The sequence below is a fragment of the Pseudomonas sp. XWY-1 genome, assembly GCF_002953115.1.
Lineage (GTDB): Bacteria > Pseudomonadota > Gammaproteobacteria > Pseudomonadales > Pseudomonadaceae > Aquipseudomonas > Aquipseudomonas alloputida.
The window spans coordinates 1,700,458-2,623,203 of sequence record NZ_CP026332.1 but is presented as its reverse complement, the minus strand read 5'-3'; the positions used below and the strand labels follow the sequence as shown (position 1 = coordinate 2,623,203).

Sequence of the window (922,746 nt, the reverse complement as noted above, 5' to 3'; positions counted from 1 at the left end):
CCCCGCGTCGCAAGCCCAGCAGATGAAACGCCAACTGGGCGATTTCGACTTCACACTCGGCACCACCCCCTCACGCAGTATGGCGCAAGGGCTTATCTCACCCAGTGCCGTTGGCGCATTCCATGGCGGGCTCGACCTCAGCCACCCCAGTGGCTGGTACCTGGGCCAGTACGCCCCAAGCATGGGCGTCACCCCCGACTCGACCCTGCGCCTGGACAGCTACCTGGGCTACAAGCACCATTTCGACAGCAGCCTGGGCTATGAGGTAGGGTTGATCCATTACAGTCAGCCCAATATCGCAGGCCCCGACAGCTACGCCCTGTATGGGGGTATTTCGGTGCTGGGCAGCCGCTTCGGCGGGGCGCTGCGCGACAACCCCGACAACCGCACGGGCACGCTGTTCGCCGACTTCGGCCATCTGCCGATGTTCGACGTCGACTTCACCGTCAAGCTCGCCCACCACCGCTTGGGCACGCCGTTCACCATTGGCGATGGCAGCCAGGTGAATACCTTTTCCGATTGGTCACTGGAGCTGTCGCGGCCCTGGCTGGGCATCGACCTGAACCTGATCTACAGCAACTCCAGCCTGAGTGGCGCGAGCTGCGATGCCTATTCGGGCATCAATACCTATTGCGACAGCGTGGTCACACTCAAGGCCCAGCGCAGCTTTTTTTAACGGCGCGGCGCCAGCGCCAGGGCAATCCCGCCCAACACCACCACACAGGCGATCAACAAGCGCAACGACACCGGTTCGCCAATCAGCGCAACCCCGCCCAGTGCGGCAATCACCGGCACACTCAGTTGCAGGGTCGCCGCCTGTTGCGCACTGATCTGCCTGACCACGCCATACCAAACGGCATAGCCTGCGCCAGAAGCCAGCACGCCGGAACCCAGGGCATACAACAAGCCAAGCGGTGTGAGGTGCGGGCCGGCACCCAGCAACAGCATCGGTAGCAGCAGCACCAGGCACGGCAAACTGCGGGCAAAATTGCCGACAGTGTCGGCCAGCGGCCTGGGCGAGCCTTTGCCCAGTAGCGTATATACCCCCCAGGCCACACCGGACAGGGCCATCAGCAAGGTACTGGCCAACGGCGGCGCGGAAACGCCGGGCAACAGCAGCACCAGCAGGCCGGCAAAGGCAATCAGCATGCCCAGCAGCATGCGTACAGTGATGTGTTCGCCCCTGTACCACGCAAAGCTGAACATGGTGATCTGCACGGCACCGAACAGCAACAACGCCCCTGCACCTGCGCCCAGTTGCAGGTACGCCGCAGAAAACAGGAACGCGTACAGGAACAGGGCCAGGCCGCCCCACCAACTGCCGCCCATGGCCTGCACCGGCTTGCGCAGGCGAATCAGCAACAGCAGAAACAGCGCACCACTGGCCAGACGTACCACGGTAAAGGATACCGGGTCGATCGCCCCGTCCTTCAGCGCCAGCCGGCAGAACACCGAGTTGGCGGCAAACGCCACCAGGCTGAAAAGAGCAGGCCAAAGCCAGGCGCTGGTCTTGCGGTCAGTAAGCGTGGTCGTGCCTGTACTCATGGTGTGGTCACCTCTGAGTGGGATTGTTGTTATAGCGGCATTTAGTCAGGACCGGCACCGATATACAAGGAAGAACCACCGTGAGGATGGCACCGGCTACGCCGGTGTTCGCGGGTAAACCCGCTCCTACGGGCGACCGCGTCGGCTTTTCAGGTTTTGAGCAAGACGGCGGCTACTGCTTCGATCTCCACCAGCATGCCGTCCAGTGCCAGCCGGGGCACCGGTATCAGCGTGCAGGTCGGTTTCATGTGCGCTCCCCAGGCCCTGTCGGCCTCAGCCACCCATTGGTGCAGGCGCGCTTCGGAGTGCTCGACAATCAGCAGGGTCAGCTTGAACACCTGGGCCAGGCTGGCACCTTTCGACGCCAGGGCCCGCTCCAGGTTGGCCAGCGCCTGCCGGGCCTGTTCGGCGAACACGGGTGACAACTGGCCCTGGCTATCCTCCCCACCCTGACCGGCGATGAACAGCAGACGGCTGTCAGCGCGCACTTCGGCGACATGGGAGTAGGCGTTGCCACTGGGGTCGTAGAGGCCTTCGGGGTTGCTCAGCTGGAATGCGCTTGATGGGGTCACGACAAGCCCTCGCTCGGTTGAAAGAGCGCCGGAGTATCGGACCTTAAGCTAACTCGAGGTCAAGCATAAAGTAGGAAATTTCGTACAAGGCATCGTCATGTCAAAACCACGCGTGTGTTTGCGCAGTGGCTGTAAGGCCGTAGGCTCTGTACGAAAAGTCTTGAGACGCAGGTCAGGCAAGGCGAAAACAGCCGAGGAACGGCCGGGGTCGCGCCCGACTGTACTGGAGTACATGAGCATTCCGAGGCTGTTTTCAACGCAGCATGAACAAGTATCAGGGCTTTTCGTACAGAGCCAAGATTGCAAAGCCCGGCATGGAGGCCTTTAACCAACAAGGAAAAACCGATGAGCAAATTTGATTTTCAGCTGGCCTATACCATCAAGCCGCACAACGCTCCACGCGATGAAACCGATGCGGCACAGGCACGTCTGCACCTGCGGGAAAAGCTCGGCCTGGACACCGTCGAGCACATTGAAACCACGCTGCTTGGCATGATCACGCTCAATGGCACCACCCTCGCTGACCGCAAGCGGGAAGCTGAAAAGCTGGTCCGCGACTACATCCATGACGCGCTCAAGGAACTGCGCGTACTGTCCACCGTGAAGTTCTACGGCTGCCTGATGGTGGACGGGCTGGGGCCGGCCATACGCTTCGACATCCTGCCCAAATGAACCTCGACGGCCTCAGGCGCCCCCGCGCCCGAGGCCGCAAACCGTCATTTTTCCTGCAGCACCGCCCTGCCCTTCACCGCCCGCGGCCCGCGCCAGGCCCAGAACAGCAAACCGGGGAATGGGGCGTAGACCACGAAAACGATCCACAGCATCTTGCGCTCGGCGCGCCGTTCACTGCCGATGATGTGCCAGATGGCCCAGATCTCCAGCAGGATGACCAAGGCCGCGATGATGATCCAGATCGTACCGATTTCCATGAGCGCTCTCCCAATGGCATGTATTGGGTTGGGTTGCTGCAAGCGCTGAGGGTTCAGATTGATTTGACTCACCGCGCCTCTTTGCAGGCGCGGCGATAGGGCCTCATTGCCGTGGTGCATTCTCCAGTGCAGCCTTCAACGCCGCTGCATCGGTAAACGCCCGTTGGCTGACCAGCACGCCCTGCTGCAGTTGCAACCACTGCACCTGGCCCTCCTGCCCGGGGTAACGGCTGGCCACTCGCCCATCACGGTCGAGCAGCACCCGGTAGCTGTAATCGCGCATGGCCGGGACCGCGAACAGTTTGCTGATCAGCGCAGGCATGCGCTGAATGTCGGCCACGAATACAGCGGCCCGTGCTTCCAGGTAGCCCTTGGGCTGCTCGGCCAGTGCCGCCTTGACCAGCTTGGCACCGTCCATATCGCGCGCCACCAGCAGAATCTGCGTGTCGGCAGCAAGGCTATAGGCCTGGTCGTACTGGTCGAGCAGCGTGAACGGGGCGAGCTTGTCGCCCTGCTCCAGGGCGTTGGCCAGCAACGGCAACAGGCTGAGCAACACTACAGCGGCATATCTCATCAGCGGCATCCTCAATGACGGGAGGTCAGCATAGCGGTAAAGCACCAGGACAGGCTGGTTTGCCTGAACACGACCTGTAATACGACACAGCCACCGGGGAGATTGTCTTTCCTCCGGGCACCGTCCACACTCTGCGGGCCAGCCAGGAAGCGGAGTCCAGAGTGCCCACGCCACGCCAGTTCAGCCAAAAGACCAGCACCAGCAACATGCTACGGCTCAAAACAAGCAGCGCCAATGCCCAGGCGCCCTATCGGGTCGACTTCATCCTGCTCGAACACTTCTCGATGGCCAGTTTCACGGTGGCCATGGACGTACTGGTCACGGCCAACCTGCTACGTGCCGACAGCTTCCAGTTCACCCCGCTGTCGCTGGACGGCGACCGGGTGCTCAGCGACCTGGGGCTGGAACTGGTGGCCACCGAGCTGTCCGCTGCGGCGCTGAAGGAGCTGGACCTGTTGGTGGTCTGTGGCGGCTTGCGCACCCCCCTGAAGTACCCGGAACTCGATCGCCTGCTGGACGATTGCGCGGCCCACGGCATGGCCTTGGGCGGCTTGTGGAACGGCGCCTGGTTCCTTGGCCGTGCCGGGGTGCTGGACGACTACGGTTGCAGCATCCACCCCGAGCAACGGGCCAGCCTGTCGGAGCGCAGCCCGCAAACCCGCATCACCCCGGCCAGTTTCACCCTCGACCGTGACCGCCTCAGCGCCGCCAGCCCCAATGGCGCCATGGAGCTGATGCTGGGCCTGGTGCGCCGGCTGTATGGTGATGGCCTGGCCGAAGGCGTCGAGGAAATCCTGTCATTCTCCGGTGCGCGCTACCGCCAGGTGGGTCCTGGAGCGAAGAAGTCCATGAGCCTGCACCTGCGCACCATTGTCGAGCTGATGGAGAACAACCTGGAGGAAACCCTCAGCCTCGATCAGCTGGCCGCCTATAGCGGGCGCTCGCGGCGGCAGATAGACCGCCTGTTCCAGGCCCAGCTGGGCACGTCGCCCCGGCGCTACTACATGGAGCTGCGCATCACCAAGAGCCGCCGGCTGCTGCAGTATTCCGACCTGTCGGTGATGGAGGTGGCAGTGGCCTGCGGGTTTGTCTCGGTGTCGCACTTCAGCAAGTGCTATGCAGCGTATTTCGGCTACCCGCCGTCGCGCGAGCAACGGCTGGGCGAGTGACCCAGGCTTCGAGTCAGCCCAGGCGCTCGAGCAATCTCAGGTACGAGGCTCGAGCTGGATATACCGCAACACCGCATCACAGATCATGGCTTTGTGGCGCAGCTTTATTTGCTCATCAGACAGGTCGATCTGGAAGATCTCGCCAAACGTATGGCGGTTCGACACCCGGTAGAAGCAGAACGAGCTCATCAGCATGTGCAGGTCGATGACCTCGATGCCAGCGCGGAACACGCCTTCCTGAACGCCACGGCGCAGGGTGTTGCCCAAGGCCTCCAGCACCAGGCTGCTCATTTCGCGAATGGCCGGCGACTGCTTGACGTACTCGCCATAGTGGATGTTTTCGGTGCAGATGATGCGCACGAAATCGACGTTGCGGTCATGGTGATCGAAGGTGAACTCCACCAGCCGGCGGATCGCCTGCTCAGCCGGTAACGACTCCAGGTCCAGGCTCTGCTCGGTCTTGCGGATATCCCCGTACAACTTCACCAGGCACTCGCAATACAGCTGCTCCTTGCTGCCGAAGTAGTAGTAGATCATGCGCTTGGAAGTGGCGGTGCGTTCGGCAATGGCGTCGACGCGGGCGCCGGCCAGCCCTTGCTGAACGAACTCGCTGATGGCGGCCTGGAGGATGTCCTCGCGTGTTTTCTCAGGGTTGTTCTTGCGCGTTTTGCGCACCCCTTCGGTTTCAGGCTGGCCGAGGCCGACTACGGAATCACTCATACCCACTCACAGGCTGTTTATTGGAATGCGGGGGATTATCCGTTAGCGCGGCCATGCAGGGAAGCACGCTGTTGGTCGGGTAGCCATCATGCCTTGGCCATCGGCAAGCCTTTCTCGGTTCATGGCCGCTCCCGCAAGGATAGACGCCAAGCCCATACAAACAAAAGGATATAAAAATAACAAAACAATCTAACAAACTGGAATATATAAATTGAAAGCCAAACGCCACCTCCTTAGTCTGGGCAGATCGCCTCTCACCCGATTCAAGGAGCAATGCCCATGCCCAAACATGCTTTCTCCCCGCTACGCCGCCTGCTGATCGGCGGCTTGCTGGCCAGCGTCGCCAGCGCCCTGCTGCCCTGGTCCGAAGCCATTGCCGACGACGCCAGGACACTGCGCATCGGCTACCAGAAATTCAACAGCATCAACATCCTCAAAGGCAGCGGCGCCCTGGAGAAGGCCCTGGCACCGCAAGGTGTGAAGGTCAGCTGGCATGAGTTCGCCGCAGGCCCCCAGCTACTGGAGGCACTGAGCACCGGCGCCATCGACCTCGGCCACGCAGCCGATGCCCCCTCGGTGTTCGCCCAGGCCGCCGGCAAGCCTGTGGTCTACCTGGCCGCCGAACAACCCTACCCACGCGGCATTGGACTGGTCGTGCGCGAGCAGGACCACCTGGCCAGTGTGCAGGACCTGAAAGGTAAGCGCGTGGCCACCGGCCGCGGCTGGAATGCCCAATACCTGCTGGCCGTAGCCCTGCAGCAGGCTGGCCTCAGTTACAAGGACATTACCCCCGCCTACGTCAACAATGCCGCCGATGCCGTGGCCGCCCTGCAATCGGGCAGTGTGCAGGCCGTGACCCTTTGGGACCCGTTCCTCGCCGCCGCAGAAAGCCAGCCAGGGTTGAAAAACCTGCGCGACGGCAGCGGCCTGTCCAACAACCGCACCTTCTACCTGTCCACAGCCCGCTATGCCGACGAGCACCGTGCACTGCTGAAAACCTTCTTTGCCGAGCTGGGCAAGGTCAGCCAGTGGGCCAACGCCAAGCCCGCCGAAGTGGCCGCGCTGCTGGCACCGCAGCTGGGGATCAGCACCCAGGTGCTGGAAGTGGCCAGCGAACGGCGCAACTACAACGCCGTCGCTATCACCCCGCAGATCGTTGCCGAACAACAGAAGCTGGCGGACACCTTCCAGGGCCTGGGCCTGATTCCACGCAAGCTACAGGTGGCCGAAGCGGTCTACCCGGCTTCCGTGTTGCCTTGAACGGAGCGCGCTGACCATGCCTCGCCCGATCCGCTTCAACGCCTTCAGCATGAACGCTGCCAGCCACCAGTCCCCTGGGCTGTGGCGCCATCCGCGCAACACCAGTGTGGCGTTCAACCGCCTGAGTTACTGGACCGACCTGGCCCGCCTGCTCGAACGCGGCCTGTTCGACGCCCTGTTCATCGCCGATGTGCTGGGTATCTACGACGTCTATCAAGGCAGCCCGCAAGCCGCCCTGCGCGGTGGCGTGCAGGTGCCGGTCAATGATCCGCTGCTGCTGGTGCCGGCGATGGCCGGGGTGACCGAGCACTTGGGTTTCGGTGTCACCTTTTCGCTGACCTACGAACACCCCTACCCCTTCGCCCGGCGCATGTCCACGCTCGACCACCTGAGCAATGGCCGGGTCGGCTGGAACATCGTCACCGGGTATCTGGACAGCGCTGCGCGCAACCTCGGCCTGGCGCGTCAACTGGGCCACGACCAACGCTATGACCTGGCCGAGGAATACCTGCAGGTGCTGTACAAGCTGTGGGAGAAAAGCTGGGACGACGACGCTGTGCTGCTGGAGCGTGAAAGCGGGCGCTATATCGAACCCTCGCGGGTACACCCGATCAACCATGTGGGCGAGCACTTCCAGGTGCCCGGCATGCACCTGTGCCAGCCGTCGCCGCAACGCACCCCGGTGTTGTTCCAGGCCGGTGCGTCGGCACGCGGTCAGCAGTTTGCCGCACGGCATGCCGAATGCGTGTTCATCAGCGGGCCAACGCCAACGGTGTTGCGCCGCTACGCCGACGGCATCCGCCAGGCCTGCGAAGCGGCCGGGCGGGGCCGTGACGAAGTGCTGATCTACGCCCAGGCGCTGTTGATCGTCGCCCCCACGCGGGAAGAGGCCGAGGCCCGCTTTAACGACTATCGCCGCTATGTCGACCTGGACGCTGCCCTGGCGCTGCTGTCAGGCTGGACCGGTATCGACTTCGCCGGCCTCGACCCCGATGCACCGATCGAGTACGTCGAGAACGATGCTGGCCGTGCTGCCCTGGCAGCCTTTACCGCCGCCGACCCCACTCGCCGCTGGACCGTACGCGAAGCCGCCGAGTTCGTTGGCCTGGGCGGTCGCGGCCCCGTGCTGATCGGCGCTGCCAGCGAGGTGGCCGACCAGCTGGAAACCTGGCTGGACCATACCGGTATCGACGGTTTCAACCTGACCTACGCCGTGCAACCGGACGACCTGGCCAATGTAGTCGACCTGCTGGTGCCCGAGCTGCAACGGCGCGGCCGCTACCCGCTGAGCTACACCGAGGGCCCCCTGCGCCACAAGCTGTTCGGCCGCGGCGGCCAGCTGCCCGAACAGCACGTTGGACGTCAGGTCAGCATTCAGTGATCAAATACCGGGTATTCCAACATTTAATTTGTGGATGCCACGCACTCGACCCTATTCTGTGGCCACATCCCCTGCGCCGCACCGGCCGGTGCGGTTCAAGGCATGGGGAGAGAACAACAAGTCGAGATCGTCCATGTCGAACCATTCGTACTTCGCCCCCCACGGTGGGCACCCGGCTCAAACCGAGCTGCTGACTGACCGTGCCATGTTCACCGAAGCCTATGCCGTCATCCCCAAAGGCGTGATGCGTGACATCGTCACCAGCCACCTGCCCTTTTGGGACAAGATGCGCATGTGGGTCATCGCCCGCCCGCTGACCGGTTTTGCCGAAACGTTCTCCCAGTACATCGTCGAACTGGCCCCGGAAGGCGGCAGCGAGCGCCCTGAGCTGGACGCCGATGCGGAAGCCGTGGTGTTCATCGTCGAAGGCGAACTGGACATCACCGTCGAAGGCAAACACCACACCCTGGTACCTGGTGGCTACGCCTTCCTGGCCCCGGGCGCCGAGTGGAGCCTGCGCAACAACAGCAAGTCCAACGTCACCTTCCACTGGCTGCGCAAGCACTACCAGAAGGTTGAAGGCCTGGACGTACCGGAATCCTTCGTCACCCACCGCGACAACGCCACCGTCATCGAGATGCCGGGCACCGAAGGCCGCTGGAAAACCACCCGCTTTGTCGACATGGCCGACATGCGCCACGACATGCACGTGAACATCGTCACCTTCCAGCCGGGCGGTGTGATTCCGTTCGCAGAAACCCACGTGATGGAACACGGCCTGTACGTGCTGGAAGGCAAGGCAGTGTACCGTCTGAACCAGGACTGGGTCGAAGTGGAAGCCGGCGACTTCATGTGGCTGCGCGCCTTCTGCCCGCAAGCCTGCTACGCCGGCGGCCCAGGCAACTTCAGCTACCTGCTGTACAAGGACGTGAACCGTCACGTACACCTGACACTGAACCCCAAGCGCTAAGCCCAGGCTGATGCCCGCAAGCCCGCCAACCTGGCGGGCTTTCTGTTTGCCGCGCATACTGAAATACCCACCCCTGCAGGGTACCGGCCATGAACCGCTGCCTGCTGCTCGCGGCCTTGCTGCTGTGCGCCTCTGCCCTGGCCGCCGATGACTGGCACCTGGCCTACGACCGCGAAGGCATTCGCGTGTACCTGAAAGATGCAGGCGACTCGCCCTACCAGCAGTTTCGTGGTGTCAGCACCATGAAAGCCAGCGTGCGCACGCTCACTGACCTGCAGGATAACCTGCGGGTGGCCTGCAAGTGGCTGTACGCCTGTGACCAGATGCGGCTGCTGGATGTGGAGGGTGACAACACCTGGGTGTACCTGACCACCCAGCTGCCTTGGCCGGCGAGGCCACGGGACATCGTGCTGAAAGTGACCAGCGAACGCCTGGTCGACGGTACCCTGGTGCGCCACCTGAGCGCCGATCCCGACAGGATCCCCAAGGTTGACGGCCTGATCCGGGTAGAGCACCTGAGTGGTGTGTGGCAGATGAAACCGCTGGGTGACCGGGTGACCGAGGTGACCTACCAGTTGCAAGCCGCCCCTGCCGGGGATGTGCCAGGGTGGCTGGCCAACCGGTTTGTGGTGGATACGCCGGTGGTGACGTTGCGTACGTTGCGAGCGGTGGCTGAGCGCCAACCTTGAAGTGCCGGCAGGCCATAGGCCGACAGCAGCAGGGCCAGCAGCTTTTTATGCAATACACCTGGCAAAAGGCCTGGCTCAGCGGTCACATCTTGTAGGTCGACAGCAGGATGCTGGTCTCGGTGTTCTCGATATGCGGGATCGAGCGGATGGCGTTCAGCGCTCGGTCGAACGCTTCGAGGGTGTCGGCGCGCAGCTCTGCCATCAAGTCCCAGCGGCCATTGGTGGTGTGGATGGCCACCACATTGGGATGCCCGCGCAGCGCGTGCTTGACCTCTGCGGCATGGTGGCCGCTGATGCCGATGCTGGTGATTGCCCGCACCCCCTGGTCCAGCGCATCGGAGCGCAGACGCACCGTATAACCGATGATCACACCCTGCTCTTCAAGCCGGGTGATGCGGTTATGCACCGTTGCCCTGGCCACCTTCAGCTTCTTCGCCAGGGTCAGCACAGGGGTACGTGCGTTGTCCCGCAACAGTGCAATCAGTTCCCGATCGATCGTGTCCATAAGCCTGCCAAATAATCAGATTGCTACGTTGGGTTGGCAGATTGTCCAGAAGCCTGACGAAACTGACAACCTGTATGCTTCCGATTGGCGCAACCTGTCATCAAAATGTTCATGCGGCTTCACTTCGATAATCTCAAGCGCTTACCCCGCACTGCTGGGCAAGCGCACAATAACAAGGTGCAAGAGCATGACGTATTTCATTGATGTTCCAACCATGTCGGACTTGGTGCATGACATTGGCGTAGCGCCGTTTATTGGCGAGCTTGCCGCTGCCCTGCGGGACGATTTCAAACGCTGGCAGGCGTTTGACAAGTCCGCGCGCGTTGCCAGCCACTCGGAAGTGGGCGTGATCGAACTGATGCCGGTCGCCGACAAAAGCCGCTATGCCTTCAAATACGTCAACGGCCACCCGGCCAATACTGCACGCAACCTGCATACGGTGATGGCCTTCGGTGTACTGGCCGATGTCGACTCCGGTTACCCGGTGCTGCTGTCCGAACTGACCATCGCCACCGCCCTGCGCACCGCAGCGACTTCGCTGATGGCAGCCCAGGCACTGGCCCGCCCGAACGCGCGCAAGATGGCGCTGATCGGCAACGGCGCGCAAAGCGAATTCCAGGCCCTGGCCTTCCACAAGCACCTGGGCATCGAAGAAATCGTCGCCTACGACACCGACCCGCTGGCCACCGCCAAGCTTATCGCCAACCTCAAGGAATACAGCGGCTTGACCATCCGCCGGGCCAGCTCGGTAGCCGAGGCAGTGAAAGGCGTGGACATCATCACCACGGTAACGGCCGACAAGGCCTGCGCCACCATCATTACCCCCGACATGCTGGAGCCCGGTATGCACCTGAACGCCGTGGGTGGTGACTGCCCTGGCAAAACCGAGCTGCACGCCGATGTGCTGCGCAACGCGCGGGTGTTCGTCGAGTACGAGCCACAAACCCGTATCGAAGGTGAGATCCAGCAGCTGCCGGCGGACTTTCCGGTGGTCGACCTGTGGCGCGTGCTGCGCGGAGAAACCGAGGGCCGCCAAAGCGACAGCCAGGTCACTGTATTCGATTCGGTGGGCTTCGCCCTCGAAGACTACACCGTACTACGGTACGTACTACAGCAAGCCGAAAAGCGCGGGATGGGCACCAAGATCGACCTGGTGCCGTGGGTGGAGGACGACCCGAAAGACCTGTTCAGCCACACCCGAGGCCGCGCTGGCAAAAGGCGTATCCGACGGGTTGCCTGACATTGAATCGGGTTGGTCGAAAGTGTGTGTGGGCTTTGGGTCATGTACAAGCGCATCGACCACAGATCGTCAGATCCCACCGCCCGCCAGCAACTGCGTCATCACCTCAGCCAGCGCCTTGACCATCACATCCGCCGTCGGCCGGTGCACGATGACGATCTCATAGCTGTCGACCTCCGGCAGCCCTTGCCCGGCCCCCAACACCCTGTGCTCGCCGGTGGCCGCCCTGGGTGGCAGCAGGCTGATACCCATGCCATCGGCGACCGCAGCCTGGATGCCACTGAGGCTGGAGCTGGTAAAGCTGATGCGCCAGCGCCGGCCCATGCCTTCGATGGCGTTGATCATGTCCTCGCGGTACAGGCCGCGTGGCGGAAAGGTGACCAACGGGATCGGGTCCAGCTCGAAGGCGGGCGTGCGCGCACTGTCGATCCACTGCAGACGCTCTGGCCAACAGGCCACGCCCTCACGGCTGTTGCGCCGCTGCTTGAGCAGCACCAGGTCAAGTTCGCCATTGTCATAGGCCTGGCTCAGGTCACGGCACAAGCCACTGGTCACTTCGAGCTTCACCTGTGGGTGCAGCCGGCTGAATGCCGATAGCGCATTGGTGGTACGCCCGCCCACGAAGTCCTCGGGCACGCCAAGCCGTACCGTGGTGCCCACCATCGCCCCGGCCAGGGCTTCAAGCATCTGATCGTTCAGGGCCAGCATGTGCCGGGCATAGCCGAGCAAGGTCTGCCCGGCGTCGGTCGGCAGAACGTCACGGTTGCCCCGCACCAACAGGCGGTGGCCGACCATGTCTTCCAGGCGGCGCACCTTCTGGCTGATCGTCGACTGGGTCGAATGCAGCCGCGCGGCAGCGGTGGTGAAGCTGCCGCAGTCTGCCACCACGACAATGGCGCGCAGCAGGTCGAGGTCGAACAGAGCCCTATTCGATTTCACGCTGATAGACATCTAGATATTCAACTACTGAATGGCAAGTCTGCGTTCTATCACGGCTAGTCACCGAGGGCCACTCCTTCCCGCCGGGGATCGGCACCGCCTGACCAACCCTCGCCGCTGCGCTGGATGATCTGCATGCCGCTGGTCATGGTCATCGGTGTCACCTCATGCCCCCACGCTGCCAACTGGCGGATCAGCGCCGGGCTGCTCAGCCCTGCTTCCACTTCGGTGCCGGCATTGCGGCTGCCGAAGTTGGGCAGGTCGGCGGCCTGCTGCGGGTCGAGCCGCCAATCCAGCAGGCCGACCAGCGCCTTGTTCACGTAACCGATGATCTGCGAACCACCCGGCGAACCGAGGCTCGCGACAAACTCGCCCGTGGCACGCGAGAACACCAACGTCGGCGCCATGGCCGACAGCGGCCGTTTGCCCGGCTGCACCCGATTGGCCACCGGCTTGCCGTGCTCGTGGGGGATGAACGAGAAGTCGGTCAGCTGATTGTTGAGCAGGAAGCCCTTGACCATCAGGTGCGAGCCAAATGCGGCCTCCACCGAGGTGGTCATGGCCAGGGCCTGGCCGCTGTCATCCACCGCACTGAGGTGAGAGGTGGAGATGCGCAGTGGCGAGCGGTCGGGCGCAAGCGCCAGGTCCGCTCCTTGCGGCTGGCCCGGGCGGGCGCGTTTCATGCTGTGCTCGCCGATCAGCGCCGCGCGGCTGGCCAGGTAAGCAGAATCGGTCAGGGCCTTGACCGGGACGGGCACGTAGTCGTTGTCGGCCAGGTACTGAGCGCGGTCGGCGTAGGCCAGGCGCTCGGCCTCGGCGATCAGGTGCACGGCCAACGGCGGGGCTTCCAGGCGGGCCGGGGACGAGGTGGCCAGCGGTCGCAGCGCTGCCAGGTCGCGTTGCGGCGCGGTGCGCTGCACGGCTTCGAGCAGGCCCAAGGTCTGCAGCACGGTCACCCCACCCGATGAGGGTGGCGGCATGCCGCATATTTGCCAGGCCTTGTAGGGGCCACACAACGGCTCGCGCTCCTTGGCCTGGTACTGCTGCAAGTCCTGCAACGACAGATACCCGGCATTGGCATGGCCACGCACCTTGGCGACGATGGCTTCGGCAATTTCACCGCTGTAGAACACCTCGGGCCCCTGTGCGGCGATCTGCTCCAAGGTATGGGCCAACTCAGGGTTGCGCAGGATCGTACCCACGGCCAACGGCCTACCCTGTTCATCCAGGAAGTAACGGGCCATTGCGGGTGAACGGGCAATGTAGGGGTCCCCGGCCAGTAGCGTGTGCAGGCGCTCGGAAACCGCGAAGCCGTTGCGTGCCAAGGCGATGGCCGGGGCGAACAGGTCGTGCCAGGGCAACTTGCCGTGCTGCTCGTGGGCCTGTTTCAGGGCACGCAGCACCCCGGGCACGCCCACCGAACGCCCACCGATCTGCGCCACCCGGAACGGCATGGGTGTGCCATCGGCTTGCAGGAACAGTTTTTCCGTCACCGCCGCAGGTGCTGCCTCACGCCCGTCGAATGCCTGCACGCGCTTGCCATCCCAGTACAGGATGAACGCCCCGCCGCCGATCCCACTGGACTGCGGCTCGACCAGTGTCAGCACCATCTGCATGGCGATGGCGGCGTCAATCGCACTGCCGCCGGCACGCAACATCGCCCGCCCCGCTTCACTGGCCAGCGGGTTGGCTGCGGCGACCATGTGCCGGCTGGCGTGCACCGGCTGCAAACCGCTGCGGTAGCCGGAGGCCAGTTCCGGTGGCGCGGGCAATACCTGGTCGGCACCGGCCCAGTTACTGGTAACCAGCAGGCACAGAGCGCCGATCAGCGGGGTGGGATATTTCATCGTCATGCATCCTGCCATCACCTATTCAGCGAAGCACTGTCGGTCATACGCAGTCTCGACTTCAAGCCTTCGTGTAATTACCGGCAAGCCATTCGCTGACCAATGCAGCCTTTGCTCTTTGCGTGAGTGCCAGGTTTGCGCAATGACAGATCAGGTCACTTCTTCGAACGGCAGCCCCACATAGTTCTCGGCAATGTTCACCAGGCCCGCCGGCGAGGTCAGGAAGTACTCGCGGTCAGCTTCCTGCATCTTCTGGTCCCAGGCGTCCTTGTGGCTACCGAAGTCATGCAGCAGTTGGGTCATGAACCAGCTGAAGCGCTCGCCCTTCCACACGCGGCGCAGTGCCAGCGGCGAGTATTGTGCAAGCAGGTCGACGCGCCCTTCGTGGTACACCTTGACCAGAATGCGGTACAGGTAGTTGACGTCCGAGGCCGCCAGGTTAAGGCCTTTGGCACCCGTAGGGGGGACGATGTGCGCCGCGTCCCCCACCAGGAACAGGTGACCATATTGCATGGGTTCGACCACCAGGCTACGCAGCGGCGCGATGCTTTTTTCCAACGCGGGGCCTGTGACCAGGTCCGCCGCCACCTCGGCGGGCAAACGGGCTTTCAGTTCGTCCCAGAAACGCTCGTCAGACCACTCCTCGACCCGATCCTGCAAAGGTACCTGCAGGTAATAGCGGCTGCGTGTTTGCGAGCGTTGGCTACACAACGCGAAACCGCGCTCATGGTGGGCGTAGATCAGCTCGTGATTGACCGGCGGGGTGTCCGACAGCAGGCCCAGCCAGCCAAACGGGTAAACCCGCTCATACTGTTTCAGCACGCCCTCCGGGATGCTCTGCCGCGAGATGCCGTGGAAGCCGTCGCAGCCGGCGATATAGTCGCAGTCAACCCGCTGCACCCGGCCATCCTTTTCGAACGTCAGGTAGGGCTTCTCGCCTTTCAATTCATGCGGCTGAACGTTGGCGGCTGAATAAATGATCGGCGCACCACTGGCTTCGCGGGCCTGCATCAGGTCACGGGTGACTTCGGTCTGGCCGTAGACCATCACCGTCTTGCCGCCGGTCAGGGCTTTGAGATCCAGACGCTGGCGGCGCCCGCCAACCAGCAGTTCGACCCCCTCGTGCACCAGGCCTTCACGGTCCATGCGCTCGGCCACACCGGCCTCGCGCAGCAGGTCGACCGTGCCTTGCTCCAACACCCCGGCGCGGATGCGGCCTAGTACGTACTCGGCGGTCTGGCGTTCGACGATGATGTTATCGATACCGGCCTTGTGCAGCAGCTGGCCCAGCAGCAGGCCAGACGGACCTGCACCAATAATTGCAACCTGAGTTTTCATTGTTGTTGTCTCTGTTCGGACGATACCGGCCCGGGACTGGCAGCGGGGCGGCATCTGCTGTTAGGGTTTGCCATTGCATTTTTACTGGCAGAAAACGCCGTTTAAGTGTGCTATTCCATAAAAAACCTGCACTTTTACGAAAAGCGTTCGATTAACGGACAGGTCAGCCCAGATGAAATCCACCCTCCCCGGCGTCCCGTTGTTCAAGCTGTATGGCGAAAATCAGGCCTGGCCCGGCACCGACCTGCTGCACTGCGAATCGATCCCGGCACGCAGCCGGCTGCATCACTGGGAGATCAAGCCGCACCAGCATGCCGAGCTGTTCCAGCTGCTGTATGTACAGCGTGGCCAGGCCCAGGTGGAGATCGAGGGCGTGCGCAGTGCCATCGGCGAAGCGGCGATCCAGGTCGTGCCACCGATGACCGTGCATGGCTTTCGCTTCAGCGCCGATATCCAGGGCTATGTCCTGACCTTTGGTACTGCCCTTGTAGCGAACCTGGAACAGCGCCTGGGCGCGCCACTGACGGTGCTGGCACAGCCTGCGTGTTATCCGTTGGGCCATGACCGCGTGCACCTGCGCAGCCTGGTCGACACCTTGCAGCGGGAGTACCAAGGCAATGCCCCGGCACGCGCCGCGATGCTGGAAGCGTTGGTGACCGCGCTGATGGTGTGGATCAGCCGCCGTCAGCAGCAAGGGCAGGCACCGCGTAACCGTGATGAACGTGACCGCCTGTTGCTGGGGCAATACTTGCGCTTGGTCGAAGCGCATTACCGCGAGCATCTGTCGGTTGAAGCGTTTGCCGCGCGGCTGAATGTTCCGAGCTTGCAACTGAACCAGCTGTGCCGGGCACTGAGCGGTCAGACTGCATTGCAGGTGGTGCACCAGCGGTTGTTGCTGGAGGCGCGACGCAACCTTATTTACACGCGGATGAGCATCGGGCAGTTGTCGGATAGCCTGGGGTTTACCGACCCGACCTACTTCGCCCGGTGGTTCAAGCGCTTGAGTGGGCAAACGCCCAATGCGTATCGCAGATCAGGGTTGTCGGGATAATCCTTGGCGGCCTCTTCTTGACGTATACGTCAACCTGCCCTCAGGATATCCGCATACCCCACGCCGAGCCCGAGCATGAGCACTCAGACCTACAGCATCTCCGACCTGTCCCGCGAGCTGGACATCACCACCCGCGCTATCCGCTTCTACGAAGAACAGGGCCTGCTCAGCCCTGAGCGACGTGGTCTGGAACGCATCTACTCACCGCGCGACAAGGTCAGCCTGAAGCTCATCCTGCGCGGCAAGCGCATCGGCTTTTCCCTGGCCGAGTGCCGCGAGCTGATCGAACTGTACGACCCCACCAGCGGCAACCTCAAACAGCTCAACAGCATGCTGGCGAAGATCGCCGAGCGCCGCGCGCAACTGGAGCAGCAGATGCTGGACATTCACCAGATGCAACTGGAACTGGACACCGCCCAGGAACGCTGCGAACAAGCCCTGGCCGCCACCCTGAACAACAAAGACAACCGCTGAACGCCACAGGAAACCCGCCATGTCCTTGCCCAAACACGTCCGCCTGGTCGAAGTCGGCCCCCGCGACGGCCTGCAGAACGAAGCCCAGCCCATCAGCGTCGCCGACAAGGTACGCCTGGTCAACGACCTTACCGAAGCGGGCCTGGCCTATATAGAAGTGGGCAGTTTCGTGTCCCCCAAGTGGGTGCCACAGATGGCCGGCTCTGCCGAGGTATTCGCCGGCATCCAGCAGCGCCCCGGTGTGACGTATGCCGCGCTGGCGCCGAACCTGCGCGGTTTCGAGGACGCCCTGGCTGCCGGGGTCAAGGAAGTAGCGGTGTTCGCTGCCGCCTCCGAAGCGTTCTCGCAACGCAACATCAATTGCTCGATCAGCGAAAGCCTCAAGCGCTTCGAACCCATCATGGACGCTGCGCGCAGCCACGGCGTGCGCGTGCGCGGGTATGTGTCGTGTGTGCTTGGCTGCCCTTACGAGGGCAAGGTCAGCGCCGAGCAGGTGGCCCCGGTGGCCCGCGCCCTGCACGACATGGGCTGCTACGAGGTCTCGCTGGGTGACACCATCGGCACCGGTACCGCAGGCGACACCCGGCGCCTGTTCGAGGTGGTGTCGGCCCAGGTACCGCGCGAGCAGTTGGCCGGACACTTCCATGACACTTACGGCCAGGCCTTGGCCAACGTCTATGCCAGCCTGCTCGAAGGCATCAGCGTATTCGACAGCTCGGTAGCCGGGCTGGGCGGCTGCCCTTACGCCAAGGGTGCTACCGGCAATATCGCCAGTGAAGACGTTGTGTACCTGCTGCAGGGGCTTGGCATTGAAACCGGCATCGACCTGGGCCGGCTGATAGCCGCCGGCCAGCGCATCAGCGACGTGCTGGGCCGCGACAACGGGTCGCGGGTAGCACGGGCGTGCAGCGCACGATAGGTCACACGGGTGTCACATTGGTGTGGGTGAAGTGTTACCTCCCGCACATTTCACAGCAAAAAATCGGGTAACAGGGAAACAAATCGGCAGAATTTCAGGCTGGGTGGTGTCGACCAAAATTCTTAACTCATTGATTTTAAAGGGTTTTCAAAAGTTGGCACGCACCCTGCTATATCTCTGGTACAACAACAAAAAAAACGCGATACCCAATAAAAACAACAGGTAACGGCTCTGACATAACAAGAACAACACGGCAGAGGCGTAGCAAGCAGATTTTTTTGGAGTCGACACGCTTTTCAGGGGTTCGCCCCGCGGTCTGGCACAGAACAATAAAAACTACCTCAAGGTAGCGGCAGCCAGGTTCGGATCAGCAATGATGAAAGCAGGTCAGCGCTCAAAAAAATACGTTTGCTCTTGACCCCGCATGGGGGTCGCCCGCAACACCAGGACAAGCCGACAAAAACAACAATAGGCCGGTCCCAATAATAAAAAAAGAGCAGGCAACAACGCTTTGGGGGGAGCTTCGGCTCCCCTCAGTGCTTCCTGCCCTCTTCCTCCTTCTGCTTCTCCTCATCCTGCCCTTCGACCTTCTCCACCAGCAACGGCATCGTGCCCAGTACCAGCAGGGCCAGTACCGTGCTGATCAGCGCCGTGGCTTCGCGTCCCACGCCAGCCGCCGTGCCGATGGCAGCTGTCATCCATAGCCCGGCAGCGGTCGTCAGGCCCTTCACATGGCTGGTGTCCTGGCCGTTACCCTTCAGAATGGTACCCGCACCGAGAAAACCGATACCGGCAACGATGCCCTGGATCACCCGACTGAGTGCCTGTTCGTCGGACCCCGCCATACTGGGCGACAGAACGAACAGGGCGGCCCCCAGCGACACCAGCATATGGGTACGCACCCCGGCAGACTTGCCCTTGTGTTCGCGCTCGAAGCCCAGTACTGCGCCGAGTACAGCAGCCATCAGCAAGCGCACAAGGATTTGCGTCACCTCGCGCTCATCGGTGACATCGGCGAATTCCGCCTGGATTGCTTGCCAGATGACGTCCATCGCAGTTGTTTCCCCTGCTTGAGCTTTATGAATCCGCCTGCCACGTCAGCAGGCCTGCCCTCTGCAAGGTTGACCGTCACACGTACTGCAAAGTGCCGCTCAGCTTGCTGATGCAGCAACTGGCCCCTGACCGCGGTCCACCCTGTAATCACCCCGGGAGGACCCCACCATGCCCATTGAAATCGACGAAACCACCCGCCGCTGCACACTGATCGGCGAAGGCCTGCGCATCGAGGGCGAAGGCCCGGATATCGAGATCATCACCGACGAGCAGTTGCGTATGTCGGTGGCCATACTGGCCGGCCAACGCGTGCCCATTACCGAAACCGAGGCCGATGCACTGACCGTGGCGGGTGCGGTGGATAGCCGCAGGCATCTGAAGGCCAGCGCGCCAGGCTCGGTGATATGAGGCTTGGCGGGGCCATGCGGCAAATCTGATATGGTTTTTATCGTAAAATCTGAACCTGTGCTGATAACAGCTTCAGCGCCATAGTGCTCATGCCTGATCGAGGCCTGATGAGCACCGAACCATGAACGATAGAATCCCTTTTACAGAGATCGCCACCGCCCCAGCCAGCATCCAAGCGCGACGCACCGACAGCGGCATCCAGACCCGCAGCTTTACCGGGCTTTACCGTAACCTGCGCATCGGCTTTGCCGGCGCCCTGTTCGTGCTGTTCTTCGGCACGGCCTGGCTGAACTGGAACGGCCGCCAGGCCGTACTGTGGGACCTGGGAAACAGCAAGTTCCACATCTTCGGCGCCACCTTCTGGCCCCAGGACTTCATCCTGCTGTCGGCGCTGCTGATCATCTGTGCCTTTGGCCTGTTCGCCATCACCGTCTACGCCGGTCGCGTCTGGTGCGGTTACAGTTGCCCACAAAGCACCTGGACCTGGCTATTCATGTGGTGCGAAAAGGTTACCGAGGGGGACCGGAACCAGCGCATCAAGCTGGCCGCGGCGCCCTGGAGCCTGAACAAACTGGCCCGTCGCACGCTCAAACACAGCCTGTGGTTGGCCATTGGCGTGCTCACGGGGCTGACCTTCGTCGGCTACTTCACCCCGATCCGGCCACTGGCCGCAGAATTGCTCACCTTGCAACTGGGCGGTGTGGCACTGTTCTGGGTGCTGTTCTTCACGGCCGCTACCTACATCAATGCCGGCCTGCTGCGTGAAGCGGTGTGCCTGCACATGTGCCCGTATGCGCGCTTCCAGAGCGTGATGTTCGACAAGGACACCCTGGCGGTCGCTTACGACTCGCGTCGTGGCGAAGCCCGTGGTCCGCGCAAGAAAGGCAGTGATGTCGGTGCCCAGGGACTGGGTGACTGCATCGATTGCACCCTGTGCGTGCAGGTGTGCCCCACCGGCATCGACATCCGTGATGGCTTGCAGATGGCTTGCATCGGCTGTGCCGCGTGCATCGACGCCTGTGATGGGGTAATGGACAAGATGGGTTACGCCCGCGGCCTGATTGGCTACAAGTCCGAGCACAGCCTGCAAGGCGGTACCACGCACTGGCTGCGCCCGCGCCTGTTGGGCTACGCTGCCGCACTGCTGGTCATGATCGGGGCACTGGTGGTGGCCCTGCAGATGCGCCCGATGGTATCGCTGGATGTGATCAAGGACCGCGGCCTGTTCCGTGAAAACGCCCAAGGCCAGATCGAGAACATTTACCTGCTCAAGGTCATCAACAAGACCGAACGTACCCAGCACTATCAATTGCGCCTGCTGGACGCTGACGGTTTCACCCTGCAGGGCAGTAGCGCACTGGTCATCCCTGCTGGCGAAATGAGCGAACTGCCGGTGTCGGTGGCGATGCTCGCCGAGCGCCCGACCAGCAGCTCGCAGACGCTGAGCTTTGAAATCAGCGAGCGTGACGACCCCGCTATCCGCAGCGTGGCGCACAGTCGCTTCGTCGCCCCCATGAACCGCTGATCCCTTACACTCACGCCACCTTGCCTGCCAGGCTGGACAGAAGGCCAGAATGAAACGCTACGAACGCTTCGCCGATGACATTGCCGAACTGATCCGCTCCGGGGTGCTGGGCCCCGGCCAGCGCGTGCCGTCCGTGCGCTACGCCAGCCAGACCCACGGGGTCAGCCCGTCTACCGTGTTCCAGGCCTATTACCTGCTGGAACGCCGCGGGCTGATCCGCGCCCGGCCGCGCTCCGGGTATTTCGTCAACGCCCACGTGCCGCGTCAGTTCAGCGAGCCGCAGGCGCTGCAGCCGGTGAGCGAGTCTACCGATGTCGACGTCAGCGCCTTGGTATTTTCGATCCTCGACTCGATCAAGGACCCCAACACCATTGCCTTCGGCTCAGCCTTTCCCAGCCCTGAACTGTTCCCGCTGCAACGCCTGTCCCGCTCACTGGCCAGTGCCAGCCGCAGCATGGACCCGCGCATGGTGGTGACCGATCTGTCCCCCGGTAACCCGCAGCTGCGCCGGCAGATAGCCCTGCGCTACATGGTCGGTGGGCTGATGCTGCCGATGGAAGAGCTGCTGATCACCAACGGCGCACTGGAGGCCCTGAACCTGTGCCTGCAGGCCGTGACCCAGCCGGGCGACCTGGTCGCCATCGAGGCCCCGGCCTTCTATGCCTGCCTGCAGGTGCTGGAGCGGCTCAAGCTCAAGGCTGTGGAAATCCCCGTGCACCCGCGCGAGGGCATGGACCTGGGGGTGCTGGCGCAGACCCTGGAAAAGCACCCGGTTAAGGCCGTGTGGTGCATGACCAACTTCCAGAACCCGGTGGGTGCAAGCATGCCGGAGGCCAAGAAACAGGCCCTGGTGGAGTTGCTGGCGCGCCATCAGGTGCCGTTGATCGAAGACGACGTGTACGCCGAGCTGTACTACTCGCAACAGGCGCCCAAACCCGCCAAGGCCTTCGACACCCAGGGCCTGGTCATGCACTGCGGCTCGTTCGCCAAAAGCCTGGCACCGGGCTATCGCATTGGCTGGGTGGCCGCCGGGCGCTTTGCGCAGAAGATCGAGCGGTTGAAACTGATGACCTCCCTTTGTGCCTCCATGCCGGCCCAGGCGGCCATCGCCGACTACCTGCAACACGGCGGCTACGACCGCCACCTGCGCAAGCTGCGCTACGCGCTGGAGGGCCAGCAGGCCAACATGCTGGCAGCCATCGCCCGCCACTTCCCGGCGCAGACACGGGTCAGCCAGCCCTCCGGCGGCTACTTCCTGTGGCTGGAACTGCCCGAGCAGATGGACGCCCTCAAGCTGTTCCACATGGCCCTGGCCCAAGGCATCAGCATCGCGCCCGGGCCGATCTTTTCGCCCACCCGACGCTTCGGCAATTGCATCCGCCTGAACTACGGCAGCCCCTGGCATGACGGCGCCGAACAGGCCATGGAAACCCTCGGGCGGATCATTCGCTCGTTCTGATAGCGAGGGGCCCGAGGGGCAACTATAGTTGCTCGATCCGATCATCAGGCCCTCGTCATGCAGCCAGATACGCTTGCGTCCTTTGCACAATTGCAAGCGCGTGTCGCAGAACTGGAAGCACGCCAGGCAGAGCGCGAAGACAGCGTCCAGGCGCATGACAGGCTGCTTGGAGAACTGCTCGACAACAGCCCGGCCAACGTGTTTGCTGCCGACCGCAGGATGCGCCTATTGGCCATCAACCGCACGGCGCGCGAAACCTTCGAGCGTTACCGAGGCTTCGTGCCGCAGATTGGCGACTACGTACCCCAGTTCCTGACCGGTCAACCCGACATCATGGGCCGCCTAGCCCCGATATGGCCGCGCATACTGGCAGGGGAAGCGTTCATCGACACCGTCACCTTCGGGCTGGACGACGCACCACGCCACTACGAAATTCGCTACCACCCGTGGCTCGATGCTCAGCAGCGAATTCAGGGCGGCTACCTGTTCGCCTATGACATCACGCAGCGCGTGACCGAACAGGAACGCCTGCAGCAGGCCGAAGAAGCACTGCGCCAGGCGCAGAAGATGGAGGCAGTCGGCCAGTTGACCGGCGGGATTGCCCATGATTTCAACAACCTGCTGGCCAGCATCCTTGGCGCCCTGGAACTGGCCGGGCAACGTCTGGTGCAGCAACGCCTGGCGGACACCGCGCAGCTGCTTGAACTCAGCCGGCACAACGCCCAACGCGCCGCAGCCTTGGTGCAGCGCTTGCTGGCATTCTCACGGCAGCAGACGCTGGTCCCGCAACGGGTCGATGTGCAGCAACTGGTGGCCGGTATGCACGACCTGATCAGCAGCTCCACCGGCCCCTATGTCGACTACCACGACCAGACACATGCCGGACTATGGCCTATCCGAATAGACGCCCAGCAACTGGAAAACGCGCTGCTCAACCTGTGCATCAACGCCCGTGACGCCATGCCGCTTGGCGGCACCTTGAGCATCGGTTGCGCCAATGTCGAAATGCAAGGCGCCGAAGCCAGACAGCGGGGCCTGGCCGCTGGCCAGTTTCTGCGTATCCGCGTTGAAGACAACGGCATGGGCATGTCCAAAGCAGTGATGCAGCGCGCCCTTGAGCCCTTCTTCACCACCAAGCCGCTCGGCCAGGGCACTGGCCTTGGGCTGTCGATGGTCTACGGCTTTGTGCGGCAATCCGGTGGCCAACTGGTCATCGATAGCACGCCTGGCCAGGGTACGGCCATCAACCTGTATCTCCCCCGCGATGAAAGCGTCGCCGCCGCTTCACCCTGCCCCCACGTCGAGGGGCCTGCGCCTGCGGCCTCGCTTCAGCAGCGCGGGTGCAAGGTGATGCTGGTGGAAGACGAGCCGGCCCTGCGCCTGGTCATGCTGGAGGTATTGCTGGACCAGGGCTATGAAGTTCAGGCATTCGAAGATGGCCGCCAGGCATACAAGGCCTTGCAGGAAGCCCCTGCGCCGGACTTGCTGATCACCGATGTCGGCCTGCCAGGGGGTATCGATGGCTACCAACTCGCGGACGCCTGTCGAGGTATTGCACCCCATGCCGCGGTGCTGCTGATCACAGGCTATGACCTTGCGCACAGTACGGCAAATGCGCGGCCCGACCGGCGCACCGAACTGCTGGCCAAGCCCTTCGATCTGCAAGCACTTGCCCAGGCGCTTGAACGGCTGCTGGGGAGCACCGCCCAGTCGCCCTGAGTGGCTATTCGCCTGCAGGTGAACACGTTAAAGTCAGGACTTTTCATTGGCCGGACGCAGGCATGCCTTCTCGTGATCTGAACTTACTGCGCCAACAAGTCGAAGACCTCCAGCGACAGAACACACTGCTGGAGCAACGGCTTGCAAGCCACCAGGCGCACGACCAGGACTTCTATCGCTCACTGTTCGACACCATGGACGAAGGCTTCTGCATCATCGAGTTCTTCGATGGCCCCCATGGTCCCCTGAGTGACTACGTGCACGTGCTGGCCAACGCAGCCTATGCCAAACACGCCGGCATCCCCAACGTGGTCGGGCAAAAACTGCGCGAGATGGTGCCCGATGAGGCGGATGACTGGGTGGCCCGCTATGGCGCGGTGCTTCGCACCGGCGAACCGCTGCACTTCGAGCAGGAACTGATTGCCACGGGCCACGTGCTGTCGGTGACCACGTTTCGCATAGAACCTGCCGAGAAACGCCAGGTAGCGGTACTGTTCAAGGATGTCACCGAACGCAGGCGTGCAGAGCAGGCCCTGCAGCGCCTGAACGAAGAGCTCGAGCAACGGGTGAATGCCGCACTGGCGGAGCGCCGCTTGTTTGCCGAGCTAGTCGATCACAGTGTGGTCAATGTGCATGTGGTCGACAAGGACCTGCGCTGGCTGGCGGTCAATCGCCAGGCCAGGCATGACTTCCACCTGCTGTACGGGAGGACACCCGAAATCGGCGACTACCTGCCCGGATTGTTCGAGGATGGCACCGCCGGCCAGACGCCTATTCTGCCGATGTGGCAGCGCGCCCTGGCAGGCGAGCAGTTCATCGAGATCGGCACCTTCGGCAAGCCCCCCGCGGTGCGTCATTATGAGTTGCGCTTCAACGCCTTGCGCGACCCCAAGGGCGAGGTACAGGGCGCGTTTCTGTTCGCCTATGACATCAGTGAGCGAGTGCAGGAGCAGGAACGCTTGGCCAAGGCCGAAGCGGCGCTGCGCCAGGCACAGAAGATGGAGGCCGTAGGCCAGCTCAGTGGCGGCATTGCCCACGACTTCAATAATTTGCTGGGCGGCATCCTGGGCGCCCAGGAGCTGATGCGTCAACGCCTGGACCAGTCACGCTTCGACGCCCTGGCGCCCTTGCTGGAGCTGTCCAGCAGCGCGGCGCAGCGGGCCTCTTCGCTGGTGCACCGGCTGCTGGCGTTCTCCCGCCAGCAGACCCTGCAACCCTGCTCCACGCAGGTGACCACCTTGGTGGCTGGCATGGAAGACCTGCTGCGCCGCACCATCGGCCCGGCGATTACCCTGAGCAGCCGCTTCGCCAGCCAGCTGTGGCCGACCTTCATCGACCCTCCCCAACTGGAAAGCGCCTTGCTCAACTTATGCATCAACGCGCGCGATGCCATGCCTGCCGGTGGTGTGATCGAGATCATCGGCGACAACCTGCTGCTTGACGACGAGCAGGCCGTGGCACTGGAACTGCCGGCCAGCGAGTTCGTGCGGCTGAGCATCGTCGACAACGGTAGCGGCATGTCGTCTGAAGTCGTCGAGCGCGCAGTCGAGCCGTTCTTCACCACCAAGCCGATGGGCCAGGGCACCGGCCTGGGTCTGTCCATGACCTATGGCTTCGTGCGCCAGTCGGGTGGGCAATTACGGGTGCTGTCGGCGCCTGGCGAGGGTACCCGCATCGAGCTGCTGTTACCCCGCCACCACGAGCAAGCCCAGGCGCCAGTCAGTAAACCTCCGCGCGCGCCTTTGCGAAGAAGTAGCGAGGCTGCCAAACGCATTCTGTTGGTTGAAGACCAGACTGCCTTGCGCCTGGTGATCGGCGAAGTGTTGGAAGAGCTGGGCTATCGGGTGGACGCTTTCGAGAACGGTCCGTCTGCCCTCACGCACCTGCAAAGCGGCGAACGGCCAGACTTGCTGCTGAGCGATGTCGGCCTGCCTGGCGGCCTGAATGGCCGCCAGGTAGCCGAACGCTGCCGTGAGCGCTACCCGGACCTCAAGGTGCTGTTGATCACCGGCTACGATGAGAGTGCGGCGTTCAGCGACGGCCAACCGCTGCAAGGTACGTTGGTGTTGACCAAGCCGTTCGAACTGGAAGCACTGGCAGAGCGGGTTCGCGAGCTGCTGGAACCTTGACGGGCGCTCAGCGCCCGCCGCCCAGGTCGATGAAGCTGCCGGTGGCATAGGAGGCTTTGTCCGAAAGCAACCAGAGGATGGCCTCGGCCACTTCCTCGGGATACCCTCCTCGGCCCATGGGCAAGCCAGGTTCAAGCTTGCTGACGCGATCCGGGTCGCCAGAAAGCGCATGGAAACCGGTATGGATATAGCCTGGTCGTACGCCATTGACGCGCACGCCCTCGCCTGCCACTTCTTTGGCCAGGCCGATGGTGAAGGTGTCGAGCGCGCCCTTGGAGGCGGCATAGTCGACATATTCGTTGGGCGAACCCAGGCGTGCGGCTACCGATGATACGTTGACGATGGCCCCGCCTTGCCCGCCATGCCGGCGCGCCATGCGCAGCAGGGCGTGCTTGGCGCAGAGCATGGGGCCGACGACGTTGGTCTTCATGACGTTCAGCAGACGGAACTCGGACATGTCCTCGACCCTGCTCTGCTGGCCGATGGTGCCGGCGTTGTTGACCAGTGCGGTGACCGGGCCGAGCTCGTCGTCGACGCGCAGGAACAGCTGGATGATTTCATCTTCGACGCTGACGTCGGCGCGCACCGCGATGGCTTCGGCGCCCAGGGCGCGGACCTGGCTGAGGATGGCTTCGGCGGCCTGGTCATCGGCGTGATAATTGATGCAGATGCGGTAGCCCTGGCGGGCGGCCAGCAGCGCAGTGGCGGCGCCGATACCGCGGCTGCCGCCGGTGATGACAATGACGTTCTCCATGGGTTTGCCAATGGTTTGGGGAAGGGAGCATCGACAATAGGCGAAATGGCGCTGCGTTGGAATGACGAAGATCAGCACAGCCAACCCTCTGCTGTTGATGTGGCTGTTGATCTTGGCTGTTGATCTGGCTGTTGATCTGGCTTTTGATCTTGATCTTGATCTTCGCGACTTCAGGAGGCCGAACGCAGGCCTTGCGGAGGCAGGTGACGGGCATGGATGCCCGTCAAGCGCTGAGGCCCCAGGATGGGGCCTTCGGCGCGGTCCTGCCGGGAGCAAGGCCGGAGTGAGGGGACCCCGGAGCGCAGCGCAGGGGCCGGATGATGGGAGCGCAGCGTTTTTTGGTTACTTTTTGTCGCGTTTGACAAAAAGTGACTCGCCGTAAGGGCGAAAAGGTGAGTCGGTGTCGCCATCGCGAATGGACTGTTCGCTGAGTCAAAACAGACGAGTTTTGCTTCTTGCTTCTTGCTTCTTGCTTCTTGCTTCTTGCTTCTTGCTTCTTGGATGTGGGCATTCACATCGAGTAGGTATTCATTCGCGCAGGTGGCGCACAGTCACCTTTCCGCCCTTACGGCGGGTCACTTTTTGTCAAACGCGACAAAAAGTAACCAAAAAACGCTGGCTCCTATCATCCGGCCCCTGCGCTACGCTCCGGGGTTCCCTCGCTCCGGGCTTGCTCCCGGGAGGACCGCGCTGCAGGCCCCATCCTGGGGCCCAGCGCTTGACGGGCATCCATGCCCGTCACCTCCCTTCGCAAGCCCTACGCTCGGCCTCCTGAAGTCGCAATCCGCGGCGCCTGGGCTATCGCGCGCTTAGAAGCAAAATCAAAAGTCGAAGCGAGAGCGAGAGCGAGAGCGAGAGCGAGAGCGAGAGCATCGGGATCTTGCCTTGATTGTAGCTCAATGCCCCGCCGATGCCGGGCCCGCCTTGGCGGTAAAGGGCGGCTTGGCGAACCACACCAGCAGAATCAACCCGGCAAACACCCAGCTCATCAAGGTGAAATAATCCACCGTCGACATCATGTAAGCCTGCCCGTTGAGTATCTGCTCCAACTGCGCATAACTCTGCGGGCTGGCCCCGCCCAACTGCTCAAGGGTATGCCGCGTCGTCGGGTCGAACTGGCTGATGTGCTCACTCAGGTAAGCATGGTGCTGGTCCGCCCGACGGATCCAGATCCAGGTGGTCAACGAAGCCGCAAAACTCCCGCCCAAGGTTCGCAGGAATGTTGCCAGCCCCGAACCGTCGGCAATCTGGTGCGGCGGCAGGTCAGACAGCAGGATGCTCAACGTCGGCATGAAGAACAACGCCACGCCAATCCCCATGAACAACTGCACCAAGGCCACGTGCTGGAAGTCCACCTCGCTGGTGAAACCGGCACGCATGTAGCAACTGGTGCCGATCGCCAGGAACGCCAACCCAGCCAGCACCCGCAAGTCGAACCGGTGCGCATATTTGCCCACGAACGGCGACATGATCACCGGCAGCAAACCGATCGGCGCCACCGCCAGGCCTGCCCAGGTCGCGGTATAGCCCATCTGCGTCTGCAACCACTGCGGCAGGATCAGGTTGATACCGAAGAACCCGGCATACCCCCCGACCAGCACAATGGTGCCAATGCGGAAGTTGCGGTGCACGAACAGGCGCAAGTTGACCACCGGGTGCCGGTCGGTCAGTTCCCAGATCACGAATACCGCCAGGAACACCACCGAAACCAGGCTGCCGACAATGATGAACGACGACTCGAACCAGTCCAGATCGTTGCCCTTGTCCAGCACTACCTGCAAGGCCCCAACGCCGATAATCAGGGTCAGCAGGCCAATGTAATCCATCGGCTGGCGGCTGGTGACCACCGGGCGCGTGCGCATCTGCTGGCGCACCACGGCAGCAGCGAACAGCCCGATGGGCACATTGATGAAGAAGATCCATGGCCAGCTGTAGCTATCGGTAATCCAGCCCCCAAGAATCGGCCCGGCAATCGGCGCCACCACCGTGACCATCGCCAGCAGCGCCAGTGCCATCCCCCGTTTTGCCGGGGGATAGACAGCAATCAGCAGGGTCTGGGTCATCGGGTAAAGCGGCCCGGCGACCACGCCCTGCAAGACACGAAAGCCGACCAGCTCGGGCATCGATTGGGCGATACCGCACAGGAACGAAGCCAGCACGAACAGCAGCGTGGCCCAGATGAACAGTTTCACTTCACCAAAGCGCCGGCTCAGCCAGCCGGTCAGCGGCAAGGCAATAGCGTTGCTCACCGCGAACGAGGTGATGACCCAGGTGCCTTGCTCGTAGCTCACCCCCAGGTTGCCGGAAATGGTCGGCAGGGCCACGTTGGCGATGGTGGTGTCCAGCACCTGCATGAACGTCGCGAGCGACAGGCCGATGGTGGTCAGCAGCAGACTCGGCGGCGTGAACTGGGCAGCGGCGTTGTTGCTCATCGTTGCGCCGTCTTGCCGGTTGCGCTGTTCTCGTGAATCAGCCGGGCGATCAGGTTGTCGGCTTCGATCAGCTGGTGATCATACACCTGGGTGGTGTAGCTGGCCTTCTGCGGTGGCTGCTGGGCCAGGGTCGGGCCGCTCTGGTCATGCAGGTCGACTTCAACCACGGTGGACAGGCCAATACGTAGCGGGTGGTCCTTGAGCTGGTCGGGGCTGAGGTGGATGCGCACGGGTACTCGCTGGACAATCTTGATCCAGTTACCGGTGGCGTTCTGCGCCGGCAGCAAGGCAAAGGCGCTGCCGGTGCCCGCCCCGAGGCTGTCGACCGTGCCGCTGTACTTGACCTCGCTGCCGTACACATCAGCGGTGATTTCCACCGGCTGGCCGATGCGCATCTCTCGCAGCTGGGTTTCCTTGAAGTTGGCATCGATCCACACCTGATCCAGCGGGATAACCGCCATGGTCGCGGTGCCCGGCTGCAGGCGCTGGCCCAACTGGACGGTACGCTTGGCGACGTAGCCGGTGACCGGCGCGACCAATGTGGTGCGGGCGTGGTCGAGGTAGGCCTGGCGCAGGTCGGCAGCTGCAGCCATGACATCGGGGTGCGAGGACACCACGGTGTCGTCGACCAGCGCGCTGCTGGTGCTGAGCTGTTGCCGCGCGCTGTTGACGGCGGCCTGGGCAACGCTCAGGTCGTCGCGGGCGTGGGACAGTTCTTCTGCGGCAATCGCACCGCTGTCAGCCAGCACCTTGCGCCGGTTGAAGTCCTGCTGCGCCTTGCGCAGTTCGGCTTGGCGCGTTTCCAGTTGTGCCTTCAGCGAGTCGACGTTGCTGTACAGCCCGCGCACCTGCCGCACGCTGCGTGCCAGCTTGGCTTCGGCGGACTGCAAGGCCACTTCGCTGTCGGCCGGGTCGAATTGCAGCAGTACCTGGCCGGCATGGACCAGGTCGCCGTCATCGGCCCCGATGCTGGTAACGGTGCCAGCGACCAGCGGGGTGATTTCCACCACGTTGCCGTTGACGTAGGCATCGTCGGTGCTTTCGTGCCAACGCCCGACAATGCTGTACCAAGCCCAGGTGCCGACCCCGGCAAGGATCAGCAGCAACAGCAGGCCAAGCAGCCAAGCCTTGCGCTTGCGCGACGGCTCAGGCGCGACGGAGGGAGTCGGGGTGTCTGTGGGAGTGGCCATGACAATACCTTGGATAATTCGTTACGGGGTTCAACGGTCGCCGAAGCGGCGGATCGTCAACGGGTCGCCAGCACCGAGCAGCACCTTGGCCAGCAGGCCTTCCAGGGTCTTGAGCTCTTCAGGTGCCAGCACGCCGCACAACTCGTTCATGGCGGCGGCGCCGATTTCCGGCAGGCGGTTGGCCAGGCGCTGGCCGTCGGCGGTGAGTGCCAGGCGCACCTGGCGACGGTCGTCGGCGCAGCGGTTGCGCACGATCAGCTCCTTCTGCTCGAGGCGGTCGAGCATGCGGGTCATCGATCCGCTGTCCAGGCCCAGGTAACGGCACAGTTCGGCCGGGGTATCCACCTGGTACTGGGTGACGATGATCAGCACTTTGAACTGCGCGGCGGTGACGCCCTCTGACTCCAGGTGCCAGTCAAGAATGCGGTCTTTGAGGATCGCTGCGCGGCCCAGCAACATGCCGATGGCGCAGGTCTGAAAGTTTTCGGGGGAGAAATGGGCCATCGTTGACTGCTCAGTTAAGTGTGTAGAAATATTACTGCTTAGGCAGTTAATGTCAAAACCTTCATTAGGCAGCTATGAAATATTCGTGTTTTCTGCCGGTCACACCGCCCCCGCAGGCGCGCGCTGCGGCCCATCGCGACACACAAGGCCGCCCCTGCCAGGGCCTGCGTAAGGGCGGCTAACGTGCTCGCAGGCCCAACGCCTCCACCGCCCCGCAAGCAATCGCCATCCCCACCAGCTCTGCGAGGCTGCCTGCCTGCAACCGCTTCATCACCCGGCCTCGGTACAGGTCCACGGTCTTGACGCTGATGCCCAACTGCTCGGCAATCTCGCGGTTGTTCAACCCTTGGGCCAACGGTACGAAGACGTCTCGCTCACGCGGCGTCAGGCCGTCGATGCGCGCCTGCACCAACGCCAGCGCCTGATCGCCCTGTCGCGCCAGCCCGGCGTGCTCCAGCGCAGCCTGAACGCTATCGAGCAGCAGCTGGTCGTTGTAGGGTTTTTCGATGAAGTCGCAGGCGCCGGCCTTGAACGCCCGCACCACGATCGGCACATCGGCATGACCGCTGACGAAGATCACCGGCACCATCAGGCCACGCTCGCGCATCGCCTGCTGCACAGCCAGCCCGCCCAGCCCCGGCATGCGCACATCCAACAGCACACACGCGGGCCCATCATCGACGCAGGCGTCGAGAAACGCCTGCCCGCTGGCAAACGGCAAGGCTTGCAGGCCCACCGACTGCAGCAGCCAGACCGTAGAGTCGCGCATACCCTGGTCGTCATCGACCACATACACTTTTGCTTGCAACACTGCCTCCCCTTATTCCCTGCTGACCGCCAGCCGGCAGCACAGTACCAGACCGCCGTTGTCACCCGCCCGCGCCCACAGGCTGCCACCGAAGCCTTCGATCAGGCTGCGGCTCATGCTCAAGCCCAAGCCCAGGCCGTCGGCCTTGCTGGTGGTAAAGGGCGTGAAGATTTCATCCAGCCGCTCGGGTGCCACGCCCGGGCCCTGGTCGGCTACCTCGACCAGGACCCCATCGCCATCGCGCGCCGCGCAGAGCAGGATACGTGACGGCCGCTCCCCCTGCTGCTCGCGATTGGCATCGATGGCATTGCGCAGCAGGTTGAGCAGCACCTGCTCCAGCAGCACCCGGTCGGCATACACCAAGGGCAGCTGAGCACTCATGCGAAGTTCCACCTGCACCTGGTCCCGCGCGGCTTCCCAGGCGCACAGGCGCATGGCTTCGCCGGCCAGCTCGGCTACGTCCAGTGCCTGCAGGCGGCGCGGCCCCTTGCGCAGGAAGGCACGCAGACGGCGGATCACTTCGGCGGCATGGGTGGCCTGCTCGCTGATACGCTGCAGGCCCTGGCCTACCCGCTCGCGCGCCTGGGGATCACGTTCCAGGCCCTGCAGGTAACGCTGACTGGCGTTGGCATAGTTGACCACCGCGGCCAGTGGCTGATTGATCTCGTGGGCGATGCCCGAGGCCAGCTCGCCCAGGGTCGCGAGGCGGGCACTGTGCGCCAGGCTTTCCTGCGCTTCGATGCGCAAGGTGATGTCGCGGGACACGCTGACCACCTCCACCACCGCGCCGGTGTAGGTCTCGCGGATCGCCCGGCTGGCAATTTCGAACCAACGGTAGCCTCCTGTCGCCTGGCGTACCCGGCAGGTCATCGTGTGGTAGCCGTCCTGGTCCAGCGCGGCCGCGGCCTGGCGCAGTACCTGACGCCGCTCGCGCGGATGCAGCAGGGTATGTACAGGCATGCCACGCAGCTGCTCGGGCCACAGGCCGAGCAGGCGGTAGGCTGCCGGTGAGGCATCGAGAAAGCGGCCATCGGGGCTGTGCCGGGAAATCAGGTCGGTGGTGTTTTCGATGATCAGCCGATACAGGCGTCGGGCGCGGTTGGCTTCGCGTGCGCCATGGCGCTCCTCACTGGCATCGCGGCAGCGCCCCAGCACCTGCTGGCCCTGGTTGTCCGGCATGAACGTCCACAGCACGATGCGTTCGCCGACCTGCACTTCGACATCGCTGATCGCCCGATGCTGGCGCAGACAGGCACGCACCAGGGCGGCGCAATTGGCCGGCAGCCAGCGAGCCAGCTCGGGCCCTTCGGCGACCCAGGCCTGCAATGCCGGGTTGAGTGCCAGCGGGCTTGCATCACTGGCCAGCAACAGGCTGGGTTGTGGGTCTTTGGCAAGCAAGGGGTAAGCAGTGTCATCCACAGTAGGCGGCCTGTTTTTATAGTAGTTTTACTATATTGCTATAGTCGATATTCCTAATACCATAGCGACTCGCGTAAAACTGCGACAGAGGGGGCGGCCCACCGTCCGCCCCCTGCACCCTGAACAGAGCTAACAATCAGCCATCGGGGGCCAGGTGCACAGGCTGCGTCTGCCTCCCTTACAGGATTACCGCATGTCGATCTATGCCCAGGGCCTGATGCCCGCTGCCGTCAACCATGTCGCCCTCACCCCGCTGAGCTTCATCGAACGCACCGCCGCCGTGTACGGCAACTACCCGGCCGTCATCCACGGCGCCATCCGCCGCAACTGGCAAGAAACCTACCAACGCTGTCGGCGCCTGGCCAGCGCCCTGGCCGGTCGTGGCATTGGCCGTGGCGACACCGTGGCAGTGATGCTGCCCAACACCCCGACCATGCTCGAGGCGCACTTCGGCGTACCCATGACCGGTGCCGTGCTCAATACCCTGAACGTGCGCCTGGATGCCGAGGCCATCGCCTTCATGCTGCAGCATGGCGAGGCCAAGGTGCTGATCACCGACCGCGAGTTCCATGCGGTCATTGAAGGCGCTCTGGCACTGCTTGAACACCCGCCGCTGGTGGTTGATGTGGATGACCCAGAGTACGGCGAGGGCCGCGCGGTCAGCGAGCTGGACTATGAGGCCCTGCTCAACGAAGGCGACCCGGAATTTGCCTGGGAATGGCCCGATGACGAGTGGCAGGCCATTTCGCTGAACTACACCTCCGGCACCACCGGCAACCCCAAGGGCGTTGTCTACCACCACCGCGGCGCCTACCTGAACGCACTGGGCAACCAGATGACCTGGGCCATGGGCCACCGCCCGGTGTACCTGTGGACGTTGCCAATGTTCCACTGCAACGGCTGGTGCTACCCCTGGACCATCACCGCCCTGGCCGGCACCCATGTGTTCCTGCGCCGGGTCGACCCGCAGAAGATCCTGACCCTGATCCGCGAGCACAAAGTCAGCCACCTGTGCGGTGCGCCGATCGTGCTCAACGCGCTGGTCAACATGCCCGAGGCGGCCAAGGCAGCCATCGAGCACCCGGTGCAGGCCATGGTCGCCGGCGCCGCACCACCGGCCAAGGTCATCGGTGCCGTGGAAGAAATGGGCATCAAGGTCACCCACACCTACGGCCTGACCGAGGTCTACGGCCCGGTGACCGTGTGTGCCTGGCATGACGAATGGGACGCGCTTTCGCTGGAAGAGCGTGCACGCATCAAGTCTCGCCAAGGCGTGCGCTACCCGACCCTCGATGGCCTGATGGTCGCCGACCCGCAAACCCTTCAGCCAGTACCCCGCGACGGCAATACCCTGGGTGAAATCTTCATGCGCGGCAACACGGTGATGAAGGGTTACCTGAAAAACCCTGAAGCCACCGCCGAAGCCTTCCGTGGCGGCTGGTTCCACACCGGCGACCTGGCCGTGTGGCATGCCGACGGCTATATCGAGATCAAGGACCGGCTCAAGGACATCATCATTTCCGGTGGCGAGAACATCTCCACCATCGAGGTCGAAGACGCCCTGTACAAGCACCCGGCAGTGCTGGAAGCCGCCGTGGTGGCACGCCCGGATGAAAAATGGGGCGAAACCCCGTGCGCCTTCGTTGCCTTAAAGCCAGGCCGGGAGGACACCCGTGAAGCCGACATCACCAGTTGGTGCCGCGAGCACCTGGCCGGGTTCAAGGTGCCGAAGACCGTGGTGTTCGGCGAGCTGCCCAAGACCTCGACCGGCAAGATCCAGAAGTACGTGCTGCGCGACCGGGCCAAAGCCCTCTGATGCCATAGCCGCTCCCCTTCAGGCGCAGCACACGGCTGCGCCTGAAGGTTCAGCGCACGCCCAACCCTCCCTCACTATTGCAAGAGCTGCCGATGACCACCTATTCCGCCCCCCTGCGCGACATGCGCTTCGTCCTGCATGACGTGTTCAACGCTTCAGGCCTGTGGGCCCGACTGCCCGCCCTGGCCGAACGCATCGATGCCGACACTGCCGACGCCATTCTCGAGGAAGCATCCAAAGTCACCGGCCAGCTGATCGCCCCGCTCAGCCGCAACGGTGACGAGCAAGGTGTGTGCTTCGACGCAGGCCAAGTCACCACCCCCGAGGGCTTTCGCGAGGCCTGGAACACCTACCGCGAAGGCGGCTGGGTCGGCTTGGGCGGCAACCCGGAATACGGCGGCATGGGCATGCCAAAGATGCTCGGCGTGCTGTTCGAAGAGATGCTCTACGCGGCTGACTGCAGCTTCAGCCTGTATTCGGCATTGAGCGCAGGCAGCTGCCTGGCGATCGATGCCCACGCCAGCGAAGCGCTCAAGGCCACTTACCTGCCACCGCTGTACGAAGGCCGCTGGGCCGGCACCATGTGCCTGACCGAACCCCATGCCGGCACTGACCTGGGGCTGATCCGCACCCGCGCCGAGCCTCAGGCCGATGGCAGCGTGCGCATCAGTGGCAGCAAGATCTTCATTACCGGCGGCGAGCAGGACCTGACCGAGAACATCGTCCACCTGGTGCTGGCCAAGCTGCCGGATGCGCCCGCCGGTGCCAAAGGCATATCGCTGTTTCTGGTCCCCAAATTCCTGGTCGAGGCCGATGGCCGCCTGGGCGCGCGCAATGCTGTGCATTGTGGCTCGATCGAGCACAAGATGGGCATCAAGGCCTCGGCGACCTGCGTCATGAACTTTGACGGTGCCATCGGTTACCTGGTGGGCGAGCCGAACAAGGGCCTGGCAGCGATGTTCACCATGATGAACTACGAGCGCCTGTCCATCGGCATACAGGGCATCGGTTGTGCCGAAGCCTCCTACCAGAGCGCCGCCCGCTATGCCAACGAGCGCCTGCAGAGCCGCGCAGCGACTGGCCCACAGGCACACGACAAGGTGGCCGACCCGATCATCCACCATGGTGATGTCCGGCGCATGCTGCTGACCATGCGTACCCTCACCGAAGCAGGTCGGGCGTTCGCCGTCTACGTTGGCCAGCAACTGGACGTGGCACGCTATGCCGAGGACGCTGGCGAGCGCGAGCATGCCCAGCGCCTGGTGGCACTGCTGACACCGGTGGCCAAGGCATTCTTCACTGATAACGGCCTGGAAAGCTGCGTGCTTGGCCAGCAGGTGTATGGCGGTCATGGCTACATCCGCGAATGGGGCCAGGAGCAACGGGTGCGAGACGTGCGCATTGCACAGATCTATGAGGGCACCAACGGCATCCAGGCCCTTGATCTGCTGGGGCGCAAGGTGCTGGCCGACGGTGGCCAGGCGTTGGCCAGCTTTGCCAGCGAAGTGCGCGCCTTCAGTGTGGATGCGCCCTTGCACCGCGAGGCCCTGCAGGCGAGCCTGGCGCGGCTGGAGGCCACCAGCAGCTGGCTGCGGGCGCAGGCCGGCGAGGATGCCAACCTGGTCAGCGCGGTAGCCGTTGAGTACCTGCAGCTGTTCGGGCTCACGGCCTATGCGTACATGTGGGCGCGGATGGCGGCGGTGGCGCTGGCCAAACGTGATGAGGACGACGCGTTTCATGGCGCGAAGCTTGCCTGTGCGGCGTTCTATTTCCAGCGGGTCTTGCCGCGGGGGTTGGGGCTGGAGGCGAGCATTCGGGCCGGTAGTGGCAGCCTTTATGGGCTAGAGGCCGCACAGTTCTGACCGGTGGGTCGCCGACGCGCTTGTTGCAAGGGGCAGCCGTGTGCTGCGAAGAGGCCGGTACCTGCAAACACTGACCTCTTCGCAGCACCAGGCTGCCCCGGAAGCCATTGCAGGCATCGTCTTTTGCCCGCGAAGGGTTCTCAAACACTGAAAAACCGTGGCTAATCCGACGAAAAACCGGCACAACTGATAGTCATTCGCCATTACATTGGTTCTCGGGAGCCCTCCCGCAAGGGTAGAATGCGCAAAACCCGGAGCCGCAATGAACCACGACCGCCTCAATCCCAACCCAGACGATGCCATCACCGACGCCGCAGCGCATTGGTGCATGCGCCTTCACGCCGAAGATTGCACGCAGGCCGAGCGTGAAGCATTCGCTGACTGGTTGGCGGCCGACCCGCGGCATGCCGAAGAATATCAGGCGATGCTGGAAATCTGGCAAACAGCCGACCTGCTGCCGCGCAGCGCCACCGTCATCGACTTCAACCCACCCACCAGACACGCCGCCCGCCCTCGCAACTGGCGGCCGCTGGCGTCTGCTGCGGCCATCGCCCTGGCAGTGCTGCCGCTGGCCGGCTGGATGGGGTGGGAACAGGGCTGGTTGCCCAACCACTACCAGCACTTCGAAGCCGGTGACCGCATGCAGACCGTGGAGCTCAGCGACGGCAGCACGGTACAGCTCAACCTCCACACCGAGCTCACCTTCCTCAACTACAAGGACCAACGCCAGGTCACGCTCAAGCGCGGCGAGGCGTTCTTCAAGGTGCGACACGACAGCAGCCACCCGTTCATCGTGCGTGCCGGCAGTGGCCAGACCCGGGTCACCGGCACCCAGTTCAACGTGTGGAAGTACCAGGACCAGGTGAAGGTCACCCTGGTGGAAGGTTCAGTGCTGGTGTCCAGTGAGGGCAGTGCCGGTGGCTACCGCCTTGGCCCTGGCATGCAGGCCAGCTACCACAAGGGCGACTTCGAGCCGCAGCTGGAGCAAAACGACGACTATGGCAACAGCCTGGCATGGCGCAGCGGCAAGCTGGTGCTCGATAACCTGAGCCTGGAACAGGCGCTGCCGGTGATCAACCGCTACCTCGACGCCCCGCTGCTACTGGCCGATGCCAGCACCGGCCGCATTCGCATCAGCGGCATCTACAACACCCGGGAAGTGGGGCGCCTGGTCAACAACCTGCCCAAAGTCCTGCCGGTCTACCTGACCCGCAGCAAGGACGGCAGCACCGTGCTCAATCGCATCTCGCCGCCGCCCGACAAGGGCTGACGCCCTCCCCGCCTTACAAGGTCATCGCTGCCAACCAGCCGAACGCCATCAACGGCAGGTTGTAATGGATGAAAGTGGGCACCACGGTGTCCCAGATGTGGTGGTGCTGGCCATCCACGTTCAGGCCCGAGGTTGGGCCCAGGGTCGAGTCCGAGGCCGGCGAACCTGCATCGCCCAACGCACCGGCAGTACCGATGATGCACACCGTAGCCAACGGGTCGAAGCCCAGTTGCACGCACAGTGGCACGAAGATCGCGGCCAGGATCGGCACGGTGGAGAACGACGAGCCGATCCCCATGGTCACCAAAAGGCCTACCAGCAGCATCAGCAAGGCACCGACGCCCTTGCTGTGGTCGATCCACTGCGCCGAGGTTTCCACCAGGCTCTTCACCTCACCGGTGGCCTTCATCACCTCGGCAAAGCCGGACGCGGTAATCATGATGAAGCCGATCATGGCCATCATCTTCATGCCTTCGGTGAACAGGTCGTCGGTCTCTTTCCACTTGACTATGCCCGACAGCGAGAAGATCAGGAAACCGACCATGGCACCGATGATCATCGAGTCCAGCAACAGCTGGACGATGAAGGCTGCAGCGATGGCCAGCCCGGCCACCAGCAAGGTCAACGGGTTGTACTGCACGCTCACCTGCTCCACCTGCTGGATGCGCGCCAGGTCATAGTCACGTTTCTTGCGGTAGCTGATGAACACCGCCACCAGAAGGCCGACGAGCATGCCGGCAGCCGGGATGGCCATGGCATGGGTGACGTTGACGCCGCTCACATCGACACCCGCGCGGGCAACATTGGCCAGCAGGATCTCGTTGAGGAAGATGTTGCCGAAGCCCACCGGCAGGAACATGTACGGGGTGATCAGGCCAAAGGTGATCACACAGGCGATCAGCCGGCGGTCGATACGCAGGCGCGTCAGCACGTACAACAGAGGGGGTACCAGCAGCGGAATGAAGGCAATGTGGATGGGCAGGATGTTCTGGGACGACACGGCCACCGCCAGCATCAGGCCGATCATCAGCCATTTGACCTTGCCGCCCTTGGCGTCGCCCCGCCGGTCGATCATGCCCAGGGCGCGGTCGGCCAGCGCATGGGCCAGGCCAGACTTGGCAATCGCCACGGCAAAAGCACCCAGCAGTGCATAGGACAAAGCCACCGTGGCACCACCACCGAGGCCACCGTTGAAGGCCTTGAGCGTGCCTTCGATGCCCAGGCCGCCCACCAGCCCACCGGCCAGGGCGCCGATGATCAGGGCGATGACCACGTGCACGCGGGACAGGCTGAGTATCAGCATGATGCCGACCGCGGCGATCACTGCATTCATGGTTGGCTTACCTCATTACGACAGAAAAAAGCGCGAACTCTGAAGCAGTGGGCGGCAGATGTCAAAAGCGCCTTGATGCGGGGCGTTAGTGGCGGTCAAATTTAAATTGAATGTTTGAATAAAGAAAAAACGGCAGGGGCCGATATTGAGGGAGGCAGCGAGGTGCCTGGCCGCAGCGCTTTGGCACCTCCCGGCCCCACCGCAGATAAAGCCATAACCCTTAATGCCAAAAAAGGGATCCGCCCCCATGCCTTTGCGACAACTTTCCATCCAGTGGAAGATCACCCTGCTCGCCGGTCTCTGTCTGGCCGCTATCGTCACCTTGCTCGTCGGCCTGTCGCTGTACCGCATGGATCACAGTTCGGACCTGGTCAAGGCCAGCAGCATGCAGATGCTGACCGAGGCGGCGCAGTCGCGCATCGAGTCACAAGGTGAAGTGCAAGCGTTGAACATTCGCCGCCAGTTCATGGATGCCTACCAGTACGGCGCCGGCTTCGCCCGCCAAGTGCTGTTCCTGCGCGAGCAGGCCGAAAAGCGCTTTCTCGATGCCTTCGACCTGCGCGAGGACATGACCCGCCAGGTGCGCGCCGCACTGCAAGCCAACCCCGACCTGCTCGGCCTGTCACTGGTGTTCGAGCCCAATGCCCTGGACAACAAGGACAGCCTGTTTGCCGGCAAGGCAGAATTGGGCAGCAACGAAACCGGGCGCTTTGCCCTGTACTGGTCGCAGCCACGCGCTGGCCAGCTGACCTCGATGGCCCTGCCCGAACATGACATGGCCAACACCGAGATCGGCCCCAGCGGCCAGCCGGCCAACACCTGGTGGGTATGCCCACGCACCTCCGGCAAGGTGTGTGTGGTGGAGCCCTACTTCTACGACATCGACGGCCAGCAGGTACTGATGACCAGCATCGTGTTCCCGCTGGCGGTCAACGGCAAGATCATTGCCACCCTGTCCATCGACATCAACCTCAATAGCCTGCAGGCGCTGAGCCAGGAGGCCAGCCGCAGCCTCTACGAAGGCCGCACCACGGTCGGCATTCTTACCCCGGTCGGTCTGTTGGCCGGCTACAGCGCCGATGCCAGCAAGCTGGCCCAGCGCTTCGACCAGGTAGACCCGACCAAAGGCGCCGAGCTGGTGCGCAAGCTGGCCGATGGCAAGCTGACCACCCTCCACGACCGGCAGCGCTTGAAGGTGCTGGCGGCATTCCGGCCAATCCCGGACGCCCAGCCCTGGGGCGTGCTGCTGGATGTGCCGGAAAACGCCCTGACCGGGCCGGCCGAAACCCTGAAGCAGGAACTTGACGCGCTCAATACCAGCGGCACCTTGCTGGAACTGAGCCTGGGCCTGGCCGCCGCCATTGCCGGGCTGCTGCTGGTATGGCTGATGGCCCGCGGCGTTACCCGGCCGATCCTCGGCGTGGCCGCCATGCTCAAGGACATTGCCAGCGGCGAAGGCGACCTGACCCGTCGCCTGACCTACCAGAAGCAGGACGAACTGGGCGAACTGGCCGGCTGGTTCAACCGCTTCCTCGACAAGTTGCAGCCAACCATCGCCGAGGTCAAACGCTCGGTGCAGGCCGCCCGAGGCACGGCCGACCAGTCCTCGGCGATTGCCACTGAAACCAGCGCCGGCATGGAGCAGCAGTACCGCCAGGTCGACCAGGTGGCCACCGCCTCGCATGAAATGAGCGCCACCGCCCAGGACGTTGCCCGCAGCGCCGCCCAGGCTGCGCAGGCGGCGCGCGATGCCGACCAGGCCACCCGCGAAGGCTTGGCGGTAATCGACCGCACCACCAGCAGCATCGGTGCCCTGGCCGCCAACATGAGCGACACCATGGCCGAAATAGAAGGCCTGGCGCAGAACAGCGAGAAGATCGGCTCGGTACTGGAAGTGATCCGCTCGATCGCCGAACAGACCAACCTGCTGGCGCTCAACGCTGCCATCGAAGCTGCCCGCGCCGGTGAGGCCGGCCGTGGCTTTGCCGTGGTCGCCGATGAGGTGCGCAACCTGGCCCAGCGCACTCAGGAGTCGGTGGAAGAAACCCGTCAGGTCATCGAAGCCCTGCAGAACGGCACCCGCGAAGTGGTCGGCGCCATGGACCACAGCCACCGCCAGGCCCAAGGTGGCGTGGAGCAGGTCGGCCAAGCCGTCACGGCATTGCAGCGCATTGGCCAGGCGGTGACGGTGATCACCGACATGAACCTGCAGATCGCCTCTGCCGCCGAGGAGCAAAGCGCGGTAGCCGAGGAAATCAACAGCAACGTGGCGACCATTCGTGATGTCACTGAATCCCTGTCTGGCCAGGCCAACGAGTCGGCGCGGGTCAGCCAGTCGCTGAACAGCCTGGCCAACCAGCAGCAAGCGCTGATGGACCAGTTCCGCGTCTGAAGCGAACGGGGCCACTCCAGTGGCCCTGAAACTGACAAAACCTCGTCGTCTACACTTGCCCCACTGCCAAGGCGTGGCGAACGACGAGGTTTACATGAAGAGCATTTCAACGCTGCTGGCCGGGCTGCTGTTGACGGTGGGTTTGGCCAGCACCGACAGCGCCGCATCGGCAGAGCAACCTGCGCCTATCCATTTTGGTGCCATCGGCTGGGAAAGCGGCGCCCTCACCACCGAGATTCTGCGCCTGATCGTGGAGCGCGGCTACGGCTATCGCACCGACACCCTGCCTGGCAGCACGGTCAGCATGGAGGTGGCCCTGGCGCGCAATGACCTGCAAGTGATCGCCGAGGAATGGGCCGGGCGCAGCCCTGCCTGGGTCAAGGCCGAACAGGCCGGCCAGGTGTTCGCACTGGGCGATACGGTCAAAAATGCAGAAGAAGGTTGGTGGGTACCGGCCTATGTGATCGAAGGCGATGCCGCACGCAACCTGAAGCCCGTGGCGCCTGAGCTGCACAGTGTCGAGGACCTCAAGCGTTACCCGCAGGTATTTTCCGACCCCGAATCGCCCGGTAAAGGGCGTTTTCTCAACAGCCCAAGCGGCTGGACGTCTGAAACCGTCAACAGCCAAAAGCTCAAGGCCTATGGCCTGGATGGCCTCTACAACAACTTCCGCAGTGGCTCCGGCGCCGCGATGGACGCCGAGATCGGTTCGGCAATCCGGCGCGGCAAACCCGTGCTGTTCTACTACTGGAACCCGACCCCGCTGATGGGGCGCTACAAGCTCATCCGGCTGGAAGAACCCCCGTTCGATGCCCAGGCCTGGGCCACCCTCACCGACCCCGCCAACCCCAACCCGAAAGGCAGCCGCTCGCTGCCGGCAAAGTTGTCGATTGGCGTGTCCAAAGCCTTTCGCGAAAACTACCCAGACCTGGTCAGCGTGTTCGAACAGGTAGACCTGCCCATCGATCGCCTGAACAAGGCCCTGGCCGTCATGAGCGAAAAACGCACGCCCCCGCGCGAAGCCGCCCTCACCTTCCTGCGCGATAACCGCGAGGTGTGGAAAGCCTGGCTGCCGGCGGACATCGCCACCAAGGTCGAGGCCAGCCTGTGAGCAGCGGTTTCCCGCAGACCCTGCAGTTTTCCTTTGCCGACAGCATCAACCGCCTGGTCGACTGGTTGGTATTGAACTACGGCGACCACCTGCGCAGTTTGTCTGACCAGTTGCTGCAACTGCTGGTCGGCCTGGAGAACCTGTTGCGCCTCTTGCCTTGGTGGCTGTTGTTGTTGCTGGTGGGTCTGCTGGCCTGGCACGCCAGCCGCAGCCTGCTGCGCAGCGCCGTGCTGGTCGCGCTGCTGGCCCTGATCGGTATGCTCGGGCTCTGGGACAAGCTGCTGCAGACCCTGGCCCTGGTGCTGGTCAGTACCGGCCTGTGCGTACTGGTGGGTGTACCACTGGGCATTCTGCTGGCCGCCCGGCCACTGGCCAGACGGCTGCTGTTGCCGGTCCTCGATGTGATGCAGACGCTACCTGCGTTCGTTTACCTGATCCCGGTGCTGATGCTGTTTGGCCTGGGCAAGGTGCCTGCCGTGTTCGCCACGCTGATCTACGCCCTGCCGCCGCTGGTGCGGTTGACCGAACTGGGCCTGAGCCAGATCGACCCCTCGTTGCTGCAGGCCGCACACGGCCTTGGCGCAAGCCGCTGGCAGCGGTTGCGGCGCATCGCCCTGCCCCTGGCGCTGCCGAGTATCATGGCCGGGCTTAACCAGTCGGTCATGATGGCCTTGTCGATGGTGGTCGTGGCGTCGATGATCGGCGCCCGTGGGTTGGGTGAGGATGTGCTGGCGGGGATCCAGACCTTGAATGTTGGCCAAGGGATGGAGGCCGGGCTGGCAATTGTCGCCCTGGCCATGGTGATCGACCGGATCAGCCAGGCCTATGGGCGTAGCAGTCGCTGAGCCGTATCGGCAAGGCCTGGAAGCAGCCTTGTGCTGCGAGAGGGCCGGGCCTGACAATACGCCTCTGTCAGCTGAGAACCGGACCTCAACCGCATGTCCCTGAAAGCCCTGCGCACCTTGGTGACCATCGCCCGCCACGGCACCTTTGCCCGCGCCGCCGACCTGCTCAGCCTCACCCCCTCGGCGGTCAGCCTGCACATCAAAACCCTCGAAGACGAACTGAAGGTGACCTTGTTCGACCGTAGCCGCAGGCAGGTGGTGCTGACCGAAGCCGGGCAGTTGGCGGTGGCCCGCGCCGAAAGCCTTCTGGCTGCCTATGACGAACTGGCCGATGCCCTGGCCAGCGGCCCAAGCCTGCGCGGCCGCTTGCGCCTGGGGGCGATCCACACGGTGCTGGCGCGGCGTTTGCCCAAGGCGCTGGTGTGGATAAAGGCCCATCACCCGCAGCTACACATCAGCGTGGCCTCGGGCATGTCGGCGGAGCTGGCGCGGCGCGTGGAAGACGGCGAGCTCGATGCAGCGATCACCACCGAACCGGTCAGCCCTTACCCGCAGAACCTGGACTTTACACCGCTGTTCGAGGACCGTTTCTGGGCCATCGCCAGCCCTGAGCTGGCCGGGTATAGCGTGCCGCAGTTGCTGGCCAGCCAGCCATTCCTGCGCTTCGACAAGCGTGCCTGGGCCGGCCGGCAGATCGAGCAGGAACTACGCCGCCAGCAGGTGCAGGTGAGCGAACTGATGGAACTGGACAGCCAGGAAGCCCTGGCGCGCATGGCGGTGATGGGCCTGGGCGTGGCGGTCATCCCCATGGCGGATGACGACCTGCAACGCTTGCCACCCGCCACCTGCCTGCCGTTTGGCGAGCCGCAACTGACCCGGCGGGTGGTGTTGCTGGAGCATGAAAAAAGCCAGCGGCGGCATTTGAGTGCGGTGTTGAAGACCGCCCTGGAAGCCTGAAGCCAGGCTGGTCCAAGGCGCGATATGCCCCCACCAACATGCATTTTTCCTCAACGGTCACTGAAGAAAACAACGTTTTTACAGATCGATCCGCCCCCGTAGTCTGTGCACGTACCCGCCCACGGAATGCTGACCATGCTGCACTTGCTGCTGACCACCCTGCTCCCCATCATCCTGCTGATTGCCCTGGGTACCTTCCTGCGCCTTCGCGGTTTTCTTGCCGAAAGCTTCTGGCCTGGTGCCGAGCGCCTGAGCTACTACGTCCTGCTGCCGTCGCTGTTCCTCCATGGCCTGGCCACCGCCAACCTCGATGGCATACCGGTGCTGGGCATGGCCGGCGCACTGATGCTCTCGACCCTGGCCGGTGCCGTGTTGCTGGTGCTGTATCAGGGCGCGGCGAACCATGATGGAGCCGATTTCACTTCGGTGTTTCAGGGCGGTATCCGCTTCAACAACTACATCGGTGCCACCCTGGCTGCGGGGATTTACGGCAGCGCCGGGATTGCCCTGTCGGCGGTGGCCAACGCAGCCATCGTGCCCTTGGTCAACCTGCTCTGCGTGCTGGTGTTTGCCCGCTTCAGCGCCCGTCACAGTTCGCCAGCCACAGTGCTTCGGGCGATCTTCGCCAACCCGTTGATCATCGGCTGCGCAGGGGGGCTGATGCTACGGGCCACGGGGCTGGGCTTGCCGGCCGGTATCGACGCCACGGTCAAGGCCTTGGGCCAGGCCGCGCTGCCGCTGGGCCTGCTGTGTGTCGGCGCTGCCCTGGGGGGCGCCAGCCTCGGCCAGCAGGTACGGCCGCTGATGGCAGCATCGGCGTTCAAGTTCCTGGTCATGCCACTGACCACCTGGGGCGTTTGCCGGCTGTTCGGCCTGAGTGGCCAGGCAGCGGTGGTGGCGGTGTTGTTCCAGGCGCTGCCAACCGCTTCGTCGTCTTATGTCATGGCCCGGCAAATGGGCGGCAATGCGCCACTGATGGCTACCCTCATCGCCCTGCAGACCGTGGCTGCGGCCGCCACCCTGCCTTTGGTATTAATGCTTACGCTTGGCTAGACTGAAATTCTGCCCACCGCCTGGTAATGTGCCCATGCGCCGTCACTTGATGCTGATCGGCTTGACCTCGGCCCTGCTCGCAGGCCCCCTGTATGCCGCTGACCCGGCCAAAGCCGCCGTTGCCGAGGACAAGGCCGAAGTACTTGAAGAAAAGGTCGTTGAAGATGCGCCGCCCCCCAGGAAGGCAGAGAAACTGACCCCAGGCGAAACGCAGGCAGTGGACCCGGCTGGCCAGGCGCCGCTGGATGACAGCATCACCTGCCTGGCACGTACCATCTACTGGGAAGCCAAGGGCGCCGACGCCAAAGACATGACCGCGGTGGCCAGTGTGGTGCTCAACCGCCTGGGCCACGATGGCTTTCCCGACACTATCTGCGCGGTAGTCAAACAGGGGGTGGAGACCAAGTCCTGTCAGTTCTCATGGTGGTGTGACGGGCGCCCGGACCAGGTCGAGGAACCGCAACGCTACGACGTTGCCAAAGAGATCGCACGCAAGGCACTGAACCAGCAGTTGAAAGACCCCACCGGCGGCGCATTGTACTTTCACGACCGCACGGTGCGCCCCGACTGGGCGAAGGCTTATCGCAAGACCGCGCAGACCACCCATTTCCTGTTCTACAAGCCGAACCAGGCGTTGGCCCATTGACGCGCAAACGGCTGACAACGCTGGTCCGATGCGAATGATTGGCAACTGACCGCACTTTTCCACCGGCCAGGGGTCTACTCCCTCTTTTGCCGCCAGTAACGATTGCCGGCGTTTTCATTGCCTTGCACGACCTCGGGCCAAAAGCCCCGGGCTTGTGTAGGATGAGCAGCGCACACCACGACGCTGCCAGTCATAGGGAGATCCACATGCGCGTCCTGACATCCGTTGTCGCCTTGTCACTGGGCCTGGTCGTTTCGACCGGGGCGCTGGCAGCCACCGGCGAAGAGGCGCAGTTGATCGATTCGATCAATGTCTACCGCAGCAAGGCCCAGCCCTGCGGTGGCGAGGCGTCGTTGGAACTGCCGCCGCTCAACAGCGACACACGCCTTGCGCTGTCGCCAGAGGGCACCCGCGACCTGCAACAGGCCATGACCCGCGCCGCCTACCCCATGGTCAGCGTCCAGGCCATCAGCCTGTCGGGGCCACGCGACGCACGCGCCGCCATGCATGCCATCGAGGAAAGCTTCTGCCAGGTGGTGCTCGACCCGCAATTCGTCGATATCGGCGTCAGCCAGGAGGGCCGCGACTGGCGCATCGTGCTGGCACGGCCGCTGCTCAGCGGCCGCCTGGGCGACTGGCAGGCCGAGGGACAGAAGGTGCTGCAGGAGGTCAACGCCGCGCGCAAGGTGCCACGACAATGCGGCGGCCAGCCGTTTGCCGCCGCCCCGCCACTGAGCTGGAGCACAGTGCTGGCCGGGGTCGCCGCCAACCACACTCGGGCCATGGCCAACCAGAACTTCTTCGATCACATCGACAAAGATGGCCGCACACCGGGTGACCGGGCGGAACTGGCCGGGTACCTGTACCAGCAGATCGGCGAAAATATCACCGCCGGGCGTGACACCGCGCAAAAGGTCGTCAACGGCTGGCTGGACAGCCCAGGGCACTGCGCCACGCTGATGAATCCGGACTTCCGTGAACTGGGCGCTGCCTATGCGATAGACCCCAAGAGCGATGCAGGGATCTACTGGACAGGGTTGTTCGGGACGCCCCAGTAGATCACGTGAGCGGGTAATGACCTGCACGCAACTGCAGGGCCGTACACCCAAACCGACGCCGCACGCACTTGCCAAGGTAGCTGGCATCACCCAGGCCCACCTCATCGGCAATCTGCGCCAGGCTGTGGCTGGAGTTGAGCAAACGCCAGCGCGCCTGCTGCAAGCGCATCTCCAGCCACCAGGCCTTGGTGCTCATCCCGTGGCTGGCCTGGAACTGCCGGTCCAGTTGACGCCGGCTGATGCCCAGTTCTGCGGCCAGCTGCTCCACGGCCAACGGCGTGCCCAGGTGATGGCGCATCAGTGCTTGCGCCCGCTGCACCTGGCGCCCCTGACCAGCACCCAGCTCCAGCGAGCGCAAGGCGTGACGGCTGTCGCGGGTCTCGTCCACCAGCATGTCAGCCAGCCCTTTGAGCGCCCGGGTTCGCCCGCAAGCGCGTGACAGTAGTGCAACGGCCAGGTCTATGGCGGCAGTACCACCGGCGCACGTGATGCGGTTGCCATCGATGCAGTACAACTGCTCGCGCAACAGCTGCAACTGCGGAAACGCAGCACGAAACTCGGCTTCGTGACGCCAGTGCACCACCACCTTGTGCCCCTGCAGCAGGCCGCAGGCAGCCAGCAGGAAGGCGCCATTGTCGACCCCCACCAGCTTGACACCCGCCTTGGCGGCCTGCCTGAGCAACGCCTGGTAACGTGGCGCCAGCGCCGCGGTGGCCATGGCACTGCGACCGCCGAACACCACCAGGTAGTCGAATAGGTCAAGGTCGAGCTGATCGGCAATGGCCTCGACCTGCAGCACCGCGCCACTGCTCGACGGTACCGGCTCGAGGCTGAGCCCCGCCACCGTCCAGCTGCAATAGCGTTGTTGGCTGTAGTCCTCGTCGTCGGCGCTGAAGCGCAATTTGTCGAGAAAGGCGCCAAACGGCAGCAAGGCAAAATCCGGTAACGGCAGGATCAGCAAGCGGATGTCGGGCGGCATGAAACCACGTCCAGAAAAGACCCTTTTATGACCAGATAATACTCTTTCAGCGTGAGGGTTGCGCCATAGACTGTCGCCCTCTCTCGAACAAGGCAGTTTTCAACATGGCACTGGACACCTGGCTCATCTACCTGCTGGCCAGCATCGGCCTGTCACTGACCCCGGGGCCCAACAGCTTGTTGGCGTTGACCCATGGCGCGCTCTATGGCGCGCGGCGAACGCTGTTCACCATCGTGGGCGGGGTCTTGGGTTTCAGCGCCCTCATAGCCTTGACCATGTTCGGCCTCAGCGCACTGCTGCAGACCTCGGCGGCAGTGCTGAGCGTCCTGAAGTGGGTGGGTGGGGCTTATTTGATCTGGCTGGGCATTCAACTGTGGCGCAGTCCAGGCCTGCAGCTGGAACTGACCGCGCACAGCGCGCGGCTGGGCAATGCCGGGCTGTTTCGCCAGGGCCTGCTTTCGGCCATGGCGAACCCCAAGGTGCTGCTGTTCTATGGTGCCTTCCTGCCGCAGTTCATCGACCCACAGCGAGGGCTGGTGCTGCAATTTGCGGTGATGGCCGCGACCTTTGCCAGCGTCGAGTTTCTGGTCGAATACCTGCTGGCGCGCCTGGCGTTTCGCATTCGGCCATGGCTGGCCAAGGGTGGCAAAGGTTTCAATCGTTGCTGCGGGAGCCTGTTTGCCTTGATTGGCCTGGCGCTGCCGCTTGGCCGATAGCGGGCCCGCGAACACGGGCGAAGCCCGTGCCCTGCAACGCGTAACGGTTCAACCCCGGCGTGCTTTGAGTAGAAACACAACCAGCGCCACACCCGGCAACCCCGCCCCCACCAGTGCCACGCCATGCCAGCCAAACTGGCTGAACAGCGCACTGGCCACCGCCGACCCCAGCGCCCCGCCGAGGAAGATGCTGGTCATGTACACCGCATTCAGCCGCCCGCGGCTGGCCGGGTCCAGTGCGTACACTTCACGCTGGCCGATGACCATGTTCATCTGCACCGCAAAGTCCAGCAACACGCCGGTAAGGCCCAGGCCGATCACGCTGTAACCCGGCACTGTCAGCCCCAGCAACAAGGCCGCCGGCGCCAGCAACAGCGCCAGCAGCGAGCCGGCCCGGGCATGCCCGGCATCGGCCAGGCGGCCGGCCATGGGCGCAGCAACGGCACCCACCGCGCCGACAAGGGCGAACACGGCGATCTGGCTTTGTGACAGGCCATGCTCCCCGGCAAGCGCCATCGGCACCGCCGTCCAGTAAAGGCTGAACGCTGCAAACATCAATGCCTGGTACAACGAACGCTGGCGCAACAGCGGATAACGACGCAGCAGTGTGAGCAGCGACAGCATCAGCCCGGCATAGCTGGCTTTGTGCTCGGGCCGCCGCTGCGGCAAGGTCAATGACAGCAACAGGATGATCGCCAGCATTACCCCGGCGGCGCCAATGAACACCGCACGCCAGCCGAAGTGGTCGGCCACCAGGCTCGACAGCGGTCGCGCCAGCAGGATGCCCAGCAGCAAGCCGCCCATGATGTTACCGACCACACGTCCACGCTGCTGCTCCGGCGCCAGGTGCGCCGCCAGCGGGATGAGCATCTGCACCGACACCGAACTGAAGCCGATCAGCAGTGCGTAACCCAGGAACAGCTGACCCTGGCCACTGCTGCTGGTGCCCGCCAGCAGCAGGCTGACGCAGGCCAGGACCGCGGTGGCCACCATCAGGCGGCGGTTTTCCAGCAGGTCGGCCAGCGGTACCAGCAATAACAGGCCCAGGGCATAGCCCAACTGAGTGAGGGAAACGATCAGGCTGGCATGCTCGGTGGACAGCCCCAGGTCCGGGGCGATCAGCCCGACGATGGGCTGGGCGTAGTAGATGTTGGCGACGATCGCGCCGCAGCAGAACGCCAGCAGCACTACCAGAGCCCGGCTCAGGCTGGCGGCTGCCGGTTGCGCTGCCGCAAGGGAGGGGTTCATGCGAAGTTCCTCGACAAGGGTTGGGTATATGCCGGCCACCTTACCCATGGACGTCAGCGCCGAGAATCCGGCGGTGGCGCAATGCGGCTTTGCGCACTGCGCAACACTAGTGCCCGTGTATGAGCAAATCTTCGCAAAAGTCGATGAATGCGTTTACCCGCCGTGAGCCCCGGTGGTTGGGCATATACAGGGCGTTGATGCTGCTATTGGCTGCGCCAGGACTGGCCTGCCAGTCGGGGAATACCCGCTGCAGGCGCCCTGCCAACACATCCTCGCGTACCAGCCAATCGGCCAGCAGTGCGATACCACTGCCTGCCAGTGCCGTTTCACGCAACATGTCGGCATTGGCGCTGCGCAATGGCCCGCTTACGTCCAGTTCCAGGCTGTCCTGGCCACAGGTCAGGCGCCAGGGGCGCGCTTTCTGCCCATAGCGAAAGCGCAGGCAGGCATGGTCAAGCAACTCCCGGGGATGCTGCAATGGCTCACGCCCGGCCAGGTAAGCCGGGCTGGCCACCAGCCAACGCTGAAAACGGCCGAGCCGGCGGCACACCAATTCGTCATTGGGCGAAGGGTCACCCAGGCGAATCGACAGGTCATAGCGCCCGTCAAGCAAGTCGTCCAGGCGGTCGCTGAGGTCGATGTCCAGTTCCAGCGCCGGGTGCTGCGCCAGGAATGGCCCCAGGTGCGGGGCGATGACCCGCCGGCCGAACTCCACTGGCAGGCTCAGGCGCAGTACACCCACAGGCTCCTCGCCGCGATCGGCGATGCTGGCATCCGCTTCGTCCAGTGCTTCAAAAATGCCCCGTGCCCGCTGGTAGTAACGGGCGCCGGCCTCGGTCAGGCTGACCTGGCGCGTCGAGCGGTTGAGCAAGGTGGCGCCCAGCGACGCTTCCAGGGCATCGACCAGACGTGTCACCGACGATGTCGCCAGCCCTAGCCTGCGCGCGGCAGCAGAAAAGCCTTGGGCATCGACAGTGGCCACGAACATTTTCATCGCCAGCAGCTTGTCCATGTTCAGCCCGTCTTCCAAAACTCGGAAAGTTCTTACAAACAGCCGGGCGGGTCAAGCCGCGCGCGCCAAGGCGATTGCGTCCATAGTGGAATCCACCCATTTCCAAGGAGGCTTACCATGACCCTGAACAACCTGCTGACCGCCCTGCCGCCCTGCGACCCCGCCAGCGCCGAACGTGTCGACGAATTGCTCAGCCGCCCGGGCATCCGCGTGGAGCGTATCGTCTCCAGTGGGCAGGCCAGCCCACCCGGCTTCTGGTACGACCAGGCCGAAGGCGAGTGGATCATGTTGCTCAGTGGTGCTGCCGCCCTGCGTTTCGAGCACGAGCACCACACCCGCCTGCTGGCGCCGGGCGATTGTCTGGACATCCCCCCGCACGACCGCCACCGCGTGGAATGGACCGCGCCCGGCACGGCCACCATCTGGCTCGCGGTGTTCTATAGCAGCAGCACCCCATGGCCGGCATGAAAGGGCCATGCCGGCCCGTGCTCAAGGCGCAATTGTCCCGACGCCGTGCAAGGTTGGGCCGCGACCAAAGCATGAACACAAATCGAAGAGGCGTCATAAACGCCTCGTTCAATGCGTTTTTCAGCACCTTATCTATACTTTTGGCCACATCTTCGTAAGTTCAGCCCTGCGACAATCAGCCTCGCTCAATTATGTACCAACTTGTTAATTAGCAAGCTAAGGGCTTAAACTGCGCGCATTCCACCTGCTGAGATCCCTGGCATGAAAGAAACACCGCGCGCCTCTGGCGCCACAAACTTCATCCTGGTCGGCCTGGGCGTGATCATCGCCCTGCTCGGCCTCCTCCTCGCTGCTGGCGGCGTCAAGCTCGCCGGTCTGGGCGGTTCCTGGTACTTCCTGATCGGCGGCTTGGCCATGGCCATCGCCGGTGTCCTCATTGCTCGCCGCAAGAAGGCGGGTGCCTGGCTGTATGCCGTGTTCCTGGTCGGTACTGCCATCTGGGCACTGATCGATGCGGGCCTGGTGTTCTGGCCGCTGTTCTCGCGCCTGTTCATGTTTGGCGCAATCGGCATGGTCGTGGCGCTGGTCTACCCGCTGCTGGCGCGTGCCAACGGCGCCAGCGCCGGGCGCGGTGCGTACGGCGTAGCCGGGGTGATGGCCGTGGTATTGGTGATCGCGGTCGGCAACATGTTCGTTGCCCACCCAAGCGTCGCGCCCACCGGCAAAGGCCCGGGCATGACCCCGGTCGAAACCGGCAAGGAACAGAAAGACTGGGCCCACTACGGTAACACCGAAGGTGGCAGCCGCTTCGCCGCGCTTGACCAGATCAACCGGGACAACGTCAACAAGCTGAAAGTGGCCTGGACCTACCAAACCGGCGACGTTGCAATCAGTGACGGCAACGGTGCCGAAGACCAGCTCACCCCGCTGCAGATCGGCAGCAAGGTGTTCATCTGCACCCCGCACAACAACCTGATCGCACTCGATGCCGACACCGGCAAAGAGCTGTGGAAGAACGAAATCAACGCCCAGTCCAAGGTCTGGCAGCGTTGCCGTGGCATGGCCTACTTCGACGCCACTGCAGCCATCGCCCAGCCAACCCAGCCGAACAGCTCGCCGATCACCGGCGTTAGCGTAGCGGCCGGTGCCAACTGCCAGCGTCGCCTGCTGACCAACACCATCGACGGCCGCCTGATTGCCGTCGACGCTGACAACGGCGAGTTCTGCCAGGGCTTCGGCAACAATGGCCAGGTCGACCTCAAGGCAGGCCTGGGTGATGTACCGGACTCCTACTACCAGCTGTCCTCGGCACCGCTGATGGCCGGCACTACCGTAGTGGTCGGCGGCCGTGTTGCCGACAACGTCCAGACCGACATGCCAGGCGGCGTGATCCGTGGTTTTGACGTGATCACCGGTGAAATGCGCTGGGCCTTCGACCCGGGCAACCCGGAAGACCGCCAGGCTCCGCAGGGCGACAAGACCTACGTGCGCAGCACCCCGAACAGCTGGGCACCGATGTCCTACGACCCGGCGATGAACACCGTGTTCCTGCCGATGGGCTCGTCCTCCACCGACATCTACGGCGTTGAGCGCAGCAAACTGGACCACACTTATGGCGCTTCGGTGCTGGCTTTGGACGCCACCACCGGCAACCAGAAATGGGTGTTCCAGACCGTGCACAACGACCTCTGGGACTTCGACCTGCCCATGCAGCCAAGCCTGATCGACTTCACCAAGGACGACGGCAAGTCGGTACCTGCGGTGGTGATCGGCACCAAGGCCGGGCAGATCTACGTGCTCGACCGCGCCACTGGCAAGCCGCTGACCCAGGTCGACGAAGTACCGGTCAAGCCAAGCAACATCCCGAACGAGCCGTACTCCCCAACCCAGCCCAAGTCGGTGGGCATGCCGCAGATCGGCGCGCAGACCCTGACCGAATCGGACATGTGGGGCGCCACCCCGTATGACCAGTTGCTGTGCCGCATCGACTTCAAGAAGATGCGCTACGACGGCCTGTACACCGCGCCGGGTACCGACCTGTCGCTGAGCTTCCCGGGTTCGCTGGGTGGCATGAACTGGGGCAGCATTTCTACCGACCCGGTACATGGCTTCATCTTCGTCAACGACATGCGTCTGGGCCTGTGGATCCAGATGATCCCGTCGCAGAACAAAGGTGGCGCGGCTTCCGGTGGCGAAGCACTGAACACTGGCATGGGCGCGGTACCGCTCAAGGGCACCCCGTATGCCGTGAACAAGAACCGCTTCCTGTCGGTCGCCGGCATTCCATGCCAGGCACCGCCGTTCGGCACCCTGACCGCCATCGACATGAAGACCCGCCAGGTGGCCTGGCAGGTGCCGGTAGGCACCGTTGAAGACACCGGCCCGCTCGGCATCCGCATGCACCTGCCGATCAAGATCGGCCTGCCAACCCTTGGCGGCACCCTGTCGACCCAAGGCGGCCTGGTGTTCATCGCAGGTACCCAAGACTTCTACCTGCGCGCCTACGACAGCAGCAACGGTAACGAAATCTGGAAGGCTCGCCTGCCAGTGGGCAGCCAGGGCGGCCCGATGACCTACGTCTCGCCGAAGACCGGCAAGCAGTACGTGGTGATCACCGCTGGCGGCGCCCGCCAGTCGACTGACCGCGGCGACTATGTGATTTCTTACGCTCTGCCGTAAGACCGCGTCGCCTGCTTCGCGGGCAAGCCCGCTCCTACAAGGCCCCTGTAGGAGCGGGCTTGCCCGCGAATGCCCCTCAAAGACAATCCGAGATTCTGTAATGCCATCCGCAATTCGCATCACCCCCACCCTGCTGCTGGCCCTGGCCAGCACCACCGCCCTTGCCAACGACGACCTCATGACCCGCAGCACCCTGACCGGTGACTGGGGCGGCCTGCGCCATCAACTCGAAGAAGACGGCGTCAAGATCACCGGCGACTACAGCGGTGAAACCGCCTACAACGCCCACGGTGGCCTGCACCGTTCGGCGCGCTATTCGCAGAACGTCAAGCTGGGCGTGCAGTTCGACCTGTCGAAACTGTACGGCCTGGACAACGGCGGCAAGGTCCAGCTGACCATCAACGACCGCCGCGGCAACAGCGCCTCGGAAGACCTGGTAGGCAACCGCCTGCCAATCCAGGAAAACTTCGGCGGCCTGTACACCCGCCTGACCGAGCTGAGCTACGAGCGCACGCTGTTCACCCCGGCGCTCAACGTCAAGCTGGGCTACATGGCCATGGGCAACGACCTCGGCGGCCTGGACAGCGGCATCCTGTGCAACTTCATGAACGCCGGCTTCTGCGGCCACCCGCTGAACATGTCGGGCGGCAGTGGCTGGACCAATTACCCCAACGCCCACCTCGGCGTGCGCGTGAAGTACGACCTGTCACCTGCCTGGCAGTTGCGCGTGGCAGCGTTCAACGTCGATCCTGAAAGCAACGGCAACTCCAGCCGCGCCTGGCACCTGGGGCCCAAGCACACCACCGGCACCGTGGTTCCGGTAGAACTGGTATACAAGCTGCAGGGTGAACTGCCAGGCGAGTACAAGCTTGGCTACTACTACGACAGCTCTGATGTGAAACGCATCGGCAGCGATGATGAAGTGTCCGGCCGGGGTGGCCATTACCTGCTGGTCGACCAAGCGGTGTGGAACGACCAGGCCTCCCCAGGCCGAAGCCTGCACGCCTTCGGCCAGTACTCGGCGTCGAGCAAAGCCGCTTCGCCGTTCACCAAGTGGTATGGCGCCGGCGTGGTGCTGTACAAGCCATTCGAAGGCCGCCCGAAGGATACCGTGGCACTGGGTTACGGCCGCGCCGTACCCAACCCGCGTAGCCGCGATGTGCTGGAAGATGCCGCGTTCAACGCGGGCCAGCAGTTCCCGGATATCGACAGCGCCGAGCAGTTGATCGAACTGAGCTACGGCTACCAGGCCACGCCGTGGCTGAACCTGCGCCCGGATGTGCAATACATCATCGAGCCAGGGGCGTTTTCGGGCAAAGACATCGACAACGCACTCGTGGTCGGCCTGCAGGTCAAGGCGACCTTCTGAACCGCCGGGGCCGCACTGCGGCCCCATCCGCCGGCGCAACCCTCAAGCCTGTTTGAGGTAGTCCACTAGTCTCAGCAGCATGGCATCACAGCCGCGCAACTGCTCGACACTGACAAACTCATCCGGCTTGTGGCCCTGGTCCATGCTGCCAGGGCCGCACACCACGGTGGGGATGCCCGCCTGGTCGAACAAGCCACCTTCGGTACCAAACGCTACCGTGCCGAACGTATCCGAACCGCTGAGTAGCGCCACCAACCGCGCAGCCTCGCTGTCTTCCGGTGTCGCCAGCCCCGGATAGGCACTCAGCGGCGCCAGGCGAATGGCGCTGGCGGTATTGACCTTGCGCATACGCGGCAGCAACTCGGCTTCAGCATAGGTTTGCAACTGGTCGGCGACCGCCTGCGCCTCGAACCCTGGGAGCGCACGCACTTCGAAATCGAACTCGCACTCGTCCGGCACGATGTTCAGCGCCCTGCCCCCTTTGATCACGCCGGCCTGCACCGTGGAGAACGGCGGATCGAAGCGCTCGTCATGATGGGCCGGCTGTGCCAGGGCATCGCCGATGTCGCCCAACTTGCCAATCAGTTTCGCCGCATACTCGATGGCGTTCACCCCATACGGCGCGTACGCCGAATGGCACGCTGCGCCCTGTACCTGGCAACGCATTGCCAGCTTGCCCTTGTGCCCCAGTACCGGTTTGAGTTCGGTGGGTTCACCGATCAGGCACAGCCGTGGTTTACACGGGCGCTTTTCGAGGGCAGCCAGCATCGAGCGCACGCCCAGGCAACCGACTTCTTCGTCGTAGGAAAACGCCAGGTGTACCGGCATGCGCAACGGCTGCGCGAGAAACGCGGGCACAGCAGCCAGCACCGAGGCGATAAAGCCTTTCATGTCGGCCGTGCCGCGGCCATACAGGCGGCCGTCACGCTCACTCAGGGCAAACGGCTCGACCGTCCAGGCCTGGCCATCCACCGGCACCACATCGGTATGCCCAGACAGCACCACACCGCCAACATCCCTGGGGCCGACAGTGGCGAACAGGTTGGCCTTGGTGCCCTCCGGGTTATGGAACAGCTCGCATTCCACCCCCAGCTCGGCCAGGTAATCACGGATAAAACCGATCAGCGCCAGGTTGGAGTCGCGGCTCACCGTGGCAAAGCCGATCAGCCGGGCCAGCAGCGCGCGACTGGCAAATTCACTCATCGCCCGGCACCCCATAGCTTGGCGCGGCGGTCGGGTTGAGGGCGCGGGTGACGTAATCCTGCATCTGCGGGCGATAGGCTTGCCACAGGCCATCGAGCACACCGATCGGGTCGCTGTCGGCCCAATCGACGCGCAGGTCCACCAGCGGCCAGGTCAGCTCGCCAGCAATCTTCAGCGCCGCCGAGTGCACGGGCCCGGCTTCGCCACCCGCGGCCATCGCCGCGTGCATGGCTGCCAGCAGGCGGTCGGCCAGGTGGCCGCCGGCCTGCTCGAAGGCCAGCACCATGGCTTCGATCACCTGGGTCGAGGACAGCAGGTTGCCAGCCGCCGCGCATTGTTCACCGGCCATTGCATGGTGTGTGCCCAGTGCTTCCCGCCCGGTGAACAGGGCCACCTGGCCGTGGCTGTCGATCACCGTGACCTGGCGGTACTCACTCCAGCCATTGGCACTGAGCACCCTGTCCAGCGCAGCGGCGGGCGGCAACTGGCCATGCTCCAGGGCATCGAGAATCTGCGGGCCCAGCGCCGGCAGGGTGATGTTCTGGGTCGAGACTGCGCCCACACCGGCACGCACCCAGGGGCAACGGGCACCCACGGCGATGCTCGACGAGCTGATGGCAATACCGACCTGGCCGGTTTCCTGGCAACGACCAATGATGGAGAACGTCATGTCATGGTTCCTGTTGTGCTGTGCGATACACGGCATTCTGAGTGGAACCTTCGGGCGGGCGAAACGACCTTTTTCCGAGGGGGTAGGCAGGAAAAAACTATGCTCAGGGGCCCGCCCTTCGCACCCGCTCGAAAAACCACGTCACCCACCCGGCCAACCTGCCCCACAGGCCAGAGAAATCAAGGCCTTCGCCGTTTTATCGGCAAGCACCAGCTAAATACTATTTTCGCCATTTCCACGGCATCCCTAGTCTGGCTCCAGGCAACGGCGGTCCTCCAAACCGACCTGACAATAACCGCCTGAACAAGGGCTCGGACATGACACTGAACAACCTCGAAATCGACACCCTCGTCGTCGGCGCCGGCCAGGCCGGCGTGGCCATGAGCGAACACCTGAGCAAGCTTGGTGTGCCGCACCTGGTACTGGAGCGCAACCGCATCGCACAGGCCTGGCGTACCGGCCGCTGGGACTCGCTGGTCGCCAACGGCCCAGCCTGGCACGACCGCTTCCCGGGGCTGGAATTCAACCTCGACGCCGATGCATTCGCCGGCAAGGACCAGGTGGCCGACTACTTCGAGCAGTACGTACGCAAGTACAACCTGCCCGTGCGCACCGGCATTGAAGTGAAGCGCGTGGTGCGTAACAGCGACCGCCCTGGCTTCACCATCGACACCAGTGAAGGCGTGATTCGCGCCAATCACGTAGTCGCTGCCACCGGCCCGTTCCAGAAACCGGTGATCCCGGCCATCGCGCCGAAAGACAGCAACCTGCACCAGATTCATTCCGCCGCTTACTTCAACCCAGAGCAGTTGCCTGAAGGCGCGGTACTGGTGGTCGGTGCCGGCTCTTCCGGCGTGCAGATTGCCGAAGAGCTGATGCGCGCCGGACGCCAGGTGTACCTGTCGGTCGGCGCCCACGACCGCCCGCCGCGTGCCTACCGCAACCGCGACTTCTGCTGGTGGCTGGGCGTGCTGGGCGAGTGGGACGCGGAAATTGCCAAGCCCGGTCGCGAGCATGTGACCATCGCGGTCAGCGGCGCCCGTGGTGGCCACACCGTGGACTTCCGTGCCCTCGCCCACCAGGGCATGACCCTGGTCGGCCTGACCCAGTCGTTCGAAAATGGCGTCGCGCGCTTCCAGGACAACCTGGTCGAGAACATCAACCGCGGCGACGAAAACTACCTGGCCCTGCTGGATGCGGCCGATGCCTACATCGAACGCAACGGCCTGGACCTGCCGGAAGAGCCCGAAGCCCGCCAGCGCCTGGCCGACCCGGAGTGCATGCGCAACCCGCTGCAGCAGCTGGACCTGGCCAAGGCCGGCGTCAGCAGCATCATCTGGGCCACCGGTTACGGCGTGGATTTCAGCTGGCTGCAGGTAGACACCTTCGATGCCAACGGCAAGCCCCAGCACCAGCGTGGTGTGGCCCGTGAACCGGGCGTGTACTTCCTCGGCCTGCCGTGGTTGTCGCGCCGTGGTTCATCGTTCATCTGGGGGGTGTGGCACGACGCCAAGCACGTCGCCGGCCACATCGCCACGCAACGTACCTACACCGCCTACCGCGACCGCGAGCAACGCGCAGCGGATGAGCAGCAAACCGCCAAGATCAGCAATGTCAGCACCCTCGGAGCCCACTGATGCCTACCCATACTCGCATCCGCATGTTCAACACCAAGGAAACCTACCCCAACCAGACCCTGGACAACGACTTGTGCCAGGCCGTGCGGGCGGGCAATACCATCTACGTGCGCGGCCAGGTCGGTACCGACTTCGAAGGCAAGCTGGTGGGCCTGGGTGACCCGCGCGCACAAACCGAACAGGCGATGAAGAACGTCAAGCAACTGCTTGAAGAAGCCGGCTCGGACCTGTCGCACATCGTCAAGACCACCACCTACATCACCGACCCGCGCTTCCGCGAGCCGGTGTACAAGGAGGTGGGCAAGTGGCTCAAGGGCGTGTTCCCGATTTCCACCGGGTTGGTGGTGGCCGGGTTGGCCCAGGCCGAGTGGCTGATGGAGATCGACGTGATCGCCGTGGTTCCCGATCAGCAATGATCGCAGGCCTGAATGGCGGGTGGTGACTGCCACCTGCCGTCCAGCCACGCCTGGGTTGCCCGTGCCGCAGCTTGCAAGCGTTGAGGTGCGGGCACGCCAACGGACGAAACTTCCACGCTGACACGTCGCCCGCATTTCGCGCGCGGCTGGCTACCCGCCGCCAGCTCCAACGCCGTCAGGTGTGCCAAGTCCTGTCCATTCAATAGGCCGCCCTCCCTCCGCCGAGGCCGAACACAAAACCCGTGGTAAAGGCTGTCGCCAGGCCGATGCCACGCAGGCCACCGGCTAGGCAAACCCGAACAATCGCCGAGGGGTGTCCCACATCACTGTGCGGCGCAGCCGGGCATCCGGCATCAGGCGCTCGGCCAACTTCAGCAGCGGGCCGTAGTCCACCCGCGCGGGCTGGCGAATGAACGGCCAGTCCGAACCCCACACACAGGCTTGGGCGCCAAAGGCTTCGAGCAGGGCCTGCACGTATGCACTGCTTTGTTCGAACAAGGCATCCGCTGCGGCAAACTTCTGCATACCTGACAGCTTCACGCAGGCGCGGCCACTGTCGGCCAGCCGCAGCAACGCCTGGAAGCCGGCCTGCTGCACGCCGGCAGCGACATCCGGGCGGCCGCAATGGTCAATCAACAGACGAGCCTGCGAGCCTTGCAGCACGCCTTGCAGGTCCAGCAGCTGGTCGCCACACACCTGCAGCTGGGCGAACAGGCCAAGCTCGGCGAGCTTGCCGAGCAGCCCGTCAACGCCCTTGAGGCTGGCTACCCCGTACAGCGCGGGGTTGAAGGCAATACCCACCACGCCTTGCGCCTGCAAGGCCGCCAGCGCATCGAGGTTGATGTCCGCCTTGACCACCGCCACCCCCTTGAACCGCCCCTGCCCGCTGGCCAAGGCATGCAGCAGGTAGCGGTTGTCGGTGTGGTAGCCGCTGTTGGGGCCCACCAGCAAGGCATGTTGCACGCCGTAAGCGTCCATCACCCGGGTGAACTGCGCCTGGGTGGCGACCTCCTGACCGGAGGGCGCATAGGGTGCGTCGGGGTGATAGGGGAAACGGGCAGGGTCAAACAAATGGTTATGGCAATCGATCTTCGCTTCGTCAAATATGTTCACGCAGCACTCCCGTCAAGCGCCACTGCGCTTGTCTGCAGATCTTGTTATTGTGCGCCGCAAGGGCGATTAGGCTGGGGTTCACGATACTGTGTGGCCGGCTTTGACGCTCATACCCAGATGGCGAAAACCATAACCGAAGGTAATACACATGCTGCTTGGCAACGAAGGCGCGGACGCAAGCCCCATGGTGTTCAAACTTCGGCACATGGAAGTGTTCAGGGCGGTGATGCTGACGGGCTCGATCAGCGCGGCGGCCAAATTGCTGTATGTGTCGCAGCCGGCGGTGAGCAAGCTGATCCAGTACATCGAAGCGCGCCTGGCCTACCCGCTGTTCGAGCGCGTCAACAACCGCCTGGTGACGACGGCCGAAGCGCAGGTGCTGTTTCGCGAGGTTGAGCGGGTGTACCAGGCAGCGTTGCAGGTCAACGAATGCGCCCTCGCGCTGGGCGCTGGCGGCCAGCGCAAGCTGCGTATCTCGTGCAGTGCATCGTTGTCCACGGTGGTGATCCCGATGGCCCTGGCCCAGCTCAAGCGTGAATCACCGTCACTGAATATCGAGTGGCAAACCTCGTTGATGGGCGAAATGCCCAATCAGATCCTGTCGAAGAAGGTCGACCTGTCGATCGCCGCCCTGCCGGTGGTGCACGACCACCTGCATTCGCAAGCGTTCATGCGTGGACGCATGGTGGTGGTGATGCCGCCGGGTCACCCTTTGGCCGGTCAGCCCGCGCTGACCTTGCAGCAGCTGGAGGGCCATGCGTTGCTGCTGTTCCGGCCCGACATGCCGTTTGGCAAGCTGTTGGCCGAACACATCGGGCGCCGCGGGCTACAGCTGAAATCACTGTTGTCGTTCACCAATGCCAACGAGGCTGTGGCGTTGGTCAAGCAAGGCATGGGCATCAGCGTGATCGACGAGTTCGTTGCACAGGACAGCGGGCTGGCGGTGGTGCCGTTGGCCGATGACATTCACTTCGATATCAGCTTCGTCTATTCGCGCTTCGAGCCGCCCTCGCATGCGGCGCTGCAGTTGATGCGGGTGTTGCAGGGGCAGGCGCAGAAGCTGGGGCGGGCGCTTGCGCCGGGCTGATCATCTACGCAACCGCCCCACCGAGTCGCCTGATTCCCGATCGCACCCGCTCCCGCTGGGTAGGTATACAAGGGTTCGGTTTAAAAGCCGACCGTGGCCGAGAGCAGATAGGTCCGCGGCGTAGACAGGGTCAACCCCGGCTCACTGTCATCCGACGCCCCCGCCGAGCTCCAGTAGCGATCATCGAGCACATTCTCGACACTGGCCCGCAAGGTAACCTCGGTGGCGTCCACCTTGAAGGCATAACGTGCACCCAGGTCATAACGCTCCCAGCCATCGATGCGCTTGCTGTTGTTCTGGTCCAGGTACTGGGAACTTGAGTGAATGCCGCGCGCTGTGAAGGTCAGGCCGTTCACCCCTGGCACGTCCCATTCAGCCCCCAGATTGACGTTGTATTCGGGCGTGGCCGGCGCGCGGTTGCCATCGTAGGCACCGCCGACGGTGTCGGTCAGCTCGCTGTCGATATACATCACCCCACCCAACACCCGCACGCCCTGCACCGGTTCACCGAACACACTCAGCTCGATGCCGCGGTTGTCACGCTTGCCATTGGGGCCGAACACCCGCGAGGTGGGGTTGGTCTCGTAGGCCGGCTGGCGAATGCGGAAGGCGCTGGCAGTAAAGGCCACCTGGCCGAGGTCGTACTTGGCCCCCACCTCGACCTGGCGGCTGGTGAACGGCGGGAAGATCTGGTCTTCGTTGATCGACGTCGATGGGGCGATCTTGCCTTGGCTCAGGCCCTCCATGTAGTTGGCGTACAACGAGAGCTGGTCGGTGACCTTGAGCAATACGCCCCCAGAGGGCGAGACCTTTTCTTCGTCATAGCCCGTTTCGCCTTTGACGCCGTCGCTCCAGTCATCCACCTGCACCCGTTGCCAGCGCGCACCCAGGGTCAACAGCAGGCGGTCGTCAAAAAAGCCAAGGGTGTCGGCCAGGGCCACGCCGGAGAAGCGGTTTTCCGTGTAGACCTCGGGGTCGAGGCGAGTTGGCGTACCGGGTGTCGGTGCGGCCACCGGGTTGTAGAGGTTGCTCGGCGCCGAGGCATAGCGCGCCCCGCCGTTGGTGAAGTCCATGTAGTAATAGCTGGCGGCCAGGTTCAGCTCGTGGCTCACCGGCCCGGTATGGAACCAGTGACGTAAACCGGCCATGGCGGTGCGCACCGACTCGTCCCGGGTAAAGTCACGCGGCTGCACGGTGAAGTCGCCGGCATCGTTGGTGATCGACACGTTATGGCGCAGGAAGTCATGGTTGCTCTTGCGCGCACCGACCGCACCATAGGCCAGCAGCGATTCGCTGATATCGTACTCGGCGTTCAGCGCACCGAATGTGTCGTTGGTACGCGCCTTGCTCCAGGCCTGGGCGTAGTTGTGGCGTACGTCATTGGCATTGGGCACCTTGGCATTGGCACCGACCAGCACACGCTCCTGCGGGGCATCGGTGTCGCGTTCGGTGTGGCCCAGGTCTGCCGAGAGACGCAGGCGCTCGCCTCGAAAATCCAGGCCCAGCACCGCCATTTCGCGGTCGACGCGCTGGTGGTCCCATTCAGTATCACCGGCCTGCTTCACGCCATTGAAGCGCACGCCGAACTGCTGGCCTTCACCAAAGCGACGGCCGATGTCCACTGCACCGCCAGCCTGGCCGGCCGAGGCGTAGCTGCCGGTGAATTCGGTGATCGGCTTGTCAGCGGCTCGCTTGGGCTGCACGTTGATACCGCCGCCCACGCTGCCACGCGGCGAAATGCCGTTGATCAACTGGCTGGGGCCTTTGATGATGTCGACCCGGTCGGCCATTTCCATGTCGATCGAATAGGTCGGCAAGATGCCATAGAGACCGTTGTAGGCCACATCACTGTTGAACAGGCTGAAGCCGCGAATGGTGAACTGCTCGAAACGCCCGCCCGCCGGGTTGGTAGCACGCACCGAAGGGTCACTGGCAATCAGCTCGCCCAAGGTGCGCGCCTGCTGGTTCTTGACCAGTTCGCTGGTGTAGCTGGTGATGCTGAACGGGGTTTCCATGAAGTCGCGCGAACCGAGCAAACCTTGCGCGCCCTGGCGTGCCACTTGGCCACCGGCATACGGCTGCGCTTCGTTGCCTGCGGCCAGGCCGCCGACGATGCGAGTGGGGGCGATTTCCAGCGCGCCACTGGCCTGGGGGGCCGGCATCAGGGTGAAGGCCCCCTCACCCACCGGTAGCGCCTGCAGGCCGCTACTGCGCAGCAACTGGTTGAAGCCTTCATCGACACTGTAACGACCGGACAAGCCGTTACTTTGCCGGCCCTCTACCAATGCCGGGTCCAGTGAAAGGCTGACACCGGCCTGGTCGGCGAAATGGGTCAAGGCGGCACCCAGGCTGGCTGGCGCCACCTGGAACGTACGCCGGGCCGGCTCATCGGCCCATGCGGGTGCACACAACAGCAGGCTCATCGCGAACAATGGATGTGCTGCGCGCGCCAGTGGGCGCAGGCGGCAGGATTTTACTGCAGGCATTGAACAAGGCTCCCCTTTTATTTTCTCCTACCGGTAATGACCGGCGAGTGAAAAAAAGGGGACAGCCTCATGCTCGATTTTCTCGTGCGGTCAGGCTCACCCAATAACGCGTGCGGGTCTGCACTTGCAACGGCAGGCTGGCGGCGAGCAGGGCCAACACCCGGTCGGTGTCGTCAAGGCGGAACGTGCCGGTAACACGCAAGCGCTCCAGTTCTGGTGCCCAGCGCAGTACGCCGGGGCGATACCTGCGCAGTTCGTGCAGCAACTCGCCCAGTGGGCGGTCGTCCAGCCGTAGCGCACCTTCGCGCCAGCCCAGTTGCCATGCGTCGAGGGCTTTGACAGGGCCAACGCCAGCCGCCTGCAAACTGGCCTGTTGGCCGGCCTGTAGCATCACGGCTGGACCACGCAACGGCTGCAGGCTGACCGCCCCCTTGATCGCCGACACCCGGCAGGCCTCATCAAGCAGGCGCAGGCACGCCTCGCCCTCACTGAGCACCACCCGACCGTAAGGCACCTGCAAGGTAAGGCTCAGGTTAGCGGGCACGCTGACGGCCACTTCACCGCGCAGCAGTGCCACGCGGCCTGCACCCAGCTGGATATCGACCGCACTGTCGGTGTTCAACTGCAACAAGGTGCCGTCGCTCAGCAGTGCCTGCCTGCGCTCCCCGACTGCGGTGCGCATGTCGGCGGTCCAGGCATCCAGCGGCAGCTCACGGCTCACCAGCCAGGCCACCGGCAACAACGCCGACACACCCAGGGCTTGTTTGAGCAGTGCCCGACGACCGGCATCCGGACGATCCAGGGCGGCCATCGCCAATGCGCCGGGCAACCCGGCAAACCGCGCTCGCAGCAGCGATGCCTTTTGCCAGGCGTCTTCGTGCAGGTGACTGCTGGCGCGCCATTGCGCCAGACGCAGCAGGTCAGATTCGCTTGCGTCGCCAGAATCCAGCAATGCCAGCCAACGGGCTGCAGCACGCAGCGCCTCGCGGGTTTCTGGGGTGTGGGGGCTCATTGCAACTCGGCCAACAGGCAATGTTCGTAAGCCTGCGCCATGTAGCGTTTCACCGAGCGCTGGCAAACGCCCAGGCGCTGGCCAATCTCGGCGTAGCCCAAGCCTTCCAGCTGGCTCCAGAGAAAGGCCTTGCGTATCGCCGGCTTGAGGCCGTCGAGCAATTCATCCAGCGCTTGCAGGGTTTCGAGCAGTACCCAGCGCTGTTCTGGCGACGGCACGTGTTGCTCGGGCAACTGCGCCAAGGCATCAAGGTAGGCCTGCTCCAGGCTACGTCGCTGGTGGAAGTTGCTGAGCAAACGCTTGCCCACGGTCAGCAGGTAGGCACGCGGTTCGCGTATGTCTGCCAGCGGCTGGGCGCTGGCCAGAATGCGCAGAAAAGTATCCTGACTGAGGTCGGCGGCATCCCAGGCATTGCCCATACGCCGGCGCAGCCAGGCTTCAAGCCAGCCGCGATGCTCCCGGTACAGGGCAGGCAGGCCAGGCTCCGGTGGCGGCGCGGCGTCGATCATGAGGAGGGTCCTGCGGCGGAGCAAATAAGATTAATTCTAATTTACATCACACCACAGAACCAAGCGGTTTGTTACCGGTCAGGCAATGGCTTCATCGACCAGCACTTGTGCTTCCTGCACCAGACGCTGCAAATGCGCCTCGTCGATGAAGCTTTCGGCGTAGATCTTGTAGATGTCTTCAGTACCCGACGGGCGCGCGGCGAACCAGCCATTGGCAGTCATCACCTTAAGCCCGCCAATCGCCTGGCCATTGCCTGGGGCGTGGCTGAGGATCTGCACGATCGGCTCACCGGCCAGCTCTGTCGACTTCACCTGCTCCGGCGCCAGCTTGCTCAGCAACGCCTTCTGCCGCGCATCGGCCTTGGCCTCGACACGGGTGGCGAACGGCTTGCCCAGCGCCTCGGTCAGGTCGGCATAAGCCTGGCTCGGGTTACGCCCGGTACGGGCGGTCATTTCGGCGGCCAGCAAGGCCGGGATCAAGCCGTCCTTGTCGGTGGCCCACACCGAGCCATCGCGGCGCAGGAACGAAGCCCCTGCACTTTCTTCGCCACCAAAGCCGAGCGAACCGTCGAACAGGCCCTGGGCGAAGAACTTGAAGCCCACCGGCACCTCATACAGATCGCGGCCCAGCCGTTGGGTAACGCGGTCGATCAGGCCGCTGGAGACCACGGTCTTGCCCACGGCGGCGTCACTGCGCCACTGCGGGCGGTGGCGGAACAGGTAGTCGATGGCCACGGCGAGGTAGTTGTTGGGTTGCAGCAGGCCGTCAGGGGTGACGATGCCGTGGCGGTCGTGGTCCGGGTCGCAGGCGAAGGCCACGTCAAAGCGCTCGCGCAGGCCTATCAGGCCTTGCATGGCATACGGCGAGGAAGGGTCCATGCGGATCTGGCCGTCCCAGTCGACGGTCATGAAGCGGAAGGTCGGGTCGACCTCGGTGTTCACCACTTCCAGGTCCAGCTGGTAGTGCTTGGCAATTGCCGACCAGTAGCGTACCCCTGCCCCGCCCAGCGGGTCGACGCCCAGGCGCAACCCGGCGCCACGGATGACATCGAAATCGATGACGTTTTCCAGGTCGGCCACATAGTTGCTGACGTAATCGTGGCGGTGGGTGGTCGGCGCCTGCAGCGCCTGGGCATGGTCCATGCGCTTGACGCCCGCCAGGTTAGCCGCCAGCAGCTCGTTGGCCTTGCCCTCGATCCACTTGGTCACGTCGCTGTCGGCCGGGCCGCCGTTGGGCGGGTTGTACTTGAAGCCACCGCTTTGCGGCGGGTTGTGCGACGGGGTGATGACAATACCGTCAGCCAGGCCCTGCGTGCGGCCGCGGTTGTGACAGAGGATGGCGTGGGAAACCGCCGGCGTAGGCGTGTATTCGTCATCCTTGGACAGCATCACCTGCACGCCGTTGGCGGCCAGCACTTCCAGTGCGCTGGCGGTCGCCGGCGCTGACAGGGCGTGGGTATCGGCGCCGATGAACAGCGGGCCATCGATGCCTTTTTCCTGGCGGTACAGGCAGATCGCCTGGCTAATGGCCAGGACGTGATACTCGTTGAAACTCAATTCAAGCGAACTGCCCCGGTGCCCCGAGGTGCCGAAGGCCACGCGCTGGGCCGCCACGGCAGCGTCTGGGCGGCCCGTGTAATAAGCGGTAAGCAGCCGGGGAATATCGACCAGCACGCTGGCCGGAGCCGGCTTGCCTGCCAAAGGACTGAGCGTCATGCAAAAACCTCGAGTTCAACGGATGTTGGTGTTGGAACGTGCAGTGTACTGAGAGTTGCAATGCCGTGCGATGGGGGCATCAAAGAAACCCCAGGCCCTGCAGGGTATTGCGCATCCCGCCCAACCCTATGACGGTCTAGAGTACAAACCATACCCCTTGTGAACGAGGCTCCATGGCTTTCCATCGCCTGACCCGCACCCACCCTCGCCTGAGCATCGCCGCTGCAGTCGGCCTCGCTGGCGCCTGGCTGATCCCCGCCGGTGATACCGTGCAGCACATCCTCGCTGGCTGGAACCTGGGGGTGTGGCTGTACCTGCTGCTGGTGCTCTACCTGAGCTGGACAGCCAGCCCGGAAAAGGTCCGCAAGGTCGCCGGCGTCGAAGACGAGAACGCAGGCCTGGTCCTGCTGACCGTGTGCATCGCCGCCATCGCCAGCCTTGCCGCGGTCACCCTGCAACTGGTCTCCAGCCGCGGCCTGCAAGGCACGGCCCTGGCCGTGCACTATCTTTACACCGGCCTGACCGTCGCCGGTTCCTGGCTGCTGATCGGCTGCATATTCACCCTGCATTACGCCCGCCTGTTCTATACCGGGCAAAACCACGAACCCCCACTGCGCTTCGCTGATGGCGAGCGCAACCCGGATTACTGGGACTTCCACTACTTCTCGTTCACCATCAGCGTGGCGGTGCAAACCTCAGACGTGGGCGTCGCAGGGCGTGGGTTGCGGCGGGTGGTGCTGGCGCATTCGCTGGTGGGCTTCGTGTTCAATACGGCGATTCTGGGGTTCACTATCAACATCGCCGCCGGGTTGCTGGGTTAACCCGGCCGCTCGTCTGAAAAACCTGCGCGTCGAACGTCCGCGAAAGTCACGAAACCCGATGGTTACCTCGCACCTTGCGGCCGGGAAAACGTTTGCCATGCCGCCAGCCGTCACACTGCGCCCATGACAAGGGTGTGACCAGTGTCAAGCATTCGCACATTTGTCGTACTTGCAACCGAAAATTGCGCCTAGCAGGTGCTATCTTTAGTTTCCCGGCGGCCGCATCGATGTGGCCACCCGCTCATCACGTCCAGGTACGGACAAGGAGGCTGGCATGAACAAGATGACGTTCCCCAACGCCTGCCAGGTGATGCGCTGGCATTTCCATCCGTTAGGTTTCGAGGCCAGCATGGATGCGCCACGCAGCATGGTCGCGCGGCTGTTCGACCGCGCCAGCGGTGAAACCCTGCTGGCGATTGCGGGTATCCCCTGTGCAGCGATCATGGCCGCCGCCGATGTAGAGCGCATCATCGAGGCCGTCGAGGCGGAAATGGATGCGTTCATACCCGCCTTTACCTTGCGCGATGCAGTCTAGCCCGCAGCAGTGAGTTCCGGGCCCATGGCCTGCAACTTGCTCATGAACTGCTCGGCCGGCACGGGCTGGCCCAGCAGGTAGCCCTGCAACGAATCACATCCCAGACGGGTCAGGAAGTCCTGCTGCTTGTCGGTTTCAACCCCCTCGGCAACGATACGCAGGCCCAACGCCTGGCCCAGTGCGACAATTGCCGAAACAATCGCTGCATCGTCACTGTCCTGCTCCAGATCACGTACGAAACCGCGGTCGATTTTCAGCTCGTTGGCTGGCAGGCGCTTGAGGTACATCAGGCTGGAATAGCCCGTACCAAAGTCATCAATGGACAAGTCCACGCCCATGTCGGACAGGCGCTGCAGCACGGTCAGGCTGGCGTCGGCATCGTGCATGGCGGTGGTTTCGGTAATTTCCAGTGTCAGGCAGTTGGCTGGCAAGCCGTTCTGCTGCAGGGCGCGGGCCACGCTGTCGACCAGACCGGCATGGCAGAACTGGATGGCCGACAGGTTCACCGCCATGCGCCAGCCATGGTGCCCCTGGTCCAGCCACTGACGCATCTGACGGCAGGCCTCAGTGAGTACCCACTCACCGATGGGGATGATCAGCCCGGTCTTTTCCGCCAGGCCGATGAAGCGGTCAGGCAGCAGCAGGCCCTGCTGCGGGTGCTCCCAGCGCAGCAACGCTTCGGCACCGATCGGTTGGCAGGCCTGGGCGTCGAACTTGGGCTGGTAATGCAAGCGGAACTGGCGCTGCTCCAGCGCCAGGCGCAAGTCCTGCAACAGCTGCAACTGCTGGCGCGCATTGCTGTTCATCGACACATCGAAGAAGCTGTAACCGTTCTTGCCGGCGCTCTTGGCATGGTACATGGCAGCGTCGGCGTTACGCAGCAGCTCATGCTGGTCCTGGCCGTTGCCCGGATACAGAACGATGCCCAGGCTCGCCGACAGTTGCAGGTCGTGCTCGGCGACGCGGAAAGGCCGGGAAACCAGGTTGACCTGCTTGACCGCCACGTCCATGGCATCGTTCGGCTCCTGCAGTTCCACCAGCAGCACGAATTCGTCGCCGCCAATCCGTGCCAGCGTGTCCTGGCTGTGCAGGTGGCCGCGCAGGCGGGCCGCTACCGCTTTGAGCAGAAGGTCACCGATATGATGGCCAAAGGCATCGTTGACGGGTTTGAAGCCGTCCAGATCAATGAACATCAGGGCAAAACAGCCGCCCTGCTCCGCCACTTTGGCGATGGCCTGTTCGATGCGATCGGCCAGCAGGGTACGGTTGGGCAGATCGGTGAGGGTGTCGTGCAGGGCCAGTTGGGTCAGTTCCTGGTTGGCCAAGGTCAGCGAACGGGCCAACTCGGCAGTACGTGCCTCGAGACGCGCGTCCAGCACCGAAGTCAGCAAAGCCACTGCCAGTACTGCCAGCGTGGTGATCAGCACCAGGTAAACCAGGCTGTCACCCTGCAATCCGCCCCCCAGCGCGCCGCAAAAGCTGCCCTCGGGGAAGTTCGCCGCGGCCATGCCGGTGTAATGCATGCCAACGATGGCAACGCCCATGACCACCGCCGCCAGGCCGCGGATCTGCCGTACATAGGGGGTGTGTTTGCGCAGGCGGAAGGCAATCCACAATGCCGCCGCCGAGGCGCCTACGGCAATCAGCAGCGAAGCGCCGAACAACGTCGGGTCGTAATCGATGCCAGGCAGCATGCGCAGCGCGGCCATGCCGGTGTAGTGCATGCAAGCGATACCGGCGCCCATGATCAGCGCGCCGAACCCCAACTGCAGCGCTGGCAGGCTCGGCTGGCTGACCAGCCACAAGGCAAAGCCCGAGGACAGCACAGCGATCAGCAGCGAGAACGCGGTCAGGGCCAGGTCGTACCCCAAGTCGATGGGCAAGCTGAAGGCAAGCATGCCAATGAAGTGCATCGACCACACGCCGATGCCCATGGCCAACGCACCACCGCCCATCCACAGGCAGGCAGCGCGGCCCTTGGCCGTGGCGATGCGGCCGGTCAGGTCAAGGGCGGTATAGGATGCCAGGATCGCCACGCACAGCGAAATCAACACCAGCGAAGAGGAGTAGCTACCGGTCAGCATTGAGAGTTCCAGCGCCGGGAAAGGGGGCCCGGCAAAAGCTGACGATTGTACTCAAGCTTAAGCGAAACGCACGGGGTTTTTGCGAATGGGAATGGATCCAATAACCCCAGCGCCCCGCCCTTGCGCGTGGTCAATTCTGCTCGGCAAACGCCTGCTCTGCATCCCAGCCGCCGCCCAACGCAGCCACCAGTTGCACACTGGCCACCAGGCGCCCTTGCAGCAGGTTCAGCACGCTGCGCTCGTTGCTCAGCGCCGTGGTTTGCACGTTGACCACATCCAGATAGCCGATCAGACCGGCACGGTACTGGTTCTCGGTCAGGCGCAACGACTCACGGGCGGCATCAAGCGCCTCTTGGCGCACCACGGCTTCATCGCCATACACCTTCAGCTGAACCAGCAGGTTTTCCACTTCCCTGAAGCCGTCCAGCACGGTCTGGCGGTACTGCGCCACCGTCTGGTCATACACGGCCACCGTGCGGTCGACCTCGGCGCTGCGTTTGCCGGCGTCGAACAGGGTCAGCGCCAGCTGCGGGCCCACCGACCAGTAGCGGTTGGGCAGCTCGATCCAGTTGCTGAAGCTGCTGCTGGAATAACCGCCACTCATGCTCAGGCTGAGGTCCGGGAAGTAGGCTGCCCGCGACACCCCGATGTTGGCGTTGGCCGCCATCACGTTGCGTTCGGCTGCAGCGATGTCCGGGCGCCGCTCCAGCAGCTGCGAAGGCAGCGAAACCGGTATTTGCGGCAACGCGGGAATCGCCTTGCTGTCGGCCAGGGCGAAGTCGGCCGGAGCCTTGCCCAGCAGCACGGCGATGGCGTTTTCGAACTGCGCACGCTGCCAGATCAGATCAATCAGGTCAGCCTGGGTGCTTTTGAGCTGCGTACGGGCCTGGGCCACGGCATCCGGGCCGGCGACCCCGGCGCGGTACTGGTTTTCGTTCATTCGCAGCGAGCGCTCATAAGCCGCCACGGTGGCTTCCAGCAAACGCTTCTGCTCATCGATCACCCGCAATTGCAGGTAGTTCTGCACCAGCTCCGACTGTTGGCTCAAGCGGATCGACGCAAGGTCAGCGAAACTGGCTTCGGCACTGGCCTCGTTGGCATTCAGGGTTTCGCGCAGCTTGCCCCACAGGTCGATCTCCCAGCTCACGCCCAACTGCGCGTTGTAGGTGTTGCGAATGCCGCTGCTGTTATTGGACAAGCTGGAACTGGAGCTGCCGGTGCCCTGCGCCGAACGGTTCTTGCTGGCGCTCAAGTCCAGGCTGGGGAACAGCGCCGCACGGCTGCTGCGCACCAGCGCCTGGGCCTGGCGATACTGGGCTTCTGATTGCGCCACGGTCTGGTTGCTGCGGTTAAGCTCTTCGACCAGCGCATTGAGCCCGGCATCGCCGTAGATTTCCCACCAGGCGCCACGGGCGATGGCGTCGGACGGCGAGGCCTGGGTCCAGCCTTCGGCGTGCTTGAACTGCGCCGCCGTGCTGTTCAGCTCGGGGCGGTGGTAGTCCGGGCTCAGGGTACAGGCACTGAGCAAGGCCACGCACAACCCGGCACCAAGCAGGCGCGAGCCACGGCCACGGGTCAGTGCCTGCAGGGCACGGTGAAGTGGGGTCTGGGCAAAAGTCATAGCGGGGTTTCCAGAGCGGCGTCGGTACGCACGCCGCGCCAACGGTTGAAACGGTGGCGCAGGCGGTCCAGGTACAGGTAAACCACCGGCGTCGTATAAAGGGTGAGGATCTGGCTGAACACCAGGCCACCGATGATGGTCAGGCCCAGCGGCTGACGCATTTCTGCGCCTTCAGCCTGGCTCAGCAGCAACGGCAATGCGCCAAGGATCGCCGCCAGGGTGGTCATCAGGATCGGCCGCAGGCGCAGCAGGCAGGCTCGGCGGATCGACTCTTCCGGCGAAAAGCCCTGATGGCGCTCCAGCTGCAAGGCCAGGTCGATCATCAGGATGGCATTCTTTTTCACCACCCCGATCAACAGGAACAGCCCCAGCAACGAGATCAGGCTGAACTCGCCACCGGTGACGTACAGCGCCAGCAAGGCACCGACGCCCGCCGAAGGCAGTGTCGAGAGAATGGTCAGCGGGTGTATGTAGCTTTCATACAGAATGCCCAGCACCAGGTACACCAGCAGCAGTGCGCCAAGAATCATGAAGGGCTGGCCCTGCTGGGTCTGGGCAAAGGCATCGGCAGTGCCGCCGAGCTTGGCAATCACCTCCTCGGGCAGGCCCAGTTTGGCCACCGCGCGCTCCAGTGCCGCCATGGCCTGGTCGGGGCTGTAGCCCTCGGCGACGTCGAAGGCGATGTCTTCCGAAGCGAACTGCCCTTCGTGGCTGACCCGGTCGTTGGCCAGGCTGTTCTCGTAGTGGGCGATGGTCGACAGTGGCACCCGGGCGCCGTCGGCGGTGATCACCTGCACTTGCTCCAGCGTGCTCGGGTCCCAGGCGTATTTCGGGTTGATCTCCAGCACCACCTGGTACTGGTTGAGGCTGTCGTAGATGGTGGAGATCTGCCGCTGGCTGTAGGCGTTGTTCAGTACTGCGGTGACCATGTCCATGTCGATGCCCAGGCGCTTGGCCTGATCACGGTCGACCACCAGCGTCACCTGTTGGGTACCGGCACCATCGCGGGCGTCGATGGCGGTCAGCTCAGGCAGTGCACGCAGCGCCGCGACCACCTTGGGGAACCATTCGCGCAACGCCGCCAGGTCGCCGCTTTGCAGGGTATACAGGTACTGAGAAGAGGTCTGGTCACGCCCACCGCCCCCCAGTTGCAGGTCCTGGTCAGCCATCAGGAACAGGCGCCCGCCGGGCACTTTGGGCAGTTCCTTGCGCAGGCGCTCGATCACCTTCTGCGCGTCGATCTTGCGCTCGCTGATCGGTTTCAGGCGCACCAGCACAAAGGCGTTGTTGGTACCGCTGTTGCCACCGATGAAACCGGCGACGCTCTGTACTGCCGGGTCGGCCAGCAAGGCGCGGCGGTAGATTTCCATTTTCGGCTGCATCACCGTGAACGACAGGCCGTCGTCACCCCGGATGAAGCCCATCAACTGGCCGGTATCCTGCTGGGGCATCAGCGTCTTGGGCACCACCACGTACAGGGCGATGTTGATGCCGATGGTGGCCAGCAGGCTGAGCAGGGTCAGCCGCTTGTGGCGCAGGGCCCAGCCCAGGCTGTGGTCATAGGCAGCAACCATGCGCTGATGCAGCGTGTCGCTCCAGCGCTGCAGGCGTGTCTGCTCGGCCTGTTGCGGCTTGAGCCAGCGGGCGCAGAGCATCGGTGTAAGGGTGAGCGACACCACCAGCGAGACGATGATCGCCGCCGCCAGGGTGATGGAAAACTCCTGGAACAGGTTGCGCACGATGCCGCCCATGAACAGGATGGAGACGAACACCGCCACCAGCGACACGTTCATCGACAGCAAGGTGAAGCCCACTTCCTTGGCGCCCAGGTAGGCCGCCTTCATCGGCGGCTGGCCGTTCTCGATGTGCCTGGAGATGTTTTCCAGCACCACGATGGCATCGTCCACCACCAGCCCGGTGGCAAGGATCAGCGCCATCAGCGACAGGTTGTTGAGCGAGAAACCGCACACGTACATGACTGCGAACGTACCCACCAGCGATACCGGCACCGCCAGGCTGGGGATCAGCGAGGCGCGCAGGCTGCCGAGGAACAGGTAGACCACCAGGATCACCAGCACCACGGCGATCAGCAGGGTGTGCTCGGCCTCTTTGAGGGTGGCCTTGATCACGGGCGAGCGGTCCATGGCCACGTTCAGTTGCACGCTGGCTGGCAGCAACGACTGCAGTGCCGGAAGCTGCGCCTTGATCTGGTCGACCGTTTCGATGATGTTGGCGCCGGTCTGGCGGTTGACCACCAGCAGCACCGCTGCCTGGTCGTTGAAGAAGCCGCTGTTGTAACGGTTTTCAACGCCGTCGGTGACGGTCGCCACGTCAGACAGGCGCAGAATGGTGCCGTTCTGTTGGCGGATCACCACCGGCTCGTAATCCTTGGCGCTTTCCAGCTGGTCGTTGGCCCGCACCTGCCAGTTGCGCTCGGCGTCTTCGACAAAGCCCATGGGCCGGCGCTGGTTGGCGTTGGATACTGCGGTGCGCACTTCGTCCAGCGACAGGTTGTACTGGTTGAGCAATTGCGGCTCGACGGCAATACGCACGGCCGGCAGCGAACTGCCACCGATCTGCACCTCCCCTACCCCCGACACCTGAGCCAGGCTCTGTGAAAGGATGGTGTCGGCCAGGTCATACAGCTGGCCTTTCTGCAACACATCCGAAGTCAGCGACAGCACCATGATCGGCGCCTGCGACGGGTTGATCTTCTTGTAGGTGGGCATGCTGCGCATGCCACTGGGCAGCAGGTTGCGGGTAGCGTTGATCGCCGCTTGCACCTCACGGGCTGCGCCATCGATGTCACGGCCCAACTCGAAGCCGATGACTACCCGTGTCGAACCCTGGTTGGAGCTGCTGGTGAGCGTGGTGACGCCGGCGATGCTGCCCAGCTTGCGCTCCAGCGGTGTGGCCACGGTGGACGCCATGACCTCGGGGCTGGCACCGGACAGGTTCGCCGACACCACGATCACCGGGAAGTCCATTTGCGGCAGAGGTGCCACCGGCAGCAAGCCAAAGCTGACCCCGCCCAGCAGCATGATCGCCAGGCTCAACAGCATGGTCGCCACCGGGCGACGAATGAAAGGCCCGGACAGGTTCATGCCTGGGCCTGCTTCACGTCAGTGGCCGGGCGCAGGCGGCGGGCCAGGCGATCGAAGTACAGGTAGATGACCGGAGTGGTGAACAGCGTCAGCACCTGGCTGACCAGCAACCCGCCGACCATCACCAGGCCCAGTGGCTGGCGCAGCTCGGCGCCCGAACCGGTGGCAAGCATCAGCGGCACCGCACCAAACAGCGCGGCCAGGGTGGTCATCAGGATCGGCCGGAAGCGCAGCAGCGCCGCCTGGTAGATGGCATCGCGCGGGCTCATGCCCTGATTGCGCTCGGCCTCCAGGGCGAAGTCGATCATCATGATCGCGTTCTTCTTGACGATACCGATCAGCAGGATGATGCCGATGATGGCGATCATGCCCAGGTCGTTACCGCTGATGAGCAAGGCCAGCAAGGCACCGACCGCCGCCGACGGCAGGGTCGAGAGGATGGTGATCGGGTGGATGTAGCTTTCGTACAGCACCCCCAGCACGATGTACATGGTCACCACCGCCGCCAGAATCAGCAGCAAGGTACTCGACAGCGACGCCTGGAAGGCCTCCGCCGCACCCTGGAAGCGGGTTTGCACGCCCAGCGGCATGCCGATGTCCTTCTGCACCTGCTCGATCACCTGCACGGCTTCGCCCAGCGATGCGCCGTGGGCCAGGTTGAACGACAAGGTCACCGCCGGGAACTGGCCAATGTGGGAAATAGCCAGCTGCGCTTGACGCTGCTCGATCCGCGCCAGCGCCGAAAGGCGCACCTGGCCGCCATCGGTGGCCTTGACGTGGATCGACTCCAGCGCCTGCGGGCCGATCGTGGCGGCGTCCCTGGACTGCAACACCACGCGGTACTGGCTGGCCTGGGTGTAGATGGTCGAGATCTGCCGCTGGCCGAAGGCGTCGTACAGGGCATTGGTGATCTGCGAGACGCTGATCCCCAGGCGGCTGGCCATGTCACGGTCGATTACCAGGTACACCTGCAAGCCCTTGTCCTGCAGGTCGCTGGCCACATCGGCCAGTTCCGGGCGATGCTGCAGCGCCTGCACCAGCTTGCCGCTCCACTGCGCCAGCAGGTCGGCGTCCGGCGACGACAGGCTGAACTGGTACTGGGTGCGGCTGACCCGGTCCTCGATGCTGAGGTCTTGCACCGGCTGCATGAACAGGCGGATGCCCACCAGCCGGTCGACCTGCGGCTGCAGGCGGCTGATCACTTCGCTGGCGCTGACATCGCGCTCGCCGTGGGGCTTGAGGTTGATCAGCAGGCGACCACTGTTGAGCGTGGCGTTGTCGCCGTCTACGCCAATGTAGGACGACAGGCTCTGCACGGCCGGGTCTTGCAGGATGACCTTGCTCAGGGCCTGCTGACGTTCGCTCATGGCGGCGAACGAGGTGGACTGCGGCGCTTCGGAAATACCCTGGATCACCCCGGTGTCCTGCACCGGGAAGAAGCCCTTGGGCACGACCATGTACAGGAACACCGTGAGCACCAGGCTGGCCACCGCCACCAGCAAGGTCAGCGGCTGATGCTTGAGCACCCACTGCAGGGCACTGCCGTAGTGCTGGATCAGCCAGTCGATCCAGGCGCCACTGGCGCGGTAGAAGCGGCCTTGTTCTTCTTCCTTGGGCTCGCGTTTGAGCAGACGCGCGCACATCATCGGCGTCAAGGTCAGGGACACCACCAGGGAAATCAGAATGGCCACTGCCAGCGTGATGGCGAACTCGCGGAACAGGCGACCGACCACGTCCGCCATGAACAGCAACGGGATCAGGACCGCAATCAGCGAGAAGGTCAGCGAAATCAGGGTGAAGCCAATCTGTCGGGCGCCCTTGAGTGCCGCCTGCATGGGCGTCTCGCCCTCTTCGATATGCCGGGAGATGTTCTCCAGCATGACGATGGCATCATCGACCACAAAGCCGGTGGCGATGGTCAGGGCCATGAGTGTCAGGTTGTTGACCGAGAACCCGGCCAGGTACATGACCCCGAACGTCCCGATCAGCGACAGTGGCACGGCAATCGACGGAATGAGGGTGGCGCTGAAACGGCGCAAGAAAACGAAGGTGACCATCACCACCAGAACGATGGCGATCAGCAGTTCGTGCTGCACGTCCTTGACCGCGGCGCGGATGGTCTGGGTGCGGTCGGTCAGCACCGATACATCGAGGCCCGCCGGCAGGTTGTCGGTGATCGACGGCAGCAGGCCCTTGATGCGGTCGACCACTTCGATCACGTTGGCGCCCGGCTGACGCTGGATGTTCAGCAGCACTGCGTGGTTCTGGTTCGCCCAGGCGGCCAGCCGCTCGTTCTCGGCGCTGTCGACGATTTCGGCCACATCTTTCAGGCGCAGCGGCGCACCGTTGTTGTAGGCCAGGATCAGGTTGGCGTATTCCTCGGGAGAGCGCAGCTGGTCGTTGGCATCGAGCATCGACACCCGGGTCGGGCCGTCGAAGTTGCCTTTGGGCTGGTTGACGTTGGAGGCACCGATCAGCGTGCGCACGTCATCCAGATTCAAGCCATTGGCCGCCAGGGCGTCGACGTTGACCTTGATGCGTACCGCCTGGCGCTGGCCACCGGCAATGCTGACCATGCCCACGCCGCTGATTTGCGCAAGCTTTTGCGCCACGCGGGTATCGACCAGGTCGTTGAGCTTGGGCAGCGGCATGGTCTTGCTGGAGATGGCCAGGGTCAGCACCGGGGTATCGGCCGGGTTGACCTTGTTGTACACCGGCGGTGCCGGCAGGTCACTGGGCAGCAGGTTGCTAGCGGCGTTGATCGCGGCCTGCACCTGTTGCTCGGCAACGTCCATGTTCATGTCGAGGTTGAAACGCAGGGTCAGCACCGACGCGCCGCCAGAACTGGTCGAGGCCATCTGTTCCAGGCCCGGCATCTGGCCGAACTGGCGTTCCAGCGGCGCGGTGACGGCGCTGGTCATCACCTGCGGGCTGGCGCCGGGGTAGAGGGTCATGACACGAATGGTCGGGTAGTCCACCTGCGGCAAGGCGGAAACCGGCAGCAACTTGTAGGCGATCAGCCCGGCCAGCACGATGGCCAGCATGCTCAGCGTGGTGGCGACCGGGCGCAGGATGAACAGGCGCGACAGGTTCATGCGCCCGCCTTGCCTGCTGCGTTGCCGGGTTGTGCTTCACCTGTTTGCGCCGCGCCCTTGGCTTCCTGCCCTTGCAGGTGCTGGCCCGGGCTAGTCGGCACTTGCGAGCTGTCTTCGACCACTTCCACCTTGGTGCCTTCGCGCAGGCGGTCGGTGCCTTCCAGCACCAGACGGTCGCCGGCCTTCAAGCCGTCGAGAATGACGCTGTTCTCGCCATCGCTGGCACCCACCTTCAGCTTGCGGACATTGACGGTGCTCTGCTCATTGACCACATAGGCGAAGGTGCCATCGTTGCCAAACTGGATGGCCGCGGCCGGGGCCATGACCACCTGCTTGAGGGTGTCGGCCAGCAAGCGCACGTTGACGAACTGGTTGGGGAACAGGGCCAGGTCCTTGTTCTCGAAACGGCCTTTGAACTTGAGTGTGCCAGTGGTGGTGTCGATCTGGTTGTCGATGCTGCCCAGCACACCGGTGGACTGCAGCTTGCTGTCACCGCGGTCCCAGGCCTCGACCGGCAGGCTGGCGCCACTGCGGTAGCGCTCCAGCACCGTGCTCAGTTCGGTTTCCGGCAGGGTGAAGGCGACGTTGATCGGCTCGGTCTGGGTGATCACCACCAGCGCGGTGGTGTCGTTGGCGGCCACCAGGTTGCCCAGATCGAGCTGGCGCAGGCCCACACGGCCACTGATGGGCGCACGGATCTGGGTGAAATCGAGGTTCAGGCGGGCGTCGTTGACCTGTGCCTGATTGGTCTTGACCAGCCCCTGGAACTGCGCAACCTGGGCTTCGGCGGTGTCCAGGGTTTGCTTGGCGATGCTGTCTTCGGCGTACAGGCCTTTATAGCGGGCCAGGTCGACCTGAGCATTCTTCAACTGCGCCTGGTTCTGCGCCAAGGTGCCTTCGGCCTGCTGCAGGGCGATGCGATAAGGGCGCGGGTCGATTTCGGCCAGCAGGTCGCCAGCCTTGACGCGCTGGCCTTCCTTGAAGTGGATTTTCACCAGTTCGCCAGCCACGCGGCTGCGCACATTGACCGTGTTGGTCGCGGTAACCGTGCCCAAGGCTTTGTAGTAGAGGGGGAAGTCGCCTGTCCGCACCGGCACGACGCGTACGGGTACCGGGTCGCTGGAGCCGCCAAAACCTGGGCGGCCGCCGATCATGCCCATGCCCTTGCCACCGCGCACGCCACCGGCTTCTTTATGCGCAGGCGTCGTTGCGGGCCACAGCCACCAGGCCAGTGCAGCCACCAGCAGCAGGATCAGCAGGCCGACGAGCCAGCGACGAAGGGAACGGGAATTGGACGCTTGCATGGGTTGAACGAACCTTGTTCGGAATGACGACTTGAGGAGGATGAACGATAAGCACTGCCATCGTTTTAGCAAAGGGCCTTTACCAGAGGTTTACCTTTGCCTGACGTTGCCAAGAGGCGGAATTTTAAATGAAAACGGCCCGGAACGTGTTCCGGGCCGTTACAGGGTGTTGCTTGGAGCGGTGGCGGGCCTGAAGGTTCGGTTGCCTGGTCTGGCCCTTTCGCGGGTGAACCCGCTCCTACGGGGATGTCACAGCCTTTGAAAACTGTGCCGCACGTTGTAGGAGCGGGTTTACCCGCGAAGAGGCCATCACAGGCTACAGACGCCCGCCCTGCCCCACGCAATCCTTACTTCAGTACAGCCAGCGCCGCGTCGTAGTTCGGCTCGTCAGCAATTTCGCCAACCAGTTCGCTGTGCAGCACCTTGTCGTTCTCGTCCAGCACCACCACGGCGCGGGCGGCCAGGCCGGCCAGCGGGCCGTCGGCGATGGCTACGCCGTAGTTTTCGAGGAACTCGCGGCCACGCAGGGTCGACAGGTTCTTCACGTTGTCCAGCCCTTCAGTGCCGCAGAAGCGTGCCTGGGCGAACGGCAGGTCAGCCGAGATGCACAGCACCACGGTGTTGGCGACGTCGTTGGCCTGGGCGTTGAACTTGCGCACCGAGGTGGCGCAGGTCGGGGTATCGACGCTTGGGAAGATATTCAGCACCTTGCGCTTGCCGGCGTAGTCTTTCAGCGACTTTTCAGCCAGGCCTTCACCTACCAGGGAGAAAGCCGGAGCCTGGGCGCCGGCCTGTGGCAGGTTGCCGTTGACCTGGACCGGGTTGCCTTTGAGAGTCACTTGAGCCATGACGAAATCCTTATGCGGGGTTTGAAAAGGACACTGAGTTAAGCATGAAGGCAGCCGGGTGCCTATGGGGGCAGGTGAAATTGTTCCATTGCCGGACGATTTTTGTGGACAAAAAATGCCAATAGCCGCGGTTATGGCCAGTTGCCTCACCGTTGCCGAACGCCCATCCCGGCCTCTCCATACAATTCCTACACCTCTATCGGAAGTTTCGCTACCAAGCTCACCTTGTACATCTTTAGCGTACTGATTTACTGGAGGACGAAAGCTATTTCTTGCAGTTCCAATCGAGGAGTTAATGGCATGAACCGCCTCACTGGTTCGCTTCGGCGCCACCTGTGCTCGACGTTGCTGATTTTGTTATGTCTGCTGGGTGTGTTTCCTCTGGACGTGATCCTCCCATCATTCCCTGCGCTCTCAGATGAGTTTCGGGTCGACACAAAACAGATTGCGTACTCAGTGAGCTTTTTTGCTGTTGGTGTGGCCATGGCGCAAATCGTGATCGGCCCACTGTCGGATGGCATCGGGCGCAAGCGTTTGTTGCTCGCTGGGTTGAGCGTATCCATTGTGGGGGCGCTCGGTTGCGTATTTTCAACTCATTATGAAACGTTCATGGCCTTTCGCTTGGTGCAGGCCCTGGGTTGCGGCAGCCTCGTGCTAGGCCAGGCGCTTGTGCAGGACCTCTACAGCGGTACACAACGCAATGCCATGCGCATCCTGTTAACAAGCGCGAGCGGGTTGTTCATCTCCCTGTCACCGCTGGCAGGTGCCTTTCTTCAACAGTCCTTTGGCTGGGAGGCCAGCTTTACGGTATTCGTGATCATCGCTGCAATCGTTTCACTTTTATCGTGTGTGCTGCTCCATGACACACCTGCGTCGCATGACCGGGCGCCAAGCATGTCCAGTTATCGGGTGATGCTGCGAGACACGGACTATCTCGCGCATTCCATGCTCTCCAGCCTCGCCTTTGCCTGCCATTTTTCCTTTATCGTCATAGCGCCCTTGCTGCTGATGGGCAGGCTGGAGCTGACGGCCTATCAATTCTCTCTGGTCTTTATCGGCTATGGGTTGGCATACATCGTCGGCGGCATGGCTGCGACCTACTTGAACAGTCGCGTAAGCCCGCAAGCTCAAATAAAAGCAGGCTTGCTGCTTATAAGTACCGCGGGCATCACCCTTTTGATGTGGGAATGGGTGGCAGGTTTATCTGTGCTGGGGGTTCTACTGCCGATGATTGTCTGTACCACCGGAACAACCCTGGTACGCCCCGCCGCAACGACCCAGGCTTTGGCGCGCTATCCGCGTCAGGCAGGTGCGGCAGCGTCGCTCAATACGACGTTGCTGTTCGCCGGTGCCGGTTTGACGAGCAGTGTGGTCGCAGGTTTGGAAAGCGAGCTACCGGCAGGCTTGGGCGTGCTGTTCGTGGTGGCCAGCCTGTGCGGAGGGTGGCTGCTTGCCTGCACCAAGGACGATGGAATGCAACGCTGCTGAAACCTTGATCAGGAAAAAAAAATGCCCGGGTGGCGACAAGCGACCCGGGCATTCTTGAATGAAACGGGTGAATCAGCTTACAAGGCCGTACACCACCGAAGTCAGCGCAACCAGGCCGACCACAACGACGAACACGTTGGAGGCCGCACCACTGTACTTGCGCATCGATGGCACACGGCGAATGGCGTACATCGGCATCAGGAACAACAGCACCGCGAGAATCGGGCCGCCGAGCGACTCGATCATGCCGAGAATGCTCGGGTTGAGCGTGGCGACGATCCAGCACACCACCAGCATCAGTGCGGCAACCACGCGGTCCAGGGCCTTGGCGCCTGGGCGCGCACCGGTCTTGGCGATGATGCCCTTCAGGCCTTCGCTGGCGCCGATGTAGTGGCCGAGGAACGACTTGGCGATGGCCACGAAGGCGATCAACGGCGCAGCGAACGCGATGGTCGGGTTGCTGAAGTGGTTGGCCAGGTACGACAGGATCGACAGGTTCTGCGCCTTGGCTTCGGCCAGCTGGGCGCTGCTCAGGGTGAGCACGCAGCTGAACACGAAGAACAGCACCATCACCACCATCAGCAGGTGGGCACGACGCAGGATCTGGCCGCTGCGCTCGTCGGCGTGCGCGCCGTAACGGCGCTTCTGATCGACGGCAAAGGCCGAAATGATCGGCGAATGGTTGAACGAGAACACCATCACCGGAATGGCCAGCCACAGGGTATGCAGGAAGGCCGAGGCCGGCGGCACCTCTGTGGCGCTGTCGAGAATGCCACCGGTCCAGTGCGGCACCAGGTACAGGCCCAGCAACGCCAGCGCAACGATGAACGGGTAGACCAGCAGGCTCATGACCTTGACCGTGGCCTGCTCCCCGCAGCGCACGATGGCCAGCAGACCGAGGATCAGCACGAATGACAGGATTGCCCGAGGCGGCGGCTGCATGTGCAGCTGGTGTTCCATGAAGCTGGACACGGTGTTGGTCAGCGCCACGCTGTAGATAAGCAGGATCGGGAAGATGGCGAAGAAGTACAGCACGGTGATCGAGGCACCGGCGGTGATGCCGAAATGCTCCTTGACCACTTCGGTGATGTCGCTGCCATCGCGCCCGGAAAGGACGAAACGGGTCAGCCCGCGATGGGCGAAATAGGTCATCGGGAAGGCCAGCACGGCCAGGATCAGCAGCGGCCAGAAGCCGCCAAGGCCGGCGTTGATCGGCAGGAACAGTGTCCCGGCGCCGATGGCTGTGCCGAACAGGCCCAGCATCCAGGTGGTGTCGTGACGCGCCCAGGTGCCGAGGGCGGCGGGGGTCGATTCTGCAAAGCGTTGTTCAACGCTTGGGGCCTGCTCATTCATTCCGGGTGAAGCTCCACTCGCAAGACTGCAACAGGCTGAGAATGGCGAAATAGACGTTTCGCCCAACTCAACCGGAAAAGAGGGGCGCGATTGTGCACGGAAAGGTTGCACTTGCGAAGCCCTTTTCCGAGGAGCGGTTGCACTTGTCTTTACAAGCGGAAGGCATTGCTGGTGTCGATCGATGGAATGTAGCGGCCTGTGGGGCCGCCTCTGGGGGCCGCCTGTGGGAGCGGCCTGTGGGAGCGGGCTTGCCCGCGAAGCCAACACCGTGGTGAATGGCACGGGCTTCGCCCGTGTTCGCGGGCAAGCCCGCTCCCACAGGGATGGACTGCCCCCAAGAAGTTGGACACCAATCCAACCCTTGGGGGATCTATGGGTAAGTACACCGAGCAATTCAAGCTCACAGCGATCACAGCCTACCTGGATGGCAGCAACGGTTTCCGAAAGGTGGCTCAACACTTAGGTATCGATTTCAGCCTGCTTCGACGCTGGGTGGCCAGTTATCAGGCCAATAATGGCATTGGTCCAGGCTCGCATGGGCGGCGCTATACCAGTGATTTCAAACAGCAGGTGCTTAGCTATATGCACGAGCATCGGCTTTCGCTGCGCCAGACCGCTGCCCACTTTGGTCTTGGGCAGTCCTCTCAGATAGGCATTTGGCAGCGGCAGTACTACAGTGGCAGTCCTGCACCCTCTACTGCCATCAAGCCAAGAAAGCCAATCGACGTGTCGAAGAAGATCAAGCCTGCCAAACCCACCGATACCAATGATGATCAGAAGTCTCGAGATCAGCTGATGGCTGAACTTGAGTACCTGCGCATGGAGAATGCTGTCCTAAAGGAGCTCAAGGCTCTGCGCGAGGAAAAGGAACGAACACGCGGGAAAAAGCCCTGATCGTTTCCAAACTCAAGCGCAGGTTTCCTTTGCCTGACCTCCTTCAGTTGGTCGAGCTGGCGCGCAGCACCTTCTACTACCAGCTCAAAGCTCAGCAGAAGCCAGACCGGCATGCTGAGCTCAAGGCATTGGTGCATCGCGTCTATCACGAGCAGAAACGGCTTTATGGTTATCGCCGTATCGCACTCGTAATCAGGAAGGAAAAGCGGGTGAACAAGAAGGTCATTGAACGGCTGATGGCTGAGCAGGGATTGAAATCAGTAGTGCGCCCCAAGAAATATCGCTCCTATCGAGGTACCGTCGGCAAAGTGGCAGCGAATGTACTGGAGCGAAATTTTGTCGCTCAACGCCCAAACCAGAAGTGGGTGACTGACGTAACCGAGTTCAAAGTAGCTCAACAGAAGCTCTATCTGTCGCCCGTGATGGATTTGTACAACGGCGAAATCGTGGCCTACGAAATGGCCAGTCGCCCGTGCTATAGCCTGGTTGGGAACATGCTTGGCAAAGCGCTCGATTGCCTGGGAGAGAAACCGAAGCTCGTGTTGCATTCGGATCAGGGATGGCATTACCAGCAGGCGCAATACCGCCGTAAGCTAAGCGAATGCGGGATAAAGCAGAGCATGTCTCGAAAAGGCAATTGCCTGGACAACGCGGCCATGGAAAGCTTCTTCGGCACGCTCAAATCTGAGTTTTTCTACCTGAAGCGTTTCGAGAGCATTGATGAGCTGAGAGCGGGTCTGGATGAGTACATTCACTACTACAACCATGATCGCATCAAGCTGAGGCTCAATGGCCTGAGCCCTGTGGAGTACAGGGCTCAGGCTGCAGCTTAAAACTGTCCAACTTTTGGGGGGCAGTCCAAAGTCCAACCGCGCCCCACAGGAGGGGCCGCAGTTGGCCCGTTGGCGAGTTACTTCTGAACGGCAGCGAACGCTTCGGCAACCCGTTGCAGGTTGGCCGGGCGCAGGCCGGACATGCACACACGGCCGCTGTCGATCAGGTACACGCCGAACTCGTCACGCAGGCGACGTACCTGCTCGACGCTGAAGCCGGTGTAGCTGAACATGCCGCGCTGGCGCAGGAAGAACTGGAAGTCCTGGCCCGGCAGCAGCACGGCCAGGGCATCGACCAGCGCCTGGCGCATGTCGAGGATACGCTTGCGCATGACTTCGACCTCTTCGGCCCACTGGGCATTCAGGCCAGCATCGCTCAGTACGCCGGCAACCAGCTGGGCGCCGAAGTTGGGCGGGCTGGAGTAGTTGCGGCGCACGGTGGCCTTCAGCTGGCCAAGCACGCTCTGGGCAGTGGCCTCGTCATCGCACACCACCGACAGGCCGCCCACCCGCTCGCCATATAGCGAGAAGATTTTCGAGAAGGAGTTGCTCACCAGGCACGGAACGCCGGCACGGGCCATTTCGCGGATGGCGTAGGCGTCTTCTACCAAGCCTTCGGCGAAGCCTTGATAAGCGATGTCGAGGAACGGGATCAGCTGGCGCGCCTTGACCACTTCGACTACTTGTTGCCACTGGTGCTGCTCTAGATCGGCACCAGTAGGGTTGTGGCAGCACGGGTGCAGCAGCACCACGCTGTTGGCCGGCAGGCTCTGCAAGGTGGCCAGCATGCCGTCGAAGTCCACGCCACGGGTGGCCTGGTCGAAGTACGGGTAGGTGTGCACCTTGAAGCCTGCACCCTCGAAGATGGCGCGATGGTTGTCCCAGGTCGGGTTGCTGACCCAGACTTCGGACTGCGGGAAGTAGCGCTTGAGGAAGTCGGCACCGACCTTCAGGGCGCCGGAGCCACCCACGGTCTGTACGGTGGCCACACGGCCGCCGGTCACGGCCGGGTGATCAGCACCGAACAGCAGCGCCTGGATGGCTTGGCGGTAGCTGGCCAGGCCTTCCATCGGCAGGTACAGGGAGGCTTCGTGGTCCTGACCGGCAATGCGTTTTTCCACCGCATCCACCGCCGCCAGTTGCGGCACCACGCCGGCCTCATCGTAGTACAGGCCAATACTCAGGTTGACCTTGTCGGCGCGCGGGTCGGCCTTGAAGGTTTCCATCAACGAGAGGATCGGGTCGCCGGCATAGGCATCGACATGTTTGAACACAGCGTGCAGCTCCTTGGATCAGGACGGTACGGAAAGTCAGTGTTGAGCATACCCGGAGTGCGGGTTCAGGAACATCCACTATTGTGCAAGGTTGTCTATGCAACATTGCATGGCTGGAAATTCGTGCTGGATTCTTCGCGGGTAAACCCGCTCCTACGGGTTCAGCGCACAGCCTGGGAACAGCTCAGGCACCTGTGGGTTTACCCGCGAAGAGACCAGGTCATCCAAGCAGCTCTTTCAGGCCTTGCAGCTCCTGCTCGGTCACCGCCACCCCCTCCTCCTCGGCCACCTCGCGCTCACGATAGCGCCGCTCGCCCGGCATGCGCGTCAGCCCCACCGCTTGCATGTGCTCCACCAGCTCGCGGCTGCGCTGGGCAAACCGCTGGCCTTCGGCCTTGCCCGGGTCGATGACGATGATCAACTGCCCGGTCCATGGCGTTTTCGCCCCCGGATGCCCGGACCAATCGAACTCCCAGGAGAAATGACCGCCGGTCAGCGCCGCCGCCAGCAGCTCGACCATCATCGACAACGCCGAGCCCTTGTGCCCGCCAAATGGCAGCAAGGCCCCGCCTTCCAGGATCGCCTTCGGGTCGGTAGTCGGCTGGCCATCGGCATCTACCCCCATGCCCTCCGGCAATTGCTGGCCAGCACGTGCGGCAATCTGCACATCGCCATGGGCCATGGCACTGGTGGCCATGTCGAAAACGATCGGGTCATGCTCGGCGCAAGGCGCAGCGAAAGCGATGGGGTTGGTACCGAACAGCGGCTTGCGTGCACCATGCGGCACCACGCAGGTCATGCTGTTGACCACGCTGAGGGCTACCAGGCCCTCTTCGGCGAACGGCTCGACATCCGGCCACAACGCAGCGAAATGGTGCGAGTTGTGGATCGCCAGCACGGCAATGCCTGCGCTGCGCGCCTTCGCCACCAACAGCTCACGGGCGGCCGCCAGTGCCGGCTGGGCAAAACCGCCCGCAGCATCGACACGCACATAGCCGGCGGCCACGTCGCTGACCTGTGGCGTGGCCTGGCCATCGACCCAGCCGCTGGCCAAGGTCGAAACATAACCGGGCATGCGGAACACCCCATGGCTATGGGCGCCATCCCGCTGGGCGCTGGCGCAGTTGTGGGCCAGCACCCGGGCCACGGCCTCGCTGCACCCATGGCGCTGGAAAATGGCCTGCAACAGGCTTTGCAGCTCGGTAAAAGGCACGCGCACAACGGTGCTGGTGGAAGGTGCGGACATCTGAAGCTCCTTGTTGATTTTGGAATGGCTACAGCGTTGCAACGACAAAAACTTTCCTTCATGTGACAGCAATCTGTCAAATGTTGACTTGATGACAGAAAACATTCATTTTCTTCCCAAGCCTCACCCCTGGAGCCGCAGCATGAGCCAACTGATCAAGCAACGCCTGGAAAACAGCCTCGAAGGGGCCGCTGCCTCGGGTCGCAAGATCGCCACCTACATGCTTGCCAACCTGCACGAACTGCCGTTCCAGACCTCGGCCAGCATTGCCGCCAAGCTGGGCGTCAGCGAATCCAGCGTCGGGCGCTACTGTCGCTCACTGGGTTATGCCCACCTCAAGGCGCTTAAGCAAGACCTGCAGAACGATCTGGGCGATGGCCCGTGGCTGGTGGGTGATCGCCTGCAAGATTACCGCCAGAACCAGGACGCCAGCGACAACGCCGGCAGCCTGGAGCTGGAAATCGCCGCCCTGGTGCGCGTACACGAATACCGTCAAAGCCCCGCCTGGCACAACGTGGCGCAACGCCTGGCGAGCAAACCGCGGGTGTTCATCGCCGGCTTCCAGACCGAGCGCGGCATCGCCATGTGCATGAGTCACCTGCTGCAATACCTGCGCGATGGTGTGCAACTGGTCGACATCAGCGCCGGGCACTTCGGTGAAGTGCTGCTGGGCCGCGCCGAAGACAGCGCCCTGGTGGTGTTCGAGGCGCGCCGTTATTCCCGCCATGCCCTGATGCTGTGCCAGAAGGCTCGCGAGGCTGGCATTGCGGTCACCCTGGTGACCGACACCTTCTGTGACTGGGCGGATGCCAATGCCGACGAGGTGTTCCGCATCCCCACCGAGTTCAACCTGTTCTGGGAATCCACCTCGACGATGCTGTCGTGGGTGCATCTGATGGTCAACGAGGTCTGCAAGAAGCTCGGACCGGATGTTGAAAAACGCTTGGAAGCAACTGCCGCTCTACATAACGAATTCGTCGGCTACACCTCGTGGTCGACGGGCAAACAACAATAGCAAGAGTGCAATGAGGTGCGAGATGAACAAGTCCATGGCCTTGCTGGGTGCGTGCGCCCTGCTGCTGGCGGGTGCCGCCAGCGCTGAAACCCTGCGGTTCGCCACCGAGGGTGCCTACCCGCCGTTCAACTATGTAGACGCCGATAACAAGCTGCACGGCTTCGATGTCGACATCACCCATGCCCTGTGCGAACAGATGAAAGTCGAATGCACGCTGGTGGCCCAGGACTGGGAAGGCATCATCCCCGCCCTGATGGCGCGCAAGTATGACGCGGTAGTGGCGTCGATGATCGACACCGAAGAGCGGCGCAAGAAGATCGCCTTCACCGACCGCTACTACCGCACGCCCCTGACCGTGGCAGTTGCCAAGGACAGCAAGATCGACAGCGCCCAGACCGACTTTGTCGGCTACACCGTCGGTGCGCAGTCTTCCTCTACCCAGGCCATCTACGCCGAAGACGTGTACGGCAAGGCCGGTGCCGACGTGAAACTGTACCCGACCATGGACGAAGCCAACGCAGACCTGGCGGCCGGCCGCCTGGACGGCGTGATTGCTGACAAATTCCCGCTGCACGAGTGGATGAACAAGAACGGCGGGGATTGCTGCAAGATCCTTGGCGACGTGGCGGACACCAAGGCCGATGCCGCCATCGCTGTGCGCAAGGACGACGAAGCCCTGCGCCAGCGCCTGAATACCGCGCTGCAACAGATTGTGGCCAACGGCACCTACCAGAAGATCGCCAGCAAATATTTCGCTTTCGATATCTACAACTGATCTTCAGGAAGTTGTGCGAATGCCCAGTGGGGGCGGCCTTGCGTCGCGACAGGGCCGCAAGGCCGCTCCCCCAAGGCCGCATAACCTGCCCAAGAGGTTCGTCATGCTCGATCAATTGTCCTTGCTGTCTTTCGCCAGCGGAGGCTGGGGCCAGGCGTTGCTGGCCGGCGCGCTGGTTACCGTTTCCCTGGCCTTGGCCTGCCTGCCCATCGGCCTGCCACTGGGCCTGGTGGTCGCGCTGGCGGCGCGCTCGCGCAAACGCCTGCCACGGGCCTGGGCCACCACTTTTTCCACCGTCTTCCGCGGCCTGCCCGAACTGCTGACGTTGCTGATCATCTATTACGGCTGCCAGATCGCCGCGCAGAAGATCCTCGCCGCCATGGGCTACCAGGGTGAGTTCCTCATCAACACCTTCCTCGCCGCGATGATCGCCTTCAGCCTGGTGTTCGCCGCGTTTTCCAGCGAGATCTGGCTGGCCGCCTTCAAGACCCTGCCCAAGGGCCAGCTGGAAGCCTGCTCGGCGCTTGGGCTTAGCAAGCGCACCGGCTTCTTCAAGGTGCTGCTGCCGCAACTGACCCGCATCGCCCTGCCCGGCTTGTCCAACAACTGGCTGTCGCTGCTCAAGGACACCTCGCTGGTGTCGACCATCTCGCTGGTCGACCTGATGCGCCAGACCAACCTGGCAGTCAGCGTAACCAAGGAACCGATGTTCTTCTACGGCGTCGCCTGCCTGGGCTACCTGCTGTTCGCGGCACTGTCCGGGCGCGTGTTCGCCTACATCGAACGGCGCAGCAACCGCCACCTGCAAGGAGCACGCGCATGAGCTTCGATCAACTGCTGGCAATGGTGCTCGACCCCGACCTGCTGGAGCGCTATGGCCCGCGCTTCATCGACGGCCTGCTGGTAACCGCCAAGCTGGTGGCGATTTCCTTCAGCCTGGGTGCTGTGCTCGGTCTTCTGCTGGCCCTTGCACGCCTGTCTCGCAGCCTGGTGCTGCAGCGCATGGCTGCCGGCTACGTGTACTTCTTCCGCGGCTCGCCGCTGCTGGCGCAATTGTTCCTGCTGTATTACGGCCTGGGTTCGCTCAAGGGTTTCTGGCAGGACGTCGGCCTGTGGTGGTTCTTCCGGGATGCGTGGTTTTGCACCTTGCTGGCGTTCACCCTGAACACCGCCGCCTATCAGGCCGAGATCTTCCGCGGCAGCCTGATGGCGGTTGCGCCTGGCCAGCATGAAGCGGCGCGGGCGCTGAACCTGAAGCGCTCGACCACCTTCTTCAAGGTGATATTGCCGCAGTCGCTGCTGGTGGCCATTGGCCCGCTGGGCAACGAACTGATCCTGATGATCAAGGCCAGCGCGATCGCCTCGCTGGTGACGATCTACGACCTGATGGGCGTGACCAAACTGGCCTTCTCGCGCAGTTTCGACTTCCAGATCTACCTGTGGGCCGCTGTGCTCTACCTGGTGATCGTCGAACTGGTGCGGCGCCTGCTGAAACACCTGGAGGCCCGCCTGGGCCGCCACCTGAACTGACCGAAGGATACGTTTCATGCATTGCCAGACCCTTGTCCTCGGCGCCGGCATCGTCGGCGTCAGCACCGCGCTGCACCTGCAGGCACGCGGGCGCCAGGTAATTCTGATCGACCGCGACGAACCGGGCAGTGGCACCAGCCACGGTAACGCCGGGCTGATCGAGCGTTCCAGTGTCATCCCCTATGCCTTCCCGCGGCAACTGAGCGCACTGCTGCGCTACGGCCTGAACCGCCAGCCCGATGTGCGCTACAGCCTGGCGCACTTGCCCAAGGCCGCACCGTGGCTGTGGCGTTACTGGCGCCAGTCGGCACCCGGGCGCCTGGCCGGCGCCGCCGCCGATATGTTGCCGCTGGTGCAGCGCTGTGTCGACGAGCATGACGCGCTGATCGCTGCCGCTGGCCTGGAAGGCCTGGTGCAAGCCAAAGGCTGGATCGAAGTGTTCCGCGACCCCGCGCTGTTCGAGCAGGCAAAAACCGATGCCAAGGGCCTGAGCCGCTACGGCTTGCGCTTCGAAATCCTTGAATGCGGGCAGCTGCAGGCACGTGAACATCAGCTGGACGCCACCGTGGTCGGCGGCATCCACTGGCTCGATCCGAAAACCGTGAACAACCCCGGCGCGCTCACCCGTGGCTATGCGGCGTTGTTCCTGCAACGCGGCGGGCAGTTCGTGCATGGCGATGCGCGCAGCCTGCGCCAGGCCAATGGCCAATGGCGGGTAGAGAGCCGTCGCGGCCCGATCACTGCCGACGAGGTGGTGGCCTGCCTTGGGCCTCAGTCAGCCGACCTGTTCAGCGGCCTGGGCTACCAGATCCCGCTGGCCATCAAGCGGGGCTACCACATGCACTACAGCACCCGTGACGGCGCTCAGCTGGAGCACTCGATCTGCGACACCCAAGGCGGCTATGTACTGGCGCCGATGGCGCGCGGCGTGCGCCTGACCACCGGCATCGAGTTCGACGCAGCCAGTGCACCTGGCAATCAGATTCAGCTGGGCCGCTGCGAGGCCTTGGCGCGCAAGCTGTTCCCGGCCCTCGGCGATCGTCTGGACGACACGCCATGGCTGGGCCGCCGCCCCTGCCTGCCCGACATGCGCCCAGTGATCGGGCCGGCGCCGCGCCACCCAGGGCTGTGGTTCAACTTCGGCCATGCCCATCACGGCCTCACGCTGGGCCCGGTCTGCGGCCGGCTGCTGGCCGAGCTGCTCACTGGCGAGCCCCCCTTCACCGACCCCGCGCCTTACAGCGCGACCCGTTTCGACTGAACCCACGCGGGAGAACAACAAGATGACCGCACCACTGAGCCTTGCCACCCTTGCCCCCGAACCCGACCCGCGTCCGGTGCTGATTCGCATCGAAGGCCTGAACAAGCACTATGGCGCGTTCCACGTGCTGCGCGACATCGACCTGCAGGTGCGCGAAGGCGAACGCATCGTACTGTGCGGGCCGTCCGGCTCGGGCAAGTCGACCCTGATCCGCTGCATCAACCGCCTGGAAGTCGCCCAGCAGGGCAGCATCCAGGTAGACGGCATCGACCTGGCGGCCACCACACGCGAGGCGGCACAGGTGCGCAGCGACATCGGCATGGTGTTCCAGCACTTCAACCTGTTCCCGCACATGAGCGTGCTCGACAACTGCCTGCTGGCCCCCACCAGCGTGCGCGGGCTGTCACGCAAGGACGCCGAGGAGCGGGCACGCATGTACCTGAGCAAAGTCGGCATCGAAAGCCAGGCGCACAAGTACCCCAGCCAGCTGTCCGGCGGCCAGCAGCAGCGCGTGGCAATCGCCCGGGCGCTGTGCATGAAACCGCGGATCATGCTGTTCGACGAGCCCACTTCGGCGCTGGACCCGGAAATGGTCGCCGAGGTGCTGGATGTGCTGGTGCAGTTGGCTGGCACGGGCATGACCATGCTGTGCGTCACCCATGAAATGGGCTTTGCCCGGCAGGTAGCCGAGCGGGTGCTGTTCCTTGAGGGTGGGCAGATCATCGAGGACAGCCCGCCGCAGGTGTTCTTCAACCAGCCGTGCACCGAGCGGGCCAAGGCGTTCCTGGCGCAGATCCTGCACTGATTGAAAGCCTGTCACTGTGGGAGCGGGTTTACCCGCGAAGAAGACACCGCCGTGGATGGCACGGGCTTCGCCCGTGTTCGCGGGCAAGCCCGCTCCCACAGTGACCGAGGTTACTTCAAGTTACCTAATCATTGCGCCGCTGCAATGACCCAACTGCATCGTTAAATATTATTGACCGCAGACCCTGCCAAACCCACGCCACCACAGGCCCGCATCGGTTTCAGCCCCCAGAAAACGGCGTATCCCCCGCGTTAAAGCCCGCTTCCGTCGTTTGACATATCGAACGGCTCTGGCAAGCTATCTACAAGCCCCGACCGGAATCGTCGCCTCTGACGAGCCGGCAGTGCTCGGGGCTACAGGCAGCACCCAAGGCCCCGCGCCGTGCGCCTGCACAACAACGACAGGTCGAACCTGTCCCAAGGTGACATATGTCCAACAGCAACATTGGCAACAAGCAACCTTCCCTGCGCAAACCCGTCGTCCTGATGACCATGGGCAGCCAAGAGCGCAAAGGCCACGACTACCAGGTCATGACCCACAAATACATTACCCCGCTGGTCGAGTTCTCCGATTGCGTCCCGGTGTTGGTGCCTACCTGCTGCGGCACTGACGACCTCGAGACCTACCTGGACATGGCCGACGGCGTTTACCTGACTGGCGCTGGCAGCAACATCGACCCGGCCCTGTATGGCCAGGAAAACCAGACCCCAGGCAAAGGCCAGGACCAGAACCGCGACCTGTTCGACATTCCGCTGGTCAAGGCGGCAATCAAGCGTGGCCTGCCCATCTTCGGCATCTGCCGTGGCATGCAGGAAATCAACGTGGCCCTGGGTGGCGACATTTACCAGAAGGTGTATGCCGAACCTGGGTTCAATGACCACCGGGAAAACCCGGAAGACCCGGTCGAAGTGCAGTACGCCCAGGTGCATGGGGTGAAGATCCAGCCGGGCAGCTGGCTGCACGACACCCTGGGTACCGATGAGATTCGCGTCAACTCGCTGCATGGCCAAGGCCTGCACAAGCTCGGCGCCGGTATTGAAGCGATCGCCCGTGCCGAAGATGGCCTGGTCGAAGCGATTCACGCGCCAAGCATTTCGCCGTTCCTGTTCGCGGTGCAGTGGCACCCTGAATGGCAAGCGGCGAAGAACCCTGATTCGATAAAGATCTTCCAGGCTTTCGGCGATGCTTGCCGGGCCCAGGTACGCAAGGCGCAAATCAAGCGCCAGCACGCGGCCTGACCTTCAGTTTCCTCTGCTTTGATCGCGGGGCGGCGCAAGGCCGCCCCCGTTTCCCCGGCCACCCTCTGCTGGTCCCAGAACTCTTCCCGTGGAATCGGGCGGCGGGCTTGTGCCTGTCTCCGCGATCGTTTTTTCCTTTCCCCTCAAGAGATACGATGACTGCTATGTGTTTGTCGTCGTACCTGCTGCGCCTGTGAAATCGAGCGCCGCCCGCGCGGCGCTTCGCGGGTAAACCCGCTCCGTTTGTTTCGGGCCAGTATCGTCTGTGTCAGACGCGCGCGACTGCCTTGTTTGTACGACACGATATCGAGGCATGCGCCAAGGCGTCCGCGCGCAAATGCCACAGGCATAACTGGCCCGAAACAGACGTAGGAGCGGGTTTACCCGCGAAGCGCCGCGCGGGCGGCGCTCGATCTGCGCCACAACACACATATCCAGACAACCACCCTGGCGAGAACACAAAATTCTGAAAAAGGACTAGTCATCACGCAGGTTGTACGATAACTTACCTCCAACGAAAAGCCACACCCCTCACCCAAGCGCCACAGGATGCCAACAACAATGAATCCACAAGAACTCAAATCCATCCTCTCCCACGGCCTGCTGTCTTTCCCGGTCACCGACTTCAATGCCCAGGGCGACTTCAACCCGGCTGGCTACATCAAGCGCCTTGAGTGGCTGGCCCCCTACGGCGCCAGCGCGCTGTTCGCCGCTGGCGGTACCGGTGAATTCTTCTCCCTGGCCGCCAGCGAATACAGCCAGGTGATCAAGACCGCGGTCGACACCTGCGCCACTTCGGTACCGATCCTCGCCGGTGTCGGTGGTTCCACCCGTCAGGCCATCGAATACGCGCAAGAAGCCGAGCGCCTGGGTGCCAAAGGCCTGCTGTTGCTGCCGCACTACCTGACCGAAGCCAGCCAGGACGGCGTCGCCGCCCACGTCGAAGCGGTGTGCAAATCGGTAAACATCGGTGTGGTGGTGTACAACCGCAACGTCTGCCGCCTGAACGCCGACCTGCTGGAAAAACTGGCCGAGCGCTGCCCGAACCTGATTGGCTACAAGGACGGCCTGGGTGATATCGAGCTGATGGTGTCGATCCGTCGTCGCCTGGGCGAGCGCTTCAGCTACCTGGGTGGCCTGCCGACCGCCGAAGTGTATGCCGCCGCCTACAAGGCCCTGGGCGTACCGGTGTACTCCTCCGCGGTGTTCAACTTCGTGCCGAAAACCGCCATGGACTTCTACAACGCCATCGCCCGTGACGACCACGCCACCGTGGCCAAGCTGATCGACGATTTCTTCCTGCCGTACCTGGACATCCGCAACCGCAAGGCCGGCTACGCCGTGAGCATCGTCAAGGCTGGCGCCAGAATTGCCGGTTACGACGCCGGCCCGGTGCGTACTCCGCTGACCGACCTCACCGCCGACGAGTACGAAATGCTCGCCGCGCTGATGGACAAGATGGGCCCGCAGTAAGCGCTGCCCGCGGCCTGCCAGATGCCGCGCCCGGAGTGGGCCTGCCCCACTCCGGTTACAATTCGTGAGCCCGCACAAAAATAACTAGTGGGAGTATTGCCAGCATGCAAGCGACTAAGAAAACGCATGTGCGCTACCTGATCCTGTTCATGCTGTTTCTGGTGACCACGATCAACTATGCCGACCGCGCGACCATTGCTATCGCAGGCTCCAGCCTGCAGAAAGACCTCGGCATTGACGCCGTAACCCTCGGTTATATCTTTTCCGCCTTCGGATGGGCTTACGTGGCTGGCCAGATTCCTGGTGGCTGGCTGCTCGATCGCTTCGGTTCCAAGAACGTCTACGCCTTCAGCATCTTCACCTGGTCGCTGTTCACCCTGCTGCAAGGTTTTGTCGGTGGCCTGCCGGTTGCCTGGGCCGTGGTCACCCTCTTCACCCTGCGCTTCCTGGTCGGTTTCGCCGAAGCCCCGTCATTCCCGGGTAACGCGCGCATCGTCGCCGCATGGTTCCCGACCCAGGAACGCGGCACGGCGTCGGCCATCTTCAACTCGGCGCAGTATTTCGCCACTGCACTGTTCGCCCCGATCATGGGCTGGATCGTGTTCAGCTTCGGCTGGGAGCACGTGTTCGTGGTCATGGGTGTGCTGGGCATCATCTTCTCGATGGTGTGGCTGAAGACCATCTACAACCCGCGCCAACACCCGCGCATCAGCCCAAGCGAACTTGAGCACATCGAGCAGAACGGCGGCCTGGTCGACATGGACCAGAAGCGCGGCAGCGACGGCCCGAAATGGGGTTACATCAAGCAGTTGCTGACCAGCCGCATGCTGCTGGGCGTATACCTGGGCCAGTACTGCATCAACGCCATCACCTACTTCTTCCTCACCTGGTTCCCGGTGTACCTGGTGCAGGAACGTGGCATGACCATTCTCAAGGCCGGCTTCATCGCCTCGCTGCCGGCGGTGTGTGGTTTTATCGGCGGCGTCCTGGGTGGCGTGATCTCCGACTGGCTGCTGCGCCGCGGCAACTCGCTGACCTTCTCGCGCAAACTGCCGATCGTCTGTGGCCTGCTGCTGTCCACCACCATGGTGTTCTGCAACTACGTCGATGCCGAGTGGATGGTGGTTGGCTTCATGACGCTGGCGTTTTTCGGCAAGGGCATCGGCGCACTGGGCTGGGCGGTGGTGGCGGACACTTCACCCAAGCAGATCGCCGGGCTGTCCGGTGGCCTGTTCAACACCTTCGGCAACATCGCGTCGATCACCACCCCTATCGTGATCGGCTACATCATCAGCGCGACCGGCTCGTTCAAGTGGGCGCTTGTGTACGTGGGTGCCAACGCGCTGGTAGCGGTATTCAGCTATCTGGTTATCGTCGGCCCCATCAAGCGTATCGAATTGCGTGATGCTGCCCCAAAGCCACACGCTGAGCCTGCCACCGACGGCGAACTGGCCAGCTCCCGTCACTGAAAAAACACGCCCGCGCCGGGTCACCCGGCATGGGCGGATGTACAAAAGCCTGAGAACCTGACAAGTAGGGCCCAAACATGCAGTTGATCGAACATTCCGACTCGCCCCGCTACGTCCGCCTGCACGACGACGACAACGTCGTGGTCGTTGTCAACGACGGCGGCTTGGGCGAAGGCGCCCGCTTCGCCGACGGCCTGACCCTGATCGAAGGCGTGCCGCAAAGCCACAAGGTGGCCACCGTATCCATCGCCAAGGGCGAGCCCGTGCGCCGCTACGGGCAAATCATCGGCTACGCGCTGGAAGACCTGCGCCAAGGCAGCTGGGTGCAGGAAAGCCAGCTGGCCATGCCGGCCGCCCCGGAACTGGACAGCCTGCCGCGCTGCGATGCAGTGCCACAACCGCTGCCGCCGCTTGAGGGCTTCACCTTCGAGGGCTATCGCAACGCCGACGGCACTGTCGGCACCCGCAATATCCTCGGCATCACCACCACCGTGCAGTGTGTGACCGGCGTGCTGGAACATGCAGTCAAGCGCATTCGCAACGAACTGCTGCCCAAATACCCCAACGTCGATGACGTGGTGGCCATTACCCACAGCTACGGCTGCGGTGTGGCAATCAACGCCCGCGACGCTTACATCCCGATCCGCACCGTGCGCAACCTGGCGCGCAACCCAAACCTCGGCGGCGAGGCACTAGTGATCAGCCTGGGCTGTGAAAAACTGCAAGCCAGCCAGGTGATGCACGACAATGACCCCTCGGTGGACCTCAGCGACCCATGGCTGTACCGCCTGCAAGATGCCAGCCTTGGCTTTGTCGAAATGATCGAGCAGATCATGGACCTGGCCGAAACCCGCCTGAAGAAGCTCGACCAGCGTCGCCGCGAAACGGTCCCGGCCAGCGAGCTGATCCTCGGCATGCAATGCGGTGGCAGCGACGCCTTCTCGGGCATCACCGCCAACCCGGCACTGGGTTATGCCGCCGACCTGCTGGTCCGCGCTGGCGCCACCGTACTGTTCTCTGAAGTGACCGAGGTGCGCGACGCGATCTACATGCTGACCTCGCGCGCGGAAAACCAGGACGTTGCCGACGCGCTGGTGCGCGAAATGGACTGGTACGACCGCTACCTGCAGCAAGGCGCCGCCGACCGCAGCGCCAACACCACGCCGGGCAACAAGAAAGGCGGGCTGTCGAACATCGTCGAGAAATCGCTGGGTTCGATCGTCAAGTCGGGCAGCGGCGCTATCCAGGGTGTGCTCGGCCCAGGCGAGCGGGTCAACCGCAAAGGCCTGATTTTCTGCGCCACCCCGGCCAGCGACTTTGTCTGTGGCACCTTGCAACTGGCGGCCGGCATGAACCTGCACGTCTTCACTACCGGCCGCGGCACCCCGTATGGCCTGGCCATGGCGCCGGTGGTCAAGGTGTGCACCCGCAGCGAACTGGCCCAACGTTGGCCCGACCTGATCGACATCGACGCCGGTCGCATCGCCAGTGGTCGCTCGACCATCGAGGAGCTGGGCTGGGAGCTGTTCCATTACTACCTGGACGTGGCCAGCGGCCGCAAGCAGACCTGGGCCGAACAACACCGGCTGCACAACGACATCACCCTGTTCAACCCGGCGCCCATTACCTGATGCCGCAGCCCTGACCACGCATTCACACACGCCACTCTCAATCCCACAGGAGCACCCCATGCCTGAAATCCTCGGCCATAACTTCATCGCCGGTCAGCGCAGTGCCGCTGGCCCTCAGCGTCTGCAGAGCCTGGACGCCAGCACTGGCGAAGCCCTGCCCTACAGCTTTGCCCAGGCCACCGAAGCCGAAGTGGACCAGGCCGCCAAGGCCGCTGCCGCAGCCTTCGCCGAGTTCCGCCAACTGGCCCCGGCACGTCGGGCCGAGTTCCTCGACGCCATCGCCGCTGAACTCGACGAACTGGATGACGCCTTCGTCGCCATCGTCTGCCGCGAAACTGCACTGCCCGCCGCCCGTATCCAGGGCGAGCGCGGCCGCACCAGCGGGCAGATGCGCCTGTTCGCCCAAGTGCTGCGCCGCGGCGACTTTCTCGGCGCACGCATCGACCTGGCACTGCCCGAGCGCCAGCCGCTGCCACGCGTAGACCTGCGCCAGATGCGCATCGGCGTAGGCCCGGTCGCCGTGTTCGGGGCCAGCAACTTCCCGCTGGCCTTCTCCACCGCCGGGGGTGATACCGCCGCCGCCCTGGCCGCAGGCTGCCCGGTGGTATTCAAGGCGCACAGCGGCCACATGGCCACGGCCGACCTGGTCGGCTGCGCCATCGTGCGCGCCGCTGAGCGTACCGGCATGCCCAAGGGCGTGTTCAACATGGTATTTGGTGGCGGCGTGGGCGAGTGGCTGGTCAAGCACCCGGCCATCCAGGCGGTTGGCTTCACCGGCTCGTTGAAAGGCGGTGATGCCCTTTGCCGCATGGCCGCTGAGCGCCCGCAGCCAATCCCGGTGTTCGCCGAGATGTCCAGCATCAACCCGGTCATCATCCTGCCAGGCGCCCTGGCCAAACGTGGCGAGGCCATTGCCCGCGAGTTGGCGGGGTCCGTGTGCATGGGTGCCGGGCAGTTCTGCACCAACCCTGGGCTGGTGATTGGCTTGCAGTCGCCACAGTACAGCCAGTTGCTCGCCGACCTTGGCCAGTACCTGGACCAGCAAGCCGGGCAAACCATGCTCAACGCTGGCGGCCTGCGCAGCTACGTCGGCGGCCTTGAACACTTGCATGCCCATGCCGGTATCGAGCATGTGGCCGGCCAGGTGCAGGAAGGCAACCAGGCGCGCGCTCAGCTGTTCAAGGCCGATGCACGCCTGCTGGTCGAGTCTGACCCGCTGTTGCAGGAAGAAGTGTTTGGGCCCACCACCGTGGCCGTAGAGGTGCAGGACAACGACCAACTGCGCGACGCGCTGCTCGGCCTGCGCGGCCAACTGACCGCGACGCTGATCGGCGAGGCGGACGACTTCGATGCCTTCGCCTGGCTGGTGCCGCTGCTGGAGGAGAAAGTCGGGCGAATCCTGGTCAATGGCTACCCGACCGGTGTCGAAGTCTGTGATGCCATGGTGCACGGCGGCCCGTACCCGGCGACCTCCGATGCGCGTGGCACCTCGGTCGGCACTTTGGCCATCGACCGCTTCCTGCGCCCGGTGTGCTACCAGAACTACCCGCAGACGCTGCTGCCTGAGGCACTGCGCGACGGCAACCCGCTGGGGCTGCGGCGGTTGGTGAACGGTCAGTGGAGTGACGGGGCGATCTGACTGGTTGCCAGAAACAGGAAAGCCCTGCGCACGGCGGGGCTTTCCTTTTTGACTGTACTGGCCTCTTCGCGGGCAAGCCCGCTCCTACAGGGCTATGTTGCCCTCGAAGAGGCCAGTACAGGCAGCAAAGGCTTCAGGTTCCTTGCGCTTCAGCCGCCTCATGCGCCTGGCGCAAGCGCTCGCGGCTGTTGCTCAGGTGCATGCGCATGGCCATCTTCGCCCCTTCGCTGTCACGCCGGGCAATCGCCTCATAGATCGCCTCGTGCTCATGCATCAGGCGGCTCATGTAATGCGCCTGGTCATCATGGGCCAGGCGCGCCGAATTCAGCCGGGTGCGCGGGATGATGCTGGTACCCAGGTGGTTGATGATGTCGGCGAAGTAGTGGTTGCCGCTGGCCTGGGCAATGCGCAGGTGGAACTGGAAGTCCGCCGACACCGCATCAGTGGCGTGGGCCGCCCCCTCGTTGAGTTCGTCCAGCGCCGCCCGCATACCGGCCAGGGCTTCGTCGCTTCGCCGCTGAGCCGCCAGCCCAGCCGACTCGATCTCCAGGGCAATGCGCAGCTCCAGCACCGCCAGCACTTCGCGCAGGGTGACCACGGTGGCCGGGTCGATACGGAAACCGCCCGTAGCCGGCGCATCCAGCACGAATGTACCGATGCCGTGGCGAGTCTCTACCTGCCCGGCGGCCTGCAACCGCGAGATCGCCTCACGCACCACCGTGCGACTGACGCCCTCTTCGGCCATGATCTGCGATTCGGTCGGCAGCTTGTCGCCGCGCTTGAGCTGGCCGCTGCGAATGCGTTCGGTCAGCACCGTGACCAGTTCCTGGGCCAGACTGCGCGGCTTGCGCCGGGTCCTTGCCTGTACCTGCTGCTCTGTCATTGCCCTGTATTTCACCTTGGAAGACAGCGCTCATCATAGCGCAAGCGGTTGTACGATCACATACACCCCGTGCGGTATTTATTGCCCATCTTTGCAGTCCCTGGCCCATGAAGAAACGCGCAGAATCACTGGCCCATGGCCTGCGTGAGCCTGTACTGTACGCTTCCACGCTCACTGTTCCATGGAAGGAATCTGCAGTATGAAAACCCTCGACCGCCTTTTGCTCGGCAGTGGCCTGCTGATCCCCCTCTGGCTGCTGGCGGGGGTATGGCTCACGGCCCAGGCCTACCCTGGCTATGATCACCTGCAACAGGCCATGAGCCAGCTGGGCGCGGCAGGCTCGCCAACCCACAGCTGGTCACCACGGGTCAACAACTACCCTCTAGCCCTGCTGTTTGCCCTGTTTGCCTGGGGCCTGGTGCGGCGCTGGCGTAGCTCGAAGCTGGCGCTGCTGAGTGCGGGCCTGGTGTTGCTGCATGGCATGGGCAGTTTGGGCACCGGCTGGTTCCCTTGCGACCAGGGCTGTGCACCGGCACAGCCATCTACCTCGCAGCAACTGCATAACCTGTTTGGTCTGCTGATGTTCCTCTCGCTGACCTTGGCCAGCGCCCTATGGGCGTGGCTAGGCAACCGCCTTGCCGGCTCCCCCGCCCTGGCGCTGTTTTCCCTGGCTTGCGTGGTGTTGGCGATCATCACCGTCGCGTTGATGGGCCAAGCGGCGCAGAGTGGCCAGCTGTTCGGCCTGTATCAACGCCTTAACTATGGTGTTTCGGTGCTCTGGGTTGCCAGCCTGGCCTGGACAAGCCTGCAGAAGCCGAAGGCCAGTCCCCTGCGCATGGCTGTGCCCTGACGGCAAATTGCTGGCCCACGGCTGCGGAAAGCGAAGGCAAACTCCGTTTTCTTTCAGATGCTTAGGACAGCAACATGCGAGTACTTCTAGCAACGATGGCCGGCTGCCTGCTGGCCACCCTCGCTTTCGGCGCCCAGGCCAGGGCATTGAGCCAGAACGATCGCCACACCTGCGGCTGGGGCGCGCAGATAGCCGCCGAGGCCCAACAGGCCAAGCTTTCCGGGGTAACCTTGTACGCCACGCGCAAGAAGCTGCAGGTACGCAAATTCCCCAAGCCATGGATGCGCATGACTGCCTTCGGCATTACCGAGCAGACGTACAACAGCCGCTCGCGGCTCAAGCCTGAAGCGATCAAGCGGACTTACTTTGAACAGTGTGTTCAGCATGCGACTGCAAGAAGATAATTCTTTTTTATCAGTAAATTACAGATCAAACATAAAGCCATCTAGTAGAATCCATGTGCTGCGAAAAGGCCTCTATCGCCAGCACCTGTAAGCGCGTGCAAGACTCAAGCATTTGTTAAGCTGATCCGAGTCGCCAGAATTGACCAAGGCCATTCACCCGATGGATGAACTGCGCAAGATCGACCTCAACCTGTTGCTCACCCTGCACGCCCTGCTCAGCGAAAGGCACGTGACCCGTGCAGCCCTGCGCCTGCACCGCAGTCAACCGGCGGTCAGTCACGCCTTGGCGCAATTGCGCAAACACTTCGACGACCCCTTGCTGGTACGCCAAGGCGGCAGCATGGCCCTCACCGCCCGCGCCCAATCGCTGGCACAACCGCTACAGGATGCACTGAGCAATCTCGACAGCCTGCTGGCCACCCCACTGTTCGAACCAGCCAGGGCCCAGCGCCGGTTCCGGCTGTCGTTGTCCGACTACGCTTCGCGCATCATCCTGCCGCACCTGCTGCGCCACCTGCGCCAAGTCGCGCCCGGGGTGGACCTGGCCATCAGCCAGGCCAGCCGTGAAACCATGTTGGCGCAGTTGCTCGATGGCGAGCTGGATCTGGCCCTGGGCCTGTTCCCCGAACTGCCCCAGGACATCACCGCCCAGCCCCTGTTTGCCGATCGCTTCATCAGCGTTGCCGATCGCCAGGTCCTGCCTGCCAGCGGCGGCATGGCCCTGGAAGACTGGCTGGCACGCCCACATGTATTGATGGCCATGCGCCCGGATGCTTTCGATGAAATCGAGCGTGCACTGGCCGCCCGGGGCCTGCAACGCCGTATTGCCCTGGCCTTGCCACACTGGAGTGCGGCAGTCGAAGTGCTGGCCGGCACCGACCTGATCCTGACAGTGGCCAGCCGCGCTGTGGGGTCGTTGCGCAAGCACAAGACACTGCGCCAGTTCACACCGCCACTGGCCATCCCCTCGTTCGACTATCAGCAAGCCTGGCACAACCGCAAGGACAGTGACCCCGGGCACCGCTGGCTGCGCGAAACTGTATGGGCCTGCAGCCAACCAGGGCGCTGATCAGTTTTCTTGCGCCTTCACAGCTGCCGGGGGGTGGGCCGGTGACGCCGTTGCCCAAGTGCCCTGTACCAGCAGCACTCCGCACAGGATCAGCACCACGCCGGCCACCCTGGCCAGACTGAGCGGCTTGCCACCCAGCCCCATCACCCCGTAGTGGTCGGCAAGCACTGCCGTGATGATCTGCCCCGCCACCACCAGTACCAGGAACCCTGCTGCGCCAAGTTTAGGGGTGAGTGCGGCGGCGCCGGCTACATACATTGCCCCGAGCACGCCACCAATCCACAACCACCAGGGCCCCTGCAGGGCCTTGCCCATGTCTGGCGCCGGTACCCGGATAATCAGCAGGGCAGCGATCACCACCAGCATGCTGACCGTCAACGATGTGAAAGCCCCCCACAGCCAGTGCCCAAGTGCCCGACCTGCCGCAGCATTACCTGCGGCCTGAAACGGCAACACCGCACCGGCAAGCAACGCCATGGCCACAGGAAGCGCCAGCAGAAGCATTGATTTACTGAACATGGCAGTCCTCATCCAAGGTATCGATGGCCACCATGATGCTGCATGCCCCAGTACTGATAGAAATCAAAATCCTGCACTTGAACTATTCGTACCCTGCATGGTGAAACATCCCTTCCGTCTGGCGTGCGCATGCTGTCTTCACCCTGAAACATCGGTGCTGTTGACTTACTAAGGCACCAAGATAAACTGCGCCTTATGAATACTCTTGAGAACAAGCATCACATCATGCTCGATGCACTGGCCGAGGCCCCCGCTGACGCCAGGCAAAACGTGCGCCTGTGTTTCGAACTCTTGTCCGCTGCAGCGGCCATCAACCGGGTATGCGCCGCACGGCTGGCCCGCCATAACCTGTCAGAAGGGCGATTCGCAATCCTCCTGACCTTGCAAGGCGCAGGCGGCCGCCTGGCACCGCTGGAGCTGGCGACGCGCCTGGCAATCACCTCAGGCACCGTGACCGGCCTGCTCGACGGCCTGCAGGGTGATGGCTTTATCAAGCGCCGCAAGGACGCCCATGACCGGCGCAAGCTGAGCATCAGCCTTACCTCGGCAGGCATAGCGGTACTCGACGCCGTATTCGCCGAACACACCGACTGGATCGGCACGATCATGCAGTCACTGGACAACGCGCAACGTGACGCCCTGTCCGCCACGCTACAGGCACTCTCGGCCAGTCCTGCCCTGGCACTGCCACCGGACAATCACTGAACCCAAGGCACACCCGCAAGACCACATGGAGGTGGATGATGTTGCAGAATCAGAGCGTATTGGCCCGGCTTGGCAGGAAGCCCCGGGTACAAAGCGAACACGACCAGTTAAGTCGTCGCCAACCTTGGCTCGAGGCCTGCCTGCCAGCGGCGCTTTACCGGCGCCCGTTCATCCGCCGCCTTGCCAGACAGCCAGTGGCCATCGAGGGTTTCAGCTTTCGCCCATCGAAGACTCGGCACTGGGCCGTCCTCTGGAGGATGTGCACATCAACGGGGCTGTGCACGTGCCTGGCCGGCAATCGACTGTACCGTGCCACTGCCATGGAGCCTAAGCCATGAGCGACGACCGAAAGTCCCTGATCGACCTTGGCCAACTGCCAACCCGCAACCTGGCCGAATGCCTGGCGGTGGATCAAGCCGCCCTGGTCAACGCCTTGACAGGGCAACTGCCAGCAGCATTGGTAGAGCAACTCGCTGCCAGTGCGGACCAGGCCCAGGCACTGGGCCTGTCAAAAAAAGTGGCGGCCATTGGCCTGGCGCTGGGCAAGTGGCTGGAGCAGGCCGCCGAGTCCTTGCGCCAGCAGGTGTTCGAGCAATGCTGCACGCACCCGTCCGATACCGTGCGCAGCTGGGCAGCGTTCGCCCAGGCGTACCTGTCACGCTCGCAGCCTGCGGAAGATGCCCTGCTGGCGCAGTTTCGCTTCGCCCGCGATGAGCACTTCGGCGTGCGTGAATGGGCCTGGATCGCCCTGCGCCCGCGCCTGGCCCAGCACCTTGAAGCCGCCCTGGCGCTACTCGGCCGCCATACCGGTGATGCCGACCCGCTGGTACGTCGGTTCTGCATCGAGATCCTGCGCCCGCGTGGCGTTTGGTGCGAGCACATTGCCACGCTCAAACAACGACCAGAAGTGGCCGAGCCGTTGCTGGTACCGCTGCTGGCCGAAGCCGAAAAATACGCCCAGGACTCGGTCGCCAATTGGCTCAACGATGCCAGCAAGACCCGCCCCGACTGGGTACTTCAGCTGTTTGAGCGCCATCCCCCGGCCTGCAAGGCCTCACAGCGCATCCAGACCCGGGCCACCCGAAGCCTGCCCCAGTGAACCACCACAAGGAAACACGCATGTCACTCAAGGCAAAACTCGACGCCGTCAAACAGCAGATGGCCCAACTGCCCACCGAGGTACTGGAAAAATTTGGCGCCTCGCTGCAAGCCCTTATCGCAAGGCATCCTGAGGACCACGCGCTCAAAGCCGGCGACACCGCCCCGCTGGCCGTGCTGGAGGATGCCGATGGCAAGGCCGTGGACCTGCGTGCCCTGTTGGCACGCGGTCCGCTGGTACTGGTGTTTTACCGCGGCCTGTGGTGCCCGTTCTGCAATGTAGCGCTCAGCGAATACCAGCAGATGGCAAGCGATCTGGCCGCCAGCGGTGCAACGCTGGTCGCCGTCTCTGCCCAAGGCCGCGCTGCCACCCTGAAAACCCGCGAATCCCTGGGAGTGCGCTACCAACTGCTAAGCGACCCGGGCAACCAGCTGGCGCGCCAGTACGGCATCGTCTTCGAGCTGGAGCCAGCGCTGGAGGCGGTGTACCAAGCACTCGGCGCCGACCTCAAGGCACTGAACGAATGCGACGACCTCAGCCTGCCGATGGCCAGCGCTTTCGTCATCGGCCAGGATGGCCGCATTCGCCATGCCTTCGTCAATGTCGACTACTCCGAACGTGCCGAACCCCAGGCCTTGATCGAAGCCGCCAGCGGCTAAGACCCACTTCCCGGTACCGGGCTGCCCGGACCGCAAACGGCCGGTTGTAGGCGAGTAACCTAGGTCGGCAACGGCCAAGGTCAACGCGAGGTTTCGACGCGCAGCACTTCGGTGTAGATCGCGTCAACCGTCTGGCCAACCTTGAGGTTCTTCATGCGTTTCTGCAGGTCTGGATTCTCGACCTTGACCACCTGCAGCTTGCCCTCCGGTGGCAACAAGCTCACCTCATGCGTCTTGAGGTCGATCTTCTTGATCTGAGAGGTAACCTTGACCTGGCGGAACGCCTCGCCGCCCGGGTTGGGGTTTTGCTCGGTTGCGCGGATGGTACCGGACTCTTCAGTCGCTTTCGGCGCCCCACCCACTTCCGGATTGAGCACATAGGCCACGGCGCGTGTCACGTAGATGTCGACTTGGTCACCGACTTTCAGGTTGGGCAGCGCCTTGGCCTTTTCGGTCAGCTGGAACGTCACATCCTTCTTCTCGTCAGGGCCTTTCACCGTGACCTGGCGGGTGGCCAGGTCGATAGCCGTTACCTGTGTGGTGACATGGCTTTCCAGCGCCTCGCTCCCGATGGGGATACCGGCAGCCTGTACCGTGAAGCTGGCAGCAGAGGCCAGCGTGGCAAGGGCTACAGCACGAGCGAGAGTACGAATGGGGTTCATAGGCGTGCTTCCATGTGATCAAGTCCGAATGGGCGCGTGAAAGGTTCACGCGGTATCAAGCATAGCCATTACCTGCCGCCTTGCCGGCCCTTCCGGCGCGCGACGCATTTCGGCGCAGAAACCACTGTTATAGCTAATACGAATTCTTTACACTTGCTTTACATTTGCAAATCATTACTATTCGTGACTCCCGATAACAACAAAGAGTCGCCTGTAATGGCAAAAAAGTCTGTTGCCCCAGCATCCATTTCCATGCTGGGCCTGCTCGTTGTGCCTGCTGTACACGCTGCCGCGCAAACCGATACGCAAAGTAGCCTCGCCCTGCCTGCCACCGCCGTCACCAGCGTCTATGAGCAGCAAAGCTACAAGGCCAGTGAAAGCCGCAGCGCCATGAAGATCGACGCGCCGCTGCGCGATATCCCGCAAACTGTCAACGTCGTTCCCGAAAGCGTGATCAAGGACCAAGGCGCACAGTCCATGGAAGACGTGCTGAAGAACGTGCCCGGCATCGGCCTGTCCAACGGCGACGGCCAACGCGATCAGGTGACCATCCGTGGCTTCAGCGCCATTGGCGACATGTATATAGACGGCGTGCGTGACGACGCCCTGTACTTTCGCGATCTGTCCAACATCGAGCGTGTCGAGGTGATCAAGGGGCCGGCCGCGGTGCTGTATGGCCGTGGCTCCTCGGGCGGGCTGATCAACAGCATCAGCAAGAAACCAAGCTTCACGCCCAAGCGCGAAGTCGGCATGAACGTCGACAGCGAAGGCAAACGCCGAACCCAATTCGACACCGGCTGGGCCGACCCACAAAGCAACCAGGCCTACCGCGTAACGGGTGCCTTCGAAGACAGCGACACCTTCCGCGATGATGGCTACATCGACCGCAAGGCCATCGCACCGTCGGCCTACTTCCGTCTCTCGGACGACCTGGAACTGAACCTGGGCGCCACCTACCTGTACGACAAGCGCCTGATCGACTTCGGCATACCGGCCCTGGGCAGCCGCCCGGTGGACGTGGACCGCGACAAGCGCTTCGGCTCTGGCGATGCTGACCAGGATTACGCCCGCAGCGAGGTGTTCTCGCTTACAGCCAGCCTGGACTACCGCATCAACGACAACTTCACCCTGACCAACACCAGCCGTTACTACCGCTACGACCTGGACCGCAACAACACCTTGGCCGACAGCAGCCCGACGCGCTTCGTCACCGCGCCCGATGGTGAACTGCTGATCAAGCTCAACCGCGGCAACGTCGCCCGCGATGAGTACGGTGTGTTCAACCAGACGGAGCTCAAGCAACAGGCGCAACTGGCGGGCATGCAGCACAACCTGTTGTATGGCGTGGAAGCAGGCTTTCAGGACAAATACCAGCGCGTGCTGAGCCAGACCAACGTGGCCCAGGTACCGGTTTACCGCGATGCCTTGGTGGCGGTACCGGAACATGCCGCCAACCTGTCTTCCAAGGGCACCAACTTCCAGCAGACCACCGGTCTGTACGTGCAGGACATGATCGAGCTGAACGCGCACTGGAAGGCGTTGGTCGGTGTGCGTTATGACATCTTTGGCCAGGAGTACGACGACGACCGCGTGCAGAACATCGACCTCGATCGTACCGACAAGACCTGGAGCCCGCGTGCGGGTCTGGTCTACCAGCCAGACGCCATCCAGTCCTACTATGTGTCGGTCAGCCGCAGCTATCAGCCTTCTGGCGAAGTATTCGCGGTGAGCCCGAGCAACCAGCACCTGGAGCCGGAAGAAACCACCAACTATGAAATCGGCGCCAAATGGGACCTGCTCGACAGCCGCCTGTCACTGACCGCCGCAGTGTTCCGCCTTGAGCGCACCAACATGAAGACTGCCGACCCGGCCAACCCCAACCTGACCGTATTGGCTGGCGAACAGCGTACCGATGGCTTTGAAGCCACCGTCAGCGGGCATCTCACCGACAAGTGGCAGATCTATGCCGGTTACGCTTACCTGGACGCCGAAATCACCAAGTCCAACAGCAAGACCAATGGCGTGGCGAACGAAGGCCAGACACCTACCCTGACGCCGCGCAACAGCGCCAACGTCTGGCTGGTACGTACCCTGACACCAGAGTGGCGTGTGGCCGCCGGAGCCAACTACGTCGACGAACGCTACACAGCACTCGACAATGTGGTGGTGATGCCAGGCTATACCACCTTCGACGCCGCGCTGCTGTACAGCGTGCCGCAGTGGGATGCCGCGCTGCGCCTGAAGAACGTGTTCGACCGTGACTACTATGCCTCGGCACATGGCTCGGTCGACCTGATCACCCCAGGGGCACCGCGCACGCTGGAAGCCAGCTTCAACTACCGCTTCTGACCACGCGCAATGCCTGTCATTCAGCAATTGGGCCGCTCTGCGGCCCATCGCCAGCAAGCTTTGACGATTTGATCAGATAGCATTCAGCGATTACGCGTCACCCGCCACACCGTATTCGCCAGGTCATCGGCAATGATCAACGCTCCCCGCGGGTCCACCGTCACCCCAACCGGTCGCCCCCGGGTCTTGCCATCCTCACCGCGAAAGCCCGTGGCGAAGTCGATCGGCTCCCCTGCAGGCTTGCCATTGCTGAACGGCACGAAGATCACCTTGTACCCCACCGGGTTAGGCCGGTTCCAGCTACCGTGCTCGCCCACGAATACACCGTCGGCAAAGCGCTCGCCCATTGCCGGGGTCGAGAAGTCCACACCCAGTGCAGCCACATGCGAACCCAGGCTGTAATCCGGCTTGATCGCCGCCGCCACCTTGTCCGGGTTCTGCGGCCGCACCCGCTCATCCACATGCTGCCCCCAGTAGCTGTAAGGCCAACCATAGAAGCCCCCTTCACGTACCGAAGTGAGGTAGTCCGGCACCAGGTCAGGGCCCAACTCATCCCGCTCATTGACCACCGTCCACAACTGCCCGGTCTGCGGCTGAATGGTCAATGCCGTCGGGTTACGCAAGCCGGTGGCATAGGGCCGGTGCGCGCCGGTCTCGGCATCGACCTGCCAGACCATGGCCCGATCGATCTCCACCTCCAGGCCGCGCTCAGTGATGTTGCTGTTCGAGCCGATACCCACATACAAGAAGCGGCCATCCGGGCTGATGGTCAGCGCTTTGGTCCAATGGTGGTTGATCTCGGCCGGCAGGTCGGTGACCTTGGTTGGCGGGCCGTCGGCCTGGGTCTGGCCTTCCTTGTAGTCAAAGCGCACCAGCGCATCCTGATTGGCTACATACAGCTTGCCGTTGGCATAGGCTAGGCCGTACGGTGCGTTGAGGTTATCCGCAAACACGGCCTGTACCTCGTAGTTGCCATCGCCATCAGCATCGCGCAGCAAGGTCAGGCGGTTGCCACCCTTGACCTGGGTATTGCCCTTGGCCTTGATCTGGCTGGCGATCACATCCTTGGGCTTGAGCTTGGCCGCGCTGCCTCCCCGGCCCTCAGCCACCAGAATGTCGCCATTGGGCAGCACCAGGCTCTGGCGCGGGATTTTCAGGCCGGTGGCAATGGCGGTGACACTGAAGCCCTCCGGCACGGTCGGTTTCAGCTCGCCCCAGGCAGCCGGTTGCGCAATCTTCATGCTCGGCAGCAAGCCGCGCTGAGGCTCCGGCAGCTTCGGGTCCGGGCCATGGGCCTGGGTCGGCTCGCCGTCGCCACCACAGGCACTCAGCAATAGCGCCACGCCCAACAGGCTAAATGCATGCAAAGGCTTCATGCCACACCTCCTGAACGCAGGTTGCTCAAACCGGTCCAGGCGGCCACCACTGCGAGCACTGTCACGATTACCGACAACACCAGCCCAGAAGGCATCACCGCCCAGGCGTCCTTGGCATGCTCAAAGGCATTGATCAGCCCAAGCACCCAAGTCACCAGCAGCAGCACGAAGTACAGCGTAGCGCGCCCACCCTTGCGCTCTGCGCGGATCAGGTTGGCCAACGCGAACAACAGTGCCAGCCCACAGAACACCAGGGCCCCGGCGATCAGCCAGGCGGCGAAGTTGCTCCACTGAATCTGATAGCTGTTGTAGTAGGCGATATCGCTCAGCAGCGCGCCAAGGAACAACGGCACACTGCCCGCCAGCAGCAGGGCATGCAGCGGGCTGGGCGTACAGCGGTAAAGGGTTTGATCAGGTGCGGTCACGGTGCCTCCTTTTCATTCAGTGACCCAGGGCTGATGGTCTTGCGCCATCAGATAAGCGCAGGGTGCGCTTAGCAAAGGAGCCTCTTGACGCCGAGATAGTTCACCGCTTCGCTGTAATGAAATATCCTGCAAGGCATTTGCTGCCAAGCGCAGAAGGGGAAAACATGAGCAGACCATATGCGTCCTGGGCACTGGCCACCCTGCTCGGCCTCAGCCTGGCTCTCGCTGGCTGCTCCAGCAACGCCAGCAAGGCACGCTACGCCACGCCTGCAGTGGGCTCCAACTGCTTTGCCAAGGCCGTCCCCACTACCGGTGAAGGCGGCCTGGCCTGGGGCAATACCTTGAGCATTGCGCGACAGAAATCCCTGAATAACTGCGTGCGTTATGCCAGCCGCTCGGGAGGCACGCCCAGGACTTGCCAGGTAGTGATGGCCAAGTGCAAAAACTGAACATACAACAATCTTAAAGTACGAAACTTCCTACAAAAATACTGCAACTTTTCACACGATATTGCGCAAACACAATACATATACATTCAAATAAAATCTTACACTTTCATCCTCGACCGAAAAGCAGCGATCGAGGCATTGTCTTTCACTTGAATTCCAGATACTTGATCGCCCGATCATCTCAGCAAGTAAGTAGGAAACTTCTTACAGCATAGAGTCGGGCCTGAAATCCAGCACAGTATGAATAACGGCATTTCAGTCTTGTCAGTACTGAAAGTTGCCGCAGTGCGTCTCTGGTTGGAAAAGACTGTCTCTCTGAGCAAGGAGCTCGCATGACCAATGCCTCCGTCAGTAGCGCCACCTCCGGCCCTGCCTGCAGCGCACGCGTGCCCATCCTGCCAGTGCGCTACGCCATCGTGCCCCGCACCGGCGACGCCCCCGCCTGCCGCTATGCCGATGCAGGCTTCAACCTGGAACAAGGCTTCCCCACGCTGCAGCACTCGGCCTACACCCTCCGCGCTTTGCGCCCGGGCTATGTCTACGTGTTCATGAAAGGCCTTCAGGGCGAAAAGCTGGTCATTCATGAGCACGTCGGCGCGGGCCTCTACAAGGAGCTGCGCTACCAAGGGCTGGAGGACTACCACCGCCGTGAGCGCTACCTGTCCGGCCAGAGCACCGGCTGGGTGTGGGCCGATACCTGCCAGGACACCGCCAAGGAAGTGTGGATCGGCTACAGCCCGCACCTGTGGACCAACGCCATCACCGCCCGTATCACCGGTTCGGCAGCCCTGCGCAAACGGCACATGCGCCAGCTGGACATGGCCGAGCTGGTGAGCGGCAACCCGGCGCCGTCCACCCAGCCCCATGTGTTGCCAGTGAGTGCCCTGCAAACCTGGGTCGAAGACTTCAAGCCAACAGAGCGGCGCATGCCGCTGACCTGGAGCAGCGACCCGATCACCGAAACCTTGCCCATCGGCAACCTCACTGCCATCGCCCGGCACTACCCCTGGACCCAACCGAAAGTGCCGGTGGTGGTGGCGCTCGCCGATGCCGAAGGCATGGCCCTGGACCTGAGCCTGTCGGTCTCGGCCTACCAGCATCAACTGCGTGACCTGATGCCGGCCGAACAACTGGAGCACACAAAACCCGCCCAACCTCCCGAGCAGGAGCGCGTGCCGGCATGCTACCGGCTGGATGCCGAACAGCTCAGCCCGCAGAGCCGCGACTTTCACCATCGCAACCTGGTCGCCATGCTGCTGAACAAGACGCTGGAAAGCCTGTACCCGGCGGATGCCCCTTCACCGGAACTGGCCGCGTTCAGGCTGGGCACGTCACGCCGGGGGCCTGCCCTGTCGCCGGCCGAGTCCCATTTCCAGGCCCTCACCCATGAAGATTACTCCCCCAATGGCGCACGCCTGGCACAGCGCCTCGATGTCGACAAATACCGGCGCTTCCTCGCCGAACGCGACGCGCTGGAACGGCGGATTGCCGCCCTGCGCAACCTGGCCTTGCAAGCCAGCAACGATCATGACGCCTGGCTGGCGACGGCCGAATCCCAACACATCGATAACCCCTACAGCCTGGCTGCGGCACTGGCCTGTTACGACCGCGACGAACGCACCTCCGCCCGCGGTCTGGAAATCTCACTGGCGTTGCTGATTCACCCGATGGGCCAGCCGACACCCGGCACCGAAGATCATGACCGACGCTTCAAACGCCTGGAGCAATGGCTGGACCAGCACGACAGCCCGCTTTACACCGCCTTGGCGCCGTTCAACCCATTCAAGGATAAAGCCGATTCGATCGGCACCTTGTTCGGCGCCAGCGACAACGTGATCGAAGGGCTGGCCGGTCGCTTCCCGGCCATGGCGGACATCACCGACCTCACCGCCCAGTCGGTCAATACCGTGGTGCTCAAGCGCCTGCGTGGCCAGACCCGTTGGGATGCCAGCCATGGCCTGCGCCAGCAAGTGTTGCTGGCAGCGCGTGAGGCCAATGCCGAGAAAGCATTGGGGTTGTTGGCGGCACGCTATCGAATCACCGAACAGGCCATAAAGGAAAATCCATTTAGCCAAGAGGTGCAGCGGTATTTGAAGAGCGGCATGGCGCAGGTTGAAGAGATGAAAGCGTTGCGCATCTCGGGTAGCCGCACGGTGTCTATCGAGCTGACCACCACTGCACGGGTGAAACCTAACTTTCTCGGGCTGCTCACCTCCGGCGGTGGTGGTGGTTTAAACGCGGGGATGCTGTGGTTCAACATCTTATCGCTCAAGACGGCTTACAACAGCCTGCAAAAGAGCGACGCACCGGAATACACCCTGGGGTTCGCTTCATCTGTTTTCGGGGTGATTGGTGCAGCGGCGGCAACGTTGGTCAGCGTACGGGCAACGCAAAAGGCCGTCATGCTGAGATTAAGTGCCACAGCGCCGGGCATGGCCTTTGGCAATGGGGTTATCAAGTTTTTGAGTAGCAATCTGTTTGCGCGTTTAGCCGGTTACCCGGCAATTGCATTTAGCTTGCTTTCTGATATCTCCAAAGCAAGGCGCCAGAAAGCGAACGGCAATCAAGCGGCTGCCGATTACACGTTGACTGGTGGTTTCACCATGGCTGTCGGTTCCGCTGTCGTCCTTGAAGCAGGACTTGCAATCGCGGGCGTGACGTCGGTTGTGCCCTTTGCCGGATGGGCCGCAGCGGCCCTTGTCCTCGTAGGAGTAGCCATCATTGCAGGAGGCCTCTACCTGCACGCCAAGGCACATGAGCACCTTCACAGCCCAATAGAACTGTGGGCAGCACGTAGCATATTCGGTAATCGCATCAATGATGGAGAGTCGCACGCTGACATCAACTTGGACTTTGACAAAAAACTTCCTGCTTTCACCTCACTGCAAACAGAAATTAAGGCTTGGCACAATGAACATTACGGACCCAAGCTACTATCCGCCGAGCAGGCCCTATCCCTCGGCATAACTAAAGTCGACACCCGATGGCATCAGAACAACCACTGGTCGCCGCCAAATTGGACAGCTATCACACATAACGAAGTAGCCACATCCCAACCAACCGTAGAATTCACAGTGCTGCTGCCTGCGTTCAGGCTAGGCGTAAGTGAATGGTCAGGAAGTTTGAGTTCCCTCCGTGACGACCAAGGAATTGACGTTTTTCCAATCAGCCCGACCGGCCACATCGTAGATGCTGGCTTAGTTCTACATTTCGAAAACACCCTAGCCAACCAAAATCATGTCTCACTTCATCTAACCTACAACGCCAATCAAGGCCTGGACGAAGATAATGAGACCCTGTCAATTTTTCGTCTGGAGCGCTGATCATGGCAACCATCTGGATATTCAATTCAGGCTCAAGTTCAGGGCATAAGCCCGCTATTGGCGGGCAACTATCAAGCTTGTCAAAAACCACCTTATGCCTGAAAAACCCCTGGGTAACAGACTCAGTCTTTATGGGAAAGCTGTACTGTGCAATGACCATTGCGCTCATTGTCTTCACCTATCCTTACTTACTAACCAGTGAAGCCTGGAACCCATACACCTTTAGTCATACCTTTATCCTCCTTACACTAATTACACCTTTCATCTTCCTCCCATTCTTAGCCTATCGAATATATTTCATAAAACGCCTATCAAGTTTCTGCTTCAATCGGTCAACCCAAAAAATCTATTACCAACGTCTGAGTAAGGTACTAATATTCGAATGGGCCAACACCGGAGGTGGCATCTTCAAGCGCACCGAATACGGCGGCTCATCGTTCAGCACCAGCTATGCCCTCGCCTTCGCCCCCCGCCGGGAAGACGGCAGCCTGCATCAAAAAGACTGCCTCTGGGTCGACAGCAACGAACCCACCGAACCCGGCGTCAAGCATGTCGCCGAAGTGTGGGAATACCTGCGCCACTTCATGGACCACGGCCCGGACAAACTCCCCCCGCCCGGTGAACCCAACTGGTGGCACAAGCCACTGCACGCCATCTGCCTGACCCCGGCAGAAGCCTGGCGCCACTATGCCCCCTGGCGAACCGGCGAGCCCGGTGAAATGCAGGGCAAAAAGAACTGGCAATTGCCGTTCTGGGCCGTTCTGTTCCCCTACAACCTCTCCGTCGCCATCTGCTGGTATGGCATCTGCCGCCTGTTCAACGTCCGAGCAGCGCCACCGCCTCCCGAAGCATTTGAGGAGGCACCAGCGCATTCAACCCAAAAAAGGAAGCGTACATGAGCGACGCCTCCGTCAGTAGCGCCACCTCCGGCCCTGCCTGCAGCGCACGCGTGCCTATCCTGCCGGTGCGCTACGCCATCGTGCCCCGCACCGGCGACGCCCCCGCCTGCCGCTATGCCGATGCAGGGTTCAACCTGGAACAAGGCTTCCCCACGCTGCAGCACTCGGCCTACACCCTCCGCGCTTTGCGCCCGGGCTATGTCTACGTGTTCATGAAAGGCCTTCAGGGCGAAAAGCTGGTCATTCATGAGCACGTCGGCGCGGGCCTCTACAAGGAGCTGCGCTACCAAGGGCTGGAGGACTACCACCGCCGTGAGCGCTACCTGTCCGGCCAGAGCACCGGCTGGGTGTGGGCCGACACCTGCCAGGACACCGCCGAGGAAGTGTGGATCGGCTACAGCCCGCACCTGTGGACCAACGCCATCACCGCCCGTATCACCGGTTCGGCAGCCCTGCGCAAACGGCACATGCGCCAGCTGGACATGGCCGAGCTGGTCAGCGGCAACCAGGCGCCGTCCACCCAGCCCCATGTGTTGCCAGTGAGCGCCCTGCAAACCTGGGTCGAAGACTTCAAGCCAACCGAGCGGCGCATGCCGCTGACCTGGAGCAGCGACCCGATCACCGAAACCTTGCCCATCGGCAACCTCACTGCCATCGCCCGGCACTACCCCTGGACCCAACCGAAAGTGCCGGTGGTGGTGGCGCTCGCCGATGCCGAAGGCATGGCCCTGGACCTGAGCCTGTCGGTCTCGGCCTACCAGCATCAAATGCGTGACCTGATGCCGGCCGAGCAACTGGAGCACACAAAACCCGCCCAACCTCCCGAGCAGGAGCGCGTGCCGGCATGCTACCGGCTGGATGCCGAACAGCTCAGCCCGCAGAGCCGCGACTTTCACCATCGCAACCTGGTCGCCATGCTGTTGAACAAGACGCTGGAAAGCCTGTACCCGGCGGATGCCCCTTCACCGGAACTGGCCGCGTTCAGGCTGGGCACGTCACGCCGGGGGCCCGCCCTGTCGCCGGCCGAGGCACACTTCCAGGCCCTCACCCATGAAGATTATTCCCCCAATGGCGCGCGCCTGGCACAGCGTCTCGATGTCGACAAATACCGGCGCTTCCTCGCCGAACGCGACGCGCTGGAACGGCGCATTGCCGCCCTGCGCAACCTGGCCTTGCAAGCCAGCAACGATCATGACGCGTGGCTGGCGACGGCCGAATCCCAACACATCGATAACCCCTACAGCCTGGCAGCCGCCTTGGCCTGTTACGACCGCAACGAACGCACCTCCGCCCGCGGTCTGGAAATCTCACTGGCGTTGCTGATTCACCCAATGGGCCAACCGACACCCGGCACCGAAGATCATGACCGGCGTTTCAAACGCCTGGAGCAATGGCTGGACCAGCACGACAGCCCGCTTTACACCGCCTTGGCGCCGTTCAACCCATTCAAGGACAAAGCCGATTCGATCGGCACCTTGTTCGGCGCCAGCGACAACGTGATCGAGGGATTGGCGGGGCGCTTCCCGGCCATGGCGGACATCACCGACCTCACCGCCCAGTCGGTCAATGCCGTGGTGCTCAAGCGCCTGCGTGGCCAGACCCGTTGGGATGCCAGCCATGGCCTGCGCCAGCAAGTGTTGCTGGCAGCGCGTGAGGCCAATGCCGAGAAAGCATTGGGGTTGTTGGCGGCACGCTATCGAATCACCGAACAGGCCATAAAGGAAAATCCATTTAGCCAAGAGGTGCAGCGGTATTTGAAGAGCGGCATGGCGCAGGTTGAAGAGATGAAAGCGTTGCGCATTTCGGGTAGCCGCACGGTGTCCATCGAGCTGACCACCACTGCGCGTGTGAAACCCAACTTCGTTGGGTTACTCACCTCGGGCGGTGGTGGTGGTTTAAACGCGGGGATGCTGTGGTTCAACATCTTATCGCTCAAGACGGCTTACAACAGCCTGCAAAAGAGCGACGCACCGGAATACACCCTGGGGTTCGCTTCATCTGTGTTCGGGGTGATTGGTGCAGCGGCGGCAACGTTGGTCAGCGTGCGGGCGACGCAAAAGGCCATGATGTTGAAGTGGATCTCAACGGCGCCAGGCATGGCCTTTGGTAACGGCATCATCAACTTTCTGACGAGTAATCTTTTCGCGCGGGCATCAGGCTACCCGGCGATAATAATGGGGTTTTCCTCAGATATTTTTAAGGCAATACGTCAATGGCAGAACGGCAATCTTATTTCAGGCTTATATACAGCGGCTGCCAGCGCGACTACTGCTTTAGGTTCGATTCTTGTTCTAGAAGGAAGCCTTGCCATCGCAGGCACGACAGTCCTCATTCCCTTTGCAGGCTGGACAGCAGCTGGAATCGCCTTGATCGGAGCAACTTTGATCGGTGGAGGTCTATTCCTCTACTCAAAAGCTCACTCCCGCCTTCACAGTCCTTTAGAATTATGGGCCAGCAGAAGCATCTTCGGAACAAGGGAAAACGATGGAGAAATACGGGAGAATATAAAGTTAGACTTTGATAAAAAATTGCCACCCTTTCGCCACATCCACGAAGAAATCAAGTCATGGCAGATTGAATTTTTCTCACCGAAAGCATTGTTGGCACCGTACTCTGAGCAGCTCGGCTTAGGCGCCCTAACGACACATTTGGATATAAATAACAAATGGCCAACACCTGACTGGGCAACAATTATCCATACTCAGGTCACTAAACAAAACGCAACACTCGAGCTAACTATACTTTTACCAGAATTCGTAGTAGGTCAAAGCGAATGGTCAGGGAGTTTAGTGAGCCAGAATCTCGACAGGCAGACAACCCCACTCCAAATAACCCCTGACTGCCATATCACCCAAGCAGGTTTATTACTTCATTACAAAACTGATGCTAGACAAATCAGGTCTGCCACGCTAACGATTAATTACTACGCCAACCAAGGACTGGATGACGACACTCCTTCTACTACCACTATTCATCTGGAACGCTAAACCTATGGCGACTATCTGGCTTTTTAATCAAGCCCACAATTCAGGATTCAAGCCAAAAATTTCCGGACAACTTATTCAAACAACCAGTTCACACTTATGCCTGCGCAACCCTTGGGTGTCCGACTCTGTATTCATGGGAAAAATCTACACTGCCATGTTTCTATTCACCTGGATATTATCATGTTACAATCTCATTAATGAAAATATAGACTACTCAATCAACGGCGGCGACATTTTCGTTGCCATCCTGATCTCACTTCCCTTTATTTTTACCCCATTCTTAGCCTACAGAATACTTTTCATAAAAAACTTATCGAACATATATTTAAATCGACACACAAAGAAAATCTACTATAAGCGATTCAAAAAACTCATAATATTTGACTGGAGCCAAGTCGCAGGCGGTCTTTTCAGTCGCACAGAATTCGGCGGTTCCTCCTTCACTACCAGCTATGCCCTCGCCTTCGCCCCCCGCCGCGAAGACGGCAGCCTGCATCAAAAAGACTGCCTCTGGGTCGACAGCAACGAACCCACCGAACCCGGCGTCAAGCATGTCGCCGAAGTGTGGGAATACCTCCGCCACTTCATGGACCACGGCCCGGACAAACTCCCCCCGCCCGGTGAACCCAACTGGTGGCACAAGCCACTGCACGCCATCTGCCTGACCCCGGCAGAAGCCTGGCGCCACTACGCCCCTTGGCGAACCGGTGAGCCCGGTGAAATGCAGGGCAAAAAGAACTGGCAATTGCCGTTCTGGGCGGTGCTGTTCCCCTACAATCTGACCGTCGCCTTCTGTTGGTACTGTGTCTGCAAGCTTTTCAATGTCCGTGCAGCGCCACCACCGGCGGAGGCTTTCGAAGGGGGGCCTGCTAAGCCCGAATAGTCACCACCTGAAGTGGATAGGAAGAGAACGCTATGCGCCTGGATGGCAACGCGGCAAGACAGAATGGGGATGGCGCCCAGATCAAAGGGCTGTAGGACGGCTCCTGACTTATCGCAGGCAAGCCAGCGTCCACAGGTTCGGCACAAATCTCAAGAGCGGTGCAATACCTGTGGCGCTGGCTTGCCGGCGATGATTGGGCGCAGCGCCTGTCAGGCGAACTTGGCCCGGGCCGCGTGCAGTTTCTTGTAGCTGTCGATCAGGCGCAGGTGGCGATCAAGGCCTTCGAGCTTCATGCTGGTCGGGGTCAGGCCATGGAAGCGCACACTGCCGTCCAACGAGCCCAATACCGCGTCCATGCGCGCATTGCCGAACATACGGCGGAAGTTGGCTTCGTAGTCATCCATCTCCAGTTCGTCATCCAGTTGCACTTCCAGCACCACGTTCAGCGCCTGGTAGAACAGGCCGCGGTCTACGGTGTTGTCGTTGAACTGCAAGAATGCCTCGACCAGTTCCTTGGCATCCTCGAAACGCTGCACCGCGAGGCAGATCAGCAGCTTCAGTTCGAGAATGGTCAGTTGGCCCCACACTGTGTTCTCGTCGAACTCCACACCAATCAGCGTGGTGATGGTGGTGTAGTCATCCACATCGCAGTTGTCCAGGCGCTTGAGCAGCAGCTTCAGCGAGCGGCTGTCGAGGCTGTGCAGGTTGAGGATGTCGGCACGGAACGACAAGGCGCGGTTGGTGTTGTCCCAGATCAGGTCCTCGACCGGGTAGATTTCCGAGTAGCCTGGCACCAGGATACGGCACGCGGTGGCACCAAGGTTGTCGTACACCGCCATGTACACTTCCTTGCCCAGGTCTTCGAGGATGCCGAACAGGGTTGCGGCCTCTTGCTGGTTGGAGTCCTCGCCGTGCCCGGAGAAGTCCCACTCGACGAATTCGAAGTCGGCCTTGGCGCTGAAGAAGCGCCACGACACCACGCCGCTAGAGTCGATGAAATGCTCGACGAAGTTGTTCGGCTCGGTCAGCGCGTGGCTTTCGAAGGTGGGTTGCGGCAGGTCGTTCAGGCCTTCGAAGCTGCGGCCCTGCAGCAGTTCGGTGAGGCTGCGCTCCAGCGCCACTTCCAGGCTCGGGTGGGCACCGAACGAGGCAAACACGCCACCCGTGCGCGGGTTCATCAAGGTCACGCACATGACCGGGAACTCGCCCCCCAGCGACGCATCCTTGACCAGTACCGGGAAGCCTTGCTCTTCCAGGCCCTGGATGCCAGCGAGGATCGCCGGGTATTTGGCCAGCACCTCTGGCGGCACGTCCGGCAGGCACAACTCACCCTCGAGGATTTCGCGCTTCACCGCGCGCTCGAAGATTTCCGACAGGCACTGCACCTGCGCCTCAGCCAAGGTGTTGCCCGCGCTCATGCCATTGCTGAGGAACAGGTTTTCGATCAGGTTGGACGGGAAGTACACCACCTGCTGGTCGGACTGGCGCACGAACGGCAGCGAACAGATGCCCCGCGCCGTGTTACCCGAGTTGGTGTCATACAGGTGCGAACCACGCAGCTCCCCGTCAGGGTTGTAGATCGCCAGGCAGTGCTCATCGAGGATCTCGGCCGGCAGCGCGTCGCGCGGGCCCGGCTTGAACCACTGTTCGTTCGGGTAGTGCACGAACGGGGCGTTGGCCAGGTCTTCGCCCCAGAACTGGTCGTTGTAGAAGAAGTTGCAGTTGAGGCGCTCGATGAACTCGCCCAGCGCCGAGGCCAGCGCAGCCTCCTTGGTGGCGCCTTTACCGTTGGTAAAGCACATCGGTGACTGCGCATCGCGTACGTGCAGCGACCAGACGTTGGGCACAATGTTGCGCCACGAGGCGATCTCGATCTTCATCCCCAGCCCGGCGAGGATGCCCGACATGTTGGCAATGGTCTGCTCCAGCGGCAGGTCCTTGCCGGGGATATAGGTGCTGGTGTCCGACACCGGCATCAGCAGCCCCTGGGCATCAGCATCGAGGTTGTCGACCACTTCGATCACGAACTCAGGGCCGGTCTGCACCACCTTTTTTACCGTGCAGCGGTCGATGGAGCGCAGGATGCCTTGACGGTCCTTGTCGGAGATGTCCTCGGGCAGTTCGACCTGGATCTTGAAGATCTGGTTGTAGCGGTTTTCCGGATCGACGATGTTGTTCTGCGACAGGCGGATGTTTTCGGTGGGAATATCGCGGGTCTGGCAGTACAGCTTGACGAAGTAAGCCGCGCACAAGGCCGAAGACGCCAGGAAATAGTCGAACGGGCCTGGGGCCGAACCATCGCCTTTGTAGCGGATAGGTTGGTCGGCGATCACCGTGAAGTCATCGAATTTGGCTTCGAGACGGAGATTGTCGAGAAAATTGACCTTGATTTCCATGCGGGATTACCGTGATTTAAGCGTGCAAAACGAAATTGGCCGGCATTATCCGGGTTTTCGTTGCGCAAGTCCTGTTCAACGCCGACTGCAGGCTTGATTTTTCGAAGCTGGCTTGCGTATTCCGCCGGATTACTTGCCTGATCCTCTGAAGCCACCCCCGCCACCAGACCAGCGGTCATCCTGCTGTGCTAGCGTTTCTGCACCGGGGGACAACGTATTCCCCATGCAGATAAAACACAGCGACAACAACCGTGACGGGCAGGTGAAACCATGGAACTACGCATCAACCAGAAGACCTATCAGGTCGAGGCGGACGCCGACACGCCCCTGCTGTGGGTAATCCGCGATGACTTGGGGCTGACCGGCACCAAGTATGGCTGCGGCTTGGCCCAGTGCGGCGCCTGTTCGGTGCTGGTGGACGGTAATGTGGTGCGCGCCTGCGTTACCCCGGTGGCCGGTGTGGTGGGGCGTGAGGTCACCACCATCGAGGCGATCGAAGCCGACCCCGTCGGCAAACGGGTGGTCGCCGCCTGGGTTGAGCACCAGGTGGCTCAATGCGGCTATTGTCAGTCCGGCCAGGTAATGGCAGCCACGGCGCTGCTCAAGCACACGCCCAAACCCAGCGATGCGCAGATCGATGCAGCCATGGTCAACCTGTGCCGATGCGGCACCTACAACGCCATCCATGCCGCCGTGCATGACCTGGCCCAGGGGGAGCAGGCCTGATGAACACGCCAGTCGATACACCCGCCGAACTGCTCAGGCTGCAGCGGGGCGAAACGGTCAACCTGTCACGTCGGCGCTTTCTTGCCGGCACCGCAGTCGGTGCCCTGGTGCTAGGTTTCGGCCTGCCCATGGGCTCGGCCCGCGTGCAGGCAGCAGCCGCCGCTGCGGCAACGGCTGAACGCGGCACCCAGGTGCCTGCATTTCTGGAGATTCGCCCGGACGGCACGGTGCGCCTGCTGAGCCCATTCATGGAAGGCGGACAAGGCCCTTTCACCGCCATGGCGCAGATTGTGGGTGAAGAGCTGGATGTCGACCCGGCCCATTTCGTGGTCGATAGCGCGCCACCGGGCGAAGCCTACGTGGTGATGGAGAACGGCATGCGCATCACCGGTGGCAGCATGTCGGTACGCATGAGCTACCCGACCATGCGCCGCCTGGGCGCGCTCGCCCGGGGCATGCTGCTGCAGGCGGGCGCCGAACACCTGGGTGTACCGGTCGATGAGCTTTCTACCACGCCGGGTAACGTAGTACATACCACGACCGGACGTTCCGTACCCTACGGTGAGCTGGCCGGTCGCGCCATGGACCTGCCAGTGCCCGACCCGGCCAGCGTCAAGCTGCGCGACCCCAGCCAGTTTCGCTGGATTGGAAAGCCCGTACGCCGCCTGGATGCCTACGACAAGTCCACCGGCAAGGCCCAGTACTGCATCGACATCAAGGTCGACGGCATGCTCCACGCTGCCGTGCAGCATGCACCGCGCCTGGGCATGACGGTTGGCAGCCTGCGCAACGAAGACCAGGTCAAGGCCATGAAAGGCGTACATTCTGTGCATCAGCTGCCAGGCGCCGTGGCTGTGGTCGCCGAGCGCTGGTGGCACGCCAAGCGTGCAGTGGAGGCGATTCAGGTGGACTGGAAAGAACCGGCCGTCGACAGCAAAGTGCGACCGATGCCGGCCGATTTTTCCAGCGACGCCTGGCGCGAACACCTCGCGACGGTGCAAGGGCCATCCCGTGATGAAGAGAACGAAGGGGATATTGCCGGCGCCTTGGCCAACGCCAAGACCAAGGTCGAGGCCAGCTACCACAACCAGTACCTGAACCATGCCCAGCTGGAGCCACCGTCCGCCCTCGCCCGCTTCAACCCGGACGGCAGCCTCGACGTCTGGCTGCCCAACCAGGCCCCGGACATGTTCCGTGACGACATTGCCAGACGCACCGGCCTGGAGCCTGCACAAATCAACCTGCACTCGCCGCTGCTGGGCGGCTTCTTTGGCCGCCACTTCCTGTACGACTCTGCCAACCCCTACCCGCAGGCCATTGCCCTGGCCAAAGCAGTTGGCCGGCCGGTGAAGCTTATCTGGAGTCGCGAAGAGGAGTTCTTGCGCGATGTACTGCGCCCCGTCGCAGTGGTGAAGTTCCGCGCCGGGCTGGACGCAGACGGTATGCCAGTGGCGCTCGAGGCGGTCAGCGCCACCGAGGGCCCAACCGAGGCCCTTGCTGGAAAACAAGGGGAGAAGATCGACCCGACCGCACTTGAGGGGCTGTCGGGCAAGTCCTACGCCATCGCCAACAAGCGCATTGCCCAGATCTATGTCAAAGGTCCGGCCATGCTTGGTTACTGGCGCTCGGTAGGTAACTCGCTGAACGACTTCTTCTACGAATCATTCCTGGACGAACTGGCGGACAAAGGTGGCAAGGACCCGTTTGAACTGCGCCTGCACCTGCTGCGCGACAACCCAAGACTGACCAACCTGCTGAACGCAGTGGCCGACTTGTCCGGCGGCTGGAAGCGCGGACCGTTCACCGCCGAGGACGGCAGCAAGCGCGCACGCGGCGTGGCCATGGCCTCACCGTTTGGCTCGGAGGCTGCGGTCATTGCCGAGGTTTCGATCGACAACGGCAAGGTCAGGGTGCACGACATCTGGCAAGCCATCGACCCGGGCAGCATCGTCAACCCGGCGATCATCGAGCACCAGGTCAACGGCGCCGTAGCCCTGGGCCTGTCGCAGACGCTGGTGGAAGAAGCGGTGTACGTGGATGGCAAGCCGCGCGCACGCAATTACGACCTGTACCCGATCCTGCCGCCTTCGCGCATGGCGCGGGTGCATGTGCGCATCATCGAAAGCGGGGCGAAGATGGGCGGCATCGGCGAACCACCGCTGCCCGCCGTGGCCCCGGCGGTGGCCAACGCGGTCGCGCAGCTCACCGGCCAGCGCGTGCGCAGTTTGCCATTGAGCCGCCACACCTTCAGCTGATCGCACAAGGGACGCCTCATGACCCATCGTTTCGCAAGAACCGCTGGCTGGCTGGCGCTGCCGTGCCTGATCGCGGCGGGCCTGCTGGCCTGGTATGTCACCCGTGAGCCCGCATCACCGTTTGCCGACGCACAGGCCACTGCTGCCGACCCGGCGCTGGTCAGCCGCGGTGAATACGTAGCCCGGCTCAGTGACTGCGTGGCCTGCCATAGCCTGCCGGATGGCAAACCGTTCGCCGGCGGACTGGAAATGGCCACCCCGCTGGGGGCAATCCACGCCACCAACATTACCCCCGACCGCGACAGCGGCATCGGTAACTACACCCTGGCCGACTTCGACCGCGCCGTGCGCCAGGGTGTCGCGCCGGGTGGCCGACGGCTGTACCCGGCGATGCCTTACCCGTCCTACGCCAAGCTCAGCGATGATGATGTCAAGGCGCTGTATGCGTTCTTCATGCACGGCGTGCAACCGGCGCGGCAGGCCAACCTGGGCAGCGACATCCCCTGGCCGCTGAACCTGCGCTGGCCCATCGCCTTGTGGAACGGCCTGTTCGCCACCACCACGCCTTACACCGACAAGGCCGGGCAGGATGCACAGTGGAACCGTGGCGCCTATATCGTCCAGGGCCCCGGGCACTGCGGCAGTTGCCATACGCCACGTGGCCTGGCCTTCAATGAAAAGGCGCTGGATGACAGCGGCAAGCCGTTCCTGTCCGGCGCACTGCTCGACGGCTGGTATGCACCCAGCCTGCGCGCCGACCACAACACCGGGCTGGGGCGCTGGAGCGAGGCAGAGATCGCGCAGTTCCTGAAGACCGGGCGCAACCGGCATGCAGTGGTATATGGTTCGATGACCGAGGCGTTCAACAACTCCACGCAATTCATGCATGATGACGACCTGGCTGCCATCGCTCACTACCTGAAGTCGCTGCCCGGCGACCCCCAACGGGACGGCGCGCCATGGCAATACCAGGCCGAATCGCTAGCGACACGGCTGGACAGCCCGGGAGCGCGCACCTACGTGACACGCTGTGCGTCGTGCCATGGCCTGGACGGCAAGGGCCAGGCCGAATGGATGCCGCCCTTGGCCGGGGCGACCTCGGCACTGGCCAAGGAGAGCGACTCGGCAATCAATATCACGCTCAATGGTTCGCAGCGGGTGGTGGCTGCAGGGGTGCCGGACGCCTATCGCATGCCGGCTTTGCGCGAGCAGTTGAGTGATCAGGAGATTGCCGACGTGCTCAGCTTTGTACGTACGGCCTGGGGCAACCAGGGGGGTGCGGTGGATGCGCAGGCGGTAGGCAAGTTGCGTGGGCATACCGACCCGGCCAGCAGCAGCCCAATCATCTTGCATATGCGTTGAATTGGAGTGGCACATGTACCGACGCGAGGCTGCCCCCACGAAAACCGCGCAGCGCATGAGCCACTCTGTCACTGCCACCGCTCCAGATTCTGTTTCAACCACTGCTCGGGCAAGGCCCCGCCAACGATCTTCGCCATCTCCCGCGCCAGCGCCTCACGCAGCAGTGGCCGGTTGCAAGGCGACTCATGTGAGATTGCCAGGTACAACCCTTCGCTGGACACGGGTGGCTGCAAAACCTGCACAGTGGCTGCGATGCCCAATGTGCGCGCCAGCGCCATGCCAGGATACTGCTCGTACACCACGTAATCGCTGCGCTTGAGCATCAGCTTCTCGAACGCCTGCCTGGCAGTGGGCACCGCTTCGAGGGTGAGATTGGCCTGGGCGTATTCATCGAACTGTTGGCCGTGGCTGTTGTTGACCAGAGTGCCACCCTTGCGGCCTTTGAGGTCGGCCCATTGCTGGTAGGCAAAGGCATTTTCCTGGCGCACCCAGATGACGCTGGGCGTGCGCAAAAACGGCGGGGCGATGAAGTCCACATGCTGCCGGCGCGCTTCGGTCAGGAAATACCCGGCCATCAAGTCGATCCGCCCGGTGCGCACTTCTTCCTGGGCTCGCGACCACGGCCCGGCGTAAACCACCTCTATGTCCAGCCCCAGCTGCTTGCCCAGGTATTTGAGCAGGTCGGCATTGGCACCGATCAGTCGTTGAGGGTTCAGCGGGTCGCGCCACAGGTACGGGGGGTATTCCGGGTTTCCTGTGGCGGTCAGCCGTAGACATGCATCATCCGCTGTTGCAGCCAGGGGCAGCAGTGACAGGCACATCAGGAGCAAGACGTGGCGGAAGCAACGCTCGATCATCTACGACCCTCGGCACATGAAACACCCGGCGATCCGGCGTAGTGGCCAAAGGCTGCCACCTGCCGTGGTCGCCTGCAGCTATCATCTGCGCGCTGTAGACAGTCTGGACCATCAGCAACCCGCAGACGAGCCTTTCATCGTCCCGTTGATAAATCTGCCGAAGGACACACAGTGAGCGCCTGCACGGCCGGCGACAAACTGGGCGTTTCAGGCACCCTGCCGTCGCATCGCCAGGATCGCCGCGCCAAAACCGATAAAGGTGGTGCCCACCACCCGGTTCACCCAGCGCGACAGCGACGGCCGGGTCAGCACCCCCTTGGCCCGCGCAGCCAGGGCGGCATACGCGCTTAGCGAAGTGAGCGACAAGGCCACGAAAATCCCGGTCAAGGTCAGGAACTGCGGCAACAGCGCAGCCCCTTGGTCGATGAACTGCGGGAACAGTGCAGTAAAGAACATGGTCGCCTTCGGGTTGGTCACTGCAGTGAGAAAGGCCGATTTGAACAGTTTCAGCGGCGTGGGCCGCACCTTGGCTGAACGCTCTGCGGCACCCTGCTCCAGCATCGGGCTCTTCTTCAGCAGTTGGCGCGCCCCCAGGTAGAACAGATAGCCCGCCCCCAGGATCTTCACGGCATTGAACAGTACTTCAGAACTGGCCAGCAGTGCGCCTAGCCCCAGCATGGCCGCTGCCGACAGACAGAACAGACCCGTGCCATTGCCCAGCGACGACCAGATCGCGCTGCGCTGGCCATGGGCAAGGCTGTTGTTGATAGCCATCAAGGTGGCAGGGCCGGGGCTGGCGATCGCGATGGCGGCGACCAGGGTAAACGCGAACAGCGAGTGAGAATCCATTTTCAGGCTCGCCAGACAAACAGGAAAGGCTGCGTCTATTGCACGCAGGTTCAGCCGGCATTCTGCCGCTTGGCCGCCTTTTTGGCGATAGCCTTCATTCGCGTCGCCGCACGCTGCACAGTGGCCATTTTCTCGGGCCGCTTCATGCCCCGCCACTTGCGGATTTCGTCACGGGTACGGCCGCAGCTCACGCACAGTTCGCTGTTGAGCTGGCATAACGAGACGCAGGGGTTGTCGATGTCTTTGGCCATGCCACTGCTCAGCCAGGCAGTTCTGCCCGCGCACGTTCACCTGCGCTGTGGAACACCTGGCGCACTTCCTCGGCCTTGACCTTGGTTACCGACCTGGCTGCCAGCAACTCTTCGACCACGCGCAAGCCCTGCTCCAGGGCTGTTGCCAGTTGCTCGGCGTCGGAGGCGTCAGCGATATCACCCAGATAAGGAGCGATGAGATACACGTAACGGTCCTGCAGCTTGAGCGCTTCCAGCGCGTCGAGGGCTTTCTGGAACCGATCGGCAGCGGCAGGGCTCATGCTCAATTTATCGAAATGAATCAGGCTCACACGGTCAGTGGCCATTATGACGAATCTCCGTTTCCTGGTGCGGCCAGGCCCGCAAGCAGCAGCGCTTCTACGATGCTCGTATGTGCGGTCCCGGGTTATGCCCATCAGGGTACCAGAAGCCGAGGCAGAAAGGGCCATTGCCCCCAGAACTAAAAGTATTTGCCAAGTCGCGCAATGGACGCCCCATGGCGTTATGGGGACATGAGCCGCTATCTGCTGCGCAGGATAATCCCGCCAGCAATCCACCCCGCCGAGGCCGTCATCGTGCTCGGCAGCCCACACAACAAGCCTGCGCGTCCAGGCAATACACAAATGGGGCCTCATCATACATGGCAAAGGAACACATCCCCGAAACACTCGATCTTGGCGTCACAGACCCCTCGAAAACCGCAGAAGCCCGCCAGGATCGACATTTCGAGGGCAAGCTTGACTGGATCGTCTTTGGTTTCACCAGCCTCCTGGCCATCGCTTTCGTGCTCTGGGGCTTCCTCAACCAGGCCAGCCTGGCCAGCAGCGCCTCCAGCGCGCAATCCTGGGTCATTCTCAATTTCGGCTGGTTCTTCGTGCTCACCTCCTCCCTCTTCGTGGTGTTCGTGCTGTGGCTGGCCGCCAGCCGTTACGGGCGGGTGCCGCTGGGCCGCGATGGCGAACAGCCAGAGTTCCGCACGGTGTCCTGGGTCGCGATGATGTTCAGCGCCGGCATGGGCATCGGCCTGATGTTCTTCGGCGTGGCCGAGCCGCTGTCGCACTACATATCGCCGCCGCCCGGCTCGGCCAGCGGGCAGACCAGCGAAGCGATGCAGGTGGCAATGGCCACTACCTTGTTCCACTGGACCCTGCACCCTTGGGCCATGTACGCCATCGTCGGCCTGGTAATCGCCTACGGCACCTTCCGCCGTGGCCGCTCGCAGCTGATTTCCGCCGCCTTCCGGCCGCTGATCGGCAAGCACGCAAACGGCCCTCTCGGCCGCCTGATCGACATGATGGCGATCTTCGCCACGCTGTTCGGCTCGGCCGCCTCGCTGGGCCTAGGGGCGCTGCAGATTGCCGGCGGCCTGGAATACAACGGCTGGATCGAAAGCCCCGGTAAACTGTTCTACATCTCGATCATCACCCTGCTGACCATTGCCTTCGTGACCTCGGCGGTGTCGGGCATCGGCAAGGGTATCCAGTGGCTGTCCAACACCAACATGGTGCTGGCCCTGGTGCTGGCGGTGTTCGTGTTCATGGTCGGGCCGACGCTGCTGATGCTCAATCTGTTGCCGACCTCGCTCGGCATCTACATCAAGATGCTGCCGGAAATGATGGCCCGCACCAACGCCAGCGGCGGCGAGCAGATGAACAGCTGGCTGGCCGGCTGGACCGTGTTTTACTGGGCCTGGTGGATCTCCTGGACGCCTTTCGTGGGCATGTTCATCGCCCGCATCAGCCGCGGTCGCACCATTCGACAGTTCGTTACCGGGGTGCTGCTGGTGCCAAGCCTGGTCAGCCTGGTGTGGTTCACCATCTTCGGTGGCGCCGCCATCGAGGCCGTGCGCGAGGGCGCCTTCCAGCTGGCCAACGGTGCGGTCAACAGTAATCACGCGCTGTACCAGTTGCTGGACAGCTACCCGCTGGCCTCGGCAACCTCGGTGCTGGTGATGATCCTGGTGGGCATCTTTTTCGTTTCGGGTGCCGACGCCGCCTCGCTGGTGATGGGCACGCTGTCGGAACACGGCACCACCGCGCCATCGCGACGCACAGTGATTTTCTGGGGGACGCTGACCGGTACGGTGGCGGCGATCATGCTGGCGATCGGCGACCCAGGCAACCCTGGCGAGGCGCTGACCGGGCTGCAGAACCTGACCATCGTCGTGGCCTTGCCATTCGTGGTGGTGATGGTGCTGCTATGCCTGGCGCTGTACCGCGACCTGCGCAAGGACCCGATGATGCTGCGCCACCTGCGCGGCAACGAGCTGATCGAGAAGGCCGTACTGTATGGGGCGGTGAAGCATGGGGAGGAGTTCTACATTGTGGTGCAGGAGAAGAAGGCATCGGCCAAGACAGCGGCAGAGGCCGAAGTAACCAGCAACTGACGGCGCCAACCCGAAAACCACGGGCTGCCACGCAGCCCGTTCGCGATGCGAGACCGCGCCTGCTGAAACATGGATCTGCTTCAACCTTTCAACGCCGCCGCTATCTTGGCCACATCGATCTTGCCCATCTGCATCATGGCCTCGAACGCACGCTTGGCCGCCGCACGGTCGGGGTGGCCGATGGCTTCGATGAGGATGCGTGGAGTGATCTGCCACGAAATCCCCCATTTGTCCTTGCACCAGCCGCAAACGCTGGCCTCGCCGTCGTTGCCGACAATGGCATCCCACAAGCGGTCGGTCTCTGCCTGGTCCGCGGTACTGACCTGGAACGAAAACGCCTCACAGTGCTTGAAGGCCGAGCCGCCATTGAGCCCCACGCAAGGGATACCCATTACCGTGAATTCCACGGTGATCACATCGCCCTGCTTGCCTGAAGGGTAATCGGCGGGTGCCTGGTGCACAGCGACAACCCGGCTATCGGGGAAAGTTCGGGCGTAGAAGTTCGCCGCCTCTTCGGCATCGTGGTCGTACCACAGGCAGATGGTGTTCTTGGCAGTCATGGTCTTGCTCCAAGATCGAAGGTGAGCCTTGAGTCTAGCCTCATAGCCCCGACGTACCGGTTCTGCAGACATTTCCGACATCAGGTAATGAACCTGCTGACAAAAAAACGGTCTTTCGCTGACGGTCAACTCACCGACCGGTTCATCGGCCCAGTCACCGGGCCTACTTTTTGTCCTGTTTCAGCGAAGACTTAACATGCCCGATTCCCGCCCAAATGCTTCCGCCCTCCCTGCCCTGCGCATCGGCCTGATTGCCGCCTTGGTGAGTCTTGTCGCACCCGTGCACGCCGAAGAGCCTGCCAGCGACGCACGCTGGGTCAGTGACAGCCTGAGCACCTACGTGCGCAGCGGCCCGACCGACGGGCACCGCATTGTCGGCACGCTCAAGTCCGGGCAGAAGCTGACCCTGCTCGGCAGCCAGGGCAATTACAGCCAGGTGCGCGGGCAGAACGGCGATGTGGTGTGGATCCTCAGCAACGACCTGCAGACAGTGCCCGGGCAGAACGAGCGCCTGCCATTGCTCGATGCCCAGGTCGCCGAACTGACCGGGCAGTTGAAGACCATCGACGACAGCTGGAAGAACCGCGTACAGGGCATGCAGGAAACGCTTGATTCGCGCAAGCAGCTGATTGACGAGTTGGAGGCACGCAACAAGGCACTGAACGAGCAGCTCGATCAGAGCCAGTCGGACCTGCGCGATACCCAGGCCCGCCTGGGGGATGAGAACAAGCAGGTGATGATGCGCTACATGGTGTATGGCGGCAGCATTGCCGGTGCAGGCTTGCTGGCGGGGCTGATCCTGCCGGCACTGACCCGTGGGCGCAAGAAGAACGATCGCTGGTTCTGAGTTTGGCAAGGCGTCGGGGCTGGAACGTGCGTACCTGCCGCAGGTCTTGCCGCAGCGCAATCGCCCCTACAGCAACCGCTCCAGCGCCTCCAGCACATACCCCGTGGCCCGCTCCACCTGCCCTTCCCGACACGCAATACCCAGCTGCCGCCACAACCCCGGCCGCAGCGGTCGGCGGGCAATGCGCCGGTCCAGTTCGGTCGCCTCCCCCTCCTGCGGCAACAAGGTCGCCCCGTACCCGGCGCCGACCAGGCTTTTGATCGCATCGTTGTAGTTCAGCTCGATCCGCGGTTCGGGGTACAACCCAGCCGCTGCAAACCACTCGCCGGTAACCCGCGACAGCTGGGTGGTGCTGTCGTTGAGAATCAACGCCCGTTGCGCCAGCCAGGCCGGGGTGATCCTGGCCGGTGGCTGCCAGTCGGCCGGCACATACGCCAGGATCGGGTCGCGCCGCCAGGGGGTAACCGTCAGCCCTTTGCCGGCCACCTGCGGCAAGGCCACAAGGCCGATATCCAGCGTGCCCTCACGCAAGCGCGCGAGCGACGCCTGGGAGGTCAGCACCTGAACCTGCACATCGATCCCCGGGTGCTCCACACGCAGGCGCGCCAGCGCCTGCGGCAGCAAATGGGCGATGGCACCGGTGGAGGCGCCCAGCCGCACACGCCCGGTCAACCCTTCGACCTGCCGGCGTACTTCGTCCAGCGCCAAGTCAGCGTCCGCCAGCAGGCGTCGGGCACGCCCCAGCAGTGTTTCACCGATGACGGTAGGCCGCACCTGGCCGCGGGTGCGGGTGAGCAACGGGGCGCCGATACGCGCCTCCAACTCGGCCACGTGCAAGCTGATGGTGGGCGGCGCCAGGTTAAGCTGGCGGGCGGCCTCGGCAAAGGAGCCCAGGTCGGTGATGACCACCAATGTGCGGAGGCGGTCGAGGCTGATTTCGCGCATTGTTCAGAGCCGGCCCTTTTGCGGGTAAACCCACAGGTTCACCACGCGTTTCAAAACTCATTCAGAAAACCTGAATGTATCGATCATCATATTCAAATTTTCATTACCAACGCTACGGGCGAGCATAGGCTATCTTTCCCCAACCGGACCCCGAGCATGCACACCCCTGTTGTTTTCATCGACGGCGACCAAGGCACCACAGGCCTGCAGATCCATGCCCGCCTGCAGGGCCGTAGCGATCTTCGCCTGTTGACCCTCCCCGAGGCCGAGCGCAAGGACCCGCAACGCCGCCGCGAAGCGATCAACAGCGCCGACATCGCCCTGCTGTGCCTGCCCGACGACGCCGCCCGCGAGGCCGTGGCCGCAATCCACAACCCACAGGTGCGGGTGATCGACGCCAGCTCGGCGCACCGCACCGCACCAGGCTGGGTATATGGCCTGCCGGAGCTTGACGAACAGCAAGCCGAGCGCATCGCGCAAAGCACGCGTGTCAGCAATCCCGGCTGCTATCCCACCGGCGCCATCGCGCTGCTGCACCCACTGGTCAAGGCTGGCTTGCTGCCTGCGGACTACCCCCTGAACATCCACGCCGTGTCTGGCTACTCCGGCGGTGGTCGCGCGGCGGTCGAGCGGCACGAACAGCCCGGCGCCGCCAAAGCGCCGGCGCTACAGCTGTATGGCCTGGAGCTGGCGCACAAGCACGTACCGGAGATCCAGCAGCACGCGGGGTTGTCGGCGCGGCCGATGTTCATGCCCGGCTATGGCGCCTACCGCCAAGGCATCGTGCTGAGCATTCCGCTGCAGCTTCGCCTGCTGCCTGGACAGGTCAGCGCCGAGCATTTGCAAGCCTGCCTGGAACAGCATTACCAGGGTGCCCGCCATGTTCAGGTGATGCCTCTGCATCAGAGCGGCGCTGCGGCAAACCTCGACCCCGAGGCATTGAACGACAGCAATGACCTGCGCCTGGCGCTGTACGCCAACCCCGAGCATGGCCAGGTACTGCTCACGGCGGTGTTCGACAACCTGGGCAAAGGTGCCTCTGGTGCTGCCGTGCAGAACCTCGACCTGATGCTCGGTGCCTTACAGGCACACGGCTGATACGGCAAAAACGGTTAGACTGTACAACCCGCGCCAACACAGCGCGGGTCGTATTCTCATCCGCCGGAGCCCCCAGATGTTCATCCTGAGCCGCCTCGACAGCGTGCCGCCCGAATCTTTCCAGAACCAGATCCGCGAGCTGGTCATTCACAATGTCGGCGATTTGAGCAGTGTCGCCATCGCCGTCGACAACCCGCTGTACCCGCTGTACCAGTACGGCGTCGGCATGGAAGTCCACCAGTACCTGCAAGCGCTGGACGGCACCCGCGGTCTGGCCGTGGCGCTTACCCTGGCGCTGGATGCCGAAGCACCGGACCAGTTGCTGGGCTTTGCGCTGTCGCTGCCAGCCCAGGACGATGGGCAGGCCTGTGCATTGGCCTTTCTGGCCGTGTGCGCCAGCCATCGCCGCCAGGGCATCGCCCGTGCTCTGCTGGGCGACCTGCGCTCACGCCATGCCTGCGTAGAGCTGAACGCCTTTGCCAACCAGGTGCCGTGGTTCGAGGCGATGGGCATGCAAGTGGTGGCCGCCAACGGCCCGCAGGTGCTGATGAGCAGTACCGGCCACCCCAGTGGTGCGCTGATCGGGCGCCTGGACATTGCGCCGATTTATCAGACGGCTGAAGTGCTGCAGATTCACACCTATCTGCTTAACCAGCAGGGTGAGGATGCGATGATCGAAGCGGAGCAGATGCGCGATGAGCGGCTGGATGAGCTGACCGCTCAAGCCCAGGAATGTGTGCGCCAGCGCAAGAACGTGCATTGATCCAAAGGCCTGTTCGCGGGCTTGCCCGCTCCCACAGGAATACCGTAAGGCCCAAGGCCGGTGATGTACCTGTGGGAGCGGGCGAGCCCGCGAAGAAGCCCCATTGGCCTTTCAGCCATGCACCCAGCGCCGATGCAGCCCACGCGCCAGGGCATCCAGCACAAACCCCAGCACGCCAATCAGCAGCACCATGGCCATCAGTTCGGAATACGCCAGCCGGTCACGGGTATCAAGAATGAAATACCCAAGCCCCGCACTCACCCCAAGCATTTCGCACGGCACCAGCACAATCCACAGAATACCGATGGCCAGGCGCACCCCCGTCAGCACGTGACCGATCACCCCCGGCACAATCACCTTGCACAAGGTTTCCCAGCGCGTGGCACTCAAGCTGCGGCTCAGTTGCAGCCAGCGCGGGTCCAGTTGGCGCACCCCAGCCGCCGTGTTCAGCAAGATCGGCCACAACGCGGCAAACGCCAGCAGGAAGTAGATCGGCTGGTCACCCACGCCCATCAGCATCACCACCACAGGCATCCACGACAATGGCGATATCATGCGCAGAAACTGAAATGCCGGCGTGGTCGCTGCCTCCAGGTGCCGGTAGCTGCCTACCAGCAAGCCCAGCGGCACGCCCATCAGCAGCGCCAGCAGCAGCCCAATCAGGATGCGCTTGAGGCTGACCCAGATATGCCCATAGACCTCGCCCTGCCCCAGCAGCTCGACCAGGCTGGCCAAGGTTGCCGCCGGCGAAAAGCGCGCCGACAGGCCGTCGGCCTGGCCGAACATTGCCACACCGACCCACCATAACAGCAACAAGGCCAGCAACCCGACCAGCCCAAGGCCGGCATGTACGACATGCGTGCGCATCAGACCGCAAACTCCTCGCTACGCTCGAAGTTGTCGGCAATGCCGAACACCGACGGGCCACCCACTGTCGCGATGGCATTACGCACGAAGCGATCGTCGACCAGGTCGCGGGCGGCATACGCCGGATCCAGCCCGGCAAGAAACGCATTGTCGCCTTCGATCAGGGTGGTTTTCAGGCGCCTGACCAGCTCTTCGGTGTAACTCGGGAACGGGTATGGCTGGAAGTCGATGCGTTTTTCGTCCCACTGCTGATGGCGAATGGCGCCACTGGCAATGTAGCCAGCACGGTCTTCGGCGACGGGCGCCAGGACCTTGGTCAGCACCGCAGGCTCGTGCGGGGTGTACTTGTTGGGGCCCGCCCTGGACAGCAGTGCGGCGGCTTCGGTGCGATGGTCACGGGTCCATTGCTGGGCCTTGACGATGGCGTTGACCACTTTCTGCGACCACTCCGGGCGGTTATTCAGGTCATGCTCGTGCATGAACACCACGCAGCACGCATGGTTGCGCCATACATCGCCGGTAAAGCGCTGCACGCGGCCCACCTTGAGGTTCTCGGCCAGTGCGTTGAACGGCTCGGCAACGATGTAGCCGGCAATGCGCTTGCTGGCCAGAGCGGGTGGCATGTCGGACGGTGGCAGCACCAGCAGGTTGACCTCGTTGGCGGCCAGTTGCGCATTGGCCGGCTTCGACACGGGCGTCAGGCCGTTGTCGTTGAGCAACTGTTGCAGTACCACATTGTGGATCGAGTACCAGAACGGAATGGCCACTGTCTTGCCACCAAGCTGTTTCACGTCGGATATATCCGGCGCAACAGTCAGGCCCGAACCGCCCACGTGGTTCCAGGCCACCACCTTGGCTGGCACCTTGCTGCCATAGCGCGCCCATACCGTCATCGGCGAAAGCAGGTGAATGACATTGACCTGGCCGGAGATGAATGCCTCGATCACCTGCGCCCAGCTGCGCAGCAGCACCGGGCGCTCGGCCTTGATGCCTTCGGCCTCGAACAGGCCGTTGTTATGTGCCACCAGCAGCGGCGTGGCATCGGTGATCGGCAGGTAGCCGATGCGCACCGGCGCGTCCGGCTCGGCAGCGGCACGCGCCTGCAAGCTCGACAGCAACGGCAATGCACCGGCAGCAGTGAGCATGGCGCCGAGCTTGAGAAAGTCACGACGCGAAGAAGAGGAACAGCAGTCATCCATGCACATGGACAGCCTCCGAGGGCAACGAGGTTGGGGTAGGTTCGACTGTGCGGCTTGCCCGCCGAAGGGTTTTGAGGATTTCGATACGCAAGGCGCCAAGTTCTTCGACCCGCTGCGTCCGTGGTTGCGGCAGGTCAATGTGCCACTGGCCGAGGATGTGCGCTGGGTGGTTGCCCAGTAGCAGAACCCGGTCTGACAGCAGCAGGGCTTCGTCGATATCGTGAGTAATCAGCACGGCCGCGGTCTTGTGCGTGGCGATCAGTTGCAGCAGCAGCTGCTGCATGTCGGCGCGGGTCACCTCATCCAACGCACCGAAGGGTTCATCCAGCAGCAAGACTTCGGGCTGGCGTGCCAGGCAGCGGGCCAGCGCGGTGCGCTGGGCCATGCCGCCAGACAACTGCGCCGGGTACTGGCCACGCGCGTGGGCCAGGCCCACCGCCGCAATCGCATGGTCGATGCGTGCACGGCGTTCGGCATCCGCCAGCTTGGGCTGACGGGCGAAGTCCAGGCCGAAGGCGACGTTTTTCTCCAGGCTCAGCCATGGCAGCAGGCTGGGGTCCTGAAAGGCCACCGCCAGACGCGGGTGCGGCCCCTGCAGTGGCTGGCCGTGCAAGCTCACGCTGCCGCCGCCAGGCTGCTGCAAGCCTGCCAGCACCCGCAGCAAGCTGGACTTGCCCACACCACTGGGGCCAAGGATGCTCACGACTTCACCTGGCGCCAGCTGCAGGTCGAACTGCGCCAGCACCTGCTGCCAACCACTCTCACGCGGGTAGCCCAAGCGAATGTCACGGGCCTCCAGCAATACCGCGCTCATGCAACGCCTGCTTGGCGTTGCAGTTCGGCGCGCAATTGCACCAGGCTGGGCGTGACGATCGGCACGAAGGCCGACTCCCGCCAACGGCGGGCAAACCCTTCGCCGTATTCGCAGAGGTAAGCCTTGCCGCCACTGGCCTGCAATTCCAGTTGTACCGCGTCGGCAGCACTTTCAGCCAGGATGATGCGCAGCTTGAACAAGGCCGCCGGCTGCTGCTGGAAGCGACCTTCGAGCAAGCCCTGCTTGAGTTCGCAGACGGTGTTTTCCAGGCGTTCGCTAAGCACCTGACGGGCTTCGTCGAGGAACGAGGCTCGGCCATGCAGGTGCGCCTGAACCTCTTCCAGCGCTCGTCGCGCCAGGCCAATGGCCATGCCACATTGCAGCGCCAGGAATGCCGGGCGTACCCGTGGCAGGAATTCGCGTGCATTTTCATGCAGCAGCCAGTCGCGCGCCAGCGGCACCTGGTGAAAAGCCAATGCTGCCGTGTTGCTGGACTGCAGGCCCATCAGTTGTAGATCATCAGAGCGCTCAAGGCCTTGAGCGTCGGAAGGAATGGCCAGCACAAACGGCGCGCCGCCGCCTTCATCCTCGATGGCCGCCGCCACCACGAAGCCGCTTTTACGCAAGTTGGTCACCCAGTGCAGTCGCCCTTCCAGGTGCCAGCCATCGGCTGCCGGGCGGCCACGCACCTGCAGCGCTTCGATACCGGACAGGAACTTCATGGCGTTGGACAGCCCGGTGGCACCGGCCAATTCACCGGTCAACAGCCGCGGCAGCAGGCGCTCACGCAGGGGCTGGTTGGGGCTGTGCAGCAGGTATTCGATGAAGGCACGCTGGCCCCAGCAGACGAAAGCCGCGGCCAATGAGCGGCTGGCAATGGCGGCGATGGCCTCGACCGCGTCGGTCACCTGCCCGCCCGTACCGCCCAGCGCTGGGTCGACCCCCGTGCGCAGCAGCTGCGATTCTGCGATCTGCGCCAGCACCTGCTGCGGTTCGCACAGGCCCCGGTCGATGGCCTCGGCATTGGCATCCAGCCAGTGTCGAAATGCACAATCTTGCATGGTCTTGCTCCTTTGATAACGCCGGGGCCGCTCTGCGGCCCGTTCGCGGCACAAGGCCGCTCCTACAACGGCCTGGTAATGGCCATTATCACAGGTGGGCTACACAGAAGGCTGCCAGCGGTATTTGCCAAGCTCTTCGTTGAGTGGCGTCTGGGCGAAAACATTAGCAAAGTTGCACAGGGTTGCGAGGCTTACACCCAGAATCACCTCCAAGGCGTTGCCTTCACTGAAGCCGGCCTCACGGAAAGCCTGGTAGGTGGCTTCGCTGACATTGCCACGGGTGGCGATCACTTCGCGGGCAAAGGCGGCCAGGGTTTCGTAGCGGGCGTTCGGGAGTTCGCCACGGGCACGCAGAGCATCGACCACCTCCTGCGGCAGCTTGGCCTTGTTCAGCGCAACGGCCGTATGGCCGGCCACGCAAAAGTCGCAGCCATGCTGGGTGGCCGCGATCAGTTGCACCACTTCACGCTCGGCCAGGCCAAGCTCAGACTTGCCATTGAGTGCCGAAACGGTCACGTAGGTTTCAAGCGCCGCCGGGGCGTTGGCCAGCACACCAAGCAGGTTGGGGATGAAGCCGGAATTCTTCTGCGCGTTCTCAAGGAACGGCCGTGCCGCTTCCGGGGCGCTCTGCAGCGTGTGTAAAGTAATGCGCGCGGACATGCAGTGATCTCCTTTGATGAGTGTCACTACAGTCTGTTGGTTATAAGAACTACCCTCCATATTCGTCAGTCGCCTTTCCTTGCTCCTGAGTCTTTGCATTAGATGATTTCGTCCAGCCCGCTTGTCGATTGGTTATTAGAAAGCCTGGAGCTCGATGCCAGCCTGTTTCATGTAGGCCGCTATTGCGGCGGCTGGCATGCCAGTACCCAAGGCATGGGCCGGGCCAGCTTTCATCTGGTGGTGCAAGGCCATTGCTGGCTGCACATTGACGGCCAGCCGCAGGCCATTCGCCTGGAGAAAGGTGATGCCGTGTTCCTGCTGCGCGACCTGGCCTATCGCTTGTCCAGCGATCAGGACCCGGTCGACGCCTGTTCCCAGCCGCGCCAGGCCATGCAGGCGCTGGATAGCCAGGCCGCCGACGGCGTTGGCTTGGTCTGCGGCTTCTTCCATTTTCAGTCGGGCCTCTGCTCGCTGATTGTCGAGGGTCTCGCTGACTGGATCTTGTTACGCGCTGAAGATCCCAGCGGCAGCGCAGCGCGGGCGCTGTTCGGGCTGATCCTGGAAGAATGCCGGCGAGATGCTGGGCCATCACAGATGCTACTGGAACGGCTGACGCACTTGTTGTTCCTGTACGTGCTGCGCCAGCAGGTGCACGCAGGGCAATCGCTGGGCGGGCTGGTCGCCCTCGCCCGCCAGCCGGCATTTGCCGGATTGCTTGAGCAATTGATCGAGCAACCGGGGCAAACCTGGACCCTGGAGAACATGGCCGCTTGCACCGGGTTGTCACGGTCGGCTTTTTTCAAGCGTTTCAGCGAGCTGGCCGGGCAGTCACCGGGACAAGTGCTGCTGGCGCTGCGCATGCGCCATGCCAGCCAGTTGCTGCAGGCGGGGCATACCGTTGAGCAGGTGGGCGCGCAGGTGGGGTATCAGTCGGTGGCCGCATTCACCCGGGCATTCGCCAAGGCAGTGGGGGTGCAGCCGGGGGCGTATCGCAGGCAGCATGACGGGCGCGGGCATGCCTGACCCAGCAAAGCGCGGAAATCGACCAAGCGGCCATAGTCGGGGCTGCTTTGCAGCCCCCGTTGCAGTTGTCAGTCGTTGACGCTGATAACCCGCGCACTGTTAACCGCCTTCCCGCGTGTGGCCAGGCAGTAATACAGCGGCACGGTCACCAGCAAGCCGAACAGCCACGACAGGTCAGCCCCTTCGACAATGTTCGAGTACGGCCCCACATACAGCGAAGTATTGGCAAACGGCAGCTGCACCAGGATGCCGCAGGCATAGGCAATGATCGCGTGGTGGTTGAAGCGGCCATAGATACCGCCGTCTGCACTGAAGATCGAGGCGATGTCGTACTGGCCCTTCTTGATCAGGTAGAAATCGATCAGGTTGATCGAAGCCCACGGCACCAGCACCAGCAGCAGCGCCAGGATCAGGCCGATGAACTGGCCGATGAAGTCCGCCGAGGCATTCAGTGCCACCATCCCGCAGCCCACCAGAATGACCGAGGCCAGGATCACCCGTACCTTGACGCTCGGCGTCCACTCGGCCATGAAGGTCTGGATTGCGGTCACGATCGACAGCACCGCGCCATACAGGTTGAGGGCGTTGTGGCTGATGATGTTGAGCAGGAACAGCACCATCAGGATCGGGCCCAGCCAGCCGGTAGCCTGCTTCACCGCGTCCATTGCGTCGGTGCCTTGCGGGACGCACAACACGGCCACTGCACCAAAGCTGAAGCACAGGATGGTGCCCAGGGTGGCGCCCAGGTAGGTAGCCCAGAACGGTTTGGCAATGCCCACTTCACGCGGCAGATAGCGCGAATAGTCTGACGTGTACGGCGAGAAGCTGATCTGCCAGATGGTGCCCAGCGACACGGTGGCGATAAAGCCCGACAGGTTGAATGCGCCGCGGCTGAAGAAGTCTGCCGGCAGGTCCTGGATGAACATCATGATGAAACCGGCCAGCAAAGCCGAACCCATCACCCAGGTACCGATGCGGTTGAGAATGTGGATGAAACGATAGCCGATCACGCCGATGGCAGTAGCGCTCAGGGCGCCTATCACGATCGCGCCAGGCATCGGCACGCTCGGGGCGATGCCGTGGATGGTCTTGCCTGCCAGGACAATGTTGGAAATAAAGAAGCCGACATAGATCAGCGCGGTGAAGAACACGATCAGCAAGGCACCGTAACGGCCGAACTGGCCACGGCTTTGCACCATTTGTGGAATGCCCAGCTGCGGCCCCTGCGCAGAGGCCAGGGCGATGACCACGCCCCCGACCAGATGGCCCAGGACGATGGCTATCAACCCCCACAACAGGTTCAGGTGGAACACCTGGACCACCATGGCACCGGTGACGATGGGCAGTGGCGCAATGTTGGTACTGAACCAGAGGGTGAACAGGTCGCGCGCCTTCCCGTGGCGCTCGGCAGGTGGAACGTAATCGACCGTGTGATTCTCGACAAACTGGTGTTGCGACGACGGTTGGGACATGGTTTTCAGCTCGAAAGGTCGTTTTTATCTTTGTAAGGAAACCGCATCTAGGCGGCCTCTCAGCTGCGGACCATATTATGGTATTCCAAACTTTTGACAACACTGATCCGCATGAAAAAACGGCCACTGATCCGCTTGCGAAACCCCTGCGACAAACCGCCTCACCGCTCAAGGCCACGGTTTTCGTGGCTTTGGGCCGTTCATCGCGAAAACCTAGGGTTGAAAATTCCGCTTGCAAAATAGGTATTACGGTATACCATCAGACACATCAACGATAAAAACCGCGGACCACCGCAGCCCTTCAGAGGTACTCCCGATGATCGACGCAACTGTCTACAAGAACGTTCTGGGCTCCTTCCCGTCCGGCGTTACCGTCATCACCACCCAGGACGACGACGGCTCGGTCGTCGGCCTGACCGCCAGCGCCTTCTCCTCCCTGTCGATGGACCCGCCACTGGTGCTGTTCTGCCCCAACTACACCTCCGACTCCTACCCGGTACTGATCAAGCAGAAGCGCTTTGCCATTCATCTGCTCTCGGGTGAACAGCAGGCAGAAGCCTACGCGTTCGCCAAGAAGGGCAAGGACAAGGCCAGCGGTATCGAGTGGAGCCTGAGTGAACTGGGCAATCCGATCCTGGCCGGTGCCACCGCCGTCATCGAATGCGAACTGTGGCGTGAATACGAAGGTGGCGACCACGCCATCATGGTCGGCAAGGTGCACAACCTGATCGTCCCGGCAGAAGCACCACGGCCCATGGTGTACTGCCGCGGCAAGATGGCCAGCCTGCCGGCCTTTGCCTGAAGCCTGCAGTTGGACGCAGCCCGCTCCCAAATTGAAGCCCGATTGACTGACGGGCAATAACAAGCGTTGAGGAAAAACCCATGAAATTTTCGTTGTTCGTACACATGGAACGTTGGGATGAACAGGTCAGCCACCGCCAGCTGTTCGAAGACCTGACCGAACTGACCCTGATGGCCGAAGACGGCGGTTTCAGCACCGTGTGGATCGGTGAACACCACGCCATGGAATACACCATTTCGCCAAGCCCGATGCCGCTGCTGGCCTACCTGGCCGCGCGCACCGAGAAGATCCGCCTGGGCGCCGGCACCATCATTGCGCCATTCTGGAACCCGATCCGCGTCGCTGGCGAATGCGCCCTGCTCGACGTGATCAGCAACGGCCGCATGGAAGTGGGCCTGGCCCGCGGCGCCTACCAGTTCGAGTTCGACCGCATGGCAGGTGGCATGCCGGCCACCGACGGCGGCAAGGCGCTGCGCGAGATGGTGCCGGTGGTGCGCAAGCTGTGGGAAGGCGACTACGCCCACGACGGTGAAGTCTACAAGTTCCCGACCTCCACCAGCGTACCGAAGCCGTTCAACGCCACGCCGCCCATGTGGATCGCCGCCCGCGACCCGGACTCGCACAACTTCGCCGTTGCCAATGGTTGCAATGTCATGGTCACCCCGCTGATGAAGGGTGACGAAGAAGTGCTGGACCTGAAGAACAAGTTCCAGGCCGCCCTGGACAACAACCCGGACGTGCCGCGCCCGCAACTGATGGTGCTGCGCCACACCCACGTGCACAGCCCGTCCGACCCGGAAGGCTGGAAGGTCGGTGCCCAGGCGATCTCGCGCTTCTACCGCACCTTCGATGCCTGGTTCGGCAACAAGACGACCCCGGTGAATGGCTTCCTGGAGCCGAGCCCGGAGTCGAAGTTCGCCGAAGTGCCGGCGTTCCAGTTGGAGAACATCCGCAAGAACACCATGATCGGCACGCCGGAAGAGATCATCGCACGCATCAAGTACTACCAGGAACTGGGCGTCGACGAGTTCAGCTTCTGGTGCGACAACAGCTTGCCCCACGCCGAGAAGAAAAAGTCGCTCGAGCTGTTCATCAAGGAAGTGGTGCCGGCGTTCGCCTGAATTCCCATTGCCTGAATCATTGCGGGACGCGCCCGCTCCCGTGGGCCCCTTCGGCCTGCGTGAGCGGGCTTTTTTTTGAAACCTGTGCAGTCCCTGTGGGAGCGGGCAAGCCCGCGAAGAGGCCAGTACAGACAACAGAGAAATCAAGGCATCAGGCCACCTTTCGTCCCCCGGCAAGAGAAATTTCCTGACACCTCTTGCACAACAAATATTATGGTATACCATCAGACAACAAGAGCTGATAACCCTCACCAGGAGCCACCCATGAGTTTCGAAATCCGCAAGATCGTCACCTACTCCGAAGAGACCCGCATCGAAGGCGGCAAGGCCACTGACAAGCCGGTGACCATGGTCGGCCTGGCCGTCGTGATCAAGAACCCATGGGCCGGTCGCGGTTTCGTTGAAGATCTGAAGCCGGAAATTCGCGCCAACTGCTCGGAGCTGGGTGCCCTGATGGTCGAGCGCCTGACTGCTGCCATTGGCGGCGCCGACAAGATCGAGGCCTACGGTAAAGCCGCCGTCGTCGGCGCTGATGGCGAAATCGAGCACGCCTCGGCCGTGATCCATACCCTGCGCTTCGGCAACCACTACCGCGAGGCAGTTCAGGCCAAGAGCTACCTGAGCTTCACCAACAAGCGCGGCGGCCCAGGCACTTCGATCCAGATCCCGATGATGCAGAAGGACGACGAAGGCCTGCGTTCGCACTACATCACCCTGGAAATGCAGATCGAAGACGCCCCGCGTGCCGATGAAATCGTCGTGGTCCTGGGCGCAGCCGATGGCGGCCGCCTGCACCCGCGCATCGGCAACCGTTACATCGACCTGGAAGAACTGGCTGCCGAAAAAGCCAACGCTCAATAACAACAACCAAGACGGGCCGGGGCGTGGCGTGCTTACCCGCCGCGCCCGACCTTCAAGGAGCGCCCTCCATGATTCAGCCTGTCGCTGAACGCACACCTGCCGGCACCAGCTATCTGGATGTCGGCCAGGGCCAACCCGTGGTACTGATCCACGGCGTGGGCCTGAACAAGGAAATGTGGGGCGGTCAGTTCGTTGGCCTGGCCAACGACTACCGCGTCATCGCCTACGACATGCTCGGCCACGGTCAAAGCCGCGTACCGGCTGCCGACACACCGCTGGAAGGCTATGCCGACCAGCTCGCCGAACTGCTTGACCACCTGCAAATTGCACAAGCCACCGTGATCGGCTTCTCCATGGGCGGCCTGGTTGCCCGTGCATTCGCCCTCAATTACCCGCAGCGCCTGGCTGCACTGGTTGTGCTCAACAGCGTGTTCAACCGCACCCCCGAGCAGAGTGCCGGGGTGATCGCCCGCGCTGCCCAAGCGGCGGAGCTGGGCCCAGACGCCAACGTCGATGCTGCCCTGGACCGCTGGTTCAGCCGTGAATACAAGGCTGCCAACCCGGCGCAGGTCGCCGCCATTCGCCAGGTGCTGGCGAGCAACGACCCGCAGGGCTACCACACCACTTATTCGCTGTTCGCCACTCAGGACATGTACCGCGCCGACGACCTGGGCAGTATCCAGGTGCCGACGCTGATCGCCACCGGCGAACTCGACTCGGGCTCCACCCCGGCCATGACCCGCCAGCTCGCCGCCTGCATTCCTGGCGCACGCAGTGTGGTCCTCGCCGAGCAACGGCATATGATGCCGGTGGAAGCACCGCGTGAAGTCAACAAGATGCTGCTGGACTTCCTCACCCAAGCCCGCACCCTCACCGAATCCGCCAAGGGGATTGTTGCATGACCCTCGTTCGTTTCCAGATGTGCATCGACGGCCAATGGCGCGATGCCCAGAGCGGCAAGACCTTCGACAGCCTTAACCCGGCCACCGCCCAGGCCTGGGCGCAACTGCCCGACGCCGATGAAGCCGATGTGGAGCTGGCCGTTCAGGCCGCCCAGCGTGCCTTCGACAGCAAGGCGTGGCGCAGCATCACCGCCACCGCCCGCGGCAAGCTGCTGCGTCGCCTGGGTGACCTGATTGCCGAGAACAAGGAGCACCTGGCCCAGCTGGAAAGCCGTGACAACGGCAAGCTGATCCGCGAAACCCGTGGCCAGGTCGGCTATCTGCCGGAGTTCTTTCACTACACTGCGGGCCTGGCCGACAAGCTCGAAGGCGGTACCCTGCCGCTGGACAAACCCGACCTGTTCGCCTACACCGTGCACGAGCCGATCGGCGTGGTAGCCGGGATCATCCCGTGGAACAGCCCGCTGTACCTCACCGCGATCAAGCTGGCCCCTGCCCTGGCTGCCGGCAACACCATCGTGCTCAAACCGTCCGAGCACGCCTCGGCGACCATCCTCGAGCTGGCCCGACTGGCCCTCGAGGCCGGCTTCCCGGCCGGCGTGGTCAACGTGGTCACCGGCTACGGCCCCAGCACCGGCGCGGCGCTGACCCGCCACCCGCTGGTGCGCAAGATCGCCTTCACCGGCGGTGCCGCCACCGCCCGCCACGTGGTGCGCAGCAGCGCCGAAAACTTCGCCAAGCTGTCGCTGGAACTGGGCGGCAAGTCGCCGAACATCATCTTCGCCGACGCCGACCTGGACAGCGCCATCAATGGCGCCGTGGCCGGCATCTATGCCGCGTCCGGGCAAAGCTGCGTGGCCGGTTCGCGCCTGCTGGTGCAGGATGAAATCTTCGACGAGTTCGTCGAGCGCCTGATTGCCCGCGCCAAGCGCATCCGCATCGGCAACCCGCAGGACGACGCCAGCGAAATGGGCCCGATGGCCACCGCACAGCAGCTGGCAGTCGTCGAAGGCCTGGTGGCTGCGGCCAAGGCCGAAGGCGCCAAACTGCATATGGGCGGAAAGCGTGCCGACGTTGAAGGTGACGGCTGGTTCTACGAGCCGACCCTGTTCGAGTGCGACAGCAACGCGATGACCATCATGCAGGAAGAAGTGTTCGGCCCGGTCGCCGCAGTGATCCGCTTCAAGACCGAAGAAGAAGCCCTGGCCATGGCCAACGACTCGCAGTTCGGCCTGGCTGCCGGCATCTGGACGCGCGACCTGGGCCGTGCCCACCGCCTGGCCCGCGACGTGCGTTCGGGGATCATCTGGGTCAACACCTACCGCGCCGTGTCGGCCATGGCACCGATAGGTGGTTTCAAGAACAGCGGCTACGGCCGTGAGAGCGGCATCGATTCGGTGCTGGCCTATACCGAGCTGAAGACCGTGTGGATCAACTTGTCCACCGCGCCGATGCCCGACCCGTTCGTGATGCGCTAGGAGGAACACGAGATGATCGAACCCGGCATCTACAAAGACGTGATGGGCTCCTTCCCGTCAGGCGTCACGGTAGTGACCACCCTGGACGCCGACGGCGGCATCGTCGGCATCACCGCCAGTGCGTTCAGCGCGCTGTCGATCGACCCGGCGCTGGTGCTGTTCTGCCCCAACTACGCCTCCGACACCTACCCGATCCTGCGCGACAGCAAGCAGTTCGCCATCCACCTGCTGTCCGCCGACCAGACTGCCGAGGCGTATGCCTTCGCAGGCAAGGGCAAGGACAAGGCCAAGGGCGTCGAATGGCACCTGAGCGAGCTGGGCAACCCTCTGCTGGCCAAGGCCACGGCGATCATCGAGTGCGAATTGTGGCGCGAGTACGACGGCGGTGACCACGCGATCATTGTCGGCGCGGTGAAGAACCTGGTGTTGCCTGAGCAGCCGATGACCCCGATGGTGTACCACAAGGGCAAGCTCGGCGCCCTGCCGCCACTTGGCTGATACATCTTGAGTCGGTGTTGGCCTCTTCGCGGGCTTGCCCGCTCCCACAGGTATCGCACAGATTCCGGAAGCTGTGGGAGCGGGCAAGCCCGCGAAGAAGCCAACACCGATGCCCCTGTTTTCAGGGGTCGCGCTAATCGTCTCACCCTCGGTTGCGGCCCCTTTTTTATGCCGGAGTACTGCACATGAGCAATGAAAAGTACGAAAAGGGCCTGAAAATCCGCACCCAGGTACTGGGCGAGGACTACGTCAACCGCTCGATCCAGAACGCAGATGAATTCACCAAACCGTTGCAGGAGCTGGTCACCGAGTATTGCTGGGGTCACGTCTGGGGCCGCGAAGGCTTGTCGCTGAAAGAGCGCAGCATGATAAACTTGGCCATGATTTCCGCGCTCAACAGGCCCCACGAGCTCAAGTTGCACATTCGCGGTGCCCTGCGCAATGGGCTGAGCCGTGAACAGATTCGCGAAATCCTGCTCCAGGTCGGCATTTATTGCGGCGTACCCGCGGCGGTGGACAGTTTCCGCCTGGCCCGTGAAGCCTTTGCCGAAGCCGATGCGGAGCCAACCCGTTAACAACGGGCTGTTCGAACCACTGCATGGAAAGCCTCGGTTCGGGGCATTCCGCGATGTTGGCGCAACAGCCTCATAAAGAGCGCACCTGATGAAACGCCAGCCACTCGACGACAGCTTCAAGGTCAACCGCAACCCCGTTACTCTGCGCGAAATCGTGCTCGACAAGCTGCGCACCGCAATCATGAACTTTCACCTGTTGCCCGGCGACCGCCTGGTCGAGCGCGACCTGTGCGACCGCCTCGGCGTCAGCCGCACTTCGGTACGTGAAGCGCTGCGTCACCTGGAGTCCGAAGGCCTGGTCGAGTTTGCCGACGCCAAAGGCCCGCGCGTGGCCATCATCACCCTGGAAGACGCACGTGACATCTATGAGCTGCGCTGTGTGCTCGAAGGCCTGATCGTGCAACTGTTCACCCTCAACGCCAAGGCCAAGGACATCCGTGCGCTGGAACGCGCGCTGGAAGTGAACCGCGAAGCACTGGAAGAAGGCGAGTTGCAACAGGTGCTGGATTCGGTACAAGGTTTCTACGATGTGCTGCTGGAAGGCTCTGGCAATCAGGTGGCGGCCCAGCAGCTGCGCCAGTTGCAAGCACGCATCAGCTACCTGCGCGCCACCTCGGTATCGCAGGAAAACCGCCGCGGCGCCAGCAACCGCGAAATGGAAAAGATCGTCGAGGCCATCAAGGGCGGCGACCCGCTGGTGGCCCACCAGGCCTCGGTCGACCACGTCCGCGCCGCCGCCAAGGTGGCCCTGGACTACCTGCGCCAGAAGCAGGATGACAACGCCAAGGTGCGCGACATTGTCGAACCCTTGGCCCTGAAGGAACCCCGCATAGGTCGCTGATCATGCCCAATGCCCCGCGCTACTGCCCGCACTGCACCAAGGAACTGGCCCGGGGCGTTCCCACAGGCGATACCCACGAACGCCTGCATTGCACCGGCTGCGGCTACATCCATTACATCAACCCCAAGATCATCGCCGGCTGCATCATCGAGCGCGATGGAAAGTACCTGCTGTGCCAGCGCGCCATCCCCCCTCGCCCCGGCACCTGGACCTTGCCTGCCGGGTTCATGGAGGCTGGCGAAACCACCGAACAGGCGGCGCTGCGCGAGGTATGGGAAGAAAGCGGCGTACGTGCGGACATCGTCTCGCCGTATTCGATCTTCAGCGTGCCAAAGATCAGCGAGGTGTACATCATCTTCCGTGCCATCGTCACCGAAGAGACCGGGCAGTATGGGCCGGAGACGCTGGCGTACAAGTTCTTCGAACCGGATGAAATCCCTTGGGATGAAATCTACTACCCGGCTATCCGGCAAATTCTCGAGCGCTACATCCTCGAGCGGCAGGCCGGGGTGTATGGCATTTACATGGGCAATGATGACACCGGCAAAGTGCACTTCATGCGCTAGCCTGTCCGGCCTCTTCGCAGGTGAATCTGCACTCCCCCGGATCGCGCAGTGGCAGAGGCTCGTGCAGTGGCACAGCCCCTCACAAAACCCTCGCCAACGGTCTATTCTCGGTGCACCCTAAGGGCCTTGAGAAAGAGGACCGGCAAAGCACATGGCTAGATGGCTAGACGGCGGCGGGCTAATGGCCGAACGCATCCGCAACCACGACTGGGCCAGCACTCCCCTGGGCCCGCTGGAACATTGGCCCGACGCCCTGAAAACCACGATGTCTCTGTGCCTGGCCTCGCGCTTTCCGCAGGCCGTGCTGTGGGGCCCGGACTTGATCACCCTGTACAACGACGCCTTCACCCCGATACTCGGTCGCAAGCCCCTGGCCTTGGGCATCCCCTTCCGCGACGTGTGGCACGAAGCCTGGGATGAAATCAGCAGCATGGCGGACCGTGCGTTGGCCGGTGAAGCGGTGTACATCGAAGACTTCCCGCTGATGATCGACCGCAACGGAGGTTTGGAGCGGGCCTATTTCACCTTCTGCTACAGCCCGATTCGCGGCCATGATGGCGAGATTCTGGGCATGCTCGACACGGTCACCGAAACCACCGCCAGCGTGGTCACCAACCAACGCCTGAACTTTCTCGATACCCTCGGGCGAGCCGTGACCGAGGCGACCGACCCGGACCAGATCATGGCCATAACCACCCGCATGCTGGTCGAGCACCTTGGCCTGTCCAGCTGCGCCTATGCGGTGATGGACCCCGACGAGGACGGTTTCACCATTTGCGGCGATGCGGTGACCCCCGGTTCACCACGCCTGGTGGGCCACTATCACCTGCATGACTTCGGCCGCCTGGCTGTCAGCCGCCTGCGCAGCGGCCTGGCCCTGGTGATCAATGACAACCTGCGCGAACTGGCCACTGACGAGGCGGCGACTTTTCAGGCCATCGGCATTACGGCCACCATCTGCATGCCACTGATCAAGGGTGGCAGGCTGACCGCGCTGATGGCGATTCACGACCGCGTACCCCGGGCATGGACCGACTACGAGCAAACACTGATCAGCGAAGTGACCGAGCGATGCTGGGCACACATACAACGGGCCCAGGCCCATGCCGAAGTGCGGGAAGCGATGGCGGCCCTTGAAGCGCTCAACACCACCTTGGAACATCGCGTCGAAGAACGCACCACTCAGTTGCTGCACACCGAGGCCGTGCTGCGCCAAGCCCAGAAGCTGGAAGCCATTGGCCAGCTGACCGGCGGCGTAGCCCACGACTTCAATAACCTGCTGACCATCATCCGCTCGTCGCTGCACTTCCTGCAGCGCCCCAACCTGGCCGAGGAGCGCCGCGAGCGCTACCTCAAGACCATGTCCGACACGGTCGACCGTGGTGCCAAACTGACCGGCCAGCTACTGGCCTTCGCCCGTCGCCAGGCCCTCAGCCCACAGGTGTTCGAGGCCGGGCCTCGGCTGGAGGCCATGGCCGACATGCTCGACACCGTCACTGGCGCGCGCATCCGGGTCGAGCTGCAGTTACCGCAAGCGCCCTGCCACATCCGCGCCGACCTCAGCCAGTTGGAAACCGCGGTGATCAACCTGATGCTCAATGGCCGCGATGCCATGGCTGGCGAAGGTGCCTTGCAGCTGCGTCTGCAGGCCGACCAGTGCCTGCCTGCCTTGCGCGGTCAGCCTTCGCTGCCTGGCCCGTTCGCGGCGATATCGGTGAGCGACAGCGGCGTCGGTATTGCCAGCGAGTTGCTGGAGCGCATCTTCGACCCGTTCTTCACCACCAAGGCCCCAGGTGAAGGTACCGGGCTCGGGTTGTCGCAGGTGTTCGGTTTCGCCAAGCAATCCGGGGGCGATGTACAGGTGAACAGCATCCCCGGCCAGGGCACCACCTTTACCCTGTACCTGCCGCAGGAGGACTCACCTGCGGCCTTGCCCGAAGACGCCTCGGCCGGCAGCCAGCCGCAGGTACAGGGCGAGCGGCGACGAATACTGGTGGTAGAAGACAACCCCGACCTGGGCAGCTTCACGGCTCAGTTCCTCGAGGACCACGGCTACCAAATCAGCTATGCGCGTTCGGCAGAAGAAGCGCTGGCGCAGTTGACTGGCCCGGCAGGTGATTTTGATGCGGTGTTTTCCGATGTGGTCATGCCCGGCATGGGTGGCTTGGCACTGGCCCGCGAACTTCGCCGCCAGCGCCCGCAGTTGCCGGTGATCCTTACTTCGGGCTTTAGCGATGCGATTGCCGAAGGCGGGCACCAAGGGTTCACCTTCCTGGCCAAACCCTACTCGGCAGAACAGGTGTGCCAGATGCTCGGGCAAGTACTCGGCCACTGATACTTGTCGCAATGGGCGATCAACGGCGCCCTTCTGCCAGCATGCGCACCGCCAGCCCCGCCAGCACCGTTCCCATCAACCAACGCTGAACCTGTTGCCACAGTGGCCTGCCAGCCAGGAACACGGCGATGGAGCCGGCCATGATCGCAATCAGCGCGTTGACCGTAACGCTGATGGCGATCTGCGTCGAACCCAGCACCAGCGACTGCAACAGCACGCTGCCGTGGCCCGGTTCGATGAATTGCGGCATAAGCGACAGGTACATGACGGCAATCTTGGGGTTGAGCAGGCTGGTGGCAAACCCCATGGTGAATAGCCGCCGCGGGCTGTCGGCGGGCAGTTCACGGAGCTGGAACGGCGATTGGCCACCCGGCCGCAGCGCCTGCCAGGCCAGGTACAAAAGGTACAGCGCGCCACCGATGCGCAGCGCGTCGTAGGCAAAGGGTACTGCCATCACCAGCGCCGTGATGCCCATTGCCGCGCAGAACATGTAGATGACGAAGCCCAGAGCCACACCGCCAAGCGAAATCAACCCGGCTTGGCGGCCCTGGCAGATCGAGCGGGAAATCAGGTAGATCATGTTCGGCCCTGGGGTCAGGACCATGCCGAGGCAAATCAGGGCGAACGTGAGCAGTTGCGTGGTTTCGGGCATGGGGGCACTTCCTGGTTGTGCATGAGGGTGCAGCGAGTGTATCTGAAGTCATTCTGAACCGGTAAATTCAGGTCATTTGCCCGGCTATCAAGCCCAGGGCCACGGTAATCATCGCCATCCCCGACACCCGCCCGACCAGCTTTGCCGCCCCCGGCCGGGTGCTCAGCACCGCTTTGGCGCCATAGCCGACCAGCGTGTAGATCACCAGCGAACTGCACAGATGGACCAGCCCCAGCAACAAGATCTGCAACGGTACGGGCCAGCTCGACTGCGGGTCGGTGAACTGCGGCAGCAGGGCCAGGAACAGCAGGAATACCTTGGGGTTCAGGCCGCTGACGCAAAAACCCTTCAACGCCCAGCGCGAGCCCGACTCCCCCGCGCCGCCCTGCCCGGCCGCCGGCAAGGACGGGCTGAGCAACAGGTTACCGCCCAGCCACAGCAAATAGGTGCACCCCGCCAGGGTCAGCAAGGTCAGCGCCAACGGGTGACCAGCCAGCAGGCTGCCAACCCCGGCCGCCACCACCAGCGTGGCCAGGAAATGCCCCGACAACATCCCCGCCACCGCTGGCATCACCCAGCGACCGCGCATGCCTGCAGAGATGGCATAGGCCCAATCTGCACCCGGGGTAATCACGAACAGCATCGACACAGCCCAGAACGCCGTCAGCACACTGATAGCCACTTGAATCTTCCTTATCTACTGCATTGGGATGTCGAAAGATTACGGATTTCGCTCGGGGATATTCTTTCGTATATTTCCCCTTGGCATTCATGAATTGGAAGATTCTTCCCAATGGATAGAACTGATCGAAAAATCCTTGCCGAGCTGCAAAAAGACGGGCGCCTGTCGGTAACCGAACTGGCCGACCGCGTGGGGCTTAGCCTGTCACCCTGTCATCGGCGCTTGAAGGCACTGGAAGAGTCCGGAGCCATTCTGGGCTATCACGCACGGCTGGCACCGAGCGCCCTTGGGCTGAACTTTGCCGCGCTGGTATTCGTGACGCTACGCGAGGTAACCCGCCAGCCGGTGGCGGACTTTGAAACGGCACTGGCGCAGATCCCGCAGATTGTCGAAGCGCAGCGGCTGTTCGGCGACCCCGATTACCTGCTGCATGTGGTAGCCAAGGACCTGCCGGCGTTTCAGAAGCTGTATGACGAGCACCTGACCAGTATTCCCAATGTGAAACGCTTGAGCTCGACCTTGGTGATGAAGGAAGTGATTCAGGATCGGTTGCTACCCATGTAGCTGTTTCCTCTTGTGCCGGCCCCTTCGCGGGTAAACCCGCGCCTGCTGTAGGAGCGGGTTTACCCGCGAAAAGGCCGGCCCAGGCAACCTTTCATCTGCCCTGAAAACGCGCACATCGCACCAACCCAGCCCACCGTGATCCGGTTGCCACCCCCGCCGTCCCTCTACCCCAAGGCCTTCAGCCAGCTGGCACTCTCCTTGCTACCGTCACCCGCTTAAGCTTTTGTCAGCCTTAGTTTTTTTAACGCTTATGGGTACATATTTACTAATTTCTCGTTATCCCCGCGCCCCTCATCATCGCTCCAACAAGAACGCGTCGCCCACCGCCGGCACGCCCCCGGGCAGTTCCCAATGCCCTACCTTGCCTTGGAGTCAGTCATGACCAGTGCAGCCAATTCGGCACCCCTGATAGAAAAACACACGATCGGCTACGTGCCCCCGCAAGACCGCCATGGAAAGGTAAGGGATCTGTTCACACTCTGGTTCGGCGGCAACATCGCGCCGTTGCCCATCGTCACCGGCGCGCTGGGTGTGCAACTGTTCCACCTGAACCTGGTATGGGGCATCGTCGCCATCCTTGTCGGCCACCTGGTCGGCGGGGTGCTGATGGCCCTGCACTCGGCCCAGGGCCCGCAAATGGGCATTCCGCAGATGATCCAGAGCCGCGCCCAGTTCGGCACCCTCGGCGCGCTGCTGGTGGTGGTGATCGCCGGTGTCATGTACATCGGCTTCTTCGCATCCAACATCGTCCTTGCCGGCAAGTCCCTGCATGGCGTGGTCGACGCCGTTCCGGTACCGGTGGGCATCGTCATCGGGGCGCTGGGTTCAGGCATCATCGGCATTATCGGCTACCGCTTCATCCACGTGCTCAATCGCATTGGCACCTGGGTACTGGGTATCGGTATCGTGGTCGGCTTCGGCTACATCTTCACCCATGTACAAAGCGACGATTTCCTCACCCGTGGCAGCTTCAACCTGGCCGGCTGGCTGGCCACCGTGTCGCTGGCGGCGTTGTGGCAAATCGCCTTTGCGCCCTATGTGTCGGACTACTCGCGCTACCTGCCGGCAGATGTCAAAGTCAGCTCGACCTTCTGGACCACTTACCTGGGTTCGGCCCTGGGCTCAAGCCTGTCGTTCATCTTCGGCGCCGTGGCCGTGCTGGCGATCCCAGCCGGCATGGACACCATGGACGCGGTCAAGCTGGCCACCGGTACGCTCGGCCCGATCATGCTGGTGCTGTTCCTGCTCAGCGTGATCAGCCATAACGCTCTCAACCTGTATGGCGCGGTGCTGTCGATCATCACCCTGGTGCAAACGTTCGCCTACCGCTGGATCCCCACCGCCAAAAGCCGGGCAGTGCTGTCGCTGATCGTGCTGTCGGCCTGCTGCGTGGTAGCGGTGTTCGCTTCGGCAGACTTCATCGGCCACTTCGTTGACATGGTGCTGGTACTGCTGGTGGTGCTGGTGCCGTGGACGGCGATCAACCTGATCGACTTCTACGCCATTCACAAAGGTGACTACGACATCCAGTCGATCTTCCAGGTCGATGGTGGGATCTATGGGCGCTACAACCCGCAGGCACTGATCGCCTACGCTGTGGGTATCGTGGTGCAGATACCGTTCATGAACACCCCGCTGTACGTCGGGCCGATTTCCGAGCACATCAACGGGGCTGACCTGTCCTGGCTGGTAGGGTTGGCGATCACCTCGCCGCTGTACTGGTGGCTGGCGAGCCGTGACAGTGCCTACCGTCGTCGGCAGACCAGCGCCAAGCTGGCAGCAGTGGCTTAATCGGTACTGGCCTTTCGCAGCAAAAGATGAAACGGCTGGGTGCAGGCGTCCGAACGCCTGGTGCAATTCAGGCGGAAAACAGCGAACCCTTCGATTGGGAATGAATGGCACAAAAGGGGCCGGCGCCAGAAGGCCGGCCCGTTTCGCTATTTAGAAGTTGAAGGTGTAGCGCATGATCAGGCGATTTTCATTAGCGCTGTCAGCGTAGGTCGAGCGGTTCGTGGAGTTACGCCACTGGAACGAAACACCCTTCGCCGGACCACTCTGAATGACATAAGAGATATCAGTGACCCGCTCCCATTCTTTGCCATCCTCCCCGTTGAGGCGGAGTGAAGCAGCTTGGCGGCTGGTCAGCAGATCAGGATTGACATCATCACCTTTCATGTACCGAGTGGTGAACAGCAAGCCCGGTACACCCAACGCGGCGAAATCAAAGTCGTACCTTGCGAACCACACTCGCTCCTCAGGGGCAGTGAATGTACTGACCAGCGATTCGCCGAACAGATAGGTATCCGTGCCGTTCACGAACGCAAACGAGGTGTCGCCCCAGGCCTTCTGGTAACCGCCACCGATGGTGTGTCCCTTGATGCTGTAGGCGAAGTAGCTACTCAGCGTTCTGTTGTCCACCTCACCCAGTTTTTTGGAGCCCGTCTCGCTGGCATCGAACACACGAACATCCGCGATCACATTGCCTTCCCACAGCGGCTTGATGACTTTAATGCCGGCGAAGTAGGATTTATAGAGATCTTCAAGTTCGGCGGCGTGCAAACTGAAGGTCATGTCCTTCGCAGGCTTGAAGTCAAATGCCAGGTAGTTGTAGTGGTCCGCCTCAACCGGGGCATAGCCAGTGGCTGTGAGTGATTCGAAATCGGTGGAATTACGCTGCTTCACTGCGTTGACTCTTGTAGCCGTTACCGTCAATTTATCGATATCGTTGACGGTCAGCGAACCACCGCGAAAGACCTGAGGCAGCAAGCGGCTGTTATTACTCCAGAGTAGAGGCATCAGAGGGTTTACCCCCCCTATCCTCAACTCCGTCTTACCCATCCTCGCTTTGGCGGTGGCCACGAACTTACCGTATTCATCCTCAACCTGCCTGTCGGAATCGTAGGCCAGCAGCCCTGATCCCGTTCTGTCCGGGCTGGAATCAAGCTTCACCCCCAGCAAGCCCATCGCATCAATACCGAAGCCCACTGGCCCTTCTGTAAAACCGGATTGCAGGTTCAAAATAAAACCTTGCGCCCACTCATCGCGCTTGGACTGAGTGGCGCCATCATTGCGAAAATCCCGATTATAGTAAAAGTTCCGGAGCTCAAGACTGCCTTTGAAGTCTTCCACGAACGCGGCAGAAGCATAAGGCGCGACTAGCAGTGTTGCTGAACAAGCCAACATTTTTTTAAAAGCAATAGACATCACAGGCACCTTGTTCTTGTTGTGTGCTTGAGCATGGTCCGCCGCTAAGCGCCCCATGCAATGCCAGTCCTACAAATGGGTTAAGGCCCGCTTTAGCGGAATGATCGAAACAGTATCACCCTGCCCGACGCCAAACTTGCACAGAGCGCACGCCAGGTTTTTTATTCTGAGTGAAAGGTAGTGAATGCACGCACGGGCTCACGGCCAGTAACCAACGTGTTCTCAATGCTGCCATCATCGGCATAACCCAAGCTCATCCCACAGACGAGCATTTGGCTCTTCGGTATTTCCAGCATTTCAGTGATGATGCTGTGATATTTAAGGAATGCTGCCTGTGGGCAGGTGTGCAAGCCTCTTCCCCGTGCGGCAATCATGAGGCTTTGCAGGAACATGCCATAATCCAGCAGGCTCCCTTCCTGAAGCACGCGGTCAATCGTGAAGAACAGGCCAACAGGCGCCCCGAAGAAGCGATAATTCCGGCCGTGTTGATCGTGCATCCTTTGTTTATCGCTTCGACTGATGCCCAACAAGCTATAGAGCCCCCACCCTACCTCCCTGCGCCGCTCGATGTAGGGAGACGTCCACTCCCTGGGGTAATACGCGTAGGGATCAGAAAAGCGTTGGTCATCAGCCGGATGGTCATCAACCTCAGCAAGTGCTGCGGACAACCGTGCCTTCATATCACCGGTAACAACATGCACATTCCAGGGCTGCAGGTTGACGCCTGTTGCGCTAAAGCGAGCAACGTTCAGCATCGCTTCGATTTCCTCTAGCGGAACTGGGGTTGGGAGGAACGACCTGATGCTCCGACGTGAGACAATTGCCCAGTCGATCAAACGGGCTGCTTCGTCCGAACCTACCGGTGATTCGCGCAAGCGATCAATAAGCATACTTGGCACCTGTCTCTCAGAATTACGGTCAGGTCAACTCGTGGGCAACCGTGGCCTTCTTCCTCACTACAGCCGAGTCCGAGCGAGATTGGTTGATCATGGTCACTGCAACAGCCCCTACCAGGCCGGCGAGCGCGATTGCCATGAAGTTCTGCTCCAGCGGCAACGCCATCGATACCAAGGCACCAATCAAAACAGGTGCGACAATCGCCCCGACGCGACCGACCCCCGATGCAAAACCGACGCCAGTCGAGCGGATGGTGGAGGGATAGAAATCGCCGGCGTATGCATAGGCCAGAAGCTGTGTGCCAAGGGTCGAGGCCCCCACGATGAACACGACGACAAAGAGCAGTTCGGTGGAGCGGGTATATCCCAGCAACGTGAGTGCGACCGCGCCCACTACATAGAACACCACCAAGACGTGCTTGATGCTGAATTTATCGCTAAGCCATCCACCCAGAATTGCACCGAAGATCGAACCGAGGTTGAACACGATGACGAAATTCAGGGCTGAACCGAGGCTGAAACCCGCCATGGCCATCAACTTGGTGAGCCACGAATTGAGCGCATACACCATGAACAGCCCGGTCATGAATGCCATCCAGATCATGACCGTGCTGTATCCACGGCCTTCCAGGAAAAGGCTTCGTACCGGCTTGTCTTGAGCAGAGATAATCTGCGGATTGCCGACGAGCTGCGTGTCATCCTTGATCACAAGGTCAGGACGAAGGCGACGCGCGATGACTTTCAACTCGTCTTGTCGCCCCTGCTTCAACATAAAGCCAATAGAGTCAGGCATTGTCTTGAGAATGAAAGGAATCAATACCACTGGCAGGACTGCCACGTAAAACACGTATTGCCAACCGTAGCTTTCGATCAGTTGTTTACCCGTCAGCGCTACCAGAATTCCGCCCACCGAATAGCCTGCGAAAACGATGGTCACCAGCCGGGTGCGAACTTTCAAGGGCGAGAACTCACCCATCTGCGCCGTACAGATGGGCAATACACCGCCAATTCCCAAGCCGGCGATAAAGCGCATGATACTGAAGGTCAGCGGGCTGTCAGTGAACCCTGCCGCAGCGGTGAAAATGCTGAACAGCGCGACACACATCGCGATCATTTTCGGCCGGCCAATTCGATCTGCCAATGTGCCTAAAAAAATGGCGCCCAGCATTGTCCCGAACAATGCTGAGCCAGCCATTACCCCGGCGCTGGTTGCGTCAATTTGCATATCGGCCATGATGGCTGGCAGGGCAGCCCCCACCACTGCCAAGTCGTAACCATCAATAATCAGAATCAACACGCACCAGAATAGAATAAGTCCATGAAAGCGGTTGAACTTCGACTCTTCGGTCAACGTGTACATATTCAAAGAACTCATACCGTGTCTCCTTCAATCTTATTGTTGTGTTTTTGAAGTCCACATACGTATAGCGATCTGGCACAACTCGACCACACGCACAGGTACGCATGGTTCCGCGTGTGAGTCGGGAGAGTTGAGAGGCACCAACTAGACGGCGCCCGAGAAAAATCGTAGGCCTTATGGCAAGCGCCAACCATGCCCAATGGCATCATTCTGCTTGACCGGAACGGGCAGTTTTTGGAAAACCGGATGGCTCCGAACAGAGGGTGATCAGCCCAAGCGCAGCGGACTAGTCTCCTCGAGGGCTACGCAACGAGCGTCTGTAAGCACCAGGAGTGATACCCGTCCATTTCTTGAATGCCCTGTGGAACGCACTGGTCTCAATGAAGCCAACCTCTGACGCAACGCCATCCACCGTCATACCTGCCCGGCACAGCAGACTGATGGAAATATCCCGCCGTAGATTATCTTTGAGCCGTTGGTAGGTGAAACCCTCAGCATAGAGCCTTCGCTGTAGGGTGGAACTGGACATGCTCAAGTCGCGGGCGAGCTCATCGAGTTCAGGCCACGTGTGTGGAGAGAGCAGTTTTAATCGCCGCCGGATCATAATGCTCGTACTGTCGTCGTTACGGTATTTCACAAGGAAGTTACTTGGCGTGCCTTTTAGAAAGGCAGGAAGAGAAGCGGGCGTTTGGCAAACCTTGTACGCCAGAAAGCTCTTCTCGAACACAGCGGAGGTTCTATCGGCCCTCCACTCGATTTCCTCACAAAAGCGCATTCGATAGTCGCTGTCGTCCACCGGCTGAGGAGGACGCATCGATAACTTCACAATAGGAATGCGCCTGTCGCACAGCCAGCAAAGCAGGCCGTGCACGAGCACCAGCCAGGCACCGTAACAAAACACCCTTCGCAACTCACCATGATCATGAATGATAATTGCAGCATGCTCTCCCTCGCATTCCACCGACCCGTAGATGTCATCAAGGGCAGTCCTGAGAAACGCCAGAATCCGCTTGAGCGCCTGCCCAATGGTGTCGCAGCCGAGGGCCAATTGCGCCATCAGCTTGAAGCTACCTCTGCGAAGGGGATGACTGTCTGCCGCAAAAAACTCATCGTCGAGCAAATCCGCTAACGCAATCCACAATCTGGAGAACGTACCAGCAGGTACCCTGGCATAGCGCTGGTCCAGCAGGTGTGGATCAATATGCGCGTGGCTGAGCACAGTAGCGACATCCAGGCCACGCAGTTCTGCTCCTTGAAGTGCGTCCCGCACGAGGCTGATCGACGTAGTGCCTTTGTGGGCAGAAAACTCCATCTGGGGCTCCGTTGCTAACTCGATACCGAAGGCTGCCTTGCAAAGCATACACGCCGATCCATATAGCCAATACCCTATGTTCAGAAGCCACCAAGGGTTGAATTGGCGTCCAACTTCCTGGGGGCAGTCCAGATACAGCACCGTCTTCAAAAATCTGTGCTGTACCTGTGGCGGGCACGCCGCGAAGAGACCAGTACAGTCAACCCGCCTCTTGCATGGCTACACACAATTCAAGAAACCGCGAGGCAGCCCGCGAAGGCGTAGCCGCATGCGGCAACAGAATGGAAAAACGCCGCACCAGCGCCTGCGGCGCTACCTGCAGCCGGTGCAGCGCCCCATCCTCATGGCGAATGGACATCGCCGACACAAAGCCAACCCCCATCCCGGCCCGGACCGCCTCTTTTACCCCTTCAACGCCCGCGATCTCCAACGCCACACGCATCGCCACGCCATCACGGGCAAACGCCCGCTCGACGATCTGCCGCACACCCGAGCCGCTTTCACGCAGTACCAACGGGTAGGCGCCGAGCGCCGCCAGCGTTTGCTGGTCACTGCCTGCCAGCGGATGCCCACGGGGCACAATCGCCACGATTTCGTCCTCGCGCCACGGCGTCACTTGCGTACCCAACGGCAATTCCTGCCCGGGCGGCCCCTCGATCAGAGCGATATCAACACTGTCCAGGGCGGCGACGATCTCCGCGGTGTTGCCATGCGAGGTGCTGACCAGCACATCTGGATAACGCCCGTGAAAATCGGCGATCAGGTAAGGCAGCAGGTAACTGGCAGGCGTGGTACTGGCGCCGATGCGCACGGTGCCGCGCTCCAGCCCGCGCATGGCCTCGCGCAGCGCTTGCGCCTGGCGGAAGGTTTCGCGCAGGCGCTCGGCATGCGCCAGCAACTGCTCACCGGCCGCTGTCAGCCGCACGCCGCGGCCGGCACGTTGGTAAAGGGGTTCGCCAAACGCCTCTTGCAAGAGCTTGAGCTGGCCGGACACCGCCGGCTGCGACAGGTGCAGGGCTTGGGCCGCATGGCTGATGTTGCCGTGTTCGGCAACCGTGGCGAACGTTATCAGCTGTTCTGGGGTCATGATTCAAAAATATCAGCTATACGGATATTTGCCATTCTAAATTACGATTTTTTATAAGCTTATAACCAGATTAACGTAGGCCGTGTCGAAACAACTTTTCCGGAGGACTCACATGGCCACGGTTCCGTCCAACCCCGCCTTTGCCCCTACCCTCTCCACCCGAGGGCGGCTCAATGGCATTCTGTTCGTCGCGCTGTTCGCGGTCGCAGTCACGCAACTGGCGGCCATACCCGCTATCGCCAACCTGGGCATCAGCCCGCTGATCGTGGGTATCGTCGCAGGTGCCCTGTATGGCAACGCGCTGCGTGACGGCGTACCGGCAAGCTGGGCGGCAGGCATCAATTTTTCCGCTCGCGGCCTGTTACGCATTGCCGTGGCATTTTTTGGCCTGCGGGTAAGCCTGCAGGAAATTGCCGAAGTCGGCTGGTCGGGGCTTATCGTCTCGGTACTGGTAGTCACCAGTACCCTGCTGATCGGCCTGTGGTGTGGCATGAAAGTGTTCAAGCTCGACCGCGATACCGCGTTGCTGACCGCCGCCGGCAGCGCCATCTGCGGCGCCGCCGCCGTGCTGGCATTCGAATCGGCGCTGCGCAGCGCCCCCCATAAAAGCGCCATGGCAGTCGGAAGCGTGGTGCTGTTCGGTACCTTGTCGATGTTCCTTTACCCACTGGCGATCAATGCCGGCTGGCTGCATCTGGATACCATGGGCGCCGGGCTGCTGCTGGGAGGCACTGTCCACGAAGTGGCGCAGGTGGTAGGCGCGGCCAGCAATGTCAGCCCCGAAGCCACGCATGTCGCCACCATCGTCAAGATGACCCGGGTCATGCTGCTGGTGCCGGTACTGCTGGTGGTGGGCCTGTGGATCAGCCGTTCGCGCAAGGCTGGCCAGGCGCAGGGCAACGGGCGCATTGCCATGCCCTGGTTCGCTTTCGGCTTCCTGGCACTGGTCCTGGTGAATTCACTGCAAGTGCTGCCTGGCAGCGTGACCCAGGCCGTGAACAGCCTGGACACCTTTGCCTTGACCATGGCCATGACGGCGTTGGGCATGGAAACCCGCTTCAGCCAGATTCGCCAGGCCGGGCCACGGGCGCTGGCGACCGGGGCGATCCTCAACCTGTGGCTGGTTGGCGGGGGGCTGGCGATTACCCTGGGGGTGCAGAAGCTGTTGGGCTGACTGGAGAGCGAGTCGGCTGCTTCGCGGGTAAACCCGCTCCTACAGGTGGGTGCTGCCCTGAAGACGGCAAGGCCCCTGTAGGAGCGGGTTCACCCGCGAAGCAGGCAGCTCGGTCTCAAGGTTTTTCACAGCCCCCCTCGTTGCCGTCCACATTTCTCGGTATGGTGGTGTCAAAGAAGGATGTTTTACCCGCACAGGAAAGACTTAGATGCCTCAACGCCATGTCATCAATGCATCCGTCAGCCCCAAAGGCAGCCTGGAGACGCTGTCACAACGTGAAGTGCAGCAACTGAGTGAAGTCGGTACCGGTAGCCTTTACACACTGTTCCGCCAGTGCGCCCTGGCAATCCTCAACACTGGCGCCCATGTCGACAATGCCAAGACTATCCTTGAGGCCTACAAAGACTTCGAGGTGCGTATCCACCAACAGGACCGCGGCGTGCGCCTGGAGCTGCTGAACGCCCCGGCAGACGCCTTCGTCGATGGCGAAATGATCGCCAGCACCCGTGAAATGCTGTTCAGCGCCTTGCGCGACATCGTCTACACCGAAAGCGAGCTGGCCAGCCAGCGCATCGACCTGGAGAGCTCCCAGGGCATCACCGACTACGTTTTCCACCTGCTGCGCAACGCGCGCACCCTGCGCCCAGGCGTGGAGCCGAAGATGGTGGTGTGTTGGGGCGGCCACTCGATTAGCACCGAGGAATACCAGTACACCAAGAAGGTCGGCCATGAACTGGGCCTGCGCAAGCTGGATGTCTGCACCGGCTGCGGCCCGGGCGTGATGAAAGGCCCGATGAAGGGCGCCACCATCGCCCACGCCAAGCAACGCATGCATGGCAGCCGCTACCTGGGCCTGACCGAGCCCGGCATCATCGCCGCCGAGGCGCCCAACCCGATCGTCAACGAACTGGTGATCCTGCCAGACATCGAGAAGCGCCTGGAGGCCTTCGTGCGTGTCGGCCACGGCATCATCATCTTCCCGGGCGGTGCCGGCACGGCGGAGGAGTTCCTTTACCTGCTGGGCATCCTCATGCACCCGGACAACCACGACCTGCCGTTCCCGGTGGTGCTCACCGGCCCGCGCAGCGCCGAACCTTATCTGCAACAGTTGCACGCTTTCGTCGGCGCCACGCTGGGTGAAGCGGCCCATCGCCTGTACGAAATCATCATTGATGACCCGGCGGAAGTCGCCCGGCACATGGTCGAAGGCCTCAAGGCGGTCAAGCAGTTCCGCCGCGAGCGCAACGATGCCTTCCACTTCAACTGGCTGCTGAAGATCGAGGAGAGCTTCCAGCGACCGTTCGACCCGACCCACCAGGCCATGGCCGACCTGGACTTGCGCCGCGAGCTGCCGCCCCATGAACTGGCGGCCAACCTGCGCCGGGCGTTTTCCGGGATTGTCGCAGGCAACGTCAAGGACAAAGGCATCCGCCTGATCGAGGAACACGGGCCGTATCAGATCCACGGTGACAGCGCCGTACTGGACCCGCTGGGCCGGCTGCTGCAGGCATTCGTCGACCAGCACCGGATGAAGCTGCCCGGCGGCGCGGAGTATGTACCGTGCTATCAGGTAGCGACCTGACCACGCTGTTTTGCTGATGACGGGCACGGATGCCCGTCAAACGCGGGGGCCGGGTGACGGGAGCGCCTGTATGGATCACCCACAGGGGTTACATGAAAGCTCACCCACCTAGGTGATTCGCTCATTGCCGGAGTTCAACCATCGCCCGCTCGAAAAACCGAATGCTGTCGCGCCCCCCACGTTTGGACTGGTACAACGCCACATCCCCCTGCTCGATCAACGCCGCCAGGCTCGCCGGCGGCTGATCGAACACGTTGGCACCAATGCTCAAGGTAACCGCCTGGGGCGTAGGCACGGTCTTGTCGGCGTACTGCTGGAACTGCTCACGCAGCCCACTCCCCAGTTCCATGACCCGTTCACTGCTCGCGCCACTGAGCAAGATGACGAACTCATCCCCGCCTAACCGCGCCGCCAGCGAGCGCTCGGGCAGCGCCGTACGGATCATCTCGCTCAAGGCAATCAGCAAACGGTCGCCGGCGATATGCCCGTGCAGGTCGTTGACCAGTTTGAAGTTGTCGATGTCGATCAACAGCAATGCCCCGGGTTGCGCCGGGCTCACGTCCTTGAAGAAATGCCCCGCCCGCACCTCCAGTGCACGCCGGTTGTACAGCGCAGTCAGCGGGTCACGGGCTGCCAGCCGGGCAATACGCTCTTCCCGCCGGTAACGTACGGTGCCGGTCATCGACAAGGCAATCAGCATGATCGCCATCGCGCCTTCCACCAGCGAAACCTGAATGATCAGCCCGCCAAAGGTCGCCAGGTCAATCAGCGTGCCTGGCGTGATCGCGATGGCCGCCTTGGCCACATAGAACAGCCCATGGATCAGCAACACATAGCGCAGTTGCACGGCCCCGACACTCAGCGATTTGCCATGTGGCCGCAGCAGGAAACTGGCCTTGAGCGTCAGCGAGGCCACCAACAACGAGTTGACCATCAGCATCACCTTCGACCACTGCGGGCCCACGGGCAGCAGCAGCAAGGCAAACCAGACCACCACAACCATCATCCAGGCGCGTGACAAGCGCTCCTGGGTGAAGCGCAGCACGCCGATCAGGAAAAAAACGTGGGCCACCACCAGCAAGCCATTGGCGAACCAGATGCCGATGAACAGAAAGCCGACCCCGCGCAACAATGCCAGGGTGCTACCAACCGTAATCGTGGCGAAACCCGCACTCCAGTACAGCAACGAGGTTTCGCGCACACTGCGCCATTCAATCGCCAGGTACAAGGCGGCCGCAGCGGCCAAAGCGACTGAAATAGTCAGCATCGTGGGTGGATCTAACGCCATATACGCATTGGCCTGTCTGGTTAACGGGAAAAGGCCCGACTGTATGCGATCGTGATCACGTTCAGAGGGGCCTTGCAAGGTTGCCTGCACATTGTAAACCAGCCCCTGACAAAGGGCCGTGGGCAGCAATATCATAATGACATCAATGCGCGGTGCGTACCACTCTGGCCCTTCGCTGGCTTGCTGGCGACAGGGCCATTGCAGGCGACGTCAGAGCACCCGTTTGATCAACGGTTCCAGCCGGCTATAGCGCAGCCGACGCAGAAACTTGCGCACTTGCTTGGGATGTTCGGCCTTCGCCCCCAGCGCCTCTGCCGAGCCGATTCTCGGCGCAAAGCGCCGCAGCTCGCTCAACTCCGCTTCCCGTGGCGCCAGCCATTGACCCTGCGGGTCGTCGATCAGCAGGCCGTTCTCCAGGTCCAGGTTGAACCCGCGCGGGTTGAGGTTGTTGCCGGTCAGCAGCGAATAACGCTGGTCGATCCAAACGCCCTTGGCATGGAAGGTATGCCCGGGATCGTTCCAGATGCGTACTTGCAACTGGCCGCTGGCAATCGCGGCGTGGCGGCGGTGGGCGAAGGCGCGCAGGTTGTCCTCGTACAGATAGGGCAATGCACCACTGGCACTGAACGGTTCGCCAGGGGCGATGTAGAAGTCGTTGGCGGTGCGGTCACCGACAATCAGCTCCACCCCAACCCCCCGCGCCAGGGCATGGTCAAGTTCGCGCATCACGACCTGCGGCGGGTTGAAATACGGCGTACTGATGATGATCTGCGTGCGCGCCACTGCCAGCAAGGCGCACAGTGCCCGGTTCAGCGGATTGCCACGGCCCACACCCAGCAGCGGGATCACCTGCAGGCCCTGCCCCGTTACGCTGGCCGGTACCTCGTAGGCCATGCGCCGCAGCCGTGCGCGCAAACGCCGAATGTCGCCGCGCAAACTGCGGGTAGAAGGTGGCGCCGGCAGGTCGAGGCGCGGTGTGGCGGTATGGTGCAGCAAACGCTGAACCAGGCCGACCATGGCATCAGCCAGTGCCGGTGACTGGAACAGGTGGTAGCGATCCAGGCGATAGCGGTCGAAACGATGCAGGTAGACGTTGTTCAGACTGGCGCCGGTGTAGATCACGCAATCGTCGATGATGCTGCCTTTGAGGTGCAACACCCCGAACAGTTCGCGGGTCTGCACTGGCACGCCATGGATCGCGATGTCCAGCCCGTGCAACTGGCGCTGGGCCTGGTACCAGGCGGCATTGCCCGGCTGACGCCCGGCCCCCAGCAGCCCGCGCCTGGCGCGGAACCAGTCGACCACGATGGTGATCTCCAGGCCTGGCCGCGCGGCCTTGGCCTGGTACAAGGCATCCAGCACTTCCTGGCCGGCCTCGTCCTCCTGCAGGTACAGCGCAACGATAACAATGCGCCGAGTCGCCGTACGGATGCGCTCGAACAAGCAGGCGCGGTAAGCCCTGGCATCGGGCAGCACCTGGATCGCTTCGGGGGCCATGGCATAGCCTGGCAAGCCCGCCAGCATGGTTTCGGGGTTCACTGACGCTCACCTTCTCTGTGCAATCACTGTCGGCCCCGCCAGCCGGCGGGGCCATTCCTGGCCGCTGCATCCGAGGTGTATGATCGACCCGGCAACGACCCATAACAACAAGAACCACGCGAGGCTCTGCTTTCTCACTGCCCCTGACCAACCAGGCCTCAGCTTGCACAGGAACAGCGCAATGGTCCACCCCGCTTCTGCAAACCTATCGCCGTCTAGTGTAAAGAATTGTTCGGCAAAGACCTTTGGCTTCCTGATTTTGCCCAATTTCACCACTATCGGCCTTGCGTCGGCGGTGGAGACCCTGCGCATGGCCAACCTGGCCGCGCGCAAGCCACTGTATCGCAGTGTGCTGATCGCCGCAGACGACGCGCCGGTGGTGGCCAGCAACGGCATGCGCGTACTGCCCGACTACAACATCACCAACGCCCCCGCGCTGGATGCCTTGCTGGTGGTCGGCGCCAACCCGATCGACCGAAGCCGTAGCAACCGCCCATTGATCGACTGGTTGCGCCAACTGGCCCGCCAGCGCTTGCCACTGGGCGGTATCTGCACCGGTAGCTACCTGCTGGCCAAGGCCGAATTGCTCAAGGGTTACCGCTGCACCATCCACTGGGAAGACCTGCCGACGTTGCAGGCGCACTTCCCCGGTATCGTGATCTCCAGCCAGCTGTTCGAACTGGACCGCGACCGTTACACCTGCTCAGGCGGCGTGGCGGCCATGGACATGATGCTGCAACTGGTGGCCCGGGACACGGGCGGCCAGGACATCGCGGCCAAGGCCGCCGAGCTGTTGCTGTGCGACCGCGTGCGCGGTGAGCGTGAGCGCCAGCGTGTACCGCTGCGCACCCTGCTCGGCAGCGCTCAGCCCAAACTGAGCCAGGTGGTGGCGATCATGGAGGCCAATCTGGAGGAACCGCTGGGGCTGGAGGAACTGGCCAGCCTCAACGACGTGACCGTGCGCCAATTGGAGCGGCTGTTCCACAAGTACCTGCAGCGCACGCCCAGCCAGTATTACCTGGAGCTGCGGCTGTCGCGGGCGCGGGAGTTACTGCTGCGCAGCGACGTGCAAGTGCGTGAGGTGGCGCTGGCCTGCGGCTTCAGTTCGCCTGCGCATTTCTCCAAGAGTTATAGCCGGTTCTTCGGGCTGTCGCCTTTAGGGGAGCGGCGGCAGGCCTCTCTCCATTGAATGGGGTCATGTATTGGCTTGGCTGGCCTCTTCGCGGGCAAGCCCGCTCCTACACGCACGTGGTCCGCCACAGGCTTTTGTAGGAGCGGGTTCACCCGCGAAAGGGCCGGGCCTGCTGGCCAATCTCCACCCGCCGCTCACCGTTGCCGCCGCCACCGTATTCGCGGGTAAAACCGCTCCTACACGCACATCGGTGGTCCGCCACAGGCCGTTGTAGGGGCGGGCTTGCCCGCGAAGAGGCCAGTGCAGGTCAACTAATCTTCAAGGGCCGCGTGCGCCGTCTCCCGACACATCAGCATGGCCACAAGCGCCACCAGTGCTGCCGCCAGCAAGTATCCTGCCGGGGCCAGCTTGCTGCCCGTCACCTGAATCAGCCAGGTGGCAATGAACGGCGCAGTCCCGCCAAACAGCGCATTGGCCACATTGAAGCTCAAGGCAAACCCGCTGAAGCGCACCCGGGTCGGAAAGATTTCGGCTAGCAGGCACGGCAAGGTCCCGTCGTTCATCGCCAGCATCGCACCGAAAAGGATCTGGATGGCCAGAATCACCAGCAGAGGCTGGCCGTCCAGCAGGCGAAACAACGGCACGGTCAACCCCAGGAACAACAGCGAGGCCACCACCAGCATGGTCTTGCGACCAAACTGGTCGGACAGCCGCCCCATCAGGAAGATCAAGCCGATATAGGTGGCCAGCGACACCGTCGAGGCGATGAACGAATCCCGCTCGCTCATGCCCATTTCACTAGACAGGTAGGTCGGCATGTAACTGAGCAACAGGTAGAACGCAACCGCATTAAGGCAGGTGACACCCATGCCGATCGCCAGGCTGCGCCGGTGCTGGCCCAGCAGTTCGCGCAGCGGCGTCGTGGCCATGCCGGCCTTGGTTTCCAGGCGCTGCTCCATCTCCAGGAACTTGGGCGTGTCCTGCAAGCTCATGCGGATATAGCGCCCTACCAGGCCGAACGGCGCCGCCAGCAGGAACGGCAGGCGCCAGCCCCACTCATGCAGGGCTTCACTGCTGAGCAGCTCATGCAACACCGCGACGAACGCCGCACCGAACAACAACCCCGCCGCCGTGCTGGCCGGCACGATGCTGGTGTACAAGCCACGCCGCCCAGGCGGCGCGTACTCGGCCAGGAACGCAGCGGCCCCGGCGTACTCACCCGAGGCGGAAAACCCCTGTACCAGGCGGATCAGCAACAGCAAGGCCGGTGCCCACAGCCCGATCTGCGCATAGCCCGGCAACAAGCCGATGCAGAAGGTGGATACCGACATGATCAGGATCGACCACGAGAGCGCGTTTCGCCGACCGTGTCGATCGCCGAAATGGCCCCAGACGATGCCACCCAGCGGGCGCACCAGGAACGACAGGGCGAATACCGCAAAGGTGGCCAGCAAACCGGTGGTCTTGTCAGTTTGCGGGAAGAAGGTGGCGGCGATGATGGTGGCCAGATAGCCGTAGGCGGCGTAGTCGAACCACTCGACGAAGTTGCCCATGAAGCTGGCCCGGGCGGCCTTGCGCAGCGCCTGGCGTTCGGCGTTGTGTGCGGGGCCGGTGATGGCGGATGGGTCTAGGGTGGTGCTGGACATGACGGGTACCCTCTGGTTCTTTTAATTGGAGGCAGGGTCTGGTGGTCATACGGGGATCTTGTTGTTGTCTGGGCCAGCCTTTTCGCAGGAAACCCCGCGCCTACGACAACGGTGAAATCCCCGTAGGAGCGGGCTTGCCCGCGAAGCAGCCGACGCCGATGCTTATTTGCGAATGATGTTGTGCTCCGGCCCATACGGGAACTTGGTGATGTTCTCGGCGCCGCTGTCGTTGACGATCAGGATGTCATGCTCGCGATAACCGCCCGCCCCCGGCCGCCCTTCAGGCAGCATGATCATCGGCTCGATCGACACCACCATGCCCGGTTCCAGCACGGTATCGATGTCCTCGCGCAGCTCCAGCCCCGCCTCGCGGCCGTAGTAATGGCTGAGCGTGCCGAACGAATGGCCATAGCCGAAGGTGCGGTACTGCAGCAGGTCGTGGCGCAGGAAGATCTCGTTCAGTTCGCGGGCGATATCGCTGCAGCGCATGCCTGGGCGCACCAGTTGCAGCCCGGCTTCGTGCACTTCGACGTTGGCCTGCCACAGGCGCAGGTACTCGTCCGGGCAGTGGTCAAGGAACAGGGTGCGCTCCAGCGCGGTGTAATAACCGGCGATCATGGGGAAACAGTTGAGGCTGAGGATCTCGCCCTTGCCCACACGGCGGCTGGTGACCGGGTTGTGTGCGCCATCGGTGTTGAGCCCGGACTGGAACCAGGTCCAGGTGTCCATCAGCTCGGCGTCCGGGAAGCGTTTGGCAATTTCGCGCACCATCGCCTGGGTGGCATGCAGTGCCACCTCGTACTCGGGCACCTGCTCACGCAGGGCCTCGACCACTGCCGCTCCGCCGATGTCGGCCACCTGTGCACCGTGACGGATAAGCGCCTGCTCCTCGGCCGACTTGATCATGCGCATACGCATGCACGGCGCAGCGATGTCCACCAGCTCGGCCTTGGGGTAGCAGGCGGCGAATTTGCCGTGGTTCTGCAGGTTCAGGTGGTCGTACTCCACGCCGATGCGCGAGGCCAGCGGCAACGCCTGCTGGATGGCGACGAAATAGTTGTCGCGCTGCCAGTCGGTGTAGACGATGTTGTCAGTGCCCACCGTGCGCCGCCAGGGTTGCCCGCCGTCGATGTTGGCGCTGATCGAGACCACCTTGTCCTGGGTGATCACCAGCGCATAAGGGCGGCCGAACGAGCAGTAGAGGAAATCGCTGTAATAGTTGACGTTGTGATACGAGGTGAAGATTGCCGCCTCGATGTCCTGCTCGGCCATATAGGCCCGCAGCCGGGCGTGGCGAGCAGCGTATTCCTGAGCGGAAAAGGTTGGCTGCACCTTGTCGCCATTGCGGATTTTCAGGGTCTTGGGCATTTGCATGGTCGGGGTTCCTTGTCGTTGTGAGCACGCTGTTCAGGCCGGCCGCCTGAGAAGCATTGCAACAGAACCGACGAGGACACTTTTGTATCTATCCGACCTGGAATTGGCGGGATGACCACTGGCCAAGGGGGCGCTGAGCGCCCCCCGCCAGGCAACGCTATTTCAGATCAAAGCGGTCCAGCTCCATGACCTTCTGCCAGGCGGTCACAAAGTCCCGGACAAACTTGTCACCGCCATCACTGCTGGCATACACCTCGCTCAACGCCCGCAACTGGGCATGCGAACCGAACACCAGATCGACCCGGCTACCGCTCCACTTCACCTGCCCGGTCTTGCGGTCACGGCCTTCAAAGGTTTCGTTGTCCGCCGAGGTCGGTTTCCACTCCACGCTCATATCCAGCAAGTTGCGGAAGAAGTCGTTGCTCAGCGTCCCCGGCTTGTCGGTGAACACGCCGAGTTTGCTACCACCATGGTTGGCACCGAGCACCCGCAGGCCACCGATCAGCACGGTCAGCTCTGGCGCGGTCAGGGTCAGCAACTGCGCCTTGTCCAGCAACAGTTTCTCGGCCTTGACGCTGTAGCGTGCCTTGGTGAAGTTGCGGAAGCCATCGGCCAGCGGTTCCAGCACGGCGAACGACTCGACGTCAGTCTGCTCCTGCGACGCATCGACTCGGCCCGGGCGGAACCCTACGCTGCCGCTGTAGCCCGCATCCTTGGCAGCTTTTTCGACTGCCGCGGTACCGGCCAGCACGATCAGGTCAGCCAGGGAAACCTTCTTGCCGCTGCTGTTGAACTCGCCCTGGATCTTCTCCAATGCCGCCAGCACCTTGTCCACGCCCTGGTTTGCAGCCCAGTCCTTCTGTGGCGCCAAGCGCAAACGCGCGCCGTTGGCACCACCGCGCTTGTCGGAGCCGCGGAAGGTCGACGCGGATGCCCAGGCGGTGGAGACCAGTTCACCCACGCTCAAACCCGAGGCCAGGATCCTGGCCTTGAGGGTCGCGATGTCTTGCTCGCTGATCGTGGCTGGGTCAGCTTTGGGCAACGGGTCTTGCCACAGCAACTCTTCATTGGGCATTTCCGGGCCCAGATAGCGCGCCAGCGGGCCCATGTCGCGGTGGATCAGCTTGTACCACGCACGGGCAAAAGCATCCGCCAGCTGGTCAGGGTTTTCTTTGAAGCGGCGAGCGATTGGCTCGTAAATGGGGTCGAAGCGCAATGCCAGGTCGGAGGTCAACATCGACGGTGCATGCCTTTTACCGGGATCGTGTGCATCGGGCACCATGCCTGCGCCTTTGCCATCTTTCGGCCGCCACTGGTGCGCGCCGGCCGGGCTTTTGGTCAGCTCCCATTCAAAGTCGAACAGGTTATTCAGGTACTCGTTGCTCCACCGGGTCGGGGTGGAGGTCCAGGTCACTTCCAGGCCACTGGTGATGGTATCCCCGCCTTTGCCGGAGCCAAACGTGTTGTGCCAGCCCAGGCCCTGCATCTCCAGGCCTGCCGCTTCCGGCTCGGGGCCGACGTTGTCGGCGGGGCCGGCACCGTGGGTCTTGCCGAACGCGTGGCCACCGGCGATCAAGGCCACGGTTTCTTCATCGTTCATGGCCATGCGGCCAAAGGTTTCACGGATGTCCTTGCCCGAGGCCACGGGGTCGGGGTTACCTTCCGGGCCTTCCGGGTTCACGTAGATCAGGCCCATCTGCACGGCGGCCAGCGGGTTTTCCAGGTTACGCTCGGCCGACAGGTCGCGATTCTGCTCTTCACCATGCTTGGCCGGCTCGGCCACCAGGTCACCCTGCCCCGGCGGCTGCGCCTTGACCTGATCCTTGCCGTAACGGGTATCACCCCCTAGCCAGACCTTTTCCGACCCCCAGTACACGTCTTCGTCCGGCTCCCACACATCGGCACGCCCGCCGGAGAAGCCGAAGGTCTTGAAGCCCATGGATTCGAGGGCAACATTACCGGTGAGCACGATCAGGTCGGCCCAGGAAATCTTGTTGCCGTACTTCTGCTTGATCGGCCACAGCAGGCGCCGGGCCTTGTCCAGGCTGACGTTGTCCGGCCAGCTGTTGAGCGGGGCGAAGCGTTGCTGGCCAGAGCCCGCACCACCGCGGCCATCACCAATGCGGTAGGTGCCGGCGCTATGCCAGGCCATGCGGATGAACAGCGGGCCGTAGTGGCCGAAGTCGGCCGGCCACCAATCCTGCGAGTCGGTCATCAAGGCGGTGAGGTCTTTCTTCAGGGCCTGGAAGTCGAGGCTCTTGAACGCCTTGGCATAGTCGAAGTCCGGGTCGGGGCTGGACTTGGAGGAATGCTGGTGAAGAATTCTCAGGTTGAGCTGGTCAGGCCACCAGTCACGGTTGGTGGTGCCGCCACCTGCGGTTTGATGGAACGGGCATTTCGATTCGTTCGACATCTGCGGGTACCTTTGGGTCGGTTATCCAGATTTCCGGTCTATGCCAGTGTTCTTTCAGCCGAGCGGGTGGGCTCGTACTACCCCTCATCAGGTGTACACGGGGCTTGCGAAGCTGTCACGGCGGGGGGGGCACGGTCTTGCACGCAGGTGCTGACGCGCTGCCCTGTCGCGGAATTCGCGGGGCCACGAGAAAGACTAGCCGAGCTTGGGCAGAGTTCTAATAGAGTGGCTGTTGGAGCCTGATAGGCTGGCTCTGTCAGGCGCAGGCCTGTATCGGCCTCATCGCGGTCAAGCCCGCGATGAGGCCGGCACATCCATACAAGGCACAAGGCCCCACGCCATGCTTCAATACACAGCCATACCCTTTGCCCAGGACGCCGAGCCCTCATGAACCGCAACGACCTGCGCCGCGTCGACATGAACCTGCTGGTGCTGTTCGAAGCCCTGATGATCGAACGCAACCTGACCCGCGTGGGTGAAAAGCTGTTTATCACCCAATCCACCGTCAGCGCCGCCCTCGCCCGCCTGCGCGAGCTGTTCGACGACCCGCTGCTGATCCGCAGCGGCCGGGCCATGGAACCCACCCCGCGGGCCATGCAGATCTTTGCTGAACTGGGCCCGGCCATGGACGTGATTTCCGCTGCCATCAGCCGCGCCCGCGAGTTCGACCCGGCCAACAGCTGCAACGTGTTCCGCCTGGGCCTTTCTGACGATGCCGAGTTCGGCCTGTTTCCGGCCCTGCTGCAGGCCCTGCGTGAAGAAGCCCCCGCCATTAGCGTGGTAGTGCGGCGGGCCAATTTCCTGCTGATGCCGGGCCTTCTGGCCAGCGGCGAGATCTCGGTAGGTGTGAGCTATACCACCGACCTGCCGGCCACCGCCAAACGCCGCAAGCTGCGCGACATCGGTGTACGGGTGCTGCGCGCCGACGACCGCCCAGGGCCGCTGACCCTCGACGAATACTGCGCCCGCCCGCATGTGATGGTGTCGTTCTCCGGTGACATGAGCGGCAACATCGACCTCGACCTGGCACGCATCGGGCGTTGCCGCAAGGTGGTGCTGGCGGTGCCGCAGTTCGGTAGCCTACGCGCCCTGCTGCGCAACACCGAGCTGATCGCCACGGTGCCGGACTATGCCGCGTGTGCCCTCGCCGACGACGGCAGCTTGCGCGCCGACCCGGCGCCGTTCGACATCACCGAGGCCGAGCTGTCGATGGTCTGGAGCGGCGCCCAGGACAACGACCCCGCCGAGCGCTGGCTGCGCGACCGCATCCTGCAGTTCATGGCCACGCAGTGATGTCCTCTTCGCAGCGCAACGCTGCGCCTACCGGTCGTACAGCCTGAAGCACGCGGCTGCTATTTGCCGCGCTGCATCCAGGCTGCACCAAGCCCACTGAGGCAGATCACCAAAATCCCCACCAGGCTCAGGGTATCCGGCACCTGGCTGTACACCACGAAGCCAAGCAACCCGGCAAACACGATCTGGCAATAGCTGAACGGCGCCAGCAACGCCGGCGCCGCATGGCGGAAGGCCTGGGTCAACAGCAGGTGCGCAGTCATGCCAAAGCCGCCCAGTGCCAGCATCAACAGGGCATGATCCCAGCGCGGCACCTCCCAGAAGAACGGCACCAGGGCACTCATTGCCAAGGTGTTGCACAAACCCGCATAGAAGTTGCTGGTGGTCGGGCTGTCATGCGCCGCCAGAATCCGCGTCAGCAACTGATAGAAGCAGAAGCCCAACGCCGAACCGAACGGATACAGAATGGCCGGGGTAAACATCGCCCCGCCAGGGTGCACCACCACCAGCACGCCGATAAAGCCCATCACCACCGCCACCCACTGCCCCACTGTCACTTGCTCTTTGAGCAGCGGCGCCGACAACGCGGTGACCAGCACCGGGGCAAGGAAGTTGACGGCCGTGGCCTCGGCCAGTGGCAGGTATTGCAAGCCGGTCGTGAACAGCAGGCTGGTGCTCAGCAGGCTCAGGGCCCGCAAGGTCTGCAATACCGGCCGGCGGGTGCGCAATACGTTGAGCCCAGACTTGGGCAGGAAGATGCCGGCCATCAGCAACGTGTGCACCACATAACGCGCCCACACCACCATGACTATCGGGTACAGGCCACCCAGGAATTTGGACAAGGCATCGTGGCTGGCGAACAGGAACGTCGCCACCACCACCAACGCGATGCCGCGCAGGGGTTGGTTGACGCCGGACAGCGGTGTGCTGGAACTCATGGCTCTCTCGATGACGGCGGGGCAACATGCCTCGCCCAAGGAAGGCCGCGCAGGCATTGCCTGGCGGATGTAACAGCTGGGATTCTAGAAGAGATGGCGCAGAATAAGGAAGTTCATTTGCCGCTTGCCCCGGCCAAGTGCAATTTCTGTTCGCTGATCGACCACTTTCCACCTTGTCTGCATGGCCCGTACACGGTTGATCGCCGACCATCGACCGACCCTGCACACCCTACAAGGAATTTACATGCAAAGGCTCAGCACCCGCACCGGCCTGGACCTGCCCGCCATCGGCCTGGGCACCTGGCCAATGACCGGCAGTGAATGCACCCAGGCCGTGCGCCAGGCACTGGACGTGGGTTACCGGCACATCGACACCGCCACCGCCTACGAAAACGAAGCGGCCGTTGGCCAGGCGCTGCGCGACAGCGACGTGCCACGCGAGCAGATCCACCTGACCACCAAGGTCTGGTGGGACCGCCTGGAGCCCAAAGCCATGCGTCAGTCGCTGGAAGACAGCCTGCGCGCGCTGGGTACCGAACAGGTCGACCTGTTCCACATCCACTGGCCAGGCACGGACTGGGACCTGGCCCGCAGCATCGACACCCTGGTAGCCCTGCGTGACGAAGGCAAGGCGCGCCACATTGGCGTGGCCAACTTCCCGTTGGGGTTACTGCGCCAGGTGGTGGAAACCCTGGGCGCGCCGTTGTCGGCGATTCAGGTGGAATACCATGTTCTGCTCAGCCAGCAACCGCTACTCGACTTCGCCCGCAGCCATGATTTGTTGCTCACCGCCTATACCCCGCTGGCACGCGGCCAGGCAGCGGCGCAGCCGGTGATCCAGGCGATTGCCCGCAAGCATGGCGTGCTGCCCAGCCAGGTCGCGCTGAAATGGCTGCTGGACCAGGACGGCGTGGCGGCGATCCCCAAAGCCAGCAGCCGCGAAAACCAGCTGGCCAACCTGGCCGCGTTGACCGTGCAGCTGGATGACGAAGACCGCGCAGCCATTGCCGGGCTGCCGAAAGACCAGCGCGTGGTTAGCCCGCCGTTTGCCCCGGACTGGAACAGCTGAGGTCGCCGCGCAAGTCATTGTTCTTGGGTGATGACCTGCCTCAACCGCTCGCTCGCCGGTGCCGGCCGCCCGTAAAAGTAGCCCTGGAAGTGCGAACAGCCTTCCGCCGCGAGCCGGCGCATCTGCTCCTCCGACTCCACGCCTTCGGCCGTGGTCTTGATCATCAGGCTGTTGGACAGCTCGGTAATGGCGCGAATGATCGACATGGCCTCGCGGCTGTCGCACATGTCATGCACGAACGACTTGTCGATCTTGATCCGGTCGAACGGGAACGAACGCAGGTAGCCCAACGATGAGTAGCCGGTACCAAAGTCATCCAGTGAAATGGACACGCCCAGGTCTTTCAGCGCGCGCAAGGTGCGCACGTTTTCCTCGCTGTTGCCCAGCAGTACCGACTCGGTAATTTCCAGCTCCAGCCGCTGCGCCGGCAGGCCCGAGTCGGCCAGCGCGAGGGCGACGGTATGCACCAGATCGCCGTTCTTGAACTGCACCGCCGACAGGTTGACCGACACCGTCTGCTCACTGTCCCAACTGGCGGCCTCCTGGCAGGCCAGGTTCAGCGCACGGTTGCCCAGCTCGTGGATCAACCCGGTTTCTTCGGCAATGGGGATGAAGTCCATCGGCATGACCATGCCACGGGTCGGGTGTTCCCAGCGCAGCAGCGCCTCATAACCGGTAACGCTGCTCGTCTGATGATCGACTACCGGCTGGTAGTGCAACTGCAACTGCCCCAGGTGCAGCGCTGTGCGCAGGTCGGTTTCCACCAGGCGGCGCTGGCGGGCGGCAACGTCCAGTTCGACATCGAAGCATTCATAACGATTACGGCCGTTACGCTTGGCCTGGTACAGCGCCATGTCGGCGTAGCCCAGCAGTTGCTCTGCCTGGTCATGGTCATCAGGCGCGATGGCGATGCCGATGCTCACCCCCACCGCGAACTGATGCCCTTCGATCCGGAACGGCGGGCTGATGGCCTTGATCAGGCGCTGCGCGGTATTGCACGCGGCATCCCGCCCCTCCAGGCCCGTCAGCACCACGGCGAACTCGTCGCCACCCAGGCGGGCCAAGGTGTCGTGCTCACGCAGTTCGCGGCGCAGACGCTTGCCCAACTCGCGTAGCAGCTTGTCACCAAAGGCATGGCCAAGGGAGTCGTTGATGTTCTTGAAGTTGTCCAGGTCCAGGCACAGGGCAGCGGTCAGCTTGGTGTTTTCGCTGCCGCGCAACAGGGCCTGGCGCAGCCGTTCGTGGAACAGCGTACGGTTGGGCAACCCGGTGAGCGCGTCATGGTGCGCCATGTGGTGGATCTGCGCATGGGCGGCCAGCTCTTCGGTGGCGTCTTCGGCCACGAACAACACGTAATCGGCCTGCCCTTCGCGGTTTTGACTGAGCAGGGTACGGCTACGCAGTGTGCGTGGGCCGCGGGCGGTGTCGACGCGGGTTTCGGCGGCGTGCCCCTTGGTACTGCGGGCACCCCGCACGAATTGCTGCTCCAGATAGTCACCGGCAGCCGCTGCCAGGCATTCCCTGGGCAACTGGCCGATCATGCTGTGCTGAGGCCCGCCGAACAGGCGTTCGGCCTGCTGATTGGCCAACAGGATGCGCTGGCTTTCCAGGTCCTGGACGATGACGCTCGCGGGAATGTTGGCAATGACCGAATCGAGAAACTGCGACAGCTTGGCCATTTCCTGGCTGTACTGCTCGGCCAGCTCTTTGGCCTGCAGCAATTCGAGCTCCTGGCGGTGGCGTTCGGAAATGTCGCGGGTGACCTTGGCGAAACCCACCAGTTGCCCGGCATCGTCGTAAACCGCTTCGATGACCACATGGGCGTGGAAGGCCGTGCCGTCCTTGCGCAGCCGTGCACCCGTTTCCTCAAAGCGTCCGGTGCTGCGCGCCTGCTCCAGGTTGAATGCCGGCAACCCGGCTGCGCGCTCGGCATCGGTGTAGAACAGCGAGTAGTGCTGGCCGACGATTTCCTCGGCACGGTACCCCTTGGCGCGCTGGGCGCCGGGGTTCCAGTTGGCGACGATACCTTCAGGGGTGAGCAGGTAGATGGCATAATCCACCACGCTCTGGATCAACAGCCGGTACATGATGTCGGGGTTTGCTGCGAGCGACATGAACTTTACCTGAACCTTCGAAGCGCATGAAAAGGGACCCCGGCAAGCGGCGGCCGGGTCTTGGAAAGCGATGATGGCATTATGCCGCTCGTGAGCATTTTGTGAAGCACATCACAAAAATGGCGCTATCCCTTATCTGGACGAACGAAAGCGCCCCGCCCTCAATGGCGGGTGCCGGTCACCAGGAAGTTGAGCAAGTCCGGCTCATCCCCCAGGGCGATAGCCTGCGCCGGCCGCGGCAGGCTCGCCAGCACGGCATTGCAGAAAGCCACGGCGGGCAGATCCTGTGCGTAGCAACGCAGCAGCCAGTCACCCTCGCCCCCCAGCAACTGCAACGCCACCGCTCGGCCGATGCCCTGGCGACGGTACTTCTTCAAGATGAACAGGTCGGCAAGCTCCTGCGCAACGATGCCAGGCAGCTCGCTGCGCTCGACCAGCACGAAGCCGGCGATGAAGCCGTCCACCAGCACCAGATACGCGCCCCAGCCGTCGTCCTGCCAGTAGCGTTGCAGGTGCTCCTCGTGGATGTAGAAACGGCCGTCCGCCTCGACGTCTTCCTGCTCCCAGTCGGAGGACTCGTAGCAATAGAACTGGTAGAGATTGCGGATCAGCGACGCCTGGTCGATGGTGGTTGGCAGCAGCGCGATGGGGAGCATGGTGTGGGGGCCTGAACAAAAAGACGATTCTAGATCACCCGCCCCTGGCGACAAAAAGCCCGAGGCCTCCCCGCACGGAAAGCCCCAGGCAAAATCACAGTGACAAAACCTCGAACTCAGCCCTCCTGCAACGCCCGCGGCCGATGGCTTCGCGTCTCGGCGTCAGGCGACTTGGCACCCTGCAAGCGGAAGTCGAATGACAGCTCGGCAAAGCGCTCGCCTTGCACGCCGCGGTCGCGCGCCGCCGCCGCATCCTCGACAAAACGCAGTTCGCCGATCAGCCCGTCGCGGGTGGCATAGGCAAAGTCGTCCCACAGGTACTTGTCGCCAGCAAAGTTGATCTGCGTGGTCAGGTGGCGGTGCCCCGGTGCCGAGATGAAGAAGTGCACGTGCGCCGGGCGCTGGCCGTGGCGGCCGAGCAGGTCCAGGCATTCCTGGGTTGGGCCCTGCGGGTCGCAGCCATACCCGGACGGCACGATCGAGCGCGCGCGGTAACGGCCCTCGGCATCGGTGATGATACGCCGACGCAGGTTGAACTCGGACTGGGTCGAATCGAAGTACGAATAGGTGCCCTGGGTATTGGCGTGCCACAGGTCGACGGTGGCACCGGCCAACGGCTTGCCGTCGGCATCGAACACCTGGCCCTGAAGGAACATCACCACGCCTGGGTCAGTGCCGTCGTCCATGCGCGCTTCGCCCTGGGCCAGCGGCGCCCCGGCAACGTACAACGGGCCTTCGATGGTGCGCGGGGTGCCGCCGCCAAGGCCGGCTTCGGCATCCTTGGCATCCTGCAGCAGGTCGAGGAAGTGCTCGATACCCAGGCCAGCAGCCAGCAGGCCTGCCTCATTACGGCCGCCCAGGCGGTTGAGGTAGTCGACTGCGTGCCAGAACTCGTCCTCGGTGATTTCCAGGTCTTCGACCAAGCGAGCGGTGTCTTGCAGCACACGCAGAATGATCTGCTTGAAGCGCGGGTTTCCTTCGGCATGGTCCAGGCCAGCTACCCGGTTGAAGAAGGCTTGAATGTCGGCAGTGTGGGAAATTTTCACGGTCATCGTGCTTACCTCGTATTGTTCTTGTCAGGCATACAGGTGCGAATCAGCGATCGTCGCTGTGAATAGACGAGGGATGCCGACACAGGCCGTCGACCTCGATATCCATGTAAGGGAACAGCGGCAGCTGCATCAGCGTGTCATGCAATGCCTCGACGCTGGGCACATCGAACACGCTGTAGTTGGCGTAATGCCCGGCAATGCGCCACAGGTGACGCCAGGTGCCTTCGCGCTGCAGGCGCTGGGCCAGTTCCTTTTCGTCGGCCTTGAGCTGGGCGGCCTTGGCCGGGTCCATGTCGACCGGCAGCTTCACGGTCATCTTCACGTGGAACAACATGATTATCTCCTTGCTTGCTGATCAGCGACGGGCGAAGCGCGCCAGGCGCTGTTCGTCCAACGTCAGGCCCAGGCCGGGGGTGTGGGGGATGTGCAGCTGGAAGTCGCGGTATTGCGGCGGTTCGTTGACGATCTCCTCGGTCAGCAGCAGCGGCCCGAACAGCTCTGTACCCCAGGTGAGCTGGCGCAGGGTGAGGAATGCATGGGCCGAAGCCAGGGTGCCGATCGAACCTTCGAGCATGGTGCCGCCGTACAAGGCGATGCCAGCGGCCTCGGCGATCTGTGCAGTGCGCAGCACCGCGCGCGGGCCACCATTCTTGGCGATTTTCAGGGCGAAGATGCTGGCGGCGCCGTCGGCGGCCAGGCTGAAGGCGTCCTCGACGCTTTCGATCGACTCATCGGCCATGATCGGTGCCGGGCTGCGCTGGTTCAGGCGCACCTGGCCAGCGCGGTTGATGCGCGAAATCGGCTGCTCGATCAGGTCGATGCCGTTGTCGCCCAATACCTGGCAGGCGCGGAGGGCCTGGGACTCGTCCCAGTACTGGTTGACGTCGACCCGCACGCTGGCGCTGTCACCCAGCTCGCGCTTGATCGCGACCACGTGCTTGAGGTCCTGGGCCACCGGGTTGGCGCCGATTTTCAGCTTGAACACGCGGTGCCGGCGAATGTCCAGCATGTGCTGGGCTTCGGCGATGTCGCGGGCGGTGTCGCCGCTGGCCAGGGTCCAGGCCACCTCCAGGCTGTCACGTACGCGGCCACCCAGCAGTTCGCTGACCGGCAGGCCCAGGCGTTTGCCCTGGGCGTCGAGCAAGGCGCTTTCGATGCCGGACTTGGCGAAGGTGTTGCCCTTGGCCAGCTTGTCCAGCTTGAGCATGGCGGCATTGATGTTATCTGCCGGCAGGCCGATCAGCGCCGGGGCGAGGTACGCGTCGATGTTGGCCTTGATGCCTTCGGGGCTTTCGTAGCCATACGCCAGGCCACCGATGGTGGTGGCTTCACCGATGCCTTCCACGCCATCGCTGCAGCGCAGTCGCAATACCACCAGGGTCTGCTGCTGCATGGTGTGCATCGCCAGCTTGTGCGGGCGAATGGTCGGGAGATCGACGATAATTGCATCTATGTGTTCAATCAGCGCGCTTGTCATTGTTGCCAGGTCCCGTCAGGTCGGGCTTACAGTCGTAGGCCCGAGTGATGCGTTTACTTGATTGTTGAAGGATTGCGCGAGACCCTGACGACCGTCCAATATCAAATGAATCTCCCACCATACCCTGGAGGTCTGATGGAGCTGCGCCACCTGCGTTACTTCAAAGTCTTGGCCGAGACCCTGAACTTCACCCGCGCCGCCGAGCTGCTGCACATCGCCCAGCCACCCCTGAGCCGGCAGATCAGCCAGCTGGAGGACCAGCTCGGCACCCTGCTGGTGGTTCGCGAACGTCCGCTGCGGCTGACCGAGGCCGGCCGTTTCTTCTACGAACAGACCTGCACCGTGCTGCAGCAGTTGCAGAACATCAGCGACAACACCCGCCGCATCGGCCAGGGCCAGCGCCAGTGGCTGGGCATCGGTTTTGCGCCCTCTACCCTGTACACCGTGCTGCCGGAGCTGATCCGCGAACTGCGCCAGGACAGCGAGCTGGAACTGGGCCTGAACGAAATGACCACCTTGCAACAGGTGGAGGCGCTGAAAAGCGGGCGTATCGACATTGGCTTCGGCCGCATTCGCATCGACGACCCGGTGATTCACCAGCAGGTGCTGTGCGAGGACCCGCTGGTGGCCGTGCTGCCCAAGGGCCACCCCCTGGCGGGCAGCCCGCTCAGTCTTGCCCAGCTGGCTGGCGAAGCGTTCATCCTCTACCCGGCCAATCCCCGGCCCAGCTATGCCGACCACGTGCTGGCGCTGTTCGCCCACCACGGCATGAGCATTCGTGTCAGCCAGTGGGCCAACGAACTGCAGACCGCCATCGGCCTGGTAGCGGTTGGCGTCGGGGTGACCCTGGTGCCAGCATCGGTACAGCAGCAGCACCGTCCCGATATCGAGTATGTCGGCCTGCTTGATAGCGGCGCCGTCAGCCCCATCATCCTCAGCCGGCGCAAGGGTGATGTAAGCCCGATCGTGAAGCGGTGCCTGGCGTTGATCGAGCAACAGGCCATATGAACACACCATGCCCACAGGGGCTGTATAGCCCTGCCCTATTGCCTATGCCTGCCCCGTATACCCATCGGTATAGGGATGCTCCCATTGAGCTGTTTCATGCTGCGACACGTGAATCGCCAGGGCTCAAGACAGTCAATCAGAAATCATCGGCAAATGATCACCGCGTAACCAGTCGATGAACCGTGCAAACAACTCCGATTGCGAGTTGATCTCAAGCTTCATGTACAGGTTCTTGCGGTGCATGCGCACGGTCTCCGGCGAGATACCCAACTCCAGCGCAGTAGATTTCACCGAGTGCCCGCGCAAGATCATGTGGGCCACTTCGCGCTCGCGGTCGGTCAGCACCTGGCAGCCAAAGCTGTCGAACGCTGCCTGCAGGCTGCTGCGCTCGGTTGATGCAGCGCCCGGTTCCAGGTTGTACCGGGCATAGCGCCCCAGCAGTTCGCGCACCATCGGCTCCAGCGCACGCAACAGGTCGACCTGCCCGGCATTCAGGCGCGTGCCGCTGCAGCCCTGGAACAGGCTCAGCGACAGCTTGCGGCCTGCGCTGAGGTCGACGATGTAGTAGCTGTCTTCACTGCAACCTGTTCCCAGGTAATAAGCCTTGTAGTAGTCGCTGTCGAAGAAGTTGTCGGGGGCGATTTCCTGCAGGTGGTAGAAGCCTTCGGCCAGGCCGCTTTGCACGGCAAGGCAGAAGGGGTCCAGCAGGTAGCCGGCGCTGAAATAGCGCTCCAGCACGGCGGCCCGATGCCGTTCGGGGATGCCTTGCTGGTACAGCAACTGCGGCGCCCGCCCCTGGCACTCAAGGCTGATCATCATCGACTCCACCTGCACCAACTGGCCGATGGCAGCGGCCACATACTCCAGCGCCTCGGGGGTTTCGCCATGGGCCAGGGCGCGCTGCAACGCCGCGTGCCACTGCTGCAGCGCGCCCATTGTGAGGGTAAGCGGGGTATCGGGGGAGGCCTGGGTCATGCCCGGCAGTCTAGCCTGCCAGGCACGCCCGCGCACAGCCCTTTGCGCCAGGTTCATCGGCCTTGGTACAGGCCAAGCGCCGTGAGTTCACGCGCGGTTTCGAGGATGCACTGGCGCAGGGTCTCGACGATCTCGTCCACCTGCGCATGGGTGATGATCAACGGTGGCGACATCACGTTCAGGTGCATGATCGGGCGCACCAGCAACCCTTTTTCCTGCGCCTTGCTGTGGATGCGCTCGCCGATGTTCACCTCATCGGCGAACAGCGCCTTGCTGGCCTTGTTGGCGACGAACTCGACACAGGCCATCAGCTTCATGCAGCGCACATCCCCCACCAGCGGCAGGTCGCGCAGGCTCTGCAAGCGTTGCTCAAGGTAACCCCCCACGTCCTTGACATGATCGAGCAGTTGCTCGCGCTCGATGATCTCGATGTTCTTCAGCGCCGCCGTGCAGCACACCGGGTGGCCGCTGTAGGTAAAACCGTGGGTGAAGCAACGGCCCTTGCCCGGCTCGGCAATCACTTGCCAGATGCGCTCGGAAAAAATACACGCACCCAGCGGCAGGTACGCCGAGGTCAGGCCTTTGGCGGTGGTGATGATGTCAGGGATGACGCCAAACAGTTCCTCGCTGGCGAAGAAGGTGCCCAGGCGCCCGAACGAGGTCACCACTTCGTCGGCGACGAACAGGATGTCGTAGGTCTGGCACAGCTGCCACATGCGCTGGAAGTACCCCTCGGGCGGAATGATCACCCCGCCCGAGCCCATGATCGGCTCGGCGAAGAATGCAGCCACGTTGTCGGCACCCAGCGAGAGGATCTTGTCCTCGAACTCGGCCACCAGGAAGTCGAGGAACTCCGCCTCGTCCATGTCGTCTGGCGCGCGGTACGGGTTGGGGTTGGAGACGTGGTGGATCAGGTCGTGGTGGTAATCGAACTCCGGCACCCGGTCGGCGGCCTTGTTGCCAATCGACATGGTCAGGGTGGTGGAGCCATGGTAAGCGTTGTAACGGGCGATGATGTGCTTCTTGTGCGGCTTGCCTCGGCAGTTCTGGTAGTACTGGATCAGCCGGTAGGCGGTGTCGACAGCGGTCGAGCCGCCGGTGGTGAGGAACACATGGTTCAAGTCGCCCGGCGCCAGCTGCGCAAGCTTCTGGCACAGTTCGATGGCCACGTCGTTGGCCATGTCGGAGAACGGGTTGGAATACGCCAGCTGGCGCACCTGGTCTGCGATGGCCAGGGCCATTTCCTCGCGGCCCAGGCCGATGTTGGTGCACCACATGCCGCCGACGGCATCAAGGAAACGGTTGCCGTGGGTGTCGCGAATGTAGGCGCCTTCACCGGCGACGATGTTCAACGCACCTTGCTCGCGGTGCTCGTCGAACACATGGTAGCCGTGCATGTAGTGGGCCTTGTCGGCTTCCACCAGTGGGTCGTGGGCAATGGCGAATGCTTTGCTTGGGGTGGCCATGGGCAGCTCCTTGGCGAGAATTTTTGGGCAGTGTTCAGAAACCGGTCTTGACCGTGCTCCAGACCCGGGTGATGGCGCGCATGTCCTTCGGGCTCTGGGTTTTCTGCGCGAACAGGCGTTCGCGGGTGGGTGCGTCGGGGTAGATGGCCGGGTCCTGGCGAATGTCATCACGCACCAGCGCGGTAGCGGCAGCGTTGCTGTTGGCGTAATGGATGTAGTCGGTGACCTTGGCCATGGTCTGCGGCTGCAGCAGAAACTCGATGAAGCGGTGGGCGTTGGCCGCGTGCGGCGCATCCTTGGGGATGTACAGGTTGTCGAACCAGATCAGCGAACCTTCCCTGGGGATGAAGAACGACAGTTTGATGTCCTTCTTCGCTTCCACTGCGCGGGCCTGGGCGGTGGCATAGTCACCGGACCAGGTCAGCGCCAGGCAGACATCGCCGTTGGGCAGGCTGGTGAGGTAATTCACCGAATCGAACTTGCGTATGTAAGGGCGGATGCCCAGCAACAATTGTTCGGCCGCCTTGAGGTCGGCCGGCGACGCGCTGCGCGGGTCCTTGCCCAGGTACTGCAAGGCCAGCGGGATGACCTCGGTGGGCGCGTCCATCAGGGTGACACCGCAGTCGGCGAAGCGCGAGACGATCTTGGGGTCGAACAGCATGGCCAGCGAACCGATCGGCGCGTCGGGCATGCGTGCGGTGATCTTGTCGACGTTGTAGGTGACCCCCGAGCTGCCCCAGGTGTAGGGCGCCGAATACTTCAGGCCAGGGTCGTAGCCCTGCAGGTCGTTCACCACCTGCTGGTCGAGGTTGTGCCAACTGGGCAGTTGCTGCTTGTCCAGTGCCTGGAACACACCGGCGCTGATCAGCGGGGGGACCAGCGAGGCGTTGAGCATGACCAGGTCGTAGCCGGAACGGCCGGTGAGCAGCTTGGTCTGCACGGTTTCGTAGCCATCGAAGGTGTCGTAGATGACCTTGATGCCGGTGGCCTTCTCGAAGTCGGCCAGGGTGGTTTCACCGATGTAGTCGGTCCAGTTGTACAACCGTAACGTGTTACCGCTGTCCACCTCTACCGCCTGGGCCAGGCTGGCGCCAGACGCCAGCAGCAGACCGCCAATCACCTTCAGTACCTTGCGCATGGCAACTCCATCGTGTGAGTGCTCCGGATCGAGCCGATGGGTTCACTATCGGTGGATTCGCCCAGGGGTGACATACCCCGAATGTGTGGGTGGTCGTTTTTTGGCAGGTGGCGCTGGAAGGTTTGCAGAACATCGTATGCCGACAAAATGTTGGGGCTGCTTTGCAGCCCTTTCGCGACACAAGGCCGCTCCCACAAGGACGGCGCAGCCTTCGAAGCTGGTGGTAATCCTGTGGGAGGACGGCGCAGCCTTCGAAGCTGGCGGCAATCCTGTGGGAGCGGCCTTGTGTCGCGAAAGGGCCGCAACGCGGCCCCAGTGTTTAGTACAGGAGAAAGGTCACGTCAGCGGGTACAACGCTTCATCGAACTGCGCCAGGCGCGGGAACACCAGTGGCTGGTCGTCCGAGAGCTGCTCCAGACGCTGCCGGTATTGCTGCAGAAAGTCCTGCCGCGCATCAGCACTGATGTACGGCACATGCCACGCCACGAACGGCGGCAGCACCTCGAACCCGACATAGGCCAGCGTGCCCCGCAGGATCGGCCGCAGCATGTCCTCCAGCGGCCCGTGAATCGCGCCGTCGCCAAACATGTGCTCGCGCCCGCCCAGGGTCACGGTCACCAGCGCCCTCTTGCCGGCCAACCCGCCCTGGTCGTAGAAGCGCTTGCCGCCATAGCACACCCCCGACACCAGCACCCGGTCGATCCAGCCCTTGAGCATGGCCGGGGCCGAGAACCAGAAAATCGGGAAGTTCAACACCAGCAAATCGGCCCACAACAACTTGTCCAGCTCCTGCTGGATGTCTGCGGCAATGGCACCGCGCTTGACGCCCTGACGCTGCTCCAGCGCATACACGAGGTACTCGGGGTTCTCGCGCTGGGTAAAGTCATCGGCACTGGCCACCGGGTTCCAGCCCATGGCGTACAAGTCGCTGACCTGCACCTGATGGCCTTGGGCGCGAAAGGTATCCACAGCCTGGTCACGCAGGGCAGCCGTGAACGATTGCGGCTCGGGGTGAGCGTGGACGATCAGTACATTCACAAGCATTCTCCTCACACAAAACAGGTTATCTTGCCGCAGTGGTTCAGCAGCGCGCGCCTTCCTCCTGGCCCGGGCGGCGCGTACGCTGGACGGTGTGCTCACGCATCCGTCTGCCCGCGCATCAGTTCGCCGGCGCAGCGGGCGATGCGCTGGCAGGCATCGGCCAGCGCCTCATTGCCCAGCACCAGGCCCAGGCGGATATGCCCGGCAGCGCTCGGGCCGAATGCCTCGCCGGCGAGCACCGACACGCCTTGGCTGTCCAACAGGTAGTCGGCGAAAGCCTGTGCGCTAAGGCCGGTTTCACGGATGTCGACCATCACGAACATGCCACCATCGGGCTTCAATGCCTTGAGGCCCGGGCAGCCGGCCAGCTGCTCGCACACCAGATCGCGCCGCTCGCGGTAGGCTTCGCGCATGGCGTCCAGCTCGGGCAACGGCTGCTCCAGCGCCACCACGGCGGCATCCTGGACGAAGTCCGGCAAGCCGTAGAGCATGCACAGGGCGAGGTTTTCCAGATGCGTGGCCAGTGCTGTCGAGCCGACCACCCACCCAATGCGCCAGCCGGTCATGGCATGCGACTTGGACAGGCTGTTCAACGTTGCAGTGCGCTCGGCCATGCCCGGCAGGCTGCCGGGGCTGACATGCTCGCCTTCATACAGCAGCTCGCTGTAGACCTCGTCAGAGATCAGCCACAGATCATGGGCAACGCACAGTTCGGCCAGCGCCTCCCAGGTGGCGCGCGGCAGGCTCGCCCCTGAAGGGTTGTGCGGGCTGTTCAGCGCCAGCGCGCGGGTGCGCGGGGTAATGCGCTCGGCGACGTCACGCGGGCAAACGCGAAAGCCATTCTCGGGCTTGACCGGCACCGGCACCACCTTGGCGCCGCAGGCGCCAAACACGGCCTCGTAGGTGACATACATCGGTTCGGCAACGATCACCTCATCGCCTGGGTCGAGTATGCACTGGGCCACGCAGTACAACGCGCACTGGGCCCCCGCCAGCACCGTCACCTGGTCAGCGCTCACCGCCTGGCCGCTGCGTTGCCGGTGACGGTTGGCGATGGCCTGGCGCAGCGCCAGCTTGCCGCGTACATCGGCGTAATGGGTATGGCCAGCGCGCAGGCTGTCGATGGCCGCCTCGACAATAGGCGCGGGAGTGTCGAAGTCCGGGTCACCCACCGACAGCAGCAGGATGTCCTTGCCCTCGGCCTGCAGCGCCAGGGCGCGGTAGTGGATGTCCCAGGCCGCAGCGCCGTCGCCGGCGATGCGTTGGGTGAGCTTGGCGTAGCGCATGGCAATCTCCTTTCAATGGCAATTTCAGTCGACGAGGATCTTCGGGTTGGAATTGCCCCATACGGTGTACAGATCGGCGAGCAACGCGCCGTTGATTTCTTCCATCTCGGCCTGGGTGATTTCGCCCCCGGCCTGCTTGCCGAACAGCACCACTTCGTTCCCCCCCTTCACATCAGGGAAGTCGGTGACATCGACCATCAGCGTGTTCATCGACACCTTGCCCACGACCGGCACACGGTGGCCGTTGATCAGCACATGGCCCTTGTTGGTGAATACCCGGCGGTAGCCATCGGAGTACCCGACCGTAATGTTGGCCAGCCGCGAATCACGGGCCAGGGTGAAGGTGCGGTCATAGCCCACGGTGTTGCCGGCCGGGTAGCTGTGCACCGCCGCCACGTGCGATTTGAACTGCATCGCACGTTTGTACTCGGTGCGCGCCGGCACGGTGTCACCGAACAGCGCGCCCCCTGTTCGTACCATGTCCAGGCGCGCTTCCGGCACCTCCAGCGTAGCGAACGAGTTGGCGGCGTGCAGGGTGAGCTTGCTGCGGTCGAGCTTCGCGTGCTTGATCAACCAGTCGGTCTGCTCGTTGAAGGCCGCCAGGCCCTTGCGTACATCGTCCTTGTCTTCCACGGCGAAGTGGGTCATCAGCGCGACCAGCTTGAGGTGCTTCTGGTCGGTGATCTGCAGCGCTTCGCCACGGCCGGACCAGGTGGCCATCTCCACCCCGTTGCGGCTCATGCCGCTGGAGTTGAGCGCCAGATGGATGCGCAGGGTCTTGCCATGGCGCGCGGCGATGGCATCGGCCTGGCGGGCAAATTCCGCGCTGCCCACCAGCTCTTCCATGTCGTACTGCAAGCCATCTTCCAGCTCGCTGAGGCTGGCCAGGCGTACCCGCACCAATTGCCCGGTGAAGCCACTGGCGCGGACCACCCGGGCCTCCTCGTTGCTGGCCACCGCCACGCAGGGCACGCCTTGGGCGATGATCGACGGCATCACCAGACCGATACCATGGCCATAGGCATCGGCCTTGAGCACGGCGCACAGCCTGGACTTGCCGGCCAGCTCGGCCTGCAGGGTGCGGATATTGTGTTGCAGGGCGCTGGCACTGACCTCGACCCAGGCGTTGCTGTTCTGCACGGTCAGGGTGTTGGTGCCGTTGTCCATCGACAACGGGGGTGCCGCATACAGGGGGGCCTGTCCGGTGATCAGAAGTGCCAGGGATGCAGCCAGAAGGGTACGGCGAAAGGGCATGGTGATTACTCGTGTTCTTGTCGTAGTGCGCGCCTTAACAGACGCAGGTGTGTTTGAGTTCGATGAACGTCACGCCGGCGGTGGCGAAGCCGCTGGCCAGGTCGGCCTGCAGCGCGTCCAGGTCGCGTGGCTGGTGCGTTGTGCAACCGAAGGCGCGGGCCAGGCCGATGAAATCCGGGTTGCGCGGTAACACGCCGACCGGCTCGATATCCAGGCCGAGCATATCGTCGCGGATCTGGCCGAGGGCGTCATTGTTCCAAAGCAACACCACCAGCGGCCGGTGCAGCTCCTCAACGGCAGTGGCCAGTTCCTGCGCGGTGTACAGGAAGCCGCCATCACCCACCAGTACCAGGCCGGGGCGGTGGTCGCTGGCGAACATGCCACCGATGCCAGCCGGCAGGCCGTAGCCGAGGGTGCCGTAACCGGTGGGGTGCAGCCAGCTACGTGGCGCCCGGCTGGCGAAGGCGTAGTTGCCGGTATAGGCCAGCTGGGTCATGTCGCTGCTGATGAAGGCATCGTCAGGCAGTACGGCGGCGATACGGTCCAGAATGGCCTGGTGCGTGGCCTGCAACGGGGCATGCCCATTGCGGATGGCCTGGCGCAGGGTGGCCACCGCCGCGCTGGCCTGGGCCGGGTCACGCTGAAGTGCGGGCAGGTGTTCGAGCAAACCGTCCAAGGTTTGCCGGGCATCGCCCTGCAGGGCAATGGCACAGGGGTAGAAATCGTTGAACTTGCGCGGGTCGATGTCGACGCGCAGCAGCTCGCCGCGGATCGGCAGGCGCTCACGCCAGAAGTCGGTGTCGGCCATTTCGGTGCCTACGGCAAGCACCACATCAGCCTGGCTGATCAGTTGCCAGCCGGGTTCGACGCACAGGCTGGCGCCGGCATTGAGTGGCGCGTCTGGTGGCAGCAAGCCCTTGCCGGCCACGCTGGTGAACAGAGGCGCTGCCAGCCGTGTACTGAGTTGCTGCAACTGCTCAGCCGCGTGCAACGCGCCACCCCCGGCAATGAGCATCGGCCGCTGGGCGGCGGCAAGCTTCAGGGCAGCCTGCTCGAGGGTTTCGCGGCACGGCTGGCCACGCCCGGGACGGCGTACCACCTCACCGCTCCAGTCCCGACTGACCGATGCCGCCAGCACGTCCAGGGGCACCGAAATATGCACCGGGCGCGGTCGTTCGCTGTCGAACACTGCCCAGGCGCGCGCGATCAGCTCGGGCAAGTCGTCGCCCTGCAGGGCCACCGCAGAAAACGCCGTGATGGGCGCAGTCATGGCGCGCTGGTCCTGGGTTTCGTGCAGGCAGCCCCAGCCCTTGCCCAGGCTGGCGGTGTGGTTGACGCTGGAAATCACCAGCATCGGCACCGAGTCGGCATAGGCTTGGCCGATGGGGGTGGCGACGTTGGTCACGCCTGGGCCGGTAATGATGAAGCACACCCCCGGCTTGCCACTGACCCGCGCATAGCCGTCGGCCATGAAGCCGGCGCCCTGCTCGTGGCGGGTCAATACATGGCGAATGCCGCTGCCCGGCAGGCCACGGTACAGCTCCAGGGTGTGCACGCCGGGGATGCCGAACACGGTCTCCACGCCGTAGTTGGCTAACAACCGCACCAGCGCCTGGCCGGCCGTCAGGGTAAGGTCATTCATGTCGTTCTCCTTGCGGCTGGCCGAGGCGGATCAGCGCGTCGACTGCGGTGGTACCGTTGGCACCGACCATCAATGGGTTCACATCCAGCTCCAGCAACTGCCCGGCGTTTTCGCAGGCGTAATCGGCGACTGCGCGGATGGCAGAGACCAAGGCGTCGAGGTCGGCAGCCGGGCGGCCACGGAAGCCTTGCAGCAGGCTGGCACTGCGCAGGTTCAGCAGTGCGGCGCGGATGGCGCTGTCGGTGGTGGGCAACAACAGGCTGACACTGTCCTTGAGCAGTTCGACCAGCACGCCGCCGGCACCGATCACCAAGGCCAGGGCAAAGTCGTTTTCACGCTTGATGCCCACTATGAGCTCGGCCAAGGGCGGCTCGGCCATGGGCTCGAGCAGCACCTGATCAAACGCAACCTGCGGGGCGTAGTCAGCGATGCACTGGCGCATCTGCACCAGTGCAGCTTCCAGGGCGCGGGCATCACGCAGGTTCAACGCCACAGCGCCAGCTTCGGTCTTGTGTGGCAGCTGCGCGCTGACCGCCTTCAGTACCAAGGGGTAACCCACGCGGGCGGCGTCTGCCACGGCGCGTTCGGGCGTACTCAGCACGCCCGCAGGCACGGGCAGGCCGAAGGCGCGCAGGGCCTGCTTGGATTGCCATTCATCCAACAGTCGGCTTTCGCCCGTGAGGGCCTGCGGGCACAGCGGTACCCGCGCAGCCTCGCCCTGGTCCAGCAACCGCTGGCGGTTCCTTTGGTAAGCGACGATGCGCCCCCAGGCCGCCAGGCCATCTTCCACGCCCTGCAGGGCTGCGATGCCCCGCGCATGCAGGCGCTCACGCGCACTGGCAGGCAACAGTTCCGGGAAAGCCGAGGTGACGAAGCCGATCTTGCCGTGGCGTTCAACGGCATCGCAGTACAGCCCCAGCAGCAGGTCACATTCCTTGCGCTCGCCGGTGAACGCCGCCGGGTAGTCCAGCACCAGCATCGCCGCGCCTGCGGCGCCGCTCAGGGTGTTGTCGAGCATGCGTTGCAGGGCGGCTTCATCGCCCCAGATGGCAGTGGTGAAGTCCAGTGGGTTGACCAGGTTGGCATAGCCCGGCAACACCTCGGCCAGTGCCGCCACCTGCCCTTGCGCGAGCTTCGGCAGTTGCAACTGGTTGCGTTCGGCATAGTCGGCAATCAGCCCGGCATCGCCGCCTGAGCAGGCCAGCGCAATCAGCTCGCCATCTGCCGGCAAGCGTCCGCAGGCTGCGGCCTTGAGCGTTTCGACAAAGCTCACCGGGCCGCTGACGCGGATCACGCCCAGGCGCTGGAACAGGCTGTCGTACAACGCATCGGAGCCGGACAACGAGCTGGTGTGGCTGAGTGCCAGTTCAGCGCCGATCTGCGAAACGCCCGTCTTCAATGCAATGATCGGCGTGCCCTGCTGCAGCGCCTTGCAAGCGGCGCGGGCGAAGCCCGGCACGTTCTTCAGGCCTTCCAGGTGCAGGCCGATGGCGGTTACCCGTGGGTCGTCGAGCAGCACATCCATCAGCTCGGCCACACCCAGTTGCGCCTGGTTGCCGACCGAGGCCATGTAGGCCACCGGCAGGGAGCGGTCGCTCATGGACAGGTTATAGGCGAAGTTGCCACTTTGCGTGAGGATCGCCACCCCCTTCTCCACCTGCTGGCCACCATGCGCCACCGGCCACAGGGCGGCACCGTGCAGGTAGTCGAGCAAGCCATAGCAGTTGGGGCCGAGCAAGGCCATGTTGCCGGCGACGTCGAGCAGGCGTTGCTGCAACTGGTAGCCCTCCTCCCCGCTTTCGGCAAAGCCCGAGGCGTAGCAGATGGCGCCACCGGCCCCGCGTGCAGCCAGCTCGGCAACGCACTGCAGGGTCAGCTCGCGGTTGGTGGCGATGAACACTGCGTCCGGGGCGTAGGGCAAGTCGGCCACCCGTGCCACGCAAGGGATGCCTTCGAGGCTTTCATGCTGCGGGTTGACCAGCCACAGCTCACCGGCAAAGCCACCTTCGGCGCATCGCTTGAGCGCCCGCGCCATGCTGCGCCCGCCGATAAAAGCCAGGTGCCGGGGCGCCAGCAGGCGCTTGAGGTTGTCACGAATCGATTGCGACATGGATGTTCTCCTGGCGCTCAGCGCAGCAGCGGGCGCAGCAGTTCGCGGGCGATGATATGCCGCTGGATTTCCGAAGTGCCCTCCCAGATGCGCTCGATACGCGCGTTGCGCCAGATGCGCTCAACCGGCCCTTCATCCATCAGGCCCATGCCACCGAAGATCTGCACCGCTTCGTCGGCGACCTTGCCCAGCACCTCGCTGGCAAACAGCTTGGCCATGCCGGCCTCACCGTCGGTCATGTTGCCCTGGTCCATCTTCCAGGCGGTGTGCAGGGTGAGCATCTCGGCCGCGCGGATCTGCGTGGCCATGTCGGCCAGCTTGAACGACACCCCCTGATAGCTGCCGATGGCCTGGCCGAACTGCTTGCGGTCGGCGGCCCATTGCAGCGACAGGTCGAGGGCGCGCTGGGCCTGGCCCACGCAGTTGGCGGCGACCATCACCCGGCCGGCGGTAAGCCAGGCGTTGGCCACTTCCCAGCCCTTGCCCACTTCGCCCAGCACCTTGCTGGCCGGCACCCGGCAGTCGTCGAAGAACAGCTCGTAGGTGTGATAACCACGGTTGCTCACGCACTTGGGACCACGGCGGATGGTCATGCCCGGCGTACCCCGGTCGACCAGCAAGGCGGTGACCGCATTGCGCTTGCGCCCGTTGTGCTCATAGGTGTCGGTGACAGCGAAGACAATGGCGAAATCGGCGTGGCCCGCGTGGCTGATGAAGTGCTTGCTGCCGTTGATGACAAAGTCATCGCCCTGGCGCACGGCGCGGGTCTTGATGGCGTTGGCATCAGAGCCGGCGCCCGGTTCGGTGAGGGCGAAGCAGTCGACCTTCTCGCCCTGCACGCACGGCAGCAGGTAGTCGTTGATCTGTTCGTCCTTGCAGGCCATGAGGATTTTCGACGGCCGTGCAACGAAGACATGCAGCGCCCAGGACACCTTGGACAGCTCACGTTCGATCAGCGCCTGGGACAGGTAGTCCAGGCCGCCCCCTCCCACTTCCTCGGGCATGTTGAAGGCATAGAACCCGGCAGCGATGGCCTTGCCACGGATCTGTGCGGCCAGTTCGGGTGACACGGCGTCGGCGCGGTCCACCGCTTCCTCATGGGGCAGCAGCTCCTTGGCAACAAAGCTGCGTACCGCTTCCACCAACATTTCTTGTTCTTGGGTCAGTTGGAAATTCATCTGCGAAGGTCCTGATGAGGGTCGGGTATCGGATTACTGGCCGGTAAAACGGGGGGCGCGACGTTCCACCGAGGCTTGCAGGGCCTCGGCGCCATCCTGGCTGCGGCCACACAGCAGGCCGGCGTGGCGCTCGGCTTCCAGCTGTTCAGCCAGCGTGCGCCGGGCACCGTCGCGTATCAGCCGCTTGGTCTGCGCATAGGCGAAGGTCGGGCCATTGGCCAGGCGCCCGGCCAGTTCGGCGGTAACGGCAGGCAACTGCTCGTCGGCGCAGACTTCGCTGACCAACCCGGCGGCCAGGGCTCGATCGGCGCCCCACAGCTCGTCGAGGAACAGCAGGCGCTTGGCCTGCTCGCTGCCGATCAGCCGGGGCAGGTGCCAGCTGGCGCCGGCATCGGGGCTGTAGCCCATGCTGGTGTAGCCGGCCTTGAAGCGCGCCGAGGCGGCGGCGATGCGCAGGTCGCAGCACAGGCTGAGGTCCATGCCACCGCCCACGGCGGTGCCGTTGATGGCGGCGATGGTGGGTTTGTCGAGGCTGTGCAGGCGCAGCATCAGGGCATGGGCAGTTTCGGTCCAGCCGTAGCTTTCCAGGGTGCCCGCCGCTTCGGCGGCTGCCCATTCGGCCAGGTCGGCGCCAGCGCAGAAGCTGCGGCCGCTGCCGGTCAGCACCACCACGCGTACGGCGGGGTCGTCGGCATGGCTGTCGAGCAAGGCGTGCAGTTGCTTGAGGGTGGGAATGTCCAGCGCGTTGCGCTGCTCGGGGCGGTTGAGGGTGATCCAGGCAACGCCGGCTTCGACCTTGCTCAACAGTGACGACGACGGGGTAGTCATGGGGGGCCTCGGTGTTGTTGTGATGGTGTTGGAGGACTTGATGAGGGAGATACTAAACGAGTGTTCAGCAAGGCGGGATGGGCTGTTACAACTTCGCACAACTCGGTATCTGGCGTTACACAAGGGCGTTCGTCATGACGGCTTTATGGCCTGTGAGATCGCGCACCGCACGGGCGGCGCTCGACCTCACAGGCGCTGAAAATGCAGCGACCAACACCAGCCGACGACAAGCTGCGGCGTCAAACCCCTGGTGCGCTGGGTGCGAAGGCCCCCTGCCGACGGCGGTTGACGAAGAAGTACGCCGCATAGCACAGGGCAATGAAGCCAAAGCCCCAGTACAGTGACGGCCGTTGGGTTTCATCCAGCGCCAGGAATACGAACAGCGAGCTGCACAGGGTGATGCACAGCAGCGGCACCAGTGGGTACAGCGGCGCCTTGTACTTCAGGTCCTGCAGTTGCCCGCCGTCACGCAGCCATGCCTTGCGGAAACGGTACTGCGCCAGGGCGATGACGATCCAGGTCACGGTGCCGGACATACCGCTCACCGCCATCAGCACCATGAACAGCGTGTCAGCCGCGACGAAGCTGGTCATCAGCGAAATCAGCGCAAAGCACAGGGTGATGCTCAGCGCCCGCAGCGGCACGCCACGCTTGCTCAGCGGCGACAGGCTTTTCGGTGCCATGCCAGTCTTGGACATGGCCCAGAGGATGCGCGTGGAGGCATACAACCCGGAGTTGCCCACCGAGAGGATGGCCGTGAGGATGACGAAGTTCATCAAGTCGGCGGCGTAAGGGATGCCGACCATGTCGAACACCTGCACGAACGGGCTTTCCATCAGCCCGGCCTGCTCGTGCGGCACAATGGCAGACAGCACGGCAATCGCCAGCACATAGAAGATCAGCACGCGGAACACCACATTGCGCACCGCCCGCGGGATGCTCTTTTCCGGGTGCTCGGTCTCGCCAGCCGCCACCCCCATGATTTCGCAGCCCTGGAAGGCGTAGACCACAGTCATCATCACCGCGAACACTGCCGACAGGCCGTGAGGGAACAGCGACTCGCCCACCAGGTTGTTCAGCATCGGTGCGGGTGCCCCGCTGCTCAGGGGGATGGCACCGAAGATCACCAGCAGGCCAATGACGATGAAGCCGAGGATGGTTGCCACCTTGATGCCCGAGAACCAGTACTCGGCCTCGCCAAAGGCACGCGTGGCCAGGGCGTTGAGCCCGAACAGCACCACCACGAACAGCGCCGACCAGTACCAGATCGGCACCTCCGGGAACCAGCGGGTCATCAACATGCCGGCAGCGGTGAACTCCAGGCCTACGGTGGTGGCCCAGCTCATCCAGTACACCCAGCCGATCATGAACCCGGTGGCCGGGCCAATGTATTTGGTGGCGTGGGCCTGGAACGAACCGGACACCGGCATCTGCACCGACAGCTCGCCCAGGCAGACCATCACCAGGTACATCAGCAAGCCCGCGACCAGGTAAGCCAGGATCGCGCCCACCGGCCCGCCCTGATTGATGGTTACGCCCGAGCCCATGAACAGGCCGGTTCCAATGACCCCACCCAGCGACAGCATGAAGATGTGCCGGCTTTTCAGGGCGCGGGTGAGCTGGATTTTTTCAACGTTGTCAGTCATGGCACACCTCGCCATTGCGGCCGGTGCGTGGAAGGGTTCGAATGAGGGGCTGAGCGCTACGGCATGTCATTATTCTTGTCTCCAATAAGCCTCATGGACCGTGTGCAACACGGTTGCCATGGATTATTGGAAACGGATGTAAGGCGCCGTTATACGAACGGATCGAAGATGTAAAAAGTCGTAAGTTTTTTGTACGTCAGCTCTGGATCAACTGTTCCAGCGTGGCACTGGCCTGACCTAGCTGGGTAGCCAACGGCTCGCCGAGGGCTTGCATGGCCTGTACGTCATGCTGCCGGGCCGCCTCCTCCAGACCACGCAACACCGTCGCCAGCCCGGTAAACCCCAGGGAATCGCAACTGCCAGCCAGGCGGTGGGCCAGGTGCAGCACTTCGGTGAAGTCCTGGGCTGGTAGCGCCTCGGCCAGCGCCGTGGCGTGCTGCTGCAGTGACTGGCGCAGGACCTTCAGCAGGCCTTGCAACTTCTGCTCCCCCAGCAGTGAACGGTGGGTGTCGAGCAATGACCAGTCCATGTCTGCGCCAGCGCTGGCCACTTCACCGGGCGCTACGTCAGCCAACGCCTTGCGCAGGTTGTCCAGCCGCAACGGTTTGGCCAGTACGCCCTGCATGCCAGCGTCCAGATAACCCGCGACCTGGCCCGGTTGCACGCCGGCCGTCAGCGCCAGGATCCGGCTGTCGCGGTTCGGCCCAGGCGAGGTACGCAGCTGTCGGCACAACGCCACCCCGCTCATGCCCGGCAAGTGCACGTCCAGCAGAACCAGGTCGAAGCGCCGCTGCGCGCATGCCTGCAGGGCTTGGCCGGCGTCTTCGGCAAAGCTTACCCGATGACCGTCGCGCATCAGCAGGCCACCAGCAACCTCACGGTTCAGGGCAACGTCTTCGACCACCAGGATATCCAGGCTGGGCAAGGGCGAAGGAGCTGGTGCCCCCGCTGAGACAGGCTGCCCGCGAGCCATGTCGAGCTCGAACCAAAAGCAGCTGCCCTGCCCTTGAACGCTCTCAAGGCCGATGCTACCGCCCAGTTTTTCCACCAGGTGCTTGCAGATCGCCAGGCCCAGGCCAGTGCCGCCATAGCGCTGGGTCACAGCTTCGCTGGCCTGGACGAAACGGTCGAAGATCTTCGCCTGAACGGCGGGTTCGATGCCGATACCGTTGTCACGGACCGACAGCCGCAAGCGCTGCGAGCATTCGTTACTGGCAAGCACCTGCACCGTAAGCTGTACCTGGCCGTGCTCAGTGAACTTGATGGCATTGGCCAGCAGATTGCTCAGCACCTGTCGCAGGTACTGCTCTGCGCCGTACTGGTACGCGGCCAGTTGCTCATCAACCTGCAGTTGCAGGGTGTCGGCATTCTCCATGGCCATGGGTTCGAGCAACGCCAGCACTTCCTGGCACAACTGACGCAAGGAAAACACCACCCGTTCGGCGCGGCTCTCGCCTTCTTCGAGCCGGGCGAAATACAGCACTTCGTTGAGAATCGCCAACAGCCCTTCGCCAGCCTTGTACAAGGCCTCGACACGCTGGCGGTCGGCGACCTCCAGGCGCCCGCCGCGCAGCAGTTCGGCCATGCCCAGAATACCGTTGAGCGGCGTGCGCAATTCATGGCTCATGGTCGCCAAAAAGCGCGACTTGGCCAGGTTGGCAGCCTCGGCCTCGTCCTTGGCCCGAGCCAGGCTGGCCGTACGCCGCTCGACCATGGCCTGCAATTCGTCGCGTTTGTCCTGCAGTTCCAGGCGGTCACGCTCACGGCGCTCGATATCGCTGAGGATGGCGCGACGCATATCGTCCAGGGCATTGGCCACAGTGTCGATTTCGTCGGGGCGCGATGATCGGCGGCGGCCAAGGCGCAACGGCTCCTGCCACTGGCCGGCGCCAATGCGGCGGGCGAACTCGGCCATCACTTGCAGGTGGCGGGTGACCAGGCGGTAGAACAGCCCTGACAGCGCCACTGCCAGGCCGCACAGAAACACGCCCATCCACAACAGGCTGGCAAGGCCCGTGGCGTAAAGCCGCCGGTGTACCGCGCCAAGGTCGATGCTGACTTCCAGTTCGCCCAGGTGCCTGACCGGCCCTGAGGGCGGCTGATAGTCGAGGGGGAAGCGCTCTATGCGCAGCGGCCCTTGGGGGTCGGCATCACCGCGTAACAATGTGAAATCATCACTGACCAGACGCACCCGCGCCACATCGGAAAAGTCCACCAGGCCGCGCAACTGAACATCCAGCTGCGCCTCGTCGAGGTCCCACAGGCTGCGCTCCAGGCTGGCCAGGTAGCCGGCGCGGATCAACGCCATGCGTGCCTCAATATCCCGCATTTCGCGACGGTACTCGAAGTACAGCTGCACGCCGCTGGCCAGCACCGTGAAGCACAAGCTGAACAGCAGGATGAACAGCAGCAGGCGGCGCAGCAGGCCATCGGTGCGCAGGCGGATCATCGTGCATCCGCCGGCAGGTTGATCATGTCGCGGTAAGTGACCTCACTTTGCTCAAGCCAACGCGCGATCTCGCCCGCCTGGTTCATCCGCTGCAACTGCGCGTCGATTTCAGCCATGTGCTGGCTCAAGGGTGACTGTCGCGATACCGCCACCCGCAGGTAGTCCACGCTCAGTGCCGTGGGCAATGCGCGAATATCCTGCGCCCCGGGCAGGTGTTCGATGAACAGCAGCCCGGTGCGCCGCTCCTGAATCACATAGTCGATGCGCCCGCGGATCAGCTTGCCGAAATTCTGCTGGCTGGACGATACCCGCTCGATGTTCTGGTGGCGGGCGACGAAGCGGTCGAACTCGGCGCCATAGCTTTCACCGTACAGCAGGCCGCCGCGGTAACCCGCCAGGTCCTCCAGCTGCTGGAACTGCACCGGTCGCTTGCGGTTGTAGAACACGGCCACTTCCTCGCGCACCACCGGCTCCGTGGAAAAACGCATGCGCTGGTCACGTTGGTCGCTGTTGTAGGCCAGGACCACGTCCACCCGCCCGGCGGCGGCGTCCATCAGGCAGCGCTTCCAGTTGCCCAGCACCACGGTTTGCACCTCGTAGCCCATGCGCGCGAACAGTTCGCGCACCACGGTGGGGGCCAGGCCGCGCACCTGATGGCCGTCGCTCCAGGAAATGGGCGGGTACACCGGGTAGTCGCAGTAGCGCACCGGCTCACTGGCACTGGCGTGCAGGGTGGGCAACGTCAAGGCCAGCGCCAACTGCCAGGCGCGAGGAATCATGCTGCCACGCTGGCGGTGAACAGGTAGCCGGTGCCGTGAATGGTGATGATCAACTGCGGTTCGGCCGGGTCGTCATGCAGCTTGCGCCGCAGGCGGCCGACCAGCACGTCGATGGAGCGGTCGTTGGGCACCCACTCGCGGTTGCGAATCTGGTCCATCAACTGGTCGCGGCTGAGGGTGTGGCCGCTGTTGCGCAGGAACACGCTGAGCAACTGGAACTCGCCATGAGTCAGCAGGGTTTGCCCGCCACAGGCGTCGATCAGGCGCCGGCGGTCGGTATCCAGTGCCCAGTCGGCGAACTGCTTCAGCGATTGCGCGCAGGCCGGGGCGGGGTGCGCCTCGCGGGCATGGCGCACGCGGCGGATCAGGTTTTTCGCCCGGGACACCAGCTCGCGGGGGTTGAGCGGTTTGATCACGTAGTCATCTGCGCCGCATTCCAGGCCAACGATGCGGTCGATATCGTCATTGCGCCCGGTGATGAGGATGATGCCAACCTCCGAGCGCACCCGCAGTTCGCGGGTCAGGGTGAGGCCGTCCTTGCCGGGCAGGCGGATGTCCAGCAGCACGAGGTCGACGTCCTGGCTGCCAAGCAGGGCTTCGGCCCTTTCGGCGGTGTCGGCGCAGTGTACGTCGTAGCCTTCCCGGGACAGGTAGGCCTGCAGCAAGTCACGAACAAGCGGATCGTCATCGACGATCAATACCCGAGGCGTCATTGCGTGTTGTCTCTTTTTATTGGTGTTGTTCTACACACTCGCGACAGCAGCGTACTCGTTACTGAACAGGCGATCAACAGCCCTCGGACAGGCTGAAGCGCCTGCGGCCACCGGCCTGCAGGCCGTCGACCCAGGCCTCGCAGATGATCACGCCCTGCTCGGGGGTGAAGGTGCCGGGGTTCAGGCCCGACTCCAGCCACAGGCCATCAAGCAAGGCGCTCAGGCTGATGGCCGCCAGGTCGGCATCGAAGCCCTGCCAGCCCTCCTCCTCGGCCAGCCTGGCCAGTAGCTGGCCAAGTTCGTTGCGGTACTCGCCGTAGGAGTGGTCGTGCACCTGGTTGATCGCGTCGGCGGTCTTCACCGCCCCCCAGAAGGCCAGCCAGGCATCGAGCAATTGCGGGTCGAGCAGCTCGGCGCAGAACGAGGCACGGAAAAACGCCGACAACCGCTCGCGGGCATTGGGCGCGGCCTGGGCCATGGCCTCGCGCAACAGGCCCATTACCCGACCGGTGACGGCCATGTAAGCCTCTGCCACCAGTTCGTCCTTGCCCGCGTAATGGTGGCTGATCAGCCCGACCGAGACCCCGGCCTCGGCCGAAATCTTGCGGATCGAAGCCCCCTGGAAACCATGGCGTTTGAGGCACACCAGGGTCGCCTCGACCAGGTTGGCTTTGCGCAATTCCGGCAGCATGCGGTGGTAGCGGGCTTCCTGAGTCATCGGTGGGTCTCTGGTTAGGGGTTGGACTGAACGACTGTACAACAAGCCGGACTGCGTGATAAACCCTAAGCGCCACTGCCCGGCAGGGCCCTCTCACAACAACAAAAGCGGCTGCCATGAACGACCTGATCACACGCGAGCTGGACCAAGGCCTGTTGACCCTGGCCTTCAACCGCCCCGACAAGCTCAATGCCCTGAACACTGCCATGTACCAGCTGCTGGGTGACCTGTTGCTGGCGGCAGGTGAAGACCCCGCTGTCGATGCCATCATCATCACCGGTGGGCCGCACTGCTTCAGCGCTGGCAACGACCTTCGCGACTTCCTCGACAACCCGCCCAGCGACCTGGACAGCCCGGTGTTCCGCCTGATGCGGGTGATCATGGGCCTGGACAAGCCGCTGATCGCAGCGGTCAGTGGTGCGGCGATCGGCATCGGGGCCACCCTGTTGCTGCATTGCGACCAGGTGCTGGTCAGCCGCTCGACCAAGCTGCGCATGCCTTTCGCGCCGCTGGGTGTGTGCCCGGAGTTTGGTTCCAGCCTGCTGCTGCCGCGTGTGCTTGGCCAGGCCCGGGCGGCACGCTTGCTGCTGACCAATGCGTTGCTGGATGGCGAACAGATGCTGGCCTGGGGGCTGGCCAATGAGCTGCATGAAAACGGCGAACAATGCCTGGACGCTGCCCGCACGCTGGCGCGGCAGCTGCAAGGCTACCCGCAGGCGGCACTGCGGATCAGCAAGCGGCTGCTCAAGGACAGCCAGCGGGCAGAGCTGGAGGCCACGGTGGCGCGGGAAAGCCAGTTGTTCATCGAATGCTTGCGTACTAAAGAAGCGCGGGCAGTGCTGCGAGGGATGATCAAGGATTGAAGGGTCTGGCGCGACCTTTATGGGAACAACTGTCTTGCTCAAACGTTGTTGCACTAGTACCCGGTCATCTCCAGATACCCGCGCCCGCCCGCACTCCCGTTCAAGCGTACCGGCCCTTCCCAATACGGGAACCGTGTCTGCATCCACGCCTGCGGCTCAACGGCATCGACCTGCACATCCACCCCATGCTCCGGCACTTGCACCCGCCAGCGCGTCGGCACCTGCTTGCCGTTTTTCTGCGCAGACCAGGCCAGCGCCTGCAGCTTGATCTGTGCGGCGTCCAGTGCCACCACGTCCCCTTGTGGCCCTACCCAGGTTCCGGCGCGATACGGTTCCCCGTGGGCCTCCCGCACCTGGAACAGCATCAGCTTGGCGCCACTGTCCAGGTGCAGGGAAAACCAGTCCCAGCCGGTCTGCCCGGGGGCCAACGGCTGGCTGCTCCATTCCCGGTCCAGCCAGGCCTGCCCGGTAACCGCGATGCACAAGCTGCCACGCTGGACCTGCCCCTGGACCTGATAGAACGGCTGGCTGTAATAGTACGAAGCCTGGCCCTTGCCTGATTTTTCGCTGTAGCCCTGTTCACCATGCAGCACCAAGGGAAGATCGCTGTGCAATTGCAGGTCATAGCGAAAACCATCGCCACTTGCGACCATCTGTAGCTGTTCAATACCGCCCTGGCCCTGCAACACCCAGTCATTGATCCATGCGCGAAACGGCTGGGCCTGCACGCCGGCCTGGCCGATCCCCCCCCGCGCCAGGGTTTCAGCAGCCTGATGGCCACCCGGCCCGGTCAGTGCTGCATGCCCCATCCACAGGTTCGGGCTGTTCCAGCCGCTGGTCTCCGGGCCGGTGCGCAAGGCCGAGCGGAACAGTGTCCACTGGGCGCCCCAGTCACGGCCCTGGGCGTCCTTGAGGTTGGCGGTGACATACCACCACTCGATACGAAAGCCGTCGTGGGGGCCGTGGTCATGCGGGAAGACCAGACGATGATCGCGGGTTACCTGGCTGAACTCGCCAGCCTGCTGCCCGAGCCCGGCATAGCTTTGTGGTGCAGGCTGATCACAGCCGCACAACAACAACCCGGTCAGCAACAGCCACGCATTAAGCTTCATCGGCCAATGGCCTCAACAGTTCGCGCGGCTGGCGGCGCGCCAGCTGCCACAGCGGCCAGGCGCAGGCCAACAGGCTGGTGAGCATGCCCAGCACGGTCAACTGCAACAGTTGCATGGGGAACACATAGAGCGGTAACCGCCAGCCGAAGGCCTGCACGTTCACCACCGCGACCAGGCACCAGGCCAGCAACAGCCCAAGCGGAATTGCCAGCAGCACGGTGAAGCTGCTGAGCATGAGTGTCTGCCCCAGGCTCAGCCAGACCAGTTGCATGCGCCGCACCCCCAGCGCCCACAGCGGTGCCAACTGGCCCAGCCGCGCCTGGCCCAGGGTCAGCAGGTTGATGAACAACGCCACACCGGCCACGCCAAGGGTAAGGCTGTTGAGAGCTGCGGTGGCGGCAAAGGTGCGGTTGAAGACGTCGGTCGACCAGCGTTTCAGGCGCGCCTGCTCGACCACCCGGCTGTCATCCAGGGCAAAGTGCCGTTGCAGCGCGTCCTTGAGCGATGCCCCCCCTTCAGCGCTCAGGTCGACACTCAAGCCGGCCAGGGTTGCCTGTGGCCAGTGGGCGCGCAACCAGTCGGCATTGACCAGCACATGCCCCTTGGGGTTGCCGTAATCGGCATAGATCCCCACCACGGGCATGGCTGGCGTGTCTGCGGGCAGCTTCAGGCTGTCTCCCAGTTGCAGGTTCAATCGCCTGGCCAACTGCTCACTGAGCATCAAGCCTTGTCCGCTGGCCAGTTGCTGCCAAGCACGCGAATGCTGTTCCAGCAATGGCCAGCGCGTACGATAGGCAGGGTGATCGACAATGCCCTGCACTTGCACCGGCCAACCTTGCAGCTGCATGTCTGCGCGCCAGCCGGGCAGGACCATGCTGGCCCCGGGCTGCTGCGTGAGCCACTCGACAATCTGCAAGCCTTGGGCCGTGTCCCGCGGGGTGACATACAGGTCGGCGGAGAGGCGCAGGTCAAGCCAACCGACAAACGTCTTGCGAAAACCCTCGGTCATGCTGCCCACGCCAACACTGGCAGCCAGGGCCAGCAAAAGGGCGACCAACGCCAGGCTCAGCGCTGGCAACTGCTGGCGGCTGTCAGCCACGAACCATTGCGCCAATGGCCGGTGGCAACGACGCGCCAGCCAGGCCAGTACCCGATCGAGCAACGCCGGCAACAGCAGTGCCGCCGCCAGCAGCAACCCTGCCAGCATGCCGAACGCGCTAAGCAAGCCAGCCCCGAAGACACCACAGCCCAAGGCCAGCAACAGCAGCAGGCCCGCTAGCAAAGCCTGCCGTTGCAACCATGGCCCCTGCGCCAGTCGCCAGGCCTGGGGTTGCGCCAGCGCCAGCAAAGGCAACCGGGCAGCGCGCATTACACTCTGCAGGCCGGCCAGCAATGCCCCGAGGACACTCACCAGCACACCCAGCAGCCACCAGCCCGCCGGCAGGCTCAACGTGCCGGCGACCTGGGCGCCATACAGGCCACGCAGGCTGGCGGCCACGTCGGGCAGCAGCCACGCGGCCAATGCGTAACCACTGGCCACCCCGGCCAGCCCACCCAGTGCCGCGAACAGGCCCAGCTCCAGCACCAGGGCACCCAGCAGGGTCTTCAGGCTGACGCCGCACGCGCGCAGGTTGCGGATCAGCCCACGGCGCTGCTCCAGCGCCAGACCGATTGCGGCGTGGGCAATGAACAAGCCGACGACGAACGCCAGCAGGCCGAGCGCGGTCAGGTTGAGGTGGAAACTGTCGGTCAGGCGCTGCAAGCCACCATCGTCCTGCCGCGGCTGCAGTTCAAGGTAGCGGGCGATATCTGCAGGCAACGGCCCGGGCGTATCGGCCAGCAGCAGACGAGACAACTGCCCCGGTGCGTTCAGCAACGTCTGCGCGTGGCCGATGTCCACCACGATGACCCCGGGTGCCAACGCAGGCTGCAAAACCATAGGCGGCAGCAACTGCCCTTCACTGTCGCGGGTCGGCGACCCGGGGCTTGTGTTCAGTTGACGCAAGGTGTCTGGCCCAACCCAGGCTTGCCCGGGCGAGCCGACGAACGCTTGCAGGTCGAATGCCTGCACCTGCACCCCGGCAACGCTGCTGGCAGGCGGCAGGCTCAACGGCTCGATGCCGATCAGTCGCACACTGCGTGCGGGCTCGCCCGGCAAGCGCAAGCGCCCTTCCAGCACCGGCGAAACAGCCCAGCCCAACCTGCGCAGTTGCACGTACAACGCCTGATCGAAGCGCTCGCCATTGCGCGCGATCAGTTGCGCCTGCAATGGCCCGGTCAATACCGCGCTGGCCCGGGCATAGTCGCTGCGTGCCTGGCTGTTCAACGCCTGCACGCCGGTCCACAACGCCGTGGCCAGCCACAGGCCAGTGAAGATGCTGAAGCACTGCACACGATGGCGCCGCCAGTGGCTGAGCAGCGCCAACAGGGCCAGCGACAAAAGCTTCATCAGCCCTGCTCGGGCCGCACACGGCCGGCCTGCAGGTAGCAACGGTGCTGCAAACGCGCCGCCAGCCGCGGGCTGTGGGTCACCATCAGTACCCCGCTGCCGGCTTCGGCGACCAACTGCAGCAACAAACTCAGCACCTCGTCACTGCTGGCTTCATCGAGGCTGCCGGTCGGTTCGTCAGCCAACAGCCAGGCCGGGCGCCCGGCAAGCGCACGGCCGATCGCGACGCGCTGCTGCTGGCCGCCAGACAGTTGTTCCGGGTAACGCCCGAGCAGGTCCGCCAGGCCCAGGCGCTGCGCCAGGTAAGCCGCCCAATGCGGGTCATGCCGCCCGGCGAGACGGGCCTGGAAGGTAAGGTTCAGGCCCACGTCCAGGCTGCTGATCAGGTTGTACTGCTGAAACACCAGGCCGATCCCCTCCCGTCGCCACTGCGCCAGCGACGCTTCCGAACGGCCATCGAGCGGAACGTCGTCGATCAGAATACGGCCACTGTCCGCTCGGTCCAGGCCAGCCACCAGGTGCAGCAAAGTACTCTTGCCGCTGCCCGACTCGCCCATCAGCGCCAGGCTGCTGCCCCGCGCCAGGCGCATGTCCACCCCCTGCAAAATGGGGAGCGGGCCTTGGGGGGTGGGGAATGATTTGTAGAGTTGTTCGATGGCTAGCATCGAGTGGCCTTGATGGGTTGGGTGTCCCTTTAGGCATAGCAGGTTCGGCCAGGCCTGCTCCCGCACCGGCCACATTGATCGATCTCGCCGGTGCCTTCCTGTTCAGACGACGTGCCGCTGCAGCCGCCCCCTCGAATCGCAGAGAGCTCAATGGATCCACTAAAAACCGATAATCGCACAGAATCCGCATTTCCTAAGCAAAATTCATTGACCTAGCACGCCGGCCGCAGCCTTAATGGATCCATTAAATAAAAACAAAACCCGGAGAGCCTCCCATGTACCCCAAAAACACCTGGTACGTCGCCTGCACCCCCGATGAGATCGCCACCAAACCCCTTGGCCGGCAGATCTGCGGGGAAAAAATCGTGTTCTACCGCGCCCGCGAGAACCAAGTAGCCGCCGTCGAGGACTTCTGCCCGCACCGCGGCGCACCGTTGTCGTTGGGCTATGTCGAGGACGGCAACCTGGTGTGCGGCTACCACGGCCTGGTGATGGGTTGCGACGGCAAGACCGTGTCGATGCCGGGCCAACGGGTGCGTGGCTTCCCCTGCAACAAGACCTTTGCGGCCGTCGAGCGCTATGGCTTCATCTGGGTCTGGCCCGGTGACCAGGCGCAGGCCGACCCGGCGCTGATTCCGCATCTGGAATGGGCGGTGAATGATGAGTGGGCCTACGGCGGCGGGCTGTTCCACATCGGTTGCGACTACCGCCTGATGATCGACAACCTCATGGACCTCACCCATGAAACCTATGTGCACGCGTCCAGCATCGGCCAGAAGGAGATCGACGAAGCACCGCCGGTCACCACCGTCACCGGCGACGAAGTGGTCACCGCCCGGCACATGGAAAACATCATGGCACCGCCCTTCTGGCGCATGGCCTTGCGTGGCAACGGCCTGGCCGATGATGTACCGGTGGACCGCTGGCAGATCTGCCGTTTCACCCCACCCAGCCATGTACTGATCGAAGTGGGCGTGGCGCATGCCGGCAAGGGTGGCTACCACGCCGATGCACAGCACAAGGCGTCGAGCATCGTGGTCGACTTCATCACCCCGGAAAGCGATACCTCTATCTGGTACTTCTGGGGCATGGCGCGCAACTTCGCTGCGCACGACCAGACCCTGACCGACAACATCCGGGAGGGCCAGGGCAAGATTTTCAGCGAAGACCTGGAAATGCTCGAACGCCAGCAGCAGAACCTGCTGGCCCACCCCGAGCGCAACTTGCTGAAGCTGAACATCGATGCCGGCGGCGTGCAGTCACGCAAGGTGCTGGAGCGGATCATCGCCAAAGAGCGTGCGCCGCAGCCGCAACTGATCGCCACCAGCGCCACCCCTGCCTGAGGAACAGCCGACATGATCGATGCCGTAGTGGTATCCCGTAACGATGAAGCCCAGGGTATCTGCAGCTTCGAGCTGGCAGCGGCAGATGGCAGCTTGCTGCCGGCGTTCAGCGCCGGCGCGCATATCGACGTGCACCTGCCCGACGGGCTGGTGCGCCAGTACTCGCTGTGCAACCACCCCGAAGAACGCCATCGCTATCTGATTGGCGTACTCAACGACCCGGCTTCGCGGGGCGGCTCTCGTAGCCTGCACGAACAGGTGCAGGCCGGTGCCCGGCTGCGTATCAGCGCGCCGCGCAACCTGTTCCCGCTGGCCGAGGGTGCGCAGCGCAGTTTGCTGTTTGCTGGCGGCATCGGCATTACCCCAATCCTGTGCATGGCCGAGCAGCTGTCCCACAGCGGCCAGGCCTTCGAGCTGCACTACTGTGCCCGCTCCAGCGAACGTGCGGCGTTTGTCGAGCGGATTCGCAGCGCGCCGTTCGCTGATCGGCTGTTCGTGCATTTTGACGAGCAGCCGGAAACGGCGCTGGACATCGCCCAGGTGCTGGGCAACCCGCAAGATGATGTGCACCTGTATGTATGCGGGCCGGGCGGGTTCATGCAGCATGTGCTGGACAGCGCGAAGGGCTTGGGCTGGCAGGAGGCCAACCTGCACCGCGAGTACTTCGCCGCAGCACCGGTGGATGCCAGCAACGATGGCAGCTTCTCGGTGCAGGTGGGCAGCACGGGACAGGTGTTCGAGGTGCCAGCCGACCGGACCGTGGTGCAGGTGCTGGAAGAGAACGGTATCGAGATCGCCATGTCGTGCGAGCAGGGTATTTGCGGCACCTGCCTGACACGCGTGCTGCAGGGCACACCGGACCATCGCGATCTGTTTCTCACCGAAGAGGAACAGGCCCTGAACGATCAGTTCACGCCTTGCTGCTCGCGCTCGAAGACGCCGCTGCTGGTGCTGGATATCTGATCCGGCTTACGACGAGGGCAGGATGACTTTCATGCCCGCGTCCGCCGCTGCCCCACCAAAGGTTTCGGCATAGCGCAAGGTGGCATTGGCGTGCTCGCGCATGATCGCTTCAGCGCGGGCACCCTGGCGGTTGACCAGGGCGTCGAACACGGCGTGGTGCTGCATATGGGCGAAGTTGAAGCGCCGGTACTCGCGAGCCAGATCATGGCGGTCCACCGCCAGTGCGGTGACCGAGGCGAATGGCAGGTGGTCGTTGCGCGCCAGGGCAACGGCAATGGCCGGGTTGTGGCTGGCGTCGATGATCACCTGATGAAAGCGCATGTTCAGGTCGTGATAGACCTGCAAGTCGTCTTCGCTCACAAAGCCCTTGTCGAACAGCTGATCGCCGTCCACCAGGCATTGTTGCAACGCAGCGCGTGCTTGCACCGACAAGCCACGTTCTGCAGCCTGACGCGCCGCCAACCCCTCCAGCACACCGCGCACCTCGACCGCACCCGCGATGTCATCGGCGCTGACCGAGCGCACCTGAAACCCCCGGCCACCAAAGCGCACCAGCAGGCCTTCCTGCTCGAGGGTGCGAAATGCCATGCGCACCGGCATGCGTGAAACCCCGAACAGTTCAGCGGTTGGGACTTCCATCAAGCGCTCGCCGGCCGCCAGCTCGCCCGAAGCGATCATCTTGCGCAACGCAACCAGCACCATCTGACCGGGTTTGCTCATCCAGGCGACTTCCAAAGACATGAACGGGCATCTTAGCGCAAGCCGAGCGGTTGCTGCAGGCCTGTTGTAGGAGCGGGTTTACCCGCGAAGCAGGCAACGCGGGGCATGGCACCGGCTTTGCCGGTGTTCGCGGGTGAACCCGCTCCTACGGGGGGAGGCGCGCGCCAAGAAACCAACCTGTCTCAAGACATGCGCCGTAAATGTAGGAGCGGGTTTACCCGCGAAGCAGGCGACGCGGGGCATGGCACCGGCTTTGCCGGTGTTCGCGGGTGAACCCGCTCCTACGGGGGCGCGCGCGCGCCAAGAAACCCACCTGGCCCAAGACATGCGCCGTAAATGTAGGAGCGGGTTTACCCGCGAAGCAGGCAACGCGGAACATGGCACCGGCTGCGCCGGTGTTCGCGGGTGAACCCGCCCCTACAAGGTCAGCGGATAGCTGACGATCAGGCGCGTCTGGTCGAGATCACTGTTGAAGCTGCGCCGGTTGGTCGCGTTGTTCAGCCGGATGTTGAGGTTCTTCAAAGCCCCGCTCTGGAAGGTGTAGTTCACCTCGGCATCGCGCTCCCACTCCTTGCCATTGCTGCCCGCCGCCGTGGTGGCGTTCTCGCCATGCCCGTACCGCACCATGGCCAGCAGCCCTGGCACACCGAGCGCGGCGAAGTTGTAGTCATAACGCACTTGCCACGAACGCTCGTCAGCATTGCTGAAGTTACCGTTGAACATGTCGTTGCCCAGGGTTCGCCCACTGCTGCCGTAAACCGACATCCACTGACTGTCGCCACTGACCTTCTGCAACCCCAGGTACAGCGTGTGGCCACTGTGCGAAGCTGACAGCAAGGCGTAACCGGTGCGGCTCTGGATGTCGCCGATGCGCGCCTGTCCGTCATCCCGGTCGATGAAGTAGCCAAGGTTGGCCCCCAACGTCCACTCCCCTACCCGCTGACTGTGCAGCAGGTTGAAGTAGCTTTGCTGGTAGATGTCCTCCAACTGCGAGTGCCAGGCGCCGATCAGTGTTCGCTGCTGGTTGAAGCGGTACTCGGCGCCGGCGTAGTTGAAGCCGTCCGAGGTGACCCCGGGCGCGGCCCAGGCAGATAGGTCCTGCATGTCCGAAGAGTGGCGCAGGCTCACCTCGCGGTACTGGCCGGCCTGCAGGCTCAGGCCTTCGATTTCCCGCGAGTCGAGCATGGCACCACGGAAGGTCTGCGGCAGCAGACGGCCATCGTCGTAACGCAGCAGTGGAATATCCGGCAACAACTCCCCCACCTTCAGCTCGGTCGCGGACATACGCAGCTTCGCCGCCAGCCCGGCCCGACCGTAGTCGTCGGCCGCTCGCCCGTCATCGTGCACCGGCAACAGTTCTGAGCCGCTGGTACCGCCGCCGCTGTCCAGCTTCACGCCGAACAGGGCGATACCGTCCAGGCCAAAACCGATCAGCCCCGGGGTGTAGCCAGAGCTGAACTTGAAGATGAAACCCTGGGCCCATTCTTCAACCTTGCCCTTGGCGGCCCCCGGGTCGCGGAAATCGCGGTTGAAGTAGTAGTTGCGCAATGTCAGCCCACCCTTGGCATCTTCAAAGAAGCCCCCCTCTTGCGCCCAGGCCGGCAAACCAAGGCCAAACGCCAGCGAAACAGCCAGGACCGAACGGGCCACCGTGCAAGTTGTGTCCATCATTATTATTGTTCTCCACGTTCAATAGGCGCAGCAGACCGCCCCAGGCCAGCATGACCCGGAGCAGTAAGTTGCATTCAGATACCCGGCCAGGCCGGGTTGCACTCAGTGGCTCAGTGCATCAGCAGGCAAGGCAGACGCAGGCTTGGCCGTTGGGCGCAACAGCAGCAGGCAACCTGCGGCAAGCACGAACACGCTGGCGAACACGCCATACAGATGCAGGGGTTGCCAGCCACCATCGAGCAGCACGCCAGCCACGGTCGGCGACAGGATCGCGCCCATGCGGCCGATGCCGATCCCCCAACCCACACCGGTGGCGCGTACCGATGCGTCATAGACCACCGGCGACAAGGCATACAGCCCAGCCACGCAGCCGTTGGAAAACAGCCCGATCAGCAGGCCCAACGCCAGCGCCGCAGTGACCGAGGCACCATTGGCCACGAACAGCACCAGCAGCGCGGCGGTGATGAGCATGAACAACGCCAGCACGCGAGTCAGTGGCCAGCGCGAAGCCAGGCCGCCGATCAGCGCCGCGCCAACGATGCCGCCCACGCTCAACAGCACGCCGCCGGTGATGCCTTGCTGGGCCGACAAGCCGGCGGCCACCAACAGTTTCGGCGTCCAGCTCATCACGAAGTAGAAGCCGAACATGACCAGGAAGAACAGCAACCAGATCACCAGCGTGGTGCGGCGCATGGCCGGCGCCAGCAGCTGCCTGAACCCGGTTTTGGCACCCTCTGCCCTTGCGGCAACAGCCGGCAGTTGCGCCAATACCGGCTGGCCGAGGCGCACGGCCAGACGGTTGACCCGGGCCAGAGCATTGGCCGGCCGGCGTGCCAGCAGAAAGTCCAGCGACTCTGGCAACCACAGCAGTACCAGCGGGATCACCAGTACGGTGACGATGCCGCCAAACAGAAATACCGAGCGCCAGCCCCAATGCCCCAGCAGCCATACCGCCAGCAAACCGCCCAGGGTCGCACCCAGCGCATAGCCAGTGGACTGCAGGCTCACCGCCAAGCCGCGCCAGCGTTTGCTGGCATATTCACTGGCAATCACATTGCTGCTGGCCAGGATGCCACCAATGCCCAGCCCAGTCAGACCACGCAGCAGCGCCAGTTGCAGCGGGCTCTGGCTAAGTGCCGAGAGCAGCATGCCGATACCGGACAGCGCCAGGCACAGCAGGATCAGCGGGCGTCGGCCAAAGCGGTCAGCCCACGGCGCGATAAACAGTGACCCGGCCGCCATGCCGAACAAGCCGGCACTGAGCAGAAGCCCTACCTGCGCCCCGTTCAGGTTCCACTCGGCAGACACCGAGGCAGCGGTGAAGGCCATGACCAGCACGTCGAAGCCATCGATCATGTTGAGGATGATGCAAATACCAATGGCCAGGCACTGAAAGCGACCCATCGGGTCGTTGTCCAGACGTTGCTTGAGATCGGTATTCATGGGGTCACCTGCCGGCCAGGCTTGGCCACAGGCGAGAAGAACGATGCGCACACGCAGGCGCAACGGGAGGAACCCTGACGGTTCAGTGCCGCTGGATAGCCATTCATGACTGGACCCTTTTTGTAATTGTTATCGCATACGGCAGGAGGGCTCCGGCCGTTGTCAGGCGCTAATCAACCAGATAATGGATCCACAGACAACGTGACGAAAGCCCTGCCTAACAATCAGGCGCAACCAATTTCAGTTCATTGCTAGGAAAAATCATATTTTTTATAAATAAATTCAATAATTTAGAAATTTACAACCAACGAAACTTGATGTTCGGTTACCGAACAGAATCGATCTGTGGATCCACAAATCATCAAAAACCACCCCTGACTCGCCATCATGACTCCGCAATGAACAAATCTTCATATTCCCTCTCAGCGCCCTGATCATGGGGCACACAGCCGATGCCAGCCAGCGGGCAGCCGGGGCTCGTCTTGAGGGGGCAGTACGGGTTGCGTAGCATCCGCGGCCCGATCGCGCGCGTACTGCTACCCCTCAGGATCGATTCACTGATGCCGCAACCTATCCCTCTAAAGGACCACGAAAAGGAAAAGCACCTGGTCAACCGTCGGCTTCTGGCCTGCGCTGCCATGGTGTTCAGCCTGTGTGCCGTCCTGGTGGGCCGGCTCTATGTACTGCAAGTGCTGCAGCACGACCAACAAACGGCCGTGTCGGAAAACAACCGCGTGCACGTGCTGCCCATCGCCCCCGAACGCGGGCTGATCTACGACCGCAACGGCGTGGTACTGGCCGACAACAAGCCCAGCTTCGACCTGACCATGACCCGGGAGCGGGCCGGCGGCGACTCGGCCAAGGTGCTCGACACCCTGACGCAGGTGCTGGGCCTGACCGAAGACGACCGTAAGCAGTTCGACAAGGACCTGCGCCGTGGCCGCAAACCGTTCGAGCCCGTGACCCTTATGGTGGGCCTGAGCGAGGAGCAGATCGCCCTGGTAGCGGTGAACCAGTTCCGCCTGCCGGGCCTGGAGGTGGAGCCGCAGTTCATCCGCGAGTACCCACTGGCCGGGCATTTCGCGCATTCAGTGGGCTATGTGGGGCGCATCAACGAGAAAGAAGCCAAGACGCTCGACAGCACTGAGTACCGCGGCACCCAATCGATTGGCAAGACCGGCATCGAGCGCTTCTACGAAAGCCAACTGCATGGCCACGTGGGCTACGAAGAGGTCGAGACAAACGCTCAGGGGCGGGTGATGCGAGTGCTCAACCACAAGGACCCGACCCCTGGGCAGGATATAGTCCTCACCCTGGACGCCCATTTGCAGATAGCCGCAGAAAAAGCGCTGGGTGACCGCCGTGGCTCGGTGGTGGTATTGGACCCGGCCAATGGTGACGTACTGGCGATGGTCAGCAACCCCAGCTTCGACCCCAACCTGTTCGTCAAGGGCATCAGCTTCAAGCAGTATGCCGCGCTGCGCGACTCCATCGACCGCCCACTGTTCAACCGCGTCCTGCGCGGCCTGTATGCGCCCGGCTCGACCGTGAAGCCTGAAGTGGCCATCGCTGGCCTCGACAGCGGGGTGATCACCCCTGGCAGCCGGGTGTTCGACCCGGGCTACTACGAACTGCCCAACTATGACCACAAGTACCGCAACTGGAACCGCAGCGGCGACGGCTGGGTGGACATGTACACCGCCATCATGCGCTCCAACGACACCTACTTCTACGACCTGGCGCACAAGTTGGGCATCGACCGGCTGCACGACTACATGGCCGAGTTCGGTCTGGGCCAGAAGGTGTCGCTGGACATGTTCGAGGAAGCCTCCGGGCTGATGCCCTCGGCCGAGTGGAAGCGCGCCACGCGACGCCAGGCCTGGTTCCCGGGCGAGACGCTGATCCTTGGCATTGGCCAGGGTTACATGCAGGTCACCCCCCTGCAGCTGGCCCAGGCCACCAGCCTGCTGGCAAGCAAGGGCGTGTGGCACCGCCCGCACCTGGCCATGACCGTGGGCGGCGATACGCCGATCGACCCAAACCCCATGCCCGACATCGTGCTGCACGACAAGCATGCCTGGGACCAGGTCAGCCAGGGCATGCAGATGGTCATGCACGACCCGCGCGGCATTGCCCGCGCCGCGGCCGCCGGTGCCCAGTACCGAATTGCCGGCAAAAGCGGTACCGCGCAGGTGGTGGCGATCAAGCAGGGTGAGCGTTACAACCGCAACAAGACCCTTGAGCGCCATCGCGACAACGCCCTGTTTGTCGGCTTTGCTCCGGCTGAGCACCCCAGTGTGGTGGTGGCAGTAATGATCGAGAACGGTGAGGCTGGAGGCCGGGTCGCAGGGCCGGTGGTGCGGGAGGTGATGGATGCTTATCTGCTGGACGAGCAAGGGCACCTGAAGCCGGAGTATGCGGGCGGCGCACCCACTCGGGGTGTGCCACACACATGATTTCGCCGGGCCGCCGTGGTGGCGGTTTTAGCCGCGAATGGGTCAGGATGCCGTGCGCGGCATCAGCTCATACGGGTGTTTCCACCCCGGCAGCGCCTGGATACGGGCTTTCCACGCCTCGATGTGCGTGAACGCTGCCAACGGGATACCGGTGTCTTCCGGCATGAACACATACCCCGCCAACGACAGGTCGGCGATGGTCAACCGGCCACCGACCATGAATGGCGTCTTCGCCAGGTGCGCGTCGACAATACGGTAAGCCGCCGTGGCACGCTCGCGCAGGAACCGCGTCACATCGGTTTCGCCGGTGTTCTTCAGGCAGAACAGAAAGCGCAGCGCAGCGTAATAGCTGGTGAACTTATGATTGTCGAACAGCATCCAGCGCCAGATTTCACGCTTTTCATCTTCATCGCGAGGCCCGAACTGGCCGGTCTGTTGGGCAAGGTATTCGAGGATCAGCGCAGACTGGGTGATGCGCTTGCCAGCGTGTTCCATCACCGGCACCTCGCCCTGCTCGTTCACCTCATCGCGCCAGGTTTGCTCACGCGTCTGGCCATGGAAGAAGTCGACGAACACCGGCTGCCAGTTCTGGCCGGTGAGTTCAAGCATGAGCGCAGCCTTGTAGGCGTTACCGGATTCGGCGAAGCAGTGCAGCTTGTAGTCGGACATGGGCGAACCTTCAGTTTCCTTTGAATGATCGGCAGGGCCCTCTGCGGATTTGCCCGCGAAGCACCATCCCCCCAAGCAAATCACGCGCGTCCCGACGCGGTCAATCCAAGACGCGCTCCGTCGCCACCTTGCAAAACGCGAGTTCAGCCACCTCGTCAGCGACAGGTGCACCTTGTCCCCGACTCCCTCCAGCCAGGATAAGGGAACTACCCCAACGCCTCCGCCGTCTTAGACACTGAGTGGTTTATTTCCCTGTGCTTCACGTTACTGGAGAACACGACATGCGCCACCTACTCCTCGCCCCTGCGCTGCTGCTCCTGATGCCTGCCGGTGCTGCCCTGGCCCGCGTCGATGCGGGCGACGTCGCCACCTCGGCCGGTATTTCCGCTTCGCTGTATTCGACCTTCAAGGACGACAAACGGATCATCCCGGCCCGTGACGAACTTTCAGCGTTCGTCGCCAGCGGCGGTGCCATCCGCGGCGCCTATGTGGAGTCGGCGCTTGAACAGGCCCGCAAGGACCATCCAGGGCTGCAGGCCAGTGATGAAGAGCTGGCCCGGGCCATCCTGTCGCAAGATGACCCTGTGGCTGACCGTTGAGTAGACCTTTACCGGCCCTCTCGCGGCGCTCAGACGCGAGAGGGCCGCTACAGGGCCGTTTCACCCCCAGCCATCCATGCGCATGGTCGCCCTGACCAGGCGCTGCTCTTCCTGCTCGATCTCCCGCAAACTGTCGCGTATGCCATTGATATGCTCACGCGCGGCCCGCTGCGCCTGCTCGGGGAGTTGCTCCATGACCGCGCGATACAAGCGCGCATGCTGCCGATCAATCTGGCGTTTCTGCGTTGGCCGGCAATACAGGTTGTTGACCGAAGCGAACACCGTGCTCAAGGTCAGGTCACTGAGCGATTGCAGGGTATGCACCAGCACCGGGTTATGCGACGCCTCACTGATCGCCCGGTGAAAGGCATGGTCACGGCGGGCATGCTCACGGGCATCGAGCGCCTGCGCAGCCTCGTGCGCAGCCAGCATTTCTTCGTAGCGCCGGCGGATCAGCAGGCGGTCGACGTCGGTAGCCCGCAACGCCGCCAGCCGCGCCGACTCAGCCTCCAGCAACGCCCGGACCTCCAGCAGGTCGAACAGCGTGCGCGGTTGCGAACTGAACAGGTGCATCAAAGGCGTAGCACCCGCCTGCCCGGTGAGATCGGCGACGAACGAACCCCGCCCCTGTTCGGTGTCGATGATGCCGCGCCCACGCAGAACGCGCAGGCCCTCGCGCAAGGCCGAACGTGAACAGCCAAGCTTTTCCACCAGCCGCCGCTCCGACGGCAGTGCCTGGCCCACCTTGAGCACGCCTTCGACGATAAGCCGCTCGACCCGTTCGGCCACCTGGTCGGCGACCTTGGCCTTGCCTTCAGTACCCACTGCGCACACTCCTGCTGGTAGGACCACTTTGACTTATAGCGCCAATCTAGCCAGACAGAACCGTGAATAGACAGTACTGCCCGAAGAAACTGGTAGGACCAGTCAACATCTCACTCGACCCCGAACGCTAGCACGCGCACGCTGCATCGGTGACCGCTTCGCCAACAACAACAAAAACCGTTGCGAGTGAGCCAATGAATATCCTGTACGACGAACGCGTCGATGGCGCGCTGCCCGACGTGGACCTGGCCGCCCTGTTGCAGGCGCTGCGCGATGCACTGCCGGACCTTGAAATCCTGCACCGCGACGAAGACCTCAAACCGTACGAATGCGACGGCCTGTCGGCCTACCGCACCGTGCCACTGCTGGTAGTACTGCCCGAGCGCCTGGAACAGGTGCAGACGCTGTTGAAGCTTTGCCACCAGCGCGGCGTACCGGTGGTTGCGCGTGGCGCCGGTACCGGCCTGTCCGGTGGTGCCCTGCCGCTGGCCAAGGGCATCCTGCTGGTGATGGCGCGCTTCAACCGTATCATCGAGGTCAACCCGCAGGGGCGCTACGCCCGCGTGCAGCCGGGCGTACGCAACCTGGCCATTTCCCAGGCCGCCGCACCCCATGGCATGTACTACGCACCAGACCCTTCCTCGCAAATTGCCTGCTCAATCGGGGGCAACGTCGCCGAAAACGCCGGTGGCGTGCACTGCCTCAAGTACGGCCTGACCGTACACAATGTGCTCAAGGTGGACATCCTTACGGTCGAGGGCGAACGCCTGAGCCTGGGCAGCGATGCGTTGGACAGCCCCGGCTTCGACCTGCTGGCATTGTTCACCGGCTCCGAAGGCATGCTCGGTATCGTCACCGAAGTCACCGTCAAGCTGCTGCCCAAGCCCCAGGTGGCGCGGGTGATACTGGCCAGTTTCGACAGCGTCGAGGACGCCGGCCGGGCAGTCGCCGACATCATCGCTGCCGGCATCATTCCCGGCGGCCTGGAGATGATGGACAACCTGGCGATCCGCGCCGCTGAAGACTTCATCCATGCCGGCTACCCAGTGGACGCGGCGGCGATCCTGCTGTGCGAACTGGATGGCGTGGAAGCCGATGTTCACGACGACTGCGAGCGCGTCGCCGCCGTGCTGACGCAAGCCGGGGCCCGCGAGGTGCGCCTGGCCTGCGACGAAGCCGAGCGCGTTCGCTTCTGGGCCGGGCGCAAGAACGCCTTCCCGGCCGTGGGGCGCATCTCCCCGGACTACTACTGCATGGACGGCACCATCCCGCGCCGCGAGTTACCACGGGTGCTCAAGGGCATCAGCGACCTGTCCGCGGAGTACGGCCTGCGGGTGGCCAACGTGTTCCATGCCGGCGACGGCAACATGCACCCGTTGATCCTGTTCGATGCCAACCTGCCCGGCGAGCTGGAGCGTGCCGAAGCGATCGGCGGCAAGATTCTGGAGCTGTGTGTGAAAGTGGGCGGCAGCATCACCGGTGAACACGGCGTGGGGCGCGAGAAGATCAACCAGATGTGCGCGCAGTTCAACAGCGACGAAATTACCCTGTTCCACGCGGTGAAGGCCGCCTTCGACCCCCAGGGCCTGCTCAACCCCGGCAAGAACATTCCCACCCTGCACCGCTGCGCCGAATTCGGCGCCCTGCACGTGCACCAGGGGCAACTGCCCTTCCCCGAGCTGGAGCGCTTCTGATGAGCATGGACCGCGACATGAGCCAGACGCTGTTGGAGCAGGTCAACCAGGCGCTGAACGAAGGTACGCCGCTGCGCATCCAGGGCAGCAACAGCAAAGCGATGCTCGGCAACCCGGTGGCGGGCGAAGTACTCGACACCCGCAACCACCGCGGCATCGTCAGCTACGACCCCACCGAGCTGGTACTCACGGCCCGCGCCGGTACCCCCCTGCGCGAGATCGAGGCAGCCCTGCACGAGGCCGGCCAGATGCTGCCCTGCGAACCTCCCCACCTGGGCCCCGAGGCCACCTTGGGCGGCATGGTCGCGGCCGGGTTGTCTGGCCCGCGACGGCCGTGGGCCGGGTCGGTGCGCGACTTTGTACTGGGTACACGGGTGATCACCGGCCACGGCAAGCTGCTGCGCTTTGGTGGCGAGGTGATGAAGAACGTCGCCGGCTACGATGTGTCACGCCTGATGGCGGGCAGCTTCGGATGCCTGGGGCTGCTGACCGAGGTTTCGCTGAAAGTGCTGCCACGGCCTCGCCTATGCCTGAGCCTGCGCCTGGCGATGGGCCGCAATGAAGCGCTGGCCGAGTTGGCCGAATGGGGCCAGCAACCACTGCCCATCAGCGCCGCCTGCCATGAAGGCGAAACGCTGTACCTGCGCCTGGAAGGCGGCGAAGGGTCGGTGCAATCGGCACGCCAGCGGCTGGGGGGCGACACGCTCGATAACCGCTTCTGGACCGACCTGCGCGAACAGCGCCTGGCGTTCTTTGCCGACGCCGCCCCCCTGTGGCGCCTGTCCGTACCCACCGTCACCGGCGAGCTGGACCTGCCCGGCCAGCAACTGATCGACTGGGGGGGGGCCCAGCGCTGGCTCAAGACCTGCGCACCGGCGCAGGCCATTCGCGATCAGGTGGCCAGGGTGGGCGGCCACGCCACCTGCTACGCCCCCGGTGCAGCCAGCAGCCCGCCGCTGCCGGTTGCACTGATGCGCTACCACCGCGCCCTCAAGCAGCAGCTCGATCCCCAGGGGGTGTTCAACCCTGGTCGCCTGTACCCGGACCTGTGAGGCCAGACCATGCAAACCAACCTTAGCGAAACATCGCGCCGCCTGGCCCGCGCCGACGAAGCCGAGCGCATCCTGCGCACCTGCGTACATTGCGGTTTCTGCACCGCCACCTGCCCCACTTACCAGTTGCTGGGCGACGAACTGGACGGCCCGCGCGGGCGCATCTACCTGATCAAGCAGATGCTCGAAGGCGAGCCGGTCACCGCCAGCACCCAATTGCACCTGGACCGCTGCCTGACCTGCCGCAACTGCGAAACCACCTGCCCATCGGGGGTGAAGTACCACGATCTGCTGGACATCGGCCGCGCAGTGGTCGAGCAGCAGGTGCCACGCCCACTCGGCCAGCGCCTGTTGCGCCTGGGCCTGCGTGCGGTGGTGCCGCGCCCGGCACTGTTCAAGGCCCTGACCCGCAGCGGCCAGGCGCTGCGCCCGCTGCTACCAGCCTCACTCAAACGCAAGTTGCCGGCGCAGGTAACCACACCCGGCCAGCGTCCGGCAGTGCGCCATGCGCGCCGGGTACTGATGCTGGAAGGTTGCGTGCAGCCGGCCCTGTCACCCAATACCAATGCCGCGGCTGCGCGGCTGCTCGACCGCCTGGGCATCAGTGTGCAACCAATCCTGCAGGCCGGATGCTGTGGCGCAGTGGACTATCACCTGAATGCCCAGGAGCAAGGCCTGCAGCGGGCGCGGCGCAATATCGACGCCTGGTGGCCCGCCATCGAAGCGGGTGCCGAGGCTATCGTGCAGACCGCCAGCGGCTGCGGTGCGTTTGTCCGCGACTATGGCCACCTGCTGGAAAAAGACCCCCATTACGCTGCCAAGGCCGCCCGGGTCAGCGCCCTGTCCCGCGATCTGGTGGAAATCCTGCGCGATGAGCCGATCGAACAATTGGCCTTGTGCGCCGAACAGCGCCTGGCCTTCCACTGCCCATGCACCCTGCAGCACGCCCTGAAACTGGGCGGCGCGGTGGAAGCGTTGCTGACGCGGCTTGGCTTTACCCTGACCTCGGTGCCCGATGGCCACCTGTGCTGCGGCTCGGCGGGGACCTATTCGCTGACCCAGCCAGAACTGTCACTGCAACTTCGCGACAATCGTCTGAATGCGCTGGAAAGCGGTAAACCGCACCTCATTGCCACAGCCAACATAGGCTGCCAGGCCCACCTCGACGGAGCTGGACGCACGCCCGTGCGCCACTGGGTCGAAATCGTCGAAGCAGCCTTGAACCCGGAGCCCGCCCATGCTTAGCAAGTTCGTTATCGGCCAGACCGAAATCGCCCGCGTACTGACCGCCGCCCGCCAGGAAGCCCAGGCCCGACAATGGAGCGTGACCATCGTCGTGGTCGACGACGGCGGCCACCCACTGGCCCTGGAACGCCTGGACGGTTGCGCACCGGCCAGTGCCTACATCGCGATGGAAAAGGCCCGCACCGCCGCACTGGGGCGCAAAGAGACGCGGGATTATGAAGACATGGTCAATGGTGGCCGTACTGCATTCGTGACCGCCCCCCTGCTGACCAGCCTTGAAGGTGGCGTGCCGCTGCGGGTGGAAGGCCAGGTGGTGGGCGCCATTGGTGTATCCGGCGTCAAATCCGAACAGGATGCCCAGGTGGCCAAGGCGGGGGCTGCTGCCTTGTAGACCCTGAGGTTCGACCACCGCCCAGCATCTTAAGACGTTTCCTACGCCGCCCTCAGAAGCGCCCTACTTGCTGCCTCTGCCCACAGAAAACATGATCGGCACTGGAGGACGCAAGGTCGCGATCCAGAGGAGGCTCCGAATGCACCCGTACGCCCGCCCCATCGCCGAACTGCGCAGCAGCCTGCGCGAAATGCTGGCCCATGACATGACCAACCCCGACAACGACCCGCACTTGTCGGGGGTCATGTTCTTCTGCGCCACCGATGAACATTCCCGGCAATTGATCGAACGCATCGAGTTGCTGGCCAGCGAGGTGTTCTTCGACGCGAACGGGCGGGCCATTTCAGAGCATATGAAAGCTTCGACGGTTGAAGGCGTGCGCATCAAGCGCAACCGCAACGCGCCGGAAGACGAAACCGTGATACGCATTGCCCTGGCAGAAAAAGGCTATATCACCGTCAGCACCGCTCGGCTCTGAGCGGTTGGCTCGGCTTCTTCGTCGCCTGTGACAAGCACCTGAGTCGCAGCCAATCCGCTATCCTGAGCAATCCTCCGCTCCGGACCCGCCCATGGAACTGCACATTCGCCTGGAGGGCCGCAAAGGCCTGGCCGATCAGCTTTACCAGCAATTGCGCGATGGTATCGACAGCGGCCACCTGGCCGCCGGCTCCCAACTGCCGCCTACCCGTCTGCTGGCTGAACAACTGGGCGTATCGCGCAAGACCGTGGCCGAGGCCTATTCGCGGCTGACCTACGATAACCTGCTAAGCGGCGTGGTCGGCCGTGGCACATTCGTCACCCCGCGCCATCCGCTGCGCAGTAGCGAATCAGCCACCCTCCCCCTGGCCGGCGCCGCCTCCCTCGAGCGCTGGCAGCAGCGCGCCACCGTGCTCAGCCAACGCCAGTTGCAGGCGCCATCGCGCTATGACTTCGTCGGGGGTGCTTCGAGCAAGGCACAGTTCCCGTTCGACCAGTGGCGCAGTTGCCTGAACTACGCCCTGCGCCGTAGCCAGCGCCACCCCGAGCGCCAATTCCCGGCCCAGGGCTTGCCGGAACTGCGCGAAGCCATTGCCCACCACATCGCCTACTCGCGCGGGGTGCACTGCAGCGCAGCCGACCTGCTGGTGTGCAACGGCGCCCAGCAGGCGCTGGACCTGATTGCCCGGGTACTGGTCGAGCCGGGCTGCCAGGTGGCCATGGAAGATCCTGGCTACCCACCGGCACGGCAATTGTTCCTGGCCCTGGGTGCACGCCTGCAATCGGTGCCGGTGGATGATGAGGGCCTGTGCGTGGAACAGATCGCCGACGGCACCCGGCTGATCTACGTAACACCCTCGCACCAGTTCCCGCTGGGCATGCCGATGAGCGAGCCACGCCGGCATGCCCTGCTTGCGCGGGCCGCCGAGCTGGGTGCACTGATCATCGAAGACGACTACGACTGTGAGTTCCGCTACCACGGGCCAGCCTCGGACGCGCTGCAGCGTCTGGACCGGCATGGGCTGGTCGCCTACGTCGGGACCTTCTCCAAGACCTTGCTGCCCGAGCTGCGCCTGGGCTATGCCGTATTACCGCCTGCCGTACTGCAGGCCGCTTGCGTGGCCAAGCACCTCAGCGACTGGCACAGCCCTACCCTGCTGCAGTGGGCGCTGGCGCGCTTCCTTGGCGAAGGCCACCTGAACAAGCACATCCGCCGCTGCCACGAGGTCTACAGCGCACGCCGCGAGCGCATCCTGGCGCGCCTGGGCGGCGATCTGTCACCGTGGTTCAGCGCCATCCCCGCCAGCGCAGGCTTCCACCTCAGTGCCTTGGCCAAACCCGGGGTGGATGTGGAGTTGTTGGCCAACCTCGCGCGCAAGGTAGAGGTCGGCCTGTATTCACTGGCACCCTTCTTCAGCGAGGCGCCGGTACGCCCGGGGCTATTGTTGGGCTTCGGCGCCATCGAACTGCTGGATATCGACCCGGCGCTGGACCGGGTACGCGATACCTTGCAACGCCTCAGTTGACCGGTGCGGCCTTGCCGGTTGCGGCCGGCCGGGCGATAGCCGCCGCATAGCCGCGCGGGTTGAAGCACGCGGTCACCAGCAGCATTGCCATCACGGTCACGGTCAACAGCGTCCACGAAGCCTGGAAGTCGCCACTGACATCCCGCAGCCAACCCGTGATATACGGCACGATGCCGGTGATGATGAAGCCGATACCCTGTACGAACGCCGCCAGGCTGCCGGCTTCGGCAGGCGTTTTCAGGTGTTCCAGGGTCAACGTCAGGCACTGGCTGAAGCAGGCACCCAAGCCAAAGCCGATCATGGCGACCCAAAGCCCGGAAGCCGCCGCAGGTGCCAGCAAAAGCCCCAGGAAGCCCGCCAGCTGGATCGCCAGCGCCAGCCACAAACCCGGGCGCCTGTCTGCCCAACGTCGCAGCAGCAGCGGCAGGCCGAGCGCACCGAGCACCTGGAAGACGGTCATCAGGCCCACCAGGTCGGCACCGCCCTGAGCGCTGCCGCCATGCTCGATGTGGTAAGCCGGCAACCAGGCCACCATGCTGGTATAGCCGCCGTTGATCAGGCCGAAGTACAGGGCCAGCAACCACGCCCGGCGGCTGCCGAACCAGTGCCCGCCCGTGACCGTTCCCAGCTTCGGCGCCTCCTGCCTTGGCCGCAGCACGGCCCAGGCCAGCACCGCCAGCACGGCCGGGACCGCCCATACGCCCAGGCCCGCCTGCCAGTAGCCGAAATGGCCGCTGATGTGTGGCCCGAGTACTGCAGCCAGGCCGCCGCCGCTCATCAGCGCTGCCGAGTACAGCCCCATCGCCCCGGCCAGACGCCCGGGGAACCAGCGGTTGACCAGCCCCGGCATCATGCCCTGCACCACCGCCACGCCCAGGCCGGCGACCAGCGCACTGGCGATCAGCGCCCAGGCACTGTCCAGCTGCAGGCGCCACAGGCAGGCCAGGGCAATCGCGGCCAGGCCCCCCAGCATGCCGCCATGCTCGCTGACCCAGCGTCGCAGCCACGGTTGCAACAGGGGCACCAGGCCCATGCACAGCACCGGTAGCGCCGTCAGCAAGGCCGCCTGCTGGTAACCCAGGCCGGTGCTGGCGCGCATGGGTTCGAGTAACGGGCCGATACTGGTCAGGATCGGCCGCAGGTTCAACGCCAGCAGGATCACCAGCAACAGGTTCAGTACAGCGCTCATTGTGAGTCGGTTCTCTTGTAACAGGAACTGGCCATTATCCCGGCTCGGCTGGCCTGGCAGAAATGAAGAGATTGGATGCAGGTCAGTGGCCACCTGAATGGACGATTGGCCTCCCGCTTATGCGCAAAATTGGCTATCGGGGTGGCCAATGAGCGGCGCTACAGTAGCGCCATGTCCACCCCACACTTCTGGAGACTGCCATGCACAACCGTATCGAATGGGCCAAACACGCGCCGCAAGCCTACAAAGCCATGGTCGGCCTGGAGCAGGCGCTGGCCAACAGCGGCCTTGAACACTCGCTGCTGGAGCTGATACGCCTGCGCGCTTCGCAGATCAACGGCTGCGCCTACTGCGTCAACCTTCACGCCAACGATGCGCGCAAGGCCGGTGAGACCGAGGCACGCCTGCAGACCTTGTGCGTGTGGCAGGACACCAGCTACTTCACGCCGCGTGAACGTGCTGCCCTGGCCTGGGTCGAGAGCCTGACCCGCTTGCCAGAACAGGGTGCGCCGCAGGGGCAATATGAAGCCCTGCAGGAACACTTCGAGCCGGCCGAGGTGGCCAACCTGACCTTGGCGATTGCCACCATCAATGCCTGGAACCGGTTCGGCGTCGGCTTTGCCATGGTGCCGGCCTGATCCTTTCGGGTGGCCTGTGCTGGCCTATTCGCGGGCAAGCCCGCTCCCACAATTCTGTGCCCTGTAGGAGCGGGTTTACCCGCGAACACCGGCAGAGCCGGTGCCATCCACCGCATTGGTTTCTTCGCGGGCATGCCCGCTCCCACAATTCTGTGCGTGCCCTGTAGGAGCGGGTTTACCCGCGAACACCGGCAGAGCCGGTGCCATCCACCGCATTGGTTTCTTCGCGGGCATGCCCGCTCCCACAATTCTGTGCGCGCCCTGTAGGAGCGGGTTTACCCGCGAACACCGGCAGAGCCGGAGTCATCCACCGCATTGGTTTCTTCGCGGGCATGCCCGCTCCTACAATTCTGGGCGTGCACTGTAGGAGCGGGTTTACCCGCGAACACCGGCAGAGCCGGTGCCATCCACCGCATTGGTTTCTTCGCGGGCAAGCCCGCTTCCACAGGTAGAACGCAGGCCGGCCAGCCGCGCCCGGTAGCCCCCTGGGCTCTGCCCGGTCCACTTCTTGAACGCCCGGTGGAACGCACTCGGTTCCTGAAACCCCGCCTGCTCGGCAATTTCGGCAATGCTCAACGCGCCTTCGCGCAGCCGCTCGAAGGCCATGGCCCGGCGCACTTCATCCTTGATCTGCTGGTACGAACGCCCCTCCCGCTCCAACTGCCGGCGAAAGGTACTGGCACTGATCCCTTGTTGCTGCGCCAGTGCGGCCAATGTCGGCCACTGTCCATAGCGCAATGCCCGCAGGTGCCGATACACCTCAGCCACCAGCCCGTTCTGATTGCGAAAGCGGATCACCAGCCCCTGAGGTGCACTGCGCAGAAAGGTCTTCAGGGCTGCCCGATCCTGCACCACCGGCAGGCGCAGGTAGGCGCTGTCGAACTCCACCTCGGTGCGTCCGCTGCCCAGCCGCAGGTCCGGCCCCCACAGCAGCAAGTCGTCCTCCTGGGCGGGGCGCGACACCGCGAGCTCCGTGCGGTCGATGGCAATCCGCCGCCCGGCCAGCCAGCACAGCATGCCGATCATCAGCACCAGGTAGGTTTCCTCGGCATAGACCCGGGTCAAGGGGTCGGCAATGTTCGACTGCACGCTGATCAGCGCCCGCCCGCCACGTACCGTCAGGCTGCCACGCAGGTCACGCAGGAACAGGCCGAAGCCCCCCATGCACTGGCGCAAGGCCTTTTCCAGGTTCGGCTCGAGGATCAACCCCCGGCAGATCAGGGCAAAACTGCCCAGCGGCATGCCATGGCTGTCGAGGCCAAAGAACTCATCGTCCAGGCGCTGGATCAACGCCAGCCACAGCTGGGCGAACGCCTTGGCCGGCACCCGCGCCAGAGGCTGATCGAGCAGCTGCGGGGCGATGCCCACCGCACGCAGCTGGGCATCACGCTCGGCGGGTGTGTCGCGCAGGGCGTGGAGCATGGCGTTGAGGAAGTACACGGCGACTGAATCGCTTTCGCGCATGGCGGTTTTCGCTGTCTATGCTGAGTGGCAAAAAGTGCCAGGTTGTTTGAACAGATTCGGCATAGGCTGCAACAGAGCCTTTGCCTAGACTCGATCCCACTTCGGGGCCGCCAACCATTCTCGCAGAGCCTGGCCCGGTCCCGCCACGCCTTCGCAATCGGAGCCCTTATGAGCAGCGCAGAAATCTACGTCGTCAGTGCCGTCCGTTCAGCCATTGGTGGCTTTGGCGGTTCCCTCAAGGACCTGCCGCTGGCCGACCTGGCCAGCGCCGTGACCCGCGCCGCCATCGAGCGTTCGGGCCTGGCCGCCGAGCAAGTCGGCCACATGGTGATGGGCACGGTAATCCCCACCGAACCGCGTGACGCCTACCTGGCACGGGTAGCGGCAATGAACGCTGGCATCCCCAAGGAAACGCCGGCATTCAACGTCAACCGCCTGTGCGGATCTGGCCTGCAGGCTATTGTCTCTGCGGCCCAAGGCCTGTTGCTGGGCGACACCGATGTGGCCGTCGCGGCCGGCGCCGAGTCCATGAGCCGTGGCCCTTACCTGCTGCCACAGGCGCGCTGGGGTGCACGCATGGGTGACCTGCAAGGCATCGACTATACCGTCGGCGTGCTGCAGGACCCGTTCCAGAACTTCCACATGGGCATCACTGCCGAGAACGTTTCGGCCAAGTACGGCATTACCCGCGAAATGCAGGACGAACTGGCACTGACCAGCCAGCGCCGCGCCGCTCGTGCGATTGCCGAGGGCCGCTTCGCCAGCCAGATCGTTGCGCTGGAGCTGAAAACCCGCAAGGGCAGCGTGCAGTTCAGTGTCGACGAGCATGTGCGTGCTGATGTAACCGCCGAGCAACTGGCCGGCATGAAGCCGGTATTCAAGAAAGACGGTACCGTCACCGCCGGCAACGCCAGCGGTATCAACGATGGCGCCGCCGGCCTGGTGTTGGCCACCGGTGACGCGGTGCGCCGCCTGGGCCTGAAGCCACTGGCACGCCTGGTGGGCTATGCCCATGCCGGGGTGGAACCTGAGCTGATGGGCCTTGGGCCGATCCCGGCCACCCGCAAAGTGCTGGAAAAAACCGGCCTGAACCTGCAAGACCTGGATGTGATCGAGTCCAACGAAGCCTTCGCTGCCCAGGCCTGCGCCGTGGCCCGCGAGCTGGGCTTCGACCCGGAAAAGGTCAACCCCAACGGTTCGGGCATTTCCCTGGGCCACCCGGTGGGTGCCACCGGCGCGATCATCGCCACCAAGGCCATTCATGAACTGCAGCGCATCCAGGGCCGCTACGCGCTGGCTACGATGTGTATCGGCGGTGGCCAAGGCATCGCCGTCGTGTTCGAGCGCGTCTGAGGGAGGCTGACACATGAGCATTGAACAGATCGCCGTGATCGGCGCGGGCACCATGGGCAACGGCATTGCCCAGGTGTGCGCCATTGCCGGCTACCAGGTGCTGCTGGTGGATGTTTCCGACGCAGCGCTTGAGCGCGGTGTGGCCACCTTGAGCAAGAACCTCGAGCGCCAGGTCAGCAAGGGCACCCTCGACGCTGACAAAGCCGCAGCCGCCAAAGCCCGCATCCGCACCAGCACCGACTACGCCCAGCTCAGCGCTGCACAGCTGGTGATCGAAGCGGCTACCGAGAACCTGCAGCTCAAGCAGCGCATCCTGCAGCAGGTGGCAGCCAACGTCGCCGCCGACTGCCTGATCGCCACCAACACTTCGTCGCTGTCGGTGACCCAACTGGCCGCCAGCATCGAGCACCCCGAGCGCTTCATTGGTGTGCACTTCTTCAACCCGGTACCGATGATGGCGCTGGTGGAGATCATTCGTGGCCTGCAGACCAGCGACCACACCTACGCCCAGGCGCTGGTGGTGACCGAAAAAGTCGGCAAGACCCCGATCACCGCCGGCAACCGCCCGGGCTTCGTGGTCAACCGCATCCTGGTGCCAATGATCAACGAGGCGATCTTCGTGCGCCAGGAAGGCCTGGCCAGTGCCGAGGATATCGACACCGGCATGCGCCTGGGCTGCAACCAGCCGATCGGCCCGCTGGCCTTGGCTGACCTGATCGGTCTGGACACCCTGCTGGCGATCATGGAGGCCTTCCATGAAGGCTTCAACGACAGCAAGTACCGCCCTGCTCCACTGCTCAAGGAAATGGTCGCGGCCGGCTGGCTGGGGCGCAAGAGCGGTCGCGGTTTCTTCACCTACTGAGGACCAAGCGCCATGCCCCCGGTCAATGCCGCAATGCGCTGTGCCAACTTTGAGGAGCGACGTGACCGGGCCATGGCATTGTTTGCCGAAAAGGGCTTTGGCCAGGTCAGCATGCGCGAGCTGGCGGCCCATGTGGGGCTGACCGCCGGCTCGCTGTACCATCACTTTCCCAGCAAGCAGGACCTGCTGTACGACTTGATCGAAGAGTTGTACGAAGAGCTGCAGGCCACCTTGGACCAGGCCCGCCGGGCCATGGCCCGTGGGGCATCGGCGTTGAGCTGCCTGATTGCTGCGCACTGGCAGCTGCATGCCGAGCGGCCGCTGCAGTTCCGGCTGGCCGAACGGGATTTGTGTTGTTTGAGTGAGGCGCAACAGGCGCACCTGGCCTCGTTGCGCAAGCGCTATGAGGCAGGTTTGCTGCGCCTGATCGCACCGCAAGCGAAACTGCCGGGGCAAGCGTTGGACGCCACAGCGCATGTACTGGCAACGCTTCTCAACCAACTGCCGGGGTTGCTCAAAGCAATGCCTGAAGAGCAGGGCTTGGAGCTGATGGAAAACTTGCTGGTCGGGGGCATTGAGCGGACGCTGCGCTAGCCTGCCAGGGCCTCTGCGCGGGCTTGCCCCGCGAAGAGGCCGGATGCCTCAGCGCAACAGCGACTGGATCTGCTCGTGCAAGGTATCCAGGTCAAACGGCTTGGCCAGGATAGGGGCCTTGCGGGTGATCGGGCTGCCAGATTCGAGAATCTCCGCCGGGTAACCGCTGATGAAAATCACCTTCAGGTCGGGCCGCAGCTTCACCGCGGGCTCGGCAATATCCACCCCCGAGATCCCCCCCGGCAAACGGAAGTCCGTCACCATCAGGTCCAGGTGCGGTTTGCTGGCCAGGATGGCAAACGCCTGCTCGCCATCCTCAGCCACCAGGACGTGGTACCCCTCACCCGCCAGGTAATCGCGCAAAATCATGCGAATCGCCGGTTCATCCTCGACGACCAGAACCACATCTTGTGCATCTTCACTCATGTTAACGCCTTGAAATACTTACAGTTGGCCATCAGACCCCAGGCTTACACAGAGGTTGCCCGCGCCTGGTCGTTTTGTTCTTTGAATGTTGCCAGCGGCAATTGCAGGGTGAATGTGGCACCCTTGCCCTCCTCGCTTTCAACCTGTATCCGGCCACCGTGCGCCTGGACGATCTGCTCGGAGATGTACAGCCCCAAGCCCAGACCTCCGCTGGCCTGCTGGGCAGCGACCCGCTCGAACTGCTGGAAGATCCGCTGCTGGTTGGCGGCGCTGATACCGATACCGTGATCCTGCACCTGCACCCAGGCCATGCCGCCCTGCTCGAACACCCGCACCTGCACCGGATTGCGCTCGCCGTAACGCATTGCATTGGACAACAGGTTGGCCACTACTTGTTCAATCCGGAATTCGTCCCACTCCCCCTCCAGCGCTTCGCAACGCTGCAATTCGATGTGTGTTTCCAGGGCCATGGCCTGCGCCGTGAAGTTTTCCACCAGCCCACGCACCAGTTGGCCCAGGTCAAACAGTTTGGGCCGCAGCGACAGTTTACCGGTCCGGATGCGCGAAACATCGAGCATGTCCTCGACCAACCGGATCAGACTGTTGATCTGCCGTTCGTCGCGCTCGACCATGGCCTGCAGCTTGTCGACACTGAACGCGTCCAGGTTGCCCCGAGCCAGGTGCATCTTGCGCAACTGGGTTTCCAGGATCAGGCCATTGAGCGGCGTACGCACCTCGTGGGAGACGATCGACATGAAGTCGTCACGCATGCGCACGGCGTGCTCCAGCTCACACCGTGCCACCTGCAGCTGGCTGAGCAGCAGCTCCTGTTCCTGGCGGCTCTGCTCCAGGGCTTCCAGCTGTCGGCCAAGCACCTTGCGCTGGCGGAACAGGTCGACGAACACCGAGACCTTGCTTTTTACCGCCAGGGTGTCGAGCGGCTTGTGCAGAAAGTCCACGGCCCCGCTCTCGTAGCCCTTGAAGGCATAATTCATCTCGCGGCCCGCCGCGCTGACGAAGACGATCGGGATGTGCTTGGTCTTGTCGGTACCGCGCATCAGCTCGGCCAGTTCGAAACCGTTCATGCCCGGCATCTGCACATCGAGAATGGCCAGTGCGAACTCGTGCTCGAGCAGCAACGACAAGGCAGCCTCGGCAGACTGTGCCTGGTGCACCTCGCGGTCCTCACCCTGGATCAGGGCATCGAGCGCCAGCAGGTTTTCCGGCAAGTCGTCGACAATCAGCAGTTTGGCGGTAGTGTGGCTTAGCATGCGCTGTATTCCAGGGTCGCGAGCAACTGCCCGATACCGCTCAGAGTAAGGATATGGTCGGGCTGGTGCAGGGCCAGGGCGGCCTCCGGCATCAGGGCAACCTGTGCGTCACGAGGGTCCTGGACGATCGTGCGCCCCCCATTGTTCTTGATGTAGGCAAGGCCCCTGGCGCCGTCTTCGTTGGCCCCGGTGAGCAGCACACCCAGCAGGCCATCGCCATAGGCATCGGCCGCCGAGATGAACAGGAAATCGATCGCCGGGCGCGAGAAGTGCACGGGTTCTTCCTGGCTCAGCGACAGCGTCAGGTCGCGCTCCACCGACAAGTGGTAACCCGGCCCCGCCACATAGATCTGCCCGCTGCTGATGCTCTCCTTGTCACGTGCCTCGCACACCGGCCGATGCAGCCGCCGCTGCAGCACGCCAGCCAGTTGGCTGTGGCGGTCGTCCGGCAGGTGCAGCACGCAGAGCACCGGTATGGCGAACGCCGATGGCAACGTGCCGAGCACCTGGAACAATGCCGCCACGCCACCGGCCGAGGCGCCGATCACCACTGCGCGTACGCCGCTCATGATTTACGGAAGATCCGTTGGGGCTTGACCAGCGGCTCGAAACGGTCGCTGTAGGCCGAAAAGTCCACCGACTCCTTGCTACCCAACACCAGGAAACCGCGGTGGCAGAGCGACTCATGGAACAGGCCCAGCGCCCGATCCTGCAGGTCCTTGTTGAAGTAGATCAGCACATTGCGGCACGACACCAACTGGGTCTCGGAGAACACGCTGTCGGTGGCCAGGCTGTGGTCGGCGAAGGTCACGTTGTCGCGCAGGCTGCTGTCCATGATGGCGTTGCCATAGGCGGCGGTGTAGTACTCGGCGAAGTCACGGCGGCCACCGGCCAGGCGGTAGTTTTCCTCGTACTCGCGCATGCTCTGCATCGAGTAGATGCCCTGCTTGGCCCTGTCCAGCGAATGCGGGTTGATGTCGGTGGCGTAGATGATGGTGCGTTCAAGCAGCCCTTCCTCACGCAACAGGATGGCCATGGAATACACCTCCTCCCCCGTGCTGCAGCCCGCGATCCAGACTTTGATCGACGGCCAGGTGCGCAGCAGCGGCACCACTTCGTTGCGCACGGCAAGGAAGTGGTCAGGGTCACGGAACATCTCGCTGACCGGGATCGTCAGGTACTGCAGCAACTGCATGAACATGCCCGGGTCGTGCAGGACGCGCTCCTGCAACGCAGACACCGTCAGGCAATCGAACTGACGCAGCGCGTGGAGAATCCGGCGCTTGATCGAAGCGCCGGAATAATTGCGGAAATCGTAGCTGTACTTGAGGTAGATCGCCTCGATCAGCAGTCGGATCTCGATGTCGGTGTTGCGTTCGCTAGTCAAATTCGCTCCAGTTGCGGCAGCCAGACACGGATCAACGAGAACAGGCGGTCCAGGTCGATCGGCTTGGCCAGGTAATCATTGGCACCGGCTTGCAGGCAACGCTGCTGGTCATCCTTCATGGCCTTGGCGGTCACGGCGATGATCGGCAGTTTGCGCCAGCGCGGTTGCTGGCGGATCAGGCGGGTGGCCTCGAAGCCGTCCATCTCCGGCATCATCACGTCCATCAGCACCAGGTCGATGTCGTCGTGCTGCTCCAGGCGCTCGATGGCTTCGCGCCCGTTGCGGCCGATTTCGACAATGGCGCCCTTGTGCTCCAGGGCGCTGGTCAGGGCGAAGATATTACGCACATCGTCGTCCACCAGCAGCACCTTGCGGCCCTCGAACACCTTGTCGCGGCTGCGCGCGGTCTTGAGCATGCGCTGACGCTCGTTGGACAGCTGCGATTCGACCTTGTGCAGGAACAGCGTCACTTCGTCCAGCAGGCGCTCCGGCGAACGTGCGCCCTTGATGATGATCGAGCGTGAATACTTGAGCAGGTCGGCTTCTTCCTCGCGGGTGAGGTTGCGGCCGGTATACACGATCACCGGTGGGAAGGCGCGGATATCCTCGGCGGTCATGCGCTTGAGCAGCTCGTTGCCGAGCATGTCTGGCAGCTTGAGGTCGATGATCATGCAGTCGTAGATGTTCTGGCGCAACAGCGCCAGTGCATCCTGGGCCATGGCGACGGCCGTGATCTCGACATCGTCGTCGCCGATCAGCCGGGCGATGCTCTCGCGCTGCAGGTCGTCGTCTTCCACCAGCAGGATGTGCTTGAGCTTTTGCGTGAGCTTGGCTTCCAGGCGAGCGAACACCTCCTTGAGCTCCTCGCGGCTGGTGGGTTTGACCGCATACCCCACCGCCCCCATGTGCATGGCCGCCTCGACGCGGTCTTCCACCGAAATGATGTGCACCGGGATATGGCGGGTGCTGGCCTGCTCCTTGAGGCGCTGCAGGACGGTCAGGCCCGAGTGGTCGGGCAGGCGCATGTCCAGCAGGATCGCATCCGGAATGTACTGGGCTGCCAGCTCGAAGCCTTCGTCGGCGCCATGGGCCACCAGGCAGCTATAGCCCAGCTCATGGGCCAGGTCGAAGAGGATGCGGGCAAAGTTGGGCTCGTCTTCGATCACCAGAATGCAGCGGGTATCGAAAGGGGCCCGCTCGCGGTCGTCGGCAAAGGCCGGCGCCGGGCGCGTGACAGCGGCGGCCAGCGGCGCTTGCGGTGCAGGCGGCAACGCATCGACGGCCGGGCGCAGGCTTTGCGGTTCGACGTCTTCGGCCTCGGCGGCATAGCGCTCCGGCAGAATCAGGCTGAACACGCTGCCTTGCCCGGGGCTGCTGTCGACATTGATCTGGCCTCCGAGCAAATGCGCCAGGTCACGGGAGATCGACAGACCCAGGCCAGTGCCACCATAACGGCGATTGCTGGTGCCATCGACCTGGTGGAAGGCGCCGAAGATCGCCTGCTGCTGATCGGCCGCAATGCCGATGCCGGTGTCACGGACTGCGAACACGATACCGCTGTCAGCCTGGAAGCTGACGTTAATGCTGACCTGGCCACGCTCGGTGAACTTGATGGCGTTGGACAACAGGTTCTTGAGGATCTGCTCCAGGCGCTGACGGTCGGTGAACAGCGTGACCGGTACCTGCGGCTCGACCTTGACCTCGAAGGCCAGCCCCTTGTGACCGGCAAGCGGCTGGAACATGCCGCGCAAGCCTTCGACCAGGCGCTCGACCTGGGTGGTTTCGGGCCGTACTTCAAGCTTGCCGGCCTCGACCTTGGCGATATCGAGAATGTCGTTGATCAGGTTGAGCAGATCGTTGCCGGCCGAGTAGATGGATTCGGCGAACTTGACCTGCTCCTCGCTGAGGTTGCCTTCAGCGTTTTCCGCCAACAGCTTGGCCAGAATCAGCGAGCTGTTGAGCGGCGTGCGCAGCTCATGGGACATGTTGGCGAGGAATTCGGACTTGTACTTGCTCGATCGCTGCAGGTCGTCGGCACGGGCCTGCAGCTCCAGCTGCGCCTGGCTCAGTTCATCGTTCTTGCGGTCCAGCGCTTCGGTGCGTTCCGACAACTGCTCGTTGGTCTGCTCGAGTTCGGCCTGCTGGGTTTCCAGATGGGCCTGAGACTCCTTGAGCACCCGTGACTGCTCTTCGAGCTCTTCGTTGGCAGTCTTGAGCTCTTCCTGCTGCACCTGCAGCTCTTCATTGAGTTGCTGGGTTTCGGCCAGCACTTCCTGCAGGCGCTGACGATAACGTGCACTCTCGATGGACATACCCAGGTTGCCGCCGACCCGCTCCAGCAGCTCTTCATCCCGTTCTTGCAAGGGGCGCAGGAAACCCAGCTCGATCACCCCGTTGATCTGCCCGTCTTCAGTCGCCGGCATCAGCAGTGCGCTGCGCGGCAAGCCGCTGCCCAGGCCGGAACTGAGGCGATAGAAATCTTCGGGCAGTTCCTCCAGGCGCAGCAAGCGGCCTTCGCGGACCGCCTGGGCCAACAGGCCATGGTGGTCCGACTCGATCTGCTCGCGGGCCTGCTCTTCGGTACTCAGGCCATAACAGGCCACGCGCACCAGCCGGCCATGCTCGTCGCGCACGTACACGGCGCCCACCACGCTGCCCAGATAAGAGGCAAAGAAGCGCAGGATGTTCTCGCCAAGCATGGGCAAGGTCAGCTGCCCGAGCACCTGCTGCGCCAGCTGGGTCTGGCCGTTGCGTAGCCAGGCCTGGTGCTCCAGGCGCTGTGCCGAGCGTTGCTGGGCTTGCAGGTTTTCAGCGTAGTTGGCCGAAAGTGCCAGCAGGTCACGACGGCCCAGGTAGGCCAGCAATGCACTGAGGCCGACAATGAACAGCACGAACGCCGAAATCGCCGTCACGGTGACGGTACTGACTTTTTCGTTACGGGCCATGCGCAATTGTTGTTCGGTAATGATCAGGTCATCGAACTCCTTGCGGATTTCATCGGTGATGCGCTTGCCCCGGCCATTGCCGATCGAGGCCTGGTAATCGCCCTGGCTGCGGCGCAGGCTGATCATCTCGTTACCGAAGTCGTTCCAGGCCTGCTGCAAGGCCATCAGCCGGTCAATACGGTCAACCTGCTGCGGATTGTCCTCGACCATGCTGCGCAGGCTTTGCAGGCTGCCGAGAATACGTGGCTTGGCCACCTCGTAGGGGTCAAGGAAGCGCTCGTCGCCCGTGATCAGGAAGCCGCGCATGCCCGTTTCCATGTCGATCGACAGCTTGACCGCTTCGTTGGCATTGCCGATCACCCGGTCGGTGTGCTCGACCCACTGCATGGCCGAAAGCAGGTAATTGATCACCGCAACGAAGGCCACGGCCCCCAGCAGGCCAACCCCCAGGGGGAGGCCGATGTTGCGGCTCAACAGCTTGCGAAAGCTTCGCTGGTCCATCGAGGCTGCTTGAATCATGAGAAAACGCCCGAGCTAGAAAAGTCCATTGAAAAGAGTGGCCGATCCGTCGTTGTTGTTATCTGCCACTGCCTGTCCTGATATGCGAGTCTAACCAGCTTTGACGGGTCTGGCAGGGCATTGAGCCAGTATTTGAAGGTAGCGTTCGGCAATCGTTCCATCTATTTGCATGGAGCGGTATCCTCGGGAACTTCTGATGCCGCGCGGTACACAGATTAAAGACACTCATTTGTACAGGATTTGAACCATGCACCTTCTGGTAGTCGAAGACGACGACATCGTACGCATGCTGATGGTCGAAGTGCTCGACGACTTGGGCTACAAGGTCATCGAGGCAGAAGACGCCACAGCCGCCCTGCGTGTACTTGAAGACCCCAGCCAGGCACTGGCACTGATGATGACCGACGTGGGTCTACCGGACATACGAGGTGAGGAGCTGGCGGGAAAAGCGCGCGAACTGCGGCCACTGTTACCGGTGCTGTTCGCCAGCGGCTACGCCGACAGTTTCAATGTGCCGGAGGGCATGCACCTGATCGGCAAGCCGTTCAGCATCGACCAGTTGCGGGACACGGTGGTGGGTATTCTGGGTACCCCTTGAGCACGGCGGCGCCTGTTTCGCTCGTAGGCGCGGGCTTGCCCGCGAAGAGGCCGACACAGGCAACCCGCCTCACAGCTCTCTGCGCAGCAGATAGGTATCCATGATCCACCCCTTGCGCGCCCGCTCCCGCTCGCGCACTTCCAGTATCTGCGCCTTCACCGCCTGCAACGGCCCGGCAATCAGCACTTCATCCTCGGTCCCCAGGTACGCGCCCCAGTAGATGGTCAACGCCGGGTCATCGAGCCCGGCAAAGGCGCACTGCCCGTCGAGCATCACCACCACATTGTCGACAGCCCCCTGCTCGGCCAGGCGTCGCCCCGGCAGCACGGTCAGGGGCTCGCCGATGCGGTTGAGCGGCACCTGGTGCCGCGCCGCCAGCGCCTGCACACTGCTGATGCCAGGGATGACCTGCAAGCGCAGCGTCACGCCCTGGTCGCGAACCAGGTCAAGTATGCGCAGGGTGCTGTCGTAGAGGGTGGGCTCGCCCCACAGCAGGAAGGCACCTGTTTCACCGTCGCCAATTTCCTCCTCGATCAGGCGCGCATACAGCGCAGCACGCTGCCGGTGCCAGTTCTGCACCGCGCCCAGGTAGTCTTGCGCCTGCGCATCGCGCAACGGGTCGACCACCGGCACCAGGCGATAACCACCTTCGGGGCGATAGCGCTGCAGAATGGACTTGCGCAGGCGCACCAGTTCATCTTTGTCGTCGCCCTTGTCGAGCACGAAGAACACGCTGGCACTGCGCAGCGCATCGACCGCTTCATAGGTGACCTGGCGCGGGTCACCCGCGCCGATACCGATCAACAACAGGTCTTTCATTGCCCTGCCCTTTGCGGGAACCCGCCACCATTGTCAGGCGGTTACCGGTATTTGGCAAAGCAGCTGCTTAGAAGATCGAGAAGTTGTAGCTGACAATGACCCGCGTCTCATCCATGTCACGCGCCCACCGTTCATAGTTGCTGCGGTAAGTGGAATTACGCAGGCGTACGCTGACATCCTTGAAGGTGCCACTTTGCACCTGGTATTTGAACTCGGTGTCGCGTTCCCACTCCTTGCCTTCGACACTGCTGCCCGGCACCTTGATATTGTCGCCGTTGATATAACGGGTGAAGAAGGTCAGGCCGGGTACACCCAGCGCCTTGAAGTCGTAGTCATAGCGCACTTGCCAGGAGCGCTCCTGTGCAGCGGCGAAATCATTGACCTGGGCGTAGTTGACCAAGTACGGGTTGCTGCCATCCAGGTACGGCATGGCACTGTTGCCATACATGCGCTGCCAGCCGGCGCTGAGCTTGTGGCCACCGAGGCTGTAGCCAAGCATGCCACTGAAGGCGCGATGGTCGATTTCGCCCGCACGGGCATTGCCGATGTCATCACTCTTGATCAGGCGCATGTCAGCCGACAGGCTGCCCACCGACAGCGGCTGACTGGCCACCAGGCCGAGGAAGTGCTGGCGGTAGATATTCTCCAGCTTGGCCACTTGGTACTGCGCGCTGAAACGCTCGTTGAAACGGTAGTCGACACCGGCCAGGTCGAAGTGGTCGGCTTCTGTATCGCAGGCATAACGCTTGTTCTTGCAGTGCACGCGGATGTCCTGGCGGTCGGTGGAATCCCGAGCGGTGTATTTGTCCAGGCGAGCCAGGGTGAACTTCAGGTCGTGCAGTTCTTCAGAGGTGAGCATGGCCCCATGGAACAGGGTCGGCAGCAGACGGCCATCGTTGTACTTGAGCAACGGCACATCCGGCATCATCGAACCATACTTGAGCACGGTATTGGACACCTTGACCTTGGCCGCCAGGCCCATCTTCGCATACTGGTCGGCCGAGTGCCGGGGGTCGTGGCCAGACGAGGGCAGCAATCCACTGTTGCTGTCGGCCGGGCTGGAATCCAGTTTGAAGCCGAACATGCCCAGTGCATCCACACCAACACCTACCGGGCCTTGCGTATAACCCGATTGCACATTGAGGATAAAGCCTTGTGCCCACTCTTCGCGCTTGGATGCGCCCTGGCTGAAACTGCTGTAACCGTCCCGGAAATCGCGGTTGAAATAGACATTGCGTGCTTCGATCTTGGCACTGGCGTCTTCAAGAAACCCGGCAGCCTGGGCGTTGACACCGGCACACAATAGAAACAGGCCGGTAACACGGCGCCCAGGGGCGAGGGGGAAAGGGGAAAACATGCGAGGAAACATCCAGAATGAAGACGAGTTAACAACCTGTGGCACGTGTTGGCCACGGTACTGCGGCAGGTCCGAACATAAGTCGGCCATCATCTGAAATGATCGCGCAAAGGCTCTGGCGCGGGCCATTGGACCATGGTCTAGGCCCTCTGTCGTGCAACCGCAGAAAAATCGGAAAATACCGCGCGCAAAACTAGGAAAGTTCCCGCCTTACTTGCAAAAAGTTAGCAGTTTACCCAGTAGCCATGAATGACTACACTCGATATCAGCGAACAGTGAAACCCAACTGCGTGGCCGGCGTTTTTACGCGTCTTCAATGTTCGTCACGCCCTGCCACGACCGACGTACAGGAGTGATTACAGTGTCCAGACTTGCAGAGTTTCGTGCTGCCGAAAAAGCGCTCCAGGAACAGATGGCGCAACTGGAAGCGTTGAAAAAGGATGCCGGCCTCAAACGCGAAATCGAATTCGAGCAGAAACTAGTCGGCCTGATGAGAAGCTATGACAAGAGCCTGCGCGATATCATCGCCATCCTCGACCCGAAGGCTGTGGCCCGCGCTTCCAGCACACCCCCCAAGCAACAACGCCGCCCGCGGGTGGTCAAGGTCTATCAGAACCCGCACACCGGCGAACGCATCGAGACCAAAGGCGGCAACCACCGTGGCCTCAAGGCCTGGAAAGAACAGTATGGGGCCGCCACGGTAGAAAGCTGGGTACGCTGATGAAATGCCCACATAGGCTTCACACTTTTTTCACAAGGACTGGCTCAGTATCGAAACAGCTAAAGGACTAGCGACCCCATCACGCGCCCGCACATGCGGGCCTCTAATTTCAGCGCCCTGCCTTTGCAGGGCGCTTTCATTTGCGCAATCGGCGCACTGCCGTATCATGGCCAGCCTGTCTGTTTTGCCGGCGCCCTGCGCCCGGCCCCGTCTCAGGAGTTCCCATGAGCCTGCACGATCTGCAAACCCTGCCTGGCGTCACCGCGCAACCTGACGCCGCCACCGCCCAGTTCGTCTTCAACCACACCATGCTGCGGGTCAAGGACATCGAGAGGTCGCTGGACTTCTACACCCGCGTGCTGGGCTTCCGCCTGGTGGACAAGCGTGACTTCCCTGAAGCCGCTTTCAGCCTGTACTTCCTGGCCCTGGTCGACCCTGCCCAGATCCCCGCTGATGACAACGCCCGCCACCAGTGGATGAAGTCGATCCCTGGCGTGCTGGAGCTGACCCACAACCATGGCACCGAAAACGATGCCGATTTCGCCTACCACAATGGCAACACCGACCCACGCGGCTTTGGCCACATCTGCATTTCGGTACCCGACGTCCGCGCCGCTTGCGCGCGCTTCGAGGAACTGGAAGTGCCGTTCCAGAAACGCCTGCAGGACGGCCGCATGAACCATCTGGCCTTCGTCAAGGACCCGGACGGTTATTGGATCGAAGTGATCCAGCCAACCGAGCTCGAAGGCTAAGCGTTCGTCGCGGCGCGCTCGTCAGGCCGGGAACTCCCGGCCTCTTGCTGTGGTATATGAAGGTAACTGCTTCACATACCACAGCGAGGTAAGGACGATGCAATCTCTTCACTGTGAATACCGCGAGCACACCATCACTGCCAGCGTGATGCCCCATCCCGACTCACCCCTGCCCTATGCCGCCGGCTGCCTGATCACGGCACCTGACGGGCACACCAGCAAGCGTATGTCGATGCCCATGCAATTCTTCTCCGACCTTGAAAATGCGCAGCGTGTGTCGCTGGCCCATGGCCGCGCACTGGTCGACAAACAGCTGGATAACGGGCACGAGGTGTTCTGATCCGGTTTCGCCTGTACCCCCCTTCGCCGCCGGAGCTGCGAAGGGGGGTAGTATTAACTAGGTAGCCCGCGCGTATGCCACCGCCGCATCCACCTGCTCCTGCGTCGGCCTTACCCCGGTGTACAACACGAACTGTTCCAGCGCCTGCAGCGCAATGACCTCCAGCCCAGTGATCACCGGCTTGCCCAACGCCTGAGCCCGGCGAATCAACGGCGTCTGCGCCGGCATCGCCACCACATCGAACACCCGTTCCGCCGCCGCGATGGCGTGCTCGGGAAACGCCAGCTCTTCTGCCTCCAGCCCGCCTGCCATACCGATCGGCGTCACGTTCACCAGCATGGGCGGGCAAATGTCGCCTGGCTCAGGCACCCAGCGATAACCACAGACATCCGCCAACTGACGCCCGGCCTGCTCGTTGCGTGCAACGATGATGCCTTCGGCAAACCCGGCATCGCGCAAGGCGCTGGCCACGGCCTTGGCCATGCCCCCGCTGCCTCGCATGGCAAAGGCCGTGCCCGGATCGACCTGATGCTGAGCCAGCAATTGGCGCACGGCCAGGTAATCGGTGTTGTAAGCCTTGAGGTGGCCATTGCAATTGACAAGGGTATTGACCGACTCGATGGCCGCCGCCGAGGGATCGATTTCGTCGACCAAGGCCATGCAGGCTTCCTTGTACGGCATCGACACCCCGCAGCCGCGAATACCCAGGGCGCGGATCCCTGCCACCGCCGCCGGCAGGTCATCGGTACGCATGGCCTTGTAGTAGAAGTCCAGGCCCAACTGCTGGTACAGGTGGTTGTGAAAGCGCACGCCGAAGGTGCCGGGGCGACCGGCCAGAGAGATGCAAAGCACGGTGTCCCGGCTGGGAGTTGTCGGCATAACAGGTTCCTTGGTCATGACTGAAACGTTTATTCAGCGTAACAGAGTCAGCCACTGGTCGTCCCTTACACAACCTTTACCGTTCCCCTGTGCTCAGCTGACAGAGACCGGAGTCATAGTAACAGGGCCCCGGACGTGGGGTTTTCCTGCGAGGTTGTTTTATGAACCGTCTCATTCCCGGAATCGTCCTGCTGGTCGGTGCCCTGGCCATCAGCGGGCCTGCAGCAGCGCACGGCGGCTATGGCGGCCATGGGCACGGTGGTTGGTATGGGCCGGGGCCACTTCTAGGTGCGGCAGTGGTCGGCGCCGTGGTGGGGGCGACGGTTTATGGCGGCCATGACCGTACGGTGTATGTCGAGCGCCAGCCGGTCTATTACGCGCCGCCGCCGGTGTACGTACAACCGCCTCCACAGCCGATGTACTACCAGCCCTACTACGCGCCTCCCCCGCCGCCACCGGGCTACCGCACCTATTATGGGCCGCCACCGGTGTATTACGGGCCACCGCGCTGGTAAAGGTTGACAGGACCAATGATCACTATCGAGGAAGTTGATTTCAAACAGATCCGGCTGCTGCGTATGGTAGAGCCATGTTTTAAAGGAGGTCCCCATGGCCACTATCCAGATCATGTCCGTTGTCGGTAGCGCCGTTCCCGCCTCACTGCGTGAGCAGGGCCTGCTGGCGTGCTGGTACCTGGTTCGCAACGGCGAAGCCGTGAGCGGCCCGATGCCGACCCGCGCCTCAGCCCAGGCACTGGCCGAACAGTTGCAACCAGGCACTTTGGTTGCCTGAACCGAATTTGTTGTGCGTTGCTCCCTACGCCCTTGTTGCCCGCCAATTTGGCGGGCTTTTTTTTCTTCACGGATTGCCCGGGCTGCCACCTCATGTTTGCCCGCTACTGCCCAGCTTACTGGTCAGCACCATGACCTTGCCTTGCAGCCGGCCTACGGTCATCACCAGCTCGTTTCGCTCCTTGGTGAGCAGATCAGCTTTTGCCTGCGCCTCCCTTCGAGCATCCCGTTCGATGTCCAGCAGCTCTGTCAGGTGGCGGATGACGGCAATTTCTGCGGTGTCCATCGCACGGTCGACTGCATCCCTCGACAACCATTTACGCAGCCACAGAAACGCACCCAGCAATACAGTCCCCGTACCGCCCAGCCAAGTGACGGTACCCGGGCCGAGGTCGGTCGGATCCATGTGAACCTCATTACAGATGATGATGTGATCAGCCCTGAAGAAAAATGTCTCGTCGGCTTTCCTTGTTTGCGCGCTTAATTTAGCCTACAGCTAACAACACGACAAGAGCAGATTTAGCCATGCGCACATTTAGCAGCAAGCTAAACACTGGCATGCTTCACCCCATGGACATCTACCAAATTCGCAAGCACAACCTGGTGAAACTGATCGGCAGCCAGAGAAAGGGGACCTGCGCAGAGCGCTGGGGGATGGCGCCTGCCCACCTGAGCCAGATCCTTTCCGACAAGACCGTGAAAAACCTGGGCGATGACGTGGCCCGTCGCATCGAGGGCATCGAAGGCTTGCCACGGGGCTGGTTCGACGCGCTGTCGCCAGGCGAAAACATGCAAGCGGCTGTCGAGCCAGGTGACAACAAGCTCTCTGCAGCCGACCTGGTCAAACAGATGCTTGCCCGAAGCGGCAAAGGTATCTCCGAAGAAACCCGGCAAAGGCTGCTGGCAGCGGCGCAAGAGCCTGCAGATGCCACGCTGCTGGAAGCCGAGCCGCTGCGCCCCGGCCTGGTCGGTGACGAAGTGTGGATCGCCCACTATGACGTGCGGGCAGCCATGGGCGGCGGCCAGATCCCCCACGACTACCCCGAGATGTTCAAGGACGTTCGCGTCAGCCCCAGCCACCTGCGCGAACTGGGCGTAACGTTCAGCGAGCACCATCACCTGAAGATGGTGACCGGCTGGGGCCAGTCGATGGAGCCGACCATCAGGCACCGCGACCCGCTGATCGTTGACGTCAGCATCCGCGAATTCGTCGGCGATGGTATCTACTTCTTTTCCTGGGGCGACCACATCTACATCAAGCGGCTACAGATCGCGGACGAGGACCACTTCGAAATGATCTCCGACAACTCGCGGCACAAAGACCGTATGATTCGTCGGGAAGAGACCTACATACAGGCCAGGGTCCTGCTGGTGTGGAATGCCCACCTTGTATAAACCGAAGCCCACCCTGACCAGCGGGCTTTTGCTGAAGCTCAGAACGGTGCAGCCTCCTCGACCTGAGCCTCGCAGTCGCGCTCGACGATAAAATCATCACGCTCTTCCACGCTACTGCGCGCCCATCGCACCGTCACGCTAGCGTCATCATTGAACGTCAGCTGCAACTCGGGCATTTCCAGCAGCTGGCCCATCACCTCCTCCCATTCCGCTTCACCGTCTGTATCCAGACGGTGCACCACTACCCAGCGCTGCGTCTGTGCGAGCGGGTGGTTGATCATTGACGATACCCGCAGGCTAAGCCGCTCTATTCCGGTCATTTCCTGGCGCTGTTGGGTTTCCGACTTCATGTGGCTAGCCATATTCTCATCCTGATAGCTGTATATTCGTACAGTACTCGACGAAAGCTTATCTCACCGCCAAATCCTGCGTAAAGCCCCCACTGCGGAAAAATTTCGCCAGCAGGTAATTTCCCGTGAAGCGAAATTAATTTAGCCATAAGCTATTGACCATGATTTAGCTTGAGGCTAACTTTGTATTCAGCCGTCGCTTGTACGGCGGCTATGCCACTCAAACTTTTTCGCCAGGAGTTCCCCATGGCCGTAGATATCAGCCACCTCACCATCGCCACGCCGGTAGCCGTCTCCTCAACCAACCCCGTTGCTCTGGAGCTGAACGGTGCTGAAGCGATTGCCCGCTTTCCCAGCATCGTGACGGTGCTCAGCGATGGCTCGATCCAGTTCTCAGCCCCAACCAAAGGGGCTTCGAGCAAAAGCACCCACAGGACACGCTGCGAATGGACGGAAACGCAAGACTGGACGCTGGCCAGCGCCCAGGATCACTGGAATCGCCAGACAATGACGCTGACCAAGGTCAACTCGGCGCAGAAGGTGGTCATCGCCCAGATGCACGTACGCGGGGACGACGGCCCGCCGGTAAAGGTGTTCTGGAACAAGGGCAACATCACCCTGGGGTTTCGGCGCACCTTCAACCAGACCGACCCGGTGAATTCCACAGTCCTGAAGGGGGTGCCACTGGGTGCGACGTTCAACATCAGCATTCACACCACGTCTGAAGGCGTGGTAACCGTGACGGCCGAATGCAACGGGGTATCCGCTTCGTCGGGCGATTTGCAGCTCGACAGTACCTGGGCTTCACGCCTGTTCGAGTTCCACGGCGGGGTTTACAACCAGGTCGACTACACCGACGCAACGCCCGCCGAGGACGGCTCGATCTGCATCATCAGCGAGCTCTCGCTCATCCACCGCTGAACGCGAAGGCCGGCAGGGCATCCTGATGCCCTGCCCTGATATCGAAAGCCCTGATGCTGTTGCAGGCATGCAAACACCCAACGCCGGAAAGCCCGTGTTTACGGGCCTTCCAGCCCTCCCCGCTACACTGCATCCCGCTCGAAAACACGACGAAACGGCACGGCTACAGGGGTGCACGGCATTGCCGGAGAGTATCTCACTCTGGACCCAGTCCCACACACCGGTAGTTGGGCGCAGCGTGAGCCAGAGCGATTCGAGCAGGTCAGCCGGCGGCATTGGTCTGCTTATGGATCACCTGCACCTTGAAATGGTAGCGCGTTGAAGGTATTGGTTGAGATCAGCTCTCCCGAAAGGCCAATCATGCAGCTTCGTTTCAGGCATCTCAGCGACGTTTCCACCGAAGACATCATCGCGCTCAACAACAACCCCGATGTCTTAAGCCAAATGCCCTTGGGGCGTCCCGACTTTGACGAAAGCAAGTGCAAGGCATGGGTCGCTCAAAAAGAGGCCCAATGGGCTGTTAATGGATATGGTCCCTGGGCGTTTTTCGTGGAAGATGAATTCGCCGGCTGGGGTGGCCTGCAGCATGAAGACGGTGACGCTGATCTTGCTTTAGTGCTTCACCCAGATTACTGGGGGCTTGGCAGAATGATATTCGATGAGATAGTGCGGCGCGCTTTCCAAGAGTTGGGCTTGGAGTCAATTACCATATTGCTCCCACCAACCAGAACTCGAATCAAAGGTGTGCTTCGCTTAGGGTTTCGTCCCGACGGAGAAGTTGAAATCGACGGCACCTACTTCACTCGCTATCGACTCCAGGCAAGTGCTAGCGCAAAAATCTCGTAATCTTCACCTGGCGACCATTCTGTGTGTCTCGGCGTGCGCGTGGCCATGAAGGATCGCGACAATCAAACCTTGGGGCAGGCCGGCGGCCTTGGCTTCACCAGGACGAACGAGCCGAACGCTCCAATGGCCACCAGGTAGCCCCCTTGGCTCCGAACTGACTCACCACCGACTTCAGGACAGTCGAGCGGACCAAGACGAAATACACCCGCACAGTAATGTTGAACAGCCGGGCTCTTGGCGCACCGGTCAGGGCCAAAGAAATCGCGCAATACCGCTCGAAGCAGAAGCGCCGCGTCTCGACGGAGTCGCCATTCATCTTCCAGCCCTCAGGCTCGTCACCACACATCACCGTGCCAGAAACCGCCGACAAGCTCTTCAACCAAGCGTTAGAAGCGAAGGGGCTCAGGCACCGGCCTCAGTACAATTGCCGGCCACACTTATGCCACGATGTGCCTCATGGCAGGAATGAATCCAGCGTTCATTGCTGGGCAGCTTGGGCACTCGGTGCAAGTGCTTCTCTCGACCTATGCCAAGTGGCTGAATTCTGCCAACGATTGGGCGGAACTGGCGAAACTGGAAAGGAACGTAATGGGTACAGAATTGGTACAGGATTAAATATCGTTCACTTTGCGCCCTTTAGGCATAAGGCATTCGACAGCAATTCAGCCATACTCCAAAATGCAACGGTTTTAGGGGGAAAACCCTTGCACAGCCAACGACATACCAACTTTTAGTGAGCCTCAACGTGAAAACTTCCCTGTCTATCCTCAGCCTGCTGCTGTTGCTCACAGGTACCGCGACCCTTCCGTCGACTGCTGCTGCACAACCCCCGGCCCAGGTTCAACGTGACCCATCCAAACTGCATCTGGCTTCAGGCAGCGCTCTGCTGATCGACCTGAACAGCAACAAGGAGCTGTATTCAAGCCATGCCGACCGCGTGGTGCCGATTGCTTCGGTGACCAAACTGATGACGGCGATGGTGGTGCTGGATGCCAAGCTGCCCATGGATGAAATGCTCACCATGACCATTGCCAACAACCCGGAAATGAAAGGCGTGTACTCGCGCGTGCGCCTGGGCAGCCAACTAGACCGCCGCGAAACCCTGCTGATTACCCTGATGTCGTCGGAAAACCGTGCGGCCAACAGCCTGGCCAACGCCTACCCCGGCGGCTATCCGGCGTTCATCAAGGCAATGAATGCCAAAGCCCGCAGCCTGGGAATGGCCCATACCCGCTATGTTGAGCCGACCGGCCTGTCGACGCAGAACGTATCCACTGCCCGCGACCTGGCCAAGCTGCTGATGGCCTCGCGCAAGTACCCCATGCTGAGCGAGCTGTCGACCACCCGCGAAAAGACCGTCGCCTTCCGCAAGCCCAACTACACCCTGGGCTTCCGTAACACCGACCACCTGGTGAACAAAAGCAACTGGGATATCAAGCTGACCAAGACCGGCTTTACCAACGAGGCCGGGCACTGCCTGGTACTGCTGACCCGCATGGACAACCGCCCGGTGGCCATGGTCATTCTCGATGCCTTTGGCAAGTACACCCACTTCGCCGATGCCAGCCGCATGCGTCAATGGCTGGAAACCGGTAGCGCCAAGCCGGCACCGGCGGTGGCCATGCAATACAAGGCCGACCGGCAGAACAAGGGGCGGTTGGCGGCCGAATGACCGCCATATCCTGAAACGTGCGGGCTTGTTGGCGAAACAGACAACGCGGTGGATAGCACGGGCTTCGCCCGTGTTCGCGAGGAAACCCGCGCCTACGACGGCCTGCGCCCAATCACCAATGTGTATCCACCCCCAATCAGGTGTAGGAGCGGGTTTACCCGCGAATACGGTCGCGGCGGCAACGGTGAACGGCGGGGGGGAAATTGGCCAGCAGGGCCGGCCCATTCGCGGGTAAACCCGCTCCTACAGCGGCCTGTGCATGTGTAGGAGCGGGTTTACCCGCGAATACGATCGCGGCGGCAACGATGAACGGCGGGTGGAAATTGGCCAGCAGGGCCGGCCCATTCGCGGGTAAACCCGCTCCTACAGCGGCCTGTGCATGTGTAGGAGCGGGTTTACCCGCGAATACGGTCGCGGCGGCAACCGTGAACGGCGGGTGGAAATTGGCCAGCAGAGCCGGCCCATTCGCGGGCAAACCCGCTCCTACAGCGGTCTGTGCATGTGTAGGAGCGGGTTTACCCGCGAATACGGTAGCGGCAGCAACAGTGAACCGCGGGTGGAAATTGGCCAGCAGGCCTGGCCCATTCGCGGGTAAACCCGCTCCTACAGCGGTCTGTGCATGTGTAGGAGCGGGTTTACCCGCGAATACGGTCGCGGCGGCAACGGTGAGCGGCGGGTGGAAATTGGCCAGCAGGGCCGGCCCATTCGCGGGTAAACCCGCTCCTACAGCGGTCGGTGCATGTCCAGTCAGGCCGTAGCGCTGACCATACCGCCCGCACTGCTGCCGCCCTCTTGCTGCAACAGCTCCAGCAACTGCGCCGTGGCCGCCATGATCTGCCCGTTGAGGGTGGCAATGCTCGCCTGCTTGGCACCTATCGCTGCCGCCTTGGCAGCCTCGTCCATCTTGCTGTTCTGCAATGCCGCCAGCTGTTTCTGCTCTTCTGCCAGTTGCTTCTGCAGATCCTTGATCAACTGACGCAGTTCGCTCACAGCCCCCGATTCGCCACTGCCTTCAGCGTCGGTGGATTGCGCCTGGCTACCCACCGACACCTTCATGCTGTCACTGCTGATGCTCAACGGCCCCACCGCCTCACCGGCCTGTTTCGCCTGTTCACGCTCGGTTGCTGCGTTCGCGCTCAGCGTCTGCGCTGAAACACCATTGATCATCAGGTTGCTTGCCGTGATGCCGCTCATGTCGATTCCCTGCCTGAAAGATTGGTCCTTGCCGTAACCAACACATCGGCCGCCTCACGCTGTTCTTTAGCCCGCTTAAATTCCCCCTCGGCTGGCTCGTTCCAACTCATGTACTTGCGCAGGAGCCGGAGCCCCGGCGGGCGTCCATATTCGACCATTCAGGGAATCGCAGCCATGAGCCAGTCCTCACAGCAGGAAACCATCAAAGACATGATCGGCGTGGGCTTCGGCCCCTCCAACCTGGCCTTGGCCATCGCCCTGGAAGAACTCGCCGAATCCCGGGGCCATGCGCTCGACGCACTGTTCATCGACAAGCAGCAAGACTACCACTGGCACGGCGAGACCTTGGCTACCCAGAGCGAGTTGCAGATCTCGTTCCTCAAGGACCTGGTGTCGCTGCGCACCCCGACCAGCCCGTACAGTTTCGTCAACTACCTGCACCAGAAGCAGCGCCTGGCCGACTTCATCAACCTCGGCACCTTCTACCCCTGCCGCCTGGAGTACAACGACTACCTGCGCTGGGCCGCCGAGCATTTCACCTCCCAGGCGGTGTATGGGCAGGAAGTGTTGCGCATCGAACCGCACGTGCATGCAGGCCGGGTCCAACACCTGTGCGTGATCACGCGTGACAGACAAGGCCGCGAATACAGCCGCCCCACCCGCTCGGTGGTGGTGGGCAGCGGTGGCACACCGAAAATTCCGGAAAACTTCGGCGCCTTCAAGGACGACCCGCGAGTGTTCCACCACTCGCAGTACCTGAGCAGCCTGACCAAACTGCCGTGCACGGCTGGCAAGCCCATGCGCATTGCCGTGATCGGCTCAGGCCAAAGCGCCGCCGAGGCGTTCATCGACCTCAACGACAGCTATCCGTCAGTCAAGGTCGACATGATTCTGCGCGGCTCAGCCCTCAAGCCCGCCGACGACAGCCCCTTCGTCAATGAGATCTTCTCGCCCGACTATACCGATCTGGTCTACAACGAACCGGCCGACCAGCGCAGCAAACTGCTGGGCGAATACCACAACACCAACTACTCGGTGGTCGACCTCAACCTGATCGAGCGCATCTACGGCATCCTCTACCGGCAGAAGGTTGCCCATCAGCACCGCCACAATGTGCTGTGCCGGCGCCAGGTGGAAGCAGTGGTGGCCACCCGCGAAGGCCTGGAATTGACCCTGCGCGACCTCGCCACCGGCCAGCAGCAAACCCACCGCTACGATGCCGTTATCCTCGCCACCGGCTACGAGCGCCGCTCGCACCGTGAATTGCTGGCGCCGCTGGCCGATTACCTGGAGGACTTCAGCGTCGACCGCAACTACCGCGTACTGGCCAGCCCTGACTTGCAAGCCTCGGTGTACCTGCAGGGCTTCTGCGAAAGCAGCCACGGCCTGAGTGACACCCTGCTTTCGGTCCTGCCAACCCGCGCTGCGGAAATTGGCCGAGCGCTGTACCAGGATCTGGAGCAGCTGCACGAAAAACCCCAAGCAGCAGTGGCGCTGACCCGCGCCTGACCCCTCTGCAACCCGCCATCAAGGCCGGACTGATGCCTCGTGCGCAGTCCGGTTTTTGTGCTTTGAAACATTTAGTTTCATTTTAACCTGCAGGTTTTCAATTCTCATTCGTCCTTATCAGTACAGCACTCTTTGGTTGGCACACGCTCGACCACCAATAGCAGAAGACCGTCTGATGGCCAAATCACCGAAAAAATCCAAATCCAGGCTGTGGTTCCTGGTCCACAGCTGGCTCGCCTTGCCGATCTGGTTCTTTGTCCTGATCGTCTGTTTCACCGGCATGCTCGCCGTGGTCAGTCAGGAAATCGTCTGGCTCGCCGATCCGGCCGCACGCGCCAACAAGCCAGACGCGGACACCGAGCGCATGAGCTTTCAGCAGGTACTGGAGGCCTTGAACAAGGCCGAGCCGGACATGGTGGTGGAGCGCCTGAGCCAGCCGGATGGTTCGCACTTCGCGGTAAAAGCCAATGTCACCCTGCCTGACGGCACCAGCCCGACGCTGTATGTAAACCCCTACACCGGAACCATTCAGGGCAGGACCCCAGACTTCAACTTCGAAGCCTTCACCCGCGCCCTGCACGGCTGGTGGCTGGTGCCGTTCACCAACGGTTTCAGCTGGGGCTGGTACCTGGTATCGCTGCTCGGCCTGCCGATGCTGGCCTCGCTGGTCACCGGCCTGGTGGTTTACAAGAAGTTCTGGAAAGGCTTTTTCAAACCCGTGCGTACCGGCCATGGTTCGCGAATTTTCTGGGGTGACCTGCACCGTCTGTCCGGGGTGTGGTCAATCTGGTTCATTGCGGTCATTTCCATCACCGGCACCTGGTTCCTGATCCAGGCGATCCTGTTCGACAACCACATCACCATTTCCAGCCAACCCATCGTGCCGGTGATCGCCCGTGAGGAGGTGCCGCAAACACCAGATGGCAGCCCCGCCTCGCGCATCGACCTGGATGAGGCGGCACGCCTTGCCGGTCTGGCGATCCCAGGGCTGGAAGTGACCTCCATCTCGCTCCCCGCCACTGCCTACAGCCACGTCACGCTGTCTGGCCCGGGCTGGTACCCGTTGATGTTCCAGAGTGCTTCGGTGAATCCGTACACACGCAATGTCGACAGCCAGTTCGTGATCAGCGACCGTTCGGCGCTGGAGTTCGTCACCGAGTCCATGCGCCCGCTGCACACCGGCGACTTTGGCGGTTTGCCGATCAAGCTGGTGTGGTTCTTCTTCGGCCTGATCCTGACCCTGATGGTGCTCAGCGGCCTGCTGATCTGGACCAAACGCACCGCCCAGGCCACCGCCGCGGCCCTCAAGCGCAGCGAGCGCGCTCCACGTGCGGCACACAGTGAAACCACCGTGGAGATCCACTCATGAGCCAGGCCCTGCCCGCCAGCCCGCTGAAGCAGCTTTGGCTGAAGTGGCGTTTTCACCTGAACATCCTGCTGATCCTGATCCCGCTGGGCTTCATGCCCAAGTACTTCGCCGACGCCAGGCTGTTCCGCGGCGAGGCGGGCCTTGGCGCCAACGTGATCAGTGACATCCAGGTCGGCCCCTACAGCCTCGACCTTGCCGAACTGCGTGACGAGGCGCCACGCGCCGACGGCCCGGCCGGCTACTTCAAATCGTTCAATGCAGCGTTGTGCAAGGCCTGCATAAAGGACGTCAAGGCCGCCTACCTGCGCATCGGCAAGCCACGCAGCCTGCGCGCCGCCGGCACCATTTTCTTCGGTGCACCGTACAACATGGGCACCTCGTTGCCGATCCCGCCGCGCACCAAACCCGATGCGCACATCTGGATCACCCTGGAAGGCTGGGACGGCAGCATGCACCAGGCGTCGATCCCCCTGGCCAAGGCATCGCCAGCCACCGTTGCATGGCTCGAGAAACAAGGAGGCAACAAATGAAACACCTGATGCGCACCCTGACGCTGCCCTTCCTGATACTGGCTGCCAGCCCGGCGCTGGCGCACAACCCGATGTGCGAATGCGAGGAGCAGGCCAACGGCCAGGTCAAGTGCACCGGCGGTTTCTCGGACGGCAGCGGTGCCCCCGGGGTGACCCTGGACGTGATCGGTTATGACGAACAGGTGCTGGTCGGCGGCAAGCTTGGCGACGACTCGACGCTGACCTTCAAGCGCCCGGACGGCGAATTCTATGTGCTGTTCGATGCCGGCCCCGGGCACGTGGTTGAAGTGGACTACGCCGATATCGCCCAACCATGAGCCGCGCCCAAGTCATTCGCCCGGCCGGTACCGGGCACGAAACCCTGTACGTGCTGCTGGCAAGCCTGCTGATCGTGGTACTCGCCGCCAGCGTGGTGCTGCTGCGCGGTGAGCGCGAGGACGAACAGGCCATCGCCAGCTACCAGATCGACGCCCGCCGCGACCTCACCGCCGCCGAACAAGGCCTGTACACCGACCTGCGGGTAGCCTTCGACGAGATCCAGCTACTGCGCGAAGAAAACGCCGTCACGCCCAGCGTAAAGGCCCTGGCCGAAGAAGGCCTGCCGCCGTTCGTGGTCGATGCCGGCAGCCAGAGCCGTGGCGGCCACCAATGGTCATGGCTGGAACCCGGCGCCTACCTGGGTCGCAGCCAGGCCCCGGAAGTTGCCGGCAGCCTGCTGCTGATCCTGCCACCCGACAGCACAGGCCAAGCCGATGTCTGGCTGCGCCGCGACAGCGCCGCCGTGATCCCGGACGACCTCGGCAAGGCCGCCCTGATCGCCGCTGGCTGGCAGCAGGTGGTCAGCCACTACGACGCCGGTGTTACCCGCGAACACCGTCACTGAACCCAAGGACCCGCCCATGTTTCGCTCCGCCCTCGCCCTGCTCCTGACCCTTGCCCTGCCGGCACTGGCCCTGGCCGATAACAGCAAGCCGCTGCGAATCGGCATCACCCTGCACCCCTACTACAGCTACGTGAGCAATATTGTCGGCGACAAGGCCGAGGTGGTTCCCCTGATTCCGGCGGGCTTCAACCCGCATGCCTACGAGCCGCGGGCCGAGGACATCAAGCGCATCGGCACGCTGGACGTGGTGGTGCTCAACGGTGTTGGCCATGACGATTTCGCAGACCGCATGATCGCCACCAGCGAAAAACCCGACATCGCCACTATCGAAGCCAATCAGAACGTACCGCTGCTGGCGGCCACCGGTATTGCCGCGCGCGGTGCCGGCAAGGTGGTCAACCCGCACACCTTTCTGTCGATCAGCACCACCATCGCCCAGGTGAACAACATCGCCCGTGAACTGGGCAAGCTCGACCCGGACAACGCCAAGCTGTACACGCAAAACGCCCGTGCCTACGCCAAGCGCCTGCGCGCCCTGCGTGCCGAGGCCCTGGCCAAGGTCACCGAAGCCCCTGGCGCAACGTTCCGGGTCGCTACCATCCATGCAGCCTATGACTACCTGGTGCGCGACTTCGGCCTGGAGGTGACCGCTGTCGTCGAGCCGGCCCATGGCATCGAGCCCAGCCCGGCGCAGCTGAAAAAGACCATCGACCAGCTCAAGGCGCTGGACGTGCGGGTGATTTTCTCGGAAATGGACTTCCCGTCGGCCTATGTCGAAACCATTCAGCGTGAGTCCGGTGTGCGCCTGTACCCGTTGACGCATATCTCCTACGGCGAGTACACCAAGGACAAGTACGAGGTGGAAATGAAGCGCAACCTCGACACGGTGGTCCGCGCCATTCAGGAGAACCGCGCATGACCGCTGCCGCCAACCTGGTGACAGCCTGCGGGCCGCGCATCGAGTTCACTGGCATCGACCTGACTTTGGGGCGTACGCGCATCCTCGAACATGTCAGTTTCAGCGTGGCAGCAGGCAGCGTGCACGCCATCGTCGGCCCCAACGGCGGCGGCAAGAGCTCGTTGATCAAAACCCTGCTCGGGCAGATGCCACACCAAGGCCAGCTGACCTTGCATTGGCCTGGTGAGCGCGAAGTGATTGGCTACGTGCCGCAGGCACTGGAGTTCGACCGCGGCCTGCCCATGACCGTGGACGACTTCATGGCCGCCATGTGCCAGCGCCGCCCGGCCTTCCTCGGCCTGTCGCGGCGCGTGAAGCCGGACATTGATGCAGCCCTGGTAAAGGTTGGCATGCTCGACAAGCGCACGCGGCGCATGGGGGCACTGTCCGGCGGGGAGCGCCAGCGCGTGCTGCTGGCCCAGGGCCTGATCCCCGAGCCGCAGTTGCTGGTGCTGGACGAACCGATGTCGGCCCTCGATGAAGCCGGAATCCAGGTGTTCGAACAGTTATTGCAGGGCTGGCGCCAGGCCGGCACTACCGTTCTGTGGATCGAGCATGACCTGGAAGCCGTGTTGCGTCTGGCGGACCGGGTAACAGGCCTGAACCGCCAGGTTCTGTTCGATGCGCCGCCTGCCCAGGCCCTGACCCCGGAGCGCCTGCTCGGCCTGTTCTCCGTTCACCCGCGTAGCGAGAGCCTTGCCTGATGAGTTTTGAAATCTTTCGCCAAACGGTCCAGGACTGGGCCACTGCCGGCTATCTGCCCGAGGCGCTGGCCTACGGCTTCGTGGTCAACGCCCTGTTGGCCGGCCTGATGATCGGCCCGGTGTTGGGTGGCCTGGGCACCTTGGTGGTGGTCAAGCGCTTTGCGTTCTTCTCCGAAGCGGTCGGCCATGCGGCGCTGACCGGCGTGGCCATCGGTATCCTGCTGGGTGAGCCCTATACCGGCCCTTACGGCAGCCTGTTCGGCTACTGCCTGCTGTTCGGCATCCTGCTCAACTTCCTGCGCAACCGTACCGGGCTGTCGCCGGACACACTGATTGGCGTGTTCCTGTCGGTGTCGCTGGCGCTGGGCGCCAGCCTGCTGCTGATGCTGGCGGGCAAGATCAACGTACACATCCTCGAGAACGTGCTGTTCGGCTCGGTGCTGACCGTTAGCGCCCAGGACTTGCTCGTGCTGGGCATCGTCGCAGTGCTGGTGCTGGCCTTGGCGCTGCCGCTGTACAACCGCATCATGCTGGCCAGTTTCAATCCGCAGCTGGCGGCTGTGCGCGGGGTGGCGGTGAAGACCCTGGACTATCTGTTCGTGGTGCTGGTGACATTGGTGACCGTGGCTGCGGTGAAGGTGATTGGCGCCATCCTGGTCGGTGCACTGCTGGTCATCCCGGCCGCCGCCGCTCGCCTGGTCAGCCAGTCGCTCAAGGGCTTTTTCTTCCTGTCGGTGCTGATTGCCACCATCAGTACCCTGTTCGGCATCCTGCTACCGATCGTTTTCGACCTGCCAGTGCCGTCAGGGGCCGCGATCATCCTGGTCGCCGGCATCTGCTTTGCCCTTGCCGCCCTGGCCCGCGCGCTCGTTCCTCGCCTGCAAGGAAACCCGGCATGAACTTCAAACACCTGACCCTGGCGCTGGCACTGGCCGGCCTGCCGTCCCTGTCTTTCGCCACGCAAGTGCTGACGACCCTGCCCGTCACCCATAGCCTAGCCAGCGCCTTGCTCGAAGGCACTGCGGTGCAGCTCCAGCGGGCGGCACCGGCCAACCTGCCTGCCAGCCGCCAGCCGTCGTATTTCAGTGGGCGTGGCGGCGCAGGCCTGCACAAGGCCGCCCAGCAGGCAGATGCGGTGATCGCCGTGCGTTCGATCTGGCGCGACGACCCGCTGTACCCGATGGCCCGGCGCAGCAATATCCGCATTGTCGAGATCGATGCCGCACGACCTGTGGATGGCGCCCTGCCGGGCATTGCGGTGAGCGGTGACGATGCCTATGACGCTTACCCCTGGCTCAACCCGACCAACCTCGGGCGCATGGCCGACGTGGTGGCCAATGACCTGGAGCGCCTGGCGCCGGACGACAAGGCAAAGATCCAGGGCAACCTGGCAGGGCTCAAGCGCCAATTGCTGGAGCTTTCGGCCAGCAGCCAGACGCGGCTGGCCAAAGTCGACAACCTGACGGTGGTGAGCCTGTCGGAGCGGCTGGGGTATCTGGTCAACGGGTTGAACCTGGATGCGGCCGAGCAGCCACTGCCGGCCGAATGGGACGCGGCCGCACTCAAGGCGCTGGGGGAGAACCTGAAGGCGCAGGACGTGGCGCTGGTGCTGGACCATCGTCAGCCGGACGCGGCAGTGGCCGAGGTGATCAAGGCGGCCGGGGCCAGGCTGGTGGTGGTGGAGAGTGACCCTGAGGATGCGATTGCGGGGCTCGAGGCCAGCGTTGACCAGGTGGTTGGGGCACTGGGCGAGCGCTGATCGGACAGGCTCGCGCGGCTGCAGTGGACACGCACCGGTGGTTCGTAGGAGCGGGTTCACCCGCGAATGGGCCGGACCTGCTGGCCAATCTCCACCCGCCGTTCACCGTTGCCGCCACCACCGTATTCGCGGGTAAACCCGCTCCTACACACGCATCGGGGGCTCGCAGGAGCGGGTTCACCCGCGAAAGGGCCGGGCCTGCTGGCCAATCTCCACCCGCCGATCACCGTTGCCGCCACCACCGTATTCGCGGGTACACACGCATCGGGGGCTAGTAGGAGCGGGTTCACCCGCGAAAGGGCCGGGCCTGCTGGCCAATTTCCACCCGCCGATCACCGGTTGCCGCCACCACCGTATTCGCGGGTAAACCCGCTCCTACACACGCATCGGGGGCTCGTAGGAGCGGGTTTACCCGCGAAGAGGCCGGCCCTGCTGGCCAATTTCCACCCGCCGTTCACCGTTGCCGCCGCCACCGTATTCGCGGGTAAACCCGTTCAAGGGTTGCTGCCAGGCTAACGCTTCATGCACCGCTGATAACGCTCATCCACCCGCCCGGCAAACCAGGCCGTGGTCAGCTTGCGGGTAATCTTCGGGCTCTTCAGCTCGATGCCCGGTAGCACTGCGCGGGGCACCGGTTTGCCGGCTTTGGCATCTGCCAGGGCAAACACCCCGCTGTACAGCTTGCTGTCCTCGAACGCCAGGCTGTCGGCCTCCTCCAGCTGGCTTCGGATCTGCGGGTTACGCAGCCCCAGCTTCACCCCCAGCTTGCGCGCGGCCAGTTCGGTGGTCCCCGGCATGATCGCCCCCGGCGCCACCAGGTCGCCGTCCAGTGCCAACTTCACCCCCGTGACCTTGCTCAATGCCGCCTGGAATGCCGCATTGCGACTGGCGTACCAGCCCGCGTTGAAATCGGCGAAACGGTAAAGCTGGCGCTCGTAGTTGGCCGGGTAGCCCAACAGGTGGGCAATACCGAAGTACATGCCGCCGCGCCGGCTGAACACTTCCTGGCGAATTGTGCCTTCATGGCTGTAGGGGTAATCCCTTGCATGCTTTTCGGCGAAGTCGATGCTGACCTGCATCGGCCCGCCGGTGTGCACCGGATTCAGCCCGTCCAGCAAGGTCTTGCCCAGCGGCAGGCGTGCAACGACTTCGTCGTACAGTTCACTCAACTGCTTTTCGCTGCGCACCGTCTGCAACCGCTGCTGGTAGCTCTTGCCGTTGCCTGACGGCGTCTTCAGCGCACCGTCGACCAGCAGTTTGGGAATATGCAGGCGCGCAGCGCGGCGGTCGATCTCCTGGCGGGCGATACGCCCAAGGTTGGGCACCTGTGGGTCCGCAGTGAAGGTCGACTCCTGTTCGGTCACCGCCAGCACTGCGCACAGGTTGCTTTTACTGGGCGCTATGCGCTGGGCTTCGAAGGCTGCCTGGATATCCTTGGCCCAGCCCTCGCGGTCCTTGACTTGGGCGGGTAACAGCCGCAACAGCTGCGCACGGACTTTCGCCGGGTCCGCTTCGGGCGCTTCCTCGCGGCGCCCGGCACAGCCTTGCAACAGCACCAGGGCCATCACCGAAATGGCCAGTAACCGGCCGTTCAGGGCTGTTCACCGACCAGATAGGTTTTGCTGATGTGGCGGAACTGCGGGTGCCCGGCACTGCCCATCAATTCGAACAACACCATCTCGCGGGTCACCACCTGCGCGCCGGCGGCACGCATGCGCGCCAGGCCTGCGGCCTTGCTGGCCGGGCTGCGGCTGTCGCAGGCATCCTCGACCACGAACACTTGCTTGCCCAGCGCCAACAGGCCGAGCACGGTCTGCAGCACGCAAACATGGGTTTCCATGCCGCAGACGATCACCTGCTCACGCGCCATCAAACTGGCTGGCAGGCACTCGGCAGCCACGCAGGAAAAGTGACTTTTTTCCACCACTTCGGCTGCCGGCGCTGCGGCCAGCAGTTCGGCCAAGGTATGACCCAGGCCTTTGGGGTACTGCTCGGAAATTACCGTCGGCAGCGCCAGCTCGGCAGTCGCCGCCAGCAACCAACGGGCCCGTGCCCGAGTGCCTTCGGGGTCGCTCATGGCACCGATCAGTTTTTCCTGGATGTCGACGACCAGTAGCGTGGCCTTGAGTGGGTCGATCAGCATTGTCTACCTCTTGCCTGGGAAAACCCTAGCCTCCCCCAGGCAAGCGGTGACGTCAATCAGGCAGACAGCCGAAGCGGCTGCAGCGACGCGGTCAGCGCAGCGAGCACACGGTCTTCCTGCTCATGGATGAAAAAATGACCACCCGGGAACATCTGCAGCGAGAATGCGCCGTGGGTTTCACAGCGCCATGCCTGCAGTTGCTCATCGCTGGCCCGGTCATCCACGCCACCCAGCACATGCAGTGGGCACTGCAACGCCGCTCGCTGCCGGTATGTGTAAGTGCCGCACAACAGAAAATCCGCGCGCAAGGTCGGCAGGGTCAGGCTCATCAGCTCAGCGTTGGCCAGCACTTCCTCAGGCGTGCCTTGCAGCGCGCGCAACTCGCTGATCAGCTCGGCGTCGCTCTTGGGCTCGCGCCAGTTGTTGCCGTCGTAGTCCTCACGCCGGGTAGGTGCCGCGGTGCCGCAGGCGAACAAGGCCAGCGGCGCCGGGCAGCCCAATGCCTGCAGCTCATGGGCCAGCTCGAAGGCCAGCAGTGCACCCAGGCTGTGGCCGAGCAGCGCATAAGGAGCGCTTGCCGTCAGGCGCTGCTCGCTGGCCAGTTGCCGAGCCAGCACTTGCATGTCGGTGTGCAGCGACTCTGCCATGCGCGCCCCCCGCCCAGGCAACTCTACCGGGCGTACCTGCAACCATGCCGGCAGCTTGCGCCGCCAGCGGCTGTAGACCATGGCGCTGGCCCCGGAGTACGGCAGGCACAGCAGGTTCAGCACGGTCACTGGGCGGCAGCTTCGGCCATTTTCTGGCGCAGGCTCAGCGGGCGCATGTCGGTCCAGACTTCATCGATGTAGGCCAGGCATTCCTTCTTCAGGCCGCTTTTGCCCACGGCACGCCAGCCATTGGGGATGGCTTTGTAGTCGGGCCAGATCGAGTATTGCTCTTCGTGGTTGACCACTACCTGGAACTGGATATCGTCGCGGTCGAAAACGGAAGTCATTGCCTGTCTCCTTAAATGATGATGCCGCTGCGCGCCTGGCGCAGGGTAGCTTTCAAGTAGACGTAGCAAGCGCTGTAAAAATTAACGGAATTGACGCGCCCCATGTGGCCACGGCCGATGCCGGTATTAACCCTCAGGTATCACGCAACAGGTCGTGCGTATCGAGCAACCGGAACGCAACCTGCGGATTACGCTCCAGCCCGCGCCGGATCGCCGCCGGGATAGACTGCCGGGTCTTGCGGCACAGCCCGGGTTGATCGTCCAGTTCGATGACGATGCCGCGCATGGTCCGTACCTCGTTGTAACCGGGGGCGATGTGCACGCGGATGCCGAGGTTTTCGTACAGGCGCTGCTGCAGACGTTGAAGGTCTTCCAGGTCCTTCAGGTTTTCCAGCCGTTCGAGCAGGCGTTTTTCTTCCTGCCGGGTCAGCAAGAGGATGCGCTGGGCGGCCTGCGGATGGTCGGCCAGTTGCTCGCGGCCGCAGACGCAGGCGCCAGGGGGGCAAGGTTGGCGTAAAGGAACGGGTGTACTCATAGGGCAAGCATAGCCTGTACCGACGGTCAGAGCTGCGCCAGCCGCGCGCGCAGGAAGCTGACAAAACCCTGCACCGGCCGCGCCACCTGCCGGTGCTGCGGATACACCGCCGACAGCTGCAGCGCGGGCGGGCGCCACTCATCCAGAACCGTCACCAGTTGCCCCTCCGCCAACGCCTGCCCAACGATAAAGGTCGGCAGGTAAGTGACCCCCATCCCGGCAATCGCAGCCCCCCGCAGCAACTCGCCATTGTTCGCCCGCATGCGCCCGGTCACCTGAATTGCCTGGGTTTTGCCACCTTTGTGGAATTGCCACTGCACCTGCCGCGAATGCCCATAAGGCAGGCAATCATGCGCGGCGAGCTCATCCGGTATTCCCGGCACTCCCCGTGCTTGCAAATACGCCGGGCTCGCACAGTAGACCCGCTCGACACTGGCGATACGACGGGCGATCAGGCTGGAGTCCTCCAGTGCACCAATCCGCAGCGCCAGGTCATAGCCTTCACCAATCAGGTCCACAGCGCGGTCGCTCAGATCTACCTCCACATCAACCTGGGGGTGCAGCTGCAGAAACTCGGTCAGCAGGCAGCCCAGGTGCGCCATGGCAAACGACAGCGGCGCGCTCAGGCGCAAGGTGCCGCGCAAGACCTGGGCCTGGCCGCTGATGTCGTGTTCGACCTGCTGCACTTCACCCAACAGGCGCAGGGCCGACTGGTAGTAGTGCTGCCCCAGTGGCGTGGCGTCGAGGCGCCGGGTGGAGCGGTTGAGCAGGCGCACGCCCAGGCGCTCCTCAAGCTGCATCAGGCGCCGACTGACCGATTGCTTGGACATGCCCAGACGGTCGGCGGCAGCGGTGAAACTACCGGCCTCCATCACCTGGGCAAAGATCCGCATGTCTTCGTAAGGGTTCATTGTCTCGCTCTTGCTGACAGTCAAACACTTTATAGCGGCTTTTTCCCACAAGTGCATCTGCCTAATCTACGCACAAGTCGCAGCGATGGCCCCAAAGGCCAGGCAAGACGCCCACTACCAACACTTGCACAGAAAAGGATTCGCCCATGAACATTGTCCACAAAGCCCTCACCACCTCCCTCTTGGCCCTGTCCGTTTCCAGTGCCTTCGCCGCAGGCAGCCCTGGTGTCGAACAACACACCCAGGTCTTCCTCGAAGCCCTGGAGAAAGGGGGTGGCAAGCCGCTGGAACAGCTCACACCAAACGACGCCCGCGCGGTACTGACCGGCGCCCAGGCTTCGGTGAAGGTCGACCTCTCGGGGGTCGAGGTGAAGGAACGCACGATTCAGGCCAATGGCCAATCGATCAAGCTGCAAGTGGTGCGCCCGACTAATGTCAAAGGTGATCTGCCGGTGTTCATGTTCTTCCACGGCGGCGGTTGGGTGCTGGGCGACTTCCCGACCCACCAGCGACTGATCCGCGACCTGGTAGTCGGCTCGGGTGCGGTGGCGGTCTATGTGGACTACACCCCGTCACCGGAAGCGCACTACCCGACGGCGATCAACCAGGCCTACGCCGCGACTCGCTGGGTGGCCGAGCATGGCAAGGAGATCGGCGTGGATGGCAAGCGCCTGGCGGTAGCCGGCAACAGCGTTGGCGGCAACATGGCGGCGGTGGTTGCACTCAAGGCCAAAGAGGCCGGTACCCCTGCCCTGCGCTTCCAGTTGCTGCTGTGGCCGGTGACCGACGCCAGCTTCGAGACAGCGTCGTACAAGCAGTTTGCCGAAGGACACTTCCTGACCACCGGGATGATGAAGTGGTTCTGGAACAACTACACCGTTGATGCAAAGGCGCGGGCGCAAATCTACGCCTCGCCGCTGCGGGCGTCCGCCGAACAGCTGAAGGGCTTGCCACCGGCCCTGGTGCAAACGGCTGAGTTCGATGTGCTTCGGGATGAAGGTGAGGCGTATGCCCGCAAGTTGAATGCGGCTGGCGTGACAGTAACCTCGGTGCGCTACAACGGAATGATTCATGACTATGGGCTGCTCAACCCGTTGAGCCAAGTGCCGGCAGTAAAGGCGGCGCTGCGGCAGGCGGGCAACGAACTTAAAGTGCATCTGCAGTGAGGCGATGAGCAATAGACCCGCCTGGGCGGGTCTTTTGCTTCTATTTGCGGAAACGGCCCGCAGGCTTCAATGAATCTGCCAGCGGTGCGGCAGGTCCGGCCCTTTCGCGGGTAAACCCGCTCCTACACAGGCCACCACAACCGTCAAATTCTGTGGTGGCCTGTGTAGGAGCGGGTTTACCCGCGAAAGGGCCGGCAAATCCTGCTCAGGGCTCAAACCCTTCCACAATGATCACCTCAGCCTTCGCCACCCCTTGGCGATGGCTGCATGCCTCTTGGTACAGCGCGGAGCGGTAACAGGCGACGGCCTGCGCGTACGAATCGAACTCGATCACCACACTACGCTGAGGCGTAGCCCTTCCTTCCATCGCCTCGCTACGCCCGCCACGGGCCAGGAAGCGACCGCCGAATGCCTTGAAGGCTGCCGGGGCGCGCTGGGTGTACTGCTGGTATTGCTCGGGGTCGGTCACGTCCACATGGGCGATCCAGTAGGCCTTCATGTGCAGCTCTCCTGTTACGGTGATATTTGTGTATGATGGTATACCATAAAATTCACCCCACCACAGTGAGCGTGCATCATGGCTTTCAACACCATCGAGGAACTTCTCGAGGACTACCGGCAAGGCAAGATGGTCCTGCTGGTGGATGACGAGGACCGGGAAAACGAAGGCGACCTGTTGATCGCCGCCGAGCGCTGCGACGCCCAAGCCATCAACTTCATGGCCCGCGAGGCGCGCGGGCTGATCTGCCTGACCTTGACCGACGATCACTGCCAACGCCTGGGCCTGGAGCAGATGGTTCCGGCCAACGGTAGCGTCTTCAGCACCGCGTTCACCGTGTCGATCGAGGCGGCCACCGGGGTCACCACCGGCATTTCCGCCGCAGACCGGGCACGCACCGTGGCAGCGGCCATGGCCCCCAACGCCCGCCCCGAAGACCTGGTGCAACCTGGCCACATCTTCCCCCTGCGCGCCCGCGAAGGCGGCGTGCTGACCCGTGCCGGCCACACCGAAGCAGGCTGCGACCTGGCACGCCTGGCCGGCTTCAGCCCGGCCTCGGTCATCGTTGAAGTGCTGAACGACGACGGCACCATGGCTCGCCGCCCCGACCTGGAAGTGTTCGCCGCCCGGCATGGCATCAAGATTGGCACCATCGCCGACCTGATCCACTACCGCCTGAGCACCGAGCAGACCATCAAGCGCATCGGCGAGCGCGAGCTGCCGACGGTGCATGGCACCTTCCGCCTGGTCACCTATGAAGACCGCATCGAAGGTGGTGTGCACATGGCCATGGTCATGGGCGACATTCGTCGCGAACAGCCGACCCTGGTGCGGGTGCATGTGATCGACCCGCTGCGCGACCTCGTGGGTGCCGAATACGCCGGCCCCGCCAACTGGACGCTGTGGGCGGCGCTGCAGAAGGTGGCCGATGAAGGTACTGGCGTGGTGGTGATCCTGGCCAACCACGAATCCTCCCAGGCCCTGCTTGAGCGTGTGCCACAACTGACCCACCCTGTGCGGCCCTATCAACGTGGCCAGTCCAAGGTGTATTCCGAAGTGGGCACCGGGGCGCAGATCCTCCAGGACCTTGGCGTGGGCAAGCTGCGTCACCTGGGGCCACCGTTGAAGTACGCGGGGCTGGCGGGCTATGAGCTGGAGGTGGTGCAGAGCATCCCCTTCGAACCCGGGATTGCAAGCTAAAAGCAACATCAGCAACTGATTGTAGGAGCGGGTTCACCCGCGAATGCGTCGGTGACGTCACCATCGCATTCGCGGGTGAACCCGCTCCTACGGGGCCCTTGGTGCTTTTGACAGGGCGGAGTGATGGCCGGTCGCCCCATACCTCTTGCCAAAATCTTGGAATACCATAATATGATATCCCGTAGACCTTGAATCTACAGGCCGGCACCTACAATTAAAAACGGCCACCAGAACACTTTGTTTTAGCTGCTCCCCGAACACTGTTGGCGGGCGCACCAAAAGCCCCGCCTCGAATAACAAAAGCAACGAGGGCGTAACCATGCTGTTAAGCAAACGTGTAACCGCAGTGCTGTCTGCCAGCCTGCTGACCCTGGCATGTCAGGCCGCCCAGGCCGCCGACAGCCTCAACTTCGTCAGCTGGGGCGGTACGACCCAGGACGCCCAGAAAGAAGCGTGGGCCGTACCGTTCACCAAAGCCACGAACATCAAGGTCGTGCAGGACGGTCCTACCGACTACGGCAAGCTCAAGGCCATGGTCGAGAGTGGCAACGTGCAGTGGGACGTGGTCGACGTCGAAGCCGACTTTGCCCTGCGTGCCGCCAGCGAAGGCCTGCTCGAACCCCTCGACTTCAACCAGATCAAGCGCGACAAGATCGACCCACGCTTCGTCTCCGACCATGGCGTCGGTTCATTCTTCTTCTCCTTCGTGCTCGGCTACAACGAAGGCAAGCTCGGGGCCAACAAGCCGGTGGACTGGACCGCGCTGTTCGACACCAAGGCCTACCCCGGCAAGCGAGCCCTGTACAAATGGCCCAGCCCCGGCGTGCTGGAACTGGCCCTGCTGGCCGACGGCGTAGCCCCCGACAAGCTGTACCCGCTGGACCTGGACCGCGCCTTCAAGAAGCTCGACACCATCAAGCAAGACATCGTCTGGTGGGGCGGTGGCGCCCAGTCGCAGCAGTTGCTGGCCTCGGGTGAAGCCTCGCTCGGCCAGTTCTGGAATGGCCGTGTCTACGCCCTGCAGCAAGACGGTGCACCGGTGGGCGTGAGCTGGAAGCAGAACCTGGTCATGGCCGACTTCCTGGTCATCCCCAAAGGCGCCAAGAACAAGGAAGCGGCCATGAAATTCCTGGCCAACGCCAGCAGCGCCGAGGGCCAGGCCGAATTCGCCAACAAGACCGCCTACGCGCCGGTCAACGTCGACAGCGTGGCCAAACTGGACAAAGACCTCGCGCCAAACCTGCCAACTGCCTACGCTCAGGACCAGGTCACCCTCGACTTCGCCTACTGGGCCAAGAACGGTCAAGCCATCGCGGCCCGCTGGAATGAGTGGTTGGTCAAATGAAAGTCGCCATCAACGCCCTGCACAATGCGCAAGGCACCCCCACGGGTGCCGGCGCCCCGGGCACCGCCCCGCGCCGCGCAAGCCTGAGCCAGCGCTGGAAAGGCAGCCGCAACCTGCTGCCCGCCTTGCTGTTCCTTGGCGTGTTCTTCTTCGCCCCGCTGGTCGGCCTGCTGCTGCGTGGGGTGCTGGAACCCACCCCGGGGCTGGGTAACTACGAGCAGCTGTTTGCCAACTCGGCCTACGCGCGTGTGCTGTTCAACACCTTTTCCGTGGCCGGCGTGGTGACCCTGATCAGCGTGCTGCTGGGCTTCCCGCTGGCCTGGGCGATCACCCTGGTGCCCAAGGGCTGGGGCCGTTGGCTGTTGAACATCGTGCTGCTGTCGATGTGGACCAGCCTGCTGGCGCGCACCTACTCGTGGCTGGTGCTGCTGCAGAGCTCGGGCGTGATCAACAAGGCGTTGATGGCCATGGGCATCATCGATGCCCCGCTGGAAATGGTGCACAACCTCACCGGCGTGGTAATCGGCATGAGCTACATCATGATCCCGTTCATCGTGCTGCCACTGCAGGCGACCATGCACGCCATCGACCCGATGGTGCTGCAGGCAGGTTCGATCTGTGGCGCCAGCCCGTGGACCAACTTCTGGAAGGTGTTCCTGCCGCTGTGCCGCTCGGGGCTGTTCTCCGGGGCACTGATGGTGTTCGTGATGTCGCTCGGTTACTACGTCACCCCGGCGCTGCTGGGGGGCGCGCAGAACATGATGCTGCCTGAATTCATCATCCAGCAGGTGCAGTCGTTCCTCAACTGGGGGCTGGCCAGCGCCGCTGCCGCACTGCTGGTGGCGATCACCCTGGTGCTCTTCTACCTGTACCTGAAGCTGCAGCCGGAATCCCCGGTTGGCAACGCGAGGTAAACCGCCATGCTCCTGTCTCCCAATGCCATGGGCCGCCCGCTGCGTACGGGCCTGTACCTGACCACCGGGGTCATCGCGGCCTTCCTGCTGCTGCCGGTGGTGTTCATCGTGTTGCTGTCATTCGGCTCGTCACAGTGGCTGGTGTTCCCGCCACCGGGCTGGACCTTCAAGTGGTACGGCCAGTTCTTCTCCAACCCGGAGTGGATGGACGCCGCACTGGCCAGCCTGAAGGTGGCCGTGCTGACCACCGTCGCCGCCGTGCTGCTGGGCCTGCCCAGCGCATTCGCCCTGGTACGTGGCCGCTTCCCGGGCCGCGAGCTGCTGTACGGGCTGTTTACCATGCCGATGATCGTGCCGCTGGTGATCATTGCCGTGGCGGTATACGCACTGTTCCTCAAGCTAGGCTACACCGGCACGCTGTTCGCCTTCGTGGTCAGCCACGTGATCGTCGCCCTGCCGTTCACCATCATCTCGATCATCAACTCGCTGAAACTGTTCGACCAGTCGATCGAAGATGCCGCGGTGATCTGCGGCGCCTCGCGCCTGCAGGCGATTTTCAAGGTCACGTTCCCGGCCATCCGCCCCGGCATGATCGCCGGTGGCCTGTTCGCTTTCCTGGTGTCGTGGGATGAAGTGGTGCTGAGCGTAATGATGGCCAGCCCCGACCTGCAGACCCTGCCAGTGAAGATGTGGACCACCTTGCGCCAGGACCTGAGCCCGGTCATCGCCGTGGCTTCGACCTTGCTGATCGGCCTGTCGCTGCTGGTCATGTTCATTGCCGCCGCCTTGCGCCGGCGCACCGAAACCAACGCCTGAGCGCGCGGAGATAATAACAATGAGTGCAGTGATCAAAGACAACGCGCACGGCAAGGCCCTGGTCAGCCTGCGCGGCCTGAACAAGCACTACGGCGACTTCACCGCCGTGGACAACCTCGACCTGGAGATCCAGGACGGCGAGTTCCTTACCTTCCTCGGTTCCAGCGGGTCGGGCAAGTCCACCACCCTGTCGATGCTGGCCGGCTTCGAAACACCGAGCAGCGGCGAGATACTGGTCGACGGCCAGTCGCTGGTCAACGTGCCGCCGCACAAGCGTGACATCGGCATGGTGTTCCAGCGGTACTCGCTGTTCCCGCACCTGAATGTGCGTGACAACATCGCCTTCCCACTGGCCATTCGCAAACTCGGCGCTGCCGAAACCGCCAAGCGCGTCGACGCCATGCTCAAGCTGGTGCAACTGGAACAGTTCGCGCACCGCAAACCCTCGCAAATGTCGGGCGGCCAGCAGCAGCGCGTGGCGATCGCCCGGGCGCTGGTGTACGAGCCGCGTATCCTGCTGATGGACGAGCCGCTCGGCGCGCTGGACAAGAAGCTGCGTGAAGACCTGCAGGACGAACTGCGCCAGTTGCATCGCCGCCTGGGCATCACCATCGTCTATGTCACCCACGACCAGGAAGAAGCCATGCGCCTGTCCCAGCGCATCGCCATTTTCAGCCACGGCAAGATCGTCGGCCTGGGCACCGGTTACGACCTGTACCAGAACCCACCGAATGCCTTTGTCGCATCGTTCCTGGGCAACTCCAACTTCCTGCGGATCAAGGCCAGCAGCAACGGCGCGGGCAGCTTCGAGGGCCAGCCAGTGGCCATTCGCTTGACCCCGGGGCTGGCCGCCTCGCAGGATGCACTGATCATGGTGCGCCCGGAAAAGGCCGTGGCCCTGAGCGCCGAACAGGCCATGCGTGAACCGCTGCCGGCGGGTTGGAACGAGGTCACTGCCAAGGTTGGCGAAGTGCTGTTCCTGGGTGAAAGCCAGACCTGCCATGTGGTGACTGCAGGGGGTACCGAGCTGACCGTGAAGGCACTGTCGGCGGCGGGCATGCCGATGCAGCCGGGCGACAGCGTGAAGGTGCGTTGGGCAGTGGCAGACGCTTGCATTTATACCGAATGGGCCGAGAGCGACCTGAGCAAGTCGGCCGGGGCGCATTAACGCTCTTGTGCGTTGCAGCGCCTGCCAGATCGAGCACCGCCCGCGCGGCACACGATCTGGCAGGCGCTGCACTATTGGAGGCGTACGCCCCGTCACATTATCATCACGCCACTGTCGTAATCTGCCGGCCAACTCTATGCCACAGGTCACCCGGCATGCTCCGCCTGCTTGTCTTGCTGCTCACCCTGCTACCACTCGCGACCCTGGCTGAGCCCCTGCACCTGCGCGTGCAAGGCTCCAACACCATCGGCGCGGCCTTGCTGCCGGCGCTGGTACAGGGGCAATTGCGCGCACAGCAGGCCACCGCCATCGAACAACAGCCGGGCAAGGTCGCCAATGAATGGGTGATTACCGCCCGCGACGGGCACGGCCAGCCCTTGCGCATCGACATTGCCGCCCACGGCTCGAGCACCGGCTTTGTCGCGCTGGGCCGTGGCGAAGCGGACCTGGCCGCTGCTTCGCGGCCGATCAACGACAGTGAAGTCCGCCAGTTGCAGGCGCTGGGCGACCTACGCGCAGCTGGCGCCGAACACGTGATCGGCCTCGACGGCGTCGCAGTCTTCGTCCACCCCGACAACCCAATACCCCAACTGAACACCCGGCAACTGGCGCAAATTTTCTCCGGGCAGATCCAGCGCTGGGAACAACTGGGCGTACCTGGCGGGGCCATTCACCTGTATGCCCGAGACGACCGTTCCGGCACTTTCGAGACCTTCAAGGCACTGGTGCTGGAACCTCAGCACGCCGAAATTTCGGCCAAGGCCAGGCGCTTCGAGTCCAGCGACAAACTGGCGGAACGCGTGGGTACCGACCGCCAGGCCATCGGTTTCAGTAGCCTGGCCGCCGTACACGGGGCCAAGGTGCTGGCGGTGGCCGAGGGCGACGCGCCGGCCATGCTGCCGGAGCGCGCACGGGTGGCCAGCGAGGACTACCCGCTCTCACGGCGCCTGTACTTTTACCTGCCGGCCAACCCCAAGCCCCAGGCCAAGGCCCTGGTCGATTTTGCCCAGAGCCCGGCCGGCCAGGCGATCATCGCCCAGCAGGGTTTCGTTTCGCAGCAGATCAAGGCCCTGTCTGTCGCCCCCCAAAGCGACATGCCACCGCCCTATCGTACCCTGGCCCGGCAGGCGCAGCGGCTGAGTGTGAACTTCCGCTTTCAGGAAGGAAGCGCCAGCCTGGATAACAAGGCCCTGCGCGACGTACAGCGGGTGACAGAGTACCTGCGCCAGGCCGGGAAGCTGCAGGGCAAGGCAGTGCTGGTGGGGTTCGGCGACCCCAAGGAAACCCCAGGGCGCGCAGCCCTGCTCTCCCGCCTACGTGCGCAAGCGGTGCGCCGCGAACTGGCGCGCGGTGGCGTGGAGGTGTTGCAGGTGACAGGGATGGGCGATGAACTGCCAGTGGCCGGGAATGAACTGGAGCAAGGCCGACTGCGCAACCGGCGGGTCGAGGTGTGGGTGTATTGACCCGGCCTTGCCCCCCTGAAGCAGCCTTGTGCTGCAACGAGGCCCGAATGACAGAAACATTCCGGTGTCAGCAAGGACCTCGTAGCAGCGCAAGGCTGCGTCTACAGGCTGTACAGCAGGCTCCGCGTCATCAGCGGGTGACGGTGCGCATGGTCACGAACTCTTCAGCCGCCGTCGGGTGCACGCCGATGGTTTCGTCGAACTGCTGCTTGGTGGCACCGGCTTTAAGCGCAATGCCCAGGCCCTGAATGATTTCGCCAGCGTCAGGCCCGACCATGTGGCAGCCCAGCACCTTGTCGGTCTCGGCATCGACCACCAACTTCATCAGGGTCTTTTCCTGAATGTCGGTCAGGGTCAGCTTCATGGCCCGGAAGCGGCTTTCGAATACCTGCACCTTGTGCCCGGCCTCCAGCGCCTGCTCTTCGGTCAAGCCTACGGTACCGATGGGTGGCTGGCTGAACACCGCAGTGGGGATGTTCTGGTAATCCACCGGGCGGTACTGCTCGGGTTTGAACAGGCGCCGCGCCACGGCCATGCCTTCAGCCAAGGCCACTGGGGTCAACTGCACACGGCCGATCACATCGCCAATGGCGAGAATCGAGGGCGCGGTGGTCTGGTACTGCTCATCGACCCGGATGTAACCGCGCTCATCCAGCTCGACGCCGGTGTTCTCCAGGCCCAGATTGTCCAGCATCGGGCGCCGGCCGGTGGCATAGAACACACAGTCGGCTACCAGCTCGCGGCCGTCCTTGAGCGTGGCTTTCAGGCGACCATCTTCAAGCTTGTCGATGCGCTGGATGTCGGCGTTGAACTGCAGGTCGAGGCCGCGTTTTTCCAGTTCTTCCTTCAGGTGGGTGCGCACCGAGCCATCGAAGCCGCGCAGGAACAGGTCGCCACGGTACAGCAGTGTGGTGTCGGCCCCCAGGCCCTGGAAGATGCCGGCGAATTCGACGGCAATATAACCCCCACCCACCACCAGCACGCGGCGCGGCAAGTCCTTGAGGTAGAAAGCTTCGTTGGATGTGATGGCCAGTTCCTTGCCAGGGATGTCCGGAACCTGCGGCCAGCCACCGGTAGCGATGAGGATATGCTCGGCGGTGTAGCGCTGACCGTCCACTTCCACTTCGTTGGCACCCGTCAGACGCGCGTGGCCCTGCAACAGGGTCACCCCGCTGTTGACCAGCAGGTTACGGTAGATGCCGTTAAGGCGCTCGATTTCCCGATTCTTGTTGGCAATCAGGGTACCCCAGTCGAAATGCCCCTCTTCCAACGTCCAGCCGAAACCTGCGGCCTGCTCCAGCTCATCGGCAACGTGCGCGCCGTATACCAGCAGTTTTTTCGGTACACAACCGACGTTGACGCAGGTCCCCCCCAGGTAGCGGCTTTCAGCCACTGCCACTTTTGCGCCAAAACCGGCAGCAAAACGCGCTGCGCGCACACCACCGGACCCGGCGCCAATCACGAACAGATCAAAATCGAAGGCCATGTATTCACTCTCCCAGGCAGGCGTCCAGCATACCGCCGTTGGCCGCCGCAATCGAGTAGGAGGCGGGCTCACACCCGCCGTCCTCTCACACCACCGTGCGTACGGTTCCGTACACGGCGGTTCAAGCTATGCGGCTAAGCCGGTTGATCGTATCCAGTATCGAGACCAGTCCGAGTCGATCCCATAGCTTCTTCGGCAGCGCCTGATTCATATGTGGCGCCCCCGAGTTCCACCACGGGCCTCGGCCGTTACAGACCGATTTACAGGCACGCTCTTCGCTTAAGCCCAGACGCATCAGGTTGCGCGCCCTCGTAGAGGGCTGCTTCCATTGGCGCCAGATGGCACAGCGGAGTTTGTGCCTGATCCAGCCATCCAGTTCCTCAAGTGGCCGTTTGCTCTGGCTAAGCTTGAAGTAACCCGCCCAGCCTTGCAGGACAGGGTTTATCCGCTCGATGGTATTTGCCATCTTGCGACCCCGTGCACCGCGTAGCAGCTCTGCGAGCCGGTCGCGCAGGCGACCCAGGCTCGTCGTTGCCACCCGCAGCCTTGGCTGCTGATGCCAGCTCATCCCATAGCCCAAGTAGTCACACTTCCAGGCTCTCGCGACTCGACTCTTCTTCTGATTCACCGTCAGTTTCAAACGTTGATTCAGGAAGCGTTCGACACTGGCCAGTACCCGTTCGCCAGCCCGAGGGCTGCGTACATAAATGTTCGCGTCATCGGCATAGCGCACAAAGCGATGACCCCGCCGTTCCAATTCGCGGTCGAGCTCATCCAGAAGGATATTCGACAGCAACGGCGAAAGCGGGCCGCCTTGCGGCGTCCCCTCCTGCCGTGGGCTGACGACACCGCCCGACATGATCCCGGCTTCAAGGTAGCGGCGGATAAGCCTGAGTACGCACTTGTCTTTGATCCGACGTTCGATGCAGGCCATGAGGATGTCGTGATTGACCCGATCGAAAAACTTCTCCAGATCGAGTTCCACGCACCAGCGGTGTCCCGCTGTCACATGAGCACGAGCCATCTCGATGGCTTGATGCGTACTTCTGCCCGGACGAAAACCATAGCTGTAGTCCGAGAACAGTGGGTCGAAGATAGGTGTGAGCTGCTGCTGCAGTGCTTGCTGGATCAGGCGATCCACGACGGTGGGGATTCCCAGTTGCCGTGTGCCGCCCTGCGGCTTGGGAATTTCAACCGCTCGCACTGCTTGGGGATGGTATTCACCGGCCAGCAACCTGGCCTTGAGGGTTGGCCAATACTGTTTCACGTAGCCCGCCAAGTCAGCGACCGTCATGCCATCGGCACCCGGAGCCCCCTTGTTGCTAACCACGCGTTGATACGCACGCCTGAGGTTGGCCGGTGCAAGCACCCGCTCCATCAGCGTGTCCGGCTCCGCGTTCGTCCACGTCGCTGACGCCGCCGGCACCTTTGCACTGTCAGGCATCACCCTCGGCTTCTGGCCGGGGTTCGGAGTGACAGATTCCGTTGTAGGAAATTTCTGCATTACGGCTACCAATGAGACAGTGACGCCTACTAGCGGCATAACCTGTTCGGCCCTTGGTGGCGCGGTTATCCGCCACTTACTACGGCTTCGGCTGACTTCTGCACGTTCATCCCGTCGCCTCTCGACGCTCGGTAGCACATCGGCAAACGTGCAGATCTCCCAGGGTAATTCGCGCGACCTTCCTGCTTATGCCTGTCGGATTTACGTCACAGCGCCCCGTGCAAGTATTGGGCTTTGACGATTTGGGCCACCTCACCCCGCTGTGCCGCCTCTATCCGCTTCCTGTTCGTCAGGCCAGCATTTTGCCTCGGGCTTCCTTCAGATTCGCGGTCACCCGCGACACCCTTGCCTCCGGCTAACACTTCCCCTTGCCGGGTGTGTAGAGGACTTTCACCTCCAAGTCACCCGCTTGGCCACCACAACCAAGCGGGTTGCGCTTACGCGCAACGCGCCATGCCTGGCGCACACAAAAAAGCCATCCCGAAGGATGGCTTTGAGGCCAGCAGGGCTTATCAGTAAGCCTTGCCAGTCTTGTAGTAGTTCTCGAAGCAGAAGTTGGTCGCGTCGATGTAGCCTTCGGCGCCACCGCAGTCGAAACGCTTGCCCTTGAACTTATAGGCAATCACGCAGCCATCCTTCGCCTGCTGCAGGAGGGCATCGGTGATCTGGATTTCACCGCCTTTGCCTGGCTTGGTGTTGGCGATGATGTCGAAGATATCCGGGGTCAGGATGTAACGGCCGATGATCGCCAGGTTCGAAGGCGCGTCTTCCGGGGCCGGTTTTTCGACCATGTTGGTCACACGGAAGATGTCGTCGCGGATCATCTCACCGGCGATCACACCATACTTGTTGGTTTCCTGCGGGTCGACTTCCTGGATGGCGACGATCGAGCAGCGGTACTGTTTGTACAGCTTGACCATCTGAGTCAGTACGCCGTCACCTTCCGGGTTGACGCACAGGTCGTCCGCCAGCACCACCGCGAACGGCTCGTCGCCGATCAGTGGGCGGCCAGTGAGAATGGCGTGGCCGAGGCCCTTCATTTCGGTCTGGCGCGTGTACGAGAACGAGCACTCGTCGAGCAGACGACGAATACCGACCAGGTATTTTTCCTTGTCGGTGCCTTTGATCTGGTTTTCCAGCTCGTAGCTGATGTCGAAGTGGTCTTCCAGGGCGCGCTTGCCGCGCCCGGTAACGATGGAGATCTCGTTCAGACCCGCATCCAATGCTTCTTCAACGCCATACTGGATCAGTGGCTTGTTGACCACCGGCAGCATTTCCTTGGGCATGGCTTTGGTAGCAGGCAAGAAGCGCGTGCCGTAGCCGGCTGCCGGGAACAAGCATTTTTTGATCATATACGTCCTTACAAAAGGCTAGGCCTGTGGAATTCGGCGCAGTCTAATCAGGCGGCAGTCACCTTACAATGCCCCCGATAACGACCGTTGCCATCATAGAGATATCCCAGTGTAGATAGTTCCGGGGGATCGTAAATATTGCTGTCATACATGACCGTTGGATGACAGGGAAATCAGCGTGCCGGTGGCGGCCTCTCCGACGGGCTCACGCGCCAAGAGGCCGCCACCGGCTTACCTCAGCTACCCGTCCCTTGTCCGATCAGCACCCCATCAACCTGCTGACCATACAGGTTAACCCCATCATTGGCATGAAACTTCACCCGCGTCTTCTCGATGGATCCCTCTACCAACCGCGGGTCCTGTGGCCGCTCGTGGCGGTTGATCCACGCCGCCACATCCCAGGCCTGCTGATCGCTGAGGCAGCCCGGCTTGCCCAGCGGCATGTTGTACTTGATGAACGACGCCGCGGTATTGATGCGGTGCATGCCGGCCCCCCAGTTGTAGGAGTCCTTGCCCCAAAGCGGCGGCATTACGTACTCGCCTGCGACCTTTTGCCCTTCACCGTTATCGCCATGGCAAATCGCGCATTGTTCACGGTAAACCTGCTGGCCGCGCTTGAAGTCATAACCGCCTTTGGGTTGTGCCACCTCCGGATAACCACGTCCGGCAATCTCCATACCGGTCGGCGCCTTGGTCGACAGCCAGTATGAATACACCGCCAATGCCGTCATCTGCGGGCTGTCAGCGGCCGGCGGCTTGCCGTTCATGCTGAACTGAAAACACCCTTGGATACGCTCGGCGAAGGTGTTGACCTTGTCATTCTTCTTGCGATAGGCCGGGTACATCGGGTAGGCCCCCCACAGCGGCGCCGAGTGCGCCAACCGCCCCTGATCGAGGTGGCAGTTACTGCAGTTCATGCCGTTGCCCACCGCCTCGGGCATCAGTCGGCGGGTGTCGACGAACAAGGCGTGGCCTTCACGCACCATTTTGCCAAAGGCATTATCGGGCAACTCACGCTCAGCAGGCGGCACGAACTGCGGTGCTGCCTGCACACCGGGAACCTTCAACTGCGACTGGTCTTCCATGGCGATCGGCGTGGCCTGGGCGCTGCCCACGGCCAGCAGCAACAAGGCGGGAATCAGGGTTTTCATGGCGTGACCTCCTGGCTGGCGGGGCGGGCGAAGAACTCGGCAACGGCCTTGATCTCCTCATCGGTCATGGCCTTGGCCACGCCGACCATCAGCTGGTTGGGGTCATTGCTGCGGCTACCGTCGCGCCAGGCATTGAGCTGTGCCACCAGGTAACTGGCGGGCTGGCCGGCCAAGGGCGGGAAGTGTTCGCCCACCCCGCCGCCACCCGGCCCGTGGCATTGCACGCAACCAGGAATCTGCCGGCTCCAGTCGCCGTACAGGGCCATGCGGGTAGTCGGGTCATCGGCAATCTGCTGGCGGTGCAGGTCGCCAGCGGGCGCTGCCGGCAGGCTGGCCAGGTAGGTACTGACGGCCTTGATTTCGTCGTCGCTCAGGGCCTTGGCCAAAGGTTCCATCACTGGCTGCTTGCGGCTGCCGTTGCGCCAGTCCTGCAACTGCTTGGCAAGATAACCGGCCGGTAGCCCAGCCAAACGTGGAAAGCCGGCAGCCGCAATGCCATTGCCGTCCGGGCCATGGCAACCCAGGCAGGCCATGGCGGCGGGGTTGGCCCCACCCTGGGTGAAGACCTTCTGTCCCTCAGCGGCATGTGCCGTGGGCCAGATCAGGATCAGCAAGCTGCCGATCATCACGCGTCTCAACGGTGTCATCACGAATCTCCTTTTCTTTTGTTATATGTTTAGGCTTAAAACATATAAGCAGAGAAAGGAGGACCCGTTGCTTCAGATCAACTTCCGGAGATGCACTGTGTTGCGGCAGTGCGCACATCGCCAAGGCGCAGCGGGAAGTTATTCAGCCGCTCGTGCAGTTTGATGCTGCTGCCGCTGCCGCGCTTGTCGATATCCACCAGCGCCGCCGGGCCGGCACCTGAGGTGATTTTCTGCGGTACGATCAGCCGTAGGCCGTCGCCACGCTGCTCTTCGGTCAGCGGGTCACGCGTATCGGCAAGCTTCTCCTTTACGCAGTCGGCATAGGCGCGTGGGCTCTTGCCAGAGATCACATCCATCGTTTCACGCGATTGCTCCAGCTCCGCGACGCTCACGCAGCCACCGAGCGTCACCGACAACGCCGCCACCATCCACTTCATTTGCTGCACCTCTGCCTTCAAGAATTCGCTTCGACCACATCCAGGCGGTTTTGCTCCCTGCTTTGGCAGAATTATCTACGCCCGGCGATCAACGCGGCAGTGTAACGGCACATCGTGGTATCTTTTGCTTTTGCAGATCCAAACCTTGCGGAGCATCACATGAAATTCGTACACCAGCGCGAGCACCTCAACGAGGACGATATTGTCGTCATCGAGTGCTCCCAGCGCTGCAATATCCGCCTGATGAACGACGCCAACTTCCGCAGCTTCAAGAACGGCGGCCGTCATACCTACCACGGCGGCCATTTCGAGAAGTTTCCGGCGAAGATCACCGTACCCAGCACCGGCTTCTGGAACATCACCATCGATACCGTCACCACTCGCCCGATCTCGGTCACCCGCAAGCCAACGCTGACCCACAAGATCAAGATCATCCGTCGCTCGTCGTCGAAACTCAGATAAGGCCACCATGACCCAGACCATCAAGTACGTCATCAAATACAAGCTCGACGGCCAGCGTCGCTGGGATTTCGCGCTGATGCCCGATGCCTCGCAAGAGCAAGCCCTCGAGGCCCTGCGCAAGATCCACGGCGAAGACGCCGAGAAAATCAGCGACATCCAGGTCAGCAAGGCCCTGTAAGACTCGCCGCAAGCCCCCGCCGCAGCGCTCGCCCCACGCAAGGAGAATCGCATGAGCCATTGGCCCGACCGCCGTATCCTCGACCTGCTGGGCATCGAGCTGCCCATTCTGCAGGCACCCATGGCGGGGGCGACCGGCTCGGCCATGGCCATTGCCGTGGGCCAGGCAGGTGGCTTGGGCGCCCTGCCCTGCGCCATGCTCAGCGGCGAACAAGTGCGCGCCGAGATCGCTGCATTCCGCGCCGGCTGCCCGGGGCGCCCGCTGAACCTGAACTTCTTCTGCCACCAGCCGCCAGCGCCCGATGCCGAGCGCGATGCGCGCTGGAAGCAGGCACTTGAGCCTTATTACAGCGAAGTGGGCGCCGATTTCACGGCGCCCACGCCGGTGTCAAACCGTGCGCCTTTCGACGAGCAGAGCTGCCTGCTGGTCGAAGCGTTGCGCCCGGAGGTGGTGAGCTTCCACTTCGGCCTGCCGCAGGCCGAACTGTTGCAGCGGGTAAAGGCCAGCGGTGCCAAGGTATTGTCCAGCGCCACGACTGTGGAAGAAGCGGTCTGGCTGGAGCGACATGGCTGCGATGCGATCATCGCCATGGGTTACGAAGCCGGTGGCCATCGCGGCATGTTCCTCAGCGAGGACATCACCAGCCAGATAGGCACCTTCGCGCTCGTACCGCAGGTGGCCGATGCCGTCGGCGTGCCGGTGATTGCTGCCGGTGGTATCGGCGACCACCGCGGGCTGGTGGCGGCACTGGCCCTGGGTGCCTCGGCAGTGCAGATCGGCACGGCTTACCTGTTCTGCCCCGAGGCCAAGGTGTCGCCAGCGCATCGCCGGGCGCTGGACAGCGCGCCTGCCAGCGACACCGCCCTGACCAACCTGTTCACCGGCCGCCCGGCGCGCGGCATCAACAATCGCCTCATGCGCGAGCTGGGGCCGATGAGCGAGCTTGCACCGCGCTTCCCGCTGGCGGGCGGGGCATTGATGCCTTTACGGGCAATCACCGATCCGCAGGGTAATAGTGATTTCAGCAATCTGTGGTCGGGGCAGGCGTTACGGCTGGGCCGGCACATGCCGGCGGGTGAACTGACCCGGGAGATTGCCGGTAAGGCATTGGCAGTGATCGGTCACCAGGCATTCTGACAGGCAGGCATGGCCTCTTCACGGCCAATGGTTTATCGCTATATAGTTAAGGCTATAACGATAACCTCAAGGAGCTGTCTTCATGCGTATCCGCTCGCCCCAGTTGGCCGTCACTGCCCTGGCCAGCCTGTTCGCCTTCAACACTGCCTGGGCCGACGAAGTCCAGGTCGCGGTCGCAGCCAACTTCACAGCCCCTATCCAGGCCATCGCCAAGGACTTCGAAAAAGACACCGGCCACAAACTGATCGCGGCCTACGGCGCCACCGGGCAGTTCTACGCGCAGATCAAGAACGGTGCACCGTTCGAAGTGTTCCTCGCCGCTGACGACACCACCCCCAAGAAGCTGGAAGCAGAAAAGGAAACCGTACCTGGCTCACGCTTTACCTACGCCATCGGCACCCTGGCCCTGTGGTCTGCGAAGGAAGGCTACGTAGATGCCAAGGGTGAAGTGCTGAAAAAGAACGAATACAAACACCTGTCCATCGCCAACCCGAAAGCGGCACCTTACGGCCTGGCCGCCACCCAGGTACTGGACAGGCTGAAGCTAACCGAAGCCACCAAAGGCAAGATCGTCGAAGGCCAGAGCATCACCCAGGCCTTCCAGTTCGTCTCCACCGGCAACGCCGAGCTGGGCTTTGTCGCCCTGTCGCAGATCTACAAGGACGGCAAGGTAACCCATGGCTCGGCATGGATCGTGCCGTCCAACCTGCACGAGCCGATCCGCCAGGACGCCGTCATCCTCAACAAAGGCAAGGACAATGCGGCCGCCAAGGCACTGGTCGAATACCTCAAAGGCCCGAAAGCCGCAGCGGTGATCAAATCTTATGGTTATGAACGCTGATGCCACTCGATGCCAGTGACCTGGGCGCCATCTGGCTGACCGTAAAACTGGCCAGCCTGACCACCCTGATCCTGCTGATCATCGGCACACCGGTCGCCTGGTGGCTCGCGCGCACGCGCTCTTGGCTGCGCGGGCCGGTGGGTGCGGTGGTGGCACTGCCGCTGGTACTGCCACCGACGGTGATCGGCTTTTACCTGTTGATCGCCCTTGGCCCGCACGGCTGGCTTGGTCAGGCCACCCAGGCGCTAGGCCTGGGCAGTGTGGTGTTCAGCTTCACAGGCCTGGTGATTGGCTCGACGGTGTACTCCATGCCGTTCGTGGTGCAACCCCTGCAGAATGCCTTTGGCGCGATCGGCCAGCGCCCCCTGGAAGTCGCCGCTACCCTGCGCGCCAGCCCATGGGACACTTTCGTTCATGTGGTGCTGCCGCTGGCACGCCCTGGCTTCGTCACTGCCAGCATCCTCGGCTTTGCCCACACGGTGGGCGAGTTTGGCGTCGTACTGATGATCGGCGGCAACATCCCCGACAAGACTCGCGTGGTTTCGGTGCAGATTTTCGATCACGTCGAAGCCATGGAGTATTCGCAAGCCCACTGGCTGGCCGGGGCCATGCTGGTGTTCTCTTTCCTGGTGCTGCTCCTGCTGTACGCTGGACGCCGCGGCAAAGCTGGCTGGAGCTGAAATGACCGCATCGATTGTGGCGCACCTGAAACTGGCACGCGACGACTTTACCCTGGACGTCAACCTGCACCTGCCCGGGCGCGGCATCAGCGCGCTGTTCGGCCACTCTGGCTCCGGCAAGACCAGCTGCCTGCGCTGCCTGGCCGGGCTGGAACGGGCCGCCAGCGCCTATATCGAAGTCAACGGCGAAGTCTGGGAAGACAGCACCCGTGGCTACTTCCAGGCACCGCACCTGCGCCCGGTGGGCTACGTGTTCCAGGAAGCCAGCCTGTTCCCGCACCTGTCGGTGCGCGGCAACCTGACGTTCGGCTGGCGCCGGGTAGCGCCCGCTGAACGCAAGGTCAGCCTCGACCAGGCGTGCCAACTGCTGGGTATCGGCCACTTGCTGGACCGCCGCCCGGCAACCCTGTCGGGTGGCGAGGCGCAGCGGGTGGGTATTGCCCGCGCCCTGCTCAGCAGCCCGCGGCTGTTGTTGATGGACGAGCCGCTGGCAGCCCTCGACGGCCCGCGCAAGCGCGAGATACTGCCCTTCCTGGAGCGCCTGCACGACGAACTGGACATCCCTCTGATATATGTCAGCCACGCCCAGGATGAAGTCGCGCGGCTGGCCGACCACCTGGTGTTGCTGGAACAAGGCCGGGCGATCGCCAGCGGCCCGATCGGCGAAACCCTGGCTCGCCTTGACCTGTCGCTGGCCCAGGGCGACGACGCCGGCGTCGTGTTCGAAGGTAGGGTGGTTGGGCACGACCCGCATTACGGCCTGCTGGACCTGCGCCTGCCCGGCAGCAGCGGGCCGCTGCTGCGCATCACCCACGCGGCGCAGGTGATGGGCAGCACCCTGCGCGTCAAGGTGCAGGCCCGGGATGTCAGCCTGGCACTGGCGGCGGACAGCGCATCGAGCATCCTCAACCGCCTGCCGGTGCGTGTGCGCGAGAGCTGCCCGGCAGCCAACCCGGCGCATGTGCTGGTCAGCCTGGATGCTGGCGGCAATGCCCTGCTTGCACGCATCACCCGCTTCTCGGCAGACCAGCTCGGTTTGCACACGGGGCAGATACTGTTCGCCCAGATCAAGTCGGTGGCCCTTTTGGGTTGAGCATCCTTAGCGCGCGTATTGTCCATTGATCAGTGACCTGATCGAGGCCCGCCGCCCATGCTTGACTGCCCCCTGCCGCGCACCCTGCACTACGTTGACGACAGTCAGCCGGGCCTGACCCGTCGGCGCTGGCGCGACCGTTTCATCTACCTGGATGCCGATGGCCAACGGGTACGCGACAGCGAAACCCTTGCGCGCATCGCCGCATTGGTGATCCCCCCGGCCTACACGGATGTGTGGATCTGCGCCGATCCGCAAGGCCACCTGCAAGCCACCGGCCGCGATGCCCGTGGCCGCAAGCAGTACCGCTACCACGCACAGTGGCGCGAACTGCGCGACCAGCACAAATACGGGCGCATGCTTGCGTTCGCCCAAGCCCTGCCAAAGCTGCGCACACAGCTGGAAGCCCACTTGGCGCGGCCAGGGCTGGACCGGGAAAAAGTCATGGCGCTGGTGGTGAGCCTGCTGGACCACACCCTGATCCGCATCGGCAACCAGCGCTACCTGCGCGATAACCGGTCGTACGGATTGACCACCCTGCGCAATCGCCATGTGCAGGTCAAAGGCAGCACTATCCGCTTCCAGTTCCGCGGCAAGCGCGGCGTCGAACACAACGTCACCCTCAACGACCGGCGCTTGGCCAACCTGCTCAAACGCTGCATGGAACTGCCTGGGCAGGCACTGTTTCAGTACCTGGATGAAGATGGCCAGCGCCATAGTGTCGGCTCCAGCGAGGTCAATCAGTTTCTGCAGCAGTTGACCGGTGCCGACTTTACTGCCAAGGACTATCGCACCTGGGCCGGCAGCAGCCTGGCATTGAACCTGCTAAAGCCCTTGGCCTGGGAGCCGGAGAGTGAAGCCAAACGTCAGGTCGCCGCAATAGTCCGCCAGGTAGCCACGCGCCTGGGCAATACGCCGGCAGTGTGCCGGCGCTGCTACATCCACCCGGCAGTTCTGGAGCACTATGCCTTGGGGCGCCTGGCCAATTTGCCGAAAAACCGTGTGCGCAAAGGCCTGGACCCGGAGGAAGTGGCCTTGCTGTTGTTTCTTCAGGCACTCGAGGAACAGGAGGACCATTGAGCTTGTCTATTCAGCCCATGATGCGAAGAAATTTCCCATTAGCCGCCAACCCCCCTATTCTTGCCAGCGAGCACCTTGGCCGACAAACCGTTGACGGTTTGATTTGGCACCTGCAACTGAAGACACGCAACAGAATTTGTCTGTCGGGGAATTACTATCCGCCGAAAGCGTCTTTAATGAGAAGGAAGAGGGACAAGCTCCCGCCGCCGCGGCAACTAGCCCAGCGGACTTATACATCACCAAGGAGAACTACATGCTGATACTCACCCGTAAGGTTGGCGAAAGCATCGTCATCAACGATGACATCAAAGTCACCATTCTGGGCGTCAAAGGGATGCAGGTGAGGATCGGTATCGATGCACCGAAAGATGTTCAGGTCCATCGAGAAGAGATCTTCAAACGCATCCAGGCCGGCAGCCCGGCTCCGGAGAAACACGAAGACTCACACTGAGCGTCACCCGAGGGGCATGGATGCGCTCGACCGCCAGCCTCAGGTGCCTATTAACTGATGCACCGTGGCGATCATCTCATCCATGTCGAACGGTTTGTCGAATATTGCGGCAAACAGGGCCGGGCATCCTTGGCTGGCCTGTGCGCCGCTCATGAGGATGACCGGCAACTCGCTTAACGCCGGGTCCTCGCGGATGGCACGCGCCAACTCCTCACCGTTGAGTAGCGGCATCATGTAGTCGGTAATCACCAGCTGCACGCGTTTTTCCTTCAACGCCTCCAGTGCCTTGCAGCCATTGCTCGCCTTTTCCACCAGGAAACCTTCGTCTTCCAGGGCAAAACCGAGGATATCGGCGATCAGGTACTCGTCATCGACAATCAGGATGGTGTTCATCGGCTCGTCCGTCACCCGCTCTCCTGCGGCGTCGGCGTTCCCGAAAGCACACCGCAGGCACCTTCGAACGCCTTGCGCAAGGTAATGCCTTGCGGCCCGATCAGCAGCTCGTGCAAGGCCGGGTCATGGTGACTGTCACGCACCTTGAGGACCGACAGCATGCGCCGTAGTTGCGAGTCCAGTTCGACAAAGCGCATCAGCATAAGGTTGTCGACGATACTCGACAGGTCCGGCGCGGGGGCGCTGATTTCCGCGCCGAAGATGTCGCGCATCTCCCAGGTCAGCATCACGCTGACATCGCGCGCGCGCAACTCACCCGCCAGCGCGCGGAAAAACGCATTTAGCCGCGTCGGGTCAATAGCCAGGCGGCTGAATGCGCCAAGGCTGTCGATCACCACGCGCTTGCTGCCCTGCGCCGCTACACGCTCCAGTAATCGCGCGCCAACCTGGTCCAGCAAGCCCTCGGTGGTCGGCTGCCAGCACAGCTGCAAGCTACCGCCCTGCTCCATCGCGGCAAAATCGTAACCGAGCGAAGCGGCCTTGCTGCGCAGGCGTTCGGGTGTTTCGTAAAAGCCGAAATGCAACCCCGGCGCCTGCGGGGTGCTGGCACCCAGAAAGGCCAGGCCCAATGATGTCTTGCCAATCCCCGAAGGCCCCATCAACAGGCTGACTGACCCGGTGGCCAAGCCACCGCCAAGCATTTCATCGAAAGTTGGTACGCCGCTGCTGATACGCGCCAAGGTGCCACTGCCCAATTGGCTGGGGTGGCTGAACAACGCTTCCAGGCGAGGATAGACCTGCATGCCGGACTCATCGATAAGGCATTCGTGACGCCCCGACAACGCACCACTGCCGCGGGTCTTGCGCAATTGGACATGGCGCACGGCGCGGCTGCCGACCAGTTGCTCACCCAGTTCGATCACACCATCGACCATGGTGTGTTCCGGGCTGCCCTCGTCGAGCCGGGCACTGGTCAGCAACAGTACGGTGCACCCGGCGAAGGCCGCATGCCCCTGCAGCTCAGAGACGAACTTCTTGGTGTCCAGTGCGGTTTCCGCACGTACCCGGGCATTGAGCACACCGTCGACGATCAGCAGGCTGGCCTGTTGCCGGGCAATTTCCTGGCGCAGCAACCGCACCACCGCATCCAGCCCGTCCTGCTCAAGGGTATCAAAGGCGCTGACGAACTGGATTTTGTCACCGACCAGCGCCGGGTCGAAGAAGTCCAGCGTGGACAGGTACTGGAACAAGCGTTCGTGCGACTCGCTCAGCAAAGTGGCCACCAGCACGCGACCACCGCCACGCACGTGGCCGCAGGCCAGCTGATTGGCGAGGATGGTCTTACCGGCCCCCGGCGGCCCCTGGATAATGTAGGAGGCGCCAGCTATCAGGCCACCCTTGAGCAACGCGTCGAGCCCGTCGATCCCCGTTACCAGCCGCTTCAGTGCCTGTGCCATGTTGTCTACCTGTCGAGTGGGCTATCCGTCTGGTCCTGATACATTGGCAAGTACAGTCGCATGCAAGTTCCCCGGCCAGGCTTGCTGTCGACACAAATGGCACCGCCACTTTGCCGGGCGAAACCATAGACCTGGCTGAGCCCCAGGCCTGTACCCTTGCCGAAAGGCTTGGTGGTGAAAAACGGCTCGAAGATACGCGGCAGTATCTCTGTGGGTATGCCTTCGCCGCTGTCTTCCACCTCGAAGCGCACGAAGCTGCCCTTCAGCCCTTCAACTTCGCCGAACAGCTCGACCACATCGACAGTCAGACTGATGCGGCCATGCCCGTCGATGGCATCACGGGCATTGAACAACAGGTTGAGCAACACCATCTGCAGTTGCCCGGCATCCACCTCGATCAACGGCAGGTCCGGTTGCAGCAACACCTTCAAGTCAATCGAGCCTGGCAATGCATGTTCAAGCAGGCCACGCGTAGCGTTAACCAGGTCTGCCGGGGCAACGCTGGCCACATCGAGCTTGCGGTGACGGGCAAAGCTGAGCAGTTGCTGGGTCAGTTCGGTGCCACGCTGACTGGCATCGAGGATGTGTTGCAACATGCGCTGGGTGCGTGCCGGGTCCTGGGTGGCCAGCGCCAGGCGCGCCGAGCTGATGATGATGGTCAACATGTTGTTGAAGTCGTGCGCCAGACCACCGGTCAACTGGCCGAGGGCTTCAAGCTTCTGCGCCTGGAACAGCTGGGCGCGCACTGCGTCGAGCTGCAGCGCCGACTCGCGACGGTCAGTGATATCGCGAGTCACCTTGGCCAGGCCAATGATCTGGCCATTTTCATCACGGATCACATCCAGTGCCGCCAAGGCCCAGAACTGCGTGCCGTCCTTGCGCACCCGCCAGCCTTCGTCCTGCGCCACACCCTGCTCCAGCGCCTGGCACAGCAGGCGCTCAGGGCGGCCATCCGCACAGTCCTGCGGCGTGAAAAACAACGAAAAGTGCTTACCGATCACTTCATCTCTACGGTAACCCTTGATCCGTTGCGCGCCTGCGTTCCACGACACCACATGGCCAGAAGGGTCGAGCATGTAGATGGCATAATCCACCACCGACTGAACCAGCTGTTCGTAACGATGGGCGGGCATGACGGAAGCGTCGAGGCAGTCAGCTGAAACCATGCAAACTCCACTGGCACAGCAGGAGGGAGGAAATGAGCGTAGCCCGGAGTGTCTGCCAGTAGACAGCTGAACGACTACAGGCAGTCAGCGTTCCGGCTCGGCCAGTGTCGGGCTGATGCATCGCGGCATGGCCACTTTCAGCAACCACAGGCTGAGCAGCATGATCATACCACCGCCGGCCAGGGCCAACATACGCTGCTGCTGTGAGTGCTCCGCATCGAAGCCCAGCAACAACAGATAACCGCCCAGGCTGATCAGGCTGATGTAAAGAAATGCAGCCAGCACGAGCACCTGCGCGAACAACAGCCGCCAGAATAACCGTGGACGCACCACACCTTCGCCAACTCGGCCCTGAGTCATCACGCTACACTCTTGGATCCAATGATGGGCAACAGTGGCGTAACGACAGCACGGTGTCAATTGCCGGTTCGATCACCCTTCTATCTGTTGATCATAGGCGCTGCAGTTGACTCAACTATAACAATGGGTTATAAAGCGCGCTTGATTGCGAAGCCCTTCTGCTTAGAAGCGAGCTGGTCGTTGCGACCCCTTCAAGCGTGCGAGTGTGGTGGAATTGGTATACACAGCAGACTTAAAATCTGCTGAGTGTCAACACCATTTTTCGCCAGATCCAGCCCCTCCAAAATCCCCTGCAAGCCCCGCCGTTCAAGGCCTCCAGCTTTTCAGTTCCCATCCTATCGCCTCATCATTTTTGCCCGTTTTTTAGCGCTTGGTAGCGATTTGGTAGCTGCACCCTAAAAATCCCCCAGCTTTCCTAAGCTTTCGTCAGCTCCCAGCAGCTCATCGCCCCTCTTGGCAGAAAAATCTCATCTTTTTGAAAAATATTTTTTGACCGCTTGTCGGCTACCAAGCGCCTCCCAAACCCCACCTGCCAGGCACAAAAAAACCCAGATCAGTGCTGGGCTTCTTGGTGGACTGGGCGTCATGCCGGAGGCCTGGGGCGAGCGTCGTGCTCTAGCGTTTGCCTGGCGACTTAGGCTGGGCAGTACATCGTTTGCGAAAACTTCATGACGTCAGCGGTACGGTAAAAAATTCGGCGAGAAACATGCTTAAACGGAGGGATTTCCTCAACGTGCTTATTTGTATAACGCCAAAAACGCAGAGTGTCCGCTGACACGCCAAGCACCGCAGCGGCTTCGTCCGCGCTCAGGAATTCCTGTCTAGCAATCTTTTTGACTTCCATCTCGACTCCATTTCGTGAAATTGACAAACCACCGGGCGCTCTCATGCCCCTCCCGATGTCAATTTACGCTAAATTATCTCGACAGCCGCTGTCAACTACACAAATCGAAGAGTATGTCAATAGCATACCCTTAAATCGACCGTAACCCCAGCAAATACGGGCTTTTCCGCCCCGTCCACCCCCGGAAAAAAGGCAAAAAAAAGCCCGCCGGAGGATGCGAGAGAGCCGGCGGGCCTGGGGTGCGGCGCGGGGAAAAGGAGGTAAACCCGCGTCACTGATAAAATTATACCATGTAACTATAACTAAGTGTGTAATTTAATTCCTTTTTTGCTATCAAATCAGAGCTGATTTAAGTGTATGTCTCCGATCTCATTTTGAGGTTTGTATCCACCGATTCCTGGCTTTAGCTTAATCCTGGCTTTAATGATTTTGCCATCGGCTTTAATGATGTCTTTGAGTGACTCCATCTGGATGTTTGTCGCCTTCGAAATTTTCTGGATTGTCGTGTTGCTAATTTTAATAGCTACTTCGTGATTGCCGCTCCCGTAGAGGCGATGCCAGAAATGACGGCCTGCATGTTCGCCCGACATTACTTGCAACTCAAGCAGTACCGTCTCTCCACCGCTTTTCGTCGGCTTGCCGTTAAAAGACTTGAATTTGATCATTGCGTCATGTGTCGGCATTGGCTCCGTCGAAGAAGCTTTTTTGACGACAATAGTGGTATCGACTTGCTTGCGGAACTTACGCTTCAGCGAGTTGATATGCGATTTAGCGAAAATTTGGCAAGAGCGCCAGGCTGCGGCATCACCTGACTCACCTGGTTTTGGTCGGTTGCGCGGGTACTGCATGTCTCTAAAGTATTCATTTCCTGCGTGAGCGGTGTTGTCGTACTCAAACAACCTTGCTGCGATCTCAGCTTCGGTCGACGAGGTAATCATCCCGCCAACAATCCTATTGAGATCGTACGAGCGCCCTCTAGTGCCAGTATTACCAGTTGCTGGTCGAGCTGCGCCTGGTTTGTACTCGGACACAAGGCCGTACTGGGATTGATGGAGTTTAAGTTCGTCGACGTCTGCTGGTTTACCAGGATTATAAAAGCTGATTGCGTGGCTGTGGCGATCAGGGTGAGTAGTGTAGACGTAGTAGCACTGGGACGGTACTCGCCAGCATGGGTCAATTGCTCGCAGCAACCTACCGTCGAGGAACTCATCCAGGGATTCCAGCATCGCTGCGCAGATAGTGTTGTGCTCGCTCGGAAAATACGGCCTGGACACAGCAATGACGATCCTAAAGCGCGGGGCCTGGAGGGTGTGGCTGTGGCTTGTGTATATAAAATGCTCCAGGCGCATGTCCAGCAAAGCGTCCTCAGCTTCTTCCAAGGCGATCATATCGTCGTCATAGCCCTCCCCGAGCTTTTGGTCGATGTCAAAAATGATCAAGCCGGATGATGCGACATTATTATCGTTGCGGGTTGGGAGCCTAAAAGTGGCCGGCACGAACGTCTTGGCATTCGTTTTCTCAACCAGAACTGTTGGCATCTCAAAATGCCTTTTATAAAGCGCGAGCAGTGAGTCTGTCTCCTGATTTGCTACATATCCGGTTGCAGCGGTCGTTTGCGTTGCGTATTTAATGACCATGGCATTTACCTTTATTTGTGGGCTCTCTCCAGGCCCTATGTAGCTAGTATTAAAAATGAGCAAGGGTGTGTGCAACAGTTAGTTGAGCTTATTTGCGCTGAGGTGAGCTGAGGTGAGCTTAACTCCGCCAATTTCAGCTTAGTTGAGCTTCAAGGGGGTTTACAAAAAGTTTTTCTTAGCCAAGCTGTTTGCTATCCCACAACCCATCTACGACCCCATCTACCCTCCCCATATTTTTTATTTATATAAAGAGGCAGTAGGGGTAGATGGGGTAAACGAGGATGGGCAGGCACATGGGGTTCACCCATAAAACTCTTGGTTAAGAAAAACCTGGAATCACACCACGCCAAATATACCAAACTTAACTATTTCAACTAACTTTGCAATTTAGCTTGCAACACCTTTTGCTCATTTTTAATACTAAGTACATCGGGGTGCGAGACCCCAAAAAAGAAAAAGGAAAGCACAATGCCTAAAAACAACGCAACCACCATCGAGTCAACTCAAGAAGTGACAGTTATCACTAACGACTCTAACGCCCTCGAAATCGCGTCTCAGTCTAAAGTAGACTTCCCAAAACACACCCGCCTGATTTCGATCAAGGGAAATGTTCTTGGCGCGGTGTCAATTGCTTACAGGACTGCATCGGGGCTGCATTCCGAAGCTCAAGGTCAAATTACAAAGTGCATTTACAACATGCGCAAGATTGACCTGGCCCTGCTTATCGCTAAAAACGACGGCAGCGACGAAGCGCTCGACCGCGCAGCTTTCGAAATCGCACGGGACGCCTTTGTATCTGGCGCTCTTGACACTAAAGCCGCTGCGCTCGCGGAAGCATCCGGACGCAATGTAGAGGTCTGCAAGAAACTGATCTCCCGCAAGCTGCTTAAAATGACGGATGAAATGAATGCCAGGTCAAACCCGCTGGACGCAACCGTCGAAGTCCCGGAAAGCGCTGAATCGATTAGAGCCGCGATCCTGGCGCAGGGCGGCAAATATCTGCTCAATCTGCCTACCGCATATGGCAAGACCTCAAAAATACTTGAGCCGGTAATCCAGTCATACCTTGACGCTGGCAAAAAGGTGCTGCTTATCACCCATCGCCGTTCAATCAACAAAAACATCGCAAAAATCCCTGGAATGGTGAGCTATGACGAGTGCGTCAGGCCATCGATTATTGAGCATGCTCAAGGCTTGAAGATCGTTGTTAACTCACTCGCGAACAGTCAGTTCAAGGCATTTGCAGAATCTGCAGACCTTGTAGTGATCGACGAGGCCACGCAGGTGATCTCTCACGTCCTGGGCGGAGAAGTCAGGGAGCGTCAGGCGGTCTGGGAGACACTCAATTTTGTCGTCAAAAAAGCTCAAAACGTGATTATGAGCGATGCCGACATCGACAGCCGCTGCTCCAAAATGATTGGCGATGCCAGGGTGTTTTCCGTCAAGCAAAACCACTCCAGCATCAAAATCGCGACTGCCGGGATCGACCAGGTACGTGCAATGGCTATCGCTGCAGCAACAAGCACGCAAAAGCCAAGAAACGTGCTGATCGCCTGTGACGCGGTTAAAGAAGCCAACGCCATTGCGAAGGTGATCGAAAAAAAGAACGGCACTGCCCCCTTGGTCATTACCGCTGATACCGCTAAGTGGCCAGACCAAGCCGCATTTATTGCAGACCCAAACACGACAGCTCATAGGGTGGTGATTTACAGCCCGGTTATCACCTCTGCCCTCTCAATTGGGGATTCCATGCGCACTTGGACACCCAGTCCACGCTGACTTGGACACTCATTCCACGGCCACTTGGACACTCATTCCACGGCCACTTGGACACTGATTCCACAAGCACTTGGACAGTGATGTTCCACTGATCCGATCCATGCTCAGGCAGGCAGCAACGCAGGATTATTCACTACCATCGACCTCTTTTCTCGAAGCGAAGAGGTCATCGTGGAGCGTATATCCATGCGTAAAATCCGAGAGGTACTACGTCTAAAGTTCGACGCTGGCCTGTCCGTGCGCAAGATCGCCGCCAGCCTGCGCATCAGTAGCGGCAGTGCGGGCAATTACTTGCACCGTTTCAACGCTTGCGGGCTGAGTTGGCCGACATTGTTATCGGATGCCGAACTGGAGCGATGCCTGTTCCCTCCAGCACCAACAGTTCCCAGCGATCAACGTCCGATGCCTGACTGGTCTTGGGCGCATGCCGAGTTACGCCGCCCCGGCGTCACTTTGGCCCTACTCTGGCAGGAATATCGACTCGCTCACCCGCAAGGCTTCCAATACAGCTGGTTCTGCGAGCACTACCGCCTCTGGGCCGCCAAGGTCGACGTTGTCATGCGCCAGGAGCACCGTGCCGGCGAAAAGCTGTTCGTCGATTACGCCGGACAGACCGCGCCCATCATCGACCGACAGACCGGTGAAATCCGTCAGGCCCAGATCTTCGTCGCCGTCCTCGGCGCGTCCAGCTACACCTTTGCCGAGGCCACCTGGTCGCAGAAACTGCCCGACTGGCTGGGCTCGCACGCCCGCTGTTTTGCTTTTTTCGGCGGCACATCGCAGATCCTGGTGCCCGATAATCTGCGCAGTGGCGTCACCAAGGCGCATCGCTACGAGCCGGACATCAACCCCAGTTACCGCGATCTCGCCGAGCATTACGGCGTAGCCGTACTGCCCGCGCGTTCGCGTAAACCCAAGGACAAAGCCAAGGTTGAAGTGGGTGTGCAAGTGGTCGAGCGCTGGATCCTGGCAGTGCTGCGCAACCGCCAGTTCTTCTCGCTCGGAGAACTCAACACGGCAATCAGCCTGCTGCTCGAACGCCTCAATCAAAAGCCCTTCAAGAAGCTGCCCGGCTCACGCCGCTCGGCCTTCGAGACCATCGACCAACCCGCACTGCAACCGCTACCAGAACATCCGTATGTCTACGCCGAATGGAAAAAGGCGCGGGTGCACATCGACTATCACGTCGAGGTCGAGGGCCATTACTACTCGGTGCCGTACCAGCTGGTGAAGCACCAACTCGAAGTGCGGCTAACCGCTAAGACCGTCGAGTGCTTCCACGCCAACCAGCGGGTGGCCAGTCACCTGCGCTCGCTGCACAAAGGCCGCCACACCACCCAAACCGAGCACATGCCCAAGAGCCACCGGGAGCACGCCGAATGGACACCGCAACGGCTGATCCGCTGGGCCGAGCAGACCGGGCCTAACACCGCTGGCGTTATCGCCTACATCCTTGAGCGCCGAATCCATCCTCAGCACGGCTTCCGCGCCTGCCTGGGCATCCTGCGCCTGAGCAAGCAGCACGGCGAAGAGCGGCTGGAAGCCGCTTGCCAGCGAGCGCTGGCACTGGGCGCGTGCAGCTACAAAAGCCTTGAATCGATCCTGCGCCAAGGGCTGGAAAAGCTACCGCTGTCCCAGCAAAACCTGCCGCTACTGCCCGACGAACACATCAACCTGCGCGGCCCTGGCTACTACCACTGACCTGAAAAAGGAGCACCAAAATGCTGCCCAACCCGACACTCGACAAGCTGCAAACCCTGCGCCTGCACGGCATGATCAAGGCGCTGAGCGAGCAACACGCCACGCCCGATATCAATGATCTGAGCTTCGACGAACGCCTCGGCCTGATGGTCGACCGCGAGCTGACCGAACGTGAAAACACGCGTCTGAGCAGCCGCCTGAAACTGGCACGACTGCGCCATAACGCCTGCCTGGAAGACATCGATTACCGCAGCCCACGCGGCCTGGACAAGTCCCTGATCCTGCAACTGGGCAGCGGCCAATGGCTGCGCGACGGCCTGAACCTGATCATCGGCGGCCCAACGGGCGTAGGCAAAACCTGGCTCGCCTGCGCGCTGGCTCACAAGGCCTGCCGCGACGGTTACAGCGTGCGCTACCTGCGCTTGCCGCGCTTGATGGAGGAGCTGGGCCTGGCTCACGGCGACGGCCGTTTCGCCAAACTCATGGCCGGCTATGCCAAGACCGACCTGCTGATCCTGGACGACTGGGGCTTGGCGCCGTTTACCGCTGCGCAGCGGCGCGACATGCTTGAACTGCTGGACGACCGCTACGGCAACCGCTCGACGCTGGTCACCAGCCAGATGCCGGTGGACAAATGGCATGCGCTGATCGGCGACCCGACCTTGGGCGATGCGATCCTCGACCGGCTGGTGCACAACGCTTATCGGATCGAACTGAAGGGCGAATCGATGCGCAGACGCGCAACGAAATTGACGGCGACAGAGACTTCAGACTAACAATGCAAACCTGCGTCGCTGCGCTCCGACTGCCTGTCCAAGTGGACGTGGATCAGGTGTCCAAGTGAGCATGGAACGAGTGTCCAAATGATCGTGGGCTGAGTGTCCAAGTGTCGTGGAATCCGCACTCTCAATCACCTCTGGTCACTTTTCCGCGCATTTTGGGCTCTTTCAGGGGCACGTTGTACCAAAAGACGCAATCCAGATGCTTCGCCGCAACCGCACGGCTGGGTTGTTCGTAGTGGGCATCAAAGCGTCTGCCTACAGCAAGGCCGAGGTCGTTGAAGTCGCTTTTAAAAAGGAGCGTGCAATGGTCGATCAAGCCCTCACCAGCCTCAACATCGATGACGAGACTAAGGCCAAGGTGCGGGCCGCTGTATACGCTGAGACAGCCCTCACCGGCTTCAAAGCTATTCCGGTACTGATCGATGGCAACGTCGTGCCGATGAACACTGCACTGATGATCAAGGCTGGTTCGGTACTCAGCATCGGCACGATCGTTGGTGCTGGCGCCAGGGCCTACCTGTGTGTACGTGGAGGCATCCAGGTGCCGGAGTATCTGGGCAGCAAGAGCACTTTCACCCTGGGGCAGTTTGGCGGTCACGCAGGTCGAGCCTTGCGCGCGGGGGATGTGCTGCACATCAGCCGCTTGACTGACTCAAGTGCAGGCAGGCAACTGCCAGAGCAGGAGCCGCTGGGGGCGAGCCGAGAGATCCGTGTGATTTACGGCCCCCATGGGGCGCCCGAGTATTTCACACCGGCCTATATCGAGACATTCTTCGCCACAGAGTGGGAAGTGCATTTCAATTCGAGCCGCACCGGTGTTCGGTTGATCGGGCCAAAACCCGAGTGGGTGCGCGCCGACGGAGGGGAGGCTGGGCTGCATCCCTCCAACATCCATGACAATCCTTATGCGATCGGGGCCGTGGATTTTACGGGCGACATGCCGGTGATTCTGGGCCCGGACGGCCCAAGCCTGGGTGGTTTCGTCTGTCCGGTCACAGTGATCGAGGCCGACCTGAGCCCTCGCCAACTGATTCTGGCATTGCGTAACAAGGCCCAGGCCATCAACCCCCAGTTCAACGCGTTCATACATCTTCTGAGCGCTGAGGAGCTTGAGCCGTACCTTGCGGTGCTGGAGTCGACGCCTATTGAGCGTTTGCCCTTGTATGGGGTGCCTTTCGCCATCAAGGACAACATCGATTTGGCAGGCGTGCCGACCACGGCGGCTTGCCCTGCGTATGCTTACATCCCGGTGCGCTCGGCCAGCGTCGTCCAGCGGCTGATCGACCTCGGGGCCGTTCCATTAGGCAAGACCAACCTTGATCAATTTGCGACAGGGCTGAATGGCACGAGATCACCATACGGTGCATGCGTGAACAGTGTGAATCGTGATTACCCCTCAGGTGGATCAAGCGCCGGATCACCTTTGGCCGTGGCGCTGGGTATCACCAGTTTCGCCCTGGGTACCGATACTGCAGGTTCAGGTCGCGTACCTGCAGCCCTCAATGGGCTTGTAGGGTTGAAGGCAACAAGGGGGCTGATTTCGACTGCTGGAGTCGTACCTGCATGCCGAACGCTGGATTGCGTCACTACATTTACGGCTACAGCACGGGAGGCCAGCCAATTGTTGGCCTTGCTTGCTGTGCAAGATCCTGCGGACGAATACAGCAGAGCCAACCCTGCTTGGAATGATGGCAGTGCGTTCGGGCGCATCACTTCCTTCCGGTTTGGTATCCCACGCGATTGCGACCTGGAGTTTTTTGGATGCAGCGAGGGGCCTGGCCTGTTTGAAGCGTCCATCCAGCGACTGAAGTCGCTGGGGGGAGAGCCGGTCACCATCGACCTTTCGCCATTCCTTGAAGCTGCCCGCTTGTTGTACGAAGGCCCGTGGGTTGCCGAGCGTTACAGTGTGGTGGGAGAGCTCGCGCAGGTACACCCAGAAGCCGTGCTGCCAGTCATTCATGCGGTGCTTGAGAAAGGCCCGAAGGTAAGCGGCGTCGATACGTTCCGTGCTCAGTATCGGTTGCAGATGCTCAAGGCCAAATGTGATGAAGTCCTGAAAGACCTGCATTGTGTGCTTACGCCCACAATTGGTCGCCCCGTGACCTTGGCCGAGCTCGCTGATGAACCCGTGAAGCGCAACTCTGAGCTGGGCTATTACACCAACTTCATGAACCTGCTCGATTACGCAGCCGTTGCTGTGCCCAGCGGTGTCATGAAGAACGACCTGCCTTGGGGGATCACGCTATTCGGTCGGGCATTCACTGACCACTACCTGCTGAGCCTCGCAAACGCCTACCAAGGATTCGAAGCACCGGCGATCGATGCTCGCAATGACATGGCCCGCCTGGTCGTTTGTGGTGCCCATCTGGATGGGCTCGCGCTCAATTGGCAGCTCCAGCATCGTGGGGCTCGGTTGCTGGAGTCCACAAGCAGCTCCCCCCATTACAAGCTCTACGCGCTTGCCGGCGGGCCTGTGAAACGACCCGGGATGGTGCGGGTGCAGGAAGGGGGCGTCGCCATCGCAGTGGAGGTTTGGGAGATGCCGAGCACGGAGCTGGGCTCATTCCTGACCGGTATGGGGCGGGTGCTCGCTGCAATCACTCGTGATACCTGTGGTTGGAGTGACAGCATCGGTGGCGTGCTTTGCGCTCAGGAGGTCGTAGAGAAATACGGTAACGGCCGTTACCAGGAGTTGCGCAATGGTTTCTTCCGCAACGGCGCGGACAACCTGCTCGTCGAAATGGGCAAGTGGGGGCTGGGCTTGAGCGATCTGACGATGGTGCTCAATCTGTTCAGTCGCGTCGACGTCGATGCCCACGGGGGCGGAGATTGAGTACAAGCATTGCGCAGATGAAGCCTGGCTAAAAGACCACATCCAAAACACCCTCCCTGCAACGCTGCTGGCCCAGGGGTTTAGAGTCCGCGTCCTGTGCTTTGATGAGAGCCTTATGGCATCACAAGCAATCCAGAAGAACTCACAGCCCTGGCCAGTGCACGCACGATGGGTGACCTGTCGAGGGAGGACTACCTGCAGGAAATGAAACGCCGGGGCATCCTACGCAACGAGTTTAGCCTTGCTGACAACGAGGATAGATTGTCAATCGAGGTCGTTTAGCTTGGGTATGGAGACAGCGATATTAAGGTCGCAAGTTACGACCTTAATACTTAAAATAGCTCGATGCCGAGAATTAATATCTCAAGACATCGAGCTATTTCGCGCCCTTAGAACCAGGCCTTCTTGCCGATAACGTAAGTGCGCTCAAAGTCTTCTTCGGACTTTGTCAGGTAGATAATGAATTCAATAAAGGCTATCACGCCAATTACCAGCGAAGGGATGCCGACCAAAATAAAGCCGAACAAGAACACCAGCAGCATTATCAGGCCCTGGCCGGTATAGCCTAAGTAAAACTTGTGAGCACCAAAGCAGCCCAGGAAGAATGCCAAGAGCGCAGCTGGGAGTTTTTTTGAACTACCATTTAGTGTATTGCTCGAAACTTGATAGATTGCAGTAGCAGTAGCACCGCTAACCGTAAAATCGACTTGGCTGCCAGATGCAGGCGCGACGGCGCTTTTCCATTCCTGAGCGTCGAACGAGTAACGATTACCATCTTCGCCGGAAATCATACCTTCGCGGCTTGCTGGATTGAAGTTAAGAATAGTGCCTTTCAAAATTTGTTTCCTTACATTAAGAGTAATGTGGGGGGTTACCACTTGAAGGTTGTTTTCTCTTTAACGCCTGCTTTGATGAAGGCAATTGCTTCGTCAGCGGTTTTCCCGTCAAGTGCTTGAGCGAAGCTTTGACCCTTTTCGTGTATGCCGAGAGCCTGGCCTTGGGCGAGCGCCATGCCGAAGCTTGCTTTCTTTTCGTCCGGGAGACTATCGTAAATTGCCTTCGCAGATTTCTGGAAGTTCGCGTCAGAACTGCCATCAATTTTCTTGTCGCCGCAGCCAGCCAGCAGGGCCATTGAGATTGCGAGGCCTGCGGCAGCTATGAGTTTTGCTTTGTTCACAAAGTCTTCCTTGAGTATCTGAGGGTTGTAGTTGGGCTGCATACCTGCGGTGCCATTCGTGCCTGAAACCCTGGCGATGGCGAAATGACATCTCCGCGAGCGGCATCCTATCGTTATTTTTTGTTACAGTCACCATGGAGTACTGATGTAGAGCCTCTGCCCGAGCTTTCATGCTGTCCAGAAGCGTGATCCCAGTCACCACCTGGTGACTCGGTTCCGCGCTGGCTCACCACAACACCGTTAGGTTTTAGGAGCTGCCGTGGGCAAGGTGCTCCCAAGGTCTTGCCGGAGCTAAGCCAATGAGCAAAATTTAGCCAGTGCTGACCCTGTAAACACCCACAAGCTTGTAGCCAAAAAGCTCCTGGCAGATCCTGTATTGCTGGATGGTCACGATTGCCACCGATAGCTCGGCGGCAGTTATTGAGTGGGGTATAGTCTTTAAGTGCAGTGTGCAGAGCATTTGTGAGCTCAGGCATTCGTCTCCGATCTCTGGGATCATAAGTCAGCCTGAGCGTGATGAAACAAGCAGGGTTATCTAAAGCAGATTTACTTGACTTGGCTATTACTATCTGTGTAAAACCCTCTTTAAATATACCCAAATCATCAAAGGATACTTATGTCCCGCCTTGCCGAATTCCGTGCCCTAGAGCAACAACTGGCCGCTCAGCTCGCAGAGCTCGAAGCCCTAAAAAATGACGACTCGCTGAAAAAAGAAATTGAGTTTGAGCAAAAGCTCCGCGACCTCCTGGGCGAATATGGCTACAGCCTGCGCAACGTAATCGCTATCCTGGATCCCCAGGCAGCCAGCCGTCGCGCCCCAGTAGTCGAGAGCAAAGCCCCTCGCAAGCCCCGCCAAGTCAAGCAGTACAAAAACCCACACAATGGGGAAGTGATTGAGACCAAAGGCGGCAACCACAAGATCCTGAAAGAGTGGAAAGCCAAGTGGGGTAGCGACGAAGTCGAGAGCTGGTTGGCTAAGTAATACTGTTGAGTACAAAATCAGGGCCCTGCGGGGCCCTTTTTCGTGAGGAAAGGGAATGCTTGAGTTTCTGAAGGACAAATTTGAACGCAGGCTCTTCATCGGCGCCTGGATTGCCTTTGCTTGCCTGTTGATGGTGAAGATCAAGCTTGCTGTGCCGGAGGTGATGAAGGACTGGCCTGGGTTAATCACGATGCTTCAGTCGAAGCCGTTCGAAGACATCGTTGGTGACTTGCTGACAGGGTTAATTGCGGCGTACTTCTTCTATGTCCTGATCGATCTTGTTCCGAAGGTAAAGCGCGAAAAGTCGGCCATTCACACCTTGAATCTCATCATAGCGTCAGTGGTCGATGCCTATGAAAATGAGAGAACATTCGGCCACTTTGATCTTATAAGCCTGAATGACGTAGGTATCCTCGATAGGTCAAACCTGAGCAAACACTGGAAATACCTGAACGGATTAATCAAGAAGGGCTTTACGGTCAGTGACTATTACAAACTACGGTGTGGATTGGCCTGCATGGATTCGAGAATTCATGAGTTCCGGGCTGTTCTTCCTCTCGCCACTACGATATCCCCGGAGCATGTTCTGCAGTGGCTTCAGCTTACTGACAGGGCCAGACTCTTCCATGAAGAATTCAATAACCAGCCAGTTGGTCTCGATGGATGCTTCGAGGTGCAGCACGCCTTCGGCCATCCAACTACCGGCATGGATGAGAGTAACGACAGGTACGTTGAATACTGCCAGGCAATGAGGGCTTATGCGATGACACTGGCCAACCGTATGGCGCTGTTCCTGCTTGAGGTGGACGCATGGATGGCCTTACCAGGAAAGTCATCATCACTTGATGCAAATCCTTAAAACTGGTGGCCGCAGAGCCCCAGGGCCTTGATTTGCCATTTTTATATCCAGGGGGATTCATGACTAATGAATCGTTAGTTGAGATCGTTGAGCGCTTCCGAGATGCAGCTGACGAAGTCTTTGAAGCTGGTGGAGCACCGGAGCACATGCGTGGCTTTCCGAGAGGGTGCTGCGGGGTAATGTCCGACATGCTTGGCGAATATCTAAATTCGTTGGGAATCGGTGTCTTTCTTTACGTACGCGCAAATCGTGCTATGGCCACACACGCATGGGTTGAGCTTGACGGCATTGTCATCGACATAACATCAGACCAGTTTCAAGGTAGGCCAAGGGTTTACGTTGGAGAGGCTGATGCTTGGTATAAGAAGTGGAAAGTGGATGCCAAGCATCTTGCAGAACACTGTCCTGCGGCCATGGTTAGCTCCTCAGAGCACGAATTTTATGAAAAAATCATGACTCTCATGACCGGGACGAATTGAAATATAATCGGTACACCAGAAATGAAGAACGGGCCTCTGTCGGGCCCTATTTGTTGTCAAACTGCTCAATGGCCATCCTGGCGCACCAACTCCCTTGGTTTATCTGATCGCAAAGCTCTTCGGGCTGGCCTTGGCGGCATTCCAAACCGCCCGCAGCAACAAAGGATAACTTGACCTTGGGAGCTTTAGGCGCCCGACAGTCTCACCGTGCTGGCAAACAACAAATAACATCTGGTCATCTTTATTCAGCATTAATTTCAAAATCACAGATTTCACAGGGTTGATTTCCTGCAAAATCTTTAACTTCCCTGGCAAGCTCAGCAATTCGCCAGCGGCAAAAGTAAAACTCTCGTATCCGTGATATTTTTCAACAAGTTGATTATTGGTAAGATGCATAAGATAATTCCTCTTATTTTTTATTTAACTATGTATTTATAACTATCCGCCATAAGTTCAGCCGCCATTCCGCCTCACCAGCCCCTTGCATTGTTCCCGGCTTGCAATTATCACCTCCCGGAGCTCTTCCAGGTCGATGCTGATGCAACCTCCAGGGGGCGCCTGGAGGGTTTTTAGAGCATTGACGGCTGAGATAAACTTCTCTTCTTCGATCTCAGCCTGGGTCTTTGGCCTGGGTTTTTTACCCTTAGTAATCAAATCGAGGATCATCATCGTCAGAATTTGCAAGCCTGGCAATCGGCGCAGGATCATTCCAATAATACGGGTCGTTCAGGCCATACTTATCAGCATAAGCATCCCATCGCTCCTTGCTAATCCTTTTTACAATTTTAAAGCTGTTTGATCTTGGCGTCATGACTTTAATATGCACAACCTCCCCATCAGTTGTTGCTTCGTATGAATAACCGCCATAAGCGCATTGCGGGTCGTACAGGTATCTAAATCTGGCCATCTTTTTCCCTTGTGGTTTACCGTGGATCAAGTTAAGTATTGCAATGGAGCACGCAACCGATCAACAACTATTTTTTTGCACCCCACCCCTTGAAAACAAAAAAAACAGGAAAACCATGCTGCCACCCTTGAATTTACAGGCGGGTATATCAGACGCATACTCTTAAAATAATTCTCCCCTGCCCTTTTTGCTGACAAACCTCGTCCTTGTGCCAAAGTTACAAGTATTGATATATTTAGTCGCTCATTGACACCAGGAACGTGCAAAGATGTTGAAGATAGGGAAAGTTCTGTGTTCCGCTGTGTTATCAATTGTTTTAACTGGGGCGTCCGCAGCAAATCTCTACGTCGCGGGGACAAATCCGTCCCAGATGTACCAGGTGGTCAAGCCGGTGGTCGGTGACACCGTTACCCCGGTCTTCCTTTTTGGAAACAACCCGCAGGAGCTTTTGGCCCACCTGGATCCCGAAGCTGTCCGCAAGGCTGGCGTAGAGCAAGCGACGTTCGATTATTACGCGAGCAAAGTGCGCCCGGAGTCTCTCGCTTACGGAATTGTCGGGTATGCGATGGGTGGCAATGCGGTGCCTGGCAATGAGGCCTCGAACAGGACTTGCGCGATTGTGATGGCAACTCATGAGCAGATGCGCACCACAAGCACGATGTTCCACGAGGCTGTCCACTGCAAAAACTTCAGTGAGCTCAGGTCTGATCGCGATGCGTGGCAGCTTGCGGTGTCGATGAACAGACCAGCGCTTGGCATGACAAATCAGCAGTTCCTGTCCCTGTTCCACGAAGTGCTGGCTGCCTATGTACAGGTCGCGTATTCAGCAAATCAGGGTGTCGTGGATGGGCTGGGGATGGTGATGCGAGCAGCGCAGCCCGACAAAAACACTGCTACTTCGATAGGCTACCGCACGGCCAGGCATGCATTGAAAATGTGCAGCAAAAAGGATGCGTGCTCGACTTACGCGCCTGACGTTGTGAGGATGCTGAGCTCAAACAGCTATGCGCGAGGCCAGGTGATGCTTGACCTCAAAGAGCTGTTTGCTGCTGCCAGGGCGTCCGGATACGTCGTTGAACACAAGTGACTAAACAGTGATTTCGAGCAGGCGCATGATCCTGTAGTGGCGCTCAACCGTGTCTCGCAGGGCTTGCGCATCAGCCAGGGCTCGATGACCACGCTTGATCGGCATTTGGTAGTAAATCGCTGCCGCGTGTTCGGGCCCGACCATTTGCTCTACTGTCGCGACGGTAAATGTTGGATCGAGCTCAGCAGCATCGTACAGAGCTTCGAACCAGTGCGAGTCCTCTCGTGCGTCGGATACGAGGTACTGGCCTGCAAAAAGCTCGTTGAGCTCCTGGGCAATCGTGGCTGCAGGCTTGCCATCGGATAGTAGCTGCTCGCGAGTGATCCCATGCATATCCTGAGCATCGTATGACCAGTGCTGCCAGTACCTGACGGGCTTGATGAGCGACTGATACTCACCTGCCGGGTGCACAACCGCGATTTCGATTGGGTAGCTATCGGGAGCAATGCCGGACGCTTCAAAATCCACGTAGTGTGTGATCGGTGACGTTCCGGCCATGTCGCGGAGCTCGGCACCGTAACGTCGAGTCAGGTAGTTGTTGAATATCGACAGGGCACGGTGGATGCTGCGGATGTCATATACCTGGTCTCGGTAGTGGAGGGAAACGCGATCCTTTTTTGCCATGGCATTGACTGAGTTTGCGTACGTATTACTCGCAGACACTCGGACGGAGTCACCGAGCAGTGCGGTCATCAGGTCAAATTCGACCAGGTCTGCAAATCGCAAAACCATCCGCTCAACTACCTTCAAGGTTTGTACTCCCCTGGCTTAGTAATGCGCGGACTCTCTTGGACGACCTCGGCATCAATTTCGCCCGCACCCGAGTAGATGCGGATTAGGGTTTGCTGCGCAGGAATTGCAAGCCCGAGATCTTCGAGGCGCTCGATGAGAATCCAAGACTCCAGGTCGGTATCGTGCTCATCCATGCCATCAACTATCTGATTAGCAACAGTGACGAGATCAAAATCCTGCAGAGCAACCATCGGCTTGTTTCGCTCGTCACGCAGCCCATGCATGAGTGTAAAGACCTCGTCTTTTTTGATCAGCATCGCATCACTCCTTGTCGTCCCTCATGCTGCCGTGCTGATCACTTGGAGTCAAACAGGTGGGTTTCGCGGCACTGAGCGCACGAGCTGCTTCGTGTCGTCAGGAATAAAGTACACACGGCGTTCTGACCACACCTGGTTGCTAAATACAAAAGCATCGTCGTCGAAGCGGAACAGCGTCATGCCGGCCTGGGCATTTACGATCTGATTGAGCTCATTAGCAGTAAAGCTGTGCGTGCAGTCGCTCAACGTAACCCCTGGCTCCTGCTTTGCGATTGCGGCGCCGAGGTAATCGCGCAGCGACATATCAGTGCCGTCGTAAATCCATTCGTCCCTCATGTACCCTCCAGGGCGTCAGTTCCTGCTTTTACGCTAGCACCATTAGCAAGACCTTGGTAGCACCCTCCGCTTGTTAAAGCTTAGCCGCACATTGTTTTCCAAGTGCACATATATATAGCCTGTCGGTGAACCAGGATCGAATATCCAACAGCCACCAAAAAATAATTTGATTTAAGTATCGCTCCATCAGTACCATATAAATATAAAGAGAAGAGCAAAAGCTCCAAGGCACCCAACATGCAAACAGTCACCATCCGAAAGCTCAATCAAACAACCCAGGAAATCTGCGCAATCCGGCTCGTCGGTGGCTTCGATTCCGAGCGCAAGCACTACCCTGCCCTGCCGCAACTGAGGTTTGACAACAAAGTTCACCTGCAGGGTGTTGCCGAGCGTGCGGAGTCCGGCTGCGTCGATTCGTTGAGTCTTTTGCGGAGATGGGTGATTTGCAGCCTGGTTTTTGCGCGGGATCTCGTGTTTGACGGTGTTAAATACGAGTTCGACGTTCGAAGTTTTTCTGAGCCATCCAGCTTGGACTACCTGGCTCGCGAAGTGATAGCACAAGTCTCAGACCAATAACAATAAGGGGAATCGCTATGAGTAGATTTGTTCGACAGTTTGATATCCACACAAAAGCGCACCAAGATTTTGCGCGAGGAAATAAATTCGAAGGCCTCAAGGCAGTGATGTACCTCCTTGCGAACGGCATCGTTAAGCTTAACGCTCGTGACCTCTATGAGTTTTGGGAGTCCTCGGTTTACGGTCGCAACGAGTCGGCGGAGCTGTTTGACACTATGCTCGACAAGGGACATATTCCCGAGATTTTGCGAAAAGCAAAGTCTGGCGAGATGGTTATCATCCAGGACTTTATTGACGCAATTGACAGGCTGGACGAGGACACCAAGCTTGCCATACTTAGGGCGGTATAAATAGTCAAGGAAATTTTCGGACAAAATCCCCCACGCTAATTTTTATGATATTATGGCGTTACAACATAAAACAATAATAAGAATCCTCGGGGGATCCGATAAATGTTGCAGCAACACAATGCCCTTGTTGTTTTCCACGCTTTCGGCGAAGGCGACAACGGCAATCCAGAGCCAGGGGCTCAACCAGTACCTATCACCGAAACTCCAGAGTTCCAAGAAACCCTCCGCGCCGAACTTGCCAAGGCTCTTGCAGCCGAAACAAGCGGTTTGAAGTCAAAAAACGCTGAGATTCTGGCCGAGAAGAAAAAGGCTCAGGATCAGCTGAATGCCATTCTGGCTCAGGCCGAAGATGAGGCTGACCAGGCTGCGCTGAAGTCTGGGAAGATGGATTTCCAGGCGCTGTTGGATAAGCGCGTTAATGCTGCAAATGCCACCTGGCAAGAGCGTCTCCAAGCCGAGCAGGCTGAGAAAGACGAACTCCGCAAGGCTGTTGATGCAGAAAAAGGCAGGTTGAAACAATTCCAGATCAAGCAGTTGATTGGAAATGAAGCGTTGAAGAACGAATTCTTTCAGCCCACTGCCATCGACGACCTGATTAACCTGGCTGGTGGCTCCTGGGAACTGACCGACTCGGGCGAACTGGTTAGCCGTGACCAACATGGCAACGTGTTGATGGGTAAATCTGGCCGAGCGCTGACTCCAAAAGAGTGGATTGAGAGCCTTAATCAATCGCGTCCTCACTACTTTAAGCAAATGCCCGGTAGCGGTGGCAAGCAAGGTGGTGCGAATGGTGTGAATTCCATGCCACTTGCTGAGTTCCAACTCAAGCTGCTCAAAGCATCCTCGAAGGAAAAAGCAGAGCTTCTTGCTAAATACAGCCGTGGGGAAGTAACGACTTCCTGACTTTAACCCGCAGTAGGTAAGACGCTTACTGCGGGATCAAAAAAAATACCAAAATAACAACAATAATAATAGGTATGCAAATGACACAAAGCCTTGTGGTCTTTAGGGCGTTCGGTAACGATCTGTCCAAAATTCAAACTGAGACTTTCCTTCCTCAGATTTTGGCGCGTATGGATGAGCGAACTCCGCTTGTTCGCTTGATTACGATCAACACCGCCGACGAGTCGAAAAGGAAAGGTGAAGTCTTAACAGTCAAAAAGCCTCAGTACATTGAGGGTGTTAGGCATCAAACTGCTGAGCCATCCATTGCTGACGACATCAACGCTGATACTGTCAAGCTAGAGCTGACCGAGCACATCTACCTGGAAACCCAAGTCTCGGACAGGGAGTTGGCAGGCACCATTCCTGGCTTCCTTCCTGATTCGATTCTCGCTATGGCTGACGCGATGGGGAGGGACGTCAACCAAAAAGTCATGAACCTGCAGAAGCAAGTAGCGCGTGCTTCGGGCATCGTGGACTCGGTAAACGAGAGGTCGAAGTACGACATGATTGTGGGTCGCCAGACCTGTAATAAGATGAAAATCTGGGACAACAAAAATCTTGTGCTGTCGAACGATACCTCCGGTGAGCTGATCAAGGTCTTCACTGCCGGCAGTGACGCAAAGTCGGAAACTGAGGGTAACCTCGGGCGCAAATACGGCTTCGATACTTATGAGGACAATGTCGTCGGCATCCACGAAGCAGGTACTGCGAGCCAGGATCTTTCACTTAAAGTATCCGTGGACAGCGCAGTCGGTTCCACCCTCCTGATTGTCAACGGAGCTACACCCGGAGCGACGTTTAACGAGGGCGACTTCCTCACTATTGCAGGTGTTAGTCAGACGTTTGCCGTCAAGGCATCTGTTGACGCTGACGGAGCTGGTAACGCCTCGATTTATGTAACCGAGCCAGTGACCCGACTGATTCAAGCAGGCTCGTCGGTCAAGGTTGCCGGCGATCATCGCCAAGACATCGCTTTCCATCCAAGTGCGTTCATGATCGGATTCCGCCTGCTTGAGCCGGTTGCAAACCCAGGCAATGCAACGATCTCAACCATGATCCATCCAGAGACCGGTATGCCGGTACGTATGACAACCTGGTGGAACCCGTCATGGGCCTGAAGCCTAACGAGATTCCGATCATCGCTGAGGAAGGTGAAGAAATGCTCACCAAGAGCGATCCGCGCCATCGCAATAATATCGGCAAAGGAAATAAAGGGTCTTCTGAACAGTCGCCACGATTTACGATCAACAATATGATTGATTCCATGTCTATTGCTGGGGTTATGGAGGGAAGTCACGGTGAGGCGGCGATCATGAATGTTATTCGTGCAAACAGAAATGAGATTAAAAACATGTGATAATATATAGCTATTGATCGAGAAGAATAATAACAATGACAGTAGCTATCCAAACCTACGCCACTGGTGCTGAGTGGCTAACATATCTTTGCACTGATCTTTTGTCGTCAAACTCATGGTCGGTAGTTCGAGATACTTCTTCGGAGAAGGTGTTTGGGCTGCCGGGTGGCCAGGGGTTTGTGGCGTTCCTGGTTGGTAGCGGTGTTGTTGAGGTTCAGGCGTTCAAGGACTTCGATCCTGGTCAACCTGTTTCCGCCCAGGCCGGTGGGTTTAGCTATGCGTATTCACCTTTCCTGCCGCGATTCGTCTTGCCTGCGGGTGAGGTGAAGGTTTGGACGGTGGTAAATTCTCGTCGGCTGTGCGGGGTCATCAAGGCTGGATTGGCTTACTACTCGTTTTACGCTGGGTTGATATTGCCGTTTGGCTCTAATCGGGTCTATCCGTTTCCGTGCTTTATTGGCGGGTCAGGTGAGATCGGCGGCTCCAAGGAATCGGCGTTTCCGTTTATGTCAGGGGGTAATCAGTATTGCCCCAAGGTCTGTTTGCCTAATAGATCCTGGCAGATTGTTGGTGGGAATTCGGGGGGCAACACCTCATTTACTAACGAATTTCCCTACTCATATTCGTATGCTTTCGTACACCCATTTGATGGGAAATTTCACAGGCTGCGCTCGAAGATCGATGGCGGTGCGGTGGTGTATCCAGCCCTGGTGGTGAGCTCCGGTCGGACGTCTGATACGGATGTGCTGAACGCCGATGATGGGATGTGGCTCGGCTACCTGGACGGTGTGTTTGCTATCCCTCAGGGGCGTGCTGCTGAGTCGATCATCGCTGTCGATGGGGTGGACTACCTGGTTGTGCCGAACATCAGCAAGTCGACTGAAACCTATGGGCTGAGGTTGGCATGAAGCACTACTCGTCGAGGTACACATCCGCTGATGACTTGGTTGCCGTGATTAAACAGCGCCTGGAGGTCGAAGGTTGGGCTGTGAATCGCTACGGCGGTTTTGCAGACCCGCGAATTGGCATTCAACTGATGATCTCTCGTGGGGATGCGTTCTTCTGCTTGCGCAGCTTTGGGGAGTCGAGCCCATACGTCGACTACTACGCTGCAAGTTCGATTGGCCAGCATGGAGTGATTGTCTCTGCTGCTAGCGGATATAGCGACACTGCTGGCTTCGTCGGCCAACCTGGATTCCAGTCATCGCCCAAGTGCTACGTCGAAAGCGGCGATGGTGCTGGCACCTGCCATTTTTTCATCAGCGATGACCTGGTGATGTTCGTCACTGAGCGTGCGGGCGGTCTCTATTCGTGCCTGTCGTTTGGCGTGTTGCCCGTGCTGTCAGCGGCGACAGGTGGTCAGTTCGTTACTTCTACTGAGAGCTACTTGAGCACACAGAAACAGCCACTTTTCGCTAATTCTGCTGCGACGTTTGGCGTTCGACTTAGTCATTCGGAATGGTCGGGGTGGGATGTCGGGGGCAGGACTTGGGGCCCGCTGCGCCCCAGCAGCCAAGGCACTCTAATCGGTGTGCCTCACTATCATCAGAACGGAGCGAGCTACGGAAGTGTCGGGGCTGTCTCGCGTGCGAAGGGGCTGGTCGGTGGGATGGATGGCCTGATCTCCATCACGTTGTTCACGGAATTCAGCGGCGGGTTTGCCCCGTATGCGGAACTGCCAGAGGTATTTCTAGTGCCGATGGATTCGTTTGAGCCCGGCGCCGTTTACGAGCTTGGGGCTCGTCGGTTCATGGTTTTTCCCCAATACACCAAATCCTTCCCTGTTGACCGGGACTACCCACACTTTAACCTCGGCATTGCCGTATTGCTGGACGCTGCGACATGAACCAAATCGGCAAGAGCTTTGGCACTTACTTCTTCGACAATGTTTTCCTAACTCCAGCCAGGATCGATGCTGGCGTCGTTGTGCCTAGTGATGAATTCGGCTTTGAACTCTGGCATTCGTTCACTGACGCAAAAACATTAGCAGGGGTTAGTCAGACCGGAGCATTCGGAATTCAGCTTCAAGGTGCTACTTCCGGGGCTTTGTACGCGTTTACATCATTTGCCTACGGCGTTTCGCTTAGCCATGCAAATGGGGTGATCGACTACAAGGCTAGCTTCGATTTCGGCGCTGGATCTGCGTGTACATTCAGCCTGACCGCCTCCATGGCCTTGGTAATGCAAGAGCGCATTGACTGGTCGACCCAACCCGAGATGAGTATTCAGTACCTGACAGAGGTCATCGAGTCCTTTGACGGCACAGAGCAACGCATAGCCCTGCGTGACACCCCTAGATGCTCTCTCAGCTATATGTACAGCATGACTGACGAGCAGCAGTACCAGTTTGATAACAAGCTAGCTACGTCGACCGGCAGCATGATTGTCCCGCTGTGGCCTCTGCAGTGTCAGCTGTCACGCGCAGTGCAGCCTGGAGACGCGTCTGTTGTGCTGGAGGCAATCAACGCGCACGTGAGGGCTTCCGATACGCTCCTGATTTCCGAAGATGACGAGTCCGAGGTGGTCAGCATCGAGTCCGTGGACGGCAGGACTGTGACCCTAAAACACTTGGCTAAGAAAACCTTCTCCACCAATGCGGTAGTTCTCCCAGCCCGAATCGCATACTCAACCGATGAATCGAATTCCACATCGCTTCTGCGCGGCTTCGATCAGCACTCGATCACCTTCGACCTCGACGAGACACAAATCCAAAAGCCGGCCCCAGTCGATGACTTCGAGCGTTTGAATTCCCGGCCAGTATTTCCATTCCGCCCAGACCGCTCGAAGGATGTCACGACGCAATACAACCGCCTGCGCGAGACCCTCGATCCTCTCATTGGTGCTCGAAGCATCTACGACCGCGCAAGGGGCACAGTAAAGATCCTGGGCCAAACATTCACATTTTTCAGCGAATCCGAGCGCCAAAGATTCGAGGACTTCGCAGAACTCATGACCGGCGCACAGGGTGAGTTTTACATTGAGGGCCCAGGTCAAGCTTTCGAGCTCAGCGAAGACATCGTCGTTCCAACCTACAAGTTCAAAATCAAAAGTAGTGGTTACAGAAACTTTGCTAACAGCCGATCCCTCGCAACAAACATTGCAATTAAGCTGTACAATGGAGCTACTATTTACAAAACAATCCTGAGTGCCACGAAAAACCCAGACGGCACAGAAACAATCACAACAAAAGAATCCACGAACAACCTAAAAATCAGCGACATTGAAACTATCGTACCGCTTTACCTTGCAAGATTTGATTCCGACGAATTCCGCTACATCTTCGACACCGGCGAAGTGTCGACTATAACTAAAAATATAAGACAACTACTCTATGCTGACTCTGCAATCGATACATAAAGCGTTATCTCTGTCCCGTCCAATTGAGCTGTTTCTTTTTGAGCACGGAACGGAGAAGTATGCTTACACCAGTGGCAGCAAACAGCACCTACATACGGATGGCCTGATCTACACACCACTAAGCCTCAAGCGCGGAAAAGTACAGCGCACAGCAGAAGACTACAAAAACAGGCTCACCCTAGACATGCCAGGCGACTCACCAGTCCCGCTGTTGTTCCGCAGCCATTTGCCGTCAAACCACGTTTCACTCAAGGTTTTTCAGACTCAACGTGACCTACCCACCCAGTCAATCAAAATTTTCGCTGGGGAAGTTACATCGGTCACATGGAACAACAGCATCGCCAGCTTAGACTGCAATCCAGTCTCCAGGGCACTCGGTCGCCAGGTACTGCGCTGCGGCTATCAAAGCCAATGCAATCATCACTTGTATGACAGCAGGTGTGGATTGAAAATCCAAGACTGGCAAGAAGACACAACCGTCACAGCCATTAAAGACAATGGATTCACCGTCGAAGTAGCCAGCAAGTCTGAGGTGGACGACTACTACATCACGGGTTTGTTATCAAAAAACGGTAGTGATTTCCGTATGATCACATCCTGCTCCGCAAATGCTTTTAAGCTGATGTCGCCAATTGATGGATTGAAAGTTGGAGATGCCATCCAGGTTGCAAAGGGGTGTGACCACTCTGCTGCTGCCTGCCACTCTTTTGGCAACTTTGATAATTTCTTGGGCTTCTTGACCATCCCAAGCGATAACCCGTTCCAAGTTTACTAATCAATAATAATAAAAAGGAAGTACCTAATGGTTTGGTTCATGGCAGCGACGCTTGTCTTATATATGATCGCCATGGCTCGCATGCAGCCGAAAACGGAAAAGCCCACTGCTGCTGGCCTTGAGGACTTTAGTTTTCCGTCTGCTGCCGAGCGTCCGATTCAAGTTCTTGCTGGCACCAGACGGATTTCGGGGCCTAACGTCCTCTGGTACGGCGACCTCCGCAACTCGGCTATCAAGCAAGTCCAAAAAGGGCTTTTTGGCTCTAAAAAGACGACGGTCGGATACCGCTACCACATGGGAATTCAGCTTGGCATTTGCCACGGCCCTGATGTCCTGCTTCGCGAAATCAGGTTTGGCGATGACGTAGCCTGGTCAGGCTTGAGCTCAGGCGGGCCGATTGCAATCTCCAAGCCATCGCTGTTCGGGGGCGACACCAATGGTTCTGGAGGGGTCTCAGGAACTCTGCGATTTTACCCAGGAACCTGGACGCAGACCCCAAACGACTACCTGGCTGGTAAGGTTGGGATTGACTTGGTCTCTGCGATTCGCGGCGTTTCGTACTGCGTCCTCGAAGGGATGTACATTGGCAACTCGGCCAGTCCACAGGCTGTGAGCTTTGTCGCTAGCCGTTTTCCAAAATCTCCTGACGAGCGCTTTAGCCAGTACGAGCAAATTGGCCTGGATGCAAACCCGGCTTTTTTTATCTACGAGCTCATTACTAACGGTTTATACGGCGCAGACCTTGGCTACTCCAGCATCGATCTCGACACCTTCCTGGCCGCTTCAAAAACCTTGTTTGAAGAAGGCATGGGCATCTCAGCAGTAATTGATTCGTCGACCACGGCAGGCGACATGATTGACGACATCAAGCGGGTTATCCAGTGCTCCCTTCAAACCGATCCAGCGACCGGCGCCCTAAAGCTCAAGCTGATACGAAACGACTACAACATCAACGAGCTGCCCTTGCTCGATCAGTCGAACATCAAGACCCTGAGCGGATTCACGAGGGGCTCTCTCGACACCGCGTTTACCGAAGTGAAACTGAAGTACACGAGCATTGATGACGACTTCACAGAGCGAACGGTGATCGCTCAGAACAATGCCCTCAGAATCCACAAGGGCGACAGCGACGGCCAGACAGTGCAGATGCCCATGGTCAGCACCAGGGCGCTGGCAGCCAAAATCGCCATGCGCGAAATGACTAGCATCTCGGTGCCCCTGGCCACCTGTACCGCTGAATGCAATAGAGGGCCAGCGCACACCGAAGTCGGCGACGTCGTACGCCTGTCTTGGCCCGCTGAAGGCGTCGACAACCTCGTTATGCGCGTGACCGGTGTCGACCTTGGTGCTCCCCAAGACGGCTCGGTACGCCTCACGCTCGTGCAGGACGTTTTTGGAGTGTTTATGAGCCTGTACGCCGACGGCTCCGAGCGCCAGTGGACTAAGCCGACATTCGAGCCGACCGACATTACTAGGTTTGACATCGTCGACGCGCCCACAATTTTGACGACAAACCAGACAGTGGGCAGCGTGCTGGTCGTTGCGGAAAATCCAGGTGTTGCCCTGGACTACCAGCTGCAGGTTAGAGGTGGTGTCGACAGCGGCTACGTGGATGCTGGCGTTATGCCGTTTACGCCGCTGTTTGCTAGTACTGCCCCGATGGGGAGCGGGTGGACTGCTACCGGCTTGGTGCTCTCAGGGCCATCTGCAGAGCTGTCGTCGCATACGCCGGAGGAGGTGCGTCAGGGGCTGGGACTAATGCTAATTGTCAGTGCTGCTGGCAAGGAGTGGATTTCCTACCAGACTGCTGCAGCCGGCAACTCGACCACGGTTACTTTGGGCCTGGTCAACCGTGGCTTGTTTAATACAAAACCGTTGGCGCACCCTGCAGGGGCTAGGGTTTGGGCAGTTTCGGAGGGTCATGGGGTCACTGACTGGCAGTACGTAAAAGGTGAGTCGGTTTCGCTGCGGATGTTGCCGAGGACGCAAACTGGAGTCCTGGATGTAGATGATGCTCTAGTGCGGTCGTATAGCGTTGCCAGCTCTAACCTAGCGCCCTGGGCGCCTGGGCGCGTCCGAGTAAATGGCGTCGAGGGCGGTCAGATCTCGGGAGTTGCAACGGTGACCTGGCGGAAGCGCGATGGAGCCGTGCCAGCTGTTGTGTTTAACGGCGACGACGAGAGCCAGGCGACTGATGTGAGCTATCAGGTGGTTGTGAAATCGGGGAGCACTGTCATCAAGACCGTCAGCGGAATCACAGGAGAGTCTTGGTCGTTCTCTGACGAGACTACGCAAAATGGAGGGACTTACTACAGCAGCCTGACTTTTGAGATCAGCGCTCAAAAGCCAGGGTTTGAAGACTCTAAGCCCGCAACGATTTCTTCGAGCAGGTGATTTAACGATAACCCAGCGGCGTGCCGAGAGCTCTTGAATCTAGCGCTTTCCCAGGGTTCTTGTAGAAATTACTCTCGGCCCTGAATCGCTCAATCCAGCCCCATCTGCTATCGCGCTTTAGTTTTGCGTAGATCCAATATTTTCCGCCGAGGTTGTTTATCGCAAATTCAGCATTGTCGAAATCTACAACCCCGAGATGCATCGAAGCGGGGCAATCTCCAGCGCTCCCACCATCGGCGTCTTCTGTGGCGAATGAGTACCGCCTCACATTGTGGGCAGCGATGCTGAGGAACCCCTGAGCGTCAGATACAACGGATGCCTTTTTTATAGCACATGCCTTTTGACCCAGGACGGTGGTCGACAGCTTGCTTTCAAAAAGACTATCGCTAACACCGCTTGCTCTAAGTTTCTCAACATCGTTTCCTGAGAATTTTAAGAGCAGTGTTTCCTGGTACATTCCTGGCCTGTAGTCCACGACCTTGCCAGGATCAACGAAGTCCAGAGAAAGCTGGACATCCATTGGATACAACTTTCCATTAGCATCAACTAAGGAAACTTCCCCACTCCACTTATCCGCAACAGTCAAACGGATGTTGGGCAGAACAAAAAAGGAGCCGATTAGACCAGTGATTACAAAGAAAACTATCAGAGTAGAAAACGGGCCTGATTTAATAGCGGCTTGAACAACCACGTGTTCATTAGCTTTTTGCTCCCAATATGGGTCAATTTTTGATTTTACATTTTTGTAATATGGAAAACGTCTGGTGACGAAAAATATAGCGAACACGATCATTGGGATAGCAACAAAGCCACCACCAATTACCCCAACGCCAAGGAATGGCCACGTGGTTGATGATGGGATAAATTTAGCAACTATCGCCACTGGCCAGCTAAGGCAGAAGTTGACGATATCCGGCATGAACGGAAAATTTCCTCGAAGCGCGGCATTCACCAATCCGACCGAAGCCCGGAAGCCAGAACCCTCCACGACGCCAGCAAAAAGCCAGGCTGGAAACACGATGAGTAACATAAACACGGCCCAGAGTGCTCGCCAGCTATCGACTGTGCTTAGTTTTTGTTGCCGTACTGACTCAAGCTGCCGTTCTTGTGCATCAACTTTGAGTTTTTCTATGTCTCTAAGCATTCCCTCCACTTGATTGATCGAGCCTTGCATATCTGCAATAAGGCTTTCTTTATCTTTTCCAGCCGCCCCCATGTATCTCTCCTTGATTGTTCTGCGATAAATAGATCGTGGATTCGCGACCCATTATGTGGAAACGTATCCGATAGTGGTTTTTTTGATTACTCCCAAACTCTCGGCTTCCCTAAAAATAGTGCCGGCCCGCAGATTCCCGATCCTAGAGTTTTTTGCAAATTCCTTGAGCTTTACGGGCGATCCGGGTGCCAGGTTTTTGGCCTGAGTAACCAAGGTTTTTAGGATTTCTGAGTTCGAATCTGGCAGGATTTCTACGGTTTTTGGCGTTTCCAGCATTCCTGACTCCCTGTCCGGCAGCGCTTCGGCATCGAGTGATGGCGTTTCAATGGCCACCGAAGCTACATCATGTCCGTCAGGGCGTCCAGAGCTTCGCACGCCGGCCAAAATCAGGGCCGGAACAACCTCAAGGGACATTGCAAAACCCAAGCACAAAAGCTGGGCGAGCAGCGGCGGCAGGCTCGAAGCTTTTGCTACGGTCGACTTGATTTGCGCGATCTCAAGAGACCCTGCGTTGATCCGCGCAATAGCCTGAGCACGTTGAATGGCTGCACGCGAACCAACTGACTCCTCAAGCTCTAGGGCCTTGGAAACCATCCCACGCGCACGCAGATCGCTGGCTTGAGCTGCTGCATCGTAGATCTCTTTATCTAACCTTGAGATTAGTGCCGAGTCTTTCTGAGCCATACTGGTTAGAGCAGCAACACGCTCAGTTGTCATCGCCTCATGCGTTGCTTTACTGACACTAATGGATGTCATTAGGCGATCATATGTTGCCCAACCACTTACAACCGACAGCATCAAAGCACAACCAATTGTGAGCACTGCGCTAGTGCCCCGCAGCACCCTGATAGCCACAGGCCAAGCAAGGTACTTAAAAATATCCAACAACACCGCAGCACCAGCAAAAAGCAGCGCTAACTTCTTATCATCGATCAGCGCATACATCGCCAAGGCGACCGAAATTGCAGTTACGCTGGACAAAAGGAAGGCGATTGCGACAAGTAATGTCGACAGCTTTTTGCTCATGATAAACCCCGAAAATCCCTCTATACGCCCATTATATAAGTGGTTCCGGGCAGTGCAATACCGCAACCTGGCTATTTGACATCAAATTACCTTTATATATATTGCATTTATTTATTGCGTCAGCCTGTCCAATTCAATAATATGTTTTCATACCCACCTAAAAAAGGAAAAGAACAATGGGCAGCATGAGTTTGATTGATCGCCAAAACCTGGCAGCGAAAATTATTGCGAGTGGCGACTTGTATCGTGATGATTGTGCCTGCGGCCTGGAATATAATCACGATTCAAAGTCTGATCTTATTGAACTTATCGAAACTGCATTGGAGGTGATCGCTCCTTTTGGCGCAGCCGGCTTGCGCGACCTTGCAATTTACGCAAATGAACTTGCGGAAGAAAAAGAGTTTATAGCTGCGTATGGGCAAGACGAAGAGGAGCTTAGCGAATTCGACAAAATGGCACTTAAGATCGCCGTAAATCGCATAGGCGGCGACCAGCAAGTTTACAATAAGGCAACAGATCTTATTTATGCCGGCCTATATACTGTAAATAGCATTTGTCGCCTCAGCACAGATAACTTGAGGACGTTGCTGCTCTGAACATCACCGTAGCCAGCTTTCGAGCGGTAGCTGGCTACAGGGGCGGGGCAAATCCTTAGTCCAGAAGGAAAGCCTCTGCGAACAATGGAGCCAGCGGCGCGTGCTTTTGACCCGGCTCAAACGATTTAACAAGGAACGTCTTTCCATCACCGTCGCGTAGCATCAACCCCTGCCTTACAAGGCGTGACTCGACAAAAAGCTCCGCGAACAAGCCGAGCGCGGAAGTATCATCATCGACTTGCCCATAAATCCACCCCCACTCGTCTGCGACGGCATCGGTAAGAAAATGGTCAGCTGGACTAAGCGCTCGCCTGACAATCCGCCTAATTCTCTTAACACCCTTCGCCATAAGCACGAAATACCAGATTATGGGTATCAGCGGGATCGAAATTAAAATCCCACCCCATACGTTAATCTGATGCACGATCCAGCGCACAAGCCCCCAAAGTCTGCGCACCGGCACCAACCAGTTAATCCTCACAGCTGTTTCCCTCCCGCAATAGCCAAAACATCATCGTAAGCGTCCGTTGCATCAGAAAAATCCGCCACAACCCTGGACAGCACCCTGTAGGCTCGTCCATCAGCACCCTGGAAATACAGGAAATCCCCGTCAAGCCAGGCCTCCATAACCCTTGTATGGTGCCCAGTGCCAGACCCGACACCATCTGCAGCTTTGTAAGCAAAACCGAAGACTGTTATGCCGCCCTGCCAATGCGCAAAGACTGCATTTTGGAAAACCCATGGCTCAGTCACTGGTTGGTTTTTCATGCAAAAAACTCAGTGCGAAAAATCGGTGAAGGTTGCCAAAAAAATCTAATCGTTGGTCGTCAAGACTTAGGATCATATACTGGTGACGCTGCGAATCAATTACGCCAATGCCCATTTCTTCAATCCAGGCTTTACGCAGTGGGAAAGTCTGGTGTACTTCGCCGTCAAATTCTTCACCGTCGACAACACCGTATGCAAGACCAACTACATCCACGATCCTGTCGGTGCACAGTATGTAAGCGTCATAAATCAGAGCATTAGTAGCCATAATCCCTCCTCTTTACACCTAGATTGTAGCGCCTGCCAGTACTGCTAGCAAATAATATGACGGCATAAACACATCATAATAATGCTATTAAATAGAAAGCCGATAGCGTGACAAAGGAGGACTAATTAATCCTCCCTATTGCCAATCACTGGGTAGGTCAGTGCAACTCTATAGCTTGCTCCTCCTCGAACTCTAAGGGCTGCCCAGGGACATACTCTATGTATCTAACTTTAAGCCTGCACTCCCTTGGCTTAAAAATCGCATCAAATATTGCATCAATCAGCTCCAGGAGCTCCTTAATCAACTTTTGGAGCTGGTAGTCTCGCCCTGTGAATTTAATGTAAATGGGCTTTCTTCTTCGCCCGGAGACCGGGATGAATTCATAGTAATAGATTCTAAGTCTTTCTTGTTCTTCTGAATCTCTTCTTGCAATTTCTGCCTGAAGCTCACGAATGGTTTCGGGGTCATACTTTATTCCCTCTTGGGTGGTTAGTTTGTGCCAAGTTAATCTTGAGCGTTTGAGCTGTCTACCGCTTATATGTTTGCCATCAAATTCAAAGCTAATTCCTTTTGGTTGACCCTCCTCGTTCAGAGTTAGGTGGATGTAGACCTTTTGCTTTCTAAGGGATTTGACGAAGTCGAACATATCGCCATTGGTTGCCTGGGTGCGTTCAATGGCGCCTGCGATCTTCGCAATCATCTTGTGTTTCATGGGCAAGTCGTTGTCGCGGATCGATGCCTGGAGTTCTGCGTGAGAGATCGAGACGCCCCAGGTGTCCTTTGGCTTTGGCGCTTTGGTTAGGCTAAAGCGATCCTCGATGCGGGATACGGAGTCAAGGCTTGTTGAGCGCTCGTTACTGTCCCTTACCATGCTGAACTCGTCGGTGAGCCTGATCCTGTTGGCTACGATGTGGACGTGCTGATGGTCTTTGTCCTGGTGCATCACGGCGACGTACTGATTGGTTTCGTCAAAGCCGAGGTCTGCCATGTAGGCTTGGACTGCTGTGCGCCACTGGGCGGTTGTTAGGGATTCGCCGGGGCGGAGCGACAGCATTGCGTGGAAGACGGGCTTAATGGCCTTGTCGGAATCGATAGACATGCGGCGCATGGTCTCGACGCTGTCGAACTCCTTGATCATCTCCAGGACGTCTTCCTCGTTTCCCTGGAGGATCGCCGGGAGTGGATCTCGGCTCATGGTGTTGTGACTTATCGTCCGGATGCCGGAAATTTCATGGTCGTGCTTGGTGCAGCCGAAAATATATCGAATTCGGCCTTTGAACGACCCGGCACTCTTGGGAAATATTTTGCCGATCATTTAACACCTCCCAAGTTCACTTGGGCGATGTACTTAACCTTTTCCAGGAGCTCGCTGCCAGGCCTGTCGGCGTTGATCATGGATGCCAGGTTCATGAGTTCACGAGCGATTTGAACGACGTCTTGGCTGACTTTTGGCTTAACATGACCACTAGCGACAAAATCCCTGATAAACGCGCTTGCGGACTTGTAGCCTGCCTCGGCCATCTTGGCATTCAGTGTATCCAGCTCAGACTTATTAAGCCTAAACGTGATCCTAGTCTCCTTGTTCTGCCTCTCAATATTCTTCATCTCGACCCACCTTTATTATTTTAGTTATCGAGCCTTTAACGCAACACCCGAAGGGATGTGAGTAGCCTTAATTGTCTGCCATAGACACAACTGGCTAAAAAGAAGCTCTAGGATTATTATGCAATTTGAGCTTCCAGTGCTTCTAGTGCTTTTTGTTAATTATTTGATTTATTTGCTTGTATACCTAAACTTTCGCAAAGTGTGAATGCGAAATCGCAGTGTATGAGTGCGAATACCGCAAACAACGAGTGCGAAATCACAATGGTCGAGTGCGAAATCACAAGGCAATACTGTGACGTCGCAAGCAACTAATGCGATTTCGCTATCGGTGAGTGTAGGAGGTGATTAAAGAGATACTGACTTTGTGTCGAGGATTTTAGTATCGAGTGGCCTCAAGGTATGCAGGAAGCCTCGACAAACATATTCCTTGTCAATCTTAGCGTTGATGTAAATCTCTTCCTCGACCTTTGTTGTCGCACGACGAATCTCGGAAAGGTAAGCCGTTTTATATCCATCAGTGACATCCACGGACTGGCCCTCCCCGTCATGGTTGCAGAGGACTTTAATATAAAAAGCACCTACCTCAGCCCGCTCTGCAATGGAAATAAAACTGGCGCGCAGAATCTTCCGTGGCAGGTGCTTATTATCTACAAGACTTTTGGACACCTTGGTCAAAAAGTCACGCACGTTGGACTCACTGATTTTCTCTTGCTCAACCCCAGCAAAAACGTAATCACCACTATTTTGTTTCATTGCATACAACAGCTGGCAATATGCACTGTCATTGAGAACAAGGTGAAATTCTTCCGAGTTTTTCAGCGCATCGGCCTCATTCAATTTATCCCTTGGAGGAAACACAATTGATCGGGTCTTGTGACAAACATAATCTTTTTTGATCTTTTCAATTTCACCTGGGCGCACCCCAGAAAAAAGCATAAACAAAACTGCTGCAGATGCCGTCCTGAACGAAGTTGGAACTTCGCGTTTTGGCTGAGCATCTCCGATTTCAATGGCATTCGAGATGATAGCACCCAATTCATTAGGATTGACCCTGATCTTATCTCGCTTATTTACATGCCAGTTGCCAAGGGCGCTCATAATATCTACCGGGTTATATGTATAAATACGACCGCCGGCTTCATCTTTATAGAAAACAATTGCGTATGAAAAGATTGAACCGAGGAGCGACACCGCCTTGTTAGCTGATCGATTCCTCGGCTGACTCATCTTTCCGTTAGCTCGAAGCACTGGGGCGGTTGCTTTAGCGTGCAAATCGAGCACAACGTCGTTAGTCACAGAGATCAGTGGCATATCTCCATATCCCGGCTTAATGTAATTATTGTAGGTAGTCCGGTAGTCCCCGATGGTGCTTTTCGCCAGCTTAGTTTTATTCGCAATCATCGACTCAAAGGCTTCGCTTACAGTAAAGCTTTCCCTCAGGGTCTTCTTGTGTTCTTCGACCAGAATTACATCAAGGTTGGCGTAAGTCTTTTCTGCGGCTTCGCGAACAACTGGAAGCTTGGTCGACTTGTAGTCAAAGACATCAATCTTGCGCCGCTGATCTTTGCCATTAACTTTGCGGATCACATAAAAAGTTTTTCCGCCTGCTTTAGTCACACGCACAGCCAGGCCCTTGGTATGAGTGTCATACACGTAGATCTCTGACTTGCCATCCGGGCAAACCAGGTCACGCAGAGAGTCCTTGGTAAAGTTGATTTTCACAGCCACGGGCACACTCCTTCCCAGCGTACAAACTGTTGATTTCTGCAAGATTTTCGTGTCTAATGCGCGACTTGCTATCGCGCCCCGATGGTGAAATCGGCATACACATCGCACTTAAAATGCGCCGCCGCAAGGCATCCCGGTTCAAGTCCGGGTCGGGGCACCACCCTCCTCCGCCACCCTGGCGATCAGCTTCAAACCCCTATTACCTGTCTGTCGCGGCTAGCCAACCTGGGCCTTTGCACGCCCGGAATTTGACTAAAAAATGATCAGTCTGACCTTCCAGGTGCTTGGTAGCTCTCGGTAGCCGCTTGGTAGCTTCTTGGTAGCGCTTGGTAGCCGGTTTGGTAGCCGCGCCGTCAGCTTTCCCCATCCCTCCACGGCTAACCTAAGCTCTCGGCATCCCTCGGCAGCGGTGCGATAGTCACCCTAAATGCCTGATTTACAAAGTTTTTAAGCTCAGAAACACGGAGCTCAGCTCTCGTAAGCTTTCGTAAGCTCTTGCCAGCGGATTGAGGGGAAGAATGACTTAAAATCTGTCGGCGTGAGCCTTGCGGGTTCGAGTCCCGCCACTCGCACCAAACTTCGTTGAAAAGGCGCCCTCGCGGCGCCTTTTTGCTGCCTGAGAGCAATGTCTGGCGCAGCTGCTAAAGTGGAGCTTGTCCCCGTCCACTGGAACGCCGCCATGCGCTACTCCCTGTTCGATGGTCAACGCGACATCATTATCCTGATCGCCCGCGTACTGCTGATGGTCCTCTTCATTCTGTCTGGGTGGGCCAAGCTGACCGGCTTCGATGGCACGGTAGGCTACATGACCTCGCTCGGCGCCCCTGCCCCGATGCTGGCAGCTGGGATTGCCGTCATCATGGAGTTCCTCGTCGCAATCCTGTTGATCCTCGGTTTCTACACACGGCCGTTGGCCTTTCTGTTCGCGCTGTTCGTGCTGGGCACGGCGCTGCTGGGCCACCCATTCTGGAACATGGTCGACCCCGAGCGCAGCGCCAACATGACTCAGTTTCTGAAAAACCTCAGCATCATGGGCGGCCTGCTGTTGCTCGCGGTAAGCGGGCCCGGGCGGTTCTCGGTGGATGGTCGCTGAGTCAGTCGTCGCAGTCGTCGAACCAGGCTGGGTGATCGCGCTCTTCGTCATCGAGGTCATCCAGCGTTTCCTCGTCTTCCTCCACTTCATCCTCGGCGCCTTGGGCATCTGCCTCGGGCTCCATGTCGTCATAGAGAAATTCGTGGTCAAGCAGGTGATCGTGCTCGGGTTCGTGCAGGTCGTCTTCGTCGCGCATGCTGGCTCCTGGGATAATGGCAGGCCTGTATAGGCTGATCAGGGTGCCGGGTCAATGCGTGGTCGCTTAATCCTGGGTTAACCGGACCGGCGCAACCTGCAGGCTCTCCCTTCAAACGTCTTTTGCCCGCCTTCCATGGCGGGCTTTTTTATGACCCTGCGCACTTCGTTGCAGATGATGACAGCCTCATGACCTGACCTTCACGAAATGTCGACATCCGGATGGGCACACTGGCCCTGCTCCGTATGTTCTTGCAGCCCGCCGCATCCTTGCCGCGGGCTTTTCTTTTTTCCGCAAAGGCCAGCCAGGCATACGCAGGTATTTTGTGGAAGCGCCCACCTTGACCATGACCTGAAGCAGTTTTGCCTGGCCCGGCAAGGTCTATGCTGTCCCGACGATAACCCAAGCTCACATCGGATAGACACGGAGGCTCTCATGAAAGCTGCTGTCGTTGCACCAGGCCGTCGCGTGGACGTGATAGAGAAAACCCTGCGCCCTCTCGAACACGGCGAAGCGCTGCTGAAGATGCAGTGCTGCGGTGTGTGCCACACCGACCTGCACGTCAAAAATGGCGACTTTGGTGACAAGACCGGGGTAGTACTGGGCCACGAAGGTATTGGCGTGGTCCAGGAAGTTGGCCCGGGCGTCACCTCGCTCAAGCCAGGCGACCGAGCCAGCGTTGCCTGGTTCTACCAGGGTTGCGGACATTGCGAATACTGCAACAGCGGCAACGAGACCCTGTGCCGCGACGTGAAGAATTCCGGTTACACCGTGGACGGCGGCATGGCGGAGGCCTGCATCGTCAAGGCCGACTACTCGGTTAAAGTGCCCGACGGCCTCGACTCCGCTGCCGCCAGCAGCATTACCTGCGCCGGCGTCACGACCTACAAGGCAGTGAAAATCTCCAACGTTCGCCCCGGCCAATGGATCGCCATCTACGGGCTCGGCGGCCTGGGCAACCTGGCCCTGCAATATGCCAAGAATGTGTTCAACGCCAAAGTCATCGCCATCGACGTCAACGAAGAGCAACTGCGCTTCGCCAGCGAGATGGGCGCGGATCTGGTCGTCAACCCGCTCAACGAAGACGCCGCGAAGGTCATCCAGGCCAAGACCGGTGGCGCACATGCTGCCGTCGTTACTGCCGTGGCCAAAGGCGCGTTCAACTCAGCCGTCGATGCCTTGCGCGCTGGCGGGCGACTGGTGGCCGTCGGGCTTCCGTCGGAGTCCATGGACCTGAATATTCCCCGCCTGGTGCTTGATGGGATCGAAGTGGTGGGCTCGCTGGTAGGTACACGCCAGGACCTGCAGGAAGCCTTCCAGTTTGCCGCTGAAGGCAAAGTGGTGCCCAAGGTGACGCTGCGACCGATCGAGGATATCAACCAGATCTTTGACGAGATGCTGGAGGGCAAGATCAAAGGCCGGATGGTGATACAGTTCGAAGGCTGACAGGCCGAGCCAGGCCATGTGGAACCACAGCAGAGCCCGTAGATGAACATCTTCGGGCTTTCTGCTTTCTCAATTGTCAAAGGAACAGACCGTGACCGTAGACTGGCACGCCGGGCCGATCACCCGTACAACTCCACTGGACAAGCATTACCGCAACACGCAGAAGGTTCGTCAGTTTCTACTCAGCGAGTGCGGGGCAGCATTCAAGTTCGACCGAGGATTCATGCTTTGGATCAAGAGTGGCACCCCATCAACCATGGGTGACGTCGCGGACGAATGGCTACGGAGGTATGGTTGACACTCTGTCTCTGACGGCTGCAGGCAGGCCTTGGCTGCAGCCGTTGCCTTCAGCATCTTGTCCAACGATTCAACCATGCTGGAATAATCCATTTCCTGACTCCCTCGATGGTGGAATTGGCTTGAGTTCAATCCTAGACTGCGAACATTTCAATATTTGATGAGGAAACCTGGAAATATCACTCATCCTTCATGCTGAAGACCGACGCCCGCTAGGTGTGGTTCAAGAAAAGTGCTCAACCTGCAAGGGCGAGCCTGTGCATATGAGGAAATCGGTATGTCCATTCGAAGCTTGGCGAAGCACCTGCCGCCGGACCCTTCGCGGGAAGGCTGGGTCATCGGATGGGGGGTCCTGAGAGACCGACACACATGGCATTTTGTCGACGTTTATGCTGACCAGAAAACGGCCATGGCAGAGGCGCAGCGCAGAGGAGACGGCTACGTGGTGGAATTCGGCTCGCACCGCTTGGGGACGCATGAATTTATCTGCGGTGTAACCTTACCTGAAGGCTGACGCTCGATCGAAAAGGGTCATGGACAGGACTTCAGGGAATTATCTGCCCATTGGCAATAGCACTGGCTTCGAGCTTGGCGCGCTCCGCGTCCAGAAAAACATAAGCGGCCTGTAGCGTGGTGATCTTCGTTTGAATCTCGGCCATCTTGGCGGCGACCAAGACGGCGCCTTGCGCGCAATCGATCGTGTTCCCCCGCCTGGCCACTAGAATGTCCCCAATCTCAGCAAGTGAAAAGCCTCCGCCCTGGGCACTCTGTATGAAAGCCAAGTCAGCAACGGTCTGTTCACTGTAACTGCGATAGTTGTTGGCTTGTCGGTGTGGCTCGATAAGCCCGAGCTGTTCGTAATAGCGCAATGCATGGCGGCTGAGCCCACTCCGGCGCTCCAACTCTCCAATATTCACGTTAAAAATCCTTGACTGTAGAGCAGGCTCTACACCTTAGCCTGCGCCCATCATTCAAACAAGGGTTCAAACATGAGTGTGGAGTGCTTTGTCACCGGCGGCAGCGGCTTTGTGGGGCAACATTTGCTGGCCGGTCTTACTGCGCAAGGGCACAAGACCTGGGTGCTGATGCGCAGCCCCGGTAACATCGAACGCCTCAAGGAGCAGGTAGGCCAACTGGGGGGTAACCCTGAGTATATCCATGCCGTTGAAGGCGATATCAGCCAGGAGGGGCTTGGCCTCAGCGAAGCAGACAAAGAACGCGTCACTTCGGCCGCTGTATTTTTCCATCTCGCGGCGGAATTTTCCTGGGGGCTGACACCGGAGCGCGCCCGCACAGTCAATGTCCAAGGTGCTCTGAGAGTGGCCAGGCTTGCGGCCAGCCAGCGCATCCGATTGCTCATGGTAGGCGGCTTCATGCTGCAAAACCTCAACCACCTTGCCAGTATCGGGGTTGATGTTCAGTGCCCTGAAAACACAAACTGGCCCGCGGTCTACGCCCGTGTAGGAGGCTACGAAGGCAGCAAACTCGAGTCCCATTTTGCAGTCATCCGCTATATGCAAGACGCGGATGCGGATTACACGATTGTTCACCCTGCTACGGTGTGCGGCCACAGCGAGAACGGGCATATCCTGGACGGACAACCGCTTGCCGAACTCATTCGCAATCTGGCACAAGGCCGGTTCAAAGCTATTCCCGGTTCCGCCAGTCACTGGTTGCCATTGGTCAGCGTCGATTATCTGGTGAACATGATAACTTGCGTGGCGTTCGACCCCTACATGGCCAACCGGCAAGTTCTGGCGCTATATGAGCGAACACCGAACTTGCAGGGAATGCTTGGGCAGATCGCAGACACGCTAAAGGTCAAGGCACCCCGCCGCCATATACCCATAGGGTTGCTCAGGTCGATATTGACGATTCCGGGACTGGCGACCCGCTTGGCGATCAGCGCCGAGTCATTGAACTTTATTCAGACGCAGCGCTTCGACATGGGAAACAGCAGGCAATTGGAGCGCAAGTACCAGTTTACGCATCCCGACATGACACAAGCCCTGGAAAACACGGTGCGCTATGTCAACGGCTCCTTGATGAAAAAATCCAAAAGTGAGGGCGCTGGCCAGCGAGGATGACGGGCCAGGCTGATGATGCCACTCTGTCGGATAGCTGGAAGTGTGGCGACGCAGGCATTTCACGCACTGCGTCTTCGCTGATGACAGTAAGTCGCCGCTCGACCTCCGGCGCTGCGCGCCTCTGCTATTTCGAGGCAGCCAGAAAGCCTGCCGCAGGCGCACCTTCAGCGGCGACACGTCGGGCTCGGCCAACGCCCCACGCCAGTGCCCTGGTCATCGACTCGCCAGGGCGAGAATCGAAGGCCTCCTCGAGGATAGCCATGCCACCAGGGGCGTACACCCCGATGAACATCTGCGTTTTGCCTGTCCGCGACAGCCGCGTCTGAACGTCAATGTATGTCCCATCGTCGAGTGTCTCGTCGTGAGTTCGGTGATGAAGCGTCGGGTCAGCCCAGGCCCAGAAAACATCACCGCGTATTCTCATGAGACGCTCCTACGACTTTAGTTGTAGTTAGGTGGTTTATTGCCACCATAGCGAACGTGCAGTTTTACGCAAATTCGTCTGACTCATCTGTGAGCTGAATCGGACAATCGGCTATTCAGCAGCCCCGCCAGAGACTCAGCGCTTGTCGTGAAGCTCCGGCGGCCATGCGAAGAGATCAGTTAACCATTCGCCGCTCCCGGCCAGCCGGCTTGATGCAAGGCTTTGAGCAGCGTCTCACAATCCAGTCCCGGTACTGCATGGCCGTTGCCTTCGGCGGTGTCAGCGGCTAGTAAGGCGTTGATGATGGCTTCTTCCACCGCTTCGGTGGCGGCAAGAAACAACTCGCTGATATGGTCGTTGTTGACCATGCTAAGGTTGTCGGTGGTCGGCGCACGCTTACTTTCGTAAGCTGCCGGCGGCACATGATTACCGGTGGAGAAGGCGATGAAAATGTCACCGCTGTGGTCTTCGTTACCACCACCGGTGCGGGCGAGACCGATGCTGGCGCGTTGTGCCAGGCGCGTACATTGGTGTGGCAGCAACGGCGCATCGGTGGCCAGGCAAACGACTATCGAACCCATGCCCGGGTGCGGCAGCGAAGCCTTAAGGAACGGGGAGTCAGCCTGTTCCATGTAGCGTCCCACCGGATAGCCGTCGACGCGCAGTTCGTTACGGATGCCGTGGTTCGCCTGGACAATGGCGCCAACAGTCCAACTGCCCTGAGTGCTACTCAGGCGCCGCGATGCAGTGCCGATACCGCCCTTGAATTCGTGGCAGATCATGCCGCTGCCACCACCGACCGCGCCCTCGATAACGGGCCCAATTACAGCATTACTCAGGGCTTCGGCCACATGCTCGTGCTTCACATGAAAACCGTTGATGTCGTTGAGCAGCCCGTCATAGGTCTCCAGCACCACCGGCATGTTCCAGTAGATACGGCCGTCATCCGGTTGTTGTTCACGGTCCAGCACAATCAGTGCATCGCGCACCACACCCAGGCTGTGGGTGTTGGTGAAGGCGATGGGACTGGTCAAAAGACCCGCTTCGCGAATCCACTCCAGACCGGTTGCGTCGCCGTTGCCGTTCAACACATGGACGCCGGCAAAGCACGGTTGCTGGCTGGTGGAACCGACACGCGGCTCGATGATTGTTACCCCAGTCAGGATGTCGCGGCCGTTGGCGGTGCGTCCTCGCACATTGCTGTGACCGACCCGAACGCCCGGCACATCGGTGATGGCGTTGAGGGGACCGGGTTGCAGTTGGCCGAACTGAATATTCAGGTCACGGGCACGTGGCTTCATCGTGTCTTTCATGATCTCTCGCTCTTGTTTTGGTTTGTTTCATGACTGGGGTTTGGTCAATCATCAGCAGAACCGGGTCTGCCAATTAATTGCCGGTCTTGACTGTGTTCCACGCACGGGTCCGAATGCGCTCCAGCTTCAGCGGCAGTGGCTCCAGGGGGAAAAGCGTGGACAGCACATCCTTGGACGGATATACCCCAGGATTGTCGCGGATCTTCTTCTCTACAAGCGCAGTGGCATCCTTGTTCGCGTTCGGATAGCTCAGGTAGTTGGATGACTCAGCAATGACATCGGGGCGCAACATGTAGTTGATGAAGGCCAACCCTTGCTCCGGGTTCGGCGCATCGTTGAGCTGCACCATACTTTCCACCCACACCGGGGCACCTTCGCGTGGAATGCTGTAGACAAGGTTTCGATGGTTGCCAGCCAACTCGGAGGCTTTCTGCGCGTCGGAGACACCGCCCGCCCAGCCCAGCACGACGCAGACGTTGCCATTGGCGAGATCAGAGATGAACTTGGAAGAATCGAAGTAGGCAATATGGGGGCGCAGCTTCAGCAGCAGTTCCTGAGCTTTTTTGTAATCGTCCGGGTTATGGCTGTTGTATGGCAGTCCAAGGTAGTGCAGTGCGATGGGAATAACCTCGCCAGGCGCGTCCAGCATGGCCACACCGCATTGACGGAGTTTGGCTAGATTTTCTTCCTTGAAAATCAAGTCCCAGGAATTGACTGGCGCATCGGGGCCGAGTAGTGACTTAACCTTGTCCGCGTCATAGCCGATGCCAGTGGTCCCCCACAAATAAGGGGCCGCGTAGCTGTTTCCGGGATCATTGCTCTGCAACTTGGCGAGGACGTCGGGATCGAGATGGGACCAGTTGGGTAACTTGGAGCGATCCAGTCTTTTCAGCACGCCGGCTTTGATCAGGTTCGGTAGCAGGTCGGCACTGGCAACCACAACGTCATAACCACTGCGGCCAGCCATCAGTTTGCTTTGCATGACCTCACTGTTGTCGAACACGTCGTACACCGCGCTGACGCCTGCTTCTTTCTGGAAGTCTTTCACCGTGTTCGGGGCAATGTAGTCATACCAGTTGTAGATATGGACACTTGGCTTTTGAGCGTCACCGGCCTCGGCGCAAACCACGCCAAAACTGAACAGAGAGACCAGCGCGAATTGCATGTAACGAATCCGTTTCATGGGGATGCTCCGGAGCGTTAGCGCTGAGTCCAGAGACACGAGCACTGCTCCTGCTAGTTTGTGAATTACTGTTGTGGCAGGGTCGAAACAGGCGTTAAGACGGAACAATCGTTGTGTTGCAGTTGCGCCCCACAACTGATTCAGGGGATCAGGAGTTCACGTCGACTATCATCATGCTCACTCTGCTCGCCGGTCAGGAACAAGCGGCGGTCACTGAGGTAGTCATATTCGTGGCGGGCGGTGCGCAGCAGGCCGAGATCTAATTCCACCACCTGCCGACACTCTGCGCGGCCCGCTTCGAACAGCGTGCGCCCGAAGGGATCGATAGCGGCGCTGCCGCCGGCAAAAACGAGCCCTTCGTCGCCGTCGCCCACCCGATTGACCATCACCGCGAATGCCTGGTTTTCCTGAGCGCGAGCCATGATTGCAGTGCGGTGGACAGGGCCGTAAGGATCCATGTTACCGTTAGTGACCAATATGAGCTCGGCGCCGAGTTGGCCGAGCGCCCGAGCACTTTCCGGAAACTCAATGTCGTAGCAAATCAGGATACCGACACGGATGCCCTTCCACAGTGCGGTGACATAGCGGTCTCCTTGTTGGAACAATCCGCGCTCCGACGGCCAAAGGTGAGTTTTGCGATAACTCAATGCGATCCCTTGCGGGGTGACCAGCAAGGAGGTGTTGTAAACGGTGCCGGAGTCGTTCTCAGCCAGACCAATCACCGCTGAGACGTTTCGTTCGTGTACGGCGCGTTGCACGGCCTGCACACTCGGCCCGTTAACGGGCTCGGCGATTTCGGCGAGCTGTTGGGCGCTGGCAAATCCCATCAGCTGGGTCTCTGGGAAAATCAGCAGATCGGTATCCACGGCGCAGGTAGCGATGGCCTGCAATGTACGTTCCAGGTTATAAGCGGTATCGCCATCGCGACCGGAGAGTTGTACAAGTTCAATCTTCATCGGTGATCCTTTCACGTGTATGTTGGCTCAATCGCCAAACTGAACAGCACCCGCCAGGGCTGAAACGAAGTATGGAGAGCCATAAAACGGAAAGTAATTACTTCGATGGGGTAACCCCGTATGGGTAGAAACGGGAGCATTACACTGCAGGACATGGCCTGGCACCAGGCCATCGGCAGACTAATCGAGGCACTTGACCGCCCTAATTTCTGGCTGGCTCTGGTGCGTCAACTGGATAGATACATTCCGGTAGACAGTTGGGTCGTACTGATATTCAGCAATGGTCGCCCGCAGGTGCTCGCAGAATGCCCAGGCAAGGATGGCGGGCCAGATCCGCTTTTTCAGGACTACCTCAAAGGCCTGTATCTGCTCGACCCCTTTTATCTCGCCAACCGGGAAGCACCGCAGAGCGGTTTGTTTTGGCTAGCCGACGTGGCGCCGGAGTGCTTCGAGCAAACCGACTATTACCAACGCTACTTCCGCCTCAATGTCGTTGCCGACGAAGCACATATCAACGTCCAGCTCGACACGGAGCGCACCCTCAGCCTCTCGCTGGGAAGTGAGTGTCTCTTCAGTGCAGAGCAGACCGCCCTACTCACTCTCATCCAGTCCTGGGTTGCCGCCCTGATGCGTCAGCGCATGGCATTCGAGCGGGAAGCGCTGGAGCAGAACACGTCGTCGGCACCCAGCTGGCAGAGCTGGCTGGACTCTACTGACCAGCAGTTGGATACGCCGCTTTCCGCCCGTGAACTGGAAGTTGGCCGGCTTATGCTTAGCGGCTGCTCGAACAAGGAGATCGCGCGCAAGCTGGCGATTTCCGCAGAGACTGTGAAGGTCCATCGCAAGCACATGTACAGCAAACTCGGCATTAAATCTCAGTCCGAGCTGTTCTCATTATTTTTGAACGCACAGAACTGAACTCGTTTTCTCATGATGGCTTCAAGTTCTAAGACAATCGGCCTCGTTGCGCTCCACAGGCCCGGCGGCGCAACTCAATGTTGGCCAGGCGCCGGGCCTGGTAAGGGCCGCTGACGTAGGAGAACGACAGGGTTTCTGCCGCCTCACCACGCTCAGCAATCACCCAATCACTGATCGAAACCTCGGGGTAAGACCGGTAAGCGACTGAGGATCGTCCTGGAAATGAAAGGAGTGAGGAACAACCTAAGCCTGCTGCTCGATAAGGTCACGCGACACACCAGCCAGCACCTTTCGCCGTTCTTCATCCAGTTCCGCGATATCCGACCGAAGGCCGCATCAGAGATCAACGACCTTAGCGAGGCAAGCGTACTGCCGGGCCACTCGAAAGAGGGAATTACTGAGCATGATTACCGGCGCGTCGGACCTATCGCAAAGCCCTCGAAAGGCTGAAGTTTCAGAACTCCACCCCGAAAGTTTCGGAACTCGTGGCTTTTTTCGACCCTCAAAGAAAAACCCCGCAGACGTTAATCTGCGGGGCTTTCGAATGGTGGAGGCCGAGGTCGGAATCGAACCGGCGTAGACGGATTTGCAATCCGGAGCATAACCACTTTGCTACTCGGCCTCAAAGGTCGGATCTAGCTGCTTGCGCTTTGCTATCTCCTTGAAACGCTGAACCTTTTTCAAAGTTTGCTGCGTTTCGATGGGCGCCATTATGTCTTCATTCTTTTAACCTTGCAACCCCCTGAACAAAAAAAAATTTCAACGGGTTCAAGGTGTTAGCGCAGGCGGCTGAGTTTACTCCACAAGCCGACGACCGTTCTCTCCACGGTACCGCTGGCGGCCATGCCAATACGCTCCTGCAGGCTCTTGCGTTCGGCATAGTGCAGGTGGAACAGGTTGGCGTTGCGCGCGCGGTCGCTCAGGTACTCGTCACTGGTCTGCAACTCGTCCACCAGCTTGCGATTCAAGGCGGCCACGCCCAGCCAGACTTCGCCAGTGGCCACTTCATCGATGTGCAACTGCGGACGATAGCGGGAGACGAAATCCTTGAACAACTGGTGAGTGATGTCCAGGTCTTCCTGGAACTTCTCCCGGCCCTTCTCGGTGTTTTCGCCAAAGATGGTCAGGGTGCGCTTGTACTCGCCAGCAGTCAGCACTTCGAAGTCGATGTCGTGCTTTTTCAGCAGGCGGTTGACGTTGGGTAACTGCGCCACCACGCCAATAGACCCCAGTACGGCGAATGGGGCGCTGACGATCTTCTCGCCGATGCAGGCCATCATGTACCCACCGCTGGCAGCCACCTTGTCGATGCACACGGTCAACGGGATGCCTGCCTGACGAATACGCGCCAGTTGCGACGCAGCCAAGCCGTAACTGTGCACCAGGCCACCGCCGCTTTCCAGGCGCAGTACCACTTCGTCACGCGCGGTGGCGAGCGTCAGCAGCGCGGTGATTTCGTTGCGCAGGCTTTCGGTGGCCGAGGCTTTGATGTCGCCATCGAAGTCCAGTACGAATACCCGGCTCTTGTCTTCGGCCTTGCCCTTCTTCTGCTGTTTTTCCGCCTTGGCCTGCTGCTTGCGCAGGGCCTTGAGCTGGGCCTTGTCGAGCAGGCCGGACTCCAGGCGCTCACGCAGGTCCTTGTAAAAATCGTTCAGTCGGGTGACCTGTAATTGCCCGCCCGATTTGCGCCGACCTTTGCCACGCAGCCCGGCGATGGCCGACAGTACCACCAGGATGGCGATGACCAGGGTGGCGGTTTTGGCGAGAAAGCTTGCGTATTCGGCAAGAAACTCCACGTTGACTCCTTAAATGCCTGCGCCACTACGGCGCGTCACTGTTGCAAGCATACCGTTGCGTCTATGGTGCTGCCAGCCGGTGTAAACGCTGGCAACATCTTTCAAACAACCTTTTCAAACGCTTGTATGTTTTTTCGTTGACAGCCCGTGAGCCGCATCCTAACCTCGCAGCAACCTCCAACAGGCCGGAACCTTTCGTGGGCAATCTCTACCTGATTCGACATGGCCAAGCCTCCTTCGGTGCCGATGACTACGACGTCCTCTCGCCCGTGGGCGTGCGCCAGAGCCAGGCCCTGGGTGAACACCTGGCCCAGTTGGGCGTGCGGCTGGACCGCTGCGTGGCTGGCGACCTGCGCCGCCAGCAGGATACCGCACGGCTGGCGCTGCAGGCGCTGCACGCCAACGGCTGCCCGGTGCCGGCGATTGAGACCGACGCCGCATTCAATGAGTTCGATGCCGACGGGGTGATACGCGCCCTGTTGCCCGACCTGCTGCCGGAAGAGCCCGATGCCCTGCATGTGCTGCGCAATGCTGCGCAGCATCGCAGCGAGTTTCAGCGTCTGTTCGCGTTGATGGTGCAGCGCTGGCACGATGGCGAGCATGCCGATAATGGCCTGGAAACCTGGCATTCGTTTACGTCACGCGTACAAGGGGGCCTGCAACGCGTGCTGGACAGCTCCGGCAGCGGCGATCATGTTGCTATCTTCACCTCGGGTGGCACCATTGCCGCCCTGCTCCACCTGGTTACCGGTATTACCCCCAGCCAGGCGTTCGCGCTGAACTGGCAGATCATCAACACGTCGCTCAGCCAGCTGAAGTTTCGCGGCCGCGACGTGGCACTGGCCTCCTTCAACAGCCAGGCCCATGTGCAGCTGTTGAGGGCGCCGGAGCTTGTCACCTACCGATAAGCCCGGCTTGTTGTGTCCCTGCGGGGACGTGTAAATCACTCTATAAGGAATGCGCCATGACCTCCGTAGCTGATGCCGTCAAAAAGATGCAAGAGAAATTCAACCCATCCGCTGCCGCCGGCCTGGACCTGGTGTTCGGCTTCAACATCACCGACGAAGACAAGCACTACGCGCTGATCGTCAAGGACGGCACCTGCGACCTGCAGGAAGGCGAAAACCCGGATGCCAACTGCACCCTGGTGATGGACGCCGAAACCCTGAAGGGTATCGTCAGCGGCGAAACCGACGGCATGCAGGCCTTCATGGGCGGCAAGCTGCGGGTTGAGGGCGACATGATGCTGTCGATGAAACTCAGCGAGCTGTTCCCGTCCTGAGGGCTGGGAATACCGGATGATCGAAAAACCGAAGCCTGACGGCTTCGGTTTTTTTTGCCCTGCATTCGGTGCAGTGATCCACCAGCAACACCCTCACCTATTTGGCACATGGGACGATTGTTCCAACCCTGGCGGACCATTAGATTACCCAATAGTACTTGCTATCGAGAATAAGGAAGACGCATGACGCTCACCGACCAGTCCACCCAGGTACGCCCCGGCGAAGAACTCGACGCGGCCGTCATCGACCCTTACTTCAAAGCCAATATCCCCGGCCTGCACGGCCTGCCGAGCATCAGCCAGTTTCCTGGCGGCGCCTCCAACCTCACCTACCTGGTCAGCTACCCGGGCCGCGACTTCGTGCTGCGTCGACCACCCTTCGGTCAAAAGGCCAAGTCGGCCCACGACATGGGTCGCGAGTACCGCATCCTCAACCAGCTGAACAGCGGCTTCCCCTACTGCCCCAAGGCCTATGCACACTGCACCGACACCGGCCTGATCGGCGGCGAGTTCTATGTGATGGAACGGGTCAAGGGCATCATCCTGCGCTCGGACATCCCGGCCGAACTGAACCTGGACGCCAGCCGGACCGAAGCCCTGTGCAAAAGCTTCATCGACCGCCTGGTCGAGCTGCACCAGGTGGACTACACCGCCTGCGGCCTGGCCGACCTGGGCAAGCCGGAGGGCTACGTACAGCGCCAGATCGAGGGCTGGACCAGCCGTTATGAAAAAGCCCTGACACCGGATGCGCCACGCTGGGAAACGGTAACCGCCTGGCTGCACGAAAAAATGCCCGCCGACCACCCGCGCCCAGGCATCGTGCACAACGACTACCGGTTCGACAACGTCATCCTGGACGCGGACAACCCCATGCGCATCATCGGTGTGCTGGACTGGGAAATGGCCACCCTGGGCGACCCACTCATGGACCTGGGCAACTGCCTGGCCTACTGGGTCGAAGCCGGCGACCCGGCGCCAGTGCAGTTGATGCGCCGCCAGCCGAGCAACGCGCCAGGCATGCTCAGCCGTCGCCAGTTCGTCGATTACTACGCCGAGCGCGCCGGCATCCGCCTGGACAACTTCGATTACTACTATTGCTATGGCCTGTTCCGCCTGGCAGGCATCGTTCAGCAGATCTACTACCGCTACTACCATGGCCAGACCCAGGACAAGCGTTTCGCCCAGTTCATTCACATGAACCGCTTGCTGGAACAAATGACCTTGCAGGTCATTTCCAAGTCCAGCCTCTGAGCACAGCCCACGACGACGGATAACAAGGAAAACAGCATGTCCAAGACCCACCTGTTCGACCTCGACGGCAAGATTGCCTTTGTTTCCGGCGCCAGCCGTGGCATCGGCGAGGCCATCGCCCACTTGCTCGCGCAGCAAGGGGCCCATGTGATCGTTTCCAGCCGCAAGCTTGACGGGTGCCAGCAGGTGGCCGACGCCATCATTGCCGCCGGCGGCAAGGCCACGGCTGTGGCCTGCCACATTGGTGAGCTGGAACAGATTCAGCAGGTGTTCGCCGGCATTCGCGAACAGTTCGGGCGACTGGACGTGCTGGTCAACAATGCAGCCACCAACCCGCAATTCTGCAATGTGCTGGACACCGACCCAGGGGCGTTCCAGAAGACCGTGGACGTGAACATCCGTGGTTACTTCTTCATGTCGGTGGAGGCTGGCAAGCTGATGCGCGAGAACGGCGGCGGCAGCATCATCAACGTGGCGTCGATCAACGGTGTTTCACCCGGGCTGTTCCAAGGCATCTACTCGGTGACCAAGGCAGCGGTCATCAACATGACCAAGGTGTTCGCCAAAGAGTGTGCACCCTTCGGTATTCGCTGCAACGCGCTACTGCCGGGGTTGACCGACACCAAGTTCGCTTCGGCACTGGTGAAGAACGAAGCCATCCTCAATGCCGCCTTGCAGCAGATCCCCCTCAAGCGCGTGGCCGACCCCAAGGAAATGGCGGGCGCGGTGCTGTACCTGGCCAGCGATGCCTCCAGCTACACCACCGGCACCACCCTCAATGTCGACGGTGGCTTCCTGTCCTGATCAGGCTTTGACGGCGACCAAGGTGTAACTCAGGGGCAGGCGTGCAGGCTGCTCGCGCAGGCGATATTCGCCGTCTTCGCCCTTGACCATCTGCCCCGGCAGCGCCTCCCAGGGGATGCTCTGGTGCTCGACCAGCGCTGTCAGCTGCAGGCCGTGGGCCAGCAAGGCGGTGATCACTTCACCCAGGCCGTGGTTCCATTCGTGAGTTTCGGTGTGGGCCAGGCGTTGATCGGTTTCGACATAGGTCTGGTCGTTGTGCCACACCGTCGGCGCTTCGTGTTCGAAATACGGATATTCGAGCTGCAGGCGGTCCTGATGATCTTCGTTGACAGTCATCAGCATCGGGTGCCCTTCGCGCAGGAACAGCCGCCCGCCCGGTTTCAGCAGTGCCGCGACGGTGCGCGCCCAAGGCTCGATGCGGGGCAACCAGCAGAGCGCGCCAATACCGGTGTAGACCAGGTCGAACGTACCCGTCGGCAGTACCTTGTCGGCGGCATAGACGTCAGACTCGACATACTGGATGGGCAGCGCGCATCGCTCGGCCAATGCCCGTGCCTCGGCCAGCGAAGCCTTGGAATAATCCAGGCCACAAACCTTGGCGCCAAGGCGCGCCAGCGACAGGGTGTCGGTGCCGATGTGGCACTGCAAGTGGACCGTATCAAGCCCGTCAATGTCACCGAGCAATGGCAGGTCGAAGCGTACGGTTTCGGACAAGTGCCCGTGTTGCTGGACCAGGCGTTCGACCTCGTAGTCCTTCGAAGCGGCGTGCAACGGGGCACGCTCATCCCAACTGATGCGGTTGAGTTGCAGTGAACGGTCCATGGTGTCGTCCTTGCGTGGAAGCACCTTATGCTAGCCGTCACCCCGCGCCCTGAGACACAACTGACTTGATAAAAATTGTAAAGCCCGCGCGCCTCTGCTGTGGCAACAACTGCCTTGCTCAGCACCCTGAATGCACGGGCCCTTACAGGAGCGGCGATAGCGCCAGCCGTTACAGGCAGGTTGCAGCAGCCGCTCGGCGCTGCAGGGCCACGCCGTCGTTCTGCTTCGCGTAGTAATCCACACGCGTGCCGCCCGGCTGCGGGTAAACGTCCACGAACGCTTCGGCCTCACGGGTAAACACGGTGAACCCGCCCTGCTTGCGAGGCTCCAGGTAGCCGCTGGCGTCATCACCGAACACCTTCTCTTCCTGCCAGCTGAACTGGATGCACTGGGCCACCAGCTCTGGCGCCTTGTGCGAGTCGAGCTGCGCAGTCGGCTTGCCGCCACGCGCCGTTTCCATGGTCGCAGAAGCACAACCGGCCAGCATCAGCACCGCAGCCAACGGCAGAATCGCACGCATGTTCCATCCTCGGGGTCGCAAAAAAGAAGGCGACTCTAGCACTGGCAGGCATCCCGAGTGAATTGCCACGCACTTGCCGCTGTCGCAGATAAAACATGCCATCACGAGGAACGCATCATGAAACTGCACTATCTGCTACTCGCCGCCCTGCCTTGCCTGCCTCTGAGCGTCAGCGCCGCCCCCTCGAGCGAAGAAAGCATCACCGCCCCCGAAACCCACAACCGTGAACTGAACGTCGGCGACAAGGCCCCGGACCAGTACAAACGCGATGACCAGGCCATCCAGGACTGGAAAGCCAAAGGCCTGCCCGAACCGGAAAAGGAAAGCCACTGGGTGCGCATGGGCAAGCATTATGTGCTGGTGCAGATCACCAATGGCGTGGTGCTGGCGATTCAACCGGCATCCTGATTCGACACGCCCCGGCCAAGGCGACCCATTGCACAGCACTTCGCCGCCGGCCAAGCATGGCCAGAACGTGTTGATACGCTTGGAACGATCAATGCCGGTCAGCGCCACAGCCCGTTCTTTCAGGCGAACGCCTTGGCGCTGATCACTTGAAGCACAATTTTTTTGCCCGCCCGGGAAACCAAATCGATCGGTCCCAGTCTTAAAAGGTGCCCCGTAAACCTATGCGGATCAAGGACCTATATCGTGCTCACGCGTCTTGCAAGCCTTTCTCTGGTTGCTGTTGTCCTGCTGACCGCAGGTTGCCATAGCCATCGCTACCATGATGACGACGGCTGGCGTGACCGCGACCGTGACCATCGCCACCACCATCGCCATGACCGCGACGACGATGACGATCGGCAATACCGCGGTGACCGCTACTACCGCTGAAGCGTCCTTTCAGCCCTGACCTGCCGCCCGTTGCGCGGCGACTTATCCTGATGATTCCTTTGAGGTTCGTATCATGCGTCTGACTCTGCCTTCCCTTGCCCTTGGCCTGCTGCTATGCCAGGGCGCTTTCGCCGGTGACGGTACTGCCGCCATTGGCGGTGGCCTGGGGGGTGTCCTGGGCAACGTTGTTGGTCAACAGCTCGGCGGCAAGACCGGCGCAGCCATCGGTGCCGGCGTTGGCGGCGCAGCCGGCAGCGCTGTCGGTGCGCGCAAAGGCAACCGTACCGAAGCCGCCATCGGCGGTGGCCTGGGCTCGGCCGGCGGCTCGCTGCTGGGCGGCGCAGTAGGCGGCAAGACCGGTTCGACCGTGGGTGCCGGCCTGGGCGGCGCGGCCGGTGGTGCCCTCGGCAACCATCTGGGCGACAACAACCGCGGCAGCAAGAAGCACCACCGCCACCGTCACTGACCCCGTGACCGGAGGGCCGCATAGCGGCCCTTTTTGTTGCAGCACATCAACACCCCCTTCACTACAAGCTGGCACACTGACTGCTACTGTCTATCGTGCCCCCGTGTGAAGGAACACCCCCTCCCCATGAACCATGAGTTGCTCTGGGTCCTCGGCCTGCTGGCCATCGTGATTACCCTGTTCGTCATCAACCGCCCACGCATGGACGTGGTCGCGCTGCTGGTGATTCTCGCCCTGCCACTACTCGGCATCCTTACCGTGGAACAGGCCCTGGCCGGGTTCAGCGACCCCAACGTGGTGCTGATCGCCGCCCTGTTCGTGATTGGCGAAGGCCTGGTGCGCACCGGCATTGCCTATCGCATCGGCGAATGGATGAGCGAGCGGGCCGGCAATAGCGAAGCACGCCTGCTGGTACTGCTGATGGTGGCGGTGGCCGGGCTGGGATCAATCATGAGCTCCACCGGCGTGGTGGCCATTTTCATCCCGGTGGTGCTGAGCATCGCTGCGCGCCTGCAGCTGTCACCCAGCCGCCTGATGATGCCACTGGCTTTTGCCGGCCTCATCAGTGGCATGCTCAGCCTGGTCGCCACACCGCCCAACGTGGTGGTGCACAGCGAGCTGGTCCGCCATGGCGAAGCGGGGTTCAGCTTCTTCAGCTTTACCCCGTTCGGCCTGGTGGTACTGGTGCTGGGCATTGGCTACATGCTGCTGACTCGGCACTGGCTCAACGGTGAAGTGCGCAAGGACGGCCGGGTGGAAAGCCGCCGCACCTTGCTGGACCTGGTACTGGACTACAAGCTCAACGGCCGTGAACGACGCCTGCGCATCCGCCCTCAATCGCCGCTGATCGGCCACAACCTTGGCGAGCTGCAACTGCGCACCAGACACGGCGCCAACGTGATCGGTATCGAGCGCCAGCACAAGTTCACCACGCGCGTGATCGCGGCCGACTCGGGCACCGTGCTGCATCAGGGCGACGTGCTGCTGCTCGACCTGTTCGCCAAGCATGACGACCTGCGCAGCCTGTGCCAAACCATGCACCTGGAGCCGCTGCACTTCAAGGCCGCCTACTTCATCGACCAGTCCCAGGATTTGGGAATGGCTGAGGTCTCGCTGCCACCCGGCTCGCAGTTGATCGGCAAGAGTATTCTCGAACTGGCGTTTCGCACCCGCTATGGCCTCAACGTGGTCGGCCTGCGCCGCGATCAGGCCGCTATCGAAGAGCAACTGGTGGAAGAAAAGCTGCGCCTTGGCGACACGCTGCTGGTAGTCGGCCCGTGGAAGGCAGTACGCCAATTGCAAAGCAAGCCCAAAGATTTCCTGGTCCTGAGCTTGCCCGCCGAGATCGACCTGGTCGCACCAGCCCGCACTCGCGCGCCGCAAGCGTTGCTTAGCCTGGCGGTAATGGTCGGGCTAATGGTCAGCGGCGCCGTACCCAATGTCATGGCAGCGTTGATCGGCTGCTTGCTGATGGGCGCAGGCCGTTGCATCGACATGAACAGTGCCTACCGCGCCATCCACTGGCAAAGCCTGGTGCTGATCGTGGGCATGCTGCCCTTCGCCCAGGCGCTGCAGAAAACCGGTGGCATCGACCTGGCGGTGGGTGGGCTGGTGAACGTGCTGGGTGGTGCCGGCCCTAGCGCCATTCTTGCCTGCCTGTTCGCCGTCACCGCAGTGATCGGGCTGTTCATTTCCAACACCGCCACCGCGGTTCTGATGGCGCCGGTGGCTGTCAGCACTGCGGCGCAGCTGGGCATGTCGCCCTACCCGTTCGCCATGACCGTCGCACTGGCCGCGTCGGCGGCTTTCATGACGCCGGTGTCATCACCGGTCAACACGCTGGTGCTTGGGCCCGGGCAATACCGCTTCGCTGACTTCGTCAAGATTGGCGTGCCGTTCACCGTGCTGGTGATGCTGGTTACCGTCGTGATGGTGCCGTGGTTCTTCGGGCTGTGAGGAAAGTGGCCAGAAATAAAGGCAATTTGACATTATCGCAACCAATCGCGGCAGATTGACATCAACCACCCTGAGCCAACACACTGCGGGTAATTGCCCCAGGTGCTCTATCGCGTTGTCCTGGATTTCGTTTCCGCTTGCCGGTCGAGTTCATGGTTTTTCCAGCCCAATCGCGCGTGTTGCCTTATGTCGTTGTAGTTGGCGTAACCTTCGCCCTTACCCTGGGCGGTATCCTGGCACGCCCGATCGAATCGCTGTCGCTGTTCTGGCCAGTCAATGCCGTACTGGCCGGCGTACTGCTGCGCTACCCCCGTCAAGCCACGTTTACGGGCTTTAGCCTGGTGTGGCTGGCCATGGTCGGGGCCGACCTGCTGTGTGGCAGTGCCTGGGTACCGGCTCTGTGGTTAAACCTGTGCAATCTTGGCGTGGTGGTCACCCTCTGGCAGCTGCTGTCGCGCCTGCCACGCATGCACCGGCGCATGCGCAGCCCGCACGGCGTACTCAGCGTGTTCGCCGCCTGCGCCGCCGCTGCCATGGTGGCGGCCAGCATGGCAGCGGTAATGGCCGCACCCTGGTTCGAACAGTCGTTGCGCGCCACCTGGCTAGCCTGGTTCAGCGAACAGTTCTCGACCGGCGTGCTGGTGCTGCCGGTGCTGCTTACAGCACCCTCGGTGCGGGCCTTGGTGCGCGGCGGCGCGCAGCCCATTCGCCTGGCGCCGTTGCTGGTACTGCTGGCCTCGCTGGCATTCAGCATCGCATTCGGTGGCCCTGGGGCCATTGCCTTCCCGATTGCCGCATTACTGTGGTGTGCCTGGACCTATTCACCGTTCCTGGTTTCATTGCTGACGCTCACGGCCGGCAGTACGCTCATCGTGGCCGTGGCGCAAAACCTCATGCATTTCAGCGTGCCGCAAAGCGAACCTGGGGTTACCACGCTGATGTCGGCGCGCCTGGGCATCGCCATGCTGGTGCTCGGGCCGCTGGTGGTGGCCTGCGTCAGCCAGGCCAACCGTAGCCTCATGGCCCGCCTGGCGCACCAGGCCACCGTCGATCACCTCACCGGCGTGCTCACCCGCAGCGCCTTCACACGCCGTGCCAACGCGCTGCTGGAGAGCCGCCAGCAGCACGCCCAGGCGCTGCCGCTGACCCTGATGATGCTGGACATCGACCACTTCAAGTCGATCAACGATGCCCACGGCCATGCCGTCGGTGACCAGGTGCTGCGCCAATTCGCCAGCACCCTGCAGGACCAACTGCACAACGATGAACTGATCGCACGGCTGGGTGGCGAAGAATTCGTTGTCATCCTGCCCGGACTTGCGCCAGAGCGGGCCAACTTCACCGCCGAACGCCTGCGCCGCGCCATACAGGACCTGCACGTGACACAGGCCGACCAGCGCCTGCAGATTACCGTGAGTATCGGTGTGGCAGGCTGCGACGCAGACATGCCGGCCCCCAGCCTCGACGAACTGCTGGCCAGTGCCGACCAGGCGCTGTACCGGGCCAAGGCCCGGGGCCGCAACCGCGTCGAACAGGCCGAAGCACAGCGCCTGGTGATCTGAACTAGCCGGTCAGCAGGTCCCACGACAGTTTGGCGATCAGCACACACAACAGCACCAAGAACAGCCCGCGAACAAACCCGGCACCCTTGCGTACCGCCAGCCAGGTACCGGTCAGCGCGCCGAGAATGTTGCACACCGCCATGGGCAAGGCTATGGCGTACAGCACGTTGCCCGTCGGCACGAAGAACACCAGCGCCGCCAGGTTGGTGGCAATGTTCACCACCTTGGCCGAAGCCGAGGCGTGCAGGAAGTCCAGAGCGAAGAAACGGATGAACAGGAAGATCAGGAAGCTACCGGTGCCCGGGCCGAACAGGCCATCGTAGAAGCCGATAGCACCGCCGATCAGTACTGCCAGGCACTGCTCCTTGCGGCCGACCTGCGCAGGTGTGTGCAAGGTGCCGAAGTCCTTCTTGCAGAAGGTGTAGACAGCCATCAGCACGATCAGCACCAGCACCGCCGGGCGCATCACGCTGGGGGGTACCAGCGACACCGTGGCGGCCCCCGCGAACGACATGACAAAGGCACTGAGTGCCGCCGGTACGATCAACCCCCAATCCAGCGTCACTTTACGGATGAACGAGCGGGCCGCGAAGGCCGTGCCGCACACGGACGCCAGTTTGTTGCTGCCGAGCAAGGCGGCCGGTTGCGCAGAGGGCAACACGTTGAACAAGGCCGGGATCTGGATCAGCCCGCCACCACCCACCGCGGCGTCGATCAACCCAGCGGCGAAGGCGAACACAGAAAGCACAGCAATATCCATCATGACGCGGTTCCAGGCAGTGAAGACGCCTGCAAGGCTAATCAAAGTGGCACACTTGTGTTGAAATGCCATATTGCGATAACTGCAACGAGGAGCAGGCCATGGCACTGGACATGCTGCGGGAAATTCAGGCGTTCGTCAGCGTGGCGCACAAGCGCAGCTTCGTTGCTGCCGCCCGCGCCCTGGGGCGTTCGCCCAGCGCAGTTACACGCGCGGTACAAACCCTGGAAGACAATGCGGGAAGCAAACTGCTCAACCGAAACGCCAACGCCGTCACCCTGACCGAGGCCGGCGAGCGCTTGCTGCCGCATGCCGAACGCTTGCTGGATGTGCAACGCGATGCTGCCGACGAACTGGCCGCGCTCAGCGGCAGCGCCCAAGGCTGGATCCGCTTTGCCGCGCCGCAACTGCTGGGAGAGCATGTGCTACCGCAAGTGCTTGCCGAGTTTTCCCGCCGCCACCCTCAGGTGACCCTGGACGTGCAGTACAGCGACGAAGCCCTTGACCCGCTGCAAGGTAAATTCGATTTCGTGGTGCGCGGTGCCTTCCCGCAATCGAGCGAGCTGATCGGCTACCCGCTTTGGCCCTACCAGCGCCACCTGTATGCCAGCCCGGCATATCTGGCCCTGGCTGGCACACCGCAACATCCGGAAGACCTGGATGGACACACCTTGATCCTGCATACCGCGCCACGCATCCTCAAGGCCTGGCACTTTTGCCACGATGACCAGATCACCAGCCTTCGCCCCAGGCCCAGGCTTCGCTTGGGCTCGGGAGGCGCGGTGTACCACAGCACCCTGGCCGGCGCCGGCATCGCCCGCCTTGCCGCCTGGGTCGGCGAAGCACAGGTCAAGGCCGGGCGCCTGGTGCGGGTGTGCCCGCAGTACCGCTTGACGTCCAGTAGCGGCCAGGACCCACAGATGCATGCTGTATACCCTGCCGGCGAGTTGCCGACGCGGGTGCGTGACTTGCTGGCCGCCCTGCGCCGAGCCGGCCCGCTGTACTGAAACAAGCCATGAAACGACTGTTCAAATTCTGCTCAATTTAACAGAGCCCGCCGCGGGTCTGGCTTGCAGCACTTTATCCACAGACCTACCCACGTTTTTTGTGGACAGATTTCCCAGCGTAAAGAACGACTTATCGCACAAGCAGAAAGGCGAACTGGCCAACCTGACCCGCTCGATCCACGCCTGCCCTGAGAATGACTTGCACCTGATGCTGACCCAGCAGTGCGATGAAAAAGATGACCGGCCATTGGCCAATAGATTGGGCCCGTCGCTTGGAGTGGACGGGCCGCGCAGGGGGAAACGCAGTTGAACTCAGCTTGGCGGAATGGTGCCAAGAATACCAATCAGAATGGTCAGCAGCAGAAAACCACCCAGGAACAGCGCCAGCTTGCCCATTGGAACCTCTACAGTTGTGATGCGGGAATGGGCATATTGTCGAGCTTGGGCTGATACGGTTACAGATTCAGGTTTATGGAAAAAAAGCGGATCAGATGTGACGCGCAGATGCCGCCGAGCTGGATTCAGCCGCAGTGGTTGACGCTGAGCACGTGTCGCTCGCGGGCCGGCAATTGATACATGAAGTTTCTAAACACGCCTCCAGGTTTACCCAGCACCTGCGTTGGGTGCGCTGCCCCTCGAAAGCGCCCGAACCCAGCCAATACGGTAGATTGAGTTTGCTTGGGAGGACACGATCTGAAACACGACTTGTAGGATTATTTACCGCACTCCGTAGGAAAGGTCGCGGCAATGAGTATTGCCTGTATGAAACATCAGTTTCCCCGGCAAATTCGAGCTGCTACGGTCCATTTTTCCTACAACGGTACGGAAGCCTACAGCGTGAGAAAAGCATGGACTCGTTCAAAACCTCTGCACTGAAGTTGCAGAAAAATCTGCTTAACCTGCGCGTTGCGCGTGAGCGCCTGAGAGGTGAAGGCAAGGACAAGGAAGCGGATCAACTCACTGGGCCGATCGCGCGGCTTGAGGAGGCCCTTCGGCAACTGCCGGATAGCCTGAAGCCCGACACCTTGCAGTGACCTGCAAGAGCCATTGTCATGCTTCACAGCTCAGGCCTACCCATCCCCTTGCACGAGCAGCCTTGCGCTGCGAAGAGAGCGGTAAGGCAAACGACTGCCTTAGGCAGCTATTGCTTCTTCGCAGCATAAGGTTGCTTCGGAAGCCGAGCTGGCGCCGGGTCACCTACCCCCTCAGAACACCTTGATCGTGTAACTCAGAATCAAGCGGTTCTCATCTATATCTGTCCGGTAGTTGGAGCGCGCCATCACATTGCGCACCCGTATCCCAAGCCCGGCCAACGGCCCGCTTTGCACCACGTAGGCCAGGTCCAGGTCACGCTCGCGGTCACGCCCTTCAAAGCCCAGCCCTGTCTCCACGTCCCGGCCCTTCACATAACGCAGGGTCGACGTCAGCCCTGGAAGCCCCAAGGCGACAAAATTGTAATCATGTCGCACCTGCCACGAGCGTTCACCCGGCGCCGAGAACTCATAGGTCGGCAGCGTATTACCCATCGGGTTGGTGTTGGCGCCTACCTGGATAAAGCCGTCATCGCCGCCGATCTGCTGATAGCCCACATAAAAGGTATGCCCGCCGGTCTTGGCCGAGAACAGGCTGAACAGCGCATGGTTATCGTAGTCGCCAGCCACCTTGCTCCCGTCCTCGCGGGCATCGAAGTAGCCGGCATTGACCCCCAGCGTCCAGCTCCCCAGCGGCTCGGCATGCTTGAAGCTATAGAAGCGCTGCTGGTAGATATCCTCCAGCTGCGCCTGCCAGACACCGACGCTGGTTCGGTTGTCGTTGAAGGCATAGTCGGCACCCACGTAGTTGAACCGGTCGCTGGTAAAACGCGCCAGCCGCGCCGGGTTGATCGGGTCGTTGACCAGCGCGTACATCTTCTGGCTGTTGGACGAGTCGCGCAGGCTGGTGGAGCGGAACTGGCCGGCGCTCAGGGTCAACCCGGCGAACTCGCGCGACTCCAGCATCGCGCCCTGGTATGTCGGCGGCAGCAGGCGCAAATCGCTGAACAGCAGCACCGGCAGGTTGGGCATCAACTCGCCCACCTTCAGCTCGGTTTGCGACACCTTGAACTTGATCGCCGCACCCACGCGGCTGTATTCGTCCGCCGACTTGCCGCTGTCCAGGCTGGGCAGCAACCCGGACCGGGCATGTTCCGGGCTGCTGTCGAGCTTGAAACCCAGCAGGCCAGTAACATCCACACCCACGCCAAGGGTGCCCTGGGTATAACCGGAGCTGGCATTGAGGATAAACCCTTGCGCCCATTCCTGGGTGCGCGACTGGGTGCTGGCGCCCTTGATATCGGCATAGTCGCGGCTGAAGAAGTAATTGCGCGCCTGCAGCGTGGCGCGGGCACCTTCGATGAAACCAGCCTCTTCTGCCGTGGCCTCTGCACACAAAGCGGCGGCAATACAACCGCCGGCCAGGCGTGCAGACGAAGAAAAACGCGGCGCAGTGAAACCTTGCATAGGGCTACTCCTGGATTTGGGCAACAGCAACCCGGCGCGGCGGCACTGCATGGCCACCGACGTGCGGGTTGCATCGAGAGAGGTCGGCAGGCGGGCCCACGGCCCGCCTGCCCTGCCGTTGCGTGAAGCGCTGGGCCGCTAGCGGTTGACCAACTTGGCGGGCAAGGCGATGACCAGGAAGCAGCTGAGGATCAGGCAGCCGGCAAACACCCACAGCGCAGCGTGCGAGGTGCCGGTGAGGTCGGTGACCACGCCCATCAGTGAGTTGCTCACCAGGCCGGCGATGTTGGCTACCGAACAGGCCAGGGCAAAGCCGGTGGCGGCTGCGGTGCCTTTGAGGAAGGTCGCCGGCAGGCTGAAGAACACCGGCACCGCGCCGATGATCGCCGCCGAGGCAATGGCGAACAGCACCACGGTCATCACCAGGTTCTGGCTGAACAAGGTGCTGCTGGCCATGGCGACTGCACCAATGATGAACGGCACGATGATGTGCCAGCGGCGCTCGCGGTGGCGGTCGGAGCTGGCCCCGATCATGAGCATGCCGGCCAGCGCGGCCAGGCTTGGAATGGCCGTGAGCAGGCCGATATGGAAGGTATCGCTGACGCCCGCATCGCGGATGAAGGTCGGCATCCAGAAGCCCATCGCATAGGCGCTGAGCAGGATCGAAAAGTCGATACCACCGAGCATCCACACCTTAAGGTTGAAGAAGCCATCGCGGAAGCTGTGTTTGCTGTCCTTGCCCTCGGCATCGTCGGCGGCCAGGTCTGCCGCCAGTTGTGCCTTGTCGTCAGCCGACAGCCACTTGGCCTGCTGGAAATGGTTAGGCAGTGCCCAGAACGTGAGGATGCCGAGTAAAACGCTGGGGATCGCCTCCAGCAGGAACAGCCACTGCCACCCATGCAAACCTTGAACCTGGTCGAAATGCCCCATGATCCAGCCAGAAATCGGCCCGCCAATCACGCTCGACAACGGCAGCCCGATCATGAACAAGGCAATGATGCGCCCGCGGCGATAGGTGGGGTACCACATGGTCAGGTAGTACAGCACGCCTGGCAGGAAGCCGGCTTCGGCCGCCCCCAGCAGGAAACGCAGTATATAGAACTGGGTGGTGCTGGTGACGAACATGGTGCAGGCCGACAGCAGGCCCCAGGTGATCATGATGCGGGCGATCCACAGCTTGGCGCCAACGCGCTGCAGGATCAGGTTGCTCGGCACTTCGAAGATGATGTAGCCGACGAAGAACAGCCCTGCACCCAGGCCATAGGCCGCTGTGCTGAACTGCAGGTCTTCGAGCATCTGCAGCTTGGCGAAGCCGACATTGATGCGGTCCAGATAAGCTGCGAGGTAGCAGAAACACAAGAAGGGGATGAGCCTCCAGGTGATCTTGCTGTACAGCGCTTTCGTGCCATGGTCGATGTCACTGTGGACCGTGGTTGCATTCGCAATTGGCATTTCCTGTCTCCTGGCGGGCGACTTTGTGGTTGTTTTAAGGCCAGCAGTTTTCGACGCGCCGGGCACGCCGCGCATTCTACGCGGCGGGCCTGGATAGCGCCTGAAGACCCCGAGTGCTCCTGCGGGGCGACCACCCGGACAGCAGGCGGTCATGGACGGGCTTCCCGCACCGGTCCTTGATTGTTATTGGGTAGGCGCTGCCCGGCGTTCAGCCGGCCAGGCGCCTGAGTTGCTGCATGGCATCCTGCCGGGTGACGACATCGCCGTACTTGCTGTCGATGTCGAACAGGTTGGCTTCGTGCGGGTCGCTGTGGCGGTCACCGACACACTCGCGCACCACGATGGTTCGAAACCCGTGCTGCATGGCATCCACCGCACTGGCGCGGATGCAGCCGCTGGTCGAGCAGCCAGCCAGCACCACGGTATCCACCCCCTGTGCATGCAGCAGCGGGGCCAGGCTGGTGGCGAAGAAAGCGCTGGCGTACTGCTTGCTCAGCACCACCTCCCCTGCCTGTGGCGCAACGGCCTCGCAAAAGGCTGCCAGCGGGTTGCCTTCGACCATGTCCTTCATCACCGGCGCCTTGCGCACCCACACGCCGCCGTCAGCAAAATGCGGCGGCTGGTAGCGGATGTTGGTATGCACCACCAAGGTACCGCAGTCGCGGGCCAGCGCCAGCAGGCCGGCGGCCTGCTCGACCGCTGCAACCACGCCCGGGGCGTACAGCGGTGCGCCCGGGGTGGTGTAGCCCTGCATGAAGTCGATCATCAGCAGGGCCGGCTTGCGGCCAAAGCCGATGCGCTGGCCCCACACACCCTGGTAGTTGTCACGGGCGCTTTGTGCGTCGCTCATGTCCGTCTCCCGATTTCAGTAGGCGCCCGACAGCAAGGCACCGGCGCCCGGCACGATCGGCTCCAGGTCCAGCGCCTTGAGCATGGCGTAGGTGGTAGCGATTGCAGCGGTGACCACCGGCTTGCCGGTTTGCGCCTCGACCTTGGCCACTGCCGGCAGCGATTGCATCTGCACGCACGCCGACAGCACCACCACATCGACGCCTTCAAGGTCCATGCCTGCGACGATGCCCGGCAGGTTGGCCGGGTCGTGACGGGCCACGGCGAGGTTGTCGGGGATTTCCAGCGCGCGCCAGTCCTGCACCTCGAAGCCTTCCTCGCGGATGTAGTTCACCACCAGCTCGGTCAGCGGCTTCATGTACGGCGCAACGATGGCAATGCGCTTGGCCTTCATCACATGCAAGGCCTCGACCAGCGCCCCGGCGCTGGTGATCACCGGTGCCAGTGCATCATTGTCGGCGGTGGCCTGCTGCAGGCGCTTTTCAGATTGGCGGTGATAGCCCAGCCCCATGGCCATGATCGCCACAAGGCAGGCGTAGCCCAGCACATCGACCTTGGCGTCGGACAGCTCGACTGCGCAGCGGTCGGACTCGGCGTCCATCGCGGCCAGTTCTTCCTTCTTCACCTGCTTCATGCGCATGCGGCTGGAATGGAAGGTGAACCGCTCGGGGCGGATCGCCTGGCGTGCGTTGAGCATCGCCGGAATTTCGGTTTCCATGGTGGTGTTCGAACTCGGCACGATCTGGCCGATGCGGTATAGCTGGGTCATGTCTCGTGCTCCGTCAGACGAGGGGGTGGTCGAGGAAGTCGCCAAAGGCGGCGAAGAAACCGTCCAGGTCATCCCAGGGGATCATGTGGCCGGCGTTGTCAACGTACGCAACCTGGATATCCGGCTTTAGCTCGCGCATTTCAGCAATGTCACGGGGCTCGATCACCCCACCCCGCCCGGCCACCATCAGCAATGCCGGCTGACGCACCGCGGGCAGGTACTGGTGGATATCGACCCCGTGGAAATCATCGAAGGCCCGCACGATCGCCGGCTCGTAGCAGGTGTGCAGCCACTCGGCACGCAGGGCCAGCTGCTCGTCGCTCCAGGTGGCACAGAAGGCGCGCATGTCATCGCCGCTCATGCCAACCGTGGCTTGGCGGATCGAATCGACGTACCACGGCAACTTGCTCGGGTAGGCACGGCGGCCGGGCCCGGACACCGGTGGGTCGACCAGCACCAGCCGCTGCAGCCCCGGTGCCCCTTGGGCGGCTGCGCGGATGGCAAAACGCGCCCCCATCGAGTGACCGAGCAGATGGTAGCCATCCAGGCCCAGCGCGGCGGCAAAGGCGGGAATATCCGCAGCACAAGCGTCGGTGCCGTAGTCCAGGTCGGGGCCGCTTGAAGACAAGCCACGCCCGCGCACATCCAGCACATAGGTGTCGAAGTACTGCCCAAGGCGCTCGGCGACAAAGCCCCAGGTGATCGCTGGGCTGGTGATGCCCGGCACCAGGATCAGCGCATGGCCCTTGCCGCCATAGCGCAGGTAATGCTGGCGGATGCCATTGGCGCTGACGTTACCACCAGCGACGAAGGTGCTCATGCCGCCTCCCCGCTTTCAAGCTGCTGCCCATAGAGGTCGTAGCCGTAAACCCAGGCTGGATCTTCCTGGCTGTAAAGCCAGGTGTTGGCGTTGGATACCGCCTGCACCTGCGATGCCCGCTCTTTGCGGTTGGCTTCATACAACGCGAACGCGGTGCGGTGGTCGGACAGCCCGGTTTCTTGCAGGCAGCGGGTCAGCATGGCCGCGTCCTCGATGGCCATGCACGCGCCCTGGGCCATGTGTGGCTTCATCGGGTGGCAGGCGTCGCCCAGCAGCACCAGGCGGCCACGGCTCCACAACGGCAACGGGTTGCGGTTGCGCAACGGCCACTTGGTGATCGATTCGGTAGCGTCGATCAGCTTCTGCACCGTGGGGTGGTAGCCTTCGAAGGCTGCGCGCATTTCTTCCTGGCTGCTGTCGACGAACGCACCCTGGAAGTCCCAGGCTTCATGTGGCACGCCGGTGACGAAGTAATACTCGTCGCGCTTGCCGGTGGTGTAGTAGACCATCATGTGGCGGTCTTCGGACCACCATTTGACGCAGGGCTCGAACACATCGGCATGCTGTGCCAGGTTCACCCCGCGAATCAGTGCACGGTGCGCGACCCAGCCGCTGTAGATCGGCGCTTCAGCCCCCAGCAACTCTTCACGGATCTTCGAGTGGATGCCGTCGGCCCCGATGACGATGTCGGCCACGGTATGGGTGCCGTCGGCGAAGTCCAGGCGCACCTGGTCACCTTCGTCGACGATCTTTTCCAGGCGCTTGCCGAAGTGCACGGTGCCCGGCTGGATGGCCTCGATCTGCAGGGCGTGCAGGTCGCCACGGTGGATGGTGATGTAGGCGGCGCCGTATTCGCGGCGGGCAAACTCGCCCAGCGGAATGCGCGACAGGTAATCACCGGTATTGCCGTCGCGGCTGAACCAGAAGTCCGGGTGCGAGCCCATCAGCTCCAGCTTCTGCTCCAGCCCCATGCGGCGGAAGATTTTCATCACGTTAGGGCCGATATGAATGCCCGCGCCCAGGCGGGTAAACGCCGGAGCCTGTTCGAATACCTCGACATCGAACCCGGCCTGTTGCAGCAACGTGGCGGCGGCCGCCCCACCCAGACCTGCACCGACGATTGCGATTTTCTGCCTACCCCGCATGGGTATGTCTCCTCTTGTTCTGATAGGTGGCCAGCGGTTCAACCGCCTGACGATTTAGAGCGTATACGCTACAAATGACCTTTGAAAAGAGCCAGCTGAAAATATTTTTCAAACAGCTGATCGAAACGACACCCGGCTGATTGTTACCGTAAATACTGGTCAATGTGTGGATATGTAACGTTTGGACAGATCACTTGCGCTCGCTGGCAGGATGCGCTTTCATCTGCACATATATGGTGTACACACTATTATTTTGCACCGAGATGAAGCACCAGGCACTGCCATGGTGCGCCCCTGTCAACGCCACCCAGGAGAACCCCGATGCCGGTGAGCAATGCACAACTGACCCAGATGTTCGAGCACGTACTGAAGCTGTCTCGCGTGGACGAAACGCAGAGCGTGGCCGTGCTCAAGAGCCACTACTCCGACCCGCGCACGGTCAACGCCGCCATGGAGGCCGCCCAACGTTTGAAGGCCAAGGTGTATGCGGTAGAGCTGCCGGCGTTCAACCACCCGACCGCCATGGGCAACGACATGACGGCCTACTGCGGCGACACTGCACTGACCGGCAACCTGGCGGCGCAACGGGCGCTGGAAGCCGCCGACCTGGTCGTCGACACCATGATGCTGCTGCACTCGCCCGAGCAGGAGCAGATTCTCAAGACCGGCACGCGCATCCTGCTGGCCGTGGAGCCACCCGAGGTGCTGGCGCGCATGCTACCGACCGAAGACGACAAACGCCGGGTGCTGGCTGCCGAAACCCTGTTGAAACAGGCGCGCAGCCTGCATGTGCGGTCCAAGGCCGGTAGCGACTTCCATGCCCCGCTCGGCCAGTACCCGGCCGTGACTGAGTACGGCTATGCCGACGAACCGGGGCGCTGGGACCACTGGCCCAGCGGCTTTCTGTTCACCTGGCCGAACGAGGACAGCGCCGAAGGCACGCTGGTGCTGGACGTGGGCGACATCATCCTGCCGTTCAAGAACTATTGCCGCGAGCGCATCACCCTGGAAATCGAAAAAGGCTTCATCACCGGCATACATGGCGGCTTCGAGGCCGAGTACCTGCGTGACTACATGAAATACTTCAACGACCCCGAGGTATACGGCATCTCGCACATAGGCTGGGGCCTGCAGCCGCGCGCGCAATGGACGGCCATGGGCCTGCACGACCGCAACGACGGCATGTGCATGGATGCCCGTGCGTTCTACGGCAACTTCCTGTTCTCCACTGGCCCCAACACCGAGGTCGGCGGCAAGCGCAAGACCCCGTGCCACCTGGACATCCCGCTGCGCAACTGCGATATCTACCTGGATGACAAGGCGGTAGTGCTGGCCGGCGACGTGGTTGCACCAGAGGAGTCGCGAGCGCGATAGGGGTTATACTGGCCGGGCGCTCCGCTATTGGCGGCCGGCCAGCCTCTTTCCACCCAGCCCAAGCCATCCTATGTCGAAAAAAACCACCCCCAGCAGCGCCCCGCTCGACAACACCCCCTACGACGTTACCGAACAGGTCGGGCACTTGCTGCGCAAGGCCTACCAACGGCACACGGCGATCTTCCAGCAGCAGGCCTGCGACCCGCAGCTTACCTCGATCCAGTTCGTCACCCTGTGCGCCCTGCGCGATCACGGCCCCAGCTCCCAGGCCGAACTGATCAAGGCCACCGCGGTGGACCAGGCAACCATCCGCGGCATCGTCGAGCGCCTGAAGGCGCGCGAGCTGGTGCAGCTTTCACCAGACCCGGGCGACCGGCGCAAGGTCATCGTCGAACTCACCGAAAGCGGCGCGGCCTTGCTCGATGCAATGATCCCCTGCGCCCGGCAGATCAGCGAATTGAGCATGGGCAGCCTGAATGCCGGGGAGCGCGTAGCCATTTTGTACCTGCTGCGCAAGATGATCGACAGCGACGAGAACGCGGGCTGAAAATTGTTGTGACTGCCGCGGTGGCCGTCACAGATACGCGGCCTGAGAGATCAAGCGCATCGCGAGCAAGCTCGCTCACATTGGACACGCATCGGTGATTGGACACAGGCCGTCGTAGGAGCGGGTTCACCCGCGAATGGGCCGGCCCTGCTGGCCAATCTCCACCTGCCGATCACTGTTGCCGCCACCACCGTATTCGCGGGTAAACCCGCTCCTACACACACAACATCGGGGGTCGGCACAACATCGCGGGTTCGGCACAGGCCGTCGTAGGAGCGGGTTCACCCGCGAATGGGCCGGTCCTGCTGGCCAATCTCCACCTGCCGATCACCGGTGCCGCCACCACCGTATTCGCGGGTAAACCTGCTCCTACACACACACAACATCGGGGGTTCGGCACAGCGAGATGCGCCGCGCGGGCGGCGCTCGGTTCCCCGGCGCCGACAATCTTCATCCCTGCCCCACCATCACAGTTCTCTGCAGATTCATCTCTGGCCTGCTTCTTGCTCACTCATTTCATGTAGTGAGTACTTACCGAAACGCTCGCGTCATTTGAGTCCTTTGGTAGCGCAAGCAACCTCCAGAGATGAGCCAATAATGCAAACAACCATCTCCCTGCAGGTCAACGGCCAGCCCGTCGAAGTCAGCGCCATGCCTGACACCCCGCTGCTGCTGATCCTGCGCAACGACCTGTGCCTGAACGGCCCCAAGTACGGCTGCGGCCTGGGCGAATGCGGGGCGTGTACGGTGATCATCGACGGCGTGGCCGCCCGCTCCTGCGTCATCCCCTTGGCCGGCGCCGCCGGCCGCAATATCACCACCCTCGAAGGGCTGGGCAGCAAGGCCGCGCCGCACCCCGTGCAACAGGCGTTCATCGACGAGCAGGCGGCCCAGTGTGGTTACTGCATGAACGGCATGATCATGACCGCCAAGGCCCTGCTCGATCGCATTCCCGAGCCCAGCGACGAACAGATTCGCAATGAGCTGTCCGGCAATCTGTGCCGCTGCGGCACCCACGTCGAAATCCTGCGCGCCGTGCGCCGCGCTGCCGAGACCCGGAGAAAGCCATGAACCACTCACAACAGGTGCCCAGCCGCGACCAACTGCTGGCCAAGACCGGCGTATTGCTGATCGTCGACCAGATCACCCCGCCCTCAGGCCCTGTGGCCAAGGGCGTGACACCTGCAGTCAAGGAACGTGAGCTGGCGTTGTTCATCGCGGTCAGCGACGACGGCATGGTCTACGCCTTCAATGGCCATGTCGACCTGGGCACTGGCATCCGTACCTCGCTGGCGCAAATCGTCGCCGAAGAGCTGGACCTGCGCATGGACCAGGTGCACATGGTGCTGGGCGACACCGAGCGGGCCCCCAACCAGGGCGCGACCATAGCCAGCGCCACCCTGCAGATTTCCGCGGTACCGCTGCGCAAGGCTGCAGCCACAGCGCGACGCTATCTGTTGCAACAGGCCGCCCTACGCCTTGGCTGCCCGCCCGAAATGCTGCGCATTGAAGACGGCACGGTTATCGCCAGTAACGGCAGCACGCTGAGCTTTGCCGAACTGGTGCAAGGCGAGAACCACCAACTGCACATTGCCGACAACGCCCCGCTCAAGGCCATCGAGGACTACCGCCTGGTCGGGCGCAGCGCCCCTCGAGTAGACATCCCTGGCAAGGCCACCGGCGAGCTGACCTATGTGCACGACATGCGCCTGCCCAACATGCTTCACGGTCGGGTCATCCGCCCGCCCTATGCCGGCCATGACAGCGGCGACTTTGTCGGCAACAGCCTGCTGGCGGTGGATGAATCCTCCATCGCCCATCTACCCGGCGTGGTCGCCGTGGTGGTCATCCGCGACTTCGTCGGCGTGGTGGCAGAGCGCGAAGAGCAAGCCATCCGTGCAGCCCATGAGCTGAAAATCAGCTGGAAGCCATTCACAGGCAAGCTGCCCGACCTTAGCGATGTCGCCCAGGCCATCCGCGACAACCCGCGCGTGCAGCGCACCGTGCTGGACCAGGGCGATGTCGACGGCAGCATCGCCAACGCCAGCCAGCGCCTGAGCCGCAGCTACCTATGGCCTTACCAGCTGCACGCATCGATCGGCCCATCATGTGCGCTGGCCGACTTCACCGCAGGGCAGATCCGCGTGTGGTCAGGTACGCAGAACCCGCACCTGCTGCGCGCAGACCTGGCCTGGCTGCTGGCGTGCGATGAAGCACGCATCGAGATCATTCGCATGGAAGCAGCCGGTTGTTATGGCCGTAACTGCGCCGATGACGTGTGCGCCGACGCGGTGCTGCTGTCGCGTGCGGTGCAGCGCCCGGTGCGGGTGCAGCTGACCCGCGAACAGGAACACGTGTGGGAGCCCAAGGGCACCGCGCAGTTGATGGAAATCGACGGCGGCCTGAACGCCGATGGCAGCGTGGCCGCCTATGACTTCCAGACCAGCTACCCGTCCAATGGCGCGCCCACCCTGGCCCTGCTACTGACCGGTGCCGTGGAGCCGGTGCCGGCGCTGTTCGAGATGGGCGATCGCACGTCGATCCCGCCTTACGATTACGAACACATGCGCGTCACCATCAATGACATGACGCCACTCGTGCGGGCCTCATGGATGCGGGGCGTGTCGGCCATGCCCAACAGTTTCGCCCATGAGTCGTACATCGATGAACTGGCCTTCGCCGCTGGCGTCGACCCGGTCGAATATCGCCTCAAGCACCTGTCCGACCCGCGCGCCATCGACCTGGTCAAAGCCACCGCTGAACGCGCGCAATGGCAGCCGCATACCCGGCCCATGCAGACACAGGCCGAAGGTGATGTGCTGCGCGGCAGGGGCTTTGCCTATGCGCGCTATATCCACAGTAAATTCCCCGGCTTCGGCGCGGCCTGGGCAGCCTGGGTGGCCGATGTCGCAGTGGACCGGCGCACGGGCGAAGTGGCCGTCACCCGCGTGGTGATCGGCCACGATGCCGGGATGATGGTCAACCCCGAGGGTGTGCGTCACCAGATCCACGGTAACGTCATCCAGTCCACCAGCCGGGTGCTCAAGGAGCAGGTCAGTTTCGAAGAATCGACAGTGGCGAGCAAGGAATGGGGCGGCTACCCGATCCTGACCTTCCCCGAGCTGCCGGCTATCGACGTAATGATGCTGCCGCGCCAGCACGAGCCGCCAATGGGGAGCGGCGAATCAGCCTCGGTACCCAGCGCAGCGGCCATCGCCAATGCCATTTTCGACGCCACCGGCATTCGTTTTCGCGAGCTCCCGATCACTGCCGAACGCGTGCGCGCTGCGCTCGGTGGCGAAGGCCAAGGGCCAGATGCACCCGCGCCAGCGCAGCCGTCAACCAAGCGTTCGAAGTGGTGGTTCGGCTCGCTGGCCGGGGTGTTCGGCGCTGCATTGGGCATGCTTGCCACCGCCTTGCCCTGGCGCGCCGAAATCGCCCCGGTAACGCCACCTGGTGTCGGCAGTTGGAGCGCCGCCATGCTCGAGCGCGGGCGCCAGGTGGCGGCGGCCGGCGACTGCGCCGTGTGCCATACGGTCAGCGGCGGCAAGGTCAATGCCGGGGGGCTGGCAATGGATACGCCTTTCGGCACGTTGTACAGCACCAATATTACCCCCGACCCGGAAACCGGCATCGGCCGCTGGTCCTTCGCCGCCTTCGAGCGGGCCATGCGCGAAGGTATCAGCCGCGATGGCCGGCACCTGTACCCGGCGTTTCCCTACACCTCGTTTCGCAACATCAACGACGCCGACATGCAAGCGCTGTATGCCTACCTGATGTCGCAAACCCCGGTACGCCAGGAAGCGCCCGCCAACCAGATGCGCTTCCCGTTCAACCAGCGGCCGCTGATGGCCGGCTGGAATGCGCTGTTTCTGCAACGCGGCGAATACCAGCCCGACCCGCAGCGCAGCGCGCAGTGGAACCGCGGTGCCTACCTGGTCGACGGCCTGGGCCACTGCACGGCCTGCCATTCGCCGCGCAACCTGATGGGTGCAGAAAAAGGCGGTAGCAGCTACCTTGCCGGCGGCATGGTCGATGGCTGGGAGGCCCCGGCCTTGAATGCCCTGGCCAAGTCATCGACGCCGTGGAGCGAAGACGAGTTGTTCAACTACCTGAGCACTGGCTTCTCCGAAAAACATGGCGTGGCGGCCGGCCCCATGGGCCCGGTGGTCAGTGAGCTTGCCACCCTGCCAAAAAGCGACGTGCGCGCCATCGCCCACTACCTCAGTTCCCTGGAGGGCGAGCCGCAGGCACTGGCCGCCAATGCCGCGCCCCAGGTGGACACGCACGTGTCGCTGAGCAACGGCGAGCGGGTATTCAAAGGTGCGTGCCTGGCCTGCCACAGTGATGGGCTGGGGCCGAAGCTGTTTGGCGTCAGCCCGTCGATGGCGGTCAACAGCAACGTCCACAGCGACCTGCCGGACAACCTGCTGCGCGTGGTGCTGCACGGCATTCCGACCCCGGCAACCCGCGACCTGGGCTACATGCCCGGTTTCAAGGACAGCCTGTCGGACCGCCAGGTAGCCGACCTCGCGGCCTACCTGCGCCATCGTTTTGCCGCCGACAAACCGGCCTGGCAAGGGCTGGCGTCCAAGGCTGCGCAGGTACGCGCCAACCCTGGCAGCCACTGAGGCTCAGCGGCGCAAGCCGCGCAGCGCAAGGTCACTGATGAAGGCCAGCCAATCGGCCTTGGCCTGCTTGTCGGCCAGGTCCACGGCCAGGAACGAGCTGAGCGTATGGCGGTTGGAGTTATAGAAGTAGCAGAGCGAGGCAATCATCAGGTAGGCGTGGGTAATGCAGATATCGTCGCGGAACAGGCCCTTTGCCTGTCCTGCCTCGATGATCGGCCGCAGCACGCCGACCGCTTCGCCGGACAGCGCCCTGAGGTTTTGCGACTTGCGCGCGTGCAAGCCCTGGTGAAGGTTTTCGGTGGCGAGGATGGTGACGAATTCGGGGTGGCGCACATAATAGTCCCAGATAAACGCCACCAGCTCGCGCAGGGCTTGCTCTGGGTCAGCGAGGTCGAGGCGCAGCTTCGCTTCGGCCTGGTTGAAGCTGGCATAGATGTGTTCCAGCACACTGATGAACAGCTTTTCCTTGCTACCGAAGTAGTAATAGATCATCCGGTCGTTGGACTTGGCCAGCGTGGAGATCTGCTCGATGCGCCCGCCAGTGAAGCCTTCCTTGCTGAAAACCTTCACTGCGGCCTTGAGAATATTGTCCCGGGTGCGGTCGGCCTGCTGGGCGCGAACACCGGTTTTGCGAGTTTGCATGTCGGTCCCTGTGGGGCTGGCCAGATACCCAACACTGCCACAGACATTGAGCCATTGCGCGGCTTTTTCGGCTGGGCTGATGGCGGAGATGGCGGACCGGCTAACACCGGCAGAGCCGCTGCCGTTGATCGTTTTGCTTTCTGCGCGAGCATACCCACTCTTCGCCCGCTACCTGCCTGGAAGTCAGCAGTCATCGGGGCTGGCTTGCACCTGATGAGTGGCACGTACAGCCAGCCGGATCATGACGGACTCCCGGGTTACCGGACAGGTGCGTTACTCAAGCAGCGACGCCTCGTTCGCCATCATCGCTGACTTCGAACTGCCCCACCAGCTTCTGCAACTTGCCAGCATCCACCTTCACCTTCTGCGCACTGCTTTGCAGCACCAGGGCGGTCTGGCGCATCTCGCTGGAGGACTGGTTGACCTGCTCGATCGTCTTGCCGTATTCCACGCTGCGACGGTTGAGCTGCTGGATAATGGCGAACATGCTCTCCACCGCCTGGTGCAGCTGTACATTTTCGGAAGAGGCGTCCTCCGCCAGGCGCAGGCTGTTGTCGACGTCCTGCACGCCCTGCTCCATGAAGCTTACCGCCTGCCGGGTTTCGCCCTGCAGGCTCTCGACCATGTGGCGGATGTCGTCGGCGGCACGCGAGGTGCGTGCGGCCAGGCTGCGCACCTCGTCGGCCACCACCGCGAAGCCACGGCCATGCTCCCCGGCACGCGCCGCCTCGATAGCGGCATTGAGCGCCAGCAGGTTGGTCTGGTTGGTGATTTCGCTGATCAACCCGGTGATGTTGTCGATCTCGACCATGCGGCTGTCGAGCCGCTGCACGCTGGATGATGAGCGCGCCACCACATCGCGGATCGACTGCGTGCCCGCCTGCACCGCCTGGTACTGCGCGCGTGCGCGGCTGACCACTTCGTCCATGGCCTGCTTCATCTGCTCGGCACTGACCGAGGCCTGCTGCAGTTCGCCGAGTTGCTCTTCCATGATGATCATCATCTGGTGCACGGCGTCGGCCACGTCGGCGGAGCTTACGCTGGCCTCCTGGCTGCGCCCGAGCATCATCTGGTTGGTGCTGCCGACCGTGCGGCTGGCCTTTACCACCTGCCCGACCACCGCGTCCAGGCGGTCGATGAAGCTGTTGATCCAGCGTGCCATGTCGCCGCTCTCATCATTGGCCAAGGTGCTGGTATCCAGGCGCTGGCGCAGGTTGCCTTCACCCTCGGCGATGGTGCATAGCACACTGCTCATGCCATTCAACCTGGCGGCCAGGCGCTTGGGCCCGAACACGCCAAACAACAAGGTGGCGCCCAGCATGCTCACGGCCTCGATCACGTCAGTCAGTCCTTGCGGCAGGCCTGCATAGTGCTGTACCAGAAAATTGCAGCCGAACAGCCCCGCCATGATCGCCACATAGGGTTTCATCAACCCGTAGCTCAGCGAACGCCGGCGGTAGACCTCTTCCAGGTCCGCCTCGCACATCATGCCCCAGCGGTCGGGCGAGCCCGGCAACTGGAAGGTAACGCCCTTGCCCACCACTGGCACATGACGGTAGTCCGAATAGCCGGGGTAGGTCACGAACAGGTTGGCACCGCGCCTGATCGTTTCCCTCACTCCAGGGTGCAGTTCCCGCGTGGAAGGGTCGGTGAAACGAAGCTCCAGCTCGGTATGGCGCTGGACCTGTACAGTGGCCCAGGGCGTGTGCACACCGTTCTTGAGGTTTTCGCCATGGGTGAAAGTGGCGTCCTCGAAGCGCGAGCGGGACAACGCGGTACCGGGTTGTATGGTGGGGTCGAAGCGCGATTGCGCCATGAACAGGTAGTTGTCGCCCGACTCGGGGTAAATGTGCCCTGCCTCGCGCTGGATCAGGTCACCCAGCACATCGTTGGGCACCCGCCCACACAGACAACCCAGCACTTTGCCCTCGTGCATGAGGGGCTGGTAGAACATCAACGTGACTTCATCGTGGAAGCGCGAGGAAGACGGGCCGATCTGCAAGGTCAGCGAGTCGCTGTAGGGCCCGTGCAGAAACGGTGCTTTCAGCCCCTGCGCCAGGGCTGCCAAGTACTCGATACGTGGCGTGCCACGCTGGGGCCAGGTCGAAGCGATGACGCTGCCGTGCACATCGACGACAAACAGTTCGGAAAAGTCCTCCGCCTGGGCCAGCGTATTGCGCAACATCGCGCTATCGACTTGAGCGAGCCCGGGCGCCACCTGCTCGGCCAGGTCGGCCAGGTGCTCCCACTGTTCGCGCACCCACTCATGCAGCAACTGCACGCGGGTCTGAGCGATGGCTTCGAAGGTTTGCTCGACCTGCGGGTAACTGGCCCGGTTAAGGCGGCACGCCCAGCCCATGCTGAATTTGCCGGTTTTGCCAAACCACGGCAGCCAGCCCTTTTCACTCGACGATAACTGCATCGAACCACTGGAAAGCGACATTATCTTCACCATACGCGACATCGACTGGCAATCTGATAGCAAGTCGCACGCCAACGGCGGGAGGCATGATTAATCGGCGATCCCGCGGAGTGGATGCACTTCATCAGTGCAAGATGCCGGCAGGCAACCCCAGAACGCACCAGCCACGGGCAAAAATGAGCGGTTTAAGCATTCAACTGAAATGAGGCAAATAGCCTCCAGAACTGCTCGCAGATCGCACAACAGTTCGATAATCGCACAAATTCAGCCAAAGCCTCTCTACTGTTGCCCTATCTTGCGGCACGCTATAGCGAAAGTCAGCAAGCTATTTCAAGTGCTGACAGGCCCCATCGCTTCACGCGCTCCGGCCAGCCCGACAACCACAACTCCAGGAACAACCAGGAGCTCGCCTTGATCAATAAAACGTACGAGTCCATCGCCAGCGCGGTGGAAGGGATTACCGACGGTTCGACCATCATGGTCGGTGGCTTCGGCACGGCTGGCATGCCGTCCGAGCTGATCGATGGCCTCATTGCCACCGGTGCCCGCGACCTGACCATCATCAGCAACAACGCCGGCAACGGCGAGATCGGCCTGGCCGCCCTGCTCATGGCAGGCAGCGTGCGCAAGGTGGTCTGCTCGTTCCCGCGCCAGTCCGACTCCTACGTGTTCGACGAACTGTACCGCGCCGGCAAGATCGAGCTGGAAGTGGTCCCGCAGGGCAACCTGGCCGAGCGTATCCGCGCCGCAGGCTCCGGCATTGGTGCGTTCTTCTCGCCAACCGGCTACGGCACCCTGCTGGCCGAGGGCAAGGAAACCCGTGAGATCGACGGCCGCATGTACGTGCTGGAAATGCCGCTGCACGCCGACTTCGCACTGATCAAGGCGCACAAGGGTGACCGTTGGGGCAACCTGACCTACCGCAAGGCCGCCCGCAACTTCGGCCCGATCATGGCCATGGCTGCCAAGACCGCCATCGCCCAGGTCGACCAGGTCGTCGAACTCGGTGATCTGGACCCGGAACACATCATCACCCCGGGTATCTTCGTCCAGCGCGTGGTCGCCGTCACCGGTGCTACCGCTTCTTCGATTGCCAAAGCTGTCTGAGGCCTGCCATGACCATCACCAAAAAGCTCTCCCGCACCGAGATGGCCCAACGCGTGGCCGCAGACATCCAGGAAGGCGCGTATGTAAACCTGGGCATTGGCGCGCCAACCCTGGTGGCCAACTACCTGGGCGACAAGGAAGTGTTCCTGCACAGCGAAAACGGCCTGCTGGGCATGGGCCCAAGCCCTGCGCCGGGCGAGGAAGACGATGACCTGATCAACGCCGGCAAGCAGCACGTCACCCTGCTGACCGGTGGTGCCTTCTTCCACCATGCCGATTCGTTCTCGATGATGCGTGGCGGCCACCTGGACATCGCCGTACTGGGGGCCTTCCAAGTGTCGGTCAAGGGCGACCTGGCCAATTGGCACACGGGTGCCGAAGGCTCGATCCCGGCCGTCGGCGGTGCAATGGACCTGGCCACCGGCGCCCGCCAGGTGTTCGTGATGATGGACCACCTGACCAAGACCGGCGAAAGCAAGCTGGTGCCCGAGTGCACCTACCCGCTGACCGGTATCGCTTGCGTCAGCCGCATCTATACCGACCTGGCCGTACTGGAAGTGACACCTGAAGGGCTGAAAGTGGTCGAAATCTGCGCGGACATCGAGTTTGACGAACTGCAGAAACTCAGTGGCGTGCCGCTGATCAAGTGATCCAGGAAGCCTTAGGGCTTTCCATGCCCTCTGCGGCACTATCGATAGTGCCGCACAAGCGCCGCGAGCAGGGAGCACGCGGTGCTTGAGGCCGCCTTTCCAACCGCTTCGGAGCCGATAGACGAGAACTCTCGGAGAGGTCAACCCAATGAGCTATCGAGCGGGAGCCAGATAGCGGCGTAAAAAATTGCCGGCCACGACTTTACGCCTTTTTTACTCGACATTACCGTAAAGCAGGCAATACTGCCGGCACTGTCCCAACGAGCTCCCTCAATGCCGCTTCCTGCATTGCGTTTCATCGCCTTCATTATTGGTGTATTCCTGATCACGTTGGCCGTCAGCATGGTGATTCCAATGCTGACGCTGCTGGTGTACGACCGCAGCGACGACCTCGGTGCATTCGTCTGGTCGAGCCTGATCGTTCTGTGTGTCGGCCTGCTCATGGTGGCCCGCGGCGTCCCCGACACACCGCAACTGCGGACCAGGGACATGTATCTGCTCACGACGGCAAGCTGGGTCATCGTGTGCGCATTCGCGGCGCTGCCAATGGTGTTCATTCGACACATCAGTTACACGGACGCGTTCTTCGAAACCATGTCAGGAATCACCACCACCGGCTCGACCGTGCTGACCGGCCTGGACAGTGCATCGCCGGGGCTGCTGATATGGCGTTCGCTGCTGCACTGGCTGGGAGGCATTGGTTTTATCGGCATGGCCGTGGCGATCCTGCCACTGCTGCGCGTGGGCGGCATGCGCCTGTTCCAGACCGAGTCTTCGGATTGGTCTGACAAAGTGACGCCGCGTTCGCATGTGGCAGCCAAGATAATCCTGCTGGTCTACCTGGGCCTGACTGCATTGGGGACAGGGGCATTGTGGGCTGCCGGCATGACCCCGTTCGAAGCCATCAATCATTCGATGTCGCTGGTTTCAACCGGTGGTTTCTCTACCTCGGATGCCTCGCTGGGCCATTGGGAGCAGCCAGCGGTGCACTGGGTGGCTGTGGTCATCATGATACTCGGCAGCCTGCCCTTCACGCTGTATGTCGCCACGCTGCGTGGCCATCGAGGCATCCTGCTCAAGGACCATCAAGTTCGCGGTTTCATTGGTTTTCTCGTCTTCGTCTGGCTCACCGTCGGAACCTGGCTCTGCCTGCACAGCGATCTGGCCTGGTGGGATGCGTTTCGTATTGTTGCGGTGAATGTGACCTCGGTAGTAACCACAACAGGCGTTGCCGTGGGTGATTACACGCTCTGGGGCAGCTTCGCCATCATGCTGTTCTTTTACCTGACGTTTGTCGGCGGGTGCTCGGGCTCCACCGCTGGCGGTTTGAAAATATTCCGGTTCCAGGTGGCCGCTGCCTTGCTTGTCAGCAGCCTGAAGCAGTTGATCCATCCACGGGCAACGATCTCGAAGAAATACAATGGGCATCCCATCGATGAAGAGATCGTACGGTCACTGCTGACGTTCTCGTTCTTCTTCACCGTCACCATTGCGGTCATCGCCCTGGGCCTGTCTTTGATAGGACTCGACTGGATGACGGCGTTGAGCGGGGCGGCCACCGCCGTGTGCAACGTCGGTCCAGGCCTGGGCACGCTTATCGGTCCAGCAGGTAATTTCGCCTCCTTGCCGGACGCAGCGAAATGGTTGCTGACGGTTGGCATGCTACTTGGACGGCTCGAGATCCTCACCGTACTGGTACTGGTCTCGCCAGTCTTCTGGCGATTCTAGAGCAGAGGCCATCCAGCCAATCAGCCATAAAATTGGGCAGGGACAGCATATTCGTTCTAGGTTTACTGGCGCAGGAATAACAACAACAAGCGGAGAACGACGCCATGAACCCAGCCCTTCGCCTGGCATTGGCCAGCACCTTGTTTGCTGTCAGCGCGGCTGCCCAGGCCGCACCGACCTTCATCAACATCCTCACAGGCGGTACCAGTGGTGTCTATTACCCGGTAGGCGTAGGCATTTCACAGATCTACAGCCACGGCATAGAGGGCAGCAAGACCACGGTGCAAGCCACCAAGGCCTCGGTAGAGAACCTCAACCTGTTGCAAGCCGGTCGAGGGGAGTTGGCATTCGCACTGGGGGATTCGGTGGCAGATGCCTGGAAGGGCGATGCAGAGGCTGGATTCAAAACGCCCTTGAAGAAACTCCGTGCCATCGCAGGTACCTACCCGAACTACATCCAGATCGTCGCCAGCAAGGAGTCTGGGATCACATCCCTGTCAGACCTCAAAGGCAAGCGTATCTCGGTTGGAGCCCCCAAATCCGGGACAGAACTGAACGCCCGAGCCATCTTCAAAGCCGCGGGGCTTACCTACCAGGACATGGGAAAAGTTGAATACCTGCCCTATGCGGAGTCCGTCGAACTGATCAAGAACCGTCAGCTTGACGCCACGCTGCAATCCTCAGGGCTCGGTCAAGCGGCTATCCGAGACCTGGCCGCGACCTTGCCGGTAGTGTTCGTGCCTATCCCTGCCGAGGTCGTCACCCGCATTGGCAACAATGCCTACCAACCCGCCACCATTCCTGCCAACACCTATGATGGCCAGAAGGCGGACGTATCAACGGCGGCCATCAACAACATCCTCGTCACCCGCGCCGACATCGGCGATGACCTGGCCTATCAGATGACCAAGCTGATATTCGAGAACCTTCCACGCCTGGTCACGGCCCACGCTGCAGCGAAAGATATCCAGGCAGAAAATGCCGCCAAGAACCTGCCCATTCCGCTGCATCCAGGAGCAGAGAGGTACTTCAAGGAGAAAAACCTGCTCCCCTGATGACATTCCTGAGCCATGGAGCAGCGTATGAGTGATACCGCGCAAGGTCTTCACGCCAGCACCGATCGCTGGCCTGCCGCGCTTTTTGCCGTGGCACTGGTCTTTTCGGTTTTCCAGATCGCCACGGCGGCCTTCCCCCTGATTTCCACCCAAGTACTGCGTGCAATACACGTGGGGTTCCTGTTGCTGGTGGTGTACCTGAGCTATTCATTCGTTGGCCACCGTCGGCCGTGGCAACCCCTTGCCTGGCTGCTGGGCCTTGCGGGAATGGCGACGGCTGCATACCAGTGGTACTTCGAAGGGGATCTGATTCAACGCTCCGGTGAGCTGACCACCAGTGACCTGATCGTGGGGCTGTTGCTTATTGGTTTGGTCTTTGAAGCCGCGCGACGCGTCATGGGCATAGCGTTGCCCATCATTTGCGCCCTGTTTCTGGCCTATGGGTTGCTTGGCCAACACTTGCCAGGCGAACTCGCGCATCGAGGCTACGGCCTCGATCAGATCGTCAATCAGTTGGCCTTCGGCACCGAGGGGCTGTATGGCACACCGACCTATGTCTCAGCCACCTACATTTACCTGTTTATCCTGTTCGGCGCATTTCTTGAGCAGGCGGGCATGATTCGTCTGTTCACCGATTTCGCCATGGGGCTGTTCGGCCATCGCAGCGGAGGGCCGGCCAAAGTGTCGGTGTTCTCCTCGGCACTGATGGGTACCATTACCGGCTCGGGGGTGGCCAATGTCGTCACCACCGGACAGTTCACCATTCCGCTGATGAAGCGTTTTGGCTACAAACCTGCATTTGCCGGTGGCGTCGAGGCGACCTCCAGCATGGGCAGCCAGCTGATGCCGCCGGTGATGGGCGCCGTGGCGTTCATCATGGCCGAGACGATCAACGTGCCCTACGCCGAGGTGGCGAAAGCCGCGCTCATCCCAGCATTGCTGTACTTCGGCTCGGTCTACTGGATGGTCCACCTGGAGGCTCGGCGCAGCCATCTGCACGGCTTGCCTCGCGAACAGTGCCCGAGTGCCTGGGATGCGTTGCGACAACGTTGGTTCCTGCTGGTACCGCTGATGGTCCTGGTCGCCCTGTTGTTTTCCGGGCGAACGCCTTTGTACTCGGGAATGGTCGGCCTGGCCCTGACCGCCATCGTCATCCTAGGTTCGGCGATCATCCTGCGCGCTCAAAAAACCTGGCTGCGCGCGGCTTTCTGGGTTGCACTCGGGATACTGTGTTCAGGTTTTTTCCGCATGGGGATCGGGGTGATCCTGATGGTCATTGCCGGCCTGGCCATTGCGTGCTGCTTTGTCCAGGGCGGCCGTGCCACCCTGCACGCATGCGTCATGGCCCTCGCGGAGGGTGCCCGTCATGCGGTGCCGGTGGGCATTGCCTGTGCGCTGGTCGGCGTCATTATCGGCGTCATCTCGCTGACCGGCCTGGCCACCACCTTTGCCGGATACATCCTTGACCTGGGACGGGACAACCTGTTCCTCTCGCTGGTGTTGACCATGCTCACTTGCCTGGTACTGGGTATGGGCATCCCGACCATCCCCAACTACATCATCACCAGCTCCATTGCCGCCCCCGCCCTGTTGGAGCTCGGGGTCCCGCTGATCGTCTCGCACATGTTCGTGTTCTATTTCGGCATCCTGGCCGACCTGACGCCGCCAGTGGCATTGGCATGCTTTGCAGCGGCCCCGATTGCCAAGGAAAAAGGCCTGTTGATCAGCTTCTGGGCGGTGCGCATTGCCTTGGCCGGTTTCGTTGTGCCCTTCATGGCGGTCTATGACCCGGCGTTGATGATGCAAGGTGACAGCATGGGCTCCACGTTGTACATGGTGATCAAGGCGGCGTTCGCGGTAGCCCTCTGGGGATGTGCGTCGATCGGGCATTTGCGTGCCCCCATGCCCTGGTGGGAGCGCCTGTTGGCGTTCGCGGCTGGTGTGTCATTGATACTTGCCCTGCCCATCAGCGATGAGGTCGGTTTTGCTTTGGGTGCGGCAGTGCTGGGTTGGCACTACTGGCGAAGCCGACCGGCCTCTGGCCACCTCGCATGATCAGCCTTTGCGTTGGGTTGGCCGGTGTGGTCTGGGTCAGCCTGCCACTGAACGGTTTTACCCTTGCGTGGCAGCACAGTATCGAAAAGGTCCGCTGGGAAGAGGATTACCAAGTGACCCCGGCGGGCCTGGTACTGGTAGAGGCACGGGTCAAAGGCAGCGGGGCCGGCATGGAGATTCCGGACGACGCTCAACTGCGTGACGGCACTTGGCACTATCGTCGTCATCTACCACCGCTGCAGCCCTTGCACGCCGGGCGAACGCCCGAGGCTGGTGACTACCAGGTCTGCACGACAGACGGGTGCCAGCCACTGTCCTATTGGTTAGGACCGCCGAGCGAACGCATTGCTGCAGTAGACTTCTGGGCCTGTGAGAATCCGCCTTTGGACAGCAGGCGCACCGCCCTGCCCTGACGGCGACAGGGCAGGACCGAATCCACTTCAGCCCACCACGTGCAAGTAATGCAGGTGGCGTTCGTACTGATCCAGGATGTCGCCAATCACATCGTCACGGCTCCACCCCATGATGTCGTAGTCCTGGCCCCCTTCTCGCAGATGCACTTCCGCGCGGAAATACTTGCGGGAATCGGCACCGTCTTCGGTGTCCCGCATGACGAAGCTTGGCGTATTGAAGGCCCGTGGCCGCACCTCGTAGAGGAAACGTCCTTCACCGGCATGGGAGAGCTCCAGAGATACCCGCCCATCATCACGCTCATTCACGCTCACCTCGTAGCCTTGCTTGCGCAGCTCCTGGGCGACCTCTTCACAGGCCGGCCTCACCACCTCGGCGATAAAGCGCGTGACATGAACCCGGCGAGGCATCAATGCAATATTGCGCAGCCTCCGCTGCCAGCCGCCGTGTGGGTGGCGGGTATGGCGTGGGCCCGGCAAGGCTTGATTGCGCAACCCGCGGCGAGTCGCATCAAGACTCAGCGCCTTGAACAAGCCCCAAATCGCAACCAGCAGGATGACCGCGAACGGCAAAGCGCTCGCAATGGTCGCGGTCTGCAGCGCCTTCAGACCGTTCGCCAGCAGCAACGCGATCGCGACTGCGCCTATGCAGACTGACCAGAAGATACGTTGCCACAGGGGTGAATGACCTTGTCCGGAAGAGGCGAGCATATCCACGACCAGCGCACCAGAGTCCGCCGAGGTCACAAAGAACACGACCACCATCAGCACCGCGACCAGCGAAATGATGCTGGAGAACGGAAAATGCTCCAGGAAAGCAAATAACGCGAGGGAACTGTCCTCACTGACCACAGCAGCCAGATCCTTCACGCCATCGTTGAGGATCATATGGATTGCCGAGTCGCCGAACACGGTCATCCACAGCAAGGTGAAACCCGCAGGCACGAACAGTACGCCGCAGACGAATTCGCGGATGGTCCGCCCTCGCGAAATACGTGCGATGAACAAACCCACGAAGGGCGACCAGGACAACCACCAGCCCCAGTACAGCAAGGTCCAGCCGCCGATCCAGTCGGTGGGCTCGTAAGCGTAGAGATTGAAGGTTTTATTGACGATGTCCGAAAGGTAGGCGCCGGTATTCTGTACATAGGTCTGCAGCAGGAACACCGTAGGCCCAAGCAGCAGCACGAACAGCATCAGGATCACCGCCAGGCTCAGGTTGAGTTCGGACAGGATGCGAATACCTTTATCCAGGCCGCTAGCCACCGAAAGCGTCGCCAATGCGCAGGTGGCGGTGATGAGGATGACTTGCACGGTGGTGTTTACCGGCAAACCGAACACATGATGAAACCCGCTGTTGATCTGCAATACCCCATAACCCAGCGAGGTGGCCACACCAAACACCGTGCCGAGGATGGCGAAGACATCCACGGCATGCCCTATAGGGCCATAGATTCGCTCACCGATCAGCGGATAGAGTGCCGAACGCAAGGTTAACGGAAGGCCATTGCGGAAGCTGAAGTAGGCCAAGATCAGCGCGACGATGGCATAGATCGCCCAGGCATGCAGGCCCCAGTGGAAAAAGGTGATTTTCATGGCTTCGCGCGCCGCGGCAACGGTGCCGGGATCGCCCACGGGCGGCGTGGAGAAATGCATGACCGGTTCGGCCACGCCGAAGAACATGAGGCCAATCCCCATTCCTGCCGAGAACAGCATGGCGAACCAACTGCTCTTTCGGTAATCCGGCTCACTGTGGTCAGGGCCTAGCTTGATGTCGCCATAGCGGCTGACGGCCAGAAACACCACGCTGATCAACACCAACGCTACAACAAGAATGTAGAACCAGCTGGCATTGGTGATGATCCATCGCTGGACTTGCTCGAACAGCGTTTGGGCGTGCTCCTGAAATGCCGTGGCGTACAAGACCAGCAGAAAAACAAGTATCGCACTGGTGTAGAAGACAGGTGGATTGAGGGTGCTCCTGGGTTTGGGGGCTGCAGTCATAGCGGCAGTTCTCCTTGCAAGGCGATGAGCACAGCGTGCCTGGGCACGACGACATTTACCAAGGCTAGCAGCTGGATAAACTCTCGTTTGCCAAGCTCGGTGTGCTCGAAAACAACCACAAACCCTAACGTCTGCAGGAAAAAATCTCAAACCGACGCCTCATTGGAGTGAATGGTTTGGCGCTTTTTGTTCATCTGCGAGTGGTTATTCGGTAGACTACCGCACGGGTGCCAGCTGCACGGTGCAGTGAGGCAGGTTAAAGAACAGCGCAGGTCGGGCCGCCATGCGGGAGCACCTGTGCCTATGCATAAACAAGAATTACCTCGCGCCCAGAAACTGGCCGAGCGCGCCTTCGCCAACCTTGAACGCTTTTTGCACATTGAAGCGGTCAGCGGCATCGTTCTGTTGATTGCCGCAGTCGCTGCCCTGATCTGGGCGAATTCCCCGGCTGCCGACAGTTATGAAGCCCTTTGGCATACCCCGTTGACGTTCGGCGTGGGCTCGCATGTCTATTCGCAGTCCCTGCATTTCTGGATCAATGATGGCCTGATGACCATCTTTTTCCTGGTCGTGGGCATGGAGATCCGCCGCGAGATCCACGAAGGTGCACTGTCCAGCCTGCGTCAAGCCACGCTTCCCATGGCAGCCGCTGTCGGCGGCGTAGCGGTACCCGCACTCCTCTACCTAAGTTTTGGTCACGCGCCAGCAGACCAACAAGGTTGGGCCGTGCCAACGGCGACGGATATCGCCTTTGCGGTGGGCGTATTGGCCCTGCTCGGCAAGTCGATCCCGTCCAACGTACGTGTGTTCCTCCTCGCCCTGGCAATCATCGATGACATCATCGCAGTCCTGATCATCGCGTTCTTCTACTCAGGCGGCCTTGATTACACCGGCTTCGGCGTTGCAGTGATCGGCCTGCTAATGGTGATCGGGCTTCAGAAGATCGGAGTGGGTTCAGCCTACGCCTATGTCATTCCCGGTGCGATCGTCTGGCTGGGCATCTTGTTGACCGGCGCCCACCCGACCCTCGCAGGCGTCGTGCTGGGCCTGATGACACCTGTCACCGCAATGCCGATGCGTGAGCGCCCACTGGACGCCATTACCCGCTTCACCGGCGAATTGCTGGGGCGCGCCAAGGCGCCTGAGCAAGATGCCAGCGACCTCATGGACCCGTTGAAACGACTGCGCCTGGCCCAGCGCGAACTGCTGCCGCCGGTAGTGCGCATGCAAGGCACCCTGCACCCCTGGGTAGCCTTCGGCATCATGCCGGTGTTTGCCTTGGCCAACGCCGGGGTCAGCCTTTCGGGTGTCGACCTGTCCGCAGAAGGCCCCCAGTGGGTCATGATCGCCGTCGCTGTCGCCCTGGTCGCAGGAAAGCCCTTGGGCATCGTCAGCGTCAGTTGGCTGATGGTCCGCCTGGGCTGGTGCGTGCTTCCCGCCGAGGTCAACTGGCGTAGCATCATGCTGGTCGGGCTGCTGGCCGGCATCGGTTTCACCATGTCGATCTTCATCGCCAACCTCGCGTTCGTCGACCCTGGCTCACTCGGGGCAGCGAAACTCGGTGTGCTATCCGCGTCGTTGATCGCGGCCGTGCTGGGGTTGACCTGGGGGGTGTGGAGCATGCGCAGCGCAGCGTCTGCTACCAAAGCCGGTTCGCCCACCTAGCCACATTCCGGGACTGGCGATCCCTTGCAGTTGGGCAAGCGGATCGCCACTCCTGGTGCGGCTACAACCTGTGTCGGGTAGGCCTGTGCGGGAAAACACGCCATACTCACGGCTTTCCAAGTCAGCCATGTGTGGACAATGTCCGACCCTACCCGACCTGCACCTTCACTCCCCCGCCGTTCACGCTGGCGAGAATGGCGCCAGCGACTGGCGTTCTGGATCGGGGCATTGCTGGTGGGGCTCGTTGCGCTGGCATTCGCCTGGCTAGCCGACGCGGCGTTCGCTTCTTTCAAGCGCTTGCTGGAATGGGCACCCTGGTCACCTCTTCTCATCACTCCGCTGGGTTTCGCGCTCCTGGCTTATCTGACGCAACGATGGTTTGAGAATGCCAAGGGTAGCGGCATCCCCCAAGTCATCGCCGCCCTGGAAATGCCCTCTCGGCGGCTGCGCGCCCGATTACTCTCGCTCCATGTGGCTGCAGCACGCATGAGCCTGACGCTGGGCGCCCTGCTGGTCGGCGGTTCGGTTGGCCGGGAAGGCCCGACCGTCCACATCGGCGCCGCAGTGCTCTATTCCTTTGGCCGACGCTTAGGCCTGCACGGCCGGCGCACCATCGCTGGCCTGGTGCTCGCCGGAGGCGCCGCGGGTATTGCCGCAGCCTTCAATACACCGTTAGCGGGGGTAGTCTTTGCCATTGAGGAGTTGAGCCGCACGTTCGAGCAACGTTTCAGTGGCTTGGTGCTCACTGCGGTGCTGATCGGCGGGGTCGTGACGCTGGGGCTGATGGGGCATTACGCCTACTTTGGCGAGATCAGCGGTCGGATGCCGGTGGGCTGGGGCTGGAGCGTCGTTCCTGCCTGTGCAGTGCTGGGCGGGCTGCTGGGTGGTTTTTACGCCAAGCTTGTGCTGCCCACCGACAAGGGCATACTCGGCCAGGTCTGTACGTTACGCGGACGCTATCCAGTGCGCTTTGCTGCCACCTGTGGGTTGCTGCTGGCCACCTTGGGGCTCGTCTCTGGCAATCATGTATTCGGCACCGGGTATGAAGAAACGCGTGCGTTGCTGGAGGGGCAGCCGATCACGGACACAAGCTTTCTCCTGTGGAAGTTTCTGGCCAACGTCGCGTCCTATCTTTCCGGGATTCCAGGCGGGCTCTTTTCGCCTTCGCTGAGCATCGGCGCCGCCTTTGCGCCGCTGTTGAGCTTGCTGCCCGATGTTGACCCTCAGGCAGGCGCACTACTCGGCATGGGCGCATACCTGGCCGGTGTGACACGCTCGCCACTGACCGCCTCGGTCATCGTGCTTGAACTGACACATAGCCCGGACCTGGCCATTCCCATGTTGGCCGCGACACTGATGGCGGCGGCCATCTCTGGATGGGTGTCTCCGGTCTCGCTTTACCATGCCTTGGCCAAGCAGATTACCGACAAGCTTCATGCTGCCGCGTCTTCTTCCACAGAACCCGCCGCTCGCCAAACGAGCGCTACCGAAAAACCTTGAGCAGCACCAAGCCTGCCCTGCCAGACGTTAACGGGTAGTCAGGTAGCGGAACTGCCCTGAGGGGGACGGGGCTCCCAACAGGGTGGAACTGTCGCGCGCATTCACGCGTCCGTAGAGTCTGTTGGCCGCTTTAGCACCCCGAGCAACAGCAGGTCGAACGCCTTGCCAGCCTGCGCCAAGCGTGCATTGCCGTCTTCGGCCTCCGCGATCCACACAGCAGCTTCAGCCAAGCTGCCGTAGATCAACGCAGCCAGCGCTTGAGCGTGCGCGTTGACGAAAACGCCCTCTAGTACCAGGTTGTCGATCAACTGGCGCAGCGACTCTATGCAATACCGCTGGGCCTCAGGCGAGCCGCCTCCCAACACCGCTCTGGCGTCGCGCAGCACGATACGCTGGATCTCGGGCTCCAGCGCCATCTCCAGGTAGGCGTGGCAGCGTTGGCGGAAGCCGTCCAAAGCGTTATCGGCGGTCTCGGTAATAGCACGCAGGCGCTCGTCCATTTCAGCGTCGAGTTGCTCAACGACGGCTGCCAGCAAGCCCTTCTTGTCGCCAAAGTGGTGGTACAACGCCCCCCTCGTCAAGCCCGCCCGGGCGGTCAGATCATCCATCGAGGCGTGCGCAAACCCCTGCTCGCTGAACATCTGGCGGGCGGTGGCCAGTAACAGGGCTCGGGTTTCTTGCATTGCGGCGCGGGTGCGGCGAACCATCCAGCTATTCCTTGTGTTCTGGCGGCATGGGGTAGGCGTATACGAGTATTCATACCGCTTGCACGCATTGTCTTGGGCGCGAGGCGCACTGACAAGCCTGTCGTATCGTCGCGCGGTGACCGAACCCCCAAGCCTGGCGGCCAGCCCTGAAGCCGATCAAAGCGAATACGACGCCTGTCGGGCTCGGTCGCGCATGCGCTGGTAGCCCCAAAGCGCGACCAACAACACTGCGGCCCCGGCGGCCAAGGCCACGTTGAATCCGGCCTGGGCACCCCACACATCGACCACCTGCCCAGATGCTGCGGCACCGCCGGCAACTCCAACGTTGAGACCGGCGAGCAACCAGGTCATCCCTTCGGTCAGCTTGCTTTCGGGCACGATGCGCTCTACCAGCGACATCGCCACGATCATGGTCGGGGCGAAGAACAGGCCCGCAACCAGCACGGCGATGGCCAGCCCGATGATGTTTCCCACCACCAGCAGCGGCAAGGTTGTCGCCGCCGTCGCCAACCCACCCAGCAGTAGCAGCTTGTGTAGCGGGGTATCGAGTTTCAGGACACCGAACACCAGCCCCGCGACACAGGAGCCTATGGCATAACAGGACAGCACTACGCTGGCCGCAGCCGGCATGTCCATCTGCTCGGCGAATGCCACGCTGACGATGTCGACCGTACCGACGATCAAGCCCATAGCGACCATCAGCAAGGTCAGCAGGCGTACGTCGGCCAGCCTGAACACCGACATGCTGTCTTGCCCGGTGGCGGCATCGGCCTCTACTGGCGGCTCGGTGCCGACCTGCACCGCCAAGGCGAACACGCCGATGGCCAGGAACACGGCAGCAGCCAATGTACCGGCCTGCGGAAGTACCGCCACGCTCAGCCCCACCGAAATCGGCGGGCCAGCAATGAAGGTGACTTCGTCAAGAACGGTTTCCAGCGAGTAGGCTGTCTTCAGTTGCACCTTGCCGCGGTAAATCGCGGTCCAGCGCGCGCGCACCATAGCCGACATGCTGGGCATGAAGCCGGCGAGCGCGGCCCCGACGAATAGGGTCCAGTCCGCCAGCCGCCAATAGCTGCAAGCCAACAGCAGAAGGATGCCCAGCACGCTGAGCCCGGCGGCGGCCGGCAATAAGCGGCCCTGGCCATGGCGGTCGACCAGGCGCGAGATCTGCGGCGACATCAGTGCATAGGTCAGCACGAAGGTGGCCGCCACCGCACCGGCCAGGCCGTAACTGCCGGTGATCTGAGACAACATGGTGATGATCCCGATACCGGTCATCGGCAACGGCAGCCGGGCCAGCAGGCCGGCCAAGGCGAAGCCCTTGGCGCCTCTGGCCTGGAACAACTCGCGGTAGGTACTGAACACGCTCGACTCTCCTTATCGAAAGGCCCTTGGGCAGTCACGCTCAAGGCAAAATACATGCAGCTCGTATGATTAAAACCTTATTATCATACGAACTGAATGTAAACCCTCATGATCCGCCGGGAACCTCCTTATTCAGCCACCCTGCCCCCCGTGACGCCTTGCGTGTCGCGAGCAGTCGTTCGCCATTGAGCGCGAGTTGAACAGTGTGGGCGATGCCCTCCGCGCTTAGGAGGCGCGGGTCAAAAGGGTGGGCAATCTGCGCAACAATCCCACCGGGACTTGGCTTGCGTCATCCACTAGAGGAAGGAGTGCGGAACGATGGTACCGTCCCAATTTCAAGCGATTGAGTAGAGATGAGAAAGGCCCATCATTCGATGAGCCCTGTCAGACACCTAAGTGCGAAGGCATCAGGCGTCACGCCCGGCGGCGGCAAAGCCTTACAACTTCCAGTCCAAGCTGACCATCATTGTCCGTGGCTCACCTTGGTAAACGCCGTTGTAGAATCCAACGTTGTTGTAGTAATGCTCATCGAACAGATTCTTCACGTTAACCGACGCTGACAGGTGTTCATCGATTTGATAGCGTGCCATCAGCCCAACCACCGAGAACGCCTTCTGGCCGATCTTGTCTTTGGCAGTGATGATCCTGTCACCATCGCGCCCCACTGGGCGGTTGGCTATTTTGAAGTTGTCGCTCTGCCAATCCAGGCTCGCCCCAACGGTCAATGCCGGGGTCATCTTGTAGGTGCTGGAGAAGCGCACAAGGTTCAATGGCTGCTCGGTATTCTTTCGCTTTTTCTCGGCTGTGGCGGCATGGGTGTAGCTGTAGCCCAGGCTCATCTGCCAATCGGTCATCACCTCGCCCGCGACTTCAGCTTCGAAACCTTCAACGACTACACCTTTACCGCCGCTTTTGTAGAAAATTTCATTGCCATTGGGCGGCACCGAGTCATCCTGTTCCGCCACATTATCCTGTTTACTGCGGAACACGGCAGTACTCAGGTTCAGCCTTTCTTCGAACATACTGCCCTTGAGACCTACCTCATAGACTTTGCCAACGATAGGTTCAATGTACTGCTTGTTGACGTCTCTCACGGTCTGCGGGTTAAAAATGTCGGTATAACTGACGTAGGCGGTGAACTGGTCATTCAGGTCAAAAAGCACACCAGCGTAGGGTGTCCACTGATCGTTTTGCGTCTGCTTGGTAGTGGACTGACCGGCGACATTCAGCGCGTCGTCATAGTCCCATTCCCGACGCTCCGTCTCCCAACTGCCGTAGCGGCTGCCAACCACGAAGTGAAGGCGGTCTGTCGGGTTCAGCCGTGTTGCGATATACCCGGCTTTCTGACGGGTGTAGGAGCGCGAACTGTCCAGTCCGGTATCGATGTCATAGAACTTGGGGATAGACCCCATGTACTTCCAATCAGGAATCTTGTCGTAGTCTTGGGGCACAGGGAGACCAAGGCGATATGGCTCACTATTGCGCCGTTCTGACTCGCCGTAGCCGATCATGAAGTCATGACTGCGACCCATAAATTGGAAGGGGCCAGCGAGGTTGAAGTCGATCGCATCCATCTTCTCCTCCCCACCAAAATGCGCGTACCAGGCCCGCATGCCACTGCGGTCAGCTTCCGGGAAACCATTACCTCCGTAGTACACCTTGCCGTCACTGTCGGTTTGCCGATGGGTGTAGGCCACCTTCATCAGCCAGTCGTTACCCAGGCGCTGATCAAGGGTTGCGAATACCGTCTGGTCTTTCAATGGCCAGGAAGACCATGGGGCGCTGAGGTTGGTCGAGCGTGGCAGATTGGCTTTACTGCCATCGGCATTCCAGAAAGGCACCGTACCCCATGAGGAACCTTGGACGTGCTTGTTCTGATAGTCATATCCCACCGCCAGGACCGTGCTGTCGGTCAGGTCGGCTTCGAGTACGCCATACGCCACCTCACGCTGGGTGGCATATTTATTCATGAACGACTTGTTGTCGCGATACGCCAACACTGTGCGACCGCGCAGCCGCCCCTCCCAGCCTAATGGGCCGCCGACATCCAGGTAGGTGTAGTAGTTGTCGTAGCTGCCCCCACTGACACCGCTCTTGACCGCCAGTTCATGCGTTGGCCGCTTGCGCACCATCGCGATAGTGCCCGAGGGATCACCAGCGCCTGTCGTCAGCCCAGTGGCTCCGCGCACGACCTCAATTCGATCGTAGATGATGGTATCCGAGTCGGACTTAAGCCCGGAGAACGTGTTGAGCATTCCATCGATCTGGAAATTATTGATCGCGTAACCACGTGAGTAGTAGCTAGGTCGCTCCGAGTCATTTCGCTGAACCGTTACCCCCGTCACATGGGCCATGGCCTCGGACAGCGTGTTGAGCTGGAAATCGTCCAACTGCTGCCGGGATATCACCGAGACCGATTGGGGTGTTTCCTTGATCGAGAGGTTCAAGCGCGTGGCTGCACTCATGCTCCCGGTAGTGTAGGAGCCACTGTTCTCAGTGGTACTACCCAAGCTGGTAGCGACCACATCAGTGGAACCAAGCTCCAGCACACTGTCCTCGGATTTGGTTTCTGCCTCGGCCAGCGACAACGGGCAGAAGACGGAAGCACACAGGCCGAGAGTGAGTGTCATGGAAGGGTTGATCGACGGGGGCATCGCGGGCTGACTCCTTGTTCATGAAAAATCCTTGGCGCAGGAATCTACATGAAAATCATCCGCGCGTGATAATTAATATCATCTCGGTGATGGCAGCCCTTCCCCATCGCCCCTCTTGGGAGCAGGGTTCTTTGAGGGTTGAGGGATTCCATCGTCCGCGGCGTCAGTTGCCAAAGCGCGTGAGATCTACTGCTCCACTCGGGTTCAAGCGCTCAGGCGAGAAGGTCGAGCACACCAGTGTCACCGCGTATCGCTGCTCGGGAAGGTCGCCGAGATCGTCGGCGTGTCTCTGCGCAAAGGCGCCCAATGCCACATCGAGGGCAATGGGGCATACCTCAACGGCAGTGATTTTCAAGCACTGCGCGAAGTCAGTCAGCCAGGACGGCCAGTATTTGAGGGGGGGATGAACCACGCGCTCAGGTGGACCTGAGCCCAATAAAAAAGGTTCTTCACGGATTGCCGGGAAAGTCATTCTTGATCTTCATGAAAAAGAATTCGCTGTCCCGGTAACCGTAAGCCATCCGCTTGATCACCTTGATCCGGTTGTTGATGCCTTCCAGCTGGCCCGTATGCATCGGCCATCGCACCCTGCTCAAGATGCCGCGCCAGTATCCCTTCAGGCGTTTAGCAAACTGCTTCAGTGCCGGTATCGCGCTTTCATCAGCCAGACGCAGCCACTGCTTCCAGGCTGATCGCCAACCCCAGGCGGTGGTGGGCGACCACAGCGCTTTTAACTCTGCTTTCATCAGATAAACCGTCATCAGCGATTGGTTAGCCGACAGCAGATCCCTCAGGTGCACCTGTTGATCTTTTCGCTTGAGATTTTCCGGATTACGCAGCAGTAGCCAGCGTGCTTGCTTGATCACCCTGCGCGCGGGTTTGTCATGGCGCAGACGGTTGGCTTCGTCGACCCGTACCCGGTCAATCACCTCGCGCCCATACTTGGCGACTACATGAAACAGGTCGTAGACCACGCGTGCCTGAGGGCAGTGTTGGCGTACCTCCAGGTCAAATGCGGTGTTCATGTCCATCGCCACTGCTTCGATCCGCGCACAGCCTTCTGGCCCCAACTCCTCAAAGAAGGGCCTGACAGCCGCTCTGCTACGTCCTTCGCCAATCCACAGAACCCGGCGGGTATCGGCGTCCAGCACCACGCTGGCGTAGCGATGGCCTTTGAACAGGGCGAACTCGTCCATCACCAGGCGCCTGGGCTGGGCCTTTGGTAGCTTCTCTAGAGCGGCTTGTAGAGCTCGTCGCTCCAGCAAGCGCACACTGTCCCAATGCAAGTCAAACAGCTCAGCGACGTGCAGGGTAGGCAGCCGCTGGCAAGCCTGGATCACGGCCTCGGCCAAGCGCTGGGTCATACGCGAATAGCGATCAAGCCAGCTGACTGACTCCATCCGCTTGCCGCATGCGCGACACCCAACGCGCCGCAGTTCCACATTCAACCGTACCGCATGGCCAAGAATGGGGAGATCACGGATCGAACGCTGGCAGTATTCGTGGATGGCGGTGCTGGGCTGATGGCAGCCGCTGCAGGTGGGGAACCTAGTGGGCTGCGGAATCAGGTCGATCAGCAGATCGTCGCCGTCAGGCCTGATGGCAATGACAGAAAAGCCCTCCCAAAAGGGCAGAAACGTATTAATATCGTGCACAAGAACGCCGGTTTGTTGATGTGTTTGCTCGCACGAACATCATCCATCAAACCGGCGTTCTTGTTTCTGTCTTTCCCGGGATTCCGTGAAGAACCATAAAAAAGGGGCCGCAAGGGCCCCTTTCTTCTGCATGTCATTCCAAGTGTGTTCCCAAAACGCTCCCATTTGCGGGTTCAGCGGTGCGAACATCAATGAAATCAAGCACTTGTATGGCGGAAGCGTAGAGATTCGAACTCTAGGATAGTTGCCCATCGACGGTTTTCAAGACCGTTGCCTTAAACCACTCGGCCACGCTTCCAGCTCGTTTTGCGGCCGCCATAATACCTTAATGAAACACGCTGTCAAACTCTCTGTGTCGCGGGTTGCAGGAGCTCTGATAGACTCCTAGCATCTGAACGTCCGAAACCACAGGTTTACCAAGGAGTGTCGCCATGCGCGAACAGGATTACGCCGTCCACCACGGCCAGCAGGTCGAGCAGCAGGAGATCAGCAAGGTCCTGCGCAACACGTACAGCCTGCTGGCGCTTACCCTCGCCTTCAGCGGTGTCATGGCTTTCGTTGCCCAGCAGATGCGCGTCGGCTACCCGAACGTGTTCGTGGTGCTGATCGGCTTCTACGGGCTGTTCTTCCTTACCAACAAACTGCGTGATTCGGCCTGGGGCCTGGTGTCCACCTTCGCGCTCACCGGTTTCATGGGCTTCATCCTCGGCCCGATCCTCAACCGTTACCTGGGCATGGCCGGTGGCGCCGAGGTAGTGAGCTCCGCGTTTGCCATGACTGCGCTGGTGTTTGGTGGTCTGTCGGCCTACGTGCTGATCACCCGCAAGGACATGAGCTTCCTGAGTGGCTTCATCACTGCGGGCTTCTTCGTTCTGCTGGGTGCTGTCGTTGCCAGCTTCTTCTTCCAGATCAGCGGCCTGCAACTGGCAATCAGCGCTGGCTTCGTGCTGTTCTCGTCGGTCTGCATCCTGTTCCAGACCAGCGCGATCATTCATGGTGGCGAACGTAACTACATCATGGCAACCATCAGCCTGTATGTGTCGATCTACAACCTGTTTGTCAGCCTGCTGCAATTGTTTGGCATCATGGGTCGTGACGACTGATTGATTGCTGTACCGCAAGAAGCCCGCTTCGGCGGGCTTTTTTGTGGGCGCTGGAAATGGGTTGAGCTGCAGGATGCTGGTGCCGTCATCCCGTTTTCTCTACCGCTATCCGCCATCACCCCGTAGAATGCGCTCCTTTTTTCTTCCGGGGCGGCTTTCAGCAATGAGCTCACACGAACACAGCCCAGGCGCAGCGGCGCCTGCCAATGAACTGGTGCTTGGTCTGGAGGACAAGCCACGGCTGTTGATCGGCCTGTTGGCAGCCCTGCAGCACCTGCTGGCGATCATCGTGCCGATCGTCACCCCTGGCCTGCTGATCTGCCAGGCGCTGGGCGTATCTGCACGTGATACCAATTTGATCGTTTCGATGTCGCTGGTGATCTCGGGTATCGCCACCTTCGTCCAGTGCAAACGCTTCGGCCCATTTGGCGCGGGGCTGCTGATCGTTCAGGGCACCAGCTTCAACTTCGTCGGCCCGCTGATTGCCGGCGGTGCGCTGATGGTCAAGCAAGGCACGCCGGTTGAAGGCGTAATGGCAGCCATTTTTGGCGTAGTAATCGCAGGCTCGTTCGTCGAGATGGGCGTGTCGCGCATCCTGCCCTTCGTCAAACGCCTGATCACCCCGCTGGTGACTGGCATCGTGGTGTTGATGATCGGCCTGACGCTGATCAAGGTCGGCCTGATCAGCATGGGCGGTGGTTTTGGGGCCATGGCCAATGGCACCTTTGCCAATGGCGAAAACCTGCTGATGTCGGGCGTGGTACTGGCGATCATCGTCGTTCTCAACCGTATCCCGGTGGTGTGGATGCGCAGCTGCGCCATCGTCATCGCCCTGGCGGTCGGCTATGCGCTGGCCGGATACCTGGGCCGCCTGGACTTTACCGGCATGCACGAGGCCGCGCTGTTCCAGGTGCCGACACCACTGCACTTTGGCTTGGGCTTCTCGTGGGCGCTGTTCATTCCGATGCTGGTGATTTACCTGGTCACTTCGCTGGAAGCCATCGGTGACGTTACCGCCACCAGCAAGGTGTCGCGCCAGCCGGTCGAAGGGCCGGTGTGGATGCAGCGGATCAAGGGGGGCGTGCTGGTCAACGGCGCCAACTCGCTGCTGGCCGGTCTGTTCAACACCTTCCCTAGCTCGATTTTTGCCCAGAACAACGGGGTGATTCAGCTGACCGGTATCGCCAGCCGTCATATCGGTATGTGGATTGCCGTGATGCTGGTGTTGCTGGGGCTGTTCCCGAGTGTTGCCGGGGTGATTCAGGCCGTGCCGGAGCCGGTGCTGGGCGGCGCGGCGATGGTCATGTTTGGCGCGGTTGCGGCGTCGGGGATCAATATTCTGGCCAGCACCCGGCTGGACCGTCGGGCGCTGCTGATTATTGCCGTGTCGTTGGCACTGGGCCTGGGTGTGGCGCAGGTGCCAGAGTTCCTGGCGCACATGCCGGCGGCGATTCGCAATGTGCTGGAGTCGGGTGTGGCTACCGGAGGGATTTGTGCGCTGGTGCTGAACTGGTTCTTGCCGGAGGGCAAGGAGCAGGCTTGAACCTGGAGATTGAATGAAAAGCCCGCGCCCGCTTGCACAAGCGGGCGCGGGCTTTTTTGCTTTATCATGGCACCATTCCTTTGCATGAGTTAGCCATGAAATTCGCTATCGCGGTGTTCTCCCCGGCCCATGCGCCCTCTTCGCGACGCGCCCTGCGCTTCGCCGAGGCGGTGCTGGCCGGCGGGCATGAGATTGCCCGGCTGTTCTTCTATCAGGACGGGGTGCACAGTGCCTCGGCCAACGTCGTCGCGCCCCAGGACGAACTGGACGTGGCTGGCCAGTGGCGCACCTTCATACAGACCCATCAGCTGGACGCCGTGGTGTGTATCGCCGCCGCCCTGCGCCGTGGCGTGCTCGACGAAGCCGAGGCCAACCGCTACCAGCGCCCGGCCGTGAACCTGCCCAAGCCCTGGGAACTGTCGGGGCTGGGCCAACTGCACGAGGCCGCGCAAGTGGCTGACCGCCTTGTCTGCTTCGGAGGCGACTGATATGGCCAAGTCCTTGTTGATCATCAGCCGTCAGGCACCGTGGAATGGCCCCTCTGCCCGCGAGGCGCTGGACATCGCCCTGGCCGGCGGCGCGTTCGACCTGCCGTTGGGCATGCTGTTCCTCGACGATGGTGTGTTCCAGCTCGCGCCGGACCAGCAACCCGCCGCCGTGCAACAGAAGAACCTGGCCGCCAACCTGCAGGCGTTGCCGATGTTCGGTGTCGAAGAACTGTTCGCCTGCAACCACAGCCTGACCCGTCGTGGCCTGGCAGCCCATACCCTGGCGCTGCCGGTGCAAGTGCTCGATGACGCAGCGCTGGCCGCGCTGATAGCCCGTTTCGACCAGGTGATAACGCTCTGATGAAGACCCTGCATGTGATTGCCCATTCCCCGTTTGGCGACGAGCGCCTGGCCAGTTGCCTGCGCCTGCTCGGTGCCGAAGATGCCCTGCTGCTGTGCGGCGATGCCGTGTATGCCCTGCGCAGCGGCAGCGAGCCGCATGGCCATCTGCAAGCCGCCGGCCTGGCCCAGCGCCTGTTCGCCCTGGACGAGGATGTACAGTCCCGGGCGGTCGGCAACGACCTGGCAACGGCCGTGGACTACGCCGGGTTCGTCGAACTGTCGCTGCAATACGACAAGGTCAACAGCTGGCTATGAATACGCTCACCGTTGGCGATCAGGTGATCGCCCTGGACAAGGATGGCTTCCTGGTCGACCTGCAAGACTGGTCCCACGACGCCGCCGAGGCTTTGGCCAAGCGCGAGGGTATCCCGTTGACGGCGGACCACTGGGAAATCCTCGAACTGCTCCGTCAGTTCTACCAGGAATACCAGCTGTCTCCGGCCACCCGCCCGCTGATCAAGTACACGGCCCTCAAGCTGGGCCCTGAAAAGGGCAACAGCCCGCACCTTAACCGCCTGTTCAACGGCACCCCCGCCAAACTTGCCGCCAAGCTGGCGGGCCTGCCCAAGCCGACCAACTGCATATGACCGAACCTCGTCCGCTCACTCTGGAAACCCCCGCCGAACACCCGTTCGCCGAATTCGTGCGTATTCTCGGCAAAGGCAAGCGCGGCGCGCGTGGCCTGACCCGCGAGGAGGCCCGTGCAGCCATGACCCTGCTGCTGGAAGGCAAGGTCGAAGACACCCAGCTCGGTGCCTTCCTCATGCTGCTGCGGCACAAGGAAGAAAGCGCCGAAGAGCTGGCCGGCTTCACCGAGGCCCTGCGCGCCCACCTGCAGGCGCCGCGCATCGCCGTTGACCTGGACTGGCCCACGTACGCCGGCAAGAAGCGTCACCTGCCCTGGTACCTGCTGGCCGCCAAGTGCCTGGCCAACAATGGCGTGCGCATTCTGATGCACGGCGGCGGCGCACACACTGCCGGGCGTATGTATACAGAGCAACTCCTCGACCTGCTGCAGATTCCGCTGTGCCGCGACTGGGCCGCCGTCGGCAACGCGCTGGACCAGCACCAGCTGGCATTCTTCCCGCTGCACGACTGGGCGCCGCAGCTGCAACGCATGATCGACCTGCGCAACACCCTGGGCCTGCGCTCGCCCATCCACTCGCTGGCTCGAGTGCTCAACCCGCTGGGCGCTCGCTGTGGATTGCAGAGCATCTTTCACCCCGGTTACCAGGCCGTGCACCGCGAGGCCAGCCGCTTGCTGGGCGACCATGCCGTGGTGATCAAGGGTGATGGCGGCGAAATCGAGGTCAATCCCGATGTCATCAGCCATCTCTACGGCACCACGGCGGGTGAGGCGTGGGATGAAGAGTGGCCAGCGCTGAGCGAACGCCGCCATGTCAAGCCGCCCAGCCTGCAGGCAGAGCACTTGCTGGCGTTCTGGCGTGGCGAAGTGGAAGACAGTTATGGCGAGAAGGCCCTGATCGCGACCATGGCCCTGGCTCTGCGTGGCTTGGGACAGCACCGTGAGCAGGCGTTCGTAACAGCGCAAGGCTACTGGGACACTCGAGATAGATCGATCTAGCCGATAATAGAACCCCGATCTTTGCGCTATTTCTTCGAACGATTTGCCCTAGACTGGGCTCCAACGACAAACAACTTTGTTTCAGGAGCTCACCATGGGCCTATTGATCGACGGTCGCTGGCACGACCAGTGGTATGAAAACGGCAAGGACGGCACGTTCAAGCGTGAGAATGCCCAGCGCCGCAATCAGCTGCCCGCCCCCGAGGCCGGCCGCTACCACCTGTATGTGTCGCTGGCCTGCCCATGGGCCCACCGCACCCTGATCTTTCGCGCGCTGAAAGGCCTGGAGCCGTTGATCGACGTGTCGGTGGTCAGCTGGCTGATGCAGGACCATGGCTGGACCTTCGATCAGCAGCAAGGCTCCAGCGGGGACCACCTCGACGCCCTGCAGTACCTGCACCAGCGCTACACCCAGGATGACCCGCACTACACAGGGCGCGTGACGGTGCCTGTACTGTGGGACAAGAAAGAGAAGCGCATCGTCAACAATGAGTCGGCAGAAATCATCCGCATATTCAACAGCGCGTTCAACGAGCTGACTGGCAATACCCTGGACCTTTACCCCACATCGCTGCGCACGACCATCGAAGCACTGAACGAGCGCATCTACCCGGCGGTGAACAACGGCGTGTACCGCGCAGGCTTTGCCACCACGCAAGACGCTTACGAGGCTGCCTTTGACGATGTGTTCAACGAGCTGGATTACCTGGAAGCCTTGCTAGGCCGCAATCGCTACCTGGCGGGTGAGTACCTGACCGAGGCTGATGTACGCCTGTTCACTACACTGGTGCGCTTCGATGCCGTGTACCACGGGCACTTCAAGTGCAACCTGCGCCGCCTGAGCGACTACCACAACCTGTCGAACTGGCTGCGTGAGCTGTACCAGTGGCCCGGGGTGGCGGGTACGGTGAACATGGAGCATATCCAGAAGCACTATTACATGAGCCACAAGACCATCAACCCGAACGGGATCGTGCCTAAAGGGCCTTTGCAGGACTTTGGCTTGCCGCATGATCGAGAGCGGTTGGCGGGCAAAGGGATTTGGCAGGCTTGAGAAAGCCGGGGCTGCTTTGCAGCCCATCGCGACACAAGGCCGCTCTTACAAGGACCTTGCAATGCCTGGGGCATGTGCGATGGGCCGCAAAGCGGCCCCAACGATTTCAGCTGTTCTGCGAACCTTCGAACCAGGCCAGCTTGTCACGCAACTGCACCACTTCCCCCACAATCACCAGGGTCGGCGCATGCACCTCATGCTGGGCCACCAGGTCTGGCAAGTCCGCCAAGGTTCCGGTGAACACGCGCTGATTACGCGTGGTCCCCTGCTGCACCAACGCCGCCGGAGTACTCGCGGCACGCCCGTGGCGAATCAGCTCGGCACAGATGGTCGGCAAGCCCACCAAGCCCATGTAGAACACCAAGGTCTGCGCCGGCGCCACCAGGTCATTCCATGGCAGGTTGCTGGTGCCATCCTTGAGGTGCCCGGTGACGAAGCGCACCGACTGGGCATAGTCGCGGTGAGTGAGCGGAATGCCGCCATACGCCGAGCAGCCGCTGGCCGCCGTAATGCCCGGCACCACCTGGAACGGAATGCCGTGCTCGGCCAGCTCTTCGATCTCTTCGCCGCCCCGGCCGAAGATGAACGGGTCGCCACCCTTCAGGCGCAGCACCCGCTTGCCCTGCCGAGCCAGATCGACCAACAGGCGGTTGATCTGGTCCTGCGGCACTGAATGATCAGCGCGGCGCTTGCCTACGTAGATACGCTCGGCATCACGGCGACACATATCGATGATGGCGGGTGCAACCAGGCGGTCGTACAGCACCACGTCGGCCTGCTGCATCAGGCGCAAGGCACGGAAGGTCAGCAAGTCCGGATCACCCGGGCCTGCACCAACCAAGTACACCTCACCACCCTGCTGCACCGGTGCGCCGTCCACCATCGCCTGCAACAGACGTTCGGCTTCAGCACCCTGCCCGGCCAGCTGACGCTCGGCGATCGGCCCCTGGAACACGGTTTCCCAGAAGCCGCGACGCTGGTTGACGTCCGGGTACAAGGATTTGACCTTGTGCCGGAAGCGTGCAGCCAGCCCGGCCAGCTCACCATAGGCCGAAGGTATCCACGCCTCGAGCTTGGCTCGAATCAGGCGTGCCAGTACCGGGGCGTCACCGCCGCTGGAAACAGCAATTACCAGCGGCGAACGGTCCACGATCGCCGGGAAGATCACCGTACACAGGGCCGGCGCATCCACCACATTGACCGGCAGGCTAAGGGCCTGCGCATCGGCCGACACCTGGGCATTCAGCCCAGGGTCGTCAGTCGCCGCGATCACCAGCCGGCAACCGACCAGGTCGGCTGCCTGATAGCCACGCACCAGCACCTCACCGCCACCTTCCCGGGCCAACGCGGCCAACTGGCCGTCGACGTCCGGCGCCACCACGCGCAGCACGCCGCCGGCATCGGCCAGCAGGCGCGCCTTGCGCAAGGCGATCTCACCGCCACCGACGACCAGCACGCGGCCGCCCTGCAGCTTGTGGAACAGCGGCAGGTAATCCATTTAGCGGATGACCTCGACGCCGCCCATGTAAGGCTTCAGCACTTCCGGCACCAGGATCGAACCGTCGGCCTGCTGGTAGTTTTCCAGCACAGCAACCAGGGTACGGCCTACGGCCAGACCGGAGCCGTTGAGCGTGTGCACCAGCTCTGGCTTGCCGGTTTCCGGGTTGCGCCAGCGAGCCTGCATGCGGCGCGCCTGGAAGTCACCACAGTTGGAGCACGAGCTGATTTCGCGGTACTTGTCCTGGCTCGGCACCCACACTTCCAGATCGTAGGTTTTCACCGCACCAAAGCCCATGTCGCCAGTGCACAGGGCCAGCACGCGGTATGGCAGTTCCAGCAGCTGCAGCACGCGCTCGGCATTGGCGGTCAGGCCTTCCAGGGCTTCCATCGACTTGGACGGCTCTACCACCTGCACCATCTCGACTTTGTCGAACTGGTGCTGGCGGATCATGCCGCGGGTGTCACGGCCGGAAGCGCCGGCTTCGCTGCGGAAGCAAGGGGTATGGGCAACCAGTTTCAGCGGCAGCTGCTTGGCGTCGAGGATTTCACCTGCCACCAGGTTGGTCAGCGACACTTCGGCGGTCGGGATCAGGTAGAAGTCAGCCTCGCCATCGCGGGTGATCTTGAACAGGTCTTCCTCGAACTTCGGCAACTGGCCAGTGCCCTGCAGCGCCGGCGCCTGCACCATGTACGGGGTGTAGTGTTCCTCGTAGCCATGCTCGCCGGTGTGCAGGTTGATCATGAACTGCGCCAGGGCGCGGTGCAGGCGGGCAACCGGACCACGCAGCACAGCAAAACGGGCGCCGGACAGCTTGGCAGCCGCTTCGAAGTCCAGGCCACCGCTGATTTCACCGAGGGCCACATGGTCCTTGATTTCGAAGTCGAACGCCTTCGGCGTGCCCCAACGGCGCACTTCGACGTTGTCGTCCTCGCTGGCACCGACCGGTACGCTGGCGTCCGGCAGGTTGGGAATGGTCAGCAGGATGCCATCCAGCTCGGCCTGAATGGCGTCCAGCTCAGCCTTGCCGGCAGCCAGTTCGTTGGCCATGCGCTCGACGTCCGCCATCAGCGGGGCGATGTCTTCGCCCTTGGCCTTGGCCTGGCCGATGGACTTGGAACGGGCGTTACGCTCAGCCTGCAGTTGTTCGGTGCGGGTTTGCACCGCCTTGCGGCGCTCTTCCAGTGATTCGATGCGCGCGACATCCAGGCTGAAGCCACGGGAGGCCAGGCGGTCCGCCACTTCCTGAAGTTGGCCGCGTAACAGTTTGGAATCGAGCATATCGTTCTCTCGTTATATGTAGGTGTTGGTTCAGAATCGGGTCAGGGACAGGCCAGCCCAGGTTGCGAGCAGCCCGCCCACCACGCTGATACTGGTATAGCCCAAGGCAAGGGGCACTTGCCCGCTTTCCATCAGGCGCACGGTATCGAGCGAGAAGGAGGAAAAGGTCGTCAGGCCACCGAGAAAGCCGACAATCAGGCCGGCGCGCAATTCGACCGGCGCCAGCGGCTTGTGCAAGAACAAGCCATAGAGCAAGCCGATCAGCAGGCAGCCAACCAGGTTGACCGCCAGCGTACCGGCATAGAAGTGCCGTGGCCAGTGGGCCGCCACCCAGTTGGTGGTAGCAAAGCGCAACAAGGTACCAGCAATACCACCGGCGCTGACCGCGGCGATGAGTGCAATCATGGTTTTCTCCGCTGGCGGGGGCTGTTGCGGTCGAGGTCAGCCAGGTGGCGCAGCTTCTCGCCAATTTTCAGTTCCAGGCCACGGGGCACCGGCTGATAGTACTGGCGCGGCTCCAGTTCATCGGGGAAGTAATCCTCTCCGGCGGCGTAGGCGTCGGGTTCATCATGGGCATAGCGGTACTCGTCGCCATAGCCCAACTGCTTCATCAGCTTGGTCGGGGCATTGCGCAAGTGCAACGGCACCTCCAGCGAACCGTGCTCGGCCGCTTCACGCAGGGCGGTCTTGAAGCCCACGTACACCGCGTTGCTCTTGGGTGCACAGGCAAGGTAGGTGATGGCCTGGGCCACCGCCAACTCGCCCTCGGGGCTGCCAAGGCGCTCCTGCACATCCCAGGCAGCCAGGCACAGGCTAAGCGCACGCGGGTCGGCATTACCGATGTCCTCGCTGGCCATGCGTACCACGCGGCGGGCGATGTACAGCGGATCGCAGCCGCCGTCGAGCATGCGTGCAAACCAGTACAGGGCGCCATCGGGGTTGGAGCCGCGCACCGACTTGTGCAGCGCGGATATCTGGTCGTAGAACGCCTCGCCGCCTTTGTCGAAGCGGCGGCGACTGTCACCCAGCAGGCTCTGTAGCATCTCGACGTCGATCTCGCTGCCGTCTTCAGCCAGGTCCGAGGCGTTCTCGAGGAAGTTGAGCATGCGCCGGCCATCGCCGTCGGCAGCGGCCATCAGCATCTTGAAGGCGTCGTCGCCCACCCGCAGGTTGCGCTTGCCCAGGCCACGCTCTTCCGTCAGCGCACGGTTGACCAGCTTGCGCAGGGCGGCTTCGTCCAGGCTCTTGAGCACATACACCCGCGCCCGTGACAGCAGCGCGTTGTTCAGCTCGAACGACGGGTTTTCGGTGGTGGCACCGATGAACAGCAGGGTGCCGTCCTCGACATAGGGCAGAAAGGCGTCCTGCTGCGACTTGTTGAAGCGGTGCACCTCGTCAACGAACAGGATGGTACGACGGCCATACTGGCCAGCCTGCTGTTTGGCCACCTCCACCGCCTGGCGGATCTCTTTCACCCCGGCCAGCACCGCCGACACCGTTTCGAAGTGCGCATCGCAGAACTGCGCCAGCAACCGCGCCAGCGTGGTCTTGCCGACCCCAGGCGGCCCCCAGAAGATCATCGAGTGCAGCGCACCTTGCTCCAGCGCTTCGCGCAGCGGTTTACCGCGCGCCAGCAGGTGCTCCTGGCCGACGTACTCATCCAGGCTGGACGGGCGCAGACGGGCAGCCAGGGGCTGGGCGACGGGTTCGCTTCGAAACAGGTCCATGGCGAGCTCTGGTTACTCCTTGATCACGTCCGCGCCCTTGGGGATGTCGAACTTGAACTTGCTGTCCGGCACCGCCTGGTTGGCCTTGACGCCATTGAACAGGATGTTGGTGCGCTGGCCGACGCTGTCGATCAGCTGCATGTCATTGATCAGGCCTTTGCGGAACGACACGCGGAGCGAGTCGAACAGGGTGTCCTTGGTCTTTGGCTTGAGGGTGAAGTCCATTACTTCGCCCTGCTCCTTGGACGCAATATCAAAGCTCTGACTGATCTTCGACACGTCACCGGACAGCAACAAGGCCGGGGTCTGGTTCAGGCGCACGTCGAGCTTCTTGATGGTGGCCTGTTCCAGGTCCGGGTCCCACAGGGTGACGTTCTTGCCGTCCGACACCACCACTTGCTCCTGCGGTGCATCGGTGTGCCAGTAGAACAGGCCCGGGCGCTTGACCGTCATCTTGCCCGAGGTTTCCTGCAGGCTGGTGCCATCGGCGCCCAGGGTCAGCTGGGAGAAGTTGGCCTCGATGGTCTGCGACTTTTCCAGCAACTGGGTCAGGCGTTGTACGTCTTGCTCACCGGCATAAGCAGTAACCGAGCCCAGGGTCAGGGCAGAAACCAACAGCATGCGAATCGCGCGCATGGGAATCCTCATTGAGCGTTGAAAAGGCCGGGCGCCACCGTTGGCGCCCGGCAGGGTGTTCATCAGTCGCGCGGGCCGCCCGGGGCTATCACTTCCCGCGAGCCGTTGCTGTTCATCGGGGTGACAACGCCAGCCATCTCCATCGACTCGATCATGCGCGCGGCACGGTTGTAGCCGATCTTCAGCTTGCGTTGCACGGCAGAAATGGAGGCGCGACGGCTCTCGAGCACGAATTGCACCGCCTCATCATACAGGGCGTCGGTTTCAGCATCGTCACCCTCGCCACCGCCGCCGCCGCCGTCAAAGCCGCTACCGGCTTCTTCGACGCCGTTGAGGATGTCGTCGTTGTAGTCCGGGGCGCCACGCAGCTTCCACGCCTCGACCGTGCGGTGCACTTCGTCGTCGGACACGAATGCGCCGTGCACCCGGATCGGCAGGCTGGTGCCCGGCGGCATGTACAGCATGTCGCCATGGCCCAGCAGCTGTTCGGCACCGCCCTGGTCGATGATGGTACGCGAGTCGATCTTGCTCGACACCTGGAACGCCATACGGGTCGGGATGTTGGCCTTGATCAGGCCGGTGATCACGTCCACCGACGGGCGCTGGGTGGCGAGGATCAGGTGAATACCGGCCGCCCGTGCCTTCTGCGCGATACGGGCGATCAGCTCTTCGACCTTCTTGCCGACGATCATCATCATGTCGGCGAATTCGTCCACCACCACCACGATGGTCGGCAAGGTTTTCAGCGCAGGCGGCTCATCGTCCATGCTCTCACGGCGATACAGCGGGTCGTGGATGATTTCGCCAGCTTCCTGGGCGTCCTTGATCTTGCGGTTGAAACCGGCCAGGTTACGCACGCCCATGGCCGCCATCAGTTTGTAGCGCCGCTCCATTTCGGCCACGCTCCAGCGCAGGGCATTGGCGGCGTCCTTCATGTCGGTGACCACCGGGCACAGCAGGTGCGGGATGCCTTCGTAGATCGACAGTTCAAGCATTTTCGGGTCGATCATGATCAGCCGCGCGTCTTCCGGGCTGGACTTGAACAGGATCGACAAAATCATCGCGTTCACACCCACCGACTTACCGGAGCCGGTAGTACCGGCCACCAACAGGTGCGGCATCTTGGCCAGGTCGGTGATCACCGGCTTGCCACCAATGTCGTGGCCCAGCGCCAGCGTGACGGGCGATTTCTGCTCGTCGTACTGCGGCGTGGCCAGCACTTCGGAGAAGCGCACCATCTGGCGGTTTTCGTTGGGTATCTCGATACCTACCGTGGTCTTGCCAGGGATGACCTCGACCACTCGCACACTGGTCACGGCCAGCGAACGCGCCAGGTCCTTGGCCAGGTTGGCGATGCGGCTGACCTTCACACCAGCGGCCGGCTGGATTTCGTAACGGGTAATCACCGGGCCGGGGTGGATCGAATCCACCGCCACTTCCACACCGAATTCCTTGAGCTTGATTTCCAGCAACTGGCCGACGCCGGCCAGGGATTCTGGCGAATACTCAATCTTTTTCTGTTCGGCCGGGTCGAGGATGGAAATCGAGGGCAAGGTGCCTTCCACGGCGCTGTCGACGAACAGCGGCGCCTGCTTTTCCTTCATCGCCCGCTTGCTCGGCTCCGGCGCTCTGCTGGCGGCGGACGGCGGCACAATGGTGGGTGCTGCGTGCTGCTGGCGGGGCACCACGGTTTCGCGCGGCGCCAATGCCTCAGGCGCCGTTTCACGTGGCGGCACAATCGGTTCGCGTGCAAGGGTTGGCTCACGCGGCTCGACAGGCTGAGCGGGTGGCTCTTCACGCTTGAGGATGCGCTCGCGCAGTGACGGTTTGGCCGGCTCGCGCTTCTCGGCAGCCATCGGCGCGGCCTTGAACACCGGTTCGTCCTCGCGCAGCTGTGCCTCGAGGCGCTTGCGCTCGTTGCGCGCTTCCCACCAGCGGGTGGCAGCCCCTTGCACCAGTTCGAACAGGTCGAGGGTGATCTTGCCGGTCAGGTCCATCACCTTGAACCACGACAGGTCGGTGAAGACGGTCAGGCCGAACAGGAACAGGGCAATGAACATCAGCGTGCTGCCCTGCACGTTGAGCAGGTTGCGCGCCAGGTCGCCCAGGCTTTCGCCCAGTGCACCACCGGCAGAGAACGGCAGGCTGGCGGGCGGATGGAAGTGGATATGCGCCAGCGCCGCCCCCGACAACACCAGGAACACCAGGCCAATCAGCCGCCAGGAGAACAGCCAGCCGCTCCAGTCCCATGGCTGGTGGCGTTCGCGGAAAATCTGCCAGGTCTTGACCGCCAGCAGCAGCGGGAAAATATAGGCAAAGTAACCCAGCACCATGAACAGGATGTCGGCGAAGTAGGCACCGGCACGCCCGGCCGCATTCTGAACCTGGTCGACGTTGCTGGTGTGGCTGAAGCCCGGGTCCGACGTATCGTAGGTCAGCAGCGCCATCCACAGGTATAGGCACAGCGCGCCGACAGCGATCAACGCACCTTCCTTGAGGCGATAATGCAGCTGCTGCCGCCACAGTGGCACAGGCAATGGAGCTGGAGTTGCGGTGGATTTCTTCAAAACGCGTCTATTCCTGCGCGTGGTGCGCGTCCAATAGTGATCGGCCGCTGCGCGACCAACGAACCACTACTTTTAACATTACTGCCCGCCAGCCGCCATGGCGGCACGCCGTATGGGGGTTTGGCCGGGGGCGAATTCATATAGCTGCAATTTGAGCATGCATTTTCTTTCGTGACAAAGGCTTATGCTGTGTTTTTGCACAGGTGTGACAGCAAATGTAGCGGATGGTGCCTGCGGTTTGATGAATGTGTAGGAAATTGCCCTGAATTGCCGCAAAACTGCCTCACTTCCCTGTAGGGGTAGCCTTGTGCAGGTTACCGCGCTGGCTTTGAGCCCCCAAAGAGATTGACCCCGCTTTTCACCCAAGCCATGCTGCCCTCTCCCCTCCCCCACCGCACGATAGACCATGCTCACCTGGCTGACCCGCGACTCGCTTACCTTCCCGCCCCTGGAAAAGGCGCTGCACGACCCCAACGGCCTACTGGCCGCCGGCGGCGACCTGAGCCCCGAGCGCCTGGTGCAGGCGTATCGCCATGGCTGCTTCCCGTGGTACCAGGACGGCCAACCGATCCTGTGGTGGTCACCCGACCCGCGCACGGTGTTGTTGCCTGACCAGTTGCATGTGTCACGCTCGCTGGCCAAGCTGATGCGCCAAGGCCGCTACCAGGTCAGCTTCGACACCGACTTCCCGGCCGTGATCGCCGCCTGCGCCGCGCCTCGCGACTACGCTGACGGCACCTGGATCACCGACACCATGCGCAACGCCTACTGCGAGCTGCACCGCCGTGGCATCGCCCATTCGGTCGAAGTTCGCCAGGACGGCGAACTGGTCGGGGGCCTGTACGGCCTCGCCATGGGCCAGCTGTTCTTTGGCGAATCGATGTTCAGCCGCGCCGACAACGCCTCCAAGGTCGGTTTCGTGACCTTGGTCAACCACCTGCGAGACGCCGGCTTCGTGCTTATCGACTGCCAGATGCCGACCAACCACCTGCACAGCCTGGGCGCCCACGCCATCAGCCGTGCCGAGTTCGCCAGCTACCTGGCACGCCACCTTGACCAGCCCAACAGTGCTTCATGGGTTGCCTAGGCGAGTTCCCGTAGCTGGCTTACACTTAAAACAAAGTCTCACCGAAGGGGTTGATCATGACAGAGTTGGCGCGGTTGAAGTTCTATGCCACTCAGCCCCACTCCTGCAGCTACCTGCCGGAGGAGCAGGCGACCACGCTGTTCCTCGACCCCAGCCAGCCGATGGACGTGCACGTGTACGCCGATTTGTCGGAAATGGGCTTTCGCCGCAGTGGCGACCACCTGTACCGCCCACACTGCCAGAACTGCAACGCCTGCGTGCCGGCGCGCATCCCGGCGGCGCGCTTCATCCCCAACCGCCAGCAGCGTCGCATACTCAAACGTAACGCCGACCTGACCGTAACCGCAGCGCGCCCGGCGTTCAAGGAAGAGTATTTCGAGCTGTACCGGCGCTATATCGAAACGCGCCACGCCGATGGCGACATGTACCCGCCCAGCCGCGATCAGTTTTCCACCTTCCTGGTACGCGACCTGCCGTTCTGCTGGTTCTACGAGTTTCGCCTGGAAGGCCGGTTGATGGCGGTGGCAGTGTGCGACCTGCTGCCCAATGGCCTGTCGGCGGTGTACACCTTCTACGAGCCGGACGAGGAGCGCCGCAGCCTTGGCCGTTTCGCCATTCTCTGGCAGATCACCGAAGCGCTGCGCCAGAACCTGGAGGCGGTTTACCTGGGCTACTGGATCAAGAACTGCAAGAAGATGAACTACAAGACGCAGTACCGACCTATCGAGCTGCTGATAAACCAGCGCTGGGTCACCCTCAACTGAAAGCATTGGCTTGACACGCAGTTTTCCGGCATAATCCACGCCACTTTTTTGCCCGGTGCGGATATGCGTCGGGCTAACATTGGATCCGAGGGCTCAACTGCATGTCGAAAGAAGACAGCTTCGAAATGGAAGGTACTGTCGTCGACACCCTGCCCAACACCATGTTCCGCGTGGAGTTGGAAAACGGGCACGTCGTAACCGCGCACATCTCCGGAAAGATGCGCAAGAACTACATCCGCATTCTCACTGGCGACAAGGTCCGCGTCGAGCTGACGCCGTACGACCTGAGCAAGGGCCGCATCACCTACCGTGCGCGCTAAGCTCAAGCCATGAAAAAGCCCGGCCAGGTGCCGGGCTTTTTTGTGCCTCAAGAAATTGCAGGGGCTGCAAGGCAGCCCCTGCACATCACGCGACCTCAGCCGTGGTTTCGAAGTCGAACACCAGTTCGCCATCGCGCAGGTCGACATGCACCACGCCACCATGCTCGGCCAGCTCGCCAAACAGGATCTCCTCGGCCAGCGGCCGCTTGATCTTGTCCTGGATCAGCCGCGCCATTGGCCGCGCGCCCATCTGCACGTCATAGCCCGAAACCGCCAGCCAACCGCGTGCTTCATCGCTGACTTCCAGCAGCACACGCTTGTCTTCCAGCTGCGCCTGCAATTCGATAAGGAACTTGTCGACGATGCTTTTGATCGTCTCCGTGCTCAGGCGGCCAAACTGGATGATGGTATCCAGACGGTTGCGGAACTCTGGCGTGAAGCTCTTGCGGATCACTTCCATGGCATCGGACGCGTGGTCCTGATGAGTGAAGCCGATCGACGCCCGCGCCGCAGTTTCTGCACCGGCGTTAGTGGTCATGATCAGGATCACGTTACGGAAGTCGGCCTTGCGCCCGTTGTTGTCGGTCAGGGTACCGTGGTCCATCACCTGCAGCAGCAGATTGAAGACTTCCGGGTGGGCCTTCTCGATTTCATCGAGCAACAATACGCAGTGCGGCTGTTTGGTGATCGCCTCGGTCAACAAGCCACCCTGGTCAAAACCGACATAACCCGGCGGCGCACCAATCAAACGCGACACGGTGTGGCGCTCCATGTACTCAGACATGTCGAAACGCACCAACTCCACCCCCAGCGCCTTGGCCAATTGCCGCGCCGCTTCCGTCTTGCCGACGCCGGTAGGGCCGGCGAACAGGAACGAACCCACCGGCTTGTCTGGCGACTTGAGGCCGGCACGGGACAACTTGATCGCGGTGGCCAGCGAGTCGATTGCCTGGTCCTGGCCAAACACGGTCAGTTTCAGGTCGCGCTCAAGGTTGCGCAGCAGCTCCTTGTCGGAACTGGTGACGTGCTTCGGCGGAATTCGCGCAATCTTGGCGACGATGTCCTCCACTTGCGGCACATCAATGCGCTTGACGCGACTGGCCTCTGGCTGCAAGCGCTGGTAGGCCCCAGCCTCATCGATCACATCAATGGCCTTGTCAGGCATGTGCCGGTCGTTGATGTAGCGCGATGCCAGTTCGGCGGCGGCGCGCAGGGCTTCGTCGCTGTACTCAATGTTGTGGTGGCTTTCGAAACGCCCTTTCAGGCCGCGCAGAATGCCCACGGTGTCTTCGACCGATGGCTCGCTGACATCCACCTTCTGGAAGCGACGCGCCAGGGCACGATCCTTCTCGAAGATGCCGCGAAACTCCTGGAACGTGGTCGAACCGATGCAGCGGATTTCCCCCGACGACAGCAGCGGCTTGAGCAGGTTGGAGGCATCCATCACCCCGCCCGACGCCGCACCGGCGCCGATGATGGTGTGAATTTCGTCGATGAACAGGATGGCCTGCGGACGCTTGCGCAGCTCACCGAGCAGCGCCTTGAAGCGCTTCTCGAAGTCACCACGGTATTTGGTACCGGCCAGCAAGGCGCCCAGATCGAGGGAGTACACCACGCTCTGTGCCAGCAGGTCAGGCACCTGACCATCGACGATGCGCTTGGCCAGGCCTTCGGCGATGGCCGTCTTGCCCACGCCTGCCTCACCCACCAACAGCGGGTTGTTCTTGCGCCGACGAGCGAGGATTTGCGCCACACGCTCCACTTCCTGCTCGCGACCTACCAGCGGATCGATACGGCCGGCACGGGCCAGCTCGTTCAGGTTGCTGGCGTAGGCGTCCAGCGGGTTGCTCGAAGAGGAGGTTTCGCCCCCCTCATCGTCCTGCATGTCCTGCTCGCTTTCAGACTGTGCACCATGCCCTGGCACCTTGGAGATGCCATGGGCGATGTAGTTGACCACGTCGATACGGGCCACGCTCTGCTGCTTGAGCAGGAACACGGCCTGGCTTTCCTGTTCGCTGAAGATCGCCACCAGCACGTTGGCGCCGGTCACTTCGCGCTTGCCAGAGCTTTGCACGTGGAACACGGCACGCTGCAGCACGCGCTGGAAGCCCAGGGTCGGCTGGGTTTCACGGTCTTCGTCGTTGACAGGGATCAACGGCGTGGTGGAGTCGATGAACTCTTGCAGGTCATGCTTGAGCTTGTCGAGATTGGCGCCACAGGCGCGCAGAACGGTCGCGGCAGCCTCATTGTCAAGGAGTGCCAGCAGCAGATGCTCGACGGTCATGAACTCATGACGCTTCGAACGGGCCTCCTTGAAGGCAAGATTGAGGGTGACTTCGAGCTCGCGGTTTAACATAGCTTCACCTCATACCCAAGTGGTCGGCGATTAACCGTCCTTCTCGATTTCACAGAGTAGCGGATGCTGGCTTTCCCTGGCGTATTGGTTGACCTGCATAGCCTTTGTTTCGGCGATGTCACGGGTAAACAATCCGCACACTGCCCGCCCCTCGGTATGGACGGTCAGCATGATCTTGGTCGCCAGCTCGCGGTTCAGACTGAAGAACGTCTCGAGCACTTCGACGACGAAATCCATTGGCGTGTAGTCATCGTTGAACAAAACCACCTTGTACATCGGTGGCGCCTGCAGGATCGGCTTGGCTTCCTGAACTGCAAGACCTGAGCCGTCGTCCTCATTCGATTGCGGGCGATCCTGATTGAATGTTAGTCGAATCTCACTAGGTGCATGCATGGAAAGAATTTCATCATGAGCGTCAGGTTAAGGTTGCGGGTTGACTGCACAGGCCACCGCCAGCGCAGGCGCCGCGTGACCTTGACTATCGGCAAAACGGTGTTACAACCAATAAGAACCCACCGTGGTCGATAAAGATCCGCGCAGTCAACCAGATTTTTCGCAAGGTTCGTATGCGGATGAAGTGGATGATACTCCAGTGATGGAGTCCTTTGCAGAGGGACATAGGGATGGCAAGCGGTAAAGTCAAGTGGTTCAACAATGCCAAGGGCTATGGATTCATCAATGAGGAAGGTAAATCCGATGACCTGTTCGCCCATTATTCCGCCATCCGAATGGACGGATACAAGACCCTGAAGGCTGGCCAGGCCGTGGTATTCGACATCGTCCAGGGCCCCAAAGGCTTGCACGCCGTTGAAATCAAAGATGCCGCGGCCGCTGCAGCAGAGGCTGCCAGAACCCTGGGCGAGCCGCAAAGCGAAACTGCAAAAGCCTGACTGCCTGCGCTGTGCCGATAGACGAAAAAACCGGCCGCCTCTTTACAGGAGGCGACCGGTTTTCTGTTGCCTTACATGTGTTTGATCATTTCATCGCCAAAGCCTGAGCTGCTTACCAGCTTGGCCCCCTCCATCAACCGCTCGAAATCGTAGGTCACGGTCTTGGCCGCAATGGCGCCATTGGTGCCCTTGATGATCAGGTCGGCGGCCTCGGTCCACCCCATGTGGCGCAGCATCATCTCTGCCGAGAGGATCACCGAGCCCGGGTTGACCTTGTCCTGCCCGGCATACTTGGGTGCCGTGCCGTGAGTGGCCTCGAACATGGCCACGGTGTCGGACAGGTTGGCGCCCGGGGCAATGCCGATACCACCCACTTCCGCCGCCAGGGCATCGGACAGGTAGTCACCGTTGAGGTTGAGGGTGGCGATCACGTCGTACTCGGCCGGGCGTAGCAGGATCTGCTGCAGCATGGCGTCGGCGATGGCGTCCTTGACGATGACCTCGCGACCGGTCTTGGGGTTCTTGAATTTCATCCACGGGCCACCATCGAGCAGTTCAGCACCGAACTCGTCACGCGCCACCTCGTACCCCCAGTCCTTGAAGGCACCCTCGGTGAACTTCATGATGTTGCCCTTGTGCACCAGGGTCAGTGATTCGCGGTCGTTATCCACCACATACTGCAGGGCCTTGCGCACCAGACGCTTGGTACCCTCCTTCGACACCGGCTTGACGCCGATACCACAGTCCTGGTCGAAGCGGATCTTGGTGACCCCCATTTCCTCCTTGAGAAACTTGATCACCTTGTTCGCCTCAGGCGACCCGGCCTTCCACTCGATGCCGGCATAGATGTCTTCGGAGTTCTCGCGGAAGATCACCATGTCGACGTCGCCCGGCTTTTTCACCGGGCTCGGTACACCCTGGAACCACAGCACCGGCCGCAGGCACACATACAGGTCCAGTTGCTGGCGCAGGGCCACGTTGAGCGAGCGGATGCCGCCACCGACCGGGGTGGTCAGCGGGCCCTTGATCGATACCACGTAATCACGCACGGCATCGAGGGTTTCCTGCGGCAGCCAGGTATCCTGGTCATACACCTGGGTGGCTTTCTCGCCAGCGTACACCTCCATCCAGGCAATCTTGCGCTTGCCGCCGTAGGCCTTCTCCACGGCGGCATCGACCACCTTGATCATGACCGGCGAAACATCGACGCCGATCCCGTCGCCTTCGATGTAAGGAATGATCGGATGATCAGGCACGTTGAGCGAATGATCTGCATTGACGGTGATCTTGCTGCCGTCGGTCGGAACCTTGATTTTCTGGTATCCCATGCTTGCACTACTCCGCTATCGGGTGTGGTTTGGACATCGTGCGATCCACTGAGCCTAAACCACATCTGCCGACCTGCAAGGCATGCGACAACCCGCCGCATTGCCGCTTAGTCTTTGGTCTTATAAATGGGCCGATATCACTTGGCCTTGCTGATTAGCCCAAATGGTTTGGTATACTCCGCCGCGACCGAAGGGTCATCGGGGCGAATCCCAGGAAAATGCGGACCGCCCTAGGCCATGAATGGCCATAAAGCCTGGGTTGTTACCGCAGCTCAGCACTTGACGCTCGACTGATGCATCCACCATCACCGCTCGCAGCCTCTCGACTTTCCGCTCATGGTGCTACCAGGGCGATGCGCCTACCCTGCGCACCACGAGACTCGAGCACGCTCAGCACACAGAGAGTTAACCCGCATGCCCACCCGTTCCAAGATCATCTATACCTTCACCGACGAAGCCCCCGCCCTCGCCACTTACTCGCTGCTGCCGATCATCGAAGCGTTCACCGCTTCGGCTGACATCGCTGTCGAAACTCGCGACATTTCCCTGGCTGGCCGTATCCTTGCCGCCTTCCCGGAGCAACTGGGCGCAGAGAAGCAAGTAGGCGATCACCTGGCGGAACTGGGCCAGCTGGCTACCACCCCTGAAGCCAACATCATCAAGCTGCCGAACATCAGCGCCTCGGTACCGCAGCTCAAAGCCGCGATCAAGGAACTGCAAGGCAAGGGCTTCAACATCCCTGACTACGCCGACGAGCCGGCCACCGCGGAAGAAAAAGAATCCCGCGCCCGCTACGACCGCATCAAGGGCTCCGCCGTGAACCCGGTGCTGCGCGAAGGCAACTCCGACCGCCGCGCGCCGCTGTCGGTCAAGAACTACGCCCGCAAGCACCCACACAAGATGGGCGCCTGGGCCGCTGACTCCAAGTCGCACGTTGCCCACATGACCCAGGGTGACTTCTACGGCAGCGAAAAAGCCGCACTGATCGAAGCTGACGACAGCCTGCGCATCGAGCTGGTCGGCAAAGACGGCAGCACCACCGTGCTGAAAGAAAAGACCGCCGTCAAAGCCGCCGAAGTCATCGACTGCGCCACCATGAGCCGCAAGGCCCTGAAAGCCTTCATCGCCGAACAGATCGCCGATGCCAAGGCCGCCGGCGTGCTGCTGTCGGTGCACCTGAAAGCCACCATGATGAAGGTCTCCGACCCGATCATGTTCGGCGTCATCGTCGAAGAATTCTACAACGACGTGCTGACCAAGCACGCCGCTGCCCTGGCCGAAGTAGGCTTCAACGCCAACAACGGTATCGGCGACCTGTACGCCCGCATCAAGGACCTGCCAGCCGACAAGCAGGCCGAGATCGAAGCCGACATCCAGGCCCTGTACGCAGAGCGCCCAGCCCTGGCCATGGTCAACTCCGACAAAGGCATCACCAACCTGCACGTGCCGAGCGACGTGATCGTCGACGCCTCGATGCCGGCCATGATCCGTGACTCGGGCAAGATGTGGAACGCCGCAGGCGAACTGCAAGACGCCAAGGCCGTGATCCCGGACCGCTGCTACGCCGGCATCTACCAGGCCACCATCGAAGACTGCAAGGTCAACGGTGCCTTCGACCCGACCACCATGGGCAGCGTGCCGAACGTTGGCCTGATGGCGCAGAAAGCCGAAGAGTATGGCTCCCACGACAAGACCTTCCAGATCAAGGCTGACGGCGTGGTTCGCGTAGTCGATGGCAAGGGCAACGTCGTGCTGGAGCAGAACGTCGAAGCCGGTGACATCTTCCGCATGTGCCAGACCAAGGACGCGCCGATCCAGGACTGGGTCAAGCTGGCCGTCAACCGTGCCCGCCTGAGCAACACCCCGGCGGTGTTCTGGCTGGACCCGGCTCGCGCCCACGACGGCGTCATGATCGAGAAGGTGCAGAAGTACCTGAAAGATCACGACACCACCGGCCTGGACATCCGCATCCTGGCACCGGTCGACGCCATCAAGTTCTCCCTGGCCCGCATCCGCGAAGGCAAGGACACCATCTCGGTGACCGGCAACGTGCTGCGCGACTACCTGACCGACCTGTTCCCGATCATGGAACTGGGCACAAGCGCCAAGATGCTGTCGATCGTGCCGCTGATGAACGGCGGTGGCCTGTTCGAAACCGGCGCCGGCGGTTCGGCTCCGAAGCACGTGCAGCAGCTGGTTGAAGAGAACTTCCTGCGTTGGGACTCGCTGGGTGAATTCCTGGCCCTGGCCGCTTCCCTGGAGCACCTGGGCAACACCTACGACAACCCGCGCGCCAAGGTTCTGGCCAACACCCTGGACCAGGCTACCGGCAAGTTCCTCGACACCAACAAGTCGCCGTCGCGCAAAGTCGGCGGTATCGACAACCGCGGTAGCCACTTCTACCTGACCCTGTACTGGGCCGAGGCCTTGGCCGCTCAGACGGACGACGCTGCCCTGCAGGCACGCTTCGCACCACTGGCAAAAACCCTGGCCGAGAACGAAGCGACCATCGTCGCCGAGCTCAACGCCGTTCAGGGCAAGCCAGCCGACATCGGCGGCTACTACGCCCCGGATGCCGAGCTGACCGCCAAGGTGATGCGCCCAAGCCAGACCCTGAACAGCGCCATCGCCGCGCTGTAAGGTTCGCTTGAAGTAACAGCACAAACCCCGGCCACGCACCGGGGTTTGTGCTTTCTGGGAAATGGGGCCGCTCTGCGGCCCTTCGCGGGCAAGCCCGCTCCCACAGGAGAGGTGCAGTTTGTGAGACCTGCGCTGCACCTTGTGGGAGCGGGCTTGCCCGCGAAGGGCTGCAAAGCAGCCCCAGCCATCCAAAAGGACAGCGCAAATGACTTGGCAACCCCACATCACCGTCGCCACCCTCGTCGAACACGAAGGCAGGTTCCTCTTCGTCGAAGAATTCAAAGCCGGCCAGCACGTTTTCAACCAGCCCGCCGGGCACCTCGAGCCAAATGAAACCCTGCCCCAGGCCGCCCTGCGCGAAACCCTGGAAGAAACCGCCTGGGAAGTCGAGCTGACCGGCGTGGTCGGCATCTACCTGTACACCGCCCCCAGCAACGGCGTGACCTACCAGCGCGTCTGCTTCGCCGCCCGCCCCGTGCGCCATCACGCCGACCTGGCACTGGACAGCGATATCGTCCGCGCCGTGTGGCTGACCCGCGACGAACTGCTGGCCGACCCCACTCGCTGGCGCAGCGAGCTGGTGCCGCGCTGCCTGGATGACTACCTCAAAGGCCCGCTGCACAGCCTCGACCTGCTACGCGACTGACGCGGCGCCGCGGGTTTGATAGAATCGGCGTTTTTCCCCCTTGATACACACCGGTACCCATGACCAGCCCAGCACTTAAAGACCCCGCCAAGACCCGCGTCATCGTCGGCATGTCCGGCGGCGTGGACTCTTCCGTCTCAGCCCTTCTGCTCATCGAGCAGGGCTACCAGGTGGAAGGGCTGTTCATGAAGAACTGGGAAGAGGACGACGGCACCGAATACTGCACCGCCCGTGAAGACCTGGCCGACGCCCAGGCCGTGTGCGACCGTATCGGCATCAAGCTGCACACCGCCAACTTCGCCGCCGAATACTGGGACAACGTGTTCGAGCACTTCCTTGAGGAATACAAGGCCGGCCGCACACCCAACCCCGACATCCTCTGCAACCGCGAAATCAAGTTCAAGGCGTTTCTCGACTACGCCCTGTCGCTGGGTGCCGACCTGATCGCCACCGGCCACTATGTGCGCCGCCGCGATACTGGCGCGCTCACCGAACTGCTCAAGGGCCTGGACCCGAACAAGGACCAGAGCTACTTCCTGCACGCCGTCGGCGGCCAGGAAATCGCCCGCACACTGTTCCCGGTCGGCGAACTGGAAAAGCCCGAAGTACGCGCCATCGCCGAAAAGCACGGCCTGGCCACCGCCAAGAAGAAAGATTCCACCGGCATCTGCTTCATTGGCGAGCGCCGCTTCAGCGACTTCCTCAAGCAGTACCTGCCGGCCCAGCCAGGCGACATTGAAACCACCGAAGGTGAAGTGATCGGCCGCCACCATGGCCTGATGTACCACACCATCGGCCAGCGCCAGGGCCTGGGCATTGGCGGCCTGAAGGATGCCAGTGACGAGCCGTGGTACGTGCTGCACAAGGACCTGGCCCGCAACGTGCTGGTGGTCGGCCAGGGCAACGAGCACCCATGGCTGTTCTCCCGCGCCCTGCTGGCCTCGGAAATTTTCTGGGTCAACCCGGTCGACCTCGGCAGCCCACGGCAGCTGACTGCCAAGGTGCGCTACCGCCAGAGCGACCAGCGATGCACCCTGGAACGCACCGCCAGCGGCTACCGCGCCGTGTTCGACGAGCCTCAGCGCGCCGTGACGCCGGGCCAGTCGGTGGTGTTCTATGACGGCGAAGTGTGCCTGGGCGGCGGCGTGATCGAGGCTGCCGAGCCGTGGAGCCCGCGCGCATGAGCAACCTGCAGGAGCAGCTGATCGCGTTGGGTGGTGTGTTCCAGGCCGCCGTGCTCGTCGACCGCATCGCCCGCACCGGCCAGGCCAGTGAAGCCAATATCGGCTGCATGCTGGGCAGCCTGCTGGTGCGCGACCCCAAGGATACCCTGGAGGTGTTCGGCGGTGACGACCTGAACCTGCGCGACGGCTACCGAGCGCTGATCGGCGCCCTCGAGCGCGACCCCAACAGCCTGCAACGCGAGCCGCTGCGCTACGCCCTGTCGATGCTGGGCCTAGAGCGCCAGCTGAACAAGCGTGGCGACCTGCTGGACACCATCGGCAACCGCCTGCCGCAAATCCAGTCGCAGGCCGAGCATTTCGGCCTGGTTCACGAAAACGTCATCGCTTCCAGTGGAGCCTTGTACCAAGACACCCTGAGCACCTTGCGCCAGCGCATCCAGGTGCACGGCGACATGCGCTTCCTGCAGCAGCCCAACAATGCCTCGAAGATCCGCGCCCTGCTGCTGGCCGGCATCCGCGCCGCGCGACTGTGGCGGCAGCTGGGCGGGCACCGTTGGCAGCTGGTGTTCAGCCGGCGCAAGTTGCTGAACGAACTGTACGACATGATGCGCAGCCCCAACTGACGGGCTGGGCAGCCCTTTGTGGGAGCGGGCGTGCCCGCGAAGCAGGCGACGCGGTGTATGGCACCGGCTACGCCGGTGTTCGCGGGCATGCCCGCTCCCACAGGGTCTGCCACCAGATCCAAATTGGGCCGACCTTTGGTCAGCCACCCGACCCAGGCGCATTTTTCATGTATGATATGCGCCCTTCCAAAAGCCTGACTGTCCGAGAACACCCCATGCAGCTTTCTTCGCTCACTGCGGTTTCCCCTGTAGACGGCCGTTATGCCGGCAAAACCCAGGCCTTGCGCCCCATTTTCAGCGAATTCGGCCTGATCCGTTTCCGCGCCCTGGTCGAAGTGCGCTGGCTGCAGCGCCTGGCCGCCCACCCGCAAATCGGCGAAGTGCCGGCGTTCTCCGCCGAAGCCAACGCCCTGCTGGACAGCCTGGCCACCGATTTCAAGCTGGAGCACGCCGAGCGCGTCAAGGAAATCGAGCGCACCACCAACCACGACGTCAAGGCCATTGAATACCTCCTCAAGGAGCAGGCCGCCAAGCTGCCTGAGCTGGCCAAGGTCAGCGAGTTCATCCACTTCGCCTGCACCAGCGAGGACATCAACAACCTGTCCCACGCCCTGATGCTGCGCGCCGGCCGTGACGAAGTGCTGCTGCCGCTGATGCGCCAGGTCGCCGACGCCATCCGCGCCCTGGCCCACGCCCACGCCGAAGTGCCAATGCTGTCGCGCACCCACGGCCAGCCGGCTTCGCCGACCACCCTGGGTAAAGAGCTGGCCAACGTCGTGTATCGCCTGGAGCGCCAGATCGCCCAGGTTGCCGCCGTGCCGCTGCTGGGCAAGATCAACGGCGCCGTGGGCAACTACAACGCCCACCTGTCGGCCTACTCGCAGATCGACTGGGAAGAGAACGCCCGCGCCTTCATCGAAGACGAGCTGGGCCTGCAGTTCAACCCGTACACCACCCAGATCGAGCCGCACGACTACATCGCCGAGCTGTTCGACGCCATCGCCCGCTTCAACACCATCCTGATCGACTTCGACCGTGATGTGTGGGGCTACATTTCGCTGGGTTACTTCAAGCAGAAGACCGTCGCCGGCGAAATCGGCTCGTCGACCATGCCGCACAAGGTCAACCCGATCGACTTCGAAAACTCCGAAGGCAACCTGGGTATCGCCAACGCGCTGTTCCAGCATCTGGCCAGCAAGCTGCCGATCTCGCGCTGGCAGCGTGACCTGACCGACTCCACCGTGCTGCGCAACCTGGGCGTGGGCTTTGCCCACAGCGTCATCGCCTTCGAGGCCAGCCTGAAAGGCATCGGCAAGCTGGAAGTCAACGAAGCTCGCATCGCCGCCGACCTGGACGCCTGCTGGGAAGTGCTGGCCGAGCCGATCCAGACCGTGATGCGCCGCTTCAACATCGAAAACCCCTACGAGAAGCTCAAAGAGCTGACCCGTGGCAAGGGCATCACCCCAGAAGCGCTGCTGACCTTCATCGACGGCCTGGACATGCCAGCCGAAGCCAAGGCCGAGCTCAAGCAGCTGACCCCCGCTACCTACATCGGTAACGCGGCAGCCCAGGCCAAACGCATCTAAGCTGAGCGTCGCGTACAACGCCCGGCCTGGCCGGGCGTTTTTATTCCCGTACGAAAATTACGTTTTTTCAATAGGTTGAACATGAATCCTGATACTCCACTGCAGCTGCTCGGCGGCATCTCGGCCCGCGAATTCATGCGCGACTACTGGCAGAAGAAGCCGCTGCTGGTACGCCAGGCCTTCCCGGACTTCATCAGCCCGATCGACCCCGACGAGCTCGCCGGCCTGGCCCTGGAAGACGAAGTCGAGTCGCGTATCGTGCTGGAGCACGGCGCACACCCGTGGGAGCTGCGCCGCGGCCCGTTCAACGAAGACACCTTCGCCGAACTGCCGGAAAAAGACTGGACCCTGCTAGTACAGGCCGTTGACCAGTTCGTTCCGGAAGTGGCCGAACTGCTGGAAAACTTCCGCTTCCTGCCCAGCTGGCGTATCGATGACGTGATGATCAGCTTCGCCGCCCCGGGTGGCAGCGTCGGCCCGCACTTCGACAACTACGATGTGTTCCTGCTGCAAGGCCACGGCCAGCGCAACTGGAAGATCGGCCAGATGTGCAGCAGTGACAGCCCGCTGCTGGAGCACGCCGACCTGCGTATCCTGGCCGAGTTCGAGCAGAGTGGCGAGTGGACCCTGGAGCCCGGCGACATGCTCTACCTGCCACCGCGCCTGGCCCACTACGGCGTGGCCGTGGATGACTGCCTGACCTACTCGGTCGGCTTCCGCGCACCGAGCGCTGCCGAAGTGCTGACCCACTTCACCGACTTCCTCGGCCAGTTCCTGCCCGACGAAGAGCGCTACAGCGACGCCGACGCCCAGCCGGTCAGCGACCCGCACCAGATCCAGCACGATGCCCTCGACCGCCTCAAGGCGCTGCTCGACAAGCACATGGGCGACAAGGACCTGCTGCTGACCTGGTTCGGCCAGTTCATGACCGAGCCGCGCTACCCCGAGCAGATCGTTGGCGAAGAGCTGAGCGAGGAAGAGCTGATCAATGCCCTTGAGCAAGGCGCCATCCTGATCCGCAACCCCAGCGCACGCCTGGCTTGGTCCGAGTTCGAAGACGACCTGCTGCTGTTCGCCAGCGGCCGTAGTTGCCCACTGCCTGGCAAACTGCGAGAGCTGCTGAAGCTGGTATGTGCGGCCGACGCCCTGCACATCGATAACCTGGCCGAGTGGCTGCAGGATGAGGATGGCCTGATGCTGGTACAGCAGCTGGTCAAGCAAGGGAGCCTGGGATTCGCCAATGAATAAGATCAGCGTTCGCCTCGCCGATTGGCACAAAGACAACGCCGACATCCGCCGTATCCGTGAAGCCGTGTTCGTCGCCGAGCAGCACATTCCACCAGAGCTGGAGTTCGATTCGGAAGACCAGGACGCCCTGCACTTCCTGGCCCTGGAAGGCGACTATCCGATCGGTACTGCGCGCCTGCTGGCCGACGGCACCATCGGGCGCATCTCGGTGCTCAAGGACTGGCGTGGCCTGAAGGTGGGCGATGCGTTGGTCAATGCGGTCATCGTCGAAGCGCAGAACCGCGATTTGAAACAGCAGATGCTCAGCGCCCAGGTGCACGCCACGCCGTTCTATGAGCGGCTGGGCTTTCGCGTAGTCAGCGAGGAATTCCTCGAAGCTGGCATCCCGCATGTCGACATGGTGCGCGACTCGCGCGCCTGATCCATCACCTGCACTGGCCGCTTCGCGGGTAAACCCGCTCCTACAAGCACCGCGCTTCCCTGTAGGAGCGGGTTTACCCGCGAAGAGGCCGGCTCAGGCGATATACATCCCCGCTGACAAAAAACCTGTACATCCATCCAGATAAAACTTGCCTCTGCGCCCCCGCTTGCGCATCCTATGGCCCACCACCCCGATGAAGCGTCCCCGGCCATGCGCCTGTTTCTCTGCGAAAAACCCTCCCAGGCAAAAGACATCGCCAAAGTGCTCGGCGCCAACCGCAAAGGCGACGGCTGCTGGCAAGGCACCGACATCTGCGTCACCTGGTGCATCGGCCACCTGCTGGAAACCGCCCCGCCCGACAGCTACGACGAACGTTACAAGCGCTGGAACCTGGCCGACCTGCCGATCATTCCAGACAAGTGGAAGATGCTGGTAAAGCCCAAGACTGCCAGCCAGTTCAAGGCGGTCAAGCGCCTGCTCGGTGAAGCGCGGGAGCTGGTGATTGCCACCGACGCCGACCGCGAAGGCGAAATGATTGCCCGCGAGCTGGTCGAGCATTGCCGCTACCGAGGCCCGGTGCAGCGCCTGTGGCTGTCGGCACTGGACGACGCCTCCATCCGCAAGGCCCTGGCACGCCTGCTGCCAGGCCACGAGACGTTCAACCTGTACCACTCGGCGTTGGGCCGCTCGCGCGCCGACTGGCTGATCGGCATGAACATGAGCCGGCTGTTCACCCTGCTGGGCCGCCAATCCGGCTACCAGGGTGTGCTGCCGGTAGGCCGCGTGCAAACGCCGACCTTGCGCCTGGTGGTCGACCGCGACCGCAGCATCGCCGACTTCGTGCCGGTGCCGTTCTGGGCCATCGACGTACAGCTGGAACACGCCGGCCAACGCTTCAATGCCCAATGGCGCGCCCCCGAAGACGCCTGCGATGACCAAGGCCGCTGCCTGAAGCAAAGCCTGGCACAGCAGGCCGCCACCGACATCGGCCATGCCGGCACTGCCCGAGCGGTAAAGGTGGCGACCGAGCGTGTGCGCGAAGCAGCACCGCTGCCCTTCGACCTTGGCACCCTGCAGGAGCTGTGCTCGAAAAAGTTCGGCCTCGGCGCCCAGGAAACCCTCGACATTGCCCAGGCACTGTACGAAACACACAAGCTGATCACCTACCCGCGCAGCGATTGCGGCTATTTGCCACAAAGCCAGCACGCCGAGGCACCCGCCATCCTTGCCGCCCTGCAACGGGCCGATGCCAGCCTTGCGCCGCTGCAGCCCTACCTGGAGCCGCAACGCCGCTCGCGGGCGTGGAACGACGCCAAGGTCAGCGCTCACCATGGCATCATCCCCACCGCCGCCGCCAGCGACTCCTCGCGCCTGCCGGCCAAGCACAAGGCCGTTTACACCCTGATCCGCGCCCGCTATCTGGCGCAGTTCCTGCCCAACCATGAGTACGACCGCACCCAGGCCGACTTCGACTGCGCCGGTCATGCGCTGCGTGCTGTGGGCAAACAGATCGTCGAGCCGGGCTGGCGCCGCGCCTTGCCCGAGGCGCTGACCCCGGCCAAAGGCCGCGAGGCAGCACCAGCCCAGGTGCTGCCGGCGCTGCGCGAAGGCCAGGACTGCAACGTACACGGCCTGCAACTGAAAGACCTGTGGACCCAGCCGCCCAAGCCGTTTACCGAAGGCGACCTGATCAAGGCGATGAAAAACGTGGCCAAGCTGGTGGATGACCCTCGGCTGAAGCAAAAGCTCAAGGAAACCACCGGCATCGGCACCGAAGCCACCCGCGCCAGCATTATCCAGGGCCTGCTCGACCGCGGTTACCTGGTGAAGAACGGCAAGGCGTTGTCGGCCACACCTGCGGCCTTCAGCCTGATCGACGCGGTTCCCCGCGCGATTGCCGACCCCGGCACCACGGCGATCTGGGAGCAGGCGCTGGACATGGTGCAAAGCGGCGAGATGACCCTGGAAGAGTTCGTTGCCCGACAGTCGGCGTGGATGGGCAAGCTGGTCGAGCGTTGCAGCGGCATGCGCATGACCATCAGCGGGCCAGCGGCCGGGGCGGCCCCGCCCTGGAAAAAGAAACGTCGCGGTGGCGGGAAGAGCAAAGCGACTGGAAGCAAGGCGACCCCAGGCAAGCCACGGCAGGCGCGAAAAAAGCGAGCCCCCCTGTAGGAGCGGGTTCACCCGCGAAGAGGCCAGCCCAGGCAACACATTAACCACAGGCAAACCACAAACCCCGACCAACACATTGGCAACGTGAAATTTAACTGCTAACTTTTCATGAAAATAAACATAATAATTTTCACGGAAAATCCGGCATGTTCAAACAATCCGCCCAGCACGTCGCCAGTTACTACGCCCAGACCTACCCCGCCAACATCCCATTACGCCCTACCCTGCAAGGCGCTCAGGACACCGACGTGCTGATCATCGGCGCCGGTTTCAGCGGCCTGCACACTGCCCTGCGCCTGACCCAGGCCGGCAAACGCGTAACGCTGCTGGAAGCCAGCCGGGTTGCCTGGGCGGCCTCCGGACGCAACGGTGGCCAGGCGCTGTTGGGCTGGTCGTGCGACATGCCGCCGCTGGAGCAGGCCCTTGGCATCGAACGCACCCAACGGCTATGGGCCAGCATGTGCTGGGCCGCCGACGAGATGCGCGAACTGCCCCAGCGCCACGGCTTCGACATCGACTACCGGCAGGGCAGCCTGTGGACTGCGGTATTGCCACGCCGGGTGAAAATGCTCGAAGAGGCCCTGCATGATGCCGAGCATAAATGGGGTTACGACGCCCTGCGCCTGATTGGCCGTGACGAGTTGCCGCAATGGATCGACAGCCCGCGCTACCAGGCCGCGCTGTACGACGCCAAAGGCGCCCACCTCAACCCGCTGAAACTGGCGCAGGGCCTGGCCAATACCATCGAGGCTGGCGGCGGGCGAATCTACGAACAGAGCCAGGTGCTCAGCTACCAGCAGGCTCGCGACGGCTATGTCGCCCGTACCGACCGTGGCGAAGTTCGTTGCCAGGTATTGGTGCTGGCCTGCAACGCTTACATCGACCGCCTTGACCGCAGCCTGTCGCGTCGCCTGTTGCCAGTCGGTTCCTACCAGGTAGCCACTGCGCCTCTGGATGCCGACTTCGCCCATTCGTTACTACCTCGCAACAGTTGCGTGATCGACAACCAGTTCGTGCCCGACTACTTCCGCCTCACCCCAGACCACCGCCTGCTGTTCGGCGGTGGCTGCACTTACCTGGGCGGCATTCCCAAGGACGTCGCCAGCGCCACCCGCCCGTACCTGGAGCGGGTATTCCCGCAACTGGCCGGGGTGGCCATCGACTATGCCTGGGGCGGCCACATCGATTGCAGCATCAAGCGCACCCCGGACGTCGGCCGCGAGGGCCAGCGCTACTGGCTGCAGGGTTTCTCCGGCCATGGCGTACTGCCGACCCTGGCGGCGGCGCGTGCGGTCAGCGATGCCATTCTCGGCGATGAAGACCTGTTGGCGCTGTACCAAGGCATCGACAACGGCCGCTTCCCCGGTGGCGACCTGCTGGCTGCGCCATTGGAAGCGGCGGCAAAGGCCTGGTACCGCATGCGCGATCGCGTCTGAAGGGCATGAGTGCGGGCCTCTTCGTGGGTGAACCCGCTCCTGCGCATTCAAAATCCATGAGCCCCCTGTAGGAGCGGGTTCACCCGCGAAGAGGCCCGCACAGGCAACACAACTTCCTGATACCCGCCAAAATCCCTCCTATTCTCAATAGCTCCCTTCGCTTCCTGCACTCAGGAGACACGACCATGAGCTATGTAACCACGAAGGACGGCGTACAGATCTTCTACAAGGACTGGGGCCCGCGCGATGCGCCGGTGATTCACTTCCACCACGGCTGGCCGCTCAGTGCCGATGACTGGGACGCGCAGATGCTGTTCTTCCTCGCTGAAGGCTACCGCGTGGTCGCCCACGACCGGCGAGGCCATGGCCGCTCCAGCCAGGTATGGGACGGCCACGACATGGACCACTATGCCGACGACGTAGCCGCCGTGGTCGCCCACCTGGGCACCCAGGGTGCCGTGCATGTCGGCCACTCGACCGGCGGCGGCGAGGTGGTGCGCTACATGGCCCGGTACCCTGAAGACAAGGTGGCCAAAGCCGTGCTGATCGCGGCCGTACCACCCTTGATGGTACAAACCCCCGGCAACCCCGGTGGCCTGCCCAAGTCGGTATTCGACGGTTTCCAGGCCCAGGTTGCCAGCAACCGGGCGCAGTTCTACCGGGATGTGCCAACAGGGCCGTTCTACGGCTACAACCGCCCAGGGGTCGAAGCCAGCGAAGGCATCATTGGCAACTGGTGGCGCCAAGGCATGATCGGCAGTGCAAAGGCCCATTACGATGGCATCGTGGCGTTTTCCCAGACCGATTTCACCGACGACCTGAAGGGCATCCAGCAGCCGGTACTGGTGATGCACGGCGACGATGACCAGATCGTGCCCTATGAAAACTCCGGGGTACTTTCGGCCAAGCTGCTTCCCAATGGCACGCTGAAAACCTACAAAGGCTACCCGCATGGCATGCCCACCACCCATGCCGATGTGATCAATGCGGATTTGCTGGCGTTTATTCGTAGTTGATGTTTTCGCCAGTACCGGCCCTTTCGCGGGTAAACCCGCTCCTACGGGATTACGCCATCTTCGTAGGAGCGGGCTTGCCCGCGAAAGGGCCGGCACTGGCAACACACCTTCCCCAGGATTACCATGCTCCCCTTCTAGTGCAGCACTTTGCCGCCTCCTTGCCTCCCTGCCTGTCAAAAACCCATGCCCTTCGAACTCACCGTAGAACCCCTCACCCTGCTGATCCTGGCGCTGGTTGCCTTCGTCGCCGGATTCATCGATGCCATCGCCGGTGGCGGGGGCCTGCTCACCACTCCGGCCCTGCTCACTGCCGGCATGCCACCGCACCTGGTCCTGGGCACCAACAAGCTCAGTTCCACCTTCGGCTCGGCCACTGCAGGTTTCACTTACTACAAACGCAAACTATTCCACCCGGCGCAGTGGCGCCCGGCATTGTTCGCCACCCTGACCGGGGCGTCGCTCGGCGCCGTCATTGCCCACTACATGCCAGCCGAATGGCTGAACAAGATGTTGCCGGTGATCGTCTTCGCCTGTGGCATCTACCTGTTGTTCGGCGGCACGCCCAAGGCACCGCTGGATGCCGATGCACCGATCAAGAAAAAGTGGCAAGTGCCGCAAGGCTTCACCCTGGGCTTCTACGACGGCGTAGCCGGCCCAGGTACCGGGGCGTTCTGGACGGTCAGTACCCTGCTGCTATACCCCATCGACCTGGTACGCGCCAGCGGCGTGGCGCGCAGCATGAACTTCGTCAGCAACATCGCGGCGCTGACGGTGTTCATCATTTCCGGGCAGGTGGACTACATCGTCGGCCTGTGCATGGGCCTGTCGGTGATGGTCGGCGCCTTTTTCGGCGCACGCACGGCGATCAGCGGCGGCAGCAAGTTCATCCGCCCGGTGTTCATCACCGTGGTGCTGGCGTTGACCGTGCGCCTAGCGTGGCAACACTGGTTCGGGCAGGCCTGATGGGCTGTGATCCCCCTGCTTCCCCGCCCTGGCTGCGCGAGAAATGTCCTCCGCCCTCGTTGCAGGACTTAGCAATGGAGTGACCATTGCCTGCGCCCTGCGCCTAATCGGAGAACATGTCTCACTGCAGCTAGGATGGGAAAGCAGGGATATCAAGGCCCAGGCGCCGCGCAACGTACAGATCGATCAAGTACCGGGCAATCGACCGCCCAGCCGGCAGCGGCGGCAGGTCGTGGACGCTGAACCACTTGGCGTCCTCTATCTCGTCCGGTTGCATGACAATCTCGCCACCGGCGTACTCGGCATGGAAACCGAGCATCATCGAATGCGGAAACGGCCAGCACTGGCTGCCGACGTACTGAATGTTCTTCACCTCCACCGCCACTTCTTCGCGCACTTCGCGCACCAGGCAGTCTTCGGCCGATTCACCCGGTTCGGCAAAACCTGCCAAGGTGCTGTACACCCCGGTGACGAAGCGCGGCGAACGCGCCAGCAGGATTTCATCGCCGCGGGTCACCAGCACGATCATGCTGGGTGAAATGCGCGGATAGCTGCGCAGGTCGCAGGGTTGGCAATACATCGCCCGCTCCCAGCGAATTTGCGTCATCGCCTGGCCGCAACTGCCGCAGAAGCGATGCTCGCGGGCCCAGGTGCCGATCTGTGCGGCATAGCCCAGCACCTTGTAGGTGTCGAAGTCGCCTTCGAGCATGAACGCACGCAGGCCGCGCCAGCTGCAGCCAGGCACATCAGTGGCGCTGCGCAGTTCCAGCAGGAACACCGGCTGGCCGTCAAAGTGGCCGATGCCATGCTCGCACAGCACGTCGAGGTCCTGGCGCTTTAGCCAGTCGCGGGGGAACAGCGCGCCGTTGGCGTCCACCAGAAACCCTTCAGGGCTGCGGGCCACGGCCAGCCCCCCGGTCATCTGTGGGTCGAGTACTGCAGTAGTCCAGCGTGCTGACATGTCGGGGATTCCTTTACTGCGCGTCCCCCGGCCCGATCAGTCGGCGAACGTCGGTTTCTGTTTGCTCATGTGCGCCGCCACAGCCACACGCAGGTCTTCGGACTGCAGCATTGCGGCGTTCCAGGTGGCAATGTAGTCCAGGCCATCGTCGATGCGATGGTCACGCATGTAGCTGAGCATTTCCTTGGTGCCGGCCACGGCGATCGGCGATTTTGCGGCAATCTCGCGGGCGATGGCAAAGACGCCGTCCATCAGTGCAGCCTGATCATCATAGACTCGGTTGACCAGGCCGATACGCAGCGCCTCGTCGGCCTCGACATTGCGCCCGGTAAACGCCAGCTCACGCATGATGCCGTCGCCAATGATGCGTGGCAAACGTTGCAATGTGCCGACATCGGCAGCCATGCCCATGTCGATTTCCTTGATCGAGAACTGCGCGTCACTGCTGCAGTAGCGCATGTCGCACGCCGAGATGAGGTCGATGGCGCCGCCGATGCAGTAGCCCTGCACGGCCGCCAGTACGGGTTTGCGGCACGCGTCTACAGCGCTGAACGAAGCCTGCAGCCGCTGGATGGTCTTGCGCAGGAAGCGTGCATTGCGGCCCACGTCCTTGCCCATCTGCCCAGCCAGCGAGGCCAGCATCATCAGGTCGATACCGGCGGAAAAATGCTTGCCAGCGCCACTGATCACCACCACGCGCACGGCATCGGTGTCATCGATCCACTGGAAGATGTCGACGATTTCCTCCCAGAAGGCCGCATTCATCGCGTTGACCTTCTCTGGGCGATTGATCTGAACATGGGCGACGCTGTCGGTCAGTTCGACCTTGAATGCACTGTACTCGGTCACGGGCGGCACTCCTGAGGATGAAAGGTTCATGACACCGATGGTAACCCAGCCCAATGGCCGTACATGTGCCAAAAACGGGACTGTGCGCCTTGCCTAAGACGCGTATATCCGGCACCGTGCGCCATCGCTGAATTATAAGGATACATATTTATGTCACGCCCCCTGACCGGCGCCCTCGCCCACGGTTTTCTGGGCAAGTCGCCGATTTGGTACAAGGTGGTCATCTGCCTGTTTTTGGTGCTCAACCCGCTGTTGTTGGTAACCATTGGCCCGGTTGCGACCGGCTGGGCACTGGTGCTCGAATTCATCTTCACCCTGGCCATGGCCCTGAAATGCTACCCGTTGATGCCCGGTGGCTTGTTGCTGATCGAAGCCCTGCTGTTGCAGATGACCACGCCACAGGCGCTGTACGAGGAACTGCAGCACAACTTCCCGGTAATCCTGCTACTGATGTTCATGGTCGCCGGCATCCACTTCATGAAGGAACTGTTGCTGTTCCTGTTCTCACGCATTTTGCTCGGGGTGCGTTCCAAGGCCATTCTGGCGCTGCTGTTTTGCGTACTGTCGGCGTTTCTATCCGCGTTTCTCGATGCCCTGACCGTCACGGCGGTGATCATCAGCGCTGCGGTCGGCTTCTACGCGGTGTACCACCGCGTCGCGTCCGGGGCCAATCCGCGCGAGGACAGCGCACTGGAGAGCGACCAGCAAGTCGCTCACCTGCACCGGGAAGACCTCGACCAGTTCCGCGCCTTCCTGCGTAGCCTGCTGATGCATGGCGCTGTGGGTACCGCCCTGGGCGGCGTTTGCACGTTGGTGGGCGAGCCGCAGAACCTGTTGATCGGCCACGAGATGGGGTGGCACTTCGTCGACTTCTTCTTGAAGGTGGCGCCCGTATCGCTGCCAGTGCTGGGTGCTGGCCTGGTGACCTGCGTGCTGCTGGAAAAAGCGCGCCTGTTCGGCTACGGCACGCTGATGCCCGAACCGGTGCGCAGGGTGCTGACCGCCTATGCGGCCGAAGACGATGCGGCGCGCACCCAGGCCCAGCGCATCGCGCTGTGGGTACAAGGGCTCGCTGCACTGATCCTGATCATCTGCCTGGGGCTGCATGTGGCCGAGGTCGGCCTGATCGGCCTGATGGTGATCGTACTGATCACGGCCTTCACCGGCATCACCGACGAGCACCGCCTGGGCCGTGCCTTCCAGGACGCCATGCCGTTCACTTCGCTGTTGGTGGTGTTCTTCGCCGTGGTCGCGGTGATTCATCAGCAGCAGCTTTTCAGCCCATTGATCAACTGGGTGCTGACGCTGCCGGCCGAACAGCAACCGGGCATGCTGTATCTGGCCAACGGCTTGCTGTCGGCGATCAGCGACAATGTGTTCGTTGCCACCATCTACATCACCGAAGTGAAGCAGGCATTTCTCGATGGCAGCATGAGCCGCGAGCATTTCGAAACCCTGGCGGTGGCGATCAACACCGGCACCAACCTGCCAAGCGTGGCGACGCCGAACGGGCAGGCGGCGTTCCTGTTCCTGCTGACCTCGGCCATTGCACCGCTGATCCGGCTGTCGTATGGGCGGATGGTGTGGATGGCGCTGCCCTATACCGTGGTGATGGGCGGGTTGGGATGGTGGGCGGTGACGTACTGGCTGTGAGGCAGGCCTGTGCGGACCTGTGCGGGGCCTTTCGCGGGCAAACCCGCTCCTGCATGGGTTTCGCCGCAGGCAAGATCGTCTACAACTTTTTCCCCGCACAGGCGTCGAAACACAGGTACGCCCCATCCGCTCCAAGGAGGTCACCCATGGCGCTGCGCACAACACTGCTGCTTTCCTGCATGACCCTGGCCCTGCTCGGCTGCGCCGGCAACGATCACCCGGCACCGCCGCGTACCCAGCAGGTGGACCTGCAACGCTATCAGGGTACCTGGTACGAACTGGCACGCCTGCCGATGTTCTTCCAGCGTAACTGCGTGAAGTCCGAGGCGCGCTACGGCTTGCGCGAGGACGGCCGTATCGATGTAACCAATCGCTGCCAGGAAAAGGACGGCCAGTGGAATGAAGCCCAGGGCATCGCCGAGGCTCAGCAACCGGGCAGCACCGACAAGCTGTGGGTGCGCTTCGACAACTGGTTCAGCCGCCTGGCACCGGGCCTGACCAAGGGTGAGTACTGGGTGCTTTACCACGACAAGGACTACCGCGTGGCACTGGTCGGCCACCCCAACCGCGAGTACCTGTGGCTGCTTTCGCGCACGCCAGCGGTCACCGACCAGCAGCGCGAGCAACTGCTGACAATCGCCCGAGAGCAAGGTTATGACACCAGCGAGCTCATCTGGCGGCAGGATAACTAGCGGGCCGTCGACGGCGGGTGGCAATCCGGCTAAGGTGTGCGCCCCGTATCACCTTGGCCGCTTCTGGCCTGAAACAGGAGCCTGAGCATGGACCTGCTGTTCCTCGGCACCTCCGCCGGGGTGCCCACCAAGGCACGCAATGTCAGCGCCACAGCCGTGATCGAAGCCAGTGGCAGCCACTGGTATCTGGTCGATTGCGGCGAAGGCACCCAGCACCGCCTGCTGCACACCCCGCTTTCGATCCGCGACCTGCGCGCGATCTTCATCACCCACGTGCATGGTGACCATTGCTTCGGCCTGCCCGGCCTGCTGGCCAGCGCGGGCATGAGCGGGCGCACCCAGCCGCTGGAAGTGATCCTGCCCGCCGTACTGCACGATTGGGTACGCCAGGGCCTGATTGCCAGCGACACCTTCCTGCCGTTCGAGCTACGCCTGTTGCCCGTGGAAGCGCTGATCGCATGGCGCAGCGAGACCCTGCAGGTGACCACCGTGCAACTGTCGCACCGGGTGCCCAGCGTGGGTTTCGTATTCACCGAAATCAACCCTGAGCCACGCCTGGACATCCAGCGCCTGGACGCCGAGGGCATACCGCGTGGTCCGCTGTGGGGCGAGCTGGCCAAGGGGTTGACCGTGACGTACAACGGGCAACTGCTGAACGGCAACGACTACCTGCGCCCTTCGCGTCCGCCCCGGCGGGTGATCGTGTGCGGGGACAACGACAAGCCAGAACTGCTGGCAGCCGTCGCCAGGGGTGCGGATGTACTGGTGCACGAAGCCACCTTCACCCAGGCGGTGGTCGAACGTACCGGGGGCACGTTCGGCCACAGCACCGCCGCTGAGGTGGCACGCTTTGCCGAGGCCGCTGGCGTGCGCAACCTGGTACTGACGCATTTCAGCGCCCGCTACCAGAACGACCCACGGCGCAGCCCGCACATCGACAACGTGCGCGACGAGGCCCTCGCCCATTACAGCGGGCAGTTGACCCTGGCGCAGGACCTGCAGCGCTATCACCTTGGCCGTAACGGCCTTCTTGAGGCCAGTGCCTAGGCCGCCAGGCGCCCGCTGGCAATTGCCTCCGACGCCGCCAGCATCGCCCGCAACAACACTGCGCAGCCCGCCGCCAGGTCATCGGGCGTGGCGTTCTCGATCTCGTTATGGCTGATGCCGTTTTCGCACGGCACGAAAATCATCCCCGCCGGCCCCAGCTCGGCCAGGAAGATCGCGTCATGCCCCGCGCCACTGACGATGTCCATGTGCGGCAGGCCCAGCGCCTTGGCCGACTCGCGCACGGCGTCGACACAGCCTTTGTCGAAGTAAAGTGCCGGGAAGTCTGCCGTGGGCACCAGCTCATGGCTCAGGCCATGCTTGGCACAGGTCGCCTCGATCACCCCGCGCACATCGGCAATCATCGCATTCAACTGCTCGCCCTCCAGGTGGCGGAAGTCGAGGGTCATGCGCACTTCGCCCGGGATCACGTTACGCGAGCCCGGGTACGCCTGAAGGCAACCCACCGTGCCACAGGCGTGGGGCTGGTGGGCAAGCGCCGTGCGGTTGACCGCCTCTACCACAGCGGCTGCACCCACCAGGGCGTCCTTGCGCAGGTGCATCGGCGTAGGGCCGGCATGGGCTTCAACACCGCGCAGGGTCAGGTCGAACCACTTCTGGCCCAGGGCGCCGAGGACCACGCCGATGGTCTTGGCCTGGTCCTCAAGGATCGGACCCTGCTCGATATGCGCTTCGAAATACGCCCCCACCGGGTGCCCCGACACGGCACGCGGACCGGCGTAGCCAATGGTGTTCAATGCTTCGCCAACGCTGACACACTGGGCATCGCGCTTGGCCAGGGTGTCTTCCAGGGTGAACTTGCCGGCGAACACCCCAGACCCCATCATGCATGGCGCAAAACGCGAACCTTCTTCGTTGGTCCACACCACCACTTCGAGCGGCGCTTCGGTTTCCACGCCAAGGTCGTTGAGGGTGCGGATCACCTCCAGCCCGGCCATCACCCCGAAGCAGCCATCGAACTTGCCGCCTGTGGGCTGGGTGTCGATATGGCTACCGGTCATCACCGGCGGCAGCTTGGGGTTACGGCCCGGGCGGCGGGCGAATATGTTGCCGACGGCGTCGATGCTGACCGAGCAACCAGCCGCCTCGCACCACTGCACGAACAGATCACGGGCCTGGCGGTCGAGGTCGGTCAAGGCCAGGCGGCAGACACCGCCCTTGGCAGTGGCACCGAGCCGGGCCAGGTCCATCAGCGACTGCCACAGGCGGGTGCTGTCGACGTGACGGGCGTTGGTCTTCAGGATCTCTTTGACGGGGGTCACGGGCTTCTCCTTCAGGCTTCTTATTGTTTGTATGGGCCTCTTCGAGGCCTCAAGGCGAGGGTTTGGCCAGCCGCACCGGGTTGCGTGCCGCCAAACCGCCAAGCATGGCGTACAGTGCACCGCCCAGCAGCGAGCCGGTGAACCAGCCGTAGTCGTAGAACCAGCTGAAACTGCTGTTGCCAATCGCCATTACCGTCAGCCCAACTGGCAAGGCGAAGGCGGCAAAACCGGCCCAGTTCCACGCGGGATACACGTCGTCGCGGTATAGCCCGGCCAGGTCCAGCTTCTGCCGCCGGATCAGGAAGTAGTCCACCACCATGATGCCGGCAATAGGCCCCAACAAGCTGGAATAGCCCAGCAGCCAGTTGGAGTACACGCTCTCCAGGCTAAGGTCGGAGACAATCAGGCCCAGCTTCTTCAGCAGTTCATGCCCCATCAACGCCAGGCCGATCAAGCCGGTCAGCCATACCGCGCGGCTTCGGCCGATCAGGCGTGGGGCAATGTTCTGGAAGTCATTGGTGGGCGAGACGATGTTCGCCGCGGTGTTGGTCGACAGCGTGGCGATCACGATCAGCGCCATGGCCAGGGCCACCCAGAACGGGCTTTGAATCTTGCCGATCAGGCTGACCGGGTCGGACACCGTCTCGCCCACCAGCGACGCCGAAGCGGCGGTCAGCACCACACCCAGCGCAGCGAACAGGAACATGGTCAGCGGCAGGCCGAAGATCTGCCCGAGAATCTGATCCTTCTGGCTGCGGGCGTAGCGGCTGAAGTCGGGAATGTTCAGCGACAGTGTCGCCCAGAAACCGACCATGGCCGTCAGCCCGGCGCAGAAGTAACTGACCACGCTCGCCCCTTCCGGGCGCTTGGGCGGCTGTGCCAACAGCTCGGTCATCGACATGTGCGGCAAGGCCCAGAACAGCAGACCGACGCCCACCGCCACCAGCAGCGGTGCCGACAGCGTTTCCAGCCACTTGATCGACTCGGCGCCGCGCAGCACCACCCACAGGTTCAGGCACCAGAAGATCATGAAGCCAATCACCTCGCCTGTCCCGCCCAGCGCCTTCCAGCCGTCGAACACCGAACCCAGGAACAGGTGAATGGCCAGCCCGCCGAACATGGTCTGGATACCGAACCAACCACAGGCCACCACCGCGCGGATCAGGCACGGTACGTTGGAGCCGAGAATGCCGAACGACGAACGCAGCAGCACCGGAAACGGGATGCCGTACTTGGTACCGGGAAAGGCATTGAGGGTAAGCGGTATCAGCACGATTACGTTGGCCAGCAAAATCGCCAGCAGCGCTTCGCCAACGCTAAGGCCGAAGTAGGCGGTGAGCACACCGCCGAGGGTGTAGGTGGGTACGCAGATGGACATGCCCACCCACAGGGCGGTGATGTGCCATTTGTTCCAGGTGCGCTGGTGCACCTTGGTCGGTGCTATGTCGGGGTTGTAGCGCGGGCTGTCGAGGACATCGCTGCCCTCGGACAGCTCGAACAGGCCATCTTGCTCGACCACTTCCGATCTGCTCTGTTGCATAGGCCCTTCTCCAGTTTTTCTTCTATTTTTTCGCTCATCAGGCTGATTCGATGACCGGAGTTCGCACGCGGAATGTGCTTAGAAATCTCGACCAGATTTTCATCTTGTCAAGTTAGTCAAATACCCTGAAAACCCCGACGCCCATTCGCGCGTTAATTTTTTCCTATTGATATCAACAACTTAAAAACCACAAATTTAATGGGAAAATTTTCTTGCTGAATCCAGAATCAGCATCTAGCCTCGAATCTTGTCAGGCCTGACAGGATTGACCGCCCTGCCCGCCCTGCATCCATGACAATGCAAAGAACCGGCCAAGACCGGTCAGCCTGCGAGGAAAACGGCATGTCCCTGTTGATCCGTGGCGCCACCGTGGTTACCCACGAAGAGAGTTACCCCGCCGATGTCCTGTGTGCCGATGGCCTGATCCGTGCCATCGGGCAAAACCTCGAACCGCCCACCGACTGCGAGATCCTCGACGGCAGCGGCCAGTACCTGATGCCCGGGGGCATCGACCCGCACACCCACATGCAGTTGCCGTTCATGGGCACGGTGGCCAGCGAGGACTTCTTCAGCGGCACCGCTGCGGGCCTGGCTGGCGGCACCACCTCGATCATCGACTTCGTCATTCCCAACCCGCAGCAGTCGTTGCTGGAGGCCTTCCACACGTGGCGTGGCTGGGCGCAGAAAAGCGCCAGCGACTATGGCTTCCACGTCGCCATCACCTGGTGGAGCGAGCAGGTGGCCGAAGAGATGGGCGAGCTGGTGGCCAAGCACGGGGTGAACAGCTTCAAGCATTTCATGGCCTACAAGAATGCGATCATGGCCGCCGACGATACCCTGGTGGCCAGCTTCGAGCGTTGCCTGCAACTGGGCGCGGTGCCCACCGTGCATGCCGAAAACGGCGAGCTGGTGTACCACCTGCAGAAAAAACTGCTCGCCCAGGGCATGACCGGGCCGGAAGCCCACCCGCTGTCGCGCCCCTCGCAGGTTGAAGGCGAAGCGGCCAGCCGCGCCATCCGCATTGCCGAAACCCTCGGCACGCCGTTGTACCTGGTGCACATTTCCAGCCGCGAGGCACTGGATGAAATCGCCTATGCCCGAGGCAAGGGCCAGCCGGTGTATGGCGAGGTGCTGCCCGGCCACCTGCTGCTGGACGACAGTGTCTACCGTGACCCGGACTGGGCCACCGCCGCCGGTTATGTGATGAGCCCGCCGTTCCGCCCACGCGAACACCAGGAGGCGCTGTGGCGCGGCTTGCAGTCGGGCAACCTGCACACCACCGCCACCGACCACTGCTGCTTCTGCGCCGAGCAGAAAGCCATGGGCCGCGACGACTTCAGCCGCATCCCCAACGGCACCGCCGGCATCGAAGACCGCATGGCGGTACTGTGGGATGCCGGGGTCAACAGCGGGCGTTTGTCGATGCACGAATTCGTCGCGCTGACCTCTACCAACACGGCGAAAATCTTCAACCTGTTCCCGCGCAAGGGCGCTATCCGCGTGGGTGCCGATGCCGACCTGGTGCTGTGGGACCCGCAGGGCACCCGCACCATCTCCGCCAAAACCCACCACCAGCAGGTGGACTTCAACATTTTCGAAGGCCGCACCGTGCGCGGCATCCCAAGCCACACCATCAGCCAGGGCAAGGTGCTCTGGGCCGATGGCGACCTGCGCGCCGAGCCGGGCGCGGGGCGCTATGTGGAACGGCCGGCGTACCCGGCGGTGTATGAGGTGCTGGGGCGCCGGGCCGAGCATCAGCGGCCGATGCCTGTTCAGCGCTGAAGCCATTGGGGCTGCTGTGCAGCCCATCGCGACGCAAGGCCGCTCCCACAAGGACCGCCATCGCCTGTGGGAGCGGCCCCAGAATCGACCGCAATACCTGTCGCCTGCACCAAAAAAAATAGAGAGGCTACAACCGTGACCAACGCCCTGAACCATTTGCCGCGCCCCCGGGCCGGCACCGACCAGTTGGCCGAGCGCTTCAGCGACCTGGCCCCACCCCTCACCGCGCGCCAGGCCGCCCTGGAAAGTGCACGCTGCCTGTACTGCTACGACGCCCCCTGCGTCAACGCTTGCCCCAGCGAAATAGACATCCCCTCGTTCATACACCGCATCAGTGACGAAAACCTGCAAGGCGCCGCCGAGCGCATTCTTTCGGCCAACATCCTTGGCGGTAGTTGCGCCCGCGTGTGCCCCACCGAAATCCTCTGTCAGCAAGCCTGCGTGCGCAACAACGCCCAGGAATGCGCGCCGGTGCTGATCGGCCAACTGCAGCGTTACGCCCTGGACAACGCCCAGTTCAGCGCACACCCGTTCAAGCGCTCGGCAGCCACCGGCAAGCGTATCGCCGTGGTCGGCGCCGGCCCGGCAGGGCTGTCCTGCGCCCACCGCCTGGCCATGCACGGGCATGACGTGGTGGTGTTCGAGGCCTGCGACAAAGCCGGTGGCCTCAACGAGTACGGCATCGCCCGCTACAAGCTGGTAGACGACTATGCCCAGCGTGAAGTGGATTTCTTGTTGGGCATTGGCGGTATCGAAGTCCGCCATGGCCAGCGCCTGGGTGGCAACCTCAGCCTGGGCGAACTGCGCGATCAGTACGACGCGGTGTTCCTGGGCCTCGGCCTGAATGCCGTGCGCCAGCTAGGGCTGCCCGACGAGGAAGCCCCCGGTGTGGTCGCCGCCACCGAATACATCCGCGAGCTACGCCAGGCCGATGACCTGAGCCAGCTACCGTTGGCCGACCGCTGCCTGGTGATCGGTGCTGGCAACACGGCCATCGACATGGCCGTGCAGATGAGCCGTCTGGGTGCCCGCGACGTCAACCTGGTTTATCGCCGTGGCCACGCCGACATGGGCGCGACCGGCCACGAGCAGGACATTGCCAAGGCCAACCAGGTACGCCTGCACACCTGGGCCCGCCCTGATGCCGTGCTGCTGGATGACGCCGGCAAGGTCCGCGGCATGCGCTTTGCCCGCACCGAGCTGGCGGAAGGCCGCCTGCGCGATACCGGCGAAACCTTCGAGCTGGCTGCGGACGCCATTTTCAAGGCCATTGGCCAACGCTTTGACGATGCCAGCCTCGCCGACCCGGTGGCTGCGCAACTGGCCCGCGAGGGTGAGCGCATCCGCGTTGACGAAAACCTGCAGACCAGCCTGCCGGGCGTGTACGCAGGCGGCGACTGCACCGCGCTGGGGCAGGACCTTACCGTGCAGGCCGTGCAACACGGCAAGCTGGCCGCCGAAGCCATCCATGCCCAACTCATGCTCAACGTGGAGGCAGCGTAAATGGCCGACTTGTCTATCGTATTTGCCGGCATCAAGGCACCCAACCCCTTCTGGCTGGCCTCCGCACCGCCAACCGACAAGGCCTACAACGTGGTCCGCGCCTTCGAGGCCGGCTGGGGCGGCGTGGTCTGGAAAACCCTGGGCGAAGACCCTGCGGCGGTCAACGTGTCGTCGCGCTACTCGGCGCACTATGGCCCCAACCGTCAGGTACAGGGGATCAACAATATCGAGTTGATCACCGACCGCTCCCTGGAAATCAACCTGCGTGAAATCACCCAGGTGAAGAAGGACTGGCCCGACCGCGCACTGATCGTGTCGCTGATGGTGCCGTGTATAGAGGAATCGTGGAAGTTCATCCTGCCGCTGGTGGAAGCCACGGGGGCCGATGGCATCGAGCTGAACTTCGGTTGCCCGCACGGTATGCCGGAGCGCGGCATGGGGGCGGCCGTCGGCCAGGTGCCGGAATATGTGGAAATGGTCACCCGCTGGTGCAAGACGTACTGCGCGCTGCCGGTGATCGTGAAGCTTACGCCGAACATCACCGATATCCGCCAGTCGGCCCGCGCCGCGCATCGAGGCGGGGCCGATGCCGTGTCGTTGATCAACACCATCAACTCCATCACCAGCGTCGACCTGGACCGCATGGTGGCCCACCCGATTGTCGGAGAGCAGAGCACCCATGGCGGTTACTGCGGTTCGGCAGTGAAGCCGATTGCCTTGAACATGGTGGCGGAAATCGCCCGCGACCCGGAAACGCGGGGCTTGCCGATTTGTGGCATTGGCGGCATCGGCAACTGGCGTGACGCCGCCGAGTTCATGGCCCTGGGCAGTGGCGCCGTGCAGGTGTGCACAGCGGCGATGCTGCATGGCTTCCGTATCGTCGAGGACATGCAGGACGGCCTGGCACGCTGGATGGACCAGCATGGGCATGCCACTATCGAAGCGTTCCGCGGGCAGGCGGTGGGGCATACCACCGACTGGAAATACCTGGACATCAACTATAAATCGGTAGCGCACATTGACCAGGAGGCGTGCATTGGCTGCGGGCGCTGCCACATTGCGTGCGAGGACACCTCGCACCAGGCGATTGCCAGCACGCTGAAGGCTGACGGCACGCATGCCTACAGTGTGATCGAAGAGGAATGCGTAGGCTGCAACCTGTGCCAGATCACCTGCCCGGTGGAAAACTGCATCGAAATGGAGGCACAGGATACCGGCAAGCCGTACCTGAACTGGACGCAGGATCCGCGTAACCCGTACCGCGAGGCCAGTTGAAGCAATGGGGGCTGCCATGCAGCCCTTCGCGGGCTTGCCCGCTCCCACAGGACTGCGCCATTTCTGAGGACAGCGCAGAACCTGTGGGAGCGGGCAAGCCCGCGAATGCCGCGCAGCGGCCTCCATCGCCGGTTCACGGCTCCAGCCCGATCCCCCGCAAGATCACGCTGGTCACCGTCTGCACCGCACTCTCGAACGCCATGTCCGACAGCATCTCGCCGCCGTTTAGCAACTGCACCTGGTAGCCGAAGTCGGCGTAGTGCTGGGTCGAGGCCCAGATCATGTACAGCAGCGCCGACGGCTCCACCGGCAGGATGCGCCCCTCTTCCACCCAACAGCGGATCTTGGCTTCTTTCATCTTCGCCCAGGGCACCAGGCTTTCGTCGAGGTTAACCCCCAGCACCGGCGCCCCGTGCAGCATCTCTTCGGCCCAGATTTTCGAGCCCAGCGGCCGCGAGCGCGAATGGCCCATCTTCGCCCGGATGTAGCTGGTCAGCACCACACGCGGATCGTCGAAGTTTTCGAAGCACAGGGCGTCCTGCTTCCACACATCCAGCAGGTCCTGCAGCACCGCGCGAAACAGCTCGTCCTTGGTGCTGAAATAATAATGCAGGTTGGAGCGTGGCAGCTCAGCCTGCTCGGCGATATCCCCCATGGAGGTGGCGCCATAGCCCTTCTCGGCAAACACCTTTTCCGCCGCTTGCAGGATTTTTTCGATATTGCGTCGGCGGATTTCGATCTTGTGATTGGCCATCAGGCTTGCGCCGTCCACACCGCCAGCTCATAACCGTCCGGGTCGATGAAATGAAAGCGCCGCCCGCCGGGGAAGGCAAAGGTCGCCCGGCTGATTTTCGCCCCGGCAGCTTCGATCCGTTGCTGCGTGGCCTCCAGGTCGTCAGCGTACAGGATGACCAGCGGCCCGCCCGGGCGCACCGGCTCACCCGTGGTGAAGCCACCCGTCAACCGGCCATCGCTGAACTCGGTGTAGGTCGGCCCGTAGTCGGTGAACGCCCAGCCAAACACACTGCCATAGAAGGCCTTGCTCCGTGAGATGTCGCTGACATTGAACTCGATGTTGTCGATCTGCCGGTCAGTACCGCGAATGCCCATGTATGCTCCGTGCCGAAAGGGTTTGGCCTAGTCTACTCCGGTCAAGGCAGTCGCCCTACTCATTCGCTACCCACAACGCGCCCGGTCGCGCGCCGGGCACTGTGCGCGGTGCAGATTCAGCGCGGTGTTGATGATGCCTATCTGGCTGAAGGCCTGGGGGAAGTTGCCGAGCATGCGCTGGCCGGCCGGGTCGTACTGTTCGGCCAGCAGGCCGAGGTCGTTGCACAGGCTGGTCAGGTGTTGGTACAGCGCTTCGGCTTTGGCCTGGCGCCCCAGTAATACATAAACGTCAGCCAGCCAGAACGAACACACCAGGAAGGTGCCCTCTCCCGGCGTCAGGCCGTCGCTGCAGCTGTCACTGTCATAGCGCAGCAGCAGGCCGTTCTTCATCAGACGCTGTTCGATCTGTTCGAGGGTGCGCATGAAGCGTGGGTCATCCGCCGGCAGGAAGCCGGTCAGGGCGATCTGCAACAGGCTGGCGTCCATTTCGGTCGAACCATAGGCCTGGACGAAGAACCGGCCGCTGGGGTCCAGGCCGTGCTCGCACACGTCGCGGCGAATCTCGTCAGCCACCCGGCGATAATGCTGCCCGCGCTCGCGGCCTTCTTCCGTGGTGTCGGCCAGCCCTGCGGCGCGGTCGAAGGCGACCCAGGCCATCACCTTGGAGTGCACGAACTGCTGCCGGCCGCCACGCACTTCCCAGATGCCTTCGTCCGGCTCGCGCCAGATGCGTTCGACATAAGGCAATATCAAGCGCGAAATGGCGGCGCTGCGCGGGTGGCGGGGCAACCCGCCCTTGATCGCCTGGGTCATCGCATCGGCCAGTTCGCCATAGATGTCCAGTTGCCTCTGCGCCGAAGCGGCGTTGCCCACCCGCACCGGCTGCGAATGCTCATAACCGGCCAACCACGGCAAGGTGTACTCCTGCAGGTCGCGCTCGCCAGCCAGGCCATACATGATCTGCATCTGCTCGGGGTTGCCGGCCACCGAGCGCAGCAGCCACTCGCGCCAGGCCTGGGCCTCGTCGAAGTAGCCAAGGTTCATGAAGGCCAGCAGGGTCATGGTCGCGTCGCGCAGCCAGCAGAAGCGGTAGTCCCAGTTGCGCTCCCCGCCCACACGCTCGGGCAGCGACGTGGTGACGGCAGCGACAATACCGCCGGTGGGAGCGTAGGTCATGGCCTTGAGGGTGAGCAGCGAGCGGCGCACCAGGGCGGTATACGGCCCTACCTGCGGGCAGCGGTCGGCGAAGGCCTGCCATTGCTCGCAAGTGTTTGCCAGGGCTTGGTCGATGTTGCAGTCAGGCTGCACCGGCAAGTGCGAGGGCTGGTGACGCAGGCTGAAGACCTGGCGCTGGCCCGTGCTGACGCGAAAGCGGCAGCCGGTATGGTGGTCGCGGGCTTGCGGGGGCACGGTGCTGCACAGGATCAACCGGTCAGGGCCGGCGACGGCGCTGAGGGTCAGTGGGTCCAGTCGTTCCACCCAGGGCACGCTGCGGCCGTAGTCGAAGCGCATGACCAGGTCCATTTCGAAATGGGTTTCGCCAGACAAGCCTTCGACGATGCGCACCACTGAATTGACTTCGCCCAGGGGCATGAAGTCGAGCACCCGGGCACGACCGCTGGCGGTGACCCAAGTGGTTTCCAGCACCAGGGTGTCGCCCAGGTATTGGCGGCTGCTGTGCGTTACCGGGTCGCAAGGGGCCAGGCGCCAGCGGCCATTTTCTTCGTTGCCCAACAGGGCCGCGAACACGGCGGGGGCGTCGAAGCGTGGCAGGCACAGCCAGTCCAGCGCGCCATCGCGACTGACTAGCGCCGCACTGCGGCAGTTGCCCAGCAGGGCGTAGTCTTCGATTTGGGCAGGCATCGAGTCTCCTTTGTGTGGTTGCCTGTGCTTGCCCGCGAAAGGGCCAGCACAGGCTTGCAAACCTCTCACCCCAACCGATGCCACTCCCGCTTGTCGCGGGTCAGCAATTCATTGCCGGCCTCAGGCCCATCTTCGCCAGCCGAGTACTCATGCACTTCGCCGCCCTGGGCCCAGGCATCGAGAAACGGCTGCACCGCTCGCCAACCGTTTTCGATGTTGTCAGCCCGCTGGAACAGGGTCTGGTCACCGGTCAGGCAGTCATAGATCAGTGTCTCGTAGCCAGTGGCCGGGGTCATCTTGAAGAAGTCCTTGTAGGCAAAACCCAACTCGACATTCTCCATCACCAGCTCTGGCCCGGGCCGTTTGGCTTGCAGGTCGAACCACATGCCTTCATTGGGCTGGATCTGGATTTTGAGGTAGTTGGGTTTGGGCCGTTCCAGCTCCGACTCGCGAAACTGCGCATACGGTGCGGGCTTGAAGCAGATGGCAATCTCGGTGTCACGCACGCTCATGCGCTTGCCGGTGCGCAGGTAGAACGGCACGCCGGCCCAGCGCCAGTTGTCGATCATCACCTTCAGCGCCACGTAGGTCTCGGTCTGGCTATCCGGCGCGACGTTGGCCTCCTGACGGTAGCCTGGCAACGGCTTGCGCCCCTGCTTGCCGGCGCTGTACTGGCCTCGTACGGAATTCTTCAGGGCCATTTTTGCCGACCATGGGCGGATGGCGCCGATTACCTTGGCCTTTTCACCGCGCACCGCATCAGCGCCGAACGCGGCCGGCGGCTCCATGGCCACCATCGCCAGCAACTGGAACAGGTGGTTGGGCACCATGTCGCGCAGGGCGCCGGTGCTGTCATAGAAGGCACCACGGGTCTCGACACCGACGGTTTCCGCTGCGGTGATCTGCACGTGGTCGATGTAGTGATTGTTCCAGAACGATTCGAACAGGCCGTTGGAAAAGCGGCTGACCAGAATATTCTGCACCGTCTCTTTGCCCAGGTAATGGTCGATGCGGTAGATCTGCCGCTCGCCCATCACCTTCAGCAGGCAGGCGTTGAGCGCCTCGGCGCTGGCCAGGTCGGTGCCGAACGGTTTTTCAACCACCACCCGGCGAAAGCCGCCGGCAGACTCGTCCAGCAGGCCGGCCTGCCCCAGGCGCTGCGCCACCTCAGGGAAGAAGCGCGGCGACGTGGCCAGATAGAAAATGGCATTGCCATGGCGGGTCTTGTCGATGCGCCTGGCCAGGGCCTGGTAGGTGGCCGGATCGAGAAAGTCGCCCGTCTGGTAATCCAGGCGCTTGGCCAGGCGGGCCCATAGTTTCTCGTCCAGGCACTTGGCGCTGCCCTCGCTTCCTTTGTCACGCTCGACCATGAACGCGTGCAGGCGCGCGGCGAAATCCTCGGCGCTGGCCGGGTTATGGTCAACGCCGACGATGCGCAGGTTACGGTCCAGCAAACCGTCACGGCTGAGGTTGTACAGCGCGGGCATCAGCAGGCGCTTGACCAGGTCGCCATTGGCGCCGAACAGGAACAGGGTACAAGGGGGGGCGGCCGCAAGGGTCTGTTTAGTCATTCGCCTTTCTTCTCGACGTGGCCACCGAAGCCCAGGCGCATGGCCGAGAGAATCTTGTCACCGTAGGTGCCCTGTTGCTGGCGCGAACGGAAGCGCGCGAACAGTGCGCTGGACAACACCGGCACCGGCACCGCCTGCTCGACGGCGGCGTCGATGGTCCAGCGGCCTTCGCCACTGTCGGACACCGAGCCACTGAATTGCGACAGCTGAGGGTCGGCCACCAACGCATCGGCGGTGAGGTCGAGCAGCCACGAGGTCACCACGCTGCCGCGTCGCCACACTTCGGCAATTTCGGCCACGTTCAGGTCGAAGCGCTGGTCTTCGGGCAGCTCGTTGCCGCCCTTGCTGCGCAGCAGGTCGAAGCCTTCGGCATAGGCCTGCATCAGGCCGTACTCGATGCCGTTATGCACCATTTTCACGTAGTGCCCGGCGCCGGGTGGGCCGGCATGGATGTAGCCGTGCTCGGCACGCTGGTGCTCGCCGCTGCGGCCATGGGTACGCGGGATGTCGCCCACGCCCGGCGCCAGCGCCTTGAACAGCGGTTCGAGGCGCTCGAACACGTCCTTTTCGCCGCCGATCATCATGCAGTAGCCGCGATCCAGGCCCCACACGCCGCCGGACGTCCCGACGTCCAGATAATGCAGGCCGCGCTTGGCCAGTTCGGCGGCGCGGCGCATGTCGTCCTTGTAGAAGGTATTGCCGCCGTCGATGATCGCATCGCCCGGCTCCAGCATTTCGGCCAGCTGGGCGATGGTCTGCTCGGTGGCGTCACCAGCCGGCAGCATCACCCATACCGCGCGCGGCGCTTTCAGCTTTTGTACCAGTGCACCGAGGTCATGCGCGCCCTGGGCGCCTTCGCCCTCCAGGCCGGTGATGGCTTCACGGTTGCGGTCGTGCACCACGGTGCGGTGACCGGCGCGCATCAGGCGCCTTGCGATATTGCCGCCCATACGGCCCAGCCCGATGATTCCCAGTTGCATGAGCCAATGCTCCCTTTTCGAAATGGATGACGACAGTCCAGCTTTTCAGATTAGTCCAGCATGCCGCCCGAGGGTTCAGCGACGAACGGCAAGACCACAATAAACAAAAAAGTTCCCAAGCCCGGTGAAAGAATTCAGAATGCGCCCCGCGTGAAGCGTCTACGCTTTGACTTGTCACCAGCCAAAACCGCGAGGTGTGCTCATGGGTACATTGATGCCAGCAACCCCACCCCAGACCCTCTATGTCTCCGTGCGCCGTGATGAGCTGCGTAAACTTAAAGACGAACGTGACCAGCTGCGTCAGCAGGTCGCCCAGTTGAACCTGCTGTTGGCGCAAGCGCGCACCGATGGCAAGGCCGTCAGCCTCTGATCTTGCCCATTCCCTGTGGGGGCTGAACCGCTCCCACTTCGCTTAATCGAGCAACCAACTTTTATCGCCATTTTCCAGGACGCCGCCATGACTGGTAGCATCGCCTACCCTAGCAAGCGGCTGTCCTTCATCCATCATCAGCGCCGAGCCGCTGGTGATCGCCGCCCCACAGCCGAGCCTGTCGCCAACCCTGGCGGCCGCTCTGCCGTTGACGAAGAACAGGCTGGAGCCGCTGCTGACGCTGGTGGGGCCGCACAATGGGCAATGGTGAGGGTGACCAAGCAGAACGATGGCAGGCATTGTCGCCACTCCTGAATCATGTAAAGCGCCAGGCACTCATGCCGGCAGCGCCAATCAGAATGTCCTCGACAGCCGCCAGTGCACCACCTGGCCATCGATCTTGGGGAAGGGTGTCTGGTGCATGAACACCTGTTCACCCACACTGCGCTCGACGCAGGTGTAATGACCGGGCCATGGGCAAGGGGTGCCAGAAGGCCAGCCAGGAGCGTCCTCGCGCCTGACGGTTTCCGGGTCGCGGAACTGTTTGCCCAGTCGTCGGTAATGCGCCCTTGCGATGAGCGCCTTTGGAAAAAAATGTGGGGCGCTCTCCAGAGCATCCCCTGGCACAGACCATAAAAACGCTACCAGCGCCGCTTCGAATGCCCAGTAGCCCAGGTGGTCACCCCGTGCCCGGGCATGGCGCTCGTGCCAATAGCAGACGTGCGCCTTGGCATACCAGCGTTCGAGATAGCGCAAGAGCGCATCATGCTGCGCGGGGCCACGCAGGTCGAAGCTCTCCAGCAAGGCGGCGTAGGTCTCGGGGTGAAGCAGCGAGGTCCCCGGGTATGCCTTGCCCAGCCGCAGGAACAGGCGATGCAGCAGCAGGTCGGGGCTGCGCTCGTCGTCCTGGTTCAGCCAGCCCAGCACCTGGCCGACACGATCGGGGTAACCGCACAGCACGGCCAACGACAGCAGCCACAAAGCAACCCGGTATTCGTCCGCCACCCAGGGGCGCAGTTGCTCGCAGGTTGTCGGGTACGCCGTAAAATGCCGGGTGAACTGGGCGAACGCGTAATCAACATAGGCCTCCACCAGTTCCATCGGCTCGCCACCCGAGTAGCGCTGGATGGCCAGCTCCAGTGCCATGTGCGCCCAGTCGCGACTAAGGCCACGGTAATGATGCTTGCGCTCGGCGGACTCGGCCAGCAATGCCTGGGTATCAGGGTCGGCAAACTCCTGCTCTTTTTCACGGGTCGAGGCGTGGTAATGCTGCTCGACCATCCACGGGTCGCGCTTGATGCTGTCGAACGGGTCCATAGGCCCTCCCGCACGCTATAAGCCTTTCACCAAGCGCCAAACCACGGAGCGCCCATTTTCGCTCGGCATCTCTACGCCTTGCATGAATGTCTGAGGCCCTACAGCCCATTCATCACACACCCACACTCCCGTGCGCGGGCAAATTTCACCCGACTTGGCAAGTGCATCCGAATACGGCGCACTTTGCAGGTGTTCAGGGAAGCTTTTTATCACTTGACGCTTGCGAGCATCGTCTACCAAATCCTTCGGGTAAAAAGGAAGGTCTCTGTAGGGTGCATCGTCGACGCCCCACAGCACAGTGACCAATCCTGCCTCAAATGCCCAGTAGCCAAAGAAACCCGCATCGCTTCGTGCTTTGTGCCGATCATGCCAATAACAGTTGCGCATGCCTCGATACCACTGCTTCAGGTAACTACGCATTGACTGTTGCTGCTCATCCTTCTCAGTATTTAAAGCATTGAGCAATTCATGATAAGGGCGCTCATGAATCAATGTGCTCCCAGGGATAGTCACCCCAACACGAGAAAACAGTTGTCGCAACAAGATGTCTTCACCGTCATCAGGATCTTTACTTAAATAGCCTACAATTTGCGTGATGCGCCCGGGCATATTCAACAGCACTGCCAAAGACAAAAGCCAAAGAGCAAACTGGTATGCGTCGGGCTCCCATAGTTTCAGCGAGAAGCTCGGATAGGCCTGTTTATGACGCTGAAACTGAGAAAACACGTGCTCAGCATAGGGCCGGAGGGTCTCTAATGGCTCGCCTCCTGAATACAACTCAATCAATAGCTCAAGTGATTGATAGCACCACCCCCAACTTAATCCCTCCACATTAAAATAATCTGGCCAAGACTTAGCCAAAAACTCTTCAGCGCTCCGCTCAAAATATTTCTCCTTCAGATAAGACACATCATCCACATAAAACTTCTCTTGCAGGAGCGGCTCTCTTTTAACCCGATCAAAATGCACCTGACACCTCCTATCGAACAGTATCAACAATGGCTCTAGCATTACCGTCGAGCTTAGTCACACTCGATACGACCCCGTTTTCGTTTACAACTATTAGCCACCGCTCGTACCCCGCCTCTCGAATCGCATCTCCCTCCTTACGTCCCAACGCGCTTTGTAATCTGGGGCCAATCCACGCATCACTCATCTGCCGGGCACTCGGATACCCCTCACTCCCCTTCGTAACCGGCAAACTACCCGGCGAAAACACGCCCCCCGTTCGATACTTGGTCTCGGTAATAATGAACGGCGGTGGCGGATGGGCATTACGATAGACGCCATCCAGCCCACGCCCGGTGGGTTTCATTTCCAGGCTGCGAGGCCCACGCGCGGCGGACAACAGGTTTTCATGGCCCTTGCCGAGCATGTACTGATCACTAACCACCTCCCCATAAATGCCCTTCTGCGCCCGGGTCGCCGTCGCGTGATCGAACACATGCACATTGGCACTCTGCGCAGCGACTGTCGGCGACGTGGGCACGGGCGGGCCGAGCACACCTTCGGGGCGCTCAAGGTAACGCGGGCGCATACCGATGCCAGAGGTCACCCGCCCACCACTCATGGCCATGGGCACCGGCTTTTGCGCATGTACCCCGGCTTGCGCAACCTGCGCGGGCAGGTCGCTGGCCTGCTCCAGCACCTTGGCCAGCCTGGCATCGAGCTGCATCAGCGCATGCGGGATTTCCCGCAAGGCATGCACCTGCACGGCGTAGAACTGCGCTTCCATGGCCTGCAACCGCACCAACAGGTGCGAGGCCGCCTGGTTGAACGGCCAGTTGCCCAGGTAGCTGCGAAGCTTTGCCGTTGCCGCGAGAACCTTGGTCAAAAACAGGTTCAGGTAGGCCAGCAAGTCCTTTTCATAGCTCGCGAACCTGACCTGGCGCAGCCAGAACTCCACGCTGCCGCGGGTGAACTTGCCGAGAAACGCAACCACTGTCCGCAGGATGACCTGACTTTCACGGATCAGCAGCAAGCACAAACCACGCAAGAACGCTGCTGCTTCCTGCCCAACCAGTGCTCCTGCCACCGAGCCCACGGGCGTGCCCACAGCCCCCGCCACAGCACCGATGATCGGCGCGATCAAGGTCATCAGGCAGGCCACCAGCAACACCCACTCTTGCCATTCTGGCGGCTGCGGCGTTGCCTGGCTGCCGTCCGCCGCGTAGCGCTTGCCCAGGCGCAGGCACACCGCAGCCAGGTCGCGGGCACTGAGCACGATCACCACCCCCGGCACCAACGACAGCAGCATGTCAGCGATGACCACGCTCAGTGGCCGCTCCTCGGCAAACTCGCCAAGCACCAGGTCACGCAGCCAGCCAAAGCCGTCGGCCACTTTTTCCACTGCTTCATCCAGCCAGTCAGCTGTCGAACTCATGGCTTGCCACCTGCCGAGGGGCAGCCGGCAAGCAATGCCTGCAAGGCAGTATCCAGCTCGGTAGCGGTCGTCAGCTGCAGCGGGCCTGGGCCAACTTAGTAGCGCACCTGGGCGCTGCAACCGGGGGTAACGCCAGCCAGGCGGGCATAGCCGTTCTGGTCGACCACGCCCTGGCGCTGGGTGCCATCGGACAACGTTGCCACGTAGGCCGTGCCCGCAATCGGCGTACCGTCGGCATGCACCAGGCGAAACTCGATTTCGTCCTGCTCAGGTGCAGGCGGTACTCCGTAACGTGCAGGCGCCTTGACCTGGGCGATGGCGTGTAACAGCAGTGGTTCGGGGCAACCGATTTCGATGCGGCCATCGCTCAGCTTGATAAAGGCCCCGCCGCAGCTCAGGGTCAGCGACGTTCGGCTGTCGATATGCACGTGGCCGTGATGGCTGGTGATCGCCACATCCTCATCGGCGTCGACCCGCAGTTGCCCGCCGACCTGCACGCGCTTGTCCAGCGCGACCTGCTCGGTGGCCTCAAGGCCGACCATTACACTTAGCGCCCCGCCAACGGCCAGCGACTTGCCCAGGCCAATGCTTTCGACTTTGCCAAGGGCGACCGTTTCGCGCTTGCTGGCGCCAACCGTGACGCTGCGGTTGCCACCTATGTCCACCACTTCGTCATGCTCGACGCGTTCGCTACGGTCATTGCCAATGAGCGTGGTTTCGTTGTGTTTCACAACATTGTTCTGGTCGCGCTCGGCATGAATGAACACTTCCTGCCGCCCCAGTTCGTCTTCGAAGCGCAATTCGTTGAAGCCATCGCCTTTATGGGTCTGGCTCTTGATGGTCATGCGGGTCTTGTGATCCGGAAGGTCGTACGGCGGCAGCTGGTCACCGCAATAGGTGCGCCCGGTGATCATCGGCTGGTCGGGGTCGCCATTGACGTACTGGACAATCACATCCTGGCCGATACGCGGGATGGCCATCGAACCCCAGCTGCCACCGGCCCAGCCTTGCGACACCCGTACCCAGCAGGAACTGAACTCGTTGCTCTTGCTCTCCCGGTCCCACGGGAAGCTGACCTTGACCCGCCCCCATTCGTCGCAATAGATCTCCTCACCAGGCGGGCCGACCACGGTAGCCATGTGTGGGCCATCAATGCGCGGCTTGGCCATGGGGGCCGGGCGCCACTCGGCCATGCCCTGCACCAGCAGCGCATCGTTCACGTAGCGGGTGCTTTGTTCAGCGCCAGCAGCTTCTTCCTGCAGGCTGGTGAGCTGGGTACCTTCGTGACTCAGGCTGATCACGCGCCAGTGAACATTGAGGTCTTCCCGCGGGTGGCCGATGAGGGTGAAGCTCAGACCTGTCTGCAGGCGCACGTCGTCGCCCTGCACTTCGGCCAGGCATGCGTCGTGGCGCAGCGCCGTCAGCCGTGTTTCAGTGAAGGGCTTGCCCACCGCATCGCGCTTGTAGCGCCCCGGGTAATCAAAGCGCTCGTAGTCCAGTGACTGGTGCGTGACGCCACTGGTCTGGGCCTTGTGCTCCTGCCGGTAGGCCGGGTTGGTGAAGGTGTAGTCGCGCTGCACTTGCCGCGCAGTCGGTACCTGCTCGCAATAGCGCAAGCGCCGCAGGCAGGCGCGGGCCTGGTCGCCACCACTGCTGGCGTGGTACAGCACCTTGTCGGGGCCGACATCATCCTCATCCAGCCAAAGCGCCTCGTCGTCCTCTGCCTTGAGCGCGCCCCGGCTGAGCAGCCCAAACGACAGCAAACGGTCGGTAACGATCAGCGTGTGCTGCCGGGCGCAGTGTTCGAAGCGGTAGACGAACCCCTCTTCAGCGGCAAGGCGATGGATGAAGTCGAGGTCGGTTTCACCCGCCTGGACACAAAACTCCCGCACCTGGTGCTGCGCGCTGCTTTTCAGCTCAAAGCGGGTGATGCCCTGACGCTTGAACATGAGTTCAAGAATCTGCGGCACGGTTTTGTGCTGAAAGATCCGCCAGTTCGAACGCAACCGCGCGCGGGCCAGCTGCGGCTCGACCACGGCGTGGTAGCGCGTGCGACAAAAGCCGGTTTCGCCCTGGCTGAAGGCACTGACCAAGCCATGCACATGACGCAGTGGCCGGTCTGCGCAATAAAGGGTGAATAGCGCAGGCTTGTCGAGGACGTGACCGAAGTCGATATCACTTTCGTAGCTGACAAGTTCCAGGTTCAGCACAAATGGCTGGTTGAGGGCTTCATTTAGCTTGAATGAAACCACTTCGAATTCCGTGCGCCCGGCGAGTGCCTGAAAACTGAAGCGAAAGTCAGACTGTTTCATGAGTTGCTCTACCCGCCATCATGTTTATCGGCGAAAAAACAACCACACCCTGGCTTTCTTCAAGATGAGAATGTCGAACGAAATTGGCCTGCCACCAAGGTGCAAGCCCGCTAAATGCTTGGCATTGCGGGCTTCACCCCATGATGGCGATCAGGATGAGGCAGTGGATTGAGGAGCAACCTAAACCGTATCACCACGATAAGACAGGAACGGTGGGTTTAATATAAATGGAGACTCCGCAGGCAATTTCCTACAGCATGAACTTACAACTTTTTATCATGCGATCCGTTTGCCTGACTGCCGACCCTGTAACTCAGATAATTATTCGAGCCAAACTTTTGGAACTGCTTGGATACTCGCCCCTGTGCAGGGCGTCGCACCGATATAGGACTGGGCACATCCGGACATGCACCCGCAGCCCCATTTGGCGGTACAAGCACGCACCAAAATAGTGCGCAACCGTCATGAATGGGGCATGCCGTTCGCCCCTCACTCTCTTCGCCAGCCATGCGTTCACATCCGCTTCCCATACGCCAACGTTTGCGTCTATTCCGCGGCATCTCAATGGTGACCAGTGGGTCACCTTTTTATCTATTTCTCTCCTACACTCAGGTTTCGGCCCGCCATTTGCTCAATGGAAGAGTGACGAAAAAAGTCGAACTTTACGGAAAGCGGGCAGGTCAGGAACTAAGTAGGCCAAACGCAAAGGGACTTCCCAGCCACGGCCACCAACCCAACAGCCCAATCGCTTTCGGCCGGAACGCCGATCGCGCCGTGCGTGCGCGCACGACACTGGGGCATGGAACGCACTACGCAGCATTCAGCAAGCAGAGAGAACCAGCACGAAACATCGCCACGGGTGCCAGCACCCGACCAAGCATAGGGACGGAGAGAAGTATGATCAGTGCCGCTGTCGAGCCTCACGTAGACGCTTTCAAACCGGATAACCGCGAGCCGCTCACCCCGGATTTCGCCACGACAGGCAAGGCACCCGGCGCCCAGCGCCAGCAAAACCCGAACATGCGCAAGATTCTGTTCGTGACCTCGGAAATCGCTGATCTGGTGAAAACCGGTGGCCTGGGTGACGTGTCCGCAGCCCTGCCCCGTGCCCTGGCGCACCTGCACGATGTGCGGGTACTTATCCCCGGCTACCGCCAGGTGATGGAAAGCGACAACCCTATACATATCGTGGGTGAACTGGGCGGCCATGCGGCCCTGCCGCCCTGCAAGATCGGGCGCATGGACATGGCCGACGGCCTGGTCATCTATGTGTTGATCTGCCCCGAACTGTACCAGCGCGACGGCACACCCTATGGTGCCAACAATGGTCGCGACTGGCCTGACAACCACATTCGCTTCGCCCGCCTGGGCCTGGCTGCCGCCGAAATCGCTGCGGGCGAAGGCAAGATCCACTGGACGCCGGAAGTGGTGCACGCGCATGACTGGCCCGCCGGTCTGGCCCCGGCCTACATGCACTGGCGCGGCCTGAATACGCCCACACTGTTCACCATCCACAACCTGGCGTACCAAGGTGTGTACAGCCGCGGCTGCAGCCCGGAGCTGGCGATACCCGAACATGCCATGCAGCAAGAAGGCATGGAGTTCTACGGCAAGCTGTCGTTCCTCAAGGCCGGCCTGGCCTACTCCAGCCACATCACCACAGTCAGCGCCACCTATGCCCGGGAAATCACCACCCCGGAATTTGGCTGCGGCCTGGACGGTTTCCTCGCCAGCAAGGCCCAGCAAGGCCTGCTCGGTGGCATCCCCAACGGCATCGACGAAAGCTGGGACTCGGCTACCGACAAGCACCTGCAGCACAACTTCAGCATCAATGACTGGGAGGGCAAAGCGCGTAACACCCAGGAGGTGCGCGAGCTGTTCGGCCTGGACGATTCCGAAGGCCCGCTGTTCGCCGTGGTGTCGCGGCTGGTCTATCAAAAGGGCCTGGACCTGACCCTGGGCGTGGCCGACTACATCGTCGAGCAAGGCGGGCAGATCGCGATCATCGGCCGCGGCGAGCCGGAAGAGGAACAGGCCATGCGCGAGCTGGCGCTGCGCCACCCGGGCCGCATCGGTGTGCGTATCGGCTTCAATGAAACCGATGCCCGGCGCATGTTCGCCGGCAGCGATTTCCTGCTGATGCCGTCCCGCTACGAGCCGTGCGGCCTCAGCCAGATGTACGCGCAACGCTTCGGCTCGCTGCCGGTAGCACGCAATACCGGTGGCCTGGCCGACACTATCGAGTGCGGCGTAACGGGCTTCCTGTTCAACGAGTCCACCGTCGAGAGCTACCGCGAGGCACTCAGCCGCGCCTTCTATGTTTACGGCAAGAAGGACCTGCTGAACGCCATGCGCTGCCTGTCGATGACCCAGCCGTTCAACTGGTGCCAGGCGGTTGAACCCTATGCTCGCCTGTACGAGGACCTAGTCAAGCAGACACAACTGAGCCACTACTGAGCGGGGGTCAGAAGATGCACAGACATGGCGCACACTTGCTGGACGCCACGTCGGCGCGCTTCGCCCTCTGGGCGCCGGATGCGCGCAGCGTGAGCGTGGAACTGGAGCGGCAGCCGGCCATCGAACTGCTGCCGGATGATGAGGGTTGGTACAGCGGCGTGGCGCCATGCCAGGCCGGTGACCGTTACCACTACCGTATCGACGGTGAGCTGCAGGTGGCCGACCCGGCCTCGCGCTACCAGCCCGACGGCGTACACGGGCCCAGCCAGGTAGTGGATGTGGCCGGTTACGCCTGGCAACACCCGTGGCAGGGCCGGCCTTGGCATGAGGCCGTGATCCAGGAGGTGCATGTCGGCCTGCTCGGGGGTTACGCCGGGGTTGCCCGGGAACTGCCGCGCCTGGCCGAACTGGGCATCAGCGCGATCGAGCTGATGCCGCTGGGGCAGTTCCCTGGCGAACGCAACTGGGGTTACGACGGCGTACTGCCTTACGCCCCACAGAACACCTACGGCAGCCCCGAGCAACTGTGCGCACTGGTCGACCAGGCCCACAGCCACGGGCTGATGGTGCTGGTCGATGTGGTGTACAACCACTTCGGCCCCGACGGCAATTACCTGCACCAGTACGCTAGCCCGTTCTTCCGTGAAGACCGGCAGACACCCTGGGGCGCGGCCATCGACTTTCGCCGCCGGCAGGTGCGCGAGTACTTTATCCAGAACGCCCTGATGTGGCTGTGCGACTACCGCTTCGACGGCCTGCGCCTGGATGCGGTGCATGCCATCGACCAGCCCGACTTCCTGATCGAGCTGGCCCAACGGGTGCGCGCCGCCGTAGAACCGGGCCGGCACGTGTGGCTGGTGCTGGAGAACGAGCACAACCAGGCGGGCCTGCTGGAACAGGGTTACGACGCCCAGTGGAACGATGACGGCCACAATGCCCTGCACGTGCTGCTGACCGGTGAAACCGAAGGTTACTATGCCGACTTCCAGCATCGCCCCATCGACCAACTGGCACGGTGCCTTGGCGAAGGTTTCGTGTTCCAGGGCCAGGCCAACCGGCATGGCAAACCACGCGGCGAACCCAGCGGGCATTTGCCGCCCAGCGCCTTCGTGTTGTTCCTGCAGAACCACGACCAGATCGGCAACCGCGCGCTGGGTGAGCGCCTGACCCGCCTATGCCCCGCGCCAGCCCTGCGTGCAGCCACCGGCCTGTTGCTGCTGGCCCCCATGGTTCCGCTGCTTTTCATGGGCGACGAAGCCGGCAGTTGCCAGCCGTTCCTGTTTTTTACCGACTTCCATGACGCGCTGGCCGACGCGGTACGCGAAGGCCGTCGTGGCGAGTTCGCCCACTTCGCCGCGTTCGCCGACCCCGAGCAGCGTGAGCACATTCCCGACCCCAACGCCGAACAGACCTTCACCTCTTCACGCCCGCAAAACAAGGCGGTGATCGCCGGCTGGCACGGCCTTTACCAGCAACTGCTCGACCTGCGCCGCCGCCACATCATCCCGCACTTGCCCGGTAGCCGTGCGCTGGGCGCCGAGGTGCACGCTGACAAAGCGCTGACCGCGCGCTGGCAGCTGGGCAACGGCAACACTCTGCGCATCGACCTGAACCTGGCCGACACCCCGCAGGCGGTCGAACTGCCCGCGCCATCCACACGGCTGTTCGACAGCAGCGACACCCGCCACCCGGATACCCACCTGGCTGCCTACAGCTGCGTGGTCAGCCTGCTTCCCCCTGCCCAGGAGCGCCCATGAGCGAAACTGCCCTGCATCGTCTGGCAACCAGCGTCGGGCTGAGCCGCGACTGGATCGACGCCAATGCCAGGCCCCAGCGTGTCAGCGACGACGTGCTGCGCAACATCCTCGAAGGCCTTGGCCACCCGGCCGGCGATGATGCGGCCGTTGCCGCCAGCCTGCGTGCGGTGGAAACCGCCGAAGACAGCGAACACCTGCCGCCCTTGCTGACCGCCGACGTAGGCCAGCCGCTAGCGCTGTCGCGCTACTTCAGTGCCGCCAGCGTGGCCCACTGCACCCTGGAAGACCACACCTCGGTCACCCTCAGCCTCGATGACCAGGCGCGCCTGCCCGGCGAGCTGCCCATCGGCTATCACCAGGTGGAAATCGACAGCCGCCGCTTCACCGTGGCGGTGGCGCCAACACGCTGCCACAGCCTGGAAGACAAGGTGCAACAGCCGCCACCACGCTGCTGGGGCCTGGCAGTGCAGCTTTACAGCCTGCGCCGCCCCGGCGATGGTGGCTTCGGCGACTGCCTGGCGCTGGAGCAGTTGGCCCGCTCGGCCGCCGAGCGCGGCGCCGATGCCTTGGCTATCAGCCCGATTCACGCCCTGTCGGCCATCGACCAGGAACACTACAGCCCCTACTCACCCTCCAGTCGCCTGCTGCTCAACACCCTGTACACCAGCCCTGCGGCCCTGCTGGGTGAACGGGAGGTGCGCATGGCCATCGAAGCCTGCGGGCTGGAGCAACAACTCGAAGAGCTGGAGCAACGCCCTCTGGTCGACTGGCCACGCGCCGCCAGCGCCCGGCTGCGCTTGCTTGAAGCGCTTTACCAAGGCTTCAGCCACGGCGACCACCCGCTACGCACAGATTTTGACAGCTTCCGCGAAGCCGGCGGCCAGACCCTGGAGCACCACTGCCGCTTCGAGGTGCTGCAGGCCCAAGCAGTGGAGCACGGCCTCGGGGCCGACTGGCGCAACTGGCCCAAAGCCTGGCACGACCCCTACCACCCGGAAGTGGAGGCTTTAGCCAATGCCTACCCGGCCAAGGTCGAGTTCCACGCCTTCTGCCAGTGGTTGACCGAACGTGGCCTGCAACGCGCCCAGGAAGCGGCCCGCAGCAACGGCATGGCCGTGGGCCTGATCGCCGACCTGGCGGTGGGTGCCGACGGTGCCGGCAGCCAGGCCTGGAGCCGCCAGGACGAACTGCTGGCCGGCCTGAGCGTGGGTGCGCCGCCCGACATCCTCAACCACGTCGGGCAGGATTGGGGCATTTGCGCCTTCTCGCCCGAGGGCCTCAAGCGCAATGGCTATCGCGCCTTCATCGAGATGCTGCGGGCCAACCTCGCCCACGCTGGCGGCCTGCGCATCGACCATGTGATGGGCCTGCGCCGGCTATGGCTGATCCCCCAGGGGGCCAAACCCAGCGAAGGCGCCTACCTCGACTACCCGCTAGACGACCTGTTGCGCCTGCTGGCGCTGGAGTCGGTGCGTCACCAGGCGATCATCCTCGGCGAAGACCTGGGCACCGTGCCCGACAGCCTGCGCGAAAAGCTGGCCGAGAAAGCGGTGCTGGGCATGCGCGTGCTGCCGTTCGAGCAGACCCAGCCGGGCCAGTTCAAGCCCATTCTCGACTGGCCAGACAATGCCCTGGCCACAACCGGCACCCACGACCTGGCGCCACTGGCCGGCTGGCTGGCAAACCGCGACATCGACTGGAGACACCGCTTGCAACTGATTGATGCTGCTGCGGAATTGCACTGGCGACACGAGCGTCAGAAAGAACGCGAAGGCCTGCGCCGCATCCTGGAGGCCAACTACGGCGAACTGAAGGACAACGACGCGCTGATCGATGCGGCCATCCGCTTCGTTGGCCATACCCGTGCGCCGCTGGTACTGGTACCGCTGGAAGACCTGCTGGGCTGCGACGAGCAACCCAACCTGCCGGGCACCACCAATGGCCATCCCAACTGGCGGCGGCGCTTTGCCCGTCCGGTACGCGAACTGCTCGACGACGAGGATGCCGCACGGCGCCTGGAGCTGCTGGCCCAGGCCCGCGAGCAGGCGTGGGAGCGTGACCGATGAAGCCACTGACCGCGACCCTGCGCCTGCAATTCCACAGCGACTTCACCCTCGACCACGCTGTACCGCTGGTGCCGTATTTCGCCCAGCTGGGCATCAGCCACCTGTATGCCTCGCCCATCCTCAAGGCCCGCGCTGGCTCGCGCCATGGCTACGACGTGGTCGATCCTACCTGCGTCAACCCGGAGCTGGGCGGCGAGGCCGCGCTGGAGCGCCTGGTTGCCGCCCTGCGCCAGCATGGCATGGGGCTGATCCTCGACACGGTGTCCAACCACATGGCCGTAGGCGGTGCCGACAACCCCTGGTGGCAAAGCCTGCTGGCCTGGGGACGGCGCAGTCCGTATGCAGAGTTTTTCGACATCCAGTGGCACTCCAGCGACCCACTGCTGGCCGGGCAACTGCTGTTGCCGTTCCTCGGCAGCGACTACGGCGTTGCGCTCAGGAATGGCGAGATACCACTGCAGTTCGACAAACAGCAGGGGCTGCTGCAGGTAGCCCATTACGCGCATCGTTTCCCGATCTGCCCGGTCGATTACGGCTGGATTCTCGCGCTCAGCCCAGAGCCTGCGCTCAATTTGCTGGCCGAGCGCTTCACGGCATTGGGCGACTCGTCCACCCCGCTGGCCGATAGCCTGCCGCTCCAAGCCGAACTGGCCCGCCTGGTGCGCGAAGGTGCCGACCTCGAATCGGCCCTGGTGGCCTTCGACAGCCGCAGCGAGGCCGGTTTCAAGCGCCTGCACCTGCTGCTGGAGCGCCAGACCTACCGCCTGGCCAGCTGGCGTACTGCTGCCGACGACATCAACTGGCGGCGCTTCTTCGACATCAACGAATTGGGCGGCCTGCGCGTGGAGCGCGCCGTGGTGTTCGAAGCCACCCATGCCAAGCTGTTCGAACTGATCGAACGCGGCTTGGTGGACGGCCTGCGCATCGACCATATCGACGGCCTTGCCGACCCGCGTGGCTACTGCCGCAAACTGCGCCGGCGGGTTGATGGCCTGCTGGCGCGGCGGCCGCTGAATGCAGGGCTGGAGCACTTCCCCCTGTACGTGGAAAAGATCCTGGGTGCCGACGAGCATCTGCACCGCGACTGGCTTACCGACGGCACCACCGGCTACGAGTTCATGAACCAGGTGTCGCTGCTGCAGCATGATCCGGCCGGCGAAGCGCCGCTGAGCGAACTGTGGAGCAACGTCAGCGAGCGCCCGGACTTCCCTGAAGAAGTGCGCCAGGCCCGTCACCTGGTGCTCAACGCCAGCCTGGCCGGTGACTGCGAGTCGGTGGCCCAGGCACTGTTGCAGGTCGCGCGCAACGACCTGATGACCCGTGACCTGACCCTGGGCGCGATTCGCCGGGCCTTGCAGGCGTTGGTGGCGCATTACCCGGTTTACCGAACCTACTTCAATGCCTGCGGGCGCCCGGCGCAGGACGAAACGTTCTTCCAGCAGGCCCTGACCAATGCCCGGCAAGACCTTGCCGAAGCTGACTGGCCGCTACTGGACCAACTTGAACGGTGGCTGGGCGGGCAAGCCTGGCGGCATCTGCCACCGGGGCGCGCCCGCAAGCAACTGCGCCACGCCTGCGTGCGCTTCCAGCAACTGACTGCGCCCAGCGCCGCCAAAGCCGTGGAAGACACCGCCTTCTACCGCAGCGCGCGGCTGCTGTCGCGTAACGACGTGGGTTTCGAGGCAGAGCGCTTCAGCGCACCCCCCATGCATTTCCACAACGAGGCCCAGCGGCGCCTGCGCGATTTCCCCGACAACCTGCTGACCACCGCCACCCACGACCACAAGCGCGGCGAAGACACGCGTGCACGCCTGGCCGTACTCAGCGAGCGCGGCACGTGGCTGGCCAGCCGGGTAGAGCACTGGCGTGAGCTGGCCGCCCCCCTGCGCGCGCAGTTGGACGACGGGCTGGCACCCAGCCCCGGCGACGAGTTGATGCTGCTACAAACCCTGCTCGGCAGTTGGCCCTTGGACCTCGACCTGAACGACGACAATGCCCTGCGTCAATACGCCGAGCGTGTTCGCCAGTGGCAGCAGAAGGCCCTGCGCGAGGCCAAGCTGCGCAGTAGCTGGAGCGCACCGAACGAGGCCTACGAAGGCGCCTGCGCTCATTACCTCGACGGCCTGCTGCTGGACAGCGAGAACCAGCAACTGCGCAAGTCGCTGGCCGACGCGGCGCAGCTGCTGGCCTGCCCCGGCGCTCTCAATGGCCTGGTCCAGGCCCTGTTGCGCATGACCACACCCGGTGTGCCCGACCTGTACCAGGGTAACGAATACTGGGACTTCAGCCTGGTCGACCCGGACAACCGCCGCGCCGTGGACTACGCTTCGAGGCGTCGCACGCTGGACGATGCCACACCGGCCGCCGAGCTGCTGGCGCACTGGCGCGACGGCCGTGTCAAACAGGCCTTGATCGCCCGCGTGCTGGACTGCCGCCAGGCCCATGCCGAGCTGTTCCGCCGCGGTGCCTACCTGCCACTGACCGTACAGGGCCGGCACGCTGACAAGGTCATTGCCTTTGCTCGCCTGGGGGAAGGCGAGCACGCCATCGTCGTCGCACCGCGCCTGGCCAGCAGCCTGCTCGGAGGTGCCGCTACACCGTTGATCCCGGCGCAGAACTGGGACGACACCCGGCTGGTATTGCCGTTTGCCTTGTCACCTGCCAACTCGACGGGACTTTTCGCCTGTGCGGCGGTCAGCTCTTCAAAGGAGTTGCCGTTGAGCGCCGTGCTGGCGGAATTTCCGGTCAACGTGTTGATACAACAATCTTGAGCATCAGGAGCGTCATGATGAGTGTCGATGAAAAGCGTATTCGCGAATTTGCCTACCAGATCTGGGAATCCGAAGGTAAGCCCGTAGGGGAAGAAGAACGCCACTGGGAAATGGCCCGCAAGCTGGCCGAGGCCGAAGCGCTGGCGCCCAAGGCAGCCCCGCGCAAGAAAGCAGCGGCCAAGCCAAAGGCGCCTGCCGATCCCAAGGCGGCTGCCCTGCCAGGGGTTAAACCCGCTGCGGTGAAAAAGCCCCGGGCGGTGAAAAAGCCTACTGCCGGTTAAACCTGTCCTGGCCTCTTCGCGGGTAAACCCGCTCCTACAGGCACCTGTGATGACCTGTAGGAGCGGGTTTACCCGCGAAGAGGCCATGCCGGACAGCCCAAATCCCCCTCCCATCACGGCCACTCGAGGATCGTCATGAGCCCCCGCACCCCAAAGAAAACCCGCTCGGTAGCACCATCGCGCATCCGCGAAGGCATGCCCTTCCCCCTCGGCGCCACCTGGGATGGCCTTGGGGTCAACTTCGCCCTCTTCTCGGCCAACGCCACCAAGGTCGAGCTGTGCCTGTTCGACTCCACCGGCGAGCAGGAAATCGAGCGCATAGAGCTGCCCGAATACACCGATGAGATCTACCATGGCTACCTCCCCGACGCTCACCCCGGCCTGGTCTATGGCTACCGGGTGTATGGCCCCTACGAGCCGGAAAACGGCCACCGCTTCAACCCCAACAAACTGCTGATCGACCCGTATGCCAAGCAACTGGTCGGCAGCCTGAAATGGTCCGAGGCACTGTTCGGCTACACCATCGGCCACCCCGATGGTGACCTGTCGTTCGACGAGCGCGACAGCGCGCCTTTCGTGCCCAAATGCAAGGTCATCGACCCGGCGTTCACCTGGGGCCGCGACCAGCGCGTGCAGATCCCATGGGAGCGCACGATCATCTATGAAGCGCATGCCCGCGGCATCAGCATGCGCCACCCGGCAGTGCCTGAAGAACTGCGCGGCACCTTCGCCGGCCTGGCCAACGACGAGTTGCTCAAACACATCAAGGACCTTGGCGTGTCGAGCATCGAGCTGCTGCCGATTCACGCCTTCGTCAACGACCAGCACCTGCTGGACAAGGGCCTGAACAACTACTGGGGCTACAACAGCATCGCCTTTTTCGCCCCGCACCCGCGCTACCTGGCCAGCGGCAAGATCGCCGAGTTCAAGGAGATGGTCGCGCACCTGCACGACGCCGGGCTTGAGGTGATCCTGGACGTGGTCTACAACCACACCGCCGAAGGCAACGAGCGCGGCCCGACCCTGTCGATGCGCGGCATCGACAACGCCTCGTACTACCGCCTGATGCCGGACGACAAGCGCTACTACATCAACGACTCCGGCACCGGCAACACCCTGGACCTGAGCCACCCCTGCGTGCTGCAGTTGGTCACCGACTCGCTTCGCTACTGGGCCGGCGAAATGCACGTGGACGGCTTTCGCTTCGACCTGGCGACCATCCTTGGCCGTTACCACGATGGCTACAGCGAGCGTCATGGCTTCCTGGTCGCCTGCCGCCAGGACCCGATGCTGAGCCAGGTCAAGCTGATTGCCGAACCGTGGGATTGCGGCCCCGGCGGCTACCAGGTGGGCAACTTCGCCCCGGGCTGGGCGGAATGGAACGACCGCTTCCGCGATACCGCACGCGCCTTCTGGAAAGGCGACGAAGGCCAGCTGGCCGATTTTGCCGCGCGCTTGACCGCCTCGGGCGACATGTTCAACAACCGCGGGCGCAGGCCCTATTCCTCGGTCAACTTCATCACCGCCCACGACGGTTTCACCCTGCGCGACCTGGTGTCCTACAACCACAAGCACAATGAAGACAACGACGAAAACAACCAGGACGGCACCGACAACAACCTGTCGTGGAACTGCGGCGTCGAAGGGCCGACCGACGACCCGGCGATCAATGCCCTGCGCATGCGCCAGATGCGCAACTACTTCGCCACCTTGCTGCTGGCCCAGGGCACGCCAATGATCGTTGCCGGCGACGAGTTCAGCCGCACCCAGCACGGCAACAACAACGCTTACTGCCAGGACAGCGAGATCGGCTGGGTGAACTGGGACCTGGACGAGGAAGGCCAAGAGCTGCTGGCCTTCGTCAAGCGCCTGACGCGCCTGCGCCTGGCCTACCCGGTGCTGCGCCGCTCGCGCTTTCTGGTGGGTGACTACAATGAGGCAATTGGGGTCAAGGACGTGACCTGGCTGGCACCCGATGGCAGCGAGATGAGCGTTGAGCAATGGGAAGACCCACACGGGCGTTGCCTGGGCATGCTGATAGATGGCCGCGCGCAGGTCAGCGGTATCGCCCGGCCAGGTGCCGAGGCCACCGTGTTGCTGATCGTCAATGCCCACCATGACATCGTGCCGTTCAAGCTACCGGCCGTGCCCGAAGGCGATTACTGGAGCTGCCTGGTCGATACCGACCGGCCGGAGTTGCGCAAGGGGCAGCACCTGCAGTTCGACAGTACCTTCGAGGTGAAGGGTCGGTCGATGCTGCTGATGGTGTTGCAGTACGACGAAGAGTGAACGGTGATAGCCCAGGCAGGTCCTACGTTGTGATCGCCACGCCAAACCCGGTGGGAACGGTGTACCAGCCCCCACAGGGTTTGGCGGCGACAGTGAGGCAGGGTTAACTTCAGGAGGAATCGTGAGCCTCGAAGCCGGCAGTAATGGTTTCGCCAGCGTCAGCCAGGCCCCGGCCGTGAAACGCCTGCGGGTACTGACGGTGAATACCCACAAGGGCTTCACCGCCTTCAACCGGCGCTTTATCTTGCCGGAGCTGCGCGAGGCCGTGCGCAGCACACAGGCCGACATTGTCTTCCTTCAGGAAGTGCTCGGCAGCCACGACCGCCACGCCGCGCGCCACCCCGGCTGGCCACAGACCTCGCAGTACGAATTCCTCGCCGACAGCATGTGGAGCGACTTTGCCTATGGCCGCAACGCGGTCTACCCTGACGGCCACCACGGCAATGCGTTGCTGTCCAAATACCCGATCATCGAGCACCGCAACCTGGACGTGTCGATCACCGGCCCCGAACGCCGCGGCCTGTTGCACTGTGTGCTGGAGGTGCCGGGGCAAGGCCAGGTGCATGCGGTCTGCGTGCACCTGTCGTTGCTGGAAAGCCACCGGCAAAAGCAGCTGCAGTTGCTGCGTAAACTGCTGGACGCCCTGCCGGCCAACGCCCCGGTGATCATCGCCGGCGACTTCAACGACTGGAAAAGCCATGGCAACCGCACCCTTGGCCTGCAACGCGACCTGCACGAAGCCTTCGAGCGCCACCACGGCCACCTCGCCCGCACCTACCCGGCCCGCCTCCCGCTGCTGCGCCTGGACCGCATTTACCTGCGTAACGCCGAAAGCCATGGGCCGCGGATTCTGGGGCACAAACCTTGGTCGCACCTGTCAGATCACCTGCCGCTGGCCGTTGAAGTGCGACTTTAGCAATCATTCTTCATAGCCACGGCACGGCAAATAGCGATCCCCGCTATACCCTGCTGTTTTTATCGATAAAACAACAGGTTGAGCGTTACGACGCACCCTGAACACTTCCTTCACGCTTTCTTGACGCAAGCCGCGACCTCTCCTTAGCTGAACAGTACCAAGCTGTAAAAAACTTGCGCCGGGCCTCTAGCTCGCGCCTTCGTGCGCGTTTGCGATAACTGGCGTGCTGGTTTGGGTCGCCCACTGTTTTTGCCGTACAGCTCGTGACAACAGGCCAGGTTCTCGGGCTGCACCACAAAAACAAAGGAGATCCGCCATGAAAAGCACCTCGAACCCCTTGCGCTTCGACAGCATTTTCTACGCGGTTTCCACGTCGCTGCTTCTGGCAACCCCGGTGGAAACGATCGCGTACGAACTGCAGGGTGACCCCACCTCCCCCGGCTATCTGCAGCAACCCGTGGCGGCGCAACTGTCGCTCGACCCGCTCAGTGCCAGTGGGTTGAGTCTCGGCACCCTCAATGCGTTTTCGCAGCAGATGAGCGAACGCCACCAGCAGCCGGCACCCGACCTGATTGCCAGTCAGTGGGCGCAGTTCTTCCCCACCAGTGCGCGCGGCCGCGCGCTGCCGCCGGCACAGCTGGAGGCGCCCAGCCAGCAACTGATGATCGGCCCGGACCTGTTCGTGCGTGAAACTGCAGCGGGCGATGTGCACCGCGCAGGGATTTTCGTGGGGCACAACAACCTGCAAAGCAGCTTCAGAGGCGCGCGCCCTCTGCTGGGCGACAAGCAGCGCAAAGCGGTGAACTTGAGCGGGGAAAGCCTGGGGGTGTACTGGAGCATGACCCATGAACAGGGTTGGCACCTGGATGCCGTGGCCATGGGCTCGCGGATCGACGTGATGGGCCGTGGCGAAAACGGCCAGCGCCTGGACGACAGTGGCCACGCAATGACCTTCTCGGTAGAGGGCGGTTACCCGATCCGCCTGGGGGGCAACTGGGTCATCGAGCCCCAGGCACAGTTGATCAACCAGCAATTCTTCCCTGGCAACCAGGTGCAGGAAGAGACCTTGCAAGCCTTCGACAGCCAGCCGAGCTGGAGCGGCCGGGTCGGTGCCAAGTTGTCCGGGCGCTACGAAGTGCGCGGCATGCCCATCGAACCCTATGTGCGTACCAACGTGTGGTATGACTTCAGCAATGCCGATGAACTGAAACTGGACGAGGTCGACAAGATCTCCAGTTCGCGCTACTCCACCACGGTGGAGTTAGGCTTGGGGCTGGTGGCGCGGGTGACGCCTTCGGTGGCGTTGTTCGTCAGCGCCGATTACAGCAGTGATGTGGACGACAATGACCTGAACGGGCTGATCGGCAGCCTTGGGGTGCGGATGCGGTGGTAGGCAGGGCCGGCCTATTCGCGGGTAAACCCGCTCCTACACACTGATCGGGGCCACACGCATCGGTGGCTCGGCACAGGCCGTTGTAGGAGCGGGTTCACCCGCGAAAGGGCCGGGCCTGCCGGCCAATTCCCAAAGGCCATTCACGGTTGCCGCCGCTACCGGATTCGCGGGTAAACCCGCTCCTACAGGCGAAAAGGCCAGTGCGGTCAACCGATCAGGCGGGCTTCATGATCAACACCCCCAGCGGCGGCAGGTTCAGGGCCAGCGATAGTGGCTGCCCGTGGCTGGCCACTTCGTCACTGGCCACCGCCCCGAGATTGCCGACATTCGACCCGGCATACAGCTCGGCATCACTGTTCAGCAGCTCCTGCCAACGCTCGCCGAACGGCACTCCAATGCGGTAGCCCTCTCGGGGTACCGGGGTGAAGTTGGCCACCACCAGCACCGGCTCGCCGCTGCTGCTCCAGCGCAGCCAGGCGTACACGCTGTTCTGCGCGTCGTCACCGATCAACCACTGGAAGCCCTGCGGCTGGCAATCCTGCTCGTGCAACGCCGGCTCTTCGCGGTACAGGCGATTGAGGTCGCCCACCAGGCGCTGCACGCCCTGGTGCTCGGGATACTGCAGCAGGTACCAGTCCAGTTCGCTGTCGTGGTTCCACTCACGCCACTGGCCGAACTCGCAGCCCATGAACAGCAGCTTCTTGCCCGGGTGTGCCCACATGAAGGTGAGGTAGGCACGCAGGTTGGCGAATTTCTGCCAGCGGTCGCCGGGCATCTTGTCGATCAGCGAGTGCTTGCCGTGTACCACTTCATCATGGGAGATGGGCAGGATGAAGTGCTCGGAATAGGCATAGATCAGCCCGAAGCTCATCTCGTTGTGGTGGTAGGTGCGGTGCACCGGGTCGTTCTGGATGTAGTGCAGGGTGTCGTGCATCCAGCCCATGTTCCACTTGTAGGCAAAACCCAGGCCGCCCTGTTGGGTAGGTTGGCTGACCCCGGGCCAGGCGGTGGACTCCTCGGCGATGATCAGCGCACCCGGGGCCTCGTGGGCAGCCACGCCGTTGAGGTGGCGGATGAAGTCGATGGCTTCCAGGTTCTCGCGCCCGCCGTGGCGGTTGGGTACCCATTCGCCGGCCTTGCGCGAGTAGTCGCGGTACAGCATCGAGGCCACCGCATCGACGCGCAGGCCGTCGATGTGGAAATGCTTGAGCCAGTGCAGCGCCGAGGCCATCATAAAGCCGCGTACCTCGTTGCGGCCGAGGTTGTAGATCAGCGTGTTCCAGTCCTGGTGATAGCCTTCCAGTGGGTTGTCGTATTCGTACAGGGCCGTGCCGTCGAAGCGCGCCAGGCCATGTTCGTCAGTGGGGAAATGCGCCGGCACCCAGTCCAGCAGCACACCGATGCCCCCTTGGTGGCAGGCGTCGATGAACGCGGCGAAATCTTCGGCACTGCCGTAGCGCGAGGTGGGCGCGAACATCGACAGTGGTTGATAGCCCCAGGAGCCGCCGAACGGATGCTCCATGATCGGCAGCAGTTCGATGTGGGTAAAGCCCAGTTCCTGCACATAGGGCACCAGCCGCTCGGCCAGTTCCCGCCAATTGTAGAAACGCCCGATTTCCCCCGTTTCGTCCAGCTCGCAGCGCCATGACCCTGGGTGCAGTTCGTAGATCGACAACGGCGCGTTGTAGGCATGGCGCTGGGCGCGCTGCGCCATCCAGTCATGGTCCTGCCAGGCGTGGCTGAGTTCACCGGCAACCTTGGACGCCGTGCTCGGCGGCAGCTCGGTGGCACGGGCCAGTGGGTCGGCCTTCAACGGCAGTATGCCGTCCTTGCCGAGTACTTCGAACTTGTAGGTTTCGCCCACGCCCAGACGCGGAATGAACAGCTCCCAAACCCCGGCACCGTGGCGCAGGCGCATGGGGTGACGGCGACCATCCCAGTTGTTGAAATCACCCACCACCGACACCCGCCGGGCATTCGGCGCCCAGACCGAGAAACACACGCCGTCGATGCCATCGACCTGAGTCGGCTGGGCACCGAAGCGCCCGGACAAATCGCGGTGATTGCCTTCCGCGAACAAGTGAAGGTCCATGTCTCCCAATTGCGGGCCGAAGCTGTAGGGGTCTTCGGTAACCTGCTCGCCGCCGGCCCAGACGATGTGAAGCTGATAGGGCTGTGCCTTATCGAGGTGCGCGCTGAACAAACCGGGCAGGCTGCCCTGCTCCATTTCGGCGAGGACTCGCCCGTCCTCCCGGGCCTGAATGTGCACTTTCAGGGCATTGGGCAGAAAGACGCGGACCACCTGCCCGCCTGCGCCGTCGCCGTGGGGGCCGAGTACCGCAAAAGGATCGGCGTGTTCGGCGCGGGCCAGGGCGTCGAGGTCCCGTTGCCGAAGGCCACCGTTTTCACGCGTTGTAACGTTCATTCTGACTCTCCCCAGGTACTGATCAGTCCATGCAGACCATGCAAAGGCACGGCCAGCCAGCTCGGACGGTTTTCGGCTTCGTATGTAATCTCGTAGGCGGCTTTTTCCAGGCAGAACAGCTCCAGTGCCGCGCGCTCGCCCTCGGCGTGCTGCCAGGCGTGGGGCATGGCGGCAGTGGCCAGGCCATAGGCTTCGACAAAGGCATGCCGGGACTGGTGCAAGTACTGCCGGGCAACCCGCTGCCGGGCTTGCCGCGCCGGCTCGGAAAGGTCCACCGCAGACGCGCTGCGCAAGATCATCGCAGCAGCATAGTCGAAGGATCGCAGCACGCCGCTGACATCCTTGTAGGGGCTGTGTTTTGCCCGGCGCTCTTCAAGGGGCCGGGCGGGTTCGCCTTCAAAATCGATGAGGTACGCATCCCCCTGCACCACCAGCACCTGGCCCAGGTGCAGGTCGCCGTGTACACGCATCAGCAGGCCACCCTGAGCCTGCTCGGCGAGGTTGCCGATGTGCTGGGCCAGGCCGTCACGCTGTTGCTGCAGATCGTCGACCAAGGCCTGGCTGTCGCCGTCCAGCGTGTCGCGATGCTGGGCCAGCAGGTCGAGGGCGTGGGTCAGTTCGGTGCTGATCTGTGCACGCCAGCGCTCGCTGTCCTGCGCATCGCTGGGGCGCGGCTGGAAGGCCGGGTCTTCGGTGGGTGCGGCCAGCAGCAGGTGCATCTCGCCCAGGCGCTGGCCAAGCAAGGCCGCAAAGCCGCTGAGTTCGGCCAATGCGTCAGTGTGCGTTTCGGCGTCGTTGCGGGTGGGCTCCATCTGGTCGCGGATGGCCCTTTCCAGCGTGTTCTGGGTCCAGCCCCAGGCATCGCCCTGGTTACTCAGGTAACCTTGGGCAATCATCAGCAGGTGCGGCGCATGTTGTTCGTCCACCCGGCTGACCCAGGCCAGCAGCGGCGAGATATTGGCAAAGCCGGCGGCGGTCAGGTAGGCACTCATTTCCAGCTCTGGATGGATACCCGGGTTGACCCGGCGGATCAGCTTGAGCACCACGCGGTCGCCGATGACCACCGAGCTGTTGGACTGCTCGGCGCTGAGGTAGCGCACTTCGCTCTCCTCGTCGAGCGCCAGGCCGGCCAGCTGCTCTGTGCATTCGAAGCGCAATTCACCCTCAGCGTCGCCACACGGCAGACGCAGGCCATCCTGGCAGGCTTGCATCACGGCGTGAATGAACGGCTCAAGGACGAAGGCGTCTGTGATCAAGCCAACCTGGTGGGCACGGCGCACCCGCGACAACGCCAGCTGCTGCGGCAGCGCGGTATGGATCTGCTCCTCACGCAGCAGGCCGAACGGCAGCTGGTAGCGGGTGGCCGTGCCGTCGCTGTGTACCTCGATTTCGCTGAGCAACACCGGCGTGGTGGCGGTGCCGAAACGCACGCCGTAACACAGGCGCACGGCATCGATCGGCCCTTCCTTGCCGGCGAACCAGCGGCGCTTGGGCAGGTACTGCGGCAGGATGGTGCTTTGCAGCGTATCGCTTGCAGGGGCTTGCAGCAGTTCTTCCATGCGCTTGCGCAGTACCAATGTGGTCAATTCGGGTAACCCCTCGGTGGGCTGGATGTGCCAGCTGGGCATGCGATCGCGGCTGGCCAGCAGGAACCAGTAGAACGCATAAGGTGGCAAGGTCAGCAGAAACGGCAGTTGGCCGATTGGCGGGAACGCGCTGCCGCCAAGCATCTCCACCGGTACTTTGTCGGCGTATTGTGACAATTCGAGTTCGGCAGCCTGGGCGGCGCGGGACACGTTGGCCACGCAGAGGATGACCTCGGTATTGCCGTCGGCATCGGTGTACTCGCGGATATAGGCAAGGATGCGCCGGTTGCTGGGCGTGAGGGTGCGCAGGCTGCCGCGACCAAAGGCCTTCTGCTGCTTGCGCACCGCCAGCATGCGCCGGGTCCAGTTCAGCAGCGAATGCGGGTCGTGGCTTTGCGCCTCGACGTTGACGGTCTGGTAACCGTAGAGCGGGTCCATGATCGGCGGCAGCACCAGGCGCTGCGGGTCGGCGCGGGAAAAACCGCCGTTGCGGTCTGGCGACCACTGCATGGGTGTGCGAACGCCATCGCGGTCACCCAGATAGATATTGTCGCCCATACCCAGTTCGTCGCCGTAATACAGGGTTGGCGTGCCGGGCATCGACAACAGCAGGCTGGTCAGCAGCTCTATGCGCCGACGGTCACGCTGCAGCAGGGGCGCCAGGCGCCGGCGAATGCCCAGGTTGATGCGCGCGCGGCGGTCTTCGGCGTAGTAGTTCCACAGGTAGTCGCGCTCGCGGTCGGTGACCATTTCCAGGGTCAGTTCATCATGGTTGCGCAAAAAGATCGCCCACTGGCAGTTGGCCGGGATTTCCGGGGTCTGGCGCAGGATATCGGTGATCGGGAAGCGGTCTTCCATGGCCAGGGCCATGTACATGCGCGGCATCAACGGAAAGTGGAAGGCCATATGGCACTCGTCGCCGTCGCCTTCGCCGAAGTACGGACGCGTGTCTTCAGGCCACTGGTTGGCTTCGGCCAGCAGCATGCGATCGGGGTAATTGGCGTCGATCTCGGCGCGGATCGCCTTGAGCACGTCGTGGGTTTCGGCGAGGTTTTCGTTGTTGGTGCCGTCGCGCTCGATCAGGTAAGGGATCGCGTCCAGCCGCAGGCCATCTACACCCAGGTCCAGCCAGAAGCGCATGACGCCGATCACCGCCTTGAGCACCTGCGGGTTGTCGAAGTTGAGGTCCGGCTGGTGGGAGTAGAACCGGTGCCAGAAGTACTGGCCGGCGACCGGGTCCCAGGTCCAGTTGGACTTTTCGGTGTCGAGGAAGATGATGCGCGTGCCGTCGTACTTCTGGTCGTCGTCCGACCACACGTAGAACTCGCGCGCCTTGCTGCCGCGCTTGGCGTGGCGGGCGCGCTGGAACCACGGGTGCTGGTCGCTGGTGTGGTTGATGACCAGCTCGGTGATCACCCGCAGGCCGCGCTTGTGGGCCTCGGCGATGAAACGGCGGGCGTCGGCCATGCTGCCGTAGTCGGGGTGCACGGCCTTGTATTCGGCGATGTCGTAGCCGTCGTCACGGCGTGGCGAGGGGTAGAACGGCAGCAGCCACAGGGTGTTGACGCCCAGCTCGGCGATGTAGTCGAGCTTGCTGATCAGGCCGGCGAAGTCGCCGATGCCGTCATTGTTCGAGTCGAAGAACGACTTGATGTGCAGCTGGTAGATGACGGCGTCCTTGTACCACAGCGGGTCGTCGATGAAGGCTGCCGGGCGGGAACGCTTGGCCATGTGCGACTCCTTTCAATTGCATGTTTGCCCCTTCTTGCACCATCGCTGTGGGAGCGGGCGGGCCCGCGAATCAGCCACCGCGGTGCTTGGCACCGGCTCTGCCGGTGTTCGCGGGCATGCCCGCTCCCACAGGGGAAAAGGCTACAGACCGGTTTTACCCGGCTTTCTCGATGCGCCAGATGCCGAACGGCAGGTGCCAGGGCTCTATGCGCATCCATTGGGTCTTGCCGTACCACGACCAGCGGTGGCCGTTCATCAGGTCTTCACCCTGGGTTTCGGCGTTGTCGTCCAGCCCCAACTCCCACAGCGGCAACTCGAAGTGCGCCTCCTGGGCGTTGTGTGGGTCGAGGCTGACGGCCACCAGGATGTAGTTGTCCCGCTCGGGCGTACGCTTGGCGAAGTACAGGATGTTGTCGTTCCAGCAATTGAAGAAGGCCACGCCCAGGTGGGTTTGCAAGGCGCGGTTCTGCCGGCGGATGCGGTTGAGCTGGGCGATCTCGGCGATGATGTTGCCGGGCTGGGTGAAGTCGCGTGGGCGGATTTCGTACTTCTCCGAATCCAGGTACTCCTCCTTGCCCGGCAACGGCGTGCCCTCACACAGCTCGAAGCCCGAATACATGCCCCACAAGCCTGAGCCCATGGTGGCCAGCGCGGCACGGATAAGGAAACCTGCGCGGCCTGAGGTGTGCAGGAAAAACGGGTTGATGTCCGGCGTGTTGACGAAGAAGTTGGGCCGGTAGCACTGGCTCCACGGCGGCTGATTGAGCTGCTCGAAATATTCGCGCAGCTCCTGCTTGTGGTTGCGCCAGGTGAAATAGGTATAGCTCTGTGCGTAGCCGACCTTGCCCAGGCGCGCCATCATTGCCGGCTTGGTAAAGGCTTCGGCGAGGAAGATGACGTCGGGGTGCTGGCTGCGCACATTGCCGATCAGCCATTGCCAGAACGGCAGCGGCTTGGTGTGCGGGTTGTCGACGCGGAAAGTCTTCACGCCCTCCTCGACCCAGCCGACCACCACGTCGCGCAGGGCCAGCCACAGCGAGGGCACGGCCTCTGGGGCGTAGAAATCGACGTTGACGATGTCCTGATACTTTTTCGGCGGGTTTTCGGCGTAGCGGATGGTGCCGTCCGGGCGCCAGCTGAACCAGCCCGGGTGCTCCTTGAGCCAGGGGTGGTCCTGGGAACACTGGATGGCGAAATCGAGGGCGATTTCCAGGCCGTGTTCCGCCGCCGCAGCCACCAGTCGACGGAAGTCATCGCGGCTGCCCAGTTGCGGGTGAATCGCCTCGTGGCCGCCCTCCGGGCTGCCAATGGCATACGGGCTACCCGGGTCGCCCGGCTCGGCCTTGAGGGCGTTGTTGCGGCCCTTGCGATGCTGCATGCCGATGGGGTGGATGGGCGGGAAGTACAGGACGTCGAAGCCCATGTCGCGGATCATCGGCAGCCGTTCGTGCACGTCGTTGAAGGTGCCGTGACGCTGCGGGTCGTCGGTCATCGAGCGCGGGAACAGCTCGTACCAGCTGGCGAACAATGCGGCCGGGCGGTCGACATCAAGGGGGAAATCAGGGCTGCGGGTCAGGTAGCTGCGGTGTTCGGCTTCACCCATCAGGCGGGCGGTGGTCGGGTCGAGAAACACGGCCACCTGATCATCGGTACTGAGCGTGGCCAGGCGGCTCTGCACGGCCTCGAGCGCCTCGCGCAGGGCGCCGCTGCACAGCTCGATGCCTTTGCCCAGCATCAAGCGGCCTTCTTCCAGTTCCAGTTTTACCTCGACGCCGGCGTGGTACTTCTTCTCCAGATCGTGGCAATAGGTGGCAAACGGGTCGATCCAGGCCTCGATACTGAACCGGTGCGGGCCCAGCTCGGTGGGGGTGAATTCGGCCTGCCACAGGTCGTTGCCCGCCGACTGCATCGGCACGCAATGCCAGCGCCGGCTGTGGGCCTGGCGCCAGTTGAGCATCACCGCCAGGCGGTCGTGGCCGTCGCTGTAGGCCTTGGTGCTGACGGCCACAGGCTGGCCGCTGACGGCCTTGGCGGCGAAGCTGCCGGCGTCGAGCACGGGTTGGGTGTCTTCGATCACGATGCGTGGCGCCAACAGCGCCTGGGCCAGGCTAATGGCCTGGTCCGGGTGATCGTTCGCCATGGGCACGCTTTCAAAGGGCTCGTTTCGTGACATCGACCTTGCTCCCTCAGGCTGGTGGCGGTAAGGGTTCAGAGCCGGGCACAGGCGGGGGGTTCAAAATAATTGAGCGAACGGCAGCTGCCAGCGGTCAGAGCCTACAGCACCTCTTCACCCACCCACGCGAGGTCAGGCCATGAACATTCCCATTCCACCGGAGACACCCGATCCCAACATCGACGACCCGAGCTTGCCGCCACCCGTACCGGAAGAAGAACCGGACGAGCTGCCGATCAAGCCGACCGTGCCGCCGACAGTGGGCGACCCGCCGAGCCAGGAGCCACCGGTGAAGGCTTAAGGGTAGACCACGGCACCAGCGTGAACAGCTGATCTCCGCTGCTTCATTGAAAGGTTGAGGATGACCGGGTGCTTGGCAAGGTGAAGATCTTGCATTGATCGGGCCGGCCTCTTCGCGGGTAAACCCGCTCCTACCAGGGACCGTGCCGGCCTTGAATGCGGCGCTGCCCCTGTGTAGGAGCGGGTTTACCCGCGAAGAGGCCGGCCGCGCCAGCACATCAACCCGCAGATGCAGCTGCAATCTCCGCCACACTGATCTCACGCATCCGGAACTTTTGCACCTTCCCGGTCACCGTCATCGGGAAATCGTCGACAAAGCGGATATACCGCGGCACCTTGAAGTGGGCAATGCGTGCCTTGCACCAGCCCTGCAGCTCCTCGACCGTGGCGCTGTGCCCCGGGTGCAGCTTGATCCAGGCGACGATCTCTTCGCCATAGCGGCTGCACGGAATGCCGATCACCTGCGCATCGGCCACCGCCGGGTGGGTGTAGAAAAACTCCTCCAGCTCACGCGGGTAAATGTTCTCGCCGCCACGAATGATCATGTCCTTGTTGCGCCCGACGATGCGCACATAGCCCTGCTCGTCCATCACCGCCAGGTCACCCGAATGCATCCAGCCGGCCGGGTCGATGGCATCCGCCGTGGCCTGGGGGTTGTCCCAGTAGCCAAGCATCACGCTGTAGCCGCGGGTGCACAGTTCGCCAATCTCTCCGCGAGGGACGATGCAGCCATCGGCGTCCACCAGCTTGTTCTCCAGCTGCGGCTGGGTGCGGCCGACGGTGGTCACGCGCAACTCCAGATCGTCGTCCGGGCCGGTCTGCAGCGACACGGGGCTGGTTTCGGTCATGCCGTAGGCGATCTGCACTTCTGCCATGTGCATCTGGTCGATGACCCGGCGCATCACTTCGATCGGGCAGGTGGCGCCGGCCATGATGCCGCTGCGCAGGGTCGACAGGTCCATGTGGGCACGGGACGGGTGGTCGAGCATGGCGATGAACATGGTCGGTACGCCATAGAGGATGGTGGCACGCTCCTCGGCCACGGCGCGCAAGGTAAGTTCGGCGTCGAAAGCATCGTTGGGGTAGATCATGGTGCTGCCGTGGGTGATGCAGCCGAGGTTGGCCATGACCATGCCGAAGCAATGGTACAGCGGCACCGGGATCACCATACGGTCGCGGGCCGTCAGGCCAAGGCTTTCACCCACCATGAAACCGTTGTTGAGGATGTTGTAGTGACTGAGCGTGGCACCTTTGGGCGCACCGGTGGTTCCGGAGGTGTACTGGATGTTTACCGGCTGGTCGAACTGCAGGCTTTGCTGACGGGCTGTGCAGGCTTCGGCAGACGTCTGCCCTGCCCGCTCGGCCAACGCGTGCCAGGGCAGGAAGCCGGCAGGCGGGTTGGCGGCCAGGCTGATGACGCCACGCAACTCGGGCAGGCATTCACTGGCCAGCTCACCAGGCGCGGCACTGGCCAGTTCAGGCACCAGCTCCTGCACCATGGCGTGGTAATCAGACGTTTTGAAGGCTTCAGCGCAGACCAGCCAGCGGCAGCCGGACTGGCGCAACACGTATTCCAGTTCGCCCACACGGTAGGCCGGGTTGATGTTGACCAGAATGGCACCGACCTTGGCACTGGCCAGCTGCAAGATGCACCACTGGGCGCAGTTGGGCGACCAGATGCCAACACGGTCGCCGGTGTTCACGCCCAGTGCGATAAGGGCGCGGGCGTATATTTCGACCTGTTCGGCCAACTGCCGCCAGCTGTAACGCAGGCCCTGGTGGCGGGACACCAGGGCCTCGCTGTCGGAACAGCGGGCCACGGTGGCATCGAAGGCCTGGCCGATGGTCTGGGTCAGCAAGGGTCGGTCCTGGCGACCGCGGGTATAGCTCGGTTGACTCATGGGTGTCCCTTCTTGTGGTTGTTTTGGGCACGGCTGAAGCAAGCGGGAATACTCTGGCGCAGATTTACGTTTACGTAAAGGTGACGAGTGGATTGACAGTGACCTCATGCAGGTTTACGTTAACGTAAAGGTGATGAACGACACCCACTTGAGGCGTCACGCCACCCCCTGTGGGAGCGGGCTTGCCCGCGAATGCGACCGATCAGGTAATGACGGTGACCCTGCTGACGTATTCGCGGGCATGCCCACTCCCACAGGGGGCGGGGCTGGATCCCAAGCTATGGTGTAACCCAATTTCAAGAACAAGAAGGTGCCCCAGCATGCATTACCCCTCCCTGAACTTCGCCCTGGGCGAGACCATCGACATGCTCCGCGACCAGGTGCGCACCTTCGTCGCCGCCGAACTGGCCCCGCGCGCCGCGCAGATCGACCACGACAACCTGTTCCCCGCCGACATGTGGCGCAAGTTCGGTGACATGGGCCTGCTGGGCATCACTGTACCGGAAGAGTACGGCGGCGCTGGCCTGGGCTACCTGGCCCATGTGGTGTCAATGGAAGAGATCAGCCGTGGCTCCGCCTCGGTGGCGCTGTCCTACGGCGCCCATTCCAACCTGTGCGTCAACCAGATCAACCGCAACGGCACCCACGAGCAGAAGCTCAAGTACCTGCCCAAGCTGATCAGCGGCGAGCACATCGGCGCCTTGGCCATGAGCGAGCCCAATGCCGGCTCCGACGTGGTGTCGATGAAGCTGCGCGCAGAAAAACGCGGCGATCACTACGTGCTCAACGGCAGCAAGACCTGGATCACCAACGGTCCCGACGCCAATACCTACGTGATTTACGCCAAGACCGACCTGGACAAGGGTGCGCACGGCATCACCGCGTTCATCGTCGAGCGCGACTGGAAAGGCTTCAGCCGCAGCAACAAGTTCGACAAGCTGGGCATGCGCGGGTCCAACACCTGCGAGCTGTTCTTCGATGGCGTGGAAGTGCCAGCAGAGAACATTCTGGGCCAGCTCAACGGCGGCGTGCGCGTCCTCATGAGCGGCCTGGACTACGAACGTGTGGTGCTGTCCGGCGGCCCGACCGGCATCATGCAAAGCTGCATGGACCTGGTGGTGCCGTATATCCACGACCGCAAGCAATTCGGCCAGAGCATCGGCGAGTTCCAGCTGATCCAGGGCAAGATTGCCGACATGTACACCCAGCTCAATGCCAGCCGCGCCTACCTGTATGCCGTGGCTCAGGCATGCGACCGTGGCGAAACCACCCGCAAGGACGCTGCCGGCGTGATCCTGTACACCGCCGAGCGTGCCACGCAAATGGCCCTGGAGGCGATCCAGATTCTTGGCGGCAACGGCTATATCAACGAATTCCCGGCTGGCCGCCTGTTGCGCGACGCCAAGCTGTATGAAATCGGTGCCGGCACCAGTGAAATCCGCCGGATGCTGATCGGCCGCGAACTGTTCAACGAAACCCGCTGAACATAAGGGACGGGCGCACATGGCTACCTTGCACACCCAGATCAACCCGCGTTCGGCAGAGTTTGCCGTCAACAGCGCGGCCATGCTCGAACAGGTCCAGGCCCTGCGCGGCCTGCTCGCCCAGGTTGCCCAGGGCGGCGGGCCCAAGGCCCAGGAACGGCATACCTCGCGTGGCAAACTGCTGCCGCGCGAGCGTATCGACCGCCTGCTGGACCCGGGCTCGCCGTTCCTCGAAATCGGCCAGTTGGCCGCCCATGAGGTGTACGGCGAAGACGTGCCAGCGGCGGGCGTGATCGCCGGCATCGGCCGCGTGGAAGGCGTGGAATGCATGATCGTGGCCAACGACGCCACGGTAAAAGGCGGTTCGTACTACCCGCTGACGGTGAAGAAGCACCTGCGTGCACAAACCATCGCCCTGCAGAACCGCCTGCCGTGCATCTATCTGGTGGACTCCGGCGGCGCCAACTTGCCACGCCAGGACGAAGTGTTCCCCGACCGCGAGCATTTCGGGCGCATTTTCTTCAACCAGGCCAACATGAGCGCGCAAGGCATCCCGCAGATCGCCGTGGTGATGGGCTCGTGCACCGCTGGCGGCGCGTACGTGCCGGCCATGGCCGACGAAGCGATCATGGTGCGCCAGCAGGCGACCATCTTCCTCGCCGGCCCGCCGCTGGTGAAAGCCGCCACCGGCGAAGTGGTGAGCGCCGAAGACCTCGGCGGCGCCGATGTGCATTGCCGCACCAGCGGCGTCGCCGACCATTATGCCGACAACGACGAACACGCCCTGGCCATCGCACGACGCAGTGTGGCCAACCTCAACTGGCACAAGCTCGGCAAGCTGCAGCGGTTGGCCCCAGTGGCACCGCTGTATGCCGCCGACGAGCTATACGGCGTGGTGCCCGCGGATGCCAAGCAACCGTTCGACGTGCGCGAGGTGATCGCCCGCCTGGTCGATGGCTCGGTGTTCGATGAATTCAAGGCACTGTTCGGCACCACCCTGGTGTGCGGCTTCGCCCACCTGCACGGCTACCCGGTGGCGATCCTGGCCAACAACGGCATACTGTTCGCCGAAGCCGCGCAAAAAGGCGCGCACTTCATCGAACTGGCCTGCCAGCGCGGCATCCCGCTGCTGTTCCTGCAGAACATCACCGGTTTCATGGTCGGCAAGAAATACGAAGAAGGCGGCATCGCCAAGCACGGCGCCAAACTGGTCACCGCCGTGGCCTGCGCCCAGGTGCCAAAGTTCACGGTGATCATCGGCGGCAGCTTTGGCGCCGGCAACTACGGCATGTGCGGCCGCGCCTACGACCCGCGCTTCCTGTGGATGTGGCCCAACGCGCGGATTGGCGTGATGGGCGCCGAACAGGCCGCCGGGGTGCTGGCCCAGGTCAAGCGCGAGCAGAGCGAACGCAGCGGCCAGCCATTCAGCGCCGAGGATGAGGCCAGGCTCAAGCAGCCGATCCTCGACCAGTACGAACGTCAGGGCCACCCCTATTATTCCAGTGCCCGCCTGTGGGACGACGGCGTCATCGACCCGGCACAGACCCGAGACGTCCTCGGCCTGGCGTTGTCTGCCGCGCTGAACGCGCCGATCGAACCGAGCCGCTTCGGCATTTTCCGGATGTGACCCATGAGCGATTTCAGCACCCTCGAAGTGATCCGCGACCCACGCGGCTTCGCCACCCTGTGGTTAAGCCGCGAGGACAAGAACAACGCCTTCAACGCGCAGATGATCCGCGAGCTGATCGTGGCCATCGACCAGTTGGCCGAAGACGCCAGCCTGCGCTTTGTGCTGCTGCGCGGTCGTGGCCGGCACTTCAGCGCCGGTGCCGACCTGGCCTGGATGCAGCAGTCGGCACAACTGGACTTCAACACCAACCTGGATGACGCCCACGAACTGGGTGAGCTGATGTACGCCCTGCACCGCCTCAAGGCCCCGACCCTGGCCGTGGTGCAAGGCGCAGCCTTCGGCGGCGCGCTGGGCCTGATCAGCTGCTGCGACATGGCCATCGGCGCCGAAGACGCCCAGCTGTGCCTGTCGGAAGTACGCATCGGCCTGGCCCCGGCGGTGATCAGCCCGTTCGTGGTCAAGGCCATTGGCGAACGCGCCGCGCGCCGCTACGCCCTCACCGCCGAGCGTTTCACTGGCGTGCGCGCCCGCGAACTTGGCCTGTTGGCCGAGGTATACCCGGCCAGCGAACTGGACGACCACGTGGAAGCCTGGGTAAGCAACCTGCTGCAGAACAGCCCACAAGCATTGCGCGCCACCAAGGACTTGCTGCGCGAAGTGGACGACGGCGAACTCAGCCCGGCCCTGCGCCGTTACTGCGAAAACACCATCGCCCGCATCCGCGTCAGCGCCGAAGGCCAGGAGGGCCTGCGCGCTTTCCTGGAAAAACGCCGCCCTGCCTGGCAAACCGTTGACAAGAAGGAGCCGCGCCCATGAGCCGCCCCGCTTTGACCACCCTGCTGGTCGCCAACCGCGGCGAAATCGCCTGCCGGGTGATGCGCACCGCCAAGGCCATGGGCCTGACCACTGTTGCCGTGCACAGCGCCACCGACCGTGACGCCCGGCATAGCCGCGAAGCTGACATCCGCGTCGACCTGGGCGGCACAAAGGCTGCCGAAAGCTACCTGCTGGTCGACAAGCTGCTGGCAGCAGCCAAGGCCAGCGGCGCCCAGGCTATCCACCCAGGTTATGGCTTTCTGTCCGAGAACGCAGGTTTCGCCCGCGCCATCGAGCAGGCCGGGCTGATATTCCTCGGCCCACCGGCCAGCGCCATCGACGCCATGGGCAGCAAATCGGCAGCCAAGGCACTGATGGAAGCGGCCGGCGTGCCGTTGGTGCCGGGCTACCACGGCGAGGCCCAGGACCTGGACACCTTCCGCGCTGCGGCCGAACGCATCGGCTACCCGGTGCTGCTCAAGGCCAGCGCTGGTGGCGGTGGCAAGGGCATGAAAGTGGTCGAGGAAGAAAGCCAACTGGCCGACGCCCTGGCCTCGGCCCAGCGTGAGGCACAGTCGTCGTTCGGCGATGCGCGCATGCTGGTGGAAAAGTACGTGCTCAAGCCACGCCACGTGGAGATTCAGGTGTTCGCCGACCAGCACGGCAACTGCCTGTACCTCAACGAACGCGACTGTTCCATTCAGCGCCGCCATCAGAAGGTGGTGGAAGAGGCCCCTGCCCCCGGCCTGTCGCCCGAACTGCGCCGGGCCATGGGCGAAGCGGCGGTGCGTGCCGCTCAGGCTATCGGTTACGTGGGTGCCGGCACCGTGGAGTTTCTGCTTGATGCACGTGGCGAATTCTTCTTCATGGAGATGAACACTCGCCTGCAGGTGGAACACCCGGTCACCGAGGCCATAACCGGCCTGGACCTTGTTGCCTGGCAAATTCGCGTGGCCTGCGGCGAAGCCCTGCCGATCACACAGGAACAGGTGCCGCTGATCGGCCATGCCATCGAAGTACGCCTGTATGCCGAAGACCCGGCCAACGATTTCTTACCCGCGACCGGCAAATTGGCGCTGTACCGTGAATCGGCGCCTGGCGAAGGCCGGCGGGTGGACAGCGGGGTCAGCGAAGGCGATGTGGTGTCGCCGTTCTACGACCCGATGCTGGGTAAGCTGATCGCCTGGGGTGAAAACCGCGAACAGGCACGCCTGCGCTTGCTGGCCATGCTCGACGAGTTTGCCATTGGCGGGCTGAAGACCAACATTGCCTTCCTGCGGCGCATTCTCGCCCACCCGGCATTTGCTGCGGCGGAGCTGGATACCGGCTTCATTCCGCGTCATCAGGCGGTTCTGCTGCCTGCGCCGCAAGCACTGCCGGCAGCCTTCTGGGAAGCGGCGGCAGAGGCGTGGCTGCAGGGCCAGGGGGTCCATCAGCGCGAAGACGACCGCCATTCACCTTGGGGCGGGCGTAACGGCCTGCGCTTGGGCCTACCGGCACGCAGCAGCTTGCATCTGGTGAGCGCTGGGCAAGATCAGGCAGTGGCCCTGGAACGCAGCGCTGCTTCTACCTGGCAGTTGCAAGGTGAGCAGTTGGTGCATGACCAGAACGGCGTGCGTCGCCAGCATCTGGCAATCCGTCGGGGTGGCACGCTGTACCTGCACTGGGATGGTGAAATGCATGCCATCGAAGCTTTCGACCCGATTGCCGAGGCTGAAGCCAGCCACAGCCATCAGGGTGGGATGGGTGCGCCCATGAACGGCAGTATCGTGCGGGTGCTGGTCGAACCTGGCCAGGTGGTGGAAGCCGGTACTGCGCTGGTGGTACTGGAGGCCATGAAGATGGAGCACAGCATTCGTGCGCCGCATGCCGGCACGGTGAAGGCGCTGTTCTGCCTGGAGGGGGATATGGTCAGCGAAGGGACTGTGCTGGTCGAACTGGTGGAATAACGGTGCCGGAGGGCCGCTTTGCGGCCCTAACGCAACACAAGGCCGCCCCTGCAACAGCCCGTAGGAGCGGGTTTACCCGCGAAAGGGCCGGGCCTGCCGGCCAATTTCCACCCGCCGTTCACCGCTGCCGCCGCTACCGTATTCGCGGGTAAACCCGCTCCTACGCCATCGGGGGTGGACACACTTTGGTGATTGGGCGCAGGCCGCGTGCAGGCCGTCGTAGGAGCGGGTTCACCCGCGAAAGGGCCGGTCCTGCCGGCCAATCTCCACCAGCCGTTCACTGTTGCCGGCGCCACCGTATTCGCGGGTAAACCCGCACCTATCGGGGGTGGACACACATCGGTGATTGGGCGCAGGCCGCGTGTAGGAGCGGGTTCACCCGCGAAAGGGCCGGTCCTGCCGGCCAATTTCCACCCGCCGTTCACCGTTGCTGCCGCCACCGTATTCGCGGGTAAACCCGCACCTATCGGGGGTGGACACACATCGGTGATTGGGCGCAGGCCGCGTGTAGGAGCGGGTTCACCCGCGAAAGGGCCGGTCCTGCCGGCCAATTTCCACCCGCCGTTCACCGTTGCTGCCGCCACCGTATTCGCGGGTAAACCCGCACCTATCGGGGGTGGACACACATCGGTGATTGGGCGCAGGCCGCGTGTAGGAGCGGGTTCACCCGCGAAAGGGCCGGCCCTGCTGGCCAACTTCCACCCGCCGTTCCCCGTTGCCGCCGCTACTCAAACCCTTTCAAAAGGCCCCATGCACCCGCACGACCACCCCAAGAAATTCGCAACCCTCTTCGCACAACAGCGCCGGGTAGTTACTGTTCAATGCCTTCAGATAACGCTGCCCACCTTCCTCGGCCAGCTCGCGGAAAATCGCCGGCTTGCCCGGCTGACGAGCGATAACCAAACGCCCCGCCTCAGCCTCTACACCTGGGTCCACCAGCATCCGCATGCCCTGCGGCACACTGCGGCCACTGACAGCGCTCATGGCATCGTTTTCCACGGTTAGCCAGAACGCCTTGCCCTGTGCCAGGTAGTCAGTCTGCTCGAAAACAGCAGGCTCTACAGCCGTCGCAGCCTCTAACTCACTCCAACCCAGCACCGGGTAACGGAAGCAAACGATGTATCGCATGAGGTCGAGTTCATCATCGTCCGCTATCTCGTAAACACTACGCTCCTCGCCAACCTGCCCCTGGATACGCAGCTGCAGGCTGACGTTGTAATGAGGCATGCCAATCTCGACGAACGTGCGGTTCATCGATTCGATTTTCGGCTGACGCCGCTTGTTCACCCAATGACCGACACTGCCTTGAGACACACCAACGCGCTCGGCAAGCTGCTCTTGAGTGAGCCCTAGCTCCTCCATCCGGTCACGGACGAGGGCAATCCATTTATCCATATTCATCGCTGGCACGATACGGACTGCCTTCAAGCGCTCAATAAACATTCAGTATTATTTATCGGGAAGAATAAAAATACTGTAGGTATTACCATCGACCTGACCCCTTCCCTACTGGCTCCGGCAGGTATCAGGATGAAACTACCGAAAAACGACGAAACAGATCTCGACAGCGAAGCAGCCCGCCGCGCGCTCGACTATTACCTCAACCCCAACCCACCGCGGCCCACCCTGGACAACAGGATCTGGACCCTGCACGAAGGCGTAACCGGCGAACAGGCCAAGGAACACGCCATCGCCCTGCTGCGCTGCGCTGCGGCCACCGCCCAGGAAACCGCCACCCACCAGCACGGCAGCCAGCGCGAACTGACGTTCGCGTTGATGCACATGATGGACATGGCTCGCGCACTGCTGGAGCACAAACACACCGAGTGACCGGGTTTATAGACAAGAAAGGAGGGAGAGAACGTGATGGCCGCGTAACGGCAAAAGCCCCGATTGCCGGGACAAGGAAGCGCGCCGGTAAAACTTTTTTACCGGATTAGCGAAAATTCATTTGACTGCCAAATGATAACGATTATTATTGCACTCAGCTGATCGCGAGATCCGCTGGATAACCTGAAAGCTTAGGTCGCTCTCAGATTATCTCCTCATCAGGCTAATCACGGTTTTTGACCCGGCTTTTTTGCCGGGTCTTTTTTTTGGCTCTTCAGGCTAATGAAGATCGTGATGGCGCGCATGATAGCAAAGGTGTTTCAGGGCGTGAACGCTCGTTACAAAACTTTGCGGAATCAGCACTTGAGAATCAATCTCGTTTCTACTACGCTGTTTCCGCATCAAGGAAGATGCCCCCTCCTCCCCTTTATAGAGCAAGGAGCTGTCCATGACCCGTCTGCTGCTGCCCCTTGAGCACCCCACTCCTGCTGCCGAGCATGATGCCGACGATGCCCTGCTGCATGCACTGAAGCGGCTACCACGGCGCGTACAGCAAGTATTCCTGCTTAACCGCCTCGATCAGCTGGACTTCGCCAGCATTGCTGTGCGCCTTGACCTGCCACTGGCGAGTATCGAGCGCAACATGGGCCAGGCGCTGCAAGCTGGCCGCTCGCGCCGGGATGTGCTGGCGAGCGTGGCCGGGCAATGGTATGTGCGCTTGCAGAGCCCGCAGGTGACGGCGTGCGAGCGTATCGACTTCCGCCGCTGGCTGGATGCCGATACAGCGAACTTGCAGGCGTTTCACGATACGGAACTGCGGTGGCGCAGCCTGCTGGCGCCGGCACGGCAATTGGGCCATGACGGCTGGTATCGGCAAGGCCGGGCGGCGCTGTCGCTGGGTGGCTGCTCGGTTGCGGTCGGGCTGGGTGTGGCGGCGTTGGTGCTGGTTGGGTTCTGGGCTTGATCAGCGCTTCAACATGCCTGTAAGTCCCTGCCCGAGCGCATGCCCGACTTCAGTTGCTCAATACCCTGGGTACAGTAATGCCGCGCCTGGACTCGCGCTTCGTTTTGCACCACCTCCTGCTTATATGACAGGCACATCCGCCTGTTCGACCAACACCACCCTGGCTGGCTGTTGCAACAACCCTCGGGGCAACCGAAAACCTTTGAACGGTTGTTGAGTAATTGGGTTGAAAGCCTTTTCCGCGTTCAGCCGGTAGCGCATCACACCATCACCCGTCCTGAAGCTCAGGTCCACGCTGGTTGCCGTACGTCCATTGAGCGAACCGCGGCTCAGCAGGCGGAACATCGACCAAGGCCCTCGATACTCCAGGCTGCTGCTATTGCCGTTCTGCCTGAGCAGGGTCAGGTTGCTGCGCACGTGTTGCCCCAAGGTATTGGGCCAGACAATGCCGGTGATCTGGCTTGGGCCGTGGGTGTAGGAAATCAGCTGCCCATCCAGATCCAGCAGGCTGGTGCGTTGATTTGCACTGAGCCCCAATGGCTCGATGCTGAACTGCACGCTGAGGTTACCGCGCTGATCAAAGAACGTTTCGCGGATGCGATCAGCCAGTTTCAGCTGCTCGATCACATCAGTACGGATCAGGGAACGCCCCTGCAGACCAGCCTGCAAGGCCTCCAGATTGTCCTTGAGAAAGAGCTTCAGGTATTGATCCTGGAACTGCTGCAGTCGCCCATTCGGTCCAAAGAACGCTTCAAAGTCTTCCAGCGAAGCGTCGGGTGCCCTGACGACGAATGGGTAGCGCTCGGCCAGGCGCTGCTGGAAGAAGCTGTAGACTTCAGCATCCCACCGTCGCTCCAGCTCGCGCAGCGCTTCAACGTTCAGCACTTGCGCCGTTTGCTCTGCCACCTTTCTGACGTGATGATTGATTGGCTCCGGCAAGCCAGTGGCGACGCGTTGCAAGGTGCCGATGGGGTCGTGCCCGGTCATTGAAAAGCGCTGATGCACCGCGTGCAGCGCGGCCTTGCCTCGGTCTGGGCTACCCTGTACCGCCTTGGCATAGTCGTGGACGGCGGCTATGGCTGCGTGGGTTTCATCGTAGTAGCTCGGCTTTTCGCCTGCAGCGTGCAACATGGCGTTCAAGCCTGCAAACGCCCGCTGGATGGCCAGCGCCTGTTGTTGCTCGGGCTTGCCGTTGACCGAAACAAGCGAGGGGGCCTCATCCGCCACGCCAACATTCATTGGTGATAACAGCGAACTGTTGTCGCGAACCGTCTCCAGCAATCGGTGCAACGGCGCCGCTGGCCCGGCCAACTGTTCAAGGATCGTGATGCCATGATCCAGGTCTCGAAAATCCGCCACGGAGAATGCGTTCAAGGCGCGGCGCCAACTGGCGATGTAGTCGGCGCTGTACAGGTTGCGCAGGCGCTCGTTCAGCGCAGCCTGGTCGGCATCGGAGTAGTCCAGTTGAGCACGTTCCCCCAGTGCCCACTGGTCGATCATTGCCATTTCCGTAAAGCGCTGACTACGCGGTTCAAAATACTCCTTGAAGCCTTTGGCGGTGAGCATGGGCGCCAGCAAAACACCATTGTCGCCCTGGCTCGAGCCGGAAGACAGCTGGTAAACGACATCGAACGCAGGCCCCACCTGATGACGCAGGTCCAGACCGGTATGCAACTGCTCCTGGGCCTGCTGCTTCAGGCCTGCATACACGCGTTGTGGCAACGGCACCTTGCGCAAGGTCTGCTGCACGTCGCTGACACGCTGGCGATACTGCGGCAGGTCGGTATCCGCGTAGGCCAGGGCATACTTCAGGTGCCGCATGAGATCACGTTGCAGCTGCCCCTGGCCGGGGAAGGCCTGTTGCCACTGTCGCGCCATCCAGTCTTCGACCCATTCCGCTCGGCGGTTCCGGCGATCCTCGATCATCCGGTAAACCCGGAGCGCGGCCATTTGCTGCTCGCTGCCGGGGGGCGCCGCATCCATGGCATCGATCACGCCGCTGGCCAACGCAGGCAAGAAACGCCTGGACAACAAACTGAGGTACGCCTCATCAACGGTCGGCCCGATGGCACGGCCCTGGTACAGCCCCAGATCCGCAACACCCGGCCACGCAGCGCGGTAGTCGCCAAACACTGCTACCGCATCGCGGATCTGGTCCAGCGGCTCCAGCAAGTTGCGCCCGGTCGGGTCCAGACGCTGATCCACTTCGTGATGGCTGTACTCCCGGCTCTTGGCCAGCACGCTGGCGGCCTTGATGCCATTGATGTCGAAGTAACGATGCCAGCTGGCAATAGCGATACAGAAGGCCAGAACGCCTACAGAAGCACCCACCCACAGCAATTGGCGCTTGCGCCGTGCCACCCTGACGTTGTCGCCGGCAAGGCCGGCCTCCTTGTAGATGACCCGCCCAAAGGCCTGTTGAATGAAGTAGGCCAACGCCTTGCCCTGCGCCTTGCCCTCCAGCAAGGGGAGGCTGGTCTTGTAAGGCTGCGCCGCCTCACGGACAAAGGCGTTGCGCACGTCACCGTGCTGTACGACTGACGACCAATACACACCGCGCACCAGCGCCGGGGTGGTGAAACGGTCACTTGCCAAGGTCTCGCGCAGAAAACTCAACAGCATTGGACGCAACCCGAGCAACTGCCTATGCAGTGAGTAGAGACGTGAACGCAACGCAGGGCTACCCTGCACGTCCAGATGATCGATCACCTGCTCGAACAGCTGCTCCAGCAACCGATCGTAGTGTTCGCCATACTCGCCCAGCCAAGCGTCGAAGGTGTCGACAGCATCCAGCTTGAACGTGAATCCAAACAGGCTGTTGCGCTTGGCGGCCGAAAGCTTGCTGTAGAATTGGTCGAAGCCGTCCAGCAGATCGAATTTGCTCAACACGACATACAGCGGCAAGCGCGAGCCCAACTGGCTGCTCGCCTCGTAAAGACGTGTGCGCAGCAGGTGGGCAAGTGCCGTGCGTTGCTCGACGGTACCGTGCAGCAGCGCGGGCAGGTCGACAACCAGCACCAGGCCGTTTAGGGCTCTCTGGCTTCGATTGCGCTGCAGCCAATCCAACAGATGCTGCCACAGTTTGGCTTGGGTTCCAGACGGTACCGAAGACTCAACGTCAGTGGAGTCACTGCCCAGCGAATCTGCGGGGCCGTTCTGGCTGATAAAGGCACCGGGCGGGTCGATGATCACCGCATCATTGCTGATCCACCACCCCACGGGGTAGGCGAGCGCCTGCGCTGGCCGTCCCCGTGCCTGCGCCTTGTCGATGCGGGTCAACGAGAAACTTTGATCGGTGCAGTCAATAAAGCTGCTCTTGCCGGCCTGCCTGGTGCCCAGCACGAGGTACCACGGCAATCGGTACAGCGCGCGACGCCCACCGGCATTGTCCAGGTAGCGTGCGAGCCCTTGGCTCAACGCCTTCTCTTGTGCATGAACGAACGGTTGCGCCGGATCCACCTCGGCAGCCATCGCCTGCTGACGTTCTGCTTGCAAGCGGCGAAAGCGCGTTCTCAAGACAATCAGCCAGCACAACAGCGCCACCAACACGAACACCAGGCTGGCCAAACTTCGATGCGCCACACTGGCCAACGGCTGCTGATCGCGCCACGTCCATTGCGGGCCGAGCCACCAGATGGCGACCAGCATCAGCACAGCGCCAAGCCCAAGTAGCAGCGGCATTGCCAGACCGATACGGGTCATCAGCGGCCAGCCCCAACGTTTGAGGTACTTCCAGAATTGACTCATCGAGGCTCCTGCTCCTTGTTCCGATCGGCCAGCACGTGGGAGGACGCGTATTGTTGAAGCCGCTGGAATACCTCGGGCTCCCAGTCGCTGGCGGTGGTTTGCTGCATCGTGCGCGCTACCCCGGCGCACAGGTCCTGGGCTAACCAGGACACGCCTCGTGCGGCCAACAGGTCAGCTGCAATAACGGTGGTATGGCAGCGCTCGCGAGGGGCTCGAAAATCTGCCTGCATCCCCTGCAGCCTTAGCAACACCGGTTCTACGCCGCCGCTTTCCAGCTGGCTGACCAGTTCTTCGCGAAGGCTGGTGAACTCTTGGGAAGCTCCGGCTTGCCCGGATTGCCCGTCTGCCCCTTTGAGCCAGGCCAGGCATTGGTCGTCGACAAACACCCGACCGTCGCTGAAGCACAGCTGCTGCAGCGCTGGCATGCGCAGCACGAAACGAGCGGTCGCCGCACGGATGGCCTCAGCCACTTCGCCCATCGCCAGCCGCGACGCGGCGGTTGCGGCAAGAAAGCTGCCGCGAATCCAGAAGGGCGAAGCCGACACACTTTTTTCAACCCGCTGGAGCAACGCCGCGTCGATTACGGTACTGGCGATGGCCTCCTCGTAGTCGCTGGCAATATCCCGCGGCACTGCCATCAACTCTGTACGGTTGCCCTGCCGGGTTTGCGGTGCGGCCTGAATGTGGGCCCACAGACCGAAGCGACGCAGTTGGTAGCCGGTCGGGTCGTAAGGGTCCTGCTGGTTGATCAGCTCGGCCATGCTCAGGATGGCTCGGCGCGTCTCGCGCTCGTTACCGATCGACATGCAGGGTTTCGGCGTGGCGATGACATCCACCAGCGGCGCAGGTTGGGGGCTCTCCACCGGGTTCTTGGGCGCATCGCACTCGCCAATACCGTTGGCAAGCGCCGTGTGTTTGCGCAACAGGCGCTCCAGCTCACCCAGAACAGCCGGGTCAAGCTGGGCGGCTTCCTGCTGACGTAGCAAACGGGCCAATGCACCCTTCGCCGCTGCGGCGTGAGGCCTCCTCGATGTAGTCCCAGTCGATAGACGCTTCCTGCAGCCCACCCAGCTTGACCATCTCCTGGTCAATGGCCTGGTAGGTTTCGTCTTCCCCATCGAACAGCCCCGCCGGCACCTGGGCATCGATGGGTGCGAGCAACCGTGTGATTTCTTGCGCCTCGACATCAGCTACCAGCGACATGCCTTGCGAGCCTCGTCGATAAGCGGGTCCAGCCCCTGAGCGTCAAAAACGAGTCCATCAACGGCAGGGTTGTCGCTCTCTACGTGAATGCGATGGGCCCCGATCAATTGCTTGATCTGCTCGATACCCGGCAGGCCTCTGCCGGCGTCGAGCACTTGGCCGTTTTCCATCACTTGCCACGGTGTGGGTACAGTAGCGCCCCGCTCCCCTCTCAACCGCACCTGCACTCGGCTGGCATCGACGGGTTGGGCGGTGACCAGTTGCAACCTCGAGATGTTCTGCACGCAGCTGATGATCAGGTACCTACCGCAACTGCAACGCTGGATCGTCACCAACGATCACGTCAACCTGGTCTGGCGTCACCTGCCCCTCCCCCAGCATGAACCGGCCGCAAGTCGGGAAGCGCGGCGGGTCGAATGCCTGGGCCAGGGTGAGGGTCGCGAAGGCGTTTGGGGGGCCGTGCTCCGGGTCTACTTGCATAGCCAAGGCAACGGCCGTGAGTTGGCTGCTGGACACGACTATCCGGACATCGGCCCGTCCCTGCAACGCTGCCTGGCCGGCGAACGGGCTGCCCAAGTCGTGGACACGCAAAAAGCGGAAACCTTGGAGATTGGATTTAACGCTACCCCCACGCTGCGCCTGACCGACAACCACACCCAGCACACGCTGATCCTTGAAGACCCAATCGATCCCGATGCCTTGCTGTCCGCAGTGGACCTGTTGAGCGCACCCGAGATTTTTGAAATGCCCGCTGACGTGATCAGCGATATGTCCAGGTAGCACACGACGTCACGGCCAGGGCGCCGCGTTGTGGTGTTTGTACTTGAATTTCGTGGAGGGCGGGGTATTGAGGCAGAATGCATTCGAACGAAAAAAGGCCCCGAAGGGCCTTTTTTCAACGACTTACAGACTTCGACTGAAACCTGTAGATCTTTATTTGGAGCGGGAAACGAGACTCGCATCGGGCCTGCGAGCTTTTGAAATCTAAGGGTTTACAGCTATCCCTGAAACAGGGATGGCCTTGATTCTGGACTCATTCTTCAAGGCTTGCAATCCCTTGAGTTGTGGACGAACGGTTCGTCACGTCGGCCTTTTGAAGATCGACACAACGTCGCAGAAATCATATTAACCAATGATCAGATTCCGCAGAATCCTGATCTGCGGCCAACGCAGCCATTCGCGACTAATCGGTTGGCGAATAGCTCTGCCTTGTTGGCAATGCCGTTCGAGTGCTCAGATAACACTCTTACTTTTGAGACAACTAACGCTAAGCACCTGATTTATAAATGAATAAATTTTGGCACCCGTATTGCTGCAAGGTGAATTACCATTTCTCCCCAAGGTGCTTTGCCATGGAAATACCCCGCCCTATTCCTGCAAATCTGGAGTCCCAGCAAGCGTGGTGGCAGTACGATATCGAGACTGCGAGAGGTCAGCCCTCCCCCGCGTTTAAGGGAGGGGCCAGATATGACGTCGTAGTCATCGGCGGTGGCTTCACCGGCCTTTGGACAGCGTTGACCCTCAAGCAGCGCAGGCCGCAGTTGCAGGTCGCGGTTCTTGAAGCCTTCCGCGTTGGAGATGGCGCAAGCACCCGCAATGGCGGAATCGTTCACGGGTACTGGCAGTCGCTAGCGTCCAACGTCAAGACGCTGGGCGTAGATGCCGCCCTTGACCTCGCTTATCTCGGAAGCCGGGCGCAGGATGCGTTTCGGGCTTACGCCAGCGCTTGCGATAACGATGTCGACTGGCGGGAAGCCGGCAACCTGCGCGTCTCGACCTGCCCCGCCCAGGAGCGGCAGCTCGCTGTGCACCGCCGCGACCATGCAGGTTGGCGTGACCCTGCCGAACTTCATGACCATGGAGATCTACCCGTACTTCAGCGACTCGCCGAAATACGTGCAAATCCTGAACAACGCCCCGGAAGATCGTATTGCCGACGGCAAGCTGGGCATCACCGCCGAACCTGGTCTGGGGGTCACCCTCGACCAGGCTGCCATCGCCCCCTTCCTCTGGGCCGAATGCAAAGCGCAGTAATTTCCCACCGTTGACGAAAAAGGCCGCGTTCGCGGCCTTTTTCATGCTCGCCAGCCATCACCCTAACAGAGCCCGCGGGGGCTCAGTGGAACACGCTCATGGAAGTTTTCAGCAGTCTTTCGATCAGAACACGCATCTGTCTTTTGGCCGGTCTCTGCATCACCGCCACCGTTGCCGCCTTGATCGGCAGCGCCTTGTATCTGTCCGATCGCTCGGTACTCATGGTCAAGCAGTCCAGTGAGCAAATGCTTCAGCAGGATGCACAAACCTACCTGAGCGAGGTCGGGCGCGCCCAGGCCAGGCAGACCCAGGCATTCTTTCTCCAGGCGACGGAGTTCGGCACGACATTGAGCCAGCAGCTCATGCTTGAACGCCAGAACCAGACGGCCAGGCAGTCGAGTGAGAGCCAGATCCGCGCCGATATCGGCCATGCCCTGGACATGCACGTGAAAGCGAATCCCCTGCCCTTCGGCGTGGGCGTGGCGCTACAACCGGCCGAGGGGGACAAGGCCTTCGTCGACAAAAGCGCCGAGGGAAACGAACGCGGCCGGTTCGCGGTTTACCACTCGACCCACATTCCTGGGTACACCATCCCCGAAAAGGAGATCATCGACGACGGCACGACTGCGACGTACTGGTATACCTGCGCCATCGAGCGTTCTGCTGTCTGTCTTACCAATCCCTACACCTACACGGATGCCTCGGGCGTCAGCACCTTGATGGCCACTGTCGCCGTGCCGCTGCGCACCACCGGACGTGCCGAAGGTGTGATGAGCGTCGACATCAGCCTGGCCAGCCTGCAAAGCCACGTCACAACCGCATCTCGCCAGCTGTATGGCGGCTACGGCAGGGTATTGCTGGTCAGCCCGGACGGCCAGGTGGCCGCCGATAGCCTTTCCGCAGATCACCTGGGCAAGCCCCTGGCAACGATCGATGCCGGCGTCGACGCGTTGCTGAAGGGTGAGCATGAGGCAGACAAGGCCAGGATCGTCAGCCAGGCGGACAGCATCTTTGCCGTGGCTCCCTTCCAGGCGCCCGACGGCACCTGGTGGACCTCGCTTGTCTCCGTCCCCATAAGCCACCTCCTGGAACCCTCCCAGGTGGGGCAACGACTGGACGACGTTTCCGCGCGCAGCATGCAGATCCAACTGCTGCTCGGTGGCTGCATTACCCTGGCCGCATTGCTGTTGATCGCCTGGTTGGGCCATTCGATCAGTCGACCGATCACGCGGGTCGCACTCGCACTCGATGAGATCGCCGACGGCGACGGAGACCTGACCCACAGGCTGAGACACCACCAGAACGATGAAATAGGCCGGCTTGTGATTGCGTTCAACCGCTTCCTGGACAAGTTGCAACCGGTCATTGCAGCGGTCACCCGCTCGGTGAACGACACACGGGCGACCGCGGACCAGGCCGCGTCCGTAGCGGCCTCGGGTCTATCCGGCATGCAACAGCAGTTCAGGGAAATCGACCTGGTCGCGACAGCCTCCCAGGAAATGACCGCCACGTCCCACGAAGTGGCTCAAAGTGCCGCCCAGGCCGCCAACGCCGTGGCGGATGTGGACGCAGCAACCCAGGAGGGACTGCGGGCCATCAGCCATACCAGCGACGTGATCGTCCAGCTCGCACGGCACCTCGACCAGGCGCAACAGGATGTCTCGGGGCTGGCGAGCAGCAGCGATGAAATCGGCGGGGTACTGGAGGTCATTCGCTCGATCGCCGAGCAGACCAACCTGCTGGCGCTCAACGCGGCGATCGAGGCAGCGCGGGCAGGAGAATCCGGCCGGGGGTTTGCCGTGGTGGCCGACGAGGTCCGTCATCTGGCCCGGCGCACCCAGGACTCCGTCAGCGAGATTCGTGTCGTGATCGAACAGTTGCAAGCAGGCACGCAGGTGGTGGTCAAGGCTATGCAGCGCAGCCATGCCCAGGCCACCAGCAGTGTCGAAGAGGTGAGACGGGCGAGCAAGGTGCTGGATGACATCAATGGTGCGGTGGCCGTGATCAATGACATGAACCTGCAGATCGCGAGTGCCGCTGAAGAACAGAGCGCTGTGTCCGAAGAGGTCAGCAAGACGGTAATCGCCATCAGGGACGTGACGAAGGAGTTGGCGACCCATTCGGAGCACGCCGCAACCATCGGCGCCAGCCTCAATGCGCTCGCCAACGACCAGCAGCGGCTGATGTCCGGTTTCCGCACATGACCACGTTAGCGACCAGACCCGAGACGGTACTGGGATTCGGCGCGGCGCCAAGCGTATTCAAGATCGGAATAAGGTGCTGACAACACCTGTCCCCTCCTTTCATTCGCGGGCCAGGCTCGCAACCGGAGCTTTCACAATGGCGCGCTGTGCAAATCGTCTCGTCTCCCGGTCTGCGCTCAAGGACGCCATCGTCGATGCAGCCTCGACATTACTCGCAAAAGAGGGTGTTGCTGGTCTGAGCTACCGGCGAGTCGCTAGTCAGGTAGGTATATCGCCAGGAACGATGACCTACCACTTCAAGGACATGTGCAAGCTCATTTCGGCAGCTTTGGCCAGACTGGCTGAGACTATCGAGGCATCCTGTATCGATACGCTGAAGGCAGCATCGAGTCGTACGGAAATGCACGAGTTCCTGGCTGATCTGATCACCACGAACACAGGCACATCGCTTGTGGCGTTCATGACGTTGCCTTTGAATGGCGGGTTCTGGGATGACGATCATGTTGCGATCATCCACGCGGTGTCCGAGAAAACCGTGAAGGCACTTCAAAAACATTTCGATGAGAAAACCGCGCGAGCCCTGATCGTGTTGCTCAAGGGCCTCAGCGTACGCGGTCGGCTCGCCACCGCCGGCTTAGATCGTTCAGAGGTTCTCGAATTCATCAAGAAAATATCCTGACTTGGCGACAGCTTCGGGATCAGCCCGGACCGGTAAGACGGAAGCACTGTGTGTTCTCCCTCAAGGCCTCACACCCTGCTTTCAACCTCAGTGCCACGGCATTCACTTCTGTCGCACTCAGCAGTATCTGCGACGAGGCTTCATCGACCAGCAGAATGTTCATGCTCACGGCTTCTGCAGTGTCCGCCTGCTCATCTGCCGCGACGGAAATCTGCTCAAGCATGTCACCTACCTGCTGCGATGCCCCGGCGATCAGATGCAACTGCTCTCCCAGTCGCACCACCTCAGCAGCGTCGTCCTTGGATTGCTCGCAGGCTGTTTGCAAGAAGCTCGCTGCAGCGCGTACACCCTCCTGAAGGTCGGCCACGGTATCACCGATTTCTGCAGTCGAGGCTTGGGTTTTCGCTGAAAGCTCACGGACCTGCTCGGCAACCACTGCAAATCCACGTCCATGTTCTCCAGCGCGAGCGGCCTCGATACTAGCGTTGAGCGCGAGGAGATTGGTCTGATCGGCAATGCTTTTGATTACCGTGACCACCATGTCGATCCGTTGGGTTTTCTCCTTCAAGGTTGCAAGCGCCGCGGTCGCTTCGTCCAGCCGTTCAGCCAACTGCTGGATACCTTGGGTTGTCTGAGCGCTGCGCTGATACCCTGCATCGGCCAGGGTGCGTGCCTTGCTGGAATGCTTGACGGCCACACCGCACGTCTGCGCGACACCTCTAGCCGTACTTGCCAGTTCGATTGCCGCGGCAGCGATCAAGGCTACCTGCTGGCGCTGGCTGTCTGCTGCGCTCACGGAGGCTCCGGCCTGATCATCCAGAATCGAAACGGTAGCGGTGACACCTTGGGTCTGTTGGTCGATCGCTTGTAGTGAGGTTCGCAACTGCTCTTGCGCCAAATTTAGCGCACTACCAATCACCGCCAACTCGTCTCTGCCCATGATGCTGACCCGCGCGCGGAGATCACCGGCACTAAGGGCATGAGCGACTTGGGTAATGGCAGCGGTGTTACGGCGGATGGACAGCTGAACACAGAGCACCACGTAAAGCGCCGCGAGCGCCATCAGGCTGAATAGGGACACCGCAACCATCGAGCCCTGCCAGGCACGCTGGTGGTATGCCTGGAGTCGAATGTCAAGATGACGTAGGGCGTCTGCCTGCAGACCGTCGGATAGACTAAGCGCCTCGGCCATCCGCTGGCTGATCGACAATGGCTCCAAAGACTTGACATCCCCACGGAAAAAATCGCGCTCCAGCTGTTTCACCTGTCGATCAAGTTGCGCCAGTGTGCTCAGCGTGGACTGCTGCCAGCGCTGTCCAATGACCAGGGCCATGTCCGGGTTGGAGGCCCTGTGATTCAGTGCCTCCAGCGTTGCTTGGGTAGCGGCAAGCGCATCCCTGAGTTGCGCACGCGTCAGCAGATTGAACCCGCCGGAACCGATGATCCCCTGCCCTACGCTCGCCAAACCGGTTAATTGCATCGTCAGTGCCGGTGCATCAGCAGTGACGATAGTGATCAGTTCGGAGGTGTCCATCCATGGGTCGCGACGCAAGCCGTTGGTAGCAGAGACAACCTCGATCAGGTTGCGCGCGGCCTGCAGGGAACGGGTCGCGACGTTGTGTGCGTCGGCCCACCAGCTCGCGAGCGCCTGCGCATCCTGACGAGCGGAGACCAATCGCTGGTGTTCGGTGTCCAGAAGTTTCACTTCAGCACTCAATGCGTCGGAGAAAGCGCCGGCCGGCTCCCCGGGCAGTTGAACAAGGAGCGCTCCAAGACTCTGCAAGCGTTCGTCCTGGCTGCGCAGCCACTGGTCCATATCCGACTGCGAGAGATCACCGCCACGAGCCGCTACATCGGTCGCTCGCCAGCGTGCCGCGAGGTTGCGTTCGAAGGCTGCCCGGCGCTGCTCGTCGGCCAGCATCGTCAGAAACGCAACACCACCGCGCTCGGTTTCGATACTGGTCAGCTCATCTTGATAACGGGCCCACAATGCCCAAAGTCCGTATGCCAGAGGAACCAGAAAAACCAACAGGAGGACCTGGAACTTGCGCGAGAACGACAGCCGTTCCATTCCCTGAACTCCCCATTGCAGCAGCTTCATCGATTCGCTCCAGTCTCACGTAAGGTTCTACACAATTCATTGTTATACTAATATATTGGTTAAGCCTGCAATTGAATTCAACACCCCCTCAAGGAGCCCATCCATGCCGACGGCCACAATTTCCCCCACCTTCGTGCAAGACTTTCGCGCCTGGCGCCTTCAGTCAGGTCATGCATTCGCCTTGGTCAGCGCCCAGGGGGCACAAGTGCTGGAATACGGCTTTGCTGGCGAACCTTCGATCATCTGGAACAACCCCCACGCCAACTTCACCAGAGGTCAACCGATTCGCGGCGGGGTGCCGATCTGCTGGCCCTGGTTCACGACGCTGGACAGCAATCCGCAACCCGTGCGGAACGATTGGCCCGGAGCGAACCAACCTTTCCACGGCCTGGTCAGGCAGGTCGACTGGTCACCGGAACACCTGCACACCACCGCCCGGAATGCCAGGCTCACACTCCGGGCCCCCGTCGACACCCATGGGCTGACCGCCCGCCTCCACATCACACTGGAACAAGCAGCACTCGAACTCCGCCTGGAAATCAGCAACGCGGGACCACGGGCAATCACCATGGCGGCAGCTCTGCACAGCTACTACGCGGTGAGCGACGTACGCGACGTGATGCTGCACGGCTTCGCCGGCGCGGATTATCAGGACAACCTGCTGGACCGTGCAGTGTTTCGGCAGACCTGCGAGCCACGTATCAGCGGACTGATCGAGCGGATGTATCAGGGGCTGGGGAAACGACTGGTGATAGAAGATGTTGCCTGGCAGCGACGGATCGTCATGGAGCCGCGTAACAGCCACAGTGCAGTGCTCTGGAACCCGGGGGAAGAACGGGCAGCGTCCCTGGATCAATTCGATCCGCAGGCATGGCCAGGCATGTTGTGCATCGAAACCACCCGGGTCCTGGACGATATGCTCACCGTTGAATCGGGCGGACAGGCTGATATGGGTGTGCGCATTTCCCGCGAAATGCTGGGTACTGATTGAACACCCAAGAAAACCTGCTGCATCTTGCCCTCACGGTATCGACACGCTTTCGCTAATATACGAGTACATCTTTCTCGCCCGCTCGTGGAGTCATCTCATTGAATGCCCCTGTTTTCCATCCCGAGTTACTCGACCACCGCCTGCCCAAGACAGCCCAGGTCTATGAGTTGCTGCGCTCGGCGATCATTTCCCTGCGCCTTCAACCAGGGGACGTGATCAGCGAAAAGGAGTTGTGTGCACAGCTGGATATCTCCCGGACACCCTTGCGTGAAGCGGTGCTGCAGCTGGCCAACCAGAAGCTGATCACCATCAAACCCAACTCCAGCACCAGCGTCAGCCTGATCAAGCTCAAGGACGTCATCGAAGGGCAGATCGTGCGCGAGAGCATCGAATACCGTACCGTGCGCCTGGCCGCACGCTTCTACGAGAAGGACCGCATCGACCCCTTCACCACCCTGCTGATGCGCCAGAAGTTCGCCTCGGAACATCGTAGCGTCGACGAGTTCTATGCACTCGACGAAGAGTTCCACCGGGTCATCTGCGAATGCTCCGGCTATCCCAACCTGTGGCGCCTGCTCAACGGCGCCAAAGGCCAGCTGGACCGGGTCCGACGCATGGCGTTCCCGGCACAGAACCAGTTCGCCGAAGTGATCGAGGAGCACGAGCGCATCGCCGACGCGATCCGCGCCAGCGACGAAGAGGCTGCCGTCGAGGCTATGCGCGTGCATATCGACAGCATCTACGAAACCCTCAAGGTGCTCTCGGTCAAGCACCCGAACTTCTTTGCCGAAGACTCGGCGACCATCACCAATTGCGACTCCCTCGAAGCCTTCAAGTACCTTTATGCCTGATGCGCGAACACCAGCCGGCTCGCACCGGCTGGCGTCTTCACACGATCAATAGATGGAGAACGGGAAGTACTTCTGGTTGATCTTCTCGTAGGTGCCATCGGCACGCAGCTCGGCGATGGCCTTGTTGAACTGCTCGCGTAGCGCAACATCACCCTGGCGCACGCCGACGCCCTTGCCGACCCCGAAGTATTTCTCGTTGACCACGTCACCACCGACGAAGGCGCAGCAGGCGCCATCCTTGGTCTTCATCCATACATAGAGCAGCGCGGCATCCGAGAACACGGCATCGATTCGACCGTTGGCCAGGTCCATCGCAGCATCATCGACCGTCTTGTACTGCTTGATATCGGAGTCCTTGTAGTTCTCCTCCAGGTAGTTGGACTGGGTGGTCGAGACCTGCACGCCAATGCTTTTGCCCGCTAGGTCGGCCGCACCGATGGCGCTCACCCCGCCGTCCTTGACCGTGATGAAGCGTGCTGGGGTGGCGTAGTACTTGTTGCTGAAATCGATCTTCTTCTTGCGCTCCTCGGTGATGTTCATCGAAGCGACGATGGCGTCGTACTTGCCGGCGATCAGACCAGGAATCATGCCGTCCCACTCCTGGGAAACGATCTCGCACTTGACCTTCATCCGCTCGCACATGGCGGTGGCGATATCCACATCGAAGCCGGTCAGCTTGCCCTTGTCCAGGTAACTGAAGGGTGGATAGGTCCCCTCCGTGGCGATACGGATCTCCCTGGCCTCCTCCGCCGATGCCAGGCCCGCCATGAGGCTTGAACCCAGGCCGAGGGCCACGAACAGAACACATTTAGCAAGTTTCATAGACACCACCTTATTTGCCGTACATTAATATATTTGTTTTGTTGCAACATACAGGCTATGGATCGAATGTTGGTCAGCTGTGGCGTTACTCCCGTAAAACAGTGGTTGGAATTCAGAAAATCGCTGGTTCACCGCTGGCTTCCCCGAATCCTGTCTCGAGGAAATCGAAGTCACAGCCCTTGTCCGCCTGGAGGATATGCTGCGCGAACATCCAGCCATAACCACGGCCGAAGCGCGGCGGCGGTGGCGGCAGGGCCGCGCGTCGTGCCGCCAGCTCCACGTCGCTCACCTGCAGCTCGATACTGCGGTTTTCCACGTCCACGCTGATCAGATCGCCGTTGCGCACCAACGCCAGGGTGCCGCCCACGTAACTTTCTGGTGCGACATGAAGGATGCAGGCACCATAACTGGTCCCGCTCATGCGCGAGTCGGAGATCCGCACCATGTCCCGTACGCCCTGTTTCACCAGCTTGCCGGGAATCGGCAGCATGCCCCACTCCGGCATGCCTGGGCCGCCTTGCGGGCCGGCGTTTCGCAGGATGAGGACATGGTCGGCGGTCACCTCGAAGTCGTCGCTGTCGATCACGGCCTTCAGAGCCGGATAGTCATCGAAAACAATCGCCGGCCCGGTGTGCTTGAGCAGGCGCGACTCCATGGCACATGGCTTGATCACACAGCCGTCGTTGGCCAGGTTGCCCTTGAGCACCGCCAGCGCGCCTTCGGCATAGATCGGGTTGTTCAGCGGACGGATCACATCCTCGTTGTAGACTTCGGCCTCGGCGATGTTCTGCCCGACTGTACGACCGTTGACCGTCATTTCATCGAGGGACAAATAGGTGCCGATGACCCGCATCAGCGCCGGCAGACCGCCTGCGTAGAAGAAGTCCTCCATCAGGTATCGGTCGCCACTGGGGCGCACATTGGCAATCACCGGCACGTAACGACTGACGGCATCCAGGTCGTCGAGGGTGAGGTCATGCCCTGCCCTGCGTGCCATCGCGATCAAGTGGATCACGGCATTGGTCGAGCAGCCCATGGCCATGGCCACGGCAATCGCATTGTCGTAGGCTCCGCGGCTCTGCACCCTCGCCGGGACCAGGTCCTCCCAGACCATCTCCACCGCACGGCGCCCGGCTTCGGCACACATACGGATATGGTTGACGTCCGCCGCTGGAATCGACGATGCCCCCGGTAGCGTCATGCCGATGGCCTCGGCGATCGCAGTCATGGTCGAAGCCGTACCCATGGTCATGCAGTGGCCATGACTACGGGCGATGCCGCCTTCGATGTCCTGCCAGTCCTTGTCGCTGATATTGCCAGCACGGCGTTCATCCCAGTATTTCCAGGCGTCGGAGCCGGAACCGAGAATCTTGCCTTTCCAGTTACCCCGCAGCATAGGCCCGGCAGGAACGTAGATCGCCGGCAGACCCGCGCTGGTGGCGCCCATCAGCAGGCCTGGAGTGGTCTTGTCGCAGCCGCCCATCAGCACCACGCCATCCACCGGATGGGAGCGGATCAGTTCTTCAGCTTCCATGGCCAGCATGTTGCGATAGAGCATGGTGGTCGGCTTGACGAAGTTCTCCGACAGCGACAGCGCCGGCAGTTCCACTGGAAAGCCCCCGGCCTGGAGGATGCCGCGCTTGACGTCATCGACCCGCGTCTTGAAGTGGGCATGGCACGGATTGATATCCGACCAGGTGTTGAGAATGGCGATCACGGGCTTCCCCGCCCAGTCGGCGGGGGCATAGCCCATCTGCATGATCCGCGAGCGGTGACCGAAGCCGCGCAGGTTATCGGGCGCGAACCAGCGTGCGCTTCTCAGGTCTTCGGCTTTCTTCTTGTTCATGGTTGTCGTCCGTCAGGCGCATGGCTTCACGCCGGGTTGTTGAATCCGTAAAGGTCGGCCGGGTTGTCCACCAGGATCCTGGCGAACAGTGCGTCGTCCTCCAGCCACTGGGCCAGGCGTTGCAGGGCCACTCCGTCGTCGATCTCGCGGAACATCGACACCGGCCCCCGAGTGATATCGCCCACGCCGCCCAACGGGTGCGGCCAGTTCGACCCCCACAGCAAGCGCTCCGGCGCCGCCGCCAGCAGCCCGCGTAGCAGTGGCGCGACCTCGTCCAGCGATGGCTGCTCCGAAACCAGATAGGGCGCCGATACCTTCACATGGCAATCACCGCTGCCGAGCAGTCCGAGCAACGCCTTGAAGCCCTCGCTCTTGATCCCGGCACTCGCATGCACCCCGGCGAAATGATCGAGCACCAGGGGCACGTCCAGTTGTCGTAGCTCACGACGCAGGCTCTGGATCACCTCGATGGGTGCGAATACCTGGATATGCCAATCGAACTGGGCAGCCACTTCGTTGGCATGCCGGAGTGCACGCAGTGCCGCCGGGGCATCCGCCGCAGCGGCCGCCAAGTTCAGGCGAATACCGCGAATGCCGGAACGTGCCAGGGTTTCCAGTTCAGCGAGCGAGGTGTTTGGGTCGATCACCGCCACGCCCCGCGCGCCGCTGCCGAGCTGGGCGATGGCGTCCAGGGTGCAGCGGTTGTCGGTTCCGTAGACGCTGGGTTGCACCACCACTACGCGCTCCAGGCCGAGGATGCATTGATGCTCCATCAAGTCCTCGACCAATGCCGGCGCCGGCGTATAGGGTCGTGACGGCGAGTATGGAAAGCGCTCGGTGGGACCGAAGACATGGACATGACAGTCACAGGCCCCGGCCGGAATGGTGATCGCGGGACGCTGGTGCACGACCCGCAGGATGCTGACGCGGGTGTCGCGGGAAGGATGCTCGGCCATCGCGGTTGTCCTCGAATGATGACTAAGGAAGTGGGTACTGTTCGATCCGCTGCAACAGGCGCATCGCAGGCAATACTGAACGTGCCGGGACCAGTGGTTCCCGCCCCTCGCGCACCGCGGCGACGAAGTCCCTGGCGACCTGGGCGTTGTTGTCCTGTTCGCTGTCCACCTCCAGTCGCTGAGTTCCCTGTTGCAGCGTGGCGCCGAGGATGTCCAGGCGATAGGTCTCGCGATCGGTGACGACGAAGACGTCGAAAATCCGCTGCGTCGAGTTGTAGGAGCCGGTGCAGACCATTGCCTGGCGGCTGTCCGTGTGCATCAGCAGGGCCAGCTCCATGGGAATTCCGGTGACCGGATCGGCGGCAGGCATCGATGCGTTCAGGCTGGTCACCCGCGCAGCGGCGGCAGCGGGGTCGCCGTTGCCGGTGAGCCACAGGGCGACATCCACCAGATGCGCACCGTGATGCCAGAGCAGGTTGTCGGTCCAGCAACGCTTGAGTCCGGTGGAACCGATGTTTTCCCGGCGATGCAGGAACAACCGCGACTGCACTTGCAGCACGGTTTCTGCGCCGGACTGCAGGCGCTCCAGTAGCTGACGGTGCTCACGCCGGAAACGCATGGGGTGGACCACGCCGACAGTCAGGCCCAGGCGCGTGGCCGTGTCGACGATGCGTTCGCAATCGTCCAGATTCAGCGCCAGCGGGATCTCCACCAGCACATGCTTGCCCTGCTCCAGCGCCGCCAGGGCCATTTCCGCGTGGCTCTGGCTGGGCCCGGCGATGATGACGATGTCGATTTCCGGCGAGCGCAGCGCTTCGCGGTAGTCCACGTACCAATGGCGATAACCATACTCACGGGCGAAGGCTTCAGTGGCGTCGGGCTCGCGGCCGACCAGGCTATGCAGCACGCAGTCGACATCTCGCAGACTCTGCGAATGCCAGGTGCCCATCATGCCGTGGCCGATCATGCAGATATTCAATGTGTGCTCCTTGAGCGCGAAGTGGCAGATCCTGGCCGCGTTACGGTCCTTCGCGAGCAAGCTCGCTCCCAGGTCCGGACAGTTTTGCGTGGAACCATCCGGAAAGCGGGCTTGCTCGCGAAGGACCGCAACGCGGCCCGGCTTGCTTAACCCTGGATCGCGGCCATGGTCTGAGCGAAGGTTTCCAGCAACTGGTCCGCCTGGGCCTGCTTGAAGCACAACAGCGGACGGATCTTCAGCGAGTTCTCACCCACGCCGGTGGTGCTGATCAGCACCTTGCGCTCGCGCAGGCCGCTGACTACCCGGGAGGTCAGTGCTGCATCCGGCGCCTTGCTCTCGGGATCGGTAACGAACTCGACCGCGTGATACAGGCCAGCACCGCGTACATCGCCAATCTGCGGATATTCCCGGGCGATGCTCTTGAAACCGTCCAGCAGGTAGTTGCCCAGGTCGTGGCAGTTCTGCTGCAGGCCTTCGTCACGAATCACATCCAGCACTGCCTGAGCCGCGGAGATGCACACTGCGTTACCGCCGAAGGTGTTGAAATAGCGTACTTTCGGCCCGAAATCAGCGAGGAGTTCCGGCTTGACCGCAACGCCCGCGATCGGCAGGCCATTGCCCATGGGTTTACCCATGACCACCAGGTCCGGCTGGATGCCGTGGCGCTGATAGCCCCAGAAGTTCAGGCCGGTACGGGCGAAGCCGGGCTGGACTTCGTCGGCGATGTACAGGCCGCCATGCTTGTGCACCACCTCGATGGCTTTCTTCAGCATGCCGGGAGTGCCGGGCAGGAGGCCATCGGTGGAGAAGATGCTGTCGGCGATGAAGCCGGCGAAGCGGATGCCATGGCGCTGCATGTCGGCAATGGCGGCTTCGATCTCCGCCGCCAGGCGTTCGCCTACATCTACTCCAGGCTCGGCATGGTAGGCATCCGGGGCGCGTACGGTGCGCACATGCTGGTCCACCGGCACATATTTGCCCATGGTGGTGGAGATGGCCGCCACGGTGGTGGTGATGCCGTGGTAGGCGAAGTCGGTGACGATGATGCCGGTCCCGCCGGTATGGAACTTGGCGATGCGCAGGGCCAGGTCCACCGCTTCGGAACCGGTGCAGGTGTACATGACACTGCCGATGCCGCCGCCGAAGGTGTCCACCAGTTGCTCGGTGTAGTCGAGGATCTTCTCGTCCATGTAGCGGGTGTGGGTGTTGAGGGTTGCCAACTGACGGGAGACCGCCTCTACCACCCGCGGATGACAGTGCCCTACGGACGGCACGTTGTTGTAGCAGTCCAGGTACTGCTCGCCGTTGGGGCCATACATATAGGCGCCTTCGGCCCGCACGAACTCTACCGGGTGCTGGTACATCAGCTTGTAGCACGGGCCCAGCAGACGCTGGCGGCGCTCGACCACCGCTTGCTCGTGGGCATTCAGGGTCGGCAACAGGGCCAGGTCGAAGCCGTTCTGCATACCGGCAGTGGCGGAATAGTTCTCAGACATCTCAACCTCCAGAAAAACACTTGTTATAGGGCCGTGACGGCCTGGATTCCGGGTAATGCGAAGCGCGGTGCTTCAGGCGCGCCATTCGATCGCGCTGGCGGCGAGCCCGCGTTCGCCGAACAGCATTTGCTCGACTCGTTGGCGTGGCATGGTCCGCAGTTGCTCGAACTGGGTCCAGGTACGCGGGGTGTTGCGCAGGATGTAGTCGCGGTTTTCCGGGAAACGGCTGGCACGCCATTCGGTCAGGGTCAGGCGCAGGGCCATGCGCACCATCAGCAAGTCATGGAAGATCGCCAGTTCGTCATCACTGAGCGGCGTGACCGACTGGTAGCCCTCGATGAAGGCCCGCGGCGCTTCGAGCAGTTGCTCGCCATCACCCAGCGCATAGGCCACCGCCACCACAACATCGTTGACCAGCGCGGTGCGGACCATGTCACCGAAATCGAGGAGTGCGGCCACCCGTGATGGGTCCTGCGGATCGACCAGTGCGTTGTCGGAGTTCAAGTCGTTGTGCACCACCTGCCGACGCAAGCCTGCCAGCACCGGCTTGGCATGACTCACGTAGCGCTCCAGCGCCTCTTCGACCCAGGCCCGATGGACCGGCTCGAACACGTCGAACATCGGCCGCAGGCGTTCCGCGTGCTGGATATCCCAGAGCAGCATGTGATCAGCCGACGGATGCTCGAAGTCGCGCAGGGCCACACCCAGACGAGCCAGCTCCACCCCCAGGTTGAACTGCTGCTCCAGCGACACCGGAGCGTGGCGCAGCAAGGTGCCCTCCAGGTAGCTGACCATGCGCACGATGCGGGTCTGCCCCTCGAACTCCAGCGCCAGTTCGCTCCTGCCATCCAGCGCACGAATCACCCGCTGCACATGCAGGCCGGGATCACGTTGCTCAACATGCAGTAGCGCCGCGCTCTGGAAATTGGCCAGCATCCGGTCTTCCGCCGGGTGGGCGATCTTCAGCACATAGGCACCGTCGGTGCCTTGCAGGTGGAAGTTGTGGTCACGCTCGCTGATAAGCCGTTTTACCGCGCTGGCCTCGACCCCGAAGTACCTGGCAGCGATCTGTCTGGCCTGCTCGCTGCCGATCTCCCCCGCTTCGGTGGTCAGGCTGGCATGGCTGTCGCCCGGCTTGTGCTCATTGCTCATGGAGGAAATCCTCATTTTTGAAATACTAATATATTAGTTGCTCGAAAAAAAACAAGCGCCTCAACGCACGCGATTGCTGAGTTGCTGCAGTCCCTGTGTGCCCTCCTGGGCCAGGCCTTCGATGAACAGCCCGCGTTGATCCTTCACCAGATGTTCCAGCGACTCGAAGATACTGTTGACATGCAGGGTCATCAGCCGCTCGGCGCTTTCCTCGTCATGAGCGCGTATCGCCTGATACAGCTGGCGATGTTCATCGATCACCTCGTCGAAATGCTCCTGTACCGGAAACGCCAGGCGCCTGACCCGGTCCAGCGGCCCCATGGCGCCCTGCATCACCTGCCACAGGTGCGCATAGCCGGCACACTCGCAGATCAGCCGATGGAAGGCCTCGTCCAAGGCATAGAACTCGTTGCACTCCATCCGCTCGTAGGCCTTCTGCTTGCGCAGGAACAGGGTCTCGAATTCATCCTCGTAGCGGGGCTTGAAGAACCTCGCTGCCAGTCGCACGCAGCGAGCCTCCAGGGTTTCACGCACCAGTTGGCCTTCCAGCACATCCCGCAGCCGGATCGCGCTGACATAGGTCCCCGCATTGGGTCGCACCACCAGCATCTGCTCGCCAACCAGACGCAGGATCGCTTCGCGAACCGGTGTGCGCGACACACCCAATGCTTCACAGATGTCCTTTTCGCCGAGCACGTCGCCAGGCGTGTACTGCAAGCCGATGATGGCCGCGCGCAGCAGGTGATAGACCTGGGCCGCCTTCGGCTTGCCCTGGTCGATCATGTCCTGATGAAAGATGCCTCGCATACCCTGCCCCGCTCCGCACGCCGTTGCGCTCGATCAGTGCAGGATCTGGCTGAGGAACTGCCGCGCCCGCTCACTCTTCGGTGCCTGGAAGAACTCGTCCGGCGCCGCCTGTTCGACGATCTGCCCGCGGTCCATGAAGATCACCCGATCTGCTGCCTGACGGGCGAAGCCCATCTCATGGGTTACGCAGAGCAGCGTGATACCGCTCTCCGCCAGCCCCAGCACCACGTCCAGCACTTCCTTGACCATTTCCGGGTCGAGTGCCGAGGTGGGTTCATCCAGCAACATGATCTGCGGGTTCATGCACAGCGCCCGGGCGATCGCCACCCGCTGCTGCTGGCCACCGGACAGCTGGCTGGGGTAATGCCCGGCCTTGGCCGCCATGCCTACGCGCTCCAACAGGGCTTGAGCCTGCTCCATAGCCTGGGCCTTGGTCTTCTTCAGCACCCGCATGGGTGCCAGCATGCAGTTTTCCAGCGCGGTGAGATGGGGAAACAGGTGGAAGCCCTGGAACACCATGCCGGTCTCCTTGCGCACGGTGTCCACGCCGCTGCCATTGGTACCGATCTCGGTGCCATTCACGATCAGCTTGCCCTCCTGGTATTCCTCCAGGCCATTGATGCAGCGAATGAGGGTCGACTTGCCACTGCCGGACGGGCCGCACACGACGATACGCTCGCCCTTGCGCACCTCCAGGTCGATGCCGTTGAGCACGGCGAAGTCGGCGTACCACTTTTTCAGGTCGCGCATCACCACCACGGGTTGCCCGGTCGCCGCTTTCTTCGCGAGCGTGCTGCCCGCCTCGACCTGTTGTTCTGCGCCCATGCTTCGCGCCTCCGCTTGGTTGTTCGGGTTATTGTCGATAGGGAGTGATCGCATCATCGCGCGGCCCTCAATGAATGATGTGTCGGGTAATGCGGGCGCTGATCCAACCACACAGCCGGCGGATAGTTTCCACCAGGCTCAGGTAGAGCACGGCCGCCCAGAGGTAGACCTGGAAGTCGAAAGAGCGCGAGAACGCCAGGCTGGTCGTGCCCATCAGTTCAGGTACAGCGATGACACTGGCGATGGCCGACGACTTGAGCATCAGGATCAGCTCGTTGCTCAGCGGACGCAGGGCCACGACGAAGGCCTGCGGTACGATCACGTCCTTGATGCCGGAGAGCCGCGACAGTCCCAGCGCATGGGCGACTTCCCATTGTCCACGGGGCACCGCCTGCACGGCACCACGCCAGATCTCGGCCTGGTAGGCGGCGGTGTTGAGGGTGAAGGTCAGCACGGTGCACCAGTAGGCATCGCGGAAGAACCACCACACGCCCAGTTCCTGCAACTCGGGACGCAACTGGCCGGCGCCGTAGTAGACCAGGAAGGTCTGTGCCAACAGCGGCGTGCCGCGAAACAGATAGGTGTAGCAGAACGCCAGGCGACGCAACCAGCCGATGCGGCTCATCCGCGCCGCCGCCAGCGGCAACGACAAGACCGCACCAAGCGCCACCGACAGCAGGACGATCTTCAGGGTCATGCCCAGGCCGGCGAGCATCCTCGGGCCGTAGGTCGAAAGCAGTTCCAGTTCCATGCTCAACTCCGCACGTAGAATCGGTTGGCGCGCTTCTCCATCAGGTGCAGCACCTGGCCGGACACGATGGAAAACAGCAGGTAGATGCTGCAGGCCACGGCGTAGAAGAAGAACGGTTCCTTGGTGTTGCTGACGGCCAGGTAGGTCTGGCGCATCAGGTCGGTCAGGGCGATCACCGAGAGCAGCGATGTCTCCTTGAGCAACACCAGCCAGAGGTTGCCAAGGCCAGGCAAGGCGATGCGCCACAGCTGCGGTGCAGTGACGAAGCGAAACATGTCGACCCGTGACAGCCCCAGGGCAAAGGCCGCCTCGCGCTGGCCCTTGGCGATGGCCTTGATGGCGGTCAGAAAGACTTCGCTGGAGAAGGCACCGAAGACCAGACCCAGCGCCAGCATGCCGGCGAAGAAGCCGTTGACCTGGAAGGCCTTGAAGCCCATAGCCTCGGAAGCCTCCTTGACCAGCAACTGGACGCCGTAATAGATGATGAAGATCGTCAGCAGCTCCGGCAGGCCGCGGAACACGGTGACGAACACCGTAGCCGAGCGGCTCACGGCGCGACGCTTGCTGTCCATGCACAACCCCAGGGTCAGGCCCAGCGCGAGGCCAAGGGGCAAGGTCGCCAGGGCCAACTGCAGGGTGAGCGCAGCGCCGGAGAGCAATGCAGAGCCCCAGCCCTCGGGTGAAAAAGAAAGGAGTTGCAGGTATTCACTCATAATCAGGCCCATCCCCATGCGCAGCGCATGGGGCTATCAACAGGTTGAGAGGCGCGGTAGCACCGCGTTCTTAATAGATAGCGAAGGGGAAATACTTTTGGTTGATGCGCTGGTAGGTGCCATCGGCCAACAGCGACTTGATCGCCGTGTCCAGCTCTACCCGCAAGGCCTGATCTTCCTTGCGTACGCCGATGCCCTTGCCGACACCGAAGTACTTGTCATCGCGCACTTCCTGCCCGACGAAATCGCAGCATGCGCCGATGCTGGTCTGCAGCCAGGGGTAGAGAATCGCCGAGTCGGAAAACACCGCATCCAGGCGGCCGTTGGAGAGGTCCATCGCCGCGTCGTCCACGGTCTTGTAGACTTTGATCTCAGAGTCCTTGTAGAAGTCCTCAAGGTAGCTGCCCTGGGTGGTGGAGCCTTGCACGCCGATGACCTTGCCGGCCATGCCGGCTACCGAGGTGTCGGTGATACCGGCATTTTTCTCGGCGATAAAGCGCGCCGGCGTCGCGTAGTACTTGTCGGTGAAATCGATTTTCTGCTTGCGCTCCTCGGTAATGGCCATGGACGCGACGACAGCGTCGTACTTGCCGGACATCAGTCCTGGAATCATGCCATCCCAGCCTTGGGAAACGATTTCGCAGCGCGCCTGGATCCGTTCGCAGAGCGCCTTGGCGATGTCGACATCGAAACCGCTCAACTGACCGTTTTCCAGGTAACTGAAAGGAGGATAAGTGCCCTCGGTAGCGATGCGCAGTGATTTCTGCTCAGCGTGCGCACCCGCACCAAACAGGGTGCTCAAGGCTAGAGCCACACAGGCGAGGTATTTCGAGCTGTTCATTGTTGGTTTTCCTCGAATTCCGGTATTCCTGCATACCAATATATTGGTATGCGAATGACGATAACAGGATTTGGCAGCTTATCAAGGGTGTATCAGGTTTCTTTTTTGGAATGGGGAACAGCGGTTTTATGCCGTGACAGGGCCCTCTGAACACGTTCCTGGAACAAGACATGACGCTTTGATTTACGCGGACCTTGTGGGAGCGGGTTTACCAGCGATAGCGGTAGTGAGCCCTCTCTCGTAATCGCGGATAAACCAGCCCACAGTGTCCGCTCCGTCCTTCAGCACCTTTCTGCGCGAGCCAACAGCCAGGTCTCGATGACACGCGCCAGCTCCGCAGGCGCCTCACGCATCGGATAGTGACCGACTGCCGGCAGAATCTCCAGCCGGGCCGTCGGCAACCAGCGCATCAGCGTGTCGTTCATCGAGGCCACGGTGCAACCCGGGTCGCGTTCGCCCACCAGTACCAGCGTGGGCACCCTCACCCCCTTCACTGCCTCGGCGAAATCATCACCGCTCCAGGACTCAAGGTACCGGCTCATCGCTTCCACCCAGGTAGTGCGCAGGCTCAGTTGCAGCATGCCGCGCAGCCATTCCTCGTCCTGGCAATGCCCGACGTTGGCCGAGATCAGCAACTGACGCGCCAGCGGCTCGTGCAAGGCTTCGCCCAGCAAGGCCCTGCGCTCCGGGGAAAGCGTCGCGCCACTAGCGGGTACCGAGGCCAGCAGCACCACCGACACCAGACGCTCGGCAGCATGGGCCTGGAGCCATTGCGCTGCCATGCCAGCCATGGAATGGCCGACCACGCTGAAGTGCGACCAGTCCAGCAGGTCGGCCAGGTCCAGCATATCCCGGGCGATCTGCTCCACGGTGAATGGCCCTGGCGCCTCGCGCCGCGCGCCATAGCCGCGACAATCCATGAAGGCATAGGTGAAGCGCTCAGGGTCAAGCCAGCCGTGCAACGGATCGAACAGCGCGGCACCGGCCATCCAGCCGTGCACCACGATCACCTTGTGCGGCCCGTGGCCGAACTGGTGCACGGCCTCCAGCAGGCTCATCAGTACTGGCTCCCGACCTGCTGTCCCGTTCCGGCCAGATCGCCAAGTCCGCTGCGCACCTGTTTCAGGGCAGCCCCGGCTGCGTTGGTCAACATGCGCACGTCATTGGCCAGGGTGACCATATCGAAGCCCCACTGCAGCGCCCGCAACGCATAGGCCGGCGAACCACAATGCAGCGCAGCCTTGATGCCATGGGCATTGGCGGTGGAGAGAATATGCTGGATGGCCTCGAGGATTTCCGGCTCCTCGCGGTCGAAGCCGGTGGGATAACGCATGCCGGTCAGGCCGATGGTCAGGTCCGCCGGGCCGATGTACAGCCCGTCCAGGCCCGGGGTCGCAGCGATTTCGGCGAGGTTGTCCAACGCCTCGCGGGTCTCGATCATGGCGAAGCAGAGCATGTTGTCATTGGCTTCGCGGCCATAGTCGGCGCCGGCGGAAATGCTCGCCCGGGTCGGCCCGAAACTGCGCACCCCGGCCGGCGGGTAGCGCATGTAGGAGACCAGCCGCGCCGCCTGTTCCGCCGTGTTGATCATCGGGCAAACCACTCCGTAGGCCCCGGCATCCAGGGCTTTCATGATGCTCGCCGGCTCCAGCCAGGGCACCCGCACCATTGGTGTCACGCCACTGGCGCGCAAAGCCTGGAGCATGCCAACGGCAGTCTGATAGTCCACCACACCGTGCTGCAGGTCGATAGTCAGTGCGTCATAGCCCTGCTCGGCCATCAGTTCACTGACGAACGCACAGGGAATTGACAGGAAACCGTTGACCACCGGCTGACCGTCGCGCCAGAGCGCCTTGATCTTGTTGGGCTGCATAGTCCGTACCTCTCGTTGCGCCGCGAGCTCAGCCCCGGCGGTACTTGTTCATCACGTCGCAGTCGGGCTCGAAACCCAGGCCCGGCACCTGCGGCACCTTGATCAGGTCGCCGCTGCGCAGCCCTTCCACATCCGCCAGCCAGGCGTCGGGTTGCACGAAGTTGTATTCCAAGGCCTGGACCGAGGCGTTGGCCGCCGCCAGGTGCAGGCTGGCGAAGAAGCCCGGGCCGAAATACGGCGAGTGGGGCGTCAACTGGCTGCCGGCCTTGCCCGCCTGCTCGATGATGGCAAGGAATTCGGAAATGCCGCCGACCTTGGTCACGCTGGGTTGCACGATATCCACCGCGCCCGCCTGGAAGGCCTGGGCGAACTGGAACGAAGTGGTCCAGTTCTCCCCGGCGGCGATCGGCAGCGAACCACGCAGGCTGGACAGTGCGGCGAAGTCCTCCGGCGGGTACACCGGCTCCTCCACCCAGGTCAGGTTGAGGGCTTCGAGACGCTCCCGGTTGCGCTCGACGAACTCCACCGACCAGGCGCAGTTCACGTCGACGCAAATATTCTTGTCCGGCCCGGCGACACGGCGGCAGGCCTCGATGATGTCGAGGTCGATCTCGTGCAGTTTGATACTGTTGAACCCGGCGGCGATCACCTCTCGACAGGTCATGGTCGCCAGTTCCTCGGTGCCGTAGCGCACCATGCTGGCGTAGAACGGGATCTGCTCTCGGCGGCCCTCGCCGAGCAGTTGGTAGAGCGGTTTGCCGGCGCGCTTGGCGGCCAGGTCCCAGAGGGCGATATCCACCCCGCCGATGGCGAAGATGGTGATGCCGTAGCGCCCGAACATGTGGATCGAGCGCTGCATCTGCCGGTTCCACGCCGGGATGTCGTCGATGGTGCTGCCGATCAGGCTGGGCAGGATCAGGCGGTCGATGATCGCCTTGGTGGCATCCACGGTGAAGTAGCCGAACCCTTCGCCCCAGCCGACATTACCCAGTTCGTCCTCGAGACGGATCAGGGCGAACTCCAGGCTCTTCCAGGCGGTGGGCATGATCCCGACCCCGGTACCACGCAGATGGAAGGGAATCTCGACGATGGAGACTTCAGCCTTGACGATCTTCATCAGTTTTTCCTCGGATCAGGGAGCGAACTCTTGGCGAAGAAGCCGCCGACAAAACCGGCGCCCTCCTCCTCGGTCAGGTAGGTGAACGGGCGGAACGTGGCGCTGTGGTTGCGCGGCGAGTGGTCTACCGGGCGATAGCGGCGCTCGAAGGCTTCATCGTTCTTCAGCAGCGGCTGCGGGCAGTTGGAAATGCCGTAGACCACCCGGAACGGCTCGCCTTGGCCTTCCAGGCCGAGGCGAATCATCTGTACCAGGTCGGCGGCGCTGACCCACAGGCGTTCGCGGCGACCGTCCACCACCTGCGGGTCGGCATTCCCGATGCGGATGGCCAGGCATTCGATACCAAAGCGGTGAGCGTACAGGGCGCAGGCCGCCTCGCCGAAAGCCTTGCTCAGGCCGTAGAAACCGTCGGGGGCGATCGAGGCGCTGGCGGTCCAGGGCTCGTTCCTGACCGGGTGCAGCCCCACCGCGTGATGGCTGCTGGCAAAGATGAAGCGCCCCACAGCGAACTCGCGGCAGGCCTCCAACAGGTTGAGAACGGCGACGTAATTGGGCGCCAGGGTCGCGGCAAAGGCGATGTCCGGCGCCACTGCGGCGGCCAGGTGGATTACCCCTACGGTGCCGCGCACGGCGGCATTGGCGATGGCCGGATCGGCCAGGTCACCGACTACGGCCTGCTCGCCGTCGCGTAGGCCCTCGATGGGATTCAGGTCGCACAGGCGCAGGTCGTAGTCGTCGAGCAGGATCGGACGCAACAGGGTCCCGACCCGGCCCGCTGCGCCGGTAATCAGCAGCTTGGGTTTGCTCATGGCAGTGCTCGCTGTCTTGTTGTTGGAAGGCACGCCGACAGCCGCCGGCGTGCCGGGTCATCACTTGGCGGTGGGCATGCTGAACTCGGGGCCCTTGGCGATGCTGTCTGGCCAGCGCTGCATGACGCTCTTGTAGCGGGTGTAGAAGCGCAGTGCTTCTTCGCCGTAGGCGTGGTGTTCACCGAACAGCGAGCGCTTCCAGCCGCCGAAGGAATGCCAGGCCATGGGCACCGGGATCGGCACGTTGATACCGACCATGCCGACCTGGATGCTGCGGGCAAAGGCCCGGGCCACGCCGCCGTCGCGGGTGAAGCAGGACACGCCGTTGCCGAACTCGTGGGCGTTGATCAGCTTCACCGCACTGGCGAAGTCCGGCACCCGGACGATACCCAGCACCGGGCCGAAGATTTCTTCCTTGTAGATAGTCATTTCCGGGGTGACCTGGTCGAACAGGGTCGCACCGACGAAGAAGCCCTGCTCCGCCCCCGGCACCTGCAGGCCGCGACCATCGACGATCAACTTCGCCCCTTCCGTGACCCCGCTGTCGATATAGCCCTCCACCTTGCCCTTGTGCAGTGCCGTGACCAACGGGCCCATATCGGCCTGCGGGTCGACACCGTTGCGCACCCGCAGGGCATCGATACGCGGCAGCAGCCGGGCGATCAACTCATCGGCAACATCGCCTACCGCTACGGCGATGGAGATCGCCATGCAGCGCTCGCCGGCCGAGCCGTAGGCCGCGCCGATCAGCGCGTCCGCGGCCTGGTCGAGGTCGGCATCCGGCATGACAATCATATGGTTCTTCGCCCCGCCCAGGGCTTGTACCCGCTTGCCACGAGAGGTCGCCTCGCGGTGGATGTACTCGGCGATCGGCGTCGAACCTACGAAGGAAATCGCCTCGACGTCGTCATGCTGGAGCAGTGCGTCGACCGCCACCTTGTCGCCCTGGACCACGTTGAACACGCCGTCCGGCAGGCCGGCTTCCTTGAGCAGGCGGGCCATCAGCAGACTGGCCGACGGATCGCGCTCGGAAGGCTTGAGGACGAAGGTATTACCGGTAGCCAGGGCCATCGGGATCATCCACAGTGGCACCATCACCGGGAAGTTGAATGGCGTGATGCCGGCGCACACGCCCAGGGCCTGGCGCAGGTTCCAGTTGTCGATACCGCCACCGATATTGTCGGTGAACGCGGTTTTCAGCAGATAAGGCGCGCCGCAGGCAAACTCGACGATCTCGATGCCGCGGGTCACTTCGCCCATGGCGTCGGAGAGCACCTTGCCGTGTTCGGCGGTAATCAGCCGGGCCAGTTCCTCATGGTGCTGGTCGAGCAGTTCCTTGAAACGGAACAGGATGCGCGAGCGACGCAGCGGCGACAGCTCCGACCAGGCCGGGAACGCCGCCCGGGCCGCAGCCACAGCTTCGTTGACAGTCATCGCCGAGGCCAGCGCGACCTGCGCCTGGACCTGGCCGAGCGCCGGGTTGAACACATCGGCCTGGCGCTCGCCTTCGAACGAAACGACCTCACCATCGATGAAATGCCGGATAAGGCCGGACGTCTCGTGCTGGGTAGAACTGCTGCTCATGTACTCACCTATTAGTTGTGGTTTAGGCCCCATTGATGGAGCACGACTCAATGCCGAGGTACGGCAGCGCTTGCCTTACAAGAAAACCAATCGAAGCAGAACACTAATATATCAGTATATTTCTTACAAGACTTATCGCTACAACCCTCCATGAACCACCGTCCCGCTGAGAAATTGCGACGGTGATCGGCCCCTAAGACGAAGCAGCAGCCATGACAGCCCTTGCCTGAAGGCTTCAGGCACAGCAAAACGCCCCCAGCTAGGCGTTGCGAAAAGACAAAAAATCATGCAAAAATAAATACAAACAAGACAAAGCGTGCAGCCGAGGCGAAGAAATAATGCTGAATCAGGAGCGACAAGACCAAATTCGCGCACGTTTATCCTTAGACGGAAGAGTTATCGCAGCTGAACTGGCTAAGGAGTTCGGGGTATCAGAAGATGCGATAAGACGCGATTTACGTGAATTGGCTCGTATGGGTTTTTGTCGGAGGGTCTATGGTGGCGCTCTCCTCCCTGCTCCAGATTTTGGAGGGATCCAAGAGCGCACAACCGAGCTCATTGATAGTAAGAATCAATTGGCAAAATCTGTCGCGAACCACGTGACTGATGGCGCTACCATTTTTATAGACGCCAGCTCTACAAATATCGCTGTGGCCGCGGAACTACCTAAAAACATCAAAATTACAGTCATCACTAATGCACCTGCTATCGCAGTAGCATTAACAGATCACGTATTGTGCAAAATCATTGTATTGGGCGGAACCTTCAACCCAATCAAAGGTGCATGCCTAGGAAGCTTGGCAGTTGAAGAAGCGAAAAAAATTTATGCTGACATCCTCATTCTCGGAGCTTGTGGCGTGGACAGGACTGTAGGCATTACAGCATTTGACCCTGAGGAGGCCGAATTCAAAAGATGCTTGATAAATCAAAGTTCGCTGGTAATCGCGCCCATCACGTCTAACAAAGTCGGTACAGTTGCTCCATTCAAGTTATGTGAAACCAGCGACATTGACATCTTAATCGTGGAAGACAATGTCCCTCCCTCAACGATAGAAAATTTTAAAGAAATCGGAATAAAGGTTGAAATTTCCGAAAAAAAACTTTAACGATCGGTTAATAATCGCAAACTCGAAAAGCTTGTAAACCATGAACAAGTGCTCAATTGAATGTAATAGTGCGTATGAGCTAAAATGAACCGGGGTCGAAAAGTGGACAATCGCCATCCTTTGACTGGCCGCTTTCGTCATAGTCACCACGAAATTCATAATTATAGGACTGATGCCCACCTTGGCGAGAGATTTGAATATCTCCATTCCGATAGCTGGGCAATTGGTTACAGAATTTGCGATAACAGTGGTATTTTCCGGGCCGCCGTTAACTGCGGCATTCGCCCGCATCGAGCGACGCTCTCTCTTCACTTGGATACTTATTGCGTTCGCAGTGAGCAATGTAGCGATAGCACTCGCGCCAAACTATTGGACTGTGCTTATTGCACGAATTGTTCCTGCAGCGCTGCTGCCCGTTTTTTGGGGTGTCGGTAGCGATGCAGAAGGAAAATTAGTCGCCAAGGAAAAGGCAGGCAAGGCCATTTCTCAAGTGTATATCGGAGTAACTGCCGCTCTGCTATTCGGTCTACCACTGGTTACGGTGCTGGGTGACGCGTTTGGCTGGCGCGGAGCTTTCTGAATCTTGGCTTTGATGTCGCTCGCGATGGCGGGTCTTTTGCGCAAGGTCATGCCGGAGCTAGCTCCCGGCCCCCAAGAGCCGCTAAAAAACCAGATTGCCACGTTGGCAAACCGATTTTTCATCGCCAATCTCCTGCTCTCGCTAGCGGAGTTCACCGCCATGTTTGGCGCATACACCTACCTCGCCGATATGCTGGTGCGCTCAGGAGGTATAGCGCCGGCTCAGGTCGGCTGGTGGTTGATGGGCTTTGGCACGGTGGGCTTGTTGGGAAATAACCTTGCCAGCCGCCTAGTTGATGGACACCCTGTCAAAGTGGGGATTCCATGCGCACTTGGACACCCAGTCCACGCTGACTTGGACACTCATTCCACGGCCACTTGGACACTCATTCCACGGCCACTTGGACACTGATTCCACAAGCACTTGGACAGTGATGTTCCACTGATCCGATCCATGCTCAGGCAGGCAGCAACGCAGGATTATTCACTACCATCGACCTCTTTTCTCGAAGCGAAGAGGTCATCGTGGAGCGTATATCCATGCGTAAAATCCGAGAGGTACTACGTCTAAAGTTCGACGCTGGCCTGTCCGTGCGCAAGATCGCCGCCAGCCTGCGCATCAGTAGCGGCAGTGCGGGCAATTACTTGCACCGTTTCAACGCTTGCGGGCTGAGTTGGCCGACATTGTTATCGGATGCCGAACTGGAGCGATGCCTGTTCCCTCCAGCACCAACAGTTCCCAGCGATCAACGTCCGATGCCTGACTGGTCTTGGGCGCATGCCGAGTTACGCCGCCCCGGCGTCACTTTGGCCCTACTCTGGCAGGAATATCGACTCGCTCACCCGCAAGGCTTCCAATACAGCTGGTTCTGCGAGCACTACCGCCTCTGGGCCGCCAAGGTCGACGTTGTCATGCGCCAGGAGCACCGTGCCGGCGAAAAGCTGTTCGTCGATTACGCCGGACAGACCGCGCCCATCATCGACCGACAGACCGGTGAAATCCGTCAGGCCCAGATCTTCGTCGCCGTCCTCGGCGCGTCCAGCTACACCTTTGCCGAGGCCACCTGGTCGCAGAAACTGCCCGACTGGCTGGGCTCGCACGCCCGCTGTTTTGCTTTTTTCGGCGGCACATCGCAGATCCTGGTGCCCGATAATCTGCGCAGTGGCGTCACCAAGGCGCATCGCTACGAGCCGGACATCAACCCCAGTTACCGCGATCTCGCCGAGCATTACGGCGTAGCCGTACTGCCCGCGCGTTCGCGTAAACCCAAGGACAAAGCCAAGGTTGAAGTGGGTGTGCAAGTGGTCGAGCGCTGGATCCTGGCAGTGCTGCGCAACCGCCAGTTCTTCTCGCTCGGAGAACTCAACACGGCAATCAGCCTGCTGCTCGAACGCCTCAATCAAAAGCCCTTCAAGAAGCTGCCCGGCTCACGCCGCTCGGCCTTCGAGACCATCGACCAACCCGCACTGCAACCGCTACCAGAACATCCGTATGTCTACGCCGAATGGAAAAAGGCGCGGGTGCACATCGACTATCACGTCGAGGTCGAGGGCCATTACTACTCGGTGCCGTACCAGCTGGTGAAGCACCAACTCGAAGTGCGGCTAACCGCTAAGACCGTCGAGTGCTTCCACGCCAACCAGCGGGTGGCCAGTCACCTGCGCTCGCTGCACAAAGGCCGCCACACCACCCAAACCGAGCACATGCCCAAGAGCCACCGGGAGCACGCCGAATGGACACCGCAACGGCTGATCCGCTGGGCCGAGCAGACCGGGCCTAACACCGCTGGCGTTATCGCCTACATCCTTGAGCGCCGAATCCATCCTCAGCACGGCTTCCGCGCCTGCCTGGGCATCCTGCGCCTGAGCAAGCAGCACGGCGAAGAGCGGCTGGAAGCCGCTTGCCAGCGAGCGCTGGCACTGGGCGCGTGCAGCTACAAAAGCCTTGAATCGATCCTGCGCCAAGGGCTGGAAAAGCTACCGCTGTCCCAGCAAAACCTGCCGCTACTGCCCGACGAACACATCAACCTGCGCGGCCCTGGCTACTACCACTGACCTGAAAAAGGAGCACCAAAATGCTGCCCAACCCGACACTCGACAAGCTGCAAACCCTGCGCCTGCACGGCATGATCAAGGCGCTGAGCGAGCAACACGCCACGCCCGATATCAATGATCTGAGCTTCGACGAACGCCTCGGCCTGATGGTCGACCGCGAGCTGACCGAACGTGAAAACACGCGTCTGAGCAGCCGCCTGAAACTGGCACGACTGCGCCATAACGCCTGCCTGGAAGACATCGATTACCGCAGCCCACGCGGCCTGGACAAGTCCCTGATCCTGCAACTGGGCAGCGGCCAATGGCTGCGCGACGGCCTGAACCTGATCATCGGCGGCCCAACGGGCGTAGGCAAAACCTGGCTCGCCTGCGCGCTGGCTCACAAGGCCTGCCGCGACGGTTACAGCGTGCGCTACCTGCGCTTGCCGCGCTTGATGGAGGAGCTGGGCCTGGCTCACGGCGACGGCCGTTTCGCCAAACTCATGGCCGGCTATGCCAAGACCGACCTGCTGATCCTGGACGACTGGGGCTTGGCGCCGTTTACCGCTGCGCAGCGGCGCGACATGCTTGAACTGCTGGACGACCGCTACGGCAACCGCTCGACGCTGGTCACCAGCCAGATGCCGGTGGACAAATGGCATGCGCTGATCGGCGACCCGACCTTGGGCGATGCGATCCTCGACCGGCTGGTGCACAACGCTTATCGGATCGAACTGAAGGGCGAATCGATGCGCAGACGCGCAACGAAATTGACGGCGACAGAGACTTCAGACTAACAATGCAAACCTGCGTCGCTGCGCTCCGACTGCCTGTCCAAGTGGACGTGGATCAGGTGTCCAAGTGAGCATGGAACGAGTGTCCAAATGATCGTGGGCTGAGTGTCCAAGTGTCGTGGAATCCGCAGTCAAAGCCAATATCCTTTTCTGCCTCATGCTTGGCGCAGGTGCCGTAAGCGCTGTTCTGTTTGCTGGACAGTTAATCTTGTTTGTGGCTTCCCTCGTGATTTGGGGTGTCGCACACACGGCACTCTTCCCGCTTGGGCAAATACGTGTCATCAATGCAGCCCGTAGTGGTAAAGCATTGGCTGGCACGCTGAATATCTCTGCGTGCAACAGCGGTATTGCTGCCGGTGCGATGCTCGGCGGATGGACCATAGATTTCAGCGAAATCACTGCCGCCATTCTTGCCGCCAGCGTCCTCATCGTGCTATGTGCCTTTGCAACTCCGGCAGTTGAGCGGTTGCGTCCCGCTGCATAGGGCGTGGCTTCGTTTGGTTTTTAGGCGAATCGAAGAATGCAGCAACACACCTTGTTCGATATCCGTGAATACATTTTATATGAACGCTAGCACATGGAGTAGAAAGAGAACTCAACAACACTTCCTGCATGGAGCCGCCTGGCGAAAACTTAAAGCGGCATACTGCACGGCTTTACGGCAAGTCTCATGATACCCAAGCGCTAACCGCTCCTCAGAAGCAGGCAAAGCGATGCAGGTACTTGCATGACCTTCGTAATCGCCAGTTGCCTTTGGCACTGTGCTTACGTAATAGTGCGCCATAACCCTAACCTATCAACTTGATGAAAAAACTCATGGATAACACAGAACACAGAACACAGAACACAGAACACAGAACAGCCAAGCATGGAAAAGCATCCAGCCTACGATAACTCCCAAGCCTAAGAAACCTTAACTTCTCTCCCAGTATAACTTACGCCATCGATACTCACTCCCAATGAAATTACAGCATTAGCGTTTGGGATTATGCATATCGTTGCGGACTACCGAAGGGTACGCCCTGCTCCACTTTGTCGATGATGCCTCCCTTTCCTATGATAACTACTTGATTGGTGACCACCCAACCAACTCTATCTCCTTTCTGACCCAGCGCATAAAGCGCTCTCCAAATCATCTATTCCTGTGCGAGGCCTAGTGTTCTCCTGCCTGTGCATGTGTGCAGGGTTGGTGATCTTGTTCATCATCCCAGAGGTGATGACCGCATTCACTATGCTTACCACCATCTCAGCTATCCTGTTCATCTTCGCTTGGGTAATGATAATGGTGGCCTACATCCTTTACCGGAAGATCGATCCACAGCTGCATATAGCGTCCAACTTCAAAATGCCAGGTGGGCTGCTGATGCCTTGAGTCGTATTGGCGTTCTTCGCATTCGTGATCGTGCTCCTTGCACTGGAACGCGATACCTTGTACGCCATGCTTTGCATGCCCATCTGGTTCGTCATTTTGGCTGTGGCGTATCGTCGTGGAAAACAAATTCCCCAATTGCACAGTGAGACTACCGCCTCATAGCAAAAAAGGCTGCCAAGTTTATGACTGGGCAGCCTTTTCAAACATCGTGAATTAAATTAGCTTGCTCAATACAAAAGTCGTTACGGTATTTTCTACACTAGGCATCCCTGCGATCATTTGCCAAACCATGTGAACGCGCTCAGCGTGAGCAGCTTCAATCCGAACCATAAGATCAAACTCACCGCTCATGACCTCGCACATGGTCACCTCAGGAATTGATCTGACACCCTTCACCACATCGTCACCCCGCATTCGATCATGCCGATACACAAAGATGATTGCGCTGATCGGTGGAGAGAGCTTGCGCCCTTCTCCTGTACGAATCGTGTAGCCCTGGATAGCTCCATCGCGCTCCAATCGCTCGATACGCTGACGTACAGCGTTACGCGATAGGTTGACCTTTGAACCAAGCTCAGCGTGGGAAATCTTGGCGTTCGCAGTCAGCTCTGCAAGGATGCGCTCATCTTGGGGATCGAGCAGACGTTTCATACTTGTTTCCTATACGCTTCGAAGGAACCGGGAGAACCCATCGATATCTCCCTTGCTCAGTACAACATGATCTACCTCGAGGTCAGGGGTGGTCGCAATCGCCAGTGAATCGCCCCTGGTTTCGTAGACACCTCCAAGCCTCATAATGAGGCCCAAATAGGAGGTGCCATGAGTCGTCAGCGTTACCCTGAAGAATTCAAGATCGAAGCGGTCAAGCAAGTCACCGAGAAAGGCAAGCCCGTCGCCGATGTTGCCCAGCGCCTGGGCATGTCCGTGCACAGCCTTTATGCCTGGATCAAGGTCTACAGCAAGCCCCAAGAGCAGCGTCAGCAAGACGACGATCAGCAGGCCGAACTGCGCAAGCTGCGCGCTGAACTCAAGCGCGTGACGGAAGAGCGAGACATCTTAAAAAAGGCCGCCGCGTACTTTGCCAAGGAGTGCGGTTAAAGTACGCCTTCATCAAGAAGCACTCGACTGATTACCCGGTGCGGCGCCTTTGCCAAACCCTCAAGGTGCACCCCAGCGGCTACTACGCCTGGCTGGCCGAGCCTCAATCTGCCCGAGCAAAAGAAGATCAACGTCTGCTTGGCTTGATCAAACACGCTTGGCTAGAAAGCGGAGGCGTATACGGCTACCGCAAAATTCACGATGACCTACGTGAGCTAGGAGAGGAATGCGGACGAAATCGAGTCGGGCGCTTGATGCAGGCGGAGGGGCTGCGTTCGCAAACGGGCTATCGGCGGCGTCCAGGGTTTTACGGTGGTAAACCAACAGTGGCCTCGCCCAACCACCTCGCGCGGCAGTTCAATGTCAGTGAACCGAACAAGGTCTGGGTGACAGATATCACTTACATCCGCACCTATGAAGGATGGCTCTACCTGGCGGTAGTGCTGGATCTGTTCTCACGCCAAGTAATTGGTTGGTCAATGAAGCCAAGGATGTGCAGCGACCTCGCTATCGACGCAATGTTGATGGCTGTGTGGCGACGCAAGCCACAGCAGCAAGTGATGATTCACTCAGATCAGGGTAGTCAGTTCAGTAGCTCAGATTGGCAAAGCTTCTTGAAGGCTAACAATGTAATCAGCAGCATGAGCCGGCGGGGAAACTGCCACGACAATGCCGTAGCCGAGAGCTTTTTCCAGCTTTTGAAGCGGGAGCGAATCCGACGAAAGATCTACACAACCCGTGAAGAAGCCCGAAGTGATATTTTCGATTACATCGAGATGTTCTATAACCCTAAACGCCGACACAGCAGTGCTATGCAGCTGTCTCCAGTAGAGTATGAGAAACGCTATTTCCTGAGCTTGGAGAGTGTCTAGGAAACCAGGGGCGATTCAAAAGGAGGGCTTATGCAGCGATCAATTCTCATACTTTAAATGCTTTCAAGTGACCGCCTCTACTCCGACCAAGTGATGATGGCTACGACGGAAGACAGCACGGTAATCCTCAAATGTCCAGCCACGACTTTCTTCAATTCGGTAACATCAGCCTTGGTCGAAGCTAGCTCGTCAAAGATCGACCTCTTATCGGGAATAGTCAAATCGACGCCGCACCCACAGAGCTCCTCCAAATCAGTGCTCGCACCATGCTCCAGCAGATATCGGGGGACTATTGATACTGAAACCTCAATCTTCTCAGCAGTAGCAGACATTTTTTGCACAGAAAGCGTCCGCGGATCGCACGTAACCTACTGAAACTATTGTTTTTACCCCTATAGGCGACCCGCGCAAATGTTAAGTTTTTCTTATGTATATTTAAAATATTATTCGCTTTTATTAATCTAGAATAGGATATAGCTTCGAGGAAACACCAAGAAAGGCACCGTTGTAATGACTCAATCCTACTTCAACGATAACCTTGCTGAACGCGACCCGCTGATCTTCAAGGCTCTCCAAGACGAGAAAAAGCGTCAGCAAGGCCAGATCGAATTGATCGCCTCTGAGAACTCAGTAAGCTCCGCATCCTTGGAAGCAATCGGCTCCGTTATCACTAACAAGACTGTTGAAGGCTATCCAGGCAAGCGCTTTCACGGCGGAGCTGACTTTGCTGACGTTGTAGAGCAGGCCGCAATCGGACGCGCCAAGGAACTGTTCGGTTGCAGTTTTGTAAACGTGCAGCCGCACTCCGGTACACAGGCCAACCAAGCAGTGTTCTTCGCGCTGTTGCAAACAGGTGACACAGTACTGAGCCTCGATTTAGCCGCTGGTGGCCACCTGAGCCACGGTGCCAAGCCTAACCAGTCGGGTCGTTGGTTCAACATCGTGTCGTACGGTGTAGATCGCGAAACCGGTCGTATCGATTACGATAACGTTCAGACCCTGGCCTTGGAACACAAGCCCAAGCTCATCATCGCGGGTGGGTCGTCTTACCCACGTGAGATTGACTTCCCACGCATGCGTGGGATTGCCGACAAGGTTGGCGCTACCTTCTTGGTGGACATGGCTCACTTCGCCGGTCTAGTCGCAGCTGGCGTGCATCCTTCTCCGATACCATATGCCGACATCGTGACATGTACCACCACCAAGACATTGCGCGGCGCTCGCGGCGGCCTAGTAATGACCAACCGCGAAGATCTCTTTAAGAAACTTCAACCCGCTGTATTCCCAGGCGTACAAGGCAGCGCGCACCTGGCAACCATCGCTGGTAAAGCGGTTTGCCTCGGCGAAGCCTTGACTGATGAGTTCAAGACCTATGGCGCCAACGTCAAAGCTAACGCTTCTCTGCTTGCAGAGGTTCTGCAGAAGCGCGGTGTGCGCATCGTCAGCGGTGGCACTGATACTCATCTTGTTCTGGTAGACGTCTCCTCCAAAGACCTGACCGGTCAGCAGTCGCAGGACGCACTCTCCGCAATCAACATCACCTCGAACAAGAACCCGATCCCGTTCGACAGCACCAAGCCATCGGAATGGAAGGGGTTACGTCTTGGCTCCTCGGCGGGCACCACTCGCGGCTTCGGTGCGAAAGAGTTTGAAATCATCGGGAACCTGATCGCAGACATCTTCGAGGCTCAAACTGCTGACGGGCCGACCCATGCCGCCGTCATCGAGAAGAGCCGTGCAGTGGTTGCCAAGCTGGTTGCTGACTTCCCAATCTATGCCTAAAGGGTATGTGGCGGGTGCGTAGAACACCTGCCCTACTCCACGCTGTAGGAAAATAAAAATGAGCGTTCAACTTCCCAATGATCCAGCGCGTGATGATGTTTTGGCTGGCCGCCCTGCCCTTTGGCTGAACCCGAACCTGAAAGCCAACGGCATCGCTGATCCGTCGCTACCGATCCGAGCTGCTCAGGTAAAAGAGGCCGAAGATAACTGGCAAATGCTGGCTCCGCTGTTGGAGACTTGCTTCCCCGAACTGAAAGCGTCGAAGGGCCGGATTCAGTCCAGGCTAATCGAGGCTGAAGATCTTCGCGGCGCGCTGGGTTACGGCACCTCGCAGTACGGTCGAGTGTTCGTCAAAGCCGACGGTGATTTGCCTGTTGCAGGCTCCATCAAGGCGCGCGGTGGCGTTTACGAAGTCTTCATGTACGCCAAGAAAGTGGCTGAAAAACGTGGCATTCTGACCCCAGGCGGTGACATCACTGTATTGGCTGGAGAGCAGGCGCGCGCTCTCTTCAATCAGCACACGATTGCCGTGGGCAGCACCGGTAACCTGGGTTTGAGCGTTGGCATCGCAGCTCGCGCCCTGGGCTTTCGTGCCGTCGTACATATGTCGTCGGACGCCAAACAATGGAAGGTTGATCGCCTCACTCGTCTGGGCGTTGAAGTCGTGCAGCACAAGGCCGACTACACCACCGCTGTTGAACATGCTCGTATCGATGCAGAAGCGGATCCCACTATCTACTTCGTGGATGACGAACGTTCGCAGGTACTGTTCTTTGGATACAGCGCGGCAGCCAGCGAGCTGGCTGAACAGCTGAAAGATCAGGGCGTTACCATCGATGAAGACCACCCGCTATTCATCTACCTGCCGTGTGGTATCGGCGGAGCGCCAGGTGGCGCTGCCTATGGCCTGAAAGCCATCTTCGGCGATGCGGCCCACGCATTCTTCGTTGAACCCGTGCAGTCCCCTTGCGCGCTAGTACACATGATGAGCGGCTCCAAGGAGTTGGTGTCGGTGTACGACGTAGGCCTGACTAACCGAACTGAGGCAGATGGTATGGCAGTGGCTCGCATGTCGGAGTTCGTTGCCGACGTTATGAAGCCCATGCTGTCAGGTGTATTGACGGTAGATGACGACGATCTCTTCCGCTGGCTGTGGAAGGCTCAGAGCACTCAGCAAATCCGCCTTGAGCCATCGGCGACAGCAGGTTTTGCCGGCCCTGAATTCATCGTGAACAGCACTCAAGGTCGCGCTTATCAAAAAGCTCATGGACTGAGTAATAAACTTGCTCAGGCAACACACGTTATTTGGACAACAGGTGGCGCCTTCGTTCCTGAAGAGCAATTCAAGGAATTCATGGCGCGCGGAGCTTCTCTGGTCAAATAAGACCAAAGCTGCCCATCGGGATATGCCCCTCATATCCCCCTCCGTTAGAAATACAGTACCTAAAGAACCAATTACGCCAGTCAATGACGTTGAGGTGATAGCTCCATGAACAACCAATCCCTGGCCGTCCGTATCGACGGTAAAGGCTTTGCCGCTAATCTTGTCGAAAAACTGACAGATGATGTAGCCGAAATTAAAGAAAAGACCGGACTCATCCCTGGGCTGGCTGTTGTACTAGTGGGTGAGGATCCTGCAAGTGGTGTCTATGTAAGTGCTAAGCATCGCCAGACACTCGCCATCGGTATGCAATCGTTTGTCTATAAGCTACCTGCTGATACCACTCAAATTGAACTGATGGCACTGCTGAGAGAGCTAAATATCGCACCGGATGTAAACGGGATTTTGGTGCAATTGCCGCTGCCAGCTCATCTGGACACCAACGCGGTCATCAATGCGATTGAGCCAGGTAAAGATGTCGACGGCTTCCACATCCTCAATGCTGGCCGTCTTGCGACAGGCCAGGATGCGTTAGTGCCCTGCACTCCATTGGGCTGCCTAATGATGCTCAAAGAGCGCCTGGGCAGTCTGGCCGGGATGCATGCTGTGGTTGTAGGTAAATCCAATATTGTCGGCAAGCCTATGGCGCAGTTGCTCATGGCGGAAAACTGTACTGTTACCGTCGCGCATTCCAAGACCCGCGACGTCCCGGCGCTATGTCGCACCGCCGACATTCTGGTGGTGGCAGTAGGTAGACCAGAGATGGTCAAGGGCGACTGGATCAAGCCAGGCGCAGTCGTGATCGACGTAGGCATCAACCGCATTGAACGCGACGGTCGCTCCCGCATTGTCGGCGATGTGGCCTACGACGAAGCAGGCCATGCATCGGCGATCACACCAGTTCCGGGCGGCGTTGGCCCAATGACCATTGCTTGCCTGCTGGCAAACACTGTGACCGCATTCAAGCGTCAGCACAAAATCGCAACTAAAAATGAAGCTGTTGCCGTTTAAGGTGATTCAAATGACCAAGACTAAAAATAACTACGTACTTCGAGTTGCTTGCCCTTCGATCCACGGCGTAACCGCTGCCATCACCAGCTTCTTATCCTCTCGCGGCTGCAACATCCGTGACAGTGCACAGTTTGACGACGAAAGCACTAACCACTATTTCATGCGGATCACGTTCCGCTCGGAACAAGGTCAGTCGCTGGAAGACCTGAAGAAAGAGTTCCAGCATCTTGTTGAAAAATACAAGATGGAATACGAGTTCTTCGATGAACGCGCCAAGCGCAAAGTCATCCTTATGGTTTCCCGCTTCGGCCACTGCCTGAATGACCTGCTGTACCGCTGGAGCATCGGCGCCCTCCCCATCGACATCGTCGGCGTGATCTCCAACCACCTGGATTTCCAGAAAGTAGTTGAAAGTCACGGCATTGCTTACCACCACATCAAGGTGACCAAGGAGAACAAGGCTGAGGCCGAAGCCGCGCAGATGCGCATTGTGCGCGAGACCGGTGCCGAGCTGATCGTGCTTGCACGCTACATGCAGATTCTGTCGGACGAGATGTGCCAGCAGATGTCGGGCCGCATCATTAACATCCATCACTCGTTCCTACCGTCCTTCAAGGGCGGCAGCCCGTACAAGCAGGCCTTCGATCGGGGCGTCAAGCTGATCGGTGCCACGTCACACTTTGTCACCGCCGACCTGGACGAGGGCCCGATCATCGAGCAGGACATTGTCCGTATCACCCACGCGCAAAGCCCGGATGACTATGTTTCTCTGGGTCGTGACGTCGAAAGCCAAGTGCTGGCCCGGGCAATCCACGCCTACGTCCATGGCCGGGTGTTCATGAACGAGAATAAAACGATTGTGTTCCCGGCATCACCTGACTCTTACTCGTCTGAAACTATCGGTTGAGATGATCGGGGTTCGCGCTCATTTCACCAAAGCACCTGCGTGTTTGAACAAACAATTAGATTAGGTGACTCGTAACCTCTTGAACATTCATTCAAGGGGTTGCTCCTACTTTTCAATATAACAAAGTTGAAGCAAGCCATGCCAAGTTAATAACACCTCGTCACTTTACCCATCTCATTTATAGATGCACGAATAACGAAAACAAGGTGCAAGGCATAGAAATGCAAGATACTACCTGGCTATTAGGAGTTCTGTTCTCCTCGATTGCAATGATCATCTTCCTGATCATGAAAGTACGACTTCACGCGTTCCTGGCATTGATCATTGCGTGTTTCGTTGTCGGTTTCGGCTCCGGTATGCCTGCCACTCAAATTGTCAAATCCCTGGAGTCAGGTATCGGCGGAACCCTTGGTTTCCTGATAGCCATCATCGGGCTTGGAGGGATCCTCGGCAAAATGCTCGAAGAGTCTGGTGGCGCCGAGCGGCTGGCGAAGACATTGCTCGATAACCTGGGGTCTACCCGTGCCCACTGGGTCATGGCCATCGTCGGTGCGATTGCCGGCATTCCAGTGTTCTTCGAGGTGGGGTTCGTACTGCTCATCCCATTGGTCTACGTCGTTGCCCGGGAAACGAAGATCAACCTGATGTTCCTCGGGATCCCACTGGCCATCTCCCTGATGACCATTCACTGCATACTCCCCCCTCATCCCGCCGCCATGGCGATCACCGGCATGCTGCATGCAGATGTTGGCACAGTGATTCTCTACGGCCTCCTGGTTGGCATTCCCACCATGATCATTGCCGGGCCGATCTGGGTCAGCCTATTCTGCAGCAAAGCTGCCAGTGACAAACAGCAAAGCTTCCTAGAATCCCATGGCAAGCATCTAACCGCTGAACGGACGCTCCCAAGCATAGGCATAACCCTGCTCACAATCGCCCTGCCACTCATTCTAATGGTGTTCAAAACCGCTGCGGCTGGATTACCGGCGGACTTGCTGGTGCAGCACGTAGCGCAGTTTGTAGGTAACCCGCTAACCGCACTGATGATCTCGGTTGCCTTCGCCTATTGGTCACTTGGCTTGCGCCAAGGCCGCACAATGCAACAGCTGCTGGAAATCACCCAGCGCAGCTTCCCGGCCTTAGCGAACATCATCTTTGTGATCGGTGCCGGTGGCGCTTTCAACGCCGTACTGATCGAAAGCGGCGTCGGCAAGGCCATCTCGAATATGTTGGCCGGCACCGATATCAACCTGATCATCCTGGCCTGGTTCATAGCCTGGTTGATGCACTTTGCCGTTGGCTCAGCCACCGTAGCGATGGTCAGTGCTGCAAGTATGATCAACCCGATGCTGGCAGCCGATCCTCATCTGAAGCCAGAGATCTTGGTGATTGCGATCGGTGCAGGTTCGATTGGCTGGGCTCATGTAACTGACTCGGCATTTTGGGTAGTCAAAGAGTACTTGAACGTCTCCCTATCGGAGGCACTGAAGAAATTTACCGGTGGTACAGTCGTAGCGTCCATCGTCGCACTGCTAGCCACGCTACTGTTGAACTACATCGTAGGTTGACAGAAGCTGAATGCCATTGTTGGCCCCTCCCCCGACCTATTTGACGTCGAACGGAATGGACGTCAAATAGGTGAGAACGTGTGGATCAATCTCATGCCAGTACATCACGTTTATCTTGGCCTCGGCAGTAATGTGGAGCAAGAAATCCACATCGAGATGGCCTTAGAGATGCTTGAAGAGCATATCACCTGTATTCGCCGATCACCGGTTTATGAAAGCGTCTCGACCGATCCTAGACAAGGCCCGTTTTACAACCTAGTCGTAGGTGGTAGCACCGAACTCAGCCTGGCAGAACTTCATGATTGGATCAAAGATATTGAGCTACTTCATGGACGTACCGGCAGCACACAACGATTCATTCCACTTGATATTGATATCTTACTGTTTGATGATCTCATGGGCACCCATGAAGGTATGGAGCTGCCTAGAGCAGAAATCATCGACCGCGCATTCGTGCTCTATCCGTTGCAGCAACTGGCACCACACCTCACGCACCCGAGCCTAGGTATTTCCTTTAGCGAGTTGTGGCGCCAGTTGCGGCCTGGCCCGCTCCTATCGCCTGTCCGCTACCCCTTCGGCATTAGCTCTTTTGGCCTGCAACTCAAACCAAAAAAATTCAACGCCCTGGCGATCCGTGCCAGCTCGCGGCTTACGAGATAGCTGTGTCAACAACCCATAAGCATTGAGCTCACTGGAGCCCTTCATGCAGCCTTTTTACGTGCATCCCCTCCCCTATTTCGCAGATCCCACAGTCTTCTTTTCAGCGATTCGGAGTGCGCCTGGCGCCGTTCTGTTCGACTCAGGTCGCCCCACCTCTCAACGAGGCCGCTACGACCTGATGAGTGCGTGGCCAATTAGAAGCTACCAGCCGTGTCAAGATGAGCCCGCCGAAGTATTTGCAGAGCGTTTGCGCTCAGCACTCAGAGGTCTGGAAAGAGGGCAATCGGATGAAATTCTCCCTTTCACAGGCGGGCTAATGGGGTATCTCAGTTATGAATTCGGCCGTGCAATAATGGGATTACCACCTGATAACAATGAACAGATCCCCACTGCCCGCATCGGTCTGTATTCCTGGGCACTAGTTTCAGATCATGAAGCTCGCCAATCTAGGCTAATCTTCAATCCGGCTGTAAAGCACCAGGAACGACAAAGCATCATTTCGCTGTTTCAGTCGGACATTTTAAATAAAAAGGAAGAATTTTTTACGCTCCACGCACAGTTCGCACCAACAATTGACTATGATTGCTACAAAAATGCAATTTCGAGCATCCAAGATTACATAGCAGCGGGTGACTGTTACCAAGTGAATTTTACCCAGCGATTTTCTACCTGTCATTCAGGCAGCCCATGGAGCGCCTATCTGACCCTACGTAAGAATTGCGCAACCCATTTCGGTGGCTACATCAACCTGGGGCAACATAACGCCATCATGAGTTTCTCACCTGAGCGCTTCATTCGATGCTGCAATGGGTCGGTTGAGACTCGGCCTATAAAAGGCACCATGCCAAGAGGTCAGACACCAGCTGAAGAGAAGCACTTCGCAGACAGGCTGCTAAAAAGCGAGAAGGACAAGTCAGAAAACCTGATGATTGTTGACCTGCTTCGCAACGATATCGGCAAGAACTGCAAGTTCGGTTCAGTAAGCGTCCCCGAGCTTTTCAGCATTGAATCATATCCAAATGTTCATCACCTAGTCAGCACCGTCCGGGGCGAACTGGCAGACGACAGAGATCCGCTTAACCTGCTGTTCGATGCCTTCCCCGGTGGATCAATCACAGGAGCACCGAAGAAACGGGCCATGGAAATAATCGATGAACTGGAGGTTTCTGAGCGCAGTATTTACTGCGGCTCGATGTTTTACATCGATGTAGACGGTCATATGGATAGCTCTATTACCATCCGCTCGCTACTTGCGAGCGGCGGAACGATCAGTTGCTGGGGCGGAGGCGGTATAGTGGTAGAGTCAACCGCGGTTAGCGAGTACCAAGAATCCGTAACGAAGATCCAAAACCTGCTGGCGTGCCTAGAGAACTATTTCCTGCAGCTACCCGCCTAGCTCATCCCGTCGACCATAGATCCGTAAACTGGGTGAATTTCTACAGGTTAATATGCCTGAATAGTCCTGCCTCCACACGGTAATGAGTGAGAGCGGACAGCACGTAGTTCACCGTAAGTAAACACTTATGCGACAGTTAACGTTAAGTCACCCAACAAGATTTGCGCTATAAAATATAGCATATAAAACAGCGCGCACTGTCGAAGTCACACCTCACTAGAGGCACGACTCCTTATCACTTGTTGCTCCAAGCACTCCATAAAAGCCTTTAGTATCGGGCTTTTCTTTTCTCCTTTGCGAAAGGCCATGGATATATTTCGCCTGATCTCCGGCTCCAGCCGACAGGCATATGTGCCTTGCATATCCACTCGAGCTCTCAGACCAGGCAGGATAGCTATTGCACACCCTTCCTTCACAAGTTCACGAGTTACTTCGAAACCTTTACACCGAGCCATGATATTTGGATTGTATCCGGCCCGCTGACAAGCATCCCTAAGCATCCGCGGATAAGTCGTTGACGCAGTATCAATTACCCAGCTTTCATGCTCCAGGTCTTTCCAAGAGACTGAGCTTCGTCCTGCAAAGCGATGCGCTGAGGAAATCAATATATTGAAAACATCTTCGATAAGTGGAGTTATTTCGATACTCGGATCAAGCAAGCTTGCTGGAACATTCAAGTCATCAATTAGCGCTATATCAGTTTGCCAGCTGCGAAGGGCATTCATGCCGTCCTCCGGCTCCATTTCCTCGAAAAAAATATGTAGCCGCGGGTGAGTAACTCGAAGAGTCTGAATCGTCTTAGGTATCAAGGCAGCAGCTACCGTTGGGAAGGCAGCAACTCTTAGCTCTCCAGCTACTACTTTTTTTAACTCCGCCATATCAGCGCGCGCAGAATCCAGCTCCTCAAATATTCGGTTAGCACGCTCAACTAATGTACGACCGGCGATCGTTAACTCTACACCTCGCCCACGTCGTTCAACCAAATCGATGCCAAGCTCTTGCTCAAGTAAAGATATTTGTTGAGAGACAGCAGAGGGTGAGACATGCATGGCTTCGGCGACCGCAGCCATAGTTTTACGCACTGATAGCTCTCTGAGCGCACCCAACTTACTGATATCCATAACATTCAACCCTTAAACTTTTCACCAGACCAAAAAGTTAACTTAACTTAAGAATATCGTGAATAATAATCGCTTTTTTAGAATTAGTAAAGCAGCACACCGCCAACCGGCTCCCGGGGCTACAAAAGCACTTCATACAGCTAATAAATCCCTAAGCAAGCTTTATCAAAGCTGAAATTACAAAAACTTTGACATCACAGATATGACTTTTTAGATTCAATCTCTCTCATACCACGTCGCGGCTTTGATTCCTGACCCCTAACTATATACACCAATCCGTTAGCGACCTGTACTACCGCCACTCCATAGATTCTACTTAGCGAACAGCGTCATCAGTTACACCGCTTTCTTGTTCAAGCGAGAACGACGCTTGATATGGCCGAAATCACGCTTCAGCAACCGAGGCGAACGCTACAACTTCGCACGTTTTTAACTTTGGTCTTTTCGTTTTTACGACATGCTTTATAAACGCACTATACAAACTCAAGCTCCCGTGATTTGTTAATCGGGCACAAACTTCAAAATTGGTGTTCGCCGCTTATATTTTCGTCTTTTCTCAACAAAGCATAAGGGCATATACCCTATCAGCACTGACGATATTTTCTGCACTCTGCAGTAGATGTAAAACTTTAGTCATGCCGGCTACGTTCGCAGCGTAGCAATGGACGTGAGGCCTCAACTCGCTCAGAAACCATACAAACTTTCACAGCTAGGAAACAATGCCCTTCAATTATTAATTTAACGCACTTAAGATCCGCACTTTGCATTATTTGTCTTGACCGAACTGGGCGGGATTAATTGTGGCATGATAGTCCACTGAAGCAGCGACAGCCATTTTTGGCAGATAATCGTCGAGTGCAATCATATAACGCATAAACCATGGCTGGATCACTCTACCTAAACTAGGTTTAGTCCCCGCGCATGCACAACATCGCATGTAATGAGTAAGACTTACGGGCGCCACCTACTTTTAGATAGTGCGGATCGATCAGCCGAGTAAGGCACTGCACGGCACGACGAGCTTTATCTCAGCCGAGAAACGTTCACGCCGGATTTGGCTACGCTTACCGACGTGTTCCGAATCGAAAAGATAGACAAACTCCTAAAGCATTGACAGTTATGGAGTTATGCTATGTAAGAGGGAGGGTTTTCTCGAGATTAAACCTGGAATATTTACTAAGAAAAGAGATGCCACAAGAACTTATGGACTAGCCTACAAAGATACACACACATTTAACCAGCACAAAAGGCGCAAGCAACGAAATAATATTTAACACGAGTATACCTCATACTGCACAAGTACGAAAAATTAGGCCAATAAAAACCAGTTAATGTAAAGTCTGACCTGAACCAGGCCTTACATTAACCACAGCGGAATAACTAAAAACAACGCATTGACGAATACATAAGGATCATACACGGCGACCCACAAGAAAATTCGAGTAGTACAATCTCGAAATAACCTCCCCAACAATCCCTCACGCCAGGCAGATCAGCACCATTCTTCAAAAATACTGAACCCGAGAAAAATACTGAACGCGAGGCAAGAAACCATTAACTACTCCTCGCAACCACCAAAACACTTCAAACCTTTTAGGCGTTCTGGCGATTACTAGAAAACTAAACTTAAATCATATACCGGACCTCCAATCATACATCCCATACCATTATGCAAAACGACATCACTAACACTTTGTTTTGTCAGCGATCTCTAAACCCGATCAAGCTAGGTTAACTGTAGCGAGAAATATCCAGCCCATCAGAGCTGATTTGCGTTTTCTTATTAGCAAGCATATCTGCTAACAATCGAGCCGACCCACATGCCATAGTCCAGCCAAGAGTACCATGACCAGTATTTAGATAGAGATTTTTAAACTTTGTTGCCCCTACAATAGGAGTACCATCTGGCGTTGCAGGGCGTAGGCCTGTCCAAAAGGAAGCCTGCGTAACATCCCCCCCAAGAGGGTACAAGTCGTTCACAACACTTTCCATAGCTTTGCGGCGTTTAGAATCCAAGTCAAGATTGTAGCCGTTGATTTCTGCCATACCACCCACACGAATACGATCATCAAATCGTGTTATCGCAGTTTTGTTCGTCTCATCCACAATTGTTGAGGTTGGCGCCATTTCATAGTCGGTAATAGGTATAGTCAAAGAATAGCCTTTAAGTGGGTAGACTGGAACTTTAATCCCTAAAGGCTTAAGTAATTGATTACTGTAGCTCCCTAGCGCCAATACATATGAATCAGCCCTCTCAACCCTACCATCAATGACTACGCCAGAAATATAGTCTCCGCTTGAATTTATTGCTTCGATGGTACTGCCAAAGCTGAACTTTACGCCAAGACTCTCAGCCATTTGCGCCATCTTCAACGTGAACCGATGGCAGTCGCCGGTCTGATCATTCGGTAAGCGCAACGCCCCGGAAAGTTTATGGCATTCCGAGGCTAAAGCTGGTTCAACCCTTGCAATTCCTTCACGATCGAGAACCTCGAAAGGTACGCCAGACTGTTCGAGAATCGCTGTGTCTTTGGCAGCACTGTCGAGTTGGGCCTGTGTTCTAAAGAGCTGGGTCGTTCCAAGTTGCCTATCATCGTATGTAATGCCAGTTTCTCGACGCAATTCATCAAGACAATCTCGACTGTACTCCGAGAGCCGAACCATGCGCTCTTTATTCACCGCGTAACGCCCTGCCGTACAATTACGTAGCATCTGAGCCATCCAAAGATACTGCTCAATGCTAGTTGTTGCCTTTATCGCAAGAGGGGCAAGATCTTGGAGCATCCACTTAATCGCCTTAATAGGCACACCCGGTGCAGCCCAAGGGGCCGCATAACCCGGAGAGATTTGGCCGGCATTACCGAAACTCGTTTCCATCGCTGGTCCAGCCTGACGATCAACAACGAGTACTTCAAAGCCTTCCCTAGCAAGATAATAGGCACTCGTAACCCCAATAACACCTGCGCCCAGCACGATAATACGCATACAACACCTCTTAAAATCCAGCATATATAGACTGTAAATATTTCACATGATCACTTACAGTGCCAGCACTGCCAAGAACACTAGTAGTTAGACTGAATTAATGACCGGAAATTCATATTGTACCCGACACACTCAATACTATTACCAACGCTTTAAAATTCTCTAGACCTTAAGCCGCTAATATGCTGGAGCTTACGTATCAGGAACCGCAATGCGACAGATTACAAGGTGGTTTCAAAGCAACTAACACAGTCGGACTCGTAAGTTGTGCACGGATCATTTTCTTGTTAAACATAGCGCGCCCCCAACGCACCCCTTGGTCAGTGCCCAGCTCCTGCATCGTCACATATTTAGCAACAACTGCTGTTAATAAATTTAGTAGAGCCTCTTTCGTGATGCCGCCTGCCAAAAATTTAACGAGCTCACCCTGAGCTGCCTAGAGATTAATATGTAGCTATCGAAGAACGAAACACTTTCCGCCCCCTGTAAATTAACGCAAGCTTTACATAAATGACAACACCATTGACCCTGGAAAATGTACCAACTTAATAAATCACTTTTATAGGCACCCTAATTAACGGCGCCTAACCAATTGAAAAAAAGGCTTCCCCAGCAATTAGGAAGCCCAAATACTGGACACAATAACCGAAGGTGACCAAACCCAAAAACCTGCACGACCTAAACGCAAGCTTTGTCATGTGCCCAATAAAAACCAACTACTTAACAAGGCCTCAATGAATTATCTGACTCAAGAATGTGCGAGTTCGTACATTCTGAGGGTTGTCGAAGAACTCTTCCGGGCCGGCTTGCTCAACGATCTCTCCCTTGTCCATGAAGATCACTCTGTTGGCGACAGTTCTGGCAAAACCCATTTCGTGAGTTACACAAAGCATGGTCATCCCATCTTCAGCCAAGCTAACCATAGTGTCCAGCACTTCTTTAACCATCTCAGGATCAAGGGCCGATGTCGGCTCATCAAACAGCATAATTTTAGGCTTCATGCAAAGCGCCCTGGCGATAGCTACACGTTGCTGCTGTCCACCAGATAGCTGACCAGGATATTTATTGGCTTGGTCTGGGATGCGGACACGTTCGAGGAAATGCATTGCTACTTCTTCCGCCTGACGGCGTGGCATTTTGCGCACCCACATAGGAGCCAAGGTGCAATTTTCAAGGATAGTTAGATGCGGGAACAGGTTGAAGTGCTGAAACACCATACCAACCTCACGCCTAATAGCCTCGATCTGTTTCAGATCTTCGGTCAGTTCTACGCCATCTACCACGATTTGGCCTTGCTGATGCTCCTCCAAACGGTTTAAACAACGAATTGTTGTCGACTTCCCAGATCCTGATGGCCCGCAAAGAACTATCCTTTCCCCTTGCTGCACATCCAGATTAATATTCTTAAGAACATGGAACTGTCCATACCATTTATTCATGTTGCGGATTTGAATAATTGGCTCAGGCACTACTGATGACTTTAAAATCTGGCTCATAAAATATCCTCTTAGCTCTTGTGACCAGTATCGAGCTTACGCTCCAGACTTCTGGAATAATGGGACATCCCAAAACAGAAAACCCAAAACACTAGCGCAGCAAATACATAGCCTTCCGTAGCCATACCTAGCCAAGCAGGGTCAGCAGCCGCTTGCTTAACGCTATTGAGCAGATCAAAAAGGCCAATTATCACGACCAAACTAGTATCTTTAAATAGTGCAATGAAGGTATTCACGATACCAGGTATCACTAACTTAAGCGCCTGAGGTAGGATTACAAGTCCCATGGCCCTCCAATACCCCAAACCCATTGCTGCTGCAGCTTCATATTGCCCCTTAGGAACTGCCTGGAGCCCACCGCGCACCACCTCTGCAATGTATGCAGACTGAAAGAGAACAACGCCTATCATGGCACGCAACAACTTGTCGAAGTTCATGTCTTCGGGCAGAAATAGAGGTAGCAGAACGGAGCTCATGAAAAGTACGGTAATGAGCGGAACACCGCGCCAAAATTCGATAAAGGTAACGCATACAACTTTTACTGCTGGCATGTTGGAGCGCCGACCCAGCGCAAGAATAATACCGAGTGGCAATGCTCCTGCGATGCCAACAGTAGCGATTACCAATGTCAGCATCAAACCGCCCCACTTACTCGTAGGAACCGGATCGAGACCAACATAACCACCATGTAGCAGGATAAACGCTAGAACCGGAAAAATGCCGAGGAAAGCAATTCCATAGGCGGCCTTACGAGGAAATCGACGAATGAAAAACGGCACAGCGCCTACCAAAGCTGCGACTACCGTTAAGTTTACTCTCCAGCGTTGAGTATCGGGATAGTAACCGTACATAAACTGATCAAAACGCTGCTGAACAAACACCCAACATGCTCCGGTACTCGTACAGTCCGCGCGAGTCGTACCTAACCAATTAGCGTTTATGACCGCCCAATCTAGTAGCGGCGGCACTATAAGCCATACCAGGTAGACGGCGAAGAGAGTCAGCAGCGTATTAAACCAACCAGAGAACAGGTTAGCTCGCACCCATCCTATCGCGCCCTTGGCCTTTACTGGCGGTGGCATATCAGGCTTAAAAATAAAAGCAGTCATCCTCGACACCTCACCGCTCAACCAGCGCGATGCGCTTATTATAAATATTCATCAGTAGCGAAATAGAAATACTGATTACCAAATAAACGCTCATAGTTATAGCAATCAGTTCAATCGCTTGGCCGGTTTGATTCAACACGGTACCAGCAAACAGAGATACCAATTCCGGGTAACCAATACCTGCAGCCAGTGACGAGCCTTTGGCAAGATTGAGGTATTGACTGGTAAGCGGCGGTATGATCACCCTTAAGGCTTGAGGAACAATTACCTTCCGTAACGCTTGCCCTTCTTTCAAACCCAGTGATCTCGCAGCTTCGGTTTGACCGTGGCTAACTGAACGTATCCCCGAACGAACAATTTCGGCAATGAATGCAGCGGTGTAGATTGTCAGAGCTAGTGTCAGAGCCAAAAGCTCTGGAATTAGTACCCAGCCACCAACAAAATTAAAGCCATTAAGCTCAGGGACCTGCCAGTGTAACGGGCTCCCGAACAAAACAGCACTACAACCTGGGATAGCTGCTATGAGGCCAACTCCAGCCCAAAACTTGTGGAATGGCTGCCCGGTTTCGTCAAAACGCTTATTGGCGTACCGGACCATAACAAGTATGGCGACGACTGCGATCCCGATTGCAATCACGAATGCTGTGAACCCGCCGGAGACCGAAGCCCCCGGCATGTTCAAACCTCGATTACTTATAAAGAACAGATTGTGGATATTAATACTACTGCGGGGCCCCGGAAGCGACAAGAAAACTGCAAAATACCAAAAGAGAATTTGGAGGAGCGGGGGAATATTACGAAAAGTTTCGACGTAAACAGCTGCCAGCTTGCTCACCATCCAGTTGGATGAAAGGCGTGCCACCCCTATTGTGAAGCCCAAGATCGTAGCTAATATTATCCCGATAAACGTTACTAACAGCGTGTTTAGTAGTGCAATCACGAACACCCTGGCATAGGTATCTGATTCAACATAAGGAATGAGATGTTGAGCAATCCCGAAACCTGCACTGCGCTCAAGAAAATCAAAGCCCGATGTGATCCCTCTATTCGCGAGGTTCTCTTGAGTGTTATTGAAAAAGTATAGACCAACTGCCAATACTGCGACTATGGTTATGACTTGGAGGATCAAGGCCCGGAACCTCGGATCGCTCAACGATATCCTACGCTTAGTGAGGGCTATTTTTTGCATGATTCATGCTCTACCGAAAACTATTGAACAATTTGCTCAGCTAGCGCTGAGCAAATCTTGCGGTCAGCGAATTGGAGGAGCGTACTGAAGGCCGCCTTGGTTCCAGAGGGCATTCAAGCCACGCTTGATCTTCATGTCACTACCGGAACCCAAGTTTCGATCAAAGGACTCGCCGTAGTTTCCGACCTGGGAGACAATTTTTACCACCCAGTCATTGGGGAGGTTGAGATCCTTGCCCAAACTACCGTCGCTACCCAGCAAACGAGCTACGTCAGGATTCTTGGTGTTTTTTACTAGATCAACAACGTTTTGCGAGGTAATACCAAGTTCTTCGGCGTTCAACATCGCATATTGTGTCCAACGTACAACCGTGAACCATTCCTCATCACCGCGACGGACAGCAGTTGCCAGCGGAAGTTTGTCAACAACTTCAGGGAGCACGATATAATCTTGCGGAGCTGCAAGTTTCAAGCGCTGCCCGTACAACTGCGACTGATCAGCAGTGAGCACATCGCAACGACCAGAGTCCAGAGCCTTGAACGACTCATCAGAAGTATCGAACGTGATAGGAGTGAACTTTAGACCATTCGAACGAAAATAGTCAGCAAGGATGTTTTCAGTTAGCGTTCCAGCCTGCATGCATACTGTTGCACCATCGAGTTGCTTTGCGCTGCTTACTCCAAGCTTCTTGTTTACAAGAAAGCCCTGACCATCATAATAGGCAATCCCAGCAAATAGAATGCCCATAGCCCCATCTCTGGACGAAGTCCATGTCGTGCTGCGTGAGAGAATATCCACCTCTCCTGACTGCAGGGCAGTAAATCGCTCTTTCGCGGTCAATTGAGTGTATTTAACCTTGCTTGCCTCTCCGAACACCGCTGCCGCTACAGCCCGACAAACATCGACATCAAAACCATGAAAATTTCCTTTGGCATCGGTATAGGAGAAGCCTGGCAGGCCATCGCTAATGCCACATTGTACGAACCCTTTCTTTTTGACATTATCAAGGGTGGTGCCTGCCATAGCGCCCACAGAAACCATAGAACCCAAAGTCACAGCCACGACTGCAAAGCCAGCCTTGAATTTATTATTTTCTTTTTTCATGTCATTGCTCTCATAGATTGCGGCACAGAAATTCCGTCAAAACGGGATAGTTTTGTCGGGTACTCAACCAACTTTCAGAGGCAGAAAACAAATCGCAGACATACATGCCTGATAGATAAATTTATCATTTTAGTAAGTGGCATAGCTTGCCCTCTTTTTATTTTGCCAGCCCAAAGTCACTACAGAGTAACGCTACAAACGCAGCCAGATTCTCAATGCCTTGGATAACGCTTGCTTGCGCTTCGGACAAGATTTCCCTGCCCAGATCAACCTACCCTCTGATTGAAACGAGTAAAAGCGAATATTTCTGCATTACGGCATAAGCTTAGCTTACGAATCCACAAGTCGTCGCTACCTCTATCTGCAACGTGCAAAACCGGCCATGAGTCCCTAGGTACAAATGCAACCTAAAGCACCGTCCTACCATCTCTAACCAGCCCGACTACATCTTCGGTGGCTTCCTGACCGAGATTAAACCCTGCTCTTTATTACCGACACAGTGCCGCAGGGGCAACCCGGGCAGCTGGGCACCCTACATACACTGAGACCCTGCTCATCTCAGCGATCTAAGAGGCCAAGTCGATAGCAAACAAAAAGCCTTACCATTCTCCATGTAAGGCTTTGACTTTTAAGAGTATTGCGTTTGTAACGAAAGAGATTTTCGTTGATACCTGATGTTCAGGTGCGCGTAAAGTCACGCCGATCGTTAAGTATTGCTTACATATATTTGAAAAAATATTTGCTTTTCTTGATCTTGGACAAGGTATAGGTTTTGAAAAAAACCCAAGAAAGGTACCGCAGCAATGACCCAATCCTATTTCAACGACAACCTTGCTCAGCGCGACCCTCTGGTCTTCAAAGCTCTTCGAGGAGAAAAAAATCGTCAACAGGGCCAGATCGAACTCATTGCCTCAGAAAACTCAGTCAGCCTAGCATGTTTGGAGGCCCTTGGCTCAGTGATAACTAACAAATCTGTTGAGGGTTATCCTGGTAAGCGTTTTCATGGCGGTGCTGACTTCGCTGACGTAGTAGAGCAGGCTGCAATCGACCGCGCCAAGGAACTGTTCGGCTGCAATTTCGTAAATGCGCAGCCGCACTCCGGTACCCAGGCCAACCAAGCAGTATTCTTCGCGCTCCTGCAGCCTGGCGATACCGTGTTGAGCATGGATCTCGCCTCAGGTGGCCACCTAAGTCATGGCGCTAAACCCAATCAGTCGGGTCGCTGGTTCAACATCGTTTCCTACGGAGTAGAGCGTGAAACGGGTTTAATCGATTATGCGAACTTGGAGGCGCTGGCTTCGGAACACAAACCCAAGCTTATCATCGCGGGTGGTTCCTCATACCCTCGCGAGATCAATTTCCCTCTTATCCGTGAGATCGCTGATAAGGTAGGTGCTACCTTCCTAGTGGACATGGCTCACTTTGCGGGCCTAGTAGCTGCCGGAGTCCATCCATCTCCAGTCCCACATGCAGATATCGTTACAACTACCACGACCAAAACCCTACGTGGCGCTCGCGGCGGCTTGGTATTGACCAACCGCGAAGATCTGTTCAAGAAGCTCCAATCGGCAGTATTCCCAGGCGTACAAGGCAGCGCGCACCTGGCAACCATCGCTGGTAAAGCGGTTTGCCTCGGCGAAGCCTTGACTGATGAGTTCAAGACCTATGGCGCCAACGTCAAAGCTAACGCTTCTCTGCTTGCAGAGGTTCTGCAGAAGCGCGGTGTGCGCATCGTCAGCGGTGGCACTGATACTCATCTTGTTCTGGTAGACGTCTCCTCCAAAGACCTGACCGGTCAGCAGTCGCAGGACGCACTCTCCGCAATCAACATCACCTCGAACAAGAACCCGATCCCGTTCGACAGCACCAAGCCATCGGAATGGAAGGGGTTACGTCTTGGCTCCTCGGCGGGCACCACTCGCGGCTTCGGTGCGAAAGAGTTTGAAATCATCGGGAACCTGATCGCAGACATCTTCGAGGCTCAAACTGCTGACGAGCCGACCCGTGCCGCCGTCATCGAGAAGAGCCGTGCAGTGGTTGCCAAGCTGGTTGCTGACTTCCCAATCTATGCCTAAAGGGTATGTGGCGGGTGCGTAGAACACCCGCCCTACTCCACGCTTTAGGAAAATGAAAATGAGCGTTCAACTTCCCAATGATCCAGCGCGTGATCATGTTTTGGCTGGCCGCCCTGCGCTTTGGCTGAACCCGAGTCTGAAGGCCAACGGCATCGCTGATCCGTCGCTACCGATCCGGGCTGCTCAGGTAAAAGAGGCCGAAGATGTTCGCTGCCGACGTCATGAAGCCCATGCTGTTAGGTGTATTGACGGTAGATGACGACGATCTCTTCCGCTGGCTGTTGAAGGCTCAGAGCACTCAGCAAATCCGCCTTGAGCCATCGGCGACAGCAGGTTTTGCCGGCCCTGAATTCATCGTGAACAGCACTCAAGGTCGCGCTTATCAAAAAGCTCATGGACTGAGTAATAAACTTGCTCAGGCAACACACGTTATTTGGACAACAGGTGGCGCCTTCGTTCCTGAAGAGCAATTCAAGGAATTCATGGCGCGCGGAGCTTCTCTGGTCAAATAAGACCAAAGCTGCCCATCGGGATATGCCCCTCATATCCCCCTCCGTTAGAAATACAGTACCTAAAGAACCAATTACGCCAGTCAATGACGTTGAGGTGATAGCTCCATGAACAACCAATCCCTGGCCGTCCGTATCGACGGTAAAGGCTTTGCCGCTAATCTTGTCGAAAAACTGACAGATGATGTAGCCGAAATTAAAGAAAAGACCGGACTCATCCCTGGGCTGGCTGTTGTACTAGTGGGTGAGGATCCTGCAAGTGGTGTCTATGTAAGTGCTAAGCATCGCCAGACACTCGCCATCGGTATGCAATCGTTTGTCTATAAGCTACCTGCTGATACCACTCAAATTGAACTGATGGCACTGCTGAGAGAGCTAAATATCGCACCGGATGTAAACGGGATTTTGGTGCAATTGCCGCTGCCAGCTCATCTGGACACCAACGCGGTCATCAATGCGATTGAGCCAGGTAAAGATGTCGACGGCTTCCACATCCTCAATGCTGGCCGTCTTGCGACAGGCCAGGATGCGTTAGTGCCCTGCACTCCATTGGGCTGCCTAATGATGCTCAAAGAGCGCCTGGGCAGTCTGGCCGGGATGCATGCTGTGGTTGTAGGTAAATCCAATATTGTCGGCAAGCCTATGGCGCAGTTGCTCATGGCGGAAAACTGTACTGTTACCGTCGCGCATTCCAAGACCCGCGACGTCCCGGCGCTATGTCGCACCGCCGACATTCTGGTGGTGGCAGTAGGTAGACCAGAGATGGTCAAGGGCGACTGGATCAAGCCAGGCGCAGTCGTGATCGACGTAGGCATCAACCGCATTGAACGCGACGGTCGCTCCCGCATTGTCGGCGATGTGGCCTACGACGAAGCAGGCCATGCATCGGCGATCACACCAGTTCCGGGCGGCGTTGGCCCAATGACCATTGCTTGCCTGCTGGCAAACACTGTGACCGCATTCAAGCGTCAGCACAAAATCGCAACTAAAAATGAAGCTGTTGCCGTTTAAGGTGATTCAAATGACCAAGACTAAAAATAACTACGTACTTCGAGTTGCTTGCCCTTCGATCCACGGCGTAACCGCTGCCATCACCAGCTTCTTATCCTCTCGCGGCTGCAACATCCGTGACAGTGCACAGTTTGACGACGAAAGCACTAACCACTATTTCATGCGGATCACGTTCCGCTCGGAACAAGGTCAGTCGCTGGAAGACCTGAAGAAAGAGTTCCAGCATCTTGTTGAAAAATACAAGATGGAATACGAGTTCTTCGATGAACGCGCCAAGCGCAAAGTCATCCTTATGGTTTCCCGCTTCGGCCACTGCCTGAATGACCTGCTGTACCGCTGGAGCATCGGCGCCCTCCCCATCGACATCGTCGGCGTGATCTCCAACCACCTGGATTTCCAGAAAGTAGTTGAAAGTCACGGCATTGCTTACCACCACATCAAGGTGACCAAGGAGAACAAGGCTGAGGCCGAAGCCGCGCAGATGCGCATTGTGCGCGAGACCGGTGCCGAGCTGATCGTGCTTGCACGCTACATGCAGATTCTGTCGGACGAGATGTGCCAGCAGATGTCGGGCCGCATCATTAACATCCATCACTCGTTCCTACCGTCCTTCAAGGGCGGCAGCCCGTACAAGCAGGCCTTCGATCGGGGCGTCAAGCTGATCGGTGCCACGTCACACTTTGTCACCGCCGACCTGGACGAGGGCCCGATCATCGAGCAGGACATTGTCCGTATCACCCACGCGCAAAGCCCGGATGACTATGTTTCTCTGGGTCGTGACGTCGAAAGCCAAGTGCTGGCCCGGGCAATCCACGCCTACGTCCATGGCCGGGTGTTCATGAACGAGAATAAAACGATTGTGTTCCCGGCATCACCTGACTCTTACTCGTCTGAAACTATCGGTTGAGATGATCGGGGTTCGCGCTCATTTCACCAAAGCACCTGCGTGTTTGAACAAACAATTAGATTAGGTGACTCGTAACCTCTTGAACATTCATTCAAGGGGTTGCTCCTACTTTTCAATATAACAAAGTTGAAGCAAGCCATGCCAAGTTAATAACACCTCGTCACTTTACCCATCTCATTTATAGATGCACGAATAACGAAAACAAGGTGCAAGGCATAGAAATGCAAGATACTACCTGGCTATTAGGAGTTCTGTTCTCCTCGATTGCAATGATCATCTTCCTGATCATGAAAGTACGACTTCACGCGTTCCTGGCATTGATCATTGCGTGTTTCGTTGTCGGTTTCGGCTCCGGCATGCCTGCCACTCAAATTGTCAAATCCCTGGAGTCAGGTATCGGCGGAACCCTTGGTTTCCTGATAGCCATCATCGGGCTTGTAGGGATCCTCGGCAAAATGCTCGAAGAGTCTGGTGGCGCCGAGCGGCTGGCGAAGACATTGCTCGATAACCTGGGGTCTACCCGTGCCCACTGGGTCATGGCCATCGTCGGTGCGATTGCCGGCATTCCAGTGTTCTTCGAGGTGGGGTTCGTACTGCTCATCCCATTGGTCTACGTCGTTGCCCGGGAAACGAAGATCAACCTGATGTTCCTCAGGATCCCGCTGGCCATCTCCCTGATGACCATTCACTGCATACGCCCCCTCATCCCGCCGCAATGGTAATCAGAGCGCCTGCCCCCTCTCCAAACGAGGCAATTGTTACTACCTCAATTCTAGAAGGAGATCAACCAAAACTCTGCCCCCTAGAGCCAGGCTCATGAGTGGCACCTTAGTCAAGACTTAAACTGTGTAATGATGAATCATAGACTGCGAGCGAAGGAAACTACCACTGCCAGCATCGACCTGTATACCTGAGCACTACTTTCAAATCATGAAACGCGCTAATCTAGGCTGACAATCACTTCGAGTGCAATTCATGAAGAATGCTGAACAGTTTTCGAGGCTTTCACTCGAACAACCCAAAGAACAAAGGACGTCATTAAAGACTAATACTTAATCCACATCGCCCGCTACGTATGACACCTACACAAATAAGATTTTCTGCACGCAGAAATGCGGAGCACGACGGACTGCTACCGAGGGACTTCCAAACAGCGATTTTATACTGACTGGGTCGACATCACTTGGCACACTTGCCCTCCCCTAACCTACCATTGCGCAAGCCCACTCTATAGCTAAATGTACCTGGGGCAGAATTACGCACTCACAAGTTATAGCTCCAGTGTACGTCATTCGATGCAACATATAATTTGGGCTGGGTTATGATTAAGCAAATCAAGAATACCACATCCAAATTCCGGACTCATGCTGAAGACCAACACTACGCAGAAAACTTACTGCAATCCACGTGGACGGCCGAGAAATTTTATTATAGTTTGCCTATTTCGTAGTAAAATCAAAAAAACTGAAAATCCGGTTCGGCCAGCGCCCGAAATTTTCGGCATTGATTCAAATACAAATCCCACTAACTTGGCGAGAATAATTCACGGAAAATCAGCAAATGGCAGAAATCCAATCAACCCGCTGTTCGATGCACCACCTATAAATCGATCAGGTGAGACTCGAAGAAACGCGCAATGGAATTCAATGGTGAACCGGAGGCAACTAAGCGCATTATATAATGCAGCTCAATAGTCTACACAAATAAAACCGGAAAGTAGGACAGCTAATCACAGCCCGCTCCGTATTTACCAGCCAAAGGAAGGTCAGTTGCTGTAGCGATGGATGAGCTGTGACCGAATCAACCGACTGCAAAGAGTACCAAAAATATCTCCAGAATCCGAACTCTGGAGAAGTGCACAATAGTCAATTTTTTAGGCAACCAAATTAGGTTATTACATCAGCAACTGATTCGATGAACAGGGTACACTCAGGAAGGGTAATACCCTTCTTCACAGTCACCCCTCCACACAGCACCGACTGAGCATGAATGGTGGCTCCTCGCATTAAAACTGGACTTTTACAAGCCCCTGCAGGACTGCGAAGAATACTGACTGCATTCCATAAGGTGACGTAATCTTCAATCACCACACCGTCATCGATCACTAGGCCCTGCCCATGACGGAGGACTACTCCCTTTCCGATCTGTGCGCCGGGATGAATATCAATCCCCCAAATCTGAGCTCCCCAATTTTTTAACATCATGGCGTTGTGTTGCTCGTCATTAAGCCAGAGCATGTGACTGATACGATAGAGCTGCAACGCTTGGAAACCTGCGCATGAAGACAACGCGACGTAATAGTCGACACAAGAAGGGTCGTCCTTTACGAAGCGATCAATATCAGCTTCAGACTGGACGCAGATCGTCAGCTCAGAGCGGAGCAACGCTGTGAGCCAGGCCTGAAGCTTATCGCCGCCCAAGTGCCTCATGCTGAAACTAAGGTTTGCGCCCAAGGCCGCCTCGAAGCAGTCATGTTGGAGGACGCGGTTTTCCACGTTCCATCGCATAACCGGATTCCAGCCTGCAAACTGTTCAGCCTGCTGCCTAATGATACGCCATACTGTACTCATAATGCCTCATAATATCGAATGGTCAATACATGATGATTTAAAACCGCAGCGTGATCCAGAACAACATAGTAGATGCATTCTAATGTAGGTATTAAAAAATCTTAAAACATGACATTTTAACACAGCTTCACTTAGCAAACGAAAATCACTATTCGTTCCGTTTATCTCTTCCGGCAAATCCCGATTGCGGAGACTATGCTAAGGCGGATCCATGTGACCCCTACCATCGCTGCGACCTCGCTTACACGTTCATGCTCGGCCAGCCAGACAAAGGGCGGGTTAGCTTCACCTCCGTCGAGCAGTAGCTGTCGGATCAAATGCTTCATCAGTATCGTGGCGACGGGCAAGCATCCAGCCACTCCTGAGTGGCCCCGCCCCGCAGCATCAACGTATGTGAAGTACGATACGGCAACAGCAGTCTCGACAGACTACCTGAACAGCGAAAGTCAAGCTACCGGGAGTAGGCGCCCACGGCGCTCCGACGATCATTGCAGCGATGCGTAGCTCTTCGAAGGTCGAACAGATATCGCGTGACGCTGTGAGCACAGAATTGAGCTCAGCCCGCTGCCTTGCTAGTCGCACAGCGCATTCAAAAATCCGTATCCGATACGATGCACGATTTGCCCCAGTTCATGTATTATCAGGGTGTAATGACCCAGCTGGAGATTTCCCGTGAATGCACCTCTGCCCCCCCCTCCCAAGAACGCGCCTCGCAACCTGCCACTTGGGGAGCAGGTATATGAAACCTTGCTCTCTCAACTAATCACCCTGAAGATCGGCCCCGGAAGCCGGATCTCTATCGACTCGCTATCTCGGGAGCTCAACGTTTCCCAGACCCCGATTCGCGCAGCATTGATTCGCCTGGAGTCCGAGGGACTGGTTATCAAGGTTCACAACATCGGGTACAGCGCAGCATCCATGCCTTCTCGACAACGGTTCGAGGAGATTTACGACATCCGAGAGATGCTGGAGCCTTACTTGGCGAGCAGAGCTGCTCAACAGCTATCCGATAGCGATGCGATGGAACTCAGTGCGCTCGCTGACACCATGAAGATTCCAGCTGGCAAAGACCTCAGCCTAGCCTACGGGAAGTTCGCCAAGCTCGATGCTCAGTTCCACGCTTGGGTTGCGGAACGTGGCAACAACCAGGTGGCCCAAGAAGCACTCAGCAGGCTTCACGCCCATGTGCACCTGTTCCGCCTCAGGTTCCATTCGCGCGTTACCGAAGAAGCGATCCAAGAGCACGATGCGATCGTGACGGCACTTCTCGACCGCGACCCTGTACAGGCAGCGGCAGCGATGAGAGAACATATATCCAGATCTCGTGCTCGCATGGAACCCTACTTCGAAATGATCGAGTAGGTGTGTCGACAATAAGGGTTCGGTAACGCTGTATCGATACCAAACCCGCAGGATGATTTAGACAGGTTTCACTTCAACAACAAGCTCAACCTCTACGCACACGCCCATTGGCAACTGCGCCACACCGAACGCAGAGCGGGCATGCTTACCAACATCGCCCAGAATCTCCACTAAGGTTTCGGAGAGACCGTTGGCAACGATGTGCTGCTCCTGAAATTCCGGGCCGGAGTTTACAAGCACCACCGCTTTGACAATACGCTTGATGCGATCCAAGCTTCCTAATTGATCATGAAGGGTAGACAGCAGGTCAAGTGCAACACTGCGAGCAGCTGCACTGGCTTCTTCGATGGAAATATTCTTTCCGAGCACTCCTACCCAAGGCTGACCATCACGGCGAGGGATGTGGCCGGACACGTGCAGGTTCGATCCAGTTTGCACAGCCATGACATAGCTGGCTGCTGGCTTAATTGAGTCTGGCAGCTTGATGTTCAGCTCAAGAAGACGCTCATAAACGCTCATTATTGGAATCCTATTTTGTTAAAAAATGAGCGGACTTGCTGTAACAAACTCAGCAAGCCAGCTCCCAAAAGCGCCACTTAAACTAAGATAATTAGAGTTACCAGTTCACAGAAATGTATTTGGCTTCCATAAACTCCAGCATGCCGTGGTGAGCGCCTTCGCGGCCCAGCCCGCTCTGTTTCACACCACCGAATGGAGCTGCAGGGTCTGAGACGATGCCACGATTCAAACCGATCATCCCGCTCTCGAGACGCTCGGAGATGCGCATCCCTCTGGCAATATCGCCGGTGAAGACGTAAGCCACAAGGCCATATTCGGTGGCGTTGGCAGCATCAACTGCTTCGTCTTCGTGATCGAACACTACAATCGGAGCGACTGGGCCAAAGATCTCTTCTTTCAGCAAGTCAGCGTTAGCAGGCACATTGATAAGTACGGTCGGGCTGTAGAAGTAACCGACGCGATCTGGGCTGTTACCGCCAGTCAGAACGACTGCACCTTTGGAAACTGCGTCATCAACCAAAGAGGCTACCTTTTCGACGGCGCTGGCATTGATCAACGGGCCACATTGGGTTCCAGCCTTAGCGCCATCATCTACTCGCAGAGCACTCATGCGCTCAGCGAAGCGCTTGGAGAATTCAGCGGCAATCCCGCGTTGTACGTAGAAGCGGTTCGCTGCAGTGCAGGCTTCGCCGCCGTTGCGCATTTTTGCGATCATGGCACCTTCGACGGCAACATCAATGTCGGCGTCATCGAATACTAGGAACGGAGCATTACCACCCAGCTCCATGGAGCAGTTCACTACTGAATCGGCAGCTTTGCGCAGCAGAACGCGGCCCACTTCAGTCGAGCCAGTGAAAGAAAGCTTGCGAACACGATCGTCATCTAGGATTTGGGAGCACACCTTGCCCGAAGCTCGGGTGGTAATAACATTAACTACGCCGTCCGGTACTCCGGCTTCAGCCAGGATCTCAGCAACCAAGTAGGCAGTCAGCGGGGTCTCGGTGGCAGGTTTCAAGATACAGGTGCAGCCCGCAGCCAGTGCAGGAGCGATCTTGCGGGTAGCCATGGCAGCAGGGAAATTCCACGGTGTCACCAGCAGGGCGATACCGATCGGTTCATACTGGACGATTGTGCGTGCAAGGCCGCTAGGAGAACGGCTGAAATCGCCTTCGATACGAACAGCTTCTTCAGCAAACCAACGGAAGAACTCGGCAGCGTAGGTCACCTCCCCAAGGGCGTCGTTCAGGGACTTTCCATTCTCCATAGAGATCAAAGTCGCTAGTCTTTCCTTGTCACGAGTCATCAGCTCGAAGCAGCGACGTAGAATTTCGCTGCGAGCTCGAGCTGGGGTGGCAGCCCAGGCCGGTGCAGCTTTGGCAGCAGCGTCAACAGCGGCCTGTGCATCGTCCAGAGAAGCGTCAGCTACTGACGCAATGATCTGCTGGGTCGAAGGATTGAACACTTCGATACGGGCCTGGGAGATGGAGTTGATCCACTGACCACCTATGAACAGGTCGGTTGGGAGTTGAACGACGTTTAGACATTGCGAAGTCATGATTGTTGTTTTACCTATCAATGTTAATTAAAGGCCGTGGAATGCTTGACCAACAAGCTCACGCATCGACTGGAAATCGAGCTTGCGCGGGTTATTGTTGACGAGACGAGCGGCCAGCAGCGATTGCTCCGCGATCCAGTCGAGTTGCGATTCTTTAATACCCAACTCAGCTATGGTGCGAGGGATCTTGATGGTCTCAAATAGCGCACGAGTCATCTCGACGAGCTGATCTACCGTTTCTTTGTCGGTAGCACCTTTGATATCCAACGCCTTGGCAATAGCAAGGTAAGACTCTGGTGCAACTTCGGCATTGAAGCGCATGACGTAAGGCAGGAGCGCGGCGACACCCAACCCGTGCGCAGTCTGAGTCAGCGCCCCTACAGGATACTGAAGTGCGTGTGCAGCGGCGGTACCCGCGACACCGAAAGCCATACCAGCCAACAGCGAACCTTCCATTAGCTTCGAGCGAGCTTCACGGTCAGCACCGTTGGCTACTGCGCGCGGTAGGTATGAGAACACAGTGCGAATGGCACTCAGGGCATACTGGTCGCTAAGCAGGTTCTTGCCTACGAATACACGAGACTGGGATAGATCAGAATTCACCGGGTTACGCACTGCTGTGAAAGCCTCAATGGCGTGCGTTAGGGCATCGGCACCCGAGATTGCGGTCAAACCAGGTGGGCAAGTGGCTGTCAGCTCGGGGTCACAAATTGCGGTATGGGGAATCAGATACGGCGAAGAGATACCGACCTTTAGGTCGCGCTTCTTGTCTGCTAGTACCGCTACCGGAGTGACTTCGGAACCGGTACCCGCAGTGGTCGGCATCGCGATGACAGGAATCAACGGGCCTGGAACTTTCAGCTCGCCATAGTACTCATCCAAACTTCCTCGGAAAGTCAACAGCAGTGCAACCAGCTTGGCCATGTCCAAGCAGCTACCGCCGCCCACGCCGATGACCACTTCGGGGTTAAGATCTTTATACTCGGTGACACAGGCCTCAATGCTGTCGGATGGAAGCTCCGCCAAGGTGCCACCGAAAACGCTACATTCAACGCCGTGGCTCGCCAGGTTCTCAAGTAGCTCAGTCATCACAGGAGAAGACGCCAAGCGCTCATCCGTACAAATCAGTGCTCGCTTACCGATCTTCGCGGTAATAGCACCTAATGCAAAGCGCTGACCATCGCCAAATACGATTTCTTTGGGACTACGAGTTAGACCAAATTCATTGTTCATCTCTCTGACCTTCCTAACTTATTATTATCGGGCGAGCGCTTGAATGTTATTCCAGACAAAAGCAGGTAATTTCACACCGTTTTCCAGGCTCTTCCTGCGAGCGATCAACGCGCGATCGCCTGGCACAAGTACAGGGCGTTCCACCTTTGCAGGCTTGCAGTCACGGATCGTTTGCAGGTACCTGCTAATATGTTGAGCAACACCATGAGCCGGCTCGATCACAATGAACACGTCGCCTTTGTTACATTGGTGAGTGGAGTCAAGTGTGCCTTTCACCTCGGTACCGAGTGCAGACGCAGTCAGACTGGCGACTAGCACTTCGATTGCCAGGCCCAAGGCATATCCTTTTGCTTCACCAAAAGGTGCGATGGCTCCCTCTTTGGCCGCAGTTGCATTGAGCGTTGGGTCACCATTTGCGTCGAGCGCCCAACCATGCTGAAGCTGCTCACCACGGTTCGCGTAATCGTGAACTTGGCCCATCGAGACTAGGCTGGTTGCCATATCCAGAATGAATGGTGCCGGCGACGCCGGCACACCGATTGCGATAGGGTTGGTACCGATCAATGCCTTGCGGCCACCCCAAGGGTGGACGAGAGCCTCGCTTGTGGTCAGCGCGATCAGAATTTGGCCCTCTTTAGCAACACGCTCCGCATACAGCGCAAGCATCCCAATGTGGTTGCAGTTGCGAACGTTCGCGATAGCAATGCCAGCTGACTTGGCCTTCTCCGAGATCTCCTTCAGCGCTGAGAAAGCGACAACTGGCCCGAGACCATTCTCACCGTCCACGTCATACAAACTAGTACCGCGCCAAGTGCCAACGCCCTTAGTAGTGGGGTTGCAAACGCCATTTCGAATACGCTCGATAACGCGCGGCAGCCGCTGCAAGCCATGCGATGCACGCCCACGTAGCTCTGCTTCGAGAAGCAATTCAACCTGAATATCCGCATGAACCGAAGGAACACCGGCCTTGCTCAGCGCTCGGGTGCAAGTAGCGGTGGCTTCTTCTGGGCTTATTGTCAGCACCTGATGACCCCTCAAAATAATATCGTATCGGAAATCGTATTTGATTTACCTTACTGCCTTGGTATTATGCTGTCAACGAATTTTTGGAACACCAGCACGTGACTAGGTTATCCACTCTCTCTTTTTTTTCTGGTCAGCCTCTCATGGACACCAACCACTTATCGCTTGGCGACAAGGTCTACGAGACGGTGTTGGCAGAGCTCATCACACTGAAGGTGTTGCCCGGCAGCAAGATTTCAGTTGACGCATTGGCCCGACAACTAGGCGTCTCGCAGACCCCGGTACGCGCGGCTCTCATCAGGCTCGAAGCAGAAGGATTGGTGGTCAAGACACACAACGTAGGCTACAGCGCCGCCGACATGCCGGCTCGCAAGCGCTTCGAAGAGATGCATGAAATGCGCCTGCTGCTTGAGCCATATATGGTGGCCCTTGCCTGCGAGAGGATGAGTGACGAGCAGCGGCGGTACCTTAGCGACCTCTCAAATCGCATCGAAATTTCGGCCAAAAAGCATGACTCCACCGCCTATGGTCACTTTGCAAAGCATGATGCAGAGTTCCATGCTTGGATCGCGCAGCAAGCCGGCAACGAGCTCATGGCCGAGACTCTCGCTCGCCTCCACGCGCACATGCATGTTTTCCGACTCTGTTTCCGCACATCCGTAACCGAGCAGGCCAGAGAAGAGCACAACCTCATCATCTCAGCGCTCGTGAATGGCGACGCTCAGACCGCTACTGACGCCATGCGGGAGCATATTCTGAAATCGTGGGAACGCATGTCTGCACTCCTCTCCGACTTTAATTGAACATGCATCTCATAACGTACTGATCGTCAACCGTTATTTGGGTAAATCTCCATGCAAGGCATTACAGACCTCGGGCCACTGCGAAGCTTTATAGAGGTGGTGAGACAAGGCGGATTTACTCACGCCTCGAAAGTCCTCGGGATTACCCAGGCCACCGTCAGCAAGCATGTGGCTCTTCTTGAGAACAAGCTGGGTTTCAGGCTACTTATCCGATATCCTAGAAAAGTGATCCTTACCGATAGTGGCAACGTGGTTTATAGTCGAGGTATACAACTACTTTCCCTCAATGATGACCTAATCCTTGAACTCAACGAATTGGCCGACGTTAAGACCGAAAAGCCCAATATCGATATCGCTGCTCAAGGCTGCTTTCAGCACAAAATCCAGATAGATACCAGCAATGACATCAACGCCGACGTCATTCACAAATTGATGCCACTTTTCCTCAAACAGTCTACTGCAGCTTTGCAAGCCCCCATACCGACCAAGGCGAAAGCCAAACAACCAACTTACGATGCCGTGTCCGTCGAGTTGCCTTTCGGTGAGCAAGTCGTGACCCTGAACTGGCCCGCCTCTGACCCAGATGGATGCGCACGTTGTGTCCGTAAGCTGCTCCAGTATCAGAAGCGATGTCATTTGGCCCGCTGCTGATCTATAGCCACGACACCGCTCCGATTGATAACTTCGCGCAGTTGGATTCAAATGATGTCGTAGACCGCATCTCACCGCCAGGGCAAGCGGAGCTAGCGGTTGGGAGATCTGAATGGGAACGAGTGACAGAATGGAGCCGCCCCGATAATCTAAGCCTCCTGCCAATGCATAGAGGCTCACTGGAGCCACGTTGAACGCGAAGGAGCCAGAGCTAGGATGTGCGAAAATGAATACCAGTCAGGGGGCTTAATGATACCTGCTCTCTCAGGATTACTATTCGGCGTCGCAGAATAATACGTCTAATCACCCCCACCCTTTTCGATCTGACGCGGTAACATGTAGAAATGTTGCTTGGCTTTTTGATTACGAACCTGTATGGAAATTCTATCTGGAGGTCTTGTCCATGGCTTCATCTGACTACCTATCCGCCAACCTACGAACACTGTGCGAAAAGTCGGGATCTGTAACAGAATTCTGCAGGAAAGTTGGTCTCAACCGGCAACAGTTCAACAAATATCTTGCTGGCACTCACGAGCCTTCCAAGAGCAACCTTAGGGCTATTGCCAATCATTTTGGCTTATCAACTGAAGTTCTTTTTTCATCCCCTGGAGACTTTAGATCCATAATTGACGGCAGCCACTTTCATCTATTTCGAAGTCTGATCCAAGCGCCCAAGATGATCAGCTTCATCGACGAAGTCACTGCCAGTGCAACCCCCTCACCTAGCAGTATAATTGGAGTCTATGAACGCTATCACTACTCGTCAATTTACACCGGCCAGATCGTTCGCTCGATTTTCTGTATTTACGAAGCGGAGGGATCCCTAAGGCATTACTATGTTGAGCGATTTCCTAGCGCCGATGGCACAGGTAAAAACGATTACCACTTTAAATATCATGGATTGTGCTTCCCTGTTGCAGGCCGAATTTTCGCTATAGACTTTGAGACGATTCAGCGCAATGAACTGACATTCAGCAACCTGGCGTCTGTGAACCGCAACTCAAAAAAATTTATCTTCGGAGTTACCAGCGGGATAGCCGCTTCAATGATGCGGCAACCGGTAGCAGCCAAGGTCGCAATGGCATTTGTGGGTAAAGGCTTAATACGCAAAACTCATATAAAGCGAGCAACAGTGCTTTCACCCACAGATCCTTCCATCCCCAAGGAAATCATTACTTACCTAGACAGTGATAACTCCTTCATCGATTCTGCCCGTATATGACGTAGAAAATGCTTCTTAAGGCTCATCATCACCTCGCAGCCGCCAGCTTCCCCACTCCAAATCCAGCCTGCGTCACAGTGCGTCACTTTTCGTCCTTATGAGAAATTGTGGCGACTCAGATAAACGCTTAATTTCTTTACTAGGCAGGGCATTAAGCCTTCTGGTCGTTAGGCTTAGCCGCTCTGCCGGGAGCGTCGATCTCCGCATCCGCACGAACTAGCGGAAGCGATTGACTCACATTTGGCTTGGTTAACCAATGTAAACAAACAAGGCGTTTTGCCTGAAACTATTTATTTCAGAACTACGCGTCGGAGTATGGCGAGACGCTAGGGTTCTGATACCTACAATAAAGGTGATGAGATGGCTGAGTGGATAAAAAAAGCGAACCCTACGGAGCAGCAAGTAGCCTCGAACGAGAAAGTAAAATCGGACGTTTCCCGTATTCTCCTGGACATCGAGAAGCGCGGTGATGCCGCCGTCCGCGAGCTATCGACTCAATTCGATGGTTGGGATCGCACTGACTACCGCCTGACACCTGCGGAAATCCAAGAGTGCATGAATAAACTGACTGATCGTGAGCGTGATGACATTCTGTTTGCTCAAGCTCAGGTACGTCGCTTCGCTGATGCTCAACGTGCCTCTATGCTGGATTGCGAAATCGAAACCATTCCAGGTGTTATCCTGGGTCATAAGCACATCCCAGTAAGCGCTGCCGGCTGCTATGTTCCAGGCGGCAAATACCCATTGCTGGCTTCGGCCCACATGTCCATCGTCACGGCTAAGTCGGCGGGCGTCCAAAACATCACCACGGCAGCCCCTCCCTTCCAAGGCAAGCCCGCCCCTTACATTGTGGCAGCTCAATACCTTGCAGGCGCAGACTCGATTTACTGCCTCGGAGGGATCCAGGCCGTGGGTGCGATGGCTATCGGCACCCAGAGCATCGATCCGGTGGATATCATCGTCGGCCCAGGTAATGCCTATGTGGCTGAAGCCAAGCGTCAGCTTTTCGGTCGAGTGGGCATCGACCTCTTCGCCGGCCCCACCGAGACCCTGCTGATCACTGATGACAGCGTGGACGGCGAGCTTTGTGCCACTGACTTGCTCGGCCAGGCAGAACACGGTAAAGATTCTCCTGCCGTCATGCTGACGACTTCCCGGGAGTTGGCGGAAGACACGCTGAAGGAAATCGCACGCCTTCTGGAGTTACTGCCAACTTCTGCCATCGCCGCGGAGGCTTGGGAGAACTTTGGTGAAATCATTCTCTGTGAGTCCTATGAGGAAATGGTCAAGTTTTCGGACGAGTACGCCTCTGAGCACGTTCAGATTATGACTCGAGATGACGACTATTTTGTTAAGAACTTGCAGAATTACGGCGCTCTGTTTGTGGGTGCTCGCACTAATGTCTCCTATGGCGACAAGGTAATTGGCACCAACCACACGCTGCCAACTAACAAAGCAGCTCGCTACACAGGCGGCCTATGGGTTGGTAAATACATCAAAACTTGTACTTACCAGCGAGTCCTCACTGATGAAGCATCAGCCCTCATCGGTGAATACTGCTCTCGCCTGTGCCTCATGGAAGGGTTTGTCGGTCACGCTGAGCAAGCCAACATCCGAGTCCGTAGATATGGGAAAAAGGATGTAGCTTTCGGGGCGCCTGCTTTGTAAACACATAAAGGGAGCGAAGTGTCTCTTCGCTCCCTGCCGGGGTGTTTAATTTAACCCCTCATAAATATTCCCACCCAGACTACAACCCCACATTTTTATGTCATTTGAGAAATATAGACAACCTCTGCTCTCCGGCGCAATGCCCGTAAAACTACTGCACCTGACCTGATCAGTTCTCACATACAGCTACGCCAATCACATCAAACATTTTCTGCCCTTAGCATAGTAGCCTATGAAACCACTCCTCGGACTACATCTTGCGTTACTGGAAAGCCTTTTCAGCGAACCGGGCCATGGGCATCTAACAAAATCAAGTCTCATGACACGCACCAGAAACAGCATAATATAACTAGATATTATCGAAAACTGATGGACCTGGATCTTGAACAGCGCCGTTACATTTAGTATCACCTAAACATCGCATCATGCTATGTTGACCCTACCGCTAGAATTCCAGGAGACAATGTGCTCAGCGCTTCGACACGGCAGAATCAGGCTTTAAATTTTTATTCCATTTCCACATAACGGAATTGTCAGAATATCGGATTTCCCATTAAATATTTGACAATCGATACCAAGTTGCTCAAAGCCGTACTGGGAGGATGGCGCTGGCATAAAAATTGCTTGGAATTAGGCGCAATCAACCCAGCATGGTAAACAGGAGGAAAGCGATGGGCCTTGATGAGAACCATAAAGTACGTTTTTCTAGAGATGTACACTCCCAGGCACAAGTTATATCGCAGTGGCAGCAGCAATATGCGCAGATTTCTCGTGGCGTATTCAAGGGTGTCGGAATCGACCTATCGTTAGATCAGGCAGATTTTTACTTTGAGCAAATGAATAAGGCCACGTACCAGAAGGGCTGTATACCAGACAACTCAATCGGTCTCGTCGTTGCACTCAAATGTGATGAGCAGATGGCAACTTGCGGAAGATCAGTAAGCCAAGGGGACGTGGTACTGATATCAGGACGGTGCGGATACGAATTCAAAAGCGCGGAGAACATGAAGGCACTGATGATCAGCATCCGTAAGGGATCAGAACTCGAAAAACACTTAACAAATGATTTGCTTTTAAATCTTGAATCGTCACCGAGAGTGTTGGCAACAATCTGCGAACCAAACTTGAAAAGACTCGAAAATTCATTCTATCTGTCCAGCGATGCGAACACACACTTTGCCTCCACATCGGTCAACTTGATAGACGTATTCACCGACTCGCTATATGAATGGCGCAAACAAACGAACTCAACTAAACCCCACATCGAAAGCTACATCGTTAATCATTACTGGGAAATCATAAAAAGGGCTTACTCGATAATCATTTCCCAGCCTTATGAGATCCGTTCTATATCGCAACTGATTGATGAATTACACATTTCACGTGGAACGCTTCAAAACGCAACCCATCAAACGGTAGGTATGAAAGCCGCCGAGTTTATGAGAGCAATCCGGTTAAATCAAGTCCTGAAAAACATGTCATCAGGAGAATCGGTAACTACGGCTGCTACTAACTGGGGCTTTCTACACCTCAGCCATTTTTCCAGAGAATACAAAAAGCTATTTGGTGAACTACCTTCGCAAACACTAAAGGCAAAACTCGAAAATCTTTATACTCAACCTAAACATAGGTAAGTTAGGCTGGCAACCAGTCCAGCCTAACAACCTCTTAGCCAGTTTAATACACAGATTCAAACCCGCTCACACACCTGAACCAGCCGCAACGGCGATAAACATTTGAGATACAAACCGCGTGTTGCCCCAATCACAAATGTGCCTACCACCACCGCAACTATCGAAATATTTACAAAATTCCAACCTTGACTTCCTGTCAGGGCGGAAATATTCACAAGAGCTAGGCACAGGAAACCAACAAGGCAGATCAAAGAGAGGTACGGTGCAATTTTGGAGTTCCACACCGGAACTGCGCGTGAATCCTTCCTGAAGAACAGAATTACTGAAAGAGCAGTTAGGGTAATGATGAGCATGTAACCCAGGGTACCTGCCGCAGACCCCCAAGTATATACCTCTTTGATAGGGTCGAGGTTGAATACAATCGAACCGACAACCAATGCCAAAGCCGTTAGAGTTTGTGTAAACGAAGCTCGATGTGGAGACCCATGAACATGGTGTACGTCAGAGAATCTTGGATTAATAACAGATGAACGGCCCAAAACATATTTATACCGAGCTATCACATTGTGATTTGCCAGTGCAGCGGAGAACAAGCTGGTAATCACCAGGATATTAGCTATATCTTGGGCAACCTTCCCCATATAATGACCTACAAAATCAATATACATATATTCTGTATTACTTAGCGCCTGCTTTACTACATCATCAACACCAATACCAATGATAGTAAGATAAAACGACACACAGTAAAGCACGACAATGATAATGATAGAATAGTAGGTAGCCAGAGGTATCGTCCGATTCGGATCTTTGACCTCTTCTCGGTAAACGACTGTTGCCTCAAAACCTACAAAGCACAGCACGGTGAAGAGGATGCCAATACCAGGATTACCAGACATGAAGCTGGAGGGTAGTAGAGGAGTGGCATCCAGGCCTGCTAAGCCGTGCTGCCAAACAACAACAATATCCGCAACAATTATGATAGCGATCTCCGCCACCAGTGCCACACCTAAAACCTTGGCGCTCGCCTCAATATTTCTGTAACCAAGGACACCGATAACTAGGATGATAGCACTGGTGTATATACTCCAGTGTAAATTCACATCCACCCAGCGCTCGACTGCATCCTTTACAAGAATAGATAAGAACACTTCAAGTGCGAGCAATACCAATGTATATGAAACTACAGCAACGGCTGCGCCGCCAATTCCTGTAACTGGCCCCATTCCCTTGAGAATATAAGCGTAGAATGCGCCTGACCCTTCAATATATTTGGACATAGCCACAAATCCAAATGCAAACAGAAGCAAAGCACAACCAACCACCACCGAAGTCATCGGAACACCGATACCGTTACCCAACCCGATCATCAGTGGCCCAGTACCAGCCATTACCGTCAAGGGAGCTGCTTGGGCTAGCACCATCAATACAACGCCCATCACACCAAGGCTGCCTTGCAAACCGGCCATCTTGTTTTGAGTTTCCATTATATTTCACCTTTAACCCTGCAACCGAAGCACTACGTCAGCTAGATAACAGTCCTGAACGCATGTATCGGATATAGAGCTGTTAGATAACGTTATTATTTTAAACTTTTTAGCACTGGCAGCTTTAAGGAAACAATTTGTTATGCAAATCTATTATTTTACACACTTGAACGGAAAGGATGGCCGCTCCACTTGAATGTAGACACTCTTTACTTGAGTATACTCTTTAAGAGCGTAAGCACCATTCTCCCTTCCTAATCCGGAATTTTTATACCCACCGAAAGGGAGTTCAGCAGGCACGACATTGTACGTATTTGTCCAGCAAACACCGGCCTCAAGGTTCTTCGTCATACGTAATGCGCGACTAATATCCTGGGTGAATACCCCAGCAGCCAATCCGAAAAGAGTGTCATTAGCACGGGCAAGCACCTCTTCCTCGGTTTCAAATTTCAAGATCGACATAACAGGGCCGAAAATTTCCTCTCGGACGATATCCATCTCGTCAGTGCAGTCACAGAACACTGTTGGGAAAACAAAGCTACCACCCTCCAGCCCCTCAACAACGTATACACCACCACCTACAAGTAAAGTTGCGCCCTGCTGAACACCACTCTCAATGTACGAACACACCGAATCCCTATGCTGAGGAGAAATGAGCGAACCGATCTCGGTTTCCAAATCCATAGGATTGCCAACCTTGAGCGCTTTTGTAGCCTTAGCCACCTTCTCGCAAAACTCATCATAAATCGAAGCTTGGACGAACACTCGTGTTCCATTACAGCAGTTTTCACCTTGTGATGAAAAGTTTGAACACAGGGCCGCCTCCACTGCAACATCAATCTCAGCATCAGCAAAAATGATTAGCGGTGACTTCCCACCAAGCTCCAGAGTAGTTTTCTTCATCATTCGGGCGGTGCTAGCAGCTACCTTTAGACCGCTAGCGACTGACCCGGTGAATGAAACTTTAGCCACTTGCGGATGCTCAGCCAGGTATCGACCAACCTGACCATCACCTTGTACGACATTGAATACACCAGGCGGTAGACCAGCTTCGCTCAGTATCTCAGCGAACAAGACTGCATTAGACGGCGTCATCTCAGATGGCTTAAATACCATTGAGTTTCCTGCTGCCAGGCACGGCGCCGCCTTCCAGGCTATGAGCTGGATTGGATAGTTCCACGCACCAATACCTACGCATACACCAAGCGGTTCGTGTCGCGTGTAAGCCATATTTGCCCCCAGATCATACTGCTGGGCATGTACTGTTGCCGCTTGCGCGCTCATGTACTCCAAGCAATCGATAGCCGATACTACGTCATCGGCCCTTGCTTCACGCAACGGTTTACCAGTATCAAGCACTTCAACTTCAGCAAGAACGTCTAATCGCTCACGCATCAACTGGGCCGCTTTACGCAGCACTGCCGCCCTCTGCCCCGGGGGAGTAACTGCCCACTTTTTAAAACCCTCGCTAGCCGCAGCAATAGCGCTATCGCAATCCTGCTCTGCTGCGAAACTAACCTTGAGCAATAACTCCCCGCTAGCCGGATAGAATTTATCAAAGAGCTTCCCGCCCCCTTCAACCTGAGCACCATTAATGTAATTCAGCACAGTTTTCATATAGTTCACTCTTGTTGTATCAACGTTGTTTCGACTGCCAATTTTCGACAAATATTGGTTGCCGGGTTGCCGGGGCGATAGGCGCAATGCCCAACACATGATCCGCGCCTTTTTCTCCTATCATGATAGAAGGAGCGTTAATATTTCCCATTGGAACAAGCGGAATAATGGAAGAGTCTATGACACGTAGATTCATTAGCCCTACTACCCTGCATTCAGGATCAACCACGGTCATCGGATTAGCCGGATCGCCCATAACACAGGTTCCACAAGGGTGATACGCACTACCAGTATGCTCGAGGATGAACTGATCGATCTGCTCGTCAGTTTCATAACCGGCTCCCGGCAAAAGCTCTTCTCCAGCAAATTGATTCATAGCCGGCATCCCAATCACTTCCCTAGCGAGCCTAATACCATTGCGAATTTCTACAATATCATCTGGGTGATCGTAGAAATTATAATCAATGCGTGGTGATACATCGGGATCACTCGACTGAATGTGAGTTGATCCTCTGGAAAGAGGCCGAGCAGAAGCAACCATAATTTGGAAACCATGTTTCTGCTCAATGGCAGTACCATCATACTGTATGGCAGCCGGCATGAAGTGAAACTCTAAATTAGGATACTCAATACCCGCTCTATCTCGAATAAACGCACAGGCTTCGAAATGATTCGTAGCACCTAGACCTTCCTTGGTGAGCAGCCATTGAGCGCCAATGAATGCCTTTGATAGAACATTGTTGTGTTTATTGAGAGTGATTGGCTTTTTACAATGCCATTGCATGATCACCTCGGGATGATCTTGCATGTTTTCTCCGACACCAGGCAATTCGTGCACTAGATCGATTCCGTTTCTTAGCAATACATCAGCTCTGCCAACACCGGAAAGCTCAAGTAATTTCGGTGTATTGATCGCCCCTGCACAGAGAATAACTTCTTTATTCGCAAAAACTTCGAAGCTATCGCCCCCCTTAGAGTAAGCGACACCTCGAGCAGTTTTTTCCGAGATGATAACTTTATTTACCAACGCGTGCTTAATTAAGGTAACGTTTCCTGTCTCAAGAGCTGGTCGCAGATACGCGCTAGCTGTAGACCAACGACGACCATTATAAACTGTGCGCTCCATAGCGCCGAAACCTTCACCACATGAACCGTTATAGTCTTGGGTTCGATTGTATCCAGCTTCCACTCCTGCATCGATGAACGCTTTGTACAAAGGGTTTTCCAGCGTACCTCTCGTTACATGCATTGGCCCATCTGTACCCCTCCATCCTTTTTCCCCGGCATGAGATTTTTCCATTCTCATGAAATAGGGAAGGACATTTTGATAAGACCAACCTTGGGCGCCTAACACTTCCCAACTGTCAAAGTCGCGCGCATGCCCACGCACATAGACCATACCATTAATTGAAGAAGACCCACCTATTACCTTACCGCGCGGACAGAAAAGCACACGATTTTTAAGATTTTTTTGCGGAACACTGGAATAATCCCAGTTATATCGCTTAATGCTCATCGAGACTTGAAGGGCTGAAGGCATCTGGAGAATAGGCCCCCAGTCACTTCCACCAGCCTCCAGAACCAACACTTTATGACCTGCAGCCGCTAGTCGGTAGGAAACAACCGCCCCTGCCGATCCTGAACCAACTATTACGTAATCATACTGACTAGTTTTTTTATTAAGCTCTGCGTTCACAATCATCACTCTACGAAATTACTGAAGCGCTATAAGCGACCGCTTGAGTCACTTTGCCGGTAGCATCAGTATGATTTTCGAGAGAGGTGGTCACTATCCATTTTTAGCAAGCAAAGCACCGCACGTCCGCACCCAAGGAGCGGATTGAGAGCGCTTTGCGTTTGCGAACGCTTGCAGTTTCAGCGTCCATACACATGGCCTCGCCAAGGAGATCGACCGAATCCTGAGTGCGTGCAGGGCCGTCAGGAGCCGGGACAGAGCAGCTACCAAAGCACCGTATGATTCGGCTTTGAGGATGATGCCATGGCCCTTCTGATGCCAACCTGTTGCAGTAATTAAGGTGTCTATACGCTGTTCGGTAGCACTTCAGAACTCCGCCACCATCCACCTTTCGCTAGCCGTAGAACCCGTCAGGGGCTCCGGCTTTACATTCCCAAAGCCGGTGGCAGGCAACGCCCGTTGGGTATTGCTTCTTTGGAGGACAAGATCGTACAGCTGAATCGCCCCTGGTTTCGTAGACACCTCCAAGCCTCATAATGAGGCCCAAATAGGAGGTGCCATGAGTCGTCAGCGTTACCCTGAAGAATTCAAGATCGAAGCGGTCAAGCAAGTCACCGAGAAAGGCAAGCCCGTCGCCGATGTTGCCCAGCGCCTGGGCATGTCCGTGCACAGCCTTTATGCCTGGATCAAGGTCTACAGCAAGCCCCAAGAGCAGCGTCAGCAAGACGACGATCAGCAGGCCGAACTGCGCAAGCTGCGCGCTGAACTCAAGCGCGTGACGGAAGAGCGAGACATCTTAAAAAAGGCCGCCGCGTACTTTGCCAAGGAGTGCGGTTAAAGTACGCCTTCATCAAGAAGCACTCGACTGATTACCCGGTGCGGCGCCTTTGCCAAACCCTCAAGGTGCACCCCAGCGGCTACTACGCCTGGCTGGCCGAGCCTCAATCTGCCCGAGCAAAAGAAGATCAACGTCTGCTTGGCTTGATCAAACACGCTTGGCTAGAAAGCGGAGGCGTATACGGCTACCGCAAAATTCACGATGACCTACGTGAGCTAGGAGAGGAATGCGGACGAAATCGAGTCGGGCGCTTGATGCAGGCGGAGGGGCTGCGTTCGCAAACGGGCTATCGGCGGCGTCCAGGGTTTTACGGTGGTAAACCAACAGTGGCCTCGCCCAACCACCTCGCGCGGCAGTTCAATGTCAGTGAACCGAACAAGGTCTGGGTGACAGATATCACTTACATCCGCACCTATGAAGGATGGCTCTACCTGGCGGTAGTGCTGGATCTGTTCTCACGCCAAGTAATTGGTTGGTCAATGAAGCCAAGGATGTGCAGCGACCTCGCTATCGACGCAATGTTGATGGCTGTGTGGCGACGCAAGCCACAGCAGCAAGTGATGATTCACTCAGATCAGGGTAGTCAGTTCAGTAGCTCAGATTGGCAAAGCTTCTTGAAGGCTAACAATGTAATCAGCAGCATGAGCCGGCGGGGAAACTGCCACGACAATGCCGTAGCCGAGAGCTTTTTCCAGCTTTTGAAGCGGGAGCGAATCCGACGAAAGATCTACACAACCCGTGAAGAAGCCCGAAGTGATATTTTCGATTACATCGAGATGTTCTATAACCCTAAACGCCGACACAGCAGTGCTATGCAGCTGTCTCCAGTAGAGTATGAGAAACGCTATTTCCTGAGCTTGGAGAGTGTCTAGGAAACCAGGGGCGATTCAATACTCTGGTGCGACCTCATTGACCATGAGGCCGAGATTTTGAGAGTTGATCTATCTATCCCCGGGAGCCTGCTCAAGCACTTTCCTCAATGGCCGCTCCTGGACAGATCCGCCGAATGCATCTATGACGCAATCGCCTGCGGTGACCTGCCTGCAACTTATCTAGGATGCCCAATCACTTTAGCCAACCAAGTACACCGTGATTACTGCCGTATTCGGCGCGCCGACTTATTGGTTTGGTTCATACGCAACTTTCCTGATCAGAAGCCCGAATTCCTGTTCCCTCCGAACTTGAATCATGCGGAATGTATCAGCTTGAATGCTCATCTGGTTCAGCAAACAGATCTCCAAGCGTCAAGGCGCATTATTGAAAAGCTTCAGGAGGAGCTGAAAGCCACCACTGCAGAAATGACAGCGCTCGCCAACCTCAACAATGAGCTTTCAGCGCGGCTCGAGGCCTGCGGGATCCCCTCCGAGCTGTCCGAAGGCACTTACAACCTGATCGTCGGCGCCTTGCTGGAGGTCACGCTAGGCAAATCGAAAAGTGGTAAGCGGCAGTCGATCTACTCAAGCCAGGCAGCATTGGTCGAAGCCATTACTCTCCGATTTCCCAAAATGGGTGGTCTGAGCAAACATACCATTGATCGGAGATTTGCCGACGCTCGCCGTCATTTGGCCCAGGCACTACGCGGCTGATGTCGTATAGCCAGGCAATGCCGAGCATTGCCTGGCAATGTTTTTAGTCCTTCCTCGACCTTCACTGACTGTCACATCCCACCACGCGCCACCCGGCGCTATGGAGTGACATCATGCAACCAACCAGCCCTGCCCCCCTGCCAACCGACCGCCACATCATGCGCCGTGATGAAGTGGAGCAGAAAACCGGCTTCAAGCGTTCACACATCTACAACCTAATGAAGGCCGGACAGTTTCCACAGTGCCGGCGTATCGGTACGCGCGCCGTCGGTTGGGACTCACTGGAAATCGAGCAGTGGGTCCAGGACCGGCTGTCCACTGGGGACTGAATCATGGACGTCCTCTCGCTGATCTCGACCAAGGGTGGCGTGGGCAAAACTACCGTCGCCGCCAACCTGGGCGGTGTGCTCGCCGATGCAGGCCTGCGCGTCTTACTGCTGGATCTGGACAGCCAACCGACGCTGTCCAGCTACTACGCCTTGCGCGAAGCCCGTGAGGCCGGTAGCTACGAACTCATTGCGCAACGGCTCACGGCACCTGAACAGGTAATTTCCGCCACCGTGATCCAGCACCTGGATCTGATCGTGTCCAACGACCGAGCTGGGCATATCAGCACCCTGCTGCTGCACGCGGCCGATGGTCGTCTGCGCCTGCGTAACCTGCTGCCCTCCTTCGCGGATCAATACGACGTGCTGATCATCGATACTCAGGGTGCGCGCAGCGTGGTCGTGGAGATGGTCATCCTCGCTTCCGATTGCGCGCTGTGCCCAGTTCCGCCGGAAATGCTCGCCGCGCGCGAGCTGCGCCGCGGCACGCTGGGGCTGTTTGACGAGTTGGAGCCCTACCGCTATCTGGGCGTCGCCTTACCTTCGGTAAAACTGCTGCTCAACCAGGTCAATGCCAACCGCCGTGACACCCGCTTGATCATGCAGAGCCTGCAATCCTCATTTCAGGACGATCCCCATGTCAGTGTCTGCACCACGGTAATCCCCGATCGTGTCGCCTACACCAATGCCGCCTCGCTGGGGCTGCCAGCGCACCGTGTCGAATTCACTCCGCCGCCTGGCAGTCGCAGCCCTTGCGCTGCGGAAGTCGTGCGCGCGCTCGCGGTCGAATTGTTCCCGCAGTGGGCTGAGCGGCTGGTCGCCTCAAACACGCCTGCACTCGGCCAGCCGTCAGCTCCCGGCCGCCGAATGCTCCGTCGCGGTTGATTGGAGGGTGAGTGATGAAGCCGCCGACGTCCGATGACATCACCCGTCAACTGCAGCAGACGCATTTTCCGCAGAAGCCTGGCCGCGAGATTTCAACCACGCCGGTTGGCGACACACCCATGGTGGTCAGCCTCGAACAGTTGCGCCCTTACGAGCTCAACCCTCGGGTCGTCCGCAACCCGCTGTACGACCAGATCAAGGCATCAATCCGTGAACGTGGCCTGGATCAGCCGCCTGCAATTACCCGCCGACCGGATCAGCCGCACTTCATCATTCGCAACGGCGGCAACACACGCTTGAGCATCCTTGGCGAGCTCTGGCAGGAAACCCGTGACGAGCGTTTCTTTCGCATCCACTGCCTGTTCCGCCCCTGGCAATCCGAATCGCACGCCTTGCTCGGGCACCTGGCCGAGAGTGATCTGCATGGCCAGCTCACGTTCGTCGAGCGAGCCCTCGCGGTGGCGAAACTCCAGGACATGTTCCAGCAGTCGGGAGAGCCCCTCAGCCAACGTGAACTCTCCACCCATTTGAGCAAGGGCGGCTACCCGATCTCGCAATCCCATATCAGCCGCATGTTCGACGCCCTTGAACACCTGCTGCCGGTCATCCCGCAGGTGTTGTATGCAGGCCTGGGCAAACCCACCATTGGACGCCTCATCAACTTGCGGCGCCGGGCGGAGTCGATCTGGAACCAGTATTTGGGGGGCGCTCAACAATTCCCGCTGCTGTGGTTTGAAGTGCTGTCAGCGTTTGATTGTGAAAAGCCCGAGCTGGATTCTAGTAAGCTGCAGGACGAGCTGATTGCCAGAATGGCGCTGCACCTGAAGCAGACGCCTCGCTTGCTCGCCTTGGAAATGCTTCAGGGGCCGCATCGCTCGCCACTTCCTGCGGACACGCCTAAGGCGCGGAGACAGGAGATACACGCCGAGTCCTCTCCGCCATCACCTGCCATCGAGGACGCGCCAGATACTGCCCAGGAACTGCCCGTACCGGAACCGGTGAGCAGCGCCTGCGATAATTCGACGCCTCAGGAGGTCCGCCTACCCACTATCCTCGAGGCGTTGAGTGATGACGAGCCGCTTGTCGCGGCCCCGCCAATTACCGCTGAGATCGGCGAATCACATGCGGTCTCGCTCTCTCCCCCTGCCCCAGCTCTGGATGACATCAATGCCTTGCGTGAGCGCTGTGCCGAGCTGGCTACGGACCTGGCCACGTACGCCGATGCCAGGGCCATGGTCTGCCCGCACACAGATGGCTTGGGTTTCACCCTCGCACTCGAACACGGCGAACACCTCAGTTCCCGCCACACCGGCATTCAGCTGTTGCTGTCAGCCCTGCTGCGCCTGCAGGACGACGTGACCTGGCAGCAGCGCCAGCAACTGCCGGCCGCGCTGTTTGGCCAGTTGCTGATTGGCGCCTACGACCTGCCCTTTGCCGAGCGCCCAGCCCTGACGGTGGGCCTTGAGCGACTTCCCGATGCTCAGTTGGAGCAGCTGTTCTCCCTGGTTCGCCACGCCCGGCAGTTGATCGAGCTGACGCTGTCGCCCACTCGTTAACGTGAGGAGCCACCTCATGAGCACGACCTTCAATCTATTGAACCATGCGATGTTGAACCAGGTGCTGCATGAGCTGCGCCATGGCCGCCTGCAGCGCTGCAAAGCGCTGGGATTGTCCGATGAAGACATCGAGGTCCTGCAGTCGTTGCCGCCGACTACCCTATCCCACCTGGCGCACTCGTCGATCGCCTGGGTCGAGGTCAAGGTCGACATCACCGTCTTGCGTCGGCTGATCGTCCAGGCCGAGCGCGACGAGCAGAACGAACGCCTGATCAACCGAGCACTCAAGCTCGGTGCCAGCTCCAACATCATGTACCGCTGCTTTGGTCTGGACCATTCGGAAACGGCGCTGCGCCGTCGCGTGTTGAAAATCGAAACCCACCGAGGTCGGCCCGTTCAGCTCAGCGAAGCGCAGGAACATGCCGTGTGGAATCGCTGGAGCCAGTTGCGCACCGAAGATCCCGACAACGACCCACTGGATACCATGATGATGCTGGCCGAGGAACAACACATCAGCCTGACCCTGGTCTGGCAACAGATCGAGCTGTACGGAGGCACACCATGCTGAGCTTCTACGAGGTCGACTGGCAGGATGTGGTGCGCCAGTGCTACGACGCCCTTCGCCGCCGCAATGAATGGCAGGCGGCGCAAGCCCAAGAGGCAGCCGCTGATGCGCCGCCGGCACTGCGCACGATCTACTACGGCGACAACAATCCCTTGCCACACGCATTACTCCTCGATCGTCGGCTGACCCCGCTCGAGCGCAACACGTGGCAGGTTCTGCGCTGGCTGATCACCGAGCGCCAGGTCAAAACACCACGGTATGAGGACCTGCAACCGTATCTGGCCACCAGCCCCTGTGGCAAGCAGGCATCGCGCGAGACCATCGCCCGCGTGCTCAACGTCCTGCGGACCACCCGCTGGCTGAGCCTGGTCGACCGCTCGCGTGATGCCCAGGGCTGCCTGCGCGGTTGCGTGTATGTCCTGCAGGGCGATCCATTGACCGCAGCCGAGCAGTTGGAACTGGATAGCGGCTATGCAGCGCTCCTGCAGCAAAACCTCAGCCACGCCACCAAGGGGGTGCGTGATGTAACACAACATGTGATCGCGGAGATCCAAGCCGACCCCCAGGTCGCCCAGGCCGATAAGGACCGACTCGGCTCACTGCCACCAGCACCGCAGGATGCACTGCCGTTGATGAACGAAGGGGCGGATGCAGAAAACTCCGAACCAGGCCAGCGCCACCCCGTTCGGAATTCGCACCCCTCGGCTACCGATTCCGAACCCTGCAGCAATGCGCCGGTTTCGGCTGTGGTTCGGAATGCCGACGCCGGCCGTACAGTACAGAAAGACCAAAGCAAAAAAAGTACGGTACTGGCGCAGGTGGAATTTGGTCGGGCACGTTGGCCAGAGGATTTACCGCTGAACGCGAACGAGCGGCGCATGGCCACCCAGGCGATGCGTCAGCTCGAACCCGAACAGCAACAAGCGGTGATCAATGAAGCGGCGGTGCGCTGCGCCCGCGGCGAGATCCGAAAACCGGTCGCCTACCTGATGGGTTTGATCAAGCGCGCTTGCCAAGGCGAATTCACGCTGTGGGCGGCTCGTGCCGAGACCTCTGCTCCCAAGAGTCCGCCTTCGCGAATAGCGAGCCTCACACCCACAGAGCCACCCGCCGAGCGAACCAAGCGCAGTGGCCAGCGCACCGCCTCGCCCCTCGCCCTTTCCTGCCTGGAAGAACTCAAACAACGCTGCCGCGGCATCGGCACAGCGACCTAGGGAGTGGCGCTCAGTGGATTTGATGCCAATGCCATCAAATCCAGGGACGTCCACCGCCTGAAAATGCGAGCGAACCACCTTCGCGTTGATCCGCATCGGATGCCACGGATCAGCCCATCGTCGGCGTCATTCCGACGGCGAGGTAACTGACGATGGCCGATCACTACCAGCTCAATCTGGGCTCCCTGCGTAGCAGCATCACCCTCACCCTGCACACCCATCACGCGGCGCGGCTGTGGCAAGGCCGCATGGGTCGCGAAGGGGTGCACCCGATCATGGGCATGGCCGGCTATATCGGCGTCACCAACCTGCTCAAGCATGCCAGCAGCCAGGATGACCCGTTTGCCGACTGGTTCATGCTGCAACTGGAGGACAAGCTGCTGCAGGCCAAAGCCGAGATGCGTACGCTGACCAAGCAGGTCAGCCGGGTGGAGCGCGCCCTGCCCTCCCAGATCGATATCGGCGAAAACCTCAACATCCACCCCGTCACCCTGCCGCTGTTCATCGGCAGCCAGCTCGGCTTTCTCGCGGTCTACCTGCTGACCGACTACGACACCCTGGTGCGCCGCGTATTGCTCGCCCACCACACCGCGTTGATCGGTCGTCCTGACATGGAAACCTGGATCGATCGCGGCGCCCACGAGCTGCGCAGCCTGTTCGGTCTGGCCCAGCGCTATCGCCTGGCGGGCGTGAGCCGAGATGACATGGCCGCCAACAATGCTCGCGCCCGTGAAGCGATCGACAAGTTCGGCACGCCTCCGCGCAAAGTGCTCGAGGGCAGCCACCGCTCCCAATTCGCCCCACCGATCACACGAGGCACTAGCGCCCCGACTCCCGATGAGCTGGGTCAACCAGATCAATCGATTCAACCAGAGGCCGAAGCCCTCCCGACACCGGATCAACCCTCCGAAGGGGGTGAGCCATGACCCTGGCCGATGCGATAGCCCGACGATTGTCATCAGATGCCTATCGCGAGCTCGCACAAGGTGCCTCCCTAAAAGGCCTTTTGAAGCCTTTTAAGGGTAAGGGGGAGCTGCAGCAGTTCGCCGAGATGATCCTGCGACTGCGCACCCAGGTCGCCGAGTTGATGGCAGTGATGCTGGCGATCATGGCGCAGCCACCCTTCACGTTGCTGGACCTGCGATTAGTCGTGCAGCACAGCGCGACGGGTACCGATTTCCTACGCTGGCGGAGCCCGGACTTTCAGCGCATGGGCATGCAGGTGTGGCAGGAGACGGTGGTTCAGCCGCACCTGCACCCTGAGCTGCGGCAGGCGCTGTACCAGTTGGAGACCAACCGCGTGGTGCTGAACCTGCAGATGAGCAGCCTGCAGTCGCTGTATCGCCAGGCCATTACCGGTGTCAGCAAGCTCCAGGCCGCGGAGCTCACCCTTTCCCGTTTCCCCACCGAGGAGTAATCCGCATGAGCACTTTGTTTGTTGGTGAAGGCAACATTGGCAGCGCCCCGGAATACCAGGAGTTCAATACCAACCCGGATGAACCGCGGCGCCTGCTGCGGCTCAACGTCTACTTCGACAACCCGGTACCGCGCGAGAGCGGTTACGAGGACCGCGGGGGGTATTGGGCGCCCGTCGAGCTCTGGCATCGCGACGCCGAACACTGGAGCACCCTGTTCCAGAAAGGCATGCGCGTCCTGGTTGAGGGCCGCACGGTCAAGGAGGAGTGGGAGGACAGCGAAGACAACGCCCGCGTAACGTTCAAAGTCGAGGCCCGGCGCATTGGCATCCTGCCGCACCGCCTGGCGTCGGTAACCATGCGTGAGAAAGCCCAGGACAAACCCAGCACCAATGGTAAAGGCGGCGGCAAGAAAGCCCCGCGCAGGGCCGGCTGAGCCGTGGAACTCAGTGGAACAATCGGTCACTGCGCGATTTCGCAGGGGCTGCGCAGCTCACCCGGCGAGCAGCGCTGAGCCTTGCTGCACGTTCAACTTCGCTGGGCTTTCCCACGCCGCTCACTCTCCAGCAACTGCTTCACTTCCGCCAGGCACTGGTCCAGGGCAAGGAATGCCCGCCAGTGCGCCGGGTTCTCCTGAACCCAGGCGATCAACTCGGCTCGCACTTGCGGATTGTCGGGTTCCAGATGGGTGGCCATGAACAACTCGTAGGCCTTGATCGCTAACTTATCTGCCTCACTCTGGTGTGATCCGTGCAAGTTGATGCCTCCGTGTGGACGGGTCGGTCATACACTTATTTTTGGTGATACGCCTCATAGGGTTGCCAGCCAACCATTTGAGTCGCTCATATCTATGGGTTGGTAGTCAACCATATGGGTCGAATTGGAGAGCGCCCCGTTGCCCGTCAAAGAGCCTAGCCCACATCACATTGGCCGCCAGCTGCAGAGGTACCGTCGCGACCGCGGCCTGACCCAGGAGCAGGTCGGCGAGCACCTGGGCATTACCGGCGAGGCCGTGTCGCGCCTCGAGCGTGGCCTGGTCGAGCTCTCCGTGACAAAGCTGCTGCAGTTGGCCGACTTGTACGGCTGCCCGGCCGATGAGCTGCTCTTGGCCATCAGCCCTCGCCCTCAGGACCAGGGTCAGCAAATCACCTCGATCCTCAGTTGGGCGACGCAGATAAGCAGTTCGCCTTGGAATTTCTGCAGACCCTGGCGAGCCATCTCGCGCAACGCAAGTAACGTTTACCTCAGCCGCTGTACTGGCGAACTGATCTGGCCAACTTCGGATTTATCCTAGCGTTCCCCTCCCATCCCCCCACCCTGTCGGTAGCCACCGAGAGGGTCCGCGTATGCGCCTGTTCATTTGCGAGAAACCATCCCAAGCACGCGACATCGCCCGGGTGCTACAGGCGAACCGGCGGGGCGATGGCTGCCTGCAGGGCCAGCATGTCACCGTCACCTGGTGTGTTGGCCACCTGCTGGAAACCGCCCCACCTGAAGCCTATGGCGATTACAAACGCTGGTCTTTGGACGATCTGCCGATCATTCCCTCCCGCTGGCAGCTGGTGGCCAAACCAAAGGTCGCCAGCCAGTTGAAGGTGATCAGCCAGCTGCTGCGCACGTGCGCCGAAGTGGTCATCGCCACCGATGCGGATCGCGAGGGTGAGATGATCGCCCGAGAGATTCTCGAGCGCTGTGAGTACCAGGGGTCGATCCTGCGCCTGTGGCTGTCCGCCCTGGATGAGGCGTCGATCCGCCGGGCGCTGGCCAGCTTGCGTCCGGGTGAACAGACCTTGCCGCTGTATCATTGTGCGCTGGCCCGTTCCCGCGCGGACTGGCTGGTAGGCATCAACCTGAGCCGACTGTTCACCCTGCTCGGCCGTCGTGCCGGCTTTGATGGGCTGTTGCCGGTGGGTCGCGTGCAGACCCCGACCTTGCGTTTGGTGGTCGAGCGCGACCGGGCAATCGCCAGCTTTGTGCCGCAGCCCTTCTGGAGAGTTGACGCCCAGCTGGAAGCTGACGGCGTCACTTACAAAGCTTGCTGGCAACCGCCGGCAACGGTCTGCGACGAAGCCGGCCGCTGCATCGATGAAACGGCTGCGAAGCAAACCGCATTTCGCCTGAGTCAACAGAAGACGGCCCGGGTTCAGACCATCGAGGTTGAGCAGGTCCGCGAAGGCCCGCCATTGCCGTTTGACCTGGGCACGCTGCAGGAGGTCTGCTCGGCCAAACTCGGGCTCGGTGCCCAGGAAACGCTGGGGATCGCCCAGGGCCTGTACGAAACCCACAAAGCCACGACCTACCCGCGAACCGATTGCGGCTATCTGCCCGAGACCATGCTCGATGACGTGCCGCGCATACTCCATGCCCTGGTCGCCGCCAGCCCTTCACTGGGGCAGGCGATTAAGGAGATCGACCCCTGCCGTCGCTCCCGCGCCTGGAACAGCAGCAAGATCACCGCGCACCACGGCCTCATTCCTACCGCGATCACGCTCGACCTCACGCAGCTTTCCGAACCTGAACGGGCGGTCTATGCATTGATCCGCGCCCGTTACCTCGCCCAGTTTCTCCCTGAGCATGAGTACCTGAAGACCCAAGTGCTGCTGCAGTGCCAAGCCGACCCACTACTCGCGCGCGGCAAGCAGATCCTGGCCCGCGGCTGGAAAGCGGTGATCAACGAAACCCACGGCAATGAACCCGGCGAACAGATGCAGCGCCTGCCCACACTCCGCGAATCCGCTTCGGTGGCGCTGACGGACGCCGCTGCCATTGCCCAGCGCACGCAGCCGCCGAAAGCCTACACCGAAGGTACGCTGGTCAAGGCGATGAAGACTATCGCCAACCAGGTGAACGACCCACGGCTCAAGCAGAAACTCAGGGACAGTTGCGGCCTCGGTACCGAAGCCACCCGCGCGGCGATCATCCAGGGCCTGATCGACCACGGTTACCTGACCAAGAAGAAACGCAGCCTGGCCGCCTCTACCGCGGCCCACACCTTGATCGAAGCGGTGCCACCGGAAGTGGCCGACCCGGTGCTGACGGCACTGTGGGAACAGGCGCTGGACCGCATCGAATCGGGCCAGTTGAGCGTCGAGAGCTTTCTCGCCAAACAGGCCGAGTGGCTGACCCGATTGGTGCGCAGTAACGCCTCGCTCACCCTGCGCACGCCGCCCAGCAAGGGGCCTTTCTGTCCGGTATGCCGCAGCACCATGCGCCAGCGCAAAGGCCGTAGCGGCAGCTTCTGGTCCTGCATCCGCTACCCGGATTGCAAAGGCACCAAACCGGTGGCGAAATCGAAACGGGCGAAGAACGCATGACTTGACGGCACCCCGCAGCGCTGGTGTAGTGATCAGGTCCCTCGCCGCTTGGCGACCCTAGACCGATTAGCTCCGGGCAGTTCGGTCAGACTCATTGAGTTCGGAGCCACCCTCACCGCTTCTTCGGATGCCTTCTCAGCGTTCCAAGTCCTCTCGGCGGATGACCCGTGCAGCTTTGCACTAGGCTGCACGGGTCATCCGCTTCGGCGACGATGCTCAGCCCCGGTGCCCGCCGGCGAAATACTGGGCACCTTTTGTGCGCGGATGCGTGCCAGTTGATTCCGACCCAGGCCACGACAAGGGTCGGTTGATCCAGGTGGATCGGCAGCGGAGATTTAGCGACGAACTCCGGTGCCACATCGCCGGGTCAAAGGTGGTCCAACTCTTCTTAGCCTGATGACCGTCGGGCTATTTTTTCGCCGTCATCAATCCACTGAGAACCACCCACTTCCGCTCGCTCAGACCGCCTGCAATCCTCGGTTGACGCGCCTTTGGCAGCGATTTATAGATGAGTTGCACGCCGCTGTCGTTGACAGCACCCAGGCAGCCAGGACCTTCAAGGCTGCGCCCGCTTCGGGTGGTTCTCCCCAAGTGCGACTCGCGCTCGGCAGCTCGCACGGTCATCGACCCATCGATGATGAGCGCCCTCTACACCGATCACGTTTTTGCACCTCTCCCTTGCGGAACTCACCAGCCGCCAGGGCCGGTGGATTTCCGCGTTTCTGCTGAACAGGAGCTCCACCATGACTACTGCAAGCAATAACGCCCCCACCACCTACTTCAACCTGCACACCCAAGGCATCGGTTACCTGAACCGTGTTCGCGAAGTCCCGGTTCGCCGCGGCCAAGCGTTCATGGCGTGTGACATCGCGGCCTTGCACGGTGCCTCGGACGATGTCGAGTACACCCGTTTCGACTGCAAGGTCGCCAGCGGCGAAGCCGACCGGCTGATCCGTGAGCATCTGGAAGACGTCCGCGCGGAACGCAAGGTGCTCATCGCGTTTCGCATCGGCGATCTTTGGGTCGATCCGTTCCTGTACGAGAAAGGCGAACGCAAGGGGCAACCCGGCGCCAGCCTCAAAGGCCGCCTGATCTTTATCGAGTGGATCAAGGTCGATGGCCAGTTCAGCTACCGTGCGCCCGCCCGCTCCGACGCTGTCGCCGCTGCTGGGGGAACTGAGCACGCGGAGACGGATGGAGATAAGGCAGACACTGACGGTGACTCCGATCAAGGTCAGCCAACTCCGACCGCCGTGCGCAAACCCACCACAGCCCATCAGTCTGCCTGAGGCAGTTTGACCACCAGCAACTGGCGCTCCCAAGAGCGCCTGTTGCTCATTCACGTCCGAGGTCGCCATGGAAAGCTTCTGGCTCTGTGAGGACTGCCTGCAGGCGGTTGCCTACGACGACTTCAGCGCGCTGTCGCTCTACTACAGCGAGGCTGAAGTAGAACAACGCATCACTCTTATGCGCAACGAACTGCAGGCCTTGCTGCCCCTAAGCGCCGATTTCGATCCGCACACTGGCGCAGGCATTCAGGCCTTTTCCACCCACCCGTGCGAGGGCTGCCATAACCCGCTGCACGGTGCCCGTCATCGTTTTACACGTCTGTGACTCATCTCTCTCATTTGCCTGGGGCACTCCCCCAGGGGGCGCTCCGTCTCCCACGAGGAATTGCCCATGAACATTGCCCAAAACCGGGTCGAGCGTCTCGACTCTGCATTGGCCCAGCGTGCTCGCGAAGATGCGCTGCTGACCGAAGCGCTGGAGTTGCTGGATCAACGTTACTTTCAGCGTGGCGAGCAACTGATCTCACCGTGCGATGCAGCGTCCTATCTGAAATTGCAGCTTGCACCCTATCACCACGAGGTGTTTGCGCTGCTCTGCCTGGACTCACAGCACCGCGTGCTCAGCTTCGACATCCTGTTCACTGGCAGCATCGACGGTGCCTCCGTGTACCCGCGCCAGGTCGTCGTCAAAGCACTCGAGCACAACGCTGCTGCGGTGATCTTCAGCCACAACCATCCCTCCGGCTGCTCGGAACCAAGCGGCGCCGATCGAGTGCTCACCAACCGCCTGATCGAGGCCTTGGCCCTGGTTGAGGTACGTGTGCTGGACCACATCATCGTGGGCGAAGGCACGCCGCTATCGCTGGCCGATTACGGCTGGATCTGACCATCCCCACAACTTGAAGAGTCACCGCCTGTACGGGGTGACCTTCGCATTTTGGAGCGCCATCATGTCCACTCCTCTTCGCTATCCCTTCCTCCGCGGCTTCCAGGACCTGAGCTACGAACGCGTGGTGCAAATCAGCTACGCCGACGATTGCCCGCCCTGCTACCGCTCCCTTCACCCTGCGCTGCATGACCTGCCGGATGACGGCATCAATTTCCAGCCGTGCCTGTTCGATGATAACTTCGCGGTGATTACCGACGGCGAAAGCGTGCCCGAGTTTGTCCGTATGCCGTGCCCTGCCGATGGCACCGTCAGCCAGGTGCTCTATCAGGTCACAGGCCTGCATCAAGGCCGCCGGCAACACGTCAGCGATCTCCCCAGCGAGGAAGCTGCACAGCACTTGATCGAGCAGCTGTCCTTTGCCACCGGGCACTACAGCCGCAGTTGGGAGATTAGCAGTGCGCACCTGCCTGCAGAGGAGTTCGAGTACCTGCAGGTATGCGCCTGGTGCCGCTCACCGTCCGGCTTTTTCGAGTGCTTTGCGTTGAGTAGCCACAACACGGTGGGCTGCAAGCTGTACTCGACGCCTTGGCTCAGAAACATTGCCGCGGGCGGCAGCTACTGCTGCATTGAGGAAGTGACTGCGCGTCTGCGCGCGGATCATGTGCCACCGGTGTTGCGGCGCCTGCTGTTATTGGCCGGAGAGGCCGACACCCGCCTCCTGATCTTCGACCCTGATGCGCGGCCGCTGCCCGAACTGCCTTTGTTCACCGAAGATTGACCTCAAGGCGCCCTCCGGGCGCCTTTTTCATGGTTGAGCAAGCATAATCCGGTCGGCGAAATTCGGTTTTTGAGTGGGAGCGCGCTCTGGCTTTTCGCCAAGGTGTCGGCATCTTTTGTCGAGACCTGGTCATGCATACCCCCACCCTCTTCACGCTCGGACTGATGCTCACGTTGCTTGGCTGCAGCACGCCGCCACCGGCGCCCGTCCCTGCCCCACCCGCACCCGCCCCGGCCTCACTGGCCAAGCCAACGCCGTCGGTACCCGCCTGGGTCCGACAGGACCGCTACACCCTGGCCAGCACCTGGCCAACGCTGGAGCAGCGCCAACCGCTGTATCAGCTGATCAACGTCCAGATCGCCCCTGTGCTGCACGCAACGGTCGGTGAAGCGCTGCGCCACGTGCTGCAGCACTCGGGCTACTCCCTCTGTCCCGATAACCCTGCCGTGGCGCGGTTGTTCCACCGCCCTTTGCCTGCCGTGCATCACGACCTCGGGCCGATCTCGCTGCTGGATGCCTTGACTATCATCGCCGGCCCCGCTTGGCGACTGGCCATTGATCCGGTCGAGCGGAACGTGTGCTACGTCCTGCGCATGCCCGCACCCGAGCCACCCTTCTCGACACTGGAGACCGCACCATGAAGGTTCACCATTTTCAGGCCCTGGTGATCGGCGCGCTGTGCCTGGGTGCGGCCGTCCTCGCTGCTGAATCGTACAACCAGCACCAGCAACTGGCCGAGCTGCAGACCGCCGCACGCAACGCGCCGGCTGACCCCGGCCCGTCACTGCGTCGCGACATCGGTGAATTGCGCACCACGCTGTCCACGCTATCGCCTCAAGTCGCGACCCTGAAAGACGCCCAGCACCAGCACACCAGTGCACAGGCAAAGCTCGGCCAGCAACTCGACGAGCTGACAGCTTCCATCAAGATCCTGCAAGCGGGACAGCCAGGGCCGAGTAGCGCCGATTTGAGCGCCTTGGACCATCGCATCGGCGCGGCAGAAGTGGCACTCGAGAAGCTCTCAACCGCTCCTAAGGTGCCAGAAGCTACCGCCGCATCCCAATCTGCCGCCATCCGCGAAAAATCAAAAGCCAAGGCACCGCAGCAGCCCTTCACCCTGCAGGGTATTGAGACGCGCGGCAGCATCCGGTTCGTGGCCGCCCTGCCTGCCGGCGCCCACGCACTATCCACCGTGCACCTGCTCCAGCCCGGCGACAGCTTGAACGGCTGGCAACTGCGGGCGATTCGCGAGGGCCAGGCCGTGTTCCACGTCCCGGGCCATGGCGATCGCACCCTGCCCATCCCATGAGGAGGTGAACGTGCATAGGTTCTTCGCGGTTGCGCTCATCCTACTGCCGGCTTACGTGTTCGCCGATCAGGGCTCGAGTGTCGCCAAGCATGTTGACACTCAGGTGCAGTTTAGCGAGCAGTCGCCGCTGGCACGGCAGCCGCCTGCAGCAGACCAGGCCAAGGCCTGGGGCCTGACGGAGGACGAATGGGCCACCTTTGAGCGCCTGCAGACAGGCCCTCGCCATTACTGGTCGCCGCAACTTGACCCGCTTACCACCCTGGGTGTCGAGGCCAACTCGGATCAGGAGCGGCAGCGCTACGCCGAGCTGCAGGTTCGTCTGGAAGCCAGGCGTGCCGAGCGCGAACTGGCCTACCAGAAAGCCTACACCGCTGCCTGGGCGCGGCTGTTTCCGGGTCTGCAGCCCGTGCAGGGCATGAGCGACGATGGCGGCCCCTCGAGCAGCAGCCGCACGGCGCTGTTCGTGGAGGACCACTGCGCCGCCTGCATGACTAGCGTCCAACAGTGGCTGCAGGCCGGTGCGCGACTGGATGTGTACCTGGTCGGAAGCCAAGGCAACGACGCGCGACTGCGCCAATGGGCGCAGGGCGCAGGCATCACCGCCGTCCAGGTCAGCGCCGGCCAGGTCACCTTGAATCATGACCGCGGTCGCTGGTTTGCCCTGGGCGCCAGCCGACCCCTGCCAGCTCGCTATCAGCAGGTGGATGGAAAATGGCAGCGCATCGACTGATTCTCGCCCTGGCGATGGTCGGGGCGGCCAGCGTTCACGCAGGCACACTTCCGCCACCTGCCTATCAATTGGCGGCTGCGCGCGCCGGTATCCCCGCCTCGGTGCTGTTCGCCATTGCCCTGCAGGAAAGTGGCACGCCGCTGCGCGGTAACCTCATGCCCTGGCCGTGGACCCTGAATGTCGCGGGGTCACCGCTGCGGTTTGCTCGACGCGACCAGGCGTGTGCCGCACTCAGAGAAGCACTCAGTCGCCACGATCCCAAGCGCATTGATGTAGGGCTGGGACAGACCAACCTGGGGTATCACCCAGACCGCTACGCCAGCGCCTGCGATGCCCTCGATCCCCGCGCCAACCTCGCGGTGACCGCCGAGCTGTTGCGCGCGCACTATGACGACACCGGTGACTGGGTTATCGCCGCCGGCCGCTATCACCGGCCTGCCGGTGGTCCTCCTGCGGCGCACTATCGCCGTCAGTTCACCCGTCACTGGCAGCGCGTCCAGCCCGTCGCGACGGCCCCTAGACGAACACAGCCATGAGCTGCTTGCGCTTGGTGGCCCTGGCCCTCTTTCCGTGGCTGTCGTTTGCCGCGAGCGCTGAGTCCAGCAGTCTGCCCGCCCCCACCACGCTGAATTGGGTGCTGCCGGTGCACAGCGCTCGCCTCTCGCCAGGCGCCGTTCCATCCAGGACGTTGAATCTTCCGGGCATGACGCCGCTGTTCCTGGTTGGCCAGGACACTACTTCCCTGGAGTGGCTGTCGCGGCACGCCCAGGCGCTACAAGAATTGAGCGCCAATGGGTTGGCGGTTGAGGTCGACGACGTGCGGGCGCTGCGTCGCATCCAGACGGCAGCGCCCGGGCTGAAAATCTGGCCAGTCAGTGGTGACGACATCGCCGAGCGGTTGGAGCTGGAGCACTACCCGGTGCTGATCACGCCCACCGGCCTGGAACAGTGAGGGCACTTCATGAGCGAGCACGCGATGGAATCCCTGCTGCGCCCGGCGGTGGAACTGTACACCGTGGGCATCTGCGTCGGCGCCGGTGCGCTGTGCCTGCACTCGCCTTGGGCCGTGGCACTCTCGCCTGAAGTAGGGGCTGGCATGGCACTGGCCTACACTGCGTTCGGCCTGAAGCGACTCAACGAGGCGCGGATTGTCCTGCGCTACCGGCGCAATATCCGCCGCCTGCCCCGCTACTCGCTGACCAGCCGGCAGATTCCGGTGAGCAGCAAGCGCTTGTTCATGGGCCGTGGCTTCCGCTGGACTCGCCTACATACGCAGCGCCTGCTCGAAGCTCAGGACCCGGCGTTGGCCCACTATGTCAACCAGTCGGCGGTCCACCAGTGGGCGCGGCGGATGGAACAGCTGCTGGAGAAGGCTCCACCGGGGCTGTCACTGCTACCTCGCCTGACCGCCTGGGATAGCCCGTTCAACCCGGTACGTCCGCTCCCACCGGTAGGTGGTTCGCCACTACTGCACGGCGTCGAACCGAAGGAACAGGAAGCCAGCCTGCCGCTCGGCGAACGGGTCGGCCATACCCTGGTGCTGGGCACCACACGGGTCGGCAAGACACGCCTGGCCGAAGTGTACATCACCCAGGACATCCACCGCCCAAGCCGGGAAGTGGTCATCGTTTTCGACCCCAAGGGCGATGCCGACCTGCTCAAGCGCATGTACGTCGAGGCGCGGCGCGCTGGCCGTGAGCACGAGTTCTATGTGTTCCACCTGGGCTGGCCGGAAATCTCCGCGCGCTACAACGCCATTGGCCGCTTCGGGCGCATTTCGGAGGTGGCCACCCGGATCGCCGGACAGTTGAGTGGCGAGGGCAACTCGGCAGCCTTCCGCGAGTTCGCCTGGCGTTTCGTCAACATTATTGCCCGGGCGCTGATCGAGCTCGGCCGGCGTCCGGACTACCTGCAGATACAACGGCACGTAGTGAACATCGACGCGCTGTTCATCGAGTACGCCCAGCACTTCTTCGCCCGCCATGATCCGCTGGCCTGGGAAGCGATCGTGCAGATCGAAGGCCGCTTGAACGAGAAGAACATTCCGCGGCATATGGTTGGCCGGGAAAAGCGCGTGGTTGCCATCGAGCAGTACCTGACCGCCAAGCGCATTTTCGACCCCGTCATGGACGGCCTGCGCTCGGCCGTGCGCTACGACCGTACTTACTTCGACAAGATTGTTGCGTCGCTGCTACCACTGCTGGAAAAACTCACCAGCGGCAAGACGGCGCAGCTGCTGGCTCCGAACTATTCCAACCTTGACGACCCGCGGCCGATCTTCGACTGGCTGCAAGTCATCCGCAAACGCGGCATCGTCTACGTCGGCCTGGACGCCTTGTCGGATGCAGAAGTGGCTGCGGCTGTCGGCAACTCGATGTTCGCCGACCTTGTCTCTGTCGCTGGTCACATCTACAAGCACGGTATCGACCACGGCCTGCCAGGCTCCTCCAGCGCGACGGACAAGGTGCCGATCAACCTGCACGCCGACGAATTCAACGAATTGATGGGTGACGAGTTCATTCCACTGATCAACAAGGGCGGCGGTGCGGGCATTCAGGTCACCGCCTACACCCAGACCTTGAGCGACATTGAGGCACGGATCGGCAATCGGGCCAAAGCCGGCCAGGTCATCGGCAACTTCAACACCTTGCAGATGCTGCGCGTACGGGAAACTGCGACCGCGGAGCTGCTGACCCACCAGCTGCCCAAGGTCAACGTGCAGACACGCACCCTGGTCTCCGGGGCGACGGACACCGCCGATCCGGATGCCCGTACTGACTTTACCTCCTCCTCGCAGGACCGGGTCACCACTACCGCCGTGCCTCTGATCGAACCGGCGCACCTCATCGCCCTGCCCAAGGGCCAGATGTTCTCGTTCCAGGAAGGCGGGCAACTGTGGAAAGTACGCATGCCACTACCGAAACCGGCCAGCGACGATGCGATGCCTGCGGATCTGCAGACCCTGGCCGCGCGCATGCGTGAGTCCTACAACGCCAATGCTGGGAGTTGGTGGAGTAGCGCGGGAGGTGCACCCACCGCCGATTTCGATCCCGATATCCCTCCACCAGGGCGCAGGCACGCGTCGTAAGCGAGCGAGTACTGCGGAGACCCCCTATGCCGACCACTCCAGCCAGCCAACCTCCTGCGCAACGACGCCCAGGGCTCATCTTCAGCACGCTTGAGCTTTGCCTACGACTGCTCGGTTTGCTGTTCGCTTCACTGATCTTCTCTATCGTCCTGGAGTTCGTGGGCATGGTCTGGTTCTGGCCCGAGCAGGGCTGGCATCACAGCCATGACATGTGGCTGAGTGAGCTGGGATGGCTAAGCGATCACTTCAAAAACTCGCTGCTCGTGGAGGAACCCGCGCAAGCCACCGCTCAAGTGCTTCAGCACTTAAGCGATTGGGTCGTGGTCCGCACCGGCTGGGCGCATTCAGACACTCAACTGAAACTCCTAAGTCATGAAGTCTCGGTGCAGGGTCAGTTTGCTCAAGCGTACGTTGTGCTGCAGGACTACCTATTGGCCGCCCTATTCACCGTATTCACCTTCGTCGTGCGTCTCGCCGTCCTCACCCTAGCCGCGCCGCTATTCCTGCTCGCCGTGATCACCGGCGCTGTCGATGGCTTGATGCGCCGAGACCTTCGCAAATTCAGCGCCGATCGCGAGAGCAGTTTTATCTACCACCGAGCGAAGCGGACATTGCTTCCATTGATGGTTAGCCCATGGGTGATCTACCTTTCCCTACCTTGGACACTCAACCCCATCTGGGTCTTAGTGCCTTGTGCAGCACTGCTCGGCTGCATGGTGGCGATCACAGCTGCTACCTTCAAAAAATATCTCTGATAAATGGACTGCAGTATCAGAGCTCGCACTATCCCACAAATTCGGATTTTTCCACTCACGGTTCGATGATCCATTCAATGTGGGACGTGCTTTGCATACCTACTATTCCAGCGTTAACAAAACACACTTCAGTGTGTGCTGGCCACAACGCTAGAAAGACAGTGCTGGAACTTCTCCACCAACACGTCGATTTCCTCGGCACTGATCGTCAATGGCGGCAGGAACCGGACCACCGCGCCATGCCGCCCACCCAGCTCGAGGATGACGCCCTCGCGCAGGCACTGCTGTTGCACGGCCTTGGCCAGTGCGCCGTCGCCAGCCGGCACCCGCGCCTGGCCCGGCGCCGTGCAAACAAGCTCCACACCGACCATCAGGCCGCGCCCACGGACATCGCCCATGCAGGCAAAGTCGCGCTGCACCTCGCGCAGTCGCGCCATCAGATGCTCGCCCAGGCGCTCGGCATTGGCCACCAGGCCCTGCGCCTGGATGTAACGCAAGGTCGCGGTACCGGCGGCCATCGCCAGCTGGTTGCCGCGGAACGTGCCGGCGTGGGCCCCTGGTTTCCACACATCGAGGCTGTCGCGGTAAACCACCACCGCCAACGGCAGGCCGCCGCCGACAGCCTTGGAAATCACCAGGATGTCCGGCTCGATGCCGGCGTGCTCGAAGGCGAACATCCGCCCGGTGCGCCCGATGCCGCTCTGCACCTCGTCGATGATCAGCGCGACATCGTGCGCCTGGGTCAGCTTGCGCAAGCCCTGGAGCCAGCGCGTCGGCGCCGGAATGACGCCGCCCTCGCCCTGTACCACTTCCACCACCACCGCCGCCGGCAGCGATACGCCAGACTCCGGATCGGTAAGCAACTGCTCGATGTAGCTGAGGCCGGCGTCCACCCCAGCCTCACCGCCGATACTGAACGGGCAGCGATAGTCATAGGGGTAAGGCAGCACCTGCACATCAGACATCAGCGAACCCGGCAGTTGCTTGGGCCCCAGGTTGCCCATCAGGCTCAGGGCGCCGTGGGTCATGCCATGGTAGCCGCCAGAGAAGCTGAAGATCCCCTTGCGACCGGTAACGATCTTCGCCAGCTTGATCGCCGCCTCGATGCCGTCGGCACCGGTCGGCCCGCAGAACTGGATGCGTGCCTGAGCGGCGAAGGCCGGCGGCAAGGCATTGAACAGGGTCTCGACAAACTCGTCCTTGACCGCGGTGGTCAGGTCGAGGGTGTGCAGCGGCACACCGCTGTCCAGGGTCTCGCGCATCGCCGCCAGGGTGCACGGATGGTTGTGTCCAAGCGCCAGGGTTCCCGCGCCCGCCAGGCAGTCCATGAACAATTGCCCACGGCTGTCGAGCACATAGAGCCCGTGCGCCTCCTTGAGCGCCAGCGGAATGCGACGCGGGTAGGAGCGCGCATTCGACTCGCGGGCAGACTGCCGCTCGAGCATTGGGTCCGCCTCGAAACCGCGGGCGGGTTGCTGGCAAAAATGCGCCAGGCTGAACAGCGGGAACTGAAGATCTTCCATGGATGAACTCCTCGTCTGCACGTGATCAGCACTGGCTGCCGGATTGAAGGGCAACGCGCAGACTCAGCGGACGCATGTCCGTCCAGTGCTGCTCGATCCAGGCCAGGCACTGGGCCTTGTCCCCCTGCTGGCCAACCGCGCTCCAGCCTTCGGGCAGGGCCTTGTAGTCCGGCCAGATCGAATATTGCTCCTCATGATTGACCACCACTACGAACCCGTTTTCAGCCTTTTCCCAACTCATTTTCGATTCCTTGGACAAGAGTTTTTTCATGGATCCCGGCTGCCCGGTTAAGGCCCAGTCGAGGTGCGTCACGAAACATGCGAATGCTAATAAATAGCATTCACACTTGCCATATCTTTCGTATATATTTCGTCGGCGCCCGGTGGTCTACCCACTATGGCATTTGGCTGTGACAACTAAGAGAACAAAGGAGCGAGCTCATGGGACGAGGTGTCGGGCAGAACAATGGCCTGTCTGTGCAAGCGCTCTTGCCAGACCGCAACCTGCCGCTACTGGTCAAGCCGGAGCAGCCCGGCGCATGGAGCCTCGAGGCCTTGCATGCGCTGGCCGAGGAATGCCTGCATGAATGCGGCGCCCTGTTGCTGCGCGGTTTCGATGTACTTGGCGAACAATCGTTCCAGGCATTGGTGCGCAGCTTCGGCCACCCGCTGCTCAACTACGAATTCGGTTCCACCCCGCGCAAGGCGATCGAACAGGGGGTATATACCTCGACCGAATACCCCGCGCACCAGATCATCCCGCTGCACAACGAGCAGTCCTATACCTTGCAGTGGCCGATGAAGATCTGGTTCCACTGTGTCCAGCCCAGTGCCGAGGGCGGCGAAACGCCGATCGCCGACAGCCGGCAGATCTTCCAGCAGCTCGACCCCGCCCTGCGCCAACGTTTCAGCGACAAGCGCCTGATGTACGTGCGCAACTACGGCAACGGCCTCGACCTGCCCTGGGAACAGGCTTTCAACACCGAGGATCGCGCCGTCGCCGAGGCTTACTGCCGAGCCAACCAGATCGCCTTCGAATGGAAGGACGACGGCGAACTGCGCACCCGCCAGGTGTGCCAGGCCACCGCTCGTCACCCTGTCACGCAAGACTGGATATGGTTCAACCAGGCCCACCTGTTCCACGTCTCCAACCTGCCGCCAGCGGTGCGTGAAAGCCTGCTGGCCGTGGTCGACGAACCGCTCGACCTGCCGCGCAATGTCTATTACGGCGATGGCAGCGAGTTGGAGGAAAGCGCGCTGGCGGAAATCCGCGGGGTACTGGAACAGTGCACCGTACGCTTCCCCTGGGAACAAGGCGATGTGCTGATGCTCGACAACATGCTGGTGGCCCATGGCCGTGCCAGCTTCAAAGGGCCACGCCAAGTGATAGTGGCCATGGCCGAACCGGCTCAGGAGTGACCCAGGATGACGACCTCCCTTTCGCAGCACGCCGCCAGCGCCGGCCAGCAGGCGCTGTGGCAGTACCACCAGCTCAACCCCGCCAGCCCGGCATACAACATGGTCGCCGCCCGCGAGCTGCGCGCCGACCTCGACCCCGCCATCCTGTGCCAGGCGTTCGCACGGGTGGTCGAGCACTGCGAAACCCTGCACTGCGGCTACCGCGAGCAGAACGGTGTTCTGTTCATGTACCACCCCGGGCAGGTGCGGGTGAACGCCAACGTCGAGCACAACGATAGCCTGGACAGCACCGGCGTCGCCGACTGGATCGAACAACACGCCGACCAGCCGTTCGACCTGGCCGCGGCGGACATCTGCCGGCTGCGCCTGCTGCGGTGCCAGGGCCGCCTGTACCTGTGCATGGCCGCCCACCATATCAGCGGCGACTTCCTCAGCGTCGAATGGATGCTCAAGCTGACCTTTGCCGCCTACCATGCCGAAGCCACCGGCGAGCCGCTGCTGCTGCCCCAGGCCGGGTTGTACTTCGACTGGCTGGACGAGCAGCGCGAGCTGCAGGCCGAGCACAAGCTCGGCGCGGCCGCCGCCTACTGGCGCGAGCAGCTCACCGGCAACCCGACGGCGCTGACCCTGGCCGCCGACCGCCCTCGCCCACGCACGCCCGGCTTTGCCGGCGGCGAAGTCGAATGCCTGCTGGACCAGGCCCGCAGCGACCAGCTGCGCCAGCTGGCCGAGGCGCATGGCGTCAGCCTGTACGTGGTGCTGGCGACCCTGTTCCAGGTATTCATGCACCGCTACACCGGCCAGGACGATTTCCTGATCGGCACCCCGACCATGGACCGGCACAAGGCCCGCTACAAGGAACTGATCGGCTTCACCCTCAACAGCCTGCCGCTGCGCGCCCGTTTCGCCCATGCCCCGAGCCTGGTCGATTGCCTGCGCGACACCGCCCAGCAACTGCGCGAAGCCCTGCGCCATCGCCGCTACCCGGCGGCGCGCCTGCAACAGGAGGTCGCCAGCGGCCCCCTGTTCCAGTGCATGATGACCTACATGCCCAGCCGTCGTGACGACGCCTTCGCCGACTACAGCGTACGCGAGCACCTGTTCACCCAGCGTGGCGCCGCTAATGAACTGAACCTGCGCTGGCAGGACGACGGCGTGCAGCTGCTGGCGCAGTGGCGCTATCGCAGCGACCTGTTCGATGCCGAACGTATCACCCGCCTGGCCGAAGACTTCGCCTGGTTCGCCGGCAACGCCCTGGCGCACCTGGACGCCCCCGTGCACCAGTTGCCCGCGGCGCCGCCGGCCAACCGCGCGCGCCGCACCGGCGCCTGCCAACCGCCCGCCTTCGACACCGCCGTGGCCGCCTTCGACCACCAGGTTCGCAGCCACGGCCAGCGCACCGCCCTGCGCGATGCCGACGGCAGCCTGAGCTACGCCGAACTTGACCAGGCCGCCAGCACACTGGCCGCACGCCTGCGTGAAGCCGGCGCCGGCGCCGGGCAGATCATCGCCATCGCCCTGCCCCGCAGCCGCGCACTGATCACCGCCATGCTGGCCAGCTGGAAACTCGGCGCGGCCTACCTGTGCCTGGACCCTGCCCTGCCCGCCGCACGGCAACGGCAACTGCTCGAAGACAGCGCCGCCAGCGTGCTGATCGACCCCGCCCACACCCTGCATGGCCTGGCCCGCAACGCCAGCGCCGCAAGCGCGGGTGCGCACCCGCTGCAACTGGCCTACCTGATCTACACCTCCGGCTCCACCGGCACGCCCAAGGCGGTGCGGGTGACCCAGGGCAACCTGATCCACTACGCCGAGGCCGTGCTCAAGCCACTGGCCCTGAGCCCAGACGCCAGCCTGACCGCGCTGGCCAGCGTCGCCGCCGACCTGGGCTACACCGCCTGGTTCGGCGCACTGCTCAGCGGCCGCACCCTGCAGCTGATCAGCGATGAGCTGGCCAGCGCCCCGGAAGAACTGGCCCAGTTCCTGGCGAGCAACCCGGTCGACTGTCTGAAGATCGTGCCCTCGCACCTCCGCGCCCTGCTCGCCGTGGCCGAACCGCAACGCCTGCTGCCCCGCCAGTGCCTGGTACTCGGCGGCGAAGGCCTGGACCTGGCCCTGGTCAGGCGCATCCAGGCCCTGGCCCCGGGCTGCCGGATCGTCAACCACTACGGCCCCACGGAAAGCACCGTCGGCTGCCTGACCCACGCCGTGCGGGACGACGCCCCGAGCCTGTCCGGGTTCGCCCCGGTCGGCCAGCCGCTGGACAACGTCCAGGCCCAGGTGCTCGACCAGCACCTCACGCTGCTGCCGTTGGGCAGCAGCGGCGAACTGTACATCGGCGGCGCCGGGGTGGCCGACGGCTACCTGGGCCAACCGGGCCTGACGGCCCGCCAGTTCATTCCCGACCCGTTCGCAGGCTTGGGCCAGCGCCTCTACCGCACCGGCGATCGCGTGCGCATGCTGGCCAGCGGCGCCATCGAATTCCTCGGCCGCATGGACGACCAGGTCAAGATCCGCGGTTTCCGCGTCGAACCCGGCGAGGTCGAGGCCTGCCTGCGCGCCTGTGCGGGGGTGCGCGAAGCGGCGGTGCTCGCCCGTGCCCTCAACGAAGGCGAAGCACCCCGGCTGATCGCCTACCTGGTGGCCGAGCCCGGGCTGGACCATGATCGACTGCGCCGGCAACTGGCCGAACAACTGCCCGAGCCGCTGGTGCCCAGCCTGTACCTGGAACTCGACCGCCTGCCCCGCCTGGGCAACGGCAAGGTCGACCGCCACAACCTGCCACTGCCGACGCCGGGCCAGCCCGCCGCGCAGCAGCAAGACGCCCCACGCGACCCGGTCGAGGCAGTGCTGTTGACTCTGTGGCGCGAAATTCTGGACAAGCCGGCACTGTCGATCCATGACGATTTCTTCGCCCAGGGCGGCGACTCGATCATGGCGCTGCAACTGATCGCCAAGGCGCGCAAGGCCCAGCTCAAGTTCACCCCCAAGCATTTCTTCGCCCACCCCACCATCGCCCGCCTCGCGGCCACCCTGGACTCGCCGCTCAAGGCCCTGGAGGCGCAATTGCTGGCGGTCTGGCGCGAGGTGCTGGAGCGCCCGGACATCGGCCGCGAGGATGACTTCTTCGGCGTTGGCGGCGACTCCATCATCGCCCTGCAGGTGATCGCCAAGGCCCGCAAGCTGGGAGTGAAATTCAGCCCGAAGGAACTGTTCGCCCACCCGCGCATCGACGCCCTGGCCCTGCTGGTCAGCCAGCGCCAGCCGGCACAAGCCGCACCGGTCACGCCACGGCCGGCAACACCGGCCAGCGTCTCGGTGTCGCTCGGCGCCGACCAGCGCCAAGCGTTGCAGCCGCTGGTCGGCACAGCCCTGGAAGACGCCTACCCGCTCTCGCCGTTGCAGAAAGGCCTGCTGTTCCACAGCCTGCTCGAAGGCGCCAGCGGGGTATACGTGAACCAGCTGCAGGCCGAGCTGCAAGGCCCACTGGACGCCGAGCGCTACCTGGCCGCCTGGCACGCCACCTTCGCCGCGCACCCGCTGATGCGCACGGCGATCCTGTGGCAAGGCCTGGACGAACCGATGCAAGGCGTGTGCAGTGAACTGACCCTGCCGGTGCAACGCCTGGACTGGAGCGCCCTCGACCCGACGCAGCGCCAGCAGGCCCTGGACGCTTACTGCCAGGCCGACCGCGCACAAGGCTTCGACCCACAGCGCCCACCGCTGCAGCGGGTGGCGCTGATCCACCTCGACGCGCAGCACAGCTGGCTGATCTGGAGCCGCCACCACCTGATTGCCGACGGCTGGAGCTCGGTGATGCTGATGGAGGAAATCCTGGCCCGCTACAACGGCCTCGCCGTGCCAGCCCGCCCGCCCTACCGCGACTATATCGCCTGGCTCGCGGCGCAACCGGCCGAGCACAGCCTGCAGTACTGGCAGCAGCACCTGGCGAACTTCGAAGGCGTCGGCACCCTGCCGGCCCTGAACCCGGCCGAGCCCGTCACCCCGCGCTACCACAGCCACAGCTTGCGCCTGAGCGAAGCCCACAGCCGCCGCCTGAATGACCTTGGCAAGGCCTGCCGGGTCACCCTCAACACCTTGATGCAAGCCGCCTGGGGCCTGCTGCTGGCCCGCGGCAACAACCACACCGAGGTCATGTTCGGCGTCACCAGCAGCGGCCGCCCGGACGCACTGGCCGATGCCGGGCAAATGCTCGGGGTGTTCATCAATACCCTGCCGCTGCGCCTGCGCACGGCCCCCGACATGGCCCTGGGCGACTACCTGCAACAGGTGCAGGCGGTCAGCGTGGCCATGCGCGAGCACGAGCAGACGCCACTGGCGCAGATCCTCCAGCAGCACCCGCGCGGTGCCGGGCTGTTCGATACCCTGCTGGTGTTCCAGAACCTGCCAGCGCTCAGCGAACGGCAGTTGCAGGCTGGCGAGCTGACCTTCAAGGTCCTCGACAACCTCGAGCAGACCAGCTACGGCCTGACCGTCGAAGTGCTGCCAGGCCGTTGCCTGGAAGTGCTGTTCAGCGCCGACGCCCAGCGCCTGCCCGCCGTCGCGCTGGAGCGCCTGGGCGCTGACCTGCTGAACCTGCTGCAGGCGCTGGACTGCCCGCCGGACACCCGCCTCGAGCAGCTCACCACGCTCAGCCCGGCACAGCATCGACGCCTGCTGGACTGGGGGCTCAACCCGGCCGACTACAGCCTCGAACAAAGCTGGGAAGCGCGGGTGGCCGCCCAGGTCGCCGCCCACCCCGAGCGCATCGTCGCCCGCTGTGCCGAGCAGTCGCTGACCTACGCGCAACTGTGGCAGCAGTCCGAACGCCTGGCCCGTGGCCTGCAGGCCCTCGGCGCGCGGCCCGACCAGCCAGTGGCACTGCTGGCCGAGCGCGGCATCGAATGGTTCTGCCTGATGGTCGCAACCCTGCGTGCCGGCTGCGCCTGGCTGCCGCTGGAGCCCTCGCAGCCACCGGCACGCTGGCAACAGGTACTGGCGCGCCTGGACGCGCCGCTGGTGGTCTGCAGCCAGGCCTACGCCGAACCCCTGGCCTCGGTCTACCAGGGCCACCGCGCACTGCCTGCCGACCTGCTGGAGATGAGCGCCACCGGCATGCTGCCGAACGCGCCGGCGCGCGGTGACCAGCTCGCCTACGTGCTGTTCACCTCCGGTTCCACCGGCCAACCCAAAGGCGTGATGGTGCCCCGCGCCGGCATGCTCAACAACATGCTGGCCAAGCTGCGGCCCCTGGGCCTGAACGCCGACGACGTGATCGCCCAGACCGCCCCGGCCTGCTTCGACATCTCGGTCTGGCAGACCCTCACCGCACCGCTGTTCGGCGCCTGCGTGGAGATCATCGGCGATCACCTGGTCCGCGACCCGCAGGCACTGCTGCAGCTGGTGCGCGAGCGCCGGGTCAGCCTGCTCGAACCGGTGCCGGCGCTGCTGCAGGCGATGCTCGAAAGCCTCGATGGCCAGCCGCTGCCACTGCCGCACCTGCGCTGGGTACTGCCCACCGGCGAGGCGCTGCCGGTCGCCACCGCCCAGGAATGGTTCCGTCATTACCCGCAGATCCCGTTGATGAACGCCTACGGCCCGGCCGAATGCTCCGATGACGTAGCCTTCCAGCCGCTGTACCAGGCCCCTGGCCAAGGCGCCAACGTGGCCATCGGCCGGCCCACCGCCAATAGCGAGCTGTACGTGCTGGGCCACGACCTGCAACCGGTGGCCGACGGCGTGGTCGGCGAACTGGCCATCGGCGGTATCGGTGTCAGCCGCGGCTACCTGGCCGACCCGGCGCGCACCGCCGCCAGCTTCATCCCCAACCCGTTCGGCGCGCCGGGCAGCCGCCTGTACCTGAGCGGCGACCTGGCCCGCTGGGACACCGACGGCGTGCTGCAGTACCTCGGCCGCAAGGACTTCCAGCTCAAGCTGCGGGGCTTCCGTATCGAGCCCGGCGAGATCGAGGCGCACCTGGAGAGCCACCCGGATGTGCTGCGCGCCATGGTCAGCCTGCAGCACCTGGGCGGCAGCGACATGCTGGTGGGCTACTGGCAGGGACGCAGCGGCCATGGCCTGAGCGACAGCCTGCTGGCCGAGCACGTGCGCGACAGCCTGCCGGCGTACATGGTGCCGTCGCTGTGGGTCGCCATGGACAGTTGGCCGACCAACGCCAACGGCAAGGTCGACCGCAAGGCCCTGCCGCCACCGTCGCTGCAACAGGTCGAAGTCGAGCCCCTGGCCAGCGAAAACGAGCAATTGCTGGGCGAGCTGTGGGCAACGCTGCTGCCCGCCCAGCCACTGGGTCGCAACAGCCACTTCTTCGAGGCCGGCGGCCACTCGCTGCTGGCCACCCGGCTGATTGCCCGGATTCGCCAGCGCTGCGCCCTCGAGCTGCCGCTGCGCAGCGTGTTCGAGGCGCCGCTGCTGTGGCAACTGGCCGCCCGCCTGGATGCCCTGGCCGCCGAGCCGACCCAGGCCACGGCGGGCCCGCAACTGCTGCCGGTAGCGCGCCAGGCGCACATGCCGCTGTCGCTCAGCCAGCAACGGCTGTGGATGGTCGATCGCCTGCACGGCCCATCGGCGGCCTACAACATGGCCGCCAGCCTGACCCTGGACGGGCCGCTGGACATGCCCGCGCTGCGGGCCACCTTCAATGCCCTGCTGGCGCGCCACGAAGTGCTGCGCAGCAGCTACCAGGACATCGACGGCGAGCCGATCACGCTGATCGCCGAACAGCTGGAGCTGGACGTCACCCTGCGCGATCTCAGCGCACTGGACGACGCCCAGCGCCACCTGGTGGCCGAACAGGAAAGCCTGGACAACCTGCGCCTGCCATTCGACCTGCGCCAGGCCCCGCTGATCAGGGCCCGGGTGCTCAAGCTCGGTGAGCAACAGCACCTGCTGTTGCTGGCCCTGCACCACATGGTCGCCGACGGCTGGTCGGTGGGCGTGCTGGTCAACGAGTTCAGCCAGCTGTACGCCAACCTGCGCGAAGGGCGCCAGGCACTGTTGCCGGCGTTGCCGGTGCAGTACGCCGACTACGCGGCCTGGCAGCGCCAATGCCTGCAAGGCGCCGCGCTGGAGCGCGAGGTCGGCTTCTGGCAGAGCCAGTTGCACGACGCGCCCCAGGTGCTGGCCCTGCCCTGCGACTGGCCACGCCCGGCCCAGGCCGACGCCCGTGGCGCCGCCAGGGCGCTGGAAATTCCAGCAGCGCTGCTGGCCCGCCTCGACGCCCTGGCCCTGGCCGAAGGGGTGAGCCTGTACATGCTGCTGCTGGCCAGCTTCGAGCTGCTGCTGCACGAGGTCACCGGTGCCGACGACCTGCTGCTGGGTACCGACGTCGCCGGCCGCGAGGAGGCCAACCTCGAAGGCCTGATCGGCTTCTTCGTCAATGTCCTGCCGCTGCGCTCGCGCCGGCTGGCCGGCGAAAGCCTGCGCGCGTTCCTCGGCCGCACCCGCGACACCTGCCTGCAGGCCCTGGAGCACCAGGCGCTGCCGTTCGACCGCATCGTCGAGGCGCTGCAGGTCCCGCGCGAACGTAGCCGCAACCCACTGGTGCAGGCGCTGTTCGTGCTGCAGAACACCCCTGAAGGCGATTTCTCGATCCCTGGGCTCGAGGTGCGCATGCGGCCTGCCGCCGAACGCACCAGCAAGTTCGACATGGCGCTGTTCCTCGAGCGCCACGGCGAGGTCATGCGCGGCGACTGGGTCTACGCCCGCGCCCTGTTCAAAGGCGAACGCATCGACGCACTGATCGACGCCTGGCTCAACCTGCTGCAGCAGGTGGTCGAGCAGCCCCACGCCGCCCTTGCCCATTTCACCGTCACGCTGCCCACCGTGGAGACACCGGCCTTGGCAAAACCAGCCACATCGTCCAGCAAGCTCGACAAACTGAAGAAACTCCCGGCCCGCGCCGCCGCGCCCCGGCCCCTGATCCGCACCTCGGCGCTGCAACCCGGCCGCGAGTTCCCGCTGCTGATCGAACCCGTGGCCCCGGACCTGGACCCGGTGGGCTGGGCGCAGGGTTCCCGCGACCTGATCGACACCCTGCTGTGCCAGCACGGCGGCCTGCTGTTCCGCGGTTTCGCCCTGGATGACCCGAAAGCCTTCGAAGCCTTCGCCGAAGCCATTCACCCCGGCCTGTTCGGCGGCTACGGCGACCTGCCCAAGAAGGAAGGCGGGCGCAACATCTACCGCTCCACGCCCTACCCGGAACGGGAAATGATCCTGTTCCACAACGAAAGCTCGCACCTGCCCCGCTCGCCGCGCAAGCAGTGGTTCTACTGCGAGCAGCCGTCGCCGGTCGGCGGCGCCACGCCGATCGTCGACTGCCGCGAGCTGTACCGGCAACTGCCTCCGGAGCTGGCCGAAACCTTCGAGCGCAAGGGCCTGCTGTACGTGCGCACCTTCACCGAGCGCCTGGACGTCAATTGGCGCGAGTTCTTCAAGACCGACAGCCGCGAACAGGTCGAGGCCCTGTGCCGGGCCAGCAACACCGACTTCCACTGGCTGGCCAACGACGAACTGCAAACCCGCACCCGGTGCCCGGCGGTGATCCGCCACCCGCTGAGCGGCGAGCGCAGTTTCTTCAACCAGTTGCAGCTGCACCACACCTTCTGCCTGGAGCCCCAGGTACGCGAAGACCTGCTGAACATGGTCGGCCAGGAGCGTATGCCGCGCCAGGTGTACTTCGGTGACGGCAGCCCGATCGACGACGCCAGCATGGCCCTGATCGGCCGCCTGTACGAAGCCTGCGCGGTGCGTTTCGACTGGCAGCGCGGCGACGTGGTGATGCTCGACAACCTGATCGCCGCCCACGCCCGCGACCCGTACGAAGGCCCGCGCAAGATCGCCGTCGCCATGGGCGACATGCATGAACCGGCCCAGCTGGCCGCCCGACATACCGCAATGGAACTGCAGGATCAGACCGCGCAATGAACCACACCCTGGATTTGAGCCACGACCTACCCCTGAGCGCCGAACAGGCCCTGGCCGTGCAGCACGGCCGCGCGCCCCTGCAGCTGGGCGTCAACCTTGCCGGCCCCCTGCAGCCGGGCCGCCTGCACGAAGCCTTGCTGCAGGTAATCGAGCGCCACACCAGCCTGCGCGTGGCGCTGCGCCCATCGACCCTGTACCGCAGCCTGCGCCAGAGCGTGGTCACCAGCACCCTTGACTGGCACCTGCTGGACGCCGGGCAGCACGCCGAGGCCGAGGCCCTGGCCGCCCAGCCACTGGCCATCGACCAAGGTCGCCTGCTGCGCGGCATCCTGCGCCAGCTGGGTGCCGAGCAGTGGCGCCTGGACCTGTACGTCGCCACCTGCGCCAGCGACCGGCTGAGCCTGCAGAACCTGCTCGGCGAACTGGCCGCGCTGTATGCCCAGCCCGATGCCCCACTGGAGGAGGCCTTCCAGTACAGCCAGTACGTCGAGTGGCGCAACGACCTGGACGCCGACGAGGAAGCCCCCGCCGGGCGTGCCTACTGGGCCGGCCTGGGCCTCGAAAACCTGGCCCCGGTACGCCTGGGCGGCCTCGGCGAGGCCTCGCCGCAGGCCCTTGGCAACACCGTGCGACAGGCCCTGCCCGAGACGCTGCAGGCACAGCTGGAACAGCTGGCCGAAAGCACCGGGCAAGCGCTGGATACCCTGCTGCAGGCGGCCTGGTGGGCGCTGCTGGCGCGTATCGGCGGTAGCGCCGAGTTCATCGCCGGCTGGCAGCAGGACTGCCGCTTCGACTATGAAACCCTGGCCAACGGCATTGGCGTCTACGAAAAGATCCTGCCCCTGGCCCTGGCGCCTGCGCTCGACCAGCCCTTCGGCGCCTGGCTGCAACGCCTGGCCGAACAGCTCGAAAGCCATGTCCAACAGCAGGAGTACTGGAACGTCGCCGACACCACGCTGACCCTGCAGCGCACGGTCGGCTTCAACCTGGTGCGCCACAGCGCGGCGTTCGCCAGCGGCGGCCTGCGTTGGTCGGTCGATACCCTGCCCGGCGCCGATTCGGGCTTCGAACTGGCGCTGCAGGTAACCCTCGACGCCCAGGGCCAGCTGCAACCCCTGAGCCTGCAGTCACCCACTGGGCAGTACCCCGAGGCCGACCTGCGCTGCCTGCTGGAGCAGTATGCACAGCTACTCGAAACCCTGGTCGAACAGCCGCGCCAGCGCGCCATCGGCGAACTGCCGCTGAGCCCGGCGGCGCATCAGCGCCTGCAGCAAAGCCTGCGCGGCCCACAGCGCGACTTCGGCAGCCGCCCGCTGATCGAGCGCCTGGCCCACTGGGCGCGGCACAGGCCCGACGCCCCGGCGCTGATGGCCGCGGGGCAGACCTTGAGCTATGCCCAGCTGCATGCGCAGGTCGAGCATCTTGCCGGGGTGCTGCAGGCGCGCGGCATCGGTCGCGGCGCCAACGTCGCGCTGCTGCTGCCACGCTCGGCCGAGCTGCTGCTCGGCCTGCTCGCCGTGCTGCGCGCCGGCGCCGCCTACGTACCACTGGACCCGGCCTGGCCACAGGCGCGCGTCGAGCGGATCCTCGCCGACGCCCAGCCGCAGCTGCTGATCGGCGGCCCGCAGGGCAGTGCCCTGGCCGAGCTGCTCCAAGCCCCGGCCGCCGCACCGGCCGAGCCTGACATCAGCCTGGCCGATGCCGCCTACCTGCTGTACACCTCCGGCACCAGCGGCGAGCCCAAGGGCGTGCTCATCGAGCACGGCCAACTGCTCAACTACACTGCCGCGGTCAGCGAAGCGCTCAGCCTGGCGCAGTGCCGGCGTTTCGCCCTGATTTCCTCGGTGGCCGCCGACCTGGGCAACACCACCCTCTACGCCGCGCTGTGGACCGGTGGTTGCCTGGTGCTGGCCGACGACCAGGCCAGCCGCGATGCCGCCGCCTTCGCCCGCTACCTCGAAGCCGGGCAAGTCGACTGCCTGAAGATCGTGCCTTCGCACCTGGCGGCGCTGCTCGAAGGCCAGCCGGCCTGCAGCCTGCCCCAGGTGCTGATCCTCGGCGGCGAGGCCTGCCCCGGCAGCCTGCGCCAGCGCATCGAGCAATTGGCACCCGGCAGCCGCGTGCACAACCACTACGGCCCCACCGAAACCACCGTGGGCGTGCTCTACAGCCTCGACCAGGGCTACAACCCACGCGCCCCGCTGGGCCTCGAACTCGCCCTGGCCAACACCTGGGTGCGCCTGCTCGAAGCCACGCCGGCCGGCCTGCAACCCGCCCCGCTCGGCGCCCTGGCCGAGCTGTACATCGGCGGTGCCCAGGTCTGCCGCGGCTACCTGAACCGCGACTCCGACGCCTTCATCGACGACCCGCTGCAACCCGGCCAGCGCCTGTACCGCAGTGGCGACCTGGCGCGCCTGTCGGCCAGTGGCCAGCTGCAATTGGCCGGGCGTAGCGACAAGCAGATCAAGATCCGCGGTTTCCGCGTCGAGCCCGGCGAACTGGAAGCGGCCCTGGCCGCCCTCGAAGGGGTCAGCCAGGCCGTGGTGCAGTTCCACAACGGCAAGCTGCTGGCCTATGCCGTCAGCCAGCGCGACAGCGCCACGCTGCTCGGCGAGCTGCGCGGGCGGCTGCCCGACTTCCTGGTGCCGGCCCAACTGCTGTGCCTGGCCGCGCTGCCGCGCCTGGCCAACGGCAAGGTCGACTTCGCCGCGCTGCCGAGCGCCGACAGCCAGGCCAGCGAGCGGGTCGAGCTGCCACCGCGCGACGCCCTCGATGCGTTGCTCGTCGACCTCTACCAGGAGCTGCTCGAACGGCCAAGCCTGAGCATCGACGACAGCCTGTTCGACCTCGGCGGCCATTCGCTGATCGTCATCAAGCTGTGCACCCGCCTGCGCAGCCTGCTGCAGCTGGAAGTGGCCCCGGCGCTGGTGTTCGACCACCCCAGCGTGGCGGCGCTGGCAGATGCCCTGCGCGCCCAGGAAAGCCAGCCAGGCAAGCTGCTGAAGATCGCCGAGCTGCGTCGCATGCTGGCGGCGATGTCGCCCGAGGAACGCGCCGCCCTGCAGGCCCGTGCCCAATCCGCCGCTGCGCCAAGGAGCTGATGCCATGCAACTCGACCCCCAGCAACTGGCCGAGCGTATCGCCAGGCTCGCCCCGGAAAAACGCCAGGCCTTCGCCGCGGCCCTGGCCGCCCAGGGCTTCGCCCTCAGCCGCCTGCCAATCGTCGCGGCCAGCGAGCCTGGCCCGCACCCACTGTCGTGGGCGCAGCAGCGCCTGTGGTTCCTGCATCGCCTGGAGCCATCCAGCAGTGCCTACAACATGCCGGCGGCCCTGCACCTGCGCGGTCACCTGGACAGCGCGGCGCTGCAACGCAGCTTCGACCAGCTGATCGAGCGCCACGCGATCCTGCGCAGCACCTTCGACGAAGTCGACGGCCAGGCCCGCCAGACCGTCCACCCGCAGTTGCCGATGCCCCTGGCCCAGGTGGACTTTTGCGCGCTGCCCGCCGAGCAGCGGGCCGTGCGCCTGCAACAACTGATCGACGTCGAGAGCAACCGCCCCTTCGACCTGCGCCAGGCGCCGCTGCGCGGCCTGCTGGCGCGGCTCGACAGCGATGAGCACGTGCTAATCCTGTGTGCCCAGCACATCGTCGCCGACGGCTGGTCGCTAGGCATCCTGGTCAAGGAACTGACCGCCCTCTACAGCGCCGCCCTGCAAGGCCGCGACAGCGACCTGCCGGGCTTGCCGATCCAGTACCACGACTACGCGGTCTGGCAGCAGACCAGCCTCAGCGACAGCGCGCTGGCGAGCGACCTGGCCTACTGGCGCGAGCAGCTCGGCACTGAGCAGCCGACCCTGGAGCTGCCCACCGACCACCCACGGCCCCGGCAGCCGAGCGGGCGCGGCACGCGCCACTCGCTGCGCATCGAGGCGCCGCTGTGCCAGGCCCTGCGGGAGCTGGCCCAGGCCCGCGGCACCACCTTGTTCAGCGTGCTGCTGGGCGCCTTCAACGTGCTGCTGTACCGCCTCAGCGGGCAGACCGACCTGCGCGTCGGCGTGCCGGTGGCCAACCGTACCCGGGTCGAGACCGAGGGCCTGATCGGCTGCTTCATCAACACCCTGGTGCTGCGCTGCCAGCTCGACGGTCGCCAGCCCTTCGACGCCCTGCTCGACAGCATCGAGCAGACCCGCCGCCAGGCCCTGGCTCATCAGCAATTGCCCTTCGAGCGGCTGGTCCAGGCCCTGGAACCCGAGCGCCAGCTGCAGCACTCGCCGCTGTTCCAGGTAATGTTCAACCTGCTCGACGGCCAGACCCCGCGCCGCCTGCAACTGCCCGGCCTGGAGATCGACGAGATCGAGCGCGAGCAGCTGACCGCGCATTTCGACCTGGTGCTCAACGTCGTCGAGCGCAGCGACGCCCTGGAAGTCACCTTCACCGGCAATGCCGACCTGTTCGAACACGCCACCCTGGTCGGCCACGGCCACAGCTATGCCACCCTGCTGCATAGCCTGGTGCAGGCGCCCACGGCACGGATCGCGCAATTGCCGCTGTACGACGGCGAGCAACAGCAGCGCCTGCTGGCCGACTGCCAGGCTTCGCTGGCGCTCGGCCCACTGCCGGAGCTGGTGCACCTGCGCCTGGCCGCGCAGGCGGCCGAGCAGCCCCAGCGCATCGCGCTGATCCACGACGACAGCACCTGGAGCTATGCCACCCTGCAACAGCGTGTCGAGCTGATCAGCCGCCACCTGCTGGCCCTGGGCCTGCCCGCCGAAGCGCGCATCGGCCTGTGCCTGCCGCGCGGCCTGGACATCGTCGCCGCGGTGTTCGGCACGCTCAATGCCGGGCTGACCTTCGTGCCACTGGACCCACAGTTCCCCGGCGAGCGCCTGGCGCACATGATCGACGACGCCGATATCCGCCTGGTGCTGGTCACCCCGGAGACCCAGGCGGTCATGGCGCCCTACCAGCGCCCGTGCCTGGACGTCACCGCCCTGGACGCCACGGCGCCAGCGCTGGCCGGGGTGCCGAGCACACGCCCGGTGCAGCGCGAACAACTGGCCTATGTCATCTACACGTCCGGCTCCACCGGCAAGCCCAAGGGCGTGGCGGTCACCCACCGCTCCCTGGCCGGCTACAGCGAAGTCGCGCGCGCCTACTACGGGGTCGCTGCCGACGACCGGGTGCTGCAGTTCTCGACCTTCAACTTCGACGGCTTCGTCGACCAGCTGTTCCCACCGTTGGTGTGCGGCGCGGCCCTGGTGGTGCGCGGCCCGGAGCTGTGGGACAGCGCCGAGTTCCACGCCCGCCTGTACCGCCACCGGATCACTGTCGCAGCCTGCCTGACCACGGCCTACTGGTTCCAGCTGGCCCAGGATTTCGCCCGACAGCCGCACGCGGCCTACGGCGAGCTGCGCCTGGTCAGCGTCGGCGGTGAAGCGATGCCCAGCGCCGGCCTGGATGCCTGGCGCAAGGCCGGCCTGGCCGCGGTGCGCCTGCTGAACATCTACGGCCCCACGGAAATCACCGTGGTCTCCAGCATCCAGGACTGCAACGCGCTGCTGCAGCGCGAGCCACTGCCACTGCAACTGCCGATTGGCGCGCCGCTGCGCGGGCGCGCCTACTACCTGCTGGACCGCGACGACAACCTCACCCCGCCGGGCGTCCCTGGCGAGCTGTGCGTCGGCGGCGAGCTGCTCGCCCGCGGCTACCACGACGTGCCCGGCCTCACCGCCGAGCGCTTCTGCCCCGACCCCTACGGCCCGCCCGGCGGCCGCATGTACCGCACCGGCGACCGCGCCCGGCGCCTGGCCGACGGCACCTACGAGTACCTCGGGCGCATCGACCAGCAGGTCAAGCTGCGCGGCTTCCGTATCGAACTGGGCGAGATCGAGTCGCGCCTGCGCAGCCACCCTCAGGTGCGCCAGGCCCTGGCGCTGGTACGCGAGGACCGTCCCGGCGACCGCCGCCTGGTGGCTTACCTGGTGTACCACGAGCAGGCCCCGCAAGCCGCCGAGCTGCGCCAGCACCTGGCCGCGCAGTTGCCCGACTACATGGTGCCCGCCGCCTTCGTGACCCTGGCGCAGATGCCCATGACCCCCGGTGGCAAGCTCAACCGCGCCGCCCTGCCGGCACCGGACTACAGCGCCCAGGGCAGCAGCCAGCGGGCGCCGCAGAGCGAGCGCGAGCAACAGTTGCTGGCGCTCTGGCAGAACGTGCTGGGGCAGCAGGCGATCGCCATGGACGACAACTTCTTCGCCATTGGTGGCCACTCGCTGCTGGCCGCGCAACTGGTTGCGCGCATTCGCCTGGAGCTGAACCTGGAACTGCCCCTGCGCAGCCTGTTCGAGGCACCGACCATCGCCCAGCTGGCGTTGCTGCTGGACAACGCCGCGCCCAGCCGCCAGGCACCGATCACCGTGGCCGCGCTGCCGGCCGATGGCCGCCGGGTGCTGTCCCACGCCCAGCAGGGCATGTGGCTGGTACAGGCGATGCAGCCGGACAGCGCGGCCTATCACATCCCCAGTGCCGCGCGGCTGCTCGGCCAGCTCGACCTGCCTGCCCTGCGCCAGGCCTTCCAGCACCTCGGCCAGCGCCACGAAGCGCTGCGCAGCAGCTTCCACGAACAGGACGGCACGCTGCATGTGCGCGTACAGGACACCCTCGAACTGCCGTTCGAGCTGCATGATCTGGGCCCGGTGCCCGAGGCCGAACGCGAGGCCAGCGCCAAGCGCCTGCTGATCGAACTGGCGACACGCCCCATCGACCTGCGCCAGGCACCGCTGCTGCGCCTGCACCTGGTACGCCTGGACGACCGCCAGCACCTGCTGTTGCTGGTGATGCACCACATCGTCTCCGACGGCTGGTCGATGGGCGTGCTGGTGCGCGAGCTCAGCCAACTCTACAGCGCGTCCCTGAGCGGCAGCGCGACGACCCTGGCGCCACTGCCGATACAGTACAGCGACTACGCCGCCTGGCAACGCCAGCAGCTGGCCAGCACCCAGCAAGCCCACCTGGGCTACTGGCAACAGGCCCTGGGCGAGCCCCTGCCGCCGCTCGAACTGTTCAGCTATCGCCCGCGCCCGCAGGTGCTCAGCGGCCAGGGCGCACGGTTGTCGTTCCAGGTCGCCGCGGCCCCGGCCCAGGCACTGAAACAGCTGTGCCTGGGCCATGGCGCGACCTTGTTCATGGGCCTCTTGGGGGTGCTGCAACTGAACCTGTACCTGCACAGCGAACGCGCCCAGGCGGTGATCGGCACCGACGTGGCCAACCGCGAGCACAGCGAGACCGAGGGCCTGGTGGGCTTCTTCATCAACCAGCTGGCGCTGCGCGTCGATGTCGGCGGCAACCCCAGCTTCAACGCCCTGCTGCAACGCCTGCGGCCTCAGGTGCTGGAAGCCTTCAGCCATCAGGCGTTGCCGTTCAACACCTTGGTGGAGGTGCTCAACCCGCCGCGCAGCCTGGCCTGCAACCCGCTGTTCCAGGCCAAGCTGGTGCTGCAGAACCACCCGGACGGCGCCCTTGAGCTGCCGGGCCTGACGATCGCGCCCGAACGCATCGAGCATGGCCAGTCGCAGCTGGACCTGCACCTGAGCGTGGAAGAAAGCCAGGGCAGCCTGGCCTGCACCCTGAAATACAGCACCGACCTGTTCGAGGCCCACAGCGCCGAAGCGTTTGCCGCAGCCTTCGTGAGCCTGCTCGAACAGCTGGTCGCAGCCCCTGAAGTACCCGTGCAGACAGTGGTCGAACCGCTGCGCCGGCAGCTTCAGGAACAACGCATGCAGCACGTGAGCGCACGCAGCGAACAGAGCCTGGCCCGCCTGGGCAGCAGCCGTCGCCGCGCCCGCATCAGCACCGACTCTATGGAGGGATAAGACATGAACGGCCCCGCGATTGCCAAACTCGGCGGCATGCGCCGCAAAACCATCCGTGTGGATGAAGACGCACTGGTCCATTTCACCCCGCTCAACCCGGGCAGCACCTACACCGCGGTGTGCGAACCGGCCGGCCTCGGCATCAGCCTGGTGGCCTGGGCCGAGGCCAACCGTGAGCTGATCGAGCGCAAACTGCTCGAACACGGTGCGCTGCTGTTTCGCAACTTCCAGGTGGACAACGCCGAAGCCTTCGACAACTGCATCAGCGCACTGTCAGGCGGCGCCCTGGAATACAAGTTCCGCGCCTCGCCGCGCACCCAGGTGGACCCGCGCCTGAACATCTACACCTCCACCGACTACCCCAAGGACCAGCGGATCTTCCCGCACAACGAACACTCCTACTCGCCGGTGTTCCCGCTGAAGATCTTCCTGTGGTGCGATATCGCGCCGCTGTCCCGCGGCGAAACGCCGATCGGCGACACCCGGGCGATCAGCCAGGCCATCGACCCCGAGGTGCGCGAGCGCTTCGCCCGCCTGGGCATCATGTACGTGCGCAACTATGGCGACGGCTTCGGCCTGCCCTGGCAGACCGTGTTCCAGACCGAGGACCGCGCCCAGGTGGATGCCTACTGCGCCAGCGTCGGCATCCAGACCGAGTGGAAAGCCGACGGCCGCCTGCGCACCCGCCAGGTAGGCCCGGCCCTGGTGCGCCACCCGCGCACCGGCGAGACGCTGTGGTTCAACCACGCCACCTTCTTCCACGTCAGCACCCTGCCGGCCAGCGTGCGCGATGCGCTGCAGGCCGACTTCGCCGATGACGACCTGCCGCAGAACACCTTCTATGGCGACGGCAGCCCGATCGAGCCGCAGGTGCTGGAACACCTGCGCGGTATCTACCTGCAGCACATGACCGAGTTCCCCTGGCGCCACGGCGACGTGCTGCTGCTGGACAACATGCTCTCGGTGCACGCACGCAACGAATACGACAGCCCCCGACGCATCCTGGTGTCGATGGCCGAAGCCCTGAACAGCACGGACGTGGCGCTCAAGCCCTGACGCGCCCCCACACGGTTCACGGTTTTCGACTCTGCCCCCTATTCAAGGCCTCCACATCATGTCCAGCATCGCCATCGAGGGCTTTCGCCCCGCCCTGCAACAAAACGCTCACTGGTCCCATGCCAGCGGGCGCGACGCCACCCTGTTCCTGACCTTCAGCCTGCCTGAGGGCACCGACCCCAGCCGCCTGCGCACGACCCTAGAGCAGGTGCTGGAGCAGCACGAGATCCTGCGCACCCGCCTGGTGGCCAGCCCCGGCATGCAACTGCCGGTACAGGTCATCGCCGAGCAACTGCTGATCGACTGGCGCGAGGTCGCCGACGACCTGCCCCAGCACGCCCTGCACAGCTTGCTGGGCGCGGCATTGGCCGAGGCCAGCCTGGCCGTCGCGCTGACCCAGGCAACGCCGCCACGGGCCTGCCTGGCGCTGCCGGCGGCCAACGCCGACCACACCACCCTGCAGCTGCTGTTGCAGCAATGGCAGGCGCTTTACCAGGGCCTGCCAGCGGACGAGGAAGCGGTGCAGTTCGCCGATTTCGCCGAATGGCAGTTCGAGCACCTGGGCAGCAGCGACAGCGACGCCGGGCGGGCCTTCTGGCAGCGCCAGCAGGCCGACGCCGCCGACCAGTACCTGGTGCAGCACCCGTTCCAGCGCGGCGAGGCCGCGCTGCCGGCACAGCCAGCCTGCCTTGCGCGCACCCCGGACGCGGCCTTCCAGGACCACATCGGCAGCGCCCTGGCCGGGCTCGACGCTCCGGCCGAGGCGCTGTTCGGCTGGTGCTGGGCACTGCTGCTCAAGCGCCACCTGGGCCAACCACAGGTGCTTCTGGGCTGGGCCCACGATGGTCGCAACAGCGCCACCACGAACGCCCAGGGCCCCTACGGCAAACGCCTGCCGCTGCACCTGCAGCCGGACGACCAGGACACCCTGGCCAACGCCCTCGCCGGCTTCACCCAGGTGCTCGAACAGGCCCGCACCTGGCAGGAAGAATGGCCGGCCCAGGCCCAGGACACGCCCTTCGGCTTCCGCCTGCGCCAGCCGCTGGCCTCGGCCTGGCCGGTGCTGGCGGTGCACGGTGAAACCTGTGCCCATGCGCTGTTGCTGGAAGTCCTGGAACAGCCCGAAGGCTTTGCCTTCCACCTGCACTACGATGCCGCCCGCCTGGACGCCGACGCCGCCGGGCTGCTACTCGACCAGTTCCTCACCCTCGCCCTGCAGGCCAGCGCCGCCAGCCAGCGCGCACTGGGCGAGGCCTCGGGCATCAGTGCCGCGCACCAGGACTGGCTCGCGGCGCTGAACCGCACCGAGGTGCGGCAACAGACCCCGGCGCTGCTGCACCAGCTGTTCGAACAACAGGTCGCCGCCCGGCCAGAGGCCATTGCCGTGCGCCACGGTGATGCGCAACTGAGCTACCAGGCACTGGAGGCGCGGGCCAACCAGCTGGCGCACCAGCTGCGCGACGCCGGCCTGGCGCCGGGGCAGGCCGTGGGCCTGTTCATGGGCCGCGGCCTCGACGCGATCGTCGGCATCCTCGGCATCCTCAAGGCCGGCGGCGCCTACCTGCCGCTGGACCCAAGCTACCCGGCCGAACGCCTGAGCGACGTGCTCGAGCAGACTCGCGCCAACCTGCTGCTGAGCCTGAGCAGCCTGGAGACACAGCTGCCCAAGGGCGACTACCGCACCCTGTGGCTCGACCGCCTCGCCGAGCACGACCTGCCCACGCAGCGTCCGCAACCGCTGAACGACGGCGACAGCCTGGCCTACCTGATCTTCACCTCCGGCTCCACCGGCCGGCCCAAGGGCGTGATGGTGTCGCACCGCAATGCCGTGCACTCCACCGCCGCACGCCTGCTCGCCTACCAGGAGCCGCTGCAAGCCTTCCTGCTGGTGTCGGGGCTGGCCTTCGACAGCTCGGTGGCCGGGCTGTTCTGGACCCTGGCCCAAGGCGGCGAACTGTGCCTGCCCCAGGACGACCAGGTGCAGGACGCCCTGGCCCTGGGCCGACTGATCGGCGCCCGGCGGATCAGCCACACCCTGATGCTGCCGTCGCTGTACGGGCAGGTGCTGGAACAGGCCGCCGACCAGCTGGGCAGCCTGCGCTGCGCCATCGTCGCCGGTGAAGCCTGCCCGGCCAGCCTGGCCCGCCAGCACCGCCAACAGTGCGCCCAGGCGCAGCTGTACAACGAGTACGGGCCGACCGAGGGCACGGTGTGGTGCAGTTACTACCGCGCCCTGGGGGACGAACAGGGCGTGCTGCCGATCGGCAAGGCGATCGCCAACATGCAGATGTATGTGCTCGACGCCCAGCTGCGCCCGGTGGCCGCCGGCGTCAGCGGCGAAATCTACCTCAGCGGCGCCGGCATCACCCAAGGCTACCTGGGCCGCCCCGACCTCACCGCCGAGCGCTTCCTGGACAACCCGCTGAACCCGGCCGGCAGCCTGCTTTACCGCAGCGGTGACCTGGGCCGGGTCAACGCCCAGGGCGACATCGAGTTCCTCGGCCGCATCGACGACCAGGTGAAGATCCGCGGTTTCCGCATCGAGCTGGGCGAGATCGAGGCGCGCCTGCTCAACCACCCAGGCGTGCGCGAGGCCGCCGTGGTGGCACGCGCCAACGACACCGGTGACAACGAGCTGGTCGCCTACGTGGTCGCCCGCGATGCCTGCCCGGGCGCCACCGCGCTGCAGGCGCACCTGGGCCTGCAGATGCCGGAGCACATGGTGCCGAAAACCTATGTGATGCTGGCGGCCTTCCCCCTGACCCCCAACGGCAAGCTCGATCGCAAGGCCCTGCCGGCACCGGTGCGTGAGCGCCGGGCCAGCTACCGGGCACCGGCTACCGAGCGCGAAGCCACGCTGGCGGCGCTGTGGGCCGAGGTACTCGGCGTTGAACAGGTGGGCCTGGACGACAACTTCTTCGAGCTCGGCGGCCACTCGCTGACCGCCACCCGCCTGGTTTCGCGCCTGCGCAGCAGCCTGGGCCTTGAAGTGCCGGTGCGAGCGCTGTTCCAGCACCCGACCCTGGGCGCGTTCGTCGAACAGGCCCTGCCCCGGGCCGAGGCGTCGACACTTCCACCGATCCGTGCGCAGCGCCGCGAAGCGCCAGTGCCACTGTCCTATGCCCAGGAGCGCCTGTGGTTGTTCGACCGCCTGCACCCAGGCAGCACCACCTACAACGTGCCCGAGGCCGTACGCCTGCGCGGTGCCCTCGACCTGCCGGCCCTGGAGCGCTGCTTCAGCGTGCTGCTGCAGCGCCACGAAAGCCTGCGCACCACCTTCGCCCTGGACGGTGACCTGCCGGTGCAGCGGGTGCGAGCGGCCGAGGACTTCGCCCTGGGCCTGATCGACCTGGGCCGGCTACCCGAGGCGCAGCGCAGCGCGCGCCTGGGCCAGGAACTCCAGGCCCAGGCCGCGCACCGTTTCGACCTGGAGCACGGGCCGCTGTTGCGTGCCGGCCTGGTGCGCCTGGCGGACGACGAACACGTGCTGTGGCTGACCCTGCACCACATCGCCTTCGATGGCTGGTCGATGCGGGTCTTCACCCGCGAACTGATCGCCCTGTACAGCGCCTTCAGCCACGGCCAGGACTCGCCGCTGGCAGAGCCACAGTTGCAGTACGCCGACTTCGCTCAATGGCAGCGCCGTGAGCTGAGCCAGGCGGCGCTCAAGCCGCAGCTGGACTTCTGGCTGGGCCACCTGGGTGAGGACCGCAGCCTGCTGCAGTTGCCATGCATGCTGCCGCGCCCGGCCCTGCCCAGCCATCGTGGCGCCGAGCACAGCCTGATGCTGGGCCCGCAACTGGCCCAGGCCCTGCACGCCTACAGCCGCGAACAGGGCTGCACGCTGTTCATGACATTGCTGGCGGCATTCAACGTGCTGCTGGCAGGCCATAGCCAGCAATCGGCGATCCGCATCGGCATCCCCATCGCCAACCGCCATCACCAGGAGCTGGAGGGGCTGGTCGGCTTCTTCGTCAACACCCTGGCGCTGCGCACCGACCTGGCCGGCAACCCGCGTTTCGACAGCGTCTTGCACCAGGTGCGCGACAACCTGCTGCACGCCCACGCCAACCAGGACCTGCCGTTCGAGCAACTGTTGCAGGCCCTGCCCGGCGCCCAGCAGCACAGCGTGCCGCTGATCCAGGTGATGTTCGACCTGCACCAGGAGCGCAACCTGCGTTCGTCGGCGTTCGGCGACCTGAGCATCGAGCCGCTGAGCGAAGACCACGGCAAGCGCAGCACGCTGTTCGACCTGATGCTGGATGTCAGTGAGCGTGAGCAAGGGCTGATCGCCACCTTCACCTACAGCACCGACCTGTTCGAACCTGCCAGCATCGAGGCCCTTGGCGAGGACCTGCAGGCCCTGCTCGAAGCCCTGCCCGGCCAACCCGCGCCGTCGTTCGAAGCGCTGGTGCAACGCCTGCGGCCACAGCCGGCGGCGCACGCCGGGCAGCAGCCCGAGGCCCGGGAGCAAGTGGCGCAGCTGGTGCGCGAGGTGCTGGAACTGCAGACGCTGGATGAGCAGGCGCACTTCTTCGAGGTAGGCGGCAGCTCACTCAAGGCCGTGCTGCTGTGTGCCCGCGTACAACAACTGTGGGGCACCCAGGTACCGGCCCACCTGGTGTTCCTCAACCCACGCCTGGACGACCTGCTGAACGTGCTGAGCCGCTACAGCCACGCCTGACCCTGACCCGCCCGCTGGCCAGGGCAAGCGGGCGGGCTCAACGGCAAAAGCACCGGCCCAGCCGGTGCAACCAGGGCTTGCGCCAGCACAACAACAGGCTCACGCCCAGGCCACAAGGCACCAGGGCCAGCACCCAGAACAACGTCCCCATCGCCAGCCCCAGGCCGGCCTGCCCCACCAGCCATGCCAGGCCCGATGCCAACAACGCTGACAGGCGCAGCGTCCGAGTACCGGGGAACGCCTGCGGCTGCATCACTTGCCGCCAATGGCCGGCCTGACTCAGGGCCAGCAACGCCAGGCCCAGCGTCTGCAGACCCAACCCCACCCCGCTCGCCAACCACTCAGGCATCCTTGACCTCCGCCAACCTGCGCACAGCCGCGGCGCGCCGCCGCAGGCGCCAGCCCAGGCCGCCGGCAATCAGGGCGCAGGCCAGCAGTGCCAGATCGACACCGGCCACCGCCCACAAGCCCTGGCTGAGCGCTCGCCACGGATGATCACCCGTGCTCCAGGCGTTCGACAGCACGGCCAGCAGCGCCAGCGCGCTGATCGCCATGCACTGCGTCGCCCACGGCGCACGGGCCTGCGCGCAACGGCCAATCACCCACAGCGCGTGCAGCCCGGCCAGCAGCCAGGCGGCGAAGAACACCCGCACCTCCCACTCGGCACGCCCGCTCAAGGCCAACGGCAGCCAGCGGTTGGCCACCAGCATGGCCAAGGTGGCCAGGGGCATGCCGGTGATCAGCACGCTGCACAACAGGGTCACCGACATCCCGCCCGGCTCCCGGGCAGGCTGCTGCAGGCGGCGCTTGGCCAGCCAGTACAGCAGGCCGCTGGCAAGCATCACGCAACCGCTCAGGCCTGCGAAGAAGTACAGGGCGCGCAAGGCGGGCTGGTGGAAGTGCGCCACGTGCAGCCCGGCCAGCACATCCAGGGTCGCGGCCGCTGGCGGCAGCCGCGATTCATGCAGCAACCGTGCGCTGGCGCCGTCGAAGTACAGGGTCTGCCCATCCAGGCTCAGGCGGTCAGCCAGGCTGCGGCTGACCTCGACATAGGCATTGGCGTCACCGGGATGCCAGACCCTGACGAACGCAGGCTCACCACCGCCCCAATGCTGGCGGGCCTGGGCCAGCATGCCGTCGAGCGAGGCCATTGGCCCTGGGGTGCCCGTCGCCGGGCGGCTGTAGGCGGCGTTGGCCTGCACCGCGAACTGCCCGGCCTGGCCTGGATACAGCGCATCGATGGCCGCCGGCAGGTACAGCGGGAACAGGATCAGCAGGCCGCTCAGCAGGATCAGCGCATGAAACGGCAAGGCGAACACGCCGGTCAGGTTGTGCAGGTCGAGCAACCGGCGGGGAGCCTTGTCGGCACGCAAGGTGAACAAGTCCTGGAACAGCCGCGCATGGATGCACACGCCGGCGATCAGGGCGATCAGCCCGACCATCGCGGCCAGGCCCAACAGCCGGGCACCGAGGTTCCAGGCATGGATGTTCAGGGTGTAATGAAGACGGTAGAAAAAGTCGCCACCACGGCTACCGGCGGCGGCCAGCACGCCGTCGCCGCCAGGCTGCAGGAAGCGGCTGAAGCCTTCGCGCTCGACGCTCCAGGCCTGGAAGCGCAGCAGCGGGCGGCGCGCATCGGGCAACTCGACGTACCACTGCAGCAGCGCCTTGCCCTCGCTCAGGGCAGCCACCCGTGGCAGCACCTGCTGGTCCAGCGACAGCGGCGCGGGCGCCGGCGCCACCCGCAGCGCCGGCAGCATCCAGCTGTCCAGCTCGCGGTCGTACAACGCCAGGCTGCCCATGAAGAACGCGACCAGCAGCAGCGCGGAAAACCCCAGGCCCAGTACCCGGTGCGCCCACAGCATGGCCTGGCGGACACTGTCGAACATCAGCTCGCCCCCGCCAGCGCGCGCAGCGTCGCCAGCATCACCAGCGACACAGCGGCCAGGCACAGGCTGTTGCGCACCAGCCGTCGCGCACACAACAACCAAAGCACCAGTGGCGGATAGAGCACGAAGGCGGCGATAGAGCTGCTCAGCACCGCCTCGCTGGGCGCTTGCCCAAGCCAGGCCAGGGCCAGCGCGGCCAGGGCGCTGAGTGGCCAGATGAACAGGTAGGCCAGCAGCAAGGCCAGCAGCAGCCACAACCCGCGCTGTCGGCCCCGGACGCTTGCCTTGTGTGACGCCGGTGGTTTCACCCTGTTCTCCTCGTTGCTTCACGGTGTTTCGACGCCCCAACAAACACGCCCCCGCCGGTGCCCTGCTGGATCAGCTGGGCACCGGCGGGGGCGTGCTTGCCGAGCATTGATGCTCGGCAGCGGCGCCGACGCAGTATGCCGGGCGGCGCCGCTGCTGTCGCGGGTCAGAACTTGGCGCGCAAGGTCAGCGATACCGCGCGAGGGTCACCGAAGATGTTCCCATCCTGGAAGGTGTTGATGCGCTGGTAGTACTTCTTGTTGGTCAGGTTGGTGCCGAGCAGGTCAGCCGACAGGTTCTCGTTGATCTGGTAGCCGATACCTGCGTCGTACAACGCGTAGCCGCTCTGCTGCAGCTTGGTGCCTTCCATGCCGATGCCGGGAACGTGCAGCTTGTTGTAGGTTTCGCTGACAACGCTCACGCCGCCCTGCACGCTCCACTTCTCGAGCTCGCCAGGCAGCTTGTACAGGGACCAGACCCGCAGCATGTTTTTCGGCAGGTAAGTCTGCAGCTGCTCGTTGGGGCTGTCGTAGCGCTTGTAGGTGTGGGTGAAGTTGGCGGTGAGGAACCAGTCAGGCGTCATCTGCCCGGTCACTTCCAGCTCGTAGCCACGGGTACGCGCCTTGCCACCGGCCACCACGGCCCGCGAGTTCGGGTCGTTCATGTCGGGGATGGCGCGGTTCTCTTCCTCGATCTGGAAGGCCGCCAGCGAGGCATTCACCGCGCCGTCGAGGAACTCACCCTTGATGCCGAGCTCGTGCTGCTTGCCTTCGATCGGCTCGATGATGTTGTTGTTGATGTCCAGGTTGCTGACCGGCTGCGGGTTGAACACCTCGGCGTAGTTGGCGTACAGCGAGTAGTTTTCGTTCAGCTCGTAGATCAGCCCGTAGAACGGGGTGAACTTCTGCGACTCGCTCTGGCTGGCCTTTTCCGACGGCGAGCCGGCCTCTGGCTGGTGCTGGCTGCGGTGCATGTCGAGCCAGGTGACACGGCCGCCCAGGACCAGGGTCAGCGGGTCGGCGAGGCTGATGCGCATGTTGCCGTAGACCGCCTTGGAGCGGGTGTTGGCAACGTTGGTCGGCAGGCGGTCGGCATCCGGGAACGCCGGGTAGCCGAAGCTCGGCTGCGGGTCGTAGAGGTCCACGTCACCGAGGAAGCTGGAGAAGTAGCCGCCGTTGGAGGCGAACTCCGAACGCGAATAGTTGGTCCCCACCAACAGCTTGTGTTCACGACCGAACAGGCTGAACGGGCCGTCGGCGTACAGGTCGACTTCGTCCTGTTTCTCGCGGTAGTCGAACATGATCGAGTTCATCGACACCAGGTTGTCGGCCGGGTCGATGCCACCGCCATTGCGGGCGTAGGCCTGGGTCAGGTCGTAGTTGTTGTCGGCGTGGCGCACCGACAGCTTGGTCTTCCAGTCGCCGCCGAGCTGATGCTCGAGCTCGGTGAACACCGCGGTGCTCCAGAAGTAATCGCGGTTCCAGTTGGCGCCGTAGAAATTCTTGCGCGAGACGTCCGGCAGCGACATGGCCGCTTCGCCGGCGGCGTTGGTGTAGCGGAACGCCGGCAGCGAGCGCTGGGCGCCACGGATGTCGGTGTTCTGGTTGCTGGCACCGATGGTCCAGACGGTGTCCGGGGTCAGGTCGATGTCGACGATGCCGTAGGCCTGGCTGGTCTCACGCTTGCCGCTGCCATCGTAGGGGAACGCTGTCTTGTTCTCGCTGAGCACCAGGCGGCCACGGATGTTGCCGGCTTCGGTCAACGGCCCGGTGACATCGACCATGCCACGGTAGGCGTCCCAGGAGCCGGCGCTGATTTCTGCCGATACCGCCGCGTCAGCCTGCGGGCGCTTGCGCACCAGGTTGATGCTGCCACCCGAACCACCGGCGCCGGTCAGGCTGCCGGACGGCCCCTTGAGCACTTCGACGCGGTCGTACATGGTCAGGTCCGGCGACAGGAAGATCCGGTTGTCCATGGTGGTCGGCGTGCCGTCCAACTGCAGCGAGGTGATCTCGAAACCGCGCGAGAAGAAGCTCAGGCGGCTGGCGTCGATGCGCTGCACGGTCACACCGCCCACTTTGCCCAGGGCATCCTCGAGGGTGTAGAGGTTCTGCTTCTGGATGCGTTCCTGACCGATGACGTTGATGGTCTGCGGCACTTCCTTCAGGCGCAGCGGCACCTTGGTGCCCACCGAGACCGTCGGCGCTTCGGTCTGCATGCCGACGATGGTCTGGTCAGGCAGTGTGATGGACGCCGGCGGCGCCTTTTCCTCGGTGCTTTCCTCGGCCCAGACCGCCGGGGCGAGCAGCATGCCGCTGCTCACCAGCGGCACCAGCAGCCAGTTACCCGCCTTGCCTGGCTGGCGCCCCTTTTCAACTTGACTCATATCGCAAGCTCCTGTGCATGGCCTTTTTCGGGCCATTATTTTTTTAAGTGTTGTGCTATGAAAATCGCGCGCCGGTCACACCGGCGCCGGCAGTTCGCTGGACGCGCCTGCCCCGCTGCCGAGGGCAACAGGGTCATAGGGATAGAGCTGGCCGCCGTCGCACTTGAGCACGCGGTCGGCAATGGCGAAGTAGTGATCGTCGTGGCTGATGGCGATGATGGTCTTGCCCTGCGCCTTGAGCTCGGGCAGCAGCTCGCGGTAGAAGAACGCCCGGAAGCCCGGGTCCTGGTCGGCGGCCCACTCGTCGAGCAGCAGGATCGGCCGCTCCTCGACCAGCGCCACCAGCAGGGCCAGGCGCTTGCGCTGGCCCTGGGACAGGCGGGTGGTGGACAACCCGCCCTGGGCGTCGATGCTGACCTTGCGCTGCATGCGCAGGCGCTCAAGCCAGGCCTGGGCCAGTTGCGGGTCGAAATCGCCCTGGGGGCCGACCAGGCGCTCGAACAGGTAGAAGGTGGAGAACACCGTGGAGAAATGCGCGCGGTACCAGTCGCGCAACGCCGGGGTGATCGCCACGCCTTGCAGCTTGAGGGTGCCGGCACTGGGTTCGTAGAGGCCGGTGAGCAGCTTGGCCAAGGTCGACTTGCCGCTGCCGTTGCCACCGACGATGAACAGGATCTCGCCCTTGGCGATACTCAGGTTCACCGGCCCCAGACGGAAGCCATATTCGTCGGCCTGGTGCGGGTAGTCGTAGCTCAGGGCCTGCAGCTCGAGCATCGGCTGGCCGCTATCGACCTCGCCGCCGCTGGCCGAGGGTGCCTCGCGGTAGTCGGCGAAGGCCAGGGTCTGGATCTTGGCCAGGGACACGTTGCCGGCCACCAGGGTCGGCAGGCTGCCGATCAGGTCGTTGAGCGGCATGCGCAGGAACATCAGCACCAGCACGAAGGCGCCGATCACCCCATTGCTCACCCCCAGCCAGGTGCCCGCGGCGAACAGCCCGCCGGCCAGGGCGAGGATCAGCGCCACGGTCCAGTTCAGGCTCAAGGTCCAGTAGCGGTCGGCGTGCACCTCGTTGCGCCGCGCGTATTCGGCCGCCGGTTGCAGGTCGAGGGTGTAGAAGCGCTCCTTGCGCTGGGCATTGAGGGCCAGCTCGAATCGCCCCTCGATGGCACCCTGGTAAGCGGCATACAGGCGATCGTCGGTTTCCCGCACGCGCGTCATCAGTTGGCGCATCTTGGCGAACCAGCCATGGGCCAGCCAGGTGCCCAGGCCCAGGCCAACCGCGCAGATCAGCAGCAACTGCCAGGACAGCCAGGCCATGTACAGGCAGCCCCCCAGCATCAGGACCAGGTTGTAGAACACGAACGGCATGCGGTTGAAGGCCTGGCCAATACTGACGATGTCCTTGCTCAGGGTCGCGTACAGGCTGGCTTCGCCGATCTTTTCCAGTTGCTCGATGGAGGTGTCCAGCAGGCGCTTGACCATCTGCAGGCGCAGTTCGTAGACCACCCGGTGGCCCAGGGCCGTGAGCAATGCCTGGGAACCGAAACCGCAACCGAACAGCAGCACCAACAGGCCGAAGAACTTGGCCCCCAGAGCCGGGTTCATGCTGACGCTGCCGGCGATCAGCCGGTTGATCTCGTTGATCAGGCCGATGCCGGCCGCCGCGCTGATCAGGCTGGCCAGCAAGCCCAGGCTGAGCAGGGCGCGATGACGCTTGAGTAGTGATAGAAACAGGGTCATGCGAAATCCTCGGGGTGGCCTGTGCAATGGCCCAAATGGTTCACTCGAAGGCGAGCAGCAGCTTTTCGATCTCGGCCAGCTCATCGACGACCGGCGTGGCGCAGGCCTGCTCGATCACCGTGGCCATGTCGGCCAGCACCGGATTGGCGAACAACTGGGCCAGGGCGACCTCACAGGCGAAGTGCTGGCGGATGCGCGCCTGGATCCTCACCAGTTGCAGGGACTGCGCCCCCAGGCGGAACAGCTCGGCGCGCGGGGCGATGGGCCAGATACCGAGCACCTCGCGCCAGATATGCGCCAGGCCTTCCTGCCATGGACCGGCCAAGGCTTCGTCATCAGCTTCGCCGGCACCCTCCCACTCGGGCTCGGGCAAGGCCTTGCGGTCAACCTTGCCATTGGCATTCAGGGGCAGGCTGCCCAGGATCACGAACGCGCTCGGCACCATGTAGGCCGGCAGGCGCTCGCGCAGCTGCTGCTGCGCCCAGGCGCTGTCGAACGCGCCCGCGCCGTGGCACAGATAGGCCACCAGCAGTTCCTGGCCTGCCGGCGCCCGGCACAGGGTGACCACCGCCTGGGAGACACCCGGCAGGGCCACCAGCGCGCTTTCGATCTCACCCAGTTCGATTCGGAAACCGCGCAGCTTGACCTGGAAGTCGCTGCGCCCGAGAAACTCCAGGCTGCCATCTTCGCGCAGGCACGCCCGGTCGCCGGTGCGGTACAGGCGGCTGCCGGCCCCGCACCCCGGCGCCAACGGCTGGACGAAGGGGTTGGGCACGAAGGCGGCGGCGGTAAGCTGCGGACGGTCGGCGTAGCCACGGGCCACGCCGGCGCCACCGATGTACAGGTCGCCCGCCACACCCACCGGCTGCGGCTCGAGGTAGTCGTCGAGCACATACAAGCGGTTGTTGGCCAGCGGTCGGCCGATGGGCAGGATCGCGCGGGTGACGGCTTCGACGGCCTGTACCGCCGACCACACAGTGGTCTCGGTCGGGCCATAGACGTTCAGCAGGCGTACCTGGCGGGCCAGCAGGCGCTCGGCCAGCTCGGCCTTGAGCGCTTCGCCGCCGCACAGCAGGCGCAGCCCGGCCCAGGCCGGCGAGTCGTGCTCGACCAGCATCTGCCAGGTGGCTGGCGTGGCCTGCATGACACTGATGCCGTGGCGCTGCATCAAGCCGAGCAATGCGCCCGGGTCGAGGCTATCCGCGCGGCTGGCCAGCACCACGGCAGCGCCATGCACCAGCGGCAGGAACAGCTCCAGCCCGGCGATGTCGAAGCCCAGGGTGGTCACCGCCAGTAGCCGGTCGGCGGCGCTCAGTTGCACATGGGCCTGGATGCCATGGAGGAAGTTGACGAACGCCTCGCGCTCGATGTCGACGCCCTTGGGGCGCCCGGTGGAGCCGGAGGTATACAGGGTGTAGGCCAGTTGCCGAGGGTGTACCGGCAGCCCGAGGCCGCTCTGGGGCAGCCGTGCAAGCTCGCTGTCCAGGGTTTCCAGCAGTACCACCCGGGCCGTGCTGCCCACCACCTGCCGCAGGTTCGCCCGGGTCAGCACCAGCCGAGGGCGGGCCTGGCCAATGATGTCGCTGTTGCGCGCGGCCGGTTGGCCGGGGTCGATCGGCAGGTAGGCGCCACCGGCCTTGTGCACGGCCAGCAGCGCCACCAGCAGGTCGGGCTCGCGCTCCAGGCAGATCCCCACCCGCTCGTCGCAACCCACCCCATTGGCCACCAGCCAGTGGGCCAGGCGGTTGGCCCGGGCATCGAGGTCGGCGTAGCTCAGGGTCTGCTCGCCGCAGATCAGCGCACAGCGCTGCGGCGCGGCCGCGACCTGGCGCTCGAACAGCGCCAGCATGTCCTCGCCCGGCACCAGTGCCAGCTCGCTGGCGTTCCAGCCGTCGAGCTGGCGGGTGCGCTGGGCCGGATCGAGCAGCGGCAGTTGCCACACCGGGGTGTCGGGCTGGTTCATCAGGCCGTCGAGCAGCAGGCTGTAGCCGGCCGCAAGGCGTTCGATGGTCGCCGGGGCGAACAGCTCCAGGCTGTATTCCAGCTCACAGAAGATGCCGTCGGGGCGTACCGCGGCATCCAGGGTCAGGTCGAACTTGGCGCTGTCCTGCGCCGGCAGGACACGCTCGATCTGCAGCCCCGGCAAGCTGAAGTTCACCGCCGCGCCGCTGCTGAGGTTGAACATGGCCTGGAACACCGGGGTACGGCTGGCGTCGCGCTCGACGTCGAGGTGTTCGAGCAGCAGCTCGAACGGCATCTCGGCGTGCTGCAGGGCGTCGAGGGACTCCTGGCGCAGCCGCTCACACAGCATGCGACCGGTCAACCGCGGGCCCAGGTCAACGCGGTAGACCAGGGTGTTGACGAAGAAGCCCAGCAGCTCGTCGAGCTCTTCACGGTTGCGCCCGCCATGGGGCACGCCCACCGCGAAGGCCTGCTGGCCGCTATGGCGTGCCAGCAGCAGTTGCCAGGCCGCCAGCAGGATCACCAGGGCGCTGCTGCCGCTGCTGCGGCAGAAGGCCTGGACCTGCTCGGCCTGCGCCTCTGGCAGTTGCCAGCGCAGGCGCTGCCCGCGCAAGCCCTGCTGCGCGGGGCGAGGGAAATCGGTGGGCAGTTCGAGCACCGGTACCTGGCTGCCCAGGTAGTGTTTCCAGTAGTCCAGGTCGGCCTGGGGCCCGGCGCCACCCAGGCGCTCACGCTGCCACAGCGCGTAATCGATGTATTGCACCGCCAGCGGCGGCAGGCGCGGGGTGTCGCCACGCAGCGCCTGGGCATAGGCGCTGGCCAGGTCGGCCACGAGGATCGGGTTGGACCAGGCGTCGCTGACGATGTGGTGCATCTTCAGCAACAGCCCGTGGCAGGCAGCGTCATAGCGGATCAGCTCGACCTTGAGCAGCGGCGCCTGGGACAAGTCGAAGGCAATGCCATCCTCGATGCTCAGCAAGCCCTGCAGATGGTCGCACCGCTCGGCTTCGGCCACACCTGGCATGGCCCGCTCGTGCAGGACGAACACGGCCTCGGCCAGCAATTCCTGGCGCGGCTCGCCATCGACCTCGATGAAGCGCGTGCGCAGCACTCCATGCCGCTCGACCAGGGCGCTGAACGCCTGGCGCAGGGCCTGGACGTTCAGCTCGCCGTTGAACAGGAAGGCACGGGCAAGGTTGTAGGCAGTGGAAAGCGGCGCCATGCGCTGCAGGAACCACAGGCGTTGCTGCGCGAAGGAAAGGAGCTGCGGACCGTCATGGGCCCGCGATAGGAGCGGGTCTGGCTGCGCCTGGACATCGCTTTGCAGGAGGGCAAACAACGCTTCATCAAGATTGTCCATCGGCGCTCATACTTCCTTATAAAAACCGACCAGCTGTTTGTGCGCGAGATGTTATTCGCAAATGATAATTGATGTCAATTGAGTAAAATACTCACTACCGCTGCTGCCGCGCAAGGCGCTCCTAGTCACTCCTGCATCGTATACAACCACCTAGACGTGTCCTGTGCCTCGCCTATCACCATCATCACATTTAAAAATGAAGGGACCGTTATTCATTTAACGCATGTCTGAAAGCAGTCTGCCAACTCAAGGTAAATACCAGATCCCCAGAAGGATTTTGCCATGAGACCTTCCTGCCTATTGCTCATATGCTTAGTACCACTTGGCGCCTTCGCTCAAGACATTCGTGAAAATTCGGATTTTGGCTTGATGCAGCGGCAGATCGATGCCATCGAGCTGTTGGCCGATCGAGCTCGTAGCAGCGCTACCGGTGCTGACCGAGTTCGTTATCGCTTCGACTACCCCAGGTTGACTGCGGACTTGGAGCGCGTGCGGGACGGTATCAACAACTATCTGTCGCCTTCCCGCGCGCAGCCAGCTGACCTGGTCGAGCTGAGCGGCGATTACCGTGCCGATGCGCTTCATTCGAGTAGCTCCGATGAGCATGAGTGACGCCCAACTCAGCGCATTCTCCGCCGTGGCCGGGTTTACCCCGCAGCTCAGCTCGGTGCTATGGCGCTCATCAGTGCTGGTACTTGCGTTGCTCTGGTGCACCTGGGCCCTGTGGAGCGGCTACCGCGGTTGGGCGGCCGGTAACCTCAATTTTGGCGCGCTCGGCGGTAGCACGCTGCGGCTGGCCCTCGCCTTGATTGTGCTGATGTTTTTCATGCTGTCGTAACCCGGAGACCTTGCCATGAAACTCTCCCACCATTGCCACCGCTCGCTTCTATTGCTGCGGAGTACCTTTTCAAAAGTCCTGTTCGGCGGTCTGGTTTTGCTGAGTTCGACGTTCGCCAGGGCCGACCTGCCGACCATGGAAGCCCCCTCTCGGGGTGAAGGTTCGGGCCTGATCGATACGATCAAGAACTACGCCTACGACGGCGGCATCCTGCTCGGCCTGTTAATCGCCACCCTCGCCTTCCTCGGCGTGGCCTGGCATTCGCTCACCGTCTACGCCGACGTGCAGAACCAGCGCAAAACCTGGAAAGACCTCGGCGCCGTGGTCGGCGTCGGCGCGCTGCTGGTAGTGGTGATCCTGTGGTTCCTCACCAAAGCCGCGACGATTCTGTGAGGTCCTCATGTCCGACGTCCCTGCCACGCTGCCTGACGGCACGCTGACCTTCCTTCCGGAACGCCTCAATCGTGACCCGGCCGTCTTGCGCGGCCTCACCAACGACGAGATGTGGGTCGCCCTGATCGTCGGTGCCGCGCTGGGCGTGATCCTCGGTGCGCCGCTGGCAGTGGCCACCGCCTCCATCGCGACCCTCCCTACCTGCATGTTCTTGTGCATGGCGTTGGTGTTGCTCGGCGGCGGCAAGCTGCTGCGCCGGGCCAAGCGTGCCCGCCCCGAAACCTGGTTGTACCGGCGCCTGCAGTGGCACCTGGCGATTCACTGGGGCATCGGTACCCACCAACTGATCCTCCATTCGGGGCCGTGGACCGTGCGCCGTACGCGCCGGCATAGGAGAGCCAACCCATGAGCCGCTTCCGCAACAAGGTGGATGCGCAGCTGGCGCATATTTTCAGTCTGCGCCTTGCCGTGGCAATCCTGGCGCTACTGTGCGGCGGGCTGTGGTACGGCTGGCAGGCCGCGCCATCCGAGCTCACCATTCACGTACCGCCTGATCTACGCTCAGGCAGCACGCGCAAGTGGTGGGATGTGCCGCCCGAGAACATCTACGCCTTCGCCCTGTACATCTTCGGCCAACTCAACCGCTGGCCCACCGATGGAGAGGTGGACTACCACCGCGCCATCTTCGCCCTGCAGCCCTATCTAACGCCCGCGTGCAAGACCTTCTTTGACGGCGACTTTGAATATCGCAAGGCCGCCGGTGAACTGCGTGGCCGGGTACGAGGGGTGTATGAGGTACTGGGCCGCGGCTACAGTGACGACCCCGATCTGCGCGTGAAACAGCTGGATAAGCACAGCTGGCTGGTCAAGCTCGACCTCAACGCCGACGAATACTACGCCGCCGAGCCGGTAAAACGCGTGGTGGTGCGCTATCCGCTGCGGGTGGTGCGCTTCGACGTCGACCCTGAACGCAATAAGTGGGGCCTAGCCCTGGACTGCTACGAAGGCACACCGCAGAAGCTGACGCTGCCGGGAGGTGCGTGATGATGCGTGTCTTGATCCTGATTCTGGTGATGGCCAGCGGCTGGTGTTCAGCGGTCGGCGCCGTCGAGGTCAAATACTGGGACCGCCTACCCTTGGCCGTTCCGCTCACGGTGGGCCAGGAGCGGGTCCTGATGCTCGATGAAGACGTTCGCGTTGGACTGCCCAGTGCGATCGCCAGCAAGCTGCGCGTGCAATCCGTCGCTGGTACGGTGTATCTGCGCGCCGCCGAAGCGCTCCCCCCTACCCGGCTGCAGCTGCAGTCGGTGAAGACGGGCGACATCATCCTGATCGATATCGAGGCGCTCGAGGGCAGCGAGACGCTGGAACCGGTCAAGATCGTGGCCCAGGTTCAGGTGCCGGACGCGGAGAACAAGAAAGATTCAGCACCTTCGGCGACGCCAGTACCGGTAGTGCTGACTCGCTATGCCGCGCAGAACCTCTATGCGCCTCTGCGTACCGTGGCGCCATTGCCGGGTGTACGGCGCGTGCCGCTGACCGACTCCATCGCGTTCAGCACCTTGCTGCCCACCGAGCGTGTTTCGATCAAGGCGCTTGCTGCGTGGCGGTTGGGCGATTACTGGGTAACGGCGGTGAAGATCGTGAACCGCGGCCCCAGCAAGGTCACGCTGGACCCGCGTCACCTTCAGGCTACGCTGTACGCCACGACGTTCCAGCACGCAGACCTTGGCCTCGCCGGCACGCCTGAAGACACCACCGTGGCCTACCTCGTCACCCGCGGAAGCGACCTGAAGCACGCCATGTTGCTGCCCCCGCTAAAACCGGAGGCTGCCGATCATGAAAGCTAACAGCCTGCTGAAGTGGTTGGTACCCGGAGTCCTGTTGGGCATCGTGCTGATCATCGGCAAATCCTGGATGGCCGCTCCGGACGGCCAGCACGCTCGCGATCTGGACAAAACTACGCTCAGCGCGGAACAAGCCAAGGCCTTGGGCATCGCGGGCGACACCCCGCGCGACACCGTGGCCACACTGATCGGCCAGGTCAAAGCGATGCGCAGCGAGATGCAGACGCTGAAGAAAGGCAACGATGCGCTGCAAACCGAAAACAATCGGCTGCGCTCGCGCGAAGGCAATATCGACACGCGCATCCAGAGCACCTTGAGCAGCGTCACCCAACAGGTCACCGAGCAGCGCCAGCAGGCCAACGATGCCCGGCAGAAGGCTGAGCAGCAGCACCGCGAAACCCAGGGCCTGCTGTCCAGACTCAAGGACCAGCTCACCAGCAAGCCGGCCGCGAAGTCGGATGTCCCCGCAGGCTTTGGCCTTGAGCCAGGCGACGAGCAACAGTTTTCGGGGGCTCAGCAGCCGGCTGACGCGATGCAGTGGATCGAACCGTCGAATGCCCGCGCCGGCCAGGACGACGCCAGCAAAGCTGACGGTCCGCTGTCATCGCTGACGTCGACGTTCAAGGACCTGCACGGCCTGGACAACAACGCCATTGATCGTGGCCAGGATCGCTTGCGTGCCGTCGCAAAAGGCGAGCGTGACTTGGAGAATGCCCAGGACCGCGCCGAGGGCGCCAGGCCCGTGTACACCCTCCCTGAAAACTCGACGCTGATGGGCTCGATCGCCATGACTGCGCTGATTGGCCGGGTACCGGTAGACGGCACCGTGAACGACCCTTATCCGTTCAAGGTGCTGGTGGGCCCGGACAACCTCACCGCCAACGGCATTGACCTGCCGGACGTGGTCGGCGCGGTCATGAGCGGCACCGCCGCCGGTGACTGGACGTTGTCCTGCGTACGCGGCCAGGTTGAGTCCATCACCTTTGTCTTCAGCGACGGGACCGTCCGCACGGTGCCACAGCCGCAGAAGGTCGTCAGCCGCAATCGCAGCAGCCCCCAGACCTCCGACACTGAAAAGATCCGTGGCGGGTTGGGCTACATCTCCGATCCCTACGGCATTCCCTGCATTTCCGGCGAGCGCCGCTCAAACGCCCAGCAATACCTGGGCAGCCAGAGCTTGATCACCGCAGCCGGCGCCGGCTTCGCCGCGGCCCTGGGCAGCGAGCAGACCAACACCTCGTTTATCAACTCGGCCGGCGGCAGCCTGGGGTTGACCCAGAACAACGGTAACAGCGCGCTGAACTCAGTCATCAGCGGTGGCATTGGCGATATCCGTGAGTGGATCAACAAGCTCTATGGCGAAGCCTTTGCCGCCATCTACGTGCCGCCCGGGGCCAAAGTGGCCCTGCACCTGGACCACGAGATCAGCATCGACTACGAGCCGAAAGGCCGGAGAGTGAACCATGAAAGCCCATCCGTTTCGGTACTGGATCTGGATTAGTCTGCTGCTCGCCCTGCACCTGAGCGGCTGCTCCACCAGCAAGGAGGAAATGCTGCCCCACGGCGATCAAACCATGCTGGACATCTGGAACGGCGGTGGCTCCGTCGGTTCCCAGCAGCAGTTGCAGGAAGCGCGTGGCGAACTGCGCCGTCCGGTGCTCGACCCTGAGCGCCTGATAGGCAACCAAAGCGCTTACACGCGAACGGCTGCCAACGAAATCCGCGCCCAGTTCCCGCGCCTGCCCAATCCGGACCTGGTCATGTACGTATACCCGCACCTGGCCGGTACCCAGCAGACCCCGGTACCTGGCTACTCGACGGTGTTCCCGCTGTACGAGAAGGTCCAGTATGCGCTGCCCGGCGAACGCCTGGACGATCTGTGATGGCCGATGACACAAGACGCGACCCGCCGCGCTGGAAGCCCTGGCGCGCGGCGCAGTGCCGGCGCGCCACGCTTGCCGACGAGGCCGCCCAGTATGCCCACAATCCCAGCTTTGCTGATCACCTACCCTGGGTCGAATACCTCGAGGACGAGCAGTGCTTTCTGCTCGACGACAACCGCTCGGTGGGCGCGGTGTTCGAGCTGCAGCCGATCGGGACCGAGGGCCGTGAGCCCGAGTGGTTGATGGCGGCCCGCGACGCCCTGGAAGATGCGTTGCAGGACAGCTTCGACGAACTGGACCAGGCGCCCTGGGTGGTGCAGTTCTTCTGCCAGGACGACAGTGACTTTGCCCCGTACCTTGATCGCCTGGAGCACTATATCGCGCCGAGGGCTCGCGGCACACCATTTACCCAGGCCTTCCTCGCTTCGATGCAACGTCACCTCGACGCCATTGCTAAACCGGGTGGGCTGTTCGACGACCATGTCGTGTCCCACCTGCCCTGGCGCGGCAGCAACCGGCGGATTCGCCTGGTGGTCTACCGCTGGCTCGGGGACCAGGGTGACGATGACGGGCAGAGCCCGACTCAGCTGCTGAGCCGCACCTGCGACCGCCTGGTGGCCTCGCTGCAGGCCTGCGGGGTCAGCCCTCGACGGTTGACCGGACGCGACTTCTACGCCTGGTTGCTGCCCTGGTTCAACCCGTCCCCTGCCTTAACCGACGAATCCCCCGCAGCGTTCTATCAACGCGTGCCCTATCCGGAGACGGACGACGGCGAGGACCTGCCGCTGCCGTTCGACCACGATTTCGCCGAGCGGCTGTTTTTCCAGGAACCGCGGTCCGATAGCGAACAGGGCCTCTGGTACTTCGATCAACAGCCTCATACGGTGATGGTGGTCGACAAGCTGCGCAGGCCGCCGCATATCGGCCAGCTGACCGGGGAAACGCGCAAAGGCGAGGCGTTGAACGCCTTGTTCGATCAATTACCCGAGCAGGCGGTGATGAGCCTGACCCTGGTGATCACGCCCCAGGATGTGCTCGAAGAGCAGCTCAACCGCCTGGCACGTAAAGCCATCGGCGAGAATCTCGCCTCCACCCAGACCCGCCAAGACTTGGAAGAAGCGCGCGCGTTGATCGGGCGCCAGCACAAGCTGTACCGCGGCACATTGGCGTTGTATCTGCGCGGTGCGGATGAACAACAGCTGCGCCAGCGCTCGATTCAGGCCGCCAACGTACTGCTCGGCGCCGGCCTGCAGCCGGTGCGCGAGGGCGATGAAGTGGCGGCGTGCAACAGCTACCTGCGCTGGCTGCCGATGGTCTACAACCCGGCCCGAGACACGCGCAACTGGTACACCCGGCTGTTGTTTGCCCAGCATGTCGCCAACCTGCTGCCGCTTTGGGGCCGCAGCATCGGTACCGGCAACCCGGGCATCACGTTTTTCAACCGTGGGGGTGCACCGCTGTCGTTTGACCCGTTGTCACGTTTCGACCGCTCGATGAATGGCCACCTGCTGTTGTTCGGCCCAACCGGCGCCGGCAAGTCGGCCACCCTGGTCTCGATTTTGATGCAGGTCATGGCCGTGTACCGGCCGCGGCTGTTCATCGTCGAAGCGGGCAACTCCTTTGGCCTGCAGGGCGACTACTTCGCTACCCTCGGGCTGTCCGTCAACAAGGTGCAACTCAAACCCGGCAGTGGCCTAAGCCTGGCGCCGTTCGCCGATGCTCGTCGGTTGATCGAGCAACCGGATCAGGTGGCCAGCCTGTCGACCGAAGACCTGGATGAAAACGCGCCGGACAGTGATGAGCAGCGCGATGTGCTGGGCGAATTGGAGATCACCGCACGGCTGATGATCACCGGTGGTGAAGCGAAGGAAGAGGCACGCCTGACCCGCGCGGACCGCAGCCTGATCCGCGAGTGCATCCTCGATGCCGCCCAGCACTGCGCAGCGACCGAACAACAGGTGCAGACGCGGTATGTCCGCGATGCCCTGCGCCAGGTTGCCAGCGACGCCCACTTGCCTGACAAACGCCGAGAGCGCGCCCAGGAGATGGCCGAGTCCATCGACCTGTTCTGCCAGGGTTTTGAGGGCGCCCTGTTCGACCGGCCCGGCACGCCTTGGCCAGAAAGCGATGTGACGATTGTCGACCTCGCCACCTACGCCCGCGAGGGTTACGAAGCGCAGATGTCGATCAGCTACATCAGCCTGATGAACACGGTGAACAACCTTGCCGAGCGTGACCAATATCTCGGCAGGCCGATCATCATGGTCACCGACGAGGGTCACATCATCACCAAGAACCCGCTGTTGGCACCCTTTGTGGTCAAGGGCACAAAGATGTGGCGCAAGCTCGGCGCCTGGTTCTGGCTGGCAACACAGAACCTAGCCGACTTCCCCGACGCGGCGCAGACCATGCTCAACATGATCGAGTGGTGGATCTGCCTGAACATGCCGCAGGCGGAAATTGAGGAAATCGCCCGCTTCAAGAAACTCACGCCGGCGCAGAAGGCGCTGCTGCTCTCCGCGAGCAAGGCCTCGGGCAAGTACACCGAGGGCGTGGTCCTGTCGAAGAATCTGGAGACGCTGTTCCGCGCGGTGCCGCCGAGCCTGTACCTCGCACTGGCCATGACCGAGCCCGAGGAAAAAGCCCAACGCTGGCGATTGATGGAGGAGCACCAGCAGTCCGGGCTGGAGGCCGCCCTGCAGGTCGCAGCAGAGATCGACCGCCTACGCGGCATGTCATGAACAGGACCACCAGGTTTATCCGAACCCATTGGCTCAGCAAAAAACCGGCAAGAGCACATTTGTACTCCTTAGCTGTTTTACCCACCTCACGCTGCTGAATCAGGCGCCGGACGAAACCGATCACCCAGGGCTCGGTTTGTCCGTCCCTCTCCAGTGCCGGATCCGGGATGCTGAAGCTTGGCGCATGGATGCACACCGCTGCCACCTGCCGAGCGTTGCCCATGAACGTGACCGCCTCCATCCGCTGCAGATTACCGAAGCTCAAGAAGACCGGCCGAAGCCGTGCGTTCACTGCGGCGGTTCTGCTCATCGCCACCGAGCAGTGCCTGGCACTGACCAGCCCGACCATCATCGCCTCCGTCACTTCGCTGCAGTGCCTGGAATACCGGGTCGTCGGTATCTGCTACTGGCTGCTGTGCACGCCGTTCGGCTGCACGGTGCGCACCTCGCCGAAGATCCGTCATTTCATTCCCGAACTGGTGGTGTCGAGTTATGCCGATACCGGGGGCAATCCCTGGAGTGAGATGTCTGCATTGTCGACGCCGACGCCAGCATCACAAGGCGGTGGGAACCTGATCACGCCTTCGCCGCAGCGCGATAACCTGCCACGGTTCAAGAATGTCGATGGCATCGGGCACCCTGGCGGAGCTGCGCTTACCGCCCTGGCGCACACGTTCGGCTATGCCTGTCCAAGCGGTGCCGTGCCGCTTGCGCCCTACTACCTCAGTACGCTCGACCCGCTGGCGTGGCGCCAAGCCATTCCCGAATCCGTCTACCCGCAAGCACTGGTTCCGGAAGTACGCGAGATCGGCAATCAGGCACTTGGCGACATGTGGGGTAGCGTCTACCCACGCCACGGTTTTCTGGTGCAGCCCGACGATTTCAAGGCGGGCGCCGTTATGGCTCAACGCGCCAGTGACTTCATCACTCGCGTTGGCCAGCCGCACGTCTATCGGCCGCTGCAGCCGATGCCGGCTCCCGGCTACTGGCCCCCACAGCCGGTGCTAGAAAACAACGTCAACAACCACCGCTGGCAGCTGCTCGTCCCGGTGATCCAGAACACCTGCGCCATCTTCCCCAGCCCAACGATCCAGAGCGCCGACGGCGCCTATGCCTGGTCGCTGTGGCGGCCCTACCGCTGCTGCCAGCGCATGGGCCAGACCTTCCTGTTCAGCATCGATTTTGACGGAGGCCAGTGATGAAGACCCTCTCGCTCGGTCTGCTGTGCTTCCTCGTCTATGCCGTGGGCCACGCCGCCGAGAACGGCTACCACCTTGGTGACCAGGCTCCGGTGCTGGACGACCGGGTGATGTACACCATCGGCGGCGGTTCAGCGGCAGGAGCGCCCTCCTCGCTCTACCGACCCAATGGCCTTGGCGTGGGCATGTCTTGGCGCGCCAACATGATGTGCGGAAACATGAACCTCTCGAACACCCTGCAGAACCAGCTCAATGGCGCCACCCAGGGCTTCCAGCAGATCATGGGCAACGTCATTCAGAACGCCACACAGGCAGTGATGTCGCTGCCGGCGATGATCATCCAGCGGGCCAATCCCGGGCTGTATGAGCTGCTGAGCAATGGTGTTCTGCAGGGACGGATCGACTTTGATCGCTCCAAGCTCACCTGCCAGGCAATGGCGGCGAAGATGGCCGACAAGGTCGACCAGGCCGGCTGGGGCGCGCTGGCGCAGAACCAGGAGATGCAGCACAACCTCGAGCAGTCCGGGGGGGACGCCGTGACGGCGGTGAAGGACACCGAATCGAACAACGGCAACAACGGCGTCAGCTGGGTCGGTGGGCAAAAAGCCGGTGGCAACGGCCAGCAACCCATCCGGGTAACGTCGGACGTGGTCAAGGCCGGCTACAACCTGCTGCACAACCGGGCGGTCGAGGATACCTCGGCTCCTGGTTCGGCTTGCCAGAATGGCGCCATCTGCCAAGCCTGGTCGAGCCCCGAGGAGGCCTCCGAGTGGGCGACGCGTGTGCTCGGGGAAACTGAGGTGGAGACTTGCGACGACTGCGAGACACTACGGGTAACCGCTGGTACCGGCCTATCACCGCTTATCCAGGAAACCTACACGGAAAACCTGGAAGGTTTGCAACGCATGGTCTCAGGCGCCGAGCAACCCACCCCGGAGAACCTCGGCAAAGTCTCCAGCCCTTTGCTGCAGGTCTCCCGCGGAGTCATCGAGGGACTGCGCGATGACCCCGACCAAAACCTGCTGGCCCGACGCCTGGCCAGCGAGACCGCGCTATCGAGTGTGATCTACAAAGCGATGCTGTTACAGCGCACGCTGTTTGCCGGCAGCCACGAGCCCAATGTGGCTTCGGCGCAGCCCGCCACCAACGCCCTCAACAGCAACGTCGAAACGCTGGAGCGCGAGATCCGCCTGCTGCAAACCGAGCTACAGGTACGCCAGTCACTGGCCACCAACACCGCCAGCCTGGTCCTCGATCGCCACGCCGGCGGTGCCGACGCCTCGCGTAGCATCGATCAGCGTGATCCGGAGCCGGACCGTTTGCGCCGAGCCGAACAGGAGAGGAGCACGCCATGATCTCATTATCGGTGAGGTTCACGCTCGCGCGTGTACTGCTGGTGCTCGGTGCCATGCTGGGAATTCTGTTGATTGCTTGGATGGCGCTGCACCTGTCCGTGACCCAGCTGAATTGGCTCGAATCAGCACGAGTGTCAGCGCCTTACTTCGCGTGCTGGCGCGCGCTCTTGTACACCCTGCTGTTCGCCAGTTGGGCCGCAGCGTTGCGCAGACGACCCATGCCCGCAGATCAGCAACGGGTGAGGCGCATGGGCTTAATCGGCTTCAGCTCGATCATCCTGGTCGAACTGTCTCGCGTGTGAGGTGGAGCCATGAACATGAGCACCAACAGCTACCTCGAGTACTACCTCTCGCTGCTAGCCTGGATCATCAACAACGGCATCTGGAACACCTTGGCGGACACCGGGCTGTTCGCCGCGCCGTTTGGCGCGATCATCCTGCAGGAATGGCTGTCGGCCCGCCAACAGGGTGCCGACGAGGGCAACAAGGGGCTGTTGTCGATCCCTCGGGTCGAGAACCGGCTGTGGATGAGCTACGTGGTCATATTGTTTGGCTGCATGCCGTTCTTTCCGCTCAACCTGTCCTCCGTGAGCTTTGACGATGCGGCGAGCCAGCGCTGTGGCGTGTCCATGGCCAAACCTGCGGACACGGCCTGGGGCACAACCTTCAACACCATCGGAGAGAAGTCAGCGAACGTGCCGGTGTGGTGGTTCCTAGTGCATGCCATGAGCAAAGGCATCACCGCCGCCGCGACCGCGTCGATCCCCTGCGCACCTGATATCCGTGCGATGCGCATGGAGATCGACAGCTCGCGGATCAACGACCAGGTACTGCTGCAGGAGGTCGCCGACTTCACCCGAGACTGCTACGGCTTTTCGCGCTCACGGCTCTTTACCAATCGGCCCGATTTGGACCAATCCCAGAGCTACGATGCGTCCTGGATTGGCTCGACCTACCTGCTCAACACACCGGACTACTACGATACCGATCGCTCGCGAATGCCCAGGGTCGATTGGCCATACGACGAGACAAGAGATACCTCTCTGCCCCAGCTCGACAACGGTGCTGGTTATCCCACCTGCAAGCAGTGGTGGAGCGATGGCACAATCGGATTACGTGATCGCTTGGTGGCTGAGGTCGATCCATCGCTGATGTCGCAGTTGCGAGGCTGGCTGACTGGGCGCACCACCACCGAGATCGAAGACGCTACCTTGCGAGAGCTGGTGAGCCCGCGGCAACAGTCATTGAGCATGGCACCCGGGCAAGTGTTCCAGGACTACGGCAGCAGTGCCAGGGGCGGCTCACTGACGCAAGGACTCAACAACCTGGCCACCAATACCGGCCTGGCCTTGGGTTCTATCAGCAACTTCCCTGCGATGAATGCCTTGCGTGCCGCCTTACCCATGGTTCAGGCCTTCCTGATCATGGGCACCATCATCAGCTTGCCGCTGGTGCTGCTGATCAGCACCTACCAGTTGAAGGTGCTCATGACGATCACGTTCGCGCTGTTCACCCTGCACATGCTGACGTTCTGGTGGGAACTGGCGCGCTGGGTCGATTCAAGCATGCTGGAAACGCTATACAACCAAGTTTCAGCAACAGACCAGGCACTGTTGTCGTTGCCGACGGCAGGCTTCATGGACGGAACGGTCACCGCGCAAGTAATCGAGTACGTCATGGGCGCAATGTTCGTGGTGCTGCCGATGTTTTTCCTGGGCGTGATGAGCTGGGCGGGATACAACGTGGGCAGCGGTATGCAAACGCTCCTGACCCGCGGAAGTGAAAGTGCTCAGATACAAGCAGAGAAGGGATCATCACAGCTTATGTCTGGAGCCCGCAGATTGAAATAACCAATCACCTAGGGGCCCCATTATCGTCATACATTTCTGGGTATCGCAGATGATGTCGAGGATGGCTCATTTCATGGATACGAGGCTGTCTATCACCACTGATTGGCAGAGCCGCAATAGTCCATACAGCTACCATGCCTATTGCAAGGAAAAGCGCAACTGAAGCAACGGCTAGCACCAGGATTAACTTGAAAACATAAAAAACGACTTTGCGATACTTGATCGGAACCGGGGCCAGCATGCCGAAGTCCAGAATCGTAGACTCCAGTTTGTTAACCAGCCGGCCGACACCAACCGCAGCACGAATTAGATACTTGCCAACAGATGTACGACTAGAAGTGGAACAAGTCGGAGTCGACATTTGATTACCTCCCTACCCGTGCCTTGGCTCAGGGCCGAGCCGCTACAGTTAATTTGGATCCAAGCCTTAGCTTACTCCTCTGTCGCTGACTTCCATGACCGTTAATCACCTGGGTGCCACCGATTATCGCCAGTGGCGCTCAATGGACCTGCACCTGAAACTCATGCGAAAAGCACCATTGACGCTATGTCGGTCCGCTTGTTAAACCAACTGTGCAATCGCTGGTTTTCCAGCATCCCAGGTAGCCATAACCTTTGAGGCTACGTCACGTATGTGATGGTTATCCCCAAATGCGATTCGCGTTCGGCAGCTCGCATGGTCACCGCTCCCCGGTGATGAACGCCTTCCAATCCCCCATAGCTCATTGAGCCCGCGTCTTTGACGCCCCCAAACCCAATCCATACCAGTGCTGGGAATTCTCCCGCATGGGTGGCATTCCTCCGCACATTCTGGAGGATCTCATCATGCTGCGTTTCACAGGCACTGAACTTCACGCCGTGTTAGCAGAGGCCGGTATCAACGGTTGCAGAGTGATATTGGTCAAAGACCACGGCGTCTACCTCATGTCAGAGGTTGGCGAAAGCAAACCGGATGGCGGTGGGCGTAAACGCCTGGCCTATGCCACCGGTTGCAACCCTGCCGTCGACGACTTCGACACCTGGCGGAATCGCGCCCGCGATGAATTTGGCGGCGATGATTTTGCCGAGTACTTTGACATCAATGATCCCGTTCTCGCCAGCCTTCGTGGCACTTCAGGATCGCTAGTGGTGGAGGCTACCTCCACCCACCTGTACCTGGCAGCCGAGGTTGATCCTGCGGGAAAATCTTGAACGCAAAAGCGAGCACCTTGCGCTTCCCGAGAGGCACCTAACGGGCCTCTCGGGAGGCATTTCGCACTACATTCAGACTAACTGGGGTCGCCGCTGGTCAGGAATTCAAGGCCGATAGTCTTCCTTGGAACGCCCTGGATAGCCCCGTTCAAAAGAGGTCAGGATCGGAGATTGACCCCACGTTCAGGCGCGTTTTAATGGACGGACGCTCCCTGCTCGGTGGGTTGATCGGATCGGGCAAATACACACCAAACCTCAGAAAGGTGACGCGGAATCTGCTAACCGGAGGCCACCATGTCCAGGATGAACCACCTCTCCACTGCCATTGTGCTGAGCCCAGGTGTCTGGCGGCAGTTCATTGAACCTGCCACAGGCGAGGAGCCGGTTGGACAGTCCGCACTGCGCTTGGCAGAACTACTCAATAGCGCGCTGACTTCTGCACCGCTTGCCCTGCATTGCCCCCTAGCACTCCAGCTCGATCACCTGCAGAGCAACGGCACTTCAGTAATTACCCACCTGCCGCAGATTCAGCTGGCTCGCGTCACACCGCGCAACGGCCCACCTTTTTTGTTCATCCGACTGCCTGATGAGAGCGCGGTAGACATCGCCGCCCTCTGACCCACTCAGCACCGTCGCAGCCTCCTCTACCCCCACCGGGAACCCTTCCCGGCCGGGCAGCGTTCCCCCCTTCACGACCGGAGAACGCCATGTCCGATATCTACCTGGACGTCACCAACAAGATCGTCAGTGCCCTGAGTCAGGGCGTGATCCCTTGGATCAAACCCTGGACCACCACAGGTTCGAGCGCTGATTCCCCATTTCCCATCAACGCCATTACCCGGCGGCCCTACGCCGGCATCAACGTTCCACTGCTATGGGCTGAGGCCCGTCTGCGAGGGTTCACCCAGGATCGCTGGCTGACCTTCAATCAAGCACGCAAGGCTGGTGGCCATGTACGCAAGGGCGAGCAATCCACCCTCGCGGTACTGTACAAACCGATGAGCAAGGAGGCGCATGACGAGGACGGCCAGGTCGTTCGCGATGAACAGGGCAACATCAAATTGGTGCAGTTCGCACTCCTGCGCACGCACTGCCTGTTCAACGTCGAGCAGACCGAAGGCTTGCCTGACGAGGAGCCAGCCTGCACCGAGCACACAGAGCCGGCGACCTTCATCGTTCATGAACCGGCCGAGCAACTACTGGGCGCCAGCGGGGCGCGCATCGAGCATCGCTACAGCGATGACGCGTTCTATCAGCCGATTCGTGATCTGATCCAGCTACCTACGAAGGCGCAGTTCGAAGACGTCGGCAGCTACTACGCAACGGCTCTGCATGAGCTGACACACTGGTCGGGCCACCGGTCGCGTCTGAACCGTGAAGGTATCACCGGCGGGCATGCATTCGGCTCCACGGCGTATGCCTTTGAGGAGCTGGTCGCAGAAATGGGCGCCGCGTTTCTCTGCGCACTCACCGGTACCCAGGGTGAGTTGCGACACGAGGAATACCTGGCGTCCTGGCTGAAGATACTCAAGGAGGACAAACGAGCCATTTTCCGCGCCAGTGGTCAGGCCCGGGAAGCCTCTGAGTACCTGTTGGCCTTGCAGTCCGATCAAGCCACGGATACACCCGCACGCCTCACCGCGTGATTTCACACCCAGTAAAAAGGCCCCTAACCGGGGCCTTTGTTTTGTCTGCTGCGCGATACCCGCCGCCGTCAGGAAGCCAGTGATTACTGCAGCCAGCTCTCGACAGTGTCCGAGCCGTGCTCCTGCTTCCACTGCTTGAGGATCTTGTGGTTGCCGCCCTTGGTTTCCACAACCTCACCGCTCTGTGGATGCTTGTAGCGTTTAACCTCGCGAGGCTTGCGCTGACTGCTGCTGACTGAACTCGCGGTCGGTACGCTCAGGCCCTTGGACGGATCCAGAATGCTGATCACCTGGCGCAGGCCCATGCCGTACTGTTCCAGCAAGGCTCTGAGTTTTTGTTCGAACTCGATTTCCTGCTTCAAGCCGGAGTCGTTTTTCATGGCATCCAGCTGTTGCAGCTGCGCGGCCAGTTGCGCTTCCAGTGCTTTGAACTCGGCAAGTTTGGACATGAATGATGTTCCTAGGTGTGGGACAAGTGCTGGGATAATAACTGAGACTGCGGATTTAGCCGAGAGTTTACGTAAAGAGCACACGCTCTTGCGAGGCGCCGGTTAAAACGACCTCGCCTGGTTACTCAATCAGACAAGTGCTGACACAGGTGCGCCACAAGTTGCCGCGGGTTTGCGCTGTTCCCGATCTTGAACACAATACCGCGCTGGCTGCGGGGCAGCTTTTTCGCACAGCGTTTGGCCGCTGACCGGATGGCCGTATCCGTGCCATGAATCCGATCGGCCAATAATACGATCAATACCGCATCACTCAACGTCATCCGCACCCCTGCTCTAGCAATGATGCCGGGCAGTCTACGCCCTGAACAAAGGCACCGCTATTCCGAGCGGCCGCCGATCCCGATGGACCTGGCTTCGAATTATCACACACGCGAAAATGGCCAAGGCGGTAAAGGGTAACGGCGGCAATGGAAGGGGGCGCAAGGGTAAGAGGCTTATCCGAAAAGGCAAAAGGACCTCCCGAACGAACAGCAGGTCATGCGATGAAAAGCTGGTGGTTGAAAATTCAAAAAGGCGAGCCGGCAGAGCTCACTCCCACTCCCATCGCCGAGGGCTTCCTGCTCCCCCAGTCGGCCGAATCTCTGCTCGACGTAGATCACCGGAAAAGGCTGCTTGAACGTATCTGGCAGTATACGGCCCTCTCCGAAGCCCAGTTTGATCGGCTCTACCTCGAGCCCATCCGCCGTTACGCCGGCTACGTACAGCAACTTCCGGCCAGCGAAAGCCATCATCACGCCTATGCCGGGGGCATGCTCGATCACGGATTGGAGCTGGTGGCCTGCAGCTTGAAGCTACGCCAATCCTACCTCCTCCCCAGCCGCGCGGCGCCAGAAGACCAGGCGGCACAAGCCGATGCCTGGAGCGCCGCGATTGCCTACGGCGCCCTGCTCCATGATATCGGCAAAATCGCCGTAGACCTGCAGGTCGAGTATCAGAATGCCGAACGCTGGCACCCCTGGCACGGCCCGCTGAACCAGCCCTACCGTTTCCGCTACCACCCAGGCCGCGATTACAAGCTGCACGGTGCCGCGGCGGGGTTGCTCTATACGCAGATCCTATCGCCCGCCCTGCTCGACTGGCTCAGCGATTACCCCGAATTGTGGAGCCAATTGCTGTTCCTGCTAGCCGACCACTACGAGCACGCTGGCACACTCGGGGAACTGGTGCTGCAAGCTGATCGGGTGTCCACTGCGCAGAACATCGGTGCCAACCCGACAAAAGCACTGCACGCCCCCAAGCACTCGCTACAGCATCACCTACTCATGGGGCTACGCCATCTGATCAAAAACGAATTCAAGCTCAACCAGCCTGGCGCCGCCGGATGGCTCACCGAGGACCACCTGTGGTTGGTCAGCAAAACTGCGACTGACAAACTGCGTGCATACCTGCTGGCTCAATCCGTGGATGGTATCCCCTCCTCCAATATTGCCTTGTTTGATGAGCTGCAATCCCATGGGTTGGTGGACGCGTCATCTGAAGGCAAAGCGGTATGGAGCGCGACCGTAACCATCGGTGAATGGGAGCATCGCTTCACCTTCCTCCGCCTACAGCCGAGTCTGATCTGGGGCGATGAGTCCAGGCCAGTCTGCTTTAGCGGCACGATTGAGCCGATGATGGACCATCCCGTATCAACCAGTGAACCCTGCGAGCCGAGCACAGATGGGCCGCAAACTGCCGCGAAGGAAAAGCGGTCGACCACAACAATCTTGGATGAGGATTTCAACTATCTCGACGATCTGATGGATATGTTGGAAGAGCCGCGTCAACTTGAGACTGAATCAAGCACTGGAAACTTGCAGTCCGAAACTACGCTTCCCCAGGATGCCATCGGGCTGGTGTTTCTAGAGTGGCTGCGCGACGGTGTCCACAGTCATCGATTGTTGATTAACGACAGCAAGGCCAAGGTCCACTCCGTGGAGGGCACTTTTTTTCTGGTCACGCCGGGCATTTTCCAACGCTACGCTGCCGAGCATCCAGAGGTGGCCGAAGCAGATCCTAGTAGCGAAGCCTGGCGATTTCTCCAACGTCAGTTTGAAAAACTGGATGTTCATCTGAAAAAGCCTAATGGCCGGAATATCTGGACCTGTAAAGTTAAAGGCCCACGCAAAACTAGCTCAGTGAATGGCTACTTACTAATCGACGCCAGGACAATTCCGATGGAGCTTCCCGCCAATAATCCTTTCTTAACTTTGATGCCTTGAGCTCCTAACCTCTGAGTCGTTTTGCTGCGAACCGCGCCCCTCTGATTATAATTATTGCGGTCGCTGATCGTGTTGATCCGCCTGCCAAACATCATCGGATGAGAGGGGTGACTCCAACCTAGGCACACAATATTACCAAAAATTTCCGCGAGGTCATCGCATCACGCACTTATAGCAATGCATATCGATCAAAGAGTGTTCGGCAGAACTTTATCTGTATTTTTCAGTGTCTGACTTGCCAAACTCGTGCCCCAAAAATATATACTTCATAGCCAGACAATCTGTGCAGTCTGTCCGCAACCCATTGCCTGAGTACCGCCTCGGCTATCGCGGCCATCATACGTTGAGTAATAGTGCTGACCATCGACCTCGATGACTATCCCTATACCGGCGAGCGGCAACATAAGAAAAAGCCATCCGAGAACGGAGCAGCGTGTCTTTGCCGTGTCGAGTACCATCCGAGAATCCCAGTAAAGTCAGACTTCTGGCAGCAGATCAGGAAATTTTTGAACATTCTCCTTCGGGAACACTTTCGTAGGGGCTTGTGAAAGCCGGGAACCTGATCTGCGATGTGCCCTTCAGGCTCTCGCTCAAATGGTGATACAAAGGCTGCCCTCCCCTGCGTTGATACCTTCCCTCTCCTCAAACCATGGCTGCAAACCGCGCCATAGCATGCAGCACCTTAGCCGCGCAGGCCATGATCACGACATCGTCATCCAAAGCATTGCTGAGCCTGAGGCTGGGCTTAACTGAAGTCGAAGCTGCCAGCTGAACGTGCCCTCAGCGGCAGATGGGCCGACGCTCCCCGCCCCAGACAGCATCTGTCCAGGGCCTCCAATCTCGACGGGCCGTCGTCACCGCCAGCGCGCGCGAACCCGCAGCAAGCGAACACCATATGCGATGTGCAAACCGATGCTCGTTATAAGGTAAGATTCGCCTAATCACGTCTAAAGCATCCCCGTTTGACAACTGAAGGAGATCGGTGTTGGCGCAGAAAGCATATGGAATGCACCATGAGCTGTCAGATCCGCGGCCATCCGTGTCCGCTCTCTACCGCTCAAGCTTGTTGGAGTTGATCCATTCCTATCAAAGCGCGCACAACATTGAACCAGGAAAACTCTCAGTAGTTACCGGAAATCATTCAACTGACTAACCAATTTAAGGTTTGCTATGACCAGACGACAAACTGCAGCTCCCTTCCGATACGAATTTGAAAAAGATGGCGCGTTCGGAATATTCAAAACTAACGGCTCCGTCCCAATAGAATACTTGATGACATCTTTCAAGATCGACGAGCTTTCATATCTATCCTACGCTAAAGACGTCAACACTGACCTAAATTTTGATTATTTAATCCAACGCGACATTGACGAAGAGCGAGCCATCGCCGAAATCAGCCAGTACTTGGCAAAGGAGGTAGGCATTCAAAAGGACATCGTCTTTCTACCCCCACTGTTAGTGGGCGTTGTCTATGTCGACCAAGATAAACGTCTCGAAGACTACTATCCAAAATCAACATTCAGCTCTGATAGTGATAACATCGGCACACTGCATACCAGAGAGTGGCCAGGCGTCCTAAAAGTCACAAATTACCAAGTCGACCAGGAAGAACCTAGAATATTTTCCTGTGGCGATGGAGACCACCCTGTAGCGATTACAGTTGACAATGCAAAAATCCAGGTAAACATTACCCCCAACGGAGTCAAAGGCGCCAGGCTAGTGGTCATTGACGGGCAGCATCGCCTATTTGCGCTAAACGCATTGCGAGCCAATCACAGAGATTTGGTAAAAGACCTTACGATACCTATCTGCTTAGTCTATCCACCCAATTCGATTGAGAACCACAGCGACGTACAACCTAAAGTTCCAGAGGTATTGAGGCATCTCTTCGTCGACGTGAACTCGACGGTGGAACGCGTCAGCGGGCACTTTCTTACTCTGCTTTCGGAACAAACCTTAGGCTCCATTATTTGTCGAGAATTCTGCAAAGCAGTTCTGGAACAGAAGGATGGAGAGGGTCTCGGTTTAATCGAATGGAATACGAAAAACCACAAGCAATCACTGGAGATCTCTCGTGAACACACCCTGACCAGCATCGGCGTGATTAACAGCGCCTTCGAGGAGCTCTTCAAAACCAAAAATGGCGTCAAGCTGCTGGCTGCCATTCTGGGCATTGATAGACAATCGAGTGAGTTTGATTTTGGTTCCGACGAATACGACGAGGAAAGAAGCGCGCCGGAGTATTTCCCGTGGCGCGATTTCCTGTCTCGCCATCGCGCTCGTCTTATTTCCCTGGTGAACGAAACCATCACACCAGCACTAGTTGAAATGTTCTTCAACACCCCTTTCTATGCAGAGTACTGCGCTCAATTCAAAAACTACTTTACCACCATCGAGGAGGAGCTCAGGCGCGAACGCCGTAACGACCAAAACGTGTTTTCCATCGTTAAAGGGCATGTACTGTTCAACGACATCCTGTCCAAACCTGCGCTCGCCATGCATGCGATGGTACGGGAAGAACTGAGAACATTAATCGACAACACAATACCCGATTTTTCGCGTAAAACCATTTTCCAAAAGGCCATGATTGAAGCATGGTCGCTCCTCTGCGCAAAATTCATTGCCAATGGTATTCCACTGGCACGGGCTTCACATTACATAACAATTTTCGTGGCGAATTCATTCCCGCCAAAATCTGATCTCTTCGATGAACGGCACCTCTATCTCCAAGACACAATTTTTAGTGGCTCTCGCATTAAAGTAACCAAGTCAGCGAAACGCCAGATTGTCCGACTACTACTATCTAATGCGGATAAAACCGACTCCACCGACTCGAAAGAGCAGCAAGTCATATCGGAGTTAGCCAAAGAGGAAGTAGGTAGTTTTATCAACCAGATGCGAGAAGACAAGCGCAAGGTTTTCGAGAAATCTTACCGCACTAACTTTAATCTTCCAGCATTTGAGCGCGAGCGACTGTACGCGGCCGAACTAGACAAATCTAGAGAGATGAAGGAATTTGGCGGCGACTCTTCGAAAACCCAGTTCGACACTCTGGTCGGCACACTCATCTCCGAAAACCTGACTGACTCCTTTAATGACTTGGTTCGCACCCTGAAAGCCAAGGACTTTATCTACTCCAAGAGTGAGGAGTTTGATGAGGAACTGTAAGGATGTTTTCTTCTCCATCTTGGACGGAGATAACCTTGATCCAACTCTTAAGGAGCTGCTATGCGCTGCAACCTTAGAGTACTCTGAGTTTCTCATCGTCTCTGGCTCTCGTAGCTTACTGGCCGATCTTACACAGCATATTTATGCGACGGTGCAAATCCGCCCTCGCTGCTTACTGGTGCCAGGCAGCACCGTTCTGACCACGGCGGAGCATTTCTTGGTGCACGCCTATCTACCAGCTGATGCAGATCGACGCTTTATTAAATATGATCTCGATACGGGACTCTCAGCGGAGGTCCCCCAGCTGCGCGATACGGACTTCACCACGAATCACGAGGATATCACCCGCTATCTTCACGACACTCAGCATCTACACCCGATTGTTAAACACACTATTGAAGCGGCCTGCGGGGAGCACAATGAACTAGTCCGTCATATCAACCGACTATTGATTGGCTACAGCTTCCTGCCCGACAGGTTGCTGAGGAATAAGAGTCTCGGCACCGACCTCGATGGGCTTCAACTGCACGAACTCAAAGCATTCGTCGACTACATAGACAACCTCAAGTCAACGTTCAGCATATTTAAGCATACCATCGACACGCTCATCAGTTATTGCAATGGGCTGCTCATGGTATGCCCCACCAATGCCACCGACTTATCCAACACTTACCCGACTGCGGCCCTCCAGAACGGCTTTCCTTGTGTCTACAAGGTGATGTCAGTAATGCACTATTTGGGTTACGAGCTATCCATGCGCCGCCAGCTATATAGCAAGGCATTCATGCACATTTTTCGAGCCTATGAGTGCTACACAGCAGGCTCCTTATTCTTACACAATGCTACCATCGCCAATTACACGGACAAAAGAGGCACATTCCCGGATGTGTACATACTCGACACAAAGATGGTTCTAGGCTTTAACCCTATCTATAAAAGCGTCGGAAACCACTTCAACCTTCTGCACGTTTCCGATTACACTTCCTGTAAGTTTTACATAGATCTGCGGAACAAGTTCCATTACACTCACGGCGACATTAAACCCAGCAAAATTCTCGTCCTAGAGTTTGCCCGCTCAGTATTGCGGCAGATCCTAAGAATCGAAAAAATAAGCAACCAACAAAACTTCCAATGGAGAGATGTCTACAAGCAGACCAAGGATAAATTATTTACGGATGGCAGCACAGAGGTCGCAGCGGCGATCATCCGCCACCTAGGAGTTCAGTCATTGGTCACTTTCGTCGAGGTATGACTTCTCCGCACCTGGGATGACCGAAACGCCTGATCCAAGGCTCCGAATCGACCCGCATGGGTCATGCTCACCTTGCGTGTACGTTAAAAATATGCAAAATGACGTACTCATAGTAAAAACACGTTCTGAGCCATGAATATTTACGTCCACTCCTTCCCATGCGTCAGGGGCATCCAGGCCGGCCGGCCTTGCTACATCGCGATGTGCCCTATGCGCCTTGTGCCCAAAATATTCATTTTTAACGAGGACAATGTACCAGCCGATCTGCGGGCGCAGCGCACATTGAACCTCGCCCGAGTCCCAGAGATCTCAGCCTATTTGCTCGACAATCGCGACGATTACACCCTGTCCGCGATCACGGCATCAGTGGATGGCGTTGTCGAGTTCACCCCTGCTTCCGACACTGGCCTAGCGCAGAGCATCGGCACGCTGACAATCCCGATGGAAGCTCCGATATTGATCAACGACGGTCAGCATCGCCGTGCAGCCATCGAGCAGGCAATCCGTGAGAACCCAGAGCTTGGCCACGACAATATCCCGGTCCTTTTCTTTATTGACGAAGGACTCAACCGCAGTCAGCAAATGTTCGCTGATCTCAACAAGCATGCCGTTCGTCCGAGCAATTCAATCAGTACCCTGTACGATCACAGAGACCAGATTTCTGACCTGGCTAGGTACTTGGCAAAAAATGTAGAAGTTTTCTCGAGGATGACTGAGCTGGAGAAGTCCAGCCTCTCCCCTCGAAGCTCCAAGCTCTTCACCCTCAGCGCCATCAAGAATGCGTCCCGCGTCCTGTTGAAAAAAGGAAAAGGTGACCTCATCGCGCAAAACGAGAGAGAGCTCGCGAAGTCCTTCTGGGAAGAGGTTTCTCTCCAGATGCCCGATTGGATCAGGGCAAAAAACAAGGAGCTGTCGACGTCTGAGCTGCGAGACAACTACATCCATGCCCACGGCGTGATGCTGCAAGCGATTGGGCTCGTCGGTGCCGAGCTGATCATCCGCAAAGAGTCCGAATGGCAAAAAACCATCAGTCAGTTGCGAAGCATCGACTGGTCAAGAGCCAATCCTGAATGGGAAGGCCGCGCCATGGTTCACGGCCGGATCTCCAAAGCCACCACGAATGTTGCACTCACCGCCAGTCTCATTAAGAAGAAGCTTGGTGTCCCGCTGTCCACGGTTGAACGAGAGTTAGAAAACAGGTTTTCCCAATAATGAGCAATGATCAATTTCTCTATCCATCACACGATGACTTCGTCCAAGAAGCGATCATTGCGGGTAGGCCGTTAGCGGACGCTGTCCGCGAGCTTCAGAGCATTTACAAGGCTGATAGTCGACCATGGGTGGTGGGATTTAGCGGTGGTAAAGACTCCACTGTCATTCTGTCGCTCACCTACTACGCCTTGAAGCTTTTGCCGCCTGAGGAACGCCATAAGCACGTTTACGTGGTCTCCTCTGACACTCGCGTGGAAACCCCTGTTGTCGTCGACATGATCCACCAAGTGCTTGATTCGGTGAATGCTCAGGCGCTTCAGGACCAACTGCCAATGACAGCACACTCTGTCACTCCTAAAGTCGGTGAGACGTTTTGGGCCAACCTCTTGGGTAAAGGCTACCCTGCCCCAACCAAAGCATTCCGCTGGTGTACTGAGCGAATGAAAATTGACCCTGTGAGCGAGTTCATCAAAGATAAGGTCGCTCGCTTCGGTGAAGTCGTGGTTGTGCTGGGATCCAGACGGGAAGAAAGCTCCACGCGTGCCCAGGTAATCACACGCCACAAAATCGATGGTTCTGCACTCGGCCGACACACAACATTGCACAATGCGTATACCTACATGCCCATTGAGCTTTGGCACGCTGATGATGTGTGGGAATACCTCATGAGCGCTGCCAGGCCCTGGGGCGGCTCCAACCGAGTACTGTTTGAGCTCTACAAAGACTCCAATGCTGGAGAATGTCCGCTCGTCATCGATACCAATACACCATCATGCGGAAACTCGCGTTTCGGATGCTGGACCTGCACAGTCGTGACACACGACAAAGCGATTGAAGGACTCGTAAACAGCGGCGAAGACTGGATGCTACCGCTGCTTCAGTTCCGCAACCAGTTGCACGCCAGCTCCCTGCCCGAAAATAAAGCCGAATTCCGGAACTACAAACGTCGGACCGGGAAAGTTACCTTCGCAAGAGGGGCTATCGATGACGACTCCAATACCGCCGCCAAGCACGTGCCTGGTCCGTACTGGATGAAATATCGCCGCGAGTGGCTAAAGCTGCTTTTGGAAATTGAGAAGGGCATTCGTGAGACCGATCGTGAGATCGAGCTGATCGGCCGCGATGAGCTACAAGTGATCCGTCAGCAGTGGCTCAAGGACCCAAATGAACCGGATTGGATTGATTCGCTCCCTAAAATCTATGGTGAGATTTACCCTGACGATACGGTTGAGTGGATCAAAAACGATGCCGGCGCGTTTACTGAACCCGATGCTGCCATTCTCAACGCACTCGAGGCTGAGCACGGCGTTCCAGCATTGCTGATCATGAAGCTGATCGATACAGAATTGTCGTTCTCTGGGCTCTCACGTCGAAAAGGCATTCTGGACGAGCTGCAGAAAGTCCTGGAGCAAGACTGGGGTGGATTGGACGAAGCGATGGAACGGCGCGCTGTACCTAAAGTTACTGACACGTACAAGACTGCTTTCGAATCTCTGAAAGCCGACATAGATGGCTTGCTGCAATGATTATTGACTCCCTTTCAGTACTAGACTTCCGCGTGTTCAGCGGTGCCCACGATTTTGATCTGGTTCCTAAGATTAAAAGAGGCAAAAACGCACCTATCGTATTATTTGGCGGCCTAAACGGCGGTGGCAAAACAACCATCCTGAGCGCGCTGAAGCTTGCCTTGTACGGTAAAGGCGTACTGGGCTCCGGCGCAACGGTTGCCGAGTACCATCAGTATCTTCGTGAATGCATACACAGAGCTCACAACAGCATCGCCAAGCCTACGCGAGCAGCTGTCGAGCTGACCTTCCGCTATGCACAATATGGTGTTATTTCGAGCTATCAACTGACACGTGACTGGTTTGTTGATCACGCTGGCAAAGTAAAGGAAGGCTTGATCATTTCAAGGGACGGACACTACCTGACCGAACTTTCCTATGATCAGGCACAAGCATTTCTCAACGAGCTAATCCCGATCGGCGTTTCCGAGCTGTTTTTCTTCGATGGCGAAAAAATCGCGAGCCTTGCCGAAGAAACATCCGGAGATGCGTTGCGTGAGTCGATCAACAAGCTGTTGGGTTTGGATCTCATCGATCGATTGCACTCCGACCTCTCCGTTATTATCAGAGGGCGTTCGGTCAAAAAGGCGTCAGAAGATCGCAAGCAGAAAATTGCCGATGCAGAACGGAGTTATAACGACCTGAAGGAGCAGCTTGCCGAAATACGCGAAAAGCTTCTCCTCATGCGCGTGAATACTGTCGAGGCCCACAAGAACCTTGGTAGCATCGAAGCGAGCATCAATGCACGCGGTGGCGCCTGGAGCGCCTCCAGGCGAGAGGAAACGGTCAACCTCGAAGCATTAGTTAGCGAAAAGAAGGCTATAGAGCACACCCTGCATGACATGCTCAGCGGCCTGCTACCTTTCGCAATAACTCAAAGCCTCAACGAGAAACTGCTGGCGCAGATAGGCGCTGAGCAACGCGCGGAAAAGTCGCAGGTACTCTCCGAGTACTTGCAGCGCCAGCAGAGCAATTTTCTAGCAGAAGTCGAATCTGCGTTTGCGATGACGAAGGAGCAGCTTCCTGCCCTTCAAGATATTTTTCTGAGGACCTTCGGCTCAGAAGTCTCAAACGGCACTGAACAACAAGCTCTGGTACACGAGCTCTCGGACACTCAACGATTCAGCATCACTCATCGCCTACAGAACGATGTTGGTTCGCTCCAACAGCGTGCTGCTGGCTTAGTGATGACGCTTCAGGAAACTGATAACCAAATCGAAGCCGCCCGGGAAAATATCGCTAGAGCACCTGACGAAAAAGTACTGATCCCACTGTTTAACGAACAAGGAAAACTTCAGGGACGGCTATCCGCTCTTGAGGAGCAGAGATCCGTAATGGCTGAGGAGGCAAAGGCCCTCCTCGTCCGCCTGTCGTTGGCTGCAGGCCAGTTAGACGATCTCTACACAGAAATAGCTGAATCCCAGGAAGAAGAACGCCTGACCGGGCTCGCACAAAATGCCAAAGATGTATTGAAAGAGTTCTCCGCACGCGCTCGAATTGAAAAACTCAAAGAGCTCGAGTCGCAGTTTTACACCTCATTCAATGGTCTCGCCCGCAAAGAAGATCGGAATCTCAGCATCCACATCGACCCGAACTCCTTCGAGGTCGTCCTGATTGACGATGAAGGCGTAAAACTCCGTAAGGAAGAGCTGTCAGCCGGCGAGAAGCAGATCTTTGCGATCTCTATTTTGGAAGCGCTGGCCCGGACGTCAGGGCGAAGCCTACCTGTTGTGATCGACACACCGCTAGGTCGACTGGACTCGGTTCACAGGAAAAAACTCGTTGAAAACTATTTCCCCAAAACGAGTCACCAAGTCATCATTCTCTCGACTGATACTGAAATTGACTACGCCTTCTACGAAGGCCTGCAAGGTAGCATTTCGCACTCTTATCATCTGGTATATAATCCAGAAACTCGCTCCACTCAAGCAGAGGAAGGCTATTTCTGGCGGTGGGCACAAAACGCATGAACGTATTTCCGCACAAATTTAAAATATCAGCATCATCCACTGCGAAGCTGAAGTTCCTAAAGTCGAAAACAGGCCTGACGCCTAATATTTTGAGCCGGTTTGCGATCGCGCTTGCACTGGCCGACGAAAATGGGCTCGGCAATGCCAGTGTGTCAGACCTGGACGGGCAAGAATTCAACGCCCCAACTCTATTTGGCGAGCACTTGGATATCTACGAAGCATTACTCAGACAGTTTGTGCATCAAAGTGCGCTAGAGTGGGATCCCGTCAGGCATGTCGCATCTCTCATCGAGATAGGCTTGCATAAAATGGGACATGTACGCTCCCTGAAAGACGTAGCCTTGCTGATAACAATTAAATAAAAAGAGCCCACCTACAGCGGTGGGCTCAGCCGTTAACGAGCCTATATGGCGTTAAGCGCAATTGAGAAACACTAAAACTACATTCTAATGGGTGCTTCCAAATATCGTTTATGATTCTGATTTTCTGACTATCGTGCTCAACCATTGATTTACACTTCGTCCAGCAAAATCTTCTGAACCTTTTCCCCACGTCATTCCCACGTCACTGGCAAATCGCACTGCACTCTGCAGTTATGGAGCCGGAGGCGTCCCTGCCTCCGTACCGATGCCGGGCCTTAGGCGCCCAGCGCCGTAATATCATCTATAATCGTGTGCTCGGCCTGCTCGTCGAGAATCAGCCTAATGATGGCACTTTGTGCTTCCAAGCCTGGGTCGATGATCGTGCTTTTGATGATATCCAAACCGCCGCAGGCGTATTCTTCAAAGAGCTTGATCTTGGCGTCAAATTTATCGCCCTCAGGCTCCAGGTAAGCGGAATCCTGATGCTCGAACAGGGCCAACACGTTCATAAAAGCTTCGTCGTACTCCCCCCGAAACACCGACAAGGGAATGGGCTCGCTGGACTTTTCGAACGCGACCGACTTTTTTCTAGAAAAACCCAGTGCCGCAGCAAACACCATGGCGTCCTTAAAGGAGGCGAAGAGCTCTACCTCATCCTTCAGAAAACTTAGGGTGTCAGCGTGTTTAGCTGGTTTCCGGACGCGATCAACCATAATACCCTTCCTCCAACTTTGTGTACTCGAACTTTTCATCACTGCCTGGGTTAGGCTTGTGATATGTGAGCGTGTATTGCTTACCTAGGCGTTTGGATAACTCTCTTTCCACCTCGCCGCGCCACTGAGATTTCGATACCATGACGATGACTTGGTCAGCAAGGGCCGGAATGAAGGTCGCCACTTTTTGGCGATACTCAGGGTCCAAGGCACCAAACGGCGAGTCCATCACAATTGGATAAATGCCACCCTTTTGCAACCCACCCGATTTTGTGACCCGCTCTTTAGCGCTGTTAACTACGCTGCTAATAAAACAAAGGCTTGTAACCTGGTTCTCACCGGTGGATTTCTCCCACACCGGCTGTTTACCGTGCCCTTCGATGTTCTTAAATATTTTGAGCGTAAAGCCCTCATCGATCTCCGCCCAATAATCTTTCTTCATGATTTTCCGGAAGGTGTCATCGACTTTTTTCGACAAATCTAAGCGTACCTGGTGGGCCATAGCTTCGTGAAATTCGCCAATTGTGTCCGCCACATCCTTTGCCAGCTGTTTTCTGCGCTGGCTCAAATCCGCCTGATTGGAATTGGCGAGTTCTTTTTCAATTTCCTTTTCCTTGTCTTTTAACTGATCTTCCCAACCGGATTTGGCGTGCTCGCCGACGGCGCAGTTGGCGTTGAGTCTTCGGCTATCCGCCTTTAACCCCACTCGCCGCTCCTCCAAATCGGCGGAATCTTCTACGCCTTTAATCTTTTCGCCTAGCTCATCAATTTGCCCCAGAAAGCTCATTCGCCGCTCGTCCAACTCGGTCAATCTAGTCATCGACTCATTAATGTTGGCGAATAATGCTTTACGTTCGGACTGCAAATGGGACATATGACCGAACAGCGTCAGGAACTGCTCTTCAACGCCATTATCGTTGAGCGTGGTTTTGTACGACTCAAGGGCCATCACACAGTCACTTCCCGGCTCCAGCGGCTGACCGCAGATACATCTAGCCAGATCGATCAGATCATCGATAAAAGTGGCTTTTATCTTGCTGGGTATCTCCCCCCGGATCCGCATTTCATCCAGATATTGTTTCACTCCGGTCAGTTGCGAATCAATAAACGCCAGGAAGCCCCGTTCTGTGACGTTTTTGTTGAGCGCAGCCGAGGCCTCAGCTTTATCTATTACGATTTGCTGAAGCTGCTCCTCAAGCATCTTTCGCCGCTTTTGCTTTTCAGCGATCGCCTCGATCGACTGTAACCGTTTATCGATGGCTTCGATCTCTAGGTCAATTTCACTCAGGGTACTTTTCCAACCCTTGATCTCGTCTTCTTTTTGCTGAATTTTATCCGTCAACTTCGATTGCTCTTCCAGCAACACCGTCATGTTGCCAGAAGAACTGTCTTTGGCTTCTTTGTTGAAATGTCGGATCACCGGACCTTTCAGCTGCTTTTCAGCACGATCCAGAATATTCAGCCCCATTAGGCACTTAATGGCCTCTCTGACCTGAGTGGAGGCGCTGTTGTAAGCTAATTTTTCGATGCGCTCACCGTTAAAGAAAAAATAGCCGTGCATATCTTCCGGCAAGATTTGATTTAGCTGGCTGCCCGGGTTCGAAGAACGACCGGATAGGCCTGCAGAATTAATCCAACTGAGTAACGGTACTGAGGGGCCCAAGCACTCCGCGTGCAAACCCGCTCCTTTGACAAAATTCTGCTCCCGGTGCGCGGTGTAGGCGAACCCGTCATCATCAAACTCCAACGTCACCGACATGATTATCGGACTGTCCTGGCCCGCTTCCGCAATAGCTCTTTCACTAAGGATGTTTTCGTTGTTGGTATCGAAGTCGGTGGTTCCGTAGAGCACCCATTTAAAGGCGTTCAACAGAGATGTTTTTCCGGCACCGTTTTCTCCATGGATGACCGTGACGCTGGCCTTGTCATCGGTTGAAAAACTGATCGACACTTCGCCATAGAACTGCCGGAAGTTCCTGATGGTTAATTTTTTTAATTTCATGCCTTCACTTCGTCCTTGATCACCTTGATGATGCGCTCGCAGAAATCCCGCTCCATGTCCCCTGGCAGATATCTGTAATGCTTTCCTTCTTGGTGAATTTTCAGGACTTGATTGATAACCGACTGAACTTCCGGAGAAGCAGCTTTGATGACCTCACTGGGCTTCTTCATATTAAGCACCTAACAGTTTCAGTTTTTTTCGGATGTCGCGCAAGGTGGAGAGGGCGTATCCGTAGTTTTCGGAAATCTCGGCAAACTCATTAATCCGATCAAGCTCACGCTCTACCATGCTCTTTTCGATATTGAATGTTTCTTCGTCCTCCCCCAACTTGTCTAGGGGAGGAATCGCGATAAAATCATAGATGGATGCATGGCCCTTGCCGTCGTACTGACGCAGTACCCGCCCCCGTCGTTGAATGAACTGACGGGGGTTGGTCGAGGACGCCAAGATGTAAGCGGTTTTCGTTTGCGGGATGTCAACGCCCTCATCGAGGCACTTAATGGCAACAATGGCGTCAATGTCGCCAGCCTTAAAACTACCAAGAATCTCGGCACGCTGTTCTTTGCTTTCTTCGGCAGTGAATTTGGCCACGCGCCATTGGCAGTCCCTCCCGGCAATCTGAACAATCCGGTCGATATCCCGTTCGCCGTCGTTGATGGCCTCACTGGAATAGATCAGGGTGTGTTGTCGGTCCTGACTGTCGTTCAGCAGTTGTTTCAGTTTTCGCTTTTTGCCCCCACTGCTGCCGGTTAGCTTGGCGCGCTTGATAAGCTCGAGCTTTAGGCTGGTCGAAAAATCGTCTTTATTCCCCATAGCCATGAGACGTGCAATCTTCCTGCTTAACCGGATATATTCGTCCAGCTCCTCCGGATCTAACTCACAGACGATCGGATAATAGTTGTACTTGCACAGAAAGCCGGCGTCGATGGCGTCCTTGATATCAAACTCAATAACCGGCTCACCGAAGTAGTCAAAGATGGCCTTGGTGCCAAAGGGGTCGTTGTGTCGGATGGGCGTGGCCGACAACCCAATTCGGAATCGCGCCTGGTGGGGCAGCTTATGGACAATGTTCTCAGCGCCCATGTTATGCACCTCGTCCGACACTAATAACAAATTGGTACGGACGCCATCAAGGAACGACTGGAACTGGCTGTTCTTGAATGTGTCATTGACCGCAATGGCTACCATATGGTCACGATCACCTGACAGCAGCTGATTGTAGGCAGACTGCAGCGTACCCAACCACTTGTCTTTGCCCCCGTAGCATTTAATCGCGTCATAGCCAAAGAAGGCCGCTTCGTCCGCCCACTGCTCCCCTAAGTGCAAGTAGGGGACGGTAATAACGATGACAAGCTTGGCTTGTTGAGTACGGAAGTGATCCAATAGCCGGGTGGTCGCCGTCAGGGCGGTGATGGTTTTGCCGGCTCCGGTGGCCATGCAGAACAGCCCTTGCCCATTCTGAGCAAACCAGGCTTTGATGGCTTTTTCCTGGTACCCCCGGATCATTCCCTCTTCATTTTGAATGACTTGGGGGACGGCCGGATGGCCAGATGGCAAGCTGTAAGGGCGGGAGCCCGTCGTGGCATAAGCTTTGATTTTATCCAGCGTCGTGGATGTGGGTGTAAATATCAGGAGATTGGGGTCTCTACCTTGCCAGGTGCTCTCGAATTCGCGCTTCTTTTTCTCGCACCGTTGGCGACCTTCCTCACTCACCCACGACCGATAAATGTCAATGGTCTCCCAGTTGCACGAGGCTCTGGAGGTCAAATTGTACGAGCCGCTGAAGGCGATATCGTTGCCCGCCTCGTCCGAAAAGATACCATTTTTCGCATGGTAAATCCCACTCAGCTTATTGGTGGGCACCGCCACTTTCAGCTCAACAATGCCATCCCTGATGAGCCAAGCCAACGCTAGACGGGCGTCCTCTTTGAGCACAGAGAACACCTCATCCACCTCTTCCTCAAAAATCCGTTTGGCCTGAAACTCCTTATCCGCTATCGCTTTCGAATTCACGATGCAGTCTAGATCCTTCTCCTGCAACTCGTGGCCGACAATCCATCGAGCTTTACCCCGGGACCAGGCGAACTGCGAGATACCCTGAGCGGTATCCGCAATCCAGCCGGAGGTAAAATACCCCACACCTACGTCGTAAGTGACTGCTTCCTTTAGAACCGGGTCGAAGAAGATCGCGCTGGGATCTTCGGAGGAAGTATTTATCGACAGCGGAAGATCGATTTCTTCAAACATACAGATCGAATTCCTTTTTCAATGCATCCAGAACGCCCGTATCAATAGACTTTTTTTTCGTATGGTTACGATAATCTAGTTGCCATAAGGTTGTTGGCTTGCCGGGTTGGCGCTCCAACGCAGGTGGAAGGCAGCCAGTTTGCCTAGCTAAAACCGTAATCTCTACGGACTGCTGCCCGTGTTTGTCTGCACCTCACAGAAAGTGGCACAGTGCCAGCCAAATAAGGAGCATAGTCTCATATCTCGCAAACGGATATCGATAGACGACGGTTAAAAACAAGGTCGTTTAATGCTCCAGATGATCTCAGCCTGCTCAGGCTGTCGCTCATTATTCCTTCCTCGGCGCCTTCCCGACCGCACCGGCCTCAATTTAGCCTTAAGCGTCCTGCCATCCGTCATAGCGCTCCCCGCTTTTTCAATGGAATCGTGGCGACGAGCAAAGGCTTGCACGCCCACCTATTTAATTTCTCACTTTCAAGGAGTATCGGTCGTGAGCGCTCCCTTCGCCCCCTCGAAATTCACCGCACCCAAAGCCAAGCTGCTACCTGTCATTCTTCTGCTCGATGCCAGCGGCAACATGGGCGGCGAAAAGATCGACAACTCGAATATCGCGGTACGCGACATGCTCGACGAATTCCGTGGCAACGAGATCAGCGAGACCGAAATCTGGGTCTCGATCACCAGGCTTGGAGAAAAGGTGGCTGCATCAGCTCATGACCAGCGCACTAAGCCGCTCACTGGCGGCCGGCGGCATGATCCCTTAGGGTGTCGCGCTTGAGATGGTCAAGGCAATGATCGAAAACAAGGACGTCGGACCCTCGCGCGCTTACTGAACCGTACCTTATAGAGCACATGGCGACGACAGGACCTTCCCCTAATACTGGCTATGGAGGCACTGCCAGCGCCTGTCGTTACCGCTCCGGATTAGCTCGCACCACATCCAAGCAGGCCTGCATCGCTGCAGGCTCCAATTCTGCTGCTGTGGCGACAGGAACTACAGACCGTATAAATCCTGGAGCCTGATTGACTTGTACCGTTCTTGGCTCACCAGCACTGGACGAATCTCGGGTTGAGTGCTTCTAAACCGGTGGGAAGTGCCTGATTGCAGACCACCCCCAGATACGTTGCGGCACGGGTTGCACCAACGTACAGGTAGCGCTCGAAGAGTTCAGGCTTCACCACAACGAGCTCGTCGACCCCGACAAAGAAGACTGCCTCGAATTCGAGTCCCTTTATGTGTTGGATGTCGAATACCCTAACGTCCGTCTCGTCACCCAAGGATTGGCCGTCGACACAGGCAACAGCACGTAGGCTGATGCCCTCCAGTTGCTTCGTCAAGGCTTCGGCCATCGGCTTTACATGGCTCTCCGCGGCGACCAGGACGGCAATGCTCGGCATTTGGCGGACCATACGTTCAATTTCTCCAATCCGATCTGCCAGCCATCCAGCAACAGCCTCGCCTTCAAGGTTCTCAGCCAGCACAGGCTTTACGCCCTCGTGCGTGGAGTGTTCGGGCAGTTTTCCGGCGGCCTTTAAATCGCCCCCCATAAGGCCAAGCAGCTCAGTGGCAAATGCGTTCAACATGCGACTTTGGCGATACACCGTATTGATGCGGTGGTCTTTCAGGCGACCAGAGATCCACTGCAACTGCTCTAGGTTCCGCAGACCATGTCCGGTTATCCGCTGGTTGAAGTCACCGCACGCGAAGAACGACTGGGTACGCGGATCGCTCAGACTTTCCATACAGGCGAGCTGAAGCGCCGAAAAGTCTGTCGCTTCATCGACCAGCACTTGACACTGGAACTGGTTGGAAATCCTGGCCAGCTCAAAGAACTTAGGTTGATCTAGGTTGCGTTTCACGAAGTCCTGCTGGATCAGCTCACGAGCAGACCTAAGCATCAAAAGGAGAATCGCATCGAGTTCGAAGGCGTCGATGTGAGCAGGGTTTTCAGCGCGCTGATAACCGTACTGCTGGGTGGTCAGGCTTTGACGGCGAAACGCGCGATAGCTGGCCGGGCCATCCAGAACATAGCGCTTCCATGCATTACGGAAGCGGCGCAACGCGTTCTGGAAGCTCATTTCGCAACCCAGGTTTTTCAGCCAGTCATCAGATGGAACACGGTCACCAAGCCAGTCCCTGATTCGCGCAGCACGACTGCCCTTGCCCAGGCTACGTCCACGGTAGCGGCTGCGGGCATAGGCTTGCAGAAAGCGCCGATAGGCTTGGGCAGCCCTCTGAGCCTCGTTGTGGGTAGGTTGTGCCGCGTCATCTGCCACATCATCATCAAACTCAGCCCCGTCTTCATCCTCGTCGTCAGCTTGACCGATGCTGTCCAGAAGACTGGCTAGTTCAGAGAAGACTCCCTTATTCTTGTTGTATAGAAGGTTGCCTTGTTCCCTGATGAGCTTTTCGGTTTTCTCACGGCTTGCCTTGAGCAGTGGCTCGATCCTATCCTCAAGGGCATCCCAAGTGGCATAGGCTCCGAGAAGCTGCTCGGACTCAAGATGCGGAACCACTGCCAATAGCTGTTCGACTATCGGACGGGCATGCTCGGGGGTAGCATCATGCAGGAGAGTAGCTCCTTCCTGCAACGACTCGATAATGCGGTGACGGTGGAATGCTTGGAAGGCATCGAACCATTGGCATGGATTGTCGACGACCTCTCTGCCGCAATGCTGGCGATCCTCCTTCAAAATGAGGGTGCCGCCAGTATTGGTTTTCAAGACTCCAAATACTGACCTCGCCAGCTCATGCCGGCGCTTGGCCCAGGTCTTGATATGTTCATCCGAGGCGGGAACGTTCTCCCTGCTGAACGCCTCCTTGACGTAATGCTTGAGTAGCTCGGAGGGCGTGAACATCACCCAACGGGAGCGGTAATGTGCAGCATCCAGCAGCGAGCGCTCATGCTCGTCCAGCGCATCCCAGTCAAGCTTCTGCCCCAGGCGCTTGATCAGCGTGGTGGTCTTGCCGGTACCCGGGGGGCCAAGAATGATCAGTTGGCGGTTGATCGGCAGGCGGAAGATGTCATCCTGAAATTTATCCAGGATCGCTTGATCACGCAGCGCCATAGCATTGCGGATCTGGTGTCGCAAGCCTTCGACAACCTTTTGTTCGTCGGCGTCGCCTGCCAGCATGGCTGCAAAGTCATCCTGATCAGATGGTGCGATCAGCTTGCGTAGCGAAGGAATGGTCTGAGGTGTTACATCTTCGCGTCGCCATACACCGCCGACAGAGTCCCACTGGCTGTCAGCCTTGCAGGGTCTTAGCTCCAGGTTTTCGAGAATGCGCATCCAAACCTGCTTTTCGCCGACCCGGACCTCCACTTCTTCGCCAGCGTCGTGTGACGCGAGCCTTCCGAAATCGGAGCGATAGCTTGCGAGCTTGGCGCCGCTCAGGGATATTCCGGTCGTGCGGCAGATGTAGTAGGTATCTACCTCTCCATCGTCATGTTCAACGGTAACCCGCGAGATGGCTGGCTCGCGAACGAGGTTGAGTAGCGACTGGGTCTCCCCGTCAGTTATTGAGGCAATGCGATCAACAACAACTGAGCCGTTGAAGGTATTGATGGCTGCCAAGGCACCCGCTGCATCACTGCCACGGTTGGCCAGCTTCTTGGTAGCGCGGCTTTCAATCTCCTGAAAGGTGCCCAGCGCATCGTTGGCAAGATCTATGACATCGCTTTCACTCACTGAAGCTCTCCCTGTCCTAATTTGTCTCGTGCCTTCAGAGCAACATGCTGGTACGGCTCTTTAATCGTGGCGAGAATGATGCCAGACGCCGCCCGCTGGGGGTATCCAAAACAGAGACGCACAATTGCAGATCCGCAAGGGCGAGCTGGTTCGCAACGGAGGTTTCAGTTCGTACGAAAACCGTGGCTAGTTGCCCCTCCAGCTATGGGGAATCTTCAGGCACCTGGGTCGAGAGTACCGTATTTAAGTGATGCTTTCCGTTTTGGTGTCGACGGCTCCACCGATTTGAGTAGCACCCAGCTTTAGAGTCCGACCTTCATCGTCAACTCAGGGTAGATAAACCTACCGACCTCTGGTCAATTTCGACAGACAGCTTTTGGCCGACTTCTGCCAATCGCCAACGCCTGCGATGGGTCCAGGCTGTGTGAAATCCTGCGGCGCGATCCGACTGATTAGAAAACAACCATCTTGCTTCTACGCGAATTCAGGGTTAGCTGAATAGCCGAGCTTCTACAGATTTCACGTACACTCGGGCTTTTCAAAGAACTATTTGAGTTTTCACACAGCCCGGGTCGAAAGTTGACATTCGCAGAACGCACCATCTTCCGCACAACTGCCAATCAGTGAGTGGTTCCGCCCCCGCGGCCAAAGGCTCTCATTTGATAGTCGGTTACAGCTTGGAACAGAGACTCAGCTATCAGTCGTAACCTTTCCGCCTCTATTGCAGGCGCGCCGGTATCCTGAGCTTCGCGGTACCGGCGCATTGCCTCAATTGCCTCGGTGTAGGCTGGGTGGTCGGGCGGCAAAATCTTCGACTGTTTGGGCATCAGTGCCTCGATATCAGTGAATTGATTCAGACAGACTACCGGCTTCAAGCACTTGGAAATCCACTACCGCGTGATAAAGGGAGTCAGCCAACACTCTAAGCCGCTGGATTGCCTCTGGAGATGCCCCGTTATCTTGCGCGGCCTGATGCGCCCTTATCGCATCAAGGGCTTCGCGCAGTAGCGGCTCGCCGGCTTTGGCCATGCCTTCCAAGGTTCGCTTCATACGCTGCCCATTCTGCTCTGAAAAGCCATTATAGGGCGATAGCGACGGTGTGATGGCAGGCATCGATCCAAGGCTTTGTGATCTCCAGCTCAAACCTCATCATAGCAAGCCGGTTTCCACAGGAATGTCACCAGCTTCCAGGCCTACGCCACCAACTTTTGGGGCCGCGCTTGTCGGCGATGGGACGCGAAGCGGCCCCAATATTCAGGCGCCAGGTCGATAGCTGCTGGCAAGAGCCAAGCATATCTCCCACCCACGCTGCCTTCGATAGATCGCCCCTTCCTAACATGAGTCATTAGGCCCCATGAAATCACACGTCCATCACAATCCTCAGTAAACCAGTAAAAGCCACGCTAATAATGGGGGACCAGATGGGGGACCAAAAACGATTAGGCGCAAAAAAGCCCCAAAAAATCAGGGCTTTGATGAAAATTAGTGGCGGAAGCGTAGGGTTTCGAACTCGGACAATTGGTACCGAAAGAGTGTCCGCTATCGACCCGAAGCGGAAGTTCGGCCGATAAATGCCAATGACTGCTTCGCAGCGACTGCGAACATTCGCCATGTTGAAATCAACTCCCGAAACCTGTCGTTCCAAATTGGCGCAAGGCCAAACTCTTGCTGAATATTTGGACACCTGGGCCTGACGTGTTCGCAATCAAGCTACAGGGCGCGATCCATCCGGGGCGAGGTTCAAAGCTGAAATCGGCTACCGCGTTTGGGGATTCCATGCGCACTTGGACACCCAGTCCACGCTGACTTGGACACTCATTCCACGGCCACTTGGACACTCATTCCACGGCCACTTGGACACTGATTCCACAAGCACTTGGACAGTGATGTTCCACTGATCCGATCCATGCTCAGGCAGGCAGCAACGCAGGATTATTCACTACCATCGACCTCTTTTCTCGAAGCGAAGAGGTCATCGTGGAGCGTATATCCATGCGTAAAATCCGAGAGGTACTACGTCTAAAGTTCGACGCTGGCCTGTCCGTGCGCAAGATCGCCGCCAGCCTGCGCATCAGTAGCGGCAGTGCGGGCAATTACTTGCACCGTTTCAACGCTTGCGGGCTGAGTTGGCCGACATTGTTATCGGATGCCGAACTGGAGCGATGCCTGTTCCCTCCAGCACCAACAGTTCCCAGCGATCAACGTCCGATGCCTGACTGGTCTTGGGCGCATGCCGAGTTACGCCGCCCCGGCGTCACTTTGGCCCTACTCTGGCAGGAATATCGACTCGCTCACCCGCAAGGCTTCCAATACAGCTGGTTCTGCGAGCACTACCGCCTCTGGGCCGCCAAGGTCGACGTTGTCATGCGCCAGGAGCACCGTGCCGGCGAAAAGCTGTTCGTCGATTACGCCGGACAGACCGCGCCCATCATCGACCGACAGACCGGTGAAATCCGTCAGGCCCAGATCTTCGTCGCCGTCCTCGGCGCGTCCAGCTACACCTTTGCCGAGGCCACCTGGTCGCAGAAACTGCCCGACTGGCTGGGCTCGCACGCCCGCTGTTTTGCTTTTTTCGGCGGCACATCGCAGATCCTGGTGCCCGATAATCTGCGCAGTGGCGTCACCAAGGCGCATCGCTACGAGCCGGACATCAACCCCAGTTACCGCGATCTCGCCGAGCATTACGGCGTAGCCGTACTGCCCGCGCGTTCGCGTAAACCCAAGGACAAAGCCAAGGTTGAAGTGGGTGTGCAAGTGGTCGAGCGCTGGATCCTGGCAGTGCTGCGCAACCGCCAGTTCTTCTCGCTCGGAGAACTCAACACGGCAATCAGCCTGCTGCTCGAACGCCTCAATCAAAAGCCCTTCAAGAAGCTGCCCGGCTCACGCCGCTCGGCCTTCGAGACCATCGACCAACCCGCACTGCAACCGCTACCAGAACATCCGTATGTCTACGCCGAATGGAAAAAGGCGCGGGTGCACATCGACTATCACGTCGAGGTCGAGGGCCATTACTACTCGGTGCCGTACCAGCTGGTGAAGCACCAACTCGAAGTGCGGCTAACCGCTAAGACCGTCGAGTGCTTCCACGCCAACCAGCGGGTGGCCAGTCACCTGCGCTCGCTGCACAAAGGCCGCCACACCACCCAAACCGAGCACATGCCCAAGAGCCACCGGGAGCACGCCGAATGGACACCGCAACGGCTGATCCGCTGGGCCGAGCAGACCGGGCCTAACACCGCTGGCGTTATCGCCTACATCCTTGAGCGCCGAATCCATCCTCAGCACGGCTTCCGCGCCTGCCTGGGCATCCTGCGCCTGAGCAAGCAGCACGGCGAAGAGCGGCTGGAAGCCGCTTGCCAGCGAGCGCTGGCACTGGGCGCGTGCAGCTACAAAAGCCTTGAATCGATCCTGCGCCAAGGGCTGGAAAAGCTACCGCTGTCCCAGCAAAACCTGCCGCTACTGCCCGACGAACACATCAACCTGCGCGGCCCTGGCTACTACCACTGACCTGAAAAAGGAGCACCAAAATGCTGCCCAACCCGACACTCGACAAGCTGCAAACCCTGCGCCTGCACGGCATGATCAAGGCGCTGAGCGAGCAACACGCCACGCCCGATATCAATGATCTGAGCTTCGACGAACGCCTCGGCCTGATGGTCGACCGCGAGCTGACCGAACGTGAAAACACGCGTCTGAGCAGCCGCCTGAAACTGGCACGACTGCGCCATAACGCCTGCCTGGAAGACATCGATTACCGCAGCCCACGCGGCCTGGACAAGTCCCTGATCCTGCAACTGGGCAGCGGCCAATGGCTGCGCGACGGCCTGAACCTGATCATCGGCGGCCCAACGGGCGTAGGCAAAACCTGGCTCGCCTGCGCGCTGGCTCACAAGGCCTGCCGCGACGGTTACAGCGTGCGCTACCTGCGCTTGCCGCGCTTGATGGAGGAGCTGGGCCTGGCTCACGGCGACGGCCGTTTCGCCAAACTCATGGCCGGCTATGCCAAGACCGACCTGCTGATCCTGGACGACTGGGGCTTGGCGCCGTTTACCGCTGCGCAGCGGCGCGACATGCTTGAACTGCTGGACGACCGCTACGGCAACCGCTCGACGCTGGTCACCAGCCAGATGCCGGTGGACAAATGGCATGCGCTGATCGGCGACCCGACCTTGGGCGATGCGATCCTCGACCGGCTGGTGCACAACGCTTATCGGATCGAACTGAAGGGCGAATCGATGCGCAGACGCGCAACGAAATTGACGGCGACAGAGACTTCAGACTAACAATGCAAACCTGCGTCGCTGCGCTCCGACTGCCTGTCCAAGTGGACGTGGATCAGGTGTCCAAGTGAGCATGGAACGAGTGTCCAAATGATCGTGGGCTGAGTGTCCAAGTGTCGTGGAATCCGCAACCGCGTTCATGTAGTCGATCGCGTCCGCATGGCTGATTGGGGCGGGCTTGACTTCCACTATGCGTGAAGCCCCCCCCATGGCTGCTGCGAGCGCGAAAATCCTCTACGAGCACTCAGCCTTGTCTGATGTCCTTAATCTTGCCATTGAAGGTCCGGGGATTCATACGCAGTAGCTCGGCGGCCTTGGTGCCACTGCCAGCGACTTTCTGGGCAGCTACGAGCAGCCGCCGCTCCCATATCTCCACTAGGTCCGAGCCTGACAGGCTCTTATCCTTATCCCGCGCTTCGCGCATGTAGCTGGCGCAGCGGGAAATGGTGGGCAGCTCATCCTCCAGCGACGCCGGCAATGCGGCGCTGTGCTCCTCCTCGAACTGCTCTTCGCGTCTCAGGGTCTCCAACTCCAGATTGACCAGCTCAGGGCCTATGGACAGCAGGCGCCCGGTTTGCAACCCGCCCACCAGCAGCCGGCGCGCGAGCCGTTCCAGGTCCCGGTAATTGCCGTCGAGCCGCATGGACCGGAGTGCGCGTGCGATTAGGGGTTGGTGCGGACGGAATTGTTCGACGTAGTCCCTGGCCAGCGACGTTTTCGCCCTGTCCTGCCCGAGCGCCCGCTCAGGGAAAAGCTCCGCCAGCTCAGCACAGGCCCGGTGCACGACGGATTTCCAGATGTCTTCCAGGTCTGCGGGGCAGTCGCGCAAGTCCGGCAACTCGATGACCAGTTCCGAGATGCGGTCTAGGAAGTCCGGCGCCAGGACCTCCCGCAGCACGCTGCGCGATTTGTTGGTGGCGGCAATCAACCGGAATTTGGCCTCAATGCTGTCCTTGCCGCCGATCTGGCGGAACATCCCTTTGCGCTGCAGTGCGAGCAGCAGCATGCCCTGCGCCTGCTGGTCCATCCAGTGGATCTCGTCCAGAAATACGCAGTCACCGTCGGCCTGCTGCAGCAAGCCGACGCTTGCTTGGCTGGCCGTGCTGTGGGCCCCCTTGACGTATCCGAACAGGCTGCTGCGCAACATGGTCGGGTCGCCGCGGAATTCGGCGCAGTTCAGGTGGTGATGCCATTCCTTTTTCGTCGTCACCTTCCAGTCGAGGTAGCTCCGACGCAGGCTTTCGGCAATATGGGTCTTGCCGGAACCGCGGTTACCGATGATCAGCACCGGGAAAGGCACGCTGCCGTAGCGCTGCACCAACTCGGCGACCTTGCGCAGGCTGGGCGTTCGGGCCTTGGCGATGCTCCACGTTTCATCGTTCTCGGGGTCGTCGTCGCGCCTGCCCAGTTCGGCGAGCAGGTTCCATGACACCTCCTCCAGCACCTGTCCGGCTTGACGGTGCTTGCGTGGGATGCCCTGATATGCACGGACGTTGTCGCCGACGATCCGGGCCTGCAGCGCCAGTAGCATCACTGTCTGCGCCGCGGGCGTGCCGGGACTGAGATTTACGACGATCTGCGCCTTCGGATGCTTGCGCCGGATCTCCGCCAGCGTCGGTGCGGTGAAGCGGAATAACTCCTGATGGTTGGTCGGGGCTTCGTCTGTGTACCAATAGACCGGCTCCACTTCGGGGCCGCCCTGCGCCTTGATCTCCTGCATTAGCGCGTTGGCCACCTCCTCCTCGGACGGGTGGAAGTCCCGCCCGCCTGCCTCGGGCGCACTCAGCTTGCGCACCAGCAGGTAGTGCTTGTCGATCCGCGCCCTTACCGGCGATTCCTCGTTCAGCAGGAACTCCAGCGTCGGGCCGGCCTCGTGCTGGTTGTCGAGAAGCCTGTAGTGGCCGTCCTTTTCGCGGCTGTAGGGGTCGTTGTTGAACGACACCCAAGACACGCTGACTCTTCCATGGCTCATGGTCTTTGCCTTTTCTTATTGCGTGCGGGTTGCTGCGCGGATGGGAGCGGAGACACGCGTATCTTCAGCGTGCTGTTGGCCAGCCAGCCCTTGCTGCGGGCGACGCTGTTGCCGCCGCCGTTGGCCTGCTGCAGGCTCTGCACGTCGATGCGGCGCCTGGCGGCATCCACCTTGATGTGCATCACCAGACCGTCTGCGCTGCGCAGCAGTTGCTGGCCTGGCGCTTCCATCAGCTCAACGGCATGGCGTGCCAGGGAGCCCATTAGCGGCCCGGTGGCCGTCTTCGGCGGCAGCCAGAGCTCCCAGTCGCCGGGCAAGGGCGTCGGAAAGCCGGCTTCGGCCAGTTGGCGTACCGACGGCGTGTTCAATGCCACGTCGGTGCGGCGCCGCATGACGTTGCGGGTCCACCGGCCAACGGCCGCTGCCACGCCCGGGTCTTCCACCACCACGCCAACCTCGATGCCTTCATCCCAGCCATGCCTGGCGTCCAGGTTGCCGGTCCACAGCAGCACGACCTGATCGTCCGCAACGATGGACTTGGTGTGCGTGCGGCGGTGGCCATGGATGCGCACCTGCTCCGGCGCCAGCCCGAGCAGCCAGGCCAGGCTGGCCCGCTGGGCCTCGATGTGGTTGCGCGGCTGCACTAGCAGGTCGATGCCGACGCCGCGCGCCAGCGCGCGCTGCAGCGCCCTCCCCACCGGGTGATCCTCCATCCCCATGAAGCTGTAGGTGGCGATCGTCAGGTGGCCGCGGGCGCGGTCGATGACTTGCACCGCGGCCTCCAGCAGCGAGGTTTCATGGTTGCGCAGCGTGGTCACTGCGCGGCTGTCACCGTCGCTTGCCAGGGCGTGCCACGGCAGGCTGGGCCGCGCCGGCAGCGAATGCACGTCCAGGTTGGCACCGGGCAGGGATTCGAGGGTGGTCAACTGCTGCCAGATGTGGGCGAACAGGCGACCGAACTCGCGCGCGGCCAGCGGCTGGTGCAGGGCCAACCCGTCTTCCGGATTGATTTCGTAGGCTTCCTTGGTCGAATTGGCGGAGGTGACGATGGCGCAGGCGTCGTCGACCACGCAGAACTTGGCGTGGCAATCCTCGGCGCTGCGCAGCCAGGCGCCGGCGCGGGCCAGCCGGCGCAGGTGCTCGTCGTGGCGCTGGGCTCGTTCCCGCTGTTTGGCGGTCTGCGCGTCGACCTCGTCGTCCAGCTCCAGCACCTCCGCCCGCAGGTGCTTGCCCAGCGCCGTCAGGATGTATACGCCACCTTGCAGGCGCTCCGCCGCTTCGCACAAGGCCTGCACGATGTCCCCGTCGGCAAACAGAAAGCTACAGAACAGCACCTTGCGGCTGGCCCCCCGGATTTGCGCGATCAGCAGGTCGCGGATGTGCGCGGACTGGCTGAGATCGTCGGTGGAGACGTGCACGATGTCCCCGTGCCCCGTGTCCTGCACCTGGTAACCGACGCCCGACGACGGCGACTTGTCGCGCATGAACAGCACGCCCGGCACGCGCTGCCGGCCCAGCTGGATCGTGGGTGCGCCGGTCGCTGGCGGGGTGGGCCTGATGTCGTCGGTCATGCCGTTTGCTCCTCGGCTGCGTAGGGAGAGACCAGGTCGTGCTCCAGGCGGCGCATGCACAGCGCCGCGCGCAACCCCACCTGGGGCCACAGGTTCACCGCCGCTTCGTCGGCAGACGGCAGGCCGTGGTCGCGGCCCCAGTAGGCGGCCAGGCTGGCCGCCACTGCCGCGCAGGTGGCGTCGAAGTCGCGCCGCAACGCGGCGTCGCTTCGCGACAGGAAGGCGTAGAAGGCCTGGCGTGCTGCCTCGCCATCAGCCGGCATCGCATGGACGCGCAAGCCTGCGTGCCACGAATCAAGCCGCGCCCGCAGCAGGGTGTCGCAGGGCCGGTCGACCTCGCCGAGCATGTGGATCATCTGGTCGCTGTCGCAGGGCACCTCATACGCGCCGTCGCCCCGAAGCGGGGTGTCGGCCGGCAGCGGCAGCTCGCTGTGGACAGCCGCCAACAGTCCGGCCGGATGCCGCGCCTGGGCATCGATGAGTTGGGCAGCATCGATCTGTGGACAGGCTCGCGCCTGCCCGCCGTACCGCAGGAAGGCGCGCCAGCGCAGTTCGTCGGGCACGGCGTGAAACGCCGCCATCACCAGCGTCGCGGTCTGCGGTTGGTGTTGTCCGTCGACGCGGCGGCTGAGGCGCCGCACCTCCCACTGCGAACCCGGCACGATACGCACCAGCTGGCCGCTTAGGCCGGCCACGCCAGTGCCTATGCCGCAGGCCGCCATGCGCTGGTCGTCCGGCAGGGACAGGCTGCTGTCCAGCGTGCGCAACGACGGCGGCACCTCCTGCGGCGGCAGCGATGGCTGGCGATGGCGCGCCGTGTGGCGTTGCTGCCTGTCATCTTCGACCCTGATGAACAGCAGCGGCTCGGCCAGGAACACCAGCCTGGCCTTGTGCACGCGCCGCTGTGGAATGGCGCCGCGTTCAAGCGCCATGTGGCCCAGGTCGCTCAACCGGCACAGTGGCGAGTCCGACGCACGCGAGGCACGCAGCTTGCGCGCCCGCGTCGACGCCGTTGGCGGCACCGACGAGGTGGTACCAAACAGGCTGGACATCAGGAGATGCATGGCGAACGACAGCAGGCCCTCATCGGCCTGGGCCGGCTCGGCGCCGTCCTGCTGCAGCAGCTGGTCGCCCAGCAGGCGGTGGACGATGGCTTCCGAGACCGTGTCGCCCAGGCCCAGGTATTCATCGACCAGCACCGGCGAGATTCGCCCCAGCGCACTCGCCAGCGCAAGCACTGCCCAGTCCGCCGAGCGGAGCTCACTCTCCTGCATGCATTCCAGCGCCGCGAACTCGACTTCGAATAGCTCCAGCTCCCGCGCCAAGATCGCTGTGGGGTTGTCCTTGACGCCGGCCTGGTACAGCGCCGCCGCAATTGCTTGAAGGTCAGGCGCGCTCATGGCTGGCCTCCCAGGGCGCGGCCCCATTTCTTCTTCTGCTCGCAGCCCTCGTACAGCTGCACCAGCAGGTCGCCGGGATCGCGTCGGCGGCCGCCCTCCTGGCCGGCCAGCGTGGTGGAGTCGCCGATCACGATGCGCTTGTGGCGCGCGCGCGTGACCGCCACGTTCAGGCGGTTGAGGTTGTCGACATGGCCGCGGCGGCCCTTCGGATTGCTGCGCGTGGTGCACAGGATGACCAGGTCTTTTTCGCGCCCCTGGAAGCGGTCGACGATGCTGACGTGGATGTCGATGGGCGCATGGTTCGCGGCCGGGCGGCGCCATTCCCGGCGCCATGGGTCGCTACCGCTGCGCAGGCGGCGGAAGATGGCCTCGCGCATCTGGCGCGCCTGCTCCAGGTAAAAGCAGACGACGCCGATCTCGAACGGCGCATCGGGACCGCGCCCATGCTCGCGCGGGTCGCCGCGCCAGCTCTGGACGGCCCAGGCGGCGCAGGTTTCCACCAGTTCGAGTGCCACGTCGATTTCGAGCGGATTGGTGTAACTACCACCCTGCCAATCCGTGTTGCGCGGATATTCATAGCGCCTGTCGCCCGGCTGGTATGCGGTGTCCAGCCAGATCGACGGGGCCTGCAGGCCAGGGATGTCCAAGCCCAGTTGATGAGTGTCGGGCGCCGAGGGGTAGTCACGGCCGTAGACCTGCTCTGACGAAAACTCCGCGAGCGCCGGCGCCATGCGGTGCTGGTAGTTGAGCTTGACGACCCGGCTGTCCGGTAACTTGGTCAGATGCTCGAACACGCTGGGCAGCGCCAGCTTCTGCAGTTCCAGCATCTCGGCGCCAAGGCGCAGCGCGGCGTTCCACTGGCCGTGATCGGGGCCGGATGCATCGTTGCGCTTAGGCTGGTTGCGCCACTTTTCCGGATTGGCGCCGAGCAGCACCAGTTCATCGCGCTGCGCGTCGTCGATGCCGAAGGGGTCGCACAGCGCCTCCACCAGTTGCCGCCAAGCTTTTTCCAGGCGTTCGGGATCGGGGTGCATGCGGTTGTCGAAGTGCTGCCGCAGTTGGCTGCTCACTTCTCGTATCCACTCGGGTTTGGGCTCAGTGAAACCGGCTCGCTTCGCGCGTTCCGAGGCCACCGCTTCGAGCTCGCCGAGGTCGACGTACGGGGGCAGTTGGCGATGGTCGCCAACCAATATCCACTTGCGCGCGCGCGCCGCCGGGACGAGGAAATCAGTGATGGTCGCCTTGCTGGCCTCGTCCATGATCATGACGTCGAACACCGCCTCCACGTCACGGAACTCGGGCGCCATGGCGATACCGATGGGGGTCGCGCACAGCAGGTTGGCGTTGAGCAGCAGCATGGCGCCGATTGCATCGTCGTCCTTGATGCGCTTGGCCCACTCGCGCTGCACCCGGGCCACGGGATCCTGGGCCAGTTCGTCGTCGCCTGCTGCGTCGCGGATCTCTTTCGACAACTGGCCTGCCAGGTCGCGGCAACGGTTGCCCAGCAGGAAGCGGTGGGCTTGTGCTTCGACGTTTTTCTCGGAGCCCAGCCGGATCGCGGTGACGCCGGGGCGGGCACCCACGCGCTCCAGCACATTGTCCAGCGCCACGTGGGTCGGCGCCACCAGTAGGATGCGCTTACCGGCCTTGACGAGCTCCTCGACGATGCCGCAGATGACGGTGGTTTTGCCGGTGCCCGGCGGCCCCTGGATGAGGGCGATGTCGGGCGTCTTCAGCGCCAGCTCCCGGGCCTGCAGTTGGCGCACCGTCTGCGCGTCGCCGGGAGGCAGGCTGGGCTGCGGCACGTGCTGGAGCCCGTTGGGGCGCGTGAGCGCTTCCAGCAGGCGGCCATAGGCTTCATCCGTGCCCATGGCCATGGCATCGAGCGCTTCGCGCATGCGCTTGAAGGCATCGTCGCCGGGCTTGACGCGCAATTCACCTTGCGCCAGCAACTCTTCGCCGTTGTCGACGAAGGTGGTCGTCAGCACTTCGCCGTCATCGGAGATGTCGTCGAAGGTGAGCGTGCGCACTCTGCCCTTGCTAGTTGGGACCTCAATCCGGGTGCCCGGACGGATAAAGGCACGCGGCCACTCGTCCGCCTCCAGTTTGCGCAGTCTGACCGGCGCACGGTCGACCAGCGTGTAGCTTGCGCGCGGCGCTGATGATTCGGCGTGGTTGCGCAGCGCTTCTAAGTAGCGGCGCACATTGCTGATGAAGATGCCGTCCTTCTCGGACTCGCGCTCAGCATCGCGCGGATTGATGCAGGCCCGCAAACGGGTCTGCGCCGCCACCATCCGGCAAAAGCCGGCAAGATCAAAACCATGCCGATTACCGGCACCGAAGCGGGCCACCAGTAGGCGCGCAACCGGCGGCGGTCTCAGGCGGAAGGCGGAGAAAACGCGCAGGCTCAGGCCATCGCGCGCGGGGCTGCAGGCAAACGCGATGCGGCTGGTGGCGAGCACCACGCAGAAATTGTCCTCGGGCAACCGGCCTTCGCTGGCCTGGATCAGCACGGGACTGGCGGGTTCGCCAAGGTCCGGCGCCTTGAATTTGCCGTCGGGGCCTTTGACCTGGAACCAGGTCCAGACATCGCGGTGGTTGAACTCCTCCACGACAGCGGCGAAATCCAGCGCCGGATCTATTTTCTGGATGAGCTGAGGCAGCTTGTCAGAGCAGTTGAGGGGAATGGTGTCGTGCACGCGCAACGTGCCGGACAGGCCGAGCCGTGTCTGGCCGGCAATACGGGGCAGGTGGAGTTCCAGGCGCTCTGCCAGCCGAGCAATGCGTTGAATCAACATAACCGGAATCGCTTTCCTTCAGATGTGCGGTAGGCATCAATGAGCAATCGGTGCGCCATGAAATTTTAATCGAAAAATCAATAGCTTACGTACGAAATCGTCAGAGCTCGGGAATTTTTAAGCCAGACTCGAGTGTATTTCCTCTCGAACCCCCAGTTGAGCATAAATTTTCTCGAAATTAGCTGTTTTTTTCTTAAAACAACTGACGCGGTCCACTAATAATCTCCAAGCCACTGATTTTATTGATTAAATTTTCTGGCACGTATTTTTCTATAGGTTGGACACCACTATCTGAAATGAGGCGTGCAGATGAACATCACCCACCACGGAAAGCTTCGGCAGCAACAGCGCGGCATTCCATCCGTCATCGTCGAACTGGTTCTGACATACGGCAGCCGCGAATACGACAACCGGGGCGGCGTCACGAAATATCTGGACCGCCGCAGCCGCAAAGCAATCGAGCAGGACAAGGGGCGTGAGTTCGTGAAGCGCTACAGCAATCAGATGAACGTCTATGTCGTGCAAAGCGCCATCGACGGCCGCGTGATCACTTGTGGCCACCGCCACACCCGCATCAACCGCCACTGAACAAACCCACCAACAGAAATCATGGACACCAAGAACCGCCAAAAGAAGTGCCTCCCTCAGGGCGCTGAAACCGCGCATCTGGCGCAACGCCTGGGAGCGAACGGCCAGGCCGACATTGCCGAACTGAAGAAGCTGACCGGCCGCATCGAGGCCATCAACGCAAGCAAGGCAGCGATGTCGCTGGACAACCGCGCTGGCTTCATCTTCGAAGAGGTGCACGCTGGCACGTTCAACGCGGCGGCGCGCAAGGCCGGCGATCTCAAGACGACAGCATTGACCGGCGGCTTTGCGGGCGATCAGCGCGTCGACATCCGCGTCGTACGGGGCGATAAGATCGTCGCCGAGGCCCAGGCTAAATGCTGTGGCAGCGCGACCTCCAGCGCCAAGCCGAAGTACGCAGGCACCCAGCGCATCGTGCCCAACAACCAAGCGCCGGCCGTTCGCAACATGCTTTCCAAGTCAACCAAGGCAAAGGCGACGTCGCACAACCCCCGTATGCACGAGCTGGGTGTAAATCGCCAGTAAGCAGCCGCCAAGGTAACGAACAAGCTGAAAGCGGCCGGGCACGAGAGCCAGGCGGCCACTCACGAGCAAGCGCAGAAATTGGCATCGGGCGACATGCCCAGCATCACCCGCACGATCGCCGTGGATACCTTGAAATCGGCAGCGACCAACGCCGCAGAGTCAGGCCTTGCCGTCAGTACGACGATCAGTGCAGTAACCAGCTTGGCGAAGATGGGCAACGGTCAAATTTCTGTCAAGGAGGCTGCGAAAGCAGAGGTGGCAGATGGCGCCACCGGCGCTGCACTCCGCGCTACGACCGCTGTGGCTGCTGAAAGCGTCAAGGAGATTGCAAAACGTGCCCTGTCGCCGCAAGACAGATGTCGGCAATTACAACTCGAAAGGCGGTATCTCGCCAATTGCTGCCCTCCGCAAATGAACGCTCAGGGTCGGTTTCAGGTATTCCGTAGAAGCCGCTTCTGGCCGATAGTTGCCCCTCGTGAATGACCACTTTGGGTCGAAAGCTGCCATTCCCGACAGACCACTTATCGACCCTTTGCGGCGATTTTCGCGCCTAGCGCATGGAAGTCAGAAGGCTCACTAGCTCTTCAAAATTATCATGAGTAACAGCATTGCACGGAGCATTTCCGCGCAGCTTTCCATTAGGGTTGCTCAGCATGCGATAGACATCCCAGGTTTCTATTGCTGGGAGTGCTTCGAATACTGAAAGCACCAGCTTGAGCTTCAACGGATCAAGCTGCCATTCCGGAATCCGCTGCCCTCGATTCCCAAGACTGACTGAGAGCAACCTCCGAGCCTTGATATCCCGGTTGAGCTGATCTCGAGATTTGCCTGCCAACCGAGCAAACGTGGGGAGTGGAAGATTACCTGGCGCTTCAAATGCGGCAAGCATCTCAGCGCGCTCTTTTTGGATGTCAGAGACTTCGCTGCCGCCAATCTCGGGCCGCGACTGGACAGCCGACTGCCTATACAATTTGGCAACATACCGCGCCGCTTTCGGCTCAGGTTGTGGGAGCACATTGTGCAGTGGAACTACAAACTGTGTGGCGTCAGGCCGCGCCGGAAGGGATGCCGTGCCTTCCAGGCGTATCGTTAGAGGTGCACTTGCTGCCTGTACATGCCCTTGGGCGCAGAGATCAAGTCGATTCGCCCAGTCCTGCATCATTGCCCGGCGCTGCTCAACGTACTCGGCGTGGTTGTAGGAAGCGCTGACTTTGTCGGGGTCGGCGTGTGACAGTTGTGCGTCAACCCATGCTTTCGGGTAGCCGATCTCGTTGAGGGCCGTTGAGATGGTAGCTCGCATGCCGTGCCCGGTGAGTCTGTCAGCAAAGCCCATACGCCGCAGCGCATTATTCAAAGTATTCTCGCTGATGCGTTTGCTCAAGTCGCTTCGATGGGTAAGCAAATGCCGCTGCGCGGGCACTACACGCTCAAGCAGCAGATTCACCACTTCGATCGCCTGGACTGACAACGGAACGATGTATGGCGGCACCTTGGAGACGCTGCTACGGCTCTTGCGCATCTTGAGCTGCAACTGCTTGACCACCTCCGGCGGAATGATCCACAGCCCACGCTCCAAGTCGAATTGATCAGGCGTCGCCAAACGCAGCTCACCAGTACGGACACCAGTGAGTAACAGAAGCCAAATTCCCAATAGGGTCTGCTGACCGCCGTGATAAGTGCGGAGTTTGCTTAACAGCGGGGGCAGCTCAGCCATTCGCAGGAAAGGATTATGCTCCACTGGAGGCTTCGGCATCGCCACAACGTCCAGATCGGACGCAGGGTTGTGCTCCAGGCCAGCGATGCGCACCAGCGCATAACGAAACAGCTGATTCAGCCAGGTCCTGCACTTTTCCGCCGTGGTAAATGCACCGCGAGACTCGATACGATCCAGCACCTCCATGAGCACATGTCGGGTGATGTCATGGATTGACCGGTCGCCGATGTGGGGCAGTATATCTTTGGCGAAGATGCGCAGCATCTGTGACAACGTGCTCTGTCGCCCCTCTTTGAGACTCAAGCGGCGGAAGGCGATCCACTGATTGAATACGGTCTCGAAGGCATGATCACTGGAGAGACGAATTGCTTGGCGTTGCTGCTTGCGTTGCTCACAGGGATTGGTGCCTTGAGCAATCAGCGCTCGCGCTTCATCGCGCCGTGTACGCGCATCGCGAAGGCCGACCTGAGGGTAGCTGCCAAACGACATGCGCTTCTGCCGGCCGGCCCAGTAGTAGCGGAAATGCCAGATCTTCCCGCCCTGCGCCGTGACGTTGAGGAACAAGCCGTCGCTATCAGCGAGCGTGTAGTCCTTGCCGGTGACTCGGGCATGCCGAATCCCCATCTCCGAGAGTGCCATAGTGACCTCCTGAACCTGTCAGAGGCCAAATGCTCGTCTCGTACTCCACCTAGCTCTACCGGAAAAGCGAATTGGGCGATTTCCAATTCTGGACTCAATCCTGGACTTAAAGTGTCCGGATACTGCCGGTTTTCGGTGGCTTCCGCCGGAACGAAAAAAGGGCCCGAAGGCCCTTTTTTCAACGACTTACAGACTTCCGTGGAACTCTGTAGATCTATAACTGGAGCGGGAAACGAGACTCGAACTCGCGACCCCGACCTTGGCAAGGTCGTGCTCTACCAACTGAGCTATTCCCGCGTCGTGATGGGTGCCATTCTAGCGATTTCTAAAACAGCGTCAACCCCTTGATTCAAAAAACTTTTATTTTTTTTCCGAGCCTTCGCGCAGGTGCGGCCAGGCGGCCAGCAGGTAGTGCACCATCGACCACAGCGTCAGCCCCGCTGCCACCAGGAGCAGCCCGTAGCCCAGAATCACCCAGAAGGTCACCACCGGCGGGTTGCCCAGCAGGATCACCAGCGCCAGCATCTGCGCCGCAGTCTTCCACTTACCGAGGTTGGACACCGCCACATGCGCCCGCGCCCCTAGCTCAGCCATCCACTCGCGCAGCGCAGACACCACGATCTCGCGGCCGATGATCACCGCGGCGGGCAGGGTCAGCCAGAAGTTGGCGTGGGTCTGCACCAGCAGCACCAGGGCCACTGCCACCATCAGCTTGTCGGCCACCGGGTCGAGGAAGGCGCCGAACGGCGTGCTCTGCTGCAGTCGACGCGCCAGGTAGCCGTCCAGCCAATCGGTGGCGGCGGCAACGGCGAATACGCTGCTGGCGGCCATGTAACTCCACTGATAGGGCATGTAGAACAGCAGAATGAAGCACGGAATGAGCAGGACGCGTAGAACGGTGAGCAGGTTTGGAATATTCATCGGTACGACTGGCTGCAAGTTGAGCCCGGCATTCTACTCGCTATGCAGGCTGGCATAAATCGACTCGGCAAGCTTTTTACTGATGCCGGGGGCTTTGGCGATTTCATCGATACTGGCGCGGTTGAGCTCCTGCAGGCCGCCGAAATGTTTCAGCAGGTCGCGGCGGCGCTTGGGCCCTACCCCGGCCACATCTTCAAGGCTGGAGACTCGACGGGCCTTGCCACGGCGGGCGCGGTGGCCGGTGATAGCGAAGCGGTGGGCTTCGTCGCGGATCTGTTGGATCAGGTGCAACGCCGATGAATCGCCCTTGAGGGTGAATTCGTGATGCACATCGTTCAGGTACAGGGTTTCGAAACCCGCCTTGCGTGTGACGCCCTTGGCCACACCCAACAGGGTGAGGTCGGTGAAGCCCAGCTCCTGCATCACATCGCGGGCCATGTTCAGCTGGCCCTTGCCGCCGTCCACCAGCAGCACATCGGGCAGCTTGCCCTCGCCGTCCTTGATGCGCCCATAGCGGCGGGTCAGGGCCTGATGCATGGCCGCGTAATCGTCACCTGCGGTGACGCCTTCGATGTTGAAGCGGCGGTAGTCGGACTTGATCGGCCCTTCGGGGCCGAACACCACGCAACTGGCCACGGTAGCTTCACCACTGGAGTGGCTGATGTCGTAGCATTCCAGGCGTTGCGGCACTTCATCCAGGCCCAGCACTTCGGCCAGGGCTTCGAAGCGCGCAGCCATGTGCTGGCGGTTGGCCAGGCGGGCATTCAGCGCCTGCTCGGCATTGGTCACGGCCAGTTGCTGCCAGCGGGCGCGGGTGCCACGCACCCGGTGGCTGATGGTCAGTTCGCGGCCACGCAGCGTGTGCAGCGCTTCGGTGATGGCGTTGAAATCTTCGTGAACAACATTGACGATCAACTCGCCGGGCAGTTCGCGCTCTGCGTTGCCCAGATAGTACTGGGACAGGAATGCGGCCATGACCTCGGCCACCTCCTCCTCGATGCCCACCTGCGGGAAGAAGTTCTTGCTGCCCAGTACCCGCCCGCCGCGCACGCTGATCAGGTGCACACAGGCACCACCCGGGTTGACGAAGGCGGCGATGACGTCGACATCGCCGCTGCCGCCCTCGATGTACTGTTGGTCCTGCACGCGGCGCAACAAGGCGATCTGGTCACGCAGCTCGGCGGCTTTTTCGAAATCAAGCGCCATGGCGGCCTTTTCCATCTCGGCGTTCAACTCATTGCCCAGTTGCTGGCTACGCCCTTCCAGAAACATCACCGAATGGCGCACGTCTTCTGCGTATTCCTCGGCAGTCACCAGGTCGGTGCAGGGCCCTTTGCAGCGTTTTATCTGGTACTGCAGGCATGGCCGGGTGCGGTTGGCGTAGTAGCTGTCTTCGCACTGACGCACAGAAAAAGCCTTTTGCAGCAGGCTGAGGCTTTCGCGAATGGCCCCGGCGCTGGGGTACGGGCCAAAGTAACGGCCCTTGGCCTTTTTCGCCCCACGGTGAATGCCCAGGCGCGGGAACTCGCCATCGGACAGAAACACGTAGGGGTAGGACTTATCGTCGCGCAGCAGGATGTTGTAAGGCGGCCGCCACTCCTTGATCAGGTTCTGCTCCAGCAGCAACGCCTCGGTTTCGTTGGCGGTGATGGTGGTTTCAACCTGGGCGATGCGCGCAACCAGTGCGGCGGTCTTGGGCGCAAGGCCAGTCTTGCGGAAATAGCTGGCCAAGCGCTTCTTCAGGTTCTTGGCCTTGCCCACGTAAAGCAGCCGGGCTTCGCCGTCGAACATCCGGTAAACGCCCGGGCGACCGCTGCAGGTCGCCAGGAATGCGCTGGCATCAAAGACTTGGGACATGAGGTTTTACAGGCTTGCGTCAACCATACCGTGGCGAACGGCCAGCAAGGTCAATTCGACGTCGCTGGTGACCGAGAGTTTTTCAAAGATCCGATAACGGTAAGTATTGACGGTCTTGGGCGAGAGGCACAACTTGTCGGAGATGATCTGCACTTTCTGGCAGCCGACGATCATCAGGGCAATCTGGATTTCCCGTTCGGACAACGCGTCGAACGGAGACCCCTGCGGCTGGAACGGTTTCAGCGCCAACTGCTGGGCGATCTGCGGGCTGATATAGCGCTGGCCGGCAAAGGCCAGACGAATGGCCTGGACCATTTCGTCAAGGCCTGCACCCTTGGTCAGGTAGCCGGCAGCGCCGGCCTGCAACAAGCGTGTGGGGAACGGGTCTTCCTCGCACACCGTCACCGCCACTACCTTGATGTCAGGGTGGCTGCGCAGCAGTTTGCGGGTGGCCTCCAGGCCGCCGATGCCGGGCATTTTCACATCCATCAGCACAACGTCCGGTTTCAGCTCCCGGGCCAGCTTCAGTGCCGACTCGCCCGAGTCTCCCTCACCCACCACCTGCAGGCCGTCGATGTCGGCCAACATCCGTGTAATACCGGTTCGTACCAGATCGTGATCATCGACCACTAAGACCCTAATCAAGCACACACCTCGTCAGCAGGGCGATTGGATCCCGCCACCTTAACAAAATTTTTCACGGTGGGCCTAACGCATTGCTTCCTTCAGAAACGACTGACGTTCGACAGTAAGCGGCCGCACTATTTGCCGGGGCTTGGCGTCGTTGGCCAACCGCCCCAAAAGGTGCAAGAGCGCCGCCTGATCATCCGACCGCAATTTCCGAAAAGCCCCCAGCAAACCGGACTCATCCGTGTTCAAACCTTCGAGCGCTGCCGGGGTACGCAGGCCGCTGAGGACATACAACGCATCCACGCCCCGGGTCGCCAATGCCGCCAGGTAATCTAGCCGCGGCGTGCGTTCACCGCTTTCGTACTTACCCTGAGCGTTGGGCTCGACCCCACCGATATCGCCAAATACACGCTGGGTCATACCCAGCCGCTCACGCTCTTCCCGCAGCCGCATACCGATTCCGTTCATAGGGGCTTCTCCTTTTCCCTTATCTCCTCAAGTACGGCCTGCCCGCCTGCAGGCAGCCGTAAAGGTGTGGATCCACTATGCCCATGCTCTGCGGTCGCGACAAGCCATCATTTAGCTACTATGTTGATATCTCGCTGCATCCGTACAAAGCATTCGTCTTCACCCATTTCGACGAAGCCATGACGCTGGTACAGCAGGCGGGCCGGGTTGCTGCGAAACACCATCAGCCGCAACAGGGGAAGGCGCCGCTGCCTGGCCCACAGCGCCAGTTCTTCCAGCACCCAGCTACCGACCCCTCGCCCACGGTGCTCAGGCAACAGGTGCAACTCGCGGATGAACAGCGCCTGGCGGTCCTGGCTGAGGCTGCAAAAACCCAACAGCGTGTCGCCTTCTATCACCAGCCACTGCTCGCGCCAGCCCCAGGCCGCATCGAAGGCGTCCTCGATCCACAGCAGGTCGAATTCACGGTAGTAGGGCAACATGGCGCGGCGCGTAAGGTCGCGGGCGAAGGTGCAGTGGATGTCTTGGGCGGGAATCAACTGTAAGGGCATCGCATCGCACTCATTGGGCATAACAAACTGGCGAACTGCCAGGGCCACTCCTGTCCAGTTCGTTTTCCAACCAGTCGGCCAGCACCCGGGCATTGTTGTGCTCGCTGTCCTTGCCGGCATACAGCAATGTCAGCGTCCCCTTCCTGGCCATGTCCAGCAGCGGATACCAGTGTTCGGGGTGGGCCGCCAGCGCTTGCTGGTAACGCTGGGTAAAACCGGCGAAATCCACGTCCCCCTGGTGGAACGCCTTACGCAATTCATTCGAAGGTGCCACTTCGCGCAACCACTGACCATGGAGGTCTTCCTTGCGTTTGTTGCGCGGCCACAGCCGGTCGACCAGTACACGCTGGCCATCTTCATCTCCAACCGCATCATAGACACGCTTGCAGCGAATCATGGGCGTCTCCTGCCATTACCGTCTGTCTTGAGCCTAGATAATTCATTGACCGAGGTCACGGCCGGGTTACGAATTGTTTCTATGCTCAAGGCCTTCGGCATCATCGCCCAACGCCAACCGGAGCCCCCATGGCAACCCCGTCAGTGGCCAGCAGCCCACTACTGGCCCAACACGACGCCCGCCCGCAGCTCTCCCACAAGCCTGGGCGTGCCACCTTAACGTTGTTCTTCAGCCTGCTGCTGGCGGGTATCGCCTACACCGCCTGGAGCCTCAAGCAGGATGTGACCGCAAGCGGTACGGTCATCACCACGGCCACACCGTTCCTTCTGCTGGGCCTGGCGCTGCTGATTGCCCTGGGCTTCGAGTTCGTCAACGGCTTCCACGACACCGCCAACGCGGTAGCCACCGTGATATACACCCATTCGTTGCCGGCGCCGGTCGCAGTGGTGTGGTCTGGGCTGTGCAACTTCCTGGGCGTGCTTTTTTCCAGTGGCGCGGTGGCCTTCGGCATCATCGCATTACTACCGGTAGAACTGATTCTACAGGTGGGTTCTTCGGCCGGCTTCGCCATGGTCTTCGCCCTGCTGCTGGCGGCGATCATCTGGAACCTTGGCACTTGGTGGCTGGGCCTGCCGGCATCGTCCTCGCACACCCTGATCGGCTCGATCATAGGCGTGGGCGTGGCCAATGCGCTGATGCATGGGCGTGACGGCACCAGCGGCGTGGACTGGGCCCAGGCCAGCAAGGTGGGTTATGCCCTGCTGTTCTCACCGCTGATTGGTTTTGCTTGCGCAGCCCTATTGCTGCTGGCCCTGCGCGCGCTGGTCAAACGCAAGGCGCTGTACCAGGCACCGGAAGGCCAGACACCTCCACCGTGGTGGATCCGCAGCCTACTGATTCTGACCTGCACCGGGGTCTCTTTTGCCCACGGCTCCAACGATGGCCAGAAAGGCATGGGCCTGATCATGCTGATTCTGGTCGGCACCCTGCCGATGGCTTATGCGCTGAACAAGACCATGCCCAACGGGCAGGCCCTGCAGTTTTCCGCTGTCGCCGAGGTGACCCGCCAGGCACTGGTACGCAGCGACCCGCAAGCGGCCCCGGCTGACCCGCGCCAGGTACTGACCCTGTTCATTGCCGAGCCCAAGGCCAGCCCGCACCTGGTACCGGCATTGGCGGCGCTGACCGGGATGATCGGCGAAGAGGTCAAAGGCTATGGCTCGCTCAAGCGCATACCGGCTGAAGCCATGGCCAACGTGCGCAATGACATGTACCTGACCAGTGAAGCCATCCGCCTCATGGAGAAAAACCACCTGGTGACATTCGATGCCGACACACGCAGCCAAGTGCAGTTGTTCAAGGCCCAGCTGGACGACGCCACCCGCTATATTCCGTTGTGGGTGAAGGTGGCTGTAGCCATCGCGCTGGGGCTGGGGACCATGGTTGGCTGGCGACGTATTGTGGTCACGGTTGGCGAGAAGATCGGCAAGACCCACCTCAGCTATGCCCAAGGCGCATCGGCCGAAGTGGTGGCGATGTGCACCATTGGCGCGGCGGATATGTTCGGGCTGCCGGTGTCGACCACGCATGTGCTGAGTTCGGGGGTGGCCGGCGCCATGGTCGCCAATGGGTCGGGGATTCAGAAACGCACTTTGTTCAATCTGCTGATGGCCTGGGTGCTGACCCTGCCAGCGGCAATGCTATTGGCTGGCGGCCTGTACTGGCTGCTGAACCACATCTTCTGAACCCGTACGCCGTCGGGTGTAATCGATGGACTCGCCCAATCTCCGGCATGTGTCCACCACCTTGGTAGGAGCGGGTTTACCCACGAATACGGTAGCCGCGGCAACCGTGAACGGCGGGTGGAGATTGGCCAGCAGGCCCGGCCCTTTCGCGGGTAAACCCGCTCTACGGGCGGCCTGAGTCCGACCCCAGATGCGTGTCCACCACCGATCTGCGTAGGAGCGGGTTTACCCGCGAATACGGGTAGCCGCGGCAACCGTGAACGGCGGGTGGAGGATTGGCCAGCAGGGCCCGGCCCTTCCGCGGGTGAACCCGCTCCTACGACGACCTGAGTCCGACCCTAGATGGCGTGTCCACCACCGATCTGCGTAGGAGCGGGTTTACCCGCGAATACGGGAGCGGCGGCCAACGGTGAATGGCAGGTGGAGATTGGCCAGCAGGCCCGGCCCTTTCGCGGGTAAACCCGCTCCTACGGGCGGCCTGAGTCCGACCCTAGATGCGTGTCCACCACCGATCTGCGTAGGAGCGGGTTTACCCGCGAAATACGGTAGCCGCGGCAACCGTGAACGGCGGGTGGAGATTGGCCAGCAGGTCCGGCCCTTTCGCGGGTGAACCCGCTCCTACGGGCGACCTGAGTCCGACCCAGATGCGTGTCCACCACCGATCTGCGTAGGAGCGGGTTTACCGCGAAGACGGTAGCCGCGGCAACGTGAACGGCGGGTGGAGATTGGCCAGCAGGCCCGGCCCTTTCGCGGGTAAACCCGCTCCTACGGGCGACCTGAGTCCGACCCCAGTGCGTGTCCACCACCGATCTGCGTAGGAGCGGGTTTACCCGCGAATACGGTAGCCGCGGCAACCGTGAACGGCGGTGGAGATTGGCCAAGCAGGCCCGGCCCTTTCGCGGGTGAACCCGCTCCTACGACGACCTGAGTCCGACCCTAGATGCGTGTCCACCACCGATCTGCGTAGGAGCGGGTTTACCCGCGAATACGGTAGCGGCGACAAACGTGAACGACGGGGTGGAGATTGCCAGCAGGCCCGGCCTTTCGCGGGTAAACCCGCTCCTACGGGCGACCTGAGTCCGACCCTAGATGCGTGTCCACCACCGATCTGCGTAGGAGCGGGTTTACCCGCGAATACGGTAGCCGCGGCAACCGTGAACGGCGGGTGGAGATTGGCCAACAGGCCCGGCCCTTTCGCGGGTGAACCCGCTCCTACGGGCGACCGGCAGGCGTTTCGAAGTTTGCGCAAGGCTGTTGTCCCCGCACAGGTTGATCAGCCCGGGATTTTCAGGCCACGCTGCACGGCTGGCCGTTCCAGGAAATTCGCCAGTACGCGCTGCACTTCCTTGAACTGGTCGAAGCCCACCAGGTCACGGGCGTTGTAGCGCTCCACCAGGTTACGCACCCAAGGGAAGATGGCGATGTCGGCGATGCTGTATTCCTCAGCCATCCACTGCCGACCTTTCAAATGCCGATCCAGCACGCCCAGCAGCCGCTTGGACTCGTTGACATAGCGGTCGCGCGGGCGCTTGTCTTCATATTCCTTGCCAGCAAAGAAATGGAAGAACCCGACCTGGCCGAACATCGGCCCGATGCCGCCCATCTGGAACATCAGCCACTGCAGGGTCTGGTAGCGCTGGGCGGGGTCCTGGCTGAGCAGCTGGCCGCTCTTCTCCGCCAGGTACTGCAAGATCGCCCCCGATTCGAACAGCGCCAGCGGCTGACCGCCCGGCCCGTTCGGGTCGAGGATGGCGGGGATCTTGTTGTTCGCGCTGAGCGAGATGAACTCGGGGCTCAATTGGTCGTCATTGTCGAAGCTGACCTTGTGCGCCTCGTAAGCCAAGCCGATCTCTTCGAGCATGATCGACACCTTCACCCCGTTGGGCGTCGGCAACGAGTACAACTGCAGGCGTTCGGGATGTTTGGCGGGCCATTTGCGGGTAATGGGGAAAGCACTGAGTTCGGTCATGATCAACCTTGCCAAGGGAATGAACCTGTCACTCTAGAGACATCCCCAGCCGCTGACCATCACCGACCACTCATCAGCGTTGGCAGCTCAGGCCTGGCCGTGGGCCTTGAGCTTGAGCTTTTCGGTATCGACGCGGACAAACACGGAGTCGGCGGTCACAGTCAGTACATCCTCTGCCCAGACTTCGCAGATTACCCGGCTCTTGCGCCCCACTTCGCCTTCGACACGCGCCTTGAGCAACAGCTCGACGCCCATCGGCGTAGGTTTCAGGTAGGTCAGGTTGAGCGTGCCGGTAACGCAATCGATACGCGGCAGGCTGCCCGGCTCTCGGCCTTCGTTACGGTAGTGGTAGGCCATCGCCGTCCAGTTGGAGTGGCAGTCGACCAGCATCGCCAGCAGGCCACCATAAACCAAGCCAGGCCAGCCAATGAAGGTGCTGTCGGGCGAGTGCCGGCACACCAGGTGAACACCGTCGGCGTCCCAGTGGCTTTGCAGGTGCAGGCCGCTGGGGTGGGAACAGCCGCAGCCATAGCAAGTACCCTCAGGGGCCGCGAGGGCTTGAAGGGAAAGTGTGTGATCAGTCATACGCTTCCTGTGCTTGTTGGAATGGGGGCGCGCAACGCCCCCATTAAAGCAGAAACATCAGGCCGTCTGGGCAACCATCTTCGCACGCCGCTGGGTCAGCGAAACCAGCAGGATGAACGCGGTCACCCCGGCAGTCATCAGCGTTTCGTAGCGGTAGGCATCGCTGAACAGCATGTAGCCCAGCACCATGACGATGGTGCCGATCACCAGCCAGGTCAGCCATGGGAACAGCCACATCTTCAGTTCCAGCGGACGCCCTTCACGCTCGGCACGGGCACGCATGCGCAGTTGCGACACGGCGATGACCAGGTACACCAGCAAGGCGATGGCGCCGGTGGTCGACAGCAGGAAGCCAAACACCTTGCCCGGGAACACATAGTTGACGAAGCAGCCAGCGAAGCCCGCCAGGGTGGAGAAGATCACTGCCACGGTCGGCACGCCGGAACCGGAGATGCGCTTGGTCACGCTCAGCGCCTGACCACGCGCGCCCAGCGAATAGAGCATGCGCGATGCCGTGTAGAGCCCCGAGTTCATGCAACTTGTCACCGCCACCAGCACCACCAGGTCAACCAGCAACTTGGCGCCCGGCACGTTCAGTACTTCCAGTACACGCTGGAACGACCCTACCGCTTTGAGCCCGGGGTCGTTCCAGGCCACCAGCGACACCACCAGGAAGATCGACGCCAGGTAGAAGATGGCGATGCGGTACACCACCAGGTTGGTGGCGCGGCGAATCTTGTCTTTCGGGTTGGCGGTCTCGTCAGCCGCGATGGTGACAATTTCGGCACCGAAGAACGAGAAGATGGTGATCAGCACGCCCCCAAGCACCGTCCCGAACCCATTGGGCATGAAACCACCGCTGTCCCACAGCCGGCTCACCCCGGATACCTCTGCCAGCGGCCAGAAGCCGAACACCGCCAAGGTGCAGACCCCGATGAAGCCAATGATCGCGACCACCTTGACCAGCGCGAACCAGTACTCGAAGGCACCGAAGTTCTTCACGCTGACCAGGTTGGTGCCCGACAGCACCAGCATGATCAGGAAAGCGAACAGCCAGGACGGCACGCCAGGGAAGTAGGCATGCAGGATGTCAGCACCGGCAATGGCTTCCACCGGAATGATCAACACCCAGAACCACCAGTACAACCAGCCAATGGTAAAGCCCGCCCAAGGCCCGATGGCCTCCGAGGCGTAGGTGGAAAAAGAGCCGCTGTTGGGGTTTGCGATGGCCATTTCACCCAGCATGCGCATCACCAGCAAGACCAGCAGGCCAGTCATGGCGTAGGAGATGAGGATGGCCGGGCCGGCGGTGGCAATGGCGTTGGAGGACCCGATGAACAGCCCGGCGCCGATGATGCCGGCAATGGAGATCATGGAAACCTGACGGGAAGTCAGGCCGTGCTGCAGTGAGCGCTGTTTCTTGTTGTCTTGCGAAGCCATGAAGAACCCTCGAATGGGTCGGCCGCAGCAAAGCGGCTGAAGGTCTGAGCAGAATTCTTATAAATTTCTGATGTGTGTTGTTGTTGTTTTGCAGATGACCGAAGCGGGTATTGACCTCCTCTTCGCATGACCGGTTGTAATCGTTGATCCAGGTCAGTATTAATCTATAGGCCGGGGTCAACAAACGACCTTTTCGAACCACATAATTCCTTTATGGAATGAACTCCTTCCTTTTTTGCTCGGTATTCGCCCGTCATGTCCAAACGCCTGATGCCTTCGACCACCGCCCTTCAGTGCTTCGAAGCGGCCGCTCGCCACCTCAGCTTCACCCGCGCGGCCCAGGAACTGCACCTGACCCAGAGCGCCGTCAGCAAGCAGGTCGCGCAGCTTGAGGACATGCTCTCGCACTCGCTGTTCCAGCGCATTCGCCGGCGCCTGCACCTGACCCCGGCCGGCGCGCTGTACCTCACCGAAGTGAACAAGATCCTCACCCAGATCGACATATCCAGTCGCTACATCCTCAGTTACGGCGACGAAACCGAAGTGCTGCGCATCGCCACCCAGCCGACCTTCGGCGCCCGCTGGCTGGTGCCCCGGCTCAAGGGTTTTGGTGACCGCTACCCACGCATTCACCTGGATGTGCGCAACGAGCTGGAGCCATTCGACCTGGTACAGGCCAAGGCGGACGTCGCCTTTTTCTTCGGCCAGGGCACCTGGCCCGGGGCGACTTGCATCGAGTTGTTCAGCGAAGAAGTGGTGCCGGTGTGCAGCCCGCAGCTGCTGGCCAGCCACCGTTTCGACAGCGCCCAGGCGCTGACTGAGCACCGCCTGTTGCAATGCGTGTCGCGGCCGGAGGCCTGGCATGAGTGGTTCCTGGGGCTTGGGTTACATAGCCAGAACAGCTACCACGGGCCGCGCTTCGACACGTTCTACCTGTGTATCCGCGCGGCCATCTCCGGCTGCGGCATAGCCCTGATTCCCCGCTATCTGGTGGCCGAAGAGCTGAGCGAAGGCAAGCTGGTGGTGGCCTGGGACCACCCTGTGGCAAGCAACGGGAGGCACTTCATTGCGCATGCCGAGCATGCGGCCGAAGTGCCCAAGATCAGGGCCTTTGTGCAGTGGATCCGGGAGCGGGTGGCTGAAGGCGATTGATTTGACCTGCCCCGGCCTCTGGTAGGAGCGGGCTTGCCCGCGAAGAGGCCGGCACAGCCAACCCAAAAAACCGCCCAGATCACGAATCCATGGAATGACCGCAATCGAATAATTCGTTTGCGGAATAACCCGCCGACACGCTTGGATAATAAGAAACTCGAACAAGGTCCGCGTGCCCCATGAACCAGGAAAGTATCAGCCAATCCATTGCCATCGTTCACCCGATCACACTTTCCCATGGCCGTAATGCCGAAGTCTGGGACACTGACGGCAAACGTTACATCGACTTCGTCGGCGGTATCGGCGTGCTCAACCTGGGCCACTGCAACCCCGCTGTGGTCGAGGCCATCCAGGCTCAGGCCACCCGCCTGACCCACTACGCCTTCAACGCGGCCCCTCACGGCCCTTACCTGGCCCTGATGGAGCAACTGAGCCAGTTTGTGCCAGTCAGCTACCCACTGGCCGGCATGCTCACCAACAGCGGCGCGGAAGCGGCGGAGAACGCCCTGAAAGTAGCCCGCGGCGCCACCGGCAAACGGGCCATCATCGCGTTCGACGGCGGCTTCCATGGCCGCACCCTGGCCACCCTGAACCTCAATGGCAAGGTCGCCCCCTACAAGCAGCGGGTCGGCGAACTGCCCGGGCCGGTGTATCACCTGCCCTACCCCAGCGCGGATACCGGAGTTACCTGCGAGCAGGCGCTCAAGGCCATGGACCGCCTGTTCAGCGTCGAGCTGGCCGTGGAGGACGTCGCGGCGTTCATCTTCGAGCCCGTGCAGGGTGAAGGCGGCTTCCTTGCCCTGGACCCGGCCTTCGCCCAGGCCCTGCGCCGCTTCTGCGACGAGCGTGGCATCCTGATCATCATCGACGAGATCCAGTCGGGCTTCGGCCGCACCGGCCAGCGCTTCGCGTTTCCGCGCCTGGGTATCGAGCCCGACCTGCTGCTGCTGGCCAAAAGCATCGCTGGCGGTATGCCGCTGGGTGCAGTGGTCGGGCGCAAGGAATTGATGGCGGCGCTGCCCAAGGGCGGCCTGGGTGGCACCTATTCGGGCAACCCGATTGCCTGTGCGGCGGCCTTGGCCAGCCTGGCGCAGATGACCGACGAAAACCTTGCAACCTGGGGTGAACGGCAGGAACAGGCCATCGTCAGCCGTTATGAGCGCTGGAAGGCTTCGGGCCTGAGCCCGTACATCGGCCGCCTGACCGGCGTGGGCGCCATGCGAGGGATCGAGTTCGCCAATGCCGATGGCAGCCCGGCACCGGCACAACTGGCCAAGGTGATGGAAGCAGCCCGCGCCAAGGGCCTGCTGCTGATGCCCAGCGGCAAGGCGCGGCACATCATTCGCCTGCTGGCACCGCTGACCATCGAGGCCGAGGTGCTCGAGGAAGGGCTGGATATCCTCGAGCAGTGCCTGGCAGAACTGAACTGAGGCTTACAGGCCGAGTTCTTCCGGGGTAAGCATGTCGGACTCGAAGGCGATCCAGCCGCCTTCCAGTTCGGCATGGCCGTTGACGATCGGGCCGTAATAGGTCAGGCCGTTCTCCAGGGTTACGCAAATGTGCGTGGCCGGTTTCTCAGGGGCCGCGAGCGTACCGACGAAATGCACCTTCTTCAGGGTTTCGGTCACCGCTTCCAGGCCCACGCGCATCTTGGGGTTTTCCGAGGCTTCGGTATCTCCGCCACGGTCTTCGGCGCTGATGGTCACGGTGGCGATGTACGGGTACTTGGTGCTCAAACGGGGTTACCTCGGTGGGTGTATAGGCGTACGGGCGCGTAGAGTACGGCAGGCCGTCTCTGTTGTCTCTACTGGCCTCTTCGCGGGCACGCCCGCTCCCACAGGGATCGCATGTTGCTCAGGGTATGCGGGGCACCTGTGAGGGGCGGGTCTGCCTGGGAAGAGCCGGGCCTGCAACAGGTGATCTGAATGCCCCGATCTGTTAGGGTGCCCGCCGATGCACGCCACACCACACGAGGATCCCGAGTGAGCGCCGAAGAACCCCTGATCGCCGACCTGTTCGAAGTCGACAAACGCCTGTCCCTCAAGCCCGTCGTGGACTTCAACAGCTACCTGCGCAACGCCTTCGGCGAGGGCCCATGCCGCTGCCACCGCTGCGTAGAAGGCGCCGACCAAAGCACCTACAGCCACGCGCACAACTTCACCTTCGAAGGCCGCCAGTGGCACCGCCGGTTCGCCAGCACCGCTGGCAGCGACGTCGCCCAGGTGTTGAAAAAAGCCTGGCTGTCGTACACCAAGGCTGATCTCAACCTGGTCGGCGCGCTGGACCTGACCACCCTCAAGACCTTTACCGAGGCCACCCTGCACACGCGCCTGCTGGCCTTGCTGCCGGCCAGCGGCCTGGCCCGTGAAGTGGATGGCCAGTGGATGCTGCAAGCCCAGGCCGACTGACGGCCCGGTGGCAGGGCAGGATTCCACCGGTCTGCTAACTTGGTGGAATCCGTCCACCCACAGGTAGTCCGCCATGGCCCGCACAACGCCCATCGAGCTGTACCGCAATATCGGCATCGTTGCCCACGTGGATGCCGGCAAGACCACGACCACCGAGCGGATCCTGTTCTACACCGGGGTCAACCACAAGATGGGCGAAGTGCACGATGGCGCGGCGACCATGGACTGGATGGCCCAGGAGCAGGAACGCGGCATCACCATCACCTCGGCGGCGACCACGGCGTTCTGGCAAGGCTCGACCAAGCAGTTCGCCCACAAGTACCGTTTCAACATCATCGACACCCCAGGCCACGTCGATTTCACCATCGAGGTGGAGCGCTCATTGCGCGTGCTCGATGGCGCGGTCGTGGTATTCAGCGGCGCGGACGGCGTCGAGCCGCAGTCCGAGACAGTCTGGCGCCAGGCCAACAAGTACCACGTGCCACGCTTGGCCTACATCAACAAAATGGACCGCCAGGGGGCCGACTTCCTGCGCGTGGTCAAGCAGATCGATCAGCGCCTGGGGCACCACCCGGTACCCATCCAGCTGGCCATCGGCAGCGAAGAAAACTTCATGGGCCAGATCGACCTGGTGAAGATGAAGGCCATCTACTGGAACGATGCCGACCAGGGCACCAGTTACCGCGAAGAAGATATTCCAGCCGATCTGCAGAAGCTTGCCGACGAATGGCGCGCGCACATGATCGAAGCTGCGGCCGAGGCCAATGACGAGCTGACCACGAAGTTTCTCGATGGCGAGGAGCTGAGCATCGAAGAGATCAAGGCCGGATTGCGCCAGCGCACCATCGCTAACGAAATCGTGCCGACCATCCTCGGCTCATCGTTCAAGAACAAAGGCGTGCCGCTGATGCTCGACGCGGTGATCGACTATCTGCCCGCCCCCTCGGAAATTCCTGCCATCCGCGGCACCGACCCGGATGATGAAGAAAAGCACCTGGAACGGCACGCCGACGACAAAGAGCCGTTCTCGGCACTGGCTTTCAAGATCGCCACCGACCCGTTCGTCGGCACCCTCACCTTCGCCCGCGTTTATTCCGGCGTGCTCAGCTCAGGCAATGCGGTACTCAACTCGGTCAAAGGCAAGAAGGAACGCATCGGCCGCATGGTGCAGATGCATGCCAACCAGCGTGCCGAAATCAAGGACGTGTGTGCCGGCGACATCGCCGCACTGATCGGCATGAAGGACGTGACCACCGGCGATACCCTGTGCGACATGGACAAACCGATCATCCTCGAACGCATGGACTTCCCCGACCCGGTGATTTCCGTCGCAGTAGAGCCGAAAACCAAGGCCGACCAGGAAAAAATGGGGATCGCGCTGGGCAAGCTGGCCCAGGAAGACCCCTCATTCCGCGTGCGTACCGATGAAGAGACTGGCCAGACCATCATCTCGGGCATGGGCGAGCTGCACCTGGACATCATCGTCGACCGCATGCGCCGCGAGTTCAACGTCGAGGCCAACATCGGCAAGCCGCAGGTGGCCTACCGGGAAAAAATCCGCAATACCTGCGAGATCGAGGGGCGTTTCGTGCGCCAGTCCGGTGGCCGTGGCCAATACGGCCATTGCTGGATCCGTTTCGCCCCCGGTGATGAAGGCAAAGAAGGCCTGGAGTTCATCAACGAGATCGTCGGCGGCGTGGTACCCCGCGAGTACATCCCGGCAATCCAGAAGGGTATCGAAGAGCAAATGAAGAACGGCGTGCTTGCCGGCTACCCCCTGATCAACCTCAAGGCCGCCGTGTTCGACGGCTCGTACCACGATGTCGACTCCAACGAGATGGCCTACAAGATCGCCGCGTCAATGGCCACCAAGCAGTTGTCGCAGAAAGGCGGCGCAGTGTTGCTGGAGCCGGTGATGAAGGTAGAGGTGGTGACGCCCGAGGAATATCAGGGCGACATCCTCGGCGACTTGAGCCGACGTCGCGGCATGATCCAAGACGGTGATGAAACACCGGCTGGCAAGGTGATACGTGCCGAAGTGCCGCTGGGTGAAATGTTCGGCTACGCCACCTCGATGCGCTCGATGACCCAGGGCCGGGCCAGCTTCTCGATGGAGTTCACCCGCTATGCCGAGGCCCCGGCGAGCATTGCCGATGGCATCGTCAAGAAGAGCCGCGGAGAGTAAGCGGTTCTCCTGTGCCGGCCTCTTCGCGGGTAAGCCCGCGCCTACAGGATGGCCGCAGGCCCAAACATTGTGCGCCCCCCTGTAGGAGCGGGTTTACCCGCGAAGAGGCCGGCACTGACAGCAACAGTTTTCAATGCTGCTCGCCCGCCCGCTTCAACAGCTTCTTGCACCGCTCCGACAAATGCACCACGCGCAAATGCTTGCCCGCCTTGGCATAGCGCTCGCGCAGGGTTTTCAGCGCCGCAACCGCCGAATAGTCGACAAAGCTCAAATGCTGGCAATCCAGCGTGACCTGGGCCGGGTCCCCGGCCGTGTCGAACTGGTTGAGGAACGAGGTGGTCGAGGCAAAGAACAGCGTGCCATGCAGTTGATAACGCTTGCCGCCCTCCGCGTCCTCATGGGTGTCGGCATACAGCTCCCGCGCATGCTGCCAGGCAAAGTTGAGCGCCGCGATGATGATACCGAACAGCACTGCCATGGCCAGGTCGGTCAGCACCGTGACCACAGTCACCGCAACGATCGCCAGCACATCATTCACCGGCACCTTGTGCAACACCCGCAACGACGCCCAGGCAAAGGTCTGCTGGGCCACCACGAACATCACCCCAACCAGCGCCGCCAGGGGAATGCGCTCGATCAGCGGCGACAGGAACAGCACGAACAGCAGAATCATTACCCCGGCCACTACCCCCGACAACCGGCCCCGGCCATTGGAGCTGAGGTTGATCACCGTCTGCCCGATCATCGCGCAGCCGCCCATGCCGCCGCACAGGCCCGACACCATGTTCGCAGCGCCCAATGCCACACACTCGCGGTCCGGGAAGCCACGGCTCTCGGTGATTTCGTCGGTCAGGTTGAGGGTGAGCAGGGTTTCCAGCAGGCCGACCATGGCCATCAGCACCGCGTAGGGGGCGATGATCTTCAGGGTTTCCAGATTCCAGGGCACATCCGGCAGTGCCAGCCCCGGCAGGCCACCGGCGATGTGCGCCATGTCGCCCAGGGTGCGGGTAGGCAGCCCGAGCACGTACACCAGCAGGCCAACACCGAGGATCGCCACCAGGGCCGGCGGCACCGCACGGGTCAGTTTCGGCAGCACATAAACCACCGCCATGGTCAGCGCGACCAGGCCGATCATCAGGTACAGCGGCGTGCCACTGAGCCAGTGTTCGCCGTCCTTGAAATGCTCCAGCTGAGCCATGGCGATGACGATGGCCAGGCCGTTCACGAAGCCAAGCATGACCGGGTATGGCACCAGGCGCACCAATTTGCCCAGACGCAGCAGGCCGAACAGGATCATGACCACACCGCCCAGCAGCACCGTGGCCAGCAGGTACTGCACGCCGTGCTGCACCACCAAGGCGACGATCACCACCGCCATCGAGCCGGCAGCGCCGGAGATCATCCCCGGCCGCCCGCCGAACAGCGCCGTCAGGGTACAAATGATGAACGCGCCATACAGGCCCATCAGCGGGTTGAGGTGGGCCACCAGGGCAAAGGCGATGCACTCGGGGACCAAGGCGAACGAGGTGGTGAGGCCGGCGAGCAGGTCGGCGCGTAGTCGGGCGGGCTTCATGGGCTTCCTGTGGTGCAGTCCTGACGGACGTTAGAAAAACGAGGGGCGCGATGTTACGGAATTTGTCTGACAGCGGCCACCGCTCAACGCACACGTTCCAGGCTCTGCACGGCCAGGTCCAGCGCACGCTGCATGTCCAGGCGCGCCGAACGGCCCAGGTCCGGGTCGTTCAGGCGGCCGCCACGCTCCGAGGGCAGGATTGGCGCCGTCAGGTCTTCGGCATCCATCGCTTCGAAATCCTGTTCGGCGCCCAGGGTCAAGGCACTGCGCCGCAACAGCATGCGCACCTGTTCCGGGGTAAGTGCCGGGTTGATCGACAGCATCGTCGCCACAGTGGCAGTCACCAAGGGTGTTGCGTACGACGTGCCGCAATGCGCAGCCTCGGCCGACACGGGGCGTATGCAGGCAGCAGCACTGACGTCCACGCGCATGTCGATGTTGGAACTGTGACGCTTGCGCACATGATCGTGGGCTTCAACTGCCGTAGCCTTGTCACTGCGCTGATGCCCGCCCACCACCAGCAATTGTTCGGTGATGAACGACGAAGGCAGGCGATATTCATCGGTCCCCGACCAGGACGCACCATTACCTGCCGAATTCACCACCACCACATCAGGGTGCTCCTTGCGCAGCCAGAGGAAAAACTCCTCAAGCAACTCCTCGTAGCCACTCATTGCCAGCCCGGAACGCACCAGCGAATCAACCTCATCACCGTTGACATCGCGCGCGCCGACCCGGTGAATGCCCCAGCTCCAGTTCAGCACCCGCACGCCATCTTCGACCAGGTTCACCGAGGCAGCGATGTTGGCGGTGATACCGGCATCCGAGTTGCGCTCTACCATCACCTCGAAGCCAGGGCTGTGCTTGCCCAGCCCCGGCAAAAAGCCCTCACCCTGCGCAGCGAGAATGCCCGCAACATGGCTGCCGTGGCTGGCCGGGCGATCACCGTCGCGAGCGTAGAGGCATGTCTGGCCTTGTTCGCAGTCCCCTCGATAATGGCCGAACCCTGGGGCGTCGAAGTCCACTTCACGCTCGATTACCCCGACCCGCACGGGCTTCACCGGCAAGCCAGAGGCGGCAATCCGGCGCCGGTAGAAATACAGCGCGTCCATGAAGCGGTTGGCGGCCCATTCGTCCGCCTGGTCGATGGCCCGGGTGCCGCGCCCATTGCCCTCCTCCCCGCGCTCGGGGGCGGACTCTTCGACAATCACGGCATCCACGCTGACTTCACTGCCCATGCGCAGGACCATCGCATCGCGCTGCATCAGGTCCTCTACCGGCAAGCGCAGCTGGTAGACATTCAACGGCGGAATGGCACCCACAACCTGGGCGCCGTATTTACCGGCGATGCGCCGGGCCTCGTCGAGGCCGTCGTATTTTTCTTCGATCAACAGGCTGACCAGATCGACATAAGTGGTCAGGCCGTCCATGTTCTTCGCCACTTCATCAGGCCCTGCGGCGATCACATGACTGCGTTGGCGGGTCAGCCATACCGGGTTGCTGGTGCGGCCGCCATCGGCCAGCCAGAGCGGGGCGCTGCGCTGGGCTTCTCTCACCAGTTTCAGCGTCAGCCGGTCACCTTGCCGCCCGACATTGGCTTCTGACAGCCGCACACCGCCCAACCATACCGTTGGCAGGTTTGCCCCGAGCCCCTCGGCACGCAGGCACCATTGCTGCTGGCTGTCGCTGAACAAGTCGCCGCAACGCTGCAGCTGCTTGATGCGCAGCGTGTCCGCTGCAGCCTGTGCACCCAGACTGCAAAGCCATAACAGCAAGATCAGGACACCGTTCATGCAATCACCCCACGCGCTCCCTGTGAGTGCGACTTACGGGGCACCTCAAAGGTTCACCTGTGGCTGGCAACTGCCTGGTCGCGGGCGAGCCATTCGGCCATGGAAGTATCCTCCAACGCGTACTCGCCACGATTGGCCTTCCATACCAGCTCCTTGTCGCGCAGGGCATCGAGGGCCTTCTGTACGTTTGCCGTGTTGACGTTGGCTACCGCCTGGGCCTGCTCCAGCTTGCGGCTGACCTCAACCAGGGTTTGCTCGGTAAACGGGGAAAACGGCTGCCGGCCCAGCGTGCGCTCGGCCATGACCTCTAGCACGGCCTGCTGCAACGGCGTAAGTTCGTTCCAAGCGCTTTCGTAGTCACTCCACACCCCAGCTTGATGGTTCAGCGCCCCATTGCGCAGCAGTTCACCCAGGTTGCCCGCCTCACCCAGGCCGACGCTAACTTCGGCCAACAGTTTGTTGAGCATTTCCGGGCGCCGGCCGACCAATTCGAACGCGTATGCCAAGTCCTCTACCTTGAACTGGTTACTGTCGGCCAGGCGACGGTTCCACAAGGCGGTGATGAATTCGACATATTCACGCCCCAGCAACGGAAATGGCGTGATGCTGGCACCAAAGAATGGCTGCTTGCTCTTGAGTACCAGGTTGGCCAGCTTGTCACGACTAGAGCCCGTGAACACCAGGCGCAAGCCGTCCGGACGGTCGCCACGGTTAAGATGGTCACGCGCGGCTTTCAGCGCGAACATCGCATTGAGGCCATCTTCGCTGTTAAGGGCGTGCTGAGCCTCGTCGATGATCAGCACTACCAGCTGCCCTGACACCTGGTGCAACACGGCAAGCGCCTGGGCCAGGGTAGTCCCCGCAGGCAGTTGCGGGCGGGTGAAATCCCAGCTCAGGGTGCGCAGCAGGTTGATCTTGTCGATACCGGCCTTTTTCGCGGTCCTGGCCAGCGCACCTTCGAATCTGGCCAGCGCAGTACCGATGGCGCCACTGATGAGCTGCGCAGGGGCGGCGTCGCGATCCGACCACAGGTCGACGTAAACCGGTAGCCAGCCGCGCTGTACGCATTCCGGTATGAAGTCGTTGTTGAGGAAGGTGCTCTTGCCTGTACGCCGGGGCGCGGCCAGGAACATGCCCGAGCTGTAATCGACCAACGACTCGCCGGCCAAGTCTTGGGCCAGTGCGTTGGCCAACTGATTACGGCGTAGGAGCGGGCGAACGGGAGACATGCAATTAACCTCAATTATCTTGCCTACTATAATTTATAGCCTACAAGATAAACCAGGATAATACGACCGTCTGCAACCGTGCCGGCGTGATCCAGATCCGGCAAAAAGTCAGCAAATTTGCCATCATGTTGGTTCCACCTGCGGAGATCATGGACATGCCGCTACGCCCCCTTTTCGCCTCCCTGTTGCTGGTCGCCAGCCTCACCGCCCACGCCGCCACCGAGGTGGTGCCACTTCAGCATCGCAGCAGCGCCGAACTGCTGCCCGCCCTGCAGGCTTTCATCGGCAAGGACGGCACGGTCAGCGCCTTCGAGAACAAACTGATCGTCAACGCCAGCCCCGAGCGCATCGACGACCTGCGCGCCCTGCTGCAACAGCTGGACACCGCGCCCAAGCGCCTGCTGATCAGCGTCGACAACAACGACAGCAATTTCCAGGACAACCGCGGCAACGCACGCGTCATTCACTACGGCACCAGCAACCGCGACGGCGGCATGCAGCAGGTACAAGCCAGCGAAGGGCAACCGGCACTGATCCAGGTGGGCCAGAGCATCCCCATTACCAGCACCAGCACAGACGGCTATGGGCGCATTCAGAGCAACACCGAATACCGCAACGTGACCCAAGGCTTCTACGTAACCCCAAGCCTGAGCGGCGAAACGGTTCGTCTGCAAATAAGCAGCAATAATGACCGTATCAGCCATGAACGTGCAGATGTAGTGAAAGTGCAAAGTACCGACACGACAGTCACTGGCAAGCTCGGCGAGTGGATCACCCTGGCGGGGTTCAACCAGCAGAGCCAAGCCGACCGCAGCGCGTCAAGCCACACGTACAGCACCCAACGGGGTGAAAACATGACATTGCGTGTCAAAGTCGACCTTGTGGACTGATCCCAGGCAATTCAAGGCTTCGACCAAAGGCCTTGAAACTGACTGCCAAGTCGCATTAGACCAAAGATGTAGTAAGGACAAAAAAGCACTACAAAACATTTGACAGGGTCTTTTTCCCAAGGGCATGATGGCCTCGCTCCCGCTAATCAGGGGCCCTGGCAAGGGCCTTCGGGGCGCGCTCCTTCCACCCCAGGAGGCGCCTCGTGTCTATACGGCCCACAAGGCGGTTCGACGGGATTGCGACTGCAACGAAGAAGTTGTCCCGAGGGACGGAAGCGCATCACCGCAGTACTGGCAATCGCGTAGCACCGCAGCAAGGCAACCACGAGCCGACCTGCCGGAGCGCACCTTCGCCTGGCCTGCCCAACCTTCCCCTTCGAGCCTTCGCGTTCGCCGCCGCAAGCCTGCGAACAGGACAGCCGCCAGGCACCTGATCAGCCCAGAGCATCAGCACAATTAACCCAAGATCGATGCGACGAGGTTTATTTCCATGGCACTGACACGCGAACAGCAAATTGCAGCCCTCGAGAAAGACTGGGCCGAGAACCCGCGCTGGAAAGGCGTGACCCGTACCTACACCGCCGCTGATGTCGTTCGCCTGCGTGGCTCCGTGCAACCTGAGCACACCTTTGCCCGTCAGGGTGCAGAAAAACTGTGGAAGCTGGTCACCGAAGGTGCTCACCCGTCCTTCCGCCCCGACAAAGATTTCGTCAACTGCATGGGCGCCCTGACTGGCGGCCAGGCTGTACAACAGGTCAAGGCCGGCATCCAGGCCATCTACCTGTCCGGCTGGCAGGTTGCCGCCGACAACAACTCGGCCGAGTCGATGTACCCTGACCAGTCGCTGTACCCGGTCGACTCGGTACCGACCGTGGTCAAGCGCATCAACAACGCGTTCCGCCGTGCCGACCAGATCCAGTGGAAAGCCGGCAAGAACCCGGGCGACGAAGGCTACATCGACTACTTCGCGCCCATCGTGGCTGACGCCGAAGCCGGTTTCGGTGGCGTACTGAACGCCTACGAGCTGATGAAGAACATGATCGAAGCAGGCGCCGCTGGCGTGCACTTCGAAGACCAGCTGGCCTCGGTTAAAAAATGCGGCCACATGGGCGGCAAGGTGCTGGTACCGACCCAGGAAGCCGTTCAGAAGCTGGTAGCAGCGCGCCTGGCCGCTGACGTGTCGGGTGTACCGACCATCATCCTGGCCCGTACCGACGCCAACGCCGCCGACCTGCTGACCAGCGACTGCGACCCGTACGACCAGCCGTTCGTGATTGGCGAGCGTACTCGCGAAGGCTTCTACAAGGTCCGCGCCGGCCTCGACCAGGCCATTGCCCGCGGCCTGGCCTACGCCCCGTACGCCGACCTGATCTGGTGCGAAACCGCCAAGCCGGACCTGGACGAAGCCCGCCGCTTCGCCGAGGCGATCAAGAAGGAATACCCGGACCAGATCCTGTCGTACAACTGCTCGCCTTCCTTCAACTGGAAGAAAAACCTGGACGACGCCACCATCGCCAAGTTCCAGCGCGAGCTGTCGGCCATGGGTTACAAGCATCAGTTCATCACCCTGGCCGGCATCCACAACATGTGGCACGGCATGTTCAACCTGGCGCACGACTACGCCCGTAACGACATGACCGCCTACGTGAAGCTGCAGGAGCAGGAATTCGCTGACGCCAGCAAGGGCTACACCTTCGTGGCGCACCAGCAGGAAGTGGGCACCGGCTACTTCGACGACATGACCACCGTGATCCAGGGTGGCGCTTCGTCGGTGACTGCACTGACCGGTTCGACCGAGGAAGAGCAGTTCCACTGATAGTGGGCTGCGGTTGAACCAAGGCCCGGGGCTTGTGAAAGCTCCGGGCTTCTTTAATGCAACGCTACTCTGATGAAGTAAGGCCTTGAGTTACAGACGCCCCACCAAAACTCCGAGTAAACCCTAAGCGCGGAATCCACCATCGATTGGTACCGCCACACCAGTTACGTAAGAAGCTGCTTCCGAGCTAAGCCAGTACACAAGCTCAGCAACTTCATGGGCTTCACAGACCCGCCCCATAGGCTGCGAGGCGCACACCGCATCAAACTTGCTCCCCAATACATGCCTTGCCAATGGCGTTGACACAAATCCCGGACAAACGGCATTGACCCGTACGCCATAAGGGGCATATTCCTTTGCAACGGCCTTGGTAATTCCAACTAGTGCGTGCTTGCTGGCGGTGTATACAGAACCACCCGTGACACTGGCATTCAGACCCGCTAGCGAGGCGACATTGACAATGGTGCCACGCCCCGCCTCACGCATTGCAGGCAACACCGCCTTCATGCATCGCCATGGCGCACTTACATTCGTGGACATGACATCTTCAAAATCAGCCTCGGGATATTCCTCGGTCATCGTGAACGATTGACCATCAATACCAATGCTGTTGACGAGACAATTTATGGGTGGATGATCGAGAGTCAGTCGCCTGAAGAGGTCGGTCAACTCGGTAGGGCTACGCAAATCAACCGAGTACGGATACGCACACCCTGCCTCCCTGTTGATACTCTCACACACACGGACGTTCCTAACATGATCTCGTCCGCACACAATGACTGTGTATTGCTCTCTGGCAAATTTCCAGGCACACGCCTCTCCGATACCGGAATTGCCACCAGTAATAACAACTACCTTACTCATGCGCTCAAATCCCTTCTGCTAATGATCAAGCCTTGCACGTCGCAGAAATAGACAGGTCATGCCAAAAATAACACCAACGCAACCAAAAGCCGCCCAAGTAACACTGAAGCCAAGGCTATCCAGCATCGGCACAGCCAAGGTCACACATAGCACTCGTGCCGCAGCCTGAATCACAGGTATCAACGAAAACAAAAAACCTTGTCGCGACACCGGCGCTCGCTGGGCAATCAAGGTCGCCATGTAGGTGATACCGATGATCTCGCCCAAGGTCCAGACCACCACTAACAGCAGTATTGCGGGCCAAGTATCGACCAAGGCATAAGCACCGAAACCAATGCCGTAGCAGATCGCCGCTAGCGCCATGTTGACAATGGCAGACCAACGGCGGCTCAAGGCGATCAGCGGTCGAGTCAGAACGATGACCAGTAGCCCATTAACAATACCTGCCACTCCAAACAGATGCGCCGCGTCCCCCGCCCCCAATGCTCTTAGCCAGAGAGGGAGCTGGTATTCACGCTGGCCATCGAGCAAGGACAATACGAAAAATATCATACCCGCCAAGATCACCGCCGCAGGTATCGGCACATCCTTAGCCTTAAACTGCGTATCTTTAGTATCAAGATGACTTCCAGTTATCGGCAGAGCTAAGGTAGCGCTCGTCACCAGGCAAACCAGGCTTATCGCCGCGGTAAACCACAAGAGATACTGGCTTTGCCAACTCAGCAGAACACCCCCTACGACGAACAGCAGGACACCACCCGCATTACTGGCTAGATGTAGATATGCAAAAGCCCCCACCTGATCGCCAGACGGTGCAGCCTGGGCCGTCATCACGCTGAAAAGCGGCGTGATGGCGCCCGCACTGAACATAAAAAGCAAAATCATCGCAATTGCGATGGGTAAGATCGGCAGAAGGCTGCCCAACAGCGCGAGCAGCGCCGTCGACGAGCAGCCCAACAAAAGAATTCGACTACCCACTCGTCCTGGCAGTTGCCCACCAAGCAGGTTTCCGGCCAGATAGCTGATAATCATCAGCGATACCGTAGTCGCCAGTTCAGCATCCGCCAAAGCGAAGTGCCGACTCATGAATAACGCCGCAAATGACCCGACCCCGTTGGCCAGGACAAATAGCAATTTGAGCAATGCCACCTTATGCATCAGCGGGCTCATTCGCTTAATGCTGTGGCTTACGGCGCTATCCATGAGGGCCTAGGCTCAACGTCGTGCCGTCCTTGAGCCTTGAAATCCAGCGACGCTCGCTTCCAACTCGAATGTTCCATAGCCCCAGCAACTCATCGACATCCAGCAAACTCGCCTGACGAGCCAACCGCAGGTACAAGCGCACAGCCTTCACGCTGGTGCAACACTGGAGTAGTTGGCCACTGGCCAATGGACAGACCTCGCCAACGGCATAGAAATACTCCCTAGCCTTCAGCAAATCACGACTGCTGCCGACTTCATATAGCATCTCCAGCAACGCACGCTCGGGCACTGACCTGAGCAGCCCACCCCGCCGCTCAAGGGTCGCCGTGCGCAGAGATATCTCCCCGCCCCAATCAAACAATCTTGCATACACATAGCGCACCGAATAACGTTCGGTAAACCACCGAGGCAATGAGACTCGGTTATCGCCCCACAACACTAGCGAAGTATCATTTTCATAAATTTCGCGAAACGCACTGCTACCTCCTAAATGCAGGCAGGTGATCCGACGCTCCAGATAGCAGCACCCCACCGCAAGGTTCAACTCACTATCTGGAAAGGCATAGATACCGCGAGCTACGCGATTCAGCCAACCATTCCTGGCATAGCTGGCAGCCCTCTGGCTCGATATCCCAATGCGTTGCAAGATGCTTAGGTCGAGCAACATCTCGCGTGGCTGGGAGGTATAGAGTTTTCTGATCAAAGAATATTGTTGTTGTATAGGCATACCTGCATCCTGCGACTTCTTGGCTAACGCCGGTGACTGTTAGTGCGGGGCGTCCCTTCCCCGGACACTAGATTCATGCTTCTTGCAATGCCTGGATAAACGACTGCAGATCGTCGCCCTTTGGAATTGCCACTCGCAGCACGTTGGTCAGTAATGAACCAGCATGGGGATATCCTGAGCAATCGCTGAAACGTATCCTCGCCCTGTGCAAAGCTTTGGCCAAACGCTGATCAGGGCCGTCATCGAGTAGCAGGAAGTTGGCAAGAGTATCGATGACACCAATTCCCAAGCCTTGGCAACACTTAACAATCCGCGTACGTACCCAATCTTGGCTACCATGCGCCGCTGCGATTTCTGGCTGATTGGCCAGACAATGCAGGGCCGCCTTAACTGCCGCATGGTTGATATCCCAGGGGCCACGCAATTTGAGCAACTGCCTGACAGCATGCGTGCTGGCGACCACATAGCCGAGACGCAAACCTGCCAACCCGAAATACTTGGAAAACGAGCGAATAACGAACAACTGCTCAAGGCCACTGAAGGTTCCAACGCAAGAGTGGCGCAGGTACTCGTAATAGCACTCATCAACAATAACCGGCTTATCCAGTTCAACGCAGCGAACTATCAAGCGCTGCAGATCATCAGGCTCAATTTGCACTCCCAACGGATTGTTCGGATTGCACAAAATCAGCCCATCACTACCTGACAAGGCTTCGAGCACTACATCCTTTGGGCCAGTCGTTTATCGACCTCAAGCCCCAAGTAGGAGCATGAGCACATATTCATAAAGACATGCCCGTCTTGGTCGCGCAGGCGGCTGGATGGACAGTGGACCACACTGCGATCTGTCAGGCCAGACGCCTGGGCGAGTTCCCAAGACGCGTTACCCAACTCAATAGTGCGCTCGGTATTGATGAACAGGTTTCTTTGCTCTGACATAGCACCTCCATAAGCATGCATGCATACTTTACTGACAAAGGAAAAGGAAACTTCCTACAACAACCAATACAAACTATTTCTTGCCGCACCTCAATAAGTCAAGCTTGAGATACAATACCAACACCTTCCAACCAGGAAGGTCAACCCCAAAACAAAACCAGAGCATTCAGACGCGAAAAAATTCATGCCACAGGTGATTTCCAATGAAAAGATCAAACAATCACCCCGCACCCGAAACTGCGAAGATAGAGCAAAATACAACCACACCAACCCAGAAATTATTTGTTGCACTTAGCCTTGGCAAGCCACCTAAAAACCTTCTCTGCCTCTGGACTTAGTTGATTATATTCACCCCAATTTTGAGCACACCTACCGATAAGTCGCCCAACAGCTTTGGGCAGGCCATTACCCGTGACCTGCCCACCCGTACGCCGACCTGATCTGGTGCGAAACCGCCAAGCCGGACCTGGACGAAGCCCGCCGCTTCGCCGAGGCGATCAAGAAGGAGTGCCCGGACCAGATCCTGTCGTACAACTGCTCGCCTTCCTTCAACTGGAAGAAAAACCTGGACGACGCCACCATCGCCAAGTTCCAGCGCGAGCTGTCGGCCATGGGTTACAAGCATCAGTTCATCACCCTGGCCGGCATCCACAACATGTGGCACGGCATGTTCAACCTGGCGCACGACTACGCCCGTAACGACATGACCGCCTACGTGAAGCTGCAGGAGCAGGAATTCGCTGACGCCAGCAAGGGCTACACCTTCGTGGCGCACCAGCAGGAAGTGGGCACCGGCTACTTCGACGACATGACCACCGTGATCCAGGGTGGCGCTTCGTCGGTGACTGCACTGACCGGTTCGACCGAAGAAGAGCAGTTCCACTGATAGTGGGTTGCCGTTGAACAAAGGCCCGGGGCTTGTGAAAGCTCCGGGCCTTTGTTTTTACCCGAGAAAGGGCCGGGCCTGCTGGCCAATTTTCACCAGCCGTTCACCGTTGCCGCCGCTACCGTATTCGCGGGTAAAACCGCGCCTACACTGATCGGGAGGGGACACACATCGGTGATTGGGCGCAGGCCGCTGTAGGAGCGGGTTTACCCGCGAAAGGGCCGGTACAGGCCACAACAAAACCCCAGATCAGGGCTATGCTTGTGGCAGCCCAGCAGCAAGGACCGCCCATGCCTCGTCCAAGCCACCTGATGATTCTCGCCCTGACCGCCGCTACCCTCTATATATATGCACTGGCCAGCGACAACACCCTGCTCGCCCTGATGGCCAAACCCATCCCGGTGCTGGCCTTGATTGCCTGGCTGCGCAGCACCCCGGCTTCGCCTTATCGCACATGGATCTCGATCGGCCTGGCCTTCTCGGTACTCGGCGACATCCTGCTGGCCATCCCCGCCGACCTGTTCGTGTTCGGCTTGGCTGCTTTCCTTTGTGCCCACCTTGCTTACCTGCGCGGCTATTGCGGCATTACCCTGCGCCCCGCCCTGCCCGCACTGATCTTCAGCGCAATCACGGGCATCGCGCTGCTCGGTGTACTGGCCAGCCACGGCCTCGGCCCGTTGCTGATCCCGGTAGCGCTCTACGCCCTGGCCATCAGCGCCATGCTCTGGCGCGCACTGGCCTGCGGGGGAGTGGCAGCACTGGGTGCCGGCCTGTTCGTGTTCTCCGACAGCCTGATCGGCATCGACCGCTTCGTCAGCCCGTTCGCCGCCGCACCGTACCTGATCATCCTCGCCTACTGGCTCGGCCAATGGGCCATCGCTTCATCAGTCGGTCATCGCTCAACCGATAAAGTATTGACCCAGAGCGGTGCGCGCAGGACCGAGAGCTGCTAGAACAAGGGTTTTTTGCAATTGCAAGTAGGGGGAATCGCCAGATGAACTTTACAAGGCACAGAAGAGCCAAATTCAACGGCAGCAGCTCAAATGATATTAATTATCATTACAGGACTTGCAATTCGTTACCTGCAGCAAGAAACATAATTAACAAAACCGCGCGTAATGCCCGAATCTCAAGGCCCTCAGCCAGTTACGAACGGTTTTTGTACTTAATCCTACGAATAAATTTGCGACAGAAATTTTACTTGCACCAGGTTTACCCATAAAATCAGCGCGATTGATTCGGCTGCGACATTTGGTCACTGCATGTGCGACGCCAAGTCGCCGCTCTACACTTATTTCAGACTGCAGAGCTGGGTCTCTGTATAAGGATCTCTAGCATGTCCGATTCGGCAGGACTCATCGCCCACAACTGGGGCTTTGCCATCTTCCTCCTGGGTGTCGTCGGCCTGTGCGCCTTCATGCTCGGCCTGTCCAGCCTGCTCGGTAGCAAGGCTTGGGGCCGCGCCAAGAACGAACCCTTCGAATCCGGCATGCTGCCCGTCGGCAGCGCTCGCCTGCGCCTGTCCGCCAAATTCTATCTGGTCGCGATGCTGTTCGTGATCTTCGATATCGAAGCCCTCTTTCTCTTTGCATGGTCTGTGTCCGTCCGCGAAAGCGGCTGGACCGGATTCGTCGAAGCACTCGTTTTCATAGCAATTCTGTTGGCAGGTCTTGTCTACCTATGGCGCGTCGGGGCACTTGATTGGGCTCCCGAAGGTCGCCGCAAGCGGCAAGCGAAGCTGAAACAATGAGGCTTTGGCATGCAATACAATCTCACCAGAATCGATCCGGATGCGCCCAACGAGCAGTACCCGGTCGGTGAACGGGAAACCGTCACCGATCAACTGCTGGAGGACCAGGTCCACAAGAACATCTTCATGGGCAAACTTGAAGATGTGCTGCGTGGCGCGGTCAATTGGGGCCGCAAGAACTCCCTCTGGCCGTACAACTTCGGCCTGTCCTGCTGCTACGTGGAAATGACCACGGCCTTCACGGCACCCCACGACATCGCCCGCTTCGGCGCCGAAGTCATCCGGGCCTCGCCGCGTCAGGCCGACTTCATGGTCATTGCCGGTACCTGCTTCGTGAAGATGGCGCCGATCATCCAGCGCCTGTACGAGCAGATGCTCGAACCAAAATGGGTCATTTCCATGGGTTCGTGCGCCAACTCCGGTGGCATGTACGACATCTACTCGGTCGTTCAGGGGGTCGACAAGTTCCTCCCCGTGGACGTCTATGTGCCTGGCTGCCCGCCACGCCCTGAGGCTTTCCTGCAAGGCTTGATGCTGCTGCAGGAGTCGATCGGCCAAGAACGACGCCCGCTTTCCTGGGTTGTTGGTGATCAAGGTATTTACCGTGCCGAGATGCCAGCCCAGAAAGACCTGCGTCGTGAGCAGCGCATTGCAGTAACCAACCTGCGCAGCCCCGACGAAGTCTGATCCAGCGACCTGCCGCCCGCTCCCGAAGGAGCCGGCGGCCTGGCTTCATTCTTAACGTTGACCCAAAGCGACCGAGACCATGACAGCGGACAACGCTATTTTCATTCCGCCCTACAAGGCTGACGACCAGGATGTGGTCGTCGAACTGAACAACCGTTTTGGCGCCGAAGCATTCGTCGCCCAGGAGACCCGCACCGGCATGCCCGTGCTGTGGGTAAAACGCGCCCAGCTCAAAGAGGTGCTCAGCTTCCTGCGCGGCGTCGCCAAGCCTTACAGCATGCTGTACGACCTGCATGGCGTCGACGAGCGCCTGCGCACCCAGCGCCGTGGCCTGCCAGCCGCCGATTTCAGTGTGTTCTACCACCTGTTGTCGATCGAGCGTAACAGCGATGTGATGATCAAGGTGTCGCTCAGCGAAGGCGACCTGAACCTGCCGACCGTGACGGGCATCTGGCCAAACGCCAACTGGTACGAGCGCGAAGTCTGGGACATGTTCGGCATCGACTTTGCCGGCCACCCGCACCTCAGCCGCATCATGATGCCGCCGACCTGGGAAGGTCACCCGCTGCGCAAGGACTACCCTGCCCGTGCGACCGAGTTCGACCCCTACAGCCTGACCCTGGCCAAGCAGCAGCTTGAAGAGGAATCGGCACGCTTCAACCCGGAAGCCTGGGGCATGAAACGTCAGGGCGCCAACGAGGACTACATGTTCCTCAACCTCGGTCCCAACCACCCTTCGGCGCACGGTGCGTTCCGTATCGTCCTGCAGCTGGACGGTGAAGAAATCGTCGACTGCGTACCGGACATCGGCTACCACCACCGTGGTGCCGAAAAAATGGCCGAGCGCCAGTCCTGGCACAGCTTCATCCCCTATACCGACCGTATCGATTACCTCGGCGGGGTGATGAACAACCTGCCTTACGTGCTTGCGGTAGAGAAGCTGGCCGGCATCAAGGTGCCGCAGAAGGTCGACGTGATTCGCATCATGCTGGCCGAGTTCTTCCGCATCACCAGCCACCTGCTGTTCCTGGGTACCTACATCCAGGACGTCGGCGCCATGACCCCGGTGTTCTTCACCTTCACCGACCGCCAGCGCGCCTACACGGTGATCGAAGCGATCACCGGCTTCCGCCTGCACCCGGCCTGGTACCGCATCGGTGGCGTCGCCCACGACCTGCCACGTGGCTGGGACAAGCTGGTCAAGGACTTTGTCGAGTGGCTGCCCAAGCGCCTCGACGAATACACCAAGGCCGCCCTGCAAAACAGCATCCTCAAGGGCCGTACCATCGGCGTTGCCGCGTACAACACCAAGGAAGCGCTGGAATGGGGCACCACCGGTGCCGGCTTGCGTGCCACCGGTTGCAACTTCGACCTGCGTAAAGCCCGTCCTTACTCCGGCTACGAAAACTTCGAGTTCGAAGTACCGCTGGCCCACAACGGCGATGCCTACGATCGCTGCATGGTCCGTGTCGAGGAGATGCGTCAGAGTATCCGCATCATCGACCAGTGCCTGCGCAACATGCCGGAAGGCCCGTACAAGGCGGATCACCCGCTGACCACGCCGCCGCCGAAAGAGCGCACCCTGCAGCACATCGAAACCCTGATCACGCACTTCCTGCAAGTCTCGTGGGGCCCGGTCATGCCGGCCAACGAGTCGTTCCAGATGATCGAAGCGACCAAGGGCATCAACAGTTACTACCTGACGAGCGATGGCGGCACCATGAGCTACCGCACCCGGATCCGCACCCCGAGCTACCCGCACCTGCAGCAGATCCCTTCGGTGATCAAAGGCAGCATGGTCGCCGACCTCATTGCGTACCTGGGCAGTATCGACTTCGTTATGGCTGACGTGGACCGCTAAGCATGAACAGCACGCTTATCCAGACAGACCGTTTCGCCCTGAGCGAAACCGAGCGCTCGGCCATCGAGCACGAAATGCATCACTACGAGGACCCGCGCGCGGCGTCCATCGAAGCCCTGAAGATCGTCCAGAAGGAGCGTGGCTGGGTGCCGGACGGCGCCATTCACGCCATCGGCGAAGTGCTGGGCATTCCGGCCAGCGACGTCGAGGGTGTCGCCACCTTCTACAGCCAGATCTTCCGCCAACCGGTCGGCCGCCACATCATCCGCGTGTGCGACAGCATGGTCTGCTACATCGGCGGCCATGAGTCGGTGGTCAGCCAGATCCAGAGCGAGCTGGGCATCGGCCTCGGCCAGACCACCGCCGACGGCCGTTTCACCCTGCTGCCCGTGTGCTGCCTGGGCAACTGCGACAAGGCCCCGGCGCTGATGATCGACGACGACACCTTCGGTGACGTGCAGCCGGCTGGCGTTTCCAAACTGCTGGAGGGTTACGTATGACCATTACTTCCTTCGGCCCGGCCAACCGCATCGCGCGCTCGGCCGAAACCCACCCGCTGACCTGGCGCCTGCGTGACGACGGCGAGCCGGTCTGGCTGGCCGAGTACGAATCGAAGAACGGCTACGCCGCAGCCCGCAAGGCGCTGGCGCAAATGTCCGCCGACGACATCGTGCAAAGCGTCAAGGACTCCGGCCTCAAGGGCCGTGGCGGTGCAGGCTTCCCCACTGGCGTGAAGTGGGGCCTGATGCCCAAAGACGAATCCATGAACATCCGCTACCTGCTGTGCAACGCGGACGAAATGGAGCCGAACACCTGGAAGGACCGCATGCTGATGGAGCAACAGCCCCATCTGCTGGTCGAGGGCATGCTGATCAGCGCCCGCGCCCTCAAGGCCTATCGCGGCTACATCTTCCTGCGTGGCGAATACACCACCGCAGCGAAGAACCTCAACCGCGCCATCGATGAAGCCAAGGCCGCCGGCCTGCTGGGCAAGAACATCCTGGGCAGCGGTTTCGATTTCGAGCTGTTCGTGCACACCGGTGCAGGCCGCTACATCTGCGGTGAAGAAACCGCACTGATCAACTCGCTGGAAGGCCGCCGCGCCAACCCGCGCTCCAAGCCGCCCTTCCCTGCCGCCGTTGGCGTGTGGGGCAAGCCGACGTGCGTGAACAACGTCGAAACCCTGTGCAACGTCCCGGCCATCGTCGCCAACGGCAACGACTGGTACAAGTCGCTGGCCCGCGAAGGCAGCGAAGACCATGGCACCAAGCTGATGGGCTTCTCCGGCAAGGTAAAGAACCCAGGCCTGTGGGAACTGCCATTCGGCGTTACCGCGCGCGAACTGTTCGAAGACTACGCCGGTGGCATGCGCGATGGCTTCAAGCTCAAGTGCTGGCAGCCAGGCGGCGCCGGTACCGGCTTCCTGCTGCCTGAGCACCTCGATGCGCAAATGTACGCCGGTGGCATCGCCAAGGTCGGGACCCGTATGGGTACCGGCCTGGCCATGGCGGTCGACGACAGCATCAACATGGTGTCGCTGCTGCGCAACATGGAAGAGTTCTTCGCCCGCGAGTCGTGCGGCTGGTGCACGCCATGCCGTGACGGCCTGCCGTGGAGCGTGAAGATGCTGCGTGCACTGGAAAGAGGCCAGGGCCGCGCCGAAGACATCGAGACGCTGCTGGGGCTGGTCAACTTCCTCGGCCCAGGCCGTACCTTCTGTGCTCACGCACCGGGTGCCGTCGAGCCGCTGGGCAGTGCCATCAAATACTTCCGCTCGGAGTTCGAGGCCGGTGTGGCGCCAGAAAGCGCTGCAACCCTGCGCCCCGACCTGGCGAAGCCGATCGTGGTCGGCGCATAACAAGATGATTAGGCGGGTGGTCCGTGCCACTCGCCAGCTTACCGGCAGGCCCGAGCAATCGAGGCGTGTCGCAAGCTCACCGATTTCCATTAGCCACGCCCGCTCACGCGGGCCAACGAAGAACTTTGAACAATGGCCACTATCCACGTAGACGGCAAAGCGCTCGAAGTCAACGGTGCAGACAACCTGTTACAGGCGTGTCTGTCGCTCGGCCTCGACATCCCTTATTTCTGCTGGCACCCGGCGCTTGGTAGCGTTGGCGCCTGCCGGCAGTGCGCAGTCAAGCAGTACACCGACGAGAACGACACCCGTGGTCGTATCGTCATGTCCTGCATGACCCCTGCTTCCGACGGCACCTGGATCTCCATCGACGACGAAGAGTCGAAGGCGTTCCGCGCCAGCGTCGTCGAATGGCTGATGACCAACCACCCGCACGACTGCCCGGTGTGCGAGGAAGGCGGTCACTGCCACCTGCAGGACATGACGGTAATGACCGGCCACAACGAGCGCCGCTACCGTTTCACCAAGCGTACCCACCAGAACCAGGACCTCGGCCCGTTCATCGCCCATGAGATGAACCGCTGCATCGCCTGCTACCGCTGCGTGCGCTATTACAAGGACTACGCCGGTGGTACCGACCTGGGCGTCTACGGCGCCCACGACAACGTGTACTTCGGCCGCGTCGAAGACGGTGTGCTGGAAAGCGAGTTCTCCGGCAACCTGACCGAGGTCTGCCCGACCGGCGTATTCACCGACAAGACCCACTCCGAGCGCTACAACCGCAAGTGGGACATGCAGTTCGCCCCAAGCATCTGCCATGGCTGCTCCAGCGGCTGCAACATCAGCCCGGGTGAGCGCTACGGCGAACTGCGCCGTATCGAAAACCGCTTCAACGGTTCGGTCAACCAGTACTTCCTGTGCGACCGCGGCCGCTTCGGCTACGGCTACGTCAACCGCAAGGACCGCCCACGCCAGCCACAACTGGCCGACGGCACCAAGCTGGGCCTGGACGCCGCCCTGGACAAGGCCGCCGACCTGCTGCGCGGCCGTACCATCGTCGGTATCGGCTCGCCACGCGCCAGCCTCGAAAGCAACTACGGCCTGCGTGAGCTGGTCGGCGCCGAATACTTCTACTCGGGCATGGAAGCTGGCGAACTGGCCCGCGTACGCCTGGCCCTGAACGTGCTGAACAACAGCCCGCTGCCCGTGCCGACCCTGCGCGACATCGAAGACCACGACGCCGTGTTCGTGCTCGGTGAAGACCTGACCCAGACCGCTGCCCGCATTGCCCTGGCCGTGCGCCAGGCCACCAAAGGCAAGGCCGAGGCCATGGCCGAAGCCATGAAAGTGCAGCCTTGGCTCGACGCTGCCGTGAAGAACATTGGCCAGCACGCGCTGTACCCGCTGTTCATCGCATCCCTGGCTGAAACCAAGCTGGACGACGTCGCCGAAGAGTGCGTACACGCCGCGCCGGCCGACCTGGCCCGCATCGGTTTCGCCGTGGCCCACGCCATCGACCCGAGCGCCCCTGCCGTCGCCGGCCTGGACGACGAAGCCAAGGCCCTGGCCCAGCGCATCGCCGACGCCCTGGTCGCCGCCAAGCGCCCACTGGTCGTTGCCGGTACGTCGCTGGCCGACCCAGCGCTGATCGAAGCCGCCGCTAACATCGCCAAAGCCCTGAAACTGCGCGAGAAAAACGGCTCGCTGAGCCTGGTGGTACCTGAGGCCAACAGCCTTGGCCTGGCCATGCTCGGTGGCGAGTCAGTCGATGCCGCGCTGGACGCGGTCATCAGCGGCAAAGCAGACGCCATCGTCGTGCTGGAAAACGACCTGTACGCCCGCGTACCGGCCGCCAAGGTCGATGCAGCCCTGGCTGCGGCCAAGGTGGTGATCGTTGCCGACCACTCCAAAACTGCCACCGTCGACCGCGCCCACCTGGTGCTGCCGGCCGCCTCGTTCGCCGAGGGTGACGGTACCCTGGTCAGCCAGGAAGGCCGTGCCCAGCGCTTCTTCCAGGTGTTCGACCCGCAGTACCTGGACAGCAGCATCCAGATCCACGAAGGCTGGCGCTGGATGCACGCCCTGCGTGCCACCCTGCTGAACAAGCCGGTCGACTGGACCCAGCTGGACCACGTCACCAGCGCCTGCGCCGAAGCCGCTCCGCAACTGGCCGGCATCGTCAACGCCGCGCCAAGCGCCGCATTCCGCATCAAGGGCATGAAGCTGGCCCGTGAGCCGCTGCGCTACTCCGGCCGTACCGCCATGCGTGCCAACATCAGTGTGCACGAGCCGCGCACCCCGCAAGACAAGGACACCGCGTTCGCCTTCTCCATGGAAGGCTACTCGGGTTCGGCCGAACCGCGCCAGCAGGTGCCGTTCGCCTGGTCGCCGGGCTGGAACTCCCCACAAGCCTGGAACAAGTTTCAGGACGAGGTCGGTGGCCACCTGCGTGCCGGTGACCCAGGTGTACGCCTGATCGAATCGCAAGGCGACCGCCTGAACTGGTTCAACGCCATTCCGGGGGCCTTCAACCCGGCCCGTGGCACCTGGACTGCCGTGCCGTTCTTCCACCTGTTCGGCAGCGAAGAAAGCTCCTCGCGCGCCGCTCCGGTCCAAGAACGCATCCCGGCTGCCTACGTGGCCCTGGCCAAGTCCGAAGCCGACCGCCTGGGCGTCAACGAAGGCGCCCTGCTGAGCCTGAACGTCGCCGGTGTGGCCCTGCGCCTGCCGCTGCGTATCAATGAAGAGCTGGGCGCAGGCCTGGTCGCGTTGCCGAAAGGCCTGGCTGGCATTCCGCCTGCCATCTTCGGTGCATCCGTCGAAGGTCTGCAGGAGGCAGCACAATGAGCTGGTTCACCCCCGAAGTGATCGATGTGATCCTCACCGTGCTGCGGGCCATCGTGGTCCTGCTGGCGGTGGTGGTCTGCGGTGCGCTGCTCAGCTTCGTCGAGCGCCGCCTGCTGGGCTGGTGGCAGGACCGTTACGGTCCGAACCGCGTCGGCCCGTTCGGCATGTTCCAGATCGCTGCCGACATGCTGAAGATGTTCTTCAAGGAAGACTGGAACCCACCCTTCGTCGATCGCGTGATCTTCACCCTGGCACCGGTAGTGGCCATGAGCGCCCTGCTGATCGCCTTCGTGGTCATCCCGATCACCCCGACCTGGGGCGTTGCCGACCTGAACATCGGCCTGCTGTTCTTCTTCGCCATGGCCGGCCTGTCGGTCTACGCGGTGCTGTTCGCCGGCTGGTCGTCGAACAACAAGTACGCCCTGCTGGGCAGCTTGCGTGCTTCGGCACAGACCGTGTCGTACGAAGTGTTCCTGGGCCTGGCGCTGATGGGCGTGGTGGTGCAGGTGGGTTCGTTCAACATGCGCGACATCGTTGAGTACCAGGCGCAGAACCTGTGGTTCATCATTCCGCAGTTCTTCGGCTTCTGCACCTTCTTCATCGCTGGCGTCGCCGTGACTCACCGTCACCCGTTCGACCAGCCGGAAGCAGAACAGGAACTGGCCGACGGCTACCACATCGAGTATGCCGGCATGAAGTGGGGCATGTTCTTCGTCGGTGAGTACATCGGCATCATCCTCATCTCGGCGCTGCTGGTAACCCTGTTCTTCGGCGGCTGGCACGGCCCGTTCGGCATCCTGCCGCAACTGTCGTTCCTGTGGTTCGCCCTGAAGACCGCGTTCTTCATCATGCTGTTCATCCTGCTGCGCGCCTCGATCCCGCGCCCACGCTATGACCAGGTGATGGACTTCAGCTGGAAGTTCTGCCTGCCGCTGACCCTGATCAATTTGCTGGTGACCGCTGCGATCGTGCTCTACAACACGCCAGCCGTCGCGGCCCAGTGAGGATTTGACCCATGTTCAAGTATATCGGCGACATCGTTAAGGGCACCGGCACCCAGCTGCGCAGCCTGGCAATGGTGTTCTCCCACGGGTTCCGCAAGCGCGACACCCTGCAGTACCCCGAAGAACCCGTGTACCTGCCGCCGCGCTACCGCGGCCGCATCGTCCTCACCCGCGACCCCGATGGCGAGGAGCGCTGCGTAGCGTGCAACCTCTGCGCGGTGGCCTGCCCGGTTGGCTGCATTTCGCTGCAGAAGGCCGAGACAGAGGACGGCCGCTGGTACCCGGAGTTCTTCCGCATCAACTTCTCGCGTTGCATTTTCTGCGGCCTGTGTGAAGAAGCGTGCCCGACCACCGCGATCCAGCTGACTCCGGATTTCGAAATGGCCGAGTTCAAGCGTCAGGACCTGGTGTACGAGAAAGAAGATCTGCTGATCTCCGGCCCCGGCAAGAACCCTGACTACAACTTCTACCGTGTTGCGGGTATGGCAATCGCTGGCAAGCCGAAGGGCTCTGCACAGAACGAAGCCGAGCCGATCAACGTGAAGAGCTTGCTCCCATAAGGACAGAAAGATGGAATTCGCTTTCTACTTCGCATCCGGGATCGCCGTGGTCTCCACCCTTCGGGTGGTAACTGGCACCAACCCCGTGCACGCCTTGCTTTACCTGATCATTTCGCTGATTTCCGTGGCCATGATCTTCTTCGCCCTGGGTGCGCCGTTTGCCGGCGCCCTGGAAGTGATCGCCTACGCCGGCGCCATCATGGTGCTGTTCGTGTTCGTGGTGATGATGCTCAACCTCGGGCCGGCTTCGGTCGCTCAGGAACGGGGCTGGCTCAAGCCCGGCATCTGGGCCGGGCCGGTAATCCTCGGCGCCCTGCTGCTGGCGGAGCTGCTGTACGTGCTGTTCGTCACCCCGAGTGGCGCCGGCATCAGCGGTACCACCGTGGGCCCGAAAGCCGTGGGCATCAGCCTGTTCGGCCCTTACCTGCTGGTGGTCGAACTGGCGTCGATGCTGCTGCTGGCTGCAGCCGTCACCGCCTTCCACCTGGGCCGCAACGAGGCGAAGGAGTAAATCATGGGTGCTATCCCTCTCGAACATGGTCTGGCGGTCGCCGGCATCCTGTTCTGCTTAGGTCTGGTTGGCCTGATGGTCCGCCGCAACATCCTCTTCGTGCTCATGAGCCTGGAAGTCATGATGAACGCCTCTGCCCTGGCGTTCGTCGTCGCCGGTGCCCGTTGGGTCCAGCCCGACGGCCAGGTGATGTTCATTCTGGTGATCAGCCTGGCAGCCGCCGAGGCCAGCATTGGCCTGGCCATCCTGCTGCAGCTGTATCGCCGCTTCCACACTCTCGACATCGATGCTGCCAGTGAGATGCGCGGATGAACCTTCTCTTCCTGACTTTCGTCTTTCCCCTCATCGGCTTCCTGCTGCTGTCGTTCTCGCGCGGACGGTTCTCGGAGAACCTGTCCGCCCTGATCGGCGTCGGCTCGGTAGGCCTGTCGGCCGCCACGGCCGCTTACGTCATCTGGCAGTTCAACGTCGCCCCGCCTGAGGGCGGCGCGTACAGCCAGCTGCTGTGGCAGTGGATGTCGGTGGACGGCTTCGCGCCGAACTTCACCCTGTACCTGGACGGCCTGTCGGTCACCATGCTCGGCGTGGTGACCGGTGTCGGCTTCCTGATCCACCTGTTCGCATCCTGGTACATGCGTGGCGAAGCCGGCTACTCGCGCTTCTTCTCGTACACCAACCTGTTCATCGCCAGCATGCTGTTCCTGGTCCTCGGCGATAACCTGCTGTTCATCTACTTCGGCTGGGAAGGCGTGGGCCTGTGCTCGTACCTGTTGATCGGTTTCTACTACAGCAACCGCAACAACGGTAACGCGGCACTCAAGGCATTCATCGTCACCCGTATCGGCGACGTGTTCATGGCCATCGGCCTGTTCATCCTGTTCGCCCAGCTGGGCACCCTGAACGTGCAGGAACTGCTGGTGCTGGCACCGCAGAAGTTCCAGGCTGGCGACACCTGGATGGTGCTGGCCACGCTGATGCTGCTGGGTGGTGCGGTCGGTAAATCGGCACAGCTGCCACTGCAGACCTGGCTGGCCGACGCCATGGCGGGCCCGACTCCGGTTTCGGCACTGATCCACGCCGCAACCATGGTGACCGCGGGCGTGTACCTGATCGCCCGTACCAACGGCCTGTTCCTGCTGGCGCCGGACATCCTGCACCTTGTAGGTGTGGTCGGTGGCGTGACCCTGGTACTGGCAGGCTTCGCTGCGCTGGTACAGACCGATATCAAGCGTATCCTCGCCTACTCGACCATGAGCCAGATCGGCTACATGTTCCTGGCCCTGGGCGTGGGTGCCTGGGACGCGGCGATCTTCCACCTGATGACCCACGCCTTCTTCAAGGCCCTGCTGTTCCTTGCCTCCGGTGCGGTGATCGTTGCCTGCCACCACGAGCAGAACATCTTCAAGATGGGCGGCCTGTGGAAGAAACTGCCCCTGGCCTACGCCAGCTTCGTGGTCGGTGGCGCGGCACTGGCGGCCCTGCCGATCGTGACCGTAGGCTTCTACTCCAAGGACGAGATCCTCTGGGAAGCCTTCGCCAGCGGCAACACCGGCCTGCTGTATGCCGGCCTGGTAGGCGCGTTCATGACCTCGCTGTACACCTTCCGCCTGATCTTCATCGCCTTCCACGGCGAAGCCAAGACCGAAGCCCACGCGGGCCACGGCATCAGCCACTGGCTGCCGCTGGGCGTGCTGATCGTGCTGTCGACCTTCGTCGGCGCCTGGATCACCCCGCCGCTGGCCGGTGTGCTGCCGGAAAGCGCCGGCCATGCCGGTGGCGAAGCCAAGCACGCGCTGGAGATCACCTCGGGTGCCATCGCCATCGCCGGTATCCTGCTGGCCGCCCTGCTGTTCCTGGGCAAGCGCCGCTTCGTCAGCGCCGTCGCCAACAGTGGCATCGGTCGCGTCCTGTCGGCCTGGTGGTTCGCTGCCTGGGGCTTCGACTGGATCTACGACAAGCTTTTCGTCAAACCGTACCTGCTGATCAGCCACATCCTGCGCAAGGACCCGGTTGACCGCACCATCGGCCTGATTCCTCGGATGGCGCGTGGTGGCCACGTGGCCATGAGCAAGACCGAGACTGGCCAACTGCGCTGGTACACCGCCTCTATCGCCGTGGGCGCCGTGCTGGTACTCGGTGCCGTGGTAGTGGCTGCGGTATGACTATGAATCTTGCGACTTTGCCAAAGGAAACCAACCCGTCATGATTTTGCCTTGGCTGATCCTGATCCCCTTCATCGGCGGCTTCCTCTGCTGGCTGGGTGAGCGCTTCGGCGCCACCCTGCCGCGCTGGATCGCGCTGCTTACCATGTCCCTGCTGCTTGGCATCGGCCTGTGGCTGTGGGGTACCGGCGACTACACCCTTGCTCCCGCACCGGGCGCCGAACCGGCCTGGGCACTCGAATACAAAGTCGAGTGGATCAAGCGTTTCGGCATCAGCATCCACCTGGCCCTGGACGGCCTGTCGCTGCTGATGATCCTGCTCACCGGCCTGCTCGGTGTGCTGTCGGTACTGTGTTCCTGGAAAGAGATCCAGCGCCACGTCGGCTTCTTCCACCTCAACCTGATGTGGATCCTCGGCGGCGTGGTCGGTGTGTTCCTGGCCCTGGACCTGTTCCTGTTCTTCTTCTTCTGGGAAATGATGCTGGTGCCGATGTACTTCCTCATCGCGCTCTGGGGTCACAGCTCGGCAGACGGCAAGAAGACCCGGATCTACGCGGCGACCAAGTTCTTCATCTTCACCCAGGCCAGCGGCCTGATCATGCTGGTGGCGATCCTGGGCCTGGTGCTGGTCAACTACAACACCACTGGCGTGCTCACCTTCAACTACAGCGACCTGCTCAAGGCCGAGTTGCCAGCCGGTATCGAGTACGTGCTGATGCTGGGCTTCTTCATCGCCTTCGCGGTGAAGCTGCCGGTGGTGCCGTTCCACTCCTGGCTGCCTGACGCTCACGCCCAGGCACCGACCGCAGGCTCGGTGGACCTGGCGGGTATCTTGCTGAAGACCGCGGCCTACGGCCTGCTACGCTTCGCCCTGCCGCTGTTCCCGAACGCCTCGGCCGAGTTCGCGCCGATCGCCATGACCCTGGGCCTGATCGGTATCTTCTACGGTGCCTTCCTGGCCTTCGCACAAACCGACATCAAGCGCCTGATCGCCTTCTCCAGCGTCTCGCACATGGGCTTCGTGCTGATCGGTATCTACTCCGGCAGCCAGCAGGCCCTGCAAGGTGCGGTGATCCAGATGCTGGCCCACGGCCTGTCGGCTGCGGCGCTGTTCATCCTGTCCGGCCAGCTGTACGAGCGCCTGCACACCCGTGACATGCGTCAGATGGGTGGCCTGTGGCACCGCATCGCCTACCTGCCGGCCATCAGCCTGTTCTTCGCAGCGGCATCGCTGGGCCTGCCAGGCACCGGCAACTTCGTCGGCGAGTTCCTGATCCTGATCGGCAGCTTCGTGCACGTGCCGTGGATCACCGTGATCGCCACTACCGGCCTGGTGTTCGGTTCTGTTTACTCGCTGATCATGATCCACCGTGCCTACTTCGGCCCGGCCAAGACCGACACCGTGCTGGCCGGCATGGACGGTCGCGAACTGGTCATGGTTCTGGGTCTGGCGGTATTGCTGATCCTGCTGGGCGTGTATCCGCAGCCGTTCCTCGACACCTCTGCCGCCACCATGAGTGGTGTGCAGCAGTGGCTCGGATCCGCTTTCACTCAACTCGCTTCGGCCCGGTAAGAGCGCTATGGAATTCACCACTCAACACTTCATCGCATTGGCGCCGATGCTGATCACCACCATCACCACGGTGGTGGTGATGCTGGCGATCGCCTGGAAGCGCAACCACTCGCAGACCTTCCTGCTGTCCACCGTGGGCCTGAACCTGGCCCTGCTGTCGCTCCTGCCGGCGCTGAAGGTCGCGCCGCTGGCGGTCACATCGCTGATCACCATCGACAAGTTCGCCTGCCTGTACATGGCGATCATCCTCGTGGCGACGCTGGCCTGCGTCACCCTCGCCCACGCCTACCTCGGCGAGGGCGCCAAGGGTTTCCCGGGCAACCGTGAAGAACTGTACCTGTTGCTGCTGATGTCAGCCCTCGGTGGCCTGGTGCTGGTCAGCGCCAACCACCTGGCCGGCCTGTTCATCGGCCTGGAGCTGTTGTCGGTACCGGTCTATGGCCTGGTGGCGTATGCCTTCTTCAACAAGCGATCGCTGGAAGCCGGCATCAAGTACATGGTGCTGTCGGCCGCAGGCTCGGCTTTCCTGCTGTTCGGCATGGCCCTGCTGTACGCCGACGCCGGCAGCCTGAGCTTCGACCAGATCGGCAAGGCCCTGGCTACCACCAGCATGCCAAGCCTGGTGGCCCAGCTGGGCCTGGGCATGATGCTGGTTGGCCTGGCCTTCAAGCTGTCGCTGGTACCGTTCCATCTGTGGACCCCGGACGTGTACGAAGGCGCTCCGGCGCCGGTCGCCGCGTTCCTGGCAACCGCCAGCAAGGTGGCAGTATTCGCCGTTGTCGTACGCCTGTTCATGCTCTCCCCTGCTGCCAGCAGCGGCGTGCTCAGCACCGTACTGGCGGTGATTGCCGTAGCCTCGATCCTGATTGGTAACCTGCTGGCGCTGACCCAGAGCAACCTCAAGCGTCTGCTGGGTTACTCGTCCATCGCCCACTTCGGTTACCTGGTCATCGCGTTGGTCGCCAGCAAGGGCCTGGCCCTGGAAGCCATGGGCGTTTACCTGGTCACCTACGTGATCACCAGCCTGGGCGCCTTCGGTGTCATCACCCTGATGTCCTCGCCGTACGGCGGCCGTGACGCCGATGCCCTGTACGAGTACCGCGGCCTGTTCTGGCGCCGCCCGTACCTGACAGCGGTACTGACCGTGATGATGCTGTCGCTGGCGGGTATCCCGCTGACCGCTGGCTTCATCGGCAAGTTCTACATCATCGCTACCGGCGTCGAATCGCACCTGTGGTGGTTGGTCGGTGCGCTGGTGATCGGTAGCGCCATCGGCGTGTACTATTACCTGCGCGTCATGGTTACCCTGTACCTGGTCGAGCCGAACCTGCGTCGTCACGACGCCCCGCTCAAGTGGGAACAGCGCACCGGCGGCGTCATGCTGCTGGCTATCGCCATTCTCGCTTTCGTACTGGGTGTGTACCCGCAGCCCCTGCTGGAAATGGTTCAGCAAGCGGGCCTGCAACTGATCGGTTGATCACCCCGGCAGCGCCGGTAACAGAAAACACCCCGCCTAGGCGGGGTGTTTTTTTATCTGCACGTTTTGCTACCTGCGCCCACGGGTGCCTCACTCACTCGGGCAGCCCTGACCTGCGCCCGGCAAGGCGGCCTTGCGCAAATCACCATTGGCCGAAGGCAGGTACACTTCCGGGTTGGGCATGCCGCTGGGGGAGAGTTCATGGGTCATTTCGAATTCGGCGCGCACTGACCAGCCACACGCCTCGGTAGTGCATTGCAAATAAGCGATTCGCAGGAAAATATGGCGCCCTTCGCTAGTACGTATGCGCATCCGGCTGTGGCAATGCGGGCAAACCAGCTTGTAAGTACTCACGGCAAGTACCTGCTAGCATTGCCCAGGCTAGTCTGTGTGTCAGTATTGGCTGCAACTGTGGGTGTATTCTTCAATTTGATGGTTCTCATTGCAGAAGTGCTCCTTAAAACGCAGGGCTGTATTCATAACGAGTAGTTTAAGCCCATGGAATATCATTAAACCAGTCATGGATATTTGTTATGAGTACTCACATACTTGCTGAGGTGCTCACGCGCCTTAAGCTTCTCACTGGCGCAAACACTGATGCCGAGCTGTCACGTGCACTGTCGGTCAGCCCGCAAACGCTGAGCAGCTGGAAGGTTCGCGAGAGCATTCCTTACTCACTTTGCATAGACATCGCCAAAAAGCATGCATGCTCACTGGACTGGCTATTGCTGGGTCAAGCCGAGCACATCGCCGCCGACCCAGGTGATGCGGGCTGGGAGTGCGAAATGCTCGAACGGCTGCGCACGCTCTCGCACAGCGATCGCCAGGCCATCCTGCTGTTCATCAAGGACAAGCAGCGCATCCAGCAGTTGGAACAGCAACTGAGTGAGCTCGGCGGCGCAACCAATGGCTAACCCCGACGGCGCCAGCGCTGGATGAGCTCGCGCGGGTCGAGTGTATCCAGCCAGACCATGACCTTGAGGCTGATGGGGATCACCACCACAGCGGCCACGAATGCCGCCATGCCCCGGGTCAGCAAAGGCACCAATGACGAAACCAGTGGCTCGAACAGATGGCCCACGCCCACGGTCACGAATAGCAGCAGCAGTTTCTTGGCCAACGTCAGGCGCCTGGCCTCACTGGTGATCAATCGATCGCGTGCCGCGCTCACCAACAATGCTCCCAGCAGCGCGGCGAACAGCACATCGCCATCCACCCCCAGGAACGTCACCAATGCCGGGGCCAGGTGGTCGAAAACAGATCGCTCAGGCATGTACTTGCCCTCCGCGCGGAACAGGCAGGCAGGCGGTTGAACCCAGGCTATACATGACCGCCGCTTCGACGAAACGGATGTAGCACACCCGCAAGGCACGCCCATGATCATGCCCGGCCACATCCTCGAGCCGCTTGTAGCCCCGCTCTCGCAGCGCTGACCTCCAGCGGGCGAATTCCCGTGCTGCCTCGATGGCTGCGCAGCGCGCGGCCACTTCCAAAGCCGCGTCACTGACAGACCGCGGCAGTTGCAGGTGCTCACGCAACCTGCCCAGATCCACCCGCGGCCAGAACGGGTCATGGCAATCGGCAAAGCGCGGTAGCCGAGGATCGTTGCTCATAAGCTGCCCCCTTACTGCTCGGCCAGCATGCCGTAGCGAATGGCCTTGATCACAGCAGCCACCCGGGTAGGCACTTCGAATTTGCGCAGGATGTTGGACACGTGAAAGTTCACCGTCGACTCCTTGCATTCAAGGATCTGGCCGATCTCCCACGAGCTCTTGCCATAAGCACACCACAACAGCACTTGCTGTTCACGTGGCGTCAGGCGAACCGGGGCGTCCGCCAAGGGTTGCTGCGAGTGTCGAGCGTTGTCAGTCATGTTTGAACTCCACGGGTGATTGAGCGAGGCATTGCTGCCTACTTGCAGTCACCTTACGAAGCACAGGCCACCCACCTCCACCGCCATGGTTTGTAAAGAACTTTCGTACAAGACCGCATGACGAAGGTGACGCACGATTTGCTGACTTTCTGCGTGCTCCAAGCCGCATTTCGCTCGTCTCAACGCCGTTGTCCATTCGCCTTTCGCCTGGAGTCGTACAATGCGTTCCGATTTACCCCTCTCGTCCTGCCTCGGTCTGCTGGCGGCCTTGGCTGCCACTCAGCCCGCCCTGGGGGCATCCTCGGTCGAATTGGGCCGGGTGCTGATCACCGATGAGGAGCAGAACGAGCTGACGGCAGCCAGCGAGCGCCTGCGTGAAATACCGGGGGCCAGCAACCTGGTGGACATGCAGCGCGTGGGGCAAGGCCGAGTGGCCAGCAACCAGGACGTACTGGCCTACCAGCCTGGGGTGTTCGCCCAATCGGCAGGCAACGACGGCATCAAGCTGTCGATACGCGGCTCGGGCATCAACCGTGCGCCGGGGGCGCACGGTTCCGGTGTCTACACCATGTTCGACGGCCTGCCGTTGACCGGTCCGGGCGGTACGCCTTACGAACTGTTCGAACCGCTGTGGCTGAGCCGTGCCGAAGTGCTGCGTGGCGCCAATGGCTTTGACCAAGGCTCCCTGGCCTTGGGCGGTGCGATCAACTACGTCACCCACACCGGCTACGACGCGCCTGCACTGCAAGTACGCTACGAAGTCGGTAGCCGCGGCTACCAGCATCGGCACATCAGTTCGGGCCAGATGCTGGGCAACCTCGACTATTACGTGGCCCTGACCGATTCGGAATATGACGGCTACCAGGCACACAGCAGCGGCAGCGCCAAGGGCATTGCCGCCAATGCCGGTTACCGCTTCAACCCCAACCTGGAAACCCGCTTCTACCTGCGCTATCGGGAAACTGAAAACGAACTGCCCGGCCGCCTGACCAAGGACCAGATCAAGCACCACCCGCGCGCGGCCAACCCCAACTATCTGGCACGCGACGACAGCCGCCCGCAACCAGGCAGCACCTGGGTGGGCAACAAGACGACCTTCTACCTCGACGACGAGGCACGCCTGGAAGCCGGCCTGGTCTATCACGACTACCCGATGGACCTGCGCGAAGGCCCCATGCGCCTGAAGGTCGCCTACACCGATGTCAGCGGTACGCTGAACTATTTCCGCCGCGACACACTGTTCGGCCGCGAGAGCAAGACCACCGTCGGTTGGCGTACCACCAAGCACCTGCCCAACAGCGGCGCTTCGCAATTTACCCGCAATGGCGATGTGTTCGGCGAGCGCACCCGTGACTTCACCTACCAGGGCTCGGACACCGTGCTGCATGTTGGCAACGACCTGGAACTGGTCCCCAACCTGTGGCTGAGCACCGGCCTGGCCATGATCTACACGCGCCGCGAAAGTGACGTGACCTACCCTGCTGAAGGCGGCAAGGTGAGCATGCATGACTGGGACTATGCCCCCCGCCTGGGGCTGCGCTACGACATCCGCCCGGACTTGCAGGTGTACGGCAACCTGAGCCGCTCGGTAGAGCCGCCACACCCGTGGTCGCTGATCTGGAGCGCGCCCAGCACAGGCGGCAAGCAGATCCAGCCGATCGAGATGCAGAACCAGACAGCCACCACCCTGGAACTGGGCGCCCGTGGCGACTCGGCGCTCGGCCGCTGGGACCTGGCCTGGTACTACTCGCAAGTACGCCACGAACTGCTGGCCGTTGAGGTAGTGCCGAACTTCACCTCGGAATTCAACGCCAGCGCTACCGTGCACCAAGGCGTGGAAGCCGGCCTCGACAGCACCCTGTGGGAACGCGCGGGCACTGGCAAGCTGAGCTTGCGCCAGGCCTACACCTTCAGCGACTTCCACTACCGTGATGACGACACGTTTGGCGACAACCGTCTGCCCGGCATCCCCATGCACTACTACCAGGCCGAGCTGCGCTATGACTGGCCGAACGGCTTCTATGCCGGGGTCAATACACAAATGGCTTCGAAGGTGCAGGTGGACTACGCCAATAGCTACCACGCCGATGAATATGCCTTGCTCGGCGCACGCGTTGGCTGGGACTCACCGAAACAGGACTGGCAGACCTGGCTGGACCTGCGCAACCTGACCAACCAGCGCTATGCAGCGACCGTGACGCCGGCCTACAACGACGCCGGCAAGGACAATGCCCGTTCGACACCGGGCGAAGGGTTTGGCGTATACGCGGGGGTTTCCTACAGCTTCCGCTGACGGGTAGGAGCGGGTTTACCCGCGAATGCGTCGGCAAATTCAATGACGCATTCGCGGGTAAACCCGCTCCTACGGGGGGGCGCTGCACAGCATGATTAGGGGTTCAGACCGCCCTGTTCAACTTCACCCATGAAGCAAACCTGTCGACAAACGCCTGCAAGAACGGTCGCGTCTTATCGTTGAGCTTGCCCGAATCCTCGAACAAGCTCGCCGCACCGCCAAGGTAAGCCTCGGGCATCTGCATGCAGGGCATGTCAAGAAACACCAGCGACTGGCGTACCGCATGGTTGGCGCCAAAGCCTCCAATCGCCCCCGGCGACACACTCACAACCGCCGTCGGCTTGCCGCTCCAGGCACTTTGCCCGTAAGGACGCGAACCCACATCGATGGCATTTTTCAGGCAGCCCGGCACCGAGCGGTTGTATTCCGGGGTGACGAACAACACCGCATCACTGCGACGGATTTCATCGCGAAAACGCTTCCAGGTTTCCGGCGGTGCCTCGGCTTCGATATCTTCGTTGTACAGCGGCAGGTCGCCAATCTCGACGATCTTCAGCGCAAGGCTGGACGGCGCCAGCTCCGAAAGTGCGCGGGCGACCTTGCGGTTGTAGGACTCCTTGCGCAAGCTGCCCACGACGACTGCTACCGAATACACCTGACTCATGGCAATTCCAACCTTTGCGGGTTAAATAGACGTTGTAGTTATAGATGACCGTTCTCCGGCGCCTGAGTTTTTTTTCCGCAGGGCGAAAACTTCCGAGTCAGTTTCACGGTCTATGCCTTCATACATTTCCTACGTAATTCAGAGGTTTCCACCCAAATGGCAGCAGTAATGGTCGGCCAATTCCACGCCCGTGACGCCGAAGGCCGCATCTACCCCGTGCACGAGTTTCAGGAATCCACCCTGCAACTCGACGGCAGCACGCTGGGCGCCCCCATCACCACCTACCGCCTGGCCATCGGCGACAAGGTCAACCACCTGGGTGAAAACCGTTTCGAACTGGCACGCTCCGGCGTCGAGATCACGCGCATTCCGTGATGCAATCCACCGTGTAGCGGCCCCCTTCGTGCTGCAGGCCGTGCACATCGGCGACAAACCCGGGAAAGCCCTGGTTGAATGCTCGGGCGAATGCCAGGTAATCAAGGATCGAGCGGGTCGCCTCGGTGAACCGCTCACCCGGCATGATCAACGGGATGCCAGGCGGGTACGGCACCAGCATCACCGCCGCCACACGCCCCAGCAATGCCTCGATCGGCACCGCCTCCACTTCGCCACGCACCATCTTGTCATAGGCCTGGGCCGGGCTGACGGCCACCTCCGGCAAACGGGTGAACAGCCGCTTCAGCTGCTTGGCCGTGGCATTGGCGCGGTAGCAGTCATGTAACTGGTCGCACAGGTCGCGCAGGCCCATGCCCTGGTAGCGCAAGGCGTCGGCAGCCCCCACACTGGGCAGGCAGCTGCTGAGTGGGGTGTTGCCGTCATAGTGGCGCTTGAACTCCAGCAGCTCGGTGAGCAGGGTGCTCCACTTGCCCTTGGTGATGCCCATGGAAAACAGTACCAGGAAGCTGTACAGGCCCGTTTTTTCCACCACCAGCCCGCGCTCCCAGAGAAACTTGCTGACTACCGCTGCCGGGATACCGCGCGCGCCCAGCACACCGTCTGCGCTCAGGCCCGGCATTACCAAGGTCACCTTCAGCGGGTCGAGCAGCACATAGTCGGTCACCACTTCACCAAACCCATGCCATTGCGCCCCCGGCTGCAGCAGCCAGTCCTGCGCGGCCAGACGGGGGATGCCCTCGGCACTTGGCGGCTGCCAGATGCTGAACCACCAGTCCGCTGCGGCAATGTGCTCACGCAGGTTGGCCAGGGCACGACGAAAACTCAACGCCTCGTCGAACATCTCCTGCAGCAGCGAGCGCCCGGCCGGCCCTTCCATCATGGTCGAAGCTACATCCAGCGAGGCGAGAATGCTGTACTGCGGCGAGGTAGAGATGTGCATCATGAACGCTTCGTTGAAACGGTCCCGGTCCAGCTGCCGCCTGGCACCGTCCTGCACATGAATCATCGAGGCCTGGCTGAACGCCGCCAGCAGCTTGTGGGTGGAGTGGGTACTGAACACCAGCGGGCTGTCTGCCGCGCAGGCGGTGCCCATGGCGTAGCGCCCGGTGAAAAAGTCGTGGAACGCGGCATAGGCAAACCAGGCCTCATCGAAGTGCAGCACCTCGACACTGGCACCCAGGGCCTGCTTGATCAGCCCGGCGTGGTAACACAGCCCGTCGTAGGTGGAGTTGGTCACTACCGCCAGCTTGATACGCTGCCCACGATCACGGGCAAGGGGGTTGGCCTGAATCTTCGCGGCGATCGCCTCGGGGCTGAACTCGCTGAGCGGGATCGGGCCAATGATGCCCAGTTCGTTGCGCTCCGGGCACAGGTACAACGGGATGGCACCCGTCATGATGATCGCGTGCACCACCGACTTGTGGCAGTTGCGGTCCACCAGCACCAGGTCGTCACGGCCGACCATGGCGTGCCAGACGATCTTGTTGGCCGTGGAGGTGCCATTGATGACAAAAAAGGTGTGGTCGGCGCCGAAGTTGCGCGCCGCCCTGGCCTCGGCTTCGGCCAGCGGGCCTGTGTGGTCGAGCAGCGAACCCAGCTCCGGCACGGAAACGGACAGGTCCGAGCGCAGGGTGTTTTCCCCGAAGAACTGGTGAAAGGCTTGGCCTACCGGGCTTTTATGATAGGCCACACCGCCACCATGGCCTGGGGTGTGCCAGGAATAGTTGGACTGCGCGGTGTGCTGTACCAGCGCCTTGAAGAACGGCGGCAGCAGGCCATCGAGGTAGGTGTGTGCGGCTCGCGCCACCTGGCGGGCGAGAAACGGCACGGTGTCTTCGAACAGGTAGAGGATGCCACGCAGCTGGTTGAGCTCGCTCATGGCTTCGGCGGGGGCATTTTCCAAGGTCACCTGCTCGCCCAGGGCGAAGATCGGCAGGTTGGGTGCGCGCAGACGGGCCAGGCGGATCAGCTCGGCCATGTTCTGCAGTAAATGGGTGTTCTCGCCAGCGCCTTCGGCGGCAATCAGCATGCAGGCCAGGCCATGGTGGGTGGCGGCGACCAGGCGCGCTTCGGCGTGGTCGGCTGCGGCGAGAATGGCAAAGCCATCCTGGCGCAGTTCCTCGGCGATACCCCGCACGCGTTCGCCGGCAACACTGTCGGCCTTGATGGCGCGGTGGACAATGAGGATCGGGAACTTGAGGTCCTTGTACATCAGGTGGCTACCTCCGAAGGACATGGCGTCCATTTCAGGGTAGTTGAGCCTTGTATTGCGTGTACTGGCCCTTTCGCGGGTGAACCCGCTCCTACGACGGCCTGTGTCCAATCACCGACCGGTGCCCAGCAGCAGCGGGTTTACCCGCGAAAGGGCCGGGCCTGCTGGCCAGTCTGCCCCCGCCATTCACCGCCGCAGCCGCCACCGTATTCGGCGGGTAAACCCGCTCCTACGACGATCTCCACTTCTGTTGCAGGGCGAAAGATCAGCCGGCTGGTGTCTCAGTCAGGGCCTGCCACAGCGAAGGCCCACCCGCCGACTTGGCAATGGCCGCCAGCCGCTCGGCATGCGCCTCCAGCTCTTCAGCGCTGGCCATGATCACCCGCCCTGGCGCACGCCCGACAATCCGGCGGATCTCGCTGCCGCCAGCGCCCTGCCCGTCCTCTTCGGTATCTGCGCCATTCCCAGCCAACGACAGGCTGGTCTGGCCACCGGTCATTGCCAGGTAAACGTCGGCCAGCAGTTCCGAGTCGAGCAGTGCGCCGTGCAACTCACGGCCCGAGTTGTCGATGTCGTAGCGTTTGCACAGCGCATCCAGGCTGTTGCGCTGCCCCGGGTGGCGCGAACGTGCCAGCAGCAGGGTGTCCAGAATGGTGCAGTGCTGCGAAATGTCAGCGCGGTCCTGCTGGCCCAGCAAGGCGAATTCGTTGTTGATGAAGCCAACGTCGAACGCCGCGTTGTGGATGACCAGCGTGGCGCCCTGGATGAACTGGAAGAACTCCTCGGCGACATCGCCAAAACGTGGCTTGCCGACCAGGAAGGCATCCGTGATGCCGTGAACGTTGATCGCGCCCTCGTCACTCTCGCGGTCGGGCTGCAGGTAGACGTGGAAGTGCCGCCCGGTCAGGCGCCGGCCGATGACCTCGACACAGCCGATCTCGATGATCCGGTGGCCTTCGCCAACCGGCATACCCGTGGTTTCGGTATCGAGAATGACGAACCGTTTATCTTGCTGCTGCTCCACGCGGGCGCTCCAACTTGCATCCGTTACAAAGGCCGCGATTGTACCCCAGCTCAACGCTGGGCGCGCACCTCATCGACCCCACGGTTGGCCAGCTGGTCGGCGCGTTCGTTGCCGGGGTGGCCAATATGGCCGCGCACCCACTTCCAGATCACCTTGTGGCGGTTGACCTGCTCATCGAGCTGCTGCCACAAGTCAGCGTTCTTCACCGGCTCCTTGGCGGCGGTCTTCCAGCCGCGCTTCTTCCAGTTGACCATCCATTCGTTGATGCCCTTCATCACGTACTGCGAGTCGGTGGTCAGCACCACCTCGCATTCACGCTTGAGCGACATCAGGCCCTGGATCGCGGCCATCAGCTCCATGCGGTTGTTGGTGGTCTCACGTTCGCCGCCCCACAGTTCCTTCTCGACGCCCTTGTAGATCATCAGCACGCCCCAGCCACCCGGGCCAGGGTTGCCCTTGCAGGCACCATCAGTAAACATCTCGACGCTATCGCTCATGTACCACTCTTGAATTCAGTGCTTGTCAGTTTCGGGGTTGGCTGCGGTGCGGTTGACCTTCGCCAGTGGCAGCGGCAGCAGCTTGCCCATTGGCTCGCGGCGTTCCGGCCGCAAAGGCCGCAGGCCTACCACCATCTTGCGCGCCACCAGCAGGTACACCCCGCCACCGGAGCCCTGCCAGCCGCCGGCCAGTCGTTCCCAGCCCTCCAGGCGTTGCTGCCAGGCTGGTGAGGCAAGCGGCGGACGATAGCACCCGAAGCGGCGTTTCTCCAGCGCGAAGCCAAGCAGGTTGAGCCAGTCGCCAACCCGTGACGGCGAGATGCAGCGCGCCTTGCGCAGAGCACCGTGACTGAAGAAATGGCGCATGCCCCAGCTGCTCCAGGGGTTGATCCCCACGATCAGCAGGTGCCCGCCCGGGCGTACGGCACTGGCGGCCTCGCGCAGCAGGCCATGGGGCGACAGGCAGAAGTCCAGGCCATGCTGCAGCACCACCACGTCGGCAGCGTGCTCGCTCAACGGCCAGGCTTGTTCTTCGCAGACAATCTCCACACCCGGCAAGGGCGCACCAAGGCGCACGTTACGCTGCACCTGGGGGGCTCTGGGCGGTGGCTCGGCGCAGGGCCCGTAATGCACGAGATAACCGCCAAAGAAGCGCCCGAGCTCTTCTTCCAGCAGTTTGTCCTCCTCCTTGAGCATCAGTTGCCCAAGTGGGCCGTTGAACCACTCACGGGCCAGGCTGATCAGCTCGACCCAGTCCGGGTCGGCCTGGGCAAAGGCTTGGTCGGTCATTGCGCTCTCCCTCGAAGGTTCTCCCACCGCGCCATCGCGGCTAAGATGCCCTCATGTGCCACGCTAGGCGAATCGGATCCGCACCATGATACAGATCGAAGCTCTCCCCGCTTTCTCCGACAACTACATCTGGTTGTTACAGGATACTGCCAAACGCCGTTGTGCGGTGGTCGACCCGGGCGATGCCGGCCCAGTGGAGCGCTGGCTTGCTGCCAACCCCGAATGGGTGCTGAGCGACATCCTCGTCACCCACCACCACAATGACCATGTCGGTGGGGTGGAACGGCTCAGGCAATTGACCGGCGCACGGGTCTGTGGCCCTGCCAACGAGCGCATTCCCGGCCGCGACCTGCCACTGGACGAAGGCGACAGGGTGGACGTGCTGGGTGTGACCTTCCAGGTACTGGCAGTACCCGGCCACACCCTGGGGCATATCGCCTTCTTCAGCGACCAGCCAGCAACGCCCATCCTGTTCAGTGGCGACACCCTGTTCGCCGCCGGTTGCGGGCGCATGTTCGAAGGTACACCCGAACAGATGCAGCCCGCCCTCGCCCGCCTGGCGGCCCTGCCGGAGCAGACACAAGTGTACTGCGCCCATGAATACACCCTCAGCAACCTGCGCTTCGCCAAGGCTGTGGAACCGACCAACCCGCACGTTCAGCAACGCTTCGAGGACGTTACCCGTTTGCGCGCCGAAAATCGCATCAGCTTGCCCTCAACGATCGGCCTGGAGCGCCTGACCAACCCCTTTCTGCGTACCGCTGAAACATTAGTTAAACAAAAAGCAGACGAATGGAAGGGACATTCAAACACCTCGCATGTCGCTGTTTTTGCTGCCTTGAGGTCTTGGAAGGACACCTTCTGATAACCGCAAGATATATCGCAAGTGAGGGTCGAAGGTTGACCGGGGCCGGAGCGGTTTCTAGAATCGCCGAAATTTTTCGCCCGGATACCCGTGTCAGCCGATGTCTTCCCGTAGCCGCAGAACCTCTCATTCCGCCGCCCTGACGCGCCTGGCCCAAATCAGCGCGCTGGCCCTGGCCGCCACGCTGGTGGGCTGCCAGAGCACCCGTCAGCTCGACGAATCCGATAGCGTTCGCGCGCACAACTACCAGGCACGGATCAAGCACAAACCTTCACCACTGCTGGTCAAGCCAGCCGAACAGGCGCCGCAGGATGTCTGGGAGCGCATGCGCCAGGGCTTCGCCCTGCAGGACAGCATCGACGTCAACCCGCGCATCGAGCAGCAGCGCTTGTGGTTCGCCAGCAACCCGACCTTCATCGAAAGCGCCGGGGAGCGTGGCAGCCTCTACCTGCACTACATCGTCGAGCGCCTTGAAGAACGCGACATGCCGCTGGAACTGGCCCTGCTGCCAGCCATCGAAAGTGCCTACAACCCCATGGCCTACTCACGCGCCAGCGCTGCCGGCATGTGGCAGTTCATGCCGGCTACCGGTCGCCACTTCAACCTGCGCCAGACCAACTTCTATGACGGCCGCCGCGATGTCACCGCGTCGACCAACGCCGCGCTGGACTACCTGACCCGCCTGCACGACATGTTCAACGGCGACTGGCTGTTGGCCCTGGCGGCCTACAATGCCGGCGAAGGCACCGTCAGCCGAGCCATCGAGCGCAACGAAAGGCTCGGCCTGCCGACCGACTACTGGAACCTGCCGCTGCCACAGGAAACCCGCGACTACGTGCCCAAGTTGCTGGCACTGTCGCAGGTGGTGTCCACGCCAGAAGCCTATGGTGTCAATCTCACCCCGATCGCCAACGAACCGTACTTCGAAGCGGTGGCGATCAATGACCGTCTGGACCTTTCCCGGGTCGCGGCCTTTGCCAACATCGACGAGGACGAGCTGATCCAGCTCAACCCGGCATTCAAGAAGCGCATGACCGTCGATGGCCCGAAACAGCTGCTGGTGCCCACCGCCAAGGCGCAGTTGCTCAGTGCCAGCCTGTCCAACCTCAACCCGGAGCAACTGGTCAGCCTGCAACCCCCGAAAGCAGCGTTTGCCCGGGCCGTGGCCGAAGCCAAGGCACCGGTGGGGGCACGCAGCTACCGGGTCAAGCGTGGCGATAACCTGAGCGTCATCGCCAAGGCCAACCGTGTATCGGTCAAGGACATCAAGCGCTGGAACCGTTTGTCCGGCAACAGTCTACGCGCTGGCCAGGTTCTGGCCCTGCGTGGTGGCAGTGCGCCAAGCGCCGCCGGCAACCGGGTTGCTGCCTCCGGGAAGCGCTCCACGCAATACAAGGTCCGCAAGGGCGATTCTCTGTACCTGGTGGCCAAGCGCTTCAATGTGGAAATGAAGCACCTCAAGCGCTGGAATCCACGCAGCGGCCACGCCCTCAAGCCAGGCCAGACCCTGACCGTCTACCTCGGGCATTGAGTCGTTACAGGGGCTGCTTTGCAGCCCATTCGCGGGCACGCCCACTCCCAGAGGTTTTTCACAGCCCCCAAAGCCGGTGCCGTACCTGTGGGAGCGGGCGCGCCCGCGAATGGGCCTGAAAACCCAGCCACTGGAAAACCCCAGCCCCTCTCTTTTTCCAACCCCACCAAGCTGTTACTGTACTCGATCAAAGCCCAACGCCTCTGGATCGGATGCCGATTTGATACGTCCCCTCCTGCTGTCACTCAGCCTGGCCTTGAGCTTTCCCGCAGCCGCGATCGTGAGCGAAAGCCACGGATACGCGCAGTTCGGCACGCTCAAGTACCCAGCCACCTTCACCCACTTCGACTGGGTCAACCCGCAAGCGCCCAAGGGCGGCACGTTGCGGGCCATGGCTTTTGGTACCTTCGACACGCTCAACCCCTACACCTTCAAAGGGTCGAGCCCGATTACCACGCCCAATTTCCAGCAGTACGGCATCAGCGAGCTGAACGAGCCACTGATGGTCGGCACGGGCCAGTACGACCCGTCCGGTGACGAGCCAACCTCCAGCTATGGCCTGATCGCCCGCTCGGTGGAGTACAGCGAGGACCGCAGCTGGGTGGTGTTCAACCTGCGCCCCGAAGCCCGCTGGCATGACGGCCAGCCCATCACCTCGGCTGACGTGGCCTTCTCGTACCGCACGCTGCTCAAGGATGGCCACCCGATCTACCGCACCAACCTGCAGGAAGTGCAGCGGGTAGACATCCTCGGCCCGCTACGCATCCGCTTCGTATTCAAACGCGCCGGCAACCCGCTGCTGATCCTGCGCCTGGGCGAAATGCCGGTGCTGCCCAAACACTACTGGCAGAAGCGCGACTTCAAGGCCACCACCTTCGAGCCCCCCTTGGGCAGCGGCCCCTACCGCATCACCCAGGTACAACCCGGACGACGACTGGTGTTCGAACGGGTGAAGAACTACTGGGGCAAAGACCTGGCGGTCAACCGTGGCAAGTACAATTTCAATCGGGTCGAATACGAGTTCTATCGTGACGCGACGGTGGCCTTTGAAGCCTTCAAGGCCGGCGAGTTCGACATCTATATCGAGCACCAGGCAAAAAACTGGGCCAACGGTTACAACTTCCCTGCCGTGCGCCGGGGTGAAGTGATCAAGGCACAAATCCCGCACAGCATCCCCACGCAAACACAGGGCCTGTTCATGAACAGCCGCCGGGCCGCGTTCAGTGACCCGCGGGTACGCCAGGCGCTGGGTCTGATGCTGGACTTCGAGTGGACCAACCGCGCGCTGTTCAGCAGCGCCTACCGCCGCTCGACCAGCTACTACCCAAACAGCGAGTTCGCCGCCAGCGGCCTGCCCACCGGCAAGGAGTGGCTGCTGCTGGCGCCATTCCGTGACCAGTTGCCGGCCAAGCTGTTCAGCGAACCGTACAAGGTCAGCCACACCGATGGCCGGGGTATCAGCCGCCAGACCCTGCGCCAGGCCCTGGGCCTGCTCGCCGAGGCCGGCTGGAAGCTGCACGGCCAGCGCCTGGTCGACAGCAAGGGCCAGCAATTGCGCATGGAACTGCTGCTGGTAAACCCCAACCTTGAACGCATCCTGCAACCTTATGTCGAAAACCTGTCCAGCATCGGCATCGATGCGCGCTTGCGCACCGTGGACCGTGCCCAGTACAAACAACGCCTGGACCAGTTCGATTTCGACATGATTCTGATGACCCTGAACCAGACCCTCAGCCCCGGCCTCGAACAATGGCTGTATTTCCATTCCAGCCAGGCCGCGACAAAGGGCAGCAAGAACTATGCTGGGGTCAAGGACCCGGTGGTCGACCACCTGCTCGACACCCTGCTCGCCGCCCGCACCCGCGATGACCAGGTCGCCGCTGCCCGCGCCCTGGACCGCGTGCTCTCATGGCACTACTACATGATCCCCAACTGGTACCTCGACAACCATCGCCTGGCCTACCGCAACCGGTTCGCCTTCGTCACCACGCCGGCCTACACCCTTGGGCTGAATAGCTGGTGGATCAAGACTTCGGAGAAAGCCCAATGACGCCAACGCACCGTCTGCGCCGGCTGGCAGGCAGCCTGTTGCTCGCCTGCCTGAGCCTTCCCGCGCTGGCCGCACCGCAGCACGCGCTCACCCTTTACGATGAGCCACCCAAGTACCCCGCCGACTTCAAGCACTTCGACTACGTCAACCCGGATGCGCCCAAGGGCGGCACCTTCCGCCAGTCCAGCTTCGGCGGCTTCGACAGCCTCAACCCGTTCATCAACAAAGGCGTGGCGGCGGAGAACATCGGCATTATCTACGACACCCTGATGCGCCAGAGCCAGGATGAACCGTTCACCGAATACGGCCTGGTTGCCGGCAAGATCGAAAAGGCCCCGGACAACAGCTGGGTGCGCTTCTACCTGCGCCCCGAAGCGCGCTTCCATGACGGCCATCCGATGCGCGCCGACGACGTGGTGTTCACGTTCAACGCCCTGATCAAGGACGGCGCCCCACTGTACCGCCAGTACTACGCCGACGTCGCCGAAGTGGTCGCCGAAGAACCGCTGAAGGTGCTGTTCAAGTTCAAACACAAGAACAACCGCGAGCTGCCACTGATTCTCGGCCAGCTGCCGGTACTGCCCAAGCACTGGTACGAAAACCGCGAGTTCAACCGCGGCAACCTGGAAATCCCGTTGGGCAGCGGCCCGTACAAGGTCGCCAAGGTCAAGGCCGGGCGCTCGGTGCGCTACGAACGGGTCAAGGACTACTGGGCCAAGGACCTGCCCATCAACCGCGGCTTCTACAACTTCGATGCCATGACGTTCGACTCCTACCGCGACACCACCGTCGCCCTGGAGGCCCTCAAGGCCGGGGCATTCGACTATGGCCTGGAAGTCAGTGCCAAGAACTGGGCCACCGCTTACAACGTGCCCGCCGTGCGCGAAGGTCGCCTGATCAAGGAAGAGCTGCCCAACGGCAACCCCACCGGTATGCAGGGCTTCATTTTCAACATCCGCCGCCCGGTGTTCCAGGATGTGCGTGTGCGCCAGGCCCTGAGCCTGCTGCTGGACTACGAGTGGACCAACAAGCAGTTGTTCAACGGCGCCTACACCCGTACCGGCAGCTACTTCGAGAACTCGGAAATGGCCGCCCGCGGCCTGCCCAGCCCCAACGAGCTGAAAATCCTCGAACCACTGCGCGGCAAAGTGCCCGAGCAAGTATTTACCGAGGTCTTCCACAACCCGGTCAGTGACGGCAGCGGCATGATCCGCGAGCAACAGCGCCAGGCCTACAAACTGTTGCAGGAAGCCGGCTGGAAAATCGTCGACGACAAGATGGTCGACGCCCAAGGCAAGCCGGCAAGCATCGAGTTCCTGCTGGCGCAGACCGAGTTCGAACGCATTCTGCTGCCGTTCAAGCGCAACCTTGCCGACCTCGGTATCGAGCTGAACATTCGCCGCGTCGACGTTTCGCAGTACATAACCCGCCTGCGTTCGCGTGACTACGACATGATCGTTGGCGGCTACCCGCAATCCAACTCGCCAGGCAACGAGCAGCGCGAGTTCTGGTCCAGCGCCGCCGCCGACAACCCCGGCAGCCGCAACTTCATCGGCCTGCGCGACCCGGCCATCGACCAACTGGTGGACCAGCTGATCAACGCCGACTCTCGGCAGAGCCTGATCGACCACTGCCGCGCCCTCGACCGCGTGCTGCTGTGGGGCTATTACGTGATCCCCAACTGGCACATCAAGACCTGGCGTGTGGCCTACTGGAACCACATCGGCCACCCGAACGTGTCGCCCAAGTACGACATCGGCATCGACACCTGGTGGATCAAGCCCGATGTAACCCCGGCGGTCAGCGAAGCGCCTGCGGACGAGGCCAACTAAGATGCTGGCCTACATCCTGCGCCGCCTGCTGCTGATCATCCCGACCCTGTTCGGCATCCTCATCATCAACTTCATCATCGTCCAGGCCGCCCCCGGTGGCCCGGTCGAGCAAATGATCGCCAAGCTCGAAGGCTTCGAAGGCGCCACCAGCCGCATTGCCGGTGGCGGTGCCGAGGTTTCCGTGGCCGGCTCCAGCTACCGCGGCGCCCAGGGCCTGGACCCGGCGCTGATCGCTGAAATCGAGCGCATGTACGGCTTCGACAAGTCGCCGCCCGAGCGCCTGTGGATCATGGTCAAGAACTACGCCCAGCTGGACTTCGGCGACAGCTTCTTCCGCGACGCCAAGGTGATCGACCTGATCGCCGAGAAGATGCCGGTTTCGATCTCGCTGGGGCTGTGGAGCACGCTGATCATGTACCTGGTGTCGATCCCGCTGGGGATCGCCAAGGCCGTGCGCCACGGCAGCCACTTCGACGTGTGGACCAGCTCGGCGATCATCGTCGGCTACGCCATCCCGGCGTTCCTGTTCGCCATACTGCTGATCGTGCTTTTCGCCGGTGGCAGCTACTTCGACTGGTTCCCGCTGCGTGGCCTCACCTCCAACAACTTCGACGAACTGAGCACCACCGGCAAGGTGCTGGACTACTTCTGGCACCTGGTGCTGCCGATCACCGCGCTGGTCATCGGCAACTTCGCCACCATGACCCTGCTGACCAAGAACAGCTTCCTCGACGAAATCAACAAACAGTACGTGGTCACCGCCAAGGCCAAGGGCCTGAGCCGATCACGGGTGCTGTACGGCCACGTGTTCCGCAACGCCATGCTGCTGGTGATCGCCGGCTTCCCTTCGGCGTTCATCGGCATCTTCTTCACAGGCTCCTTGCTGATCGAGGTGATCTTCAGCCTCGACGGCCTGGGCCTGATGAGTTTCGAAGCGGCCATCAACCGCGACTACCCGGTGGTCTTCGGCACCCTGTTCATCTTCACCCTGCTAGGGCTGGTGGTGAAACTGATCGGCGACCTGACCTACACCTTGGTCGATCCGCGCATCGACTTTGCCAGCCGGGAGCACTGACATGGCCTTGTCCCCCCTCAACCGCCGGCGCTTCGAGCGTTTCAAGGCCAACCGCCGTGGCTGGTGGTCGCTGTGGCTGTTCCTGATTCTGTTCGGGCTGAGCCTGGGCGCCGAACTGATCGCCAACGACAAACCGATCGCCGTACGTTACGACGGCCAATGGTACTTCCCGGCGTTCAAGCGTTACCCGGAAACCACCTTCGGCGGGGAATTCCCGCTGGAAGCCAACTACAAGAGCCCCTACATCCGCGAACTGCTGGCGAAGAAAGACAGCTTCGTGCTGTGGGCGCCCATCCCGTTCAGCTACCAGAGCATCAACTATGACCTGCGTGTCCCCGCCCCCGCCCCACCTTCGGCGGACAACTGGCTGGGCACCGACGACCAGGGCCGCGACGTGCTGGCGCGGGTGATCTACGGCTTCCGCATTTCGGTTCTGTTCGCCCTCACCTTGACCGTGGCCAGCTCCATTATCGGCGTCATCGCAGGCGCCCTGCAGGGGTTCTACGGTGGCTGGGTCGACCTGGCCGGGCAACGCTTTCTGGAAATCTGGTCCGGCCTGCCTGTGCTGTACCTGCTGATCATCCTGGCCAGCTTCGTGCAACCCAACTTCTGGTGGCTGCTGGGCATCATGTTGCTGTTCTCGTGGATGAGCCTGGTGGATGTGGTACGCGCCGAGTTCCTGCGCGGGCGCAACCTGGAATACGTGCGCGCCGCACGCGCCCTTGGCATGCGCAACGGCGCAATCATGTACCGGCACATCCTGCCCAACGCGATGATCTCGACCATGACCTTCATGCCGTTCATCCTCACCGGCGCCATCGGCACCCTCACCGCCCTGGACTTCCTCGGCTTCGGCCTGCCTGCCGGTTCGCCCTCGCTGGGCGAACTGGTGGCGCAGGGCAAGTCCAATCTGCAAGCGCCATGGCTGGGCATCAGCGCCTTTGCCGTGCTGGCGCTGATGCTGAGCCTGCTGGTGTTCATCGGCGAATCCGCCCGCGACGCCTTCGACCCGAGGAAGTGACATGAGTGAACAGAACCTGATCGAAGTGCGGGACCTGGCCGTGGAGTTCGTGACCGGGGACCAGGTCAACCGGGTGGTTGACGGCGTCAGCTTCGATATTCGCAAAGGCGAGACACTGGCCCTGGTGGGCGAAAGTGGCTCGGGCAAATCGGTCACCGCGCACTCGATCCTGCGCCTGCTGCCCTATCCCCTGGCCCGGCACCCCAGCGGCAGCATCCGCTACGAAGGCAAGGACCTGCTGCAGCAGAATGAGAAGACCCTGCAGCGCATTCGCGGCAACCGCATTGCGATGATCTTCCAGGAGCCGATGACCTCGCTCAACCCGCTGCATTGCATCGAGAAGCAGATCAACGAAATCCTCCTGATGCACAAGGGCCTGACCGGCAAGGAAGCGACTGCGCGTACCCTGGAGTTGCTGGATATGGTCGGCATTCCAGAGCCGCACAAGCGCCTCAAGGCCCTGCCCCACGAATTGTCGGGCGGGCAGCGCCAGCGGGTAATGATCGCCATGGCGCTGGCCAACGAGCCCGAGCTGCTGATTGCCGACGAGCCGACCACGGCGCTGGATGTGACCGTGCAGCTGAAGATCCTCGAGCTGCTCAAGGAATTGCAGGCGCGTATGGGCATGGCCCTGTTGCTGATCAGCCATGACCTGAACCTGGTGCGCCGCATCGCTCACCGCGTGTGCGTGATGCAGCGTGGGCAAATTGTCGAGCAAGCCGAATGCGCCACGCTGTTCAGCTCGCCACAGCACCACTACACCCAGATGCTGATCAATGCCGAGCCCAGCGGGCTGCCGGCGCACAACCCGGTGGGCGCGCCGTTGCTGGAGGTGGATGACCTCAAGGTCTGGTTCCCGATCAAGAAGGGCTTTCTGCAGCGCACGGTCGACCATGTGAAGGCGGTGGATGGGGTCAACTTCAGCTTGCCCCAGGGCCAGACGCTGGGCATTGTTGGCGAATCCGGGTCGGGCAAGTCCACATTGGGCCTGGCGATCCTGCGGCTGATTTCCAGCCAGGGCGGCATTCGCTTTCATGGGCAGAACCTCGAAGGGCTGAACCAGAAAGCCGTGCGCCCCCTGCGGCGGGAAATGCAGGTGGTGTTCCAGGACCCGTTTGGCAGCCTGAGCCCGCGCATGTGCGTGGCGGACATTGTCGGTGAAGGGCTGCGCATTCACCGCATTGGCACCGCGCAGGAACAGGAAGCGGCGATTATCGCGGCCCTGGAGGAAGTAGGCCTGGACCCGCGCACGCGCCATCGCTACCCCCATGAGTTTTCCGGCGGGCAGCGCCAGCGCATTGCCATTGCCCGGGCGCTGGTGTTGAAGCCAGCACTGATTCTGCTGGATGAACCCACGTCCGCACTGGACCGCACCGTACAGCGCCAGGTGGTGGAATTGCTGCGTAACCTGCAGCAAAAGTACAACCTGACCTACCTGTTCATCAGCCATGACCTGGCGGTGGTGAAGGCGTTGAGTCACCAGTTGATGGTGATCAAGCATGGGCATGTGGTGGAGCAAGGGGACGCGCAGGCGATCTTCCATGCGCCGCAGCATCCGTATACCCGACAGTTGCTGGAGGCGGCGTTTTTGGAGGTTGGGGGTTAGTAGGGAAAGGGTGCGTGTTCGTCTTGATTCTTGCGGCGTGTTTGAGATCGAGCACCGCGAGCGTGGTGCATAAGGCGTTGGAGCTGCAGCCCAAATCATCGCTTCGATCCTGATGATGACCTCGGGACTTCGCATCAAGGTTGATTAATGTACTGTGAGGGCCGACCCTTTCGCGGGCACGCCCGCTCCCACGGGATCACCACAGTCTTCAAGACTTGCAAATACCTGTGGGAGCGGGCGTGCCCGCGAAAGGGCCGGGCCAGGCAGCCGAGAAAATTAGCCCATCTGCTTGCCACGCCAACAGAATCAAGCAGCGGTGATCAATTTTTCTGACAATAATCGTCTTCCATCATCAGCCGAATCGGGCATAAATTCTCCGCCGTCAACTCCCAGTACCCACGGTAGAGCCCATGTCCCGTCCACAACACCAGCCCGCTTCCCCTGCCCTGGCCACCCTGATCCAGCGCTCCGGCCTGCCCAGCCCAACGCTGAGCGAAGCCCAGGCACACGCCGTGCTGCAGGCCCACTATGGCCTTGCCGGCAACCTTTCGGTACTGGGCAGCCAGCAAGACCTGAACTTTCGCGTGGTCACACCGCAGGGTGGCTATGTGCTGAAGGCCTGCCACGGCAGCTACGCCCAACTGGAGCTTGAAGCCCAGCACGCCGCCCTGGCCTTCCTGCGCGATCAAGGTTTGCCGGTACCCGCCGTGCGCTCAGCCCACAACGGCATGGGGTTGCTGGAACTGGACATCGACGCGCAACCACTGCGCCTGCGCCTGCTCGATTACATCGAAGGCCAACCGCTGACCCGCCTCAAGCACATGGAGCCGCGCCTGATGGCTGAACTGGGCGGGCTCTGTGCAAAGCTGGACAAGGCGCTTGCCCATTTCGATCACCCGGGCCTTGCGCGCACCTTGCAATGGGACCCGCAGCATGCCGGGGCACTGATCGATCACCTGCTACCGGTGCTGCAGGACAGCGGGCAGCGCGCCCGCATCGAACACGCCACGCGACAGGCCAACGAGCACCTGATGCCGCTGGTTGATCAACTGCCCAGTCAGGCCGTGCACCTGGACATCACCGACGACAACACCGTGTGGGCCCGTGATGCCCAGCGTCAGTGGCAACTGCAAGGCGTGATCGATTTCGGCGACCTGCTGCGCACCTGGCGTATCGCCGACCTGTCGGTGACCTGCGCTGCGCTGTTGCACCACGCCGAGGGCGACCCCCTGCGCATCCTGCCAGCCGTGCAGGCCTACCAGGCGCTCAACCCGCTGACCGAGGCCGAACTGCGCGCCCTGTGGCCGCTGGTGCTGAACCGCGCTGCCGTGCTGGTGCTGAGCAGCGAACAACAGCTAACCGTCGACCCGGGCAACCAGTACACCCGCGACAACATTGCCCACGAATGGGAAATTTTCGACACGGCCACCGCCGTGCCTTTCGCCCTGATGGAGGCGGCCATCCTGCAGGCTGCGGGCCTGCAACCCGCGGCGCCGGACTGGAACGACTGTGCCCCCCTGCTCCCCGAGCTGGCCGGGCAGGCTGTCACACGGGTGGACCTGGGAGTACTCAGCAAACACTTCGAGGCCGGCAACTGGGAACAACCCGGTTATGACCAGCATCTGCTGACCTCGCAAGCCGCCCCGGCCTGCAGCCTGCACGGGCAGTATCGCCTGTCGCAGACCCATATCGATCGCCCCGAGGAGCCCGCCACCTGCGCCCTTGGCGTCGAGCTGCATGTGCCCAACGGCAGCCCGGTGCAAGCGCCGGCAGCCGGCACCTGGCAGCACAGCGGCGACGGCCGGGGCTGCCTGCGCACCCCGCATTGGGCTTTGTGGCTGCAAGGCCTGGAAGACGCACCGGCAGACGGCCAGGCCGTGGAAAAAGGCCAGGCCCTGGGCAGCAGCTGCGGCTTCCTCAGCGTGCAGGTATGCCTGGACAATGGCATCCAGCCGCCGCTCTTCGCCACGCCGTCACAAGCCGCCGCCTGGCTGGCCCTGTGCCCGTCACCGGCCGCCCTGCTGGGCTTCGATTGCGATGCCGAGCCGCTACCCGATCCGCAAGCCCTGCTGGCCCGCCGCGACGCCAGCTTCGCCCGCTCGCAGAAGCACTACTACGCGCAACCGCCGCACATTGAGCGTGGCTGGCGCAACTACCTGATCGACATGCAGGGCCGTTCCTACCTGGACATGCTCAACAACGTCGCAGTGCTGGGCCATGGCCATCCACGCATGGTTGCCGAGTCGGCGCGGCAGTGGTCGCTGCTGAACACCAACTCGCGCTTCCATTACGCAGCAATCACCGAATTCTCCGAGCGCCTGCTGGACCTGGCCCCCGAAGGTTTCGACCGGGTGTTCATGGTCAACAGCGGCACCGAGGCCAACGACCTGGCGATTCGCCTGGCCTGGGCCTACAGTGGCGGGCGCGATCTGCTCAGTGTGCTGGAGGCCTACCACGGCTGGTCGGTGGCCACCGATGCCATCTCCACGTCGATCGCCGACAACCCGCAAGCCCTGGAAACCCGCCCGGACTGGGTTCACCCGGTCGAAGCACCGAACACCTTCCGCGGCCGCTTCCGCGGGGCCGACAGCGCCGCCGACTACCTGCAAGACGTCGATGCCAAGCTGGCTGACCTCGACGCCCGTGGCCGTCAGCTGGCGGGCATCATCTGCGAACCGGTGTACGGCAATGCCGGCGGTATCTCGCTGCCCGCAGGCTACCTGCGCGCAGCCTATGCCAAGGTCCGCGCCCGCGGCGGGGTGTGCATCGCCGACGAAGTGCAGGTGGGCTATGGCCGCCTGGGCGAGTACTTCTGGGGTTTCGAGGAACAGGGCGTGGTGCCGGACATCATTACCATGGCCAAGGGCATGGGTAACGGCCAGCCGCTGGGCGTGGTCATCACCCGTCGCGAAATCGCCGAGGCGCTGGAGGCCGAGGGCTACTTCTTCTCCTCGGCCGGTGGCAGCCCGCTCAGTTGCCGCATCGGCATGGCAGTGCTGGATGTCATGCAGGAGGAAGGCCTGTGGGACAACGCCCGTGACACCGGGCGCTACTTCAAGGCACGCCTGCAGGCGCTGGTCGACAAGCACCCGCTGGCCGGCGCGGCACATGGCTCGGGCTTCTACCTGGGGCTGGAACTGGTGCGCGACCGCACCACCCTGGAGCCGGCCACCGAAGAAACCATGATGCTGTGCGATCGCCTGCGTGATCTGGGCATCTTCATGCAGCCGACCGGCGACTACCTGAACATCCTCAAGATCAAGCCACCGATGTGCACCAGCCGTGCGAGCGTGGACTACTTTGTCGACAGCATTGACCGGGTGCTGGGCGAAGGTCTGTAAGTGTCAAGGCGTGGGCCCGACGGCTGCGGCCCACGCCTGTAATGCCTCACACGCGGCCATGGCCACCTGCTCATCGGTGCGCCCGGTGAACTGCCGCTCGATCGCATCGGCGGCGATCAGCCCGGCAATGGTGGGCTTGCCGACAGCATCGGTCAGGTCCAGCCATTCCCCCCAACTGGCGGGTACGTCGTACCAGCGCAGGTAGCCTGAGGGTGAACACGGCCACCATCGCTCATCGAACTGCAGAATCACTTTCTCCAGCTTGCCCATCCCCAGATGCGCCAACGCTCCCTGCTGTGTTTCAGGTAACGCAGGGGTAAAGTGCAACGTTTTCAGAACCCCCACCGGGACTGTGCAAATGCAGAAGTCGCACACCTCTTCATTTACCTTGACGCGCGCGCTCGACCAGTCGACGTGGGTGACAGGACTGTTCAGGCGGATATCCAGGTGCTTCGACAGCAAGTCGACAAGCTCGCTGTAGCCGCCTGGCAGCATACGATCACCATGCCCGCCCCCCTCTTCATCCAAGGCACAGGCCGACAGTTGCTCGACGGGCAAACACGCTTCCAGTACAAGGTTGGCGTCGATGGCGAACTGCGTGGCACGCGCGAGCGCGGGGTCGAGTGTGGCCATGTAGCCATCGATCGCCTCAGACAAAGGTTGTTGCCGATCGAGACGCCTGGTCAAGGCATCCCAGGCGGCGTCGATATCCGGCAACGCCCCGCCGCGTGCTGCTGCAAGCGGGCAACTGAAATCGGTCTCGACGCAAGCCAAGCCATGTTGAAGTGCAACAGCGGCCAAGGGGTTCTCGGCAAAATGCTGAAGCCATGCCGCACCTTCATCTGCTTTCACGCCGCCCAACTCGACAGTGTGCGTGCGCCCACCCGTTCGCCCACGCGCCTCCAGCACAGTGCAATCGCCCCCCCTTTCCCGCAAGCGTTGAGCGGCAGCCAAGCCTGCACACCCCGCACCGATCACGATCACCTTGCTCGCACCGGCACTCACGGCTGCCTCGGCGGCACGCAGCCCATCATTCCACGCACCATGAGTCATTGCCGGAGCGCTGGCATTACAAGCTTCTCCAGCGATGACCAAGCGCCCATGCAGCACTTGGCCCAGGGCGCTTCGATGCAACGGCGATCCGCCAGCCAGCAAGGCACTGTAGGCACCGAGGCTGAACGGGTCGCTACTCCAGTGGGTGACATGCCACGCGGTTGGTCTGTGCACGCTTTTCTCCATTAGGGGGCTGTCCTGCTGGTGCATTAATGTTCATAATTTTTAGCAATAAAAGATGATCATCATCAGGTTTACTGACAATGGCCTTTTCCAGCGACTCCCTGGCGATTTTCCTCGCGGTGCTCGATGCCGGCTCGTTCTCCGCCGCCGCCCGCAAGCTGGGCCGTGTGCCTTCAGCCGTGAGCATGGCAATCGCCCAACTGGAAGCGGAACTGGACCTGCCCCTGTTCGACCGGGCCACGCGCAAAGCCTTGCCCACCAACGCCGCCCTGGCGCTGGAGCCCCAGGCCAGGCAGGTCATCTGCCAACTCAACCTGCTCGATGCCCAGGCCCTGCAATTGCACAAAGGCCTGGAAAAGCGCCTGACCATCGCCATGGCGCCCGAGTTGCAGACCGGCCGCTGGAGCCAGCCGCTGGAAATCCTCGCCCAGGCATTTCCCAGCCTGGAAGTCGAGGTACGTTCGGCCACCCAGACCGAAGCCATTCGCCTGCTGCATGACGGCAGTGTGCAATTGGCATTGGTGTTCGAACGGCCCGGCATCGATGAGCGCGAATCCTTCCTCGAAGCAGGCAGCCAACTGCTGGTGGCCGTTGCCTCACCACGCCATCCAGCCGGGCAGAACAGCGGTTCGCCATTGCCTGAAGAGGCCTTTGCCGAACAACGGCAGATCATCGTGGCTTCGGGCAAGGCCACCGGATCGGACCCACGCATGGTGCTGTCCCGGCGCATCTGGCTGACCGACAGCTACCTCGCCACGCTGGACCTGGTGCAGTCCGGGCTGGGCTGGGCCTACCTGCCGCAGCCATTGGTCGAACCGCTGATTGCCTCGGGCGCACTGGCCGAGGTGCGCTTCGACAACATGGCCAGCCGCCTGCGCTTGTGGGTAGACATCATCTGGATCAAGTCGCGCCCGTTGGGCCTGGGCGCGCGACGCTACCTGGAAGTCATGCGCCAGCTGTTCGAGAAGGAGCCGCCCAGGGCCTGACCCCCTTGCGCGCGTCCAGGCCCTGCAGGCGTTCGCCCAGCCCTTTGGGCTGTGTGCGGGTTATGCTGTCGGCGCCACCAACCTGTAGCCAACCCCCGCCTCGGTAATGATGAACCGCGGCGCCGTGGGGTCATCGCCCAGCTTCTGTCGCAGATGCCCGACCACGATGCGCAGGTAGTGGGTATCCTCCGCATGGGTCGGCCCCCAGATATCCTTGAGCAACTGCTGCTGGGTAATCACCCGCCCGGGGTGCCCGGCCAATAGCGCCAGCAAAGCATACTCCTTGCGTGTCAATGCCACCTCCACACCGTCGAGCGTCACCCGGCGGAAGGCAAAATCCACCGTCAGCGGCCCAAAGCTGGCTGCCACTTCCGAGCCGCCGGCTTGTGGCACCTGGCGCAGCAACGCCCGCACGCGCGCGAGAAACTCCTGAATACCGAACGGCTTGGTCACATAGTCATTGGCACCACCATCCAGCGCATCGACCTTCTGCACTTCACTGGCACGCACCGACAACACCATCACCGGCACTGCACTCCATTCGCGCAACTCACGCAGTACCTGCTGGCCGTCCATGTCCGGCAGTCCCAGGTCGAGCACCACCAGGTCCGGCTTGCCCAGTGCCGCCTGGGCCAACCCTTCGGCACCGGTGGCGGCCTCCAGCACCTTGTAGCCTTGCGAGGCCAGGCTGATACGCAGGAACTTGCGGATCTGCGGTTCATCGTCGATGACCAACAGGGTGGCGGACTGGCTCATGGGGTTTCGCTTTCGGCTTCAGGTTGAGGAGGCAGCGGCAAGCATAGAGTGATGCTGGTGCCTTGGCCATCAATGCCTTCGCCCACCAGAATCTGCCCGCCATGGGCACCGATCATGCCCTGGCAGATAGCCAGGCCCAGCCCGGTACCCTGCCCGCCGCGGTCGCCACGGGCGGCGGTGTAGAACATGTCGAAGATTTTCTCGCGGTCGGCTTCGGGAATGCCGGGGCCCTGGTCGCTGACGGTCAAGCGCAGTTGGTCGTCATGCACCGCCACCTGCAGCTCAAGCCGACCATTGGCCGGCGAAAAGCGTGCGGCGTTTTCCAGCACGTTGACCAACGCTTGCTCGATCAACGCCGCATGCACGAACAGCAATGGCAACTCGGCCGGCACGTCCGTGTGCACACGCAGCGGCGCCAGCACCACCCGCAGGCGGTTGAGCGCACTGCCGACGATGTCCGCCGGGGCCACCCAGTCGCGGGCCAGCTTGAGGCCGCCATGGCCCAGGCGGGTCATGTCCAGCAGGTTCTGGATGTAGCGATCAAGGCGTTCGGCCTCGTTGCGGGTGCCCTCCAGCAGCTCGCGGCGGTCTTCCGCCGGGATCGCATCGCCCAACGCCAGCAGGCTGTCGATGCTGCCACGCATGGCGGTCAACGGCGTGCGCAAGTCATGGGATACGGAAGCCAGCAGGGCGCTGCGCAGTTGCTCGGTTTCGCCGTGCAGGCGTGCGGCTTCCAGCTGTTCAGCCAGGCGTGCGCGGGCCAGGGCCTGGGCCAGGGGCTGGCCTAGGGCGGTGAGCAGGCGCCGGCGTGGGTCGCTGAGCGGCTGCCCGTTGCGCGGGCGCACACCCAGCAGCGCCAGCGGCTGATCGTCCACCGCCAATGGCCACCACCACCAGCGGCCATCAGGCAGGGTATCGCTGCCGTGGCCGGCGGCCTGCCCATGCTGCCAGGCCCAATCGGCAGCCGCCCGTTCGGTGTCGCTGAAGGTGCAGGCTTCCCCGCTGGCCACTTGCAACTGGCCCTCGGCGTTGCGCTCCAGCAAGCACACCTGGGCGTCCTGCCAGCCGTCCAGGTGCTGGCCGGCAGCCTTGAATATGGCTTGGCGGTCGGTGGCTACCGTCAACCGGCGCGACAGGTCGAGCAACTGGCTGGTCTGCGCCTGGGTCTCGCGCAGCGCCTGCAACTGGCGACGCTGGCGCGCGGCCAGGTTGCCGGTGAGCGCAGCCATCAACAGAAAGAACACCAGTGTCAGCACGTCTTCTTCGCGCTGGATGGTGAACGAGAAGTTGGGCGGTATGAACAGGAAGTCATAGACCAGGAACGACAGCACGGCGCAAGCCAGCGCAGGTCCCAGGCTACTGCGCACCGCGACCAGCAACACCGCCGCCAGGAACACCAGCGAGATATTGGGCAACGCGAGCACACTGGACACCGCCCAGGCCAGACCCGCAGCCATCACGGTGGCCAGCAGCGCCAGCAGGTAATGACGCCACACCCACACCCGCCGCACGGCTGAACGCGGCGCTGGCGGCTGCACGTCGCGGTCCAGCACGTTGATTTCCAGACCACGGCTTTCGCGCAGCAGCCGCGCCGCCACACCCGCGCCGAACAAACGCCGACGCAGGCGGTTGCGGGACTGCCCGACCAGCACCAGGCTGGCACGCCGCTCGACAGCATGCTGGATCAGCGTACGGGCCACTTCGCCAGCACGCAGCAGCACCACCTCCCCGCCCAGTCGCTCGGCCAGTTGCTGCGCGGCTTGCAAACGATGCCGTGCGGTTTCGTCACGCAGGCGGCCGTTGTCCACATGCACCAGGCTCCAGGGCAGGTGGCGGCGCTGGGCCACGCGGCTGGCATGGCGCACCAGGCGTTCGGCCTGGTCGTCACCGTCTATGCCCACCAGCAACCGGCCGCGCAAGGCCGGCGCCTCCTGGCCGCGCTGACGATAGCCGTGGGCCAGGTCGGCATCGACCTGAGCAGCGGCGGTCTGCATGGCCAGCTCGCGCAGGGCGGTGAGATTGGTTTGTGAAAAATACGCATCGATGGCCGCCCTAGCCTGCTCGGGCACGTACACCTTGCCTTCACGCAGGCGTTCGAGCAGCTCTCGCGGAGGCAGGTCGATCAGCACCAGCTCGAACGCTTCCTGCAGCACCCAGTCCGGCAGGGTCTCGCGCACTTGCACGCCGGTAATGTCGCGGACCTTGTCGTTGAGGCTTTCCAGGTGCTGGACGTTGACCGTGGTGTACACGTCGATGCCCGCGGCCAAGAGTTCTTGCACGTCCTGCCAGCGTTTGGCGTGGCGGCTGCCGGGGGCGTTCGTGTGGGCCAGTTCGTCCACCAGGGCCAAGGCCGGCGCGGCACGCAGCAGGCCGTCAAGGTCCATTTCCTCGAGGGTGACGCCACGGTACTGGCTACGCAACAAGGGCTGCTGATGCAGCCCTCCGAGCAACGCTTCGGTTTCGGCGCGGCCATGGGTTTCGACCACCCCGGCCAACACCTGCACGCCCTGGCGTTGCTGGGCGTGTGCGGCCTGGAGCATGGCGAAGGTCTTGCCGACGCCCGGGGCAGCGCCGAGGAACACCTTCAGCCGGCCCCGGCCGGTGCGTGGGAGGTTGGCCAACAGCGCATCGGCGCGGGCGGAGTCACTCATGTTTCATCCTTTGCTTTTTCCAGCAGTCGGCCACTTCAGGGAAAGCCCCCTTAACGTGTAGGAGCGGGTTTACCCGCGAATACGTCAGTGGCACCACCACCGCATTCGCGGGTGAACCCGCTCCTACAGGCTTCCTGCCAGCGCTTCGATTACCTGACAATGGCGAGCTTTTCCAAGGCCTGGTTCAACGCCAGCACGTTGACCACCGGCGGGCCGATCAATGGGTGGAGGGTGGCCTGTTCCAGCAAGGCTTGCAAGCGCTCGACCGGCAGCTGCCGTGCCGCCGCCACCCGCGGGATCTGATAGGCCAAGGCCTCCGGTGGCAAGTGCGGGTCCAGGCCGCTGCCCGAGGTGGTCAGCAGCGCCTGCGGCACTGGCCCCTGCTGCGCCTGATACAACGTGGCCGCATCGCCCTTTACCCGCTCAGCCAGCGCCGGGTTGCTCGGCGACAGGTTGCTGGCGCCGCTGGCCACGGTCGCGTAGGCACCTGCCGAGGGCCGCGAGTGGAACCAGCCATCGCCCTGGAAGTCCTGGGCGATCAATGCCGAACCCCGCACCTGGCCTTGCGCATCGCGTACCAGGCTACCGTTGGCCTGGTTCGGGAAAGCGACTTGGGCAATACCGGTCACCGCCAGCGGATACAGGGCGCCCGTCACCAGGGTCATCAACAAAGCCAGGCTCAATGCCGGGCGTAGATAAGCAGTCATGGCGGCCTCCTCAGACCAGGTTCAGGGCGTTGAGCAGCAGGTCGATCAGCTTGATCCCGGCAAACGGCACCACAATGCCACCCAGCCCGTAGATCAGCAGGTTGCGCCGCAACAGGTGCGCCGCACTGGCCGCCTGCACGCGCACCCCACGCAGCGCCAGCGGGATCAGCACGATGATGATCAGCGCGTTGAACACGATCGCCGACAGGATCGCGCTCTGCGGGCTGGCCAGTTGCATCAGGTTGAGCACACCCAGTTGCGGGTAGATGGCAGCGAACAGCGCCGGCAGGATGGCGAAGTATTTGGCCACGTCGTTGGCAATGGAGAACGTTGTCAACGCACCGCGGGTGACCAGCAGCTCCTTGCCGACCTGGACTACGTCCAGCAGCTTGGTCGGGTCGCTGTCCAGGTCGACCATGTTCGCGGCCTCCCGCGCAGCCTGAGTGCCGTCGTTCATGGCCATGCCTACGTCAGCCTGGGCCAGTGCCGGGGCGTCGTTGGCACCGTCGCCACACATGGCAACCAGGCGGCCTTCATTCTGCTCCTGGCGAATGCGCGCCAGCTTCTTCTCGGGCGTGGCCTCGGCCAGCACGTCATCGACCCCCGCTTCGGCGGCGATGGCGGCCGCAGTCAACGGGTTGTCGCCGGTCACCATCACCGTGCGGATGCCCAGCTTGCGCAGCTCGGCGAAGCGCTCGCGGATACCAGGCTTGACCACGTCCTTGAGGTGGATCACGCCAAGCAAACGCTTGTCGACGCACACCAGCAACGGTGTGCCGCCACTCTGCGCGATGCGTTCGACTTCACGGGCCAGCGCCGCCGGCATTTCCAGGCGTTGCATACCGACGAATGCCAGCACCGCATCGACGGCGCCCTTGCGGTAGCGGTGCTGCTCGAAGTCGATGCCCGACAGGCGTGTCTCGGCACTGAAAGCCACCGCTTCGAACTGCCCGGCAGGCGGGTCGACGAAGTCGTGCAACTGGCGCAGGTATTCGACAATCGACTTGCCTTCGGCGGTGTCGTCGGCCAGCGAGGCCAGCAAGGCGCCCTCCCCCAGTTCCTTGGCGGTAATGCCCGGTGCAGCATGCAGTGCGCTGCAGCGGCGGTTACCGAAGGTGATGGTGCCGGTCTTGTCGAGCATCAGCGTATGCACGTCCCCGGCCGCCTCGACGGCGCGGCCCGAGCGGGCAATGACATTCAGCCGTACCAGCCTGTCCATGCCGGCGATACCGATGGCCGACAGCAGGCCGCCGATGGTGGTCGGGATCAGCGTCACCAGCAGCGCGGCCAGGAAGATCAGCGGCAGGCTGCCACCCGCGAAGTAGGCGAACGGCTGCAAGGTCACCACCACGATCAGGAAAATCAGGGTCAGGCCGATCAGCAGGATGTCGAGGGCGATTTCGTTCGGCGTCTTCTGCCGCTTGGCCCCTTCAACCAGGGCGATCATGCGGTCCAGGGTCGACTCGCCCGGGTTGCTGGTGATGCGGACAAGCAGCCAGTCGGAGACCAGCCGTGTATTACCGGTCACCGCCGAGCGGTCGCCACCTGATTCGCGTATTACCGGCGCGGATTCGCCGGTAATGGCGGCCTCGTTGACGGCCGCGATGCCTTCAATCACCTCACCGTCGCCGGGGATCACTTCGCCGGCGACCACGCGTACCACGTCGTCCTTGCGCAGCGCACTGGCAGCCACCGTCTCGTAGCTGCCATCACGCAGACGACGCTGGGCGGTCAGGCCCTGGCTGCCGGCCTTGAGGCTGTCGGCGCGGGCCTTGCCACGGCCTTCGGCCAACGCCTCGGCGAAGTTGGCGAACAACACGGTGAACCACAGCCACAGGGCAATCTGCACCGCAACACCGGTGCTCACGCCGCCGCCGGGGGCAAAACACAGCACGGTGGTCAGCACCGCGGTCAGGGCCACCACCAGCATTACCGGGGAGCGCTTGAGCTGACGCGGGTCGAGCTTGACGAACGCCTGCACCAGCGCCGGGCGCCACAGCGCGGCGAAGCGGGTCTGGTCCTTGGCACTGTGCCGGCTATTCACTTCAGGAATGGGCATGTTCATGATCGGTCCTCAAAAACCCAGGCTAAGGTGTTCGGCGATTGGCCCAAGGGCCAGGGACGGCAGGAAGGTCAGGCCACCGACCAGCAGGATGGTCACCAGCAGCAGGCCGGTGAACAGCGGGCCGTGAGTCGGGAAGCTGTTCTGCCCCAGCGGCGCGCTTTTTTTCGCCGCCAGGCTGCCGGCCAACGCCAGTATCGGCAGGATGTAGCCGAAGCGGCCGATGAGCATGGCCAGGCCGATCATCAGGTTGTGATACACGGTGTTGGCGCCAAACCCGGCAAAGGCAGAGCCGTTGTTGGCCGAGCCCGAGGTATAGGCGTACAGCAACTGGCTGAAACCATGCGCCCCCGGGTTGGTGACCGCCCCGGCTGGGCCGGGCAGGCTGGCGGCGATGGCGCCAAGTACCAGCACGCCAACCGGCATCACCAGCAGGGTTGCCACCAGAAGCTGCACTTCACGGGCCTGCAGCTTCTTGCCCAGGTATTCCGGGGTACGGCCAATCATCAGCCCGGCCAGGAACACCGCGATAAGTACGAACAGCAGCATGCCGTAGAGGCCCGCGCCGACGCCGCCGAATATCACCTCGCCGACCATCATGTTGACCATCGCCACCATACCGGTCAGCGGGTTCAGGCTGTCGTGCATGGCGTTGACCGAACCGTTGGAGGCGGCGGTGGTGGTGACCGCCCACAGCACCGAACCAGTGGTACCGAAGCGGCTTTCCTTACCCTCCAGAGGGGCGGTCTGTTGCACCTGCGCGCTTTCCAGGGCCGGGTTCGGCTGATGCTCGGACCACAGCGCCGTGCTGCCACCGATCAGGAACAGGGCAAGCATGCAGGCGAGGATGGCGCGGCTCTGACGCAGGTCCTTCACGTAGTGACCGAAGGTGAACACCAATGCCACCGGAATGAGGATGATCGATGCCACCTCGAACAGGTTGCTCCAGGCCGTTGGGTTTTCGAACGGGTGCGCCGAGTTGACGCCGAAGAAGCCACCGCCATTGGTACCCAGCTGCTTGATGGCGATCTGGCTGGCGGCCGGCCCCAGCGGAATGGTCTGGTCGGCCCCTTGCAAGGTCAGCGCGTGGGCGTAGTCGGCAAAGGTCTGCGGTACGCCCTGCCATACCAGCAGCAGCGCCAGCAGCAAGCACAGCGGCAGCAGGCCGTAGAGGGTGCCACGGGTCATGTCGACCCAGAAGTTGCCCAGCGTCGTCGCGCTGCGCCGAGCGATACCGCGGCACAGGACAACCAGTACGGCCAGACCGGTGGCAGGGCTGACAAAGTTCTGCACGGTCAGGCCAAGCATCTGGCTCAGGTAGCTGACCGACGCCTCACCGCTGTAGGCCTGCCAGTTGGTGTTGGTAACGAAACTGACGGCGGTGTTGAACGCCAGTGACCATTCCTGGCCAGGCAGGTGCTGAGGGTTGAGTGGCAGGTAGCCCTGCAACAGCAGCACGGCGAACAGCAGCAGGAAACCGACCAGGTTGAACGCCAACAGGGCCAGGGCGTATTGCCGCCAGTTCTGCTCCTGGCTGGCGTTCACACCCGCCAGCCGGTAACAGCCCTGCTCGACCGGCCCCAGCACAGGGGTCAGCCAGGTACGCTGGCCTTCCATGACCTTGTAGTAGAACCGCCCGAGCCAGGGTGCCGGTAGCAGCACGATGACAAAGAATGCCAAGAGCAAGGCGAAATCGTAACTGTGCATGGCCGCTCCCTAGCTGCGATCGGCGCGCAGCAGCGCCACCAGCAGATAAAACGCCAATGCCACTGCCAGCAGCAGTGACAGCCCGTCGAGCATGTTCATGTGTGGATCTCCCCGTGTTACGGCTTGGGCCGCTTTGGGGAAATTGTCCGAGGGAGAGGCGTAAAGGGGCGAGATCGGGGGGTGGGGGTGGGTATAAAGAATGCGTAAAAATCAGCGTTGTGGTCTGCCTGTATCGGCCTCTTCGCGGGCTTGCCCGGTCCCACAAGTACTGCACAGCCTTCAAGGCCTGTGTGGTACCTGTGGGAGCGGGCAAGCCCGCGAAAGGGCCGTTACAGGCTTATTGTTGTGGCGGCTGCTGCGCCGCGTTACGGCTCCAGTCCAGCAGCAGGCTGTAGCCTACCGCCAGCAAGGTCGGCCCGATGAAAAGGCCAATGAAGCCAAAGGCAAGCAAGCCGCCGAACACGCCCAGCAGCACGATCACCAGCGGCAGGTTGCCGCCACGGCTGATCAGGTACGGTTTGAGCACGTTGTCCACGCCGCTGATGACGAACGTGCCCCACGCACCCAGGAACACCGCCATGCCGTATTCGCCCTTCCACACCAGCCAAGCGGTGGCCGGGATCCAGGCCAGTGGCGGCCCCATGGGGATCAGGCTGAGCATGAAGGTCACCAACCCCAGCACGATCGCCCCGGGCACCCCGGCGATCAGGAAGCCGATCAGTGCCAGCAGGGCCTGCGCGGCCGCCGTGCCGATCACCCCGTTGACCACCCGCTGCACGGTAGCGGCTACCAGGTCCAGGTAATACTCGGCGCGCTCGCCCACCAGCCGGTGCAGCAAACGCAGCACGAATGCCGCCAAGCGTGGCCCGTCGCGGTAGAAGAAGAACACGAACACCAGGCTCAGGGTCAGTTCCAGCACGCCGCTGCCGATCTGCGCGCTGCGCGCCAGCAACCAGTTGCCCACCTGCCCAAAGTAAGGCTTGATCGAGGTAAGCAAGGCTGCGCCTTGCTGGTCCAGCGATTGCCAACCGTTGACCAGACGCTCGCCAACGAAAGGAATGCCACCCAGCCAGGCCGGTGCATCGGGCAGGCCGTCGACCTGCACGTCACGCACGAACGCCGTAGCGTCGCGAATGTGATCGGCCAGGTTGAACCCCAGCCACACCAGCGGCAGTGCCACGATCAGGATCCAGGCCATGGTCAGCAGGCCGGCGGCCAGCGTCTCGCGACCGCCCAGCAGGCGCGTAAGAAAGCGCATCAACGGCCAGCTGGCAAAGGCCAGGATGGCGCCCCACAGCAATGCCGATATGAACGGTGCCATCACCCACAGGCCGGCCCCCAGCAATGCCACCAGCAGAATCTGGACCAGCAGGCGATCATTGTTAACCATGAGGGTGCTCGTTCAAGGGATCAGTTCAAGGTGCAGGCCGTCTGTAGGCGCACCGCCGACTTCAAGACGGCGATTGCGCACCCCGGCCTTGACCAGCGCCTCGCGCCAGGCCTCAGCCTGGGCGCCACTGAGGCTGACGCGCAAGGTGCTGTCAAGGTTCAGGCTGCGGGCCAGCAGGTTTACCCAGGCGTCTTGCGGTGCAGCAAGGTCAGGGTAGTCGAGCTTGCCGGTGTCACGCATTTCGCGCAGCACCGTAGCGGCGGTTGGCAGCAGCTCGCCCAGCGGGCTGCCTGAGATGAACTCTTCCACATGCAGATAGGCACGACGGTTGCCACGGGTAACGCTGTACAGCGCGACCAGGGTGTCGGCCTCGTCTGCCGAGCGGCGCAGCAGGATGAACGCCTGCTGCTCGTCGCCTCCGTTGAGGCGGGCATTGGCGAACACATCATTGGCCCACAGGCTGGCCTCACCGCAATCACGCCCCTGACACCAGAACAAAGGGTAGCCACCCTCGCGTACAAGTGCTTCGCGGGCACTGGTGAAGGCCTCGCGTGCAGTACGCTCGACGGGCAATTCGTAGGTCACCGAGCTGACCTGACCGCGGCTCTCGACTTTGTCATCGACCCGCAGGCGGCCACTGATCTTGCGTAGCGGGCCCATCGGGTAGACCCGCTCCTGTTCCGTCGCCGGGCGTTGATCGACCACCTTGGCGTCCTGCGGGACCGGCAGGCTGCCGGCCCACGACACGGGGGTGGCGAGCACCAGGCAGGCAGCCAAGGCAGTGCGAATGGAATCAGGCACGCTCATTGGCGAACCAGGCGGCGCTCAGCGCCGAATTGAAGCTCCAGGATGTCTGGCAGTTGCATGGTTGTCTCCCTGTTCAACCCGCCAAGCCTCGACACTTGTCCGGTGCAAGTCAAGCAAAGCCAAAGAAGCGATTGATACAGTCTGCAACAAGGGACGCGCCCTGCGCATCGTTCAGGTGCAGGTGATGGCCGCCGGGCAGCGTCACCTGTTCAAAGGGTAGCTGCTCCAGCAACCCGGTGTGGCGCGCCAGCATACCGTCGGCGGCCACCACCAAGAGCGCCGGGCAACTCACCCGCCGCACATAGGCCATGGCCTGGGCCTCGCTCAGGCGCACCGGCGAGGGCAGGGTCAGCCGGCTGTCGCTGCGCCAGCTGTAGCCACCGGGCACCGGCATCAGGCCACGTTGGGCCAGCAGCTCGGCCGCTTCACGGCTGACCGCGACCATGCCTTTCATCCGGGCTTGCACCCCTGCTTCCAATGTCGCATACACCGACTTGCGCTTGCCATCCAGCCGCAACTGGGCTTGCAGCGCCATCCCTAAGCGCTCACCTGCGTCCTGCTCGGCGCCAGTCGGCGGGATCACGCCGTCGATTAGCGCCAGGTGACTGACCCGATCGGGCAATGCACCGGCCAGTTGCACCGAAATGATCGCGCCCAGCGAATGCCCCAGCAGGGCGAAACGCGGCCAACCCAGTTGCTCGGCCACGCGCAGCACGTCATGGGCATAGTCGGCCAGGGCATAACCGGCGCCAGGCGGGCGGTGCTCCGAATAACCATGGCCGGCCAGGTCCAGGGCGACGAGGCGCAGACCTTTCAGTTGCGGTGCCAGGCGGGCAAAGCTGTTGGCATTGTCCAGCCAGCCATGCAGGGCAATCACCGGCAGCCCGTCTTCGGGGCCGAACAGGTGTGCAGCCAGTTCGATATGGCCCAGGCTCAGACGAATTTCCTCAACGTGTGCGCTCATGCCTGGCTCCAGCGGTCGAACAGGCCCTTGATCAGGCTGGCAGTGTCGGCCGGGCGCTCCAGCGGGAACATGTGCCCACCCGGTACACTGTGGTATTCACCGTTGGGCATACTGCGCACGGCCAAGGTGTGGTGGCGACGAATGACGTTGCTACGGTTGCCGCGCACCATGGCCAGCGGCACCTGCAACTGGCGCGCGGGGGCGGGGCTGGTGTGCGGGATGCTGCGGTAGATGCTGATTTCAGTAGCAGGGTCGAAGCGCAACTGTAGCCCTTGCTCCACCACCTGCAGGCCATGTTCTACATAAGCGTCGAGGCAATCGGGATCGAAATGGCGGAACAGTGATTTGCCAGCGAAATAGTCCCGGGCGCTGTCGCGGTCATTGAACGTTTCGCGACGCCCCAGGGTGCGCCCGGCCGGTGTGATGCGGTCGATGAAACCAAAGCGCTTGGCTGTGCGCAGCAGCCATTGATCAGCGCGGGTGAGCACCGGGGAGTCGAGCATCACCAGCCCCCGGTAGTACTCGGGGCAGCGCAATGCCGCGTGCAGATGCAACACGCCACCCAGCGAATGGCCAACGCCCCAGACCGGCTGGTCCTGCTGCGCCAGGTGATGCAACAATTCATCGACCAGGCTTTGCCAGTTTTCGTCCACGGGAAAGCGCGGGTCATGCGCATGCTGGGCCAGGTGCTGCACCTGATAGTCCGGCGCCAGCGCGGCAAACAGCTTGCCGTAGGTGGCCGATGGGAAACCGTTGGCATGGGCGAAGAAGATCTGCTGCGACATGGCGCCTGGTCCGGACCGGAATGATGGCCCATTGTCGGCATCGCGGGGCAGTTCGGCAATGTCCATAAAGGTCATCGGCGAGGGGGATCAGGTCATGCCGAGCGGTCGAAACTGCTCAGCGACCGACGCAGGCAGGCCTGCATGTAGGCCACTTGGCTCTCCAGCGCCTCGCGGGCCAGACGCTGGTCCTGGTAGTCCAGTTGCAGGCGGCGCAAGGCCAGACAACTGGTTTGCAGCAAGTGCGAGACCCGCAGGCAGGCATCCTGCAGCGTACGCAGGTCCTGCTCGCATTGTTGCCTTGCAGCAGGGTCCAGCCCGGGGTTGTCGTTCACCTTGCGCATCAGGTGGTAAAGCTTGGCATCGGCCGATTCACGCAGCAGGCTGTATTGGGCGAAATCCAGCGAAGTACCTTGGTCAACCTGTTCCAGGGTGGGTTGCAGGTCCAGGGAGCGCAACAGTTCCAGCATTTCACCCCTCATTCGCCGTTCCCTGATATTTGCCATGTGGCAACGCTAACAAGCGATGGTGAAGCGCGACAACTGACAAAAATGCCAGTTGCCTTATCGATCTTTACCCATGCCAGGATGCAGACTCGAGCGAAACAGTGGCCTGCACAAGCCATGGGAAGTTCACGCGGGTGAGTGGAGGGCCCGAAGCGTCATCAACCCGGCCAGCGGCCACTCACCTTCCAGCTCCGCCAGGCTGGCAGTGCTCATGGCTGCCGGCTGCTGCCTGTGGCCGTGCTCCAGCGCCCCGACCAAGGTACCTACCAGCGGCTGGTGGCTGACCAGCAGCACATGCTCGAGCCCCAGCCGCTCGATTTCGCCGATGACCTGCTGTACATCACCCTCGGGCGTCAGCCAGGGCACGGTGCGCACCGGTTCGGCGAAGCCCAGGGTGTCATGCACCAGCGCGGCGGTCTGCTGGGCGCGTACGTAAGGGCTGGCAACAATAGCCTGCAATGGCTGCCCGATCAGGTAAGCCGCACTGTGCAGCACCTGCTCGCGACCATGGGCAGTCAGACGGCGCTCGGCATCCGTCTTGGCCCGCGGCTCAGCTTCACCGTGGCGCAGCACCCACAGCTTCACAGCTTGGGTTCCTCGTCACGCACCGGATGCGCGGCCGGTGCCACGGCGTGCGCTGCTTCACCTTCCGGCGCACGCGGGGCCGGCCAGTCTGCGAACGGCCACGGCTTCTGGTCGCTGTGGAAACTGCCGAATCGGCCGATCTGTGCCAGGTACTGGCTCAGGCTGTCGCCGAAATTCATCAGGCTGGCGCTGGGCGCGCCATACACCAGTCGGTAGATCAGCTGTACCAGCACCAGGCCACCCAGCAGCAACTCGGCCAGTTGCCAGACCACCAGGAACACCAGCATCCACAGCACCCGCAGGATGATCGACTCGCGCTGGGCGCGTTCGGGCGTATCGTTCATGTGTTGCTCCTTGCTCGTGTCAGAGCCGCCAAGGGCTCAGTTGAAACCGCTGATGGAAATGAAATCGACATCGGTCTTGGGCTCGGCGCGCATCAGGTGCTCGATCACCTGGTTCAGCGTGCGCCCTTCGAACAGGATGGCATGCAGGCCAGCCACCAGCGGCATGTACACCTGCACTTGCTGGGCCTTGGTCTTGAGCACCTTGAGCGTGTTGACCCCCTCGGCCACTTCGCCCAGGCGGTTGACCGCCTCTTCCAGGCTTTGGCCCTGCCCCAGTGCGTAGCCAACCTGATAGTTGCGGCTCTTGGGCGAGGAGCAGGTGACGATCAGGTCACCGACACCGGCCAGGCCGAGGAACGTCATGGGGTTGGCGCCCTGGCTGACGGCGAAACGGGTCATCTCGGCCAAGGCCCGGGTAATCAGCATGCTCTTGGTGTTCTCGCCCATCCCCAAGGCCACCGCCATGCCGGCGATGATCGCGTAGACGTTCTTCAGTGCACCGCCCAGTTCGACACCGAAACGGTCGGCACTGGCGTAGACGCGGAAGGTGCGCCCGTGCAGCACGGCCTGTACCTGCTGGCACAGGTCTTCGTGCTCACTGGCCACCACTGTGGCAGTCAGCGCATGTTCGGCGATTTCGCGCGCCAGGTTGGGCCCCGACAAAACGCCGATGCGCGCCTCGGGGGCGATCTCTTCGAGGATCTGGCTCATCAGCTTGAAGCTTTGCGCTTCGATGCCCTTGGTCAGGCTGACCAGGCCTTTGCCGCGCAGCAGCTCGGCATGCGGTGCCAGCACGCTGCGCAAGGCACTCGATGGCAGGGCAACGAAGATCAGCTCGCTGGCCTGCAGGGTGGCCAGCAAGTCGTTGACCGGCTCAACCCCATCGTGCAGGCGGATACCCTTGAGGTAGCGCGGATTCTCGCGATTCACACGCATGGCCTCGGCCTGCGCCGGGTCGCGCATCCATTGGCGCACCGGCACACCGTTTTCCGCCAGCAGGTTCGCCACGGCGGTGCCGAAGCTGCCGCCGCCCAGAACCGCAACAGGTTGCTGTTCAGTCATATCCAATCCATTAAAGCCAAAAGTTAAGTGGCGACCCCGCCATTATACGGCTCGCCTGCTACAGAACCAGTGTCTGGGCGTTTGCAGTATTTGCCATGGCATTTTCGGAGCCGTCGAGATCGAGCGCCGCCACGCGGTACTTTTCAAGACGTACGCCCGACACCCACTGGCAAAACCCCCACGGTCAGTTACCATGCCTGTTTCAATCCTGAAACAAAGGCCGCTCCGTGTTCCCTGGCACGCCCCCGTACCCGCGCCTGCTGTTATTGACCGCCCTGCTCGGCGGTCAGGCCGTGGCCGACGACCTGTTCATCGACAACACCGACCTGCCACAGGTTCTGACCGCCACACGCCTGAAACAATCCCCCGCCGCTGTCCCGGGCAGCATGACCGTACTCGACAGCGAACTGATTCGCGCCAGCGGTGCCCGTGACATCCCCGAACTGCTGCGCCTGGTACCGGGCATGATGATCGGCTACGGTGCCGGTAATCAACCCACGGTCAACTACCACGGCAGCAACGTCAACGACGCACGGCGCATGCAGGTATTGATCGATGGCCGCTCGGTATACCGCGCAGGCCTGGCCACGGTGGACTGGAGCGACATCCCCTTGGCCATGGAGGATATCGAGCGCATCGAGGTGTTTCGTGGCCCGAATACCGTCAGCTATGGCGCCAACGCGCTGATGGCGGTGGTCAACATCCTCACCCGCAAACCCGCCGACAGCCATGGTACGCGGCTGAAAGTGACACGCGGCCAGGACGGTATCAACGACTTCTATGCCAGCCACGGCTTGGGTTGGGACGGTGGCGACATGCGCCTGTCGCTGTCGGGCCAACAGGACGACGGCTTCGATGAGAACCAGTTCGGCCAGGACTACCGCGACAGCCGCCGCCTGACCCGCTTCAACCTCAGCGCCAACCACAACCTGGCGGTCGACCAGACCCTGGAGTGGCAACTGGCGGCCAAGGAAGGCAGCAATCAGCGGCCCTACACCTACCAGCCGGTGTTCCAGCAGTACGAGTCCGGGAACAATGCCGACGTCAACGCCAAGGACTATGCGGGCTCGTTGCGCTGGACCAAGGACTTCAGCGCTGAACACAGCCTTTATATCCAGGGCTCAGCCCAGCATTTTGATCGCCAGCAAGTGTGGCGCGCCTGTGATGCCTTGCAGTCGTTCAGCCCCGAACTGACCCAGCTCTGGCAGATGAACCCCGACTTCGCCGAAAAAGTGGCGCGCGGCATTGCGACTGGCGCCCCCCTTTCCACTGACGACCCTGCCCTGAAAGGGCTTCTGCAGAAAGTGCAGCAACAATGGGATGAGGGTGGAAAGCAGCAGGTCTGCGGCGATGTCGATCAGAGCACCCGTGAAACCCGCTACGACCTGGAAATCCAGGACACCCTGAGCCTGACCGACAGCCTGCGTCTGCTCAGTGGCATGAACTACCGCTATGATCGCGCCGACTCGCAGACCTACTTCAACGGCAGCATCGACGACCAGACCTGGCGCCTGTTCGGCCAGCTGGAATGGCGGGCCGACGAGCACTGGATACTGCAAGGTGGGGCCATGTTCGAAGACTCGCGCCTGTCTGGCAGTTCGCTGACCCCGCGCGTGGCGGTCAACTACCTGATCACCCCGCGCCACGGCCTGCGTGCGGTGTACTCCGAAGCGGTGCGCTCGCCCGACATGTTCGAGAACAACGTCAACTGGAGTTACACGGTCAAGAACCTCACCCCCAATTCATTCGGCCTGCAAAACGGTGAGTACTTCGTCAAGACCCGTGGCCCTGGCGACCTTGAACAGGAGCGCATGCGCTCGCGCGAGCTAGGCTACAACGGCTACTTCAGCGACCTCGACCTGAGCCTGGATGTGAAGCTGTTCTACGACGAGATCACCGGCATGATCAGCGAGCCTCTGAGGAACAACCAGTACATCGCCAGCAACGCCAACAAGGCCCGTTTCAGCGGCAGCGAGGCGCAAATGGACTGGCGCCCCACCCTGCGCGACCGCCTGCGCCTGACCTATGCCTACGTCGATGCCTGGGCCAGCAACCCCGACGACCGTCGCCTCAGCGCCCGTAACAGCGGCTCGGCCGGGTGGATGCGCGAATGGGGTGCCGGCTGGTCGAGCGCGCTGTTCTACTACGGCGACGATGCCCTCAACCAGTACCGCTACGAGCGTCTGGACCTGCGCCTGGCCAAGCGTTTTCGGGTGTATGGCAGCACCCTGGAGCTGGCGGCGCTGTGGCAGCAGCGCCTGGACGATGAACCCACCTCGGCCCTGCAGAACCGCTACGACAGCCGTCACCGCCTGAGCGTGAGCGCGGAGCTGGAGTTCTGATGGCCCTGCTGCTGCGCCTGTTGCTGCTCTGCCTGTGGCCGTTGGGGCCTTTGTCCGCCAGCGAAGTCCTGCTGGTGGGGGCTGAGGACCAGCCCGGTGTCCGCAGCTTCATCGCCGCCCTGGAAAGCCGCCGGCCGCACGATCATGTGCAGTTTCAAACCACCGCCAACCTGCCGCGCCCAGGCAAGCTCAAAGCCGACCAACGCCTGATCCTGCTCGACAACGCAGCACTGGAATGGCGCCTGGGGGAAACCGCCGGCCCGCCGGCGCTGGTCATGCGGGTCAGCCGGGTACAGGCTGAACAGCGCCTGGGAAAGTCGCGCCCCGCGTTCCTCACACTGCTGTGGAGCGACGCACCGCTGGGACGGCAACTGCGCCTGGCACGTTACCTGTTGCCGCAGGCCAGGCGCGTTGGCGTGCTGTACGGCGAGCACAGCAGCTTTCTGCTGGACGAACTGCGCCATGCTGCGCGGCCGCTAGGCCTGGAGATCGTGGCCCAGGACTGGTCCGACCCGCGTGACAACAGGCCCCTGCAGCACCTGCTGGGCAACAGCGATGTGCTCCTGGGCCTGGACGACCCTGACTTGTACAACTCCAAGACTGCAAAGAACCTGCTGTTGAGCAGTTATGGCCGGCAGATGGCACTGATCGGCCCGAACGCCGGCTTCGTTCGCGCCGGCGCCCTGGCCAGTACCTACAGCGACCAGGACGACTGGCTGTGGGTGCTCGACCAGTTGCTCGACCAGCCGCCGACGCGCTGGCCGCGAAGCCTGTACCCGGTGCGTTACGGCGTCAGTGGCAACCAGCAGGTGGCCCGTGCCCTGGGTCTTGAACCAATCGATCAGAACGCCGCCGTCAAGGCCCTGGCCGAGGGAGAACCCACCCAATGAGCAAACGCTTGAGCTGGGACATTCATACCCGCACGCAGATCATCAGTCTCGGCCCCGCCCTGCTACTGACCTTGCTCTTGATCAGCTTCTTTACCTTCGTACGCATCCAGGACCTGCGCCAGGAACTCAACCACACCGGGCAACTGATCGCCAACCAGTTGGCACCGGCGTCGGAATATGGGGTGATTTCGGGCAACAACGAAGTGCTTGAAGGGCTGATGCGTGCCACCCTCAGCATCCCGCACGTGCGCTTTCTGGAAGTGCAGGACAGCCGCAACCACATTCTGGTGTACGTCGAGCAGTCCGACGAAAGTGCCAACCGTGCGCAACAGGTCGAGGTGTTCCAGGCGCCCATTCGCCTGCAGCAAATCCGCCTGGACAACGACTTCCTGCAACAGGGCAAAGCCACCACCCCGGCCATCGGTGACGACTACCTGGGCCGCGTGATCGTCGGCATGTCCGATGACGCCTTCAGTCAGCGCCAGCAGGAAATCGTGATCAAGGCCGGGATCCTGGCGTTGTTCGCCCTGCTGTTCACCTTCTTGCTGGCACGCCGCCTGGCCCTGAGCCTGGCCAAGCCGATCAGCGACATGGGCCATGCGGTCAAGGCGATTCAGCAAGGCGAGTACAACACCCCCTTGCCGGTCGTCGACGACAGCGAGCTGGGCCACTTGGCCCGCCACATCAATAACCTGGCCAGCGCCCTGGAACAGGCCAGCGATGAACAGAAGCAGGCCATCGCCGAACTGATCCAGGCCCGCGAGGAGGCCGAACAGGCCAACCGTGCCAAATCGGATTTCCTGGCGATGATGAGCCATGAGTTGCGCACCCCGATGAATGGCGTGCTGGGCATGCTGCAACTGCTGGAAACCACACCGCTGAGCAGTGAACAGGCCGATTACACGGCAGTGGCCAGCGAGTCCACCGGGCATTTGCTCAAGGTCATCAACGACATCCTCGATTTTTCGCGCATCGAACGCGCCGCGCTGCAGCTGGAGCACATCGACTTCAACCTTGGCGAGCTGATCACCAACAGTGTCCAGTCGTTCCAGCACAGCGCCCAGCAACGCGGCCTGGGCCTGCACCTGCAACTGCCGGCCGGCATCGAGCAGTTGCAGGTGAACGGCGACCCCACGCGCATCCGCCAGATTCTGCTGAACCTGATAGGCAACGCCCTGAAGTTCACCGAACGCGGCCAGGTGCAAGTCGACGCACGCTGGCAGGTGCTCGACCGGCAGTTGATCTGGCTGACCTGCAGCGTGCGCGACACCGGCATCGGCATCGACAGCGACCGCCTGGAAATGATGTTCGTCGCCTTCCAGCAGGCCGACAGCTCGATTTCCCGTCGTTATGGCGGCACCGGGCTGGGGCTGTCGATCGCTCGTACCCTGGCCGAGCGCATGGGCGGCAAGCTACGCGGTGAAAGCCGTGAGGGCCTGGGTTCGACCTTCACCCTGGAGATGCCGTTGGCCCTTGCCAATCCTGCCCCCGTCCCGTTGACGCCGCCAACGACTGTACGAACGACGGTGCCGGACAATGATCAGGTACTGCTGGTGGAGGACAATCCGGTCAACCGGAGCGTCGTGGAAGCCATGCTGCGCAGCCTGGGGCTGGCAGTATGCACGGCAGAAGATGGCCTTGAAGCCGTCGAGCTGGTCGGCCAGCAGCGCTTTGCTGCCGTGCTGATGGATTGCCGCCTGCCGCACCTGGACGGCTATGAAGCCACCCGACGCATCCGCCAGTTGCCCAACGGCGCCGGGCTACCGATCATCGCCCTAACCGCCAACGCGTTGCAGGGCGACCGTGAACGTTGCATGGCCGCCGGTATGGACGATTACCTGAGCAAACCCTTGCGCCGTACCGAATTGCAGCAGGTGCTGCAGCGCTGGTTACCCGGTCAGACAACCGCGACTGGCGATAAATGCTAAAGTGCGGCAGTCTTAAACACTGGACAGGACCTTCATCGGACCTGAAAATAGACGTTTCAGTGCACACCTGTACTTCTTTCACCAGGTGCGCTGTGACTTTCACCACAACGCAATAGTCTACCTGTAGGCTGCCGTCTCGAAGCGCTTTGTTTTCGGGCCGGCCGGGAAGATTCATCCCCTGCCGCAGGGGGTTATTGAGGAGCTCGCATGACCAAACAACACGCCTTTACTCGGGAAGACCTGCTGCGCTGCAGTCGCGGTGAGCTGTTCGGCCCAGGTAATGCGCAACTGCCCGCGCCGAACATGCTGATGGTCGATCGCATCACCCATATCAGCGAAGAAGGCGGCAAGTACGGCAAAGGTGAATTGGTCGCCGAGCTGGATATCAACCCGGACCTGTGGTTCTTCGCCTGCCATTTCGAAGGCGATCCGGTAATGCCGGGCTGCCTGGGCCTCGACGCCATGTGGCAGCTGGTTGGCTTCTTCCTCGGCTGGCAGGGCCTGCCGGGCCGTGGCCGCGCCCTGGGTTCGGGCGAGGTGAAATTCTTTGGCCAGGTACTGCCTGAAGCCAAGAAAGTCACGTACAACATTCACATCAAGCGCGTCCTGAAGGGCAAGCTGAACATGGCCATCGCCGATGGTTCGGTCAGCGTCGACGGCCGCGAGATCTACACTGCCGAAGGCCTGCGGGTCGGCGTGTTCACCTCCACTGACAATTTCTAAGGGTTATTCGCATGCGCCGCGTCGTTATCACTGGTCTGGGCATCGTATCGTGCCTGGGCAATGACAAAGCTACCGTCACCGAAAACCTGCGCAACAGCCGTCCGGGTATCCGTTTCAACCCGGAATACAAGGAAATGGGGCTGCGTAGCCAGGTTTCCGGGTCCATCGACCTCAACCTCGAAGAACTGATCGACCGCAAGGTTTACCGCTTCGTCGGCCATGCGGCTGCCTACGCCTACCTGGCCATGCAGGACGCGATCAAGGACGCTGGCCTGACCGAAGAGCAGGTTTCCAACCCGCGTACCGGCCTGGTGGCGGGTTCCGGCGGCGCCTCGACCCTGAACCAGATGGAAGCGCTGGACACCCTGCGTGAGAAAGGCGTCAAGCGCGTCGGCCCATACCGCGTTACCCGCACCATGGGCAGCACCGTTTCGGCATGCCTGGCCACCCCGTTCAAGATCAAGGGCATCAACTACTCGATCTCGTCGGCCTGCGCCACCTCGGCTCACTGCATCGGTACCGCACTGGAGCAGATCCAGTGGGGCAAGCAGGACATCGTCTTCGCCGGTGGTGGTGAAGAAGAGCACTGGAGCCAGTCGTTCCTGTTCGATGCCATGGGCGCCCTGTCGACCAAGCGCAACGAAACCCCGGAACTGGCCTCGCGCGCCTACGACGCTGACCGTGATGGTTTCGTCATCGCTGGCGGTGGCGGCATGGTCGTGGTCGAGGAACTGGAACACGCCCTGGCCCGCGGCGCCAAGATCTACGCCGAAATCGTTGGCTACGGTGCCACTTCCGACGGCTACGACATGGTTGCACCGAGCGGCGAAGGCGCCATCCGCTGCATGCAGCAGGCGCTCTCCACTGTCGACACCCCGATCGACTACCTGAATACCCACGGTACCTCGACTCCGGTCGGTGACGTGGCCGAGATCAAGGGCGTGCGTGCCGTGTTCGGCGACAAGGCTCCGAAGATCAGCTCCACCAAGAGCCTGTCGGGTCACTCGCTGGGCGCTGCCGGCGTGCACGAGGCGATCTACTGCCTGCTGATGATGGAAAACAACTTCATCGCCGGCTCTGCCAACATCGACGAGCTGGACGCGGAAGTCGCCGACTTGCCAATCCTGCGTAAAACCGAAGAAAACGCCAAGATCGACACGGTCATGAGCAACAGCTTCGGCTTCGGCGGCACCAACGCCACCCTGGTGCTCAAGCGCTGGGAAGGCAAGTAAGACGCTGCTGCTGTAAATGAAAACGCCCCGACTGGTTCGGGGCGTTTTTGTTTGGGTTGCCTGTGCTGGCCTCTTCGCGGGTAAACCCACCACACAAGCCTTCAGCGCTGTGCCCACCCTGTAGGAGCGGGTTTACCCGCGAAGAGGCCCGCACAGGTCACTGCTGTACCTTGGGCAACACCGCCAGAAAATTCTCCCGGGCCACCTTGTGCGCCACCCGCTCCGGCAAGGCATCCAGAAACGGCTTGAACCCGTGCATCTGCTCCCCCAGGCTGCCAAACCGCCCCACCACATCCGACCCCAGCATGAACCGCTCCGGGTACTTCTCGACCAGCGCCAGCCATTCCTTGCGCGGCGCGCCCTGCTCATCCAGCAAATACGGCTGCAGCACACTCCACGACAAATCGACATACAGGTTCGGGTAGTCCTCCAGCAATCGCGTCAGCACCGGCAGTAGAAAGTCCATCTGCGTCTGGTGGCGATGTATCTCCATGCTGCTGCCCGCATGCGCCCAGATGAATCGCGTATGCGGGTGATTGCGCAGCGGCTCTTCGATCTCCGCCAGGTACAGCGGGTTGCGCTCGCGCTTGGAGGTGATGTTGGAATGCAGCAGCACGGGCAGGTCGCGCTCGGCCGCCAGGTGGTAGATACGCGTCATGGCCTCATTATTGGCACGTGGCGTGTCGCCACTGGTCAGCGCTGTCAGGTCATCATGTCGGGTGAACACCTCGCCGATGCCCTGCCAAAGGCCCGGGTACAAATCGAGCATGCGCTCGATATGGCTGACCGCATTCTTGTCCACCGGGTTGAAACCGCTGAGGAATGGGTGAAAGCGCTTGCGCTGCTCACTTGGCAATTGCTGCAGCGCCGCCGCCACGTAAGTATCAGTGGCGCTGTACCAGTAGGCATCAGCGTCATCACCGGCGTAGTAGCGCGGGCGCTTGGGTTCGTCTTCGTGCCATTTCTTGGCCACCGGTATGCCTGAAATCATCGACTGCTCAACCCCTGCGGCATCCATGGCCTTGATCAGCGCCGGCATGCCTTCACTTTCCTGGAAGAAGTCCACGTAGTGCAGGTGGGCATCACTGTAGCGGTACTCGCGCGCCTGGGCCGCCTGGCACAGCCAGCCGAACAACAGCACACAAGCCAGCGCTCTGGCGGTCATGGTCATCCTCCTCATGCAAGTACGAACCCAGTAGACCAGGCGGCCGCCAAGACGGTTCAGCCACGGCGGGCAAACCGCTATGCTTGAGGCACTTCCACCGTGCCCGGAGCCTTCCCCATGAGCAGCCCACTGGTCATCCACCCCCGAGCCGAGACGGTCGAGGGCCAGCCGATCCTGCGCCCGCTGCCGTCAGCCCAGTGCCGCAGCGTCGGCCCGTTCGTGTTCTTCGACCACATGCTCGAAACAGACTATGCCCCGGGGCATGGCATGGACATCCGCCAGCATCCGCATATCGGCCTGTCCACCCTGACCTACCTGTTCGAAGGCGCAATTCTGCACAAGGACAGCCTTGGCTCGGCGCAGCGGGTGCTGCCCGGTGATGTCAGCTGGATGACCGCAGGCAGCGGCGTCGCCCATGTCGAGCGCACCCCGGAAGATGCCCTGGCCCATGGCTCGCGCCTGCATGGGCTGCAGGTATGGCTGGCGTCGCCACGCGAGTTTGAGCAAGGCCCGGCAAGCTACAGCCATCACCCCGCCGCGAGCTTGCCCGTCAGTGACAGCCTGGGTGTGCGTATCTGCATGATTGCTGGCAGCGGGTTCTGCCTGGCGTCACCGGTGCCGGTGCTGTCCCCTACCCTTTATGCGCATGTACGGATGCAACCGGCGACCACCTTGCTGGTACCGAATGAGCATGTGCAGCGGGCGCTGTACCTGCTAGATGGTGAGTTGACGATGAACGATGAAGACGTGGAACCGTGCAGCCTGGTGGTGCTGCCGGAGGGGGAAGAGGTGACGTTGTATGCGGAGGGTGAATGCCAATTGGTACTGATTGGCGGTGCACCGCTGGATGGGCCGCGTCGGATGAACTGGAATTTCGTGGCCAGCGACCCGGAGCTGATCGAGCGGGCCCGGGCCAGGTGGGCTGCGGGGGATTGGCCGGTGGTGCCGGGGGAACATTCTAGGATCGAGTTGCCTCGGTGATCGGGGGTGGACACAGGTCGACGGTTGGGCGCAAGCCGCTGTAGGAGCGGGTTTACCCGCGAAGAGGCCGGACCTGCTGGCCAATCTCCACCCGCTGTTCACCGTTGCCGCCGCCACCGTATTCGCGGGTAAACCCGCTCCTACACCCAGATCGGGGGTGAACGCACATTGGTGATTGGGCGCAGGCCGTCGCGTAGGAGCGGGTTCACCCGCGAAGGGCTGCAAAGCAGCCCCCTGCAAGCTCAACGCTGGAACACTTCACTCAGCAGATTATGCATCGAACGGAACGCTCGCTCGGAAGTGCGCCGGTCATACTGCATCTTGCCCGGCATATTGGCATTCGGGTCGGTAAACGAGTGCACCGCGCCGCCGTAACTGAGCAACTGCCAGTCCACCTTGGCTGCGTTCATCTCGTCTTCGAATGCCGGCAGCTGCTCTTTAGGCACCAATGGATCGGAGGCACCATGCAACACCAGCACCGAGCCCTTGATGCGCTTGGCATCTTCAGGATTCGGCGTGTCCAGGGTGCCGTGGAACGATACGGCCGCACGCAGGTCGGCGCCGCTACGGGCCAGTTCCAAGGCACAGCAGCCACCGAAGCAGAAGCCGAAGGTGGCCACCTTGCCAGGCTCCAGCAACGCCTTCGACTGCCCCAGCAATTGCGCCAAGGCCTCCTGCATGCGCTTGCGCAGTTCGCCACGGTCATTCTTCAGCGGCATCATCGCCACGCCTGCCTCATCGGCATTGGACGGGCGCACCGATTGCCCGTACAGGTCGGCGATCAGCACCACATAGCCCTTCTCGGCCACTTCCTTGGCAATGCGCTCAGCACCTTCACCAATGCCCATCCAGTTCGGCGCCATCACCAGCCCTGGGCGGCCCAGCGCACCCGGCTCATAGACCAAACGGCTTTCGTAGGTCTTGCCAGACAGGTGATAAACCAGCGATTCGACGATTACTTTGCTCATCAAGCACTCCTTTGGCACTCGTCATAAAAAAGCCCGCCGAAGCGGGCTTTGCTGTGCATCAACTCAAGCAGACAGCTCGACCAGTAGCTTGTTCAGGCGACGAACGTAAGCCGCCGGGTCCTTCAGGCTGTCACCAGCCGCCAGGGCCGCCTGATCGAACAGGATGTGCGACAACTCGGCGAAACGGTCTTCGCTCTGCTCGTGATCCAGCTTCTCGATCAGCGGGTGGCTCGGGTTGAACTCGAAGATCGGCTTGGACTCCGGCACTTTCTGCCCGCTGGCTTCCAGGATCTGGCGCATCTGCAGGCCCAGGTCCTGCTCGCCAATGGCCAGGATCGCCGGCGAGTCGGTCAGGCGGTGCGATACGCGTACTTCGGCCACGCTGTCACCCAGCGCACCTTTCAGTCGCTCGACCAGACCTTCCTTGTCCTTGGCGACTTCTTCCTGGGCTTTCTTGTCTTCTTCCGAATCCAGCTTGCCCAGGTCCAGGTCGCCACGGGCAATATCGACAAAGGCCTTGCCGTCGAATTCGTTGAGGTAGCTCATCAGCCACTCGTCGATGCGATCAGTGAGCAGCAGCACTTCGATGCCTTTCTTGCGGAAGACTTCCAGGTGCGGGCTGTTCTTGACCTGCGCGTACGACTCGCCGGTGAGGTAATAGATCTTGTCCTGACCTTCCTTGGCGCGGGCCAGGTAGTCGGCCAGGGCGACGCTCTGCTCGCCGCTGTCGTCCTGGGTGGACGCAAAGCGCAGCAGACCGGCGATTTTCTCCTTGTTGGCGAAGTCTTCGGCCGGGCCCTCTTTCAGCACCTGACCGAAGTTTTTCCAGAAGCCCTTGTATTTCTCGGGTTCGTTCTTCGCCAGCTTCTCCAGCATGTCCAGCACGCGCTTGGTCAGCGCGGTCTTCATCGAATCGATGATCGGGTCTTTCTGCAGGATTTCACGCGACACGTTCAGCGACAGGTCGTTGGAATCGACCACACCCTTGATGAAGCGCAGGTACAGCGGCAGGAACGACTCGGCCTGGTCCATGATGAACACACGCTGCACGTACAGCTTCAGGCCGCGTGGCGCTTCGCGCTGGTACAGGTCGAACGGCGCACGGGCCGGCACGTACAGCAGCGAGTTGTATTCGAGCTTGCCTTCAACCTTGTTGTGGCTCCAGGCCAGCGGGTTTTCGAAGTCATGGCCGATGTGCTTGTAGAACTCCTGGTACTCCTCGTCCTTCACCTCGGTGCGCGAACGGGTCCACAGGGCGCTGGCGCGGTTGACGGTTTCCCACTCTTCGGCCGGCTGCTCTTCACCTTCGGCGGCGGCCTGCTCTTTCGGCAGCTGAATCGGCAGGGCGATGTGGTCGGAGTACTTCTTGACCACGTTGCGCAGGCGCCAGCCATCGGCGAACTCCTGCTCGTCCTTCTTCAGGTGCAGGACGATACGGGTACCGCGCTGTGGCTTGTCGATGGTGGCGACTTCGAACTCGCCCTCGCCTTTCGACGACCAGTGCACACCTTCGGCCGCTGGCTGGCCTGCACGGCGGCTGTACACGTCGACCTTGTCGGCAACGATGAACGCGGAGTAGAAGCCCACGCCGAACTGACCGATCAGGTGCGAGTCCTTCTTCTGGTCACCGGTTAGGTTCTTCATGAAGTCGGCAGTGCCGGACTTGGCGATGGTGCCCAGGTGGGCAATGACGTCTTCGCGGCTCATGCCGATGCCGTTGTCCTCGAGGGTCACGGTACCGGCGTCCTTGTCGAAGCTCAGGCGAATCTTCAGGTCAGCATCGCCCTCGAACAGCTCTGGCTTGGCCAGGGCTTCGAAACGCAGCTTGTCGGCGGCGTCGGAAGCGTTGGAAATCAGCTCCCGCAGGAAGATTTCCTTGTTCGAGTACAGCGAGTGAATCATGAGGTGCAGCAGTTGCTTCACCTCGGTCTGGAAGCCCAGCGTTTCCTTTTGTGTTTCCACAGTCATGGTCTTCGAAACTCCGATCTGATGGCGTTGGCGCCTGGCGGCCGGTTCGGCCAGCGTTAACGGCGGATGTCATGCAGATGGGGGCTGCCCGGATGATTTCAAGGGCTTTTCCGGTTCGATCTTGAAATGCGCACGGGCCGTGGCAATCGGCGACTGCCTGTCGCCCTGCCAGGCGGTGATGGCCACGTTGGTCACCCGCCGGCCCTGGCGCCACAGCTGGCACTGGGCGTAGGTATCGCGAAAATGCCCGGCGCGCAGGTAGTCGATGGAAAAGTCGATGATCTTCGGAATGCTTGCGCTCTCGCTGTAGATCAGCAGGTACAGCGCTGCCGACAGCTCCATGAAGCCGGCGATCACGCCGCCATGGATGGCCGGTAGCAGTGGGTTGCCGATATTGTCCGGGCTGGCCGGCAGGCGGAACAACACGTCATCGCCCTGACGCTCGCATTCGATGCCGATCAGCCCGGCATAGGGAATCAGCGCCAGCAACGGTCGATAGTCGCCCACCGCATGGGCGGCGTTGAGCTGCTGGCGTACCGCGTGCGGAATCATGCCTTGCCCTCCTTCAGACTGTCGCCGAAACGGATGCCGCCCTTGATGTCCTGGCCCAGGCGCATGAACGTGCCCACCACCTGGCAGATGGGCTGGTCGGGGTCGTCCTGGTAGGCGGTGCCACGGGTGAAGATCACGTCGCGGGTAACACGGTAGCACTGGGCGTGGCCATAGATGTCCTTGCCGGCCTCAGCCGGGTGCATGTAGTCGATACGCAGGTCCAACGTCGGGCACACTTCGAAGCGCGGCAGCACACACAATGTGGCCATGCCACAGGTGGTGTCCATCAGCGTGGTCAGCGCACCGCCGTGCACGGCACCGGTTTGCGGGTTGCCGACAATCGCCGGCGACCACGGCAGGACCAGGGTCATGCCATCGCCATCAGCCTGCGCCACGCGCATCTGCAACAACTGACAATGTTTTAACGCCGAGAGAAAGCGCTCGGCCATTGCCATCAAGGTTGAATCGCTCATCGGCTGTTCCCATCGGCCGCAGGGCAGCGGCATAAATTCGTTAAAAAGTCCATGTAGAACGGGACGTTATATATCTGTAATCTTCGTTGAACTTATTCCGCGTAGTTGCACTCGAAGGAACAAGTCACTTATTCCACCAAGGAGAAACACCCCCATGCGTAAACCTTTTGCTTTTGCTCTGATGCTGGCCGCTGCCATGGGCCTGGCTGCTTGCGATAAAGCGAGCGAAGACAAAGCCCAGGACGCACAGCAACACGCCGAGCAAGCCCAGGAAAAAATGGGTGAAGCTCAGGATAAGATGAACGAAGCCGCCGAGGAAAACGCCGAAGCTGCCAAAGATCAGGCCGAAGCCGAGCAGAAGGCTGCCGAAGAAGCCGCTCCGGCTACTCCGGCTCCAGCTACGCCGGCAGAACCTGCCAAGCAGTAACTGGCTAAAACAAAAAACCCGACAATGTCGGGTTTTTTTGTGCCTGCGAACTTTCGATTAATCGTTTCAGTTGGAGACAACCGAGCTTTCCTTGCCCGGCTCCGACAGTACACTTTCGGTCGGTGTGAACACCATCACATCGAGTACATCCGAATGGAACTCTCGACGGTACAGAATCAGCACTACTCCCACACTCATCGCCATGAACAACCATGGGCTGATAAACCAGCTCAACATGGCCATGCCGAAGTAATACGAACGCAGCCCCAAGTTGAACTGGTTGGCCGCCAACGACAATACCCGCGCCGCGCGGGAGGCGAACGCCTTGCGCTCCAGCTCATTGACCAGCCGTTCGCCGATCATCGGCGCCGAGCCCACCAGCACGGCGGCAAAGTTGTATTGGCGCATGCACCAGCTGAACGTGAAGAAGGCATAGACAAATACCATGGCCAGGCACAGCAGCTTGATCTCCGACATGCCCTGGGATGTTTGCTGAACCAGCGGCAGGTCGGCCAGCAACGACAGTGCCCGGTCGGAGGCACCGAGCACGGTGAGGATGCCAGCCAGAATGATCAGGGTGCTGGAGGCGAAGAACGAAGCGTTGCGCTCCAGGTTACCGATCACGCTGGCATCGGCGATGCGGTTGTCGCGCAGCAGCATGCGGCGCATCCAGTCTTCGCGGTACAAGTGCAGCACGCTGGCCAGGCACGCGGTGTCGCGCCCCTTCCAAATCGCATATCGGGTATAGCCACCCCAGCACAGGGCGAACCAGGCGATGGCCAGCAGGTTGTTGAGGTTGCTTTGGATGAAGTTCATGCAGGGTTACCGAAAGGGCCATGTGCCTAAAGGATAGGGACCGGATTTCGACGCTGGCAAGCGGCAAAAGGCACACCTGCACAGTGAAAAATGCATTACCTGTTGCGAAGAGGCCGAAACAGGCAAACAGCAAAAAGCCCCGCATCCTTTCGGATACGGGGCTCTCTTGTTTTCACCCTTGGCGGGCACCCTTCGGCTTGTGGCCGGTGCCGCCCTCAGGCTTCAACTTGCGCAGTCAGGCCAGCGCCTCGCGCGGCTTGCCGAGCATGCGGTCGCAGGCCACGGCACCCACCAGGGTCACCACTGACGGTACCAGCCAGGCCATGCCGGCATCACTCAATGGCAGGTGCGCCATGAAGTCTGGCAACACGTGGGCAAGGCTGCTGCCCTTGATCGCATCGACCATGCCGAACAGCAGCGAGACCAGCATCACGGGCGCCAGGATGCGCGTTGGCGAGTTCCACAGGTCTTTCACGAAGCTCAGGCCAACCACCACGATGCACGGCGGATAGATGGCGGTGAGCACCGGGATCGAGAACATGATCAGCTTGGTCAGGCCAAGGTTGGAAATCAGCAGCGAGAAGCCGGCAAGGATCACCACCAGCGCGCGGTACGACAGCGGCAGGATCTGGCTGAAGTACTCGGCGCAGGCACAGGTCAGGCCAACCGCGGTCACCAGGCAGGCCAGCGCGATCAGCACGGCGAGGAAGCCGCTGCCCAGGGAGCCGAAGGTGTGCTGTACGTAGGCATGCAGCACCGCCGCACCGTTGGTGGCGTCAGCCGCGATGTCGTGGCTGGTGGCACCCAGGCGGAACAGGCTGATGTAGACCAGGGCCAGCCCGACACCGGCGATCAGGCCGGCGATGATGGCGTAGCGGGTAATCAGCCTCGGCGACTCGACACCGCGCGAGCGAATGGCATTGACAATGACGATACCGAACACCAGGGCACCCAGGGTATCCATGGTCAGGTAGCCATCGGAGAAGCCCTTGGAGAACGCAGCGGCGGCATAGGCAGGCTGTGCGTCACCAATGCTACCGGCGGGCAGCGCGAAGGCAGCGATGCCCAGTACTGCCAGGGCAATGATCTTCAACGGTGCCAGGAAGCGGCCCACGGTGTCGAGCAACTTGCCAGGGTACATGGACACGGCCAGCACGACGATGAAGTACACCAGGCTGTAGATGAACAGCGCCAGCGGGCTTTCACCGGTCAGTGGTGCAACGCCCACTTCGAACGACACGGTCGCCGTACGCGGGGTGGCGAACAATGGGCCGACCGACAGGTAGCACACGGCTGCCAGCAGGCCGCCGAAGAACTTGCCGATCGGGCTGCTCAGTGCATCCATGCCGCCACCGACCTTGGCCAGAGCGACCACCGTGATGACCGGCAGGCCCACGGCAGTGACCAGGAAACCCAAGGCCGCCATCCATACGTGCGGGCCAGACTGCAGGCCGACGATAGGCGGGAAGATGATATTGCCTGCACCCACGAAAAGCGCAAACGTCATAAAGCCAAGCGCCAGGATATCCTGGCCTTTGAGAACTTTCATTTAAGGTAGTACCACACTGCTGAAATCGGGATTCGAGAGGGGATTTCCCTTTGGGTAAGGGGAAATGCTGCCCGGCTTGATAGGCCAGACCCGTTTAGCGTGTCGTTCCCTTTTGGGGTACGGGCACAGAGTGAACGCGTAATGTAACTGGTTTGTCAGTCAAACGCACTGGCACAGTGCTGCTTGTCCGATGTGCGTACATGTTTGTCGTCTGTGTGACCGAGGACGGCAGGTATTATCCTCGGATTGAAACATTCGTCTGCGTGAAAATTCCTATCAAACCTATCGAAGAATCTCTATTGCCAGCACCGGCCTCTTCGCGGGTAAACCCGCTCCTACGAACCCCACATACGACAAAGGCCACCCGAAGGTGGCCTCTGTGCGCGTGGGGGGTGTAGCAGTATTACTTCTTGGCTTCCCAGCCAGTCAGCTCGGCCAGGGCCTTGCCGATGTCAGCCAGGGAACGCACGGTTTTCACACCCGCGTCCTGCAGGGCGGCGAACTTCTCGTCCGCAGTGCCCTTGCCGCCGGAGATGATGGCGCCAGCGTGACCCATGCGCTTGCCCGCAGGTGCAGTAACACCGGCGATGTAGGAAACGACAGGCTTGGTGACGTGGGCCTTGATGTAGGCCGCGGCTTCTTCTTCAGCCGAACCGCCGATCTCACCGATCATGACGATCGCTTCGGTCTTCGGGTCTTCCTGGAACAGCTTCAGGATGTCGATGAAGTTGGAGCCCGGGATCGGGTCACCGCCGATGCCGACGCAGGTCGACTGGCCGAAGCCGGCGTCGGTGGTCTGCTTCACAGCTTCGTAGGTCAGGGTGCCGGAACGCGAAACGATACCGACCTTGCCTGGCAAGTGGATGTGGCCTGGCATGATGCCGATCTTGCACTCGCCCGGGGTGATGACACCTGGGCAGTTAGGGCCGATCAGGGTCACGCCCAGCTCGTCGCACTTGACCTTGGCATCCAGCATGTCCAGGGTAGGAATGCCTTCGGTGATGCAGACGATCAGCTTGATGCCGCCAAAGGCAGCTTCCAGGATCGAGTCTTTGCAGAACGGAGCCGGTACGTAGATGACCGAAGCGTCAGCGCCGGTAGCTTCCACGGCTTCCTTGACGGTGTTGAACACCGGCAGGCCCAGGTGGGTGGTGCCACCCTTGCCTGGGGTTACGCCGCCGACCATCTTGGTGCCGTAGGCAATGGCCTGTTCGGAGTGGAAAGTACCCTGCGAGCCGGTGAAGCCCTGGCAGATGACTTTGGTATCTTTATTGATCAGGACGCTCATTACTTGCCCTCCGCAGCTTTGACAACTTGTTGAGCAGCGTCGGTCAGGCTGGTTGCCGCAATGATGTTCAAACCGCTTTCTGCCAGTACTTTAGCGCCCAGTTCGGCGTTGTTGCCTTCGAGGCGAACGACGACCGGAACTTTAACGCCGACTTCTTTCACTGCACCGATGATGCCTTCGGCAATCATGTCGCAGCGAACGATGCCGCCGAAGATGTTGACCAGAACGGCCGCGACATTGCTGTCGGACAGAATGATCTTGAACGCTTCGGTAACGCGCTCTTTGGTAGCACCACCGCCAACGTCGAGGAAGTTGGCCGGCTTGCCGCCGTGCAGGTTGACGATGTCCATGGTACCCATGGCCAGGCCAGCACCGTTGACCATGCAGCCGATGTTGCCTTCAAGGGCAACGTAGTTCAGTTCGAACTTGGCAGCGTGGGCTTCACGGGCGTCGTCCTGCGACGGGTCGTGGAAGGTTTTCAGCTTCGGCTGACGGTACATGGCGTTGGCGTCGATGTTGATCTTGGCATCGAGGCAGTGCAGGTCGCCATCGGCCTTGATCACCAGCGGGTTCACTTCCAGCAGCGCCAGGTCATGATCCTTGAACAGCTTGGCCAGGCCAACGAAGATCTTGGCGAACTGTTGAACTTGCTTGCCTTCCAGGCCCAGCTGGAAAGCCAGCTCGCGACCCTGGAACGGCTGAGCGCCGACCAGTGGGTCGATGGTGGCCTTGAGGATTTTCTCAGGCGTTTCGTGAGCGACTTTCTCGATGTCCACGCCACCTTCGGTGGAAGCCATGAACACGATACGGCGGCTCGAACGATCGACTACAGCGCCCAGGTACAGCTCTTTGGCGATGTCAGTGCAGGATTCGACCAGAATCTTGGAGACGGGTTGACCGTTGGCATCGGTCTGGTAGGTAACCAGATTCTTGCCCAACCACTGTGCAGCGAACGCCTTGGCGTCTTCCTTGCTGCGAACCAGCTTTACGCCGCCCGCTTTACCGCGACCACCCGCGTGAACCTGGGCTTTTACAACCCACTCGTTCCCGCCGATCTTGTCGCAGGCTTCTGCAGCTTGCTCAGGGGTGTCGACTGCGAAACCCTTGGAAACTGGCAGGCCGTACTCAGCGAACAGCTGCTTACCCTGATACTCGTGAAGATTCATGCTTTTTACCGTCTTCGTTAGGTACTGCGCTTCGGCGCTGCGCCATCAGTGGCGCCGCACCACCTGTGACCGTTGACCCCGGGTTTCCCGTGTGATCCGGTCCGGCGGACTTTCCGCGGTGAGTCATGCACGCAAGACTCACGACGGGCAGCCCGCCGTGGTTTCTTATAATTAACGCTTCTTACGGTTGGCCACGTGAATGGCGCCGCCATTCACCGCCAGCGCTGCTTCATGCAACGCTTCGGACAGGGTTGGATGGCTGAAGACCATCATGCCCAGATCCTCGGCACTGGTGCCGAATTCCATTGCGATTGCGCCCTGCTGCACCAGTTCGGCAGCCGATGGGCCAATCACGTGAACACCCAGAACGCGGTCGGTCTTGGCATCGGCGATGACCTTGACGAAACCACCGGTGTCGTTGGCAGCCATCGCACGGCCGCTGGCCGCGAACGGGAAGGTGCCCACGTTAACCTCAACGCCCTCGGCCTTCAAGGCCTGTTCGGTCTTGCCGACCCACGCGATTTCCGGGTGGGTGTAGATGACCGACGGGATCAGGTCGTAGTTCATCTGGGCCTTGTGGCCCTTGATGCGCTCGACGACCATGATGCCCTCTTCCGAAGCCTTGTGGGCCAGCATCATACCGCGCACCACGTCACCGATGGCGTACACGCCCGGAACGCTGGTGGCGCAGTAATCGTCGACGAAGATGTAGCCACGCTCGTCGATGGTCACGCCGCTGTCGGAAGCCAGCAGATCGGTGGTCACCGGGCGACGGCCGACTGCAACAATCAGCTTGTCGAAGGTGATCTTCTGCTCGCCTTCGGCGTTGGTGTAGGTCACTTCGACTTCATTGCCGTTGACTTTCGAGCCGGTGACGCGAGCGCCCAGCTTGATGTCCAGGCCTTGCTTGGTCAGGGTCTTCTGGGCTTCTTTCGACACGGCGGTGTCGGCAGCCATCAGGAAGGTGTCCAGGGCTTCCAGGACGGTCACTTCAGCACCCAGGCGAGCCCATACCGAGCCCAGCTCCAGGCCGATCACGCCTGCACCGATAACGCCCAGGCGCTTCGGTACGGCCTGGAATTCCAGGGCGCCGGTGGAGTCGACGATGACATTCTGGTCGACCGGGGCCGGCGGAATGTCGATCGGGCGCGAGCCGGAAGCCAGGATCACGTTCTCGGCTTCGATGACTTCGGTAGTGCCGTCAGCCTTGGTGACTTCGACTTTCTTGCCGGCCAGCAGCTTGCCGTGGCCCTGGATCGAAGTGACGCCGTTGGCCTTGAACAGAGTGGCAACGCCACCGGTCAGGTTCTTGACGATGCCGGCCTTGCGGCCAACCATCGCGGCGACGTCCATCTTCACTTCGCCCGTGGAGATACCGTGGACGTTGAAGCTCTCTTTGGCTTCCTTGTACTTCCAGGAGCTGTCCAGCAGCGCCTTGGAAGGAATGCAACCTACGTTCAGGCAGGTGCCGCCCAGGGCCAGTTTGCCCTCGGCGTCGGTGTACTTCTCGATACAGGCAGTCTTCAGACCAAGTTGGGCAGCCTTGATGGCAGCCACATAGCCGCCTGGGCCTGCACCGATTACCACTACGTCGAATTTCTGGGTCATAAAAGATTCCTTATCAGCTACAAGCTACAAGCCGCGAACCGCGCGGCCTGGCTTCTTGCGAAGCCAGGCCCGGCACGGTACGCAGCCAGAGGGTTAGATGTCCAGCAGCAGGCGGGACGGATCTTCCAGCAGGTTCTTGATAGTGACCAGGAAGGTTACCGCTTCCTTGCCGTCGATCAGGCGGTGATCGTACGACAGCGCCAGGTACATCATCGGGCGAATCACGACCTGGCCATTGATGGCCATCGGGCGCTGGATGATGTTGTGCATGCCGAGAATGGCAGCCTGCGGCGGGTTGACGATCGGGGTCGACATCATCGAACCGAAGGTGCCACCGTTGGTGATGGTGAAGGTACCACCGGTCATCTCTTCGATGGACAGTTTGCCGTCACGGGCCTTCTTGCCGAAGGTAGCGATGCCGTTCTCGATTTCAGCCAGGCTCATCGACTCGGCGTTACGCAGCACCGGCACCACCAGGCCACGGTCGCTGGACACGGCAACACCGACGTCGGCGAAGCCGTGGTAGACGATGTCGTTGCCGTCGATCGAGGCGTTGACGGCCGGGAAGCGTTTCAGCGCTTCGGTAGCGGCTTTGACGAAGAACGACATGAAGCCCAGGCGCACGCCATTGTGGGTCTTCTCGAACAGGTCCTTGTACTTCGAACGCAGGGCCATGACTTCGGTCATGTCCACTTCGTTGAAGGTGGTCAGCATCGCCATGTTCGACTGGGCTTCGACCAGACGCTCGGCGATCTTGGCACGCAGGCGGGTCATCGGCACGCGCTTCTCGGTACGGTCGCCAGCGGCGACGACAACCGGGGCAGCGGCAGCAGCGGCAGGCTTGGCAGCCGGGGCAGCGGCAGGTGCCGACTTCTTCTTGGCAACAGCAGCAACCACGTCTTCCTTGGTGACGCGACCGCCTTTACCGGTACCTGCAACGGTAGCCAGGTCGATGCCGTTTTCTTCAGCCAGCTTGCGCGCGGCCGGGGCTGCGATCGGGTCATCTTCGCCGGCGTCAGCGCTGGCAGCGGCCGGAGCAGCTGCAGGTGCGGCTGCCGCGGCAGGCGCAGCGGCAGCACCGCCCTCAACGATCGAACCCAGCAATTCGTCGGACAGGACGGTGTCGCCCTCGCCCTTGACGATGTCGCCCAGCACGCCATCGGCAGTAGCCAGTACTTCCAGGACAACCTTGTCAGTCTCGATGTCGACGATCAGCTCGTCACGCTTGACGGCTTCGCCCGGCTTCTTGTGCCAGGTGGCAACGGTGCCATCGGCAACCGATTCCGGGAAGGTTGGGGCTTTGATCTCGATAGCCATTATCTGTGTTTCCTTAAATTCGGTTTCAGGTGCGCGAAGGCGTTAGACAGTGAAGGCGTCTTGCAGCAGTTTTTCCTGCTGTTCGGCGTGCTTCGAAGCGTAACCACAGGCTGGCGCGGCAGAAGCGTCGCGACCGGCGTATTCCAGGACCAGTGCCTTGTTGTGGCGGCCCAGGATACGGCGCATGTGGTGCTGGCTGCTGTACCAGGCGCCCTGGTTCATCGGCTCTTCCTGACACCAGACCGCATGCTTGAGGTTGGTGTAAGGGGCGAGGATTTCGACCAGATCGTCCTCAGGGAACGGATACAGCTGCTCGATACGCAGGATGGCGATGTCTTCGCGGCCTTCGGCACGGCGTTTTTCCAGCAGGTCGTAGTAGACCTTGCCGCTGCACAGCACCAGACGCTCGACCTTGGCCGGATCGATTGCGTCGATTTCCGGGATCACGGTCTGGAACGAGCCTTCTGCCAGGTCTTCCAGGGTCGAGATGGCCAGCTTGTGGCGCAGCAGCGACTTCGGCGTCAGGACGACCAGCGGCTTGCGCAGCGGGCGAATGACCTGGCGACGCAGCAGGTGGTAAATCTGTGCCGGCGTCGTCGGTACGCAGACCTGGATGTTGTGCTCGGCGCACAGCTGCAGGTAACGCTCCAGACGCGCGGAGGAGTGCTCCGGCCCCTGCCCTTCATAGCCGTGTGGCAGCAGCATGGTCAGGCCACACAGACGGCCCCACTTGTGCTCACCACTGGTGATGAACTGGTCGATCACCACTTGCGCACCGTTGGCGAAGTCGCCGAACTGGGCTTCCCAGATCACCAGCGCGTTCGGCATGGTGGTGGAGTAGCCGTATTCGAAGGCCAGTACCGCCTCCTCGGACAGGAACGAATCGTACAGATCGAAACGTGGCTGGCCTGGGAACAGGTTCTGCAACGGAATGTAGGTGCTGGCGTCCTTCTGGTTGTGCAACACCGCGTGACGGTGCGAGAAGGTGCCACGGCCGATGTCCTGGCCGGTCATGCGGATCGGGTGACCTTCGAACTGCAGGGTGGCGTAAGCCATGGTCTCTGCATAACCCCAGTTGATCGGCAAGCCACCGGCCTGCATCTTCTGACGGTCTTCGTAGATCTTCGACACCTGACGCTGGACCACGAAACCTTCCGGCAGCTCGAGCAGCTTGGCCGACAGATCCTGCAGGGTCTTGAGGTCGAAACGGGTATCGTGACGCGCGGTCCAGGCATGGCCCAGATACGGACGCCAGTCGACGAACAGCTCGCGGTTCGGCTCCTTGACCAGGCTTTTCACCACGTGCAGGCCATTGTCCAGCGCGTTGCGGTACTCGTCGATCTTGGCCTGAGCGCGCTCGGCGTCGATGCGACCGGCCTGGATCAGCTGCTCGGCATACAGCTCACGGGTAGTGCGCTGCTTGCTGATTTGCTGGTACATCAGCGGCTGGGTGCCGTTAGGCTCGTCAGCCTCGTTGTGGCCACGGCGACGGTAGCAGACCAGGTCGATGACCACGTCACGCTTGAACTGCATGCGGTAGTCGATGGCCAGCTGGGTGACGAACAGCACGGCTTCCGGGTCATCGCCGTTCACGTGCAGGATCGGTGCCTGGATCATCTTGGCAACGTCGGTCGCGTACTCGGTGGAGCGCGCATCCAGCGGGTTGCTGATGGTGAAACCAACCTGGTTGTTGATCACGATGTGCACGGTACCGCCGGTCTTGAAACCGCGGGTCTGCGACATCTGGAAGGTTTCCATGACCACGCCCTGGCCAGCGAACGCAGCGTCGCCGTGGATCGAGATCGGCAGCACCTTGTCGCCAACGGTATCGTTGCGACGGTCCTGACGGGCGCGCACCGAACCCTCGACCACCGGCGAAACGATTTCCAGGTGGGACGGGTTGAACGCCATGGCCAGGTGCACTTCGCCACCCGGGGTCATCACGTTCGAGGAGAAGCCCTGGTGATACTTCACGTCACCGGAGCCCAGCTCGTTCATCTTCTTGCCTTCGAACTCGTCGAACAGCTCGCGCGGGTTCTTGCCGAAGGTGTTCACCAGCACGTTCAGACGGCCACGGTGGGCCATGCCGATCACGACCTCCTTGGCGCCGTAAGAACCGGAACGCTGGATCATTTCATCCAGCATCGGAATCAGGCTCTCGCCGCCTTCAAGGCCGAAACGCTTGGTGCCCGGGTACTTGGTGCCCAGGTACTTTTCCAGGCCCTCACCGGCGGTCACGCGCTCGAGCAGGTGGGCCTGCACGTCAGCGGAAAACTCCGGACGGCCGCGCACGCTTTCCAGGCGCTGCTGGAACCAGCTGCGCTGCTCGGAATCGACGATGTGGGTGAATTCGGCGCCAATGGTGCGACAATATGTCTTCTGGAGTGCATCGAAGATGTCGCGTAGGCTCGCCTCCTCTTTGCCGATGAACAGGTCGCCGGCACGGAAGGTCGTATCAAGATCGGCATTGGTCAAGCCGTAGTGATTGATCGACAGGTCTACTGGCGCAGGGCGCTGCCACAACCCCAACGGGTCGAGCTTGGCAGCCTGATGGCCGCGCATACGATAGGCCTGGATCAGTCGCAGAACTTCAACCTGCTTCTTCTCGTGTTCACTGCTCACGCTCCCGGCGGAAACCGGTTGGGCGCGGCGCTGGTTCTTTGCCAGCAGTACGAAATGGTCGCGGATTGTCGAGTGCGATACATCAGTAGCGGTGCTGCCGTCGGCTGGCAACTTCTGGAAGTAAGTGCGCCACTCTTCTGGCACAGCGTTAGGGTCGTGCAGGTAGAGCTCGTAGAGCTCTTCCACATATGCAGCGTTACCACCTGAAAGGTGGGCGCTATCCCACATGCGCTGCATCACGCTTTCTTGCATGCTTGGTCACCCTCGATTAGGGGACTGATCGGCGAGAGCCACAGCAAACCTGGAAAAGTCCGAAAACAGCGACTGAACCACGCCACCTGGATCCTGCTGATTTTCCGGGTACCAGCCCGGAAAGCCCCTGCTGGTCTCATATCTTCATAGGTAATGAACGCGGGCTTTGTGGGCCCTTGTTCGGGTTTTACCTCAGTGCGGGCTCACCACCCGCACCTCGGCTTACTGCAGGTACAACGCTTTGTATCAGGTGCCGCTTTGCAGCAGCATGTTACGTACGTGACCGATTGCCTTGGTCGGATTCAGACCTTTCGGGCAAACGTTTACGCAGTTCATGATCCCGCGGCAGCGGAATACGCTGAACGGGTCATCCAGGGACGCCAGGCGCTCCTGAGTCTTGGTATCGCGGCTGTCGGCAAGGAAGCGGTAGGCTTGCAGCAATGCTGCCGGGCCCAGGAACTTGTCCGGGTTCCACCAGAACGACGGGCAGGAAGTCGAGCAGCAAGCGCACAGGATGCACTCGTACAGGCCGTCCAGCTTGTCACGGTCTTCCGGCGACTGCAGGCGCTCGATGGCCGGGGCCGGGGTGTCGTTCTGCAGGAACGGCTTCACCTTCTCGTACTGCTTGTAGAAGATGCTCATATCGACCACCAGGTCACGAATGACCGGCAGGCCTGGCAGAGGGCGCAGAACCAGCTTGCCGCCTTTCACCACCGCCGACAGCGGGGTGATGCAGGCCAGGCCGTTCTTGCCGTTCATGTTCATGCCATCGGAACCGCAAACGCCTTCACGGCAGGAGCGACGGTACGAGAAACCCTCGTCCTTTTCCTTGATCAGTGCCAATACATCCAGCACCATCAGGTCCTTGCCGCCGGTATCGACGTCGAACGACTCCATTTTTGGCGCCGAGTCGGTGTCCGGGTTGTAACGATAAACTTCGACTTTCAACATAGCAGCCACCCTTAGTAAGTCCGGACTTTTGGTTCGAAGGCTGGAACAGTCTTCGGCGCAAAGTTGACGCCGCGCTTGGCAACGCGCTTCTCACCCGGGTAGTACAGGGTGTGGCACAGCCAGTTTTCGTCGTCACGGTCTTCGAAGTCTTCACGGGCGTGAGCGCCGCGGGACTCTTTACGGGCTTCGGCCGCGATGGCAGTAGCTTCGGCGACTTCCAGCAGGTTCTGCAGCTCCAGCGCTTCGATACGCGCGGTGTTGAAGGCCTGGGACTTGTCGTTGATCTTGACGTTGGCGATACGGTCACGCAGACCGGCCAGCTGCTCGATACCCTTCTGCATGTATTCGCCAGTACGGAATACACCGAAGTAGTTCTGCATGCAGCTCTGCAGCTCGCGCTTCAGGCTGGCAACGTCTTCACCGCTGGTACGCTCGTTGAGCTTGTTCAGGCGGTTCAGGGCAACATCGACGTCGGTGTCGCTGGCGTCGCGGTATTCCACGCCTTCGCTCAGCGCCTTCTCCAGGTGCAGGCCGGCAGCACGGCCGAACACCACCAGGTCGAGCAGCGAGTTGCCGCCCAGGCGGTTGGCACCGTGAACCGATACGCACGCCACTTCACCTACGGCGAACAGGCCCGGGATGATGTGATCCTGGCCGTCGGCGTCCATGGTGATGGCCTGGCCATGAATGTTGGTGGCAACGCCGCCCATCATGTAGTGGCAGGTCGGCACGACCGGCACCGGCGCGACCACAGGGTCGACGTGGGCGAAGGTCTTGGACAGTTCGCAGATACCTGGCAGGCGGCTGTGCAGCACTTCCTCGCCCAGGTGGTCCAGCTTCAGCAGTACGTGGTCCTTGTTCGGGCCCACGCCGTTGCCGGCGATGATTTCCTTGACCATGGAACGGGCAACCACGTCGCGGCCGGCCAGGTCTTTGGCGTTCGGCGCGTAACGCTCCATGAAGCGCTCGCCGTGGGCGTTGATCAGGTAGCCACCTTCACCGCGGCAACCCTCGGTGACCAGTACACCGGCGCCGGCGATACCGGTCGGGTGGAACTGCCACATTTCGATGTCCTGCACCGGCACGCCTGCACGCAGGGCCATGCCGATACCGTCACCGGTGTTGATCAGGGCGTTGGTGGTGGACGCGTAGATACGGCCCGCACCGCCAGTGGCCAGCACGGTGGCCTTGGACTTGATGTACAGGGTTTCGCCGGTTTCGATGCAGATGGCGATCACACCCACGAATGCGCCGTCCTGGTTTTTCACCAGGTCAACTGCGTAGTACTCGTTGAGGAACGTGGTGCCCGCTTTCAGGTTGCCCTGGTACAGGGTGTGCAGCAGCGCGTGACCAGTACGGTCGGAAGCGGCACAGGTACGGGCAGCCTGGCCACCTTTACCGAAGTCCTTGGACTGACCACCGAACGGGCGCTGATAGATGCGGCCGGTTTCGGTGCGCGAGAACGGCAGACCCATGTGATCCAGCTCGAAGACCGCAGCCGGGCCTTCCTGACACATGTATTCGATAGCGTCCTGGTCGCCGATGTAGTCGGAACCCTTGACGGTATCGTACATGTGCCAGCGCCAGTCGTCGTTCGGGTCGGCCGAAGCGATGGCGCAGGTGATGCCGCCCTGGGCGGATACGGTGTGCGAACGGGTCGGGAAGACCTTGGTGACTACGGCAGTCTTGTGGCCGCCTTGAGCCAGTTGCAGCGCTGCGCGCATGCCGGCGCCGCCGCCACCGATGATGATGGCGTCGAAGGAAATGGTTGGAATGCTAGCCATGGATCAGATACCCCAGAGAATCTGCACACCCCAGACGAAGTAAGCGAACATCGCAACGCCGCATACCGCCTGGAACAGGAAACGAATCGCAGTTGCCGACTTGCCGAACGACATAGGCGTCAGGTAGTCGGTTGCAATGGTCCACATGCCGACCCAGGCGTGAGCGCCCAGGGCAACGAGGGCCAGCAGACTGAAGATCCGCATCGCGTTGTTGGAGAACAGACCATGCCACTGGGTGTAGTCGATGCCTGGGTGGGCGACCACGTAGCCGATCAGGAAGAGGAAGTAAGCCGCGAGAACGACCGCAGAAACGCGCTGCGCCATCCAGTCATAGAGGCCCGAACGCGACAGGTTCGTGACATTGGTTACCATACCCAAACTCCCACCAGAACGATCAGCACCACGGAGATGACGATCACGATTTTCGAGCCCAGCTTGCCGCCTTCCAGCGTCTCACCGATACCCATGTCCATGATCAGGTGACGAACACCTGCCACGAGGTGATAAAGCAGGGCGGACAGCAGACCCCAGGTCACGAACTTGGCCAGCGGGCTGGTCAGACACGCCTTCACCTCACCGAAGCCTTCCTCGGAACCCAGCGACTTGCCCAGTGCATAAAGCATGATGGCAAGGCCGATGAACAGGATGACGCCGGAGATACGGTGCAGGATGGACGTGTACGCAGTGACGGGGAGCTTGATGGTCCTTAGGTCTAGGTTTACAGGTCGTTGGCTTTTCACGGCTTTTTTCACACTGAAGAGCCCCTAGCGAATCAGGGCAAAGTTGTTGGTAAGTGTACTGGTCAGGTACCCACCACCCAGGGAACGGCGACCCCCAGCAGTTCGGGCTTGCAAGCCCCTGGCGGTCGGGTGCCGAGTATAGACAGTTAGGCTGCTTATGACAACGTGACGGGGTAGCCCAAATAGCGCATTGCCTTTAATGAACAAAAGGCGTAAATGGGCGAGAATTTCGGGAAAAATCAGGCTTGAATGCCTGATTCAACAAGCCTTTAGGCAAATTGACATCTGAATTTATCCCTCTATAGTGGTGCGGGCCCTGCGTGGGGGGTCTGTCTGATGATTTCAAGCATTAATAGGAGGCCACATGGCTGACAAAAAAGCGCAGTTGGTCATCGAGGGCGCTGCCCCCGTCGAGCTGCCCATTTTAACCGGCACCGTTGGTCCTGATGTAATCGACGTCCGCGGGTTAGGGGCCACTGGTCACTTCACCTTCGACCCAGGTTTCATGGCGACTGCCTCGTGCGAGTCGAAGATCACCTATATTGACGGCGACAAAGGTATCCTGCTGCACCGCGGCTACCCGATCGAGCAACTCGCCGAACAGTCCGACTACCTCGAAACCTGCTACCTGCTGCTCAATGGCGAACTGCCGAATGCCGAGCAGAAGGCCCAGTTCGTCAGCACCGTCAAGAACCACACCATGGTTCACGAGCAGCTGAAGTCCTTCTTCAACGGCTTCCGTCGCGACGCTCACCCGATGGCGGTGATGTGCGGCGTAGTCGGCGCCCTGTCGGCGTTCTATCACGACTCCCTGGATATCAATAACCCGCAACACCGCGAAATCTCCGCGGTGCGCCTGGTCGCCAAGATGCCGACCCTGGCTGCGATGGTTTACAAGTACTCCATGGGCCAGCCGATGATGTACCCGCGCAACGACCTGTCGTACGCGGAAAACTTCCTGCACATGATGTTCAACACCCCGTGCGAGATCAAACCGATCAGCCCGGTGCTGGCCAAGGCAATGGACCGGATCTTCATCCTCCACGCCGACCACGAGCAGAACGCCTCCACCTCCACCGTTCGTCTGGCAGGCTCGTCGGGTGCCAACCCGTTCGCCTGTATCGCCGCTGGTATCGCCGCACTGTGGGGCCCGGCCCACGGCGGTGCGAACGAAGCCGTACTGACCATGCTGGATGAAATCGGCGATGTCTCGAACATCGACAAATTCATCGCCAAGGCCAAGGACAAGAACGACCCGTTCAAGCTGATGGGCTTCGGTCACCGCGTGTACAAGAACCGCGACCCGCGCGCCACCGTGATGAAGCAGACCTGCGACGAAGTCCTGCGCGAGCTGGGCATCAAGAACGACCCGCAGCTGGAACTGGCCATGCGCCTGGAAGAGATCGCCCTGACCGATCCTTACTTCATCGAGCGCTCGCTGTACCCGAACGTCGACTTCTACTCGGGGATCATCCTCAAGGCGATCGGCATTCCGACCAGCATGTTCACCGTGATCTTCGCCCTGGCACGTACCGTGGGCTGGATCTCGCACTGGAAAGAAATGCTCTCCAGCCCGTACAAGATCGGCCGTCCGCGCCAGCTGTACACCGGCGAGCAGAAGCGCGACATCGTTGCCCTGAAAGACCGCAAGTAAGCTGCAGTAGCCGAACGCAAGAAGGCTGCCCTCGGGCAGCCTTTTTTATTTGTCCTGTACCGGCCTCTTCGCGGGCTTGCCCGCTCCCACAGGTACTGCACAGATCTCGAGGGCTGCGCTGTACCTGTGGGAGCGGGCAAGCCCGCGAAGAGGCCGGCACAGACACCACAAAACCTCAGTTTTTCTCCGCCCGCTCGCGCAGCCCTTTCAGGGTATTGAACGGCGCATCCACCACGAACTTGTTGGCCACCATCGCCGGCACGCTACCACCTGGCTCGGTGTGCACCTGGTAGGTCACTTCAGTGCTGTCACCCTTGGGCACCAGCTTCCAGAAGCCGTCGACTTTTGCCACCCGAACAAAACCCTTCTCTTCCGGCAGGTAAGTCGGCTCTTCTTTCAGGTTACGGGTCAGGCTGCCATCCGCCTCCTTGACGGTCGTAATGTGCAGCACGGAATCACGCGGCGTCACCGGCCATGGCGTATTGAACTGGGTATAGGTCCAGCTCTGGTCACCTTCGTGCTTGAGCAGCTTCTGCGACTTGCATTCGTGAATCCAGGCACAGGCCCCGGACACGTCCTCCTGCAGCGCCTCGACCTTGGCCAGCGGCGCCTTGATCACGGTCACACCGCGATAGGCCTTGTACTTGGACCCGGCCACCTCACTGAGGGACACCTTGATGCCCTCCTCGTCCTTGGCCACTTGCCAGTTTTCAGCCCAGGCCACAGGCGACAGCAGAACACCCACACCACACAGCAGTGCAATACGCTTGAACGATCTCATCATGTTTATCCTTGTTGTCGAAGATCCAGCCTGTCACGCCGCCGTCATCTGCTCCCACCAGCCAAGAATCCTGATTGCCTCGTCACGATCACTGCCGCACACCTCGACATCTGCCTTGAAACCACCGCACACCGCCGGCCGCTCAGGCTTGCCGAACAGGTCGCAAAGGTTGGCCGCAGTCAGGTGCAGGCAGCGCTCCCCCGCCGGCTTGCCATTGGGCATTCGCGGCATCGCAGAAGTGATGGACGGGGCGATGCAGCAGGCACCACAGCCCTCACGGCATTGCATGGCTATTCACCAAAATCAGGACTCCCTGGAACAAAACGGGACGAACGTCCCTGGATAGTAACCGCTCAAACAGTCGTTTGAAATTGCTGGCACGATGAAATCTGCTGTGACCTGGCAGTCAGTTCCCGCCTATTGGCGATACTCGAAATCGATGGCAGCTCCTTCCACGTCATGACGGCTGTCATTGCGCAGTTGCAGCTGCATTTCGTTGTTGATCAGCCGGCCATTGAGCTGATACGGACTGTCATTGGTCTCTGGATTTTCTGTGAACATGGGCGGCAACAAAGGTTTGCGCCGCTGGATTGGCGAAGGCGTGCCCACATCCGGCTCAAGTTTGTCGACCATATCAACGGGCAGGCTGAGGTCCAGATTTGTCTTGGGCAAGGGCTTGGCAACCGCTTTGCTGACCGGCTTGTGTGCAGGCTTGGCAGTCGCCTTTTTTGGCACGTGCTTACCCTGAGCTGTTTGAGCCTGGTTTGCCGGTTGCGCAGCCAAGGCAGGGACGACCGGGCAGCAGAACGTCAGAAGGCACACGATCAGGACAAAGCAGCGCGAAGCGTTCATGGCAAATGGACAGACTGGCAGGAAAAATGCCTATGCTCCCTGTTCCACAGGCGGCTTGCAAGCCTTACAACAGCGTGACCGCAGTCTCCCTGCACAACTGCTGCGCCAGCAAACCGAGCGTAATCACAGCCCGCTCGGCCTCTTTATTCCAAGGTATGCCGCAATTGAGTCGGACACAGTGGTTGAACTGCTCTGTGTTACTGAATATCAGTCCCGGTGCAATGCTGATGCCCTGCTCCAGCGCGCGCACATGCAGCTCCTGGGTATTGACCCGACCGGGCAGGCTCACCCAGAGGATGAAGCCGCCTGTCGGCCGGGTCATCTGGGTACCCTCGGGGAAGTGCTGCTGCACTGCCAGCTGGTAGGCACTGAGGTTCTTGCGATATTCCTGGCGTATGTAGCGCAGATGCCGGTCGTAGCCGCCATTTTCCAGGTAGGCTGCCACGCCCATCTGCGTCACGCTACAGGCCGAGTGGGTGGTAAAAGTCTGCAGGCGCTGAATCTCGTCCTGGTAACGCCCTGCGATCATCCAGCCCACCCGCACGCCAGGGGACAGGGTCTTGGAGAAGCTTGAACAGTAGATCACCCGGTCCAGCCGGTCGAACGCCTTCAGCGCCTTGGTCTTGCCTTGCTCGAACATCAGCTCACCGTAGATGTCATCCTCGATGATCTGGATATCGAAGTCCGAGGCCAGGCGCAGCAATTGCTTTTGCCGCTCTTCGGGAACGGTGCCGCCCAGCGGATTGCTCAAGCGGGCAGTGAGCACCAACGCCTTGATCGACCATTGGTTAGCCGCCAGTTGCAAGGCTTCGAGGCTGATACCGGTGGACGGGTCACTGGGGATTTCGATCACTTTCAAACCCAGCAGGTCAGCCAGCTGCAGCAAGCCGTAATAGGTCGGTGACTCGGCGGCGATCAGGTCACCTGGGCGGGTCAGCACCCGCAGCGACATCTGCAGGGCATCGACACACCCATGGGTCACGATCACTTCGCGCGGGTCGACCAGCACGCCGGCATCGCGCATGCGTATGGCGATCTGTCGGCGCAGCGGCTCGAAACCGGGGCTGAACATGTAGCTGAAGGCGCGCGGGCTATGGAAGCGCGTCACCTTGGCGATTTGCTGATGCAGGGCGCGCACTGGCAGGTAGTCGACATGCGGCACAGCAGCGCCAAACGGGAACACACCATCGCGGCGCGCCTCAGTCAGCACCTGCTGGATGATGCTGGCGCGCGTGACCAGGCCGGGGCGCTCCACCCGGGCGATGTCCGGGGTTTGCGCGGTCAAGGCAGGGGTCTGGTGCACGTAATAGCCAGACTGCGGCCGCGCCCGGATAAGCCCTTGGTCCTCAAGATTGGCATAGGCCTGCAACACCGTGGCATGGCTGACGTTGAGCTGGGCGCTCATCTTGCGCACGGAGGGTACCCGCTCGCCTGGCTGGTAGACGCCGCGACGGATATCATCGGCCAGTTGCTGGGCGATACGCTGGTACAGCAGCAGGTTGGTCATGTCGACATGCTCGTTATTCTTGTACGGGTCACTGACGGTAGAGAATACCGTAACAGTTGCAAAGTGTACTGGGACAGATTGCAACATAGTCGACAATACAACAGCGTGACCGCTATCGAAACGATTAATCCGACATAAAACGGGCCGCAAAGCGGCCCGTTTCGACAAGACTCAGCGCGCTGGCGCGAGCCGACCCTTGTCATCGGAGAATACGATCTCCACTCGACGGTTTTGCGCCCTGCCCCGCTCCGAAGCATTGGCCTCGATCGGGTACTGGTCGCCATAGCCTTCAACCTGCAGGCGCTTTTCGTCGATGCCCAGGTCCACTAGCATGTCGGCCACGGACTGCGCCCGGTCGCGCGACAGCTTGAGATTCTCCTCGCCCGCGCCAGTACTGTCGGTATAGCCCTCGATACGCACTACCCGGCGCGGGTTGAGCTGCAGGAACTGCACCAGCTTGAGCACAGTCCGGCTGGCCGAGTTCTTCAGGTCGGCACTGCCGGTATCGAACAGCACATCGCCCAAGGTCATCACCAAGCCACGGTCGGCCTGCTCCGAAGCCAACGCGGCAATCTGCGACTCAACCCACTTGCCCTGCTGCTGCACGCTGGCCAGTTTGGCCTCACGCAAGGCCAGCTGCAGGCGCTGGCGCTCCAGGTCGAGCTTGGCCTGGCGCTCCTGGTTCAGCGCCAGCTTGGCATGCTCGCGGGCAATCTCGCTGTAGCGCTGGCTGAGGTAAGCATAATGCCGCACATCGGAACCGGTGCCGATGTAACTGGACAGGCGCTCGGCGCGAGCCAACGACTCACCCGCCCGAATCACGTCACGCGGCGCGCTGCGCAGCACATCGGAATCATCTTTGACCCCCTGGAAGGCGACGGTGGCCTCATCCAGCGCGGCACTGCTGCGCTGGCTGGCGCAACCTTGCAAACCTGCCGTCAGCGCCAACAATGCCAGTGCAGCCAAAGGCGTACGACGGATCATGGCTGCACCTCCAGTTGCTTGCGCAAGCGCTTGACCCGCGACTGCAGCACCTGCAGCTGCTCTTCGCTCTTCTGGTTCAGCACCTGGGCCTCGGCCAGGCGCGCATCCAGCTCGGCTTGCTCAGCGCGCATGCGCGCATCGCGGTAGTCCTGGGTAAGCATGTTGGACTTGGCGCGGGCCAACTTGTCTTCAGCCAGTTTCAGCGTTTCGACCTGCTCAGTGGCGCCGACGGCCTTGGCCTGGTCCAGTGCCTGTTCGGAAATGCGCATCTGCTCTTCAGGGGCCGGATCATTGGCGCAGCCAGCCAGGCCGAGCACGGCCAGGGCAAGGATTAGTGGTTGGGTTCTCACGCAATCTTCCTAGTGTTTGGGGGCGTCCGCCGGTACCTGCATCTGCGCTTTCCAGCGCTCGACATTTCGTTGCAGCACAGCTTCGGATGCACCAGAGATCGGCAATTCTGTCAGTTTTTTTGCCAATTGCCCACGCAACCAGCTGTCATTGCACGCCGAGTTGTGCGACAGCGCCAGGTACAGGCCCGGCCTGTCCACCGGCAAGCCGCGGGCTATCAGGTCATTGCTCATGCCCAGGCTCTGGGCCATGGCCATACCGGAGTAACGGCCAGCCAGCACATAGTCCACCTGGCCGAGTACCAGTTTCTGAAAGGCCTGGGTCAGGTTTTGCGCCGGCACCAGCTTGAGCTGGGCCTTGGCGAACGCAGTAAAGGCCGGGGTCAGGCGTGCACGCTCGGACAAACTGCCCTGGTATCTGGCCAGATCGGCCGGGCCATCAAAGGTCACCGCTGCATCATGGCGGGTCCACACCAGGTACTCATTGAGCTGCAACGGCGGATGGATGTAGTCCAGCGCGGTCAGTTGCTCCACCTGCAAGGGGGTGTCGAGCAGCAGGTCCATGCGCCCACTGCGCACCTCTTCCAGCGCCTGATCACGGCGACCGGCACTCAGCACCTCGACCTTCACACCCAGTTCGCCAGCCACCTGGCGCAACAGGTCGACGTTGGCGCCAATCAGGTGCCCGGGGTCTTTCGGGTCTTGCCACGAATAGGGCGGCGCATCTGGGCTACCGGTCGCCACCAGGCGCTCGCACTTGCCTGCGGCCATGGCCAGTGGTGACACCAACAGCGCCACACATGCCAGCACCCTGCCCGTTCCGCGCAACCTCATCCCTCACCCCTCAAGCCATAAAAAAACCCGACCCTCAAAACGAGGGCCGGGTTCTTTATAAGTGAAGCAGGCGGATCAGACCAGCTTTTCCAGCTCCGGAACCGCTTCGAACAGGTCAGCGACCAGGCCGTAGTCGGCCACCTGGAAGATCGGCGCTTCTTCGTCCTTGTTGATCGCCACGATCACTTTGGAGTCTTTCATGCCGGCCAGGTGCTGGATCGCGCCGGAGATACCGACGGCGATGTACAGCTGTGGCGCAACGATCTTGCCGGTCTGGCCGACCTGCATGTCGTTCGGCACGAAGCCTGCGTCGACTGCGGCGCGCGAAGCACCAACCGCAGCGCCGAGCTTGTCGGCCAGGCTGTACAGGTGTTTGAAGTTGTCACCGTTGCCCATGCCACGGCCGCCGGAAACGACGATCTTGGCTGCAGTCAGCTCTGGGCGGTCTGACTTGGCCAGCTCTTCGCCAACGAAAGCCGAAATACCGGCGTTGTGCGCAGCGCCAACAGCCTCGACGGCAGCCGAACCACCTTCGGCGGCCACGGCGTCGAAGCCGGTGGTACGCACGGTGATCACCTTGATGGCCGCGCTCGATTGCACGGTGGCAATGGCGTTACCCGCGTAGATCGGGCGCTTGAAGGTGTCGGCGGACTCGACCGAGATGATCTCGGAGATCTGGTCCACGTCCAGCAGCGCGGCAACACGTGGCAGGATGTTCTTGCCGTTGGTGGTAGCCGGGGCCAGCACATGGCTGTAACCCTTGGCCAGCTCGACGATCAGCGGCGCGACGTTTTCCGGCAGGACGTGGGCGTAGGCGGCGTTATCAGCCACCAGCACCTTGGCAACGCCGGCGATCTTGGCAGCGGATTCGGCAACGCCACCGACGTTCTGGCCAGCGACCAGGACGTGCACATCACCACCGATCTTGGCGGCTGCAGCGACAGTGTTCAGGGTGGCCGGGGCTACGGCGCCGGCCTCGTATTCAGCGACAACCAGGATAGTCATTTAGATTACCTTCGCTTCGTTCTTCAGCTTCTCGACCAGTTCGGCCACCGATTTGACCTTGATGCCAGCGCTGCGGGCAGCCGGGGCTTCAACCTTCACGGTCTTGTTGGTGGAGGCGAGGGAAACGCCCAGTGCGTCTGGAGTAACAGTCTCCAGTGGCTTCTTCTTGGCCTTCATGATGTTCGGCAGCGACGCGTAGCGTGGCTCGTTCAGGCGCAGGTCGGTGGTGACGATCGCGGGCAGGTTCAGTGCAACGGTCTGCAGGCCGCCATCGATTTCACGGGTGACATTCAGCTTGTCGCCAGCGACTTCGACCTTGGACGCAAAGGTACCCTGGGCGAAGCCAGTCAGCGCGGCCAGCATCTGGCCGGTCTGGTTGTTGTCACTGTCGATGGCCTGCTTGCCGAGGATGACCAGCTGCGGCTGCTCCTTGTCGACAACGGCCTTCAGCGCCTTGGCCACGGCCAGGGAGTTCAGTTCGTCAGCGGCTTCTACCAGGATGGCACGGTCGGCACCCAGGGCCAGGGCAGTACGCAGTTGCTCCTGAGCGGTGGTCGGGCCGACGGAAACCACGACGATCTCGGTCGCAACGCCTTTTTCCTTCAGGCGTACGGCTTCTTCCACGGCGATTTCGCAGAAGGGGTTCATGGACATCTTGACGTTAGCAAGGTCGACGCCGGAGTTGTCCGCTTTGACGCGAACCTTGACGTTGTAGTCGACCACTCGTTTGACAGCTACAAGAACCTTCATGGATTCCTCGTTACTCTCCGGTGAATAGATAGTCGCCTGGGGCATAGCCCAGCGATGCGCGTGGGTACAAGGGCACCTCTAAAAACGTATTGGGAGGCAGCAACTTCACAGTGACCGAACAGTCTTGTTCGGACTCTTGCGACAAATCCTCACGGGTCATTTCCTGTCGTGGCGTGTAAACTCCACTACAAACCGGCCTAAGCCCGCAAAACCCTGCTCCACACCTGGTCTTTAGAGGTGTACCTGCGCCCGGCTGCAAGCCTACGGCGAACGTAAAACCGCTCGTATCTTGACCGTAACACCCATTCCGGTCAATACGGCAAATCGGTCACCCTCCAGCCGCGTTCCTGTGATTTTACTGGCCTGCGGCAAATTCAAACAAACGTTTGTATTGGACCCGCCAAGTGGTGTAGATATAATGCGCGGCCAAGACAAAACGGTGTAGTCCGTCATTTGCCCAGCTACAGTTCCGCCGTTGCGTAGAACCGCTGCGAATGCCCCGCACCCATAAGACAAAGCAACAGCACGAGCCTTGATGAGTAGGAGAGAACCAGTGGAACGCGAATACATGGAATTCGACGTGGTCATCGTCGGCGCCGGCCCGGCGGGCCTGTCCGCCGCCTGCCGCCTGAAGCAGAAGGCCGCCGAAGCCGGTAGCGAAATCAGCGTCTGCGTGGTGGAGAAAGGCTCTGAAGTCGGCGCCCACATCCTCTCTGGCGCAGTGTTCGAGCCCCGCGCCCTGAACGAGCTGTTCCCCGACTGGAAAGCACTCGGCGCACCGCTGAACACCGAAGTGAAGCGCGACGACATCTACGTGCTCAAGGATGCCGGTAGCGCGACCAAGGTGCCTGACCTGTTCGTGCCCAAGACCATGCACAACCATGGCAACTACATCATCTCGCTGGGCAACCTGTGCCGCTGGCTGGCCCAGCAGGCCGAGAACCTCGGTGTGGAGATCTACCCGGGCTTCGCCGCCCAGGAAGCGCTGTTCGACGACAACGGCGTGGTCCGCGGCATCGTCACCGGCGACCTCGGTGTCGATCGTGAAGGCAACCCCAAGGACGGCCTGTACACCCCGGGCATGGAACTGCGCGCCAAGTACACCCTGTTCGCCGAAGGCTGCCGTGGCCACATCGGCAAGCAGCTGATCAAGCGCTTCAACCTCGACAGCGAGTCCGACGTCCAGCACTACGGCATCGGCCTGAAGGAAATCTGGGAAATCGACCCGGCCAAGCACGAACAGGGCCTGGTGGTGCACACCGCCGGCTGGCCGCTGGACGTGGTGGCCAAGGAAAACACCGGTGGCTCGTTCCTCTATCACCTGGAAAACAACCAGGTGGTGGTCGGCCTGATCGTCGACCTGTCCTATGCCAACCCCTACCTGTCGCCGTTCGACGAATTCCAGCGGCTCAAGCACCACCCGGTGATCAGCCAGTACCTCGAAGGCGGCAAGCGCATCAGCTACGGCGCCCGCGCCTTGGCCAAGGGCGGCATCAACTCGCTGCCGAAAATGGTCTTCAATGGTGGCGCGCTGATCGGTTGCGACCTGGGCACCATGAACGTGGCCAAGATCAAGGGCAGCCATACCGCGATGAAGTCCGGCATGCTCGCAGCCGAAGCAGTGGCCGACGCATTGATCGCCGGCAGCGAAGGCGGCGATCAATTGAACAGCTATGTCAGCGCCTTCAAGGCCAGCTGGCTGTACGAAGAACTGTTCGCCAGCCGCAACTTCGGCCCGGCCATGCACAAGTTCGGCCCGCTGCTGGGCGCGGCGTTCAACTATGTCGACCAGAACTGGTTCGGTGGCAAGCTGCCGTTCACCCTGCACGACACCAAGCCGGACTATGCCTGCCTCAAGCTGGCCGCCGATTCGAAAAAGATCGACTACCCGAAACCGGACGGCAAGCTCAGCTTCGACAAGCTCAGCTCGGTATTCCTCTCCAGCACCAACCACGAAGAGGAACAACCCTGCCACCTGAAGCTGACCGATCCGAGCGTACCGATCGCCAGCAACCTGCCGCTGTACGACGAGCCAGCCCAGCGCTACTGCCCGGCCGGCGTGTACGAGGTGGTCACCCAAGAAGACGGCAACAAGCGTTTCCAGATCAACGCGCAGAACTGCGTGCACTGCAAGACCTGCGACATCAAAGACCCGGCCCAGAACATCACCTGGGTCACCCCTGAAGGCGCTGGCGGGCCGAACTACCCGAACATGTAAGGCCCCTGCCCTTGCGGCAACAAAAAGCCCCCGGTCCTTATGGGCCGGGGGCTTTTTGTTGGCTATCCGCGCCTACAGACAGTGTCATTTGGAAACCCAAGCAAGGCCGGGCAACCGCCTCACGCAGTCCTGACTTCCTCAAAGAGCTCCGGGTGACGGTCGAGCAACTTGAACAATTTGATCAGCGCCACCGGCGGTTTGGTTTTGCCATTCTCATAACGTGAAAAAGCATTGACTCCTCCACCGAATATTTCCCCAGCCTCCCGCTGATCCAGATCAAATTTCTTGCGTACGGAAACGATGAAATCGGGATCAACGTCTAGAGCATTGACTTGGCGATTGAAGGCAGACATCAGATCGCTGACTCGCATAGCCTCGTCATGACTTAGCACTGCCTCACCACAGACAGAACAGTAATCGCCCGTCACATCAGGTATCAGGGTCGATTCCCCCTTATACCGGTAGGGCATGTCCTGAGTGTCTAGCGCGAGCTCGGCACCTCCGCAAATTGGGCATCTCATGTTCACAACTCCTTGAAAGACACGATGAGCGCGTCATCTACCACTGACAGTTTCAGGTACAGATATCCCTTTACCGTAAGCGGCCGATAGACATCTTGCCAAACGCGGTGGTCGGCATAACTGGTCATGCTTTTGTAGAAATCTCTGCGCTCCAGACCGGTGATGACCTCCAGCATGTCCGCATATTCCATTCCCAAGGCCTGAGCGCCTCGTAAGGAAGCGGTTGTAGGGCTGATGCGGCCAGCGCCCACCAGTGCTCTTACCCGCTCCAGCGGGCAATGAGGCGTTCTCTTTTCCATGAGAAATTAACCTTCCAGGTTAAATTTGGCTAATAGGTTATTCCAATAGCCCCCACCTGGAAGTCTGCCCCAGTGTCCCGCAGCCGTTACCGGCTCATTTGTCGCCGCACATGACCGGTATCGGCTCCGCCGCAAACACCAAAGGCTCACGACGCCCGAAATACAAGGCCGTCAGCAGCCCCACCGCGCCCATGATCAGACAAAACCCGACACACACCCACGGGCTCCACGGCATCAGCGCAATCAGTGCCAACGGCGTGGTACTGGCCCACAATGCGTAGGCCACGTTGTAGGTGAAGGAAATGCCCGAAACGCGGATCTGCGCCGGGAACAGCCCCACCATCACCGAGGGCACCACCCCCACCACGCCGCAGCTCAACCCCGCCAGCGCATAGGCCAGCCAGGTCATGCCCCACTGCCCCACCAGGCTGGCGTACAACGCGCCGATACCCAGCGGCAGCAACAGGCTATACAGCATCAGCGCGCGCCAGGCACCCACACGGTCGACCAGCAGCCCGGCCAGCACGCAGCCAATGTTGAGGAAGACGATGCCCACGCTGCTCAGCGCGAAGGTGTGCCCGGCACTCATGCCGAAACGCTGCTGCATCACCGTCGGCGTGATCACCACCAGCACCACCACCGCCGAGGTCAGCACACAGGTCAGCAACGCGGCAGGGATCAACGCCCGGCGGTGCTCGCCCAGCACTCGCCGCAGCGGAAACGTCACAGGTTGCTCCTGGCGCGCGCGCAAGGCGAGGAACACCGGTGTTTCACTGAGCCAGCGGCGCAGCCACACACCAATCACACCGAACACCCCACCCAACAGGAACGGGTAGCGCCAGGCGTAATCGAGGATTTCCTGCGGAGTGAACAGTTGCGCCAGCAAGGTTGCGGTCAGCGCCCCCAGCAGGTAGCCGAAGGTCAGCCCGGCCTGCAGAAAGCCCAGGGCATAGCCGCGCCGCCCGTTTGGCGCGTGCTCGGCAACGAACGTCCAGGCGCTTGGCACTTCACCGCCTACGGCAGCACCCTGGAGGATGCGCAAGGCCAACAGGATCAGCGGGGCGGCATAGCCGATGTCGGCATAGGTCGGCATCACTCCGATCAGCAGGCACGGCAGGGCCATCATCAGGATGCTCAGGCTGAATACCCGCTTGCGCCCCAGATGGTCGGCGAAGTGCGCCATCAGGATGCCGCCCAGCGGCCGCGCCAGATAGCCGGTGACGAAGATCCCGAAGCTTTGCAGCAGGCGCAGCCATTCGGGCATCTCCGGCGGGAAGAACAGCTGGCTGAGGGTCAGCGCGAAGAACACGAAAATGATGAAGTCGTAGATTTCCAGCGCGCCGCCCAGCGCCGCCAGGCCCAGGGTCCGATGGTCGCCGCGGCTGAACCGGGGCGGGCGAGCGGTATCGATGGCAGTCATGGCAGGGTCCGCAGATCGGCAAAGGGCAAGAGCATAACAAATAGCTGCCCGATTGCCCCGCCGGCAGCACCGCTAGCGGCTGAACACCGTATGCGCGAAGTTGGCTCGCGGCCGTGGCCGCGCTGTACTGGCTGGCAGCGTGCCCGGCAGCGGTAGCTTGCCGACCACCATCGGGGCGTCGATGATTGCCATGAATGTCTCCAGCGCCTCGTTATCAGGCGCCTGAGGCAGGCTCAGGCTGACCGCCTGGCGCTCGGTCTGCGGCACTGCTGGCACTTTCAACTGGCTGGAATGGTAAAGCAGGGCATGCTGGATTTGTGTGCTGACGCGGCAGAAGCGTTCCAGATCTACGCCACAATGGCTGGCCAACTCGATATTGCCCAGCAACAGGTGAAAGGGCTGCAAGGCGCACTGCACCAGGCGCTGCAGTTCCTCGAAGCTATCCACGGGGGCTATCCGGTAATAGCCCAGGCCATTGAGCAACCGCTCCAGTTGCAGGCGCTGGCACGGGTGTGCATCGGCGATGAGGATGCGCAGGGTCTTGTTTGCCATGGTCGGACCTGGGCCATTAGGTAATGGGCACGCTCCATGACCATACTGCGCCGGTAACGGCTATTGCCAGGGCCATGCCTGGCAGCGGTCTTCTTTGATAGAAGTCGGGAAAGCCGCATAAATCAAGTGATTGACTGACGGAATTTGCATTTGCCTTTAACCTGGCAATCAGGATTCCCATTGCCGCATGCGCACCCGGCAGTGCTTCATGGCATTGACGATGTGCTTTTCCACCAGGCTGCGCGAGATGCCCAGCCGATCGGCGATCTGCTGGTGCGACAGGCCGTCGAGCTTGCGCAGCAAGAAGCACTCGCGGCAGACCTTGCTCAGCTCATCCAGGGCACGCTGCATCAGCGCCAGGCGCTGGTCCTGCTGCATGTCGTGGGCCGGCGCCGGAGTATGCCAGCGCTCGTCGCTATCCAGCACCTCCAGCGGCTCGGCCTGGCGCACCAGGTGGCGGCGGTGGCGGTCGACCACCAGGTTTAGCGCGGTGCGGTAGAGGAAGGCGCGCGGGTGCTCGATGCGCTCGGTGTCGGTGCGCTCCAGTACCCGCAGGTATGCATCGTGGGCAACGTCTTCCGCCGCTTGGCGACTGCCAAGGCGTGCGGAAAGGAAGCTCACCAGTTCACGATAATAATGTTCCACGACGGTACCTGGCGCCACCCTGCCTGGACGGCGGCAGAGGCGCGGGAGTGTGTGATATCAGCTTGCAATCTTACAAATTATAATTATTCTCAGCAACACACAGCCTCCCCCTCCAGTGCGGGTAAATCCCGCCCACTCGTCTTCGTCTAACTGGGACCTCCCTGCGCGCCTCGATTGGCTGCGTATGGCCAACATCCATGGCTGGAAGTCCGCATGAGACGCTTACCCAATACTCGCCGCCGCATCCTCTTCGGTGGCCTGGGCCTGCTTGGCCTGGGCAGCCTGCTGGCCTGGAAGACCTTGCCCTTGGACAATCATCCGGTCAACACCGTGGCCGTGACCCGCGCCGATATAGAAAGCAGCGTCACCGCCCTCGGCACGCTGCAACCACGCCGCTATGTGGACGTCGGCGCCCAGGCCTCCGGGCAGATCCGTCGCCTGCATGTAGAAGCGGGCGACCAGGTCCGCCAAGGCCAGTTGCTGGTGGAAATCGACCCTTCCACCCAGCAGGCCAGGCTTGATGCCGGCCGATACTCGATCGAAAACCTCAAGGCCCAGTTGGCCGAGCAGCGTGCCCAGTACCGCCTGGCCCAGCAACAACTCAAGCGCCAGCGCGACCTGGCCGCTGCCGGTGCCACCCGCGAGGAAGACCTGCAAATCGCCGATGCCCAGCTCAAGGTGACCCAGGCCCGCATCGACATGTACCAGGCGCAGATCCTCCAGGCCCAGGCCAGCCTGCGCAGCGACCAGGCAGAGCTGGGCTACACCCGCATCTATGCGCCCATGGACGGCACTGTGGTGGCGGTGGATGCCCGCGAAGGCCAAACGCTCAACGCCCAGCAGCAAACACCGCTGATCTTGCGCATCGCCAAACTCTCGCCGATGACCGTCTGGGCACAGGTGTCCGAAGCCGACATCGGCAAGGTCAGACCCGGCATGACCGCCTACTTCACCACCCTGGCCGGCGGCAAGCGCCGCTGGACCAGCACTGTGCGCCAAATCCTGCCGATCCCGCCCAGGCCGCTGGATCAGACCAGTCAGGGCGGTGGCAGCCCCGCCAGCGTCACCGCCGGCACAACTGGCGCCCAAGTGGTGCAATACACCGTGCTGCTCGATGTGGAAAACCCGGATGGGGCCCTGATGGCCGAAATGACCACCCAGGTATTCTTCGTCGCCGGCCAGGCCAGCCAAGTGCTCACGGCGCCGCTGGCAGCCCTGGATGATGCCGAAGACGAAGGCCTGCGCCTGGCCCAGGTGTTCACCCGTGACGGCAAGATTGAACAGCGCAAGGTGCGCACCGGCCTGAGCGACCGCCTGCGTGTACAGATACTCGATGGCCTCGCCGAAGGCGAGCAACTGGTCATCGGCGCCCCAGCCGCCAGCGGAGGTTGAATGACAGCGCCCCTGATTGAACTCACTGACATCCGCAAGCACTACGGCGGCATCGATTCGCCGAAGGTGGAAGTGCTGCGCGGCATCAGCCTGAGCATCCACCCTGGCGAGTTCGTCGCCATCGTCGGCGCCTCCGGCTCGGGCAAGTCGACCCTGATGAACATCCTTGGCTGCCTCGATCGCCCCACCAGCGGTAGTTTTCGCTTCGCTGGCAAGGACGTTGCCGAACTGGACAGCGACGAACTGGCTTGGCTGCGGCGCGAAGCCTTTGGTTTCGTATTCCAGGGCTACCACCTGATCCCCTCCGGCTCGGCCCAGGAAAACGTCGAAATGCCAGCCATCTATGCCGGCACCCCGGCCGCCGAGCGCCATGCCCGCGCCGCAGCCCTGCTCGAACGCCTCGGCCTGGCCAGCCGCACGGGCAACCGGCCGCACCAGTTGTCTGGCGGCCAGCAACAGCGGGTGTCGATCGCCCGAGCCCTGATGAACGGCGGCCACATCATCCTCGCCGACGAACCCACCGGCGCCCTGGACAGCCACAGCGGCGCCGAAGTCATGGCCCTGCTCGACGAGCTGGCCAGCCAGGGCCATGTGATCATCCTCATCACCCACGACCGTGAAGTAGCGGCCCGGGCGCGACGGGTGATCGAGATCCGCGACGGCCTGATGATCAGCGACTCGGCGGCCGACCAGCCCCCCGACGAAACGCATCCAGGCCTGCAGGCCGACGACCTGCGCCAGCGACTGGACCGCGGCGCCACCTTGCGCGGGGCCTGGAAGGGCGAATTGCTCGAGGCCCTGCAAGCGGCCTGGCGGGTCATGTGGATCAACCGCTTCCGCACCGCCCTGACCCTGCTCGGCATCGTCATCGGCGTGGCCTCGGTGGTAGTGATGCTGGCTGTCGGCGAAGGCAGCAAGCGCCAGGTCATGGCGCAGATGGCGGCGTTCGGCTCGAACATCCTCTACCTCAGTGGCCGCCACGCCACGCTGCGCGAACCGGCCGGCATCGTCACGCTGGACGATGTCGCCGCCATCGCCCAGTTACCCCAGGTCCAGCGCATCATGCCGGTGATCGGCGACCAGTTGACCGTGCGCCACGGCAACAACAACCAGCAGTTCTACGTCGGCGGCAATAACACCCAGTTCTCCGAGATCCTCAACTGGCCAGTCGTCGAAGGCAACTTCTTCACCGAAGCTGACGAACAGGCTGCCGCCGCCGTCGCGGTGATCGGCCAGAAGGTCCGGGACAAGCTCATGGAGCCTGGCAGCGATCCGCTGGGCCAGTACTTGCTGATCGGCAACGTGCCCTTCCAAGTGGTCGGCCTGCTCGCCGGCAAAGGTGCCAGCTCCGGCGACCAGGACAGCGACGAGCGCATCGTGGTGCCCTACTCCGCCGCGTCCGTGCGCCTGTTCGGCAAGCAAGACCCGGAATACGTGATCATCGCCGCTGCCGATTCGAGCCGGGTTAGTGAGACCGAGCGGGCAATCGCCCACCTGATGCGCCAGCGCCACCAAGGCAAGCAGGACTTCGAACTGACCAACGACGCCGCACTGATCCAGGCCGAAGCGCGCACCCAGAACAGCCTGTCGCTGATGCTCGGTGCCATCGCCGCGATTTCCCTGCTGGTCGGCGGTATCGGCGTGATGAACATCATGCTCATGACCGTGCGCGAACGTACCCGCGAGATTGGCATCCGCATGGCCACCGGCGCCCGTCAGCGCGATATCCTGCGTCAGTTCCTCAGCGAGGCGGTGATGCTGTCAATGGTCGGCGGGGTGACGGGTATCGTGCTGGCACTGTGCATCGGTGGCGGCCTGATGCTCGCCGGCATCGCCGTGGCATTCGCCCTACCCGCCATTCTCGGCGCCTTCACCTGCGCCGTCATCACCGGCGTGGTGTTCGGTTTCATGCCGGCCCGCAAGGCTGCTCGCCTCGATCCGGTCAAAGCCCTTACCAGCGTATAGCCCATGACATTGCCAAGCCGCATCAGCCTGTTGACCCTCAGCCTGGCCCTGGCCGCCTGCAGCACACCGCCCGCCCCCGAGGCCGGTATTGCCGCGCCGCCAACCTGGCAATCCCGTGCCGACGCTCCCAGCCAGCCCCTGCCGGATGCCCATTGGTGGCAAGCCTTCGCCAGCCGCGAGCTGGACCGCCTGATCGAACGCGCCCGGCACAACAGCCACGACCTGGCCGCCGCCGCGGCACGGGTGCGCCAGGCCCAAGCCCAAGCCGTGATCGCCGGCGCTCCGCTGCTGCCGGAACTGACGTTCGGCCTGGACGGCAGCCGCCAGCGCCTGTTGCGCGGCGACGGCAACGACCAACTCGACGCCAGCAGCAGCGAGCGCACCAGTACCTCACTCGGCACACGCTTGAGCGCCAGCTACGAGGTCGATTTCTGGGGCGGCATCCGCGCCGCCCGCGACAGCGCCCTGCATGGCCTGGACGCCAGCCGCTTCGATCGCCAGACGGTGGAGCTGACCCTGACCAGCGCCGTCGCCGATAGCTACCTACAGGGCCTGGCCCTGGAGGAACAGCTGCGTATCGCTCGCCTCAACCTCAAAAACGCCCGGGACGTGCTGGGCCTGGTCGAGGCACGCCAGCGTTCTGGCTCGGCCACGCGACTGGAGCTGGCGCAGCAACGCAGCCTGGTGGCGGCACAAGAGCGCCAGGTGCCCCTGCTGGAGCAGCAATGGCAGTACAACCGGGTAACCCTCGCCACCTTGCTCGGTGATCCGGTGCAGGCATTGCCGGACACCAACGAATCGATCGGCGCCCTGCGCTGGCCGGCGATCGGCAGCGGCGTGCCCAGCGACCTGCTCGGCCGGCGCCCCGACATTGCCGCTGCCGAGGCCCGACTGGCCGCCGCCAGCGCCAACGTACAAGTGGCGAGGGCCGCCATGTTGCCCAAGCTGACCCTGGGAGCGGACCTGGGCAGCGGTGCACGGACCTTCGGCGATATTCTCGACAGCCCCTTCTATACCCTGACTGCCGGCATTGTCGCACCCATCTTCAACAACGGCCGCCTGCGCGCCGAACGCGAACTGGCCAGTGCCGAACAGGAAGAGCTGCTGCACGACTATCGCGCCGCAATCCTGGCAGGCTTCGCCGACGTGGAAAAAGCGCTCAATGCGATCCATGGCGTAGACCGCCAGCAGCAGTGGCAGGACCAGGAGGTACAGGAAGCCCGCACCGCCTTCGACCTTGCGCAGCAGCGCTACAGCGCCGGCGCCGAGACGTTGCTGACCGTGCTGGAAACCCAGCGCACGCTGTATGTCGCCCAGGACCAACAGGCGCAACTGCACCTGGCTCGGCTGCAGGGCAGCGTAGCGTTGTACAAGGCATTGGGAGGTGGCTGGCAGGTCGAGCGCTGATGCCTGTCAGATAGCGTCAAGGGGCTGGGTGATCTCCCACAGGTAATTACGCGATTCCTGTGGGAGCTGGCTTGCCGGCGATGGGCCGCAAAGCGGCCCTAGATTACCTAACACTGGCATTAGGCTGAACCCGCACGGTGTCAGCGCCGCGCCAGTTTCAGGTTGCGGGCATACCAGGGCCGCTGCGGCACCTTCGGCCGCAAGCTGGCAAACAGGTCGTCATCAGCGAAGATGATACGCAGCGCCAGCTTCATGGTCTCTGGGTCCATCTCCACACTGCGGCCCGGCCGCAGCCCCGGCACAGTCGAACAGCCATGGGTATCCGGCCCCAGCCATGGGTCGGCTACCTCTACCCAACGCCCCGGCGCGAACCACGGTACACCGTTGACCTCGGTGCGCCGCACCTGGCCGGGATGCGCGCGCTCATGGGCGCGGAACCAATCTTCGATACGGTCATCGATCCAACCATGGAAGTGCCAGAACACCGGGTTTACATGGGACGAGAACGGGTCGCCGAGAAAGTCGTTTTCCGCTTCGAACCAGCGTGCGGCAAAGTCCTCCGGCTGGCGCGCGAACGGCACCGGCAAGCCGCTGGACGGGTCGCGCGGCACCGAGGCCCAGCGCATGTGCAACCAATCGTGAAGGCCCAACTCCATCTGCGAACCGAACTGCCCTAGGGTGAGGGTGCTCAGGTAATGCGGGTCGGTGTACCTCGACTCCCAGACCTGGAAGTTACCGTGGAAGGTATCCGGCGTCTTGATATCGCGCACCCACTGGGTATAGGCGGCATCGTCCGAAGCCAGCCAGGTGGGTGGCAAGGCCGTACCGTCATGGTTGTCGAAATAGCTGGCGAAGCCGACGCGGTCGCGTTCGAGCTCTGGCTGCGGGAGTGGGAAACGCGCCCATGACGGCAGGTCCTGGATGGCCCGAGCGGCACGCAGCATGTGTCGGTGCATGAAGAAAAAGTCCTCGCCCGAGCCATTGCGATCCTTGTGCCGGCCACGGGCGTCACGCTCCTGGTCGCGCGGCCCAGGCTGCCAACCCAAGCCGCGTAGGGCCGCCTGCTTGTCCTTGTCGAGGTTGTGCCACTTGTCACGCGAGGCATGCCACAACTGGTGGAACAGACGGTGCTCCGGCGCAATCAGCCAGGCCAGCAAGGCCGAGGACAAAGGCGTGCGCTCGCGTGCCTCGGGGAAACTGCGCTTGAGCGCAAGAAATTTGTTGTCCTGCACGGGTAGGGTCAACGAACGCCCCAGCGCCGCGATGCGCCCATTCAGGGTGGCCTGCCCGGCATTACCGAACCCACCCCAGACTTCGTCGAGCACCACCGTGCACTGGTAGTCCGCCTGGTCTTCCCCCGGCCAGGTAGGAAACAGCCGCCAACGCAAGGCCCTGTTCGTATCCACCAGCAGGTCACCAAGCACTCGGTAACGTGGCTCCTCGGAGCCACGCAGGCGCTCAGGCGTGTCCAGGTAACCACGCAGGCCGCGGCCACTTGGGGCAACATCGAGAAACATTTCCAACTCACCCTCAGGCAGGCCGGGCAGCCCGGCATCTTCCCCTTGCAGGGTAAAACGCCAGATACCGCGCAAGGTGTCGCCCAATTGCTGCAGCGCCGCGTCGGCCAGTTCCACCACCGCCTCGCCGGGGGTTTCCGGAAACTGCTCGTCAAACCGCTGGCGTTGCACGTGCTGCGCATACATCGCGCCGGGCACCGCCACGCCTGCCAATGCCACACCGGCGATGAACCCGCGTCGAGAAATCGTCATTGCAACTACCTGAGCATTCATTGCGGCCGTGGAGCACGGCCCGTCCAAGGCTAAAACGTTGCGCCATCGGCGAAATTTAGCGCCAGGCGTGACTCCGCCTGGTTCGAAGCTGGCGATAAATTTGCCCGGCCGTCGCTCGTTCACCTGATACCCAAGCCCTGCCCAAGCAGCACGCTTCATGTCGGCAGGCCGCCCCGATCAATCGTGCAACGAGATGGCAATGACCAAGACCCGTTCCCGCAAGGCCCTGTACATCGGCCTACCCCTGGCCCTGGTGGCCGCCCTGGGGGGTGCCGCCGGCTATTTCTTCTGGCAACAGCAGCACGCCGGCTACCCGCTGAAAATCGTGCAACAGGCCAACGACCTGCACGAGCACATGCTGTCGTTCGACAGCCATGTCACCGTGCCCCTCGAACTGGGCAGCGCCGGCCACGAAATCGACAAGGACGGCCCGGGCCAGTTCGACCTGGTCAAGGCCAACCGTGGTCGCCTGTCCGGTGCGGCGCTGACCATCTTCGGCTGGCCGGAAATCTGGAACGGCCCAAACGCCCCGCACCGCCCTACCCCCGGCTTCGTCGATGCCGCCCGGCAGGAACAGGAAGCTCGCTACAAGATCATCAGCGGGATGGTCCGGGACTTTCCCAACCAGGTCGGCATCGCCTACACCCCCGATGACTTCCGCCGGCTCAATGGCGAAGGCAAGTTCGCCATCTTCATCAGCATGCTCAACGCCTACCCACTGGGCCACGACCTGTCGCAGCTGGACTTGTGGGCTGCGCGCGGCATGCGCATGTTCGGCTTCAGCTACACAGGCAACAACGACTGGGCCGATTCCTCGCGCCCACTGCCGTTCTTCAACGACACCGCCGATGCCCTCGGTGGCCTGTCGCCGCTGGGTGAGCAGGCGGTCAAGCGCCTCAACGATCTGGGCGTGATCATCGACGTATCGCAGATGTCCACCCTGGCGCTTGAAGATGTCGCCCGCCTTACCCGCGCACCAATGGTCGCCTCGCACTCCGCGCCCCGGGCGCTGGTAGACATCCCTCGCAACCTCTCCGACAAGGAGATGCAGTTGATCAAGGACAGCGGCGGTGTCATCCAGGTGGTCGGCTTCGGCCAGTACCTCAAGCCCCTGAGCAAGCCGGTGATGGAAAAACTCGACGCCCTGCGCGCGCGCTTCGACCTGCAACCCCTGCAGGGCCTGGCCAACGCCCTGATGCCGGGCGATGCGGTGATCGCCATCTGGCCCGAAGCGCGTTTCGGCGAATACGCAAGCGCGCTGTACAGCACTCTGGAAGAAGAACCCAAGGCTACTCTCGCGCAGTACGTCGACGCCATCGACTATACGGTGAAGAAAGTCGGCATCGACCATGTCGGCATCAGCTCGGATTTCAACGACGGCGGCGGCCTGGACGGTTGGAACAACGTCGGCGAAATCCGCAACGTCACCGCCGAGCTGCTGACCCGAGGCTACAGCGAAACGGACATCGCGAAACTCTGGGCAGGCAACTTCCTGCGCGCCTGGGAGCAAGTGCAGAAAGCCGCCCACCCCGTCGCCAACCGTTGAGTCGAGCCTGTCTTCCATGAGCAACCGTCGCACCTTTCTCAAGCAGGCTGGCCTGCTGGCCGCCAGCCTGCCGCTGCTGCCCCAGGCCCTGGCCGATAGCCCCGACAAGCCGCTGAGCGGCGCCGACAAATGGCGCAACCTGCGTGAGCTGTTCCCCCTCGCCCCCAACGTGGCGCACTTCGCCAACTTCCTGGTCACCGCCCACCCACGCCCGGTGCAGGCCGCCATCGACCGCCACCGCGCCGACCTCGACCGCAACCCCGCCGCGCTGATGGACTGGGAAAGCCAGTACGAATGGCAGCGCGAGGATGAAGTACGCGAGTGGGCCGCACGCTACCTGGAGGTCGGCCCGCGCCAGATCGCCCTGACCGGCAGCACCACCGAAGGCCTGGCGATGATCTATGGCGGCCTCAAAGTCGGCGCCGGGCAGGAGATCCTGATTACCGAGCACGAACACTATTCCGCACAGAAGGCGCTGGAGTTCCGCAACCAGCGCCAGGGCACCGCGGTGCGCCAGATCCGCCTGTTCGACGACCCATGGACGGTCTCCACCGACCAGGTGCTGAGCACCCTCGACAAGGCCATCAAGCCCAACACCCGGGTGCTGGGCATGACCTGGGTGCACTCTGGCAGCGGCGTCAAGCTGCCGGTGGGCGAGATCGGTGAACTGGTGCGCCGACACAACCGCGAGCGCAGCGAAGCCGAGCGCATCCTGTATGTGGTCGACGGCGTGCATGGCTTCGGCGTGGAGAACGCCCGCTTCGCCGACTTCAACTGCGACTACTTCATCGCCGGTACCCACAAGTGGATGTTCGGCCCGCGCGGCACCGGGATCATCTGCGCCGCCTCCACCGGCATGCAGCACCTGGTGCCCAGCGTCGCCACCTTCTCCCGCGATGAGGACTTCGCCACCATCATGACCCCGGGCGGCTACCACGCCTTCGAGCACCGCTGGGCCGCCGGCGAAGCGTTCAAGCTGCACCTGCAGTTGGGCAAGGCCGAGGTGCAGCAGCGCATCCACCAGCTCAACAGCCTGCTCAAACAGCGCCTGCTCGAGCACCGCCAGATCCAGCTGGTGACCCCGCGCAGCGAACAGTTCTCCGCCGGTTTCACCTTCTTCCGCATCAAGGATCGTGATGCCGACGCCGTCGCCGCGCACCTCACCACCAACAAGGTGATGTGCGACGCCGTATATCGCGACGTCGGCCCGGTGATCCGCCTGGCGCCAAGCCTGCTCAACGACGAGCAGCAGATAGACCGGGCCATGTCCCTCATTACCCAGCAACTTTGAACAAGGCATCTTCCATGAGCGCACCTCTGCACCGCCTCACCCTGGCCGCCGTGCTGGCCGCCTGCAGCCTGCCGGCCCTGGCCGCGCAGCCGTCGGACAAGCCCGGCACGGTGTTCCGCGACTGCGACAAGACCTGCCCGGAAATGGTCGTGCTGCCCGCCGGCACCTTCACCATGGGCACCCCGCCCGACGAGATGGGCCGCCAGGACGACGAAGGTCCGCAGCATCCGGTGACCTTCGCCAAACCGTTCGCCATCAGCCGTTTCCAGATCACCGCCGGTGAATGGGCCGACTACCAGAAGGCCACCGGCATCGTCATCGCCGACGGCGACGATCGTCCCGGACGGCGCTGCACCAACAGCAAGCCCAGCTACCAGCAAGGCCCTCGCCAGCCGGCGGTGTGCATGAGCTACGAAGACATCGAGCACTATGTGGCCTGGCTGTCGAAGAAGACCGGCAAGCACTACGCCATGGTCAGCGAAGCCCAGCGCGAATACGCCGCACGCGGCGGCAGCACCGGCATGTTCCCGTTCGAGCCGGACGCCAATCTCGAGATCAGCAAGAACGCCAACGTCTACGGCCCCAAGGACGGCTTCAGCTACAGCTCACCGGTGGGCAGTTTCCCGGCCAATGCCTTCGGCGTGTACGACATGCACGGCAACGTCTACGAGTGGGTTGCCGACTGTTACCACGACAGCTATGTCGGCGCGCCGGCCGACGGCAGCGCCAGGAAGGAAGCCGACTGCCGGCAGATCTCGATCCGCGGCAACGACTGGGGCGAGGCGCCGATCTTCTCGCGCTCGGGCAACCGCAACACCACAGTGCGCGACGACCGTGGCGACTGGATCGGATTCCGCGTGGTCCGCGAGCTGTAAAGCGCCCGGCGGCGGTAAATTCTCCGCCAGCAGGCTCGTTCCTATCGGTGTACTTGCGCAGGACACGGGGCGCCCTTCAGCGGCGCCCCACTCGACCATCCAAGGAACCGCAACCATGAGCCAGACCTCTTCCCCCGAAAAAATCCACGACCTCATCGGCGTCGGCTTCGGCCCTTCCAACCTGGCCCTGGCCATCGCCCTGGAAGAGCTCGCCGAGACCAACGGCCACGCCCTCGACGCCCTGTTCATCGACAAGCAGACCGACTACCGCTGGCACGGCAACACCCTGGCCACCCAGAGTGAGCTACAGATCTCCTTCCTCAAGGACCTGGTTTCGCTGCGCAACCCTACCAGCCTCTACAGCTTCGTGAACTACCTGCACCAGAAGCAGCGCCTGGCCGACTTCATCAACCTGGGCACCTTCTACCCCTGCCGCCTGGAGTACAACGACTACCTGCGCTGGGCCGCCGAGCACTTCGCCACCCAGGCGGTGTACGGCGAGGAAGTGCTGCGCATCGAACCTGAGCTACGCGAGGGCAAGGTCGACCACCTGCGCATCGTCTCCCGCGACCCGCAGGGCCGTGAAACCCAGCGCCGTGCCCGCTCGGTGGTGGTCGGCAGCGGCGGCACGCCGAAGATCCCCGACGCCTTCCGCGCCTTCAAGAACGACCCGCGGGTATTCCACCACTCCCAGTACCTGAGCGCACTGCAGCAGCTGCCTTGCAACGAAGGCAAGCCGATGCGCATCGCCGTGGTCGGCTCCGGGCAGAGCGCCGCCGAGGCCTTCATCGATCTCAATGACAGCTATCCATCGGTCAAGGTCGACATGATCCTGCGCGCCTCGGCCCTCAAACCGGCCGACGACAGCCCGTTCGTCAACGAGATCTTCGCCCCCGAGTACACCGACCTGGTGTTCAACCAGCCCCACGCCGAGCGCGAGAAGCTAGTCAGCGAATACCACAACACCAACTACTCGGTAGTCGACGTCGACCTGCTCGAGCGCATCTACGGCATCCTTTACCGCCAGAAGGTCGCCCATCAGCACCGCCACGCCGTACTGTGCCGCCGCACCATCGAAGATGTGGTGGAAACTGCCGCAGGCATCGAGCTGACCTTGCGCGACCTGGCCACCGATGTGCGCCAGACCCACCGCTACGACGCGGTGATCCTCGCCACCGGCTACGAACGCCGCTCGCACCGCGAATTGCTGGCGCCACTGCAGCAGCACCTGAAGGACTTCGAGGTGGACCGCGACTACCGCGCGCTGGCCAACCCTGAGTTCGGCGCCAACGTCTACCTGCAAGGGTTCTGCGAAGCCTCCCACGGCCTGAGCGACACGCTGCTGTCGGTATTGCCGGCACGCGCGGCGGAGATCGGCCAGTCGCTCTACCAGCACCTGGGCAAGCAGGCCAGCAACGCGCCGGCCAGCCTGCGCCAGACCTGCGCCTGAGGACGGGAACCAGCCGATGAGCACTTCCAACCGCGGGGCCCTGCGTGAATTGCTGGCCCTGCTCAGGCCATTCTGGCCGATCGTCACCCTGTCCATCTTCCTCGGCATGATCGGGGGCCTGAGCGTGACCACGCTGTTGGCCACCATCAACGGCGCGCTGCACGCCGAGGGCGACCTGGGGCACAGCCTGATCCTGGGCTTTGCCGGGTTGTGCCTGCTGGCACTGGTGAGCACGATCCTGTCGGATATCGGTACCAACTATGTCGGCCAGCACATCATCGCCCGCCTGCGTAAAACACTGGGGGAGAAGGTGCTCGCCGCGCCGATCGAGCAGATCGAGCGCTTTCGCAGCCACCGTCTGATTCCGGTACTGACCCATGATGTCGACACCATCAGCGACTTCGCCTTCGCCTTCGCGCCCCTGGCGATCTCGCTGACGGTGACCTTGGGCTGCCTGGGCTACCTGGCCATGCTGTCATGGCCGATGTTCCTGCTGATGCTGGCGGCCATCGCCGTGGGCACGAGCGCCCAGTACCTGGCGCAATCGGTAGGCGTGCGTGGCTTCATGGCCGCCCGCGACGCCGAGGACGACCTGCAACGCCAGTACAACGCCGTCGCCGGTGGCGCGAAGGAACTGCGCATCCACCGCCCACGTCGCCACCGCATGTTCGTGCATGGCATCCAGGCCACCGCGGATTTCATCTGCAAGACCCAGATCCGCGCGATCAACACCTTCGTGATCGCCAAGACCTTCGGCTCCATGCTGTTCTTCGTGGTCATCGGCGTCGCACTGCTGATGCACGGTGCCGGCCCTGGACAGGACAAAGCGGTCATCAGTGGCTTCGTCCTGGTGCTGCTGTACATGAAAGGCCCGCTGGAACACCTGATCGGCACGCTGCCCATCGTCGGCCGTGCCGGCATCGCCTTCCAGCGCATCGCCGATCTTTCCCGGCAGTTCTCCTCCCCCGAGCCGCACCTGCTGCTGACCGACGCACCGGCTGCCAAGGCCACGGTGCGCAGCCTGGAACTGGTCGAGGTGAGCTACGCCTTCCCAGCGGTGGGCGATGCCGCGCCCTTCCAACTGGGGCCGGTCAACCTGCGGATCGAACAGGGCGAAATCGTCTTCATCGTCGGCGAGAACGGCTGTGGCAAGACCACGCTGATCAAGCTGTTGCTGGGACTCTACGCACCACAACAGGGGCATATCGCACTGGATGACAAGATCATCGATGCCAGCGACAGGGACCAGTATCGCCAGCTGTTCACCACGATCTTCGCCGACTACTACCTGTTCGACGATGTGATCCAGGGTGAACAGAGCATTCCCGAAGATGCCAACCAGTACCTGGAACGCCTGGAAATCTCACACAAGGTGAGCATCCAGGACGGCAAGTTCACCACCACCGACCTGTCCACCGGGCAACGCAAGCGCCTGGCGCTGATCAATGCCTGGCTGGAGCATCGCCCGGTGCTGGTGTTCGACGAGTGGGCAGCCGACCAGGACCCGACCTTCCGCCGGATCTTCTACACCGAGCTGCTGCCCGACCTCAAGCGCCTGGGCAAGACCATCATCGTGATCTCCCACGATGATCGCTACTTCGATATCGCCGACCAGTTGGTACGCATGGAAGCCGGTCGCGTGGTCACCCAGCACGTCCCGGCCTGACCACTCCACGAGCGCGGCGCACGGCCCGGCCTGTCCGGGGCACGGCGCCGCGATCCGCCCGCAAGGAAGCTGGAACAGTCGACGCCATAGCATTACCGCTCGGGGTTTTCATCAGATAAATCGCAAAGGACAGATTGTTGATTCTGTTTTTCCGGTTTTCAATCCGTGATGCGTCTAATTATCAGTTACTGATTATTCCAAAAGAAAAACTGCCCACTTCCTTCAGGAGTCCCTTTCACCCATGCACCGCCCGAATCTGTCCCCGACCCCTCTGGCACGCGCCGTACGTCCATCGCAGTCGAACCGTACGGTACTGCCGGGCGCCCTGCTCGCCCTGATGCTGCTGGGGAGCAGCGCAGCGCACGCCGAGCAGGTCTCCGTCAACATCGCCGCCCAGCCGCTGTCCACCGCCTTGCAGCAACTGGGCCAGCAGACTCAGATGCAGATCCTCTACAGCCCAGAGTTGGTGCAAGGTTTGAAGTCCAGCCCGGTATCCGGCTCGCTGTCGACCGACGAGGTGCTGCAGCGCATGCTCCAGGGCAGCGGCCTGTCCTACCGCGTGGACGGCCACACCATCCTGCTGATGCCGCCACCCAGTGCCGGCGAGGCCGCACTGGAGCTAAGCCCGACCTCGATTTCGGGCATGGCGCCGGGCTCGATCACCGAAGGCTCCGGCCTGTACACCACCTACATGTCCAGTAGTTCGACGCGCCTGAACCTGACCCAGAAGGAAACCCCGCAATCGGTCACCGTGGTCACCCGCCAGCGCCTGGACGACCAGAAGCTGACCAACCTGACCGAGGTGCTCGAGGCCACCCCAGGCATCACCGTGCTCCGCACCGGCATCGGCGCCGAGAACGACACCTACTGGTCGCGCGGCTTCCAGATCAACAACTTCGAGATCGACGGTGTTCCCACCTCCCCTCGCCTGGACAACACCACCCAGAGCACGGCGATGTACGACCGTGTCGAGATCGTGCGTGGCGCCACCGGCCTGATCAGCGGCACCGGCACCCCGTCGGCGACCATCAACATGATCCGCAAGCGCCCGACCGCGACCTTCCAGGGCAGCGTGACCGCCGAAGCTGGCAGCTGGGACCGTTACGGCACCGGATTCGACGTCTCCGGCCCACTGACCGACAGCGGCAACGTCCGCGGGCGTCTGGTGGTCGACTACAAGACCCAGAACTCTTTCGTCGACCGCCTCGAGCAGGATACGCAGCTGATCTACGGCATCTCCGAGTTCGACCTCAGCGAAGCAACCATGCTGACCGTCGGTTTCAGTTACCTCAAGACCCAGGTCAACGACCCGCTGCGCACCGGCTTCCAGGTCCGCTACGCCGACGGCAGCAAGACCGACTTCAGCCGCTCGAAGAACAGTTCGCCGACCTGGTCGTACAACGACCGCAAACAGACCAATGTCTTCACCTCCCTCGAGCATCAGTTCGACAACGGCTGGAGCGGCAAGGTCGAGCTCAGCCACAGCGTCATGGACTTCGACGAGCTGATCAACTACATGAACGGCGAGATCAGTTCGGTGGACGGCTCCGGCGCCTACATGTACCCCAACCGCTGGTCGGGCAAGCCTCGCCAGAACAACCTCGACGCCTACCTGACCGGCCCGTTCACCCTGTTCGGTCAGGAGCATGAGCTGATCACCGGCGTCACCCTGTCCCGCTACACCGAAAACACCCCGGATCACGGTGGCTGGTTCGGTCCCTGGACCGGCTATGACGGCACCATCGACAATGTCTGGGACTGGAAAGGCCAGGGCCCGCGCCCGGACACCACCACCGTCGGCAAGACCTACATCCAGGAAAACCAGTACGCCGCCTACATGACCGGTCGCTTCCACGTGACCGACGACCTGGCTGTGATTCTCGGCGGTCGCGTCACCGACTGGCGACGCACCAGCGACTACCAGAACTGGAACGATCCGACGCTCGACAACAAGAGCGACGAAAACCGCCACGGCGTATTCCTGCCCTATGCCGGCGTGGTCTACGACCTCAACGACACCTGGTCGGTCTACGGCAGCTACACCAAGATCTTCAACCCGCAGCCCTATGGCGTGCACGATGAGAAGTTCAAGGCCCTCGACCCACAGGAAGGCACCGGTTACGAGCTGGGCGTGAAAGGCAGCTTCAACGACGAAAAACTCAACGCCAGCCTGGCGCTGTTCCGCATCGAACAGGACAACCTGCCCGTCTATGTGCGTGCGCCGGACATCTACCGCGCCGAGCAGGGCACCACCACCGAGGGCGTGGAGCTGGAGCTCAACGGCGAGCTGGCCGAGGGCTGGCAGGCGTTCGCCGGCTACGCCTACAGCGTCAGCACCGACTCCGACGACAACCGCATCGTCACCAACAACCCCCGTCACAGCGCCAAGACCTTCACCACCTATCGCCTGCCCGGCATTCTGGACAACAAGCTGACCATCGGCGGTGGCGTGAACTGGCAGAGCAAGACCGGCCAGGACCTGCACACCTTCACCCAGGGCAGCTATGCCGTGACCAACCTCATGGCGCGCTACGACATCACCCAGAACCTGAGCGCATCGCTCAACCTCAACAACGTCTTCGACCGCAAGTACTTCTCCTACGTCGACAGCTGGGGCGTGTACGGCGCGCCCCGCAACTTCATGACCAGCGTGCAGTACAAGTTCTGACCGCAACCACGACCCAGGGCGCCAGGCCCTGGGTCGTGGGCCTGGCGCCACACCCCACGCAGCAACGCCCCCCTATTCGCGGGCAAGCCCGCCCCCACAGCCCCCCGTCACTCTCAAGCCATGTGCTCATCTGCACGAGCGGGCTTGCCCGCGGGGCAACGCAAAAGGGCCGCATAGCGGCCCTCGATATCCAGTGCAAAACATCAGTTCAAGGCATCACGCAGCACCTGCGCCAACCTCGCATACACCGTGTCGATCTCGGCCGTGACCAGGCGCATGCGCAGGAAGTCGTGCACCAACCCCTCGAACACTTCGCTGCTGACCGTCACCCCCTGCTCGCGCAGGTGACGCGCATAGGCCTGCCCTTCATCTAGCAGTGGATCGAAGCCTGCCAGGCCGATGTATGCCGGCGCCACGCCCTGCAAGCCGGTGGCCAGCAGCGGCGAGAAACGCCAGTTCGAGCGGTCCTCGGCCTGGCGCGCATAGTGATCGTAGAACCACTCCAGGGTGGCGCTTTCCAGCAGGTAGCCCTCGGCGAACAGCGTACGCGACTCCCTGCTCTTCGAGGCATCGGCCACTGGATAGCAAAGCAATTGCAGCCGCGGCTGGACAGGCCCACCCAGGTGGGCGGCGTCGATCGCCAGCACGCTGGCCAGGGTCGCGCCGACACTGTCGCCGCCCACGGCCACCCGGCTGGCATCCAGCCCCCACTCGCGCGCGTTGTGTGCCAGCCACGCCAAGGCATCGGCGCAGTCGTCCAGCGCCACCGGAAAGCGTTGCTCCGGGGCGCGCCGGTAATCGACGGTCAGCACCGCGCAGGGGGTGCGCGCGCAGAACTCGCGACAGACACCATCGTGCGAGGCGATGCTGCCCACCACGAATCCACCGCCGTGCAGGTACAGCAGCACCGGCAGTGGTTGCTCGGCAGGCGCGCAGGGCCGGTAAAGACGCAGCGTCAGGGTGGCGCCATCGCGAGCCTGGCAATGCAGGTCCTCGCTGTGCACCTGTGGCGCTTCCCAACGCATGCGCACGGAGGCCTGCTCGAAGGCGTCGCGCGCCTGAGCGGGGGTCGAGCGGTGAAAGGCCATGGACTGGCCATCGCCTGGGCTGGCGTCGACCAGGTCGAGGAATTCGGCAATTTCAGGATTAAGTGGCATGGCTCGGTTCCTGGGCCGGACGCACCCGCATCCGGCCTGTCAGAAGAAGGAAAATTCAGTTGGCCTGGACCTGCAGGCAGTGCTCGATCAACAGCACCAACTCGGCCTGGAACTGTTCCATGAAGGCCGTGATGGTGCCCTGGCGGAAGCGTCGGTTGCTGTAGATGCAGCGGAACGACAGCTTGCCGTCGAACACCTGGCCTACCACTTCGAGCCAGTTGGCCAGGCTCGCCTGCTGCGAGAAGCTGTCGCCTACGCTCTCCGGCGCGGGCAGGAACAGCGCCTGCTCGGCATCGAAGCTCTGGTCGAGCTGCCCCAGGTAGTTGAAGGTGACCTGCGCCTGCGGCAGGTCGGCCAGGCGCGCGCGCACCCACGGTTCGTCCATGTGGCGCAGCACGCCGTAGCCGATGCCCTTGTCCGGCACCTGGGCCAACTGCTCGCGAATCGCCACGATCGACGCCCCGGGCTCGGACACCGGGCTCAGGCGTACCGGATACATGCTGGTGAACCAGCCCAGGGTACGGCTCAGGTCCAGTTGCTCGAACAGATCCTCGCGGCCATGGCCTTCCAGCAGCACCAGCGCCGACGCACTGTCGTCCCATTGGCACAGGGCCCGGCTCAGCGCAGTCAGCAGCAGGTCGTTGATCTGCGTCTGGTAGGCCGCGGGCGCCTCCTTGAGCAACTGTGCGGTCCGTTGCGCATCCAGGCTGAACGCGGCCTCTTCGCGGTGGCACATGAGATTGCCGCCACGTGGGTTGTCACAGCGCAGCGGCCCGTCCTGCCGGTCGAGCTGCGCCACCCAGTACTCGAGCTCACGCTCGCGCAGGGTCACCGCATGGCCGGCCAGGCCAGCGGCCCATTCACCGAAGCTGCTGGTGCGCAGCGGCAGCTGCGGCTCCCGTTCGGCGAGGAAAGCCTGGTAGGCCTCCTGCAAGTCCTGCAGCAGCACACGCCAGGACACACCGTCGATCACCAGGTGGTGGATCACCAGCAGCAGGCGTACCTGGCCATTGCCCAGGGTCGCCAGCAAGCCGCGCATCAGTGGCCCCTGGGCCAGGTCCAGGCTGCGTTGCAGCTCATTGGCCAGGTCCTCCAGCGCCTCTTCGTCGGCCACCTCGCGCACCCACAGCAGCGGGTCGTCGCCCAGACGCTGCAGGCACTCCTGCAACGGCTGGTAACGCTGGATCCAGCGCCCCTGCTCGTGGGTGAAACGCAGGCGCAAGGCATCGTGCTGGCCGAGCATGCAGGTCAGTGTGCGCTCCAGCGCCCGCGCATCCAGTGGCTGGTTGGCACGCAGGATCAACGCCTGGTTGAAGTGTTCCGGCGCATGGGTCTGCGCGGTGAAGAACCACTCCTGGATCGGGATCAGCGGGAAGGCGCCCTCCACCACCACGGCCTGCTGCTCGCCGCTGACCCGCGACACGCCCTGCTGGTCGAACAGGTTGGCGATGGTCTGGCAACGCATCAGGTCGCGCAGCTTGAGCTCCAGTTTCAGTTGCGCATGGTTGCGCACCCGCGAAATAACCTGCAGGCTGAGGATCGAATCGCCACCCAGCTCGAAGAAGTTATCGGCGATCCCCACCTGCTCGACCTGCAGCACCTCGGCCCAGATCTGCGCCATCCATTGTTCCTCCTCGCAGCGCGGGGGCACATGGCTGGCCAGGTCGAAGGTGGGCTCCGGCAGGGCCTTGCGGTCGAGCTTGCCATTGGGCGAGACCGGCAGGCGCTCCAGGCAGATCACCTGCAACGGCACCATGTAGGCCGGCAGCGTCTCGGCCAGGGCGGCCTTGAGCTGATCGCCGCGAACCTCGGCGGTGGCCGCAACGTAGCCGATCAACTGCTTGCCGGAGACGCCGTCGCGAGCGATCACCACGGCATCGCCGACACCCGGTTGCTGGCGCAGGCTGGCTTCGATCTCGCCCAGCTCGATGCGGAAGCCCCGCACCTTCACCTGGTGATCCAGACGCCCGACGTAGTCCAGTATCCCGCTTTGACGCAGGCGCACCAGGTCCCCGGAACGGTAGAAACGCGCACCAGGCTCACCGAATGGGTCCGGCACGAACCGCTCGGCAGTGATCGATGGTCGCTGGTGATAGCCGCGAGCCACGCCATGGCCACCGATGAACAGCTGCCCGGCGAAACCGACCGGCAATGGGTTGAGGTCATCGTCCAGCACCCGTAGCGAGCGCTGCCCCACGACCCGGCCGATGGGTGCGTAGGCCGCGCCGCAGGGCTCTTCGGCCGAGGCCTTCCAGAGCATCGGCGTGACTACCGTTTCAGTCGGACCATAGCCATTGGTGATGTAGCGTGGCCGCAGCACCTCGCGCACCTCGGCCAAGGTCTGCTCCGGCACCGCGTCGCCGCCCAGGCAATAGATACGCACCGGGGGCGGCTCGACACCGCTGCGCTGCACATATTCGGCCACCTGCTTCAGGTAGGCGGGCGGGAAGCAGGCGATGTCGACCCGGCCCCGACTCAGCGCCTCGCAGGTCTGCTGGGGCGTCCACAGTTCGTTGTCGCGCAGGATCAGCGTACCGCCCACCGCCAGCGTGGTTAGCCAGCGCTCGTGGGCGCCGTCGAAGGCGAACGACATGAAGTGCAGCTCTCGGGTGCCGGCCTCCATCTCGTAGAGCTCGGCGATGGCCTGGCAATGCACGCTCAAAGGTCCATGGCTGACCGCCACGCCCTTGGGCACACCGGTCGAGCCAGAGGTGTAGATCAAGTAGGCCAGGCTGTGCTCGCCCGGCACCGGGAACACGCTGGCCGGCGTACCGGCTTCGCACGCCAGGGTCGCCGGGTCGAGCGGTTCCAGGCCCTCGGGCAGGGCCAGGCGCTGCCCCAGGTCGGCACGACCGATCAGTTGGCGCATGCCGGAGTCCTGGATCATGAAGGCCAGGCGCTCGGCCGGGTAGTCCAGGTCCAGCGGCACATAAGCCGCACCGCTCTTGAACACCGCCAACAGGGCCACCAGCATATCCACCGAGCGTTCCAGGGCTACGCCCACCAGTACCTCCGGGCCGGCACCACGGGCGAGCAGTTGCCGCGCCAGCACGTCGGAACGGGCCTCCAGCGCCGCGTAGCTGAGGCTCTGGCCGGCACACTCGACGGCGATGGCCTCGGGCCGCGCGGCCGCCTGGCGAGCGATCAGTTGCGCCAGCATCACCCGCTCGCCGGCCTGCGCCGGCACCGCGCCCCAGGCGTCGAGCGCCTGATACTGCGCCGGGCTGAGCCGTTGCAGGTTGCCGATGTATTCGACAGGGCTGTCGATCATCGACTGCAGCAAGGTCTCCATCAGTGCGCGAATGCCCTGCACGGCCTCGGGCGTGAAGTGGCTGCGCAGGAACAGGTACTCGATGGCCAGGGTCTCGCCGAGGGTTACCGCCAGGTCCATGGGGAAGTTGGTGACGTCGTGGCTGCTCGAGGCGCCGAAGCGCAGGCCGCCCTGGGCCTGTTCCAGGCGCTGGTCGATGGGGTAGTTCTCGAACACGATGATGCTGTCGAACAGGGCCTGGCCACCCTGCCCCGACCAACGCTGGATGTCGGCCAGCGGCGCATGGGCGTGCTCGCGCAGGTCCAGGTTGTCGGCCTGCAGTTGCTGCAGCCACTGATCCAGGCGCTGTGTCGGCTCGAGGGTCTGGATCACCGGCAAGGTGTTGATGAACAGGCCAAGCATGTGCTGAGCGTTGGCCAGGCTCTCGGGACGACCGGCCACTGTAGCGCCGAAGGCCACGCTGCGCTGTCCGGTGTAACGCTGCAACAGCAACAGCCAGGCACCCTGGATCAGGGTGTTGGCGGTAATGCCCTGGGCCCGGCAGTGCTGCTGCAAGGCGGCGGTGCGTTGGGCGTCCCAACGGGTGTACAGCGCCTCGTGCCCCGGCAGGTCTGCAGTGTGCCGCGGGTGAATCGACTGGCTCAGTTGGGTCGGCGCATCGAGCAGGCGCAGACGGCCCTGCCAGTAGTCCTGCAGGCGCCCCTGATCCTGCTCCTGCAACCAGGCGATGAAGTCACGGTAGCGGCCGCTGTCGCCGGTCACTTCACCGCTGGCGTAGTGCTGCAGCACCTCGCCGAACAACTGCGAACTGCTCCAGCCGTCCATGAGGATATGGTGGCTGGTCCACACCAGCTGGTGCTCGGCGTCGCCCGTGCGCACCAGCAACAGGCGTTGCAGCGGCACCTGGCCGAGGTCGAAGCCACGCTGCGCGCGGGCGACCGTCTCGAGGTCGGCGGCGGTAAAGGATCGTGCCCGCCAGTCGAGCATGGTCATAGCCACGTCGACGTGACGGTGCACCACCTGCAACGGCGCGCTCTGGCCGCCTTCCCAGTGGAAGGAGGTACGCAGGATCTCGTGACGGCCGATCACATGCTGCCAGGCGGCGCGGAAGCGCTCTTGCTCGAGCCCCTCGACCGGCAGGCTGAGCTGGTTGACGTACAGGTCGTCGCCTTCGTCGGACAGGCTGTGGAACAGCATGCCCTGCTGCATCGGCGACAGTGGGTAGATGTCTTCGACCTCGGCCACCGCCACTGGCAGTGCGTCGAGTTGCGCCTGGCTCAGGCCCGCCAGCGGGAAGTCCGACGGCGTCAACCCTTGCGGCGCCTGGCAGTGCTCGACCAGCGCCGCCAGCTCCGCCTCGTAGGCCCGCGCCAGCCGCTCGATGGTCGCGCGGGCGAACATCTGCCCGCTGAAGCTGAACGCCAGGCTCAGCTCGCCGCCATACACCTGGCCATTGAGCACCAGCCAGTTGCCCAGCGGCGCCAGCGGGCTCTGCTCCTCACCTGCGCTTTCGGCAGCGGGCACGAACAGCGCCCGCTCATCGAACTGGCCATCCAGCTGGCCCAGGTAGTTGAAGGTGATGCGCGGCACCGGCAGCCCGGCCAGGCTCGCGCGCGCAGCCTCGTCGCCCAGGTAGCGCAAAGCGCCGAAACCGATGCCCTTGTGCGGCACGCCGCGCAGCTGTTCCTTGACCTGCTTGATCGAGGCGCCCAGCTCGGCGGCCGGGGTCAGGCGCACCGGGTAGGCGCTGGTGAACCAGCCCACCGTACGGCTCAGGTCGATGTCGTCGAACAGGTCTTCGCGGCCATGGCCTTCCAGCTCCACCAGCGCCGAATCGGCGCCGCTCCAGCGGCACACCACCCGGGCCAAGGCGGTCAGCAGCAGGTCGTTGACCTGGGTGCGGTAGGCCGCCGGGGCCTGTTGCAGCAAGCGTCGGGTCAGCTCGGCATCCAGGCGTGCCTGCACGCTCTGGCGGTGACGGTTCTGCAGGCTGGCGCCCAGCTCGGCCTCGGGCAGGTCCAGCGGCGCACCGGCCAGTTGCCCTTGCCAGTAGGCCAGCTCGCTGTCCAGGCTTGCGGCATGCTGCTGCAGGCGTTCGCCCCAGGTCTTGAAGGCGCTGGTCTTGGTCGGCAGTTTCGGCGTGCTGCCCGCCAGGGCCTGGCGGTAGGCATCGTGCAGGTCTTCCAGCAGCACGCGCCAGGACACGCCATCGACCACCAGGTGGTGGATCACCAGCAGCAGGCGCTGGCCACCGTCGGCCAGGTCGATCAGCACCGCACGCAGCAGCGGGCCCTGGGCCAGGTCCAGGCTACGCTGGGCCTCTTCGCAGGTCGCCTCGATTTCCTCGGCGCTGCGCAGCGCGGCACGCCATAGCAACGGCTGGGCCGGTTGCAGCGGACCGTGTTCGGCGCTGCCGTCGGCAAAGCGCAGGCGCAGGGCGTCGTGCTGGGCGTACAGTGCCAGCAGCGCCTGCTCCAATGCGCTGGCATCCACCGTTTCGGTGCCGCGCAGCAACAGCGACTGGTTCCAGTGCTGCGGCTCGCTCATGCGCTGGTCGAAGAACCATTGCTGGAACGGCAGCAGCGGCGCGCTGCCCGTCACCGGGCCCTGGTCGATACGTGGCACCACCGCCTCCCCGAGCTGGGCCACGGCCGCCAGGCGCTGCACGGTCTGGTGCTGGAACAATGCCTTGGGCGTGATATGGATCCCGGCCTGTCGCGCACGACTGACCACCTGGATCGACATGATCGAGTCGCCGCCCAGGGCGAAGAAATTCTCGGTAACTCCCACCGGGCCTGCGCCCAGCACGGTTTGCCAGATCTCGGCCAGGGCGATTTCGGTCGGTGTGGCCGGCGCCTGATAGTCGCGAGCCTTGACGGTCTGGTCCGGGCGCGGCAAGGCCTTGCGGTCGAGCTTGCCGTTGGGCGACAGCGGCAGGCTGTCCAGTGCCAGCCACTGGTTCGGCACCATGTAGTCCGGCAGGCCACGGCGCAGATGCTCGGCCAGTTGTGCCTGCCAATCGGCGGTTTCGCCGGTCAGCACCACATAACCGACCAGCTGCTTGCCGTCCGGTACCGTCACCACGGCTTCACGCACCAGGTCGTGCTCCAGCAGGCGCGCCTCGATCTCACCCAGTTCGATGCGCAGGCCACGCAGCTTGACCTGGTGGTCGATACGCCCGGCATACTCGATCACCCCGTCCGCGCGGTAGCGCGCCAGGTCGCCGGTGCGGTAGATGCGCTCGCCATTGCCGTATGGGCTCACGGCGAAACGCTCGGCGGTCAGCCCCGGGCGGCGGTGGTAGCCGCGCGCCAGGCCTGCGCCGGCCAGGTACAGCTCGCCCAGCACGCCCACCGGTACCGGTTGCAGCTCGGCGTCGAGGATGTAGCAGGCCAGGTTGGCAATCGGCTCGCCGATCGGCACGCTGTCGCGCCCTTCCTCGCGGCAGGTCCAGTGGGTCACGTCGATGGCCGCCTCGGTCGGGCCGTACAGGTTGTACAGGCCGGCCTTCGGCAGCTTGGCGAACACCTGCTGCTGGGCATCGGCCGGCAGCGCTTCGCCACTGCAGACGATGCGCGCAAGGCTGGTGCAGCGCGGCACGCCGCTGTCTTGCAGGAACGCCTGGAGCATCGACGGTACGAAGTGCAGCGTGGTGATGTTTTCGCCGGTGATCAGCTCGACCAGACGGGCCGGGTCGCGATGATCACCCGGCGCGGCAACCACCAGTCGCGCACCGGTCATCAAGGGCCAGAAGAACTCCCACACCGACACGTCGAAGCTGAACGGCGTTTTCTGCAACACGCTGTCGCGAGCATCCAGTCGATAGGCCTGCTGCATCCAGCACAGTCGGTTGACCAGGGCCGAATGGCGGTTGCCCGCGCCTTTTGGCCGGCCTGTGGAGCCGGAGGTGTAGATCACATAGGCCAGGTTTTCAGGGGCCACCGCCACGTTCGGGTTGCGCGCGTCATCGGCGCCCGGTTCCAGGTCCAGCGCCAGGGTCTGCACGCCTTCGGCCAGCGGCAGTTGCAGGTGGCTCTGGGTCAGCAGCAGTTGCACGCCGCTGTCCTCGATCATGTAGCGCAGGCGCTCTTCGGGGTATTCCGGGTCCAGCGGCACGTAGGCGCCACCGGCCTTGAGGATGGCCAGCAAACCGACCACCATCTCCACCGAGCGCTCCACCGCGATGCCCACCAGCACATCCGCGCCGACACCCAGGGCGATCAGGCGATGGGCCAGGCGGTTGGCGCGGGCGTTGAGCTGGGCGTAGCTCAGGCGCGTCTCGCCGAAGGCCAGCGCCGGGGCATCCGGGGTGCGCTGCACCTGGGCCTCGATCAGTTGCTGGATGCTCTGCTCCAGCGGGTAGTTTTCAGCGGTGGCGTTCCACGTGACCAGGGTGCGCTCGCGCTCGGCGGCCGCCAGCAATGGCAGTTCGGCCACCGGTTGTTGCGGTTGCTCGACGATGCCTTGCAGCAGATTGATGAAGTGGGTCGACAGCCGCTCGATGGTCGAGCGCTCGAACAGGTCGGTGGCATAGATGAACGACGCCTCCAATCCCTCTGGCGATTCGCGGGTCTCCAGGGTCAGGTCCAGTTGAGCCACTTCGGTGACACTGTCCACGCCTTCGATCTGCAGGTCGCCCAGGCGCGCGCTGGTCGCCCCGCCACGGCCGGCCGCTTGATGGTTGAACATCACCTGGAACAGCGGATTGAGCCCCAGGGTGCGCTCCGGCGCCAGGGCCTCGACCAGTTGCTCGAACGGCAGCTCCTGATAGGCCTGGGCATCCAACGCGTGCTGGCGCACCTGGCGCAACAATTCGACGAAGGGCTGCTCGCCAGCGACCTGGGCACGAATCACCTGAGTGTTGACGAAATAACCGATCAGCCCTTCGGTCTCGACCCGGTTGCGGTTGGCGCTGGGCACCCCGATGCGGATATCGTCCTGGCCGCTGTAGCGGTGCAACAACGCGTGGAATGCCGCCAGCAGCAGCATGAACAAGGTGCCACCCTCGGCCCGGGCCAGGGCTTGCAGGTCATGACTCAAGGCCGCCGGCAGTTGCAGGTTGCAACGCGCGCCACGGTAGCTGGGCTGCGCCGGCCGCGAGTGATCCAGCGGCAGTTCCAGCACCGGTTGCTGCGCGCCCAGGCGCTCGGTCCAGTAGGCCAGCTGGCGATCACGCTCGCCCGCCTCCATCCAGTGGCGCTGCCACAGGGCATAGTCGGCATACTGGATCGGCAGCGGCGCCAGGGTCGGCGCCTGGCCGAGGCTCAAGCCGGCATACAGGGCGATCAGCTCGCCGACCATCACCTGCATCGACACGCCATCGGAAACGATATGGTGCTGAGTCAGCACCAGCACCTGATCGTCGGGCGCCAGCTCCAGCAGACGCACCCGCAGCAGCGGCCCCGCCTCAAGGTCGAACGGCTGACGGGTTTCTTCGGCCACCCGGGCCTCCAGTTGTGCCAGGTCCAGCGGCCCGACCACCTCATGGGCGATGGCCAACCCGGCCACGGGGTCGATCACCTGCAATGGGCGCGTCTGGTCGAAGACGAAACGGGTGCGCAGCGTCTGATGCCGCTCCACCAACCGTTCGAAGGCACCTTGCAGCGCCTGGCGATCCAGCCGGCCGCGCAGACGCAGGGCCATGGGGATGTGATAGGCACTGCTGTGCGGCTCCAGCTGCCAGAGGAACCACTGGCGCTCCTGGGCGAAGGACAGCGGCAGTTGCTCGAAGGCCGACTGCACCTCGGGGATCGGCAGGTTGGCCGGGGACACGCCCTCGGCCAGCATCTTCTCCAGGTACAGGGCACGCTTGTCCAGTGGCAAGGTGATGAAGCGGCGAGCGATCCGCGCGGCAACGGTGCTGTCCATCACAGCCCCTCCATGTCGTCAAGCAGGTCTTCCAGACGGCTCAGGGTCGAATCCTGCACCTGTGCGCCGGTGGCTTGCAGTTGCGCCACCAGAGCACCAAGCACCGGGTATTGGAACAGCAGTTGCGGGACCAGCTTCAGCCCCAGTTCGAGTTGAATACGCGACACGATATTGATCACCAGCAGGGAATGCCCGCCCAGTTCGAAGAAGTTGTCAGTCAGGCCGACTCGCTCAAGCCCGAGGACCTGCGCCCAGATTGCCGCGACCTGTTGTTCCAGTTCACTCTGCGGCGCCACATAGGCACGCTGCGATTGCGCGGCATCCACGGCAGGCAAGGCCTTGCGGTCGAGCTTGCCGTTGGGCGACAGCGGCAGGCTGTCCAGTGCCAGCCACTGGTTCGGCACCATGTAGTCCGGCAGGCCACGGCGTAGGTGCTCGGCCAGTTGCGCCTGCCAATCGGCGGCCTCGCCGGTCAGCACCACATAACCGACCAGTTGCTTGCCGTCCGGCACCGTCACCACGGCTTCACGCACCAGGTCGTGCTCCAGCAGGCGCGCCTCGATCTCACCCAGTTCGATGCGCAGGCCACGTAGCTTGACCTGGTGGTCGATACGCCCGGCGTACTCGATCACCCCATCCGCGCGGTAGCGCGCCAGGTCGCCGGTGCGGTAGATGCGCTCGCCATTGCCGTATGGGCTCACGGCGAAACGCTCGGCGGTCAGCCCCGGGCGGCGGTGGTAGCCGCGCGCCAGGCCCGCGCCGGCCAGGTACAGCTCGCCCAGCACGCCCACCGGCACCGGTTGCAGCTCGGCGTCGAGGATGTAGCAGGCCAGGTTGGCAATCGGCTCGCCGATCGGCACGCTGTCGCGCCCTTCCTCGCGGCAGGTCCAGTGGGTCACGTCGATGGCCGCCTCGGTCGGGCCGTACAGGTTGTACAGGCCGGCCTTCGGCAGCTTGGCGAACACCTGCTGCTGGGCATCGGCCGGCAGCGCTTCGCCACTGCAGACGATGCGCGCAAGGCTGGTGCAGCGCGGCACGCCGCTGTCTTGCAGGAACGCCTGGAGCATCGACGGTACGAAGTGCAGCGTGGTGATGTTTTCGCCGGTGATCAGCTCGACCAGACGGGCCGGGTCGCGATGATCACCCGGCGCGGCAACCACCAGTCGCGCACCGGTCATCAAGGGCCAGAAGAACTCCCACACCGACACGTCGAAGCTGAACGGCGTTTTCTGCAACACGCTGTCGCGAGCATCCAGTCGATAGGCCTGCTGCATCCAGCACAGTCGGTTGACCAAGGCCGAATGGCGGTTGCCCGCGCCTTTTGGCCGGCCTGTGGAGCCGGAGGTGTAGATCACATAGGCCAGGTTTTCAGGGGCCACCGCCACGTTCGGGTTGCCCGCGTCATCCGCGCCCGGTTCCAGGTCCAGCGCCAGGGTCTGCACGCCTTCGGCCAGCGGCAGTTGCAGGTGGCTCTGGGTCAGCAGCAGTTGCACGCCGCTGTCCTCGATCATGTAGCGCAGGCGCTCTTCGGGGTATTCCGGGTCCAGCGGCACGTAGGCACCACCGGCCTTGAGGATGGCCAGCAAACCGACCACCATCTCCACCGAACGCTCCACCGCGATGCCCACCAGCACATCCGCGCCGACACCCAGGGCGATCAGGCGATGGGCCAGGCGGTTGGCGCGGGCGTTGAGCTGGGCGTAGCTCAGGCGCGTCTCGCCGAAGGCCAGCGCCGGGGCATCCGGGGTGCGCTGCACCTGGGCCTCGATCAGTTGCTGGATGCTCTGCTCCAGCGGGTAATGTTCAGAGGTGGCGTTCCACGTGACCAGGGTGCGCTCGCGCTCGGCGGCCGCCAGCAATGGCAGTTCGGCCACCGGTTGTTGCGGTTGCTCGACGATGCCTTGCAACAGATTGATGAAGTGGGTCGACAGCCGCTCGATGGTCGAGCGCTCGAACAGGTCGGTGGCATACACCAACGAGGCCAGCACGCCCTCTTCGCTGTCGAACACATCCAAGGTCAGGTCGAACTGGGCGACACCGGTATCCCATTGCAGCCCTTCGACGCTCAAGGCGTGCGCCTGTTGCGCGCCCTGGCCACGGCGCGCGCCGCTCTGGTAGTTGAACAGTGCCTGGAACAGCGGGCTGTGGCTGAGGTTGCGCTCCGGCGCCAGGGCCTCGACCAGTTGCTCGAACGGCAGGTCCTGGTAGGCCTGGGCCTCCAGCGCCGCCTGGCGCACCTGGCCGAGCAGCGCGGCAAAGGTCGCCTGCGGCGCGAACTCGACCTTGAGCACCTGGGTATTGACGAAGAAGCCGATCATGCCTTCGGTGCGAGCATGGTTGCGGTTGGCGATCGGCACACCGACACGGATGTCGGACTGGCCGCTGTAGCGGTGCAGCAACGTCTGGTAAGCCGCCAGCAACAGCATGAACAGCGTCACCCCCTGTTCCCTGGCCAGCGCGCGCAATGCCTGCTGCAGCTCACCGGGCAGGGCCAGCGTCAAACTGGCACCGGCTTGGCTGCGCATCGCCGGACGCGGGTGATCCAGCGGCAGTTCGAGCACAGGCTGCGTGCCGCCCAGGCGTTCGACCCAATAGGTCAGCTGCCGCTCACGCTCACCAGCATCCATCCACTGGCGCTGCCAGACGGCATAGTCGGCGTACTGGATCGGCAACGGCGCAAGGCTCGGTGCCTGCCCCTGGTCAAAGGCGTCGTACAGGGCCACCAGCTCGTCGACCATGACCTGCATCGACACACCATCGCTGACGATGTGATGCATCACCAGCACCAGCACATGTTCATCGCTGCCCTGGCGCAACAGGCAGGCGCGCAGCAGCGGGCCCTGCCCGAGGTCGAACGGACGTGCGACCTCCTGTTCCACCCGCGACAGCAGCGCGGCATCGCTGGCATCGGCCAGCACCTCCAGCGGCAGCTCGAAGGCGTACGGCGCCTGTATCACCTGCTCGGTACGCCCCTGTGCATGAACGAACACCGTGCGCAGGCTCTCGTGCCGCGCCACCAGGTGTTCGAACGCCCGGCGCAGGGCTTCGACACGCAGCGCGCCACGCAGGCGCAGGGCCACCGGAATATGGTAGGCGGCGCTGTCCGGGGCCAGCTGCCAGAGGAACCACTGGCGCTCCTGGGCATAGGACAATGCCAGCGCCCGCGAGCGATCGGCCAGGCCGATGGCGGGCACCGCTGCGTCGGCAGACTCCGATAGCTGGGCGCAGAATGCCTGCAGGGTGCCATGCTCGAACAAGGTACGCAGCGCCACCTCGACCTGCAGGGCGTGACGCACCCGGGCGACGACCTGGGTGGCCAGCAACGAGTGACCACCCAGCTCGAAGAAGTGATCGTGCAAGCCCACCTGCGGCAGCTTGAGCACATCGGCCCAGATCGCCGCCACCGTCTGCTCCAGCGCGGTACGCGGTGGCTGGTGATCATGTCGGGACTGACCGGCCTCAGGCTGCGGCAGCGCCTTGCGGTCAAGCTTGCCGTTGGGGGTCAGCGGCATGCTGGCGAGCGACAGGACATGCGCCGGAACCATGTAGTCCGGCAGCACTTCGCGCAGGCTCGCCCTGAGCGCGTCGCACCACGCGGCATCAGCCTGACTTGGCTGCAACGCCACCACATAGCCGACCAACTGCTGGCCGCTCGGGCCTGGCCGGGCGACCACGGCGGCATCGCGCACGCCAGCCTGGGCCAGCAGGCGGGCCTCGACTTCGCCCAGTTCGACGCGGAAGCCGCGGATTTTCACCTGGTTGTCCACTCGCCCCTGGTAGTCGAACACGCCATCGCGGCGCTCGCGTACCAGGTCGCCACTGCGGTACAGGCGCGCGCCTGGCTCGCCGTGCGGATCGGGAACGAAGCGCTCGGCGGTCATGCCCGGCCGGTCCAGGTAGCCACGGGCCAGGCCGTGGCCACCAAGGTACAGCTCACCCTGCAGGCCGGCTGGCAGGACGCTCAGGTCGGCGGCCAGCACATAGGTGCGACGGTCGCCGATACGCGTGCCGATCGGTGCGTAGGCAGCGCCGCAGTCGGTAGCGCGGTCGGCTTTCCAGATCAGCGGGGTCACCACCGTCTCGGTCGGGCCGTAGCCGTTGATGATGTGCTCCGGCGCCAGGGCGGCATGCACGCGCTGGTAGCTGTCACGGGGCACCGCGTCGCCGCCGAAGCAGTAAATGCGCGCCTTCGGCGCCTGGCCATGCAGCTCGACGTGCTCGGCCATCTGCAACAGGTACGCCGGCGGGAACGCCGCCACCGTCACGCCGTGCTCACACATGCGCGCGCAGGTCTGGCCTGGCTCCCAGAGGCTGTCATCACGCACCAGCAGGCGGCTGCCGTGGGTCAACGCGGTGAGCCAGCGCTCATGAGCGCCGTCGAAGGCGAACGACATGAAGTGCAGCTCGCAATCGTCCTCGACCATGGCATAGCGCCGGCCGATGGCTTCGCAGTGCATCGCCAGCGGGCCATGCTCGACGCACACCCCCTTGGGCTTGCCGGTGGAACCGGAGGTGTAGATCACATAGGCCAGGCTCTGCGGCTGCACCACTGTTTGCGGCGCATGGGTCGGCTGTGCGGTCAGGTCGAGCTGGTCGAGATTGAGGGCAGCCAACGCCGCCGGCAGCGGCAGTTGCCCGCGCAAGGTCGAGTCGGTGAGCAACAGGGCGATACCGGAGTCCTGCATCAGGTAGGCCAGGCGCTCGGCCGGATAGCTGGCGTCCAGCGGCACATAGGCGCCACCGGCCTTGAGCACCGCGAGCAAGGCGACGATCACCTGCGGCCCACGGGGCAAGGCCACGCCGACACGGATCTCGGCGCCTACGCCTTCGGCGACCAGGCGATGGGCCAGTTGGTTGGCCTGACGCTCCAGGCTGGCGAAGTCCAGCACCTGGTCGCCGAACAGTACCGCGGGAGCCTGAGGCCGGCGCGCGGCCTGGGCGGCGATGCGTTGGTGCACCAGCAAGCCGTCCTGCCATGGCTGCGGCGCGTTGGCCACGGCCAGGGCCTGCTGGGCCTGGCTATCGAGCAGGCTCAGGTTGCCCAACGCCGCGGTGGGCGCCTGGCTGAACTGCTCCATCAGGCCGATCAGTTGCTGGTCCAGGCGGACAATGGCCGCCTCATCGAAATGGGCACGCATGAAGCTATAGTGCAGCTCCAGGGTACCGCCCAGGTTCACGCCCAGGGTCAGCGGGTAGTTGGTCTGCTCGCGACTGTCGACGCTGCCGAAGCGCAGCTCCTGTGGCGCGCCACGCTCCAGGGCCTCGGCCACCGGGTAGTTCTCGAACACCAGCAGGCTGTCGAACAGCGCGTCACCGCCCTGCCCGGCCCAGCGCTGGATATCGAACAACGGCGTGTGCTCGTGCTCACGCAAGCCAAGGTTGAGCGCCTGCACTGCCTGCAGCCAGTCGGCCACGGACTGGGCCGGCTGTGGCGTGGCGATCACCGGCAGGGTGTTGATGAACAGACCGATCTGCTGCTCGATACCCGGCAGCTCCAGCGGCCGGCCCGCCACGGTGGCGCCGAAGGCCACCGTGGCCTGCCCGCTGTAGCGCTGCAACAGCAGTAGCCAGGCCGCTTGCAGCAGTGTGTTGACAGTGACCTTCTGCTGGCGGGCGAAGGTTTCCAGACGCTGCGTGCGCTCGGCGTCGACCAGCCGCACATGGCTGGCGTACCCGCTGCCAGGCTCGGCCTGCAGGCCCTGGGCCAAACGTGTGGGCGCCTCCAGCTCGGCCAGGCGCTCGCGCCAGAACGCTTCACTGACCGCCGGATCCTGGCGCTGCAACCAGTCGATGTAGTCGCGGTAACGCCCGGCCTGGGCCGGCGCCTGCCCGGCATAACGCTGCAGGACTTCCCCCATCAACTGGGAGTTGCTCCAGCCGTCCATGAGGATGTGATGGTTGGTGTAGATCAGCTCGAAGCGCTGCTCGCCGGTGCGCACCACGGTCATGCGCAGCAACGGCGCCTCACGCAGGTCGAAACCACGAGCGCGCTCGGCCTCGGCCAGGGCGCCCAGGCGTGCGCCAGGCTCGGCCTCGGCATGCCAGTCGAGGTAGTCGAACGGCACCTGGACCTGGCGCTGGACGATCTGCAGCGGCTGGCCGATGTCACCTTCCCAGGCGAAGCGACTGCGCAGGATCGGCTGGGCATCGGCCGACGCCTGCCAGGCCGCGCGGAAACGCTCGACCTGCAAGCCTTCCACGGTCACCCGCATCTGGTTGATATAGTCGCCGTTGCCCTGGCCATACAGGCTATGGAACAGCATGCCCTGCTGCATCGGCGACAACGGATAGACATCCTCGACCGCGCGCGGATCGTCCAGCAACTGGTCGAGGTGCGCCTGATCCAGGCGTGCCAGCGGGAAGTCCGAGGGCGTGACACCGGCATGGCGCGAGTCGCAGCAATGGGCGATGAGCGCCTTCAGCTCGGCGGCATAGTCATCGGCCAAGGCCTGGACCGTGGCCTCATCGAACATTTCGTGGCTGTAGGTCCAACCAATGGCCAGTTCACCACCGTAGACCTGCCCATTGAGCGTCAGCCAGTTGCCCAGCGGCGCCGCCGGGCTCTGCTCCTCGCCGCGCGGCTCGCCGACCGGGACGAACAGCGCACCCTGCTCGGCGTCGAAACTGCCATCGAACTGCCCCAGATAGTTGAAGGTGATACGCGGCACCGGCAAGGCGGCAAGACCGGCCTGCACCGCAGCATCGCCCAGATGGCGGAGCATGCCGTAGCCGATGCCCTTGGCGGGGACGGCACGCAGTTGCTCCTTGACCGCCTTGATCGACCCCGCCAGGTCCTGCGCAGGCGTGAGGGCCAGCGGGAACAAGGTGGTGAACCAGCCGACGGTGCGAGTCAGGTCGATGTCGTCGAACAGGTCTTCGCGACCATGCCCTTCAAGTTGGATCAGCACGGTGTGCTGCGCGCTCCAGCGGCCCACCACCCGGGCCAGCGCGGTCAGCAGCAGGTCGTTGACCTGGGTGCGGTAAGCCGCCGGGGCCTGCTGCAGCAACTGCCGGGTGAGCTCGCTGTCCAGCCGCGTATGCAGGCTGCGGGCATGGCGGTTCTGCTGGCCGCCGGCCGGATTGGCGCACGGCAGGTCCTGCGGAGCATCGGCCAGCTGGCCCTGCCACCAGGCCAGCTCGCGCGCCATGGCGTCACTACGGGCGTGCTCCCCCAAACGCTCGGCCCAGGCCTTGTAGGCACTGGTTTTCGCCGGCAGCCGCACAGGCTGCTGCGCATCCAGTTGCGCGCAGGCCTGTTGCAGGTCCTCGAACAGCACGCGCCAGGACACGCCGTCGATGACCAGGTGGTGGATCACCAGCAGCAAGCGTTGGCTGCCGTCGTCCATGCCGACCAGCACAGCACGCAGCAGCGGCCCTTCCAGGCTCAGGCTGCGTTGCGCCGCTTCACACAGTGCCAGCAGCGCGTCCTGGTCGGCGGCCTGCCGCTGCCAGAGCAGGTCCTTGGCCTGGCCAGGCTGACCGTGACTGGCCTGCCACTGACCCTGCTCGCGGGTAAAGCGCAGGCGCAACGCATCGTGCTGCACCAGCAGGGCCTGCAAGGCCGCCTCGACGGTCGCCGCCTGCAAGGCCCGAGTGGGACGCAGCAGCACTGACTGGTTCCAGTGGTGCGCCTCGTCGCTCACTTCGCCGAAGAACCACTGCTGTACCGGCAGCAGCGGCATGCCGCCCTGCACCGCCCCTTGGTCGATGCGCTGCGCCGCGCCGCCCTCGCGCGCCACACGGGCCAGGCCTTGCACGGTCTGGTGCTGGAACAGCTCCTTGGGAGTGAAATGTATGCCGGCCTGACGGGCACGGCTGACCACCTGGATGGAAATGATCGAGTCGCCACCCAGCTCGAAGAAGTTGTCGCTCAAGCCGACCCGCTCCAGACGCAGCACATCGGCCCAGACAGCGGCAATGCGCTGTTCCATTTCGCTTTGCGGGGCTACATAGGCCTGTTGCAGTAGGCTGGCATCCGCCGCCGGCAAGGCACGGCGATCGAGCTTGCCGTTGGCGGTCAGCGGCATGCGCTCGAGCAGCAGCAGGTGCGCCGGCACCATGTACTCCGGCAGGTCTTCGCGCAGTGCGGCCTTGACCGCCTCACGCCAGATCGCCTGGTCCGCCACCGCTTGCTCGGCCACCAGGTAACCGACCAGCTGGGTGCCGCTCGCCCCCTCCTGGGCCAGCACCACGGCCTCGCGCACCTGGGGCAGCGCCTGCAGCCGCGCCTGGATCTCGCCCAGCTCGATGCGGAAGCCACGGATCTTCACCTGATGGTCCATCCGCCCGACGTACTCGATCACCCCATCGGCGCGCCAGCGTGCCAGGTCGCCGCTGCGGTACAGCCGCGCCCCGCTCTCGCCGAACGGGTCGGGAATGAAGCGCGTGGCGCTGAGGTCGGCGCGCTTGAGGTAGCCACGGGCCAGGCCCTGGCGACCGACGTACAGCTCGCCGACACAGCCGGCGGCCACCGGGTTGAGGTCGCTGTCGAGCACGTACAGGCTCTGGTCCGGGATCGGCACACCAATCGGGCTCGACGCGCTCTGCGCCAGGTCAGCCCGCGACAATGGACGGTAGGTCACGTGCACCGTGGTTTCGGTGATGCCGTACATGTTGACCAGTTGCGGGGCACGATCGCCGAAGCGCTCGAACCACGGACGCAGGCTGCCGACCTCCAGCGCCTCGCCGCCGAACACCACGTAGCGCAGCTGCTGGTCGCTGCGCTGGCCTTCAGCGCAGGCCACCTGCATCAGCTGGCGGAACGCCGACGGCGTCTGATTGAGCACGGTTACCCGCTGCTCGCACAGCAGTTGGTAGAAGGCCTCCGGCGAACGGCTGACATCCTGCGGCACGATCACCAGGCGGCCACCATGCAGCAAGGCGCCGAACAGCTCCCATACCGAGAAGTCGAAGGCATAGGAGTGGAACAGCGTCCAACAGTCCTGCGGGCCGAAGCCGAACCAGCCGTCCGTGGCCTCGAACAGGCGCAGCACGTTGCGGTGCGGCAGCAAGGTGCCCTTCGGCTTGCCGGTGGAGCCGGAGGTGTAGATGACATAGGCCAGGTTATCCAGGTCCACCGCAACGTTCGGGTTGACCTCGGCGAAGTCAGCGTAGTCGGCGTAGTCGGCGGCCAGGTCCAGCACCTGCACGTTCGCCGCCAGGCTCAGCCCGAGGTCGCCCTGGCCGAGCAGCAACTGCAGGCCGCTGTCCTCGATCATGTAGTGCAGGCGATCCAGCGGATAGGCCGGGTCCAGCGGCACGTAGGCACCACCGGCCTTGAGGATGGCCAGCAGGCCGACCACCATCTCCAGCGAACGCGGCGCGGCCAGGCCCACCAGCACGTCCGGGCCGACGCCTCGGGCGATCAGCGCGTGGGCGATCCGGTTGGCCCGGCGGTTCAGCTCGGCGTAGCTCAACTGTTCGCCTTCGCAGACCAGCGCCGGCGCCTGCGGCGCGCGGGCCGCCTGGGCTTCGATCAGGCGGTGCAGCGGCTGGCTCGGTGCGAACGTGGCCGGGGCGGTATTCCAGGCAGCCAGCGTTGCGGCACGTTCCGCCGTCGTCAGCATCGGCAACTCGCTGACGCGCGTGCCGGGGGCGCTGACGATACCTTCGAGCAACGCCTGCCAGTGGCCCGCCAGGCGCTCGATGGTGGTTGAGTCGAACAGGTCGGTCGCGTAGGTCAGCGACGCCCACAACTGCCCCTGCTCTTCATGGGTATCGAGCATCAGGTCGAATTGCGCGGTCTGGCTCTCCCAGTTCAGCGATTCGACCCGCAGCCCCGGCAGCTCATAGGCCTGCCGGCCCGCGCCACGGTGCGCCTGGTGATTGAACAGCACCTGGAACAACGGGCTGTGGCTGAGGTTGCGCTCCGGCGCCAAGGCTTCGACCAGTTGCTCGAACGGCAGGTCCTGATGCTCCTGGGCGCCCAGCGCCGCCTCCTTGGCCTGTTGCAGCAATGTGGTGAACGGCGCCTGACCATCGACTTCGGCGCTGAGCACCTGGGTATTGACGAAGAAGCCGATAAGGCGCTCGGTCTCGGCGCGGTTGCGGTTGCCGATCGGCACGCCGACACGGATATCGCGCTGTCGGCTGTAGCGGTGCAACAGCGCCTGGAACGACGCCAGCAGGACCATGTACAGGGTCGCCCCCTGCTGCCGCGCTACCTCTTGCAAACCCTTGCCCAGCTCGGCCGACAGCTCGATATCCAGGCGTGCGCCACGCAAGCTCTGCAGCGCTGGCCGCGGACGATCCAGCGGCAATTCCAGCACCGGCTGCTCACCGCCCAGGCGGGTGGTCCAGTAGGCCAATTGGCGCTCGCGCTCGCCAGCCTCCATCCATTGGCGCTGCCACAATGCATAGTCGGCATACTGGATCGGCAGCGCCGGCAGTTCGGGCTGCTGGCCACGACTGAACGCGCCATAGCAGTTGATCAGCTCCTCGACCATCAACTGCATCGAGGCGCCGTCGGAAATGATGTGGTGCTGGGTCAACACCAGCACATGGTCGTCTTCGCTCACCTGCAGCAGGCGCGCGCGCAGCAACGGCCCTTCGCCCAGGTCGAAGAGCACGGCGATCTCCCCCGCCACCGCCTGTTCCAGTTGCCCGGCATCGGTCAGTACCTGCACCGGCAGCGGCAGCGCGAACGGCGCGCGAACCTGCTGCAGCAACTGCCCGTCGACCTCGACGAACACGCTGCGCAGTACTTCGTGACGCTCGATCAGCGTCGCGAAGCTGCGCTGCAGCGCGGCCATGTCCAGGGCGCCGCGCAAGCGCAGCGCCGTGGGGATGTGATACGCCGCGCTGTGCGGTTCCAGGTTCCAGAGGAACCACTGACGCTCCTGGGCATAGGACAGCCGAAGGGGCTCGTCGGCATCACGCCGGAAAATCGGCGCGATGCCATAGAGGTTGACCCCCTTCTGACTCAGCAGAATCGCCAAGGCTTTGCGCTTCTCGGAAGAAAGCGCGCTTACCGATTCGATTAGTTGCTGCATGCCGTGTCCTCACTAGGAAATCAGTTTTTCAAGATCATCGGCAGTTAGACGATTGAGGTCCTCCAAGGATTTAGCCAAAACATCGTGCAGTGGATCGAGCGCGGGCTGCAGGGCCTGCAAGGCCTCGCAGAAGTCCGCCAGGTCGCGGGCCAGGAACAGCGTCTTGACCGGCACTTCATGGCCCAGCGCTTCGCGCAGGCGCAGCACTACCTGGGTGGCCAGCAACGAATGGCCGCCAAGCTCGAAGAAGTTGTCGCTCAAGCCTACTTGCTCCAGCTCCAGCACCTGAGCCCAGATGCCTGCCACCTGCTGTTCCAGTTCAGTGACTGGCGCCACATAAGCCTGTTGCAGCAGGCTGGCATCCGCCGCCGGCAAGGCACGGCGATCGAGCTTGCCGTTGGCGGTCAGCGGCATGCGCTCGAGCAGCAGCAGGTGCGCCGGCACCATGTACTCCGGCAGGTCTTCGCGCAGTGCGGCCTTGACCGCCTCACGCCAGATCGCCTGGTCCGCCACCGCTTGCTCGGCCACCAGGTAACCGACCAGCTGGGTGCCGCTCGCCCCCTCCTGGGCCAGCACCACGGCCTCGCGCACCTGGGGCAGCGCCTGCAGCCGCGCCTGGATCTCGCCCAGCTCGATGCGGAAGCCACGGATCTTCACCTGATGGTCCATCCGCCCGACGTACTCGATCACCCCATCGGCGCGCCAGCGTGCCAGGTCGCCGCTGCGGTACAGCCGCGCCCCGCTCTCGCCGAACGGGTCGGGAATGAAGCGCGTGGCGCTGAGGTCGGCGCGCTTGAGGTAGCCACGGGCCAGGCCCTGGCGACCGACGTACAGCTCGCCGACACAGCCGGCGGCCACCGGGTTGAGGTCGCTGTCGAGCACGTACAGGCTCTGGTCCGGGATCGGCACACCAATCGGGCTCGACGCGCTCTGCGCCAGGTCAGCCCGCGACAATGGACGGTAGGTCACGTGCACCGTGGTTTCGGTGATGCCGTACATGTTGACCAGTTGCGGGGCACGATCGCCGAAGCGCTCGAACCACGGACGCAGGCTGCCGACCTCCAGCGCCTCGCCGCCGAACACCACGTAGCGCAGCTGCTGGTCGCTGCGCTGGCCTTCAGCGCAGGCCACCTGCATCAGCTGGCGGAACGCCGACGGCGTCTGGTTGAGCACGGTCACCCGCTGCTCGCACAGCAGTTGGTAGAAGGCCTCCGGCGAACGGCTGACATCCTGCGGCACGATCACCAGGCGGCCACCATGCAGCAAGGCGCCGAACAGCTCCCATACCGAGAAGTCGAAGGCATAGGAGTGGAACAGCGTCCAACAGTCCTGCGGGCCGAAGCCGAACCAGCCGTCCGTGGCCTCGAACAGGCGCAGCACGTTGCGGTGCGGCAGCAAGGTGCCCTTCGGCTTGCCGGTGGAGCCGGAGGTGTAGATGACATAGGCCAGGTTATCCAGGTCCACCGCAACGTTCGGGTTGACCTCGGCGAAGTCAGCGTAGTCGGCGGCCAGGTCCAGCACCTGCACGTTCGCCGCCAGGCTCAGCCCGAGGTCGCCCTGGCCGAGCAGCAACTGCAGGCCGCTGTCCTCGATCATGTAGTGCAGGCGATCCAGCGGATAGGCCGGGTCCAGCGGCACGTAGGCACCACCGGCCTTGAGGATGGCCAGCAGGCCGACCACCATCTCCAGCGAACGCGGCGCGGCCAGGCCCACCAGCACGTCCGGGCCGACGCCTCGGGCGATCAGCGCGTGGGCGATCCGGTTGGCCCGGCGGTTCAGCTCGGCGTAGCTCAACTGTTCGCCTTCGCAGACCAGCGCCGGCGCCTGCGGCGCGCGGGCCGCCTGGGCTTCGATCAGGCGATGCAGCGGCTGGCTCGGCGCGAACGTGGCCGGGGCGGTATTCCAGGCCTGTACCGCAGCCTGGCGTTGCTCATCATCGAGCAATTGCAAGGTTTCGACAGGCGCCTCAGCGCCCTGTTCGAGCATCTGCAGCAGCAAGTGACGCAGTTGCTGGCCGATCTGCTCGATGATCGCCGCGCTGAACGCCTGCCGGTCATAGCTGCAGCGCAGTGACAGGCTGTCCTCCAGGCCGACCGCCAGGGTCAGCGGATAGTTGCTCTGCTCCTGTGTGCGCACCGGGCCAAAGTGCAGCCCCGAGGGCGAACCACGCTCCAGGGCCTCGGCCACCGGGTAGTTTTCGAACACCAGCAGACTGTCGAACAGCGCGTCACCGCCCTGCCCGGCCCAGCGTTGGATGTCGAACAGTGGCGTGTGCTCCTGTTCGCGGATGCGCAGGTTGAGCGCCTGCAGATCGTCCAGCCAGTCGCCAAGCGCCTGCCCGGCGGTGCACGGCACGATCACCGGCAAGGTGTTGATGAACAGGCCGATCTGCTGCTCGATACCGGCCAGCTCGGCCGGTCGCCCGGCCACGGTGGCGCCGAACGACACGCAGTCCTGGCCGAAACGACGCTGCAGCAACAAGGCCCAGGCACCCTGCACCAAGGTGTTGACGGTGACCTTGCGCTCACGGGCGAAGCGGCCCAGGCGCGCGGTGGTCTGCGCATCGATCGACAGGCTGTGCTCGTCGTAGCCATCGACACCGACATGTTGACAGGTGCTGGCCAGGCGAGTGGGCTCTTCCAGTGCGGCCAGTTGCTCGCGCCAGAAAGCTTCGCTCTGCGCTCGGTCCTGACGCTGCAGCCAGCCAATGTAGTCGCCGAAGCGGCCCGCCGCCTGCGTGGGCCGCTCGCCACAGTAGCGTTGCAGCACTTCACCCAGCAGTTGCGCATTGCTCCAGCCGTCCATGAGGATGTGATGGCTGGTGTAGATCAGTGCATGGCGGTCATCTTCCAGGCGTACCAGCACCAGGCGCAGCAATGGCGCCTGCAGCACATCGAAGCCGCGCCCACGTTCTTCGGCGGCCAGTGTCGGGAGCGCCAGCGCAAGGTCATCACGACCGCGCCAGTCCAGCTCGCTGAACGGCACACGGGCCTCGCGCAGCACTACCTGCACCGGTTGGGCCTGGTCGGCGGACCAGACGAAGGCACAACGCAGACTGTCATGGGCCTGGAGCACAGCGTTCCAAGCCGCCTCGAAGCGTGCCACATCCAGACCTGCGACCTCGACCTGCATCTGGTTGATGTAGTCGCCGTCGCTCTCGCCGAACGTGGAATGGAACAGCATGCCCTGCTGCATCGGCGACAGTGGGTAGATGTCTTCGACCTCGGCCACCGCCACCGGCAGTGCGTCGAGTTGCGCCTGGCTCAGGCCCGCCAGCGGGAAGTCCGACGGCGTCAACCCTTGCGGCGCCTGGCAGTGCTCGACCAGCGCCGCCAGCTCCGCCTCGTAGGCCCGCGCCAGCCGCTCGATGGTCGCGCGGGCGAACATCTGCCCGCTGAAGCTGAACGCCAGGCTCAGCTCACCGCCATACACCTGGCCATTGAGCACCAGCCAGTTGCCCAGCGGCGCCAGCGGGCTCTGCTCCTCACCTGCGCTTTCGGCGGCGGGCACGAACAGCGCCCGCTCATCGAACTGGCCATCCAGCTGGCCCAGGTAGTTGAAGGTGATGCGCGGCACCGGCAGCCCGGCCAGGCTCGCGCGCGCAGCCTCGTCGCCCAGGTAGCGCAAAGCGCCGAAACCGATGCCCTTGTGCGGCACGCCGCGCAGCTGTTCCTTGACCTGCTTGATCGAGGCGCCCAGCTCGGCGGCCGGGGTCAGGCGCACCGGGTAGGCGCTGGTGAACCAGCCCACCGTACGGCTCAGGTCGATGTCGTCGAACAGGTCTTCGCGGCCATGGCCTTCCAGCTCCACCAGCGCCGAATCGGCGCCGCTCCAGCGGCACACCACCCGGGCCAAGGCGGTCAGCAGCAGGTCGTTGACCTGGGTGCGGTAGGCCGCCGGGGCCTGTTGCAGCAAGCGTCGGGTCAGCTCGGCATCCAGGCGTGCCTGCACGCTCTGGCGGTGACGGTTCTGCAGGCTGGCGCCCAGCTCGGCCTCGGGCAGGTCCAGCGGCGCACCGGCCAGTTGCCCTTGCCAGTAGGCCAGCTCGCTGTCCAGGCTTGCGGCATGCTGCTGCAGGCGTTCGCCCCAGGTCTTGAAGGCGCTGGTCTTGGTCGGCAGTTTCGGCGTGCTGCCCGCCAGGGCCTGGCGGTAGGCATCGTGCAGGTCTTCCAGCAGCACGCGCCAGGACACGCCATCGACCACCAGGTGGTGGATCACCAGCAGCAGGCGCTGGCCACCGTCGGCCAGGTCGATCAGCACCGCACGCAGCAGCGGGCCCTGGGCCAGGTCCAGGCTACGCTGGGCCTCTTCGCAGGTCGCCTCGATTTCCTCGGCGCTGCGCAGCGCGGCACGCCATAGCAACGGCTGGGCCGGTTGCAGCGGACCGTGTTCGGCGCTGCCGTCGGCAAAGCGCAGGCGCAGGGCGTCGTGCTGGGCGTACAGTGCCAGCAGCGCCTGCTCCAATGCGCTGGCATCCACCGTTTCGGTGCCGCGCAGCAACAGCGACTGGTTCCAGTGCTGCGGCTCGCTCATGCGCTGGTCGAAGAACCACTGCTGGAACGGCAGCAATGGCATGCCCCCGAGCAGCGGACCTTGCTCGGCCTTCACCGCTCCCTCGCCTTCGCGCAGCACCGCTGCCAGGCCGCGCACGGTCTGGTGCTGGAACAGCTCCTTGGGCGTGAAGTGCAGGCCCTGCTGGCGCGCACGTCCGACGACCTGAATCGAGACGATGGAATCGCCCCCAAGCTCGAAGAAGTTGTCGTTCACCCCGACCCGCTCAAGGCGCAACACATCGGCCCAGACTGCGGCCAGACGGCGCTCCCGCGCATTGGCCGGTGCCTCATAGACCTTTTGCACAAGGGCAGCATCCACGGCAGGCAAGGCCTTGCGGTCGAGCTTGCCGTTGGGCGACAGCGGCAGGCTGTCCAGTGCCAGCCACTGGTTCGGCACCATGTAGTCCGGCAGGCCACGGCGTAGGTGCTCGGCCAGTTGCGCCTGCCAATCGGCGGCCTCGCCGGTCAGCACCACATAACCGACCAGTTGCTTGCCGTCCGGTACCGTCACCACGGCTTCACGCACCAGGTCGTGCTCCAGCAGGCGCGCCTCGATCTCACCCAGTTCGATGCGCAGGCCACGCAGCTTGACCTGGTGGTCGATACGCCCGGCATACTCGATCACCCCGTCCGCGCGGTAGCGCGCCAGGTCGCCGGTGCGGTAGATGCGCTCGCCATTGCCGTATGGGCTCACGGCGAAACGCTCGGCGGTCAGCCCCGGGCGGCGGTGGTAGCCGCGCGCCAGGCCTGCGCCGGCCAGGTACAGCTCGCCCAGCACGCCCACCGGCACCGGTTGCAGCTCGGCGTCGAGGATGTAGCAGGCCAGGTTGGCGATCGGCTCGCCGATCGGCACGCTGTCGCGCCCTTCCTCGCGGCAGGTCCAGTGGGTCACGTCGATGGCCGCCTCGGTCGGGCCGTACAGGTTGTACAGGCCGGCCTTCGGCAGCTTGGCGAACACCTGCTGCTGGGCATCGGCCGGCAGCGCTTCGCCACTGCAGACGATGCGCGCAAGGCTGGTGCAGCGCGGCACGCCGCTGTCTTGCAGGAACGCCTGGAGCATCGACGGTACGAAGTGCAGCGTGGTGATGTTTTCGCCGGTGATCAGCTCGACCAGACGGGCCGGGTCGCGATGATCACCCGGCGCGGCAACCACCAGTCGCGCACCGGTCATCAAGGGCCAGAAGAACTCCCACACCGACACGTCGAAGCTGAACGGCGTTTTCTGCAACACGCTGTCGCGAGCATCCAGTCGATAGGCCTGCTGCATCCAGCACAGTCGGTTGACCAGGGCCGAATGGCGGTTGCCCGCGCCTTTTGGCCGGCCTGTGGAGCCGGAGGTGTAGATCACATAGGCCAGGTTTTCAGGGGCCACCGCCACGTTCGGGTTGCGCGCGTCATCGGCGCCCGGTTCCAGGTCCAGCGCCAGGGTCTGCACGCCTTCGGCCAGCGGCAGTTGCAGGTGGCTCTGGGTCAGCAGCAGTTGCACGCCGCTGTCCTCGATCATGTAGCGCAGGCGCTCTTCGGGGTATTCCGGGTCCAGCGGCACGTAGGCACCACCGGCCTTGAGGATGGCCAGCAAACCGACCACCATCTCCACCGAACGCTCCACCGCGATGCCCACCAGCACATCCGCGCCGACACCCAGGGCGATCAGGCGATGGGCCAGGCGGTTGGCGCGGGCGTTGAGCTGGGCGTAGCTCAGGCGCGTCTCGCCGAAGGCCAGCGCCGGGGCATCCGGGGTGCGCTGCACCTGGGCCTCGATCAGTTGCTGGATGCTCTGCTCCAGCGGGTAGTTTTCAGCGGTGGCGTTCCACGTGACCAGGGTGCGCTCGCGCTCGGCGGCCGCCAGCAATGGCAGTTCGGCCACCGGTTGTTGCGGTTGCTCGACGATGCCTTGCAGCAGGTTCAGCCAATGCTCACCCAGGCGTACGATGGTGGCCTGGTCGAACAGGTCAGTGGCGTAGATCAGCGAAGCGCTCAGCCCTTCATCGGTCTCGCAGGTGTCCAGGCTCAGGTCGAACTGCGTGGTGTCGTTGTCCCAGGCCATGGCCTGGACCGCCAAGCCTGGCACGGCGCGTACCGGCCCGAGCGCGGCGGCCTGGTGGTTGAACATCACCTGGAACAACGGGCTGTGGCTGAGGCTGCGGGTCGGCGCCAGCGCATCCACCAGTTGCTCGAACGGCAGGTCCTGGTGCGCCTGGGCGCCCAGCGCAGCCTGACGCACCTGTTGCAGCAGCACGCCGAACGGCTGGCGTGGATCGATATCGGCACGCAGTACCTGGGTGTTGACGAAGAAGCCGATCAGCCCTTCGGTCTCGACCCGGTTGCGGTTGGCCACCGGCACGCCGACGCGGATGTCGCGCTGGCCACTGTAGCGATGCAGCAAGGCCTGGAACGACGCCAGCAGCACCATGAACAGGGTCGCGCCCTGGCGGCGGGCCAACGCCTCGAGGCCGTCCTTCAACGCCGACGGCACGGCCAGGTCGAGCTGGGCGCCGCGATAGCTCTGCTCGGCAGGACGCGGGCGGTCCAGCGGCAAGGCCAGCACATCCTGCTCGCTGCCCAGTTGCCCGACCCAGTAGGCCAATTGCCGCTCACGCTCGCCAGCCTCCATCCATTCACGCTGCCAACGGGCGTAGTCGGCATATTGCAGCGCCAGGGCAGGCAGTGGGGCGGCATCGCCCTCGCGGTGGCGGGCATAGCCATCGATCAGTTCGCCGACCATCAGCTGCATGGACGCCGCATCCGAGACGATATGGTGCTGAGTCAGCACCAGCACCTGGTCGTCGGCCGCCAGCTCCAGCAGACGGACCCGCAGCAGCGGGCCGCGGGCCAGGTCGAACGGCTGGCGGATCTCCTCAGCGACACGCGCCTGAAGGGTCGCCTCGTCCGCCAGTCGTTCATGGGCGATGACCAGCGCAGCCGAGCGCTCGATCACCTGGACGATGCCCTCGTCGCTTTCGACGAAGCGAGTACGCAGGGCCTCATGACGCTCGACCAGCGCATCGAAGCTGTGTTGCAGCGCCGCACGATCGAGGCTGCCTTTCAAGCGCAGGACCATGGGGATGTGGTAGGCGCTGCTGTGTGGCTCCAGCTGCCAGAGGAACCACTGGCGTTGCTGGGCATAGGACACCGGCAGCGCCGCATCGCGCGGCGTCGGCCGGATGGCCGGAGCCCGCGCCGCCAACGACGGTGCTGGCAGGCTGGCGACGAAGCCCTGCAGGCTGGCCTGCTCGAACAGCGTCTTGAGCGGTGCGTCGATGCCTAGCTCGCGCAGACGCGAGAACACCTGGGTAGCCAACAGCGAATGCCCTCCCAGTTCGAAGAAGTTGTCGCCCAGGCCAACCTGCTCCAAGTGCAGCACCTGCGCCCAGATCGCCGCGACCTGTTGTTCCAGTTCACTCTGCGGCGCCACATAGGCACGCTGCGATTGCGCGGCATCCACGGCAGGCAAGGCCTTGCGGTCGAGCTTGCCATTGGGCGACAGCGGCAGGCTGTCCAGTGCCAGCCACTGGTTCGGCACCATGTAGTCCGGCAGGCCACGGCGCAGATGCTCGGCCAGTTGTGCCTGCCAATCGGCGGCCTCGCCGGTCAGCACCACATAACCGACCAGCTGCTTGCCGTCCGGCACCGTCACCACGGCTTCACGTACCAGGTCGTGCTCCAGCAGGCGCGCCTCGATCTCACCCAGTTCGATGCGCAGGCCACGCAGCTTGACCTGGTGGTCGATACGCCCGGCGTACTCGATCACCCCATCCGCGCGGTAGCGCGCCAGGTCGCCGGTGCGGTAGATGCGCTCGCCATTGCCGTATGGGCTCACGGCGAAACGCTCGGCGGTCAGCCCCGGGCGGCGGTGGTAGCCGCGCGCCAGGCCTGCGCCGGCCAGGCACAGCTCGCCCAGCACGCCCACCGGCACCGGTTGCAGCTCGGCGTCGAGGATGTAGCAGGCCAGGTTGGCAATCGGCTCGCCGATCGGCACGCTGTCGCGCCCTTCCTCGCGGCAGGTCCAGTGGGTCACGTCGATGGCCGCCTCGGTCGGGCCGTACAGGTTGTACAGGCCGGCCTTCGGCAGCTTGGCGAACACCTGCTGCTGGGCATCGGCCGGCAGCGCTTCGCCACTGCAGACGATGCGCGCAAGGCTGGTGCAGCGCGGCACGCCGCTGTCTTGCAGGAACGCCTGGAGCATCGACGGTACGAAGTGCAGCGTGGTGATGTTTTCGCCGGTGATCAGCTCGACCAGACGGGCCGGGTCGCGATGATCACCCGGCGCGGCAACCACCAGTCGCGCACCGGTCATCAAGGGCCAGAAGAACTCCCACACCGACACGTCGAAGCTGAACGGCGTTTTCTGCAACACGCTGTCGCGAGCATCCAGTCGATAGGCCTGCTGCATCCAGCACAGTCGGTTGACCAAGGCCGAATGGCGGTTGCCCGCGCCTTTCGGCCGGCCTGTGGAGCCGGAGGTGTAGATCACATAGGCCAGGTTTTCAGGGGCCACCGCCACGTTCGGGTTGCGCGCGTCTTCGGCGCCCGGTTCCAGGTCCAGCGCCAGGGTCTGCACGCCTTCGGCCAGCGGCAGTTGCAGGTGGCTCTGGGTCAGCAGCAGTTGCACGCCGCTGTCCTCGATCATGTAGCGCAGGCGCTCTTCGGGGTATTCCGGGTCCAGCGGCACGTAGGCACCACCGGCCTTGAGGATGGCCAGCAAACCGACCACCATCTCCACCGAACGCTCCACCGCGATGCCCACCAGCACATCCGCGCCGACACCCAGGGCGATCAGGCGATGGGCCAGGCGGTTGGCGCGGGCGTTGAGCTGGGCGTAGCTCAGGCGCGTCTCGCCGAAGGCCAGCGCCGGGGCATCCGGGGTGCGCTGCACCTGGGCCTCGATCAGTTGCTGGATGCTCTGCTCCAGCGGGTAGTTTTCAGCGGTGGCGTTCCACGTGACCAGGGTGCGCTCGCGCTCGGCGGCCGCCAGCAATGGCAGTTCGGCCACCGGTTGTTGCGGTTGCTCGACGATGCCTTGCAGCAGATTGATGAAGTGGGTCGACAGCCGCTCGATGGTCGAGCGCTCGAACAGGTCGGTGTCGTACGCCAGGGAAACCATCAGCCCCTGCGCTGTCTCGCTGGTATCCAGCACCAGGTCGAACTGCGCCGTGGCACTGTCCCAATGCAGCGGCTCGACACGCAGGTCACCCCAGTTCCGCTCGGCGCGCGCAGCGTACTGGTGGTTGAACAGCACCTGGAACACGGGGCTGTGGCTAAGATTGCGTTCCGGTGCCAGGGCCTCGACCAGTTGCTCGAACGGCAGGTCCTGGTGGGCCTGGGCCTGCAGCGCCGCCTGCCGGGTCTGGCGCAACAGGACGTCAAAGCCCTGCCCGCCATCGACCTGGGCACGCATCACCTGGGTATTGACGAAGAAACCGATCAGCCGCTCGGTTTCAGCCCGAGTGCGGTTGGCCACCGGTATGCCGACGCGGATGTCGGCCTGGCCGCTGTAGCGGTGCAGCAAGGCCTGGAACGCTGCCAGCAGCAACATGAACAAGGAAGCATCCTGAGTCTTGGCCAGCTGTTGCAGGCCATGGCTCAGTTCAGCCTCGAGCGGGAAGTCCAGGCGGGCACCACGCAGGCGCCGTTGAGCCGGGCGTGGCCGGTCGAACGGCAGCTCGAGCACGACCTGCTCACCGCCCAGCTGCGCCATCCAGTAATCGAGCTGGCGCGCACGCTCGCCACCGTCTAACCACTGGCGCTGCCAGGCCGCGTAGTCGGCGTACTGCACAGGCAACGGCGCACTGTGTTCGCCGTGGTAGCCCTGCAGCAGCTCTTCGACCAACACCTCCAGGGAGGCGCCGTCGGAAACGATATGATGCTGGACGATAACCAGCACATGATCCTGCTCGCCCATGGCCAGCAACTTGACCCGCAGCAACGGCCCTCGCACCAGGTCGAATGGCGCCCGCACCTGGGCATCGACCCAAGCCGCCAGCGCCGCATCGTCCAGCTCGCCTGGGTGCTCGATCACGATTGGCAGCGCCAGGTGCGGATGAATATGCTGTCGCAGTATCCCCGTGGTGTCATCGAAGGTGGTGCGCAATGGTTCGTGACGGGCGATGACCCGGTCGAATGCCGACTGCAACGCCGACAACTCGAGCGGCCCCCGCACACGCAACGCCGCCGGAACGTTGTAGGCGGCGCTCTGTGGGTCCAGCCGCCAGAGGAACCACTGGCGCTCCTGGGCATAGGACACGGCCATCGCAGGCGTGCGCGGCAATACCGCAATCGCCGCTGCCGCCCCCTGGCCCAGCTCGGCGCAACGGTCGGCGAAGGCCCCCAGGGTCGGCTGCTCGAACAACTGCCGCAGGGGCACTTCGAGCCCGAGCCCTTGGCGAATGCGCGCGATGACCTCGGTCGCCAGCAACGAGTGGCCACCAAGGCTGAAGAAACTGTCGGCAAGGCCGACGCGCTCGACCTGCAAGGCCTGCGCCCAGATCGTCGCCAGTTGTGCTTGCAACGGCGTGCGCGGCGCTTCGTAGACCTGCTGGGCGGCACTGAAGTCCGGCGCCGGCAAGGCCGCGCGGTCGAGCTTGCCGTTGTTGTTCAACGGCAGCCGTTCCAGCACCAGCAGGTGGGCGGGGATCATGTAGTCAGGCAGCGCCTGGCCCAAGGCAGCCCGTACGCCCTGTAGCCAGTCAACGGACGGCGTGGCCTGAGCAGCGACCAGGTAGGCCACCAGTTGGGGCCCGGTCGGCCCGGCGAGGGCCAGCACCGCCGCCTCGCGCACCGACGCCAGCCCTTGCAGGCAGGCCTCGATCTCGCCCATCTCGATACGCATGCCGCGAATCTTCACCTGATGATCGATACGCCCTACGTACTCCAGTACCCCGGCCTGGGTATAACGCGCCAGGTCGCCGCTACGGTACAGGCGTGCGCCACGCTGTTCGGCGAAGGGATCCGGCAGGAAACGCTCGGCGGTCAACCCCGGGCGGTCGAAGTATTGCTGCGCCAGGCAGTTCGGCGCACCGATGCACAGCTCGCCGACGCCATCGCTGGGCAACAGTTGGCCGGCACTGTCCAGCACATACAGCGAGCGGCCGGCGATGGCTTGGCCGATCGGCACGCCATACGCGTCCTGCGCATCTTCGAGGCGGCAGTCATGCACGCTGGAGACCACCGTCGCCTCGGTCGGGCCATAGGTGTTGACCAGGCTGATCCCGCCCAGCCCCGCCGCATGCCACAGGCGCAACCCTTCCACCGACATGGCCTCGCCGCCCACGTGCACCTGACGCAGCTTGCCCAGGCCGTGGCCTGGCCGCGCCGCGCAAGTCTTGGCCAGCATGTGCCAGTAGGCGGCCGGCAGGTCGGCCAGGGTCACGCCCTGCTCGACAATCAACCGCGCCAGCTGATCGGCGTCCCACAGTTCCTCGCCACGCATGATCAGCGCGGCGCCGACGCACAGTGGCGGATAGCACTGCTCGACGAAGCCGTCGAAACTGAAAGTGGCGAACTGCAGCACCCGGTCGTCGCGCTCAAGGCGGGAGTAGCCGGTGGCGCTGTAGCTGAACTCGCGCAGTGCCGCATGACTGATCGCCACCCCCTTCGGGCGCCCGGTGGAACCGGAGGTGTAGATGACATAGGCGAGCTGCTCGGCGGCGACCTGCACATCCGGGTCGTGGTCGCCACACTGCGCGACCTGCTCGCCCAACATCCCCAGCTCCAGGCGGCGCAGCCCCGCCGGCAGCGCCAACTCGACCAGCAGGCCGTCGTCGCACAACAACAGGTCCAGACGGCTGTCCTCGATCATGTAGGCCAGCCGCTCATGCGGATACTGCGGATCCAGCGGCACATAGGTCGCGCCGCTCTTGAGCACGGCAAGCAGGCTGACGATCAGCTGCGGGCCACGGCGCAGGGCCAGGCCGACACGCTGGCCAGGGCGTACACCCTCAGCGATCAGTGCATGCGCCAGGCGATTGGCCTGGCCATCGAGCTGGCCATAGCTCAGGCGCAGCTCGCCACATTGCAAGGCCAAGGCCTGTGGCTGGCGCGCGGCCTGTGCCGCGATACGCTGGTGAACCAGTTCCTGGCTCGGCAACGCCAGTGCGCGGCCTTGGCTGAAGCCAAGCACCTCGGCCTGCCCCTGATCGTCGAGCAGGCCCAGCGCGCCTACCGGCGCCGCCGGCGTGGCGACCATCTGCGCCAGCACCTGACGTAGCCCGGCGCACAGCTGACCCACCTGCTCTGCCGCGAACAGCGCAGGGTCGTAGCCGAACGCCAGGCTCACCCCATCACCGAGCTCGATGCCGATGGTCAGCGGGTAGTGGGTGCGCTCGTGATTGCTCACCGCGCCGAAACGCAGGCCGGCAGGCGCGCCCTGGCGCAGCGCCTCGGCCACCGGGAAGTTCTCGAACACCAGCAGGCTGTCGAACAGCGCCGCGCCCTGCTGGCCAGCCCACCCCTGGATGGCATACAGCGGCACATGCTCGAATTCACGCAGGCCCAGATTGAAGTCCTGCACGTCGGCCAGGTAACCGGCCACCTGGCGATCAGGCGCGGCATCGATCAGCACCGGCAAGGTATTGATGAACAACCCGAGCTGGTCGTCGATGCCCGGCAATGGCGCCGAGCGTCCGGACACCGTGGCGCCGAAGGCCACGCAGGCTTGCCCGGTCAGGCGCTGTAGCAACAGGCCCCAGGCCGCCTGGAACAGCGTGTTCAAGGTCACCTTGTGCTGACGGGCAAAGCGCTCCAGTTCGGCGGTCTGCGCGGCGTCGAGGCGGGCGAGGTACTCACCCTCGCCTTGCGCGTCGGCGGGGCGACGCAGGGCCTGGGCGAGCAGCGTCGGCGCCTGCAAGGCGCCGAGACGGGCTTTCCAGAAACGCTCGCCGGCACTGGCGTCCTGGCGTTGCAGCCACGCCAGGTAATCATGGAAACGGCCGGCCGGCGCTGACGTGCGCTCGCCGACGTAGTGCTGGATCACCTGGGCCAGTAGCTGGGCATTGCTCCAGCCATCCAGGAGGATGTGATGGCAGGTGTAGACCAGGTGCCAGTCGTCGGCCCCGGTACGCACCAGCAGCAGCCTGAACAAGGGTGCGCGGGACAGGTCGAAACCCGCCTCGTGCTCGGCCCGAGCCAGTGCATCGAGGTCTGCCGCAGGTTCGTCGACGATGCGCAGCGGCAGTGGCAACTGACGCTGGACGATCTGGTGGGCACTGTCCAGGCCCTGCCAGTGAATGCTGCTGCGCAGGATCTCGTGGCGCGCCAGGGCCGCCTGCCAGGCCTCGCCGAAGCGTTCCAGGTCCAGGCCGCCGATATCCAGGCGCAACTGGTTGATGTAGGCGCCGCCCTGGGTTTCATACAGCGAGTGGAAGAACATGCCCTGCTGCATGGGCGACAACGGGTAGAGGTCTTCGATCTCGTGGCCGGGCACCGGCAACGCATCCAGTTGCGCCTGAGTAATGCGCGCCAACGGGAAGTCCGACGGCGACGGTTGCCCGGCAGGCACGCCCAGGCAGTGCTCGATGAGCGCCTCCAGCTCCTGGTCATAGGCCGTGGCCAGCGCCTGGATCGTGTCGGTGTCGAACATCACCAGGCTGAAGCCCCATTGCAGCGACAGCTCGCCGTTGTAGACCTGTCCTTCCAGGGTCAGCCAGTTGGCCAGCGGCGCGTCCGGGTCCTGGCCGTCGCCACCGCGCTCGGTGGCCGGCGCCAGCAAGGCCTGGGCATCGAACTGGCTGTCGAACTGGCCCAGATAGTTGAAGGTGATGCGCGGCGCGTCGAGCGTCGCCAGGGCCTCGCGCACCGAGGCGTCACCCAGGTAACGCAGTACGCCGTAGCCCATGCCTTTGTCCGGCACCGCGCGCAGCTGTTCCTTGATGGCCTTGATCGACTCGCCATGATCGGCGCGTGGGGCCAGGCGCAGTGGATAGAGGCTGGTGAACCAGCCGACGCTGCGGGTCAGGTCGATGCCGTCGAACAGCTCTTCGCGGCCATGCCCCTCCAGCTGCACCAGCGCCGCCTGGCTGCCGCTCCATTGGCAGATGACACGTGCCAGGGCGGTCAGCAGCAGGTCGTTGACCTGGGTGCGATAGGCTGCGGGCGCGACCTGCAGCAACTGACGGGTGCGCTCGCGGGACAGACGCGACGCCAGTTTGGCCCCATGGCGGTTGCTCACCGGCGCGTCCGGCCTGTCGCACGGCAGTGCGCCATCGCCGCGCTGCGCTTGCCAGTAGGGCAATTGTCCGAGGAACGCCGGCACCTGCTCGTGCAGTTGCGCAGACCAGGCCTGGTAGCTGCTGGTGCGCGGCGCCAGCGACAGCGGCTGCCCGGCCAGGCGCTGGGCATAAGCCTGCTCCAGGTCCTCCAGGAGAATACGCCAGGACACGCCGTCGACCACCAGGTGGTGGATGACCAGCAACAGGCGCTGCTCGCCTTGCGGCAAGTCGACCAGCATGGCGCGCAACAGCGGTCCACTACCCAGGTCGAGGCTGCGCTGGGCATCGTCGCAGAGCGTCGTCAGCGCCTGGGCATCCGCAGCCTGGCGCTGCCACAGCTCGACCTGCGGGACCGGCGCGCCATAGTGCTGCCGCCAGCCTTCGGCGGCGGGCTCGAAGCGCAGCCGCAGGGCGTCATGGTGGTTGACCACATCGCCCAAGGCATCGACCAGCGCCTGGGCCTGCAACGGTTGCCGGGCGCCGAGCAGCAATGATTGATTCCAGTGCTGGCGGACCGCAATGGCCTGTTCGAAGAAATGTCGCTGCACAGGGCTAAGCGCCACCTCGCCGATGGCCGGCGCCTGCTCAACCGTCAACGATGGCTGGCGTCCGACCGCGCCGGCCAGGCCGCGCACGGTCTGGAACTGGAACAGGTCGCGCGGGCTGAACTGCAGGCCCTGGCGTCGAGCGCGGCCAACCACCTGGATGGCGATGATCGAATCGCCGCCCAGCTCGAAGAAGTTGTCGTCCAGACCGACCTCGGCCACGCCCAGCACCTCGCTCCAGACCTGCGCCAGGGTACGCTGCACATCGGTTTGCGGCGCCACGTAGGCGCCGCGCGGAGCGGCATCCGGTTGCGGCAGGGCCTTGCGGTCAAGCTTGCCGTTGGGGGTCAGCGGGAAGTGCTCCAGCGGCATCAGGTGGCTGGGCACCATGAATTCCGGTAGTGCCTGCAGCAGCCAGTCCTTGAGCCCTTGCTGCCAGCCGTCTGGCGTTTCGTCGAGCACCAGGTAGGCCACCAGTTGCTTGCCGTCCAGCGCCAACACCACGGCCTCGCGCACCCAGGCATGCTGGGCCAGGCACGCCTCGATCTCGCCCAGTTCGATGCGCAGGCCACGGATTTTCACTTGATGATCGAAACGCCCCAAGTACTCGATCACGCCATCCACACGCTGGCGAACCCGGTCGCCGGTACGGTACAGACGCTGTCCGGCAACGAAGGGGTCGGCAACGAAGCGCTCGGCGGTCAACCCCGGACGCCGGTGGTAACCACGGGCCAGGCCAATGCCACCCAGATAGAGTTCGCCGGCAACGCCCGGCGCCACCGGCTCGAGGCCAGCATCGAGCACATAGGTGCGGATGTTGGCGATGGGCTGGCCGATGGGCACGCTGTCGCGGCCTTCGTCGATGCAGGTCCAGTGCGTGACGTCGATAGCCGCCTCGGTGGGGCCGTAGAGGTTGTACAGCGCCGCCGCCGGCAGCTTGCCGAACACCTGCAGCTGCGCGTCCACCGGCAATGCCTCGCCGCTGCAGACGATGCGGCGCAGGCTGTCGCAGGTCTCGACACCGGGCTCGTGGATGAAGGCCTGGAGCATCGAGGGCACGAAATGCAGGGTGCTGACCTGATGGCGACGAATGGTCTCGATCAGGCGCGTCGGATCCCGGTGGTCACCGGGTGCGGCCACGGCCAGCCGAGCACCGGTCATCAGCGGCCAGAAGAACTCCCAGACCGAGACGTCGAAGCTGAACGGGGTCTTCTGCAGCACCGTGTCACCGGCGCCCAGGCCATAGGCTTCCTGCATCCAGTGCAGGCGGTTGGCCAGGGCTTCATGGCTGTTGCCGGCGCCTTTCGGCCGGCCGGTGGAGCCGGAGGTATAGATGACATAGGCCAGCTGCCGTGGGTCGTTCGCCACCTGGGGCGGGCTGTCTGGCTGGTCGTCCAGCGTCAGTTGGTCCAGGGCGATGCACTGCACGTCACCGGGCACCGGCAGGCTGCCCTGCAGCGCCTGCTGGGTCAGCAGCAGGCGAATGCCGCTGTCCTCGATCATGTAGGCCAGGCGCTCCTCGGGGTATTCCGGATCCAGCGGCACGTATGCCGCACCGGCCTTGAGGATCGCCATCAGCCCGACGACCATTTCTACGCTGCGCAGCACGCTGATACCCACCAGGCTGTCGGCTCCGGCGCCTTGCACACGCAGGAAGTGAGCCAGGCGGTTGGCGCGGGCATCGAGCTGCGCATAGCTGAGCGCGGTATCACCGAACACCAGCGCCGGGGCGTCTGGCGCGTGGCGCACCTGATCCTCGAACAGCTGGTGCACGCCGCGCCCGAGCGGATAATCGCGGGCGGTGGCGTTCCAATCCTCCAGCACTGTGCGACGGCTGGCGTCATCGAGCATCGGCAGCTGCCACAGCGCGCTGTGCGGCTGGCTGACCAGGGCCTGCAGCAGGGCTTGCCAGTGTGTCGCCATGCGTTCGATGGTGGCGGCCTGGAACAGGTCGCTGGCGTAGGTGAAGGCGGCGTGCAGGGTGCCACCCTGCTCGTAGGTGTCCAGGCTCAGGTCGAACTGGGTGGTGCGGCTGCGCCATGCCAGGGGCGACAGTTGCAGCCCCGAGGCCAGGGTCACGGTGGCCAGGTCGGCGACTTGCGGCTGGTGGTTGTACATCACCTGGAACAGCGGCGCATGGCTCAGGCTGCGCTCGACCTTGAGCGCCTCGACCAGGCGTTCGAACGGCAGGTCCTGGTGCGCCTGGGCACCTAGTACGACCTGCTTGATGCCTTGCAGGTAGGCCAGCACATCGAGGTGCGCGTCCGGCCGCACACGCAACACCTGGGTGTTGACGAACAAACCGATCAGCCCTTCGACTTCGGCGCGGTTGCGGTTGGCCACCGGGCTGCCGATACGCAGGTCGGGCTGGCCGGTATAGCGTTGCAGGAGCAAGCCGAACGCGCCAAGCATGACCATGAACGGCGTGAGGTTATGCTGGCGGGCGAAGCCGCGCAGCCGCTCGGCCAAGGCCGCATCGACCGCGAACGAGCGGCGCTCGCCGCTGAAGCTCGGGGTCGCCGGACGGGCATTATCCAAGGGCAGCTCGAGCACGGGCTGCTCATCGCCCAACTGCGCCTGCCAGTACGCCAGCTGCCGTGCCAGTTCGCCGGCTTCCAGCCAGCGGCGCTGCCACAGGGCATAGTCGACGTACTGGATCGGCAGGTCCGGGAGTTGCGGCGCATGGCCAGCGGCGAAGGCGTCGTAGCAGCGGCTGAACTCGTCGATCAGCACGTTCATCGACCAACCGTCGGAAACAATGTGATGCAGGGTCAACAGCAGCACATGTTCCTGCTCGGCCAGGCGCAGCAGACGCACGCGCAGCAGCGGCCCTTGCGCCAGGTCGAATGGACGCAATGACTCGGCCTCGGCTTCTGCACGCACCTGCGCTTCGCACTCGGCCTCATCCCACTGACGCAGGTCGACACGCTCGATCAAGGCCTCGCCGACCGGGCGATTGACCTGGAGCAGACTGTCGTCAGGCTGGACCTCGAATACTGTGGTCAGGCTCTGGTGACGCGCCAGCAGGCTGGCGAACGCCTGCTCCAGCGCGGACTCGTCCAGTTGCCCGGTCAGACGCACCGCGCCTGGCAGGTTGTAGGCGCCGCCCTGGGGGTCCATCTGCCAAAGTACCCACATGCGCTGCTGGGCATAGGATAACCCTTGGCGGTCCGGCGCCTGGACCCCGGCCGGAATGGGGAACTGGGAAAAGTCGATGCCCTCCCTGGCCAGGGTCTCGAGGAACACGCCGCGTTTCTCCTGCGGCAGTTCAATGAAACGGCGGGCCAGTAGCAGGGACTTTTCGGCATTCATCAGATTGCTTCCGTACGAGTGAGGTATCGGGCGGGGCCCGGCTATCCCTACGAAACGGATACAACCTGAAAAAAATTAATGCCTCCGCGCCCCTGACGGCAGTTGCAGACACACCACATTCCACGGCCAGCCATTCGATTTATCTCACTCATCGTTGTCGGTGAATTTCTGGGTCAATCTCGGGCGTGGCTGACAAGCCAACAGCGAGGCGTTAATTTGCCGTCGCGGCGGCTCGTTTACCGAGAAAGCCGCCCTGCAAGAGGACCTTCGCATGTCCAGCCCCGCCCGCATCACCCAGGCACTCCAGCAAGGCCTGCGCCGCCTGGTCGGCAGCCACAGCCCGGCTGCCAGCGCCTACCGCCTGTTCGACCTACAGCTCAAGCAACGCATCACCCTTTCCCCATCACTTGCACGCCTGGTGTTCACCGGCCCGGATGTGGCCCAGATGGCCACCCTGGCCCCCGACCAACGGGTCAAGCTGTTCTTTCCCGCCCCAGATGGTTCGCTGCCTGTACTTCCCGCCGATGCCCACTGGAAAACTGCGCACAGCGCCTTGCCGCCAGCACAGCGCCCACCCATGCGTACCTACACCATCCGCGCGCTGCGTCGGGAAGCACTGGAAGTCGATGTAGATTTCGTGCTGCATGGCGTCAACGGCCCTGCTTCGGCTTGGGCCAGCCATGCCCAGGTGGGTGACCGCCTGCAGATGGTCGCGCCCAACCTGGCCTATGCCGGCGACCCCGGCGGTTATGAATGGAAGCCACCCCAGGGGGTGCGCAACGTACTGCTGGTGGGTGACGAAACGGCACTTCCGGCGATTGCCGGCATCCTTGAGCAACTGGCAGAGACCCTGCCCGAGCTTGCGGTGCAGGCGTTCATCGAGGTGCCGTTGGAAGCTGATTGCCTGGATCTGCGCCATGGCGATGCCACCGAACTACATTGGCTGCCGCGCGAGCTGCTGGGCTGCGCGCATGGCCAGGCCATGCAGCATGCCGTGCGCGAGCTGGCCAGCCTGCCACAGGAGCCTGCCGCACCACGGGCGAAGCTGGAAGAAGTGGACATCGACACACGGATCTTGTGGGAACAGGCCAGTAGCACCAGCAGTGCGTTCCATGCCTGGGTCGCGGGGGAATCGGCGACGGTAATGGATATTCGCCGGTATCTGATCAAGGAGCGCGGGCTGCAACGAGAGTGCCTGACCCTGATGGGTTATTGGCGGGCCGGGCGGACCTTTGATTGACTTGAGATAGCCTGGGGGCGCTTTGCGCCCCCGGCAATGGTTCAGACTGCCGCGATCAACGCCTCCGCAAACCGCTGCGCCACCTCGTCGATCTGCTCGCCACTGATAATCAACGGCGGCAGGAAACGCACCACCGCCCCATGTCGCCCACCCAACTCCAGGATCAGGCCGCGCTTGAGGCACTCGCGCTGCACCTTAGGCGCCAGGTCGCGGTTAGCCGGCGGGTGGCCCAGCGCATCAGGCTGGCCTTGTGGGTCGACCAGTTCCACCCCGAGCATCAGCCCACGCCCGCGAATGTCACCCAACTGCGGATAGTCCTGCTGCAACTGCAGCAGGTGCTTGCGCAAGCGCAGCCCCATAGCCTCGGCATGTTCGGCCAGGCGATGCTCGACCAAGTAATTGATCACCGCCGAACCCGCGGCCATGGCCATCTGGTTGCCACGGAAAGTGCCAGCATGTGCGCCCGGCTTCCAGGTATCCAGCCAGTCGCGGTACACCACCACCGCCAACGGCAGGGCGCCGCCAATGGCCTTGGACAGCGTGACCACGTCCGGGACGATGCCGGCATGTTCGAAGGCGAACATGCGCCCGGTGCGGGCAAAGCCGCTCTGGATCTCGTCGATGATCAGCGCCACACCGGCCTGCTCGGTGATACGGCGCACACCCCTGAGCCATTCGATATCGGCCGGGATCACACCACCCTCGCCCTGCACCACCTCAAGGATCACCGCCGCCGGCAGCGGCACGCCGCTTTCCGGATCGAGCAGCAGGTTTTCCAGGTAATGCAGGTTGGCCTTGACCCCGGCTTCGCCGCCCAAGCCGAACGGGCAGCGGTAGTCGTACGGGTAAGGCATGAACTGCACGCCGTTGCCGAGCAAGGCCCCCAGTGGCTGTTTCGGCCCATGGCTGCCCATCAGGCTCAGCGCGCCTTGGCTCATGCCATGGTAGGCGCCCTGGAAGGCCAGCACGGTGCTGCGGCCGGTGGCGGTGCGCACCAGCTTGAGCGCAGCCTCGACTGCATCAGTGCCAGTCGGGCCACAAAACTGCACCTTGGCCTCGCGACGCAGCGCCTCGGGCAGGATGCCGAACAGGTCCTGGACGAAGCGGTCCTTGACCGGGGTGGTCAGGTCCAAGGTGTGCAGCGGCAACTCGTCAGCCAGCACCCGCTGGATCGCCTCGACCACCACCGGGTGGTTGTGGCCCAATGCCAGGGTGCCGGCACCGGCCAGGCAGTCGATGAACTGGCGGCCTTCGACGTCTTCGACGTGGATGCCACGGGCGCGCCTGAGCGCCAGCGGGATACGCCGCGGGTAGCTGCGGGCGTTGGATTCCTGCTGTTGCTGGCGTTGCAGCAAAGGCGAATCGGTGAATTCGTACAAGGGTTGCGGCACGCTGGCCGGCACAACCCGGGCAAGGCTGGAAGCGGTGGACATGGGTAAATCCTCGCGAGCAAGCGGATGGGCGGTTATCGCTTTGGAAACGCTTGAGTGGGGGGAGGATTTAGCGGTTGTTACGCGATTTTATTTTTGTCTGTGCCGGCCCTTTCGCGGGTAAACCCGCTCCTACAACAACCACACCGCCCGCGTAGGAGCGGGTTCACCCGCGAAGAGGCCAGCACAGGCAAACCCGCCCCCACAGACCGCACCGCCCGTAGGACCGGGTTCACCCGCGAAGAGGCCAGCACAGACGATAAACATCAATGCCCAGGACGCGCCGGTACCTGCAACAAAACCCGCAAGCCGTCACTACGGCTGTCAAAGCGCAGGCTACCGGCACACCGCTGCACGATCGCCTGCACAATCGCCAGCCCCAAACCGCAACCACCACTCTGCCCATTGCGCCAGAAGCGCTCGGTCAGGTGCTCCAGGTCCGCTTCAGCAATACCTGGCCCATGGTCACGCACCATGAAGCCCACCTGGCCGTCCGCCATCTGCACCTCCAGCTCTACAGCTTCATCGCCGCCATGACGCAAGGCGTTGTCCAGCAGGTTGCGCAGCGCTGCCACCGCCAATGGAGCCGGCATCCTCAGGTAGATTTGCGTCGCCTCCTCTGGCAAACGCAACACGATACGCCGGTTGTCGCCGCCGCCGGCATCCTGCACCGCCTGACGGGCCACCTGCTCGGCGCTGCACTGCACGCCATCCTCGAACGACAGGCTGCCTTCCACCCGCGCCAGCATCAGCAACTGCTCAAGCGTGCGGTGCATGCGGTCGGTGCCCTGCTCGGCATGCTCCAGCGCCTGCTCGCGCACTGCACCGTCGGTCATGCGCGCCACCTGCAGGTGGGTCTTGATCGCGGTCAGCGGGCTGCGCAGTTCATGCGCGGCATCGTCGGTCAGGCGCCGCTCACGCTCGAGGGTCTGGGCAATGCGCAGGAACAGCTGGTTCTGGGTCTCCAGCAACGGCTGCAACTCGCTGGGCATGCCCGCCACCTGCAGCGGTTCGACACTGTCCGCACGCCTGCGGCGCAAGGCATCACGCATGCGGTTGAGCGGCTCCAGGCCCTTGCCAAGGCCGATCCACAACAGCCCCAGGCTGCCGAGCAGGGCCATCAGTACCGGCGCCGATGCCGCCAGCAGAATCGACTGGTTCAGCGCCTCGCGCTCCATGTGCCGGTCAGCCGTGGTGATGCGCACATCGCCGTGGTTGTAGGTAAAGGTGCGCCAAAGCGCATCGTCGATGGTCTGGTCACGAAACCCGCTGCGCTCGTCGTCCATGGCGCCATCGTGCTTGTGGTTGCTGGCGAGGATCTCGCCACGCAGCGAGCTGACCTGGCAGGCCATGCCATCCGGTACGCTGAACTGGTCGGCAGAAAAATGCGCCTCCCCGCCCTTGGCGGTCAGCGGCTGCGGCAGTTGGTCGATCAGCCCGGCGACCATACGCGCCGACGCCACCAGGCGCTGGTCGAGGGAGAACATCATTTGCTGGCGCAGGTCTCGCAGCATCCACGCGGCGGCCAGTGCCCAGATGATCACGAAGGCACTGCCGAGGATCAGGCTCAGGCGTACCCGCAGGCTCATGATGCGGCCTCTTGCGGTGCCTGCGCCGGGCCCAGCCGGTAGCCCAGGCCACGCACGGTCTCGACAATGCCGTTACCCAGCTTGCGACGCAGGTGGTGGATGTGCACATTCAGGGCGTTGCTCTCGACTTCGTCGCTGAAACCATACACGCAGTCTTTCAGTTGCTCGCTGGACAGCACGCGCCCGGGGTTCTGCAGCAGTGCCTGGAGCAGGGCCTGCTCACGGCGGGACAGGTCGACATGCTGGCCGGCCAGGGTCGCCTCGCAGCTACTCGGGTCATAGCGCAGCGGGCCGTGCTCGATCACGTTCACCGCCCGCCCGGCCACCCGCCGCAGCAAAGTATGCAGGCGTGCGGCAAGCTCACGCAGATCGAAGGGCTTGAGCAGGTAATCGTCGGCACCGGCCTGCAGGCCATCGACACGATCGGTGACGGCATCCCGGGCAGTGAGCACCAGTACCGGCAGGGTCTCGCCTTTCTCGCGCAGGCGGCGCAGCAGCTTGAGGCCGTCTTCGTCGGGCAGGCCGAGGTCGAGGATCATCACGTCGAACTGCGCGGCCTGCAGCATCGCCCGCGCAGCGGCGGCGTTGCCAACCCGGTCCACGGTCAAGCCCTGAGCGGTGAGGCCGGCGCAGATGCCGGCGGCGATCAGGTCGTCGTCCTCGCAGAGCAGAACGTGCATGGTGGGGCTCCCGGAGTGGTGTGGCTGGTATTGCACCTTGGGCGGATTAAGGGGGGATTATGGACCTTTTGGGGTGGGTTGGGGGGAGATCGAGCACCGCGCGGGTCGCCACCCTGCCCCTCGCAGCCTCAACCCCAATTCCCGAGCTTCTCGAACACTACAGAAACGAAGTCGCCTTTTCCTACAACTAACCCAGAAACCTCTGATCCGAATCCATGATGGGATTTCCCCCTGCACACGTTGTCAGGGAGACACCTCATGTACCTGGATTACCTCGTGCCCTCGTGGCACGAGATCGAGTCACGTGTCATCGCCATGGTGGGCTATCAAAGCGGTGGCCAGTTCCGCACCAGCCTCAATGAAGAGCTCGCCTCACTGGGCCTCAACCTGCGCCGGATCGAAGCTGTCCGCACAGCCTTCTACCACGCTGAATGGCAGGCGGCGCACATGCTACGCCAGCGCTTCGCCGACCTCGACATCAACAGCATCATCGACGAACTGCTGAGGGTCGTGCAGCAGATGGCGATGATCGTCGCCGGCAGCACCATTACCGGTGGCCTGCTTGGCGCGACGGTAGGCGCATTCGCCGGCGGCGCCGGAACCATTCCGTTTGCCGGCGCGGGCGCGGCCATGGGCCTCAAGGTCAGCGGCTGGATCCTCGGTGCGCTGGGGCTGGCCTCCATTGCCGAGTTCTTCATCGACGGCTTGCCGCGGATCGGCGAGTACTACGTCGATGGCATCCGCTTCGCCTGGGAAGGCACCTGCGGCAATGAAGGCACCGGCCCGTTCTGCCGGGACGACCCCTATGCGATATCCCGGGCCACGCATCAGATTGCCCAAGGCCATGTGGAAGTCGTGGTGCTGTTGTTGGGGGCGATCGTGTCGTACCTCACCCGCGGGCGCGGCGATGCCCGAGTGCTGGCCCAGGAGATGGCGGCCAGCCGCAAAGGCGCGCGGCTGGGGCAATGGATGCTCCAGCATGAAGAGGGGTTGAAGAAACGGCCGGATCTGCAGGTGCCGGAGCGGCGCAAAGGGGCGATGGATGATCCGCAGCCAGTTCAGCCGAATCGGCAGGCGGGAAAAGACAAGGAGCACCCCACAGGGAAGCCCGGTAGCATGCCGTTGCATACGGTGGCGTGTTTCAAGGCGGATAAATTGCCAGCGTCGAAGCATGGCGAGTTTGAGCGGCAGTTAAAGGGACAACAGGATGGGTTGAATCGGCTGACGGTTGAGGAGTTTTTGGAGAACGTTGCCAATCCTGTAAAGCGTGACCCTGCGGTCGCACGCGCTGCACGCAGGGATCTACAAGACCGGTTGGAAAAAAGAATCAACAAGGAGCTGCTCGCCGAAATGAGCCCAGCAGAAGCAACTAGACTGTCGACCATAAAGGCGAAAGAGACGATGGCCACCTTGGCCGCGCTACACAATCCCGACTTAAGCGCGGGTGGCAGAGACATGATCTCAGACTTTGGCGACAGGCACGTCAACTCCAGCATTGGTGCTCAATGGCGAAACAGACTAGCCAGCATAAAAGAGGCTGCGGAAAAATCGCCGAAATTCGGCACCCACTCGACTTACATGAATGTAAGACTTCATAAGTGCTAACGACAAGAGGCATCGCAAATGGATGAGGTATTCTCCATATTCCTTGACAATATAGGCGCGCCTTTTTCGCGTCGAGAGGTGCCCCCCTCCAGCATTGATCGCTATAACGGAAAACTTCCAGAGTTGTTACTTGCATACTGGAAAGAGCATGGATGGTGTGGTTTTGGCGAAGGTATATTCTGGCTGGTTAATCCACAGGAGTATGAGGGCGTCGTCTCATCCTGGACCGAGGGCACCCTCCTTGAAAACCGGGACACTTACCACTTGATTGCCAGAAGCGCTTTCGGCGACCTGTATCTTTGGGGAGAGAACAGTGGCTTTTCAGTAAAAATCACAAGTCTTCTGTCCCGTTACACAGGTGAAAACTGCACACTCACTGAAACTGAAGCAACCAGAGAGGTCCAAAGCTTCTTTCTATCAAGAAAAAAAGAACACAACGACTTTGAAAGCCTTTTTGAGCCCGCGAAGAAAAAGCTGGGCATCTTGAAAGAAGATGAGATGTATGCCTTTGTTCCTGCATTGATGCTGGGAGGGCGACCCGACCTCAAAAACCTGGAAAAAATTAAAACAATAGAGCATTTAATTTTGCTGTCTCAAATCACCGAACTCGAACCCTACAGCTTCTCTGACTTCTGAGCACACAAAAGGATTTAAACGAATGGATGTCATCTTCAGCATTTTCCTGGAAACCTTCGGCGACCCCATCGGCCAGCAACCCGTACCCCCTGCCGCTGTCGATCATTACCAAGGCAAACTCCCCAATCGCCTCCTTGAATACTGGCAAGACCACGGCTGGTGCGGCTACGGCGGCGGCTTGTTCTGGCTGGTAAATCCTCAGGAATACCAGGGTGTAGTGGCCTCTTGGTTGGCCGGTACCCACTTCGAAGCATGCGACACTTATCACCTCATCGCCCGCAGCGCTTTTGGCGACCTGTACCTATGGGGTGAGAAAACCGGTTCGGTGCTGACCATTGCGGCCTACCATTCCCGTTACCTCGATGGCGCTCACAGCTCAGGCGACGAAGAACGGGACAGCAGGATCCACGGTTTGCTCATGTGGCTGATGACCGAGTGCGTCTACTTCGACGACCTGTTCGAACCTGCCAGGGAACGGCTCGGCACCCTGGGCTCAGACGAAATGTATGGCTTTGTCCCCGCCTTGATGCTGGGAGGCCCAGACAGCCTTGAGCGTCTTGAAAAGCTGAAGGCAGTGGAGCATCTGGTGCTGCTTTCCCAACTGGGCGAACTCGAACCCTATGAACTCACTGGCGAAGAAGATGAATAGTCTTTGACGAACGCATTCAAGGGCGCACCGCGTCCGGCCTATCGACATCCTGCAGCACGCCGGCATCCTCGACATCCAGCCGGACGCAACGGTCCGCATGGGCCTTCAGCACCGAACGCGCCCCTTCATCACCCTTCAGCCGGGCAAGCGCCGGCCAGAAATCACGCCCGAACAGCACCGGATGGCCCTGTCGTCCAGCATGACAAGGCAGGACTATCGTTGACCCACTGGCCTCGCGTGCAAGCAAATTCAGGGTCGCGGACGCCACCCAGGGCATATCACCCAACAGAATCGCTACTGCCTGCGCCTCGCTGTCAGCCAGCGAAGCGGCCCCGGCCGCCAGGCTATGGCCCATGCCCAATGTGAAATCCGGACTGGAGACCACCCTGCACCGCGCTGGCAACCCCAGGTCCACACCTCGCTCCCCTTCACGCAACACCACCCGCACATCATCGAACACTGCGCAGGCGCTCTCTACGCTGTGCACCAGCAAGCTTCGACCGTCAGCCAGCAGTGAACGGCGCTTGTCGGAGCCGAAGCGCACACTGCTGCCTGCCGCCAATACCAACGCAACCACGCTCACAGCGCCGCCCGCTCGATGCCATTGCGCACACGAAGGATATCGGCCAGTACCGCCAGGGCGATCTCGGCCGGGGTCTTGCTGCCCAGGTTCAGGCCAATCGGCGCATGGATGCGCGCCAGCTCGTCGCAACCCAGGCCACCAATTCGCTGCAAGCGTTCGCGACGCTTGTCGGAGGTGGTCTTGGAGCCCATCACGCCGATGTAGAACGCTTCGGTCCGCACGGCTTCAAGCATGGCCAGGTCATCGATTTTTGGATCATGGGTCAATGCCACTACTGCCGTGTCGGCATGGCAACCGCCATTGGCGATGAATTCCGACGGCAGCTCGCGGCGCACCTCTATGCCATTCAGCACTACGCCGTCGAGTACTTCGTCACGCGGCTCGCAAAGGATGACCTCAAAACCCAGCCCCCTGCCGAATTCGACGCAAAAATGCGCCACGCTGGAATAACCGGCCAGCAGCAGCCGCTGGGCGGCGCCGACACGCAAGCGCACCCGGGCATTTTCCCGTTCCACCCGTGGCCCCTGACTATGGTCATCGAACAGCTGGCGGGTACCCATAGGCAGGCTCACCTCACGCAGTACCCGGCGCTGGCCCTGCAGCGCACGTTCCAGCTCACGCAGATGCGCCTGCACCTCGCATTCAACCGGCAGGTTCTCCACCAGTACTTCAAGCACACCGCCACACGGCAGGCGAACGCGCGAACGCGGGTCGCTGCCGTCGCCATAACGCACGATGGCAACCGGCTCCGGGAATTCCCCCAGGGCCACGCGTTCGAGAAAGTCGTCTTCGACACAGCCACCGGACAGCGAGCCGAGCCACTGGCCGCTGGCGTTCACCGCCAGCAGCGAACCCGGCGCACGCGGCGCCGAGCCATAGGTGGCGAGCACCGTGCACAACCATACCCGCTGGCCGTTGCAGGACCACTGCAAAGCCTGACGGATCACCTGTAGATCGAGATGCTGCACGCTTTACTCCGCCTTCAGCTCGGCGAGCTGCTGTACGTTCAGGTCGCCGGGCAATCCACCCCAGGCCTGGCGCAGGTAGTTGACCATATCTGTCACCTGTTGGTCATCAAGCTTGTCGGCAAAGCCCGGCATCGGCTGCATGCGCTCGAAGCCGGTGAACTGCTGTTCACGGATGCCCTCGAGGACCACCTTGACCAGATTGCGCGAGTCGGCCTGACGCAGCACGGTGTTGCCGCGCATGGCCACGGCGATGTGCGGCTTGCCCTCGCCGTCGACACCATGGCAGCCGGCGCAGACGTTCAGGTACTGCTGGTGGCCCCGCTTGGCACTGTCGCTCATCTGCTCCAGGGCAACGGCCTCGATAGCCTTGGCCGGCGGCGGCTGGTCACCCAGCAGGTAGGTGGCCATGGCCGCAAGGTCTGCATCTTCCAGGTGCTGGGTGCTGTGGTGCACCACCGGGAACATCTCGTTGAACATGCTGCCTTGGGCGCTGATGCCGTGCTTGAGGAAGGTGGTCAGGTCCGGCTGGGTCCAGCCGCGCTCGGCCAGGTCCTGGGCCAGCAGGCTTGGCGCCAGGTAGCCACCCAGCAGGCCGCCGCTCAGGCGCTGGTCCTGCTGCAGCGCACCGATCGGGTTGCGCGGGGTATGGCATTCGCCACAATGGCCCATGACCTCGACCATGTACTGGCCGCGCTGCCAGGCCGGGCTTTTACCCTCGGTCGGCTGCAGTTGCACGCTCTTGCCATACAGCATGTTCCAGCCGCTGAGCCCCATGCGCACATTGAACGGGAAGCGCAACGCGGTCTGCGGTGCCGGGCGGTTGATCGGCGGTATGGTCATCAGGTAGGCGAGGATCGCGTCCGAGTCTTCACGCTTGATCAGGTGGTACGAGGTGTAAGGCATCGCAGGATAAAGGTTGGCGCCATCCTTGCGCTTGCCCTCGGTGACTGCGGCGAAGAACTCGTCGGCGCTGTAGTTGCCGATGCCGTACTGTTTGTCCGGGGTGATATTACTGCCATAAATGGTGCCGAACGGCGAATGGATCGGCAGGCCGCCCGCATACGGCGCGCCGCCTTCGGCGGTATGGCAGGCCATGCAGTCGGCCGCGCGGGCCAGGTATTCACCGCGCTTGACCTGCGCATCGTCGGCCGCCAAGGCAAACGAGCTGACAGCCAGCCCGAGGGCCAACGCCGAGGCGCTACGTACGAAGCCCATGTTCAACCCTCCTTGACCAGGCCGAGATCGTTGAGCACCTTGCGGGTGGCATCGTAGTAACGCACGTAGCCTGTGCAGCGGCAGATGTGGTGACCGAGGCTGGCCTCGATGCGGTCTTCCACTTCGCTCTTCTTCAGCGGCTGGCGCTGGGCCGTTTCCACCAGCACGGTTGCGGCGTTGACGAAGCCTGGTGCGCAGTAGCTGCACTGGAAGGCGAACAGGTCGACGAACTTCTGCTGGATCGGGTTGAGCGTCAGGTTGCCTGCCTCGTCTTTTTTGGCATGGCCTTCGATGGTGCGAACCTTCTTGCCTTCGAAGTAATGCGCACCGGTGATGCAGGTGCGCACTTCTTCGCTGGTGCCGTCGGGGTTGTCGACGATCACCACGCAGGCGTGGCAGATGCCTTGGCCGCAACCCAGGCGCGAGCCGGTGAGGTTCTGGTGTTCGTGCAGGTAGTCGATCATCGCCAGGTCCGCAGGGACCTCGACCGGCCCGACCGGTTGACCGTTGAGCGTCAGTTGCAGTGGACGGTTAGCCATTGAGGGCCTCCTTGATACGGGCAGGGGTGATGGGGAGATCGCGCACGCGCTTGCCGATGGCATGCGCGACGGCATTGCCGATGGCACCGACGACCGGGATCATCACCACTTCGGCGATGCCCTTGGAGGGGTCGGTCGGTGACAGCGGCGGGAGGATTTCGCTGGTCTGCTGCCACACCGCCACATCGCGCGCATGCGGCAGGCGGTAGCGGTTGAAGTTCCAGTCGCCCTCCCCGGGCCCACCCTCGTACAACGGCATTTCTTCGGTCAGTGCATGGCCAATGCCCATGGCGATACCGCCTTCGAGCTGGCCCTTGACCAGTTCCGGCACCAGCACCCGGCCACACTCGACCCAACTGTGGTGGTTGAGCACCTGCGTCTCCAAGGTGCCTTTGTTGACCTTGACCTCGACGATGGTCGCCACCGGGCTGTAGTAGGTGACCATGGCGTTGTTCAGCTGGGTGTCGGGGTAGGCCGCATTCTGCCGGTCGAGCAGGTGATAGCCATGGCTGCCCATCTGCGCCTTCTTGGCATTCACCGCACCATCGCCGTATTTCACCGCCATGGCATCGAGCGGGAAGCGCTCGCGCACGCCATCGATGACAAAGTCGGCCTCGGCCCAGCTCCAGCGGTTGAAGCCGTGCACGCTCACGCCAGTAACTAGCCCCATGTCGTGGGCCTTCTGCGCCAGCTGGGCAAACGGAATCGGCGCCAGGCCGTTGCCGGTCAGCTCACCGTTGACCCACACCGCATTTTCACGGCGCACCACCAGCGGGTTGGCCTGGCCGCCGTACGGGCCTTGGCTCCAGATCGCCTTGGCCGCCGGCCACAGCCCATGATTGAACAGCACACGCGCCGCTTCGCGGGTGGCATGGCTGAAGTAGAAGGCCGAGTTGGTGGCCGACGACGGCGACGCCAGCTTGCCGACCCAGCGCGGATTGCGCAGCGCAGCGTCCTGTTCGGGCTGACTGATCAGGTAGGGGTTGCCGCTGGTGGTCAGCTGCAGCTCCGGCCATTCGGTGACCGCGGTCTTCACCTCGTCGGCCGAACGGCCAAGGAAGTCGCTGATCACCAAAGCCTGGGAGGTGGACATGCCGGTACCCAGCTCGGTGCCGATATGGCGCAGGCTGATGCGGCCATCGGCGCTGAACTCGACACTGGCCATCGGCGCCTCGGAGCCTGTGCCGAAGTCCTTCTGGCAGATGGCGAAGCCGACGCCGTACCAGTGGTCCGGGTCCTTGGCGTCCATCTGTTGCTTGCGTGCATCGCGGTTGCGCCACCACTCGTGCACAGCGGCCTTGTCGAGGATCTCGTACAGGCGCAGGGCGCCGGCCGGGACCGCACCCTGGGTGTTCTTCATGCCCGATTTCAGCGCGTTGGCGCGGCGCAGGTCGATGGCATCGACCCCCAGGCGGCCGGCGATCTCATCCACCATCATCTCAGTGGCCGCCATGCTCTGCAGGGTGCCGTAACCGCGCATGGAGCCGGCCTCGACGCCACGGGAATAGTAGGCGGTCACCGACAGGTCGTTCTGTGGCATGTAGTAGATCGACTGCGCTGCCGTGGCGCCCACGGCTGCCACCGACGGGCTGTAGTTGATGCGCCCGCCGCCGTCGCAACTCATGTCGGCGCGGAAGATCTTGAAGCTGTTGTCCTTCTTGTCCACCGCCAACTGGTAGCGGATATCGAAGGCATGGCGCTTGATGCCGCTCTGGAACTGCTCGTAGCGGTCGTTGGCCAGGCGGATCGGCACGCCGGCGCCGTACAGCGCAGCCACCGCGGCATAGAAGACGAAGATATTGTTGTCTTTTGAGCCATAGCCCACGGTATAGCCCGGGTGCATGTTCAGCGTGTTCAGGGCGAAGCGCGACGGTTTGATCATGTGCACGCATTCCTGCGCCACTTCGAACGGGCACTGGGTGGCGACCACGAAGTGCAGCGTGCCCGTGGCCGGGTCATACCAGCCGTTGCCGTTATCCGGCTCCAGCGCGGCAGGTTCGATGGATGGCGTCTTGTAGCGCTCGTCGAACACCAGCCAGTCCTCGGGCGGGTTGTCCAGCTGCTCGGCCATGCGCTTGGCGTAGAACAACCCCTGCTCGGTCAGGTCGCCGTGCTGGTTGGGCTGCTTCGACCACACCGGCTTGCGGTTGAGAATGGTGGGGAACAGCATGGAGTTCTTCAGGCTGGAGAACTCATCGTCGTCGAACGGCGTGGCGCCACCCACCCGCACGAAGCGGAAGCTGCCATAAGGGTCGCGCTGGTACAGCGGCGCCTGGGCACCGTAACGGATCGCCTGCTGATTGAACTGCAGCTTGCGCTTGGCCTGGCGGAAGCGCTCGAAGTCATGCCAGATCAGGATCGCCACCGGGTGGCCGATGAACATCGGCACCTTGCCGGGCGGCAGCAGCGGGTCGGGCGAATGGGCCTCGGGCCAGGCAATGCCGTCCTGCTCGAGGTCGGCGGCGGTGACGATGCGGTCCGGCTGCAGGTCGGTGCCGAGCAGGCTGAGGTCATGGCCGGCATAAATCCGGTCGACCTTGGTCGCCTTGAGCAGCAGCGCATGACCTTGCTGCGCGGGCCAGCCGGGCATGTCCTTGGCGCGGATGTCGCGGGCGAACACTTTGTCGCCGCAGACCTTGGACAAGGCATCGTTACGGAAACGCGCCTTGCCGTCGTGGTTCATCCACTTCTGTGGCGAGGTGGTGACGCGCTCCTCCATCAACGCGGCGAAGGCCTGGCTGCCAAGTGGCGCCATGGTCACGCCGACACCAGCGATCAGGCCGCCTTGCAGGAAGGCGCGCCGGGAAATATCACGGTTGGACATGCTTGATCCTCTGGGCAGTTGGGGCCTGCCCTTTCTTTTGATTCTTGGCCTGGCTTGAGAAAAGCTGACCTTGGCGTCAACTTTACAGCAATTGGGTGGGTAGAGGCAAAGTCAAGCCGACAATGTGTCGCGGTGTGTATAGGGCAAGGGGCGGAATTCGCGCTTTGGCGGGTAGGTGTTTGGCGGGAGATTTTCAGCGCCTGGTAGGTGTTCGCTGGGAGAATTTCAGCGCCTGGTAGGTGTTCGCCGGGAGATTTTCAGCGCCTGGTAGGTGTTTGCCGGGAGATTTTCAGCGCCTGGTAGTGTTCGCCGGGAGATTTTCAGCGCCTGTGAGATCGAGCGCCGCCCGCGCGGCGCTTCGCGGGTAAACCCGCTCCTACGTTTGTTTCGGGCCAATTATTCCTGTGGGATTTGCGCGCGACCGCCTTGGCGCATGTCTCGATATCGCGTCGTACAAACAAGGCGGTCGCGCGCGACTGGTGCAGGAGGGACTGGCCCGAAACAAACGTAGGAGCGGGTTTACCCGCGAAGCGCCGCGCGGGCGGCGCTCGATCTCACAGGCGCTGAAAATGAATCGGCAAACATCTCAAAATCCCAACGCCGTCCCCTCAAAATTCCAACGCCGCCCCCTCGAAAATCCAACAACGAAGACCCTGCAAACCCAGAACAAACTCTTACTACTCCTGACTCACCCCCAACCCCAACACCCGCGTTAACCTTCATTTAATCAACCCCAGCCAGCATGGCCCCATTCCCAGATCTGCCAAGGCGAAGACATGCGCGTTCTCCTGCTCTTCCTCACACTCCTACTGGCCGGCCCGTTGCAAGCCAACCCGTTCGATGTGAAACCAGACTTCCTGCCGGTTGACCAAGCCTTCGTGCTCACCCACGACCGCCAGGCCGACGGCCAGATGCGCCTGTACTTCCAGATCAAGCCGGGCTACTACCTGTACCAGAAGCGCCTGAAGTTCGATGGCCTGCCCACCGAGCAACACCCGCAACTGCCACCGGCACTCAACCATCACGACGAGTTCTTCGGCGACAGCGCGGTGTACCGCGACCAGCTTGAACTGCTATTGCCTGCCAACGCCCAGGGTCAGTTGCGCCTGGGCTGGCAGGGCTGTGCCGATGCCGGCCTATGCTACCCGCCGCAAACCACCTCGATCGACTTGGGTGGCAGCGTAACGCCCACCGCCGAGCAAGCCAGCGACCAGGCCCTGGCCAGCGGCCTTCAGCAAGGCCACCTGGCATGGAGCCTGCTGGCGTTCTTCGGCCTTGGGCTGCTGCTGGCCTTCACCCCCTGCTCGCTGCCGATGCTGCCGATCCTTGCCGGGCTGGTGCTGGGCAATGGCGCCAGTGCCCGGCGCGGCTGGCTGCTGGCCGGGGTCTATGTGCTGAGCATGGCCCTGGTGTACGCCGGGCTCGGGGTGGTTGCTGCCCTGCTGGGTGCCAGCCTGCAGGCCTGGCTGCAGCAACCCTGGCTGCTGGGCAGCCTGGCAGGGCTGTTCGTGCTGCTGGCACTGCCGATGTTCGGCGTCTTCGAACTGCAACTGCCTGCCGCCCTGCGCGACCGCCTGGACCGCGCCGGGCAAGGTACCCGTGGCGGCAACCTGTATGGCGCGGCACTGCTCGGGGCATTGTCCGGCCTGTTGCTCGGCCCGTGCATGACTGCGCCGTTGGCCGGTGCGCTGCTGTACATCGCGCAGAGCGGTGACGTGCTGCAAGGCGCGCTGGTGCTGTTCAGCCTCGGCCTGGGCATGGGCGTGCCGCTGCTGTTGCTGGTAACCCTGGGCAACCGTTATCTGCCGCGCCCGGGTGCGTGGATGAACCGGGTCAAGGGTGTGTTCGGTTTCGTGTTCCTGGCCATGGCGCTGTACACCGTGCGCAGCCTGCTGCCTGCTACCTTGCTGCTGGCACTGAGCGGCGCCTGGCTGATCGCCTTGGCCTGGGCTGCCTGGCCAGCCCTGCAGCGGCTGCCGGCGTTGCGTGCAGTGCCGTTACTCGGCGCCCTGTGGGGCGGCCTGTTGCTGGTCGGTGCGGCAGCAGGCGGCGACGACCTCTGGCAGCCACTACGCCCGTTCGCCGGGGGTGGCAGCACAGCGGCCGCTGGCCAGCATGCCGAGGACAGCTTCGTCACCGTCAGCCGCCCCGAGGACCTGCAACGTGAGCTGGACGCGGCCAAAGCCCGCGGCCAGTGGGTGATGCTCGACTACTATGCCGACTGGTGCGTGTCGTGCAAAGTCATGGAAAAACAGGTGTTCGCCCGCAGCGACGTGCAGACCGGCCTGGCCGGCGTGCACCTGCTGCGCCTGGACGTGACCGCCGACAGCCCGGCCAGCAAAGCCCTGCTGCAGCGCTACCAAGTACCCGGCCCGCCCAGCATCATCTGGATCGGCCCGGAAGGCGAAGAACGCCGCGCGCGGCGCATCACCGGTGAGGTGGACGCAGCAGCGTTCCAGCAACACTGGGTCCAGACCAGGAGCCAAGGCTGATGCTGACCGTAACACTCGGGCCACTGACCATGGCCCTCAACCACCTGCTGATGCTCACCGCCCTGGTGATCGCCAGCGTGGTCGGCTGGTGGGTCGCCCGACGTGGCGGCGAGAGCCCGGAATCGGCGCTGTTCAACCTGTTCCTGATCGGCCTGCTGTGTGCCCGCGCCGGCTTCGTACTGGCCTACTGGCCGATGTACCGGGACGACCCGCTGCAAATCATCGACATCCGTGACGGCGGCTTCCTGTTCTGGTCGGGCCTTGCCGGCATCGTGCTCGGAGCCCTGTGGCAGGGCTGGCGCCACCCCGGTCTGCGCCGCCCGCTAGGCTGGGCGCTGTTCAGCGGCGCACTGTTCTGGGGCCTGGCCAGCCTCGGCGGCCACCTGTACAGCAAAGGCACCGAACTGCCCGAACTGAGCCTGCGCAACGCCGGCGGCCAGGCCGTGGCATTGCACAGCTACCGCGGCAAGCCGCTGGTCATCAACATCTGGGCCACCTGGTGCCCGCCGTGTCGGCGTGAGATGCCAGTGCTGCAACAGGCGCAAAGCGCTTACCCGCACGTGACCTTCCTGTTCGTCAACCAGGGCGAAACCCCGGAAAACGTCAGCACCTTCCTCGCCACCACCGGCCTGAGCCTGACCCACGTGCTGTTCGACGGCACCGGCCTGCTGGCCCAGCGCGTCGGCTCCATGGCCTTGCCCACCACCCTGTTCTACGACGCCAACGGGCGGCTGGTCGGCAGCCACCTGGGCGAACTGTCCCGGGCCAGCCTGCGCCACGCTCTGGAACCTTTCGACCGGGCCATTGCGCCCGCCCCTGCCGCACAAGGAAACTGACATGCGATTGACTGCACTGCTGCCCCTGTCCCTGGCCCTGCTGGCCTCCCCTGCCCTGCAGGCCGAAGAACTGCCCAAAGCTGTTCAGCAGCTCCAAGCCAAGGGCGCCGTGATCAAGGGCAGCTTCGATGCGCCCAACGGCCTGCGCGGTTATGCCGCCGAGTACCAGAACAACGCCCTGGCCCTGTACCTGACCCCTGACGGCAAGCATGTACTGGTCGGCAGCCTGTTCGACGAACAGGGCAAAGACCTGAGCGCCGAGCCGCTGCAAAAGCTGGTATACGCGCCGATGAGCAAGGAAATCTGGGCGAAAATGGAAAAAACCGCGTGGATCGCCGACGGCAAGGCCGATGCGCCGCGCAAGGTGTACCTGTTCAGCGACCCGAACTGCCCCTACTGCAACATGTTCTGGGAACAGGCGCGGCCGTGGGTAGAGTCGGGCAAGGTGCAGTTGCGCCATATCATGGTCGGCATCATCCGCGAGGACAGCCCGGGCAAGTCGGCGGCGCTGCTGGCAGCGAAAGATCCGGCCAAGGCCCTGCAGCAGCATGAAAAGGCCGGCAAGGCCAGCACGCTGAAGGCACTCGAGCAGGTGCCAGAGGCTGTGCAACAGAAGCTGGCGGCGAACATGGCGTTGATGGAAGAGATGGGGTTGCAGGCGACTCCGGCCATTTTCTATCAGGATGAGCAAGGCAACCTGCAAAGCCAGCAAGGGGCACCACGGCCGGAGATGCTTGGGAAGATTCTGGGCAAGCGTTAGTGCATGTGGTGGGGCACAGATCGAGCGCCGCGAAGCAGGTGACGCGGGACATGGCACCGGCTACGCCGGTGTTCGCGGGTGAACCCGCTCCTACGGGGCTCGCGCTAACGGCTGGGTTTTGCGCCAGGCCCGTGATCGCAAGGCCTGCGCGGTCGGCCGTAGGAGCGGGTTTACCCGCGAAAGGGCCGGACCTGCTGGCCAATTTCCACCAGCCGTTCACCGTTGCCGCCGCCACTGTATTCGCGGGTAAACCCGCTCCTACGCTGATCGGGAGTGGACACACATTGGTGATTGGACGCAGGCCGTTCTTTCGCAAGCATTAAATCTCCCGACCGGGCAAATCTACCCCGCGCAGATTTAAATCTGCCACTCAACATATCTAGAAACAATTATTCGACACGCCCTGTCGTTAAACATCGTTTGCTTGCTTCCCTTATTCAAATCCTACACACACGCACAATAAAGAACATTCGGACATTCACAACAGAGCGTTCGAGCATCAAAAACAGAAATTTCTTACACAATTAGAAGAAAAAATAAACCCCAAAAAACATTATCAGATTTAAGCAAGACCCTTCTGAAGAATTTTCCCACAAAAATAGCTTTAAACCGAACACTCCAATATCACGTCCAGCCACGCCATCCCCACCGAAAGATTGACTTGAAACAACCGAACGCCTAAACCTCCATACCCATACATTTCAGACCACACCAAAAACCAGGAGACACTCATGAAAAATCAATTTGGCATTACCCTCATGGCATTGGCTTCGACCCTCACTGCGAAATCAAATAACACCGCAACAATGACACCAAATTGGTCTACTCATGAATCCAAACCACTGTATCCGCAGCGCACAAAAAATCACGAGCATCACAAAAATCTTGACCACTGAGCACTTGAGGGAGCCCACATCGCTTCTTTGGTCAGCGCTGGCCCCTTGCATACTCTTCATCATCACCCAGCCAACACATGCAGCCTCGACCTATACCGCTTCAGCCGCCTGGTTCTACTCATACATCTCTGCCACCCTCGCGTTCTTTGGATTCAGCTTCTACCTCATCGGCAGGAGGGAAAGTGGCTTCACGCGGTCCTTCATCTACCAACACGGTGCAATCAAGCTATTCCTGACGGCCCACACACTCAGTTATTTTTTATTGAGCTCGCTTTACGCCACACTATTCTACCTCTTGACCAAACCCTTACGAGGTCACTACTCACTTCCTGAATACCTCTATCTGATGGCATGCTTTTACACCAGCTACCTCATGTTCACCTGTATCGGCCTGGGGATCGCTGCGCTGCCGATAAAATTCAGCACAGCCAGCACACTTTTCTCACTCATGTCATTTCTCATGCTGGTCTCCGGATACAACGGCGCCACAATGGGGCACGATGCTTCGCAGGCGCTAACGCTGATCAACCCGCTCTTTTTAAGCGCGCAGATCTTCCATGGCGAAATGCCCCTTCTCAACAGTTTTCTGATTGCACTTTCGGCCTCTGCAGCCTCGACATACCTGACTGGAAGGTATTTCAGAATTCAACCCATATGGAGCCGATACTGATGGACATTTTAACTATAAACAACCTTCACTTCGGATACACCGGAAACCCGCTGCTGAACGACATTGAACTCACTATAAAAGCGGGGGAACTGGTCGGTATTCTGGGCAACAACGGAGCCGGAAAGACAACCCTTTTCGACCTCATCTGTAAAATAAAGAAGCCGACAAAGGGTGCTATTTCCAATTTATCCAGGCGTCAGGCCTATTTGACCCAAATCCTTACACCGCCCCCATTACTGCGTATGAACGAAGCGGGCAAGCTTATCACCAGCCTGACCCCCAACGCTTCCCCAGATCACACAGAGATTCTCTCGAAACTAGCCAAATGGTCCCCATCACTGTCCAAGCGATATGCAGAAATCGCCAAGAAAAAAGCCGCCAATTGCAGCTACGGTGAAATTCGCAGCTACTTCACGCTGACCTTGCTGCTTTTAAACAGTGACTTGATCATTCTTGACGAGCCAACGGCTGGCGTAGACCCTGAATTTCGACATTATATATGGCTCGGTATAAAAAGCGCGTGCGCGGAAGGTGCGAGCGTGCTGATATCTTCTCATTACACAGAGGAAATCACGAAAAACTGCCAGCGCTTTTATATGCTCGCAAACAAACGACTGGAAGCGTTTGACAGTGGTGGACAGTTCATGGAACGCCACCGTGCCAAATCGCTGGATGAAGCCTTTATCAATGCTTTGGTCTAGGTACCGTGGCCATTGAGAGGGGGCGCCAAGCGCCCCTGCCCATCACAGCCCCTCCAGTTCCGCCATCAGGTCACTGAGCCGGTCGACCTTGTCATCATCCAGCGCACTGCCCTGCAGCCCCTGAACATACTCGGCCAACGCCTCCACCGTGCTGCACTCGAACATCGCCCGCAGCGGCACGTTCAGCTGTAGCTGCTTCTGCACCCGCGAAGCGATCTGCGTGGCCAGCAGCGAATGCCCGCCCAGCTCGAAGAAGTTGTCGTGCACCCCCACCCGCTCGGCTTTGAGCACATCGGCCCAAATACCCGCCAACACGTCCTCCAACTCGTTGCGCGGCGCCTGATAGGCCTGACTGTACTGGCCGCCGATGTCGATGGCTGGCAGGGCCTTGCGGTCGAGCTTGCCGTTGGCGTTGTGCGGCAAGCTGTCGAACCAGCCCCAGTGCAACGGCACCATGTACTCCGGCAACTCGGCACGCAGACGTTGCTTGACCTGCTCCAGCAACACGGCATCGGCACTGACGCCCTGGTGCGCCACCAGGTAGCCAACCAGATGCTTGCCGTTCACGCCCTCCTGCACCGCCACGGCGGCATCGCGAATTTCCGCCTGCTCATGCAGCCGGGCCTCGATTTCTCCCAGCTCGATGCGATAGCCGCGAATCTTCACCTGATGGTCGATGCGCCCGACGTACTCCAGCACACCGTCCGGGCGTTTCCGCGCCAGGTCGCCAGTGCGGTACAGGCGTTCGCCCGGCGCCCCGTAAGGGTGAGGGATGAATGCCAGCGCCGTGCGCACCGGGTCACCGACGTAGCCACGGCCTACACCCGTACCAGCCACGCACAGCTCGCCCACCGCACCCAGCGGCACCAGCGCCTGGTCCTCGCCGAACAGGTACAGGCGGTTGTTGTCGGTTGGCGTGCCGATTGGCAGGTAGCTGCCTTGGGTCGAGGCGGCATCGACGCGGAAGAACGCCACGTCATCCGAGCACTCCGCCGGCCCATAGGCATTGACCAGGCCGATCTGCGGGTAGCGCTGCAGCCACTGCGCCGCCAGCTCCGGTGGCATGGCCTCGCCGGTCGGCAGCATCCAGCGCAGGCCGTCGAGGGCCTGGTGGTCGCTGGCCAGCATGCCCTGGATCAGGGACGGCACGCTCTCCAGCACGGTGATGCCGGTGGCCTGCACGTGCGCCAGCAGGCCCTGCGGGTCATGGGCGATAGCGTTAGGCACGATCTCTACCTTGGCGCCGAACAGCGGCGCAGCCAGGAACTGCCAGACCGAGATGTCGAAGCTTTGCGAAGCGGTCTGGGCAATCACGTCCTGCTCGCTCAGCGCCAGGTAAGGCACCTTGCTCAGCTGGTTGTTGAGCATGCCGCGCTGCTCGACCATCACCCCTTTCGGCAGGCCGGTCGAGCCTGAGGTGTAGATCACGTAGGCGAGGTTGTCCGGGCCACTGTGGATACCCGGGTTGTGGCTTGCGATCGGGTTGGCCTGGACGTCTTCCCAGACCAGCAGTTGCGGCCGCAGCGCAGTCTCCAGCTCACCGAGCAACTGCCGCCCCTGCTCGGCGCAGGACGCGCTGCACACCAACACTGGCGTGCGGCTGAGCTGGATGATGCTTTGCAGGCGCGCCGCCGGCAGGCCCGGGTCCAGCGGCAGGTAGCCGGCGCCGGCCTTGAAGCTGCCGACGATCATGCCCAGCAGCGGCAACCCACGCTCGGCAAGCAGTGCCACTGGCTGGTCCACGCAGACCCCGGCAGCCACCAGCGCATGGCCCAGGCGGTTGGCCGCCAGGTTCAGCCCGGCGTAATCATAGGAGGCCTCCAGGCAGCGGGCCACGGTACGCTGCGGATGCGCCACGACCTGCGCTTCGAACTGCGCGATGTAGCTCTGTTCCAGCGGATAAACCCGCTCGGTCCGGTTGCAGTCCTCCAGCAGGAAGCCTTGCTCCTGGGCGCTCAGCAGCGGTAGCTCGCTCACCTCTCCTTCAAAACCTTGTACCAGCGCCAGCAGCAGGCGCTTGAATTCGGCCAGCAGGCGCTCGACGGTCGGGTAGTCGAAGTAGCGCTGGTCGAACGACAGGTGCAGGCCCAGGTCATCACCCGGGTAGCACACCGCCGTCAGCGGGAAGTTGGTGTGGGTACGGCCCGAGTCGGAGCTGGCGTTCAGGTGCTGGGCGTGATCGAGCACGGCGGTTTCAACCGGCGCATTCTCGAACACGAACAGGCTGTCGAACAGCGGCTGGCCCTTGGGCAGCTCGCTGCACGCCTGGATCGCCACCAGCGGCAGGTATTCGTACTCGCGCAGTTCCATGTTGCTTTGCAGCAGGCCCTGCAGCCACTGGCGTACGCTGCAGCGCTCACCCGCCGCGGGCAACTGCACGCGCAGGGCCACGCTGTTGATGAACAGGCCGACGGTGCGCTGCATCTGCGGCATGCTCACCGGGCGCCCGGCCACGGTCACGCCAAAGGCCACATCGCGGTCGCCGCTGTAACGCGCCAACACCAGGGCCCAGGCCGCCTGGGCGAAAGTGTTGACGGTGAGTTGATGGGCCTGGGCCAGTTCGCGCAGACGCACGCCATCATTCACCTCAAGGCGGGTATAACAATCGCCGACGACCATGCCGCTACCGGCGTGGTCATGGCGCAGCGGGCGGTCGCTAGGGATGGCTGTGGCACGTTCGAAGCCGGCCAGGTTGGCCTGCCACCAGGCACGTGCGTCGTCCAGGCCCTGGCGTTGCAGCCAACCGATGTAATCGCGGTAACGCGGTGGCACCGGCAGTTGGGCCTGACGGCCTTCGCCAAGGGCCTGGTAGACCTCGAAGAAATCGTTCATCAACAGCGAGCGGCACCAGGCATCGATAAGGATGTGGTGGTTGCTCATCATGAACCAGTAGCGTTCATCGGCCACGCGCACCAGGCGCAGGTGGAACGGTGCCTCGCTGAGCAAGGCAAAGCCGGCCTCGCGCTCCTGCTTGTGCAGGGCCTGCAGGCGCTGCTCCTGGGTATCCTCAGCAAGGCCGCGCCAGTCCTGGTAGTCCACCGCCAGGTTGCCCGGCTTGTGGATGATCTGCAGCATCGCCTCGCCGCTGTTCCAGCTGAACGAGGCGCGCAACGCTTCGTGGCGCGCCACCACCGCCTGCCAGGCCTGGGCGAAACGCTCAGGGTCGAGGGCGCTGTTGATACGGTAGCGGTCCTGCATGTAGTACAGGCCAGTGCCCGGCTCCAGCAGGGTGTGCAGCAGCATGCCTTCCTGCATCGGCGTCAGCGGGTAAACGTCCTCGATCTGCGCGGCCGGGACCGGCAATGCGTCGATCTGCTCCTGAGTCAGGTGCGCCAGCGGGAAGTCTGATGGGGTGAAGCTGCCATTGCCATCGGCCAGGCAATGCGCGACCAGCGCCAGCAGCTCCTGACGATAGGCCTCAGCCAGACCCGCGATGGTCTGCTGGTCGTAGCGCTCGGCGCTGAAGGTCCAGCGCAATTGCAGAGCACCGCCATACACCTGGCCATCGACGCTCAACCAGTTGGGCAACGGCGCATCGAGGTCATGCGCCAACCCGGCCGGTGCCTCCAGGGGCTGGAACAGGGCTTTACTGTCGAACTGCTGGTCGAACTGGCCCAGGTAGTTGAAGGTGATGCGCGCCTGCGGCAAGGCCGCCATCTGTTCGCGCCCGGCGGCATCCGCCAGGTAACGCAGTACGCCGTAGCCCAGGCCCTTGTGCGGCACATGGCGCAGTTGTTCCTTGATGCGCTTGATCGAACCGGCCCGCGCCGCGTCGTCTTCACCTGGCAGCGGACGCAGGCTCAGTGGGTAGGCATTGGTGAACCAGCCGACGCTGCGGGTCAGGTCCATGTCTTCGAACAGCCCGTCACGGCCATGGCCTTCGAGCTGCACCAGCACTTCTTCATCGCCGCACCAGCGGCACAAGGCCCGCGCCAGTGCAGTCAACAGCAGGTCGTTGACCTGGGTGTGGTAAGCCGCCGGGGCCAGTTGCAACAGCTGCCGGGTTTGCTCCACGTCCAGGCCGATGGCCAGGGTTTGAGCGTGGCGATGCAAATTGCCACCCTGCGGATGGTCGCACGGCAATTCGCGACGCACACCGCCCAGCTGGCCTTGCCACCAGGCCAGTTCGTCACGCAGCGAATCGCTGCCGGCGTAGCTGGCCAGGCGCGCGGCCCAGTCGCCGACGGCGTGGGTCTTGGCCGGCAGAGGCTGGCCACGGTACAGCGCCTGCAGGTCTTCCAGCAGCACCCGCCAGGACACGCCATCAACCACCAGGTGATGAATCGCCAGCAGCAACCGCTGGGTGCCCTGCCCGTCACGCACCAGCAAGGCGCGCAGCAGCGGCCCCTGTTGCAGGTCCAGGCTGCGCTGCACGTCGGTGTAGAGTGCCTGACAATCATTGAAATCGGCGACAGTGGCGCTCCACAGCAGTTGCTCGGCGCCAGGCTGCACGTACTGGGCCTGCCAGCGGCCCTGGGCGTCGCTGAAGCGCAGGCGCAGGCTGTCATGGTGCTGCACCAGCGCAGCCAATGCCTGTTCAAGGGTGGCCTCAACCAAGGGTTGGCGCACCTCCAGCAGCACAGCCTGGTTCCAGTGTTGCGGCTGTGGCAGGTCACTGTCGAAGAACCAGTGCTGGATCGGCGTCAGCCCGGCCTGGCCCTGGCGCAGGCCTTGCTCGACGGTGCTCGCGGCTTCGCTGAGCTGAACCACAGTTGCCAGGGTCTGGATGGTCTGATGCTGGAACAGGTCGCGTGGGGTGAATTGCAAGCCGGCCTGCCGGGCGCGGCTGACCACCTGAATCGACAGGATCGAGTCGCCCCCCAGCTCGAAGAAGTTGTCCTGCACGCCGACCCGGGCAACGTTGAGCACATCGCGCCAGATCTGCGCCAACTGTGCTTCCACCTCATTGCCAGGGGCCTGGTATTGCTGCCGCGCCTGCTCAAGGTCCGGCAGCGGCAGCGCACGGCGGTCGAGCTTGCCGTTGCCCATCAGCGGCAGGCTGTCGAGCAGCACCAGGTGCGCAGGCACCATGTAGTCGGGCAGGTGCTGGCGGGCATCGGCTTTCACCGCTTCGCGCAGCAGTTGTTGCGCGTCGCTACCGGCGGTGGCCTGCCTGCACACCAGATAGCCCACCAACTGCTTGCCGCCCGGCAAGTCCAGCGCCAGCACGACGGCCTCGTCGACTTCCTCGTGCGCTTGCAGGCGGCTCTCGATTTCGCCCAGTTCGATGCGGAAGCCGCGGATCTTCACCTGCTGGTCGGCACGGCCGACATACTCCACCAGGCCATCGGTACCCAGGCGTACCAGGTCGCCGGTACGGTACAGGCGCCCGCCTTCGGCACTGAACGGGTCGGCGACAAAGCGCTCGGCAGTGAGGCCTGGCCGGTCGTGGTAACCCTGGGCCACGCCGGCGCCGCCGACATACAGTTCGCCAATGCCGCCTTGCGGCAACAAGGCCAGATCCTCGTCGAGGATGTAGGCCGTACGGCTACCGATGACGCGGCCGATCGGTACGCTGCCAAGGTCTGCTGGCAACGCGTCTGGCGCCAGGCACGCCAGCGGCATGACCACGGTTTCGGTCGGGCCGTAGGCATTGAAGCACTGCTGCGGCGCAAAGGCCTGGCGGATACGCTGCAGGTGCTCGCCGGTCAGCGCCTCGCCCCCGGTAATCACCAGGCGTACCGGCAATTGTTCGCCCCGCGCGCCCAGGTACTGCGCCAGCTGGCTGCCGTAGCTGGGGGTAAAGCCCAGAATGCTCACCTGCTGTTCGCGCACCAACTGGCAGATGTCCTCGGCGCCCCACTGCCCCTGGGCGCGCAATACCACACGCGCACCACACAACAGCGGCACCCACAGTCGCTCGCTGGCAGCGTCGAAGTTGATCGAATAGAAATGCAGCTCGCAATCATCGCTGCGCATGCCAAATGCGGCGATCACCGCCTGGCAGTGCATGGCGAACTCCCCATGGCTGACCACCACGCCCTTGGGTTTGCCAGTGGAGCCTGAGGTGTAGATCAGGTAAGCCTGGTGCTGCGGCAGGCTGAGGTTGTCCAGCGGCGCATCGCTGTAGGCCGCCAGGCTGGCGGCATCGTCTTCCAGGCTCCAGCTGGCCACGCCTTCAGGCAGCTCGCCCAGGGTGTGCAGCAGCGCACGCTGGCTGAGCAGCAAGCCGATGCGGCTGTCTTCGATCATGTAGCGCAGGCGGTCGAGCGGGTACTCGGGGTCGAGCGGTACATAGGCGCCGCCGGCCTTGAGGATGGCCAGCAGGCCGACGACCATTTCCAGCGAGCGCTCCAGCGCCAGGCCCACGCGCACCTGCGGGCCGACACCCCGTTCGCGCAGGGCACGCGCCAGGCGGTTGGCCTGCTGGTCGAGCTCGGCGTAGGTCAAGTGCTGGCCGGCGAAGGTCAGCGCGCCAGCCTGTGGCGTGCGCGCGGCCTGGGCAGCGAACAGACCGTGGAGGGTCTGGCCAAGGTCGAAATCGTGTTCGCCCTGCAATTGGCCTGTAAGCACTTGTTGCTCGGCACTGCTCAGCATTGGCAGTTCGCACAGGCGGTGTTGCGGGTTGTCGAGCAAACCGACCAGCAGTTGTTGCCAATGCTCGGCCATGCGCGCGATACGCGGCGCGTCGAACAGGTCGCGGCTGTAGGTCAGGCAGCAGCCCAGCCGGCCGTCCAGGTCGGTCACCTCCAGGTACAGGTCGAACTTGGTGGCGCTGGCATCGTTGACCAGGTAGTCCACCTGCATGCCGGCCAGCGTGCGGCTTTGCTGGAAGGCCCAGCGCTGCACGTTGCACATCACCTGGAACAGCGGGTTGTAGGCACTGCTGCGTGGGGGCTGCAGGGCCTCTACCAGTTGGTCGAACGGCAGGTCCTGGTGCGACTGGCCTTCGATGGCAGCCTGGCGAACCTGCTCCAGCAGCGCGCTGGCGGTCATCTGGCCGTCCAGCTCGCAGCGCAGCACCTGGGTGTTGAGGAAAGCGCCGATCAGGCCTTCGCTTTCCGGGCGGATGCGGTTGGCCACCGGCGCGCCGATACGCAGGTCGCGCTGGCCACTGTAGCGATGCAGCAAGGCGGCCAGGGTGGCGGTCATGGTCATGAACAGGGTCAGGCCGCGCTGGCTATTGAAAGCATGCACACGGGCCACCAGTGCCGGATCGAGTTCGAAGCGGTACAGCTCGCCACGGTGACTCTGGACTGCCGGACGCGGGCGGTCGGCAGGCAACGCCAGCACCGGGTGCTCGTCGCCCAGGCGGTGCTTCCAGTAGGCCAGTTGTCGAGCGCCCTCGCCGCTTTCCAGCCATTGCCGTTGCCACACGCTGTAGTCCAGGTACTGCACCGGCAGCGGCGCCAGTGGCGACTCGCGGTCATCGACAAAGGCTTCGTACAGCTCGCCCAGCTCGCGGGCGAAGATGTCCATGGCCCAGCCTTCGGTGACGATGTGGTGCAGCGTCAGCACAAAGAAGTGCTCGCGCTCGTTGGCCTTGACCAGGCAGGCGCGCAGCAGCGGCCCCCGCTCCAGGTCGAAGGGCTGGTGCGCCTGGTCGTCGGCCAGTTGTTGCAAACGTTGCTGGCGGGCATCGTCTGACAAAGCGCTGAAGTCTTGCCAGTCCAGATGCAGGCCGCTGTCTTCGGCCACGCACTGGTACGGCACGCCGTCGATGCTGGGGAACGTGGTGCGCAAGGTTTCGTGACGCACGATCAGCGCCTGCAGCGCACGCTCGAAGGCGTCCACGTGCAGGGTGCCGCGCAGGCGTGCCATGCCGCCGACGTTGTACGCCGGGCTGTCCGGCTCCATCTGCCAGAGGAACCACATGCGCTGCTGCGAGTACGACAGCGGCACCGCCTGACGGCTGTCGACACGGGCGATTGCACCTTGCAGGTTGCGCTCGCCGGCCGCGCGCAGGCGGGCGATCTCGGCACAGAAGGCGCCCAGCTCGCTGGCTTCGAACAGGGCCTTGAGCGGCAGCTCGACATCGCAGGCCTGGCGGGTGCGCGAAACGATCTGGGTAGCCAGCAACGAGTGGCCACCAAGGGCGAAGAAGTCGTCCTGCAAGCCAATGCGCGGCAGATTCAACACGTCGCGCCAGATGGCCGCGACCTGTTGTTGCAGCTCGGTTCGTGGCTCGACATGCTCACGCTGCTGCCACACTGGAGCAGGCAGTGCCTTGCGGTCGACCTTGCCGCTGGGGCCCAGTGGCATCTGTGCCAAAGGGATGAGTTGCGCCGGCACCATGTAGGCTGGCAATTGCTCAGCCAGTACGGCCAGCACCTCGGCAGGCTGGGCGCTGCCACTGTAATAGCCGACCAGTTGCGCGCCAACGGCGTCCTTGTGGATCAGCACCAGCGCCTGTTCCACACCTGCCTGTGCCAGCAGGCAGGCCTGCACTTCCTCGGGCTCGACGCGGAAACCGCGCACCTTGACCTGCTGGTCGAGGCGGCCAAGGTATTCCAGGGCCTCCAGCTGAACCTGCCAGCGGGCGCGATCGCCACTGCGGTACAGACGCTGACCATTGCCGTCGGCCTGGGGTACGAAGCGCTCGGCAGTGAGGCCGGGGCGGCCCAGGTAACCACGGGCCAGGCCCGCGCCACCGAGGTACAGTTCGCCCGGCACACCGGGGGCGCTCAGTTCCAGCTCATCGTCCAGCACGCGGCACAGCACATTGCCCAGCGGGCGGCCGATGGGCGAGCGCTCGCCGTCCACCACCTGACAGTGCCAGTGGGTGACGTTGATGGCGGTTTCGGTCGGGCCGTACCGGTTGTGCAGCTGCACCTGCGGCAGCACCTGCAGCACGCGGTCACGCAGCGTGGCGGACAACGCTTCGCCACCCGAGAACACCCGGCGCAAGCTACTGCAGGCCCCCGCCTGCGGCTCCTGGACGAACACCTGCAACAGCGGCGGTACAAAGTGCAGCGTAGTCACCCCATAAGCCTGCACCAGGGCAGCGATACGCTGCGGGTCGCGGTGTTCACCAGGGCCGGCGAGCACCAGCTTGCAGCCGGTGACCAGCGGCCAGAAGCATTCCCACACCGAGACGTCGAAACTGATCGGCGCTTTCTGCATCAGCACGTCGCTGTCATTCAGCGCATAGGTCGTCTGCATCCACTGCAGGCGCTCGGCCAACGCCGCATGGGTATTGCCTACGCCCTTGGGCTGCCCGGTGGAGCCGGAGGTATAGATAACGTAGGCCAGGTTGTCGCCGTGCAGGTGCAGGCCGGGGGCATGGCTGGGCCAGCTGTCCAGGTGCAACTGGTCGAGGGCAATGGCGCTGACACCGTCGACCTGCGGCAGCTTGCCCAGCAGGCTGCTGTGGCTCAGTAGCAAACGGGCGTCGCAGTCGGCCAGCATGTAGGCCAGGCGTTCGGCAGGGTAATCGACATCCAGCGGCACGTAGGCACCGCCGGCCTTGAGAATGGCTAGCAGGCCGACCAGCAATTGCGGTGAGCGCTCGATGGCAATGGCCACACAGGTATCGGGGCCGACGCCTTTGTCACGCAGGTAGTGGGCCAGGCGGTTGGCTTGCTGGTGCAGCCCGGCGTAATCCAGGCTGCCCCCGTCCCAAACCAGGGCGGTGCGCTGCGGCGTCAGGCGTGCCTGCTCATTGAGTTGTTCGACCAACAGGTGCTGCGCTGCGGCGGCCGGTGCCTGGCCCCAACCCAGCAGCTGCGCACGGCCGGGCTCATCCAGCAGTTGCACGTCGCCCAGCGCCTGCTGCGGCGCGGCACACACCTGTTCCAGCAGCGCCAGCAGGTGATGGGCCAGACGTTCGACGGTGCTGGCTTCGAACAGCTCCGTGGCGTAGTCGAAGGCCAGGCTCAGGCGGCCCAGATGGTCCTCCTCACTGTGCAACTGCAAGTCGAACTTGGCTTCGCGGCTGTGCCACGCCAGCTCTTCGGCCAACAGCCCCGGCAGACGCCGCAGGGCTGACAGGTCGCGTTGCTGGTGGTTGAACATGACCTGGAACAGGCCCTGTTCGCGCGCATCGGGCAGGGCTTCGACAAGCTGTTCGAAGGGCAGGTCCTGATTAGCCTGGGCTTGCAACGTGGCCTGTCGTACCTGGGTCAGCAACTGGGTAAACGAGTGACGGCCATCGAATTGCGCTCGCAGCACCTGCGTATTGATGAAGAAACCGACCATGCCTTGGGTTTCCAGGCGCGGGCGGTTGGCGTTGGGCACGCCGACGCGGATATCGGCCTGGCCGCTGTAGCGCTGCAGCAGCGCCTGCCAACCTGCCAGCAGGACCATGAACAGGCTGGCCTGCTGCTGGTGGGCAAGGCTCTTGAGCGCTTCGCCAAGCCTGGCCGGCACCTTGAGGTTGAAGCGCGCAGCGCTGTGCTCGCGCTGGCTGGCGCGCGGGTGGTCAGTGCACAGGTCGAGCGCCGGCAGCTCACCACCAAGGTGTGCCTTCCAGTACTGCAACTGGCGTTCGGCTTCACCGTCAGCCAGCCATTGCCGCTGCCAGCTGCCGTAGTCGGCGTAACCCAGGGGCAACGGCGCCAGGTTGGCCTCCAGGCCTTGGCAGCGAGCGGCATACAGCTTGGCGAATTCTTCGAGCAGGATGTTCAGCGACCAGCCGTCAGCAACGATGTGGTGCAGGGTCACCCACAGCTGATGCTCTTCGTCGCCCAGGCGCACCAGGGTTACCCGCAGCAGCGGGCCCTGGGTGAGGTCGAACGGCTGGCGGGCCTCGGTTTCACGCTGCGCGGCAACCTGCTCGGGCGAGTGCCCTTCAAGGTCCAGGCGGTGCAGGCTGAACGGCTGTTGAGGCAGGATACGCTGCAGCGCCTGGCCATTCTCTTCGCTGAACACGGTACGCAGCGATTCATGGCGCGCCACCAGTGCCTGGAAGGCCACTTGCAGAGCGTTGACATCCAGCTCGCCACGCAGGTGCAAGCCGGCGGGAATGTTGTAGGCCGCTGATTGCGGTTCCAGCTGCCAAAGCAGCCACAAGCGGTTTTGCGCCAGCGACTGGGGCAACGCCTGGGCGCGCTCCAGCGTGGTGATGGCTGCGGTGCCAGCGGTGCCAGCGGCGCCAGCGGCGCCATCGGCGCCATCGGCGATGATCTGTGCCACGGCCTTGCTGTAGTCGGCCAGTACCGGCGCCTCGAACAGGGTACGCAGGCTCAGGTCGATACCCAACTCATCGGCCAGGCGCGCTGTGGCCTGGGTGGCGGCGATGGAGTTACCGCCCAGCAGCAGGAAGTGGTCGTTCGCGGCCACCGCCTCTACCTTGAGGATGTCGCGCCACACAGCGGCGATGCGTGCTTGCAGCTCGTCGCCAGCGGATGCACGGGTACCGGCTTCGCTCACCTCAGGGAAACGGGCATAGCAGTCCAGGCTGCCATCGTCCATGCGCAGCCGGCAGGCAGAGCGCTGCAACTTGCCGCTGGAGGTCTTCGGCAGCGCGCCGGGGTTCAGCAGCAGGACCACGGCCGGGGCCTGTCGGCAGGTGTCGGCGACGACCTGGCGCAGAGTCTTGATCAGGTCCTGGGGCTTGAGTGCCTTTTGCACGTTGCGGCTGATCTCCACCGCGACACCGATGCCCTCCTCGCCTTGGTGCTCGACGGCGAACACCGCCACCCGGCCTTTGCGCAGCACCTGAACTTCGCGCTCGAGGGTTTTCTCCAGGTCTTGTGGGTACAGGTTTTGCCCACGCACGATCAGCATGTCCTTCAGACGCCCGGTGACGAATACCTCGCCGTCACGCATGAAGCCCAGGTCGCCGGTACGCAGCCAGGTCTGGCCGTCCATTTCGACGAAGGTTCGAGCGCTGGCTTCTGGGTTGCGCCAGTAGCCCCGGGCGATGCTCGGGCCGCCTGCCCAGATTTCCCCCACCTGGTTGTCGCCCAGCACTTGCAACTGTTGCGGCTCGACGATGCGTACCGCGTGCCCCGGCTGCGGGAAGCCGCAACTCATCAGCACGCTGCCAGTGCCGGGTTCGGCGCGGTTGGCGGCGAAGGCTTTGGCATCCAGCTCAAGCGCGGCGATACCCTGGCCACGACGGCTGCCGCTGACGAACAGGGTGGCTTCGGCCAGGCCATAACTGGCGAAGAAGCTCTGCGGGTCGAAGCCACAGGCCTGGAACTTGTCGGCGAAGGTGGCCAGGCTGTCCTGGCGGATCGGCTCGGAGCCGGAATAGGCCACGCGCCAGCGGCTCAGGTCGAGCCCGGCCAGCGAAGCCTCACTGACCCGCTCGCTGCACAGGCGATAAGCGAAGTCGGGCCCGCCGCTGATGGTGCCACCGTATTCGCTGATGGCCTGCAACCAGCGCAACGGCCGGGCCAGGAAGTACCCCGGCGACATCAGCACGCAAGGCACGCCACTGAAGATCGGCTGCAGCAGGCCGCCGATCAGGCCCATGTCATGGTACAGCGGTAGCCAGCTGACGATCACATCGTCGGGGTTGAGGTCGATGCCAAAGCCTTGGCGGATCAGCTGCTCGTTGGCCACCAGGTTGCCATGGCTGACCTGCACGCCCTTGGGCAGCGCGGTGGAACCGGAGGTGTACTGCAGAAAGGCGATGTCATCGCCCTTGAGCGCGGGTTCACGCCAGTTCGCAGCCAGGGCCGGGTCCAAGCCATCCACTGCCAGCAGTTGGGGGGCATTGTCCGCCGCCAGGGCTTCCAGGCCCTGCAGGCTGTCGTGCAGCGCCGCCACGGTCAGCAGCAGGCACGGCTCGGCGTCATCGATGATCGACAGCAAACGCTCCTGGTGGTGCTGGCGCGCCGACTCCGGCGGGTAGGCCGGCACCGCGATGACCCCGGCATACAGGCAGCCGAAGAACGCCGCCACGTAATCTGGCCCGCTGGGGAACAACAGCACGGCACGGTCACCGAAGCTGGCGCGCGCCTGCAAGGCGGCGGCGATGGTGCGTGCACGCTGGTCGAGGTCCCGGTAGCTGAGCACGGCCTGCTCACCGGGCGTGTCGGCGAGAAAGCGCAGGGCAATCCTGTCCGGGGTCTGCGCGGCGCGTTGCGCCAGGGCCTGGACCAGCGAGAGCGGGAGTTCGAAGGCGTCCGTCATTGGGTGTTCCTGCCAGTGTCTGGTTAGGTCTGACAGCTGCTCCGCTAACGTGGGCGGGCAACGTATTCGACCGGGGATGTACACAGGGGAACGGATGGGCAGGGGGAGAAATTAGCGGGCAGGTCAGGCATTAAGGGTTGATAAGGCATACCCCCAAAGCCAACCGCGCTTTAGAACTGAAACCCACAGATACTAATTACATTTCGCATTTGACAATTATTATCATCTTGCATAGTTTGTCGCACGTCGTAGGAAGCTTCCCAACCTTGGGCGCCTCCTCTCCCCTCTGTGACAAGGTGATTTCCATGGCGGAACAACTATCCACAAGTAAGTGCGATTCACCATTACTGCAGGCCTTCGTCGACAACCGCAGCATTCTGGTCAAGATCGCCGCCCGCATCACAGGCTGCCGCTCGCGGGCTGAGGACGTGGTACAGGATGCCTTTTTCCGGCTCAGCACCGCCCCGCAGATCACCTCATCGTTCAAGGCCCAGCTGAGCTACCTGTTCCAGATCGTGCGCAACCTGGCGATCGACCACTATCGCAAGCAGGCGATGGAGCTGAAGTACTCCGGTAGTGAAGAGGAAGGCATGAACGTGGTGGTGCAGAACGCCTCGCCCGAAGCCACCCATATCAACCGCGCCGCGCTGAACGACATCGCGGAGGCCTTGAACGAACTGCCGCCACGCACCCGCTATGCTTTCGAGATGTACCGCCTTAATGGCGTGCCGCAGAAGGACATTGCCAAGGAACTGGGCGTATCGCCGACCTTGGTCAACTTCATGATCCGCGATGCACTGGTGCATTGCCGCAAGACGGCCAGTCGGCAGGCCTGAAGATAGCTTCAAGCAAACGCGAGAGCGAACCTGGATCGCTCTCGCTTTTGCTTGCAGCGCTAGTGTGGTGTTTTGCAAATACGGCCAATAACTCGCGAGCGATTTTTGCGTTCAGGCAAGGCGTCGCGACGAGTCGTAGCCCAGCTACGGCGAGGAGCGACAACGCCGCATGAGCGCAAAAAGCGCCGCGAGTTATGGTCGTTATTTGTGAAACACCACACTAGCCCCTACGTCAGCTTGCAACGATCGAAAAACCGCTCCCGCCCCAGAATCATCAACGCCGCCCGCTTGTGTGGAAAGTCGAACTCCTTGTCGCAATGGAAACATTGGTCGTGCATGTAGCCAATCATCTTGCCATTGTCGGCGCGCGGCTCGGCCACCACCCGCTGGGTGCGCGGGTCATCCAGGAAAAGGTAGTGCACCAACGCCGATAGCCAGCTGGCCACCTTGTGCGGCCCTCGGTGGCTCTCCTCTCCCACCAGCATATGGATACCGCGGTCGTAGTCATCGGCCGGGTAGAAGGGGGCAATGCGGTCCTCCTTGGCCCAGTACGCCTCGAAGTAGGCAAACGGCTCGTCATCGAAACAACCGATCAACGTCAACGTATGCGGGTCGGCTTCGAGCTTGGCCAAGTATTCGCGGTGCTGCGCCAGCGTGCCACCCTCCTGCCAGAACGCCTCCACGCGAGGGTTGTTCTGCCAGCGGTTGAAACGCTCCAGGTCATGCTCGATCTCCAGGGTACGCAGCGATACCCAACTGCCCAAGCGCGCATCGAAGCGCCGGTACACTTCGCCCCGCGGCTTGGGCGCCCGGCGCGGGTGGCGCTTGCCGTTGCTGATCTGCATCTGCTGCGGATATACCCCGGCAACCGACTCGCCCAGCCACGGCTGCGGCAGTTGCCAGAACAGTGCGCGCTCGCACAGGTACTGGCCAGGCTGTTCACCGGCCAGCAGCAGGCCACTGGCCAACGCCTGCGGCAACACTTCGGGCAGGTGCCAGGTCAGGCGCTGGCAGGCCGTATCGCGCGACAGTAACCAATAACAGGCGGCCCACAAGGCTTGGTAGGGGCGCTCGGGGCAAAAGCGCTCAAGGTGAACGTGCAGAGAAGCGCCAGCCTCCAGTCGCAACTGGATCAGGGGGCGGCCTTCAAGGGCCAGGCTTAGCCAGCTGTCGCCCTCCTCGGCACTGAGGCTGCGCCAGCGTGGCGGTGACTGTGGCTGCGAAGCGGCATCGAACGGCATGGGCTTGACTCACGAAAATGAAGAAAAGGCACACTGCAGGGAACGTTGCCGCAACACGGGAATTTAGTCTTGCGGTGCAGCCACCTTGATACGGTACGGCTCGAAGATGCGCGCCAGTTCACCGCTGTCACGCAGGCCACGCAGCAGGGCAGCGAACGACTGCTCGCCGATAGGCGCCCCCGGGCGCAGCAAGGCGTAGTGGTGATAGACCTGGTCAATGCGTTGCGAAGGCACCAGCTGCGCCCTGCTCGCCGGGTTGCGTGCCAGGAAATCACTGAGGTAGGAACGCGTGACCAGGGCAATATCGGCGCGGCCGGCCTGCACCATCAGCAGGTTGCTGTCGTGGGAATAGGTCAGGGTCGCGTTGTATGTCTTGCGTAGGTAGTCCGGGTCAGCGTTGAAGCTGGCAAACGCGTAGTGGTAGCCGTTGAACAAGGCCAGGCGTTTGCCGCGCAGGTCATCGAAATAATGCGGATCATTGCCGTTTGCCTTGCGGGCGACGAACACTTCGGCATCTTCCAGGCCCATGTCCACGGCCTGATGGGCAATCTGCTCCCAGCCCCATTGTGGGTTCTCGAAAATCGCCATGTCGGTGCGGCCCTGCTGGAAGTCACCGAAGCGCCGCTGGATAGACGTAGGCACCAGAACGAAGTGATAGTGCTGCTGCGCCCGGTTGAGTGCATCGACCAACTGCGGCAGCAAACCGGTATCGGCACCTTGCTCGGGGCGCACTGTGTAAGGCGGGAAATGGGCTGCGCCAATCTTCACTTCAACCGCCTCGCCAGCCCATACCGGTGCCGCCAACCAGAACACGGCCAGCAGCATCAGGGTGGACAAGGCCTTGAGGCCGGGCGCTGGAGTCAAGACGGACACTCATCACGGTTTATGCCTGTATGCGCTTAAGCTAGGCGTTTTCCAGGGGCGACACAACTACTGACGCCTGCTCTTTGTGCCAAAGCAGGCGGCAAAATGCCATAGGATGCCGTATGCCCGGACATTGGCTACGCTCTAGCAGGATCTGCAGGGGAGCCTGGTATGGGCCATTGGTTGGTGATCGACCTGGAAGCCACCACCGACGATGGTGGGTGGCCGGTTACAGAGATGGAAGTCATTGAAATCGGCGCAAGCCTGGTTACCCGCGAAGGCCGCGAGGTCGACCATTTCCAGCGTTTTGTAAAGCCACGGCGGCGGCCGCAGCTGACCCCGTTCTGCCGTGAGCTGACCCACATCAGCCAGGCCGACGTGGACAGCGCCGCGCCGTTTCGCGAGGTGTGGGCAAGCTTCGAGCGCTGGCTGGGGCACCACCGCGGGCAGCTTCAGGCCTGGGTCAGCTGGGGCGACTACGACCGCCAGCAACTGCACCAGGAGTGGCAGCAGCACAGCCTCGACAGCCTGCTGCGCACATTGCCGCACATCAACCTCAAGCAACGCTTTGCCAAGGCGCGCCACCTGCAGCGCCCCACCGGCCTGAACGGCGCCCTGCAACTGGCCGGCATGCACTTTTGCGGGCAGCAGCACAGGGCCCTGGAAGATGCGCGCAACACGGCGCGGCTATTACCGTTGACCCTGCCCGCCAACAGCCCCTGAAAGCAGATGACGACGCCTGTGGGCTTGGGCATACTGGCCAGCCCTTTTTCAGCACCTCTTTTCAGGAGTCGCCCATGTTCCAGGTCAACGAGTACTTCAACGGCACCGTCAAGTCGATCGCATTCTCGGGCGAAGAAGGCCCGGCCACTGTCGGCGTCATGGCTCCGGGCGAATACGAATTCGGCACTGCCAAGCGCGAGATCATGCATGTGGTATCGGGCGCGCTGACCGTGAAACTGCCAGGTAGCGACAACTGGGAAACCTTCAACGCCGGTGACAAGTTCAACGTGCCGGCTGACAGCAAGTTCCAGCTGCAGGTGAAGGTGGATACCGCTTACCTGTGCGAATACCGCGACTAAGCGCCGGCCTGTTCCGGCCTCTTCGCGGGTAAACCCGCTCCTACAGGGTGCTGAGCCGACCTTCGATGTTGTGCGGCCCTTGTAGGTGCGGGTTTACCCGCGAAGAATCCAGCACTAATCCTTCAGAAAATCAGCAACGCGTTCAGCCGCCGCCTGCAAATGCTGCTCATGGCTGAACCCCGAAGCCTTCAACGGCTTCAGGTCATGGTCCCCCGCCACTAGCCAGCTCACCTCGATCGCCGGCGACAACGCATACCCCGCCACCGCCTCGCGGTTACCCAGCGCATCCCGCTCGCCCTGCACGATCAACGTCGGTGTCTTCAACTCGGCCAGGTGCTCTACCCGTGGCTTCTCGGGTTTACCCACCGCGTAGAACGGATAGCCCAGGCACACCAGCGCATCCGCGCCCAGTTCGTCGGCCAGCAGGCTCGCCATGCGCCCGCCCATGGACTTGCCCCCCACGGCCAGCTTGCCCGCGACCAAAGGTCGCACTTGCCGGTACACCTCACGCCAGCATTCAAGCAACACCTTCTGCGGGTTCGGCGGCCGCTTGCCACCGGTAACCCTGCGCTCGGCCATGTACGGGAACTCGAAGCGCACTACCGCTACCCCAAGAGCCGCAAGCCTTTGCGCCATTTCGTCCATGAACCCGCTGTCCATCGGCGCGCCCGCGCCATGGGCCAGAATCAGGCACCCCTTGTAGTCATCCTGACCTGCAACCCGCGGAGGATCGCAGCGCAAGCCTGGGACATTTGCGACCTTCGCCCATTGATCCCCGTCAATACCGGCACTTTGCCCATTAATCATGCTTGCCTCGCTGTAAAGCCTGCCAAATAACCGTGGATGGGAACCCATACATGAACACAACCAGCAGTACCGCCTATAACTACAAGGTGGTCCGCCAATTCGCCATCATGACGGTGGTGTGGGGAATCGTCGGGATGGGGCTCGGCGTCTTCATCGCCGCCCAGCTCGCCTGGCCGTCCCTCAACTTCGACCTCCCCTGGACCAGCTTCGGCCGCCTGCGCCCCCTGCATACCAATGCGGTGATCTTCGCGTTCGGCGGCTGCGCACTGTTCGCCACCTCCTATTATTCAGTGCAACGCACCTGCCAGACCACCCTGTTCGCACCGGGCCTGGCCGCGTTCACGTTCTGGGGCTGGCAACTGGTTATCCTGCTGGCGGCCATCAGCCTGCCGCTGGGCTACACCAGCTCCAAGGAATACGCCGAACTGGAATGGCCGATCGACATTCTGATCACCATCGTCTGGGTGGGCTACGCCATCGTGTTCTTTGGCACGCTGATGAAGCGCAACACCAAACACATCTACGTCGGCAACTGGTTCTTCGGCGCCTTCATCCTGACCGTGGCGCTGCTGCACATCGTCAACAACCTGGAACTGCCGGTCAGCCTGACCAAATCCTACTCGGTCTACGCTGGCGCCACCGATGCCATGGTGCAGTGGTGGTACGGCCATAACGCGGTGGGCTTCTTCCTGACCGCAGGCTTCCTGGGGATGATGTACTACTACGTGCCCAAGCAGGCCGAACGGCCGGTGTATTCGTATCGCTTGTCGATCGTGCACTTCTGGGCGCTGATCACCCTGTACATCTGGGCCGGCCCGCACCACTTGCACTACACCGCCCTGCCCGATTGGGCGCAGTCGCTGGGCATGGTGATGTCGCTGATCCTGCTGGCACCCAGCTGGGGCGGCATGATCAACGGCATGATGACCCTGTCGGGCGCCTGGCACAAACTGCGCAGCGACCCGATCCTGCGCTTCCTGGTGGTGTCGCTGGCGTTCTACGGCATGTCCACCTTCGAAGGCCCGATGATGGCCATCAAGACGGTCAACGCCCTGTCCCACTACACCGACTGGACCATCGGCCACGTCCACGCCGGCGCCCTCGGCTGGGTAGCGATGATCTCGATCGGCGCGCTGTACCACACCATCCCCAAAGTGTTCGGCAAAGAACGCATGTACAGCCTCGGCCTGATCAATGCGCACTTCTGGCTGGCCACCATCGGTACCGTACTGTACATCGCCTCGATGTGGGTCAACGGCATCGCCCAGGGCCTGATGTGGCGCGCAGTCAACAGCGACGGCACGCTCACCTACTCGTTCGTGGAAACCTTGGTGGCCAGCCACCCAGGCTTCGTCGTGCGCTTCGTCGGCGGCGCGATCTTCCTCAGCGGCATGTTCCTGATGGCCTGGAACACCTGGCGCACCGTGCGTTCGCCAGCGCTTGACGTCGCCCCTGCGAACGCCCAGTTGGCTTGAGGAGAAACGCCTGATGAAACATGAAGTCATCGAGAAAAACGTCGGCCTGATGGCCCTGCTGATGGTATTTGCCGTCAGCATCGGCGGCCTGACCCAGATCGTCCCGCTGTTCTTCCAGGACGTCACCAACAAACCGGTCGAAGGCATGAAGCCCTACACCGCGCTGCAACTGGAAGGCCGCGATGTCTACATCCGCGAAGGTTGCGTGGGCTGTCACTCGCAGATGATCCGCCCGTTCCGCGCCGAAACCGAGCGTTACGGCCACTACTCGGTAGCCGGTGAAAGCGTGTGGGACCACCCGTTCCTGTGGGGCTCCAAGCGCACTGGGCCGGACCTGGCCCGGGTCGGTGGCCGCTACTCGGACGACTGGCACCGTGCGCACCTGTACAACCCGCGCAACGTGGTGCCGGAGTCGAAGATGCCGTCCTACCCGTGGCTGGTTGCCCAGCCGGTCGACAACAGCCACACCGACGTCAAGATGCGCACCCTGCGCACCCTGGGCGTGCCGTACACCGACGACGACATTGCCGGCGCCCGTGAAGCGGTCAAAGGCAAGACCGAGATGGATGCCCTGGTCGCCTACCTGCAGGTGCTCGGCACCGCGATCAAGAACAAGAGGTGAGTGCGATGGAAATGGACATCGGCATGATCCGCGGGCTGGGCACCCTGGTGGTGATGATTGCCTTCATCGGCCTCACCCTGTGGGTCTTCAACCGCCGCCGCGACCGTGATTTCGCCGAAGCGCGCCTGCTGCCCTTCGTCGACGACCGCCTGCCCACTGCCGGGCAGGAGCCTGCTGCAAAAAGGAGTAACGGGCAATGACCACCTTCTGGAGTACGTACATCAGCGTACTGACCATCGGTAGCCTGATTGGCCTGACCTGGCTGCTGCTCGCCACGCGCAAGGGCCAGAGCAACAACACCACCGACGAGACCATGGGCCACAGCTTCGACGGTATCGAGGAGTACGACAACCCGCTGCCCAAGTGGTGGTTCTGGCTGTTCGTTGGCACCTTGGCGTTCTCGGTCGGCTACCTGATCCTCTACCCGGGCCTGGGCAACTGGAAAGGCATCCTGCCGGGCTATGAAAATGGCTGGACTGGCGCCAATGAATGGCAGAAGGAAATGGACAAGGCCGATGCCAGGTTCGGTCCGATCTTCGCCAAATACGCCGCCATGCCCGTAGAAGAAGTGGCGAAGGACCCGCAGGCACTGAAAATGGGCAGCCGCCTGTTTGCCTCCAACTGCTCGGTGTGCCACGGTTCCGACGCCAAGGGCGCCTTCGGCTTCCCCAACCTCACCGACAATGACTGGCGCTGGGGCGGCGATCCGGAAACCATCAAGACCACCATCATGAGCGGTCGCCATGGCGTGATGCCGGCCTGGGCCGAAGTGATCGGTGACCAGGGCGTGGCCGATGTGGCTGCGTTCGTGGTCAGCAAACTCGATGGCCGCACACTGCCTGAGGGCGCGAAGGCCGATGTGGAGAACGGGCAGAAGATCTTCGCAGCCAACTGCGTGGCCTGCCACGGGCCGGAAGGCAAAGGTACGCCCGCCATGGGCGCTCCGAACCTGACCCATCCGCAGGCGTTTATCTACGGTTCGAGCTTTGCCCAGCTGCAGCAGACCATTCGTTATGGTCGCCAGGGGCAAATGCCGGCGCAGGCCGAGATCCAAGGGAATGACAAGGTGCATCTGCTGGCGGCTTACGTGTATAGCCTGTCGCAGGATGGTTCCGCTGAGGCTGTGACGGCCAAGTGAGTTCGCCGAAAGAGATTTGCCAAGTGAGTTCGCCGAAAGGGATTTGCCAAGTGAGTTCGCCGAAAGGCATTCGCCGCCTGTGAGATCGAGCGCCGCCCGCGCGGCGCTTCGCGGGTAAACCCGCTCCTACGTTTGTTTCGGGCCAGTCCCTCCTGTGCCAGGCGCGCGCGACCGCCTTGTTTGTACGACGCGATATCGAGACATGCGCCAAGGCGGTCGCGCGCAAATCCCACAGGAATAATTGGCCCGAAACAAACGTAGGAGCGGGTTTACCCGCGAAGCGCCGCGCGGGCGGCGCTCGATCTCTGCCCCACCACAACACTCAAACCTTACACCCCCCGCCCCACCACAACACCCAGACCTTACACCCCGCCCCGCCACAACATCCAAACCTTACACCCCCGCCCCACCACAACACCCAACCCCTACACCCCCGCCCCCCATAACCCTCAAGCCTTACACTCCCCCGCCCACCACCAGCCTCAGCCCCCTTCCCTTGCACCCCCACCGAACACAACTAAGCTTGTTGCCTCAGTGGGCTTCGCTCCGAAAGGACCGGAGCAGACGCGGCGCATGGCCTGTCGCCGCCCCAGAAAAAGCTTGACCGATCGATCAGAAAAAGATGAAAAACGGTACACATTACAAATATTTATTTGTGTACAATCGCCCTAACCCGATCCCTGCGGGACATCAGTGAACGGGTCTGGACACGGGTCGGCGTACCAAAGTTGCGTTGCGGTAACCTTGCTGGTTATCAATACTGGCGCCGATTTTTCGACCAACAAGAACATCAAAACCGTGGAACCTTAGAATGAGCACAGCAATCAGTCCGACTGCTTATAACTATAAGGTCGTCCGCCAGTTCGCCATCATGACGGTGGTCTGGGGGATCCTTGGCATGGGCCTCGGCGTCTTCATCGCCTCGCAGCTGGTGTGGCCGCAGCTGAACCTGGACCTTCCCTGGACCAGCTTCGGCCGCCTGCGCCCGCTGCACACCAACCTGGTGATCTTCGCCTTCGGGGGCTGTGCGCTGTTCGGCACCAGCTACTACGTGGTGCAGCGCACCTGCCAGACCCGGCTGATCTCCGACAGCATGGCCGCCTTCACCTTCTGGGGTTGGCAAGCCGTGATCGTCGGCGCGCTGATCACCCTGCCGATGGGCTACACCACCACCAAGGAATACGCCGAGCTGGAGTGGCCGCTGGCGATCCTGCTGGCCATCGTCTGGGTTACCTACGGGCTGGTGTTCTTCGGCACCATCGTCAAGCGCAAGACCAAGCACATCTATGTCGGCAACTGGTTCTACGGTGCGTTCATCGTGGTCACCGCGATGCTGCACATCGTCAACCACATCTCGCTGCCGGTGAGCCTGTTCAAGTCGTACTCGGCCTACTCCGGCGCCACCGACGCGATGATCCAGTGGTGGTACGGCCACAACGCCGTGGGCTTCTTCCTCACCACCGGGTTCCTGGGGATGATGTACTACTTCGTGCCCAAGCAGGCCGAGCGACCGATCTACTCGTATCGCTTGTCGATCGTGCACTTCTGGGCGCTGATCACCCTGTACATCTGGGCCGGCCCGCATCACCTGCACTACACCGCCCTGCCTGACTGGGCGCAGTCGCTGGGCATGGTAATGTCGATCATCCTGCTGGCGCCAAGCTGGGGCGGCATGATCAACGGCATGATGACCCTGTCGGGCGCCTGGCACAAACTGCGCACCGACCCGATCCTGCGCTTCCTGGTGGTGTCGCTGGCGTTCTACGGCATGTCCACCTTCGAAGGCCCGATGATGGCCATCAAGACCGTGAACTCACTGTCGCACTACACCGACTGGACCATCGGCCACGTCCACGCCGGCGCCCTCGGCTGGGTGGCAATGATTTCGATCGGCGCCGTGTACCACATGATCCCGAAACTCTACGGCCGCGAGCAGATGCACAGCATCGGCCTGATCAACGCGCACTTCTGGCTGGCCACCATCGGTACCGTACTGTACATCGCCTCGATGTGGGTCAACGGCATCACCCAGGGCCTGATGTGGCGCGCCATCAACGATGACGGCACCCTCACCTACTCCTTCGTCGAAGCCCTGCAGGCCAGCCACCCCGGCTACATCGTCCGCGCCCTGGGCGGAGCGTTCTTCGCCAGCGGCATGCTGCTGATGGCCTACAACGTGTTCCGTACCGTACGTGCCGCCAACCCGGCACAGGCTGAAGAGGCCGCCAAGATCGTCGTTGTGGGAGCGCACTGATGAAGCATGAAGCCGTCGAGAAGAACATAGGCCTGCTGGCCTTCTTCATGGTCATCGCCGTGAGCGTCGGTGGCCTGACCCAGATCGTCCCGCTGTTTTTCCAGGACGTCACCAACAAGCCGGTCGAGGGCATGAAGCCGCGCACCGCGCTGGAGGTGGAAGGCCGCGATATCTACATCCGCGAAGGCTGCGTGGGCTGCCACTCGCAGATGATCCGCCCGTTCCGTGCTGAAACCGAGCGTTACGGCCACTACTCGGTAGCCGGTGAAAGCGTGTGGGACCACCCGTTCCTGTGGGGCTCCAAGCGTACCGGCCCGGACCTGGCCCGCGTCGGCGGCCGCTACTCCGATGACTGGCACCGAGCGCACCTGTACAACCCGCGCAACGTGGTACCGGAATCGAAGATGCCTTCCTACCCGTGGCTGGTCGAGAACAAGCTCGACGGCAAGGACACCGCGAAGAAGATGGAAGTGCTGCGCACACTCGGCACCCCGTACACCGACGCCGACATTGCCGGCGCACGTGACGCGGTCAAGGGCAAGACCGAAATGGACGCCATCGTCGCGTACCTGCAAGGTCTTGGCACCATCATCAAGAGCAAACGGTGACGCTGATGGATATCGGGATGATTCGCGGCCTGGGCACCGTCGTGGTGATGGTGGCGTTCGTGGGCCTGGCGCTGTGGGTGTTCAACCCACGGCGTAAAAAGGACTTCGACGAAGCGACCCAACTGCCCTTCGCGGATGACCCCGAGGCCACTCGGCACGTCGAGCAAGCAAAAGCTTCTGGGAGCAAACAACAATGACAACCTTCTGGAGTCTGTACGTTACCGTCCTGACCCTGGGCACCATCTTCTCGTTGACCTGGCTGCTGCTGTCGACCCGCAAGGGCCAGCGCGAAGAGGTTACCGACGAAACCGTCGGGCATGCCTTCGATGGCATCGAGGAATACGACAACCCGCTGCCGCAATGGTGGTTCTGGCTGTTCGTCGGCACCATCATCTTCGCCCTCGGTTACCTGGTGCTGTACCCGGGCCTGGGCAACTGGAAAGGCGTCCTGCCGGGCTATTCGTACCTGGATAACGACAAGCAGACCGAGTTTTCCAACGGCCAGCCGGGCTGGACCGGCGTGCACGAGTGGGAAAAGGAAATGGCCAAGGCCGACGCCCGTTTCGGGCCGATCTTCGCCAAGTTCGCGGCCATGCCGATCGAAGAAGTGGCCAAGGACCCGCAGGCATTGAAAATGGGTGCGCGGCTGTTCGCCTCCAACTGCTCGGTGTGCCACGGTTCCGACGCCAAGGGCGCCTTCGGCTTCCCCAACCTCACCGACAATGACTGGCGCTGGGGCGGCGAGCCGGAAACCATCAAGACCACCATCATGGCCGGTCGCCATGGCGTGATGCCGGCCTGGGCCGAAGTGATCGGTGACCAGGGCGTGGCCGATGTGGCTGCGTTCGTGGTCAGCAAACTCGATGGCCGCACACTGCCTGAGGGCGCGAAGGCCGATGTGGAGAACGGGCAGAAGATCTTCGCAGCCAACTGCGTGGCCTGCCACGGGCCGGAAGGCAAAGGCACGCCCGCCATGGGCGCTCCGAACCTGACCCACCCGCAGGCGTTCATCTACGGCTCGAGCTTTGCCCAATTGCAGCAGACCATTCGTTATGGCCGCCAGGGGCAGATGCCGGCCCAGGAACAACTGCAGGGCAACGACAAGGTGCACTTGCTGGCGGCTTACGTCTACAGCCTGTCGCACCAGGCTGAGCCAGCCAAGGCTGAGTAAGGCAGGCCTGGCCTCTTCGCGGGTAAACCCGCTCCTACACAGGATCCTTGTAGGAGCGGGTTTACCCGCGAAGAGGCCGGTACTGGCACAGCATTTCTCGCAGGCTGATGACCTGGATCAATTGACACCCGCCATAACACGTTTCATACCACGAACCCAACGCGACTAAAGGTCGCAGTGCGAACCCATACTGCCATCAGCGGCGTATCATGGTCCGCAGAGCGCTAGCAGATTGCGCGAGACTGCGGCCCGCACGCACAGGCCGCGGCGTTTCTCCACTGCCGTGGGACTTGATGATGAGCAAGCAAATTCCGGTACATGATGTCACCCCGCCTGCCAGCAAAGGGAAGGATTCCGTCGACCTCTACGCTTCCCGGGAAAAGATCTACACCCGCGCCTTCACCGGCCTGTTCCGTCGCCTGCGCATGGTCGGGGGTGCCGCACTGTTCCTGCTGTACTTCGGCACCGTGTGGCTGAACTGGGGGGGTCACCAGGCCGTGTGGTGGAACCTGCCCGAACGCAAGTTCTACATCTTCGGCGCCACCATCTGGCCGCAAGACTTCATCCTGCTCTCGGGCATTCTCATCGTCGCCGCCTTCGGCCTGTTCTTCATCACTGTGTTCGCCGGCCGGGTGTGGTGCGGCTACACCTGCCCGCAAAGCGTGTGGACCTGGATTTTCATGTGGTGCGAAAAGGTCACCGAGGGTGACCGCAACCAGCGCATGAAGCTCGACAAAGCCCCCATGAGCGGCAACAAGTTCCTGCGCAAATTCGCCAAGCACAGCCTGTGGCTGCTGATCGGCTTTGTCACCGGCATGACCTTTGTCGGCTACTTCTCGCCGATCCGTGAACTGGCGATCGAATTCTTCACGGGCCAGGCCGATGGCTGGGCCTACTTCTGGGTCGGCTTCTTCACCCTCGCCACTTACGGCAACGCCGGCTGGCTACGCGAACAGGTGTGCGTGTACATGTGCCCCTATGCCCGCTTCCAGAGCGTGATGTTCGACAAGGACACGCTGATCGTGTCCTACGACCCACGCCGTGGCGAAACCCGCGGCCCGCGCAAGAAAGATACCGACTACAAGGCCCAGGGCCTGGGTGACTGCATCGACTGCACCATGTGCGTGCAGGTCTGCCCGACCGGCATCGACATCCGTGACGGCCTGCAGATCGAGTGCATCGGCTGCGCCGCCTGTATCGATGCCTGCGACAGCATCATGGACAAGATGAACTACCCCAAAGGGCTGATCAGCTACACCACCGAACACAACCTGTCCGGGCAGAAGACCCACATGCTGCGCCCGCGTCTGATCGGCTATGCCGTGGTACTGCTGGTGATGATGATCGGGCTGGCGACAGCCTTCGCCACCCGTTCGCTGGTCGGTTTCGACGTGAGCAAAGACCGCGTGTTGTACCGCGAAAACGCCCAGGGCCGGATCGAGAACGTGTACAGCCTGAAGGTGATGAACAAGGATCAGCGCGATCACCTCTACGTGCTGGACGCCGCCGGCCTGCCAGACCTCAAGCTCGAAGGCCAGCGCGAGATCCGCGTGGCCGCCGGTGACATCGTCAGCCTTCCCGTGCAGCTGTCGGTTGCCCCCGAGAAGCTGCCATCGACCACCAACGAAATCACCTTCATCCTCAAGAGCGCCGACGACAGCGACGCCCAGGTTGAAGCCAAGAGCCGGTTCATCGGCCCACAGATCCGCTAAGAGAGATAACGCACAATGCCTGCCGCCACCGCCGCCAGCCCCTGGTACAAGCACCTCTGGCCCTGGATCATCATCGGCATCCTCACCACCTCGGTGTGCCTGAGCCTGACCATGGTCAGCATCGCTGTGCACAACCCGGACAACCTGGTGAACGACAACTACTACGAGGCCGGCAAGGGCATCAACCGCTCGCTGGACCGCGAGCTGCTGGCGCAGCAGTTGGGCCTGAAAGCCAGTGTGCATCTGGACGAACTGACCGGCGAAGTGGACCTGCGCCTGACCGGTAGCAGTGCCCCGCAAAACCTGGAGCTGAACCTGATTTCGCCGACCCAGCCAGAGAAGGACCGCAAGGTGCTGCTGAGCCGGGTCGAAGCAGGGCGCTATGTGGGGCAGCTGGAGGACAAGGTCGAGGGCCGGCGCTTTGTCGAGCTGCTGGGCAGTGAAGAGGGCCAGGTATGGCGCCTGTTCGAAGAGGAAAAAGTGGCGCATGGTGTGACCTTGCAGTTGGGTGACGAAGCCCTGCAAGGCGCCGAACACCAACAGTAGTAACACCGCAAATCCCTGTGGGAGTGGGCACGCCCGCGAATGCGATAGTTCAGGCAAAGGTATTTCCAGGTCTGACGCATTCGCGGGCGCGCCCGCTCCCACAGGGTTTCCTATCTGCCTGAGCAGTGTCTGCCCTATGACCCAACCGACCCCCTGCTACCACTGCGCCCTGCCCGTCCCCACCGGCAGCCGCTTCACCGCCGTGGTCCTCGGCCAGCCGCGGCAGTTCTGCTGCCCCGGCTGTCAGGCGGTGGCCGAGTCGATCGTCGCTGGAGGCCTGGAACATTACTACCAGCACCGCAGCGACAACAGCGCCAACCCCGAAGCCCTGCCCAAGCAACTGCAGGACGAACTGGCCCTGTACGACCGCAGCGACGTGCAGCAAACCTTCGTCCGCCACCAGGGTGAGCTGGCCGAAACCACCTTGCTTGTCGAGGGCATCAGCTGCGCCGCCTGCGGCTGGCTGATCGAAAAGCACCTGCGCAACCTGCCCGGTGTCGCCGAAGCGCGCCTGAACCTGTCCAATCACCGCCTGCTGCTGAACTGGGATGACAAGCAGCTACCGCTGTCGCGCCTGCTGGCCGAACTTCGCCAGATCGGCTACGCCGCCCACCCCTACCAGCCTGACCAGGCCGCCGAGCAATTGGCCCGGGAAAACCGCAGCGCCCTGCGCCGCTTGGGCGTGGCCGGGCTGCTGTGGTTCCAGGCGATGATGGCGACCATGGCCACTTGGCCGGAATTCAACATCGACCTGACACCCGAGTTGCATGCCATCCTGCGCTGGGTGGCACTGTTCCTGACCATACCCATCGTGTTCTACAGCTGCGCGCCCTTCTTCAAGGGCGCGGCGCGCGACCTGCGAACGCGCCACCTGACAATGGACGTTTCGGTGTCGCTGGCCATTGGCCTGGCGTTCGGCGCCGGCATCTGGACAGCCATCACTGGCAGCGGCGAGCTTTATTTCGACACGGTGGGCATGTTCGCCCTGTTCCTGCTGACCGGCCGCTACCTGGAGCGCCGCGCCCGCGAGCGCACAGCGGCGGCCACTGCGCAGCTGGTCAACCTGCTGCCAGCCTCATGCCTGCGCCTGGACGCCATCGGGCGCAGCGAACGCATCCTGCTCAGCGAGTTACAGTGCGGCGACACCGTGCAGGTGCTGCCCGGCGCGGTCATCCCTGCCGATGGGCGCATCGTCGAGGGCCGCTCCAGCGTCGACGAATCGCTGCTGACCGGCGAGTATCTGCCGCAACCACGCCGGGTGGGTGAGCGGGTCACTGGCGGTACGCTGAACGTTGAAAGCGCGCTGAATGTGGAAGTGGAAGCCCTTGGCCATGACTCACGCTTGTCGGCCATTGTCCGCCTGCTGGAACGCGCCCAGACCGAAAAACCGCGCCTGGCGGAAATCGCCGACCGCGCCTCGCAGTGGTTCCTGCTGTTCTCGCTGCTGGCCGCCGTTGCCATCGGCCTGTGGTGGTGGCACCTGGACCCGACACGGGCGTTCTGGATCGTACTGGCCATGCTCGTGGCCACCTGCCCTTGTGCCCTGTCTTTGGCTACGCCAACCGCACTGACCGCCGCCACCGGAACCCTGCACAAGCTTGGCCTGCTGGTGACCCGCGGCCATGTGCTGGAAGGCCTGAACCAGATCGACACGGTGATCTTCGACAAGACCGGTACACTGACCGATGGCCGCCTGACCTTGCGCAGCATCCGCCCGCTCGGCAGCCAGGCCGCCGACCGCTGCCTGGCCTTGGCCGCGGCGCTGGAAAACCGCTCTGAACACCCCATCGCTCGCGCCTTTGGTCGTACCGCCACACCTGCCGATGACGTACAGAGCGTACCCGGCCTGGGCCTGGAGGGGGTGGTCGACGGCCAGCGCCTGCGCATTGGTCAGGCTACCTTCGTCTGCGCCTTGAGTGGTGCGGAAATCCCCGCTGTACCCGAGCCGCGCGGCCAGTGGCTGCTGCTGGGCGACCGCCAGGGGCCACTGGCCTGGTTCGGCCTGGATGACCGCCTGCGCGACGATGCCCCGGCCCTGCTCGCTGCCTGCAAGGCGCGGGGCTGGCACACCCTGCTGCTGTCGGGCGACAGCTCGCCGATGGTTGCCGAAGTGGCCGCGCAGCTGGGTATCGACCAGGCCATTGGCGGCCTGCGCCCGGATGACAAACTGGACCGCCTGAAAGCCCTGCAGGCTGACGGGCGCAAGGTGCTGATGCTCGGCGACGGGGTCAACGATGTACCGGTACTGGCCGCCGCCGATATCAGCATCGCCATGGGCAGCGCCACCGACCTGGCCAAGACCAGTGCCGACGCCGTCTTGCTGTCCAACCGCCTGCAAGCGCTGGTGCAGGCGTTCGAGCTGGCCCGCCGCACCCGCCGCAACATCCTCGAGAACCTGCTGTGGGCGACCCTGTATAATGGCCTGATGTTGCCGTTCGCCGCGCTCGGCTGGATCACGCCGGTGTGGGCCGCCATCGGCATGTCGGTCAGCTCGCTGATCGTGGTGCTCAATGCCCTGCGCCTGACCCGGATGCCCGTGGCATCGGGCCCGCTGCCCCACGAAGCCCCTATACCCGGGAGGAAGTCGCCATGCCCGCCCTCTATGTCATGATCCCGGCAGCCCTGCTGCTGGTCGGCGTGGCCGTGTACATCTTCTTCTGGGCGGTAGACAGCGGTCAGTACGACGACCTTGAAGGCCCCGCCCACAGCATCCTGTTCGACGATCAGGACCCGCGCCACCAGGCGGCAGTGAAGCCTGACGATGCCGCAGCCGACACCGACAAGGAACCACCACCCCGTGCCTGACCTGCTTCCGCTGCTGGGCTCGGCACTGGTCCTTGGCCTGCTAGGGGGCGGTCACTGCCTGGGCATGTGCGGCGGCCTGATGGGCGCACTGACCTTGGCCATCCCCCCCGAACAACGCGGCAAGCGCCTGCGCCTGTTGCTGGCGTACAACCTGGGGCGCATTTTCAGCTATGCCTGCGCCGGCCTGTTGCTGGGCCTGGCCGGCTGGGCCGTGGCCAGCAGCCCGGCAGCGCTGGCGCTGCGGGTGGTTGCGGCACTGCTGCTGATTGCCATGGGCCTGTACCTGGCCGGCTGGTGGAGCGGGCTGACCCGTATCGAGGCACTGGGCCGCGGGCTGTGGCGGCATATCCAGCCGGTGGCGTCGCGATTGCTGCCAGTGTCCAGCCTCCCTCGGGCATTGCTGCTGGGCGCCCTCTGGGGCTGGCTGCCGTGCGGGCTGGTGTACAGCACCCTGCTGTGGGCGGCCAGCCAGGGCAATGCCGGCTACAGCGCCGGGTTGATGCTGGCGTTCGGGGTGGGTACCTGGCCGGTGTTGCTGGCAACCGGGCTAGCTGCCGAACGGGTGAACGCCCTGTTGCGGCGACGCAGCGTGCGCGTGGCGGGCGGTGTGCTGGTGATGCTATTCGGTGTCTGGACACTGCCGGGCCCACACCAGCACTGGCTGATGGGCCATTGACGGGGGCTGCAAAGCAGCCCCAATGCCCTTGATACAAATCAACACAGTTTCCTACAGACGGCCATAGACTCCGGTGCACTGCTGCTCTTTCCGGGGACTACCCTCATGCTCGACGACCTCCGTTGGGATACCGACCTGATCCGCCGCTACGATCTCGCCGGGCCACGCTACACCTCTTACCCAACCGCCGTGCAACTGCACAGCGAGGTGGGTTCGTTCGACCTGCTCAACGCCCTGCGCGAGAGCCGACGGGCCGTGCGCCCGCTGTCGCTGTACGTGCATGTGCCGTTCTGCGCCAACATCTGCTACTACTGCGCCTGCAACAAGGTCATCACCAAAGACCGCGCCCGCGCTGCGCCCTACCTGCAGCGCCTGGAGCAGGAAATCCAGCTGGTCGCCTGCCACCTGGACCCTAAACAGCGTGTTGAACAGCTGCATTTTGGCGGCGGCACACCGACCTTCCTCAGCCATGTGGAACTGCGCCAGCTGATGGCCACCCTGCGCCAGCACTTCCACCTGCTGGACGACGATTCCGGCGACTACGGCATCGAGATCGATCCTCGCGAAGCCGACTGGTCGACCATGGGCCTGCTTCGCGAACTGGGCTTCAACCGCGTCAGCCTGGGTGTACAGGACCTCGACCCGGCCGTGCAGCGCGCGATCAACCGCCTGCAGAGCCTGGAACAGACCCGCACCCTGATCGAGGCTGCGCGCACGCTGCAGTTTCGCTCGGTCAACCTCGACCTGATCTACGGCCTGCCCAAGCAAACCCCGGAAGGCTTTGCCCGCACCGTGGAAGAAGTGATCCGCCTGCAGCCCGACCGCCTGTCGGTATTCAACTATGCCCACCTTCCCGAGCGCTTCATGCCGCAACGGCGCATCGACAGCAACGACCTGCCCAGCGCCGCCGCCAAGCTGGAGATGCTGCACGCCACCATCGACCAACTGACCGCCGCCGGTTACCGCTACATCGGCATGGACCACTTCGCCCTGCCCGACGACGAACTGGCCATTGCGCAGGAAGAAGGCACCTTGCAGCGCAACTTCCAGGGCTACACCACCCACGGGCACTGCGACCTGATTGGCCTGGGCGTGTCGGCGATCAGCCAGATCGGCGACCTGTACTGCCAGAACAGCAGTGACCTCAACACCTACCAGGACAGCCTGTCCAACGCCCAGCTGGCCACCCAGCGCGGCTTGCTGTGCAACCACGACGACCGCATACGCCGGGCGGTGATCCAGCAACTGATCTGCCATTTCGAGCTGGATTTCGAACCCATCGAACAGGCTTTCACCCTGGATTTTCGCGGTTACTTCAACGACCTCTGGCCCGAGCTGCTGACCTTGCAGCGCGACGGCCTGATCAGCCTGGACGACAAGGGCATTCGCATCCTGCCCGCCGGCCGGCTGCTGGCGCGCTCGGTATGCATGGTGTTCGACGCGTATCTGGCGATGCACAACCGCCAGCGTTTCTCGCGAGTGATCTGAAAAACAAGGCGTTCAACCGCATGGACAAGCTTCCTTGTCAGGCACACTATGAGCACACATGGACTCCCGGCAGGCCACCTGCCGGGGTTTCGCCAGCGCGCACCATCATCGCGCACACTGGCTTACACCCTGTGTCGTGAGTTACCCTTACGACTTATGTGTGCTTTCCCACAAGGATCGATTCAAATGTCCGAGCCAGTCAAACTGCGCCCACACAACCAGGCCCATTGCAAGGATTGCAGCCTGGCCCCCCTGTGCCTGCCTCTTTCGCTGAACCTGGAAGACATGGACGCGCTGGATGAAATCGTCAAACGCGGGCGGCCGCTCAAGAAAGGCGAGTTCCTGTTCCGCCAGGGTGACAGTTTTGGCTCGGTCTACGCAGTACGGTCCGGGGCCCTGAAAACCTTCAGCCTCAGCGACAGCGGCGAAGAGCAGATCACGGGCTTCCACCTGCCCAGCGAACTGGTCGGCCTGTCGGGCATGGATACCGAGGCCTACCCGGTATCGGCCCAGGCCCAGGAAACCACTTCGGTGTGTGAAATCCCCTTCGAGCGGCTGGACGAGCTGTCGGTGCAACTGCCGCAGCTACGTCGCCAGCTGATGCGGGTAATGAGCCGCGAAATCCGCGACGACCAGCAAATGATGCTGCTGCTGTCGAAAAAGACCGCCGACGAGCGCATTGCCACCTTCCTGGTCAACCTGTCGGCGCGCTTCCGTGCCCGTGGCTATTCGGCCAACCAGTTCCGCCTGAGCATGTCGCGCAACGAAATCGGCAATTACCTTGGCCTGGCGGTAGAAACCGTGTCGCGGGTGTTCACCCGCTTCCAGCAGAACGGCCTGCTGCGCGCCGAGGGCAAGGAAGTGCACATCCTCGACCCGATCCAGCTGTGCGCGCTGGCCGGTGGTGCAATCGAGGCCTGAGGCCGGTCTTTAGCGGGTATACTTGGGCATTCGTTTTCCCAGGATACCCGCAACAATGCACAGCGAAGCCTTCGACCTCAAAGCCCTGATCCGCCCGGTAGTGGACTTCCCCAAACCGGGTGTGATCTTCCGCGACATTACCCCGTTATTCCAGTCGCCACGCGGGCTGCGCTATGTGGCCGACCAGTTCATCGAGCGCTATGTCGAGGCGGAATTCAGCCACATCGGCGCCATGGACGCGCGGGGCTTCCTGATCGGCTCGATCATCGCCCACCAGCTGAACAAGCCGCTGATCCTGTTCCGCAAGCAGGGCAAGCTGCCAGCCGATGTGCTGAGCGAGGGTTACCAGACCGAGTACGGCGAAGCCTTCCTGGAAGTGCATGCCGACAGCCTGTGTGAAGGCGACTCGGTGCTGATCTTCGATGACCTGATTGCTACTGGCGGTACGCTGCTGGCGGCGGCCAACCTGGTGCGTCGTACCGGGGCGCAGGTGTTCGAGGCGGCGGCGATCATCGACCTGCCGGAACTGGACGGGTCGCGTCGGTTGCAAGCGGCCGGGGTGCCTACCTTCTGCCTGACCGAGTTTTCCCTCAGCGAGTACTGAGTGGGCCTTTGGGGCTGCTTTGCAGCCCATTCGCGGGTAAACCCGCTCCTACGAAGGCCGCGTATGTTTTGTAGGCGCGGGTTTACCCGCGAATGGGCCGCCAAGCGGCCCCAATGAATCAGAGCGAAATGGGCCGGCGCCCTGCAAAGGCATGGGCCAGGGTACCGCCGTCCACCATCTCCAGCTCGCCGCCCAGCGGCACACCATGGGCAATGCGAGACGCCACCAAGCCCTTCTCGCTCAGCAACTGGGCAATGTAATGCGCCGTCGCCTCCCCCTCCACCGTCGGGTTGGTCGCCAGGATCACCTCGGTAAAGGTGCCCTGCTCTTCGATCCGCGCCATCAGCTGCGGAATACCGATCGCCTCAGGCCCCAGGCCATCCAGCGGCGACAGGTGCCCCTTGAGCACGAAGTAACGGCCACGGTAGCCAGTCTGCTCCACCGCATACACATCGGTCGGCCCCTCGACCACGCACAGCTGTGTGTCGTCACGGCGCGGGTCGGCGCACTGCGGGCACAGTTCCTGCTCGGTGAGGGTGCGACACTGGCGGCAATGCCCTACCCCTTCCATGGCCTGGGTCAAGGCCTGAGCCAGGCGCAGCCCGCCACTGCGGTCGCGCTCGAGCAGTTGCAGGGCCATGCGCTGGGCGGTTTTCTGGCCAACGCCTGGCAAGATGCGCAGGCCATCGATCAGTTGGCGGATGAGAGGGCTGAAGCTCATGGGAAAGGCCTGACAATTCAATAAGAGGCGGTTTATACCCAGCGGGGGCGGTGGCGTCAAATCAGGTCACCCCAAGTCTACGCGGCCTGCAGCTTTATGAGAGCAACTGCCTTGCACAAAACTGGAAAGCCAGTTTGATCACTGTGGGAGCGGGCATGCCCGCGAAGCAGGCTGCACAGTGGATGGCACGGGCTTCGCCCGTGTTCGCGGGCATGCCCGCTCCCACAGTGATCGTGCAAAATTTCAAAGTTCGAGCAAAACAGTTGTCCCGACATAAAAAAGCAGACCGCGTCTGGGTTGAAATCTACGCAAAAAAACGCCGCTGATATCAGCGGCGTTTTTGAGTACCTCAATGCCTTAGAACGGCATCTTGAAGCCTGGCGGCAGCTGCATGCCGGCGGTCATGCCGCCCATCTTTTCCTGGCTGCTTTGCTCAACCTTGCGCACGGCGTCGTTCAGCGCAGCGGCAATGAGGTCTTCCAGTACTTCCTTGTCATCTTCATCAGTCGACATCAGGCTCTGGTCGATGCTGACGCGCTTGACGTCATGACGACCGGTCATCACCACGCTCACCAGCCCGCCACCGGACTGGCCGGTGACTTCGGCGTTCGCCAGTTCTTCCTGCATCTTCTGCATTTTTTCCTGCATCTGCTGGGCCTGCTTCATCAGGCCGGCCATGCCACCTTTCATCATGGGGTATACCTCGATTGGGTCATGTGATGCGGCCCGGCACCGGGCCGGCCGCATGGTTATCCATTACTGGCCCTGACTGACCAGGGCTTCTACAGGCTCAATAGTATCCTGCCGCACCTTGGCGCCGAACAACTTGATCATCTGCTGGATCAACGGATCCTGCTCGATCGACGCGACGGCGTCCTGCTGGCGCTCGGCTCGCTTGCGTGCTGCCGCCTGAGCCGGGGTTTCCTGCTCGGGCAGGATCAGCTCGATGCGCAGGTTCAGCGTGCGCCCCAGGTGCTGGTTGAGCGCTTCGTTCAGGCGCCGCTGCTGGGTGGCGTTGAACAGCGCCCCCTGGCCAGGGTCCAGGTGCAGCAACCAGTCGTCGCCATCGGCGGCAATCAGCGTACAGTTTGCCGCGATGTTGCCTGTCATCCCGGACACAGGCAACTGTGGGAATAATTCCAGCCATTGCAAGGCCAGGCCGGTGGCCGGTTTGGCTGCCGGCAACGGTTCGGCAGCCGGTTTGGACACGTCTTCCTGAACATGTTCGGCCAATTCGTCCAGGTAGCTGAAACCTGCCGGATCGCTTTCGCCGCCGTAATAGTCTTCGTCAAGCGGCGGCTCATCGTCGCGCTCCATCCCCACGGCAGCGTAGGCAGACGGGTCGAAAGGCGGCTCGTCGTGTGCCGGGGCGGCCTGTGTGGGCGCCACCGGGGCAACAGGCTCGGGCGCAGGTGCCGGTTCAGGCGCAGGTTCAGCCGCTAACGGCGCGGGTGCAACGGCAGGCTCTTCCCATGGCAGGTCGACCACTTCGGCGACCGGCTCAGGTACGGAGATAGCCTCGGCTTCGGCCTTCAGCTCAACATCTGCCTCGGCCTCCGGCTCATGATCAGCCGTCGCGGGTGCTGGCACCTCCAGCTGCGGGGCTTGCGCAACAGGCTCCGCCGGCACAGCCGCGACAGGCGGTGAAAGCGCGACCGGCGCCGCAGCTGCCACCTGCCCTGCAGGATCAGCTGTGGCCTGGCTGATCCCCGTTGGCTTTAGCACCGGCTTCGGCGCGTCGTCCGTGTCCGCCGGGCGGAACGCCAGCATACGCAGCAGCACCATCTCGAAGCCACCGCGCGGGTCCGGCGCAAGGGGCAGGTCACGGCGGCCTATCAGGCCCATCTGATAATAGAACTGCACATCCTCGGCCGGCAGCGCCGAAGCCAGCGCCAATACCCGCTCGCGATCACCCTGGCCGTTGTCTACCGCTTCGGGCAGCGCCTGGGCAATGGCTACACGGTGCAGCACATTGAGCATTTCGGCCAGAACGCCCGACCAGTCCGGCCCTTGCTCGGCCAGATTACGCACGGCCTCCAGCAAAGCCCTGGCATCGCCTTCGAGCAGTGCCTGCAAGACCCCATACACCTGGCCATGGTCGAGGCTACCCAACATGGCACGTACATCGGCGGCCAGTACCTTGCCTTCACCGAAGGCGATGGCCTGGTCGGTCAGGCTCATGGCATCCCGCATGGAGCCGTCGGCCGCACGACCAAGCAGCCACAGGGCATCTTCCTCGAACGGCACGTTCTCGGCGGCCAGTACGTGGCTGAGGTGCTCCACCACCCGCTCCGGGCTCATGTTCTTCAACGAGAACTGCAGGCAGCGCGACAGGATGGTGGCCGGCAGCTTCTGCGGGTCGGTGGTGGCGAGGATGAACTTGACGTAGGGCGGCGGCTCTTCCAGCGTCTTGAGCAAGGCGTTGAACGAGTGGGTCGAGAGCATGTGCACTTCGTCGATCAGGTAGACCTTGAAGCGCCCACGGCTAGGGGCGTACTGCACGTTATCGAGCAGTTCGCGAGTGTCCTCTACCTTGGTACGGCTGGCGGCGTCGATCTCGATCAGGTCGACGAAACGGCCTTCGTCGATCTCACGGCACACCGAACAGGTGCCACAGGGCGTGGAGGTGATGCCGGTTTCACAGTTCAGGCACTTGGCGATAATACGGGCGATGGTCGTCTTGCCCACGCCGCGGGTACCGGTGAACAGGTAGGCATGGTGCAGGCGCTGGTTGTCCAAGGCATTGATCAAGGCCTTGAGCACATGGGTCTGGCCGACCATTTCGCGGAACGAGCGCGGACGCCATTTTCGTGCAAGAACCTGATAACTCATCGAAAAACCATCGTAGCCTGATCGAGCGGAAGATCGCTAATGCTAGCGGAGCGGGGGCAAAATTGCACCCTGCGCAACTCGTCTAAGCTTGGAATGGCGCATTGCCCAGGGAGGATTGCCTTTGCGAAGACTGCTGGCCCTGTTACTGCTGTGGTCTACAAACAGCCTGGCTGACCAGCCGGTGCTGCGCTTCTCCGTAGCCGAGAGCTGGAGCATGCCCCTGGTACGCATCGAAGGCGATCAGCCAGTGGAGGGATTGCTGTACGACCTGATGCAAGCCGTTGCCAGGCAAGTGGGCGCTCGCCCTGAGTTCCACGTCATGGCCCGCCTGCGTCTGGAGGAGGCCATGAGCAGCGGCGACATTGATGTGCGTTGCTACGTCAGTACCCAGTGGCTCAACGACCGTCCAAGGGATTTTGTGTGGAGTATCCCGCTGATTCATCAGCGCGACGTACTGGTTGGCCGCGCCGACGACAGCACCCCGATGCCCCCGGAGCAACTGCCACCCCAGGCGATCGGCACGGTGCTGGGCTACACCTATTCAACCCTGCAATCACTGCTGGACGACGGCCAGCTGCACCGTGAGGACAGCCGCAACCAGTTGCTGGTGCTGCAAAAGCTGCAGGCCGGCCGGTACCGCCATGCGGTGAGCAACCAGTTGTCGTTGCAGTGGTTCAACCAAGGGTTGCCAGCGGAGCAGCAATTGCAAGCGCTGGCGGTGCTGGACGAACAGGATTTGGGGTGCATGGTGCGCAACGATCCGGCGATACCGACACAAGGGCTGTTGCGGGCGTTGGTAAGGATGAAGCAGTCGGGGGAGATAGAGCGGATTTTGCAGCGGTATGAAGCGACGGGCGACCCGGACAGTATGTCTGTGGCCCGCCCCGAAATACCCAGCAAAATGCCGGCACACAGCCAGCGCAACTAACGCCCTGCTCATTTCGCGAACGCTTGCGCAAACACTGCTGGAGCAACTGTCTTGCTCAATTTCTAAAAGCTGGCGCGATCCCTGGACTGCTCCCAAGGGTTGGATTGGTGTCCAACTTCTTGGGGGCAGTCCATCCCTGTGGGAGCGGGCTTGCCCGCGAACACGGGCGAAGCCCGTGCCATCCACCGCGCTATATTCTTCGCGGGCTCGCCCGCTCCCACAGCGTTGTGCGGCACACTACAATCTCTATCACAAACTCAACGTCACCGGCCTTTACGTTCAAACGCCACGCTGACAGCATCCGCCTGCCCCCAGGCAATCTGCATGGCCCGCAACCCATGCTCCAATAACTGCCTGGTTTCTTCGTCCTGAATACGCTCAAGCGCCCGGCGGCTATCGCTGTAGGCGAACATCAGGTAGTGGGAAACATTCATCAACGCGAACTCCATCGGGACGATGCCTTCGCTGATCGCGCGGGAAAGGGATTTGCCTTGGGGAAGATCGAAGACGTGGGGCGGATCGGGGACCAGTTTTTTCATGACAGCTCCGTGTTGGCTGTGTTGTCCCCTTCTGCTTCCACGCAATAGGGTGGCAACTGTACGCGGGGTGGAAGACCAGGCACACGGTAGACCCGGCAGGTACGAATACCTCCCGCGCACAGCCGCCATAAATGACAACTGTCCCATGTGCCACCCAGGCTTCCACACCCGATCGCTGAACTGACAGCGACCGCGAAAGCCTAGTGGGCGAGGTTGACCGGGACAATCAGACGGGAGTCGACGGAACACGTAGGATAATTCGCTATGCCTGCCTGACGCGTAGGGGCTTTCCTAGGCTGTTATCAGACCTATCTTAAAAGCAGGCACTCTGATCATGCACTTACTGTAATCGGGATCACTGTCTTCACACCAAAGCCCGTAAATACGCACTCAAGAACAGCCCCACACCAAACACAAAATGCGTGACCAGGCTCTTCAGGCAGTTCCGCGCAGGTGTCGGCGTTCTGGACGCAAAGAACCCTGCCCCCATGGCCGGCTGCATGAAGCACAGCGGCGCCACGACTGTACCCACACCCACAACTACCGCAGGTAAAAGAGTAGGCGATCGCAACCAGCCCTCCCCTACGATCACAAGCAGCAGCATCGCGAAAAGCACACCGGTGGCGTAGTGAATCACCCATCCCCACGCCAACTCATTTCGCACAGGTTCCGCTTTGGCAATCGCTTGGTGCGAAACACGCCCACCTAGCAGGTGCCCCGCCCAACGTCCGACCATGGCGAAATTCAGCGTTGCGATACCTAACCGCCTCAGCAGCAACCCCCACAGGTCCATCACTACAGTGGCACCAATGCCAATCGGCAATGCAGCTAGAAACATCGCAGTAAACGTCATTTGAACAAGCCCTCGAAAGTTGACGGTCATTACCATGCCGCGCAGCATAGAAGTTGAAGTCAACTTCAAGTCAAGGGCCCGAAATGGACATTGCCGACGTCGCCAAACGCACAGGCGTACCTGCATCGACACTGCGTTACTACGAGAAGAAAGGCTTGCTCAAGTCGCTTGCCGGGCACGGTCAGCGGCGACAGTTTGCAGCCGATGTGGCAGACCGGTTGGCGCTGATCGCCCTGGGGCAGGCCGCGGGGTTTTCGCTGGATGAAGTGGGGGCGATGCTGGTGGACCTGCAGGTCGACCGGCAGATGCTGATGGCCAAGGCGGACGAGCTGGATGCGCGGATCAAGCGGTTGCAGGCGATGAGCAAGGGGTTGCGGCATGCCGCGCAATGCCCTGAGAAAGATCATCTGGCATGCCCGAAATTCCAGCGGCTGATGAAGCTGTCGGCGGCGGGAGCATTGGGCGAAAAGCAGGAAAGAACGAAGGCGTTCGTTACAGATTGAGGTTTTCCGACCCCAGAAATGGAGGCGGCCCCACCAGCCACACCCCGGCACTCGATGTTCCCGCTATGGCTGCTCCCTTCCGGGCCTGACCAGGTTAACGGGTAATCAATGCGGGGGGACCGATGGGGCCACCACTACATGCCTCGCTGAGCAGCGAGTGGCGCCATTGTACCGGTCTTTGGAGCAGATACAACCACCGCGGCAGAAAAAGTCATCATTTCTCAATGACTTGTCAGGGTCGAGATGGCCTGGACGGGCCTCTTCGCGGGTAAACCCGCTCCTACGGGCGACCGCGCAGGCTTTTCAAATTTTGAGCAAGACAGTTGCCCCCCACAGGGGGGCACGGATGCCTAGACCGCTATGCCCTGTTCGGCCAGGAAGGTAACGAAGGCATCTTCGTCCAGTACCTTCACACCCAGCTCAGCAGCCTTGGCCAGCTTGGAACCTGCCCCCGGCCCTGCCACCACGCAGTGGGTCTTGCCGGAAACGGAACCGGCAACCTTGGCCCCCAGGCTTTCCAGCTTGTCCTTGGCAATGTCGCGGCTCATGCGCTCCAGCGTACCGGTCAGCACCCAGGTCTGGCCGGCCAGCGGCAAGCCTTCGGCCACCTTCTTCTCGCTGCTCCAGTGCATGCCGAATGCCAGCAGCTGCGCTTCGATGTCCCGGGCCAGTTTCTGGTTTGCTTCATCCTTGAAGAACTCACGCACTGCGTCGGCCTGCTTGGCCGCCAGGGCCTGGCGCAGATCAATGCCGTCGGCGGCGATGATCTTGTCCAGGCTGTCGAGCTTGGCCACCAACTTCTCGGCACCGGTCGGGCCGACGGAGGCAATGTCGAGCTTGGCGATCATCCCGGCCAAGGTGGTGCTGGCGGCAAATTCGGCAGCCAGCTCACCTTCGTCCTGCAACTGCATACCGCTGTCGAGCAGCTGCTGGATAACCTTCTGGTTGTGCTCGTCTTCAAAGAAATTGTGGATCTCGTAGGCCACTTCGAGACCGATGTCCGGCAAATAGGTCAGCACCTGCGGCAATGCCTGCTGCACGCGCGCCAGGCTGCCCAGCGAGCGGGCCAGCACCTTGGCAGTCTCCTCGCCGACATCCGGGATGCCCAGCGCGTAGATGAAGCGCGCCAGGCTCGGGCGCTTGCTGGCTTCAATGGCATCCAGCAGCTTCTGGGTCGACACCTCGGCAAAGCCTTCAAGGCCGACGACCTGCTCGAACTGCAGCTTGTACAGGTCAGCCGGCGAGCCGATCAGGCCTTCATCCACCAACTGCTCGACACTCTTCTCACCCAGGCCGTCGATGTCCATGGCACGGCGCGACACATAATGAATGATCGCCTGCTTGAGCTGGGCGCCACAGGCCAGGCGGCCGACACAGCGGTACACCGCACCTTCGCTGGTGGTTTCCTTGCCCTTGCTGCGCTTTACCAGCCGGGTACGCTCGACCTGCGAGCCACAGACCGGGCATGCGCTTGGCACCTCTACCGGGCGGGCGCCTTGCGGACGACGCTCCAGCACCACCTGCATCACCTGCGGGATCACGTCGCCGGCCCTGCGAATGATCACCGTGTCGCCGATACGCAGGCCCAGGCGGGCGATTTCGTCCATGTTGTGCAAGGTGGCGTTGGATACGGTCACACCGGCCACCTTGACCGGCTTCAGGCGCGCCACAGGCGTGACTGCACCCGTACGGCCAACCTGGAACTCGACATCCAGCACCTCGGTCAGCTCTTCCATGGCCGGGAACTTGTGGGCAATCGCCCAGCGCGGCTCACGGGCGCGGAAGCCCAGCTCGCGCTGGGCGGCCAGGCTGTTGACCTTGAACACTACACCGTCGATCTCATACGGCAGGCTGTTACGCCGCTCGCCAATGTCGCGATAGTAGGCCAGGCACTCTTCGATGCCCGCCGCATGTTTGAGCTCGCGGCTGATCGGCAGGCCCCAGGCCTTGAGTTGTTCGAGGATGCCGATGTGGCTGTCGCCGATACTCTCGGACACCTGGCCAACGCCATAGCAGCAGAACTCCAGCGGGCGGCTGGCGGTGATCTTCGAGTCCAGCTGGCGCAAGCTGCCAGCGGCGGCATTGCGCGGGTTGGCGAAGGTCTTGCCACCGGCCTCGGCCTGGGCGGCATTGAGCCGGTCGAAACCGGCCTTGCTCATGTACACCTCGCCGCGCACCTCCAGCACTGCCGGCCAGCCCTTACCCTGCAACTTGAGCGGGATGTTGCGCACGGTGCGTACGTTGGCGCTGATGTCTTCGCCAGTGGTGCCGTCGCCACGGGTGGCGCCCTGCACCAGCTGGCCGTCGCGGTACAGCAGGCTCACGGCCAGGCCATCGAGCTTGGGTTCGCAGCTGTAGTCGACCGCGCCCGGCTGATCGAGGCCTTCTACCACACGGCGGCCGAACTCACGCAGATCGGCTTCTTCGAAGGCGTTGCCCAGGCTGAGCATCGGCACTTCGTGGCGCACCTGGCTGAACGCCGCCAAGGCAGCGCCGCCAACGCGCTGGGTGGGCGAGTCAGGGGTTACCAGGTGCGGGTGTTCGGCTTCCAGCGCCTTGAGCTCGTTGAACAGGCGGTCGTATTCGGCATCGGGCACGCTGGGCTCGTCGAGCACGTAGTAGCGATAATTGTGCTGATCGAGCTCGGCACGCAGTTCGAGGATACGGGTTTCGGCGGTCATGGGATTTGTCTTCTCTTGCAAAGCAAAAGAGCAGCTTGGGGTGTGCGTGGGGCTCTAGGGAGTCGTTGCCTGTGCCGGCCTCTTCGCGGGTAAACCCGCTCCTACGAGGGCATCACATGCCTTTGTAGGAGCGGGTTTACCCGCGAAGAGGCCGGCACAGGCAACGACGATACCCGAACCGGCCAGCACGCCCTCAGGCTGCTCTTTCGTCTGGATCTGTCAGCGTTTCTGGGTCAGCGCGCGGCGCTCGAACTCGACGATACGCTGGCGGTAGTGCTCGATGGTCTGGGCAGTCAGCACGCTGCGCTGGTCATCCTTGAGCTCACCGTTCAGTTCGTGGGCCAGCTTGCGTGCCGCGGCGACCATCACATCGAAAGCCTGCTTCGGATGACGCGGGCCCGGCAAGCCGAGGAAGAAGCTCACCGCGCGAGTGCTGAAGTGATCGATGTCGTCCAGGTCGAACACACCAGGCTTGACTGCGTTGGCCATCGAGAACAGCACCTCGCCGTGACCGGCCATGCTCTCGTGGCGGTGGAAGATGTCCATTTCGCCGAAGCGCAAGCCGCTTTCCAGGATGTTCTGCAGCAGCGCCGGGCCCTTGAAGCCACCCTCGTCGCGGGAGATCACGCTGATGACCAACACCTCTTCGGCGGGTGGCAACTCCTTGACGCTGCTGCTGGCAGACGCTGCGCCGCTGCTACGGTTGTTGTCGGCGGCAAAGTCTTCATCGCTGTCGGCAAACAGGTCGGGCTCGCGCTGCTCGGCGCTCAGGTTCAGGTCACCCTGCTGCACATCGGCAGCCGCACTGGCTCGCTTGCCGCGCTTGCTGGCCTTGACCGGCTTGGGCTCACGCTCGCGATCACGCGCAGACGCGCTGAGCGACGGCAGGTCGCTTTCGTCCAGCTCAGGCTCCTTGTGGGTATCGAGCACTCGCGACGGGCCGAGCACTTCGGCACTGCCTCCCTCTTCGTCCGGCAGGTTGGAATAACTGCGATCCAGACGGAATTTCAACTTGCCTTTCCCGCCGCGCATGCGGCGCCAGCCGTCGAAAAGAATCCCGGCGATAACAATGATGCCGATGAGGATCAGCCACTCGCGCAGACCGATTTCCATGTAATCCCGTGCCTCTATAAAAATATGCTTGAAAACAAAGGGTTCAAAGCCCTTTAACACGTGGCGCCAACTCTATGTTCTGACAGGCGTTTTACCCACGCAAAAAACGAGTGACATTAAGCTAGCACGACCAAAGACAACTTTACACCGTCTGTCGCACACGGCGGGGCATTTCGCTGCAGAATGTGCCCCTATCGTCGTGCATCAAGCGTCGACCATGGCCATGGCCGCCTCCACATCAACCGCAACAAGGCGTGAACAACCTGGTTCATGCATGGTCACCCCCATCAATTGGTCCGCCATCTCCATGGCAATCTTGTTATGGGTGATGTAGATGAACTGCACGCTTTCACTCATTTCCTTGACCAGACGCGCGTAGCGCCCGACGTTGGCATCGTCCAGCGGCGCATCGACCTCGTCGAGCATGCAGAACGGTGCGGGGTTCAACTTGAAGATGGCAAACACCAGCGCCAAGGCGGTCAGTGCCTTCTCGCCGCCGGACAGCAAATGGATGGTGCTGTTCTTCTTGCCCGGTGGGCGCGCCATGATCGTCACCCCTGTATCGAGTAAATCTTCGCCCGTCAGTTCCAGATAAGCGCTGCCACCCCCGAAAACTTTTGGGAAAAGTGCCTGTAATCCGGCATTTATCTGATCAAAGGTATCCTTGAAGCGGTTGCGGGTTTCCTTGTCGATCTTGCGGATGACGTTTTCGAGGGTCTCCAGCGCTTCGACCAGGTCGGCGTCCTGGGCGTCCAGGTAACGTTTGCGCTCGGACTGCTGCTCGTATTCTTCGATGGCCGCCAGGTTGATCGCCCCCAGGCGCTGGATGCGCGCTTCAAGCTGTTCCAGCTCCTGCTCGGTGCCCTGCTCGCTGGCCTCGGCTTCCAGGGTGGCGAGCACACCTTGCAGGTCATAGCCGTCGGCCAGCAACTGTTCCTGCAAGGTCTTGCGCCGCACATCCAGGCCCTGGCACTCCAGGCGCAGCTGCTCCAGTTGACCACGCAGCAGCTGGGCCTGCTGCTCGGCCTGGGTGCGGCGTTTTTCGGCATCGCGCAGTTCGCGGTCAGCTTCGTCCATGTGCAGGCGAGCCAGGCGCATTTCCTCGTCGACGCTCATGCGCCGCTCCAGCAGCTCCTCCAGCTTCAGACGCAGTTCTTCCTGCGGGGCTTCACCCTCCTCCAGGTTCAGGCTCAGTTGTTCCTGGCGTTCGGTCAGGCGCGCAGCTTGCTGCTCCAGACGCTCCAGCGCCTGGCGGGTAGAGTCGTGCTGGGCACGCAGCGACCCCAGACGCACCGCCAGCTGGTGAGCGTGGTCCTTGTGCTGGCGGGCCTCCTGACGCACCCGGTCAAGGCTTTCGCGCAGGGTGTCGCGGCGGGCCATCAACTGTTCGCGCTGCTCGGTGTCCTGGGCCATGAGCTCCAAAGCCTCTTGCAGCAGCAGGCGTGCTTCGCCCAGTTGCTCGTGTTCCAGGGCGCGCTGTTCTTCCAGCTCGCTCAGCTCTTCCTGCAGGCGGCGGCGTCGCAGCTCGACCTGCTCGGCGCGCGCGCGGCTGGCCGAAAGACTGGCCTTCAGCTCGCCGTGCAGGCGGTTTTCATCCTGGGTGCGGCGGCGCAACTGTTCGCGCTGCTCCTCCAGGTCCAGTTGCTGCTCGCGCAGGGCCTGCAACTGTTGATCGAGTTGCTCCAGCGCCGCTTCCTGTTCCAGTTGTTCCTGGCCCAGGCGTTCGATTTCCTGGCCACGCGCCAGCACGCCGCCTTCGGCCTCGCCACCTCGGCGTACCCGCAGGAAGTGCCGGCCGACCCAGTAGCCATCGCGACTGACCAGGCTCTGCCCTTCGCCGAGCGATCCGCGCTGCTCCAGTGCCTGAGCCAGGTCTTCCACAGGCCTGACCTGGCCCAGCCAGGGCGCCAGGTCGATACGGCCCTCGACCTTCTCCAGCAAGCTGCCGGTCAACGTCGCCCCCGCGCCGACGGCCAGCAGCAAGCGCAGCTCACCCTGTTCCAGGCCGGCAAAATCGAGGTCGTTGAAATCGTCCACCAGCACAGCCTGCAGATCGGCGCCAAGCACCGTCTCTACCGCCAGCTCCCAACCCGGCTCCACCCGCAAGCCCTCGGCCAGCCGCGGCTGTTGCTCCAGCCCTTGGCCGTGCAGCCATTGCGCAGCACCTGCGCCCGGCTCCAGGGCGGCCTGCTGCAAGGCTTCAAGCGAGGCCAGGCGCCCACCCAGGCGCTGCAGGTCGCCCTGTGCCTGCTGTTGCGTCTGGGTGGCCTGCTGCAGTTGCTCGCGCGCGCTTTCCAGGCGCTCGATCACCTGCTCTTCGGAGAGCTGCAGTTCTTCCAGCAGCATTTCGCTGCTGGCCAGTTGCTCGGCCAGTTCGAGCATGGCGGCATCCTGCGGGTCGCTGCCCAGTTGCTCGCGCTCCTCGACCAACTTGCGCTGGCGCTCGGCCTGGCGCTCAAGGCTGGTTTCCAGCTGCTGCAGGCGCGCCTGCTGCACTTCGGCCTGACGGCGCGGTTCGGCGGAGCGGCTGTTGAAGCTGTCCCACTGTTCCTGCCAGCCGTGCATGCCCAGCTCGGCCTCTTCAAGCGCGGCAGCGGCTTCCTCGGCAGCAGCCAGGGTCATTTCCTGCTCGGGTTCGAGCATGGCCAGCTCTTCGCCCAAAGTCGCCAGCAGGGTACGGTCGTGCCCCAGGTGCGATTCGGTTTCCAGGCGTGTGCGCTCGGCTTCCTTGAAGTCGTCCTGCAACTGCCGCAGGCGCTGCTGGCCGTGCTGAATGCTCTGCTCGACCCGGGCGATGTCACCGGCCACCGAGTAGAAACGGCCCTGCACCTGGTTGAAGCGTTCGGACAGTTCGTGATGACCGTCGCGCAGGCGTTCGATACTGGCATCGGCATTGCGCTGCTCGGCCACCAGTGCCTCGTGAGAAACGCCCTGATCGCCGATCACCGATTCGCGCTGGCGTACTTGTTCGTCCAGGTCTCGCCAGCGCAAGGCAGACAGGCGCGCTTTCATCTGCCGCTCCTGAGCCTTGTACTCACGGTACTTTTCGGCCGCCTGGGCCTGGCGGTGCAGACGTTCCAGCTGGCGCTCGAGCTCTTCGCGCAGGTCGGTCAGGCGCGCCAGGTTTTCCTGGGTGCGGCGGATGCGGTTCTCGGTTTCGCGGCGGCGCTCCTTGTATTTGGAAATGCCAGCCGCTTCCTCGATGAAGTTGCGCAGCTCCTCGGGCTTGGCCTCGATCAGCTTGGAGATCATGCCCTGCTCGATGATCGAGTAGCTGCGCGGCCCCAGACCCGTCCCAAGGAAAATATCCGTGATGTCACGCCGGCGGCATTTGGTGCCGTTGAGGTAATAGCTGTTCTGCCCGTCGCGGGTAACCTTGCGGCGGATCGAAATCTCGGCGTAGGCGGCATACTCGCCGACCAGGGTGGTTTCGCTGTTGTCGAACACCAGCTCGATACTGGCCTGGCTGACCGGCTTGCGGCCACTGGAGCCGTTGAAGATGACGTCGGTCATCGACTCGCCGCGCAGGTTCTTCGCCGAACTCTCGCCCATCACCCAACGCACCGCGTCGATGATATTGGACTTGCCGCAGCCGTTTGGCCCGACCACCGCCGCCATGTTGCTGGGGAAGTTGACCGTGGTCGGGTCGACGAACGACTTGAACCCGGCCAGGCGAATGCACTTCAGGCGCATCGGTCAGCCTCTGGCCAGTGCCGCCAGCACCAGTTCGCAGCTGCGCTGGCCATAGGCGGTGAGCACCTCGCGAATGCGCGGCAGGTCACGCGAGACCACGGCTTCGAGCAAGCGGGCGAACAGGTCGAGATAGTCGATCATGTTGGCCTGGCGCTGGTCCAGCGACAGGTAATAGGCACGGCTCATGGCCGGCTGCAGGTTTTCCACGGTTTCCTGCAGGAACGGGTTGTCGGCGAACGGATAGGCCGCACGCATGACCGCAAAACTGTCGGCGACGAAGGTCTTGATGTCGAGCTGGTCATGGGCACGCTGCAGCCGCTGCTGGATTTCCAGAAACGGGCGCAGGTCGGCTTCGGTGCGCCATTTTTGCGCAACCGCATTGCCCAGCAGGATGTAAAACTCGCCCATCAGTGAGCACAGGCTGCGAACGCTGCGTTCGTCCAGCTGGGTCACATGGGCGCCCCGGCGCGGCAGGATCGCCACCAGATGGCGGCGCTCGAGGATCAGCAGTGCTTCGCGCACCGAGCCGCGGCTGACGTTGAGCGCCTGGGTAACTTTCTGCTCCTGGATACGTTCGCCTGGCGCCAGCTCGCCGCGGATGATGCGTTCGGCCAGGTAATCGGCAATCTGCTCGGAGAGGCTGTCCGGGGCCTTGAACGTCATGGTTTTCCTTCAAAATCATTGAACTGGGCACAAGGGGCGAATTGTAGCGTACTTGGGCGGTAATCGCGCAGAGGGGCCAGGTGGTTTATTTGACCTGTCAGACAGCCTCGCGCCCGGCGCGATCTATGCTTGTAATAGAGGCAGTGTGTGCGGCTGGGCATGGACATGTGCATTTTCTTGACCCTTGAGTCAGAAAAATATTGACCTGCTAGACAGGTCTTGCTTAGAGTCCGCCCAACAACAATAAAACCATTGCGAGGCCTTCCCCGTGATCCAGTTTCTCGTCAACCAGGAGCTGCGTAGTGAGCACGCCCTGGACCCTAACATGACGGTGCTGCAGTACCTGCGCGAGCACCTGGGCAAAACCGGCACCAAGGAGGGCTGCGCCAGTGGAGACTGCGGCGCTTGCACCGTGGTGGTCGGCGAACTGATCCAGGACGACCTGGGTAACGACAGCCTGCGCTACCGCAGCCTCAATTCGTGCCTGACCTTTGTGTCGTCGCTGCACGGCAAGCAACTGATCAGCGTCGAGGGGCTCAAACAACAGGGCCAACTGCACAGCGTTCAACAAGCGATGGCAGACTGCCACGGATCGCAATGCGGCTTCTGCACGCCCGGCTTCGTCATGTCACTGTTTGCCCTGCAAAAGAACAGCAGCGTCCCCGACCTGCATCAGGCCCAGGAAGCCCTGGCTGGCAACCTGTGCCGCTGCACCGGTTACCGACCGATCCTCGACGCCGCCGAGCAGAGCTGCCGCCAGCCCTGCCGCGACCAGTTCGATACCCAGCAGGCGCAAACCATCAGCCGCCTCAAGGCCATTGCCCCGACCCAGACCGGCGAGCTGAACAGCGGCGACAAGCGCTGCCTGGTGCCGCTGACCGTGGCGGATCTGGCCGACCTGTACAGCTCGCACCCCGAAGCGCGACTGCTGGCCGGTGGTACCGACCTGGCGCTGGAAGTCACCCAGTTCCACAAGACCTTGCCGGTGATGATCTACGTCGGCCATGTGGCAGAACTCAAGCGCATCGAGAAAACCGCCAGCCACCTGGAGATCGGCGCCGCCACGCCACTGACTGACTGCTACGCCGCGCTGAACGAGGAGTACCCTGACTTCGGGGCACTGCTGCACCGCTTTGCCTCGCTGCAGATCCGCAACCAGGGCACCCTCGGCGGCAACATCGGCAACGCCTCGCCAATCGGCGACTCGCCACCCCTGCTGATCGCCCTGGACGCGCAGGTGGTGCTGCGCCAGGGTGAACGCCAACGGGTTATGCCGCTGGAAGACTACTTCATCGACTACCGCATCACGGCTCGCCAGGACAGCGAGTTCATCGAGAAGATCATCGTGCCGCGCGCCACCAGTGACTGGACGTTCCGCGCCTATAAAGTGTCCAAGCGCCTGGACGACGACATCTCCGCCGTGTGCGCAGCCTTCAACCTCAGCATCGAAGACGGTGTGGTCAGCGGTGTGCGTATCGCCTTCGGCGGCATGGCGGCGATTCCCAAGCGCGCCCGCGCCTGTGAGGCGGCGCTGCGCGGCAAGCCGTGGGACCAGGCTGCCATCGAGCGCGCCTGCCAGGCCCTGGCCGAGGACTTCACCCCGCTAAGCGACTTCCGCGCCAGCAAGGAATACCGCCTGCTGACCGCGCAGAACCTGCTGCGCAAGTATTTCATCGAACAGCAAACACCGCACATCGAAACCCGGGTGACCGCTTATGTCTAACCATCACGTAGCCAAGAGCCAGGCCGAGATGGCCGAACTGTTCAGCCAGGACCTGACCACCGGGGTCGGCCGCAGCGTCAAGCACGACAGCGCCGACAAGCATGTATCGGGGGAGGCGCTCTACATTGACGATCGCCTGGAATTCCCTAACCAGTTGCATGTGTATGCACGTACCGCCGACCGCGCCCATGCGCGCATCCTGCGCATCGACACCACGCCGTGCTATGCCTTCGAGGGTGTGCGTATCGCCATCACCCACGAAGACATCCCCGGCCTGAAGGACATCGGCCCGGTGGTGGCCGGCGACCCGCTGCTGGCCATCGACAAGGTCGAGTTCTTCGGCCAGCCGGTGCTCGCTGTCGCTGCCCGCGATCTTGAAACCGCACGCAAAGCGGCCATGGCCGCCATCGTCGAGTACGAAGACCTGGAACCGGTGCTGGACGTGGTCGAGGCGCTGCGCAAGAAGCACTTCGTGCTCGATAGCCACACCCATCAGCGCGGCGATTCGGCTGCCGCCCTGGCCAGCGCCCCGCATCGCATTCAGGGCACCCTGCACATCGGCGGCCAGGAGCACTTCTACCTGGAAACGCAGATTTCCTCGGTCATGCCTACCGAAGACGGCGGCATGATCGTCTACTGCTCCACCCAGAACCCCACCGAAGTGCAGAAACTGGTCGCCGAAGTACTCGACGTGCCGATGAACAAGGTGGTGCTGGACATGCGCCGCATGGGCGGCGGTTTTGGCGGCAAGGAAACCCAGGCCGCCAGCCCGGCATGCTTGTGCGCGGTAATTGCGCGCCTGACCGGCCAGCCAACCAAGATGCGCCTGCCGCGGGTCGAAGACATGACCATGACCGGCAAGCGCCACCCGTTCTACGTCGAGTATGACGTGGGCTTCGACGACAACGGCCGGCTGCACGGTATCAATTTCGACCTGGCTGGCAACTGTGGCTATTCGCCCGACCTCTCCGGTTCGATCGTCGACCGTGCCATGTTCCACTCCGACAACGCTTACTACCTGGGCGATGCCACCGTCCACGGCCACCGCTGCAAGACCAACACCGCCTCCAACACCGCCTACCGCGGCTTTGGCGGCCCACAGGGCATGGTCGCCATCGAGCAGGTGATGGACCATATCGCCCGTCATCTGGGCCGCGACCCGCTGGCCGTGCGCAAGGCCAACTATTACGGCAAGACCGAACGCAACGTCACCCACTACTACCAGACCGTCGAGCACAACATGCTCGAAGAGATGACCGCCGAGCTGGAGGCCAGCAGCGACTACGCCGAGCGACGCGAGTCGATCCGCCGCTTCAACGCCAACAGTCCGATCCTGAAGAAAGGCCTGGCACTGACACCGGTCAAGTTCGGCATTTCGTTCACCGCCACCTTCCTCAACCAGGCCGGTGCACTGATCCATATCTACACCGACGGCAGCATTCACCTGAACCACGGCGGCACCGAAATGGGCCAGGGCCTGAACACCAAGGTGGCCCAGGTGGTGGCGCAGATCTTCCAGGTGGATTTCAGCCGCATCCAGATCACCGCTACCAACACCGACAAGGTGCCTAACACCTCGCCTACGGCTGCTTCCAGCGGCGCCGACCTGAACGGCAAGGCGGCGCAGAACGCGGCTGAAATCCTCAAGCGCCGCCTGACCGAGTTTGCCGCACGGCACTATCAGGTGACCGAGGAAGACGTCGAATTTCGCAACGGCCATGTGCGGGTGCGCGACCAGATCGTCAGCTTCGAGCAACTGGTGCAGCAGGCCTACTTCGCCCAGGTGTCGCTGTCCAGCACCGGGTTCTACCGCACGCCGAAGATCTTCTACGACCGCAGCCAGGCCCGCGGCCGGCCGTTCTACTACTTCGCCTTTGGCGCTGCCTGCGTGGAAGTGATCGTCGATACGCTGACCGGCGAATACAAGATGTTGCGCGCCGACATCCTGCATGACGTGGGCGATTCGCTGAACCCTGCGATCGACATCGGCCAGGTGGAGGGCGGTTTCATCCAGGGCATGGGCTGGCTGACCACCGAAGAGCTGGTGTGGAACGCCAAAGGCAAGCTGATGACCAACGGCCCGGCCAGCTACAAGATCCCGGCCGTGGCCGACATGCCACTGGACCTGCGAGTGAAGCTGGTGGAGAACCGCAAGAACCCGGAAGACACCGTGTTCCACTCCAAAGCCGTGGGCGAGCCCCCGTTCATGCTCGGCATCGCTGCCTGGTGTGCAATCAAGGATGCTGTGGCCAGCCTGGCTGATTACCGCGTGCAGCCGCAGGTGGATGCGCCGGCAACGCCAGAGCGGGTGCTGTGGGGCTGCGAGCAGATGCGCAAGGCAGTGGCTGAAACACAGTCGCGCGAACGGGAACTGGAAACCATCACCCCCTGACAACGCAAGGCCCTTGTAGGAGCGGGTTTACCCGCGAATGCGATATCAGCTCCAGCGCTACATTCGCGGGTAAACCCGCTCCTACCAGGGTCGGCAGCATGGCTTAGAGAGGTTGCATCATGCACCAATGGATCAACGCCCTCGCCGACCACCAGTCCCGTGGCGAAGCCTGCGTGCTGGTGACCATCATCGAAGAGCGCGGCTCTACCCCGCGCAACGCAGGCTCGAAGATGGTGGTCAGCGCCAGCGGCCTGTTCGACACCATCGGCGGCGGCCACCTGGAATACAAGGCGCTGCACATCGCCCGGCAAATGCTCGAAGAGCAGCGCACCACCCCGCACCTGGAGCGCTTCAGCCTCGGTGCCAGCCTGGGCCAGTGTTGCGGCGGCGCCACCGTACTGCTGTTCGAGCCGATGGCCGCGGTGCAGGCGCAGATCGCCGTGTTCGGCGCGGGCCATGTCGGCAGGGCTCTGGTACCCTTGCTCGCCGCGCTCCCCTGCCGGGTGCGCTGGATCGACTCGCGTGAACAGGAATTCCCCGAACTCATCCCCAATGGGGTGACCAAGGTCGTCAGTGAGGAACCGGTCGACGAAGTCGCTGACCTGCCGCCCGGCAGCTACTGCATCGTCATGACCCACAACCACCAGCTCGACCTGGAACTGACTGCCGCCATTCTCAAGCGCAACGATTTCACCTGGTTCGGCCTGATCGGCTCGAAGACCAAACGGGTCAAGTTCGAGCACCGCCTGCGCGAACGAGGCTTCGACGAGGCCGTGATGGCCCGCATGCGCTGCCCGATGGGCCTGGCCGAGGTCAAAGGCAAGCTGCCCATCGAGATCGCCGTGTCCATCGCCGGTGAAATCATTGCCACTTACAACGCCTGCTTCGGCCAGCACGACGCTGCCGCCAATGCCGGCCCCATTGCCCAGTTGCTGCCGCCCTCCCGGCGCAGCCAAGCCATTTGACGAGTGTGTTATGACCGTTACCCGCAAAGCCTACCGTGCCGCCATCCTGCACAGCATTGCCGACCCGGCCGAGGTGGGCCTGGAGGCTTCCCATGAATACTACGAAGACGGCCTGCTGGTGGTCGACGATGGCCGCATCAGCGCCGTGGGGCACGCCAGTGAACTGCTGCCGACGCTGGATGCCGGCATCCCGGTCGAGCACTACCAGGACGCGCTGATCACCCCGGGCTTCATCGATACCCACATCCACTTCCCGCAGACCGGCATGATCGGTTCCTACGGCGAGCAGCTGCTGGATTGGCTCAATACCTACACCTTCCCCTGCGAAAAACAGTTCGCCGACAAAGGCCACGCCGACCAGGTGGCGAAGATCTTCCTCAAGGAACTGCTGCGCAACGGCACCACCACTGCGCTGGTATTCGGCAGCGTGCACCCGGAGTCGGTGAATGCCCTGTTCGAAGAGGCTGAACGCCTGGACCTGCGCCTGATCGCCGGCAAGGTGATGATGGACCGCAACGCGCCGGACTACCTGACCGACACCGCCGAATCGGGCTATGCCGAAAGCAAGGCACTGATCGAGCGCTGGCATGGCAAGGGCCGCCTGCATTATGCCGTTACCCCGCGGTTCGCCCCAACCAGCACGCCGGAACAATTGACCCTGGCCGGCCAATTGCTCAAGGAGCACCCGGGCGTGTACATGCACACGCACCTGTCGGAAAACCTCAAGGAAATCGACTGGGTCAAGTCGCTGTTCCCCGAGCAGAAGGGTTATCTGGACGTCTACGATCACTTCGAGCTGCTGGGCGAGCGCTCGGTGTTTGCCCACGGCGTGCACCTGTGCGACGAAGAGTGCCAACGCCTGGCCGAAACCGGCTCGGCCGTGGCCTTCTGCCCCACCTCCAACCTGTTCCTCGGCAGCGGCCTGTTCAACCTGCCCCAGGCCGAGCGGTTCGGGGTCAACGTGGGCCTGGGTACCGACGTTGGCGCCGGCACCAGCTTCTCTCTGCTAAACACCCTGAACGAGGCATACAAGGTGATGCAGCTGCAAGGCGCGCGCCTGCATCCGTACAAATCGCTGTACCTGGCCACCCTCGGCGGCGCCCGCGCGCTACGCCTGGACGACCGTATCGGTAGCCTGCGCCCGGGCAACGATGCCGACTTCGTGGTGCTGGACTACAAGGCCACGCCACTGCTGGACTACCGCATCCAGCAGTCCAACAGCATCGAAGAAACCTTGTTCGTGCTCACCACCCTGGGCGATGACCGTACCGTACGTGAAACCTATGCCGCCGGGCGCTGCGTGCACCAGCGTTAAGGTTCTTTCGCCAGGCCCCGATACAGCGCGCCGCCGATAGCAGCACCGATCAGCGGCGCCACCCAGAACAGCCACAGCTGCTGCAGGGCCCAGCCACCGACGAACAGGGCCGGCCCCGTGCTACGCGCGGGGTTGACCGAGGTATTGGTCACCGGGATCGAGATCAGGTGGATCAGGGTCAGGGCCAGGCCGATGGCGATGGGTGCAAAACCTGCCGGTGCGCGGGCGTCGGTCGCCCCCATGATGACCACCAGGAACATCGCCGTCATCACCACTTCACTGACAAAGCCCGCACCCAGCGTATAGCCACCGGGCGAGTGGTCGGCGTAGCCGTTTGAAGCCAACCCCGCAGACAGCTCGAAACCGGCCTTGCCGCTGGCGATGAGGTAGATCACACCGGCCGCCAGGATGGCACCGATCACCTGGGCGATCACATAAGGCAGCAGCTCTTTTGCCGGGAAGCGCCCGCCCACCACCAGCCCGAACGACACGGCAGGGTTTAGATGGCAACCAGAGATATGGCCGATGGCGAAGGCCATGGTCAGTACGGTGAGGCCGAAGGCGAAGGCGACACCGAGCACACCGATGCCGAGAGGTGAACTGGCTGCGAGTACCGCACTGCCACAGCCACCAAGGACCAGCCAGAAGGTGCCGATCAGTTCGGCCCCCATGCGTTTACCCAGGGACATGCTCATGAATCCATTCCTCAAGAAGTTGAACGCAACGAATGCGCAAGCCCAACTGCTTGATGAAGGTTTGCTCACAAGAATTTAGCAGACCTTTGGGTTATGGCCAGTAGTGGCTGGAAGGGCTGCCTTGCAGCCCCTCGATCACGCAGGCAAACGATCAACCCTTGACGGAAACCTTGGGTTTTTTCAACAGATGCGAGAACACGGCATGCAAATCGTCCGAGGCGCTCTCCTCGTCCAGGTTCAGCTTGCTGTCGATGTGGTCCATGTGATGCATCATCAGGCTCACCGCCTGCTCGGCATCGCGTGCCTCGATGGCATCGATGAGCTGCATGTGTTCATCGTAAGAGCAGTGGGAGCGGTTGCCGCTTTCGTACTGGGCAATGATCAGCGAAGTCTGCGAGACCAGGCTGCGCTGGAAACTCACCAGCGGTGCATTGCCCGCCGCTTCGGCCAGCTTGAGGTGGAACTCACCGGAAAGGCGGATACCGGCACCCCGGTCACCGCGCGAGAAGCTGTCGCGCTCTTCTCGCACCATCTGCCGCAGCTCGTTGAGCTGCTCGGGGGTGGCATGCTGCACCGCCAGCTCGGTGATGGCGCGTTCGACCATGCGCCGCGAGAAGAACACCTGGCGCGCCTCTTCGACGGTCGGGCTGGCCACCACCGCACCGCGGTTCGGCCGCAGCAGCACCACGCTTTCGTGGGCCAGGCGCGACAAGGCGCGGCGGATGATGGTGCGGCTGACGCCAAAGATCTCGCCCAGCGCTTCCTCGCTCAACTTGGTGCCCGGAGCCAGACGCTGCTCGAGGATCGCCTCGAAAATATGCGCGTAGACGATGTCGTCCTGGGTACCGCTGCGGCCGGCCTTGCCGACTCGTGCAGGTTTCTTCAGAGGTTGCAGCTGTTCGTTCATGGGCTCTCGAGGCACGAAGAGAAAGTATGGCGCCATTGTACACAGGCTGAGGCGATTCCGCAGGGGGCGTTTTACCTATATAGCCGTTGTACGACACATTGCGCATACAAAACATAAAACATTATTTGCTTTATTTGTACACAAAAGCATAATCCACCGAGCAACTTCTTGACCCATAAGTCAACAAACGGTCAGACGTCTGCCTTCCCGCGGAGCCGCCAAGTGCATCGCTCAGGAAACTGGCTCCATAACAACAAGAACGACTTGAGGAGTACTCGCTGTGGAAAGCCGCAAATCCGAAGCCCCTACGCTGGATCTTGCCCCACCGCTCGAAACGAGCTGGCTGGAGCGGATTTTCAAACTCAAGCAACACGGCAGCACCGTCAGAACCGAAATGATCGCTGGGGTGACCACCTTCATCACCATGGCCTACATCATCTTCGTCAACCCCAACATCATGGCCGACGCCGGCATCGACCATGGTGCCGCTTTCGTCGCCACCTGCATCGCCGCCGCGCTGGGCTGCCTGCTGATGGGCCTGTACGCCAACTGGCCGGTGGGCCTGGCGCCGGGCATGGGGCTCAATGCCTTCTTTACCTACACCGTGGTCGGCACCATGGGCTACAACTGGGAAACGGCGCTGGGGGCGGTATTCGTCTCGGGCGTGTTGTTCATGTTCCTGACCTTGTCGAAAGTGCGCGAATGGCTGCTCAACAGCATTCCGGTCAGCCTGCGCCATGCCATGGGGGCCGGCGTCGGATTGTTTCTCGGGCTGATCGGCCTGAAGACTGCAGGCATCATCGTCGACAGCCCTGCCACCCTGATCAAGCTGGGCTCGCTGCATGAGCCGGGGCCGCTGCTGGCGGCCGTGTGCTTCCTGCTGATCGCCATCCTCAGCTACAAGCGGGTATTCGGCGCGATCCTGATCAGCATCATGGGTGTCACCCTGGCCGGCTGGGGCCTGGGCCTGGTCAAATTTGGCGGGGTGATGTCGATGCCGCCGAGCCTGGCGCCCACCTGGATGGCCATGGACGTGGCTGGCGTGTTCAACGTCAGCATGATCAGCGTGGTGCTGGCGTTCCTCTTCGTGCACATGTTCGACACTGCCGGCACCCTGATGGGCGTCGCGCAACGGGCCAACCTGGTGGCGCCGGACGGGCGGATCGAGAACCTGTCGAAGGCGTTGAAGGCTGACAGTGCCTCGAGTGTGTTCGGCGCGGTGGTCGGTGTACCACCGGTGACCAGCTATGTGGAGAGTGCAGCGGGGGTTGCCGCAGGTGGCCGAACTGGCCTGACGGCTGTGGTGGTAGGCCTGCTGTTCATCGCCGCGATGTTCTTCGCACCGCTGGCCGGGATGATTCCGGCCTATGCGACAGCAGGTGCACTGATCTATGTTGCAATGCTGATGATGGGCAGCATGGCGCATATCCATTGGGATGAGGCCACCGACAGCATTCCGGCGATCGTCACGGTGATCATGATGCCGCTGACGTTCTCGGTCGCCGATGGTATTGCCCTGGGCTTCATCAGCTATGTGGCATTGAAGGCGGGTACCGGCAAATACAAGGAAATCTCGGCCAGCCTGTGGGTGCTGTGCGCGATCTTCATTGCCAAGTTCGTGTTCCTCTGACCGAGGGCGCTTCTACCCCGGGGGTGGACAGTTGGATACAGCCCGTCGTAGGAGCGGGTTCACCCGCGAAGAGGCCGGCCCCTGCCGGCCAATCCCCACCCGCCGTTCACCGTTGCTGCCGCCACCGTATTCGCGGGTAAACCCGCTCCTACCACGGGGGTGGACAGTTGGATACAGCCCGCCGTAGGAGCGGGTTCACCCGCGAAGAGGCCGGCCTGCTGGCCAATCTCCACCCGCCGTTCACCGTTGCTGCCGCCACCGTATTCGCGGGTAAACCCGCTCCTATCACGGGGTGGACAGTTGGATACAGCCCGTCGTAGGAGCGGGTTCACCCGCGAAGAGGCCGGCCCTGCTGGCCAATCCCCACCCGCCGTTCACCGTTGCTGCCGCCCAGTATTCGCGGGTAAACCCGCTCCTACCACGGGGTGGACAGTTGGATACAGCCCGTCGTAGGAGCGGGTTCACCGCGAAGAGGCCGGCCCTGCTGGCCAATCTCCACCCGCCGTTCACCGTTGCTGCCGCCACCGTATTCGCGGGTAAACCCGCTCCTACCACGGGGGTGGACAGTTGGATACAGCCCGTCGTAGGAGCGGGTTCACCCGCGAAGAGGCCGGCCTGCTGACCAATCCCCACCCGCCGTTCACCGTTGCCGCCACCACCGTATTCGCGGGTAAACCCGCTCCTACCACGGGGGTGGACAGTTGGATACAGCCCGTCGTAGGAGCGGGTTCACCCGCGAAGAGGCCGGCCCTGCTGACCATCCCCACCCGCCGTTCACCGTTGCCGCCACCACCGTATTCGCGGGTAAAACCGCTCCTACCACGGGGGTGGACAGTTGGATACAGCCCGTCGTAGGAGCGGGTTCACCCGCGAAGAGGCCGGCACAGGCAACGCAAAAAACAGCAGACGAAAAAAAGCCCGCCAGTGTGAGAGCGGGCCAAAGGACCTACGAAGATTCTTCTAGCGACCAACTAGCTTCCACGATAGGTCGAATAGCTGTACGGCGAAATCAGCAGCGGCACATGGTAGTGCTCCTGCGACTCGTCGATGCCAAAGCGCAGCACGACAACATCCAGAAACGCCTGGGCCGGCAATTGCACGCCACGGGCGCGGTAGTAATCCCCAGCGCTGAACTGCAACTGGTAAACGCCAGTGCGGTAATCGTCCCCCTGCAGCAGCGGCGCGTCGACGCGGCCATCGCTGTTGGTCAGGGCGGTGTTCACCAGCTCCAGTTGCTGGCCTTCGACGCGGTACAGCTCGACCTTGATCGAGCTACCCGGGCAGCCATGCGCGGCATCCAGTACGTGTGTGGTCAAACGTCCCATTGCGTGTCGCCTCTTGTTCAATCTGTGGGCAAAAAATACTCAGCCATCGCACCAGCTTAGCGCCTGCGGCAGGCGGGAATGACGTTATTAAGACATTCCGCCCAAGGATTGTACACAATTTTTTGATCCCCTCTGTCACACCCTCCATTTGCTGCCCATAAACGACCCATCGGTCGCAAATACACGCACCATAACGATGCCAACCTCATTAGCTGACCAAACAGGCAGGTTTCTTGCACTGTATTTCCACGTCGCTGTCAGGCGACAAAAGGGAAGAAATGCGGAAAAACAGGCTTACAAAAGATTTCAGAAGTTGTATACAATCAGCCCATCCGGTGGTGCGACATACCGACGCGGCCCGCCCACCCCCCGCACTAACGCACAAGAAGGAAGACTGCAGTGAGCGCTGATTACCCTCGCGACCTGATCGGTTACGGCAACAACCCTCCTCACCCGCAATGGCCGGGCAACGCCCGCATCGCGCTGTCTTTCGTCCTCAATTACGAGGAAGGTGGCGAACGCAACATCCTGCACGGTGACAAGGAATCCGAAGCCTTCCTGTCCGAGATGGTCGCTGCCCAACCCCTGCAGGGCCAGCGCAACATGAGCATGGAGTCGCTGTATGAATACGGCAGCCGTGCCGGTGTATGGCGCCTGCTGAAGCTGTTCAAGGACAGCGGCGTGCCACTCACCATCTTCGCCGTGGCCATGGCCGCCCAGCGCCACCCCGATGTGATCCGCGCCATGGTCGAAGCCGGCCACGAGATCTGCAGCCACGGCTACCGCTGGATCGACTACCAGAACATGGACGAGGCCCAGGAGCGCGAGCACATGCTCGAAGCCATCCGTATCCTCACCGAACTCACCGGCGAGCGCCCGCTGGGCTGGTACACCGGCCGTACCGGCCCGAACACCCGCCGCCTGGTGATGGAGGAAGGTGGTTTCCTCTATGACAGCGACACCTACGACGACGACCTGCCCTACTGGGAGCCGAACAACCCCACCGGCAAGCCGCACCTGGTGATCCCCTACACCCTGGACACCAACGACATGCGCTTCACCCAGGTACAGGGCTTCAACTGCGGCGAGCAGTTCTTCCAGTACCTGAAAGACGCCTTTGATGTGCTGTACGCCGAAGGCGCCGACGCACCGAAAATGCTTTCCATCGGCCTGCACTGCCGCCTGGTCGGCCGCCCGGCACGCCTGGCTGCACTCAAGCGCTTCGTCGATTACGCAAAAAGTCATGACCAGGTCTGGTTCGCCCGTCGCGTGGATATCGCCCGCCACTGGCACGCCACCCACCCGTACAAGAATGAGAACGCCTGATGACCGCCTTCAATACCCTCAAACCATCCACCCTGGACCGTGACACCTTCGTCAAGGCCTTCGCCGACATCTACGAGCACTCGCCGTGGGTTGCCGAAAAAGCCTACGACCTGGGCCAACTGGGCGAGCTGGACGAGATCGAGGCGCTGCACCAGCGCATGAGCGACATCCTGCTCAGCGCCAACCACGCTGACCAGCTGGCGCTGATCAACGCTCACCCGGACCTGGCCGGCAAGGCCGCCATCCAGGGCGAGCTGACCGAATCGAGCACCAACGAACAGGCCGGCGCCGGCATTCACCAGTGCACCGCCGAGGAGTTCGCCCGTTTCACCGAGCTGAACGATGCCTATAAAGCCAAGTTTCAGTTCCCGTTCATCATGGCGGTGAAGGGCAGCAACCGGCACCAGATTCTCGCCGCCTTTGAAAAGCGCATCCACAACGATGCCGATGCCGAATTCAAGGAAGCCCTGGCGCAGATCAACCTGATCGCCCTGTTCCGCCTGCTGCAGCTGTAAGCAACAGCCGAACCTTATTCAGAAAACGAACAATAGAAGAGATAAACGCATGCGCACCCTGATGATCGAGCCCTTGACCAAAGAAGCCTTCGCCCAGTTCGGAGACGTGATCGAAACCGACGGCAGCGACCACTTCATGATCAACAACGGCTCGACCATGCGCTTTCACAAGCTCGCCACGGTCGAAACCGCCGAGCCTGAAGACAAGGCGATCATCAGCATCTTCCGCGCCGACGCGCAGGACATGCCGCTGACCGTGCGCATGCTGGAACGCCATCCGCTGGGCAGCCAGGCTTTCATCCCGCTGCTCGGCAACCCCTTTCTGATCGTGGTCGCGCCCGTT

The 922,746-nt window shown here is 61.8% G+C and carries 750 protein-coding genes, 4 tRNA genes, 1 other RNA gene and 14 pseudogenes (2 of these 769 cut by a window edge); 412 read left to right on the top strand and 357 right to left on the bottom strand.

Going from position 1 to position 922,746, the window contains the following annotated elements:
- Positions 1-676, top strand: partial view of a TorF family putative porin gene (locus tag PRJ_RS12250; protein ID WP_104961513.1) — the 3' portion only. Its footprint begins 44 nt before the window's first position; only the last 676 of its 720 coding nucleotides appear in the window; the start codon falls outside the window, past its left edge; the stop codon is at positions 674-676.
- On the opposite strand, the gene PRJ_RS12245 is transcribed toward PRJ_RS12250, so the two are convergent.
- Together PRJ_RS12245 and PRJ_RS12240 are read right to left on the bottom strand one after the other, a co-directional pair.
- Positions 673-1,545 carry a DMT family transporter gene (locus PRJ_RS12245; protein WP_104961512.1) on the bottom strand — a complete coding sequence of 291 codons (873 nt, stop codon included), beginning with the start codon at positions 1,543-1,545 and terminating at the stop codon, positions 673-675. The two genes, PRJ_RS12250 and PRJ_RS12245, sit on opposite strands and share 4 nt — an antisense overlap.
- Before the next feature lie 149 nt (positions 1,546-1,694).
- Positions 1,695-2,117 carry a RidA family protein gene (locus tag PRJ_RS12240; RefSeq protein WP_010954380.1) on the bottom strand — a complete coding sequence of 141 codons (423 nt, stop codon included), beginning with the start codon at positions 2,115-2,117 and terminating at the stop codon, positions 1,695-1,697.
- A gap of 345 nt (positions 2,118-2,462) precedes the next feature.
- Here PRJ_RS12240 and PRJ_RS12235 point away from each other — a divergent pair, with 345 nt between their 5' ends.
- Positions 2,463-2,789: a hypothetical protein gene (locus PRJ_RS12235; protein WP_020192653.1), complete on the top strand. Its 327-nt coding sequence runs from the start codon at positions 2,463-2,465 to the stop codon at positions 2,787-2,789.
- Positions 2,790-2,833: 44 nt separating this feature from the next.
- Here the strand turns inward: PRJ_RS12235 and PRJ_RS12230 are convergent, their stop codons facing one another.
- Positions 2,834-3,046: a PLDc N-terminal domain-containing protein gene (locus tag PRJ_RS12230; protein ID WP_003247877.1), complete on the bottom strand. Its 213-nt coding sequence runs from the start codon at positions 3,044-3,046 to the stop codon at positions 2,834-2,836.
- A gap of 103 nt (positions 3,047-3,149) precedes the next feature.
- Complete coding sequence (locus PRJ_RS12225; protein WP_012052122.1) at positions 3,150-3,620, bottom strand: hypothetical protein; 471 nt, start codon at positions 3,618-3,620, stop codon at positions 3,150-3,152.
- 161 nt (positions 3,621-3,781) lie between these two features.
- Between PRJ_RS12225 and PRJ_RS12220 the strand changes: the two genes are divergently transcribed.
- The gene (locus PRJ_RS12220; RefSeq protein WP_003247873.1) at positions 3,782-4,789 is read left to right on the top strand and encodes a GlxA family transcriptional regulator; all 1,008 of its coding nucleotides are present in this window, start codon (positions 3,782-3,784) and stop codon (positions 4,787-4,789) included.
- Between the two features lie 36 nt (positions 4,790-4,825).
- On the opposite strand, the gene PRJ_RS12215 is transcribed toward PRJ_RS12220, so the two are convergent.
- Positions 4,826-5,509, bottom strand: coding sequence for a TetR/AcrR family transcriptional regulator (locus PRJ_RS12215; protein WP_014590743.1), 684 nt, complete (start codon positions 5,507-5,509; stop codon positions 4,826-4,828).
- Between the two features lie 279 nt (positions 5,510-5,788).
- Between PRJ_RS12215 and PRJ_RS12210 the strand changes: the two genes are divergently transcribed.
- The 4 genes from PRJ_RS12210 to PRJ_RS12195 all read left to right on the top strand — a co-directional run bounded on the left by PRJ_RS12210 (position 5,789) and on the right by PRJ_RS12195 (position 9,809).
- Positions 5,789-6,769: an aliphatic sulfonate ABC transporter substrate-binding protein gene (locus PRJ_RS12210; RefSeq protein WP_004577028.1), complete on the top strand. Its 981-nt coding sequence runs from the start codon at positions 5,789-5,791 to the stop codon at positions 6,767-6,769.
- 16 nt (positions 6,770-6,785) lie between these two features.
- Complete coding sequence (locus PRJ_RS12205; protein WP_104961511.1) at positions 6,786-8,150, top strand: LLM class flavin-dependent oxidoreductase; 1,365 nt, start codon at positions 6,786-6,788, stop codon at positions 8,148-8,150.
- Between the two features lie 133 nt (positions 8,151-8,283).
- Positions 8,284-9,120 (top strand): bifunctional allantoicase/(S)-ureidoglycine aminohydrolase, encoded by an 837-nt coding sequence (locus PRJ_RS12200; protein ID WP_003247865.1) that lies wholly within the window; start codon positions 8,284-8,286, stop codon positions 9,118-9,120.
- An 89-nt stretch (positions 9,121-9,209) separates the two neighbouring features.
- Complete coding sequence (locus tag PRJ_RS12195; RefSeq protein ID WP_104961510.1) at positions 9,210-9,809, top strand: START domain-containing protein; 600 nt, start codon at positions 9,210-9,212, stop codon at positions 9,807-9,809.
- A gap of 82 nt (positions 9,810-9,891) precedes the next feature.
- On the opposite strand, the gene PRJ_RS12190 is transcribed toward PRJ_RS12195, so the two are convergent.
- Complete coding sequence (locus tag PRJ_RS12190) at positions 9,892-10,314, bottom strand: Lrp/AsnC family transcriptional regulator (protein ID WP_010954389.1); 423 nt, start codon at positions 10,312-10,314, stop codon at positions 9,892-9,894.
- Between the two features lie 187 nt (positions 10,315-10,501).
- Here PRJ_RS12190 and PRJ_RS12185 point away from each other — a divergent pair, with 187 nt between their 5' ends.
- Positions 10,502-11,554 (top strand): ornithine cyclodeaminase, encoded by a 1,053-nt coding sequence (locus PRJ_RS12185; RefSeq protein ID WP_104961509.1) that lies wholly within the window; start codon positions 10,502-10,504, stop codon positions 11,552-11,554.
- A 69-nt stretch (positions 11,555-11,623) separates the two neighbouring features.
- On the opposite strand, the gene PRJ_RS12180 is transcribed toward PRJ_RS12185, so the two are convergent.
- The 3 genes from PRJ_RS12180 to pobA form a co-directional block, all read right to left on the bottom strand.
- Entirely contained in the window at positions 11,624-12,505 is an 882-nt protein-coding gene (locus PRJ_RS12180; protein ID WP_010954391.1) for a LysR substrate-binding domain-containing protein, read from the bottom strand.
- Between the two features lie 44 nt (positions 12,506-12,549).
- The gene (ggt, locus tag PRJ_RS12175) at positions 12,550-14,340 is read right to left on the bottom strand and encodes a gamma-glutamyltransferase (protein ID WP_104961508.1); all 1,791 of its coding nucleotides are present in this window, start codon (positions 14,338-14,340) and stop codon (positions 12,550-12,552) included.
- 150 nt (positions 14,341-14,490) lie between these two features.
- Entirely contained in the window at positions 14,491-15,678 is a 1,188-nt protein-coding gene (pobA, locus tag PRJ_RS12170) for a 4-hydroxybenzoate 3-monooxygenase (RefSeq protein ID WP_104961507.1), read from the bottom strand.
- Positions 15,679-15,850: 172 nt separating this feature from the next.
- Here pobA and PRJ_RS12165 point away from each other — a divergent pair, with 172 nt between their 5' ends.
- From PRJ_RS12165 to PRJ_RS12155, 3 genes are all read left to right on the top strand, one after another.
- Complete coding sequence (locus PRJ_RS12165) at positions 15,851-16,729, top strand: helix-turn-helix domain-containing protein (RefSeq protein WP_104961506.1); 879 nt, start codon at positions 15,851-15,853, stop codon at positions 16,727-16,729.
- A 75-nt stretch (positions 16,730-16,804) separates the two neighbouring features.
- Entirely contained in the window at positions 16,805-17,203 is a 399-nt protein-coding gene (locus PRJ_RS12160; RefSeq protein ID WP_003247847.1) for a MerR family DNA-binding transcriptional regulator, read from the top strand.
- 19 nt (positions 17,204-17,222) lie between these two features.
- Complete coding sequence (locus PRJ_RS12155) at positions 17,223-18,122, top strand: hydroxymethylglutaryl-CoA lyase (RefSeq protein ID WP_020191380.1); 900 nt, start codon at positions 17,223-17,225, stop codon at positions 18,120-18,122.
- A gap of 533 nt (positions 18,123-18,655) precedes the next feature.
- Here PRJ_RS12155 and PRJ_RS12150 read toward each other — a convergent pair.
- Positions 18,656-19,174, bottom strand: coding sequence for an MgtC/SapB family protein (locus PRJ_RS12150; protein WP_104961505.1), 519 nt, complete (start codon positions 19,172-19,174; stop codon positions 18,656-18,658).
- Positions 19,175-19,343: 169 nt separating this feature from the next.
- Here PRJ_RS12150 and PRJ_RS12145 point away from each other — a divergent pair, with 169 nt between their 5' ends.
- The 5 genes from PRJ_RS12145 (at position 19,344) to PRJ_RS12125 (ending at position 26,415) form a co-directional block, all read left to right on the top strand.
- Complete coding sequence (locus PRJ_RS12145; RefSeq protein WP_003247835.1) at positions 19,344-19,583, top strand: DUF3203 family protein; 240 nt, start codon at positions 19,344-19,346, stop codon at positions 19,581-19,583.
- A gap of 121 nt (positions 19,584-19,704) precedes the next feature.
- Positions 19,705-21,108, top strand: coding sequence for a cytochrome c oxidase accessory protein CcoG (gene ccoG / locus PRJ_RS12140; protein ID WP_104961504.1), 1,404 nt, complete (start codon positions 19,705-19,707; stop codon positions 21,106-21,108).
- Between the two features lie 49 nt (positions 21,109-21,157).
- Positions 21,158-22,567, top strand: coding sequence for a GntR family transcriptional regulator MpaR (mapR, locus tag PRJ_RS12135; RefSeq protein WP_003247831.1), 1,410 nt, complete (start codon positions 21,158-21,160; stop codon positions 22,565-22,567).
- A gap of 57 nt (positions 22,568-22,624) precedes the next feature.
- Positions 22,625-24,286, top strand: a complete 1,662-nt coding sequence (locus PRJ_RS12130; protein WP_104961503.1) for a PAS domain-containing sensor histidine kinase — start codon at positions 22,625-22,627, stop codon at positions 24,284-24,286.
- A 62-nt stretch (positions 24,287-24,348) separates the two neighbouring features.
- Positions 24,349-26,415: a PAS domain-containing protein gene (locus tag PRJ_RS12125; protein ID WP_104961502.1), complete on the top strand. Its 2,067-nt coding sequence runs from the start codon at positions 24,349-24,351 to the stop codon at positions 26,413-26,415.
- Between the two features lie 7 nt (positions 26,416-26,422).
- On the opposite strand, the gene PRJ_RS12120 is transcribed toward PRJ_RS12125, so the two are convergent.
- From PRJ_RS12120 to PRJ_RS12090, 6 genes are all read right to left on the bottom strand, one after another.
- Positions 26,423-27,169, bottom strand: a complete 747-nt coding sequence (locus PRJ_RS12120) for an SDR family oxidoreductase (protein ID WP_029380669.1) — start codon at positions 27,167-27,169, stop codon at positions 26,423-26,425.
- 896 nt (positions 27,170-28,065) lie between these two features.
- Positions 28,066-29,601, bottom strand: a complete 1,536-nt coding sequence (locus PRJ_RS12110) for a DHA2 family efflux MFS transporter permease subunit (protein WP_019751849.1) — start codon at positions 29,599-29,601, stop codon at positions 28,066-28,068.
- Complete coding sequence (locus PRJ_RS12105; RefSeq protein WP_104887753.1) at positions 29,598-30,791, bottom strand: HlyD family secretion protein; 1,194 nt, start codon at positions 30,789-30,791, stop codon at positions 29,598-29,600. Before PRJ_RS12105 ends, PRJ_RS12110 begins: the two co-directional genes overlap by 4 nt.
- 30 nt (positions 30,792-30,821) lie before the next feature.
- Positions 30,822-31,295, bottom strand: a complete 474-nt coding sequence (locus PRJ_RS12100; RefSeq protein ID WP_003247811.1) for a MarR family winged helix-turn-helix transcriptional regulator — start codon at positions 31,293-31,295, stop codon at positions 30,822-30,824.
- A gap of 178 nt (positions 31,296-31,473) precedes the next feature.
- A complete protein-coding gene (locus PRJ_RS12095; RefSeq protein WP_010954406.1) occupies positions 31,474-32,106 on the bottom strand; it encodes a response regulator transcription factor in 633 nt (210 codons plus the stop codon).
- Positions 32,107-32,115: 9 nt separating this feature from the next.
- Positions 32,116-33,522, bottom strand: coding sequence for a sensor histidine kinase (locus PRJ_RS12090; protein ID WP_104961500.1), 1,407 nt, complete (start codon positions 33,520-33,522; stop codon positions 32,116-32,118).
- 193 nt (positions 33,523-33,715) lie between these two features.
- Between PRJ_RS12090 and PRJ_RS12085 the strand changes: the two genes are divergently transcribed.
- The 3 genes from PRJ_RS12085 to PRJ_RS12075 all read left to right on the top strand — a co-directional run bounded on the left by PRJ_RS12085 (position 33,716) and on the right by PRJ_RS12075 (position 38,470).
- Positions 33,716-35,338, top strand: a complete 1,623-nt coding sequence (locus PRJ_RS12085) for an acyl-CoA synthetase (RefSeq protein WP_104961499.1) — start codon at positions 33,716-33,718, stop codon at positions 35,336-35,338.
- 92 nt (positions 35,339-35,430) lie between these two features.
- Positions 35,431-37,200, top strand: coding sequence for an acyl-CoA dehydrogenase C-terminal domain-containing protein (locus PRJ_RS12080; protein ID WP_104961498.1), 1,770 nt, complete (start codon positions 35,431-35,433; stop codon positions 37,198-37,200).
- 262 nt (positions 37,201-37,462) lie between these two features.
- On the top strand, positions 37,463-38,470 hold the full coding sequence (locus PRJ_RS12075) for a FecR family protein (RefSeq protein WP_104961497.1): 1,008 nt from the start codon (positions 37,463-37,465) through the stop codon (positions 38,468-38,470).
- Between the two features lie 13 nt (positions 38,471-38,483).
- Here PRJ_RS12075 and PRJ_RS12070 read toward each other — a convergent pair whose 3' ends face one another.
- Entirely contained in the window at positions 38,484-39,803 is a 1,320-nt protein-coding gene (locus PRJ_RS12070; protein ID WP_010954411.1) for a Na+/H+ antiporter family protein, read from the bottom strand.
- Positions 39,804-40,050: 247 nt separating this feature from the next.
- Here PRJ_RS12070 and PRJ_RS12060 point away from each other — a divergent pair, with 247 nt between their 5' ends.
- The 7 genes from PRJ_RS12060 to PRJ_RS12030 all read left to right on the top strand — a co-directional run bounded on the left by PRJ_RS12060 (position 40,051) and on the right by PRJ_RS12030 (position 47,865).
- Entirely contained in the window at positions 40,051-42,195 is a 2,145-nt protein-coding gene (locus tag PRJ_RS12060) for a methyl-accepting chemotaxis protein (protein ID WP_104961495.1), read from the top strand.
- 94 nt (positions 42,196-42,289) lie between these two features.
- Positions 42,290-43,306, top strand: a complete 1,017-nt coding sequence (locus PRJ_RS12055) for an ABC transporter substrate-binding protein (RefSeq protein ID WP_104961494.1) — start codon at positions 42,290-42,292, stop codon at positions 43,304-43,306.
- A complete protein-coding gene (locus PRJ_RS12050) occupies positions 43,303-44,151 on the top strand; it encodes a proline/glycine betaine ABC transporter permease (RefSeq protein ID WP_049587118.1) in 849 nt (282 codons plus the stop codon). Before PRJ_RS12055 ends, PRJ_RS12050 begins: the two co-directional genes overlap by 4 nt.
- A 93-nt stretch (positions 44,152-44,244) precedes the next feature.
- Positions 44,245-45,108, top strand: coding sequence for a LysR family transcriptional regulator (locus PRJ_RS12045; protein WP_003247790.1), 864 nt, complete (start codon positions 44,245-44,247; stop codon positions 45,106-45,108).
- Between the two features lie 135 nt (positions 45,109-45,243).
- Complete coding sequence (locus PRJ_RS12040; protein ID WP_104961493.1) at positions 45,244-46,161, top strand: AEC family transporter; 918 nt, start codon at positions 45,244-45,246, stop codon at positions 46,159-46,161.
- 34 nt (positions 46,162-46,195) lie between these two features.
- Positions 46,196-46,807: a cell wall hydrolase gene (locus PRJ_RS12035; RefSeq protein ID WP_104961492.1), complete on the top strand. Its 612-nt coding sequence runs from the start codon at positions 46,196-46,198 to the stop codon at positions 46,805-46,807.
- Between the two features lie 206 nt (positions 46,808-47,013).
- A complete protein-coding gene (locus PRJ_RS12030; protein WP_010954417.1) occupies positions 47,014-47,865 on the top strand; it encodes a CAP domain-containing protein in 852 nt (283 codons plus the stop codon).
- 1 nt (position 47,866) lies between these two features.
- Here PRJ_RS12030 and PRJ_RS12025 read toward each other — a convergent pair whose 3' ends face one another.
- Positions 47,867-48,844 carry a GlxA family transcriptional regulator gene (locus PRJ_RS12025; protein WP_104961491.1) on the bottom strand — a complete coding sequence of 326 codons (978 nt, stop codon included), beginning with the start codon at positions 48,842-48,844 and terminating at the stop codon, positions 47,867-47,869.
- Between the two features lie 104 nt (positions 48,845-48,948).
- Between PRJ_RS12025 and PRJ_RS12020 the strand changes: the two genes are divergently transcribed.
- A complete protein-coding gene (locus PRJ_RS12020; RefSeq protein WP_010954419.1) occupies positions 48,949-49,560 on the top strand; it encodes a LysE family translocator in 612 nt (203 codons plus the stop codon).
- A gap of 48 nt (positions 49,561-49,608) precedes the next feature.
- Here PRJ_RS12020 and PRJ_RS12015 read toward each other — a convergent pair whose 3' ends face one another.
- Together PRJ_RS12015 and PRJ_RS12010 are read right to left on the bottom strand one after the other, a co-directional pair.
- Positions 49,609-50,808, bottom strand: coding sequence for an MFS transporter (locus PRJ_RS12015; protein ID WP_104961490.1), 1,200 nt, complete (start codon positions 50,806-50,808; stop codon positions 49,609-49,611).
- 106 nt (positions 50,809-50,914) lie between these two features.
- Positions 50,915-51,820 (bottom strand): LysR family transcriptional regulator, encoded by a 906-nt coding sequence (locus PRJ_RS12010; RefSeq protein ID WP_104962872.1) that lies wholly within the window; start codon positions 51,818-51,820, stop codon positions 50,915-50,917.
- Positions 51,821-51,937: 117 nt separating this feature from the next.
- Between PRJ_RS12010 and PRJ_RS12005 the strand changes: the two genes are divergently transcribed.
- The 3 genes from PRJ_RS12005 (at position 51,938) to PRJ_RS11995 (ending at position 56,336) form a co-directional block, all read left to right on the top strand.
- A complete protein-coding gene (locus PRJ_RS12005) occupies positions 51,938-52,288 on the top strand; it encodes a cupin domain-containing protein (protein ID WP_003247774.1) in 351 nt (116 codons plus the stop codon).
- 261 nt (positions 52,289-52,549) lie between these two features.
- Positions 52,550-54,967, top strand: a complete 2,418-nt coding sequence (locus PRJ_RS12000; RefSeq protein ID WP_019437083.1) for a glucose/quinate/shikimate family membrane-bound PQQ-dependent dehydrogenase — start codon at positions 52,550-52,552, stop codon at positions 54,965-54,967.
- A gap of 100 nt (positions 54,968-55,067) precedes the next feature.
- Positions 55,068-56,336 (top strand): carbohydrate porin, encoded by a 1,269-nt coding sequence (locus tag PRJ_RS11995; protein ID WP_004575294.1) that lies wholly within the window; start codon positions 55,068-55,070, stop codon positions 56,334-56,336.
- A gap of 42 nt (positions 56,337-56,378) precedes the next feature.
- On the opposite strand, the gene argE is transcribed toward PRJ_RS11995, so the two are convergent.
- A complete protein-coding gene (argE, locus tag PRJ_RS11990) occupies positions 56,379-57,539 on the bottom strand; it encodes an acetylornithine deacetylase (RefSeq protein WP_104961489.1) in 1,161 nt (386 codons plus the stop codon).
- The gene (locus PRJ_RS11985; protein ID WP_010954425.1) at positions 57,532-58,209 is read right to left on the bottom strand and encodes a DUF1028 domain-containing protein; all 678 of its coding nucleotides are present in this window, start codon (positions 58,207-58,209) and stop codon (positions 57,532-57,534) included. The genes argE and PRJ_RS11985 overlap by 8 nt, the downstream gene beginning before the upstream one ends.
- Positions 58,210-58,526: 317 nt before the next feature.
- Between PRJ_RS11985 and PRJ_RS11980 the strand changes: the two genes are divergently transcribed.
- On the top strand, positions 58,527-59,846 hold the full coding sequence (locus PRJ_RS11980) for an NAD(P)/FAD-dependent oxidoreductase (protein ID WP_104961488.1): 1,320 nt from the start codon (positions 58,527-58,529) through the stop codon (positions 59,844-59,846).
- Positions 59,846-60,262, top strand: a complete 417-nt coding sequence (locus PRJ_RS11975) for a RidA family protein (RefSeq protein WP_014590706.1) — start codon at positions 59,846-59,848, stop codon at positions 60,260-60,262. Before PRJ_RS11980 ends, PRJ_RS11975 begins: the two co-directional genes overlap by 1 nt.
- Positions 60,263-60,547: 285 nt before the next feature.
- Here the strand turns inward: PRJ_RS11975 and PRJ_RS11965 are convergent, their stop codons facing one another.
- Positions 60,548-61,375, bottom strand: coding sequence for an amidohydrolase (locus PRJ_RS11965; protein ID WP_104961487.1), 828 nt, complete (start codon positions 61,373-61,375; stop codon positions 60,548-60,550).
- Positions 61,376-61,523: 148 nt separating this feature from the next.
- On the opposite strand from PRJ_RS11965, the gene PRJ_RS11960 reads away from it, so the two are divergent.
- The gene (locus PRJ_RS11960; RefSeq protein WP_104961486.1) at positions 61,524-62,462 is read left to right on the top strand and encodes a LysR family transcriptional regulator; all 939 of its coding nucleotides are present in this window, start codon (positions 61,524-61,526) and stop codon (positions 62,460-62,462) included.
- Positions 62,463-62,542: 80 nt separating this feature from the next.
- Here PRJ_RS11960 and PRJ_RS11955 read toward each other — a convergent pair whose 3' ends face one another.
- The 4 genes from PRJ_RS11955 to pgm all read right to left on the bottom strand — a co-directional run bounded on the left by PRJ_RS11955 (position 62,543) and on the right by pgm (position 68,185).
- Entirely contained in the window at positions 62,543-64,948 is a 2,406-nt protein-coding gene (locus PRJ_RS11955; protein ID WP_104961485.1) for a TonB-dependent receptor, read from the bottom strand.
- Between the two features lie 67 nt (positions 64,949-65,015).
- Positions 65,016-65,960, bottom strand: a complete 945-nt coding sequence (locus PRJ_RS11950; protein ID WP_104961484.1) for a FecR domain-containing protein — start codon at positions 65,958-65,960, stop codon at positions 65,016-65,018.
- Positions 65,957-66,469, bottom strand: a complete 513-nt coding sequence (locus PRJ_RS11945; RefSeq protein ID WP_010954430.1) for a sigma-70 family RNA polymerase sigma factor — start codon at positions 66,467-66,469, stop codon at positions 65,957-65,959. The genes PRJ_RS11950 and PRJ_RS11945 overlap by 4 nt, the downstream gene beginning before the upstream one ends.
- Before the next feature lie 78 nt (positions 66,470-66,547).
- A complete protein-coding gene (pgm, locus tag PRJ_RS11940) occupies positions 66,548-68,185 on the bottom strand; it encodes a phosphoglucomutase (alpha-D-glucose-1,6-bisphosphate-dependent) (RefSeq protein WP_064492658.1) in 1,638 nt (545 codons plus the stop codon).
- Positions 68,186-68,358: 173 nt separating this feature from the next.
- Here pgm and PRJ_RS11935 point away from each other — a divergent pair, with 173 nt between their 5' ends.
- Positions 68,359-69,006, top strand: a complete 648-nt coding sequence (locus PRJ_RS11935) for a DUF1345 domain-containing protein (protein WP_020191439.1) — start codon at positions 68,359-68,361, stop codon at positions 69,004-69,006.
- Between the two features lie 274 nt (positions 69,007-69,280).
- Positions 69,281-69,541 (top strand): DUF1652 domain-containing protein, encoded by a 261-nt coding sequence (locus PRJ_RS11930; RefSeq protein ID WP_003247746.1) that lies wholly within the window; start codon positions 69,281-69,283, stop codon positions 69,539-69,541.
- On the opposite strand, the gene PRJ_RS11925 is transcribed toward PRJ_RS11930, so the two are convergent.
- The 6 genes from PRJ_RS11925 to tpx form a co-directional block, all read right to left on the bottom strand.
- Entirely contained in the window at positions 69,538-71,625 is a 2,088-nt protein-coding gene (locus PRJ_RS11925; RefSeq protein ID WP_104961483.1) for a bifunctional diguanylate cyclase/phosphodiesterase, read from the bottom strand. The two genes, PRJ_RS11930 and PRJ_RS11925, sit on opposite strands and share 4 nt — an antisense overlap.
- Before the next feature lie 130 nt (positions 71,626-71,755).
- Positions 71,756-73,246, bottom strand: coding sequence for an efflux transporter outer membrane subunit (locus tag PRJ_RS11920; protein WP_104961482.1), 1,491 nt, complete (start codon positions 73,244-73,246; stop codon positions 71,756-71,758).
- Positions 73,243-76,350, bottom strand: a complete 3,108-nt coding sequence (locus PRJ_RS11915; RefSeq protein WP_104961481.1) for an efflux RND transporter permease subunit — start codon at positions 76,348-76,350, stop codon at positions 73,243-73,245. The genes PRJ_RS11920 and PRJ_RS11915 overlap by 4 nt, the downstream gene beginning before the upstream one ends.
- Entirely contained in the window at positions 76,347-79,445 is a 3,099-nt protein-coding gene (locus PRJ_RS11910) for an MdtB/MuxB family multidrug efflux RND transporter permease subunit (RefSeq protein WP_104961480.1), read from the bottom strand. The genes PRJ_RS11915 and PRJ_RS11910 overlap by 4 nt, the downstream gene beginning before the upstream one ends.
- The gene (locus PRJ_RS11905) at positions 79,442-80,749 is read right to left on the bottom strand and encodes an MdtA/MuxA family multidrug efflux RND transporter periplasmic adaptor subunit (RefSeq protein ID WP_104961479.1); all 1,308 of its coding nucleotides are present in this window, start codon (positions 80,747-80,749) and stop codon (positions 79,442-79,444) included. The genes PRJ_RS11910 and PRJ_RS11905 overlap by 4 nt, the downstream gene beginning before the upstream one ends.
- Positions 80,750-81,096: 347 nt before the next feature.
- A complete protein-coding gene (tpx, locus tag PRJ_RS11895; protein WP_104961478.1) occupies positions 81,097-81,597 on the bottom strand; it encodes a thiol peroxidase in 501 nt (166 codons plus the stop codon).
- 300 nt (positions 81,598-81,897) lie between these two features.
- Here tpx and PRJ_RS11890 point away from each other — a divergent pair, with 300 nt between their 5' ends.
- A complete protein-coding gene (locus PRJ_RS11890; RefSeq protein WP_104961477.1) occupies positions 81,898-83,085 on the top strand; it encodes a Bcr/CflA family efflux MFS transporter in 1,188 nt (395 codons plus the stop codon).
- Between the two features lie 72 nt (positions 83,086-83,157).
- On the opposite strand, the gene PRJ_RS11885 is transcribed toward PRJ_RS11890, so the two are convergent.
- Positions 83,158-84,438, bottom strand: coding sequence for a serine/threonine transporter (locus PRJ_RS11885; protein ID WP_003247731.1), 1,281 nt, complete (start codon positions 84,436-84,438; stop codon positions 83,158-83,160).
- A gap of 372 nt (positions 84,439-84,810) precedes the next feature.
- Between PRJ_RS11885 and PRJ_RS11875 the strand changes: the two genes are divergently transcribed.
- Positions 84,811-86,165, top strand: a protein-coding gene (locus PRJ_RS11875; protein ID WP_104960958.1) for an IS3 family transposase whose coding sequence is annotated in 2 segments (ribosomal slippage) — positions 84,811-85,284 and positions 85,287-86,165 — 1,353 coding nt in all. Because the reading frame shifts where the segments join, the coding sequence is not laid out codon by codon here.
- A gap of 77 nt (positions 86,166-86,242) precedes the next feature.
- Here PRJ_RS11875 and PRJ_RS11870 read toward each other — a convergent pair.
- Positions 86,243-87,439, bottom strand: a complete 1,197-nt coding sequence (locus PRJ_RS11870; protein ID WP_103462591.1) for an amino acid aminotransferase — start codon at positions 87,437-87,439, stop codon at positions 86,243-86,245.
- Between the two features lie 220 nt (positions 87,440-87,659).
- Positions 87,660-88,685, bottom strand: a complete 1,026-nt coding sequence (locus PRJ_RS11865; protein WP_104961476.1) for an Ldh family oxidoreductase — start codon at positions 88,683-88,685, stop codon at positions 87,660-87,662.
- A gap of 142 nt (positions 88,686-88,827) precedes the next feature.
- Here PRJ_RS11865 and PRJ_RS11860 point away from each other — a divergent pair, with 142 nt between their 5' ends.
- The 11 genes from PRJ_RS11860 (at position 88,828) to PRJ_RS11805 (ending at position 101,521) form a co-directional block, all read left to right on the top strand.
- Positions 88,828-89,700, top strand: a complete 873-nt coding sequence (locus PRJ_RS11860) for a MurR/RpiR family transcriptional regulator (protein WP_012052078.1) — start codon at positions 88,828-88,830, stop codon at positions 89,698-89,700.
- Positions 89,701-89,722: 22 nt separating this feature from the next.
- Entirely contained in the window at positions 89,723-90,475 is a 753-nt protein-coding gene (locus tag PRJ_RS11855) for a transporter substrate-binding domain-containing protein (RefSeq protein WP_104961475.1), read from the top strand.
- Positions 90,476-90,578: 103 nt separating this feature from the next.
- Entirely contained in the window at positions 90,579-91,298 is a 720-nt protein-coding gene (locus PRJ_RS11850) for an ABC transporter permease (protein ID WP_003247720.1), read from the top strand.
- Positions 91,295-92,005 carry an ABC transporter permease gene (locus PRJ_RS11845; RefSeq protein WP_003247716.1) on the top strand — a complete coding sequence of 237 codons (711 nt, stop codon included), beginning with the start codon at positions 91,295-91,297 and terminating at the stop codon, positions 92,003-92,005. Before PRJ_RS11850 ends, PRJ_RS11845 begins: the two co-directional genes overlap by 4 nt.
- Positions 92,006-92,021: 16 nt before the next feature.
- Positions 92,022-93,266, top strand: coding sequence for an FAD-binding oxidoreductase (locus PRJ_RS11840; RefSeq protein WP_010954442.1), 1,245 nt, complete (start codon positions 92,022-92,024; stop codon positions 93,264-93,266).
- Positions 93,267-93,288: 22 nt separating this feature from the next.
- Positions 93,289-94,071 (top strand): amino acid ABC transporter ATP-binding protein, encoded by a 783-nt coding sequence (locus PRJ_RS11835; protein ID WP_104961474.1) that lies wholly within the window; start codon positions 93,289-93,291, stop codon positions 94,069-94,071.
- A 428-nt stretch (positions 94,072-94,499) separates the two neighbouring features.
- Positions 94,500-95,309 (top strand): gamma-glutamyl-gamma-aminobutyrate hydrolase family protein, encoded by an 810-nt coding sequence (locus PRJ_RS11830; protein ID WP_004575279.1) that lies wholly within the window; start codon positions 94,500-94,502, stop codon positions 95,307-95,309.
- Positions 95,310-95,870: 561 nt separating this feature from the next.
- A complete protein-coding gene (kdgD, locus tag PRJ_RS11820) occupies positions 95,871-96,782 on the top strand; it encodes a 5-dehydro-4-deoxyglucarate dehydratase (protein ID WP_104961473.1) in 912 nt (303 codons plus the stop codon).
- 104 nt (positions 96,783-96,886) lie between these two features.
- Positions 96,887-98,251: an MFS transporter gene (locus PRJ_RS11815; RefSeq protein ID WP_021781698.1), complete on the top strand. Its 1,365-nt coding sequence runs from the start codon at positions 96,887-96,889 to the stop codon at positions 98,249-98,251.
- Positions 98,252-98,328: 77 nt separating this feature from the next.
- Positions 98,329-99,882, top strand: a complete 1,554-nt coding sequence (garD, locus tag PRJ_RS11810; protein WP_104961472.1) for a galactarate dehydratase — start codon at positions 98,329-98,331, stop codon at positions 99,880-99,882.
- Positions 99,883-99,940: 58 nt separating this feature from the next.
- Positions 99,941-101,521 (top strand): aldehyde dehydrogenase (NADP(+)), encoded by a 1,581-nt coding sequence (locus PRJ_RS11805; protein WP_104961471.1) that lies wholly within the window; start codon positions 99,941-99,943, stop codon positions 101,519-101,521.
- Between the two features lie 133 nt (positions 101,522-101,654).
- On the opposite strand, the gene PRJ_RS11800 is transcribed toward PRJ_RS11805, so the two are convergent.
- Positions 101,655-102,404: a FadR/GntR family transcriptional regulator gene (locus PRJ_RS11800; RefSeq protein ID WP_003247694.1), complete on the bottom strand. Its 750-nt coding sequence runs from the start codon at positions 102,402-102,404 to the stop codon at positions 101,655-101,657.
- A gap of 199 nt (positions 102,405-102,603) precedes the next feature.
- On the opposite strand from PRJ_RS11800, the gene PRJ_RS11795 reads away from it, so the two are divergent.
- The 3 genes from PRJ_RS11795 to PRJ_RS11785 all read left to right on the top strand — a co-directional run bounded on the left by PRJ_RS11795 (position 102,604) and on the right by PRJ_RS11785 (position 104,727).
- A complete protein-coding gene (locus PRJ_RS11795) occupies positions 102,604-103,254 on the top strand; it encodes a DUF998 domain-containing protein (RefSeq protein WP_104887769.1) in 651 nt (216 codons plus the stop codon).
- Between the two features lie 74 nt (positions 103,255-103,328).
- The gene (locus PRJ_RS11790) at positions 103,329-103,658 is read left to right on the top strand and encodes a hypothetical protein (protein WP_104961470.1); all 330 of its coding nucleotides are present in this window, start codon (positions 103,329-103,331) and stop codon (positions 103,656-103,658) included.
- 160 nt (positions 103,659-103,818) lie between these two features.
- Complete coding sequence (locus PRJ_RS11785; protein WP_104961469.1) at positions 103,819-104,727, top strand: LysR family transcriptional regulator; 909 nt, start codon at positions 103,819-103,821, stop codon at positions 104,725-104,727.
- On the opposite strand, the gene PRJ_RS11780 is transcribed toward PRJ_RS11785, so the two are convergent.
- Complete coding sequence (locus PRJ_RS11780) at positions 104,728-105,246, bottom strand: DMT family transporter (protein WP_104961468.1); 519 nt, start codon at positions 105,244-105,246, stop codon at positions 104,728-104,730.
- A gap of 195 nt (positions 105,247-105,441) precedes the next feature.
- Between PRJ_RS11780 and PRJ_RS11775 the strand changes: the two genes are divergently transcribed.
- From PRJ_RS11775 to PRJ_RS11760, 3 genes are all read left to right on the top strand, one after another.
- A complete protein-coding gene (locus PRJ_RS11775; protein WP_104961467.1) occupies positions 105,442-105,951 on the top strand; it encodes a MarR family winged helix-turn-helix transcriptional regulator in 510 nt (169 codons plus the stop codon).
- Positions 105,952-106,285: 334 nt separating this feature from the next.
- Positions 106,286-107,050: a hypothetical protein gene (locus PRJ_RS11765; RefSeq protein WP_104961466.1), complete on the top strand. Its 765-nt coding sequence runs from the start codon at positions 106,286-106,288 to the stop codon at positions 107,048-107,050.
- Between the two features lie 20 nt (positions 107,051-107,070).
- Positions 107,071-107,709: a peroxiredoxin-like family protein gene (locus PRJ_RS11760; RefSeq protein ID WP_104961465.1), complete on the top strand. Its 639-nt coding sequence runs from the start codon at positions 107,071-107,073 to the stop codon at positions 107,707-107,709.
- An 80-nt stretch (positions 107,710-107,789) separates the two neighbouring features.
- Here the strand turns inward: PRJ_RS11760 and PRJ_RS11755 are convergent, their stop codons facing one another.
- Entirely contained in the window at positions 107,790-108,371 is a 582-nt protein-coding gene (locus tag PRJ_RS11755) for a hypothetical protein (protein ID WP_003247673.1), read from the bottom strand.
- A gap of 216 nt (positions 108,372-108,587) precedes the next feature.
- Between PRJ_RS11755 and PRJ_RS11750 the strand changes: the two genes are divergently transcribed.
- A complete protein-coding gene (locus PRJ_RS11750) occupies positions 108,588-110,720 on the top strand; it encodes a TonB-dependent siderophore receptor (RefSeq protein ID WP_177413617.1) in 2,133 nt (710 codons plus the stop codon).
- A gap of 83 nt (positions 110,721-110,803) precedes the next feature.
- Here PRJ_RS11750 and PRJ_RS11745 read toward each other — a convergent pair whose 3' ends face one another.
- Together PRJ_RS11745 and PRJ_RS11740 are read right to left on the bottom strand one after the other, a co-directional pair.
- Entirely contained in the window at positions 110,804-112,096 is a 1,293-nt protein-coding gene (locus PRJ_RS11745) for a sorbosone dehydrogenase family protein (RefSeq protein ID WP_064492679.1), read from the bottom strand.
- A complete protein-coding gene (locus tag PRJ_RS11740; RefSeq protein ID WP_020192131.1) occupies positions 112,093-112,521 on the bottom strand; it encodes a DUF2231 domain-containing protein in 429 nt (142 codons plus the stop codon). The genes PRJ_RS11745 and PRJ_RS11740 overlap by 4 nt, the downstream gene beginning before the upstream one ends.
- A gap of 164 nt (positions 112,522-112,685) precedes the next feature.
- On the opposite strand from PRJ_RS11740, the gene PRJ_RS11735 reads away from it, so the two are divergent.
- The 5 genes from PRJ_RS11735 to PRJ_RS29835 all read left to right on the top strand — a co-directional run bounded on the left by PRJ_RS11735 (position 112,686) and on the right by PRJ_RS29835 (position 121,062).
- The gene (locus PRJ_RS11735; protein ID WP_104961464.1) at positions 112,686-112,970 is read left to right on the top strand and encodes a hypothetical protein; all 285 of its coding nucleotides are present in this window, start codon (positions 112,686-112,688) and stop codon (positions 112,968-112,970) included.
- Between the two features lie 332 nt (positions 112,971-113,302).
- Positions 113,303-116,293 carry a T6SS effector BTH_I2691 family protein gene (locus tag PRJ_RS11730; RefSeq protein ID WP_104961463.1) on the top strand — a complete coding sequence of 997 codons (2,991 nt, stop codon included), beginning with the start codon at positions 113,303-113,305 and terminating at the stop codon, positions 116,291-116,293.
- A 2-nt stretch (positions 116,294-116,295) separates the two neighbouring features.
- The gene (locus tag PRJ_RS11725) at positions 116,296-117,192 is read left to right on the top strand and encodes a DUF6708 domain-containing protein (RefSeq protein WP_104961462.1); all 897 of its coding nucleotides are present in this window, start codon (positions 116,296-116,298) and stop codon (positions 117,190-117,192) included.
- A complete protein-coding gene (locus PRJ_RS11720; protein ID WP_104961461.1) occupies positions 117,189-120,179 on the top strand; it encodes a T6SS effector BTH_I2691 family protein in 2,991 nt (996 codons plus the stop codon). Before PRJ_RS11725 ends, PRJ_RS11720 begins: the two co-directional genes overlap by 4 nt.
- Positions 120,180-120,183: 4 nt before the next feature.
- On the top strand, positions 120,184-121,062 hold the full coding sequence (locus PRJ_RS29835) for a DUF6708 domain-containing protein (protein ID WP_158682560.1): 879 nt from the start codon (positions 120,184-120,186) through the stop codon (positions 121,060-121,062).
- A gap of 209 nt (positions 121,063-121,271) precedes the next feature.
- Here the strand turns inward: PRJ_RS29835 and PRJ_RS11705 are convergent, their stop codons facing one another.
- Complete coding sequence (locus PRJ_RS11705; RefSeq protein ID WP_104961459.1) at positions 121,272-123,458, bottom strand: OsmC domain/YcaO domain-containing protein; 2,187 nt, start codon at positions 123,456-123,458, stop codon at positions 121,272-121,274.
- 270 nt (positions 123,459-123,728) lie between these two features.
- On the opposite strand from PRJ_RS11705, the gene PRJ_RS11700 reads away from it, so the two are divergent.
- The 3 genes from PRJ_RS11700 to PRJ_RS11690 are packed head-to-tail and all read left to right on the top strand — an operon-like array spanning position 123,729 to position 127,801.
- Positions 123,729-124,184 (top strand): (2Fe-2S)-binding protein, encoded by a 456-nt coding sequence (locus PRJ_RS11700; protein WP_003256023.1) that lies wholly within the window; start codon positions 123,729-123,731, stop codon positions 124,182-124,184.
- Positions 124,184-126,439 (top strand): molybdopterin cofactor-binding domain-containing protein, encoded by a 2,256-nt coding sequence (locus PRJ_RS11695; RefSeq protein WP_104961458.1) that lies wholly within the window; start codon positions 124,184-124,186, stop codon positions 126,437-126,439. The genes PRJ_RS11700 and PRJ_RS11695 overlap by 1 nt, the downstream gene beginning before the upstream one ends.
- An 18-nt stretch (positions 126,440-126,457) precedes the next feature.
- On the top strand, positions 126,458-127,801 hold the full coding sequence (locus tag PRJ_RS11690) for a cytochrome c (protein ID WP_104961457.1): 1,344 nt from the start codon (positions 126,458-126,460) through the stop codon (positions 127,799-127,801).
- A gap of 68 nt (positions 127,802-127,869) precedes the next feature.
- Here the strand turns inward: PRJ_RS11690 and PRJ_RS11685 are convergent, their stop codons facing one another.
- The 4 genes from PRJ_RS11685 to PRJ_RS11670 form a co-directional block, all read right to left on the bottom strand.
- Positions 127,870-128,658, bottom strand: a complete 789-nt coding sequence (locus PRJ_RS11685; protein ID WP_104961456.1) for an ABC transporter substrate-binding protein — start codon at positions 128,656-128,658, stop codon at positions 127,870-127,872.
- Between the two features lie 207 nt (positions 128,659-128,865).
- On the bottom strand, positions 128,866-129,507 hold the full coding sequence (locus tag PRJ_RS11680) for a LysE family translocator (protein WP_010954467.1): 642 nt from the start codon (positions 129,505-129,507) through the stop codon (positions 128,866-128,868).
- A 50-nt stretch (positions 129,508-129,557) separates the two neighbouring features.
- Positions 129,558-129,758, bottom strand: coding sequence for a DUF1289 domain-containing protein (locus PRJ_RS11675; protein ID WP_010954468.1), 201 nt, complete (start codon positions 129,756-129,758; stop codon positions 129,558-129,560).
- Positions 129,759-129,766: 8 nt separating this feature from the next.
- A complete protein-coding gene (locus tag PRJ_RS11670) occupies positions 129,767-130,084 on the bottom strand; it encodes a hypothetical protein (protein WP_003256033.1) in 318 nt (105 codons plus the stop codon).
- Positions 130,085-130,398: 314 nt separating this feature from the next.
- Here PRJ_RS11670 and PRJ_RS11665 point away from each other — a divergent pair, with 314 nt between their 5' ends.
- On the top strand, positions 130,399-132,144 hold the full coding sequence (locus PRJ_RS11665; RefSeq protein WP_064492996.1) for a BCCT family transporter: 1,746 nt from the start codon (positions 130,399-130,401) through the stop codon (positions 132,142-132,144).
- An 80-nt stretch (positions 132,145-132,224) separates the two neighbouring features.
- Here PRJ_RS11665 and PRJ_RS11660 read toward each other — a convergent pair whose 3' ends face one another.
- Positions 132,225-132,704, bottom strand: coding sequence for a VOC family protein (locus tag PRJ_RS11660; RefSeq protein ID WP_014590658.1), 480 nt, complete (start codon positions 132,702-132,704; stop codon positions 132,225-132,227).
- Positions 132,705-132,900: 196 nt separating this feature from the next.
- On the opposite strand from PRJ_RS11660, the gene PRJ_RS11655 reads away from it, so the two are divergent.
- Positions 132,901-133,551 carry a TIGR04211 family SH3 domain-containing protein gene (locus PRJ_RS11655; protein WP_104961455.1) on the top strand — a complete coding sequence of 217 codons (651 nt, stop codon included), beginning with the start codon at positions 132,901-132,903 and terminating at the stop codon, positions 133,549-133,551.
- Positions 133,552-133,617: 66 nt separating this feature from the next.
- Here the strand turns inward: PRJ_RS11655 and PRJ_RS11650 are convergent, their stop codons facing one another.
- Entirely contained in the window at positions 133,618-134,496 is an 879-nt protein-coding gene (locus tag PRJ_RS11650) for a LysR family transcriptional regulator (RefSeq protein WP_003256039.1), read from the bottom strand.
- A 156-nt stretch (positions 134,497-134,652) separates the two neighbouring features.
- On the opposite strand from PRJ_RS11650, the gene argC reads away from it, so the two are divergent.
- Together argC and PRJ_RS11640 are read left to right on the top strand one after the other, a co-directional pair.
- Positions 134,653-135,594 (top strand): N-acetyl-gamma-glutamyl-phosphate reductase, encoded by a 942-nt coding sequence (gene argC / locus PRJ_RS11645; RefSeq protein WP_104961454.1) that lies wholly within the window; start codon positions 134,653-134,655, stop codon positions 135,592-135,594.
- A gap of 76 nt (positions 135,595-135,670) precedes the next feature.
- Positions 135,671-136,357, top strand: coding sequence for a GNAT family N-acetyltransferase (locus PRJ_RS11640; protein ID WP_020190494.1), 687 nt, complete (start codon positions 135,671-135,673; stop codon positions 136,355-136,357).
- A gap of 111 nt (positions 136,358-136,468) precedes the next feature.
- Here PRJ_RS11640 and PRJ_RS11635 read toward each other — a convergent pair whose 3' ends face one another.
- The 5 genes from PRJ_RS11635 to PRJ_RS11615 form a co-directional block, all read right to left on the bottom strand.
- Complete coding sequence (locus PRJ_RS11635) at positions 136,469-137,224, bottom strand: ABC transporter permease (protein ID WP_104961453.1); 756 nt, start codon at positions 137,222-137,224, stop codon at positions 136,469-136,471.
- Positions 137,224-138,429, bottom strand: a complete 1,206-nt coding sequence (locus tag PRJ_RS11630; RefSeq protein WP_104961452.1) for an ABC transporter substrate-binding protein — start codon at positions 138,427-138,429, stop codon at positions 137,224-137,226. The genes PRJ_RS11635 and PRJ_RS11630 overlap by 1 nt, the downstream gene beginning before the upstream one ends.
- A complete protein-coding gene (locus PRJ_RS11625) occupies positions 138,416-139,237 on the bottom strand; it encodes an ABC transporter ATP-binding protein (protein ID WP_104961451.1) in 822 nt (273 codons plus the stop codon). The genes PRJ_RS11630 and PRJ_RS11625 overlap by 14 nt, the downstream gene beginning before the upstream one ends.
- Positions 139,234-140,298: an acyl-CoA dehydrogenase family protein gene (locus PRJ_RS11620; RefSeq protein ID WP_104961450.1), complete on the bottom strand. Its 1,065-nt coding sequence runs from the start codon at positions 140,296-140,298 to the stop codon at positions 139,234-139,236. Before PRJ_RS11620 ends, PRJ_RS11625 begins: the two co-directional genes overlap by 4 nt.
- A 99-nt stretch (positions 140,299-140,397) precedes the next feature.
- Positions 140,398-140,958, bottom strand: a complete 561-nt coding sequence (locus PRJ_RS11615; RefSeq protein ID WP_104961449.1) for a carboxymuconolactone decarboxylase family protein — start codon at positions 140,956-140,958, stop codon at positions 140,398-140,400.
- A 102-nt stretch (positions 140,959-141,060) separates the two neighbouring features.
- On the opposite strand from PRJ_RS11615, the gene PRJ_RS11610 reads away from it, so the two are divergent.
- On the top strand, positions 141,061-141,981 hold the full coding sequence (locus PRJ_RS11610; protein WP_104961448.1) for an AraC family transcriptional regulator: 921 nt from the start codon (positions 141,061-141,063) through the stop codon (positions 141,979-141,981).
- A 68-nt stretch (positions 141,982-142,049) separates the two neighbouring features.
- On the opposite strand, the gene PRJ_RS11605 is transcribed toward PRJ_RS11610, so the two are convergent.
- Positions 142,050-143,453: a cytosine permease gene (locus PRJ_RS11605; RefSeq protein ID WP_104961447.1), complete on the bottom strand. Its 1,404-nt coding sequence runs from the start codon at positions 143,451-143,453 to the stop codon at positions 142,050-142,052.
- Between the two features lie 316 nt (positions 143,454-143,769).
- Between PRJ_RS11605 and PRJ_RS11600 the strand changes: the two genes are divergently transcribed.
- The 10 genes from PRJ_RS11600 (at position 143,770) to PRJ_RS11555 (ending at position 153,432) form a co-directional block, all read left to right on the top strand.
- Complete coding sequence (locus PRJ_RS11600; RefSeq protein ID WP_010954485.1) at positions 143,770-144,255, top strand: flavin reductase family protein; 486 nt, start codon at positions 143,770-143,772, stop codon at positions 144,253-144,255.
- A gap of 80 nt (positions 144,256-144,335) precedes the next feature.
- The gene (locus tag PRJ_RS11595; RefSeq protein WP_010954486.1) at positions 144,336-145,376 is read left to right on the top strand and encodes an LLM class flavin-dependent oxidoreductase; all 1,041 of its coding nucleotides are present in this window, start codon (positions 144,336-144,338) and stop codon (positions 145,374-145,376) included.
- A gap of 264 nt (positions 145,377-145,640) precedes the next feature.
- Entirely contained in the window at positions 145,641-146,237 is a 597-nt protein-coding gene (locus PRJ_RS11590) for an amino acid synthesis family protein (protein WP_003256068.1), read from the top strand.
- Positions 146,238-146,305: 68 nt separating this feature from the next.
- Entirely contained in the window at positions 146,306-147,139 is an 834-nt protein-coding gene (locus tag PRJ_RS11585; protein WP_020193431.1) for an alpha/beta fold hydrolase, read from the top strand.
- The gene (locus PRJ_RS11580; RefSeq protein ID WP_010954488.1) at positions 147,136-148,617 is read left to right on the top strand and encodes an aldehyde dehydrogenase; all 1,482 of its coding nucleotides are present in this window, start codon (positions 147,136-147,138) and stop codon (positions 148,615-148,617) included. Before PRJ_RS11585 ends, PRJ_RS11580 begins: the two co-directional genes overlap by 4 nt.
- A gap of 12 nt (positions 148,618-148,629) precedes the next feature.
- Positions 148,630-149,115: a flavin reductase family protein gene (locus PRJ_RS11575; protein WP_014590641.1), complete on the top strand. Its 486-nt coding sequence runs from the start codon at positions 148,630-148,632 to the stop codon at positions 149,113-149,115.
- Positions 149,116-149,300: 185 nt separating this feature from the next.
- A complete protein-coding gene (locus tag PRJ_RS11570; protein WP_003256073.1) occupies positions 149,301-149,690 on the top strand; it encodes a carboxymuconolactone decarboxylase family protein in 390 nt (129 codons plus the stop codon).
- An 88-nt stretch (positions 149,691-149,778) separates the two neighbouring features.
- Positions 149,779-150,531, top strand: a complete 753-nt coding sequence (locus tag PRJ_RS11565) for a GntR family transcriptional regulator (RefSeq protein WP_010954490.1) — start codon at positions 149,779-149,781, stop codon at positions 150,529-150,531.
- 2 nt (positions 150,532-150,533) lie between these two features.
- Positions 150,534-151,097, top strand: coding sequence for an NUDIX hydrolase (locus PRJ_RS11560; protein WP_010954491.1), 564 nt, complete (start codon positions 150,534-150,536; stop codon positions 151,095-151,097).
- A 151-nt stretch (positions 151,098-151,248) separates the two neighbouring features.
- Positions 151,249-153,432: an ATP-binding protein gene (locus PRJ_RS11555; RefSeq protein ID WP_104961446.1), complete on the top strand. Its 2,184-nt coding sequence runs from the start codon at positions 151,249-151,251 to the stop codon at positions 153,430-153,432.
- Between the two features lie 19 nt (positions 153,433-153,451).
- On the opposite strand, the gene PRJ_RS11550 is transcribed toward PRJ_RS11555, so the two are convergent.
- Both PRJ_RS11550 and PRJ_RS11545 read right to left on the bottom strand, forming a co-directional pair.
- The gene (locus PRJ_RS11550) at positions 153,452-154,084 is read right to left on the bottom strand and encodes a LysE family translocator (protein ID WP_003256077.1); all 633 of its coding nucleotides are present in this window, start codon (positions 154,082-154,084) and stop codon (positions 153,452-153,454) included.
- Between the two features lie 67 nt (positions 154,085-154,151).
- Positions 154,152-154,766 carry a LysE family translocator gene (locus PRJ_RS11545; protein WP_064493008.1) on the bottom strand — a complete coding sequence of 205 codons (615 nt, stop codon included), beginning with the start codon at positions 154,764-154,766 and terminating at the stop codon, positions 154,152-154,154.
- A 111-nt stretch (positions 154,767-154,877) separates the two neighbouring features.
- Between PRJ_RS11545 and PRJ_RS11540 the strand changes: the two genes are divergently transcribed.
- Together PRJ_RS11540 and PRJ_RS11535 are read left to right on the top strand one after the other, a co-directional pair.
- Positions 154,878-155,330 (top strand): Lrp/AsnC family transcriptional regulator, encoded by a 453-nt coding sequence (locus tag PRJ_RS11540; RefSeq protein ID WP_003256079.1) that lies wholly within the window; start codon positions 154,878-154,880, stop codon positions 155,328-155,330.
- Between the two features lie 378 nt (positions 155,331-155,708).
- Positions 155,709-157,121, top strand: a complete 1,413-nt coding sequence (locus tag PRJ_RS11535; RefSeq protein WP_014590635.1) for a cytosine permease — start codon at positions 155,709-155,711, stop codon at positions 157,119-157,121.
- 150 nt (positions 157,122-157,271) lie between these two features.
- Here the strand turns inward: PRJ_RS11535 and PRJ_RS11530 are convergent, their stop codons facing one another.
- The 5 genes from PRJ_RS11530 to PRJ_RS11510 all read right to left on the bottom strand — a co-directional run bounded on the left by PRJ_RS11530 (position 157,272) and on the right by PRJ_RS11510 (position 163,189).
- The gene (locus PRJ_RS11530) at positions 157,272-158,591 is read right to left on the bottom strand and encodes an OprD family porin (RefSeq protein ID WP_104961445.1); all 1,320 of its coding nucleotides are present in this window, start codon (positions 158,589-158,591) and stop codon (positions 157,272-157,274) included.
- A gap of 104 nt (positions 158,592-158,695) precedes the next feature.
- Positions 158,696-159,424, bottom strand: coding sequence for a nitroreductase (locus PRJ_RS11525; RefSeq protein WP_104961444.1), 729 nt, complete (start codon positions 159,422-159,424; stop codon positions 158,696-158,698).
- A 28-nt stretch (positions 159,425-159,452) separates the two neighbouring features.
- The gene (locus PRJ_RS11520) at positions 159,453-160,805 is read right to left on the bottom strand and encodes an aromatic acid/H+ symport family MFS transporter (RefSeq protein WP_104961443.1); all 1,353 of its coding nucleotides are present in this window, start codon (positions 160,803-160,805) and stop codon (positions 159,453-159,455) included.
- A 271-nt stretch (positions 160,806-161,076) separates the two neighbouring features.
- The gene (locus PRJ_RS11515) at positions 161,077-162,102 is read right to left on the bottom strand and encodes an AraC family transcriptional regulator (protein WP_104962869.1); all 1,026 of its coding nucleotides are present in this window, start codon (positions 162,100-162,102) and stop codon (positions 161,077-161,079) included.
- Between the two features lie 199 nt (positions 162,103-162,301).
- Positions 162,302-163,189 (bottom strand): LysR family transcriptional regulator, encoded by an 888-nt coding sequence (locus PRJ_RS11510; RefSeq protein WP_104961442.1) that lies wholly within the window; start codon positions 163,187-163,189, stop codon positions 162,302-162,304.
- Between the two features lie 112 nt (positions 163,190-163,301).
- Between PRJ_RS11510 and PRJ_RS11505 the strand changes: the two genes are divergently transcribed.
- Together PRJ_RS11505 and ppnN are read left to right on the top strand one after the other, a co-directional pair.
- Positions 163,302-164,363 carry a YeiH family protein gene (locus tag PRJ_RS11505; protein WP_104961441.1) on the top strand — a complete coding sequence of 354 codons (1,062 nt, stop codon included), beginning with the start codon at positions 163,302-163,304 and terminating at the stop codon, positions 164,361-164,363.
- Positions 164,364-164,571: 208 nt separating this feature from the next.
- Positions 164,572-165,945 carry a nucleotide 5'-monophosphate nucleosidase PpnN gene (gene ppnN, locus PRJ_RS11495; protein WP_014590577.1) on the top strand — a complete coding sequence of 458 codons (1,374 nt, stop codon included), beginning with the start codon at positions 164,572-164,574 and terminating at the stop codon, positions 165,943-165,945.
- A gap of 121 nt (positions 165,946-166,066) precedes the next feature.
- On the opposite strand, the gene PRJ_RS11490 is transcribed toward ppnN, so the two are convergent.
- Both PRJ_RS11490 and pssA read right to left on the bottom strand, forming a co-directional pair.
- On the bottom strand, positions 166,067-167,212 hold the full coding sequence (locus PRJ_RS11490) for a GGDEF domain-containing protein (protein ID WP_104961440.1): 1,146 nt from the start codon (positions 167,210-167,212) through the stop codon (positions 166,067-166,069).
- 231 nt (positions 167,213-167,443) lie between these two features.
- Positions 167,444-168,772: a CDP-diacylglycerol--serine O-phosphatidyltransferase gene (gene pssA / locus PRJ_RS11485; RefSeq protein WP_104961439.1), complete on the bottom strand. Its 1,329-nt coding sequence runs from the start codon at positions 168,770-168,772 to the stop codon at positions 167,444-167,446.
- Between the two features lie 181 nt (positions 168,773-168,953).
- On the opposite strand from pssA, the gene PRJ_RS11480 reads away from it, so the two are divergent.
- Complete coding sequence (locus tag PRJ_RS11480) at positions 168,954-169,961, top strand: GlxA family transcriptional regulator (RefSeq protein ID WP_019751089.1); 1,008 nt, start codon at positions 168,954-168,956, stop codon at positions 169,959-169,961.
- Between the two features lie 254 nt (positions 169,962-170,215).
- On the opposite strand, the gene PRJ_RS11475 is transcribed toward PRJ_RS11480, so the two are convergent.
- From PRJ_RS11475 to katG, 3 genes are all read right to left on the bottom strand, one after another.
- Positions 170,216-171,550 carry an MFS transporter gene (locus PRJ_RS11475; RefSeq protein ID WP_064493070.1) on the bottom strand — a complete coding sequence of 445 codons (1,335 nt, stop codon included), beginning with the start codon at positions 171,548-171,550 and terminating at the stop codon, positions 170,216-170,218.
- Between the two features lie 162 nt (positions 171,551-171,712).
- Complete coding sequence (locus PRJ_RS11470) at positions 171,713-172,924, bottom strand: M24 family metallopeptidase (protein ID WP_020191657.1); 1,212 nt, start codon at positions 172,922-172,924, stop codon at positions 171,713-171,715.
- Positions 172,925-173,081: 157 nt separating this feature from the next.
- Complete coding sequence (katG, locus tag PRJ_RS11465) at positions 173,082-175,337, bottom strand: catalase/peroxidase HPI (protein ID WP_104961438.1); 2,256 nt, start codon at positions 175,335-175,337, stop codon at positions 173,082-173,084.
- Positions 175,338-175,724: 387 nt separating this feature from the next.
- Here katG and PRJ_RS11460 point away from each other — a divergent pair, with 387 nt between their 5' ends.
- Positions 175,725-176,630, top strand: a complete 906-nt coding sequence (locus PRJ_RS11460; protein WP_020192324.1) for a LysR family transcriptional regulator — start codon at positions 175,725-175,727, stop codon at positions 176,628-176,630.
- A 59-nt stretch (positions 176,631-176,689) separates the two neighbouring features.
- On the opposite strand, the gene PRJ_RS11455 is transcribed toward PRJ_RS11460, so the two are convergent.
- Entirely contained in the window at positions 176,690-177,568 is an 879-nt protein-coding gene (locus PRJ_RS11455; RefSeq protein WP_104961437.1) for a DMT family transporter, read from the bottom strand.
- Positions 177,569-177,812: 244 nt separating this feature from the next.
- Here PRJ_RS11455 and PRJ_RS11450 point away from each other — a divergent pair, with 244 nt between their 5' ends.
- Complete coding sequence (locus PRJ_RS11450; protein ID WP_104961436.1) at positions 177,813-178,637, top strand: aldo/keto reductase; 825 nt, start codon at positions 177,813-177,815, stop codon at positions 178,635-178,637.
- A 14-nt stretch (positions 178,638-178,651) separates the two neighbouring features.
- On the opposite strand, the gene PRJ_RS11445 is transcribed toward PRJ_RS11450, so the two are convergent.
- The 5 genes from PRJ_RS11445 to PRJ_RS11425 all read right to left on the bottom strand — a co-directional run bounded on the left by PRJ_RS11445 (position 178,652) and on the right by PRJ_RS11425 (position 183,936).
- On the bottom strand, positions 178,652-180,751 hold the full coding sequence (locus PRJ_RS11445) for a bifunctional diguanylate cyclase/phosphodiesterase (protein WP_104961435.1): 2,100 nt from the start codon (positions 180,749-180,751) through the stop codon (positions 178,652-178,654).
- 161 nt (positions 180,752-180,912) lie between these two features.
- Complete coding sequence (locus tag PRJ_RS11440; RefSeq protein ID WP_010954548.1) at positions 180,913-181,407, bottom strand: GNAT family N-acetyltransferase; 495 nt, start codon at positions 181,405-181,407, stop codon at positions 180,913-180,915.
- A gap of 116 nt (positions 181,408-181,523) precedes the next feature.
- Positions 181,524-182,459: a catechol 1,2-dioxygenase gene (gene catA / locus PRJ_RS11435; RefSeq protein WP_104961434.1), complete on the bottom strand. Its 936-nt coding sequence runs from the start codon at positions 182,457-182,459 to the stop codon at positions 181,524-181,526.
- A gap of 43 nt (positions 182,460-182,502) precedes the next feature.
- Positions 182,503-182,793 (bottom strand): muconolactone Delta-isomerase, encoded by a 291-nt coding sequence (gene catC / locus PRJ_RS11430; protein WP_003256111.1) that lies wholly within the window; start codon positions 182,791-182,793, stop codon positions 182,503-182,505.
- A 21-nt stretch (positions 182,794-182,814) separates the two neighbouring features.
- Positions 182,815-183,936, bottom strand: a complete 1,122-nt coding sequence (locus PRJ_RS11425; RefSeq protein ID WP_104961433.1) for a muconate cycloisomerase family protein — start codon at positions 183,934-183,936, stop codon at positions 182,815-182,817.
- A gap of 135 nt (positions 183,937-184,071) precedes the next feature.
- Here PRJ_RS11425 and catR point away from each other — a divergent pair, with 135 nt between their 5' ends.
- Positions 184,072-184,944, top strand: a complete 873-nt coding sequence (gene catR / locus PRJ_RS11420) for an HTH-type transcriptional regulator CatR (protein ID WP_003256113.1) — start codon at positions 184,072-184,074, stop codon at positions 184,942-184,944.
- A gap of 132 nt (positions 184,945-185,076) precedes the next feature.
- On the opposite strand, the gene PRJ_RS11415 is transcribed toward catR, so the two are convergent.
- The 15 genes from PRJ_RS11415 to PRJ_RS11345 all read right to left on the bottom strand — a co-directional run bounded on the left by PRJ_RS11415 (position 185,077) and on the right by PRJ_RS11345 (position 204,167).
- Positions 185,077-185,919, bottom strand: a complete 843-nt coding sequence (locus tag PRJ_RS11415) for a helix-turn-helix transcriptional regulator (protein WP_256597959.1) — start codon at positions 185,917-185,919, stop codon at positions 185,077-185,079.
- 53 nt (positions 185,920-185,972) lie between these two features.
- Positions 185,973-187,385: an aminotransferase gene (locus PRJ_RS11410; RefSeq protein ID WP_104961431.1), complete on the bottom strand. Its 1,413-nt coding sequence runs from the start codon at positions 187,383-187,385 to the stop codon at positions 185,973-185,975.
- Positions 187,386-187,419: 34 nt separating this feature from the next.
- A complete protein-coding gene (locus PRJ_RS11405) occupies positions 187,420-188,523 on the bottom strand; it encodes a polyamine ABC transporter substrate-binding protein (RefSeq protein WP_104961430.1) in 1,104 nt (367 codons plus the stop codon).
- Between the two features lie 336 nt (positions 188,524-188,859).
- Positions 188,860-189,561, bottom strand: a complete 702-nt coding sequence (locus PRJ_RS11400; RefSeq protein WP_104961429.1) for an NAD(P)H-dependent oxidoreductase — start codon at positions 189,559-189,561, stop codon at positions 188,860-188,862.
- 98 nt (positions 189,562-189,659) lie between these two features.
- Complete coding sequence (locus tag PRJ_RS11395) at positions 189,660-190,850, bottom strand: pyridoxal phosphate-dependent aminotransferase (RefSeq protein ID WP_104961428.1); 1,191 nt, start codon at positions 190,848-190,850, stop codon at positions 189,660-189,662.
- 24 nt (positions 190,851-190,874) lie between these two features.
- Complete coding sequence (gene alr, locus PRJ_RS11390; protein ID WP_104961427.1) at positions 190,875-192,104, bottom strand: alanine racemase; 1,230 nt, start codon at positions 192,102-192,104, stop codon at positions 190,875-190,877.
- A 34-nt stretch (positions 192,105-192,138) separates the two neighbouring features.
- A complete protein-coding gene (locus PRJ_RS11385) occupies positions 192,139-193,746 on the bottom strand; it encodes a 5-guanidino-2-oxopentanoate decarboxylase (RefSeq protein WP_104961426.1) in 1,608 nt (535 codons plus the stop codon).
- On the bottom strand, positions 193,739-195,856 hold the full coding sequence (locus PRJ_RS11380) for an acetate--CoA ligase family protein (RefSeq protein WP_104961425.1): 2,118 nt from the start codon (positions 195,854-195,856) through the stop codon (positions 193,739-193,741). The genes PRJ_RS11385 and PRJ_RS11380 overlap by 8 nt, the downstream gene beginning before the upstream one ends.
- Before the next feature lie 17 nt (positions 195,857-195,873).
- On the bottom strand, positions 195,874-197,034 hold the full coding sequence (locus tag PRJ_RS11375) for an acyl-CoA dehydrogenase family protein (protein WP_010954560.1): 1,161 nt from the start codon (positions 197,032-197,034) through the stop codon (positions 195,874-195,876).
- A gap of 33 nt (positions 197,035-197,067) precedes the next feature.
- Complete coding sequence (locus tag PRJ_RS11370) at positions 197,068-197,862, bottom strand: enoyl-CoA hydratase/isomerase family protein (RefSeq protein WP_104961424.1); 795 nt, start codon at positions 197,860-197,862, stop codon at positions 197,068-197,070.
- A gap of 239 nt (positions 197,863-198,101) precedes the next feature.
- Positions 198,102-199,508, bottom strand: coding sequence for an amino acid permease (locus PRJ_RS11365; RefSeq protein ID WP_003256132.1), 1,407 nt, complete (start codon positions 199,506-199,508; stop codon positions 198,102-198,104).
- 196 nt (positions 199,509-199,704) lie between these two features.
- Positions 199,705-201,957 carry an ATP-binding protein gene (locus PRJ_RS11360; protein WP_104961423.1) on the bottom strand — a complete coding sequence of 751 codons (2,253 nt, stop codon included), beginning with the start codon at positions 201,955-201,957 and terminating at the stop codon, positions 199,705-199,707.
- Positions 201,954-202,736, bottom strand: coding sequence for an ABC transporter substrate-binding protein (locus PRJ_RS11355; protein ID WP_070095782.1), 783 nt, complete (start codon positions 202,734-202,736; stop codon positions 201,954-201,956). Before PRJ_RS11355 ends, PRJ_RS11360 begins: the two co-directional genes overlap by 4 nt.
- Positions 202,733-203,449: a response regulator gene (locus PRJ_RS11350; RefSeq protein ID WP_010954565.1), complete on the bottom strand. Its 717-nt coding sequence runs from the start codon at positions 203,447-203,449 to the stop codon at positions 202,733-202,735. The genes PRJ_RS11355 and PRJ_RS11350 overlap by 4 nt, the downstream gene beginning before the upstream one ends.
- A gap of 73 nt (positions 203,450-203,522) precedes the next feature.
- The gene (locus PRJ_RS11345; protein WP_010954566.1) at positions 203,523-204,167 is read right to left on the bottom strand and encodes a TetR family transcriptional regulator C-terminal domain-containing protein; all 645 of its coding nucleotides are present in this window, start codon (positions 204,165-204,167) and stop codon (positions 203,523-203,525) included.
- A 116-nt stretch (positions 204,168-204,283) separates the two neighbouring features.
- On the opposite strand from PRJ_RS11345, the gene PRJ_RS11340 reads away from it, so the two are divergent.
- On the top strand, positions 204,284-205,030 hold the full coding sequence (locus PRJ_RS11340) for an enoyl-CoA hydratase-related protein (RefSeq protein WP_104961422.1): 747 nt from the start codon (positions 204,284-204,286) through the stop codon (positions 205,028-205,030).
- Between the two features lie 53 nt (positions 205,031-205,083).
- Here the strand turns inward: PRJ_RS11340 and PRJ_RS11335 are convergent, their stop codons facing one another.
- From PRJ_RS11335 to PRJ_RS11325, 3 genes are read right to left on the bottom strand one after another with little or no spacing between them, the layout of a single operon-like run.
- Entirely contained in the window at positions 205,084-206,142 is a 1,059-nt protein-coding gene (locus PRJ_RS11335) for a lipocalin-like domain-containing protein (protein WP_104961421.1), read from the bottom strand.
- Positions 206,132-208,591, bottom strand: a complete 2,460-nt coding sequence (locus tag PRJ_RS11330) for an ABC transporter permease (protein WP_104961420.1) — start codon at positions 208,589-208,591, stop codon at positions 206,132-206,134. The genes PRJ_RS11335 and PRJ_RS11330 overlap by 11 nt, the downstream gene beginning before the upstream one ends.
- Positions 208,591-209,256, bottom strand: a complete 666-nt coding sequence (locus tag PRJ_RS11325) for an ABC transporter ATP-binding protein (RefSeq protein ID WP_010954570.1) — start codon at positions 209,254-209,256, stop codon at positions 208,591-208,593. Before PRJ_RS11325 ends, PRJ_RS11330 begins: the two co-directional genes overlap by 1 nt.
- A 275-nt stretch (positions 209,257-209,531) precedes the next feature.
- Between PRJ_RS11325 and PRJ_RS11320 the strand changes: the two genes are divergently transcribed.
- Both PRJ_RS11320 and PRJ_RS11315 read left to right on the top strand, forming a co-directional pair.
- Complete coding sequence (locus PRJ_RS11320) at positions 209,532-210,599, top strand: aromatic ring-hydroxylating dioxygenase subunit alpha (protein ID WP_021782072.1); 1,068 nt, start codon at positions 209,532-209,534, stop codon at positions 210,597-210,599.
- 12 nt (positions 210,600-210,611) lie between these two features.
- Complete coding sequence (locus PRJ_RS11315) at positions 210,612-211,562, top strand: PDR/VanB family oxidoreductase (protein WP_020192346.1); 951 nt, start codon at positions 210,612-210,614, stop codon at positions 211,560-211,562.
- A 6-nt stretch (positions 211,563-211,568) separates the two neighbouring features.
- Here the strand turns inward: PRJ_RS11315 and PRJ_RS11310 are convergent, their stop codons facing one another.
- From PRJ_RS11310 to PRJ_RS11300, 3 genes are all read right to left on the bottom strand, one after another.
- A complete protein-coding gene (locus tag PRJ_RS11310) occupies positions 211,569-212,282 on the bottom strand; it encodes a GntR family transcriptional regulator (protein ID WP_003256147.1) in 714 nt (237 codons plus the stop codon).
- A gap of 417 nt (positions 212,283-212,699) precedes the next feature.
- Positions 212,700-213,953, bottom strand: a complete 1,254-nt coding sequence (locus PRJ_RS11305; RefSeq protein WP_104961419.1) for an OprD family porin — start codon at positions 213,951-213,953, stop codon at positions 212,700-212,702.
- A 102-nt stretch (positions 213,954-214,055) separates the two neighbouring features.
- Positions 214,056-215,396 (bottom strand): MFS transporter, encoded by a 1,341-nt coding sequence (locus PRJ_RS11300; RefSeq protein WP_104961418.1) that lies wholly within the window; start codon positions 215,394-215,396, stop codon positions 214,056-214,058.
- 560 nt (positions 215,397-215,956) lie between these two features.
- Between PRJ_RS11300 and mrdA the strand changes: the two genes are divergently transcribed.
- Positions 215,957-217,852 (top strand): penicillin-binding protein 2, encoded by a 1,896-nt coding sequence (gene mrdA, locus PRJ_RS11295; protein WP_010954574.1) that lies wholly within the window; start codon positions 215,957-215,959, stop codon positions 217,850-217,852.
- A 42-nt stretch (positions 217,853-217,894) separates the two neighbouring features.
- On the opposite strand, the gene PRJ_RS11290 is transcribed toward mrdA, so the two are convergent.
- Positions 217,895-218,521 carry a glutathione S-transferase family protein gene (locus tag PRJ_RS11290; RefSeq protein ID WP_104961417.1) on the bottom strand — a complete coding sequence of 209 codons (627 nt, stop codon included), beginning with the start codon at positions 218,519-218,521 and terminating at the stop codon, positions 217,895-217,897.
- Positions 218,522-218,802: 281 nt separating this feature from the next.
- On the opposite strand from PRJ_RS11290, the gene PRJ_RS11285 reads away from it, so the two are divergent.
- Entirely contained in the window at positions 218,803-219,120 is a 318-nt protein-coding gene (locus PRJ_RS11285; protein WP_104961416.1) for a DUF2388 domain-containing protein, read from the top strand.
- 60 nt (positions 219,121-219,180) lie between these two features.
- Here PRJ_RS11285 and glcC read toward each other — a convergent pair whose 3' ends face one another.
- Complete coding sequence (gene glcC / locus PRJ_RS11280) at positions 219,181-219,945, bottom strand: transcriptional regulator GlcC (protein WP_020192876.1); 765 nt, start codon at positions 219,943-219,945, stop codon at positions 219,181-219,183.
- Between the two features lie 194 nt (positions 219,946-220,139).
- Here glcC and glcD point away from each other — a divergent pair, with 194 nt between their 5' ends.
- The 6 genes from glcD to PRJ_RS11250 all read left to right on the top strand — a co-directional run bounded on the left by glcD (position 220,140) and on the right by PRJ_RS11250 (position 226,330).
- The gene (gene glcD / locus PRJ_RS11275) at positions 220,140-221,639 is read left to right on the top strand and encodes a glycolate oxidase subunit GlcD (protein ID WP_104961415.1); all 1,500 of its coding nucleotides are present in this window, start codon (positions 220,140-220,142) and stop codon (positions 221,637-221,639) included.
- Positions 221,639-222,691 carry a glycolate oxidase subunit GlcE gene (glcE, locus tag PRJ_RS11270; protein ID WP_104961414.1) on the top strand — a complete coding sequence of 351 codons (1,053 nt, stop codon included), beginning with the start codon at positions 221,639-221,641 and terminating at the stop codon, positions 222,689-222,691. Before glcD ends, glcE begins: the two co-directional genes overlap by 1 nt.
- Before the next feature lie 9 nt (positions 222,692-222,700).
- The gene (glcF, locus tag PRJ_RS11265; RefSeq protein ID WP_104961413.1) at positions 222,701-223,936 is read left to right on the top strand and encodes a glycolate oxidase subunit GlcF; all 1,236 of its coding nucleotides are present in this window, start codon (positions 222,701-222,703) and stop codon (positions 223,934-223,936) included.
- Positions 223,929-224,327: a heme-binding protein gene (locus tag PRJ_RS11260; protein WP_003256164.1), complete on the top strand. Its 399-nt coding sequence runs from the start codon at positions 223,929-223,931 to the stop codon at positions 224,325-224,327. The genes glcF and PRJ_RS11260 overlap by 8 nt, the downstream gene beginning before the upstream one ends.
- Positions 224,328-224,466: 139 nt before the next feature.
- Entirely contained in the window at positions 224,467-224,805 is a 339-nt protein-coding gene (locus tag PRJ_RS11255; RefSeq protein WP_012051955.1) for a hypothetical protein, read from the top strand.
- Positions 224,806-224,896: 91 nt separating this feature from the next.
- Positions 224,897-226,330 (top strand): PLP-dependent aminotransferase family protein, encoded by a 1,434-nt coding sequence (locus PRJ_RS11250; protein WP_104961412.1) that lies wholly within the window; start codon positions 224,897-224,899, stop codon positions 226,328-226,330.
- Here the strand turns inward: PRJ_RS11250 and PRJ_RS11245 are convergent.
- The gene (locus PRJ_RS11245) at positions 226,323-227,519 is read right to left on the bottom strand and encodes a CynX/NimT family MFS transporter (RefSeq protein WP_104961411.1); all 1,197 of its coding nucleotides are present in this window, start codon (positions 227,517-227,519) and stop codon (positions 226,323-226,325) included. The two genes, PRJ_RS11250 and PRJ_RS11245, sit on opposite strands and share 8 nt — an antisense overlap.
- Before the next feature lie 200 nt (positions 227,520-227,719).
- On the opposite strand from PRJ_RS11245, the gene PRJ_RS11240 reads away from it, so the two are divergent.
- Positions 227,720-228,157 carry a carboxymuconolactone decarboxylase family protein gene (locus tag PRJ_RS11240; RefSeq protein ID WP_104961410.1) on the top strand — a complete coding sequence of 146 codons (438 nt, stop codon included), beginning with the start codon at positions 227,720-227,722 and terminating at the stop codon, positions 228,155-228,157.
- A 375-nt stretch (positions 228,158-228,532) separates the two neighbouring features.
- Here PRJ_RS11240 and PRJ_RS11230 read toward each other — a convergent pair whose 3' ends face one another.
- On the bottom strand, positions 228,533-229,621 hold the full coding sequence (locus tag PRJ_RS11230; protein WP_104961408.1) for an AraC family transcriptional regulator: 1,089 nt from the start codon (positions 229,619-229,621) through the stop codon (positions 228,533-228,535).
- Between the two features lie 168 nt (positions 229,622-229,789).
- On the opposite strand from PRJ_RS11230, the gene PRJ_RS11225 reads away from it, so the two are divergent.
- From PRJ_RS11225 to PRJ_RS11215, 3 genes are read left to right on the top strand one after another with little or no spacing between them, the layout of a single operon-like run.
- Positions 229,790-230,974: an acetyl-CoA C-acyltransferase family protein gene (locus PRJ_RS11225; RefSeq protein ID WP_104961407.1), complete on the top strand. Its 1,185-nt coding sequence runs from the start codon at positions 229,790-229,792 to the stop codon at positions 230,972-230,974.
- 13 nt (positions 230,975-230,987) lie between these two features.
- A complete protein-coding gene (locus tag PRJ_RS11220) occupies positions 230,988-231,836 on the top strand; it encodes a 3-hydroxybutyryl-CoA dehydrogenase (protein WP_104886205.1) in 849 nt (282 codons plus the stop codon).
- 12 nt (positions 231,837-231,848) lie between these two features.
- The gene (locus PRJ_RS11215) at positions 231,849-232,430 is read left to right on the top strand and encodes a TetR/AcrR family transcriptional regulator (RefSeq protein ID WP_010954588.1); all 582 of its coding nucleotides are present in this window, start codon (positions 231,849-231,851) and stop codon (positions 232,428-232,430) included.
- Between the two features lie 48 nt (positions 232,431-232,478).
- Here PRJ_RS11215 and PRJ_RS11210 read toward each other — a convergent pair whose 3' ends face one another.
- From PRJ_RS11210 to PRJ_RS11190, 5 genes are read right to left on the bottom strand one after another with little or no spacing between them, the layout of a single operon-like run.
- The gene (locus PRJ_RS11210) at positions 232,479-232,856 is read right to left on the bottom strand and encodes a response regulator (protein ID WP_003256176.1); all 378 of its coding nucleotides are present in this window, start codon (positions 232,854-232,856) and stop codon (positions 232,479-232,481) included.
- A gap of 44 nt (positions 232,857-232,900) precedes the next feature.
- Entirely contained in the window at positions 232,901-234,127 is a 1,227-nt protein-coding gene (locus tag PRJ_RS11205; RefSeq protein WP_104961406.1) for a hybrid sensor histidine kinase/response regulator, read from the bottom strand.
- The gene (locus PRJ_RS11200; RefSeq protein ID WP_010954590.1) at positions 234,121-234,696 is read right to left on the bottom strand and encodes a chemotaxis protein CheB; all 576 of its coding nucleotides are present in this window, start codon (positions 234,694-234,696) and stop codon (positions 234,121-234,123) included. The genes PRJ_RS11205 and PRJ_RS11200 overlap by 7 nt, the downstream gene beginning before the upstream one ends.
- Positions 234,693-235,514 (bottom strand): protein-glutamate O-methyltransferase CheR, encoded by an 822-nt coding sequence (locus PRJ_RS11195; protein ID WP_010954591.1) that lies wholly within the window; start codon positions 235,512-235,514, stop codon positions 234,693-234,695. The genes PRJ_RS11200 and PRJ_RS11195 overlap by 4 nt, the downstream gene beginning before the upstream one ends.
- Positions 235,511-238,978 carry a response regulator gene (locus PRJ_RS11190; RefSeq protein ID WP_104961405.1) on the bottom strand — a complete coding sequence of 1,156 codons (3,468 nt, stop codon included), beginning with the start codon at positions 238,976-238,978 and terminating at the stop codon, positions 235,511-235,513. The genes PRJ_RS11195 and PRJ_RS11190 overlap by 4 nt, the downstream gene beginning before the upstream one ends.
- A 247-nt stretch (positions 238,979-239,225) precedes the next feature.
- On the opposite strand from PRJ_RS11190, the gene PRJ_RS11185 reads away from it, so the two are divergent.
- Positions 239,226-239,576: a response regulator gene (locus tag PRJ_RS11185; RefSeq protein WP_104961404.1), complete on the top strand. Its 351-nt coding sequence runs from the start codon at positions 239,226-239,228 to the stop codon at positions 239,574-239,576.
- A 69-nt stretch (positions 239,577-239,645) separates the two neighbouring features.
- On the opposite strand, the gene cobF is transcribed toward PRJ_RS11185, so the two are convergent.
- Complete coding sequence (gene cobF / locus PRJ_RS11180; RefSeq protein WP_104961403.1) at positions 239,646-240,395, bottom strand: precorrin-6A synthase (deacetylating); 750 nt, start codon at positions 240,393-240,395, stop codon at positions 239,646-239,648.
- A 67-nt stretch (positions 240,396-240,462) separates the two neighbouring features.
- Complete coding sequence (locus tag PRJ_RS11175; protein WP_104961402.1) at positions 240,463-241,752, bottom strand: OprD family porin; 1,290 nt, start codon at positions 241,750-241,752, stop codon at positions 240,463-240,465.
- Between the two features lie 361 nt (positions 241,753-242,113).
- Between PRJ_RS11175 and PRJ_RS11170 the strand changes: the two genes are divergently transcribed.
- The 3 genes from PRJ_RS11170 to PRJ_RS11160 all read left to right on the top strand — a co-directional run bounded on the left by PRJ_RS11170 (position 242,114) and on the right by PRJ_RS11160 (position 243,565).
- Positions 242,114-242,473, top strand: a complete 360-nt coding sequence (locus PRJ_RS11170) for a histone-like nucleoid-structuring protein, MvaT/MvaU family (RefSeq protein ID WP_104961401.1) — start codon at positions 242,114-242,116, stop codon at positions 242,471-242,473.
- 224 nt (positions 242,474-242,697) lie between these two features.
- On the top strand, positions 242,698-243,225 hold the full coding sequence (gene gloA, locus PRJ_RS11165; RefSeq protein ID WP_104961400.1) for a lactoylglutathione lyase: 528 nt from the start codon (positions 242,698-242,700) through the stop codon (positions 243,223-243,225).
- A 97-nt stretch (positions 243,226-243,322) separates the two neighbouring features.
- Complete coding sequence (locus PRJ_RS11160; RefSeq protein ID WP_003256190.1) at positions 243,323-243,565, top strand: hypothetical protein; 243 nt, start codon at positions 243,323-243,325, stop codon at positions 243,563-243,565.
- Positions 243,566-243,622: 57 nt separating this feature from the next.
- Here PRJ_RS11160 and PRJ_RS11155 read toward each other — a convergent pair whose 3' ends face one another.
- Positions 243,623-244,444, bottom strand: a complete 822-nt coding sequence (locus PRJ_RS11155; RefSeq protein WP_104961399.1) for a shikimate 5-dehydrogenase — start codon at positions 244,442-244,444, stop codon at positions 243,623-243,625.
- A gap of 161 nt (positions 244,445-244,605) precedes the next feature.
- On the opposite strand from PRJ_RS11155, the gene PRJ_RS11150 reads away from it, so the two are divergent.
- Positions 244,606-244,959 (top strand): hypothetical protein, encoded by a 354-nt coding sequence (locus tag PRJ_RS11150; protein ID WP_104961398.1) that lies wholly within the window; start codon positions 244,606-244,608, stop codon positions 244,957-244,959.
- A gap of 94 nt (positions 244,960-245,053) precedes the next feature.
- On the top strand, positions 245,054-245,236 hold the full coding sequence (locus tag PRJ_RS11145) for a hypothetical protein (RefSeq protein ID WP_010954600.1): 183 nt from the start codon (positions 245,054-245,056) through the stop codon (positions 245,234-245,236).
- Between the two features lie 90 nt (positions 245,237-245,326).
- Here the strand turns inward: PRJ_RS11145 and PRJ_RS11140 are convergent, their stop codons facing one another.
- Positions 245,327-245,641 (bottom strand): hypothetical protein, encoded by a 315-nt coding sequence (locus tag PRJ_RS11140; RefSeq protein ID WP_014590512.1) that lies wholly within the window; start codon positions 245,639-245,641, stop codon positions 245,327-245,329.
- A 164-nt stretch (positions 245,642-245,805) separates the two neighbouring features.
- Here PRJ_RS11140 and PRJ_RS11135 point away from each other — a divergent pair, with 164 nt between their 5' ends.
- Positions 245,806-246,630 carry a S24 family peptidase gene (locus tag PRJ_RS11135; protein WP_104961397.1) on the top strand — a complete coding sequence of 275 codons (825 nt, stop codon included), beginning with the start codon at positions 245,806-245,808 and terminating at the stop codon, positions 246,628-246,630.
- A 38-nt stretch (positions 246,631-246,668) separates the two neighbouring features.
- On the opposite strand, the gene PRJ_RS11130 is transcribed toward PRJ_RS11135, so the two are convergent.
- The gene (locus PRJ_RS11130) at positions 246,669-246,992 is read right to left on the bottom strand and encodes a DUF1654 domain-containing protein (RefSeq protein ID WP_033726573.1); all 324 of its coding nucleotides are present in this window, start codon (positions 246,990-246,992) and stop codon (positions 246,669-246,671) included.
- Positions 246,993-247,226: 234 nt separating this feature from the next.
- On the opposite strand from PRJ_RS11130, the gene PRJ_RS11125 reads away from it, so the two are divergent.
- The 3 genes from PRJ_RS11125 to pbpG all read left to right on the top strand — a co-directional run bounded on the left by PRJ_RS11125 (position 247,227) and on the right by pbpG (position 250,419).
- The gene (locus PRJ_RS11125) at positions 247,227-247,901 is read left to right on the top strand and encodes a polysaccharide lyase family 7 protein (RefSeq protein WP_010954604.1); all 675 of its coding nucleotides are present in this window, start codon (positions 247,227-247,229) and stop codon (positions 247,899-247,901) included.
- Between the two features lie 360 nt (positions 247,902-248,261).
- Positions 248,262-248,747 (top strand): GNAT family N-acetyltransferase, encoded by a 486-nt coding sequence (locus PRJ_RS11120; RefSeq protein WP_104961396.1) that lies wholly within the window; start codon positions 248,262-248,264, stop codon positions 248,745-248,747.
- Positions 248,748-249,492: 745 nt separating this feature from the next.
- Entirely contained in the window at positions 249,493-250,419 is a 927-nt protein-coding gene (gene pbpG, locus PRJ_RS11105; RefSeq protein ID WP_104961394.1) for a D-alanyl-D-alanine endopeptidase, read from the top strand.
- A 747-nt stretch (positions 250,420-251,166) separates the two neighbouring features.
- On the opposite strand, the gene PRJ_RS11095 is transcribed toward pbpG, so the two are convergent.
- Entirely contained in the window at positions 251,167-251,613 is a 447-nt protein-coding gene (locus PRJ_RS11095; protein WP_104961393.1) for a hypothetical protein, read from the bottom strand.
- A gap of 174 nt (positions 251,614-251,787) precedes the next feature.
- On the opposite strand from PRJ_RS11095, the gene PRJ_RS11090 reads away from it, so the two are divergent.
- The 9 genes from PRJ_RS11090 (at position 251,788) to PRJ_RS11050 (ending at position 259,325) form a co-directional block, all read left to right on the top strand.
- Positions 251,788-253,122: a lysine N(6)-hydroxylase/L-ornithine N(5)-oxygenase family protein gene (locus PRJ_RS11090; RefSeq protein ID WP_010954626.1), complete on the top strand. Its 1,335-nt coding sequence runs from the start codon at positions 251,788-251,790 to the stop codon at positions 253,120-253,122.
- A gap of 175 nt (positions 253,123-253,297) precedes the next feature.
- Positions 253,298-254,491: a PepSY domain-containing protein gene (locus PRJ_RS11085; RefSeq protein WP_104961392.1), complete on the top strand. Its 1,194-nt coding sequence runs from the start codon at positions 253,298-253,300 to the stop codon at positions 254,489-254,491.
- Positions 254,488-255,021, top strand: coding sequence for a hypothetical protein (locus PRJ_RS11080; protein WP_014590504.1), 534 nt, complete (start codon positions 254,488-254,490; stop codon positions 255,019-255,021). The genes PRJ_RS11085 and PRJ_RS11080 overlap by 4 nt, the downstream gene beginning before the upstream one ends.
- Complete coding sequence (locus PRJ_RS11075; protein ID WP_104961391.1) at positions 255,018-255,338, top strand: hypothetical protein; 321 nt, start codon at positions 255,018-255,020, stop codon at positions 255,336-255,338. Before PRJ_RS11080 ends, PRJ_RS11075 begins: the two co-directional genes overlap by 4 nt.
- Positions 255,335-255,904, top strand: a complete 570-nt coding sequence (locus PRJ_RS11070) for a DUF6162 family protein (protein ID WP_104961390.1) — start codon at positions 255,335-255,337, stop codon at positions 255,902-255,904. Before PRJ_RS11075 ends, PRJ_RS11070 begins: the two co-directional genes overlap by 4 nt.
- Before the next feature lie 16 nt (positions 255,905-255,920).
- Positions 255,921-256,823 carry a metal ABC transporter substrate-binding protein gene (locus tag PRJ_RS11065; protein WP_019436719.1) on the top strand — a complete coding sequence of 301 codons (903 nt, stop codon included), beginning with the start codon at positions 255,921-255,923 and terminating at the stop codon, positions 256,821-256,823.
- Positions 256,820-257,566 carry a metal ABC transporter ATP-binding protein gene (locus PRJ_RS11060; protein ID WP_104961389.1) on the top strand — a complete coding sequence of 249 codons (747 nt, stop codon included), beginning with the start codon at positions 256,820-256,822 and terminating at the stop codon, positions 257,564-257,566. Before PRJ_RS11065 ends, PRJ_RS11060 begins: the two co-directional genes overlap by 4 nt.
- Positions 257,566-258,465, top strand: a complete 900-nt coding sequence (locus PRJ_RS11055) for a metal ABC transporter permease (RefSeq protein ID WP_010954633.1) — start codon at positions 257,566-257,568, stop codon at positions 258,463-258,465. The genes PRJ_RS11060 and PRJ_RS11055 overlap by 1 nt, the downstream gene beginning before the upstream one ends.
- Positions 258,462-259,325, top strand: a complete 864-nt coding sequence (locus PRJ_RS11050) for a metal ABC transporter solute-binding protein, Zn/Mn family (RefSeq protein ID WP_104961388.1) — start codon at positions 258,462-258,464, stop codon at positions 259,323-259,325. Before PRJ_RS11055 ends, PRJ_RS11050 begins: the two co-directional genes overlap by 4 nt.
- A gap of 512 nt (positions 259,326-259,837) precedes the next feature.
- Here PRJ_RS11050 and PRJ_RS11040 read toward each other — a convergent pair.
- From PRJ_RS11040 to PRJ_RS11015, 6 genes are all read right to left on the bottom strand, one after another.
- The gene (locus PRJ_RS11040; protein WP_104961386.1) at positions 259,838-260,890 is read right to left on the bottom strand and encodes a DUF1615 domain-containing protein; all 1,053 of its coding nucleotides are present in this window, start codon (positions 260,888-260,890) and stop codon (positions 259,838-259,840) included.
- A gap of 26 nt (positions 260,891-260,916) precedes the next feature.
- Positions 260,917-261,468 (bottom strand): isochorismatase family protein, encoded by a 552-nt coding sequence (locus tag PRJ_RS11035; protein WP_104961385.1) that lies wholly within the window; start codon positions 261,466-261,468, stop codon positions 260,917-260,919.
- A gap of 56 nt (positions 261,469-261,524) precedes the next feature.
- Positions 261,525-262,244 (bottom strand): thioesterase II family protein, encoded by a 720-nt coding sequence (locus PRJ_RS11030; RefSeq protein WP_004576597.1) that lies wholly within the window; start codon positions 262,242-262,244, stop codon positions 261,525-261,527.
- Entirely contained in the window at positions 262,241-262,462 is a 222-nt protein-coding gene (locus PRJ_RS11025; protein ID WP_016711157.1) for an MbtH family protein, read from the bottom strand. The genes PRJ_RS11030 and PRJ_RS11025 overlap by 4 nt, the downstream gene beginning before the upstream one ends.
- A 133-nt stretch (positions 262,463-262,595) precedes the next feature.
- Positions 262,596-262,997 (bottom strand): hypothetical protein, encoded by a 402-nt coding sequence (locus PRJ_RS11020; RefSeq protein WP_010954639.1) that lies wholly within the window; start codon positions 262,995-262,997, stop codon positions 262,596-262,598.
- A gap of 26 nt (positions 262,998-263,023) precedes the next feature.
- Positions 263,024-263,908: a LysR family transcriptional regulator gene (locus PRJ_RS11015; RefSeq protein ID WP_029615478.1), complete on the bottom strand. Its 885-nt coding sequence runs from the start codon at positions 263,906-263,908 to the stop codon at positions 263,024-263,026.
- Positions 263,909-264,054: 146 nt separating this feature from the next.
- Between PRJ_RS11015 and PRJ_RS11010 the strand changes: the two genes are divergently transcribed.
- The gene (locus PRJ_RS11010; protein WP_104961384.1) at positions 264,055-265,074 is read left to right on the top strand and encodes an alpha/beta hydrolase; all 1,020 of its coding nucleotides are present in this window, start codon (positions 264,055-264,057) and stop codon (positions 265,072-265,074) included.
- 205 nt (positions 265,075-265,279) lie between these two features.
- On the opposite strand, the gene PRJ_RS11000 is transcribed toward PRJ_RS11010, so the two are convergent.
- Positions 265,280-265,573, bottom strand: a complete 294-nt coding sequence (locus tag PRJ_RS11000) for a DUF1330 domain-containing protein (RefSeq protein WP_003256229.1) — start codon at positions 265,571-265,573, stop codon at positions 265,280-265,282.
- Between the two features lie 78 nt (positions 265,574-265,651).
- On the opposite strand from PRJ_RS11000, the gene ribBA reads away from it, so the two are divergent.
- From ribBA to PRJ_RS10970, 6 genes are all read left to right on the top strand, one after another.
- Entirely contained in the window at positions 265,652-266,773 is a 1,122-nt protein-coding gene (gene ribBA, locus PRJ_RS10995) for a bifunctional 3,4-dihydroxy-2-butanone-4-phosphate synthase/GTP cyclohydrolase II (RefSeq protein ID WP_020193491.1), read from the top strand.
- 319 nt (positions 266,774-267,092) lie between these two features.
- Positions 267,093-268,118, top strand: a complete 1,026-nt coding sequence (locus PRJ_RS10990; RefSeq protein ID WP_020190567.1) for a polyamine ABC transporter substrate-binding protein — start codon at positions 267,093-267,095, stop codon at positions 268,116-268,118.
- Positions 268,115-269,032, top strand: coding sequence for an ABC transporter permease (locus tag PRJ_RS10985; RefSeq protein WP_014590488.1), 918 nt, complete (start codon positions 268,115-268,117; stop codon positions 269,030-269,032). The genes PRJ_RS10990 and PRJ_RS10985 overlap by 4 nt, the downstream gene beginning before the upstream one ends.
- A gap of 6 nt (positions 269,033-269,038) precedes the next feature.
- Positions 269,039-269,848 (top strand): ABC transporter permease, encoded by an 810-nt coding sequence (locus tag PRJ_RS10980; RefSeq protein WP_016499074.1) that lies wholly within the window; start codon positions 269,039-269,041, stop codon positions 269,846-269,848.
- A 19-nt stretch (positions 269,849-269,867) separates the two neighbouring features.
- Positions 269,868-271,016 (top strand): ABC transporter ATP-binding protein, encoded by a 1,149-nt coding sequence (locus tag PRJ_RS10975; RefSeq protein WP_104961382.1) that lies wholly within the window; start codon positions 269,868-269,870, stop codon positions 271,014-271,016.
- Between the two features lie 155 nt (positions 271,017-271,171).
- A complete protein-coding gene (locus PRJ_RS10970) occupies positions 271,172-272,479 on the top strand; it encodes a substrate-binding domain-containing protein (RefSeq protein ID WP_104961381.1) in 1,308 nt (435 codons plus the stop codon).
- 130 nt (positions 272,480-272,609) lie between these two features.
- Here the strand turns inward: PRJ_RS10970 and gorA are convergent, their stop codons facing one another.
- The 6 genes from gorA to PRJ_RS10935 all read right to left on the bottom strand — a co-directional run bounded on the left by gorA (position 272,610) and on the right by PRJ_RS10935 (position 279,056).
- On the bottom strand, positions 272,610-273,965 hold the full coding sequence (gene gorA / locus PRJ_RS10965) for a glutathione-disulfide reductase (RefSeq protein WP_104961380.1): 1,356 nt from the start codon (positions 273,963-273,965) through the stop codon (positions 272,610-272,612).
- A 121-nt stretch (positions 273,966-274,086) separates the two neighbouring features.
- The gene (gene ltrA / locus PRJ_RS10960; RefSeq protein WP_104961379.1) at positions 274,087-275,508 is read right to left on the bottom strand and encodes a group II intron reverse transcriptase/maturase; all 1,422 of its coding nucleotides are present in this window, start codon (positions 275,506-275,508) and stop codon (positions 274,087-274,089) included.
- A gap of 473 nt (positions 275,509-275,981) precedes the next feature.
- Entirely contained in the window at positions 275,982-276,821 is an 840-nt protein-coding gene (gene galU / locus PRJ_RS10950) for a UTP--glucose-1-phosphate uridylyltransferase GalU (protein WP_014590484.1), read from the bottom strand.
- Positions 276,822-277,057: 236 nt separating this feature from the next.
- Positions 277,058-277,972: a c-type cytochrome gene (locus PRJ_RS10945; RefSeq protein WP_104961377.1), complete on the bottom strand. Its 915-nt coding sequence runs from the start codon at positions 277,970-277,972 to the stop codon at positions 277,058-277,060.
- A complete protein-coding gene (locus PRJ_RS10940; protein WP_004576587.1) occupies positions 277,969-278,619 on the bottom strand; it encodes a cytochrome c in 651 nt (216 codons plus the stop codon). Before PRJ_RS10940 ends, PRJ_RS10945 begins: the two co-directional genes overlap by 4 nt.
- A gap of 77 nt (positions 278,620-278,696) precedes the next feature.
- Complete coding sequence (locus PRJ_RS10935; protein WP_019438771.1) at positions 278,697-279,056, bottom strand: hypothetical protein; 360 nt, start codon at positions 279,054-279,056, stop codon at positions 278,697-278,699.
- A gap of 159 nt (positions 279,057-279,215) precedes the next feature.
- On the opposite strand from PRJ_RS10935, the gene PRJ_RS10930 reads away from it, so the two are divergent.
- From PRJ_RS10930 to csrA, 8 genes are all read left to right on the top strand, one after another.
- On the top strand, positions 279,216-279,518 hold the full coding sequence (locus PRJ_RS10930; protein ID WP_003250918.1) for a DUF1883 domain-containing protein: 303 nt from the start codon (positions 279,216-279,218) through the stop codon (positions 279,516-279,518).
- Between the two features lie 7 nt (positions 279,519-279,525).
- Positions 279,526-279,696, top strand: a complete 171-nt coding sequence (locus PRJ_RS30055; protein WP_012051910.1) for a hypothetical protein — start codon at positions 279,526-279,528, stop codon at positions 279,694-279,696.
- 51 nt (positions 279,697-279,747) lie between these two features.
- Entirely contained in the window at positions 279,748-280,833 is a 1,086-nt protein-coding gene (locus PRJ_RS10925; protein ID WP_104961376.1) for a nitronate monooxygenase family protein, read from the top strand.
- A gap of 82 nt (positions 280,834-280,915) precedes the next feature.
- On the top strand, positions 280,916-281,674 hold the full coding sequence (modA, locus tag PRJ_RS10920) for a molybdate ABC transporter substrate-binding protein (RefSeq protein WP_104961375.1): 759 nt from the start codon (positions 280,916-280,918) through the stop codon (positions 281,672-281,674).
- A complete protein-coding gene (gene modB, locus PRJ_RS10915; protein ID WP_010954656.1) occupies positions 281,674-282,354 on the top strand; it encodes a molybdate ABC transporter permease subunit in 681 nt (226 codons plus the stop codon). Before modA ends, modB begins: the two co-directional genes overlap by 1 nt.
- A 1-nt stretch (position 282,355) precedes the next feature.
- Complete coding sequence (gene modC / locus PRJ_RS10910; protein ID WP_064492599.1) at positions 282,356-283,447, top strand: molybdenum ABC transporter ATP-binding protein; 1,092 nt, start codon at positions 282,356-282,358, stop codon at positions 283,445-283,447.
- 57 nt (positions 283,448-283,504) lie between these two features.
- On the top strand, positions 283,505-284,527 hold the full coding sequence (locus tag PRJ_RS10905) for a DNA topoisomerase IB (RefSeq protein ID WP_010954658.1): 1,023 nt from the start codon (positions 283,505-283,507) through the stop codon (positions 284,525-284,527).
- A 253-nt stretch (positions 284,528-284,780) separates the two neighbouring features.
- Entirely contained in the window at positions 284,781-284,978 is a 198-nt protein-coding gene (gene csrA / locus PRJ_RS10900; protein ID WP_012051904.1) for a carbon storage regulator CsrA, read from the top strand.
- Positions 284,979-285,017: 39 nt separating this feature from the next.
- Here csrA and PRJ_RS10895 read toward each other — a convergent pair whose 3' ends face one another.
- From PRJ_RS10895 to PRJ_RS10870, 6 genes are all read right to left on the bottom strand, one after another.
- Entirely contained in the window at positions 285,018-285,371 is a 354-nt protein-coding gene (locus tag PRJ_RS10895) for a response regulator (protein WP_010954660.1), read from the bottom strand.
- 11 nt (positions 285,372-285,382) lie between these two features.
- Positions 285,383-286,828: an ATPase domain-containing protein gene (locus tag PRJ_RS10890; RefSeq protein WP_104961374.1), complete on the bottom strand. Its 1,446-nt coding sequence runs from the start codon at positions 286,826-286,828 to the stop codon at positions 285,383-285,385.
- Between the two features lie 5 nt (positions 286,829-286,833).
- Positions 286,834-287,994, bottom strand: a complete 1,161-nt coding sequence (locus PRJ_RS10885) for a nitrogen regulation protein NR(II) (protein ID WP_104961373.1) — start codon at positions 287,992-287,994, stop codon at positions 286,834-286,836.
- Between the two features lie 84 nt (positions 287,995-288,078).
- Entirely contained in the window at positions 288,079-288,354 is a 276-nt protein-coding gene (locus tag PRJ_RS10880) for a hypothetical protein (protein WP_020191344.1), read from the bottom strand.
- Positions 288,355-288,988: 634 nt separating this feature from the next.
- Entirely contained in the window at positions 288,989-289,198 is a 210-nt protein-coding gene (locus PRJ_RS10875; RefSeq protein WP_104961372.1) for a helix-turn-helix domain-containing protein, read from the bottom strand.
- A 338-nt stretch (positions 289,199-289,536) separates the two neighbouring features.
- Positions 289,537-290,835: a hypothetical protein gene (locus tag PRJ_RS10870; RefSeq protein WP_104961371.1), complete on the bottom strand. Its 1,299-nt coding sequence runs from the start codon at positions 290,833-290,835 to the stop codon at positions 289,537-289,539.
- Between the two features lie 468 nt (positions 290,836-291,303).
- Here PRJ_RS10870 and PRJ_RS10865 point away from each other — a divergent pair, with 468 nt between their 5' ends.
- From PRJ_RS10865 to atzF, 4 genes are all read left to right on the top strand, one after another.
- Positions 291,304-292,614, top strand: coding sequence for a hypothetical protein (locus PRJ_RS10865; RefSeq protein ID WP_177429893.1), 1,311 nt, complete (start codon positions 291,304-291,306; stop codon positions 292,612-292,614).
- 186 nt (positions 292,615-292,800) lie between these two features.
- Entirely contained in the window at positions 292,801-294,315 is a 1,515-nt protein-coding gene (gene istA, locus PRJ_RS10860; RefSeq protein ID WP_034000381.1) for an IS21 family transposase, read from the top strand.
- 20 nt (positions 294,316-294,335) lie between these two features.
- The gene (istB, locus tag PRJ_RS10855; protein WP_034000379.1) at positions 294,336-295,091 is read left to right on the top strand and encodes an IS21-like element ISPre4 family helper ATPase IstB; all 756 of its coding nucleotides are present in this window, start codon (positions 294,336-294,338) and stop codon (positions 295,089-295,091) included.
- 205 nt (positions 295,092-295,296) lie between these two features.
- Complete coding sequence (atzF, locus tag PRJ_RS10850; RefSeq protein ID WP_177429892.1) at positions 295,297-297,930, top strand: allophanate hydrolase; 2,634 nt, start codon at positions 295,297-295,299, stop codon at positions 297,928-297,930.
- A gap of 389 nt (positions 297,931-298,319) precedes the next feature.
- Here atzF and PRJ_RS10840 read toward each other — a convergent pair whose 3' ends face one another.
- Positions 298,320-298,766, bottom strand: coding sequence for a TM2 domain-containing protein (locus PRJ_RS10840; protein WP_104961369.1), 447 nt, complete (start codon positions 298,764-298,766; stop codon positions 298,320-298,322).
- Between the two features lie 35 nt (positions 298,767-298,801).
- Entirely contained in the window at positions 298,802-299,107 is a 306-nt protein-coding gene (locus PRJ_RS10835) for a DUF6694 family lipoprotein (protein ID WP_158682559.1), read from the bottom strand.
- Positions 299,108-299,723: 616 nt separating this feature from the next.
- Between PRJ_RS10835 and PRJ_RS10825 the strand changes: the two genes are divergently transcribed.
- From PRJ_RS10825 to PRJ_RS10815, 3 genes are read left to right on the top strand one after another with little or no spacing between them, the layout of a single operon-like run.
- Positions 299,724-300,089, top strand: coding sequence for a histone-like nucleoid-structuring protein, MvaT/MvaU family (locus PRJ_RS10825; RefSeq protein ID WP_104961366.1), 366 nt, complete (start codon positions 299,724-299,726; stop codon positions 300,087-300,089).
- A 55-nt stretch (positions 300,090-300,144) separates the two neighbouring features.
- Positions 300,145-300,948, top strand: coding sequence for a hypothetical protein (locus PRJ_RS10820; protein ID WP_104961365.1), 804 nt, complete (start codon positions 300,145-300,147; stop codon positions 300,946-300,948).
- 59 nt (positions 300,949-301,007) lie between these two features.
- On the top strand, positions 301,008-301,427 hold the full coding sequence (locus PRJ_RS10815; protein WP_158682558.1) for a hypothetical protein: 420 nt from the start codon (positions 301,008-301,010) through the stop codon (positions 301,425-301,427).
- Between the two features lie 99 nt (positions 301,428-301,526).
- Here PRJ_RS10815 and PRJ_RS10810 read toward each other — a convergent pair whose 3' ends face one another.
- Both PRJ_RS10810 and PRJ_RS10805 read right to left on the bottom strand, forming a co-directional pair.
- The gene (locus PRJ_RS10810; RefSeq protein WP_104961363.1) at positions 301,527-301,823 is read right to left on the bottom strand and encodes a hypothetical protein; all 297 of its coding nucleotides are present in this window, start codon (positions 301,821-301,823) and stop codon (positions 301,527-301,529) included.
- Positions 301,824-301,880: 57 nt separating this feature from the next.
- Positions 301,881-302,135, bottom strand: coding sequence for a hypothetical protein (locus tag PRJ_RS10805; protein WP_256597958.1), 255 nt, complete (start codon positions 302,133-302,135; stop codon positions 301,881-301,883).
- 467 nt (positions 302,136-302,602) lie between these two features.
- Between PRJ_RS10805 and PRJ_RS10800 the strand changes: the two genes are divergently transcribed.
- Positions 302,603-303,421 carry a hypothetical protein gene (locus PRJ_RS10800; protein ID WP_104961362.1) on the top strand — a complete coding sequence of 273 codons (819 nt, stop codon included), beginning with the start codon at positions 302,603-302,605 and terminating at the stop codon, positions 303,419-303,421.
- On the opposite strand, the gene PRJ_RS10795 is transcribed toward PRJ_RS10800, so the two are convergent.
- The 3 genes from PRJ_RS10795 to PRJ_RS10785 are packed head-to-tail and all read right to left on the bottom strand — an operon-like array spanning position 303,422 to position 304,806.
- On the bottom strand, positions 303,422-304,171 hold the full coding sequence (locus PRJ_RS10795) for a hypothetical protein (RefSeq protein WP_158682557.1): 750 nt from the start codon (positions 304,169-304,171) through the stop codon (positions 303,422-303,424).
- Complete coding sequence (locus PRJ_RS10790) at positions 304,168-304,470, bottom strand: hypothetical protein (RefSeq protein WP_104961360.1); 303 nt, start codon at positions 304,468-304,470, stop codon at positions 304,168-304,170. The genes PRJ_RS10795 and PRJ_RS10790 overlap by 4 nt, the downstream gene beginning before the upstream one ends.
- A gap of 48 nt (positions 304,471-304,518) precedes the next feature.
- Complete coding sequence (locus PRJ_RS10785; protein WP_104961359.1) at positions 304,519-304,806, bottom strand: hypothetical protein; 288 nt, start codon at positions 304,804-304,806, stop codon at positions 304,519-304,521.
- A gap of 237 nt (positions 304,807-305,043) precedes the next feature.
- Between PRJ_RS10785 and PRJ_RS10780 the strand changes: the two genes are divergently transcribed.
- The 10 genes from PRJ_RS10780 to PRJ_RS10735 all read left to right on the top strand — a co-directional run bounded on the left by PRJ_RS10780 (position 305,044) and on the right by PRJ_RS10735 (position 314,560).
- Positions 305,044-305,382, top strand: a complete 339-nt coding sequence (locus PRJ_RS10780; RefSeq protein WP_104961358.1) for a hypothetical protein — start codon at positions 305,044-305,046, stop codon at positions 305,380-305,382.
- A 17-nt stretch (positions 305,383-305,399) separates the two neighbouring features.
- Complete coding sequence (locus PRJ_RS10775) at positions 305,400-305,732, top strand: hypothetical protein (RefSeq protein WP_104961357.1); 333 nt, start codon at positions 305,400-305,402, stop codon at positions 305,730-305,732.
- A 102-nt stretch (positions 305,733-305,834) separates the two neighbouring features.
- Positions 305,835-306,635, top strand: coding sequence for a hypothetical protein (locus PRJ_RS10770; RefSeq protein WP_104961356.1), 801 nt, complete (start codon positions 305,835-305,837; stop codon positions 306,633-306,635).
- Positions 306,636-306,715: 80 nt separating this feature from the next.
- A complete protein-coding gene (locus PRJ_RS10765) occupies positions 306,716-307,795 on the top strand; it encodes a P22 phage major capsid protein family protein (protein ID WP_158682556.1) in 1,080 nt (359 codons plus the stop codon).
- Complete coding sequence (locus PRJ_RS10760; RefSeq protein ID WP_104961354.1) at positions 307,786-308,034, top strand: hypothetical protein; 249 nt, start codon at positions 307,786-307,788, stop codon at positions 308,032-308,034. Before PRJ_RS10765 ends, PRJ_RS10760 begins: the two co-directional genes overlap by 10 nt.
- Before the next feature lie 35 nt (positions 308,035-308,069).
- Positions 308,070-308,942, top strand: a complete 873-nt coding sequence (locus tag PRJ_RS10755; RefSeq protein ID WP_104961353.1) for a hypothetical protein — start codon at positions 308,070-308,072, stop codon at positions 308,940-308,942.
- Positions 308,939-309,880, top strand: a complete 942-nt coding sequence (locus PRJ_RS10750; RefSeq protein WP_104961352.1) for a hypothetical protein — start codon at positions 308,939-308,941, stop codon at positions 309,878-309,880. Before PRJ_RS10755 ends, PRJ_RS10750 begins: the two co-directional genes overlap by 4 nt.
- Entirely contained in the window at positions 309,877-311,391 is a 1,515-nt protein-coding gene (locus PRJ_RS10745; protein WP_104961351.1) for a hypothetical protein, read from the top strand. The genes PRJ_RS10750 and PRJ_RS10745 overlap by 4 nt, the downstream gene beginning before the upstream one ends.
- Entirely contained in the window at positions 311,366-312,166 is an 801-nt protein-coding gene (locus PRJ_RS10740; protein WP_104961350.1) for a phage BR0599 family protein, read from the top strand. Before PRJ_RS10745 ends, PRJ_RS10740 begins: the two co-directional genes overlap by 26 nt.
- A gap of 27 nt (positions 312,167-312,193) precedes the next feature.
- On the top strand, positions 312,194-314,560 hold the full coding sequence (locus PRJ_RS10735; protein ID WP_104961349.1) for a phage tail protein: 2,367 nt from the start codon (positions 312,194-312,196) through the stop codon (positions 314,558-314,560).
- A gap of 1 nt (position 314,561) precedes the next feature.
- Here PRJ_RS10735 and PRJ_RS10730 read toward each other — a convergent pair whose 3' ends face one another.
- Positions 314,562-315,776 (bottom strand): hypothetical protein, encoded by a 1,215-nt coding sequence (locus PRJ_RS10730; RefSeq protein WP_104961348.1) that lies wholly within the window; start codon positions 315,774-315,776, stop codon positions 314,562-314,564.
- A 51-nt stretch (positions 315,777-315,827) separates the two neighbouring features.
- Positions 315,828-316,802 (bottom strand): hypothetical protein, encoded by a 975-nt coding sequence (locus tag PRJ_RS10725; protein WP_256597957.1) that lies wholly within the window; start codon positions 316,800-316,802, stop codon positions 315,828-315,830.
- 176 nt (positions 316,803-316,978) lie between these two features.
- On the opposite strand from PRJ_RS10725, the gene PRJ_RS10715 reads away from it, so the two are divergent.
- The gene (locus PRJ_RS10715; protein ID WP_104961347.1) at positions 316,979-317,398 is read left to right on the top strand and encodes a hypothetical protein; all 420 of its coding nucleotides are present in this window, start codon (positions 316,979-316,981) and stop codon (positions 317,396-317,398) included.
- Between the two features lie 477 nt (positions 317,399-317,875).
- Here PRJ_RS10715 and PRJ_RS10705 read toward each other — a convergent pair whose 3' ends face one another.
- From PRJ_RS10705 to PRJ_RS10685, 5 genes are all read right to left on the bottom strand, one after another.
- Positions 317,876-318,166, bottom strand: a complete 291-nt coding sequence (locus PRJ_RS10705; RefSeq protein WP_158682555.1) for a hypothetical protein — start codon at positions 318,164-318,166, stop codon at positions 317,876-317,878.
- Complete coding sequence (locus PRJ_RS10700) at positions 318,144-318,434, bottom strand: hypothetical protein (RefSeq protein WP_104961345.1); 291 nt, start codon at positions 318,432-318,434, stop codon at positions 318,144-318,146. The genes PRJ_RS10705 and PRJ_RS10700 overlap by 23 nt, the downstream gene beginning before the upstream one ends.
- Positions 318,435-318,591: 157 nt before the next feature.
- Complete coding sequence (locus PRJ_RS10695) at positions 318,592-319,749, bottom strand: relaxase/mobilization nuclease domain-containing protein (RefSeq protein ID WP_104961344.1); 1,158 nt, start codon at positions 319,747-319,749, stop codon at positions 318,592-318,594.
- Complete coding sequence (locus tag PRJ_RS10690) at positions 319,746-320,039, bottom strand: ribbon-helix-helix domain-containing protein (RefSeq protein ID WP_104961343.1); 294 nt, start codon at positions 320,037-320,039, stop codon at positions 319,746-319,748. Before PRJ_RS10690 ends, PRJ_RS10695 begins: the two co-directional genes overlap by 4 nt.
- A 345-nt stretch (positions 320,040-320,384) precedes the next feature.
- Positions 320,385-321,767, bottom strand: coding sequence for an integrase family protein (locus PRJ_RS10685; RefSeq protein ID WP_177429891.1), 1,383 nt, complete (start codon positions 321,765-321,767; stop codon positions 320,385-320,387).
- 75 nt (positions 321,768-321,842) lie between these two features.
- Here PRJ_RS10685 and PRJ_RS10680 point away from each other — a divergent pair.
- Together PRJ_RS10680 and PRJ_RS10670 are read left to right on the top strand one after the other, a co-directional pair.
- Positions 321,843-321,927: transfer RNA gene (locus PRJ_RS10680), tRNA-Leu, on the top strand.
- Positions 321,928-322,446: 519 nt separating this feature from the next.
- A complete protein-coding gene (locus PRJ_RS10670; RefSeq protein ID WP_104961341.1) occupies positions 322,447-322,860 on the top strand; it encodes a DoxX family protein in 414 nt (137 codons plus the stop codon).
- 1 nt (position 322,861) lies between these two features.
- Here PRJ_RS10670 and PRJ_RS10665 read toward each other — a convergent pair whose 3' ends face one another.
- Positions 322,862-323,056: a hypothetical protein gene (locus PRJ_RS10665; RefSeq protein ID WP_020191346.1), complete on the bottom strand. Its 195-nt coding sequence runs from the start codon at positions 323,054-323,056 to the stop codon at positions 322,862-322,864.
- A gap of 435 nt (positions 323,057-323,491) precedes the next feature.
- Between PRJ_RS10665 and adhP the strand changes: the two genes are divergently transcribed.
- The 3 genes from adhP to PRJ_RS10650 all read left to right on the top strand — a co-directional run bounded on the left by adhP (position 323,492) and on the right by PRJ_RS10650 (position 325,313).
- On the top strand, positions 323,492-324,502 hold the full coding sequence (adhP, locus tag PRJ_RS10660) for an alcohol dehydrogenase AdhP (RefSeq protein ID WP_064492604.1): 1,011 nt from the start codon (positions 323,492-323,494) through the stop codon (positions 324,500-324,502).
- Between the two features lie 91 nt (positions 324,503-324,593).
- Complete coding sequence (locus tag PRJ_RS30365; RefSeq protein WP_019438758.1) at positions 324,594-324,800, top strand: DUF6434 domain-containing protein; 207 nt, start codon at positions 324,594-324,596, stop codon at positions 324,798-324,800.
- A gap of 276 nt (positions 324,801-325,076) precedes the next feature.
- A complete protein-coding gene (locus tag PRJ_RS10650) occupies positions 325,077-325,313 on the top strand; it encodes a hypothetical protein (protein WP_104961340.1) in 237 nt (78 codons plus the stop codon).
- A gap of 31 nt (positions 325,314-325,344) precedes the next feature.
- Here the strand turns inward: PRJ_RS10650 and PRJ_RS10645 are convergent, their stop codons facing one another.
- The gene (locus PRJ_RS10645) at positions 325,345-325,716 is read right to left on the bottom strand and encodes a MerR family transcriptional regulator (protein WP_104961339.1); all 372 of its coding nucleotides are present in this window, start codon (positions 325,714-325,716) and stop codon (positions 325,345-325,347) included.
- Positions 325,717-325,788: 72 nt separating this feature from the next.
- Between PRJ_RS10645 and PRJ_RS10640 the strand changes: the two genes are divergently transcribed.
- Positions 325,789-326,886: an SDR family oxidoreductase gene (locus PRJ_RS10640; RefSeq protein WP_104961338.1), complete on the top strand. Its 1,098-nt coding sequence runs from the start codon at positions 325,789-325,791 to the stop codon at positions 326,884-326,886.
- Between the two features lie 124 nt (positions 326,887-327,010).
- Here the strand turns inward: PRJ_RS10640 and PRJ_RS30360 are convergent, their stop codons facing one another.
- The 4 genes from PRJ_RS30360 to PRJ_RS10620 form a co-directional block, all read right to left on the bottom strand.
- The gene (locus PRJ_RS30360; protein ID WP_010954670.1) at positions 327,011-327,310 is read right to left on the bottom strand and encodes a hypothetical protein; all 300 of its coding nucleotides are present in this window, start codon (positions 327,308-327,310) and stop codon (positions 327,011-327,013) included.
- Between the two features lie 179 nt (positions 327,311-327,489).
- Positions 327,490-328,611: a P1 family peptidase gene (locus PRJ_RS10630; protein ID WP_049587969.1), complete on the bottom strand. Its 1,122-nt coding sequence runs from the start codon at positions 328,609-328,611 to the stop codon at positions 327,490-327,492.
- 85 nt (positions 328,612-328,696) lie between these two features.
- Entirely contained in the window at positions 328,697-329,806 is a 1,110-nt protein-coding gene (locus PRJ_RS10625) for a polyamine ABC transporter substrate-binding protein (protein ID WP_064492608.1), read from the bottom strand.
- Between the two features lie 140 nt (positions 329,807-329,946).
- Positions 329,947-330,762, bottom strand: a complete 816-nt coding sequence (locus PRJ_RS10620; protein WP_064492609.1) for a carbon-nitrogen hydrolase family protein — start codon at positions 330,760-330,762, stop codon at positions 329,947-329,949.
- 120 nt (positions 330,763-330,882) lie between these two features.
- Here PRJ_RS10620 and PRJ_RS10615 point away from each other — a divergent pair, with 120 nt between their 5' ends.
- Together PRJ_RS10615 and PRJ_RS30680 are read left to right on the top strand one after the other, a co-directional pair.
- On the top strand, positions 330,883-331,680 hold the full coding sequence (locus PRJ_RS10615; protein ID WP_064492610.1) for a LuxR C-terminal-related transcriptional regulator: 798 nt from the start codon (positions 330,883-330,885) through the stop codon (positions 331,678-331,680).
- Positions 331,681-331,863: 183 nt separating this feature from the next.
- Positions 331,864-332,130, top strand: a pseudogene (locus PRJ_RS30680) (integrase); the annotation flags it as partial.
- A 98-nt stretch (positions 332,131-332,228) separates the two neighbouring features.
- Here the strand turns inward: PRJ_RS30680 and PRJ_RS10605 are convergent.
- Together PRJ_RS10605 and sohB are read right to left on the bottom strand one after the other, a co-directional pair.
- Positions 332,229-332,302, bottom strand: a tRNA-Cys gene (locus tag PRJ_RS10605).
- Positions 332,303-332,456: 154 nt separating this feature from the next.
- Complete coding sequence (sohB, locus tag PRJ_RS10600) at positions 332,457-333,476, bottom strand: protease SohB (RefSeq protein WP_104961337.1); 1,020 nt, start codon at positions 333,474-333,476, stop codon at positions 332,457-332,459.
- A gap of 197 nt (positions 333,477-333,673) precedes the next feature.
- Here sohB and PRJ_RS10595 point away from each other — a divergent pair, with 197 nt between their 5' ends.
- The 4 genes from PRJ_RS10595 to PRJ_RS10580 all read left to right on the top strand — a co-directional run bounded on the left by PRJ_RS10595 (position 333,674) and on the right by PRJ_RS10580 (position 336,813).
- Positions 333,674-334,384 (top strand): histidine phosphatase family protein, encoded by a 711-nt coding sequence (locus PRJ_RS10595; protein WP_104961336.1) that lies wholly within the window; start codon positions 333,674-333,676, stop codon positions 334,382-334,384.
- A gap of 56 nt (positions 334,385-334,440) precedes the next feature.
- On the top strand, positions 334,441-334,758 hold the full coding sequence (locus tag PRJ_RS10590) for an SCP2 sterol-binding domain-containing protein (RefSeq protein ID WP_003251077.1): 318 nt from the start codon (positions 334,441-334,443) through the stop codon (positions 334,756-334,758).
- 183 nt (positions 334,759-334,941) lie between these two features.
- Positions 334,942-336,009, top strand: coding sequence for a phosphotransferase family protein (locus tag PRJ_RS10585; RefSeq protein ID WP_104961335.1), 1,068 nt, complete (start codon positions 334,942-334,944; stop codon positions 336,007-336,009).
- Positions 336,010-336,045: 36 nt separating this feature from the next.
- Positions 336,046-336,813 carry an SDR family oxidoreductase gene (locus PRJ_RS10580; protein WP_003251082.1) on the top strand — a complete coding sequence of 256 codons (768 nt, stop codon included), beginning with the start codon at positions 336,046-336,048 and terminating at the stop codon, positions 336,811-336,813.
- Here PRJ_RS10580 and PRJ_RS10575 read toward each other — a convergent pair whose 3' ends face one another.
- Positions 336,814-337,635: a bifunctional 2-polyprenyl-6-hydroxyphenol methylase/3-demethylubiquinol 3-O-methyltransferase UbiG gene (locus PRJ_RS10575; RefSeq protein WP_104961334.1), complete on the bottom strand. Its 822-nt coding sequence runs from the start codon at positions 337,633-337,635 to the stop codon at positions 336,814-336,816.
- A gap of 169 nt (positions 337,636-337,804) precedes the next feature.
- The gene (locus tag PRJ_RS10570; RefSeq protein ID WP_003251087.1) at positions 337,805-338,155 is read right to left on the bottom strand and encodes a hypothetical protein; all 351 of its coding nucleotides are present in this window, start codon (positions 338,153-338,155) and stop codon (positions 337,805-337,807) included.
- Between the two features lie 117 nt (positions 338,156-338,272).
- Between PRJ_RS10570 and PRJ_RS10565 the strand changes: the two genes are divergently transcribed.
- From PRJ_RS10565 to PRJ_RS10545, 5 genes are all read left to right on the top strand, one after another.
- Complete coding sequence (locus PRJ_RS10565; RefSeq protein ID WP_010954750.1) at positions 338,273-338,563, top strand: RcnB family protein; 291 nt, start codon at positions 338,273-338,275, stop codon at positions 338,561-338,563.
- A gap of 243 nt (positions 338,564-338,806) precedes the next feature.
- Positions 338,807-338,992, top strand: a complete 186-nt coding sequence (locus PRJ_RS10560) for a hypothetical protein (RefSeq protein WP_004577263.1) — start codon at positions 338,807-338,809, stop codon at positions 338,990-338,992.
- Between the two features lie 73 nt (positions 338,993-339,065).
- Positions 339,066-339,458 (top strand): glycine zipper domain-containing protein, encoded by a 393-nt coding sequence (locus tag PRJ_RS10555; RefSeq protein WP_010954752.1) that lies wholly within the window; start codon positions 339,066-339,068, stop codon positions 339,456-339,458.
- Between the two features lie 126 nt (positions 339,459-339,584).
- The gene (locus tag PRJ_RS10550) at positions 339,585-341,414 is read left to right on the top strand and encodes an SLC13 family permease (RefSeq protein WP_104961333.1); all 1,830 of its coding nucleotides are present in this window, start codon (positions 339,585-339,587) and stop codon (positions 341,412-341,414) included.
- 137 nt (positions 341,415-341,551) lie between these two features.
- A complete protein-coding gene (locus PRJ_RS10545) occupies positions 341,552-342,976 on the top strand; it encodes a GGDEF domain-containing protein (protein WP_049587745.1) in 1,425 nt (474 codons plus the stop codon).
- 1 nt (position 342,977) lies between these two features.
- On the opposite strand, the gene PRJ_RS10540 is transcribed toward PRJ_RS10545, so the two are convergent.
- Positions 342,978-343,739: a TSUP family transporter gene (locus PRJ_RS10540; RefSeq protein WP_104961332.1), complete on the bottom strand. Its 762-nt coding sequence runs from the start codon at positions 343,737-343,739 to the stop codon at positions 342,978-342,980.
- A 98-nt stretch (positions 343,740-343,837) separates the two neighbouring features.
- On the opposite strand from PRJ_RS10540, the gene PRJ_RS10535 reads away from it, so the two are divergent.
- Both PRJ_RS10535 and PRJ_RS10520 read left to right on the top strand, forming a co-directional pair.
- Positions 343,838-344,743, top strand: a complete 906-nt coding sequence (locus PRJ_RS10535; protein WP_104961331.1) for a LysR family transcriptional regulator — start codon at positions 343,838-343,840, stop codon at positions 344,741-344,743.
- A gap of 848 nt (positions 344,744-345,591) precedes the next feature.
- Positions 345,592-345,777, top strand: coding sequence for a hypothetical protein (locus tag PRJ_RS10520; RefSeq protein WP_014590418.1), 186 nt, complete (start codon positions 345,592-345,594; stop codon positions 345,775-345,777).
- Between the two features lie 171 nt (positions 345,778-345,948).
- On the opposite strand, the gene PRJ_RS10515 is transcribed toward PRJ_RS10520, so the two are convergent.
- From PRJ_RS10515 to nicC, 6 genes are all read right to left on the bottom strand, one after another.
- A complete protein-coding gene (locus PRJ_RS10515; protein ID WP_104961329.1) occupies positions 345,949-347,241 on the bottom strand; it encodes an OprD family porin in 1,293 nt (430 codons plus the stop codon).
- 138 nt (positions 347,242-347,379) lie between these two features.
- Complete coding sequence (locus tag PRJ_RS10510) at positions 347,380-348,693, bottom strand: MFS transporter (protein WP_104961328.1); 1,314 nt, start codon at positions 348,691-348,693, stop codon at positions 347,380-347,382.
- A 208-nt stretch (positions 348,694-348,901) separates the two neighbouring features.
- The gene (locus tag PRJ_RS10505; protein WP_064492617.1) at positions 348,902-349,543 is read right to left on the bottom strand and encodes an N-carbamoylsarcosine amidohydrolase; all 642 of its coding nucleotides are present in this window, start codon (positions 349,541-349,543) and stop codon (positions 348,902-348,904) included.
- 15 nt (positions 349,544-349,558) lie between these two features.
- Complete coding sequence (locus tag PRJ_RS10500) at positions 349,559-350,311, bottom strand: maleate isomerase (RefSeq protein WP_003251112.1); 753 nt, start codon at positions 350,309-350,311, stop codon at positions 349,559-349,561.
- Between the two features lie 13 nt (positions 350,312-350,324).
- Entirely contained in the window at positions 350,325-351,131 is an 807-nt protein-coding gene (gene nicD, locus PRJ_RS10495) for an N-formylmaleamate deformylase (RefSeq protein ID WP_104961327.1), read from the bottom strand.
- Entirely contained in the window at positions 351,128-352,276 is a 1,149-nt protein-coding gene (gene nicC, locus PRJ_RS10490) for a 6-hydroxynicotinate 3-monooxygenase (protein WP_104961326.1), read from the bottom strand. The genes nicD and nicC overlap by 4 nt, the downstream gene beginning before the upstream one ends.
- Positions 352,277-352,597: 321 nt before the next feature.
- Between nicC and PRJ_RS10485 the strand changes: the two genes are divergently transcribed.
- The 4 genes from PRJ_RS10485 (at position 352,598) to PRJ_RS10465 (ending at position 358,828) form a co-directional block, all read left to right on the top strand.
- Entirely contained in the window at positions 352,598-353,650 is a 1,053-nt protein-coding gene (locus PRJ_RS10485; RefSeq protein ID WP_004577272.1) for a 2,5-dihydroxypyridine 5,6-dioxygenase, read from the top strand.
- 70 nt (positions 353,651-353,720) lie between these two features.
- A complete protein-coding gene (locus PRJ_RS10480; RefSeq protein WP_003251120.1) occupies positions 353,721-354,197 on the top strand; it encodes a MarR family winged helix-turn-helix transcriptional regulator in 477 nt (158 codons plus the stop codon).
- 597 nt (positions 354,198-354,794) lie between these two features.
- Complete coding sequence (locus tag PRJ_RS10470) at positions 354,795-355,268, top strand: (2Fe-2S)-binding protein (RefSeq protein ID WP_064491887.1); 474 nt, start codon at positions 354,795-354,797, stop codon at positions 355,266-355,268.
- Complete coding sequence (locus PRJ_RS10465; RefSeq protein ID WP_104961324.1) at positions 355,265-358,828, top strand: molybdopterin cofactor-binding domain-containing protein; 3,564 nt, start codon at positions 355,265-355,267, stop codon at positions 358,826-358,828. Before PRJ_RS10470 ends, PRJ_RS10465 begins: the two co-directional genes overlap by 4 nt.
- Before the next feature lie 3 nt (positions 358,829-358,831).
- On the opposite strand, the gene PRJ_RS10460 is transcribed toward PRJ_RS10465, so the two are convergent.
- Together PRJ_RS10460 and PRJ_RS30675 are read right to left on the bottom strand one after the other, a co-directional pair.
- Positions 358,832-359,470, bottom strand: a complete 639-nt coding sequence (locus PRJ_RS10460) for a TetR family transcriptional regulator (protein ID WP_012051871.1) — start codon at positions 359,468-359,470, stop codon at positions 358,832-358,834.
- Positions 359,471-359,747: 277 nt separating this feature from the next.
- Complete coding sequence (locus PRJ_RS30675) at positions 359,748-360,398, bottom strand: methyl-accepting chemotaxis protein (protein WP_370688786.1); 651 nt, start codon at positions 360,396-360,398, stop codon at positions 359,748-359,750.
- Between the two features lie 1,905 nt (positions 360,399-362,303).
- Between PRJ_RS30675 and PRJ_RS10450 the strand changes: the two genes are divergently transcribed.
- From PRJ_RS10450 to PRJ_RS10425, 6 genes are all read left to right on the top strand, one after another.
- Positions 362,304-362,999 (top strand): 3-oxoacid CoA-transferase subunit A, encoded by a 696-nt coding sequence (locus PRJ_RS10450; protein WP_104961322.1) that lies wholly within the window; start codon positions 362,304-362,306, stop codon positions 362,997-362,999.
- Positions 363,000-363,007: 8 nt separating this feature from the next.
- Complete coding sequence (locus PRJ_RS10445; RefSeq protein ID WP_104961321.1) at positions 363,008-363,649, top strand: 3-oxoacid CoA-transferase subunit B; 642 nt, start codon at positions 363,008-363,010, stop codon at positions 363,647-363,649.
- Between the two features lie 273 nt (positions 363,650-363,922).
- The gene (locus tag PRJ_RS10440) at positions 363,923-365,377 is read left to right on the top strand and encodes a TrkH family potassium uptake protein (RefSeq protein WP_019438240.1); all 1,455 of its coding nucleotides are present in this window, start codon (positions 363,923-363,925) and stop codon (positions 365,375-365,377) included.
- A 104-nt stretch (positions 365,378-365,481) separates the two neighbouring features.
- On the top strand, positions 365,482-366,432 hold the full coding sequence (locus tag PRJ_RS10435; protein ID WP_104961320.1) for a TAXI family TRAP transporter solute-binding subunit: 951 nt from the start codon (positions 365,482-365,484) through the stop codon (positions 366,430-366,432).
- A gap of 27 nt (positions 366,433-366,459) precedes the next feature.
- Entirely contained in the window at positions 366,460-368,487 is a 2,028-nt protein-coding gene (locus PRJ_RS10430; protein ID WP_104962863.1) for a TRAP transporter permease, read from the top strand.
- Positions 368,484-368,900 (top strand): DUF1850 domain-containing protein, encoded by a 417-nt coding sequence (locus PRJ_RS10425; protein WP_104961319.1) that lies wholly within the window; start codon positions 368,484-368,486, stop codon positions 368,898-368,900. Before PRJ_RS10430 ends, PRJ_RS10425 begins: the two co-directional genes overlap by 4 nt.
- A 27-nt stretch (positions 368,901-368,927) precedes the next feature.
- Here PRJ_RS10425 and PRJ_RS10420 read toward each other — a convergent pair whose 3' ends face one another.
- Positions 368,928-370,901 (bottom strand): choline BCCT transporter BetT, encoded by a 1,974-nt coding sequence (locus tag PRJ_RS10420; RefSeq protein WP_010954773.1) that lies wholly within the window; start codon positions 370,899-370,901, stop codon positions 368,928-368,930.
- Between the two features lie 303 nt (positions 370,902-371,204).
- Here PRJ_RS10420 and nhaA point away from each other — a divergent pair, with 303 nt between their 5' ends.
- Together nhaA and PRJ_RS10410 are read left to right on the top strand one after the other, a co-directional pair.
- Positions 371,205-372,566, top strand: a complete 1,362-nt coding sequence (nhaA, locus tag PRJ_RS10415) for a Na+/H+ antiporter NhaA (protein WP_010954774.1) — start codon at positions 371,205-371,207, stop codon at positions 372,564-372,566.
- A 138-nt stretch (positions 372,567-372,704) separates the two neighbouring features.
- On the top strand, positions 372,705-374,066 hold the full coding sequence (locus PRJ_RS10410) for a chloride channel protein (protein ID WP_256597956.1): 1,362 nt from the start codon (positions 372,705-372,707) through the stop codon (positions 374,064-374,066).
- Positions 374,067-374,167: 101 nt separating this feature from the next.
- Here the strand turns inward: PRJ_RS10410 and PRJ_RS10405 are convergent, their stop codons facing one another.
- The 3 genes from PRJ_RS10405 to PRJ_RS10395 all read right to left on the bottom strand — a co-directional run bounded on the left by PRJ_RS10405 (position 374,168) and on the right by PRJ_RS10395 (position 378,792).
- Positions 374,168-374,773: a TetR/AcrR family transcriptional regulator gene (locus PRJ_RS10405; protein WP_010954776.1), complete on the bottom strand. Its 606-nt coding sequence runs from the start codon at positions 374,771-374,773 to the stop codon at positions 374,168-374,170.
- Between the two features lie 156 nt (positions 374,774-374,929).
- The gene (locus tag PRJ_RS10400; protein WP_104961317.1) at positions 374,930-376,138 is read right to left on the bottom strand and encodes an MFS transporter; all 1,209 of its coding nucleotides are present in this window, start codon (positions 376,136-376,138) and stop codon (positions 374,930-374,932) included.
- Positions 376,139-376,575: 437 nt separating this feature from the next.
- A complete protein-coding gene (locus PRJ_RS10395) occupies positions 376,576-378,792 on the bottom strand; it encodes a TonB-dependent siderophore receptor (RefSeq protein WP_104961316.1) in 2,217 nt (738 codons plus the stop codon).
- Between the two features lie 206 nt (positions 378,793-378,998).
- On the opposite strand from PRJ_RS10395, the pseudogene PRJ_RS30355 reads away from it, so the two are divergent.
- Positions 378,999-379,114 (top strand): annotated as a pseudogene (locus tag PRJ_RS30355) (single-stranded DNA-binding protein); the annotation flags it as partial.
- Between the two features lie 127 nt (positions 379,115-379,241).
- Here PRJ_RS30355 and PRJ_RS10385 read toward each other — a convergent pair.
- Both PRJ_RS10385 and PRJ_RS10380 read right to left on the bottom strand, forming a co-directional pair.
- Entirely contained in the window at positions 379,242-380,447 is a 1,206-nt protein-coding gene (locus tag PRJ_RS10385; protein WP_104960601.1) for an ISL3 family transposase, read from the bottom strand.
- A 210-nt stretch (positions 380,448-380,657) separates the two neighbouring features.
- Positions 380,658-380,745: transfer RNA gene (locus PRJ_RS10380), tRNA-Ser, on the bottom strand.
- A gap of 133 nt (positions 380,746-380,878) precedes the next feature.
- On the opposite strand from PRJ_RS10380, the gene PRJ_RS10375 reads away from it, so the two are divergent.
- From PRJ_RS10375 to PRJ_RS10340, 8 genes are all read left to right on the top strand, one after another.
- A complete protein-coding gene (locus PRJ_RS10375) occupies positions 380,879-381,550 on the top strand; it encodes a Bax inhibitor-1/YccA family protein (protein ID WP_003251184.1) in 672 nt (223 codons plus the stop codon).
- A gap of 163 nt (positions 381,551-381,713) precedes the next feature.
- The gene (locus tag PRJ_RS10370; RefSeq protein ID WP_104961315.1) at positions 381,714-383,093 is read left to right on the top strand and encodes a nucleobase:cation symporter-2 family protein; all 1,380 of its coding nucleotides are present in this window, start codon (positions 381,714-381,716) and stop codon (positions 383,091-383,093) included.
- 95 nt (positions 383,094-383,188) lie between these two features.
- Positions 383,189-383,581 (top strand): sulfurtransferase complex subunit TusD, encoded by a 393-nt coding sequence (tusD, locus tag PRJ_RS10365; protein WP_003251188.1) that lies wholly within the window; start codon positions 383,189-383,191, stop codon positions 383,579-383,581.
- A 1-nt stretch (position 383,582) separates the two neighbouring features.
- Entirely contained in the window at positions 383,583-383,942 is a 360-nt protein-coding gene (tusC, locus tag PRJ_RS10360) for a sulfurtransferase complex subunit TusC (protein ID WP_064491924.1), read from the top strand.
- Positions 383,942-384,238, top strand: a complete 297-nt coding sequence (gene tusB, locus PRJ_RS10355) for a sulfurtransferase complex subunit TusB (RefSeq protein WP_104961314.1) — start codon at positions 383,942-383,944, stop codon at positions 384,236-384,238. The genes tusC and tusB overlap by 1 nt, the downstream gene beginning before the upstream one ends.
- On the top strand, positions 384,235-384,570 hold the full coding sequence (locus PRJ_RS10350; RefSeq protein WP_010954804.1) for a TusE/DsrC/DsvC family sulfur relay protein: 336 nt from the start codon (positions 384,235-384,237) through the stop codon (positions 384,568-384,570). Before tusB ends, PRJ_RS10350 begins: the two co-directional genes overlap by 4 nt.
- Positions 384,567-385,568 (top strand): glycosyl transferase family protein, encoded by a 1,002-nt coding sequence (locus PRJ_RS10345; protein ID WP_020191939.1) that lies wholly within the window; start codon positions 384,567-384,569, stop codon positions 385,566-385,568. The genes PRJ_RS10350 and PRJ_RS10345 overlap by 4 nt, the downstream gene beginning before the upstream one ends.
- A 94-nt stretch (positions 385,569-385,662) precedes the next feature.
- Positions 385,663-386,622 (top strand): glutathione S-transferase family protein, encoded by a 960-nt coding sequence (locus PRJ_RS10340; RefSeq protein WP_104961313.1) that lies wholly within the window; start codon positions 385,663-385,665, stop codon positions 386,620-386,622.
- A 106-nt stretch (positions 386,623-386,728) separates the two neighbouring features.
- Here PRJ_RS10340 and cysG read toward each other — a convergent pair whose 3' ends face one another.
- From cysG to PRJ_RS10310, 6 genes are all read right to left on the bottom strand, one after another.
- On the bottom strand, positions 386,729-388,120 hold the full coding sequence (cysG, locus tag PRJ_RS10335; RefSeq protein ID WP_010954807.1) for a siroheme synthase CysG: 1,392 nt from the start codon (positions 388,118-388,120) through the stop codon (positions 386,729-386,731).
- Positions 388,121-389,401: a serine--tRNA ligase gene (serS, locus tag PRJ_RS10330; protein WP_020191942.1), complete on the bottom strand. Its 1,281-nt coding sequence runs from the start codon at positions 389,399-389,401 to the stop codon at positions 388,121-388,123.
- 30 nt (positions 389,402-389,431) lie between these two features.
- Entirely contained in the window at positions 389,432-389,806 is a 375-nt protein-coding gene (crcB, locus tag PRJ_RS10325; RefSeq protein WP_003251205.1) for a fluoride efflux transporter CrcB, read from the bottom strand.
- On the bottom strand, positions 389,803-391,128 hold the full coding sequence (locus PRJ_RS10320; protein ID WP_010954809.1) for a replication-associated recombination protein A: 1,326 nt from the start codon (positions 391,126-391,128) through the stop codon (positions 389,803-389,805). The genes crcB and PRJ_RS10320 overlap by 4 nt, the downstream gene beginning before the upstream one ends.
- A gap of 12 nt (positions 391,129-391,140) precedes the next feature.
- Positions 391,141-391,764, bottom strand: a complete 624-nt coding sequence (gene lolA, locus PRJ_RS10315; protein WP_003251209.1) for an outer membrane lipoprotein chaperone LolA — start codon at positions 391,762-391,764, stop codon at positions 391,141-391,143.
- A gap of 62 nt (positions 391,765-391,826) precedes the next feature.
- Positions 391,827-394,331, bottom strand: coding sequence for a DNA translocase FtsK (locus PRJ_RS10310; protein WP_014590374.1), 2,505 nt, complete (start codon positions 394,329-394,331; stop codon positions 391,827-391,829).
- A 406-nt stretch (positions 394,332-394,737) separates the two neighbouring features.
- On the opposite strand from PRJ_RS10310, the gene aat reads away from it, so the two are divergent.
- The 3 genes from aat to infA all read left to right on the top strand — a co-directional run bounded on the left by aat (position 394,738) and on the right by infA (position 396,502).
- The gene (gene aat / locus PRJ_RS10305) at positions 394,738-395,418 is read left to right on the top strand and encodes a leucyl/phenylalanyl-tRNA--protein transferase (protein ID WP_003251213.1); all 681 of its coding nucleotides are present in this window, start codon (positions 394,738-394,740) and stop codon (positions 395,416-395,418) included.
- Between the two features lie 56 nt (positions 395,419-395,474).
- Complete coding sequence (locus PRJ_RS10300) at positions 395,475-396,182, top strand: arginyltransferase (RefSeq protein ID WP_003251215.1); 708 nt, start codon at positions 395,475-395,477, stop codon at positions 396,180-396,182.
- A gap of 101 nt (positions 396,183-396,283) precedes the next feature.
- Entirely contained in the window at positions 396,284-396,502 is a 219-nt protein-coding gene (gene infA / locus PRJ_RS10295) for a translation initiation factor IF-1 (protein ID WP_002553999.1), read from the top strand.
- Between the two features lie 85 nt (positions 396,503-396,587).
- Here the strand turns inward: infA and clpA are convergent, their stop codons facing one another.
- Both clpA and clpS read right to left on the bottom strand, forming a co-directional pair.
- On the bottom strand, positions 396,588-398,858 hold the full coding sequence (gene clpA / locus PRJ_RS10290) for an ATP-dependent Clp protease ATP-binding subunit ClpA (RefSeq protein ID WP_010954812.1): 2,271 nt from the start codon (positions 398,856-398,858) through the stop codon (positions 396,588-396,590).
- Positions 398,859-398,888: 30 nt separating this feature from the next.
- Positions 398,889-399,251 carry an ATP-dependent Clp protease adapter ClpS gene (gene clpS / locus PRJ_RS10285; RefSeq protein WP_003251220.1) on the bottom strand — a complete coding sequence of 121 codons (363 nt, stop codon included), beginning with the start codon at positions 399,249-399,251 and terminating at the stop codon, positions 398,889-398,891.
- A gap of 230 nt (positions 399,252-399,481) precedes the next feature.
- Between clpS and cspD the strand changes: the two genes are divergently transcribed.
- Complete coding sequence (gene cspD, locus PRJ_RS10280) at positions 399,482-399,748, top strand: cold shock domain-containing protein CspD (RefSeq protein ID WP_104961312.1); 267 nt, start codon at positions 399,482-399,484, stop codon at positions 399,746-399,748.
- A 71-nt stretch (positions 399,749-399,819) separates the two neighbouring features.
- Here cspD and icd read toward each other — a convergent pair whose 3' ends face one another.
- Positions 399,820-401,076 carry an NADP-dependent isocitrate dehydrogenase gene (gene icd / locus PRJ_RS10275; protein ID WP_014755963.1) on the bottom strand — a complete coding sequence of 419 codons (1,257 nt, stop codon included), beginning with the start codon at positions 401,074-401,076 and terminating at the stop codon, positions 399,820-399,822.
- A gap of 414 nt (positions 401,077-401,490) precedes the next feature.
- On the opposite strand from icd, the gene PRJ_RS10270 reads away from it, so the two are divergent.
- From PRJ_RS10270 to PRJ_RS10205, 11 genes are all read left to right on the top strand, one after another.
- On the top strand, positions 401,491-403,716 hold the full coding sequence (locus tag PRJ_RS10270) for an NADP-dependent isocitrate dehydrogenase (RefSeq protein WP_010954815.1): 2,226 nt from the start codon (positions 401,491-401,493) through the stop codon (positions 403,714-403,716).
- A 205-nt stretch (positions 403,717-403,921) separates the two neighbouring features.
- On the top strand, positions 403,922-404,362 hold the full coding sequence (locus PRJ_RS10265) for an NUDIX hydrolase (RefSeq protein ID WP_104961311.1): 441 nt from the start codon (positions 403,922-403,924) through the stop codon (positions 404,360-404,362).
- A gap of 59 nt (positions 404,363-404,421) precedes the next feature.
- Positions 404,422-405,546 carry a tRNA 2-thiouridine(34) synthase MnmA gene (mnmA, locus tag PRJ_RS10260; protein WP_010954817.1) on the top strand — a complete coding sequence of 375 codons (1,125 nt, stop codon included), beginning with the start codon at positions 404,422-404,424 and terminating at the stop codon, positions 405,544-405,546.
- Positions 405,543-406,169, top strand: a complete 627-nt coding sequence (gene hflD / locus PRJ_RS10255; RefSeq protein ID WP_010954818.1) for a high frequency lysogenization protein HflD — start codon at positions 405,543-405,545, stop codon at positions 406,167-406,169. The genes mnmA and hflD overlap by 4 nt, the downstream gene beginning before the upstream one ends.
- A gap of 215 nt (positions 406,170-406,384) precedes the next feature.
- Complete coding sequence (gene purB, locus PRJ_RS10245; RefSeq protein WP_010954819.1) at positions 406,385-407,755, top strand: adenylosuccinate lyase; 1,371 nt, start codon at positions 406,385-406,387, stop codon at positions 407,753-407,755.
- Between the two features lie 81 nt (positions 407,756-407,836).
- On the top strand, positions 407,837-409,003 hold the full coding sequence (locus tag PRJ_RS10240) for a cupin domain-containing protein (RefSeq protein ID WP_014590368.1): 1,167 nt from the start codon (positions 407,837-407,839) through the stop codon (positions 409,001-409,003).
- The gene (locus tag PRJ_RS10235) at positions 408,996-409,424 is read left to right on the top strand and encodes a GNAT family N-acetyltransferase (protein WP_003251237.1); all 429 of its coding nucleotides are present in this window, start codon (positions 408,996-408,998) and stop codon (positions 409,422-409,424) included. Before PRJ_RS10240 ends, PRJ_RS10235 begins: the two co-directional genes overlap by 8 nt.
- Positions 409,425-409,634: 210 nt before the next feature.
- Complete coding sequence (locus PRJ_RS10225; protein WP_104961309.1) at positions 409,635-411,596, top strand: DNA topoisomerase III; 1,962 nt, start codon at positions 409,635-409,637, stop codon at positions 411,594-411,596.
- A 146-nt stretch (positions 411,597-411,742) separates the two neighbouring features.
- Positions 411,743-413,032 carry an FAD-binding oxidoreductase gene (locus PRJ_RS10220; RefSeq protein ID WP_104961308.1) on the top strand — a complete coding sequence of 430 codons (1,290 nt, stop codon included), beginning with the start codon at positions 411,743-411,745 and terminating at the stop codon, positions 413,030-413,032.
- Between the two features lie 185 nt (positions 413,033-413,217).
- A complete protein-coding gene (locus PRJ_RS10215; RefSeq protein ID WP_104961307.1) occupies positions 413,218-414,048 on the top strand; it encodes an alpha/beta fold hydrolase in 831 nt (276 codons plus the stop codon).
- Between the two features lie 183 nt (positions 414,049-414,231).
- Complete coding sequence (locus PRJ_RS10205) at positions 414,232-415,011, top strand: TSUP family transporter (protein ID WP_060489072.1); 780 nt, start codon at positions 414,232-414,234, stop codon at positions 415,009-415,011.
- Positions 415,012-415,141: 130 nt separating this feature from the next.
- Here the strand turns inward: PRJ_RS10205 and nudC are convergent, their stop codons facing one another.
- Together nudC and PRJ_RS10195 are read right to left on the bottom strand one after the other, a co-directional pair.
- The gene (gene nudC / locus PRJ_RS10200) at positions 415,142-415,972 is read right to left on the bottom strand and encodes an NAD(+) diphosphatase (RefSeq protein ID WP_104961306.1); all 831 of its coding nucleotides are present in this window, start codon (positions 415,970-415,972) and stop codon (positions 415,142-415,144) included.
- A 36-nt stretch (positions 415,973-416,008) separates the two neighbouring features.
- Complete coding sequence (locus tag PRJ_RS10195; RefSeq protein ID WP_104961305.1) at positions 416,009-416,821, bottom strand: crotonase/enoyl-CoA hydratase family protein; 813 nt, start codon at positions 416,819-416,821, stop codon at positions 416,009-416,011.
- A 150-nt stretch (positions 416,822-416,971) separates the two neighbouring features.
- Here PRJ_RS10195 and nhaB point away from each other — a divergent pair, with 150 nt between their 5' ends.
- The 3 genes from nhaB (at position 416,972) to PRJ_RS10180 (ending at position 420,213) form a co-directional block, all read left to right on the top strand.
- Positions 416,972-418,474 carry a sodium/proton antiporter NhaB gene (gene nhaB, locus PRJ_RS10190; RefSeq protein ID WP_104961304.1) on the top strand — a complete coding sequence of 501 codons (1,503 nt, stop codon included), beginning with the start codon at positions 416,972-416,974 and terminating at the stop codon, positions 418,472-418,474.
- Positions 418,475-418,620: 146 nt separating this feature from the next.
- Positions 418,621-419,166 carry a lipocalin family protein gene (locus PRJ_RS10185; protein WP_104886356.1) on the top strand — a complete coding sequence of 182 codons (546 nt, stop codon included), beginning with the start codon at positions 418,621-418,623 and terminating at the stop codon, positions 419,164-419,166.
- Positions 419,167-419,253: 87 nt separating this feature from the next.
- Complete coding sequence (locus PRJ_RS10180; RefSeq protein ID WP_104961303.1) at positions 419,254-420,213, top strand: ribonuclease Z; 960 nt, start codon at positions 419,254-419,256, stop codon at positions 420,211-420,213.
- On the opposite strand, the gene PRJ_RS10175 is transcribed toward PRJ_RS10180, so the two are convergent.
- On the bottom strand, positions 420,210-421,493 hold the full coding sequence (locus PRJ_RS10175; RefSeq protein ID WP_104961302.1) for a Zn-dependent hydrolase: 1,284 nt from the start codon (positions 421,491-421,493) through the stop codon (positions 420,210-420,212). The two genes, PRJ_RS10180 and PRJ_RS10175, sit on opposite strands and share 4 nt — an antisense overlap.
- A 49-nt stretch (positions 421,494-421,542) precedes the next feature.
- Entirely contained in the window at positions 421,543-423,033 is a 1,491-nt protein-coding gene (locus PRJ_RS10170; RefSeq protein WP_104961301.1) for an NCS1 family nucleobase:cation symporter-1, read from the bottom strand.
- A 342-nt stretch (positions 423,034-423,375) separates the two neighbouring features.
- Here PRJ_RS10170 and hydA point away from each other — a divergent pair, with 342 nt between their 5' ends.
- From hydA to preA, 3 genes are all read left to right on the top strand, one after another.
- On the top strand, positions 423,376-424,815 hold the full coding sequence (gene hydA / locus PRJ_RS10165; RefSeq protein ID WP_014590358.1) for a dihydropyrimidinase: 1,440 nt from the start codon (positions 423,376-423,378) through the stop codon (positions 424,813-424,815).
- A gap of 135 nt (positions 424,816-424,950) precedes the next feature.
- Entirely contained in the window at positions 424,951-426,318 is a 1,368-nt protein-coding gene (locus PRJ_RS10160; RefSeq protein ID WP_104961300.1) for an NAD(P)-dependent oxidoreductase, read from the top strand.
- Entirely contained in the window at positions 426,319-427,593 is a 1,275-nt protein-coding gene (preA, locus tag PRJ_RS10155; protein WP_104961299.1) for an NAD-dependent dihydropyrimidine dehydrogenase subunit PreA, read from the top strand.
- 133 nt (positions 427,594-427,726) lie between these two features.
- Here preA and PRJ_RS10150 read toward each other — a convergent pair whose 3' ends face one another.
- The 5 genes from PRJ_RS10150 to gnd all read right to left on the bottom strand — a co-directional run bounded on the left by PRJ_RS10150 (position 427,727) and on the right by gnd (position 433,117).
- Positions 427,727-428,347: a TetR/AcrR family transcriptional regulator gene (locus tag PRJ_RS10150; RefSeq protein ID WP_028697673.1), complete on the bottom strand. Its 621-nt coding sequence runs from the start codon at positions 428,345-428,347 to the stop codon at positions 427,727-427,729.
- Positions 428,347-428,703 carry a VOC family protein gene (locus PRJ_RS10145; protein ID WP_003251273.1) on the bottom strand — a complete coding sequence of 119 codons (357 nt, stop codon included), beginning with the start codon at positions 428,701-428,703 and terminating at the stop codon, positions 428,347-428,349. Before PRJ_RS10145 ends, PRJ_RS10150 begins: the two co-directional genes overlap by 1 nt.
- Before the next feature lie 66 nt (positions 428,704-428,769).
- On the bottom strand, positions 428,770-430,566 hold the full coding sequence (locus PRJ_RS10140; protein WP_104961298.1) for a glycoside hydrolase family 15 protein: 1,797 nt from the start codon (positions 430,564-430,566) through the stop codon (positions 428,770-428,772).
- A gap of 65 nt (positions 430,567-430,631) precedes the next feature.
- On the bottom strand, positions 430,632-432,137 hold the full coding sequence (zwf, locus tag PRJ_RS10135; protein WP_104961297.1) for a glucose-6-phosphate dehydrogenase: 1,506 nt from the start codon (positions 432,135-432,137) through the stop codon (positions 430,632-430,634).
- The gene (gene gnd / locus PRJ_RS10130) at positions 432,134-433,117 is read right to left on the bottom strand and encodes a phosphogluconate dehydrogenase (NAD(+)-dependent, decarboxylating) (RefSeq protein ID WP_064491943.1); all 984 of its coding nucleotides are present in this window, start codon (positions 433,115-433,117) and stop codon (positions 432,134-432,136) included. Before gnd ends, zwf begins: the two co-directional genes overlap by 4 nt.
- 202 nt (positions 433,118-433,319) lie before the next feature.
- On the opposite strand from gnd, the gene PRJ_RS30050 reads away from it, so the two are divergent.
- The gene (locus PRJ_RS30050) at positions 433,320-433,487 is read left to right on the top strand and encodes a DUF6026 family protein (RefSeq protein WP_014860810.1); all 168 of its coding nucleotides are present in this window, start codon (positions 433,320-433,322) and stop codon (positions 433,485-433,487) included.
- Positions 433,488-433,529: 42 nt separating this feature from the next.
- On the opposite strand, the gene PRJ_RS10125 is transcribed toward PRJ_RS30050, so the two are convergent.
- From PRJ_RS10125 to PRJ_RS10105, 5 genes are all read right to left on the bottom strand, one after another.
- Positions 433,530-433,787: a PAAR domain-containing protein gene (locus PRJ_RS10125; protein ID WP_104961296.1), complete on the bottom strand. Its 258-nt coding sequence runs from the start codon at positions 433,785-433,787 to the stop codon at positions 433,530-433,532.
- Positions 433,788-433,841: 54 nt separating this feature from the next.
- Positions 433,842-434,804: a PoNi-like cognate immunity protein gene (locus PRJ_RS10120; protein ID WP_104961295.1), complete on the bottom strand. Its 963-nt coding sequence runs from the start codon at positions 434,802-434,804 to the stop codon at positions 433,842-433,844.
- A 15-nt stretch (positions 434,805-434,819) separates the two neighbouring features.
- Positions 434,820-435,773, bottom strand: coding sequence for a PoNi-like cognate immunity protein (locus tag PRJ_RS10115; protein WP_177429890.1), 954 nt, complete (start codon positions 435,771-435,773; stop codon positions 434,820-434,822).
- 10 nt (positions 435,774-435,783) lie between these two features.
- Positions 435,784-437,187, bottom strand: a complete 1,404-nt coding sequence (locus tag PRJ_RS10110; protein WP_104961293.1) for a hypothetical protein — start codon at positions 437,185-437,187, stop codon at positions 435,784-435,786.
- A gap of 95 nt (positions 437,188-437,282) precedes the next feature.
- The gene (locus PRJ_RS10105) at positions 437,283-439,499 is read right to left on the bottom strand and encodes a type VI secretion system Vgr family protein (RefSeq protein ID WP_177429889.1); all 2,217 of its coding nucleotides are present in this window, start codon (positions 439,497-439,499) and stop codon (positions 437,283-437,285) included.
- 897 nt (positions 439,500-440,396) lie between these two features.
- On the opposite strand from PRJ_RS10105, the gene glgA reads away from it, so the two are divergent.
- From glgA to PRJ_RS10065, 8 genes are all read left to right on the top strand, one after another.
- Entirely contained in the window at positions 440,397-441,956 is a 1,560-nt protein-coding gene (gene glgA, locus PRJ_RS10100) for a glycogen synthase GlgA (RefSeq protein ID WP_012051800.1), read from the top strand.
- Positions 441,957-441,970: 14 nt separating this feature from the next.
- Complete coding sequence (gene treZ / locus PRJ_RS10095; protein ID WP_104961292.1) at positions 441,971-443,713, top strand: malto-oligosyltrehalose trehalohydrolase; 1,743 nt, start codon at positions 441,971-441,973, stop codon at positions 443,711-443,713.
- Entirely contained in the window at positions 443,710-445,779 is a 2,070-nt protein-coding gene (gene malQ, locus PRJ_RS10090; protein WP_104961291.1) for a 4-alpha-glucanotransferase, read from the top strand. The genes treZ and malQ overlap by 4 nt, the downstream gene beginning before the upstream one ends.
- Positions 445,776-448,550 (top strand): malto-oligosyltrehalose synthase, encoded by a 2,775-nt coding sequence (locus tag PRJ_RS10085; RefSeq protein WP_104961290.1) that lies wholly within the window; start codon positions 445,776-445,778, stop codon positions 448,548-448,550. The genes malQ and PRJ_RS10085 overlap by 4 nt, the downstream gene beginning before the upstream one ends.
- A gap of 14 nt (positions 448,551-448,564) precedes the next feature.
- Positions 448,565-448,831, top strand: coding sequence for a DUF2934 domain-containing protein (locus PRJ_RS10080; protein WP_104961289.1), 267 nt, complete (start codon positions 448,565-448,567; stop codon positions 448,829-448,831).
- Positions 448,832-448,966: 135 nt separating this feature from the next.
- On the top strand, positions 448,967-451,120 hold the full coding sequence (gene glgX, locus PRJ_RS10075) for a glycogen debranching protein GlgX (protein ID WP_104961288.1): 2,154 nt from the start codon (positions 448,967-448,969) through the stop codon (positions 451,118-451,120).
- A gap of 121 nt (positions 451,121-451,241) precedes the next feature.
- Positions 451,242-452,036: an endonuclease/exonuclease/phosphatase family protein gene (locus PRJ_RS10070; protein ID WP_104961287.1), complete on the top strand. Its 795-nt coding sequence runs from the start codon at positions 451,242-451,244 to the stop codon at positions 452,034-452,036.
- Positions 452,037-452,352: 316 nt separating this feature from the next.
- Positions 452,353-453,429, top strand: coding sequence for an autotransporter outer membrane beta-barrel domain-containing protein (locus PRJ_RS10065; RefSeq protein ID WP_104961286.1), 1,077 nt, complete (start codon positions 452,353-452,355; stop codon positions 453,427-453,429).
- Between the two features lie 214 nt (positions 453,430-453,643).
- Here PRJ_RS10065 and glgB read toward each other — a convergent pair whose 3' ends face one another.
- From glgB to PRJ_RS10050, 3 genes are all read right to left on the bottom strand, one after another.
- The gene (gene glgB, locus PRJ_RS10060; RefSeq protein WP_104961285.1) at positions 453,644-455,854 is read right to left on the bottom strand and encodes a 1,4-alpha-glucan branching protein GlgB; all 2,211 of its coding nucleotides are present in this window, start codon (positions 455,852-455,854) and stop codon (positions 453,644-453,646) included.
- Positions 455,851-459,171 carry a maltose alpha-D-glucosyltransferase gene (gene treS, locus PRJ_RS10055; protein ID WP_104961284.1) on the bottom strand — a complete coding sequence of 1,107 codons (3,321 nt, stop codon included), beginning with the start codon at positions 459,169-459,171 and terminating at the stop codon, positions 455,851-455,853. Before treS ends, glgB begins: the two co-directional genes overlap by 4 nt.
- Before the next feature lie 154 nt (positions 459,172-459,325).
- Complete coding sequence (locus PRJ_RS10050) at positions 459,326-461,344, bottom strand: alpha-1,4-glucan--maltose-1-phosphate maltosyltransferase (RefSeq protein WP_104961283.1); 2,019 nt, start codon at positions 461,342-461,344, stop codon at positions 459,326-459,328.
- A 139-nt stretch (positions 461,345-461,483) separates the two neighbouring features.
- Here PRJ_RS10050 and PRJ_RS30045 point away from each other — a divergent pair, with 139 nt between their 5' ends.
- Positions 461,484-461,645: a hypothetical protein gene (locus PRJ_RS30045; protein ID WP_015271006.1), complete on the top strand. Its 162-nt coding sequence runs from the start codon at positions 461,484-461,486 to the stop codon at positions 461,643-461,645.
- A 217-nt stretch (positions 461,646-461,862) separates the two neighbouring features.
- Here the strand turns inward: PRJ_RS30045 and PRJ_RS10045 are convergent, their stop codons facing one another.
- Positions 461,863-463,545: an AMP-binding protein gene (locus PRJ_RS10045; RefSeq protein WP_104961282.1), complete on the bottom strand. Its 1,683-nt coding sequence runs from the start codon at positions 463,543-463,545 to the stop codon at positions 461,863-461,865.
- 320 nt (positions 463,546-463,865) lie between these two features.
- Between PRJ_RS10045 and PRJ_RS10040 the strand changes: the two genes are divergently transcribed.
- Genes PRJ_RS10040 through PRJ_RS10025 form a run of 4 tightly spaced genes read left to right on the top strand, consistent with a single transcriptional unit; the run spans position 463,866 to position 469,424 of the window.
- Positions 463,866-465,029 carry an isovaleryl-CoA dehydrogenase gene (locus tag PRJ_RS10040; RefSeq protein ID WP_003251317.1) on the top strand — a complete coding sequence of 388 codons (1,164 nt, stop codon included), beginning with the start codon at positions 463,866-463,868 and terminating at the stop codon, positions 465,027-465,029.
- A 19-nt stretch (positions 465,030-465,048) separates the two neighbouring features.
- Positions 465,049-466,656: a carboxyl transferase domain-containing protein gene (locus PRJ_RS10035; RefSeq protein ID WP_104961281.1), complete on the top strand. Its 1,608-nt coding sequence runs from the start codon at positions 465,049-465,051 to the stop codon at positions 466,654-466,656.
- A gap of 3 nt (positions 466,657-466,659) precedes the next feature.
- Complete coding sequence (locus PRJ_RS10030; RefSeq protein WP_003251320.1) at positions 466,660-467,475, top strand: gamma-carboxygeranoyl-CoA hydratase; 816 nt, start codon at positions 466,660-466,662, stop codon at positions 467,473-467,475.
- Positions 467,472-469,424, top strand: coding sequence for an acetyl/propionyl/methylcrotonyl-CoA carboxylase subunit alpha (locus PRJ_RS10025; RefSeq protein ID WP_104961280.1), 1,953 nt, complete (start codon positions 467,472-467,474; stop codon positions 469,422-469,424). Before PRJ_RS10030 ends, PRJ_RS10025 begins: the two co-directional genes overlap by 4 nt.
- Positions 469,425-470,162: 738 nt before the next feature.
- Here PRJ_RS10025 and PRJ_RS10015 read toward each other — a convergent pair.
- A complete protein-coding gene (locus PRJ_RS10015) occupies positions 470,163-470,867 on the bottom strand; it encodes a LexA family transcriptional regulator (RefSeq protein ID WP_104961279.1) in 705 nt (234 codons plus the stop codon).
- A gap of 87 nt (positions 470,868-470,954) precedes the next feature.
- Here PRJ_RS10015 and PRJ_RS10010 point away from each other — a divergent pair, with 87 nt between their 5' ends.
- Both PRJ_RS10010 and PRJ_RS10005 read left to right on the top strand, forming a co-directional pair.
- Complete coding sequence (locus tag PRJ_RS10010) at positions 470,955-471,254, top strand: DUF6124 family protein (protein ID WP_010954861.1); 300 nt, start codon at positions 470,955-470,957, stop codon at positions 471,252-471,254.
- Positions 471,255-471,702: 448 nt separating this feature from the next.
- Entirely contained in the window at positions 471,703-472,218 is a 516-nt protein-coding gene (locus tag PRJ_RS10005) for a DUF4880 domain-containing protein (RefSeq protein ID WP_104961278.1), read from the top strand.
- 120 nt (positions 472,219-472,338) lie between these two features.
- Here PRJ_RS10005 and tssM read toward each other — a convergent pair whose 3' ends face one another.
- From tssM to vasI, 4 genes and pseudogenes are all read right to left on the bottom strand, one after another.
- The gene (tssM, locus tag PRJ_RS10000; protein ID WP_104961277.1) at positions 472,339-475,965 is read right to left on the bottom strand and encodes a type VI secretion system membrane subunit TssM; all 3,627 of its coding nucleotides are present in this window, start codon (positions 475,963-475,965) and stop codon (positions 472,339-472,341) included.
- Positions 475,962-477,032 carry a type VI secretion system protein TssA gene (tssA, locus tag PRJ_RS09995; RefSeq protein ID WP_256597955.1) on the bottom strand — a complete coding sequence of 357 codons (1,071 nt, stop codon included), beginning with the start codon at positions 477,030-477,032 and terminating at the stop codon, positions 475,962-475,964. Before tssA ends, tssM begins: the two co-directional genes overlap by 4 nt.
- Positions 476,920-477,168 carry a type VI secretion system ImpA family N-terminal domain-containing protein gene (locus PRJ_RS30350; protein ID WP_256597954.1) on the bottom strand — a complete coding sequence of 83 codons (249 nt, stop codon included), beginning with the start codon at positions 477,166-477,168 and terminating at the stop codon, positions 476,920-476,922. The genes tssA and PRJ_RS30350 overlap by 113 nt, the downstream gene beginning before the upstream one ends.
- A pseudogene (vasI, locus tag PRJ_RS09990) lies at positions 477,156-477,470 on the bottom strand (type VI secretion system-associated protein VasI); the annotation flags it as partial. The gene PRJ_RS30350 and the pseudogene vasI, both read right to left, overlap by 13 nt.
- Between vasI and PRJ_RS09985 the strand changes: the two are divergent.
- The 5 genes and pseudogenes from PRJ_RS09985 to PRJ_RS09970 all read left to right on the top strand — a co-directional run.
- Positions 477,469-477,948, top strand: a pseudogene (locus PRJ_RS09985) (DsbA family protein); the annotation flags it as partial. The pseudogenes vasI and PRJ_RS09985 overlap by 2 nt on opposite strands.
- Positions 477,949-478,454: 506 nt before the next feature.
- Positions 478,455-479,216, top strand: a complete 762-nt coding sequence (locus PRJ_RS09980) for an FAD-dependent oxidoreductase (RefSeq protein ID WP_104961276.1) — start codon at positions 478,455-478,457, stop codon at positions 479,214-479,216.
- A gap of 84 nt (positions 479,217-479,300) precedes the next feature.
- Positions 479,301-480,548, top strand: a pseudogene (locus tag PRJ_RS30670) (HAMP domain-containing protein); the annotation flags it as partial.
- A 102-nt stretch (positions 480,549-480,650) separates the two neighbouring features.
- A complete protein-coding gene (locus PRJ_RS30665; RefSeq protein ID WP_371928151.1) occupies positions 480,651-481,406 on the top strand; it encodes a methyl-accepting chemotaxis protein in 756 nt (251 codons plus the stop codon).
- Positions 481,407-481,542: 136 nt separating this feature from the next.
- A complete protein-coding gene (locus tag PRJ_RS09970) occupies positions 481,543-482,085 on the top strand; it encodes a TetR/AcrR family transcriptional regulator (protein WP_104961274.1) in 543 nt (180 codons plus the stop codon).
- Positions 482,086-482,104: 19 nt separating this feature from the next.
- Here PRJ_RS09970 and PRJ_RS30660 read toward each other — a convergent pair whose 3' ends face one another.
- Together PRJ_RS30660 and PRJ_RS30655 are read right to left on the bottom strand one after the other, a co-directional pair.
- On the bottom strand, positions 482,105-482,881 hold the full coding sequence (locus tag PRJ_RS30660) for a methyl-accepting chemotaxis protein (RefSeq protein WP_371928150.1): 777 nt from the start codon (positions 482,879-482,881) through the stop codon (positions 482,105-482,107).
- A 93-nt stretch (positions 482,882-482,974) separates the two neighbouring features.
- Positions 482,975-483,148, bottom strand: a pseudogene (locus PRJ_RS30655) (HAMP domain-containing protein); the annotation flags it as partial.
- 1,141 nt (positions 483,149-484,289) lie between these two features.
- On the opposite strand from PRJ_RS30655, the gene PRJ_RS09960 reads away from it, so the two are divergent.
- Both PRJ_RS09960 and PRJ_RS09955 read left to right on the top strand, forming a co-directional pair.
- Positions 484,290-485,177 carry a D-hexose-6-phosphate mutarotase gene (locus PRJ_RS09960; RefSeq protein ID WP_104961272.1) on the top strand — a complete coding sequence of 296 codons (888 nt, stop codon included), beginning with the start codon at positions 484,290-484,292 and terminating at the stop codon, positions 485,175-485,177.
- A 98-nt stretch (positions 485,178-485,275) separates the two neighbouring features.
- Positions 485,276-486,028, top strand: coding sequence for a GntR family transcriptional regulator (locus tag PRJ_RS09955; protein WP_104961271.1), 753 nt, complete (start codon positions 485,276-485,278; stop codon positions 486,026-486,028).
- Positions 486,029-486,073: 45 nt separating this feature from the next.
- Here PRJ_RS09955 and PRJ_RS09950 read toward each other — a convergent pair whose 3' ends face one another.
- The 16 genes from PRJ_RS09950 to PRJ_RS09875 form a co-directional block, all read right to left on the bottom strand.
- Positions 486,074-486,850, bottom strand: coding sequence for a lysine/arginine/ornithine ABC transporter substrate-binding protein (locus tag PRJ_RS09950; RefSeq protein WP_104961270.1), 777 nt, complete (start codon positions 486,848-486,850; stop codon positions 486,074-486,076).
- 112 nt (positions 486,851-486,962) lie between these two features.
- Entirely contained in the window at positions 486,963-488,696 is a 1,734-nt protein-coding gene (gene araD / locus PRJ_RS09945) for an L-arabinonate dehydratase (protein WP_104961269.1), read from the bottom strand.
- A 26-nt stretch (positions 488,697-488,722) separates the two neighbouring features.
- Positions 488,723-489,652: an amidohydrolase gene (locus tag PRJ_RS09940; protein WP_104961268.1), complete on the bottom strand. Its 930-nt coding sequence runs from the start codon at positions 489,650-489,652 to the stop codon at positions 488,723-488,725.
- A gap of 22 nt (positions 489,653-489,674) precedes the next feature.
- Positions 489,675-490,631 carry a Gfo/Idh/MocA family protein gene (locus PRJ_RS09935; RefSeq protein WP_256597951.1) on the bottom strand — a complete coding sequence of 319 codons (957 nt, stop codon included), beginning with the start codon at positions 490,629-490,631 and terminating at the stop codon, positions 489,675-489,677.
- Between the two features lie 146 nt (positions 490,632-490,777).
- Positions 490,778-492,127, bottom strand: a complete 1,350-nt coding sequence (locus PRJ_RS09930; RefSeq protein WP_104961266.1) for an aspartate aminotransferase family protein — start codon at positions 492,125-492,127, stop codon at positions 490,778-490,780.
- A gap of 72 nt (positions 492,128-492,199) precedes the next feature.
- A complete protein-coding gene (locus tag PRJ_RS09925; RefSeq protein WP_158682552.1) occupies positions 492,200-493,279 on the bottom strand; it encodes a phosphotransferase in 1,080 nt (359 codons plus the stop codon).
- Between the two features lie 60 nt (positions 493,280-493,339).
- Positions 493,340-494,086: a GntR family transcriptional regulator gene (locus tag PRJ_RS09920; RefSeq protein WP_104961264.1), complete on the bottom strand. Its 747-nt coding sequence runs from the start codon at positions 494,084-494,086 to the stop codon at positions 493,340-493,342.
- Between the two features lie 33 nt (positions 494,087-494,119).
- Positions 494,120-494,911: an amino acid ABC transporter ATP-binding protein gene (locus tag PRJ_RS09915; protein ID WP_274094584.1), complete on the bottom strand. Its 792-nt coding sequence runs from the start codon at positions 494,909-494,911 to the stop codon at positions 494,120-494,122.
- A 67-nt stretch (positions 494,912-494,978) separates the two neighbouring features.
- Positions 494,979-495,662, bottom strand: a complete 684-nt coding sequence (locus tag PRJ_RS09910) for an ABC transporter permease (RefSeq protein ID WP_104961262.1) — start codon at positions 495,660-495,662, stop codon at positions 494,979-494,981.
- Between the two features lie 2 nt (positions 495,663-495,664).
- The gene (locus PRJ_RS09905) at positions 495,665-496,375 is read right to left on the bottom strand and encodes an ABC transporter permease (protein ID WP_104962862.1); all 711 of its coding nucleotides are present in this window, start codon (positions 496,373-496,375) and stop codon (positions 495,665-495,667) included.
- A 70-nt stretch (positions 496,376-496,445) separates the two neighbouring features.
- Positions 496,446-497,216 carry a lysine/arginine/ornithine ABC transporter substrate-binding protein gene (locus tag PRJ_RS09900; RefSeq protein WP_104961261.1) on the bottom strand — a complete coding sequence of 257 codons (771 nt, stop codon included), beginning with the start codon at positions 497,214-497,216 and terminating at the stop codon, positions 496,446-496,448.
- A 281-nt stretch (positions 497,217-497,497) separates the two neighbouring features.
- Positions 497,498-498,274: an alpha/beta fold hydrolase gene (locus tag PRJ_RS09895; RefSeq protein WP_104961260.1), complete on the bottom strand. Its 777-nt coding sequence runs from the start codon at positions 498,272-498,274 to the stop codon at positions 497,498-497,500.
- On the bottom strand, positions 498,274-499,089 hold the full coding sequence (locus PRJ_RS09890; RefSeq protein WP_104961259.1) for an HpcH/HpaI aldolase/citrate lyase family protein: 816 nt from the start codon (positions 499,087-499,089) through the stop codon (positions 498,274-498,276). Before PRJ_RS09890 ends, PRJ_RS09895 begins: the two co-directional genes overlap by 1 nt.
- A 28-nt stretch (positions 499,090-499,117) precedes the next feature.
- On the bottom strand, positions 499,118-500,206 hold the full coding sequence (locus tag PRJ_RS09885) for a mandelate racemase/muconate lactonizing enzyme family protein (RefSeq protein WP_104961258.1): 1,089 nt from the start codon (positions 500,204-500,206) through the stop codon (positions 499,118-499,120).
- A complete protein-coding gene (locus tag PRJ_RS09880) occupies positions 500,206-501,015 on the bottom strand; it encodes an NAD(P)-dependent oxidoreductase (protein WP_104961257.1) in 810 nt (269 codons plus the stop codon). The genes PRJ_RS09885 and PRJ_RS09880 overlap by 1 nt, the downstream gene beginning before the upstream one ends.
- Before the next feature lie 60 nt (positions 501,016-501,075).
- The gene (locus PRJ_RS09875) at positions 501,076-502,599 is read right to left on the bottom strand and encodes a CoA-acylating methylmalonate-semialdehyde dehydrogenase (protein ID WP_104961256.1); all 1,524 of its coding nucleotides are present in this window, start codon (positions 502,597-502,599) and stop codon (positions 501,076-501,078) included.
- A gap of 338 nt (positions 502,600-502,937) precedes the next feature.
- Here PRJ_RS09875 and PRJ_RS09870 point away from each other — a divergent pair, with 338 nt between their 5' ends.
- From PRJ_RS09870 to PRJ_RS30650, 6 genes and pseudogenes are all read left to right on the top strand, one after another.
- Positions 502,938-503,705, top strand: coding sequence for a DeoR/GlpR family DNA-binding transcription regulator (locus tag PRJ_RS09870; RefSeq protein WP_104961255.1), 768 nt, complete (start codon positions 502,938-502,940; stop codon positions 503,703-503,705).
- A 124-nt stretch (positions 503,706-503,829) separates the two neighbouring features.
- Positions 503,830-504,285 (top strand): MFS transporter, encoded by a 456-nt coding sequence (locus PRJ_RS30215; protein ID WP_305888147.1) that lies wholly within the window; start codon positions 503,830-503,832, stop codon positions 504,283-504,285.
- Positions 504,286-504,824: 539 nt separating this feature from the next.
- The gene (gene istA, locus PRJ_RS09860) at positions 504,825-506,339 is read left to right on the top strand and encodes an IS21 family transposase (protein ID WP_034000381.1); all 1,515 of its coding nucleotides are present in this window, start codon (positions 504,825-504,827) and stop codon (positions 506,337-506,339) included.
- Between the two features lie 20 nt (positions 506,340-506,359).
- Positions 506,360-507,115: an IS21-like element ISPre4 family helper ATPase IstB gene (gene istB, locus PRJ_RS09855; protein WP_034000379.1), complete on the top strand. Its 756-nt coding sequence runs from the start codon at positions 506,360-506,362 to the stop codon at positions 507,113-507,115.
- Between the two features lie 115 nt (positions 507,116-507,230).
- Entirely contained in the window at positions 507,231-507,596 is a 366-nt protein-coding gene (locus tag PRJ_RS09850) for an MFS transporter (protein WP_177429888.1), read from the top strand.
- 645 nt (positions 507,597-508,241) lie between these two features.
- A pseudogene (locus tag PRJ_RS30650) lies at positions 508,242-508,484 on the top strand (amino acid transporter); the annotation flags it as partial.
- Between the two features lie 213 nt (positions 508,485-508,697).
- Here PRJ_RS30650 and PRJ_RS09840 read toward each other — a convergent pair.
- Positions 508,698-509,135: an Lrp/AsnC family transcriptional regulator gene (locus PRJ_RS09840; protein ID WP_104961253.1), complete on the bottom strand. Its 438-nt coding sequence runs from the start codon at positions 509,133-509,135 to the stop codon at positions 508,698-508,700.
- Between the two features lie 168 nt (positions 509,136-509,303).
- Between PRJ_RS09840 and PRJ_RS09835 the strand changes: the two genes are divergently transcribed.
- The 8 genes from PRJ_RS09835 to pabB all read left to right on the top strand — a co-directional run bounded on the left by PRJ_RS09835 (position 509,304) and on the right by pabB (position 519,159).
- Positions 509,304-510,454, top strand: a protein-coding gene (locus PRJ_RS09835) for an IS3 family transposase (RefSeq protein ID WP_104960814.1) whose coding sequence is annotated in 2 segments (ribosomal slippage) — positions 509,304-509,538 and positions 509,538-510,454 — 1,152 coding nt in all. Because the reading frame shifts where the segments join, the coding sequence is not laid out codon by codon here.
- Between the two features lie 510 nt (positions 510,455-510,964).
- On the top strand, positions 510,965-512,236 hold the full coding sequence (glyA, locus tag PRJ_RS09825) for a serine hydroxymethyltransferase (RefSeq protein ID WP_104961251.1): 1,272 nt from the start codon (positions 510,965-510,967) through the stop codon (positions 512,234-512,236).
- A gap of 58 nt (positions 512,237-512,294) precedes the next feature.
- Positions 512,295-513,620, top strand: coding sequence for a D-serine ammonia-lyase (locus PRJ_RS09820; RefSeq protein WP_104961250.1), 1,326 nt, complete (start codon positions 512,295-512,297; stop codon positions 513,618-513,620).
- Between the two features lie 105 nt (positions 513,621-513,725).
- Positions 513,726-514,628, top strand: a complete 903-nt coding sequence (gene folD, locus PRJ_RS09815) for a bifunctional methylenetetrahydrofolate dehydrogenase/methenyltetrahydrofolate cyclohydrolase FolD (protein WP_104961241.1) — start codon at positions 513,726-513,728, stop codon at positions 514,626-514,628.
- Positions 514,629-514,638: 10 nt separating this feature from the next.
- Positions 514,639-515,535, top strand: coding sequence for a formyltetrahydrofolate deformylase (purU, locus tag PRJ_RS09810; protein WP_104961240.1), 897 nt, complete (start codon positions 514,639-514,641; stop codon positions 515,533-515,535).
- A 221-nt stretch (positions 515,536-515,756) separates the two neighbouring features.
- Positions 515,757-517,103, top strand: a complete 1,347-nt coding sequence (locus PRJ_RS09805) for a gluconate:H+ symporter (RefSeq protein ID WP_104961249.1) — start codon at positions 515,757-515,759, stop codon at positions 517,101-517,103.
- Between the two features lie 93 nt (positions 517,104-517,196).
- Positions 517,197-517,763 (top strand): 2-amino-4-hydroxy-6-hydroxymethyldihydropteridine diphosphokinase, encoded by a 567-nt coding sequence (gene folK, locus PRJ_RS09800; protein WP_177429887.1) that lies wholly within the window; start codon positions 517,197-517,199, stop codon positions 517,761-517,763.
- A gap of 43 nt (positions 517,764-517,806) precedes the next feature.
- Positions 517,807-519,159 (top strand): aminodeoxychorismate synthase component I, encoded by a 1,353-nt coding sequence (gene pabB / locus PRJ_RS09795; RefSeq protein WP_104961248.1) that lies wholly within the window; start codon positions 517,807-517,809, stop codon positions 519,157-519,159.
- 206 nt (positions 519,160-519,365) lie between these two features.
- Here pabB and PRJ_RS09790 read toward each other — a convergent pair whose 3' ends face one another.
- The 6 genes and pseudogenes from PRJ_RS09790 to PRJ_RS09765 all read right to left on the bottom strand — a co-directional run.
- On the bottom strand, positions 519,366-520,280 hold the full coding sequence (locus PRJ_RS09790; protein ID WP_104961247.1) for a LysR substrate-binding domain-containing protein: 915 nt from the start codon (positions 520,278-520,280) through the stop codon (positions 519,366-519,368).
- Positions 520,281-522,011: 1,731 nt separating this feature from the next.
- On the bottom strand, positions 522,012-523,265 hold the full coding sequence (locus PRJ_RS09785; protein WP_104961246.1) for a D-amino acid dehydrogenase: 1,254 nt from the start codon (positions 523,263-523,265) through the stop codon (positions 522,012-522,014).
- A 731-nt stretch (positions 523,266-523,996) separates the two neighbouring features.
- On the bottom strand, positions 523,997-524,761 hold the full coding sequence (locus PRJ_RS09780; RefSeq protein WP_104961245.1) for an amino acid ABC transporter ATP-binding protein: 765 nt from the start codon (positions 524,759-524,761) through the stop codon (positions 523,997-523,999).
- Positions 524,762-524,772: 11 nt separating this feature from the next.
- Positions 524,773-525,870 carry an amino acid ABC transporter permease gene (locus tag PRJ_RS09775; protein ID WP_104961244.1) on the bottom strand — a complete coding sequence of 366 codons (1,098 nt, stop codon included), beginning with the start codon at positions 525,868-525,870 and terminating at the stop codon, positions 524,773-524,775.
- A gap of 10 nt (positions 525,871-525,880) precedes the next feature.
- On the bottom strand, positions 525,881-527,059 hold the full coding sequence (locus tag PRJ_RS09770; protein ID WP_104961243.1) for an amino acid ABC transporter permease: 1,179 nt from the start codon (positions 527,057-527,059) through the stop codon (positions 525,881-525,883).
- A 63-nt stretch (positions 527,060-527,122) separates the two neighbouring features.
- Positions 527,123-528,085: pseudogene (locus PRJ_RS09765) on the bottom strand (amino acid ABC transporter substrate-binding protein); the annotation flags it as partial.
- Between the two features lie 881 nt (positions 528,086-528,966).
- Here PRJ_RS09765 and glyA (PRJ_RS09760) point away from each other — a divergent pair.
- From glyA (PRJ_RS09760) to PRJ_RS09740, 5 genes and pseudogenes are all read left to right on the top strand, one after another.
- Positions 528,967-530,238 (top strand): serine hydroxymethyltransferase, encoded by a 1,272-nt coding sequence (gene glyA, locus PRJ_RS09760; protein ID WP_104961242.1) that lies wholly within the window; start codon positions 528,967-528,969, stop codon positions 530,236-530,238.
- A gap of 203 nt (positions 530,239-530,441) precedes the next feature.
- The gene (locus PRJ_RS09755; RefSeq protein WP_256597950.1) at positions 530,442-530,750 is read left to right on the top strand and encodes a hypothetical protein; all 309 of its coding nucleotides are present in this window, start codon (positions 530,442-530,444) and stop codon (positions 530,748-530,750) included.
- Positions 530,751-530,855: 105 nt separating this feature from the next.
- A complete protein-coding gene (folD, locus tag PRJ_RS09750) occupies positions 530,856-531,758 on the top strand; it encodes a bifunctional methylenetetrahydrofolate dehydrogenase/methenyltetrahydrofolate cyclohydrolase FolD (RefSeq protein ID WP_104961241.1) in 903 nt (300 codons plus the stop codon).
- A gap of 10 nt (positions 531,759-531,768) precedes the next feature.
- Positions 531,769-532,665, top strand: a complete 897-nt coding sequence (gene purU, locus PRJ_RS09745) for a formyltetrahydrofolate deformylase (protein ID WP_104961240.1) — start codon at positions 531,769-531,771, stop codon at positions 532,663-532,665.
- A gap of 221 nt (positions 532,666-532,886) precedes the next feature.
- Positions 532,887-533,389, top strand: a pseudogene (locus tag PRJ_RS09740) (SLC13 family permease); the annotation flags it as partial.
- A 1,162-nt stretch (positions 533,390-534,551) separates the two neighbouring features.
- Here the strand turns inward: PRJ_RS09740 and PRJ_RS09735 are convergent.
- Entirely contained in the window at positions 534,552-535,235 is a 684-nt protein-coding gene (locus tag PRJ_RS09735; protein ID WP_104961239.1) for a serine acetyltransferase, read from the bottom strand.
- A 672-nt stretch (positions 535,236-535,907) separates the two neighbouring features.
- Here PRJ_RS09735 and PRJ_RS09730 point away from each other — a divergent pair.
- On the top strand, positions 535,908-536,597 hold the full coding sequence (locus PRJ_RS09730; protein WP_104961238.1) for a GntR family transcriptional regulator: 690 nt from the start codon (positions 535,908-535,910) through the stop codon (positions 536,595-536,597).
- A 57-nt stretch (positions 536,598-536,654) separates the two neighbouring features.
- Here PRJ_RS09730 and PRJ_RS09725 read toward each other — a convergent pair whose 3' ends face one another.
- From PRJ_RS09725 to PRJ_RS09710, 4 genes are all read right to left on the bottom strand, one after another.
- Complete coding sequence (locus PRJ_RS09725; RefSeq protein WP_104961237.1) at positions 536,655-537,116, bottom strand: RidA family protein; 462 nt, start codon at positions 537,114-537,116, stop codon at positions 536,655-536,657.
- Between the two features lie 97 nt (positions 537,117-537,213).
- Positions 537,214-538,671 carry an NAD-dependent succinate-semialdehyde dehydrogenase gene (locus tag PRJ_RS09720; RefSeq protein ID WP_104961236.1) on the bottom strand — a complete coding sequence of 486 codons (1,458 nt, stop codon included), beginning with the start codon at positions 538,669-538,671 and terminating at the stop codon, positions 537,214-537,216.
- Between the two features lie 27 nt (positions 538,672-538,698).
- Positions 538,699-539,904, bottom strand: coding sequence for an iron-containing alcohol dehydrogenase (locus PRJ_RS09715; protein WP_104961235.1), 1,206 nt, complete (start codon positions 539,902-539,904; stop codon positions 538,699-538,701).
- 24 nt (positions 539,905-539,928) lie between these two features.
- Positions 539,929-540,927: an Ldh family oxidoreductase gene (locus tag PRJ_RS09710; RefSeq protein ID WP_177429886.1), complete on the bottom strand. Its 999-nt coding sequence runs from the start codon at positions 540,925-540,927 to the stop codon at positions 539,929-539,931.
- Between the two features lie 143 nt (positions 540,928-541,070).
- On the opposite strand from PRJ_RS09710, the gene PRJ_RS09705 reads away from it, so the two are divergent.
- The 5 genes from PRJ_RS09705 to PRJ_RS09685 all read left to right on the top strand — a co-directional run bounded on the left by PRJ_RS09705 (position 541,071) and on the right by PRJ_RS09685 (position 546,905).
- Positions 541,071-541,730 carry a GntR family transcriptional regulator gene (locus PRJ_RS09705; RefSeq protein ID WP_104961234.1) on the top strand — a complete coding sequence of 220 codons (660 nt, stop codon included), beginning with the start codon at positions 541,071-541,073 and terminating at the stop codon, positions 541,728-541,730.
- Between the two features lie 51 nt (positions 541,731-541,781).
- Positions 541,782-542,381, top strand: coding sequence for a LysR family transcriptional regulator (locus PRJ_RS09700; RefSeq protein WP_104961233.1), 600 nt, complete (start codon positions 541,782-541,784; stop codon positions 542,379-542,381).
- A 403-nt stretch (positions 542,382-542,784) separates the two neighbouring features.
- Positions 542,785-543,603, top strand: coding sequence for a helix-turn-helix domain-containing protein (locus tag PRJ_RS09695; protein ID WP_104961232.1), 819 nt, complete (start codon positions 542,785-542,787; stop codon positions 543,601-543,603).
- A 360-nt stretch (positions 543,604-543,963) separates the two neighbouring features.
- Complete coding sequence (hisD, locus tag PRJ_RS09690; RefSeq protein ID WP_104961231.1) at positions 543,964-545,271, top strand: histidinol dehydrogenase; 1,308 nt, start codon at positions 543,964-543,966, stop codon at positions 545,269-545,271.
- A gap of 671 nt (positions 545,272-545,942) precedes the next feature.
- Complete coding sequence (locus tag PRJ_RS09685) at positions 545,943-546,905, top strand: helix-turn-helix domain-containing protein (RefSeq protein WP_158682550.1); 963 nt, start codon at positions 545,943-545,945, stop codon at positions 546,903-546,905.
- Positions 546,906-546,961: 56 nt separating this feature from the next.
- Here PRJ_RS09685 and PRJ_RS09680 read toward each other — a convergent pair whose 3' ends face one another.
- The 3 genes from PRJ_RS09680 to PRJ_RS09670 all read right to left on the bottom strand — a co-directional run bounded on the left by PRJ_RS09680 (position 546,962) and on the right by PRJ_RS09670 (position 551,705).
- Complete coding sequence (locus tag PRJ_RS09680) at positions 546,962-548,392, bottom strand: APC family permease (protein WP_104961229.1); 1,431 nt, start codon at positions 548,390-548,392, stop codon at positions 546,962-546,964.
- 153 nt (positions 548,393-548,545) lie between these two features.
- Entirely contained in the window at positions 548,546-550,009 is a 1,464-nt protein-coding gene (gene betB, locus PRJ_RS09675) for a betaine-aldehyde dehydrogenase (protein WP_104961228.1), read from the bottom strand.
- A gap of 19 nt (positions 550,010-550,028) precedes the next feature.
- Positions 550,029-551,705 carry a choline dehydrogenase gene (locus PRJ_RS09670; RefSeq protein WP_256597949.1) on the bottom strand — a complete coding sequence of 559 codons (1,677 nt, stop codon included), beginning with the start codon at positions 551,703-551,705 and terminating at the stop codon, positions 550,029-550,031.
- 559 nt (positions 551,706-552,264) lie between these two features.
- On the opposite strand from PRJ_RS09670, the gene PRJ_RS09665 reads away from it, so the two are divergent.
- The 10 genes from PRJ_RS09665 (at position 552,265) to PRJ_RS09620 (ending at position 560,526) form a co-directional block, all read left to right on the top strand.
- A protein-coding gene (locus PRJ_RS09665) for an IS3 family transposase (protein WP_104960814.1) occupies positions 552,265-553,415 on the top strand; the annotation gives its coding sequence in 2 pieces (ribosomal slippage) (positions 552,265-552,499 and positions 552,499-553,415; 1,152 coding nt in all).
- 333 nt (positions 553,416-553,748) lie between these two features.
- Complete coding sequence (locus PRJ_RS30340) at positions 553,749-554,129, top strand: hypothetical protein (protein WP_256597948.1); 381 nt, start codon at positions 553,749-553,751, stop codon at positions 554,127-554,129.
- A 113-nt stretch (positions 554,130-554,242) separates the two neighbouring features.
- A complete protein-coding gene (locus tag PRJ_RS09655) occupies positions 554,243-554,458 on the top strand; it encodes an AlpA family transcriptional regulator (protein WP_104961225.1) in 216 nt (71 codons plus the stop codon).
- A gap of 3 nt (positions 554,459-554,461) precedes the next feature.
- Positions 554,462-555,340, top strand: a complete 879-nt coding sequence (locus PRJ_RS09650; RefSeq protein ID WP_104961224.1) for a ParA family protein — start codon at positions 554,462-554,464, stop codon at positions 555,338-555,340.
- Positions 555,341-555,354: 14 nt separating this feature from the next.
- Positions 555,355-556,896 carry a ParB family protein gene (locus PRJ_RS09645; RefSeq protein WP_104961223.1) on the top strand — a complete coding sequence of 514 codons (1,542 nt, stop codon included), beginning with the start codon at positions 555,355-555,357 and terminating at the stop codon, positions 556,894-556,896.
- Between the two features lie 16 nt (positions 556,897-556,912).
- The gene (locus PRJ_RS09640; protein WP_104961222.1) at positions 556,913-557,464 is read left to right on the top strand and encodes a DUF2857 domain-containing protein; all 552 of its coding nucleotides are present in this window, start codon (positions 556,913-556,915) and stop codon (positions 557,462-557,464) included.
- Complete coding sequence (locus PRJ_RS09635) at positions 557,458-558,675, top strand: STY4528 family pathogenicity island replication protein (RefSeq protein WP_104961221.1); 1,218 nt, start codon at positions 557,458-557,460, stop codon at positions 558,673-558,675. The genes PRJ_RS09640 and PRJ_RS09635 overlap by 7 nt, the downstream gene beginning before the upstream one ends.
- Before the next feature lie 152 nt (positions 558,676-558,827).
- Complete coding sequence (locus PRJ_RS09630; RefSeq protein WP_104961220.1) at positions 558,828-559,601, top strand: PFL_4669 family integrating conjugative element protein; 774 nt, start codon at positions 558,828-558,830, stop codon at positions 559,599-559,601.
- A complete protein-coding gene (locus tag PRJ_RS09625; protein WP_104961219.1) occupies positions 559,598-560,092 on the top strand; it encodes a DUF3158 family protein in 495 nt (164 codons plus the stop codon). The genes PRJ_RS09630 and PRJ_RS09625 overlap by 4 nt, the downstream gene beginning before the upstream one ends.
- Before the next feature lie 5 nt (positions 560,093-560,097).
- Entirely contained in the window at positions 560,098-560,526 is a 429-nt protein-coding gene (locus PRJ_RS09620) for a single-stranded DNA-binding protein (RefSeq protein WP_104961218.1), read from the top strand.
- 92 nt (positions 560,527-560,618) lie between these two features.
- Here PRJ_RS09620 and PRJ_RS09615 read toward each other — a convergent pair whose 3' ends face one another.
- A complete protein-coding gene (locus PRJ_RS09615) occupies positions 560,619-560,786 on the bottom strand; it encodes a hypothetical protein (RefSeq protein WP_256597947.1) in 168 nt (55 codons plus the stop codon).
- Positions 560,787-560,985: 199 nt separating this feature from the next.
- On the opposite strand from PRJ_RS09615, the pseudogene PRJ_RS09610 reads away from it, so the two are divergent.
- From PRJ_RS09610 to PRJ_RS09550, 13 genes and pseudogenes are all read left to right on the top strand, one after another.
- A pseudogene (locus PRJ_RS09610) lies at positions 560,986-561,326 on the top strand (helix-turn-helix domain-containing protein).
- Between the two features lie 110 nt (positions 561,327-561,436).
- A complete protein-coding gene (locus tag PRJ_RS09605) occupies positions 561,437-563,404 on the top strand; it encodes a DNA topoisomerase III (protein ID WP_104961216.1) in 1,968 nt (655 codons plus the stop codon).
- A gap of 743 nt (positions 563,405-564,147) precedes the next feature.
- Positions 564,148-564,693 (top strand): STY4534 family ICE replication protein, encoded by a 546-nt coding sequence (locus tag PRJ_RS09600; protein ID WP_104961215.1) that lies wholly within the window; start codon positions 564,148-564,150, stop codon positions 564,691-564,693.
- A 67-nt stretch (positions 564,694-564,760) separates the two neighbouring features.
- Entirely contained in the window at positions 564,761-565,018 is a 258-nt protein-coding gene (locus PRJ_RS09595) for a hypothetical protein (RefSeq protein WP_104961214.1), read from the top strand.
- A 66-nt stretch (positions 565,019-565,084) separates the two neighbouring features.
- Positions 565,085-565,579: a JAB domain-containing protein gene (locus PRJ_RS09590; RefSeq protein ID WP_104961213.1), complete on the top strand. Its 495-nt coding sequence runs from the start codon at positions 565,085-565,087 to the stop codon at positions 565,577-565,579.
- Between the two features lie 64 nt (positions 565,580-565,643).
- A complete protein-coding gene (locus PRJ_RS09585) occupies positions 565,644-566,360 on the top strand; it encodes a hypothetical protein (RefSeq protein ID WP_104961212.1) in 717 nt (238 codons plus the stop codon).
- A gap of 131 nt (positions 566,361-566,491) precedes the next feature.
- Positions 566,492-567,001, top strand: coding sequence for a PilL N-terminal domain-containing protein (locus PRJ_RS09580; protein WP_104961211.1), 510 nt, complete (start codon positions 566,492-566,494; stop codon positions 566,999-567,001).
- Positions 566,998-567,669 carry a hypothetical protein gene (locus PRJ_RS09575; protein WP_104961210.1) on the top strand — a complete coding sequence of 224 codons (672 nt, stop codon included), beginning with the start codon at positions 566,998-567,000 and terminating at the stop codon, positions 567,667-567,669. The genes PRJ_RS09580 and PRJ_RS09575 overlap by 4 nt, the downstream gene beginning before the upstream one ends.
- A gap of 43 nt (positions 567,670-567,712) precedes the next feature.
- Positions 567,713-568,399, top strand: coding sequence for a TIGR03759 family integrating conjugative element protein (locus PRJ_RS09570; RefSeq protein ID WP_371928149.1), 687 nt, complete (start codon positions 567,713-567,715; stop codon positions 568,397-568,399).
- Positions 568,381-568,935 carry a transglycosylase gene (locus tag PRJ_RS09565; protein WP_104961208.1) on the top strand — a complete coding sequence of 185 codons (555 nt, stop codon included), beginning with the start codon at positions 568,381-568,383 and terminating at the stop codon, positions 568,933-568,935. The genes PRJ_RS09570 and PRJ_RS09565 overlap by 19 nt, the downstream gene beginning before the upstream one ends.
- A complete protein-coding gene (locus tag PRJ_RS09560) occupies positions 568,932-569,351 on the top strand; it encodes an integrating conjugative element protein (RefSeq protein ID WP_104961207.1) in 420 nt (139 codons plus the stop codon). Before PRJ_RS09565 ends, PRJ_RS09560 begins: the two co-directional genes overlap by 4 nt.
- A 9-nt stretch (positions 569,352-569,360) precedes the next feature.
- A complete protein-coding gene (traD, locus tag PRJ_RS09555; protein WP_104961206.1) occupies positions 569,361-571,487 on the top strand; it encodes a type IV conjugative transfer system coupling protein TraD in 2,127 nt (708 codons plus the stop codon).
- A 26-nt stretch (positions 571,488-571,513) separates the two neighbouring features.
- Positions 571,514-572,242: a TIGR03747 family integrating conjugative element membrane protein gene (locus PRJ_RS09550; RefSeq protein ID WP_104961205.1), complete on the top strand. Its 729-nt coding sequence runs from the start codon at positions 571,514-571,516 to the stop codon at positions 572,240-572,242.
- Between the two features lie 128 nt (positions 572,243-572,370).
- Here PRJ_RS09550 and PRJ_RS09545 read toward each other — a convergent pair whose 3' ends face one another.
- Positions 572,371-573,765 (bottom strand): diaminobutyrate--2-oxoglutarate transaminase, encoded by a 1,395-nt coding sequence (locus PRJ_RS09545; protein ID WP_104961204.1) that lies wholly within the window; start codon positions 573,763-573,765, stop codon positions 572,371-572,373.
- Between the two features lie 25 nt (positions 573,766-573,790).
- Positions 573,791-574,006, bottom strand: a complete 216-nt coding sequence (locus tag PRJ_RS09540; protein ID WP_104961203.1) for an MbtH family NRPS accessory protein — start codon at positions 574,004-574,006, stop codon at positions 573,791-573,793.
- Positions 574,007-574,206: 200 nt separating this feature from the next.
- Between PRJ_RS09540 and PRJ_RS09535 the strand changes: the two genes are divergently transcribed.
- The 6 genes and pseudogenes from PRJ_RS09535 to PRJ_RS09510 all read left to right on the top strand — a co-directional run bounded on the left by PRJ_RS09535 (position 574,207) and on the right by PRJ_RS09510 (position 597,739).
- Positions 574,207-575,184 (top strand): TauD/TfdA family dioxygenase, encoded by a 978-nt coding sequence (locus tag PRJ_RS09535; RefSeq protein WP_104961202.1) that lies wholly within the window; start codon positions 574,207-574,209, stop codon positions 575,182-575,184.
- A 6-nt stretch (positions 575,185-575,190) separates the two neighbouring features.
- Positions 575,191-584,127, top strand: coding sequence for a non-ribosomal peptide synthetase (locus tag PRJ_RS09530; RefSeq protein ID WP_104961201.1), 8,937 nt, complete (start codon positions 575,191-575,193; stop codon positions 584,125-584,127).
- The gene (locus tag PRJ_RS09525) at positions 584,124-587,228 is read left to right on the top strand and encodes a non-ribosomal peptide synthetase (protein WP_104961200.1); all 3,105 of its coding nucleotides are present in this window, start codon (positions 584,124-584,126) and stop codon (positions 587,226-587,228) included. The genes PRJ_RS09530 and PRJ_RS09525 overlap by 4 nt, the downstream gene beginning before the upstream one ends.
- Before the next feature lie 142 nt (positions 587,229-587,370).
- Positions 587,371-591,999 (top strand): annotated as a pseudogene (locus PRJ_RS09520) (amino acid adenylation domain-containing protein); the annotation flags it as partial.
- A 3-nt stretch (positions 592,000-592,002) separates the two neighbouring features.
- Positions 592,003-593,055: a TauD/TfdA family dioxygenase gene (locus PRJ_RS09515; RefSeq protein WP_104961198.1), complete on the top strand. Its 1,053-nt coding sequence runs from the start codon at positions 592,003-592,005 to the stop codon at positions 593,053-593,055.
- A gap of 58 nt (positions 593,056-593,113) precedes the next feature.
- Positions 593,114-597,739 carry a non-ribosomal peptide synthetase gene (locus tag PRJ_RS09510; protein WP_104961197.1) on the top strand — a complete coding sequence of 1,542 codons (4,626 nt, stop codon included), beginning with the start codon at positions 593,114-593,116 and terminating at the stop codon, positions 597,737-597,739.
- A gap of 37 nt (positions 597,740-597,776) precedes the next feature.
- Here the strand turns inward: PRJ_RS09510 and PRJ_RS09505 are convergent, their stop codons facing one another.
- The 6 genes from PRJ_RS09505 to PRJ_RS09480 form a co-directional block, all read right to left on the bottom strand.
- The gene (locus tag PRJ_RS09505; RefSeq protein ID WP_104961196.1) at positions 597,777-598,088 is read right to left on the bottom strand and encodes a DUF3325 family protein; all 312 of its coding nucleotides are present in this window, start codon (positions 598,086-598,088) and stop codon (positions 597,777-597,779) included.
- The gene (locus PRJ_RS09500; RefSeq protein WP_104961195.1) at positions 598,081-599,628 is read right to left on the bottom strand and encodes a PepSY domain-containing protein; all 1,548 of its coding nucleotides are present in this window, start codon (positions 599,626-599,628) and stop codon (positions 598,081-598,083) included. Before PRJ_RS09500 ends, PRJ_RS09505 begins: the two co-directional genes overlap by 8 nt.
- Entirely contained in the window at positions 599,628-599,936 is a 309-nt protein-coding gene (locus PRJ_RS09495) for a hypothetical protein (RefSeq protein ID WP_104961194.1), read from the bottom strand. Before PRJ_RS09495 ends, PRJ_RS09500 begins: the two co-directional genes overlap by 1 nt.
- A 164-nt stretch (positions 599,937-600,100) precedes the next feature.
- Entirely contained in the window at positions 600,101-602,320 is a 2,220-nt protein-coding gene (locus PRJ_RS09490; RefSeq protein ID WP_104961193.1) for a TonB-dependent siderophore receptor, read from the bottom strand.
- Between the two features lie 75 nt (positions 602,321-602,395).
- Positions 602,396-604,060: a cyclic peptide export ABC transporter gene (locus PRJ_RS09485; RefSeq protein ID WP_104961192.1), complete on the bottom strand. Its 1,665-nt coding sequence runs from the start codon at positions 604,058-604,060 to the stop codon at positions 602,396-602,398.
- Positions 604,061-604,100: 40 nt separating this feature from the next.
- Positions 604,101-607,382, bottom strand: coding sequence for a non-ribosomal peptide synthetase (locus PRJ_RS09480; RefSeq protein WP_104961191.1), 3,282 nt, complete (start codon positions 607,380-607,382; stop codon positions 604,101-604,103).
- A 282-nt stretch (positions 607,383-607,664) separates the two neighbouring features.
- On the opposite strand from PRJ_RS09480, the gene PRJ_RS09475 reads away from it, so the two are divergent.
- The 16 genes from PRJ_RS09475 (at position 607,665) to PRJ_RS09395 (ending at position 622,325) form a co-directional block, all read left to right on the top strand.
- Positions 607,665-607,994, top strand: coding sequence for an RAQPRD family integrative conjugative element protein (locus PRJ_RS09475; protein WP_104961190.1), 330 nt, complete (start codon positions 607,665-607,667; stop codon positions 607,992-607,994).
- A complete protein-coding gene (locus PRJ_RS09470; protein WP_104961189.1) occupies positions 607,981-608,220 on the top strand; it encodes a TIGR03758 family integrating conjugative element protein in 240 nt (79 codons plus the stop codon). The genes PRJ_RS09475 and PRJ_RS09470 overlap by 14 nt, the downstream gene beginning before the upstream one ends.
- Before the next feature lie 15 nt (positions 608,221-608,235).
- Positions 608,236-608,613, top strand: a complete 378-nt coding sequence (locus PRJ_RS09465) for a TIGR03745 family integrating conjugative element membrane protein (RefSeq protein WP_104961188.1) — start codon at positions 608,236-608,238, stop codon at positions 608,611-608,613.
- A gap of 7 nt (positions 608,614-608,620) precedes the next feature.
- Positions 608,621-609,022 (top strand): TIGR03750 family conjugal transfer protein, encoded by a 402-nt coding sequence (locus tag PRJ_RS09460; protein ID WP_104961187.1) that lies wholly within the window; start codon positions 608,621-608,623, stop codon positions 609,020-609,022.
- Positions 609,019-609,657 carry a PFL_4703 family integrating conjugative element protein gene (locus PRJ_RS09455; RefSeq protein ID WP_104961186.1) on the top strand — a complete coding sequence of 213 codons (639 nt, stop codon included), beginning with the start codon at positions 609,019-609,021 and terminating at the stop codon, positions 609,655-609,657. The genes PRJ_RS09460 and PRJ_RS09455 overlap by 4 nt, the downstream gene beginning before the upstream one ends.
- Positions 609,657-610,463, top strand: coding sequence for a TIGR03749 family integrating conjugative element protein (locus tag PRJ_RS09450; protein ID WP_104961185.1), 807 nt, complete (start codon positions 609,657-609,659; stop codon positions 610,461-610,463). Before PRJ_RS09455 ends, PRJ_RS09450 begins: the two co-directional genes overlap by 1 nt.
- A complete protein-coding gene (locus PRJ_RS09445) occupies positions 610,453-611,961 on the top strand; it encodes a TIGR03752 family integrating conjugative element protein (RefSeq protein ID WP_104961184.1) in 1,509 nt (502 codons plus the stop codon). The genes PRJ_RS09450 and PRJ_RS09445 overlap by 11 nt, the downstream gene beginning before the upstream one ends.
- Positions 611,924-612,343 (top strand): TIGR03751 family conjugal transfer lipoprotein, encoded by a 420-nt coding sequence (locus tag PRJ_RS09440; protein ID WP_089230096.1) that lies wholly within the window; start codon positions 611,924-611,926, stop codon positions 612,341-612,343. The genes PRJ_RS09445 and PRJ_RS09440 overlap by 38 nt, the downstream gene beginning before the upstream one ends.
- Positions 612,343-615,084 carry a conjugative transfer ATPase gene (locus PRJ_RS09435; RefSeq protein WP_104961183.1) on the top strand — a complete coding sequence of 914 codons (2,742 nt, stop codon included), beginning with the start codon at positions 612,343-612,345 and terminating at the stop codon, positions 615,082-615,084. The genes PRJ_RS09440 and PRJ_RS09435 overlap by 1 nt, the downstream gene beginning before the upstream one ends.
- Positions 615,085-615,305: 221 nt before the next feature.
- On the top strand, positions 615,306-616,283 hold the full coding sequence (locus PRJ_RS09430; protein WP_104961182.1) for a TIGR03756 family integrating conjugative element protein: 978 nt from the start codon (positions 615,306-615,308) through the stop codon (positions 616,281-616,283).
- Positions 616,283-617,638, top strand: coding sequence for an integrating conjugative element protein (locus PRJ_RS09425; protein ID WP_104961181.1), 1,356 nt, complete (start codon positions 616,283-616,285; stop codon positions 617,636-617,638). The genes PRJ_RS09430 and PRJ_RS09425 overlap by 1 nt, the downstream gene beginning before the upstream one ends.
- Positions 617,635-617,940, top strand: a complete 306-nt coding sequence (locus PRJ_RS09420) for a hypothetical protein (protein ID WP_104961180.1) — start codon at positions 617,635-617,637, stop codon at positions 617,938-617,940. The genes PRJ_RS09425 and PRJ_RS09420 overlap by 4 nt, the downstream gene beginning before the upstream one ends.
- 9 nt (positions 617,941-617,949) lie before the next feature.
- Positions 617,950-619,488 (top strand): conjugal transfer protein TraG N-terminal domain-containing protein, encoded by a 1,539-nt coding sequence (locus PRJ_RS09415; protein WP_104961179.1) that lies wholly within the window; start codon positions 617,950-617,952, stop codon positions 619,486-619,488.
- 825 nt (positions 619,489-620,313) lie between these two features.
- Positions 620,314-620,679 carry a DUF3085 domain-containing protein gene (locus PRJ_RS09405; protein ID WP_104961177.1) on the top strand — a complete coding sequence of 122 codons (366 nt, stop codon included), beginning with the start codon at positions 620,314-620,316 and terminating at the stop codon, positions 620,677-620,679.
- 294 nt (positions 620,680-620,973) lie between these two features.
- Positions 620,974-621,297 (top strand): hypothetical protein, encoded by a 324-nt coding sequence (locus PRJ_RS09400; protein ID WP_256597946.1) that lies wholly within the window; start codon positions 620,974-620,976, stop codon positions 621,295-621,297.
- An 89-nt stretch (positions 621,298-621,386) separates the two neighbouring features.
- Positions 621,387-622,325, top strand: coding sequence for an ArdC family protein (locus tag PRJ_RS09395; protein WP_104961176.1), 939 nt, complete (start codon positions 621,387-621,389; stop codon positions 622,323-622,325).
- An 83-nt stretch (positions 622,326-622,408) separates the two neighbouring features.
- Here the strand turns inward: PRJ_RS09395 and PRJ_RS09390 are convergent, their stop codons facing one another.
- Complete coding sequence (locus tag PRJ_RS09390) at positions 622,409-622,774, bottom strand: histone-like nucleoid-structuring protein, MvaT/MvaU family (RefSeq protein ID WP_104961175.1); 366 nt, start codon at positions 622,772-622,774, stop codon at positions 622,409-622,411.
- A 125-nt stretch (positions 622,775-622,899) separates the two neighbouring features.
- Entirely contained in the window at positions 622,900-623,094 is a 195-nt protein-coding gene (locus PRJ_RS30335; RefSeq protein ID WP_104961174.1) for a hypothetical protein, read from the bottom strand.
- Positions 623,095-623,316: 222 nt separating this feature from the next.
- On the opposite strand from PRJ_RS30335, the gene mobH reads away from it, so the two are divergent.
- The 7 genes from mobH (at position 623,317) to PRJ_RS09350 (ending at position 634,564) form a co-directional block, all read left to right on the top strand.
- Complete coding sequence (gene mobH / locus PRJ_RS09380) at positions 623,317-625,035, top strand: MobH family relaxase (protein ID WP_104961173.1); 1,719 nt, start codon at positions 623,317-623,319, stop codon at positions 625,033-625,035.
- A gap of 1,170 nt (positions 625,036-626,205) precedes the next feature.
- Positions 626,206-628,203 carry a DNA sulfur modification protein DndB gene (locus PRJ_RS09375; RefSeq protein WP_104961172.1) on the top strand — a complete coding sequence of 666 codons (1,998 nt, stop codon included), beginning with the start codon at positions 626,206-626,208 and terminating at the stop codon, positions 628,201-628,203.
- A complete protein-coding gene (locus PRJ_RS09370) occupies positions 628,190-629,455 on the top strand; it encodes a hypothetical protein (protein ID WP_104961171.1) in 1,266 nt (421 codons plus the stop codon). The genes PRJ_RS09375 and PRJ_RS09370 overlap by 14 nt, the downstream gene beginning before the upstream one ends.
- 132 nt (positions 629,456-629,587) lie before the next feature.
- Positions 629,588-630,667 carry a DNA sulfur modification protein DndB gene (gene dndB / locus PRJ_RS09365; RefSeq protein WP_104961170.1) on the top strand — a complete coding sequence of 360 codons (1,080 nt, stop codon included), beginning with the start codon at positions 629,588-629,590 and terminating at the stop codon, positions 630,665-630,667.
- The gene (gene dndC, locus PRJ_RS09360) at positions 630,667-632,193 is read left to right on the top strand and encodes a DNA phosphorothioation system sulfurtransferase DndC (RefSeq protein ID WP_104961169.1); all 1,527 of its coding nucleotides are present in this window, start codon (positions 630,667-630,669) and stop codon (positions 632,191-632,193) included. Before dndB ends, dndC begins: the two co-directional genes overlap by 1 nt.
- Positions 632,190-634,202, top strand: coding sequence for a DNA sulfur modification protein DndD (gene dndD / locus PRJ_RS09355; protein ID WP_104961168.1), 2,013 nt, complete (start codon positions 632,190-632,192; stop codon positions 634,200-634,202). Before dndC ends, dndD begins: the two co-directional genes overlap by 4 nt.
- Complete coding sequence (locus PRJ_RS09350; RefSeq protein ID WP_104961167.1) at positions 634,199-634,564, top strand: DndE family protein; 366 nt, start codon at positions 634,199-634,201, stop codon at positions 634,562-634,564. Before dndD ends, PRJ_RS09350 begins: the two co-directional genes overlap by 4 nt.
- A 275-nt stretch (positions 634,565-634,839) precedes the next feature.
- Here the strand turns inward: PRJ_RS09350 and PRJ_RS09345 are convergent, their stop codons facing one another.
- Genes PRJ_RS09345 through PRJ_RS09335 form a run of 4 tightly spaced genes read right to left on the bottom strand, consistent with a single transcriptional unit; the run spans position 634,840 to position 639,526 of the window.
- Positions 634,840-635,277 (bottom strand): DNA phosphorothioation-associated protein 4, encoded by a 438-nt coding sequence (locus PRJ_RS09345; RefSeq protein ID WP_104961166.1) that lies wholly within the window; start codon positions 635,275-635,277, stop codon positions 634,840-634,842.
- Positions 635,270-637,279: an AAA family ATPase gene (locus tag PRJ_RS09340; RefSeq protein WP_104961165.1), complete on the bottom strand. Its 2,010-nt coding sequence runs from the start codon at positions 637,277-637,279 to the stop codon at positions 635,270-635,272. Before PRJ_RS09340 ends, PRJ_RS09345 begins: the two co-directional genes overlap by 8 nt.
- Complete coding sequence (locus PRJ_RS30040; protein WP_177429885.1) at positions 637,276-637,449, bottom strand: hypothetical protein; 174 nt, start codon at positions 637,447-637,449, stop codon at positions 637,276-637,278. Before PRJ_RS30040 ends, PRJ_RS09340 begins: the two co-directional genes overlap by 4 nt.
- A gap of 1 nt (position 637,450) precedes the next feature.
- Entirely contained in the window at positions 637,451-639,526 is a 2,076-nt protein-coding gene (locus tag PRJ_RS09335; RefSeq protein WP_104961164.1) for a DEAD/DEAH box helicase family protein, read from the bottom strand.
- A gap of 490 nt (positions 639,527-640,016) precedes the next feature.
- On the opposite strand from PRJ_RS09335, the gene PRJ_RS09330 reads away from it, so the two are divergent.
- Positions 640,017-640,304, top strand: a complete 288-nt coding sequence (locus PRJ_RS09330) for a hypothetical protein (RefSeq protein ID WP_104961163.1) — start codon at positions 640,017-640,019, stop codon at positions 640,302-640,304.
- A gap of 266 nt (positions 640,305-640,570) precedes the next feature.
- Here PRJ_RS09330 and PRJ_RS09325 read toward each other — a convergent pair whose 3' ends face one another.
- The 3 genes from PRJ_RS09325 to PRJ_RS09315 form a co-directional block, all read right to left on the bottom strand.
- Entirely contained in the window at positions 640,571-643,216 is a 2,646-nt protein-coding gene (locus tag PRJ_RS09325; RefSeq protein ID WP_104961162.1) for an ATP-binding domain-containing protein, read from the bottom strand.
- A 620-nt stretch (positions 643,217-643,836) separates the two neighbouring features.
- Complete coding sequence (locus PRJ_RS30330; RefSeq protein WP_104961161.1) at positions 643,837-644,043, bottom strand: hypothetical protein; 207 nt, start codon at positions 644,041-644,043, stop codon at positions 643,837-643,839.
- A gap of 13 nt (positions 644,044-644,056) precedes the next feature.
- A complete protein-coding gene (locus PRJ_RS09315) occupies positions 644,057-644,329 on the bottom strand; it encodes a hypothetical protein (RefSeq protein ID WP_371928140.1) in 273 nt (90 codons plus the stop codon).
- A gap of 879 nt (positions 644,330-645,208) precedes the next feature.
- Here PRJ_RS09315 and istA (PRJ_RS09310) point away from each other — a divergent pair.
- The gene (gene istA, locus PRJ_RS09310) at positions 645,209-646,723 is read left to right on the top strand and encodes an IS21 family transposase (RefSeq protein WP_034000381.1); all 1,515 of its coding nucleotides are present in this window, start codon (positions 645,209-645,211) and stop codon (positions 646,721-646,723) included.
- A gap of 20 nt (positions 646,724-646,743) precedes the next feature.
- Entirely contained in the window at positions 646,744-647,499 is a 756-nt protein-coding gene (istB, locus tag PRJ_RS09305) for an IS21-like element ISPre4 family helper ATPase IstB (protein ID WP_034000379.1), read from the top strand.
- Between the two features lie 241 nt (positions 647,500-647,740).
- On the opposite strand, the gene PRJ_RS09295 is transcribed toward istB (PRJ_RS09305), so the two are convergent.
- From PRJ_RS09295 to PRJ_RS09280, 4 genes are read right to left on the bottom strand one after another with little or no spacing between them, the layout of a single operon-like run.
- Positions 647,741-649,438, bottom strand: coding sequence for a sigma 54-interacting transcriptional regulator (locus PRJ_RS09295; protein WP_158682549.1), 1,698 nt, complete (start codon positions 649,436-649,438; stop codon positions 647,741-647,743).
- A gap of 26 nt (positions 649,439-649,464) precedes the next feature.
- Complete coding sequence (locus PRJ_RS09290; protein WP_104961158.1) at positions 649,465-651,039, bottom strand: phosphatidylserine/phosphatidylglycerophosphate/cardiolipin synthase family protein; 1,575 nt, start codon at positions 651,037-651,039, stop codon at positions 649,465-649,467.
- Positions 651,036-652,466 carry a hypothetical protein gene (locus PRJ_RS09285; protein WP_158682548.1) on the bottom strand — a complete coding sequence of 477 codons (1,431 nt, stop codon included), beginning with the start codon at positions 652,464-652,466 and terminating at the stop codon, positions 651,036-651,038. Before PRJ_RS09285 ends, PRJ_RS09290 begins: the two co-directional genes overlap by 4 nt.
- Complete coding sequence (locus PRJ_RS09280; RefSeq protein WP_104961156.1) at positions 652,436-655,237, bottom strand: AAA domain-containing protein; 2,802 nt, start codon at positions 655,235-655,237, stop codon at positions 652,436-652,438. The genes PRJ_RS09285 and PRJ_RS09280 overlap by 31 nt, the downstream gene beginning before the upstream one ends.
- Positions 655,238-655,546: 309 nt before the next feature.
- Here PRJ_RS09280 and PRJ_RS09275 point away from each other — a divergent pair, with 309 nt between their 5' ends.
- From PRJ_RS09275 to PRJ_RS29820, 3 genes are all read left to right on the top strand, one after another.
- Positions 655,547-655,825: a hypothetical protein gene (locus tag PRJ_RS09275; RefSeq protein ID WP_104961155.1), complete on the top strand. Its 279-nt coding sequence runs from the start codon at positions 655,547-655,549 to the stop codon at positions 655,823-655,825.
- A 21-nt stretch (positions 655,826-655,846) separates the two neighbouring features.
- Positions 655,847-656,350, top strand: a complete 504-nt coding sequence (locus PRJ_RS09270) for a hypothetical protein (protein ID WP_104961154.1) — start codon at positions 655,847-655,849, stop codon at positions 656,348-656,350.
- A 93-nt stretch (positions 656,351-656,443) separates the two neighbouring features.
- On the top strand, positions 656,444-656,833 hold the full coding sequence (locus tag PRJ_RS29820; protein WP_158682547.1) for a hypothetical protein: 390 nt from the start codon (positions 656,444-656,446) through the stop codon (positions 656,831-656,833).
- Between the two features lie 67 nt (positions 656,834-656,900).
- Here PRJ_RS29820 and PRJ_RS09265 read toward each other — a convergent pair whose 3' ends face one another.
- The 8 genes from PRJ_RS09265 to PRJ_RS09230 form a co-directional block, all read right to left on the bottom strand.
- Positions 656,901-658,703, bottom strand: a complete 1,803-nt coding sequence (locus PRJ_RS09265) for an integrase arm-type DNA-binding domain-containing protein (protein WP_104961153.1) — start codon at positions 658,701-658,703, stop codon at positions 656,901-656,903.
- A 221-nt stretch (positions 658,704-658,924) separates the two neighbouring features.
- Positions 658,925-659,000: transfer RNA gene (locus tag PRJ_RS09260), tRNA-Gly, on the bottom strand.
- 63 nt (positions 659,001-659,063) lie between these two features.
- A complete protein-coding gene (pgsA, locus tag PRJ_RS09255) occupies positions 659,064-659,624 on the bottom strand; it encodes a CDP-diacylglycerol--glycerol-3-phosphate 3-phosphatidyltransferase (protein ID WP_010954882.1) in 561 nt (186 codons plus the stop codon).
- Between the two features lie 33 nt (positions 659,625-659,657).
- The gene (gene uvrC, locus PRJ_RS09250) at positions 659,658-661,481 is read right to left on the bottom strand and encodes an excinuclease ABC subunit UvrC (protein WP_064493178.1); all 1,824 of its coding nucleotides are present in this window, start codon (positions 661,479-661,481) and stop codon (positions 659,658-659,660) included.
- Between the two features lie 6 nt (positions 661,482-661,487).
- A complete protein-coding gene (gene uvrY, locus PRJ_RS09245; protein WP_003251380.1) occupies positions 661,488-662,126 on the bottom strand; it encodes a UvrY/SirA/GacA family response regulator transcription factor in 639 nt (212 codons plus the stop codon).
- A gap of 63 nt (positions 662,127-662,189) precedes the next feature.
- Positions 662,190-662,579 carry a helix-turn-helix domain-containing protein gene (locus tag PRJ_RS09240; protein WP_020192472.1) on the bottom strand — a complete coding sequence of 130 codons (390 nt, stop codon included), beginning with the start codon at positions 662,577-662,579 and terminating at the stop codon, positions 662,190-662,192.
- Between the two features lie 107 nt (positions 662,580-662,686).
- On the bottom strand, positions 662,687-663,130 hold the full coding sequence (locus PRJ_RS09235; RefSeq protein WP_104887834.1) for a GNAT family N-acetyltransferase: 444 nt from the start codon (positions 663,128-663,130) through the stop codon (positions 662,687-662,689).
- 10 nt (positions 663,131-663,140) lie between these two features.
- On the bottom strand, positions 663,141-663,527 hold the full coding sequence (locus tag PRJ_RS09230; protein ID WP_104886387.1) for a DUF488 domain-containing protein: 387 nt from the start codon (positions 663,525-663,527) through the stop codon (positions 663,141-663,143).
- A 128-nt stretch (positions 663,528-663,655) separates the two neighbouring features.
- On the opposite strand from PRJ_RS09230, the gene PRJ_RS09225 reads away from it, so the two are divergent.
- The gene (locus PRJ_RS09225) at positions 663,656-665,272 is read left to right on the top strand and encodes an inorganic phosphate transporter (RefSeq protein WP_104961152.1); all 1,617 of its coding nucleotides are present in this window, start codon (positions 663,656-663,658) and stop codon (positions 665,270-665,272) included.
- Between the two features lie 1,273 nt (positions 665,273-666,545).
- Here PRJ_RS09225 and PRJ_RS09215 read toward each other — a convergent pair.
- The 3 genes from PRJ_RS09215 to PRJ_RS09205 form a co-directional block, all read right to left on the bottom strand.
- Positions 666,546-667,241: a glutathione S-transferase N-terminal domain-containing protein gene (locus tag PRJ_RS09215; RefSeq protein ID WP_010954888.1), complete on the bottom strand. Its 696-nt coding sequence runs from the start codon at positions 667,239-667,241 to the stop codon at positions 666,546-666,548.
- Between the two features lie 87 nt (positions 667,242-667,328).
- On the bottom strand, positions 667,329-667,826 hold the full coding sequence (locus tag PRJ_RS09210; RefSeq protein WP_003251394.1) for a PaaI family thioesterase: 498 nt from the start codon (positions 667,824-667,826) through the stop codon (positions 667,329-667,331).
- A gap of 57 nt (positions 667,827-667,883) precedes the next feature.
- Positions 667,884-669,266 (bottom strand): amino acid permease, encoded by a 1,383-nt coding sequence (locus PRJ_RS09205; RefSeq protein ID WP_010954889.1) that lies wholly within the window; start codon positions 669,264-669,266, stop codon positions 667,884-667,886.
- A gap of 255 nt (positions 669,267-669,521) precedes the next feature.
- Between PRJ_RS09205 and gcvA the strand changes: the two genes are divergently transcribed.
- Positions 669,522-670,418 (top strand): transcriptional regulator GcvA, encoded by an 897-nt coding sequence (gene gcvA / locus PRJ_RS09200; protein ID WP_003251398.1) that lies wholly within the window; start codon positions 669,522-669,524, stop codon positions 670,416-670,418.
- Between the two features lie 179 nt (positions 670,419-670,597).
- A complete protein-coding gene (locus PRJ_RS09195; RefSeq protein WP_104961150.1) occupies positions 670,598-671,848 on the top strand; it encodes an aspartate aminotransferase family protein in 1,251 nt (416 codons plus the stop codon).
- A 3-nt stretch (positions 671,849-671,851) separates the two neighbouring features.
- On the opposite strand, the gene PRJ_RS09190 is transcribed toward PRJ_RS09195, so the two are convergent.
- Positions 671,852-672,154, bottom strand: coding sequence for a hypothetical protein (locus PRJ_RS09190; RefSeq protein WP_012051778.1), 303 nt, complete (start codon positions 672,152-672,154; stop codon positions 671,852-671,854).
- Between the two features lie 246 nt (positions 672,155-672,400).
- On the opposite strand from PRJ_RS09190, the gene PRJ_RS09185 reads away from it, so the two are divergent.
- Positions 672,401-672,826, top strand: a complete 426-nt coding sequence (locus tag PRJ_RS09185) for a hypothetical protein (RefSeq protein WP_064493170.1) — start codon at positions 672,401-672,403, stop codon at positions 672,824-672,826.
- Between the two features lie 73 nt (positions 672,827-672,899).
- The gene (gene fusA, locus PRJ_RS09180) at positions 672,900-675,011 is read left to right on the top strand and encodes an elongation factor G (RefSeq protein WP_104961149.1); all 2,112 of its coding nucleotides are present in this window, start codon (positions 672,900-672,902) and stop codon (positions 675,009-675,011) included.
- Between the two features lie 130 nt (positions 675,012-675,141).
- Here the strand turns inward: fusA and PRJ_RS09170 are convergent, their stop codons facing one another.
- The 3 genes from PRJ_RS09170 to PRJ_RS09160 form a co-directional block, all read right to left on the bottom strand.
- The gene (locus tag PRJ_RS09170; protein WP_020191995.1) at positions 675,142-676,584 is read right to left on the bottom strand and encodes a SulP family inorganic anion transporter; all 1,443 of its coding nucleotides are present in this window, start codon (positions 676,582-676,584) and stop codon (positions 675,142-675,144) included.
- Between the two features lie 83 nt (positions 676,585-676,667).
- Positions 676,668-678,377: a S8/S53 family peptidase gene (locus PRJ_RS09165; protein ID WP_104961147.1), complete on the bottom strand. Its 1,710-nt coding sequence runs from the start codon at positions 678,375-678,377 to the stop codon at positions 676,668-676,670.
- 53 nt (positions 678,378-678,430) lie between these two features.
- The gene (locus tag PRJ_RS09160; protein WP_019438094.1) at positions 678,431-679,606 is read right to left on the bottom strand and encodes a hypothetical protein; all 1,176 of its coding nucleotides are present in this window, start codon (positions 679,604-679,606) and stop codon (positions 678,431-678,433) included.
- A gap of 125 nt (positions 679,607-679,731) precedes the next feature.
- Between PRJ_RS09160 and PRJ_RS09155 the strand changes: the two genes are divergently transcribed.
- Entirely contained in the window at positions 679,732-680,496 is a 765-nt protein-coding gene (locus PRJ_RS09155; protein WP_177409986.1) for a secretin N-terminal domain-containing protein, read from the top strand.
- A gap of 490 nt (positions 680,497-680,986) precedes the next feature.
- Entirely contained in the window at positions 680,987-682,312 is a 1,326-nt protein-coding gene (gene aceA / locus PRJ_RS09150) for an isocitrate lyase (RefSeq protein ID WP_014590317.1), read from the top strand.
- Positions 682,313-682,435: 123 nt separating this feature from the next.
- On the opposite strand, the gene PRJ_RS09145 is transcribed toward aceA, so the two are convergent.
- The 4 genes from PRJ_RS09145 to PRJ_RS09130 all read right to left on the bottom strand — a co-directional run bounded on the left by PRJ_RS09145 (position 682,436) and on the right by PRJ_RS09130 (position 685,827).
- On the bottom strand, positions 682,436-683,176 hold the full coding sequence (locus PRJ_RS09145) for an SDR family NAD(P)-dependent oxidoreductase (RefSeq protein WP_080756731.1): 741 nt from the start codon (positions 683,174-683,176) through the stop codon (positions 682,436-682,438).
- Between the two features lie 18 nt (positions 683,177-683,194).
- Positions 683,195-684,346, bottom strand: a complete 1,152-nt coding sequence (locus tag PRJ_RS09140) for an MFS transporter (RefSeq protein ID WP_104962858.1) — start codon at positions 684,344-684,346, stop codon at positions 683,195-683,197.
- A gap of 25 nt (positions 684,347-684,371) precedes the next feature.
- Complete coding sequence (locus tag PRJ_RS09135) at positions 684,372-685,106, bottom strand: type IV toxin-antitoxin system AbiEi family antitoxin domain-containing protein (protein ID WP_104961146.1); 735 nt, start codon at positions 685,104-685,106, stop codon at positions 684,372-684,374.
- A gap of 73 nt (positions 685,107-685,179) precedes the next feature.
- The gene (locus tag PRJ_RS09130) at positions 685,180-685,827 is read right to left on the bottom strand and encodes an aminotransferase class I/II-fold pyridoxal phosphate-dependent enzyme (RefSeq protein ID WP_104961145.1); all 648 of its coding nucleotides are present in this window, start codon (positions 685,825-685,827) and stop codon (positions 685,180-685,182) included.
- A gap of 642 nt (positions 685,828-686,469) precedes the next feature.
- Between PRJ_RS09130 and PRJ_RS09120 the strand changes: the two are divergent.
- The 15 genes and pseudogenes from PRJ_RS09120 to nuoN all read left to right on the top strand — a co-directional run.
- A pseudogene (locus PRJ_RS09120) lies at positions 686,470-686,931 on the top strand (isocitrate lyase); the annotation flags it as partial.
- A 290-nt stretch (positions 686,932-687,221) separates the two neighbouring features.
- Entirely contained in the window at positions 687,222-687,884 is a 663-nt protein-coding gene (locus tag PRJ_RS09115; protein WP_177429884.1) for a lysoplasmalogenase, read from the top strand.
- Between the two features lie 383 nt (positions 687,885-688,267).
- Positions 688,268-688,681 carry an NADH-quinone oxidoreductase subunit A gene (locus tag PRJ_RS09110; RefSeq protein WP_003251427.1) on the top strand — a complete coding sequence of 138 codons (414 nt, stop codon included), beginning with the start codon at positions 688,268-688,270 and terminating at the stop codon, positions 688,679-688,681.
- A 9-nt stretch (positions 688,682-688,690) separates the two neighbouring features.
- Complete coding sequence (locus tag PRJ_RS09105) at positions 688,691-689,368, top strand: NADH-quinone oxidoreductase subunit B family protein (protein WP_003251429.1); 678 nt, start codon at positions 688,691-688,693, stop codon at positions 689,366-689,368.
- 79 nt (positions 689,369-689,447) lie between these two features.
- The gene (gene nuoC / locus PRJ_RS09100) at positions 689,448-691,229 is read left to right on the top strand and encodes an NADH-quinone oxidoreductase subunit C/D (protein WP_003251431.1); all 1,782 of its coding nucleotides are present in this window, start codon (positions 689,448-689,450) and stop codon (positions 691,227-691,229) included.
- A gap of 2 nt (positions 691,230-691,231) precedes the next feature.
- On the top strand, positions 691,232-691,729 hold the full coding sequence (gene nuoE, locus PRJ_RS09095) for an NADH-quinone oxidoreductase subunit NuoE (protein WP_003251433.1): 498 nt from the start codon (positions 691,232-691,234) through the stop codon (positions 691,727-691,729).
- On the top strand, positions 691,726-693,087 hold the full coding sequence (gene nuoF, locus PRJ_RS09090) for an NADH-quinone oxidoreductase subunit NuoF (RefSeq protein ID WP_020192000.1): 1,362 nt from the start codon (positions 691,726-691,728) through the stop codon (positions 693,085-693,087). The genes nuoE and nuoF overlap by 4 nt, the downstream gene beginning before the upstream one ends.
- A gap of 132 nt (positions 693,088-693,219) precedes the next feature.
- Complete coding sequence (nuoG, locus tag PRJ_RS09085) at positions 693,220-695,934, top strand: NADH-quinone oxidoreductase subunit NuoG (protein WP_104961143.1); 2,715 nt, start codon at positions 693,220-693,222, stop codon at positions 695,932-695,934.
- Positions 695,931-696,938, top strand: coding sequence for an NADH-quinone oxidoreductase subunit NuoH (gene nuoH, locus PRJ_RS09080; protein ID WP_003251440.1), 1,008 nt, complete (start codon positions 695,931-695,933; stop codon positions 696,936-696,938). The genes nuoG and nuoH overlap by 4 nt, the downstream gene beginning before the upstream one ends.
- A gap of 11 nt (positions 696,939-696,949) precedes the next feature.
- Positions 696,950-697,498, top strand: a complete 549-nt coding sequence (gene nuoI / locus PRJ_RS09075) for an NADH-quinone oxidoreductase subunit NuoI (RefSeq protein WP_003251442.1) — start codon at positions 696,950-696,952, stop codon at positions 697,496-697,498.
- Positions 697,499-697,508: 10 nt separating this feature from the next.
- Complete coding sequence (nuoJ, locus tag PRJ_RS09070) at positions 697,509-698,009, top strand: NADH-quinone oxidoreductase subunit J (protein ID WP_019438098.1); 501 nt, start codon at positions 697,509-697,511, stop codon at positions 698,007-698,009.
- A 3-nt stretch (positions 698,010-698,012) separates the two neighbouring features.
- Positions 698,013-698,321, top strand: coding sequence for an NADH-quinone oxidoreductase subunit NuoK (gene nuoK, locus PRJ_RS09065; protein ID WP_003251446.1), 309 nt, complete (start codon positions 698,013-698,015; stop codon positions 698,319-698,321).
- A complete protein-coding gene (nuoL, locus tag PRJ_RS09060; protein WP_064493165.1) occupies positions 698,318-700,171 on the top strand; it encodes an NADH-quinone oxidoreductase subunit L in 1,854 nt (617 codons plus the stop codon). The genes nuoK and nuoL overlap by 4 nt, the downstream gene beginning before the upstream one ends.
- A gap of 40 nt (positions 700,172-700,211) precedes the next feature.
- Positions 700,212-701,744 (top strand): NADH-quinone oxidoreductase subunit M, encoded by a 1,533-nt coding sequence (nuoM, locus tag PRJ_RS09055; RefSeq protein WP_020190104.1) that lies wholly within the window; start codon positions 700,212-700,214, stop codon positions 701,742-701,744.
- Between the two features lie 7 nt (positions 701,745-701,751).
- Positions 701,752-703,221 (top strand): NADH-quinone oxidoreductase subunit NuoN, encoded by a 1,470-nt coding sequence (gene nuoN / locus PRJ_RS09050; RefSeq protein WP_010954905.1) that lies wholly within the window; start codon positions 701,752-701,754, stop codon positions 703,219-703,221.
- A gap of 90 nt (positions 703,222-703,311) precedes the next feature.
- Here the strand turns inward: nuoN and PRJ_RS09045 are convergent, their stop codons facing one another.
- Positions 703,312-703,575 carry an ogr/Delta-like zinc finger family protein gene (locus tag PRJ_RS09045; protein ID WP_004576942.1) on the bottom strand — a complete coding sequence of 88 codons (264 nt, stop codon included), beginning with the start codon at positions 703,573-703,575 and terminating at the stop codon, positions 703,312-703,314.
- A 179-nt stretch (positions 703,576-703,754) separates the two neighbouring features.
- Between PRJ_RS09045 and PRJ_RS09040 the strand changes: the two genes are divergently transcribed.
- Positions 703,755-704,135: a helix-turn-helix domain-containing protein gene (locus tag PRJ_RS09040; protein WP_014861245.1), complete on the top strand. Its 381-nt coding sequence runs from the start codon at positions 703,755-703,757 to the stop codon at positions 704,133-704,135.
- On the opposite strand, the gene PRJ_RS09035 is transcribed toward PRJ_RS09040, so the two are convergent.
- From PRJ_RS09035 to PRJ_RS09025, 3 genes are read right to left on the bottom strand one after another with little or no spacing between them, the layout of a single operon-like run.
- A complete protein-coding gene (locus PRJ_RS09035; protein WP_014590308.1) occupies positions 704,132-704,494 on the bottom strand; it encodes a hypothetical protein in 363 nt (120 codons plus the stop codon). The genes PRJ_RS09040 and PRJ_RS09035 overlap by 4 nt on opposite strands.
- Positions 704,487-704,834, bottom strand: coding sequence for a head completion/stabilization protein (locus PRJ_RS09030; protein WP_104961142.1), 348 nt, complete (start codon positions 704,832-704,834; stop codon positions 704,487-704,489). Before PRJ_RS09030 ends, PRJ_RS09035 begins: the two co-directional genes overlap by 8 nt.
- Positions 704,835-704,845: 11 nt before the next feature.
- A complete protein-coding gene (locus PRJ_RS09025) occupies positions 704,846-705,094 on the bottom strand; it encodes a helix-turn-helix domain-containing protein (protein ID WP_003251454.1) in 249 nt (82 codons plus the stop codon).
- A gap of 220 nt (positions 705,095-705,314) precedes the next feature.
- Between PRJ_RS09025 and PRJ_RS09020 the strand changes: the two genes are divergently transcribed.
- Positions 705,315-707,387: a TonB-dependent receptor domain-containing protein gene (locus tag PRJ_RS09020; RefSeq protein ID WP_104961141.1), complete on the top strand. Its 2,073-nt coding sequence runs from the start codon at positions 705,315-705,317 to the stop codon at positions 707,385-707,387.
- A 103-nt stretch (positions 707,388-707,490) separates the two neighbouring features.
- Here the strand turns inward: PRJ_RS09020 and chrR are convergent, their stop codons facing one another.
- A complete protein-coding gene (gene chrR, locus PRJ_RS09015; protein WP_003251456.1) occupies positions 707,491-708,051 on the bottom strand; it encodes a class I chromate reductase ChrR in 561 nt (186 codons plus the stop codon).
- 156 nt (positions 708,052-708,207) lie between these two features.
- Between chrR and PRJ_RS09010 the strand changes: the two genes are divergently transcribed.
- Complete coding sequence (locus PRJ_RS09010) at positions 708,208-708,426, top strand: hypothetical protein (RefSeq protein ID WP_010954911.1); 219 nt, start codon at positions 708,208-708,210, stop codon at positions 708,424-708,426.
- Here PRJ_RS09010 and PRJ_RS09005 read toward each other — a convergent pair.
- The 4 genes from PRJ_RS09005 to PRJ_RS08990 form a co-directional block, all read right to left on the bottom strand.
- Entirely contained in the window at positions 708,410-710,659 is a 2,250-nt protein-coding gene (locus PRJ_RS09005) for an Orn/Lys/Arg decarboxylase N-terminal domain-containing protein (protein WP_049588234.1), read from the bottom strand. The two genes, PRJ_RS09010 and PRJ_RS09005, sit on opposite strands and share 17 nt — an antisense overlap.
- 265 nt (positions 710,660-710,924) lie before the next feature.
- A complete protein-coding gene (gene dnaQ, locus PRJ_RS09000) occupies positions 710,925-711,683 on the bottom strand; it encodes a DNA polymerase III subunit epsilon (RefSeq protein ID WP_010954912.1) in 759 nt (252 codons plus the stop codon).
- A gap of 50 nt (positions 711,684-711,733) precedes the next feature.
- Complete coding sequence (gene rnhA, locus PRJ_RS08995) at positions 711,734-712,180, bottom strand: ribonuclease HI (protein ID WP_020190374.1); 447 nt, start codon at positions 712,178-712,180, stop codon at positions 711,734-711,736.
- 15 nt (positions 712,181-712,195) lie between these two features.
- A complete protein-coding gene (locus PRJ_RS08990) occupies positions 712,196-712,969 on the bottom strand; it encodes a class I SAM-dependent methyltransferase (RefSeq protein ID WP_003251461.1) in 774 nt (257 codons plus the stop codon).
- Positions 712,970-713,054: 85 nt separating this feature from the next.
- Here PRJ_RS08990 and gloB point away from each other — a divergent pair, with 85 nt between their 5' ends.
- The 8 genes from gloB to PRJ_RS08950 all read left to right on the top strand — a co-directional run bounded on the left by gloB (position 713,055) and on the right by PRJ_RS08950 (position 726,290).
- On the top strand, positions 713,055-713,834 hold the full coding sequence (gene gloB, locus PRJ_RS08985) for a hydroxyacylglutathione hydrolase (RefSeq protein WP_104961140.1): 780 nt from the start codon (positions 713,055-713,057) through the stop codon (positions 713,832-713,834).
- Positions 713,835-713,934: 100 nt separating this feature from the next.
- Entirely contained in the window at positions 713,935-715,365 is a 1,431-nt protein-coding gene (locus PRJ_RS08980) for a lytic transglycosylase domain-containing protein (RefSeq protein WP_104961139.1), read from the top strand.
- Positions 715,366-715,585: 220 nt separating this feature from the next.
- The gene (locus tag PRJ_RS08975; protein WP_104961138.1) at positions 715,586-717,415 is read left to right on the top strand and encodes an extracellular solute-binding protein; all 1,830 of its coding nucleotides are present in this window, start codon (positions 715,586-715,588) and stop codon (positions 717,413-717,415) included.
- Positions 717,412-719,247, top strand: coding sequence for an extracellular solute-binding protein (locus PRJ_RS08970; RefSeq protein WP_019437936.1), 1,836 nt, complete (start codon positions 717,412-717,414; stop codon positions 719,245-719,247). The genes PRJ_RS08975 and PRJ_RS08970 overlap by 4 nt, the downstream gene beginning before the upstream one ends.
- 1 nt (position 719,248) lies before the next feature.
- Positions 719,249-720,322, top strand: a complete 1,074-nt coding sequence (locus PRJ_RS08965; RefSeq protein WP_010954918.1) for a microcin C ABC transporter permease YejB — start codon at positions 719,249-719,251, stop codon at positions 720,320-720,322.
- Position 720,323: 1 nt separating this feature from the next.
- Positions 720,324-721,343, top strand: coding sequence for an ABC transporter permease (locus PRJ_RS08960; protein ID WP_003251467.1), 1,020 nt, complete (start codon positions 720,324-720,326; stop codon positions 721,341-721,343).
- A 1-nt stretch (position 721,344) separates the two neighbouring features.
- Entirely contained in the window at positions 721,345-722,949 is a 1,605-nt protein-coding gene (locus PRJ_RS08955) for an ABC transporter ATP-binding protein (RefSeq protein WP_104961137.1), read from the top strand.
- Positions 722,950-723,359: 410 nt separating this feature from the next.
- Positions 723,360-726,290: an aminotransferase gene (locus PRJ_RS08950; protein WP_104961136.1), complete on the top strand. Its 2,931-nt coding sequence runs from the start codon at positions 723,360-723,362 to the stop codon at positions 726,288-726,290.
- 3 nt (positions 726,291-726,293) lie between these two features.
- Here the strand turns inward: PRJ_RS08950 and PRJ_RS08945 are convergent, their stop codons facing one another.
- Complete coding sequence (locus PRJ_RS08945; protein WP_104961135.1) at positions 726,294-727,529, bottom strand: NAD(P)/FAD-dependent oxidoreductase; 1,236 nt, start codon at positions 727,527-727,529, stop codon at positions 726,294-726,296.
- 77 nt (positions 727,530-727,606) lie between these two features.
- On the opposite strand from PRJ_RS08945, the gene PRJ_RS08940 reads away from it, so the two are divergent.
- Positions 727,607-728,512: a LysR family transcriptional regulator gene (locus tag PRJ_RS08940; RefSeq protein ID WP_104961134.1), complete on the top strand. Its 906-nt coding sequence runs from the start codon at positions 727,607-727,609 to the stop codon at positions 728,510-728,512.
- A 60-nt stretch (positions 728,513-728,572) separates the two neighbouring features.
- Here the strand turns inward: PRJ_RS08940 and PRJ_RS08935 are convergent, their stop codons facing one another.
- The 14 genes from PRJ_RS08935 to PRJ_RS08865 form a co-directional block, all read right to left on the bottom strand.
- A complete protein-coding gene (locus PRJ_RS08935; RefSeq protein ID WP_104961133.1) occupies positions 728,573-729,268 on the bottom strand; it encodes a response regulator in 696 nt (231 codons plus the stop codon).
- A complete protein-coding gene (locus tag PRJ_RS08930) occupies positions 729,265-731,919 on the bottom strand; it encodes a sensor histidine kinase KdpD (RefSeq protein ID WP_104961132.1) in 2,655 nt (884 codons plus the stop codon). The genes PRJ_RS08935 and PRJ_RS08930 overlap by 4 nt, the downstream gene beginning before the upstream one ends.
- A gap of 149 nt (positions 731,920-732,068) precedes the next feature.
- Positions 732,069-732,626: a potassium-transporting ATPase subunit KdpC gene (gene kdpC / locus PRJ_RS08925; RefSeq protein ID WP_003251480.1), complete on the bottom strand. Its 558-nt coding sequence runs from the start codon at positions 732,624-732,626 to the stop codon at positions 732,069-732,071.
- A gap of 10 nt (positions 732,627-732,636) precedes the next feature.
- Entirely contained in the window at positions 732,637-734,691 is a 2,055-nt protein-coding gene (kdpB, locus tag PRJ_RS08920) for a potassium-transporting ATPase subunit KdpB (protein ID WP_104961131.1), read from the bottom strand.
- Between the two features lie 9 nt (positions 734,692-734,700).
- Positions 734,701-736,395, bottom strand: coding sequence for a potassium-transporting ATPase subunit KdpA (kdpA, locus tag PRJ_RS08915; RefSeq protein WP_104961130.1), 1,695 nt, complete (start codon positions 736,393-736,395; stop codon positions 734,701-734,703).
- Between the two features lie 9 nt (positions 736,396-736,404).
- Complete coding sequence (gene kdpF / locus PRJ_RS08910) at positions 736,405-736,494, bottom strand: K(+)-transporting ATPase subunit F (RefSeq protein WP_003251485.1); 90 nt, start codon at positions 736,492-736,494, stop codon at positions 736,405-736,407.
- Positions 736,495-736,732: 238 nt separating this feature from the next.
- Positions 736,733-737,785 carry an AI-2E family transporter gene (locus PRJ_RS08900; protein WP_104961128.1) on the bottom strand — a complete coding sequence of 351 codons (1,053 nt, stop codon included), beginning with the start codon at positions 737,783-737,785 and terminating at the stop codon, positions 736,733-736,735.
- A gap of 12 nt (positions 737,786-737,797) precedes the next feature.
- Entirely contained in the window at positions 737,798-738,592 is a 795-nt protein-coding gene (locus PRJ_RS08895) for a DUF4892 domain-containing protein (RefSeq protein WP_104961127.1), read from the bottom strand.
- Between the two features lie 109 nt (positions 738,593-738,701).
- A complete protein-coding gene (locus PRJ_RS08890) occupies positions 738,702-739,556 on the bottom strand; it encodes an alpha/beta hydrolase (protein ID WP_019750852.1) in 855 nt (284 codons plus the stop codon).
- A complete protein-coding gene (locus PRJ_RS08885) occupies positions 739,553-740,341 on the bottom strand; it encodes an alpha/beta fold hydrolase (RefSeq protein WP_104961126.1) in 789 nt (262 codons plus the stop codon). The genes PRJ_RS08890 and PRJ_RS08885 overlap by 4 nt, the downstream gene beginning before the upstream one ends.
- A 92-nt stretch (positions 740,342-740,433) precedes the next feature.
- The gene (locus tag PRJ_RS08880; RefSeq protein WP_010954933.1) at positions 740,434-740,808 is read right to left on the bottom strand and encodes a hypothetical protein; all 375 of its coding nucleotides are present in this window, start codon (positions 740,806-740,808) and stop codon (positions 740,434-740,436) included.
- A gap of 162 nt (positions 740,809-740,970) precedes the next feature.
- Positions 740,971-741,429, bottom strand: coding sequence for a phosphohistidine phosphatase SixA (gene sixA / locus PRJ_RS08875; protein WP_104961125.1), 459 nt, complete (start codon positions 741,427-741,429; stop codon positions 740,971-740,973).
- Entirely contained in the window at positions 741,426-741,773 is a 348-nt protein-coding gene (locus PRJ_RS08870) for a DUF4389 domain-containing protein (protein ID WP_003251499.1), read from the bottom strand. Before PRJ_RS08870 ends, sixA begins: the two co-directional genes overlap by 4 nt.
- A gap of 36 nt (positions 741,774-741,809) precedes the next feature.
- The gene (locus PRJ_RS08865; RefSeq protein WP_010954935.1) at positions 741,810-742,835 is read right to left on the bottom strand and encodes an NAD(P)H-dependent glycerol-3-phosphate dehydrogenase; all 1,026 of its coding nucleotides are present in this window, start codon (positions 742,833-742,835) and stop codon (positions 741,810-741,812) included.
- Positions 742,836-743,062: 227 nt separating this feature from the next.
- On the opposite strand from PRJ_RS08865, the gene PRJ_RS08860 reads away from it, so the two are divergent.
- The 5 genes from PRJ_RS08860 to fabB all read left to right on the top strand — a co-directional run bounded on the left by PRJ_RS08860 (position 743,063) and on the right by fabB (position 749,950).
- On the top strand, positions 743,063-745,177 hold the full coding sequence (locus PRJ_RS08860; RefSeq protein ID WP_104961124.1) for a TonB-dependent siderophore receptor: 2,115 nt from the start codon (positions 743,063-743,065) through the stop codon (positions 745,175-745,177).
- Complete coding sequence (locus tag PRJ_RS08855; RefSeq protein WP_104961123.1) at positions 745,177-746,067, top strand: ABC transporter substrate-binding protein; 891 nt, start codon at positions 745,177-745,179, stop codon at positions 746,065-746,067. The genes PRJ_RS08860 and PRJ_RS08855 overlap by 1 nt, the downstream gene beginning before the upstream one ends.
- A complete protein-coding gene (locus tag PRJ_RS08850) occupies positions 746,064-747,995 on the top strand; it encodes a response regulator (protein ID WP_104961122.1) in 1,932 nt (643 codons plus the stop codon). Before PRJ_RS08855 ends, PRJ_RS08850 begins: the two co-directional genes overlap by 4 nt.
- Positions 747,996-748,202: 207 nt before the next feature.
- Entirely contained in the window at positions 748,203-748,718 is a 516-nt protein-coding gene (fabA, locus tag PRJ_RS08845) for a 3-hydroxyacyl-[acyl-carrier-protein] dehydratase FabA (RefSeq protein WP_003251509.1), read from the top strand.
- 11 nt (positions 748,719-748,729) lie between these two features.
- Positions 748,730-749,950, top strand: a complete 1,221-nt coding sequence (fabB, locus tag PRJ_RS08840) for a beta-ketoacyl-ACP synthase I (RefSeq protein ID WP_010954940.1) — start codon at positions 748,730-748,732, stop codon at positions 749,948-749,950.
- Between the two features lie 157 nt (positions 749,951-750,107).
- On the opposite strand, the gene PRJ_RS08835 is transcribed toward fabB, so the two are convergent.
- Complete coding sequence (locus PRJ_RS08835; protein ID WP_104961121.1) at positions 750,108-751,115, bottom strand: amidohydrolase family protein; 1,008 nt, start codon at positions 751,113-751,115, stop codon at positions 750,108-750,110.
- A gap of 117 nt (positions 751,116-751,232) precedes the next feature.
- Here PRJ_RS08835 and PRJ_RS08830 point away from each other — a divergent pair, with 117 nt between their 5' ends.
- A complete protein-coding gene (locus PRJ_RS08830; protein ID WP_020193852.1) occupies positions 751,233-752,096 on the top strand; it encodes a pirin family protein in 864 nt (287 codons plus the stop codon).
- A 242-nt stretch (positions 752,097-752,338) separates the two neighbouring features.
- Here PRJ_RS08830 and PRJ_RS08825 read toward each other — a convergent pair whose 3' ends face one another.
- The 4 genes from PRJ_RS08825 to PRJ_RS08810 form a co-directional block, all read right to left on the bottom strand.
- Positions 752,339-753,064 (bottom strand): dienelactone hydrolase family protein, encoded by a 726-nt coding sequence (locus tag PRJ_RS08825; RefSeq protein WP_010954943.1) that lies wholly within the window; start codon positions 753,062-753,064, stop codon positions 752,339-752,341.
- A gap of 63 nt (positions 753,065-753,127) precedes the next feature.
- Positions 753,128-755,032, bottom strand: a complete 1,905-nt coding sequence (htpG, locus tag PRJ_RS08820; RefSeq protein WP_014590273.1) for a molecular chaperone HtpG — start codon at positions 755,030-755,032, stop codon at positions 753,128-753,130.
- A 69-nt stretch (positions 755,033-755,101) separates the two neighbouring features.
- Positions 755,102-755,584 (bottom strand): PaaI family thioesterase, encoded by a 483-nt coding sequence (locus PRJ_RS08815; protein ID WP_003251519.1) that lies wholly within the window; start codon positions 755,582-755,584, stop codon positions 755,102-755,104.
- Entirely contained in the window at positions 755,581-756,057 is a 477-nt protein-coding gene (locus PRJ_RS08810; RefSeq protein WP_010954945.1) for a PaaI family thioesterase, read from the bottom strand. Before PRJ_RS08810 ends, PRJ_RS08815 begins: the two co-directional genes overlap by 4 nt.
- Positions 756,058-756,211: 154 nt before the next feature.
- Between PRJ_RS08810 and PRJ_RS08805 the strand changes: the two genes are divergently transcribed.
- Positions 756,212-756,484 carry a hypothetical protein gene (locus tag PRJ_RS08805; protein WP_104961120.1) on the top strand — a complete coding sequence of 91 codons (273 nt, stop codon included), beginning with the start codon at positions 756,212-756,214 and terminating at the stop codon, positions 756,482-756,484.
- A 66-nt stretch (positions 756,485-756,550) separates the two neighbouring features.
- On the opposite strand, the gene PRJ_RS08800 is transcribed toward PRJ_RS08805, so the two are convergent.
- The 11 genes from PRJ_RS08800 to sdhC all read right to left on the bottom strand — a co-directional run bounded on the left by PRJ_RS08800 (position 756,551) and on the right by sdhC (position 770,589).
- Positions 756,551-757,300: a DUF599 domain-containing protein gene (locus tag PRJ_RS08800; RefSeq protein ID WP_104961119.1), complete on the bottom strand. Its 750-nt coding sequence runs from the start codon at positions 757,298-757,300 to the stop codon at positions 756,551-756,553.
- A 235-nt stretch (positions 757,301-757,535) separates the two neighbouring features.
- Positions 757,536-758,849, bottom strand: coding sequence for a branched-chain amino acid transport system II carrier protein (brnQ, locus tag PRJ_RS08795; RefSeq protein ID WP_010954948.1), 1,314 nt, complete (start codon positions 758,847-758,849; stop codon positions 757,536-757,538).
- Positions 758,850-759,252: 403 nt separating this feature from the next.
- On the bottom strand, positions 759,253-760,137 hold the full coding sequence (gene sucD / locus PRJ_RS08790) for a succinate--CoA ligase subunit alpha (protein ID WP_003254203.1): 885 nt from the start codon (positions 760,135-760,137) through the stop codon (positions 759,253-759,255).
- Complete coding sequence (gene sucC / locus PRJ_RS08785; RefSeq protein WP_003254205.1) at positions 760,137-761,303, bottom strand: ADP-forming succinate--CoA ligase subunit beta; 1,167 nt, start codon at positions 761,301-761,303, stop codon at positions 760,137-760,139. Before sucC ends, sucD begins: the two co-directional genes overlap by 1 nt.
- Positions 761,304-761,474: 171 nt before the next feature.
- Positions 761,475-762,911, bottom strand: coding sequence for a dihydrolipoyl dehydrogenase (gene lpdA, locus PRJ_RS08780; RefSeq protein ID WP_010954949.1), 1,437 nt, complete (start codon positions 762,909-762,911; stop codon positions 761,475-761,477).
- A gap of 93 nt (positions 762,912-763,004) precedes the next feature.
- The gene (gene odhB / locus PRJ_RS08775; protein ID WP_064493140.1) at positions 763,005-764,228 is read right to left on the bottom strand and encodes a 2-oxoglutarate dehydrogenase complex dihydrolipoyllysine-residue succinyltransferase; all 1,224 of its coding nucleotides are present in this window, start codon (positions 764,226-764,228) and stop codon (positions 763,005-763,007) included.
- Positions 764,229-764,270: 42 nt separating this feature from the next.
- Entirely contained in the window at positions 764,271-767,102 is a 2,832-nt protein-coding gene (locus PRJ_RS08770; protein WP_003254210.1) for a 2-oxoglutarate dehydrogenase E1 component, read from the bottom strand.
- Positions 767,103-767,348: 246 nt separating this feature from the next.
- Entirely contained in the window at positions 767,349-768,053 is a 705-nt protein-coding gene (locus PRJ_RS08765; protein ID WP_003254212.1) for a succinate dehydrogenase iron-sulfur subunit, read from the bottom strand.
- An 11-nt stretch (positions 768,054-768,064) separates the two neighbouring features.
- Positions 768,065-769,837, bottom strand: coding sequence for a succinate dehydrogenase flavoprotein subunit (gene sdhA / locus PRJ_RS08760; protein WP_003254213.1), 1,773 nt, complete (start codon positions 769,835-769,837; stop codon positions 768,065-768,067).
- Positions 769,838-769,840: 3 nt separating this feature from the next.
- Positions 769,841-770,209 carry a succinate dehydrogenase, hydrophobic membrane anchor protein gene (gene sdhD / locus PRJ_RS08755; RefSeq protein WP_003254214.1) on the bottom strand — a complete coding sequence of 123 codons (369 nt, stop codon included), beginning with the start codon at positions 770,207-770,209 and terminating at the stop codon, positions 769,841-769,843.
- A complete protein-coding gene (gene sdhC, locus PRJ_RS08750; RefSeq protein WP_008091902.1) occupies positions 770,203-770,589 on the bottom strand; it encodes a succinate dehydrogenase, cytochrome b556 subunit in 387 nt (128 codons plus the stop codon). Before sdhC ends, sdhD begins: the two co-directional genes overlap by 7 nt.
- A gap of 352 nt (positions 770,590-770,941) precedes the next feature.
- On the opposite strand from sdhC, the gene gltA reads away from it, so the two are divergent.
- On the top strand, positions 770,942-772,231 hold the full coding sequence (gene gltA, locus PRJ_RS08745) for a citrate synthase (protein ID WP_003254218.1): 1,290 nt from the start codon (positions 770,942-770,944) through the stop codon (positions 772,229-772,231).
- Positions 772,232-772,406: 175 nt separating this feature from the next.
- On the opposite strand, the gene PRJ_RS08740 is transcribed toward gltA, so the two are convergent.
- The 9 genes from PRJ_RS08740 to PRJ_RS08700 all read right to left on the bottom strand — a co-directional run bounded on the left by PRJ_RS08740 (position 772,407) and on the right by PRJ_RS08700 (position 779,291).
- Positions 772,407-773,012 (bottom strand): START domain-containing protein, encoded by a 606-nt coding sequence (locus PRJ_RS08740; protein WP_043195569.1) that lies wholly within the window; start codon positions 773,010-773,012, stop codon positions 772,407-772,409.
- A gap of 33 nt (positions 773,013-773,045) precedes the next feature.
- A complete protein-coding gene (locus PRJ_RS08735) occupies positions 773,046-773,300 on the bottom strand; it encodes a YkgJ family cysteine cluster protein (RefSeq protein ID WP_019437847.1) in 255 nt (84 codons plus the stop codon).
- A gap of 129 nt (positions 773,301-773,429) precedes the next feature.
- A complete protein-coding gene (locus tag PRJ_RS08730; protein ID WP_104961118.1) occupies positions 773,430-773,864 on the bottom strand; it encodes a hypothetical protein in 435 nt (144 codons plus the stop codon).
- A 64-nt stretch (positions 773,865-773,928) separates the two neighbouring features.
- The gene (locus PRJ_RS08725; protein WP_003254223.1) at positions 773,929-775,371 is read right to left on the bottom strand and encodes a PLP-dependent aminotransferase family protein; all 1,443 of its coding nucleotides are present in this window, start codon (positions 775,369-775,371) and stop codon (positions 773,929-773,931) included.
- A gap of 171 nt (positions 775,372-775,542) precedes the next feature.
- The gene (locus tag PRJ_RS08720; RefSeq protein ID WP_010954955.1) at positions 775,543-776,355 is read right to left on the bottom strand and encodes an OmpA family protein; all 813 of its coding nucleotides are present in this window, start codon (positions 776,353-776,355) and stop codon (positions 775,543-775,545) included.
- Positions 776,352-776,705 (bottom strand): DUF4398 domain-containing protein, encoded by a 354-nt coding sequence (locus PRJ_RS08715; protein ID WP_010954956.1) that lies wholly within the window; start codon positions 776,703-776,705, stop codon positions 776,352-776,354. Before PRJ_RS08715 ends, PRJ_RS08720 begins: the two co-directional genes overlap by 4 nt.
- A gap of 9 nt (positions 776,706-776,714) precedes the next feature.
- Positions 776,715-777,536 carry an ABC transporter substrate-binding protein gene (locus tag PRJ_RS08710; protein ID WP_104961117.1) on the bottom strand — a complete coding sequence of 274 codons (822 nt, stop codon included), beginning with the start codon at positions 777,534-777,536 and terminating at the stop codon, positions 776,715-776,717.
- Positions 777,537-777,611: 75 nt separating this feature from the next.
- Entirely contained in the window at positions 777,612-778,541 is a 930-nt protein-coding gene (locus tag PRJ_RS08705; RefSeq protein ID WP_010954958.1) for an electron transfer flavoprotein subunit alpha/FixB family protein, read from the bottom strand.
- Complete coding sequence (locus tag PRJ_RS08700) at positions 778,542-779,291, bottom strand: electron transfer flavoprotein subunit beta/FixA family protein (RefSeq protein ID WP_003254232.1); 750 nt, start codon at positions 779,289-779,291, stop codon at positions 778,542-778,544.
- 535 nt (positions 779,292-779,826) lie between these two features.
- Here PRJ_RS08700 and PRJ_RS08695 point away from each other — a divergent pair.
- On the top strand, positions 779,827-781,509 hold the full coding sequence (locus PRJ_RS08695) for an electron transfer flavoprotein-ubiquinone oxidoreductase (protein WP_023389616.1): 1,683 nt from the start codon (positions 779,827-779,829) through the stop codon (positions 781,507-781,509).
- Between the two features lie 119 nt (positions 781,510-781,628).
- On the opposite strand, the gene PRJ_RS08690 is transcribed toward PRJ_RS08695, so the two are convergent.
- The 5 genes from PRJ_RS08690 to PRJ_RS08670 all read right to left on the bottom strand — a co-directional run bounded on the left by PRJ_RS08690 (position 781,629) and on the right by PRJ_RS08670 (position 784,946).
- A complete protein-coding gene (locus PRJ_RS08690) occupies positions 781,629-782,030 on the bottom strand; it encodes a type II toxin-antitoxin system MqsA family antitoxin (RefSeq protein ID WP_019437852.1) in 402 nt (133 codons plus the stop codon).
- Between the two features lie 2 nt (positions 782,031-782,032).
- Positions 782,033-782,329 carry a type II toxin-antitoxin system MqsR family toxin gene (locus PRJ_RS08685; RefSeq protein ID WP_023389615.1) on the bottom strand — a complete coding sequence of 99 codons (297 nt, stop codon included), beginning with the start codon at positions 782,327-782,329 and terminating at the stop codon, positions 782,033-782,035.
- 94 nt (positions 782,330-782,423) lie between these two features.
- Positions 782,424-783,749, bottom strand: coding sequence for an MFS transporter (locus PRJ_RS08680; RefSeq protein WP_104961116.1), 1,326 nt, complete (start codon positions 783,747-783,749; stop codon positions 782,424-782,426).
- Between the two features lie 72 nt (positions 783,750-783,821).
- Positions 783,822-784,301, bottom strand: coding sequence for a hypothetical protein (locus PRJ_RS08675; RefSeq protein ID WP_019437855.1), 480 nt, complete (start codon positions 784,299-784,301; stop codon positions 783,822-783,824).
- A gap of 168 nt (positions 784,302-784,469) precedes the next feature.
- Positions 784,470-784,946 (bottom strand): sigma-70 family RNA polymerase sigma factor, encoded by a 477-nt coding sequence (locus PRJ_RS08670; RefSeq protein WP_104961115.1) that lies wholly within the window; start codon positions 784,944-784,946, stop codon positions 784,470-784,472.
- A gap of 213 nt (positions 784,947-785,159) precedes the next feature.
- Here PRJ_RS08670 and PRJ_RS08665 point away from each other — a divergent pair, with 213 nt between their 5' ends.
- From PRJ_RS08665 to PRJ_RS08655, 3 genes are read left to right on the top strand one after another with little or no spacing between them, the layout of a single operon-like run.
- Positions 785,160-786,338 carry an efflux RND transporter periplasmic adaptor subunit gene (locus tag PRJ_RS08665; RefSeq protein ID WP_064493133.1) on the top strand — a complete coding sequence of 393 codons (1,179 nt, stop codon included), beginning with the start codon at positions 785,160-785,162 and terminating at the stop codon, positions 786,336-786,338.
- Positions 786,339-788,303 (top strand): MacB family efflux pump subunit, encoded by a 1,965-nt coding sequence (locus PRJ_RS08660; protein WP_064493132.1) that lies wholly within the window; start codon positions 786,339-786,341, stop codon positions 788,301-788,303.
- A 3-nt stretch (positions 788,304-788,306) separates the two neighbouring features.
- Positions 788,307-789,710, top strand: coding sequence for an efflux transporter outer membrane subunit (locus PRJ_RS08655; protein WP_104961114.1), 1,404 nt, complete (start codon positions 788,307-788,309; stop codon positions 789,708-789,710).
- A 140-nt stretch (positions 789,711-789,850) separates the two neighbouring features.
- On the opposite strand, the gene PRJ_RS08650 is transcribed toward PRJ_RS08655, so the two are convergent.
- The gene (locus PRJ_RS08650) at positions 789,851-791,479 is read right to left on the bottom strand and encodes a twin-arginine translocation signal domain-containing protein (protein ID WP_104961113.1); all 1,629 of its coding nucleotides are present in this window, start codon (positions 791,477-791,479) and stop codon (positions 789,851-789,853) included.
- A 220-nt stretch (positions 791,480-791,699) separates the two neighbouring features.
- Between PRJ_RS08650 and pvdM the strand changes: the two genes are divergently transcribed.
- The 6 genes from pvdM (at position 791,700) to PRJ_RS08620 (ending at position 800,996) form a co-directional block, all read left to right on the top strand.
- Complete coding sequence (gene pvdM, locus PRJ_RS08645; RefSeq protein WP_104961112.1) at positions 791,700-793,046, top strand: pyoverdine-tailoring dipeptidase-like protein PvdM; 1,347 nt, start codon at positions 791,700-791,702, stop codon at positions 793,044-793,046.
- 16 nt (positions 793,047-793,062) lie between these two features.
- On the top strand, positions 793,063-794,337 hold the full coding sequence (locus PRJ_RS08640; protein ID WP_104886410.1) for an aminotransferase class V-fold PLP-dependent enzyme: 1,275 nt from the start codon (positions 793,063-793,065) through the stop codon (positions 794,335-794,337).
- A 14-nt stretch (positions 794,338-794,351) separates the two neighbouring features.
- Entirely contained in the window at positions 794,352-795,212 is an 861-nt protein-coding gene (locus PRJ_RS08635) for a formylglycine-generating enzyme family protein (RefSeq protein WP_051101450.1), read from the top strand.
- A gap of 115 nt (positions 795,213-795,327) precedes the next feature.
- A complete protein-coding gene (locus PRJ_RS08630) occupies positions 795,328-796,662 on the top strand; it encodes a lysine N(6)-hydroxylase/L-ornithine N(5)-oxygenase family protein (RefSeq protein ID WP_104961111.1) in 1,335 nt (444 codons plus the stop codon).
- A 16-nt stretch (positions 796,663-796,678) separates the two neighbouring features.
- Complete coding sequence (locus PRJ_RS08625) at positions 796,679-798,328, top strand: cyclic peptide export ABC transporter (protein ID WP_104961110.1); 1,650 nt, start codon at positions 796,679-796,681, stop codon at positions 798,326-798,328.
- Between the two features lie 241 nt (positions 798,329-798,569).
- Entirely contained in the window at positions 798,570-800,996 is a 2,427-nt protein-coding gene (locus PRJ_RS08620) for a TonB-dependent siderophore receptor (RefSeq protein ID WP_104961109.1), read from the top strand.
- A 203-nt stretch (positions 800,997-801,199) separates the two neighbouring features.
- Here PRJ_RS08620 and PRJ_RS08615 read toward each other — a convergent pair whose 3' ends face one another.
- The 5 genes and pseudogenes from PRJ_RS08615 to PRJ_RS08600 form a co-directional block, all read right to left on the bottom strand.
- Complete coding sequence (locus PRJ_RS08615) at positions 801,200-802,153, bottom strand: alpha/beta hydrolase (RefSeq protein ID WP_104961108.1); 954 nt, start codon at positions 802,151-802,153, stop codon at positions 801,200-801,202.
- 55 nt (positions 802,154-802,208) lie between these two features.
- Positions 802,209-805,244: pseudogene (locus tag PRJ_RS30645) on the bottom strand (amino acid adenylation domain-containing protein); the annotation flags it as partial.
- 171 nt (positions 805,245-805,415) lie between these two features.
- Positions 805,416-811,292, bottom strand: a pseudogene (locus tag PRJ_RS30640) (amino acid adenylation domain-containing protein); the annotation flags it as partial.
- On the bottom strand, positions 811,292-822,283 hold the full coding sequence (locus PRJ_RS30325; protein ID WP_104961106.1) for a non-ribosomal peptide synthetase: 10,992 nt from the start codon (positions 822,281-822,283) through the stop codon (positions 811,292-811,294). The gene PRJ_RS30325 and the pseudogene PRJ_RS30640, both read right to left, overlap by 1 nt.
- Positions 822,284-822,295: 12 nt before the next feature.
- Positions 822,296-840,898: a non-ribosomal peptide synthase/polyketide synthase gene (locus PRJ_RS08600; RefSeq protein WP_104961105.1), complete on the bottom strand. Its 18,603-nt coding sequence runs from the start codon at positions 840,896-840,898 to the stop codon at positions 822,296-822,298.
- Between the two features lie 271 nt (positions 840,899-841,169).
- On the opposite strand from PRJ_RS08600, the gene PRJ_RS08595 reads away from it, so the two are divergent.
- A complete protein-coding gene (locus tag PRJ_RS08595; protein ID WP_104961104.1) occupies positions 841,170-842,138 on the top strand; it encodes a siderophore-interacting protein in 969 nt (322 codons plus the stop codon).
- Positions 842,139-842,179: 41 nt separating this feature from the next.
- On the opposite strand, the gene PRJ_RS08590 is transcribed toward PRJ_RS08595, so the two are convergent.
- From PRJ_RS08590 to PRJ_RS08575, 3 genes are all read right to left on the bottom strand, one after another.
- On the bottom strand, positions 842,180-843,571 hold the full coding sequence (locus tag PRJ_RS08590; RefSeq protein WP_104961103.1) for an aspartate aminotransferase family protein: 1,392 nt from the start codon (positions 843,569-843,571) through the stop codon (positions 842,180-842,182).
- Positions 843,572-843,834: 263 nt separating this feature from the next.
- A complete protein-coding gene (locus tag PRJ_RS08580; RefSeq protein WP_104961102.1) occupies positions 843,835-845,157 on the bottom strand; it encodes an ATP-binding protein in 1,323 nt (440 codons plus the stop codon).
- Positions 845,154-845,837: a response regulator transcription factor gene (locus tag PRJ_RS08575; RefSeq protein WP_004576176.1), complete on the bottom strand. Its 684-nt coding sequence runs from the start codon at positions 845,835-845,837 to the stop codon at positions 845,154-845,156. The genes PRJ_RS08580 and PRJ_RS08575 overlap by 4 nt, the downstream gene beginning before the upstream one ends.
- Before the next feature lie 258 nt (positions 845,838-846,095).
- Between PRJ_RS08575 and PRJ_RS08570 the strand changes: the two genes are divergently transcribed.
- Genes PRJ_RS08570 through PRJ_RS08560 form a run of 3 tightly spaced genes read left to right on the top strand, consistent with a single transcriptional unit; the run spans position 846,096 to position 848,727 of the window.
- Positions 846,096-847,442, top strand: coding sequence for a DUF6861 domain-containing protein (locus tag PRJ_RS08570; protein ID WP_104961101.1), 1,347 nt, complete (start codon positions 846,096-846,098; stop codon positions 847,440-847,442).
- A gap of 18 nt (positions 847,443-847,460) precedes the next feature.
- Positions 847,461-848,078: a GAD-like domain-containing protein gene (locus PRJ_RS08565; protein WP_104961100.1), complete on the top strand. Its 618-nt coding sequence runs from the start codon at positions 847,461-847,463 to the stop codon at positions 848,076-848,078.
- 22 nt (positions 848,079-848,100) lie between these two features.
- On the top strand, positions 848,101-848,727 hold the full coding sequence (locus tag PRJ_RS08560) for a GAD-like domain-containing protein (RefSeq protein WP_104961099.1): 627 nt from the start codon (positions 848,101-848,103) through the stop codon (positions 848,725-848,727).
- 16 nt (positions 848,728-848,743) lie between these two features.
- Here the strand turns inward: PRJ_RS08560 and PRJ_RS08555 are convergent, their stop codons facing one another.
- Genes PRJ_RS08555 through PRJ_RS08535 form a run of 5 tightly spaced genes read right to left on the bottom strand, consistent with a single transcriptional unit; the run spans position 848,744 to position 854,856 of the window.
- Positions 848,744-849,310 carry an NTP transferase domain-containing protein gene (locus tag PRJ_RS08555; RefSeq protein ID WP_104961098.1) on the bottom strand — a complete coding sequence of 189 codons (567 nt, stop codon included), beginning with the start codon at positions 849,308-849,310 and terminating at the stop codon, positions 848,744-848,746.
- Positions 849,307-850,278 carry an XdhC family protein gene (locus PRJ_RS08550; protein ID WP_104961097.1) on the bottom strand — a complete coding sequence of 324 codons (972 nt, stop codon included), beginning with the start codon at positions 850,276-850,278 and terminating at the stop codon, positions 849,307-849,309. The genes PRJ_RS08555 and PRJ_RS08550 overlap by 4 nt, the downstream gene beginning before the upstream one ends.
- 3 nt (positions 850,279-850,281) lie before the next feature.
- Positions 850,282-851,493 (bottom strand): cytochrome c, encoded by a 1,212-nt coding sequence (locus PRJ_RS08545; protein ID WP_003254263.1) that lies wholly within the window; start codon positions 851,491-851,493, stop codon positions 850,282-850,284.
- A gap of 2 nt (positions 851,494-851,495) precedes the next feature.
- Positions 851,496-852,032 carry a (2Fe-2S)-binding protein gene (locus PRJ_RS08540; protein WP_003254265.1) on the bottom strand — a complete coding sequence of 179 codons (537 nt, stop codon included), beginning with the start codon at positions 852,030-852,032 and terminating at the stop codon, positions 851,496-851,498.
- Positions 852,025-854,856 (bottom strand): xanthine dehydrogenase family protein molybdopterin-binding subunit, encoded by a 2,832-nt coding sequence (locus PRJ_RS08535; RefSeq protein WP_104961096.1) that lies wholly within the window; start codon positions 854,854-854,856, stop codon positions 852,025-852,027. Before PRJ_RS08535 ends, PRJ_RS08540 begins: the two co-directional genes overlap by 8 nt.
- Positions 854,857-855,632: 776 nt before the next feature.
- Between PRJ_RS08535 and dsbD the strand changes: the two genes are divergently transcribed.
- The 5 genes from dsbD (at position 855,633) to PRJ_RS08495 (ending at position 861,211) form a co-directional block, all read left to right on the top strand.
- Positions 855,633-857,348 carry a protein-disulfide reductase DsbD gene (gene dsbD / locus PRJ_RS08520; RefSeq protein WP_104961095.1) on the top strand — a complete coding sequence of 572 codons (1,716 nt, stop codon included), beginning with the start codon at positions 855,633-855,635 and terminating at the stop codon, positions 857,346-857,348.
- On the top strand, positions 857,348-858,184 hold the full coding sequence (locus tag PRJ_RS08515) for a TlpA disulfide reductase family protein (protein WP_104961094.1): 837 nt from the start codon (positions 857,348-857,350) through the stop codon (positions 858,182-858,184). The genes dsbD and PRJ_RS08515 overlap by 1 nt, the downstream gene beginning before the upstream one ends.
- 1 nt (position 858,185) lies before the next feature.
- Positions 858,186-858,944 carry a thiol:disulfide interchange protein DsbG gene (gene dsbG, locus PRJ_RS08510; RefSeq protein WP_104961093.1) on the top strand — a complete coding sequence of 253 codons (759 nt, stop codon included), beginning with the start codon at positions 858,186-858,188 and terminating at the stop codon, positions 858,942-858,944.
- Positions 858,945-859,772: 828 nt separating this feature from the next.
- Positions 859,773-860,510: a hypothetical protein gene (locus tag PRJ_RS08500; protein WP_104961091.1), complete on the top strand. Its 738-nt coding sequence runs from the start codon at positions 859,773-859,775 to the stop codon at positions 860,508-860,510.
- Positions 860,510-861,211, top strand: a complete 702-nt coding sequence (locus PRJ_RS08495) for an ATP-binding cassette domain-containing protein (protein ID WP_104961090.1) — start codon at positions 860,510-860,512, stop codon at positions 861,209-861,211. The genes PRJ_RS08500 and PRJ_RS08495 overlap by 1 nt, the downstream gene beginning before the upstream one ends.
- 42 nt (positions 861,212-861,253) lie before the next feature.
- Here PRJ_RS08495 and PRJ_RS08490 read toward each other — a convergent pair whose 3' ends face one another.
- Positions 861,254-874,234, bottom strand: a complete 12,981-nt coding sequence (locus PRJ_RS08490; protein WP_104961089.1) for a non-ribosomal peptide synthetase — start codon at positions 874,232-874,234, stop codon at positions 861,254-861,256.
- Positions 874,235-874,539: 305 nt separating this feature from the next.
- Here PRJ_RS08490 and PRJ_RS08485 point away from each other — a divergent pair, with 305 nt between their 5' ends.
- Positions 874,540-875,070: an RNA polymerase factor sigma-70 gene (locus PRJ_RS08485; protein WP_010954997.1), complete on the top strand. Its 531-nt coding sequence runs from the start codon at positions 874,540-874,542 to the stop codon at positions 875,068-875,070.
- A 227-nt stretch (positions 875,071-875,297) separates the two neighbouring features.
- Here PRJ_RS08485 and PRJ_RS08480 read toward each other — a convergent pair whose 3' ends face one another.
- Positions 875,298-876,311, bottom strand: a complete 1,014-nt coding sequence (locus tag PRJ_RS08480) for a GNAT family N-acetyltransferase (RefSeq protein WP_014590234.1) — start codon at positions 876,309-876,311, stop codon at positions 875,298-875,300.
- 63 nt (positions 876,312-876,374) lie between these two features.
- Entirely contained in the window at positions 876,375-877,175 is an 801-nt protein-coding gene (locus tag PRJ_RS08475; RefSeq protein WP_010954999.1) for an ABC transporter substrate-binding protein, read from the bottom strand.
- Between the two features lie 171 nt (positions 877,176-877,346).
- Here PRJ_RS08475 and PRJ_RS08470 point away from each other — a divergent pair, with 171 nt between their 5' ends.
- Together PRJ_RS08470 and PRJ_RS08465 are read left to right on the top strand one after the other, a co-directional pair.
- The gene (locus PRJ_RS08470; protein WP_019437882.1) at positions 877,347-877,898 is read left to right on the top strand and encodes an exonuclease domain-containing protein; all 552 of its coding nucleotides are present in this window, start codon (positions 877,347-877,349) and stop codon (positions 877,896-877,898) included.
- A gap of 74 nt (positions 877,899-877,972) precedes the next feature.
- On the top strand, positions 877,973-878,257 hold the full coding sequence (locus PRJ_RS08465; RefSeq protein ID WP_003254278.1) for a pyrimidine/purine nucleoside phosphorylase: 285 nt from the start codon (positions 877,973-877,975) through the stop codon (positions 878,255-878,257).
- Positions 878,258-878,371: 114 nt separating this feature from the next.
- On the opposite strand, the gene PRJ_RS08460 is transcribed toward PRJ_RS08465, so the two are convergent.
- A complete protein-coding gene (locus PRJ_RS08460) occupies positions 878,372-879,064 on the bottom strand; it encodes an alpha/beta family hydrolase (protein ID WP_010955001.1) in 693 nt (230 codons plus the stop codon).
- A gap of 50 nt (positions 879,065-879,114) precedes the next feature.
- On the opposite strand from PRJ_RS08460, the gene ccoN (PRJ_RS08455) reads away from it, so the two are divergent.
- The 16 genes from ccoN (PRJ_RS08455) (at position 879,115) to PRJ_RS08365 (ending at position 895,084) form a co-directional block, all read left to right on the top strand.
- Entirely contained in the window at positions 879,115-880,539 is a 1,425-nt protein-coding gene (gene ccoN, locus PRJ_RS08455) for a cytochrome-c oxidase, cbb3-type subunit I (protein ID WP_003254280.1), read from the top strand.
- A gap of 13 nt (positions 880,540-880,552) precedes the next feature.
- Complete coding sequence (gene ccoO / locus PRJ_RS08450) at positions 880,553-881,161, top strand: cytochrome-c oxidase, cbb3-type subunit II (RefSeq protein WP_010955002.1); 609 nt, start codon at positions 880,553-880,555, stop codon at positions 881,159-881,161.
- Between the two features lie 5 nt (positions 881,162-881,166).
- Positions 881,167-881,361, top strand: a complete 195-nt coding sequence (locus PRJ_RS08445) for a cbb3-type cytochrome c oxidase subunit 3 (RefSeq protein ID WP_010955003.1) — start codon at positions 881,167-881,169, stop codon at positions 881,359-881,361.
- Positions 881,358-882,299: a cytochrome-c oxidase, cbb3-type subunit III gene (gene ccoP / locus PRJ_RS08440; protein ID WP_064493231.1), complete on the top strand. Its 942-nt coding sequence runs from the start codon at positions 881,358-881,360 to the stop codon at positions 882,297-882,299. The genes PRJ_RS08445 and ccoP (PRJ_RS08440) overlap by 4 nt, the downstream gene beginning before the upstream one ends.
- An 811-nt stretch (positions 882,300-883,110) precedes the next feature.
- Entirely contained in the window at positions 883,111-884,553 is a 1,443-nt protein-coding gene (gene ccoN / locus PRJ_RS08420) for a cytochrome-c oxidase, cbb3-type subunit I (RefSeq protein ID WP_003254284.1), read from the top strand.
- On the top strand, positions 884,553-885,161 hold the full coding sequence (ccoO, locus tag PRJ_RS08415; RefSeq protein WP_010955006.1) for a cytochrome-c oxidase, cbb3-type subunit II: 609 nt from the start codon (positions 884,553-884,555) through the stop codon (positions 885,159-885,161). The genes ccoN (PRJ_RS08420) and ccoO (PRJ_RS08415) overlap by 1 nt, the downstream gene beginning before the upstream one ends.
- Before the next feature lie 5 nt (positions 885,162-885,166).
- Complete coding sequence (locus PRJ_RS08410; protein ID WP_003254287.1) at positions 885,167-885,358, top strand: CcoQ/FixQ family Cbb3-type cytochrome c oxidase assembly chaperone; 192 nt, start codon at positions 885,167-885,169, stop codon at positions 885,356-885,358.
- The gene (gene ccoP, locus PRJ_RS08405; protein WP_014590224.1) at positions 885,355-886,332 is read left to right on the top strand and encodes a cytochrome-c oxidase, cbb3-type subunit III; all 978 of its coding nucleotides are present in this window, start codon (positions 885,355-885,357) and stop codon (positions 886,330-886,332) included. The genes PRJ_RS08410 and ccoP (PRJ_RS08405) overlap by 4 nt, the downstream gene beginning before the upstream one ends.
- 296 nt (positions 886,333-886,628) lie before the next feature.
- On the top strand, positions 886,629-888,044 hold the full coding sequence (gene ccoG / locus PRJ_RS08400; protein WP_104961088.1) for a cytochrome c oxidase accessory protein CcoG: 1,416 nt from the start codon (positions 886,629-886,631) through the stop codon (positions 888,042-888,044).
- Between the two features lie 15 nt (positions 888,045-888,059).
- Entirely contained in the window at positions 888,060-888,590 is a 531-nt protein-coding gene (locus PRJ_RS08395) for a FixH family protein (RefSeq protein ID WP_104961087.1), read from the top strand.
- A gap of 136 nt (positions 888,591-888,726) precedes the next feature.
- The gene (locus PRJ_RS08390; protein ID WP_104961086.1) at positions 888,727-891,201 is read left to right on the top strand and encodes a heavy metal translocating P-type ATPase; all 2,475 of its coding nucleotides are present in this window, start codon (positions 888,727-888,729) and stop codon (positions 891,199-891,201) included.
- Positions 891,180-891,395 (top strand): cbb3-type cytochrome oxidase assembly protein CcoS, encoded by a 216-nt coding sequence (ccoS, locus tag PRJ_RS08385; protein ID WP_010955011.1) that lies wholly within the window; start codon positions 891,180-891,182, stop codon positions 891,393-891,395. The genes PRJ_RS08390 and ccoS overlap by 22 nt, the downstream gene beginning before the upstream one ends.
- On the top strand, positions 891,388-892,071 hold the full coding sequence (locus PRJ_RS08380) for a sulfite exporter TauE/SafE family protein (protein WP_104961085.1): 684 nt from the start codon (positions 891,388-891,390) through the stop codon (positions 892,069-892,071). The genes ccoS and PRJ_RS08380 overlap by 8 nt, the downstream gene beginning before the upstream one ends.
- A 105-nt stretch (positions 892,072-892,176) precedes the next feature.
- Positions 892,177-893,559, top strand: coding sequence for an oxygen-independent coproporphyrinogen III oxidase (gene hemN / locus PRJ_RS08375; RefSeq protein WP_010955013.1), 1,383 nt, complete (start codon positions 892,177-892,179; stop codon positions 893,557-893,559).
- A 186-nt stretch (positions 893,560-893,745) separates the two neighbouring features.
- The gene (gene fnrA, locus PRJ_RS08370; protein ID WP_003254301.1) at positions 893,746-894,480 is read left to right on the top strand and encodes a Crp/Fnr family transcriptional regulator FnrA; all 735 of its coding nucleotides are present in this window, start codon (positions 893,746-893,748) and stop codon (positions 894,478-894,480) included.
- A 55-nt stretch (positions 894,481-894,535) separates the two neighbouring features.
- Entirely contained in the window at positions 894,536-895,084 is a 549-nt protein-coding gene (locus PRJ_RS08365; RefSeq protein WP_003254303.1) for an adenine phosphoribosyltransferase, read from the top strand.
- Between the two features lie 118 nt (positions 895,085-895,202).
- Here the strand turns inward: PRJ_RS08365 and recR are convergent, their stop codons facing one another.
- Positions 895,203-895,805, bottom strand: coding sequence for a recombination mediator RecR (recR, locus tag PRJ_RS08360; protein WP_003254304.1), 603 nt, complete (start codon positions 895,803-895,805; stop codon positions 895,203-895,205).
- A 155-nt stretch (positions 895,806-895,960) separates the two neighbouring features.
- On the opposite strand from recR, the gene PRJ_RS08355 reads away from it, so the two are divergent.
- The gene (locus PRJ_RS08355) at positions 895,961-896,131 is read left to right on the top strand and encodes a hypothetical protein (RefSeq protein ID WP_162497223.1); all 171 of its coding nucleotides are present in this window, start codon (positions 895,961-895,963) and stop codon (positions 896,129-896,131) included.
- Positions 896,132-896,162: 31 nt separating this feature from the next.
- Here PRJ_RS08355 and PRJ_RS08350 read toward each other — a convergent pair whose 3' ends face one another.
- On the bottom strand, positions 896,163-896,498 hold the full coding sequence (locus PRJ_RS08350) for a YbaB/EbfC family nucleoid-associated protein (protein WP_003254305.1): 336 nt from the start codon (positions 896,496-896,498) through the stop codon (positions 896,163-896,165).
- A 63-nt stretch (positions 896,499-896,561) separates the two neighbouring features.
- Entirely contained in the window at positions 896,562-898,637 is a 2,076-nt protein-coding gene (gene dnaX / locus PRJ_RS08345) for a DNA polymerase III subunit gamma/tau (protein WP_064493449.1), read from the bottom strand.
- A gap of 121 nt (positions 898,638-898,758) precedes the next feature.
- Between dnaX and PRJ_RS08340 the strand changes: the two genes are divergently transcribed.
- Positions 898,759-899,565 (top strand): ABC transporter substrate-binding protein, encoded by an 807-nt coding sequence (locus tag PRJ_RS08340; protein WP_104961083.1) that lies wholly within the window; start codon positions 898,759-898,761, stop codon positions 899,563-899,565.
- A gap of 263 nt (positions 899,566-899,828) precedes the next feature.
- On the opposite strand, the gene PRJ_RS08335 is transcribed toward PRJ_RS08340, so the two are convergent.
- Both PRJ_RS08335 and PRJ_RS08330 read right to left on the bottom strand, forming a co-directional pair.
- Positions 899,829-900,104 (bottom strand): hypothetical protein, encoded by a 276-nt coding sequence (locus PRJ_RS08335; protein WP_049588194.1) that lies wholly within the window; start codon positions 900,102-900,104, stop codon positions 899,829-899,831.
- Between the two features lie 364 nt (positions 900,105-900,468).
- Positions 900,469-900,957 (bottom strand): DUF2938 domain-containing protein, encoded by a 489-nt coding sequence (locus tag PRJ_RS08330; protein ID WP_104962857.1) that lies wholly within the window; start codon positions 900,955-900,957, stop codon positions 900,469-900,471.
- 83 nt (positions 900,958-901,040) lie between these two features.
- On the opposite strand from PRJ_RS08330, the gene PRJ_RS08325 reads away from it, so the two are divergent.
- On the top strand, positions 901,041-901,460 hold the full coding sequence (locus PRJ_RS08325) for a helix-turn-helix domain-containing protein (protein WP_104961082.1): 420 nt from the start codon (positions 901,041-901,043) through the stop codon (positions 901,458-901,460).
- Positions 901,461-901,488: 28 nt separating this feature from the next.
- Here PRJ_RS08325 and ffs read toward each other — a convergent pair.
- The 5 genes from ffs to PRJ_RS08300 form a co-directional block, all read right to left on the bottom strand.
- Positions 901,489-901,585, bottom strand: an RNA gene (ffs, locus tag PRJ_RS08320) — signal recognition particle sRNA small type.
- A gap of 225 nt (positions 901,586-901,810) precedes the next feature.
- A complete protein-coding gene (gene ligA, locus PRJ_RS08315) occupies positions 901,811-904,141 on the bottom strand; it encodes an NAD-dependent DNA ligase LigA (RefSeq protein WP_104961081.1) in 2,331 nt (776 codons plus the stop codon).
- Positions 904,142-904,360: 219 nt separating this feature from the next.
- Positions 904,361-905,254 carry a cell division protein ZipA gene (gene zipA / locus PRJ_RS08310; RefSeq protein ID WP_104961080.1) on the bottom strand — a complete coding sequence of 298 codons (894 nt, stop codon included), beginning with the start codon at positions 905,252-905,254 and terminating at the stop codon, positions 904,361-904,363.
- A gap of 204 nt (positions 905,255-905,458) precedes the next feature.
- Positions 905,459-908,947 (bottom strand): chromosome segregation protein SMC, encoded by a 3,489-nt coding sequence (smc, locus tag PRJ_RS08305; RefSeq protein WP_104961079.1) that lies wholly within the window; start codon positions 908,945-908,947, stop codon positions 905,459-905,461.
- A 3-nt stretch (positions 908,948-908,950) separates the two neighbouring features.
- Positions 908,951-909,610, bottom strand: a complete 660-nt coding sequence (locus tag PRJ_RS08300) for a GntR family transcriptional regulator (protein ID WP_010955022.1) — start codon at positions 909,608-909,610, stop codon at positions 908,951-908,953.
- A 268-nt stretch (positions 909,611-909,878) separates the two neighbouring features.
- On the opposite strand from PRJ_RS08300, the gene xdhA reads away from it, so the two are divergent.
- The 4 genes from xdhA to guaD all read left to right on the top strand — a co-directional run bounded on the left by xdhA (position 909,879) and on the right by guaD (position 916,005).
- Entirely contained in the window at positions 909,879-911,333 is a 1,455-nt protein-coding gene (gene xdhA / locus PRJ_RS08295) for a xanthine dehydrogenase small subunit (protein WP_104961078.1), read from the top strand.
- Complete coding sequence (xdhB, locus tag PRJ_RS08290; protein WP_104961077.1) at positions 911,326-913,725, top strand: xanthine dehydrogenase molybdopterin binding subunit; 2,400 nt, start codon at positions 911,326-911,328, stop codon at positions 913,723-913,725. The genes xdhA and xdhB overlap by 8 nt, the downstream gene beginning before the upstream one ends.
- A 119-nt stretch (positions 913,726-913,844) precedes the next feature.
- Positions 913,845-914,690 (top strand): xanthine dehydrogenase accessory protein XdhC, encoded by an 846-nt coding sequence (gene xdhC / locus PRJ_RS08285; RefSeq protein ID WP_010955025.1) that lies wholly within the window; start codon positions 913,845-913,847, stop codon positions 914,688-914,690.
- 10 nt (positions 914,691-914,700) lie between these two features.
- Positions 914,701-916,005: a guanine deaminase gene (gene guaD / locus PRJ_RS08280; protein WP_010955026.1), complete on the top strand. Its 1,305-nt coding sequence runs from the start codon at positions 914,701-914,703 to the stop codon at positions 916,003-916,005.
- Here guaD and aqpZ read toward each other — a convergent pair.
- Entirely contained in the window at positions 916,002-916,700 is a 699-nt protein-coding gene (gene aqpZ, locus PRJ_RS08275) for an aquaporin Z (RefSeq protein ID WP_014590205.1), read from the bottom strand. The genes guaD and aqpZ overlap by 4 nt on opposite strands.
- A 151-nt stretch (positions 916,701-916,851) precedes the next feature.
- Complete coding sequence (locus PRJ_RS08270) at positions 916,852-917,607, bottom strand: GntR family transcriptional regulator (RefSeq protein WP_014590204.1); 756 nt, start codon at positions 917,605-917,607, stop codon at positions 916,852-916,854.
- A 280-nt stretch (positions 917,608-917,887) separates the two neighbouring features.
- Between PRJ_RS08270 and PRJ_RS08265 the strand changes: the two genes are divergently transcribed.
- Positions 917,888-919,237 (top strand): NCS2 family permease, encoded by a 1,350-nt coding sequence (locus PRJ_RS08265; RefSeq protein WP_010955029.1) that lies wholly within the window; start codon positions 917,888-917,890, stop codon positions 919,235-919,237.
- 971 nt (positions 919,238-920,208) lie between these two features.
- Here the strand turns inward: PRJ_RS08265 and uraH are convergent.
- The gene (gene uraH / locus PRJ_RS08255) at positions 920,209-920,562 is read right to left on the bottom strand and encodes a hydroxyisourate hydrolase (RefSeq protein ID WP_003254328.1); all 354 of its coding nucleotides are present in this window, start codon (positions 920,560-920,562) and stop codon (positions 920,209-920,211) included.
- A gap of 399 nt (positions 920,563-920,961) precedes the next feature.
- On the opposite strand from uraH, the gene puuE reads away from it, so the two are divergent.
- The 3 genes in view from puuE to PRJ_RS08240 are tightly spaced (at most 49 nt apart) and all read left to right on the top strand, a layout consistent with a single transcriptional unit that may run on beyond the window.
- Complete coding sequence (gene puuE / locus PRJ_RS08250) at positions 920,962-921,888, top strand: allantoinase PuuE (protein WP_010955030.1); 927 nt, start codon at positions 920,962-920,964, stop codon at positions 921,886-921,888.
- Complete coding sequence (gene uraD / locus PRJ_RS08245; RefSeq protein WP_104961076.1) at positions 921,888-922,403, top strand: 2-oxo-4-hydroxy-4-carboxy-5-ureidoimidazoline decarboxylase; 516 nt, start codon at positions 921,888-921,890, stop codon at positions 922,401-922,403. Before puuE ends, uraD begins: the two co-directional genes overlap by 1 nt.
- A gap of 49 nt (positions 922,404-922,452) precedes the next feature.
- Positions 922,453-922,746, top strand: partial view of an ureidoglycolate lyase gene (locus PRJ_RS08240; RefSeq protein WP_003254333.1) — the 5' portion only. The gene runs 210 nt beyond the window's last position; only the first 294 of its 504 coding nucleotides appear in the window; the start codon lies at positions 922,453-922,455; the stop codon falls past the right edge of the window.

Bases quoted from the DNA above. Each gene is read 5' to 3' on its own strand.
- PRJ_RS12245 (WP_104961512.1), bottom strand. From the start codon at position 1,545: ATGAGTACAGGCACGACCACGCTTACTGACCGCAAGACCAGCGCCTGG.
- PRJ_RS12235 (WP_020192653.1), top strand. From the start codon at position 2,463: ATGAGCAAATTTGATTTTCAGCTGGCCTATACCATCAAGCCGCACAAC.
- PRJ_RS12230 (WP_003247877.1), bottom strand. From the start codon at position 3,046: ATGGAAATCGGTACGATCTGGATCATCATCGCGGCCTTGGTCATCCTG.
- PRJ_RS12225 (WP_012052122.1), bottom strand. From the start codon at position 3,620: ATGAGATATGCCGCTGTAGTGTTGCTCAGCCTGTTGCCGTTGCTGGCC.
- PRJ_RS12215 (WP_014590743.1), bottom strand. From the start codon at position 5,509: ATGAGTGATTCCGTAGTCGGCCTCGGCCAGCCTGAAACCGAAGGGGTG.
- PRJ_RS12210 (WP_004577028.1), top strand. From the start codon at position 5,789: ATGCCCAAACATGCTTTCTCCCCGCTACGCCGCCTGCTGATCGGCGGC.
- PRJ_RS12205 (WP_104961511.1), top strand. From the start codon at position 6,786: ATGCCTCGCCCGATCCGCTTCAACGCCTTCAGCATGAACGCTGCCAGC.
- PRJ_RS12200 (WP_003247865.1), top strand. From the start codon at position 8,284: ATGTCGAACCATTCGTACTTCGCCCCCCACGGTGGGCACCCGGCTCAA.
- PRJ_RS12195 (WP_104961510.1), top strand. From the start codon at position 9,210: ATGAACCGCTGCCTGCTGCTCGCGGCCTTGCTGCTGTGCGCCTCTGCC.
- PRJ_RS12190 (WP_010954389.1), bottom strand. From the start codon at position 10,314: ATGGACACGATCGATCGGGAACTGATTGCACTGTTGCGGGACAACGCA.
- PRJ_RS12185 (WP_104961509.1), top strand. From the start codon at position 10,502: ATGACGTATTTCATTGATGTTCCAACCATGTCGGACTTGGTGCATGAC.
- PRJ_RS12180 (WP_010954391.1), bottom strand. From the start codon at position 12,505: ATGTCTATCAGCGTGAAATCGAATAGGGCTCTGTTCGACCTCGACCTG.
- ggt (WP_104961508.1), bottom strand. From the start codon at position 14,340: ATGAAATATCCCACCCCGCTGATCGGCGCTCTGTGCCTGCTGGTTACC.
- pobA (WP_104961507.1), bottom strand. From the start codon at position 15,678: ATGAAAACTCAGGTTGCAATTATTGGTGCAGGTCCGTCTGGCCTGCTG.
- PRJ_RS12165 (WP_104961506.1), top strand. From the start codon at position 15,851: ATGAAATCCACCCTCCCCGGCGTCCCGTTGTTCAAGCTGTATGGCGAA.
- PRJ_RS12160 (WP_003247847.1), top strand. From the start codon at position 16,805: ATGAGCACTCAGACCTACAGCATCTCCGACCTGTCCCGCGAGCTGGAC.
- PRJ_RS12155 (WP_020191380.1), top strand. From the start codon at position 17,223: ATGTCCTTGCCCAAACACGTCCGCCTGGTCGAAGTCGGCCCCCGCGAC.
- PRJ_RS12150 (WP_104961505.1), bottom strand. From the start codon at position 19,174: ATGGACGTCATCTGGCAAGCAATCCAGGCGGAATTCGCCGATGTCACC.
- PRJ_RS12145 (WP_003247835.1), top strand. From the start codon at position 19,344: ATGCCCATTGAAATCGACGAAACCACCCGCCGCTGCACACTGATCGGC.
- ccoG (WP_104961504.1), top strand. From the start codon at position 19,705: ATGAACGATAGAATCCCTTTTACAGAGATCGCCACCGCCCCAGCCAGC.
- mapR (WP_003247831.1), top strand. From the start codon at position 21,158: ATGAAACGCTACGAACGCTTCGCCGATGACATTGCCGAACTGATCCGC.
- PRJ_RS12130 (WP_104961503.1), top strand. From the start codon at position 22,625: ATGCAGCCAGATACGCTTGCGTCCTTTGCACAATTGCAAGCGCGTGTC.
- PRJ_RS12125 (WP_104961502.1), top strand. From the start codon at position 24,349: ATGCCTTCTCGTGATCTGAACTTACTGCGCCAACAAGTCGAAGACCTC.
- PRJ_RS12120 (WP_029380669.1), bottom strand. From the start codon at position 27,169: ATGGAGAACGTCATTGTCATCACCGGCGGCAGCCGCGGTATCGGCGCC.
- PRJ_RS12110 (WP_019751849.1), bottom strand. From the start codon at position 29,601: ATGAGCAACAACGCCGCTGCCCAGTTCACGCCGCCGAGTCTGCTGCTG.
- PRJ_RS12105 (WP_104887753.1), bottom strand. From the start codon at position 30,791: ATGGCCACTCCCACAGACACCCCGACTCCCTCCGTCGCGCCTGAGCCG.
- PRJ_RS12100 (WP_003247811.1), bottom strand. From the start codon at position 31,295: ATGGCCCATTTCTCCCCCGAAAACTTTCAGACCTGCGCCATCGGCATG.
- PRJ_RS12085 (WP_104961499.1), top strand. From the start codon at position 33,716: ATGTCGATCTATGCCCAGGGCCTGATGCCCGCTGCCGTCAACCATGTC.
- PRJ_RS12080 (WP_104961498.1), top strand. From the start codon at position 35,431: ATGACCACCTATTCCGCCCCCCTGCGCGACATGCGCTTCGTCCTGCAT.
- PRJ_RS12075 (WP_104961497.1), top strand. From the start codon at position 37,463: ATGAACCACGACCGCCTCAATCCCAACCCAGACGATGCCATCACCGAC.
- PRJ_RS12070 (WP_010954411.1), bottom strand. From the start codon at position 39,803: ATGAATGCAGTGATCGCCGCGGTCGGCATCATGCTGATACTCAGCCTG.
- PRJ_RS12060 (WP_104961495.1), top strand. From the start codon at position 40,051: ATGCCTTTGCGACAACTTTCCATCCAGTGGAAGATCACCCTGCTCGCC.
- PRJ_RS12055 (WP_104961494.1), top strand. From the start codon at position 42,290: ATGAAGAGCATTTCAACGCTGCTGGCCGGGCTGCTGTTGACGGTGGGT.
- PRJ_RS12045 (WP_003247790.1), top strand. From the start codon at position 44,245: ATGTCCCTGAAAGCCCTGCGCACCTTGGTGACCATCGCCCGCCACGGC.
- PRJ_RS12040 (WP_104961493.1), top strand. From the start codon at position 45,244: ATGCTGCACTTGCTGCTGACCACCCTGCTCCCCATCATCCTGCTGATT.
- PRJ_RS12035 (WP_104961492.1), top strand. From the start codon at position 46,196: ATGCGCCGTCACTTGATGCTGATCGGCTTGACCTCGGCCCTGCTCGCA.
- PRJ_RS12030 (WP_010954417.1), top strand. From the start codon at position 47,014: ATGCGCGTCCTGACATCCGTTGTCGCCTTGTCACTGGGCCTGGTCGTT.
- PRJ_RS12025 (WP_104961491.1), bottom strand. From the start codon at position 48,844: ATGCCGCCCGACATCCGCTTGCTGATCCTGCCGTTACCGGATTTTGCC.
- PRJ_RS12020 (WP_010954419.1), top strand. From the start codon at position 48,949: ATGGCACTGGACACCTGGCTCATCTACCTGCTGGCCAGCATCGGCCTG.
- PRJ_RS12015 (WP_104961490.1), bottom strand. From the start codon at position 50,808: ATGAACCCCTCCCTTGCGGCAGCGCAACCGGCAGCCGCCAGCCTGAGC.
- PRJ_RS12010 (WP_104962872.1), bottom strand. From the start codon at position 51,820: ATGGACAAGCTGCTGGCGATGAAAATGTTCGTGGCCACTGTCGATGCC.
- PRJ_RS12005 (WP_003247774.1), top strand. From the start codon at position 51,938: ATGACCCTGAACAACCTGCTGACCGCCCTGCCGCCCTGCGACCCCGCC.
- PRJ_RS12000 (WP_019437083.1), top strand. From the start codon at position 52,550: ATGAAAGAAACACCGCGCGCCTCTGGCGCCACAAACTTCATCCTGGTC.
- PRJ_RS11995 (WP_004575294.1), top strand. From the start codon at position 55,068: ATGCCATCCGCAATTCGCATCACCCCCACCCTGCTGCTGGCCCTGGCC.
- argE (WP_104961489.1), bottom strand. From the start codon at position 57,539: ATGAGTGAATTTGCCAGTCGCGCGCTGCTGGCCCGGCTGATCGGCTTT.
- PRJ_RS11985 (WP_010954425.1), bottom strand. From the start codon at position 58,209: ATGACGTTCTCCATCATTGGTCGTTGCCAGGAAACCGGCCAGGTCGGT.
- PRJ_RS11980 (WP_104961488.1), top strand. From the start codon at position 58,527: ATGACACTGAACAACCTCGAAATCGACACCCTCGTCGTCGGCGCCGGC.
- PRJ_RS11975 (WP_014590706.1), top strand. From the start codon at position 59,846: ATGCCTACCCATACTCGCATCCGCATGTTCAACACCAAGGAAACCTAC.
- PRJ_RS11960 (WP_104961486.1), top strand. From the start codon at position 61,524: ATGCTGCTTGGCAACGAAGGCGCGGACGCAAGCCCCATGGTGTTCAAA.
- PRJ_RS11955 (WP_104961485.1), bottom strand. From the start codon at position 64,948: ATGCCTGCAGTAAAATCCTGCCGCCTGCGCCCACTGGCGCGCGCAGCA.
- PRJ_RS11950 (WP_104961484.1), bottom strand. From the start codon at position 65,960: ATGAGCCCCCACACCCCAGAAACCCGCGAGGCGCTGCGTGCTGCAGCC.
- PRJ_RS11945 (WP_010954430.1), bottom strand. From the start codon at position 66,469: ATGATCGACGCCGCGCCGCCACCGGAGCCTGGCCTGCCTGCCCTGTAC.
- pgm (WP_064492658.1), bottom strand. From the start codon at position 68,185: ATGACGCTCAGTCCTTTGGCAGGCAAGCCGGCTCCGGCCAGCGTGCTG.
- PRJ_RS11935 (WP_020191439.1), top strand. From the start codon at position 68,359: ATGGCTTTCCATCGCCTGACCCGCACCCACCCTCGCCTGAGCATCGCC.
- PRJ_RS11930 (WP_003247746.1), top strand. From the start codon at position 69,281: ATGAACAAGATGACGTTCCCCAACGCCTGCCAGGTGATGCGCTGGCAT.
- PRJ_RS11925 (WP_104961483.1), bottom strand. From the start codon at position 71,625: ATGCTGACCGGTAGCTACTCCTCTTCGCTGGTGTTGATTTCGCTGTGC.
- PRJ_RS11920 (WP_104961482.1), bottom strand. From the start codon at position 73,246: ATGACTTTTGCCCAGACCCCACTTCACCGTGCCCTGCAGGCACTGACC.
- PRJ_RS11915 (WP_104961481.1), bottom strand. From the start codon at position 76,350: ATGAACCTGTCCGGGCCTTTCATTCGTCGCCCGGTGGCGACCATGCTG.
- PRJ_RS11910 (WP_104961480.1), bottom strand. From the start codon at position 79,445: ATGAACCTGTCGCGCCTGTTCATCCTGCGCCCGGTCGCCACCACGCTG.
- PRJ_RS11905 (WP_104961479.1), bottom strand. From the start codon at position 80,749: ATGCAAGCGTCCAATTCCCGTTCCCTTCGTCGCTGGCTCGTCGGCCTG.
- tpx (WP_104961478.1), bottom strand. From the start codon at position 81,597: ATGGCTCAAGTGACTCTCAAAGGCAACCCGGTCCAGGTCAACGGCAAC.
- PRJ_RS11890 (WP_104961477.1), top strand. From the start codon at position 81,898: ATGAACCGCCTCACTGGTTCGCTTCGGCGCCACCTGTGCTCGACGTTG.
- PRJ_RS11885 (WP_003247731.1), bottom strand. From the start codon at position 84,438: ATGAATGAGCAGGCCCCAAGCGTTGAACAACGCTTTGCAGAATCGACC.
- PRJ_RS11865 (WP_104961476.1), bottom strand. From the start codon at position 88,685: ATGTCCGCACCTTCCACCAGCACCGTTGTGCGCGTGCCTTTTACCGAG.
- PRJ_RS11860 (WP_012052078.1), top strand. From the start codon at position 88,828: ATGAGCCAACTGATCAAGCAACGCCTGGAAAACAGCCTCGAAGGGGCC.
- PRJ_RS11855 (WP_104961475.1), top strand. From the start codon at position 89,723: ATGAACAAGTCCATGGCCTTGCTGGGTGCGTGCGCCCTGCTGCTGGCG.
- PRJ_RS11850 (WP_003247720.1), top strand. From the start codon at position 90,579: ATGCTCGATCAATTGTCCTTGCTGTCTTTCGCCAGCGGAGGCTGGGGC.
- PRJ_RS11845 (WP_003247716.1), top strand. From the start codon at position 91,295: ATGAGCTTCGATCAACTGCTGGCAATGGTGCTCGACCCCGACCTGCTG.
- PRJ_RS11840 (WP_010954442.1), top strand. From the start codon at position 92,022: ATGCATTGCCAGACCCTTGTCCTCGGCGCCGGCATCGTCGGCGTCAGC.
- PRJ_RS11835 (WP_104961474.1), top strand. From the start codon at position 93,289: ATGACCGCACCACTGAGCCTTGCCACCCTTGCCCCCGAACCCGACCCG.
- PRJ_RS11830 (WP_004575279.1), top strand. From the start codon at position 94,500: ATGTCCAACAGCAACATTGGCAACAAGCAACCTTCCCTGCGCAAACCC.
- kdgD (WP_104961473.1), top strand. From the start codon at position 95,871: ATGAATCCACAAGAACTCAAATCCATCCTCTCCCACGGCCTGCTGTCT.
- PRJ_RS11815 (WP_021781698.1), top strand. From the start codon at position 96,887: ATGCAAGCGACTAAGAAAACGCATGTGCGCTACCTGATCCTGTTCATG.
- garD (WP_104961472.1), top strand. From the start codon at position 98,329: ATGCAGTTGATCGAACATTCCGACTCGCCCCGCTACGTCCGCCTGCAC.
- PRJ_RS11805 (WP_104961471.1), top strand. From the start codon at position 99,941: ATGCCTGAAATCCTCGGCCATAACTTCATCGCCGGTCAGCGCAGTGCC.
- PRJ_RS11800 (WP_003247694.1), bottom strand. From the start codon at position 102,404: ATGACAGAGCAGCAGGTACAGGCAAGGACCCGGCGCAAGCCGCGCAGT.
- PRJ_RS11795 (WP_104887769.1), top strand. From the start codon at position 102,604: ATGAAAACCCTCGACCGCCTTTTGCTCGGCAGTGGCCTGCTGATCCCC.
- PRJ_RS11790 (WP_104961470.1), top strand. From the start codon at position 103,329: ATGCGAGTACTTCTAGCAACGATGGCCGGCTGCCTGCTGGCCACCCTC.
- PRJ_RS11785 (WP_104961469.1), top strand. From the start codon at position 103,819: ATGGATGAACTGCGCAAGATCGACCTCAACCTGTTGCTCACCCTGCAC.
- PRJ_RS11780 (WP_104961468.1), bottom strand. From the start codon at position 105,246: ATGTTCAGTAAATCAATGCTTCTGCTGGCGCTTCCTGTGGCCATGGCG.
- PRJ_RS11775 (WP_104961467.1), top strand. From the start codon at position 105,442: ATGAATACTCTTGAGAACAAGCATCACATCATGCTCGATGCACTGGCC.
- PRJ_RS11765 (WP_104961466.1), top strand. From the start codon at position 106,286: ATGAGCGACGACCGAAAGTCCCTGATCGACCTTGGCCAACTGCCAACC.
- PRJ_RS11760 (WP_104961465.1), top strand. From the start codon at position 107,071: ATGTCACTCAAGGCAAAACTCGACGCCGTCAAACAGCAGATGGCCCAA.
- PRJ_RS11755 (WP_003247673.1), bottom strand. From the start codon at position 108,371: ATGAACCCCATTCGTACTCTCGCTCGTGCTGTAGCCCTTGCCACGCTG.
- PRJ_RS11750 (WP_177413617.1), top strand. From the start codon at position 108,588: ATGGCAAAAAAGTCTGTTGCCCCAGCATCCATTTCCATGCTGGGCCTG.
- PRJ_RS11745 (WP_064492679.1), bottom strand. From the start codon at position 112,096: ATGAAGCCTTTGCATGCATTTAGCCTGTTGGGCGTGGCGCTATTGCTG.
- PRJ_RS11735 (WP_104961464.1), top strand. From the start codon at position 112,686: ATGAGCAGACCATATGCGTCCTGGGCACTGGCCACCCTGCTCGGCCTC.
- PRJ_RS11730 (WP_104961463.1), top strand. From the start codon at position 113,303: ATGACCAATGCCTCCGTCAGTAGCGCCACCTCCGGCCCTGCCTGCAGC.
- PRJ_RS11725 (WP_104961462.1), top strand. From the start codon at position 116,296: ATGGCAACCATCTGGATATTCAATTCAGGCTCAAGTTCAGGGCATAAG.
- PRJ_RS11720 (WP_104961461.1), top strand. From the start codon at position 117,189: ATGAGCGACGCCTCCGTCAGTAGCGCCACCTCCGGCCCTGCCTGCAGC.
- PRJ_RS29835 (WP_158682560.1), top strand. From the start codon at position 120,184: ATGGCGACTATCTGGCTTTTTAATCAAGCCCACAATTCAGGATTCAAG.
- PRJ_RS11705 (WP_104961459.1), bottom strand. From the start codon at position 123,458: ATGGAAATCAAGGTCAATTTTCTCGACAATCTCCGTCTCGAAGCCAAA.
- PRJ_RS11700 (WP_003256023.1), top strand. From the start codon at position 123,729: ATGGAACTACGCATCAACCAGAAGACCTATCAGGTCGAGGCGGACGCC.
- PRJ_RS11695 (WP_104961458.1), top strand. From the start codon at position 124,184: ATGAACACGCCAGTCGATACACCCGCCGAACTGCTCAGGCTGCAGCGG.
- PRJ_RS11690 (WP_104961457.1), top strand. From the start codon at position 126,458: ATGACCCATCGTTTCGCAAGAACCGCTGGCTGGCTGGCGCTGCCGTGC.
- PRJ_RS11685 (WP_104961456.1), bottom strand. From the start codon at position 128,658: ATGATCGAGCGTTGCTTCCGCCACGTCTTGCTCCTGATGTGCCTGTCA.
- PRJ_RS11680 (WP_010954467.1), bottom strand. From the start codon at position 129,507: ATGGATTCTCACTCGCTGTTCGCGTTTACCCTGGTCGCCGCCATCGCG.
- PRJ_RS11675 (WP_010954468.1), bottom strand. From the start codon at position 129,758: ATGGCCAAAGACATCGACAACCCCTGCGTCTCGTTATGCCAGCTCAAC.
- PRJ_RS11670 (WP_003256033.1), bottom strand. From the start codon at position 130,084: ATGGCCACTGACCGTGTGAGCCTGATTCATTTCGATAAATTGAGCATG.
- PRJ_RS11665 (WP_064492996.1), top strand. From the start codon at position 130,399: ATGGCAAAGGAACACATCCCCGAAACACTCGATCTTGGCGTCACAGAC.
- PRJ_RS11660 (WP_014590658.1), bottom strand. From the start codon at position 132,704: ATGACTGCCAAGAACACCATCTGCCTGTGGTACGACCACGATGCCGAA.
- PRJ_RS11655 (WP_104961455.1), top strand. From the start codon at position 132,901: ATGCCCGATTCCCGCCCAAATGCTTCCGCCCTCCCTGCCCTGCGCATC.
- PRJ_RS11650 (WP_003256039.1), bottom strand. From the start codon at position 134,496: ATGCGCGAAATCAGCCTCGACCGCCTCCGCACATTGGTGGTCATCACC.
- argC (WP_104961454.1), top strand. From the start codon at position 134,653: ATGCACACCCCTGTTGTTTTCATCGACGGCGACCAAGGCACCACAGGC.
- PRJ_RS11640 (WP_020190494.1), top strand. From the start codon at position 135,671: ATGTTCATCCTGAGCCGCCTCGACAGCGTGCCGCCCGAATCTTTCCAG.
- PRJ_RS11635 (WP_104961453.1), bottom strand. From the start codon at position 137,224: ATGCGCACGCATGTCGTACATGCCGGCCTTGGGCTGGTCGGGTTGCTG.
- PRJ_RS11630 (WP_104961452.1), bottom strand. From the start codon at position 138,429: ATGTGCATGGATGACTGCTGTTCCTCTTCTTCGCGTCGTGACTTTCTC.
- PRJ_RS11625 (WP_104961451.1), bottom strand. From the start codon at position 139,237: ATGAGCGCGGTATTGCTGGAGGCCCGTGACATTCGCTTGGGCTACCCG.
- PRJ_RS11620 (WP_104961450.1), bottom strand. From the start codon at position 140,298: ATGCAAGATTGTGCATTTCGACACTGGCTGGATGCCAATGCCGAGGCC.
- PRJ_RS11615 (WP_104961449.1), bottom strand. From the start codon at position 140,958: ATGTCCGCGCGCATTACTTTACACACGCTGCAGAGCGCCCCGGAAGCG.
- PRJ_RS11610 (WP_104961448.1), top strand. From the start codon at position 141,061: ATGATTTCGTCCAGCCCGCTTGTCGATTGGTTATTAGAAAGCCTGGAG.
- PRJ_RS11605 (WP_104961447.1), bottom strand. From the start codon at position 143,453: ATGTCCCAACCGTCGTCGCAACACCAGTTTGTCGAGAATCACACGGTC.
- PRJ_RS11600 (WP_010954485.1), top strand. From the start codon at position 143,770: ATGATCGACGCAACTGTCTACAAGAACGTTCTGGGCTCCTTCCCGTCC.
- PRJ_RS11595 (WP_010954486.1), top strand. From the start codon at position 144,336: ATGAAATTTTCGTTGTTCGTACACATGGAACGTTGGGATGAACAGGTC.
- PRJ_RS11590 (WP_003256068.1), top strand. From the start codon at position 145,641: ATGAGTTTCGAAATCCGCAAGATCGTCACCTACTCCGAAGAGACCCGC.
- PRJ_RS11585 (WP_020193431.1), top strand. From the start codon at position 146,306: ATGATTCAGCCTGTCGCTGAACGCACACCTGCCGGCACCAGCTATCTG.
- PRJ_RS11580 (WP_010954488.1), top strand. From the start codon at position 147,136: ATGACCCTCGTTCGTTTCCAGATGTGCATCGACGGCCAATGGCGCGAT.
- PRJ_RS11575 (WP_014590641.1), top strand. From the start codon at position 148,630: ATGATCGAACCCGGCATCTACAAAGACGTGATGGGCTCCTTCCCGTCA.
- PRJ_RS11570 (WP_003256073.1), top strand. From the start codon at position 149,301: ATGAGCAATGAAAAGTACGAAAAGGGCCTGAAAATCCGCACCCAGGTA.
- PRJ_RS11565 (WP_010954490.1), top strand. From the start codon at position 149,779: ATGAAACGCCAGCCACTCGACGACAGCTTCAAGGTCAACCGCAACCCC.
- PRJ_RS11560 (WP_010954491.1), top strand. From the start codon at position 150,534: ATGCCCAATGCCCCGCGCTACTGCCCGCACTGCACCAAGGAACTGGCC.
- PRJ_RS11555 (WP_104961446.1), top strand. From the start codon at position 151,249: ATGGCTAGATGGCTAGACGGCGGCGGGCTAATGGCCGAACGCATCCGC.
- PRJ_RS11550 (WP_003256077.1), bottom strand. From the start codon at position 154,084: ATGCCCGAAACCACGCAACTGCTCACGTTCGCCCTGATTTGCCTCGGC.
- PRJ_RS11540 (WP_003256079.1), top strand. From the start codon at position 154,878: ATGGATAGAACTGATCGAAAAATCCTTGCCGAGCTGCAAAAAGACGGG.
- PRJ_RS11535 (WP_014590635.1), top strand. From the start codon at position 155,709: ATGACCAGTGCAGCCAATTCGGCACCCCTGATAGAAAAACACACGATC.
- PRJ_RS11530 (WP_104961445.1), bottom strand. From the start codon at position 158,591: ATGGGGCGCTTAGCGGCGGACCATGCTCAAGCACACAACAAGAACAAG.
- PRJ_RS11525 (WP_104961444.1), bottom strand. From the start codon at position 159,424: ATGCTTATTGATCGCTTGCGCGAATCACCGGTAGGTTCGGACGAAGCA.
- PRJ_RS11520 (WP_104961443.1), bottom strand. From the start codon at position 160,805: ATGAGTTCTTTGAATATGTACACGTTGACCGAAGAGTCGAAGTTCAAC.
- PRJ_RS11515 (WP_104962869.1), bottom strand. From the start codon at position 162,102: ATGGAGTTTTCTGCCCACAAAGGCACTACGTCGATCAGCCTCGTGCGG.
- PRJ_RS11510 (WP_104961442.1), bottom strand. From the start codon at position 163,189: ATGACCCCAGAACAGCTGATAACGTTCGCCACGGTTGCCGAACACGGC.
- PRJ_RS11505 (WP_104961441.1), top strand. From the start codon at position 163,302: ATGGCCACGGTTCCGTCCAACCCCGCCTTTGCCCCTACCCTCTCCACC.
- ppnN (WP_014590577.1), top strand. From the start codon at position 164,572: ATGCCTCAACGCCATGTCATCAATGCATCCGTCAGCCCCAAAGGCAGC.
- PRJ_RS11490 (WP_104961440.1), bottom strand. From the start codon at position 167,212: ATGCTGACTATTTCAGTCGCTTTGGCCGCTGCGGCCGCCTTGTACCTG.
- PRJ_RS11480 (WP_019751089.1), top strand. From the start codon at position 168,954: ATGGTCCACCCCGCTTCTGCAAACCTATCGCCGTCTAGTGTAAAGAAT.
- PRJ_RS11475 (WP_064493070.1), bottom strand. From the start codon at position 171,550: ATGTCCAGCACCACCCTAGACCCATCCGCCATCACCGGCCCCGCACAC.
- PRJ_RS11470 (WP_020191657.1), bottom strand. From the start codon at position 172,924: ATGCAAATGCCCAAGACCCTGAAAATCCGCAATGGCGACAAGGTGCAG.
- katG (WP_104961438.1), bottom strand. From the start codon at position 175,337: ATGTCGAACGAATCGAAATGCCCGTTCCATCAAACCGCAGGTGGCGGC.
- PRJ_RS11460 (WP_020192324.1), top strand. From the start codon at position 175,725: ATGAACCGCAACGACCTGCGCCGCGTCGACATGAACCTGCTGGTGCTG.
- PRJ_RS11455 (WP_104961437.1), bottom strand. From the start codon at position 177,568: ATGAGTTCCAGCACACCGCTGTCCGGCGTCAACCAACCCCTGCGCGGC.
- PRJ_RS11450 (WP_104961436.1), top strand. From the start codon at position 177,813: ATGCAAAGGCTCAGCACCCGCACCGGCCTGGACCTGCCCGCCATCGGC.
- PRJ_RS11445 (WP_104961435.1), bottom strand. From the start codon at position 180,751: ATGTCGCTCGCAGCAAACCCCGACATCATGTACCGGCTGTTGATCCAG.
- PRJ_RS11440 (WP_010954548.1), bottom strand. From the start codon at position 181,407: ATGCTCCCCATCGCGCTGCTGCCAACCACCATCGACCAGGCGTCGCTG.
- catA (WP_104961434.1), bottom strand. From the start codon at position 182,459: ATGACCGTGAAAATTTCCCACACTGCCGACATTCAAGCCTTCTTCAAC.
- catC (WP_003256111.1), bottom strand. From the start codon at position 182,793: ATGTTGTTCCACGTGAAGATGACCGTGAAGCTGCCGGTCGACATGGAC.
- PRJ_RS11425 (WP_104961433.1), bottom strand. From the start codon at position 183,936: ATGACAAGCGCGCTGATTGAACACATAGATGCAATTATCGTCGATCTC.
- catR (WP_003256113.1), top strand. From the start codon at position 184,072: ATGGAGCTGCGCCACCTGCGTTACTTCAAAGTCTTGGCCGAGACCCTG.
- PRJ_RS11415 (WP_256597959.1), bottom strand. From the start codon at position 185,919: ATGACCCAGGCCTCCCCCGATACCCCGCTTACCCTCACAATGGGCGCG.
- PRJ_RS11410 (WP_104961431.1), bottom strand. From the start codon at position 187,385: ATGGCCACCCCAAGCAAAGCATTCGCCATTGCCCACGACCCACTGGTG.
- PRJ_RS11405 (WP_104961430.1), bottom strand. From the start codon at position 188,523: ATGCGCAAGGTACTGAAGGTGATTGGCGGTCTGCTGCTGGCGTCTGGC.
- PRJ_RS11395 (WP_104961428.1), bottom strand. From the start codon at position 190,850: ATGCGCTACGCCAAGCTCACCCAACGCATCGCCGGCGACGGCGCTGCG.
- alr (WP_104961427.1), bottom strand. From the start codon at position 192,104: ATGCCCTTTCGCCGTACCCTTCTGGCTGCATCCCTGGCACTTCTGATC.
- PRJ_RS11385 (WP_104961426.1), bottom strand. From the start codon at position 193,746: ATGAATGACCTTACCCTGACGGCCGGCCAGGCGCTGGTGCGGTTGTTA.
- PRJ_RS11380 (WP_104961425.1), bottom strand. From the start codon at position 195,856: ATGTCGCAATCGATTCGTGACAACCTCAAGCGCCTGCTGGCGCCCCGG.
- PRJ_RS11375 (WP_010954560.1), bottom strand. From the start codon at position 197,034: ATGAATTTCCAACTGACCCAAGAACAAGAAATGTTGGTGGAAGCGGTA.
- PRJ_RS11370 (WP_104961424.1), bottom strand. From the start codon at position 197,862: ATGACTACCCCGTCGTCGTCACTGTTGAGCAAGGTCGAAGCCGGCGTT.
- PRJ_RS11365 (WP_003256132.1), bottom strand. From the start codon at position 199,508: ATGACTGACAACGTTGAAAAAATCCAGCTCACCCGCGCCCTGAAAAGC.
- PRJ_RS11360 (WP_104961423.1), bottom strand. From the start codon at position 201,957: ATGATCCGCCTGCGCACCGATGGCCTGCTGCGCCGCCTGCTGCTGTTC.
- PRJ_RS11355 (WP_070095782.1), bottom strand. From the start codon at position 202,736: ATGATTCCTCGCGCCTGGCAGTTGGCGCTGGCCTTGACGTTGCCCACC.
- PRJ_RS11350 (WP_010954565.1), bottom strand. From the start codon at position 203,449: ATGACGCCTCGGGTATTGATCGTCGATGACGATCCGCTTGTTCGTGAC.
- PRJ_RS11345 (WP_010954566.1), bottom strand. From the start codon at position 204,167: ATGACTCAGGAAGCCCGCTACCACCGCATGCTGCCGGAATTGCGCAAA.
- PRJ_RS11340 (WP_104961422.1), top strand. From the start codon at position 204,284: ATGAACGACCTGATCACACGCGAGCTGGACCAAGGCCTGTTGACCCTG.
- PRJ_RS11335 (WP_104961421.1), bottom strand. From the start codon at position 206,142: ATGAAGCTTAATGCGTGGCTGTTGCTGACCGGGTTGTTGTTGTGCGGC.
- PRJ_RS11330 (WP_104961420.1), bottom strand. From the start codon at position 208,591: ATGAAGCTTTTGTCGCTGGCCCTGTTGGCGCTGCTCAGCCACTGGCGG.
- PRJ_RS11325 (WP_010954570.1), bottom strand. From the start codon at position 209,256: ATGCTAGCCATCGAACAACTCTACAAATCATTCCCCACCCCCCAAGGC.
- PRJ_RS11320 (WP_021782072.1), top strand. From the start codon at position 209,532: ATGTACCCCAAAAACACCTGGTACGTCGCCTGCACCCCCGATGAGATC.
- PRJ_RS11315 (WP_020192346.1), top strand. From the start codon at position 210,612: ATGATCGATGCCGTAGTGGTATCCCGTAACGATGAAGCCCAGGGTATC.
- PRJ_RS11310 (WP_003256147.1), bottom strand. From the start codon at position 212,282: ATGAGCAAACCCGGTCAGATGGTGCTGGTTGCGTTGCGCAAGATGATC.
- PRJ_RS11305 (WP_104961419.1), bottom strand. From the start codon at position 213,953: ATGATGGACACAACTTGCACGGTGGCCCGTTCGGTCCTGGCTGTTTCG.
- PRJ_RS11300 (WP_104961418.1), bottom strand. From the start codon at position 215,396: ATGAATACCGATCTCAAGCAACGTCTGGACAACGACCCGATGGGTCGC.
- mrdA (WP_010954574.1), top strand. From the start codon at position 215,957: ATGCCGCAACCTATCCCTCTAAAGGACCACGAAAAGGAAAAGCACCTG.
- PRJ_RS11290 (WP_104961417.1), bottom strand. From the start codon at position 218,521: ATGTCCGACTACAAGCTGCACTGCTTCGCCGAATCCGGTAACGCCTAC.
- PRJ_RS11285 (WP_104961416.1), top strand. From the start codon at position 218,803: ATGCGCCACCTACTCCTCGCCCCTGCGCTGCTGCTCCTGATGCCTGCC.
- glcD (WP_104961415.1), top strand. From the start codon at position 220,140: ATGAATATCCTGTACGACGAACGCGTCGATGGCGCGCTGCCCGACGTG.
- glcE (WP_104961414.1), top strand. From the start codon at position 221,639: ATGAGCATGGACCGCGACATGAGCCAGACGCTGTTGGAGCAGGTCAAC.
- glcF (WP_104961413.1), top strand. From the start codon at position 222,701: ATGCAAACCAACCTTAGCGAAACATCGCGCCGCCTGGCCCGCGCCGAC.
- PRJ_RS11260 (WP_003256164.1), top strand. From the start codon at position 223,929: ATGCTTAGCAAGTTCGTTATCGGCCAGACCGAAATCGCCCGCGTACTG.
- PRJ_RS11255 (WP_012051955.1), top strand. From the start codon at position 224,467: ATGCACCCGTACGCCCGCCCCATCGCCGAACTGCGCAGCAGCCTGCGC.
- PRJ_RS11250 (WP_104961412.1), top strand. From the start codon at position 224,897: ATGGAACTGCACATTCGCCTGGAGGGCCGCAAAGGCCTGGCCGATCAG.
- PRJ_RS11245 (WP_104961411.1), bottom strand. From the start codon at position 227,519: ATGAGCGCTGTACTGAACCTGTTGCTGGTGATCCTGCTGGCGTTGAAC.
- PRJ_RS11240 (WP_104961410.1), top strand. From the start codon at position 227,720: ATGCACAACCGTATCGAATGGGCCAAACACGCGCCGCAAGCCTACAAA.
- PRJ_RS11230 (WP_104961408.1), bottom strand. From the start codon at position 229,621: ATGCGCGAAAGCGATTCAGTCGCCGTGTACTTCCTCAACGCCATGCTC.
- PRJ_RS11225 (WP_104961407.1), top strand. From the start codon at position 229,790: ATGAGCAGCGCAGAAATCTACGTCGTCAGTGCCGTCCGTTCAGCCATT.
- PRJ_RS11220 (WP_104886205.1), top strand. From the start codon at position 230,988: ATGAGCATTGAACAGATCGCCGTGATCGGCGCGGGCACCATGGGCAAC.
- PRJ_RS11215 (WP_010954588.1), top strand. From the start codon at position 231,849: ATGCCCCCGGTCAATGCCGCAATGCGCTGTGCCAACTTTGAGGAGCGA.
- PRJ_RS11210 (WP_003256176.1), bottom strand. From the start codon at position 232,856: ATGAGTGAAGATGCACAAGATGTGGTTCTGGTCGTCGAGGATGAACCG.
- PRJ_RS11205 (WP_104961406.1), bottom strand. From the start codon at position 234,127: ATGCTAAGCCACACTACCGCCAAACTGCTGATTGTCGACGACTTGCCG.
- PRJ_RS11200 (WP_010954590.1), bottom strand. From the start codon at position 234,696: ATGAGCGGCGTACGCGCAGTGGTGATCGGCGCCTCGGCCGGTGGCGTG.
- PRJ_RS11190 (WP_104961405.1), bottom strand. From the start codon at position 238,978: ATGATTCAAGCAGCCTCGATGGACCAGCGAAGCTTTCGCAAGCTGTTG.
- PRJ_RS11185 (WP_104961404.1), top strand. From the start codon at position 239,226: ATGCACCTTCTGGTAGTCGAAGACGACGACATCGTACGCATGCTGATG.
- cobF (WP_104961403.1), bottom strand. From the start codon at position 240,395: ATGAAAGACCTGTTGTTGATCGGTATCGGCGCGGGTGACCCGCGCCAG.
- PRJ_RS11175 (WP_104961402.1), bottom strand. From the start codon at position 241,752: ATGTTTTCCCCTTTCCCCCTCGCCCCTGGGCGCCGTGTTACCGGCCTG.
- gloA (WP_104961400.1), top strand. From the start codon at position 242,698: ATGAGCCTGCACGATCTGCAAACCCTGCCTGGCGTCACCGCGCAACCT.
- PRJ_RS11160 (WP_003256190.1), top strand. From the start codon at position 243,323: ATGCAATCTCTTCACTGTGAATACCGCGAGCACACCATCACTGCCAGC.
- PRJ_RS11155 (WP_104961399.1), bottom strand. From the start codon at position 244,444: ATGCCGACAACTCCCAGCCGGGACACCGTGCTTTGCATCTCTCTGGCC.
- PRJ_RS11150 (WP_104961398.1), top strand. From the start codon at position 244,606: ATGAACCGTCTCATTCCCGGAATCGTCCTGCTGGTCGGTGCCCTGGCC.
- PRJ_RS11145 (WP_010954600.1), top strand. From the start codon at position 245,054: ATGGCCACTATCCAGATCATGTCCGTTGTCGGTAGCGCCGTTCCCGCC.
- PRJ_RS11140 (WP_014590512.1), bottom strand. From the start codon at position 245,641: ATGGATCCGACCGACCTCGGCCCGGGTACCGTCACTTGGCTGGGCGGT.
- PRJ_RS11135 (WP_104961397.1), top strand. From the start codon at position 245,806: ATGGACATCTACCAAATTCGCAAGCACAACCTGGTGAAACTGATCGGC.
- PRJ_RS11130 (WP_033726573.1), bottom strand. From the start codon at position 246,992: ATGGCTAGCCACATGAAGTCGGAAACCCAACAGCGCCAGGAAATGACC.
- PRJ_RS11125 (WP_010954604.1), top strand. From the start codon at position 247,227: ATGGCCGTAGATATCAGCCACCTCACCATCGCCACGCCGGTAGCCGTC.
- PRJ_RS11120 (WP_104961396.1), top strand. From the start codon at position 248,262: ATGCAGCTTCGTTTCAGGCATCTCAGCGACGTTTCCACCGAAGACATC.
- PRJ_RS11095 (WP_104961393.1), bottom strand. From the start codon at position 251,613: ATGAGCGGCATCACGGCAAGCAACCTGATGATCAATGGTGTTTCAGCG.
- PRJ_RS11090 (WP_010954626.1), top strand. From the start codon at position 251,788: ATGAGCCAGTCCTCACAGCAGGAAACCATCAAAGACATGATCGGCGTG.
- PRJ_RS11085 (WP_104961392.1), top strand. From the start codon at position 253,298: ATGGCCAAATCACCGAAAAAATCCAAATCCAGGCTGTGGTTCCTGGTC.
- PRJ_RS11080 (WP_014590504.1), top strand. From the start codon at position 254,488: ATGAGCCAGGCCCTGCCCGCCAGCCCGCTGAAGCAGCTTTGGCTGAAG.
- PRJ_RS11075 (WP_104961391.1), top strand. From the start codon at position 255,018: ATGAAACACCTGATGCGCACCCTGACGCTGCCCTTCCTGATACTGGCT.
- PRJ_RS11070 (WP_104961390.1), top strand. From the start codon at position 255,335: ATGAGCCGCGCCCAAGTCATTCGCCCGGCCGGTACCGGGCACGAAACC.
- PRJ_RS11065 (WP_019436719.1), top strand. From the start codon at position 255,921: ATGTTTCGCTCCGCCCTCGCCCTGCTCCTGACCCTTGCCCTGCCGGCA.
- PRJ_RS11060 (WP_104961389.1), top strand. From the start codon at position 256,820: ATGACCGCTGCCGCCAACCTGGTGACAGCCTGCGGGCCGCGCATCGAG.
- PRJ_RS11055 (WP_010954633.1), top strand. From the start codon at position 257,566: ATGAGTTTTGAAATCTTTCGCCAAACGGTCCAGGACTGGGCCACTGCC.
- PRJ_RS11050 (WP_104961388.1), top strand. From the start codon at position 258,462: ATGAACTTCAAACACCTGACCCTGGCGCTGGCACTGGCCGGCCTGCCG.
- PRJ_RS11040 (WP_104961386.1), bottom strand. From the start codon at position 260,890: ATGGCCCTGGTGCTGTTGCAAGGCTGTGCCGGGCGCCGCGAGGAAGCG.
- PRJ_RS11035 (WP_104961385.1), bottom strand. From the start codon at position 261,468: ATGCTGATCGACCCACTCAAGGCCACGCTACTGGTCGTCGACATCCAG.
- PRJ_RS11025 (WP_016711157.1), bottom strand. From the start codon at position 262,462: ATGACTTCCGTTTTCGACCGCGACGATATCCAGTTCCAGGTAGTGGTC.
- PRJ_RS11020 (WP_010954639.1), bottom strand. From the start codon at position 262,997: ATGAGTACACCCGTTCCTTTACGCCAACCTTGCCCCCCTGGCGCCTGC.
- PRJ_RS11015 (WP_029615478.1), bottom strand. From the start codon at position 263,908: ATGAACCCTTACGAAGACATGCGGATCTTTGCCCAGGTGATGGAGGCC.
- PRJ_RS11010 (WP_104961384.1), top strand. From the start codon at position 264,055: ATGAACATTGTCCACAAAGCCCTCACCACCTCCCTCTTGGCCCTGTCC.
- PRJ_RS11000 (WP_003256229.1), bottom strand. From the start codon at position 265,573: ATGAAGGCCTACTGGATCGCCCATGTGGACGTGACCGACCCCGAGCAA.
- ribBA (WP_020193491.1), top strand. From the start codon at position 265,652: ATGGCTTTCAACACCATCGAGGAACTTCTCGAGGACTACCGGCAAGGC.
- PRJ_RS10990 (WP_020190567.1), top strand. From the start codon at position 267,093: ATGCTGTTAAGCAAACGTGTAACCGCAGTGCTGTCTGCCAGCCTGCTG.
- PRJ_RS10985 (WP_014590488.1), top strand. From the start codon at position 268,115: ATGAAAGTCGCCATCAACGCCCTGCACAATGCGCAAGGCACCCCCACG.
- PRJ_RS10980 (WP_016499074.1), top strand. From the start codon at position 269,039: ATGCTCCTGTCTCCCAATGCCATGGGCCGCCCGCTGCGTACGGGCCTG.
- PRJ_RS10975 (WP_104961382.1), top strand. From the start codon at position 269,868: ATGAGTGCAGTGATCAAAGACAACGCGCACGGCAAGGCCCTGGTCAGC.
- PRJ_RS10970 (WP_104961381.1), top strand. From the start codon at position 271,172: ATGCTCCGCCTGCTTGTCTTGCTGCTCACCCTGCTACCACTCGCGACC.
- gorA (WP_104961380.1), bottom strand. From the start codon at position 273,965: ATGGCCTTCGATTTTGATCTGTTCGTGATTGGCGCCGGGTCCGGTGGT.
- ltrA (WP_104961379.1), bottom strand. From the start codon at position 275,508: ATGCCGCTAGTAGGCGTCACTGTCTCATTGGTAGCCGTAATGCAGAAA.
- galU (WP_014590484.1), bottom strand. From the start codon at position 276,821: ATGATCAAAAAATGCTTGTTCCCGGCAGCCGGCTACGGCACGCGCTTC.
- PRJ_RS10945 (WP_104961377.1), bottom strand. From the start codon at position 277,972: ATGAAAACCCTGATTCCCGCCTTGTTGCTGCTGGCCGTGGGCAGCGCC.
- PRJ_RS10940 (WP_004576587.1), bottom strand. From the start codon at position 278,619: ATGACACCGTTGAGACGCGTGATGATCGGCAGCTTGCTGATCCTGATC.
- PRJ_RS10935 (WP_019438771.1), bottom strand. From the start codon at position 279,056: ATGAAGTGGATGGTGGCGGCGTTGTCGGTGACGCTCGGTGGCTGCGTG.
- PRJ_RS10930 (WP_003250918.1), top strand. From the start codon at position 279,216: ATGAAATTCGTACACCAGCGCGAGCACCTCAACGAGGACGATATTGTC.
- PRJ_RS30055 (WP_012051910.1), top strand. From the start codon at position 279,526: ATGACCCAGACCATCAAGTACGTCATCAAATACAAGCTCGACGGCCAG.
- PRJ_RS10925 (WP_104961376.1), top strand. From the start codon at position 279,748: ATGAGCCATTGGCCCGACCGCCGTATCCTCGACCTGCTGGGCATCGAG.
- modA (WP_104961375.1), top strand. From the start codon at position 280,916: ATGCGTATCCGCTCGCCCCAGTTGGCCGTCACTGCCCTGGCCAGCCTG.
- modB (WP_010954656.1), top strand. From the start codon at position 281,674: ATGCCACTCGATGCCAGTGACCTGGGCGCCATCTGGCTGACCGTAAAA.
- modC (WP_064492599.1), top strand. From the start codon at position 282,356: ATGACCGCATCGATTGTGGCGCACCTGAAACTGGCACGCGACGACTTT.
- PRJ_RS10905 (WP_010954658.1), top strand. From the start codon at position 283,505: ATGCTTGACTGCCCCCTGCCGCGCACCCTGCACTACGTTGACGACAGT.
- csrA (WP_012051904.1), top strand. From the start codon at position 284,781: ATGCTGATACTCACCCGTAAGGTTGGCGAAAGCATCGTCATCAACGAT.
- PRJ_RS10895 (WP_010954660.1), bottom strand. From the start codon at position 285,371: ATGAACACCATCCTGATTGTCGATGACGAGTACCTGATCGCCGATATC.
- PRJ_RS10890 (WP_104961374.1), bottom strand. From the start codon at position 286,828: ATGGCACAGGCACTGAAGCGGCTGGTAACGGGGATCGACGGGCTCGAC.
- PRJ_RS10885 (WP_104961373.1), bottom strand. From the start codon at position 287,994: ATGGTTTCAGCTGACTGCCTCGACGCTTCCGTCATGCCCGCCCATCGT.
- PRJ_RS10880 (WP_020191344.1), bottom strand. From the start codon at position 288,354: ATGACTCAGGGCCGAGTTGGCGAAGGTGTGGTGCGTCCACGGTTATTC.
- PRJ_RS10875 (WP_104961372.1), bottom strand. From the start codon at position 289,198: ATGGAAGTCAAAAAGATTGCTAGACAGGAATTCCTGAGCGCGGACGAA.
- PRJ_RS10870 (WP_104961371.1), bottom strand. From the start codon at position 290,835: ATGGTCATTAAATACGCAACGCAAACGACCGCTGCAACCGGATATGTA.
- PRJ_RS10865 (WP_177429893.1), top strand. From the start codon at position 291,304: ATGCCTAAAAACAACGCAACCACCATCGAGTCAACTCAAGAAGTGACA.
- istA (WP_034000381.1), top strand. From the start codon at position 292,801: ATGCGTAAAATCCGAGAGGTACTACGTCTAAAGTTCGACGCTGGCCTG.
- istB (WP_034000379.1), top strand. From the start codon at position 294,336: ATGCTGCCCAACCCGACACTCGACAAGCTGCAAACCCTGCGCCTGCAC.
- atzF (WP_177429892.1), top strand. From the start codon at position 295,297: ATGCTTCGCCGCAACCGCACGGCTGGGTTGTTCGTAGTGGGCATCAAA.
- PRJ_RS10825 (WP_104961366.1), top strand. From the start codon at position 299,724: ATGTCCCGCCTTGCCGAATTCCGTGCCCTAGAGCAACAACTGGCCGCT.
- PRJ_RS10820 (WP_104961365.1), top strand. From the start codon at position 300,145: ATGCTTGAGTTTCTGAAGGACAAATTTGAACGCAGGCTCTTCATCGGC.
- PRJ_RS10815 (WP_158682558.1), top strand. From the start codon at position 301,008: ATGACTAATGAATCGTTAGTTGAGATCGTTGAGCGCTTCCGAGATGCA.
- PRJ_RS10810 (WP_104961363.1), bottom strand. From the start codon at position 301,823: ATGCATCTTACCAATAATCAACTTGTTGAAAAATATCACGGATACGAG.
- PRJ_RS10805 (WP_256597958.1), bottom strand. From the start codon at position 302,135: ATGATCCTGCGCCGATTGCCAGGCTTGCAAATTCTGACGATGATGATC.
- PRJ_RS10800 (WP_104961362.1), top strand. From the start codon at position 302,603: ATGTTGAAGATAGGGAAAGTTCTGTGTTCCGCTGTGTTATCAATTGTT.
- PRJ_RS10790 (WP_104961360.1), bottom strand. From the start codon at position 304,470: ATGCTGATCAAAAAAGACGAGGTCTTTACACTCATGCATGGGCTGCGT.
- PRJ_RS10785 (WP_104961359.1), bottom strand. From the start codon at position 304,806: ATGAGGGACGAATGGATTTACGACGGCACTGATATGTCGCTGCGCGAT.
- PRJ_RS10780 (WP_104961358.1), top strand. From the start codon at position 305,044: ATGCAAACAGTCACCATCCGAAAGCTCAATCAAACAACCCAGGAAATC.
- PRJ_RS10775 (WP_104961357.1), top strand. From the start codon at position 305,400: ATGAGTAGATTTGTTCGACAGTTTGATATCCACACAAAAGCGCACCAA.
- PRJ_RS10770 (WP_104961356.1), top strand. From the start codon at position 305,835: ATGTTGCAGCAACACAATGCCCTTGTTGTTTTCCACGCTTTCGGCGAA.
- PRJ_RS10765 (WP_158682556.1), top strand. From the start codon at position 306,716: ATGACACAAAGCCTTGTGGTCTTTAGGGCGTTCGGTAACGATCTGTCC.
- PRJ_RS10760 (WP_104961354.1), top strand. From the start codon at position 307,786: ATGGGCCTGAAGCCTAACGAGATTCCGATCATCGCTGAGGAAGGTGAA.
- PRJ_RS10755 (WP_104961353.1), top strand. From the start codon at position 308,070: ATGACAGTAGCTATCCAAACCTACGCCACTGGTGCTGAGTGGCTAACA.
- PRJ_RS10750 (WP_104961352.1), top strand. From the start codon at position 308,939: ATGAAGCACTACTCGTCGAGGTACACATCCGCTGATGACTTGGTTGCC.
- PRJ_RS10745 (WP_104961351.1), top strand. From the start codon at position 309,877: ATGAACCAAATCGGCAAGAGCTTTGGCACTTACTTCTTCGACAATGTT.
- PRJ_RS10740 (WP_104961350.1), top strand. From the start codon at position 311,366: ATGCTGACTCTGCAATCGATACATAAAGCGTTATCTCTGTCCCGTCCA.
- PRJ_RS10735 (WP_104961349.1), top strand. From the start codon at position 312,194: ATGGTTTGGTTCATGGCAGCGACGCTTGTCTTATATATGATCGCCATG.
- PRJ_RS10730 (WP_104961348.1), bottom strand. From the start codon at position 315,776: ATGGGGGCGGCTGGAAAAGATAAAGAAAGCCTTATTGCAGATATGCAA.
- PRJ_RS10725 (WP_256597957.1), bottom strand. From the start codon at position 316,802: ATGAGCAAAAAGCTGTCGACATTACTTGTCGCAATCGCCTTCCTTTTG.
- PRJ_RS10715 (WP_104961347.1), top strand. From the start codon at position 316,979: ATGGGCAGCATGAGTTTGATTGATCGCCAAAACCTGGCAGCGAAAATT.
- PRJ_RS10705 (WP_158682555.1), bottom strand. From the start codon at position 318,166: ATGAAAAACCAACCAGTGACTGAGCCATGGGTTTTCCAAAATGCAGTC.
- PRJ_RS10700 (WP_104961345.1), bottom strand. From the start codon at position 318,434: ATGGCTACTAATGCTCTGATTTATGACGCTTACATACTGTGCACCGAC.
- PRJ_RS10695 (WP_104961344.1), bottom strand. From the start codon at position 319,749: ATGATCGGCAAAATATTTCCCAAGAGTGCCGGGTCGTTCAAAGGCCGA.
- PRJ_RS10690 (WP_104961343.1), bottom strand. From the start codon at position 320,039: ATGAAGAATATTGAGAGGCAGAACAAGGAGACTAGGATCACGTTTAGG.
- PRJ_RS10670 (WP_104961341.1), top strand. From the start codon at position 322,447: ATGCGCTACTCCCTGTTCGATGGTCAACGCGACATCATTATCCTGATC.
- PRJ_RS10665 (WP_020191346.1), bottom strand. From the start codon at position 323,056: ATGCGCGACGAAGACGACCTGCACGAACCCGAGCACGATCACCTGCTT.
- adhP (WP_064492604.1), top strand. From the start codon at position 323,492: ATGAAAGCTGCTGTCGTTGCACCAGGCCGTCGCGTGGACGTGATAGAG.
- PRJ_RS10650 (WP_104961340.1), top strand. From the start codon at position 325,077: ATGTCCATTCGAAGCTTGGCGAAGCACCTGCCGCCGGACCCTTCGCGG.
- PRJ_RS10640 (WP_104961338.1), top strand. From the start codon at position 325,789: ATGAGTGTGGAGTGCTTTGTCACCGGCGGCAGCGGCTTTGTGGGGCAA.
- PRJ_RS30360 (WP_010954670.1), bottom strand. From the start codon at position 327,310: ATGAGAATACGCGGTGATGTTTTCTGGGCCTGGGCTGACCCGACGCTT.
- PRJ_RS10630 (WP_049587969.1), bottom strand. From the start codon at position 328,611: ATGAAGCCACGTGCCCGTGACCTGAATATTCAGTTCGGCCAACTGCAA.
- PRJ_RS10625 (WP_064492608.1), bottom strand. From the start codon at position 329,806: ATGAAACGGATTCGTTACATGCAATTCGCGCTGGTCTCTCTGTTCAGT.
- PRJ_RS10620 (WP_064492609.1), bottom strand. From the start codon at position 330,762: ATGAAGATTGAACTTGTACAACTCTCCGGTCGCGATGGCGATACCGCT.
- PRJ_RS10615 (WP_064492610.1), top strand. From the start codon at position 330,883: ATGGGTAGAAACGGGAGCATTACACTGCAGGACATGGCCTGGCACCAG.
- PRJ_RS10590 (WP_003251077.1), top strand. From the start codon at position 334,441: ATGACCTCCGTAGCTGATGCCGTCAAAAAGATGCAAGAGAAATTCAAC.
- PRJ_RS10585 (WP_104961335.1), top strand. From the start codon at position 334,942: ATGACGCTCACCGACCAGTCCACCCAGGTACGCCCCGGCGAAGAACTC.
- PRJ_RS10580 (WP_003251082.1), top strand. From the start codon at position 336,046: ATGTCCAAGACCCACCTGTTCGACCTCGACGGCAAGATTGCCTTTGTT.
- PRJ_RS10575 (WP_104961334.1), bottom strand. From the start codon at position 337,635: ATGGACCGTTCACTGCAACTCAACCGCATCAGTTGGGATGAGCGTGCC.
- PRJ_RS10570 (WP_003251087.1), bottom strand. From the start codon at position 338,155: ATGCGTGCGATTCTGCCGTTGGCTGCGGTGCTGATGCTGGCCGGTTGT.
- PRJ_RS10565 (WP_010954750.1), top strand. From the start codon at position 338,273: ATGAAACTGCACTATCTGCTACTCGCCGCCCTGCCTTGCCTGCCTCTG.
- PRJ_RS10555 (WP_010954752.1), top strand. From the start codon at position 339,066: ATGCGTCTGACTCTGCCTTCCCTTGCCCTTGGCCTGCTGCTATGCCAG.
- PRJ_RS10550 (WP_104961333.1), top strand. From the start codon at position 339,585: ATGAACCATGAGTTGCTCTGGGTCCTCGGCCTGCTGGCCATCGTGATT.
- PRJ_RS10540 (WP_104961332.1), bottom strand. From the start codon at position 343,739: ATGATGGATATTGCTGTGCTTTCTGTGTTCGCCTTCGCCGCTGGGTTG.
- PRJ_RS10535 (WP_104961331.1), top strand. From the start codon at position 343,838: ATGGCACTGGACATGCTGCGGGAAATTCAGGCGTTCGTCAGCGTGGCG.
- PRJ_RS10520 (WP_014590418.1), top strand. From the start codon at position 345,592: ATGGACTCGTTCAAAACCTCTGCACTGAAGTTGCAGAAAAATCTGCTT.
- PRJ_RS10515 (WP_104961329.1), bottom strand. From the start codon at position 347,241: ATGCAAGGTTTCACTGCGCCGCGTTTTTCTTCGTCTGCACGCCTGGCC.
- PRJ_RS10510 (WP_104961328.1), bottom strand. From the start codon at position 348,693: ATGCCAATTGCGAATGCAACCACGGTCCACAGTGACATCGACCATGGC.
- PRJ_RS10505 (WP_064492617.1), bottom strand. From the start codon at position 349,543: ATGAGCGACGCACAAAGCGCCCGTGACAACTACCAGGGTGTGTGGGGC.
- PRJ_RS10500 (WP_003251112.1), bottom strand. From the start codon at position 350,311: ATGACCCAGCTATACCGCATCGGCCAGATCGTGCCGAGTTCGAACACC.
- nicD (WP_104961327.1), bottom strand. From the start codon at position 351,131: ATGAGCACCTTCGTCGCTGGTGGTAACGTCAGCGCCAATGGCATCCGC.
- nicC (WP_104961326.1), bottom strand. From the start codon at position 352,276: ATGCGGGGTAGGCAGAAAATCGCAATCGTCGGTGCAGGTCTGGGTGGG.
- PRJ_RS10485 (WP_004577272.1), top strand. From the start codon at position 352,598: ATGCCGGTGAGCAATGCACAACTGACCCAGATGTTCGAGCACGTACTG.
- PRJ_RS10480 (WP_003251120.1), top strand. From the start codon at position 353,721: ATGTCGAAAAAAACCACCCCCAGCAGCGCCCCGCTCGACAACACCCCC.
- PRJ_RS10470 (WP_064491887.1), top strand. From the start codon at position 354,795: ATGCAAACAACCATCTCCCTGCAGGTCAACGGCCAGCCCGTCGAAGTC.
- PRJ_RS10465 (WP_104961324.1), top strand. From the start codon at position 355,265: ATGAACCACTCACAACAGGTGCCCAGCCGCGACCAACTGCTGGCCAAG.
- PRJ_RS10460 (WP_012051871.1), bottom strand. From the start codon at position 359,470: ATGCAAACTCGCAAAACCGGTGTTCGCGCCCAGCAGGCCGACCGCACC.
- PRJ_RS30675 (WP_370688786.1), bottom strand. From the start codon at position 360,398: ATGGACGAAGTGGTCAGCCGCGCACGCGCGCAGTACCAGGCGGTGCAG.
- PRJ_RS10445 (WP_104961321.1), top strand. From the start codon at position 363,008: ATGACCATCACCAAAAAGCTCTCCCGCACCGAGATGGCCCAACGCGTG.
- PRJ_RS10440 (WP_019438240.1), top strand. From the start codon at position 363,923: ATGCCGCTTCCTGCATTGCGTTTCATCGCCTTCATTATTGGTGTATTC.
- PRJ_RS10435 (WP_104961320.1), top strand. From the start codon at position 365,482: ATGAACCCAGCCCTTCGCCTGGCATTGGCCAGCACCTTGTTTGCTGTC.
- PRJ_RS10430 (WP_104962863.1), top strand. From the start codon at position 366,460: ATGAGTGATACCGCGCAAGGTCTTCACGCCAGCACCGATCGCTGGCCT.
- PRJ_RS10425 (WP_104961319.1), top strand. From the start codon at position 368,484: ATGATCAGCCTTTGCGTTGGGTTGGCCGGTGTGGTCTGGGTCAGCCTG.
- PRJ_RS10420 (WP_010954773.1), bottom strand. From the start codon at position 370,901: ATGACTGCAGCCCCCAAACCCAGGAGCACCCTCAATCCACCTGTCTTC.
- nhaA (WP_010954774.1), top strand. From the start codon at position 371,205: ATGCATAAACAAGAATTACCTCGCGCCCAGAAACTGGCCGAGCGCGCC.
- PRJ_RS10410 (WP_256597956.1), top strand. From the start codon at position 372,705: ATGTCCGACCCTACCCGACCTGCACCTTCACTCCCCCGCCGTTCACGC.
- PRJ_RS10405 (WP_010954776.1), bottom strand. From the start codon at position 374,773: ATGGTTCGCCGCACCCGCGCCGCAATGCAAGAAACCCGAGCCCTGTTA.
- PRJ_RS10395 (WP_104961316.1), bottom strand. From the start codon at position 378,792: ATGCCCCCGTCGATCAACCCTTCCATGACACTCACTCTCGGCCTGTGT.
- PRJ_RS10375 (WP_003251184.1), top strand. From the start codon at position 380,879: ATGCGCGAACAGGATTACGCCGTCCACCACGGCCAGCAGGTCGAGCAG.
- PRJ_RS10370 (WP_104961315.1), top strand. From the start codon at position 381,714: ATGAGCTCACACGAACACAGCCCAGGCGCAGCGGCGCCTGCCAATGAA.
- tusD (WP_003251188.1), top strand. From the start codon at position 383,189: ATGAAATTCGCTATCGCGGTGTTCTCCCCGGCCCATGCGCCCTCTTCG.
- tusC (WP_064491924.1), top strand. From the start codon at position 383,583: ATGGCCAAGTCCTTGTTGATCATCAGCCGTCAGGCACCGTGGAATGGC.
- tusB (WP_104961314.1), top strand. From the start codon at position 383,942: ATGAAGACCCTGCATGTGATTGCCCATTCCCCGTTTGGCGACGAGCGC.
- PRJ_RS10350 (WP_010954804.1), top strand. From the start codon at position 384,235: ATGAATACGCTCACCGTTGGCGATCAGGTGATCGCCCTGGACAAGGAT.
- PRJ_RS10345 (WP_020191939.1), top strand. From the start codon at position 384,567: ATGACCGAACCTCGTCCGCTCACTCTGGAAACCCCCGCCGAACACCCG.
- PRJ_RS10340 (WP_104961313.1), top strand. From the start codon at position 385,663: ATGGGCCTATTGATCGACGGTCGCTGGCACGACCAGTGGTATGAAAAC.
- cysG (WP_010954807.1), bottom strand. From the start codon at position 388,120: ATGGATTACCTGCCGCTGTTCCACAAGCTGCAGGGCGGCCGCGTGCTG.
- serS (WP_020191942.1), bottom strand. From the start codon at position 389,401: ATGCTCGATTCCAAACTGTTACGCGGCCAACTTCAGGAAGTGGCGGAC.
- crcB (WP_003251205.1), bottom strand. From the start codon at position 389,806: ATGATTGCACTCATCGCCGCGGTCAGCGCCGGTGGTATTGCTGGTACC.
- PRJ_RS10320 (WP_010954809.1), bottom strand. From the start codon at position 391,128: ATGGACCTGTTTCGAAGCGAACCCGTCGCCCAGCCCCTGGCTGCCCGT.
- lolA (WP_003251209.1), bottom strand. From the start codon at position 391,764: ATGCGCGCGATTCGCATGCTGTTGGTTTCTGCCCTGACCCTGGGCTCG.
- aat (WP_003251213.1), top strand. From the start codon at position 394,738: ATGCTCACCTGGCTGACCCGCGACTCGCTTACCTTCCCGCCCCTGGAA.
- PRJ_RS10300 (WP_003251215.1), top strand. From the start codon at position 395,475: ATGACAGAGTTGGCGCGGTTGAAGTTCTATGCCACTCAGCCCCACTCC.
- infA (WP_002553999.1), top strand. From the start codon at position 396,284: ATGTCGAAAGAAGACAGCTTCGAAATGGAAGGTACTGTCGTCGACACC.
- clpA (WP_010954812.1), bottom strand. From the start codon at position 398,858: ATGTTAAACCGCGAGCTCGAAGTCACCCTCAATCTTGCCTTCAAGGAG.
- clpS (WP_003251220.1), bottom strand. From the start codon at position 399,251: ATGCATGCACCTAGTGAGATTCGACTAACATTCAATCAGGATCGCCCG.
- cspD (WP_104961312.1), top strand. From the start codon at position 399,482: ATGGCAAGCGGTAAAGTCAAGTGGTTCAACAATGCCAAGGGCTATGGA.
- icd (WP_014755963.1), bottom strand. From the start codon at position 401,076: ATGGGATACCAGAAAATCAAGGTTCCGACCGACGGCAGCAAGATCACC.
- PRJ_RS10270 (WP_010954815.1), top strand. From the start codon at position 401,491: ATGCCCACCCGTTCCAAGATCATCTATACCTTCACCGACGAAGCCCCC.
- PRJ_RS10265 (WP_104961311.1), top strand. From the start codon at position 403,922: ATGACTTGGCAACCCCACATCACCGTCGCCACCCTCGTCGAACACGAA.
- mnmA (WP_010954817.1), top strand. From the start codon at position 404,422: ATGACCAGCCCAGCACTTAAAGACCCCGCCAAGACCCGCGTCATCGTC.
- hflD (WP_010954818.1), top strand. From the start codon at position 405,543: ATGAGCAACCTGCAGGAGCAGCTGATCGCGTTGGGTGGTGTGTTCCAG.
- purB (WP_010954819.1), top strand. From the start codon at position 406,385: ATGCAGCTTTCTTCGCTCACTGCGGTTTCCCCTGTAGACGGCCGTTAT.
- PRJ_RS10240 (WP_014590368.1), top strand. From the start codon at position 407,837: ATGAATCCTGATACTCCACTGCAGCTGCTCGGCGGCATCTCGGCCCGC.
- PRJ_RS10235 (WP_003251237.1), top strand. From the start codon at position 408,996: ATGAATAAGATCAGCGTTCGCCTCGCCGATTGGCACAAAGACAACGCC.
- PRJ_RS10225 (WP_104961309.1), top strand. From the start codon at position 409,635: ATGCGCCTGTTTCTCTGCGAAAAACCCTCCCAGGCAAAAGACATCGCC.
- PRJ_RS10220 (WP_104961308.1), top strand. From the start codon at position 411,743: ATGTTCAAACAATCCGCCCAGCACGTCGCCAGTTACTACGCCCAGACC.
- PRJ_RS10215 (WP_104961307.1), top strand. From the start codon at position 413,218: ATGAGCTATGTAACCACGAAGGACGGCGTACAGATCTTCTACAAGGAC.
- PRJ_RS10205 (WP_060489072.1), top strand. From the start codon at position 414,232: ATGCCCTTCGAACTCACCGTAGAACCCCTCACCCTGCTGATCCTGGCG.
- nudC (WP_104961306.1), bottom strand. From the start codon at position 415,972: ATGTCAGCACGCTGGACTACTGCAGTACTCGACCCACAGATGACCGGG.
- nhaB (WP_104961304.1), top strand. From the start codon at position 416,972: ATGTCACGCCCCCTGACCGGCGCCCTCGCCCACGGTTTTCTGGGCAAG.
- PRJ_RS10185 (WP_104886356.1), top strand. From the start codon at position 418,621: ATGGCGCTGCGCACAACACTGCTGCTTTCCTGCATGACCCTGGCCCTG.
- PRJ_RS10180 (WP_104961303.1), top strand. From the start codon at position 419,254: ATGGACCTGCTGTTCCTCGGCACCTCCGCCGGGGTGCCCACCAAGGCA.
- PRJ_RS10170 (WP_104961301.1), bottom strand. From the start codon at position 423,033: ATGCAACAGAGCAGATCGGAAGTGGTCGAGCAAGATGGCCTGTTCGAG.
- hydA (WP_014590358.1), top strand. From the start codon at position 423,376: ATGTCCCTGTTGATCCGTGGCGCCACCGTGGTTACCCACGAAGAGAGT.
- preA (WP_104961299.1), top strand. From the start codon at position 426,319: ATGGCCGACTTGTCTATCGTATTTGCCGGCATCAAGGCACCCAACCCC.
- PRJ_RS10150 (WP_028697673.1), bottom strand. From the start codon at position 428,347: ATGGCCAATCACAAGATCGAAATCCGCCGACGCAATATCGAAAAAATC.
- PRJ_RS10145 (WP_003251273.1), bottom strand. From the start codon at position 428,703: ATGGGCATTCGCGGTACTGACCGGCAGATCGACAACATCGAGTTCAAT.
- PRJ_RS10140 (WP_104961298.1), bottom strand. From the start codon at position 430,566: ATGCCTGCCCAAATCGAAGACTACGCCCTGCTGGGCAACTGCCGCAGT.
- zwf (WP_104961297.1), bottom strand. From the start codon at position 432,137: ATGACTAAACAGACCCTTGCGGCCGCCCCCCCTTGTACCCTGTTCCTG.
- gnd (WP_064491943.1), bottom strand. From the start codon at position 433,117: ATGCAACTGGGAATCATCGGGCTGGGCCGTATGGGCGGCAATATCGCA.
- PRJ_RS30050 (WP_014860810.1), top strand. From the start codon at position 433,320: ATGGGTACATTGATGCCAGCAACCCCACCCCAGACCCTCTATGTCTCC.
- PRJ_RS10125 (WP_104961296.1), bottom strand. From the start codon at position 433,787: ATGCCTGCCATCGTTCTGCTTGGTCACCCTCACCATTGCCCATTGTGC.
- PRJ_RS10120 (WP_104961295.1), bottom strand. From the start codon at position 434,804: ATGGACCCGTTCGACAGCATCAAGCGCGACCCGTGGATGGTCGAGCAG.
- PRJ_RS10110 (WP_104961293.1), bottom strand. From the start codon at position 437,187: ATGAGTTCGACAGCTGACTGGCTGGATGAAGCAGTGGAAAAAGTGGCC.
- PRJ_RS10105 (WP_177429889.1), bottom strand. From the start codon at position 439,499: ATGAAACAGTCTGACTTTCGCTTCAGTTTTCAGGCACTCGCCGGGCGC.
- glgA (WP_012051800.1), top strand. From the start codon at position 440,397: ATGATCAGTGCCGCTGTCGAGCCTCACGTAGACGCTTTCAAACCGGAT.
- treZ (WP_104961292.1), top strand. From the start codon at position 441,971: ATGCACAGACATGGCGCACACTTGCTGGACGCCACGTCGGCGCGCTTC.
- malQ (WP_104961291.1), top strand. From the start codon at position 443,710: ATGAGCGAAACTGCCCTGCATCGTCTGGCAACCAGCGTCGGGCTGAGC.
- PRJ_RS10085 (WP_104961290.1), top strand. From the start codon at position 445,776: ATGAAGCCACTGACCGCGACCCTGCGCCTGCAATTCCACAGCGACTTC.
- PRJ_RS10080 (WP_104961289.1), top strand. From the start codon at position 448,565: ATGATGAGTGTCGATGAAAAGCGTATTCGCGAATTTGCCTACCAGATC.
- glgX (WP_104961288.1), top strand. From the start codon at position 448,967: ATGAGCCCCCGCACCCCAAAGAAAACCCGCTCGGTAGCACCATCGCGC.
- PRJ_RS10065 (WP_104961286.1), top strand. From the start codon at position 452,353: ATGAAAAGCACCTCGAACCCCTTGCGCTTCGACAGCATTTTCTACGCG.
- glgB (WP_104961285.1), bottom strand. From the start codon at position 455,854: ATGAACGTTACAACGCGTGAAAACGGTGGCCTTCGGCAACGGGACCTC.
- treS (WP_104961284.1), bottom strand. From the start codon at position 459,171: ATGGCCAAGCGTTCCCGCCCGGCAGCCTTCATCGACGACCCGCTGTGG.
- PRJ_RS10050 (WP_104961283.1), bottom strand. From the start codon at position 461,344: ATGTCACGAAACGAGCCCTTTGAAAGCGTGCCCATGGCGAACGATCAC.
- PRJ_RS30045 (WP_015271006.1), top strand. From the start codon at position 461,484: ATGAACATTCCCATTCCACCGGAGACACCCGATCCCAACATCGACGAC.
- PRJ_RS10045 (WP_104961282.1), bottom strand. From the start codon at position 463,545: ATGAGTCAACCGAGCTATACCCGCGGTCGCCAGGACCGACCCTTGCTG.
- PRJ_RS10040 (WP_003251317.1), top strand. From the start codon at position 463,866: ATGCATTACCCCTCCCTGAACTTCGCCCTGGGCGAGACCATCGACATG.
- PRJ_RS10035 (WP_104961281.1), top strand. From the start codon at position 465,049: ATGGCTACCTTGCACACCCAGATCAACCCGCGTTCGGCAGAGTTTGCC.
- PRJ_RS10030 (WP_003251320.1), top strand. From the start codon at position 466,660: ATGAGCGATTTCAGCACCCTCGAAGTGATCCGCGACCCACGCGGCTTC.
- PRJ_RS10025 (WP_104961280.1), top strand. From the start codon at position 467,472: ATGAGCCGCCCCGCTTTGACCACCCTGCTGGTCGCCAACCGCGGCGAA.
- PRJ_RS10015 (WP_104961279.1), bottom strand. From the start codon at position 470,867: ATGTTTATTGAGCGCTTGAAGGCAGTCCGTATCGTGCCAGCGATGAAT.
- PRJ_RS10010 (WP_010954861.1), top strand. From the start codon at position 470,955: ATGAAACTACCGAAAAACGACGAAACAGATCTCGACAGCGAAGCAGCC.
- PRJ_RS10005 (WP_104961278.1), top strand. From the start codon at position 471,703: ATGACCCGTCTGCTGCTGCCCCTTGAGCACCCCACTCCTGCTGCCGAG.
- tssM (WP_104961277.1), bottom strand. From the start codon at position 475,965: ATGAGTCAATTCTGGAAGTACCTCAAACGTTGGGGCTGGCCGCTGATG.
- PRJ_RS30350 (WP_256597954.1), bottom strand. From the start codon at position 477,168: ATGTCGCTGGTAGCTGATGTCGAGGCGCAAGAAATCACACGGTTGCTC.
- PRJ_RS09980 (WP_104961276.1), top strand. From the start codon at position 478,455: ATGAATAAATTTTGGCACCCGTATTGCTGCAAGGTGAATTACCATTTC.
- PRJ_RS30665 (WP_371928151.1), top strand. From the start codon at position 480,651: ATGCAACAGCAGTTCAGGGAAATCGACCTGGTCGCGACAGCCTCCCAG.
- PRJ_RS09970 (WP_104961274.1), top strand. From the start codon at position 481,543: ATGGCGCGCTGTGCAAATCGTCTCGTCTCCCGGTCTGCGCTCAAGGAC.
- PRJ_RS09960 (WP_104961272.1), top strand. From the start codon at position 484,290: ATGCCGACGGCCACAATTTCCCCCACCTTCGTGCAAGACTTTCGCGCC.
- PRJ_RS09950 (WP_104961270.1), bottom strand. From the start codon at position 486,850: ATGAAACTTGCTAAATGTGTTCTGTTCGTGGCCCTCGGCCTGGGTTCA.
- araD (WP_104961269.1), bottom strand. From the start codon at position 488,696: ATGAACAAGAAGAAAGCCGAAGACCTGAGAAGCGCACGCTGGTTCGCG.
- PRJ_RS09940 (WP_104961268.1), bottom strand. From the start codon at position 489,652: ATGGCCGAGCATCCTTCCCGCGACACCCGCGTCAGCATCCTGCGGGTC.
- PRJ_RS09930 (WP_104961266.1), bottom strand. From the start codon at position 492,127: ATGTCTGAGAACTATTCCGCCACTGCCGGTATGCAGAACGGCTTCGAC.
- PRJ_RS09925 (WP_158682552.1), bottom strand. From the start codon at position 493,279: ATGAGCAATGAGCACAAGCCGGGCGACAGCCATGCCAGCCTGACCACC.
- PRJ_RS09920 (WP_104961264.1), bottom strand. From the start codon at position 494,086: ATGCGAGGCATCTTTCATCAGGACATGATCGACCAGGGCAAGCCGAAG.
- PRJ_RS09915 (WP_274094584.1), bottom strand. From the start codon at position 494,911: ATGGGCGCAGAACAACAGGTCGAGGCGGGCAGCACGCTCGCGAAGAAA.
- PRJ_RS09910 (WP_104961262.1), bottom strand. From the start codon at position 495,662: ATGGAACTGGAACTGCTTTCGACCTACGGCCCGAGGATGCTCGCCGGC.
- PRJ_RS09905 (WP_104962862.1), bottom strand. From the start codon at position 496,375: ATGAGTGAATACCTGCAACTCCTTTCTTTTTCACCCGAGGGCTGGGGC.
- PRJ_RS09900 (WP_104961261.1), bottom strand. From the start codon at position 497,216: ATGAACAGCTCGAAATACCTCGCCTGTGTGGCTCTAGCCTTGAGCACC.
- PRJ_RS09895 (WP_104961260.1), bottom strand. From the start codon at position 498,274: ATGAGCCTGCTGGAGGCCGTGCACCAGTTCGGCCACGGGCCGCACAAG.
- PRJ_RS09890 (WP_104961259.1), bottom strand. From the start codon at position 499,089: ATGCAGCCCAACAAGATCAAGGCGCTCTGGCGCGACGGTCAGCCGGTG.
- PRJ_RS09885 (WP_104961258.1), bottom strand. From the start codon at position 500,206: ATGAAGATCGTCAAGGCTGAAGTCTCCATCGTCGAGATTCCCTTCCAT.
- PRJ_RS09880 (WP_104961257.1), bottom strand. From the start codon at position 501,015: ATGAGCAAACCCAAGCTGCTGATTACCGGCGCAGCGGGCCGGGTCGGG.
- PRJ_RS09875 (WP_104961256.1), bottom strand. From the start codon at position 502,599: ATGAGCAGCAGTTCTACCCAGCACGAGACGTCCGGCCTTATCCGGCAT.
- PRJ_RS09870 (WP_104961255.1), top strand. From the start codon at position 502,938: ATGCTGAATCAGGAGCGACAAGACCAAATTCGCGCACGTTTATCCTTA.
- istA (WP_034000381.1), top strand. From the start codon at position 504,825: ATGCGTAAAATCCGAGAGGTACTACGTCTAAAGTTCGACGCTGGCCTG.
- istB (WP_034000379.1), top strand. From the start codon at position 506,360: ATGCTGCCCAACCCGACACTCGACAAGCTGCAAACCCTGCGCCTGCAC.
- PRJ_RS09840 (WP_104961253.1), bottom strand. From the start codon at position 509,135: ATGAAACGTCTGCTCGATCCCCAAGATGAGCGCATCCTTGCAGAGCTG.
- glyA (WP_104961251.1), top strand. From the start codon at position 510,965: ATGACTCAATCCTACTTCAACGATAACCTTGCTGAACGCGACCCGCTG.
- PRJ_RS09820 (WP_104961250.1), top strand. From the start codon at position 512,295: ATGAGCGTTCAACTTCCCAATGATCCAGCGCGTGATGATGTTTTGGCT.
- folD (WP_104961241.1), top strand. From the start codon at position 513,726: ATGAACAACCAATCCCTGGCCGTCCGTATCGACGGTAAAGGCTTTGCC.
- purU (WP_104961240.1), top strand. From the start codon at position 514,639: ATGACCAAGACTAAAAATAACTACGTACTTCGAGTTGCTTGCCCTTCG.
- PRJ_RS09805 (WP_104961249.1), top strand. From the start codon at position 515,757: ATGCAAGATACTACCTGGCTATTAGGAGTTCTGTTCTCCTCGATTGCA.
- folK (WP_177429887.1), top strand. From the start codon at position 517,197: ATGCCAGTACATCACGTTTATCTTGGCCTCGGCAGTAATGTGGAGCAA.
- pabB (WP_104961248.1), top strand. From the start codon at position 517,807: ATGCAGCCTTTTTACGTGCATCCCCTCCCCTATTTCGCAGATCCCACA.
- PRJ_RS09790 (WP_104961247.1), bottom strand. From the start codon at position 520,280: ATGGATATCAGTAAGTTGGGTGCGCTCAGAGAGCTATCAGTGCGTAAA.
- PRJ_RS09785 (WP_104961246.1), bottom strand. From the start codon at position 523,265: ATGCGTATTATCGTGCTGGGCGCAGGTGTTATTGGGGTTACGAGTGCC.
- PRJ_RS09780 (WP_104961245.1), bottom strand. From the start codon at position 524,761: ATGAGCCAGATTTTAAAGTCATCAGTAGTGCCTGAGCCAATTATTCAA.
- PRJ_RS09775 (WP_104961244.1), bottom strand. From the start codon at position 525,870: ATGACTGCTTTTATTTTTAAGCCTGATATGCCACCGCCAGTAAAGGCC.
- PRJ_RS09770 (WP_104961243.1), bottom strand. From the start codon at position 527,059: ATGCAAAAAATAGCCCTCACTAAGCGTAGGATATCGTTGAGCGATCCG.
- glyA (WP_104961242.1), top strand. From the start codon at position 528,967: ATGACCCAATCCTATTTCAACGACAACCTTGCTCAGCGCGACCCTCTG.
- PRJ_RS09755 (WP_256597950.1), top strand. From the start codon at position 530,442: ATGTTCGCTGCCGACGTCATGAAGCCCATGCTGTTAGGTGTATTGACG.
- folD (WP_104961241.1), top strand. From the start codon at position 530,856: ATGAACAACCAATCCCTGGCCGTCCGTATCGACGGTAAAGGCTTTGCC.
- purU (WP_104961240.1), top strand. From the start codon at position 531,769: ATGACCAAGACTAAAAATAACTACGTACTTCGAGTTGCTTGCCCTTCG.
- PRJ_RS09735 (WP_104961239.1), bottom strand. From the start codon at position 535,235: ATGAGTACAGTATGGCGTATCATTAGGCAGCAGGCTGAACAGTTTGCA.
- PRJ_RS09725 (WP_104961237.1), bottom strand. From the start codon at position 537,116: ATGAGCGTTTATGAGCGTCTTCTTGAGCTGAACATCAAGCTGCCAGAC.
- PRJ_RS09720 (WP_104961236.1), bottom strand. From the start codon at position 538,671: ATGACTTCGCAATGTCTAAACGTCGTTCAACTCCCAACCGACCTGTTC.
- PRJ_RS09715 (WP_104961235.1), bottom strand. From the start codon at position 539,904: ATGAACAATGAATTTGGTCTAACTCGTAGTCCCAAAGAAATCGTATTT.
- PRJ_RS09705 (WP_104961234.1), top strand. From the start codon at position 541,071: ATGGACACCAACCACTTATCGCTTGGCGACAAGGTCTACGAGACGGTG.
- PRJ_RS09700 (WP_104961233.1), top strand. From the start codon at position 541,782: ATGCAAGGCATTACAGACCTCGGGCCACTGCGAAGCTTTATAGAGGTG.
- PRJ_RS09695 (WP_104961232.1), top strand. From the start codon at position 542,785: ATGGCTTCATCTGACTACCTATCCGCCAACCTACGAACACTGTGCGAA.
- hisD (WP_104961231.1), top strand. From the start codon at position 543,964: ATGGCTGAGTGGATAAAAAAAGCGAACCCTACGGAGCAGCAAGTAGCC.
- PRJ_RS09685 (WP_158682550.1), top strand. From the start codon at position 545,943: ATGGGCCTTGATGAGAACCATAAAGTACGTTTTTCTAGAGATGTACAC.
- PRJ_RS09680 (WP_104961229.1), bottom strand. From the start codon at position 548,392: ATGGAAACTCAAAACAAGATGGCCGGTTTGCAAGGCAGCCTTGGTGTG.
- betB (WP_104961228.1), bottom strand. From the start codon at position 550,009: ATGAAAACTGTGCTGAATTACATTAATGGTGCTCAGGTTGAAGGGGGC.
- PRJ_RS09655 (WP_104961225.1), top strand. From the start codon at position 554,243: ATGCAACCAACCAGCCCTGCCCCCCTGCCAACCGACCGCCACATCATG.
- PRJ_RS09650 (WP_104961224.1), top strand. From the start codon at position 554,462: ATGGACGTCCTCTCGCTGATCTCGACCAAGGGTGGCGTGGGCAAAACT.
- PRJ_RS09645 (WP_104961223.1), top strand. From the start codon at position 555,355: ATGAAGCCGCCGACGTCCGATGACATCACCCGTCAACTGCAGCAGACG.
- PRJ_RS09640 (WP_104961222.1), top strand. From the start codon at position 556,913: ATGAGCACGACCTTCAATCTATTGAACCATGCGATGTTGAACCAGGTG.
- PRJ_RS09635 (WP_104961221.1), top strand. From the start codon at position 557,458: ATGCTGAGCTTCTACGAGGTCGACTGGCAGGATGTGGTGCGCCAGTGC.
- PRJ_RS09630 (WP_104961220.1), top strand. From the start codon at position 558,828: ATGGCCGATCACTACCAGCTCAATCTGGGCTCCCTGCGTAGCAGCATC.
- PRJ_RS09625 (WP_104961219.1), top strand. From the start codon at position 559,598: ATGACCCTGGCCGATGCGATAGCCCGACGATTGTCATCAGATGCCTAT.
- PRJ_RS09620 (WP_104961218.1), top strand. From the start codon at position 560,098: ATGAGCACTTTGTTTGTTGGTGAAGGCAACATTGGCAGCGCCCCGGAA.
- PRJ_RS09615 (WP_256597947.1), bottom strand. From the start codon at position 560,786: ATGGCCACCCATCTGGAACCCGACAATCCGCAAGTGCGAGCCGAGTTG.
- PRJ_RS09605 (WP_104961216.1), top strand. From the start codon at position 561,437: ATGCGCCTGTTCATTTGCGAGAAACCATCCCAAGCACGCGACATCGCC.
- PRJ_RS09600 (WP_104961215.1), top strand. From the start codon at position 564,148: ATGACTACTGCAAGCAATAACGCCCCCACCACCTACTTCAACCTGCAC.
- PRJ_RS09595 (WP_104961214.1), top strand. From the start codon at position 564,761: ATGGAAAGCTTCTGGCTCTGTGAGGACTGCCTGCAGGCGGTTGCCTAC.
- PRJ_RS09590 (WP_104961213.1), top strand. From the start codon at position 565,085: ATGAACATTGCCCAAAACCGGGTCGAGCGTCTCGACTCTGCATTGGCC.
- PRJ_RS09585 (WP_104961212.1), top strand. From the start codon at position 565,644: ATGTCCACTCCTCTTCGCTATCCCTTCCTCCGCGGCTTCCAGGACCTG.
- PRJ_RS09580 (WP_104961211.1), top strand. From the start codon at position 566,492: ATGCATACCCCCACCCTCTTCACGCTCGGACTGATGCTCACGTTGCTT.
- PRJ_RS09575 (WP_104961210.1), top strand. From the start codon at position 566,998: ATGAAGGTTCACCATTTTCAGGCCCTGGTGATCGGCGCGCTGTGCCTG.
- PRJ_RS09565 (WP_104961208.1), top strand. From the start codon at position 568,381: ATGGCAGCGCATCGACTGATTCTCGCCCTGGCGATGGTCGGGGCGGCC.
- PRJ_RS09560 (WP_104961207.1), top strand. From the start codon at position 568,932: ATGAGCTGCTTGCGCTTGGTGGCCCTGGCCCTCTTTCCGTGGCTGTCG.
- traD (WP_104961206.1), top strand. From the start codon at position 569,361: ATGAGCGAGCACGCGATGGAATCCCTGCTGCGCCCGGCGGTGGAACTG.
- PRJ_RS09550 (WP_104961205.1), top strand. From the start codon at position 571,514: ATGCCGACCACTCCAGCCAGCCAACCTCCTGCGCAACGACGCCCAGGG.
- PRJ_RS09545 (WP_104961204.1), bottom strand. From the start codon at position 573,765: ATGGAAGATCTTCAGTTCCCGCTGTTCAGCCTGGCGCATTTTTGCCAG.
- PRJ_RS09540 (WP_104961203.1), bottom strand. From the start codon at position 574,006: ATGAGTTGGGAAAAGGCTGAAAACGGGTTCGTAGTGGTGGTCAATCAT.
- PRJ_RS09535 (WP_104961202.1), top strand. From the start codon at position 574,207: ATGGGACGAGGTGTCGGGCAGAACAATGGCCTGTCTGTGCAAGCGCTC.
- PRJ_RS09530 (WP_104961201.1), top strand. From the start codon at position 575,191: ATGACGACCTCCCTTTCGCAGCACGCCGCCAGCGCCGGCCAGCAGGCG.
- PRJ_RS09525 (WP_104961200.1), top strand. From the start codon at position 584,124: ATGAACCACACCCTGGATTTGAGCCACGACCTACCCCTGAGCGCCGAA.
- PRJ_RS09515 (WP_104961198.1), top strand. From the start codon at position 592,003: ATGAACGGCCCCGCGATTGCCAAACTCGGCGGCATGCGCCGCAAAACC.
- PRJ_RS09510 (WP_104961197.1), top strand. From the start codon at position 593,114: ATGTCCAGCATCGCCATCGAGGGCTTTCGCCCCGCCCTGCAACAAAAC.
- PRJ_RS09505 (WP_104961196.1), bottom strand. From the start codon at position 598,088: ATGCCTGAGTGGTTGGCGAGCGGGGTGGGGTTGGGTCTGCAGACGCTG.
- PRJ_RS09500 (WP_104961195.1), bottom strand. From the start codon at position 599,628: ATGTTCGACAGTGTCCGCCAGGCCATGCTGTGGGCGCACCGGGTACTG.
- PRJ_RS09490 (WP_104961193.1), bottom strand. From the start codon at position 602,320: ATGAGTCAAGTTGAAAAGGGGCGCCAGCCAGGCAAGGCGGGTAACTGG.
- PRJ_RS09485 (WP_104961192.1), bottom strand. From the start codon at position 604,060: ATGACCCTGTTTCTATCACTACTCAAGCGTCATCGCGCCCTGCTCAGC.
- PRJ_RS09480 (WP_104961191.1), bottom strand. From the start codon at position 607,382: ATGGACAATCTTGATGAAGCGTTGTTTGCCCTCCTGCAAAGCGATGTC.
- PRJ_RS09475 (WP_104961190.1), top strand. From the start codon at position 607,665: ATGAGACCTTCCTGCCTATTGCTCATATGCTTAGTACCACTTGGCGCC.
- PRJ_RS09470 (WP_104961189.1), top strand. From the start codon at position 607,981: ATGAGCATGAGTGACGCCCAACTCAGCGCATTCTCCGCCGTGGCCGGG.
- PRJ_RS09465 (WP_104961188.1), top strand. From the start codon at position 608,236: ATGAAACTCTCCCACCATTGCCACCGCTCGCTTCTATTGCTGCGGAGT.
- PRJ_RS09460 (WP_104961187.1), top strand. From the start codon at position 608,621: ATGTCCGACGTCCCTGCCACGCTGCCTGACGGCACGCTGACCTTCCTT.
- PRJ_RS09455 (WP_104961186.1), top strand. From the start codon at position 609,019: ATGAGCCGCTTCCGCAACAAGGTGGATGCGCAGCTGGCGCATATTTTC.
- PRJ_RS09450 (WP_104961185.1), top strand. From the start codon at position 609,657: ATGATGCGTGTCTTGATCCTGATTCTGGTGATGGCCAGCGGCTGGTGT.
- PRJ_RS09445 (WP_104961184.1), top strand. From the start codon at position 610,453: ATGAAAGCTAACAGCCTGCTGAAGTGGTTGGTACCCGGAGTCCTGTTG.
- PRJ_RS09440 (WP_089230096.1), top strand. From the start codon at position 611,924: ATGAAAGCCCATCCGTTTCGGTACTGGATCTGGATTAGTCTGCTGCTC.
- PRJ_RS09435 (WP_104961183.1), top strand. From the start codon at position 612,343: ATGGCCGATGACACAAGACGCGACCCGCCGCGCTGGAAGCCCTGGCGC.
- PRJ_RS09430 (WP_104961182.1), top strand. From the start codon at position 615,306: ATGAACGTGACCGCCTCCATCCGCTGCAGATTACCGAAGCTCAAGAAG.
- PRJ_RS09425 (WP_104961181.1), top strand. From the start codon at position 616,283: ATGAAGACCCTCTCGCTCGGTCTGCTGTGCTTCCTCGTCTATGCCGTG.
- PRJ_RS09420 (WP_104961180.1), top strand. From the start codon at position 617,635: ATGATCTCATTATCGGTGAGGTTCACGCTCGCGCGTGTACTGCTGGTG.
- PRJ_RS09415 (WP_104961179.1), top strand. From the start codon at position 617,950: ATGAACATGAGCACCAACAGCTACCTCGAGTACTACCTCTCGCTGCTA.
- PRJ_RS09405 (WP_104961177.1), top strand. From the start codon at position 620,314: ATGCTGCGTTTCACAGGCACTGAACTTCACGCCGTGTTAGCAGAGGCC.
- PRJ_RS09400 (WP_256597946.1), top strand. From the start codon at position 620,974: ATGTCCAGGATGAACCACCTCTCCACTGCCATTGTGCTGAGCCCAGGT.
- PRJ_RS09395 (WP_104961176.1), top strand. From the start codon at position 621,387: ATGTCCGATATCTACCTGGACGTCACCAACAAGATCGTCAGTGCCCTG.
- PRJ_RS09390 (WP_104961175.1), bottom strand. From the start codon at position 622,774: ATGTCCAAACTTGCCGAGTTCAAAGCACTGGAAGCGCAACTGGCCGCG.
- PRJ_RS30335 (WP_104961174.1), bottom strand. From the start codon at position 623,094: ATGACGTTGAGTGATGCGGTATTGATCGTATTATTGGCCGATCGGATT.
- mobH (WP_104961173.1), top strand. From the start codon at position 623,317: ATGAAAAGCTGGTGGTTGAAAATTCAAAAAGGCGAGCCGGCAGAGCTC.
- PRJ_RS09375 (WP_104961172.1), top strand. From the start codon at position 626,206: ATGACCAGACGACAAACTGCAGCTCCCTTCCGATACGAATTTGAAAAA.
- PRJ_RS09370 (WP_104961171.1), top strand. From the start codon at position 628,190: ATGAGGAACTGTAAGGATGTTTTCTTCTCCATCTTGGACGGAGATAAC.
- dndB (WP_104961170.1), top strand. From the start codon at position 629,588: ATGAATATTTACGTCCACTCCTTCCCATGCGTCAGGGGCATCCAGGCC.
- dndC (WP_104961169.1), top strand. From the start codon at position 630,667: ATGAGCAATGATCAATTTCTCTATCCATCACACGATGACTTCGTCCAA.
- dndD (WP_104961168.1), top strand. From the start codon at position 632,190: ATGATTATTGACTCCCTTTCAGTACTAGACTTCCGCGTGTTCAGCGGT.
- PRJ_RS09350 (WP_104961167.1), top strand. From the start codon at position 634,199: ATGAACGTATTTCCGCACAAATTTAAAATATCAGCATCATCCACTGCG.
- PRJ_RS09345 (WP_104961166.1), bottom strand. From the start codon at position 635,277: ATGGTTGATCGCGTCCGGAAACCAGCTAAACACGCTGACACCCTAAGT.
- PRJ_RS09340 (WP_104961165.1), bottom strand. From the start codon at position 637,279: ATGAAATTAAAAAAATTAACCATCAGGAACTTCCGGCAGTTCTATGGC.
- PRJ_RS30040 (WP_177429885.1), bottom strand. From the start codon at position 637,449: ATGAAGAAGCCCAGTGAGGTCATCAAAGCTGCTTCTCCGGAAGTTCAG.
- PRJ_RS09335 (WP_104961164.1), bottom strand. From the start codon at position 639,526: ATGTTTGAAGAAATCGATCTTCCGCTGTCGATAAATACTTCCTCCGAA.
- PRJ_RS30330 (WP_104961161.1), bottom strand. From the start codon at position 644,043: ATGCCCAAACAGTCGAAGATTTTGCCGCCCGACCACCCAGCCTACACC.
- PRJ_RS09315 (WP_371928140.1), bottom strand. From the start codon at position 644,329: ATGCCTGCCATCACACCGTCGCTATCGCCCTATAATGGCTTTTCAGAG.
- istA (WP_034000381.1), top strand. From the start codon at position 645,209: ATGCGTAAAATCCGAGAGGTACTACGTCTAAAGTTCGACGCTGGCCTG.
- istB (WP_034000379.1), top strand. From the start codon at position 646,744: ATGCTGCCCAACCCGACACTCGACAAGCTGCAAACCCTGCGCCTGCAC.
- PRJ_RS09290 (WP_104961158.1), bottom strand. From the start codon at position 651,039: ATGACCGACGACATCAGGCCCACCCCGCCAGCGACCGGCGCACCCACG.
- PRJ_RS09285 (WP_158682548.1), bottom strand. From the start codon at position 652,466: ATGGGGCCGCGCCCTGGGAGGCCAGCCATGAGCGCGCCTGACCTTCAA.
- PRJ_RS09280 (WP_104961156.1), bottom strand. From the start codon at position 655,237: ATGTTGATTCAACGCATTGCTCGGCTGGCAGAGCGCCTGGAACTCCAC.
- PRJ_RS09275 (WP_104961155.1), top strand. From the start codon at position 655,547: ATGAACATCACCCACCACGGAAAGCTTCGGCAGCAACAGCGCGGCATT.
- PRJ_RS09270 (WP_104961154.1), top strand. From the start codon at position 655,847: ATGGACACCAAGAACCGCCAAAAGAAGTGCCTCCCTCAGGGCGCTGAA.
- PRJ_RS29820 (WP_158682547.1), top strand. From the start codon at position 656,444: ATGCCCAGCATCACCCGCACGATCGCCGTGGATACCTTGAAATCGGCA.
- PRJ_RS09265 (WP_104961153.1), bottom strand. From the start codon at position 658,703: ATGGCACTCTCGGAGATGGGGATTCGGCATGCCCGAGTCACCGGCAAG.
- pgsA (WP_010954882.1), bottom strand. From the start codon at position 659,624: ATGAATATTCCAAACCTGCTCACCGTTCTACGCGTCCTGCTCATTCCG.
- uvrC (WP_064493178.1), bottom strand. From the start codon at position 661,481: ATGTCCCAAGTCTTTGATGCCAGCGCATTCCTGGCGACCTGCAGCGGT.
- PRJ_RS09240 (WP_020192472.1), bottom strand. From the start codon at position 662,579: ATGAACGGAATCGGTATGCGGCTGCGGGAAGAGCGTGAGCGGCTGGGT.
- PRJ_RS09235 (WP_104887834.1), bottom strand. From the start codon at position 663,130: ATGCCCTTACAGTTGATTCCCGCCCAAGACATCCACTGCACCTTCGCC.
- PRJ_RS09230 (WP_104886387.1), bottom strand. From the start codon at position 663,527: ATGATTCGCTGCAAGCGTGTCTATGATGCGGTTGGAGATGAAGATGGC.
- PRJ_RS09225 (WP_104961152.1), top strand. From the start codon at position 663,656: ATGGCAACCCCGTCAGTGGCCAGCAGCCCACTACTGGCCCAACACGAC.
- PRJ_RS09215 (WP_010954888.1), bottom strand. From the start codon at position 667,241: ATGACCGAACTCAGTGCTTTCCCCATTACCCGCAAATGGCCCGCCAAA.
- PRJ_RS09210 (WP_003251394.1), bottom strand. From the start codon at position 667,826: ATGACTGATCACACACTTTCCCTTCAAGCCCTCGCGGCCCCTGAGGGT.
- PRJ_RS09205 (WP_010954889.1), bottom strand. From the start codon at position 669,266: ATGGCTTCGCAAGACAACAAGAAACAGCGCTCACTGCAGCACGGCCTG.
- gcvA (WP_003251398.1), top strand. From the start codon at position 669,522: ATGTCCAAACGCCTGATGCCTTCGACCACCGCCCTTCAGTGCTTCGAA.
- PRJ_RS09195 (WP_104961150.1), top strand. From the start codon at position 670,598: ATGAACCAGGAAAGTATCAGCCAATCCATTGCCATCGTTCACCCGATC.
- fusA (WP_104961149.1), top strand. From the start codon at position 672,900: ATGGCCCGCACAACGCCCATCGAGCTGTACCGCAATATCGGCATCGTT.
- PRJ_RS09170 (WP_020191995.1), bottom strand. From the start codon at position 676,584: ATGAAGCCCGCCCGACTACGCGCCGACCTGCTCGCCGGCCTCACCACC.
- PRJ_RS09165 (WP_104961147.1), bottom strand. From the start codon at position 678,377: ATGAACGGTGTCCTGATCTTGCTGTTATGGCTTTGCAGTCTGGGTGCA.
- PRJ_RS09160 (WP_019438094.1), bottom strand. From the start codon at position 679,606: ATGTCTCCCGTTCGCCCGCTCCTACGCCGTAATCAGTTGGCCAACGCA.
- PRJ_RS09155 (WP_177409986.1), top strand. From the start codon at position 679,732: ATGTTGGTTCCACCTGCGGAGATCATGGACATGCCGCTACGCCCCCTT.
- aceA (WP_014590317.1), top strand. From the start codon at position 680,987: ATGGCACTGACACGCGAACAGCAAATTGCAGCCCTCGAGAAAGACTGG.
- PRJ_RS09145 (WP_080756731.1), bottom strand. From the start codon at position 683,176: ATGAGTAAGGTAGTTGTTATTACTGGTGGCAATTCCGGTATCGGAGAG.
- PRJ_RS09140 (WP_104962858.1), bottom strand. From the start codon at position 684,346: ATGAGCCCGCTGATGCATAAGGTGGCATTGCTCAAATTGCTATTTGTC.
- PRJ_RS09135 (WP_104961146.1), bottom strand. From the start codon at position 685,106: ATGCCTATACAACAACAATATTCTTTGATCAGAAAACTCTATACCTCC.
- PRJ_RS09115 (WP_177429884.1), top strand. From the start codon at position 687,222: ATGCCTCGTCCAAGCCACCTGATGATTCTCGCCCTGACCGCCGCTACC.
- PRJ_RS09110 (WP_003251427.1), top strand. From the start codon at position 688,268: ATGTCCGATTCGGCAGGACTCATCGCCCACAACTGGGGCTTTGCCATC.
- PRJ_RS09105 (WP_003251429.1), top strand. From the start codon at position 688,691: ATGCAATACAATCTCACCAGAATCGATCCGGATGCGCCCAACGAGCAG.
- nuoC (WP_003251431.1), top strand. From the start codon at position 689,448: ATGACAGCGGACAACGCTATTTTCATTCCGCCCTACAAGGCTGACGAC.
- nuoE (WP_003251433.1), top strand. From the start codon at position 691,232: ATGAACAGCACGCTTATCCAGACAGACCGTTTCGCCCTGAGCGAAACC.
- nuoF (WP_020192000.1), top strand. From the start codon at position 691,726: ATGACCATTACTTCCTTCGGCCCGGCCAACCGCATCGCGCGCTCGGCC.
- nuoG (WP_104961143.1), top strand. From the start codon at position 693,220: ATGGCCACTATCCACGTAGACGGCAAAGCGCTCGAAGTCAACGGTGCA.
- nuoH (WP_003251440.1), top strand. From the start codon at position 695,931: ATGAGCTGGTTCACCCCCGAAGTGATCGATGTGATCCTCACCGTGCTG.
- nuoI (WP_003251442.1), top strand. From the start codon at position 696,950: ATGTTCAAGTATATCGGCGACATCGTTAAGGGCACCGGCACCCAGCTG.
- nuoJ (WP_019438098.1), top strand. From the start codon at position 697,509: ATGGAATTCGCTTTCTACTTCGCATCCGGGATCGCCGTGGTCTCCACC.
- nuoK (WP_003251446.1), top strand. From the start codon at position 698,013: ATGGGTGCTATCCCTCTCGAACATGGTCTGGCGGTCGCCGGCATCCTG.
- nuoL (WP_064493165.1), top strand. From the start codon at position 698,318: ATGAACCTTCTCTTCCTGACTTTCGTCTTTCCCCTCATCGGCTTCCTG.
- nuoM (WP_020190104.1), top strand. From the start codon at position 700,212: ATGATTTTGCCTTGGCTGATCCTGATCCCCTTCATCGGCGGCTTCCTC.
- nuoN (WP_010954905.1), top strand. From the start codon at position 701,752: ATGGAATTCACCACTCAACACTTCATCGCATTGGCGCCGATGCTGATC.
- PRJ_RS09040 (WP_014861245.1), top strand. From the start codon at position 703,755: ATGAGTACTCACATACTTGCTGAGGTGCTCACGCGCCTTAAGCTTCTC.
- PRJ_RS09035 (WP_014590308.1), bottom strand. From the start codon at position 704,494: ATGCCTGAGCGATCTGTTTTCGACCACCTGGCCCCGGCATTGGTGACG.
- PRJ_RS09030 (WP_104961142.1), bottom strand. From the start codon at position 704,834: ATGAGCAACGATCCTCGGCTACCGCGCTTTGCCGATTGCCATGACCCG.
- PRJ_RS09025 (WP_003251454.1), bottom strand. From the start codon at position 705,094: ATGACTGACAACGCTCGACACTCGCAGCAACCCTTGGCGGACGCCCCG.
- PRJ_RS09020 (WP_104961141.1), top strand. From the start codon at position 705,315: ATGCGTTCCGATTTACCCCTCTCGTCCTGCCTCGGTCTGCTGGCGGCC.
- chrR (WP_003251456.1), bottom strand. From the start codon at position 708,051: ATGAGTCAGGTGTATTCGGTAGCAGTCGTCGTGGGCAGCTTGCGCAAG.
- PRJ_RS09010 (WP_010954911.1), top strand. From the start codon at position 708,208: ATGGCAGCAGTAATGGTCGGCCAATTCCACGCCCGTGACGCCGAAGGC.
- PRJ_RS09005 (WP_049588234.1), bottom strand. From the start codon at position 710,659: ATGTACAAGGACCTCAAGTTCCCGATCCTCATTGTCCACCGCGCCATC.
- rnhA (WP_020190374.1), bottom strand. From the start codon at position 712,180: ATGAGCGATAGCGTCGAGATGTTTACTGATGGTGCCTGCAAGGGCAAC.
- PRJ_RS08990 (WP_003251461.1), bottom strand. From the start codon at position 712,969: ATGACCGACCAAGCCTTTGCCCAGGCCGACCCGGACTGGGTCGAGCTG.
- gloB (WP_104961140.1), top strand. From the start codon at position 713,055: ATGATACAGATCGAAGCTCTCCCCGCTTTCTCCGACAACTACATCTGG.
- PRJ_RS08980 (WP_104961139.1), top strand. From the start codon at position 713,935: ATGTCTTCCCGTAGCCGCAGAACCTCTCATTCCGCCGCCCTGACGCGC.
- PRJ_RS08970 (WP_019437936.1), top strand. From the start codon at position 717,412: ATGACGCCAACGCACCGTCTGCGCCGGCTGGCAGGCAGCCTGTTGCTC.
- PRJ_RS08965 (WP_010954918.1), top strand. From the start codon at position 719,249: ATGCTGGCCTACATCCTGCGCCGCCTGCTGCTGATCATCCCGACCCTG.
- PRJ_RS08960 (WP_003251467.1), top strand. From the start codon at position 720,324: ATGGCCTTGTCCCCCCTCAACCGCCGGCGCTTCGAGCGTTTCAAGGCC.
- PRJ_RS08955 (WP_104961137.1), top strand. From the start codon at position 721,345: ATGAGTGAACAGAACCTGATCGAAGTGCGGGACCTGGCCGTGGAGTTC.
- PRJ_RS08950 (WP_104961136.1), top strand. From the start codon at position 723,360: ATGTCCCGTCCACAACACCAGCCCGCTTCCCCTGCCCTGGCCACCCTG.
- PRJ_RS08945 (WP_104961135.1), bottom strand. From the start codon at position 727,529: ATGGAGAAAAGCGTGCACAGACCAACCGCGTGGCATGTCACCCACTGG.
- PRJ_RS08940 (WP_104961134.1), top strand. From the start codon at position 727,607: ATGGCCTTTTCCAGCGACTCCCTGGCGATTTTCCTCGCGGTGCTCGAT.
- PRJ_RS08935 (WP_104961133.1), bottom strand. From the start codon at position 729,268: ATGAGCCAGTCCGCCACCCTGTTGGTCATCGACGATGAACCGCAGATC.
- PRJ_RS08930 (WP_104961132.1), bottom strand. From the start codon at position 731,919: ATGAGTGACTCCGCCCGCGCCGATGCGCTGTTGGCCAACCTCCCACGC.
- kdpC (WP_003251480.1), bottom strand. From the start codon at position 732,626: ATGACTGCTTATCTACGCCCGGCATTGAGCCTGGCTTTGTTGATGACC.
- kdpB (WP_104961131.1), bottom strand. From the start codon at position 734,691: ATGAACATGCCCATTCCTGAAGTGAATAGCCGGCACAGTGCCAAGGAC.
- kdpA (WP_104961130.1), bottom strand. From the start codon at position 736,395: ATGCACAGTTACGATTTCGCCTTGCTCTTGGCATTCTTTGTCATCGTG.
- kdpF (WP_003251485.1), bottom strand. From the start codon at position 736,494: ATGAACATGCTCGACGGGCTGTCACTGCTGCTGGCAGTGGCATTGGCG.
- PRJ_RS08900 (WP_104961128.1), bottom strand. From the start codon at position 737,785: ATGGTTAACAATGATCGCCTGCTGGTCCAGATTCTGCTGGTGGCATTG.
- PRJ_RS08895 (WP_104961127.1), bottom strand. From the start codon at position 738,592: ATGAGCGTGCCTGATTCCATTCGCACTGCCTTGGCTGCCTGCCTGGTG.
- PRJ_RS08890 (WP_019750852.1), bottom strand. From the start codon at position 739,556: ATGAGCGCACACGTTGAGGAAATTCGTCTGAGCCTGGGCCATATCGAA.
- PRJ_RS08885 (WP_104961126.1), bottom strand. From the start codon at position 740,341: ATGTCGCAGCAGATCTTCTTCGCCCATGCCAACGGTTTCCCATCGGCC.
- PRJ_RS08880 (WP_010954933.1), bottom strand. From the start codon at position 740,808: ATGCTGGAACTGTTGCGCTCCCTGGACCTGCAACCCACCCTGGAACAG.
- PRJ_RS08870 (WP_003251499.1), bottom strand. From the start codon at position 741,773: ATGAACGATACGCCCGAACGCGCCCAGCGCGAGTCGATCATCCTGCGG.
- PRJ_RS08865 (WP_010954935.1), bottom strand. From the start codon at position 742,835: ATGACTGAACAGCAACCTGTTGCGGTTCTGGGCGGCGGCAGCTTCGGC.
- PRJ_RS08855 (WP_104961123.1), top strand. From the start codon at position 745,177: ATGGCCCTGCTGCTGCGCCTGTTGCTGCTCTGCCTGTGGCCGTTGGGG.
- PRJ_RS08850 (WP_104961122.1), top strand. From the start codon at position 746,064: ATGAGCAAACGCTTGAGCTGGGACATTCATACCCGCACGCAGATCATC.
- fabA (WP_003251509.1), top strand. From the start codon at position 748,203: ATGACCAAACAACACGCCTTTACTCGGGAAGACCTGCTGCGCTGCAGT.
- fabB (WP_010954940.1), top strand. From the start codon at position 748,730: ATGCGCCGCGTCGTTATCACTGGTCTGGGCATCGTATCGTGCCTGGGC.
- PRJ_RS08835 (WP_104961121.1), bottom strand. From the start codon at position 751,115: ATGACCGCCAGAGCGCTGGCTTGTGTGCTGTTGTTCGGCTGGCTGTGC.
- PRJ_RS08830 (WP_020193852.1), top strand. From the start codon at position 751,233: ATGAGCAGCCCACTGGTCATCCACCCCCGAGCCGAGACGGTCGAGGGC.
- PRJ_RS08825 (WP_010954943.1), bottom strand. From the start codon at position 753,064: ATGAGCAAAGTAATCGTCGAATCGCTGGTTTATCACCTGTCTGGCAAG.
- htpG (WP_014590273.1), bottom strand. From the start codon at position 755,032: ATGACTGTGGAAACACAAAAGGAAACGCTGGGCTTCCAGACCGAGGTG.
- PRJ_RS08815 (WP_003251519.1), bottom strand. From the start codon at position 755,584: ATGATTCCGCACGCGGTACGCCAGCAGCTCAACGCCGCCCATGCGGTG.
- PRJ_RS08810 (WP_010954945.1), bottom strand. From the start codon at position 756,057: ATGAGCGATTCAACCTTGATGGCAATGGCCGAGCGCTTTCTCTCGGCG.
- PRJ_RS08805 (WP_104961120.1), top strand. From the start codon at position 756,212: ATGCGTAAACCTTTTGCTTTTGCTCTGATGCTGGCCGCTGCCATGGGC.
- PRJ_RS08800 (WP_104961119.1), bottom strand. From the start codon at position 757,300: ATGAACTTCATCCAAAGCAACCTCAACAACCTGCTGGCCATCGCCTGG.
- brnQ (WP_010954948.1), bottom strand. From the start codon at position 758,849: ATGAAAGTTCTCAAAGGCCAGGATATCCTGGCGCTTGGCTTTATGACG.
- sucD (WP_003254203.1), bottom strand. From the start codon at position 760,137: ATGAGCGTCCTGATCAATAAAGATACCAAAGTCATCTGCCAGGGCTTC.
- sucC (WP_003254205.1), bottom strand. From the start codon at position 761,303: ATGAATCTTCACGAGTATCAGGGTAAGCAGCTGTTCGCTGAGTACGGC.
- lpdA (WP_010954949.1), bottom strand. From the start codon at position 762,911: ATGACCCAGAAATTCGACGTAGTGGTAATCGGTGCAGGCCCAGGCGGC.
- odhB (WP_064493140.1), bottom strand. From the start codon at position 764,228: ATGGCTATCGAGATCAAAGCCCCAACCTTCCCGGAATCGGTTGCCGAT.
- PRJ_RS08770 (WP_003254210.1), bottom strand. From the start codon at position 767,102: ATGCAAGAAAGCGTGATGCAGCGCATGTGGGATAGCGCCCACCTTTCA.
- PRJ_RS08765 (WP_003254212.1), bottom strand. From the start codon at position 768,053: ATGTTGAAAGTCGAAGTTTATCGTTACAACCCGGACACCGACTCGGCG.
- sdhA (WP_003254213.1), bottom strand. From the start codon at position 769,837: ATGGCTAGCATTCCAACCATTTCCTTCGACGCCATCATCATCGGTGGC.
- sdhD (WP_003254214.1), bottom strand. From the start codon at position 770,209: ATGGTAACCAATGTCACGAACCTGTCGCGTTCGGGCCTCTATGACTGG.
- gltA (WP_003254218.1), top strand. From the start codon at position 770,942: ATGGCTGACAAAAAAGCGCAGTTGGTCATCGAGGGCGCTGCCCCCGTC.
- PRJ_RS08740 (WP_043195569.1), bottom strand. From the start codon at position 773,012: ATGAGATCGTTCAAGCGTATTGCACTGCTGTGTGGTGTGGGTGTTCTG.
- PRJ_RS08735 (WP_019437847.1), bottom strand. From the start codon at position 773,300: ATGCAATGCCGTGAGGGCTGTGGTGCCTGCTGCATCGCCCCGTCCATC.
- PRJ_RS08730 (WP_104961118.1), bottom strand. From the start codon at position 773,864: ATGAACGCTTCGCGCTGCTTTGTCCTGATCGTGTGCCTTCTGACGTTC.
- PRJ_RS08725 (WP_003254223.1), bottom strand. From the start codon at position 775,371: ATGACCAACCTGCTGCTGTACCAGCGTATCGCCCAGCAACTGGCCGAT.
- PRJ_RS08720 (WP_010954955.1), bottom strand. From the start codon at position 776,355: ATGATCCGTCGTACGCCTTTGGCTGCACTGGCATTGTTGGCGCTGACG.
- PRJ_RS08710 (WP_104961117.1), bottom strand. From the start codon at position 777,536: ATGAGGTTGCGCGGAACGGGCAGGGTGCTGGCATGTGTGGCGCTGTTG.
- PRJ_RS08705 (WP_010954958.1), bottom strand. From the start codon at position 778,541: ATGACTATCCTGGTTGTCGCTGAATACGAGGCCGGCGCCGTAGCCCCG.
- PRJ_RS08700 (WP_003254232.1), bottom strand. From the start codon at position 779,291: ATGAAGGTTCTTGTAGCTGTCAAACGAGTGGTCGACTACAACGTCAAG.
- PRJ_RS08695 (WP_023389616.1), top strand. From the start codon at position 779,827: ATGAGTAGGAGAGAACCAGTGGAACGCGAATACATGGAATTCGACGTG.
- PRJ_RS08690 (WP_019437852.1), bottom strand. From the start codon at position 782,030: ATGAGATGCCCAATTTGCGGAGGTGCCGAGCTCGCGCTAGACACTCAG.
- PRJ_RS08685 (WP_023389615.1), bottom strand. From the start codon at position 782,329: ATGGAAAAGAGAACGCCTCATTGCCCGCTGGAGCGGGTAAGAGCACTG.
- PRJ_RS08680 (WP_104961116.1), bottom strand. From the start codon at position 783,749: ATGACTGCCATCGATACCGCTCGCCCGCCCCGGTTCAGCCGCGGCGAC.
- PRJ_RS08675 (WP_019437855.1), bottom strand. From the start codon at position 784,301: ATGGCAAACAAGACCCTGCGCATCCTCATCGCCGATGCACACCCGTGC.
- PRJ_RS08665 (WP_064493133.1), top strand. From the start codon at position 785,160: ATGAGACGCTTACCCAATACTCGCCGCCGCATCCTCTTCGGTGGCCTG.
- PRJ_RS08660 (WP_064493132.1), top strand. From the start codon at position 786,339: ATGACAGCGCCCCTGATTGAACTCACTGACATCCGCAAGCACTACGGC.
- PRJ_RS08655 (WP_104961114.1), top strand. From the start codon at position 788,307: ATGACATTGCCAAGCCGCATCAGCCTGTTGACCCTCAGCCTGGCCCTG.
- PRJ_RS08650 (WP_104961113.1), bottom strand. From the start codon at position 791,479: ATGACGATTTCTCGACGCGGGTTCATCGCCGGTGTGGCATTGGCAGGC.
- pvdM (WP_104961112.1), top strand. From the start codon at position 791,700: ATGACCAAGACCCGTTCCCGCAAGGCCCTGTACATCGGCCTACCCCTG.
- PRJ_RS08640 (WP_104886410.1), top strand. From the start codon at position 793,063: ATGAGCAACCGTCGCACCTTTCTCAAGCAGGCTGGCCTGCTGGCCGCC.
- PRJ_RS08635 (WP_051101450.1), top strand. From the start codon at position 794,352: ATGAGCGCACCTCTGCACCGCCTCACCCTGGCCGCCGTGCTGGCCGCC.
- PRJ_RS08630 (WP_104961111.1), top strand. From the start codon at position 795,328: ATGAGCCAGACCTCTTCCCCCGAAAAAATCCACGACCTCATCGGCGTC.
- PRJ_RS08625 (WP_104961110.1), top strand. From the start codon at position 796,679: ATGAGCACTTCCAACCGCGGGGCCCTGCGTGAATTGCTGGCCCTGCTC.
- PRJ_RS08620 (WP_104961109.1), top strand. From the start codon at position 798,570: ATGCACCGCCCGAATCTGTCCCCGACCCCTCTGGCACGCGCCGTACGT.
- PRJ_RS08615 (WP_104961108.1), bottom strand. From the start codon at position 802,153: ATGCCACTTAATCCTGAAATTGCCGAATTCCTCGACCTGGTCGACGCC.
- PRJ_RS30325 (WP_104961106.1), bottom strand. From the start codon at position 822,283: ATGCAGCAACTAATCGAATCGGTAAGCGCGCTTTCTTCCGAGAAGCGC.
- PRJ_RS08600 (WP_104961105.1), bottom strand. From the start codon at position 840,898: ATGAATGCCGAAAAGTCCCTGCTACTGGCCCGCCGTTTCATTGAACTG.
- PRJ_RS08595 (WP_104961104.1), top strand. From the start codon at position 841,170: ATGTCCAGCCCCGCCCGCATCACCCAGGCACTCCAGCAAGGCCTGCGC.
- PRJ_RS08590 (WP_104961103.1), bottom strand. From the start codon at position 843,571: ATGTCCACCGCTTCCAGCCTTGCCCGGGTTGTGCCGGCCAGCGTGCCG.
- PRJ_RS08580 (WP_104961102.1), bottom strand. From the start codon at position 845,157: ATGAGCCTGCGGGTACGCCTGAGCCTGATCCTCGGCAGTGCCTTCGTG.
- PRJ_RS08575 (WP_004576176.1), bottom strand. From the start codon at position 845,837: ATGCACGTTCTGCTCTGCGAGGACGACGACCTGATCGCCGCCGGCATC.
- PRJ_RS08570 (WP_104961101.1), top strand. From the start codon at position 846,096: ATGTACCTGGATTACCTCGTGCCCTCGTGGCACGAGATCGAGTCACGT.
- PRJ_RS08565 (WP_104961100.1), top strand. From the start codon at position 847,461: ATGGATGAGGTATTCTCCATATTCCTTGACAATATAGGCGCGCCTTTT.
- PRJ_RS08560 (WP_104961099.1), top strand. From the start codon at position 848,101: ATGGATGTCATCTTCAGCATTTTCCTGGAAACCTTCGGCGACCCCATC.
- PRJ_RS08545 (WP_003254263.1), bottom strand. From the start codon at position 851,493: ATGGGCTTCGTACGTAGCGCCTCGGCGTTGGCCCTCGGGCTGGCTGTC.
- PRJ_RS08540 (WP_003254265.1), bottom strand. From the start codon at position 852,032: ATGGCTAACCGTCCACTGCAACTGACGCTCAACGGTCAACCGGTCGGG.
- PRJ_RS08535 (WP_104961096.1), bottom strand. From the start codon at position 854,856: ATGTCCAACCGTGATATTTCCCGGCGCGCCTTCCTGCAAGGCGGCCTG.
- dsbD (WP_104961095.1), top strand. From the start codon at position 855,633: ATGCGCGTTCTCCTGCTCTTCCTCACACTCCTACTGGCCGGCCCGTTG.
- PRJ_RS08515 (WP_104961094.1), top strand. From the start codon at position 857,348: ATGCTGACCGTAACACTCGGGCCACTGACCATGGCCCTCAACCACCTG.
- dsbG (WP_104961093.1), top strand. From the start codon at position 858,186: ATGCGATTGACTGCACTGCTGCCCCTGTCCCTGGCCCTGCTGGCCTCC.
- PRJ_RS08500 (WP_104961091.1), top strand. From the start codon at position 859,773: ATGAATCCAAACCACTGTATCCGCAGCGCACAAAAAATCACGAGCATC.
- PRJ_RS08495 (WP_104961090.1), top strand. From the start codon at position 860,510: ATGGACATTTTAACTATAAACAACCTTCACTTCGGATACACCGGAAAC.
- PRJ_RS08490 (WP_104961089.1), bottom strand. From the start codon at position 874,234: ATGACGGACGCCTTCGAACTCCCGCTCTCGCTGGTCCAGGCCCTGGCG.
- PRJ_RS08485 (WP_010954997.1), top strand. From the start codon at position 874,540: ATGGCGGAACAACTATCCACAAGTAAGTGCGATTCACCATTACTGCAG.
- PRJ_RS08480 (WP_014590234.1), bottom strand. From the start codon at position 876,311: ATGCCGTTCGATGCCGCTTCGCAGCCACAGTCACCGCCACGCTGGCGC.
- PRJ_RS08470 (WP_019437882.1), top strand. From the start codon at position 877,347: ATGGGCCATTGGTTGGTGATCGACCTGGAAGCCACCACCGACGATGGT.
- PRJ_RS08465 (WP_003254278.1), top strand. From the start codon at position 877,973: ATGTTCCAGGTCAACGAGTACTTCAACGGCACCGTCAAGTCGATCGCA.
- PRJ_RS08460 (WP_010955001.1), bottom strand. From the start codon at position 879,064: ATGATTAATGGGCAAAGTGCCGGTATTGACGGGGATCAATGGGCGAAG.
- ccoN (WP_003254280.1), top strand. From the start codon at position 879,115: ATGAACACAACCAGCAGTACCGCCTATAACTACAAGGTGGTCCGCCAA.
- ccoO (WP_010955002.1), top strand. From the start codon at position 880,553: ATGAAACATGAAGTCATCGAGAAAAACGTCGGCCTGATGGCCCTGCTG.
- PRJ_RS08445 (WP_010955003.1), top strand. From the start codon at position 881,167: ATGGAAATGGACATCGGCATGATCCGCGGGCTGGGCACCCTGGTGGTG.
- ccoP (WP_064493231.1), top strand. From the start codon at position 881,358: ATGACCACCTTCTGGAGTACGTACATCAGCGTACTGACCATCGGTAGC.
- ccoN (WP_003254284.1), top strand. From the start codon at position 883,111: ATGAGCACAGCAATCAGTCCGACTGCTTATAACTATAAGGTCGTCCGC.
- ccoO (WP_010955006.1), top strand. From the start codon at position 884,553: ATGAAGCATGAAGCCGTCGAGAAGAACATAGGCCTGCTGGCCTTCTTC.
- PRJ_RS08410 (WP_003254287.1), top strand. From the start codon at position 885,167: ATGGATATCGGGATGATTCGCGGCCTGGGCACCGTCGTGGTGATGGTG.
- ccoP (WP_014590224.1), top strand. From the start codon at position 885,355: ATGACAACCTTCTGGAGTCTGTACGTTACCGTCCTGACCCTGGGCACC.
- ccoG (WP_104961088.1), top strand. From the start codon at position 886,629: ATGAGCAAGCAAATTCCGGTACATGATGTCACCCCGCCTGCCAGCAAA.
- PRJ_RS08395 (WP_104961087.1), top strand. From the start codon at position 888,060: ATGCCTGCCGCCACCGCCGCCAGCCCCTGGTACAAGCACCTCTGGCCC.
- PRJ_RS08390 (WP_104961086.1), top strand. From the start codon at position 888,727: ATGACCCAACCGACCCCCTGCTACCACTGCGCCCTGCCCGTCCCCACC.
- ccoS (WP_010955011.1), top strand. From the start codon at position 891,180: ATGCCCGCCCTCTATGTCATGATCCCGGCAGCCCTGCTGCTGGTCGGC.
- hemN (WP_010955013.1), top strand. From the start codon at position 892,177: ATGCTCGACGACCTCCGTTGGGATACCGACCTGATCCGCCGCTACGAT.
- fnrA (WP_003254301.1), top strand. From the start codon at position 893,746: ATGTCCGAGCCAGTCAAACTGCGCCCACACAACCAGGCCCATTGCAAG.
- PRJ_RS08365 (WP_003254303.1), top strand. From the start codon at position 894,536: ATGCACAGCGAAGCCTTCGACCTCAAAGCCCTGATCCGCCCGGTAGTG.
- recR (WP_003254304.1), bottom strand. From the start codon at position 895,805: ATGAGCTTCAGCCCTCTCATCCGCCAACTGATCGATGGCCTGCGCATC.
- PRJ_RS08355 (WP_162497223.1), top strand. From the start codon at position 895,961: ATGCCCGCGAAGCAGGCTGCACAGTGGATGGCACGGGCTTCGCCCGTG.
- PRJ_RS08350 (WP_003254305.1), bottom strand. From the start codon at position 896,498: ATGATGAAAGGTGGCATGGCCGGCCTGATGAAGCAGGCCCAGCAGATG.
- dnaX (WP_064493449.1), bottom strand. From the start codon at position 898,637: ATGAGTTATCAGGTTCTTGCACGAAAATGGCGTCCGCGCTCGTTCCGC.
- PRJ_RS08335 (WP_049588194.1), bottom strand. From the start codon at position 900,104: ATGAAAAAACTGGTCCCCGATCCGCCCCACGTCTTCGATCTTCCCCAA.
- PRJ_RS08330 (WP_104962857.1), bottom strand. From the start codon at position 900,957: ATGACGTTTACTGCGATGTTTCTAGCTGCATTGCCGATTGGCATTGGT.
- PRJ_RS08325 (WP_104961082.1), top strand. From the start codon at position 901,041: ATGGACATTGCCGACGTCGCCAAACGCACAGGCGTACCTGCATCGACA.
- ligA (WP_104961081.1), bottom strand. From the start codon at position 904,141: ATGACCGCCGAAACCCGTATCCTCGAACTGCGTGCCGAGCTCGATCAG.
- zipA (WP_104961080.1), bottom strand. From the start codon at position 905,254: ATGGAAATCGGTCTGCGCGAGTGGCTGATCCTCATCGGCATCATTGTT.
- smc (WP_104961079.1), bottom strand. From the start codon at position 908,947: ATGCGCCTGAAGTGCATTCGCCTGGCCGGGTTCAAGTCGTTCGTCGAC.
- PRJ_RS08300 (WP_010955022.1), bottom strand. From the start codon at position 909,610: ATGACGTTCAAGGCCCCGGACAGCCTCTCCGAGCAGATTGCCGATTAC.
- xdhB (WP_104961077.1), top strand. From the start codon at position 911,326: ATGTCTAACCATCACGTAGCCAAGAGCCAGGCCGAGATGGCCGAACTG.
- xdhC (WP_010955025.1), top strand. From the start codon at position 913,845: ATGCACCAATGGATCAACGCCCTCGCCGACCACCAGTCCCGTGGCGAA.
- guaD (WP_010955026.1), top strand. From the start codon at position 914,701: ATGACCGTTACCCGCAAAGCCTACCGTGCCGCCATCCTGCACAGCATT.
- aqpZ (WP_014590205.1), bottom strand. From the start codon at position 916,700: ATGAGCATGTCCCTGGGTAAACGCATGGGGGCCGAACTGATCGGCACC.
- PRJ_RS08270 (WP_014590204.1), bottom strand. From the start codon at position 917,607: ATGAACGAACAGCTGCAACCTCTGAAGAAACCTGCACGAGTCGGCAAG.
- uraH (WP_003254328.1), bottom strand. From the start codon at position 920,562: ATGGGACGTTTGACCACACACGTACTGGATGCCGCGCATGGCTGCCCG.
- uraD (WP_104961076.1), top strand. From the start codon at position 921,888: ATGACCGCCTTCAATACCCTCAAACCATCCACCCTGGACCGTGACACC.